899 protein-coding genes, 24 tRNA genes, 1 other RNA gene, 5 pseudogenes, 3 riboswitches and 1 other annotated feature (2 of these 933 cut by a window edge) are annotated in these 892,378 nt (G+C 66.5%); of the genes and pseudogenes, 482 read left to right on the top strand and 447 right to left on the bottom strand.

Annotation, left to right across the window (positions count from 1 at the left end; translation table 11 throughout):
* The 3 genes and pseudogenes from GGR11_RS04870 to GGR11_RS16990 form a co-directional block, all read left to right on the top strand.
* Nucleotides 1-288, top strand: the 3' portion of a protein-coding gene (locus GGR11_RS04870; RefSeq protein ID WP_221205089.1) for a YggS family pyridoxal phosphate-dependent enzyme. It extends 447 nt beyond the left edge of the window; only the last 288 of its 735 coding nucleotides appear in the window; the start codon falls outside the window, past its left edge; the stop codon is at nt 286-288.
* Nucleotides 285-1,118: a pyridoxal kinase gene (pdxY, locus tag GGR11_RS04865; protein WP_183195640.1), complete on the top strand. Its 834-nt coding sequence runs from the start codon at nt 285-287 to the stop codon at nt 1,116-1,118. The genes GGR11_RS04870 and pdxY overlap by 4 nt, the downstream gene beginning before the upstream one ends.
* Before the next feature lie 329 nt (nt 1,119-1,447).
* Nucleotides 1,448-1,942: pseudogene (locus GGR11_RS16990) on the top strand (recombinase family protein); the annotation flags it as partial.
* A gap of 510 nt (nt 1,943-2,452) precedes the next feature.
* Here the strand turns inward: GGR11_RS16990 and GGR11_RS04855 are convergent.
* The 7 genes from GGR11_RS04855 to GGR11_RS04825 form a co-directional block, all read right to left on the bottom strand.
* Nucleotides 2,453-2,542, bottom strand: a tRNA-Ser gene (locus tag GGR11_RS04855).
* 86 nt (nt 2,543-2,628) lie between these two features.
* Nucleotides 2,629-3,579 (bottom strand): NUDIX hydrolase, encoded by a 951-nt coding sequence (locus GGR11_RS04850; RefSeq protein WP_183195639.1) that lies wholly within the window; start codon nt 3,577-3,579, stop codon nt 2,629-2,631.
* Nucleotides 3,580-3,581: 2 nt separating this feature from the next.
* Complete coding sequence (locus tag GGR11_RS04845; protein WP_183196377.1) at nt 3,582-4,175, bottom strand: YfbR-like 5'-deoxynucleotidase; 594 nt, start codon at nt 4,173-4,175, stop codon at nt 3,582-3,584.
* Nucleotides 4,176-4,334: 159 nt separating this feature from the next.
* Nucleotides 4,335-5,144, bottom strand: coding sequence for a methyltransferase type 11 (locus GGR11_RS04840; RefSeq protein ID WP_183195638.1), 810 nt, complete (start codon nt 5,142-5,144; stop codon nt 4,335-4,337).
* A gap of 56 nt (nt 5,145-5,200) precedes the next feature.
* Nucleotides 5,201-6,061: an AAA family ATPase gene (locus GGR11_RS04835; protein ID WP_183195637.1), complete on the bottom strand. Its 861-nt coding sequence runs from the start codon at nt 6,059-6,061 to the stop codon at nt 5,201-5,203.
* 63 nt (nt 6,062-6,124) lie between these two features.
* On the bottom strand, nt 6,125-6,322 hold the full coding sequence (locus tag GGR11_RS04830; protein ID WP_183195636.1) for a hypothetical protein: 198 nt from the start codon (nt 6,320-6,322) through the stop codon (nt 6,125-6,127).
* A 25-nt stretch (nt 6,323-6,347) separates the two neighbouring features.
* Nucleotides 6,348-6,785 (bottom strand): hypothetical protein, encoded by a 438-nt coding sequence (locus GGR11_RS04825; RefSeq protein WP_183195635.1) that lies wholly within the window; start codon nt 6,783-6,785, stop codon nt 6,348-6,350.
* Between the two features lie 159 nt (nt 6,786-6,944).
* Here GGR11_RS04825 and flbT point away from each other — a divergent pair, with 159 nt between their 5' ends.
* Together flbT and flaF are read left to right on the top strand one after the other, a co-directional pair.
* A complete protein-coding gene (gene flbT / locus GGR11_RS04820) occupies nt 6,945-7,367 on the top strand; it encodes a flagellar biosynthesis repressor FlbT (RefSeq protein ID WP_035305521.1) in 423 nt (140 codons plus the stop codon).
* Nucleotides 7,327-7,692: a flagellar biosynthesis regulator FlaF gene (gene flaF, locus GGR11_RS04815; protein WP_183195634.1), complete on the top strand. Its 366-nt coding sequence runs from the start codon at nt 7,327-7,329 to the stop codon at nt 7,690-7,692. Before flbT ends, flaF begins: the two co-directional genes overlap by 41 nt.
* Nucleotides 7,693-7,983: 291 nt before the next feature.
* Here flaF and GGR11_RS04810 read toward each other — a convergent pair whose 3' ends face one another.
* From GGR11_RS04810 to GGR11_RS04780, 7 genes are all read right to left on the bottom strand, one after another.
* Nucleotides 7,984-8,622, bottom strand: a complete 639-nt coding sequence (locus GGR11_RS04810) for an exopolysaccharide biosynthesis protein (RefSeq protein ID WP_183195633.1) — start codon at nt 8,620-8,622, stop codon at nt 7,984-7,986.
* 101 nt (nt 8,623-8,723) lie between these two features.
* Nucleotides 8,724-8,912 carry a DUF3008 family protein gene (locus GGR11_RS04805; RefSeq protein WP_035305524.1) on the bottom strand — a complete coding sequence of 63 codons (189 nt, stop codon included), beginning with the start codon at nt 8,910-8,912 and terminating at the stop codon, nt 8,724-8,726.
* A gap of 30 nt (nt 8,913-8,942) precedes the next feature.
* Nucleotides 8,943-10,112 carry an isovaleryl-CoA dehydrogenase gene (locus GGR11_RS04800; RefSeq protein ID WP_183195632.1) on the bottom strand — a complete coding sequence of 390 codons (1,170 nt, stop codon included), beginning with the start codon at nt 10,110-10,112 and terminating at the stop codon, nt 8,943-8,945.
* 43 nt (nt 10,113-10,155) lie between these two features.
* Complete coding sequence (locus GGR11_RS04795) at nt 10,156-11,736, bottom strand: glycoside hydrolase family protein (RefSeq protein WP_183195631.1); 1,581 nt, start codon at nt 11,734-11,736, stop codon at nt 10,156-10,158.
* 69 nt (nt 11,737-11,805) lie between these two features.
* A complete protein-coding gene (mgtE, locus tag GGR11_RS04790; protein ID WP_183195630.1) occupies nt 11,806-13,224 on the bottom strand; it encodes a magnesium transporter in 1,419 nt (472 codons plus the stop codon).
* 65 nt (nt 13,225-13,289) lie between these two features.
* Nucleotides 13,290-13,374, bottom strand: a tRNA-Leu gene (locus tag GGR11_RS04785).
* A 97-nt stretch (nt 13,375-13,471) separates the two neighbouring features.
* On the bottom strand, nt 13,472-13,723 hold the full coding sequence (locus GGR11_RS04780) for a FliM/FliN family flagellar motor switch protein (RefSeq protein ID WP_008260376.1): 252 nt from the start codon (nt 13,721-13,723) through the stop codon (nt 13,472-13,474).
* A 65-nt stretch (nt 13,724-13,788) separates the two neighbouring features.
* On the opposite strand from GGR11_RS04780, the gene lipB reads away from it, so the two are divergent.
* From lipB to GGR11_RS04755, 5 genes are all read left to right on the top strand, one after another.
* Nucleotides 13,789-14,505 (top strand): lipoyl(octanoyl) transferase LipB, encoded by a 717-nt coding sequence (gene lipB / locus GGR11_RS04775; RefSeq protein ID WP_183195629.1) that lies wholly within the window; start codon nt 13,789-13,791, stop codon nt 14,503-14,505.
* 125 nt (nt 14,506-14,630) lie between these two features.
* A complete protein-coding gene (locus tag GGR11_RS04770) occupies nt 14,631-16,115 on the top strand; it encodes a hypothetical protein (protein WP_183195628.1) in 1,485 nt (494 codons plus the stop codon).
* Between the two features lie 74 nt (nt 16,116-16,189).
* A complete protein-coding gene (msrB, locus tag GGR11_RS04765; protein WP_183195627.1) occupies nt 16,190-16,684 on the top strand; it encodes a peptide-methionine (R)-S-oxide reductase MsrB in 495 nt (164 codons plus the stop codon).
* A 48-nt stretch (nt 16,685-16,732) separates the two neighbouring features.
* The gene (locus GGR11_RS04760; protein ID WP_246331542.1) at nt 16,733-17,332 is read left to right on the top strand and encodes a hypothetical protein; all 600 of its coding nucleotides are present in this window, start codon (nt 16,733-16,735) and stop codon (nt 17,330-17,332) included.
* A 191-nt stretch (nt 17,333-17,523) separates the two neighbouring features.
* Nucleotides 17,524-18,741, top strand: a complete 1,218-nt coding sequence (locus tag GGR11_RS04755; RefSeq protein ID WP_183195626.1) for a S41 family peptidase — start codon at nt 17,524-17,526, stop codon at nt 18,739-18,741.
* Nucleotides 18,742-18,820: 79 nt separating this feature from the next.
* Here GGR11_RS04755 and GGR11_RS04750 read toward each other — a convergent pair whose 3' ends face one another.
* Both GGR11_RS04750 and GGR11_RS04745 read right to left on the bottom strand, forming a co-directional pair.
* Nucleotides 18,821-20,119 carry an amino acid permease gene (locus tag GGR11_RS04750; protein ID WP_246331541.1) on the bottom strand — a complete coding sequence of 433 codons (1,299 nt, stop codon included), beginning with the start codon at nt 20,117-20,119 and terminating at the stop codon, nt 18,821-18,823.
* 66 nt (nt 20,120-20,185) lie between these two features.
* Nucleotides 20,186-20,260: transfer RNA gene (locus GGR11_RS04745), tRNA-Thr, on the bottom strand.
* 110 nt (nt 20,261-20,370) lie between these two features.
* On the opposite strand from GGR11_RS04745, the gene GGR11_RS04740 reads away from it, so the two are divergent.
* From GGR11_RS04740 to GGR11_RS04675, 14 genes are all read left to right on the top strand, one after another.
* Nucleotides 20,371-20,565 (top strand): hypothetical protein, encoded by a 195-nt coding sequence (locus GGR11_RS04740; protein WP_183195624.1) that lies wholly within the window; start codon nt 20,371-20,373, stop codon nt 20,563-20,565.
* A 102-nt stretch (nt 20,566-20,667) separates the two neighbouring features.
* A complete protein-coding gene (murA, locus tag GGR11_RS04735; RefSeq protein WP_183195623.1) occupies nt 20,668-21,957 on the top strand; it encodes a UDP-N-acetylglucosamine 1-carboxyvinyltransferase in 1,290 nt (429 codons plus the stop codon).
* Nucleotides 21,947-22,447 carry a DUF2948 family protein gene (locus GGR11_RS04730; RefSeq protein ID WP_183195622.1) on the top strand — a complete coding sequence of 167 codons (501 nt, stop codon included), beginning with the start codon at nt 21,947-21,949 and terminating at the stop codon, nt 22,445-22,447. The genes murA and GGR11_RS04730 overlap by 11 nt, the downstream gene beginning before the upstream one ends.
* Complete coding sequence (locus GGR11_RS04725; protein WP_183195621.1) at nt 22,444-22,911, top strand: UPF0262 family protein; 468 nt, start codon at nt 22,444-22,446, stop codon at nt 22,909-22,911. The genes GGR11_RS04730 and GGR11_RS04725 overlap by 4 nt, the downstream gene beginning before the upstream one ends.
* Nucleotides 22,912-23,014: 103 nt before the next feature.
* On the top strand, nt 23,015-23,233 hold the full coding sequence (gene infA / locus GGR11_RS04720) for a translation initiation factor IF-1 (RefSeq protein ID WP_008261544.1): 219 nt from the start codon (nt 23,015-23,017) through the stop codon (nt 23,231-23,233).
* Nucleotides 23,234-23,245: 12 nt separating this feature from the next.
* Nucleotides 23,246-23,821, top strand: a complete 576-nt coding sequence (locus GGR11_RS04715; protein WP_183195620.1) for a Maf family protein — start codon at nt 23,246-23,248, stop codon at nt 23,819-23,821.
* Nucleotides 23,818-24,858, top strand: coding sequence for a ribonuclease E/G (locus GGR11_RS04710; protein ID WP_183195619.1), 1,041 nt, complete (start codon nt 23,818-23,820; stop codon nt 24,856-24,858). The genes GGR11_RS04715 and GGR11_RS04710 overlap by 4 nt, the downstream gene beginning before the upstream one ends.
* A complete protein-coding gene (locus tag GGR11_RS04705; RefSeq protein ID WP_008259215.1) occupies nt 24,855-25,019 on the top strand; it encodes a DNA gyrase inhibitor YacG in 165 nt (54 codons plus the stop codon). The genes GGR11_RS04710 and GGR11_RS04705 overlap by 4 nt, the downstream gene beginning before the upstream one ends.
* 63 nt (nt 25,020-25,082) lie before the next feature.
* A tRNA-Phe gene (locus GGR11_RS04700) sits at nt 25,083-25,158 on the top strand.
* Between the two features lie 550 nt (nt 25,159-25,708).
* Nucleotides 25,709-26,596 (top strand): MotA/TolQ/ExbB proton channel family protein, encoded by an 888-nt coding sequence (locus GGR11_RS04695; protein ID WP_183195618.1) that lies wholly within the window; start codon nt 25,709-25,711, stop codon nt 26,594-26,596.
* A gap of 5 nt (nt 26,597-26,601) precedes the next feature.
* Nucleotides 26,602-27,036, top strand: coding sequence for a biopolymer transporter ExbD (locus tag GGR11_RS04690; RefSeq protein ID WP_183195617.1), 435 nt, complete (start codon nt 26,602-26,604; stop codon nt 27,034-27,036).
* 14 nt (nt 27,037-27,050) lie between these two features.
* On the top strand, nt 27,051-27,770 hold the full coding sequence (locus GGR11_RS16860) for an energy transducer TonB (RefSeq protein ID WP_183195616.1): 720 nt from the start codon (nt 27,051-27,053) through the stop codon (nt 27,768-27,770).
* Between the two features lie 141 nt (nt 27,771-27,911).
* A tRNA-His gene (locus tag GGR11_RS04680) sits at nt 27,912-27,988 on the top strand.
* 101 nt (nt 27,989-28,089) lie between these two features.
* Complete coding sequence (locus tag GGR11_RS04675) at nt 28,090-29,076, top strand: aldo/keto reductase (protein WP_183195615.1); 987 nt, start codon at nt 28,090-28,092, stop codon at nt 29,074-29,076.
* Nucleotides 29,077-29,176: 100 nt separating this feature from the next.
* Here the strand turns inward: GGR11_RS04675 and GGR11_RS04670 are convergent, their stop codons facing one another.
* The gene (locus GGR11_RS04670) at nt 29,177-29,599 is read right to left on the bottom strand and encodes a DUF2147 domain-containing protein (RefSeq protein WP_183195614.1); all 423 of its coding nucleotides are present in this window, start codon (nt 29,597-29,599) and stop codon (nt 29,177-29,179) included.
* Nucleotides 29,600-29,802: 203 nt separating this feature from the next.
* Between GGR11_RS04670 and GGR11_RS04665 the strand changes: the two genes are divergently transcribed.
* The 3 genes from GGR11_RS04665 (at nt 29,803) to adhP (ending at nt 33,600) form a co-directional block, all read left to right on the top strand.
* A complete protein-coding gene (locus GGR11_RS04665; RefSeq protein WP_183195613.1) occupies nt 29,803-30,777 on the top strand; it encodes a GAF domain-containing protein in 975 nt (324 codons plus the stop codon).
* Between the two features lie 135 nt (nt 30,778-30,912).
* Complete coding sequence (gene exaC / locus GGR11_RS04660; RefSeq protein WP_183195612.1) at nt 30,913-32,430, top strand: acetaldehyde dehydrogenase ExaC; 1,518 nt, start codon at nt 30,913-30,915, stop codon at nt 32,428-32,430.
* Between the two features lie 141 nt (nt 32,431-32,571).
* Nucleotides 32,572-33,600 carry an alcohol dehydrogenase AdhP gene (gene adhP / locus GGR11_RS04655; RefSeq protein ID WP_008261496.1) on the top strand — a complete coding sequence of 343 codons (1,029 nt, stop codon included), beginning with the start codon at nt 32,572-32,574 and terminating at the stop codon, nt 33,598-33,600.
* Nucleotides 33,601-33,820: 220 nt separating this feature from the next.
* Here the strand turns inward: adhP and GGR11_RS04650 are convergent, their stop codons facing one another.
* Nucleotides 33,821-35,062: an acyltransferase family protein gene (locus GGR11_RS04650; protein ID WP_246331540.1), complete on the bottom strand. Its 1,242-nt coding sequence runs from the start codon at nt 35,060-35,062 to the stop codon at nt 33,821-33,823.
* 11 nt (nt 35,063-35,073) lie between these two features.
* Here GGR11_RS04650 and GGR11_RS04645 point away from each other — a divergent pair, with 11 nt between their 5' ends.
* Nucleotides 35,074-36,015 (top strand): LytTR family DNA-binding domain-containing protein, encoded by a 942-nt coding sequence (locus GGR11_RS04645; protein WP_183195611.1) that lies wholly within the window; start codon nt 35,074-35,076, stop codon nt 36,013-36,015.
* On the opposite strand, the gene ligA is transcribed toward GGR11_RS04645, so the two are convergent.
* Nucleotides 36,012-38,342 carry an NAD-dependent DNA ligase LigA gene (ligA, locus tag GGR11_RS04640; protein WP_183195610.1) on the bottom strand — a complete coding sequence of 777 codons (2,331 nt, stop codon included), beginning with the start codon at nt 38,340-38,342 and terminating at the stop codon, nt 36,012-36,014. The genes GGR11_RS04645 and ligA overlap by 4 nt on opposite strands.
* 75 nt (nt 38,343-38,417) lie before the next feature.
* Between ligA and GGR11_RS04635 the strand changes: the two genes are divergently transcribed.
* The 15 genes from GGR11_RS04635 (at nt 38,418) to gspM (ending at nt 54,806) form a co-directional block, all read left to right on the top strand.
* Nucleotides 38,418-39,383: a M28 family peptidase gene (locus tag GGR11_RS04635; protein WP_183195609.1), complete on the top strand. Its 966-nt coding sequence runs from the start codon at nt 38,418-38,420 to the stop codon at nt 39,381-39,383.
* Nucleotides 39,383-39,898 carry a hypothetical protein gene (locus GGR11_RS04630; protein ID WP_183195608.1) on the top strand — a complete coding sequence of 172 codons (516 nt, stop codon included), beginning with the start codon at nt 39,383-39,385 and terminating at the stop codon, nt 39,896-39,898. The genes GGR11_RS04635 and GGR11_RS04630 overlap by 1 nt, the downstream gene beginning before the upstream one ends.
* Nucleotides 39,899-40,168: 270 nt before the next feature.
* The gene (locus GGR11_RS04625; RefSeq protein WP_183195607.1) at nt 40,169-41,695 is read left to right on the top strand and encodes a hypothetical protein; all 1,527 of its coding nucleotides are present in this window, start codon (nt 40,169-40,171) and stop codon (nt 41,693-41,695) included.
* Between the two features lie 75 nt (nt 41,696-41,770).
* Complete coding sequence (locus GGR11_RS04620; RefSeq protein WP_183195606.1) at nt 41,771-44,425, top strand: TonB-dependent receptor domain-containing protein; 2,655 nt, start codon at nt 41,771-41,773, stop codon at nt 44,423-44,425.
* A 240-nt stretch (nt 44,426-44,665) separates the two neighbouring features.
* Nucleotides 44,666-45,463 carry a type II secretion system protein N gene (locus GGR11_RS04615; RefSeq protein ID WP_183195605.1) on the top strand — a complete coding sequence of 266 codons (798 nt, stop codon included), beginning with the start codon at nt 44,666-44,668 and terminating at the stop codon, nt 45,461-45,463.
* A complete protein-coding gene (gene gspD, locus GGR11_RS04610) occupies nt 45,460-47,619 on the top strand; it encodes a type II secretion system secretin GspD (RefSeq protein ID WP_183195604.1) in 2,160 nt (719 codons plus the stop codon). Before GGR11_RS04615 ends, gspD begins: the two co-directional genes overlap by 4 nt.
* Before the next feature lie 4 nt (nt 47,620-47,623).
* Nucleotides 47,624-49,120, top strand: coding sequence for a type II secretion system ATPase GspE (gene gspE / locus GGR11_RS04605; RefSeq protein WP_183195603.1), 1,497 nt, complete (start codon nt 47,624-47,626; stop codon nt 49,118-49,120).
* Nucleotides 49,120-50,340, top strand: coding sequence for a type II secretion system inner membrane protein GspF (gspF, locus tag GGR11_RS04600; protein ID WP_183195602.1), 1,221 nt, complete (start codon nt 49,120-49,122; stop codon nt 50,338-50,340). Before gspE ends, gspF begins: the two co-directional genes overlap by 1 nt.
* A gap of 13 nt (nt 50,341-50,353) precedes the next feature.
* The gene (gene gspG / locus GGR11_RS04595; protein WP_183195601.1) at nt 50,354-50,803 is read left to right on the top strand and encodes a type II secretion system major pseudopilin GspG; all 450 of its coding nucleotides are present in this window, start codon (nt 50,354-50,356) and stop codon (nt 50,801-50,803) included.
* Complete coding sequence (locus GGR11_RS04590) at nt 50,772-51,236, top strand: GspH/FimT family pseudopilin (protein WP_183195600.1); 465 nt, start codon at nt 50,772-50,774, stop codon at nt 51,234-51,236. The genes gspG and GGR11_RS04590 overlap by 32 nt, the downstream gene beginning before the upstream one ends.
* Nucleotides 51,229-51,636, top strand: a complete 408-nt coding sequence (gene gspI / locus GGR11_RS04585) for a type II secretion system minor pseudopilin GspI (protein WP_183195599.1) — start codon at nt 51,229-51,231, stop codon at nt 51,634-51,636. The genes GGR11_RS04590 and gspI overlap by 8 nt, the downstream gene beginning before the upstream one ends.
* Entirely contained in the window at nt 51,633-52,244 is a 612-nt protein-coding gene (gene gspJ / locus GGR11_RS04580; protein WP_183195598.1) for a type II secretion system minor pseudopilin GspJ, read from the top strand. Before gspI ends, gspJ begins: the two co-directional genes overlap by 4 nt.
* Entirely contained in the window at nt 52,241-53,227 is a 987-nt protein-coding gene (gspK, locus tag GGR11_RS04575) for a type II secretion system minor pseudopilin GspK (protein WP_183195597.1), read from the top strand. Before gspJ ends, gspK begins: the two co-directional genes overlap by 4 nt.
* A complete protein-coding gene (gene gspL, locus GGR11_RS04570; RefSeq protein WP_183195596.1) occupies nt 53,224-54,336 on the top strand; it encodes a type II secretion system protein GspL in 1,113 nt (370 codons plus the stop codon). The genes gspK and gspL overlap by 4 nt, the downstream gene beginning before the upstream one ends.
* Entirely contained in the window at nt 54,333-54,806 is a 474-nt protein-coding gene (gene gspM, locus GGR11_RS04565; RefSeq protein WP_183195595.1) for a type II secretion system protein GspM, read from the top strand. The genes gspL and gspM overlap by 4 nt, the downstream gene beginning before the upstream one ends.
* A gap of 7 nt (nt 54,807-54,813) precedes the next feature.
* On the opposite strand, the gene GGR11_RS04560 is transcribed toward gspM, so the two are convergent.
* The 5 genes from GGR11_RS04560 to GGR11_RS04540 form a co-directional block, all read right to left on the bottom strand.
* Nucleotides 54,814-55,581, bottom strand: a complete 768-nt coding sequence (locus GGR11_RS04560) for an acid phosphatase (protein WP_183195594.1) — start codon at nt 55,579-55,581, stop codon at nt 54,814-54,816.
* 30 nt (nt 55,582-55,611) lie between these two features.
* Nucleotides 55,612-57,198, bottom strand: coding sequence for an alkaline phosphatase D family protein (locus tag GGR11_RS04555; protein ID WP_183195593.1), 1,587 nt, complete (start codon nt 57,196-57,198; stop codon nt 55,612-55,614).
* Between the two features lie 68 nt (nt 57,199-57,266).
* Nucleotides 57,267-59,474, bottom strand: coding sequence for a TonB-dependent receptor (locus tag GGR11_RS04550; protein WP_183195592.1), 2,208 nt, complete (start codon nt 59,472-59,474; stop codon nt 57,267-57,269).
* 274 nt (nt 59,475-59,748) lie between these two features.
* The gene (locus GGR11_RS04545; protein WP_183195591.1) at nt 59,749-61,002 is read right to left on the bottom strand and encodes a TetR/AcrR family transcriptional regulator; all 1,254 of its coding nucleotides are present in this window, start codon (nt 61,000-61,002) and stop codon (nt 59,749-59,751) included.
* 47 nt (nt 61,003-61,049) lie between these two features.
* Nucleotides 61,050-62,015, bottom strand: a complete 966-nt coding sequence (locus tag GGR11_RS04540; protein WP_343051075.1) for an SMP-30/gluconolactonase/LRE family protein — start codon at nt 62,013-62,015, stop codon at nt 61,050-61,052.
* Nucleotides 62,016-62,340: 325 nt separating this feature from the next.
* Here GGR11_RS04540 and GGR11_RS04535 point away from each other — a divergent pair, with 325 nt between their 5' ends.
* Genes GGR11_RS04535 through GGR11_RS04515 form a run of 5 tightly spaced genes read left to right on the top strand, consistent with a single transcriptional unit; the run spans nt 62,341 to nt 64,407 of the window.
* A complete protein-coding gene (locus GGR11_RS04535; RefSeq protein WP_183195590.1) occupies nt 62,341-62,760 on the top strand; it encodes a helix-turn-helix domain-containing protein in 420 nt (139 codons plus the stop codon).
* A 58-nt stretch (nt 62,761-62,818) separates the two neighbouring features.
* Complete coding sequence (locus GGR11_RS04530) at nt 62,819-63,262, top strand: response regulator transcription factor (protein ID WP_183195589.1); 444 nt, start codon at nt 62,819-62,821, stop codon at nt 63,260-63,262.
* Nucleotides 63,263-63,276: 14 nt separating this feature from the next.
* Nucleotides 63,277-63,615: a hypothetical protein gene (locus tag GGR11_RS04525; RefSeq protein WP_183195588.1), complete on the top strand. Its 339-nt coding sequence runs from the start codon at nt 63,277-63,279 to the stop codon at nt 63,613-63,615.
* The gene (locus tag GGR11_RS04520) at nt 63,615-64,040 is read left to right on the top strand and encodes a hypothetical protein (protein WP_183195587.1); all 426 of its coding nucleotides are present in this window, start codon (nt 63,615-63,617) and stop codon (nt 64,038-64,040) included. The genes GGR11_RS04525 and GGR11_RS04520 overlap by 1 nt, the downstream gene beginning before the upstream one ends.
* A gap of 55 nt (nt 64,041-64,095) precedes the next feature.
* Nucleotides 64,096-64,407 carry a hypothetical protein gene (locus GGR11_RS04515; RefSeq protein WP_183195586.1) on the top strand — a complete coding sequence of 104 codons (312 nt, stop codon included), beginning with the start codon at nt 64,096-64,098 and terminating at the stop codon, nt 64,405-64,407.
* A 67-nt stretch (nt 64,408-64,474) separates the two neighbouring features.
* On the opposite strand, the gene GGR11_RS04510 is transcribed toward GGR11_RS04515, so the two are convergent.
* From GGR11_RS04510 to GGR11_RS04500, 3 genes are read right to left on the bottom strand one after another with little or no spacing between them, the layout of a single operon-like run.
* Complete coding sequence (locus GGR11_RS04510) at nt 64,475-64,798, bottom strand: hypothetical protein (protein ID WP_183195585.1); 324 nt, start codon at nt 64,796-64,798, stop codon at nt 64,475-64,477.
* Nucleotides 64,795-67,278 (bottom strand): cytochrome c oxidase subunit I, encoded by a 2,484-nt coding sequence (gene ctaD / locus GGR11_RS04505; RefSeq protein ID WP_183195584.1) that lies wholly within the window; start codon nt 67,276-67,278, stop codon nt 64,795-64,797. The genes GGR11_RS04510 and ctaD overlap by 4 nt, the downstream gene beginning before the upstream one ends.
* A complete protein-coding gene (locus GGR11_RS04500; protein WP_183195583.1) occupies nt 67,275-67,937 on the bottom strand; it encodes a cytochrome c oxidase subunit II in 663 nt (220 codons plus the stop codon). The genes ctaD and GGR11_RS04500 overlap by 4 nt, the downstream gene beginning before the upstream one ends.
* Before the next feature lie 21 nt (nt 67,938-67,958).
* Between GGR11_RS04500 and GGR11_RS04495 the strand changes: the two genes are divergently transcribed.
* Nucleotides 67,959-68,471, top strand: coding sequence for a DUF2231 domain-containing protein (locus tag GGR11_RS04495; RefSeq protein ID WP_183195582.1), 513 nt, complete (start codon nt 67,959-67,961; stop codon nt 68,469-68,471).
* Here GGR11_RS04495 and GGR11_RS04490 read toward each other — a convergent pair.
* The 4 genes from GGR11_RS04490 to GGR11_RS04475 form a co-directional block, all read right to left on the bottom strand.
* Nucleotides 68,444-68,953 (bottom strand): CopD family protein, encoded by a 510-nt coding sequence (locus GGR11_RS04490; RefSeq protein ID WP_183195581.1) that lies wholly within the window; start codon nt 68,951-68,953, stop codon nt 68,444-68,446. The genes GGR11_RS04495 and GGR11_RS04490 overlap by 28 nt on opposite strands.
* Nucleotides 68,950-69,648 (bottom strand): cytochrome c oxidase assembly protein, encoded by a 699-nt coding sequence (locus GGR11_RS04485; RefSeq protein ID WP_183195580.1) that lies wholly within the window; start codon nt 69,646-69,648, stop codon nt 68,950-68,952. Before GGR11_RS04485 ends, GGR11_RS04490 begins: the two co-directional genes overlap by 4 nt.
* 293 nt (nt 69,649-69,941) lie before the next feature.
* Nucleotides 69,942-70,017: transfer RNA gene (locus GGR11_RS04480), tRNA-Thr, on the bottom strand.
* A 68-nt stretch (nt 70,018-70,085) separates the two neighbouring features.
* The gene (locus tag GGR11_RS04475; RefSeq protein ID WP_183195579.1) at nt 70,086-70,523 is read right to left on the bottom strand and encodes an HIT family protein; all 438 of its coding nucleotides are present in this window, start codon (nt 70,521-70,523) and stop codon (nt 70,086-70,088) included.
* A 122-nt stretch (nt 70,524-70,645) separates the two neighbouring features.
* On the opposite strand from GGR11_RS04475, the gene GGR11_RS04470 reads away from it, so the two are divergent.
* Entirely contained in the window at nt 70,646-71,002 is a 357-nt protein-coding gene (locus GGR11_RS04470; RefSeq protein ID WP_183195578.1) for a phage holin family protein, read from the top strand.
* Here the strand turns inward: GGR11_RS04470 and GGR11_RS04465 are convergent.
* Nucleotides 70,999-72,087, bottom strand: coding sequence for an ABC transporter ATP-binding protein (locus GGR11_RS04465; protein WP_183195577.1), 1,089 nt, complete (start codon nt 72,085-72,087; stop codon nt 70,999-71,001). The genes GGR11_RS04470 and GGR11_RS04465 overlap by 4 nt on opposite strands.
* A 180-nt stretch (nt 72,088-72,267) precedes the next feature.
* Here GGR11_RS04465 and GGR11_RS04460 point away from each other — a divergent pair, with 180 nt between their 5' ends.
* Nucleotides 72,268-74,889 carry a TonB-dependent receptor domain-containing protein gene (locus GGR11_RS04460; RefSeq protein WP_183195576.1) on the top strand — a complete coding sequence of 874 codons (2,622 nt, stop codon included), beginning with the start codon at nt 72,268-72,270 and terminating at the stop codon, nt 74,887-74,889.
* 15 nt (nt 74,890-74,904) lie between these two features.
* Here GGR11_RS04460 and GGR11_RS04455 read toward each other — a convergent pair whose 3' ends face one another.
* Entirely contained in the window at nt 74,905-76,620 is a 1,716-nt protein-coding gene (locus GGR11_RS04455) for an ATP-binding protein (RefSeq protein WP_183195575.1), read from the bottom strand.
* On the opposite strand from GGR11_RS04455, the gene GGR11_RS04450 reads away from it, so the two are divergent.
* Nucleotides 76,598-76,828, top strand: a complete 231-nt coding sequence (locus GGR11_RS04450) for a hypothetical protein (protein WP_183195574.1) — start codon at nt 76,598-76,600, stop codon at nt 76,826-76,828. The genes GGR11_RS04455 and GGR11_RS04450 overlap by 23 nt on opposite strands.
* On the top strand, nt 76,825-77,172 hold the full coding sequence (locus tag GGR11_RS04445; protein ID WP_183195573.1) for an ArsC family reductase: 348 nt from the start codon (nt 76,825-76,827) through the stop codon (nt 77,170-77,172). The genes GGR11_RS04450 and GGR11_RS04445 overlap by 4 nt, the downstream gene beginning before the upstream one ends.
* A gap of 12 nt (nt 77,173-77,184) precedes the next feature.
* Here GGR11_RS04445 and GGR11_RS04440 read toward each other — a convergent pair whose 3' ends face one another.
* Nucleotides 77,185-77,424 (bottom strand): DUF2188 domain-containing protein, encoded by a 240-nt coding sequence (locus GGR11_RS04440; RefSeq protein ID WP_183195572.1) that lies wholly within the window; start codon nt 77,422-77,424, stop codon nt 77,185-77,187.
* Nucleotides 77,425-77,625: 201 nt separating this feature from the next.
* Between GGR11_RS04440 and GGR11_RS04435 the strand changes: the two genes are divergently transcribed.
* From GGR11_RS04435 to GGR11_RS04380, 12 genes are all read left to right on the top strand, one after another.
* The gene (locus GGR11_RS04435) at nt 77,626-78,039 is read left to right on the top strand and encodes a helix-turn-helix domain-containing protein (protein WP_183195571.1); all 414 of its coding nucleotides are present in this window, start codon (nt 77,626-77,628) and stop codon (nt 78,037-78,039) included.
* Between the two features lie 13 nt (nt 78,040-78,052).
* Entirely contained in the window at nt 78,053-78,580 is a 528-nt protein-coding gene (locus GGR11_RS04430) for a sigma-70 family RNA polymerase sigma factor (protein WP_183195570.1), read from the top strand.
* Nucleotides 78,570-78,866 (top strand): hypothetical protein, encoded by a 297-nt coding sequence (locus tag GGR11_RS04425; protein WP_183195569.1) that lies wholly within the window; start codon nt 78,570-78,572, stop codon nt 78,864-78,866. Before GGR11_RS04430 ends, GGR11_RS04425 begins: the two co-directional genes overlap by 11 nt.
* A 119-nt stretch (nt 78,867-78,985) precedes the next feature.
* The gene (locus tag GGR11_RS04420; protein WP_183195568.1) at nt 78,986-79,381 is read left to right on the top strand and encodes a DUF6249 domain-containing protein; all 396 of its coding nucleotides are present in this window, start codon (nt 78,986-78,988) and stop codon (nt 79,379-79,381) included.
* A gap of 24 nt (nt 79,382-79,405) precedes the next feature.
* The gene (locus tag GGR11_RS04415) at nt 79,406-79,963 is read left to right on the top strand and encodes an RNA polymerase sigma factor (protein WP_183195567.1); all 558 of its coding nucleotides are present in this window, start codon (nt 79,406-79,408) and stop codon (nt 79,961-79,963) included.
* Complete coding sequence (locus GGR11_RS04410) at nt 79,953-80,354, top strand: hypothetical protein (RefSeq protein WP_183195566.1); 402 nt, start codon at nt 79,953-79,955, stop codon at nt 80,352-80,354. The genes GGR11_RS04415 and GGR11_RS04410 overlap by 11 nt, the downstream gene beginning before the upstream one ends.
* 59 nt (nt 80,355-80,413) lie before the next feature.
* Nucleotides 80,414-81,250, top strand: a complete 837-nt coding sequence (gene panB, locus GGR11_RS04405) for a 3-methyl-2-oxobutanoate hydroxymethyltransferase (protein WP_035307403.1) — start codon at nt 80,414-80,416, stop codon at nt 81,248-81,250.
* A 79-nt stretch (nt 81,251-81,329) separates the two neighbouring features.
* Nucleotides 81,330-82,076, top strand: a complete 747-nt coding sequence (locus GGR11_RS04400) for a tetratricopeptide repeat protein (RefSeq protein ID WP_154726146.1) — start codon at nt 81,330-81,332, stop codon at nt 82,074-82,076.
* A gap of 23 nt (nt 82,077-82,099) precedes the next feature.
* Nucleotides 82,100-83,479: a PQQ-binding-like beta-propeller repeat protein gene (locus GGR11_RS04395; protein ID WP_183195565.1), complete on the top strand. Its 1,380-nt coding sequence runs from the start codon at nt 82,100-82,102 to the stop codon at nt 83,477-83,479.
* Between the two features lie 32 nt (nt 83,480-83,511).
* Nucleotides 83,512-85,131, top strand: a complete 1,620-nt coding sequence (gene der, locus GGR11_RS04390) for a ribosome biogenesis GTPase Der (RefSeq protein WP_008259997.1) — start codon at nt 83,512-83,514, stop codon at nt 85,129-85,131.
* Between the two features lie 17 nt (nt 85,132-85,148).
* On the top strand, nt 85,149-85,610 hold the full coding sequence (locus GGR11_RS04385) for an NUDIX hydrolase (RefSeq protein WP_183195564.1): 462 nt from the start codon (nt 85,149-85,151) through the stop codon (nt 85,608-85,610).
* A gap of 102 nt (nt 85,611-85,712) precedes the next feature.
* Complete coding sequence (locus GGR11_RS04380; protein WP_183195563.1) at nt 85,713-86,339, top strand: methyltransferase family protein; 627 nt, start codon at nt 85,713-85,715, stop codon at nt 86,337-86,339.
* Here GGR11_RS04380 and GGR11_RS04375 read toward each other — a convergent pair.
* Nucleotides 86,336-87,238, bottom strand: coding sequence for an AraC family transcriptional regulator (locus tag GGR11_RS04375; RefSeq protein WP_221205088.1), 903 nt, complete (start codon nt 87,236-87,238; stop codon nt 86,336-86,338). The two genes, GGR11_RS04380 and GGR11_RS04375, sit on opposite strands and share 4 nt — an antisense overlap.
* Nucleotides 87,239-87,382: 144 nt before the next feature.
* On the opposite strand from GGR11_RS04375, the gene GGR11_RS04370 reads away from it, so the two are divergent.
* Nucleotides 87,383-88,270, top strand: coding sequence for an oxidoreductase (locus GGR11_RS04370; protein WP_183195562.1), 888 nt, complete (start codon nt 87,383-87,385; stop codon nt 88,268-88,270).
* Here GGR11_RS04370 and GGR11_RS04365 read toward each other — a convergent pair whose 3' ends face one another.
* From GGR11_RS04365 to radA, 4 genes are all read right to left on the bottom strand, one after another.
* A complete protein-coding gene (locus tag GGR11_RS04365) occupies nt 88,271-89,023 on the bottom strand; it encodes an SDR family NAD(P)-dependent oxidoreductase (protein WP_183195561.1) in 753 nt (250 codons plus the stop codon). It abuts the gene before it with no gap.
* 61 nt (nt 89,024-89,084) lie between these two features.
* A complete protein-coding gene (purF, locus tag GGR11_RS04360) occupies nt 89,085-90,590 on the bottom strand; it encodes an amidophosphoribosyltransferase (protein WP_183195560.1) in 1,506 nt (501 codons plus the stop codon).
* A 27-nt stretch (nt 90,591-90,617) separates the two neighbouring features.
* Nucleotides 90,618-91,214, bottom strand: a complete 597-nt coding sequence (locus GGR11_RS04355; protein WP_183195559.1) for a CvpA family protein — start codon at nt 91,212-91,214, stop codon at nt 90,618-90,620.
* Nucleotides 91,215-91,242: 28 nt separating this feature from the next.
* Entirely contained in the window at nt 91,243-92,622 is a 1,380-nt protein-coding gene (gene radA, locus GGR11_RS04350) for a DNA repair protein RadA (protein WP_183195558.1), read from the bottom strand.
* A gap of 196 nt (nt 92,623-92,818) precedes the next feature.
* Between radA and GGR11_RS04345 the strand changes: the two genes are divergently transcribed.
* Entirely contained in the window at nt 92,819-93,460 is a 642-nt protein-coding gene (locus tag GGR11_RS04345; protein WP_183195557.1) for a Yip1 family protein, read from the top strand.
* Here GGR11_RS04345 and alr read toward each other — a convergent pair.
* The 9 genes from alr to rpsF all read right to left on the bottom strand — a co-directional run bounded on the left by alr (nt 93,454) and on the right by rpsF (nt 101,499).
* Entirely contained in the window at nt 93,454-94,494 is a 1,041-nt protein-coding gene (gene alr, locus GGR11_RS04340; RefSeq protein ID WP_183195556.1) for an alanine racemase, read from the bottom strand. The two genes, GGR11_RS04345 and alr, sit on opposite strands and share 7 nt — an antisense overlap.
* 49 nt (nt 94,495-94,543) lie before the next feature.
* On the bottom strand, nt 94,544-94,795 hold the full coding sequence (locus GGR11_RS04335; protein WP_183195555.1) for a hypothetical protein: 252 nt from the start codon (nt 94,793-94,795) through the stop codon (nt 94,544-94,546).
* Nucleotides 94,796-94,840: 45 nt separating this feature from the next.
* Complete coding sequence (locus tag GGR11_RS04330; protein WP_183195554.1) at nt 94,841-96,331, bottom strand: replicative DNA helicase; 1,491 nt, start codon at nt 96,329-96,331, stop codon at nt 94,841-94,843.
* 111 nt (nt 96,332-96,442) lie between these two features.
* The gene (locus tag GGR11_RS04325) at nt 96,443-96,874 is read right to left on the bottom strand and encodes a hypothetical protein (RefSeq protein ID WP_183195553.1); all 432 of its coding nucleotides are present in this window, start codon (nt 96,872-96,874) and stop codon (nt 96,443-96,445) included.
* A 35-nt stretch (nt 96,875-96,909) separates the two neighbouring features.
* Entirely contained in the window at nt 96,910-97,275 is a 366-nt protein-coding gene (locus GGR11_RS04320) for a hypothetical protein (protein WP_183195552.1), read from the bottom strand.
* A gap of 167 nt (nt 97,276-97,442) precedes the next feature.
* Nucleotides 97,443-99,908, bottom strand: coding sequence for a TonB-dependent receptor plug domain-containing protein (locus tag GGR11_RS04315; protein WP_183195551.1), 2,466 nt, complete (start codon nt 99,906-99,908; stop codon nt 97,443-97,445).
* A gap of 327 nt (nt 99,909-100,235) precedes the next feature.
* Nucleotides 100,236-100,820: a 50S ribosomal protein L9 gene (rplI, locus tag GGR11_RS04310; RefSeq protein WP_008261897.1), complete on the bottom strand. Its 585-nt coding sequence runs from the start codon at nt 100,818-100,820 to the stop codon at nt 100,236-100,238.
* A gap of 1 nt (nt 100,821) precedes the next feature.
* Complete coding sequence (gene rpsR / locus GGR11_RS04305) at nt 100,822-101,100, bottom strand: 30S ribosomal protein S18 (RefSeq protein WP_008259463.1); 279 nt, start codon at nt 101,098-101,100, stop codon at nt 100,822-100,824.
* Nucleotides 101,101-101,112: 12 nt separating this feature from the next.
* A complete protein-coding gene (gene rpsF, locus GGR11_RS04300) occupies nt 101,113-101,499 on the bottom strand; it encodes a 30S ribosomal protein S6 (protein ID WP_040349448.1) in 387 nt (128 codons plus the stop codon).
* A gap of 367 nt (nt 101,500-101,866) precedes the next feature.
* Between rpsF and GGR11_RS04295 the strand changes: the two genes are divergently transcribed.
* The 7 genes from GGR11_RS04295 to GGR11_RS04265 all read left to right on the top strand — a co-directional run bounded on the left by GGR11_RS04295 (nt 101,867) and on the right by GGR11_RS04265 (nt 109,911).
* Nucleotides 101,867-102,418: a hypothetical protein gene (locus GGR11_RS04295; protein ID WP_183195550.1), complete on the top strand. Its 552-nt coding sequence runs from the start codon at nt 101,867-101,869 to the stop codon at nt 102,416-102,418.
* A gap of 96 nt (nt 102,419-102,514) precedes the next feature.
* Nucleotides 102,515-104,107: a carboxyl transferase domain-containing protein gene (locus GGR11_RS04290; protein WP_183195549.1), complete on the top strand. Its 1,593-nt coding sequence runs from the start codon at nt 102,515-102,517 to the stop codon at nt 104,105-104,107.
* A gap of 51 nt (nt 104,108-104,158) precedes the next feature.
* Nucleotides 104,159-105,058: an enoyl-CoA hydratase-related protein gene (locus tag GGR11_RS04285; protein ID WP_183195548.1), complete on the top strand. Its 900-nt coding sequence runs from the start codon at nt 104,159-104,161 to the stop codon at nt 105,056-105,058.
* Between the two features lie 757 nt (nt 105,059-105,815).
* The gene (locus tag GGR11_RS04280; protein ID WP_183195547.1) at nt 105,816-107,219 is read left to right on the top strand and encodes a Do family serine endopeptidase; all 1,404 of its coding nucleotides are present in this window, start codon (nt 105,816-105,818) and stop codon (nt 107,217-107,219) included.
* 80 nt (nt 107,220-107,299) lie between these two features.
* Nucleotides 107,300-108,628 (top strand): replication-associated recombination protein A, encoded by a 1,329-nt coding sequence (locus GGR11_RS04275; protein WP_183195546.1) that lies wholly within the window; start codon nt 107,300-107,302, stop codon nt 108,626-108,628.
* 16 nt (nt 108,629-108,644) lie between these two features.
* Nucleotides 108,645-109,370: an RluA family pseudouridine synthase gene (locus GGR11_RS04270; protein ID WP_183195545.1), complete on the top strand. Its 726-nt coding sequence runs from the start codon at nt 108,645-108,647 to the stop codon at nt 109,368-109,370.
* Between the two features lie 52 nt (nt 109,371-109,422).
* Nucleotides 109,423-109,911 carry a CC0125/CC1285 family lipoprotein gene (locus GGR11_RS04265; protein ID WP_183195544.1) on the top strand — a complete coding sequence of 163 codons (489 nt, stop codon included), beginning with the start codon at nt 109,423-109,425 and terminating at the stop codon, nt 109,909-109,911.
* Here the strand turns inward: GGR11_RS04265 and GGR11_RS04260 are convergent, their stop codons facing one another.
* Entirely contained in the window at nt 109,912-111,108 is a 1,197-nt protein-coding gene (locus GGR11_RS04260) for a hypothetical protein (protein WP_183195543.1), read from the bottom strand.
* Nucleotides 111,109-111,252: 144 nt separating this feature from the next.
* On the opposite strand from GGR11_RS04260, the gene crcB reads away from it, so the two are divergent.
* From crcB to GGR11_RS04245, 3 genes are read left to right on the top strand one after another with little or no spacing between them, the layout of a single operon-like run.
* Entirely contained in the window at nt 111,253-111,648 is a 396-nt protein-coding gene (gene crcB / locus GGR11_RS04255; RefSeq protein ID WP_183195542.1) for a fluoride efflux transporter CrcB, read from the top strand.
* Nucleotides 111,645-112,670, top strand: a complete 1,026-nt coding sequence (locus GGR11_RS04250; protein WP_183195541.1) for an RluA family pseudouridine synthase — start codon at nt 111,645-111,647, stop codon at nt 112,668-112,670. The genes crcB and GGR11_RS04250 overlap by 4 nt, the downstream gene beginning before the upstream one ends.
* Complete coding sequence (locus GGR11_RS04245; RefSeq protein ID WP_183195540.1) at nt 112,667-113,431, top strand: ATP12 family chaperone protein; 765 nt, start codon at nt 112,667-112,669, stop codon at nt 113,429-113,431. The genes GGR11_RS04250 and GGR11_RS04245 overlap by 4 nt, the downstream gene beginning before the upstream one ends.
* Here GGR11_RS04245 and GGR11_RS04240 read toward each other — a convergent pair.
* Nucleotides 113,415-114,194: a pseudouridine synthase gene (locus GGR11_RS04240; protein WP_183195539.1), complete on the bottom strand. Its 780-nt coding sequence runs from the start codon at nt 114,192-114,194 to the stop codon at nt 113,415-113,417. The two genes, GGR11_RS04245 and GGR11_RS04240, sit on opposite strands and share 17 nt — an antisense overlap.
* Before the next feature lie 365 nt (nt 114,195-114,559).
* Here GGR11_RS04240 and GGR11_RS04235 point away from each other — a divergent pair, with 365 nt between their 5' ends.
* On the top strand, nt 114,560-114,961 hold the full coding sequence (locus tag GGR11_RS04235) for a hypothetical protein (protein ID WP_246331538.1): 402 nt from the start codon (nt 114,560-114,562) through the stop codon (nt 114,959-114,961).
* On the opposite strand, the gene GGR11_RS04230 is transcribed toward GGR11_RS04235, so the two are convergent.
* Nucleotides 114,962-115,594, bottom strand: a complete 633-nt coding sequence (locus GGR11_RS04230) for a DUF938 domain-containing protein (protein ID WP_183195538.1) — start codon at nt 115,592-115,594, stop codon at nt 114,962-114,964.
* A gap of 101 nt (nt 115,595-115,695) precedes the next feature.
* Between GGR11_RS04230 and GGR11_RS04225 the strand changes: the two genes are divergently transcribed.
* From GGR11_RS04225 to rplA, 7 genes are all read left to right on the top strand, one after another.
* On the top strand, nt 115,696-115,866 hold the full coding sequence (locus GGR11_RS04225) for a hypothetical protein (protein ID WP_183196431.1): 171 nt from the start codon (nt 115,696-115,698) through the stop codon (nt 115,864-115,866).
* Between the two features lie 95 nt (nt 115,867-115,961).
* Nucleotides 115,962-117,296 (top strand): hemolysin family protein, encoded by a 1,335-nt coding sequence (locus GGR11_RS04220; RefSeq protein WP_183195537.1) that lies wholly within the window; start codon nt 115,962-115,964, stop codon nt 117,294-117,296.
* Nucleotides 117,297-117,391: 95 nt separating this feature from the next.
* Nucleotides 117,392-117,467 (top strand) — tRNA-Trp (locus tag GGR11_RS04215).
* Between the two features lie 70 nt (nt 117,468-117,537).
* Complete coding sequence (secE, locus tag GGR11_RS04210) at nt 117,538-117,837, top strand: preprotein translocase subunit SecE (protein WP_183195536.1); 300 nt, start codon at nt 117,538-117,540, stop codon at nt 117,835-117,837.
* 13 nt (nt 117,838-117,850) lie between these two features.
* Nucleotides 117,851-118,426 carry a transcription termination/antitermination protein NusG gene (gene nusG, locus GGR11_RS04205; protein WP_008264196.1) on the top strand — a complete coding sequence of 192 codons (576 nt, stop codon included), beginning with the start codon at nt 117,851-117,853 and terminating at the stop codon, nt 118,424-118,426.
* A gap of 243 nt (nt 118,427-118,669) precedes the next feature.
* Nucleotides 118,670-119,101, top strand: coding sequence for a 50S ribosomal protein L11 (rplK, locus tag GGR11_RS04200; RefSeq protein ID WP_008259841.1), 432 nt, complete (start codon nt 118,670-118,672; stop codon nt 119,099-119,101).
* Nucleotides 119,102-119,104: 3 nt separating this feature from the next.
* Nucleotides 119,105-119,794 (top strand): 50S ribosomal protein L1, encoded by a 690-nt coding sequence (gene rplA, locus GGR11_RS04195; protein ID WP_183195535.1) that lies wholly within the window; start codon nt 119,105-119,107, stop codon nt 119,792-119,794.
* 78 nt (nt 119,795-119,872) lie between these two features.
* On the opposite strand, the gene GGR11_RS04190 is transcribed toward rplA, so the two are convergent.
* Together GGR11_RS04190 and GGR11_RS04185 are read right to left on the bottom strand one after the other, a co-directional pair.
* Nucleotides 119,873-121,039: an aspartyl/asparaginyl beta-hydroxylase domain-containing protein gene (locus GGR11_RS04190; RefSeq protein ID WP_246331537.1), complete on the bottom strand. Its 1,167-nt coding sequence runs from the start codon at nt 121,037-121,039 to the stop codon at nt 119,873-119,875.
* A 158-nt stretch (nt 121,040-121,197) separates the two neighbouring features.
* A complete protein-coding gene (locus GGR11_RS04185) occupies nt 121,198-121,806 on the bottom strand; it encodes an NAD(P)-dependent oxidoreductase (RefSeq protein WP_183195534.1) in 609 nt (202 codons plus the stop codon).
* A 68-nt stretch (nt 121,807-121,874) separates the two neighbouring features.
* On the opposite strand from GGR11_RS04185, the gene GGR11_RS04180 reads away from it, so the two are divergent.
* The 3 genes from GGR11_RS04180 to GGR11_RS04170 all read left to right on the top strand — a co-directional run bounded on the left by GGR11_RS04180 (nt 121,875) and on the right by GGR11_RS04170 (nt 123,376).
* Nucleotides 121,875-122,267 (top strand): winged helix-turn-helix transcriptional regulator, encoded by a 393-nt coding sequence (locus GGR11_RS04180; protein ID WP_246331536.1) that lies wholly within the window; start codon nt 121,875-121,877, stop codon nt 122,265-122,267.
* Between the two features lie 74 nt (nt 122,268-122,341).
* Nucleotides 122,342-122,791, top strand: a complete 450-nt coding sequence (locus GGR11_RS04175; protein ID WP_183195532.1) for an NUDIX hydrolase — start codon at nt 122,342-122,344, stop codon at nt 122,789-122,791.
* Between the two features lie 69 nt (nt 122,792-122,860).
* Nucleotides 122,861-123,376 carry a DUF2059 domain-containing protein gene (locus GGR11_RS04170; protein WP_183195531.1) on the top strand — a complete coding sequence of 172 codons (516 nt, stop codon included), beginning with the start codon at nt 122,861-122,863 and terminating at the stop codon, nt 123,374-123,376.
* Nucleotides 123,377-123,379: 3 nt separating this feature from the next.
* On the opposite strand, the gene GGR11_RS04165 is transcribed toward GGR11_RS04170, so the two are convergent.
* On the bottom strand, nt 123,380-124,087 hold the full coding sequence (locus GGR11_RS04165; RefSeq protein WP_183195530.1) for a glutathione S-transferase: 708 nt from the start codon (nt 124,085-124,087) through the stop codon (nt 123,380-123,382).
* A gap of 318 nt (nt 124,088-124,405) precedes the next feature.
* On the opposite strand from GGR11_RS04165, the gene rplJ reads away from it, so the two are divergent.
* Together rplJ and rplL are read left to right on the top strand one after the other, a co-directional pair.
* Nucleotides 124,406-124,921, top strand: coding sequence for a 50S ribosomal protein L10 (gene rplJ, locus GGR11_RS04160; protein WP_183195529.1), 516 nt, complete (start codon nt 124,406-124,408; stop codon nt 124,919-124,921).
* 62 nt (nt 124,922-124,983) lie between these two features.
* Nucleotides 124,984-125,367: a 50S ribosomal protein L7/L12 gene (rplL, locus tag GGR11_RS04155; RefSeq protein ID WP_183195528.1), complete on the top strand. Its 384-nt coding sequence runs from the start codon at nt 124,984-124,986 to the stop codon at nt 125,365-125,367.
* Between the two features lie 132 nt (nt 125,368-125,499).
* Here the strand turns inward: rplL and GGR11_RS04150 are convergent, their stop codons facing one another.
* Nucleotides 125,500-126,411: a CE1 family esterase gene (locus GGR11_RS04150; protein ID WP_183195527.1), complete on the bottom strand. Its 912-nt coding sequence runs from the start codon at nt 126,409-126,411 to the stop codon at nt 125,500-125,502.
* A gap of 130 nt (nt 126,412-126,541) precedes the next feature.
* Between GGR11_RS04150 and GGR11_RS04145 the strand changes: the two genes are divergently transcribed.
* Nucleotides 126,542-127,222, top strand: coding sequence for a type 1 glutamine amidotransferase domain-containing protein (locus GGR11_RS04145; RefSeq protein ID WP_183195526.1), 681 nt, complete (start codon nt 126,542-126,544; stop codon nt 127,220-127,222).
* Nucleotides 127,223-127,404: 182 nt separating this feature from the next.
* On the opposite strand, the gene GGR11_RS04140 is transcribed toward GGR11_RS04145, so the two are convergent.
* Together GGR11_RS04140 and GGR11_RS04135 are read right to left on the bottom strand one after the other, a co-directional pair.
* The gene (locus tag GGR11_RS04140) at nt 127,405-129,378 is read right to left on the bottom strand and encodes a M61 family metallopeptidase (RefSeq protein WP_183195525.1); all 1,974 of its coding nucleotides are present in this window, start codon (nt 129,376-129,378) and stop codon (nt 127,405-127,407) included.
* 297 nt (nt 129,379-129,675) lie between these two features.
* Nucleotides 129,676-131,631: a M61 family metallopeptidase gene (locus tag GGR11_RS04135; RefSeq protein ID WP_183195524.1), complete on the bottom strand. Its 1,956-nt coding sequence runs from the start codon at nt 131,629-131,631 to the stop codon at nt 129,676-129,678.
* Nucleotides 131,632-131,893: 262 nt separating this feature from the next.
* On the opposite strand from GGR11_RS04135, the gene serS reads away from it, so the two are divergent.
* The 8 genes from serS (at nt 131,894) to GGR11_RS04095 (ending at nt 140,691) form a co-directional block, all read left to right on the top strand.
* A complete protein-coding gene (gene serS, locus GGR11_RS04130) occupies nt 131,894-133,408 on the top strand; it encodes a serine--tRNA ligase (RefSeq protein WP_183195523.1) in 1,515 nt (504 codons plus the stop codon).
* The gene (surE, locus tag GGR11_RS04125; RefSeq protein WP_183195522.1) at nt 133,408-134,199 is read left to right on the top strand and encodes a 5'/3'-nucleotidase SurE; all 792 of its coding nucleotides are present in this window, start codon (nt 133,408-133,410) and stop codon (nt 134,197-134,199) included. The genes serS and surE overlap by 1 nt, the downstream gene beginning before the upstream one ends.
* Complete coding sequence (locus GGR11_RS04120) at nt 134,196-134,840, top strand: protein-L-isoaspartate(D-aspartate) O-methyltransferase (protein ID WP_183195521.1); 645 nt, start codon at nt 134,196-134,198, stop codon at nt 134,838-134,840. Before surE ends, GGR11_RS04120 begins: the two co-directional genes overlap by 4 nt.
* Nucleotides 134,841-135,116: 276 nt before the next feature.
* A complete protein-coding gene (locus GGR11_RS04115) occupies nt 135,117-136,184 on the top strand; it encodes a peptidoglycan DD-metalloendopeptidase family protein (RefSeq protein WP_183196370.1) in 1,068 nt (355 codons plus the stop codon).
* Nucleotides 136,185-136,288: 104 nt separating this feature from the next.
* Nucleotides 136,289-136,606: a preprotein translocase subunit YajC gene (gene yajC, locus GGR11_RS04110; RefSeq protein WP_183195520.1), complete on the top strand. Its 318-nt coding sequence runs from the start codon at nt 136,289-136,291 to the stop codon at nt 136,604-136,606.
* A 33-nt stretch (nt 136,607-136,639) separates the two neighbouring features.
* Entirely contained in the window at nt 136,640-138,232 is a 1,593-nt protein-coding gene (gene secD, locus GGR11_RS04105) for a protein translocase subunit SecD (RefSeq protein ID WP_183195519.1), read from the top strand.
* Nucleotides 138,232-139,221 (top strand): protein translocase subunit SecF, encoded by a 990-nt coding sequence (secF, locus tag GGR11_RS04100; protein WP_183195518.1) that lies wholly within the window; start codon nt 138,232-138,234, stop codon nt 139,219-139,221. The genes secD and secF overlap by 1 nt, the downstream gene beginning before the upstream one ends.
* 165 nt (nt 139,222-139,386) lie before the next feature.
* Nucleotides 139,387-140,691: a cation:proton antiporter gene (locus GGR11_RS04095; protein ID WP_183195517.1), complete on the top strand. Its 1,305-nt coding sequence runs from the start codon at nt 139,387-139,389 to the stop codon at nt 140,689-140,691.
* Between the two features lie 74 nt (nt 140,692-140,765).
* Here GGR11_RS04095 and GGR11_RS04090 read toward each other — a convergent pair whose 3' ends face one another.
* A complete protein-coding gene (locus tag GGR11_RS04090; RefSeq protein WP_183195516.1) occupies nt 140,766-141,971 on the bottom strand; it encodes a pyridoxal phosphate-dependent aminotransferase in 1,206 nt (401 codons plus the stop codon).
* 124 nt (nt 141,972-142,095) lie between these two features.
* Here GGR11_RS04090 and GGR11_RS04085 point away from each other — a divergent pair, with 124 nt between their 5' ends.
* The 6 genes from GGR11_RS04085 (at nt 142,096) to rodA (ending at nt 149,159) form a co-directional block, all read left to right on the top strand.
* Nucleotides 142,096-142,809, top strand: a complete 714-nt coding sequence (locus tag GGR11_RS04085; RefSeq protein ID WP_183195515.1) for a TVP38/TMEM64 family protein — start codon at nt 142,096-142,098, stop codon at nt 142,807-142,809.
* A 282-nt stretch (nt 142,810-143,091) separates the two neighbouring features.
* Nucleotides 143,092-144,132, top strand: coding sequence for a rod shape-determining protein (locus tag GGR11_RS04080; protein WP_008260883.1), 1,041 nt, complete (start codon nt 143,092-143,094; stop codon nt 144,130-144,132).
* Nucleotides 144,133-144,281: 149 nt separating this feature from the next.
* The gene (gene mreC, locus GGR11_RS04075; RefSeq protein ID WP_183195514.1) at nt 144,282-145,430 is read left to right on the top strand and encodes a rod shape-determining protein MreC; all 1,149 of its coding nucleotides are present in this window, start codon (nt 144,282-144,284) and stop codon (nt 145,428-145,430) included.
* Nucleotides 145,427-145,945 (top strand): hypothetical protein, encoded by a 519-nt coding sequence (locus tag GGR11_RS04070; RefSeq protein ID WP_183195513.1) that lies wholly within the window; start codon nt 145,427-145,429, stop codon nt 145,943-145,945. The genes mreC and GGR11_RS04070 overlap by 4 nt, the downstream gene beginning before the upstream one ends.
* On the top strand, nt 145,942-148,002 hold the full coding sequence (gene mrdA, locus GGR11_RS04065) for a penicillin-binding protein 2 (protein WP_183195512.1): 2,061 nt from the start codon (nt 145,942-145,944) through the stop codon (nt 148,000-148,002). The genes GGR11_RS04070 and mrdA overlap by 4 nt, the downstream gene beginning before the upstream one ends.
* Nucleotides 148,002-149,159 (top strand): rod shape-determining protein RodA, encoded by a 1,158-nt coding sequence (rodA, locus tag GGR11_RS04060; protein ID WP_183195511.1) that lies wholly within the window; start codon nt 148,002-148,004, stop codon nt 149,157-149,159. The genes mrdA and rodA overlap by 1 nt, the downstream gene beginning before the upstream one ends.
* Nucleotides 149,160-149,407: 248 nt before the next feature.
* Here the strand turns inward: rodA and GGR11_RS04055 are convergent, their stop codons facing one another.
* A complete protein-coding gene (locus GGR11_RS04055; RefSeq protein WP_183195510.1) occupies nt 149,408-150,982 on the bottom strand; it encodes a sodium/sugar symporter in 1,575 nt (524 codons plus the stop codon).
* 188 nt (nt 150,983-151,170) lie between these two features.
* On the opposite strand from GGR11_RS04055, the gene GGR11_RS04050 reads away from it, so the two are divergent.
* Nucleotides 151,171-151,944, top strand: a complete 774-nt coding sequence (locus GGR11_RS04050) for an IclR family transcriptional regulator (protein WP_183195509.1) — start codon at nt 151,171-151,173, stop codon at nt 151,942-151,944.
* 320 nt (nt 151,945-152,264) lie between these two features.
* Here GGR11_RS04050 and GGR11_RS04045 read toward each other — a convergent pair whose 3' ends face one another.
* On the bottom strand, nt 152,265-153,617 hold the full coding sequence (locus tag GGR11_RS04045) for an MFS transporter (protein ID WP_183195508.1): 1,353 nt from the start codon (nt 153,615-153,617) through the stop codon (nt 152,265-152,267).
* Between the two features lie 210 nt (nt 153,618-153,827).
* Here GGR11_RS04045 and cyoA point away from each other — a divergent pair, with 210 nt between their 5' ends.
* The 13 genes from cyoA to GGR11_RS03980 all read left to right on the top strand — a co-directional run bounded on the left by cyoA (nt 153,828) and on the right by GGR11_RS03980 (nt 170,723).
* Nucleotides 153,828-155,039 (top strand): ubiquinol oxidase subunit II, encoded by a 1,212-nt coding sequence (gene cyoA, locus GGR11_RS04040; RefSeq protein ID WP_183195507.1) that lies wholly within the window; start codon nt 153,828-153,830, stop codon nt 155,037-155,039.
* A 13-nt stretch (nt 155,040-155,052) separates the two neighbouring features.
* Nucleotides 155,053-157,056 carry a cytochrome o ubiquinol oxidase subunit I gene (cyoB, locus tag GGR11_RS04035; RefSeq protein ID WP_183195506.1) on the top strand — a complete coding sequence of 668 codons (2,004 nt, stop codon included), beginning with the start codon at nt 155,053-155,055 and terminating at the stop codon, nt 157,054-157,056.
* A gap of 3 nt (nt 157,057-157,059) precedes the next feature.
* Nucleotides 157,060-157,683 (top strand): cytochrome o ubiquinol oxidase subunit III, encoded by a 624-nt coding sequence (cyoC, locus tag GGR11_RS04030; RefSeq protein WP_183195505.1) that lies wholly within the window; start codon nt 157,060-157,062, stop codon nt 157,681-157,683.
* Entirely contained in the window at nt 157,680-158,075 is a 396-nt protein-coding gene (gene cyoD, locus GGR11_RS04025; RefSeq protein ID WP_183195504.1) for a cytochrome o ubiquinol oxidase subunit IV, read from the top strand. Before cyoC ends, cyoD begins: the two co-directional genes overlap by 4 nt.
* Before the next feature lie 90 nt (nt 158,076-158,165).
* Complete coding sequence (locus GGR11_RS04020; RefSeq protein WP_183195503.1) at nt 158,166-158,846, top strand: SURF1 family protein; 681 nt, start codon at nt 158,166-158,168, stop codon at nt 158,844-158,846.
* Nucleotides 158,843-160,174: an ATP-binding protein gene (locus tag GGR11_RS04015; RefSeq protein ID WP_183195502.1), complete on the top strand. Its 1,332-nt coding sequence runs from the start codon at nt 158,843-158,845 to the stop codon at nt 160,172-160,174. The genes GGR11_RS04020 and GGR11_RS04015 overlap by 4 nt, the downstream gene beginning before the upstream one ends.
* Nucleotides 160,167-160,703, top strand: coding sequence for a response regulator transcription factor (locus tag GGR11_RS04010; protein WP_035306281.1), 537 nt, complete (start codon nt 160,167-160,169; stop codon nt 160,701-160,703). The genes GGR11_RS04015 and GGR11_RS04010 overlap by 8 nt, the downstream gene beginning before the upstream one ends.
* Before the next feature lie 90 nt (nt 160,704-160,793).
* Complete coding sequence (locus tag GGR11_RS04005) at nt 160,794-161,300, top strand: ClbS/DfsB family four-helix bundle protein (protein WP_183195501.1); 507 nt, start codon at nt 160,794-160,796, stop codon at nt 161,298-161,300.
* A gap of 744 nt (nt 161,301-162,044) precedes the next feature.
* Nucleotides 162,045-163,250 carry an AAA family ATPase gene (locus GGR11_RS04000; protein ID WP_183195500.1) on the top strand — a complete coding sequence of 402 codons (1,206 nt, stop codon included), beginning with the start codon at nt 162,045-162,047 and terminating at the stop codon, nt 163,248-163,250.
* On the top strand, nt 163,243-165,744 hold the full coding sequence (locus GGR11_RS03995; protein ID WP_183195499.1) for a S8 family peptidase: 2,502 nt from the start codon (nt 163,243-163,245) through the stop codon (nt 165,742-165,744). The genes GGR11_RS04000 and GGR11_RS03995 overlap by 8 nt, the downstream gene beginning before the upstream one ends.
* Nucleotides 165,745-165,771: 27 nt before the next feature.
* Nucleotides 165,772-167,550: a DEAD/DEAH box helicase gene (locus tag GGR11_RS03990; protein WP_221205086.1), complete on the top strand. Its 1,779-nt coding sequence runs from the start codon at nt 165,772-165,774 to the stop codon at nt 167,548-167,550.
* Between the two features lie 557 nt (nt 167,551-168,107).
* A complete protein-coding gene (locus tag GGR11_RS03985; RefSeq protein ID WP_183195498.1) occupies nt 168,108-170,165 on the top strand; it encodes a ParB/RepB/Spo0J family partition protein in 2,058 nt (685 codons plus the stop codon).
* A 144-nt stretch (nt 170,166-170,309) separates the two neighbouring features.
* Nucleotides 170,310-170,723: a hypothetical protein gene (locus GGR11_RS03980; protein WP_183195497.1), complete on the top strand. Its 414-nt coding sequence runs from the start codon at nt 170,310-170,312 to the stop codon at nt 170,721-170,723.
* 20 nt (nt 170,724-170,743) lie between these two features.
* Here the strand turns inward: GGR11_RS03980 and GGR11_RS03975 are convergent, their stop codons facing one another.
* From GGR11_RS03975 to GGR11_RS03965, 3 genes are all read right to left on the bottom strand, one after another.
* Nucleotides 170,744-171,181 (bottom strand): DUF488 domain-containing protein, encoded by a 438-nt coding sequence (locus tag GGR11_RS03975; protein ID WP_183196368.1) that lies wholly within the window; start codon nt 171,179-171,181, stop codon nt 170,744-170,746.
* Nucleotides 171,182-171,195: 14 nt separating this feature from the next.
* A complete protein-coding gene (locus GGR11_RS03970; RefSeq protein ID WP_246331535.1) occupies nt 171,196-171,819 on the bottom strand; it encodes a DUF488 domain-containing protein in 624 nt (207 codons plus the stop codon).
* Between the two features lie 154 nt (nt 171,820-171,973).
* The gene (locus GGR11_RS03965; protein ID WP_183195495.1) at nt 171,974-172,684 is read right to left on the bottom strand and encodes a dual OB domain-containing protein; all 711 of its coding nucleotides are present in this window, start codon (nt 172,682-172,684) and stop codon (nt 171,974-171,976) included.
* Nucleotides 172,685-173,482: 798 nt separating this feature from the next.
* Between GGR11_RS03965 and GGR11_RS03960 the strand changes: the two genes are divergently transcribed.
* The gene (locus GGR11_RS03960; RefSeq protein WP_183195494.1) at nt 173,483-173,800 is read left to right on the top strand and encodes a DUF736 domain-containing protein; all 318 of its coding nucleotides are present in this window, start codon (nt 173,483-173,485) and stop codon (nt 173,798-173,800) included.
* Between the two features lie 66 nt (nt 173,801-173,866).
* On the opposite strand, the gene GGR11_RS03955 is transcribed toward GGR11_RS03960, so the two are convergent.
* Nucleotides 173,867-174,244: a hypothetical protein gene (locus tag GGR11_RS03955; RefSeq protein ID WP_183195493.1), complete on the bottom strand. Its 378-nt coding sequence runs from the start codon at nt 174,242-174,244 to the stop codon at nt 173,867-173,869.
* A gap of 389 nt (nt 174,245-174,633) precedes the next feature.
* Here GGR11_RS03955 and GGR11_RS03950 point away from each other — a divergent pair, with 389 nt between their 5' ends.
* From GGR11_RS03950 to GGR11_RS03940, 3 genes are all read left to right on the top strand, one after another.
* Entirely contained in the window at nt 174,634-175,476 is an 843-nt protein-coding gene (locus tag GGR11_RS03950) for a DUF932 domain-containing protein (protein WP_183195492.1), read from the top strand.
* 299 nt (nt 175,477-175,775) lie between these two features.
* Nucleotides 175,776-176,030: a transcriptional regulator domain-containing protein gene (locus tag GGR11_RS03945; protein ID WP_183196430.1), complete on the top strand. Its 255-nt coding sequence runs from the start codon at nt 175,776-175,778 to the stop codon at nt 176,028-176,030.
* Between the two features lie 46 nt (nt 176,031-176,076).
* Nucleotides 176,077-176,568 carry a DUF2285 domain-containing protein gene (locus GGR11_RS03940; RefSeq protein ID WP_183195491.1) on the top strand — a complete coding sequence of 164 codons (492 nt, stop codon included), beginning with the start codon at nt 176,077-176,079 and terminating at the stop codon, nt 176,566-176,568.
* Nucleotides 176,569-176,596: 28 nt separating this feature from the next.
* Here GGR11_RS03940 and GGR11_RS03935 read toward each other — a convergent pair whose 3' ends face one another.
* Nucleotides 176,597-176,944, bottom strand: coding sequence for a DUF3088 domain-containing protein (locus tag GGR11_RS03935; RefSeq protein WP_183195490.1), 348 nt, complete (start codon nt 176,942-176,944; stop codon nt 176,597-176,599).
* Between the two features lie 247 nt (nt 176,945-177,191).
* On the opposite strand from GGR11_RS03935, the gene GGR11_RS03930 reads away from it, so the two are divergent.
* From GGR11_RS03930 to GGR11_RS03890, 9 genes are all read left to right on the top strand, one after another.
* Nucleotides 177,192-177,461 (top strand): helix-turn-helix transcriptional regulator, encoded by a 270-nt coding sequence (locus GGR11_RS03930; protein WP_183195489.1) that lies wholly within the window; start codon nt 177,192-177,194, stop codon nt 177,459-177,461.
* A complete protein-coding gene (locus GGR11_RS03925; RefSeq protein WP_183195488.1) occupies nt 177,462-178,556 on the top strand; it encodes a replication initiator protein A in 1,095 nt (364 codons plus the stop codon). It begins immediately after the preceding gene.
* On the top strand, nt 178,553-179,206 hold the full coding sequence (gene parA / locus GGR11_RS03920) for a ParA family partition ATPase (protein ID WP_183195487.1): 654 nt from the start codon (nt 178,553-178,555) through the stop codon (nt 179,204-179,206). Before GGR11_RS03925 ends, parA begins: the two co-directional genes overlap by 4 nt.
* Entirely contained in the window at nt 179,203-179,457 is a 255-nt protein-coding gene (locus GGR11_RS03915) for a ribbon-helix-helix protein (protein WP_183195486.1), read from the top strand. The genes parA and GGR11_RS03915 overlap by 4 nt, the downstream gene beginning before the upstream one ends.
* On the top strand, nt 179,454-179,975 hold the full coding sequence (locus GGR11_RS03910) for a DUF2840 domain-containing protein (protein ID WP_183195485.1): 522 nt from the start codon (nt 179,454-179,456) through the stop codon (nt 179,973-179,975). The genes GGR11_RS03915 and GGR11_RS03910 overlap by 4 nt, the downstream gene beginning before the upstream one ends.
* Nucleotides 179,972-180,517 (top strand): S26 family signal peptidase, encoded by a 546-nt coding sequence (locus GGR11_RS03905; RefSeq protein WP_183195484.1) that lies wholly within the window; start codon nt 179,972-179,974, stop codon nt 180,515-180,517. Before GGR11_RS03910 ends, GGR11_RS03905 begins: the two co-directional genes overlap by 4 nt.
* Before the next feature lie 68 nt (nt 180,518-180,585).
* On the top strand, nt 180,586-180,921 hold the full coding sequence (locus GGR11_RS03900) for a DUF736 domain-containing protein (RefSeq protein ID WP_183195483.1): 336 nt from the start codon (nt 180,586-180,588) through the stop codon (nt 180,919-180,921).
* A 4-nt stretch (nt 180,922-180,925) separates the two neighbouring features.
* Nucleotides 180,926-181,852, top strand: coding sequence for a lytic transglycosylase domain-containing protein (locus GGR11_RS03895; RefSeq protein ID WP_221205084.1), 927 nt, complete (start codon nt 180,926-180,928; stop codon nt 181,850-181,852).
* Between the two features lie 262 nt (nt 181,853-182,114).
* Nucleotides 182,115-184,217 (top strand): relaxase/mobilization nuclease domain-containing protein, encoded by a 2,103-nt coding sequence (locus GGR11_RS03890; RefSeq protein WP_425485662.1) that lies wholly within the window; start codon nt 182,115-182,117, stop codon nt 184,215-184,217.
* A 147-nt stretch (nt 184,218-184,364) separates the two neighbouring features.
* Here GGR11_RS03890 and GGR11_RS16725 read toward each other — a convergent pair whose 3' ends face one another.
* Nucleotides 184,365-184,532, bottom strand: coding sequence for a helix-turn-helix transcriptional regulator (locus GGR11_RS16725; protein WP_246331534.1), 168 nt, complete (start codon nt 184,530-184,532; stop codon nt 184,365-184,367).
* Between the two features lie 240 nt (nt 184,533-184,772).
* Between GGR11_RS16725 and GGR11_RS16720 the strand changes: the two genes are divergently transcribed.
* On the top strand, nt 184,773-185,093 hold the full coding sequence (locus tag GGR11_RS16720) for a hypothetical protein (RefSeq protein WP_246331532.1): 321 nt from the start codon (nt 184,773-184,775) through the stop codon (nt 185,091-185,093).
* A 184-nt stretch (nt 185,094-185,277) separates the two neighbouring features.
* Here GGR11_RS16720 and GGR11_RS03880 read toward each other — a convergent pair whose 3' ends face one another.
* Nucleotides 185,278-186,702 carry an efflux transporter outer membrane subunit gene (locus GGR11_RS03880; protein WP_183195481.1) on the bottom strand — a complete coding sequence of 475 codons (1,425 nt, stop codon included), beginning with the start codon at nt 186,700-186,702 and terminating at the stop codon, nt 185,278-185,280.
* 183 nt (nt 186,703-186,885) lie between these two features.
* Here GGR11_RS03880 and GGR11_RS03875 point away from each other — a divergent pair, with 183 nt between their 5' ends.
* From GGR11_RS03875 to GGR11_RS16985, 6 genes and pseudogenes are all read left to right on the top strand, one after another.
* Entirely contained in the window at nt 186,886-187,479 is a 594-nt protein-coding gene (locus tag GGR11_RS03875) for a TetR/AcrR family transcriptional regulator (RefSeq protein WP_183195480.1), read from the top strand.
* A gap of 22 nt (nt 187,480-187,501) precedes the next feature.
* Complete coding sequence (locus tag GGR11_RS03870; RefSeq protein ID WP_246331530.1) at nt 187,502-188,563, top strand: efflux RND transporter periplasmic adaptor subunit; 1,062 nt, start codon at nt 187,502-187,504, stop codon at nt 188,561-188,563.
* Nucleotides 188,564-188,619: 56 nt separating this feature from the next.
* Nucleotides 188,620-191,862, top strand: coding sequence for an efflux RND transporter permease subunit (locus GGR11_RS03865; protein ID WP_246331528.1), 3,243 nt, complete (start codon nt 188,620-188,622; stop codon nt 191,860-191,862).
* Nucleotides 191,820-192,005 (top strand): annotated as a pseudogene (locus GGR11_RS03860) (transposase domain-containing protein); the annotation flags it as partial. The gene GGR11_RS03865 and the pseudogene GGR11_RS03860, both read left to right, overlap by 43 nt.
* Nucleotides 191,966-192,205: pseudogene (locus tag GGR11_RS16930) on the top strand (plasmid pRiA4b ORF-3 family protein); the annotation flags it as partial. The pseudogenes GGR11_RS03860 and GGR11_RS16930, both read left to right, overlap by 40 nt.
* Before the next feature lie 50 nt (nt 192,206-192,255).
* Nucleotides 192,256-192,450, top strand: a complete 195-nt coding sequence (locus GGR11_RS16985) for an IS1096 element passenger TnpR family protein (RefSeq protein WP_425485669.1) — start codon at nt 192,256-192,258, stop codon at nt 192,448-192,450.
* A gap of 347 nt (nt 192,451-192,797) precedes the next feature.
* Here GGR11_RS16985 and GGR11_RS03850 read toward each other — a convergent pair whose 3' ends face one another.
* From GGR11_RS03850 to GGR11_RS03840, 3 genes are all read right to left on the bottom strand, one after another.
* Nucleotides 192,798-193,268, bottom strand: coding sequence for a SpoIIAA family protein (locus GGR11_RS03850; protein WP_183195477.1), 471 nt, complete (start codon nt 193,266-193,268; stop codon nt 192,798-192,800).
* Nucleotides 193,269-193,286: 18 nt separating this feature from the next.
* The gene (locus GGR11_RS03845; protein ID WP_246331526.1) at nt 193,287-195,800 is read right to left on the bottom strand and encodes a winged helix-turn-helix domain-containing protein; all 2,514 of its coding nucleotides are present in this window, start codon (nt 195,798-195,800) and stop codon (nt 193,287-193,289) included.
* Between the two features lie 458 nt (nt 195,801-196,258).
* Nucleotides 196,259-197,488, bottom strand: coding sequence for an NAD(P)/FAD-dependent oxidoreductase (locus GGR11_RS03840; protein WP_183195475.1), 1,230 nt, complete (start codon nt 197,486-197,488; stop codon nt 196,259-196,261).
* Between the two features lie 227 nt (nt 197,489-197,715).
* Between GGR11_RS03840 and GGR11_RS03835 the strand changes: the two genes are divergently transcribed.
* The 8 genes from GGR11_RS03835 to GGR11_RS03800 all read left to right on the top strand — a co-directional run bounded on the left by GGR11_RS03835 (nt 197,716) and on the right by GGR11_RS03800 (nt 206,514).
* Nucleotides 197,716-198,927, top strand: coding sequence for an alkane 1-monooxygenase (locus GGR11_RS03835; protein WP_183195474.1), 1,212 nt, complete (start codon nt 197,716-197,718; stop codon nt 198,925-198,927).
* 79 nt (nt 198,928-199,006) lie between these two features.
* The gene (locus GGR11_RS03830; RefSeq protein WP_343051109.1) at nt 199,007-199,318 is read left to right on the top strand and encodes a rubredoxin; all 312 of its coding nucleotides are present in this window, start codon (nt 199,007-199,009) and stop codon (nt 199,316-199,318) included.
* Nucleotides 199,315-199,533 (top strand): rubredoxin, encoded by a 219-nt coding sequence (locus GGR11_RS03825; protein WP_221205082.1) that lies wholly within the window; start codon nt 199,315-199,317, stop codon nt 199,531-199,533. Before GGR11_RS03830 ends, GGR11_RS03825 begins: the two co-directional genes overlap by 4 nt.
* Before the next feature lie 63 nt (nt 199,534-199,596).
* Nucleotides 199,597-201,051, top strand: coding sequence for an aldehyde dehydrogenase family protein (locus GGR11_RS03820; RefSeq protein WP_183195472.1), 1,455 nt, complete (start codon nt 199,597-199,599; stop codon nt 201,049-201,051).
* Between the two features lie 45 nt (nt 201,052-201,096).
* A complete protein-coding gene (locus GGR11_RS03815; protein ID WP_183195471.1) occupies nt 201,097-202,725 on the top strand; it encodes a GMC family oxidoreductase in 1,629 nt (542 codons plus the stop codon).
* Between the two features lie 126 nt (nt 202,726-202,851).
* Nucleotides 202,852-203,538 carry an OmpW/AlkL family protein gene (locus GGR11_RS03810; RefSeq protein ID WP_183195470.1) on the top strand — a complete coding sequence of 229 codons (687 nt, stop codon included), beginning with the start codon at nt 202,852-202,854 and terminating at the stop codon, nt 203,536-203,538.
* 194 nt (nt 203,539-203,732) lie between these two features.
* On the top strand, nt 203,733-205,370 hold the full coding sequence (locus GGR11_RS03805) for a 3-(methylthio)propionyl-CoA ligase (protein WP_183195469.1): 1,638 nt from the start codon (nt 203,733-203,735) through the stop codon (nt 205,368-205,370).
* A 169-nt stretch (nt 205,371-205,539) separates the two neighbouring features.
* Nucleotides 205,540-206,514 carry a LysR family transcriptional regulator gene (locus GGR11_RS03800; protein ID WP_183195468.1) on the top strand — a complete coding sequence of 325 codons (975 nt, stop codon included), beginning with the start codon at nt 205,540-205,542 and terminating at the stop codon, nt 206,512-206,514.
* On the opposite strand, the gene GGR11_RS03795 is transcribed toward GGR11_RS03800, so the two are convergent.
* Both GGR11_RS03795 and GGR11_RS16980 read right to left on the bottom strand, forming a co-directional pair.
* Nucleotides 206,497-206,700 carry a helix-turn-helix domain-containing protein gene (locus GGR11_RS03795; RefSeq protein ID WP_246331524.1) on the bottom strand — a complete coding sequence of 68 codons (204 nt, stop codon included), beginning with the start codon at nt 206,698-206,700 and terminating at the stop codon, nt 206,497-206,499. The two genes, GGR11_RS03800 and GGR11_RS03795, sit on opposite strands and share 18 nt — an antisense overlap.
* 190 nt (nt 206,701-206,890) lie before the next feature.
* Nucleotides 206,891-207,094: a helix-turn-helix domain-containing protein gene (locus GGR11_RS16980; RefSeq protein WP_221205081.1), complete on the bottom strand. Its 204-nt coding sequence runs from the start codon at nt 207,092-207,094 to the stop codon at nt 206,891-206,893.
* A gap of 152 nt (nt 207,095-207,246) precedes the next feature.
* Here GGR11_RS16980 and GGR11_RS03785 point away from each other — a divergent pair, with 152 nt between their 5' ends.
* The 17 genes and pseudogenes from GGR11_RS03785 to GGR11_RS16975 form a co-directional block, all read left to right on the top strand.
* The gene (locus GGR11_RS03785; RefSeq protein ID WP_425485661.1) at nt 207,247-207,576 is read left to right on the top strand and encodes a DNA -binding domain-containing protein; all 330 of its coding nucleotides are present in this window, start codon (nt 207,247-207,249) and stop codon (nt 207,574-207,576) included.
* 130 nt (nt 207,577-207,706) lie between these two features.
* Nucleotides 207,707-209,704 (top strand): conjugal transfer protein TraG, encoded by a 1,998-nt coding sequence (locus tag GGR11_RS03780; RefSeq protein ID WP_183195465.1) that lies wholly within the window; start codon nt 207,707-207,709, stop codon nt 209,702-209,704.
* A gap of 9 nt (nt 209,705-209,713) precedes the next feature.
* Complete coding sequence (locus GGR11_RS03775) at nt 209,714-210,181, top strand: ribbon-helix-helix domain-containing protein (protein ID WP_425485660.1); 468 nt, start codon at nt 209,714-209,716, stop codon at nt 210,179-210,181.
* Nucleotides 210,182-210,374: 193 nt separating this feature from the next.
* Nucleotides 210,375-211,307: a P-type conjugative transfer ATPase TrbB gene (gene trbB, locus GGR11_RS03770; RefSeq protein WP_425485659.1), complete on the top strand. Its 933-nt coding sequence runs from the start codon at nt 210,375-210,377 to the stop codon at nt 211,305-211,307.
* On the top strand, nt 211,304-211,636 hold the full coding sequence (locus GGR11_RS03765; protein ID WP_183195463.1) for a TrbC/VirB2 family type IV secretion system protein: 333 nt from the start codon (nt 211,304-211,306) through the stop codon (nt 211,634-211,636). The genes trbB and GGR11_RS03765 overlap by 4 nt, the downstream gene beginning before the upstream one ends.
* Nucleotides 211,636-211,914 carry a VirB3 family type IV secretion system protein gene (locus GGR11_RS03760; protein WP_183195462.1) on the top strand — a complete coding sequence of 93 codons (279 nt, stop codon included), beginning with the start codon at nt 211,636-211,638 and terminating at the stop codon, nt 211,912-211,914. The genes GGR11_RS03765 and GGR11_RS03760 overlap by 1 nt, the downstream gene beginning before the upstream one ends.
* Nucleotides 211,915-211,924: 10 nt before the next feature.
* Nucleotides 211,925-214,381: a conjugal transfer protein TrbE gene (gene trbE / locus GGR11_RS03755; RefSeq protein WP_183195461.1), complete on the top strand. Its 2,457-nt coding sequence runs from the start codon at nt 211,925-211,927 to the stop codon at nt 214,379-214,381.
* On the top strand, nt 214,378-215,145 hold the full coding sequence (gene trbJ / locus GGR11_RS03750; protein WP_183195460.1) for a P-type conjugative transfer protein TrbJ: 768 nt from the start codon (nt 214,378-214,380) through the stop codon (nt 215,143-215,145). Before trbE ends, trbJ begins: the two co-directional genes overlap by 4 nt.
* A gap of 22 nt (nt 215,146-215,167) precedes the next feature.
* Nucleotides 215,168-215,542 carry a putative entry exclusion protein TrbK-alt gene (gene trbK-alt, locus GGR11_RS03745; protein WP_246331521.1) on the top strand — a complete coding sequence of 125 codons (375 nt, stop codon included), beginning with the start codon at nt 215,168-215,170 and terminating at the stop codon, nt 215,540-215,542.
* 4 nt (nt 215,543-215,546) lie between these two features.
* On the top strand, nt 215,547-216,905 hold the full coding sequence (gene trbL, locus GGR11_RS03740) for a P-type conjugative transfer protein TrbL (RefSeq protein ID WP_183195458.1): 1,359 nt from the start codon (nt 215,547-215,549) through the stop codon (nt 216,903-216,905).
* Nucleotides 216,905-217,588 (top strand): conjugal transfer protein TrbF, encoded by a 684-nt coding sequence (trbF, locus tag GGR11_RS03735; protein ID WP_183195457.1) that lies wholly within the window; start codon nt 216,905-216,907, stop codon nt 217,586-217,588. The genes trbL and trbF overlap by 1 nt, the downstream gene beginning before the upstream one ends.
* Nucleotides 217,585-218,661, top strand: a complete 1,077-nt coding sequence (gene trbG, locus GGR11_RS03730; protein ID WP_183195456.1) for a P-type conjugative transfer protein TrbG — start codon at nt 217,585-217,587, stop codon at nt 218,659-218,661. Before trbF ends, trbG begins: the two co-directional genes overlap by 4 nt.
* Nucleotides 218,658-219,866, top strand: a complete 1,209-nt coding sequence (locus GGR11_RS03725) for a TraB/TrbI/VirB10 family type IV secretion system protein (RefSeq protein WP_183195455.1) — start codon at nt 218,658-218,660, stop codon at nt 219,864-219,866. The genes trbG and GGR11_RS03725 overlap by 4 nt, the downstream gene beginning before the upstream one ends.
* On the top strand, nt 219,863-220,093 hold the full coding sequence (locus GGR11_RS03720) for a DUF2274 domain-containing protein (protein ID WP_183195454.1): 231 nt from the start codon (nt 219,863-219,865) through the stop codon (nt 220,091-220,093). Before GGR11_RS03725 ends, GGR11_RS03720 begins: the two co-directional genes overlap by 4 nt.
* 591 nt (nt 220,094-220,684) lie before the next feature.
* A complete protein-coding gene (locus GGR11_RS03715) occupies nt 220,685-221,005 on the top strand; it encodes a toxin-antitoxin system TumE family protein (protein ID WP_246331519.1) in 321 nt (106 codons plus the stop codon).
* The gene (locus GGR11_RS03710) at nt 221,005-221,403 is read left to right on the top strand and encodes an HVO_A0114 family putative DNA-binding protein (protein WP_183195452.1); all 399 of its coding nucleotides are present in this window, start codon (nt 221,005-221,007) and stop codon (nt 221,401-221,403) included. Before GGR11_RS03715 ends, GGR11_RS03710 begins: the two co-directional genes overlap by 1 nt.
* Nucleotides 221,400-222,488 (top strand): annotated as a pseudogene (locus GGR11_RS16975) (recombinase family protein); the annotation flags it as partial. The gene GGR11_RS03710 and the pseudogene GGR11_RS16975, both read left to right, overlap by 4 nt.
* Before the next feature lie 528 nt (nt 222,489-223,016).
* Here GGR11_RS16975 and GGR11_RS03700 read toward each other — a convergent pair.
* A tRNA-Ser gene (locus GGR11_RS03700) sits at nt 223,017-223,106 on the bottom strand.
* Nucleotides 223,107-223,214: 108 nt separating this feature from the next.
* Between GGR11_RS03700 and GGR11_RS03695 the strand changes: the two genes are divergently transcribed.
* From GGR11_RS03695 to GGR11_RS03670, 6 genes are all read left to right on the top strand, one after another.
* Nucleotides 223,215-224,027, top strand: a complete 813-nt coding sequence (locus GGR11_RS03695) for a septal ring lytic transglycosylase RlpA family protein (RefSeq protein WP_183195451.1) — start codon at nt 223,215-223,217, stop codon at nt 224,025-224,027.
* Nucleotides 224,028-224,076: 49 nt separating this feature from the next.
* Nucleotides 224,077-224,709, top strand: a complete 633-nt coding sequence (gene tmk, locus GGR11_RS03690; protein WP_183195450.1) for a dTMP kinase — start codon at nt 224,077-224,079, stop codon at nt 224,707-224,709.
* A complete protein-coding gene (locus GGR11_RS03685; RefSeq protein WP_183195449.1) occupies nt 224,706-225,698 on the top strand; it encodes a DNA polymerase III subunit delta' in 993 nt (330 codons plus the stop codon). Before tmk ends, GGR11_RS03685 begins: the two co-directional genes overlap by 4 nt.
* Nucleotides 225,698-226,480, top strand: a complete 783-nt coding sequence (locus tag GGR11_RS03680; protein ID WP_183195448.1) for a TatD family hydrolase — start codon at nt 225,698-225,700, stop codon at nt 226,478-226,480. Before GGR11_RS03685 ends, GGR11_RS03680 begins: the two co-directional genes overlap by 1 nt.
* A complete protein-coding gene (locus GGR11_RS03675) occupies nt 226,477-227,271 on the top strand; it encodes an MBL fold metallo-hydrolase (RefSeq protein WP_183195447.1) in 795 nt (264 codons plus the stop codon). Before GGR11_RS03680 ends, GGR11_RS03675 begins: the two co-directional genes overlap by 4 nt.
* A gap of 490 nt (nt 227,272-227,761) precedes the next feature.
* Nucleotides 227,762-228,523 (top strand): TIGR02391 family protein, encoded by a 762-nt coding sequence (locus GGR11_RS03670; RefSeq protein WP_183195446.1) that lies wholly within the window; start codon nt 227,762-227,764, stop codon nt 228,521-228,523.
* Nucleotides 228,524-229,121: 598 nt separating this feature from the next.
* On the opposite strand, the gene GGR11_RS03665 is transcribed toward GGR11_RS03670, so the two are convergent.
* Together GGR11_RS03665 and recG are read right to left on the bottom strand one after the other, a co-directional pair.
* Nucleotides 229,122-229,466, bottom strand: coding sequence for a hypothetical protein (locus GGR11_RS03665; protein ID WP_183195445.1), 345 nt, complete (start codon nt 229,464-229,466; stop codon nt 229,122-229,124).
* A 333-nt stretch (nt 229,467-229,799) separates the two neighbouring features.
* Nucleotides 229,800-231,887: an ATP-dependent DNA helicase RecG gene (recG, locus tag GGR11_RS03660; protein WP_183195444.1), complete on the bottom strand. Its 2,088-nt coding sequence runs from the start codon at nt 231,885-231,887 to the stop codon at nt 229,800-229,802.
* A gap of 147 nt (nt 231,888-232,034) precedes the next feature.
* Here recG and GGR11_RS03655 point away from each other — a divergent pair, with 147 nt between their 5' ends.
* Together GGR11_RS03655 and mfd are read left to right on the top strand one after the other, a co-directional pair.
* Nucleotides 232,035-232,373: a succinate dehydrogenase assembly factor 2 gene (locus tag GGR11_RS03655; protein ID WP_183195443.1), complete on the top strand. Its 339-nt coding sequence runs from the start codon at nt 232,035-232,037 to the stop codon at nt 232,371-232,373.
* Nucleotides 232,373-235,843 (top strand): transcription-repair coupling factor, encoded by a 3,471-nt coding sequence (gene mfd / locus GGR11_RS03650; protein ID WP_183195442.1) that lies wholly within the window; start codon nt 232,373-232,375, stop codon nt 235,841-235,843. Before GGR11_RS03655 ends, mfd begins: the two co-directional genes overlap by 1 nt.
* Before the next feature lie 4 nt (nt 235,844-235,847).
* Here the strand turns inward: mfd and GGR11_RS03645 are convergent, their stop codons facing one another.
* Complete coding sequence (locus GGR11_RS03645; protein ID WP_183195441.1) at nt 235,848-237,155, bottom strand: diguanylate cyclase domain-containing protein; 1,308 nt, start codon at nt 237,153-237,155, stop codon at nt 235,848-235,850.
* 289 nt (nt 237,156-237,444) lie between these two features.
* On the opposite strand from GGR11_RS03645, the gene GGR11_RS03640 reads away from it, so the two are divergent.
* Nucleotides 237,445-238,302: a YihY/virulence factor BrkB family protein gene (locus GGR11_RS03640; protein ID WP_372704782.1), complete on the top strand. Its 858-nt coding sequence runs from the start codon at nt 237,445-237,447 to the stop codon at nt 238,300-238,302.
* On the opposite strand, the gene GGR11_RS03635 is transcribed toward GGR11_RS03640, so the two are convergent.
* Both GGR11_RS03635 and GGR11_RS03630 read right to left on the bottom strand, forming a co-directional pair.
* Nucleotides 238,299-238,541 carry a sulfurtransferase TusA family protein gene (locus tag GGR11_RS03635; RefSeq protein WP_183195439.1) on the bottom strand — a complete coding sequence of 81 codons (243 nt, stop codon included), beginning with the start codon at nt 238,539-238,541 and terminating at the stop codon, nt 238,299-238,301. The two genes, GGR11_RS03640 and GGR11_RS03635, sit on opposite strands and share 4 nt — an antisense overlap.
* The gene (locus GGR11_RS03630) at nt 238,538-239,071 is read right to left on the bottom strand and encodes a CinA family protein (protein WP_246331517.1); all 534 of its coding nucleotides are present in this window, start codon (nt 239,069-239,071) and stop codon (nt 238,538-238,540) included. The genes GGR11_RS03635 and GGR11_RS03630 overlap by 4 nt, the downstream gene beginning before the upstream one ends.
* Here GGR11_RS03630 and GGR11_RS03625 point away from each other — a divergent pair.
* Nucleotides 239,070-241,358 carry a spermidine synthase gene (locus GGR11_RS03625; RefSeq protein WP_183195438.1) on the top strand — a complete coding sequence of 763 codons (2,289 nt, stop codon included), beginning with the start codon at nt 239,070-239,072 and terminating at the stop codon, nt 241,356-241,358. The two genes, GGR11_RS03630 and GGR11_RS03625, sit on opposite strands and share 2 nt — an antisense overlap.
* A 1-nt stretch (nt 241,359) precedes the next feature.
* Here the strand turns inward: GGR11_RS03625 and GGR11_RS03620 are convergent, their stop codons facing one another.
* Complete coding sequence (locus GGR11_RS03620; RefSeq protein ID WP_183195437.1) at nt 241,360-242,514, bottom strand: bifunctional 2-C-methyl-D-erythritol 4-phosphate cytidylyltransferase/2-C-methyl-D-erythritol 2,4-cyclodiphosphate synthase; 1,155 nt, start codon at nt 242,512-242,514, stop codon at nt 241,360-241,362.
* Between the two features lie 93 nt (nt 242,515-242,607).
* Between GGR11_RS03620 and dusB the strand changes: the two genes are divergently transcribed.
* The 7 genes from dusB (at nt 242,608) to GGR11_RS03585 (ending at nt 251,518) form a co-directional block, all read left to right on the top strand.
* Nucleotides 242,608-243,663, top strand: a complete 1,056-nt coding sequence (dusB, locus tag GGR11_RS03615) for a tRNA dihydrouridine synthase DusB (protein ID WP_183195436.1) — start codon at nt 242,608-242,610, stop codon at nt 243,661-243,663.
* A complete protein-coding gene (locus tag GGR11_RS03610) occupies nt 243,660-245,927 on the top strand; it encodes a sensor histidine kinase NtrY-like (RefSeq protein ID WP_183195435.1) in 2,268 nt (755 codons plus the stop codon). Before dusB ends, GGR11_RS03610 begins: the two co-directional genes overlap by 4 nt.
* Nucleotides 245,928-245,937: 10 nt before the next feature.
* Entirely contained in the window at nt 245,938-247,344 is a 1,407-nt protein-coding gene (gene ntrX / locus GGR11_RS03605) for a nitrogen assimilation response regulator NtrX (RefSeq protein ID WP_183195434.1), read from the top strand.
* A complete protein-coding gene (locus GGR11_RS03600) occupies nt 247,344-248,207 on the top strand; it encodes a D-amino-acid transaminase (protein WP_183195433.1) in 864 nt (287 codons plus the stop codon). The genes ntrX and GGR11_RS03600 overlap by 1 nt, the downstream gene beginning before the upstream one ends.
* A 107-nt stretch (nt 248,208-248,314) precedes the next feature.
* Nucleotides 248,315-248,560, top strand: coding sequence for an RNA chaperone Hfq (hfq, locus tag GGR11_RS03595; RefSeq protein WP_003164861.1), 246 nt, complete (start codon nt 248,315-248,317; stop codon nt 248,558-248,560).
* The gene (gene hflX / locus GGR11_RS03590) at nt 248,561-249,874 is read left to right on the top strand and encodes a GTPase HflX (RefSeq protein ID WP_183195432.1); all 1,314 of its coding nucleotides are present in this window, start codon (nt 248,561-248,563) and stop codon (nt 249,872-249,874) included. It begins immediately after the preceding gene.
* 3 nt (nt 249,875-249,877) lie between these two features.
* Entirely contained in the window at nt 249,878-251,518 is a 1,641-nt protein-coding gene (locus GGR11_RS03585) for a Na+/H+ antiporter (RefSeq protein ID WP_183195431.1), read from the top strand.
* A 3-nt stretch (nt 251,519-251,521) separates the two neighbouring features.
* Here the strand turns inward: GGR11_RS03585 and GGR11_RS03580 are convergent, their stop codons facing one another.
* From GGR11_RS03580 to GGR11_RS03570, 3 genes are read right to left on the bottom strand one after another with little or no spacing between them, the layout of a single operon-like run.
* The gene (locus GGR11_RS03580; RefSeq protein WP_183195430.1) at nt 251,522-252,178 is read right to left on the bottom strand and encodes an HAD family hydrolase; all 657 of its coding nucleotides are present in this window, start codon (nt 252,176-252,178) and stop codon (nt 251,522-251,524) included.
* A gap of 8 nt (nt 252,179-252,186) precedes the next feature.
* On the bottom strand, nt 252,187-252,981 hold the full coding sequence (gene mazG, locus GGR11_RS03575; RefSeq protein ID WP_183195429.1) for a nucleoside triphosphate pyrophosphohydrolase: 795 nt from the start codon (nt 252,979-252,981) through the stop codon (nt 252,187-252,189).
* Nucleotides 252,978-254,345 (bottom strand): MFS transporter, encoded by a 1,368-nt coding sequence (locus GGR11_RS03570; protein WP_183195428.1) that lies wholly within the window; start codon nt 254,343-254,345, stop codon nt 252,978-252,980. The genes mazG and GGR11_RS03570 overlap by 4 nt, the downstream gene beginning before the upstream one ends.
* A gap of 136 nt (nt 254,346-254,481) precedes the next feature.
* Between GGR11_RS03570 and GGR11_RS03565 the strand changes: the two genes are divergently transcribed.
* The 4 genes from GGR11_RS03565 to ygiD all read left to right on the top strand — a co-directional run bounded on the left by GGR11_RS03565 (nt 254,482) and on the right by ygiD (nt 257,234).
* Nucleotides 254,482-255,339: a D-alanyl-D-alanine carboxypeptidase family protein gene (locus GGR11_RS03565; RefSeq protein ID WP_183195427.1), complete on the top strand. Its 858-nt coding sequence runs from the start codon at nt 254,482-254,484 to the stop codon at nt 255,337-255,339.
* Nucleotides 255,315-255,773 carry a hypothetical protein gene (locus GGR11_RS03560; protein WP_287926952.1) on the top strand — a complete coding sequence of 153 codons (459 nt, stop codon included), beginning with the start codon at nt 255,315-255,317 and terminating at the stop codon, nt 255,771-255,773. The genes GGR11_RS03565 and GGR11_RS03560 overlap by 25 nt, the downstream gene beginning before the upstream one ends.
* Before the next feature lie 95 nt (nt 255,774-255,868).
* Nucleotides 255,869-256,471 (top strand): NAD(P)H:quinone oxidoreductase, encoded by a 603-nt coding sequence (gene wrbA / locus GGR11_RS03555; RefSeq protein WP_183195426.1) that lies wholly within the window; start codon nt 255,869-255,871, stop codon nt 256,469-256,471.
* A 4-nt stretch (nt 256,472-256,475) separates the two neighbouring features.
* Entirely contained in the window at nt 256,476-257,234 is a 759-nt protein-coding gene (gene ygiD, locus GGR11_RS03550) for a 4,5-DOPA-extradiol-dioxygenase (RefSeq protein WP_183195425.1), read from the top strand.
* A 5-nt stretch (nt 257,235-257,239) separates the two neighbouring features.
* Here the strand turns inward: ygiD and GGR11_RS03545 are convergent, their stop codons facing one another.
* The gene (locus tag GGR11_RS03545) at nt 257,240-258,793 is read right to left on the bottom strand and encodes an AMP-binding protein (RefSeq protein WP_183195424.1); all 1,554 of its coding nucleotides are present in this window, start codon (nt 258,791-258,793) and stop codon (nt 257,240-257,242) included.
* Between the two features lie 171 nt (nt 258,794-258,964).
* Here GGR11_RS03545 and lipA point away from each other — a divergent pair, with 171 nt between their 5' ends.
* The 16 genes from lipA to GGR11_RS03465 all read left to right on the top strand — a co-directional run bounded on the left by lipA (nt 258,965) and on the right by GGR11_RS03465 (nt 271,903).
* On the top strand, nt 258,965-259,927 hold the full coding sequence (gene lipA, locus GGR11_RS03540; protein WP_183195423.1) for a lipoyl synthase: 963 nt from the start codon (nt 258,965-258,967) through the stop codon (nt 259,925-259,927).
* A 7-nt stretch (nt 259,928-259,934) separates the two neighbouring features.
* Nucleotides 259,935-260,387, top strand: coding sequence for a type II toxin-antitoxin system RatA family toxin (locus GGR11_RS03535; RefSeq protein ID WP_183195422.1), 453 nt, complete (start codon nt 259,935-259,937; stop codon nt 260,385-260,387).
* Nucleotides 260,384-261,499 (top strand): NAD(P)/FAD-dependent oxidoreductase, encoded by a 1,116-nt coding sequence (locus GGR11_RS03530; RefSeq protein ID WP_183195421.1) that lies wholly within the window; start codon nt 260,384-260,386, stop codon nt 261,497-261,499. The genes GGR11_RS03535 and GGR11_RS03530 overlap by 4 nt, the downstream gene beginning before the upstream one ends.
* Nucleotides 261,496-262,056, top strand: coding sequence for a maltose acetyltransferase domain-containing protein (locus tag GGR11_RS03525; protein WP_183195420.1), 561 nt, complete (start codon nt 261,496-261,498; stop codon nt 262,054-262,056). The genes GGR11_RS03530 and GGR11_RS03525 overlap by 4 nt, the downstream gene beginning before the upstream one ends.
* On the top strand, nt 262,053-262,577 hold the full coding sequence (locus tag GGR11_RS03520) for a GNAT family N-acetyltransferase (protein ID WP_183195419.1): 525 nt from the start codon (nt 262,053-262,055) through the stop codon (nt 262,575-262,577). Before GGR11_RS03525 ends, GGR11_RS03520 begins: the two co-directional genes overlap by 4 nt.
* A 145-nt stretch (nt 262,578-262,722) precedes the next feature.
* Nucleotides 262,723-262,905, top strand: a complete 183-nt coding sequence (gene rpmF, locus GGR11_RS03515) for a 50S ribosomal protein L32 (protein ID WP_035305966.1) — start codon at nt 262,723-262,725, stop codon at nt 262,903-262,905.
* Nucleotides 262,906-263,014: 109 nt separating this feature from the next.
* Nucleotides 263,015-263,626, top strand: coding sequence for a hypothetical protein (locus tag GGR11_RS03510; RefSeq protein ID WP_183195418.1), 612 nt, complete (start codon nt 263,015-263,017; stop codon nt 263,624-263,626).
* A gap of 89 nt (nt 263,627-263,715) precedes the next feature.
* A complete protein-coding gene (gene eno / locus GGR11_RS03505) occupies nt 263,716-264,993 on the top strand; it encodes a phosphopyruvate hydratase (protein ID WP_183195417.1) in 1,278 nt (425 codons plus the stop codon).
* A gap of 139 nt (nt 264,994-265,132) precedes the next feature.
* Nucleotides 265,133-265,432, top strand: coding sequence for an FtsB family cell division protein (locus GGR11_RS03500; protein ID WP_183196361.1), 300 nt, complete (start codon nt 265,133-265,135; stop codon nt 265,430-265,432).
* Between the two features lie 133 nt (nt 265,433-265,565).
* Nucleotides 265,566-266,594, top strand: a complete 1,029-nt coding sequence (pdhA, locus tag GGR11_RS03495; protein ID WP_183195416.1) for a pyruvate dehydrogenase (acetyl-transferring) E1 component subunit alpha — start codon at nt 265,566-265,568, stop codon at nt 266,592-266,594.
* 3 nt (nt 266,595-266,597) lie between these two features.
* Nucleotides 266,598-267,968 carry a pyruvate dehydrogenase complex E1 component subunit beta gene (locus GGR11_RS03490; protein ID WP_183195415.1) on the top strand — a complete coding sequence of 457 codons (1,371 nt, stop codon included), beginning with the start codon at nt 266,598-266,600 and terminating at the stop codon, nt 267,966-267,968.
* A complete protein-coding gene (locus tag GGR11_RS03485) occupies nt 267,965-268,264 on the top strand; it encodes a DUF5076 domain-containing protein (RefSeq protein WP_183195414.1) in 300 nt (99 codons plus the stop codon). Before GGR11_RS03490 ends, GGR11_RS03485 begins: the two co-directional genes overlap by 4 nt.
* A complete protein-coding gene (locus GGR11_RS03480) occupies nt 268,261-269,541 on the top strand; it encodes a pyruvate dehydrogenase complex dihydrolipoamide acetyltransferase (RefSeq protein WP_183195413.1) in 1,281 nt (426 codons plus the stop codon). Before GGR11_RS03485 ends, GGR11_RS03480 begins: the two co-directional genes overlap by 4 nt.
* Before the next feature lie 15 nt (nt 269,542-269,556).
* The gene (locus GGR11_RS03475; protein WP_183195412.1) at nt 269,557-270,036 is read left to right on the top strand and encodes a glutathione peroxidase; all 480 of its coding nucleotides are present in this window, start codon (nt 269,557-269,559) and stop codon (nt 270,034-270,036) included.
* A 2-nt stretch (nt 270,037-270,038) separates the two neighbouring features.
* Nucleotides 270,039-271,445, top strand: a complete 1,407-nt coding sequence (gene lpdA / locus GGR11_RS03470; RefSeq protein WP_183195411.1) for a dihydrolipoyl dehydrogenase — start codon at nt 270,039-270,041, stop codon at nt 271,443-271,445.
* Nucleotides 271,445-271,903, top strand: a complete 459-nt coding sequence (locus GGR11_RS03465) for a YcxB family protein (RefSeq protein WP_183195410.1) — start codon at nt 271,445-271,447, stop codon at nt 271,901-271,903. The genes lpdA and GGR11_RS03465 overlap by 1 nt, the downstream gene beginning before the upstream one ends.
* Here GGR11_RS03465 and GGR11_RS03460 read toward each other — a convergent pair.
* The 3 genes from GGR11_RS03460 to GGR11_RS03450 all read right to left on the bottom strand — a co-directional run bounded on the left by GGR11_RS03460 (nt 271,900) and on the right by GGR11_RS03450 (nt 275,691).
* The gene (locus tag GGR11_RS03460) at nt 271,900-272,082 is read right to left on the bottom strand and encodes a DUF3606 domain-containing protein (RefSeq protein ID WP_055753752.1); all 183 of its coding nucleotides are present in this window, start codon (nt 272,080-272,082) and stop codon (nt 271,900-271,902) included. The two genes, GGR11_RS03465 and GGR11_RS03460, sit on opposite strands and share 4 nt — an antisense overlap.
* Nucleotides 272,083-272,162: 80 nt before the next feature.
* Nucleotides 272,163-273,254 carry a PLP-dependent cysteine synthase family protein gene (locus tag GGR11_RS03455; RefSeq protein WP_183195409.1) on the bottom strand — a complete coding sequence of 364 codons (1,092 nt, stop codon included), beginning with the start codon at nt 273,252-273,254 and terminating at the stop codon, nt 272,163-272,165.
* A gap of 79 nt (nt 273,255-273,333) precedes the next feature.
* Nucleotides 273,334-275,691: an ATP-dependent helicase gene (locus GGR11_RS03450; RefSeq protein ID WP_183195408.1), complete on the bottom strand. Its 2,358-nt coding sequence runs from the start codon at nt 275,689-275,691 to the stop codon at nt 273,334-273,336.
* Nucleotides 275,692-275,813: 122 nt separating this feature from the next.
* Here GGR11_RS03450 and GGR11_RS03445 point away from each other — a divergent pair, with 122 nt between their 5' ends.
* Entirely contained in the window at nt 275,814-276,068 is a 255-nt protein-coding gene (locus GGR11_RS03445) for a hypothetical protein (RefSeq protein WP_221205080.1), read from the top strand.
* Here GGR11_RS03445 and GGR11_RS03440 read toward each other — a convergent pair.
* From GGR11_RS03440 to GGR11_RS03430, 3 genes are read right to left on the bottom strand one after another with little or no spacing between them, the layout of a single operon-like run.
* Complete coding sequence (locus GGR11_RS03440; RefSeq protein ID WP_183195406.1) at nt 276,049-276,768, bottom strand: SIMPL domain-containing protein; 720 nt, start codon at nt 276,766-276,768, stop codon at nt 276,049-276,051. The two genes, GGR11_RS03445 and GGR11_RS03440, sit on opposite strands and share 20 nt — an antisense overlap.
* A 25-nt stretch (nt 276,769-276,793) precedes the next feature.
* Nucleotides 276,794-277,018, bottom strand: a complete 225-nt coding sequence (locus tag GGR11_RS03435; RefSeq protein WP_183195405.1) for a ribbon-helix-helix domain-containing protein — start codon at nt 277,016-277,018, stop codon at nt 276,794-276,796.
* The gene (locus GGR11_RS03430; protein ID WP_183195404.1) at nt 277,015-277,431 is read right to left on the bottom strand and encodes a YbaY family lipoprotein; all 417 of its coding nucleotides are present in this window, start codon (nt 277,429-277,431) and stop codon (nt 277,015-277,017) included. Before GGR11_RS03430 ends, GGR11_RS03435 begins: the two co-directional genes overlap by 4 nt.
* A gap of 104 nt (nt 277,432-277,535) precedes the next feature.
* Here GGR11_RS03430 and GGR11_RS03425 point away from each other — a divergent pair, with 104 nt between their 5' ends.
* On the top strand, nt 277,536-278,426 hold the full coding sequence (locus tag GGR11_RS03425) for a DMT family transporter (protein ID WP_183195403.1): 891 nt from the start codon (nt 277,536-277,538) through the stop codon (nt 278,424-278,426).
* Nucleotides 278,427-278,430: 4 nt separating this feature from the next.
* On the opposite strand, the gene GGR11_RS03420 is transcribed toward GGR11_RS03425, so the two are convergent.
* The gene (locus tag GGR11_RS03420) at nt 278,431-278,607 is read right to left on the bottom strand and encodes a DUF4169 family protein (protein ID WP_183195402.1); all 177 of its coding nucleotides are present in this window, start codon (nt 278,605-278,607) and stop codon (nt 278,431-278,433) included.
* 2 nt (nt 278,608-278,609) lie between these two features.
* The gene (locus tag GGR11_RS03415; RefSeq protein WP_183195401.1) at nt 278,610-279,854 is read right to left on the bottom strand and encodes a patatin-like phospholipase family protein; all 1,245 of its coding nucleotides are present in this window, start codon (nt 279,852-279,854) and stop codon (nt 278,610-278,612) included.
* 165 nt (nt 279,855-280,019) lie between these two features.
* Between GGR11_RS03415 and GGR11_RS03410 the strand changes: the two genes are divergently transcribed.
* Complete coding sequence (locus GGR11_RS03410) at nt 280,020-280,259, top strand: DUF2171 domain-containing protein (RefSeq protein ID WP_183195400.1); 240 nt, start codon at nt 280,020-280,022, stop codon at nt 280,257-280,259.
* Nucleotides 280,260-280,352: 93 nt separating this feature from the next.
* Entirely contained in the window at nt 280,353-280,739 is a 387-nt protein-coding gene (locus tag GGR11_RS03405) for a YccF domain-containing protein (protein WP_183195399.1), read from the top strand.
* Between the two features lie 2 nt (nt 280,740-280,741).
* On the opposite strand, the gene GGR11_RS03400 is transcribed toward GGR11_RS03405, so the two are convergent.
* Together GGR11_RS03400 and fumC are read right to left on the bottom strand one after the other, a co-directional pair.
* Nucleotides 280,742-281,017: an AAA family ATPase gene (locus GGR11_RS03400; protein ID WP_246331513.1), complete on the bottom strand. Its 276-nt coding sequence runs from the start codon at nt 281,015-281,017 to the stop codon at nt 280,742-280,744.
* A 4-nt stretch (nt 281,018-281,021) separates the two neighbouring features.
* Nucleotides 281,022-282,413 carry a class II fumarate hydratase gene (gene fumC / locus GGR11_RS03395; protein ID WP_183195398.1) on the bottom strand — a complete coding sequence of 464 codons (1,392 nt, stop codon included), beginning with the start codon at nt 282,411-282,413 and terminating at the stop codon, nt 281,022-281,024.
* A 105-nt stretch (nt 282,414-282,518) separates the two neighbouring features.
* On the opposite strand from fumC, the gene GGR11_RS03390 reads away from it, so the two are divergent.
* Nucleotides 282,519-282,875, top strand: a complete 357-nt coding sequence (locus GGR11_RS03390) for a RusA family crossover junction endodeoxyribonuclease (RefSeq protein ID WP_008262420.1) — start codon at nt 282,519-282,521, stop codon at nt 282,873-282,875.
* A gap of 4 nt (nt 282,876-282,879) precedes the next feature.
* Here the strand turns inward: GGR11_RS03390 and GGR11_RS03385 are convergent, their stop codons facing one another.
* The 3 genes from GGR11_RS03385 to miaA all read right to left on the bottom strand — a co-directional run bounded on the left by GGR11_RS03385 (nt 282,880) and on the right by miaA (nt 284,712).
* Nucleotides 282,880-283,350 carry an SspB family protein gene (locus GGR11_RS03385; RefSeq protein WP_008262374.1) on the bottom strand — a complete coding sequence of 157 codons (471 nt, stop codon included), beginning with the start codon at nt 283,348-283,350 and terminating at the stop codon, nt 282,880-282,882.
* 90 nt (nt 283,351-283,440) lie between these two features.
* Nucleotides 283,441-283,808: a transfer-messenger RNA gene (gene ssrA, locus GGR11_RS03380) on the bottom strand.
* 10 nt (nt 283,809-283,818) lie between these two features.
* Entirely contained in the window at nt 283,819-284,712 is an 894-nt protein-coding gene (miaA, locus tag GGR11_RS03375) for a tRNA (adenosine(37)-N6)-dimethylallyltransferase MiaA (protein ID WP_183195397.1), read from the bottom strand.
* A 53-nt stretch (nt 284,713-284,765) separates the two neighbouring features.
* On the opposite strand from miaA, the gene GGR11_RS03370 reads away from it, so the two are divergent.
* Together GGR11_RS03370 and GGR11_RS03365 are read left to right on the top strand one after the other, a co-directional pair.
* On the top strand, nt 284,766-285,842 hold the full coding sequence (locus GGR11_RS03370) for an Mrp/NBP35 family ATP-binding protein (RefSeq protein WP_183195396.1): 1,077 nt from the start codon (nt 284,766-284,768) through the stop codon (nt 285,840-285,842).
* 75 nt (nt 285,843-285,917) lie between these two features.
* A complete protein-coding gene (locus GGR11_RS03365; RefSeq protein ID WP_183195395.1) occupies nt 285,918-287,015 on the top strand; it encodes an NADH:flavin oxidoreductase in 1,098 nt (365 codons plus the stop codon).
* A 19-nt stretch (nt 287,016-287,034) separates the two neighbouring features.
* Here GGR11_RS03365 and GGR11_RS03360 read toward each other — a convergent pair whose 3' ends face one another.
* A complete protein-coding gene (locus tag GGR11_RS03360; protein WP_183195394.1) occupies nt 287,035-287,355 on the bottom strand; it encodes a YbjQ family protein in 321 nt (106 codons plus the stop codon).
* A 9-nt stretch (nt 287,356-287,364) separates the two neighbouring features.
* Nucleotides 287,365-287,892, bottom strand: coding sequence for a dihydrofolate reductase (locus tag GGR11_RS03355; protein ID WP_183195393.1), 528 nt, complete (start codon nt 287,890-287,892; stop codon nt 287,365-287,367).
* A 57-nt stretch (nt 287,893-287,949) separates the two neighbouring features.
* Between GGR11_RS03355 and GGR11_RS03350 the strand changes: the two genes are divergently transcribed.
* Nucleotides 287,950-288,201 carry a hypothetical protein gene (locus GGR11_RS03350; protein WP_183195392.1) on the top strand — a complete coding sequence of 84 codons (252 nt, stop codon included), beginning with the start codon at nt 287,950-287,952 and terminating at the stop codon, nt 288,199-288,201.
* A gap of 38 nt (nt 288,202-288,239) precedes the next feature.
* Complete coding sequence (locus tag GGR11_RS03345) at nt 288,240-288,545, top strand: hypothetical protein (RefSeq protein WP_183195391.1); 306 nt, start codon at nt 288,240-288,242, stop codon at nt 288,543-288,545.
* On the opposite strand, the gene GGR11_RS03340 is transcribed toward GGR11_RS03345, so the two are convergent.
* Nucleotides 288,530-288,820 (bottom strand): nucleoside triphosphate pyrophosphohydrolase family protein, encoded by a 291-nt coding sequence (locus GGR11_RS03340; protein ID WP_425485658.1) that lies wholly within the window; start codon nt 288,818-288,820, stop codon nt 288,530-288,532. The genes GGR11_RS03345 and GGR11_RS03340 overlap by 16 nt on opposite strands.
* 14 nt (nt 288,821-288,834) lie before the next feature.
* Nucleotides 288,835-289,680 (bottom strand): thymidylate synthase, encoded by an 846-nt coding sequence (locus GGR11_RS03335; protein ID WP_183195389.1) that lies wholly within the window; start codon nt 289,678-289,680, stop codon nt 288,835-288,837.
* Nucleotides 289,681-289,933: 253 nt separating this feature from the next.
* Between GGR11_RS03335 and hemA the strand changes: the two genes are divergently transcribed.
* The 12 genes from hemA (at nt 289,934) to GGR11_RS03275 (ending at nt 300,394) form a co-directional block, all read left to right on the top strand.
* Nucleotides 289,934-291,160 carry a 5-aminolevulinate synthase gene (hemA, locus tag GGR11_RS03330; protein ID WP_183195388.1) on the top strand — a complete coding sequence of 409 codons (1,227 nt, stop codon included), beginning with the start codon at nt 289,934-289,936 and terminating at the stop codon, nt 291,158-291,160.
* A 7-nt stretch (nt 291,161-291,167) separates the two neighbouring features.
* The gene (locus GGR11_RS03325) at nt 291,168-291,350 is read left to right on the top strand and encodes a DUF6898 family protein (protein ID WP_183195387.1); all 183 of its coding nucleotides are present in this window, start codon (nt 291,168-291,170) and stop codon (nt 291,348-291,350) included.
* Nucleotides 291,351-291,433: 83 nt separating this feature from the next.
* The gene (glyA, locus tag GGR11_RS03320) at nt 291,434-292,717 is read left to right on the top strand and encodes a serine hydroxymethyltransferase (RefSeq protein WP_183195386.1); all 1,284 of its coding nucleotides are present in this window, start codon (nt 291,434-291,436) and stop codon (nt 292,715-292,717) included.
* A gap of 8 nt (nt 292,718-292,725) precedes the next feature.
* A complete protein-coding gene (gene nrdR / locus GGR11_RS03315; RefSeq protein WP_183195385.1) occupies nt 292,726-293,196 on the top strand; it encodes a transcriptional regulator NrdR in 471 nt (156 codons plus the stop codon).
* Entirely contained in the window at nt 293,196-293,816 is a 621-nt protein-coding gene (locus tag GGR11_RS03310; protein ID WP_183195384.1) for a RibD family protein, read from the top strand. The genes nrdR and GGR11_RS03310 overlap by 1 nt, the downstream gene beginning before the upstream one ends.
* Nucleotides 293,817-293,906: 90 nt before the next feature.
* On the top strand, nt 293,907-294,497 hold the full coding sequence (locus GGR11_RS03305) for a riboflavin synthase (RefSeq protein ID WP_183195383.1): 591 nt from the start codon (nt 293,907-293,909) through the stop codon (nt 294,495-294,497).
* Entirely contained in the window at nt 294,497-295,630 is a 1,134-nt protein-coding gene (ribB, locus tag GGR11_RS03300; protein WP_183195382.1) for a 3,4-dihydroxy-2-butanone-4-phosphate synthase, read from the top strand. Before GGR11_RS03305 ends, ribB begins: the two co-directional genes overlap by 1 nt.
* Nucleotides 295,627-296,088 (top strand): 6,7-dimethyl-8-ribityllumazine synthase, encoded by a 462-nt coding sequence (ribH, locus tag GGR11_RS03295; protein ID WP_008263826.1) that lies wholly within the window; start codon nt 295,627-295,629, stop codon nt 296,086-296,088. Before ribB ends, ribH begins: the two co-directional genes overlap by 4 nt.
* Complete coding sequence (nusB, locus tag GGR11_RS03290; RefSeq protein WP_008258889.1) at nt 296,085-296,609, top strand: transcription antitermination factor NusB; 525 nt, start codon at nt 296,085-296,087, stop codon at nt 296,607-296,609. The genes ribH and nusB overlap by 4 nt, the downstream gene beginning before the upstream one ends.
* Nucleotides 296,609-297,598 carry a thiamine-phosphate kinase gene (thiL, locus tag GGR11_RS03285; RefSeq protein WP_183195381.1) on the top strand — a complete coding sequence of 330 codons (990 nt, stop codon included), beginning with the start codon at nt 296,609-296,611 and terminating at the stop codon, nt 297,596-297,598. Before nusB ends, thiL begins: the two co-directional genes overlap by 1 nt.
* 43 nt (nt 297,599-297,641) lie before the next feature.
* Nucleotides 297,642-298,073, top strand: a complete 432-nt coding sequence (locus GGR11_RS03280) for a hypothetical protein (protein ID WP_183195380.1) — start codon at nt 297,642-297,644, stop codon at nt 298,071-298,073.
* Between the two features lie 173 nt (nt 298,074-298,246).
* On the top strand, nt 298,247-300,394 hold the full coding sequence (locus GGR11_RS03275) for a sodium-translocating pyrophosphatase (RefSeq protein WP_183195379.1): 2,148 nt from the start codon (nt 298,247-298,249) through the stop codon (nt 300,392-300,394).
* Between the two features lie 65 nt (nt 300,395-300,459).
* Here the strand turns inward: GGR11_RS03275 and GGR11_RS03270 are convergent, their stop codons facing one another.
* A complete protein-coding gene (locus GGR11_RS03270; RefSeq protein WP_183195378.1) occupies nt 300,460-300,939 on the bottom strand; it encodes an outer membrane protein assembly factor BamE in 480 nt (159 codons plus the stop codon).
* A 91-nt stretch (nt 300,940-301,030) separates the two neighbouring features.
* Between GGR11_RS03270 and GGR11_RS03265 the strand changes: the two genes are divergently transcribed.
* From GGR11_RS03265 to GGR11_RS03215, 11 genes are all read left to right on the top strand, one after another.
* Nucleotides 301,031-301,555 (top strand): ubiquinol-cytochrome C chaperone family protein, encoded by a 525-nt coding sequence (locus GGR11_RS03265; protein WP_183195377.1) that lies wholly within the window; start codon nt 301,031-301,033, stop codon nt 301,553-301,555.
* A 4-nt stretch (nt 301,556-301,559) separates the two neighbouring features.
* The gene (locus tag GGR11_RS03260) at nt 301,560-302,078 is read left to right on the top strand and encodes a YceD family protein (RefSeq protein WP_183195376.1); all 519 of its coding nucleotides are present in this window, start codon (nt 301,560-301,562) and stop codon (nt 302,076-302,078) included.
* A gap of 106 nt (nt 302,079-302,184) precedes the next feature.
* The gene (plsX, locus tag GGR11_RS03255; protein WP_183195375.1) at nt 302,185-303,261 is read left to right on the top strand and encodes a phosphate acyltransferase PlsX; all 1,077 of its coding nucleotides are present in this window, start codon (nt 302,185-302,187) and stop codon (nt 303,259-303,261) included.
* Nucleotides 303,258-304,235, top strand: a complete 978-nt coding sequence (locus GGR11_RS03250) for a beta-ketoacyl-ACP synthase 3 (protein ID WP_183195374.1) — start codon at nt 303,258-303,260, stop codon at nt 304,233-304,235. The genes plsX and GGR11_RS03250 overlap by 4 nt, the downstream gene beginning before the upstream one ends.
* A 76-nt stretch (nt 304,236-304,311) precedes the next feature.
* Nucleotides 304,312-304,620 carry an integration host factor subunit alpha gene (locus GGR11_RS03245; RefSeq protein WP_035306862.1) on the top strand — a complete coding sequence of 103 codons (309 nt, stop codon included), beginning with the start codon at nt 304,312-304,314 and terminating at the stop codon, nt 304,618-304,620.
* Nucleotides 304,621-304,625: 5 nt separating this feature from the next.
* On the top strand, nt 304,626-305,078 hold the full coding sequence (locus GGR11_RS03240; RefSeq protein ID WP_183195373.1) for a MerR family transcriptional regulator: 453 nt from the start codon (nt 304,626-304,628) through the stop codon (nt 305,076-305,078).
* Between the two features lie 41 nt (nt 305,079-305,119).
* Nucleotides 305,120-305,196 (top strand) — tRNA-Pro (locus GGR11_RS03235).
* A gap of 186 nt (nt 305,197-305,382) precedes the next feature.
* Nucleotides 305,383-306,534, top strand: a complete 1,152-nt coding sequence (gene rsgA / locus GGR11_RS03230; protein ID WP_343051062.1) for a ribosome small subunit-dependent GTPase A — start codon at nt 305,383-305,385, stop codon at nt 306,532-306,534.
* 113 nt (nt 306,535-306,647) lie between these two features.
* The gene (locus tag GGR11_RS03225; RefSeq protein ID WP_183195372.1) at nt 306,648-306,974 is read left to right on the top strand and encodes a hypothetical protein; all 327 of its coding nucleotides are present in this window, start codon (nt 306,648-306,650) and stop codon (nt 306,972-306,974) included.
* Between the two features lie 168 nt (nt 306,975-307,142).
* On the top strand, nt 307,143-308,816 hold the full coding sequence (locus tag GGR11_RS03220) for an MFS transporter (protein ID WP_008262186.1): 1,674 nt from the start codon (nt 307,143-307,145) through the stop codon (nt 308,814-308,816).
* A 106-nt stretch (nt 308,817-308,922) separates the two neighbouring features.
* Nucleotides 308,923-312,303: a hybrid sensor histidine kinase/response regulator gene (locus GGR11_RS03215; RefSeq protein WP_183195371.1), complete on the top strand. Its 3,381-nt coding sequence runs from the start codon at nt 308,923-308,925 to the stop codon at nt 312,301-312,303.
* Here GGR11_RS03215 and GGR11_RS03210 read toward each other — a convergent pair.
* Complete coding sequence (locus GGR11_RS03210) at nt 312,300-312,911, bottom strand: response regulator transcription factor (RefSeq protein ID WP_183195370.1); 612 nt, start codon at nt 312,909-312,911, stop codon at nt 312,300-312,302. The two genes, GGR11_RS03215 and GGR11_RS03210, sit on opposite strands and share 4 nt — an antisense overlap.
* Before the next feature lie 161 nt (nt 312,912-313,072).
* Between GGR11_RS03210 and GGR11_RS03205 the strand changes: the two genes are divergently transcribed.
* The 3 genes from GGR11_RS03205 (at nt 313,073) to GGR11_RS03195 (ending at nt 317,385) form a co-directional block, all read left to right on the top strand.
* Nucleotides 313,073-314,422, top strand: a complete 1,350-nt coding sequence (locus GGR11_RS03205; RefSeq protein ID WP_183195369.1) for a DcaP family trimeric outer membrane transporter — start codon at nt 313,073-313,075, stop codon at nt 314,420-314,422.
* A gap of 2 nt (nt 314,423-314,424) precedes the next feature.
* A complete protein-coding gene (gene acs, locus GGR11_RS03200) occupies nt 314,425-316,377 on the top strand; it encodes an acetate--CoA ligase (protein WP_183195368.1) in 1,953 nt (650 codons plus the stop codon).
* A 99-nt stretch (nt 316,378-316,476) separates the two neighbouring features.
* Nucleotides 316,477-317,385, top strand: coding sequence for an SDR family NAD(P)-dependent oxidoreductase (locus tag GGR11_RS03195; RefSeq protein WP_183195367.1), 909 nt, complete (start codon nt 316,477-316,479; stop codon nt 317,383-317,385).
* Nucleotides 317,386-317,404: 19 nt separating this feature from the next.
* On the opposite strand, the gene GGR11_RS03190 is transcribed toward GGR11_RS03195, so the two are convergent.
* Both GGR11_RS03190 and GGR11_RS03185 read right to left on the bottom strand, forming a co-directional pair.
* Nucleotides 317,405-318,163 carry a chorismate mutase gene (locus GGR11_RS03190; RefSeq protein WP_183195366.1) on the bottom strand — a complete coding sequence of 253 codons (759 nt, stop codon included), beginning with the start codon at nt 318,161-318,163 and terminating at the stop codon, nt 317,405-317,407.
* Between the two features lie 289 nt (nt 318,164-318,452).
* Nucleotides 318,453-319,019: a prephenate dehydratase domain-containing protein gene (locus GGR11_RS03185; RefSeq protein WP_008261806.1), complete on the bottom strand. Its 567-nt coding sequence runs from the start codon at nt 319,017-319,019 to the stop codon at nt 318,453-318,455.
* Between the two features lie 202 nt (nt 319,020-319,221).
* Here GGR11_RS03185 and GGR11_RS03180 point away from each other — a divergent pair, with 202 nt between their 5' ends.
* Nucleotides 319,222-320,433, top strand: coding sequence for an FAD-dependent oxidoreductase (locus GGR11_RS03180; RefSeq protein WP_246331511.1), 1,212 nt, complete (start codon nt 319,222-319,224; stop codon nt 320,431-320,433).
* Here the strand turns inward: GGR11_RS03180 and GGR11_RS03175 are convergent.
* Both GGR11_RS03175 and GGR11_RS03170 read right to left on the bottom strand, forming a co-directional pair.
* On the bottom strand, nt 320,411-321,781 hold the full coding sequence (locus GGR11_RS03175; protein WP_183195364.1) for a class II 3-deoxy-7-phosphoheptulonate synthase: 1,371 nt from the start codon (nt 321,779-321,781) through the stop codon (nt 320,411-320,413). The two genes, GGR11_RS03180 and GGR11_RS03175, sit on opposite strands and share 23 nt — an antisense overlap.
* Nucleotides 321,782-321,847: 66 nt before the next feature.
* On the bottom strand, nt 321,848-321,988 hold the full coding sequence (locus GGR11_RS03170) for a hypothetical protein (RefSeq protein ID WP_183195363.1): 141 nt from the start codon (nt 321,986-321,988) through the stop codon (nt 321,848-321,850).
* A gap of 374 nt (nt 321,989-322,362) precedes the next feature.
* On the opposite strand from GGR11_RS03170, the gene GGR11_RS03165 reads away from it, so the two are divergent.
* Nucleotides 322,363-322,575: a hypothetical protein gene (locus tag GGR11_RS03165; protein WP_008259349.1), complete on the top strand. Its 213-nt coding sequence runs from the start codon at nt 322,363-322,365 to the stop codon at nt 322,573-322,575.
* A 160-nt stretch (nt 322,576-322,735) separates the two neighbouring features.
* Nucleotides 322,736-323,953, top strand: a complete 1,218-nt coding sequence (locus tag GGR11_RS03160) for an LL-diaminopimelate aminotransferase (RefSeq protein ID WP_183195362.1) — start codon at nt 322,736-322,738, stop codon at nt 323,951-323,953.
* 26 nt (nt 323,954-323,979) lie between these two features.
* Here the strand turns inward: GGR11_RS03160 and GGR11_RS03155 are convergent, their stop codons facing one another.
* The 4 genes from GGR11_RS03155 to GGR11_RS03140 all read right to left on the bottom strand — a co-directional run bounded on the left by GGR11_RS03155 (nt 323,980) and on the right by GGR11_RS03140 (nt 326,498).
* The gene (locus GGR11_RS03155; protein WP_035306857.1) at nt 323,980-324,192 is read right to left on the bottom strand and encodes a hypothetical protein; all 213 of its coding nucleotides are present in this window, start codon (nt 324,190-324,192) and stop codon (nt 323,980-323,982) included.
* 65 nt (nt 324,193-324,257) lie between these two features.
* Nucleotides 324,258-324,332 (bottom strand) — tRNA-Val (locus GGR11_RS03150).
* Between the two features lie 56 nt (nt 324,333-324,388).
* A complete protein-coding gene (locus GGR11_RS03145) occupies nt 324,389-325,678 on the bottom strand; it encodes a dicarboxylate/amino acid:cation symporter (protein ID WP_183195361.1) in 1,290 nt (429 codons plus the stop codon).
* A gap of 100 nt (nt 325,679-325,778) precedes the next feature.
* Entirely contained in the window at nt 325,779-326,498 is a 720-nt protein-coding gene (locus GGR11_RS03140; RefSeq protein WP_221205076.1) for an HAD-IA family hydrolase, read from the bottom strand.
* Nucleotides 326,499-326,556: 58 nt separating this feature from the next.
* Here GGR11_RS03140 and glmU point away from each other — a divergent pair, with 58 nt between their 5' ends.
* The 3 genes from glmU (at nt 326,557) to gor (ending at nt 330,129) form a co-directional block, all read left to right on the top strand.
* Nucleotides 326,557-327,921, top strand: coding sequence for a bifunctional UDP-N-acetylglucosamine diphosphorylase/glucosamine-1-phosphate N-acetyltransferase GlmU (glmU, locus tag GGR11_RS03135; protein ID WP_183195359.1), 1,365 nt, complete (start codon nt 326,557-326,559; stop codon nt 327,919-327,921).
* Complete coding sequence (rpiA, locus tag GGR11_RS03130; protein ID WP_183195358.1) at nt 327,918-328,601, top strand: ribose-5-phosphate isomerase RpiA; 684 nt, start codon at nt 327,918-327,920, stop codon at nt 328,599-328,601. The genes glmU and rpiA overlap by 4 nt, the downstream gene beginning before the upstream one ends.
* A 145-nt stretch (nt 328,602-328,746) precedes the next feature.
* On the top strand, nt 328,747-330,129 hold the full coding sequence (gene gor, locus GGR11_RS03125) for a glutathione-disulfide reductase (protein ID WP_183195357.1): 1,383 nt from the start codon (nt 328,747-328,749) through the stop codon (nt 330,127-330,129).
* A gap of 32 nt (nt 330,130-330,161) precedes the next feature.
* On the opposite strand, the gene GGR11_RS03120 is transcribed toward gor, so the two are convergent.
* Nucleotides 330,162-331,736, bottom strand: a complete 1,575-nt coding sequence (locus tag GGR11_RS03120) for a carboxylesterase/lipase family protein (RefSeq protein ID WP_246331509.1) — start codon at nt 331,734-331,736, stop codon at nt 330,162-330,164.
* Between the two features lie 134 nt (nt 331,737-331,870).
* Between GGR11_RS03120 and GGR11_RS03115 the strand changes: the two genes are divergently transcribed.
* Both GGR11_RS03115 and GGR11_RS03110 read left to right on the top strand, forming a co-directional pair.
* Nucleotides 331,871-333,367 (top strand): sensor histidine kinase, encoded by a 1,497-nt coding sequence (locus GGR11_RS03115; protein ID WP_287926763.1) that lies wholly within the window; start codon nt 331,871-331,873, stop codon nt 333,365-333,367.
* Nucleotides 333,364-333,741 carry a response regulator gene (locus GGR11_RS03110; RefSeq protein WP_183195356.1) on the top strand — a complete coding sequence of 126 codons (378 nt, stop codon included), beginning with the start codon at nt 333,364-333,366 and terminating at the stop codon, nt 333,739-333,741. Before GGR11_RS03115 ends, GGR11_RS03110 begins: the two co-directional genes overlap by 4 nt.
* A 26-nt stretch (nt 333,742-333,767) precedes the next feature.
* On the opposite strand, the gene hutI is transcribed toward GGR11_RS03110, so the two are convergent.
* The 3 genes from hutI to GGR11_RS03095 are packed head-to-tail and all read right to left on the bottom strand — an operon-like array spanning nt 333,768 to nt 337,083.
* Nucleotides 333,768-334,979 (bottom strand): imidazolonepropionase, encoded by a 1,212-nt coding sequence (gene hutI, locus GGR11_RS03105; RefSeq protein WP_183195355.1) that lies wholly within the window; start codon nt 334,977-334,979, stop codon nt 333,768-333,770.
* Entirely contained in the window at nt 334,976-335,698 is a 723-nt protein-coding gene (gene hutC, locus GGR11_RS03100) for a histidine utilization transcriptional repressor HutC (protein WP_183195354.1), read from the bottom strand. Before hutC ends, hutI begins: the two co-directional genes overlap by 4 nt.
* The gene (locus tag GGR11_RS03095; protein ID WP_343051061.1) at nt 335,695-337,083 is read right to left on the bottom strand and encodes a formimidoylglutamate deiminase; all 1,389 of its coding nucleotides are present in this window, start codon (nt 337,081-337,083) and stop codon (nt 335,695-335,697) included. Before GGR11_RS03095 ends, hutC begins: the two co-directional genes overlap by 4 nt.
* A gap of 74 nt (nt 337,084-337,157) precedes the next feature.
* Here GGR11_RS03095 and hutG point away from each other — a divergent pair, with 74 nt between their 5' ends.
* From hutG to hutH, 3 genes are read left to right on the top strand one after another with little or no spacing between them, the layout of a single operon-like run.
* Nucleotides 337,158-337,979, top strand: a complete 822-nt coding sequence (gene hutG, locus GGR11_RS03090) for an N-formylglutamate deformylase (protein ID WP_183195353.1) — start codon at nt 337,158-337,160, stop codon at nt 337,977-337,979.
* Entirely contained in the window at nt 337,976-339,640 is a 1,665-nt protein-coding gene (gene hutU / locus GGR11_RS03085) for a urocanate hydratase (RefSeq protein ID WP_183195352.1), read from the top strand. Before hutG ends, hutU begins: the two co-directional genes overlap by 4 nt.
* A gap of 5 nt (nt 339,641-339,645) precedes the next feature.
* Nucleotides 339,646-341,175, top strand: coding sequence for a histidine ammonia-lyase (gene hutH, locus GGR11_RS03080; protein ID WP_183195351.1), 1,530 nt, complete (start codon nt 339,646-339,648; stop codon nt 341,173-341,175).
* Between the two features lie 11 nt (nt 341,176-341,186).
* Here hutH and fni read toward each other — a convergent pair whose 3' ends face one another.
* Together fni and GGR11_RS03070 are read right to left on the bottom strand one after the other, a co-directional pair.
* Nucleotides 341,187-342,230: a type 2 isopentenyl-diphosphate Delta-isomerase gene (gene fni / locus GGR11_RS03075; RefSeq protein WP_183195350.1), complete on the bottom strand. Its 1,044-nt coding sequence runs from the start codon at nt 342,228-342,230 to the stop codon at nt 341,187-341,189.
* Between the two features lie 41 nt (nt 342,231-342,271).
* Nucleotides 342,272-344,101: a PPC domain-containing protein gene (locus tag GGR11_RS03070; RefSeq protein ID WP_221205074.1), complete on the bottom strand. Its 1,830-nt coding sequence runs from the start codon at nt 344,099-344,101 to the stop codon at nt 342,272-342,274.
* A gap of 90 nt (nt 344,102-344,191) precedes the next feature.
* Between GGR11_RS03070 and GGR11_RS03065 the strand changes: the two genes are divergently transcribed.
* The 5 genes from GGR11_RS03065 to GGR11_RS03045 all read left to right on the top strand — a co-directional run bounded on the left by GGR11_RS03065 (nt 344,192) and on the right by GGR11_RS03045 (nt 348,174).
* Nucleotides 344,192-345,115, top strand: coding sequence for a bifunctional methylenetetrahydrofolate dehydrogenase/methenyltetrahydrofolate cyclohydrolase (locus GGR11_RS03065; protein ID WP_183195348.1), 924 nt, complete (start codon nt 344,192-344,194; stop codon nt 345,113-345,115).
* A 61-nt stretch (nt 345,116-345,176) separates the two neighbouring features.
* Nucleotides 345,177-345,854, top strand: a complete 678-nt coding sequence (locus tag GGR11_RS03060; RefSeq protein ID WP_183195347.1) for a LemA family protein — start codon at nt 345,177-345,179, stop codon at nt 345,852-345,854.
* A 38-nt stretch (nt 345,855-345,892) separates the two neighbouring features.
* Nucleotides 345,893-346,681, top strand: a complete 789-nt coding sequence (locus tag GGR11_RS03055) for a TPM domain-containing protein (RefSeq protein WP_425485657.1) — start codon at nt 345,893-345,895, stop codon at nt 346,679-346,681.
* Entirely contained in the window at nt 346,681-347,361 is a 681-nt protein-coding gene (locus GGR11_RS03050) for a TPM domain-containing protein (RefSeq protein WP_246331507.1), read from the top strand. The genes GGR11_RS03055 and GGR11_RS03050 overlap by 1 nt, the downstream gene beginning before the upstream one ends.
* Nucleotides 347,362-347,436: 75 nt before the next feature.
* On the top strand, nt 347,437-348,174 hold the full coding sequence (locus GGR11_RS03045; protein WP_183195344.1) for an endonuclease/exonuclease/phosphatase family protein: 738 nt from the start codon (nt 347,437-347,439) through the stop codon (nt 348,172-348,174).
* 10 nt (nt 348,175-348,184) lie between these two features.
* On the opposite strand, the gene GGR11_RS03040 is transcribed toward GGR11_RS03045, so the two are convergent.
* Entirely contained in the window at nt 348,185-349,663 is a 1,479-nt protein-coding gene (locus GGR11_RS03040; protein WP_183195343.1) for a phospholipase D-like domain-containing protein, read from the bottom strand.
* 162 nt (nt 349,664-349,825) lie between these two features.
* On the opposite strand from GGR11_RS03040, the gene GGR11_RS03035 reads away from it, so the two are divergent.
* The 3 genes from GGR11_RS03035 (at nt 349,826) to GGR11_RS03025 (ending at nt 353,472) form a co-directional block, all read left to right on the top strand.
* Nucleotides 349,826-350,005 (top strand): hypothetical protein, encoded by a 180-nt coding sequence (locus tag GGR11_RS03035; protein WP_183195342.1) that lies wholly within the window; start codon nt 349,826-349,828, stop codon nt 350,003-350,005.
* Nucleotides 350,006-350,120: 115 nt separating this feature from the next.
* The gene (locus GGR11_RS03030) at nt 350,121-352,802 is read left to right on the top strand and encodes a tipN (protein WP_246331505.1); all 2,682 of its coding nucleotides are present in this window, start codon (nt 350,121-350,123) and stop codon (nt 352,800-352,802) included.
* Between the two features lie 79 nt (nt 352,803-352,881).
* On the top strand, nt 352,882-353,472 hold the full coding sequence (locus GGR11_RS03025; protein WP_183195340.1) for a C15 family peptidase: 591 nt from the start codon (nt 352,882-352,884) through the stop codon (nt 353,470-353,472).
* An 18-nt stretch (nt 353,473-353,490) separates the two neighbouring features.
* Here the strand turns inward: GGR11_RS03025 and GGR11_RS03020 are convergent, their stop codons facing one another.
* Nucleotides 353,491-354,660, bottom strand: a complete 1,170-nt coding sequence (locus GGR11_RS03020) for an MFS transporter (RefSeq protein ID WP_183195339.1) — start codon at nt 354,658-354,660, stop codon at nt 353,491-353,493.
* 48 nt (nt 354,661-354,708) lie between these two features.
* On the opposite strand from GGR11_RS03020, the gene GGR11_RS03015 reads away from it, so the two are divergent.
* Both GGR11_RS03015 and pip read left to right on the top strand, forming a co-directional pair.
* Complete coding sequence (locus tag GGR11_RS03015) at nt 354,709-355,065, top strand: DUF423 domain-containing protein (protein WP_183195338.1); 357 nt, start codon at nt 354,709-354,711, stop codon at nt 355,063-355,065.
* A 46-nt stretch (nt 355,066-355,111) separates the two neighbouring features.
* Nucleotides 355,112-356,086, top strand: a complete 975-nt coding sequence (pip, locus tag GGR11_RS03010; protein WP_183195337.1) for a prolyl aminopeptidase — start codon at nt 355,112-355,114, stop codon at nt 356,084-356,086.
* Between the two features lie 82 nt (nt 356,087-356,168).
* On the opposite strand, the gene GGR11_RS03005 is transcribed toward pip, so the two are convergent.
* A complete protein-coding gene (locus GGR11_RS03005) occupies nt 356,169-356,867 on the bottom strand; it encodes a pirin family protein (RefSeq protein ID WP_183195336.1) in 699 nt (232 codons plus the stop codon).
* A 116-nt stretch (nt 356,868-356,983) separates the two neighbouring features.
* On the opposite strand from GGR11_RS03005, the gene GGR11_RS03000 reads away from it, so the two are divergent.
* Nucleotides 356,984-357,910 (top strand): LysR family transcriptional regulator, encoded by a 927-nt coding sequence (locus tag GGR11_RS03000; RefSeq protein WP_183195335.1) that lies wholly within the window; start codon nt 356,984-356,986, stop codon nt 357,908-357,910.
* Between the two features lie 3 nt (nt 357,911-357,913).
* On the opposite strand, the gene GGR11_RS02995 is transcribed toward GGR11_RS03000, so the two are convergent.
* From GGR11_RS02995 to GGR11_RS02980, 4 genes are read right to left on the bottom strand one after another with little or no spacing between them, the layout of a single operon-like run.
* On the bottom strand, nt 357,914-358,219 hold the full coding sequence (locus tag GGR11_RS02995) for a hemolysin (protein WP_183195334.1): 306 nt from the start codon (nt 358,217-358,219) through the stop codon (nt 357,914-357,916).
* Nucleotides 358,220-358,241: 22 nt separating this feature from the next.
* Nucleotides 358,242-358,547, bottom strand: a complete 306-nt coding sequence (locus GGR11_RS16610; protein ID WP_343051059.1) for a hypothetical protein — start codon at nt 358,545-358,547, stop codon at nt 358,242-358,244.
* Between the two features lie 8 nt (nt 358,548-358,555).
* A complete protein-coding gene (locus GGR11_RS02985) occupies nt 358,556-359,014 on the bottom strand; it encodes a DNA polymerase III subunit chi (RefSeq protein ID WP_183195332.1) in 459 nt (152 codons plus the stop codon).
* A 20-nt stretch (nt 359,015-359,034) separates the two neighbouring features.
* On the bottom strand, nt 359,035-360,510 hold the full coding sequence (locus tag GGR11_RS02980; RefSeq protein ID WP_183195331.1) for a leucyl aminopeptidase: 1,476 nt from the start codon (nt 360,508-360,510) through the stop codon (nt 359,035-359,037).
* 140 nt (nt 360,511-360,650) lie between these two features.
* On the opposite strand from GGR11_RS02980, the gene GGR11_RS02975 reads away from it, so the two are divergent.
* The 7 genes from GGR11_RS02975 to GGR11_RS02945 all read left to right on the top strand — a co-directional run bounded on the left by GGR11_RS02975 (nt 360,651) and on the right by GGR11_RS02945 (nt 370,226).
* Nucleotides 360,651-361,787, top strand: a complete 1,137-nt coding sequence (locus GGR11_RS02975; protein WP_183195330.1) for an LptF/LptG family permease — start codon at nt 360,651-360,653, stop codon at nt 361,785-361,787.
* Nucleotides 361,784-362,920, top strand: a complete 1,137-nt coding sequence (lptG, locus tag GGR11_RS02970) for an LPS export ABC transporter permease LptG (RefSeq protein WP_183195329.1) — start codon at nt 361,784-361,786, stop codon at nt 362,918-362,920. The genes GGR11_RS02975 and lptG overlap by 4 nt, the downstream gene beginning before the upstream one ends.
* Nucleotides 362,921-362,953: 33 nt before the next feature.
* Nucleotides 362,954-365,386, top strand: coding sequence for an LPS-assembly protein LptD (locus tag GGR11_RS02965; RefSeq protein ID WP_183195328.1), 2,433 nt, complete (start codon nt 362,954-362,956; stop codon nt 365,384-365,386).
* A 72-nt stretch (nt 365,387-365,458) separates the two neighbouring features.
* Complete coding sequence (locus tag GGR11_RS02960; protein WP_246331503.1) at nt 365,459-366,814, top strand: peptidylprolyl isomerase; 1,356 nt, start codon at nt 365,459-365,461, stop codon at nt 366,812-366,814.
* Nucleotides 366,811-367,806 (top strand): 4-hydroxythreonine-4-phosphate dehydrogenase PdxA, encoded by a 996-nt coding sequence (gene pdxA, locus GGR11_RS02955; RefSeq protein WP_183195327.1) that lies wholly within the window; start codon nt 366,811-366,813, stop codon nt 367,804-367,806. Before GGR11_RS02960 ends, pdxA begins: the two co-directional genes overlap by 4 nt.
* Before the next feature lie 8 nt (nt 367,807-367,814).
* The gene (gene rsmA / locus GGR11_RS02950) at nt 367,815-368,624 is read left to right on the top strand and encodes a 16S rRNA (adenine(1518)-N(6)/adenine(1519)-N(6))-dimethyltransferase RsmA (protein ID WP_183195326.1); all 810 of its coding nucleotides are present in this window, start codon (nt 367,815-367,817) and stop codon (nt 368,622-368,624) included.
* Between the two features lie 471 nt (nt 368,625-369,095).
* Nucleotides 369,096-370,226, top strand: a complete 1,131-nt coding sequence (locus GGR11_RS02945; RefSeq protein WP_183195325.1) for a pyridoxal phosphate-dependent aminotransferase — start codon at nt 369,096-369,098, stop codon at nt 370,224-370,226.
* A 263-nt stretch (nt 370,227-370,489) separates the two neighbouring features.
* Here the strand turns inward: GGR11_RS02945 and gmk are convergent, their stop codons facing one another.
* The 9 genes from gmk to GGR11_RS02900 form a co-directional block, all read right to left on the bottom strand.
* On the bottom strand, nt 370,490-371,131 hold the full coding sequence (gmk, locus tag GGR11_RS02940; protein ID WP_008262586.1) for a guanylate kinase: 642 nt from the start codon (nt 371,129-371,131) through the stop codon (nt 370,490-370,492).
* Nucleotides 371,121-372,005, bottom strand: coding sequence for a YicC/YloC family endoribonuclease (locus GGR11_RS02935; RefSeq protein WP_183195324.1), 885 nt, complete (start codon nt 372,003-372,005; stop codon nt 371,121-371,123). The genes gmk and GGR11_RS02935 overlap by 11 nt, the downstream gene beginning before the upstream one ends.
* Nucleotides 372,002-373,162, bottom strand: a complete 1,161-nt coding sequence (mltG, locus tag GGR11_RS02930; protein WP_183195323.1) for an endolytic transglycosylase MltG — start codon at nt 373,160-373,162, stop codon at nt 372,002-372,004. Before mltG ends, GGR11_RS02935 begins: the two co-directional genes overlap by 4 nt.
* A 1-nt stretch (nt 373,163) precedes the next feature.
* Nucleotides 373,164-374,435, bottom strand: a complete 1,272-nt coding sequence (fabF, locus tag GGR11_RS02925) for a beta-ketoacyl-ACP synthase II (RefSeq protein ID WP_183195322.1) — start codon at nt 374,433-374,435, stop codon at nt 373,164-373,166.
* A gap of 155 nt (nt 374,436-374,590) precedes the next feature.
* Nucleotides 374,591-374,830 carry an acyl carrier protein gene (locus GGR11_RS02920; RefSeq protein WP_008264317.1) on the bottom strand — a complete coding sequence of 80 codons (240 nt, stop codon included), beginning with the start codon at nt 374,828-374,830 and terminating at the stop codon, nt 374,591-374,593.
* Nucleotides 374,831-375,000: 170 nt separating this feature from the next.
* The gene (fabG, locus tag GGR11_RS02915; protein WP_183195321.1) at nt 375,001-375,741 is read right to left on the bottom strand and encodes a 3-oxoacyl-[acyl-carrier-protein] reductase; all 741 of its coding nucleotides are present in this window, start codon (nt 375,739-375,741) and stop codon (nt 375,001-375,003) included.
* A gap of 142 nt (nt 375,742-375,883) precedes the next feature.
* Entirely contained in the window at nt 375,884-376,828 is a 945-nt protein-coding gene (gene fabD, locus GGR11_RS02910; RefSeq protein ID WP_183195320.1) for an ACP S-malonyltransferase, read from the bottom strand.
* Between the two features lie 85 nt (nt 376,829-376,913).
* The gene (locus tag GGR11_RS02905) at nt 376,914-378,239 is read right to left on the bottom strand and encodes a cytochrome b/b6 domain-containing protein (protein WP_183195319.1); all 1,326 of its coding nucleotides are present in this window, start codon (nt 378,237-378,239) and stop codon (nt 376,914-376,916) included.
* An 82-nt stretch (nt 378,240-378,321) separates the two neighbouring features.
* Nucleotides 378,322-379,014, bottom strand: coding sequence for a YceI family protein (locus GGR11_RS02900; protein WP_183195318.1), 693 nt, complete (start codon nt 379,012-379,014; stop codon nt 378,322-378,324).
* A gap of 143 nt (nt 379,015-379,157) precedes the next feature.
* Here GGR11_RS02900 and GGR11_RS02895 point away from each other — a divergent pair, with 143 nt between their 5' ends.
* Entirely contained in the window at nt 379,158-380,222 is a 1,065-nt protein-coding gene (locus tag GGR11_RS02895) for a PA0069 family radical SAM protein (RefSeq protein WP_183195317.1), read from the top strand.
* 242 nt (nt 380,223-380,464) lie between these two features.
* On the opposite strand, the gene GGR11_RS02890 is transcribed toward GGR11_RS02895, so the two are convergent.
* Nucleotides 380,465-380,875 (bottom strand): hypothetical protein, encoded by a 411-nt coding sequence (locus GGR11_RS02890; protein WP_183195316.1) that lies wholly within the window; start codon nt 380,873-380,875, stop codon nt 380,465-380,467.
* A gap of 5 nt (nt 380,876-380,880) precedes the next feature.
* Nucleotides 380,881-382,125, bottom strand: a complete 1,245-nt coding sequence (locus GGR11_RS02885; protein ID WP_183195315.1) for a class I SAM-dependent RNA methyltransferase — start codon at nt 382,123-382,125, stop codon at nt 380,881-380,883.
* Nucleotides 382,126-382,378: 253 nt separating this feature from the next.
* Between GGR11_RS02885 and GGR11_RS02880 the strand changes: the two genes are divergently transcribed.
* Nucleotides 382,379-383,050 (top strand): glycine zipper 2TM domain-containing protein, encoded by a 672-nt coding sequence (locus tag GGR11_RS02880; RefSeq protein ID WP_183195314.1) that lies wholly within the window; start codon nt 382,379-382,381, stop codon nt 383,048-383,050.
* Between the two features lie 110 nt (nt 383,051-383,160).
* Here GGR11_RS02880 and GGR11_RS02875 read toward each other — a convergent pair whose 3' ends face one another.
* The 5 genes from GGR11_RS02875 to GGR11_RS02855 all read right to left on the bottom strand — a co-directional run bounded on the left by GGR11_RS02875 (nt 383,161) and on the right by GGR11_RS02855 (nt 389,803).
* Nucleotides 383,161-383,886 carry a TlyA family RNA methyltransferase gene (locus GGR11_RS02875; protein WP_183195313.1) on the bottom strand — a complete coding sequence of 242 codons (726 nt, stop codon included), beginning with the start codon at nt 383,884-383,886 and terminating at the stop codon, nt 383,161-383,163.
* Entirely contained in the window at nt 383,883-386,612 is a 2,730-nt protein-coding gene (locus GGR11_RS02870) for a valine--tRNA ligase (RefSeq protein WP_183195312.1), read from the bottom strand. Before GGR11_RS02870 ends, GGR11_RS02875 begins: the two co-directional genes overlap by 4 nt.
* A 104-nt stretch (nt 386,613-386,716) precedes the next feature.
* The gene (locus tag GGR11_RS02865) at nt 386,717-387,340 is read right to left on the bottom strand and encodes a DUF2497 domain-containing protein (RefSeq protein WP_183195311.1); all 624 of its coding nucleotides are present in this window, start codon (nt 387,338-387,340) and stop codon (nt 386,717-386,719) included.
* Nucleotides 387,341-387,513: 173 nt separating this feature from the next.
* Nucleotides 387,514-389,049: a TolC family outer membrane protein gene (locus GGR11_RS02860; protein WP_183195310.1), complete on the bottom strand. Its 1,536-nt coding sequence runs from the start codon at nt 389,047-389,049 to the stop codon at nt 387,514-387,516.
* Between the two features lie 124 nt (nt 389,050-389,173).
* Nucleotides 389,174-389,803, bottom strand: a complete 630-nt coding sequence (locus tag GGR11_RS02855) for a protein-L-isoaspartate O-methyltransferase family protein (RefSeq protein ID WP_183195309.1) — start codon at nt 389,801-389,803, stop codon at nt 389,174-389,176.
* 133 nt (nt 389,804-389,936) lie between these two features.
* Between GGR11_RS02855 and GGR11_RS02850 the strand changes: the two genes are divergently transcribed.
* Nucleotides 389,937-390,010 (top strand) — tRNA-Cys (locus GGR11_RS02850).
* A 288-nt stretch (nt 390,011-390,298) separates the two neighbouring features.
* Here the strand turns inward: GGR11_RS02850 and GGR11_RS02845 are convergent.
* Nucleotides 390,299-391,111, bottom strand: a complete 813-nt coding sequence (locus GGR11_RS02845; RefSeq protein ID WP_183195308.1) for a TrmH family RNA methyltransferase — start codon at nt 391,109-391,111, stop codon at nt 390,299-390,301.
* 62 nt (nt 391,112-391,173) lie between these two features.
* Between GGR11_RS02845 and GGR11_RS02840 the strand changes: the two genes are divergently transcribed.
* Nucleotides 391,174-391,248 (top strand) — tRNA-Asn (locus GGR11_RS02840).
* Between the two features lie 147 nt (nt 391,249-391,395).
* Here GGR11_RS02840 and trhO read toward each other — a convergent pair.
* The 9 genes from trhO to GGR11_RS02795 form a co-directional block, all read right to left on the bottom strand.
* Entirely contained in the window at nt 391,396-392,352 is a 957-nt protein-coding gene (gene trhO / locus GGR11_RS02835) for an oxygen-dependent tRNA uridine(34) hydroxylase TrhO (protein ID WP_183195307.1), read from the bottom strand.
* A 31-nt stretch (nt 392,353-392,383) separates the two neighbouring features.
* Nucleotides 392,384-392,460 (bottom strand) — tRNA-Arg (locus GGR11_RS02830).
* An 18-nt stretch (nt 392,461-392,478) separates the two neighbouring features.
* Entirely contained in the window at nt 392,479-392,784 is a 306-nt protein-coding gene (locus tag GGR11_RS02825) for an ETC complex I subunit (protein WP_183195306.1), read from the bottom strand.
* A gap of 78 nt (nt 392,785-392,862) precedes the next feature.
* Nucleotides 392,863-392,939, bottom strand: a tRNA-Pro gene (locus GGR11_RS02820).
* A gap of 45 nt (nt 392,940-392,984) precedes the next feature.
* On the bottom strand, nt 392,985-393,464 hold the full coding sequence (locus GGR11_RS02815; protein ID WP_183195305.1) for a DUF192 domain-containing protein: 480 nt from the start codon (nt 393,462-393,464) through the stop codon (nt 392,985-392,987).
* A gap of 22 nt (nt 393,465-393,486) precedes the next feature.
* On the bottom strand, nt 393,487-394,011 hold the full coding sequence (locus tag GGR11_RS02810; RefSeq protein WP_183195304.1) for a cold-shock protein: 525 nt from the start codon (nt 394,009-394,011) through the stop codon (nt 393,487-393,489).
* 274 nt (nt 394,012-394,285) lie between these two features.
* Nucleotides 394,286-394,360 (bottom strand) — tRNA-Glu (locus GGR11_RS02805).
* A gap of 96 nt (nt 394,361-394,456) precedes the next feature.
* Entirely contained in the window at nt 394,457-396,268 is a 1,812-nt protein-coding gene (gene recJ, locus GGR11_RS02800) for a single-stranded-DNA-specific exonuclease RecJ (RefSeq protein ID WP_183195303.1), read from the bottom strand.
* A 40-nt stretch (nt 396,269-396,308) separates the two neighbouring features.
* Nucleotides 396,309-396,626, bottom strand: a complete 318-nt coding sequence (locus GGR11_RS02795; protein ID WP_246331501.1) for a hypothetical protein — start codon at nt 396,624-396,626, stop codon at nt 396,309-396,311.
* Nucleotides 396,627-396,859: 233 nt separating this feature from the next.
* Between GGR11_RS02795 and phaC the strand changes: the two genes are divergently transcribed.
* Nucleotides 396,860-398,929: a class I poly(R)-hydroxyalkanoic acid synthase gene (gene phaC / locus GGR11_RS02790; protein WP_183195301.1), complete on the top strand. Its 2,070-nt coding sequence runs from the start codon at nt 396,860-396,862 to the stop codon at nt 398,927-398,929.
* On the top strand, nt 398,926-399,303 hold the full coding sequence (locus GGR11_RS02785) for a hypothetical protein (RefSeq protein WP_183195300.1): 378 nt from the start codon (nt 398,926-398,928) through the stop codon (nt 399,301-399,303). The genes phaC and GGR11_RS02785 overlap by 4 nt, the downstream gene beginning before the upstream one ends.
* On the opposite strand, the gene msrB (GGR11_RS02780) is transcribed toward GGR11_RS02785, so the two are convergent.
* From msrB (GGR11_RS02780) to rplM, 4 genes are all read right to left on the bottom strand, one after another.
* Nucleotides 399,300-399,803: a peptide-methionine (R)-S-oxide reductase MsrB gene (msrB, locus tag GGR11_RS02780; protein WP_183195299.1), complete on the bottom strand. Its 504-nt coding sequence runs from the start codon at nt 399,801-399,803 to the stop codon at nt 399,300-399,302. The genes GGR11_RS02785 and msrB (GGR11_RS02780) overlap by 4 nt on opposite strands.
* A gap of 64 nt (nt 399,804-399,867) precedes the next feature.
* Nucleotides 399,868-400,803, bottom strand: a complete 936-nt coding sequence (argC, locus tag GGR11_RS02775) for an N-acetyl-gamma-glutamyl-phosphate reductase (protein WP_183195298.1) — start codon at nt 400,801-400,803, stop codon at nt 399,868-399,870.
* 101 nt (nt 400,804-400,904) lie between these two features.
* On the bottom strand, nt 400,905-401,399 hold the full coding sequence (rpsI, locus tag GGR11_RS02770) for a 30S ribosomal protein S9 (RefSeq protein WP_183195297.1): 495 nt from the start codon (nt 401,397-401,399) through the stop codon (nt 400,905-400,907).
* Between the two features lie 2 nt (nt 401,400-401,401).
* The gene (gene rplM / locus GGR11_RS02765; protein ID WP_183196355.1) at nt 401,402-401,875 is read right to left on the bottom strand and encodes a 50S ribosomal protein L13; all 474 of its coding nucleotides are present in this window, start codon (nt 401,873-401,875) and stop codon (nt 401,402-401,404) included.
* Between the two features lie 265 nt (nt 401,876-402,140).
* Between rplM and GGR11_RS02760 the strand changes: the two genes are divergently transcribed.
* Nucleotides 402,141-403,541: an alkaline phosphatase PhoX gene (locus GGR11_RS02760; protein WP_183195296.1), complete on the top strand. Its 1,401-nt coding sequence runs from the start codon at nt 402,141-402,143 to the stop codon at nt 403,539-403,541.
* On the opposite strand, the gene GGR11_RS02755 is transcribed toward GGR11_RS02760, so the two are convergent.
* Nucleotides 403,510-404,610, bottom strand: coding sequence for a COX15/CtaA family protein (locus tag GGR11_RS02755; protein WP_183195295.1), 1,101 nt, complete (start codon nt 404,608-404,610; stop codon nt 403,510-403,512). The two genes, GGR11_RS02760 and GGR11_RS02755, sit on opposite strands and share 32 nt — an antisense overlap.
* 135 nt (nt 404,611-404,745) lie before the next feature.
* Here GGR11_RS02755 and GGR11_RS02750 point away from each other — a divergent pair, with 135 nt between their 5' ends.
* From GGR11_RS02750 to GGR11_RS02740, 3 genes are all read left to right on the top strand, one after another.
* Nucleotides 404,746-404,997: a transglycosylase gene (locus GGR11_RS02750; protein WP_183195294.1), complete on the top strand. Its 252-nt coding sequence runs from the start codon at nt 404,746-404,748 to the stop codon at nt 404,995-404,997.
* On the top strand, nt 404,997-405,191 hold the full coding sequence (locus GGR11_RS02745) for a DUF2842 domain-containing protein (protein ID WP_035310276.1): 195 nt from the start codon (nt 404,997-404,999) through the stop codon (nt 405,189-405,191). Before GGR11_RS02750 ends, GGR11_RS02745 begins: the two co-directional genes overlap by 1 nt.
* 148 nt (nt 405,192-405,339) lie before the next feature.
* Complete coding sequence (locus tag GGR11_RS02740; protein WP_183195293.1) at nt 405,340-407,385, top strand: TonB-dependent receptor; 2,046 nt, start codon at nt 405,340-405,342, stop codon at nt 407,383-407,385.
* An 87-nt stretch (nt 407,386-407,472) separates the two neighbouring features.
* Here the strand turns inward: GGR11_RS02740 and GGR11_RS02735 are convergent, their stop codons facing one another.
* Nucleotides 407,473-408,090: a helix-turn-helix transcriptional regulator gene (locus GGR11_RS02735; RefSeq protein ID WP_183195292.1), complete on the bottom strand. Its 618-nt coding sequence runs from the start codon at nt 408,088-408,090 to the stop codon at nt 407,473-407,475.
* A gap of 279 nt (nt 408,091-408,369) precedes the next feature.
* Between GGR11_RS02735 and GGR11_RS02730 the strand changes: the two genes are divergently transcribed.
* Complete coding sequence (locus GGR11_RS02730; RefSeq protein ID WP_183195291.1) at nt 408,370-409,362, top strand: helix-turn-helix domain-containing protein; 993 nt, start codon at nt 408,370-408,372, stop codon at nt 409,360-409,362.
* Between the two features lie 80 nt (nt 409,363-409,442).
* Entirely contained in the window at nt 409,443-409,877 is a 435-nt protein-coding gene (locus GGR11_RS02725) for a hypothetical protein (RefSeq protein ID WP_183195290.1), read from the top strand.
* Here the strand turns inward: GGR11_RS02725 and GGR11_RS02720 are convergent.
* The 7 genes from GGR11_RS02720 to GGR11_RS02690 form a co-directional block, all read right to left on the bottom strand.
* Nucleotides 409,874-410,824 (bottom strand): hypothetical protein, encoded by a 951-nt coding sequence (locus GGR11_RS02720; RefSeq protein ID WP_183195289.1) that lies wholly within the window; start codon nt 410,822-410,824, stop codon nt 409,874-409,876. The two genes, GGR11_RS02725 and GGR11_RS02720, sit on opposite strands and share 4 nt — an antisense overlap.
* The gene (locus GGR11_RS02715) at nt 410,821-413,247 is read right to left on the bottom strand and encodes a fimbria/pilus outer membrane usher protein (protein WP_183195288.1); all 2,427 of its coding nucleotides are present in this window, start codon (nt 413,245-413,247) and stop codon (nt 410,821-410,823) included. Before GGR11_RS02715 ends, GGR11_RS02720 begins: the two co-directional genes overlap by 4 nt.
* A 4-nt stretch (nt 413,248-413,251) precedes the next feature.
* Nucleotides 413,252-414,019 (bottom strand): fimbrial biogenesis chaperone, encoded by a 768-nt coding sequence (locus GGR11_RS02710; protein WP_183195287.1) that lies wholly within the window; start codon nt 414,017-414,019, stop codon nt 413,252-413,254.
* A gap of 104 nt (nt 414,020-414,123) precedes the next feature.
* Entirely contained in the window at nt 414,124-414,741 is a 618-nt protein-coding gene (locus GGR11_RS02705) for a hypothetical protein (RefSeq protein ID WP_183195286.1), read from the bottom strand.
* 149 nt (nt 414,742-414,890) lie between these two features.
* Nucleotides 414,891-415,481: a hypothetical protein gene (locus GGR11_RS02700; protein WP_183195285.1), complete on the bottom strand. Its 591-nt coding sequence runs from the start codon at nt 415,479-415,481 to the stop codon at nt 414,891-414,893.
* A gap of 162 nt (nt 415,482-415,643) precedes the next feature.
* Complete coding sequence (locus tag GGR11_RS02695) at nt 415,644-417,023, bottom strand: MFS transporter (RefSeq protein WP_183195284.1); 1,380 nt, start codon at nt 417,021-417,023, stop codon at nt 415,644-415,646.
* A gap of 184 nt (nt 417,024-417,207) precedes the next feature.
* Complete coding sequence (locus GGR11_RS02690) at nt 417,208-418,044, bottom strand: NAD(P)H-hydrate dehydratase (RefSeq protein WP_183195283.1); 837 nt, start codon at nt 418,042-418,044, stop codon at nt 417,208-417,210.
* Between the two features lie 114 nt (nt 418,045-418,158).
* Between GGR11_RS02690 and GGR11_RS02685 the strand changes: the two genes are divergently transcribed.
* From GGR11_RS02685 to GGR11_RS02675, 3 genes are all read left to right on the top strand, one after another.
* Nucleotides 418,159-418,497 carry a P-II family nitrogen regulator gene (locus GGR11_RS02685; RefSeq protein ID WP_008261682.1) on the top strand — a complete coding sequence of 113 codons (339 nt, stop codon included), beginning with the start codon at nt 418,159-418,161 and terminating at the stop codon, nt 418,495-418,497.
* A gap of 88 nt (nt 418,498-418,585) precedes the next feature.
* Nucleotides 418,586-419,992, top strand: coding sequence for a type I glutamate--ammonia ligase (glnA, locus tag GGR11_RS02680; RefSeq protein WP_183195282.1), 1,407 nt, complete (start codon nt 418,586-418,588; stop codon nt 419,990-419,992).
* 155 nt (nt 419,993-420,147) lie between these two features.
* Nucleotides 420,148-420,999, top strand: coding sequence for a DUF6065 family protein (locus GGR11_RS02675; protein ID WP_183195281.1), 852 nt, complete (start codon nt 420,148-420,150; stop codon nt 420,997-420,999).
* Between the two features lie 8 nt (nt 421,000-421,007).
* On the opposite strand, the gene tatC is transcribed toward GGR11_RS02675, so the two are convergent.
* Genes tatC through GGR11_RS02660 form a run of 3 tightly spaced genes read right to left on the bottom strand, consistent with a single transcriptional unit; the run spans nt 421,008 to nt 422,685 of the window.
* Entirely contained in the window at nt 421,008-421,895 is an 888-nt protein-coding gene (gene tatC / locus GGR11_RS02670; protein ID WP_183195280.1) for a twin-arginine translocase subunit TatC, read from the bottom strand.
* Nucleotides 421,892-422,443: a Sec-independent protein translocase protein TatB gene (gene tatB, locus GGR11_RS02665; RefSeq protein ID WP_183195279.1), complete on the bottom strand. Its 552-nt coding sequence runs from the start codon at nt 422,441-422,443 to the stop codon at nt 421,892-421,894. The genes tatC and tatB overlap by 4 nt, the downstream gene beginning before the upstream one ends.
* Nucleotides 422,444-422,466: 23 nt before the next feature.
* Complete coding sequence (locus GGR11_RS02660; RefSeq protein WP_008260124.1) at nt 422,467-422,685, bottom strand: twin-arginine translocase TatA/TatE family subunit; 219 nt, start codon at nt 422,683-422,685, stop codon at nt 422,467-422,469.
* 107 nt (nt 422,686-422,792) lie between these two features.
* On the opposite strand from GGR11_RS02660, the gene rnhA reads away from it, so the two are divergent.
* Nucleotides 422,793-423,245 carry a ribonuclease HI gene (gene rnhA / locus GGR11_RS02655; RefSeq protein ID WP_008263255.1) on the top strand — a complete coding sequence of 151 codons (453 nt, stop codon included), beginning with the start codon at nt 422,793-422,795 and terminating at the stop codon, nt 423,243-423,245.
* Here the strand turns inward: rnhA and GGR11_RS02650 are convergent.
* From GGR11_RS02650 to kdsA, 7 genes are all read right to left on the bottom strand, one after another.
* Nucleotides 423,242-424,651, bottom strand: coding sequence for an MFS transporter (locus tag GGR11_RS02650; RefSeq protein ID WP_183195278.1), 1,410 nt, complete (start codon nt 424,649-424,651; stop codon nt 423,242-423,244). The two genes, rnhA and GGR11_RS02650, sit on opposite strands and share 4 nt — an antisense overlap.
* Before the next feature lie 43 nt (nt 424,652-424,694).
* Nucleotides 424,695-425,165, bottom strand: coding sequence for an NfeD family protein (locus GGR11_RS02645; protein ID WP_183195277.1), 471 nt, complete (start codon nt 425,163-425,165; stop codon nt 424,695-424,697).
* Between the two features lie 16 nt (nt 425,166-425,181).
* Entirely contained in the window at nt 425,182-426,162 is a 981-nt protein-coding gene (locus tag GGR11_RS02640; protein ID WP_183195276.1) for an SPFH domain-containing protein, read from the bottom strand.
* A gap of 77 nt (nt 426,163-426,239) precedes the next feature.
* Nucleotides 426,240-427,337, bottom strand: a complete 1,098-nt coding sequence (locus GGR11_RS02635) for a DUF3089 domain-containing protein (RefSeq protein WP_183195275.1) — start codon at nt 427,335-427,337, stop codon at nt 426,240-426,242.
* Entirely contained in the window at nt 427,334-428,323 is a 990-nt protein-coding gene (rfaD, locus tag GGR11_RS02630; protein WP_183195274.1) for an ADP-glyceromanno-heptose 6-epimerase, read from the bottom strand. The genes GGR11_RS02635 and rfaD overlap by 4 nt, the downstream gene beginning before the upstream one ends.
* A gap of 8 nt (nt 428,324-428,331) precedes the next feature.
* On the bottom strand, nt 428,332-429,786 hold the full coding sequence (gene rfaE2, locus GGR11_RS02625; RefSeq protein WP_183195273.1) for a D-glycero-beta-D-manno-heptose 1-phosphate adenylyltransferase: 1,455 nt from the start codon (nt 429,784-429,786) through the stop codon (nt 428,332-428,334).
* Nucleotides 429,787-429,804: 18 nt separating this feature from the next.
* Nucleotides 429,805-430,683: a 3-deoxy-8-phosphooctulonate synthase gene (gene kdsA, locus GGR11_RS02620; RefSeq protein WP_425485656.1), complete on the bottom strand. Its 879-nt coding sequence runs from the start codon at nt 430,681-430,683 to the stop codon at nt 429,805-429,807.
* Between the two features lie 112 nt (nt 430,684-430,795).
* On the opposite strand from kdsA, the gene GGR11_RS02615 reads away from it, so the two are divergent.
* Genes GGR11_RS02615 through sseA form a run of 3 tightly spaced genes read left to right on the top strand, consistent with a single transcriptional unit; the run spans nt 430,796 to nt 434,342 of the window.
* On the top strand, nt 430,796-432,232 hold the full coding sequence (locus GGR11_RS02615; RefSeq protein WP_343051055.1) for a cryptochrome/photolyase family protein: 1,437 nt from the start codon (nt 430,796-430,798) through the stop codon (nt 432,230-432,232).
* Between the two features lie 37 nt (nt 432,233-432,269).
* Nucleotides 432,270-433,490, top strand: a complete 1,221-nt coding sequence (locus GGR11_RS02610) for an SAM-dependent methyltransferase (protein ID WP_183195271.1) — start codon at nt 432,270-432,272, stop codon at nt 433,488-433,490.
* Between the two features lie 15 nt (nt 433,491-433,505).
* Nucleotides 433,506-434,342: a 3-mercaptopyruvate sulfurtransferase gene (gene sseA, locus GGR11_RS02605; RefSeq protein ID WP_183195270.1), complete on the top strand. Its 837-nt coding sequence runs from the start codon at nt 433,506-433,508 to the stop codon at nt 434,340-434,342.
* A gap of 1 nt (nt 434,343) precedes the next feature.
* Here the strand turns inward: sseA and GGR11_RS02600 are convergent, their stop codons facing one another.
* Nucleotides 434,344-435,705, bottom strand: a complete 1,362-nt coding sequence (locus tag GGR11_RS02600) for a dicarboxylate/amino acid:cation symporter (RefSeq protein WP_183195269.1) — start codon at nt 435,703-435,705, stop codon at nt 434,344-434,346.
* A 34-nt stretch (nt 435,706-435,739) separates the two neighbouring features.
* Nucleotides 435,740-436,834, bottom strand: coding sequence for an amino acid ABC transporter substrate-binding protein (locus GGR11_RS02595; RefSeq protein ID WP_425485655.1), 1,095 nt, complete (start codon nt 436,832-436,834; stop codon nt 435,740-435,742).
* Nucleotides 436,835-436,915: 81 nt separating this feature from the next.
* On the opposite strand from GGR11_RS02595, the gene metC reads away from it, so the two are divergent.
* The 7 genes from metC to GGR11_RS02560 all read left to right on the top strand — a co-directional run bounded on the left by metC (nt 436,916) and on the right by GGR11_RS02560 (nt 446,014).
* On the top strand, nt 436,916-438,094 hold the full coding sequence (gene metC, locus GGR11_RS02590) for a cystathionine beta-lyase (protein ID WP_183195268.1): 1,179 nt from the start codon (nt 436,916-436,918) through the stop codon (nt 438,092-438,094).
* A gap of 23 nt (nt 438,095-438,117) precedes the next feature.
* Nucleotides 438,118-439,467, top strand: coding sequence for an O-antigen ligase family protein (locus GGR11_RS16925; protein ID WP_183195267.1), 1,350 nt, complete (start codon nt 438,118-438,120; stop codon nt 439,465-439,467).
* Complete coding sequence (parE, locus tag GGR11_RS02580) at nt 439,442-441,517, top strand: DNA topoisomerase IV subunit B (RefSeq protein WP_183195266.1); 2,076 nt, start codon at nt 439,442-439,444, stop codon at nt 441,515-441,517. Before GGR11_RS16925 ends, parE begins: the two co-directional genes overlap by 26 nt.
* A gap of 48 nt (nt 441,518-441,565) precedes the next feature.
* Nucleotides 441,566-442,978 (top strand): FAD-binding oxidoreductase, encoded by a 1,413-nt coding sequence (locus tag GGR11_RS02575; RefSeq protein WP_183195265.1) that lies wholly within the window; start codon nt 441,566-441,568, stop codon nt 442,976-442,978.
* Nucleotides 442,979-443,232: 254 nt separating this feature from the next.
* A complete protein-coding gene (gene yaaA, locus GGR11_RS02570) occupies nt 443,233-444,003 on the top strand; it encodes a peroxide stress protein YaaA (protein ID WP_183195264.1) in 771 nt (256 codons plus the stop codon).
* A gap of 52 nt (nt 444,004-444,055) precedes the next feature.
* The gene (locus GGR11_RS02565) at nt 444,056-444,925 is read left to right on the top strand and encodes a 3-hydroxybutyrate dehydrogenase (RefSeq protein WP_246331499.1); all 870 of its coding nucleotides are present in this window, start codon (nt 444,056-444,058) and stop codon (nt 444,923-444,925) included.
* Nucleotides 444,926-444,949: 24 nt separating this feature from the next.
* Nucleotides 444,950-446,014 (top strand): patatin-like phospholipase family protein, encoded by a 1,065-nt coding sequence (locus GGR11_RS02560; protein ID WP_183195263.1) that lies wholly within the window; start codon nt 444,950-444,952, stop codon nt 446,012-446,014.
* Here GGR11_RS02560 and GGR11_RS02555 read toward each other — a convergent pair.
* Both GGR11_RS02555 and GGR11_RS02550 read right to left on the bottom strand, forming a co-directional pair.
* On the bottom strand, nt 446,011-446,940 hold the full coding sequence (locus GGR11_RS02555; RefSeq protein ID WP_183195262.1) for an L-threonylcarbamoyladenylate synthase: 930 nt from the start codon (nt 446,938-446,940) through the stop codon (nt 446,011-446,013). The two genes, GGR11_RS02560 and GGR11_RS02555, sit on opposite strands and share 4 nt — an antisense overlap.
* Nucleotides 446,937-447,488 (bottom strand): cytochrome b, encoded by a 552-nt coding sequence (locus tag GGR11_RS02550; RefSeq protein ID WP_183195261.1) that lies wholly within the window; start codon nt 447,486-447,488, stop codon nt 446,937-446,939. The genes GGR11_RS02555 and GGR11_RS02550 overlap by 4 nt, the downstream gene beginning before the upstream one ends.
* A 119-nt stretch (nt 447,489-447,607) precedes the next feature.
* Between GGR11_RS02550 and GGR11_RS02545 the strand changes: the two genes are divergently transcribed.
* Nucleotides 447,608-449,392 carry an acyl-CoA dehydrogenase gene (locus tag GGR11_RS02545; protein ID WP_183195260.1) on the top strand — a complete coding sequence of 595 codons (1,785 nt, stop codon included), beginning with the start codon at nt 447,608-447,610 and terminating at the stop codon, nt 449,390-449,392.
* A gap of 20 nt (nt 449,393-449,412) precedes the next feature.
* Here GGR11_RS02545 and GGR11_RS02540 read toward each other — a convergent pair whose 3' ends face one another.
* Entirely contained in the window at nt 449,413-450,228 is an 816-nt protein-coding gene (locus GGR11_RS02540) for a trypsin-like serine peptidase (protein ID WP_183196352.1), read from the bottom strand.
* Between the two features lie 89 nt (nt 450,229-450,317).
* Here GGR11_RS02540 and GGR11_RS02535 point away from each other — a divergent pair, with 89 nt between their 5' ends.
* Nucleotides 450,318-452,540, top strand: a complete 2,223-nt coding sequence (locus tag GGR11_RS02535) for a S9 family peptidase (protein ID WP_183195259.1) — start codon at nt 450,318-450,320, stop codon at nt 452,538-452,540.
* Between the two features lie 23 nt (nt 452,541-452,563).
* On the opposite strand, the gene GGR11_RS02530 is transcribed toward GGR11_RS02535, so the two are convergent.
* Nucleotides 452,564-453,424: an NAD(P)-dependent oxidoreductase gene (locus GGR11_RS02530; RefSeq protein ID WP_183195258.1), complete on the bottom strand. Its 861-nt coding sequence runs from the start codon at nt 453,422-453,424 to the stop codon at nt 452,564-452,566.
* Nucleotides 453,425-453,553: 129 nt separating this feature from the next.
* Between GGR11_RS02530 and GGR11_RS02525 the strand changes: the two genes are divergently transcribed.
* From GGR11_RS02525 to GGR11_RS02515, 3 genes are all read left to right on the top strand, one after another.
* Nucleotides 453,554-454,453, top strand: coding sequence for a flagellar motor protein MotB (locus GGR11_RS02525; protein WP_183195257.1), 900 nt, complete (start codon nt 453,554-453,556; stop codon nt 454,451-454,453).
* A 114-nt stretch (nt 454,454-454,567) separates the two neighbouring features.
* A complete protein-coding gene (locus tag GGR11_RS02520; protein ID WP_183195256.1) occupies nt 454,568-455,329 on the top strand; it encodes an arginyltransferase in 762 nt (253 codons plus the stop codon).
* A gap of 98 nt (nt 455,330-455,427) precedes the next feature.
* Entirely contained in the window at nt 455,428-455,886 is a 459-nt protein-coding gene (locus GGR11_RS02515) for a hypothetical protein (protein WP_183195255.1), read from the top strand.
* A 58-nt stretch (nt 455,887-455,944) separates the two neighbouring features.
* On the opposite strand, the gene parC is transcribed toward GGR11_RS02515, so the two are convergent.
* Nucleotides 455,945-458,158, bottom strand: a complete 2,214-nt coding sequence (parC, locus tag GGR11_RS02510) for a DNA topoisomerase IV subunit A (protein WP_183195254.1) — start codon at nt 458,156-458,158, stop codon at nt 455,945-455,947.
* A gap of 147 nt (nt 458,159-458,305) precedes the next feature.
* Here parC and GGR11_RS02505 point away from each other — a divergent pair, with 147 nt between their 5' ends.
* Entirely contained in the window at nt 458,306-460,036 is a 1,731-nt protein-coding gene (locus GGR11_RS02505; protein ID WP_183195253.1) for a cytochrome c biogenesis protein DipZ, read from the top strand.
* Here the strand turns inward: GGR11_RS02505 and GGR11_RS02500 are convergent.
* The 15 genes from GGR11_RS02500 to GGR11_RS02430 all read right to left on the bottom strand — a co-directional run bounded on the left by GGR11_RS02500 (nt 460,033) and on the right by GGR11_RS02430 (nt 466,772).
* Nucleotides 460,033-460,572, bottom strand: a complete 540-nt coding sequence (locus GGR11_RS02500) for a sigma-70 family RNA polymerase sigma factor (protein ID WP_183195252.1) — start codon at nt 460,570-460,572, stop codon at nt 460,033-460,035. The two genes, GGR11_RS02505 and GGR11_RS02500, sit on opposite strands and share 4 nt — an antisense overlap.
* 426 nt (nt 460,573-460,998) lie before the next feature.
* Complete coding sequence (locus GGR11_RS02495) at nt 460,999-461,328, bottom strand: hypothetical protein (RefSeq protein WP_183195251.1); 330 nt, start codon at nt 461,326-461,328, stop codon at nt 460,999-461,001.
* Nucleotides 461,325-461,582 (bottom strand): hypothetical protein, encoded by a 258-nt coding sequence (locus tag GGR11_RS02490; protein ID WP_183195250.1) that lies wholly within the window; start codon nt 461,580-461,582, stop codon nt 461,325-461,327. The genes GGR11_RS02495 and GGR11_RS02490 overlap by 4 nt, the downstream gene beginning before the upstream one ends.
* Before the next feature lie 19 nt (nt 461,583-461,601).
* Nucleotides 461,602-461,952: a hypothetical protein gene (locus tag GGR11_RS02485; protein ID WP_183195249.1), complete on the bottom strand. Its 351-nt coding sequence runs from the start codon at nt 461,950-461,952 to the stop codon at nt 461,602-461,604.
* Between the two features lie 21 nt (nt 461,953-461,973).
* Nucleotides 461,974-462,357, bottom strand: a complete 384-nt coding sequence (locus tag GGR11_RS02480) for a hypothetical protein (protein WP_008259273.1) — start codon at nt 462,355-462,357, stop codon at nt 461,974-461,976.
* Between the two features lie 31 nt (nt 462,358-462,388).
* Complete coding sequence (locus tag GGR11_RS02475) at nt 462,389-462,622, bottom strand: RebB family R body protein (protein WP_008262209.1); 234 nt, start codon at nt 462,620-462,622, stop codon at nt 462,389-462,391.
* A gap of 19 nt (nt 462,623-462,641) precedes the next feature.
* Nucleotides 462,642-462,977, bottom strand: a complete 336-nt coding sequence (locus GGR11_RS02470; protein ID WP_183195248.1) for a RebB family R body protein — start codon at nt 462,975-462,977, stop codon at nt 462,642-462,644.
* Between the two features lie 3 nt (nt 462,978-462,980).
* Nucleotides 462,981-463,205, bottom strand: a complete 225-nt coding sequence (locus GGR11_RS02465; protein WP_008260453.1) for a RebB family R body protein — start codon at nt 463,203-463,205, stop codon at nt 462,981-462,983.
* Between the two features lie 27 nt (nt 463,206-463,232).
* On the bottom strand, nt 463,233-463,568 hold the full coding sequence (locus GGR11_RS02460) for a hypothetical protein (protein ID WP_183195247.1): 336 nt from the start codon (nt 463,566-463,568) through the stop codon (nt 463,233-463,235).
* Nucleotides 463,565-463,930 (bottom strand): RebB family R body protein, encoded by a 366-nt coding sequence (locus tag GGR11_RS02455; RefSeq protein ID WP_035310418.1) that lies wholly within the window; start codon nt 463,928-463,930, stop codon nt 463,565-463,567. The genes GGR11_RS02460 and GGR11_RS02455 overlap by 4 nt, the downstream gene beginning before the upstream one ends.
* A 73-nt stretch (nt 463,931-464,003) precedes the next feature.
* Nucleotides 464,004-464,327, bottom strand: a complete 324-nt coding sequence (locus GGR11_RS02450; protein WP_008259391.1) for a RebB family R body protein — start codon at nt 464,325-464,327, stop codon at nt 464,004-464,006.
* Between the two features lie 41 nt (nt 464,328-464,368).
* Nucleotides 464,369-464,707, bottom strand: a complete 339-nt coding sequence (locus GGR11_RS02445; RefSeq protein WP_008262254.1) for a RebB family R body protein — start codon at nt 464,705-464,707, stop codon at nt 464,369-464,371.
* Between the two features lie 193 nt (nt 464,708-464,900).
* Nucleotides 464,901-465,632 carry a DNA repair protein RecO gene (gene recO / locus GGR11_RS02440; protein ID WP_183195246.1) on the bottom strand — a complete coding sequence of 244 codons (732 nt, stop codon included), beginning with the start codon at nt 465,630-465,632 and terminating at the stop codon, nt 464,901-464,903.
* Nucleotides 465,632-466,144 (bottom strand): nuclear transport factor 2 family protein, encoded by a 513-nt coding sequence (locus GGR11_RS02435; protein WP_246331497.1) that lies wholly within the window; start codon nt 466,142-466,144, stop codon nt 465,632-465,634. Before GGR11_RS02435 ends, recO begins: the two co-directional genes overlap by 1 nt.
* A gap of 10 nt (nt 466,145-466,154) precedes the next feature.
* Nucleotides 466,155-466,772, bottom strand: coding sequence for a flavodoxin family protein (locus GGR11_RS02430; RefSeq protein WP_183195245.1), 618 nt, complete (start codon nt 466,770-466,772; stop codon nt 466,155-466,157).
* Between the two features lie 187 nt (nt 466,773-466,959).
* On the opposite strand from GGR11_RS02430, the gene scpC reads away from it, so the two are divergent.
* A complete protein-coding gene (scpC, locus tag GGR11_RS02425) occupies nt 466,960-468,471 on the top strand; it encodes a succinyl-CoA:acetate CoA-transferase ScpC (RefSeq protein WP_183195244.1) in 1,512 nt (503 codons plus the stop codon).
* A 7-nt stretch (nt 468,472-468,478) separates the two neighbouring features.
* Here scpC and GGR11_RS02420 read toward each other — a convergent pair whose 3' ends face one another.
* From GGR11_RS02420 to folK, 10 genes are all read right to left on the bottom strand, one after another.
* A complete protein-coding gene (locus GGR11_RS02420) occupies nt 468,479-469,714 on the bottom strand; it encodes a serine hydrolase domain-containing protein (RefSeq protein ID WP_343051051.1) in 1,236 nt (411 codons plus the stop codon).
* Between the two features lie 15 nt (nt 469,715-469,729).
* Nucleotides 469,730-470,677 (bottom strand): GTPase Era, encoded by a 948-nt coding sequence (gene era, locus GGR11_RS02415; protein ID WP_183195242.1) that lies wholly within the window; start codon nt 470,675-470,677, stop codon nt 469,730-469,732.
* Complete coding sequence (rnc, locus tag GGR11_RS02410; RefSeq protein ID WP_183195241.1) at nt 470,674-471,384, bottom strand: ribonuclease III; 711 nt, start codon at nt 471,382-471,384, stop codon at nt 470,674-470,676. Before rnc ends, era begins: the two co-directional genes overlap by 4 nt.
* On the bottom strand, nt 471,384-472,349 hold the full coding sequence (gene lepB / locus GGR11_RS02405) for a signal peptidase I (protein ID WP_230307628.1): 966 nt from the start codon (nt 472,347-472,349) through the stop codon (nt 471,384-471,386). The genes rnc and lepB overlap by 1 nt, the downstream gene beginning before the upstream one ends.
* Before the next feature lie 58 nt (nt 472,350-472,407).
* On the bottom strand, nt 472,408-472,809 hold the full coding sequence (acpS, locus tag GGR11_RS02400) for a holo-ACP synthase (protein ID WP_183195239.1): 402 nt from the start codon (nt 472,807-472,809) through the stop codon (nt 472,408-472,410).
* Complete coding sequence (locus tag GGR11_RS02395; protein WP_008264343.1) at nt 472,806-473,546, bottom strand: pyridoxine 5'-phosphate synthase; 741 nt, start codon at nt 473,544-473,546, stop codon at nt 472,806-472,808. The genes acpS and GGR11_RS02395 overlap by 4 nt, the downstream gene beginning before the upstream one ends.
* A gap of 24 nt (nt 473,547-473,570) precedes the next feature.
* Nucleotides 473,571-474,155 (bottom strand): orotate phosphoribosyltransferase, encoded by a 585-nt coding sequence (gene pyrE / locus GGR11_RS02390; protein ID WP_008264313.1) that lies wholly within the window; start codon nt 474,153-474,155, stop codon nt 473,571-473,573.
* Between the two features lie 38 nt (nt 474,156-474,193).
* On the bottom strand, nt 474,194-476,260 hold the full coding sequence (locus tag GGR11_RS02385) for a RelA/SpoT family protein (protein WP_183195238.1): 2,067 nt from the start codon (nt 476,258-476,260) through the stop codon (nt 474,194-474,196).
* A gap of 224 nt (nt 476,261-476,484) precedes the next feature.
* The gene (gene rpoZ, locus GGR11_RS02380; RefSeq protein ID WP_008259724.1) at nt 476,485-476,844 is read right to left on the bottom strand and encodes a DNA-directed RNA polymerase subunit omega; all 360 of its coding nucleotides are present in this window, start codon (nt 476,842-476,844) and stop codon (nt 476,485-476,487) included.
* Nucleotides 476,845-476,928: 84 nt separating this feature from the next.
* Nucleotides 476,929-477,504 carry a 2-amino-4-hydroxy-6-hydroxymethyldihydropteridine diphosphokinase gene (gene folK / locus GGR11_RS02375; RefSeq protein ID WP_183195237.1) on the bottom strand — a complete coding sequence of 192 codons (576 nt, stop codon included), beginning with the start codon at nt 477,502-477,504 and terminating at the stop codon, nt 476,929-476,931.
* On the opposite strand from folK, the gene GGR11_RS02370 reads away from it, so the two are divergent.
* The gene (locus GGR11_RS02370; protein ID WP_183195236.1) at nt 477,503-478,045 is read left to right on the top strand and encodes a LabA-like NYN domain-containing protein; all 543 of its coding nucleotides are present in this window, start codon (nt 477,503-477,505) and stop codon (nt 478,043-478,045) included. The genes folK and GGR11_RS02370 overlap by 2 nt on opposite strands.
* Nucleotides 478,042-478,680, top strand: a complete 639-nt coding sequence (locus GGR11_RS02365) for a uracil-DNA glycosylase (RefSeq protein ID WP_183195235.1) — start codon at nt 478,042-478,044, stop codon at nt 478,678-478,680. The genes GGR11_RS02370 and GGR11_RS02365 overlap by 4 nt, the downstream gene beginning before the upstream one ends.
* 305 nt (nt 478,681-478,985) lie before the next feature.
* On the opposite strand, the gene smpB is transcribed toward GGR11_RS02365, so the two are convergent.
* Nucleotides 478,986-479,459 carry an SsrA-binding protein SmpB gene (smpB, locus tag GGR11_RS02360; RefSeq protein ID WP_008259266.1) on the bottom strand — a complete coding sequence of 158 codons (474 nt, stop codon included), beginning with the start codon at nt 479,457-479,459 and terminating at the stop codon, nt 478,986-478,988.
* The gene (gene dapA / locus GGR11_RS02355) at nt 479,459-480,343 is read right to left on the bottom strand and encodes a 4-hydroxy-tetrahydrodipicolinate synthase (protein WP_183195234.1); all 885 of its coding nucleotides are present in this window, start codon (nt 480,341-480,343) and stop codon (nt 479,459-479,461) included. Before dapA ends, smpB begins: the two co-directional genes overlap by 1 nt.
* A gap of 125 nt (nt 480,344-480,468) precedes the next feature.
* Here dapA and GGR11_RS02350 point away from each other — a divergent pair, with 125 nt between their 5' ends.
* Nucleotides 480,469-482,529 carry a lytic transglycosylase domain-containing protein gene (locus GGR11_RS02350; RefSeq protein WP_221205073.1) on the top strand — a complete coding sequence of 687 codons (2,061 nt, stop codon included), beginning with the start codon at nt 480,469-480,471 and terminating at the stop codon, nt 482,527-482,529.
* Here GGR11_RS02350 and GGR11_RS02345 read toward each other — a convergent pair.
* From GGR11_RS02345 to GGR11_RS02330, 4 genes are read right to left on the bottom strand one after another with little or no spacing between them, the layout of a single operon-like run.
* Nucleotides 482,523-483,278 (bottom strand): ATP-binding cassette domain-containing protein, encoded by a 756-nt coding sequence (locus tag GGR11_RS02345; protein WP_183195232.1) that lies wholly within the window; start codon nt 483,276-483,278, stop codon nt 482,523-482,525. The genes GGR11_RS02350 and GGR11_RS02345 overlap by 7 nt on opposite strands.
* Complete coding sequence (locus GGR11_RS02340) at nt 483,275-484,264, bottom strand: FecCD family ABC transporter permease (protein WP_183195231.1); 990 nt, start codon at nt 484,262-484,264, stop codon at nt 483,275-483,277. Before GGR11_RS02340 ends, GGR11_RS02345 begins: the two co-directional genes overlap by 4 nt.
* Complete coding sequence (locus GGR11_RS02335; protein WP_183196350.1) at nt 484,261-485,022, bottom strand: ABC transporter substrate-binding protein; 762 nt, start codon at nt 485,020-485,022, stop codon at nt 484,261-484,263. Before GGR11_RS02335 ends, GGR11_RS02340 begins: the two co-directional genes overlap by 4 nt.
* A gap of 35 nt (nt 485,023-485,057) precedes the next feature.
* Nucleotides 485,058-485,687, bottom strand: coding sequence for a TetR/AcrR family transcriptional regulator (locus GGR11_RS02330; RefSeq protein WP_183195230.1), 630 nt, complete (start codon nt 485,685-485,687; stop codon nt 485,058-485,060).
* Nucleotides 485,688-485,818: 131 nt separating this feature from the next.
* On the opposite strand from GGR11_RS02330, the gene GGR11_RS02325 reads away from it, so the two are divergent.
* The 3 genes from GGR11_RS02325 to GGR11_RS02315 are packed head-to-tail and all read left to right on the top strand — an operon-like array spanning nt 485,819 to nt 488,940.
* A complete protein-coding gene (locus tag GGR11_RS02325; RefSeq protein WP_183195229.1) occupies nt 485,819-487,204 on the top strand; it encodes a glycosyltransferase family 2 protein in 1,386 nt (461 codons plus the stop codon).
* Between the two features lie 18 nt (nt 487,205-487,222).
* Complete coding sequence (locus GGR11_RS02320; protein WP_183195228.1) at nt 487,223-488,134, top strand: class I SAM-dependent methyltransferase; 912 nt, start codon at nt 487,223-487,225, stop codon at nt 488,132-488,134.
* Nucleotides 488,131-488,940, top strand: coding sequence for a TrmH family RNA methyltransferase (locus GGR11_RS02315; RefSeq protein ID WP_183195227.1), 810 nt, complete (start codon nt 488,131-488,133; stop codon nt 488,938-488,940). The genes GGR11_RS02320 and GGR11_RS02315 overlap by 4 nt, the downstream gene beginning before the upstream one ends.
* On the opposite strand, the gene GGR11_RS02310 is transcribed toward GGR11_RS02315, so the two are convergent.
* Complete coding sequence (locus tag GGR11_RS02310) at nt 488,937-490,223, bottom strand: MFS transporter (RefSeq protein ID WP_183195226.1); 1,287 nt, start codon at nt 490,221-490,223, stop codon at nt 488,937-488,939. The two genes, GGR11_RS02315 and GGR11_RS02310, sit on opposite strands and share 4 nt — an antisense overlap.
* Before the next feature lie 63 nt (nt 490,224-490,286).
* A complete protein-coding gene (hrpB, locus tag GGR11_RS02305; RefSeq protein ID WP_183195225.1) occupies nt 490,287-492,722 on the bottom strand; it encodes an ATP-dependent helicase HrpB in 2,436 nt (811 codons plus the stop codon).
* A 166-nt stretch (nt 492,723-492,888) separates the two neighbouring features.
* On the opposite strand from hrpB, the gene GGR11_RS02300 reads away from it, so the two are divergent.
* On the top strand, nt 492,889-494,463 hold the full coding sequence (locus tag GGR11_RS02300; protein WP_183195224.1) for an amino acid permease: 1,575 nt from the start codon (nt 492,889-492,891) through the stop codon (nt 494,461-494,463).
* A 145-nt stretch (nt 494,464-494,608) separates the two neighbouring features.
* Here GGR11_RS02300 and GGR11_RS02295 read toward each other — a convergent pair.
* The 3 genes from GGR11_RS02295 to GGR11_RS02285 all read right to left on the bottom strand — a co-directional run bounded on the left by GGR11_RS02295 (nt 494,609) and on the right by GGR11_RS02285 (nt 495,720).
* A tRNA-Leu gene (locus GGR11_RS02295) sits at nt 494,609-494,693 on the bottom strand.
* Nucleotides 494,694-494,753: 60 nt separating this feature from the next.
* Entirely contained in the window at nt 494,754-495,122 is a 369-nt protein-coding gene (locus tag GGR11_RS02290; RefSeq protein WP_183195223.1) for a hypothetical protein, read from the bottom strand.
* A gap of 82 nt (nt 495,123-495,204) precedes the next feature.
* The gene (locus GGR11_RS02285) at nt 495,205-495,720 is read right to left on the bottom strand and encodes a Dps family protein (RefSeq protein ID WP_246331495.1); all 516 of its coding nucleotides are present in this window, start codon (nt 495,718-495,720) and stop codon (nt 495,205-495,207) included.
* A gap of 178 nt (nt 495,721-495,898) precedes the next feature.
* On the opposite strand from GGR11_RS02285, the gene GGR11_RS02280 reads away from it, so the two are divergent.
* Nucleotides 495,899-496,414 carry a chemotaxis protein CheD gene (locus tag GGR11_RS02280; protein ID WP_183195221.1) on the top strand — a complete coding sequence of 172 codons (516 nt, stop codon included), beginning with the start codon at nt 495,899-495,901 and terminating at the stop codon, nt 496,412-496,414.
* Nucleotides 496,415-496,507: 93 nt separating this feature from the next.
* Here GGR11_RS02280 and GGR11_RS02275 read toward each other — a convergent pair whose 3' ends face one another.
* From GGR11_RS02275 to GGR11_RS02230, 10 genes are all read right to left on the bottom strand, one after another.
* On the bottom strand, nt 496,508-498,088 hold the full coding sequence (locus GGR11_RS02275; RefSeq protein WP_183195220.1) for an alkaline phosphatase D family protein: 1,581 nt from the start codon (nt 498,086-498,088) through the stop codon (nt 496,508-496,510).
* 25 nt (nt 498,089-498,113) lie between these two features.
* Nucleotides 498,114-501,386, bottom strand: a complete 3,273-nt coding sequence (locus GGR11_RS02270) for a TonB-dependent receptor (protein WP_183195219.1) — start codon at nt 501,384-501,386, stop codon at nt 498,114-498,116.
* Between the two features lie 86 nt (nt 501,387-501,472).
* Complete coding sequence (locus GGR11_RS02265; protein WP_183195218.1) at nt 501,473-502,288, bottom strand: FecR family protein; 816 nt, start codon at nt 502,286-502,288, stop codon at nt 501,473-501,475.
* A gap of 52 nt (nt 502,289-502,340) precedes the next feature.
* Nucleotides 502,341-503,003 carry a sigma-70 family RNA polymerase sigma factor gene (locus GGR11_RS02260; protein WP_183195217.1) on the bottom strand — a complete coding sequence of 221 codons (663 nt, stop codon included), beginning with the start codon at nt 503,001-503,003 and terminating at the stop codon, nt 502,341-502,343.
* Nucleotides 503,004-503,226: 223 nt separating this feature from the next.
* The gene (locus GGR11_RS02255; RefSeq protein WP_183195216.1) at nt 503,227-503,964 is read right to left on the bottom strand and encodes an energy transducer TonB; all 738 of its coding nucleotides are present in this window, start codon (nt 503,962-503,964) and stop codon (nt 503,227-503,229) included.
* Nucleotides 503,961-504,569, bottom strand: a complete 609-nt coding sequence (locus GGR11_RS02250; RefSeq protein WP_183195215.1) for a biliverdin-producing heme oxygenase — start codon at nt 504,567-504,569, stop codon at nt 503,961-503,963. The genes GGR11_RS02255 and GGR11_RS02250 overlap by 4 nt, the downstream gene beginning before the upstream one ends.
* Before the next feature lie 7 nt (nt 504,570-504,576).
* Nucleotides 504,577-507,486, bottom strand: a complete 2,910-nt coding sequence (locus GGR11_RS16855; RefSeq protein WP_343051108.1) for a TonB-dependent receptor — start codon at nt 507,484-507,486, stop codon at nt 504,577-504,579.
* 146 nt (nt 507,487-507,632) lie between these two features.
* A complete protein-coding gene (locus GGR11_RS02240; RefSeq protein WP_183195214.1) occupies nt 507,633-508,598 on the bottom strand; it encodes a FecR family protein in 966 nt (321 codons plus the stop codon).
* Entirely contained in the window at nt 508,595-509,122 is a 528-nt protein-coding gene (locus tag GGR11_RS02235; protein ID WP_281380129.1) for an RNA polymerase sigma factor, read from the bottom strand. The genes GGR11_RS02240 and GGR11_RS02235 overlap by 4 nt, the downstream gene beginning before the upstream one ends.
* A gap of 263 nt (nt 509,123-509,385) precedes the next feature.
* Nucleotides 509,386-509,459 (bottom strand) — tRNA-Gln (locus GGR11_RS02230).
* Between the two features lie 199 nt (nt 509,460-509,658).
* Here GGR11_RS02230 and GGR11_RS02225 point away from each other — a divergent pair.
* Nucleotides 509,659-509,735: transfer RNA gene (locus GGR11_RS02225), tRNA-Pro, on the top strand.
* 70 nt (nt 509,736-509,805) lie between these two features.
* Here the strand turns inward: GGR11_RS02225 and ilvC are convergent.
* The gene (gene ilvC, locus GGR11_RS02220) at nt 509,806-510,840 is read right to left on the bottom strand and encodes a ketol-acid reductoisomerase (RefSeq protein ID WP_221205072.1); all 1,035 of its coding nucleotides are present in this window, start codon (nt 510,838-510,840) and stop codon (nt 509,806-509,808) included.
* Here ilvC and GGR11_RS02215 point away from each other — a divergent pair.
* On the top strand, nt 510,839-511,381 hold the full coding sequence (locus GGR11_RS02215; protein ID WP_183195212.1) for a DUF924 family protein: 543 nt from the start codon (nt 510,839-510,841) through the stop codon (nt 511,379-511,381). The genes ilvC and GGR11_RS02215 overlap by 2 nt on opposite strands.
* A gap of 575 nt (nt 511,382-511,956) precedes the next feature.
* A complete protein-coding gene (locus GGR11_RS02210) occupies nt 511,957-512,250 on the top strand; it encodes a hypothetical protein (protein WP_183195211.1) in 294 nt (97 codons plus the stop codon).
* Here GGR11_RS02210 and GGR11_RS02205 read toward each other — a convergent pair.
* Nucleotides 512,234-513,037: a class I SAM-dependent methyltransferase gene (locus tag GGR11_RS02205; RefSeq protein ID WP_246331493.1), complete on the bottom strand. Its 804-nt coding sequence runs from the start codon at nt 513,035-513,037 to the stop codon at nt 512,234-512,236. The genes GGR11_RS02210 and GGR11_RS02205 overlap by 17 nt on opposite strands.
* Nucleotides 513,038-513,184: 147 nt before the next feature.
* Here GGR11_RS02205 and hemB point away from each other — a divergent pair, with 147 nt between their 5' ends.
* From hemB to GGR11_RS02185, 5 genes are read left to right on the top strand one after another with little or no spacing between them, the layout of a single operon-like run.
* Nucleotides 513,185-514,183, top strand: coding sequence for a porphobilinogen synthase (hemB, locus tag GGR11_RS02200; protein ID WP_183195209.1), 999 nt, complete (start codon nt 513,185-513,187; stop codon nt 514,181-514,183).
* Nucleotides 514,183-514,752: a GNAT family N-acetyltransferase gene (locus tag GGR11_RS02195; protein ID WP_183195208.1), complete on the top strand. Its 570-nt coding sequence runs from the start codon at nt 514,183-514,185 to the stop codon at nt 514,750-514,752. Before hemB ends, GGR11_RS02195 begins: the two co-directional genes overlap by 1 nt.
* A complete protein-coding gene (locus GGR11_RS02190; RefSeq protein ID WP_343051048.1) occupies nt 514,749-515,147 on the top strand; it encodes a hypothetical protein in 399 nt (132 codons plus the stop codon). The genes GGR11_RS02195 and GGR11_RS02190 overlap by 4 nt, the downstream gene beginning before the upstream one ends.
* A 51-nt stretch (nt 515,148-515,198) precedes the next feature.
* The gene (locus GGR11_RS16690) at nt 515,199-515,387 is read left to right on the top strand and encodes a hypothetical protein (protein ID WP_246331491.1); all 189 of its coding nucleotides are present in this window, start codon (nt 515,199-515,201) and stop codon (nt 515,385-515,387) included.
* Nucleotides 515,384-516,523 (top strand): hypothetical protein, encoded by a 1,140-nt coding sequence (locus tag GGR11_RS02185; protein WP_246331489.1) that lies wholly within the window; start codon nt 515,384-515,386, stop codon nt 516,521-516,523. The genes GGR11_RS16690 and GGR11_RS02185 overlap by 4 nt, the downstream gene beginning before the upstream one ends.
* Nucleotides 516,524-516,527: 4 nt before the next feature.
* Here the strand turns inward: GGR11_RS02185 and GGR11_RS02180 are convergent, their stop codons facing one another.
* The 4 genes from GGR11_RS02180 to tpiA form a co-directional block, all read right to left on the bottom strand.
* The gene (locus GGR11_RS02180) at nt 516,528-516,686 is read right to left on the bottom strand and encodes a hypothetical protein (RefSeq protein WP_183195206.1); all 159 of its coding nucleotides are present in this window, start codon (nt 516,684-516,686) and stop codon (nt 516,528-516,530) included.
* A 101-nt stretch (nt 516,687-516,787) separates the two neighbouring features.
* On the bottom strand, nt 516,788-518,440 hold the full coding sequence (gene pyrG, locus GGR11_RS02175) for a CTP synthase (protein ID WP_183195205.1): 1,653 nt from the start codon (nt 518,438-518,440) through the stop codon (nt 516,788-516,790).
* A gap of 124 nt (nt 518,441-518,564) precedes the next feature.
* A complete protein-coding gene (secG, locus tag GGR11_RS02170; RefSeq protein WP_008262390.1) occupies nt 518,565-519,011 on the bottom strand; it encodes a preprotein translocase subunit SecG in 447 nt (148 codons plus the stop codon).
* 76 nt (nt 519,012-519,087) lie between these two features.
* Nucleotides 519,088-519,837 carry a triose-phosphate isomerase gene (gene tpiA / locus GGR11_RS02165; protein WP_183195204.1) on the bottom strand — a complete coding sequence of 250 codons (750 nt, stop codon included), beginning with the start codon at nt 519,835-519,837 and terminating at the stop codon, nt 519,088-519,090.
* A gap of 138 nt (nt 519,838-519,975) precedes the next feature.
* Between tpiA and GGR11_RS02160 the strand changes: the two genes are divergently transcribed.
* Nucleotides 519,976-521,883, top strand: coding sequence for a peptidylprolyl isomerase (locus tag GGR11_RS02160; RefSeq protein ID WP_183195203.1), 1,908 nt, complete (start codon nt 519,976-519,978; stop codon nt 521,881-521,883).
* The gene (trpE, locus tag GGR11_RS02155; protein WP_183195202.1) at nt 521,880-523,397 is read left to right on the top strand and encodes an anthranilate synthase component I; all 1,518 of its coding nucleotides are present in this window, start codon (nt 521,880-521,882) and stop codon (nt 523,395-523,397) included. Before GGR11_RS02160 ends, trpE begins: the two co-directional genes overlap by 4 nt.
* Here the strand turns inward: trpE and GGR11_RS02150 are convergent.
* A complete protein-coding gene (locus GGR11_RS02150; RefSeq protein ID WP_183195201.1) occupies nt 523,394-523,600 on the bottom strand; it encodes a peptidoglycan-binding protein in 207 nt (68 codons plus the stop codon). The two genes, trpE and GGR11_RS02150, sit on opposite strands and share 4 nt — an antisense overlap.
* An 87-nt stretch (nt 523,601-523,687) precedes the next feature.
* Between GGR11_RS02150 and GGR11_RS02145 the strand changes: the two genes are divergently transcribed.
* From GGR11_RS02145 to lexA, 4 genes are all read left to right on the top strand, one after another.
* Entirely contained in the window at nt 523,688-524,278 is a 591-nt protein-coding gene (locus tag GGR11_RS02145; protein WP_183195200.1) for an anthranilate synthase component II, read from the top strand.
* Nucleotides 524,279-524,280: 2 nt separating this feature from the next.
* On the top strand, nt 524,281-525,318 hold the full coding sequence (trpD, locus tag GGR11_RS02140; RefSeq protein WP_183195199.1) for an anthranilate phosphoribosyltransferase: 1,038 nt from the start codon (nt 524,281-524,283) through the stop codon (nt 525,316-525,318).
* The gene (gene trpC, locus GGR11_RS02135) at nt 525,315-526,109 is read left to right on the top strand and encodes an indole-3-glycerol phosphate synthase TrpC (protein WP_183195198.1); all 795 of its coding nucleotides are present in this window, start codon (nt 525,315-525,317) and stop codon (nt 526,107-526,109) included. Before trpD ends, trpC begins: the two co-directional genes overlap by 4 nt.
* Before the next feature lie 123 nt (nt 526,110-526,232).
* On the top strand, nt 526,233-526,934 hold the full coding sequence (gene lexA / locus GGR11_RS02130) for a transcriptional repressor LexA (RefSeq protein WP_183195197.1): 702 nt from the start codon (nt 526,233-526,235) through the stop codon (nt 526,932-526,934).
* Here the strand turns inward: lexA and GGR11_RS02125 are convergent.
* Nucleotides 526,915-529,101, bottom strand: coding sequence for a ComEC/Rec2 family competence protein (locus GGR11_RS02125; RefSeq protein ID WP_246331487.1), 2,187 nt, complete (start codon nt 529,099-529,101; stop codon nt 526,915-526,917). The two genes, lexA and GGR11_RS02125, sit on opposite strands and share 20 nt — an antisense overlap.
* Here GGR11_RS02125 and gltX (GGR11_RS02120) point away from each other — a divergent pair.
* On the top strand, nt 529,100-530,515 hold the full coding sequence (gltX, locus tag GGR11_RS02120; RefSeq protein ID WP_183195196.1) for a glutamate--tRNA ligase: 1,416 nt from the start codon (nt 529,100-529,102) through the stop codon (nt 530,513-530,515). The genes GGR11_RS02125 and gltX (GGR11_RS02120) overlap by 2 nt on opposite strands.
* A gap of 66 nt (nt 530,516-530,581) precedes the next feature.
* Entirely contained in the window at nt 530,582-531,883 is a 1,302-nt protein-coding gene (gene gltA / locus GGR11_RS02115) for a citrate synthase (protein WP_183195195.1), read from the top strand.
* Nucleotides 531,884-531,962: 79 nt separating this feature from the next.
* On the opposite strand, the gene lpxB is transcribed toward gltA, so the two are convergent.
* The 18 genes from lpxB to dnaE all read right to left on the bottom strand — a co-directional run bounded on the left by lpxB (nt 531,963) and on the right by dnaE (nt 551,723).
* Nucleotides 531,963-533,132 carry a lipid-A-disaccharide synthase gene (lpxB, locus tag GGR11_RS02110; protein ID WP_183195194.1) on the bottom strand — a complete coding sequence of 390 codons (1,170 nt, stop codon included), beginning with the start codon at nt 533,130-533,132 and terminating at the stop codon, nt 531,963-531,965.
* On the bottom strand, nt 533,129-533,968 hold the full coding sequence (gene lpxI / locus GGR11_RS02105) for a UDP-2,3-diacylglucosamine diphosphatase (protein WP_183195193.1): 840 nt from the start codon (nt 533,966-533,968) through the stop codon (nt 533,129-533,131). Before lpxI ends, lpxB begins: the two co-directional genes overlap by 4 nt.
* Nucleotides 533,965-534,753: an acyl-ACP--UDP-N-acetylglucosamine O-acyltransferase gene (gene lpxA / locus GGR11_RS02100; RefSeq protein ID WP_183195192.1), complete on the bottom strand. Its 789-nt coding sequence runs from the start codon at nt 534,751-534,753 to the stop codon at nt 533,965-533,967. Before lpxA ends, lpxI begins: the two co-directional genes overlap by 4 nt.
* Nucleotides 534,753-535,229: a 3-hydroxyacyl-ACP dehydratase FabZ gene (gene fabZ / locus GGR11_RS02095; protein ID WP_183195191.1), complete on the bottom strand. Its 477-nt coding sequence runs from the start codon at nt 535,227-535,229 to the stop codon at nt 534,753-534,755. Before fabZ ends, lpxA begins: the two co-directional genes overlap by 1 nt.
* Before the next feature lie 2 nt (nt 535,230-535,231).
* A complete protein-coding gene (gene lpxD, locus GGR11_RS02090; protein WP_183195190.1) occupies nt 535,232-536,245 on the bottom strand; it encodes a UDP-3-O-(3-hydroxymyristoyl)glucosamine N-acyltransferase in 1,014 nt (337 codons plus the stop codon).
* Nucleotides 536,246-536,252: 7 nt separating this feature from the next.
* A complete protein-coding gene (locus tag GGR11_RS02085; RefSeq protein ID WP_183195189.1) occupies nt 536,253-536,858 on the bottom strand; it encodes an OmpH/Skp family outer membrane protein in 606 nt (201 codons plus the stop codon).
* Nucleotides 536,859-536,894: 36 nt separating this feature from the next.
* A complete protein-coding gene (gene bamA, locus GGR11_RS02080) occupies nt 536,895-539,300 on the bottom strand; it encodes an outer membrane protein assembly factor BamA (RefSeq protein ID WP_425485668.1) in 2,406 nt (801 codons plus the stop codon).
* A gap of 38 nt (nt 539,301-539,338) precedes the next feature.
* A complete protein-coding gene (locus GGR11_RS02075) occupies nt 539,339-540,556 on the bottom strand; it encodes a M50 family metallopeptidase (RefSeq protein ID WP_183195187.1) in 1,218 nt (405 codons plus the stop codon).
* Nucleotides 540,557-540,580: 24 nt separating this feature from the next.
* Nucleotides 540,581-541,777 (bottom strand): 1-deoxy-D-xylulose-5-phosphate reductoisomerase, encoded by a 1,197-nt coding sequence (gene dxr, locus GGR11_RS02070; RefSeq protein ID WP_035307342.1) that lies wholly within the window; start codon nt 541,775-541,777, stop codon nt 540,581-540,583.
* Entirely contained in the window at nt 541,774-542,595 is an 822-nt protein-coding gene (locus GGR11_RS02065; protein ID WP_183195186.1) for a phosphatidate cytidylyltransferase, read from the bottom strand. Before GGR11_RS02065 ends, dxr begins: the two co-directional genes overlap by 4 nt.
* Complete coding sequence (gene uppS / locus GGR11_RS02060) at nt 542,595-543,353, bottom strand: polyprenyl diphosphate synthase (RefSeq protein WP_183195185.1); 759 nt, start codon at nt 543,351-543,353, stop codon at nt 542,595-542,597. The genes GGR11_RS02065 and uppS overlap by 1 nt, the downstream gene beginning before the upstream one ends.
* Nucleotides 543,354-543,390: 37 nt before the next feature.
* Nucleotides 543,391-543,948: a ribosome recycling factor gene (gene frr / locus GGR11_RS02055; protein ID WP_008263615.1), complete on the bottom strand. Its 558-nt coding sequence runs from the start codon at nt 543,946-543,948 to the stop codon at nt 543,391-543,393.
* 40 nt (nt 543,949-543,988) lie between these two features.
* Complete coding sequence (gene pyrH, locus GGR11_RS02050; protein WP_008263497.1) at nt 543,989-544,723, bottom strand: UMP kinase; 735 nt, start codon at nt 544,721-544,723, stop codon at nt 543,989-543,991.
* Nucleotides 544,724-544,852: 129 nt separating this feature from the next.
* On the bottom strand, nt 544,853-545,794 hold the full coding sequence (gene tsf / locus GGR11_RS02045; protein WP_055753506.1) for a translation elongation factor Ts: 942 nt from the start codon (nt 545,792-545,794) through the stop codon (nt 544,853-544,855).
* Nucleotides 545,795-545,942: 148 nt separating this feature from the next.
* Nucleotides 545,943-546,851 carry a 30S ribosomal protein S2 gene (gene rpsB, locus GGR11_RS02040; RefSeq protein WP_183195184.1) on the bottom strand — a complete coding sequence of 303 codons (909 nt, stop codon included), beginning with the start codon at nt 546,849-546,851 and terminating at the stop codon, nt 545,943-545,945.
* A gap of 223 nt (nt 546,852-547,074) precedes the next feature.
* Nucleotides 547,075-547,671 carry a DUF4142 domain-containing protein gene (locus GGR11_RS02035; protein ID WP_183195183.1) on the bottom strand — a complete coding sequence of 199 codons (597 nt, stop codon included), beginning with the start codon at nt 547,669-547,671 and terminating at the stop codon, nt 547,075-547,077.
* A 96-nt stretch (nt 547,672-547,767) separates the two neighbouring features.
* A complete protein-coding gene (locus GGR11_RS02030; protein WP_246331647.1) occupies nt 547,768-548,262 on the bottom strand; it encodes a DUF3224 domain-containing protein in 495 nt (164 codons plus the stop codon).
* Nucleotides 548,262-551,723 (bottom strand): DNA polymerase III subunit alpha, encoded by a 3,462-nt coding sequence (gene dnaE, locus GGR11_RS02025; protein WP_183195182.1) that lies wholly within the window; start codon nt 551,721-551,723, stop codon nt 548,262-548,264. Before dnaE ends, GGR11_RS02030 begins: the two co-directional genes overlap by 1 nt.
* Before the next feature lie 483 nt (nt 551,724-552,206).
* Here dnaE and msrA point away from each other — a divergent pair, with 483 nt between their 5' ends.
* A complete protein-coding gene (gene msrA / locus GGR11_RS02020; protein WP_183195181.1) occupies nt 552,207-552,845 on the top strand; it encodes a peptide-methionine (S)-S-oxide reductase MsrA in 639 nt (212 codons plus the stop codon).
* Nucleotides 552,846-552,886: 41 nt separating this feature from the next.
* Here msrA and GGR11_RS02015 read toward each other — a convergent pair whose 3' ends face one another.
* Genes GGR11_RS02015 through proS form a run of 3 tightly spaced genes read right to left on the bottom strand, consistent with a single transcriptional unit; the run spans nt 552,887 to nt 556,180 of the window.
* Nucleotides 552,887-553,588 carry an ABC transporter ATP-binding protein gene (locus GGR11_RS02015; RefSeq protein ID WP_183195180.1) on the bottom strand — a complete coding sequence of 234 codons (702 nt, stop codon included), beginning with the start codon at nt 553,586-553,588 and terminating at the stop codon, nt 552,887-552,889.
* On the bottom strand, nt 553,581-554,867 hold the full coding sequence (locus tag GGR11_RS02010; RefSeq protein ID WP_183195179.1) for a lipoprotein-releasing ABC transporter permease subunit: 1,287 nt from the start codon (nt 554,865-554,867) through the stop codon (nt 553,581-553,583). Before GGR11_RS02010 ends, GGR11_RS02015 begins: the two co-directional genes overlap by 8 nt.
* The gene (gene proS, locus GGR11_RS02005; protein ID WP_154725278.1) at nt 554,864-556,180 is read right to left on the bottom strand and encodes a proline--tRNA ligase; all 1,317 of its coding nucleotides are present in this window, start codon (nt 556,178-556,180) and stop codon (nt 554,864-554,866) included. The genes GGR11_RS02010 and proS overlap by 4 nt, the downstream gene beginning before the upstream one ends.
* Before the next feature lie 389 nt (nt 556,181-556,569).
* On the opposite strand from proS, the gene GGR11_RS02000 reads away from it, so the two are divergent.
* Nucleotides 556,570-557,169, top strand: a complete 600-nt coding sequence (locus GGR11_RS02000; RefSeq protein ID WP_183195178.1) for an RNA polymerase sigma factor — start codon at nt 556,570-556,572, stop codon at nt 557,167-557,169.
* 241 nt (nt 557,170-557,410) lie between these two features.
* Here the strand turns inward: GGR11_RS02000 and GGR11_RS01995 are convergent.
* Both GGR11_RS01995 and GGR11_RS01990 read right to left on the bottom strand, forming a co-directional pair.
* A pseudogene (locus GGR11_RS01995) lies at nt 557,411-560,348 on the bottom strand (TonB-dependent receptor).
* 162 nt (nt 560,349-560,510) lie between these two features.
* Nucleotides 560,511-560,777: a DUF1467 family protein gene (locus tag GGR11_RS01990; protein WP_008259708.1), complete on the bottom strand. Its 267-nt coding sequence runs from the start codon at nt 560,775-560,777 to the stop codon at nt 560,511-560,513.
* A gap of 76 nt (nt 560,778-560,853) precedes the next feature.
* On the opposite strand from GGR11_RS01990, the gene GGR11_RS01985 reads away from it, so the two are divergent.
* Entirely contained in the window at nt 560,854-561,207 is a 354-nt protein-coding gene (locus tag GGR11_RS01985; RefSeq protein WP_183195176.1) for a 5-carboxymethyl-2-hydroxymuconate Delta-isomerase, read from the top strand.
* A 22-nt stretch (nt 561,208-561,229) separates the two neighbouring features.
* Here GGR11_RS01985 and GGR11_RS01980 read toward each other — a convergent pair whose 3' ends face one another.
* The 22 genes from GGR11_RS01980 to GGR11_RS01875 all read right to left on the bottom strand — a co-directional run bounded on the left by GGR11_RS01980 (nt 561,230) and on the right by GGR11_RS01875 (nt 581,667).
* Nucleotides 561,230-561,568, bottom strand: coding sequence for a DUF3088 family protein (locus GGR11_RS01980; RefSeq protein ID WP_183195175.1), 339 nt, complete (start codon nt 561,566-561,568; stop codon nt 561,230-561,232).
* Nucleotides 561,569-561,607: 39 nt separating this feature from the next.
* Nucleotides 561,608-562,516: a hypothetical protein gene (locus tag GGR11_RS01975; RefSeq protein ID WP_183195174.1), complete on the bottom strand. Its 909-nt coding sequence runs from the start codon at nt 562,514-562,516 to the stop codon at nt 561,608-561,610.
* Nucleotides 562,517-562,570: 54 nt separating this feature from the next.
* The gene (locus GGR11_RS01970) at nt 562,571-564,244 is read right to left on the bottom strand and encodes a ribonuclease J (protein ID WP_183195173.1); all 1,674 of its coding nucleotides are present in this window, start codon (nt 564,242-564,244) and stop codon (nt 562,571-562,573) included.
* A complete protein-coding gene (locus GGR11_RS01965; RefSeq protein ID WP_183196345.1) occupies nt 564,245-565,024 on the bottom strand; it encodes a type III pantothenate kinase in 780 nt (259 codons plus the stop codon).
* Complete coding sequence (locus tag GGR11_RS01960) at nt 565,021-565,770, bottom strand: biotin--[acetyl-CoA-carboxylase] ligase (protein WP_183195172.1); 750 nt, start codon at nt 565,768-565,770, stop codon at nt 565,021-565,023. The genes GGR11_RS01965 and GGR11_RS01960 overlap by 4 nt, the downstream gene beginning before the upstream one ends.
* Nucleotides 565,771-565,774: 4 nt before the next feature.
* Entirely contained in the window at nt 565,775-567,217 is a 1,443-nt protein-coding gene (gene nuoN, locus GGR11_RS01955) for an NADH-quinone oxidoreductase subunit NuoN (RefSeq protein WP_183195171.1), read from the bottom strand.
* Nucleotides 567,218-567,225: 8 nt separating this feature from the next.
* Nucleotides 567,226-568,710 (bottom strand): NADH-quinone oxidoreductase subunit M, encoded by a 1,485-nt coding sequence (locus GGR11_RS01950; RefSeq protein ID WP_183195170.1) that lies wholly within the window; start codon nt 568,708-568,710, stop codon nt 567,226-567,228.
* Between the two features lie 4 nt (nt 568,711-568,714).
* On the bottom strand, nt 568,715-570,808 hold the full coding sequence (nuoL, locus tag GGR11_RS01945; RefSeq protein ID WP_183195169.1) for an NADH-quinone oxidoreductase subunit L: 2,094 nt from the start codon (nt 570,806-570,808) through the stop codon (nt 568,715-568,717).
* A gap of 2 nt (nt 570,809-570,810) precedes the next feature.
* Complete coding sequence (gene nuoK / locus GGR11_RS01940) at nt 570,811-571,119, bottom strand: NADH-quinone oxidoreductase subunit NuoK (RefSeq protein ID WP_183195168.1); 309 nt, start codon at nt 571,117-571,119, stop codon at nt 570,811-570,813.
* A complete protein-coding gene (locus GGR11_RS01935) occupies nt 571,119-571,745 on the bottom strand; it encodes an NADH-quinone oxidoreductase subunit J (protein ID WP_183195167.1) in 627 nt (208 codons plus the stop codon). The genes nuoK and GGR11_RS01935 overlap by 1 nt, the downstream gene beginning before the upstream one ends.
* 73 nt (nt 571,746-571,818) lie before the next feature.
* On the bottom strand, nt 571,819-572,310 hold the full coding sequence (nuoI, locus tag GGR11_RS01930; RefSeq protein WP_183195166.1) for an NADH-quinone oxidoreductase subunit NuoI: 492 nt from the start codon (nt 572,308-572,310) through the stop codon (nt 571,819-571,821).
* Nucleotides 572,310-572,525, bottom strand: coding sequence for a hypothetical protein (locus GGR11_RS01925; RefSeq protein WP_183195165.1), 216 nt, complete (start codon nt 572,523-572,525; stop codon nt 572,310-572,312). Before GGR11_RS01925 ends, nuoI begins: the two co-directional genes overlap by 1 nt.
* Nucleotides 572,525-573,604, bottom strand: a complete 1,080-nt coding sequence (gene nuoH, locus GGR11_RS01920) for an NADH-quinone oxidoreductase subunit NuoH (protein WP_183195164.1) — start codon at nt 573,602-573,604, stop codon at nt 572,525-572,527. The genes GGR11_RS01925 and nuoH overlap by 1 nt, the downstream gene beginning before the upstream one ends.
* A gap of 3 nt (nt 573,605-573,607) precedes the next feature.
* Nucleotides 573,608-575,653, bottom strand: a complete 2,046-nt coding sequence (gene nuoG, locus GGR11_RS01915) for an NADH-quinone oxidoreductase subunit NuoG (RefSeq protein WP_183195163.1) — start codon at nt 575,651-575,653, stop codon at nt 573,608-573,610.
* Nucleotides 575,653-576,144, bottom strand: a complete 492-nt coding sequence (locus GGR11_RS01910; RefSeq protein WP_183195162.1) for a hypothetical protein — start codon at nt 576,142-576,144, stop codon at nt 575,653-575,655. The genes nuoG and GGR11_RS01910 overlap by 1 nt, the downstream gene beginning before the upstream one ends.
* Before the next feature lie 2 nt (nt 576,145-576,146).
* Nucleotides 576,147-577,460, bottom strand: coding sequence for an NADH-quinone oxidoreductase subunit NuoF (gene nuoF, locus GGR11_RS01905; RefSeq protein ID WP_183195161.1), 1,314 nt, complete (start codon nt 577,458-577,460; stop codon nt 576,147-576,149).
* A gap of 393 nt (nt 577,461-577,853) precedes the next feature.
* Nucleotides 577,854-578,135 (bottom strand): hypothetical protein, encoded by a 282-nt coding sequence (locus tag GGR11_RS01900; RefSeq protein WP_183195160.1) that lies wholly within the window; start codon nt 578,133-578,135, stop codon nt 577,854-577,856.
* On the bottom strand, nt 578,135-578,812 hold the full coding sequence (nuoE, locus tag GGR11_RS01895) for an NADH-quinone oxidoreductase subunit NuoE (RefSeq protein WP_183195159.1): 678 nt from the start codon (nt 578,810-578,812) through the stop codon (nt 578,135-578,137). Before nuoE ends, GGR11_RS01900 begins: the two co-directional genes overlap by 1 nt.
* Nucleotides 578,809-580,083 (bottom strand): NADH-quinone oxidoreductase subunit D, encoded by a 1,275-nt coding sequence (locus GGR11_RS01890; protein ID WP_183195158.1) that lies wholly within the window; start codon nt 580,081-580,083, stop codon nt 578,809-578,811. The genes nuoE and GGR11_RS01890 overlap by 4 nt, the downstream gene beginning before the upstream one ends.
* Nucleotides 580,083-580,712, bottom strand: coding sequence for an NADH-quinone oxidoreductase subunit C (locus tag GGR11_RS01885; RefSeq protein ID WP_183195157.1), 630 nt, complete (start codon nt 580,710-580,712; stop codon nt 580,083-580,085). The genes GGR11_RS01890 and GGR11_RS01885 overlap by 1 nt, the downstream gene beginning before the upstream one ends.
* Complete coding sequence (locus tag GGR11_RS01880) at nt 580,709-581,320, bottom strand: NuoB/complex I 20 kDa subunit family protein (RefSeq protein ID WP_183195156.1); 612 nt, start codon at nt 581,318-581,320, stop codon at nt 580,709-580,711. Before GGR11_RS01880 ends, GGR11_RS01885 begins: the two co-directional genes overlap by 4 nt.
* Complete coding sequence (locus GGR11_RS01875) at nt 581,290-581,667, bottom strand: NADH-quinone oxidoreductase subunit A (protein WP_183195155.1); 378 nt, start codon at nt 581,665-581,667, stop codon at nt 581,290-581,292. Before GGR11_RS01875 ends, GGR11_RS01880 begins: the two co-directional genes overlap by 31 nt.
* Nucleotides 581,668-581,872: 205 nt before the next feature.
* Between GGR11_RS01875 and GGR11_RS01870 the strand changes: the two genes are divergently transcribed.
* From GGR11_RS01870 to GGR11_RS01860, 3 genes are all read left to right on the top strand, one after another.
* Nucleotides 581,873-583,504, top strand: coding sequence for an AbgT family transporter (locus GGR11_RS01870; protein WP_183195154.1), 1,632 nt, complete (start codon nt 581,873-581,875; stop codon nt 583,502-583,504).
* A 96-nt stretch (nt 583,505-583,600) separates the two neighbouring features.
* A tRNA-Asp gene (locus tag GGR11_RS01865) sits at nt 583,601-583,677 on the top strand.
* 81 nt (nt 583,678-583,758) lie between these two features.
* Nucleotides 583,759-583,835: transfer RNA gene (locus GGR11_RS01860), tRNA-Asp, on the top strand.
* Between the two features lie 116 nt (nt 583,836-583,951).
* On the opposite strand, the gene GGR11_RS01855 is transcribed toward GGR11_RS01860, so the two are convergent.
* A complete protein-coding gene (locus GGR11_RS01855; protein WP_183195153.1) occupies nt 583,952-585,202 on the bottom strand; it encodes a glycosyltransferase in 1,251 nt (416 codons plus the stop codon).
* Between the two features lie 324 nt (nt 585,203-585,526).
* Here GGR11_RS01855 and GGR11_RS16850 point away from each other — a divergent pair, with 324 nt between their 5' ends.
* The gene (locus GGR11_RS16850; RefSeq protein ID WP_183195152.1) at nt 585,527-588,826 is read left to right on the top strand and encodes an autotransporter outer membrane beta-barrel domain-containing protein; all 3,300 of its coding nucleotides are present in this window, start codon (nt 585,527-585,529) and stop codon (nt 588,824-588,826) included.
* Between the two features lie 56 nt (nt 588,827-588,882).
* On the opposite strand, the gene GGR11_RS01845 is transcribed toward GGR11_RS16850, so the two are convergent.
* From GGR11_RS01845 to lon, 3 genes are all read right to left on the bottom strand, one after another.
* Nucleotides 588,883-588,959, bottom strand: a tRNA-Val gene (locus GGR11_RS01845).
* A gap of 46 nt (nt 588,960-589,005) precedes the next feature.
* Nucleotides 589,006-589,281 carry an HU family DNA-binding protein gene (locus GGR11_RS01840; protein WP_008260193.1) on the bottom strand — a complete coding sequence of 92 codons (276 nt, stop codon included), beginning with the start codon at nt 589,279-589,281 and terminating at the stop codon, nt 589,006-589,008.
* A 109-nt stretch (nt 589,282-589,390) separates the two neighbouring features.
* Nucleotides 589,391-591,787 carry an endopeptidase La gene (gene lon, locus GGR11_RS01835; RefSeq protein ID WP_183195151.1) on the bottom strand — a complete coding sequence of 799 codons (2,397 nt, stop codon included), beginning with the start codon at nt 591,785-591,787 and terminating at the stop codon, nt 589,391-589,393.
* Between the two features lie 987 nt (nt 591,788-592,774).
* On the opposite strand from lon, the gene GGR11_RS16845 reads away from it, so the two are divergent.
* Genes GGR11_RS16845 through GGR11_RS01825 form a run of 3 tightly spaced genes read left to right on the top strand, consistent with a single transcriptional unit; the run spans nt 592,775 to nt 593,297 of the window.
* Nucleotides 592,775-592,903 (top strand): hypothetical protein, encoded by a 129-nt coding sequence (locus tag GGR11_RS16845; RefSeq protein WP_008261949.1) that lies wholly within the window; start codon nt 592,775-592,777, stop codon nt 592,901-592,903.
* Entirely contained in the window at nt 592,900-593,109 is a 210-nt protein-coding gene (locus GGR11_RS01830; protein ID WP_183195150.1) for a hypothetical protein, read from the top strand. Before GGR11_RS16845 ends, GGR11_RS01830 begins: the two co-directional genes overlap by 4 nt.
* Nucleotides 593,106-593,297: a hypothetical protein gene (locus GGR11_RS01825; protein ID WP_183195149.1), complete on the top strand. Its 192-nt coding sequence runs from the start codon at nt 593,106-593,108 to the stop codon at nt 593,295-593,297. The genes GGR11_RS01830 and GGR11_RS01825 overlap by 4 nt, the downstream gene beginning before the upstream one ends.
* 231 nt (nt 593,298-593,528) lie before the next feature.
* Here GGR11_RS01825 and clpX read toward each other — a convergent pair whose 3' ends face one another.
* On the bottom strand, nt 593,529-594,797 hold the full coding sequence (gene clpX / locus GGR11_RS01820; RefSeq protein WP_008260240.1) for an ATP-dependent Clp protease ATP-binding subunit ClpX: 1,269 nt from the start codon (nt 594,795-594,797) through the stop codon (nt 593,529-593,531).
* 194 nt (nt 594,798-594,991) lie between these two features.
* Here clpX and GGR11_RS01815 point away from each other — a divergent pair, with 194 nt between their 5' ends.
* Entirely contained in the window at nt 594,992-595,663 is a 672-nt protein-coding gene (locus GGR11_RS01815) for an HAD-IB family hydrolase (RefSeq protein WP_246331485.1), read from the top strand.
* A gap of 3 nt (nt 595,664-595,666) precedes the next feature.
* Here the strand turns inward: GGR11_RS01815 and GGR11_RS01810 are convergent, their stop codons facing one another.
* The 4 genes from GGR11_RS01810 to tig form a co-directional block, all read right to left on the bottom strand.
* Nucleotides 595,667-595,987 (bottom strand): hypothetical protein, encoded by a 321-nt coding sequence (locus tag GGR11_RS01810; RefSeq protein WP_183195148.1) that lies wholly within the window; start codon nt 595,985-595,987, stop codon nt 595,667-595,669.
* Between the two features lie 72 nt (nt 595,988-596,059).
* The gene (locus GGR11_RS01805) at nt 596,060-596,707 is read right to left on the bottom strand and encodes an ATP-dependent Clp protease proteolytic subunit (protein WP_008264353.1); all 648 of its coding nucleotides are present in this window, start codon (nt 596,705-596,707) and stop codon (nt 596,060-596,062) included.
* Nucleotides 596,708-596,813: 106 nt separating this feature from the next.
* Nucleotides 596,814-597,710, bottom strand: a complete 897-nt coding sequence (locus GGR11_RS01800) for a hypothetical protein (RefSeq protein ID WP_183195147.1) — start codon at nt 597,708-597,710, stop codon at nt 596,814-596,816.
* Nucleotides 597,711-597,734: 24 nt separating this feature from the next.
* Complete coding sequence (tig, locus tag GGR11_RS01795; protein WP_183195146.1) at nt 597,735-599,078, bottom strand: trigger factor; 1,344 nt, start codon at nt 599,076-599,078, stop codon at nt 597,735-597,737.
* Nucleotides 599,079-599,270: 192 nt separating this feature from the next.
* Here tig and GGR11_RS01790 point away from each other — a divergent pair, with 192 nt between their 5' ends.
* On the top strand, nt 599,271-599,972 hold the full coding sequence (locus tag GGR11_RS01790) for an MBL fold metallo-hydrolase (RefSeq protein WP_221205071.1): 702 nt from the start codon (nt 599,271-599,273) through the stop codon (nt 599,970-599,972).
* 1 nt (nt 599,973) lies between these two features.
* Here GGR11_RS01790 and GGR11_RS01785 read toward each other — a convergent pair whose 3' ends face one another.
* Nucleotides 599,974-600,261 (bottom strand): DUF883 C-terminal domain-containing protein, encoded by a 288-nt coding sequence (locus GGR11_RS01785; protein ID WP_183195145.1) that lies wholly within the window; start codon nt 600,259-600,261, stop codon nt 599,974-599,976.
* A 100-nt stretch (nt 600,262-600,361) separates the two neighbouring features.
* On the opposite strand from GGR11_RS01785, the gene GGR11_RS01780 reads away from it, so the two are divergent.
* Both GGR11_RS01780 and GGR11_RS01775 read left to right on the top strand, forming a co-directional pair.
* Nucleotides 600,362-600,526, top strand: coding sequence for a hypothetical protein (locus GGR11_RS01780; protein WP_183195144.1), 165 nt, complete (start codon nt 600,362-600,364; stop codon nt 600,524-600,526).
* Between the two features lie 117 nt (nt 600,527-600,643).
* Nucleotides 600,644-600,865: a con-10 family general stress protein gene (locus GGR11_RS01775; RefSeq protein ID WP_183195143.1), complete on the top strand. Its 222-nt coding sequence runs from the start codon at nt 600,644-600,646 to the stop codon at nt 600,863-600,865.
* 896 nt (nt 600,866-601,761) lie between these two features.
* On the opposite strand, the gene GGR11_RS01770 is transcribed toward GGR11_RS01775, so the two are convergent.
* From GGR11_RS01770 to GGR11_RS01730, 9 genes are all read right to left on the bottom strand, one after another.
* Nucleotides 601,762-602,094, bottom strand: coding sequence for a hypothetical protein (locus tag GGR11_RS01770; protein ID WP_183195142.1), 333 nt, complete (start codon nt 602,092-602,094; stop codon nt 601,762-601,764).
* A 137-nt stretch (nt 602,095-602,231) separates the two neighbouring features.
* The gene (locus GGR11_RS01765) at nt 602,232-602,525 is read right to left on the bottom strand and encodes a hypothetical protein (protein WP_183195141.1); all 294 of its coding nucleotides are present in this window, start codon (nt 602,523-602,525) and stop codon (nt 602,232-602,234) included.
* Between the two features lie 135 nt (nt 602,526-602,660).
* Nucleotides 602,661-603,047, bottom strand: coding sequence for a hypothetical protein (locus GGR11_RS01760; RefSeq protein WP_183195140.1), 387 nt, complete (start codon nt 603,045-603,047; stop codon nt 602,661-602,663).
* Between the two features lie 206 nt (nt 603,048-603,253).
* Nucleotides 603,254-605,416, bottom strand: a complete 2,163-nt coding sequence (egtB, locus tag GGR11_RS01755; RefSeq protein WP_183195139.1) for an ergothioneine biosynthesis protein EgtB — start codon at nt 605,414-605,416, stop codon at nt 603,254-603,256.
* A gap of 117 nt (nt 605,417-605,533) precedes the next feature.
* Entirely contained in the window at nt 605,534-606,745 is a 1,212-nt protein-coding gene (locus tag GGR11_RS01750) for an acyl-CoA dehydrogenase family protein (protein ID WP_183195138.1), read from the bottom strand.
* Between the two features lie 104 nt (nt 606,746-606,849).
* Nucleotides 606,850-607,155 (bottom strand): SCP2 sterol-binding domain-containing protein, encoded by a 306-nt coding sequence (locus tag GGR11_RS01745; RefSeq protein WP_154726859.1) that lies wholly within the window; start codon nt 607,153-607,155, stop codon nt 606,850-606,852.
* Nucleotides 607,156-607,414: 259 nt separating this feature from the next.
* The gene (locus tag GGR11_RS01740; RefSeq protein WP_183195137.1) at nt 607,415-607,693 is read right to left on the bottom strand and encodes a SemiSWEET family sugar transporter; all 279 of its coding nucleotides are present in this window, start codon (nt 607,691-607,693) and stop codon (nt 607,415-607,417) included.
* Between the two features lie 32 nt (nt 607,694-607,725).
* Entirely contained in the window at nt 607,726-609,234 is a 1,509-nt protein-coding gene (locus GGR11_RS01735) for an amidase (protein WP_246331483.1), read from the bottom strand.
* Entirely contained in the window at nt 609,168-611,417 is a 2,250-nt protein-coding gene (locus GGR11_RS01730) for a S9 family peptidase (protein WP_183195136.1), read from the bottom strand. The genes GGR11_RS01735 and GGR11_RS01730 overlap by 67 nt, the downstream gene beginning before the upstream one ends.
* 108 nt (nt 611,418-611,525) lie before the next feature.
* Between GGR11_RS01730 and GGR11_RS01725 the strand changes: the two genes are divergently transcribed.
* Both GGR11_RS01725 and GGR11_RS01720 read left to right on the top strand, forming a co-directional pair.
* Nucleotides 611,526-612,341 carry a ferredoxin--NADP reductase gene (locus GGR11_RS01725; protein ID WP_183195135.1) on the top strand — a complete coding sequence of 272 codons (816 nt, stop codon included), beginning with the start codon at nt 611,526-611,528 and terminating at the stop codon, nt 612,339-612,341.
* 39 nt (nt 612,342-612,380) lie between these two features.
* The gene (locus GGR11_RS01720; protein WP_183195134.1) at nt 612,381-612,725 is read left to right on the top strand and encodes a chorismate mutase; all 345 of its coding nucleotides are present in this window, start codon (nt 612,381-612,383) and stop codon (nt 612,723-612,725) included.
* Here the strand turns inward: GGR11_RS01720 and GGR11_RS01715 are convergent.
* Nucleotides 612,722-613,075: an Hpt domain-containing protein gene (locus tag GGR11_RS01715; protein WP_183195133.1), complete on the bottom strand. Its 354-nt coding sequence runs from the start codon at nt 613,073-613,075 to the stop codon at nt 612,722-612,724. The two genes, GGR11_RS01720 and GGR11_RS01715, sit on opposite strands and share 4 nt — an antisense overlap.
* Nucleotides 613,075-614,487, bottom strand: coding sequence for an amino acid permease (locus tag GGR11_RS01710; RefSeq protein ID WP_183195132.1), 1,413 nt, complete (start codon nt 614,485-614,487; stop codon nt 613,075-613,077). The genes GGR11_RS01715 and GGR11_RS01710 overlap by 1 nt, the downstream gene beginning before the upstream one ends.
* A gap of 155 nt (nt 614,488-614,642) precedes the next feature.
* Between GGR11_RS01710 and GGR11_RS01705 the strand changes: the two genes are divergently transcribed.
* Nucleotides 614,643-614,718, top strand: a tRNA-Lys gene (locus tag GGR11_RS01705).
* A gap of 941 nt (nt 614,719-615,659) precedes the next feature.
* On the opposite strand, the gene GGR11_RS01700 is transcribed toward GGR11_RS01705, so the two are convergent.
* Genes GGR11_RS01700 through GGR11_RS01690 form a run of 3 tightly spaced genes read right to left on the bottom strand, consistent with a single transcriptional unit; the run spans nt 615,660 to nt 616,984 of the window.
* Nucleotides 615,660-615,995 carry a hypothetical protein gene (locus GGR11_RS01700; RefSeq protein WP_183195131.1) on the bottom strand — a complete coding sequence of 112 codons (336 nt, stop codon included), beginning with the start codon at nt 615,993-615,995 and terminating at the stop codon, nt 615,660-615,662.
* A gap of 17 nt (nt 615,996-616,012) precedes the next feature.
* Nucleotides 616,013-616,477: a MaoC family dehydratase gene (locus tag GGR11_RS01695; RefSeq protein WP_183195130.1), complete on the bottom strand. Its 465-nt coding sequence runs from the start codon at nt 616,475-616,477 to the stop codon at nt 616,013-616,015.
* A 60-nt stretch (nt 616,478-616,537) separates the two neighbouring features.
* Nucleotides 616,538-616,984 (bottom strand): winged helix-turn-helix transcriptional regulator, encoded by a 447-nt coding sequence (locus tag GGR11_RS01690; RefSeq protein ID WP_246331481.1) that lies wholly within the window; start codon nt 616,982-616,984, stop codon nt 616,538-616,540.
* A gap of 109 nt (nt 616,985-617,093) precedes the next feature.
* Between GGR11_RS01690 and GGR11_RS01685 the strand changes: the two genes are divergently transcribed.
* On the top strand, nt 617,094-617,552 hold the full coding sequence (locus GGR11_RS01685) for a PaaI family thioesterase (protein WP_183195128.1): 459 nt from the start codon (nt 617,094-617,096) through the stop codon (nt 617,550-617,552).
* An 18-nt stretch (nt 617,553-617,570) separates the two neighbouring features.
* Here the strand turns inward: GGR11_RS01685 and GGR11_RS01680 are convergent, their stop codons facing one another.
* On the bottom strand, nt 617,571-618,245 hold the full coding sequence (locus GGR11_RS01680) for a Crp/Fnr family transcriptional regulator (RefSeq protein WP_183195127.1): 675 nt from the start codon (nt 618,243-618,245) through the stop codon (nt 617,571-617,573).
* Nucleotides 618,246-618,352: 107 nt separating this feature from the next.
* On the opposite strand from GGR11_RS01680, the gene GGR11_RS01675 reads away from it, so the two are divergent.
* The 3 genes from GGR11_RS01675 (at nt 618,353) to GGR11_RS01665 (ending at nt 621,221) form a co-directional block, all read left to right on the top strand.
* The gene (locus GGR11_RS01675; RefSeq protein ID WP_183195126.1) at nt 618,353-619,129 is read left to right on the top strand and encodes a class II aldolase/adducin family protein; all 777 of its coding nucleotides are present in this window, start codon (nt 618,353-618,355) and stop codon (nt 619,127-619,129) included.
* A 66-nt stretch (nt 619,130-619,195) separates the two neighbouring features.
* Nucleotides 619,196-620,359, top strand: a complete 1,164-nt coding sequence (locus tag GGR11_RS01670; protein ID WP_183195125.1) for an alpha-hydroxy-acid oxidizing protein — start codon at nt 619,196-619,198, stop codon at nt 620,357-620,359.
* A gap of 133 nt (nt 620,360-620,492) precedes the next feature.
* Complete coding sequence (locus GGR11_RS01665; protein ID WP_343051041.1) at nt 620,493-621,221, top strand: haloacid dehalogenase type II; 729 nt, start codon at nt 620,493-620,495, stop codon at nt 621,219-621,221.
* 25 nt (nt 621,222-621,246) lie between these two features.
* On the opposite strand, the gene GGR11_RS01660 is transcribed toward GGR11_RS01665, so the two are convergent.
* A complete protein-coding gene (locus GGR11_RS01660; protein ID WP_183196340.1) occupies nt 621,247-621,828 on the bottom strand; it encodes a TetR/AcrR family transcriptional regulator in 582 nt (193 codons plus the stop codon).
* Between the two features lie 102 nt (nt 621,829-621,930).
* Here GGR11_RS01660 and GGR11_RS01655 point away from each other — a divergent pair, with 102 nt between their 5' ends.
* The 6 genes from GGR11_RS01655 to GGR11_RS01630 all read left to right on the top strand — a co-directional run bounded on the left by GGR11_RS01655 (nt 621,931) and on the right by GGR11_RS01630 (nt 628,546).
* Nucleotides 621,931-622,713, top strand: coding sequence for an SDR family NAD(P)-dependent oxidoreductase (locus GGR11_RS01655; RefSeq protein WP_183195124.1), 783 nt, complete (start codon nt 621,931-621,933; stop codon nt 622,711-622,713).
* Between the two features lie 41 nt (nt 622,714-622,754).
* Nucleotides 622,755-623,846, top strand: a complete 1,092-nt coding sequence (locus GGR11_RS01650) for an alkene reductase (protein ID WP_183195123.1) — start codon at nt 622,755-622,757, stop codon at nt 623,844-623,846.
* A 31-nt stretch (nt 623,847-623,877) separates the two neighbouring features.
* Nucleotides 623,878-624,891 carry an NADP-dependent oxidoreductase gene (locus GGR11_RS01645; protein ID WP_183195122.1) on the top strand — a complete coding sequence of 338 codons (1,014 nt, stop codon included), beginning with the start codon at nt 623,878-623,880 and terminating at the stop codon, nt 624,889-624,891.
* A complete protein-coding gene (locus GGR11_RS01640; protein WP_183195121.1) occupies nt 624,888-625,751 on the top strand; it encodes an alpha/beta fold hydrolase in 864 nt (287 codons plus the stop codon). The genes GGR11_RS01645 and GGR11_RS01640 overlap by 4 nt, the downstream gene beginning before the upstream one ends.
* 44 nt (nt 625,752-625,795) lie before the next feature.
* Nucleotides 625,796-626,641 carry an alpha/beta fold hydrolase gene (locus GGR11_RS01635; protein WP_183195120.1) on the top strand — a complete coding sequence of 282 codons (846 nt, stop codon included), beginning with the start codon at nt 625,796-625,798 and terminating at the stop codon, nt 626,639-626,641.
* A gap of 402 nt (nt 626,642-627,043) precedes the next feature.
* A complete protein-coding gene (locus tag GGR11_RS01630; protein ID WP_183195119.1) occupies nt 627,044-628,546 on the top strand; it encodes a serine hydrolase domain-containing protein in 1,503 nt (500 codons plus the stop codon).
* A gap of 238 nt (nt 628,547-628,784) precedes the next feature.
* Here the strand turns inward: GGR11_RS01630 and GGR11_RS01625 are convergent, their stop codons facing one another.
* From GGR11_RS01625 to GGR11_RS01610, 4 genes are all read right to left on the bottom strand, one after another.
* Nucleotides 628,785-630,260 (bottom strand): hypothetical protein, encoded by a 1,476-nt coding sequence (locus tag GGR11_RS01625; protein WP_183195118.1) that lies wholly within the window; start codon nt 630,258-630,260, stop codon nt 628,785-628,787.
* Between the two features lie 22 nt (nt 630,261-630,282).
* Nucleotides 630,283-631,800 (bottom strand): serine hydrolase domain-containing protein, encoded by a 1,518-nt coding sequence (locus tag GGR11_RS01620; RefSeq protein ID WP_343051039.1) that lies wholly within the window; start codon nt 631,798-631,800, stop codon nt 630,283-630,285.
* Between the two features lie 79 nt (nt 631,801-631,879).
* Nucleotides 631,880-632,161, bottom strand: a complete 282-nt coding sequence (locus GGR11_RS16970) for a helix-turn-helix domain-containing protein (protein ID WP_425485667.1) — start codon at nt 632,159-632,161, stop codon at nt 631,880-631,882.
* Between the two features lie 581 nt (nt 632,162-632,742).
* Nucleotides 632,743-633,261, bottom strand: a complete 519-nt coding sequence (locus tag GGR11_RS01610) for a MarR family winged helix-turn-helix transcriptional regulator (RefSeq protein WP_183195116.1) — start codon at nt 633,259-633,261, stop codon at nt 632,743-632,745.
* Nucleotides 633,262-633,384: 123 nt separating this feature from the next.
* Between GGR11_RS01610 and GGR11_RS01605 the strand changes: the two genes are divergently transcribed.
* Entirely contained in the window at nt 633,385-634,866 is a 1,482-nt protein-coding gene (locus tag GGR11_RS01605) for a serine hydrolase domain-containing protein (RefSeq protein WP_183195115.1), read from the top strand.
* A gap of 174 nt (nt 634,867-635,040) precedes the next feature.
* On the opposite strand, the gene GGR11_RS01600 is transcribed toward GGR11_RS01605, so the two are convergent.
* The gene (locus GGR11_RS01600; RefSeq protein WP_183195114.1) at nt 635,041-635,742 is read right to left on the bottom strand and encodes a LamG domain-containing protein; all 702 of its coding nucleotides are present in this window, start codon (nt 635,740-635,742) and stop codon (nt 635,041-635,043) included.
* Between the two features lie 362 nt (nt 635,743-636,104).
* Entirely contained in the window at nt 636,105-638,744 is a 2,640-nt protein-coding gene (locus GGR11_RS01595) for a TonB-dependent receptor (RefSeq protein WP_183195112.1), read from the bottom strand.
* Nucleotides 638,745-638,847: 103 nt separating this feature from the next.
* Between GGR11_RS01595 and GGR11_RS01590 the strand changes: the two genes are divergently transcribed.
* Nucleotides 638,848-639,720 (top strand): DUF6528 family protein, encoded by an 873-nt coding sequence (locus tag GGR11_RS01590; protein WP_183195110.1) that lies wholly within the window; start codon nt 638,848-638,850, stop codon nt 639,718-639,720.
* Entirely contained in the window at nt 639,644-640,945 is a 1,302-nt protein-coding gene (locus GGR11_RS01585) for an ROK family protein (RefSeq protein ID WP_221205069.1), read from the top strand. The genes GGR11_RS01590 and GGR11_RS01585 overlap by 77 nt, the downstream gene beginning before the upstream one ends.
* A 289-nt stretch (nt 640,946-641,234) precedes the next feature.
* On the opposite strand, the gene GGR11_RS01580 is transcribed toward GGR11_RS01585, so the two are convergent.
* The 6 genes from GGR11_RS01580 to GGR11_RS01555 form a co-directional block, all read right to left on the bottom strand.
* Nucleotides 641,235-641,882, bottom strand: coding sequence for a general stress protein (locus tag GGR11_RS01580; protein WP_183195108.1), 648 nt, complete (start codon nt 641,880-641,882; stop codon nt 641,235-641,237).
* A 49-nt stretch (nt 641,883-641,931) separates the two neighbouring features.
* The gene (locus GGR11_RS01575) at nt 641,932-642,276 is read right to left on the bottom strand and encodes a hypothetical protein (protein ID WP_246331479.1); all 345 of its coding nucleotides are present in this window, start codon (nt 642,274-642,276) and stop codon (nt 641,932-641,934) included.
* Between the two features lie 322 nt (nt 642,277-642,598).
* Entirely contained in the window at nt 642,599-644,287 is a 1,689-nt protein-coding gene (locus GGR11_RS01570) for a cisplatin damage response ATP-dependent DNA ligase (protein ID WP_221205068.1), read from the bottom strand.
* Nucleotides 644,288-644,384: 97 nt separating this feature from the next.
* A complete protein-coding gene (locus GGR11_RS01565; protein ID WP_183195102.1) occupies nt 644,385-644,885 on the bottom strand; it encodes an RcnB family protein in 501 nt (166 codons plus the stop codon).
* Between the two features lie 122 nt (nt 644,886-645,007).
* Nucleotides 645,008-646,828 (bottom strand): response regulator, encoded by a 1,821-nt coding sequence (locus GGR11_RS01560; protein WP_183195101.1) that lies wholly within the window; start codon nt 646,826-646,828, stop codon nt 645,008-645,010.
* Nucleotides 646,829-646,913: 85 nt separating this feature from the next.
* Complete coding sequence (locus GGR11_RS01555) at nt 646,914-647,219, bottom strand: BolA family protein (RefSeq protein ID WP_183195099.1); 306 nt, start codon at nt 647,217-647,219, stop codon at nt 646,914-646,916.
* A 45-nt stretch (nt 647,220-647,264) separates the two neighbouring features.
* On the opposite strand from GGR11_RS01555, the gene GGR11_RS01550 reads away from it, so the two are divergent.
* The gene (locus tag GGR11_RS01550) at nt 647,265-647,933 is read left to right on the top strand and encodes a J domain-containing protein (protein WP_183195097.1); all 669 of its coding nucleotides are present in this window, start codon (nt 647,265-647,267) and stop codon (nt 647,931-647,933) included.
* A gap of 23 nt (nt 647,934-647,956) precedes the next feature.
* Here GGR11_RS01550 and GGR11_RS01545 read toward each other — a convergent pair whose 3' ends face one another.
* Nucleotides 647,957-648,637: an SDR family oxidoreductase gene (locus GGR11_RS01545; RefSeq protein WP_183195096.1), complete on the bottom strand. Its 681-nt coding sequence runs from the start codon at nt 648,635-648,637 to the stop codon at nt 647,957-647,959.
* Between the two features lie 42 nt (nt 648,638-648,679).
* Complete coding sequence (locus tag GGR11_RS01540) at nt 648,680-649,849, bottom strand: N-acetylmuramoyl-L-alanine amidase family protein (RefSeq protein WP_183195095.1); 1,170 nt, start codon at nt 649,847-649,849, stop codon at nt 648,680-648,682.
* 514 nt (nt 649,850-650,363) lie between these two features.
* On the opposite strand from GGR11_RS01540, the gene GGR11_RS01535 reads away from it, so the two are divergent.
* Genes GGR11_RS01535 through GGR11_RS01525 form a run of 3 tightly spaced genes read left to right on the top strand, consistent with a single transcriptional unit; the run spans nt 650,364 to nt 655,410 of the window.
* Nucleotides 650,364-653,120 (top strand): Rne/Rng family ribonuclease, encoded by a 2,757-nt coding sequence (locus GGR11_RS01535; protein ID WP_183195094.1) that lies wholly within the window; start codon nt 650,364-650,366, stop codon nt 653,118-653,120.
* A gap of 58 nt (nt 653,121-653,178) precedes the next feature.
* Complete coding sequence (locus tag GGR11_RS01530; protein WP_183195093.1) at nt 653,179-654,579, top strand: M48 family metalloprotease; 1,401 nt, start codon at nt 653,179-653,181, stop codon at nt 654,577-654,579.
* 30 nt (nt 654,580-654,609) lie between these two features.
* The gene (locus GGR11_RS01525) at nt 654,610-655,410 is read left to right on the top strand and encodes a DsbA family protein (RefSeq protein WP_183195092.1); all 801 of its coding nucleotides are present in this window, start codon (nt 654,610-654,612) and stop codon (nt 655,408-655,410) included.
* Nucleotides 655,411-655,536: 126 nt separating this feature from the next.
* On the opposite strand, the gene tuf (GGR11_RS01520) is transcribed toward GGR11_RS01525, so the two are convergent.
* The 4 genes from tuf (GGR11_RS01520) to rpsL form a co-directional block, all read right to left on the bottom strand.
* A complete protein-coding gene (tuf, locus tag GGR11_RS01520) occupies nt 655,537-656,727 on the bottom strand; it encodes an elongation factor Tu (RefSeq protein ID WP_040349698.1) in 1,191 nt (396 codons plus the stop codon).
* Between the two features lie 110 nt (nt 656,728-656,837).
* Nucleotides 656,838-658,916 carry an elongation factor G gene (gene fusA, locus GGR11_RS01515; RefSeq protein WP_008258868.1) on the bottom strand — a complete coding sequence of 693 codons (2,079 nt, stop codon included), beginning with the start codon at nt 658,914-658,916 and terminating at the stop codon, nt 656,838-656,840.
* A gap of 165 nt (nt 658,917-659,081) precedes the next feature.
* Nucleotides 659,082-659,555 (bottom strand): 30S ribosomal protein S7, encoded by a 474-nt coding sequence (gene rpsG, locus GGR11_RS01510; RefSeq protein WP_008260172.1) that lies wholly within the window; start codon nt 659,553-659,555, stop codon nt 659,082-659,084.
* Between the two features lie 81 nt (nt 659,556-659,636).
* Complete coding sequence (gene rpsL / locus GGR11_RS01505) at nt 659,637-660,011, bottom strand: 30S ribosomal protein S12 (protein WP_008260482.1); 375 nt, start codon at nt 660,009-660,011, stop codon at nt 659,637-659,639.
* 421 nt (nt 660,012-660,432) lie between these two features.
* On the opposite strand from rpsL, the gene GGR11_RS01500 reads away from it, so the two are divergent.
* On the top strand, nt 660,433-661,125 hold the full coding sequence (locus GGR11_RS01500; RefSeq protein WP_183195091.1) for a hypothetical protein: 693 nt from the start codon (nt 660,433-660,435) through the stop codon (nt 661,123-661,125).
* Complete coding sequence (locus tag GGR11_RS01495) at nt 661,122-661,946, top strand: hypothetical protein (protein ID WP_183195090.1); 825 nt, start codon at nt 661,122-661,124, stop codon at nt 661,944-661,946. The genes GGR11_RS01500 and GGR11_RS01495 overlap by 4 nt, the downstream gene beginning before the upstream one ends.
* A gap of 65 nt (nt 661,947-662,011) precedes the next feature.
* Here GGR11_RS01495 and rpoC read toward each other — a convergent pair whose 3' ends face one another.
* Nucleotides 662,012-666,208 carry a DNA-directed RNA polymerase subunit beta' gene (gene rpoC / locus GGR11_RS01490; protein ID WP_183195088.1) on the bottom strand — a complete coding sequence of 1,399 codons (4,197 nt, stop codon included), beginning with the start codon at nt 666,206-666,208 and terminating at the stop codon, nt 662,012-662,014.
* Between the two features lie 124 nt (nt 666,209-666,332).
* Nucleotides 666,333-670,448, bottom strand: coding sequence for a DNA-directed RNA polymerase subunit beta (gene rpoB, locus GGR11_RS01485; protein WP_183195087.1), 4,116 nt, complete (start codon nt 670,446-670,448; stop codon nt 666,333-666,335).
* A 370-nt stretch (nt 670,449-670,818) separates the two neighbouring features.
* On the opposite strand from rpoB, the gene GGR11_RS01480 reads away from it, so the two are divergent.
* The 3 genes from GGR11_RS01480 to GGR11_RS01470 are packed head-to-tail and all read left to right on the top strand — an operon-like array spanning nt 670,819 to nt 674,029.
* Nucleotides 670,819-671,658, top strand: coding sequence for an alpha/beta hydrolase (locus GGR11_RS01480; RefSeq protein WP_183195085.1), 840 nt, complete (start codon nt 670,819-670,821; stop codon nt 671,656-671,658).
* Between the two features lie 37 nt (nt 671,659-671,695).
* Nucleotides 671,696-672,250, top strand: coding sequence for an FKBP-type peptidyl-prolyl cis-trans isomerase (locus tag GGR11_RS01475; RefSeq protein ID WP_183195084.1), 555 nt, complete (start codon nt 671,696-671,698; stop codon nt 672,248-672,250).
* A 15-nt stretch (nt 672,251-672,265) separates the two neighbouring features.
* A complete protein-coding gene (locus GGR11_RS01470) occupies nt 672,266-674,029 on the top strand; it encodes a patatin-like phospholipase family protein (protein ID WP_183195082.1) in 1,764 nt (587 codons plus the stop codon).
* Here the strand turns inward: GGR11_RS01470 and GGR11_RS01465 are convergent.
* Genes GGR11_RS01465 through GGR11_RS01450 form a run of 4 tightly spaced genes read right to left on the bottom strand, consistent with a single transcriptional unit; the run spans nt 673,995 to nt 677,760 of the window.
* Nucleotides 673,995-674,687: an LrgB family protein gene (locus tag GGR11_RS01465; protein ID WP_008258778.1), complete on the bottom strand. Its 693-nt coding sequence runs from the start codon at nt 674,685-674,687 to the stop codon at nt 673,995-673,997. The genes GGR11_RS01470 and GGR11_RS01465 overlap by 35 nt on opposite strands.
* Nucleotides 674,684-675,067 carry a CidA/LrgA family protein gene (locus tag GGR11_RS01460; RefSeq protein WP_008259560.1) on the bottom strand — a complete coding sequence of 128 codons (384 nt, stop codon included), beginning with the start codon at nt 675,065-675,067 and terminating at the stop codon, nt 674,684-674,686. Before GGR11_RS01460 ends, GGR11_RS01465 begins: the two co-directional genes overlap by 4 nt.
* Nucleotides 675,068-675,069: 2 nt before the next feature.
* Entirely contained in the window at nt 675,070-676,875 is a 1,806-nt protein-coding gene (locus GGR11_RS01455; protein WP_183195080.1) for an aminopeptidase P family protein, read from the bottom strand.
* A gap of 18 nt (nt 676,876-676,893) precedes the next feature.
* Nucleotides 676,894-677,760, bottom strand: coding sequence for a 50S ribosomal protein L11 methyltransferase (locus GGR11_RS01450; protein WP_183195078.1), 867 nt, complete (start codon nt 677,758-677,760; stop codon nt 676,894-676,896).
* Between the two features lie 97 nt (nt 677,761-677,857).
* Between GGR11_RS01450 and GGR11_RS01440 the strand changes: the two genes are divergently transcribed.
* Nucleotides 677,858-678,481 carry a hypothetical protein gene (locus GGR11_RS01440; protein ID WP_221205067.1) on the top strand — a complete coding sequence of 208 codons (624 nt, stop codon included), beginning with the start codon at nt 677,858-677,860 and terminating at the stop codon, nt 678,479-678,481.
* 61 nt (nt 678,482-678,542) lie between these two features.
* On the opposite strand, the gene GGR11_RS01435 is transcribed toward GGR11_RS01440, so the two are convergent.
* Entirely contained in the window at nt 678,543-679,439 is an 897-nt protein-coding gene (locus tag GGR11_RS01435; protein ID WP_221205066.1) for a LysR family transcriptional regulator, read from the bottom strand.
* A gap of 97 nt (nt 679,440-679,536) precedes the next feature.
* Here GGR11_RS01435 and GGR11_RS01430 point away from each other — a divergent pair, with 97 nt between their 5' ends.
* The 5 genes from GGR11_RS01430 to GGR11_RS01410 all read left to right on the top strand — a co-directional run bounded on the left by GGR11_RS01430 (nt 679,537) and on the right by GGR11_RS01410 (nt 685,564).
* Nucleotides 679,537-680,571 carry an aldo/keto reductase gene (locus tag GGR11_RS01430; protein ID WP_183195073.1) on the top strand — a complete coding sequence of 345 codons (1,035 nt, stop codon included), beginning with the start codon at nt 679,537-679,539 and terminating at the stop codon, nt 680,569-680,571.
* 23 nt (nt 680,572-680,594) lie between these two features.
* Complete coding sequence (locus tag GGR11_RS01425; protein WP_183195071.1) at nt 680,595-681,764, top strand: MFS transporter; 1,170 nt, start codon at nt 680,595-680,597, stop codon at nt 681,762-681,764.
* A 218-nt stretch (nt 681,765-681,982) separates the two neighbouring features.
* Nucleotides 681,983-683,644: a DEAD/DEAH box helicase gene (locus tag GGR11_RS01420; RefSeq protein ID WP_183195070.1), complete on the top strand. Its 1,662-nt coding sequence runs from the start codon at nt 681,983-681,985 to the stop codon at nt 683,642-683,644.
* 81 nt (nt 683,645-683,725) lie between these two features.
* Nucleotides 683,726-684,778 (top strand): GGDEF domain-containing protein, encoded by a 1,053-nt coding sequence (locus GGR11_RS01415; RefSeq protein ID WP_183195068.1) that lies wholly within the window; start codon nt 683,726-683,728, stop codon nt 684,776-684,778.
* A 27-nt stretch (nt 684,779-684,805) separates the two neighbouring features.
* Entirely contained in the window at nt 684,806-685,564 is a 759-nt protein-coding gene (locus GGR11_RS01410; RefSeq protein WP_183195066.1) for a lysophospholipid acyltransferase family protein, read from the top strand.
* Here the strand turns inward: GGR11_RS01410 and GGR11_RS01405 are convergent.
* From GGR11_RS01405 to GGR11_RS01365, 9 genes are read right to left on the bottom strand one after another with little or no spacing between them, the layout of a single operon-like run.
* Entirely contained in the window at nt 685,548-685,907 is a 360-nt protein-coding gene (locus tag GGR11_RS01405) for a TfoX/Sxy family protein (protein WP_183195064.1), read from the bottom strand. The genes GGR11_RS01410 and GGR11_RS01405 overlap by 17 nt on opposite strands.
* Before the next feature lies 1 nt (nt 685,908).
* Complete coding sequence (locus GGR11_RS01400) at nt 685,909-686,298, bottom strand: HesB/IscA family protein (protein WP_183195063.1); 390 nt, start codon at nt 686,296-686,298, stop codon at nt 685,909-685,911.
* A gap of 13 nt (nt 686,299-686,311) precedes the next feature.
* Complete coding sequence (locus GGR11_RS01395; protein WP_183195062.1) at nt 686,312-686,701, bottom strand: SUF system Fe-S cluster assembly protein; 390 nt, start codon at nt 686,699-686,701, stop codon at nt 686,312-686,314.
* Between the two features lie 4 nt (nt 686,702-686,705).
* A complete protein-coding gene (locus GGR11_RS01390; RefSeq protein WP_183195061.1) occupies nt 686,706-687,959 on the bottom strand; it encodes an aminotransferase class V-fold PLP-dependent enzyme in 1,254 nt (417 codons plus the stop codon).
* Nucleotides 687,938-688,960, bottom strand: coding sequence for a Fe-S cluster assembly protein SufD (gene sufD / locus GGR11_RS01385; RefSeq protein WP_183195060.1), 1,023 nt, complete (start codon nt 688,958-688,960; stop codon nt 687,938-687,940). The genes GGR11_RS01390 and sufD overlap by 22 nt, the downstream gene beginning before the upstream one ends.
* Nucleotides 688,957-689,718, bottom strand: a complete 762-nt coding sequence (gene sufC, locus GGR11_RS01380) for a Fe-S cluster assembly ATPase SufC (protein ID WP_183195059.1) — start codon at nt 689,716-689,718, stop codon at nt 688,957-688,959. The genes sufD and sufC overlap by 4 nt, the downstream gene beginning before the upstream one ends.
* 9 nt (nt 689,719-689,727) lie before the next feature.
* Nucleotides 689,728-691,194, bottom strand: a complete 1,467-nt coding sequence (sufB, locus tag GGR11_RS01375) for a Fe-S cluster assembly protein SufB (protein ID WP_183195058.1) — start codon at nt 691,192-691,194, stop codon at nt 689,728-689,730.
* The gene (locus tag GGR11_RS01370) at nt 691,194-692,333 is read right to left on the bottom strand and encodes a cysteine desulfurase family protein (protein ID WP_183195057.1); all 1,140 of its coding nucleotides are present in this window, start codon (nt 692,331-692,333) and stop codon (nt 691,194-691,196) included. The genes sufB and GGR11_RS01370 overlap by 1 nt, the downstream gene beginning before the upstream one ends.
* On the bottom strand, nt 692,330-692,824 hold the full coding sequence (locus GGR11_RS01365) for an Rrf2 family transcriptional regulator (protein WP_183195055.1): 495 nt from the start codon (nt 692,822-692,824) through the stop codon (nt 692,330-692,332). Before GGR11_RS01365 ends, GGR11_RS01370 begins: the two co-directional genes overlap by 4 nt.
* A gap of 158 nt (nt 692,825-692,982) precedes the next feature.
* Between GGR11_RS01365 and GGR11_RS01360 the strand changes: the two genes are divergently transcribed.
* Both GGR11_RS01360 and GGR11_RS01355 read left to right on the top strand, forming a co-directional pair.
* On the top strand, nt 692,983-693,633 hold the full coding sequence (locus GGR11_RS01360) for an alpha/beta hydrolase (protein ID WP_008262115.1): 651 nt from the start codon (nt 692,983-692,985) through the stop codon (nt 693,631-693,633).
* Nucleotides 693,634-693,665: 32 nt separating this feature from the next.
* Entirely contained in the window at nt 693,666-694,952 is a 1,287-nt protein-coding gene (locus GGR11_RS01355) for an NAD(P)/FAD-dependent oxidoreductase (protein ID WP_183195053.1), read from the top strand.
* 17 nt (nt 694,953-694,969) lie between these two features.
* Here the strand turns inward: GGR11_RS01355 and GGR11_RS01350 are convergent, their stop codons facing one another.
* The 3 genes from GGR11_RS01350 to ahpC all read right to left on the bottom strand — a co-directional run bounded on the left by GGR11_RS01350 (nt 694,970) and on the right by ahpC (nt 698,327).
* Nucleotides 694,970-695,929, bottom strand: a complete 960-nt coding sequence (locus GGR11_RS01350) for a DMT family transporter (RefSeq protein ID WP_183195051.1) — start codon at nt 695,927-695,929, stop codon at nt 694,970-694,972.
* An 88-nt stretch (nt 695,930-696,017) separates the two neighbouring features.
* Nucleotides 696,018-697,604 carry an alkyl hydroperoxide reductase subunit F gene (ahpF, locus tag GGR11_RS01345; protein ID WP_183195050.1) on the bottom strand — a complete coding sequence of 529 codons (1,587 nt, stop codon included), beginning with the start codon at nt 697,602-697,604 and terminating at the stop codon, nt 696,018-696,020.
* Between the two features lie 159 nt (nt 697,605-697,763).
* On the bottom strand, nt 697,764-698,327 hold the full coding sequence (ahpC, locus tag GGR11_RS01340; protein ID WP_183195048.1) for an alkyl hydroperoxide reductase subunit C: 564 nt from the start codon (nt 698,325-698,327) through the stop codon (nt 697,764-697,766).
* Nucleotides 698,328-698,846: 519 nt separating this feature from the next.
* Between ahpC and GGR11_RS01335 the strand changes: the two genes are divergently transcribed.
* Entirely contained in the window at nt 698,847-699,281 is a 435-nt protein-coding gene (locus GGR11_RS01335) for a hypothetical protein (RefSeq protein ID WP_183195045.1), read from the top strand.
* A 27-nt stretch (nt 699,282-699,308) separates the two neighbouring features.
* Here the strand turns inward: GGR11_RS01335 and GGR11_RS01330 are convergent, their stop codons facing one another.
* Nucleotides 699,309-700,523 carry an exo-beta-N-acetylmuramidase NamZ family protein gene (locus GGR11_RS01330; RefSeq protein WP_183195043.1) on the bottom strand — a complete coding sequence of 405 codons (1,215 nt, stop codon included), beginning with the start codon at nt 700,521-700,523 and terminating at the stop codon, nt 699,309-699,311.
* Nucleotides 700,520-701,026, bottom strand: a complete 507-nt coding sequence (locus GGR11_RS01325) for a DOMON-like domain-containing protein (RefSeq protein ID WP_183195042.1) — start codon at nt 701,024-701,026, stop codon at nt 700,520-700,522. Before GGR11_RS01325 ends, GGR11_RS01330 begins: the two co-directional genes overlap by 4 nt.
* 198 nt (nt 701,027-701,224) lie before the next feature.
* Here GGR11_RS01325 and tyrS point away from each other — a divergent pair, with 198 nt between their 5' ends.
* The 4 genes from tyrS to GGR11_RS01305 all read left to right on the top strand — a co-directional run bounded on the left by tyrS (nt 701,225) and on the right by GGR11_RS01305 (nt 704,929).
* Nucleotides 701,225-702,478: a tyrosine--tRNA ligase gene (gene tyrS / locus GGR11_RS01320; protein WP_183195039.1), complete on the top strand. Its 1,254-nt coding sequence runs from the start codon at nt 701,225-701,227 to the stop codon at nt 702,476-702,478.
* A 138-nt stretch (nt 702,479-702,616) separates the two neighbouring features.
* On the top strand, nt 702,617-703,084 hold the full coding sequence (locus GGR11_RS01315; RefSeq protein ID WP_183195038.1) for a peroxiredoxin: 468 nt from the start codon (nt 702,617-702,619) through the stop codon (nt 703,082-703,084).
* Between the two features lie 158 nt (nt 703,085-703,242).
* Nucleotides 703,243-704,388, top strand: a complete 1,146-nt coding sequence (locus GGR11_RS01310) for a peptidoglycan DD-metalloendopeptidase family protein (RefSeq protein ID WP_183195036.1) — start codon at nt 703,243-703,245, stop codon at nt 704,386-704,388.
* A complete protein-coding gene (locus GGR11_RS01305; protein ID WP_246331477.1) occupies nt 704,372-704,929 on the top strand; it encodes a bactofilin family protein in 558 nt (185 codons plus the stop codon). The genes GGR11_RS01310 and GGR11_RS01305 overlap by 17 nt, the downstream gene beginning before the upstream one ends.
* A gap of 78 nt (nt 704,930-705,007) precedes the next feature.
* Here GGR11_RS01305 and prfB read toward each other — a convergent pair.
* A protein-coding gene (prfB, locus tag GGR11_RS01300) for a peptide chain release factor 2 (protein WP_183195034.1) occupies nt 705,008-706,133 on the bottom strand; the annotation gives its coding sequence in 2 pieces (ribosomal slippage) (nt 705,008-706,063 and nt 706,065-706,133; 1,125 coding nt in all).
* Between the two features lie 119 nt (nt 706,134-706,252).
* A complete protein-coding gene (locus GGR11_RS01295) occupies nt 706,253-708,664 on the bottom strand; it encodes a PBP1A family penicillin-binding protein (RefSeq protein ID WP_183195032.1) in 2,412 nt (803 codons plus the stop codon).
* A 137-nt stretch (nt 708,665-708,801) separates the two neighbouring features.
* On the opposite strand from GGR11_RS01295, the gene GGR11_RS01290 reads away from it, so the two are divergent.
* The 4 genes from GGR11_RS01290 to mutL all read left to right on the top strand — a co-directional run bounded on the left by GGR11_RS01290 (nt 708,802) and on the right by mutL (nt 714,085).
* Nucleotides 708,802-709,230, top strand: coding sequence for an organic hydroperoxide resistance protein (locus GGR11_RS01290; RefSeq protein WP_183195030.1), 429 nt, complete (start codon nt 708,802-708,804; stop codon nt 709,228-709,230).
* A 57-nt stretch (nt 709,231-709,287) separates the two neighbouring features.
* Nucleotides 709,288-710,292 carry a cobaltochelatase subunit CobS gene (gene cobS, locus GGR11_RS01285; protein WP_008262747.1) on the top strand — a complete coding sequence of 335 codons (1,005 nt, stop codon included), beginning with the start codon at nt 709,288-709,290 and terminating at the stop codon, nt 710,290-710,292.
* Between the two features lie 70 nt (nt 710,293-710,362).
* Entirely contained in the window at nt 710,363-712,135 is a 1,773-nt protein-coding gene (locus GGR11_RS01280) for a response regulator (RefSeq protein WP_183195028.1), read from the top strand.
* Nucleotides 712,136-712,198: 63 nt separating this feature from the next.
* Nucleotides 712,199-714,085: a DNA mismatch repair endonuclease MutL gene (gene mutL, locus GGR11_RS01275; protein WP_183195026.1), complete on the top strand. Its 1,887-nt coding sequence runs from the start codon at nt 712,199-712,201 to the stop codon at nt 714,083-714,085.
* Between the two features lie 357 nt (nt 714,086-714,442).
* Here the strand turns inward: mutL and GGR11_RS01270 are convergent, their stop codons facing one another.
* Both GGR11_RS01270 and GGR11_RS01265 read right to left on the bottom strand, forming a co-directional pair.
* A complete protein-coding gene (locus GGR11_RS01270) occupies nt 714,443-715,060 on the bottom strand; it encodes a hypothetical protein (RefSeq protein WP_183195024.1) in 618 nt (205 codons plus the stop codon).
* Nucleotides 715,061-715,069: 9 nt separating this feature from the next.
* Nucleotides 715,070-716,011 (bottom strand): hypothetical protein, encoded by a 942-nt coding sequence (locus GGR11_RS01265; RefSeq protein WP_183195022.1) that lies wholly within the window; start codon nt 716,009-716,011, stop codon nt 715,070-715,072.
* A gap of 160 nt (nt 716,012-716,171) precedes the next feature.
* Between GGR11_RS01265 and GGR11_RS01260 the strand changes: the two genes are divergently transcribed.
* Complete coding sequence (locus GGR11_RS01260; protein WP_183195020.1) at nt 716,172-716,642, top strand: low molecular weight protein-tyrosine-phosphatase; 471 nt, start codon at nt 716,172-716,174, stop codon at nt 716,640-716,642.
* Here GGR11_RS01260 and GGR11_RS01255 read toward each other — a convergent pair.
* A complete protein-coding gene (locus tag GGR11_RS01255; protein ID WP_183195019.1) occupies nt 716,587-716,919 on the bottom strand; it encodes a hypothetical protein in 333 nt (110 codons plus the stop codon). The two genes, GGR11_RS01260 and GGR11_RS01255, sit on opposite strands and share 56 nt — an antisense overlap.
* 98 nt (nt 716,920-717,017) lie before the next feature.
* Here GGR11_RS01255 and GGR11_RS01250 point away from each other — a divergent pair, with 98 nt between their 5' ends.
* Entirely contained in the window at nt 717,018-717,533 is a 516-nt protein-coding gene (locus tag GGR11_RS01250) for an RNA polymerase sigma factor (protein WP_221205065.1), read from the top strand.
* A complete protein-coding gene (locus GGR11_RS01245; protein WP_183195018.1) occupies nt 717,530-718,111 on the top strand; it encodes a hypothetical protein in 582 nt (193 codons plus the stop codon). Before GGR11_RS01250 ends, GGR11_RS01245 begins: the two co-directional genes overlap by 4 nt.
* On the opposite strand, the gene GGR11_RS01240 is transcribed toward GGR11_RS01245, so the two are convergent.
* The 3 genes from GGR11_RS01240 to GGR11_RS01230 are packed head-to-tail and all read right to left on the bottom strand — an operon-like array spanning nt 718,108 to nt 721,068.
* Nucleotides 718,108-718,899 (bottom strand): MerR family transcriptional regulator, encoded by a 792-nt coding sequence (locus GGR11_RS01240; RefSeq protein ID WP_183195015.1) that lies wholly within the window; start codon nt 718,897-718,899, stop codon nt 718,108-718,110. The genes GGR11_RS01245 and GGR11_RS01240 overlap by 4 nt on opposite strands.
* Before the next feature lie 33 nt (nt 718,900-718,932).
* A complete protein-coding gene (gene rsmD, locus GGR11_RS01235; protein WP_183195013.1) occupies nt 718,933-719,505 on the bottom strand; it encodes a 16S rRNA (guanine(966)-N(2))-methyltransferase RsmD in 573 nt (190 codons plus the stop codon).
* 3 nt (nt 719,506-719,508) lie between these two features.
* Nucleotides 719,509-721,068 carry a pseudouridine synthase gene (locus tag GGR11_RS01230; protein ID WP_183195012.1) on the bottom strand — a complete coding sequence of 520 codons (1,560 nt, stop codon included), beginning with the start codon at nt 721,066-721,068 and terminating at the stop codon, nt 719,509-719,511.
* Between the two features lie 12 nt (nt 721,069-721,080).
* Here GGR11_RS01230 and tadA point away from each other — a divergent pair, with 12 nt between their 5' ends.
* The gene (gene tadA / locus GGR11_RS01225; protein ID WP_183195009.1) at nt 721,081-721,539 is read left to right on the top strand and encodes a tRNA adenosine(34) deaminase TadA; all 459 of its coding nucleotides are present in this window, start codon (nt 721,081-721,083) and stop codon (nt 721,537-721,539) included.
* Nucleotides 721,540-721,578: 39 nt separating this feature from the next.
* Nucleotides 721,579-722,004: an MliC family protein gene (locus GGR11_RS01220; protein ID WP_183195006.1), complete on the top strand. Its 426-nt coding sequence runs from the start codon at nt 721,579-721,581 to the stop codon at nt 722,002-722,004.
* Here GGR11_RS01220 and GGR11_RS01215 read toward each other — a convergent pair.
* The 3 genes from GGR11_RS01215 to GGR11_RS01205 are packed head-to-tail and all read right to left on the bottom strand — an operon-like array spanning nt 722,001 to nt 724,257.
* Nucleotides 722,001-722,588 (bottom strand): GNAT family N-acetyltransferase, encoded by a 588-nt coding sequence (locus tag GGR11_RS01215; RefSeq protein WP_183196334.1) that lies wholly within the window; start codon nt 722,586-722,588, stop codon nt 722,001-722,003. The genes GGR11_RS01220 and GGR11_RS01215 overlap by 4 nt on opposite strands.
* Nucleotides 722,588-723,694 carry a 3-dehydroquinate synthase gene (aroB, locus tag GGR11_RS01210; RefSeq protein WP_183195005.1) on the bottom strand — a complete coding sequence of 369 codons (1,107 nt, stop codon included), beginning with the start codon at nt 723,692-723,694 and terminating at the stop codon, nt 722,588-722,590. The genes GGR11_RS01215 and aroB overlap by 1 nt, the downstream gene beginning before the upstream one ends.
* On the bottom strand, nt 723,691-724,257 hold the full coding sequence (locus GGR11_RS01205; protein WP_183195003.1) for a shikimate kinase: 567 nt from the start codon (nt 724,255-724,257) through the stop codon (nt 723,691-723,693). Before GGR11_RS01205 ends, aroB begins: the two co-directional genes overlap by 4 nt.
* 125 nt (nt 724,258-724,382) lie before the next feature.
* Here GGR11_RS01205 and GGR11_RS01200 point away from each other — a divergent pair, with 125 nt between their 5' ends.
* The 4 genes from GGR11_RS01200 (at nt 724,383) to GGR11_RS01185 (ending at nt 727,467) form a co-directional block, all read left to right on the top strand.
* Nucleotides 724,383-725,285, top strand: a complete 903-nt coding sequence (locus GGR11_RS01200; protein ID WP_183195002.1) for a site-specific tyrosine recombinase XerD — start codon at nt 724,383-724,385, stop codon at nt 725,283-725,285.
* Nucleotides 725,286-725,415: 130 nt separating this feature from the next.
* Nucleotides 725,416-726,363 carry an acetyl-CoA carboxylase carboxyltransferase subunit alpha gene (locus GGR11_RS01195; protein ID WP_183194999.1) on the top strand — a complete coding sequence of 316 codons (948 nt, stop codon included), beginning with the start codon at nt 725,416-725,418 and terminating at the stop codon, nt 726,361-726,363.
* Between the two features lie 136 nt (nt 726,364-726,499).
* Complete coding sequence (locus GGR11_RS01190) at nt 726,500-726,982, top strand: response regulator (protein ID WP_246331475.1); 483 nt, start codon at nt 726,500-726,502, stop codon at nt 726,980-726,982.
* On the top strand, nt 726,979-727,467 hold the full coding sequence (locus tag GGR11_RS01185; RefSeq protein WP_183194994.1) for a chemotaxis protein CheE: 489 nt from the start codon (nt 726,979-726,981) through the stop codon (nt 727,465-727,467). The genes GGR11_RS01190 and GGR11_RS01185 overlap by 4 nt, the downstream gene beginning before the upstream one ends.
* Here the strand turns inward: GGR11_RS01185 and GGR11_RS01180 are convergent.
* The 3 genes from GGR11_RS01180 to GGR11_RS01170 form a co-directional block, all read right to left on the bottom strand.
* A complete protein-coding gene (locus tag GGR11_RS01180; RefSeq protein ID WP_246331473.1) occupies nt 727,452-729,275 on the bottom strand; it encodes an ABCB family ABC transporter ATP-binding protein/permease in 1,824 nt (607 codons plus the stop codon). The genes GGR11_RS01185 and GGR11_RS01180 overlap by 16 nt on opposite strands.
* 125 nt (nt 729,276-729,400) lie before the next feature.
* A complete protein-coding gene (locus GGR11_RS01175) occupies nt 729,401-730,417 on the bottom strand; it encodes a threonine aldolase family protein (RefSeq protein WP_183194991.1) in 1,017 nt (338 codons plus the stop codon).
* On the bottom strand, nt 730,417-731,364 hold the full coding sequence (locus GGR11_RS01170; RefSeq protein WP_183194990.1) for a mechanosensitive ion channel family protein: 948 nt from the start codon (nt 731,362-731,364) through the stop codon (nt 730,417-730,419). Before GGR11_RS01170 ends, GGR11_RS01175 begins: the two co-directional genes overlap by 1 nt.
* A 786-nt stretch (nt 731,365-732,150) precedes the next feature.
* On the opposite strand from GGR11_RS01170, the gene ettA reads away from it, so the two are divergent.
* From ettA to metH, 6 genes are all read left to right on the top strand, one after another.
* On the top strand, nt 732,151-733,818 hold the full coding sequence (gene ettA, locus GGR11_RS01165; RefSeq protein ID WP_183194987.1) for an energy-dependent translational throttle protein EttA: 1,668 nt from the start codon (nt 732,151-732,153) through the stop codon (nt 733,816-733,818).
* A gap of 29 nt (nt 733,819-733,847) precedes the next feature.
* The gene (locus GGR11_RS01160; RefSeq protein WP_183194984.1) at nt 733,848-734,774 is read left to right on the top strand and encodes a 2-hydroxyacid dehydrogenase; all 927 of its coding nucleotides are present in this window, start codon (nt 733,848-733,850) and stop codon (nt 734,772-734,774) included.
* Between the two features lie 47 nt (nt 734,775-734,821).
* Nucleotides 734,822-735,796, top strand: coding sequence for an ArsR/SmtB family transcription factor (locus tag GGR11_RS01155; protein WP_183194981.1), 975 nt, complete (start codon nt 734,822-734,824; stop codon nt 735,794-735,796).
* The gene (gene metF, locus GGR11_RS01150) at nt 735,796-736,749 is read left to right on the top strand and encodes a methylenetetrahydrofolate reductase [NAD(P)H] (protein ID WP_183194980.1); all 954 of its coding nucleotides are present in this window, start codon (nt 735,796-735,798) and stop codon (nt 736,747-736,749) included. Before GGR11_RS01155 ends, metF begins: the two co-directional genes overlap by 1 nt.
* Complete coding sequence (locus GGR11_RS01145) at nt 736,749-737,843, top strand: homocysteine S-methyltransferase family protein (protein ID WP_183194979.1); 1,095 nt, start codon at nt 736,749-736,751, stop codon at nt 737,841-737,843. The genes metF and GGR11_RS01145 overlap by 1 nt, the downstream gene beginning before the upstream one ends.
* 169 nt (nt 737,844-738,012) lie before the next feature.
* Nucleotides 738,013-740,679 carry a methionine synthase gene (metH, locus tag GGR11_RS01140; RefSeq protein ID WP_183194977.1) on the top strand — a complete coding sequence of 889 codons (2,667 nt, stop codon included), beginning with the start codon at nt 738,013-738,015 and terminating at the stop codon, nt 740,677-740,679.
* A 45-nt stretch (nt 740,680-740,724) separates the two neighbouring features.
* On the opposite strand, the gene GGR11_RS01135 is transcribed toward metH, so the two are convergent.
* From GGR11_RS01135 to GGR11_RS16600, 3 genes are all read right to left on the bottom strand, one after another.
* Nucleotides 740,725-741,333, bottom strand: coding sequence for a hypothetical protein (locus GGR11_RS01135; protein ID WP_246331471.1), 609 nt, complete (start codon nt 741,331-741,333; stop codon nt 740,725-740,727).
* Nucleotides 741,334-741,480: 147 nt separating this feature from the next.
* Nucleotides 741,481-743,046, bottom strand: coding sequence for a TonB-dependent receptor domain-containing protein (locus tag GGR11_RS16605; RefSeq protein WP_221205064.1), 1,566 nt, complete (start codon nt 743,044-743,046; stop codon nt 741,481-741,483).
* An 8-nt stretch (nt 743,047-743,054) separates the two neighbouring features.
* Complete coding sequence (locus tag GGR11_RS16600; protein ID WP_221205063.1) at nt 743,055-744,407, bottom strand: TonB-dependent receptor plug domain-containing protein; 1,353 nt, start codon at nt 744,405-744,407, stop codon at nt 743,055-743,057.
* Between the two features lie 331 nt (nt 744,408-744,738).
* Here GGR11_RS16600 and GGR11_RS01125 point away from each other — a divergent pair, with 331 nt between their 5' ends.
* A complete protein-coding gene (locus GGR11_RS01125; RefSeq protein ID WP_183194974.1) occupies nt 744,739-745,257 on the top strand; it encodes a hypothetical protein in 519 nt (172 codons plus the stop codon).
* Nucleotides 745,258-745,476: 219 nt separating this feature from the next.
* Nucleotides 745,477-746,379: an MBL fold metallo-hydrolase gene (locus GGR11_RS01120; RefSeq protein WP_183194972.1), complete on the top strand. Its 903-nt coding sequence runs from the start codon at nt 745,477-745,479 to the stop codon at nt 746,377-746,379.
* On the opposite strand, the gene GGR11_RS01115 is transcribed toward GGR11_RS01120, so the two are convergent.
* Both GGR11_RS01115 and GGR11_RS01110 read right to left on the bottom strand, forming a co-directional pair.
* A complete protein-coding gene (locus GGR11_RS01115; protein ID WP_183194970.1) occupies nt 746,376-747,062 on the bottom strand; it encodes a DUF1499 domain-containing protein in 687 nt (228 codons plus the stop codon). The two genes, GGR11_RS01120 and GGR11_RS01115, sit on opposite strands and share 4 nt — an antisense overlap.
* 15 nt (nt 747,063-747,077) lie before the next feature.
* Nucleotides 747,078-748,712 (bottom strand): long-chain-fatty-acid--CoA ligase, encoded by a 1,635-nt coding sequence (locus tag GGR11_RS01110; protein ID WP_183194969.1) that lies wholly within the window; start codon nt 748,710-748,712, stop codon nt 747,078-747,080.
* Nucleotides 748,713-748,901: 189 nt separating this feature from the next.
* Between GGR11_RS01110 and udk the strand changes: the two genes are divergently transcribed.
* Nucleotides 748,902-749,549 (top strand): uridine kinase, encoded by a 648-nt coding sequence (gene udk, locus GGR11_RS01105; RefSeq protein ID WP_183194967.1) that lies wholly within the window; start codon nt 748,902-748,904, stop codon nt 749,547-749,549.
* Nucleotides 749,550-750,534: 985 nt separating this feature from the next.
* On the opposite strand, the gene GGR11_RS01100 is transcribed toward udk, so the two are convergent.
* Nucleotides 750,535-751,791, bottom strand: coding sequence for an alkaline phosphatase family protein (locus GGR11_RS01100; protein WP_183194965.1), 1,257 nt, complete (start codon nt 751,789-751,791; stop codon nt 750,535-750,537).
* 99 nt (nt 751,792-751,890) lie between these two features.
* On the opposite strand from GGR11_RS01100, the gene GGR11_RS01095 reads away from it, so the two are divergent.
* Both GGR11_RS01095 and GGR11_RS01090 read left to right on the top strand, forming a co-directional pair.
* Nucleotides 751,891-752,817, top strand: coding sequence for an ABC transporter ATP-binding protein (locus GGR11_RS01095; RefSeq protein WP_183194964.1), 927 nt, complete (start codon nt 751,891-751,893; stop codon nt 752,815-752,817).
* Entirely contained in the window at nt 752,807-753,664 is an 858-nt protein-coding gene (locus tag GGR11_RS01090; protein WP_183194962.1) for an ABC-2 transporter permease, read from the top strand. Before GGR11_RS01095 ends, GGR11_RS01090 begins: the two co-directional genes overlap by 11 nt.
* Here the strand turns inward: GGR11_RS01090 and GGR11_RS01085 are convergent.
* The 33 genes from GGR11_RS01085 to metE all read right to left on the bottom strand — a co-directional run bounded on the left by GGR11_RS01085 (nt 753,624) and on the right by metE (nt 776,387).
* The gene (locus tag GGR11_RS01085; protein WP_183194960.1) at nt 753,624-754,553 is read right to left on the bottom strand and encodes a LysR substrate-binding domain-containing protein; all 930 of its coding nucleotides are present in this window, start codon (nt 754,551-754,553) and stop codon (nt 753,624-753,626) included. The genes GGR11_RS01090 and GGR11_RS01085 overlap by 41 nt on opposite strands.
* A gap of 188 nt (nt 754,554-754,741) precedes the next feature.
* Nucleotides 754,742-755,200 carry a GNAT family N-acetyltransferase gene (locus GGR11_RS01080; RefSeq protein ID WP_183194959.1) on the bottom strand — a complete coding sequence of 153 codons (459 nt, stop codon included), beginning with the start codon at nt 755,198-755,200 and terminating at the stop codon, nt 754,742-754,744.
* 109 nt (nt 755,201-755,309) lie between these two features.
* Complete coding sequence (gene rplQ, locus GGR11_RS01075; protein WP_035307159.1) at nt 755,310-755,729, bottom strand: 50S ribosomal protein L17; 420 nt, start codon at nt 755,727-755,729, stop codon at nt 755,310-755,312.
* Between the two features lie 104 nt (nt 755,730-755,833).
* A complete protein-coding gene (locus GGR11_RS01070) occupies nt 755,834-756,853 on the bottom strand; it encodes a DNA-directed RNA polymerase subunit alpha (protein WP_183194957.1) in 1,020 nt (339 codons plus the stop codon).
* A 91-nt stretch (nt 756,854-756,944) separates the two neighbouring features.
* A complete protein-coding gene (gene rpsK, locus GGR11_RS01065) occupies nt 756,945-757,334 on the bottom strand; it encodes a 30S ribosomal protein S11 (protein WP_008264180.1) in 390 nt (129 codons plus the stop codon).
* A 9-nt stretch (nt 757,335-757,343) separates the two neighbouring features.
* Nucleotides 757,344-757,712: a 30S ribosomal protein S13 gene (rpsM, locus tag GGR11_RS01060; protein ID WP_026108555.1), complete on the bottom strand. Its 369-nt coding sequence runs from the start codon at nt 757,710-757,712 to the stop codon at nt 757,344-757,346.
* A 100-nt stretch (nt 757,713-757,812) separates the two neighbouring features.
* Entirely contained in the window at nt 757,813-760,302 is a 2,490-nt protein-coding gene (locus GGR11_RS01055) for a zinc-dependent metalloprotease (RefSeq protein WP_221205062.1), read from the bottom strand.
* Between the two features lie 63 nt (nt 760,303-760,365).
* Nucleotides 760,366-761,103, bottom strand: a complete 738-nt coding sequence (locus GGR11_RS01050) for an energy transducer TonB (RefSeq protein ID WP_183194954.1) — start codon at nt 761,101-761,103, stop codon at nt 760,366-760,368.
* A 30-nt stretch (nt 761,104-761,133) separates the two neighbouring features.
* Nucleotides 761,134-761,694 carry an adenylate kinase gene (locus GGR11_RS01045; protein ID WP_183194951.1) on the bottom strand — a complete coding sequence of 187 codons (561 nt, stop codon included), beginning with the start codon at nt 761,692-761,694 and terminating at the stop codon, nt 761,134-761,136.
* A 33-nt stretch (nt 761,695-761,727) separates the two neighbouring features.
* Nucleotides 761,728-763,107 carry a preprotein translocase subunit SecY gene (secY, locus tag GGR11_RS01040; RefSeq protein WP_183194949.1) on the bottom strand — a complete coding sequence of 460 codons (1,380 nt, stop codon included), beginning with the start codon at nt 763,105-763,107 and terminating at the stop codon, nt 761,728-761,730.
* Between the two features lie 130 nt (nt 763,108-763,237).
* On the bottom strand, nt 763,238-763,831 hold the full coding sequence (gene rplO / locus GGR11_RS01035) for a 50S ribosomal protein L15 (RefSeq protein WP_183194947.1): 594 nt from the start codon (nt 763,829-763,831) through the stop codon (nt 763,238-763,240).
* Between the two features lie 263 nt (nt 763,832-764,094).
* Entirely contained in the window at nt 764,095-764,283 is a 189-nt protein-coding gene (rpmD, locus tag GGR11_RS01030; protein ID WP_183194946.1) for a 50S ribosomal protein L30, read from the bottom strand.
* 3 nt (nt 764,284-764,286) lie between these two features.
* Entirely contained in the window at nt 764,287-764,895 is a 609-nt protein-coding gene (rpsE, locus tag GGR11_RS01025) for a 30S ribosomal protein S5 (protein WP_008262674.1), read from the bottom strand.
* Between the two features lie 12 nt (nt 764,896-764,907).
* Nucleotides 764,908-765,264: a 50S ribosomal protein L18 gene (rplR, locus tag GGR11_RS01020; protein WP_154726238.1), complete on the bottom strand. Its 357-nt coding sequence runs from the start codon at nt 765,262-765,264 to the stop codon at nt 764,908-764,910.
* A gap of 3 nt (nt 765,265-765,267) precedes the next feature.
* Nucleotides 765,268-765,801 carry a 50S ribosomal protein L6 gene (gene rplF / locus GGR11_RS01015; protein ID WP_183194944.1) on the bottom strand — a complete coding sequence of 178 codons (534 nt, stop codon included), beginning with the start codon at nt 765,799-765,801 and terminating at the stop codon, nt 765,268-765,270.
* Between the two features lies 1 nt (nt 765,802).
* On the bottom strand, nt 765,803-766,201 hold the full coding sequence (rpsH, locus tag GGR11_RS01010; protein ID WP_008262310.1) for a 30S ribosomal protein S8: 399 nt from the start codon (nt 766,199-766,201) through the stop codon (nt 765,803-765,805).
* A 15-nt stretch (nt 766,202-766,216) separates the two neighbouring features.
* The gene (gene rpsN / locus GGR11_RS01005) at nt 766,217-766,522 is read right to left on the bottom strand and encodes a 30S ribosomal protein S14 (protein WP_008259854.1); all 306 of its coding nucleotides are present in this window, start codon (nt 766,520-766,522) and stop codon (nt 766,217-766,219) included.
* 19 nt (nt 766,523-766,541) lie between these two features.
* Nucleotides 766,542-767,102, bottom strand: a complete 561-nt coding sequence (gene rplE, locus GGR11_RS01000) for a 50S ribosomal protein L5 (RefSeq protein ID WP_183194943.1) — start codon at nt 767,100-767,102, stop codon at nt 766,542-766,544.
* Nucleotides 767,102-767,410, bottom strand: coding sequence for a 50S ribosomal protein L24 (rplX, locus tag GGR11_RS00995; RefSeq protein WP_008263379.1), 309 nt, complete (start codon nt 767,408-767,410; stop codon nt 767,102-767,104). Before rplX ends, rplE begins: the two co-directional genes overlap by 1 nt.
* A 1-nt stretch (nt 767,411) precedes the next feature.
* On the bottom strand, nt 767,412-767,780 hold the full coding sequence (gene rplN / locus GGR11_RS00990) for a 50S ribosomal protein L14 (RefSeq protein WP_003164378.1): 369 nt from the start codon (nt 767,778-767,780) through the stop codon (nt 767,412-767,414).
* 18 nt (nt 767,781-767,798) lie between these two features.
* The gene (gene rpsQ, locus GGR11_RS00985) at nt 767,799-768,041 is read right to left on the bottom strand and encodes a 30S ribosomal protein S17 (RefSeq protein ID WP_008262472.1); all 243 of its coding nucleotides are present in this window, start codon (nt 768,039-768,041) and stop codon (nt 767,799-767,801) included.
* Between the two features lie 10 nt (nt 768,042-768,051).
* Nucleotides 768,052-768,249 carry a 50S ribosomal protein L29 gene (rpmC, locus tag GGR11_RS00980; RefSeq protein WP_008263673.1) on the bottom strand — a complete coding sequence of 66 codons (198 nt, stop codon included), beginning with the start codon at nt 768,247-768,249 and terminating at the stop codon, nt 768,052-768,054.
* A complete protein-coding gene (gene rplP / locus GGR11_RS00975) occupies nt 768,249-768,689 on the bottom strand; it encodes a 50S ribosomal protein L16 (protein WP_008259917.1) in 441 nt (146 codons plus the stop codon). Before rplP ends, rpmC begins: the two co-directional genes overlap by 1 nt.
* 3 nt (nt 768,690-768,692) lie before the next feature.
* Nucleotides 768,693-769,448, bottom strand: coding sequence for a 30S ribosomal protein S3 (gene rpsC, locus GGR11_RS00970; RefSeq protein ID WP_183194940.1), 756 nt, complete (start codon nt 769,446-769,448; stop codon nt 768,693-768,695).
* Nucleotides 769,448-769,828: a 50S ribosomal protein L22 gene (gene rplV / locus GGR11_RS00965; RefSeq protein WP_183194939.1), complete on the bottom strand. Its 381-nt coding sequence runs from the start codon at nt 769,826-769,828 to the stop codon at nt 769,448-769,450. The genes rpsC and rplV overlap by 1 nt, the downstream gene beginning before the upstream one ends.
* Nucleotides 769,829-769,831: 3 nt before the next feature.
* Nucleotides 769,832-770,110: a 30S ribosomal protein S19 gene (gene rpsS, locus GGR11_RS00960; RefSeq protein WP_008262211.1), complete on the bottom strand. Its 279-nt coding sequence runs from the start codon at nt 770,108-770,110 to the stop codon at nt 769,832-769,834.
* Between the two features lie 2 nt (nt 770,111-770,112).
* Nucleotides 770,113-770,949, bottom strand: a complete 837-nt coding sequence (rplB, locus tag GGR11_RS00955) for a 50S ribosomal protein L2 (protein WP_008259904.1) — start codon at nt 770,947-770,949, stop codon at nt 770,113-770,115.
* Between the two features lie 4 nt (nt 770,950-770,953).
* Nucleotides 770,954-771,256, bottom strand: a complete 303-nt coding sequence (locus tag GGR11_RS00950) for a 50S ribosomal protein L23 (RefSeq protein ID WP_008260292.1) — start codon at nt 771,254-771,256, stop codon at nt 770,954-770,956.
* Nucleotides 771,256-771,894: a 50S ribosomal protein L4 gene (gene rplD / locus GGR11_RS00945; RefSeq protein WP_035307172.1), complete on the bottom strand. Its 639-nt coding sequence runs from the start codon at nt 771,892-771,894 to the stop codon at nt 771,256-771,258. The genes GGR11_RS00950 and rplD overlap by 1 nt, the downstream gene beginning before the upstream one ends.
* Complete coding sequence (rplC, locus tag GGR11_RS00940; protein WP_183194937.1) at nt 771,894-772,643, bottom strand: 50S ribosomal protein L3; 750 nt, start codon at nt 772,641-772,643, stop codon at nt 771,894-771,896. Before rplC ends, rplD begins: the two co-directional genes overlap by 1 nt.
* Nucleotides 772,644-772,664: 21 nt before the next feature.
* Nucleotides 772,665-772,970: a 30S ribosomal protein S10 gene (gene rpsJ, locus GGR11_RS00935; RefSeq protein WP_105563630.1), complete on the bottom strand. Its 306-nt coding sequence runs from the start codon at nt 772,968-772,970 to the stop codon at nt 772,665-772,667.
* Nucleotides 772,971-773,265: 295 nt separating this feature from the next.
* Entirely contained in the window at nt 773,266-774,033 is a 768-nt protein-coding gene (locus GGR11_RS00930; RefSeq protein ID WP_246331467.1) for an acyl-CoA thioesterase, read from the bottom strand.
* Nucleotides 774,030-776,387 carry a 5-methyltetrahydropteroyltriglutamate--homocysteine S-methyltransferase gene (gene metE / locus GGR11_RS00925; RefSeq protein WP_183194935.1) on the bottom strand — a complete coding sequence of 786 codons (2,358 nt, stop codon included), beginning with the start codon at nt 776,385-776,387 and terminating at the stop codon, nt 774,030-774,032. Before metE ends, GGR11_RS00930 begins: the two co-directional genes overlap by 4 nt.
* A gap of 110 nt (nt 776,388-776,497) precedes the next feature.
* A riboswitch (cobalamin riboswitch) is annotated at nt 776,498-776,700 on the bottom strand.
* Nucleotides 776,701-776,952: 252 nt separating this feature from the next.
* On the opposite strand from metE, the gene GGR11_RS00920 reads away from it, so the two are divergent.
* On the top strand, nt 776,953-777,708 hold the full coding sequence (locus GGR11_RS00920) for a porin (RefSeq protein WP_183194934.1): 756 nt from the start codon (nt 776,953-776,955) through the stop codon (nt 777,706-777,708).
* Between the two features lie 138 nt (nt 777,709-777,846).
* Here the strand turns inward: GGR11_RS00920 and GGR11_RS00915 are convergent, their stop codons facing one another.
* The 3 genes from GGR11_RS00915 to GGR11_RS00905 form a co-directional block, all read right to left on the bottom strand.
* Nucleotides 777,847-778,734 (bottom strand): GIN domain-containing protein, encoded by an 888-nt coding sequence (locus GGR11_RS00915; RefSeq protein WP_183194932.1) that lies wholly within the window; start codon nt 778,732-778,734, stop codon nt 777,847-777,849.
* A gap of 84 nt (nt 778,735-778,818) precedes the next feature.
* Nucleotides 778,819-779,733 (bottom strand): transcriptional regulator, encoded by a 915-nt coding sequence (locus tag GGR11_RS00910; protein ID WP_183194930.1) that lies wholly within the window; start codon nt 779,731-779,733, stop codon nt 778,819-778,821.
* A gap of 10 nt (nt 779,734-779,743) precedes the next feature.
* The gene (locus GGR11_RS00905; protein WP_183194929.1) at nt 779,744-780,904 is read right to left on the bottom strand and encodes a GNAT family N-acetyltransferase; all 1,161 of its coding nucleotides are present in this window, start codon (nt 780,902-780,904) and stop codon (nt 779,744-779,746) included.
* Between the two features lie 175 nt (nt 780,905-781,079).
* Here GGR11_RS00905 and GGR11_RS00900 point away from each other — a divergent pair, with 175 nt between their 5' ends.
* A complete protein-coding gene (locus tag GGR11_RS00900) occupies nt 781,080-781,241 on the top strand; it encodes a hypothetical protein (protein ID WP_008259259.1) in 162 nt (53 codons plus the stop codon).
* Between the two features lie 46 nt (nt 781,242-781,287).
* The gene (locus tag GGR11_RS00895; protein ID WP_183194927.1) at nt 781,288-782,343 is read left to right on the top strand and encodes a L,D-transpeptidase family protein; all 1,056 of its coding nucleotides are present in this window, start codon (nt 781,288-781,290) and stop codon (nt 782,341-782,343) included.
* Here GGR11_RS00895 and GGR11_RS00890 read toward each other — a convergent pair whose 3' ends face one another.
* On the bottom strand, nt 782,344-783,939 hold the full coding sequence (locus GGR11_RS00890; protein ID WP_183194925.1) for a carboxylesterase/lipase family protein: 1,596 nt from the start codon (nt 783,937-783,939) through the stop codon (nt 782,344-782,346).
* A 77-nt stretch (nt 783,940-784,016) separates the two neighbouring features.
* Nucleotides 784,017-784,691, bottom strand: a complete 675-nt coding sequence (pdxH, locus tag GGR11_RS00885) for a pyridoxamine 5'-phosphate oxidase (RefSeq protein ID WP_183194923.1) — start codon at nt 784,689-784,691, stop codon at nt 784,017-784,019.
* A gap of 180 nt (nt 784,692-784,871) precedes the next feature.
* Here pdxH and GGR11_RS00880 point away from each other — a divergent pair, with 180 nt between their 5' ends.
* From GGR11_RS00880 to aroC, 4 genes are read left to right on the top strand one after another with little or no spacing between them, the layout of a single operon-like run.
* Nucleotides 784,872-785,606: a DnaJ C-terminal domain-containing protein gene (locus tag GGR11_RS00880; protein ID WP_183194922.1), complete on the top strand. Its 735-nt coding sequence runs from the start codon at nt 784,872-784,874 to the stop codon at nt 785,604-785,606.
* 58 nt (nt 785,607-785,664) lie between these two features.
* Nucleotides 785,665-785,868, top strand: coding sequence for a type II toxin-antitoxin system VapB family antitoxin (locus GGR11_RS00875; protein WP_183194920.1), 204 nt, complete (start codon nt 785,665-785,667; stop codon nt 785,866-785,868).
* A complete protein-coding gene (locus GGR11_RS00870) occupies nt 785,865-786,236 on the top strand; it encodes a type II toxin-antitoxin system VapC family toxin (protein ID WP_183194919.1) in 372 nt (123 codons plus the stop codon). Before GGR11_RS00875 ends, GGR11_RS00870 begins: the two co-directional genes overlap by 4 nt.
* An 8-nt stretch (nt 786,237-786,244) precedes the next feature.
* Nucleotides 786,245-787,330 carry a chorismate synthase gene (gene aroC / locus GGR11_RS00865; RefSeq protein ID WP_183194918.1) on the top strand — a complete coding sequence of 362 codons (1,086 nt, stop codon included), beginning with the start codon at nt 786,245-786,247 and terminating at the stop codon, nt 787,328-787,330.
* Between the two features lie 26 nt (nt 787,331-787,356).
* Here the strand turns inward: aroC and GGR11_RS00860 are convergent, their stop codons facing one another.
* Nucleotides 787,357-787,500 carry a hypothetical protein gene (locus GGR11_RS00860; protein WP_183194916.1) on the bottom strand — a complete coding sequence of 48 codons (144 nt, stop codon included), beginning with the start codon at nt 787,498-787,500 and terminating at the stop codon, nt 787,357-787,359.
* Nucleotides 787,501-787,599: 99 nt separating this feature from the next.
* On the opposite strand from GGR11_RS00860, the gene GGR11_RS00855 reads away from it, so the two are divergent.
* A complete protein-coding gene (locus GGR11_RS00855; RefSeq protein ID WP_183194915.1) occupies nt 787,600-787,941 on the top strand; it encodes a VOC family protein in 342 nt (113 codons plus the stop codon).
* Between the two features lie 6 nt (nt 787,942-787,947).
* On the opposite strand, the gene GGR11_RS00850 is transcribed toward GGR11_RS00855, so the two are convergent.
* The 3 genes from GGR11_RS00850 to thiE all read right to left on the bottom strand — a co-directional run bounded on the left by GGR11_RS00850 (nt 787,948) and on the right by thiE (nt 791,315).
* Nucleotides 787,948-788,289, bottom strand: coding sequence for a hypothetical protein (locus tag GGR11_RS00850; RefSeq protein ID WP_050771657.1), 342 nt, complete (start codon nt 788,287-788,289; stop codon nt 787,948-787,950).
* Nucleotides 788,290-788,905: 616 nt separating this feature from the next.
* Nucleotides 788,906-790,588, bottom strand: a complete 1,683-nt coding sequence (locus GGR11_RS00845; protein WP_183194914.1) for a sensor histidine kinase — start codon at nt 790,586-790,588, stop codon at nt 788,906-788,908.
* 73 nt (nt 790,589-790,661) lie between these two features.
* Nucleotides 790,662-791,315 carry a thiamine phosphate synthase gene (gene thiE, locus GGR11_RS00840; RefSeq protein ID WP_183194913.1) on the bottom strand — a complete coding sequence of 218 codons (654 nt, stop codon included), beginning with the start codon at nt 791,313-791,315 and terminating at the stop codon, nt 790,662-790,664.
* 131 nt (nt 791,316-791,446) lie between these two features.
* On the opposite strand from thiE, the gene GGR11_RS00835 reads away from it, so the two are divergent.
* Nucleotides 791,447-791,632: a (2Fe-2S)-binding protein gene (locus GGR11_RS00835; protein ID WP_183194912.1), complete on the top strand. Its 186-nt coding sequence runs from the start codon at nt 791,447-791,449 to the stop codon at nt 791,630-791,632.
* Nucleotides 791,633-791,770: 138 nt separating this feature from the next.
* The gene (gene bfr, locus GGR11_RS00830) at nt 791,771-792,271 is read left to right on the top strand and encodes a bacterioferritin (protein ID WP_008259683.1); all 501 of its coding nucleotides are present in this window, start codon (nt 791,771-791,773) and stop codon (nt 792,269-792,271) included.
* A gap of 7 nt (nt 792,272-792,278) precedes the next feature.
* On the opposite strand, the gene GGR11_RS00825 is transcribed toward bfr, so the two are convergent.
* Both GGR11_RS00825 and GGR11_RS00820 read right to left on the bottom strand, forming a co-directional pair.
* Nucleotides 792,279-793,001, bottom strand: coding sequence for an ABC transporter permease (locus GGR11_RS00825; protein WP_183194911.1), 723 nt, complete (start codon nt 792,999-793,001; stop codon nt 792,279-792,281).
* Nucleotides 793,001-793,936, bottom strand: a complete 936-nt coding sequence (locus tag GGR11_RS00820; RefSeq protein WP_183194910.1) for an ABC transporter ATP-binding protein — start codon at nt 793,934-793,936, stop codon at nt 793,001-793,003. The genes GGR11_RS00825 and GGR11_RS00820 overlap by 1 nt, the downstream gene beginning before the upstream one ends.
* A 98-nt stretch (nt 793,937-794,034) precedes the next feature.
* Between GGR11_RS00820 and GGR11_RS00815 the strand changes: the two genes are divergently transcribed.
* The 6 genes from GGR11_RS00815 to GGR11_RS00790 all read left to right on the top strand — a co-directional run bounded on the left by GGR11_RS00815 (nt 794,035) and on the right by GGR11_RS00790 (nt 798,214).
* Nucleotides 794,035-794,520 (top strand): DUF2975 domain-containing protein, encoded by a 486-nt coding sequence (locus GGR11_RS00815; protein WP_183194909.1) that lies wholly within the window; start codon nt 794,035-794,037, stop codon nt 794,518-794,520.
* Nucleotides 794,521-794,763, top strand: a complete 243-nt coding sequence (locus GGR11_RS00810) for a helix-turn-helix domain-containing protein (RefSeq protein WP_035308935.1) — start codon at nt 794,521-794,523, stop codon at nt 794,761-794,763. It abuts the gene before it with no gap.
* A 55-nt stretch (nt 794,764-794,818) separates the two neighbouring features.
* Complete coding sequence (locus GGR11_RS00805) at nt 794,819-795,379, top strand: tryptophan-rich sensory protein (protein WP_183194908.1); 561 nt, start codon at nt 794,819-794,821, stop codon at nt 795,377-795,379.
* Between the two features lie 99 nt (nt 795,380-795,478).
* Nucleotides 795,479-796,045 carry an elongation factor P gene (gene efp / locus GGR11_RS00800; RefSeq protein WP_008264088.1) on the top strand — a complete coding sequence of 189 codons (567 nt, stop codon included), beginning with the start codon at nt 795,479-795,481 and terminating at the stop codon, nt 796,043-796,045.
* Between the two features lie 116 nt (nt 796,046-796,161).
* Nucleotides 796,162-796,968, top strand: a complete 807-nt coding sequence (locus tag GGR11_RS00795) for an inositol monophosphatase family protein (RefSeq protein WP_183194907.1) — start codon at nt 796,162-796,164, stop codon at nt 796,966-796,968.
* Nucleotides 796,969-797,188: 220 nt separating this feature from the next.
* Nucleotides 797,189-798,214: a glycerophosphodiester phosphodiesterase gene (locus GGR11_RS00790; protein ID WP_183194906.1), complete on the top strand. Its 1,026-nt coding sequence runs from the start codon at nt 797,189-797,191 to the stop codon at nt 798,212-798,214.
* Nucleotides 798,215-798,227: 13 nt separating this feature from the next.
* Here GGR11_RS00790 and GGR11_RS00785 read toward each other — a convergent pair whose 3' ends face one another.
* Nucleotides 798,228-800,108 (bottom strand): ABC transporter transmembrane domain-containing protein, encoded by a 1,881-nt coding sequence (locus GGR11_RS00785; RefSeq protein ID WP_183194905.1) that lies wholly within the window; start codon nt 800,106-800,108, stop codon nt 798,228-798,230.
* A 136-nt stretch (nt 800,109-800,244) separates the two neighbouring features.
* On the opposite strand from GGR11_RS00785, the gene rpmE reads away from it, so the two are divergent.
* Nucleotides 800,245-800,469: a 50S ribosomal protein L31 gene (gene rpmE, locus GGR11_RS00780; RefSeq protein WP_008258897.1), complete on the top strand. Its 225-nt coding sequence runs from the start codon at nt 800,245-800,247 to the stop codon at nt 800,467-800,469.
* A gap of 191 nt (nt 800,470-800,660) precedes the next feature.
* A complete protein-coding gene (locus tag GGR11_RS00775) occupies nt 800,661-802,223 on the top strand; it encodes a L,D-transpeptidase family protein (protein ID WP_183194904.1) in 1,563 nt (520 codons plus the stop codon).
* Between the two features lie 56 nt (nt 802,224-802,279).
* Here GGR11_RS00775 and rcdA read toward each other — a convergent pair whose 3' ends face one another.
* Both rcdA and GGR11_RS00765 read right to left on the bottom strand, forming a co-directional pair.
* Nucleotides 802,280-802,795 (bottom strand): protease adaptor protein RcdA, encoded by a 516-nt coding sequence (gene rcdA / locus GGR11_RS00770; RefSeq protein ID WP_183194903.1) that lies wholly within the window; start codon nt 802,793-802,795, stop codon nt 802,280-802,282.
* 107 nt (nt 802,796-802,902) lie between these two features.
* Complete coding sequence (locus tag GGR11_RS00765) at nt 802,903-803,106, bottom strand: DUF1192 domain-containing protein (protein WP_008263967.1); 204 nt, start codon at nt 803,104-803,106, stop codon at nt 802,903-802,905.
* A gap of 91 nt (nt 803,107-803,197) precedes the next feature.
* On the opposite strand from GGR11_RS00765, the gene GGR11_RS00760 reads away from it, so the two are divergent.
* Nucleotides 803,198-804,169 carry an NAD(P)H-quinone oxidoreductase gene (locus GGR11_RS00760; RefSeq protein ID WP_183196330.1) on the top strand — a complete coding sequence of 324 codons (972 nt, stop codon included), beginning with the start codon at nt 803,198-803,200 and terminating at the stop codon, nt 804,167-804,169.
* On the opposite strand, the gene GGR11_RS00755 is transcribed toward GGR11_RS00760, so the two are convergent.
* A complete protein-coding gene (locus GGR11_RS00755) occupies nt 804,166-804,777 on the bottom strand; it encodes a beta/gamma crystallin-related protein (protein ID WP_183194902.1) in 612 nt (203 codons plus the stop codon). The two genes, GGR11_RS00760 and GGR11_RS00755, sit on opposite strands and share 4 nt — an antisense overlap.
* A 219-nt stretch (nt 804,778-804,996) precedes the next feature.
* Here GGR11_RS00755 and GGR11_RS00750 point away from each other — a divergent pair, with 219 nt between their 5' ends.
* Complete coding sequence (locus GGR11_RS00750) at nt 804,997-805,662, top strand: DUF1013 domain-containing protein (RefSeq protein ID WP_008263868.1); 666 nt, start codon at nt 804,997-804,999, stop codon at nt 805,660-805,662.
* Nucleotides 805,663-805,768: 106 nt separating this feature from the next.
* Here the strand turns inward: GGR11_RS00750 and GGR11_RS00745 are convergent, their stop codons facing one another.
* Nucleotides 805,769-805,942, bottom strand: coding sequence for a YdcH family protein (locus tag GGR11_RS00745; RefSeq protein ID WP_183194900.1), 174 nt, complete (start codon nt 805,940-805,942; stop codon nt 805,769-805,771).
* Nucleotides 805,943-806,057: 115 nt separating this feature from the next.
* Between GGR11_RS00745 and GGR11_RS00740 the strand changes: the two genes are divergently transcribed.
* From GGR11_RS00740 to GGR11_RS00710, 7 genes are all read left to right on the top strand, one after another.
* The gene (locus GGR11_RS00740; protein WP_183194898.1) at nt 806,058-806,657 is read left to right on the top strand and encodes a UbiX family flavin prenyltransferase; all 600 of its coding nucleotides are present in this window, start codon (nt 806,058-806,060) and stop codon (nt 806,655-806,657) included.
* Nucleotides 806,654-807,139, top strand: coding sequence for a TIGR02444 family protein (locus GGR11_RS00735; RefSeq protein ID WP_183194896.1), 486 nt, complete (start codon nt 806,654-806,656; stop codon nt 807,137-807,139). Before GGR11_RS00740 ends, GGR11_RS00735 begins: the two co-directional genes overlap by 4 nt.
* A gap of 36 nt (nt 807,140-807,175) precedes the next feature.
* Nucleotides 807,176-807,400 carry a YdcH family protein gene (locus GGR11_RS00730; protein WP_183194894.1) on the top strand — a complete coding sequence of 75 codons (225 nt, stop codon included), beginning with the start codon at nt 807,176-807,178 and terminating at the stop codon, nt 807,398-807,400.
* Nucleotides 807,401-807,465: 65 nt separating this feature from the next.
* Nucleotides 807,466-808,086: an SAM-dependent methyltransferase gene (locus tag GGR11_RS00725; protein WP_183194892.1), complete on the top strand. Its 621-nt coding sequence runs from the start codon at nt 807,466-807,468 to the stop codon at nt 808,084-808,086.
* Nucleotides 808,087-808,232: 146 nt separating this feature from the next.
* Entirely contained in the window at nt 808,233-808,868 is a 636-nt protein-coding gene (locus GGR11_RS16840) for a M23 family metallopeptidase (RefSeq protein WP_183194891.1), read from the top strand.
* A gap of 101 nt (nt 808,869-808,969) precedes the next feature.
* Nucleotides 808,970-809,920, top strand: a complete 951-nt coding sequence (locus tag GGR11_RS00715) for an ABC transporter ATP-binding protein (RefSeq protein ID WP_183194890.1) — start codon at nt 808,970-808,972, stop codon at nt 809,918-809,920.
* Entirely contained in the window at nt 809,917-811,275 is a 1,359-nt protein-coding gene (locus GGR11_RS00710) for an ABC transporter permease (RefSeq protein WP_183194888.1), read from the top strand. The genes GGR11_RS00715 and GGR11_RS00710 overlap by 4 nt, the downstream gene beginning before the upstream one ends.
* A gap of 101 nt (nt 811,276-811,376) precedes the next feature.
* Here GGR11_RS00710 and rpsU read toward each other — a convergent pair whose 3' ends face one another.
* Complete coding sequence (gene rpsU / locus GGR11_RS00705) at nt 811,377-811,637, bottom strand: 30S ribosomal protein S21 (RefSeq protein ID WP_035310689.1); 261 nt, start codon at nt 811,635-811,637, stop codon at nt 811,377-811,379.
* Nucleotides 811,638-811,824: 187 nt separating this feature from the next.
* Between rpsU and GGR11_RS00700 the strand changes: the two genes are divergently transcribed.
* The gene (locus tag GGR11_RS00700; protein ID WP_183194886.1) at nt 811,825-812,484 is read left to right on the top strand and encodes a COQ9 family protein; all 660 of its coding nucleotides are present in this window, start codon (nt 811,825-811,827) and stop codon (nt 812,482-812,484) included.
* Between the two features lie 106 nt (nt 812,485-812,590).
* Here GGR11_RS00700 and tuf (GGR11_RS00695) read toward each other — a convergent pair whose 3' ends face one another.
* The 3 genes from tuf (GGR11_RS00695) to GGR11_RS00685 all read right to left on the bottom strand — a co-directional run bounded on the left by tuf (GGR11_RS00695) (nt 812,591) and on the right by GGR11_RS00685 (nt 814,072).
* Nucleotides 812,591-813,781: an elongation factor Tu gene (tuf, locus tag GGR11_RS00695; protein ID WP_183194884.1), complete on the bottom strand. Its 1,191-nt coding sequence runs from the start codon at nt 813,779-813,781 to the stop codon at nt 812,591-812,593.
* Between the two features lie 52 nt (nt 813,782-813,833).
* Nucleotides 813,834-813,907 (bottom strand) — tRNA-Gly (locus GGR11_RS00690).
* An 81-nt stretch (nt 813,908-813,988) separates the two neighbouring features.
* Nucleotides 813,989-814,072: transfer RNA gene (locus GGR11_RS00685), tRNA-Tyr, on the bottom strand.
* Nucleotides 814,073-814,220: 148 nt separating this feature from the next.
* Between GGR11_RS00685 and rlmB the strand changes: the two genes are divergently transcribed.
* Genes rlmB through GGR11_RS00670 form a run of 3 tightly spaced genes read left to right on the top strand, consistent with a single transcriptional unit; the run spans nt 814,221 to nt 816,284 of the window.
* Nucleotides 814,221-815,105: a 23S rRNA (guanosine(2251)-2'-O)-methyltransferase RlmB gene (gene rlmB, locus GGR11_RS00680; RefSeq protein WP_183194882.1), complete on the top strand. Its 885-nt coding sequence runs from the start codon at nt 814,221-814,223 to the stop codon at nt 815,103-815,105.
* A 31-nt stretch (nt 815,106-815,136) separates the two neighbouring features.
* Nucleotides 815,137-815,958 (top strand): TerC family protein, encoded by an 822-nt coding sequence (locus tag GGR11_RS00675; RefSeq protein ID WP_183194880.1) that lies wholly within the window; start codon nt 815,137-815,139, stop codon nt 815,956-815,958.
* Nucleotides 815,955-816,284 (top strand): rhodanese-like domain-containing protein, encoded by a 330-nt coding sequence (locus GGR11_RS00670; RefSeq protein ID WP_183194879.1) that lies wholly within the window; start codon nt 815,955-815,957, stop codon nt 816,282-816,284. Before GGR11_RS00675 ends, GGR11_RS00670 begins: the two co-directional genes overlap by 4 nt.
* On the opposite strand, the gene GGR11_RS00665 is transcribed toward GGR11_RS00670, so the two are convergent.
* Nucleotides 816,281-816,628 carry a carboxymuconolactone decarboxylase family protein gene (locus GGR11_RS00665; protein WP_183194877.1) on the bottom strand — a complete coding sequence of 116 codons (348 nt, stop codon included), beginning with the start codon at nt 816,626-816,628 and terminating at the stop codon, nt 816,281-816,283. The two genes, GGR11_RS00670 and GGR11_RS00665, sit on opposite strands and share 4 nt — an antisense overlap.
* Before the next feature lie 68 nt (nt 816,629-816,696).
* On the opposite strand from GGR11_RS00665, the gene GGR11_RS00660 reads away from it, so the two are divergent.
* Entirely contained in the window at nt 816,697-817,005 is a 309-nt protein-coding gene (locus tag GGR11_RS00660) for an ArsR/SmtB family transcription factor (protein ID WP_287929304.1), read from the top strand.
* A 91-nt stretch (nt 817,006-817,096) separates the two neighbouring features.
* On the opposite strand, the gene metG is transcribed toward GGR11_RS00660, so the two are convergent.
* The 3 genes from metG to GGR11_RS00645 form a co-directional block, all read right to left on the bottom strand.
* Nucleotides 817,097-818,797, bottom strand: a complete 1,701-nt coding sequence (gene metG, locus GGR11_RS00655) for a methionine--tRNA ligase (RefSeq protein ID WP_183194875.1) — start codon at nt 818,795-818,797, stop codon at nt 817,097-817,099.
* A gap of 88 nt (nt 818,798-818,885) precedes the next feature.
* Nucleotides 818,886-820,235 (bottom strand): MATE family efflux transporter, encoded by a 1,350-nt coding sequence (locus tag GGR11_RS00650; RefSeq protein WP_343051008.1) that lies wholly within the window; start codon nt 820,233-820,235, stop codon nt 818,886-818,888.
* 51 nt (nt 820,236-820,286) lie between these two features.
* Nucleotides 820,287-820,685: a DUF1489 family protein gene (locus tag GGR11_RS00645; RefSeq protein WP_183194874.1), complete on the bottom strand. Its 399-nt coding sequence runs from the start codon at nt 820,683-820,685 to the stop codon at nt 820,287-820,289.
* Nucleotides 820,686-820,780: 95 nt separating this feature from the next.
* Here GGR11_RS00645 and GGR11_RS00640 point away from each other — a divergent pair, with 95 nt between their 5' ends.
* Nucleotides 820,781-821,071 (top strand): putative quinol monooxygenase, encoded by a 291-nt coding sequence (locus tag GGR11_RS00640; RefSeq protein WP_183194873.1) that lies wholly within the window; start codon nt 820,781-820,783, stop codon nt 821,069-821,071.
* On the opposite strand, the gene GGR11_RS00635 is transcribed toward GGR11_RS00640, so the two are convergent.
* Complete coding sequence (locus GGR11_RS00635; protein WP_183194872.1) at nt 821,068-822,948, bottom strand: acetyl/propionyl/methylcrotonyl-CoA carboxylase subunit alpha; 1,881 nt, start codon at nt 822,946-822,948, stop codon at nt 821,068-821,070. The two genes, GGR11_RS00640 and GGR11_RS00635, sit on opposite strands and share 4 nt — an antisense overlap.
* Before the next feature lie 213 nt (nt 822,949-823,161).
* Here GGR11_RS00635 and GGR11_RS00630 point away from each other — a divergent pair, with 213 nt between their 5' ends.
* Together GGR11_RS00630 and GGR11_RS00625 are read left to right on the top strand one after the other, a co-directional pair.
* A complete protein-coding gene (locus GGR11_RS00630) occupies nt 823,162-823,773 on the top strand; it encodes a TIGR02466 family protein (protein WP_183194871.1) in 612 nt (203 codons plus the stop codon).
* Between the two features lie 3 nt (nt 823,774-823,776).
* On the top strand, nt 823,777-824,622 hold the full coding sequence (locus tag GGR11_RS00625; RefSeq protein ID WP_183194870.1) for an ABC transporter six-transmembrane domain-containing protein: 846 nt from the start codon (nt 823,777-823,779) through the stop codon (nt 824,620-824,622).
* Between the two features lie 618 nt (nt 824,623-825,240).
* On the opposite strand, the gene GGR11_RS00620 is transcribed toward GGR11_RS00625, so the two are convergent.
* From GGR11_RS00620 to GGR11_RS00610, 3 genes are all read right to left on the bottom strand, one after another.
* Nucleotides 825,241-825,669, bottom strand: coding sequence for a J domain-containing protein (locus tag GGR11_RS00620; protein WP_183194869.1), 429 nt, complete (start codon nt 825,667-825,669; stop codon nt 825,241-825,243).
* Nucleotides 825,670-825,685: 16 nt separating this feature from the next.
* Entirely contained in the window at nt 825,686-826,522 is an 837-nt protein-coding gene (locus GGR11_RS00615; RefSeq protein WP_035308288.1) for a division plane positioning ATPase MipZ, read from the bottom strand.
* 127 nt (nt 826,523-826,649) lie between these two features.
* The gene (locus GGR11_RS00610) at nt 826,650-827,264 is read right to left on the bottom strand and encodes an SPOR domain-containing protein (protein WP_183194868.1); all 615 of its coding nucleotides are present in this window, start codon (nt 827,262-827,264) and stop codon (nt 826,650-826,652) included.
* A gap of 120 nt (nt 827,265-827,384) precedes the next feature.
* Between GGR11_RS00610 and panC the strand changes: the two genes are divergently transcribed.
* A complete protein-coding gene (gene panC, locus GGR11_RS00605) occupies nt 827,385-828,245 on the top strand; it encodes a pantoate--beta-alanine ligase (RefSeq protein WP_183194867.1) in 861 nt (286 codons plus the stop codon).
* A 122-nt stretch (nt 828,246-828,367) separates the two neighbouring features.
* Here the strand turns inward: panC and GGR11_RS00600 are convergent, their stop codons facing one another.
* Nucleotides 828,368-829,111 (bottom strand): hypothetical protein, encoded by a 744-nt coding sequence (locus tag GGR11_RS00600; RefSeq protein WP_183194866.1) that lies wholly within the window; start codon nt 829,109-829,111, stop codon nt 828,368-828,370.
* Between the two features lie 110 nt (nt 829,112-829,221).
* On the opposite strand from GGR11_RS00600, the gene GGR11_RS00595 reads away from it, so the two are divergent.
* On the top strand, nt 829,222-829,827 hold the full coding sequence (locus tag GGR11_RS00595) for an LOG family protein (protein ID WP_183194865.1): 606 nt from the start codon (nt 829,222-829,224) through the stop codon (nt 829,825-829,827).
* Nucleotides 829,828-829,931: 104 nt separating this feature from the next.
* Nucleotides 829,932-830,225, top strand: a complete 294-nt coding sequence (locus GGR11_RS00590; RefSeq protein WP_183194864.1) for a DUF8200 family protein — start codon at nt 829,932-829,934, stop codon at nt 830,223-830,225.
* A gap of 17 nt (nt 830,226-830,242) precedes the next feature.
* On the opposite strand, the gene gltX (GGR11_RS00585) is transcribed toward GGR11_RS00590, so the two are convergent.
* A complete protein-coding gene (gene gltX, locus GGR11_RS00585) occupies nt 830,243-831,577 on the bottom strand; it encodes a glutamate--tRNA ligase (RefSeq protein ID WP_183194863.1) in 1,335 nt (444 codons plus the stop codon).
* 65 nt (nt 831,578-831,642) lie between these two features.
* On the opposite strand from gltX (GGR11_RS00585), the gene GGR11_RS00580 reads away from it, so the two are divergent.
* Both GGR11_RS00580 and GGR11_RS00575 read left to right on the top strand, forming a co-directional pair.
* Nucleotides 831,643-831,945, top strand: a complete 303-nt coding sequence (locus GGR11_RS00580; RefSeq protein ID WP_183194862.1) for a type II toxin-antitoxin system VapB family antitoxin — start codon at nt 831,643-831,645, stop codon at nt 831,943-831,945.
* Nucleotides 831,942-832,337 carry a type II toxin-antitoxin system VapC family toxin gene (locus GGR11_RS00575; protein WP_221205059.1) on the top strand — a complete coding sequence of 132 codons (396 nt, stop codon included), beginning with the start codon at nt 831,942-831,944 and terminating at the stop codon, nt 832,335-832,337. Before GGR11_RS00580 ends, GGR11_RS00575 begins: the two co-directional genes overlap by 4 nt.
* Here GGR11_RS00575 and dksA read toward each other — a convergent pair whose 3' ends face one another.
* Entirely contained in the window at nt 832,338-832,772 is a 435-nt protein-coding gene (dksA, locus tag GGR11_RS00570; RefSeq protein WP_081836181.1) for an RNA polymerase-binding protein DksA, read from the bottom strand.
* Between the two features lie 175 nt (nt 832,773-832,947).
* A complete protein-coding gene (locus GGR11_RS00565; protein WP_183194861.1) occupies nt 832,948-833,373 on the bottom strand; it encodes a flagellar assembly protein FliX in 426 nt (141 codons plus the stop codon).
* Nucleotides 833,374-833,557: 184 nt separating this feature from the next.
* On the opposite strand from GGR11_RS00565, the gene GGR11_RS00560 reads away from it, so the two are divergent.
* The 4 genes from GGR11_RS00560 (at nt 833,558) to GGR11_RS00545 (ending at nt 837,077) form a co-directional block, all read left to right on the top strand.
* Nucleotides 833,558-834,673, top strand: a complete 1,116-nt coding sequence (locus GGR11_RS00560) for a flagellar basal body P-ring protein FlgI (RefSeq protein ID WP_183194860.1) — start codon at nt 833,558-833,560, stop codon at nt 834,671-834,673.
* A 2-nt stretch (nt 834,674-834,675) separates the two neighbouring features.
* Nucleotides 834,676-834,987, top strand: a complete 312-nt coding sequence (locus GGR11_RS00555; RefSeq protein WP_008263546.1) for a rod-binding protein — start codon at nt 834,676-834,678, stop codon at nt 834,985-834,987.
* On the top strand, nt 834,984-835,421 hold the full coding sequence (locus tag GGR11_RS00550) for a hypothetical protein (protein WP_008259237.1): 438 nt from the start codon (nt 834,984-834,986) through the stop codon (nt 835,419-835,421). Before GGR11_RS00555 ends, GGR11_RS00550 begins: the two co-directional genes overlap by 4 nt.
* 81 nt (nt 835,422-835,502) lie before the next feature.
* Entirely contained in the window at nt 835,503-837,077 is a 1,575-nt protein-coding gene (locus GGR11_RS00545) for an EAL domain-containing protein (protein WP_246331465.1), read from the top strand.
* Nucleotides 837,078-837,266: 189 nt separating this feature from the next.
* Here the strand turns inward: GGR11_RS00545 and GGR11_RS00540 are convergent, their stop codons facing one another.
* Entirely contained in the window at nt 837,267-838,748 is a 1,482-nt protein-coding gene (locus GGR11_RS00540; protein WP_183194858.1) for a SulP family inorganic anion transporter, read from the bottom strand.
* 59 nt (nt 838,749-838,807) lie between these two features.
* Nucleotides 838,808-838,869 (bottom strand) — a sequence feature (sul1 is cis-regulatory element that is thought to sense ions involved in sulfur or methionine metabolism; They are found in Alphaproteobacteria).
* 45 nt (nt 838,870-838,914) lie between these two features.
* The gene (locus tag GGR11_RS00535) at nt 838,915-840,168 is read right to left on the bottom strand and encodes a dipeptidase (RefSeq protein ID WP_183194857.1); all 1,254 of its coding nucleotides are present in this window, start codon (nt 840,166-840,168) and stop codon (nt 838,915-838,917) included.
* Between the two features lie 164 nt (nt 840,169-840,332).
* Between GGR11_RS00535 and GGR11_RS00530 the strand changes: the two genes are divergently transcribed.
* From GGR11_RS00530 to GGR11_RS00520, 3 genes are read left to right on the top strand one after another with little or no spacing between them, the layout of a single operon-like run.
* Nucleotides 840,333-840,947, top strand: coding sequence for a DUF2726 domain-containing protein (locus GGR11_RS00530; protein WP_183194856.1), 615 nt, complete (start codon nt 840,333-840,335; stop codon nt 840,945-840,947).
* 55 nt (nt 840,948-841,002) lie between these two features.
* Nucleotides 841,003-841,884, top strand: coding sequence for an oxygen-dependent coproporphyrinogen oxidase (hemF, locus tag GGR11_RS00525; RefSeq protein WP_183194855.1), 882 nt, complete (start codon nt 841,003-841,005; stop codon nt 841,882-841,884).
* Nucleotides 841,881-842,072 (top strand): hypothetical protein, encoded by a 192-nt coding sequence (locus GGR11_RS00520; RefSeq protein WP_183194854.1) that lies wholly within the window; start codon nt 841,881-841,883, stop codon nt 842,070-842,072. Before hemF ends, GGR11_RS00520 begins: the two co-directional genes overlap by 4 nt.
* Nucleotides 842,073-842,227: 155 nt before the next feature.
* Here GGR11_RS00520 and GGR11_RS00515 read toward each other — a convergent pair whose 3' ends face one another.
* Nucleotides 842,228-843,589: a GGDEF domain-containing protein gene (locus GGR11_RS00515; RefSeq protein ID WP_183194853.1), complete on the bottom strand. Its 1,362-nt coding sequence runs from the start codon at nt 843,587-843,589 to the stop codon at nt 842,228-842,230.
* Between the two features lie 157 nt (nt 843,590-843,746).
* Between GGR11_RS00515 and GGR11_RS00510 the strand changes: the two genes are divergently transcribed.
* A complete protein-coding gene (locus tag GGR11_RS00510; RefSeq protein ID WP_183194852.1) occupies nt 843,747-844,439 on the top strand; it encodes an OmpW/AlkL family protein in 693 nt (230 codons plus the stop codon).
* Between the two features lie 33 nt (nt 844,440-844,472).
* Here GGR11_RS00510 and GGR11_RS00505 read toward each other — a convergent pair whose 3' ends face one another.
* On the bottom strand, nt 844,473-845,348 hold the full coding sequence (locus GGR11_RS00505) for a LysR family transcriptional regulator (protein WP_183194851.1): 876 nt from the start codon (nt 845,346-845,348) through the stop codon (nt 844,473-844,475).
* A 175-nt stretch (nt 845,349-845,523) separates the two neighbouring features.
* On the opposite strand from GGR11_RS00505, the gene GGR11_RS00500 reads away from it, so the two are divergent.
* Nucleotides 845,524-846,492 carry a YeiH family protein gene (locus tag GGR11_RS00500; RefSeq protein ID WP_221205058.1) on the top strand — a complete coding sequence of 323 codons (969 nt, stop codon included), beginning with the start codon at nt 845,524-845,526 and terminating at the stop codon, nt 846,490-846,492.
* Between the two features lie 193 nt (nt 846,493-846,685).
* Here the strand turns inward: GGR11_RS00500 and GGR11_RS00495 are convergent, their stop codons facing one another.
* Together GGR11_RS00495 and rlmJ are read right to left on the bottom strand one after the other, a co-directional pair.
* Nucleotides 846,686-847,417 carry a type 1 glutamine amidotransferase gene (locus GGR11_RS00495; protein WP_183194849.1) on the bottom strand — a complete coding sequence of 244 codons (732 nt, stop codon included), beginning with the start codon at nt 847,415-847,417 and terminating at the stop codon, nt 846,686-846,688.
* Nucleotides 847,418-847,446: 29 nt separating this feature from the next.
* A complete protein-coding gene (rlmJ, locus tag GGR11_RS00490; protein WP_183194848.1) occupies nt 847,447-848,262 on the bottom strand; it encodes a 23S rRNA (adenine(2030)-N(6))-methyltransferase RlmJ in 816 nt (271 codons plus the stop codon).
* Between the two features lie 115 nt (nt 848,263-848,377).
* Here rlmJ and GGR11_RS00485 point away from each other — a divergent pair, with 115 nt between their 5' ends.
* Nucleotides 848,378-849,400: a DNA topoisomerase IB gene (locus tag GGR11_RS00485; RefSeq protein ID WP_183194847.1), complete on the top strand. Its 1,023-nt coding sequence runs from the start codon at nt 848,378-848,380 to the stop codon at nt 849,398-849,400.
* A gap of 173 nt (nt 849,401-849,573) precedes the next feature.
* On the opposite strand, the gene cysS is transcribed toward GGR11_RS00485, so the two are convergent.
* A complete protein-coding gene (cysS, locus tag GGR11_RS00480) occupies nt 849,574-850,983 on the bottom strand; it encodes a cysteine--tRNA ligase (RefSeq protein WP_183194846.1) in 1,410 nt (469 codons plus the stop codon).
* A 129-nt stretch (nt 850,984-851,112) separates the two neighbouring features.
* On the opposite strand from cysS, the gene folE reads away from it, so the two are divergent.
* The 8 genes from folE (at nt 851,113) to GGR11_RS00440 (ending at nt 858,710) form a co-directional block, all read left to right on the top strand.
* Nucleotides 851,113-851,742, top strand: coding sequence for a GTP cyclohydrolase I FolE (gene folE, locus GGR11_RS00475; protein WP_183194845.1), 630 nt, complete (start codon nt 851,113-851,115; stop codon nt 851,740-851,742).
* Nucleotides 851,743-851,911: 169 nt separating this feature from the next.
* Complete coding sequence (locus GGR11_RS00470; RefSeq protein WP_183194844.1) at nt 851,912-852,346, top strand: biopolymer transporter ExbD; 435 nt, start codon at nt 851,912-851,914, stop codon at nt 852,344-852,346.
* A 127-nt stretch (nt 852,347-852,473) separates the two neighbouring features.
* On the top strand, nt 852,474-854,291 hold the full coding sequence (locus GGR11_RS00465; protein ID WP_183194843.1) for a gamma-glutamyltransferase family protein: 1,818 nt from the start codon (nt 852,474-852,476) through the stop codon (nt 854,289-854,291).
* A 30-nt stretch (nt 854,292-854,321) separates the two neighbouring features.
* Nucleotides 854,322-854,663 carry an MmcQ/YjbR family DNA-binding protein gene (locus GGR11_RS00460; protein ID WP_183194842.1) on the top strand — a complete coding sequence of 114 codons (342 nt, stop codon included), beginning with the start codon at nt 854,322-854,324 and terminating at the stop codon, nt 854,661-854,663.
* A gap of 59 nt (nt 854,664-854,722) precedes the next feature.
* Complete coding sequence (locus tag GGR11_RS00455; protein WP_183194841.1) at nt 854,723-855,607, top strand: alpha/beta hydrolase family protein; 885 nt, start codon at nt 854,723-854,725, stop codon at nt 855,605-855,607.
* A gap of 33 nt (nt 855,608-855,640) precedes the next feature.
* Nucleotides 855,641-856,483 (top strand): aldo/keto reductase, encoded by an 843-nt coding sequence (locus GGR11_RS00450; protein WP_183194840.1) that lies wholly within the window; start codon nt 855,641-855,643, stop codon nt 856,481-856,483.
* Nucleotides 856,484-856,509: 26 nt separating this feature from the next.
* Nucleotides 856,510-857,172 carry a Pr6Pr family membrane protein gene (locus GGR11_RS00445; RefSeq protein ID WP_183194839.1) on the top strand — a complete coding sequence of 221 codons (663 nt, stop codon included), beginning with the start codon at nt 856,510-856,512 and terminating at the stop codon, nt 857,170-857,172.
* Between the two features lie 8 nt (nt 857,173-857,180).
* On the top strand, nt 857,181-858,710 hold the full coding sequence (locus GGR11_RS00440) for a UbiD family decarboxylase (protein WP_183194838.1): 1,530 nt from the start codon (nt 857,181-857,183) through the stop codon (nt 858,708-858,710).
* A 1-nt stretch (nt 858,711) separates the two neighbouring features.
* Here GGR11_RS00440 and GGR11_RS00435 read toward each other — a convergent pair whose 3' ends face one another.
* Nucleotides 858,712-858,996 (bottom strand): hypothetical protein, encoded by a 285-nt coding sequence (locus GGR11_RS00435; RefSeq protein ID WP_183194837.1) that lies wholly within the window; start codon nt 858,994-858,996, stop codon nt 858,712-858,714.
* A 133-nt stretch (nt 858,997-859,129) separates the two neighbouring features.
* Between GGR11_RS00435 and GGR11_RS00430 the strand changes: the two genes are divergently transcribed.
* From GGR11_RS00430 to GGR11_RS00400, 7 genes are all read left to right on the top strand, one after another.
* Entirely contained in the window at nt 859,130-859,762 is a 633-nt protein-coding gene (locus GGR11_RS00430) for a hypothetical protein (RefSeq protein ID WP_183194836.1), read from the top strand.
* Between the two features lie 38 nt (nt 859,763-859,800).
* Nucleotides 859,801-861,633: a M14 family metallopeptidase gene (locus GGR11_RS00425; protein WP_183194835.1), complete on the top strand. Its 1,833-nt coding sequence runs from the start codon at nt 859,801-859,803 to the stop codon at nt 861,631-861,633.
* A 3-nt stretch (nt 861,634-861,636) separates the two neighbouring features.
* On the top strand, nt 861,637-862,044 hold the full coding sequence (locus GGR11_RS00420; RefSeq protein WP_183194834.1) for an MAPEG family protein: 408 nt from the start codon (nt 861,637-861,639) through the stop codon (nt 862,042-862,044).
* A gap of 54 nt (nt 862,045-862,098) precedes the next feature.
* Nucleotides 862,099-863,454 carry a TldD/PmbA family protein gene (locus GGR11_RS00415; RefSeq protein WP_183194833.1) on the top strand — a complete coding sequence of 452 codons (1,356 nt, stop codon included), beginning with the start codon at nt 862,099-862,101 and terminating at the stop codon, nt 863,452-863,454.
* Nucleotides 863,451-864,245, top strand: coding sequence for a 3'(2'),5'-bisphosphate nucleotidase CysQ (locus tag GGR11_RS00410; protein WP_183194832.1), 795 nt, complete (start codon nt 863,451-863,453; stop codon nt 864,243-864,245). Before GGR11_RS00415 ends, GGR11_RS00410 begins: the two co-directional genes overlap by 4 nt.
* A 93-nt stretch (nt 864,246-864,338) precedes the next feature.
* A complete protein-coding gene (locus GGR11_RS00405; RefSeq protein WP_008262601.1) occupies nt 864,339-864,584 on the top strand; it encodes a DUF4170 domain-containing protein in 246 nt (81 codons plus the stop codon).
* A 67-nt stretch (nt 864,585-864,651) separates the two neighbouring features.
* Nucleotides 864,652-864,855 carry a hypothetical protein gene (locus GGR11_RS00400; protein WP_183194831.1) on the top strand — a complete coding sequence of 68 codons (204 nt, stop codon included), beginning with the start codon at nt 864,652-864,654 and terminating at the stop codon, nt 864,853-864,855.
* Between the two features lie 67 nt (nt 864,856-864,922).
* Here GGR11_RS00400 and GGR11_RS00395 read toward each other — a convergent pair whose 3' ends face one another.
* Nucleotides 864,923-865,588 (bottom strand): protein tyrosine phosphatase family protein, encoded by a 666-nt coding sequence (locus tag GGR11_RS00395; RefSeq protein WP_183196326.1) that lies wholly within the window; start codon nt 865,586-865,588, stop codon nt 864,923-864,925.
* A gap of 176 nt (nt 865,589-865,764) precedes the next feature.
* Here GGR11_RS00395 and GGR11_RS00390 point away from each other — a divergent pair, with 176 nt between their 5' ends.
* Genes GGR11_RS00390 through lpxK form a run of 5 tightly spaced genes read left to right on the top strand, consistent with a single transcriptional unit; the run spans nt 865,765 to nt 871,051 of the window.
* The gene (locus GGR11_RS00390) at nt 865,765-866,196 is read left to right on the top strand and encodes a hypothetical protein (RefSeq protein WP_183194830.1); all 432 of its coding nucleotides are present in this window, start codon (nt 865,765-865,767) and stop codon (nt 866,194-866,196) included.
* A 31-nt stretch (nt 866,197-866,227) separates the two neighbouring features.
* Nucleotides 866,228-868,057 carry an ABC transporter ATP-binding protein gene (locus GGR11_RS00385; RefSeq protein WP_183194829.1) on the top strand — a complete coding sequence of 610 codons (1,830 nt, stop codon included), beginning with the start codon at nt 866,228-866,230 and terminating at the stop codon, nt 868,055-868,057.
* Nucleotides 868,054-868,737, top strand: a complete 684-nt coding sequence (locus GGR11_RS00380) for a DUF374 domain-containing protein (protein WP_183194828.1) — start codon at nt 868,054-868,056, stop codon at nt 868,735-868,737. Before GGR11_RS00385 ends, GGR11_RS00380 begins: the two co-directional genes overlap by 4 nt.
* Nucleotides 868,734-870,038, top strand: a complete 1,305-nt coding sequence (locus GGR11_RS00375; protein WP_183194827.1) for a glycosyltransferase N-terminal domain-containing protein — start codon at nt 868,734-868,736, stop codon at nt 870,036-870,038. Before GGR11_RS00380 ends, GGR11_RS00375 begins: the two co-directional genes overlap by 4 nt.
* Nucleotides 870,035-871,051, top strand: a complete 1,017-nt coding sequence (lpxK, locus tag GGR11_RS00370) for a tetraacyldisaccharide 4'-kinase (protein WP_183194826.1) — start codon at nt 870,035-870,037, stop codon at nt 871,049-871,051. Before GGR11_RS00375 ends, lpxK begins: the two co-directional genes overlap by 4 nt.
* Here lpxK and GGR11_RS00365 read toward each other — a convergent pair.
* Nucleotides 871,036-872,361 (bottom strand): metal-dependent hydrolase family protein, encoded by a 1,326-nt coding sequence (locus GGR11_RS00365; RefSeq protein ID WP_183194825.1) that lies wholly within the window; start codon nt 872,359-872,361, stop codon nt 871,036-871,038. The genes lpxK and GGR11_RS00365 overlap by 16 nt on opposite strands.
* Before the next feature lie 114 nt (nt 872,362-872,475).
* Here GGR11_RS00365 and GGR11_RS00360 point away from each other — a divergent pair, with 114 nt between their 5' ends.
* Entirely contained in the window at nt 872,476-873,159 is a 684-nt protein-coding gene (locus tag GGR11_RS00360) for a murein L,D-transpeptidase catalytic domain family protein (RefSeq protein WP_183194824.1), read from the top strand.
* 3 nt (nt 873,160-873,162) lie between these two features.
* Here the strand turns inward: GGR11_RS00360 and purD are convergent, their stop codons facing one another.
* Complete coding sequence (purD, locus tag GGR11_RS00355; protein ID WP_183194823.1) at nt 873,163-874,437, bottom strand: phosphoribosylamine--glycine ligase; 1,275 nt, start codon at nt 874,435-874,437, stop codon at nt 873,163-873,165.
* A 56-nt stretch (nt 874,438-874,493) separates the two neighbouring features.
* Nucleotides 874,494-874,655: a hypothetical protein gene (locus GGR11_RS00350; RefSeq protein WP_008261803.1), complete on the bottom strand. Its 162-nt coding sequence runs from the start codon at nt 874,653-874,655 to the stop codon at nt 874,494-874,496.
* 64 nt (nt 874,656-874,719) lie between these two features.
* Here GGR11_RS00350 and xseA point away from each other — a divergent pair, with 64 nt between their 5' ends.
* The 7 genes from xseA (at nt 874,720) to GGR11_RS00315 (ending at nt 882,086) form a co-directional block, all read left to right on the top strand.
* On the top strand, nt 874,720-876,321 hold the full coding sequence (xseA, locus tag GGR11_RS00345; protein ID WP_183194822.1) for an exodeoxyribonuclease VII large subunit: 1,602 nt from the start codon (nt 874,720-874,722) through the stop codon (nt 876,319-876,321).
* Between the two features lie 57 nt (nt 876,322-876,378).
* Entirely contained in the window at nt 876,379-876,885 is a 507-nt protein-coding gene (lspA, locus tag GGR11_RS00340) for a signal peptidase II (protein WP_035307679.1), read from the top strand.
* Between the two features lie 174 nt (nt 876,886-877,059).
* A complete protein-coding gene (locus GGR11_RS00335) occupies nt 877,060-877,626 on the top strand; it encodes a DUF3035 domain-containing protein (protein ID WP_008261403.1) in 567 nt (188 codons plus the stop codon).
* A gap of 68 nt (nt 877,627-877,694) precedes the next feature.
* Nucleotides 877,695-878,369 (top strand): Tat pathway signal sequence domain protein, encoded by a 675-nt coding sequence (locus GGR11_RS00330; protein ID WP_183194821.1) that lies wholly within the window; start codon nt 877,695-877,697, stop codon nt 878,367-878,369.
* Entirely contained in the window at nt 878,369-880,171 is a 1,803-nt protein-coding gene (gene argS / locus GGR11_RS00325) for an arginine--tRNA ligase (RefSeq protein ID WP_183194820.1), read from the top strand. The genes GGR11_RS00330 and argS overlap by 1 nt, the downstream gene beginning before the upstream one ends.
* Before the next feature lie 121 nt (nt 880,172-880,292).
* On the top strand, nt 880,293-881,051 hold the full coding sequence (locus GGR11_RS00320; protein ID WP_183194819.1) for a PIN domain-containing protein: 759 nt from the start codon (nt 880,293-880,295) through the stop codon (nt 881,049-881,051).
* 24 nt (nt 881,052-881,075) lie between these two features.
* Nucleotides 881,076-882,086: an adenosine deaminase gene (locus tag GGR11_RS00315; protein WP_183194818.1), complete on the top strand. Its 1,011-nt coding sequence runs from the start codon at nt 881,076-881,078 to the stop codon at nt 882,084-882,086.
* A 194-nt stretch (nt 882,087-882,280) separates the two neighbouring features.
* Here GGR11_RS00315 and pncA read toward each other — a convergent pair whose 3' ends face one another.
* Together pncA and GGR11_RS00305 are read right to left on the bottom strand one after the other, a co-directional pair.
* Nucleotides 882,281-882,913, bottom strand: a complete 633-nt coding sequence (gene pncA, locus GGR11_RS00310; protein ID WP_183194817.1) for a bifunctional nicotinamidase/pyrazinamidase — start codon at nt 882,911-882,913, stop codon at nt 882,281-882,283.
* Complete coding sequence (locus tag GGR11_RS00305; RefSeq protein WP_183194816.1) at nt 882,913-883,884, bottom strand: class 1 fructose-bisphosphatase; 972 nt, start codon at nt 883,882-883,884, stop codon at nt 882,913-882,915. The genes pncA and GGR11_RS00305 overlap by 1 nt, the downstream gene beginning before the upstream one ends.
* A gap of 169 nt (nt 883,885-884,053) precedes the next feature.
* Nucleotides 884,054-884,151: riboswitch (glycine riboswitch) on the top strand.
* Between the two features lie 4 nt (nt 884,152-884,155).
* Nucleotides 884,156-884,241: riboswitch (glycine riboswitch) on the top strand.
* Between the two features lie 55 nt (nt 884,242-884,296).
* Between GGR11_RS00305 and gcvT the strand changes: the two genes are divergently transcribed.
* From gcvT to GGR11_RS00275, 6 genes are all read left to right on the top strand, one after another.
* Nucleotides 884,297-885,412 (top strand): glycine cleavage system aminomethyltransferase GcvT, encoded by a 1,116-nt coding sequence (gene gcvT, locus GGR11_RS00300; protein ID WP_183194815.1) that lies wholly within the window; start codon nt 884,297-884,299, stop codon nt 885,410-885,412.
* A 10-nt stretch (nt 885,413-885,422) separates the two neighbouring features.
* Complete coding sequence (gene gcvH, locus GGR11_RS00295; RefSeq protein ID WP_183194814.1) at nt 885,423-885,788, top strand: glycine cleavage system protein GcvH; 366 nt, start codon at nt 885,423-885,425, stop codon at nt 885,786-885,788.
* Between the two features lie 65 nt (nt 885,789-885,853).
* Nucleotides 885,854-887,200, top strand: a complete 1,347-nt coding sequence (gcvPA, locus tag GGR11_RS00290; RefSeq protein WP_183194813.1) for an aminomethyl-transferring glycine dehydrogenase subunit GcvPA — start codon at nt 885,854-885,856, stop codon at nt 887,198-887,200.
* Between the two features lie 12 nt (nt 887,201-887,212).
* Nucleotides 887,213-888,781, top strand: coding sequence for an aminomethyl-transferring glycine dehydrogenase subunit GcvPB (gcvPB, locus tag GGR11_RS00285; protein ID WP_183194812.1), 1,569 nt, complete (start codon nt 887,213-887,215; stop codon nt 888,779-888,781).
* Between the two features lie 275 nt (nt 888,782-889,056).
* Nucleotides 889,057-889,461 carry a PGPGW domain-containing protein gene (locus tag GGR11_RS00280; protein ID WP_246331462.1) on the top strand — a complete coding sequence of 135 codons (405 nt, stop codon included), beginning with the start codon at nt 889,057-889,059 and terminating at the stop codon, nt 889,459-889,461.
* A gap of 132 nt (nt 889,462-889,593) precedes the next feature.
* Nucleotides 889,594-890,064 carry a DUF6789 family protein gene (locus GGR11_RS00275; protein ID WP_221205056.1) on the top strand — a complete coding sequence of 157 codons (471 nt, stop codon included), beginning with the start codon at nt 889,594-889,596 and terminating at the stop codon, nt 890,062-890,064.
* A 75-nt stretch (nt 890,065-890,139) separates the two neighbouring features.
* On the opposite strand, the gene GGR11_RS00270 is transcribed toward GGR11_RS00275, so the two are convergent.
* The 5 genes from GGR11_RS00270 to GGR11_RS00250 form a co-directional block, all read right to left on the bottom strand.
* Nucleotides 890,140-890,655 (bottom strand): F0F1 ATP synthase subunit B, encoded by a 516-nt coding sequence (locus GGR11_RS00270; protein WP_183194811.1) that lies wholly within the window; start codon nt 890,653-890,655, stop codon nt 890,140-890,142.
* Nucleotides 890,655-891,227, bottom strand: coding sequence for a F0F1 ATP synthase subunit B family protein (locus GGR11_RS00265; protein ID WP_183194810.1), 573 nt, complete (start codon nt 891,225-891,227; stop codon nt 890,655-890,657). The genes GGR11_RS00270 and GGR11_RS00265 overlap by 1 nt, the downstream gene beginning before the upstream one ends.
* Before the next feature lie 68 nt (nt 891,228-891,295).
* Nucleotides 891,296-891,520 carry a F0F1 ATP synthase subunit C gene (locus tag GGR11_RS00260; RefSeq protein WP_008261286.1) on the bottom strand — a complete coding sequence of 75 codons (225 nt, stop codon included), beginning with the start codon at nt 891,518-891,520 and terminating at the stop codon, nt 891,296-891,298.
* A gap of 57 nt (nt 891,521-891,577) precedes the next feature.
* Entirely contained in the window at nt 891,578-892,363 is a 786-nt protein-coding gene (locus tag GGR11_RS00255; protein WP_183194809.1) for a F0F1 ATP synthase subunit A, read from the bottom strand.
* Between the two features lie 6 nt (nt 892,364-892,369).
* Nucleotides 892,370-892,378, bottom strand: the final stretch of a protein-coding gene (locus GGR11_RS00250) for an AtpZ/AtpI family protein (protein WP_008261665.1). The gene runs 351 nt beyond the window's last position; the window shows 9 of its 360 coding nt (coding positions 352-360); its start codon lies beyond the right edge, outside the window — the gene reads right to left on this strand; its stop codon occupies nt 892,370-892,372.

Here is an 892,378-nt window from a genome sequence, read left to right as displayed (position 1 = left end):
CCGGCATTTGCAAGCCTCCGGCCGTTGGGCTTCATGACATTGGCGCGTTTCACACCGGATGTCGCCGAGGTGCGCCGGTGTTTCCGCCTTCTGAAAGGCGTCCGCCATCGCGCGTTGCAGGATGCACCGCAGGGCGACCAGCTTCGCCACCTGTCCATGGGAATGTCAGGTGATTACGAAATCGCCATTGAGGAAGGCGCGACGATCGTCCGTGTCGGTCAAGCGGTGTTCGGGCCGAGGCCATTGCCCGATTCCTACTATTGGCCTGATGCCGGGGCGGTCGCATGAGGCGGGTGATCTCGATCCAAAGCCAGGTCGTTCACGGCCATGTCGGCAACAGCGCCGCGGTCTTCCCCATGCAGGCGCGCGGCATCGATGTCGCCGCCGTGCCCACGACACTCCTGTCCAACCATCCGCATTATCCGACCATGTACGGCCGGGTGCTGGAGCCGGGGCTCGTCGCGGACCTGCTCCAAGGCGTCGAGGATCGCGGTTGGATCGACAGCGGGGCTATCCTGCTCACCGGCTATCTGGGATCGGTGGCGGTCGCCGATGTCGTTGTCGATTTCATTGCGCGAGCGCAGCGTCGAAATCCGAACCTGACCTATGTCTGTGATCCCGTGATGGGAGACGACGATCTCGGCATCTTTGCCGCCGCAGGATTGCCGGAAATATTTCGCGACCGGCTTGTTCCTATAGCCTCGGTGATCACGCCCAATCAGTTCGAATTGGAACTGCTGACAGGACAGAAGGCTCGTTCGGTTGCAGCCTTGCGCGAAGCGGCGCGCGCACTGTCTGCAAATGGGACTGGAGCCGTCATCGTGACCGGTGTGGTGCTCGACGATACGCCGTCAGGTCTGGTCGAGACAGTGCTGTGTCTGGCCGACACGCTGCACCGAGTTCCCAATCCGCGATTGCCCATTCGACCATCAGGCACAGGTGATCTCTTCGCGGCGCTTCTGGTCGCCGAACTCTGCGACGGAAACTCATTGGCTGCTTCGATACATGCTGCGTCACAGGAGATACTGGCGATCCTGCAACGGACCTATCTCACCGGATCGAACGAGATGGTGATTATCGCACAAGAAGTTTGCACTCGGACAGCCGGTCAAACGTAACAGATCAGTCGATCTCAGTTTTACCGCAGGGCGGTAGTAGAAAGGCGATGCGGCGCTCCAGAGCATTGGGGAATGGTTGCGATCTGTCGCCCTCCTTGACGATCGGGGTGCACGTCATGATGCGCCAGATCATGGCGCTGTTCGATGAGTATCAGTCCAAGGAGAATGGCAAGCACGTCTCCCGCGCCTTGAAGGGGAACGCTCGTTAGGGATTCTGGAACGGCGCCCGCCCGCCTTTCGGTTACCGCATCGTCGCGGCCGAGACGCGGGGGACCAAGGTCAAGAAGGTGCTGGAGATCGATCCGCTCCACGCCGACACTGTGCGGTTGATGTATCGGCTTGCGCTTCAGGGCGACGGCGCCACCGGCCAGATGGGCATCAAGGCCATCGTCTCGTACTTGAACAGCCGTCGCCTCTTCACTCGCGACGGCGGGCGCTGGGGCATCGGTCAGGTGCACCGCATCCTGACCCGTCGCTCTTATATTGGCGAGCATGAGTTCAATCGTCGGGACAAGGACGGCAATCCGAAGCCTCTCAGCGAGCGGGTCGTGGTGCCCGTCCCGTCGTTGATCGACCGCGACACGTTCGACGCCGTTCAGGCCCTCCTCAAATCCCGCAACCCCAAGGTCATGCCTGCACGGGTGGTGTCGGGACCGACCCTGCTGACCGGCCTGATCCATTGCGGCAAGTGCGGCGGGGCCATGACCATCCGCACCGGCAAGGGCGGTCGCTACCGCTACTACGCATGCTCGACCAAGGCCCGCCAAGGTCCGACCGCCCGCGAGGGCATGGCGGTCCCCATGGAGAAACTCGACGATCTGGTCGCTGAGCATTTGGAGACACGGCTACTCCAGCCAAAGAGGCTGGAAGAGGTGCTGGAGGCCGTGCTGGACCGGCGACAGGAGCAGGCCGGACGGCGCCGCGATCACATCGCTGAACTGAACAAGCGGGCCACGGAGGCCGATCAAAGGCTCAAGCGACTATACGACGCCATAGAGGCGGGCGTGGCCGATCTAGGCGATCCAGCGATGAAGGATCGGCTCGACGGCCTCAAGGCCATTCGGGACCAAGCCAAGGCCAACGCTGAGCGCGCCCAGGGGATGCTGAACAGTTCCGGGCGTCAGGCCGTCACGCCGGAGATGCTCAAACGATTCGCACGCACCGCTCGCCAGCGCATGCAACTGGACGACGGCGGCTATCGCCGCGACCACCTCCGCGCCCTCGCTCAACGGGTCGATGTAGGCGAGGTTCGTATAATGGGATCGAAGGCCGGGCTGCTTCAGGCCCTTACCGCCAACGGCGGCGTGGGAGCAGTGCCCACTCAAGGACTGAAGTGGCGGAGAGGGTGGGATTCGAACCCACGGTACCCTTCCAGGCACGCCGCATTTCGAGTGCGGTACATTCGACCACTCTGCCACCTCTCCGCGGTGCATAGTCGCTTGGTCGAGCGAGCGGCTTCTCTAATGGCAGGCGCGCCGCATCGCAAGCGGTCTGTGAAAGAAATCGGACGCTATCTTTGCGCGGGCAGGGACAGGCCCGGCGCGGCGCCGGTCTGGGGGTCGACGCCCTTGAATCGAAACAGTTCGGCGGGGCGTCCGCCGGTGGCCGAGGACAGTTGTCCGGTGGGTTCGACCAGGCCTGTGCGTTCGACGCCGCGACGGAAATTCTGCTTGTGCAGCGTCAGGCCGGAGACGGCCTCGGCGGCGGCCTGGAGTTCCGACAGGGTGAAGAGGCCGGGCGTCAGGTCGAACAGGACCGGGCGGTATTTCAGCTTGCTGCGCAGCCGGCCAAGACCTGTCGCCAGGATGCGCCGGTGGTCCGATCCCATGGGCGCGCCGGGCAGCGGGGCGGAGGCGTCGGGCGGCGTCTGGCGCGCGTCGCGCCAGGCCTCGGCGACCAGCCGAGCCTCGTACAGAAGCTCATAGCGTTCCAGCACCCGTTCCTCGTTCCAACGGTGGTCGGGCGTCAGGGCGAACAGAGCGCGGGCGCGGGCCGTGCGGCGGTCGTCGGCGCCGGCCCAACGGGTCAGTCCCTCGATCAGGGCGGCGTGCAGGGCGGGGCTGTCGGCGCGACGATCCTCCCAGGGGAAGAAGTCGAATACGGCGTCCCAGTGCGCGTCATGGGTCTGCCCTTGGGCGGCATCCGGCGTCAGGGCCAGATAGCCGACCGAGACCTCGCGCCTCTGGTCGGGGGTCGGCGTGGCGCGGGGGGTGGCGCGGCCCGCATCGCCGAAGGTGTAGAGCTGTTCGACGAAACCCAGGCGGAAGCCCGTCTGGTCGGTCACGAAGTCGCGCAGAGCCCGTTCGAAGGTCCTGTCGCGCGCGGGATCGAACGGGCCGAAGGGCAGGGCGCGGGCGCCGTCCTCGGACTGGGTCGTCAGGACCACGGCCCGACGGTCCTTCAGCGCCATGACGACGACCGACAGGCCGATGCGCACGCCCTGATCCGCCGGTCCCGCCATGCCTATTCCGTATGCCAGGCGTCGTCGGCGGGCAGGAGGCCGACCGCCTTGGCCAGGACCTGATAGCGTTCCAGATAACGGGCCTGGGCGATGGAGGCCGGCTGGGGTTCGATGACCAGGCTGTAGCCCGGCGGGGGCGAGCCGAAGAAGCCCAGGGATTCCTTTTCATTGAATCCGGCCAATTGCGTCGCCTCGAAAAAGGCGCAGGCCTTGTCGGCTTTCTTGATCAGGTTCTTGATGGTCTGCGGCGTCTTGGGCGGCAGGCCGTAGCGGACGTGAATGGCCGCCTCGAGTCGGGCCTCGAAATCCTTGTAGCCTTCGCCCAGCGCCGCCTTGAACGGCGAGATCATGTCGCCGATGACGTATTCCGAGGCGTCGTGCAGAAGGGCGGCCAGGCGCCATTTCGGATCCAGGCCCGGCTTGATGTGGGCGGCGATCTCCTCGACCACGACACTGTGTTGGGCGACCGAGAAGGCGTGTTCGCCGATCGTCTGACCGTTCCAGCGCGCGACGCGAGCCAGACCGTGGGCGATGTCCTCGATCTCGATGTCGAAGGGCGAGGGATCGAGCAGGTCCAGGCGTCGACCCGACAGCATGCGCTGCCAGGCGCGGACTTCGGTCTTCTTCTTGGGGCGCTCGGCCAAATCGTCGATCCTGATGGCTTGTGGGCTGGTCAGGTGACGCAAAGCGGCGCGGGGATCAAGGCGGCAAGGGCGAATCGGATCGATCGGCGCCACATCCAGCGTGGAAAACCGTCAGTTCCCGACGTTCAGAGCGACCAGATCCTTGGCGGACTCGAATACGCGGTCGTTGGTGGCCTTGGACCGAACCGTGGCGATGACCAGGGGGCCGCCGACCGGACCACGCGCCACGAACCCCACCTGACGCCAGGCGCCGGCCTCGACATTGTCGTCGGCGAGCAGGAAGGTCATGCGGGTGGCGTCGCCGGGCGCCTGGGTGCGGACCTGGGTGGTTTCGCCGTTGGACTTGACGCTCACGTTGCTGGTTTCAGTCCGGGCGCCCTGGCCGTCCTTGGACTGGATGTTGATGCCGGCGATACGGACGGAGGCGTTGTCGCCCTGGGTCTCGATATGGATGCCGGGCAGGCTGACGGTGGCGTCTTCGCCCCTGGTCCTGATGTTGACGCCCGGCGCCTCGACCGAGGTCTTGTCTTCGCCCGTCTGCCGCTCGCGGGCATCGACCCGCACCGCCGCCTGCGGCATTTCATCGGACAGGCGGCGTTCATAATCCAGAAGCACCTCATCGGCTGATCGGCCGTCCAGCTTGACCAGATAAAGAACCACCTCGGACCCGCGCGGCCCGCCATAGGTGCAGGATCCGCCGCCGGGGCTGGCCGATCCTTTGCGGGTCAGGACGTTCAAGGCGTCCGGGCATTGCAGGCCGTCCACCACCTTCAGCACGCCCAAAGGCGTGTCGTCGGGCGAGGCGGTCGTGGTGGTGGTGATGCGGACCGCGTTTTCGCCGTCGCAGGCCGCCAGGCCGGCGCTCAGGCTTGCGGCCATCAGGCCGGCGATCAGAAGACGATACGGGGCGGTAACGCTCATGTTTGCTATTGTGGGCGCTGGGGGGCGTCGATCCAGTGAAATCGCGGTAATGCCGATCAACCCCCCGGGCGACCGCCGTCGCGCCGACCCAGGAAGGCCAGCCGTTCGAACAGGTGGATGTCCTGCTCGTTCTTCAACAGGGCGCCGTGCAGGGGCGGGATCAGCCGGTTCGGCGTCTTCTCCCTCAGGGTCTCGGCGTCGATATCCTCGACCAGCAGCAGCTTCAGCCAGTCCAGCAGTTCCGAGGTGGACGGCTTCTTCTTCAGGCCCGGCGTGTCGCGGATCTCGTAGAAGGTCTTCAGGGCCTCGGCGACCAGGCGCGGCTTGATGCCGGGGAAATGGACATCGACGATGGCCGACAGGGTCTCGGCGTCCGGGAAGCGGATGTAGTGGAAGAAGCAGCGGCGCAGGAAGGCGTCCGGCAGTTCCTTTTCATTGTTCGAGGTGATGATGACGATGGGCCGGATTTCGGCCCGGATCGTCTCGTCGATCTCCTGGACATAGAATTCCATCCGATCGAGCTCCTGCAGGAGGTCGTTGGGGAATTCGATATCGGCCTTGTCGATCTCGTCGATCAGAAGGACGGGGCGGGCAGGGGCGGTGAAGGCCTCCCACAGCTTGCCCTTCTTCAGGTAGTTGCGGACGTCGTGAACGCGTTCGTCGCCCAGCTGGCTGTCGCGCAAGCGGCTGACGGCGTCGTATTCATACAGGCCGTTGTGCGCCTTGGTGGTCGATTTGACGTGCCAGGTGATCAGGGGCGCGCCGAAGGCCTTGGCGATCTCATAGGCTAGGACCGTCTTGCCCGTGCCGGGCTCGCCCTTGATCAGCAGGGGCCGTTCCAGCGCCACGGCGGCGTTGACCGCGACCTTGAGGTCGGCGGTGGCGATGTAACGATCGGTGCCTTCGAACCGGCCCATGAAAAACCCGCTCCGTGAATGTCACGAAGCGGGTTAGCGGATCGGATCGGGTATGAACAGCGATCAGGTGATGTGTTTGGCTGATACCGGATCGCTGGCGGGGAAGGTCTCCTCGACACCTTCGTCCACCAAGGCCTCTTCGCGGCTTTCAGCGTCCTGAACCTTGTCCTTCAGTTGGTCGGTCTTGCCCTCCTCGGCGACGATTCGTTTCGCATAGGGAGTGTCGGTGGAGGCGTCGGCCTTGGCGTGGGGATCGTTCATTTCGTCTCCTTGGGGGATTGGAGGCTCAGAGCGCCGGATCAGAGGTTTGATCGGGCGCGTAGCCCAGTTGTTCGATGTCGTCGTCGTCGAGGCGTTTGGATTCCCAATGGGCGGCGCTGGCCTGGGCGCCGCGCTCGTTCTCCATCAGGCCGGAATAGACCAGCTCGACCTCGTCGTCCGCCCGGACGCCGTTGCTGTCTGCGTCTGACTGGCTCAGGGTTTCCCCGTCCAAGCCCAGAAGGGCGTCGGCTTCGCGCTCCATCCCGTCGAGAGCGAGTTGATCGTCGATGTCGAGATCGTCCTCATCGAACTCATCCTCGTCGGCGTCGCCGTCCGCCTGGGTGACGTCCAGCACCTGATCGGCCTCGTCCAGCAGGATGTCGCCTTCGCCCTCGTCGTCGAGATGGGTCTCATCGAAGACTTCCGACTGTTCCTGGTCGTCCTGGTAATCGTTATCCGGCATGTGGTGCGCCTCCTCTGCGAAGAGGAAACGTCAGCCGTGGGTAGGTGTTCCAGCGTGCGGAGGGAACAAGAGATGGTTAACCCTCTCGCATTAAGGTTCAACTCATCAGGTGCGGTCCAGGATTGACCGGTTCCGACCTATTGGGGAGTTCGGTCGTCCATGGCGTTGAAGCTGTCGTTGAAACCCGGCGAGCGGTTCGTGTTGAACGGCGCGGTGGTCCAGAACGGCGACCGTCGCGGGGTGCTGATTCTTCAGAACCGCGCCAGCGTGCTGCGCGAGAAGGACATCATGCAGGCGGAGGAGGTCACCACCCCCGCCCGCCGGATCTACTTCCCGATCATGATGATGTATCTGGAAGAGGCCTCTGCAGCGAAATTCTACGACGAATTGGCGCTGCGGATCTCCGAGTTCATGGGCGCGACCAAGAACCCCGCCATTCTCGCCGAATGCGTCTCCGCCTCGCGTCACGTTCTGGCGCGCGAATACTACAAGGCCCTGATGGCGGCCCGTAAGATTGTCGAATACGAAGAAAAGGTTCTGAATGTCGCTTCAAGCTTACAAAGCGGCGACGTCGCGGGCTGAGAGCCCGCGCGACCTGGAGTACCGGCTCTTTGGCCAGGTCACGCGCGCGCTGGTGCATGCCTCGACGGTCGATGAACGGGATCTGGCCACGCGTATCGACGCGCTGGACTGGAACCGGCGTCTGTGGTCGACCTTGGCCTCCGACTGCGGCGATCCCGCCAATGTGCTGCCGACGCCGCTGCGTGCGCAGATCATTTCCCTGAGCCTGTTCGTCAATCGCCACTCCTCCGCTGTCATGCGCGGCGAAGAGACGTTTCAGGACCTGATCGAGATCAACCGCATGATGATGCAGGGGCTGGCGCCGGGAGCGCAGCAGGCGGCCTGAGCGCGCCTTACTTCACGAAATCGCGAAGCCTATTGCTGCAAGCTGTTGAACCGACCTACCTTTCAGATCCCTGTTGAACAGTCGAAAGGAGGTGATCCAGTGTCTCATTGTCATCAATCGCGTGCGGTGGCCGCGACCCTGGTCCTCGGAGAGGCCCGGGCCTGACCTTTTGGTTGGCGCTAACGCCTGTCGGGCTGTTTAGCGCTGTTCAGGCTGAGTGTTGCGGTCCGGCCGTTCGCGGTCAGACAATGAAGGGCCGTCGCGGCGACGCGGCGGCCCTTTTGTCTGGCCTCAGTGGAAGATCTGGGCGAGCCAGCCGGCGGCGTGGTGGGCCACTTCGAAAACCGTGCGCCAGATCAGGAACAGATACAGGGCGCAGCCCCCAGTCGCGAGCGCACCCAGCAGGATGGCGATCCCGTCCCTCTGCATCATGCCCAGGGCGAAGAAGACCAGGGCGATGCCGGGCAGGGCGTCGCCGAAAGGGATGGGCAGGGCCATGATCAGCGCCAGGATCACGCAGACCAGACCGGTGATCGTATCCGCGACCTCTCCGGTCAGAAATGGAATGCGCGGTCGGGTCAGGTTCTCGACGTAGCGGACGGTCTTCATGATCCGCGACACGCCGGCGCGATAGGCCGCGCGGCTTATGGAGGTGCGGAGCGCCCAGCGCGGGAGCCAGATCGAACTGCGCTGAAAGGCCAATTCCAGTGACATCAGTATGATTGGCACCGCGAACACCGCCTTGCCGCCTGGCGGCCAAGGCAGCAGGGCCAGCATCGAGAGAATCAGAATCATCGCCCCGAAGCCACGTTCGCCGAACGCCGCGACCAGCTCCTCGAGTTTCAACTTCGGATCGTCGCCTTCGCCAAGCTCCTCGATCACGTCCGAGAAAAGCCGCAGGTCGTCGTTCGAAGGCGGTTGGGCGGGCATTAGCGGCGGCTCGGGGAAGGGGTTTGCGCCATGTAGGCGCACAGAGGTTTCACCGCCACTTACCGAACGGCAACAAAGCCCAATAATCGCACCGGAGGCGATTATTTCTTCGCCGCGTGCTCGGGTTTGCCCTTCCGCTTGGTGTGGGCGAAGTCCTCGAGCTGTTTCTCGGTCATGGACTCGACCATCGACTTGGACGCGCCCTTTAGTTCGGACTTGGGCGTATCGCCGCGCTTGGCCGACAGGGCGGCGCCGGCGGCCTTCTGCTGGGCGGCGGATTTGGCGGGCATGGGATGTCTCCTTCCGCCCGGAAGAAGCCGTCAGCCGCCCAGCAGTTCCCGACCGATCAGGAAGCGCCGGATCTCGTTGGTGCCGGCGCCGATGTCGTAGAGCTTGGCGTCGCGGACCAGGCGTTCGACCGGCCATTCCTTGGTGTAGCCTGCGCCGCCCAGGGCCTGGACGGCCTCAAGCGTGACCTTCACCGCATTTTCGGAAGCCAGCAGAATGGCGCCCGCCGCGTCGTAGCGGGTGGTCAGGCCTGCGTCGCAGGCGCGGGCGACTGCATAGACATAGGCGCGGGCGCTGTTCAGGGCGACGTACATGTCCGCCACCTTGGCCTGCATCAGTTGGAACGACCCGATCGGTCGGCCGAACTGCTTGCGGTCGCGAACATAGGGCAGGACGACGTCCAGCGCGGCCTGCATGATGCCCAAGGGGCCGGCCGCGAGGACCGCGCGCTCATAGTCCAGACCGCTCATCAGTACGCCGGCGCCGCCCCCCACCGGTCCCATGATGTTCTCCTCGGGCACCTCGCAGTCCTCGAACACCAGTTCTGCGGTGTCCGAGCCGCGCATGCCCATCTTGTCCAGCTTCTTGGAGACGCTGAACCCCTTCATGCCCTTCTCGATCAGGAAGGCGGTGCAGCCCTTTGATCCGGCGTCGGGATCGCTCTTGGCGTAGACGACCAGGGTGTCGGCGTGGGGGGCGTTGGTGATCCAGAACTTGGTCCCGTTCAGGACATAGCGGTCGCCCTTCCGGTCGGCCCGCGTCCGCATCGACATCACGTCCGAGCCCGATCCGGCCTCGGACATGGCGAGCGCGCCGACATGTTCACCGCTGATGAGTTTGGGCAGATATTTCCGCTTCTGTTCGGGCGTGCCCCAGCGCCGGATCTGGTTGACGCACAGGTTGGAGTGGGCGCCGTAGCTCAGGCCGATGGAGGCCGAGGCGCGCGACACCTCTTCCATCGCCACGACATGTTCCAGATAGCCCAGGCCCAGGCCGCCGTAGTCTTCTTCGACCGTGATCCCGTGCAGGCCCAGTTCGCCCATCTCGGGCCAGAGCTCGCGCCTGAAGGTGTTTGTCGCGTCGATCTCGGCCGCCAGGGGGGCCAAGCGATCTGCCGCCCAGCGGGCGGTCGTCTCGCGAATCGCGTCGGCGTTTTCGCCGAGGCTGAATTCCATGGATTGCGGCGCGAAGGGAATGCTCATGCGCAAAGGGGTAGCATCGCGCATCCTCTTTCGCAAAACAGTCTTAGGCGCGGTCGGCGCGGCCCCAGCGTTTGTAAAGATTGTAGCCCGACACCCCGACGCAGGCGAGGGCGATGACGGCCAGCACCCAGCCGATCAGGAGCGTTTCGTCGCTCGAACGGGAGGATTGCCGGAAGGCGGCCATGGCGGCGCCGAACGACAGCATGCCGATGCCGCCCATCACCAGAAAGGTCGCCGTTTCGCTCCAGCCGGCCTGCTGAGCGGTGGGCGGGACCGGAGCATAGTCGGCCTGGATCTCTTCATCGATCGCGGAATTTTCTTCCGCCCCGAACAGAGGCGTCTGGTCAGGATCGACAGCCTCGCGGCTCTCCGGCCATGCCTGGCGGGCGTTCGACGATTCCTGCGGCGAGACAGGATCAGCCGTCAGTTCAAGCTGGATCGGATCCTGCGGCGGCGCGGCGGCGGCGAACACCGGGACTTCGACCGCCTGCTCGGCGATCATTTGCGGCTGTTCAAACGTCTCAGGCGCGTCTTCTGAAGTCGCGGGTTCTACAGCCGGCTCAGGCGTTGAAACCTCCTCGCCGGCGACCGCTGTTTCGCTTGGCGAGGGGGCGGGCAGGGCCGCGGTCGGGGTGAACGAAGTCTCGACTGCAAGGTCTTCCTTCGCCTCGACCTCGACGTGTTGCGTAGCGAGGTCATTGGCGGCGGCGGTCGCCTCCGGCTTCGCGTTCACGCGTCCCGCTCCAAAGCCGAGCAGCGGGCCGTGGGCGCGCACGGCGTAGGGGGAGTAGAAGGCGGCGACGCCGCCCGTCTTGTCGGTCTGAGGTGGGGGCGGGGAAGGGCGCGGCTCCGGTTCTTTCGCCGGTTCGGCCTCTTCGGCGATGTCTGTCTCGATCAGGGCGTCCGGGGTCGATTCCCCTTCGGCAGGCGGCGCGGCTTCCAGCGCAGGCGGCGTCTCTTCGATGACGACGGAACGCTGGTCTTCGTCCTCGCCCAGAAGAACGGCGACGGCGGCCGCTGTCGTCAGGGTCGCCGACGGCAAGGCCGGAAAGGGCGCGACATCCGTGTTTTCAAACGCGACCGCCTCTGCCGACGGCTCCGGTTCGACGGTACGCTCCACGAGGGTGGCGGTCACCGGCGGCAGGGGGGCGGCGAGAAGGTCGGCCAGCGAAACAGGCGCGTCGGGATTGGCGACGAACAGGGCGCGTTCGGCGGCGCGGCGGCGCGGCGGCGCGACGACCGCGTTGTCGTCCGTCCAGGCCAAGAGGGCCTCGGCGGCTTCGTCCGACGCGCCGGCGTTCAGTCGGGCCAGAACGTCGGATGTCGTGAAGCGATCGACCCCCACCGAGAAGGCGAAGCTGGCGAGGGCGTCGAACTGATGCTGGTTCAGCGGCGCCTGGACGGAGCCGATGGCGCGAACCACCGGGATCAGGTCGTACTGCAACAGCAGTTCGGCGTCGCTCTCGGACACGCTCAGCCCTTCGCGGGCGGAACGGGTATGGCCATAGCCGATCGTCCAGCGGCCGTCGGCGCGCTGAACGGCTCGAGGGCGGAAACCCTCGAAGCTCTTGATCAGAATGACCCCCTCGCGGGAAATCTTGGTCGGTTTCGGCGTGTCAGACACAGGTGTTGCCCCAAAGCGAGACGGCGGCGCGGCCCAGGGCCACGTCTCAGCAAACATGGGGCCAGGCTTCTACAGCAAAACGATGGTGGCCAGGCCGAGGAAAATCAGGAAACCGAAGAAGTCGGTCGTGGCTGTCACGAACACCGCCGACGACACGGCCGGGTCGAACTTCAGCTTCGACAGGGTCAGCGGCGTCAGCACGCCGATACAGGCGGCCACCAGCAGGTTCAGGATCATGGCCGCCCCGATGACCAGACCGATCCGCCAGTCCTCATGGCGGAACCAGAATCCCGCCGCGACCCCGATCAGGGGGGCCAGAACCAGCCCGTTGGCGACGCCGACCGCCAATTCGCGCAGGAAGGTCCGCATGGCGTTGGCCGAGTTCAGTTCGCGGGTCGCCAGGGCGCGGACGGTGACGGTCAGGGCCTGGGTCCCGGCGTTGCCGCCGATGGCCGAGACGATGGGCATCAGTACGGCCAGGGCGACGATCTGCTGGATGGTGCCTTCGAACAGACCGATGACGCTGGCGCCCAGCGCGGCCGTCGCCAGATTGATCGCCAGCCAGGGCACGCGGCCGCGCACGATCTCGGACACGGACGAGCCGCGGTCCTCGTCGGCGACACCGGCGAGGCGCAGGATGTCCTCGCGGTTTTCTTCCTGAATGATGTTGACGATGTCATCGACGGTGATCTGCCCCACCAGCCGACCGGCCGCATCCACGACCGGGGCCGAGATCAGGTGGTATTTCTCGAAGATATAGGCGACCTCTTCCTGGTCCTGATCGACGGCGATCACATTGATCGGCTCCATCAGGTCGGCCAGGGCCGCGCTGCGCGGGGCGCGCAGCAAACCGCTGATCGGCACGCCGCCGACGGGGCGGTTCAGCGGATCGACCACATAGATGTCGAAGAACAGCTCCGGCAGGTCGTCGCCCTGTTTGCGGATGTGGTCGATGGTGTCGCCCACGCTCCAGAACTGGGGCGCGGCCATCACCTCGCGCTGCATCAGGCGGCCGGCGGACTCTTCATCATAGCCCAGGCTGCTCTCGATCGCCGCGCGGTCTACGTCCGGCATGGCCGCCAGAACGCGTTCGCGCTGGTCGTCCTCAAGATCCTCGACCACGGCGGCGGCGTCGTCGGAATCCAGTTCCTGCAGGGCCTCGGCCAGGGTTCCGTGCGGCACCCGCTCCAGCACCTCCTCGCGGATGCCGTCGTCCAGCTCGGGCAGGGTCTCGGCCAGAAGCTCCGGCGGCAGCCACAGCACCACGACGGCGCGGTGTTCCGAGGTCAGGAAGCCCATCAGGTCGGCGACGTCGGCGGGGTGCAGGTCCTCCAGCAGGGACCGCAGCCGCATGCCGTCGCCGTCATCGGCGGCGTCCACGACTTTCTCGACGAATTGAGGGGTGAGGACATAGTCCTCGTCCAGGGCGGCGTGGTCTTCGTTATCAGGCGCTTCGGCTGGAGCGAAGGCGGAGTCCGTGGTGCTCACGTGGTCGCCTCCCTTGGTAGAATGTCCAGCCGTAGTTAGCCGATGAATCGCCCTGTTTAGCCAGATGGTGCGGTCGAGAAGACTCGAACTTCCACGGGTTGCCCCACAGCGACCTCAACGCTGCGCGTCTACCAATTCCGCCACGACCGCTCGCATCGGAGCGGCGGCGAATAGACGAAGCCGCCGGAAAAGGAAAGGCTCTCTTTTCAGCCCTGTCGCGCTTTGTGCGTTTCAGCTTGTGGATACGTCATGCCGAACCGGCCATGAAGTCGTAGAGGTCGGCCGATCGGGTCACGGTGATGGCGATCCGGTCGTCGCGAATCTCGATCTCGCCGCGCGCGACCGGGTGATTGTTCGCCAGGATCCAGACTTCGTCGCCTTCCGAGGCGTCCAGCGGAATCACGGCGCCCCGGCCCATGCGCAGCAGTTGCGACATCGGCAGCACCATACGGCCCAGCACCACTGAGATTTCGACGTCGACGGCGTTGATCTGGGACACGGGCGCTCTCGTTCACTATGAGGTCGTCCCTTGCGGAAACGCCTCAAGCTGCACATTGAAGCCTTATGCTTGCCGAGCCGTTAAGTCCTGAACTTCAGAAGCTGCTTCGCGACGACGACCGCCCCGTCGAATGGGTGGTGGCGACCCGCCCTGTCGATTACGCCGCCGCCGAAGCCTTCATGGAGGCGCGTGTCGCCGCCATAGCGGCAGGCGAGGCGGGGGAGATGGTCTGGCTGCTGGAACATCCGCCCCTCTACACCGCCGGGGTGTCGGCGCGGGACGAGGACCTGCTCGACGCCGGCCGCTTCCCGGTTCACCGGACGGGACGGGGCGGGCAGTTTACCTATCATGGGCCGGGTCAGCGGGTGGCCTATGTCATGCTGGACCTGAACCGGCGCGGGCGGGACGTGCGCGCCTTCGTCAGGGGGCTGGAGCAATGGCTGATCGGCGGCCTGGCCCAGTTCGGCGTGACGGCAGACGTGCGCGAGGGGCGGGTCGGGGTCTGGGTCGAGCGCAAGGGCGCGGGCTGGAGCCGTGAGGACAAGATCGCCGCCATCGGCGTCAAGGTGCGCAAATGGGTCAGCTTCCACGGCGTCAGCCTGAACGTGGAGCCGGATCTGGATCATTTCGGCGGCATCGTGCCCTGCGGCATTCAGGAGCATGGGGTCACCAGCCTGATCGATCTGGGCGTCCTGGCGACCATGGACGAGGCGGACGCGGCGCTGAAGATCAGTTTTCACCGCCTGTTCGGCGCGACCGTCGAAACGGCTTCGCCGCTCTGACCCGCGCCGCTTCGCCGCAATCGGTATGACATTTGGGCGAAAGGACGGCGGCGGGGGTTGGCAAGCGTGGGAGGCATAAGGTTTAACGGCGGCGCCAAGCTTATCGTCCAAGCCCAGGAGCCTCCATGAACCGCCTGATCGCCGCCGCCTCGGCCGCCGTCGTGTCCCTGACACTGGCCGCCGGCGCCGCCTCCGCCCAGGATTTCCGCGCCCTCGCGCAGCAGGACCTGCAGACGGTCCATGACGTCCTGGCCGCCAACCATCCCGCCGCCGTCGTGCCCGGCGCGCCGGGCGAGACCTTCCGCGCCTGGATCGACACCGGCCTCGCCGACGCCCAGAGCAAGGCCGGCCGCGTCAACAGCGGCGATAGCCACGCCTATCTGCTGCGCTATTACGCCAACGGTTTCCGCGATTCGAACATCGCGACCCGCCCCACCTACGAAGGTCTGGGTCCTTATTTCGCCATCGGCTGGCCGGGTCTGACGACTGCGTGGCGCAACGGCGAATATGTGGTCTCCTATGTGAAGCCCGGCGTACGCAGCCTTCCGCCGGTCGGCTCGACCCTGGTGAAGTGCGGCGACAAGACTGCGGCGCAACTGGCCGACGAACGCCTGGACCGTTGGGAAGGCGATCTGACGACCGAGGCCGGCCGCGTCCGCACGGCGCCCTATCTGCTGTGGAACCGCAACAATCCGCTGACCAGCGGCGTGCCGTCGCTCTGCACCTTCAAGGTCGGCCGTCGGGAGCGCGAGTTCCAGATGCAGCCGCAACCTGTCGAGGCCGGGGCGCTGGAAGCCGCCTATCGCGCCACCGTCTATATGCCCCCGGCCAATCCTCTGGCCATCGAGACGGTCAACGGCCGTCCCTGGGTCCACGTCCATAGTCTGGCGGACGAAGCGGGCTGGGACGCCTTCTATGCTGCGGTCGAAGGCCAGCTGGCCGCCCTCCGCGGGCCTCAGGGCTTCGTCATCGACCTGCGGGGCGCCAATGGCGCGTCGCTGAACGCGACGGGCCGGGGCTATGGCCTGGCCAACCGGATCTGGACGCCCGAGTTCACCGTCAGCCGCCAGCCCGAGGCCGGCTCCATCACCTATCGCGCCACTCCGACCAACCGTCAGTGGTTCGTCGACACCCTGAACCGGATGCAGGCCGATCCGCGCTTCGTGCAGGAATCAGGCGCGGTCATCGAACAGACCCAGGCCATCGTCGCCGCCTTCGATTCGGCCCTGGCCGCCAATCAGGCCACCTTCACCCTGCCGGGCCGCCCGTCAGTCGCGGACAGCGGCACGGCCAATCCGGTCGCCGGGCCGGTGATCGTTCTGGTGGACGGCGGCTGCACCAGCGGCTGCCTGGATACGCTGGACCTGCTGACCCACCTGCCGAACGTGCGTCTGGCCGGTTCGGTGACGGCCGAGGACTCGATCTTCATCGAGCCTACCGTCCTGCGCCTGCCGTCCAACTATGCGGACCTCAGCTATGGCCACAAGGCTTGGATGACCCGCCAGCGCGGCAATGACATGCCCTTCACCCCGGCCCAGGGCCTGGCCTACGCCGGCGATCCGACCGACGAGGCCGCTGTCCGCGCCTGGGTGGGAAGCCTGTTCCAGTAAAATCGTCCGGATCGAACGGACTGCGGGGGCGGGCAGGGGTGGAACCTCGGCCCGCCCCTTCTTATTTGGAGGTCATGACCGATCTCGCCCCCCCGTCCGACCGCCTGTGCTCGCCCTCCGGCTATGACCTGACCCCGCCGGACGACGCCGAACGCGCCCGGCTGGAAGCCGACCTGAACGCCGAGGAGAAGCGCGTCCTGCTGTCGCACGGCACCGAGGCGCCCTTCTGCGGCACCCTGCTGGGCGAGAAGCGGGCGGGGGTCTTCTGCTGCCGCGAATGCGGCCTGCCCCTGTTCCGCAGCCGCACCAAGTTCGAGAGCGGCACCGGCTGGCCCAGCTTCACCGAGCCGGTCGATCCGGCCCATGTCCATGAAATCCGCGACACCAGCTACGGCATGGTCCGCATCGAGACCCAGTGCGCCCGCTGCGGCAGCCACCAGGGCCACGTCTTCCCCGACGGCCCGCCGCCGACAGGCAACCGCTATTGCATCAATTCGGTGGCGCTGTCGTTCGTGGCCGAGGGCGAACCCCTGCCGGATCCGTTGCACCGCGGCGACGGCGACGCCTGACCTTGGCCGCATTCGCTGTGCTAGGATGATTTCGAACGGAGGCGGCGCATGCTGATCGCAGGACTCTTGGCGGGTATGGCTCTGACGATGCCGGGCGCGATGTCGGGCGGCGATCCCGACGGCGTGGTCACGACCGCGCCCTCGAACGCCCCGACCCTGGCCCAGGCCATGGCCGCCGCGCCCGAGGCCGCCGTCGCCGCCCCCACGGCCCAGGACGCCGCGCCCCACGGCCTGACCACTGAACAGCAGATCCAGCACTGGATCGACAGCCGCACGCCCGGCGCCAGCTTCGACGAAGCCCCCGCGCCCGGCCCTCAGGACGACCGCCAGATGCACGGCATGGTCGAGGCGGGCATCGGCACGGGCGGTTACCGCAGCTATGGCGCGGCGGTGTCCCTGCCGGTCGGCGAGAACGGCCGTCTGGACCTGGCCTATCGCGAGGGCCGCAACCAGCCCTGGGGTTACGGCTACGGCGGCGGATACGGCCTGCGCGGGCCGGGCTTCTATTCTCCCTACGGCGGCTGGTCCGGCCGCGGCTACGGCGCCGATTCGACCAGCAAGTCGCTGTCGATGGGGTTCAGCTGGAGCAAGGACAAGGACGCTGAAGAACGCGATCCGTGGCGGCGGGGGTTGTCGGCTCACGATTGAGACGGCTATCGCATAGTCCAGTTTTAGGCTGCGCCGAGGTCGCAGTTCGACCCATTGCGGACATGGCGGGAGTCCGCTTCTCTACAGCTGGGCAGAGAACAGGCATTCTTCGTTCCGCCGATATTACCGAGGTTTAACTGGCCAGCAGCCGATCAGAGCGGCAAAAACCTCGCAGAGAGCGAGGGGCAAAGATGAACAGACGTCGCGTGTTGCTTGCCGCGCTGGGCACGACGGCAGCCAGCTTGCCCGCAGGGCGCCTCCTGGCCGCAACCGATCGTGACATAACCTTCGCCCAGGACTTCGATGAATTCTGGACCACTCTGCGTGATCGTTATTGCTTCTTTAGCGAGAAGCAGACGGACTGGGCGCAGGTTCGGCGTGTCTACCGACCGCTGGCGGTTGAGGCAGCCAGCCGTGCTGATTTCGCCGCGATTGTCGCCGAGGCGGCTTTTGAACTTTACGATCCGCATACGGGCGTCTCCGACATGCCGCCTGGGACGCCGCGTGGCGCGATTTCGGACGTCTTGGTCGCCTACGCCGCTGGTGAGGCCCGGGTCGTGGCGCTGCAGGACGGCGGCGCGGCCGCATCGCAAGGCCTGATGCGGAACGATATCATCGAGGCTGTGAACGGTGTTTCCATCGCCGACGCCGTCCAGTCCCGAATGCCCAGATGTCTGACGAACGCGGACGATCATGCCGTCGCATTCGCTGCAGGTCGCGCGGTCGCCGGGACACGGGGTGAACCCCGGCGCTATCGCGTCAAGCGAACGGGTGGAAAGCGGATTGATCTCGTGATTCCGACTACACCCCGATCGTCTTTATCCGATGTCGAATGGCGCAGGCTGGAGGATGGCATCGGCTTGATCACCATTCGGTCTTTCGCCAACGACGCCGTGGTTGAGGCATTCAACGCGGCGCTTGTCGAGTTGCGCAATTGCCCCGCCCTGATTCTGGATGTCCGGGGGAACGGCGGTGGCGACACAGCTGTCGCTCGTCCAATCATGGGACGCTTCATCCGGAAGGCGGCGCCCTACGCCATGATGCGGCGCCGCGCAGGCGAAGGCCTTAGCGAACCTTGGGTCGAGACAGTCGACCCCGAAGGCCCATTCACATTCGACGGGCCCGTGGCCGTAGTGGTGGACCGCTGGAGCGGCAGCATGGCGGAAGGTTTCCCCATGGGCATGAAGAGCCTAGGGCGCGGGGTCATCGTCGGTAGTCCCATGATGGGGCTCGGCGCCGCCGTATTTCCGCTGCGCCTGGATAGAACAGGGATCGACGCCCAGTATTCGGCCGAGCCCGTGTACGACGCACAAGGCAATCCTCGCTGGCATCTACGCCCGGACATCGAGGCACTGGATGGACAGGACCCGTTTATCCTCGCCCAACAATTCTTGTGGGGCAGTAGGTAGCGGCCCTGAGCCCCCTCCGCACCGAAACGAGTATCGGTTCACCACTCCAAGCTGAAGTTCTCGACGGGCATTCCTATCTTTAGACAGGCGCCTCCGCCGGATCGCTGGTCCTGCGAACGAACGCCCATCCCACGGTCGTCGCGGCGAAGAAGACCAGGGCTATGCCCAGGAAGGTCCAGCCCGACATCACGACCGCCCAGCCGCAGAAGCCAAGGCCGCCCAGGGCGGCCAGGCGCGCGGGCCAGCGGTCGCTGAACCGGAACAGGGCGGCGCAACACAGGCCGTAGACGACCAGGAACAGCACGGTGGTCGCGCCGATCAGCAGGCTGAACTGGCCGGCGAGACGCGGCTGGGCGCTGATCAGCACCATCAGGGTCATCAGGCCGCCGTGGATCAGCGGATTGGCGGGCGGGGTCAGGGCGCCCCGGCCGAAGACGCGGGGTAGAAAGCCCTGGCGCGCCCCGGCGCGGGCGGTCTCGCCGGTCAGCATCATCCAGCCGCCCAGGGTGCCCAGGGTCTTGGCGATGGCGCAGACGGCGACGAAGCCAGCCGCCCCGCCGCCGATCACCCGTGCGGCGACATCGGCGAAGGGGCTGCTGGATTTCGCCAGTTCAACCGCCGGAATCACCCCGAAGATCGCCGCGCTGACCGCAATATAGATGACCGCCGCCAGGCCGACCCCGGCGAAGGTGGCGCGGCCGACGTCGCGCTCGGGATTCTTAAGCCGCTGGGCCACGACCCCGGCGCTCTCGAAACCGAGGAAGGCCCAGAAGATCAGAGCCATCGAGGCGGGCACGCTGGCCGCCAGCCCGGCGCCGTCCGGCGACCAGGAGGCGGCGAAGACCTGGGGATCGAAGGCCATTGCGCCGGCGACGGCGGCGATGACCAGGGGAATCAGGCCGATCCCCAGCGACAGGCCGCCGAAACGCGCCACGGCGCGCGGTCCGGCCATATAGAGGAAGGTGGTCAGCCACAGCAGGGCGATATTGCAGATCACACTGGGCCAGCGCTCCGCCAGCACCGGGAAGAAATGCGCCAGATAGCCTGTAGCGGCCACGGCGATGGCGACATTGCCCAGCCAGTTGCCGACCCAATAGCCGATCGAGGCCTGATAGCCGAAGAACCGACCCAGTCCCTGTTCGGCATAGCCCGACAGGCCGTCGGCGGCGGGAAGCCGGCGCCCCAGGCCCGCGAAGACCCCGGCCAGCAGCAGGGCGCCGACAGCGGCCACGACCCAGCCGACCATGCTGGAACTGCCGATCGACGCCAGGGAGGCCGGCAGCAGATAGACCCCCGAGCCGATCATGTTTCCGGTGACGAGCAGGGCGGCCAGCGCCCAGCCCAGCTTGCGCGGTTCCGTCTTCCGGGTGTCGGTCATGCCGGTCGCCTCCTGATCGCGCATAACAAAAAGGCCCGACTTGCGCCGGGCCTTTTCAGTCTCAGATGGTGCCGCCGGGGGGAATCGAACCCACGACCTCAGCCTTACCAAGGATGCGCTCTACCACTGAGCTACGGCGGCCCCGACTGAGGAAGCGGCCGTATAGCCAAACCCTTCCGGGGAGGGAAGCGGCTTTTTGACGATCTGAAAGAAAGTTTGGACACGGCTCCTGATCGCGGCATGATCCGGACATGACTCGTCCCCCGCCTGACGCCGACACGCCGCCCGCCGTTGCTGCGGCCTCGCCCCCCGAGATTTCGGCGCCGTCCGAGGTCGAGCGCGCCAAGGCGGATCGGGCCATCCGCCTGGCTTCGGCCCTGCGCGCCAACCTGCGACGTCGCAAGGCGCCGGCCCGCACCCCGGCCGCGCCGAAAGACAGCAACTGAAAGTCATCGGCCCGCGCCCGTTCCGCCCTTTGGCAAGCGCGCGCCGGCTTGCTAGAGAACCCTCCCCCCGAGGCGTTTACTTCGGGCGCGCTTAAGGACGTCATGGACAGCATCGCCATTCAGGGCGGCGCCCAGCTTTTCGGGGATATTCCCGTCAGCGGCGCCAAGAATTCCGCCATCAAGCTGATGGCCGCCTCGATCCTGACGGATCAGCCCTTGCTGCTGACCAATATGCCGCGTCTGGCGGACACCCGGTTCCTGGGCCAGCTGTTGCGCCAGTTCGGCATTGAAGTGACCGAGCGTGACGGCGCGGACGGGCAGGAGAGCCTGTTCCACGCCAAGGAACTGACCTCGACCTTCGCCCCCTATGATCTGGTGCGCCAGATGCGGGCCTCGTTCAACGTGCTGGGACCGCTGCTGGCCCGCACCGGCGAGGCCAAGGTCTCGTTGCCCGGCGGGTGCACCATTGGCGCCCGTCCCGTGGATCTTCACCTTCAGGCGCTAACTGCCTTGGGGGCTGAGATCGAGCTGGAGGAAGGCTATGTCACCGCAAAAGCTCCGGCTGGCCTGAAGGGCGCCGAGATCGAGTTTCCGTTCGTCTCCGTTGGGGCCACTGAACACGCGCTGCTGGCCGCCGTGCTGGCTCAGGGCACAACCGTGCTGCGCCGCGCCGCGCGCGAGCCGGAGATCGGCGATCTGGCCCGCTGCCTGACGGCGATGGGGGCGAAGATCGAAGGGATCGACACCGACGTCCTGACCATCACCGGCGTCTCGTCGCTGAATGGAACGACCTGGTCGGTGATTCCCGACCGGATCGAAATGGGCTCCTACGCCGTCGCCGCCGCCATGGCGGGGGGCGAAGTGCGTCTGACCAAGGCGCGGGCCGAACTGATCGGCGCCCTGACCGACAAGATGATCGAGGCGGGCGTCGACGTGTCACCCACCGCCGACGGGGTATTGATCAAGCGCGATCCGAAGATCCGTTTGCAGGCGGTCGATGTCGAAACCGCCATCTATCCCGGCTTCGCCACCGACCTGCAGGCCCAGTTCATGGCCCTGATGACCACGGCCGAGGGCGTCAGCACGGTGCGCGAGACCATTTTCGAGAACCGGTTCATGCACGTTCCGGAACTGGCGCGGCTGGGGGCCGAGATTTCCGTTCACGCGGGCGAGGCCCAGGTCCATGGGGTCGAGGCGCTGCACGGCGCCCAGGTGATGGCCACCGATTTGCGGGCCTCCATGTGCCTGGTCATCGCCGGCCTGGTCGCCGAGGGCGAGACGACGGTCGGCAGGGTTTATCATCTGGACCGCGGGTTCGAGCGTTTGGAGGAGAAGCTGAGCGCGTGCGGGGCGGATATCCGACGGATTAAAGGAACAGGTGATGAGCACTGAGATCGACGGCGTCGTCACGGAAGCCAAGGCGCCGGTCGAACCGCTGCGCCTGCTGGCTGAGGACGCCGACGATCTGCAGATCATCTCCGCTGCGCTTCAGGACGCCATACTGCGGCCGGTCGACATCGTGTGGGAAAAAGGCGCCCGCACCCTGACCATCGCCTTCAGCCGCTTCTGCTGGGAGTGCGGCGGGACGCGGGTGATGTGCGCCATGCAGTTCGGGGATGTGCTGGCGGTCAAGAGCCGGCGCCTGTCGCGCAGCCCCGACGCCTCGCTGGAACTGCTGGCCCTGGATTTCATGCCGACCGAGGCGCCGGGCGGGCGGGTGATTTTGATGTTCGCCGGCGGCGGCGATCTGAGAATCGACGTCGAATGTCTGGACGCCGTGGTCACGGACATCTCCGAGCGGTGGCCGGCGCGGGTCGCGCCCACGCATCTGGACGCGCCCCCTCTGATCGCACCTGAAAATGATGAAGGGAGCGCGGCATGAGCGGCGTCCACAAGCTGGTCTCGGTCGAGCTGGACACGGTCACGCTTCCCGCCGCCACCGCCGAGATCGAGCACGAACGCCGCGTCGCCATCTTCGACCTGGTCGAAAAGAACAGTTTCGAACCGGTCGGCGCCGACAGTGGCCCCTATAAACTCAAGCTGTCGCTGCAGGACAATCGGCTGGTGTTCGACATCGAGGGCGAAGGTTTCACCCGTACCTACGCCATCAGCCTGACGCCCCTGAAGGGGGTGCTGAGGGACTATCTCATGATCTGCGACAGCTATTACGAAGCCCTGCGCGGGTCGTCGGCCAGCCAGATCGAATCGGTCGACATGGGCCGGCGCGGTCTGCACAACGAAGGGGCCGATCAGCTCAAGTCGCGGCTGGACGGCAAGATCTTGGTCGATCATGAGACCGCGCGACGGCTGTTTACGCTGCTCTGCGCCCTCTACCGTCGCGGCTGACCTCGACTATCTCTGCATTTTCGGGCATTAGGCCCCTCCATTCCGCCCCTCGCGCCCGCCCGGCGTGGGGTCGAACGCATATTCAACGGGCGTGAGAGGCCGCATGGCTAAGGAAGAACTGCTCGAGTTTCCCGGCACCGTCAGCGAATTGCTGCCGAACGCCACCTTTCGCGTGACGCTCGAGAACGACCACGAGATCATCGCCCACACGGCGGGCAAGATGCGCAAGAACCGCATCCGCGTGCTGGCCGGCGACAAGGTTCTGGTGGAAATGACCCCCTACGACCTGACCAAGGGTCGCATCACCTATCGCTTCAAGTAAGGGACGGCTCGTATGAGCCGGCCTGAGCTGGTGCTGGCCTCGGCCAGCCCGCGCCGCATCGAACTGCTGGCGCAGGTCGGGATCATGCCCGACCATATCGATCCCGCCGATATCGACGAGACGCCGCTGAAGGGCGAGACGCCGCCGCGTCTCGCCGAACGTCTGGCCACGTCGAAGGCCCAGGTGGTCGCGGCGCGACGGCCCGACGCGGTGGTCATCGCCGCCGACACGGTGGTCGCCGTGGGACGACGTTTCCTGGAAAAGGCGGCGGACGAGGCTGAGGCGACGCGGTTCCTGAAGCTGCTGTCCGGCCGCAATCACCGGGTCTTCACCGGCGTGGCGGTCGTGCGCGACGGCAAGCTGTCGTCGCGGGTCAATGAGACCCGCGTCAGCTTCAAGTCGCTGTCGGACCACGAGATCGCCGCCTATGTCGCCACCGGCGACTGGCGCGGCAAGGCCGGGGGCTATGGCATCCAGGGCCCGGCCGGGGCCTTTGTTCAGCGAATCGTCGGCAGCCATCCCGCCGTCATGGGCCTGCCTCTCTATGAGGCGGTGCAGTTGCTGCATGGCGTCGGCTGGCGGGCATGAGCGGCGAGATCGAGGTCTTCCTCGATGAAGCGCCGGGCGAGACCCGCGGCGCGGTTTCGCGCGACGGCCGCTATACCCATCTGCTGATCCATCGTGACAGCGATCTGCCCCAGCATCGTCTGGGCGCACGGTCCGTCGGCCGGGTGACCGAGATCAATCCCGGCCTGCGCGGCGCCTTTGTCGATCTGGGCGCCGGCGCGCCGGCCTTTCTGCCCTTTCATCGCAATGAACGTCTGACCCAGGGCGAACGGCTGGAAGCGGCGGTCGTCGCCGAGCCGCGCGCCGACAAGGGCGCGGTCCTGCGCCGCCTCGGGCCGGGGGAGGGGGCGCCCCGCCTGCTGGGGGCTGCGCCCAGCATCGCGGCCCAACTGAGAGACCTCGCCGGGGGCGGGGGCTTGATCACAGGTCTCGCCGCCATCGATGCGGTGACGGAGGCGGAGGAAGAGGCTCTGGCGCCCAGCCATGTCTTCACCTCCCACGGCGTCGACCTCGCCATCGAACGCACCCGCGCCCTGATCGCCGTCGATATCGATCATACGGCCGGGACGGGGCGCGATCCGAAACAGGCGCGGGCCGCGGCGAATCGTCAGGGGCTGAACCAGGCTGCGCGTCTGATCGGTCTGCGGAACTGGGGCGGGCTGATTGTCATCGACCTGGTCGGGGACGCCGAGGACGCGGCGGCCGGAGACAAGGCGGCCCGCGCGGCCTTCGCCCACGAACCCCAGGCCGTGTTCGGCCCCATCAGCCGGTTCGGCCTGTTGCAGATGTCGCTGCCCTGGCGGCGGACCCCTATAGAAGAGATACTGTTCGAGGCCGGCCGCCGGCCGTCGGTCCAGACCGAAGTCCTGGCCCTGGCCCGGGCGCTACGCCGACGACTGTTGTCCGACACCCGGTCTCCGCGCGTCGTCGCGCGCTGTGCGCCGGACGAGGCCGCGCTTCTTGGCCCCCTGGCCGACCGAATGGGGCCGCGCGCCTCGGTGCGGGCCGACGCTGATGTGCGGCGCGGGTGTGGACGTATCGAAGGACCCGATCGATGAGCACCTGCCCGATCTGCCGCAAGGCCGACGCCGATCCCAAGTACAAGCCCTTCTGCTCGCGCCGCTGCTCGGAAGTGGATCTGCAGCGCTGGTTCACGGGCGGCTACGCCATCCCGGCCGCCCTGGACGAAGGCGCCGAAGATGATGGCGAAAAGGACTGAAACGACGCTGGACAGGCGGAAACGGCTCGCCTATAGACCCGCCTCTCGCGACGCCGCGTCGGCGCCTGGATAGCTCAGCTGGTAGAGCAGCGGATTGAAAATCCGCGTGTCGGTGGTTCGAACCCGCCTCCAGGCACCATCTTTCGTCGGCGCGCCGACCTTCCCCAAAACAGCCAAGCTGCAGAGCGCCATTCCGTGGAACGGCGGCATCTGAAACGATGCTGATCGAATGCTTTAGGGGCGGATGATCTGCGAAACGCTCTCAGAGGAGTAAAAAACTCCTCCGGATTGTGGTTTTCGAACAAGCTTGCGCTAATCGCGTTGAAATCATCACAAAAGTGTCTCTTTCTGCCTTTCTGGCGGTTGAAAGGAGCAAGACTTGCTCGAACTTCGCCCGGCGGGTGAAATCCGGCTGTTCTCCCTTGACGCTCCGGTAAGGGTTCGCCAAAGGGGGTGGGACGCCCTCCCATAAAGGCGTCAGACGGATTCTTAGGAGACCTGTTCTCCGGCGGTTCGAACTACGGAGGCGGTGCGGGAAACCGGATGCGTCTCCATCAAAGAATTCAGCGCCTGGATGATCCCGATGGGACGCGGGGCGTTGAAGGAAACATTTTCAGGTTGGGGGGCGGCTCTTTGACACGGCCGCACCTTTGGTTCCACGAGTCAGACCAAGCAGGAACTGGCGAATTATGCTGAACAGCAAAAAGACGAACATCCTTCTCGCCATGGCCGGCGCCGCCGTGCTGATGGCGAGCTCGCCGGTCCTGGCCCAGGCCCCGGCCGAGCCGACCCCGGCCGCTGCACCCGCAGCAGCCCCGACGGCGATGGCTCCGGCCGCCGACGCGGCCAACCCGCAAACCATGAACGAGTCCGTCGGCGGCGGACACGGCGGCGGCATCACCCCGATCTCCATGTTCATGGAAGCGACCGTCATCGTTAAGGTCGTCATGATCGGCCTGCTGCTGGCTTCGATCCTGTCCTGGACCCTGCTGCTCATCAAACTGTTCGAGTTTGGCGCGCTGAACCGCAAGACCGACAACTTCCTCGAAAACTTCCGCGGCGCCCGCACCATCGCGGACATGCGCGCCGTCTCGACGCAAGAAGAGTTCGACGGCAACCCGCTGGCCGACATGGCCGCTGCGGCGACCGAAGAAGTCGAAATGTCGCGTCAAGCCGGTCTCTCGGTCACCGGCGATCACCTCGACTCGGCCCTGGGCCGCGCCCAGGCCGCCGTCGCCGCCGTTCAATCCGGTCTGGCCCTGCGCCTGTCGGGCGGCCAACAGTTCCTGGCTTCGGTCGGCTCGATCGGTCCGTTCGTCGGTCTGTTCGGCACGGTTTACGGCATCATGAACTCCTTCATCGGCATCGCGGAATCCAACACGACCAACCTGGCCGTCGTTGCGCCGGGTATCGCCGAGGCCCTGCTGGCCACTGGTATCGGCCTGTTCGCCGCTATCCCGGCCGTTGTCTTCTATAACTACTTCAACACGCGCATCGCCGCCTACGGCACCCGCGCCGATGGCTTCGCCGCCGAGCTGCTGAACGGCATCTCGCGTCAGCTCGACAAGGGGGCGTAAGACGGATGGCCGCCAAGATTAAATCGGGCGGCGGCGGCAACAAGGTCGAGGCCAACAGCGATATCAACGTCACGCCTTTCGTTGACATCATGTTGGTCCTCCTCATCATCTTCATGGTCGCGGCTCCGCTCGCTTCCGTGTCGGTGCCGGTCGAGTTGCCAATCGCCGTCGCTAAGGCGGCTCCGAACCCGCCCAAGCCGGTCTATATTTCGATCCAGAACGACGGCGACGTCTTTGTGGGCGATTTCCCGACCAACGTCGGTTCTCTGGGCGAAGATCTTCTGAAGCAGATCGGATCCCGGAACCCGGCCGATGAGCGGATCTTCATTCGGGGCGACCAAAACACCCGCTACGGCGACTTCATGCAGGTCATGAACGCTTTGCAGGATAACGGCTTCTACAGCGTTGCACTGGTCGGCGAAGACCAGGCGACGAGCTAGAGTGCGGAGATAGAATGACAGACGTCGCATATCATCGCAGTCGTTACGACGTACCCAAGAAGAAGGGCTTCATGGGGGTTTCCTACCCCGTCCTGATCGTCTGCCTTCTGATCGTCACTCTCCTGTTCGCCCTGCTGATCTTCTTCCTTCAGCAGTCGAAGTTCAAACTCAAGGAGTTCAACTACGTCGACGAGTCCGTCGAGGTCGAGTTGGTCGAGCCGGTTCCGCCGCCTCCGCCGCCTCCGCCCCCGCCGCCTCCGCCGACGGATACGCCGCCTCCGCCCAAGCTTCAGGTGCGGGTGCCGGCTCCGGTTCCGAACGTGACGCCTCCTCCGCCGGTGAACATCACGCCGACGAAGAAGGAAGACCGGGTCGAGTACACGGGTCCGCCCGTGAACATTCCTGGACCGCCGCCGCCTCCGGCGCCGCCGGCTCCGCCGCGTCCGTCCACGATCACGAACGTGCAGTGGTCGCGTCAGCCGCGTCCGACCGCAGACGACTTCCCGGCTCGCGCTTTGGAACGGGAAATCAGCGGATCGGCCACGGTCGAGTGCACCGCTCGGTCTAACGGCTCTCCGGCGAACTGCCGCGTGGTGTCGGAAGAGCCTGCGGGTATGGGCTTCGGTCGCGCCGCTGTTCGCGTGGTTCAGCGTGGACAACTGTCCCCGCGTACCGTCGATGGCGCGGCGCAGGACGCCACCTTCCGCGTCCGGGTGCCCTTCACCCTCGGGTAAGGCGCTCCGTCGAAGAAAACAGACGCCTCGGAGAGCGATCTCCGGGGCGTTTTTCTTTTATGCCGCGCGGTGACGAAATCTGATGAAGCCGCTTGATCCCCTGCCGCAGTCCCGGTAGAGAACGCGCCTCGCGACGCGCGGGCCGCCTTAGCTCAGTTGGTTAGAGCGCCGGTTTGTGGAACCGGAGGTCCTCAGTTCAAGCCTGAGAGGCGGTACCATCGCGCAGCGCGACCGGGCTTGCGGCCCGCCGCTGCAGTGACCATCTCCTGATCGTCGGCGTCTTTGAACGCTGATCCCCCACATCGACAGGAGAGCGCAGATGAAGACGCGCAAGTTGGGCCTGAACGGTCCCGAGGTTTCGGCCATAGGCCTGGGCTGCATGGGCATGAGCGCCTTCTACGGCGGCGCGGACGAGGGCCAGTCCATATCCGTCATCCACCGCGCCCTCGACCTGGGCGTCACACTGTTCGACACGGCCGAGATGTACGGCCCGCACACCAATGAGATGCTGGTCGGCAAGGCGCTGAAGGACCGGCGCGATCAGGCCTTCATCGCCACCAAGTTCGGCATCAACTACAACGCTGACCGCTCCAAGTTGTTGGTCGACGGCAGCCCGGCCAATGTCCGCCGCGCCATCGAGGGCAGCCTTCAGCGCCTGGGCGTCGAGCACGTCGATCTCTACTATCTGCACCGGGTCGATCCCGATACGCCGATCGAGGAGACGGTCGGGGCGATGGCGGAGCTGGTCAAGGAGGGCAAGGTCCGCTTCCTGGGCCTGTCCGAGGCCGCACCGGACACATTACGCAAGGCCCATGCGACCCATCCGATCACGGCCCTGCAAACCGAATATTCGCTGTGGACGCGGGATCCGGAAGATGAACTGTTCGCGGTCGTGCGGGAATTGGGCATCGGTTTCGTGCCCTACAGCCCGTTAGGTCGGGGCTTCCTGTCCGGCGACATCAAATCCATCGACGATCTGGAGGCGGACGACTTCCGCCGCACCAATCCGCGTTTCATGGGCGAGAATTTCCAGAAGAACCTGGATCTGGTTGAGGCGGTGAAGGCCATCGCCGCCGACAAGGGCGTGACCGCCGCCCAACTGGCCCTGGCCTGGGTCCTGGCCCAGGGCGAGGATCTGGTTCCGATCCCCGGCACCCGCCGCATCGCTACTCTGGAACAAAACGCCGCCGCGACGGACATCGTCCTGACGCCGGAAGACCTGGCGCGCATCGATGCGGTCTTCCCCAGGGGCGCGGCCGTGGGCCACCGCTACGCCGAGGCGGCGCGGGCGGCCCTGAACCGCTAGGGGCGCAGGCCGCCCGAGGCCGATCCGTCAAGCCTGACGGCAGGTATGAAAAGGCCCGGCCGGAGCGATCCGGCCGGGCCTTCGTCTGTCTGGGTCGGGCCTACTGGATGCGGGTCCAGGTTTGGGTCTTGCACAGGGGGGCGACGACACAGCCGCGCAGGTTCAGGCTGTTGTCGTTGGTCATGGTGATGGTGCCGCGATAGGTGCGGCCGTCGGCCGGGTTATAGACCGACCCGTTGCGCCATTCGGTTGGGCCGCCGGTGAAGCCGGTCAGCATCGGCAGGTTGCGAAGCGTGCGGCTGCGCAGGGCTGTGTCGCGATTATGTTCGTCCCGGACGTCGGCGTCCGCCCGGATATGGTTCGACGTCACGAGAGTGCCGCATAGGGCCTGGCCGCAGCGGGCGATCCGCACCTGGCCCCCGTTGGTCGGCGTCTGCCACAGGCCGGTCGGATCGGCGGCCAGGGCGGGGGAGGCGAGGGCGGTCGCTAGGGCGGCGGCGGCCAGCATGATCTTGGTCTTCATGGTCGTTTCCTTTGCTCGGGCCGGTTTGGCGACCCGTTGATATGCAGGGTGATCCGGGTTTCGGTTCAAAACAAGGCTGAACTGATCCCCTATCGCCAATGAAAACCGGACCTTAGGGAAGCTTTCGCGGCATTCGGCCGGGTCGCCTTGACCTTGTGGCGCGGCAAGCGTCTGATCTGGCGAAACAAGCCTTGGGAGACACCATGGGCGACCGACCAGGAAACGATCACGGAAGCCTGATCAAACAGGCGCTCGACAACGGGGCGGAGCCAGCGCGTTCGGCCCTGGCCGCCTCCTGGCGTCGGTCCATGTCGCTGTACGGCCTGGATCCCGAGGACGGCGGCCGTCCTCAGACCCTGACCGAGGCGCAACTGCATGAGGCGCGTCAGGCGATGGAGCCGATGACACGGGCGGCGCAAGGGGTGCTGGATCGGCTGTTCCTGGCCGTGGGCGACACCGGCTGCTGCATCCTGCTGACCAATGCCGACGGGGTGCCGCTGGAGCGTCGTGGCGCGGCGGCGGATGACGAGATATTTCGCCGCTGGGGCCTGTGGCCCGGCGCCATATGGTCCGAGGCGGTCGAGGGCACCAACGGCATCGGCACGGCCCTGGCGGAACATCGGCCTCTGACCATCCATCGGGACCAGCATTTCCATACGCGCAACACGGCTCTGAGCTGCACCAGCCATCCGATCCACGATCATCTGGGACGCCTCGCCGGTCTACTGGACGTCTCGTCCTGCCGGGCCGATGCGACTGCGGGCGTGCTGGGCCTGATCGCGGCGGCTGTGGCGGATGCGGCGCGGGCCATCGAGGCCCAGACCTTTCGTCAGGCCTTTTCCCAAGCGCGGATCGTCCTGGCCGGGGATCCGGTCGAGCGGAATACGGCCGCCCTGCTGGCGGTCGATCGGGACGATCTGGTGATCGGCGCCACCCGCGCGGCACGCCTGGCCCTGTCCATCACCGACGAGCGGATCGCGGCGCAACTGGCGGCGTCGGAGGTCCTGGGGGCGGGTTGTGTCGAGACGGAACTGCTGGAGGCCGAGCGCGGGGCGGTGCGTCGCGCCCTGGCGCGCAGCGGGGGCAATGTCTCGGCCGCCGCGCGGGCCCTGGGGGTCAGCCGGGCGACCCTGCACCGCAAGCTGCACCGGCTGGGGCTTTCGCGCGAACCTCACTGAGCCAACTGTCGCAGGCGTGCGACAGGTTTGCGCTGCACCATGAACACCCCGTCTGGCGCATCTGTCGGGCCAGGCAGAGCTTCCGGTCCCAACGACGTCGGCAATCGACGCCCGAGGGAACGTTAGGAGTGTTTCATGACCAAACCCGAATTCGCGCGCGCTGCGACCCCCAAGTTCAATACGCGCTATGACAATTTCATCGGCGGCCAGTGGGTCCCGCCGGTCAACGGCCGCTATTTCGAGAACACCTCCCCGGTGAACGGCCGCGTCCTGTGCGAAGTCGCACGCTCGGACGCGGCCGACGTCGAGCTGGCGCTGGACGCCGCCCATGCGGCCAAGGACGCCTGGGGCAAGACCAGCGTCGCTCAGCGCGCCGTCATCCTGAACAAGATTGCGGACCGGATCGAAGCCAATCTCCAGGCCGTCGCCGAGGCCGAGACCTGGGACAACGGCAAGCCGGTGCGCGAGACCCTGGCCGCCGACATTCCCCTGGCCATCGACCATTTCCGTTATTTCGCCGGCTGTATCCGCGCGCAGGAAGGCGGGATTTCGGAACTGGATCACGACACGGTCGCCTATCACTTCCATGAGCCGCTGGGCGTCGTCGGCCAGATCATCCCGTGGAACTTCCCCATTCTGATGGCGACCTGGAAGATCGCTCCGGCTCTGGCGGCGGGCAATTGCATCGTGATGAAGCCGGCGGAACAGACCCCGGCCTCGATCCTGCTGCTGATCGAACTGATACAGGATCTGCTGCCGGCCGGCGTGCTGAACATCGTGTCGGGCACGGGCGCCGAGGTCGGCGAGCCGCTGGCCACCAACCCCCGCATCGCCAAGATCGCCTTCACCGGCTCGACCGCCGTGGGTCAGAAGATCATGGAGTATGCGACCCAGAACATCATTCCGGTGACGCTGGAGCTGGGTGGCAAGTCGCCGAACATCTTCTTCAAGGACGTGATGGACGCCGACGACGCCTTCCTGGACAAGGCGCTGGAAGGCTTCGCGATGTTCGCCCTGAACCAGGGCGAGGTCTGCACCTGCCCCAGCCGGGCCTTGATCCACGAAGACATCTATGAGGCCTTTATCGCCAAGGCCATCGCCCGGGTCGAGGCCATCGTCCAGGGCGACCCGCTGGACCCGGCGACCATGGTCGGCGCCCAGGCTTCGGAACCGCAATTGAAGAAGATCCTGAGCTATCTGCAGATCGGCAAGGACGAAGGGGCCGAGGTGCTGACGGGCGGCGAGCAGTCGCTGCTGCCGGACGACCTGTCGGGCGGGTACTACGTCAAGCCGACCGTATTCAAGGGCACCAACGACATGCGGATCTTCCAGGAGGAGATCTTCGGTCCTGTCCTGGCCGTAACCACCTTCAAGACCTTCGAAGAGGCGATGGAGATCGCCAATGACACCGAATACGGCCTGGGCGCCGGGGTTTGGTCGCGCGACATGAACACCGCCTATCGCGCGGGTCGTACCATCCAGGCCGGTCGGGTCTGGACCAACTGCTATCATCAGTATCCGGCGCATGCGGCCTTCGGCGGCTACAAGAAGTCGGGCATCGGGCGGGAGAACCACCGGATGATGCTTGACCATTATCAGCAGACCAAGAACCTGCTGGTCAGCTACAGCCCCGATAAACTGGGCTTCTTCTGATCTGCATCAAGGATGGCCGGTCCCGGATCGGTCATCCTGTTATCGCTCTCTGATCCGTCTGTCCGGAGAGCATCTCCCAGGCGGGCGGGCCGATGTCCTGCTTTCGGCTCGCCCGTTCCCCCAAATCGACGAGGATGTTCCATGTCCAGAACCATGAAGGCCGCTGTCGTGCGCGCATTCGGCCAGCCGCTGACCATAGAAGAGGTCGCGGTGCCCGAGCCGGGTCCGGGCCAGATCCAGGTCAAGATCGAGGCCTCTGGCGTCTGTCACACCGATCTACACGCCGCCGAGGGCGACTGGCCGGTCAAGCCGAACCCGCCCTTCATTCCGGGCCACGAGGGCGTCGGCTATGTCTCGGCGGTGGGGGCGGGGGTCACTCTGGTCAAGGAGGGCGACCGGGTGGGGGTGCCGTGGCTCTACTCGGCCTGCGGCCACTGCAAACACTGCCTGGGCGGCTGGGAGACCCTGTGCCACGACCAGCAGAACACCGGATATTCGGTCAACGGCGGGTTTGCGGAATACGCCATCGCCGACCCCAACTACGTCGGCCACCTGCCGGCCAATGTCAGCTTCACCGACATCGCCCCGATCCTGTGCGCCGGGGTGACGGTCTACAAGGGGCTGAAGATGACCGACACCAAACCGGGCGACTGGGTCGTGATCTCGGGCATCGGCGGCCTGGGCCATGTGGCGGTCCAATACGCCAAGGCCATGGGGCTGAATGTCGCCGCCGTGGACGTGGACGACGCCAAGCTGGACTTGGCGCGACGGCTGGGCGCCACCGTGACGGTCAACGCCAAGACGTCCAACGACCCCGCCGCCGACATCAAGGCCCAGACCGACGGCGGCGCCCAGGGCGTGCTGGTCACGGCCGTTTCGCCCAAGGCCTTCGAACAGGCGGTCAACATGACCTCGCGCGGCGCGACCGTGGCCCTGAACGGCCTGCCGCCCGGCGACTTTCCCCTGTCGATCTTCGACATGGTGCTGAATGGGACCACGGTGCGCGGCTCCATCGTCGGCACCCGTCTGGACCTTCAGGAGGCGCTTCAGTTCGCCGCCGACGAGAAGGTCAAGGCCACGGTATCGGTCGAGCCGCTGGAGAACATCAACAGCATCTTCCAGCGGATGCGCGACGGCCAGATCGAGGGCCGGATCGTAATGACGATCTGAAATCGACGCGATTCCTCTACAAAAAATAGAGTCTATTTCGTCTATTTCGACGTCCAAAGCCGTTGCGTCAGGATGTCGGATCGCGATGTCAAAGACCTGGGCGAGATCATAAGCCCGTAGGCGAACGTGCGGGGTTGGCGGCTTGAATCATTTTCAAGCCGCTGATCCTTCGACGGTTTTCCTGCGGAATTAGGAGGGCTGGGCGGTCCCAGCCCTCGCATCAGGCGGGCGACCGCGCGGTTCGCCCTTCCTTCTGCGGCTTCACCCCCAGCAAGAGGCCCAGCCATCCGATCCGGCGTGCGACCTCGTAGGCGAGGAGGCAGCCCAGGGCGGTGATCAGGATCAGCAGACCGGCCTCTACGCCCAACGGCAGGTGGAGCGTGGCCAGATTATAGGCCGCCACGACCGTCACCGTCTGGTGGACGATATAGAAGGGGAAGACGCCGACCGAGAGATAGCGCAGGGCAGGGCCGCCCCGGTTCAACCATCGTGCGCCGAAGCCCAGGATGGCGGCGATGAAGCCCGCCTGATCCAGCGCATAGACGATCCGCATGGCCTGTCTGAGCGGCTCGGACGGATTGACGTCGCCGCGATAGACCCAGGCATAGGTCGCCCAGGCCACCCAACTGCACAGGGCGATGATCAGGGCGGGCCAGCGCAGCCGCATCAGGGTCTGACGCGCCTCCTCGGACCGGGCGATCAGATAGCCGAACAGGAAGGCGCCGAAGCTGAGGGCGTGGTTGTACCAGTCGTCGGTCAGGGCATGGGTGATCTCGAACCGGGGCGCCAGGAACCAGCGGATCAGGATCAGATACAGGACCGGCCAGACCACCAGCCCCCATCCCCGAAATACTCGATCCCCCACCGCCTGAAGCGCGCGCCGGACGGGCGGAAAGGCGATCATCACCGTCAGCAACAGACTGTAGGGCAGCAGATAGGCGATGAACCACAGGTGGTTCCACGTCGGCGTGGTCAGGCAACCGTCGGCGTCGCACCAGTGGCCGGTCGAGGTGACGTACCGCACCCAGAAGTCCTTGAGCACCGGTCCATGCGCGGGGTCGGCTATGCCCAGGCCCTTGGCCGCTTCGAGGATTTCGTAATAGCTCTGGGGCGGCACAATGACGAACATGCCGAACAGCAGCGGCGGCAGCAGGCGCAGGGTGCGCGATCCGGCCAGCGCCCATCCGCTTTGCCCGCGCGCGGCGAACCCGTCCGCCAGAAACCGGGTCGCACAGCCCGAAACCAGGAACAGCAGGGTCAGCCGCCAGGGGTTCGTCAGCAGCATGATCGGCTCAAGCGCCTCGACCGGACGTGGGCTGTTCACATGGTAGTCCCAAGGCACGTAGAACATGCCGACGTGATAGAGGATCAGCAGCATGAAGGCGCCGACGCGAATCCAGTCCAGATCGTATCGTCGGCCCGTCATCGCGGATGGCGGCGCGAGCGGGGGCGGAACAGACATGCGAGAACTCCATGGCGAATGATGCAGGCCCCGTCGTCGCGGAACGACGGGCGGGTCGGCAATCGTCCGGGGCCGTGCGGTCGCTTGGCGGGGACGGCGCCTGGGGCGTCGGGACGAACGGCGCGCGTGTCGTGACGAGCGGGTGGTCGGCCATCGCGCGACGCCTGAACGGTCGCGACCTGTTGCGGTGCGCCGTGGCGGTCCTGGCCTTTTCGCTGATCAACACGCCGGTCAACATCCTGACCGCTCAGGCGGACAATCCGGATGTGGCCGCCTGGAAGCCCATGGTCTGGGAAGTGTCGAGCACCCTCACCCTGATGGCGGCGATCTGGATCCCCTGGCTGGCCGCCAGTCTGGCGCCGCCGGACGAGGCGGCCGGCGAGGGATGGCGGCCCAAGGCGCGGTTCGCCGTGATCCATCTGATGGCGCTTCTGACCTTTTCGGCCCTGCACGTCAGCGGCTTCGTGGCGTTGAGGAAGCTGGGCCACGCCGTCATGGGGGCGGGCGCTTATCAGTTCGGCGACCGGTTCGGCTATGAGCTGCGCAAGGACCTGGTGACCTATGTCCTGCTGGTCGGGGGCTTCCTGCTGACCGCCTATCTGCGGCGGCGGCGCGATGAACCGGTGCGGCCAGTTAGTTTCGACATTCGTGACGGGGCCCGCATCATCCGCGCGCCTCTGGGCGATATCCTGGCCGTCTGTTCGGCGGGGAACTATGTCGAGTTCCTGCTGGCGGACGGGCGACGTCCGCTGATGCGCGCGACCCTGGCGGCGGTGGAGGCCGAACTGTCGCGGTTCGGCTTTGTGCGCGTCCATCGCTCGTGGCTGGTCAATGCAGAGCGCGTCACCGGCCTGCAACCCGATGGCTCCGGCGACTGGACCGTGGAACTGGGGGCGGTCAACGCGCCCCTGTCACGCCGCTATCCCGCCGCCCTGGCGACGCTGCGGGGTTAGCCGATCAAGGCCAGCCACTCGTCCTCGGTCAGCACCTGAACCCCGTGTTTCTCGGCGTCCTTCAGCTTGGACCCGGCGCCGGGGCCCGCGACAAGGTAGTCGGTCTTTTTGGAGACGGAGCCCGAGACCTTTGCGCCCAGGCTTTCGGCGCGGGCCTTGGCCTCGTCGCGGGTGAAGCGTTCCAAGGCGCCGGTGAAGACGACGGTCTTGCCCGCGACCGGGGTGTCGGACTTGGGCCGTTCGGCGTCGAGGATCTGGGTCAGCTCGGCCTCCAGCGCGGCGACGACCTGAAGATTGTGCGGCTCGTGGAAGAAGTGGGCCAGGGCCAGGGCGGCGACGGGGCCGACGCCGGTGACGCCGGCGATCTGGTTCAGGATTTCGGACGGGCCTTCCTCGCGCGCCACGCGGGCCAGTTCGACCAGACCGGACCAGTCGTCCGTCATCGTCGCCAGCGAACGGCGAGCGGGGGCGGCCATGCCGGGGAAGGCCTGGCTGATCTTCATGTCCATCGTCGCCTCGGGCCAGGGATCGGCGGCGGGGGGCGCCGCCTCGGCCATCAGGGTCAGGACGCGCGGCGATATGGCGTGGGCGGCGGCCAGGGCGGTCCAGGCGTCGGACGGCACGCCCGAGGCGGCCTGGAGACAGGCGGCCTTCAGCGCGGGCCAGGTTTCGAACGCGCGGGCCAGGACGATGGAGGTCTGTTCGCCGATGTCGCGTATGCCCAGGCCGAACAGGAACCGGTCCAGCGAGATGACGCGGCGGGCGTCGATGCCGGCGACCAGGTTGCGGATGCTGGTTTCGCCATAACCGTCGTCGCGTTCCAGTTCCTTCAGGCGCGCCTCGTCGCGCGCCAGCCGGAAAATGTCGGCCGGCTCCTTGATCCAGCCGCGCGCATTGAAGGCGACCAGCTGTTTCTCGCCCAGGCCCTCGATGTCGAAGGCGCGGCGGCCGACAAAATGTTTCAGCCGTTCGACGATCTGGGCGTCGCAGATCAGGCCGCCGGTGCAGCGGCGCTTGACCTCGTCGCCCTCGCGCACGGCCTCGGAGCCGCAGACCGGGCATTTGTCGGGGAAGACATAGGGGACGGCGTCGGCGGGACGTAGCTCGGGCACCACGCCCAGGATCTGGGGGATGACGTCGCCGGCGCGTTGCAGGCGCACCGTGTCGCCGATGCGGACGTCGAGACGTTCGATCTCGTCTTCGTTGTGCAGGGTGGCGTTGCGGACCACCACGCCGCCGACGGTGACGGGGTGGAGCCGGGCGACAGGGGTCAGGGAGCCGGTGCGGCCGACCTGGATGTCTATGTCTTCCAGCACCGTGGTCGCCTGTTGCGCCGGGAATTTGTGGGCGATGGCCCAGCGGGGGCTGCGGGCGACGAAGCCCAGCCGGCGCTGCCAGTCGAGGCGGTCCACCTTGTAGACCACGCCGTCGATGTCATAGCCCAGGGTCGCGCGGTCGCGTTCCAGTTCGCGATAGACTTCGATCAGGCCCTCGGCGCCCTCGACCCGGCGCGAGCGGGCGTTGACGGGGAAGCCCCAGGCCTTGAGCTTTTGCAGGGCCTCCCACTGGGTCTCGGCGAAGTCGCTGGAGTGTTCGCCCCAGGCGTAGGCGAAGAAGTTCAGCGGGCGTTTGCCCGTGATCCGGGCGTCCTTCTGACGCAGGGAGCCGGCGGCGAAGTTGCGGGGGTTGGCGTAGGTGCGGCGGCCCTCGGCTTCCGCGGCGGCGTTGAAGGCGGCGAAGGCGTCGTTGGGGGCGTAGACCTCGCCCCGGATCTCGATCCGGTCGGGCCAGTCGTCGCCAGCTAAAGTCTGTTTCACATCGGCGATGGTGTTCAGATTGGCGGTGACGTCCTCGCCGGAGCGGCCGTCGCCGCGTGTGGCGCCGATGGTCAGGCGGCCGTCGACATAGAGGAGGTTGGCGGATAGGCCGTCGATCTTGGGCTCGGCGACGAAGGCGATGGGTTCGTCGGCGGGCAGTTTCAGGAAGCGGGCGATGCGGGCGACGAAGTCGCGCACCTCGCCCTCGTCGAAGGCGTTGTCCAGGGACAGCATGGGCACGCCGTGGCGGACCTCGGCGAACTGGCTGGAGGCGGCGGCGCCGACCTTGTGCGATGGGGAGTCCGGGCGGACCAGGTCGGGGAAGGCGGTCTCGATCGCCAGATTGCGGGCGCGCAGGGCGTCGTAGTCGGCGTCGGAGATCTCGGGCGTCGCCTCATTATAGAGGGCGTCGTGGCGGGCCATTTCGGCGGCCAGCCAGGCCAGTTCCTCGGCCGCGGTTTCGGCGGTCAGGTCTTCGACGGGCGGGAAGGGGGGAATCGCGCTGGACATGTCGTGGTCTCATTACCACGGGCTGACGCCGGACGATCCGCACGCTAGGCTGAATCGTTATTCACGGAGTCGTCCATGCCGCCTGCCGCCGTCCGATTCCTTCTGCTCGGCGGATGCGCCGCCCTGGCCCTGAGCGGATGCGTCGAGCCGATCAGCCCCCCGCCGCCCGGGCCTGTGTCTGTGCCCGCCGCCGAATACGGCCAGCTGCTGGACGATGTGCGGATCCTGTCGGCGGATGACATGGAGGGACGGGGAACCGGAACGCCGGGCGGGGAGCGGGCGCGGGCCTATGTCGTCGCGCGGCTCGAGGCGCTGGGCGTCGCGCCCGCGCCCTTCGGGCGGCTGCAGCCGTTCGAAGGGACGGGGCCTTCGCCGCAGGGCCCGGTCACCTATCGCGGGGTCAATGTGCTGGGCCTGATCCCCGGAACCCGTGTGGGCGACCGCTATATCGTGGTCAGCGCCCACTATGACCACGTCGGGATGCACGACGGCCAGATCTACAATGGCGCCGACGACAACGCCTCGGGCGTGGCGACTATGCTGGAACTGGCCAAACGGCTGAAGGCCCAGGCGCCGGAGCACAGCGTGCTGCTGGTCGCCTTTGACGGGGAGGAGCGGGGGCTGCTGGGCGCGCGCGAGTTCGTCAAGGCGCCGCCCGTGCCCCTGTCGTCCATCGCCCTTAACCTGAACTTCGACATGACGGCGCGGGCCGAGACCGACGGGCATCTGTGGGTCACGGGCACATACCAGCACCCGAACCTGCGCCCGATCCTGGAGCCCCTGTCGGCGGTCGGCCCGGTCAGTTTCGCCTTCGGCAAGGACACGCCGCAGGACGAGGGGGAGAACAACTGGGTCTCGGCGTCGGACCAGGGCGCCTTCCACGACAAGGGCGTGCCCTTCCTCTATATGGGCATCGACTATCACCCCGATTATCACCGCCCGACCGATGACTTCGAGCGGATCAGGCCTGAGGTCTTCGCTGCGGCGACCGAACTGGCCATCGCTGGCTTCCACGCCCTGGACCGGTCGCTGGATCGGTGATGCGGCGTCTTCTGGTTCCAGCCCTGGTCTGTCTGGCGGCGCTTGCGGCTTGTGAGCGGCGCGAGACCGGCCCGGCGTCCACGGCCCCGGCGACGGCGCCCGCCGCCCCGGCGTCCTTCCGGCACAGGCTCGAAGGCGACATCTCGGGCGACTATCGGCCGGTGTCCGAACCGACCCAGGGCTGGCGGGTCGAAAGCCTGTTCATCGGCCAGGCCGCGGCCCTGGAGGCGTGGGAAGCGGCGCAGAGGGGTGGCGCACCCTTGATCCTGACGCTGTCGGGGCCGGACGGCGCGGTGCAGATCCCGCCGCGCGCCTATGACCTGACCGACGAGCGCCTGCATTTCGTCGGCCTCATGCCTGATGGGCGACAACTCGTTCTGGACGCCCGCATCGATCCGGGCGCACTGGCCACCGCACGCCGCAATCTTGGCGACCGCACCCCGGTGATCACCGGCGCCATGACGGCGAAGGGCCGCAGGATCCCCTTCAGCTTGGGGTGGTGGAACGGCGACTGATCGGGCGAAGCGCGGCGTCTGCGCCTCTGCAACCTCCGACACAGGATTTGCTCGATGTGACGTATTGATCGGAAGACAGATCAATCTTCGTAAAACAGATTCTATTTCTCCGCAAAACCTCCGCCGAACCTTCATGCCGAAGCGCATGCGCCGTCACACAGCATCCCTAATGACTGGAGCCGGGCAGGAGGGACGATCACGTCATCGCGGCCGGGCATGAGCTCGGTCGTCCCCTGTCATAGCTCTTTGACCAGACACGGTGGACTGACGATGACCGGCCTTCAGCTCAAGACCCTTCTCGTGACGGCGGCCAGCGCCCTCGCGCTCGCCGCCTGCGGCTCCGCCGAGGTGGCCTCTCCCGGCGAGGGCGATTTCGGCAACGGCGGCGGCGGCACGCCGACCACGCCGACCACGCCGACGCCCGGCACCCCCGCCGCCGACTGCCCCACCGGTCTGACCAATGTCGGCACCATCGCCAACGGCACTCTGCGCGTCTGCCAGCTGCCCGCTCAGGTTCTGGGCAACCTGACCCTGTCGGTTCGCGCCGGCACCATCTACGCGATCAGCGGCCGCACCGAAGTCGGCGCCGACCGCGGCATTGATCCGGCCTCGACGACGGGCGCACAGGGCATCCTGACGATCGATCCGGGCGTGAAGGTCTTCGCCTTCAACGGCAGCGACTATCTGCTGGTCAACCGCGGTTCGCAGATCTTCGCCGAGGGCACTGCGACCAACCCGATCATCTTCACCAGCCGCCAGGACATTGAAGGCACTGCGACCGCAAGCTCGCAAGGTCAGTGGGGCGGCATCGTGATTGCGGGTCGCGCGCCCCAGGCCAACTGCCAGCTGACCCCCTCGGTCACCTGCACCGGTCAGGTCGAGGGCACCAACGCCTTCTACGGCGGCAACACGCCGGCCGACAACTCCGGCCGTCTGCGTTATATCCAGATCAAGTATTCCGGCTTTGAAATCGCCACGGGCAATGAGCTTCAGGCCCTGACCCTGGCCGGCGTCGGCTCGGGCACGACCCTGGAGTACATCCAGTCGTACAACAGCTCGGACGACGGTATCGAGATCTTCGGCGGCAACGCCAACCTGAAGCATATCGTCATCAACGGCGCCGACGACGACGGTCTGGACACCGACACCGGCTGGCGCGGCGGCGCCCAGTTCGGCATCGTGACCCAACGTGCGCCGAACTCCACCAGCCGTTCGGCCGGCTTCGAGTTCTCGTCCGCCCCGACCTCGACGCCTTACGCCTCGCGTTATCTGTCGCAGCCGAAGATCGCCAACTGGACCTTGGTGGGCCGTAACGCCCCGACCGACGCCCACACGGTCATGCACTTCGACACCGGCACCAACCCGAACCTGATCAATATCGTCGCCACTTCGACGGCGGGCTCGGTCGCCGGCTGCTTCGACATCGCCGACGCCGACACGCAAACCAGCTTCGACGGCGGCTCGACGCCTTCGCTGCGCTCGATCTTCATGTCCTGCTCGATCTCGTATCGCCCGGCCAACGTCGCCCGCTCGACGGCGGTGTTCACCAACGCCCGCAACACCAATGTCACAGCGCTGGGAACCTCGACCCTGACCGCTCCGGCTTCGGGCACGACGATCGCCAACCAGAACCTGGCCTTCATCAACGGAGCCAATGAAAACGCCGTGACGGCGGTCGATCCGAAGACCGTCTACGGCTTCTTCGACAGCGTGACCTACATCGGCGCGGTCCGGAACGCTCAGGACACCTGGTGGCAGGGTTGGACCTGCGGCCTGACCTCCGGCTCGACCTGCTGACGATGACAGTTCCGGCGGCGACCATGAGGTCGCCGCCGGTTCTTCGCGTTTCCTGACCCCTTCAAGGCGCAGACCATGAATAGACTTACTCTGACCCTGAGCGGGGTCCTTCTCGCCACCAGTGCGCTGATCGCGCCCGGCCTGGCGTTCGCCCAGACAGCCCCGATGACTTCCCCGACCGCGCAGACCCCGGCCGAACAGGTCGAGGAGCAGGCGACCGAAGTCGGCGAGATCGTCGTCCTCGGTCGTTATATTCCCGAACCCAACCGCGAAAGCTCGGAAGTCGCGGCCTTCCTGACGTCCGAGGATCTGGAGCGCACCGGCGACAGCAACGCCGCCGCCGCCCTGACCCGCGTCACCGGCCTGTCGATCGTCGAAGGCCGTTTCATCTATGTCCGTGGACTGGGCGAGCGCTATTCGTCGGCCTTGTTGAACGGTTCGCCCCTGCCCAGCCCCGAGCCGCTGCAACGGGTCGTGCCCCTGGACCTGTTCCCCTCCAGCATCCTGGACGGCGTCACCGTTCAGAAGACCTATTCGCCCAACTTCCCCGGCGAATTCGGCGGCGGCGTGATCGACCTGCATACCGTCGATGCTCCGAACGAACCCTTCTTCAACATGAAGCTGTCGCTGGCCGGCAACACTGAGTCGACCGGCAAGGAAGGCCTGATCTATTACGGGTCGCGCACCGATTTCACCGGTTTTGACGATGATACCCGCGAAGTGCCGGGCGCGATCGCCATCGCCTTCGACCAGGGCAAGCAAATCAACGGCGCCAACTTCACCGCCGACCAGCTCCAGACCATGGGGCAGTCGCTGGTCAACGCGCCCCTGCGCCTGCTGCAACGCGAAAAGACGCCGATCGACGGCGGTGTGGAACTGTCAGGCGGCTTCTCGCAGGACACGGGCTTCGGCGCCCTGGGCCTGATCGCCGTCGCCGGTTACGACAACAGCTGGCGCGCCCGTAGCGGCGTCCAGGAAGAGGGCCAGTTCCAGGGCGAAGTCCTGGTGCCGGTTTCGACCTACGGCGTGGAATCGAACCAGAACGACGTCCGCCTGAACTTCCTCGGCGGCCTGTCGCTGTCGAACGCCGACCACGAGGTCAAGTGGACCAACCTGTACGTCCGCAACACGACCAAGGAAGCCCGCTCGGTCGCCGGGCCGGATTTCGACGCCGGCGGCAGCGTCATCCGTAACGACTATACCGAATGGTTCGTGCGCCAGCTCTGGAGCAGCCAGCTGGCCGGCGAACATCAGTTCATGGACGGGGCGCTGGAGATCGACTGGCGCGCGGCCTATGCCAAGACGTCGCGGGACGCGCCCTATGAGTCGCGCTTCCAGTACGGCGTCAATGCGGACGGCGACTACATTCACAACGTTCAGGGCAACCTGATCTCGTTCAGCGAACTGGACGACGATATCGTCTCCGGCGGCGTGGACGTGGCCTACACCCTGCCGCTGTCCTCGGCGCGCGAAGCCGTCATCAGCGCCGGCGTCGCCACCCTCGACAACAACCGCGAAGCCAGCCGCCATGATCTGCAGTTCGAAGCCGTCAACGGCCTGACCGATAGCCAGCGTCTGTCGCGCATCGACTATCTGTTCTCGGACTACAATATCAATCCGACGACGCTGCAACTGCGTGAAATCGCCGGCAGCAACGGCGCCAGCGCCTATGACGCCGAACTGCAGGTCAACGCCGCCTACGCCATGGTCGATGCGGAAATCATCCCGCTGGTCCGCACCACGGTCGGCGTCCGCTTCGAGGACGGTCAGCAGAGCGTCACGCCGCGCGACGTGTTCGGCGGAACCTCGACCTATGAAGCCACGGAGATCGAGGAACAGTATTGGCTGCCCTCGCTGACGGCGACGTGGAACTTCGCCGAGGATCAGCAACTGCGCTTCGGCGTCTCGCAGACGATCGGCCGCCCTCAGTTCCGCGAACTGGCGCCCCAGGCCTATACGGACCCGGAAAGCGACCGCATCTTCATCGGCAACCCCTATCTGGTGGACACCGAGCTGCTGAACCTGGACGCGCGGTACGAATGGTATTTCGCCCGCCAGCAGTTCATCACCGCAGGCGTCTTCTACAAGGATATGGACAAGCCGGTTGAGTCCGTCATCGTCGATGTGGGCAACCAGCGCCAGCAGTCGTATCTGAACGCCCCCAAGGCGACCATCATGGGCGCCGAGGTCGAGGTGAAGAAGTATTTCGAGTTCCCCGACCAGCCCATGTCCTTCATCGCCAACAAGCGTTGGCTGGTGCAGGCCAACTACACCTACTCGGACTCCGAGGTTAAGGTGGGCGACGGCGACACCGTCCTGACCCTGGGTGGGGCGGGCACGCCGGAGGACGCGTCCTTCTTCATCCAGGACGGCAGTCGTCTGCAAGGCCAGTCGGACCACGTCGCCAACCTGCAACTGGGTTGGGAAGACGACACGGCTCGGTCGCAGGCGACCATCATCGTCAACTATGTCAGCGACCGCATCACCGCCCGCGGCGCCGGCACCGGTTCGAGCCGCGAGCCGGACTTCATCCAGGAGCCGGGCGTCTTCCTGGACTTTGTCTATCGCAAGGACTTCACCGTCATGGCCCGCGACATGGGCTTCGCCCTGGAACTGCGGAACTTGCTGGGAACCGAGTTCGACGAATACCAGGAACTGGGCAACAAGATCCGGGTCAACAACTACGATCTGGGCCAGAGCGCCTCGGTCAGCCTGACCGCCCGCTTCTGATCGTGAAAAACAAATGACGCGTTAGCGACCGGGAGGCCTTCGGCCTTCCGGTCGTTTTCGTTCCTAAATGATCCGTATGGATCGCATCTGTCACCAGATGTTCTTCGCGTCTTCACACTTCGGTGCGGCCCGCATACGGACGATTAGTCTAGATCGCGGGATGGCCGTCGGGGTCGGAACAGGCATGGCGTCGTGATCGCGGCTATCCGTAGTTTTAACGTCTCTTCGGTGACCGACCGTATGCGTCGTCTGCCGCTGCGTCGCCTCGTCGAGGTCGTGCTGATCCTGCTGCTGCTGGTTCAGACGGGGCGGCTTGTCTGGCTGTTCGCAGGGCCTCAGCCGAAGCTCGAACCGCGCGGCGCCGCCGCCACTGCCGGTCCGGTGGACATGAGCATTCTGTCGCGGTTCGACGCCTTTTTCCGAACGGGCGGGCAGGGCGCCCTGGCCGGCGCCTCGGGCGCGGACGCCAGCCAGATGCGGCTGTTCGGCGTGCGCGCGGGCGGCGTCGGCGGCGGATCGGCCATCATCGGTCTTGCGGACGGACGACAGCTGTCCGTCGGCGTCGGCGAGGAGGTCGAGCCCGGCCTGGTCTTGCAGTCTGTCGGGTCGGATTTCGTCACCCTGGCGCGCGGCCAGTCCCTGAGCCGTCTGGAGTTCGCCGACACGCCTGCCGGGGCCGCTGCGCCGCCCCCGCCGCCGTCGACGCCCCAGGTCGTGGCCCCGCCGACCGCCGCGCTCGCCTCGTCTCAGGGCGCGGTCGTCGATCCTCAAAGGCTGATGGCCCAGGCCGCGCTGCGGCCCCGGATCCAGGGTCTGGGCGTCAACGGTTTCACCGTCTCGTCAGCCGGCAATGCGTCCGAGCTGCGCAGCGCGGGACTTCAGTCCGGCGACGTCATCCTGTCCGTCAATGGCGTGGCGCTGAACAGCCCCCAGGCCATCGGCGCCCTGCGCGGCCAGCTGGCCGGCGCCCCGTCCGCCGAAATCCAATATGAGCGCGCGGGCGAGACGCGCACCACCACCATAAGGACGCGTCCATGACCGCCTCTCTGCGCAATCGCCTGAAGCGTTCCGGCGTCGGCGCCCTCGCCGCCGTCCTGGCCCTGCATGCCCCCCTGGCCGCCGCGCCCGTCATGGCCCAGGAAGCGCGCCAGACCCTGAACGTCCAGGGCGCCGACATTCGCGCCTTCATCCAGGACGTGGCCCGCACCACCGGCCGCACCTTCATCGTCGATCCCGCTGTGACCGGGACGGTGACGGTGACCAGCGACCGCCCGCTGGGCCGCGCCCAGATGTTCGAGGTCTTCCTGTCCACCTTGCGGGCCAATGGCCTGGTCGTCACCCCGACCCAGTCGGGCGCCTATCGGATCAGTCCGGCCCAGGGCGCGGCTCAGGGGCCGTCGACGGTCGGGGCCGAGCGGTTCTCGACCGAGGTCTTCCAACTGCGCAACATCGACGCGGCCTCGGCCGCCGAGACCATCCGGCCGCTGGTTGGGGCCCAGGGCCAGGTCCTGGCCAATCCCGGCGCCAACAGCGTGGTGGTGGCCGACTTTTCGGACAATCTGGCCCGTATCCGCTCCCTGATCGGCCGGATCGACGTGGACCGGTCCAGCTATGAGGTCGTGGCGCTGGAAAACGCCTCGGCGCGCGAGATCGCCGGGGTGTTGCAGCAGGTGATGGCGGCGCCGAGCGGCGGCGGGCAGGGGATGGTCACCGTCACGGCGGTGGAAAGCTCGAACTCCATAGTCCTGCGCGGCGACGGCCAGGCCCTGGCCCGCGTGCGCGGCCTGATCCACGATCTGGACGGCCGGTCGCGCGCCAGCCAGGACGTGAACGTCGTCTTCCTGGAACACGCCAACGCCGAGCAGCTTCTGCCGGTGCTGCAGCAGGTGGTGGGCCAGCCGGTCACGGCCTCGACGGGCGCGAGCCAGGGCTTGCGCACCGCCCCGACCGGATCGACCAGTGGCGGATCAAGCGGCCTGTCGCGCACCGCCGCGAGTCTAGGGAGCGGCGATGCCGAGGGCGGCGCCATCGGTTCGTCCACCGTCACCGCCACCGGCCAGCGCGCCACCATCGCCCGCTTCCCCGGCGCCAACGCCCTGGTCATCGCCGGCCCGGCCGACATGCAGCGGACCCTGGCCGACGTCATCCGGCGGCTGGACGTGCGCCGCCAGCAGGTGCTGATCGAGGCCATCGTGGTCGAGCTGAGCGACAACGCGGTGCGCGAACTGGGCGTCCAGTGGCTGTATGGCGGCGAGAACGGCGTCGGCCTGACCAACTACACCGCCAACGCCGCTCCGCTGGCGAAAATCGCCGGCGGCGCCTATGCCGGGCAGCTGGACAAGGACGACCCGCTGCGGGAACAACTGCAGACTCTGGCCCTGAACAGTCTGGTGGGCGCCAACGGCTTTATCGGCGGCGCCGGGGGCGAGGTCGGCGACGGCCTGTTCGGCTTCATCATCAATGCGGCCAAGACGGACGAGGGCTCCAACCTGCTCCAGACCCCGTCGATCATGACGCTGGACAACGAAGAGGCCACCTTCCTGGTCGGGCAGGAGGTGCCGATCACGACCGGCCAAACCCTGCTGGACGGCAATTCCAACCCCTTCACCACGACCGACCGCAAGGACATCGGCGTGCGGCTGACGGTCAAGCCGCAGATCAACGCCGGCGGCTCCATCACCCTGACGCTGCGCCAGGAGGTGTCGGCGATCAACGGCGGGCTGACCCGTGGCGCGACAGACCTGGTGCTGGACAAGCGCGAGCTGCAGACGACCCTGGTGGTCGATGACGGCGACATCGCGGTCGCCGGCGGCCTGCTGGACCAGAACGACATCATCTCGACCGACAAGATCCCCGGCCTGGGCGACCTGCCGGGCGTCGGCGCCCTGTTCCGCTCGAACAGCCGTCAGCGCGGGCGGACCAATCTGATGGTCTTCCTGCGTCCCACCATCGTCCGCACCCGCGAGGAGGCTCAAGGGCTGGCCGCCGACCGCTGGGGCTATATGCGCGATCAGCAGCAGGCGGTGCAGCCGGATCGCGAGCCCAGCCTGGACGCCCTGGTGCGGGACTATATGCGGACCCAGGCGCCGGCCGCCCCGGCCAGCGGCGAACCCATGGTCATCGCCCCGACCATGGGCGCGGCCGCGCCCGTAGCCCCGGTCGAGGTCGCGCCCCTGCCGCCGACCGGAAACTGATCCCATGATCACCCTGGTCAGCCCCAGCCTGCCCTATGGATTCGCCAAACGGCACGGCGTCCTGCTGCTGGACGCCGGCGAGGTGGCGCGGGTAGGCCTGCGTGAGGGGGCGGATCCCAAGGCCCTGATCGAGGCGCGGCGCGTCCTGGGTCGCCCCCTTGCGGTCGAGACCCTGAGCCAGGCGGCCTTCGACCGCCAACTGTCCGAGGTCTATGCCGGCGATCATCTGGCGGCGACCGACGGCGACGATCTGGACATGCCGGCGGGGCTGGACAGTCTGATCGACGACATCCCGGCGGCGGCCGATCTGCTGGACACGGCCGACGACGCGCCGGTGATCCGGCTGATCAACGGGATAATCGCCGAGGCGGTGCGGACGGGCGCGTCCGACATCCACCTGGAGACCTATGAGAGCGCGCTGCTGGTGCGAATGCGGATCGACGGGGTGTTGCGCGAGGCCCTGAGCCTGAACCCGCGCATTGCGCCCCTGCTGGTGTCGCGGATCAAGGTCATGGCGCGGCTCGACATCGCCGAGAAGCGGGTGCCGCAGGACGGGCGCATCCCCCTGGCCCTGGGCGGCAAGACGCTGGACGTGCGGGTCTCGACCCTGCCGTCGCGCGGCGGGGAGCGGGTGGTGATGCGGATCCTGGACAAGGATCAGGCAGGGCTCAGCCTGGACCGTCTGGGCATGTCGCCCGACGCCCTGGTCGCCTTCCGCGCGGCCCTGGCCGAACCGAACGGGATCATCCTGGTCACCGGGCCGACCGGATCCGGCAAGACCACCAGCCTGTACGCCGGCCTGGCTCTGCTGAACGACCAGACGCGCAATATCCTGACGGTTGAGGACCCGGTCGAATACGCCATCGACGGCGTCGGCCAGACCCAGGTCAACACCAAGGTCGGTATGACCTTTGCGGCGGGTCTGCGCGCCATCCTGCGCCAGGACCCGGACGTGGTCATGGTGGGCGAAATCCGTGACGTGGAGACGGCGGGGGTTGCGGTCCAGGCCGCCCTGACCGGCCACCTGGTCCTGTCCACCGTCCACACCAACGACGCGGCGGGGGCGGTGACGCGACTGCGCGACATGGGGGTGGAGCCCTTCCTGCTGGCCTCGACCCTGAGGCTGATCGTGGCCCAGCGGCTGGTGCGCCGGCTGTGCGACCACTGCCGCACGCCAGAGATCGCCGACAAGAAGACGGCGAAACTGGTCGGCGCCAAGGCCGGGGTGCAGGTCTGGCGTCCGCACGGCTGCGCCCATTGCGGCAATACCGGCTACGTCGGCCGGGTCGGCCTGTACGAGGTGCTGAAGATTGACGACCGCGTGCGCCGCCTGATCGCGGCCGAGGCGGACGAGGACGCCCTAGTCGCGGCCGCCTTCGCCGGGGGCGGAACCCTGACGGAACGCGCGCGCGCCCTGGTGCTGGACGGCGTGACCTCGGTCGAGGAGGCGGTGCGCGTCGCCCGCCAGGAGACCGCGTCTGATCCGGCGGAGGCGGCCTGATGGCGGCCTTCGACTATGTGGCCGTCGATGCGGCGGGGCGGACGGTGTCCGGCGCCGTCACCGCTTCGGACGAGGCGGCGGCGCGCGGCTGGCTGACCAAGCGCCGGCTGATGCCGCTGGAGCTGACGCCGGCCCGGATGGCGGCGCGGTCCGAACGGGGCGGTTGGGGTTCGGTCCGCAGCGACCGGCTGAACGCCAAGACCCTGGCCCTGACCACCCGCCAACTGGCCACCCTGATCTCGGTCGCGCCCATCGAAGAGGCCCTGCGCACCCTGGCGCTTCAGGCCGACCGGCCGGTCGTGCGGCGGGTTCTGGAAGGCGTCCATGCCGGGGTGATGGAAGGGCGGCGTCTGTCGGACGCCATGGCGCTTCAGGGCCAGGCCTTTCCGCCCCTGTACCGGGCCATGGTCTCGGCGGGAGAACAGTCGGGCGCCTTGCAGCCGATCTTGGAACGCCTGGCCGACGGGCTGGAGCGGGACCAGCAGGTCCGCGGCAAGGTGATCACCGCCGTGGTCTATCCCAGCGTCTTGGCCGTGGTGGCCCTGGGCGTGATCGCCATTCTGATGACCTTCGTCGTGCCCAAGGTGGTCGATCAGTTCGAGAGCATGAACCAGACCCTGCCGCTGCTGACGCGGCTGGTGATCGGGGTGTCGGATCTGATGCGAAACTGGGGCTGGCTGTTCCTGCTGCTGCTGGCGGCTCTGGTCGTCGGCGGCGTGTTCGCGCGGCGCAAGCCGGCGATCCGGCTGCGGATTGACCAGACGATGCTGAAACTGCCGGTGATCGGCCGTCTGACGCGGGATCTGCATGGGGCCAAGATGGCGCGCACCCTGTCCACCATGATCGCCGCCGGCCTGCCGGTGCTGGAGGGTTTGACCATCACCGCCCGCACTGTGTCCAACATGGCCCTGCGCCGGGCGACGGAATCCATGGGCGAGGCGGTGCGCGAGGGAGGTGGCCTGTCCGCAGCCATGCGTCGCGCCGACGTCTTCCCGCCTCTGCTGGTCTATATGACCGCCTCGGGCGAGAGCAGCGGACGGCTGGAGCCCATGCTGGAACGCGCCGCCGACTATCTGGAACGCGAGTTCTCGACCTTCACCGCCGTGATGCTGAGCCTGCTGGAGCCGGCCATCATCGTGGTCATGGGCGGGGTGGTGGCGATGATCGTCCTGTCGATCCTGCTGCCCATACTTCAGATCAACACCCTGGCGATGGGGTGAGGAGAGTTTAGCGATGACGCCAGAAAATCAGAACAAGCGTAAGAAACGTCAGGGGTTCACCCTGGTCGAGTTGATGGTGGTCATCGTCATCATCGGCCTGCTGGCGACGGTCGTCGCCCTGAATGTCCTGCCCAGTCAGGACCGGGCCATGGTCGGCAAGGCCAAGGCGGACATCTCGGTTCTGGAGCAGGCGATCGAGACCTATCGCCTCGACAATCTGAACTTCCCCACCGACCAGCAGGGGCTTGAGGCCCTGGTCGCCGCGCCCGCTGGCCTGGCCCAGCCGGAACGCTATCGTCAGGGCGGCTATGTCCGTCGCCTGCCCGAAGATCCGTGGGGCAACCCCTACCGCTATCGTCGCCAGAGCGCGCACGGCCAGCAGTTCGACGTCTTCTCCCTGGGGGCGGACGGCAAGGAAGGGGGCGAGGGCAATGACGCGGACCTCGGCAACTGGCAGGGCTAGCCTTCGGCGTCGCCGTTCGGGCTTCACCCTTGTCGAGCTGATGGTCACGTTGGCCGTCATCGGATTGGCGGCGGGGGCGGTGGCCCTGTCCTTGCCTGACCCTCGACCCGCCGTGGGCCTGGAGGCGGAGCAGTTCGCCGCCCGGCTGTCGCGCGCCCGCGAGGAGGCGATCCTGACCAATCGGCCGGTGGCGGCGGATGTGGACACGGCCGGCTACGGTTTTTCCAGTTTCGACGGCGCCGTCTGGACGCCGCTGAACGGCGTCTTCATCGCCCGCACCTGGGGCGAGGGCGTCGCCGCGCCGGCGGACCCTGTGCGCATCGTCTTCGATCCCACCGGCGTGGCCGACCCTGCCCGTGTCCGCCTGACCCGCGACAATCAGTCCCGCACCGTCACGGTCGATGGCGCGGGCGAGGTGTCGATCCATGGTTGATTTCGCCCCGGCTTGGCGCCGCCGCCCGGCGAGCGGCAGGGCTCGCCACGCCCGTTCCGGGTTTACGCTGATCGAAATGCTGGTGGCCCTGGCGGTGTTCGCCCTGGCGGCCATGGCCCTGTTGAACCTTTCGGGCGAGAGCACCCGTTCCGCCGTGCGCGTCGAGGCGCGCACCCTGGGCGGTCTGGTAGCCGAGAATGTTGCAGCCGAGGCCATGATCGCGCCCAGCCTGCCGGTCGGCGAAGTCAGCGGCGAAACCCGGATGGCCGGCCGCGTCTGGCGCTGGCGTCGCGTCGTCACCGGGACGGAAGTCGCCGGCATGGGCCGGATCGACGTGCGGGTCTTCACTGACGAGGGCCAGGTGGCGGACCGCGTCCTGTTCCGGGCGGCCGGGGCATGAGGGCGCCACGCACGAAGTCACGGGCTGAGCGGGCGGGGTTCACCCTGGTCGAGGTCCTGGTCTCGCTGGCCATCTTCGCCCTGTTGGCCGGGGCCGGCGCCCTGGTGCTGAGTCAGACCATCGACACCCGGTTCGCCATTCGCGCCGAGACCGACCGCACCGGCGATCTGCAGCGGACGCGCGCCCTGCTGAAGGCCGATCTGGCCCAGGCGGCGCCGCGTCGCACGCGCGGCCCGACCGGCCGGCCCCTGCCGCGCGCGCTGATGGGGCAGGAGACGCCCAGCGACCCTATTCTGGTCCTGGTACGCAACGGGTGGTCCAATCCGGACGCGGCGCCGCGCCCGTCGCTGCAAAGGGTCGAATACCGGGTGGTCGAGGGGCGGCTGGAGCGGCGCGTCTCTCCCTATCTGGACGGCGCCCGCGCGGGGCCGCCCCAGGTGTTGTACCGCGGCGTCAAGGATGCGACCGTCACCTTCATCCAGAACGGGTCCGAGGCGCCGGCCTTCATCTCGACCAGCGACCGGCCGTTGCCGGACGCGGTTCGGATCGTCATGACCCTGGACGGTTTCGGCCGCCTGGATCAGCTGTTCCTGGTCGCCGCCGCATGAGACGGCTGCGGGGATCGCGCGAGGGCATGGCCCTGCTGACGGTGTTGCTGCTGGTGGCGGTGATGGCGGTCGTGGCGGTCGCCATTCTGGACGACGTGCGCTTCTCGGTGCGCCGCACCACCAACGCTGAAACCCAGGCCCAGGCCCAATGGTACGCCGCCGGCGCCGAAGGCCTGGCGCGGCGCCAGATCGCCGACCTGATGAAGGTCGATCCCGTGCGCACCCCGCTGGAGCCGCGCTGGAACGGCCGAGTGCTGGAGTTTCCGGTGGAGGAGGGGACGATCCGCGCCGTGATCACGGACGGCCAGGCCTGTTTCAACCTGAACAGCCTGGTGTTCGGCCAGAACGAGGACCTGTTTCCCCGCCCCGAAGCCACGACCCAGTTCGTCGCCCTGGGCGTCGCCCTGGGCCTGTCGCGCGCCCGAATGGCGGCCGCGGCCGCCGCCCTGACCGACTGGATGGACAATGACGCCGAGGCTTCGCCCGGCGGGGCCGAGGATGCCCGTTACGCCGGCCTGTCCACGCCGTATCGCACCGGCGGCGTCATCCTGGCGGACGTCAGCGAGATGCGGGCGGTCGCCAATATGGACGACGACCTGTATCGGCGGCTGCGCCCCTATGTCTGCGCCCTGCCGGCGACCACCCGGACGACGCTGAACATCAACACCCTGACCCCGGCCGAGGCGCCCCTGCTGGTCATGCTGACCGAAGGTGAAGTGGGGCTGCAGGGCGCGCGCGCCGCCATCGCCGCGCGGCCGGTTCTGGGCTGGTCCAGCGTCGACGCCTTTTGGGCGCAGCCGGCGCTCAAGGGCTTCACGCCTGATGAGGAGACAAGCGGGCAAGTCTCGCTGTCGACGCGCTATTTCGATCTTCGGGTCGATATCGATTACGGCGGCGCCCACGCCGTCCGCACTGCTCTCCTGTACGCCGCGCCGGACGGCGCCGTGCGCACTGTCATTCGCCGCTGGACCCCTGAAGAATGAGCCAGACCCGTATCGTCATCATCCCCCCGGCGGCCTCGATGCCGGCGCCCTTCCTGACGTTCGACGCCGGGGGACGGGTGCTGCAGCGCGGCTCCCTGTTGCTGGAAGACTCGGCCGCCACGCCCGATGTCCGCCCCGATCTGCGAACGGTGGCCGTCGCCCCGGGCGCCGATGTCCTGGTGCGCTGGCTGGACCTGCCGGTCGGCGGTGCGGCCCAAGTGCGGGCGGCGGCGCGTTGGGCCTTGAAGGACGATCTGGCCGGCGATCCCGAGCGCACGGTCGTGGCCCTGGGGCCGGTCGTCGGCGAGGGGCCGCGTCTGGTCGCCGCCGTGGGCGCGGGTCTGCTGGAGGCGTGGATCGACTATCTGGCCGCCCTGGGCGTGACGCCGGCCGCCGTTGTGCCCGACTGTCTGATCCTGCCGGCGCCGGCGGACGACGCGCTCAGCGCCGCCGTCTTCGGCGCCGACATGGGGCTGCGCGGCATGGATTTCGCGGCCACGGTCCAGTCCGATCTGGTCGAGGCGGTGGCGGGCGGGCGCCCGTTGATCCGCGTCGACGATCCCGAGACGCTGGAGCGGCTGCTGGCGGCCGCAGCGGCGGGGCCCGCCGTCGATCTGTTGTCGGGCCTGGAGCGCAAACGCGAGGTTCGGGCGGGCGGCTGGCGGCTGGCGGCTGGGCTGGCGGCGGCTCTGGTGGTGTCGCCCCTGATCCTGACCCTGGCCGCCGGGGCGCGCGATCAGGTCGCCGCCGACCGGGCCGAACGCCGGACCCTGGCCCTGATCAGCGAAACCCTGCCCGACGCCGCCCGCGCCAGTGATCCGATGGAGGCGGCGCGTCGCCAGATCGCCGTGGCCCCGCCGCCGGGCGGCCTGGCCTCGGTCAGCGCCGCCCTGTTCGCCGCTGTGGAACAGGTCGAGGGCGCGGAACTGGACAGTCTGAGCGCCGATCCCGGCCAGGGGGTGCGCGCGACCGTCAGCTATCCGGCCTTTTCGGATCTGGAGACCTTGAGGACCGCCCTGGCCGCCTCGGGCCTGTCCATGTCCGACGCCTCGACCGTCGAGGACGGCGGGCGGGTGGTCAGTGAAGTCATCGTGGGAGGCGCCGCATGAACGGCCTGATGTCTCAAGCCGCCGCCTGGTGGGATGGCCGCACCCTGCGCGAGCAGCGGATGCTGACGGTGATGGGCCTGGCGATCGCCGCCGTTCTGGTCTGGCTGCTGATCGTTCGTCCGGCCTGGACCTGGCGGGCCGATGCGGCCGAGGCGCGGGCTGTAGCCGAGGCCGATCTGGCCCTGGTTCAGACGGCGACGGGTCGTATGGTGCGGACCGACGCCGCCAGCAGCGACGTCGATGTCGCGGCGGTGGTCGCAGAGGTCGGTTCGATCACTGGGGTGACGCCGGTCATGGGCATGTCGCCGGACGGCGGCCTGGGCTTCAGCCTGACCAATGTCTCCAGCACGGCGGCCTTCGGCTGGCTGGCGGCCCTGCATGACCGCAAGGTCGAGGCCACGACGCTGAACGTCGTCGAAAACGCCGATGCGACGATCAGCGTCGAGGGCGCGCTGGCGCCCTCGACCTGAAGCCGGATCAGGGCCGGGCGGCGCGCAGGGTCTGGAGTTCGCGCTGGGCCTGGATGAAATCGGCCTGGAAGTCAGGGTCGGCCTTCAGGCTGGCCACCAGGGCGGCGCCGACGATCCGGCCGGCCTCGACGTCGCTGGGGTAGTGGACGCCGCAGATGACCCGGCTGTCGCCATAGGCCAGGCCGCGCGCCAGGATCTCGTCAGCCTTGTCCGGCGCCATTTCAGACAGGACCAGGGCCCAGGCCCAGCCCAGGGCGGCGTGGCCCGACGGATAGGAGCCGCTGGCCGTCAGCCAGGGCTGGGGCGCGATACAGGTGGCCGCCGGTTCGGCGACGAAGGGCCGGGGGCGGCGGACGCCCTTCTTGGCCGGGGTCTGGACGGTTTCGAGGTCGCCCAGCATCCGGCCCAGCAGGCGGGTCAGGGTCGGCAGGCGCTCGGGGTCGAAGGTCATGCCCAGGGCCGGGGCGAAGACGCGCGGGGCCGAGGGGGTCTCGATCTCATTGTCCGCCTGAGCCATGGCCCAGCGCGCGCTGCCCTCCAGAGCGCGGGTCGAGCGATAGGTCTCGATATCGGCCTGTTCACGCAGGGAGCCGGCGGCGGGCGGCGGCGGCAGGAAGCGGGCGGCGTTGGGCGCAGCATCTGCGGACAGATAGCCGTGGGGATGATCCTGGAAACCGGTCCAGAACACCGGCGCCGTGGCCGGGGTCGCGGCGCAACCGCTCAGGGCCAGACACAGGACCGCCAGGCCGCGACCGGCCGAGGAAAGAAGGGGCATTTAGACTACGCTTATCAGACTGTGGGGAAATCAGGCGGCGACGGCGCCGGGACGGCCGTCCTCGACCACCCAGCTGTTCAGGGTCGAGACCGCCGCATGGGGATCGCGCACGTCCGAGATGGCGCGATAACGGGTGTTCATCCGGTCGCGGTCCATGTCGATGGACATATAGCCCCGCACCCGGCTGTCGAAGAATTTGATCTGCGGGTTGTTCGGCATGTTCGCCATCAGGGCGTCATAGGGCGGGCCGGACGACGAGATCGAGGTGCCGACGAATTCGGTCGCCACCGTCGCCGATGACGGATCGGCGCTGACCCGCTTGACGTCATTGGTCCAGAACGAGTGGTAGTCGCCGCTCAGCACCACCGGATTGCGGGGCTTCAGCGTCGCCAGGGCGTCGGTCATCCGGTCGCGGGCGACGGGATAGCCGTCCCAGGTGTCGGTCCAGTAGCGGGTCTCGGCGTCGCCGTTTCCGAACCTCAGCCCCGCCATCACCAGATCCTGGCCCAAGATGTTCCAGCGCGCCTGCGATCGGGCCAGGCCGTCGTACAGCCAGCGTTCCTGTTCGAAGCCCAGGAAGGTGCGGGCCGGGTCCAGCCGGTCGGGGCAGGCGGCGTCGGTGACCACCTGGCCCTTGCCGCCGTTGGGGCCGTCGCTGCAGGCCTGTTTCGAGCGGTACTGTCGGCCGTCCAGCATGAAGAACTGGGCCAGCCGGCCATAGCGGACGCCGCGATAGATCGGCATCTGCAGCCGGGCGTCCAGCCGCGTGCGGCGAATGGGCATGGCCTCGTAGAAGGCCTTGTAACCGGCGGCGCGCCGCAGCAGGAAATCATTGGGCATGACGCCGGGCGTCTTGGACCAGACGCCGGAATAGTCGTCCTGAATCTCGTGGTCGTCCCACACCGCCAGACAGGGGGCGACGGCGTGCAGCCGTTGCAGGTCCGCGTCCGTCCGGTGCAGGGCGTACCGGTTGCGATAACCCGCCAGGGTCGTCGCCTCTTCCAGTCCGTAGGGCCGCACCACATTGGCCGCCTGGGCGCCCGTGCGGGTGTATTCGTAGATATAGTCGCCCAGGAACAGGGTCAGGTCCGGCGCTTCGTCGGCCATATGGCCATAGGCGCTGAAATAGCCCGACTCCCAGTTCGAGCAGGAGGCGACGGCCAGACGCAGGCGGTCGATGTCGGCGTTCGGGGCGGGTGCGGTGCGGGTGCGGCCGACGGGGCTCTGCTGACCCTGGGCGGTGAATCTGTACCAATAGGGGCGGTCGGGGCGCAGACCTTCGACCTCGATATGCAGGCTGTGGGCGTCGGTGCGATCCGCCACGGCCTCGCCCGAGGCGACGATGCGGTTGAAGGCCTCGTCCGCCGCCACGTCCCAACGCACGGCGACCGGGCCGCCCATGCCGCCCAGGCCGTCCGGCGCCACCGGATCGACCGCCAGCCGCGTCCACAGGACGAAACCATCGGGGGCCGGATCGCCGCTGGCGACGCCCAGCGGGAACAGATAGGCCCCGCCCGCCTGGGCCTGAGCCTGCCCGAACCGCAGCACCAGGGGCGCGGCGACCAGGCCGCCCAGCAGAAGGCGGCGGTTCATCGGAAGGGTGGGCTTCAGCAGCATGGGGGGCTTTCCAACGGGAGCAACGGATCGGGCGGACCGGCCTGAAGCCGATCCGCCCTGTCCTGGTCTTAGAAGTCCATCGTCAGACGGACGCCGACGGTGCGGCCCTGGTTCGGCGAACTGGTCGGACGAGCGCCGCCGTTGAAGTTGTTGCGGGTCTCTTCGTATTCGGTGTTGAACAGGTTGCGCGCCCACAGACCGACGCGCCAGTTGGCGTTCTCCGGACCTGCGCTCAGATTGGCGTTCCACAGCCAGTAGCCAGGCAGAACCGAAGCCGAAGAGGCGTTGTAGATGCCGTCGCGCTGATTGTAGTTGGTCTCGGCCCGCAGGGCGAAACCGGCCATCGACCAGTCATAGGCGATGGAGCCGCCGTAGTTGAACTTCGGGAACTGCAGCGGTTCGCCCGAACGGTCGTTCGAGATGATCACGTCCCACGGTCCGTTCGCCGGATTGGCGGCGTTGGTCGCCGTGGCGTCGATGGCGAAATACTCGCTGTATTCGCCTTCCTTGTAGCCGTAGTTCTGGCTGATCGTGAGGCCGGCGAAGGGCGTCCAGGTCAGTTCGATTTCGCCGCCGTAGATTTCGGACTTGGGCACATTGGTGATCTTGCCCAACTGGCCGGTTTCCCGGCTGTATTCGGTGCCCTGAATCTGCTGGTTCTCGTAGTCGTAGAAGAAGACCGCGCCATTGACGCGCAGGGTCTTGTCGAACAGGTCCGACTTGATCCCCGTCTCGTAGGCGATGACGATTTCGGGCTTGAAGGGGGTCTGCGACTGGCCATTGTAGGTGGTGAAGCCGCCCGACTTCACCCCCCGCGCGACGCTGGCGTAGAGTAGGGCGTTTTCGGCCAGATCGTATTCCAGGCCGAAGCGCCCGGTCCATTCCGACAGCGAGATATCGTAGGTCTTTTCCGGTCCGACCGCGACGTTCAGGCGACGCGTGCCGGTCGTGGTCAGGCTGCGGTCTTCGTTCTCGTAACGCAGGCCCGCGATCAGGCTGAGGCGATCCGTCAGGGCGAAGCTGTTGTGGGTGAAGACGCCGATGGCCTCGACCGACTGGTCGTAAGGCGTGTTGATCAGGTTGCGGTTGGCGCCGCGGAACTCGGTGTAGAAGCCGCCGTCGATGCTCTCATCGGCATAGTGGGCGCCGACCATCCAGTTCAGACGTCCAGCCTGGTTCGACAGGCGGGCTTCCTGCGAGAACGCTTTGATGTCGTTGTAGAAATAGACGTCCGACTCCGCCGCCGGCGTGCCGTCCCAGTCGTTGTATTCCGAACGGCTGAAGGTCTGGTAGGCGGTGATGGTGTTCAGCGTGGCCCAGCCCAGGTCGGCGCGGACGCGGGCGCTGAGGTCCAGACCGTCGTTGTCGCGGCCCGGCTTGGCGTCCAGGCTGCGGCCGGAAACGCCGGCCAAAGCCTCGGAGATCTTCCAGCCGGTGATCCGGCGGGCGGTGTCGGCCGGATAGGTCACGCTGCCGTCGAAGACCGGATAGTCGCTGCGCAGGCGGAAGCCCAGGCCGTCGGACTTGTCGATGGAATAGGTGGCGGCCAGATCGACCGTGACGTCTTCCGACGCGTCCCAGGTCAGGCGGCCGCGCACGGCGGTCTTGTCGACGTCGCCCAGTTTCTGGCCGGTCGTGCGGTGATACTGCCAGGCGCCGCCCTGTTCGGTGACGGCGGCCAGGCGGCCCAACAGGCCAGGAACGATCTGACCCGAGACAAAGCCCTCGACCTTGTAACGGTCATAGGAGCCGTATTCGGCCGTGACGCCGGCGTGCCGATCCGCAGTCGGGGCATTGGTGATGATGTTGACGGCGCCGCCCGTGGTGTTGCGGCCGTACAGGGTGCCCTGGGGCCCCCGCAGCACTTCCAGCCGGGCGATGTCGAACATCGCGCCCTGGGTGGTGATCGTATAGGGGTGGGCGACTTCGTCGACGTAGACGCCGACGGTCGAGGCGTTGTTGCTGGAATATTCGCGGGTGCCGATGCCGCGGATGCGGAAGGCGGGCTGGCCGCTGCCGAACTGGCTGTCCACTTCCATATTGGGCACGACATTCTCGATGTCGTTGATGACCTGAACGCCCTTCTCGTCCAGGTCCTGGCCGCCGATGACGCTCAGCGCGAGGCCGACGTCCTGGCTGGACTGGGCCCGGCGTTGTGCGGTGACGACGATGTCCTCGACCGTCGCCGACGGAGCCGAGGAAGATTGGGCGGCGGCGGGCAGGGCCGCGGCCAGGGCGAGTGCGGCGCTCGAGACGCCGAGGAGCAGACGATGCATTGCACGATCCATTGCGGGCGGCGCGCGCAGGCACCCCCTGCCGCACGGGCCGATCTGTTGATGATGCTGTCGAACAGCTGTTGGGTTCGGCGATTTGACGGGAGCGGCCCCTGGCGATGGGGAGGAAGGCTGGAGCCGCTGGCGTCCCGCAGAAAAACAACTGTTCGACAACGGTTCGGCATTAGGCGCGCCCTGCTAAGCTTTTATGACGCTTGTAGGAAGACTTTCTGTCAGGCAGCGCCCTGGCAACCTGAAGCTGGAAGTAACGCCCGTTCTATGGCTCTTGGTGCGCCACAAGCTGGGTCGCGGCGGTCTTGAGCGTCGCGCCCGACAGCGGAATCCCCGTCGCCGAGGCGACCAGGGCCTGGCCCTTGATCCAGAGCGCGAACCGGGTGGCGGCTAGTCGGGTCAGGTCGAAACCCGTCGGCCAGACGCCGGCGCTGTTGTAGAAGGTGCCGCCGCCCTCCGGTCCGCGCAGGACCATGGCGAGGTCCTGAAGCGGCGGATCTCGGCGGGCCTCCAGGCAGATGCTGGCGATCAGGCGGGCGTATCGGGTGTAGAAGCCCTCGGCCTGAGGATCGATCGAGACGGTTGGCGTCATGAGCCTTTCCCAGGTCTCGAGCGTGGCCGCGGAAGGGTCCATGTCGGGACGCCGCCTCGCCAGATAATGGGGCAGGTCGCGGAACACGCTGTGCCACACCGCATCCACGACGAAGCGACGCATGTCCGGCCAATGATAGGCGATGGTGGATGTGGAGGTGCCGGCCACCAGGCTGACCGAGCGATTGGTCACGCCGGCCACGCCGCCGGCCAGGATCTGGTCCGCCGCGATGTCGAGCAGTTTGAGCCGCATCGAATCGACCTCCAGTCCAGCAGCCGGCGCCTGGGGCAGAACCAGGTGTTCGCGATACCAGAAGGTGGCCGGGGCGGGGCCGTCGTCTCGGCCCAGGGCTCGGTCGACCAGGGCGCCCAGGCCCTCGGCGCTGATGACCTCATAGTCGGTGCGGCCCAGAAGGGCGCCGGCGTAGAATTGTTCGGTGACGAGACAGGCGGTCAGGGGCGCTGCGAAATCGGCGGCGCCGGGGACGGTCGCCAGATAGTTCCGCCAGGCCGCCTCGCGCATCGCCTCCCATCGTCGCATCAGGTCATGACGCGCCTCGCCCAGGTCCGTGTCCAGCAGCAGGGCCTCCCAGACCCGAACGAAGCCGGCTTCGGCCGCGGCGCGGAGCCTCAGATAGCGCAGAACAAGGGCGAGCAGGGTATCGCGGCTCGCCTGCAGACCATCCACGGCGCCGAAGAAGCGCTGATGAAAAACGGCGTCCGCCTCCAGCGCATGTTCGCCGACCGCCAGGACCAGGCCGGACTTGGCGCCGAACAGGTTGACGATGACGGTCGTGCTCTTGCCGACGGCCTGGGCCAGGTCGCGCAGGGTCAGTTTGCGGAATCCCTGAGCGATCACCAGGTCGATGGCCGCATCGATGATCCGCTGCGCGTCGGTCGATCTGGGTGAGGCTTGTCGCTGAAGCATAGGCGTCAATGGTCTGGCGAAGCCGCGATGTCGAGACCCTATGGGGGTCAGCCCAGGGTCAAGGTCCGCAGGCGCAGAAGCCGGTCTCCGGCCGTGATGAACAGGGTCCGGCCATCTTCGCCGAAGGTGCAGTTCGCCGCAGCCCCGCCGGTGTCGATACGGCCCAGGCTGCGCCCCTCGGGCGTCAGCACATGCACTCCGCCGGGACCAGTGGCGAACAGATGGCCCGCGCGATCGACGGCCATACCATCCGGTAGGCCAGGATTGGACGGCCCGACCTGGTCGGAGAAGTCCATCAGCACGCGCGGCTTCATCGCCGGCCCGGTCCGGGTCAGATCATAGGCCAGCAATAACGGGCGTTCGGGATCCGAAACCGCCACATACAGAGTCTGCTGATCCGGCGACAGGCCGACGCCGTTGGGGAAGCTTAGACTGTCGTCCAGCAGGGTCACGACGCCGTCGGGGTCCAGCCGATAGACGCCGTTGTACGCGGTCTCCTTCAGCGGCGACCGGTCCATGTCCTTCAGTCCATAGGGCGGATCGGTGAAGAAGATCGCGCCGTTGGACGCCTGGACCAGGTCGTTGGGCGAACTGAAGCGGGCGTCGCCATAGCGGGTCGCCAGCAGGGTCTTGGCGCGGGTGGCCAGATCGACGCGCGCAATGGCGCGGGCGCCATGATCGGCCATCAGGATCGAACCGCGGGGGCCGGCGATTAGTCCGTTCGACCCTGGCTCTCGAAAGGCCGAGGCGTCCGGCCCGTCATAGCCCGACGGCTCCATGAAGACCGAGACGCCGTCCTTCTCGGACCAGCGATGGATCCGGTTCTCGGGCACGTCGCTGAACAGCAGATAGCCGCCGTCAGCAATCCATACCGGGCCTTCGGACCAGGTGAAGCCCGAAGCGAGCGTCTCCAACCGGGCGTCCGGGGCGATCAGTCGGTCCAGCGCTGGATCGTGACGGATCAGCTGGGCGGCGGAGGCGGGGGCGCGGGGCGAGGCGCAACCGGCGCCCACGAGGCTTCCCGCGAGGCTTCCCGCGAGAACGAGACGACGAGAGAGGGACAGGGCGAAACTCCGGGAGAAGGGGGAAGGGTTGGTGTGGTGTCAGGTGAGGCGGTGCGGCGCGTAAATTTCATGATCACCAGGCTTGTTTCGATCCGAACGGCCGACGCGTCCGTGGCGAAGCACAAGTACTGGAGCTTTTTCCTTTTCGCGACAAACCATCCTCCTGTCGCACCATCGAAGCGAGGGCTGGCGGCGTCTTTGATATCGGCGGTAAACGTCGGCGAGGCCGTCAGGCGGCTTGACGACTCGGGTCGGACAAAGGCTAGCTTTCGCCATGGCAAAAGTCGCGATCAAGACGCCCCAAGGCGATAATCCCAATCCCGTAGACCTGCATGTGGGCCGGCGTGTCGCCGAACGCCGCCAGGCATTGCGCTACAGTCAGGCTCAACTGGCCCAGGCGGCCGGGGTCACCTTCCAGCAGATCCAGAAGTACGAGCGCGGCAGCAATCGGATCGCCGCCTCGCGTCTGTGGGAAATGGCGGAATTTTTGAACGTCGATCTGAACTACTTCTTCGAGGGTCTGGGCCTGTCCGATGGACCGGAGGCCCGCATGGGCGGCGTACCCACGAAACATACGGCAGAGATCGCTCGGCGCGCTCCCGAGTTGTCGATGCGAAACCAGAAGCTCGTTCTGGACCTGATCCAGCAACTGGCTCGGGTTTCAGCAGAGACCGGCGCGGAAATCGATGTCTAGACTTCGGCTCGCTGTCCGTTGCGGACGGCGAGCGCTTTCGCGGATCGGACGCTAGGCGATGGGGCGACTGACGCGGCGCGAGATCGAATGCGTGCAACTGGCCGGCCTGAGACTGTCAAATCAGGAGATTGCAGACGTGCTGGGCATCACGCCCAGCACCGTGGCGAACTATCTGCAAAGCGCCAACGCCAAACTCGGCACCAGTCACCGGCGGGCGGCGGCCCAGGCGCTGGGCATTCAATACCCAGGCGCCGGAATGACCGATGCCGAACTGGCCGAGCGGCTGCCAGAACGACTGCGTCCGGCCGTCTCGCCGGGCGTGGGGAACCCGATTGATGACCGGCCCTGGGCGGCGCGCTTCTGGCGACCGCCTCCGGCGAACCGATTCATCCGTCTGGGCGTCATCGTCGGCGTGACGGCGCTCTGGCTGCTCGTTCTGGGCGGTCTGACGTCTTTGGTGATGACGATCTTCTCGACGCTCGACGCATGGCGGCCCTCTTAGCCGGGATCTTCGCCATGAATCACAAGACCGACTTCGCTAACTTAATCGCGGGACGCCTTCAGACCGCTGAACAGGCGCTAGATCAGGCGCTCGCCGAAATCAGCCTTCTGACCCACGACATGACGCGCCACCGTGCCGGCGCCCGGTTCGCCGCCCAGGCGGGCCACCAGGCCCTGGTCGACGTCCAGGCGGCGGCCGGGGCGCTTGTCGAGGGGCGGTCCCGGCTCGTGGCCAGTCACGACCGACTGGCCCGCATCGCACGCACGCTCGGCATAGTCGTCACAGCCGGCGGACCGCTGGAGGGCAAGGATCAGCCCGCCGGCGGAGCGACGGCGCTGGCGCTGGACGCCTGATGCTTCAGGCGGGGCTGCTGATCATCAGTCTGGTCGCCCTGGCCGCGCCTGTCGTCTGGGGCGGTCGGGCCGACCGTTGGGCCGCCGTGCTTTTGCTGGCGGACATGATGCTGAGCCCCTTGGCGCAGCATCTGATGCTCGGCGATGTCCGCTGGGGAGTCGCCCTGGTGGACCTGGCTTGCGCGATCGGGCTGATCGGCCTGGCGTTGCGGGCGGACCGCTGGTGGCTTCTGTTCGCCGCTGGTCTGCAAGTCGCCGTCGTCCTGACCCATTTCGCCGCCCTGGGCCCCGCCTTCATCTATAACTGGACGGCCGTCACGGTCAGGCTTGCGACCTGGATCGCCTTGCTGATCGTGCTTCTGGCCGGCGCCTATGAAGCTCATCTGGTGCGCCGGTATCGATTGCTGCCTGGCGCGCCGGCCTAACTCACTCTTGTTGATTTCGCCGTCGCCAGGGGCTGACGGCGAGGAGATTTCCACCATGGCCGAGAGCCACACGCCGACCTTCGCCGACCTGTTCGCCGAATGGGACAACCTTCGCCGCTTCGACGGCTTCCTGCCCGATGAATTTGCATCCTACGAAGCCTGCTGCGCGGCCGAGCGCGATTATGAGGCGCGGATTGGACGGTGCGAGAGCCTGTTGCTCGCCCATACGCCCACTTCTGAACGGGAGGTCGCCTGGCTGCTCGAGGTGATCAACTCAGGCGAGGGCTTCACGCCTCAGACGCTCGCCACATTGGGCCGTGTTCAGGCGTGGATGATGTCGCGCGGTATGACGGCGCACACGGTTTGAAATCAGGCCGGGCGACGATCTCAAGGCCGACGCTCTCCAGGCGTGATCATCGCTCGCTGTCGGCCCGTCAAAGGCAGTAGGTCGTGACCACCGTCGGCAACAGCGTCCAAACCGACGCGATCAGTCCCACCCAGGCTGTGGCGCGACTGACGAAGCGCACGAACGGCGAGGGCGAACTGAAGCGAGCGGCGTGAAGGGCCAGGATCAGACCCACCTGCAGCAGCACCGCCAGCCCATAGGCGCCCCCCATCAGCAGACGCGGGACGGAGACCAAGCCGAAGACCGACCCGCCGATCCCGTGTCCGCAGATCAGCCCGTGCAGGCCGTACACCGCGCTGAAGCTGGCCAGCCAGACCAGGGGTGCGATCAGGATGCGCAGGATGTCCTTCACGCCAGCAATCCCGGAAGATGGGCGACGACGAGGATCAGCGTCGAGGCGCCGGCCTGGTAGTCGACCCAGAGGGTCACCACCGGGAATTCGGCCTGACGGCTGGGCGAGGTGAAGCCTTTTACGACGCGGGCGGTCAGGAAGGCGATCATCAACGCCGCCAGCAGGGCGTGGAACAGGGCGTAGGATCCGAGCACCAGCAGCGTCGCCCCATAGGCGTGGTCGCCCGGCGTGGGGGCCCGCAGGATGACCCCGCCGGCCGCCGCAGCAACGCCGAGGGCGGCGACGAACGTCAGCCCCAGCCAAGGCCGGGCGTCCTGGCCCTTTCGATTGGCCCGCGCGGCGCGTCGGATCGACACCACGCCAAGCCCGGCCCCGATGACCCCCAGCGCCAGTTCCGGCGCCGACGACGTCAACCAGGCGGGCGGCGGCCAGGACGGGGCGACAGTCCACAGGAAGGCGAAGCCGAACAGCAGCGAACCGAAGAAGGTCGCATTGGCCGTCAGCAGGAGGGCCGACCCCCACCAGCTCGGTGAACGGCTGACCTGGGTGGCGTTGGGCAGCGTCAGGCCGCGACCGATCGACCGAGGGGGCAGATCGGTCGTGCGTCCCAGCGACCAGGCCCAGCGCCACGCCAGGATCGTCACCCCGACCACCGCCAGAGGAACCGTCCAGTAGAATTTCAGCAACAGGGAGACGAAGAACACCCCGGTGACCGCCGCCATCAGAATCGGCAGGCGGGTGTTGGTCGGGTAGATGATGTGAAAGTCCGGCTTGCCGGTCGCGACCTCGACCGTCAGGCTTTCGCGCCACCCCTGTTCGGGTTCCGAGAGATAGCCTTCACCGCGCGCAAGGCGGAGCGTCAGCTCGGGATCGTCGGCGAGCGGCTGACGGCTGTCGACATGGGGCAGGCTGGCGAAATTATACGCCGGCGGCGGCGTCATCATCGCCCACTCCAGGGTTCCGGCCTGCCAGGGGTCGCGACGGCTGCGGCGTGCGGTGAAGGCGTGGAGCACCAGATCGACGATCACCATGGCTATGCCGATGGCCAGCACGAAACTGCCGATCGACGAGATCAGGTTGACGGTCGTCCAGCCGTCCTCCGGCAGATAGGTCGAGATCCGGCGCCGCTGGCCCAACAGACCGACCCAGTGCATGGCCAGGAAGGTGACATGGAAGCCGATGAAGACCAGGGCGAAGGCCAGCTCGCCCAGCCGGAAGAAACGCGCACGGCCGCTGACGTGGGGCATCCAGTAGTAGAGCCCGGCCAGGATCGGGAAGACGAAGCCGCCGAACAGGACGTAGTGGAGGTGGGCGGTGATGAAGGCCGTGTCGTGCGCCTGCCAGTCGAACGGCACCACCGCGACCATGACGCCGGTCAATCCTCCGATCACGAAGGTGAAGAAGAAGCCGAGCAGGTGAAGCATCGGCATGCGCAGGCTGGGCCTGCCCTTCCACATGGTCCCGATCCAGGCGAACAGCTGGACCCCGGTCGGCACCGCGACCAGGGTCGAGGCCGCAGAGAAGAAGGCCAGCCCCATATGCGGGATCCCCGTCGTGAACATGTGGTGGACCCAGATGCCGAACGACAGGAAGGCCAGCCCCGTCGCCGAAGCCACGATCCAGGCATAGCCGAGCAGGGTCGTGCGACACATGACCGGCAGGATGGTCGAGATCACACCCGCCGCCGGCAGGAAGATGATGTAGACCTCAGGGTGGCCGAACAGCCAGAACAGATGCTGCCACAACAGGCTGTCGCCGCCGAACTCGGCCTGGAAGAAGGGCAGGCCGAAGGCCCGTTCCAGCTCCAGCAGGATCGAGCCCAGGATCAGGGGCGGAAACCCGGTCAGGATCATCAGGGCGGTGACCAGGGCGTACCAGGCGAAGATCGGCATCTTGTCCAGCGACATGCCGGGGGCGCGGTATTTGAGGATCGAGACGGTGATCTCGACCGCCGCCGCAATGGCCGAGATCTCGACGAAGGTGATGCCGATCAGCCAGAAATCCGTGTTGATGCCCGGCGAGTAGATCGGTCCGGTCAGCGGGGGATACATGAACCACCCGCCGTCCGGCGCGATGCCCAGCACCATCGACACCAGCAGCATCATCCCGCCGAAGACATAGCACCAGAAGCCGTAGGCGGAGAGGCGGGGGAAGGCGAGATCGCGCGTGCCCAGCATCTTGGGCAGCAGATACATCGCCAGTCCCTCGAACGTCGGGATGGCGAACAGGAACATCATGATGGTCCCGTGCATGGTGAAGATCTGGTTGTAGATCTCCGGCCCGGCGAAGGCCGAGTGGGGCGTCGCCAGCTGGGCCCGGATCAGCATGGCGAGCACGCCGCCGACCAGGAAGAAGAAGAAGGACACGGCCAGGAACATTCGACCGAGGTCAGTGTGGTTGACAGTCGAGAACAGGCCGCGAGCGCCGGTCTCGGACGACCAGATTTCGGTCAGGCGGCGGTGGCGGTGGAGCGTGTTCATGGCGTGCCGCTTCGGATGAAGCGCTCCCAGGAGGCGGGGTCGTGGGCGACCACGGTGAAGGCGAAATCGTCGTAGCCGACGCCGCTGAACTCGGCGCTTCGGCCGGCATAGACGCCGGGGGCGTCGGCCTCGATGCGCAGGATGTTCACATGGCCGGGAATGGCGTCGATCTTGCCGGCCAGGCGCGGCGCCCAGAAGCTGTGGATCACGTCCGTGGATGTGATCGCGACATCGACGGGCCGCCCGGCGGGAATGTGCAGCACATGGTCGGTCCTCAGCCCCGCCACATCGGCGTAGCTGAAGGCCCAGGCGGACCGGCGGGCCTCGGCGCCGACGCGGACGACATCCGCGCCCTGCCTAGGCAGCAATCGCTCCCCCGCCGCCAGCCCATAGGCGAGCAGAGCCAGCAGCACGACGACCGGAAAAGCTATGCCCAGCTTGACCACCCACAGGCGCTCGTGCCGGGTCTCGTCAACGGGCGCGCGCGCCCGGAACGCCAGTGCGACCAGGGCCATCACCAGGGCGAAGATGGCGACGGCCCCCATCAGCATCACCCACCAGATCTGGGCGATGGTGCGGGCGGCGGGGCCGGCCGGGTCGACGGTCGACAGGGCCCCCTCGCAACCCGCCAGCGCCAGCGCCGTTGTCAGAACCACCACGGGACGCGGCAGGGACGGGATATGACGGACAAGATCGAAGAGGAGGCCGAGGCCCTGATCGACCCGATTGCGGCCGCGCCCGGATTTTCCGCGACCGAGTCGCGCGTCGCGGTGTTCGGTCACCCGATTCATGCGATGAGCGTCGCCTTCCCCGTGGCCCTGACCTTCTGCACCCTGGGCGCGGACGCCCTGTACTGGTGGACGGGCGACGGCTTCTGGGCCCGGGCCGCGCTTTGGTCCGCAGGCACGGGTTTTCTGTTCGGCATGTTGGCGGGCGTTTCCGGTACGGCCGAACTGCTGATGGTGTCTGGCATCCGGGCGCGGGCTCCGGCCTGGACCCATTTCATCATCGCGGTGACCCTGCTGGCGCTGCTCGGGGCGAACTGGGGGCATCGTCTCTATGGATATGAGACGGCCGTGTTGCCTTACGGCATCCTGCTCTCGGCCCTGTGTGTCGGGGTGGTGGCGGTAACGGGCTGGCATGGCGGCAAACTCGTCTTCGACTATCAACTGGGCGTGTCGAACAGGAGCTGACCACCCCGGGGTTCCGTCAGCCAGTCGGGCAGGACGACCCATGTCAGCGCCGGCTTGGCCAGCACCAGGGTGAGGATCATCAACATCGGCACGAGAACCAGGGCGATCGGAATATAGGGCCGGGGCGGCTTATGCTCTTCAGGCTCTTCGCCGATGCGTGCGACGGTGTGGCCGATCCAGCCATGGGCCATCACCAGCATCGCGACGAACGCCAGCTTGGCGAACAGCCACGGCACATAGACCTCGCGCATGAAGATCAGCCAGGTGCCGGCGATCACGGCGATGACGGCCGCCGGCGTGACGCACATCGTATAGGTCAGGTGCGAGGCGTTCCGGACGACGCGATAGTCTTCAATCGAGATGTTCGGGTCATGGCGGGTCAACATCAACGGCAGGGCCAGCAGCCCTCCGCACCAGATCACCAGGGCGACGATATGGGCCGCCTTGAACAGCGGAACGGCGGGTGCGAGCCAGTCGATCATGCGCGCGTCGCCTTCAGTCGCGACCAGCCCTGGCGCGCGATCCAGATGGTTGCGATCGCGTAGGGGATTCCCGCCGGCGCCCACATGATCAGCCCTCCCAGGGCCTGATCCTCAAGCGGGGTCATGCCCCAGGCCAGGGGCGCGAAGCTGTGCGCCGCATAGAGGGACGTCGGGGCGAAGGTCAGCAGGGCGCCGAGCAGCCCCATCTGGGCGAAGGCGGCGATCACAAACACGAGGCGATCCACGGGCGATCCGTCCCTGACCAGGACCGCCCGCCAGAACAGCACCGCGCTGCCGAGCAGCGAGATCTGCATCACCCAATAGACTGGGATGTTGGCCAGGGCGGCGTCATAGGCTGCGGGAATGTGCCAGATCCAGAGGACGGCGGTCGAGACCACGAAGGGAATCACGATCCCGGCCGGCCGTCGCGCTGGGACCGCCAGGGCCAGAAGCGGCGCGGCGACGGCGATGAGCAGGACGTGGTGCACGACCCGCGCTGAAAACAGGGCCGCCGACAGGGCGCAGAGCGGAGAGACGAAGGCGATCGCCAACACCGCCACGCCGGCCAGCCCGGCCCGGTCGCGCCGCAGGCCCACGCCCAACGCGAACAGCGCGGCGAGAAGAATCGGGTCCAGATTCCAGCTCGTGGCGAGTTCGCCCGGAAGCGGCGCAGGACCGCAGTAAGTGGCGTGCATTCAGGGCGTTTCCCTGCCGATTGATGAGTATCTTGCGTCCGTGGCCCCGGCGTGTCTTCGCGGCCGTCAGATACCTAAGCCGTATCGGACAAGGATGTTCCGACCTGAGTGTTTCGGCGCGATCGGCGTCTCGCCACCCTTCAGGGCTCGGCTATGGTCAAGACCATACCGCGTGGTCGCCCGTGCCTTCCCGACTGAAACGCCGTGAAAGCGCACCCGTTCGATATCGGTCTGTGATCCGCTGCGCCCTTAAGGCGCCACCTGCAAAACTGCAGGGCCAAGTCGTGAAGAGATGGTGCCGGTTGCAGGAATCGAACCCGCGACATCCAGTTTACAAAACTGGCGCTCTACCAACTGAGCTAAACCGGCCCCGGTCTTGAGGACTGGCTGGCCTTATGCGGACGGATTCACGCCTGTGCAAGACGGATCCGCCACGCTCAGGCCAGTTCTGCGGCGATCCTGTCGGCCAGGGGCCTCAAGGCGGCGGCTTCGGCCATGGGCGCGTGGCCATGTCCCTTCATCGGCCGGTCGGCCCAGCGGGGGATGATGTGGAAATGCAGGTGGAAGACGGTCTGGCCGCCGGCGTCGCCGTTGAACTGCATCACGGCGATCCCGTCAGGCTTCAGCGCCTTTTCGACCGCCACGGCCGTGCGTTGCAGGGCGGCGGTCAGCCGGGCCAGGATGTCCGGCTCGACCTCCAGCAGGTTCCGCGCCTGCGACTGTTTGGCGATGATCAGGACATGGCCTTCCGACTGGGGAAACACGTCCATGAAGGCCAGGACGTGGTCGTCCTCCCACACCTTCACCGAGGGGATCTCGCCGCGCAGGATCTTGGCGAAGATGTTGTCGGGGTCGTATTCGCCGTGAAGGCTCATGGCCGGTCTCCGTATCGTGTCGCGGTCTGGATCAGCGCCTTGATTAGCAGCCGGGGCGGGCGAGGGGGAGCCTTTGCCGGCAAGCCGCGTTATGGTGACGCTTCCACATCATTGAGGACAACATGATCCGTTTCATCATCCAGGCCGTCGTCACCATGGCCGGCCTGTGGCTGTCGGCCCAGATCGTGCCGGGCGTCGACTTCACAAATAACGGCTCGCTGATCGCGGCGGCGATCATTCTGGGCCTGGTCAACGCGATCGTGCGGCCGATCATGGTGGTGCTGACCTTCCCGATCACGGTCGTCACCCTGGGTCTGTTCCTGCTGGTCGTGAACGCGGCGATGATCGGCTTGACCGCCCTGTTCCTGAACGGCTTCGCCGTGGACGGCCTGTGGGCGGGAATCGGGGCGGCCATTGTCACCGGCGTGGTCAGCTGGATCGCCGGCGCCTTCATCGGCGGTGACGAAAAGCGCGGCTAAAGTCGGGAAAAGGCGCGACCTTCCGCGTCGAACAGATGGGCCTGGTCGGCGGGGACGTGCAGGGTCAGCGATTCGCCGACCCTGGCCGGAGCCCCGCCCGCCAGCTGGACCGTCAGGGTGTCCTGCGACGCCGGATGTTTCAGATGGGCCATGGTCGTCGCCCCCAGGGGCTCGACGAACAGGACCTCGGCGGTCAGCACGTCGCCCTCGGCCGACAGGCTCAGATGTTCGGGCCGGACGCCCAGGGTCACGGCGTCGCCGGCCTTGGCCGAGGCCGCATTGACCGCCACGCGGATCGTCTCGCCCGCCGTGGTTCGCACTGTCGCTCCAGCGGCTGAGGCTGTGACCACCTCGCCGGTTAGCAGGTTCATGCGCGGGCTGCCGATGAAGCCGGCGACAAACAGATTGGCCGGGCGCTGATACAACTCCATCGGCGCCCCGACCTGTTCGATCCGCCCGCCGTTCAGAACCACGATCCGGTCGGCCAGGGTCATGGCCTCGACCTGGTCGTGGGTCACATAGATCATGGTCGTCTTCAGTTCGGCGTGCAGGCGCGCGAACTCGTAACGCATCCGCACCCGCAGGGCGGCGTCCAGGTTCGACAGGGGCTCGTCGAACAGGAAGACGTCGGGTTCGCGCACGATGGCGCGGCCGATGGCGACGCGCTGGCGCTGGCCGCCGGACATGGCCTTGGGTTTGCGGTCCAGATAGTCTGTGATGCTCAGGGCTTCGGCGGCGGCGCGCACGCGGCGATCGATCTCGGCTCTGTCCGTCTTGGCCAGTTTCAGCCCGAAGGCCATGTTTTCATAGGCCGTCATGTGCGGATACAGGGCGTAGGACTGAAACACCATGGCGATGCCCCGGTCGGACGGCGACAGGTCGTTGACCGCCCGGTCGCCGATGGAGACCTGGCCCGTCGTCGCCTCTTCCAGCCCGGCGATGGTGCGCAACAGGGTCGACTTGCCGCAGCCGGACGGGCCTACGAAGACCACGAATTCGCCGTCGGCGATCTCCAGATCGACGCCCTTCAACACCTCGACGGCGCCGAACGCCTTCTTCACGTCGACCAGACGGACGTTCGCCATGCTTCTTCCCTGAACCGCTTCCATTTTTCTCTACCGTAACCGGTTACATCGCCGGATCAATGGCTCGCGATATTCCAGAGCGTATGCAGAACAGCTAATTTGCAAATCTGCAAAATTGGTCTTTCGCAAAATACACGCCCTCGCTAGAAGCCGCCGTCACGGTTTTTGGGGAGCATCGACATGGCGCGGCGTACAATCCTGATGGCGACCGCTTCGGTCGCCTGGCTGGCGGGCGTCTGTTCGGTTCAGGCGCAGGAGGCGCCGTCACGTGTGGACGACATCGTGGTCACCGGATCGCGTATCGCCGGCGGCGACCGGATCGCGCCGGTCGAGACGGTGGAGCGGAACGTCATTGCGGCCGCCGGCGTCGCCGACGCTTCACAACTGGTCCGCCTGGTCACCGCCAACTCGGGCTCCGAGGCCCAGGTGGATCAGCTGAATCAGCCGCAGAGCTCGGGCACGGCCCAGTTCAATCTGCGCAATCTCGGCCTGGGTTCGACCCTGGTCCTGGTCGACGGCCAGCGCTGGACGACCAGCGCCGTGGTGGCGACCGACGGCTCGGCCTTCGTCGACATCAATTCGCTCGTTCCCATGATCGCCCTGCAGCGGGTCGAGGTGGCCAGGGACGGCGCCTCGGCCGTCTATGGCTCGGACGCCGTGGCTGGTGTGGTCAACTTCATCACCCGTCACAATGTGGTGGAGCCCGAGATCAGCGCCAAATACGCCGTGGCCGACGGATCGGAAGAGAGCGTGATCCAGGCCATCGGCGGGTTTGCGCTGCTGGGCGGCGACCTGACCCTGGCGGCCTCGCATTTCCACCGGTCGGCGCTCAGCACCGACGAGCGCGACTTCACCCAGGCGGACCGTTACGGCCGCGCGTCCTGGACCGCCGTGACCAGTTACGGCCAGCCGGGCTCCTATTACCGGCCCAGCACAGGGGCCTATGCGCCGGACCCGGCCTGCGACAATCCCGCCTTCGACGCCGCCTATCGCAACAGCGCCGGCGACGCCTTCTGCCGCCTCGACTATTCCGATTTCTTCGACCTGACGCCGGAGGAGACGCGCACCCAGGCCTTCGCCGACTATCGCCGTCCGGTCGGGGACATGAGCCTGTCGCTTCAGGCGGCCTGGTCGACCTCCGAAACCCGCGCCCGCCAGACGCCGTCGCTGCCCATCCTGGCCCAGTCCCTGACCGTGCCGGCCTCGCACCCCGATAATCCGTTCGGCGAGGACGTCCTGTTCCGGGGCCGGCTTCTGGGCGCCGAGGCCGGGGCCTCGACCGCCGTGTTCGAGTATGAGACCTGGCGACTGGCCGCCGGTCTGGACGGTGACTTCGCCGGCGGCTGGACCTGGAGCCTGGCCGCGACCGCCAGCCGCCAGCATGTCGCCTATGACAAGCCCGACGTGATCGGCAGCGCGCTGCGGAACGCCCTGAATGGTCTGGGCGGCGCCGGCTGCGATGCGGCGACGGGGTCGCCGGGCGTCGGCGCCTGTCAATATTTCAACCCCTTCGGCAGCGCCTATCTCGGGACCGGCACGGCCAACAGCGCCGAACTGATCGACCGCCTGACCGGCTCAACCGGTCTGCGCGGCGCGTCTAGCCTGACCACGGCTGACGCCTCGACCGGCGGCCAGGCCCTGGCCTGGGCCGGGGGGCGGGTCGATGTGGCCCTGGGCGCCCAGTATCGCCGCAGCGCCTTCCGTCACGACTGGAGCGATCTGGTCAACGCCGGCGAACTGCTGACCGCCGGGTTTTCGCCCGACTTCGAAGGCGACCAGCAAACCCTGGCCGCCTTCGCCGAGGCCCGAATCCATCTGGGCGACCGGATCGAGGCGCAATTGGCCGGGCGTTATGAGTCCTATGACGGCGATCAGGGGCGATTCAGCCCCAAGGCGGCGGTCCGCTGGGACGTGACCGACGCCCTGGCGTTGCGGGCCTCGTGGGGGCAGGGGTTCCGCGCCCCGTCCGTCTACGCCCAGTCGGGCGCCCAAGCCTCTCAGCCGTCGGTGTTCGATCGGGGGGCGTTCGTCTTCGTCAATACCCTGACCTCGGGCGACGCCGACCTGAAACCTGAAAAGTCCGAGAGCCTGACCTTGGGCGCCCTGTGGCGTCCGGTCGAGGGGCTGGAATTGGGCCTGGACGCCTGGCGCTTTGACTACACTGATCAAGTGGTCAAGGAGTCGGTCCAGGCGATCATCGACCAGGCGGCCACGGATACGGCGGCGGGCCTGACCGGCACGGACGCCCAGTCGCGCATCACCCGTTCGGCCGGCGGCGCCCTGACCTTCGTCCAGCTCTATTTCGTCAACGCCTCTTCCATCGAGACGCAGGGGATCGACCTGGCGGCGCGTTACGGTCGCGAACTGTGGGGCGGGCGGGCCTCGGCCTCGGCGATCTGGACCTATGTGGACCGTTACGACATCCGGCTCAGCGACGGCGCGGCCGAAGTGTCTGGCGTGGGTTCGACCAATCTGAACAACATCGGCCGGTCCCTGCCGCGCAATCGCGGCGAATTCGCCCTGTCCTGGAGCGGCGGCGGTCATGCCCTGACCGGCCTGGTCCACTACACAGCCGGTTATCGCAACGACCGCAGCGGGGTCACCGATACGACCATCGCCAGCCAGACCACTGTCGATCTGCTCTACACCCGCACGCTCGGCCTCGATCTGGATCTGGCGCTGGGCGTGGTCAATGTGGCGGACAAGGCGCCCCCCCTGGCCCAGTACGCCTTCGGCTATGACCCGGTCGTCGCCGATCCGCGCGGGCGGGTGTTCACCCTGGGGCTGACCAAACGGTTCTGATCAGGCGCGCGTGTGTCAGGCGGCCAGAGGACGGGCAGGGGGAAGGGCGGCGCTCATCGCCTCGATCAGCGTATGGATGTCCAGCGGCTTGGCGACGAAGCCGTCCAGTCCGGCCTCGCGGCCTTGTTCCCGCACCGACGCGGAGACGTCGCCGGACAACAGGATCAGGGGCGTGCGCCGGCCGGGCGTCTCTTCGGCGCGAATCCTGCGGGCGGCCTCGAAGCCGTCGCAGAGCGGCATGCGCAGATCCAGCAGCACCAGATCATAGGCGCCCTCCCGCCAGGCGGCCACGGCCTGGTCGCCGTTCTCGACCACCGTCAGCTCGACGCCCAGACTGGGCAGGATGGCGGACAGAACCTGGCGATTCACGGCGTTGTCGTCGGCCGCCAGGACGTGCAGGTCGGCCAGGCTTCTTGCGCTCTCGGGCTCGGTCGTGGCCGAACGCCCGCGTTGCAGCGGAAGCTCCAGGGTGAAGCAGGAGCCTTGACCGACCGCGCTGGTCACGGTGATGTCGCCCCCCATCATCCGCGCCAGCGAGCGCGAGATCGCGAGGCCCAGGCCGGTGCCGCCGTGCGTGTGCGCGGTTTCGGCGCTGGCCTGCGTATAGGGTGAGAACAGGCGGTCCAGGGTGGCTTCATCCATGCCCATGCCGCTGTCACGCACGGCGATCCGAAGCCCGCCTGCGCTCGGGACGTCGACGGACAAGGCCACTTCGCCCTGATCGGTGAACTTCACGGCGTTCGAGATCAGATTGGCCAGGATCTGGCCGATCCGCACCTTGTCCCCGATCCAGTCGCCGGCCGCTTCGGGCGCGATGTCGATCCGCAGCGGCGCCCCCTTCTTTCGCGCCGTCTCGCCGAAGGCGGTCTCCATGCGCGCGAGCAGACGCATCAGGTCGAAGTCGGCCTCCAGCAACTCCAGGCGTCCTGCCTCGATCTTTGACGCGTCCAGCAGATCATTGAGCAGGGCCGTCAGGGTTTCTCCCGATTCAAGCGCGACCTCGAGCCGTTCCTTCTGGGTCGGCGCCATCGGCTCGGCCGCCATGGCCTGCAACATGCCCAGCATGCCGTTCAGCGGCGTGCGGATCTCGTGGCTGACCACGGCGAGGGTTCGCGTCTTGGCTTTGGCGAAGGCCACGGCTTCGCGTTCGCGTCGCGTCGAGGCGCGGACGGCCCAAAGACCCAGGCTCGCCCCGAACCCCAGCGCCGCCAGGCCGACACCGCCGACGACGATCCGTGCGGTCGTATAGGCGCGATCACGCGCCTCCTCGCGTTCCTGGGTCGCCAAGGCCTCCTGCGCGCGAAGATCGTCCAGCAATCGGCGCACCTCGTCCATCGCGGCTCGACCTTGATCCGCCAGGGCGGGGTCGGCGATCTGGCTTTGGGGACGGGCCAATTGAGGATTTGCATAGACGGAACGCCAGCGGTCCAGCCCCTCACGCAGGGCGTCCAGTCGGGCGGTCTGCTGCGGATTGTCGCTCGACAGCCGGTAGAGTGTCTCCAGTTCTTCTGCGAACTTCGCCTGGCCTGCAAAATAGGGTTCGAGCGCAGCCGGTTCGCCGCTGCTCTCGCCGTACCCCCTGACGCCGGTTTCCTGGTTCAGGCTGGCCGCCAGAAGATCGGCCGCCGCAGTTTCGACGACCCGAGTGTGCTGAACCGCGCGGTCCGCCGCGTCGATCGTGGACAGATTGTCGAACACCACGAAGATCATGACGGCCATCATCGCCGTCATCGTCGCCATCATGGAGACTGCGGACAATGCCGCCTTGGTCCTCATCAAGGCTAGAACGCGTTTTGAGGCGGCGTGGATCGACATGCGAAAACCGTATCTGGCGGGGCATGACTATTGGGTCTCCGCTCATGAACAGCGGGTTTCCAGGCTTGTCAGGAGGACTATCTACAGGCACAGCGACCGCCCCATGGAAAAGGACCGCCCATGACCGTCGTCCTCTACGGCATTCCCAACTGCGACACCGTCAAGAAGGCCCGCGTCTGGCTGGACCAGCACGGCGTCGACCATGTCTTCCATGACTACAAGAAGGCGGGCGCCGACCCGATCCAGCTGGGCCAGTGGATCGACGAACACGGCTGGGAGACGGTGCTGAACCGCTCCGGCACGACCTTCAGGAAACTGCCCGAGGCCGACCGGGCGGATATCGACCGCGACAAGGCCGTCGCCCTGATGACGGCCCAGCCCTCGATGATCAAGCGGCCGGTCCTGGATCTGGGGGACCGGCGCTTGGTCGGCTTCAAGCCTGAAGCCTACGCCGCCGTCTTCGAATAGGGGCGGGGGCCGTCAGTCTTCGACGTCGGTCGCCGGGCGGTCGTGTCCGTCGGCGCTTTCCGTGACCCAGCGGCCGTCGGCGGTTTCGTATTCTATGGCGGCGTTCTCGTCCGGCACCTTCTGTTCGCGCGCGGCCCGAACCGCGGCGGCCTTGGCGGCCTCGTGGGTGGCGAAGGTCTCGGAATAGGTTCCCCCGGACTGGTAGGCCCATCCGCCGTCGTGCTCGACGATGCGATAGGTGACATGGGCCATGGGAATCTCCTTCAGGGGGTCAGGCCATGACGTTAGCCCGAACCGCGCGCCGCAGGAACATCAGTTGCGCCGCCGCCTTCTCGTCGAGCCCCGATCCTGTCGTTCGACAAATAGTCGACGACGCCGCATCCAATGGCCGGGTCGGCGACGACTACCCCTTGAAAGCGTGAAGCGATGGGCGTTTCGCGGGAGATTGAGACGATGGCTGATCTGATCGGTGAATTCTGGTGGGTGCTGTTCCCGATGTCGGCATTCGGTTTTGTCGGGTGGACCCAATGGCTGAACTATCGTCGTCAGAAGGGGGTGCTGGATGTGATCCGAGCTTACGCGGAAAAGGGGCAGGAGCCGCCGCGAGAGATCATGGACGCCCTGGCCGCAGCCTCGACCGGTGCGCCGTCCGGGCGGCAGAGCGTGAAACAGGGCACGGCCGCCCACTACTGGTCGCTGGTCGGCCTGTTCGGCTTTCTCTGCGCCGGCTTCGTCTGGGCGGGATGGGGCGGACAGATGGACGGAGGGAGCGGCGCCTTCTCGATCGTGGCCCTTGTCATGGGGGCGGTATGCGTCTGGTCGCTGGTCTGTGCGATAGTCTTGCAGATGCGCGGGAAGCCCGACTGATTGAGCGAAGGTCGTGACCGACGCCGACCTAGTACATGCCGCCAGCAGCGGGTCAGACGCCGCCTTTTCACGGATCGTCGAACGCCATCAAGGCGCGGTTCGAAATTTTCTGCGGCGGATGCTGGCCGGCGGCTGGATCGAAGCGGACGACGTGGCGCAGGACGTCTTCATCGTCGCCTGGCGTGAGATCGGGCGACTTGAGGATCCGGCCGGTCTTCGCGCCTGGCTGCTGGGCATCGCCTGGCGCAGAGCGCAGGATGGAACCCGCGCCGCCTTCCGGCGTGCAGTGCGTGACGGGGCCTGGTCTCAGAGTCGGGACGCGTCGTGCGGCGGTTCGGCGGAGGATCGCATCGCCTTGGCCCAGGCGATGGGCAGGTTGCCGCCGCCTGTCAGAGCCTGCGTCGCACTGTGTGTTGCGGATGGTTGGTCGCATGCCGAAGCCGCCCAGGCTTTGGACTTGCCGATCGGCACGGTGAAGTCGCATGTATCGCGGGGGCGCGCCCGTTTGCTCTCGATGCTCGGAGGTGGTGATGACGCCTGAAAAAGACCTCGAAGCCCTGTTCGCCCTGGACGCCGCGCCCCGGAGGGATCCTGCTTTTGAAGCCATGATCGCAAAACGGATCGCTCGCCGTCGCGCTGTCGCCGCCGTGGGGGCTGCGGCGCCGCTTGCCGTGGCTGGAGGGGCCCTGCTCTGGGGACTGCGGCCTGTCTGGTCGGGGCTGGTCGAAGGCGCGGTCATGCCCGAACCGGAGGGGGCGGTGTTGGCCGCCGCGGTCCTGGCGCTAGGTTCGGCATTGGCGGTGGTCAGACAGGTCCTACGCGGCTGAGTCCGGCCACCTTACGAAGATTTCACGTCCGGCCGCGCATCTGTACGCGCATCCCACAGCCTCTTGTGATCAGAAGGCCGCCGCATCAGGCTGCTGCAACGGTTCAAGGGACACTCGTCATGGAAGACTTCATTCCGCTCTTCGCCATCTTCGCCGTCTTCGGCACGATCACGGCCATCGTCTTCGGCCCCACCTTTCTGAAGTATCGCGAAAAGCGCGACATGCAGGAGACTGTGCGTCACGCCGTCGATAAGGGCCAGCAACTGCCGCCGGAACTGATCGACGTCATGACGAAGGATGTGCAGAAAAGGCTGCCGTCGCGCACCAAGGATGTCCGACGCGGCATCATCTGGCTGGCGACCGGCATCGGCATCGCCGCCTTCTCCGTCGTCACGGAATGGAGCGGCGGCTGGAACAACAATATCGACAACGGTCTGCTGGGCATCGCCTGCATCCCCGTCACGATCGGCCTGGCCTTCATCGTGTTGAGCTTCTTCAACAAGGGCGCGGACTGACGGAGGACAGCAAAGGGGGCTGTCATGAGCAAATCTCTGCGGGATCTCCACGACGTCGAACTGGCCGCCCAAGCGGCGGCCGGCGGACGGCGGGAGTATGGCGAACTGGTCCGTCGGCACGGGTCGGCGGTCCGGGGCCTGCTCCGCCGCATGGGCGCGGCGCCGTCCCTGGCCGACGACGTGGCCCAGGACGCCTTCCTGCTGGGGTTCCAGCGCTGCTCGGAGTTCCGGGGGCAGGGGACCTTCGCCGGCTGGATCAAGAAGATCGCCGCCCGCCTGTATCTGAAGCGCGTCGCGCGCGAGGCCCGCTATGTCGCCGAGGTCGAGACTGACCAGGCTGATGTCGTGGTCGATCACGCCGGCTTCATGGACCTGGACGAGGCGATGAAGACGCTCAACGAAACCGAACGGGTCTGCGTCTCCCTGTGCCACGGCGCGGGGATGTCCCACCCCGAAATCGCGGCGGCCATGAATTTGCCGCTCGGCACGGTGAAGTCACATGTCAAACGTGGTCTGGATAAACTCCGCGCCCGGCTTCAGCCGGCGCAGGCATCAGGCGGGAGGTCGACCTATGTCGGCTGATGAATTCGATCCGATGATCGAGCGGCTGTTCGCACAGACGCCTCGACTGGCCGACGAGGCCCTGTTCCTGGCGACCGTCCAGGCCAGCATGGAGAAACGGTCGCGCTGGCGCACCCTGGCCCTGACGGGGGCCGGCCTGGTCGGCGGCGTTCTGGCGGTGCGCGAGGGGGTGAATTTCAACTTCTCCGCGGACGGAGAGACGACTCTGACGCAGGGCGTGCGGACGGCGGCGGCGACGGCTCAGGGCGCGGCCCAATCTGGGCTGGAGGGCTTGGGCGTCGGGTCGTTCGATCTGATGGACGGGTCGGGCATGATGGCCTTCTGGATCGTGGCTGGAGCCCTCGTCGCCGTGCTGGCGGCGGGTCTGGTGAAGCTGTCGCAGGACGTGTGAGGGTGACTTGCGGGATCGCGGGGCTTATCTGACCCGACTTGAAGTCAGGAGGCCCCTCGATGTCCGTTCACACCCAGGAGACGATCAAACGCGTCTCCGTGCCCGATATCGCGGGCCGCAAGGGCGGCGAGCCCATCGTCTGCCTCACCGCCTATGACGCGCCTATGGCGGGTCTGCTGGATCCGCACTGCGACGTGCTGCTGGTGGGCGACAGCCTGGGCATGGCGGTGCATGGCCTTCCGAACACCGTGGGCGTGACGCTGGAGATGATGATCCTGCACGGCCAGGCGGTGGTGCGCGGGTCGCGTCGGGCCCTGGTCGTCGTCGACATGCCCTTCGGCTCGTATGAGGGCGGCAAGGAAGCCGCCTATGACAACTGCGTGCGCGTCATGAAGGAAACCGGCGCCCAGGCGGTCAAGCTGGAGACCAGCGTCGAACTAGCCGAGATCGTCGCCTTCCTGGTCAAGCGCGGCATCCCGGTCATGGGTCATGTCGGGCTGCGGCCCCAGGCGATTCTGGCCGAGGGCGGTTTCAAGGCCAAGGGGCGCACCGATTTCGAGCGGGACCGTGTCATGGCGGAAGCCAGGGCCACGGCCGAGGCCGGCGCCTTCTGTATCGTCATCGAGGGCGTGGCCGAATCGCTGGCGCGCGAGATCACCGAGAGCATCGACGTCCCCACCATCGGCATCGGCGCCTCGGCCGCCTGCGACGGCCAGGTTCTGGTGGTCAATGACATGCTGGGCCTGTTCGACTGGACCCCGAAATTCGTGCGCAAATACGCGGATCTGCGCACCGAGATCGACCGCGCGGCGGCCGCTTTCGCCAATGATGTGAAAACCCGCCGTTTTCCTGCCGAAGTCGAGACCTACTTCTCGAAAAAGCCGGCTTCGCAGTAACGGGCTACGTTGCGGCGGCAAGGGCGAACCTCTAGGGTCCGCGCCGGTTTGCTTTTAGCGATTTTGGGGCGACGTTTCAGTGGTTGATGTCTTCGAGCAGGTCGAGGAGGAGCTTCGCTCCGACCGGTACAAGCGCCTGGCCCGCACATGGCTGCCCGTCGTGGGCGTCATTCTGGTGGTCGCCCTGGTCGCCGCCCTGGGCTGGTGGGGCTGGGACAGCCTGAATTCGAGCAAGGCCGCCAAGGGCGCCGAGGCCTATGATCGCGGCATGGAGGCCCTGCGCGCCGAAAAGCCGGCCGAGGCCCGTCTCGCCTTCGAGGAGACGGTCAAGGAAGGCAATGACGCCTACAAGGTCCTGGCCCTGCAGCAGCAGGCCGGCCTGGCCGTGACCGCCGACAAGATTCCCGACGCCGTCCGGCTGTTCGACCAGGCCGCCAAGACCTCCAGCGATCCGATCCTGTCGGACCCGGCGGCGTTCAAGGCGGCCCTGCTGATCATGGATACCGCGCCCCTGGCCGATATCGAGGCTCGCCTGACGCCCCTGGCCGAAGACAAGCGCCCGCTGCACGCCTTCGCCCAGGAAGCCCTGGCCCTGGCCCGCCTGCAGCACGGCAAGACCAAGGAAGCCCGCGAGGCCTTCGTCCTGCTGCAACTGGGACAGGACGTGCCTGATGATGTTCGTCAGCGCGCCAACATTGCTGTCGCCACGATCGACGCCGGCACGGCGGGGGCGCTCAAGAGCATCGCCGATGCGGCCAAGAACGCGGCTCCTCCCGCCGCCGGCGCCGCCAATGCGCCCACTCCCATCGCCCCGGCCCAACAGTGACGACCCCCTACAGGACGCCCAAGATGAACCGAGTTCTGAAAGTCGCGCTGATCTGCGGCGTCGCCGCCACCATGGCCTCATGCGGCACGGTCAGCCGTAACCTGCCGTTCGGCCTGGGCAAGAAGGACGACGCCAAGGCGACCGCCTCGGCCGGCGAACGCATCTCGGTGCTCGAGTTCGAACAGCAGCTGGCGCCGTCGGCCGCCCTGTCCGGCCGCGACTACTTCCTGCCGGGACCCCAGGCCGCCACGGCCTGGACCCAGCCGGGCGGGACCTCGGAAAATCTGGTTGAACACGTCATCGCGGCCCCCAATTTCCAGATCGCCTGGAAGCGCAGCGTGGGCGAGGGCTCGGCCCGCGTCGGCAATGTCATGGCGCCCATCGTCGCCGCCGACGGCAAGATCTTCGTGCTGGACGGCGAATCGACCGTCTCGGCCGTCTCGGCCGACACCGGCGATATCCTGTGGAAGGTCAACGTCAAGGACGCCGAGCGTGACCGCAGCGGCGGCTTCGGCGGCGGCGTCGCCTTCGCCGGCGGCAAGGTCTTCGTCTCGTCCGGCTATCGCTCGGTGACGGCCCTGGACGCCGCGACCGGCGGCGTGGTCTGGACCCAGCAGGTCGATTCCCCGATCCACGGCGCCCCGACGGTCGTCGGCGCCCACGTCTTCGTCGTCGATGTGGACAGCCAGCTGTTCGCCTTCGACGTCAACACCGGCGCCCAGGACTGGACCTATCGCGGCATCGCCGAGCCGGCGCGCGTCATGCGCGCCTCCAGCCCGGCCGTGACCGGCAACACCGTCATCGCGCCGTTCTCGTCGGGCCAGTTGGTCGCGCTCAGCGCCCTGAACGGCCAGCCGTTGTGGGAACAGACCCTGTCGCGCACCAGCCGCACCAGCGCCCTGTCGGAAGTCCGCGACGTCGCCGGCCGCCCCGTCATCAGCCGGGGCATGGTCTATGGCGTCAGCCATTCGGGCGTTCTTTCGGCCCTGGACCTGCGCTCGGGTCAGCCCAAGTGGCAGCTGCCGGTCACCGGCGTGAACGCCCCCCTGCCGGTCGGCGACGTGGTCTTCATCGTCTCCACCTCGGGCGAGCTGATCACCGCCAATCGCGACACGGGCCAGATCTACTGGACCCGCGAACTGAACGAGGGGCGCAAGCGCAAGGTCGGCGGGTTCCTCAACTTCGGCCGTCGGACCATCTATCCCCAATGGTCGGGTCCGTTGCTGGCTTCCAACCGCCTGGTGATGGTCAACTCCTACGGCGAGGCCGTGGCCTTTGATCCCAAGACGGGCGTCGCCCAGACGACGCTGAAACTGGGCGCCCCCGCCTATATCGCCCCCGCCGCTTACAACGGCGCCCTGTACGTGCTGACCGACAACGGCCAGCTGATCTGCATTCGCTGACTCTTCAGCCCGAATTAAGCTAGAAAGCCGAAATGGCTCTGAAGGTCGCGATTGTCGGCCGCCCCAACGTGGGCAAATCGACACTGTTCAACCGCCTCGTCGGCAAGCGCCTCGCGCTTGTCGATGATCGCCCCGGCGTGACCCGTGACCGGCGCTACGCCGACGGCAATATCGGCGACATGGATCTGACGCTGATCGACACGGCGGGCTACGAGGACGTCACCGACGACAGCCTGGAAGCCCGGATGCGCGAGCAGACCGAGGCCGCGCTGGAAGACGCCGAACTGGTCATGTTCATGATGGACGCCCGCGAAGGCGTCACCTCGCTGGACCGAATCTTCGCCGAGCGTCTGCGCAAGGTGCACAAGCCGATCATCCTGCTGGCCAACAAGTCCGAAAGCCGCGAGAGCGGCGGCGGCGTCGGCGAGGCGCACGCCCTGGGCTTCGGCGAACCCGTCGCCATCTCGGCCGAGCACGGCGAGGGCATGGCCGACCTGTACAAGGCCATCCGCACGGCGTCCGAAGACATCTTCATCGAAGAGATCGACGAGCCGGACAAGCCGATCCGTATCGCCGTGATCGGTCGTCCAAACGCCGGCAAGTCCACCCTGATCAACCGCCTGATCGGCGACGACCGCCTGCTGACCGGGCCTGAAGCGGGCATCACCCGCGACTCCATCTCGGTCGACTGGACGTTCGAAGGCAAGAACATCCGCCTGGTCGATACGGCCGGGATGCGGCGCAAGGCCCGCGTCCAGGAGAAGCTGGAGAAGCTGTCGGTCGCCGACACCATCCGCGCCATCACCTTCGCCGAAGTCGTCATCCTGATGATGGACAAGGACGACGCCTTCGACACCCAGGACCTGCAGCTGGCCGATCTGGTCGAGCGCGAAGGCCGAGCGCTGGTCTATGTCGCGTCCAAATGGGACCTGGAAGACGAGCCCCAGGCCCGTATGGCCAAGCTGAAGGGCATGGCCGAGGACAAGCTGCCCCAGCTGAAGGGTTCGCCCTTCGTGGCCCTGTCTTCGCACAGCGGGCGCGGCGTCGAACGCCTGATGCCGGCCGTGCTCCAGGCCTATGACACCTGGTCGGTCAAGGTGAAGACCAAGGACCTGAACACCTGGCTGTCCATGGCCACCCAGCGGCACCCGCCTCCCGCCGTGGACGGCAAGCGCATCAAGCCGAAATACATCGCCCAGACCAAGGCCCGTCCGCCCACCTTCGTGCTGATGGCGAACCGCGCCGAGTCGATGCCGGAGCATTACAAACGTTATCTGGTCAACTCGATCCGCGAGAGCTTCGACCTGCCGGGCACGCCGATCCGTTTGAACGTCAAGTCCAGCGGCGTGAACCCCTATGCCGAGGGCGGCGCCAAGTCGGGGCCGGAACGCTACAAGGGCGACGCCAAGACCGCGCCGCGCCGGATCAAGAAGGCCGAGAAGGAAGAGGCCCTGTCCAAACTGCCCGGCAAGGCGCTGGAGCAGAAGAAGACCCGCAAGGCCCAGCCCAAGGTGTTGGGAGGGCTGAAGTCCAGCGCGTCCAAGAAGGCCGGATCGTCGGTGGCGGTCCAGAAGGGCGCCCGTGGCGGCGCTCGTCAGGTCTCGCGTTCGGGCCGCATCCGCACCGGCCAGAAGGGCGGCGCAAAGAAGTGACGGCCAAGGCCTGAGGCATGACCGAGGTCGCGCCCGTCCTTCCCGACCGGCCGACCTCGCGCTGGCTGATTCTGGACGGGCAGGGGCGGGTGCTGCTGTTCCGGTTCCTCTACGCCGACGGGCCGATCGCCGGCACGGCCTTCTGGGCCACGCCCGGCGGCGGTTGCGAATCGGGCGAGTCCCATGCCGACGCCGCGCGTCGCGAACTGTTCGAGGAAACCGGTCTTGTTGTCGCCGATCCTGGGCCGGAAGTCGCTTGTCGCGTCGTGGATTTCCACCTGCCCGACGGCCGCCTGTCCCACGTGGACCAGCGCTTCTTTCTGCTCCGCACCGAAACCTTCGAGCCCTCGCCGACCGGCTGGACCGAGGAAGAACGTCGCGTCCTGATCGAGCATCGCTGGTGGACGGCGGCCCAAATTGCGGCGTCGGAAGATACGATCTGGCCGGACGATCTGCCCGAAATTCTATCGACGCTCTAAACCATCCGTCCACAGCATTCGCGAGCGATTTTCGCTTGCATTTAAACTTCTTGCCACGGCCTAAAAACCGGCGCTTGGATTTTCGCTCTACTGGAGCGATTTATGACAACCACCCCGATTTTCGATCTTCAAGCGGTTCAGAAGGTGCGCAAGGGCGCCGTCCTGATCGCCCTGCTGGCCCTGGTCGGCCTGACCATGGTGTCGCAGTCCGCTTTCGGCCTGGACAGCCCCATGCACGAAGGGGTGGAGGCTGTGGGTCTGGCCGCCATCGTCTTCGCCATCGTCGGTCGCGCCTGGTGTTCGCTCTATATCGGCGGGCGCAAGAAGGCCGAGATCGTGTCGCGCGGCCCGTATTCGATCAGCCGCAATCCGCTCTACATCTTCAGCTTTTTCGGCGCCTTCGGCATCGGCGCCCAGAGCGGCAGCCTGACCCTGGCGGCTCTGTTCACCCTCGCGTCCCTGGCGGTCTTCTATCTGACCGTTCGCCGCGAAGAAGCCTGGCTGGGCGCGACCTTCGGGGCCGCCTACGCCGCCTACAAGGCCCGCACGCCGCGCTTCCTGCCCAATTTCGCCCTGTGGCGCGATGAGGCCGAACTGTCGATCCGCCCGTCCTTCTTCCTGACCACCATCCGCGACGGTCTGGTCTTCCTTCTGGCCATCCCGCTGTTCGAAGCCATTGATCTGGCCCAGGCCGAAGGCTGGCTGAAGGTGCTGGCGCACCTGCCCTAGGCGGCTCGAACCCCGGCCAACCCCTCGACCGCCAGGGTCTCGCGCATCCGCGCCGCGTCCCGGCCCGGCGGCAGGCCGAACTGGCGGGCGTATTCGCGGCTGAACTGGGACGGGCTGTCGTAGCCGACCGCGAAACCCGTCTCCGCCGCCCCGTCGGCGCCGCTCAGCAGGCGGGCGCGGGCTTGTTGCAGCCGCACCTGCTTTTGGAACTGCAACGGGCTCATGGTCGTCACCGTCCGGAAATGCCGGTGGAAGGTCGACAGGCTCATCCCGGCCAGGTCCGACAGGGCCTCCAGCCGCATCGGCTCGGCGTAGTGGGCGCGGATCCAGTTGATGGCGCGGCTGACGCCTGACAGGCGGCTTTCGGCCGAGCCGATCTGGCGCACCGTGGCGGCGTGCCGACTGTGAAGCAGCCGCCAGACCAGTTCCCGCTCGATCATCGGCGTTATCACGGCGATCTCGTGCGGCCGGTCCAGCAGACGCAACAGGCGCGCCATCGGGTCCAGCAACTCGTCTTCCAGCCGCGTGACATGGATGCCCGACGGCGGCGGCTGGTCCGAGGCGGCGGGGGCGCCGATCTCCACCATCAGGCCGGCGATCGTCGCCGGGTTCAGGTCGAAGCTCAGGGCGCGGTACGGCGCTTCGATGATGCTGCCGCAGACCGGCAGTTCCGCCGACACCACTAGGCAGTCGCCGGCCCGATAGGAATAGACGGTCTCGCCCAGGATCGTCTGTTTGCCGCCGGACACCACCAGGCACAGCATGGGTTCATAGCCGACCGACACCATCCGCGTCGGCGCGTCGCTGCCATACAGGCGCAGGCCCGGCACGGCCGAGCGCGACAGGTCGGGCGGCGCATAGCGCGCGACGATGTCGCTCATTTCGGGCAAGAGGCTCATGTCCGTATCCAACGCCTGTCGTCGCGCCCGCGCAAGCGGCGGCGTGAGCTTTGACAGGATCGTGCAAGACTTCGCCTGGATCGCCCTAACGCCTGGAAGGCGAAAGCGCGTCTTCTCCGTCCCGTCAGACAAAGGAGACATCTCATGACCACCCCATCCCGGAAGACCTGGTTCGTCACCGGCGCCGCCCGCGGCCTGGGCGCCGCCATCGCCTGCGCCGCCCTGGACGCCGGCGACCGCGTCGTCGCCGCCGGCCGCAACCGAAGCACCCTGGTCGAGGCCTTCGGTCCCGACAGCGACACGGTCCTGTCCGTGGCGCTCGACGTCACCGACCCCGCCGCGATCGCCGCCGCCGTCGAGGCGACGGTTGCCCGCTTCGGCCGCATCGACGTCCTGGTCAACAATGCCGGCTACGGCCACCTCGGCCTGTTCGAGGAGACCCGGCCCCAGGACGCGCGGACCCAGTTCGACACCAATGTCTTCGGCCTGTTCGACATGACCCGCGCCGTCCTGCCGGTCATGCGGGCCCAGCGGTCGGGCCATGTCTTCAATATCTCGTCGATCGGCGGCCTGTTGGGCGGCGAGAGCGGCTCGATCTATTGCGCGTCCAAGTTCGCCGTCGAAGGCTTCACCGAGTCGGTCGCCGCCGAGGTCAAGCCATTCGGCGTCCGCATGACCATCGTCGAGCCGGGCTTCTTCCGCACCGACTTCCTCGATTCGACCTCGGTCCGCTTCGCCGACAGTGCCATCGCCGACTACGCCGAGGCCTCGGCCGCCCTTCGCGCCTTCTATGAGGGGCGCAACCAGAACCAGGCCGGCGATCCGGCGAAACTGGGCCAGGCCCTGGTGACCCTGGCGAATGCGGAAAACCCGCCCCTCCGCTGGTCGGCGGGCACGGACGCTGTCGCCGTGGTGGAGGGCAAGGCCGCCGGCCTTCTCAGCGAGCTGAACGCCTGGCGCGACCTGTCGGCCTCGACGGACGGAAGCTTCGCCTTCCGCGAGGAACCGGAGCTGGACACCGCCTGGAACTGATCAGACCAGCGCCTCCGTTGTCGGCGCCTCCCGCCAGTCGCGGAATCGCACCGCCAGCGGCGGCGTCAGGTCGCCCCGCGCCAGTTCGACCACCAACGGGCCGATCTCGGACGGGTGGGGCAGGGTCTGCGGGTCCTCGCCGGGGAAGGCCTGGGCGCGCAGGGCGGTGCGCATCCGGCCGGGATCGACGATGCTGACGCGGATCGGGGTGCTCTCCACCTCATCCGCCCAGGCCTTGACCAGGGCCTCGGCCCCGGCCTTGGTCGCGGCGTACATGCCCCAGAAGGCGCGGGGCGTCGTCGCCACGCTGGTGGTGAAATGGATGGCCCGTCCGGCGTCCGAGGCGCGCAGCAGGGGCTCCAGCGAGCGGATCAGCCGATAGACGCCGGTGAAATTGACCTTCTCGACCTTGGCGAACTCTCGCGGGTCGGCATGCGCCACCGGCGTCAGGCCGGACGGCCCCATGGTGGCGGCGGCGTTGACCCAGACGTCCAACTTCTTGAACCGTTCGAAAATCGCTCCGCCCAGTCGATCAATGGCCCCGCCGTCCAGCAGGTCGAACGGAACCAGGGTCGCGTGCTTGCCGGTCGCGGCGAATATGGCGTCGTCCAGTTCCTCCAGCCCGCCCTGCGTCCGCGCCGTGGCCACGACGTGCGCGCCCGCCTTGGCCAGGGCCAGCGCACTCTCATAGCCAATGCCGCGCGAGGCCCCGACAACGAGGGCGATACGGTCGTTCAGAGGGAGTTCGGACATGAGGCGCTGATAGCGCGGCCTTCACTCTCAAGCAAAGACTCGCGCGCGCCCTAGGCTCGGATCAGGCGCTGACCAGCAGCGACATCTGCCGCGCCGAAACCTCCCGGCCGCCTTCCTCGATCTCGCGATCCAGCAGGCGGGTGGGGTAGTCGCCGGTGAAATAGTGGTCGGTGTACTGGGGACGGGCGTTGTTGCGGCCCGTCTCGCCCATGGCGCGGTACAGGCCGTCGATGGACAGGAAGCCCAGCGAATCGACCTCCAGCAGTTCGCGCATCTCTTCCAGCGTCTTGTTGGCCGCCAGCAGTTGCGCCCGTTCCGGCATGTCGATGCCGTAGAAGTCGGGGAACAGGATCTGTGGGCTGGCCGAGCGCAGGTGGACCTCCCTGGCCCCCGCCGCCCGCACGGCGCGGACCAGTTTGACCGAGGTCGTGCCGCGCACGATGGAATCGTCGATCAGCACGACCCGCTTGCCTTCCAGGGCCGCCTTGTTGGGGCTGTGCTTCATCCGCACCCCCTTCTGACGGGCGCCCTGGCTGGGCTGGATGAAGGTGCGGCCCAGATAGTGGCTGCGGATGATGCCCATTTCGTAAGGGATGCCGCTTTCCTGGGCGTAGCCCAGGGCCGCCGGCACGCCCGAGTCGGGCACAGGCACGACGATGTCGGCCTCGACACCCCATTCGCGGGCCAGACCCCGGCCCATCTCCTTGCGGACCTCATAGACCGAGTGGCCGTTCACGACCGAATCCGGGCGCGAGAAATAGACGTATTCGAACAGGCAGGGACGGGCGACGCGAGCGGGGAAGGGCTTCAGCGAACGCAGTCCGTTCTCGTCGATCACCACGACCTCGCCGTGTTCGACGTCGCGTACGAAGGTCGCGCCCATCATGTCCAAAGCGCAGGTCTCGGAGGCCAGAACCCAGGCCTCGCCCACCTGACCCAGGACCAGCGGGCGGATGCCCAAGGGGTCGCGGGCGCCGATCATCTTGTGTCGGGTCTGGGCGACCAGGGCGTAGCCGCCCTCGATCCGCGCCAGGGCGTCGATGAATCGGTCGACGATCTTGGCCTTACGGCTGCGGGCGATCAGGTGAAGAATGACTTCCGAGTCCGACGTCGATTGGAAGATGGCGCCTTCGCTGACCAGCTGGCCGTGCAGGAATTTGAAGTTGGTCAGATTGCCGTTGTGGGCGATGGCGATGCCGCCCTGATCCAGATCGGCGAACATCGGCTGTATGTTGCGCAGGAAGCTGCCGCCGGCGGTCGAATAGCGGGTGTGGCCGACGGCCGCGCGGCCGGGCATGCGGGTCATCAGGTCGGCGCCGCCGAAGGCCTCGCCCACCAGGCCCTGGTGGCGTTCGGTGTGGAACCGCTCGTCCTTGACGCTCGCGATGCCGCAGGCTTCCTGGCCGCGGTGCTGCAGGGCGTGAAGGCCCAGGGCGACGATGGCCGAGCCTTCGTCCTCGTCCGCCCCCCAGACGCCGCAGACGCCGCACTCCAGCCGCAGCTGGTCGTCCTCCGGCTCGCGCCGGTGCTCGCGGTGAACGACAGGATCGGCGATATGGTGGCGCATCGTGGGGCTCCGATGACCGGGGGAAACTTAAGGGGCGGCTTCGCGCGGCGAGTTAGTCTCGGATTGCGTCCGAGGCAAGGCTTCGTCGTTCGAAAACCCTTTGCGCACGGACGAATCCACCACAGGCGTGATCGCATCGGCGCCCCGCCCGATCCCGGGCAGGATGATCTGGATGGCGCGGGCGCCCACGGCGCTGACCTTGTAAAGGGCCGCTTCGCTCAGCCAGCGCGGCGTCCGCTCGCCCGGCATGGCTGCGACGATGACCAGATGGACGGCCCCCAGCAGCACCAGAGCCCGGCCCGCGCCGACGAACACGCCGATGAACCGGTCGATCCCTCCCAGCTGCGGATGCGCCTGCGCCCGCTTCGACAGGAAGGAGCCGAACAGCCGGACGCCGAAATAGACGATGAAGAAGGCGACCACCGCCGCCAGTACGGTCCCCGCCCAGTCCGGGTTCACCAGGGCGCGCCCCAGGATCGCCGTCCACGGCAGGGTCACCAAGGCCACCAGCGCGGCCAGCATGGCGCTGAGCAGGGTGATGATCTCACGCACCCCGCCGCGCACCCAGCCGGCGGCGGCGGAGAACAGGATCACCACGATGGCGAAGACGTCGTAACCGGTCACTCAGGGGTCCAGCGGCTGTTGCGTGCGTCTAATAGCGGTTTTGCGAGATTCGTTCGACCACATCCGTCAATCGCGTCGCAGACGTCACCTTGACCCCCTTGGTCTTGCCGCCGTTCTGGGCCAGGGGCGGGCACAGCACATGTTCAAAGCCCAGCTTCTGGGCCTCCCGAACCCGCGCCTCGGCCCGTCCGACGCTGCGAACCTCGCCCGACAGACCGATCTCGCCGAACACGACGCAGCCCTGGGGCAGGGGCATGTCCAGGGCCGAGCTGATCAGGGCCGCCGCCGCCGCCAGATCCGCTGCCGGCTCATTGATCCGCAGGCCGCCGGCCACGTTCAGATAGACGTCCTTGTCCCCGAACCCGAGGCCGCACCGGGCCTCCAGCACCGCCAGCAGCATGGCGAGGCGCCCGGAGTCCCAGCCCACCACCGCCCGTCGCGGCGTACCATAGGCAGAGGGCGCCACCAGGGCCTGAATCTCGACCAGCACCGGCCGCGAGCCCTCGATCCCGGCGAAGACCGCCGCGCCGGGCGCCCGGTCCTTGCTGTCGCCCAGGAACAGGGCCGACGGATTGGCGACTTCCCTCAGGCCGCTGTCGCCCATTTCGAACACCCCGATCTCGTCGGTGGCGCCGAACCGGTTCTTGCCGGCGCGCAGGATGCGGAACGGATAGCCGCGCTCGCCCTCGAAGGTCATGACGGCGTCGACCAGATGTTCGACCACGCGCGGACCGGCCACCTGGCCGTCCTTGGTCACATGTCCGACCAGAACCACCGCCACCCCTTGGGTCTTGGCCAGTCGCACCATCTCGCCGGCGCAGGCCCGGACCTGGGTGATCGAGCCGGGTCCGCTTTCGTGGACATCGGACCAGAGGGTCTGGATCGAATCGACGATGACGATGTCGAACTGTTCGCGCTTCAGGGTCCCCAGGATGTCGCGCAGCGCCGTCGCCGCCGCCAGATTGACCGGCGCCTGTTCCAGCCCCATCCGCTTGGCCCGCGCCCGGATCTGCTCGACCGCCTCTTCGCCCGAGATATAGGCGATACGGGCGCCGCGCAGGGCCGCCTTGGCCGCCACCTCCAGCAACAGGGTGGACTTGCCCACCCCCGGATCGCCGCTGAGCAGGATCGCCGAACCCGGCACCACCCCGCCGCCGCAGACGCGGTCGAACTCGGCCACGCCTGTGGTGATACGCGGCGGCTCGGGGGTGTCGGACTGAAGCGTCTCGAACTGCAGGCCGCGCCCGCGCGCCGCGGCGGCCGCCGACGGCTTGATCGCCCCCGGCGGGGCCGACCGGCTCTCTTCCGTCAAGGTGTTCCACTGTCCGCACGACGCACACTGGCCCGACCATTTGCCATGCACCGAGCCGCAGGACTGACAGACATAGAGGGCGGAATCGCGAGCCATGGGCATCCTTTAGCAGGCCGAACGGAGAACGGGGCCGTCCAATCCTGTCGCCCTTTGCGCTATCGCCACGTCATTTCCGGTCGCAACCGCAACCTTTGCCGTAGTTGCGGGTTGAGATCGTGTCGCAGATGGCTTGCGTCGCCAGGCGACGTAACGTCAATATCGCGTATCGCCCACACTGTTTACAGGCTTGTCCATGACCGAACCGACCACCCCGCCGACGCAACCCGCTGTCGATCCGGCCCTGATCGCCCGCGTCAAGGGCATCATCCTGCAGCCGAAGACCGAATGGGCGCGCATCGACGGCGAGTTCGCCACGACCCGCAGCCTGTTCACCCGCTACGCCATGATCCTGGCCGCCATCGGCCCGATCTGCAGCCTGATCGGCGGCCAGCTTCTGCCCCTGTTCGGCACGCCCATGTCGATCCTCGGCGCGCTTCTGATCGCGGTGGTCAGCTATATGCTGTCCCTGGTCGCCGTCTATCTGCTGGGCCTGATCATCAACGCCCTGGCCCCCAGTTTCGGCGGGACCAGCGACCCGGTCCAGGCGATGAAGGTGGCGGTCTATTCCTATACGGCCGCCTGGCTGGTCGGGGTCTTCGGCCTGATCCCCATGCTGGGCGTCCTGGCCATCCTGGGCCTCTACAGCTTCTATCTGCTGTACCTGGGCCTGCCGATGCTGATGAAGGTCCCCGCCGACAAGGCTATCGGCTACTTCATCGTCACGGTGATCCTGGGCCTTGTCATGAGCTTCATCATCAGCGCCATCGTCGGCACGATCGGCGCCAGTTTCGTGGTCGCCGGCGCCGGCATGGCGGCCATCACCGGCGGTTACTGACCGCTATAGGCACGGGGCACGCGGGCGGTGACGGCGGTCAGCAATTCGTAGCTGATCGTCCCCGCCGCCTCCGCCGCCGCGTCCAGGGGGCGATTGGCTCCGAACAGTTCGACCCGGTCGCCGACCGCGACCTCCAGACCGGTCACATCGACCGTGCAGACGTCCATCGAGATCCGGCCCAACAGCGGCCGGGTCTCGCCCGCGACCCAGACCGCGCCGCGCAGCCCATAGGCCCGCAGAACCCCGTCCGCATAACCCGCCGCCACCACCGCCGCCCGCATCGGTCGTTCGGCCACGAAACCGCGCGAATAGCCGACGCTCTCGCCGGCCGGCACATCGCGGACCAGCAGGACTTCCGCCGTTAGCGTGGCGACCGGGGCGATGCGGTCGTCCGGCCGCCCCTCAGGTCCACCGCCGTACAGGCAGACGCCCGGCCGCACTGCGTCGAAGGCGAAATCCGGCCCCAGGAAACAGCCGCCCGAGTTGGCGAAGGACCGTGTCACGCCCGGATAGCGTTCAACCACCCCCGCGAACCGGTCGCGCTGGCGCCGGTTCATCGGCTGATCCGGTTCGTCGCCGCAGGCCAGGTGGCTCATGACCAGGCTCAGCCCGTCAAAGACCTCCGGCGCATCCTCTGGCCGGAAGCCCAGCCGGTTCAGGCCGGTATCGATCTGAATGCCACAGGCCCCGCCGCCGGCCTCGGCCCACGCCTTCATCTGCGCCGGCTGGTTCAGCACGGGCCGCAGGTCCGCCGCCTTCAACAGCTCCGCCGCCTCGCCGTGACAGCCGTCCAGCACATAGAGGACGGGCTCCGCGCCCAGCACCGTCCGCAGGGCCGCGCCTTCACCCGCCCGCGCCACGAAAAAGGTCCGCGCCCCTTCCGCCATCAAACGTCTCGCACAGGCCTCGGCCCCCAAGCCATAAGCGTCGGCCTTGACCACCGGATGCACCGGCACGCCGGTCACGGCCTCCAGTGTGTGGAAATTGCGGGCGAGGGCGTTCAGATCGACGGACAGCAGGGCGGGGGAGGGCATGGCGGCCCTTATTGGCGCAACTTCTCGACGATGGAAGGCCTGACGCCGATCAATCCTCGTCGCTGAACGGCGGCGGCAGCTGTCCGGACTTGAAGATGATGGTCGGCTGCTCGTCGTAATCGCCCATCTCGGTGTCCGCCGAGACCGAAAAGGCCACCACGCCCAGCCGCAGGGGCGCCATGCGTTCGGCCTTGCGCCGCGCCTCCTCGGCGTCCTTGCAGCCCACCTGCGGCTCGGCCTTCAGCCCCTTGCCGCGCCCCTGGACATAGGTCTGGAGAATATAGACGGTTTCGCTGGCCATCCGCACCCAAGGGGCCTGTTCGCGCCCGAGGTCAACCGCCGCCGTCTATTCGTAGCTGACTTCCTCATAGCCGTGCGCCAGGTTGCCGAACCGCACCGTCTCGGCGTCGAAGGCCAGTTTGACGATGCCGATGGGGCCGTGGCGCTGCTTGCCGATGACGACCTCGGCCTGGCCCTGCAGCCGGTCCATGTCCTGCTGCCATTGCAGGTGTTCCTCGGTGCCCTCGCGCGGCTCGGCCCGGCCCAGGTAGTAGCTTTCGCGATAGACGAACATCACGCAGTCGGCGTCCTGCTCGATCGAGCCGGATTCGCGCAGGTCGGACAGTTGCGGCCGCTTGTCTTCGCGCTGTTCCACCTGACGCGACAGCTGGGACAGGGCGATGATCGGCACCGACAGTTCCTTGGCCAGGGCCTTCAGGCCGCCGGTGATCTCGGACACCTCCTGCACCCGGTTCTTCTGCCCGCCGCTGTCGCCGGTCGTCACCAGTTGCAGATAGTCGACGATGATCAGGTCCAGCCCATGCTCCATCCGCTTCAGCCGTCGCGCCCGCGCCGCCAGCTTGGACATGGACAGGCCGCCGGTGGCGTCGATGTACAGGGGGCTCTCGCCGATCTCGACCGCCGCGTCGCGCAGCTTGCCGAAGTCGGTGGCGTCGATCTCGCCCTTGCGGAGCTTGTCGGAGGATACGCCCGAGGCGTCGGCCAGGATCCGCATGGCCAGCTGTTCGGCGCTCATTTCCAGTGAATAGAAGGCCACCACCCCGCCGTTGACCGTCTTGCGGCCCTCCGGCGTCGGCTCCCACTGATAGGCGCGGGCCACATTGAAGGCCATGTTGGTGGCCAGCGCCGTCTTGCCCATCGAAGGACGGCCGGCGAGGATCAGAAGGTCGGAGGGGTGCAGTCCGCCCAGTTTGCGGTCCAGATCGTTCAGCCCGGTCGCCAGCCCGGCCAGCTTGCCTTCGCGCTGATAGGCTTCGGCCGCCATCTGAACCGCGCCGGACAGGGCGTGGGAAAAGCTGACGAAACCGGACGACGGCTTGCCCGTTTCGGCCAGAGAATACAGGGTCTGTTCGGCCTGTTCGATCTGTTCGTCGGCGGGCGTGTCCGGATTGGGCGCCTCCTTGATGATCTCGCCGCCGATGCGGATCAGGTCGCGCCGCAGCGCGGTGTCATAGACCACCCGCGCATAGTCCGGCGCATTGGCCGCCGGCGGCGCCCGGTCCACCAGATCGGCGAAATAGCGCAGGCCGCCGAACTCCTGGAAGGCCGGGTCCTGCTTGAACCGCTCCATCAAGATGGTCGGCTCGGCCAGCATCCCCTGGCGGATATGATCCTCGATCGCCTCGAACAGCCGCTGGTGGAAGGGTTCGTAGAAATGCGAGCCGCGCAGGCGGTCGCTGAGCCTTTCGAACACGCCGTTGTCGAACATCAATGCGCCCAGCAGCGCCTGTTCCGCCTCCAGGTTATGAGGCATCGAGCTGACGCCGCTGGAGTCCATCGGCGAGGACGAGAAAGGCATGGGGGCGAACGCGTTCATTGTCTTAACGCTCTAGCCCTGACACGCGCCTGCGTCAGTCGTGGACGTTGCTTCGACCGTGGACAGATCGTCCACCCTGTGGGCGAACCGAAATTCCTCAATCGCTGGGGATCATCCCTCCTGCGCTGAGCGCGGCGAAGGCGAGGGCCAGAACGCCCATTTCAGCGCGACGGCCTGACCGACCGCGCGCGCCAGGGAACCCTGTCGTTCCAGCAGATAGGCCGTCGTGACGATTCCCCACACCCATGCGGAAACGGCCAGACCTCTCCAGCCATTGTCCCAGTGAATGCCGATGACATATCCGGCGAAACCGGCCGCGGCACCGGGCCACAGGCGTTTCAGGAATTGCTGCGACACCTGAAGCGGCAGAATGGTGAAGACGGTTGCTTCGACGGTCATGACGACCAGCACAAGCCCGGCCAGAACCCAGGGCGGATGCCGCTGGATCGTGGGCGCGACATGACCCGCGGCGGCCGGCAGTAGGAGCCCGAGAACGACCACGCCGACCGCGATCGCCAAGCCGCCGCCGACGAATATCGCCACCGACCGCAGAACGTTCCTGCGTGATGTCCGGAGGGTCACGCGGGGCAGGGATATTTCTCGATCATCCATTCCCGCATGGCCTGGGTCACGCTGATGTTCCGGCGGGCTTGAGGAATGGTGTTGAACCGGCCCAGGATTTCGTCCGGCGAGAAGCCGACCTTGTCCGGCATGCAGCTCGCGGGCGTGCGTCCCGCCGCGGTCGCCGCCGTCTGTTCGGCACGCACCGTCCGCGCCGCGCCGCGAAACTCGCCCATCAGCCGCCGGGTGTCGGATCGGAGCAGGGCGGTGGGATTCTGAGGAATGCCGGCGGCGGTGGTCAGGAACTCCTGCACCGTCATGGCCTGCGCCGCCCCCGCGACCAGCGACAGGGCCAAGGCCCCCGCGATGATTTTGGCCTTCATATCGATCCCCTCCGAACACGAAGCGCCAGATTGATCGGCGATATGTGGCGCAACGGGGGCGCGAACGCCGTGCGGTTCTGAAGCTTTGGTAATCTTTCCGTCCTGGATACGCGCCAACGAAAAAGGAGCGCTCTCGCGAGCGCCCCTATTCCTCGTTTCAGAATGGATCAGAAGCTGTAGCTGAGCCGCGCGTACAGGAAGCGGCCGTTGAAGCCGAACGGCGAATAGCTGGGGAAGCCCACCGACCCGGTCGCCCCGTTCAGGGCCGCCGGCGTATATTCCGGATACTCGTCGAACAGGTTGTTCACCCCCACCGCCAGACCGACCCCGTATGGGAACTGATAGCGGCCTTCCAGATCGATCAGGGTCTTGTCGCCGGTCTCGTAGTCCAGGCTGGCGGCGTTGTTGGCGACCAGGACGCTGGCGTAATAGGTCGCCTTGGCCGACACGCCGAAACCGCCCAGGCTCCAGTCGATCCCGCCGACCACCTTGGTCTTGGGCGTGCCCTCCTCGAACGCCAGGATGTTGGACCGGTCGAACAAGAAGAAATCCGACGTCGGAATGCCGATGGAGGGCGTCTCCGGCGTCTTGTCCACCGTCGTCTCGTTGTAGTTTCCGGCCAGGGTGAAATCGAACCGACCGAGCGTGTCTGTCGGGAGGCGATACCGACCGACCACATCGATACCCTTGGTCGTGGTGTCGACGCCGTTCAGGAAGAAGCGGGCGGCGCTGACGCCGAAGGGCGCCAGCAGGGTCTGGACCGCCGTGGTGGTCGCAGCCGACTGGCTGGGGCGCGTCGTCCCCAGGCTCTCGGAATAGATGATCCGGTCTTCAAGCTCGATCTGATAGGCGTCGATGGTCAGTTCGAATCCGCCGGACCGGAACACCGCCCCCACCGAATAGTTGACCGAGGTCTCGGGCTCGAGCGGCTTGGAGCCGAGGGCCAGGGCCACGGGGTCGTCCACGCGGAAGGTGCCGGCCTGGATCAGGCTGGTCACGGGCAGGCCGCCGATCAACTGGGTCACCAGATTGGTGGCGGTATAGCTGAAATACTGCTGCTGCAGGGCCGGGGCGTGGAAGCCGGTGGAGACCGCGCCGCGCAGGGCGAAGGCCGGCGAGAAGTCGTAGCGCGCCGAGACCTTGCCGGTGAACTGGTCGCCGAAATCGGAATAGTCTTCGTAACGGCCGGCCACGCCGACCGTCAGCCCCCGGGTCAGCTTGCCTTCCAGATCGATATAGGCGCTCCAGTTGTTGCGATCCTCGTCCGCCGCATTGGCGGGCGAGAAACCGGGGAAGCCCTGGGCCCCGCCACCGCCGGCGCTGGGTCCGCGATTGTACGAGGCGGGTTCACCGGCATAGACCTCGAAACGCTCGGTCCGGTACTCGACCCCGAACGCCAGGTTGACCGGTTCGATCAGCCCGAACTCCAGCGGCCTGACCCCATCGACACCCAGCGTCAGTTGGTCGTACTTCAGCCCCCCGGCGTCGAACTCCTGCTGCGACGCCGCGCCATATGAGGCGTTCAGCGAGTTGGTGACGCGGTAGTCCAGCACATTGCGCCCGTAGCCGACCGAGACGTCCCAATCGATCCCGGCCGCCTCGCCCTTGAGCCCGCCGTACAGGTTGTAATCGACGATCTCGGTATTGATCAGCGGCAGGAAGCCGTCGGGATAGATGGCCAGGACATTGTTGGCGTTGTTGTAGGCGCGGGCGGTCGCGCCGGATTCGCTTTCCTTGTGCTGGATGCCGCCGAAGGCATAGGTCTCCCAGTCGGCGTTGATCGGCTTGCCGGCGTTGAACCACAGCGACTGTGACTCCACCGCCGGATCGCCGAACCGTCCCAGGACCGTGTTCGTCGACGTGTTGCCGACCACGGCCGATGGCGCGGCGTAGTCCGAACGGTTGGTCGGATCGCGTTTCTGCAGCTCGCCTGACACGGTGACGAACCCGTCCTCGCCCAACGGCAGGCCGATCCAGCCGGCCAGGGATGTCTGCTCGCCGTCCGTGGCCTCGTGCGATCCGCGCGCGGTGTCGTATTGGGTGTCGTAGCGCCCATGGTTCAGCGTCAGGCCGCCGCCGTCGCGGGCCTGGCGCAGACGCAGGTTGATCACGCCGGCGATGGCGTCGGAGCCGTACTGGGCCGAGGCTCCGTCGCGCAGCACCTCGACGGAGCCCAGGGCGACCGAGGGAATGGTGTTCAGATCGAAGGCCGTGGATCCGCGTCCCAGGGCGCCGTTCACATTGACCAAGGCGCCGACGTGGCCCCGCTGTCCGTTGATCAGCACCAGGGTCTGATCAGGGGCCAGACCGCGCAGGGTCGCCGGGCGGACGTGGTCGGAACCGTCCGAAATGGCGGGGCGGGGGAAGTTGATCGACGGAGCGGCGGCGGCCAGGGCGGCGGCGGTCTCGGTGCCCGTCCCGCTGCGGGTCAGGGTCTCGCCGGTGATCACGTCCACGGGGGCGATCGTGTCCAGCCGGGTCCGGCCCACGGCGCGCGTGCCGGTGACGATGATCTCGCCGATCTCAGCGGCGTCATCCGTCGGCGTCGCTTCCTGGGCGAAGGCGACCGGGGCGCACATCAGCGCGCTGGTGGAGACGAAGGCCAACAAGGCGGAACGACCGGAAATCAGCATGACTATCCCCAAACGAAAGCGGCCTGTTGGGAGGGGCGACGACCGGCCACGATTTCGACACCCGGGCCGGGATGGGCGACGCAATAAAATGGTCGCATGAAGGACGAATCCTGACCTTAATTGAGACTGTTCACCGCTTTTTGTGCAGGTCAAGAAAGGAGTTTGCGTAAATCCTTCGTCTTCGCACCAAGCCGCGGCGGTTGTTGCAAACTTGTCATGGATTGCGAGGCGTCTCGCCTAGGGGATGACGCAGCAAAAAGGGCGCGTCCCTTGCGGAACGCGCCCCTGATGTTTCCGGCGATCCGACCCCGAAGGGTCGGGTCAGGATCAGGCTTCGTCGCCGAAGCCTTCCTGTTGACCGGCGCCGCCTTCGATCAGTTCCTGGGCCGATTGCTCGGCGGCCTGGCGCTCATCGTCGAACTGGCTGCGGATCACGTCCTCGCCCTTGGCCTGACGCTCGGCTTCATCCATCGAACGGGCGATGTTGATCTTGACCGATGCGCGGACCTCGGCGTGCAGGCGGACCGGCACTTCGTGGACGCCCAGGTTCTTGATCGCCGTGTTCAGGACGATTTGCGAACGCTCGACCTTGCCGCCTTCGGCCTGGATGGCCTCGGCGACGTCGCGACCGGCGACCGAACCGTACAGGTGACCGGTTTCACCGGCCTGACGGATCATGATGTAGGTCTGGCCGTCGATCTTGTCGGCGACCTTCTGTGCATCGGCCTTGTTCTTCTCGTTGCGTTGCTCGATGGCGACGCGGTCGAGTTCGAACGCCTTCAGGTTGGCGGCGGTGGCCCGACGGGCCTTGTCGCGCGGCAGAAGGAAGTTACGGGCGAAGCCGTCCTTGACGGACACGACGTCGCCGATGGCGCCGAGATTCTCGACGCGTTCCAGCAGAACGACCTTCATCTTACTTCACCACATACGGCAGGAGGGCCAGATAGCGGGCGCGCTTGATGGCCTTGGCCAGTTCACGCTGCTTCTTCTGGGAGACGGCGGTGATGCGCGAAGGCACGATCTTGCCGCGTTCGGAGACGTAACGCTGAAGCAGCTTCACGTCCTTGTAGTCGATCTTCGGCGCATTGGCGCCCGAGAACGGGCAGACCTTGCGGCGGCGATAGAAGGGGCGGCGGCCGGCGGCGCCGGAGCCGGCCGGGGCGCCCGGGGTCGGGGCGGTGGTGTCGGTCATGTTCCGGTTTCCTTATTCGGCGTCAGCGGCGGCGTCGTCGCGCGGGGTGCGCTCGCGCTCACGCTCGCGTTCACGCTCGCGGCGGGCCAGCAGCGGCGACAGTTCCAGGTCGAGTTCCTCGACGCGGACGGTCAGCCAGCGCAGCACGTCTTCGTTGATACCCAGCTGACGCTCGACTTCGGCCATGGCGGCCGGAGGGGCGTCGACGGCCAGCAGCGAATAGTGAGCCTTGCGGTTCTTCTTCACGCGGTACGTCAGGTTGCGCAGACCCCAGTACTCGATCTTGGCGACGGAACCGCCACCTTGCACGATCAGGTCCTTGATGGTGTCGTTCAGCGCTTCGGCCTGCTGCGCCGAGATATCCTGGCGCGTCATGACCGTGTGCTCGTAAAGAGCCATGCGGTAGTCTCCCTTGTGGGCGTCGGCGTGGAAACGACCGGGTAAGTCGATCCCCACGATGGCTCCTGGCGCGGCGGCCGGACCGAACGTCCAACCCTTTGGTGTTCCACGACAGGACCGAAGCCCTGGAAAGGCGGGGCCTATAGGGGAAAAGGGGCGGGGAGGCAAGGATTGCAATGCCCAGCGTGAGCCGTTCCTGCTTGCCTCGGAGCGATCCAAAAGCGAGAGCGGTGGAGGAGGGCAGGGCGCTGCCCATTTAAAAGAACAGGGTCAACATTTAAGTGTGTTGCGCTCGTTGCGCGTAGTTTCTTGGTGGCCAATACTTCGACGACTGGGTTCCAGCCCGGGGTGGCATGAAGGGATGGATATGGATCAGGAAATGCTTCACGCGGCACAACAGGCGGCCTGGGCAGGTCAATCAGCTGCTGAAGCTGCTTGGTGGGGTCTTTTGCTGAACGGAATTGCCGCGAGTGCGGCAGTAGGCGCTCTCTGGTATGGCGTTATTAAGGGCGCACAGGCGGCCAAGCTGGACCGCCTCAAAATTGGTAGTGTATGCTATAGTTTAGGATCTGACTTGGAGGTTATTGCGTCAAGCTATCTTGGTGATGACGGGGACGTGGCTGCTATTAAAGTAAATGCGGAACACCTTATAAAAAGTGGAGCTATAAGTCGCGCCAGACGACAATTAGAACTTGCATCGACCATTATTATTCCTGACGCAAAGGCGCAGGATGAAGTCGGGTACATGGCTATGATCCTGGATTTCATTGAGGATGACATAGCGAACGGTGGTGACGGACGGGGCGACGCGGGTGAGATTCAACACGCTGCGGATCACTTTAAAACGCTCAGCCACAAATATCTGGGACGCTTTCATCCATATCCAAGTCATCGGCCGGTGCATTTGAAGCCGCTTTAGCTGCGTAGATCGAATGGAGCTGTGTTGGACGAGTTCTGGAAACAGGAAGCGCCTGGCTGGCTTGTGGCCCACAGCCAGCCCGCCTAAACCAACCCCATGCCGAAGCTGACGTCAGCGGTCGATCCGCAAAGCCCCAAATACAAGTCCCTGCACGCGCACAACAGCGCCCTGGTCGCCGAGCTTCGCGACCATGTGGCCCAGGCCGCGCGCGGCGGGTCAGACAAGTCGCGCGAACGGCATGTGGCCCGCGGCAAGCTGCTGCCCCGCGACCGGGTCGAGCGGCTGCTGGATCCCGGCTCGCCCTTCCTGGAGGTCGGTCAGCTGGCCGCCCACGCCATGTACGACGGCGAGGCCCCCGGCGCCGGCCTGATCGCCGGAATCGGCCGCGTCTCGGGCCGCGAGGTGATGATCGTCGCCAACGACCCGACGGTGAAGGGCGGCGCCTATTTCCCCATGACGGTGAAGAAGCATCTGCGCGCCCAGGAGATCGCCGAGCAGAACCGTCTGCCCTGCGTCTATCTGGTCGATTCCGGCGGCGCCAATCTGCCGCACCAGGCGGAGGTCTTCCCCGACCGCGACCATTTCGGCCGCATCTTCTTCAACCAGGCCCGGATGAGCGCCCGTGGTCTGGCCCAGATCGCCTGCGTCATGGGCCTGTCCACCGCCGGCGGCGCCTATGTGCCGGCCATGTCGGACGAGACGGTCATCGTGCGTAACCAGGGCGCCATCTTCCTGGCCGGCCCGCCCCTGGTGAAGGCCGCCACCGGCGAGGTCATCTCGGCCGAGGAACTGGGCGGGGCCGAGACCCACGGCCGTCGTTCGGGCGTGGTCGACCATGTGGCCGAGAATGACGAACACGCGCTGGAGATCGTCCGGTCCATCGTCGCCAATCTGAACACGACCAAGTCCGTGGAGATGGACGTGCGCGAACCTCGCGCCCCGGCCTTCGCCGCCGAAGAGCTTTACGGCCTGATCCCCGACGACGTCCGCGCCCCCTATGACGTGCGCGAGGTCATCGCCCGGCTGGTGGACGGCTCAGAGTTCGACGAGTTCAAGACCCTGTACGGCTCGACCCTGGTGTGCGGCTTCGCCCGCATCTGGGGTTATCCGGTCGCCATCCTGGCCAACAACGGCGTCATCTTCTCCGAGAGCGCCCAGAAGGGCGCCCACTTCATCGAACTGGCCTGCAAGCGCAAGATTCCGCTGCTGTTCCTGCAGAACATCTCGGGCTTCATGGTCGGCGGCAAGTACGAGGCCGGCGGCATCGCCAAGGACGGCGCCAAACTGGTCACCGCCGTCGCCTCGGCCGAAGTGCCCAAGTTCACCGTCCTGATCGGCGGCAGCTTCGGCGCCGGAAACTACGGCATGTGCGGCCGCGCCTACTCCCCGCGCTTCCTCTTCACCTGGCCCAACAGCCGGATCGGCGTCATGGGCGGCGAACAGGCCGCCAGCGTCCTGGCCACCGTCCACCGCGACGCGGAGACCTGGAGCGCGGAAGACGCCGAGGCCTTCAAGGCGCCGATCCGTCAGAAGTACGAGGACGAGGGCAATCCCTATTACGCCACCGCCCGCCTGTGGGACGACGGCGTCATCGACCCGGCCCAGACCCGCGACGTCCTGGGCCTGGCCATTTCCGCCAGCCTGAACGCCCCGATCCCGGAGACCACGTTCGGCCTGTTCCGGATGTAACCTATTCTTCCGCCCCCCGTTGCAACGCGGACCCTCAGTTTGGAGATGACCATGGCCGATCAACCCACCGACGCCGACCTCAACGCCCTGGACGTCACCGACGCCGAGGAAGCCGAGATCAACCGCATCGCCCATCCGCTGCTGGCCGACGCCGCGCCGGACGCCAATGACGACCTGGTGCGGATCGACGCCACCAGCGACGGGGTGGTCTTCATCACCCTGGACCGGCCGGAGAAGAAGAACGCCTTCGACGCCGCCACCATCGCCGCCCTGCACGAGGCGTTCGAGACCCTGCACGGCGCCGACCACGTCCGCCTGGTCTTCATCCGCGGCGCGGGCGGGACCTTCAGCGCCGGGGCTGATCTGAACTGGATGCGCGACGCCGCCGACTGGTCCGAGGCCGACAATCGCGACGACGCCCTGGGCCTGGCCCGGATGCTGAAGGCGCTGCACGACGTCCCCGCCCTGACCGTCGCCCTGGTCGAGGGCGCCGCCATGGGCGGCGGGGCCGGCATCGTCGCCGCCTGCGACATGGCCGTGGCGGTCGAGGGCGCGCGCTTCGCCTTTTCCGAGGTCAAGCTGGGCCTGATCCCCGCGACCATCGCTCCCTATGTCATCGAGGCCATCGGCGCGCGGCGCGCGCGCCAGCTGTTCCTGACCGGCAACAGTTTCGACGCCGACTACGCCGCCCACGCGGGCCTGATCGACTTGGTCCTGCCCGAGGGCTCGGTGGACGAGTTCATCACCATGCTGACCGACAGCCTCAGCGGCAACGCGCCCGGCGCCATGGGCGAGGCCAAACGCCTGGTCAACGACATCGCCGGCCACAAGATCGACAGCGGCCTCTTGGACGACACCGCCAAACGCATCGCCCGCGCCCGCGTCTCCCCCGAAGGCCAGGAAGGCGTCCGCGCCTTCCTGGACAAGCGCAAACCCGACTGGGCGGTTTAGGGGCCGGGCTAGCCTCACAGGCCCCCTCCGTCTCGTCGGCTTCGCCGGCGATCCACCTCCCCCAAGGGGGGAGGAATGCGAGCACCGAAATCCTCCCCCCTTGGGGGAGGTGGCGCGGCGCAGAGCGCCGTGACGGAGGGGGGCGAACGGCCCCAACTGTCACAATGACGCTGGTCCTAACCCTACGAATTCAACGGCTTGACGATTTCTCGCCCCGACTTCCGCGCCGGGGTTTCTGCACCCCCTATAATCACTCCCGGTCTCGTCGCTTGGAGGGCTCGTAAGGCCTGCGACCTTGCGGCGGCGGGAGCGGATGGAACGGGAGCGGGGGTGCAACTCCCCCGCGCCGACGGCGACACATGGTGCGCCGTCGGAGGGTCGAGGGGGATACTCGACCGTACTCGGGACGGTTCTTCGCAGGGACCGCCGACCCGTCGCAGGCTTATGGGGTTAGGCGATAAGACCGCCACCGCTCGGCGCCCCGAGCTTGCAGGCCAACCACCCGCGCGGGGCGTCAAACCTTCGTCGAAATGGTACTCAAAACACCAAACTCCGGGCGAAGGCCCGGCGCCCCGCCCAGCCCTTCACTTCCAAAGGGCCTTCAACTCCGCCGAAAGGACGGAGCGCCTCCGTTCGTCTGCACGACCCCGAGGGAACGGGCTGAAAGCTTGTCCGTTGATGTCGCGCCGACGCCTTGATGCGGCCCGAAACACGGTGCGGTATGGTGTGGCTTGAAGCCTGTTCTCCTCGGATGATTATGCAGACCCGATCGATCGTGCTCGCCGCCGCCCTGGCCCTGTCGGCCTGCGGCAATGCCACCAATTCCAAGGCGCAGGAGGGCGAGTTCGCCCAGCCCACGCGCACGGCGCCTAGCGACGCGGCGGGAATGAAGTCCAGCTTCGCCCCCGTGGTGCGATCCGCCGCGCCCGCCGTGGTCAATATCTCGGCCCGCAGCGTGCAACGGGTCCAGGCCGATCCCTTCTTCCAGTTCTTCGGCGGCGGCATTCCCCAGGCGCGGGTGGCGGAATCGGTCGGGTCGGGCGTGATCGTCCGCTCGGACGGGATCGTCGTCACCAACAACCACGTCATCGACGGCGCGCAGCAGATCAAGGTCGTGCTGAACGACCGGCGCGAGTTTCCCGCCACCGTCATCCTGGCCGACGAACGCAGCGACATCGCCGTGCTGAGGCTGGAGAACGTCAGCGACCGCCTGCCGGTCCTGGCCATCGACGATCAGGAAGAGCAGCAGGTCGGCGATCTGGTCCTGGCCATCGGCAATCCGTTCGGGGTCGGCCAGACGGTGACCAACGGCATCATCTCGGCCCTGAACCGGACCGAGACGGGCATTTCCGACAGCGGCTCCTTCATCCAGACCGACGCGGCCATCAACCCCGGCAACTCGGGTGGGGCGCTGGTGGACATGGACGGCGACCTGATCGGCATCAACACCGCCATCTTCTCGCGCTCGGGCTCCTCGGCCGGGGTCGGGTTCGCCGTGCCGGCCGCCATGGTCAAACGGGTGGTCGATTCGGCCCTGGGCGGGGCCAAGGCCGTGGTCCGGCCCTGGCTAGGGGTGAAGGGCGACACCGTCACCGGCGACATCGCCGGCAGCTTGGGCCTAACCCGGCCGCAGGGGCTGGTGGTCACCGACGTCTACGCCAACGGTCCCGCCGCCCGCGCCGGCATCCGCCAGGGCGATGTGATCACCGCTGTGGACGGCCAGGAGATCAACGACCAGAACGGGCTGAACTACCGCATCGGCTCGCGGAACCCCAACGACCAGGTCCAGGTCGCCATCCTGCGCGACGGCCGGCCCCAGACCCTGACCGCGCGGGTCCAGACCCTGCCCGGCGACGCCGATCCGGACCAGGGGGTGACCATTCAGTCCGGCCCCTTCGCCGGCGCCGAGGTTGTGGCGCTGAACCCGGCCCTGGCCGACCGGCTGGGCGGCGATCCGTTCGCGACGGGCGTGATCGTGACCGGCGTGTCGGGCCGGGGCTACGCCGCCCGCGCCGGCTTCCGCCAGAACGACCTGATCGTCAGCATCAACGGCCGCGCGATAGCTTCGGCGCGCGACGTCGAAGCCGCCGGCGCCGGCCGAGGGCCGTGGGAAATCGTGGTCAATCGCGGCGGGCGCCAGATTCGGGGCGTGTTGCGGTAAGGGGCCGGACAGAGTCTTCGATCACAGGCCCACACAAACGGGTGAAAAGCCTTTGGCGAACGCCTACATAGGTCGCACCCATGAGCGACTTGTTCGAAGCCTCCGGCATATTGCCGCCCGACGCCCCCCTGGCCGACCGGCTGCGTCCGCGCACGCTCGACGAGGTGGTGGGCCAGGATCATCTGTTGGGCGCCGGCGGGCCGATCCGGCGGATGATCGAGGCGGGGCGGCTGGGCTCGATGATCCTGTGGGGGCCGCCCGGCACCGGCAAGACCACCATCGCCCGGCTGCTGGCCCAGGCGGCGGGCTATGAATACCAGTCGATCAGCGCCGTCTTTTCCGGCGTGGCCGATCTGAAGAAGGCGTTCGAGGCGGCGCGGATGCGGCGGGCGGCGGGGCAGAGCACCCTCTTGTTCGTCGATGAGATCCACCGGTTCAACCGCGCCCAGCAGGACGGCTTTCTGCCCTTCGTCGAGGCCGGGGTCGTCACCCTGGTCGGGGCCACGACCGAAAACCCCAGTTTCGAGCTGAACGGGGCGCTGCTGTCGCGGTCTCAGGTCTATGTGCTGAAACGGTTGGACGATGCGGCGCTGGATCAGTTGTTGACGCGTGCCGAGTCGCATATGGAGCGGCCCCTGCCGCTGGCGCCCGAGGCGCGTCAGGCCATGCTGGCCCTGGCCGACGGCGACGGTCGCTATCTGCTGACCATGTCGGAGGTGCTGTTCGACCTGCCCGAAGGCGAGAGGCTGGACGTGCAGGGGTTGGCCGGCGTGCTGCAACGCCGTGCGCCCGCCTACGACAAGTCGAGAGAAGAACACTACAACCTGATATCCGCCCTGCATAAATCAGTGCGGGGGTCGGACCCGGACGCGGCCCTGTACTGGCTGGCGCGGATGCTGAACGGGGGCGAGGACCCGCTGTATCTGGCGCGGCGGATCGTGCGGATGGCGGTCGAGGACATCGGCGAGGCGGACCCCCTGTCGATCCTGGTCGCCAATGCGGCCAAGGACACCTACGACTTCCTGGGCAGCCCCGAGGGCGAGCTGGCCCTGGCCCAGGCCGTGGTGCACCTGGCCACCGCGCCCAAGTCGGTGGGGGTGTACGAGGCCTTCAAGGCGGCCAAGAAGGCGGCCTATGAGACGGGGTCGCTGATGCCGCCGGCCCATATCCGCAACGCCCCGACCAAGCTGATGAAGTCGCTGGGGTACGGGAAGGGCTATCAGTACGACCCCGACACGCCCGAGGGTTTCTCGGGCGCGAACTTCTTCCCCGACGAGATGGAGCGCCGCACCTTCTACAAGCCCAAGGGCGAGGGGCATGAGGAGAAGGTCAAGGCGCGGCTGGAGCGCTGGGCCGAGATGCGGGCTCGGATGGCCAAGGACGCGATGGTGGACGGGGCAGGGGACTGACCTCTAGAAGCCCCCGATGACAACCCGCCAGCCCGTCGCCCTGTCCGAAGATGAGATCGCCGCCGTCCGGTCGTGGGTGATCCACGAGGACGCTCATGTGATCGCCTTCTCCAAGCCGTCCGGCCTGTCCAGCCAGGGCGGGCGGATCCAGGCGCATACGCTCGACGATCTGCTGTGGGCCTTTGCGCGGTCGAACGGCAAACGGCCGGAACTGGTGCATCGGCTGGACCGCGACACTTCGGGCGTGATCCTGGCGGCCAAGACCAAGCCGGCGGCGGGTTTCCTGGGCAAGGCGCTGCAGATGCGGCGGTTCCGCAAACAGTATCTGGCCCTGCTGTCCGCCGCGCCGGAACCGGCGTCTGGCACCATCGACGCCCCGCTGCGGCGCGAGGAGATCGGGCGCGAGTCCTATATGCGGGTCGTGGCCTTCGACGCGCCCGGCGCGCAAGGCTCACAAAGCCGATATCGGACCCTGGCCGCCAACGATCAGGGGGCGGTGGTCGAGCTGGAGCCGCTGACCGGGCGGATGCACCAACTCCGGGTTCATATGGCCCATCTGGGCCGTCCGCTGATCGGGGATGTCCGCTATGGCGGGGCGTTGACGACAGAGGTGGGGCCGGCGCCGCGCCTGATGCTGCACGCCGCCAAGCTGAGCTTTCCTCATCCCGAGGGCGGGACGACCACGGTGGAGGCGCCGCCGCCTGCGGATTTCGCGGGCTTGCGCGCGGCGCTGGGCCTCTAGACGGAACGCTCCGGCTCAAGCAACGCTATCTCCGTCAAAGGGAGACAACGCCATGAAGCGCCTCGCCATTCTCAGCCTCGCCGCCTCGACCCTCGCGCTGGCCGCCTGCGCCAGCCTGGCCCCTTATGGCGCCCAGCGTGCGCCGGGTGGGCAGGGGTATTCGGAGCAGAGGATCGAGTCGAACCGCTATCGCGTCACCTACAACGGCGTCGGCGCGCCGGGCGCCGTGGCGGATTACGCCTTGGTGCGGGCGGCCGACCTGACCACCGATCAAGGCTATGACTGGTTTGAGATCACTCAGAGCTGGACCGACGGTCGTCCCGGCGGCGCAGGCGGGGTTCGCCCCAGCGTCTCCATCGGCGGCGGCTCAAGCCGATACGGCGGCTATTCCGCCTCGGGCGTCGGCGTTGGCCTGGGCCTGAACTTCAGCGGGCCGAGCCCGACCTCGACGTCGCTGGAGATCGTCATGGGACGGGGCGCCAAGCCTGACCGTCCGAACGCCTATGACGCCCGGTCGGTGCAGGCCTCCATCCCGCGCTGATCAGCGCCCTCTGGTGAGGGCGCGATATTCGACCAGCCGCTCCTTGTCGCGCCGCACCTGGTCGCCGACCGTGTTGTCTACGTCCAGCGAGGCGTAGCGGACCCAGCCCTCGGCCCCCAGCTTGTCCTGAATCGCCTGTGCGGGCGTCTGCCAGCGGAAGTAGGACAGCCAGGACACGCCGCCCGCCAGCAGGACCGCGATGATCTGGAGGATGCGGAAGCCGATCTCATTGGCTTGCGGCGCGGGGAAGAAGGCGAAGAAGGCCAGCCAGATAACCAGCACCGTCGGCGCGGTGATCCGTCCGAACCAGCGCATCCAGTAGCGCTCGCGCCGCACGCGCCACAGCTCCATCTGGATGAACTTCTCCAGATACTCCATCCGTGCGCCGATCCACATGACCAGCCGAGTCAGATAGAGGGCGCGCTGGCCCCAGGCCTTGCCGTCCATCTGATAGGTGGTCTCGGCCTGGTCGGACAGAGCGCGGGCGTTGGTGAACAGGTTCTGGAGCTCCCGCGTCCGCTGCACGATCTCGCGCGACAGTTCGTAGGAGTCGTTCTCCAGCCGGAACCGGTACTGGATGAACAGGATGGTCGAGACGCCGAAGAAGATCCCACTCGTTACGAGCATGGCCAGGAGCCCCAGGCCAAGACCGGCGGGCTGACCTCCGGCCCAGTCCGCGAACAGGGTCGGCCCCATCTCGGCCAGGACGGCGAAGGCGATCAGGGCCAGGGCTTGGGTCAGCCGTTTGATTCCCAAATGGACGCACAGGGCGCGGAAGATGCGCCGACCATAGGCGTGAACCCGGCCGCGAATGTCGCGGTCCGCCGGGAACCGCTCCTCGATCTGGCGCGCGAACAGGACGTGGAAACGGTCGGGCTTCTTCTCGTTCTCCCAGAAGGGAAAGATGTCGAGCGGCTGGTTGAAATAGAGGTCGATGTTGGCTGAGATTTTGGCGATCGAGGCGTCGTCCAGGGTGAAATAGTCGCTCTCCTGAATGGGGCGCAGCACGCCTTCGTCGGACACGGCCGGGGTGTCGGTAGGCGTCGGGTTCGGCGGCGCGGCGCGCGCCGTCTCGGGCGCATCGGCGGGGGCCAGATCGTGCGGCTGTTCGACCGGCTGCGGTTCGGGTTCCGGAGAGGGTGGCGGCGGAGTCATGGCGGGCGCGATCACCGGGCTCTGACTGTCTTCCTGCGACATGACTTGGCTTCCCTCAAACCGCTGACGGCTCGTCTTGGATATCGCTGTTAACCGTGTCCGAGGGCAAGTGAAGTTTCGGTCAGACGGGCGCGACGGCGCGGGAGGCTTCGCTTTCGGCGCCGTCGGCGTATATAGCGCCGGATCATGACACGGTTTCTTCTCGTCGCCGCCGGCGGAGCCCTGGGCTCGATGGCCCGGTTCGGCCTCGGCCTTCTGGCCGCCCGGCTGGCCCCAAACGCCATATGGCCGATGGGCACCTTCGCCGCCAATGTTCTGGGCGGTCTGGCCATGGGGATGCTGGTCGGCTGGCTGGCCTTCAAGGGCGGGGTGCATCAGGAGACGATCCGCCTGTTCGCCGCCGTCGGCGTGCTGGGCGGCTTCACCACCTTCTCCTCCTATTCGCTGGAGGCGGTGATGATGATCGAGCGGCGGGATTACGCCCTGGCCGCCGCCTATGTCATTGGCTCGGTGGTCCTGGCCGTCGTCGCCCTGTTTATCGGCCTGATGGTCGCCCGCCGCGCCTTTGGAGCCGCCCTTTGACCGACCAGCCCCCCATTGAGGACGCGCCCAAGCGCGAAGTCCTGACCATCTATGTCGCCGAGGACGAGGATGGCATCCGGCTGGACCGCTGGTTCCGCCGCCGCTGGCCGCACCTGTCGAACATCCAGGTGCAGAAGATGGCCCGCAGCGGCCAGATCCGCGTGGACGGCGCCCGGATCAAGCCCGAGGGTCGGCTGACGGCCGGCGCCGCCGTGCGCGTGCCGCCGATCCCCGACGACACCTCGCGTCAGGCCGGGGATCTGCACACCCTGTCGGAACGCGACATCGCCTTCGCCAAGTCCCTGGTCCTCTATGAGGACGACATGGTCATCGCCATCAACAAGCCGCACGGCCTTGCGGTTCAGGGCGGCACCAAGACCAGCCGTCACGTCGATCGTCTGTTGTCGGCCTGGGGCGAGGGGATGGATCGTCCGCGCCTGGTCCACCGTCTGGACCGCGACACCTCGGGCGTCCTGCTGCTGGGCAAGGGGCCGGAGGCGGCCAAGCGGCTGGCTGGGGCCTTCGCCCGTCGTCAGGCCAAGAAGACCTATTGGGCCATCGTCATCGGCAATCCGAAACCCTATTCGGGCCAGATCGACATGCCGCTGAAGAAGACCGGCATCAACGACTTCGAGATGATGCGCCCGGCCGAACGCAAGGACCCCAAGGCCGAGCCGGCCGAGACCGCCTTCAGCACGGTGTCGCGCGCCTCGCACCGCGCGTCTTGGATGGCTCTGCGGCCCTTCACGGGCCGGACCCACCAGTTGCGCGCCCATATGGCCGGGATCGGCCACCCGATCCTGGGCGATCCCAAATACGGCGACGAAAAATCCAAGGAACTGTCCGGTCCGCTGAAGCTGCAGCTCCACGCCCGTAGCATCGAACTGGATCACCCGCGCGGCGGGGTGCTGAAGGTCACGGCGCCCCTGAGCCCCGAGATGAAGGCCGGCTTCGCCCACTTCGGCTTCTCCGAGGACGAGGCGGAGGACGATCCCTTCCTGGGCGTGAAGAGAATTCGATGAGCCATATTCCCCCGCTCGATCCCATGGTCGCCGCCCGCAAGGGGTTTCGCGAGACCGAGGAGGCGGTGCGTAGCTTCTGGAAAACCGTGTCGGTCGGGCCGCACAGCGAGGGCGGCTGGGCCGTGCTGCTGGACGGGCGGACGCCCAAGACGCCGGCCAAGGCGCCGCTGGTGCTTCCGACGGAGGCCGCCGCACAGTTGGTCGCCGAGGAATGGGCGGCGCAGGGCCAGGTCGTCGAACCTTCGACCATGCCGGCGACGCGGCTGGCCTCGACCGCCATCGACCGTATCGGGCAGGCGCGTGAGCCGGTGGCGGACGAGATCGCCGCCTACGCTGGGTCTGACGTGGTCTGTTATCTGGCCGAACATCCGACGCCGCTGGTCGAGCGGCAGCAGCGCGAATGGGGGCCGTGGCGGGACTGGGCGGCGCGCGAGATGGGGGTGGCGCTGGAGCCTGTCGCGGGCATCGTGCATCGACCGCAGTCGCCCGAGGCCATCGCGCGGGTGAAGGCGCATGCCCTGGCGATGGATGATTTCCGCCTGACGGGTCTGGCGACGGCTGTGCCGTTGCTGGGGTCGGCGGTTCTGGCCCTGGCGGTGGAGCAGGGGGCGCTGGAGGGCGGCGCGGCGTTCGACCTGTCGCGGATCGACGAGCTGTTTCAGGAAGAACAGTGGGGCGTGGATGCGGAAGCCGCCGAACGTACTGAAGCCCGCCGCGCCGAGGCGGAACTGCTGGACCGGTGGTTCAGGGCGTTGGACTAGCCGTCGAGGCGGTGATCAGCGCCGTGCGTTCCTGATCGGTGAGGTGACGCCAGCGGCCCTCTGGCAGGTCGCCGATCTCTAGCGGGCCGATGCGGATGCGGTACAGGTCCACGACCTCCAGCCCGACCAGCTCGCACATGCGGCGGATCTGGCGGTACTTGCCCTCGGTCAGGACGAAGCGCAGGCGTTGCGGCTCGATCTGGGTGACGCGGGCGGGCTTGAGCGGTTTGTCGTTCAGCACAAGTCCGTGGCGCAGGCGGCTGAGCTTGCCCTCGGTGATCACGCCATCGACGACGACCAGATATTCCTTGTCGAGTTCGGACGCCGGCCCGATCACCGCCTTGGCCACGACCCCGTCCGACGACAGCAGCAACAGGCCGCGTGAATCCTCGTCCAGCCGGCCGATGGGGGGCAGGGAGGCGTCGCGGGCGGGGGTCTCGCCCTCGCCGATGCGGTTGGGGGTCTTCAGCAGGCGCACGGCGGGAATCTTGCCGGGATCCGGCTGGCCCGAAACGTAGCCGACCGGCTTGTGCAGAACCAGGGTCATGCCCGAGGCCAAGGCTTGCTGGGCCGTGTCGTTCAGCGTCAGCGTCTGGCCCGGCTCGATCTTGCGGCCGGCGTCGCTGATGGTCTCGCCGTCGATGGACACCAGACCTTCGGCGATCAGGCTCTCAGCCTCGCGGCGTGAACAGACGCCGGTCTGGCCCAGCCATTTGTTCACGCGGACGGGTTCGTCGCCGTCATAGGTGCGGGTGAAGGCCATCGGATTCCGTCGCTCAATCAATGGCGCTGTCTAGGGCTGGGCGGGCGTGTAAGCAAGCCGATCCAGGACGGCATGATCACGATGCGCCGAACCCGGATCCGGCACGGTTGATATCGGCGCTGTTTTCACTATATCAGGCGGCATTCCACAAACGATCCAGAGTGCGGGACGGCCAGCGTCGGACCCGTCGATTTTCGTTTTCTGGTTATTCGTGTCGATGGTTCGGCGGCCTCCGCCGCAGAATCTCGATCTCTATTGAAACCCTATAAGGAGACGTCTTGTACGCTCAAAGCAAATCTTCCTCCGGACCCCGTCGCACTGGTTACAACCGTCCCGTTCCGACCCGGCTGCGCATGGGACTGGTGATGCGACGTGACATGGAATTCGGCGAACTGGGCGACGTCGAAGGGGCGCTGCGGGCCGAAGGCGTGGGCCTGGCGCCCATCTCGACCGGCGACGCCAGCCTGATCACCGGCGGCGTGACCGTTCTGGCGACGGCGACGGCGACTGACATCGTCGAAGGCCGTCTGAAGGGTTTGGTCGTGCCCGGCGGGTCCCAGGATGAGGCCGGCCTGGCCGCCGTGCGATCGCTGATCGACCTGGCGCGCGCCCATGATCTGCTGGTCATCGCCTTCGCCGACGGCGTCGCGGTTGCGGCAGAAAGCTTCGGCGTGACGGCGGAGGCCCAGGGCGCCCTGTTCAAGGACGGCAAGACGACCTTGCTGAACGAACGCGCCCAGCTGTCGGCCGCCGTCAGCGCGCTCTGATCAGACGCTTCTGAACAACAGGCTCAGGTTGTTCGACGGCATCGGGACTCGGCGCGTGGCCGCAAGGCCATGCGACCGGGCCAGGGTCTCGACCGCCTCGCGGTTTCGCAGGCCCCAGGCCGGGTTTCGCGCCTTCAGACTCTCGTCGAAGGTCGCGTTCGAGGGCGCCAGCGGAACCTCGGCCTCTCGATAGGGGCCATATAGAACCACCAGACCGCCGGGGCGTCGCAAGACGCGACCGGCCAGATCCATCAGCCCCTCGGTCGCCGACCAGGGGCTGATGTGCGTCATGTTCGCACAATAGACGACGTCGAACCGGTCTTGCGGCCAGGTCGTCGGATCGGCGGCGTCCACCGCCAGCGGCGGGCGCAGGTTGGAGGGACCGGTCCGCCGCCAGGCCGAAAGGCTGTCACGCGCCTCGGGGCTGGGATCGCTGGGCGTCCAGTCCAGGCCGGGCAGGGCCGAGGCGAAGGTCAGGGCGTGGTCACCTGATCCGGCCGCAATCTCCAGCACCCGCCCCCGCGCCGGCAGATGCGTCCGCAACACGTCCAGGATGAAGGCGGCGTTGCGCTGGGCGGCCGGCGACGACAGGGCGCCCGCAGGCAAGGCGTCGAGGTGGTCCAGGGTCTGCATAGCTTTCTCTTAGACGTCCGGCACGCGGAAGGGGAGGGAAACCAGGGTGCGATTTTCCCCTGAGCGGGGCGCCGGCTTGCCGGAAAGTTAAGTGATCGTTTATGTCTGTCGTCGACGTTAAGCGATTGGTAACCACGATGCGGCGCGCGATTCATATCGGACTGTTTATCGGCACCGTGCTCGGCATGTGCGCCTGCGCGTCGCAATATGACGCGAACGGACGCCCGGTTTCCGGCGCCTATGGCTCGGTCGAGGCGGGCCGGGCGGGCTGACGCGCAAGGAAAGCGTGGCGTAAAGCAGCGCCGTGCTCTAATGTCTTTGCGCGGACGCCGTCTGTTGCGCCGCGTTGGTCTCCAAAAACCCCTAGATGTTACTCATCGCTATTGTCGTCGTTCTGCTCCTGGTGGTGCTCAACGGCCTGTTCGCCATGACCGAGTTGGCGGTCGTTTCCTCCCGGAGATCCAAGCTTCAGAGCCGGGCGGAGAAGGGGGATCGCGGGGCGCGCAAGGCGCTGAAACTGGCCGAGGAACCGACACAGTTCCTGTCGGCGGTCCAGGTCGGCATCACCCTGATCGGCATTCTGGCGGGCGCCTACGGCCAGGCGACCATCGCAGGCGAGTTGGACCGGATCCTCGAGACCAGTTTTCCGGCGCTGGCCGCCTATACTGAAATCTTCTCCACGGCCCTGGTCGTGGTCTGCATCACCTATATCTCGCTGATCGTCGGCGAACTGGTGCCCAAGCGACTGGCCCTGATCTTCCCTGAGACCATTGCGGCCAAGATGGCGCCGCCGATCTCGACCCTGGCGATCGCGCTTAAGCCGTTCGTGCTGCTGCTGACGGCTTCGACCTCGGGCATCCTCAAACTGATGGGGGTCAAGGACCGCGACGGCTCCGACGTCACCCAGGAAGAGGTGGCCACCATACTGGCCGAGGGCACTTCCGCCGGCCTGATCGAGCCCGAAGAACAGGTGATGATCGAAGAGATCCTGCGCTTGGGCGACCGGCCTGTTCGCGTCGCCATGACGCCGCGCCACGAAGTCTTCTGGATCGCCCTGGATGACCCGGAGTCGGTGCTGCGCGAGGAAATCCGGACCTGCCCCTATTCACGGATCGTGGTGGCGCGCGAAAGCGACGTCGATAATCCGCTGGGCGTGGTCCACAAGAAGGACCTGCTGGACGCCCTGCTGACCGACGGCAAGTTCGATGTCGAACCGCTGGTCGCCGAACCGGCCTTTATTCCGCAATCGACATCGGTCCTGAAGGCGCTGGAGATCCTGAAGGGGTCGCGCATCCACATGGCCTTTATCGTCGACGAATACGGCGCCTTCGAAGGCGTGGTGACCGCGACCGACATCCTGGAAATGATCGCCGGCGACTTCAACGAGGGTCACGACGAGGAACAGGCCTGGATTCATCAGCGCGCCGACGGCAGCTGGCTGGTCGACGGCCAGACCGATCTGGACGAACTAGCCGATACTCTGGGCGAGGACTTCGGCGAGCATGAAGGCTTCCACACCGTCGCCGGTCTGATTCTGCACCAGCTGTCACGCGTGCCGGATGAAGGGGAGGTGGTGCAGGTCGGCCGATTCGAGGTCGAGGTCGTCGATATGGACGACCGCCGCATCGACAAGCTGATCTTCAAGGAACTGATCCAGGCCCAGGACGAACGGGCCGCCATTGCCGCGCATCTGGAAGACTAGTCGCAAGTGTCACATCGCCCTTGAAATGACGGGCGGCGTCGGGCATACGCCCCCCTCTGGCGAACGCACGGACCCGAGGGTTCGCGCGATTGTCTAGGAGTTTAGCTCAGCTGGTAGAGCACCGGTCTCCAAAACCGGGGGTCGTGGGTTCGAGTCCCCCAACTCCTGCCAATCCCCCCTGTCGCTTCCGGATGGGACTTCCCATCTGGGGCGACAGGAACAATTGTGTGAAGAGCAACTGATGGCCAAGGCCAAATCTCCCGGCAAGCGGCCCCAGGCGGGCGCAAAGCCCCAGACTGCTGCGGCCGCCGCCGCCATCACCATTGATGCGCCCGCGCCCAAGAAGCCGCGCACCAACCCCAGCGACTTCTACAAGCAGGTCATGGCGGAGGGCCGCAAGATCGTGTGGCCCAGCCGCAAAGAGACCTGGATCACCTCGGTGATGGTCTTCATCATGGTGGTCATCGCCGCGATCTTCTTCTGGGTGGTCGACACCGGTCTTGGTTTCGCCTTCCGCTACATCATCGCTCTCGGATCCTGAGAAAGACGCGCCCATGACCGATGCAGCGCCCGCAAAGCCCGCCAATCCCCGCCACAAGTGGTATATCGTCAACGCCTATTCGAACTTCGAAAAGAAGGTCGCTGAACAGGTGCGTGATCAGGCCAAGCAGCAGGGTCTGGAAGACGCCTTCTCCGAAATCCTGGTTCCGACCGAGGACGTCGTTGAGATCCGTCGTGGCCGCAAGGTGAACTCGGAACGCAAATTCTTCCCCGGCTATGTGCTGGTGAAGATGGAAATGACCGACCAAGCCTATCACCTGGTCAAGAACACCCCGAAGGTCACGGGCTTCCTGGGCGCCGCCGGCGGCACCAAGCCCCTGCCGGTCTCGGAACGTGAAGTTCAGAACATCATCGGCCAGGTGGAAGAGGGCGTCGAACGTCCGAAGCCCACGATCCGCTTCGACATCGGCGAGAAGGTCAAGGTCATCGACGGTCCGTTCGCCAGCTTCGACGGTTCGGTCGAGAGCGTGGACGAGGAACAGGCTCGCCTGCGCGTCGCCGTGTCGATCTTCGGTCGCGCCACGCCGGTCGAACTGGAATACGCCCAGGTGGAAAAGGTCGCCGGCTGACGCTCAGGCGCCTTTTGAGATTTGAAGCCGCGTCCGAAAGGGCGCGGCTTTTTTCGTTTCGCCTCCTCATGCGCCTTTCCTCACGGGGAGGTGGCGTTGCCTTTCCGCCCCCCCTCTGTTACACGCGCGCCTTCGCTCGACAGGCCTCGGCTCGTGGAGCGTCAAATCCGTGGGAGGCAGCCATGCCGCACCACGGCTCACCGGCCCGCCGTTAAGTCGTCGGGTCATTCATAGGAGAGACCAATGGCCAAGAAGATTCTCGGCTATATCAAGCTGCAAGTGCCGGCCGGTTCGGCCACGCCTTCGCCCCCGATCGGCCCGGCTCTGGGTCAACGCGGCGTGAACATCATGGGCTTCTGCAAGGAGTTCAACGCGCGCACCGAGAAGGAAGCCAAGGGCACCCCGCTTCCGACCGTGATCACCGTCTATCAGGACAAGTCGTTCACCTTCATCACCAAGACGCCGCCGGCGACCTGGTACCTGAAGCAGGCCACGGGCCTGAAGTCGGGTTCGAAGCTGGTCGGCCGTGAAGTCGCCGGCAAGATCACGCAGGCGCAACTGCGCGAGATCGCCGAAAAGAAGATGAAGGATCTGAACGCCAACGACCTCGACGCGGCGGCCAAGATCATCGAAGGCTCCGCCCGCGCGATGGGCCTCGAAGTGGTGGAGGGCTAAACCATGGCCAAGCAAACCAAGGCTCAAAAGGCCCGCACCGGCGTCACCCAAGACCTGCTGCCGTTCACCGACGCCATCAAGCTGGCCAAGGAAAACGCCAAGGCCAAGTTTGACGAATCCCTGGAGATCTCGGTCAACCTGGGCGTCGATCCGCGTCACGCCGACCAACAGGTCCGTGGCGTCGTCAACCTGCCGTCGGGCACCGGCCGTGACGTTCGCGTCGCCGTCTTCGCCAAGGACGCCAAGGCGGCCGAAGCCACCGCAGCCGGCGCTGAACACGTCGGCGCCGAAGATCTGTACGAGAAGATCGCCGGCGGCTTCATGGAGTTCGACCGCGTGATCGCGTCGCCGGACATGATGGCCCTGGTCGGCCGTCTGGGTAAGGTGCTGGGCCCGCGCGGCCTGATGCCGAACCCCAAGGTCGGCACCGTGACCCCGAACGTCGCCCAGGCCGTCAAGGACGCCAAGGGCGGCGCCGTCGAGTTCCGGGTCGAGAAGGCGGGCATCGTCCACGCCGGCATCGGCAAGGTCTCCTTCACCCAGGACGCCCTGGAAGCCAACGTGAAGGCCATCGTGGACGCCCTGGTGCGTTCCAAGCCGACCGGCGCCAAGGGCACCTATGTGAAGCGCATCAGCCTGTCGACCACGATGGGCCCGGGCTTCAAGGTCGACCCGGCCTCGCTGGGCGCCTAAGCCGCCTGCGTCGAAAGACAATCGGTACTGAAGAGCGGCGGGGAGCAATCCCCGCCGTTTTTTTCTTGTCTGACCGCTTCAGCCCAGCATGAAGGCGCGTTGGGCCTTCATCATGGCCGTGATCAGCAGCTTTTCCTGCTCGGTCAGATAGGGGTTCCAGACGTCGAAGATCAGGATGACCCGCACGTCGTCGGCGTCGTTCCAGGCCTCGTGCTCAATGGTGTCGTCGAAGACCCAGGCCTGTCCCATCTTCCAGTCCCGCACGGTGTTGCCGACGCGGAAACGCGCGCTGCCCGGCAGACGCAGGGGCAGGTGGGCCAACAGCCGGACGTTGGAGGAGCCGGTGTGCGGCGGGATATGGGTGCGCGGCTGAAGCGCCGAGAAGACGGCGGTGGGCGAGAAGCCGTCCTGATGGGCCATCGGCAGGCTTTCCAGTATCCGCGTCGTGTCGGGGCAGCGGTCGCACATCGCCTGCTGTTTCTCGCCGTTTTTCCAAAGGAAAAGCGACGTCCATTTGCGGGAGTGATTCAGCTCGCCCCACTGGTTGACCGGGGCGCCTTTTGGGAAGGCGATATAGGGGGTGAAGGCGTCGAAACTCTCTTCCAGCAGCGGCTCCAGCTCAGCCTGGATGGTCTCGGTCGCCGCCTCCAGTTCGGCCAGCCAGGGAAAGAGGGTCCGATCGTAGAACGGAATGACGGGCAGCCGGGGGTAGTTCAGCAACAGCGGCTGCTGTTTCACCGGCTGTTTGAGCCCCGCATAGATTTCAAGGCTCTCGTCGAAACGGTCGCGAACGCTTTCGTCGAGGCCGTCCTTCAGAGCGGCGACCTCGGCCTGCATGAAGTCGCGCAGGGCGTTGGCGTGTGTGTCCACGAGATGGGCGGCGTAGTCCATCTGGGCCGTCACCGTCGGCGGAATATGGGTCCGCGGCGGGGCGATCTTCAGGGCGTCGCGATAGACGGGAATGGCGGCCTTTGCGCCGGCGATCTTCTCGACCATGGCGCCCTTGGCCAGGAGCGCCATGAAGTCGTAGGGCTGGAGTTCAAGCGCCTGGTCCAGAACGCCGATCGCCGCCGTGAAGTCGCCGAGAAGACGATAGGCGATGGACCGGTTCAGCAGGCTGTTGTGCGTGCGTCCGAACGCGTCGGCGCGGTCCAGCAACGTCAGGGCTGTACGGGCGTCATGTCGCGCCAGCGCCTGGCCCGCCTGGAGCAGCAGTGTCTCCTGCTCGCTGTCGATCTTGACCATGCGACGCTCCCCCAAGCGCGGATGAATATTCTGTAACCTTGCACGCCGCAGACGGGGGTCAATGCGGAATCGTCCGTATCGGGAGGGGTGTCGCGATTTGGCGGCGTGTGTTGCAGAGGTCTTTGGCGGCGGGTTCGAAGCCCGCCGCCAACTGTTCCTCAGTAGGCTGCAGTGAAGCGGGCGCGGCTGTGGTTGTGCTGTTCCAACTCGTCCACCATGGCGATGGCGTAGTCGGCGAAGCTGATACGGCTTTCGCCTTTGTCATCCGTGATCAACTGGTCTCCGCCGGTGCGGAAGACGCCGAGGCGGGGGCCTTCCTCGATGAAGGCGGCGGGGGAGAAGAAGGTCCAGTCGATCTGGGTCTCGTTGCGGAGGTCGTCCAAGAAGGCGACGCCGGGCAGGGCATAGGGCTTGAACTCTTCAGGGAACTCCGGGGTGTCGATCAGGCGAACGCCCGGCGCGACCTCCAGGCTGCCGGCGCCGCCGGTGACCAGCAGACGGGGCACGCGGGCGCTCTTCAGCGCGGACAGCAGGGTGTCAGCGGTGATATTGTGGTGCAGCGCGCTGATGACCGCATCCAAACCCGTGATGAGTTGGGCCAGAGCGGCGGCGTCCGACGCGTCGCCCGCCGTCGCCGTGACGCCGGGCGCGGCCGGGATGGTTTCGGGTTTGCGTGCGATGGCGACGACGGCATGACCGCGCGCGGCCAGTTCCTTGGTGATTTCCGAGCCGGCGCGACCGCTGGCGCCGAGGACTGCAACTTTCATGGACGATCTCCTGTGGTATCCAATAGGTACCAAGTGTTATGAGATCACCTATGTCACAAGAAGGCACTTTGCTCTCATCTGGTCACTTGGCGGAAACCCGGCCGCCTGACGTCTATTCCGCGGCCTGCCCGACGCGCCAGCTGCTGGATCGGGTCGCCGACAAGTGGACGACGCTGGTTTTGACGCTGCTGCGGGACGAACCGATGCGGTTCAACGCCTTGCGTCGGCGTATTGAGGGCGTGTCGCAGAAGATGCTGAGCCAGACTGTCCGCCAGCTGGAGCGGGACGGACTGGTCACCCGCACGGTGACGCCGACCGTGCCGGTCTCTGTCTCCTACGCCCTGACGCCGCTGGGCGGCACGCTGGTCGATGCGCTCCAAACCATGATCGACTGGGCCGAGGACAATATGGCCGAGGTCAGCAAGGCGCAGGCCGCCTATGATGAAAGGCGGCTCAGCTGAACTTTCCGGACGCGGAGCGGTTGACGGAGCGACGTAAACCGCGTTTTGCAAGCCGCGCCGGACGGGGATAGAGAATGGCCAAAGCCGCGAAACGCACAGGCCGGTCGGAAACGCGTCAGGTCGCCGCCCTGCCGTGGCGACGCGGCGAGGCTGGTCTGGAGATCCTGATGATCACGTCGCGCGAGACGCGACGCTGGGTGATTCCCAAGGGCGGTCGTATGGCCGGAAAGACCGACGCCGAGGCTGCGGCTCAGGAAGCGCTGGAGGAGGCCGGTGTTCGCGGCCCCATAGGGAACGTGACCATAGGCCATTTCCGCTACGCCAAGATCGTTCGCAGCGGCGATCTGAGGCGGCATGTCGTCGCCGTCTATCCGATGGAGGTGGTGCTTCAGCTGGGCGACTGGCCCGAGGCGCACCAGCGCGACCGGCGTTGGATGACGCCTGAGGCGGCGGCGGACAGCGTTCACGAACCCGACCTCGCCGTCCTGATTCGAGACTTCGCCGCCACGCCTCCTAGCGATTGAGCAACCGAGGGGCGATTCCCTCTGGCCACCTGCACGCCGTGCTCGGATAAGAAGGGCGAGGGGGACGATATGCGTATCATTGGACTTTTGACGATTGCGGCGCTGTTTGGCCTGTTCGCGGTAGGACCTGTCGCAGCGCAGGATCGCGGCCTAGCTCAGCGGACGACGCTGGCGGAGCGGGTTATCCGCCTCTCTGCCGGGCCGAACTTCACAAAGGTCATGGAGGCGATGATCGCGGACCAACTGGCCAAGGCGGACACGGAGGGGCAGGGCGCCGAGGAGGCGGCTTGGCTGCGGAGTAATGCGCCGCGCATGCTGACCGCCCTGGTCGATGACGTCATGGCTGACATGGTTCCCCATTATGCCGCCACGTTCACAGTCGAAGAGCTGGAGGCCCAGATCGCCTTCTATGACAGTCCCGTAGGCCGCCAGGTCGCGACGAAGACTCTCCAGCTAAGCGCGGTGATGAACGAGATCACTATCGAACATCTGACGGCCTTCACCGAAGAGTTGATGACCAAATATTGCGCCCAATTCGACTGCGAGACGGGTGGCCAAACAGGGCGCAAGTCCGCGCACCAGTAAGCCTCAGCCGTCCAGTTCGGGATAGCGACGGAATATGCCGTCCTCGTTGAACGGGATGCGGCGGTCGCTCTTTAGATAGGCGCTGACACGGGGCAGAGCGGCGACCCTGTCGCGGACGGCGACAATATGCGGCGTGGTGTTGAGCACGGCCTCGGTCGCCTTGGGGAAGGCATAGCCTAGGCCCTCCACCACTTGGAACAGAGATAGGTCGGCATAGGTCAGGCGTTCGCCGACCAGCCAATCCGGGCCGTAGGGATTGGCTATAAGGACCTGTTCGGCCCAGCGGAGGAATTTCCCGATCCGCTGCTCCCGGAAGACCTTCGACCGGCGAGCGGCCTCGGATTTCTGCTCGTCGTAGTAGGCCATCAGATCGACCGGATGGTGGGTGTCATGGGCCTCGGCGACCAGGTCGGCGAAAGTCAGCTGGATCTGGTTCAGCCAGGCGCGGTCGCTGTCGCCGTTCGGGCTGATCCCCAGTTGCGGACCCAGCCAGGCCAGAATAGCGGCGACCTGACCGATGGTGCGGTCGCCCAGGCGCAGAAAGGGCGGGGCGAAAGCGGGCGTGGTCGCCGTCTCCATCAGCTTCATCATCGCCTTGCCGTCGTCCTGACGCGAGATATCGACATAGTCGGCGCCGGCCGCTTCCAGCGCCAGGCGGACGAACTCGCCCCGTCCCTGGATGGTCGGCCAGTAATAGAGTTCATAGGCCATGCGCTCGGCTCCTTGATTTCCTGTCGGTGTCCTTGTATGAGCGCCGCTTCCCGTCAGAGGTTCATGCCTTTGACGGTCCTGTCCGAGAACTTCGGGGCGTGGGGGTCACCCAGGCCATAACTGTCAGAGAGCCCTCTGACGCCGTGGGGAGATGGGGACGCGAACCTGCGCTGTCAGCCCGCATTCCGGGACGGACGCCGTCAGACGCATCCTTCGGACAATACGACCGGCCTGAACGCTTCGCAGCGATGCGCGGCGCTTTGGCCAATCCGTCGTCGGGAATAAGCCCGGCGGCGAATGCCAAGACTGGAGACCGCAATGGACCGCGCTCAAAAAGCCGAGTCGATCGAAACGCTCAAGGGCGTATTCGCCGACGCCGGCTCCGTGGTCGTGACCCACAACCTGGGTCTGACCGTTGCGGAAATGGAAGATCTGCGCGGACGTCTTCGTAAAGAAGGCGGCGCGTTCAAGGTGGTCAAGAACCGCCTGGCGCTGAAGGCGCTCGAAGCCGAAGAAGGCAGCGAATTCCACGGCCTGTTCAAGGGTCCCGTGGGCATCGCATACGCCGAGAACCCCGGTACGGCCGCCAAGGTCGCCACCGAGTTCGCCAAGGCCAACGATCGCTTCAAGATCGTCGGCGGCTTCATGGGCGACACCGTCGTCGATCAAAAGGGCGTGGAAGTTCTTTCCAAGCTCCCGACGCTCGACGAAGTGCGCAGCCAAATCATCGGCCTGCTCAATGCGCCTGCGACCAAGATCGCCGGCGTGCTGCAAGCACCCGCCGGTCAGCTGGCTCGCGTGTTCAACGCCTACGCCACCAAGGAAGCCGCGTAAGCGGCACAGCCTTTCATCTCTGCATCACTCTCTAAAACCAATCCTCCGAAGGAAAACTGACAATGGCTGACCTCGCCAAGATCGTCGAAGACCTGTCCGCTCTGACCGTTCTCGAAGCTGCTGAACTGTCTAAGCTGCTTGAAGAAAAGTGGGGCGTCAGCGCCGCTGCTCCCGTCGCCATGGCCATGCCGGCCGGTGGTGGCGCTGCTCCGGCTGAAGCCGCCGAAGAGCAAACCGAATTCACCGTTGTCCTGATCGACGGCGGCGACAAGAAGATCAACGTGATCAAGGAAGTCCGTGGCGTGCGTTCGGACCTGGGTCTGAAGGAAGCCAAGGACCTGGTCGAAGGCGCTCCGCAGAACGTCGTCGAGAACGTCTCCAAGCAAGTCGCCGACGAAGTCGCCAAGAAGCTGACGGAAGCCGGCGCCAAGGTCCAGATCAAGTAAGATCTGACTTTCGGCATTTGCTGAATATCGGAAAGGCCCGGCGGGAAACCGCCGGGCCTTTTCTTTTGGGCCTATCGCCCTTCGGGCTACTTGAGGCCCATGGGCGGCGCTACGGCTAGGGCTTGGTCTGTGTCAGTTTTGCGGGCGCGATCGTGAGGCGAAGAAGGCCCACATGGCTTCGTTGTCGGCGACCCAGCTGTGGCCGCCGTCGCGGGTGATGCGGCCGACGACCTCGGCGCCGTCGCGGCAGTCGGCGTAGCCTTCCTCATAGACGGAGGTCGAGACCCAGAGCGTCGGGCGGGTGCTGGCGCAGCCGTTCAACTGGGCCCAGCGCTGCTCGGCCGCGTGCATCGTATAGCTCCAGTAGGGCGCGCCGCCGCCCTGGATCGGATTGGTCGCGTCTGCGTCGCCGGCGAAGGCGATGATCGGCATGGGGCGGGACGGTCGGCAGGTGGCGGGATCGGGCCGGTCAGGGGAGCCCTTGCGCGGATTGCCCGCTCGCAGTCCGACGACCGGCCCGATGGCGGCGAACCGGTCGGCGGCCACGCAGCCCAGCCACGACGTCATCCGACCGCCGCCCGACAGGCCGGTGGCGTAGACCCGGCTGTCATCGACGCAGCCCTGTGAAGCCAGTTCCTCGACCATCTCCACCAGGAAGGCGACGTCGTCGGCGTCGTCCGGACCCGGCACGTCTCCCGTGATGGTCGGCACGCCGGGCACATTCCAGACGAAGCCTTGTTCGACCGGGATGCCTGCGTCGGGGGCGGCGACGATGAAGCCGTGTCGGTCGGCGGTCTCGGCCAGCTTGGAATCCCTCATGATCGCCGATCCCGTGCCGCCGCTGCCGTGCAGGACGAAGACAAGGGGCGCGGGCCGGGCGGGGGCGAAGCCGTGTGGAATATGGATCTGCACCGCGCGCCGGTCGGGACCGAAGGCGACGCTGCGGGTGGCGCCGGGCGCCCCGATCGCGCAGTCGGCCTTGGCGATGGACGCCAGTCCAAATGCGCCCAGTCCGAACGCCAAGGCTCCGAGCCAATGTCTCATGCCGTGTGTCTCCTTGTGTACTGGCCGCAGGGTGAAGCGATTCCTGGATGCGCCACACAGGCCGGTCGCCGACCATTGGAGGGATCGGTCTGGCTTCCCATTTGTTACGCCTGAAAAGGAGATCCCCCACATGAAGATCCTGACGGTTCTGACCTCGCACGATCAACTCGGCGACACCGGCAAGAAGACCGGTTTCTGGCTGGAGGAACTGGCTGCGCCCTATTATGCGATGAAGGATGCGGGCGCGGAGATCGTGCTGGCCTCGCCCAAGGGCGGGCAGCCGCCGCTGGACCCCAAGAGCGATGATGCGGACGCCCAGACCGAGGACACGCACCGGTTCAAGGCCGACGCCGAGGCCCAGGCGGCGCTGGCTTCGACCGTCGAATTGGCGTCGGTGAAGGCCGAGGATTTCGACGCCGTCTTCTATCCGGGCGGCCACGGCCCGCTGTGGGACCTGGCGAACGACAAGGATTCCATCGCCCTCATCGAGGCCTTCGCCAAGGCGGACAAGCCGACCGGCTTCGTCTGTCATGCGCCGGGCGTGCTGAAGTCGGTCCATGGGCCGGACGGCAAGCCGCTGGTCGAGGGTCGCAAGGTGACGGGCTTCACCAACTCGGAAGAGGAGGCCGTTGGCCTGACGGACGTGGTGCCCTTCCTGGTCGAGAATGTCCTGACTGCCAACGGCGGCGACTATTCCAAGGGGCCGGACTGGGGGTCCTATGTCGTGGTCGACGGCAAGCTGGTGACGGGTCAGAATCCGGGCTCCTCGCGTGAGGCGGCCGAGGCGCTGCTGGGGCTGTTGAAGGCATAAGCCTCACCTCTCAGCGCGCGAAGGCGCGTGGGTGGACAGATCGCCCTAGCGATCAGGAGGGGGCGTCTCCGACGGTGGCGATGACCCCAAGAGCTTAAGGCGCGGGGTCGCCCCCTCCTGGCGCTCGTTGACGCTGCCGCCTGTCCTTCCCGTCGGCCTTCGCCGGCGGGGAGGTGATCGTTCTAGCGCCTGCGAGGCGCGAGAATTTCAGACAGACGATCCGGCGTTCCCTCGATCCGTTCCAGGCGCGGATAGCGCAGGCCGCCATGGTAGTCGAAGGCGACGGTGCGGAAGCGATCGCCGGACTTGATCAGAAGTTCGAGAGGGACGTCCGCGCCTTTGGCCGCGGTGACGGCGTTGCGGAGCGCCTCGGCTGAGCCGGCCTTGCCGTTGACGGCGACAAGGCTCCAGCCCGCGCCGATCCCCTGGTCGAAGGCGGGGCCGTCCCAGAGGATGTTAGTCAACTTGTCACCGGCCAGGGTGAATCCCAGCGAATACTGGAAGTCATTGGCCCAGCCGGTGTTGACGGCCTTCTCGTCGGCGTTGGGCGTGTCGGTGTAGGTCAGGCGCCAGCCGCCGCGCTCGATCCCCGCCAGGGGCGCGCGGGCGTCTGGGCCGACGGCGTCGAGGCGGTCGCGCAGGAAGGCGGCCCAGTCGTGCGGGTGGACGGCGTTCAGGGCGGCGACGACCTGGTCGAAGGTATAGCCCTGGGTATCCCATTCGCCGTCGTCATGGCCGAAGAAGCCCTTGGCGAAGTCGTCGAGCGACTTGCGGCCATTGGTCTCGGCCCGGATCAGGGTGTCGGCCTCCAGCCAGACCAGCAGGCTTTCGCGGTAGTAGTCGCCGGTGCCGCGCATCCAGGACGGGAACTGACCCGGCACGCGGTAGCCGAGGAGGTTGTGGTTGTTCGTGTCCTGCAGCGCGCGCCACTGACGACCCGGCTGGTTGTCGTAGAAGGCGGCGACATTGGCCAGGGTAGCCAGGGCGACGGACTTGGAGTGCAGGCCGGCGCGGGCGGCCAGGACGTCGCCCCAGTATTCGGTCTGGCCCTCATAGACCCACAGCAGGGTGTTCTGGGTCGGGACATTGTGGTTGGCGGTCAGTTCGTCCGCCGGGCGCATGAATTTACCGTTCCAAGAGTGGGTGTATTCGTGCGGCAGCAGGCCCCGGTCGCCGGCGCTCTTGGCCCAGTCGGTGAAGAAGCCGGGGGCGCCGGTGTTCTCGGACGACCGGTGATGCTCCAGGCCGATGCCGCCCATCTGATCGGTCAGGGCGAACAGGAACTCATAGTTATCGAAATGGCGAGCGCCGAACAGGCGGTCGGCCTGCTGGACCATGGTCTCGTAGAGTTTCAGTTGGTCGTCGGTGGCGGCTAGGCCCTTGGCCTCGTCAGCCAGCAGGTTCAAGTGGACGCGGTCTCCGGTCGGGTCGATGTCGATGCGGCGGTAGTGGGCGCCGGCGAAGATGGGGCTGTCGATCAGGGTGTAGAGGTCGGTCGTCTCGAAGGTGGCGATATCGCCGTCCCGGGACGCCGTGGTCAGGGCCGTGCCGTAGTTCCAGCCGGCGGGCAGGGCGACGGAGGCGGCGACCGGGATCTGGCGGCTGTAGTAGCCAGCCGGATAGAGGATGGCCTTCTCCCACTGCAGATTGACCATGGCCGGGGTCATCAGCACGCGCCAGTTGGAGCTGTCCGGCTGGGTCAGCTGCTGGAAGGCGACGTCGATCTGGGTGACGCCCGCCGGTATGTCGAGGTGGAAGGCGTAGGGTTCGAGGGTGTCGCGCAGCCATTCGATGCGCTGCCCGTTCGCCGTGACCGTGAGGCCGGCCAGCAGTTGGATCGGGCCGGTGTCGGCGTGGTTGCCCGGAAGGTATTTCGGATAGAGCAGGGTCAGGGGGCCGGGACCGGCGACGGGGATGGTCTGGCGGACGCGGATAATGCGGCGGTCGAGGTCGGTGATGTCGGCCTGGTACTTAATGACACCGGGATAGGGGGTGTCGGCAGGGGCTGGGATGGCCGGCTGTGCGCGGGGCAGGGCCAGGGCGGCCTGGGTCGGGTCGGTGACCACCGGCGTGGACTGGAAGTCCTGGGCCAGGGCCGGGGCGGCGGTCATCAGGGCGGCGAGGCAGGCGGCGGCGGTCAGGCGGGTACGCGACATCAGGTCATCCGAACGAGAGGGCAGGCGCGCACCGTCGAGGAGCGGGGGAGAGGCGTCAAGGGACAGATGGTCGCCTCGCCCTCGGCCCTGCTTTCGTCATTCCGGGCGAAGCGCAGCATAGACCCGGAACCCAGCGGCGCCGAAGGCGAAATCCGTCCGCCGCACAATGTTTGAACACCGAGTTCGCGACAGGTTCGCGCTCTCGCGCGCCGCTGGGTTCCGGGTCTCGGGCCAAGCGGCCCTTCGCCCGGAATGACGAAAGCGAGACCAGCGCCCACAATGACGCTGGGGTGAGCGTCAGCGTTTGCGGGGCGTCAGGATGTCGCTGAGGCGGTCGGCGGTTCCCTCGATCCGTTCCAGGCGCGGGTAACGCAGACCGTCGTGGTAGGGGAGGACGACGGTCTTGTACTGGTCGCCGTCCTTGATGATCAGGGTGACGGAGGCGGCCGGATCCTTGGCGGCGGTGACGGCGGCGGCGAGGCGGTCGGGATTGGAGGCCTGGCCGTTGACGGCGACGATCTCCATGCCGGGCGCCAGACCGGCGTCGAAGGCGGGGCTGCCCCACTGGACGCTGCGGATGGCGTTGTTCTCGCCGGTCTGTAAGCCCAGCGAATAGGTGAAGTCGTTGCGCTTCAGCTCTCCGAACAGGGTCTTCTGATAGGCGGTCGGGGTCTCGCCATAGGCCAGACGCCATCCGCCGCGCGTCAGGCCGTCGAGGGGGGCGTGGGCGTCCGGGCCTGTCGCGTCGAGCCGGGTGCGCAGGAAGCTCGTCCAGTCGTTGGCGACGACGCCGTTCAGGGCCGCGACCACGTCCTCGAAGGTGTAGGGCGCCGGTTCGAAACTGCCGTCCTGGACGCCGTAGAAGGCCTTGGCGAAGTCATCCAGCGACTTGCGGCCGTTGGTCTTCTCCCGGATCGTCGTGTCGACGTCGAGCCAGATCAGCTGGCCCTCCGAATAATAGTCCTCGTCCCGCTGCCAGGCCAGCCAGGGCTTGGGCTGGCGCTGGCTGATGATCGGGTCGTTGGTCGTGTCCTGCAGCGCGCGCCACTGACGGCCGACGCGGGCGTCATAGGTCGCGGCGGTCATCGCCAGGGACTCCATCGCCTGGTCCTTGGTCAGCAGACCCGAGCGGGCGGCGACGACCTGGCCGTAGTACTGGGTCTGGCCTTCATAGACCCAGAGCAGACTGTTCTGCATCGGGCTGTTGAAGTTGGGGACGAGCTGGTCGGCGGGGCGACGCCATTTGCCGTCCCAGGAGTGGTTCATCTCGTGGCTGAGCAGATCGCGGTCGCCGAGGTGGGTGGCCCAGCCGGTGAAGAATTCCGGATCGACCGAGTTCTCGGAGCTGCGGTGATGCTCCAGACCGATGCCGCCCAGCTTGTCGGTCATGGCGATCAGGAAGTCGTAGTGGTCGAAATGGCGGGCGCCGTACAGGCGGTCCATCTGATCGACCAGATTGCGCAGGATCTGGATCTGCTCGTCGGTGGCCTCAAGGTTCTTGGCCTCGTCGGCGACGAAGTTGGCGCGGACCGGCGACCGGCCGCCGGGATTCAGATCGATCTGGCGATAGTGGAGGCCGGCGAAGACCGGGCTGTCGATCAGGACTTCCAGATTGACCGGCTTGAAGGTCTGGACATCCCCGGTCTTGGTCTCGGGCTCCAGCGCCGTTCCAAACCGCCAGCCGGTCGGGAACTTGACCGTCGGCTGGACCATGATGTTCCGCGACCAGTGGCCGGCGGGATAGAGCAGCATCTTCTCCCACTGGATGTTCAGCATCTCGGGCGTCATCGTCACCCGGCCCTGGTTGCCGCTGGTCGGCGACAGGTGCTGCATCTTGATCTTCAGCTCGGTCGCGCCGGCCGGAACCGTGACGTGGTAGGCGAAGGGCGACAGGGTGTCGCGCACCCATTCGACGCGCTGGTCATTCGCCGTGATCTCGATGCCCGCCAGCTGGGCGATGGGCCCCACGGGGCCGTGGTTGCCGGGCAGCCATTCGGGGAAGAACAGGGTCATCGGCCCGGCCTGGCTCACCGGAATGGTCTCGGTGACGCCGAAGATGTGTTGGGCCAGGTTGGTGGCGTCGATATCCAGGGTGATCACGCCGGGATAGGCGACGTCCCACGCCTCGGGGATCGGCGACTGGGGCGCGGGCAGGGCCGGCGGATAGGTCGAAGCCTGCTGGGCCAGGGCGGCGGGCGCGGCCGAGACGAGAAGAAGGGCGAGGCCGGCGGCGCTCAGGCGGGATCGGATCATTGACGAGGTCTCATGCCGCTTGGGGAGGTGTGCGACAGTCCGCCGCAGAGGCGGAGGCGTCAAGCCGGCGATGTCGGACTTTGGCGAAAACAGTCCGACGGGGGCAAGCCGGTGCAGGAATCGAGCCGGTGGTTCAAACCGACGCCGTCGTCGCTGGTCGCGCAAAAGGCTTAAGCGAGATCCGGCGGCTTCCTGCCGTTGCCCGACTCCGCGCGGGCGGGTAGAGCGTTCGGCTTCTCCCGCCCAGCCGAAGTTCCAGACCATGCATGACATCCGCGCCATTCGCGAGAACCCTCAGGTTTACGTGGCCGGTTGGTCGTCGCGCGGGGTGGACGAGCCTGACGGCTTGGTGGCGGACATCCTGCGGCTGGACGCCGAACTGCGCCACGCCCAGACCACGGGCCAGGACGCTCTGGCCAAGCGCAACGCCGCCTCCAAGCTGATCGGCGCCGCCATGGGCAAGAAGGACATGGCCGAAGCCGACCGGCTGAAGGCCGAGGTCGAGGCGCTGAAGGGCGATATCGCGGCGGCGGCCGAAGTCGAGGCGCGCGTCGGCAAGGAACTGCGTGACCTTCTGGCGGCGCAGAAGAACCTGGCGGCCGAGGATGTGCCGGACGGCGAGGACGAGGCCGGTAATGTCGAGGTCTCGCGCTGGGGCACGCCCCGTGAGGGGGGGCCGGCCAAGGATCACGCCGACCTGGGCGAGGCCCTTGGGATGCTGGACTTCGAGGCGGCTGCGAAGATGTCGGGCGCCCGGTTCGCGGTGCTGAAGGGTCAGCTGGCGCGGCTGGAACGGGCCGTGGGCCAGTTCATGCTGGACCTGCAGACGGATCAGCACGGCTATCTGGAAGTGAACCCGCCGCTGCTGGTGCGGGACGAGGCGATGTTCGGCACGGGGCAGTTGCCGAAGTTCGAGGAGGATCTGTTTAAGGCGGAATCGACCGATTGGGATGCCGTCCGCGCAGACGCTGTCGCTACCGCAGCAAGGCGAAAAGATATTGATCGCACCGCCTTCCGGGAGAAGGCTCTGGAACTAAGCGGATTCCTGTCGGATGAAGAGGAATTCCGTCTGGCTCTTGATGGGCTTGCCGCGGAGATGGCTCAGGGAGCCACAGATGATGAACTTCCGGAGTTCCTTGATCGTCTGAAGGCTGGTGCCTTTGCGGACAAACGCTACCTCATCCCCACCGCCGAAGTCTCCCTGACCAATCTCGTACGCGAGACCATCCTGTCCGAGGACGACCTCGCCACGCCGATGCGGATGACGGCCCTGACGCCCTGTTTCCGCGCTGAGGCCGGGTCGGCGGGGCGGGATACGCGCGGGCTGATCCGCCAGCACCAGTTCTCCAAGGTCGAGATGGTGTCGATCGCGCGGCCGGAAGACAGCGACGCCGAGCACGAGCGGATGACGGCCTGCGCCGAGGCGGTGCTGAAGGCGCTGGAGCTGCCGTTCCGGCGGATGCTGCTGTGCAAGGGCGACATGGGCTTTTCGGCCCAGAAGACCTTCGACCTGGAGGTCTGGCTGCCCAGCCAGGGGACCTATCGCGAGATCAGCAGCTGCTCGAACTGCGGCGACTTCCAGGCGCGGCGCATGGATGCGCGGTTCAAGCGGGCCGGCGAGAAGAAGACCGAGTTCGTCCATACGCTGAACGGGTCGGGCCTGGCGGTCGGGCGGACCCTGGTGGCGATCATGGAGAATTATCAGCAGGAGGACGGGCGGATCGCGGTGCCGACGGTGTTGCAGCCCTATATGGGCGGTCGCGAGTTCGTAGGCTGATGCGTATCCTCCTGACAAACGACGACGGGATCGAGGCGGAAGGTCTTGAATCCCTTGAGCGGATCGCGCGGACGCTGAGCGACGACATCTGGGTGTGCGCGCCCGCCGTCGAACAGTCGGCCAAGGGGCGGGGCATCACCCTGAGCGAGCCGCTGCGGGTGCATAGGCATGGCGAGCGGCGGTTCTCGGTGACGGGGACGCCGACCGACTGCGTCATCCTGGCCGTCAACGACCTGATGCCGGAGCGGCCGGACCTGGTGCTGTCCGGCGTGAACCGGGGGCACAATATCGGCGAGGACGTCAGCTATTCCGGCACGGTGGCGGGCGCCCTGCAGGGCATGGCCTTCGGCATCCGCTCCATCGCCCTGAGCCAGAGCCTGGAGCGGTTCCATGACGAGGTGGTGGCGCACTGGGAGACGGCCGAGGCCTTTGCGCCGGCGATCATCAGCAAGCTGCTGGACCAGAAATGGGCGCCGGGCGTGGTGATGAACCTCAACTTCCCCAATCTGCCGCCGGAACGGGTCGAGCAGATCGAGGTGACGACGCAAGGGTTCCGCGACGTGGGCGAGATGCACGCGGTGCGGCGCACCGACCTGCGCGGGCGCGACTACTACTGGATGAGCTTCCGCGGCGAAAAGCAGGAACATGCCGAGGGCACGGACCTGAGGGCCATCGAGGCGGGGCGGATCTCGGTCACGCCGCTGCACATCGACCTGACCCACATGGCCAGCGTCCATGACCTGAAGAAGGTACTGGGCGGGGCGCCGCCCAAGGCGGTGAAGGCCGCATGAACCTGCACGACGACCGCGCCGGACGGCTGATCCTGTCTCTGCGCCAGCAGGGGGTGACGGACCCCCGGGTGCTGGGCGCGATGGAGAGCATCGACCGCGCGGTCTTCGTGCACGAGAAATTCCTGGACCAGGCCTGGGAAGATCAGGCCCTGCCCATCGACTGCGCCCAGACCATCAGCCAGCCCTATATCGTCGGCCTGATGACTCAGGCCCTGGACGTCCAGCCCCGCCACCGCGTGCTGGAGATCGGCACCGGCAGCGGCTACCAGTGCGCGGTGCTGAGCCGGCTGGCCCGCTATGTCTATTCGGTGGAGCGGTATCGCAGCCTGCTGGTCGAGGCCGAGGCCAAGCTGCGGACGCTGGAGATCGACAATGTCATCACCAAGCATGGCGACGGCGGCCTGGGCTGGATCGAACAGGCGCCCTTCGATCGCATCATGGTGACGGCGGCGTCTCCGGCCGAGCCGACCGAACTGTTGAAACAGTTGAAGCCGAACGGTGTTCTGGTCGCGCCCGTTGGCCGGACCTCGGTGCAGATGCTGCACCGCTATGTCGGCCAGGGCGACGGGTCGTTCCGGCGCGAGAGCCTGACGGAGGTGCGGTTCGTGCCCCTGGTCGAGGGGACGGCGAAGGAGGGGTGAACTCCTTCCCCCGCTTGCGGGGGAAGTGTCAGCTCGTCGAGCGAAGCGAGACGGCTGACGATGGGGGAAGTCCTGATTTCTGGAAGAAAACTTCCCTCTCCGACCCTGGTCCGCTGCGCGGACGCCGGGCCACCTCTCCCGCAAGCGGGAGAGGGTCTGGACTGCCGTTAACCTTCCCGCCCAACTTTGGCGATGATTGCGGGCTTGGCTTAAGCGGCGCAAGCGGGCACACCGGGCGGGCAGTTTTAACCATCTAAGGAGCGGCCGGTGGCGGTGATGTCGGGTTGGATCAGAGCGGTCGTTATCGCGGGGGCGTCGCTGAGCGCGGCGGCCTGTATGACCTATCCGTCCGAGCCGCAGTACTCGACGCGACCAACGGTGGGCGGGCAGGGCGCCTATCCGCCGCCGGCGCAGCAAGGTCCGTATGGCCAGCCGACCTCTCCCCAGGCTCAGCCTTATCCGCAGCCGCAAGCGACGGCGCCGGTCGGCCAGGTGGATGGGGGATATCTGCCCCCGCCGGTGACGGTGACGCCTGCGCAGCCGACTTATGTTCCGCCTGCGTCCTCCTATCCGGCCCCGTCGGGCGTGGTCACGCCGGGCGCCGCCTACGAGATCCAGCCGGGCGACACCATCTCGGGCGTCGGCCGGCGCTTCCAGACGCCGGTTCAGACCCTGATCGATCTGAACGGCCTGGGGCCGCGCGGCGCGATCACGACGGGCCAACGAATCATTCTTCCCGATGCGGCGGTCGATACAGGCCGCGATCCCTATGCGACCGGGCCTTCGCCGGCCGGAGTTCTGGTGCCGAACAGCGGCATGGCCCCGCCGCCGCCTCCGCCGCCGCCTTCGGGCAAGGCCGCGCTTCCGGCTCAAACCCGTCCGACGGCCCCGGCCGTCGGCGCGGCTCGCCCGCCGGTCAGCGCCGCGCCTTCCGCGACGCCCGTTGCGGGCGGTCCCATCGCCCTGTTGTGGCCGGTGCGCGGCGATATCCTGCGGCGGTTCGGCCCGGTCGGGATGGGCGAGCGCAACAACGGGATCAACATCGGCGCCTCGGCCGGCGCCTCGGTCGTGGCCTCGGCCGGGGGGCGCGTGGCCTATGTCGGCGACGATCTGGTGGGGCAGGGGCTGACGGTGCTGGTTGTCCACAACGGCGGCTGGCGCACCGTTTACGGCCATCTGGGTTCGGCCACGGTCAAGGACGGCGACGACGTGCGTGCGGGCCAGCAGATCGGCACGGTCGGTCTGACGGCCGGCGACGGACGCCCGTCGATCCATTTCGAAACCCGCCAGATGCGCGGCGACGACCCGGTCGCGGTCGATCCCCTGACCGTATTGCCGCGCTGAACGTTTAGCCGCGTTGCAATCCGCGAGACGGAGCCCTAGGTTCCGCGCCTCGTTTTAATGGGGCGCCGACGAGGGCAGCCCCCCTTTGTGTTCGGAGACTACCCATGGGCGCCCCAGCTGACGGCGGCATGATGGCCGTGATCATGCAGTTCCTGCCGATCGTCGCCATCTTCATCCTGTTCTATTTCCTGCTGATCCGTCCGCAGCAGAAGCGGGCCAAGGAACATGCGGCGGCGATCACCGCCGTGAAGCGTGGCGACACCGTCGTGCTGTCCAGCGGCATGATCGGCAAGGTCACCCGGGTCGAAGAGGCCGAGGTCAATGTCGAGATCGCGCCCAGCGTCAATGTGCGCGTGGTCAAGACCATGATCGCCGAGGTGCGCAACCGCACCGCCATCGCCGCCAACGATTCCAAGGCCTGATACCAAGCGTATCGCTGAACCGAGACCGCCCTCATGATTCAGCTCTCGCGCTGGAAAGTCATCCTCGTCGTCGCCTCGGCGATCCTCGGCTGCCTGCTGGCCTTCCCCAACCTGCTGAGCTCGGCTCAGCGGGAGGCGCTGCCCGGCTGGCTGCCGAAGAACGCCCTGAACCTCGGGCTCGACCTGCAGGGCGGGTCGTATCTGCTGCTGGAGGTCGACGTGCCGGCGATGCGCGAAAAGCGCGTCACGAATCTGATCGAGGATGTGCGGGTCACGCTGAATGGCGATGGGATCGCCACCAACGGCTTCCAGCGCGAGACGGGCGGCGTGATCGTGACCCTGTCCAATCCGGGTCAGCAGACGGCGGCGTTCGAGGCCCTGCGCCAGCTGGCCGGGGCCGCGGGGCCCTCGGGTCAGGTCGAGCGCACCGCGACGCGTGTGGGCGGCGACCGGATCCGCTTCGCCTATACGGACACGGCCCTGGCCGGCATGGGAGCGACGGCGGTGGACCAGTCGATCGAGGTGGTGCGCCGCCGGATCGACAGCCTGGGCACGCGTGAACCCTCCATCACCCGCCAGGGCGCCGACCGGATCGTGGTCCAGGCCCCGGGCGAGAGCGATCCTCGCAAGCTGGAGGAGGTCATCGGCCAGACGGCGCAGCTGACCTTCCAGATGGTGGACAGCGAGAATTCGGTGACGGACGCCATGGCCGGACGGGTTCCGCCGGACGCCGAATTGCTGGTGGACGAGCAGGGCACGCCCTATCTGGTCAAGAAGCGGGTGCTGGTCTCGGGCGAGAACCTGACCCGCGCCGGGGTCGGTGCGGACCAGAGCGGCCGCCCGGCCATCGACTTCCGCTTCGACGCCGCCGGCGCTCGCCGGTTCGGCGAGGCGACGGCCGCCAACCTTGGCAAACCCTTCGCCATCATCCTGGACGGCAAGGTCATTTCGGCGCCGACGATCCAGAGCGCGATCACGACCGGATCGGGCCAGATCACCGGCAGCTTCTCGATTCAAGAAGCGGCGACCCTGGTGAACCTGCTGAACGGGGGCGCCCTGCCGGCGCCGCTAAACGTTGAGGAACGCCGCACCGTCACCGCCGAACTGGGCGCGGACGCCGTGTCGGCGGGCGCCCTGTCGACCGCGGTCGGATTCGCCATCATCGTGGTCTTCATGATCCTGGCCTACGGCTTCCTGTTCGGGGGCGTGTCGGTCATCGGCCTCGTGCTGAATGGGGTGTTGATCGTGGCGGCCATGTCGCTGACCCAGGCGACCCTGACCCTGCCGGGGATCGCCGGTCTGATCCTGACCTTCGCCGTGGCCGTGGATGCAAACGTGCTGATCTATGAGCGGATGCGCGACGAGGCCCGGTCGGGTCGCAGCGTCATCGCCAGCATGGACGCCGGCTTTTCCAAGGCCTGGGGCACCATCCTGGACGCCAACGTCACCACCCTGGTGGCGGCGGCGATCATGTTCGTCTTCGGCGCAGGCCCGGTGCGCGGCTTTGCCTGGACGCTGAGCATAGGCGTCTTCACCTCGGTGTTCTCGTCGGTTCTGGTGGCCCAGGTGCTGCTGGCCTACTGGCTCAAGACCGCCAAGCCCAAAAAACTGCCGATCGCGGAGTGATGGCGATGCGTGGATGGCCCCTCATCAAACTGCTGCCGCAGAAGACGAATTTCCATTTCGTCAAATACGCCCGGTTCGCCGCGGTGCTGTCGGTGGTTCTGTGCGTCGCCTCGATCGTGGCGTGTTTCATTCCCGGCTTGAACATGGGCATCGACTTCCGGGGCGGCGCCTCGATGGAGGTGTCCAAGCCGGCCGGTCAGGCCATCGAGCTTGACCGGGTGCGCGAGGCCGTGAACGGCCTGAACCTCGGCGATGTCCAGGTGCAGGGCATCGCCCGGCGCGACACCAATGTCGATGACGGCTCGACCGCTATCCTGCGCTTCCAGGTGCCGGAAGGCCGCGACCAGACTCAGGTGGTCAATCAGGTCGAGAGCGCCATCAGCCAGACCGTGGGCGAGGTCCAGTATTCGGGCGTCAGCGTCGTCGGCTCCAAGGTGTCGGGGGAGCTGTTCACCTCAGGCCTGCTGGCGCTCGCCGTCGCCATCGGCCTGATGTTCCTCTACATCTGGTTCCGGTTCGAACCGCAGTTCGGCTTCGGCGCCGTGATCGGCCTGTTGCACGACGTGATCCTGACCTTCGGGTTGATCGTGCTGTTCCGACTGGAGTTCAGCCTGAACATGGTCGCCGCCATCCTGACCGTCATCGGCTATTCGATGAACGACACGGTGGTGGTGTTCGACCGTCTTCGCGAGAACCTGCGCAAGTACAAGACCATGCCATTGCGTGAGGTGATCGATCTGTCGCTGAACGAGACCCTCTCGCGGACTATCATCACAGGCGTGACAGCCGTCATGGTGCTGGCGGCCCTAGCGATCTTCGGCGGTGAGGCCCTGTTCGGCTTTTCGATCGCCCTGATGTTCGGCATCATCATCGGCACCTATTCGTCCATCTATGTCGGTGCGCCGATCATCCTGCTGTGGGGCGTCAAGCGCGGCGCCCTGGCCGACGACGCCAAGCCGATTAAGCTGGGCATGGCCAGTCGGCCCTGAAACCCGAGGTCTGCGAGATCTGAGGCCCGCTTGGAAACACGCGGGCCTTTTTCTTGCGCAATGAGCCGCAGGGAGTGAGCGTGGCTTGAGTTCAGGACGGTCGGCGATACACTAGGCGCTTGTGATCGTTCTCAAGAGCGACGCGCCCTGGGGAGGGACCAGCCAATGACGAACGCCGAGTTGAGCGTGGCCTTCTTTCTGCAGATGGCCGTGATCATCGCCGCCTGCCGCGCCGTTGGCTGGGCCGCCAAACGCTGGCTGGGCCAGCCGCAGGTGGTGGGCGAGATGATCGCCGGCGTGATCCTGGGGCCGTCGCTGTTTGGTCTTGTGGCGCCCGAGGTTCAGGCGGCGCTGTTTCCCCAGGAGTCGCGATCCATTCTGTTCGTCGGCGCCCAACTGGGGGTCGGGCTGTATATGTTCCTGGTCGGATTGGGCTTTCGGCGCGACCATTTCCGAACCCATGCAGTCAGTGCGGCAGCCGTGTCTCTGGCGGGGATGGGGGCGCCGTTTCTGGTGGCCGTGGCCATTGCGCCCTGGCTGGTGAGCCTGGGCCTGTTCGGCGAGGGGATCATGACCTGGCAGGCCATGCTGTTCATGGGCGCGGCCATATCGATCACCGCCTTTCCCATGCTGGCGCGCATCATCCATGAGCGCGGGCTGAGCGGTACGCGGCTGGGCTCGCTCTCGCTTGCGGCCGGAGCGATCGACGACGCGGGCGCCTGGTGCGTTCTGGCCATCGTGCTGGCCAGTTTCGGCGCCGGGCCGATGGTGGCGGTCACGGCCATCGCGGGCGGCGGAGCCTTCGCCCTGTTCATGCTGACCCTGGGCCCCAAACTGCTGGCGCCCCTGGGGCGGGCGGTCGAGCGGGAAGGGCGGGTCAGTCCGACCGTGCTTGGGATCGTGCTGATCCTGTTCATGCTCAGCGCCTGGGCCATGGATGCGGTGGGCATCCATGCGGTGTTCGGCGGTTTCATCCTGGGCGTCGCCATGCCGCGCGGTCTGCTGACCCAGGAGATCAAGCGCCAGCTGGAGCCGTTCGCCGTGTTGGTGCTGCTGCCGATGTTCTTCACCTTCTCGGGACTGAACACCCAACTGACCATGGTCGATAACCTGGGCCTGGTCGCCGTGACCCTCGTCATTCTGGCGGGGTCGATCCTCGCCAAGGGCGGCGCCTGCTGGGCGGCGGCGCGGCTGACCGGTCAGGACAACGCCACGGCCATGGGCATCGGCGCCCTGATGAATGCACGCGGGCTGATGGAGCTGATCATTATCAACATCGGTCTGCAGCGCGGAATTATCGGCCCGGCCCTGTTCTCGATCTTGGTGCTGATGGCCATCATCACAACCTTGATGGCGTCGCCGCTGTTCGAATGGTTGTATGGCAAGAAGGCGCGCGAGCGTGGCGAACTGGGGGGATTGGATGAGCACAATGAGGACGCGGCGCGACAGGCGCAGCCGACGGCCGCCTGAAGCGCGCGTGTCAACCTTGGCTTGGGACTGCAGGGGGAAGACGGCGGACGCTATGGCGTCCGCCGTACATAATTTCAGCGCAGCGAAGCCGCGAAACGCTGGATGCGGGTGCAGGCTTCTTCCAACACGGAGTCGGACGTTGCGTAGCTGATGCGGAAATAGGGCGACAGGCCGAAAGCCTCGCCCTGGACCACCGCCACGCCCTCGGCGTTCAGCAATTCGGCGGCGAAGGTGGAATCGCCGTCGATGACCACGCCCGATTCCGTCGTCTTGCCGATCAGACCGGCGATGGACGGATAGACGTAGAAGGCGCCCTCGGGCGTCGCGCAGGTCAGGCCGGTCGCCTGGTTCAGCATGGACACCACCAGGTCGCGGCGCTTCTCGAAGGCGGCCTTGCGCTCGGGGATGAAGTCCTGGGTTCCATTCAGGGCCTCGACCGCCGCCCACTGGCTGATGCTGGTCGGGTTGGAGGTGGTCTGGCTGGCCACCTTGCGCATCAGGTCGATCAGCGGCTTGGGACCGCCCGCATAGCCGATGCGCCAGCCGGTCATGGCATAGGCCTTGGACACCCCGTTGACCGTCAGGGTGCGGTCGATCAGGTCCGGCGCGATCTGGGCGATGGTGGTGTATTCGAAGTCGCCATAGACGAGGTGCTCGTACATGTCGTCGGTCAGCACCCAGACGTGGGGGTGGCGGCGCAGGACATCGGCCAGGGCCAGAAGTTCGGCCTGGGTGTAGGCGGCGCCGGTCGGGTTGGACGGGCTGTTCAGGATCAGCCACTTGGTGCGGGGCGTGATGGCGGCCTCCAGCACCTCGGGACGCAGCTTGAAGCCGTCCTTCTCCTCGCCGACCACGGTGACCGGCTCGCCGCCGGCCAGCAGGACCATGTCGGGATAGGACACCCAGTAGGGGGCAGGCACGATGACCTCGTCGCCGGGGTTCAGGGTGGCGACCAGGGCATTGAAGATGACCGGCTTGCCGCCGGGGGCGACGTGGATCTGCGACACGTCGTAGGTCAGACCGTTCTCGCGGGCGAACTTGGCCACGATGGCCTTCTTCAGCTCGGGCATGCCGTCGGCGTCGGTATATTTGGTCTCGCCGCGGTTGATGGCGTCGATGGCGGCCTGTTTGATATTCTCGGGGGTGTCGAAGTCCGGTTCTCCTGCCCCGAGGCCGATCACGTCGCGACCTTCGGCTTTAAGCTTCCGGGCCTGGGCGGTCACGGCGATGGTGGCCGAAGGCTTGACGCGGGCGAGGGCGGAAGATTGCAGGCTGGACATGGGTATCCCGTCGATCTTGGAAGGTTCGTGCCGGGGAAGGCGAGGTTCCTTACGCGCGGTCGCGGTCCGGGACAATCCGCCGACGCTCGCTAATCGCCGGACAGGATGATAAGCGGCGCACCTGATGCGCTGGATCATCGATTTCCTGTCGAACATGGAGGCGCGTCGCTGGCGCGCCGTGCTGGCGACGGCCCTGCTGCTGGGCGCCATGATCGCGCTGTTCGCCGTGGGCAAGAGCCAGTTGGGCTTGGACGCCGAGGTGAGGCTGGAGGCCTGGCTGGGCGGATTCAGGCATGGGCCTTGGGGACTGCCGGCCGCCATCGTCGTCTTCACAGTCGCGGCCTTTTTCGGGGCGCCGCAGTTCATCCTGATCGCCGCCTGCGTCGTGGCCTTCGGGCCGTGGTTCGGTTTTCTGTACAGCTGGGTCGCCACTGTCGCCTCGGCCGCCGTCACCTATTGGATGGGGCGCGGGCCGACGGCGCGGCTGCTGGAGCGGCATGGGGGCAAGACGGTCGGGAGGCTGACCCGCTTCGTGGGGCAGAACGCCTTCTACGCCAGTTTCATGATCCGCAACGTGCCGTCGGCGCCCTTCATCGTCGTCAACATGGCGTTCGGCGCGGCGCGGGCGTCTTTTCCCGGCTTCCTGGCCGGCTGCGCCCTGGGGGTTTTGCCAAAGACAGCTCTGGTGGCCTTCTTCGGCGGATCCTTCATGACGGCGGTCAGCGGGGACGGCGTCTGGACCTCGGCCATATTGGCGGGGGTGGCCCTGGCCTGGTTGGTCCTGATGCTGGGTGTTCGCGAATGGGTGAAGCGGCGCGAAGTCGCTCGCGGCGACTGATCCGACGAGGGAGAGGCAGCATGTTTCACAGCCTGTTTCCCGCACTCATGACGCTAACGTGAACACCCCCAAGCGCGGCTGTTCCACAGGGTTGGGGGTGAACTGAGGTCCGTCACGCGAAGGGGGTTGTATTCCCTGTTTCATACGGGCACACGGGCCAACGGTAGGCGTGGCGAAGACGATCAGGAAGCTGTCCGGCAAGGGGATGCCAGGGCAGCGGGGCGTCGCCAGGTCAACTGCGAAACTGACGCCCTCGGTCAAAGAACAACGGTATCGATTCCCATGAGCTTTTCCCTTTTCGGCGCGATCTCCAACGACATCGCGATGGACCTGGGCACCGCCAACACCCTGATCTACATGAAGGGCAAGGGCATCGTCCTGAACGAGCCTTCGGTCGTGGCCCTGCGCAATGTCGGCGGACGCAAGATCGTCCACGCCGTGGGCATAGAGGCCAAGCAGATGCTGGGCCGTACGCCGGGCCACATGGAGGCCATCCGCCCCATGCGTGACGGCGTCATCGCCGACTTTGAAGTCGCCGAAGAGATGATCAAGCACTTCATCCGCAAGGTGCATAACCGCAAGGGCTTCGTGAACCCGAAGATCATCGTCTGCGTGCCCTCGGGCGCCACGGCGGTCGAGCGTCGCGCCATCAACGATTCCTGCCTGAACGCCTCGGCCCGCCGCGTGGGCCTGATCGACGAGCCGATGGCCGCCGCGATCGGCGCCGGCCTGCCGATCCACGAACCGACCGGTTCGATGGTCGTCGACATCGGCGGCGGCACGACGGAAGTCGCCGTCCTGTCGCTGTCGGGCATCGTCTATTCGCGTTCGGTCCGCGTCGGCGGCGACAAGATGGACGACAGCATCATCAGCTACATGCGTCGCAACCATAATCTGCTGATCGGCGAAACCACCGCCGAGCGGATCAAGAAGGACATCGGCACCGCCCGTATCCCGGCCGACGGCGAGGGCCTGTCGATCGAGGTCAAGGGCCGCGACCTGATGCAGGGCGTGCCGCGCGAGGTCCGCATCTCGGAACGCCAGGCCGCCGAAGCCCTGGCCGAGCCGGTGACCCAGATCATCGAGGCCGTGAAGGTCGCGCTGGAAGCCACCCCGCCGGAACTGGCCGCCGACATCGCCGACAAGGGCATCATGCTGACCGGCGGCGGCGCTCTGCTGCGCGGCCTGGACATCGAGATCCGCGATCACACGGGCCTGCCGGTCTCGGTGGCCGACGATCCGCTGTCGTGCGTCGCCATCGGCTGCGGCCGCGTCCTGGAACATCCGCGCTGGATGAAGGGCGTGCTCGACTCGGCGCTCTGATCAATTCGTCGGCGGCCGGGTGCGAACCTGGCTGCAAATCCTTTCGGCCCTTCGCGATCAACGGTTCCATTCTGGCCCTGATTTTGCGATAGGCAGGCATGACGGCAGGGGCGCCTGCCGATTCCAACCCCTTATGTGGAAGGTCGCCCGTGGCGTTTCGCGACGGCCCTTTTGAAAACCTGAAGGTGCCGCTGGCGTGGACCGCTGCGGTGGTCGCAGTCGTGGCCATGGCAGGCGCGGCTCTTCTTCTTGTCAGCGACCGCACGACGCCGGACGGCGGCTCCAGCTATGGCGCGGCGCGGGGGGCGGCGGCCTCGGTGACCGGGCCGGTCAGCGGCGTCTTCGCCGCGCCTGTGCGCTGGGTCGGCGCCGTCACCGATTATATCGGCGGGTACTTCTTCGCTGTTTCCGAAAACCGGCGGCTGAAGGCCGAGGTCGCCGAATTGGAGCCTTGGCGCGACCAGGCCATCGCCCTCAAGAACGTCAACGCCCGTTATGAAGCCATGCTGGGCCTGCGGACCGAGCCGGCCGTGCCCATGGTGACGGCGCGCGCCATTTCGGATGCGCGCGGACCCTTCAATCGCGCCAAGCTGGTGGATGTCGGCGCGTCAAAAGGCGTGCGGATCGGCAATCCGGTCATCAATGAGCATGGCCTGATCGGCCGCGTCACCGGCGTCACCGGCGGCGTCAGCCGGATGGTGCTGCTGACCGACGTCGCGTCCCGTACGCCGGTTCTGGTGGACCGCACCGACGCCCGCGCCTTGCTGACCGGCGACGGCAGCGACAATCCCCGGCTGGAGTTCGTGCGCGGGGCCGGTTCTGTGCAGGCGGGCGACCGGATCCTGAGCTCCGGCGATGGCGGCGGCCTGCCGCGCGGCATTCCCATCGGCGTGGCGGCCAAGGGGATCGACGGCAGCTGGCGCGTGAAACTGTTCAGCGATCGCGGCGCCGTCGATTATGTGCGGGTTCTGCTGTTCCAGGACTTCGGCCAACTGATCGATCCGAATGCGCTCAATGCGCCGCCCCTGGCCGGCTTGACCACGGCGCCTCCGCCGAACGCTGAACAGGCGGGCGCCATAGGCGACGCGGCCGCACGCCGGCAGGCGGCCGCGGAGGCCCAAGCGGCGCGGGCGCGCGCCGCCGCCGTCGCCGCGACGCCGCCTGCAACAACACCGGCGGCGGCCCAAGCGCGTCCCGTTCAAACTCGTCCGGCGCAACCTCGACCCGCCGCCGAGGCGCCATCGGCGGCGATGTCTCCACAAACAACGCCCGCACAGGCGCCGGAGGGCGCGACGTGAGACGTCCGGTCGCGGTCCGCGTCGTCGGACCTCTGCAATGGATCGTCTATCCGGCCCTGGCGGCGATCGCCGCCACGATCATCTTCGCCACGCCGGTGCAACTGTTCGGTCTGATGCTGCCCGAGCCGGTGTTTCCGATGGTGCTAGCCTTCGCCTGGCCGCTGATCCGTCCGTCGATGACGGCGCCCGCAGTACTGTTCGCGCTCGGTCTGTTCCTGGACTTGTTCTGGAACGGACCTCTGGGCCTTTGGGCTCTGTGCCTGATGGGCGTCTATGTCGTGATCCTGTTGTCGCGCAATCTGCTGGCTGGGCATGAGGGTGTGATCCGTTTCGCCTGGTACATGGCCTGCACCCTGGTCGCCTTCCTGGTCGCCTATGTGATCGTGGCGGTGAGGGCGGGCAATCCGCCGGCGATCCTGGCTCTGATCGGCCAGATTCTCCCGACACTGATCCTGTATCCGATCGCCGACTGGATGCTGGAGCGGTTCGACGACGGGGATATCCGGTTCCGATGAGCGGCGAACCCTCTATCTTCTTTTCCGACGTCAACGAGCGGCAGGGGTCCTTCCTGCGCCGCACCTTCGTGTTCGGCGGGCTGACGGCCCTGGGGGTCACGGCCCTTGTGGGGCGGCTGGCTCAGCTTCAGGTCGTTCAGGCCCAGGAATATGCGACCCTGTCGTCGCAGAACCAGTTCAACTTCCGTCTGGTCCCGCCGCCGCGCGGCCTGATCAAGGACCGCAACGGCGTGGTCATCGCCGGCAATCGCCCCAGTTTCCGGGTGCTGGTGATCCGTGACGAGACCAAGGATCTGGATCAGACGCTGGATCTTCTGGGCCGTCTGCTGCCTGACACGCTTGAACGTCGACGCGCGATCATCCGCGAGGTGAACGCCTCGCCCAAGTTTAATCCGGTTCCCGTGAAGAGCGACCTGACCTGGGAAGAGTTCGCCAAGGTCAACCAGTACGCCAACGAACTGCCCGGCGTCATGGCCGACATGAACGAGGCCCGCTACTATCCGTTCGGCGGCGCTTTCGCTCATGTCATCGGCTATGTCGCCAAGGTGTCCGACCGCGACGTCAAGGCGATCCGCGATAAGGGCGAGACGGTGCCGCCGTTGCTGTTCAACCCCGGTTTCCGGATTGGGCGCCAAGGCGTCGAAAAAGCGCTGGACGAAGCCCTGCGCGGAGAGCCGGGCGGCAACCGGGTTGAAGTAGACGCTCGGGGCCGGGTGGTGGCCGAGGATATTGGCGGTTCACGCACCGCCGTGCCGGGCAAGGAGGTCGTTCTTACTCTGGACGCCGATGTCCAGAACCGGGCGCTGGAGGTGTTCGGCGAAGAGTCCGGCGGTTGCGTGGTGATGGACGTCCGCAACGGCGACATCCTCTGCATGGTGTCCGCGCCCTCGTTCGACCCCAACATGTTTGTTGGCGGCATTCCCTCCAACGTCTACAGCGCCCTACGCGATTATGAGCGCAAGCCGCTGCTCGACAAGGCTATCGGCGGCGTCTTTCACCCCGGGTCGACGTTCAAACTGACAACCTCGCTGGCCTTGCTGGAGGCTGGGGTCGATCCTGACGAGCGGGTGGTCTGCACCGGCGGCTATCGCTTCGGGTCACGGACGTTTCGCTGCTGGAAACCCGGCGGCCATGGACCAGTGAACATGCATGACGCGATCAAGACGTCGTGTGATGTCTATTTTTATCACATGTGCAATCGGGCCGGCGTCGATAAGATTCAGGAGGTCGGCAAGAAGATCGGCTTCATGCAGACCTATGATATCGGGGTCGGCAACCAGAAGGCCGGATCGATTCCCAGTCGGGCCTGGAAGGCGAATTACAACAAGAACAATCCCAACCCTGATTCTCGGACCTGGTATCCAGGCGAGACCTTGTCGGTTGCGATCGGGCAGGGCGACGTGAACGTCACAGCTCTGCAACTCGCAGTGACGACCGCGCGCTTCGCCAATGCGCGAAAGGCGATCATGCCGCGTCTGATCAAGTCGGTCGGCGGAGTGGATCAACCCAGCGGCGCCGCCGTGCCCGATCTGCCTTTCCCGCCCGAACACCTTGAAATCGTTCGTCAGGGCATGGTGGCGGTGGCCAATGACGTCGGGGGCGGCGCCTATCGCCAGAGCCAGCTGGGCCTCGGCGACATCAAGATGGCCGGTAAGACGGGTACGGCGCAGGTGCGCAACTACGGGACCGGCTCTCGCAAGAGCGCCGACGTGACCTGGGCGCTGAAGGACCACAACCTATTTGTGGCGTTCGCGCCTGTGGACGAGCCGCGCTACGCTATCGCCGTCATCATCGAGCACGGTGGGTTGGGTGGCGCAACGGCCGCAGCGCCTCGTGCGCGTGAGATTATGCGCACCGTATTGCTCAAGGACCCTGACATGGTGGCGCGCATGACGCGGCCGCCACCGCCGGAGCCGACCGCTTCAGCCGAAACGGTTGAGCTGGAAGGCGCTGCGCCGCCCACGCCGGACGTGGCGCCGATAGAGTCTTCACGTCAGACCCGTGAGGCGACACCCCCCAACAGCGGTCCACGCCCCTATTTGTCCGAGCCGCGCTGATGACCGCTTCCGCCCTGTCCCGTCCTGGCGAGCGCGAACGCGTTTCGACCAAGATCAGCCAGATCGACTGGCGTCTGCTGGCCCTGATCTGCGTGGTGTCCGGCACCGGCGCCCTGATGCTCTATTCCGTAGGCGGAGGATCCTGGTCGCCGTGGGCGGCGAAACATCTGATCCGCTTCGGCATGTGCGTGGCCCTGATGCTGGCCCTGTCCATGGTCAATATCCGCTTCTGGTTCGGCCTGGCCTATCCGGTCTATGGGGTGGCCCTGCTGATGCTGGCCCTGATCGAGGTTCCGGGCCTCGGCTATACGGCCATGGGTGCGACCCGCTGGCTGAACCTCGGCGTGACGCGCATCCAGCCGTCGGAGATCATGAAGATCGGCGTCGTTCTGGCCCTGGCGCGCTGGTATCACGGCGCTTCGGCCAAGGAGGCCAGCTTCCACTGGAAGCTGATCTATCCGGTCGCCATCATCGGTCTACCCTTCCTGCTGGTGGCTCACCAGCCGGACCTCGGATCGGCCATGCTGATCGGCCTGACCGGCGCGGCCATCATGTTCATGGCGGGGCTCAGCTGGAAGATCATCGCCGCTGTGGGCGCCGCCGCCGTGGCGCTGATTCCGCCCTATGTGATGTTCGGCATGCACGATTATCAACGCCACAGGGTGCTGACCTTCCTGAACCCGGAGGCCGATCCGTCGGGCACGGGCTATCACATCATGCAGTCCAAGATCGCCCTGGGCTCAGGCGGCTTCCTGGGCAAGGGGTTCGGCCTGGGCAGCCAGAGCCAGCTGGAATTCCTGCCCGAAAAACACACTGATTTCATCTTCGCGGCGGTGTCCGAGGAGTTCGGTTTCGTCGGTTCCTTCACCATCCTGGCCTGTTATGCGGCGATCATTCTGATCTCGCTGCGGATCGCATCCCTATCGCACAGCCATTTCGGTCGTCTGGCCGCGTCGGGGGTGACCGCGACTTTCGCCATGTATGTGCTGATCAACGGCGCGATGGTCATGGGGCTGGCACCGGTCGTGGGGGTGCCGATGCCGCTGTTGTCCTATGGTGGAACCGTGATGCTGACGGTGATGATCGGTTTCGGCCTGGTGATGGCCACGCGCGTGCACCGTTACGCCGAACTGCCCAAGGGCCAAGGCCTGATCTGACGCCGGTCGCGCGTTCGGAAGCGCGGGTTTTGGGGCGTCGCCTGCACAACGTCTCGCAGCAACGGGGTCCACCACCAGCTCAACGCCTTTCAATTCGGCAGGCCGTACCATGAGCGAAACGAAACCGGTCTCCCCGGACCTGGCCTCCCCCAACTGGTCTGGGACATTCGGGCGGAGCTGGGGGATGGCCCCGTATGGGACGCCGATCGCAAGTTGGTGTGGGTCATCGACGAGGCGGGCGGGCCGGCTCACCACCAGATCGAATAGACCAGGATCAGGAAGGCGACCACGCCCACCGCGGCCAGATTGAAGCCCAGCGAGGTCTTGTAGCTGATCTGGTCCAGCTTGATCTTCATTGCGTCCGGCTTGGCCGGGACCAGCAGGGAGACGATCACTGCGGCGACCAGGGAGACGACGAAGACAACGCCGACCCGGTTCATGAAGGGGAAGATGAACTGGCCGGTCTCCTGCAGCCACCAGAAGACGGCCGACAGGACCACCGAGCCGATGGCGGCGGTCAGGGCGCCGGCTTCCGAAGCCCGCTTCCAGAACAGGCCCAGCATGAAGATGACGACGATGCCCGGCGTGAAGAAGCCCGTGAATTCCTGGATGAACTGGAAGGCCTGATCGAACCCGCCCAGCAGGGGACGGGCGGTCAGGATGCCGATGACCACGGCGGCGACGGCGGCGATCCGGCCGACCGTGACCAACTGGTGCTCGGGCGTGTCCTTCTTGATCTTGGCGTAGAGGTCCAGGGTGAAGATGGTCGAGATCGAGTTCACCTTGGACGCCAGCGAGGCGATGATGGCGGCGATCAGGGCGGCGAAGACCAGGCCCTTCAACCCGACCGGCAGCAGGTTCATCATCGTCGGATAGGCCTGGTCCGGCGCCGACAGGTTCGGGGCCAGGATCAGGGCCGCCATGCCCGGCAGGACCACGATCACAGGCATCAGCAGCTTCAGATAGGCGGCGAAGGCGATGCCTTTCTGGGCTTCCGGCAGCGACTTGGCGGCCAGGGCGCGCTGGATGATGTACTGGTTGAAGCCCCAGTAGCTGATGTTCATGACCCACAGGCCGCCCAGCAGAACGGCGATGCCCGGCAGCTCCTGATAGTGGGGGCTGTCCTTGGACAGGATCATGTCGAACTTGTCCGGGAACTCGGTCAGCAGAGTGTGGAAGCCGGCGAGGGCGCCGCCGGCGCCGCCAATGGTCGACAGGGCGATGAAGCCGATGATCAGCCCGCCACAGACCAGCAGGGCCACCTGCACTATGTCGGTCAGGGCCACGGCCTTCAGCCCACCCCACAGCTGATAGGCCAGGGCGAAGACGCCGATGGCGACGATGGCGTAGTCCTGGTTGAAGCCGGTCACGGTGTGGACGGCGATGGCGCCCAGCCACAGGATCGAGGTCACGTTCACGAAGACGTAGAGCAACAGCCAGAAGACGGCCATGACGTTGCGGATCGTCGGTCCGTACCGCTGCTGCAGGAACTGCGGCATGGTGACGATGTCGTTGCGCAGGAAGATCGGCAGGAAGAACTTGCCGACGATCAACAGGGTCAGGGCGGCCATCCATTCGTAGGAGGCGATGCCCAGGCCGATCACATAGCCGGATCCGCTCATGCCGATGATCTGTTCGGCCGAGATGTTGGCCGCGATCAGCGAGGCGCCGATGGCCCACCAGGGCAGACTCTTGGAGGCCATGAAATAGTCGGTGGAGGTCTTCTGCTCGCCGGCCTTGGTCCGCGAGACCCACTGGGCCAAGCCGAAGATGAAGACGGCGTAGATCGCCAGAATGGCTAGATCGATGCCCGCGAGCGTCATGTGCATTTCCCCAACTATCGTCCCCTTTGGTTCGGGCTTCCGCGAAGCGTAGGGGAGGCGTCCATCTGCCGCAACGACATTTTATATGTGCTTGGGCGTTTTACCTGCGACAATGCTAAGATCGGCGCGCTTAGCGGGCGCCGCCGGATGGGGACGCCCGGCAGCCTATGGATTGCCGCAGGACTCTCATGACCGATCAAGACCCGACTGACCACCGCAAATATCGTGCGCCCGCGCTGGAGAAGGGGTTGGACGTGCTTGAGCTGCTGTCGGCCCAGGGCGAACCCATGACGCCGTCGCAGATGTCGGTGACGCTGGGGCGTTCGGTCAGCGAACTGTTCCGCATGATCCAGGTGCTGGAGTTTCGGGGCTATATCGAACAGTCGCCCGACGGCTATCGTCTGACCAACCGCCTCTTCACCCTGGGGATGAGCCAGGCGCCCATTAAGTCCCTGGTCGACGTCGCCATGCCGGCCATGCGGGATCTTGCGTCCAATACGCGACAATCCTGCCACCTTGTCGTGCCGTCCGGCGACCAGATCGTGGTCATCGCGCGCATCGAGAGCCCCGGCGATCTCGGTTATTCTGTCCGGATCGGCTATCGGTGCAGCATTCTGGACGCGACCTCGGGCCTGATATTCTATTCCCGATCCAACCGGAGGACGCGTAAACACTTGCACGAGAATCTGGTCTCATTGTTCGGAGACGCGGCGGTCGCCGAGTTCGCCGAACGGGCGGTGGCCATGACGCGCGGGGCCCATGTTGAGCGGCCCAGCGATTTCGTGATCGGCGTCACCGATCTGGTTGCGCCGATCATGGGGTCGGACGGCGTCATAGCCACCCTTATCACCCCTTTTATCGAGCAGGCGTCCGTGGTGTGCAGCAAGGCGGAGGCGGCGACCCTGCTGGTCCAGTCGGCAGAGGCGATTTCCGAACAGATGAGCGCCGTCTCACAAGCCTGATCTTCCGCAGGTTCCTCTGTTGACTGGATCGGCGCACGACGCGGACCCAGATTTCAGGCCGAGCTGGGGGACCGGCGTTCAAGGGCGTCTGGTAGCTGCAAATACCCTTCGAACCCCCTTGGCAGGGGACGCAACGCGCGGTCCTCGGATAGCTGGAAACCGGCGCCATGCTTGAGCCCGCGATCAAACGCCGCCGGATCGTCGACACGTTCGGTCTGCCGCACGACAGCCGCTGACGGACCGCCGCGGCGGCGACGCCGACAAAAAAGCCCCGGTCCCGCCTGGCGGGACCGGGGCTTTTCCAATCCGCCTGAAACGGATCAGGCCTTGGGGGCGGGGGCCTTGTCCGACGAACTGCGGGCCAGTTCGCGGTTGAGCCACAGCGCGACCAGGGTGCAGATCGCGCCGGACAGCAGATAGGCGCCGGCTGCGATCAGGCCGAACTGGCTCGAGATCCAAAGGGCTACCAGGGGCGCGAAGCCGGCGCCGAACAGCCAGGCCAGGTCCGAGGTCAGGGCCGACGAGGTATAGCGGTTGGCCAGGGAGAAGCTGGACGCCACCGGACCGGAGGCTTGCCCGAACGACAGGCCCAGCAGGATGAAGCCGGAGATCATGAAGGTCAGCTCGCCGATCGCCCCGCCGTTAAGCAGCTGGGGAGCGAAGCCCGAGAAGGCGGCGATGCCGGCGGCGGTGACCGCCAGCAGGGCGCGTCGGCCATAGCGATCGGCCAAAACGCCCGAAGCGAGGATGGCCAGCAGGCCGAACACGGCCCCCACCATTTCGATCAGCAGGAACCGAACCGGCGTCTCCTGGGTGAACAGGAAGACCCAGGACAGGGGGAAGACGGTGACCATGTGGAACATGGCGAAGCTGGCCAGGGGGGCGAAGGCGCCGATGGCGATCCGGGGGCCTTCCGCCTTGATGGCGGTGTGGACCGGAGTGGGCTGCAGCTCGCGGGTCTCGAACAGCTTCTGGAAGCTGGGGGTCACGACGATGCGAAGGCGGGCGAACAAGGCCACGACGTTGATGGCGAAGGCCACGAAGAAGGGATAGCGCCAGCCCCAGTCCAGGAAGTCGGCCGCCGACAGGGTGTTCAGGAAGAAGGCGAACAAGGCCGAGGCGACGATCAGGCCGATTGGCGCGCCCAGTTGGGGAATCATGGCGTACCAGCCGCGGCGATTCTCGGGGGCGTTGACCGCCAGAAGCGAAGCCAGGCCGTCCCAGGCGCCCCCCAGCGCGACGCCCTGGCCGATGCGGAAGACAGCGAGCAGCACGGCGGCGGCGATGCCGATGGTTTCATAGCCGGGCAGGAAGGCCACCGCGACGGTCGAGGTGCCCAGCAGGAACAGCGCTATGGTAAGCTTGGCGCCGCGCCCGAACTTCTGGTCGATGGCGATGAACAGGGCCGTGCCGAAAGGGCGGGCCAGGAAGGCCAGGGCGAAGATCGCGAAGGACAGCAGCGTGCCGCCGATCGGCCCGGCGAACGGGAAGATCAGTTGCGGAAACACCACCACGGAGGCGATGGCGTAGACGAAGAAGTCGAAGAACTCCGACGTCCGGCCAATGATCACGCCGATGGCGATTTCGCCGGCGTCCACCTTGCCGTGATCGGAGTGGAGGGCTGCGGCGTCGCGTTCCAGCGACTCTGACGAAGGGGTCGTCGAGACGGACATGGGCTGGGATCGCTCCGTGAAATTTGAGATTTGGGCATGCGTCGGGAATGCCGCATTATGACCGGGCGCCCTTTGCGACGAAAGTCGCGATCTGAGGATAGGACAGATTGTCCAATGTCGTTTCTGATCGAAGCTGACTATCCGGCCCAGTTCGAACGCCAACCGTCGCGACTCCTCCCTGTTGTCCGATGTTTCCCGATTGGAGCCGCCTTGCGCCGTCTGCGCCTACTCCTGCTCGTGCCCATGGTGGCCCTTCTGTCGGCCTGTAATCTGGTCGTGCTGAAACCCGCCGGCGATGTCGCCCAGCAGCAGGGCGACCTGCTGATGATCTCCACCCTGCTGATGCTGATCATCATCGTTCCGGTGATGGCGCTGACCGTATTCTTCGCCTGGAAGTACCGGGCGTCGAACAAGGACGCTGAATATCAGCCGGACTGGGACCACTCGACCCATCTGGAGGTCGTGATCTGGGCTGCGCCCCTGCTGATCATCATCTGCCTGGGCGCCCTGACCTGGGCCGGCACCCACCTTCTCGATCCTTACCGCCCGATCGACCGGATCAAGCCGGGGCAGGCGGTGGACGAAAGCGTTGAGCCGCTGCAGGTCAACGTGGTCGCGCTCGATTGGAAATGGCTGTTCATCTATCCCCAGTACGGCGTCGCCACCGTCAACGAACTGGCCGCGCCTGTGGATCGCCCCATCCGCTTCCACATCACCTCGTCCTCGGTGATGAACTCCTTCTATATTCCCGCCCTGGCCGGCCAGATCTACGCCATGCCGGGCATGGAGACGAAGCTGCACGCCGTCATCAACCGTCCGGGCGAGTATGAAGGCTTCTCGGCCAACTATTCCGGCGACGGCTTCTCGCACATGCGTTTCGCCTTCCACGGCATGGACCAGGCCGGCTTCGACGGCTGGATCGCCGGGGTTCGCCAGGGCGGTCAGGCGCTGGATCGCGACCGTTACCTCGAACTGGAAAAGCCCAGCGAGAAGGTTCCGGCGATGCGTTTCTCCACGGTTGACGGCGGCCTGTGGGACGCGATCCTCAACATGTGCGTCGAGCCGGGCAAGATGTGCATGGGCGAGATGATGGAGATCGACCGCAAGGGCGGCCTGACCATGGCCTCGGTGCGCAACACCATGCCGCTGGTCTATGACAAGTACGCCGGTCGTGGAAAAAACGCGGCCATCTTCGGCTCGGACGACAGCTATGTCATGACCATCTGCACCCCGCTGCAGGCCGAGGCCGCCGCCGCCGATCGCATTCGCCGCGCCGAACTGGAGGCGACCAGCGCCCCGGTCAGCCTGGCGCCTTTGTCGGGCCTGGGTCTGGCCCAGGGCGTGCCGATGGCGTCGCTGTCCATAAACAAACAATCGACGGGGCCGGTTTCGACCGACGTCCGTTCCGCCCCCAACGCCTGAGCGAACACAGTCGATGAACGCTGACACCCTCATTCCACTCATCTTCGGGCGGCTGACGCTCGAGGCTCTGCCGCTGCACGAACCGATCTTGGTCGTGACCATGATCGTGGTCCTGCTGGGCGGCGTCGCCCTGCTGGGCGCCCTGACCTATTTCAAGCTCTGGGGTTATCTCTGGAAGGAATGGTTCACGACCGTGGACCACAAGAAGATCGGGATCATGTACATGATCCTTGGTCTGATCATGTTCGTGCGCGGCTTCGCCGACGCCATCATGATGCGCCTGCAGCAGGCGATGGCGTTCGGCGGGTCCGAAGGCTATCTGAACGCGCACCACTATGATCAGGTCTTCACCGCTCACGGGGTGATCATGATCTTCTTCGTGGCCATGCCGATGGTGACGGGGATCATGAACTATGTCGTGCCGCTGCAGATCGGCGCGCGCGACGTCTCCTTCCCCTTCCTCAACAATTTCAGTTTCTGGATGACGACGGCCGGCGCCATCATCGTCATGGCCTCGCTGTTCGTCGGCGAGTTCGCCCGCACGGGCTGGCTGGCCTATCCGCCGCTGTCCGGCATCGGCTACAGCCCCGGCGTCGGGGTGGACTATTACATATGGGCGCTGCAGATCGCGGGGGTGGGGACGACCCTGTCCGGGATCAACCTGATCGCCACCATTGTGAAGATGCGGGCGCCGGGCATGGGTATGATGAAGATGCCGATCTTCACCTGGACCTCGCTCTGCACCAACGTGCTGATCGTGGCGTCCTTCCCGGTCCTGACCGCCGTCCTGGCCTTGCTGACGCTGGACCGTTACGTCGGCACCAACTTCTTCACGAACGACTTCGGCGGCAACCCGATGATGTACGTGAACCTGATCTGGATCTGGGGTCACCCAGAGGTCTACATCCTGATCCTGCCGTTGTTCGGCGTCTTCTCGGAAGTCGCCTCGACCTTCTCGGGCAAGAAGCTGTTCGGCTACACCTCGATGGTCTACGCGACGGTCGTGATCACGATCCTGTCGTACCTGGTGTGGCTGCACCACTTCTTCACCATGGGTTCGGGCGCGTCGGTGAACTCCTTCTTCGGCATCACCACGATGATCATCTCGATCCCGACGGGGGCGAAGATCTTCAACTGGCTCTTCACCATGTATCGGGGCCGTATCCGTTTCGAACTGCCGATGATGTGGCTGGTCGCCTTCATGCTGACCTTCGTGATCGGCGGATTGACCGGCGTGCTTCTGGCCGTGCCGCCGGCCGACTTCGTGCTGCACAACTCGCTCTTCCTGGTCGCCCACTTCCACAACGTCATCATCGGCGGCGTGTTGTTCGGCCTGTTCGCCGCCATCAACTTCTGGTGGCCCAAGGCTTTCGGCTTCAGACTCAACAAGTTCTGGGGGCTGGTCAGCTTCTGGTGCTGGGTGCCGGGCTTCTGGCTGGCGTTCGCGCCCCTGTATGTCCTGGGTCTCATGGGCGTGACGCGCCGGATGCGGGTGTTCGACGACCCGTCCTTGCAGATCTGGTTCGTTATCGCCGCCATCGGCGCGGGCGTCATCGCCCTGGGCATCGCGGCCATGTTCATCCAGTTCGCGGTCTCCATCATCAATCGCGACAAGCTGCGTGACATCACGGGCGATCCGTGGGGCGGCCGCACCCTGGAATGGGCCACCTCTTCACCTCCGCCCGCCTACAACTTCGCCTCCACGCCGGTCATCCATGACTCCGACGCCTGGTGGGACATGAAGAAGAAGGGCTATCAGCGTCCGCTGTCCGGCTATCGCGCCATCCACATGCCCTCGAACACGGGCACGGGGGTCATCATCTCGGGCCTGTGCCTGGTGATGGGTCTGGCGCTGATCTGGTACATCTGGTGGCTGGCGGCCCTGACCTTCGTGGGCGTGCTGGCGGTCTCGATCGTCCACACCTTCAACTACAAGCGCGACTACTACATCCCTGAGGATGAGGTGCGCGAAACCGAAGAGGCGCGCACGCGCGCCCTGGCCGGAACGGAGGCCTGATCCATGAGCGCGACCGCGACTGAGATCGACCCGAACGTCTTCCACCTGGAAGAGGAGCCGCATCACGAGGAAGGCTCCAGCACCATGCTGGGCTTCTGGCTCTATCTGATGAGCGATTGCCTCATCTTTGCGATGCTGTTCGCCGTGTTCGGCGTCCTGGGCGGCAACTACGCCGCCGGGCCGGGACCCAAGGAGCTGTTCGACCTAGAGCTGGTGGCGGTCAATACCGCCATGCTGCTGTTCTCGTCGATCACCTACGGCTTCGCCATGCTGGCGATGGATCGGAACAACCAACGCCAGACCCTGATCTGGCTGGCGATCACCGGCCTGTTCGGCCTGGCCTTCCTGGGGATCGAACTCTACGAGTTCGCACACCTGATCCACGAGGGGGCGACGCCGCAACGCAGCGCCTTCCTGTCGGCCTTCTTCACCCTGGTGGGCACCCACGGCCTGCACGTGACCTTCGGCATCATCTGGCTGGTGACGCTGATGGTTCAGGTCAGCTGGAAGGGTCTGATCCCCGCCAACAAGCGCCGCCTGATGTGCCTGTCGATGTTCTGGCACTTCCTCGACGTCATCTGGATCGGCGTCTTCACCTTCGTCTATCTGCTGGGCATGGTTCGATGAGCGCCGACAACAACGATCACTCGCCCGAGTCGCACGATGTGGACCATCTGGGCCACGAGGCGCACAATCACGGCTCCTTCAGGAGCTATATGATCGGTTTCGTGCTGTCGGTGATCCTGACGGCCATCCCGTTCGCCCTGGTGATGACGGGCGCCTTGCCGCCACAGGCGACGGCCCTGATCGTCATGGCCTTCGCCGTGGTGCAGATCGTGGTCCACATGATCTACTTCCTGCACATGAACTCCAAATCGGAGGGCGGCTGGACCATGCTGGCCCTGATCTTCACGATCATCGTCGTGGTCATCGCCCTGTCGGGTTCGCTGTGGGTGATGTACCATCTGAACACCAACATGATGCCCGCCACCCACGAAATGAGCCAGATGTCCTCCTGAGGACAGGGCCAGGAGATCGTCATCAAGGCCCAAGGCCCAATCGCGCCGCGTCTGTCGCCGACCCTGTTCTGGGCCGGCTTCGGCGCGGCGTTGCTGTTCGCGGGCTTCGTCGTCCTGGGCGGATGGCAGTTGCAGCGGCTGGCGTGGAAGACCGACCTGATCGCCCAGGTCGAAGCGCGGGTGCACGCCGCACCACAACCCGCGCCGGGGCCGGACGCCTGGCCGACGGTGTCGAGAGAGACGGACCAGTATCGCCGCGTCACGGCGCGGGGCGTTTTTCGACATGACCGGGAGACCCTGGTTCAGGCCGTCACGGATTACGGCTCCGGATTCTGGGTCATGACGCCGCTGCAGACGGACACCGGCGCCACGATTCTGATCAATCGGGGCTTCGTCACGCCACAGCGTCGTTTGCAGAAGGATCGACCGGACGGGCAGGCGACGGGCGAACAACAGGTGACCGGCCTGTTGCGCATCACCGAACCCAGGGGCGGTTTTCTGCGCACGAATGACCCGGCGGGCGACCGCTGGTACTCGCGCGACATTGCGGCCATCGCTGCAGCCAAGGGACTGTCGAATGTCGCGCCCTATTTCATAGACGCCGGCGCGACGCCCAATCCCGACGGCTGGCCCAAGGGCGGGCTGACGATCGTGAAATTCCCGAACAGCCATCTCGTTTACGCCCTGACCTGGTTCGGCATGGCCCTGTTGACCCTCGTCGGCTTCTGGGTCGTGGCCCGCGAAGTCCGGCGCCGCCGATCCGCGCGATGACCAAGACGCTTCAACGCCTGCTGGGCATCGGCGACTGGCGCGAGACGGCGGTGTCGCAGGAAGCCGCGAACCGACGAAATCTTCGCCTGCTGATCCAGTTGCGCTGGCTGGCGGTCGCCGGTCAGGTCGCCACCATACTGCTGGTCCATTTTGTCATGGGCATCCGCGTGCCGGTCTTCTGGCTGCTGATCGCGCCCGCAGGCCTGGCCCTGGTCAATCTGGTCAGCGTCCCGCTGACGCAGCGCCGGGACTCCATCTCGGATCAGGAACTCATGCTGGCCCTGCTGGCCGATGTCGCGGCCCTGACGTGGCAGCTTTTCCTGACCGGAGGCGCGGCCAATCCGTTCGTGGCTCTCTATCTGCTGCAGGTCGTGCTCGGCGCGGTCCTGCTGGCCCCCGTCTACGCCTGGTCGTTGATCGGCGTCACCAGTCTGTGTTTCGCCGCCTTGGGCGTATTCAACCGTCCGCTGAATCTGCCGCCTGACAGCGAGGACGCTCTGTTGAGCCTCTATATGCAGGGCAGCCTGATCTGTTTCCTGTTGATGGCGGTGCTGTTGGTGCTGTTCATGACGCGGATCAACGACAATCTGCGCGCCCGCGACGCCTATGTCGCCGATGTGCGCCAACAGGCGACGGAACAGGATCACATCGTGCGCATGGGCCTGCTGGCTTCGGGGGCCGCGCACGAACTGGGCACGCCCCTGGCCTCGCTGTCGGTCATATTGAGCGACTGGCGACGGATGCCGATGCTGAAGGCCGATGCGGACCTGAAGCAGGACATGGACGTGATGCAGGCCGAGGTCGAACGCTGCAAGGCCATCGTCACCGGCATCCTGATGTCGGCGGGCGAGGCGAGGGGACAGGCGCCGACGCGCACGACCATGGGCCGGTTTCTGGACGAGGTGGTTCAGGGCTGGAGCGTCCGTGACGCCCGTGTTCGGGTCGAGGTCACCGCCTGGACCGGACCCGATCCCAGCATCATCGCCGATCCCGCCCTGCGTCAGGTCTTCGGCGTCCTGTTCGACAACGCCGTGGAGGCGGGGGCTCGCCGCATCTTCGTGTCGCCGGTCGTTCGCGACGGGCAGCTGGAATTTGCGATCCGCGACAATGGACCCGGCTTTCCCGCCACGATTCTGGAGCGGCTGGGGAAACCTTATAATTCGACCAAGGATCGGCCCGGCGCGGGTTTGGGCTTGTTTCTTCTAGTGAATGTGATGCGTTCGCTGGGCGGCGCTGTTGAAGCATCCAATCCCCCAGCTGGCGGCGGCGAGGTGCGGTTGATCCTCCCCATCGCCGCCCTGGCGCCGCAGGAGATGTCCGATGACTGATGAAACCCCGACCCTGCTGATCGTCGAGGACGACGAATCCTTCTCGCGCACCCTGCGCAAGTCCTTCGAACGGCGGGGCTATATGGTGGTCAGCGCGGACGGCCCCGATCAGATGGCCGAGGTGCTAAAAATTCACCGGCCGGGCTTCGCCGTGGTCGATCTCAAACTGGGCGGCGCCTCGGGCCTGGGGTGCGTCTCGACCCTTCGCGCCTTTGACGCCGACATGAACATCGTCGTCCTGACCGGCTTCGCCAGCATCGCCACGGCCGTGGAGGCGATCAAACTGGGCGCCCGTCACTATCTGGCCAAGCCGGCCAGCACCGATGACATCGAAGCCGCCTTCGGCAAGGCGTCGGGCGACGCCGCCACGCCGCTGACCAGCCGCCCGACCTCGATCAAGACCCTGGAATGGGAACGGATCCACGAGACGCTGGTGGAGACGGACTTCAACATCTCCGAAGCCGCCCGTCGCCTCGGCATGCACCGCCGCACTCTGGCCCGGAAGCTTGAGAAGCGGCGCGTGACCTGAAGCGAGGCGGTCAGGGGGATCGCTCGGCAAATGGCCAGCCGAGTTGGGCGGATCATTTCGAAGATCGATGCTTATATGGGAAGGAGCCTTATGGCTGTTCCAACCTCAAAGGTGGAATTGCTGACCGCCATTACGACGACGTTCGCAAAGCTGATGGCGGATTTAGCAAAAATTCCGCCGAACCGCGCACGTGAGGCCACGATGGAGGGGCACGCCGACGGAACCACCATGAGCCCGGCCGATCTGGTGGCCTATCTGGTTGGATGGAACGAGTTGGTTCTGAAATGGCTGGATCGCGACGACCGGGATGAACCGGTGGACTATCCCGAGGTCAGTTTCAAATGGAACCAACTCGGCCTGCTGGCGCAGAAATTCTACGCCGATTGCAACGCAATCGAATGGCATGAACTGCTCGCCCGTCTGGAGGATGCGAAGGCAGGACTGATCGTGACGATCACGGCCCGGTCAGATGAGGAACTCTATGGCCGGGCTTGGTACGGGAAATGGACCAAGGGTCGTATGATTCAGTTCAATACCTCGTCCGTTTACGCCAACGCCCGAGCCCGAATTCGGACGTGGCAAAAGGCGCAAGACTGAAAACACGGGTCTTGTGGGCAGTCCCATCGACAAGCGCGGATCGAAGGTACGAGAAATGGGCGGCGTTTGCGTAGCTATCGCGCACATCATCGCATCATAGCGTAAAATCGACAGGATGGCGGGCCGCGCCAGACGATGATGAGCACTACGTCTACGCTATAGCCCTCTGACGCCGCCTTTTGACCGCGGCTAGGGACCAAGCATTGATCTCTACGGGACGGCGTGGCTGGTCGAACAGCCATGGTCTATGGCGCGCGCCCGGGACCGCTTCGGTCATGGGTTAACTTCGTAATAGTTATTTTCTGCTCGCGGACAGTTCTCGCGCAAAAGGTAAGCGCATCGTTTTAGAGATGGCTCGTCCGTTCCAAAACTTTCCTTAGAGTGCCCACATCGCCCACATGTAACTTCGACTCCATCCACAGAACCGTAGTCGCCATCAAAATCGACATAAGAAGTTGTCGTTGAGACCTTCGTCATTTCGATCCTCCAAAAACACAAGTCAATTTTAAGATCATTTTCTCTTCGATCAGGCTGGTTCGTTCCGTCTCAAACTATTCTCAACCCCGGTCCATCCAACGGCCATTCCGAAATGCGCGCCTGCTTTCCAGGAGAAAGCGCAACGGCTTGCCGCGTTGATGCACCCGAACTGCATCAATGTGCAACAAAAATCCTTTGACGCGCACCTCATGACGGTCTATATGCATCATACGGTATCAGTTATGCATCAGATCGTGAGCGGGGCGCATGGAGCACTTTTCAATTATTCAAGCCCTATGTCGGGCAGCAATGGGCGAGCCAACGCCCGCGCTGCGCAAACAAGTCGAGCGGCTAAAGGAGGCCCTCGCCAAGGATGGTGAGGAAAAACAAGCGGCATCGCTCGCGGGGATTCTTTCCACGGCGGAGCGTCTAAAGGAGATGGCTCCGAGCCGAATCGAACGCTCCCGAGCGAACCTGTCCGGTGAGACGCTGGGCCGCAACACACCGGTTCCTGTCGATCGTGAAACGGCTGCCGCCTTGGCAGAGATCATTTTTCCGTCTGAAGTCGAGGGAGCGGCCCCGCTCTTCAATTCGACTGTGACGCAGGCTGTCGGGACGATTGTCGATGAGTGGACCGATTTCGAGGCGCTCGCGACCGTCGATATCGTGCCTTCAAAGACGTGTTTGATCTACGGGGCGCCCGGCACGGGGAAGACACGACTGGCCCTTTGGGTGGCTCGCAGGCTGGAATTGCCCGTTGTCCTCGTGAAGCTGGATGGTCTTGTTTCCTCGTTCCTTGGAACGACAGCACGCAATATTGGAAATCTCTTCGCATTCGCCAATCGCTATCGTTGTGTCCTCCTGCTTGATGAGTTCGACGCGATTGCAAAAGTCCGCGACGATCCGCAGGAAGTCGGCGAGATAAAGCGCGTGGTGAATGCGCTTCTCCAAAATCTCGATGTTAGACAGAATATCGGATTGACGATCGGAATCACCAATCACCCGAAGCTGCTTGATCCAGCGGTCTGGCGCCGTTTCGAGGTTCAGCTTGAGATCCCCAAGCCGGACTTTGAGGTGCGGAAGGCGATCGCCGCCATGTTTATGCCGCCGGTAACGGCTCCCGACAGCCATCTACGTCTTATTGCGTGGTTCACCGAAGGTTCGACCGGAGCGGAGATCGAAGCGCTGGTGAGAACATACAAGAAGGCCACCACGGTTCGTGAGGACGATCGACGGGGGTTGCTGGACACACTTCGCCAATTTGCAACGCTCAACGCGGCCCGCATTCAGAGTGAGCGTCGAACGCTGTTGTTTGACGATCCTGCGACTCTGTTCCGGGCAATGCGCGACGACCCCATTCTCGCATTTTCAATGGCTGACATCGGCGAGATCGCGGGGCGGGATAAATCGACCGTAAGTCGTCAGCTTGGGCGGCAGGCGAGTAAAGTCGATGGGGGTGTGAATAATGGCTAGTCCGATCCAGATCGTCCTCAATCCGGACAATTATGAGGAAGCCCGAGAGGCAGGCGGCGGCGGGGGCCGCAAGGACTTTTTCGCTCACCGCGATCGGGAATTTGGGGCTCACAAGGCAACACTGATCGAGCAGATAGACACCATTTCCGGGGTTCTTTCCGCGCAAGCACAGGGACCGATTGGCTACGTCAAGGTCATCCTCAAACGCGATGCCTGGGCGAAGAGTCACCGACCAGTGGGGGCGTTGTTTCGAAGTGATCGGGTGCCCGTAGTCGGGGGTGGAGATCTCGGCGTGATGATTGTGGAAGGCCGCCCATCGGCTTTGGCGCTGGTGAAAGCCGAAATTGCTAAAGCCGAAACGCAAACAAGAATGCGTTACGACGAGAAAAAAGGGAAAGACGTGCCGAACCCCTCGGCGCAAAAGAGCGAGACGGGAGCAATCGACCGGATCGAACTCTATGGCGCTTCCGACAAGCGCAATTTTTCGGTCGAAGAGGCTGTTGCATGGCTCGCCAATCCGATGACGGGAAGCGGGTATCAGGTCGAGTTGTTCGACGTTCTGCCTCCGCGTGCCGAATGGGATCGCCTCGACCCTGCGCACAGACGTCTGGTCGAGTCCTTCGTTGCCGGCTTCAACGCCCTTGAACAAAGTTTGTCAGTGGAGCGTCTGCCTAATTGGCGACAGCGCCTTCCGATGCTTTCCGTGCGCTTGGACCGAGCCGGAGATGGTGCCGTTCTACGGCTGACGAGCGTGTCATCGAAGGAACGCCGTGAGCTTGCTCCATTCGACCCGAATGTTCAGCACCACAGCCGCTTGCTGGCGTTCCTAGACAAGCATCCCTTAGTCCGACGAATCGAGTTGCCCGGCATCGTGGTCCGCTCTGCTCGCCCGGCAACGCCGGCCCGCATTCGACCAACTCAGGCGGTTATGCCCGTTCGCGATAGCCGCAGAACTCATCCAAGGATGGGCATCATCGACGGCGGGATAAGCCCGGCGTTGGCTGACTGGGTTATCGATCGATGGGACGTACTGGCCAACGAAGACATGGATCTATCCCATGGCACGTTCATTGGCGGGCTTGCAGTCGCTGGAGCCGGTATCAATGGTGCGGAGACTTGCCCCGAACCCGACGGAACGGAACTGGTTGACGTGGCCGTCTTCCCAAATGAGCAGAAGGCTGGGGCCTTCGCATCATACTATTCGGGTGGCCTCCCGCAGTTCTTCGATGAGATGGATGCGGCTGTTGCGGATGCGCGGGCACGGCACGGCGTGCGTATCTTCAATATGAGTCTGAACATCCTTCAGCCCGCCGCACCCGATCGCTACAGCCCACATGCGGTCCGACTCGACCAGATTGCCGAAGAGAACAATGCGGTCGTTTTCATATCCGCCGGTAATATTCAGCCACAAGACCTTCGGCCGGAGTGGCCGGGCGACGCGGCAACGGCCCTTTCCAACCTCGCCCTTGCGCGAAACGACGGGCTCTTGACGCCAGCGGAGAGCGCAAGAAATGTTGCCGTTGCGGCCCTGAATCCAGCAGGGCACAGCGGTTGCTTGCCGTTCGCCCCAGCCCGTTTTAGCCGTCGGGGGCCTGGGCTTCGGTCCGGCGGGAAACCCGACCTTGCCCATATCGGCGGAGCGGGTACGCAGCACGCGACACTCGGGCATGGTCTCTTCTCCATCCTTCCAGATGGAACAGTAATTGACGGTTGCGGCACCAGCTACGCCTCGCCTTTGGTCGCCAAGACAGCAGCGGTCCTCGACCATGCCATCGAGGGCGAGGTCTCTCGTGAAACCCTCATTGGTTTGCTCGTCCACCACGCAGAAATTCCAGAACCCTTGCGCCCGAAAATGCTGGCGCCGGTGGCAAGGCACCTTGTCGGCTTCGGAATGCCGCCGTCTGCCGAACGTATTCTGGAGACGGGCGATCATTCAATTACCCTGGTCTTCGCCTCGCGTATCCAGCACGGCCAGCAGATCAATTTCCGCTTTCCATGGCCGGCGTCCTTGGTCGGACCTGGCGGCAAATGCCGAGGGCGGGCAAAGCTCACGCTCGTTTCCACGCCTCCATTGGATGCCCGGTTCGGTTCCGAGTTCGTCCGGGTCAACGTGAATGCCGTCCTGCAGCAGGAGCAGGACGAGGGCAAATGGAAGGGCCGACTTGAACCGCTTTACCTCCCGTCTTCGCGTGAATCTCCAGCGGTCGAGGCGGAGCTAATCGAACATGACCTGAAATGGAGTCCTGTAAAGGTCCACGCCAAGACCTTCCCGCAGGGAGTTGGGCCTTCGTCGAACTGGCGACTGTTTGTTGAGTATCTCACCCGCGCTGGAGAGGTGATGCCGGAGGGAGGCGTGCCCTTCACCGCGATTCTGACCATCAGCGACCCAGAGGCGGAAAAGCCGGTCTTCAACGACATGCGCCAAAGCCTTCAGGCGATTGGTACACAGATTGCTGACATTCGGACGGCAGCGCGCATTACGCCACGGGTCTAATAGAAAAGAAAATCAAGGGAGGATAGATTGCCTTTTAATCAGCAGGTCGCGATCGACGACAACAATCAGCTTCGTATCCCTCAAAGGGAGGGATTTACGGCGATCCACGATCACTTTCAGCAGGTCGGCGCAGATCAAGAAGTCGGGATAGTTCTTCCTGTTGGTTGCGGGAAGTCAGGCCTGATCGCGATTGCACCTTATGCGCTTCGAGGTCAACGCGCACTTGTGGTTGCTCCCGGCACGCGGATCAGAACCCAGCTCGGCAACGATCTTCGGGCAAACAGCGAATCTAATTTTTATGACCGCTGCCACGTCATTGGCGCATCGGAGCAATATCCCGAGACCACAATAGTAGAAAGCGGTCGTGTGAATGTCGATGACATCCTCCACGCCGACGTAACAGTTGCGAACATTCAGCAGATTGCCGGTGAAGAAAATCGTTGGCTTGATGCCCTCCCTGATGATTTCTTCGATATGATCCTTGTGGATGAGGCACACCATAACACCGCAGCGAGCTGGCAGCAGGTCAAGCGGCGCTTCCCGAATGCTCGTGTTGTTAACTTCAGTGCGACTCCCGCCCGCGCCGACGGCGCGCTGATGGAAGGGCGCATAATCTACAGCTTCCCAGTCCTCAGGGCGATCGAAGCCGGTTATGTAAAACGTCTCCGGGCCAAGATGTTACGTCCCACGGAGTTGCGTTATGTCGACCGTTCAGACGGGCAAGAGCGCATCATAGATGCAGAAGAAGTTCGTCGCCTGGGCGAAACGGACGCTGAATTCCGCCGTGGCATCGTCATGTCGGATGAAACCCTATCCTCAATTGTTGATCATTCGATCGCCGAACTGCGCCAGCTACGGCAGAGCACTGGCGAACAGCGCCTCAAAATCATCGCTTCGGCTGTCAATTACGATCACTGCATTCAGATCACGGAAGCGTTCCGCGCTCGCGGGCTTCGTGCAGCCTATGTTCATTCCCGCGAGGGTCAGGCGAATGATCGTGTTTTTCAGCAACTCGAAAATCACGATCTCGATGTTATTGTCCAAGCAAGAATGTTGGGTGAAGGCTTCGACCATAAGTATCTCGCGGTGGCGATGGTTGGAAGCATATTTGCGAACCTGAGTCCCTTCGTTCAGTTTATCGGCCGCATCATGAGAGTAGTTGAGCAAAATAGCCCTGGCCACCCCACCAGCCAAGGCGTGGTCGTTTTTCACGTTGGTGCAAATGTCGCTCGTAGATGGAACGATTTTCGCCAGTTCAGTGAAGCGGACCAGGGGTTCTTTGCCGACCTGCTGCCGGAAATTGAAGACGTCGATTTTACCGGTGAAGTCGCCGTGCGCGAGCCCGGTGGAGGCGGTGGAATTGCGCCCGTGGAAATTCTGGAGGAGCGTGGGGTTCGCGCGTCCGACATGGTGCCAATCGGCGATCCTCAAGCGATGGTTCTTTTGCAGCAGCTCGCGGAATTGGGGGTCACTCCTGACCAGGCTGCGCAAGAGATCCGGCGTTTGCGAACAACGCGCCAAGATCGCCGCGAAGCCAGACGTGCGTCTTTGAATGAACGTATTCAAAATGAAGTCGGCGGAATCCTCGGTCGTCTTGGCGTGAATGCCGGCGGCCGAACTTTAGACCCCCGCCGTCGAGAGAGAAATTATGCCTGGGCGGTCTCGGAATTGCATCGCCGGGTCAATGCGCATGTAGCAGGAGCCAACGCCGACCGGCAAAACTTCACCCTTGAGCAACTGGATGAAGGGCATAGGGCATTGTCTGAACTGGTTCAAGCGTTTGAAGGGGATCTTCGGAATGGCTAGGGCACGCTCTTTAATTGTCAGCATGGAAATCACGAAAGCCGGTAAATCCCATAATTGTCGGCATAGCGACAAGCATCGCATATCCATGGGCGACAGTCGGCTTACGATTAACTCTGATGGTGATAAACATCATTATTGCTTGGATTGCGCTAAAGGGTTCCTGATCAAAGATATTGATAGATTGAAGGGTTTACTGGTCGAAGTCGGCTCTCAATAAGTCAATCCTCGCTCATTCTTCGGGGCCAAATCAGAGAAAGTTCATTGTCTGCCCGGCTCCCGCTGACGCTGACGCCGGGCGGGTTGCTTGGGGGCGCTGCCCCCTGGCGCGGTCAAGGGTGAAGCGCGGCAAACCGCGCCGGCCGGGGTGGTCTCCCCGACCTTCCGCGCGGATACGATGTTCATCACAGCCGTCATGACGGAAATCCGCTTGTGCAGGCCGGGTGATCCCCCTCCACCCCGGCCGCCCCGGCCCTTGCACCCCCCGGTCTCGCCGACGGGCAGGGTTTCAGCGCGGCGCTCCCGCTGCGCGGAAACCCAAGCCCATTAGGAGCAAGACCATGACGACCATTGCCATTGAGACAACCGACACACCCGCCGCCGTGACCGTGACCGGCACGGAGGTGTTCATCCCGCTCAACAAGCTCAAGAAGCATCCCGACAACGCACGGAAAACCCCGCACAGCGAGGCGTCCATCGAAGCGAAGGCGGCGAGCATTCACGCCAAGGGCATCCTGCAGAACCTCGTGGTGGAGCCAGAGCTTGATACGGAGGGAGCCGCGACCGGCTTCTATCTCGTCAGCATCGGTGAAGGCCGGAGACTGGCGCAGTTGCTGCGCGTCAAGCGCAAGCAGATCAAGAAGACCGAGCCGATCCGCTGCGTCATCGACACCGTGAACGACGCCAGCGAAATCAGTCTGGACGAGAACGTCACCCGCGAAGACCTTTCGCCCGCCGATCAGTTCGAGCGCTTCCGCGAGTTGGCAGAAACGCGCGGTTGGGGCGCGGAGGAAATTGCCGCCCGCTTCGGGGTGACGGCGCATGTCGTGCGCCAGCGGATGCGCCTCGGTGCTGTCAGCCCCAAGCTGATGCAGGTCTATCGAGATGGTGAATTGACGTTGGAGCAGTTGATGGCCTTCGCCATCGTGGACGATCCGTCCCGGCAGGAGCAGGTCTATGAAAACCTGTCGTGGAACAAGGACGCTTCGACCATCCGCCGCGACCTGACCCGGATGCACATCGCGGCGACGGATCGGCGGGCGGTGTTCGTCGGCGCGGAATCCTATACAGAAGCGGGCGGCGTGATCTTGCGCGACCTGTTCACCGAGGATCGCGGCGGCTTCTATGAGGACGCCGCCTTGCTCGACCGGCTTGTCATCGAGAACCTGCACGAAATCGCGGAGGGCGTGAAGGCCGGGGAAGGCTGGAAATGGGCTTCGGTCCATATCGACTACCCGCACGGCAACGGTCTGCGCCGCACCTATCCGCATCCGGTGGCCTTGTCGGAGGAAGACGAGACCGCCTATGCCGCCGTGCAGGGCGAATATGACGCGCTGACCGAGCAGTATGACAGCGCCGAGGAACTGCCCGAGGACGTGGACCAGCGGTTCGGGGAGTTGGAAGCCGAGATCGAGCGGATCGACGCCCTGCGTCATGCCTATGATGCCGACGAGATCGCGCGTGGCGGTGTGTTCGTCATTCTCTCCCATGACGGGAAAGCCCGCATCGAGCGCGGCTTCATCCGGGCCGAGGACGAGAAGCCGGACACCGAAGAGGATGCGGACGGCGAAGGCGGCGGCGTGATCGACGGCGTTCGCGTCAACAGCGATGGCGAGATCATCGAAGACGGCGACCATGATGCGGACGGCAACACCGTTCCCGTGTCGGAGGCCGAGGATGAGGACGCCGGGGATGCGGGCAAGCCGCTGTCGGACCTTCTCATCCGCGACCTGACCTCGCACCGGACGCTGGGCCTTCGCCTTGCGCTGGGCGAGCAGCCGGACATGGCGCTGATCGCCGTGACCCATACGCTGGCGGCGCAGACCTTCTATCGCGGAGTGGATGCCGCCTGCCTCGAAATCCGCCCGACCAGCGGCATTCTCGCCAGTCATGCGGACGGTATCGAGGATACGGCGGCGGGCAAGGCGCTGGCGGATCGTCATGTCGGATGGGCGGCGGACATGCCGCGCGACGTGGCCGACCTCTGGGGCTTCGTGGCCGGTCTGGACCATGCCAGCGTCATGGCGCTGTTCGCCCATTGCGCCTCGCTCACCGTCAATGCCGTGAAGCAGCCTTGGGAGAAGAAGCCCCACGCCCATGCGACGGCGGAGAAGCTCGCAACGGCGGTGGCGCTCGATATGACGGCGCACTGGACGCCGACGGTGCGGGCCTATCTCGGTCGCGTCACCAAGGCGCACATCCTCGCCGCCGTGCGGGAAGCGGTCAGCGAGGCGGCGGCGGAGCGGATCGCGGGCTTGAAGAAAACGGAGATGGCGGAGGCTGCCGAACAGCTTCTGGCTGGAACCGGCTGGCTTCCCGCCGTCATGAGGACGGCGCGGCCCGGGTGGCTGGACGAGACGCAGCAGGACGGTGCCGCCTTCCAGATCGCCGCCGAGTGAGGACCGGGCCGGGATCGCATCAGCGGTCCCGGCCTTTCACCCGCCCGACACCCCGAAATTCCGGTCGCGCGGTGTTCACCGCGCGACCGGCTGACCTCGACTGTTCGATGACTTCGACCGTCATTGCCGCAATGGAGAGCCATCATGATCGCCGTGATGCTGATTAGCGTGGCCTTGATCGCGGGACTATGCGTCCTGGCCTATACGCTCGCCGTCTATGCGCTGCCCTTCATGCTTGGCGGGGAAGCGGCGCGCCTGGCCTACGCCACCGGCTCCGGCCTGATCGGCGCGGGCCTCGTCGGCCTCGTCGCCGGGGCCGCAGCCTATGGCCTGCTGGTGTTCGCCTTCGCCTCGCTGCGCTCGCCGGTGCTGCGCCTGATCGTGGCGCTGGTCTTCGCCGCGCCCGCCGCCATGGCGGGCTATGCCCTTGTCCACGGCGTCACGGGCGACGCCGTGCCGTCCGAGGTCTGGCGGCAGATATTCTGCGCTATCGGGGGCGCGGTCGTCGGCGTGTTGGCGCTGGTGCGGTTGGTCCGTAAGATACCGTATCAATCGTGACCGTAGATGGTCAGGCCGGATCAGAGGTGCCTGACCTTCAAAGTGCCGTCCCATTTGCTGTTAAGATATTCGCAGACGAGCCGCCGATGGCAATGATGGGGCTTATCCTCGGAACACAGCAGACATCCGCCTTCGAACATTTCAGGTTTGAACCTGTCCTCGATCTTGCGTTGCGTCATCAGCCGCATGAACGAATTCTCGTAGATACCCCAGTCGCCTTTGTCGCGCTTGAAGGCTTTGAGAATGTCATCTGTCGGGGCGAGAAGCGGCTGATGCGTATATTGCGCGCCGCAGATCGTCTTCACAAAATAAGCGAGGTCATCGGCTTTCGCGAAACCCGCGAGCTGCGACGTGTTGTGAAGCCGGACGTCGATCACCTTTTTCACGCTCGCGCTCTTCAGCCGGTCGAAAAATTTGGCGGCCGTGGTCTTGGTGAAGCCGATCGTCGTTAAATCCACACCGCTCAAATCATCTACTCCGCCGCCGCCGGTTTTCGCGCGCTGGTTTCTCGCTCGGAAAACGCGACTTTCATTGCTCTATCCCGATAAGCTGCGGCAAGTCGCTTCGCGGGCGGTTCAAAGAGATCGATATCGCTCTTGCCCGCCATGTCCATCAGCCTGTCCTCAATCTGCCGATGATCGACGATCTGACCTCCGCTCAGAATATGGCGGACAGCCACCCCGCGCTCTTGCAACGCCCGGCCCACCAGAAGGCAGCGATGGCAATCGAGCGGATCATGCTCCGAACACATCATGGCGATGCGATACTTCTTCGCCCCGTCGATGACACGCTCCAGTCCTCGCGCGAAGTCGGGCGTCTCAGCCATTTTCTCGTAATCGGCCACGCCGTCGCAAAAGAATCGTTTGCCTTTCGGACGCCCACCCAGTTCTTCACCGAGAAAGACATAGGCAACGTCGTCCTGGCGCAGCTCGTCGCGCAGGGTATCCCTATTGAAGTGCGGAAAGTGCCGCGAAAACGGTGCAGTCCTGACATCAGCGACCGCCGTGACCGACGCCTGACGCAGCAGCGCGAGGAAACGCTCATAGGGCAGTGTCGAATGCCCGATCGTCAGAACCTCTACAGCCGCATCCGCCAATCCAGCCTCCTTCATGCTACGACCGTTCGTCCGACACGATCTCCATTTTCAGCGCGTCGCGATCATATCAATGATGCACCTGCGCGACCAGCTATCTTCGCGCGCAATATAGACTTTTCCGACCATGCGAATTGCTCGTTGTAGTATGCGATGGTCACAGGAAATACATACCGTTGACTTGGGCATAGCAACTATTCGGCATCGCCGCGAACGGACGACACAAGCCAAGGCGAACATGAATGCTCTGGCTTGCGGCGGCATCGGCCTCCAATGCAGCTACCCCTCCCGCGAGGAATCGGCTTTTCGCGGCATCGGCGGGCACGGAGAAGTCATATTCGACGCCAGCCTGGTCGATGAGCGCGCGGAGCCGCCGTTTTCCAGGGGATGGATTGTCCTCGTAGAAGGATATCGACCCTGGCTGGATCAAGATGGCGTCGAGTGAGCCGGTCTGCATACCGGCGACCACATGGGCTTTGCCCGAATAGGCTCGATGCAAATGGCCGCCAAAGGCCTGGTCGATCGACGCTGATACACCAGCCGCGACGGCGTGTGCGATCTGCGCGGCAGTCATCTGACCAAGGACCGCGCTGTTGTTGCCGGCAATTACTACGCGATCCTCGGTCGCATGGGGGAACGGGAAATTCGCTGGTGGTGTCGCTGCATCGAATCGAACGCGATTGCCGACAGCGAAGAACTTGCCCGGCCCGGCGTGCTGATCCGTCCAGAATCGCGATGCTTCCGCCACGGCGTTCGCGGTCGGCGGCTCCGGGCGGATCATGCCGCCATTGTTCAAGTCCCACCCTGCGACGCAGAACAGATCACCGTATCGCGTGACATCCGTTATTATTAGTTCGTAAGTCGGCATTGATCTAATCCTTCCCCCTATTTCCTACACTCTGTGTTGTTCAGGGTGACTTTGCAAGTATAGCGAGCGAAGGAGTGGCGTTGCCCTGCGGGCCGCGCTTTCGGCTGCGCCGGAACCACGCCACAGGCGCGTTTCCGCCATTCGGCTTCAATCGCTAACGCGAAGAATGGCGGTGGCGGCCTTTCCGTGGATGAAGCCCCGCTTGGAGAAGCGGTGCGCGGAAGCATCTATTCACAGCCGCTGCAGCACGACCTTAATGACGGTCTCTTTGCTCTCGGGTTCGAAATAGGAGCCAGTTGCGCTCGTTGGGTTCGGATCACCAGATGACGAGAAAGGTCGTGTAGCGTCGCGCGGCTATCGTCTTCGGCCTGCCGACGACGGCGCTGTTAACACGGTGTGGATCGGGAAACGCGTACCGCTCTGTCGACAGTGAAGAGCCTCGCTGTCGAACATCAGGGGGCTGCGGCGCGGCCGGAGGTTCGCCACCGTTTTCATGTTGATGCGGAGGCCGACCGCCACCAGTACCGTGTTCCTCGGCTTTCTATGTCAGCCACACCCACGGCGTCCTCGAATGGATTGGGTCTGACCGAAGACCGGCTGCGCCTCGCTCGTCTTCCCGCAACGCCCAATGCCCGCTTTTTTCCGCCGCCTGCGGCTTTGCATCGCGAGAAAAAAAAGCCGTCGTCGGCCGCCTTCCACTGCGTTTCAGCCCTACGGGTGCGGGGCCGATCGTCCCCGGTCGCACGACCACCATCGAGGTCGCGACAGGCGCGGCCGGATGCGAAAAGGAACACGACAATGGCGACCATCGGCACCTTCACCAAGAACGAAAACGGCGCGGGCTTCACCGGCGCGGTCAAGACCCTGACCCTCAACGTCAAGGCCAAGTTCGTCCCCACCGATGGCGATAGCGAGCGCGGTCCCGACTTCCGCATCTTTGCAGGAGCCACCGAATTCGGCGCAGCCTGGAAGAAGACCGCCCGCGAGACGCAGCGCGAATACCTCTCCGTCAAGCTGGACGACCCGAGCTTCCCCGCACCGATCTACGCCAGCCTGGTCGAGGGCGAGGACGGCGAAGCCCACAACCTCATCTGGTCCCGCCGCAACGGCGACTGAGCCGGACATTTCCCGAAGCCCCGCTCACCCGAGCGGGGCTTCGTCATGTTCATGGCCGCCACCGCCTCAGTAGGCGAAGAAAGGATCGTTCTTCTGATGGGCGCGACAGGTTTCGAATTTCGTGGACTTCGTCCACTTGGTCTCCGGAGACTTTTTCGTATCGGAGAGGATCGACCACGCGGAAAGCAGCGTAATTGCGCGCTTCTCCAGAACGATTTTCCGCCCAACCTTACCCTCGGCCGCAGCTTTGGCTCGATCAAAGGCTTTTTTTGCTTCTTCTGTGCTGGTGAACACGCCCCACAACGTCGTGTTCGTCAGGCGGTGAAGCTGCTTCGTTCCGTGAAAGACATAAAGGAGACCTTCTGCCTCAGCGCATTCCACAAACTCTTTATACTGCGAAGACGCGCCGACCTTGAAATCATAGGTTACGAGATAGTCCGCCAAAGTATTTCCCTCCCTATATCGTTGTCTTGCATGTGGGTATGCGCGTGCCCCAAACCAACCCACCGCTTGTCAGGCAATACGGCGATCGGGATGTGCGGATTTCAGGGTTTGCGGCTTTGCGCATCCCGATCAGATCCTGATGCCCGGCGCCCGCTGGCGCTCATGCCTGGCAGGTTTGCTAGGGGTTCCACCCCCGCGCGGTGCAAGGGATCGCTGACGCTCGTCCGGGCCGGTGTCCCCGGCCTTCCTCCACGTCGTTCCTCCGTTCCGTGCAGGCCGGGTGATCCCCCTCCGGCCCGGCCGCCCTTGCACCTTGCTACCCCGGTCTCGGCGACGGCCAGGGTTGCAGCGCAGCGCTGCGCTCCAACCCAGACCCACGGAGACAGATCATGTATCATCAACTCGCCACCCGGTTCGGCCGCAACAGCCACCAGATCAGCGGGCGCGAAGCCCTCGACAACGAAGCCCTGTACCGTCACGTCCCGTCCGTCTTCGCCCGCGAGGCGCATTACAGCCGGTCGGACCGCTACGTCTACGTCCCCACCATCGAGATCGTGGAGGGGCTGCGGAAGGAAGGATGGTTTCCGTTCTTTGCCGTGCAGTCGGTGCCGCGCGACGGCAGCCGCCACGGCCACGCCAAGCATATGCTGCGCCTTCGCCGCGATGACGGCATCGGCAAGCCAGAGGCGGCGGAAGTCATCATCGTCAATTCCCACGATGGCACGTCGGCCTATCAGATGTTCGCCGGGATGCTACGCTTCGTCTGCACCAACAGCATGATCGCGGGTGAGCGGTTCGAGGAAGTCCGCGTCCCCCATAAGGGCGGTATACAGGATCAGATCATTGAAGGCGTCTATACGGTCGCCGAAGACTTCCCGCGCCTGATCGACGCCACCGAGACGATGAAGGAAACCCGCCTGTCGTCGGACGAACAGCGGGTATTGGCCGAGGCCAGTCTTGTCGCCCGCTATGGCGAGGACGAAAGCCCCGTCCGCCCCGATCAGATCATCGCCCCGCGCCGCCGCGAGGATGTCGGGCAAAGCTTGTGGAGCACGTTCAATGTCATTCAGGAGAACATGATACGCGGCGGGTTGGAGGGTCGCCGCACCAATTCAGTGGGCCGCATCCGTCGCAGCCAGACCCGCGCCATCAACGGCATCGACCAGAATGTCGGGCTGAACCGCGCGCTGTGGACGCTGGCCGAAGGGATGCAACGCCTGAAACGCGGATGATCGTGGAGCCGTGCAGCCGGGTTTCCGGTTGCACGGCTTTCATTGTTTGCGGCTATCCGATTTTCCGCCGATCCGTGGACCCGGATCGGCGGCGCGGCCGTGTCGTCGCCACGACCGCCGCTCGCCGGGCTGCGCCCGGCTCGCCAAAACACTTCTACAATGTTAAGTATTGATTCACCAATATTAATCGCTTTGCGCGATCTACATATCCGATAACGCTGACTTCAAAGCATATCCCAAGTTGTGGACACTTCGTCTTTCCAGCGCTGATCCCATGCTGGAAGAAAAGAGGTGACGCCATGCCGAGTTCAGACTGGCGCTCGCCGGCCGCCTATGGACATGCCCAGAGCATTCCTGCCGCCGGCTTCGCTTGGGAATATCTCCGCCGCGACGACGAGTATCGCCGCGACTTCCATCGCCTGAAACGGAAATCCCGCGACGATACCGAAGCGCAAACCGCGTTCGCCAACCGCTGGGGGTTGCGATTTCGCGGCGGACCCGGACCAGCCCGCCGATCGCGCTGCGCTATTCTGGACGCCCGCGCTTCAGCCTGACGCCTTCGAACTTCGCCCCTCGGGTGATCCGCCGGGCGACTTCGCCATGCCCATCGTGTTGCCGGGGCTTCCCGGTCTGGCTGCACGAGCGGCCATCGACAGGGCCTGGCACGGTCTCTGGCGCGGATCTGGCGGGGAGCACCGCTTCTGGCTCGCGAACGCTCCACCCGAAGGTCCAACGGGCTTTGTCGTCATCCTGCCGCTCGACACCCTGTTCGAGTTGCGCGCCGAGGCCGCTTTGCGCTTCTGGCTGGCCTTGGCTCGACGACCGCCCGGCGACCGGCGGCACGACCTTCCGACCCAGACCCGCGACCGGCACATCCTAATTCTGCGCGCCCTGGACGCGAACCTGGCCGGGGCCAGCTATCGCGTCATCGCCGAAGCACTGCTCGGCTTCCAAGGCAGCTCCAAGAACGATTGGGAGGTCAGCCCCTTGAAGAACAAGGTCCGCCGCCTCGTTGCGGACGGCCTGTTCTACATGCAGGGAGGTTATCGCGAGCTGCTCCACTATCCCGTCCGTCTACGGCGTCGGCGCTGAATGCCCAGCGTTTATCGTGGCGCAGAACTCACGGATGGGGATTCGGGAAACCGTGCCGCTCTGTAAGTGCGGCGAGGATATTGTCTTTCTCAGAGACGAAAGCGCGCCCTCGGTAGACGCCGGTTTGGTAGGACGATGTTTCTCCTTCCTCCAGGACCAGTAGCGGTAAAGACTGATTTTCCAATCCCACCACGTCAATGACTGTCGTCCTCGGTCGCGGCCACGCAATCCGTTCGACATCAAGCCGTTCGCTCAATTCAGGAAACGACGCCAATACGCCTTCCATGAGAGCGCAATGCCAACAATAGAATTTTTGGCCGGGATAAGACGGATCTTCAAATCCCGGCTTCAGTAAAAATAGCTTGTCACGCGTCATGCGAAGTTCCCCGACTGCACCGTCTCGCTCGAATACATGAGTCTGAGGCAACCGTCACCGTCACGAAGTGCGCGAGCACGGTAATTCTAATTTGTAAGGGCGGCGCTGCTGACAGGCTGCCTCGCCGAGGTGCCGGAATCGCACCCCCCTGAGTCCGGCACGCTGCAAGCCGCCGATCCTCCGCCACGGTTCGCCATAGCCGCTGTCGCTCGCCGACCGCCGCCGAACCCGACCCGGAGGCATATCCATGATCGACCCGAAGACGGGGCTGCCGCCCCGATTCCTGCGCACGCCCGATGCCGCGCGCTTTCTCGGCATCTCCCTGCGGACGCTGGAGAAGCACCGCACCTACGGCACCGGCCCGACCTATCGCAAGATCGGCGGGCGCGTCGTCTATGCGCTGGACGATTTGCAAGCCTGGACGGCGGTCGCCGCCCGCAAATCCACCACCGACAAGGATGCCGGCCGAGTGTTCCCGGCACGGCCCCTGACGCCTGCCGAACGGGGCGCACGCTGAATGTCGGGCGGTCCATCCCTTGACGCCGGACGGCGTGCGCAACGCCTTATCGGCAGCGAACGGGCGCGGCTCGATCCCTTCGTCGTCGTCACCGGCGATGCCAGCCCGCGCGATCAACGCGACCTGATGGAGCGACCGTTCTTCTCGCTGTCGAAGACACCGCGCACCAAACCCATCCTCTACAAGGCCGCCGACATCGAAGTGCAGGTGCTCGGTATGCCCGAGCACGGCATGGCGACCATCTGGGATGCCGATGTGCTGATCTGGGCGGCCAGCCAGATCGTCGAGGCCGAGAACCACGGCCTGCGAACCTCGCGCTTTTTCCGCTTCACGCCGTACCAACTCCTGCGCGGCATCGGCCGCGATACCGGCAATCGCCAGTATCAGTTGCTGAAGGCGTCGCTGGCGCGGCTCCAGTCCACCGTCGTCGCCACCACCATCCGCAACGGTGTCCATTGGCGACGGCGGCAATTCTCGTGGATCAACGAGTGGGAGGAGATGACCACCCATGACGGCCGCGTCGAGGGCATGGAGTTCGTCCTGCCCGAATGGTTCTACAACGGCGTCGTCGATCGCTCGCTGGTTCTGACCATCGACCCGGATTACTTTCGGCTGACCGGCGGGATCGAACGCTGGCTCTACCGTGTCGCCCGCAAGCACGCCGGACGCCAGCCGCACGGCTGGCTGTTCGAGGTCGCCCATCTCCACGAGAAATCCGGCAGCCTGGCACGGATTTCCGACTTCGCACTGGATCTCCGGCGGATCGCGGCCCGCCAGCCGCTGCCCGGCTACCGCCTCGACATCTGGCGCGAGGGACGGCGCGAATACTTGCGCATCCGGCCCGCCGAACAATTCACAGTGCCTGTGGATAAGGCTGTGGAAGCCGTCGGCACATCAGGCGCAAACGGTATCGGTACATCAGGCGCAGCCCTATCGGCACATCAGGCGCACGGACCGCAGTTAAGCCTTTGGCTCGAAACGCGGAATCCGACCGCTAACTTAGAGTCTAATAAAGAATCTAACTCTTTATCTTTGACGCGCGCGGGCGCGAGCCATGGTGCCGGTGCCGCCGGGCGATCGAGGCGCGTGCCATGATCGTCGCCCTGCTCAACCAGAAGGGCGGCGTCGGCAAGACCACGCTGGCCCTGCATCTCGCCGGGGAATGGGTGAGGACCGGCAAGCGCGTGACGCTGATCGACGCGGACCCGCAAGGCTCGGCGCTCGACTGGTCGCAGCAGCGGGCGCGTGAGGGCTGCCCACGGCTGTTCGGCGTCGTCGGCCTGGCTCGCGGCACCCTGCATCGCGAAGCGCCAGAGCTGGCGCGCGATGTCGATCATATCGTCATCGACGGACCGCCGCGTGTCGCCGGGCTGATGCGCTCGGCGCTGCTCGCCGCCGACCTTGTGCTGATCCCGGTGCAGCCGTCGCCGTTCGACGGCTGGGCTTCCGCCGAGATGCTGGCGCTCCTCACGGAAGCGCGCATCTACCGGCCCGAGCTGGCCGCGCGCTTCGTGCTCAATCGCTGTGGCGCGCGCACCGTCATCGCCCGCGAGACGGCTGAGACGCTGGCCGATCACGATCCGCCCTTGCTCGCCGCCACCATCGGCCAGCGTGTCGTCTTCGCCGACGCCGCGCAGTCCGGGCGGCTCGCATCGGAGATCGACGCGGACAGTCCGGCCGCGCGCGAGATCGCCGCGCTGGCCGCCGAGATCGGCCGCCTTAACATCGGAAGGATCGCGCCATGAGCGAGCGATCCCCGAAACGCGGCTTCGCGGCGCGTCCCGCCGATCCCGAGAGCTGGATCAGGGCGAGCGAACCGCCAGCGGCCCGCGCGGCCAACGGCGCAGCGTTCACCGCCCGATTGACGATCGACATCACACCGGAGCTGCGCGGCCGGATCAAGATCGTCGCCTTCCAGCGCGGCGTCACCGTCGCCGACATGCTGCGCGAGCTACTCGCGCGCGAATTCCCCGCCACCGAAGGAGATACCCCATGACCGGCAACGCGGCTCCCCGCGTGCGCGGCGGCCCCGTGCCGTCAGCGCTTCAGTCCGACGAACTGACCCATGTCGAGCTGACGCATATCGAGAAGAAGATCGAGCACTGGGTCCGCTTCGGTCGGCTGGCGGAAGAAACCATCATCGACCGCCGTCGCCGGATCTTCGCGTTCAGGCCTGGCGCGATCTTTGCTTTCGTCCGCTGGGCCTCCAACGACTTCGGCACGATCATCTCGCGCATCGACATCGCGCGCGCGGTCGTGCCTGGCGAACCCTATCAGACGCTGCCCTTCGTCCGGCCCGGCGGCGATATCCTGCTCAAGATCGACGGCTGGCCCAAGGTCGAACAGGTGCTCCGCCATATCGACGCCATCCAGGCGATCGGCATCGATCCGGAGGACGTTTCGCCCGACCATTGGCGGCACGTCCACAACCGCCTGACCGCCAATCACGAGCCGCGCGTCTACACCGCCGAGCAGCACCGGGCGTTCCTCAAGCGTCGGAGCGTCGCGCCATGACCCGCTTCGGCTATGTGATGGTGACGTATTTTTCGATCATGGGCGTCGCCATTGCGTCCTTCATCCCGACGCCGACCCGACTGGTCTGGAACGTCTCCGCCAGCGCGCCGATCGGCCTCTACGGCATTGATCCGCCCGGCGACATCGCCGTCACCGATCTGGTCGCGGTCGATCCACCCGACGCGCTCGCCGACTTCATGGTGGAGCGCGGCTATATCGGCCGCGGCGTGCCGCTGCTCAAGCGCGTCATGGGGTTGCCGGGGCAGGAAGTCTGCCGCATCCGCCGCACGATCACGGTCGATGGCGTCGAACTCGGCACGGCGCTCGACCGCGACCGCTCGGACCGTGAACTGCCGGTGTGGTCAGGCTGCCGCCGCATCGCCGGTGACGAGATCTTCCTGATGAACGCCGATGTCCGCGACAGCCTGGACGGTCGCTACTTCGGTCCCATTCCGATCAGCACCGTCATCGGCCGCGCGACGCCGATCTACACCGACGAGGCCGGTGATGGCCGCTTCGTCTGGCGCGCCGCGACGCGCTGACCGTCCCGATTCCGGCGGGCATGGCGCGCGCCGGCTTTCACCCAACCCCCAGAACCAAGGAGATGACCATGCCGCAGATCGGCCAGTTCACACGCGAGACGACGGGCTTCGTCGGGCGCATTCATACGCTCACCCTCTACCGTGAACTCACCATCGTGCCGGCCGAGCCGTCCGATGCCGAGAACGCGCCGGACTATCGCGTCCATCACGGCGCCGATGACGGGCCGGAGATCGGCGCGGGCTGGAAACGCAACGGCGAGCGCGCGGGCGAATACGTCTCGCTGCTGATCGAGGATCCGGCCTTGCCGCAACCGATCCGCGCCAACCTGTTCCGCGACGACGATGGCGGGGCCGTCTGGTCGCTGCACTGGACGCGCGCGGTCAAGCGCGGTGAGCGGGAGTGATCCCATGCGCTATCCCTTCAGAATTGCGCGCCTGCTGTCCCGTCGAAGTCCCATCCCTTTGTTCGCGAACAGGCCGTCTCATCCCTCCGTCCCGCTCGACGATCCGTCGGCCGGCGCGCGCAGCGGAGGTCAAGGGCGATCGAAGATCGGCGCGTCGCGCGAACCCTTGACCGCAGCGAGCACGCTGGCAGGCTGGCGTCGATACGGAGACAGGATGCCCGTCCGACCGGCGGTCCTTCTTCTTTGCGGCGTGCTCGCCGTCGCGATGCCGCTTCCCTCTCAGGCGCAGCCGGAGCCGGTCCAGCGTCCATCCCAGACCGATCCATATGCTGCGCATATCGCCGAGGCGGCGCAGCGGTTCGGCATTCCGGCGGCCTGGATCAGGGCCGTGATGCGCGTCGAAAGCGCCAATGAGGTGCGGGCGATCTCGCCCAAGGGCGCGATGGGCCTGATGCAGATCATGCCGCCGACCTGGGCCGATTTACGCACCCGCCATCGGCTCGGCGGCGATCCCTACGATCCGCGCGACAACATCCTGGCGGGCGCGGCGTATCTGCGCGAGTTGCATGACCGCTATGGATCACCGGGGTTTCTGGCCGCCTACAATGCCGGCCCCGGTCGCTACGAAGAGCATCTCGCGGGCCGTCCGTTGCCAGCGGAAACGCGCGCCTATGTCGCCACGCTCGCGCCGCTGGTCGGCGGCGGCGAGATCACCGCGCCGGTCGCCGTCGTGTCGGCCGATCCCCGGTCCTGGACCCGCGCGCCGCTGTTCGTCGCGCAGGCCGAGCGCACAGCATCCGCCGATCCCGTGCCGCCCGGCGCGCAATCCAACGACACCTCGGCTGCAACGCCGGTGCGCGATCTCTCCGCGATCGTGCCGCAGCCGGGCGGCTTGTTCGTCGCCCGCCCGGAGACGGGAGGGCCGCGATGAGCATGGCGGTTGGGTATGCCCGGCGGTCCTTTCCAGTGTGCAGCGCGTATCGGTGGGGTCAGGCTGAATCAGGGTCAGGAGGGGCGGAAGGGGTAGGAAGGCGGGAGGGCAAGATTAAAGCGAGTGGCACCCTATCGGGCCATCGCGCGAAATTATCGTGGTCTGCACACTGGTTAGGGGACGGCGCGCGGCACCGTCATAGAGGCGGCACAGTGCCGCTCTTGTCAGGAAAGCCAGCCCGTGCGGGCTTACCCACGGCACTATGGCCAGGTTTCCGGCAGTTTCGCGCCGTTCGGCCGGATCGGCACCCATGAGCGCGGATGACGAAAATCGCTTCCGACCACGACCAGGACGCATCCGCTCCGACGCGCCCGGTCGGGCGACCAAGAGCTTCTTCACCAAGGTCAGGAAGATCGCCCGCCAGCATGGCGCGGGACCGTCCGGTGGATCGGCGCGCGTCAAGGGCTTCGGGTCGGGCGCCAGCGTCCGCGGCAAGGCTGGTGCAAATCCGAGCCGGGGCGTGAAGCGCGGGCGCGGCGCGGCCTTCGTCCGATCGCGCACGCTTGGCGGACGCGGCTGGAGCCACCGCCAGCCCGGCGCGCGCCGCGTCATCGTCAAGTCGCGCTCCGTCCGCGCCGCCGGCAAGAACGGTCGCGCGGCCGCCCACCTGCGCTACATCCAGCGCGACGGCACCTCGCGCGACGGCGAGCGCGGCCAGCTCTACTCGGCGACCGAGGATCGTGCCGACAGCGATGCTTTCCTCGATCGCGGCGCCGACGATCGCCACCAGTTTCGCTTCATCGTCTCGCCGGAGGATGGCGCAGACCTTGGCGACCTGACCGGCTTCACCCGCGACCTGATGAGCCAGGTCGAAAAGGACCTGGGCACGAAGCTCGATTGGGTAGCGGTCAACCATTTCAACACCGGCCATCCCCATGTCCATGTCATCGTCAACGGTCGCGATGAATTGGGCGAGGATCTGGTCATCAATGGCGACTACATTGCCCATGGCGTCCGCGAACGAGCGAGCGAGCTGGCGACGCTGGAACTCGGCCCCATCACCGAGATCGAGCAGCAGCGGAAATTCAGGATCGAGATCGACCAGGACCGCTTCACGCGCATCGACCGGGCGATGATCACTGAGGCCGGCGACGGTCTCCTCGACCTGCGGCATCAGCCGGCCGATCCGCGCGGTGTCTCCGACCGCGCGGATCGGCTGGGCCGGCTCGGCAAGCTGGAGCGCATGGGCCTCGTCACCGAGCACGCGCCGGGCCGCTGGGAATTGAGCGACCGGCTGGAGCCGACGCTGCGGGACCTCGGCGAGCGCGGCGACATCATCAGGACCATGCAGAAGGCGCTTCGGACGGAGGGTCACGACCGCGACCCGGTGAGCTTTCAGATTCACGACCGCGCACCCGCGACGCCGATCGTCGGTCGCGTGATCGACAAGCACCTAACCGACGAGCTGGGCGAGAACCTGACCCTGATCGTCGATGGCGTCGACGGCCGCACCCATCACGTCGCCGACGTTGATCCGGCGCGGATGGAAGATGCTCGCATCGGCAGCCTCGTCGAGATCGGCCCGGCCGAAGTCGGCCGCCGTCCCGCCGACCGCACCATCACCGGCATGGTGGAGGATGGCATCTACCGGCCGAGCCGTCATCTGGAGCGGGCGCGGTTCGACGGCCGCGTTCCCGGCGGCGACTATCAGAGCTTCGTCGATGCCCATGTTCGCAGACTTGAAGCCCTTCGCCGCGCCGGCATCGTCGAGAGGATCGACGCCGACCACTGGCGCCTCCCGGAGGACTTCGAGAGCAGGGCCGCAGCCCACGACGCGAGCCGAAACCGGCAGCTCAACATCCGCGTCCTCTCAACCTTCGACCTCGAACGCCAGACCACGGCGGACGGCGCGACCTGGCTGGACCGCCGGCTGGTCGGCCGTGGCCCCTCCGAGCTGGCATCCGCCGGCTTCGGGCGCGAGGTTCAGCAGGCCATGGACCGTCGCAGCGATCGCCTGATCGAACAAGGCGACGCCACGCGCCAAGCCGATGGTCGCGTGTTCTATCGCCGCAATCTTCTCGCCACCCTGGAGCAACGGGATGTCGTCCGCGCCGGAGCGGATCTAGCTGGTTCGCGGGCGGTGCCGTTTCGGGCGGCAGGCGACGGCGAAACGGTGCAGGGCAAGTTCACCCAGACCGTCAAGCTTTCGAGCGGCAAGTTCGCCCTGGTCGAGAATGCCCAGGAGTTCACGCTGGTCCCGTGGCGGCCGGTCATCGAAGATCGTCTCGGTCGCGAAGTCATGGGCGTCGTGCAGGGTGGATCGGTGTCCTGGCAACTCGGGCGGAAAAGAGGGCTCGGGATCTGATATTGCAAATTGGGAATCCCCTTGGTTCCTTGGTCGAATTCGGCACGCCGAACACTTCAAAGGTGAGAGAGACAGCGGGACGGACAGAGGCGACCGTGCCCCGGTTTTGCCCGGGGCGAGCGTCTTGACCGATCTGTGACGTTCCGCTCACGATAGAAGGCCGAGTTGGTCCGCCTTGAGGACCGCTTGTACTCTATTCCTTGCGCCGATCTTGATGAATATGTTGCGAATGTGCCATTTGACAGTGTCTTCACTTATGCGATGCGTGATCGCGATCTCTCGGTTTGAGCACCCCTCTTTGACTCTTTGAAGCATCGCCAGCTCTTTTCTTGTAAGGACAACGGAGGTCTCGCCGCTTGGCGAGCGAACGTGACGGTCGCCCGGCCTAGGTTCTCGGCGCCCAATTCCGCCTCGCTCGGAATGAGGTTCAACAGCGGCGTCGAGATCGACCCGAATGCCTCTAGATACGCCCGCTCATCGAGCAGCGTACCTTGTCGCGCGCGGAGATACGAACCATGAGATGTGAGAAAGATAGGGTCGCTGTGGTTCGGTAAAATGGCGGACGCCTGCACCGCGCTCTCCACAACGAATAAATCCGCGAGCGTCAACCGCGCCCAGGGCCTCGAGGGCTCGGCTTCGGCCGCCGCTTCGGGCGCGCTGGACAGCTCGGCGGGCGTCGGCCAGGCTGGCCTGTCCGTTGCCGGCTCGGCCTCCGGCTCCGGCCAGGTTGAAGCCGACCGCCTGCGGCGCTCACGCCGCGCCGACGCCCGCGGTTCGGCCGGGGCCGATGGCTCGGCTTCTGCCGACCGGAACGGCGCTTCGGTCAGCGCCGGCGTCAACGCCGGCGCTGGTGCCCAAACCCGCCGCGACGACTGAGCCGTCCGGCTCTGACTGAACCCAGGACCCCGCCGGCTTCGTCGGCGGGGTCTTTCGCGTCCCGGTGATGTGGACCGATCATTGGTCCGTGAATCGGCTCCGGCCCGTTCTCAGGTCATCCTCGGCTCTCGGCTCGAGGATTCGCCATGATCAGCCTCGCCCAATCTAAAGTGGCCGATTCGCTTCAGTCGAGCCATCCGAGGCCCAGCGCCTTCTGAAGCGCGACATAGTCTGCCGTCAAACCGGCTGTGGCTGCGGAGAGACCGTCCTCAGCATCGATCCGCTGCCGCTCGGCGCCGAGCGCGTCGATGAGCGATACCTTGCCGGCTCGGTAGTTCTGTTGCATCAGATCGGCTGATCGGTCGGCCGACGCCTTCGCCCGTGCGAGAATCGCGACGGTTGCACGACCGGCTCGGAACCGCGCCAACGCGTCTTCCGTGTCTCGTAATGCCCCGAGGACCGCCGCGTCATACAGGGCTTCGGCTTCGTCTCGCGCCGACTCGCGCTGCCTGATCTGCCCTTGCACGCGACCAAAATTCAGCACGCTCCACTGCAACGTCGGCGCCCCCAGTGCGACGAAATCATCGAGATGCGTCAAGTCGGAAGGTTGAGTACCGCCGATCCCGATGACGCCCATCCAACTGAGCCGCGGGAACCTGGCGGCTTCCGCCACCCCGATACGGGCGGTATCGGCCGCGAGCCGGCGTTCAGCGGCACGCACGTCGGGCCTCCGCCTGAGCATGGCTTCCGGATCGCCGATGGCAACGGCAGGGGGGGGCAGTGGCGCTGGCCGGGGCGGATCGAGTATTGCATCAAGGGCGCCGGGCTGCTCTCCGCAGAGCCAGGCGAGGGCGTTCATAAAGCCCTCGGCCTGGGCCACGAGTGGAGCCACCCTGGCATTGGTGTTCTCAAATTGCATGCTGAGCCGTTCGACATCGAGCGCGGAAGCGACGCCCCTTTCGAACTGCTGGCGCGTGAGGTCGAGCATCTGCTGCTGGAGTTCCACCGACCGCTTCGCCAATACGATCCGCTTCTGTGTGTCGCGAAGGCCGATATAGGCATGGGCGACCTCGGCGGTCAGGCTCACCTGCGCGTCGGCCAGTGTGGCCTCTGCGGCTTGCGCGGTCGCCGTTGCGGCTTCGACTCCGCGCCGACGCCCGCCGAACAGGTCGATCTCCCAACTGGCGTCGAAGGCGGCGGTATATAGATCGAAGGATCTCTCGTCGGTTCCGACCAGAGCCGGTATCATGGCGCCTGCAGCGCCGGAGCCGCTCTCCGGCACGCGGCCATGGCCAGCCAGCGCACCGGCGGCGACGTTCGGCGCCGCGTTGGCTCGCTCGATGCGCAGCATGGCGCGCGCTTGACGCAACCGAGCCTGGGAAGCCGCCATGTTCGGATTTGCACGCAGCGCCCGCTCTTCAATTCCGTCAAGGATAGGGTCATCCAGCGTCTCCCACCACCGGGCAACGAGAGGCGTTGCGATGACGGCGGTGTCCTCCATGCGCACGAAGCGGGATGAAATCCCCTTGTCCGGTGGGCCGACATAGTCGGGACCGACCGTGCAGGCGGACAGCATAGGAAGCAGGGCGAAGAGCCAATAGGCGCGCATGGGTATCTCTTTGCTTGGCGACCGCGCACTTGCGCGCGACGTTCGCTGAACGGCGTCACATCCCGGCTTCGGCTCGGCTCGGGACCGCCAGCCAATCTGACGACACCGAATCTGCGGCCTAGACAACGCTGTGACGGGCAGATAGTTATCGACTTAACGGCCGTTCAACAAGGGGGCGTCGGATTGACCGACACGCGTACCGCAATTCTCGATGCCGCCGCTCGGCTCTATGCGGCGGACGGCTATTCCGCCGTCTCCATGCGTGACGTCGCCGGCGAAGTCTCGATGACCCAGGCTAACCTTTACTATCATTTTCGAGACAAGGCGCAGCTGGTCGAGGATACGCTCGCGCATGTCCTGGTTACAAGAATGTCACCTCTGGATGATTTGTTCAAAACGACTTCTTCTCCGGAATATCAGTTGCGGGTTTTTGTCGAGTGGTTCGTGACGCTCTTGTTTAATGATCTGATATTTACGCAGCTAATGCTGCGCGAGTTGATCGACGGCGATATGGAAAGAGTCGCGCGCCTCTCGAGAGTGGTCTTCGATAAGCCGTTCTCGCTGATTGACGGGATCGTCTCGGCCTATTCGCCTGGCTTGCGATCGGCCCTGACAACAGCATCCGTCATCGCCCTCATCATCGGGCACGTTCAGATGGCGCGCATCCTTCCATATCTGTCCAGCGGACACGCCGATCACGCCGATCCGAAAATCATCGCCGCACATGTTCTTTCCACCCTGCGGCGCGCGCTCAAGGACCAATCCGATGCCCTTTAGGGATCATGCGAAGAGGCGGACCTTGCCGGCGCTTGGCCTGGTGCTGACGATGCTGGCCGGTTGCGGAGAACACGGGGAAGCGGTCGATCGGGAGCCGCCGACGGTGCGGCTGCCGACCACTGTGGTCCAGCGCGCCGATCTGCCCGATTTCGACGCCATTCCCGGCACCGTCACATCGGACGACAGGGTCGATATTTCCTCGCGCGTCACCGGTTATGTGCTCCTGATCGCCGTTCATGAAGGCCAATCCGTCCGGCGAGGCCAGGTGCTGGCGCGGATCGACGCCAGAGAGATCGATGAAGCGATACGACAAGCGCGTGCCGGCCTTTCGGCTGCCCAAGCCGACCTTGCCCACGCCGAAGAGGATGTCGTCGCTCAGGAACCGCTGGCGCAGACGGGTGCGATATCGAGAGATGTGTTCCGTGGCGCCAGCTTGCGGCGTGACGTCGCGCGCTCGACGGTCGCCAGGGCGCAGGCCGCGCTTGGCACCGCCGAGGCCCAGCGGCCTTATGTCACGATCGCCAGCCCGATCGACGGGGTCATTGTCGCCCGGCCCGGACAAGCCGGAGAGTTGGCGACGCCCGGGCGCACGCTCGTCACCGTCGAGGCGCGTCGCCGCCTGCTGTTCAAGATGTTTGTGCCGGAAGCCGATGTCCGGCGCATTGCCGTCGGCACGCCCATCGAGGTGCGCCTCGACGGCTTGGGCGACCGCACCCTGAGCGGCGTCGTGCGCGGCATCGTACCGTCGGGCGATACCACAACGCGGCGCTATGAGGTGGATATCGCACTGCCGCCGGACCCCGGTCTCATGCCGGGCATGTTCGGCCGCGCCCGGCTCGTGACCGGCCGAAGGCAATCGCCCCGGGTCCCGGCCAGCGCCATCGTCGAGCGCGGGGGACTGACCGGTGTTTTCATGGTCGGGAAGGACGGCCGCGTCGCCTTCCGGTGGTTGCGGACGGGCAAGGAGGCGGACGGATACGTCGAGATCGCCTCGGGCCTGGTGGGCGGCGAGACGATCCTGGCTCGCGCCGATGCTTCTGTGCGTGACGGCGCGAGATTGGTTCAAGGGCCGCGAACGCGATGAGTGTTCCTCGGCTGAATCTGGCGGGGCGGCTGGCCAGCAGCTTCATCACATCCAAGTTGACGATCGTCTTCATCGTCGGCGTCCTGATGGCTGGCGTCTTCGCCGTTGCGCTGACACCGCGCGAAGAGAACCCGCAAATCGTCGTTCCTGGCGCGGTTGTCACGGTCGCGCTGCCGGGTGCTTCGGCGCGAGAGGTGGATCAGCTGATTGTCGGTCCTCTCGAAGGCATTCTCAGCGAGATGTCCGGCGTGGACCATACATACGGTGTCGCGCGCAATTCACTGGGCGCGGTGCAGGTTCAGTTTAAGGTCGGGGAATCCCCGGAGGATTCCCTCGTCAAACTCTACAATCGAGTAATGGCGAACCGCGAACGTCTGCCGGCGGGCGCCGGGATTCCGACGATCCGGGCGGTGGATGCCGACGACGTTCCGGTCGTCACCGTCACGCTCGCGTCCAACGCCTATGATGACTATGGGCTCAAGCGCGTCGCCGATCGTATGGCCGAGCGTCTGCGAAGCCTGCCCAATGTTTCCGTCGTCAGCGTTCGCGGAGGCCGTGACCGGGAGATCGGCGTCGCTTTCGATCCTGAACGGCTTGTCGCCTTCTCCATCGCGCTGCCGCAAGCCTATGCGGCCATCACCGCCAACAACCTGTCCACACCGCTATCCGGGCCGCTGCGCAACGGCAAGGTCGAGACGGTCCAGCTGCGCGGCGCGTTCTCGTCTGTCGATGACGTGCGCGATCTGGTCGTCGGGGTCCACGCCGGCCGCCCGGTCTATGTGCGCGACGTCGCCATCGTCACCGACGGCCCCCCCATCGAGATCACGGCGCAGAGCCGGTTCGCCTTCGGTTTCGCCGACGCGCGCGCCCAACATGCGGGCACGGGGGAAATGCCGGCGGTGACCATCGCTGTCGCCAAGAAGAAGGGCGCCAATGCGGTTCTCGTCTCCAGGAGCGTCGTCGATCGAATAGATCGGATGCAGCAATCCTTTGTGCCGAAGGGCATCCATGTCGTCGTGACCCGTGATGACGGGAAAAAGGCCGACGCCGCCGTCAATGTCCTGATCGAGCATCTGGCCATCGCGTTGTTCACGGTGAGCCTGATCATGGTGCTGTTCCTTGGCTGGCGTGAAGCGCTGATCGTGACGCTGACCGTGCCGCTGATCTTCTCGATCACGCTCGCCGCGGACTATTTCGGCGGCGTCACCATCAACCGGGTGACGCTCTTTGCCCTCATCCTTGCCCTTGGCCTGCTGGTCGACGCGGCCATCGTCGTCATCGAGAACATTCACCGGCACTATAACTCCGCCTCATCCTTGACCAAGCAACAGGCGACGATCCTGGCCACCAACGAGATTGGCAACGCGACCAATCTAGCCACCTTGGCGGTGATGCTGGTGTTCGGGTCGCTCTTCCTCGTGACGGGCATGGCGGGGGACTATTTCTATCCCGTCGCCTACAACGTCCCCATCGCCATGGCCGGTTCGATCGTCGTGGCCTATATCGTGACGCCATGGGCGGCCAATCGCTGGCTCCGCCGTCATCCCGCAGCCGATCATGACGAGCCCGACGATGGCCACGGCCATGGTCATCGCGACTGGATGCAGCGCCTCTATCTGCGCCTGATCGGTCCGCTCCAATTCAGTCGGCGCGCTCGTCGGGGGCTGGCCTTGGCCATCTTCGCCTTGATCCTCGCTTCGTCGCTCCAGGGCGCCTGGCAGTTCATCCGTCCTTCCGGCGTCAGCGGCGCGGTCTCGCCGCTCGGCGTTGCGCTCGGCTTCATGCCGAAGGACAACACGAACACCTTCAACATCGTCATCAGCATGGCGGAAACCACCCCCGTCGAGGAAACCGACCGGATGGTTCGTGAAATCGGCCGCTTGCTCTCCACAAATCCGAACGTCTCCAACTATCAAAGCTGGATCGGACAATCGGGGGTCGTCGACTTCAACGGTCTGCTGCAGGGCACCGCCGACCGGCGGGGCGGCAATGTCGCCGAGATCCGGGTCAATCTCGTCGACAAGCATGCACGGCGCCTGAGCTCCATCGAGATCGTGCGGGCGATGCGGCCGAAGGTGGACGAGATCCGGGCCAGCTACCCTGGTGCGCGCGTCCGCCTGGTCGAGGATCCTCCGGGGCCGCCGGTGCGCGCGACGGTGCTGGCCGAGATATACGGACCAGAGTCCGAGGGACTGAGGCGCCTGTCGACCACGGTCGAGACGGAGTTCGCCAGGACGTTCGACATGGTGGACATCTCGAACACCGAACCTGTCGACGTGGTCGAGCAGGTGCTTGTGCCCGACAGGGAAAAGGCCGCCCTCTCGGGCGTTTCTGTGGCGCAGATCGCCGAGTTGCTGCGGCTCGTCTATGGCGGGGACGTGGTCGGGCGGGCGCACCCGGCCGACGAGCGCAACCCGGTCGATATTCGCGCCTATGTCCCGCGTCGATACGCCGTCGATCCGACAAAACTGGACGGCCTGTTCGTGAACAACACGTCGGCTCAGCCCGTGGCCTTGTCCGAGCTGGTGAAAGCCTCATCGTCGATCGCCGATCGGCCGATCCAGCGCAAGGATAACGAACGCGTCGCCTTTGTCGGGGGCGAGTTGTCGCAAAGCGTACCGCTCTATGCCGTTCTCGATCTGAACCGGCGCCTTTCCGGCATCAACGCGCCCGACGGGCAGCCGCTGACGACCGGCAACCTGAGTTTCAGCCCCCGGGCGCCCGACACCATCGACGGCTATCAATTGCTGTGGGATGGCGAGATGCGCATGACCCTCGATATCTATCGCGACATGATCGTCGCCTTGGGCGTCGCCCTGACGGCGGTCTATCTGTTGCTGGTGGCCTACTATCGGTCATTCCTGATCCCGATGATCGCCATGTCCTCCGTTCCGCTCGGGATCATCGGGATCTTTCCGGGCCATTGGATCCTGGGGGTCGATTTTTCGGCCACGTCCATCGTCGGCATCATTGCGTTGTCGGGTGTTGTGATCCGCAACTCGCTGCTGATTATCGACTTCATCCAGGAGAATTTGAAGCAGGGCATGGCGCTGGACGAGGCGGTCCGCATGGCCGGCGCCGTCCGGCTCCGCCCGATCATCCTGACGACCCTCGCCATCGTCCTTGGGTCGGCGATCATGGTGAGCGATCCCGTCTTCGGCGGCCTCGCCATTTCGCTGATCTTCGGAACGCTCGTGTCCACGGCCCTGACGGTGTTCGTTGTTCCCATTCTCTACCAGTTGAGCGCGACGCGAGGTCCGAAGGGTGCGGCGAGCGCGCCGCCGTCATGTACAGCCTGATCGTCACCGCCAAGCTGAACGACATCGATCCGCAGGCCTGGCTCGCCGACGTGCTCGCTCGCATCGCCGGGCATCCGGTTCAGAAGCTCGACGAGCTCATGCCGTGGAACTGGAAGGCGCGGCCTCAAAAGATGGCGGCGTGAGCCCGGTCAAGACATCCGCCGCCTCCAAAAGCTTGGGCGAGATCGCCACGGTGCGTATCGAACTCAAGGACACCGACCCGCCGATCTGGCGCCAGGTCGAGGCGCCGACATCGATCACGCTCAAGGTCCTGCACGACATCATCCAGGCTACGATCGGCTGGTTCGACTATCATCTCTGGGAGTTCACGATCGGCAAGCAGCGATATGGACTGCCGATGGAGGAAGGCTGGGGTGCCGGACCGCCCGAAGATTGCGGCGCGTCCCCGGCTTCTACGAATTGCTCGAAGCCAGAGCCGACCCCAATCACCCCAACCATGCCCAGGTCAGGGAATGGCTCGACGACTACGATCCCGACCTCATCGACGAACTGCCGATCAAGTACGCTCTCGGCCGGCTCGCAAGTCGCCGAAACGCCGCCAAGGCGCGCATCAACAAAGGCGCATGAACACCCCAGGCCGATCCACCGTCAAGCCGTCGCGGCGCTCACCGGATGGATACGGATAAGAACGACGCCGAATCCCAGGACAGCCCCTTGCTGCGCTGATTGTCGCGCCGCATACGAGCATGCGCGGCTTTCGCGCAAGCATGCATCCCAGCCAGATCCACCGACGCAGCACCGTCTCGTGCAGACCCGGTTCCGTCGCCACGGCGCCTGCCGAAAGATCACTGCTCGCGACCCGATCAATTTTGGTAATCTCTCGTTAACCCCAGTTCGGAGCCCTGCGCCACATCTGCCCCATCCACTCGGGGGGTGAAGCCTTCCAGCCAGTTGATCGACTCCGAAGGTCGGGATCACTCCGCAGTGTCATTGAGCCAGGCGATCGCGTCCGCGAGATCGTTGTAGAATACGCGGTGCTCGCTTCGCCCGAAGGCGATCCTCGACAGGTATGCGATGCGGGTGCTGGGCACCAGGATCGCGACGCGGCCGCTCTTTTGGTGAACGGCCTCGCTCATCCGCTGCTGGACGAGGGTGAGTTCCACCGTGGGCGGGTCCATCTCCAGGGCGTCATAGAGCACCCTTCGTGAGGCGGTGCTTTGGAGGAGCATGACAACGCGTTCGTGGAGGATCGCGAGCGCTTCCTCTGTGACCGGGCCGCGTAGCCGCGCTACCACGATGTCTCCGCTTAGTTCAACCCAGTAGTTATCAGTTAGATGCGGGTTCGCAGGCACGATTTTCGGACCCTTCGTGGTGTGAGAAAGTTCGGCGGGACATTTGTCAGCCAGCGCCGCCATCCAGAAACGCCTATTGGCCGGAATGGTCATATTACGATGATATTGCGTTCAATGCAGGATGCCGATCCGCTCCGCCTTTAGAAGCGCTTGAACCCTGTTCTTGACTTGTAGCTTCGAAAATATATTGCGAATGTGCCATTTGACAGTGTCTTCACTTATGCGATGCGTGATCGCGATCTCTCGGTTTGAGCACCCCTCTTTGACTCTTTGAAGCATCGCCAGCTCTTTTCTTGTAAGGACAACGGAGGTCTCGCCGCTTGGCGAGCGAACGTGACGGTCGCCCGGCCTAGGTTCTCGGCGCCCCAATTCCGCCTCGCTCGGAATGAGGTTCAACAGCGGCGTCGAGATCGACCCGAATGCCTCTAGATACGCCCGCTCATCGAGCAGCGTACGATAGCACCCGGATCGGGAGGCAATATCGACTGCATCTGCTGCGTGTTGCTCGGCCATGGTCGACCTTTCCGTCCCCGCATAGGCAAGGGCGGCGCAGAGCAGCGCGGAAATCTCGAGCCTGCCCAGTTCGAAGCGTCGCGCGTGGTCCAAAGCAACGTTCGCAAGGCGGTTGGCGAGGTGGAACTTCCCCTGTCGTGCCGCTATGCGAGCCTCCGTCAGCGATTGTCGCGCCTTGAGATACGGACCGTGAGAGGTGAGAAAGATAGGGTCGCTGCGGTTCGGTAAAATGGCGGTCGCCTGCTCCGCGCTCTCCACAACGAACAAATCCGCGAGCGTCAACCGCGCGAGGACGTCAAGCCGCAAGAAGTCGAATTCCCCCGCTATCACGCGCATCTCTTGAAGACGCTCGACAGCGCCCTTGAGATCGCCATTATGGCGGTCAATTGCTGCGGCGGTGCGATAAGCCGAGAATATAAAATCGACAATGCCATGCTGTCGCGCAAAATCAAGAATTTCTTCGACGCGTGTTTCTATGCCGTCCAGTTGGTTGGCCTCGTATTGAAGTTCGAGTTCCAGCGTGTTCAGGAGGTTTACAGAAAACGGCGTGGTGTTGATCTGAGCATTATCGTCATTGCGCGCTTTTCGGAGTAGCTCAGCACCTGCGTGCATGTCGCCCCTGGAAAGCTCGGCGAAAATCGTAGTGCTGTGAAGCCAACCCAGCGCGTAGCGATGATCAGCGATGTTGTTTACCGATGATGCTTCCAGCCACACCTTCCTTTGATCATCAAACCGGTGTTCGCTGGCCGCGATGAAGCAAAGACAAGTAAGGATGGCGCCTTTGCAGACGAGATTTGCGTCGCCATAGAGCTTTATCCAGGCTTCACACAGCCGGCGACTTTCTGTCAGATTGTCGCCGGTCGCCTCACCAATGGCGGCAATAAGGTCGCACCAACATTCCATTTGTCGGCGTGTTTGTTGATCAAAAGCGCCAAGGTCAACGGCCCGCAAGTCGGCCAACAGGCCGGCCGCCCGCTGGTGGTCGTGGCTGAAGATCTGGGCCCAAGCCAGGCCAAGAGCGATTGTCGGGGCGCCAGAAACGACAGCAGCGGAAAAACTGCCTTGCCATGATTGGATTTGATCTATCTCGCCCTGCCGCAGCGCAATATCCATCATGTTTTCAGATGCGACCTCAGCGGCCGATTCGTTCTCGCCCGCGCGCAAGGAAAGGCTGATGCTTTCGCGACTGTTGCTGTTTTGTCTTTGCCATTGAGCGGCGCGGGCGAGCAGGTTTGGCTTCGAGCCGCGATGCTCCACCGAGAATCTGTGCTCGAGAAATTCGCGAAGCAACGGGTGGAACTCATACGCCGTCTGTGATCGGTCCAGTGGTCGCAAAACCATCTGCTCGGCCGAAAGTTTGTCTATATAGTAAGCCCCATCGTTCCGGCGGAACACGTGGTTGAAATAGTCTGCCGATACCGATCCAAGAATTGATGCGCAAACACAGAACTCCAGGACGTCATCAGCGAGTGAGTTCAGTATTGTTCTCCTGAAATATTTATCCAGATCAATGTCTCTGCCTGTGACACGGTCGGCTACAAGGCGGTCGGGCGAGGACCGGCTTTCTGATGCCGCTTGCATCAAAAGGCAGAAGATTTCGGGCCAGCCTTTGGTGCGCTTCCAAAGCGAATGAATTTCAGCTTCTGAGACGACTGGCCTTTCCCCGCCACACGCGACCGCTTTTGCTTCGTCGAATGTGAAGGCAAGCGCATCACCCCTTAACTCTTGGATCGCTTGTCGGGCTTTCATGCGCGCAAAGCCGGTGTCTGCCGAGGTCGCCGCGATGAATTCTACTTCGGCCGACGCCGCCAACATAAAATCCTCGATCTGGTCGATCGAATGCGGATCAAACTCGAGATCGTCGAAACAGATGAGAACCTTCGATCCTGGTAGATCCTTGGTGTCCCGGAGCCAGTCGGCGAGTTCATGGAGGCTGCGAGGTCTTTCCCTCAGCGGTGTAGGCGGGGTGTCGTGGCGGCCGGCCTCGCCGGTTGCGGAGAGCTGCTCGCAGATGTGTTCCGCGAGCCGCTGCAGATCGCGCCTGCATTCCTTGACGGAAACCCATGCCGCCGCAGCGAAGGCGTGCCGATGATCGACCCAGTACTGGGCCATCGCGACACTTTTTCCGTAGCCCTGAGGAGCGCGAAGAAGATGGCGGCGCGTCGCCTTATCGACAGCGAAGAGGCGAGGGCGCGAAAGGCATCCGGAGGCGAGCGACGCGACCTTGTCATTGACAGAGCCTGCGGACGGCAGCGCGCTTTGTCGAGGGTTAGGGTCGGTCTCCCGAGGCCGCAGTTTGGATCCGCGCGGATGGGTTGCCCCAGGCTCATCCACGCCAATGCCTTCCGCCTTGGTAGATGTTTTGTCTGCCTCTACATGTGTCATCGAGGCCGAACTATAGCGGCTGGCGGTCCACGCGCAAACCAGAACCCCCCTTTAGTGGGGGCTTTGGGCGGGGTTGGGGCGGCAACCTGGCTTGCGGCGGCGGGACTGGCCGATCCTGGAGCCGCTGCGGCCGGTCGACTCCGAGGACCGCGCCCACGATCGCCAAATTTTCGTCTCTGCCGCTCTTATGCGGCGACCTCCTTCATGGCGACGGACGGGTCTCCAAGCTTGTCGAGGTCAACCGTCTTGCGACTGGCGATGAGTTGTTTGCCGGCCATGAAGTCCTGAGGTGAGTTGACCGCTTCCACGGATTGGATCTGATCGCCCTTCAGATGAAAGAGGGCGAACTTCGCTGTGGCGGGATCGCCGCGGAGGAGCACGCGATCAACGTCGAAGGCGTAGCCGGCGATCTGCAGTTTCAGGTCGTACTGGTCGGACCATTGCCATGGCGCCTCGCTTGGCGGGGCTGCGCGGCCGACGATGGCGCTGGCCGCCTGTTTGGCCTGTTCCAGGGCGTTGGGCACGCTCTCCATGCGAAACATGCGATCATAAAGGGGCATCGGCCGGCGTGCCACGTCGCCGATGGCGAAGATCGCCGGGTCTGTGGTGCGGGCTTCGAGGTCGACAACGACACCGCGGGCCGTGTCCAGTCCGGCATCCGCCGCAATCTCGTCATTGGGCGTTGCGCCGACGCCAATCAGGGCAGCGTCACAGGCGATCGTGCGGCCGTCGTCGAGCTTGACGCCGGTGACGCGTCCATCCCGCCCCTCGAAGCCGACCACCGTCGCCCCCAGCTCGAAGCTGACGCCCTGTTTCCTGTGATAATCGAGAAAGAAGGCGGAGAGTTCCGGGCAGGCCACCCGGGCGAGCAACCGCGGCTCGCGCTCGATCACCACCACCTCGGCGCCGAGCGCGCGGCCCGACGCTGCGACTTCCAGACCGATATAGCCCCCGCCGATGACGGCCAACCGCAAGCCTGGCCCGATGGCGGCCCTGAGCAGTCTGGCGTCGGCGGCCGTGCGCAGCTCCAGCAGCCCGGCCAGATCCGAGCCCTCTACCGGCAATTTGATCGCGCGTGCGCCCGTGGCGATGATCAGAAAGTCGTAGGTCAGCACCTCGCCGGTCGAGAGCGTCACCGCCCTGGCTTGGCGCGCGAGCCTTTCCGCCCGGACACCGGGCCGGAAGTCGATGCCATGCCCGGCGTAGAATTCCAGTGGCTTCAGGGCGAGCGAGGCAGTGTCGGACCCGTCCTTCAGCCAGGCCTTGGACAGCGGCGGACGATGATAGGGCGCGATGGGCTCCTGGCCCACGAGTGTTATGGACCCTTCGAACCCGTACTGGCGAAGCAAGGCGGCGACTGTTCCCCCGGCGTGGCCTGCACCCAGGATCAACACATGTGCGTCCGATCGGCTCATAGAAGCCCTTCTCCAAAACCGAGCGCAGTTGTGTGGACTTCCGAACACCAGCCGCGATTGCGAACCTGCTGCAGATAGGACGCTCGAAGCGGGTTCAAAACCATACTTTAGTGGGGTTTTATCGTGACCTTGAGGGATCGATATAGACAGACACGGTCAATCATGCCCGATTTCTAAAACACTTAGAACACAGCGAATGTGTCTTCCTTAGGAGAGGTGAACGCCAGATGAGCACCATCGCAAGAAATCCGTCCGCCGACGACGCGCCAGATCGCTATGTCGATCGAAAACGCTATTTATGGATATTGTCGGTCGTCTGGCCGGCAGCGCCATTGATCGGCCTTTACCTGGTTAATTTGACAGGGTGGGGCGTCTTTTACGCCTTCACGCTGGTCGTCTGGTATGGCGTTATTCCGGCCTTGGACGTCTTGTTCGGGAACGATCCGAATAATCCACCAGAAGCGGCGGTGGCGCGTCTCGAGGCGGACCGGTACTATCGAATTCTCACCTATCTTACCGTCCCCGTGCACTATGCCTCGCTCATCGTCTCGGCATGGTGGGTGGCGACCCAGCCGATGGCCTGGTGGGAAGTTGTCGCGCTCGCCCTGTCCCTGGGCATCGTCAATGGTCTGGCCCTGAACACCGGCCATGAACTTGGCCACAAGAAGGAGGCCTTCGACCGCTGGATGGCCAAGATCGTTCTGGCCGTGGTCGGCTATGGTCACTTTTTCATCGAGCACAACAAGGGCCACCATCGCGACGTGGCGACGCCCGAGGATCCCGCCACCTCCAGGATGGGCGAGAGCATCTACAAATTTTCGCTGCGCGAAATCCCGGGCGCCTTCAAGCGCGCGTGGAATCTGGAAAAGGTGCGGCTGGAGCGTGTGGGCAAGGGGGTCTGGAGTCTGGACAACGAAATCATCCCGCCGCTGCTGATTACCGTGGTCCTCTACACATCCCTGTTGCTGGCGTTCGGACCCGACCCGAAGCTGCTGGTGTTCTTGCCGATCCAGATCGCCTTTGGATGGTGGCAGCTCACCAGCGCGAACTACATCGAACACTATGGGCTGCTGCGCGAGAAGATGGCGGATGGACGTTATGAACGCGCCCAGCCCCGCCATTCCTGGAACAGCAATCACATCGCCTCGAATCTGATCCTGTTCCATCTTCAAAGGCACTCCGATCACCATGCCCATCCGACCCGCAGATACCAGTCGCTCCGGGATTTCCCCGGCCTGCCCGAGTTGCCGAGCGGCTATCCCGGCATGTTCTTCATGGCGATGATCCCGCCCGTGTTCCGGTCCGTGATGGACCGCCGCGTCGTGGAATGGGCCGGCGGGGATCTCGGCAAGATCCAGATCGACGGCGCGCGCAGGAAGCAGATCGTCCGAAAGTTCGGCGCGGCTTCACGCCAGTCGGTTGGGGTAGCGGCCGAGTAGACGTCCGTCTCAATTGATCACGAGCCGAGGAGGCTCGCGCGAGCCTCCTCGGGCAAGGACACTGCGGGTCGTGGGCGGGATGGCGGCCTGCTCTACGGGATGCCGGGCGATCGCGTCCTCGTCAGCGGTGTCCCCAAATCCACAACTCAAGTCGATGAAGGAACAGGTCGCCATGGCGCGGTATCAATGTCCCGATTGCAGCTACGTTTACGATGAGGCCAAGGGGGAGGCCCATGAAGGGTTCCCGCCCAATACGTCATGGGCGCAAATTCCCGAGGATTGGGCGTGTCCTGACTGTGCGGTGCGCGACAAGCTCGATTTTAGCCTTATAGGCCCGGACGACATCGTGGCGAAGGCAGGGACAAGCCCTAGCCCGCGAGCCGCGCGATGATCCGGGCCGGCCAGGGATCGCAGCAGACCGGGGCGGCTGTGGAAACCGGGCCTTTCGCAAAATGGCACTGCGTGACCTGCGGCCATATTTACGATGAGGCGCTTGGTGATCCCGACACGGGCGTGGCGCCCGGCACCCGTTGGGCGGATGTCCCCGCCGACTGGTACTGCCCGGACTGCGGCGCGACCAAGGAAGACTATGAACTTTATGGGTAATCTATTCGAGCGGATGATCGTCTTCCGGCTCGGCAATCTGGCGAATTCCTTGGGGAGGGCCGAATGAGCGTTCGTGCAGTCACCGGCCCGGCGCCGGTTCATCCCGGCGTCGGGGGGGCGATTGAGTCCCTGTTCGCATCGCAGCGCCGATCGGCCGTCGAGAACAGGGCGAAATTCACGCTGAAGGCGCGGCTGGCCATGCTGTCGCGACTGAAGGCGACGATGAAGCGCCGGGAAAACGACATCATCGGAGCTCTCTACGCGGATTTCAGAAAGCCGGAATCCGAGGTGCGTCTGACCGAACTCTTTCCGGTCTATCAGGAAATATCCCATGCCCGGCGCCACCTCCGATCCTGGCTGAGGCCGCACCGGGTTCACGGCTCGCTGGGGATGTTCGGGACGGCCGCGGAGGTCCGCTACCAGGCCAAGGGCGTCTGCCTGATAATTTCCCCGTGGAATTATCCGGTCAATCTCAGCCTCGGACCCCTGGTGTCGGCCCTGGCGGCCGGAAACACCGCCATCATCAAGCCCTCCGAACTGACGCCGGCGACGTCCGCCCTGATCAGGGACATCGTTGCGGAGACCTTCCCCAGGGATCTCGTCGCCGTCTGCGAAGGCGACGCCCAGGTTTCGCAGACGCTGCTGGATCTGCCCTTCGACCACATCTTCTTCACCGGCAGTCCCCAGGTCGGCAAGATCGTCATGGCGGCCGCGGCGAAACATCTGACATCCGTGACGCTCGAACTGGGGGGCAAGTCTCCGACCATCATCGACTCGACCGCGAATATCGAACACGCGGCCCGCAAGATCGTCTGGGGCAAGTTCTCAAACAACGGTCAAACCTGTATTGCCCCTGACCACATCTATGTCGCTCGCAACAAGGCGAAGGCGCTCGTCGAGGCCCTTCGCAACGAAATCAGGCGCGTCTATGGACAATCGGACAGCCAGCAGAAAAGCGGCGCCGACTATTGCCGGATCGTAAACCCGCGGCACTTCGAACGCCTTTGCGCCCTGATCGACGATGCTTCAGCGCGCGGCGCCACGATCCTTGAGGGCGGGGTGCGAGATCCAACCCAGAAATACATTTCGCCGACACTGATCGGAGACACGACGCCGCAGATGGCGATTTCCCAGGAGGAAATTTTCGGCCCTGTTTTGCCGATTATCGAGTTCGACGACGTCAACGATGTCATTGAGGAAATAAATTCGGGACCGAAGCCCCTCGCTCTCTATGTTTTTAGTAAAGAGCGTGAATTTGCCGACCTTATCGTGGAAAATACGAGCTCCGGCGGGGTCTGCATCAACCACAATGTTGTCCATTTCCTTCATCCAAACCTACCGTTTGGTGGCGCGAACAACAGCGGCATTGGAAGCGCGCATGGGTTTTACGGCTTCAAGTCGTTTTCACATGAACGCGCCATTCTAAGAGACAAATTCTCTGTCCTGCGTCTTCTCTTCCCGCCATATACGCCAAGCGTAAAGAATATGATCAATCTGACCGTAAGAATTCTGGGTTGATCCCAAAACAAACGTTGGCGGGATAGCCGCTGCCCGGAGACTTGGATGTTTGACTATATCATTGTTGGCGCGGGATCCGCCGGATGCTTGTTGGCAGAACGCTTGTCTGCGAACCCCAGGACCCGGGTCTGTCTGCTTGAGGCGGGCCCGCCCGACCGTAGCCTTTTGATCCATATGCCTATCGGGATCGCTCTTCTTTCAAAGAGCAAGACGCTCAACTGGGCATTCGAGACGCAGCCGCAGGCCAATCTTGACGGTCGACGGCTATTTTGGCCGCGCGGCAAAACCCTTGGCGGATCGAGTTCGATCAACGCGATGGTCTATATCCGCGGCCACCGGGACGACTATGACGCCTGGGGTGAGGCGGCGGATTCGATCTGGTCCTATGAGAACGTGCTCCCGCTGTTCAAGGCGATGGAGGCGAACGAGAGATTTGGGGCTAGCGAATTCCATGGCGGTGACGGTGAGCTTCACGTCAGCGATCTGCGAACCCTCAATCCCCTGAGCGAGGCATTCGTCGAAGCCGGACAACAGATCCAGTTTCCGCATGCCGCCGATTTCAATGCGGGAACACAGGAAGGCGTTGGCCTGTACCAGGTCACCCAGCACAAAGGGCGGCGCTGGAGTTCCGCGCGCGCCTTCCTTTCAAAGGCCAAGAGGCGCCCCAACCTTAGGATCATCACGGGCGCGCGGGCGACGCGGATCATCCTGGAGGGCCGGAAAGCAGTCGGCGTGACCTATGCCACAGGCGGCAAGCTGGTCGATGTACGAACCAAGGGCGGGGAGGTCATTCTTTCGGGCGGAGCCGTCAATTCACCGCAGTTGCTGCTGCTTTCCGGCATCGGCGGCGCGGCCGAGCTGAACGCTCTTGGTATTCCGGTGGTTGTGGATCTTCCGGCAGTCGGAAAAAATCTGCAGGATCACCTTGATATCACGATCATGCATGAGGCGAACGACCGTACCCCGATCGGCATCGCACCATCATTCATTCCGCGAGCCTTGGCTGGAGCGTTGTCCTACGCCCTCCTTCGAAAGGGCTTCTTGACGAGCAACGTCGCCGAGGCCGGCGGCTTCGTCAAAAGCTCACCCGAACAGAATCGGCCAAATCTACAGTTTCATTTTCTTCCCACACTCTTGAAAGACCATGGGCGAGAACTCGCGCTCGGCTATGGCTATACCTTGCATGTCTGCGACCTTCTGCCCAAGAGCCGGGGTCGCATCGGGCTCAAAAGCCCCAACCCGCTTGACGATCCGCTGATCGATCCAGGCTACCTCTCCGCCCCCGAAGACATCCAAACCATGATCTCGGCGGTGAAAATCGGCCGGCAAATCCTGTCGGCTCCGTCAATGGCGGCCTATTCGAAGACCGAACTGGTCCCAGGACCATCGGTCCAGAGCGAGGCGGACATCGTGGCGGATATCCGCCGGAGGGCCGAAACGATCTATCATCCTGTGGGAACATGCCGGATGGGGCGCGACCCGCAGTCGGTTGTTGATCCGGCCCTCCGGGTGCGCGGCATACAAGGCCTTCGGGTCGTCGACGCGTCCGTCATGCCGACGCTGGTGGCCGGCAACACCAACGCCCCGACGATGATGATCGCGGAAAGAGCCGCGGAACTCATTCTCGGCAAGACGAAACTCGCGTCCGGCGCTTCCGGGGAGGTGCCCCATTAGCCCATCGCCAAAAATGAGACGGGGCCGGAACCGCGCGCGGCTCCAGACACCGGAATTCATCGCAAACCATCAACAAACGCCGAACCCGCCAACAGGGACGGCGCACTTTTAGGGGAGGACAGTTCCATGAGTCAGAATGGCAAACCCATGTCTATACGGCTTTCGCAATTCGCCGCGGCGGTCGCCGCCTTGAGCGCATTCTCCGCCCAGGCCGCCTCGGCCCAGGATGCGGGAGGGTTCAAGCGGTGGGCCGTAAGCCTGAACGCAACCAGAGTCTCTGTGAGCGAGGATGCGCCAGACATTACGTTGGCCGGAGGACCTGTCCCGGGTTCCAATGTGACGATCGGGGACGCCACTTCGGCGACCGTCGATGTCGGATATTTTTTCACGCCGAATGTCGCAGCAGACTTGTTTCTCGGCATACCCGCTACCGCCGAAATTGCCGGCGCCGGTTCACTTGAGCCGCTCGGAACGCTTGCCATGGTCAACTATGGGCCAGTCATTTTGTCGGCCCAGTACCATTTCAACAATCTCGGCCGGGTTCATCCCTATCTGGGACTGGGCGTGGGGCGGATCGTCTTTCTGAATGAACGTGACAGAGCCCTGGCCAACTTCAGCATCGATGACAGTTGGGCCCCCGCGGCCCAACTGGGCGTTCGCTACGAGCTCGACGCAGCCTGGATGTTGAACGCTGACGTCCGGTACGTCCCCTTTTCCACGCACGCCTCCGGTTCGCTGGGCGGAGCGCCGGTCCGGGCAACCCTGGATATCGACCCAATCCTGGCGAATGTCGGATTGACCTACCGGTTCTGAGTGGCCCTTTCGCGTCCCATGCTGGGTGGGCTTGGAAGTGTTTCAACTTGGCGTGAACCCACGATTTTGGGCGCTCACCCGCGTGGCGATCCCCCATGTCACGGGGGGAGGTTGATGGGGGGGAGGCTCGCAGGGCGGGCGCATGCGAACGACTTGTTGCGCCTAAATTACAGTTTTCGCAAGGAGGAGCCCAAATGTTGGGTCTGATGATGGACCGCCCGCTGCTGATCTCACAGCTCATCGAGCATGCGGCTGAGTATCACGGCGACAACGAGATCGTGTCGCGGTCAGTCGAAGGCCCGATTCACCGGTACACCTATGCCGACGCCGCCAGGCGCTCGCGCCAGCTTGCCAATGCGCTCAAGGCGCTGGACGTCGTGCCGGGCGACCGTGTTGGCACACTGGCGTGGAATGGCTATCGGCATTTCGAGATATACTTCGCGGTATCTGGGTCCGGCGCCGTCTGCCATACCCTCAACCCGCGCCTGTTCCCCGAGCAGATCGCCTATATCGTCAACCATGCCGACGATCGGTTCATTTTCGCCGACCTGAACGTGCTCGCCATCCTTGAAGGGCTCAAGGACAACCTCGCCGGCGTGCAAGGCGTCATCGTGATGACCGACCGCGCGCATATGCCGGGCGAGAGCAGCCTGCCCAACCTGTTGTGCTACGAGGATCTCATCGCCGCCCAGGGCGACGTTTTCGACTGGCCGGATCTCGATGAGAACACCGCCGCGTCGCTCTGTTACACCTCCGGCACCACCGGTAACCCGAAGGGCGTGCTTTACAGCCACCGCTCGACGATCCTGCATGCCTACGCCATCAACGGCGCCAATGCGATGGGCTTTACGGCCGACGACGCGATCCTCCCGGTCGTGCCGATGTTCCACGCCAATGCGTGGGGCATCCCTTACGCGGCTCCAATGGTCGGCGCCAAGCTTGTGTTCCCAGGCTTCAAAATGGACGGCGCCAGTCTGTACGAGCTGTTCGACAGCGAAGACGTCACCATCGCCGCCGGCGTGCCCACGGTTTGGCTCGAACTGTTGCGCTATTGCGAAGCCAACGGCGAGCGGTTGGAAAAACTGCAGCGCACGCTGATCGGCGGCTCGGCGCCGCCGCGCGCCATGGTCGAGCGCTTTGACAAGGAGCATGGGGTGCGCGTCCTGCAGGGCTGGGGCATGACGGAGATGAGCCCGCTCGGTACGATCACCTCCATGCGTCGCGGCGAGAAGGACCTGCCGGCGGAGCAGCAATACGATCTGATTGCCAAGCAGGGCCGGCCGATCTTCGGCGTCGACCTGAAGATCGTCGATGACGGCGGCCGCGAATTGTCCAAGGACGGCGTGGCGTTCGGGAACTTGCTGGTCCGTGGTCCCTGGATCGCAAAGTCCTACTTTAGAGGCGAGGGCCCCTCGGCGTTCACCAGCGATGGCTGGTTTCACACCGGGGACGTCTGCACGCTCAATCCGCATGGCTATATGACGATCACTGACCGCTCCAAGGACGTGATCAAATCAGGCGGCGAGTGGATCAGTTCGATCGACCTGGAGAATGTCGCGATGGGCCACCCTGCTGTCGAAGAAGCGGCGGTCATTGGCGTCGCCCATCCCGAATGGAACGAGCGACCGCTGCTGGTCGTCGTGCGAAAGCGCGACTCGACAGTGACGCGCGAGGAGTTGCTGAAATTCTTTGACGGCAAGGTTGTCAAATGGTGGATCCCCGACGATGTCGTCTTCATCGACAGTTTGCCGCACACGGCAACCGGCAAGCTGCTCAAGACGAAGGTGCGGGAAGATTTTCGCGGACATAGGCTGCCCTCAGCGGCGCGTTGAGCCACACCGTGCGGCGCATGGGTATCATCGCCCCTTAAACACTTATAAACAGGAGTTTGAATGATCGGCATCTCTGGTCTGAACAGGCAGCAGAATTGATACTTACTGTTGTGGAACGAACACGAAAGGCCGGAACCGGCGAAATGCAAATTGTCGGGGGCGGCTAACCATGCGCCGCCAGCTTCGATCCACGCAGGAGGGTGAAGACAAGGCTGGCGGTCGTGGCTTTACACCTTTGGGCTCCAGGATTCCGTTGGCATCGCTTATCCAGGCATTGGCGGTGGCCGAGCATTTGAACTTCCGCCATGCGGCGGCCGCGCTCGGCGCCAGCCAGTCGAGCGTAAGTCAGCGCATCAAGCTGCTGGAACAGGATCTCGGCATCCTGTTGTTCGAGCGCCATCCCCGTGGCGTCCGGCTGACCGAAGCCGGCCGCCATTTCGTCGAACAGGTCGCCACGGGCATCGACCATCTCGACCATGCCGTGAAGACCGCTGGCATGATCGCAAGCGGCGAGGAAGGGCGTATAAGGATTGGCTTGCATTCACCGCTCGCCGCCGGCTTCCTCGCCGATCTTATCGCCCGCCACCGGGAGCACCGGCCGGGCGTGGATATCGAGATCGCCGAAGGACGGGCCTGCGAGGCCGTCCGCCAGGTCCGGGAAGGGCGGCTCGACGTCGCCTTCGTCGCCGGAAAGGCGGCGGCGGAGGACTGCCATTCCCGGCTTCTGTGGACCGAAGTCCTGGTCGTCGCAGTTGCGGCCGGGCATGCAGTTGCTCATCTTGACCGCGTGACATGGGCCGACCTCACCAAGGAGACGTTCCTTGTCCGATACGGCGGCGCTGGGCCGCAGGCGCACGACCATGTGGCGCGTCGATTGTCTGATCTCGGCTGCAATCCTCAGATATGCCGCTGGGATGTTGGTCGGGACACCCTGTTGCATATGGTCGCCCAGGGCTATGGCGTGATGCTGACCACCGAGGCGACGGCTATGGCGCCTATTCCTGGCGTCGCCTTCCGCCCGATTATCGACGAGCCGGAGCCGGTGAGCTTCAGCGCCGTCTGGTCGCCCCACAATCGCAGCCGGGCGCTTCGCGATCTTTTGGCCCTTGCCAGTCAGGCGAGCCGATCACGCCTTTCGGCCTGATCGCCGCAGCAGCTCGGTCGGCTCGATTCCCAACGCATCGGCGATCTGCCCGAGCACGGTGACGCTCGCCGAGACATCGCCACGCTCGATTGCACCGACGTAACGCGCACTCAGGCCCGCGCGCGCGGCCAGCTCCTCTTGCGTCAGCTTTTGATCGTGGCGTGTCCGACGCAGATTCTTCGCCATGACCTCTTTGAGATCCATGGCGGAAGGGGAACCAAGGTAGGAACGATGGTTCCAGGAACGATCGTTCCCATTCGTGCCGATCGGTGGTATTCAGGGTGATGAAGGGCGGCTTTCCGGTCGCCCCGAAGCTGAATACCACAACGAACGGCGTGGTTGATCCAGAATGGATAGCGCCATCAAGCAACCAGCGTCATTCTTCGACGGTGCCCGTCACCCGATTCGTGGTGACGGTCGTTCCCTGGGCCAAGCGCGCCAATATATCCGCGGCTGCGACCTGGAGTGCGATGGTAATGTCGACGAACTCAACGACATCGATCCGTCTTTCCCCGTTCTCATATTTGGCGACGAAAGATTGCGGCTTGCCAAGAGCGGCAGCAACATCGGCCTGCGTCATACCCCTGTCCTTGCGGGCTTCGACGAGCAGGGACTGGAGAAGCCGCTGTCGTGGCGTACGCAAGGACTTCGGCATTCGGAACGGCGCTCCATTGAAAAAGTGGAGCGATTCCGATAATCCCGAGTTAGGATTATCCCATTTCAGGATTGGTATTGACGCTGGCCCAGGAAGGAGGGCGTTTCATGCGCGTAAAGCCAGAGCTTGATCCCGACGTCGATGACGACGCCCCGACCGGACCCGACATCACCCTCTACGACGAAGCGCATTTCATAACCTACATGCGGCTACTGGATGCCGAGGCCGACGGCGCGGACTGGACCGAGGCGGCCCGCATCGTCCTGCATCGCGATCCCGGCATTGAAGAAGCGCGGACACGGCGCTGCTGGGAAAGCCATCTCGCACGGGCGCAATGGATGACGAAGCACGGCTATCGTCGTCTGCTTGAACAATCCGTCGAGGAAGTCCGCCGTCCCCGATCCTGACCGGCCTGTCTGATCCCACCGATTTGCGCGCCATGGTATCCGGCAGCACGATCACGCTGGTTTTCGGTTGCCTTTCGCTAGAGGGCTTATTCTCTGATCGGCTCCGCACTTACTGCCGATTGGAGCCTTCATGTCGGGAACCCGCGTCCTCTGGGGTCAGATCACTGCCATCTTCATCATCGTGCTGATGACGACATGGAGCGCGACCCAATGGACGGCCTGGCGGCTCGGCTTTCAGCCCCAGCTCGGGACGCCGTGGTTCGAGATGGCAGGCGCACCGTTCTACTATCCGCCAGCCTTCTTCTGGTGGTGGTATGCCTATGACGCCTATGCGCCGTCGGTCTTCATCGAAGGCGCTTTCATCGCCGCGTCGGGCGGCTTCATCGCGATCGTGGTCGCAATCGTCATGTCGATCATCCGGGCGCGGGAAGCCAGGAACGTCGCGACCTACGGTTCGGCCCGCTGGGCGAGCGATGAGGAAATTCGCGCCGCCGGGCTGCTCGGTCCGGACGGCGTCGTGCTCGGCCGCCATGAAGCGGACTATCTGCGCCACGATGGCCCCGAGCATGTGCTGTGCTTCGCTCCGACACGGAGCGGCAAGGGCGTCGGTCTCGTCGTGCCGACGCTGCTGACCTGGCCGGGAAGCGCCATCGTCCATGACATCAAGGGCGAGAATTGGGGACTGACGGCGGGGTTTCGCGCCCGATTCGGCCGCGTCCTCAAATTCGATCCGACCGATCCGCTGTCCGCTCCCTATAATCCACTGCTGGAGGTCCGCCGCGGCGACAAGGAGGTACGCGACGTCCAGAACATCGCCGACATCCTCGTCGATCCCGAAGGCGCGCTCGACCGCCGGAACCATTGGGAGAAGACCAGCCATTCGCTGCTGGTCGGTGCCATCCTCCACGTTCTCTATGCCGAGCTGGACAAGACGCTGGCCGGTGTCGCCAATTTCCTGTCCGATCCCAAGCGCCCGGTGGAAGCGACCTTGCGCGCCATGATGACCACGGCTCATCTCGGCGAAGCGGGTGTTCACCCCGTCGTCGCTTCCGCCGCACGCGAGCTGCTCAACAAATCCGACAATGAGCGCTCCGGCGTGCTGTCGACCGCCATGTCCTTCCTCGGACTCTACCGCGATCCCGTGGTGGCGAAGGTGACGGACCGCTGCGACTGGCGCATCGCCGATCTCGTCACGGAGCGGAATCCTGTCAGCCTCTACCTCGTCGTGCCACCGTCCGACATCAATCGCACCAAGCCGCTGATCCGGCTGATCCTCAACCAGGTCGGGCGACGGCTGACCGAGGAACTGAACGCCAAGGGCCGACGCCATCGCCTGCTCCTAATGCTCGACGAATTCCCAGCGCTTGGCCGACTCGATTTCTTCGAGAGCGCGCTTGCCTTCATGGCGGGCTACAGGATCAAGAGCTTCCTGATCGCGCAGAGCCTCAACCAGATCGAGAAAGCCTACGGCGCCAACAATTCCGTGCTCGACAACTGCCATGTCCGCGTCGCCTTCGCCACCAACGACGAGCGCACCGCCAAGCGCGTCTCGGACACGCTCGGCACCGCGACGGAACTGCGCGATTCCACCAACTATGCCGGCCATCGCCTGTCACCCTGGCTCGGCCATCTGATGGTGTCGCGGCAGGAGACGGCGCGGCCGCTGCTGACACCGGGCGAGGTGATGCAGCTTCCGCCTGCCGACGAGTTGCTGCTGGTATCGGGCATCCACCCGATCCGCGCGAAGAAAGCCCGCTACTATGAAGATCGGCGGCTGATGGAGCGCATCCTGCCGCCGCCGCAACTTACCGCGCAGGATCGGAAGACGCCGAAAACAACAACAGATGATTGGCGTGATCTTCCGGTTCTGACCGCCGCCGCTGCTGCGCGACAGGCGGCAAATGGCGATCCTGTCGACGGCGATCCCGCCAATGCCGGCATCCGCCGCGAGCCGGAACTGCCCGAGCATGAGGAGATCGTACCCGAACAGCGCGTACCCGATCGCGAGTTCGACGTGCTCGACGACGAGCCCGATATCGACGCCGCCAAGGCGAGGGCATTGCGCCAGAATCTTCGGTCTGTCGCGCGTTCGGCGACGATGGACCCGACCGACGGCATCGAGCTTTAGGGGGCGGGCATGATGCAGACCAAGACCCGCATGAACGTCTATTTCGAGCCGGCCCTTCTGAAGCAGGTCGAAGCACTGGCGCTCCGGCGCAACGTCTCCAAATCCGCCGTGATCGAAGCGGCCGTGGCGTCCTTTCTGTCGGACGACGCGTCCGAACGGCTCGAAGCCGTCTTCGCGCGGCGCATGGACAGGCTCGGCCGTCAGATCGACGGGCTGGACGAGGATCTCGCCATTCTTGGCGAGACCGTCTCGCTGTTCATCCGTTTCTGGCTGACCATCACGCCGCCGCTCCCCGACAGCTCGCAAGCCTCGGCGCGCGCGAAGGGCGCGGAGCGGTTCGAAGGGTTCGTGGAAGCGCTGGGGCGGCGGCTGGCGACGGGCGACCGCTTCGTCAGGGAGCTGTCGCGCGATGTGGCGGCCTCGCGAGTCGCCGATCCCGATTCCAGTATCAGCGAGCCGAAAGACGATCCCATCTGAAGTTGCGGTTCCGCCGATAGCCGCCTTTTCTTCGCTATGGCGCGACGACCACAGCACGGTTGTTGCAACGCCCCAATTCCCGCCTCTTCTAATCAACCCCGACGACTGGAGGCACTGACGCCGCCGGTCCCGGATCGGGGTTTTCATGGCAGGCGCGACGTCCAGGGCAGAGGCCATATCACGCGGAACGCGCATGTTGCGGACCGCGCTCGGCCCCGCGATCGCGAGGTTTCTGGAAGACCCCGCCGTCGTCGAGGTGATGCTGAACCCCGACGGCCGGCTCTGGATCGACCGTCTTTCCGAAGGGCTTTCCGATACGGGTGAACGGCTGTCGCCCGCTGACGGCGAGCGCATCGTCCGGCTCGTCGCTCATCATGTCGGTGCCGAGGTCCATTCTGGTTCCCCGCGTGTCTCCGCCGAACTGCCCGAAACGGGCGAGCGGTTCGAGGGCTTGCTGCCGCCCGTCGTTGCAGCGCCTACCTTCGCCATCCGCAAGCCGGCCGTCGCGGTCTTCACCCTCGACGATTATGTCGCCGCCGGCATCATGAACGCCGGACAAGCCGAGACGCTGCGTATCGCCGTCGCCGAACGGAAAAACATCCTCGTCGCCGGTGGCACCTCGACCGGCAAGACCACGCTCACCAATGCACTGCTCGCCGAAGTCGCCAAGACCGCCGATCGCGTTGTGCTGATCGAGGATACGCGCGAACTGCAATGCACGGCGCCGAATCTCGTGGCGCTGCGCACCAAGGATGGCGTCGCCTCGCTCTCCGATCTGGTTCGCTCCTCGCTGCGCCTGCGCCCCGACCGCATCCCGATCGGCGAGGTGCGCGGCTCGGAAGCGCTCGACCTCCTGAAAGCCTGGGGAACGGGGCATCCGGGCGGCATCGGCACCATCCATGCCGGCACCGCCATTGGGGCGCTGCGCCGCATGGAGCAGCTCATTCAGGAAGTCGTCGTCACCGTGCCCCGCGCCCTGATCGCCGAGACGATCGATCTCGTCGCCGTTCTCGCCGGCCGCGGATCGCTGCGCCGCCTCGTCGAACTCGTCCGCGTCGAGGGCCTCGGCCCGACCGGCGATTACGCCATCACCCCCGCAAGCTCAGACCATGGAGATCGATCATGATCCGCAACGCTTCACGCTTCCGCCGCCAGATCGCGACGGCCGCTTCCGCCACCGTCCTCGCACTCGTCATGGCGCCTGCCGCCCATGCCTCCGGCTCTTCCATGCCTTGGGAAGCGCCGCTTCAGTCGATCCTCGAATCCATCGAAGGGCCGGTCGCCAAGATCATCGCCGTGATGATCATCATCATCACCGGCCTGACGCTCGCCTTCGGCGACACCTCGGGCGGCGCCCGCAAGCTGATCCAGATCGTGTTCGGTCTGTCGATCGCCTTCGCGGCCAGTTCCTTCTTCCTGTCGTTCTTCTCCTTCGGCGGCGGAGCGCTCATCTGATGGCGGGCCTGACCGACAACGGGGATGTTCCGGGCTTCTTCGCGCCCGTGCATCGGGCGCTGACCGATCCGATCCTGCTCGGCGGTGCCCCGCGCGCCATCGCCATCGCCAACGGCACCCTCGCGGCCGCTGTGGCGCTCGGTCTTCGGCTCTGGCTGGTTGGCCTCGTCGTGTGGATCGTCGGCCACGCCGCCGCCGTCTGGGCGGCCAAGCGTGATCCCCAGTTCGTCGACGTGGTGCGCCGGCATCTGCGCTATCCGCCGTTCTTGCGCGCGTGAGGTTCGAGCCATGATGAACCTCGCCGAATATCGCAATCGCACCGCCGGCCTCGCCGACTTCCTGCCCTGGGCCGCGCTGGTGGCGCGGGGCGTCGTCCTCAACAAGGATAGCAGTTTCCAGCGGACGGCGCGGTTCCGCGGTCCCGATCTGGACAGCGCAACGCCCGCCGAGCTGGTCGGCACGACCGCGCGCCTCAACAATGCGTTGCGCCGTCTCGGTTCCGGCTGGGCGATCTTCGTCGAGGCGCAGCGCGATCCGGCCACGACCTATCCGGCGAGCATGTTTGCGGATTCGGTCTCGGCGCTGATCGATATCGAGCGCCGCGAGCAGTTCGAGGAAGCCGGCGTCCATTTCGAGAGCCGCTACTATCTCACCTTCGTCTGGATGCCGCCGCCCGAGGATGCCGCCCGCGCCGAAAGCTGGCTCTACGAGGGCAAGGCAGTATCCGGTGTCGATGCCTGGGAAGTGTTACGCGGCTTCATCGACCGCACGACCCGAGTGCTCCAGCTCGTTGAAGGGTTCATGCCCGAGGCCGAGTGGCTCGATGACGGCGCGACGCTGACCTACCTGCATTCGACCGTTTCGACCAAGCGCCAGAACGTCCGCGTCCCCGAGATCCCGATGTATCTGGACAGCCTCCTGGCCGACGAGCCGCTGACCGGCGGTCTCGAACCGCGCCTGGGCCGCGCGCATCTGCGCACGCTGACCGTGGTCGGATTCCCGACCCTGACCTTTCCCGGCATCCTCGACGAACTGAACCGGCTCGCCTTCCCCTATCGCTGGTCGACGCGGGCGATCCTGCTCGACAAGACCGAGGCGGTGAAGCTGTTGACCAAGATCCGGCGGCAGTGGTTCGCCAAGCGCAAGTCGATCGCCGCCATCCTCAAGGAGATCATGACCAACGAGGCGTCGGCGCTGCTCGACAGCGACGCCGCCAACAAGGCGGCCGACGCCGATCTCGCCTTGCAGGAGCTGGGCGCCGACGATGTGGGCCAAGCCTTCGTCACCGCCACGGTGACGGTCTGGGATGACGATCCCGGCATCGCGGCCGAGAAGCTGCGCCTCGTCGAAAAAATCATCCAGGGCCGCGACTTCACCTGCGTCACCGAGGGCGTCAACGCCATCGAAGCCTGGCTCGGCAGCGTGCCGGGGCACCTCTACGCCAATGTCCGGCAACCGCCGGTCTCCACCCTCAATCTCGCCCACATGATCCCGCTTTCGGCGGTGTGGGCGGGGCCGGAACGGGACGAGCATCTTGCAGCGCCCCCACTGCTCTTCGGCCGGACCGAAGGCTCGACCCCGTTCCGGTTTTCCCTTCATGTCGGCGATGTCGGGCACACGCTGATCGTCGGCCCGACCGGCGCCGGCAAATCGGTACTGCTGGCGCTGATGGCGCTCCAGTTCCGCCGCTACGAGGGCTCCCAGGTCTTCGCCTTCGATTTCGGCGGCTCGATCCGGGCGGCCGCGATCGCTTGTGGCGGCGACTGGCACGATCTCGGCGGCGGCCTGACGGAAGGGTCGGACACCTCCGTCTCGCTTCAGCCGCTCGCCCGCATCCATGAGACGCCCGAACGGGCCTGGGCCGCCGATTGGATCGTCGGCATCCTGGCGCGCGAAGGCGTCACCGTCGACCCGATCGCCAAGGAGCATATCTGGTCGGCGCTGACCTCGCTCGCTTCATCGCCAGTCACTGAGCGGACGCTGACGGGCCTCGCGGTCCTGTTGCAATCCGCCCCGCTCAAGCAGGCGTTGCAACCCTATTGCGTCGGCGGTCCCTTCGGCCGGCTGCTCGATGCTGAATCCGAGCAGCTCGGCCGATCCAGCGTGCAGGCGTTCGAGACTGAGGGCCTGATCGGCGCGGGCGCCGCGCCGGCCGTGCTCACCTACCTGTTCCATCGCATCGAGGGCAGGCTGGACGGCCGGCCGACGCTGCTCATCATTGACGAGGGCTGGCTGGTCCTCGACGATCCGGCCTTCGCGCAGCAACTGCGCGAATGGCTGAAGACGCTCAGGAAGAAGAACGCCAGCGTCGTCTTCGCGACCCAGAGCCTGTCGGACATCGACAACAGCAGCATCGCGCCGGCGATCGTCGAGAGCTGCCCGACGCGCATTTTCCTGCCCAACGAACGCTCCATCGAGCCGCAGATCACCGCGATCTATCGCCGCTTCGGCCTCAACGATCGCCAGATCGAAATCATCGCGCGGGCGACGCCGCAACGCGACTATTACTGCCAGTCGCGGCGCGGCAACCGTCTCTTCGAGCTGGGCCTGGGCCACATCGCGCTCGCCTTCTGCGCGGCCTCGTCCAAGCGCCACCACCTGGCGATCGACAGGGTGCTCGGCGCTGTCGGCCGCGACAATTTCGTCGAAGCCTGGCTCGCCGAATGTTCGCTCGGCTGGGCGGCCGATCTCGTCCCCGACCTCACCAACGTCATCCCCCAAACCAACCAGGAGTCCAGGCCATGACCCATATCCGTTCCCGCTCGCGCACGGCGTTGCTCACCGCAACCGTGCTCGCTCTCCCGCTCAGCCTGTCGCCCATAATGATCCAGCCGGCATCGGCGCAATGGATCGTCTATGACCCGACCAACTACGTCCAGAACGTGCTGTCGGCGACGCGGGCGCTCCAACAGGTCAACAACCAGATCACCTCGCTGCAGAACGAGGCGCAGTCGCTGATCAACCAGGCCCGCAACCTCGCCAGCCTGCCGCATTCCTCGCTTCAGCAATTGCAGCAATCGGTCCAGCGCACGCAGCAGCTTCTCACGCAGGCGCAGCGCATCGCCTTCGACGTCCAGCAAATCGATCGCGCTTTCCAGACGACTTACGGCAGCGCCTCGCTCTCGGCCTCCGATCAGGAACTGATCGCGGGCGCCCGCGAGCGCTGGCAGAATACGGTCGGCGGCCTTCAAGATGCCATGCGTGTGCAGGCGGGTGTCGTCGGTAACATCGACACCAACCGCGCCGAGATGTCGGCGCTGATCGGCCAGAGCCAGGGCGCAACGGGCGCGCTTCAGGCGACGCAGGCCGGCAACCAGCTTCTGGCGCTGCAAGCGCAGCAGCTCGCCGATCTCACCGCCGTCGTGGCGGCGAACGGCCGCGCCGACGCCCTGTCCGCAGCAGAGCGGGCCGCCGCGGCCGAACAGGGCCGCGAGCAGCGTCGCCGCTTCCTGACGCCGGGGACGCCTTATCAGCCCGGCAATGCCCGGATGTTCCCGAACGGGAACTGAGGCCAGGCCGATGGACGGAAAAATGCTCGCCCGCCTCGCCGCTGTGGTCTTCGTCGCCTTCGCCCTGACGGCGACGGCGATCGAGCTGACGCGCCAGGACGACGCCCCGCCGCCGCGATCCGTGGTTACGCCCCCTGCGGAAGCGGCGGTCGCCGATCCGCTGCGTGTCGATCTGATCCGCTGCCAGGCCCTCGGCGAGGCGGCGACCAGCGACCCGGCCTGTATGCGCGCCTGGGCCGAGAACCGTCGGCGCTTCCTCGCACCCGGCGCTCGTCCCGCTGAGCGCTTGCCCGCCGTGCCGTATCCGCCCCGTTCAGCGACCACGGCGGCTGACGATGATCCCATCCGCAAGGAAACCGCGCCTGTGATCACGCCGCAAGCCGACGAGGTTCGATAGCATCATGGGCGGCACCGGCGTCATAGACCGATTTCTGGAGGTCTTCACCCGCTACATTGACAGCGGCTTCGGCCTGCTAAGCGGCGAGGTGGCGTTCATCGCCACGACGTTGATCGTCATCGACGTGACGCTCGCCGCCCTGTTCTGGTCGTGGGGCGCCGACGACGACATCCTCGCGCGGCTGGTCAAGAAGACCCTGTTCGTCGGCGTCTTCGCCTACATCATCGGCAACTGGAACAATCTCGCCCAGATCATCTTCGAGAGCTTCGCCGGCCTTGGACTTCAGGCGAGCGGTACCGGCTTCACCACAGCCGACCTCATGCGTCCGGGTCGCGTCGCCCAGACCGGGCTCGATGCAGGCCGGCCGCTGCTTGCCGCCATATCCGATCTCCTCGGCCCCATCGCCTTTTTCGAGAACTTCATCCAGATCGCGTGCCTGCTGCTCGCCTGGGTGCTGGTGCTGCTGGCCTTCTTCATCCTTGCCATCCAGCTCTTCGTCACCTTGATCGAGTTCAAGCTGACGACGCTCGCCGGTTTCGTGCTCATCCCCTTCGGCCTGTTCGGCAAATCCGCCTTCATGGCGGAGAAGGTGCTGGGCAACGTCATCTCGTCGGGCATCAAGGTGCTGGTGCTCGCCGTGATCATCGGTATCGGCTCGACGCTGTTTGCCGAATTCACCCAAGGCTTCGGCGGCAACCAGCCGTCCATCGACGACGCCATGGCGATCGTGCTGGCAGCACTTTCCCTTCTCGGCCTCGGCATCTTCGGTCCCGGCATCGCCAACGGCCTCGTCTCCGGCGGCCCTCAACTTGGCGCCGGCGCGGCCGTCGGCACGGGTCTTGCCGTCGGCGGCGCGATGATGGCGGGCGGCGCGGCCGGGGGGATGGCGCTGCGCGGCGGCGCTGCCGCGCTGTCCGGAGGAGCTGCCGCTGCCCGTGGTGGCGCGGCGATGGCAGGCGGGGCAGCAACTTCCTACAGCCTCGCCTCCGCCGGCCAATCCGGCGCGGCGGGCGTCGCCTCCGGCCTCGGCGGTGTCGCCAGAGCGGGTGCCGGCGCGGCGGCGCAGCCCGTCAAGAATGCCATGTCCCGAGCCGCCGGGTCGATGAAGCAGAGCTTCGACAAAGGCGGCGCCGCCGCCTTTGTCGCCACCGGCGGCTCCTCGACCCAGGGCACGATCGGCGGCGGCACTGAGGCTGCCGGCGCTTCGTCAACGGCACCCTCCGACGGCCCGCCTGCATGGGCCAAGCGCATGAAGCGCTCCCAGACACTGAGCCACGGCGCAATGACCGTCGGCCACGCCATCCGCTCCGGCGACAGCCATGGCGGCGGCTCCTCCATCAACCTCTCCGAAAGCGACCGCTGATGTTCAAACGCCCGTCCATCCGCTACGGCAAAACGCCCGATCCCGAAACCCCTTATCAGAAGGCCGCCCAGCTCTGGGACGAACGGATCGGTTCCGCCCGCGTCCAGGCGAAGAACTGGCGGCTAGCGGCCTTCGGCTCGCTCCTGCTCGCCGGCGGCTTCGCGGGCGCGCTGGTCTGGCAATCGGCGCGGGGAACCGTCGTCCCCTGGGTAGTACAGGTCGACCGGCTCGGCGAAGCCCAGGCCGTCGCGCCGGCGCAAGCCGACTATCGCCCGACCGATCCGCAGGTCGCCTTCCATCTCAGCCGTTTCATCGAGCAGGTCCGCTCGATCCCGGCCGATCCGATCATCGTGCGCCAGAATTGGCTCAGGGCCTATGAGTTCACGACCGATCGCGGCGCCATGGCGCTCAATGACTACGCCCGCGCCAACGATCCCTTCACGCGGGTCGGCCGCCAGCAGATCGCCGTCGAGGTGTCGAGCGTCATCCGCGCCTCGCCGGACTCGTTCCGCGTCGCCTGGACCGAGCGCCGCTACGAGAACGGCCAGCTCGCCACCACAGAGCGGTGGACGGCGATCCTCACCGTCGTCATCCAGCCGCCTCGCGATGCCGAGCGGCTGAGACGGAACCCGCTCGGAATCTACATCAACGCCATCAACTGGTCGAAGGAGCTGGGGCAATGAACCTGCCGTCTTTCAACGAAGCCGGCAACCCGGCTCGCCCGACAACCGTCATTCCGGCGATCCGCAAAGGCGGGTTGGCGGCTGTCTGTAAATCCGCTCTTCCGTTCGTGCTGCTGTCGGCGACCGCGCTTGCGGGGTGTGCGACCAGCAAATTCATTCCACCCGACATCGACTACGACAACGCCGCGCCCGCCGTGCAGACCGTCGATCCGCCGGCGCCCGTCACCGTGATTGAACTACCGCGACCCCTGCCGCTGCCCGGCCAGATGAAGCCGGTCGAGGAATCGCGCCGGCCGGCCGAGCCGCGCGAGCCGACGGCACGGGTCAATCAGGCCAACGTCGCAGCCCGCGTCGAGCCGGTGCGCGACGGCTTCATCAACGCCATGCAGGTCTATCCCTACACGGGCGGCGCGCTCTATCAGGTCTATACCGCCGTCGGCCAGATCACCGACATCGCGCTCCAGCCCGGTGAGCAGTTGGTCGGCTCCGGCCCGGTCGCAGCGGGCGACACCGTGCGCTGGATCATCGGCGATACCGAGAGTGGATCGGGCGCCACGCGCCAGATTCACATCCTGGTCAAACCCACCCGCGCGGACCTGATGACCAACCTCGTCATCAACACCGATCGCCGCACCTACCACATGGAGCTGCGCTCTACCGAGCGCACCTATATGGCGTCCGTATCGTGGCAATATCCGCAGGATCAGCTCATCGCGCTACGCCGCCAGAGCGCGCAGGCCCAGGCCGCCCAGCCAGTAGCCTCGGGCGTCGACGTCTCGGCGCTGAACTTCCGCTACGCGATCGAAGGCGGCACGCCGGCCTGGCGGCCGCTGCGCGCCTTCGACGACGGCGCCAAGGTCTATATCGAATTCCCGTCCGGTATCCGGCAGGGCGAGATGCCGCCGCTCTTCGTCATCGGCGCGGGCGGGGATTCCGAGCTGGTCAACTACCGCGTCCGCCAGAACTATTATGTCGTCGACCGCCTGTTCGCCGCCGCCGAATTGCGCCTCGGCGACGGCAATTCCGCGCGGCGTGTCCGGATCATCCGAACCGATGGAAGGCCGCGCTCATGACGGACGGGGTGGAAGCCGGCACCGACGACGCGGCCGTCGCAACGCCGGACCTGCGCTTGCGGGCCGAGCGCCCGCGCGTCACACGCCTGTCCCGCAAGGTGCTGATCGGCCTTGGCGGCGTTTCGGGCATCGCCATCGCCGGGGCGCTGATCTACGCGCTTCAGACGGGCGATGGCGACCCCGGCAACGAGGAGCTTTACTCGACCGAGAGCCGCACCACGGCGGACGGTCTCGCCGGCCTGCCGCGCGATTACAGCGCCGTCCCGCAGCTTGGTCCGCCGTTGCCCGGCGATCTCGGCCGACCGATCCTCGACGCGCAGAATCGCGGACAGCCGGTGCCCGCTACCGGCCCGATGCCGGCGCCCGGCATCAGCCCAGAAGAACAGCGCCGCTTGCAGGAGATCGAGGCCGCGCGATTGAGCCGTCTCTTTTCCGGCACGGAAACGCGCGCCGTTCCGGCAATGCCTGGAGACACACCGAGCGCCAATCCGCTGCCTATGCCCGACCTCACCGCCCTTGGTCTCGCGCCGCAACCGGCCACGCCGAGCGCGACGGACCGCCAACTCGCCTTCGTCAACGGCCCGGTCGATCGCCGCACCGTCTCGGCCGATCGGCTCGTGCCGGCCGCATCCCCCTATGTGGTGCAGACGGGGAGCGTCATCGCGGCCGCGCTCATCACCGGCATCCGCTCCGATCTTCCCGGCCAGATCACCGCCCAGATCACGGAGCATGTCTATGACACCCCGTCCGGACGGCACCTCCTGATCCCGCAGGGCTCCCGCCTGATCGGCCAGTATGACAGCCAGGTCGCGTTTGGGCAGAGCCGCGTGCTGCTCGTGTGGAACCGCATTATCCTGCCGGACGGCCAGTCCATCGTTCTCGAGCGCCAGCAGGGCGCCGACGCGCAAGGCTTCTCCGGTCTGGAGGACGAGGTCGACTTTCACTGGGGCCAACTCTTCCGGGCGGCCGCGCTCTCGACGCTGCTCGGCGTCGGCGCGGAACTCGGGCGCAACTCCAACGAGGACGACATCGCCGCCGCGATCCGCGACAGCGCGCAGGACTCGATCAGCCAAACCGGCCAGCAGATCGTGCAACGCCAGCTCAACATCAAACCCACTTTGACCATCCGGCAGGGTTTCCCCGTGCGCGTCATCGTCAACCGGGATCTCGTGTTGGCGCCCTACGGGCAGGAAGCAACACCATGACCAAGCTCAAGCTCGGCCCGCTCGTCGAGGACAAGCCCGTCAAGCTCACTGTCGACCTGCCGGCATCCGTCCATCGTGATCTAACCGCCTACGCCGAGGCGCTCGGCCGGGCCACGGGACAGCCGGTTGCCGATCCCGTCAAGCTCATTGTCCCGATGCTGGAGCGGTTCATGGCGACGGATCGGGCCTTTGCGAAGGCCCGGCGTGCGTCGGCAGGCTCGTCTTAGGAGCGCTTCGGCCTCTCTGCCCGTCACCCCGTGCCGCCGCAAAGGCCTAGCATGGCGTAGAATTGGGATGCCAAGCGTACCATGGCGTAGGATTGGGTTGTTCTGCGTGCCGGCCCTTCGGGCGATCCTGTCGGAATGTCCCGAGCGCGCGCCCATCGCAGCAGAGGCCGTCCCCGGTGCGCCGTTCCCGGCATCCTGCCCGACGATCTCTACGACTACGCCCGAATACCCGCGCCTCGTCTCGGCCGGCCACGGAAGCACGATGTTGAGACGTGGCGCGTCACCGATGACTGGCCCGAGCGCGTGCCGGTCTCAGAGGCTGAGATCGACGTGTTCGAGGCGTGGTTCGGCGACCTGTTCGACGAGCTGTTTGGGCCGTGCCGGTGAAGAGGCCAGACCTGGCACATGATCGACGGCCGGCCTCGGTCCCTGCTGTTTGGGAACGCGCGGTGGACGTGTCCGAGGCGTGATTCTGTGACGCCCTCGACGACCTGTGTTCGGGCCGTCCCGACGAACAGGTGACTTGACGATGTTATCTCGCACTGATAAGTATGTGCCGTGAGAGAGGTTCGCGATCCGAGCCTGGACGCTTTGCTGGACCTCGACGGCCAGGTGCTCGTCGTCGATCCGGACGGTGGCCATTGGGTGAAGTTCGTCGTCACGACGGTGCCGGTCTCGCCGGAGAAGCCGCACGGGTTGGATTACTCGCTCACGCTTCACGGGCCTTCGGGCGAACGGCTGGTCGGGTTCGACAACGCCCATCCCGTCGGTCGCCGGAAGCGCGGCGAGCCGCAGGATCATCGGCACCGGCTCCGCACCGTGAAGCCTTACGACTACCAGGACGCCGGCACGCTCATGGCCGACTTCTGGGAGACGGTGGACGCGGTGCTGAAGGTACGAGGAGTCATCTGATGACGACGCTGAAGGTCGGGATCGCCGACTACGACGAGATGAAGGCGCGCACGATGCGGATCGCCCGTGGCGAGGAGCGCCCCGGCGCGGACGAGCCGAAGGTGTGGTTCACCTCGACCGAGTCCTTCGCCAAGGTGCTGTCGGCGGGCAACCGCGACTTGCTTCGCGTCATCGCGGAGAAGGCGCCGGGCTCGCTTGAGGAACTGTCCGAGATCACCGGACGAGCCAAGTCCAACCTGTCGCGCACGCTCAAGACCATGGCGGGTTACGGCCTGATCCGCATGGAGAAGGGTGAGGGCCGCAGGCTAGCGCCCAGGGTGGTGCATGACCGGGTGGCGCTGGAACTGCCACTGACGGAGCAGACCGAGCCCTTGGCGGCGGCAGGAGGCCGGCGATGACCGTGCTCCAGACCGGCATAGCGACGCGCGCCGCCCTTTATCTGCGCGTCTCGACGGCGCGGCAGGCCGAGCACGACGTATCGATCCCCGACCAGAAGCGGCAGGGTGAAGCCTATTGCGTTACGCGCAGCTACCAGCTCGTCGAAACCTTCGTAGAGCCGGGCGCGTCGGCGACCAACGACCGCCGGCCCGAATTCCAGCGGATGATCGAGGCTGGCACCAGCAAGCCGGCTTCCTTCGATATCGTCGTTGTCCATAGCTTCTCGCGCTTCTTCCGCGATCATTTCGAGCTGGAGTTCTACGTCAGGAAGCTCGCCAAGAACGGTGTCAAGCTCGTCTCGATGACGCAGGAGCTGGGCGACGACCCGATGCACGTCATGATGCGCCAGATCATGGCGCTGTTCGACGAGTATCAGTCGAAGGAGAACGCCAAACACGTCTTGCGCGCTTTGAAGGAGAACGCCCGGCAGGGCTTTTGGAACGGCTCGCTGCCGCCGATCGGCTACCGCGTCGTCGCGGCCGAGCAGCGCGGGACCAAGGTCAAGAAGAAGCTGGAGATCGATCCGCTGCACGCCGACACGGTGCGGCTGATTTACAGGCTGGCGCTGGAGGGGGACGGCACCTCCGGTCCCTTGGGCGTGAAGGCCATCACGACCTACCTCAACGCCCGGCGCATCTTCACCCGTGACGGCGGACGCTGGGGGATCGGACAGCTTCACCGCATCTTGACCCGCAAGACCTATATCGGCCAGCACGAGTTCAACAAGCGGTCCAAGACCAAGGAACTTAAGCCTGTCAGCGAAGTAATCGCCGTGGCGGTGCCGCCGCTGATCGACCAGGCGACCTTCGACGCCGTGCAGGCACATCTGCGCTCACGCAATCCGAAGGTCATGCCCGCCCGCGTCGTCAGCGGTCCGACGCTCCTGACCGGCATCTGCTTCTGCGCCGACTGCGGTGGCGCGATGACGCTGCGCACCGGCAAGAGCGGGCGCTATCGCTACTACACCTGCTCGATCAAGGCGCGGCAGGGTGAGACCGGCTGCAAGGGCCGTTCGATCCCCATGGAGAAGCTGGACGGTCTCGTCGCCAGCCATATCGAGGACCGGCTGCTGGAGCCCGAAAGGCTGGAACACGTCCTCGCTTCCGTCCTCGACCGGCGGCAGGAGCGCTCGGAGCGTCGGCGCGAGCATATCGCCGAGTTGAACCGGCGAGCGGCCGAGACGGACCTTCGCCTCAAGCGGCTATACGACGCCATCGAGTCGGGCGTGGCCGATCTGGACGACCCGGCACTGAAGGAGCGCATCGCCGGCCTCAAGGCGATTCGAGATCAGTCCCAGGTCGATGCCGAGCGGGCTTCCGCCATGCTGGAAAGCGCGGGCCAGCAAGCCATCACGCCCAAGATGGTCAGGAAGTTCGCCGGAACGGCTCGCAGCCGGATCAGGCTGGACGGCGGCGGCTATCGGCGGGATCACCTGCGCGCACTGGCCCAGCGCGTCGAGGTTGCCGAGGGCGAAGTCCGCATCATGGGATCGAAGAGCAACCTGCTCAGGACGCTCGCTGCCGCCTCGGGCGGGAAATCGGCGGCTATCGGCGTGCCCAGTTCTGTTCTGAAGTGGCGGAAGCGGTGGGATTCGAACCCACGGACGGCTCTCACCGTCGCTGGTTTTCAAGACCAGTGCCTTAAACCACTCGGCCACACTTCCTTGCCGCGCTGAGCGGAGGCGGACGCCATAGCAGGCGAACGGCGCATTAACCAAAGCGGAAATGTCTTCGGTCATCCTGTTTTTGAGGATCGAGGCGAGGTGCGACCGATGACGACCGGACAATGGATGCGCAGCGCCCTGATCCTGGGCCTGTTCGCGCTGCTGGCGGCCTGTTCGACCGTCGGCGGCAAAGGCGGCGCGAGCGGAATTCCTGTGGTCAAGGATCCGGCGCCGATCGTGTCGGGGACGATGCGGCCCTATCAGGTGCGAGGACGCTGGTACACGCCCAAGGAGCAGCCGGACTACGAGGAGGTCGGTATGGCCTCCTGGTACGGCGACGCCTTTAACGGGCGACCGACCTCCAGCGGCGAGCGGTTCGACATGCACCAACTGACGGCGGCCCATAAGACCCTGCCGCTGCCGGGGCTGGTCGAGGTCACCAATCTGGAGAACGGCCGCCGGCTGGTGGTGCGGGTCAATGATCGGGGGCCGTTCGTGGACAGCCGGATCATCGACCTGTCCCGCGAGGCGGCGCAGGAACTGGGGATGTTGTCACAGGGCGTCGGGCGGGTGCGGGTCCGGTACCTGGGGCGCGCGCCTCGCCAGGGCGGCGGGACGATCCTGCGCGCGGATGCGCCGACCCGGTCGCCAGGGCCGACGCCGGCGCCCATTCCCGCGCCCCCTCAGGTGGCTGTCGCTGCGGCGGTCGCGAGCTTCTGGGTGCAGGCGGGGACCTTCTCGGACCAGGGCGAGGCGAGCCGAATCGCGGAGCGTTTGAGCGGATGGGTGCGCGCCGACCGGAATGGCGGGCGGTATAATGTCGTGGTCGGTCCGTGGGAGAGCGCCAATGCGGCTGAAGCCGCGCGCCAATCCGTCGTGGCGAAGGGTTATGTCGGCGCCCTGTTGATATCGGGCAGTTGATCGCGCGCACGGGCTTGCGTCCGGCGGGCCGCGCGCGCCATGAAGGCGCGTGACCCGTGGAAAATTCATAAGCTTCGAAGGCGGCGAGGGCTCCGGCAAGTCGACTCAGGTCGGACGGCTGGTCGAGCGGCTTCAGCCTGTTCTGGGCGAACGCAATATCGTGCGGACGCGTGAGCCGGGCGGATCGAAGGGCGCGGAGGTGATCCGCAACCTGGTCGTGGCTACGGAGGCCGAGCCCTGGTCGGCCATGACCGAGACCCTGCTGATGTACGCCTCGCGCTCGGACCATCTGGAGCGGACCATTCGGCCGGCTCTGGAGGCCGGCGACTGGGTCGTGTGCGACCGGTTCGCCGACAGCAGTCGGGCCTATCAGGGCGCGGGCGGCGGGGTGCCGCAGAGCTTTATCGAACAGATCGACGCGGGCGTGGTCGGGGACGATCAGCCGGACCTGACCCTGGTGTTCGACCTGCCGGTCGAGGTGGGGCTGGAGCGGGCCTTTGGGCGCGGCCTGTTCGAGACGCGGTTTGAGTCCAAGGGGCTGGAGTTCCACCAGCGACTGCGCGAGGGCTTTCTGCGCATCGTCGAGGCCAATCCCCAGCGGTGCGTGTTGATCGACGCCGTGGGATCGCTGGACGAGGTGGAGGCTCGAGTGTGGCGGGCGGTTCAGGACCGGTTGCTGTGAGCGAAGACCATCCCCGCGACCGGTTCGACCTGGTCCCCGACGCAGCGGCGGAGGTCGCATTCCTGGACGCCTGGGAGCGGGGGCGGCTGCACCATGCCTGGCTGTTGTGCGGGGTCGAGGGGACGGGCAAGGCGACCTTCGCCTATCGCGCGGCGCGGCGGCTGCTGGGGGCGGCGGCGGATCCGGCGCATGGACCGCTGGGCGCGCGGCGGGAGGATCCGGTCAGCCGGCTGATCTCGGCGCAATCCCATCCGGACCTGTTGGTGCTGGAACGGTTGGTCGAGGGCGGCAAGACCAAGAAGTCGATCTCGGTCGATCAGTCACGCGACCTGCCCGAGTTCTTTTCAAAGAGCCCGTCCCAGGCCCAGCACCGGGTGGCGATCATCGATGCGGCCGACGACCTGAACATCAACGCGGCCAACGCCTTGCTGAAGGTCTTGGAGGAGCCGCCCGAGCGGGGCGTGCTGTTCCTGGTCACCCATGCTCCGGGGCGGCTGCTGGCCACGATCCGGTCACGCTGTCGGCGGCTGAGCTTCCCCATCTGGACGCCGGAGCGGCTGGAGACCCTGGTGCGGAACCGCACGGGGGCGGAGCCGGAGGAGGCCGAGCATGCGGCGGCCATGGCGGGCGGATCGCCGGGCGCGGCCCTGGCCCTGGCGTCGGGCGCGACCTTCGAGATGGACCAACTGGCGCGGCGCTGGGTCGAGGGGGATGTGGACCGGGCCGAGGCCCTGGCCATCGCCGACAAGTTCCGGGGCGCGGAGGGGCAGGAGCGGTTCGAGACCCTGATGGACCGGCTGATCGCGGCGGTGCGGATGCGGGCCCTGAGCAGCCCCGCCGGCGCCGGCAACCGCTGGGCCGAGCTGTGGGAGCGGCTGCAGCCCCTGCCGGAGCGGGCGGCGGGGCTGAACCTGGACAAGGCCGATGTGCTGGCCGGGGCGCTGGCGGACCTGAGGCGGGTCCAGGCCCAGCAGGCGCGGATGGGCTGATGCTGATCGACAGTCATGTGAACCTGCACGCGCCCCAGTTCGACGAGGATCGGGACGACGTGATCGCCCGGGCGCGCGAGGCCGGGGTCGGTCTGATGGTCGAGATCTCCGACAAGCTGACCAGCTTCGAGGCGACCCATGGGATCGCCATGGCCAACCCCGACATCTGGTGCACGGTCGGGGTCCATCCGCACGAGGCCAAGGATGCGGCGGACCTGACGGCGGCGACCCTGATCGAGCTGGCGCAGCGGCCCAAGGTCGTCGGGATCGGCGAGTGCGGCCTGGACTTCCACTATGACTTCAGCCCGCGCGAGATTCAGGCGGCGGTGTTTCGCCAGCATGTGGCGGCGGCGCGGGAGACGGGCCTGCCGCTGGTGATCCATACCCGCGAGGCGGACGAGGCCATGGGGGCGATCTTGAAGGAGGAGCACGCCGCCGGGCCGTTCAAGATGCTGATGCACTGCTACACCAGCGGGGCGGAACTGGCGGGAATCGCCGCGGAACTGGGGGCCTGGTTCTCGGTCTCGGGGATCGCCACCTTCAAGGCGGCCGAGGATGTGCGGGCGGTGATCCGGGACATGCCGGCCGAGCGTATAATCGTCGAGACCGACTGCCCCTATCTGGCGCCCATCCCGCATCGGGGGCGGCGCAACGAGCCGGCCTATATCAGCCATGTGCTGGGCAAGCTGGCCGAGATCCGGGGCTGGAGCGCCGAGGAGGCGGACCAGAGAACCACCGAGGCCTTCTTCGGCCTCTTTGACCGGATACCGAGGCCCGTATGAGTTTCGAAGTCGTCATCCTGGGCAGCGGATCATCGGGCGGGGTGCCGCGCGGCGACGGCGACTGGGGCGTGTGCGACCCGGCCGAGCCGAGGAACCGCCGGATGCGCTGTTCCATGTTGGCGCGCAAGACCGGATCCGACGGCGTGACCAATGTGCTGATCGACACCTCGCCGGACCTGCGTGAACAGATGCTGGCCAGCGGGACGCGGCATGTGGACACCGTCCTCTATACCCACGACCACGCCGACCAGACCCACGGGATCGACGACCTGCGGACCTTCGCGACGCGGGCGCGCAAGCGGATCCCGGCCTGGATGGATGAGGCGACCCTGACGTCCCTGTCGCACCGGTTCGACTATATCTTCGAGAGCCAGTTCGGCTATCCGCCGCTGCTGGACGCCCAGGTCATTCCGCCGCACGGAATGGCCTGGTCGGTGGAGGGGCCGGGGGGCGCGATTCCGGTGGTGACCTTTGATCAGGGGCACGGGCCGATCCGGTCGGTCGGCTATCGGCTGGGCGACATGGCCTATTCCAGCGACGTGTCGGACCTGGACGAGGCGGCGATCCGGGCGGTGGCGGGGTGCCAGATCTGGATCGTCGACGCCCTGCGCTACACCCCCCATCCGACCCATGCCCATCTGGACCGGACGCTGGAGTGGATCGCGGCGGCGGATGTCGAGCGGGCCGTGCTGACGAACCTGCATATCGACATGGATTACAAGGAACTGTCGGCGATTGTTCCGGCCAATGTCGAGGTCGGGTTCGACGGCTGGCGCTGCATGATCGGCTGAGGCTGGTCGGTTTGGCGTAAAAACAGGGTGACAAACCGCCAAACCGCCAATGCGCCATGGGCGACCGCTGTGGCCTTATGATCGGCTGAGGCCGGTCGGTTTGGCGCGAAAACAGGGTGCCAAATGCGCCAAATGCGCCAAACGTGCCAGGGGCGACGACTGTGGCGTTGATGGGGAGCGGACGCCGCAGGCGGACTGCGGCGCGCGCCCGATGTCAAAGACCGGACGACGAGGCTAACACGGTCTGGACGCGTGGTTGGTCGATGGCCGTTCGGGCGCGTTAGGGTGTTGAAATGATTACGTTCAGTTCGACAAATTGGGAGAGATGACCTTCGTTTGCCTTCCTTGGCTCATCTATACGAAGCTCTCTCCTCACATTTGTATTCGGCGGGGCCGCGCTGGAAAGCGGACGTGCCGGACATCTGTTCGGGGGTGGGTAGCGGACACTAGACGATAAGATTCGGCCACCGAGCTCTGTTATTGTGCATTGATGACTCACCCCCTCGAACAACTAATCCCTGCGGCAGATGCGCTCCTCGCCTTAGGGCCGGAGGAACTCGGCGGAAGCATCATTCGCACCATTCTTGACGAGCCTGACTGGCATCTCGGGGCAGGCGTGACGATCATCGGGTACCTAGACGGTATCAGGGGATCCCTAAACGCGGGGCCCGCGGCTTGGGGCGGAGCTCGCAACGGCGAAGTGTTGTTTGCGATTCGGGAGGCATGGGCATGGCTGGAGGGGCAGGGCCTGATTATTCCTTCCGAGGGCACAAACGGGCAAAACGGATGGCGACAGCTGGCGCGGCGAGCGGCGGATATCGCTACGCCTGAGGGTATCGCCAACTTCCAAGCTGCACGCGCTTTGCCTAGACAACTCCTTCACCCGGATTTGGCCGAGCAAGTTTGGATGGACTTTCTGCGAGGCGACTTCGACAACGCTGTTTACCGCGCCATGAAGCGTGTGGAAGTCCGGCTGCGACAGGCAAGTGGCGCGGGACCCGATCTTCTGGGCGTCAGGCTAGCGGGCGTAGCCTTTCACATAGAAAATGGACCCCTAACCGATCACGATAGCGAAGAAGGCGAAAAGGTTGCCATCCGGAACCTATTTTCTGGTGCGTTAGGGGCAATCAAAAACCCACAATCGCATCGAGACGTTAATATGGACGATCCGCGTGAAGCAGCAGCGGTGGTTATGTTCGCGAGCTACCTTCTCAGCCTCATCGACGCGCGGGAGGGCCGTCTTCACCGGTAGAGACAGTCCTACCCAAAAGCGCCTTTGACAGCGGGAGTAGTGCGGTGCCGATGTCCGCAATGGGTCGAGTTTGGTCTTGGCCTTAGAGGCTGAAAGCAGGCGTTGGCCTTCAGGCTAAAGTGCGGTCGCGGTTTGCGTCCGCTAAGGGTGGAAAGCGGACCTACTCGGCTCGTCGCATTTCCTTGGCAATCTGCCTCACGCGGTCGTTGAAGTGAGCGATGGTTGGTAGTTCCTCGTAGGCTCCATACTGGTCGCTGACGTGCCACCCCAAGGCGTGACAGGCTCGTTCGAGACTTGGCGCAGATGGGTCGGCTTCGAGGGACGCGACGAGCTTCCGCAGATTGTTGAAGCCATACCAAGTAGCGGAGCCTTCCTGCGGCTCCGGTTGCATATCAAGCCAACTCCGGGCGTCGAAAAGAACTGCTTTCAAGTCATCCATCACTCAAGCGTGCCACTTGCCCTGAATGTCCGCAACGGGTCGATTTGCGAAGTTGGCTCACTTCCCGAAAGCGGACATCGGTTGCCCTTGCCAGGAGCGGACGTTGCGGACTTCCGATAGGGGTGGGAAGCGGCCGTTCGCGGCCATCTCTTCGTCGGCTTATCCCCGCCACTCGTTCAGGTGTTGGATTTCGGTCGCCGCCGGAAAAATCTCATCAAACCCTTCTTCGTCGAAACGCAGTCCTGAGAAACTCACGTCCGCCGACTCTGGAAGCTCGATTACCAGCAAGAGGTCGCGATCATCTAACACCCGCAGCACGTGCTGATAGGCGTCACCAACGCTCTTGTCCGTTTTCAGAAAGATGGCTCCCTGTCCGCCATGCCAAGCCGGACCAAGCTGAAACGCGGCTTGGAATGCGGCGTGGCGTCGGGCTGATCCATCGTCACTCCGCCCAGCGCGATCAGTGGAGCCTCCGATCCCCAGGCTCAGCATCAGTATTCTCATGGCGTGCCTCATAAGTACATTAAACAGCACACTGCGAGCGGGCCGTAATGTCCGCAATGGGTCGAAAGCGGAATCCAGCGTTCCGACCGAAAGCCGACATGTGGAACATCAGCAGACGGGCTGGACAGGTCTGATCACCGTCATCCTAGGCCTTGTGCCTAGGGTCCATACGCTCGGTGTGTAGCGCCGAGCGCGGGTGGCGGATGTGCGGTGGCTCCTGGCGTCTGAGTCTATGGATCCTAGGCACAAGGCCTAGGATGACGGGCGTGGGGTGTGGGGTGTGGGGTGTCGGGCGAGAGGTGTCGGGCATGGGGCATGGGGCTAGGACGACCCTCAATCCGCCCCCGCCTTATGCCCCTTCCAGTCGAACAGCTCCTCCAGCACCTGCACCGCCTGGCCGCGCTCGGACGCCAGGTCGGGGTCGCGGTTGAGGATCAGGCGGGCGTCGTCGGCGGCGGCCAGCATCAGGGAGCGGTGGCGGATCGGGTCGGCGAAACGGTAGGCGGGGAAGCCGCTCTGTTTCAGGCCCAGGGGGTCGCCGCCGCCGCGCAGGCGGAAGTCCTCCTCGGCGATGACGAAGCCGTCCTCGGTGCGGCGCAGGGTTTCCAGTCTTTCTTTCGCAGTTTCGCCGAGGGCGCCGTCCTGGCCGCCGTACAGCAGGATGCACGAACTGGCCTTTGAGCCGCGACCGACGCGGCCGCGCAGCTGGTGCAGTTGGGCCAGGCCGAAGCGGTCGGCGTGTTCGATGACCATGATCGAGGCGTTGGGCACGTCCACCCCGACCTCGACCACGGTGGTGGCGACCAGCAGGGGGATGCGGCCGTCGGCGAAGTCGGCCATGACGGCTTCGCGCTCGGCGCCGGGCATCTGACCGTGGGCCAGGCCGACCTCGACCCCCAGCAGGCGGCGCAGGTCGTCGGCGCGGTCAACGGCGGCGGCTAAGTCGATGGCCTCGGATTCGGCGACCAGGGGGCAGATCCAATAGGCCTGGGCGCCGGCGTCCAGCGCCGTCTTCAGCCGGGCGGCGACCTCGCCGATCCGGACCAGGGGGACGACGGCGGTGGTGACGGGGGTGCGGCCGGGCGGCTTCTCCATCAGGCGGCTGACCTCCAGCTCGCCGTACTGGGTCAGTTCCAGGGTGCGGGGGATGGGGGTGGCCGACATGGTCAGCAGGTGGACGGCGCCGATGCGGGGGTCGCCCTTGGCCTGAAGCCGCTGGCGCTCGCTGACGCCGAACCGGTGCTGTTCGTCGATGACGGCCAGGGCCAGGCGGTCGAAGCGGACGGCGTCCTGGAACAGGGCGTGGGTGCCGATGGCGACCTGGGCGTGACCGGAGGCCAGGGCGGCCAGTTTCTCGCGCCGTTGGCCGTTGGTGTCGCGGCCTGTGAGCAGGACGGAGGCGACGCCGGCCGACTCCAGCAGGGGGCCGAGTTTCTCGTAGTGCTGGCGGGCCAGGATTTCGGTCGGGGCCATCAGGGCGGACTGGAAGCCGCTGGAGGCCGCGTCGGCCAGGGCCAGGGCGGCGACGGCGGTCTTGCCCGAGCCGACGTCGCCCTGAAGCAGGCGGCCCATCTGTTTGCCGGACGCCAGGTCGCGGCGGACTTCGGCGACGGCCTGGGCCTGGGCGTTGGTCAGGGTGAAGGGTAGGGCCTGGAGCAGGTGGTCGGAGGCGGCGCCGGGCGCGATGACGGGCGACGGCTTGATCTCGCGGGCGCGACGACGGCGGGCCAGGGCCAGCTGGTGGGCCAGGAATTCGTCATAGGCCAGGCGCTGGCGGGCGGGGGCGTCTGGCGTCAGGTCCAGCTCGCCCGCCGGGGCGTGCAGGGCGTCCAGCGCGGCGCGCCAGCCCAGCCAGTTCTGCTTCTTCAGCCAGGCGGGGTCCTGCCATTCCGGCAGGTCGGGGGCGGCGGGCAGGGCGGCCTGGACCAATTTGCGCAGCTGGCGCGAGGTCAGGCCCTGCGTCGCCGGATAGACGGGTTCGGAGGCCGGGATGTCGGCGGCCTTGTCCAGGGTGACGATGTCCGGGTGGACGATCTGGACCTCGCCGTTGAAGCGTTCGACCTTGCCCGAGACCAGCCGGGTCTCGCCGCGCGGCAGCAGCCGGTCGATATGCTGGGGCGAGCCGCCGAACCAGACCAGGTGCACGAAGCCGGTCGGGTCGCTGGCGCGGACCTTCAGCGGGGCGCCGGGGCGGCTGGGGACGAACAGGCGGTCGATGACGATCTCGAAGATTCCGACCTCGCCGTCCACGGCGGTCGCCGCCTCCATGGGCTGGCGGACGATGACGCCGGAGGGGCTGAGGAAGACCAGGTCGCGCACCAGCGGACCCGCCACCTTCTGCACCAGGGGCAGGACGCGGGGGCCCACGCCCTTCAGGCTGGAGACCTCGGCGAACAGGGGAAAGAGAATCTGCGGACGCATCGCCGGGAACATAGCGTGACCATGACGGGTGGCGAAGTCCGTTCAGGAAGGCTATCTGCGCTTCTTCCATTCCGGGTGCGCCATCGCTCGCCGCGCGGCGGCTCTCTGCTTGAGCGCACCTGGCATATTCAACGGGCAAGGATTCTTGTGACCGACATCGACGCGCATCCCCAAGACGACAGTGGCGACCAAGCGGCCCTGGCCCGCAAGCAACGGCTGGGCCGTATCCAGTTCCGGTCCTGGCGGCGCGGTTTCCGCGAGGCCGACATGGTGCTGGGTCCGTTTTCGGACCAGGTGGCGCCGACTCTGACCGACGCCGAACTGGATCAGCTCGAACTGCTGATCGACGAGGAGGACCAGTGGCTCTACGGCTGGATCATCGAACGTGACCCGACGCCGCCCGAGTTCGAGACGCCCGTGATGGCCAAGGTTCGCGCCTTCATGCGCGAGCATGTGGCCGCAGAGGTCGGCAAGGGCATCGGTTGATGGATCAACAGGTCACTGTGCAGCACCGGACCGACGCCGATCTGGGCGGGGCGCCGGAGGGGCTGGACGCCCTGGTTGTCGCCGAGCGGATCGCGAAGGATGGCGGCGTCGGCGTCTTCGTGGCGCGCGACTATCAGCGGTCGGGCGGGTTTGTTCAGGCGTTTCGCTTCTTCTCGCAAGATGTCGAAATTCTTGAATATCCGGCCTGGGATTGTCTGCCCTATGACCGGCTGAGCCCGACGCCGGGAATCGCCGCCCAGCGGATGGCGACCCTGACGCGGCTGGCCCAGCGCAAGACGGGCGACGCGCCGGTTCTGGTGGTCACGACCGTCGGCGCGGCCATGCAGAGGATGCCGCCCAAGTCGGTGACGACCCAGGCGGGGTTCGAGACCAAGGTGGGCCGCGATCTCGATATCCAGGCGCTGGAGCGGTATTTCGCCGCCAACGGCTATGTCCGGGCCTCGACCGTGTCGGAGCGGGGCGAGTTCGCGGTGCGGGGCGGGGTGGTGGACGTCTATCCACCGGGCTTCGAGGAGCCGGTGCGGCTGGACATGTTCGGGTCCGAGCTGGAATCGATCCGCACCTTCGACCCCGAGACCCAGCGGTCGACGGGGCAGATGACGGCGGTGTCGCTGGCGCCCGTGTCGGAGGCCCTGCTGGACGCCGATGCGATCTCGCGCTTCCGCACCGGCTATCTGAAGCTGTTCGGGGCGCCGGGCGACGATCCCCTGTACGCGACGATCAGCGAGGGCGCGCGGCGTCAGGGCATGGAGCAGTGGTTGCCGCTGTTCTACGAGAGCCTGGATTCGCTGTTCGACTATCTGCCGGACCAAGCCCAAATCTTCCTCGACAATCAGGCCGAGAGCGCGCGGGCCGAGCGGTGGGATCTGATCGCCGACGCCTATGAGGGGCGGACGGAAGCCGCCAAGGCTCAAAAAGGCAAGGGTGGGGGCCACGCGGCGGCCAATCGCGCGCTGCCGCCCCGGTCGCTATATCTGGACGCCGGCGATTGGAACCAGGCCCTGGCGGGGCGCGCCGTGCGGCGGTTTACGCCGTTCTCGGGCGGCGGCGAGGATGCGGGCGGCCGGCTGGGCCGGACCTTTGCGGCCGAGCGGGCGCAGGACAGCGTCAACCTGTTCGAGGCGGTGGCGGCCCATGCTGCGGCGCTGAAGGCCGACGGCAAGCGGGTGCTGTTCGCCTCCTGGACCGAGGGCTCGTCGGAACGTCTGGCGACCATGCTGGCCGACCACGGCCTGGATCATATCGTCGCCGTGCGCGACTGGGCCGACGTCCAGACGGCGCCCAAGGACCTGTATCTGCGCGGCGTCCTGCCGGTTGAGCATGGGTTTGCGACGGACGAGGTCGCGGTCATCTCCGAGACCGACATCCTGGGCGACCGGCTGGCGCGACCGCGCAAGAAGCGGCGGGCGTCGAACTTCCTGGCCGAGGCCTCGGCCCTGACGACCGGCGACCTGGTGGTCCACCTGGATCACGGCATCGGGCGGTATGAGGGGCTGAAGACGCTGGACATCCAGCAGGCGCCGCACGACTGCCTCGAGCTGGTGTACGCCGGTGAGAGCAAACTGTATCTGCCGGTTGAAAATATTGACCTTCTGACCCGATACGGCTCGGATTCAGAAGGCGCGCAGCTGGACCGGCTGGGCGGCGCCGGCTGGCAGGCGCGCAAGTCAAAGGCCAAGGAGCGCCTGCGCGCCATGGCCGAGGGGCTGATCGCGCTCGCCGCCAAACGGGCGCTGCGCGAGACCGACGCGGTTGTGCCGCCGCCGGGCCTGTTCGCCGAATTCTGCGCCCGCTTCCCCTATGAGGAGACGGACGACCAGTTGAACGCCATCGGCGACGTGCTGGAGGATCTGGGCAAGGGCACGCCGATGGATCGGCTGATCTGCGGCGACGTCGGCTTCGGCAAGACCGAGGTGGCGCTGCGGGCCGCCTTCGTCGTGGCCATGACGGGACAGCAGGTGGCCATTGTGGCGCCGACGACCTTGCTGGCGCGCCAACACTACAAGACCTTCACCGAGCGGTTCGCCGGCTGGCCGGTCAAGGTGCGCCAACTGTCGCGGATGGTGGGGGGCAAGGAGGCGGCGGAAACGCGCGCGGGCCTGAAGGACGGCTCGGTCGAAATCGTCGTCGGCACCCATGCGGTGCTGAGCGAACAGGTCGGTTTCCGCGACCTGGGCCTGGTCATCGTCGACGAGGAGCAGCACTTCGGCGTCAAGCACAAGGAGAAGCTGAAGTCGCTGCGCGCCGATGTTCACCTGCTGACCCTGACCGCCACGCCGATCCCGCGCACCCTGCAGATGGCGCTGTCGGGCATTCGCGAGATGTCGATCATCGCCACCCCGCCAGTCGATCGCCTGGCGGTGCGGACCTATGTGACGCCGTGGGATCCGGTTCTGGTGCGCGAGGCCCTGCTGCGCGAGAAATATCGCGGCGGTCAGGCCTATTATGTCGCGCCGCGCCTGAAGGACTTGCCGGCCATCGAGAAATTCCTGCGCGAGCAGGTGCCCGAGATCAAGTTCGTGGTCGGCCACGGCCAGATGTCGGCGACCCAGCTGGAGGAGGTGATGAGCGCCTTTTACGAAGGCGAATATGACGTGCTGGTCTCGACCACCATCGTCGAGAGCGGGCTGGATATTCCGACGGCCAATACGCTGGTCGTGCACCGCGCCGACATGTTCGGCCTGGCGCAACTGTATCAGATCCGGGGCCGGGTCGGCCGGTCCAAGGCGCGGGCTTTCGCCTATCTGACCACGGACGCGGTCAAGCCGATGACCCTGTCGGCCGAGCGGCGGTTGCAGGTGCTGCAGTCGCTGGACAATCTGGGCGCCGGCTTCCAGCTGGCCAGCCACGACCTGGACCAGCGCGGCGGCGGCAATCTGCTGGGCGATGAACAGTCGGGCCATATACGTGAGGTGGGCGTCGAACTGTACCAGCAGATGCTGGAGGACGCGGTCGCCGAGCTGCGCGAGAAGGGCGAGGGGGCCAATGTGGATCGTGGCTGGTCGCCGTCGATCAACGTCGGCGCTTCCGTCCTGATTCCAGAGGAATACGTCCCGGACCTGAACGTCCGTCTCAGCCTGTATCGCCGCCTGTCCGACGCGGAACAGGCCGAGGATCGCGAAGCCCTGGCCGCCGAACTGATCGACCGGTTCGGGCCGCTGCCGGACGAGGCGCGGCAACTGCTGAAGATCGTCGGCATCAAGTCGAACTGCCGCCGGGCCTGTATCGAGAAGATCGACATCGGGCCGCGCGGCGCCGTGCTGACACTGCGCGACAACAGTTTCCCCAATCCCATTGGATTGGTTGGGCTGATCCAGAAGAACCAGGCCTTCTGGAAGATCCGGCCGGATCAGAAGATCGTCGTGTCCGGCGATTGGCCGACGGCGGAAGAGCGGCTGAAGGTGGCGGAGCGGATCACCGCTGACCTGGCGCGGGTGGCGGGGGCGTAAACCCTCAGCGCGTCTTGTCGAACAGGTCGGCGGAAGCGCGTTCCAGCAGGGCGGCGGCGCTTTCGTTCGGCTGCATCTCGGCGGCCCCCACGTCGAATTCGGCGACGAAGGGCGAGCGGTCGGGGCCTGCGTCGAAGGCAGTGCAACCGATGACGGCGGCGATCCGTTCGGCGGCCAGGCGCGCGGCCTCGCCCCGGGTCGCCGGCAGGGCTAGGGCGAAGACTTCCTTGGCGAGGCGGGCGGGCGTGTCCTCGACCCGGACCAAGCGCGAGACCATGGCGCCGATCTGGGGCATGGCCCGATCCAGCCAGCCGCCCTGCCGCGCCCAGGTCACGGCTTCGTTCTCCCTTACCCGCAGCACGCAGACCGACAGGGGGCGTCGCCGGGCGCGCGAGGCGTCGGCGACGCGCGCCAGATGGGCGGCGAACAATTCAGGCGTGAACAGGCCGGTCGAGGCGTCCATTTCCGCCAGCGCCCGGACCGAATCCAGAGCCTTGCGAATGGTCAGATGACGTCGGTGCGACCCCGCCAGGGCCAGAAGACGCTCGGCCGTTTCGTCTTCCGGGGTGTCGGCGGTGGCGACGTCGGCGAAGCCCCGATTGAACAGTTCGTCGAGACTGATCTCGCTGCCGTCCCGGAGATAGAGCATCAGGGGAATGTGGTAGAGACGGGTGTTGCGCTTCATTCCCGAGGCGATCGACAGGGCCGGGGCGTGGTCCTTGGCGCCCCACAGGACGGCGGCGTCGAACGGGCTTTCGTGCAGATAGTCGAAAGCTGTGTAGGGGGTGGGCGCAGCGACAACCTCGACGCCGGAGGCGGTGAGGGCGTTGGACAGAGCCAGAAACCGGCGCTCGGCCACGCCGGCGGCCAGGACGCGCAGCGGCGCCCGTTCGTCGCCGCCGGCCTCCAGATCAATGCCGCGAGCGGCGAAGGTGGCGCGGCGCAGATGGAATTCTTCTTCGGCTATCGCGGCGCGGGTCATCTGCTCCAGCCTCAGCGCCGCCTGGGCGGGGTGAGGCGGCAGCGTCACGGCCAGGTCCGCATCCATGACGGAACCGCGCGGCGCGCCGACAACCATGATCGGCAGACTGCGCGGCTCGGCCGCAGACCGCAGCCGCACAACGGCATCGTGGGTGAGCGAATCGAAATCCACCACTGCGGCGTCCAGCGGGAAGTCCTGCAAGGTGGCCTCGGCCGACGTCAGGTCGCGAGCGGTGACGGTGGTCCAGCCGAGGGCGTCCAGCCCAGCCACGAGCGGCCCGAGCCGGCCGTCCTGAGCCGCCAGGATCAATACACGCGCATCGAAAGCCAAGTTGGTCGTCTCCCCCGGACGTCGCAGCGCCCATAGCCCCTTGAAGGCCGCGGGACCATAGCGATGCGTCCCTTAACGAAGCAATGTCTTGGCGCGCCTCGACGGGGAAAAGAGAGTCACACGCGGATGGTGTTTTCCTTGCCGATGGAATGGTCTAGGTTTCGCCGCCTGTTCAACGGTTGTGGGAACCGGCTTGAGTGATCATCTGACCCGATCGGTACTGAAAGCGCCCGGATTCTGGGGCGGTCTTTCGGTGCGCGCCTTCACCCGCAGCTGGGGGCGTGACGTCATGCTCTACACGGGCGGCGTGTCATTCTTCGCCCTTCTGGCCGTGTTTCCCGCCATCGCCATCCTGATCGGTTTCTACAAGCTGGGTCTGTCGATCAACGAGGTCAGCGCTCAGGCCGCCGCCCTTTCGGACCTGTTGCCTCGGGCGGCACAGACGATATTCCGGGATGAGATCGCCCGGTTGAGCAATGCTTCTGCGCGGACGATTTCGACCCAGAGCGCTTTTGCATTATTCGTCGGCGCCTATGCGGCCCATCGTGGATTCAAGGCCTTGCTGGCGGGCCTTAATCTCATTCATGATGAAACCGAGCCGCACGGCTTCTTCAAGTTCAACCTTCTGGCCTTCTTCGTCGCCGTCTTCGCCTTCGCGCTTTTCACGGTCGTGTCAGGCGCTGTGGTGACGGCCCGAATCCTGGCCCATACGGCGTCGCCGATGACGGACCAGTTCGATGGCGGATTGCTGCCGCTTGACGCCTTCCTGCCGGCGCTTGGCCTCGCGGTCGGACTGACCCTTTTGTATCGCTACGCCATGAGCCACAGGTCGCCCGTGGCTTGGCTGCCGGCGATCACCGGCGGGCTGGTGGCGACCCTGATGTCGGTGATCTCGTCCTGGCTTTGCGCCATCTATGTGGAGCAGATCGCGCCCCTGGGGGCGACCTATGGGTCTGTGGGCGCCGTGGTGGTGCTGCTAATCTGGCTGTCGTGGAACGTCAACGCCATCTTCTACGGCGGCGCCTTCGCCACCGAGATGGAGATTGCGGCCAAGGCCGATGAAGCCGCCAAGGCTCAAACCCCGACGGTTCCCGCCGATGTGGTCGATCTGTCGGAGCGGCGGGCCAGCCGCCGGTCGCGCTCCTAACCCGCCTCGACCGTAAGGCGAATGACGCCGTCGGCCTCGTCCACGGCGATCAGGCGGCCGTTCTTCTGGGCCATCAGAAAGGGCACGTCGATCCGCGCCATCGGGTCGGTGGCCAGCAGGATGAAGCGACGCCCCGGCGCAGCGCCCTCCATCGCCTTCATCAATCGAAGGCTGGGCGTCGGGCACAGGTGGCCGCGCGCATCGACGACGGAGGCTTCAACCTCTTGTAGGTCGGTCACGACGCCAGGCGGTCGGCCAGCAGGGCCAGGGCGATCCGGACGCTGGCCAGACGGATCGCGTCGCGGCCGATGTCGCCGAATCGTTCCTGGCGATGAATCAGGCCGCCCGGTCCCTGAGCGGCGAAGTGGACCAGTCCGACCGGCTTGTCTTCCGAGCCGCCGCCGGGGCCGGCGATCCCGGTGACGGCCACGCCGACGGCGGCGCGCGAATGGGCGACGGCGCCCTGGGCCATGGCCCGCGCGGTCGGTTCGGACACGGCGCCGTGGGCGATCAGCATGGCCTCCGGCACGCCCAGCATCTGCTGTTTGGCGTCGTTGCTGTAGGTGACGAAACCCCGGTCCAGGGCGGCGGACGAGCCGGGAACGGCCGTCAGGGCGGCGGCGACCAGGCCGCCGGTGCAGCTTTCGGCCGTGGCCAGCATCAGCCCCCGCGTGGAGGCGGTTGCGACGATCTGTTGCGCCAGGCGCTGAATATCTTCGGGGAACATGATCTTTTCATAGGCCGCGAGACCCGCTCTAACCAGAGCCATGACCGATGTCGCCGAGGATCCCGTTCTTCCCCTCGACCGGCCCGCGCGCGCGACCGCGATCCTGTTCGCCGTCGCCGTCTTCACCTCGGCGTGTCTGGTCTTCGTGGTGCAGCCGATGGCGACCAAGCTGATCCTGCCGACCCTGGGCGGATCGCCGTCGGTGTGGAATGCGGCGATGGTGTTCTTTCAGACGGCGCTGCTGGCCGGCTATGGCTACGCCCATCTGCTGCAACGGATCGGATCGATGCGGCGGCAGGTGGCGGTCCATCTGGGTCTGCTGCTGATCGCGGCCCTGTTCATACCTTTGCGGATCAGCGGCTTGCTGGGCGATCCTGATCCCTCGGCGCCGACCCTGTGGATGCTGGCGACCCTGGCGCTGTCGCTCGGGGCGCCGTTCGCCGTGCTGTCGGCGACCGCGCCGCTGTTGCAGGCCTGGTATGCGCGGGCCAGCGCCGGGCGGGTGGGGCGCAGCGATCCCTATGTGCTCTACGCCGCCTCGAACCTGGGCAGTTTTCTGGCCCTGCTGGCCTATCCGGTCCTGATCGAGCCCCTGGTCAGTCTGTCGGCGCAGCGGTGGGGATGGACCCTCGGCTACGGTCTGTTCGTACTGATGGTCGTGGGGCTGGGCCTTGTCGTCTGGCGTCGGCGGGAAACTGTTGCGGCCGAGCCCGCCCCGCTGGCGGCCGGACCGCGCATCGTCTGGCGCGAGAAGGGCCTGCTGATTCTGCTTGCGGCGGCGCCCTCCAGTCTGATGCTGGGCGTGACGGCGCACCTGTCGACCGACGTGGCCTCGGCGCCCTTCCTGTGGGTCATTCCGCTGGCGCTCTATCTGCTGACCTTCGTCATCGCCTTTCAGGCGCGGCCGATCATCCCGTTGCACCTGACCCTGGCGATCCAGGCGGGCACCCTGGCGGCCTGCGCCGCCTTGGCGGCGTTCCGGACGACGGAGTGGTTGTTCGTCTTCGGGGTCAATCTTACGGCCTTCTTCTTCACGGCCCTGATGTGCCACCAGCGTATGGCCGAGCGCCGTCCCGCGCCGGGCCGGCTGACGGAATTCTATCTGCTGCTGTCGCTGGGGGGCGTGCTGGGCGGGGTGTTCAACGCCCTGATTGCGCCCGTCGTGTTCGACATGGTGTGGGAATATCCACTGGTCCTGGTGGCCGTGGGCCTGTTGCGGCCCTGGGGGCGGCGCGAGATGCGATCATGGGAGATCATCTGTTGCGTCGTCGGCGTGCTGATCGCCGTGGCGGGGCCGCTGGGCCTGGCCCTGGTTCGCTATGCGCCCGATATCCGCGCCGTCGTGCCGGACCATGATCTGGTTCGGATCGCCCAGGCGGTGCTCGGCGTGGCGGCCCTGTTCGCCTTCCTTTTGAGGGATCGGGCGGTGATGTTCACCGTGGTCATCGGGGCCATGGTCTGGTCCGGCTATCATGTGGCGCGCGGCTATGACTGGGTGCTGACCGAGCGGAGCTTCTTCGGAGTGATGCGGGTGGCCAGCACGCCGATCGAAGGGCTGGATGGACCGGTCCATGTGCTGATGCACGGCACCACCCTGCACGGCGCCCAGGCGCAGGCGGCGCGGTATCGTTGTATGCCGACCCTCTATTACGCCACCTCCACCCCCCTCGGTCAAGCGGCTCTGATGACCCAGGCCGAAAAGCCGGGCGGGGCGGTCATCGGGATCGTGGGGCAGGGATCTGGGGCCATGGCCGCCTATAAGCGGGCCCAGGACCGGATGAGCTTCTTCGAGATCGATCCGATGGTGGACCGCCTGTCGCGCGACCCGCGCTGGTTCAGTTTCATCAATGGTTGCGCCGAGGGGCCGATTCGGACGGTTCTAGGCGATGCGCGCCTGATGATGGAGCGGGAGGCGCCGGCCAGTTATGATTTGCTGATCATCGACGCCTTTTCGTCGGACGCGGTGCCGACCCATCTGCTGACGGTCGAGGCGATCGCCGGCTATCTGCGACTGCTGAAGCCCGAGGGGGTGGTGGTGTTGCACCTGTCGAACCGGAACCTGGAGATCACCCTTCCGGCCGAGGCGGCGGCGGTGGCCCTGAAGGCGCCGGCCCTGCATCAGATCTATATCGAGCGGCGCGATGCGGCCTCCATGTCCGAATCCTCGACCGAGGCGCTGATCGTCGGCAAGAGCGAGGCCGCCCTGGCGCCCTATCGCCAGGATCCGCGCTGGCGCACCCTGGAAGCGACCGGGGTGCGGCCGTGGACCGACGACTATGTCAATCTGTTCGGAGCCCTGGTCCGCCAGATGCAGTACGCGGTCCGGTAGTTCAGGCGGAAACGGGCGTCTCGACCGTCGCCACCGCCTGGGCGGCCAGGCCTTCCCCCCGGCCGGTGAAGCCCAGGCCCTCGCTCGTGGTGGCCTTGACGCTGACGGCGTCCAGCGGGAGCGCCAGAAGGCCGGCGATCCGTTCGCGCATGGCCTGGCGGTGCGGCTTCACCTTGGGGCGTTCGCAGATCAGGGTGACGTCAACATTGACGATCCGACCGCCGTGCGCGGCGACAAGCTGGGCGGCGTGAAGCAGGAAGAGGTCGGAAGACGCGCCCTTCCATTTCGGATCGGTCGGCGGGAAATGGTCGCCGATGTCGCCCTCGGCGATGGCGCCCAGAAGGGCGTCGGTCAGGGCGTGTAGGCCGGCGTCCGCGTCGGAATGGCCGATCAGGGTCTGGTCATGCGGCACCTCGATCCCGCACAGCCAGACCGAACCGCCCGGACCCCAGCGGTGGACGTCATAGCCGGAGCCGATCCGGGTCTGGTAGCGGGTCTGTTGCGACAACAGGGCCTCGGCCATGGCGAAATCCTCGGGATAGGTCAGTTTCATCAGGCGGGGATCGCCCTCGACCAGGGCGACGCGGCCGCCGTGGCGTTGGACGACCGAGGCTTCGTCAGTCGGGGCCTCGGTTTCGGTCCAGGCGGCGTAGGCGGTTTCTATCGTATCGCGCCGGAAGGCCTGAGGCGTCTGGGCCCGCCACAGGCCGTCGCGTTCGACCACGCCCGCCATCAGGCCGTCTGCGCCGCGCCGCAGACTGTCGGCCACGGGCAGGGCGGGCAGGGCGCCGTCGGCATGGTCCAAGGCCGCGATCAGCCGGTCGATGACGGCGCGGTCCAGCAGGGGGCGGGCGGCGTCATGGATCAATACCGGCTGCTCGGGGCCGCAGGTCAGAGCCGCAAGACCGGCGCTGACCGACTCGGCCCTGACGGCGCCGCCGGCCACGGTCCGCCACTTCGACAGGCCGGCGAGGGTTTCGGCCGCGCGGTCTTCGGCGCCGGGAGCCACCACGACCACCAGCTCATCGGCGCCGGCGTTCAGCAGGGCCTCGGCCGACCAGCGCAACACGGGCTTGCCGCCCAGGGCGCGCCACTGTTTGTCGCCGCCGGCGCGTGAACCCGACCCGGCCGCGACGATGATGCCCGAGAAACTCATGCCGGCCTTCTAGAGCGCGCCGTCGCGGGACGAAACATCAATCCGCCGTCGTCAGGCTTGACGAGGGGGTGTTTGATGCTGCGAAAGGCGCGAATGGCCAAGACTTTACAGATCGGCGACGTGACCGTGCCCGGCCAGGTGCTGATGGCGCCCATGACGGGCGTGACCGACCTGCCGTTCCGTCTGCTCGCCTCGCGGCTGGGCGCGGCCTATGTGGCCACAGAGATGGTGGCGGCCAAGGAGCTGGCGCGCGAACGGCCCGACGTGGTGCGACGCGCGGCGGTGGGCGCCGGCCTGCCGCTGACGGTGATCCAGCTGGTCGGGCGCGATCCGGGCCAGATGGCCGAGGGCGCGCGGATGGCGGAAAAGGCGGGCGCGGACATCGTCGATCTGAACTTCGGCTGTCCGGCCAAGGAGGTCACGGGGTCGGCCGCCGGCTCGGCCCTGATGCGGACCCCGGATTTGGCCTGTCGCATCATGGAGGCGGCGGTCCAGGCGACCAGCCGGCCGGTGACGGTGAAGATGCGATTGGGCTGGGATGACGACAGCCGCAACGCCGCCGAACTGGCCAGACGCGCCGAGGAGATCGGGGTCAAGGCGGTGACGGTTCACGGCCGCACTCGCAAGCAGTTCTATACCGGTCATGCCGACTGGGTGGCGGTGGGCGAGGTCAAGGCGGCGGTCGGCATACCGGTCATCGTCAACGGCGACATCACCACGGCGGAAGCGGCCCGCGAGGCCCTGGCGCAGTCGGGCGCCGACGGCCTGATGCTGGGGCGGGGCGTCTATGGACGGCCATGGCTGGCGGCCCACCTGGAGCGGGCGCTGATCGACGGGGTTTCGTTGGAGGAGCCGGGGCCGGAGGCGCGACTTGGGATCGTCGTCGAGCATTTGCGCGCGTCGGTAAAATTCTACGGACTCCCGCTGGGTCTGCGTATGTTCCGCAAACACCTAGGCTGGTACATTGAGCAGGCGCCCTGGCCGGCTGATCCGCAACACCGTCGCGAGGCCAAGGCAATAATTTGCCGCCTGGATGAGCCTCTGGCCGTCGAAGCGGCGATGATGGAGCTTTGGCGCGAAATTTTGCCGAAGATCAGCAAGTCGGATGTTGAAGATGAGCCACAGTTAGTGGACACTGCTGTGGCATGACGGATACGCCTTCACCTGCGGCCTCTTCAACCGACACCGTGTCGGTTGATGAGTCGTTCTGGGGGCGTTTCGAAGCGGAACGGGCCCGGGCGGGCTTCGGGTTCGCCTATTTCATCGCGGTCGTCATCACGGCGGCGGCGGTCTGGCTGGTAGCTGCGGCGCCCGGTGCGGCGTCCGGCACGGCGCGGGGATCGACCAGCCAGGTGGTGCTGTTCGTCCTGCTGGCCAATCTGGCGCTGATATCAGGTCTGGCCTTTATCGTCGGGCGACGGGTCCTGGCCCTGGCGCGCAGCACGGGCGACGCAGGGTCGCGGCTGCACCTGAGGTTCGTCGCCCTGTTCTCCATGGTGGCCGTCGTTCCGGCAGTGTTGATCGCCTTGGTGTTCGGCCTTCTGGTGACGCGGGGAGTCGACCAGTGGTTCAGCCAGAATGTTCAGGCTTCGGTCGAGAACGGCGCGGTGGTCGGGCGCGCCTATATCCGCGACGTCGCCACGACGGTGGACGCGGATCTGGTGACGATCTCTGATCAGCTCAATAGCGCGCGAGGCCTGTTCGACGACCGCATTCAATTTAACGACGCCCTGGCTCAGGTCGGGGAAATTTTCGGCTATCCGGCCATCTACATATTGAACGGCGACGGTCAGGTGCTGGCGCGTGCGGAGCGGCCCGACGCGCCGCCCTATTTGGCGCCCCCTCGGACCTATCTGGAGGACGCGGCCCAAGGTGGAAAACCGCCGACCGACGTGACGCAGAACCCCGACACAGTTCGATCAATCATCGCCCTTCCGGCCTATGGCGACGCCTATCTCTATCTGGTTCGGCCTTTGCAGGACGGGCTGGTCGCGCGGATGAACGCCTCACTCCAGTCTATCGAAGCCTATAATGAGGCGAAGGAAAGCCGGTCGCGGATCCAGTCCGCCTTCATCCTCAGCTATCTGGAGACGGCGCTGCTGGTTCTGGTCGGCGCCGTCTGGCTGGGCATGTCGGCGGCCAGCAGCATCTCCGCCCCGATCGGGCGTCTGGTGCAGGCGGCGGACCAGGTGGCGGGCGGCGATTTCAGCGCCCGGGTGGACAGTCAGGGCGCCCCGGCCGAAATCGCTTTGCTTTCCGACGCCTTCAATCGCATGACCGGTGATCTTCAGGCGCAACAGACCGCGTTGAAGGCGGCCAGCGACGACGCCCAGAACCGCAGCCGGTTTATCGAGACCGTGCTGTCGGGCGTCAGCGCAGGCGTTATCGGCCTGGACCGGCGTGGGCGGGTGTCGGCGATCAACGACAGCGCCCTGCAACTGCTGCATATCGAAGAAGACGAGGTTCTGGGCCACGAACTGGCGGCGCTTTCGCCCGAGCTGAGCGACCTGGTCGGTCGGGTCGAGGCCCATATCGAAGAAGACATCGACGTCAGCCGCGGCGGCGAGACCCAGAGACTAAGGGTCCGGATCGAGGGCGGGCAGGGCGGCGAGATGGTCCTGACCTTCGACGACATCACCCGGCTGGTCACCGCTCAACGCAACGCCGCCTGGCGTGACGTCGCCAGGCGTATCGCCCATGAGATCAAGAACCCCCTGACGCCGATCCAGCTGTCGGCCGAACGGCTGAAACGGAAGTATCGCGACAAGGTGGACGACGTCGAGATCTTCGACCGCTGCACTGACACGATCATCCGCCAAGTCGGCGACATCGGCCGGATGGTGGACGAGTTCTCGTCTTTTGCTCGCATGCCGGCGCCGCGTTTCGGTTCGGCCAATCCGGCGGAAATGCTGCGGGAGGCTGTATTCGCCCAGCGGGTGGCCGCCGCCGACATCGTCGTGGACATGGACGAGCCCCTGCCCAAGGCCACGCTGCGTTGCGACGCCCGCATGGTAGGCCAGGCCCTGATCAACATCCTGAAGAACGCCGGCGAATCCGTCGCCGCCCGTCGATTGGCGGCCGGAGAAGCGGCTGGGTCCGAGGCCACAGGCATGATCGCCTGGCTGGTCGTGGAAAACGGCACAGCGACCTTCGTGGTCGAGGATGACGGGGTCGGCCTGCCGGCCAAGGACCGCGATCGTCTGACTGAACCCTATGTGACCACGCGCGAAAAGGGCACGGGCCTGGGCCTGGCCATCGTCAAACGCATTTGCGAGGACCACGGCGGCGAGCTGAAGCTGGCCGACGCCGAGACCCTGCGCGGCGCGCGGGTGTGCCTGATTTTTCCCTTGAAACCCCACGGCAAGACCGGCGACGTGACGGAGCGCAAGCTCCAGACCGTCGTCGCCGAATAAGCGAGGCAAGATGCGACCTACCGGTTCCGACATTCTGGTCGTCGACGACGAGGCGGACATCCGCGATCTGGTTTCGGGCCTGCTCGAGGACGAGGGGCACGCCGTGCGCGTGGCCGCCAACTCGGACGAAGCTCTGGCCGCAATCCGCGCGCGGAAGCCGTCGCTGGCGATCCTCGACATCTGGATGCAGGGCGGCGGTCTGGACGGGCTGGAGCTGCTGGAGGTGGTCAAGGAGATCGATCCCGACCTGCCTGTGGTGATGATCTCGGGCCACGGCAATATCGAGACGGCGGTGACAGCCCTGAAGCGCGGCGCCTATGACTTCATCGAAAAGCCGTTCAAGTCGGACCGACTGGTGGTCGTGGTCGAACGGGCGATCGAGGCGGCGACGCTGAAGCGCGAAAACCGCAGGCTGCGGGCGCAGACGATGACCCCGTCGGGCCTGATCGGCCGGTCCCAGGCGGCCCAGGCGCTGCGCGGCACCATCGCCAAGGTGGCCCAGGCCAACAGCCGGGTCCTGATCGCCGGGCCGGCCGGTTCCGGCAAGGAGCTGGTCGCGCGTCAGATCCACGAGGCCAGCCCGCGCGCCCGGGCCGAGTTCGTTGCCATCTCCGCCGCCGGGATGACGCCGGAGCGGCTGGACGTCGAACTGTTCGGAGAGGAAGGCCAGGATGGCCGTCCGCGCAAGATCGGCGTGTTCGAACGCGCCCACAACGGCACCCTGTATCTGGACGAGATCAGCGACATGCCGCGCGAGAGCCAGAGCCGCATCCTGCGCGTCCTGGTCGATCAGCGTTTCCGGCGCGTCAGCGGCGAACAGGACGTGCAGGTCGATGTGCGGGTCGTGACCTCGACCTCGCGCGACCTGAAGACCGAAATCGCCGAAGGGCGGTTCCGCGAGGATCTGTTCCACCGTCTGAACGTGGTGCCGATCCGGGTGCCGGCCTTGTCGGAACGGCGCGAGGACATCACCGAACTGGTGGAATATTTCGTCGACACGATCAGCGCCTCGCAAGGCCTGCCGCGCCGCATCATCGGCGATGACGCAGTGGCGGTTCTGCAAGTCCATCCCTGGCCCGGCAACATCCGTCAGCTGCGCAACAATATCGAACGGTTGCTGATCCTGGCGACCGGTGATCCGAACGAACCGATCACCGCCGACATGCTGCCGCAGGAGGTGGCGACGTCGAACGGAGGCTCCTCGAACCTGGGGGCCGAACGCACCATCGCCCTGCCGCTGCGCGAGGCGCGGGAAGTCTTCGAGCGGGAGTATCTGGCGGCCCAGATCATGCGGTTCGGCGGCAATATCTCGCGCACCGCCGCCTTCATCGGCATGGAACGCTCGGCCCTGCACCGTAAGTTGAAGTCGCTGGGGGTCTCACCGGCCCGCGGTGGAGAAGAGGAAGATCCGGCCTGATGTCCCGCGTCGCCTATGTCAACGGAACCTACAGCCCGCATGGCCAGGCCGTGGTCCATATCGAGGATCGCGGCTTCCAGTTCGCGGACGGGGTCTATGAGGTCTGGTCCGTGTTCGACGGACGGCTGGCGGACTTCGACGGCCACATGACGCGGCTGCACCGCAGCCTGAACGAACTGCGCATCGACATTCCAATGTCGGTCGCGTCCCTGACGCGGGTGCTGCGCGAAACCGTCCGTCGCAATCGGGTGAAGAACGGCATCGTCTATCTGCAGGTCACGCGCGGCACGGCGCGCCGCGATCACCCATTCCCCACGCCCGGCACGCCGCCCAGCGTCATCGTCACCGCCAAGTCGATTTCGCCCGCGCGCGGAGAGGCGCAGGCGCAGAAGGGCGTCGCCGTCCTGACCCAGCCCGACATCCGTTGGGGGCGATGCGACATCAAGACGGTCGGGCTGTTGCCGAACATTATGGCCAAACAGGCGGCCCGCGAGGCCGGGGCCTATGAGGCCTGGTTCGTGGACGACATGGGCCTGGTGACCGAAGGCTCATCGACCAACGCCTGGATCGTGGACGAGCACGGCAAGCTGAGAACGCGCGACACCCAGGCCAATATCCTGAAGGGCTGCACGCGGACCACCCTGATGGCGTTGATCAAGGAACACGGGGTGGAACTGGACGAGCGTCCCTTCAGCGTCGAAGAGGCCAAGCGGGCGCGGGAAGCCTTCTTCACCGCCGCCGGCGCCTTCGTCACTCCGGCGATCTCGATTGACGGAACGAAGATAGGCGACGGCACGCCGGGGCCGATTACGCTGAAGCTGCGTCAGCTCTATCTTGATCAGGCGCGCCGAGACGCCATTTAGGGCGTTGCCGGAGCACGGAGGCGGCGTTTAAGGTCGCCTCCGGCCGCCATTCGGCCCCGCCGCCGCTCCCTCGGCGACGAACAACCAAGAACAGGAAAAACCCTGCCATGTCGCAAGACAAACGTCAGAACCTTCAGGACACCTTCCTCAACTCGGTCCGCAAGACCAAGACGCCGCTGACCATCTTCCTGGTCAATGGGGTCAAGCTGCAGGGCATCGTGACCTGGTTCGACAACTTCTGTGTGCTGCTGCGCCGCGATGGCCAGTCCCAACTGGTGTACAAGCACGCCATCTCCACCATCATGCCGTCCGCGCCCGTGCAACTGTACGAGCCCGACGCCGAAGAAGACTGATTGACCAGCAAACTGATCGACCACTCCGTCCCGCTGATCCGGGCGGTCGTTATCCATCCCGACCGACGCTCAGACAGCCCTCGGCTGGCAAGCGAGCGCCTTGAGGAAGCCGTGGGCCTCGCCCGCGCGCTGGACCTTGACGTGCGCGCTGAAGAGATCGTGCGACTGCGAGGGACCACCCCCGCCACCCTGTTTGGAAGCGGCAAGGTCGAGGAACTCGCCGCCCTGGTGCGCGCGGCCGATGCGGAGGCGGTCATCATCGACGACGCCCTGACGCCGGTGCAGCAACGCAATCTGGAGAAGGCGTGGGAGGTGAAGGTCATCGACCGCACCGGCCTGATCCTGGAAATCTTCGGACGCCGCGCGCGGACCAAGGAAGGCCGGCTGCAGGTTGAACTGGCGCGGCTCGACTATGAGCGGTCGCGCCTGGTGCGGACCTGGACCCACCTGGAGCGGCAACGCGGCGGCACGGGCTCGACCGGCGGTCCAGGCGAAACCCAGATCGAGCTGGACCGGCGCCTGATCGCCGACCGGATCGTGCGGCTGAAGGCCGAGTTGGAAGAGGTGCGGCGCACGCGCGGTCTGCACCGCAAGCAGCGCCAGAAGGTTCCGTTCCCGACCATCGCCCTGGTCGGCTACACCAACGCCGGCAAATCGACCCTGTTCAACCGGCTGACGGGATCCGAGGTCTTCGCCAAGGACCTGTTGTTCGCCACTCTGGACACGACCCAGCGCACCATTCGCCTGCCGCAGGGCCGGCCGGCTATCGTGGCGGACACCGTCGGCTTCATCTCCGACCTGCCGCACGAACTGGTCGAGAGCTTCCGCGCCACACTGGAAGAGGTGGGCGAGGCCGACCTGATCCTGCACGTCCGCGACATCGCCTCGGCCGACAGCGACGCCCAGGCCAAGGACGTGGAGGCAGTGCTGAAACAGATCGAGACGCCCGAGGGCAAGACCCGTCGGGTGCTGGAGGTCTGGAACAAGATCGATCTGCTGGACGACGAGGCGCGCGAGGCCGTGTCGGGCCAGGCGGAACGTCTGGCGAAGACGGGCGAGGCGGCCGCCGTTTCGGCCTGGACGGGCGAGGGGATCGAACCCCTGCGCCAGACCATCGCCGGCCTGATCGACGACGATCCCGAGACCCTCCTGACGCTGGAGCCCGACCAGGGCGAGGCCCTGGCCTGGTTGTACGAGCACGGCCGGGTGACCTTCCGGGACACGGACGACGTCGGCCGCACTCACGTCACTGTCAGGCTTCACCCTGCGGCCTTGGGGCGATTCGAACGTCTGTATCCCACCCTGGCTGACTGACCCATGCATCTGATCGAGACCGTCCTGCTGCTGCTTCTGGCCGTCGTGGTGTCGGGCTCGGTCGCGCGGATCACGCGCATCGCCTTGCCTTTGGTGCAGATCGGCCTGGGGGCGGCCATCGTGCTGGCGACAGGAACGACGGTGGATCTGGAGCCGGACATCTTCTTCCTCCTGTTCCTGCCGCCCCTGCTGTTTCTGGATGGATGGCGGATCCCCAAGGAGGCGCTGTTTCGGGACCGGGCGGTGATCCTGGAACTGGCCCTGGGCCTCGTCTTGTTCACCGTCATCGGTCTGGGCTTCATGATCTGGTGGATGATCCCGGAGATGCCGCTGGCGGTGGCTTTCGCCCTGGCCGCCATCCTGTCTCCGACCGACCCCATCGCGGTTCAGGCCATCGCCGCCCGAGCGCCGATTCCCAAACGGCTGATGCACATCCTGGAGGGCGAGTCGCTGTTGAACGACGCCACCGGCCTGACCTGCATGCGGATCGCAGTGGTTGCGGCCACGACCGGCGCCTTCTCGATCGGCAGCGCCATCGGATCCTTCGCCTGGCTGGCCCTGGTCGGTGTGGTGACAGGCGTTCTGGTCACCATGGCCATCAGTTACGCCAAGGGTTTCGTCAGTCGTCGCTGGGGCGAGGACGTCGGGGCGCAGATTTTGGTCAGTCTGCTGATCCCCTTCGCCGCCTATCTGGTCGCTGAAGAACTGAACGCCTCCGGCATTCTGGCGGCGGTCGCGGCGGGCGTGACCATGAGCTTCACCGAACGGGGCGGCGGGATCGGAGGCCAGTCCCTGGCCATGACCCGAATCCGGCGCGGCGTAGTGTGGGACACGGTCCAGTTCGTCGCCAACGGCATCATCTTCGTCATCCTGGGCGAACAGATGCCGTCGATCCTGGCGCGGGCGGCCGAGGTGGTGCGGGGCACCAGCCGGCCGGAAGTCTGGTGGCTGGCCGTCTATGTGTTCGCCATCGTCGCCGCCTTGGCGGTCATGCGTTTCGTCTGGGTCTGGACCTCGCTGAAGCTGACCCTGTTCCGGCGGCGCCATCGCGGCCCGCCCGCCAAGGTGGGGTTGCGCCTGACCCTGGTCATGTCGCTGGCGGGCGTGCGCGGGGCCATCACCCTGGCCGGCATACTGACCCTGCCGTTCGTTCTGGGAGACGGATCGCCGATGCCGTCGCGCAACCTGGCCATCTTTCTGGCGGCGGGGGTGATCATTGTTTCGCTACTGGTGGCGACCTTCGCCCTGCCGCGGCTGATGAAGGGGGTCGAACTCCCGCCTGAGCCGTCGCAGGAACGGGAGGAGGACCGGGGCCGCGTCGCCGCCGCCTCGGCCGCCCTGCGCGCCGTCGAGGACGCCTCGCACGCCATGGCCGAGGGCAAGACCAATCCCGACCTCTATTCCGACGTCGCCAGTCGGATCATGGAGGTCTATCGCCGCCGCATCGAGACCCATACCCGCACAGATGAGGACGATGCGGTCGTGGCGCGCAAGATCGACGCCGTTGAGCGCCGCCTGTGGCTGGCCGGTCTGGCGGCTGAGCGAGATGAACTGGGGCGGATGGCGCGGGCTAGGCAGATCGACGAGGTCACCGCGCGGCGGATGATCCGCGAAGTGGATCTCCAGGAGTTGCGGTATCTTTAACGGTCAGCGATCCATGAACGCCGCCACAGCCGCGTAGCTGTCGGCGATGTGGTGGGCGCCGCGGGCGACCAGGCGTTCGGCGTGGCCGTCGCGGATATGGCCGCCGGCGGTCAGGCCGACCACCGTCATGCCGGCGGCCACCCCGGCGGTGACTCCCGCCTCGCTGTCCTCGATCACCAGGACGCGGGCCGGGTCTACGCCCATGTTTTCAGCGGCGTGCAGGAAGATGTCGGGGTGGGGCTTGCCGCGCTCGACCACCAGGCCGGTGAAGACGGCGCCGTCGAAATGATCGGTCAGGCCGAACAGGTCCAGACCGACGCCGATCCAGTCAGGGCCGCTGGACGAGGCGATGCAGCGGGCCTCGGGCCGCGCGGCGACGAAGTCGATCATGCCGGGCACGGGCTTCAGACGGATCGGCGCGCGGGCCCGGCAGGTGGCGAACCAGGTGGTGTGGAAATCCTCGGGACAGGGCCGGCCCAAGGCGGCCTCGACCACCGGCCGGTTGTCGCGCCAGCGCTTGCCCGTATAGGCGGCCAGCACCTCGTCCAGACTGGTCGGCAGGCCGATGGCGGTCAGCTGCTCGGCCATGACGGTGCTGTTCAGCACCTCGCTGTCGGCGACGACGCCGTCGTAGTCGAAGATGATCAGGTCGTAGGGCATGCGCGGGCTCAGGATGGCGAGCCGGCCTTCTCGGCGACCTTTGCGGCGTCCCAGAGGCGATCCATCTCCTCCAGCGTCGACTGGTCGGGGGTGCGGCCGGACTTGGCCAGTTCGGCCTCGATAAAGCCGAAGCGGCGCACGAACTTGGCGTTGGTGGCGCGCAGGGCGTCCTCGGGCTCGACATCCAGCTTGCGGGCCAGGTTGGCGACGACGAACAGCAGGTCGCCCAGCTCCTCGCGCGCCTTGGCCTTGTCGCCGGCCGCGATCTCGACGCGCAGTTCCGCCACCTCTTCCGCCAGCTTGTCGAACACCTCGTCGGTCGAGGGCCAGTCGAAGCCGACGCGGCCGGCGCGCCTGGTCAGTTTGGCGGCGCGGGTCAGGGCGGGCAGGCCGACGGGGACGTCGTCCAGGACGCCGGGCTTTTTGCGGTCCTTGCGCTCGGCGGCCTTGATGGCTTCCCAGGCGACGGTCTGTTCCTTGGAAGAGCGTTGCGCCTCGTCGCCGAAGACGTGGGGGTGGCGGCGTTCCAGCTTGTCGGCGATGGCCGTAACCACGTCGACGAAAGCGAACAGGCCCTGTTCCTCGGCCATGCGGGCGTGGAAGACGACCTGGAACAGCAGGTCGCCCAGTTCGCCCTTCAGCTCGTTCAGGTCGTTGCGCTCGATGGCGTCGGCGACCTCGTAGGCTTCTTCGATCGTATAGGGGGCGATGGTGGCGAAGGTCTGCTCCACGTCCCAGGGGCAGCCGCCGTCCGGGTCGCGCAGCCGCTCCATAACGCCGAGCAGGCGGTCTATCGGTCTCACAGGCGCACCGCGGTCGGTTCGGCGTCGCGTGCGTCGAGTTTCTCGCGGATGGCGTTGTGGCGCGCCTGGGTCAGCGGATAATCCTTCAGCATCCAGCCGGCCAGGACAAGCAGGACGCCCGGCACGGCGATGAACAGGATCTGCAGCGTCAGCAGCGCGGTCTCGCTGTTGCCCGAAGGGCCTGGAAGGGCCTGGAAGCCGACCGCCTGAAGGATGAAATAGGGGATCAGAGCGACGACATGGCCGATCTTGGTCGTCGCCGACAGGATGGACAGCATCAGGCCGGTGCGATCAACGCCCGTCTTGAACCGCTCCTCGTCGCCGGCGTCGGCCATCATGGCGCGGGTCAGGAACAGGCCGGCGGCATAAGGCAGGCCCGCGATGAACATGACCACGGCCGTCAGGACGAAGTTGCCGCCGGGGACCAGGGTGGCGCCGACGTAGAGGACAGCCGAGACGATGCTGGCCACGGCCAGACCCCGGTCCTTGCCGACGCGGGTGGCGAACCAGGCCCAGAAGGGCGCGCCGCACAGGCCGGCGATGAAATAGACCAGCATGAACAGACCGGCCTGGGTGTGATCGTAGCCCCGGACCTGGCCGAAGAAGAAGAACAGCAGTGAACCGGTGATGCCGGGCGCCACGCCGAGCAGCAGGTCCGAGATGAGCAGTTTCCGCACCGTCTTCTGGCCCAGCAGGGACAGATAGGCGCCGAGGCTTCCATGCGGCTGGTCCCCCTTGGTCACCGGTTCGGGCACGACGAACATGGCCAGGCCGATGGTGACGGGTAGGGCGATGACGATAGCCCAGCCCATGATCCGCACGCCGTCGGCGTAGTCGCCGATGCCCGTCTTCACCACGATGGTCGGCAAGACGAGGATCAGCACGACGCCGATGATGTTGAACACCTGCCACCAGCCATAGACGCGGCTGCGCTGATCGTACTGAGGCGCGAGGACCGCCGCCCAGCCCAGCTGGCCGAGCGTGCCGATGGAGAAGCCGAGGTAGAGGAACAGCAGCCAGCCGAACAGATAGACCGGCGGTGCGCCGGGTTCGACCACGACGAACATCATGAAGGCGGCCAGCATCAGCATCGGCGTCGAGATCGCCATCCAGGGGCGGTATCGGCCGAAGCGGGTCTTGGTCTTGTCCATACCCCAGCCGATGAAGGGGTCGAAGACGATGTCGATCAGGCGCACGGCCATGAAGACGGCGGCGACCACGCCCAACTCAAGCCCGACATGGGTGGCGTAGAATTCCGGCAGGGTGACGGGCAGGGCGACGCCGAAGGCCGCCAGCGGCAGGCAGGGGCCGGAGAAGGCGGCGAGCACGGCGTTGGAGCGACGGGGCGCGGAGGCGGCGGTCATGCAGCGGGTCCGGAACAGCCCGGATGAGTCGGGCCGGTTCACCATCGCAGCTTTACGGACGGACGCGGAGTCGGATTTGGACGCTGCGGTCTCTCTGTGCTTGCTCCAGCGACCGGCTTGGGGCTTGCTGTTCGGCATGTGGCGAAACCTTATTGCCTTTCTGTCGGTCTGTTTCGTCCTGGCTGCGGCCGGCGGCGCGCGTGCGGCTGGACCCTGTCACACCAACGCCGACGTCTGGGGCGAACAGGCCCTGGTCAACGCCGCCTCGGCTTACGGGATGGAATGGACTCCGTTCGGGGCGACCGAATGGGGCTGGCGGACCTATGTCCCCCTGATCCAGCGCGAACTGCACACGGATTGCGGTCCGGGCACGCCGATCTTCGCCTCGCAACTGGCGGGCTTCCAGCAGACCCACGGCCTGGCGCCGACCGGCCTGTTCGATGCGGCGACCTTTCAGGTCTTGCGGGGGCTGTGGCAGGAGCGTCGACCGTTCGTCATGGCCCGCACCCGCCAGGAATGCCCCGATCCGCCGCCGATCAATCAGTTGGGCTATCTGGTGGAGTCCGAAGAACATGCGGACCGTCTGACGCGCCTGTTGCGGCGCGACGTGCTCGCCGCCTATCGCCGCCTGGTCGCCGCCGCCCGCGCCGAGGTTCCCGAGGTCGCGGCCGATCCCGAACTGCTGCAGATCTTCTCAGGCTTCCGCGATCCAGAGGCGGACGCCGCCCGTTGCGCCCAGCAGGGCAATTGCGATGGCCTGCGTCGCGCCGTCTGTTCGCCGCATCGGACGGGGACGGCGGTCGATCTCTATGTCGGCCAGGCGCCGGGGCAGGGAGTCGATTCGACCACATTGGCCAGTCGCGAACATATGGCGCGGACGGCGACCTATCGCTGGCTGGTCGCCAACGCCGGGCGGTTCGGGTTCGTACCCTATGTCTATGAGCCCTGGCATTGGGAGTATGTGCGGCCGTGGGATCCGTCATTCGCGCCCTGACCGAAGGGGAGGCGGCCCTGGCTCAGGAGGCGTTCGGGGCGGCCCTTCGTCTGGATCGGATCCGACTGATCGCCTGGCCCTTCCGTCGCGCCTTCGTCGCCGGCCGATGGTTCGGGCGTGACTGGATCGTCTGGCCAAAACGGGCGTTTCAGACGGACTTCGGCCAAGCGTCGCAGCAGATTCAGGGCGTGCTGGTTCACGAACTGACCCATGTCTGGCAGGCGCAGCAGGGCGTGAATTTGCTGTTCGCCAAGCTGAAGGCGGGCGACAGCGCCGCCGCCTACGCCTATTCCGCCGACCCGGACTGCCGCTGGGAGTCTCTGAATATCGAGCAGCAGGCCATGGTGATGGAGCATCGCTTTCATTGCCTGCGCGACGGCGAAACGCCCGGAACCCGCGCATTCTATGATGCGGTTTGTCCCTTCGTGCTGTGAAACCCGCCCGAGGGCTTGCAAGGGCTGGACGGACACGCCAAGTTAGCAACGGTCGTTGTTGCGAATGACGGCCAGTCATTCAATGGAGCCTCCCCATGCCCAAGATTCTCGTCCTCTATCACTCCACCTACGGTCATATCGAAGCCATGGCCGAAGCCGTCGCCGAAGGCGCGCGCGGAGTCGAAGGCGCCGTCGTCGACATCAAGCGCGTGCCGGAACTGGTGCCGGACGAACTGGCCAAGGCCTCGGGCTACAAGCTGGATCAGGCGGCCCCCATCGCCAGTGTCGAGGATTTGGCCAAGTATGACGCCATCATCATCGGCGCCGGCACCCGCTTCGGCACTGTCGCCTCGCAGATGCGCAACTTCCTCGATCAGACCGGCGGCCTGTGGTTCAACGGCGCCCTGGTGGGCAAGGTCGGCGGCGCCTTCACCTCGACCGCGACCCAGCACGGCGGCCAGGAAACCACCCTGATGGGCCTGGTTCAGACCCTGATGCATCACGGCCTGATCGTGGTCGGCCTGCCCTATGCCTTCCAGGGCCAGATGAACATGGACGAGATCGTCGGCGGCAGCCCCTATGGCGCCACCACCCTGACCAAGGGCGACGGCTCGCGCATGCCCAGCCAGATCGACCTGGACGGCGCCCGCTTCCAGGGCAAGCACATCGCCGAGATCGCCAAGAAGCAGTTCGGCTGATCCGATGCGCCAGCCCGCCGTTTTCTTTGGCCACGGCTCGCCCATGAACGCGCTTGACGGTCCCTTCGGGGCCGCTTGGCGCGGGTTGGGTGAAGACATCGGCAAGCCCAAAGGGGTGGTGATGATCTCCGCCCATTGGGAGACGCGCGGGCTGGGCGTTACGGCGCAGGAATGGCCCGAAACCATCCATGACTTCGGCAATTTCCCGCCTGAGCTTCACGCGTTTCAGTATCCCGCGCCTGGCTCGCCCGAACTGGCGGCCCGGGTGGCGGAGCTGACGGGCGCGGTCCAGACGCAACAATGGGGCCTGGATCACGGGACTTGGTCGGTGCTTGCTCATGTCTGGCCCGACGCCGATGTGCCGGTGGTGCAGTTGTCGCTGAACCGCGAGCTGACGGCCCGCCAGCATTATGAATTGGCCAAGGCCCTGCGGCCGCTGCGGGACGAGGGAATCGTCATCGCCGGCTCGGGCGACTTCGTCCACAATCTACGGACCTGGAAGCGCCAGCCGGGGGCCGAGCCCTACGCCTGGGCGACCGGGTTCAATGAGGGGGTCAAACAGGCCTTCCGGGCCGGCGACCATGAGGCCCTGATCGACTGGGTCAGCCTGGCCGAGGACGCCCAGTTGAGCGTGCCGACCGACGAACATTATCTGCCGGTGCTCTATATCGCCGCCCAGCAGGCGGCGGGCGAGCCGGTGTCCTTCTTCAACGACAGCATCGACGGCGGGTCGATTTCGATGACGGGGGTGCGGATCGGGTAGGGCGGTCAGGCCGCCTTTTCCGCCTCGACCATTTTCTGGATCGCGACATAGTCCGTCTTTCCGCTGCCCAGGACCGGGACCTCGGCGACCTTGACGATCTTCTTGGGGACGATCAGTTCGGGGGCCCCGTTCGAGCGGGCCCATTCGGCCAGGGGCGCGACCTCGGCCTCGGCGTGGTCGGTGACCAGAACCAGTTTTTCGCCCTTGCGGGTGTCGGGAATGGAGACGACGGCGTGGCGCTGGTCCGGCCAGACCGCGCCGGCGATGCCCTCGACCGCCGTCAGGGACACCATTTCGCCGCCGATCTTGGCGAAGCGTTTGGCGCGCCCCTTGATGGTGACATAGCCCTCGGCGTCCACATCGACGATGTCGCCGGTGTCCAGCCAGCCGTCCTCGACCGGGGACCATTCCAGGGGCTCGGCCGAGGTGACGTAGCCGCTCATCACATTGGGACCGCGCAGATACAGACGGCCGCCGTCCGCGATGCCCTCCACCGGCTCAAGCTTCCAGTCGACGCCGGGCAGAATCTGGCCCACCGTGCCGGGGGCGTTGCGATCCGGGTGATTGACGGCGACGACCGGCGAGGCTTCGGTCGCGCCATAGCCTTCCAGCAGTTCGACGCCGCCGAATTTTGAGTTGAACAGGTTGCGGGTTTCCTGGCGCACCTTTTCGGCGCCGGCGACCACAAACTTCAGGGTAGCGAAATCATCCGCCTCGGCGACGCGGCCATACTGATTCAAGAAGGTGTCGGTCGCGAACAGGATCGAGGCCTTCACCTGGGGCAGCAGGTCGGTGATCTGTTTGGCGTGCAGCGGCGACGGATATTGGAAGGCCTTCATCCCCTGCAGCAGCGGCAGGATGACCCCGCCGGTCAGACCGAAACAGTGGAAGGTGGGCAGGGGATTGAACATCACCCATTCCGGCAGCAGGTCGATATGGGCCGCGACCTGGCGGGCGTTGGCGACCAGGTTGCGCTGGCTCAGCACCACGCCCTTGGGCGTGCCGAAACTGCCCGAGGTGAACAGGACCACGCCGGGCGCGTCCGGGTCGGTCTTGACGCGGAACCGCTTGGGCGCAACGCCGGCGCTAAGGCCGTACAGCTTGTCGGCCAGGCCGATGGTCTTGCGTACGTCATCCAGCCAGACGACCTCGGCCACCGTCTTCAGCTCGACGATCAGGTCGTCCAGCTTGGCCTGATCGATGAAGCGTTTGGCGGTCAGGACCTTCTTGACGCCCGAGGCCTTGATGGCCGCCTTCAGATTTGTCTCGCCCGCGGTGAAGTTCAGCATGACCGGCACGCGGCCGTGGGCGTGCAGGCCGAAGAAGGTGACGACCACGCCCATGGACGAGGGCAGCAGGATGGCGACCCGCTCGCCCGGATCGGTCATGTTCGCGATCTTGCGGCCGAGAACGAAGGCGGCGCGGATCAGGCCTGTGTAGGTGAGGGGATGGCGATCCTGGTCCTCCAGAATTTCCTTGTCGCTGAACCGCGCCCGCGCATCGATCAGGGCGTCGATCAGGGACGAGTCGTAAAGCGAGGGATCCAGGGCCTGGCGCAAGCGCGTCTCCTACGGAGGGCGCGAGGGACCCTCTCTGTTGTCGGGCGTCCGTCATTAATGACGCAACGGCGTCTTGAAAAGATGCGTAACGTCGCGTGAGTTCCAAGGCGCGCCATCATCTGTAACCGGCCGTGGCTTGCCATCGGACGTGGGAAGGCCGAAATACCGGCCATGGTCACCCTGATCGACACCCTTCAGCGCAAGCCGTCGGAGCTGCGCCACCCCGAAAAACAGAACCGGCCGGAGTCGGTGGTTCTGAAAAAGCCCGACTGGCTGCGCGTCAAGGCGCCGGGCTCGGGGGAATACAACGCCACCAAGGACATCGTCCGTTCCAAGGGCCTGCACACGGTCTGCGAGGAGGCGGCCTGCCCGAATATCGGCGAGTGCTGGAGCCAGAAGCACGCCACTCTGATGATCATGGGCGACACCTGCACGCGGGCCTGCGCCTTCTGCAACGTCAAGACGGGCCTGCCCCAGCCGCTGGACCCGGAGGAGCCGGGCAAGGTCGGGCTTGCGGTGTCGCAGATGGCCCTGAACCATGTGGTGATCACCTCGGTCGATCGCGACGACGTGGCGGACGGCGGCGCGGCCCATTTCGCCGAAGTGGTGCGCCAGATTCGCCTTCAGGCGCCGAAGACGACCATCGAGATCCTGACGCCCGACTTCCTGCGCAAGGACGGCGCCGCCGCAGTGATGATCGACGCCAAGCCCGACGTCTTCAACCACAACCTCGAGACCGTTCCGCGCCTGTATCTGAAGATCCGGCCGGGCGCCCGCTACTTCCATTCCCTGCGCCTGTTGCAGATGGTCAAGGAGCGCGACCCGGAACAGTTCACCAAGTCCGGCATCATGGTCGGTCTGGGCGAGACCAAGGAAGAGGTCATGCAGGTGATGGACGACATGCGGTCCGCCGGCGTCGACTTCATCACGATCGGCCAGTACCTGCAGCCGACGCGCAAACACGCCGCCATCGACCGGTTCGTCACGCCGGAAGAGTTCAAGGCCTATGAGGCGATCGCCCGGGCCAAAGGGTTCCTGATGGTGTCCTCGTCGCCGCTGACGCGCTCGTCGCACCACGCCGGCGACGACTTCGCCCGGCTGAAGGCCGCGCGTGAGGCGCAGCTGCGCCGCTAAGGTTAGAATGGCCGTCCACCGCGTTACGCGCATCCTTCCCTATGCGCCTGAACAGCTTGCCGATCTGGTCGCCGACGTGCGCGCCTATCCCGACTTCGTGCCCTGGGTCACGTCGATGCGGGTCTGGAACGAGCGGGCCGAAGGCGAGGGCGTCTCCGTGCTGGACGCCGAGGCCGGGGTCGGCTTCTCCTTCCTGAAGGAGCGGTTCTCCACCTGGGTCCGGCATGATCGCAATGCGCCCAAGGTCGAGGTCGGCCTGTTGCGCGGGCCGTTCAAACATCTGAAGAACCGGTGGGAGTTTTTCCCGCATCCCGATGGCGCACGGCTGGAGTTCATGATCGACTTCGCCTTCAAGTCGCGGATGCTGGACCTGATGCTGTCGGCCAATTTCGACCGGGCGGTGGAAAAGCTGATCGGTTGTTTCGAGGCCGAGGCGAAGCGGAGGTACGGCGGCCGATGAGTTTCGATTTCGACGCGACCGTCGTGGGCGCCGGGGCCGTGGGCCTGGCCTGCGGGCGGGCATTGTCGAAACGGGGCCTGACGGTGCTGGTGCTGGAGAAGGAAGGCCACATCGGCCAGGGCGTCTCGTCGCGCAATTCCGAGGTCATCCACAGCGGCCTTTATTATCCGTCCGGTTCGCTGAAGGCGCGCTTCTGCGTCGAGGGGCGGCGGGCGCTTTATGACTTCCTGGCCAGCCGCAAGATCGACCATCGGAAGTGCGGCAAGCTGGTCGTGGCCACGCAAGAGGCCGAGGTCGAGCGGATCGAGGCCATCTTCGAACAGGCGACGGCGAATGGGGTCGAGGGACTGGCGCACCTGACCGGAGCCCAGGCGCGGGCGCTGGAGCCCGAGCTGAACGCCCACGCCGCCATCCTGTCGCCCGAGAGCGGCCTGTTCGACAGCCACGGCTATATGCTGGCCCTGCAGGGCGAGATCGAGGACGCGGGCGGCTCCGTCGTGGTCTCGGCGCCGTTCGAGGGGGCCGAATCGCTGCCGGGCGGCGGCTTCACGATCCGTGTGGGCGGGGAGGGGGCTATGGAGGTCTCCAGCCGCCTGCTGGTGACGGCGCCCGGCCTGTCGGCTCAGGCCGTGGCGGCGGCTGTCGAGGGCTATCCAGCCGAAGACATTCCGGCGGGCCATTTCGGCAAGGGGATCTATTTCCGCCTGGTCGGCAAGGCGCCGTTCGACCGGCTGATCTATCCGCCGCCCATTCCCGGCGCCCTGGGCACCCATTATCGCAAGGACCTGGGCGGTCAGGCCGTGTTCGGCCCCGACCTGGCCTATGTCGATACCGAGGACTATTCGGTCGATCCGGCCAAGGCGGAGGTCTTCGCCGCCTATATCCGCCGGTTCTGGCCGGGCCTGCCCGACGGCGCCCTGACGCCCGACTACGCCGGGATCCGGCCCAAGCTGCATGGTGCGGGCGAACCGCAGCCGGACTTCCAACTGCACGGCGTCGAGCACCACGGGATCGAGGGGCTGATGGCCCTGTTCGGCATAGAAAGCCCCGGCCTGACCAGTTCGCTGGCGATAGGCGAGGCGGTGGCCAAGACCCTGACGAGCCCGTCGTGACCGAGCGCGAGAAGATGCTGGCGGGCCTGCCGTACAATCCGGGCGACCCGGACCTGCGCGACGGCCGCGCCCGCGCCGTGGGCCTGACCATCGCCATCAATACAGAGCCGGATCGCGACAAACGCCGCGTCCTGGTCAATGAACTTGTGCGCGCGGCCGACGGCAGGGCGATCATTATGCCGGGCTTCTTCTGCGACTATGGCGTCAATATCCATTTCGGAACGAAGGCCTTCGTCAACGCCAACAGTGTCTTTCTGGACTGCGCCGAAATTCGAATCGGCGACAACTTCCAGGCGGGGCCTGGGGTGCAGTTGCTGACGCCGGAACATCCGCTGGACGCCGTCGAACGGCGAGGGCTGGAATCCGCGAGACCCATCACCATCGGCGATGATGTATGGATCGGCGGCGGAGCGATCGTTCTGGCGGGGGTTACGATCGGAGATCGCGCCGTCGTCGGAGCGGGCAGCGTCGTGACCAAGGACGTGCCGCCTGACGTCGTCGTCGTCGGCAATCCGGCCAAGGTGGTCAAGCATCTGATTCGGAACGCCACCTCGTGATCCGTCCGCTCGTCACGCCACGCCTCATTTTGCGACGGGCGAGACCAGGCGATGTCGATGATCTGCATCAGGTCTTTTCATCGCCAGACGCCATGCGGTGGTGGTCGACGACACCGCATGAGACCAGGGAACAGACGGTGGAGTGGCTGGAGAGCATGATCGCCGCTGACCCTGAAAACAGCGATGATTTCGTGATCCAGGCGCAGGGCCGGGTCATCGGCAAAGCGGGGTTCTGGCGTCTGCCCGAGATCGGCTACATCCTGCATCCCGACTATTGGGGGCGAGGGTTGGCGACTGAGGCTCTGACCGCGGTAATTGATCATGTCATAGCCACGCGGGATACCGATGGTGTGACCGCCGACGTGGACCCCGCCAACGTGGCGTCCATTCGGCTGTTGGGGCGTTTGGGCTTCGAACAGACGGGGGCCGCCAGCCGGACCTGGCAGGTTGGGGGCGTCTGGATGGACAGTCTTTACTTCGGGCTGGACCGTGATCGCTGGAAGTCGCTCAAGACGCCTTGAAATCGTCGTGCGGTTCATGCATAAGCCGCGCCTCGCGTGGCGGCTCGGCGTTCTTCTCACGAAGGACCGGGGCCGCCGCTATCGTTTTCGCGCTTGATCAGGCTTCGGCTCTGGGCGGCGCCCGACTTAGAAGATTGAGACGGACATGGCCGTTCCGAAGCGGAAAGTATCCCCCTCGCGTCGCAACATGCGCCGCGCCCACGACGCCCTGAGCTCGAACGTCTATGTCGAGGACAAGGACACCGGCGAGCTGAAGCGCCCGCACCACATCGACCTGAAGACCGGCACCTATCGCGGTCGCCAGGTCATCACGCCGAAGGAAGACTAGTCTTTCACGGCCCGGTTTCGACCGGACGAAGTTTATTGCGGCGCGCGGTCACCCGCGCGCCGTTTTCGTGCGTTCTGAGCAGTGAAGCTTCTCTGAAGGATGCACGCCCATGATCCGTTTCGCCACCGTCAGCGCACTGGCGCTGCTCACGCTCGCCGCCTGCGAACGCCGTGACGACCCCGTGGCCCAGCCGCCTTCCGCTGCGGCCCCTGGGCCGGCCGAAGCGCCGCCGCCGGTCAACGCTTCAATCCTGACCGCCGATGGTCTGGGTGCGGCGCGAATCGGCATGACGCGCGCCGAGCTGGTCCAAGTGTGGGGCGAGGACTCCCAACCAAACGCCGTCGGCGGGGCCGATCCGGAGACCTGCGACGAGTTTCATCCGGTCGATGCGCCCAAGGATGTGCGCGTCATGATCCAGAACGGCGTGTTGACCCGTATCACCGCCGCGCGCGGCGCGACGATCAAGACCGACCGAGGGTTCGGCGTCGGCGACACGGGCATGGCGATCAAACAGGCCTATGGCGGCGCGGTTTTCGCCCAAGCGCACAAGTATCAGTCGGCGCCGGCGGAGGACCTGTTCGTCTGGTCGCGCGGCGGATCGACGACCTATGTGACCGATCCGGCCGCGCGCGGGATCCGCTACGAGGTCGGCTCCGACGGCAAGGTGATGATGATCCACGCCGGCGATTCGTCCATTCAACTGGTCGAGGGCTGTTCCTGAGCCTGGGCGACGACGCAGGCATTGGCGATTCGCGGGGAGACGTCTAAACCCCTCGGACCTGTTTTCCGCCTGAGCCAAAGAGCCGAGCCATGACCGACATCGCCGACATCGTCGCCCGCCAGATCCTCGACAGCCGGGGCAATCCGACGGTCGAAGTCGATGTGATCCTGGACGACGGCTCGTTCGGCCGCGCCGCCGTGCCCTCGGGCGCCTCGACCGGCGCCCACGAAGCCGTTGAACTACGCGACGGCGACAAGGAGCTGTGGGGCGGCAAGGGTGTGCAAAAGGCGGTCGACGCCGTCAACGGCGAGATCTTCGACGCCCTGTCCGGCATGGACGCCGAGGACCAGCGTCGCCTGGACGAGGCGATGATTGACCTGGACGGCACGCCCAACAAGGCCCGCCTGGGCGCCAACGCCATTCTGGGCGTGTCCCTGGCGGCTGCGAAGGCCAGGGCCATTTCGGCCGGCCTGCCGCTGCACCGCTATATCGGCGGCGTCTCGGCCCGCGTCCTGCCGACGCCGATGATGAACATCATCAACGGCGGCGCCCATGCCGACAATCCGATCGACATCCAGGAGTTCATGATCCTGCCGACCGGGGCCGAGACCTTCACCGACGCCCTGCGCATGGGCACGGAGATCTTCCATGCCCTGAAGAAGCAGCTGAAGGACGCCGGCCACAACACCAACGTCGGCGACGAGGGCGGCTTCGCCCCGAACCTGGCCTCGGCCGAAGAGGCCCTGAGCTTCATCACCAAGGCGGGGCAGGCCGCCGGCTATCTGGCCGGTGAAGACTTCCACCTGGGTCTGGACGTCGCCTCGACCGAGTTCTTCAAGGACGGCAAATACGTGATGGCCGGCGAGGGCAAGACCGTCGACGCCGAGGGCATGGCCGCTTATCTGGTCGATCTGTGCGAGCGTTTCCCGATCGTTTCGATCGAGGACGGCATGGCCGAGGACGATTTCGACGGCTGGCGCCTTCTGACCGAGCGTCTGGGCGACCGGGTTCAGCTGGTCGGGGACGATCTGTTCGTGACCAATCCGGCGCGTCTGGCCGCCGGCATCGGCGAAGGCCTTGCCAACTCCATCCTGATCAAGGTCAACCAGATCGGCACCCTGTCCGAGACCCTGGACGCCGTCGATATGGCGCACCGCGCCGGCTATACCTCGGTGATGAGCCACCGTTCGGGCGAGACCGAGGATTCGACCATCGCCGACCTGGCCGTCGCCACCAACTGCGGGCAGATCAAGACCGGCTCTCTGGCCCGCTCGGACCGGGTGGCGAAATATAACCAGCTGTTGCGCCTGGAAGAGATGCTGGGCGACCAGGCCGTCTATTTCGGCGACGGCATGCTGCTGCGCTAAACCTGTGAATTCTCGGCGAAGAATCAGCGTTCTTCGCCGACTTCCTTACGGTCAAGCTACATTTTGTTAGGCATTTTCGGGCACAGTTTCTGAACTGTGTTTTTCGCGCTCAGAAGGAGCGTCGGTCGTGCCCGAACGGATGAAACCTTACCGCCTGTCCCTCGCCTTGTTGCTGCTGCTCGCCTATCTGGGCGTTCAGGCTCTGACGGGCGAACGCGGACTCCTGAGCGGATCGTCGCGTGACGCCCTGATGGGGCAGCGCGAGAACCAGCTCGCCCATCTTACCGAACAGCGCCGCGACCTTGAGACGCGGGTGCGCTATCTGCGCACGGACAGCCTGTCGAAGGACTTGCTGGAGGAGCGCGCACGCGCCGTTCTCGGCTTTTCGGATCCACGCGACTATGTGATCCGCGTTCCGACGCAACCTGTTCAAGGGTAAAAACCTTCTCCACTTGAACTATTGTTACAGTCGAACCTGCACCCCTTTGCGTTCCGGGAAGGAAGGCTGCTAAAGCCCCCTTCCGTAACGATAAGAAGGCGTCGCTTCCCGACGCCTAGCCGGGAGATGCCGGATGGCGAAAGCCCCAGCCAAAGCCGCTCAGACCACTGCGCCTGACAAGCTTTCAAACACGCCTTCGGCGTCCAAGGAGGACCTCCTCCGCTTTTACCGCGAGATGGTTCTCATCCGCCGCTTTGAGGAGCGCGCGGGCCAACTGTACGGCATGGGTCTGATCGGGGGTTTCTGCCACCTGTACATCGGCCAGGAAGCCGTGGCCGTCGGCGTTCAAGAGAGCGTCAGACAGGGCCACGACAAGATCATCACGGGCTACCGTGACCACGGCCACATGCTGGCCGCAGGCATGGACCCCAAGGAAGTCATGGCCGAGCTGACCGGCCGCATCGGCGGTTCGTCGCGCGGCAAGGGCGGTTCGATGCACATGTTCGACGTGCCGACCGGCTTCTATGGCGGCCACGGCATCGTCGGCGCCCAGGTGTCGCTGGGCACCGGCCTGGCCTTTGCGGGCAAGTACCGCGGCGATGATTCGGTGGCCTTCGTCTATTTCGGCGACGGCGCCTCGAACCAGGGTCAGGTGTACGAGAGCTTCAACATGGCTCAGCTGTGGAAGCTGCCCGCCATCTACATTATCGAAAACAACCAGTACGCCATGGGCACGAGCATCGAGCGCTCGTCGTCCACGACCCAGCTCAGCCAGCGCGGCGCCAGCTTCGGCATTCCGGGCGAGCAGGTAGACGGCATGGATGTTCTGGCCGTTCGTGACGCGGTCAAGAAGGCCGTCGAGCGCGCCCGCGCCGGCGAGGGCCCCTATATCCTCGAAGTGAAGACCTACCGCTATCGCGGTCACTCGATGTCCGACCCGGCCAAGTACCGGACCAAGGAAGAGGTGGACGAGGTCAAGAAGACCCGCGACCCGATCGACCATATCAAGGCCCTGCTGGCGGCCGCCAATGCGACCGAGGAAGAGCTCAAGGTCATCGACAACGAGATCAAGGCCATCGTCGCCGAGGCCGTTCAATTCGCCCAAGAAAGCCCGGAGCCCGATCCCTCCGAGCTCTACACCGACGTCTACGTGGAGGCCTGAGCCGTGACCGACATCCTCATGCCGGCGCTGTCCCCCACGATGGAAGAGGGCACGCTGACCAAATGGCACATCAAGGCCGGCGACACCGTGTCGGCCGGCCAGGTGATCGCCGAGATCGAAACCGACAAGGCCACGATGGAAGTCGAGGCCGTGGACGAAGGCGAAGTACTGGAAATCCTGGTCGCCGAGGGCTCGGAGAACGTGAAGGTCAATACGCCCATCGCGCGTCTGGCCGGCGAAGACGGGGCGGCTGCGCCCGCGCCCAAGGCTGAGGCCCAGGCTGATGCGCCCAAGGCGACCGCCGAAGGCAAGACCGGCGATCCCGAGAAGGCGCCGGCCCAGACCTCGACCCCCAAGGTCGAACTGCGCGATCCGGAAATCCCGGCCGACGCCAAGCTGGTCAAGACCACCATCCGCGACGCCCTGCGCGACGCCATGGCCGAAGAGATGCGCCGCGACGACAAGGTCTTCCTGATCGGCGAGGAAGTCGCCCAGTATCAGGGCGCCTACAAGGTCAGCCGCGAACTGCTGCAGGAGTTCGGCGACCAACGCGTCGTCGACACCCCGATCACCGAGCACGGCTTCGCCGGCCTGGGCGTCGGCGCGGCCATGGCGGGCCTGAAGCCCATCGTCGAGTTCATGACGTTCAACTTCGCCATGCAGGCGATCGACCACATCATCAACTCGGCCGCCAAGACCTTGTATATGTCGGGCGGTCAGATCCGTGCGCCCATCGTCTTCCGCGGCCCGAACGGCGCCGCCTCGCGCGTCGGCGCCCAGCACAGCCAGGACTATTCGGCCTGGTATGCGCAGGTTCCGGGGCTGAAGGTGATCGCGCCCTATGACGCGGCGGACGCCAAGGGCCTGCTGAAGGCTGCGATCCGCGACCCGAACCCCGTCGTCTTCCTCGAACACGAGATGATGTACGGCCTTGAGTTCGACGTGCCCGAGATCGAGGACTATGTCGTGCCGATCGGCAAGGCCAAGGTCCGTCGCGAAGGCAAGGACGTCACCATCACGGCGCACAGCCGCATGGTCGGCTTCGCCCTCCAGGCCGCCGAGAAGCTGGCCGAGGAAGGGATCGAGTGCGAGGTCGTGGACCTGCGCACCCTGCGTCCGCTGGACACCGACACCATCGTCGAGAGCGTCAAGAAGACCAGCCGTCTGGTCTCGGCCGAAGAGGGCTGGGGTCCGATGGGCGTCGGCGCCGAGGTCGTGGCCCGGGTCATCGAACACGCTTTCGACTATCTGGATGCGCCGCCGCTACGGGTGCACCAGGAAGACGTGCCGCTGCCCTACGCCGCCAATCTGGAAGCCCTGTCGCTGCCGGGCGTGGACAAGATCATCGCGGCCGTGAAGCAGGTGATGGCATGAGCCTGGACGAGAAGGCCCTGGCCATCCCGGAACAATTGACTCAGGTCGATCCGGCCCAGGTCACGGAACTGGCGCGGATCTGGTGGGGCGGAACCACGCCCCATATGAACATCCGCCCGGCGCTGAACGAACCGCGCCATATGGGGACGGTTCTGGCCGAATGCGCCTGGCACTTCTCCAACGCCTACGCTCAGATGGCGGGTCTGGACCAGAAGGAGGCCTTCAAGGCCATCTGCGACGGCTGGACCGAGGCCCACGCCCGCGCCGCGACGACTGAAAAGGAAGTTGCTCAATGACCGACATCCTGATGCCCGCCCTGTCTCCGACCATGGAAGAGGGCGTTCTGGCCAAGTGGCACGTCAAGGTGGGCGACGTCGTCTCCGCCGGGGACGTGATCGCCGAGATCGAAACCGACAAGGCCACGATGGAAGTCGAGGCCGTGGACGAGGGCGAGATCACCGACATCCTGGTCGCCGAAGGTACGGAAGGCGTGAAGGTCAATACGCCTATCGCCCGCCTGAAGGACGAAGGCGGGGCCGCTGCGCCCAAGCCGGCGACCAAGGTGGAAGACGCTCCGAAGGCGGCTCCGGCAGCCGTTGAGGCGCCCAAGGCGTCCGTACCGGTCGCACCGGCTCCGGCTGCGCCCAAGTCGGACAGCGGCGCGCGCATCTTCTCGTCGCCTCTGGCGCGTCGCATCGCCGCCCAGAACGGCGTCGATCTGAAGTCGGTCAAGGGCACGGGCCCGCACGGCCGGATCGTCAAGCGCGACGTCGAATCCGCCGGCAAGGGCGCCCAACCGGCCGCCGCCACGACCGCCGCCGCCGCGACCTCGGGCATTGCGCCGCGTCAGGTTCAGTCGCTGGCTCAGATGGGGATTCCGGACGGCAGCTACGACCTGATCCCGCTGGACGGGATGAAGAAGGCTGTTGCGCGTCGCATGGTCGACAGCATCCAGAACGTGCCGCACTTCCCGCTGTTCATCGACGTCGAGATCGACCAGCTGATGGCTGTTCGCGCCAAGGTGAACAAGATGCTGGAGCCGCAAGGGATCAAGGTTTCAGTCAACGACTTCGTCATCAAGGCTGCGGCCCTGGCGCTGAAGCTGGTGCCGGAGGCCAACGCCTCCTACACGCCCGAAGGCATCGCCATGCACCACAACGCCGACGTCTCGATGGCGGTGGCGATCGACGGCGGCCTGATCACCCCGATCATCAAGAAGGCCGAGACCAAGGGCCTGGCGCAGATCGCGACCGAGTCCAAGGACCTGGCCAAGCGCGCCCGCGAACGCAAGCTGAAGCCCGAAGAGTTCCAAGGCGGCACCTTCTCGGTGTCCAACCTGGGCATGTTCGGCATCAAGCAGTTCACCTCGATCATCAACGAGCCCCAGGGCTGTATCATGAGCGTGGGCGCAGGCGAGCAGCGCGCGGTCGTCAGGGACGGACAGATCGTGCCGGCCACGGTCATGACCGTGACCCTGACCTGCGATCACCGCGTGGTGGACGGCGCGACCGGCGCTCGCTTCCTTCAGGCGTTCAAGCCGCTGATCGAAGATCCCGTCGCGATGCTGGCGTAAGGGGAGGGTGAGGTCATGACCTCGGTCTATGACTTCTCCGCCCGCGCCATCGACGGCACGGAGGTTTCGCTGGACCGTTTTCGCGGTCAGGCGCTGCTGATCGTCAATACGGCGTCCAAGTGCGGTTTCACCGGCCAATATAATGGGCTGGAAAAGCTGCACCGGACGTTCGCCGACCGGCCGTTCGAGGTTTTGGGCTTTCCCTGCAACCAGTTCGGCGAGCAGGAACCGGGGCGAGCGGCGGAGATCGCCGCCTTCTGCGCCACCAGTTTCGACGTGACCTTCCCCCTGTTCGACAAGGTGGAGGTCAACGGGCCGAACCGGCATCCGCTCTATGCCTGGCTGACCAAACAGAAGCGCGGCTTCCTAGGCTCGCAATCCATCAAGTGGAACTTCACCAAGTTCCTGACCGACCGCGAGGGCAGGGTGGTCTCCCGCTATGCTCCGCAAACAGAACCCGAGGCCATCAAGGCCGACATCGAGAAGTTGATCTGATCATGGCTGCTGAATTCGATCTCGTCGTCATCGGCTCGGGCCCCGGCGGTTACGTCGCGGCCATCCGCGCCAGCCAACTGGGCCAGAAGGTCGCCATCGTCGAGCGCGAGAACCTGGGCGGCATCTGCCTGAACTGGGGCTGTATCCCGACCAAGGCCCTGCTGAAGTCGGGCGAGAAGTTCGAGAGCCTGAGCCATCTGAAGGAATACGGCTTGTCGGCGTCCGGCGCGTCGTTCGACTTCGACGCCATCATCCAGCGCTCGCGCGGCGTCGCGGCGACGATGAACAAGGGCGTCGCCTTCCTGATGAAGAAGAACAAGATCGAGGTCATCGAGGGCTCGGCCAAGCTGGAAAAAGGCGCTGCGGCTCCGAAGGTGGTGATCGCGCTGAAGGCCGGCGGTTCGCGCACGGTCGAGGGCAAGGCGGTCATGCTGGCGGTCGGTGCCCGTGCCCGTGCCCTGCCGCAGATCGGCCTGGAGGCCGACGGCGACAAGATCTGGGCCTATCGCGACGCCTTGGCGCCGAAGAAGCTGCCCAAGTCCTTCGTGGTCATCGGCTCGGGCGCCATCGGCATCGAGTTCGCCAGCTTCTATCGCGCCCTGGGCGCCGAGGTGACGGTCGTCGAGGCGGTCGAGCGCATCATGCCGGTCGAGGACGAGGAGGTCTCCAAGGCCGCCCAGAAGTCGTTCGAGAAGCGCGGCATCAAGTTCAAGCTGGGCGCCAAGGTGACGAAGGTCTCCAAGACCGGCGCGGGCGTGAAGGTGGACATCGAGGTCGGCGGCAAGGCCGAGGCGCTGGAGGCCGAGGTCTGCATCTCGGCGGTCGGCATCACCGCCAACACCGACGGCATCGGCCTGGAGGCGCTGGGCGTCGAACTGGACCGCAGCCACATCAAGACCGACGGCCACTGCCAGACCAACGTCAAGGGCCTGTTCGCCATCGGCGACTGCGCCGGCGCGCCCTGGCTGGCGCACAAGGCCTCGCACGAAGGCATCCACGCTGCCGAATTCATCGCCGGCTACAAGACCCCGAACGTCCATTCGCCCATCGCCGGCTGCACCTACGCCCAGCCGCAGGTCGCCTCGGTCGGCGTCACCGAACAGGCCGCCCGCGCCGAGAAGCGCGAGGTCAAGATCGGCCGCTTCCCGTTCCGCGTGAACGGCAAGGCCGTCGCCGCCGGCGAGATCGACGGCTTCGTCAAGGTGATCTTTGACGCGGCAACCGGCGCCCTGATCGGCGCCCATATGATCGGCCACGAAGTGACCGAGATGATCCAGGGCTATGTCACCGCCATCACCATGGAGGCGACGGAAGAGGACATCCACGGCATCGTTTATCCGCACCCGACCATGTCGGAAGCCATGCACGAGGCGGCGCTGGACGCCTACGGCCGTGTGATCCACATCTGATGCCGTCCGTCGTCTACGCGCTTAGACGAGACGAAATCTGGCACTGGTACAAGAAGGCGTGGCGACGGAGTCTTTGGCCATTTCACGCCTTCCTACTCGTCATGCCTCTCGGCCTGATCTGTCTGCTGCGTCGAGAAATGGATGTCGCGTCTATCGTTGAGGGCGGGATGCTTGGGATTTTGGCCTGCGGCGTCATGATCGCCTATCCTCAGATGAGATATCGATCTGAAGTGCGGACGCTCATTCTTGATGAGCGCGGCGTCCGTGGCGTTCGCGGCAAGACTGACTATTTTGTTGAGTGGGCTAAGATAGCGCGCGTGGAGCAGCAGGACGGCTATCTGGTCATCACTGAGCGCAAGCTGAACGCTTTCATCATTCCGATGCGAGCGTTCGCTTCAGAGGAAGAGAAAGCGGCATTCCTCGATTTCGCTGAGAACCGAATCTCCCAGGGGATTTAACGCTTCTTGCCCAACTCCGCTGCGATGTCCTTGGTCATGCGGCCGACCTTGCGGTGGGCGGCGGTGATCTGGTCCTTGGTCACGCCCCAGCGCTTCATCCAGTATTCGACCGACTGCCGTTCCGACAGGTCGATGCGGTCCTTGTCGATGAAGCCGCGCTTGTCCTTTAGTCCCGCCATGGTCGGCTCCTGTGGAGGTTCGACCGTTTCCCGGCCATTGGAGCCTTTCTAGCCTCATCCGCCCCGACGAAACAGGCGGTTCAGGCCTCCGGCAGGACGCCCGTTTCGAAGAAGGCGTCCAGGCGGGCCTCCCACGGGGCGGTGTCCAGGCCCTGGGCGGCGATCCAGGCGTCGTCGAAATAGGTGGAGGCGTAGCGGTCGCCGTGATCGCACAGGATGGACACGATCGATCCGCCTTCGCCTGCGCGCGCCATTTCTTGGGCCAGTTGGACACAGGCCCACAGGTTGGTGCCGGTCGATCCGCCGCAGGGGCGGCCCAGACGCCGGCTCAGTACGCGCGTGGCGGCGATGGAGGCGACGTCGGGCACGACGATCATCCGATCCACCAAGCTGGGGATGAAGGAGGGTTCGACCCGCGCCCGGCCGATGCCCTCGATCAGGGACGGACGGTCGAGGCTGGTCTGGACCGTCGCATCGGCCCAGTGACGGTGGAAGACCGAGGCTTCCGGGTCGGCGACGCAGATCCGGGTGTCGTGGCGGTTGAAGCGGGCGAACCGGCCGATGGTCGCCGAGGTGCCGCCTGTGCCCGCGCCGCACACGATCCAGCGCGGGACGGGGCAGGGCTCGCGTCGCATCTGGGCGAAGATGGACTCGGCGATATTGTTGTTTCCACGCCAGTCCGTCGCCCGTTCCGCATAGGTAAACTGGTCCATGTAGTGGCCGCCCAGTTCGTCGGCGAGCCGCTGGCTTTCCGAATAGGCTTGGCCCGGGACGTCCACGAAATGGCAGCGCCCGCCGTAGAATTCGATGGCGGCGATCTTCTCCTGGGCGGTGGAGCGCGGCACCACGGCGATGAAGGGCAGGTTGAGCATCCGGGCGAAATAGGCTTCGGACACGGCGGTCGAACCGCTGGACGCCTCGACAATGGTCATGCCCTCGCCGATCCAGCCGTTGCTGAGGGAATAGAGGAACAGCGACCGCGCCAGACGGTGCTTCAGGCTGCCGGTCGGGTGGCTGGATTCGTCCTTCAGATACAGGGCGATGTCCGACAGGGCCGGCATATCCACCGGGATCAGATGGGTGTCGGCCGAGCGGTTGTAGTCCGCCTCGATCCGCCGCATGGCCCAGCTCAGCCAGGCGCGATCAACGGTGGGACGGGCAGGGGCGGACATGGCGGACTCGGTCGAAGACAGGAAGGCGATGGCTTAGGCTAAAGCTTGGCTGCGGCAAAGGCGGATGACGCCGCCCCTTTTAGCCTGCCTTCTCCACGAAACTGTCGATCACCCGTTTCTCGCCCGCCTTTTCGAAATCGACCAGCAGTTTGTTGCCCTCGATGACGCGGACGTGGCCGTAGCCGAACTTCTGGTGGAAGACGCGCTCGCCCTTGGTCCAGCCGGAACTCGACTTGGGATCGGCGGTGGCGATCAGGCGGCCGTCGCCTTCAATGACGGCCTTGCGGGCCGGGATCTTGTTCGGCGTCTGGGCGGCAGTGAAGGTTTGGGCGCGTTTCCAGCCGGGGGAGGAATAGCCGCTGCCGAACGACGGGGCGTCGTCCCAGCGGCTCTTGGCCTCCTTCATGCCGGCGGAGGCGCCGTAGTAGCCGGTGTCGGATTGCGGATCGACGTGGGCGATGGGCAGTTCATCGACGAAGCGGCTGGGGAGTTGCGAGGTCCAGCGGCCGTAGACCAGGCGGTTGGCGGCGAAGGAGATGCGCGCGTCTTGTTTGGCGCGGGTGACGCCGACATAGGCCAGGCGGCGTTCCTCCTCGAGGCCCTTCTCTCCCTTCTCGTCGATGCTGCGCTGGCTGGGGAAGACGCCTTCCTCCCAGCCGGGCAGGAAGACCAGCGGGAACTCCAGCCCCTTGGCGCCGTGCAGGGTCATGATCTGCACCGCCCCGTCGCCGTTTGGATCGTCGCTGTTGGCGCGCTCCAAGTCCATGACCAAGGAGACGTGCTCCAGATAGGCCTGCAGCGTCTCGAACTGCTGCATCGACTGGGTCAGTTCCTTCAGGTTGTCCAACCGGGTCTGGCCGCTGGTCCGGTCGGCCTTCTGCATGTCGGTGTAGCCGCTCTCCTCCAGCACGGTCTCCATGACCTCCCAATGGGGCGTGGTCTCGGAAAGGGCGCGCCAGCGGTCGAGATCGCGCACGAAGTTGGACAGGGCGGTGCGGGTGCGAGCCTGAAGCTCGTCGGTGTTGATCAGGCCGCGAACGGCGGTAAGGGCCGACAGATCGTGCTGGCGGGCCAGTTGCAGGATCTTCTGCACCGAGGTGTCGCCGATGCCGCGCTTGGGCACATTGACGATCCGTTCGAAGGCCAGATCGTCGTCCTCGGACTGGATGAGCCGCATGTAGGCGTGGGCGTCGCGAATCTCGGCCCGTTCGAAGAAGCGGGGGCCGCCGATGACGGCGTAGGGGATGGCCAGCATGACCAGCCGCTCCTCGAACGCCCGCATCTGGAACGAGGCGCGGACCAGGATGGCCATGTCCTTGTACTTCAGGCCCGGTTCGCCGGCATGGGGGCGGCGGGCGGTCTCGATCTCGTCGGCGATCAGCCGGGCTTCGGCCTCGCCGTCCCAGACGCCGCGCACCCGCACCTTGTCGCCGCTGTCGTCCTCGGTCCACAGGGTCTTGCCCAGCCGGTCGCGATTGGCGGCGATCAGGCCCGAGGCCGCGCCGAGGATGTGGCTGGTCGAGCGATAGTTCCGCTCCAGCTTGACGATCTTGGCGCCAGGGAAGTCGCGCTCGAAGCGCAGGATGTTGTCCACCTCGGCCCCGCGCCAGCCATAGATCGACTGATCGTCGTCGCCGACGCAGCAGACATTGCCGGTCGAGGCTGTCAGCAGCCGCAGCCACAGATACTGGGCGACGTTGGTGTCCTGATATTCGTCGACCAGGATGTAGCGGAAGCGGCGTCGATATTCGTCCGCTAGATCCGCATGTTTCGACAGGATGGTGATGTTGTGCAGCAGCAGGTCGCCGAAGTCGCAGGCGTTCAGGCTGCGCAGGCGGGCCTGATAGGCGGCGTACAGGCCCTGGCCCTTGCCGTTGGCGAAGTCCTCGCCGGGGGGCAGTTTCTCGGGCGTCCAGCCGCGGTTCTTCCAGTGGTCGATCAGGCCGGACAGCGACTTGGGCGTCCAGCGTTTGGTGTCGATATTGGCGGCTTCCAGCAGCTGTTTCAGCACCCGTTCCTGGTCGTCGGTGTCCAGGATGGTGAAGCTGGACTTCAACCCGACCAGTTCGGCGTGGCGGCGCAGGATCTGGGCGGCGATCGAGTGGAAGGTGCCCAGCCAGCGCAAACCTTCCGCTGAGGGTCCGATCAGATGGGTGATCCGCTCGCGCATCTCGCGGGCGGCCTTGTTGGTGAAGGTGACGACCAGCAGCTCCCACGGCCTGGCCCGGCCGGTCGCCAATATGTGCGCCAGCCGCGTGGTCAGCACCCGGGTCTTGCCTGTGCCGGCGCCGGCCAGAACCAGGACCGGCCCCTCGGTTGCTTCCACCGCCTCGCGTTGTTCCGGATTCAACCCTTCGAGATAGTCGCGCGGTCCCGCCCCGTCGGGCGCTCGTGCGCGGGCCAGGTCGGAGATGCGGGGGGGGGGAAGATCGGTCACAGGCTTGGAGGCATCCGTCAGGCAGAATCAAAAACGGAACATAAGGGGACCGGAGGGCGATGTCAGGGCCGTCGGCCAAATCAAACCTTGGAACCGCCTTGGCCTAGGCCCTGTTCCCCTAGGTGATGCGACACAATAGGTCGAAGATCGAGGAGACGCCGGATCGCGACCCCAGGGCTGTGAAGGCGGGTTGGCGCGCCTTCGCCTCGGGCATGATCGGCATGTTCGCGCTCATCATCCTGTGGATCGTCATGGTCGAAGCGGCTGACGACCCCCATGACGACGCGGCGTTGATTGGACGGCCGCAATCCGGCGAGGAAAAGACGCTGGAACGCCGCGAGGCGTGGGTAGACCGGCCTATTTCAGACCATAGGTGATGGTGGTCACGACCCGGACCTTCTTGTCGATCGAGGCGGCTTCGTCTCCGCCGGCGCCGTCGCGCGGCAGGATTTCGAAAGAGCCCTGGGTGGCCTGACGGATCGGGCCAAGCGGGGTGCCGGAATCCTTGGCGAACTGTTCGGCCCCGGTTCGCGCCGCCGCCGTGCCCTCTGCGATCATCTGGGGCCGAACATCGTTCAGCTTGGTGAAGACATAAGAGGGACCCTGGAAGTCCTGCAACACCACGCCCTGGCGCACCAGATCGTTCAGGGCGCGGGTCGTCGTCTGAACCCGGGCGACGTCGTTTGTGCGGACGATGACCGTCTGGGCCAGGATGAAGCGCGGCCCGCCGTTCTGGGCGGCGTATTCGCGCGACCGGGTGTCGGCCACCTCCAGCCGGCCCAGATCGACGGCGTCGGCGGGGTAGCCCTGAGCCGTCAGAAACTGTCGCACCAGGGCCAGGTCGCCGTCGATGCGCGTCTGAACCTCGGACAACACGTCGCCCGATGCGGTGAAGCGCAGCGGCAGAACCGCCAGATCGGCCTTCACATTGCGTTCCGACAGGCCGCGCACCGTCACGGTCCGGTCGCCGGCCCGCGCGTGGATCACGCCTTGACCGACCAGGGCGCCGGCGCCGATCAGCCCCAAGGCCAGAAGTCCCCCGAAAACGGCGGCGGGAAATAGACGGCTGTTGTTCATGGGCGGGTTCCTTTAACGCCCAAGGTTACGCTTCTACGCCGTGCTCCGCCACCCAGTTCAGCGCCAGCAGTCGGCAGGCCGAGGCCAGGGGGCGGCGACCCCGGCCGGCGTCGATATCGGCCAGAAGCTGGGCCTTGCTGAGGCTGCGGGTCAGGGCGATCCGGTCCAAGACCGCCCAGAACTCGGGCTCCAGCGCGACGGAAGTCGCATGGCCCGCCAGGACGACGGACCGTTTGGCCAGACCGCTCACCGCGCGGACTTCAGCACGATCTCGGCGGAGGCCGGCGCGCCCTGGGTCAGGACGGCGTGTCGGGTGTCGGTGATGAAGACAAGCGCGCCGGTCACGTCACGGATCTCGGCGCGCGCGGCATAGGTATGGCGCGGGTCGATCTGGGCCGTGGGGAAGCCCAGGCTGACGCGATAGGGCGGGGCGCCGGTCAGGGGCTCGCTGCCCTCGGCCAGGACCACGGCCGGGGCGTCGGCCCGGCTGACGTCCTCGATCCGCACCGTCAGCACATGGCCGGGCGGCAGCATGATCCGCTCGCGGTAAAGGGCGGTGACCGCCACGACGGTCGTGCCTGTGCTTATCTCCGGACCTGTCGGTACGGCGGCGCAGGCGGCCAGCACAAGGCCGGCGGGCAGGATCAGGGGGGCGTAATGCATGGCGGGTCTCCTCTCGGGGGCAGTCTGTCATACTCGGGCGCAAGACGTGAGCGGCGCTTTCGCGGCGTCGATGATAAGCGGGCTCCGCCCGTCGGAGCCTGTCCATGAGTCGCCCCTTCACGATCCTCGCCATCGCCGTCTGCGCCCTGATCTGGGGCACGACCTGGTTCGCCATCACCCTGCAGCTGGGCGTGGTGGATCCGATCGTCTCCATCGTCTGGCGGTTCGGTCTGGCGGCGGTCGTTCTGTTCGCCTTCTGCGCCCTGACGCGGCGTCCGCTGCGCCTGACCTGCGCCCAGCATCTGGCCGCGGCGGGGCAGGGCGCCTTCGTCTTCGCCGTCAGCTACGGCTTCGTCTATGCGGCGGAGGAACGCGTGGCCTCGGCCGTGGTCGCCGTCATCTTCGCCGCCCTGGCCTTCGTGAACCTGATCCTGTTTCGGGTTCTGGAGCGCCAGAAGGCCGCCGCCGGGGCCTGGCAGGGGGCGATCCTGGGGGTGTGCGGGGTCGCCGTCCTGTCGTTCGGACAATTGTCGGGGGCAGGCGTCTCCGCAGGCGTGGCGCCCGTTCTGGGCGTGGTCTTCGCCTTGATCGCCGTCCTCGCCTCGGCCTTCGGCAACTGGTTCGCCTGGCGCGGCCAACAGGCCGGCGCGCCGGTCATGGCCGCGACCGCCTGGGCCATGGCCTATGGCACGGCCATGGTGGCGGTCTATGGGGTCGCGACCGGCGTGGAATGGCGGATCGAGCCGACCCCCGCCTATATTCTGTCTCTGCTGCACCTGTCGCTGTTTGGGTCGGTGATCGCCTTCGGGCTGTATTTCACCTTGGCGCGACAACGCGGCTATGCCCTGGCCAGCTATATTTCGGCGCTGACCCCGCCGATCGCCGTCATCATGTCGGTCCTGTTCGAGGGCGCCCATGTCGGCGTGACCATGCTGATCGGCCTGATCCTGGTGCTGGGCGGCCAGGTCCTGTTGATCCGCGCGCCGAAGGCCTAGGGGATCAGTCGTCCAGCTTCTGTCCATCGAGCTGCCGGGCGGCGCGTTCGCGGTCCCTGTCCGCGGACTGTTTCTGAGCCTTGGTGCGGCCATGGGCGGCGCGGTTGGCGGCGGCGCGGGCCTTGTCCTCGGCCTTGGTCCGCGCCTTTCGCGCCCGGTTCAGATTGATGATCTCGGCCATGTCTAGGGCTGCGGCGCGGCGGAAGTCGGCGTCTCCGGCTCCTTGGGCCTCAGGGCCTCGGGCACCTGATCCTCCGGCAGGACAGCGGGGGGAATGAAGGCGGGGGCCGCCGCGGTCTGTTCAAGCTGGGTCCAGCCGTCGGCTGACCGGCCTTGTGCGCGACCCAGGTTGAACAGTGCGGTCATGGTCGGTTGGTCGAATTTCAGGCTGGACGCTTCGACATTGTCGGGGATGGCCGACAGCGACATGGTCATGCCGTTGCGCTGGGCGAACGCCGCTGTGGTCGCCAGATGGGTGCGCAGCGAGGCCTTGCTCATACTGTCGTAGCTACGCATCAGGATGGCCGTCAGTCGGCCAGGGGTGACCCCGTCATTGCGACCGACCTGTCCATTGACGATGACATACAGGCTGCCGTCACCTCGCTCTTCTGCCCGGCGCGTCCACAGGGTCAGGTTCTCCGGAATGGCGAGGAAAGGCGTATTCACGCCGCCGTCGGCGTGCATCTCCATCACCACGGTCTGGTCCGGCTGCAGTCCGGCGATGAGGACTGGCGGAAAGACGCCGGGAATACTGGCCGAGGCCACCAGCACTTCCTTGAACAGGGCGCGCGAATTCTCGTCGTTCTGGCTGGCCAGCAGGCCCATGTCCCAGATGACGGTCTCCTCGCTGTCGAGGTTCGTCGTGGCCACCAGCAGGCGGCGACCCTTGGCGTGTTCACGGGCGATGGCCTGCAACAGGTCCAGGGTGACGTTCTCGTCCACCAGCTTGCGCAAGGCGCTGGCGCTGAACAGGCTGGGGTAGAGGAAGATCGCCAGGCTGCGCCAGCTCAATAGGCTGCTGGCGCCCCCTCCGGTGTAGGCCTGGCCCAGTTGCGGATCCCATTCGGATCCGGCGAAGGCGAAGGGCGCGGCGAGAGCGCCCGTGCTGACCCCCGTGACGATGTCGAAGACCGGACGGTCGCCCCGCTCGGTCCAACCCACCAGAAGCCCGGCGCCATAGGCTCCGTTGGCGCCGCCGCCGGACAGAGCCAGGATCGAAAAGGGCCCGCCGGTCGACAGCCGTCCCCCCACTTCCTCGGTGAAGGCTACCAGCCGGGCCGCGTCATTGGCGCGAATGCGCGGATCTTGCGCTGGGATCAGGGAGCCGTCCGCGATGCGCAGCGGTCCCGTCGGACGGTCCAAGGTGCCGCATGACGCCACCGACAGGGCCATGACAACCGCCAGCAGACTCGAACAGATCCGTCTCATCCGATGCGTTCTCATTGAAAATCCCCGTCCGTGCTCATACCTCCCCAACGGGCGCCCTGTCATCACCGGATGATTAAGAGGCTGGTTTCAAGCTCTGCGGTTTGAAACCCCGCGAGTCAGCGGACGTTCAGTGAGGCGACACAGTCCAACATAAGGAACATCGCCATGGTCGACGCCTCGCTCATCAAGGAACATCTCGAAGTCGTCGGTTCGGACGGCGGCCACGTCGGACGCGTGGACCACGTGCTCGGCGATCAGATCGAACTGGCCAAGCTGGATCTGGCCGGCGGCTTCAAACACCATATGATCCCGGTCAGCTGGGTGGAAGCCGTGGACGACAAACACGTCCACCTCAACCTGACCCAGGACGAGGCAAAGGCCCGCTGGACCGAAAAGCCCCACTGACCCGATCCGGGTGACCGCGAATTAACCAAGGCCCCGCTGTCGCAAGCGGGGCCTTTTGGCTATCTGTATGGTCACGCCTGCCGGAGAGTTGAGATGGTCCGCCTGATCCTGAATATCCTGTGGTTTATTTTTGGCGGCTGGCTTTCGGGTCTGCTGTGGTTGCTGGGCGGTGCGATCCTGGCCCTGACCATCGTCGGCCTGCCGTGGAGTTTCGCGGCCTGGCGGATCGCAAGCTATTCCTTCTGGCCGTTCGGGCGAGAGATCGTCTGGCAGGACACCCATCCGGTGGCGGGCTGCTTGGGGCTGGTGCTGAACGTCGTCTGGTTCGTCGTGGCCGGCTGGTACATCGCCCTCTCGCACCTGATCATCGCGGTGGCCGAGTTCGTCTCCATCATCGGCATCCCCTTCGCGCTGAAGGACCTGGAGCTGGCCAAGCTGGCCCTGGCGCCGGTGGGACGAATGATCCGCGACAAGCCCTAAGCTCAATCGAGTTCCAGCGGGGAATGGCTGTCGCGCGTGCCGAAGCGATGTTCGCGTCCGCCGCCTTCGGGATTGAAACCCCACGCCACCGCCAGCGCCTCGATCAGGGGCGACTTACCCGAGCCGTTCTCGCCGATCAGAAAGGTCACATTCGGATGGAAGGCCAGCCGGTCGAGCGTACGTATGACCGGCAGGTTGAAAGGATAAGCGGAGGCGTCCCAGCCGTCTCGGCGCTCGAAAAGGGCCTCGATCCAGTAGGGACGCTCCAGCGCGGTCATCGCATCAGCCCGGCGAGATCATCTTCTCGGGACGGACCGCTTCGTCGAACTCGGCGTCGGTCAAATAGCCGCCGCCGACGGCTTCCTCGCGCAGGGTGGTGCCGTTCTTGTGCGCGGTCTTGGCGATCTTGGCGCACAGGTCGTAGCCCAGCTTGCCGTTCAGGGCCGTCACCAGCATCAGCGAGTTGTTCAGGCCGCGGGCGATATTGTCCTCACGGGCCTCGATGCCGACGACGCAGTTGTCGGTGAAGCTGATGGCCGCGTCGGCGACCAGGCGGACCGACTGCAGGAAGTTATAGGCCATGACCGGGTTGTAGACGTTCAGCTCGAAATGCCCCTGCGAGCCGGCGAAGGTCAGGGCGGCGTTGTTGCCGAACACCTGGACGCAGACCTGGGTCAGGGCTTCGCACTGGGTCGGGTTGACCTTGCCTGGCATGATCGACGAGCCCGGCTCGTTCTCTGGCAGGGCCAGTTCGCCCAGGCCCGAACGCGGGCCGGAGCCCAGGAAGCGGATGTCGTTGGCGATCTTGAACAGCGAGGCGGCGACCGTGTTGATCGCGCCGTGGCTGAAGACCATGGCGTCGTGGGCGGCCAGGGCCTCGAACTTGTTCGGCGCCGTGGTGAAGGCCAGGCCGGTGATCTCGGCGATCTGGGCGGCGACCTTTTCCGCGAAACCGACGGGGGCGTTCAGGCCGGTGCCCACGGCGGTGCCGCCCTGGGCCAGTTCCATCAGCTTGGGCAGGGTCTGTTCGATCCGCTCGATGCCGTTGGCGACCTGTTGCGCATAGCCGCCGAACTCCTGGCCCAGGGTCAGGGGGGTGGCGTCCTGGGTGTGGGTGCGGCCGATCTTGATGATGTGGGCCCAGGCCTTGGCCTTGGCGTCCAGGGCGGCGTGCAGATGCTTCAGCGCCGGGATCAGGTCGTTGACCACCTGTTCCGCGCAGGCCACGTGCATGGCGGTCGGATAGGTGTCGTTCGACGACTGGCTCATATTGACGTGGTCGTTGGGGTGGACAGGCTTCTTGGAGCCCATCTCGCCGCCCAGGATCTCGATGGCGCGGTTCGAGATCACCTCATTGGCGTTCATGTTCGACTGGGTGCCCGAACCCGTCTGCCAGACGACCAAGGGGAAGTGGTCGTTCAGCTTGCCTTCGATGACTTCATTGGCTGCCTTGATGATGGCGTCAGCCAGGGCCGGATCGAGCTTGCCCAGGTCGCGGTTGGTCTCGGCGGCGGCGCGCTTGACGATGCCTAGGGCGCGCACGACGGGCAGGGGCTGTTTCTCCCAACCGATCTTGAAATTGCCCAGCGACCGCTGCGCCTGGGCCCCCCAGTAGCGGTCGGCGGCGACCTCGATGGGGCCGAAGGTGTCGGTTTCGATGCGGACGTTGCTCATGGGCGGACTCGTCTCTCAGGCGTGGCGATTGTGTGCGCGCGGGTGTAGCACGGCGGTCATGCAGGGCAAGAAGAGCGCGGACATCCTCAGATCGGCAGACGTCGCATGACCGCCGGCTGGATAGGGACGGGCAAGGTGCGGGCGCGCGAGGACGGCGAGGCGGTCGAGATCGTCATCGACGGCCTGACCACCCAGGCCAAATACTACAAGCCGCTGGTCTATGAATTCATGCGCAAGGAATGGGCGTCACGACCGTCCTGGGGCGATCATGTCGTCGAGATCCGCATGGAGCATGTGGGCGAGCCGCCCTGGATGGACCTGGACAACCTGGCCAAGGCCCTGCTCGATTCCATCAAGGGCTATCTGTTCCACGACGACGCCCAGGTCGCCCGCCTGCTGGTCGAGCGACGCGAGGGCGAGAGGGAGCGGATCATGATCCGCTCCTATCCCCGTCGGGACTGAGCCGTCACTTTTTTCGGAACTGGTCCAGCGACACGACCTTGGGGCCGTCGGAGCCCGGCGTCGGATCCTCGGGCGGCGTCGCTTCTTCGACCGCCTCGACGATTTCGGGCTCGTCGAACTGAAGCAGGAACTGGACGCTGGGGTCATAGAATCGGGTCACGGCCGAATAGGGCATGGCCAGGGTGCGCGGCACGCCGCCGAACCGCAGCTTGACGGAGAACCGGTCGGCCTCGACCTGCAGGTCCTCATACTGATGCTGCAGCACCACCGTCATTTCGTCTGGGTATTTGGCCAGCATGTCCGGCGGAATGCTGACGCCGGCGGCGCGGGTCTTGAAGGTGATGTAGAAATGGTGGGCGCCCGGCAGGCCTTCGGCCAGAACATGGTCGAGCGCAGAACGGATCACGCCGCGCAACGCCTCGTGCGCCAGCCGCTCATACTGCATCTCGTCGACCGGAGGGGTCTGGTCGGTCATCGTCACCTCGCAATTCAGCGCGACTGATAGCGGCGCAGGCGCGCGCGCGAAAGATGCGAATGAGGTAAACGCGCAGGATGTGACGGATTAAGCGCCGGGATTCTGTTGCCAGGCTCCCGACAGGCCCCGCCCAAGGATCTGAACCCCTAGGACTTAAGATTCGAAATCACCCGAACCGCATTACGCGGCGAGAGCGACTTCTCCAGCGAAGTTATCGTTCGCAGTTAGAAAATGGCCCGATACGGTGGGCCAGGACGAGCGAAAGCAATCCTCTTTACACGTCCGTCGATGCTAGTCGGCCCCATGACGCCTCCGCCGATAACGCGGGGAAGAGATTGGTGGAGCCGCCGGGAATCGCACCCGGGTCCGGTCCGCTTATTACAAGCGCGTTTATCGCTATAGTCCGGCCGAAACCGGACAAGGCCAATATAGGCGTTGCGCGGACGCTTTCCAAGCGTCGCGTGCGCTTCAGACCCGCATCCAGTCCGGGGTCTGGTTCCTGAACCAGGTCAGTTGGCGTTTGGCGTAGTTCCGGGTCGCCTGTTTCAGCGCGTCGATCGCTTCATCCCGACCGATCTCTCCGGCCAGATAGGCCGCCAATTCGCGCACCCCGACCGCCTTCATGGCCGGCAGGGCCGGGGACAGATTCCGCGCGGTCAAGGCGCGCACCTCGTCGAGCGCGCCGTTCTCCATCATCAGATCCACACGCCGGTCGCAGTTGGCGTAGAGGTCCGCACGTTCCGGTTCGATGACCTGTCCCCTCCATGACCCCGGCGACAGCAGGGGGCGAGTGTCCGCCTTCCAGTCGCTCAAGGCGCGGCCGCTGGCCGAATGGACGCTCATGGCGCGGATCAGCCGTTGGCGGTCGCCGTGTTCGATGGAGCGGGCGGCTTCGGCGTCGATTTCAGCGAGACGGGCGCGGAATGCGGCTTCGCCCTGCGCCATATAGTCCGCCTCGACCGCGTCACGGACGCTCTGAGGCACAGGGGGAATCTCCGCCAGTCCGCGGGTCAGGGCGGTGAAATAGAGACCGGTGCCGCCGACTAGGATCGTCGGCCGCCCGTCGGCGCGTGCGATATCCAGCAGATTCAGGGCCGCACGGCTCCATTTCCCCACCGACCAGGCGTCCGCCGCATCGGCGACGCCATACAGCCGGTGATCGGCCTGGGCCTCCTCCTCAGGCGATGGGCGGGCGGTCAGGATGCGCAGATCGGCGTAAAGCTGCTGGCTATCGGCGTTGATGATCAACGCCCCGGTCGCGCGCGCCAGCTTCAACGCCAGGGCCGACTTGCCCGAGGCGGTCGGACCCGCGATCAGGGTGACTGAAGGCGGCTGGGACAAATGGAGGCTCGCAGGCGACATCCATGGGCGATAGAACGCGGCCCTTGTCGCCTGCAAGTCTTCTGGAGACCGCCTTGGTCGAACGTTCCGCCGTCATCGCCGCCCTCGACGCCGTCATGGACCCGGTCTCCGGTCAGGGACTGTTCGCCTCGGGCCTCGTGCAGGGACTGGTGGTCGCTGAGGACCGCGCCGGCTTCGCTCTTGAGGTGGATCGCAGCCTGGTCGCGACCTATGCGCCCGTTCGCGACGCGGCCGAGGCCGCGCTGAAGGTCCTTCCCGGCATGAACCGCGTGTCGGTGATCTTGACGGCCGAAGCCAAACCCGGACTCGCCAAGCCGGCGGCGCGAACCGCAGGCCTTTCAAAGGCCGCCGTGGATCAGGGGCGAGCCAAGGCGCCGGTCCCCACCGACCGTCCGGCCCATGTCCGTCGCGTCCTGGCCGTCGCCAGCGGCAAGGGCGGGGTGGGCAAGTCGACCGTGGCGGTGAACCTGGCCGCCGCCCTGGCCGCACGCGGCCTGTCGGTCGGGATCCTCGACGCCGACGTCTATGGGCCGTCGCTGCCCACCATGCTGGGCATCAGCGGCCAGCCCGCCTATGAGGACGGCGCCATCATTCCGCATCAGGCGCACGGGCTGAAGGCCATGTCGGTCGGCCTGCTGACCAGGATGGACGACGCCATGATCTGGCGCGGCCCCATGGCGTCGCAGGCCATCACCCAGATGCTGACCCAGACACGCTGGGGCGTGGCCGAGGCGCCGCTGGACGTGCTTGTGGTCGATCTGCCGCCCGGCACAGGCGACGTGCAACTGACCCTGATCCAGAAGACGCCGCTGGACGGCGCCGTCATCGTCTCGACGCCGCAGGAGGTGGCCCTGGCCGACGCGCGGCGAGCGCACACCCTGTTCCAGCGCGTGAACGTGCCGACCCTGGGCCTGATCGAGAACATGACCGGACCGATCTTCGGCCAGGGCGGGGCGAAAGCCGAGGCCGAACGTCTGTCGATTCCCTTCCTCGGCGACCTGCCCCTGGACGCCGGCCTGCGTGAAGGGGGGGACGCCGGTCGTCCTCCGGTCGCAGCCGATCCCTCGGGGCCGATCGCGGACCGTTTCGCGGCGATCGCTGAACAGGTCGCCACGGCGCTGGGCCTCTAGAAATCGTCGGGACGGGGGTTTTCAAACGCAACCCTATTCGCCACCTTGGGGCTTACATATCACCAAGGAGTTCCGATGAGCGTCGACGCCCTGTTCCGCCCGTTCACCGTCAAGGGTCTGACCCTGCCCAACCGGATCGTCATGGCCCCCATGACCCGGTCCTTCTCCCCGAACGGGATTCCGACGTCCGACGTCGCCGGCTATTATCGCCGTCGCGCCGAGGGCGGGGTCGGGCTGATCGTCACCGAAGGGACGGTCGTCGAACGGCCCGCCGCACGCAACGACGCCAATGTGCCGGTCTTCCACGGCGACGCCCTGCCCCAATGGAAGACGGTGGTGGACGAGGTCCACGCCGCCGGGGGGCTGATCGCGCCGCAGATCTGGCACGTCGGATCGGCGCGGGGCCAGGGCGCCGACTGGGCGCCGCTGGGCAAGGTGGACAGTCCGTCGGGCCTGACGGGGCCGGGCAAGGCCAAGTACGAACCCATGACCGAAGAGGACATCGCCGACACCATCGCCGCCTTCGGCCGGTCGGCGCGCGCGGCGCGCGACCTGGGCTTCGACGCCGTCGAGATCCACGGCGCCCATGGCTATCTGATCGACCAGTTCTTCTGGGGCGGCGTCAATGTGCGCGAGGATCGCTGGGGCGGTCCGACCATCGCCGAGCGGGCGCGCTTCGGCGCCGAGGTGGTCAAGGCGGTGCGCGAAGGCGTCGGCGACGACATCCCCGTCATCCTGCGCCTGTCGCAATGGAAGCAGCAGGACTTCGCCGCCCGCATCGCCGAGACGCCGGACCAGATGGTCGAATGGCTGACGCCGCTGTCGGACGCCGGGGTCGATGTCTTCCACTGCTCGCAGCGCCGCTTCTGGGAGCCGGAATTCGAGGGTTCGGACCTGAATTTCGCCGGCTGGGCCAAGAAGCTGATGAACAAGCCGACCATCACCGTCGGCTCGGTCGGTCTGGACGGGGAATTCATCGCAGCCTTCGGCGGCGAGGGGTCTAAGCCCGCCTCGTTGGACGGCCTGTTGCGTCGTCTGGAGAATGAAGAGTTCGATCTGGTTGCGGTCGGCCGCGCGCTGCTGGCCGACCCGCACTGGGTGCAGAAGATCCGCGACGGCCGGTCTGACGAACTGCGCAACTTCGAACGCGCAGACCTGATGACCCTGTCCTGACCTGAGACGTCGAGCCGGTTCAGGCCGGCTCGACGATCACGCCCGTGCCGTAGCACAGCACCTCGGTCACGCCGGGCATGATCTCGGTGGCGTCGTAGCGGACGGCCAGGATGGCGTTGGCGCCGTGTTCCTCGGCGTGTTTGACCAGTTCGTCATAGGCTTCCTGACGCCCGGCCTCGGCCAGTTTCACATAGGCCCCGACCCGGCCGCCCAGCATGGACTGGACGCCGCCGATGGCGTCGGAAATGGCGTTGCGCGAGCGCACCGTCACGCCGCGCACCAGGCCTATATGGCGGGTGACGCGAAAGCCGGGCAGGTCGTTGGTGGTCGTGACGTACATCTGTCTCTCCTAGCGGCGTTCCAGCACGCGGAAGGTGAAGGCGTGATCGTCCTTCTCGCCTGCCGGATGCGATTCCGACGATACCTCGACCCAGGCCGTTTCGTCGAACGCCGGGAAGACCGCGTCGCCGTCGGGCGAGGCCTCGACCTCGGTGATATAGAGACGTTTGGCGCGGGGCAGAGCGGCCTCGAACAGGGCGGTGCCGCCAATGACGCAGATCTCGTCCACGCCGTCCTCCTCGGCCGTCTCGCGGCCGATCTCGATCGCCTCGTCCAGGGTGGCGCAGACCAGGGCGCCCTTAGACATGCCCTCGGCCTCATAGGACTCGTCGCGCGTCATCACCAGGTTCAACCGGCCGGGCAGGGGTTTCAGCGGCAGGCTCTCCCAGGTCTTTCGTCCCATCAGACAGGGCTTGCCCACGGTGATGGCTTTGAACCGCTGAAGGTCGCTGCGCAGCCGCCAGGGCAGGTCGCCGTCCCGGCCGATGACGCCGTTGCGGCCACGCGCGACGACCAGAGAAATCAGGGGTATGGGCAAGAACCTTGACCTTATCGACGCGTTGAGGAGGCCCATCCAATGGACGCGAGCCTTCCCATGAGCAAGTACATCCCCGCCGTCGTCGTCGGTTTCCTGGCGGCGGTCCTCGTCAGCTTCGGTTTGGGCGCCTTCGTGGCCGCGTCTGGCGCGGACGCCGGCTATCTGCCGAGCTTTCTGGGCCTGATGGTCGGTGTCTTCGCCGCCTATATCATGGCCAATCTGGCGGGAACCCGACGGGCCAAGGCCGCGACGCCCGAACAGAAACAGGCCGTGCTCGATTTCCGGCCGGAGCCGGGCCAGGCCTGCTGATCATCTTCCGCGAAGGTTTCGTCGGCAAGGCCGTGGGCATGGACCTGTCGGTCGACGATCGGTTCATCGCTCAGATCAAGAGCCCGCGCTTCACCGCCGTCTCGGTCGCGCCGGGCGGCCACAAGGTTTCGATGGCCTTCGGGGGGCTGGCCGGCAAGCAGAACAAGCCGACGGTCGAGGGCTTCATCGCCAAGCCGGGCGACGTGGTCGCCTTCCGCGCCGTCATGCAGATGGGGGCGCTGAAGAACCGGATCGTGGTCGAGCGGATCGAGAGCCGGGAAACCCTCAGCCTGCGCCTCAAGCCGATGACCATGATCGCGCCGGAGGCTCAGGCTTCGGTCTGAGGCTCCAGCCACTTCAGCCATTTGCGCCGCATGGCCGCTTCGAGGTCGATCCCGGCCCCGGCGCAATAGATCAGCAGCATGCCCAAGACATCGGCCGCCTCATCGCCCAGAGCCTGGGCGTCGGGGACCCCGCGCGCCCGGCCTGACAGTCGTAGATGCTCGGCCGTCAACTCGCCCAGCTCTTCCTGCAGCTTCAGCAAAGCCCAATCCCGGTCGCGGTCTATGCCGTGGGCGTTGGCGTAGATGTCGGAGATGCGCAGGACGTCTGCCTGCAACCCTGTAAGGTCCATCAGACGGCCACAGCGGCCTTGATGTGCGGCCAGGCCTCGTAAGCCTCGAGGGTGAAGTCCGACAGCTCGAAGGCGAACAGGTCGGCCTTCGGCGCCAGGCTCATGGTCGGAAGCGCCAGGGGCTCGCGCGTCAGCTGGAGTTCGGCCTGTTCCAGGTGGTTCAGATACAGGTGGGCGTCGCCGAAGGTGTGGACGAAGTCGCCGGGCTCCAGCCCCACGACCTGGGCCAGCATCATCGTCAGTAAGGCATAGGAAGCGATGTTGAAGGGCACGCCCAGGAAGACGTCGGCGCTGCGCTGGTACAGCTGGCAGCTCAGCTTGCCGTCTGCGACGAAGAACTGGAACAGGCAGTGACAGGGCGGCAGGGCCATGTCGTCCACGTCGGCCGGGTTCCAGGCCGTGACGATGTGGCGGCGGCTGTTCGGGTTGGTCTTCAGGCCGTGGACCAGTTTCTCGATCTGGTCGATGGACCGGCCGTCGGGCGCCGTCCACGACCGCCACTGCTTGCCATAGACCGGACCCAGCTCGCCCTCGGCGTCGGCCCATTCATCCCAGATGCGGACGCCGTTGTCCTTCAGCCAGCCGATATTGGTGTCGCCGCGCAGAAACCACAGCAGTTCGACGATGATCGACCGCAGGTGCAGCTTCTTGGTCGTCAGGACGGGGAAACCCTTGGACAGGTCGAACCGCATCTGGCGGCCGAAGACGCCCAGGGTCCCTGTGCCGGTGCGGTCATCGCGGCGCACGCCGTTGTCCAGGATGTCGCGCAGCAGGTTCAGATACTGCCGCTCCGGATGGTCGGCGGGCGCGGCCGCGCTGCGCGCCTGGAGGTCGGCTTGGATCATCTGAACGGTCATGACCTCAAACTGCCCCAGAATTCGATTCGTGACCGGGCAAATCGGTTGCGGCGGTCGGGCGTCCACAGGAATCGAATCGGTCGCCGAACGGCTTCACCAGTCGAACGCCGCGTCCGCGAAACCTGAGAACCGTTATCAATGAAGGTTTTAGGTCGTTTTGTCCATGCTCAGGACATGGACAAGCTTCGGCGTCGGGCGCAAAGAAAAGACAGAGATCGCCATAAGCGAAAGAACGAATATCGTGTTCGACTATAAGGCCGCCTTTGAAAACTCAGTGGAGCAGGTGCGCAGCGAAGGACGGTATCGCGTCTTCGCCGACCTGAAGCGCGTTCGCGGACAGTTTCCGCAGGCGGTGCGTCGCCGCGAGGACGGGTCCGAACAGGACGTCGTCATCTGGTGCTCCAACGACTATCTGGGCATGGGCCAGCATCCGGTCGTTCTGAAGGCCATGCAGGACGAGATCGATGCGGTGGGCGCCGGCGCCGGCGGCACTCGCAACATCTCGGGCACGACGCGCTCGGCGGTGGATCTGGAAGCCGAACTGGCCGACTGGCACCATAAAGAGGCGGCCCTGCTGTTCACCTCGGGCTATGTCGGCAACGAGGCGACCCTGTCGACCCTGCAGAAGATCCTGCCCGGTCTGATCACCTTCTCAGACGCCCTGAACCACGCCTCGATGATCGCCGGCATCCGCCAGGGCGGGGGCGAGCGGCACATCTTCAAACATAACGACCTGGCCCATCTGGAGGCCCTGCTGGCCGCCGCGCCGGCCGGTGCGCCCAAGCTGATCGCCTTCGAGAGCGTCTATTCGATGGACGGCGACATCGCCGACCTGGCCGGGACCATCGCCCTGGCCAAGAAATACGGCGCCATGACCTATCTGGACGAGGTCCATGCGGTCGGCCTGTATGGCGAAACCGGCGCCGGCGTGGCCGAGCGTGACGGCCTGCTGGACCAGATCGACATCATCGAATGCACCCTGGGCAAGGCCATCGGCGTCATGGGCGGCTATATCGCCGCCGACGCCGTGATCATAGATGCCGTGCGCAGCTGGGCCTCAGGCTTCATCTTCACCACCAGCCTGCCGCCCGCCCTTACGGCGGGGGCCCTGGCCTCGGTGCGGCATCTGAAGGCCCATCCGGAACTGCGCGAACAGCATCAGGAACGGGCGGCGACCCTGAAGGCGCGGTTCGCCGCCGCCGGGATTCCGGTCATGGACTCGGAGAGCCATATCGTGCCCGTGCACGTCGGCGATCCGGTCCACTGCAAGATGATCTCGGACATGCTGCTGGACGAATACGGCGTCTATGTTCAGCCGATCAACTATCCGACCGTGCCCAAGGGCACCGAGCGGCTGCGCTTCACCCCCTCGCCGAACCACACGGACGAGATGATGGACCATGTCGTCCAGGCGATGGACCGGCTGTTCGCCCACTGCAATGTGGCGCGCCGGTCGGTGGCGGCCTGAGGCAGGCATGGAGGGCGACGACGACCTCGGTGAGGTGATCGTCGAGACCGTGCGCAACGGCCCCTATATCAAATGCTCGGCCATCCATGTGGCCACCGGCCGCGAGGTCAGCGCCATGGGACCGGTCCACGAGCCCAAGGCCGTCGAGCGCGTGGCGATCGCGAAGTTGAGGCGGGCGCTGGGGCTTTAGAAGGCTTGGGTCGGACACAAGATATTGTGGTTCGGCGCGCTGCGGCCTAGATAGGCGGCCTTCTCAGACGCGGGGATTCCGACGTGACCGCCTTCACCCATGACGCCTATTTCACCAAGACCCTGGCCGACGCCGATCCGGACGTCTTCAAGGCCATTCAGGGCGAGATGGGGCGGCAGAAGGAGCAGATTGAGCTGATCGCGTCCGAGAACATCGTCTCCCAGGCGGTGCTGGATGCACAAGGCTCGGTCCTGACGAACAAATACGCCGAGGGTTATCCGGGGCGTCGCTATTACGGCGGTTGCGAATTCGTCGATGTGACCGAGGATCTGGCGCGTGAGCGGGCGAAAAAACTGTTCGGCGCGGCCTTCGCCAACGTCCAGCCCCACTCGGGCGCCCAGGCCAACCAGGCGGTCTTCTTTACGCTGCTGCAGCCCGGCGACACCTTCCTGGGCATGGACCTCGCCTGCGGCGGGCACCTGACGCACGGGTCGCCGGCGAACCAGTCGGGCAAGTGGTTCCGGCCCGTGACCTACAAGGTCCGCGAAGACACCCATCTGATCGACTATGACCACGTTGCGGAGATGGCCGAGCGCGAGAAGCCGAAGCTGATCCTGGCCGGCGCCTCGGCCTACAGCCGCCACATCGACTTCAAGCGCTTCCGCGAGATCGCCGACAGCGTCGGGGCCTATCTGATGGTGGACATGGCCCACTATGCCGGCCTGGTGGCCGGGGGCGCCTATCCTGATCCGATCCCCCACGCCCATGTCGTGACCACGACGACGCACAAGACCCTGCGCGGACCGCGCGGCGGCATGATCCTGTCCAACGATGCGGACCTGGGCAAGAAGATCAACTCGGCCGTCTTCCCCGGCCTGCAGGGCGGGCCGCTGGAACATGTGATCGCGGCCAAGGCCGTGGCCTTCGGTGAGGCGCTGCAACCCGAGTTCAAACTGTACGCCCAGCAAGTGGTCAAGAACGCCCAGGCCCTGGCCGGCGTCCTGGTCGAGCGCGGCCTGGCCATCGTCTCGGGCGGCACCGACAGCCACCTGGCCCTGGTCGATCTGCGGCCCAAGGGCGTGACCGGCAAGGCGACCGAGCACGAGCTCGAGAAGGCGCTGATGACCTGCAACAAGAACGGCGTGCCGTTCGACACCGCGCCCTTCACCGTCACCTCGGGCGTTCGCCTGGGCACCCCGGCGGGCACGACGCGCGGCTTCGGCGAGGACGAGTTCAAGCAGATCGGTCACTGGATCGCCGACGTCGTCTCGTCGATGAACGGCGGCGACGAAGCCGATCCGGCCGTGGTCGCGGGCGTGGCGGCCCAGGTGCGGGAGCTGACGAACCGCTTCCCCATCTACGGATGATCTGACCGATGAAGTGCCCCTTCTGCGGTCATCAGGACACCCAGGTTAAGGACAGCCGGCCGTCGGACGACGGCTCGGCGATCCGACGCCGTCGGTCCTGCCCCAACTGCAACGGGCGCTTCACCACCTTCGAGCGGGTGCAACTGCGCGAACTGGTCATCCTGAAGCGCAACGGGCGGCGCACGCCGTTCGAGCGCGACAAGCTGGAACGGTCGCTGGGCGTGGCCCTTCGCAAACGGCCGGTCCAGCCCGAACAGATCGAGCAGATGGTCAACCGGATCGTGCGCCAGCTGGAGAGCCTGGGCGAGACCGAGGTGCCGTCCAGCACGGTCGGGGACTTCATCATGAAGGCGCTGAAGGGCGTGGATGAGGTGGCCTATGTCCGCTACGCCTCGGTCTACAAGGACTTCCGCGCGACCGGCGATTTCGCCAAATTCCTGGGCGACGAAGGCTTTGACGAGCCCTCCGGCAAGGCCTGATGCGCGTCACCCTGAAGCTGGCGACGTCGCTGGACGGGCGGATCGCCACGGCTGACGGCGAGAGCCGGTGGATCACCGGCGAGCCGGCGCGGCTGGAAGGCCATCGGCTGCGCGCGGGCCATGACGCCATATTGGTGGGCGTCGAGACGGTGCTGAAGGACGATCCAGAACTGACCGCGCGCCTGCCGGGGCGGAGCGTGGACCAGCCGCTGCGGGTGGTGCTGGACAGCCGGCTGCGGACGCCGGGGACGGCGAAACTGGCGGGTGAGAACACCCTGATCCTGACCGCGGTCGAACCTCGCCCCCTCGGCGCGGCCCAGGTGAGACAGGTCGAGGCCGAGGACGGTCGCCCATCGATCCCGGCGGTTCTGAAGGCGCTGAAGGCGGCGGGCGTGGACTCGGTGCTGATCGAGGGCGGGGGGCAGGTCGCGGCCGCCTTCCTGCGCGCGGGGGCTGTGGACCGGCTGGAGTGGTTCCGCGCGCCGATCCTGCTGGGCGGGGAGGGGCGGGCCTGCGTGGCGGCCCTGGCTCTTGCAAAGCTGGCCGACGCCCCCAAGTTCCGTCGCCTGGGCGTCGAGCCTGTCGGGGACGATCTATGGGAGCGTTACGAGCGATCGTGACGCCGCCGCCGAGCGTTTTCGCCGGTCGATTTCAGACGATTCATACTATTCAGACTATGTTTTTTGGGTCCGGAAGGGACCGGAGCCGAAATGTTCACCGGAATCGTCACCGACATCGGGCGCGTTCGCGACGTCCGCGAGACGGAGCGGGATCGCCGCTATGAGATCCAGACCGCCTGGGACGTGTCCGGGATCGACCTGGGCGCCTCGATCAGCCACGCGGGCTGCTGCCTGACGGTGACGGAGAAGGGACCCGACTGGTTCGCGGTCGAGGTGTCGAACGAGACCCTGTCCAAGACCACCCTGGGCGCGTGGAAGGCCGGCGACGGCGTCAATCTGGAACGCGCCGCCAAACTGGGCGACGAGATGGGCGGCCATGTGGTCTCGGGCCACGTCGACGGCCTGGGCCGCGTCGTCTCGATCACGCCCGAAGGCGGCTCGCACCGGGTCGAGGTCGAGGCGCCGGCGCCCCTGCACCGTTATATCGCCGCCAAGGGCTCGATCACCGTGGACGGTGTGTCCCTGACGGTGAACAGCGTCGAGGGACAGGTGTTTTCGTTGAACATCATTCCGCATACGTGGGATGTGACGACCCTGGGCCGCCTGAAGGCGGGCGATCCGGTCAATCTCGAGATCGACATGCTGGCGCGATACCTCGCGCGGTGGCAGGAGACGGCGTGATGCAATTGGCCGCGAACATGAACGACAGCCCGATCAGTCCCATCGAGGACATTCTTGAGGACGCCCGCAACGGCCGTCCCTACATCCTGGTGGACGCCGAGGACCGCGAGAACGAGGGGGACATCATCATCCCCGCCCAGTTCGCGACCCCCGACCAGATCAATTTCATGATCCGCCAGGCCCGCGGGCTGGTGTGCCTGGCCCTGACGGCCGAGCGGGCCAACCAGCTGCGGCTGCCGCCGATGGCGGCCGACAATCGCGAGAGCATGAAGACCGCTTTCACCGTCTCGATCGAGGCCAAGGACGGCGTGACCACGGGGATTTCGGCGGCGGATCGTTCGCGCACCATTCATGTGGCCACCGACGCATCGAAGGGCATGGACGACATCGTCTCGCCCGGCCACATCTTCCCTCTGGTGGCGCGCGACGGCGGGGTTCTGGTCCGCGCCGGTCATACTGAGGCCGCCGTGGACATCAGCCGCATGGCGGGCCTGACCCCCGCAGGGGTGATCTGCGAGATCATCAAGGACGACGGCGAGATGGCTCGGATGCCCGATCTGGTCGCCTTCGCCCAGCTGCACGGGCTGAAGATCGGCACCATCGCCGACCTGATCGCCTATCGCCGCCGCACCGAACGGTTCGTCGAGCGGATCATGGATACGCCGTTCGAAAGCGTCCACGGCGGCCCGTTCCGCCTGATGCTGTACCGGAACACGATCGAGGGCGCCGAGCATGTCGCCCTGGTGCACGGCAAGATCGATCCGTCCAAGCCCACCCTGGTGCGGATGCATCAGGTGGATTTCGCCTGCGACCTGCTGGGCCATGTCGAGACGCGCCAGGACTATGTGCCCAAGGCCCTGAAACAGATCACCGACCATGACGGTCCGGGCGTGGTCGTCTTCCTGCGCGATCCGTCGCTGACCTCGCTGGCGGAGCGTCTGGCGGGCGTGGACAAGCCTGCGGCGGTGGACCGGTCGCTGCGGGCCTATGGCGTGGGCGCACAGATCCTGCTGGACCTGGGCGTCAGAGACATGATCGTGATGAGTTCGACGCGGCCTGAACCGACGGCGCTTGAGGGCTATGGCCTGCGCATCGTCGGCTGGCGCGACATGGATGGAGAAGACAAGGCGTGACCGAGGCCCCCCGTATTCTGATCGTCGAGGCGCGCTTCTACGACGAACTGGCCGACGCCCTGCTGGAGGGCGCCAAGGAGACGTTGAAGGCGCGCGGCGCCGAGTTCGACGTCGTCACCGTGCCGGGCGCCCTGGAGATACCGGCCGTCATCGCCATGGCCGAGGAGGCCGGACGGTTCCCGACCGCGCCCCGCTACGACGGCTATGTCGCCCTGGGCTGCGTGATCCGCGGCGAGACCTATCATTTCGAGATCGTCTCGGACCAGTCGGCGGCCGGCCTCATGGCCCTGGGCGTCAAGGGACTGCTCATCGGCAACGGCATCCTGACGACCGAGGACGAGGACCAGGCCTGGGCCCGGGCGCGGCTTTCCGAAGGGGATAAGGGGGGCGGGGCGGCCAAAGCCTGCCTCGAGCTCATTGCATTGAAGAAGCGGTTGCGGCTAGGCCTCGGCGCATGACTGAACCGAACAGCGTCAAAGCCGTCCTCGAACAATTGGCCGAGGCCGAGAAGCAGCGGGCCGAGCCGCATCTCAGCTCCAAACAGCGCCGTGCGCGCACGGTGTCGCGTCTCGCCGCCGTCCAGGCCCTGTACCAGATGGAGCTGGCGGGCGAGGGCGTTGAGACGGTGATCACCGAATTCGCCAACTTCCGCTTCGACACGGATATCGAGGGCGAGGCCCTGGCCGAGGCCGACGAGGCCTATTTCGCCGACATCGTGCGGGGCGTGATCGAGAGCCAGCGCGACATCGACACGGCGATCAAGGCCCGCCTAGCGTCCAACTGGAAGCTGGAGCGGATCGACGCCACCCTGCGCGCCCTGCTGCGCTCGGGCGCCTGGGAGCTGATCAAGCACCCGGAGACGCCGCGCGAAGTGGTGATCGACGAATATGTTGAACTGGCCAAGGCCTTCTTTGACGACTCCGAGGCGCGGTTCGTCAATGCGGCGCTGGACGGCGTGTCCAGAGACACGCGCAAATAATGCCGGCGCTCGACGTCGCGGGCGAGTTCGAGACGATCGAGAGGCTGCTGCGGCCCCTGGCCCATCCGGAATGGGGCAGGGGGCTGGCCGATGATGTGGCGGTGCTGCCCTCGCGCCCCGGCTACGACCTGGTTCTGACCAAGGACGCCATCGTCGAGGGGGTGCATTTCCTGCCCGACGATCCGCTGGATACGGTGGCCAAGAAGCTGCTGCGGGTGAACTTGTCGGACCTGGCCGCCAAGGGAGCCGAGCCTTTCGGCTATCTGCTGGCCTGCTGCTGGTCGGACCGCTGCGGCTGGCCCGAACGCGAGGCCTTTGCGGGCGGGCTGGCGCAGGATCAGGCCCTGTTCGGCGTGTTTCTGATGGGCGGCGACACGGTCAGGACGCCGGGGCCGGCGGTGTTTTCCCTGACCGCCCTGGGCTGGGTTCCGGCGGGTGGGGCGGTGTCGCGCGCGGGCGCCCAGGTGGGAGACCTGGTCTTTGTCACCGGGACCATCGGCGATGGCCTGCTGGGGCTTCAGGCGGCGCAAGCCAAGCTGAAGCTGGACGCCGAACGGCTTGCGCGCCTGATCGACCATTACCGCACCCCCATGCCGAGGCTGGATTTCGCCGATGTCGTTCGGAACCTGGCGACGGCGGCGGCGGACGTGTCCGACGGTCTGGCGGCGGACCTGAACCATATAGCCAAGGCCAGCGGCGTCGGCATTGCCCTGAACCTCAGCGTTCTGCCCCTGTCCGCCGCCGCCCAGGCCTGGTTCGAGGACCGGGTCGATCCGCAGGCGGCGCTGGAGGACCTGGCGACCGGCGGCGACGACTACCAGATCGCCTTCACCGCCCACCCCCACCATGAAGAGACCCTGCGTCGCGAGGCGGAACGCCGCCTGCTGCGTCTGACCAGGATCGGGGCGGTTACAGCGGGCGAGGGCGTTGCGGTCGACTATGGGGGACGGCGGATAGAGTTGGCGCGGCGCGGCTGGACCCATGGCTGAGCCGGCAACACAATCCTAACCGCGCACCGCTAGGGTGGCGGTCATGGATCGCAGAACCTTGATCACGTCTGGAACAGTCGCCCTGGCCGGCGTCGCCGCTACGTCGGCCCAGGCCTCATCCAGCAAGACCCCCGCCGAGGCCCCGGCCTTGAGCATCCCCGGCGTCGGCCTGCCGGTGATCGCCGACGGTCGCCTGAGAAACTATGTCTTCGTCTCGCTGAAGCTGCATCTCGGCGGAGGCAAGACCGTCGAGCAGATGCGGCCGAAAGAGGCGTTCTTCCGCGACGCCCTGGTCAAGGCGGCCCACCGCACCCCCTTCACTGTTGCGGGCGATTGGACACGGCTGGACGAAAACCGGATGTCTGCGGCCCTGGTCGCGGCTGCGAACGCGATCTCTGGACGGGGCTCCGTCGCACGGGCCGAGATCATCGCCCAAAACCCGCGCCTGCGCGCGGGCATGACGCCGGGCGTCTGAACGTCTGCAACCATGGTTGCGTCAACTTGACGCCCATGACACGCTCCCTCTGCAAATCCCAAGGGACGCACTGACGCGTCCGCCGCGCTCGGGGGGACCGGACGTCGGACAGAGGCGATAACGCCCGCCGTCGCAAGGATCCGTGCGCTTGTTGCAAGGGCATGGAAACGCCAATGACGATCTATCTTACGCTGGTCTTCGCGGCAGGCGTTCTGGCTGTGCTGTACGGCGCCGCCCAGACCGCAGTGCTGATGAGGGCGAGCACCGGTAATGACAAGATGCGAGAGATCGCGGCCGCCATTCAGGAAGGCGCCTCGGCCTATCTGAAGCGGCAATATCTGACGATCGGCATGGTCGGGGTCGTGATCCTGATCGCCGCCTATCTGCTGATCGGCGTCTATGCGGCGGTCGGCTTCGTGATCGGGGCCGTCCTGTCGGGCGCCGCCGGTTACGCCGGCATGCTGATTTCGGTTCGGGCCAATGTGCGTACGGCGCAGGCGGCGTCCGAGAGCCTGTCCAAGGGACTGAACCTGGCGTTCCGCTCGGGCGCCATCACCGGCATGTTCGTGGCGGGCGGCGCCCTGATGGGGGTGTCCGGCTACTTTATCGTGCTGACCCACCACCTGGGTCTGGGCTCGACCAGCCGCGAGGTGATCGACGGTCTGGTGGCCCTGGGCTTCGGCGCCTCGCTGATCTCGATCTTCGCGCGTCTGGGCGGCGGGATCTTCACCAAGGGCGCCGACGTGGGCGGCGACATGGTGGGCAAGGTCGAGGCCGGCATTCCCGAGGACGATCCCCGGAACGCCGCGACCATCGCCGACAATGTGGGCGACAACGTTGGCGACTGCGCCGGCATGGCGGCCGACCTGTTCGAAACCTATGCGGTGACGACGGTGGCGACCATGGTGCTGGCGGCCATCTTCTTCCGCGGCCAGCCCTATGTGGACACCCTGATGGTGTTGCCGCTGGCGATCTGTGCGGTCTGTATCGTGACCTCAATCATTGGCAGCTTCTTCGTGCGGCTGGGCAAGAGCCAGAACATCATGGGCGCCCTGTATCAGGGGCTGATCGTGACGGGCGTCCTGTCCATCGGCGCGGTTTGGTGGGTGATCGACCAGATGGTGACGGGACCGATCGTGACCGGAAGCGGCCTGACGATCCAGCCGATGGCCCTGTTCTGGTCCGGCATGGTCGGGCTGGGGGTGACGGCGGCGATCGTGGTGGTGACGGAATACTACACGGGGTCGAACTTCCGGCCGGTGCAGTCGGTGGCCAACGCCTCGGTGTCGGGTCACGGGACCAATGTGATCCAGGGGCTGGCGGTGTCGCTGGAGGCCACGGCGCTTCCGGCCCTGACGATCATCGTCGGCATCGTGGCCAGCTTCCAGCTGGCGGGCCTGTTCGGCATCGCCATCGCCACCACGACCATGCTGGGCGTGGCGGGGATGATCGTGGCGCTGGACGCCTTCGGGCCGGTGACGGACAACGCCGGGGGGATCGCCGAAATGGCGGGCCTGCCCAGCGAGGTGCGGCGTTCGACCGATGCGCTGGACGCGGTGGGTAATACGACCAAGGCCGTGACCAAGGGCTACGCCATCGGTTCGGCGGGTCTTGGGGCCTTGGTGCTGTTCGCCGCCTATACGTCGGACCTGCAGTATTTCTCGGCCAATCCGGCGGACTATCCCTTCTTCGCCGACATGGGGCCGATCGCCTTCGACCTGACCAATCCCTATGTGGTCGTGGGCCTGCTGTTCGGGGGGCTGCTGCCCTTCCTGTTCGGCGGCATGTCGATGATGGCGGTCGGGCGCGCGGCGGAGGCCGTGGTGGCCGAGGTGCGGCGTCAGTTCCGAGAGAACCCCGGCATCATGACCTATCAGGTCAAGCCGGAGTACGGCCGGGCGGTCGACATCCTGACCAAGGCGGCGATTCGCGAGATGATCGTGCCGTCGCTGCTGCCGGTGCTGTCGCCCATCGTGCTGTTCGTCGCTGTGCTGGCAATTTCGGACAAGGCCAACGCCTTCGCCTCGCTCGGCGCCATGCTGATGGGGGTGATCGTCACTGGCCTGTTCGTCGCCATCTCGATGACTTCGGGCGGCGGGGCCTGGGACAACGCCAAGAAGGTGATCGAGGAAGGCTTCACCGACAAGAACGGCGTGGTCCACGGCAAGGGCTCCGAAGCCCATAAGGCGGCCGTGACTGGCGATACGGTGGGGGATCCCTACAAGGACACCAGCGGTCCGGCGGTGAACCCGATGATCAAGATCACCAATATCGTGGCGCTGCTGCTGCTGGCGGTGCTGGCGAGCGGAAATATCGGCTAGCCGATACGAAGACGCCCCGGAGAGCGATCTCCGGGGCGTTCTTCTTTGACAATGGAGCGGGGCCCTTAGTCGGGGCGGCGCTGGCCGGGGGTGTCGTCCTCGGTGCGCGGCAGTTGGCCGCGACCGACGTTGCCCAGCAGCTGTTCGAGCACGGTCAGGGCGCGGCCGCGGGTCGGGGTCTCGGTCCGGTTCATGGCGATCTGCTCGCCGTCGGCCAAGCCCAGGGTGCGGACGGCGGCGACCTTGTCGCCGTTCGGTTCGAAGGTGACTTCGGTGATGGTGCGGCTGGCGACGACCGGGCGGTTGTAGGTGTATTTCTCGGTCGTCTGGCTGATGTAGTACCAGACCTGATCCGGTTCGAAGGTCGAGGTGGTTGAGGGCGAGCCGAGACGGGCCAGGACGGTTTCCTTGGTGTCGGCGCCCGCGACGATGTCCTGGGGCTTGGCGTCGATGGCCTGGAAGCCGTTGGAGCCGATCATGGGAGCGCAGGCGGCGGACAGGCCGGCCAGGGAAACGGCGACGAAAACCGGGACGAAACGAGACATGATCAGGCGCCTGCGAGAGAACAAGGTCTTTGACCTAGACGGACCTGCGTCCTAGTTCAACGGCGCGGCGGAAAAGGGGCCGTATAAAACCATGCTGAAAAACCTGTTCAAACCCCGGCCCGGCGTACGTATCGGCGACGCCCTGTACGCCCTGGCGGTGGAACAGGCGCGAAATGTCGGATTCTACACACGGCTGGGCGTGGCCGACCGCATCGATGCCCGGTTCGAACTGTATACGCTGCACGTCCTGTTGCTGGTGCTGCGGCTGCGCGACGAGAATACCGAGGCCGGGCGCGATGCGGCCCAGGCCCTGTTCGACGTCTATGTGTCGGCCCTGGACCATGTTCTGCGCGAAGAAGGCGTGGGCGACGTGGCTGTCGGCAAGAAGATGCGCAAGCTGGGCGAGGCCCTGTACGGGCGGATGAACGCCTATGAGACGCCGCTGCGCGACGCCGATGCGGCCGCCTTGGCCGAGGCCCTGGCGCGCAATGTCTATGCCGAGACAGGCGCGGAACGGGCGGCGGATCTGGCGCGCTACGCCCTGGCCGCGCGGGCCGGTCTGGCGGCGCAGAAATTCAATGAAGTGCTGGCGAAGCCGGCCTGGACGGATGTTTGAGACGATGAGCGTAAGCCTTCCCTACAGCGAGACGGTCCGAATCAACCAGATCGGGGCCGGACTGAGCCGTCGGCTGGAGCCGGACTCGGATACCCGCAAGCGAATCGCGCGCGCCCTGGACCTCCAGGGGCTGGAGGACTTCGTCGTCGAGATCGAGGTCAAGCCGACCCCGTCGACCAGCGAATGGACGATGAAGGGCCGCGTCTCGGCCCATGCGGTCCAGACCTGCGGCCTGACGCTGGAGCCACTGCCGGTCGATGTGGACCGCCGATTCTCGATCCAGCTGGTCGAGGCCGCGCCGCAGGAGACCGATGAGATCGAGGTCACGATGGACGAGGAAGACGCCGACCTGATCGAGGACGGCAAGATCGACCTGGGCCAGTACGCCGTCGAGCAATTGGTCCTGTCGCTGGATCCGTTCCCGCGCAAGCCGGGCGCGGAGTTCATGCAACCGGAAGAACCCGCCGAAATCTCGCCCTTCGCCGCCCTGAAGGCGCTGAAGCCGCAGGACGACCAAGGCTGAGGTTGACGTTAGGGCCGGGTGGTTGCATCCCCCGGCTTGGGCGCTATCGTCCAGCGCCCTATATCAAGCGTCGCGCGACAAGACGACGCGGCTATTCGAGGTCCATTTGCCAGCCCCAGTTACGATCTCGCTCGACGCCATGGGCGGCGATCACGGCCCTTCCGTCGTCGTTCCCGGCATCCGCAGCTATATCCGCACCCATGGCGGGGAGGGGGTTCGCTTCCTTCTGCACGGAGACGAAGCCCAGATTCGTCCTGAGTTGGCGCGCGCCGACCTTTCGGACGCTGTCGCCGAAATCCGCCACACTGACAAAGTCGTGGCCATGGACGAGAAGCCCGCCCAGGCCATGCGTCGGGGCAAGGGCTCCAGCCTGTGGAACGCCGTCGAGGCGGTGAAGACGGGCGAGGCCGGCGGCGTCGTATCGGCCGGAAACACCGGCGCCCTGATGGCGATCTCCAAACTGATTCTGCGCATGTCGGCGCCGGGGCTGGAGCGGCCGGCCATCGTGGCCAGCTGGCCCACCTTCAAGGGCCATACGGCGGTGCTGGACGTCGGCGCCAATATCGGCAGCGACGCCGAGCAGCTGATCGAGTTCGCCATCATGGGCGAGGCCTTCCAGTCGGCGGTGCGCGGCATCTCCCGGCCGACCATCGGCCTGCTGAACGTCGGTTCGGAAGACATGAAGGGCAACGAACAGGTCAAGGAAGCGCACGCCATCCTGCGCGACGGGCCGTTCGACCTGAATTATCACGGCTTCGTCGAAGGCGACGACATCGCCAAGGGCACGGTGGACGTGGTCGTGACCGACGGCTTCACCGGCAATATCGCCCTGAAGACGGCCGAGGGCACGGCGCGCTACATCTCGGCCCTGCTGCGCGAGGCCCTGACCTCGAACCTGCAGTCCAAGCTGGGCGCCGCCATCGCCATGCCCGCCTTGAAGAAGATGCGCGAGAAGATCGATCCCAGCACCATCAACGGCGGCCCCCTGCTGGGGCTGAACGGGATTGTGGTGAAGAGCCACGGCGGCGCGGACGCCAAGGGCTTCGGCAACGCCATCCGTATCGCGGTCGAGCTGGCCCGCAGCGACTATATGACCAAGGTGGGCGCCAATCTGGGCAAGCTGGACGCCGTGTTCGACCATTCCAACACGCCCGTCGCCCCCGCCGGAGAATCCCTTCAGTGAGCGTCACCCGCAGCGCCGTGACCGGCGTAGGCTCCTATCTGCCGGAGCAGATCGTCACCAACGCCGACCTGGCCAAGTTCGTCGACACCTCCGACGAATGGATCCAGGAACGCACCGGCATCAAACAACGCCACAAGGCGCGCGACGACCAGCCGACCAGCGACCTGGCGGTTGAGGCCGCCAAGAAGGCCCTGGCCGACGCCGGCAAGACGGCGGCGGATGTGGATCTGATCATCGTGGCCACGACCACGCCCGACATGACCTTCCCGGCCGTCGCCTCGATCGTTCAGCACAAGCTGGGCGCCGGCGTGGGTATCGCCTTCGACGTCCAGGCCGTTTGCTCGGGCTTCGTCTACGCCTTGAGCGTCGCCGACGGTTTCGTGGCCCGCGGCCTGTCGAAATGCGCCTTGGTGATCGGGGCCGAGGAAATGACGCGGCTGATGGACTGGACCGACCGGACCACCTGCGTCCTGTTCGGAGACGGCGCCGGCGCCGTGGTGCTGGAGCCGCGCGAAGGGCAGGGGACCTCGGCCGATCAGGGGATGCTGGGCTTCGCTCTGCGCGCCGACGGGTCGAAGACCGATCTGCTCTATGTCGACGGCGGTCCGGCGACGACCGGGACCGTGGGCCATCTGCGCATGGCCGGGAACCAGGTGTTCCGTCATGCCGTGGTGAACATCGCCGAAGGAATCACCGCCGCCTGCGCCGCCGCCGACATCGAGATTGCGGACGTCGACTGGTTCGTGCCGCATCAGGCCAATCAGCGGATCATCAAGGGCGTCGGCGACCGGCTGGGTCTGGACGAGAACAAGGTGATCTCGACCGTGGCGATGCACGCCAACACCTCGGCCGCCTCCATCCCCCTGGCGCTGGATGCGGCGATCCAGGACGGACGGATCAAGAAGGGCGACATGGTCCTGCTGGAGGCCATGGGAGGCGGCCTGACCTGGGGCGCCTGCGCGCTGCGCCTCTAAGTCCGGTAGAGGCATTGATTTTTCGGAGACTTTGCGTCCCTATACGCCCAGCCTACCGCTACCAGACGGGGATATGATGTCAGGCCTACAGACCGTAACGCGCGCCGACCTTTGCGAAGCCGTGCATGAAGAGGTCGGCCTGTCCCGGCAGGAGTGTTCGGCCCTGGTCGAGCGCACCCTGGAACTGATCGTGGAATCCCTGGAACAGGGCGATACGGTCAAGCTGTCGGGCTTCGGCGTGTTTCAGGTTCGGGAGAAGCGCGCCCGGATGGGCCGCAATCCGAAGACCGGCGAGCCGGCGGCGATCAATCCGCGCCGGGTCATCAGTTTCCGCGCCTCTCAGATCATGAAGAGCCGGGTTCACGACGCCGTCGTCGAGGCCTGAGACCCTTGGCCAAGAGCCCAGACGCCTTCCGCACCATTTCCGAGGCGGCCGAGGAAGTCGGGGCGCCGCAGCATGTGCTGCGCTTCTGGGAAACCAAGTTCAGTTTCGTGGTCCCCGTGAAACGGGCCGGGGGGCGCCGGTTCTATCGACCGCAGGACATAGCGGTGCTGACGGCCGTGCGGCGGCTGCTGCACGAGGACGGCTTGACGATTCGCGGGGTTCAGCGCCTGCACAAGGAGCAGGGGCTGAAGAAGCTGGTCGGCGCCGAGGCGGCGGCCCTGATCGAGGATGGCGAGACGTTCGCCGCCATCGCGACGCCAGTCCCGGCGCGCCCCGTCTCGATGTCGCACGCCGGGCGCGCCGAACATGCGGACTTGCAGGGTGTTCTGGCCGATCTGGAGCAGGCGAAGGCGCGTCTGGACGCCGTGCTTTCGCGGTCGGTGGAAAAGTCGTTTTAGCGTTTGCGGTCAACGGTCGCCCCGTCTATAGGGAGCGCCTTCGGAGCGTGGCGCAGCCTGGTAGCGCACTTGACTGGGGGTCAAGGGGTCGCAGGTTCGAATCCTGTCGCTCCGACCATTTCCTCTAAGGAAACGGTTGGTGAGAGGGGCCGCTTTCGGGCGGCCCCTTTGCAATTCGGGTCGCTGCCGGGCCCGCCGTCCAAGCCTCGCGCCCCGCATCATTCCAGGCCGACCCCAGTCGGCGCAGCTGTCGATGAGAGCCGTTGTCGCGGCGGATGAAATGACAGGGCGTGAGCGCCCTTGCGTGCCGAGCCTCCTGCGAGATGCTATCAGGGTGAACGGCAGGGACATTGTCGCCGCAACCAACAGGGATTTCCTTGATTTGATCGGACAATATGGATGGTCGACGTCTCTGGCGGCGGCCTTCGAGCCCCATGAGCGTGCGGGCCACACGCCGGGCCGCATCATTCTCCACCAGCGGGACGGTTACGTCGTCGCGACCGACAACGGAGAAATACGCGCCAAGGTTTCCGGACGGCTACGTCATGAGGCGGGGGAAATCGGGCATCCGGCGGTCGGGGACTGGGTCGCCCTTTCGTTCGGCGCGCAGGAGCGCACGGCCACGATCCACGCCTTCCTGCCGCGCCGCACGGCCTTCGTCCGCAGGGCGGCCGACAGTATGCGGAAACTGCAGATCCTGGCCGCAAACGTCGATGTGGCCTTTATCGTCACCTCCCTGAACGGTGATCTCAACCTGCGCCGGATCCAGCGGTATCTGGCGGCGGCCTGGGAAAGCGGCGCCCGGCCTGTCGTGGTGCTGACGAAATCGGACCTGTGCGCCGATCCGGAGGACCAGGCGGCCAGCGTCGCCGCCCTGGAGCCGGGCTGTCCTGTGTTGATGGTCTCGGCCCGCCAAGGCGTGGGCCTCGACGCCTTGCTCGCCCAGGTGGGGAGGGGGGAGACCTGCGTGCTGATCGGCTCGTCCGGCGTCGGCAAGTCCACCCTGGTCAACGCCTTCCTGAACGAAGACCGGATGGCCACCCAGGCGATCCGCGAGACCGACGATCAGGGGCGGCACACGACCAGCCACCGCGAGCTCATCCTGCTTCCCGGCGGCCGGTTGATCCTGGACACGCCAGGTATTCGCGAAGTCGGTTTGATCGACGCCGAAGAGGGCGTGAGCGCCGTATTCGAGGATGTCGAAAGTCTTCTCCAGGCCTGCCGTTTCACCAACTGCAGTCACGCCAACGAGCCGGGCTGCGCCGTAAAAGCCGCCGTGCAGAGCGGAGCGCTCGATCCCGCCCGGTGGGCGCACTACCAGAAATTGACGCTCGAAGCGGCTGCCGCACAGCACGAACAGGAGCGGGCGGCGAAGGCTGTTGAGCGCCGCCGGCTCGGTGCGCTCCAGAAGGCGTACCGCGCTACGAAGAGGAACGACCGGGGCGCTGCCGACTGATCGAACGGAGCGTTGGTCGAGTCCCACTTTAAGACAGGGTGGTCGGACGAATTATGGCCTTTCCCGCAGGCAATCAGTCTAGTCGGGAGATTCAAACCTGAGAGAGTTCAAAAATGCCCGCGTACACAATCGTGACCACCAGTGCGACCCAGGGCGGCGACACCGCCGAGGTCAACACGCTGACGGACGACTTCGCCAATGACAGCGAGGCGCTGGGCTACGCACGTCGGATGGCCGATGAGATGATCGACATGGCTCATCAGCTGCTGCTCGATTTCGACTACAGCAATGTCGGCGTCTATGACGGCGATCTGATCGACGAGGACATCACGCCCGATCACGCCGCGCTGATCGGCGTGTGGGTGCTCGACGAAGACGGTTCTGCCTTGGTGTCCGCAGAAGAGTTCCGCGAGGGCGCGACCGAGGTCGAGCCTTCCTGACCGCCTGGCGCCGTAATGTATATTTCTCATAATATATCTTAGGCGCATACTGTGTTCGACCAAAGTCTCCCTGACGCTTCCCGCGCGACGATGCCAACGTCCCTGCAATGCGCAGCGTATGCGGCGTGAAACGGTCGGAAAGACCTGATAGCTGGGAGGCTAACGCAAATGACGGACAGCGCCATTGGTGCGCCGGTCGATGATGAATATGTGGTCGGCAAGAACGACAAGCTGGTGATCCTGGCGTCGTCGGTCGGCACTGTCATCGAGTGGTATGATTTCTATCTGTACGGGTCGCTCGCCGCGATCATCACCGTGCAGTTCTTCTCCGGCGTGAATGAGACGACCGGCTATATCTTCGCCCTGATGGCCTTCGCCGCCGGTTTCGCGGTGCGGCCGTTCGGCGCGATCGTCTTCGGGCGCCTGGGCGATCTGTGGGGCCGCAAGAACACCTTCCTGGTCACCATGCTGCTGATGGGCCTCTCGACCTTCGTGGTCGGTCTTCTGCCGCCCTACGCCGCCATCGGCATCGCGGCGCCCATCATCCTGGTGCTGATGCGCCTGATCCAGGGCCTGGCCCTGGGCGGCGAGTACGGCGGCGCCGCCACCTATGTCGCCGAGCATGCGCCGCACGGCAAACGCGGCTTCTACACCTCCTTCATCCAGATCACGGCGACCGCCGGCCTGGTGCTCAGCCTGGTGGTCATCCTGGGCGTTCGCGTCGCTGTGGGTGAAGAAGCCTTTGCGGAATGGGGCTGGCGGATTCCGTTCCTGGTCTCGATCCTGCTGCTGGCCGTGTCGCTGTGGATCCGCCTGAAGCTGTCCGAGAGCCCTTCGTTCAAGCGGATGAAGGCCGAGGGCAAGGGCTCCAAGACCCCGCTGAAGGACTCGTTCGGCAAATGGCCCAATCTGAAGCTGGTGCTGATCGCCCTGCTGGGCCTGACCGCCGGCCAGGCCGTGATCTGGTACACGGGCCAGTTCTACGCCCTGTTCTTCCTGGAACGGGTGATGAAGCTGGACGCCACCCTGGTCTATGTGATGCTGACCATCGCTCTGGTCGCGGCCTCGCCCTTCTTCATCTTCTGGGGCTGGCTGTCGGACAAGGTGGGGCGCAAGCCGGTCATCCTGGCCGGGTGCCTGATCGCCGCCCTCACCTATTTCCCGCTGTTCAACGCCCTGACCCAGGCCGCCAATCCGCGCCTGGCCGCCGCCGCCGCCTCGGCGCCGGTCGTGGTCTATGCCGATCCGGCGGACTGCAACGTCCAGTTCGACCCCATCGGCAAGACGGTGTTCAACCAGTCCTGCGACGTGGCCAAGTCGCATCTGGCCAAGGCCGGCGTCACCTACACCAATGTCGCGGCGCCTGCCGGGACGGTGGCCGAGGTTCGCATCGGTGATCAGTCGGTCGTCCAGAGCTTCCGCGGCGACGCCATGACCCCGGCGGACTTCGCGGCTCAGAAGAAGACCTGGGACAAGGGCCTGAGCGAGGCCCTGACCGCCGCCGGCTATCCGGCCAAGGCGGACAGCGCCCTGGTCAACAAGCCGATGGTGGTGCTGATCCTGTTCATCCTCGGCTTCTATGTGACCATGGTCTACGGACCGATCGCGGCGGCCCTGGTCGAGATGTTCCCGACCAACATCCGCTACACCTCCATGTCCCTGCCCTATCATATCGGCAACGGCTGGTTCGGCGGCTTCCTGCCGACGACGGCCTTCGCCATCGTGGCGGCGACCGGAAACATCTACTCCGGCCTCTGGTATCCGATCATCGTGGCGCTGGCGACGGTCGTGCTGGGCTTCCTGCTGGTCAAGGAAGGCAAGGACGTCGATCTGAACGCCTGATCCTGCTTTCGGGCGTGATGAGGGGCGGGCTGTCTTCGGACAGCCCGCCCTTTCATTTGCCTGAACGCCCTTGTGAAACCCACCCTGCCCGGTTCACATCCCGCTCATGTTCAGCCTGGTGATCCTCGGCCTCGTGGCCGGCTATATGGCGATCCTGTTCGCCGTCGCCTGGTGGCAGGAGCGGCCTGCGGCGCAGGCGCGGGGCCGCTCGCTCGCGCCCTGGGTCTACGCCCTGTCGCTGGCCATCTACTGCACGTCCTGGACCTATTATGGGGCGGTCGGCACCGCTGCCCGCGACGGGTGGGAGTATCTGCCCATCTATATCGGACCCGTGATCGGTCTGACCCTGCTCTTCCCCCTATGGCGACGCATAGCCGCCGCCGCCCGGCGCGAGAACGTGGGGTCGATGGCGGACTTCGTGGCGTCGCGCTACGGCAAGAGCCAGACCTTGGGCGCTGCGGTCACCATCGTGGCCATCCTGGGCTCCCTGCCCTATATCGCCCTGCAGCTGAAATCCCTGTCGATGGCTGGCGCCTTGTTGACGGCGGGCACGCCGGTGGCGGGGGGAGAACGGCTGACCGTTCTTGCGCTGGCCGGGGTTCTGGCGGGGTTCGCCATCCTGTTCGGCGCCCGACGCCCGGACCTGACCGAACATAATCGCGGTCTGATCCAGGCCATCGGCCTGGAATCCCTGGTCAAGCTGGGCGCCCTGCTGTTCGTGGCGATCTTCGCCCTGGTCCTGCTGATCCATGACGGATCGACCCCGCGTATCGTCGAGGGACTGGGCGCCCTCGCCTCGCCGCCCGAGATCACGCCGCGCTTCACGGCCATCACCCTGGTCTCGACCCTGGCCATCTTCTGCCTGCCGCGCCAGTTCCACGTCGCCTTCGTCGAGGGCGCCCAGCCGGCGGACGTGAAGAAGGCCCGCTGGATCTTTCCGATCTATCTTCTTCTGACCAGTCTGGCCGTCCTTCCCCTGGTCGCGGCGGGGGCCCTGTTCGCGCCGGCGGCGAACCCAGATCTTCTGGTGCTGGCCCTGCCGTTCGGGCGGGGTGAGTCCTGGTTGACGGCCATCGTGTTCGTCGGCGGCTTCTCTGCCGCCACGGCCATGGTGATCGTCGAGGCCGTGGCCCTGTCGGCCATGGTCTCCAACAGTCTGATCCTGCCCTTCCTGGCCCGCGACCGATGGCGGGTCAGAGGCGACTCGTCGGACATGGCCGGCACGATCCTGCAGGTGCGGCGCGGCGCCATCGTCGCCGTGCTTCTGCTGGCCTGGCTCTATTATCAGGCGACGGACCAGTCTCGCGGGCTGGCCGCAATGGGTCTGGTGTCCTTCGCCGCCATGGCCCAGTTGGCGCCGTCCCTGTTCGGGGCGGTGCTGTGGCGCGGCGGGCATGCCCATGGCGCTCTGGCGGGCATGAGCGTCGGGGTTTTCGTGTGGATCGTCATGCTGGCCCTGCCCCAGTTGGCGCCCGGCGCCCCCTGGCATCTGCATGTCATGATGGGGGTGAAGGATCCGCTGGCTCTGGGCGTCTTCGTCAGCCTGGGGCTGAACCTCGTCGCCTATGTCGGGGTGTCGCGCTTCGCCCAGCCGCGTCTGATCGATCGGGTGCAGGCGCGGGCCTTCGTGGATCGACTGGGGCCGGACTGGCTGGAGTCGAAGCCGTCGCCGTCCGGCGCCTCGGTCGGCGACCTGCGCGCCCTGGTCGCGCGCTTCATCGGCGACGAACGGGCCGAACGGGCCTTCGCCGCCTGGAGCGCGGAGACCGACATTCGGCTTCGCGACGCCGACCCGGCCGACGCCGCCCTCGCCCGCGCCGCCGAACGGATGCTGGCCGGCGCCATCGGCGCGGCCTCGGCGCGGCGGGTCATCGCCGCCGCCCTGGCCGGCGGCGGTCGTGCGCCAGAGGATGTCGTGCGGATGCTGGACGAGGCCTCCCAGGCCGTGCAGTTCAGCCGCGACCTGCTGCAGACCACCCTGGACAATATCGACCAGGGCGTGATTGTGGTGGACGAAGATCTACGTGTAACTGCTTGGAATCGCCGCTATGTCGAGATGTTCGGCCTGCCCGTCGGCTTCGTCCATGTCGGCCTGTCCATCGCCAGCATCTATCGGCTGAACGCCGAGCGCGGCGAGAGCCCGGACGATATCGAGGCCTGGGTGGAGCGCCGGCTGGAGGCCCTGAGCCGGCGTATCCCGCACGACCACGAACGGCGCCAGCCCGACGGCCGGGTCTTGCGGTCCTCCGGCGCCCCCATCCCCGGCGGCGGCTATGTCACCAGCTACACCGACATCACCGCGCTGCGCCGCGCCGCCCGTCAGTTGGAAGAGGCCAACGAAAGGCTGGAAGCCCGTGTCGCCGACCGCACCGCCCGTCTGGACGAAGCCCGGCGCGTGGCGGAGGACGCGACGGCGTCCAAGACCCGTTTCCTGGCCGCCGCCAGCCATGACCTGCTTCAGCCCCTGCACGCCGCCCGCCTGTTCATCGCCGCCCTGAAGGAGGAGCCGGCGGTTTCCGGCCCCGGGGCCGAACCGACCAGCCGCACCCTGGCCGTCAACGCCGACCGCGCCATCGACAGCGCCCACCGCCTGCTGACCGCTCTGCTGAACCTGTCCAAGCTGGAGGCCGGCGGGGTCAAGGCGGCCGTGACCCGCCTGTCGCTGGACGGTCTGTTCGACGAACTGAGACGCGAATATGCTCCCGTGGCCGAGGCCAAGGGGCTGGTTCTGACCCTTGTGCCCAGTCGTCTGTGGGTCTCGTCCGACCGGGATCTGCTGCGGTCCATGCTGCAGAACCTGATCGCCAACGCCATCCGCTATACGGACGCCGGTCGGGTGCTGGTCGGGGCGAGGCGGAGCGGAGACGCCGTGCGCCTGCTGGTCTGCGACACCGGACGCGGCATCCCCGATGCGGAACAGGAGATGGTGTTCGGCGAGTTCGTGCGCCTGCCCGGCGCCCCGGTCGACGAGCCGGGCGCCGGACTGGGTCTGGCCATCGTGCGCCGTTTGTCCAGCCTGCTGGACCATCCGCTGGAGCTGAACTCCCGCTTCGGACGCGGCACCATCTTCCGCATCACCGTGCCACGCAGCCCGCCGGATCGGGTCGTCGAGACCGCGCCCACGCATGAGGTCCGCCTGCTCCTGGCCGGTCTGCGCGTCCTGTGCGTGGACAACGAGCCGGTGATCCTGGATGCGCTGAACGCCCTGCTGACCCGCTGGGGCGCGCGCCCCACCTTGGTCTCTGGGGTCGAGGCGGCCATGGCCGCGCAAGGGCCGTTCGACGCCGCCGTCGTCGATCTGCACCTGGGCGACGGGCCGGACGGATTCGCCGTCATCGACTGGCTGCGGCCGCGCGGGGTGCGCCGGATCGCCCTGGTCACGGCCGACACCCGGGACGGGCTGAACGAAAAGGCCGCCGCCGCCGGGGCCGTGCTGCTGCCCAAGCCGATCAAGCCAGCGACCCTGAAGGCCTTCCTGTCGAGCTAGGAGGGGTCCATCTGTTTGGCCAGGATCACCGCCTGGGTGCGGTTATGGACCCCCAGTTTGCGGAAAACGCTGGTCAGATGCGCCTTGATCGTGGCCTCGGACACGCCCAGGTCGAAGGCGATCTGCTTGTTCAGGCGGCCGGCCTTCAGGCCTTCGAGGATACGCAGCTGCGACGGCGTCAGGCTGGCGACCCGCGCAGGCAGGTCGTCGTCCGCGACGTCCGGCGTCTCCGGCGCCCAGCCGTCGCCGGCCAGGATGGCGGCGATGGCCTCGACCATCTGCGGAAGACTTGCCGACTTGGGAATGAAGCCGGCGGCGCCCAGACCCAGGGCGTGGCGCACGACCGTGGCGTCCTCACTGGCCGAGACGACGGCGACCGGCACGGTCGGATGTTCGGCGCGGATGGCGGCCAGACCGGCCATGCCCTCGCTGTCCGACAGTTTCAGGTCCAGCAGCAGCAGATCGACCCCCCCGATGTTCAGGGCGGTTCGGGCTTCGGCCAGACTGGCGCACTCGTCGATTCGGACCCCTGGCGCGGCTTTGTCGACGGCCGAACGCAGCGCGGCGCGAAACAGCGGGTGATCGTCGGCGACGACGATACGATCCATAAGGCGTCCTTCCCTTGCACGGCATGCTTGTCGGCCGTGTCGTCGACAGCATGGCGTGGTTCGACTTTGGTCGAAACTAGACCAATGGCTAATGGCCGCCTACGGCCCATAAGGAAAAGGTCCACATAGGACGCCCGCATCAGATGGGCGCGGGAGGAACCATGATGATCAAGTCCAGTCTTCTGGGCGGGTGCGTGGCCGCGGCCATGAGTCTCGCGCCCGGCGCCGCCTTCGCCCAGGACGCCCAGGCCGCGCTCGAAGCCCGTATCGCCCAGCTCGAAGCCGAGTTGAACAGCCTCAAGTCCGAAGTCGTCGCCGCCCGCACCCAGCAAGCCGCGCAACAGCAGGACATCATCCGGCTGGAGACCCGCCCTGCCCCGCCGGCCCCGGTGCAGCAGGCCGCCGCGCCCAGCGACGGGTTCCGCATCGGCGACCACACGGTGAAGTTCGGCGGCTTCGTCAAGGTCGACGCCTCGGCCTCGAACTATTCCGGCGGCGATCCGGTCAACGGCGACGCCCTGCGCGAATTCCACATTCCCGGCTCCATTCCCATCGGCGGCGCCGACGAGGACACTGCGACCGACTTCAACGCCCGCCAGACCCGCTTCTGGTTGACGACGGACGGTCTGGTCGGCGGCCACAAGGTCGGCACGCGGCTCGAGATGGACTTCCAGACCCTGCCCGGCACGGCGGACCAGCGCACCACCAGCCCGGCCAACCCGGCCCTGCGCCGCGCCTTCGTCACCATCGACAACTGGCTGATCGGCCAAGAGTGGACCAATTTCCAGAACACCGCCGTCCTGCCGGAATCCGCCGACTTCATCGGCGCGGCCGAGGGCACGGTCTTCGCCCGCCAGGTTCAGGTGCGATACACGCGCGGACCCTTCTCGATCTCGGTCGAGAACCCCGAGACGACCGTCACCCCGTTCAGCGGCGGAGCACGGATCATCGCCGACGACAGCAGTCTTCCGGACTTCACCGCCCGCTACGCCGTGGCGCAGCCGTGGGGGGATCTGCAGTTCGCCGGTCTGTTGCGTCAGCTGAAGTATCAGAACCCGGCGACGGACATCGATTCCACCGCCATGGGCTGGGGCCTGTCCGCCTCGACCAAGATCAAGGTCGGGGCCAAGGATGACCTCCGACTGATGGTGACGGGCGGCGAAGGCATCGGCCGTTATGTGGGGCTGAACTTCTCCAACGACGCGGTGCTGGACGCCTCGGGCGAACTGGATGCGATCGGCGTCGTCGCCGGCTTCGCCGCCTATCGTCACGTCTGGGCGCCCGGCTGGCGCTCCAGCCTGATCTGGTCGGCCCAGAAGGTGGACAACGACACCAGCGTGACCGGTCTGGCCGTCAACCGGTCCGCCCAGAGCATCCACGCCAACTTGATCTGGTCGCCCGTTACGGCGTTTGATGTGGGGGCCGAGCTGATGTTCGCTGATCGCGAAATCGAATCCGGCGCGAGCGGCGACATGACCCGACTGATCCTGTTCGCCAAATACGGATTCTGAAAATGCTGGAGACGTCTCGCGTGCCCGATTCCGAACTCTACCCCGTTCCCGCAGACTTTGCCGCCCGTGCCCACATGGACCGGCAGGCCTATGAGGCGGCGCGGGTTGCGGCGCGCGAGACGCCCGAAGCCTTCTGGTCCGAGCAGGCCCAGCGCCTCGACTGGATCAAGGCGCCGACCAAGATCAAGGACGTCTCCTTCAAGAAGGAAGATTTCCGCATCCGCTGGTTCGAGGACGGCGTCCTGAACGTCGCCGCCAACTGCATCGACCGTCACCTGCCTCATCGCCGGGACGAGACGGCGATCATCTGGGAGGGCGACGATCCGGCGGACAGCCAGCACATCACCTATGGCCGGCTGCACGACGAAGTCTGCCGCATGGCCAATGTGCTGAAGGCGCATGGCGCCAGGAAGGGCGACCGGATCACCATCTATATGCCGATGATCCCCGAGGCCGCCTACGCCATGCTGGCCTGCGCCCGCATCGGGGCGGTCCATTCCGTGGTCTTCGGCGGCTTTTCACCCGACAGCCTGTGCGGCCGGATCGAGGACTGCGGCTCCACCCTGGTCATCACCGCCGACGAGGGCCTGCGGGGCGGCAAGATCGTGCCGCTGAAGGCCAATGTCGATGCGGCCCTGGAGAAGGTGAAGGTCGACACCGTCCTGGTCATCCGCCGCACCGGCGCCGATGTGCCGATGATCGAAGGCCGCGACGTGGACTACGCCGTCGAGGCCGCCAAGGCCGCGACCGACTGCCCGCCCGAGCCGATGAACGCGGAAGATCCGTTGTTTATCCTCTACACCTCAGGTTCCACTGGAAAGCCGAAAGGGGTGTTGCACACCACGGGCGGCTACCTGTTTTGGGCCGCTTGGACCCATGAGCTGACCTTCGACTATCGTCCCGGCGAGGTCTTCTGGTGCACCGCCGACGTGGGCTGGGTCACGGGCCACTCGTATCTGGTCTATGGGCCGCTGGCGAATGCGGCGACCACCCTGATGTTCGAAGGCGTGCCAAACTACCCCGACGCCAGCCGTTTCTGGCAGGTGGTGGACAAGCACAAGGTCGAGGCCTTCTACACCGCCCCCACGGCCCTGCGCGCTCTGATGCGCGAAGGCGACGCGCCCGTGAAGGCGACCTCGCGCAAGTCGCTGCGGGTGCTCGGCACGGTCGGCGAACCGATCAATCCCGAGGCCTGGCGCTGGTATCACGAGGTGGTCGGAGACGGCCGCTGCCCCGTCGTGGACACCTGGTGGCAGACCGAGACGGGCGGGCATCTGATCACCCCCCTGCCCGGCGCTACCGACCTGAAGCCCGGCTCGGCCACCCTGCCCCTGCCTGGCGTCGAACTGCAGATCGTCGATGCGGAGGGCCAGGAGCTGGTCGGCGCCGTCTCGGGCAATCTGTGCATCACCGACAGTTGGCCGGGCCAGATGCGCACCGTCTATGGCGACGACCAGCGCTTCTTCGACACCTATTTCTCGACCTACCCGGGGCGGTATTTCACCGGCGACGGCTGCCGCCGGGATCAGGACGGCTATTACTGGATCACCGGCCGGGTCGACGACGTCATCAATGTCTCGGGCCACCGGATGGGCACGGCCGAGATCGAGAGCGCCCTGGTGCTGCACGACGACGTCGCCGAGGCGGCCGTGGTCGGCTATCCCCACGACATCAAGGGCCAGGGCATCTACGCCTATGTCACCCTGAACAAGGGGGTCGAGGCGACCGAGGATCTGCGCAAGGCCCTGGGGGCCCATGTCCGCCGCGAGATCGGGCCCATCGCCACGCCCGACGTGATCCAGTGGGCCCCCGGCCTGCCCAAGACCCGGTCGGGCAAGATCATGCGCCGCATCCTGCGCAAGATCGCCGAGAACGAGATCGGGGCGCTGGGCGACACCTCGACCCTGGCCGATCCGTCCGTCGTCGAGGATCTGGTGAAGAACCGCGCGGGCTGATCAGGCCGGACTTGTGCGCCGCGCCCGGCGTCGTCAAAACCGGATCAAAGGGGCCGGCCCTGGAGCCGAACGCCTCAGGCCTTGGGTGGAGACGACGAGATGACGATCCGATTTGACGGCCAGGTGGCCATTGTGACGGGCGCGGGCGGCGGTCTGGGGCGGGAACACGCCCTGGCCCTGGCGGCGCGTGGCGCCAGGGTTGTGGTCAATGATCTGGGCGGCGCCCGCGACGGTTCGGGCGGTTCCGCCACCGCCGCCGAGGCCGTCGTCGCCGAGATCGAGGCGGCCGGCGGCGAGGCCATCGCCAACGCCGCCTCGGTGACCGACTTCGCCGCCGTTCAGGCCATGGTCGAGGCGGCCGTGGCGAAATGGGGCAGGGTCGATCTGCTGGTCAACAACGCCGGGGTGCTGCGCGATCGCACCTTCGCCAAGATGGAGCTGGAGGATTTCCGCTTCGTCCTCGACGTCCATCTGATGGGAGCGGTCAACTGCACCAAGGCGGTGTGGGAGATCATGCGGGCTCAGAATTACGGCCGGATCGTCATGACGACCTCGTCATCCGGCCTGTACGGCAACTTCGGCCAGTCGAACTATGGCGCGGCCAAGATGGCGCTGGTCGGACTGATGCAGACCCTGTCGATCGAGGGGGCCAAGAACGACATCCGCGTCAACTGCCTGGCGCCCACGGCCCATACGCGCATGACCGAAGACCTGGGCGCCGCCCTGCCCCTTGAGGCCCTGGGGCCGGAGCTGGTGACGCCGGGCCTGCTGTATCTGCTCAGCCGGGACGCGCCCAGCCGCTGTATCCTGGCGGCGGGCGCCGGCGGGTTCGAGCGCGCCTATGTCACCCTGACCGAGGGCGTCCACATCATTGGCGAGGATGCGCCGGAACAGGTGGCGGCCCGGTTCGACGCCATCTCCGACCGTTCGAAAGAGATCGTGCCGGAGATGGGCGCGGCCCAGGGGATGATCGAGCTGACCAAGGCCCAGAAGGCGCACGCCTCCTGAGCCGCATCAGTCGGCGCGGTCAGCCGATCGCGCCGACGCAGCCTTCCGCCTCGCCGGGGGTCAATTCCGCCTCGGTCAGGGCGATGGTCCAGCCGTGGTGGGTGTTCAGACCCCAGCGACGCGCGCCGCCGCCGTCGCCGGCGTCGCCGCCGGCCGTCACGACCACGCGGCGGCCCCTCGGCAGGGCCGGCGGATCGATCTTGCCCACGGCCAGAGACGTCGGCGTCTCGCCGCCGTAACCGTCGAAAACGCTCAGCATCGACCATTCGCGACGCAGACCCATCCACCAGGCATCCTCGGTGTTGATGGCCAGGACGGCGACGCCATGCCCCTCGGCGGCGAAGGCCAGGGCCTTTTGCGGGTCGCGGACCATCCTGATGTCGGCGGCGGCGCCGAAACGCAGCCGGGCGCCGTCATAGGCGCGGGTCGGCTCGATGGGCGCCCAGACCTGGACTTGGAGCCGCCCCTGGCGCGCCAGGCCCCAGCCGATGATTTCGCGCCACAGGTGTTCCACGGCTTCGGCGTTCTCGGGCTGGGCCTTGGACAGCATGCGCGACAGAACGGTCTGTTCGCGGTCGGGGCGCAGCTTGGTGTGGGGGCCGGTGGGGGCGTCCTTGGCGCGGCCGACGGTGGCGGCGACGGCGAGGCGTTGCTCGAACAGGGCCAGGATCTGATCGTCGATGGCGTCGATCTCGGCGCGCAGGGCGGCCAGGGCCTGTTGTTCGGGGGTCAGTTCGACCACGTCAGGCCACACTTGCTGGACGTTGGAATTGGGCATGGGTTCGGGCTTTCGGCAAAGGGGGATTTCGATGTGCAGGGGCGGACAGCCGCTCTGGTCCAGAGCGGTCGCCGGCGAGACAGTCAGGGACGAAGAGCGCCCGACGCCTCAGCCGGCGTATCGAAAGCCGTAAAAGCCGTAGCCGAAATAGAGGCCGGAAACCGCGCGCGAACGGTCGAAGGAAACAGAAAGAACGCGCTGGCGGGACATGGGTCCGGGTCCGGTTATGCGGATCGATTGCGATCCGTGCGGCCTTAAAGCACGCAAAGACCGTGCGCCGTCAAGCCCTTCAGACGCCCAGAAGGACGAAACGCGTCCGGTTGTCGCTGGAATCCTGAAGATCGTTGCGCAGGATCGACAGGCCATAGACCTCCGCCGCGCCCACCGGCGCTACGGCCGCCTGGGTCGGATCGCCGGCCTCGGCGACGTCGCGGGCGGCGCCGGCGGTGTCGAAATGCTCGACCACGTTCAGCCTCATGCCCTTCAGCGTCTGTTCGCACTGGGCCAGGGCGATGGGATGGCTGAGCACCCGTTTCAGATCGGCGATCCGGGCGCCCTCGAGGCCCATCAACGCGTGACGGATCGGCCGCCAGGCCTCCGCCACCACGGGGAGACCGGATTCGCGCACCAGGGTCGCCGCCGGTTCGACCACGCCGATGGACGAGTTCTCGACCGGGATCAGGGCGCAGTCGCAGTCCCCGGTCTTCAGCGCTTCAATGGCCGCTGCAAAGGTCTCGAAGGGCACGGCCACGTCCCAAGGCCGCAGGGCCGTGCAGGCCTCGTGGCTGAACGCCCCCGGCGCGCCCTGGTAGGCGACCCGGCCGGGCTTGTCGTCTTGGTGCGCAGGCGTATCCATATTCGTCACGTCCGGGTTCGTCCCCGAACGCCTTTCCTTGTCGTTGGCCGCTGATCAGACGGAACATCCTTGTCCGCGCCATGGCCGTATCCGAGCGTATCTGCGGCGCCGTCCCTGTTCCGACAAGCCGAATATGGCGCCGGCCGGCTATCGAACCGGCTATGGGCGCGCTAGCCTTGCTGTTCCCGTTCCTGGAGGCTTCATGCCCGTCGTCTCTCGCTCCAGCCGTCGCGCCGTACTGACCGGCCTGGCGGGGACCGTCGCGGGCTGCGCCGCAACACCGCCTGTCCCGCTCGCGGCCAGCTTCGCCCCGCGCCGGATCGCCCCGATCCTGATGGAGCCCGAACGAATCATCCGCATCACCGTCTGCACCCGTCCCTTCCGCCCCGCCGGCCCGCGTCTGGACGTGGAGACGGTCGGCGAGACCAAGGTGGTTCACAACTACGGCCACGGCGGCAGCGGCTGGTCCCTGTCCTGGGGCTCCAGCGCCATAGCGGCGCGCAAGGCCATGGCCCTGGCCGGGGTCGCCGGCGGTTCGCCCGTCGTCGCGGTGATCGGCAGCGGCGCCCTGGGTCTGACCTCGGCGCTCCAGCTTCAGCGGATGGGCGCGCGGGTCACCATCTACGCCCGGGAGCGCGCCGCCTTCACCCGGTCGATGCGCGCGACCGGCAGCTGGACGCCGGACAGCCGCATCGCCGACGCCGACCGCGTCCCGGCCGAATTTCCGGCCCTGTGGGAACAGATGGCGCGCGAGACCTATGCGACCCACCAGACCTATCTGGGGACGGAAGGCGATCCGGTCGTCTTCAGCGACCGCTATATCCTGTCGGGCGCAGCGGACCTGCCGCGTACGGCCGAACCGCCTCCGATCCGCACCGCGCCCGGCGTAAAGCCGATCCGCTTCGCTGAATACAGGCTGGACGGGCTGGCCCCGCGATCCTTCCCCCTCCCCGCCTCGGCCTCACCCTTCCCGGTCCGGGAAACCCGGATGGTCAGCGCGATGCAGTTCAATGTCGCCGAACTGGCGCATCGGCTGGAGACCGAGTTTCTGAGCCAGGGCGGTCGGATCGAGACCCGCACGTTCAACGCTCCGGCGGAACTAACGGCCCTGCCCGAGAAGATCGTCGTCAACTGCACCGGCTATGGCGCAAAGGCCCTGTTCGAGGACAAGGAGATGATCCCGGTGCGCGGTCAGATCGCCTGGCTCGCGCCTCAGCCGGAGGCGAACTACGGCCTGCATTTCCGGGGCGTGACCGTGCTGTCGCGACCGGACGGGATCGTGGTTCAGGCCACGCGCAACGACATGAACGGCGTCGGCGTCGACGACGAGACGCCGGACCGGACCGAGGCGAACGCGACCATCGGCCTCGTCGCCCCGCTGTTTCCGTCGATCAGGCGGCTTCCGACCGGCTGATCCGCCCCGACTTCAACCGCTCGGCCACCAGGAAGGCCAGTTCCAGCGCCTGGTCGGCGTTCAGGCGCGGGTCGCAGTGGGTGTGATAGCGGTTGGACAGGTCGTCCTCGGTCACGGCCTGGGCGCCGCCGATGCATTCGGTGACGTTCTGGCCGGTCATCTCCAGGTGAACGCCGCCGGGGTGGACGCCCTCGGCCTCGGCCACATCAATGAAGGTCCGCACCTCGCCCAGGATCCGGTCGAACGGCCGGGTCTTGTAGCCGTTGCCGGCCTTCAGCGTATTGCCGTGCATCGGGTCGATCGACCAGATCACCTTGCGGCCCGAGGCCTTCACTTCCCGCATCAGCTTGGGCAGGCGCTCGCCGACCTTGTCGTGACCGAAACGGCCGATCAGGGTCAGGCGGCCCGACACATTGTCCGGGTTCAGGGCGTCGATCAGCGGCAACAGGTCGTCGGCCGTCATGGTCGGGCCGCACTTCACGCCGATGGGGTTCCTGATCCCCTTCATGAACTCGACATGGGCGCCGTCCAGCTGGCGCGTCCGCTCGCCGATCCACAGCATGTGGGCCGAGGTGTCGAACCATTCGCCCGAACCGCCGTCCAGCCGTGTCAGGGCGCTCTCGACGTTCAGCAGCAGCGCCTCGTGGCTGGTGAAGACTTCGACGCGGCTAAGGTCCGGATGGCTCTCGGGCGTGACGCCGACCGCCTCCATGAAGGCCAGGGCCTCGGTGATCTTGTCGGCCAGTTCGCGATACTGGGCGCCCGCGGCGTTGTCGCCCGCGAAGCCCAGGGTCCAGCGATGGATGTTGTACAGATCGGCGTAGCCGCCGCCAGCGAAGGCGCGCAGCAGGTTCAGGGTCGAGGCCGACTGGTTGTAGGCGCGGATCAACCGTTGCGGATCAGGCGCGCGCTCTTCCGGCGTGAAGCCCATGCCGTTGATGATGTCGCCGCGATAGCTGGGCAGTTCGACGCCGTCGATCTCTTCCAGCGGCGACGAGCGCGGCTTGGCGAACTGACCCGCGATCCGGCCGACCTTCACTACCGGCTTGCGTCCGGCGAAGGTCAGGACGACCGCCATCTGCAGGATCAGGCGGAAGGTGTCGCGGATATTGTCGGTCGAGAACTCCTTGAAGCTCTCGGCGCAGTCGCCGCCCTGGAGCAGGAAGGCCTCGCCCCGCTCTACCTGGGCCAGTTTCGACGTCAGGCGGCGCGCCTCGCCCGCGAAGACGAGCGGCGGCAGGGCGCGCAACTCGTCCTCGACGACGGCGAGGGCTTTGGGGTCTGGATAGTCCGCCGGCATGTGCAGGGCGGTCTTGGTTCTCCAGCTTTCGGGGGTCCAGCGTGTCATCGGGCAAGAATAGGGCTTTGCAGCCGCTCAAACAACGAAAACACGAATGGATTTTGCTGTTGAGCCTCAGTCCTCGGCGGGCGGCGCCTTTTCCGCCGCATCCGCCGCCTTGCGTTCGGCCTTGGCGGCCGCCTTTTCCGCCGCCTTGGCCGCCGCCGCGCGGTCGCGTTCCTGCCGTTCAAAACTGTAGTTGGGCTTGCGGGCCATGGGCGTCCTCGTATGGTCGATAGTCTGGCCCCAAACTGACGGGCCGCCGCGCGGGACGCAATCGCCAAATCGCTCCGTCCGCTGACGGGGCCTACAGAAGCCGCTGCTTGCGGGTCAGAAACTTGGCCAGGCGGTGCAGGACGATCAGAATCTCGGCGAAGATTGTCATGCGGTCTGAACGCCTCTTGCGCCTTGGTGTTCATCCGCACGCCCGTCGGTCGCACCCTCCCGTCGATCTGCCCGCGCATTGGATGCCTCGCCTGATGGACATGGCTGGGCATGAATTTTCGACGACATCGACCGGACGACTCTGGCGCTCGTCCTCGCCTCGCCCATCTGTGGTCGGGGGCGAGTTGAGAGACCAGAGGTGCGATATGAGGCCCTACGACCTGACCCTGGACGAGATGCTGGCCGACCCCATGGTGCGGCAGTTGATGGATCGCGACGGCGTGGCTGAAGCCCAGGTGCGGCGTCTATCTGAGCATGTACGCCGACGTCGTGGTCCGGGGCTTGGCCCGACGTCAGGCTCCGGCTTCGCCGTTCGTTACGACGTCGTCGCTCCGGAGCCACAGAACTTCGCCGACTGACCGGCGGGAACGCACGGTTCATGCCGGAGACGGCGCCCTCCGGCCCCGGATCAGGTGTTTTTGGCTTAAAAACCATGGAAACAGACGATCTTTCAGTATCGCAGCGTCGCCATTGATGGCATCGCTGACGCCCTCTTTTCCTGCCCCTGCGAAGTTCGACATGTCCGAAGAATTCTACCGCATGAAACGCCTGCCTCCGTATGTGATCGCGGAGACCAACGCCATGCGCGCCACCGCCCGCGCGGCCGGCGAGGACGTCATCGACCTGGGCATGGGCAATCCCGATTTGCCGCCGCCGCCGCACGTGATCGACAAGCTGTGCGAAGTGGCGCGCAAGCCCGACGCCCACGGCTATTCCGCGTCGCGCGGCATTCCGGGCCTGCGTCGCGCCCAGGCGAACTACTACGCCCGCCGCTTCGGCGTGGACCTGAATCCCGACACCGAGGTGATCGTCACCATGGGCTCCAAGGAAGGTCTGGCCAGTTTGGCGACGGCCATCACCGAGCCCGGCGACGTCGTCCTGGCGCCCAATCCCTCCTACCCGATCCACACCTTCGGCTTCATCATCGCCGGCGCGGCGATCCGCAGCGTCCCGACCACGCCGGACGAGCGCTATTTCGAAAGCCTCGAACGGGCCATGGCCTATACCGTGCCGCGCCCCAAGGTGCTGGTGATGAACTATCCGTCCAATCCGACGGCGGAGACGGTCGATCTGGCCTTCTATGAACGGGTCGTCGCCTTCGCCAAGGCCAACGACCTGTGGATCATCAGCGACCTGGCCTATTCCGAGCTCTATTATGACGGCAAGCCGACCGTCTCGATCCTCCAGGTGCCGGGCGCCAAGGATGTGGCGGTCGAATTCACCTCGCTGAGCAAGACCTACAGCATGGCCGGCTGGCGGATCGGCTTTGCGGTGGGCAATCCCAAGCTGATCGCCGCCATGGCGCGGGTGAAGTCCTATCTCGACTATGGCGCCTATACGCCCATCCAGGCGGCGGCCGTCGCCGCCCTGAACGGGCCGCAGGACATCGTCGAGCAGAACCGCGCCCTGTATCATCGTCGCCGTGACGTGCTGGTCGACAGTTTCGGCCGGGCCGGCTGGGAGATCCCCAAGCCCGCCGCCTCCATGTTCGCCTGGGCGCCCCTGCCCCCGGCCCTGGCTCATCTGGGCAGTCTGGAGTTTTCCAAGCAACTGTTGACCCACGCCAAGGTCGCGGTCGCTGCGGGGGTCGGCTACGGCGAAAACGGCGAGGGTTTCGTCCGCATCGCCTTGGTCGAGAACGAGCAGCGCATCCGTCAGGCCGGGCGCAACATCAAGACCTATCTGAAGTCGATGGGCGTCAACGTGCCCCCCGGTCGGGACGTGCCTGACGTCTGATTCTCCCAATTGGTTTGGGCGCCGGCTTACGGCCGGCTTCGAACTTCCCAGTCCAGGGTCCAGCGGTTGGCGCCGGCCCGCTTCAGCTCGCTGACGGCGGCGGGCACCTGCCGGTCCAGCCCATCCAGCAGAGCCACGCCTTGGCTGACCGAGGCGACGGTGGCGTTGGTCTGCCAGAAGGGGCCGCCCAGGCCTCTCAGCGAGAAGCGGATATGGACGGTGTCATTGACCTGGGGCATCAGCGTTTCCATCGGCGGCTGCGCGCGGCGACGCGGCTATCGGGAACGGGCGGGAACGGAGAAGATGGTGGATGCGACAGGGATTGAACCTGTGACCCCCTCGGTGTGAACGAGGTGCTCTCCCGCTGAGCTACGCATCCATGCCTTGCGGAGGCGGCGACATAGCCCGGTCGTCCGCCCCGCGCAAGCGTCCGTTTCAGATTCCTGCGGCTTGCACGGTTTCGGGCGTCTCGGCCTCGGGATCGCCGGGCAGCCAGGCGACGTGGCCGTTGTAGATGTCCTCGTTCAGGATCCCTTCCTCCTTGGCCACCAGCACGGGGACCAGCATCTGGCCGGTCACATTGGTCGCCGTCCGCATCATGTCGATGATCCGGTCGATGGCGACGATATAGCCGATGCCTTCCAGCGGCAGGCCGGCGGTGGACAGGGTCAGGGTCAGCATGACGATGGACGTTCCCGGTACTCCCGCCGTCCCCAACGAGCCCAGCACCGCCGTCAGACCGATCAGGATGTACTGGGTCAGGGTCAGGTCGATCTGGAAATACTGGGCGATGAAGATCGAGGCGATGGCCGGATAGATGGCGCCGCACCCATCCATCTTCACATTGGCGCCCAATGGCACCGCGAAGGCGGCGTAGGCCTGGGGCACGCCCAGTCGCTCGACCGTCTGACGCAGGGTGATGGGCAGGGTGCCGAGCGACGACGAAGTGGCGAAGGCCGTCTGCTGGGCCGCGAAGGCGCCGCGGAAGAAGCTGGTCACCTTCAGGCCGTGGATCTTCAGCAGGCCCGAATAGACGACCAGGATGTGGAACAGGCAGGCGGCGTAGATGGCCGCGATGAACTTCAGCAGGGGCAGCAGCGCCTCCCAGCCATAGCCGCCGACGACCGAGCCGATCAGGCCGAACACGCCGATGGGCGTCAGCTGGATAACCCAGCGCGTGATGCGGAAGATGACCGCCGCGCCCTCGTCCACCAGCCGCCGCACGCCCTGGGCCCGGTCGCCCAATGCGACCAGGGCCATCCCGACCAAGGCCGAGAAGAAGATGATCTGCAAAACCTTGCCCTCGGCCAGGGCGGCGAAGGGATTGGTCGGCACCACCCCGATCAGCACCTCCAGCGGGGTCGGGATCACCCGGTCCTTGACCTCGCCCAGCGGCAGGTTGGACAGGCCCGCGCCCGGATTGATGATATGGCCGAAGGCGAAACCGACCAGCACGGCCAGCAAGGATGTGATGGCGAACCAGACGATGGTCCGCACCCCCAGCCGCACCGCCCCGGCGCCCTCCCCCAGTTTGGCGATCGAACTGGCGATGGTGAACAGCACCAGGGGCGCCACCACCATGCGGATCAGGTTCAGATAGACGTCGCCGATGGGCTGCAGCCAGACCTCGGCCCGTTCACGCAGGATCAGCCCGGCGATGATGCCCAAGACGAAGCCGGCGGCGGTGCGCTGCCACAGGGGGATTTTAAAAAATCTGGCGAGCATGAAGTTGCTTTCAACAGGGGTGCGCCAATCTGTCCATCGCCGTGTCGATCCGCAACCGCTCCGGCGATCATTCAGCCGACAGATTTCCTGTCGGAGCCCCTCAGAATTTCAGCGCCTTCATGACGTAGAAGTCCGACAGGATGCCGTCGATGGCCTCTTCGACATCCTCGAAATCGTCGATCAGCACGTCGGCGCCCAGGTCCTCGACCGGCACGGGCGTGAAGCCGAAGGTGACCAGGATGCACGGCATGCCTGCGTCCTTGGCTGCATCCGCGTCCGGCGCCGCGTCCCCGACCATGATGGCCCGCTCGGGATCGCCGCCGGCCTTGACGACCGCCTCCTTCAGGTGCGCGCCCGAGGGTTTGCGGGCGCTGACGCGGTCGGGGCCCACGATGGCGGCGAAATGCCGGGTCAGGCCCAGCTTCTCGAGCAGAAGCTCCGACAGATCCGACCGCTTGTTGGTCGCCACGACCAGGATCGCTCCGCGTTCGCTCAGCCGCTCCAGCGTCTCGACCACACCTTCGAACGGCTGCGACCCGTCGGCGATGTGGGCGGCGTAATCGACCAGGAACCGCTCGAACAGTTCGTCCGATTGCGCCCGTTCGACCGAGGCCCCGGCTGCCTCGAATCCATGAACCAGCAGCGCCCGCGCACCCGAACCGATCAGGGTCGAGGCGGATTCCATCGCTACGGGCGGCAACCCCTCCTCGGCCAGTAGTCGGTTCAGCGTCCCGATCAGGTCCGGCGCGGAATCGACCAGGGTCCCATCCAGGTCGAAGGCGATGGTCCAGCCTTCCAGGTCGCGATCGGTCATCCACATCTCCCGCTGGCCCGCATGATGGGCTAGATCGCAGGACGACTAGACTGCGAGACGATTCATGACCAGCCAGACGCGCCCCCGCGCCGCCATCATTCTTGCCGCCGGCCAGGGCACGCGGATGAAGTCGCCCCTGCCCAAGGTGCTGCACCCCGTCGCCCATCGCGCCATGCTGGATCACGCCATCGACGCGGCGGAGGGGCTGGGCTGCGCCCGGATCATCGTCGTGGTCGGAACTCATTCGCCCGAGGTGCGCGCCCACGTCGTTAAACGCCTGGGCGAGGCCGCCATCGCCGTTCAGGACCCGCCGCTGGGCACGGGCCACGCCGTTCGCGCCGCCGAACAGGCCCTGGCCGGTTTCGATGGTGATGTGGTGGTCACCTATGGTGACGTGCCCCTGCTGAAGGCTGCTGACATCGAGCCCGTTTTCAATGCGGGCGGTGTGACCGTCATAGGCTTCGAGGCCCGCGATCCCGGCGCCTATGGCCGACTAATCCTTGACGGCGACGCCCTGACCGCCATCACCGAGGCCAAGGAGGCGTCACCCGAAGTTCTGGCCGTCACCGCCTGCAACTCCGGCGTCATGGCCGCCCCGGCGGACCTGCTGTTCGCCCTCCTCGCCGATGTCCGCAACGACAACGCCAAGGGCGAGTACTATCTGACCGATGTGGTCGAACTGGCCCGCAAGGCCGGACATCCGACCCGTGCGGTCTTCGCCGCCGAGGACGCCGTCATGGGGGTCAATTCCCAGGCGGAGCTGGCCCAGGCCGAGGCCCTGTTCCAGACCGTCCAGCGTGAAACCTTCCTGGCGGCGGGTGTGACCATGAGCGCGCCTGACACCGTTCATTTCGCCTGGGACACCCAGGTCGACGGCGGAGCCGTGATCGAACCCTATGTCGTCTTCGGCCCCGGCGCGGTGATCGACGGCGGCGCCCGGATCCGTAGCTTCAGCCATGTGGAGGGCGCGCGCGTCGCCTCCGGCGCCGAGGTCGGCCCCTACGCCCGGCTGCGGCCCGGCGCGGACCTGGCCGAGGGGGTCAAGGTCGGCAACTTCGTCGAGGTCAAGAATGTGAAGATGGCCGCGGGCGCCAAGGCCAACCACCTCGCCTATCTGGGCGACGGGTCGGTCGGCGCGTGGGCCAACCTCGGGGCCGGGACCATCTTCTGCAACTACGACGGCTTCAACAAGGCCCGGACCCAGGTCGGCGCCGGCGCCTTCGTCGGCTCGAACTCCAGTCTGGTCGCGCCGGTCGTGATCGGCGACGGCGCCATCGTCGCCTCCGGTTCTGTGATCACCGAGGACGTGCCGGCCGATGCGCTCGCCTTCGGCCGTGCTCGCCAAACCCTCAAGCCGGACGCCGGCGCCGCCTTCCGCGTGAAGGCCAAAGCCAAGAAGGAGGCGGCCCAGGCCGCCAAGCTGAAATGAGCGACCTACAGAAGAAGAACGCCGGCGAGGCCGCCGCAGCCTATGTCGAAGCTGGCATGATCGTGGGCCTGGGCACCGGGTCCACCGCCGCCTGGTTCGTCAAGGCCTTGGCCGCGCGTGGTCTTTCCGGCCTGCGCTGCGTCCCGACCTCGGAGAAGACCGCCGATCTGGCGCGGGAACTGGGCCTGACCCTCTCCACGCTGGAAGACACGCCCCGCATTGATCTGACCGTCGACGGCGCCGACGAGGTCGGCCCGGGCCTGGCGCTGATCAAGGGTGGCGGCGCGGCCCTTTTGCGCGAGAAACTGGTCTGGGAGGCGTCCAGCCGCTGTATCGTCATCGCCGACGCCGCCAAGGTGGTGCCGGTCCTTGGCGTCTTTCCCTTGCCGATCGAGGTGGTCGCCTTCGGCCACAAGACCACGGCCAACCGCATCGCCGACGTTCTGATCGACCATGACATCAGCCAGCCCGCCCGCGTGCGCCAAGCGGATCGCGGCCTGGTCCGCACCGACGGCGGCAATCTGATCTATGACGCCGGCTGCAAGGCCATTCACGATCCAGTCCGCCTGGCCGACGATCTGAAGCTGATCACCGGCGTGGTCGAGCATGGGCTGTTCCTCGACCTGGCCGACCTGGCGATCATCGGCACGGACAGCGGGGTCGAGACCCTCACGCCTTGACCCTGATCTCCGTCCTTCTGGCGACCTTGCTCCTGGGTGTCCCGGCGCCTAAGTCCCACGCCTCGCCCCCGGCGTGACCGGAACCGATTTCATACGATTCAGACTATTCAGACGCTGTTTTTATTGAGTCTGAACGGAGCGCCCGATGGCCGACTACGACTACGACCTCTTCGTCATCGGCGCCGGCTCCGGCGGGGTCCGCGCCGCGCGTCTGACCGCCCTGGGCGGCAAGAAGGTCGCGGTGGCCGAGGAATACCGGGTCGGCGGCACCTGCGTGATCCGTGGCTGCGTGCCCAAGAAGTTCATGGTCATGGCCTCAGAGGTCAGCCACGCGCTGGAGATCGCCGAGGGCTACGGCTGGTCCTTCGACAACGCCCGGTTCGACTGGCCGACCTTCCTGGAGGCCAAGGACGTCGAGATCGCGCGCCTGTCCGGCATCTATGCCGCCAACCTCGGCAAGGCGGGTGTCGAACTGGTCCACGGCCGCGCCGTTCTGAAGGACGCCCATACGGTCGAGATCATCGGCAAGAACCAGACCTTCACCGCCGAAAAAATCCTGGTGGCAACCGGCGGTCGTCCGTGGAAGCCGGAAAACCTGCCCGGCATCGAACACGCCATCACATCGGAAGAAGCCTTCCACCTGCCCGAACTGCCCAAACGCATTCTGATCGCGGGCGGCGGCTATATCGCGGTGGAGTTCGCGGGGATCTTCGCCGGCCTGGGCGTCGAGACGACCCTGATCTACCGGGGCCCCAACATCCTGCGCGGCTTCGACGACGATGTGCGCGCCCACCTGGCTGGCGAGATCGAGAAGCGCGGGATCAAGGTCGTCCTGGGCTGCCAGCACGAGAAGATCGAGAAGACCGCCACGGGCCTGGTCAACCACCTCGAGAACGGGATGAAGCTGGAGACCGACGTGGTCATGTTCGCGACAGGCCGCATCCCCCACGTCAAGGACCTCGGCCTGGAGGCGGCCGGGGTCGAGTTGAACGACGAGGGCGCGATCAAGGTCGATCCCTATTCCAAAACGACGGCCGACAATATCTGGGCTATCGGCGACGTGACCGACCGGATGAACCTGACCCCCGTCGCCATCCGCGAGGCCGCCGCCTTCCACCAGACCGTCTATCGCGACAATCCCCAGCATTTCGACTACGAGGCTGTCGCCACCGCCGTCTTCAGCCAGCCGCCTGTGGGCATCGTCGGCCTGACGGAATCCGAGGCGCGTCGGTCTTGCTCCGCCGGGGTCGATGTCTATGTGACCCGTTTCCGGCCGATGAAATACGCCTTCACCGGATCGGAGGAGCGCGTCCTGATGAAACTGGTGGTCGACGCCGAAAGCCAAAGGGTCGTCGGCGTGCACATCGTCGGGCCCGACAGTCCGGAAATGATCCAGCTCGCCGCCATCGCCGTGAAGGCCGGCCTGACCAAGGCCCAATGGGACGCGACCTGCGCGGTCCACCCGACCATGGCCGAGGAACTGGTCACGATGAGAGAAAAGCAGTCGGGCGCGACCTCGGCGGGGTGACGGCGGGCGTCTTTGACCGGCCGGACATCTGTCTAATAGTGCGTTTTCACAGGGGCTTGCGGCGACTTGCTGATAGTGTGAGGCCGCTCCCGGAACCGTTCGATCAGATCCAGCCGCGCGCCGTCTGGAACCGGCGTGGCGCTGGGGCCGTCATTTCGGAACAGCATCAACTGGGTGTCGCCGACCCCGGTAATCGGCCAGTCCGGCCGCCCCACCCCATTGGGGTCGCCGGACCGCGAGAAGGCGGTCCAGTAGCCCATCATGGCCGCCGAGGCCGCGACATCCGCCTCCCGGACCGGATAGGGCAGAAGCGGCAAGGTTCCGAACACATAGGGGCGCTCGATGGCGTGGGTCGCCCCGCCGTGCGGTTCGGGATTGTCTGGCGACGAAATGTCGAACCGGTACAGATAGGCTGGGTGTCCCGCCGCCGTGTGCAGCCGCGCCAGCCGCCGCGCCGGCTCCGAGAAGACGGCGTCGGTGATGAAGCCCCGGTCGAAACCCGCCTCCCCGCCATAGGCCGCCGTGATCGAGGCCCGCTCCAGCCAGGTCAGGTCGTCGTCAATCATGCCGTAGCCGTTGCGATCCGTCGGCTTCATCCACCAGAACTCGGCGCTGTTGGTCCCGATGACCATCGGCACGGGCGCCTGCCGCCCGGCCCGGAACGTCGCCTCGACAGTCGCGGGGACGATCTTGCCGTCGATCAGGCTCAGGTCGCCATTGGCGAAGACCGGCGCCGGGGTCAGCAGCAGTTCGACCGGGGCGGCGCGTAGATCCGCCGCCGTCACCAGATTGTGGCCATGCGCCCAGACCTCGCCCCGTTCGCGCGCCGACGGCAGGTCATAGGCGCCGCGCCGGTCCAGCGGGGTCTGCAGCTCGCGCCCCAGGCCCGACTGCACAATGGCGCGGTCGAACAGGCCCCGCGCGGGCGGTGCGATCATCATCCGCGTGACGATGGCCCCGCCCGCCGATTCGCCGAAGATCGTCACATTGGCCGGATCGCCGCCGAAGGCCGCGATGTTCGCCCTGACCCACTGCAGGGCCGCGATGACGTCCATCAGACCATAGTTGCCCGCCGCCTCGTCCGCCGGCCGTTCCGCCGCCAAGGCCGGGTGGTCGAAGAAGCCCAGCCGTCCCAGCCGATAGTTCAGCGTCACCACGACCATGCCCTGCCGGGCCAGATGGGATCCGTCGTACAGGGCCGCCGTGCCCGATCCATTGACCAGGCCGCCGCCGTGAATCCACACCATGACCGGGGCCGGCGACGCGACGTCCGTCGGCCGCCACACGTTCAGGTTCAGGCAGTCCTCGCTCATCGGCAAGGGCCCCACGCCGGGGTCGCCCTGCGGCGTGGCCTGGATGCAGATCGGCCCATAGGTGGAGGCGTCGCGCTGCCCTTCCCAGGTCGGGGCCGCGCCCGGCGGCCGCCAGCGCAATTCCGCCACCGGCGGGGCCGCATAGGGAATGTTCTTGAACGCGGCGACCGTGTCGTCGGCCCGCCCGGCCAGCACGCCCTGGGCCAGCTGGACGACCGGCTGTCCGGGGGGCGGCTGGTCTGTCGGTTGAGCCATCATGAGAGAGAGGGTGGCCAAGGCGCCGGCAAATGTCATGTCCCGTCCTTAGCAAATTCTCCTGACACGCCAATGACGATCAGGTGAAAGGCGAATTATGGGTACGGTGGCGAACTCTTTGCCTCCTCGGGCGTTCGGCACCGGTTGGGCTGGGGTGTAGATTGACAGTACAAGTGAAACCGGGTGCTTCCGTGGTCGACTTGGCGACGGCCTTCAAGGCGTCGCCAAATCCTTATCTGCTGCTTACGCCGGATCTGCGCATCGCCGAGGTCAATCAGGCCTATGTCGAGGTCACAGGCGCGCGCCGCGAGGACGTCCTGGGCCGTCCCCTGTTCACGACCTTCGACGCCGGCCCCGGCGAGGATGCGCCCGAAAACGTGCGTCAGGTCCGGGCGTCCCTGGAAAAGGCGCGCGACACCCGTCAGCGGGACCACCTCGCCGTCGTGCGATACGCCATGCCGCGCAAATTGTCTGACGGCCAGGAGGTGTTCGAGGAGCGAATCTGGAGTGCGACCCATACGCCAATCCTGAACGCTGATGGCGAGGTCGTGCTGCTTCTTCAGCACACTATGGACATCACTGACCTGTCGCCGACGATCCGCACCGATGAACCGACAACCGCCCTGGACGCCCTGGTCGGCGGGTCGGTCCTGCGGCGAGCCCAGTCAGTTCAGGAGGACAATCGTCGCCTGGAGAGCGAGCGCAACCGTCTGGTCGAGATGTTCATGCAGGCGCCGGGGTTCGTAGCCATCCTGACCGGACGCAACCACTGTTTCCAGATGCACAACGACGCCTACAGCCAGTTGATCGGCCATCGTGACATCGCGGGCAAGCCCGTGCGCGAAGCCCTGCCGGAACTGGTCGGCCAGGGCTATTACGAGTTTCTGGACGCCGTCTTCGAAACGGGCGAACCCTATGAGGGGCGCGAAAGTCTGGCGAGACTGCAACGCACTCCCGGCGGCGCACTGGAGACTCTCTATCTCAACTTCATCTATCAGCCGGTCCGTGACGAGGCGGGCGCAGTGGTCGGCATCTTCGTCCAGGGCCATGACGTCACGGACAACGTCCTGGCGGCCCAGCGCCAGAAGCTGATGATCGACGAGTTGAACCATCGGGTGAAGAACACCCTCGCCACGGTTCAGTCGATCGCCATCCAGACCGCCCGTTCCCACATCGACCCCGCCACCTTCGCCGCCACCTTCCAGTCCCGGATCCTGGCCCTGTCCCACACCCACGACCTGTTGACGCGAACCCACTGGGAAGGCGCGGATCTGCGGGCGATCCTGGAACACGAGACCGAAGCCTTCGGTCCGACCCGGATCAATCTCAACGGTCCAGCGACCGCTTTGCCCCCCGCCACAGCCCTGTCCCTGGGCATGATTTTCCATGAGCTTGCAACGAACGCCGCCAAATACGGCGCCCTCTCCACGCCGGATGGGCGTGTTCTGATCGACTGGAGTTTGGCGGATCAGCGCGACCGCAAGCTGAAGCTGATCTGGCGCGAAATGGATGGGCCGAAAGTTACGCAACCGGACAGAAGAGGCTTCGGTAGCCGATTGATTGAACGAAACATTCGCCATGATCTGGCGGGGGAGATCGATCTGGTCTACGCCAGCGATGGATTGATTGCGGAACTGACGGTTCCACTCGACAGGACACCCGCCCCATGACCCAACCGCTGAACGGCCGCCGCGTACTTGTGGTGGAAGACGAATCCCTCGTCGCCATGTTGCTAGAGACCATCCTCGAGGACATGGAGTGCATTCCTGTTGGGCCAGCATCCAACATCGACGATGGTGAAGCCATGGCGCGCGACACCGTCGATCTCGACGCCGCCCTGCTGGACGTCAATGTCGCCGGCCGCCAGGTCTTCCCGGTCGCCGAGGCGCTGAAGGCGCGCGGCGTACCCTTCGTCTTCTCCACCGGCTACGGCGAAGGTGGATTGCCGGAAGAGTGGCGCGGCGCCACCACCATTCAGAAACCCTTCACCGAGGCCGCCGTTCGAGACGCCCTGATGAAGGTCATGGGCGTCGCTCAGGTTTAGGCGGCCAAGTCGGGGGTAAAGCTTCTCTAGGCTCTTACGCCGTTTTTCCAGCGGCCGTGCAGCATGGGCTTGCCCAGCCAATAGGCCAGCTCTGCGGGGCGTTGGATATCCCAGGCAGCAAGGTCGGCGACCCTGCCGACCGCCAGGGTTCCAATCTCGTCTTGCAGGCCCAGGGCCCATGCGGCTTCCCGCGTCGCGCCCGCCAGGGCTTCTTCCGGGGTCAGGCGAAACTGGACACAGGCCAGGTTCAGGGCGTCGGTCATGGACGCGACGGGAGAAGTGCCGGGATTGCAGTCGGTCGCGACGGCCATGCGAACGCCATGGGCGCGTAACAGAGCCACCGGAGGCGCCTGAGTTTCGCGCAGCATCAGGAAGGCGCCGGGCAGCAGAACCGCCGTCACCCCTGCCCGCGCCATGGCTTTGATCCCATCTTCCGTCGCATGTTCTATGTGATCGGCCGACACGGCGCCGTAACGCGCCGCCAAAGCCGCGCCGCCCCCGTTCGACAGCTGATCGGCGTGCAGCTTGACCGGCAGGCCCAGGGTGCGGGCCTTGTCGAACAGGCGCTCCACCTCCTCGATCGAGAAGGCGATAGGCTCGCAATAGGCGTCCACGGCGTCCGCCAGCCCCTCGGCCTGTGCGGCCGGCAGAATGTGATCGACGGCCAGATCGACATAGGCGGCGCGGTCCGCCCGGTGCTCGGGCGGAACGGCGTGCAGACCCAGATAGGTGGTGCGCACGCGAACCCCGCCTTCCCGGCCGATGCGGCGGGCGACCCGCAACATCTTCAATTCGCTGTCCTGATCCAGTCCATAGCCCGACTTGATCTCGACCGTGGTTACGCCCGTGGCCTTGAGCCCTTGCAGCCGGTCCATGGCGGAGGCGAACAGTTCGTCCTCCGACGCCGCGCGCGTGGCCTTGACCGAAGCGACGATCCCGCCGCCGGCGCGGGTGATATCCTCATAGCTGGCCCCGCCCAGCCTCTGTTCGAATTCGCCCGAGCGGTCCCCGCCGAAGACCAGATGCGTGTGACAGTCGATCAGTCCCGGCGTGAGCCAGCGTCCGCCCAGCCGCTCCGTCTCGACCGCCTCCACGGACGGCAAATCCGCGCGCGGTCCGATCCAGGCGATGCGGCCGTCGGTGATGACCACGGCGGCGTCGAGGATGGCGCCATAGGCGGTTCCGCCTGGGACCATGGTGGCGGCGTGACAGTCGATCAGTAGGCGGTCGGCCTTCATCGGCTCGGATCCTTAGCGTGGGCGGAAGAGAACAGGGCCACCAGATCAAAGCGATCCCCTGGAAACACCTGACGTACCCGCGTGACGCCCTGGCCGTCGCGCCAGGTTCGTCTTTCGACGGACAGACAGGCTGCGCCGGGCTTGATCTGTAATAGACGCGCCGTCAGGGCGTCGGCTTCCACGGCGCCGATCCGGTTCTCGGCCTCGGTCCAGGGTTCATAGTCCAGAAGCCAGGTTCCAGGCGGAGTGGATTGAAAGTTTACCTTTATCGCTTGAGGCGCAACCGCCAGAGCAATCAGCCGATGCTCCAGGGCCAGCGGAACTGAATCCGCACTATGCAGACAGGTCAAGGCCAGCAGCGGACCGCCGGCGGCGAGTTCGATTTCGGCGCCGCCGTCCGGACCGCGTTGCTTCTGGTCCAGCAGCCTGTAGCCATAGGCCTGGCCCCGCTCCATCACCTCGGCCCGCAGATCGGGGATGGCCAGGAAGGCGGCATGGGCCTTGGGCTGGGCGACGAAGCTGCCGGCGCGACGACGCCGTGTGACCAGCCCCCTGCCCGCCAGTTCCGACAGGGCTTTTGAAACTGTGGCGCGCGAACAGCCGTATTGAGCGGTCAATTCGTGTTCAAAAGGGATACGCGCACCCGGCGAAAGCTCGCCCGAGAGGATGCGACCTTCGAGATCCGCGTAGATTCTGCGATGCAGCGGATCCGGCGTCATCCCAGCACCGTGTCCAAGGCCTTGCGGTACCGTGTCTCGATGGCGTCGCGCGCCACATGCCGCCCGTCCCGCACCACCTGCCGTCCCGCTCGCCAGACCGAGGCGACGGCGCCGGCTGTCGCACCGAAGATCCAGCTGTCCAGCAGGGCGTCGCCCGAACGGCCATGGAAACCGACGCCGCGCGTATCCAGGCAAACAAGATCGGCCGATCCGCCGATGACCAGTTCCTCTGCCGCGCCGCCGGCCTGACGCCCGCCCGCCAGCGCGCGTTCGAACAGGGCGCGGCCTGTCGAGCGATCGGCATCCGCCATGACTGATCGACCCCTCAAGGCCAGCCGCTGGCTGTACTCCAGCATCCGCAGTTCCTCGGCCACGCCAATCTGCACATTGGAGTCCGTCCCGATGCCGAACCGCCCGCCCGCCCGCGCATAGGCGGCGGCCGGAAAGACGCCGTCGCCCAGATTGGCCTCCGTGATCGGGCACAGGCCGACGACCGCGCCCCGTTCGATCACGCCCCGCCACTCCGCCTCGGTCACATGGGTCGAGTGGATCAGACACCAGCGCGGATCAACCGGGGCGTTGGCGAGCAGCCATTCCACCGGTCGGGCGCCGGACCAGGCCAGACAGTCTTCGACCTCCTTGGTCTGTTCGGCCACATGGATATGGATGGGCCCATCGCCCGACAGAGCGGGCATGGCGGCCAGTTCAACCGGGCTGACGGCCCGCAGGCTGTGCGGCGCGACACCGATAACAGCGTCCGCCATGTCTGCGGTTAGGACGCGGCAACGGTCGGTCAGATCCGCGAACCCATCCAGATCGGTGATGAACCGTCTCTGCCCCTGGGTCGGCGCCAGGCCGCCAAATCCGGCGTGGGCGTAGAAGACCGGCAGCAAGGTCAGGGCGATGCCCGTCGTCTTTGCCGCCGCGACAATCCGGGCCGCGATCTCTCCGCAGTCGGCATAGGCCGCGCCGGACGGGGCGTTGTGAAGATAGTGGAACTCGGCGACGCGGGTGAAGCCGCCCTCCAGCATTTCAGCGAAGGCCAGGGCGGTGATGGCCTCGATCTCTTCGGGCCCGCCCCGATCAAGGAAGCGGTACATCAGGTCACGCCAGGACCAGAAATCATCATCGCCGTGTTGGCCCTGGGGCCCACGCGCCTCGGTCAGCCCGGCCATGGCGCGCTGGAAGGCGTGGCTGTGGACATTGACGACGCCCGGCAAGGCCACGCCGTCTCCTTCGTCCGCGGGTCCGCGGGATACGCCGGTCTCGAGGCTTGAAATCCGACCCCTCGCAATGCCGATCCGCACATCCCGCGCCCAGCCGTCCGGCAAGAGGGCGGCCTCGAACCAGAGGGTGCGATCCACAGGCTGCGACTCAAGGCTCACTGGACAGGTCCGTCTTGTTGCGATCAATATGTCTAGACATACCACGACGGATCGATTTGGCGAGGGAGGCCGAGATGACGCGTGACTGGCTGACCGTCCATGAAGGCTCGGGGCCGCTGGTGATCGGCTTGCCGCACACGGGGACCGAAATCCCGGACGCCCTGATGGCGCGGCTTCGATCCCCCTGGCTGGCGCGCAAGGACGCCGACTGGTGGGTGGATCGGCTCTATGATTTCGCCGTCGATCTGGATGCAACCCTGGTTCGCACCTCAATTTCGCGCAGCGTCATCGACGTGAACCGCGATCCATCCGGCGTGTCCCTGTATCCCGGCATGACCACCACGGGCCTCTGCCCGGTCGAGACCTTCGACGGCGAGCCCCTGTATCGGGCCGGCGAAGCGCCCGATGCGGCCGAGATCGCAGAGCGTCGCGCGACCTGGTTTGATCCCTATCATGCCCAGCTGAAGGCCCAGATCGACCGGCTGCGCGCCCGTGGCCCCGTCGTCCTCTATGACGCCCATTCGATCCGTTCTGTCGTCCCGCGGCTGTTCGCCGGCGAACTGCCCCAGTTCAATATCGGCGACAACGACGGGACCACCTGCGCCCCCGAACTGACCCAAGCCGTCGAGGCCGCCTGCGCGATCAGCGGCTCCAGCCTGATCGTCAACGGCCGGTTCAAGGGCGGCTGGACCACGCGTCACTACGGCCGGCCCCACGCCGGCGTTCACGCTATCCAGATGGAACTGGCGGACCGGGGATACATGGGCGACCCAGCGAGCCTTTTGTCGCCCGACAATTGGCCCAGTCCCTATGAGCCGGAGCGGGCCGAGGCGATGCGTCGAAACCTGCACCGCGTCCTGACCGCCTGTATCGCCTTCGCCGAGAGCCAGACATGAACCAGCCCAACGCTCGCGTCATCCGAAGCCCGCGCGGATCGGAAAGGACGGCCAAGACCTGGGCGGCCGAGGCGGCCATGCGAATGTTGATGAACAATCTTGATCCCGAAGTGGCTGAACGGCCTCAGGATCTTGTCGTCTATGGCGGCATCGGCAAGGCGGCGCGCAATTGGGCCGCCTTCGACAGGATCGTGGAGACCCTGAAAACGCTGGAGGCCGACGAGACCCTGCTGGTCCAGTCTGGCAAGCCGGTCGGGGTGTTCCGCACCCATGCCGATGCGCCCCGGGTCTTGATCGCCAACTCCAACCTCGTGCCCAAATGGGCGACCTGGGAGCATTTCTCGGAGCTCGATCGCAAGGGCTTGATGATGTACGGCCAGATGACGGCCGGATCCTGGATCTACATCGGCACCCAGGGCATCGTGCAGGGCACGTATGAGACCTTCATGGAGGCGGGCCGCCAGCATTACGGCGGTGACTGGTCCGGAAAATGGATTGTGACGGCAGGCCTGGGCGGCATGGGCGGGGCACAGACCTTGGCCGCGACCATGGCGGGGGCGTCCTGCCTGGCGGTGGAATGCCAGCAAAGCCGGATCGAGATGCGTCTGAAGACACGCTATCTTGATGTGGCGGCCCAGAGCCTGGACGAAGCCCTGGCCCTGATCGAAGACGCAAATCGGACTGGAAAACCCATATCTGTCGGCCTGTTGGGAAACGCCGCCGACATCTTGCCTGAAATGGTCAAACGCGGCGTGCGCCCGGATCTGGTGACGGACCAGACCAGCGCGCATGACCTGGTGAACGGCTATCTGCCGGCCGGCTGGACCGTCGCCGAGTGGGAAGACAAGCGGGTCAGCGAACCGGCCTCGGTCGCGGCGGCCGCCCGCCCCTCCATCGTGGCCCACGTCCGCGCCATGCTCGACTTTCAGTCGGCCGGGGTTCCTGTCGTCGACTATGGCAACAATATCCGTCAGGTCGCCTTTGACGAAGGGGTGACGAACGCGTTCGACTTTCCCGGCTTCGTCCCCGCCTATATCCGCCCCCTGTTCTGCCGCGGGATCGGACCGTTCCGATGGGCGGCCCTGACCGGTGATCCGGACGACATTCGCAAGACCGATGCGGTGATGAAGCGGCTGTTCCCGGACAACGCAGGTCTGCATCGCTGGCTCGACATGGCCGGAGAACGTATAGCCTTCCAAGGACTTCCGGCGAGAATCTGCTGGATCGGATTGGGAGACCGCCACCGGGCGGGCCTGATGTTCAACGACATGGTGGCGTCCGGTGAATTGTCGGGACCGATCGTGATCGGCCGGGATCATCTCGACTCGGGCTCTGTCGCCAGCCCGAACCGTGAGACCGAGGCCATGATGGACGGATCGGACGCCGTTTCGGACTGGCCCCTGCTCAACGCGCTTCTGAACACCGCCTCGGGCGCCAGCTGGGTCTCGCTGCACCACGGCGGCGGGGTCGGCATGGGCTATTCCCAGCATTCGGGCGTCGTGATCGTCGCCGACGGCACGCCGGAAGCGGCGCAGCGGCTGGAGCGGGTCTTGTGGAATGATCCGGCGACGGGCGTCATGCGCCATGCGGACGCCGGTTACGACATCGCCCGCGCGGCGGCCCGCGAACACGGCCTGAACCTCCCCAGCCTGAAGGCCTGATCTCCATGACGACCCTGACCCTCGGCCGTTCGCCCCTGACCCTGGCCCAATTGCGCCGCGTCCTAGACAGCCCCGTGACGGTCGCCGTGGCGCCGGAAGCCTGGAGTGACGTGGAAAAGAGCGCCGCGACCATCGCCGCCATCGTGGCCGAAGGCCGCACCGTCTATGGGGTCAACACCGGGTTCGGCCTGCTGGCCAACACCTCCATCGCGCCCGCCGACCTGGAGACCTTGCAGCGGAACCTGGTGCTCAGTCATGCGTGCGGGGTCGGTCCCCTGCTGCCGGACAGCGTGACGCGGCTGCTGATGGTACTGAAGATCGCCTCCCTGTGCCGAGGCGCCTCAGGTATTCGGCGCGAGACGCTCGAAGCCCTGATCGCCCTCGTCAACGCCGACATCCTGCCCTGTATCCCGTCCAAGGGCTCGGTCGGGGCCTCGGGCGATCTGGCTCCTCTGGCCCATATGAGCTGCGTCCTGATCGGGGTCGGCGAGGCCCGGCAAAAGGGCGAGACTTTGGAAGCCGAGTCCGCGCTTGAGCGGGCCGGGCTCAAGCCTCTGGTCCTGGGACCGAAGGAGGGGCTGGCGCTGCTGAACGGGACGCAGTGTTCGACCGCCCTGGCCCTGGCGGGTCTGTTCGCAGCCGAGGCGGTCTTCGCCGCCGGCGTGGCGGCGGGGGCCCTGTCGGTCGACGCCCTGAAGGGATCGGACGCGCCGTTCGACGCCCGCATCCACGCCCTTCGGGGGCAACCCGGTCAGATCGCCGTGGCCGCACGGCTCAGAACCCTGATGGCGGGTTCGGCCATCCGCGACAGCCACCGCGACGACTGCGCCAAGGTGCAGGACCCCTATTCGCTGCGCTGTCAGCCTCAGGTCATGGGGGCGGTGCTGGACGTCCTGGCCACGGCGGCCGCCACGCTGGAACGTGAAGCCAACGCCGTGACCGACAATCCTCTGGTCTTCATTGAGGACGGAGATGTCATATCAGGTGGAAACTTCCACGCTGAACCTGTTGCTTTTGCTGCTGATCAGATCGCCATGGCCCTGTGCGAGATCGGCAATATCTCCGAACGCCGGACCGCCATCCTGGTCGATCCGAAAATGAGCGAACTGCCGGCCTTCCTGGTCAAGGAAAGCGGCCTGAACTCGGGTTTCATGATCGCCCAGGTCACGGCGGCGGCCCTGGTCGCCGAAAACCGGATGGTGGCCCATCCCTGCAGCGTGGACACGGTTCCCACCAGCGCCAATCAGGAAGACCATGTCTCGATGGCGACCCACGGCGCGAGGCGGCTGCTGGACATGGCCGAGAATACGGCGACCGTGGTGGGAATCGAGTTGCTGGCGGCGGCCCAAGGGCTGGAATTCCATCGCCCCTTGACCAGTTCGCCCCTGCTGGAACAGGTCGTCACCGTCGTGCGTGAAGCGGCCGCGCCCTACGCCAGCGACCACTATTTCGCGCCGGATATCGCCAGGGCGACCGACGGCGTGCGCGCGGGACGGTATCGCCTCTTCGCGCACGACCTGCTGCCGTCCGCATAGGTCGCTGACCTCTATTCGTCCAGCGGCTGAAGCGGCGCCCGGCGCAGGGCTGAAAGATTAGCGGAATTCGTGCAGAAGCAGACGGTTCTCAACTGGCGCATGACCAGTTGGAAATGGGCGACCACCGCCTCCGTGGACACCATCGCCGCCGACAGGACGCCGGCGGCCTGGCCTGCGAGGTCGGCCCCAAGGCGGATCGCGCGCGCGACGTCCAGACCGTCGCGCACGCCGCCCGAACCGATCACGACCGCGTCCGGACAGGCCCGGCGCACCTCGACGATGGCCCGCGCCGTCGGCATGCCCCAGTCGCCAAAGGCGGCGGCGTGGGCCCTGTCGGCCGGATCCGTCGCCCGCTCGCCCTCGATGAGCGCCCAGTTCGAACCGCCCGCGCCGGCGATATCCACAGCGGCGGCGCCCATGTCGATCAGGCGGCGCGCGGTTCGGCCCGACAGGCCGGCCCCGGTCTCCTTGACCACCACAGGAACCTCGATCCTGCGGATCAAAGCCTCCAGTGCGGCGCCGACGCCCCACCAGTCGCGATCGCCTTCGGGCTGACAGGCTTCCTGAAGCGGGTTCAGGTGCACGACCAGGGCATCCGCACCGATCATCTCGATCACCCGCCGCGCCTCGTCCAGACCGAACCCCCGCGTCAGTTGCGCCGCGCCGATATTGGCCAGGATGGGAGTGTCGGGCGCCCGGTGACGCAGCCCCCTGTCCAGACCGCCGCTGGTCCCCTCTTCCAGAGCCGTGCGTTGCGACCCGACCGCCAGTGCGATTCCCAGGTGCTGGGCCGCCTCGGCCAGACGGGCGTTCACGGCCTCGGCCCGCGCCGGACCGCCCGTCATGGCGCTGATCAGCAGGGGCGCCTTCAATCGGCGTCCCAGGAAGTCGGCGCCCAGGTCGATCTTGTCATGATCCAGATCGGGCAGAGCCTCATGCGCGAACCGGATCGCGTCGAACCCGGCGTCGCGGGCGTGCCGACCGCGCCCGGACAGCACCACGTCGAGGTGCTGATCCTTGCGGCCTGGAGCGCCGGGCGAAATAGCGTCGGTCATTCGGCTCGCCTTAGGACCGGATCGTGGCTCGGATGGGGCGGTCAGGGCTGGCGTTCGAAGGTCAGGGCATAGGCGCCCGTCTCATTCGGGCCCAACGACCGGGCTCGGACGACGAACCAGCCGTCTTCCGGCGCGGTCCAGTCCAGCTTGGCGTGGGTGTCCGAAAGACTGTCGTCATCCGTGGCCAGGCTGGTGAAGTCCTCGCCATCCTCGCCCAGGTCGATGAAGGCGTCGAAGGCGTTGGAGACCAGGGTGATCCGCAGTTTCTCGTCCTTCTTCGCCTGGAACCTATAGGCGTCATAATAGGCGCCCCCATCGATCAGTGCGTCGGACAGGCTCAGCGTGCCGCGCGCCGTCGCGCCGACCAGAATACTGCCGGGCTTGGGCTCGGGGCCGCGATCGATCAACTCCAGCGAATAAAGGCCCTTCTCCTCGTTCGACAGGGGGGAGGCCCGCAGGATGTAGCCGCCGGACGACGGAAGGGTGAAGTTCAGTCGCGAATCCGTGCCTTCGCCCAGGCCGTCGTCATCGCTCGACAGAGCGGAAAACTCGCCCTCGGCGCCGCTGATCTCAAGATAGGCGTCGAAATCGCCGGATCGCAGAACGGCCTGGACGCGCTGGCCTTCCTGGCCCGTGAACGCATAGGCGTCATAGTGTTTGCCCTCGTCGCTCTGGGGCTTTTCGGGCGTGATCTCGCCTTCCACGGTCTGGCCGAAGGTGATCGCAGACGGCGCAGGGGGCGGGGCGACTTCGCTGATCTTGAGGGTGAAACGGCCTTCGCCGTCATCGTCCAGGGCGCGCGCCTCGATCACATAGTCGCCGGCAGTCTCCAACGTCTGGACGATGCGTGAGTCCGTGCCCGAACCGGCACCGTCGTCGTCCTGATCCAGGACCGAATTATCCGACGCCTTACGCAGGGTCAGATAGGTGTCGAAATCCTTCGACGACATCTCGATGGCGACGCGCTGGCCCGCCTCGGCCGTGAACCGATAGAATTCGGTGCGCTGACCGTCGTCATTCCGTCCCGTCTCATCGTTCAGGCTCGCATCCAGGCTGTCGCCGATGGCGATGGGCTTGGCCGGCGGCGCAGGCGGCGCTTCCGCCAGACCCAGGGTGTAGGCGCCCTCCCCGTCCCTCAGGGCGGTCGCGCGAATCACATAATCCCCAGCGGTCGGTGCGCCGAAGACCAGGCGCGAGTTCAGTCCGTCGTCGGGTCCATCGTCGTTCTGAGCCAGTTCGACGAAGTCGGCCCCGCTCATCCGGCCGACGCGGACCAATGGATCGAAGGCCTCGGATTCCAGGGTGACGATCACTCTCTGACCTGTAGACGCGCGGAAGCTGTAGGCGTCGTAACGGCCGCCGTCTTCCTGCTCCGGGTCCCGGTCCGTCAGCGCCCCGGCCCGCTCGTCGCCGACACGAAGGCCGACCGGACGCGGCGCGCGCGGGGGGGCGGGACGTTCACGCAGGGACAGGCTGTAGTCCCCGCCTTCCAGGCCGGCCAGGGTGCGGGCGCGCAACACGTAGGTCCCGCTGGTTTCCGGCGTGAAGCGCAGCCGTGCGTCCGTGCCTTCGCCCAAGCCGTCGTCATCTTCGGCCAGCGGTTCATCGCCGCCTTCGGCATAGACGGCCAGATAGGCGTCGAAAGCGTCGGACCGCAGCACAGCCTCCAGCCTCTGGCCCGCACGCGCTTCGAATCGGTAGGCGTCATAACGATAGGCGTCGTCGCCGGTCGTGGCCGCGTCCGTCTCGGTCAATGCGCCATCCACCGCAGCCCCGATGCGCAGGCCCTGAACGTCCTGAGCCAAGGCGGGCGAGGCGGCCCAGACGAGGGCAAGGGCGCTGGCGGCGGCGACGAGGGACGAACGCTTCATCAAGAACACTCCGGAGTTTGTCGCGGATCATAGACGCCGAACCATGACGGCTGTAAATCGCCGCATCCTCATTCCCCCGGAGTCTTCCCCATGTCAGCCGAGCCCGCACGCGCGACCCTGATCGACGGCAAGGCCTTTTCGGTCGACCTGGTGGACCGCGTCGCCGCCGCCGCCGCGCGTCTGGAAGCCAGCCAGGGCGTCAAGCCGGGCCTGGCCGTCGTCATCGTCGGGGAAGACCCCGCCAGCCAGATTTACGTCCGAAACAAGGGCGAAACGACCCTGCGCGCGGGCATGCGGTCCGATACGCACCGCCTGGCTGACACGACCACTCAGGATGAACTTCTGGCCCTGATCGCCCAGTTGAACGCCGACGCCGGCATTCACGGCATACTGGTGCAGTTGCCCCTGCCGAAACACATCGACTCGTCGGTCGTTCTCGACGCCATCGATCCCGACAAGGATGTGGACGGTTTCCATGTCGTCAACGCGGGACGCCTTGCGGTCGGCCTGCCGGGCCTGGTGCCCTGCACCCCCCTGGGCAGTCTGATGTTGCTGAAGGATCAGCTGGGCGATCTGACTGGTCTGAACGCCGTCATCGTCGGCCGATCCAACATCGTCGGCAAGCCGATGGCGCAGCTGTTGTTGGCTGAGAACTGCACCGTCACCATCGCCCATTCCAAGACGCGCGACCTGCCTGCCCTCTGCCGCACCGCCGACATCCTGGTCGCCGCCGTCGGCCGGTCCGAGATGATCAAGGGCGATTGGATCAAGCCGGGCGCGACCGTGATCGACGTCGGCATCAACCGCGTTCCCTCGGCCGACCCGGTCAAGGCGGCGGAGGGAAGGACCCGCGTCGTAGGCGACGTCGCTTTCAGGGAAGCGGTCCAGATCGCCGGGCGCATCACACCCGTCCCCGGCGGCGTCGGCCCCATGACCATCGCATGCCTGCTGGCCAACACCTATTCGGCGGCCTGTCGCTTGATCGGCGTCGAACCGGAGCCATTGGACGCTTGAAGCGTTGCGGTCCTGAGGCGATAGTCGCCGCACCGGCGCAATCGCCGACAGGGGAATATCCATGGCTCGTCCAACCGCTCGCGCTCTGGCTTTGACCGCAGCGCTCGTCGCGGCGCCCGCCGTCACCGGCTGCGGGTACAACACCATCCCGACCAAGCAGGAACGGGCCGAGGCGGCCTGGGCCGACGTCCAGGCCCAGTACCAGCGTCGCGCCGACCTGGTGCCCAATCTGGTCGCCACGGTCCAGGGCGCGGCGATCCAGGAACGCACCACCCTGACGGACGTGATCAACGCCCGCGCCCGCGCCACTTCGGTCAATGTCTCGGCCGCCGATCTCAGCAATCCGCAGGCCTTCCAGCAGTATCAGCAGGCCCAGGGCCAGCTGTCCGGCGCCCTGTCGCGGCTGCTGGTCTCGGTCGAGGCCTATCCCCAGCTTCAGGCCAATCAGAATTTCCTGACCCTGCAGTCCCAGCTGGAAGGCACCGAAAACCGGATCACCATCGCGCGCCGCGACTACAATGAGGCCGTGCGCGACTACAACACCACCCTGCGCACCTTCCCGAACGTGATCTGGGCCAAGACGGTGCATAGCGGGTCGCAGCCGATGCAGTTGTTCACCGCCACGGCGGAGGCCCAGTCGGCGCCCCAGGTGAACTTCAATCTCGGCGGCGCTCCAGCCGCCGCTCCGGGCGGAACAGCGGCCCCGGTCGCCCCGGGTTCGACCCCGCCGGCGCAGTGACCGCCCTCACCGTTCGGACACGGCGTCCAGCGGGCGTCGTGACGGCTCTGTTCGGCCTGATGGCCGTTCTGCTGTTCGCCCTGCCGGCGACGGCGCAGACGAAGCTCGACTTCCCGCCCCCGTCCGGGCGGGTGGTTGATCAGGCCGATCTGCTGGACGCCGCGACCGAACAGGCGCTGACGGAGAAGCTGGCCGCGCTTGAGGCCAAATCCAGCGATCAGTTGGTCGTGGTCACGGTCCGCAGCCTGCAGGACCAGGAGATTGAGGACTACGGCTATCAGCTTGGCCGCGCCTGGGGCATCGGACAGAAGGAAGGCGACAACGGCGCCCTGCTGATCGTCGCCCCGACCGAACGCAAGGTGCGGATCGAAGTCGGGTACGGGCTTGAGCCGATCCTGACCGACGCCTTCTCGTCCATGGTCATCCGCGACGACATCCTGCCGGCCTTCCGCGACGGCGACTATCAGACAGGCGTCGTCAGGGGCGTGGACGCCCTGATCACCCAGCTGGAGCTGGATCCGGCCGAGGCCCAGGCGCGGGCGGCGGCCGCGGCGACCGAACCAGAGGGCGCGGGCGGCGCGGTGATCCTGCCTGTCGTCATCATCGGCGTGATCTTCATCATCTTTTTGGTCGGCGTGATCGGTTCGGGCGGACGCGGGCGTCGTCATCGTCGCGACGGCGTCACCCCCATACTGATCTGGGCGGCGTCCGAGGCTTTGAGAAACGCCGGTCGAGGGGGCGGCGGGGGCGGTTTCGGCGGCGGCGGCGGCGGATTTGGCGGCGGCGGCGGAAGCTTCGGCGGCGGCGGAGCTTCGGGAGGATGGTGATGCGGTTTACCGAAGACGACCGGGCGCGGGTCGCCGACGCCATCGCCTCGGCCGAACGCGGCACCTCGGGCGAGATCTTCTGCGTCGTCGCGCGCGGGGTCTCGTCTTACGCGGATGTCAGCCTGGCCTGGGCGGCCGCCGCGGCCCTGCTGGCGCCGACTGCGCTCATCCCGCTGGGCTTCACCCTGTCCTGGCCGGTCGGAGACGGTTGGGAAGCCGCCCACGTTTCGGCCCAGGCCGTCGGCGTCGGTCAAGCCTTGGCCTTCTACGCCCTGGTCCAGGCGGTGATCTTCGTCGCGGTCTTCCTGCTGACCCGCATCCCGCCGGTCCTGCGTTGGGTCACGCCGCGCGGTCTTCGTGGGGCCCGTGTGCGCAAGGCGGCCCTGCAACAGTTCCTGGCGCACGGCGTCCACGTCACGCGCGAGCGAACCGGGGTGTTGATCTTCGCCGCTCTGAAAGAACATCAGGTCGAACTGATCGCCGACGAACTGATCCACCATAAGGTCGACGAAGGGGTGTGGGCCGACGCCGTCGCCGCCCTGACCCGTCAACTGAAGACCGGCCGACCGGTCGCCGGCTTCGAGGCGGCCATCGACCAGTGCGGCCGGGTCCTGGCGGCCCATTTCCCGCCCCGCGCCGACAATCCCAATGAACTGCCGGATCATCTGGTCCTGCTTTGATCGTCGCACAGGGGTCGCAATCGGCGGCCAAAAGGCCTAGCCGTCCGCTGGATTCGGACATGTCCCCGGGAAACCATGCCCCGCCTTCTGACCTATAACGTCCATCGCTGCGTCGGGACGGACAAGCGTCTGGATGTCGATCGCATCGTCGCGGTGATCGGCGAACACGAAGCCGACATCGTCTGCCTTCAGGAGCTGGACGTGGGCCGGGCCCGCACCGGCAAGGTCGATCAGGCCGAAGCCATCGCCAAGGGCTTGGCCATGACCTCGCGGTTCCATCCGGCCATGAGGGTCGAGGCCGAACTGTATGGCGACGCCATCCTGACGCCGCACCCGGAGATGCTGATCCGCGCCGACGCCCTGCCGACGGTGCGCGGCATCCCCGGCCTGGAGCCGCGCGGCGCCATCTGGTCCGAGATTCAGATCGGCGGCGTCGCGGTCAATATCCTGACCACCCATCTGGGCTTGGTCCCGCGTGAACAACGCCTGCAGGCGGCGGCCCTGGCGGGCGCCGGCTGGTTGGCCGGCTGCACCGGCCCCACCCTGCTGGCAGGCGACTTCAACGCCACTTCGATCACCCGGCCCTACCAGACACTGGCGCGCCGATTGGGTGATTGTCAGCGCCTTTTGAACCTGAAACCCTCGGTCAAGACCTTCCCCTCGGGCTTCCCCGCGATCCGCATCGACCATTGTTTCGTCAGCCCGGAAATCCGCATCACCGGCGTCAAGGCGGACTTCTCGCCCCTGGCTCGGGTCGCCTCGGATCACCTGCCGCTGATCATCGATTTCGAGATCGTCCAGCCATCCCGCTAGGACGCGGCCCCTAGCCGGGGGCCTGGCCGCCTTCCGACGCGGGCCGCGTGCGGTGTGAGCGGTTCAGCCTTTTCCAAGGCCGCCAGGCGTCGGTCGATGAGGTGGGGTCGCCCAGTTGCCATTCGGCGAAGATCCGCTGGATCCGCGTCGGCGGATCCGAACCCAAGGACTTGAGCCGGTCGCTGCCGAAACTGCAGATGGCCGCGCCCGTCGACCCCAGCACCCCCTCCAAGGCCGCAAAATCCTGAGCTGGGACGCCGATCCAGTGACCGATGGTGCGATGGCGATGATGGACGATGACCGCGCGGCCGGCCGCATCGGTCGGCTCTACGGCGACGTCGCATTCGGTGTCCAGCCCCATCGACCGGTTGTTCAGATTGGACGATCCGATCCGCAACAGCCGATCATCGATGATCGACACCTTGGCGTGAACGATGATGCGGTCGCCCTCCGCCGTCAAAGGCGCGAAGGCGAAGAACCGATTGTATTTGTCGGCCCGTTCCAACCGATACAGAACCTCGGCGCGGGCCGTGTCCATGGTCATGCTGTCGAACCAGCTGGGGCTCTTGCCTGTCGAAACCAGCACCACTTCCGGACCGTCCACCTCGGCCAGACGTTCGGCCAGGGCGGCGGCGATGATCGGCGAAGTGAAATACTGGTTCTCGAAATAGATCAGCCGCTTCGCCCGCCGGATCGACTCCAGATACAGGGCCTCGTTCTCGCGCACCTCGTGGCGGCCGCTCCACTTGGGTTCGGTGCGGGCGATGCCGACCGGCGCCTCGGTCATCTGCACCGGCACGCCGTCAGGCCAGGGATCGCTCTCGACCTCGTCCGGCACGGTCCGTTCCCAGGTCGCCTTGAACCAGCGTTCGCGCGCCAGATCGCCCAGAGCGCGCGCGGCCGGCCCATCCATCACGCACATCACCTCATGCCGGGCCTTGCAGATCACGCCATTGGGCAGGGCGCGACGCGGATCTCCGTCCAGATGTTCGACGGAATCCCAACGATCCGTCGAGATGTCGCCCCCGCCGCAGAAGGCGACGCGGTCGTCAATAACGATGACCTTCTGGTGGTGACAGGCCCCGATTGGGCCAGGCGCGTCCATGCGGAACTCGACCATCCGCTTGCGGAACCAGCGCTGGGCGCGGTGGGGATAAAAGCCCTGGGACGCCGCAATCAGCAAAGGCGACTTCCAGATCAGCAGCCGGACGTCCAGGTCCGGCTTGCGCTTCACCAGCATGCGCAACTGGTGGCCGATCTCATGCTGTCTTTCGCCGGGCCGGGTCTCCGGATCCAGGTGGGTGCGAGGGTCGAACTGCCAACCCAGGACGACGATCGACCGTTCAGCTTTCTGGAGGGCCGAGGACAGCGCGTCGAAATAGGTTTCGTTCTCCATCAAAATGGAAAACCTGTGCGCGATCTCGCTGCGCCAGACGCCCGCTCCGGGGGTCAGCAGACTGCCGTCATAGCTGTCGCCGTCTTGGGTCATTCAGCCTGCCTGCCCGATTCGCATGACACCGCGATGCGGACGCCCTCCTCTTCTCCGTTTCATGCACGCCACGCCCGGTCAATCTTTACGCGGCGGGATTGTGACGTTCGCCAAACAGGCGCATAAAACAATCGGCCATGGGGGCTGTTGGAGACACCGTCTATGCAGGCGCTGGTGCAACTGATCGCTGGCTTCATGGCATTGCTGGCGGCTGCCGTACTGTCGCAGTTCGGCGTTGACGTCCATTCGCCCCAGCCTGCGGAACGTGAAGTCCATCGCAGCGCAGACTGCCGTCCGGACAAGTCCGCCGCCTTCAGCGCAGATACCAGGCGCGATTGCTGATCGCGAACAGTCCACGTCTGTTGAATCTGTACGGCTTGGACCTTGGGTTTTGACCCGCTAGGGTCGAATCGGCGCGTTCTCGCGCGCCACGCGCATGAATCGAGCTCGACGCCTGATGAAATCCCGTAACCGGCCGCCGCTTAAACTGACCAACGACGAGGCCGTCCCGCCCATCGAGATGGCGGACACGCCTGCGTCTGACGTCGAGATCGAGGTCGAAGTCGAAGTCGGTTCGACGCCCGCGATAGAAGCCGAGCCGCATGCGGAGTTGGAGCCCCTGCCTGTAAGGCCGCCCGAACGGCCCATGTCCGAACGCCGCCGCCGCCGTCTGGCGGAAGAGGCGCGCCAGGCCGAGGAACGCGCCGCCGCTGCCCTGAAACCCGAGCCGGCGGCCCTGCCCGAGGCCGAGCCTGTCCCGCCGCCTGTCGAATCCCTTGACGTCGTCCCGGCCGTCGCGCCGGAGATCGATCCGGAACCGACGTTTGAATCTTCCGCCGCTGTCGAGATGGCCGTGGCCGCAGGCAAGCCCCCGGCTCCGTTCGAGCTGTCGTCGCCTCAAACCCTGAGATCAAGCGTTTCCGCGCGTGCTGCAGCCACCGCGAGCGGGCGGACCGCCTATCTGATCGCCGTCCTGGCCTCGGCCCTTTGGATCGGCGGCGTCGCTTCATGGGCCGCGTATGAGTTCGGCTCCGGCGCGGCGGACCTGGATCCGTTGCGCTTCGCCATCTACGCCCTGATGGCGCTGGCGCCGGCCGGCCTCGCCATAATGCTGGCCCACGCCGTACGTCAGGGCGCCGGTCTGGCCGCCGAGACACGTCGCGCCCGCGATATGGCCGAGGCCCTGGTCGCGCCGACCGCACTGGCCGCTCAGCAGACTGGCCAGGTGCTGAATTCCCTGCGGACCGATATCGACCACGCAGCCCTCGCGGCCGAACGCGCCCGCAACGACATGGTCCTGTTGCGCCAGGCCCTGGCCGAGGAGACGGATCGCCTGAACGCGGCCGCCGAGAACGCCGCCCGGACGGCGCGTCGCCTGACCGAAAACCTCGCTCGCGAGCGTGATCAGATGCAGACCTTGGGCGTCCATCTCGACAGCCAGGCCATAGGCGTCATCGATGCGGTCGAGCGGCAGTCGCGCATGGTCGCCGACGCCTCCGACCTGGCCCAGGCCCAACTGCGTGAGGCCGAGGCCGCCCTGGCGGCTCGCGCCGCCGATCTGGCCGCCGCCGCCGGCGAGGCCCAGGACGCTGCCCGCGTCGCCGCCGACGACCTGGCCCGCCAGACCATCCGGCTGGAAAACGCCGGCTCCGGCGTGGCCGAACAGATCCAGTCGGTCGAACAGGGGCTGAGCCAGCAGCGGGCCGCCTTGGTGACGGCCGCCTACGCCCTGCGCACCGATCAGGAAGATTTCTCCGCCCAGGTCGAGAGTCAGCGGGCCCAGTTCGTCGAAAATCTGTCGGCGACACGCACGGCCGCCGACGAAATGGGCCGGACATCTCAGACGTCGATCGAGAGCCTGCGCGAAATCCTGGAAGCCGCCGGCGACCAGTTCCGCGCCCTTGTGGACATGTCCCAACGTGAGGCAGACGGTTTCGACGCCGCAACCAAGGTTTCGCTGGATCGGTTCGAGGCCCTGGCCGCCGACGCCCGCGACACCCTGATGGAGGAAACCCGGCGGGCGCTGGAACAGATGCGTGCCACGGCCGAAGATTCCCGCGCCGCCGCCGCCGACGCTTCCGAACAGGCGCGACTGCGCGCCGACCGGCTCGGCGAGGCCCTGTTCGAGGCGGCCCAAAAGGCCGATCAGGCCGCCGACGCCCGTATCGAGGACGCCCGTCGCATCGTCGGCGAGACCTCGGGCCTGGTGGACGAGGCCGGCGAGCGGATGGTCAAACGGCTGGAAAGCCTGGTGGACCGCCTTAACTCCGCTCTGTCCGAGATCGACACCGCCGTCGCCGATGTGGACGAACGCGCCGCACGTCTGCCGGAACAGGCGCGCGCCCGCGTCGACGCCGTCCGCGCCAGCGTGGAGGAAGGCCTGGCCTCCCTCGCCGCCGCATCGCGCAAGGCCGCCGAAGACACGGAGGCGCTGGATGTCGGCTTCCAGGAACGGGTTCGCCGCAACTATGACATGCTGACCGAGGCCGTGCGCCTGATGGGGGTGGTCTCGGGTGACGCCCCGACCGGCCGGATTCGCGAGCTTCCGCCTGAGCCGGAACGCCATCGGCAGCCGCGAAGCGCGACGCCGGCCGAGCCGTCGCCGGAAGACAGGGCGGCCGACAGAGGCTTCGGGCTTCGCAATCGTCTGCGTCTGGCCCCGACAGAAACGCCGCGCGCTGCGCCCGCGCCAGACGCCGGCCTCGACTGGAACGATCTGGTGTCCGGCGGCCGCGACGACCTCCCTCTGGATCTGGACACGCCGACGGACAGCCCTGCGGAAACCGCCGCCCTGTCTGACCGGGTCGCGGCCGCCATCCGCCGCATGGGCGTCGATCCCAATGCGCTCCTGCCCCGTTCACGCGTGGAAGAGGCGGCGCGTCTACTGGGCGACGGCGACGCCGACGGCGCGCGTCGCATCGTGCGCCGTGTGGCGCCGGCCGCCGTCCGCAGCGTCTCGCGCCGTGTGCTCAGCGACCCCGAACTGCGCGCCGACGCCGAGCGTTATGTGGCCGTCTTCTCTCAGGACATATCCACCTACGCGCGCAGCGGCGACGCTCAGGCCGTGCAGAACCGCCTCGCCTCTGACGGGGGTCGCGCCTTCATGCTGCTCGATGCAGCGGTCGGGGACCTCGGTTGACGCTTGACGGCGAGCCGAAGTTCGAGCCACCTGCAACGGTCACGAAAACGTCACGCGTTGGGCGAGGTTTAAGGTCGGAATGACGAACGAGACCGAAGGCTCAATCCGCCCAGACCGACGTCCCGGAATCGCTATCTGCGCCTATGAAGGCGATGCTGGCTGGGATCTTGTGGAAGATTTGTCCGGCGATGTCTGGAGTCCCCCGGGCGCCCGCACGGTTCGGGTGTCCGCAGACAATCCAGACGCCCTGGCTGAAATCCTTGGTCAGCATCTGAGAAGCGGCGATTGTCGCGCGGTCCTGCTTGTGGGCCGCAATCACAAGAGCGGCGGATTCCGCATGCAGATGCGAGCCGAGAATCGCACCCTGGACCGCAAGGATCGCTTGTCGCGGACGGGCCCAGGTGTGGCGCGCACGACCGCTCCAGTCGCCGATATTGTCCGCGCTCTCAATGCTGCAGGTCTGGACGCGGACGCTTCATCAGAGGCTGAGGAGGATGCAGGTTCCTATCTTCTCTATCGCATTCTCGCCGATCTCGCCGACGGACCGAATACGCCGGCAGTGGGTCTGCTGCGGGCGCCCCTTCCCGCTGACGAGAACCTGGTCAAGAGGGGCGTGAAGGCTGCGGCGTCCGTGATGGCGGGTCATATGGCTCTGCTGCCCCGCAGTTGAGGCGTAAGGGTCGCGCCTCTAGATTCGTGCGGCCAGCATCGACTTCAACGCCAGACAGGCGAGAAGGCCCAGTGCAGCTAGCCCCACCATCGCGAGATAACCGCCGGCGCCGAAAGCATCGTACAGCGGGCCGCTCGCCAAGGTCGCCAAACCGATCAGAACCCCCGCCGACAAGGTGGAGTTCAGGGTCTGGGCCGCCGTCTGGCTGTTGCGCGGGGCCAGCCGTTCGATCAGTTCGATCCCAGCGAGATAACTGGCCGCAAAACTGAGGGCGTGCAGCGCCTGGAGCGGCCACAGGATCCACAGCGGGGGCGCCGCCGCCATCAACCCCCAGCGCAGCACGGCCGCCGCAGCAGCGAGCGCCAGCAGCGGCCAGGCTCCAATTCGGCGCCGACGACGCCAGGGATCGACAATCCACATGAAGCCGATCTCGGCCGCCACGGCGAAGGCCCACAACAGCCCCGTCAGATGCGGTTCAATCCCCTGCCCCCGCCAGACAATCGCGGAAAAACCATAGTAGAAGGCGTGGGCCGCCTGCACCGCGCCTATAGCGACCAGGGCCGTCACCAGAACGGGATCTTTCAACAGTCGCCCCATGCCCCAAAATCGATCCCAGCCGGGGATCGGAGGGCCGTCATGCACCGGCTCGGCGGGCAGCCCCCGCCAGGCCACGACCGCTATGCCCAGACAGGCCAGGATCACGCCGATGATGACCGCCTCGGCCCCCGTCGCCTGCAAGATGAAGCCCATGGCGATATTGGCCACGACAAAGGCGGCTGAGCCAAAACCACGCGGCGCCGCGAAGCTGAATCCCTCACGACGGGCCAATCGAAGGACGAGCACGTCGGTCAGGGGGATGATCGCCGCCGCGCCTGTCGCGCCGATGAACCAGCAGACCGCCCAGGCTGCGAATCCTTCTGACAGACCCGCCGCTCCGTATCCCAGACCGGCCAGGGCGGCGAGAAGGGCTATGGGCGTGCGGCGATAGCGGAAGCCGTCGGCCCAGACGGCCAGGGCAGGCCCCGTGACCAACCGTCCCAGCATGGGCGCCGCAAGAAGGACGCCGATTTCCGCCCCGCTCAGTCCCTGGGCGCGCATCCAGAGGCCGGCGTAGGGCAGGCTGACGCCCAATCCGCCGAACATCAGGACATATTGCAGCGCCGCGCGCGATCTGGATCCCAATTCCATCGCACGCGCATAGCAGACTTCCCGGATTCGTCGGGCTAGGCTCCTAGCATGTCACCGAGTCGCAATCTGATCGTCTTCGCTGCTCTGAACGGGGCTCTTGCCGTCGCGCTCGGCGCCTTCGCGGCCCACGGCGCCGGGCCGCAGGTCAAGACGCTGCTGTCCACCGGCGCCCATTATCAACTGGCCCACGCCGTCTTCGCCGTGGCCAGCGCCCTGTGGACCGGCGGCGGTCGATGGGCGCGGATCGCCGGCTGGCTGGGCGCGGCGGGCGGACTTGTGTTCTCGCTGGCCCTGGCCTTCGTCGCCCTGCTCAGCCTGCCCGTCATGGGCGCCGTCGCTCCGATCGGCGGCCTGCTCATGATCGCCGGTTGGCTTTGCCTGGCCTTTGCGGCATTTCGTTCCTAACCCTCAGTAAGGCCGCATACGGGCCCAATAGAAAGACCTCGAAAGCATGGCCTTCCCCACGCCCGTCGAGCCGCGTCGCGAACTCTACCCCGAGATCGAACCCTTCGCCTCAGGCTGGATGACCACCAACGGCGTCCACGAAATCTATTACGAGGAAAGCGGCAATCCGCAGGGCCGGCCGGTTCTGGTGCTGCATGGCGGACCCGGCGGCGCCGTCAATCCCGGCATGCGCCGCTATTTCGATCCGGCCCAGTATCGGATCATCATGTTCGATCAGCGCGGCTGCGGCCAGTCCCGCCCCCACGCCTCGCTGGAAGACAACACCACCTGGACCCTGATCGAGGATATTGAGCGGCTGCGGGAACGGTGCGGCGTCGACAAATGGGTGGTGTTCGGCGGGTCCTGGGGCTCGACCCTGTCCATGGCCTACGCCATCACTCATCCGGAGCGCGTCCTGGCCCTGGTTCTGCGTGGCATCTTCCTGCTGACCAGGAAGGAGTTGCACTGGTTCTATCAGGACGGCGCCTCGATGATCTTCCCGGACGCCTGGGAAAGGTTCGTCGCCCCCATACCCGAAGCCGAACGCGGCGACCTGATGGGCGCCTATTACAAGCGGCTGATCGGTGACGACATCGCCGACCGCGAACGTTGCGCGGTCGCCTGGTCCAGCTGGGAAGGCGAGACAGTCAGCGTCGAGGGCCCCAACGCCAGGCCTGACAAGTTCGCCGAGCCCGAGTTCGCGGTCGCCTTCGCCCGGATCGAGAACTGGTTCTTCACCAACGCCGGCTTCTTCCCTGAAGACGGCTGGATCGTGAAGAATGTGGACCGGATGCGCCACATCCCCTGCTGGATCGCCCAGGGCCGGTTCGATGTCGTCACCCCCATCGCCAGCGCCTGGTCCCTGCACCGGGCCTGGCCCGAGGCCAGGTTGGATATCGTGGCCGACGCCGGCCACGCCTCGTCGGAGCCGGGCATCGTCGACAGCCTCGTGCGGGCGACGGATTGGGCCGCCAACCTATAGGTGCGTAAAAGCCGCCGCTCCGAAGGGAACGGCGGCTTTTCTATTTCAGCCTGAAGGCATTGAGACGCGGTGACCGCGTAAGTCAGGCGGCGTCGACCAGCACGACTTCGGCGTCCGAGATCGCCTTTACGGTGACGACGTCTTCCTGGGCGATGGCGGCGCCGTCGCGAGCGTTCAGCCGAACGCCATTGACCTCGATCTCGCCCTTGGCCGGAACCAGATAGGCGCGGCGGTTCGATCCCAGGGCATAGTCGGCGCTGTCGCCGGCGTTCAGGGTCGCCGCCACGATCCGGGCGTCGGTGCGGATCGACAGGGCGTCCGCATCGCCTTCAAAGCCCGAGGCCAGGACCACGAACTGGCCCGAACGTTCGCCTTTGGGGAAGGGTTTGGTGCCCCAGCTGGGCGCCTCGCCTCGCTTGGTCGGCTCGATCCAGATCTGGAAGATCCGGGTCAGATCCGGCTCGGCGTTGTATTCGGCGTGGCGGATGCCAGTGCCTGCGCTCATCACCTGAACGTCGCCGGCCACGGTGCGGCCCTTGTTGCCCAGGCTATCCTCGTGGGTGATGGCCCCGTCGCGGACATAGGTGATGATCTCCATGTCGGCGTGCGGGTGGGGCGGAAAGCCGGTTCCGGCGGCGATCTCATCGTCGTTCCAGACCCGCAGATTGCCCCAGCTCATTCGCTTGGGATCATAATAGTTGGCGAAGGAGAAGTGATGTTTGGCGTTCAACCAGCCGTGGTTGTCGCCGCCTAGCGATTCAAAAGGTCTGCGCTCGATCATCGGTCTGTCCTCAGGCCGGGCCGTCCCGGCGTCATTGCTTGACGTCAAGATAGAGATCGGCGACCGAACAGAAATAGAAACACCTGAAACTCATCGTTTCCAACGCAGAGGCCGCCATGTCCCGCCTGCCCGACCTCGAGGCCATGGCCATCTTCGCCAAGGTGGCGGAGGCCCAGTCCTTTTCCGGCGCGGCCGACGCCCTGGGGCTGTCCAAGGCGACCGTGTCCAAGGCCGTGACCCGGCTGGAGCAGCAGTTGAAGACCACGCTGCTCCACCGGACATCGCGTCGGTTCGCCCTGACCGACGCGGGTCGGACGCTGGCGGCGCGCGCGGGGCTGATGCTGGCCGAGGCCGAGGGAGCGGTGTCCGAGGCCCTGGACATGTCGGTGACGCCGCGCGGCCTGGTGCGGCTGGCCGCGCCCATGTCATTCGGCATGGCCTATGTCGCCCCCGCCCTGCCCGAGTTTCTGGCCACCCACCCCGACGTCTCGATCGACCTGCACCTGTCGGACGAGGTGATTGATCTGGTCGGCGGCGGCTTCGACTGCGCCTTGCGCATCGCCGCCCTGCCGGATTCATCGCTGACCGCACGGCGGCTGCGGCCGGTCGAACGGTTTCTCGTGGCCTCGCCCGACTATCTGGCCCAGCGCGGACGGCCGACCCATCCGCACGATCTCGAGCGGCACGCCTGCCTCAGCTACGCCTATATGCCGACGCCCGACGCCTGGCGCTTCGTCAATGGTGCGGGCGAGGAGGTGGTGGTGCGACCGCGCGGACCGCTGCGGGTCAACAATTCCGACGCCTTGACCGCCTCGCTGTGTGCGGGCCTGGGGCTCTTTCCCCAGCCGGACTTCATCTATTGGAAGGACGTCGCCGAGGGAAAGCTGGAAACGGTGATGACTGACTGGCGCCTGCCGCCGATCGCCCTGCACCTGGTCGCGCCCAGCAGCGGGCCCCGACCCGCGCGGGTCACGGCCCTGATGGACTATCTGGCCAGGAAGTTCAGCGCCCCGCTGTGGCCCGGCGACAAGGCCGGACGCTGAAGCTTAGCCGCACTTGACCTGCTGGATTACGCCCGACGCCTCGTCATAGACGAAGTTCACCCGGTTTTCGCGATAGTCCATGGTCGCTATGCAGGTCGTGCATAGCACTCGGAAGATCTGGCCTTCCGGCGCGCTCGGAACGGTCGAACGGTTCCGGCCGACATAGGCCTGATAATCCTCGACCTTGCAGGCCTTGAAAGCGTCGTCGTCGCCTGGCGTCCTTATGGTCACGGGCGTTTCCGTGGGCGCGCACGCCGACAGCGCCAGGCCTGCGGCCAGCACGGAACTCAGGATAAAGGCGGTCTTCATGGTCGTTTCCCTTGGGTCGCGGTCAGCCGCAACGGACCTGTTCGATCACGCCGGTCTCGGCATTGTAGAAAATGTTCAGCCGATAGGCCGAGAAGTCATGGGTCACCGGGCAGGTGGTGCAAGTCACGCGCCGGTTGACGACGTCTACTGGCACAGGGATCTCGGTCCGTTGCCTGCCGACCAGATATTGTAGCTCTCCGGCCTTACAGACGTCGGTCGTCTGGGCGGTCGGCATACGGCTGCCGACGGGCGGGTTCAGTTGCGCGCGCTCCACGGTGCGGGGGGCTTGCTGCTCCGCAACGGGCGTCGAACACCCGGCCAACAGCACCAGGGCGATCAGGCCGCTTTTTCCCAGCGCCCTTCGTCCGTCTGGCGCCAATAAGCCAGATTGGCCCCTTCCGCCTTCAGGGCCTTCCAACGCGCCCGCGCATTCTGAAGCGCCGGCTCGTCCCGCCCGTCGAAAATGATGAAGCATCGTTCGATCCCTTCCGTCACGCCCAGTTCTGCGTCGTCGACGATGAACAGCGCCTGAGCACCGTTCAGGTTCTCCCCCGATTCGCTCAGCAGCACCGGCTGGCGATCCGCATGGGGCTGATCCGCCCGGCCATGCGGCAGGAAACTCTCATCGTGAAAACTCCACAACCGCTCGTCGACATCGTCCAACCGATGGGCGTGCGCCGACTTGATCAGGGCGCGCCAGCCCCGCTCGAGGGTCTTCTCGAGCAGGGTCGGCAGCACCTGGTCCAGCGTGGAACGCTCCAGATGGTAGAACCAGATTTCGGGCTTGCCGCTCATCCGGCTCTACCGTCCGGAACTCAGGCTTCGTAGGCGTCGGCCACCATGCGATCCAGCGTGCGCACGGCGAAGCCGACGCCGCCTTCCGGCACGGTGGGGCTGGGGCTCTTGTTGGCCCAGGCGGTCGGGGCGATGTCCAGGTGCGCCCACGGCACGCCGTTGGTGAAGCGCTGCAGGAACAGGGCGGCGGTGATCGAACCGCCGGCGCGGCCGTTGCCGGTGTTCTTCACATCGGCGATCTTCGAGTCGATGTGCTGTTCATAGATGTCGGGGATCGGCATCCGCCAGAAATTCTCGCCCACCTTCTTCGACGCGGCCAGGATTGGATCAGCGACCTCGTCCGAGTTCGAGAAGACGCCAGCGTAATCCAGGCCCAGGGCCACGATCATGGCGCCCGTCAGGGTGGCCAGGTCGATCATGAACTTCGGCTTGAAGCGCTGCTGAGTGTACCAAAGAGCGTCAGCCAGGACGAGGCGACCCTCGGCGTCGGTGTTGATCACCTCGACCGTCTGGCCCGACATCGACACGACCACGTCGCCCGGACGCTGGGCGTCGCCGTCCGGCATGTTTTCGACCAGACCCAGCACGCCGATGGCGTTGACCTTGGCCTTACGGCCGGCCAGGGCGATCATGGTTCCGGTCACAGCGGCCGCGCCGCCCATGTCCCACTTCATGTCTTCCATGCCGTCGGCCGGCTTGATCGAGATGCCGCCGGTGTCGAAACAGACGCCCTTGCCGACGAAGGCGATCGGCTGTCCGCCCGCCTCGCCGCCGTTCCACTTGATCACGGCCAGCTGGCTCTCGCGACGGCTGCCCTGGCCGACGGCCAGAAGCGTGCGCATGCCCAGCTTTTCCATCTCGGCCTCGCCGAGAATCTCGACCTCGAGGCCCAGGCTCTCCAGCGCCTTGACGCGCTTGGCGAACTCGGCCGGGTACAGGACGTTGGCGGGTTCGGACACCAGGTCGCGGGCGAAGATCACGCCGTCGGCGACGGCCGACAGCGGCTCCAGCGCAGCCTCGGCGGCACGAAGATCAGAGGTCACGACCCGGATCGCAGTGATCGACGGAATCTTGTCGGCCTTCTGGGTGGTCCGGTATTTGTCGAACCGATAGGCGGCCAGACGCGCGGCGAAGCCGACTCGAGCGGCCTGTTCCGGCGTCAGGTTCGAGGCGTCGATGGTCAGGACCTCGGCGCCCGACAGTTTCACCGCTGCATAGGCGGCGCCGCCGAAGGCCTCGACCGCCAGGTCGTCCAGCTTGTCCGCAGCCCCGGCGCCGACCAGCAGCACGCAATCGGCGTTCACGCCCGACGGGGCGGCGATGCTCAGCGTCTGTCCAGACTTGCCGACGAAGCGGCTCTTGGACATCGCCTTGGTCAGGGCGCCGTTGGTCTCGGCGTCCAGATCAGGGGCGGAACCGGCCAGGGCGCGATTATCATGAACCGGCACGGCCAGGATTTCAGCGGCGTCGACGGCGGCGACGAACTCGATCTTCATACAGCGACTCCAGCCAGGCCCCACCCGGCGTTACGATAGAAAAAGACAAACGGCGCGTCTGCTTGTCGCGGACGCGCCCTCCTGTGCTACTAGATGCGCCTCATTATCGCCGCCTGCAACCGGGCGAAGTCCATCCGCCCATGACCCTGATTCAAAGATACCTTTTCCGCCAGATCTCGCTGCCCGTGGTTGCGGCCTGCACTTCCTTGGCTGGAATCGGAATTCTGAGCCAAAGCCTCGACCAACTGGAAGTCATCGTCGAACGCGGCCAGAGCGTGTGGGTCATGGTGAAACTGACCCTGCTGGCCCTGCCTCAGCTACTGGCGGTTATCCTGCCGATCGGTCTGTTCGTCGGCGCCCTCATCGCCCTGACGCGAATGCAGCGCGAGCAGGAACTGACGGCGGCCTTCGCCGGCGGGATGACCCGATGGCAGGTGATTTCGCCCGCGGCGCGACTGGCGTTCCTCGTGCTGATTCTGAATCTCGTGATGACCCTGTTCGCCCAGCCCTGGGCCCAGCGTGAAGCCCGCAATCAGGCTTTCGCCATTCGCACGGACCTGGCGGCCCTGCTGGTCGAGGAGGGCCAGTTCGTCCAGGGACCGGACGGCTTGACCGTCTATGTCCAGCAGATCGAACAGAACGGCCTTCTGAAAAACCTGTTCGTCTACCTCGATGATGGCAAGTCCACCCAGAACTGGAGCGCCGCCGAGGCGCGTTTCGGTCGTGACGCCGCCAATGAACCGGTTCTCACCATGATCGACGGTTCCTGGCAGAAATATTCATCGCGTGGCGTCCTCGAGACCCTGTCCTTCGACAGATACGATTTCCCCCTGGGTCAGTTCTCCAGCGTGACCGAGCAGATTCGCTACAAGCCGGCCGACCTCTATCTTCGCCAGTTGTTGAACCCCTCGCCCCGCGTGCTGGAGACCGCCGGCTCGCGCGGCGAGCTGCTGGCTGAGGCCCACGCCCGCATCGCCGCCCCGCTATACGCCCTTGTCGCCATGGCCATGGCCCTGGCCGCCATCATGGGCGGATCGTTCAGCCGCACCGGCTATTCGCTTCGGATCGCCAAGGCGGCGGGCGTCTTCCTGTTGGTGCGGGTGATCGGTTATGGATTGGTGGCCGCCAGCGCCTGGAACCCGTGGATGAACATCCTGCAGTATCTGGCGCCCCTGATCGTCGTCGCAGCGGCCATGCGGCTGCTGTTCCGCGCCCTCAAGCCCCGCAAGCGCCGGGAACGGCCGGTCCTCGACCGGCTGCGCGCGAGATTCGCATGACCCTGGCCCTTCTCTCGCCTTCCCGATTAGGCCTGCCCCGGCTGGGACGGATCGAACGCTATGTGCTGATCCAGCAGCTTCGTTCCCTGGGCGTGGCCTTGGCCGTGATCTCCGCCCTGGTCATGCTCATCGACTTCGTGGAGGTGTCGCGCGGCGTGGGGTCGGATCAGGACCTTTCCGCCCTGCGTATCCTGGGCCTCGTAGCCCTGAAGTCGCCGTCGGTGATCGTTCAGCTTCTGCCCTTCGTCTTCCTGTTCGGAACCTTGGCCGCCTATATCGGTCTGAATCGGCGCAGCGAACTTGTCGCCATGCGGGCGGCGGGCGTTTCGGCCTGGCGGTTCGTGCTGCCGGCTGCAGGCATGGCCCTGGTCCTGGGAGTTCTGACCGTGACCGTTCTGGGTCCGCTCGCTTCGGCCGGCGACGGGCTGTGGCAGCGCGAACGGGCGCGCATCTCCGGAACAGCCCCCGGCGCCAGTTCCAACGACGCCATCTGGCTGCGCGAGGGCGACGACCAGAGGCAGATGATCATTCGCGCCGGGCGGCAGGACCGCGCCAACGCCCGACTGCTGGACGTCACGTTTTTCATCTACACGACCGATGCGGAGGGCAACCGGGACTTTTCGGAACGGATCGACGCCCGGTCCGCCGCCCTCAGCGCCGGCCGCTGGCGGTTGACCGATGCGGTGGGCGCCAGCATCGGCCAGCGCGCCGTGACCTATTCCAGCCTCGACCTCCTCTCCAGCCTTGCGGATGAAGAGGCCTTCGAGCGGTTCGCCCGCCCCCAATCGACGCCCTTCTGGTCGTTGCCGAATCAGATCCAGCGAATCGAGGACGCCGGATTCGCCTCCACCGCCTACCGCCTGCGCTTCCAGCAGCTGCTGGTCACCCCGCTGGTGTTCGCGGCCATGTCGATCCTGGCGGCGGCGTTTTCGTTGCGGCTGATGCGCCTGGGCGACCTGGCGAAGATGAGCGTGGCGGCCGTGGTCCTCGGCTTCGCCTTCTTCTTCCTGAACCAGTTTTCGTCCGCCATGGGATCGGCCGAGGTGGTGCCCCCCTTCGTGGCGGCCTGGTTGCCGCCGATATTGACGGCGCTCGCCGCCTTCACCTTGCTGTTCTATACCGAAGACGGCTAAGCGAGCGCCTCGCTCAAGACAGACGGATGGTTCATGCAGGGTGATCGCGATCAGCGTTCGAAGGCCTTCCGGGCGCGGCTTCTGGCCGGCGCGGCCCTGTTCGTCTGCGTCCCCTTCGCCGGTGTCGCCGCAGCGCAGACGACGCCCGCCTCGGACGGCCTGCCTCAAGGGGCCGTCTATGTCGACGCCGCCAGCACCAGTCGCACCGGCGATCTGATCACCGCCGAAAGCAACGGCGGCGACCGGGTCTATCTGCGCGCAGACGGCAATGTGCTGCGTGGCGACAACCTCGCCTATGACCTGTCCAGCGGCGCCGCCTCGGCCAGCGGGCGCGTCGAAGCCGTGTCGGCGGACGGGACCATCGTCTACGCCAGCCATCTGGAAACCGATCGCGACCTGAAGGCGGCCATAGCGGTCGATTTCGCGACACGGTTCGAGAACGGCGCCAGTCTGATGGCGGCGACGGCGGTTCGGCGGAGCGAAAACGTCAATGAACTGAACTACGCCATTTTCACCCCCTGCCCGATCTGTGATGCAAACGGTCCCAAACGGCCCAGCATCTCGATCCAGGCGGAAAAGGTGGTCCAGGACGAAGCCCTGCGCGCCGTCATCTATCGCAACGCCATCTTCCGGGTCGGCGGCGTCCCGGTCTTCTACACCCCGTTTTTCGCCCACCCCGACCCTACGGTGAAACGGGCGTCAGGCCTGCTGGTGCCCATCATCAACTATGATGAAGGCCGGGGCGTCTCGATCGAGGCTCCCTATCTTCACGTCGTGTCGCCGTCCGAGGACTGGCTCATCAGTCCGCAGATCAACACTCGCGTCGCGCCGCTGCTGAACCTGCAATGGCGCCGCCGGTTCGTGAACGCTTCGATCTTTGCGCGCGGCGGCTACACCTACGAACGCAATTTCGGCGATTTCGATCTGGATGGAGACGGAGGATACGAAAGCAACGTTCGTTTCGGCGACAAGGAACACCGCAGCTATCTGCTGTCGCATGGTGAATACGATCCTGACGGTCCCTGGCGTTTCGGTTTCACGGCGGAGCGGACGTCCGACAAGACGCTGTTCGACCGGTATGACGTGCGGAACACCTATAAGGACAACGGACTCTATTACGGTGACCGTCGTCGGCTGATCAGCCAGATCTACGCCGAGCGTCAGACCGAGCAATCCTATATTTCGGTCGCCGCCTTCTCCATTCAGAGCCTACGGCTGGATCCCGCGTTCGAGGCCAACGACTTCCGCGACGCCTCCGGCTTCAAGGTGTTCGAGGAGGACGACGATCTGCCTCTAGTCGCGCCGCTGATCGATGCGCGCTGGGAACCAGCAGGCTACGTCTTCGGCGGTCGATTGCGGCTGAAGGGATCGGCGGTTTCGCTGTACCGCGATAATTTCGTCGGCACGCCGATCCTGAACCCTGACATCGTGCCGGCGTTGACGACGGGCTTGTCCGGCGTAGATAGCCGGCGAGTGACCGCCCAGGCGGAATGGCGTCGAACCTTCATCACTGGCTTGGGTCTGCGGGTCGAGCCGTTTGTCGATGCGAGAGTCGATCTCTACTCCCTGTCCGATCTGCCGCCGATGGTGGGGGTCCACAGCGACGAATCCCTCAGCCGCACACGGTTCAGCGCCGGGGTCGACGTCAGCTATCCGTTGATCAAACGCACCCAGCGCGCGGACATCATCCTCGAGCCGGTCGTTCAGGTTTCGGTTTCCAACAAGGCCGACATAGATCCCCGTATTCCGAACGAGGATTCGCAGGTCATCGAGCTGGATGAGTCATCGTTGTTCCGCATGGATCGCTTCTCCGGATACGATCTGGTCGAGGGCGGATCGCGGGTCACGGCCGGCGGTCGCGCGACGGTTCGCTGGTCCGAAGGCCGTAGCGCCAGCCTGTTCGTCGGCCGAAGCTATCGCGCCGATGACGAAGACGCCTTCCGCACCACGGTGCCGGACAGCACGACCGGCGCTCTTTACGATCCGACCGGTCTTGCGTCCTCGGCGTCGGACTGGGTGGTGCAGGGCAGTTTCTCTCCTTCCGACCGAATTCGCAGCTGGGGTCACGCCACCTTCGACGGCTCGGGCGACATTCGTCGCGCCGAGGCCGCAGTGGACGGCCGCTGGGGACGCCGAAATCTCGCGTCCGTCAGCTATATCGTCGATCGATCCAATCCCTTGTCCGGCGATCAGAATCGAAACTACGAATTCGTCCAGCTTTCGGGACAACAGTTCGTCTATGGCGACTGGGGCGTCGCCGTCACGGGGATCGCCGACCTCGAACGGAACGTCATCACCCGTCAGGAGGTCGGCGTGTTGTTCGACGACGACTGTTTCCGCGTCGAGTTCGGATATCGCCGCGACAATACACGCGTGCGGGCCAGCGGACCGTCGGATGGCGTCTATATACGCCTAAACCTCGCCACTTTCGGAGGTTCAGGTTATGGACAGGGTGAAATGCGTTGAGCATGACGCTTTACGGGGCGCGACCGTCTGCCGACCTGGCAAACGGACCGCTGTGAGGAATCAGGACGACCAATGGGTTTGATGCGTTATTCGACGGGGGCTGCGCTCGCGGCGGTCCTCCTCGCCGGTTCGGCTCATGGTCAGACGGCGTCCGCTCCGGCCGCTCCGCAGGCGTCCGCCGCCGGAGCGCCGAATCCTGCGGCCGGCGACGGTCCCGCAACGGCTCGCCCCGCCCCCCAGTTCGAGATGGCCGACGGCATCGTCGCCACGGTGAACGACAAGATCATCACGGGATTCGATCTGCGTCAGCAGATGCTGATGCTGATCGCCTCGTCGCAGGTCCAGCCGACCGAGCAGAACCTGCCGGCGATCCAGCAGGCCGCCCTCAACCGGCTGATCGAGCAGCGTCTGAAGGCGCAGGAGATCACCAAGTTCGAAAGCCTGAAAGTCACCGACCAGGAGATCGACGAGGAAATCGCCCAGATGGCGCGCCAAGCCGGCGTCGCCCCCGCCGCCTACATGGAATTCCTTCAGCAGGGCGGCATCCAGCCGAACGCCTTCCGCGAAAACCTGCGCACCGAGATCGGCTGGGGACAGCTGGTGCCCGGCCGCTTCAACAGCCGCGCGCGGCCCAGCACGCTTCAGGTCGATCAGGAAGTCCGTCGTCTCAATGACGCGGCCGCCCAGCCCCAGTATCTGATCGGCGAAATCTATATCGAGGCGTCGCGCGTCGGCGGCCAGGAAGCCGCCATGAACGGCGCCCGCCAGCTGGTGCAGCAGATCATCCAGGGCGCGCCCTTCCAGGCCGTCGCCCAACAGTTCTCATCGGCGCCTTCGGCTTCGGCCCGGGTGCCCGGCGACGCCGGCTGGGTGGTCAAGGGCACGGTCCAGCCCGCGCTTCAGACCATCTTCGACCAACTCCAGCCCGGTCAGCTGTCGAACCCGATCGCCGTCGATGGCGGGGTGTACATCATCTATATGCGCGACAAGCGCGACGGCGCGGCGACCAGCCTGGTCTCTCTGCGGCAACTGATGGTCGAACTGCCCGAGACGGCGTCGGAAGCCGATCTGGCCGCCGCGACCCGCACCCTGGAAGGCCTACGTCAGGGACTGAACTGCGACAACATCCTGTCCCAGGCGCGCGCGACCCAGGGCGTGATCGGAGCGGACCTCGGCGAATCAGATGTCGCCAACCTCGCGCCCCAGTTCCAGCAGTTCGCCCGCACCGGCGAGATCGGCTCGGTCTCCACGCCGATCCGCACCCCGCTGGGCCTGCACCTGGTCGCCGTCTGCGGTCGCCGGGTCGGCGGCCCCGAGGCCCCGAACCGTCAACAGGTCGAGGGTCGTCTGCGTTCCCAGAACCTGGCCGTGCTCGAGCGCCGCTATCTGCGCGATCTGCGTAGCGACGCCCTCATCGAATTCAAATGACCCGGCCTCTGGTCCTGACGCTGGGCGAACCCGCCGGCGTCGGGCCGGAGATCGTGGCCGCCGCCTGGAACACCCTGAAGACCGAGCCGCTGGCCTTCGCCGTCATCGGCGACGCGGACCTGCTCCGCGCTCAGGGGGCACTGGTGGTCGAAATCAACACCCCCTCCGATGCGCTGCAGGCTTTCGGGCGCGCCCTGCCGGTGATCCATCGCCCCTTGCCGGCCGCGGTCGAGGTCGGCCGTCCCGATCCGGCCAATGCGCCGGCCGTCGCCGACGGCATCGAAGAAGCGGTCAGTTTCGTCCTGTCCGGCGAGGCGTCGGGCCTTGTGACCGCGCCGATCGCCAAGGCCCCGATGTACGCCTCGGGTTTCCGCTTTCCGGGCCATACGGAATTCATCGCCGAACTGACCGCGGACGCCCCCTATCCGGGCACGCGGGGGCCGGTGATGATGCTGACCGCCAGGGATCTGCGGGCCTGCCTGGTCACGATCCACGTCGCCCTGGGACAGGTCGCGGAACTGATCACCGCAGACCGCGTGGCCCGCACCGCCCGCGTGGTTCACGAAAGCCTGAAGCGCGACTTCGCCATCGCCCGTCCGCGCCTGGCCATGGCCGCCCTGAACCCTCACGCCGGCGAAGGCGGCGCTCTGGGCCTGGAGGAGATCGAGACCCTGCGCCCGGTGGCTGCGCAACTGCGGGCCGAGGGAATCGACATCACCGACCCCAGGCCCGCCGACACCCTGTTCCACGACGAGGCGCGGGCCGGCTATGACGCCGCCCTGTGCATGTATCACGACCAGGCCCTGATCCCGGTCAAGACCCTGGACTTCTGGGGCGGGGTGAACGTCTCCCTGGGTCTGCCGATCATCCGCACCTCGCCCGATCACGGCACCGGTTTCGACATCGCCGGCCAGGGGATCGCCCGCGCCGACAGCCTGATCGCCGCCGTCCGGCTGGCTTCCGAGATGGCGGCGGCGCGCGCCGCGCGCTAACAGGGCCTGTGACCGACCTTCCTTCCCTCCGCGAAACCCTCGACGCCCACGGCCTGCTGGCCAAGAAGAGCTTCGGCCAGCATTTTCTGCTGGACCTCAATGTGACGCGCAAAATCGTGCGCCTCGCCGGCCCGTTCGACGGCCGGGCGGTGATCGAGGTCGGCCCCGGCCCCGGCGGCCTGACCCGCGCCCTGCTGGAATCCGACGCCGGTCCCGTGGTCCTGGTGGAAAAGGATCCGCGCTTCATCCCCCTGCTGTCCGAACTGGACGACGGCTCCGGCCGCCTGACGATCGTCGAGGCCGACGCGCTGAAGGTGAAGGAGGCGGACCTGGTCTCCGGCCCCGCCCACATGGTCTCCAACCTGCCCTACAACGTCGGCACGGCCCTGCTGATCAAATGGCTGACCGGTCCCTGGCTGCCCCACAGTCTGACCCTGATGTTCCAGAAGGAGGTGGCCGAGCGGGTCGCCGCCGGGCCGGGCGACGACGCCTATGGCCGGCTGGCGGTCATTTCCCAGGCCGTCTGCACCGCCCGCATCGTCATGCACCTGCCCGCCGCCGCCTTCACCCCGCCGCCCAAGGTGGCCTCGGCCGTGGTCTATCTGGTCCCGCTGGACGAGCGCCCGTCGCCCGAGCGCCTGAAGAAGCTGGAACGCGTCACCGCCGCCGCCTTCGGCCAGCGCCGCAAGATGCTGCGATCCAGCTTGAAACAGCTCGGCGGCGCCGCCCTGTGCGAGGCCGCCGGCATCGAACCGGATGTGCGGGCTGAAACGGTGGATGTTGCGGGCTTCCTTCGCATCGCCGATGCGCTGCAGTAGGACGTGATACTTTGGGCGACATAGAGCACAGCGTATTGCCGCCACGTCCCCGTCATCGCTGGCCTAGGGTCATCTTCTGCGTAGTGATGGCTTTTGGCTTGTTCGCGCAGTTTGCTCTGGCGGCTTTCAGCAGGGGGATGAGCCTATCCTGCAACGTTCTATCAGTAATACAGGAAGCACCGTGGTTCGCTGGTGCATCTAGCTTCATCCTCCTCTGCTCTACAATCTATTGGGGACCGACCGTCGCGCTAAGGGCCATAGGTTACGCTTGTGCTTTGCACATCATCAACGCAGGTTTGATCAACATTGTAGTTCACGGCTCTTGGGGGTGCATTCTCGGCGACAACCCCAGCTGGATTGATGTTCATCCTACGCCGACAGGCTGGATGACAGTGACCTTGGGCGTTTTGTGCATGGGAATGGTTTGGTTTTTGTCCACGCTCGCTCAACGCCTTGAACGTAGGTGATCTGATGACCGTCGAACCCTTCCGCGCCATCACCATCAGCCGCCTGGCGCACCAGTTGAAGGCCGAAGGCCGGTCGGTCATCCATATGGAGTTCGGCCAGCCCTCGACCGGCGCGCCCGCCGCCGCCATCGCCCGTGCGCATGAGGTGCTGGACGCCGACGCCATGGGCTATTGGGAAAGCCCCGACCTGCGCGCCCGGATCGCACGCCTGTATGAAGATCGCTACGGCGTCGCGGTCGATCCCGACCGCATCCTGCTGACCTGCGGCGCCTCCCCCGCCCTCGTCCTGGCGCTCAGCACCCGCTTCAGGCCGGGCGACCGCATCGCCCTGGCCCGCCCCGGCTATGTCGCCTATCGCAACACCCTGCGCGCCCTGCACCTTGAACCGGTCGAGATCGCCTGCGGCCCCGAGACCCGGTTCCAGCTGACCGCCGCCCAGCTCCAAGCCCTGGATCCGGCCCCCGTCGGCGTCATCATCGCCAGCCCCGCCAATCCCACCGGCACCGTCATCCCCGACGCCGAACTCGCCGCCATCGCCGAAGTCTGCCGCGCGCGCGATATCGCCGTCGTCTCGGACGAGATCTACCACGGCCTGTCCTATGTCGGCCCGACGCCGTCGATGCTGCAGTTCGCGCCCGACGCTATGGTGATCAACAGCTTCTCCAAATACTGGAGCATGGCCGGCTGGCGCCTGGGCTGGCTGCTGGTCCCCGAGAGCCTGATCGACGCCGCCCGCGCCTATATCGGCAACATGTTCCTGACCCCGCCCAGCCTCAGCCAGCACGCCGGCCTGGTCGCCATGGACGCGATCGACGAACTCGAGGGTCATATCCAGACCTACGCCCGAAACCGCGACCTGATGCTGGCGGCCCTGCCGGCCCTCGGCCTGGAGAAGATCGCGCCGCCCGACGGCGCCTTCTACATATGGGCCGACATCGGCCATCTGACGGACGACAGTGTGGCCTTCTGCGAACAACTGTTGCGCGATACGGGCGTGGCCACCGCGCCCGGCGTCGATTTCGATCCCGTCGACGGCCATCGCTTCATCCGCATCAGCTTCGCCGTTTCCACGGCCGAGGTCGAGACGGCCCTGGCGCGACTTACGCCCTGGTTCGCTGCGCGCACGCCGCTCTGATCGGACCCGCAAAACATCAGTTTGGCGATCGTGGGGCGTACCTAAGCAATCGCCCCTAGATAGAAATTTACCCTCTGGAACTCCTGTTGTGGAACAAAGGATGCAGTTGAGCAGCGTCGAAGTCGACGTCGCGTAGGACGCCCCCGCCTGGCGCGATGTCGGCGCCGCTTCTCAGCCGAAGACGACACCGCGGCGGCACTGTTCCCCCTCCGCTGGCCGCGGTGTCGTTGTTTTCAAGATCGATTGCCCGGGTCGGGTTCTTCTCAAACCGGCTCTCGCAGCAGGGCGGCCTTGTAGTCACCCACCCACAGATTGCGGAAACGACGCGACCGCTCGGCGTGGTAGATGTGCGCGAGCTCGGCGTAGGATCGGTCGAAATCCTCGTTGACGATCACATAGTCAAAGGCGTCGCAGTGTTCGATCTCGCCCTTGGCGTTGGCGACGCGGCGCTCGATGACGTCGTCCGAATCCTGCGACCGGGTGATCAGGCGACGGCGCAGTTCTTCCAGGCTGGGCGGCAGGATGAACACCCGCACCGCGTCCTCGGGGCATTTCTCGGCCACGTCCCGCGCGCCCTGCCAGTCGATGTCGAACAGCACGTCGCGGCCCTCGGCCAAGGCGCGGTCCACGGGACCGCGCGGGCTGCCGTACAGATTGCCGTGCACATCGGCCCATTCCAGGAAGGCGTCGGCGTCTATCAGCTTCTGGAACCGCTCACGATCGACGAAATTATAGTCGCGCCCATCGACCTCGCCCGGCCGGATGCCGCGGGTCGTCATCGACACGGACAGCTCCAGCCCACCGTGATCCGCCATCAACCGGCGGCACAGCGACGTCTTGCCCGCGCCCGACGGGCTGGCGACGATCAGGAGGACGCCCCGACGGGGCGTGCGTTCATTCGACATTCTGGACCTGTTCACGCAACTGTTCGATGACGGCCTTCAGTTCGAGGCCGATTCCGGTGAGCGCGGTCGTAGCCGATTTCGAGCAGAGCGTGTTGGCCTCACGCATGAATTCCTGCATCAGAAAGTCTAGTTTCCGCCCGGCGGGCGCCGAGACCAGCAGTTGGCGGGCCGCATCAATATGGGCCGTCAGCCGATCCAGCTCCTCGCGCACATCCGCCTTGGTCGCCAGGGCCGCCGCTTCAAGGAATATTCGGTCTTCCAGACCTGGCGCATCAGGGGCCAGTTCAGACATGCGGCGGCTGAACCGATCGCGGATGGCCGCGACCTGGGCCGTGGCCTCGCTTTCAGCCTGGGCCACCAGGGTCTCGATTCGGCGGATGAACTCTTCCAGCACCGGCGTCAGCTGCGCGCCTTCGCCCTCGCGTGACGTCTTAAGAGCGTCCAGCGCCGCTTCGACCGTTCCGGCCATGGCGGCTTCCAGAATGGCGCGGGCCTCGGGATCGTCCACCTCTTCCGGCGCCTCGATCACCCCGCGCAGGGCCAGAAGGCCGTCGGCGGACGGCGGGGTCGCCCCGTCCTCGGCCAGTTCATTGGCCAGGGTCAGATAGCGGGCCAGGACCGCCGCATTGATGGTGACGGCCGCCTCGCCGGCCTCGATCTTTTTAGCCTGAACGCCGATCGTGACCTGACCGCGCGCCAGACGGGCCTGGGCCGCCGCCTTGGCGGCCCGTTCCAGACCATCGAACCCATTGGGGCCGCGGAACCGGACCTCCAGATTGCGGCCGTTGACCGAGCGGGCCTCGACCGACCAGGTCCAGCCCTCGCCCGCCCCATCCGCCCGGCCGAAGCCGGTCATGCCGGACAGGCGGGTCATTGCACGCCTCGCGAGGCGCCGGCGGGCAGGGTCAGGGTGGCTTGACCGGGCGTCTGAGGTATCGGCTCGGCCGGGTCCGCCATCGGGGCGGCGCTGCTTCCCGGCGCGACCGGCGCCGGCGCCTCGGGCGGCAATCCGGCCTTCTGGCGCTCGATCTGACGCCAACGGGCGACATTGCGCAGATGCTCGTCATAAGTGGCGGCGAAGGCGTGACCACCCGATCCGTCGGCGACGAAGAACAAGGCTTGTTCGGCGGGCGGGTTCAGCACGGCCTGCAGCGCCTCCTTGCCTGGATTGGCGATGGGCGTCGGCGGCAGGCCGTCGATCTGATAGGTGTTCCAGGGGGTCTGACGGTCCAGTTCCGACCGACGGATGCCGCGCCCCAGTGGACGACCCTGGGTAATGCCGTAGACGATGGTCGGATCGCTCTCCAGCCGCATCCCCTGACGCAGCCGGTTGGAGAACACCGCCGCCACACGTGGCCGCTCCGCCGCCAGACCGGTCTCCTTTTCGACGATGGAGGCCAGGATCACCGCCTCCTCGGGGTTTCGCACAACCGTTCCCGGCCCACGTTGCGCCCACAACAGCCGAAGATTTTCGCTGGCGGCCCGCTGCATCCGGTCGATCACCGACTGGCGCGTATCGCCGCGCGCGATCTCATAGGTGTCGGGCCACAGGCTGCCTTCCTCCGGCAGGACCTCGACCGTGCCGGTCAGCACCGGCTCCTTGTTCAGGATGTCGAGCGCCTGGGCCGAGGACCAGCCTTCCGGCAGGGTCACGAAATGGCGCACCACCCGGCCATCGACCAACAGTTTGAGCACTCCACCCAGCGACGTGCCCGACGGCACCTCGTATTCGCCGGCGCGCAGCTTGCGATCCGCGCCGGTGAAGGTCGCCGCCGCCTTGAACAGGTCGGTCGAGCGGATCACCCCCGCCGCCTTCAGCTGTGCGGCGATGGCCGAGACGCCGGACCCGCTGGCCAGGGTGACGACCGTGCGGTCTCCCTGACGGGCGCCAGGCCCCGGGCCGTAGTAGACGCCCCAGACAATCGCCAGGGCGGCGATCAGGAACAGGCTGAACGTCGCCGAGGCGGTCAGCAACGTCACCGTCAGACCCGACCGTCCCCGCCCCTTTTCAACCCGCCCCCGTCCGAACATGTCAGTCGACCTTCTTGAAGATCACCGAGGCGTTGGTGCCCCCGAAGCCGAAACTGTTGGACATGGCGACATCGATCTTCATCGGCCTGGCCTTGTTCGGGACCAGGTCGATCGGCGTCTCCATCTCCGGGTCGTCCAGATTGATCGTCGGCGGCGCCACCTGGTCCCGGATGGCCAGGACACAGAAGGCCGCTTCTATGGCCCCGGCGGCGCCCAACAGGTGGCCGGTCATCGACTTGGTGGAACTGACGGCCAGGTTCTGGGCGTGATCGCCGACCAGTCCCTCGATCCCCTTCAGCTCGATCCAGTCCGCCATGGTCGAGGTGCCGTGGGCGTTGACATAGTCGAGGTCCGACGGCTCCATCCCAGCCCGCTTCAGCGCCATCTTCATGGCCCGCACCCCGCCCTCGCCGTCCTCGGACGGGGCGGTGATGTGGTGGGCGTCGCCGCTCATGCCGTAACCCACGACCTCGGCGTAGATCTTGGCCCCGCGCGCCTTGGCGTGTTCGTATTCCTCCAGCACCAGGATCCCGGCGCCCTCGCCCATGATGAAGCCGGCGTGGCCCCGGTCATAGGGACGAGACGCCTTGTCCGGCGTGTCGTTATAGGCGGTGCACAGAGCCTTGCAGGCCAGGAAGCCGGCGATGCCCAGCGGCACGACCGAGCTTTCCGCCCCGCCGGCCACCATCACGTCAGCGTCGTCCAGGGCGATCATCCGGGCCGCGTCGCCGATGGCGTGGGCGCCGGTAGCGCAGGCCGTCACGACCGCATGGTTCGGCCCCTTCAGGCCGTGGCGGATCGAAATCTGCCCCCCGGCCAGATTGATCAGGGCGCTGGGGATGAAGAAGGGGCTGACGCGGCGCACCCCCTGTTCCTTCAGCACGATGGCCGTCTCGGCGATCGCGCCCAGGCCGCCGATGCCGGAGCCGACCATGACGCCGGTGCGTTCCTTGTCCTCGTCGGTCTCGGGCTTCCAGTCCGCGTCGGCCAGGGCCTCGTCCGCCGCCGCTATGGCGTACAGGATGAAGTCGTCGACGCGCTTGCGGTCCTTGACCGACATGATCTTCTCGGGGTCGAAGTCACCTTCGCCGCCGCCGCCGCGCCCATTCACGCTCGGCACTTCGCCAGCGATGGTGCAGCCATAGCCCGTGGTGTCGAAGGCCGTGATCGGGCGGATGCCCGACCGTCCCTCGACGATGCCCTTCCAGCTCTTCTCGACACCCCAACCCAGGGGGGTCAGCAGACCGATGCCCGTAACGACGACGCGGCGCATGGTGCGTGCTCCTAAAATTCTCCAGTCCGAACCCGGAGAATCACTTCGGATTCGCATGGGTCAGAAACAGTAAAGGCCGCCGGGCGACTCCGCTAGGAGCGCCGGGCGGCCCTGTGAACCGTCGGCCCTATCGGGCCGCCAGTCGGGGGCTGAAATCAGCCAGCCGACTTTTCGTCGATGAACTTGACCGCATCGCCGACCGTCTGGATGTGCTCGGCGGCGTCATCCGGGATCTCGATGTCGAATTCTTCTTCGAAGGCCATCACCAGCTCGACGTTGTCGAGCGAGTCGGCGCCCAGGTCGTCGATGAAGCTGGCTTTTTCCGTGACCTTGTCCGGATCGGCGTCCAGGTGGTCGATGACGATCTTGCGAACGCGCTCGAGGGTGTCGGACATGAGTGTCTCTCTGCCTGTTTAAAATCGCCGTAGAGGCGGGGGTAGCTTGTAAATCGCCGTCTCACGGCAGCGAAGGCGACGCAAGCCCGAAAGCCCGAACCGCCGTTGCGTTCTGCCCTTTAGCACAGGCTTTCGGGCAAGAAATAGTCTGTTGAATTTCGTGATCGCGATCAGATCATCGCCATGCCGCCGTTCACATGCAGCGTCTGGCCCGTCACATAGGCGGCTTCGTCCGACGACAGATAGACGGCGGCGGCCGCGATCTCGTCGCCGGCGCCCAGCCGACCGGCCGGAATCCGGGCCAAAATGGTCTCACGCTGCTGCTCGTTCAGCACATCGGTCATCGGCGAGGCGATGAAGCCCGGCGCGATGCAGTTGACCGTAATGCCGCGCGATCCGACCTCCTGCGCCAGCGACTTGGAGAAGCCGATCATCCCGGCCTTGGAGGCCGAATAATTGGTCTGGCCCGGATTTCCGGTCACGCCGACGACCGAGGTCACGCCGATGATTCGGCCAGACCGGCGCTTCATCATCCCCTTCACCGCCGCGCGGGTCAGGCGGAAATAGCTCTCCAGGTTGATCTGGATGACCGACTGGAAGTCCTCGTCCTTCATCCGCATCAGCAGGCCGTCCTTGGTGATGCCCGCATTGGCCACCAGGATGTCCAGCGGGGCGCCCGCCGCAGCCTCGGCCGCCGCGACCAGATTATCCACCGACTCCGGATCCGACAGGTTCGCCGTCGCGAAATGCGCCCGCTCCCCCAGGTCCTTGGCCAGATCCGCCAGCACGGCCTCGCGCGTGCCCGACAGCACCACGGTCGCGCCCTGGGCGTGCAGCGCCCGCGCCACCGCCCTGCCGATCCCGCCCGTCGCGCCGGTCACCAGCGCGGTCTTGCCTGCAAGATTGAACATTCAAATTCTCCGCTCATCCCGGCGAAAGCCGGGACCCAGTGCTTTCACGCGCAGGATGGCCGGGATCACCGTTCCTGCGCAAACCCAAACGCTCATCGCCCAAAGATCTGGGTCCCGGCTTTCGCCGGGATGAGCGGCGAAATTACAGAGCCTTGGCGAAGGCTTCCAGCTCTTCCGGCGTGTTCAGCGGCAGGCACTCGGCCGCCGGCGCGATCCGCTTGGCCATGCCGGTCAGCACCTTGCCCGAGCCGATCTCGACGAAGCGCGTCACCCCACCTTCGCCCGCCATCCACTCCATGCTCTCGCGCCAGCGCACCCGGCCGGTCACCTGTTCGACCAGCAGCCGGCGGATGACCTCCGGATCGCGCTCCGGCCGCGCCAGCACATTGGCCACCACGGGCACGACAGGCGCCAGAATGGTCGCCGACGCCAGGGCCGCCGCCATCTCATCCGCCGCCGGCTGCATCAGCGGGCAGTGGAAGGGCGCCGAGACGTTCAGCGGGATCGCCCGCGCGCCCAGTTCCTTGGCCTTCTCGATAGCCCGGTCCACGGCGGCCTTCTCGCCCGAGATGACGATATTGCCGTTGTTGTTGTCATTGGCGACCACACAGACGCCAATTTCCGAACCGGCCGCCGCCGCGGCCTCGGCCAGGGCCAGGTCGGTCTTGGGTCCGATCAGCGAGGCCATCGCCCCCTGCCCCACCGGAACCGCCCGCTGCATGGCCTGGCCGCGCAGCTTCAGCAGCCGCGCCGTATCCGACAGCGACAGGGCCCCCGCCGCCGCCAGGGCCGAATATTCACCCAGCGAGTGACCGGCCACATAGGCCGCCGTCGCGACGTCGAACCCGAACTCGACCTTCAGCGCCCGCATCGCCGCCATGGACACCGCCATCAACGCCGGCTGGGCGTTCTCGGTCAGGGTCAGCTGGTCCTCGGGGCCTTCGCGCATCAGCACCGACAGTTTCTGGTCCAGGGCCTCGTCCACCTCGGCGAAGACCTCGCGGGCGGAGGCGAAGGCGTCGGCCAGTTGCGCGCCCATGCCGACGGCCTGGCTGCCCTGTCCGGGAAACAGAAGTGCGAGGGTCATCGGACCGCTCCCTGAATCATTGATCAAGAGCGCGGACCCCTAAGGCCTGACTTCCCTCAGGGCAAGCGGCGGCGCATCCGTCGCCTCAGCCCGCGCGTCGCGCCGAGACCTTGATCTGGACACCGATCATCTTCGACACCCAGTCGCCGGTGGCGTCGGACTCCATGCCCATGTCCAGCGCCGTCCGGTCCAGTTCCAGCCGGCCGTCCACCGCGGCGACGCCACCGGTTTCTCGGAAAGTGAAGGGCAGGACGACCGGCACGGTGGTCGTCTTGATCCGCAGCCTGCCCGTCGCCTCATAGCGGTCGCCGCCCAGAGCGCGGAAGCCCGTGGTCTCGAACCGGGCGGTCGGATACCGGCTCGGATCGAACCATTCGGCGCCTTGCAGCGAGCCCTCCTGCGTCGGGTCGCCGGTCCGGGCCGACGCCGTCTGCACCGTGATCACGGCCTTGGATCCCGCCAGATCCGCCGGATCGAACCAGACCTGGCCCTCCCAGCGTTCGAACCGCCCCTTGAAGGCCGCGCCTGCATGGGTTCCGCCGAAGGCGATGCTCGAGGCGGCGGAGTCGATGGTCCAGCCGGCGGCCGTCCCCGGCGTGACCGGCGCCTCCGCCGAGACCGGGCCTGACGCCGGCGCCGAGACCGGAGCGGGCGCCTCCGTCCGGGTCATCTCCAGACCGGGCATGGCGTAGGGCCGCGCCGCCACCGCGCCCGCAACGGCTACGACGGCGATCAGGGCCACGCCCACGCCCCGCTCGACCCAGGGGGAGGACGGCGCCGAAAACGCGGGCTCGTGTCCCGCCTTCAGGCCAGGCTTGAGAAAAGGGACCATATGCGCCAGCACGCCGTCGCGATCCACGAACTGATGCTTCAGCGCCGCCCCGACATGCAGGGCGACCAGGACGACCGCGCCCCAGGCCATCGCCGCATGCGCCCCCATGGCCTGGAAGGCCAGGGCCCGTTTCACGCCCGCCGCCAGTTCGGCCACGCCCGGCAGGTGCGGGATGGGAAACAGGCCGAACCAGCTGGTCGCCACCTCCAGCGCCCGGTCCTGCGACACGGCCCAGCCGGCCGAGACATACAGCCACCCCGTCAGCGGCAAGGCCAGCATCAGGGTGTAGAAGGCCACATGGGTCGTGTGGGCGGCGAAGGCCTCCCACCGCTTCATCCCGGGCGGCAGGGCCGGCCCCCGGTGCGTCAGCCGCCAGGCGATCCGCACCACGGTCAGGGCCAAGATCAGGAAACCGATCGACTTGTGGATCTGAAACACCCGATAGGCCAGGGCCTGGCTGTCGGGCTGTTCGATGGCCGCAGTCATCCACCACCCCATCGGAATCATCGACAGGATGCAGACGGCGATTACCCAGTGCAGGGTGATGGCGACGGCGGAATAGCGATGGGCGGCGTTCATGAGCAGTCTTCGATCAGGCGAAAAATGAGCACGGCGGCGGAGCCTGCCTCCGCCGCCGTTTCGGTGGTCTAGGTGCGGGCGATCAGTTCGCCGGCGCGGCCGGGGCGGCCTGCTGGATGAACTCGCCGTCGAAACGGATCGTCACCTCGTCGCCGACCGGGCCCACGGCCATGCCGAAGTCGCTGCGCTTGAAGCGGCCCTCGGCGGCGAAACCGACAGCCGGAACCTGGGCGAACGGATGCCGTTCGATCTCGCCGTTGAAGGTCGCGTCCAGCGTCACCGGACGGGTCTGGCCCAGGAAGGTCAGGTCGCCCGTCACCTTGGCCGTGCGCGCGCCGGTCTGTTCGACCGAGGTCGAGACGAATCTGATCGTCGGGAAGGCCTTGGCGTTCAGGAACTTGGCGTTATTCGCCATGTCGTCGTTCCAGCTGTGGAAGCCGGTTCCCGCGTGCGAGGCCTCGTAGTCGGCGGGATAGGCGGCGTCGACCGAGGTCGGATCGATAGTCGCCGTGATCCGCGAGCTCCCGAGATTGGCCGGATCCAGCGTCAGCGTCGCCTCAAGCTTGTCGAAACGGGCGGTGTAGTTCGAGATGGTGTTGTGCAGCACCGACCATTGCAGCGTCGCATGGGTCGGATCCAGCGCATAGACGCCAGCGGGCGCCTTCAGCGCCACGGCGGCTTCGGCGGCAGGCGCCGTGACCGGCGCCTCGCCCGGACGGTTGCAGGCGGCCAGCAGGGCCAGAAGGGACAGGGCCGCCAGATGTCTGGTCGTCATGCGAAACTCCTCGACTAAGGTTCGCCATTAGCGGCGCCATATCCATACAGCAACTGAAACTGTGTCTTATGTTTGGCTTGTTGCGAACGACACGCAGAACAAATGTTCTTGCTCTGTTCTCTTTTCTGATCCATCCTCGTCTCATGAAATCCGCCAAGGGAAGAGGCGCGCGTTCGAATGCGACAGGCCGTTACGAGCCCGAACAGCATGAGTCGTTCGATGACGGCTGGACGACCGACGACGCCCAGGCCGCGCCGCTGCGCACCACTCTCACGCCCGAACACGCCCGCACCATCATCGCCCGGAACGACAGTCCCGACATCGGCTTCGACCGCTCCATCAACCCGTACAAAGGTTGCGAACATGGCTGTATCTACTGCTACGCCCGTCCGTCCCATGCCTGGATGGGCCTATCCCCGGGCCTGGATTTCGAGAGCCGGATCTTCTTCAAGCCCGAAGGGGCGCGTCTGCTGGAACAGGCCTTCCTCGCCTCCCGATACCGGTGCAAACGCATCCATATAGGCGGCAACACCGACCCCTATCAGCCGGTCGAACGCGAGCTGAAATCGACCCGCTCGATCCTCGAGGTCATGCGTCGGTTCAACCACCCCTTCAGCATCATCACCAAGTCTGTGCTGATCACGCGCGACGCCGATATTCTGGGGCCCATGGGTCAGGCCGGCCTGGCCTCGGCCTTCGTCTCCATCACCACCCTGGACCGGGGCCTGGCCCGCGCCATGGAGCCCCGCGCCTCGACCCCGACCAAACGGCTGGAGGCCATCAGCCGGCTCGCCGACGCGGGCTGTCCCGTCGGCGTCGGCTTCGCCCCGGTCATTCCCGGCCTGAACGACCACGAACTGGAATCGGTGCTCGAGGCGGCGGCCAAGGCGGGGGCGACTCGGGCCATGTACGTCACCCTGCGCCTGCCGCTCGAGATCAAGGATCTGTTTCGCGAGTGGCTGGCCGACGCCCGGCCGGACCGCGCCGCCCGCGTCATGTCGCTGATCCGCCAGACGCGCGGGGGCAAGGACTACGACGCCGACTGGTCCCAGCGGATGAAGGGGACCGGCCCCGTCGCCGAACTGATCGGCGCCCGCTTCAAGGCCGCCGTCAAACGCTACGGCCTGGATACGCCGCTCCGCCTGCTGGACGAAACCCAGTTCCGCGTCCCCGCCGACGCGCGGCCGCAGCTGGAGTTGTTCGGCTGAACGGGCGGCGCCCAGCCAGCGCGCCTAATATCAGCGACAAAGTCACGTTTTTTCACGGCATTGATCCCCACGAAAAGCGCTCAACTCATCGCCGTATCGTCCCGTGTTAAAATCGGCGACGGGTCTTTGACATCGCAATCACGACGCTCGGTCCACCTGAGACCGCCGCTCCCTCAGCTCCGCCTCACAGCCGAGAATAGACTTAAATAGACTCCAATTTTTTCGAGTGGATTGAGTCTATTTCAGTCGGCGTCCGCCACCGACGGATCGACCGCCCGCGTGACCAGGTCGCGCCAGGTCGGGTCGGTATCGTCCACCAGATCGACGTCCTCCATCAGGGCCACCGCCCCCTCCCCGTCCGGCAGGATCAGGCCCAGGATCTCCATCTCCTCGCCGTCCGGCCCCAGATGGCTCTCGGCCTGGACCGCGACCGCCGCCTGTTCGCCGTCCTCCTCCCACCAGATCACCGGCTGGGGCAGGTCCATGGCGATGGGGCGCGGATCGTCGGTCTCGCCCAGGGCGAAGACGGCCCGGCGCGCCTGGACGTCCTCCAGCGTCGCCACCGCCCCGACGAAGGGCTTCAACCGCCCCCAGTCGTCGGCGTCGAACCCGCCGCCATCGTCTCCCAGGCCGTCTTCCAGCACATCATCCATAAGACTTACCGCTTGAAAACACTAACAAGTTCGACATGGGCCGACCACAGGAACTGGTCCACCGGCGTGACCCGCTCCAGCCGGAAGCCGGCGTCGATCAGAACCCGCGCGTCCCGCGCAAAGGTCTGGGGGTTGCACGACACCCCGACCACCACCCCGGCCTTGGTCCCGGCGATCTGGGCCGTCTGGTCGATGGCCCCCGCGCGCGGCGGGTCGAACACGACGGCGTCGCACCCCTTCAGGTCATACGGGTTCAACGGCCGCCGGAACAGGTCGCGCGCCTCCGCCGTGATCGCCTTCATCCCCTTGGCCGAGCCCACGCCCGCCTTCAGGGCCTCGATCCCCGCCTTGGACGCATCGGCTGCGATCACCGGCGCCACGGTCGCCAGCGGGAAGGTGAAGGTCCCGGCGCCGCAGAACAGGTCGGCGATCTTCTTGGCCCCCTTCACCGCCGCCACGGCCCGCTCCACCATGGCCGCCTCGGCCTGGGGCACGGCTTGCAGAAAGCCCCCCGCCGGCAGGGGCACGATCGCGGGGCCGAAGCCGATCTTCGGCTGGCGCGCCATCACCAGGGTGTCGCCGGCCAGGCTAAGCCGCGCCAGATCCGCGCGGTGCGCCGCCGCAATGGCCCGCATCTGGGCGTCGGCCGACAGCCCCCCGCCCGAGCGCCGCTCCACGCCCGTCACATCCACGTCCAGCCCCGACAGGGTCCAGGTCACGTGCAGGGTCGGCGCCGACTTGGGATGCTCCAGAAAGGCCGCCGCCACCTCGGTCAGGGCCGGGATGGCGCGGATGATCCGGGAATCGGCCACCGGGCATTCCCGCACCTCGACCAGCCGCCACGACCGACGCGCCTTGAAGCCCAGCACCACCCGGCCGTCCTGGGTCCGGCGTGCGTGCAGGGCCACCCGCCGCCGCGTCCCGGCCGGGCTCGCCACCGTCGCCTCGATCTCGGTCTCGATCCCCTCGCGCGCCAGGGCCAACCGCACCTGCTCGCGCTTCCACTCCAGATACGGCTTATCCGCCCAGTGTTGCAGCGAGCAGCCACCGCAATCGCCGTACTGGGGCGACACCGGCGCGATCCGGTCGGCACTGGGGGTCACGATCTCGACTTGCTCCAGCCGTCCATCGACGACCTCGCCCCGCACCGTCTCCCCCGGCAGGGTCAGACCGGCGAAGACCGGCCCCTGCGGCGTATCGGCGACGCCGTCGCCCTGTCCGCCGACGCGGCTGATCGTAAAAGTCTGCATCGCCGGGCTTCTAGCCCCGCCGCCGCCGCCCGCCAAGCCACGGCCTCAAGTCGCGCAAGGCGGGATAGGCTCTTGAGCGATGAACGAACCACGGCCTCAAGTAGCGCGAAGCGCGATAGGCCCTTCAAACATGAATGAAGATGAACGGTCTGCTCAAAAGCCGTTCAGCTTCACCCCGATAGACATGATGCAACAGACAGCCGGTCCAGCCGTTCAGCTCAGTCACTGAATGTCCGACCACAAGGGGTTGAAGATGCGTCTCTCCACCAAGTCCCTCGCCGCCGTTGCGGCCCTGACCCTCGGCGCCGTCGCTGCGCCCATGGCCGCCTCGGCCCAGAGCTACGGCTACAGCCAGAACTACGGAACGGGCGCCTACGCCCCGTCCTACGCTTACGGCAATGGCTACCAGCAACCGCAGTACGACCCCTGCGCCCGTGAGCGTCAGGGCCGCACGGGCGCCGGAGCCGTCATCGGCGGCGGCGCAGGCGCGGTCATCGGCTCTCAACTCGCCGCGCGCGGTCGCCGCACCGAGGGCAGCATCCTGGGCGGGGTCCTGGGCGCCGTGGTCGGGTCCCAGGTCGGCCGCTCCAGCTCCGACGCCTGCCGCTTGTACCAGAGCCGCTACGGTCAGAGCGGCTACTATGCTCAGGACGGCTATGCCCAGAACGGCTACAGCCAGCCGAGCTATTACGACGACCGCTACAGCGGTGATCAGGGCTACCGCTACGACGATTACGACCGTCGTGACGACTATGTTCAGGACCGCGGCTACTACGACGACCGTTCTCGCCCGGTCGATTCCTATCAGAATTCAGACGGATGCCGCCTGGCCGAAAGCCAGATCCGTCTGCCCGATGGTCGCAGGGACACCCGCTATGTCCGCACCTGCCCCGACCAGTACGGCCGCTATCGCGTCGTCGATTAATTTTCAGCCCCCCTGTCGATCGACGACGTGACGGGAGCCGCCGGAGGACTTGTCCTCCGGCGGTTTCTTATTTTGAGGGGGCTACCGCGCTCCGCGCTACTTGAGCCCGTTTAGCCCGGCTTCTTGGCCCACAGCAGGAACTCGATATTGCCGTCGCCGCCGGTGATGGGGCTCTCGGTCGTCGCCTGCACGGCCCAGCCCATCGCCTCCAGCCAGTCCCGCACACGTTCGACAGCGGCGGCGTGGGCGGCGGGATCCTTGACCACGCCCTTCTTGCCGCCGCCGGGACCGTCGGCCTCGAACTGGGGCTTGACCAGCGTGACTAGGTCCGCCCCCGCCGCCGCCAGATCCAGCGCGGCGGGCAGCACCTTGATCAGGCTGATGAAGCTGGCGTCGCACACGACCAGAGACGGGGCCTCCGGGATCAGGTTCGGCGTCAGGTCGCGGGCGTCCGTGCGCTCCAGATTGACCACGCGCGGATCGGCCGCGACCCGGTCGTGCATCTGGCCGAACCCGACATCAACCGCGAACACCTTGGCCGCCCCGCGATCCAGACAGACCTCGGTGAACCCGCCGGTGGACGCCCCGACGTCCAGCACCACCCGGCCTTCGACGGCCACGGGCCAGACAGTCAGGGCGTGGTCCAGCTTCAGCCCACCACGCCCGACCCAGCGGTGGGCGTCGGCGTAGCCGATGGCGGCGTTCGCACCGACGGTCTGAGACCCGGACTTGGCCGGCGCGCCGTCCACGGTGACGCCCCCGGCCTCGATGGCCGCCTTCGCCCTGGCCCGGCTCTCGGCCAGACCCCGCGTGACGAGAAGCTGGTCCAGCCTCATCCGATCTCGCTCAGCCGCGCCAGCGCCGCCTGCAGCTTGACCTTGCCCGCCTCAGCCTCGGCCAGTTTGGCCCGCTGTTCATCGACCACTTCCGGCGCGGCCCGCGACACGAAATTGGGATTGCCCAGCTTCTTGTTCACATGGCCGATATCGCTCTCGAACACGGCGATCTCCTTCTCCAGCCGCGCCCGTTCGGCGGTCAGGTCGATGATCCCGGCCAGCGACAGGGCGACCGTCGATCCACCTGAAACGAAGGTCACGGCACCCGTCGGCGCGGCGTCCGCCGATCCGACCTCTGACACCCGGCCAAGCGTCAGGATCAGGTCGCGATGGCGCGCGATCCGCTCGGCCGTGACCGCGTCCGGTGCGACGAAGGCCAGCGGCGGCTTGGCCGCCGGCGGCACGTTCATCTCCGCCCGCAGACCCCGGATCTCGCCGACCAGATCGACCAGCCAGCCGATCTCGGCCTCGGCCGAGGCGTCGATGAAGCCGTCCGGCAGCACCGGCCATTCGGCGCCGATCAGCAGGCCTTCCCGCGCCGGACCTTCCTTGCCCAGTTCGGCCCACAGTTCCTCGGTGATGAACGGCATGACGGGGTGCAGCAGTTTCAGCGTCTGGTCCAGGGTCCAGGCGGTCATGGCCCGCGTCTCGGCCTTGGCGGCCTCGTCTGCGCCGTTGAACACCGGCTTGGCCAGTTCCAGATACCAGTCGCAGAAGACGTTCCAGACGAACCGGTACAACGCCCCCGCCGCATCATCGAACCGCCCGCCCTCTATGGCCTCGGACACGGCGCGCTCGGCCTTGGTTAGTTCGCCCCGGATCCAGCGGTTGATCGTCTGTTCGACCGTCGCGGGATCAAAGCCCTCGACGCGCCGCGCCTCGTTCATCTGGCTGAACCGGGCGGCGTTCCATAGCTTGGTGCCGAAGTTGCGGTATCCCTCGATCCGCTGCTTCGACAGCTTGATGTCGCGCGTGCCCGACAGGATGGCCATGGTGAACCGCAGCGGATCGGCGCCCAGTTCGTCGATGATGCCCAGGGGGTCGATGACGTTCCCCTTGGACTTGCTCATCTTCTGGCCCTTCTCGTCGCGGACCAGGCCGTTGATGATGACCCGTTTGAACGGGACCTCGCCCATGAAGTGCTGGCCCATCATCATCATCCGGGCGACCCAGAAGAAGATGATGTCCGCCGCCGTGACCAGGTCGCTGGTCGGATAGAACCGCTCCAGATCCTCGGTCTTCTCGGGCCAACCCATGGTCGAGAAGGGCCACAGGGCCGAGCTGAACCAGGTGTCGAGGACGTCTTCGTCCTGGGTCAGGGCGACCTCGGAATCATAGTCCGCCATCGCCAGTTCGCGGGCGTCCTCTTCGGTCTCGGCGACATAGATTTCGCCGCCCGGCCCGTACCAGGCCGGAATGCGGTGGCCCCACCACAGCTGGCGGCTGATGCACCAGGGCTCGATGTTGCGCAGCCATTCGAAATAGATCTTCTCGTACGACTTCGGCTCGAACACCATGTCGCCCTGCTCCACCGCCCTCAGCGCGGGCTGGGCCAGAACCTTGGCGTCGACGTACCACTGGTCCGTCAGCCACGGCTCGACAACCACGCCGGAACGGTCGCCGTGCGGCACGACATGCTTGGTCTTCTCGATCTCGCGCAGCCAGCCCTCTTCCTCGGCGCGGGCGACGATGGCCTTGCGCGCGGCGAAACGGTCGACGCCGACGTATTCCGACGGCACGTCCGGCGTATCCACGTCGGTGATGCGGCCGAAGGCGTCGAGGATGTTCAGCGAAGGCAGGCCCGCCCGCTTGCCCACGCCGAAGTCGTTGAAGTCATGCGCCGGCGTGATCTTCACCGCGCCCGAGCCCTTGGTCGGATCGGCATAGTCGTCGGCGACGATGGGGATGCGACGCCCCACGATAGGCAGGGTCACGAACTTGCCGACCAGCCCCTTGTAGCGCTCATCGTCCGGATGCACCGCCACGCCGGTGTCGCCCAGCATGGTCTCGGGCCGGGTCGTGGCGACGACGATGAAGTCGCGCGTCTCGAACTCCGTCGCCTTGCCGTCCTCATCGAAGGCGACGGGGTGTTCGTAGGTGACGCCGTCGGCCAGCGGATAGGCGAAATGCCAATAGGCGCCGTCCACCTCGCGCTGCTCGACCTCCAGGTCCGAAATGGCGGTCTGGAAATGCGGATCCCAGTTCACCAGCCGCTTGTCGCGATAGATCAGGCCTTCCCTGTGCAGTTGCACGAAGACCTTGCGCACGGCCGCGTTCAGCCCCTCGTCCAGGGTGAATCGCTCGCGCGACCAGTCGCAGGACGCGCCCAGGCGACGCAGCTGGCGCACGATGGTCCCGCCGCTCTCGGCCTTCCACTCCCAGACCTTGTCGATGAAGGCGTCGCGGCCCATGTCGCGGCGGCCCACATTGCCGGCGGCGGCCAGCTGGCGCTCGACCACCATCTGGGTGGCGATGCCGGCGTGGTCCGTGCCCGGCAGCCACAGCACCGCCTTGCCCTTCATCCGGTGATAGCGGGCCAGGATGTCCTGAAGCGTATTGTTCAGCGCATGGCCGATGTGCAGGCTGCCCGTCACGTTCGGCGGCGGAATGACGATCGAATAGGCGCCTGCGGCCCCTTCCGTGCGGGGCGCGAAGAGGCCGCTCTCTTCCCACTGGGCGTACAGGCGGGGTTCGGCGGCCTGGGGTTCGAAGGTCTTCTCGAGCATGGGACTTCTTTGATCGGTGTCGTGCGGCCGAACGGCGGCCTGGAATGACAAAGGGCGGCCCCTGCAGGAGCCGCCCCTCGATTAGTCTGCGGTGAAGCGAAGGGCTAGGCGCTGCGCGCGATGCGTTCGACTTCCCTCTGCACCGCCGCCTCGACGATGGCGGGCAGGTTGTTGTCCAACCAGTCCTTCAGCATCGGACGCAGCATCTCGGCGACCATGGCCTCGACGGTGTTGCCGCTGACGAAGGGCATTTCCGTCGAAGAGGTCGCAGCGGGCTCGGGCTTCTTGAACGAGGCGGCCAGACCGGCGAAAGCTGAAGCGGCGCTGGCGGCGGCGCTTTCGCCGACCAGCGCATCATAGGCCGGGGCGGGCGTTTCGACCGGCTCGGGCGCGGAAACGACCGGCTCGGGCGCGGCCTCGACGATGTCCAGATCGCCGATGGTTTCCGATGCGGGCGCTTCATAGAGTTCGGTCAGCTCGAGGACATCGTCATCGGCGACCTCGGGTTCCGGCTGCGGCTCCGGCTCGGCGGGCGCGGCGAAAATACTCTCGGCCGCCGCGGGCTCGGGCTCCGGCGTCGGTTCGGGCTCCGGCGCCGGTTCGGGTGCGGGCTCCGGCGCGGCGGCGACCGGCGGCGTCTCGGCGGGCGCGTCGTCTTCGGAGATGATCCGGCGAATCGACGCCAGGATCTCCTCCATGGTGGGTTCCGGGGCGGACTGGTCGGTCATGAATTAACCCTGGGAGAGGCCTGGAATGAAACTGGGGGCGTGGAGGTCGCCCCCAAACGCCATGCACGGGTCCGGGACCGGAAGACCTAGCCTTCCCGACCCCAGGATATTGTCGTCGCATCAACGCCCGCCGGAATCAACGGGCGTTTTGCCCCTCGTTCGTCAGGCCGACGTCATGCGCCAGGCGCAGTGCGGATCACATCGCCCTTGAGTTGAGTGTCGATCGGCGCATCCCGCGCGTCGTCGGCGTCGACGACCGGCGGCGAGGCGACCCGGTCCAGGGCCTCGATCACGCCGTCCCAGGGCAGGCCGCCGCGATTGCGAACGCGGTCATAGTTGGTCTTGGCGTCATAGACGTCCAGATTGGCGTTCAGGTTCGGCCCTTCGAGCTGGCCCATGGCCGACAGCAGCGAGGCGCGGGCCACATATTCGGCGGCGCGGGCGGCGGCCAGCGAGGTCTGCGACGCCCGCAGGGTCACTTCCTGGTTCAGCACGTCCAGCGTCGTGCGCAGGCCGACCTGCGCCTCCTGCCGCACGCCCTCGGCGGCCACCGAGGCGGCGCGCACCGCCTCTTCGCCGGCGGCGACGTTCGAACGGGTCGACAGGACCTGGGCATAGGCCGAGCTGACGTTCTGCAACACAGTGCGGCGCTCACCCTCGACGGCGATCTGGGCGGCGTTGGCCCGTTCCAGGGCCTGGGCGACGCGCGACCGGTTCAGGCCGCCGGTGAACAGGGGCACCGACAGCGTGGCGCCGGCGGTGAAGCTGCGGCGATCGGCCAGTTCACTCAGATTGCCCAGATCGTTCGCTGTGCCGCCATAAGAGGCGGTGGCGCGCACCGAAGGCAGATACTCGGCCCGCGCGGCGGCGACGGCGGCCTCGGCGGCCTGCAAGGAATAGGTCGCCGAAAGCACGCCCGGGTTACGCGCCAGCGCGACTTCCATGGCGGCGTCGAAATCGCTCGGGACGGTCGGCAGGACCGGCGCCGCCTCAAGGTCGCTGGGCGACTGGCCCACGACGGCGGCATAGGCGGCGCGGGTGGTCGACAGCTGGGCCTGGGCGTTGGCCAGATCGGCTTCGGACTGGGCCAAGGAGGCCTCGGCCTGGGCCACATCAGTCCGGGTGATCTCGCCGACCTCGAATCGGGCGCTGGTCTCTTCCAGCTGGCGTTGCAGCACGGCGAGATTTTCCTGGCGGATGCGCAGGATTTCCATGTCGCGGGTGACGTTCACATAGGCCTGGATCACCGACAGCATGACCGACTGTTCGATCTCGCGAAGGTTTTCACGACCCGCCATCACGCCGGCCCGGGCCTGGTCGATGGCCAGGGTGGTGCGGCCGGCGGTCCAGATGTTCTGCGACAGGCTGACGCCCACGGTGGCGCCGTCGCTCTCGGACGATGAACTGGACACCTGGGTGTCCGGCACGCCGTCGTTGTTCGTGTCGACGAACTGGGTGACGGTCGGGAAATCGCTGCGGGTGTAGTCGACCCCTGCCGAGGCGCTCAGTGTCGGGCGCAGGCCCGACCGCGCCTGGACCACGGTTTCGTCCAGCGCGCGCTGATTCGCCCGCTGGGCCAGCAGGCTGGGATTGGTCTGATAGGCCAGGGCGATCGCTTCCTGCAGCGTCTCGGCCCAGGCGGGCGCGCCCAGTCCCGTCACGAGAGCCACCACAGCGGCCGAAGCCAGCACACGCGAGCGTTTCAACATTGTCCGTCCTTGCCTGACGCCCCCCAGGGAGCGCCCGAATGTCATCAAGCGTAACTGCGGCCTCAGTCGATCTGACGCCAGTTAAGTTTTTTTCACGCTAACAGCGAGCGCCCGCGCCTCGGCTTCAAAGCGCAAATGTGGGGGCTGGCGTCAGTTCCGCGAGAAGGGCCGGCGACGAATCGAACAGTTCGCGTCGCGACAGGCCTTCGCGCCCCTTCACATAAAGAGCCGCCTTGCCGATGGCGCTGCGGCGCTCGACCACCACCAGGCGGCCGCCGGTGCGTAGGGCCTCGCCCCAGGCGTCCGGCAGGGCCGCCACACCGCCCTCGCAGACGATCAAGTCCCAGTTCTCGCCGACCGGCGACGCCAGGGGCGACACGGCCGTGGCCACCCCGTCTTCGGCCAGGGCCTCGCCCACCACGTCGAACACGGCTCGGTCCGCCTCCTGGGCCGTGACCGTCAGGCCCATGCGCGCCAGCACCGCAGCGGCGTAGGGGGCGGCGATGGCCAGGGCCTTCTCCCCTTCCCGCGCATCGGCGGCCTGCAACAGCTTGGAGACGTCGCGCGCCGGCATCAGCTTGCGGTCGCCCGCGATCTCGACCGAAGCGTCCGAATAGGCGGCGAAGACGCGGTCCGGCGCACAGTAACGTTCACGCGGGACCTCCATCATGGCCATGTGGATCTCGTGATTGGTCACATCGTTCACGCGGACCTGCGAGTCGACCAGGGCCTTGCGCTCGGCGGTGAAATCCATCTTTGGGCAGCTTTCAATCGATAGTCAGGGAGGAAATCTTGCGCGCTTATAGTTCCGCGCGTTGCAGCGGACAATCCGATCTGATAGCGAACGCCCCTCGCGATGACCGCCCCCGAGAAATCGGGGAAAAAGCGGCCTGATGGCGGAGTGGTGACGCAGAGGACTGCAAATCCTTGCACCCGGGTTCGATTCCCGGTCAGGCCTCCATCGCGACAAACGAACAAAAGGCGCGGATCCTGGGATCCGCGCCTTTTTCGTCTCTATCGCCCCTGAACGATCAGCTGATCGGCGCAGTCACCCAGCCGATCAGGCCCGCCGCGCCCAGACCGGCGACCCCGGCGGCGATGAAGATCGCCGCCCGAACGTTTCGGTTCAGAAAATACAGAATGTTCATTGCGCGCCCCCACACCAACGAGAACAAGGTTCGCCATAGTTTCGGCCGCCGCGCAAGGTGTACGAAACCTTAACACTCTAACATCCTGGTGAACGCTGGCGTCAGCCTGCGGGCCGTCCGCTGGTCACATGATGAAGCGCCAAGGCGCTGGTCACGGCGACATTCAACGAATCAAAACCCCCCGCCATGGGCACGCCGACGGCGCGGCACCGATCAATCACCGCGCGGGGCAGACCCGGCCCCTCCGCCCCCACCATCAGGGCGACGGCCCCATGGGGCCGGTAGTCCGCCAGCCTCAGCGTCGCCGACGGGGTCAGGGCCAGCACCTCCACCCCCGCCGTCTGCATCGCCGCCACCAGATCCTCAGCCGATCCGCCGACCGTGAATGGGGTCCGCAGCACGGCCCCGACCGAAACCCGGATAGCCTTGCGATAGAAGGGGTCGCAGCAGGTCTCGTCCAGCAAGACGGCCCGCGCCCCGAAGGCCGCCGCATTGCGGAACACCCCGCCCATATTGTCGTGATTGCCGATGCCGCTGGCGATCACGAACACATCCTCGTCGGCGACGGCCGCCAACAGGTGCTCAAGCGGCGGCGCTACGGGCTTCTCACCCAGAGCCAGGATGCCCCGGTGCAGCGGAAATCCAGCGATCCGGTCCAGAACGGCCTGGCCGGCGACATAGACGGGAACCGACGGCGCAAGCGCCCCGATGACGTCGCTCAGGGCCGCGACCCGTTTCTCCGCCAGCAGCAGGGCGCGGGGTCGGCATCGTGAAGCGGTCGAGGCCAAGACCCGCACCACCACCTCGCCTTCGGCCACGAACAGGCCCTCGCGGCCCGTCAGGTCGCGTTCGCGAATATCGCGAAAGCCGGAGATCCGGGCGTCATCGGGGTCATTGATCGAGATCGTGCGCATTCGTCGTTTTTCCCATTGCACGAATCGAATGGCCGCTGCTATAGGCCCGCCTCCCGAGCAGTTCCGCGGTAGCTCAGTGGTAGAGCAGCCGACTGTTAATCGGCTGGTCGTAGGTTCGAATCCTACCCGCGGAGCCACTCGGGGCTAAGACTGTCGGCATCAGACATCTCGCCGCCAGCGCTGTTTTGGCCTGAAAATCGGCGAGTTTAGCAAAGACCGCCCATTCGTGGCGACGCCCTGACCGGTTCTCTTCTCTCCCTCATCGCCGCGCCTGGGCCTGACGATCACCCGTCTTCGCGTCGCCCCAGATGTTCCGTCCCACGCACACGGGCGATCTCGATCTGTCTCTGACGTTCGGCGTAGCGCAGCCTCTGCGCGTCGTCGCGGGTGTCGCGGCAGCGTTCGCAGCAGACGCCCTCGATAAAATGGGGCGACGCCCGGCCTTCGGCGTCCAGGGGCATACGGCACCCCCGGCACAGGGTGTGATCGCCTTGGACCAGGCCATGACCGACCGAGACCCGCTCGTCGAAAACGAAACAGTCGCCGCGCCACAGGCTGTCGGCCGGTTCGACCTCTTCCAGATAGCGCAGGATCCCGCCTTCCAGATGGTGGACGTTCTCGATTCCCTCGGCCTTCAGGAAGGCCGTCGATTTCTCGCAGCGGATGCCGCCGGTGCAGTACATGGCGACGCGCTGCGGCTTCATCTGGTCCAGCAGGGCGCGTCCTTCGGTGCGGAACCAGTCGGGAAAATCGCGGAAGCTGCGGGTGTTCGGCTGCACCGCCCGCTCGAAGGCGCCGATCTCGCCCTCGTAGTCGTTGCGGGTGTCGATCACCAGGGTGGTCGGATCGGCGATCAGGGCGTTCCAGTCCTGAGGCGCGACATAGACTCCGGCCTGTCGCGCCGGATCCAGGTCCGGCTGGCCCATGGTCACGATCTCGCGCTTGATCCGGACCTTCAGTCGCAGAAACGGCATGTCGCCCGCCCAGGCGTATTTGACCTCCAGATCGGCGAAGCCCGGGATGGCGCGGATGTCGGCCAGCACCGCTTCAATACCCGCTTCAGGACCGGCGATCGTGCCGTTCAGCCCCTCGGTCGCAACCAGCAGCGTGCCTTTGACCGCGCCGGCTTCGCACACGCTGTGCAGCAGCGCCTGCACCGCCTCGACGTCCTTGATCGCGGCGAACCGATACAGGGCGGCGACGCGAATCTCGCCGGGGTTCAGAGATGTTGACTCGGTCATGGCGTGGCTTTCAGCGGCGCCGTCGCGAGGGTGGCGCGCCCTGCAGGACTCGAACCTGCAACCGTCCGCTTAGAAGGCGGGTGCTCTATCCGGTTGAGCTAAGGGCGCTCGGCAGCGAGCCGGGCGTCAGTGCGTCCAGGGCTGTTTGCGATTGGGGGCGAAATTATCGGCGTAGGCCTTCAGGATCGTCGGGGCCTCGTTCGGCTCGTGCAGGCGGAACGGAATGCCGTGGCGTTCGGCATAGGCGACAGCTTCTTCCTTCGAATCAAAGGCGAGACGCACCTGACCGTTCATGTCCGACGAGCTGGTCCAGCCCATGAGCGGATCAAGGGTGCGGGCCGAGGCCGGTTCGAACTCCAGACGCCAGTCGCGGCTCTTGGCCTTGCCGGACTGCATAGCGGTCTTGGCTGGGCGGTAGATGCGGGCGAGCATGGCGAAATCCCTAGTGATCGGCAGGTCCAGAGGACCTGCCATAACGCGCGCGGGACACGGAATCCAGCGGCCGTCCATTGGTCGGGGCGAGAGGATTCGAACCTCCGACCCTCTGGTCCCAAACCAGATGCGCTACCAGGCTGCGCTACACCCCGGACCGAACGGAGCGCTCTATTGGCACTTCGTCGCGCGATCCGCAATCAAGGCTTGAAATAAGGATGCAAAATCCTGTCGCCGGGCTTGGCGCCGATCTCGGCCGCGCGACCCGCGCGAAGCTCCAGCACGCCGTTCGCGGCCCCGTTCGACGGTATCGGAACCTCGGAAAAGGGCGTGGCGTGGGAGGCGATCGAGACGATCCGGCCTTTCGGATCGATATAGAGGATGTCCAGAGAACTGGGCGTGTTGCGCATCCAGAAGCTCTGTTCCCGCGGCGCCTCTCCGGGCCACTGGAACAGCATGCCGCGATCATCGCCCAGCGGCGGGCGGAACATCAGGCCCCGCTGACGTTCAGGCTCTTCGTCGGCGATTTCGACCCAGAACGGGTGCTCGCCGGACGCCGTCACCACGGCCAGCTTCTGCAGGGGCTCGCCATTCGGCCCGGCCGGCGCTTTCGCGGCGCATCCGACGACGGCGAGCGCCATCAGGCCGGCCATAACAAAACGTCTCGTCGCGTCGATCATGCGCCCCTCCTGGAGCGACCGATCAGCCGCCCGGTCTGATTTCAGCCACCACCAGCCCCTTGGGACCGCTGGCGAATCGCACCTGCACCGTGTCGCCTGGCACGAGATCGTCCAGGCCGCAGCGCCGCAGGGTTTCGATGTGGACGAAGATATCGCCCGGTTCGCGATCACGCACCACGAATCCATAGCCCTTGGTCCGATTGAACCATTTGACCACGGCCGGCTCCAGGACCGCATCGATTTCGGGCGACGTCACGACAGCCTCGGCCATGGGCGCCGAACGACGCACGATGACGCTCGCCTCGCCCGCTCCCAGGTCATGGATCTCGACGGCCTGCCAGCCTTTGGATCGCCGAACACAATCGCAGACAATAGGCGCGCCTTCATCTGCCGTTTCGCGGCCGGTGTCGCGCAGACTGCTGATGTGCAGAAGAACATCCCGTAGCTCGGTCAACGTCGGGTCATCCGGCACGATGAAGCCATAGCCCTTCGCCGGATCGAACCACTTCACGCGCCCGACGACACGAACGGTCTCCGCCGTCTCCATCTCATCGTAGTCAGACAAATTATCAAACCCCCGTCCGCTCCTCTTACGGACACGATTACGTTTAACACTGTTCCGCGAATCTTTGGAAAGGTCAAAATGGGGGAAAGGCGCCCGAAACTTGCACCTTCTGGCGGAAAGCTTCCAGTTGTGTCGCGCGAATGACACCACCCGTGATGGTTTTCGCCCGTGGCGACGACGGGGTTGGTGCAGGACTCAAATGAAGAGGCGAACGCCGCTCGGGCGGCCTATCGGCACGGCCCGTATTCATCCCGCGTGGCAGTCCCTAGGGGAGTCGAACCCCTCTTTTCAGGTTGAAAACCTGACGTCCTAACCGATAGACGAAGGGACCGCTGCGCGGGAGAGCCGGCGATATAGCCGCGCCCTCGGACGGGTGCAAGCGCGGATTTCGAGTTTTTTGCGACGGTCCGGGCCGTGCCCGCGCCGCTCAAACCCTGCGAGGATCGGCGACGTCCTCGATCTCGAACTGCACGCCGCGACGGCCGTTCCAGTCGTCCGCCTTCAGACGGCCGACGACATTCAGCCCCCCCTGCCCGCTCAGCAGCGCCTGGCCGGTCGGCAGATCGGCACATCGCCAGGCCACGGCCCGCACCGAGGCGCCGTCCGGCCCGACCAGGCGACAGCGGACATGGCCGCCGTTCATCTGCACCGGTTCGCGGGCCTGCACCCCGTTCAGGGCGAAGACCGGCTCGGGGTTGGCGGGACCGAAGGGGGCCAATTGCTCGAACGATTCGAACAAAGCCCGGGTCGCTGCGCCGGGATCGATCAGGGCGTCGATCTCCAGCGCATCCATCGCTACCGCCTCGATCCGCTCGCCGGCCAGCCGCTCGTTCAGGAAGTCGGTCAGTTCGGCCAGTCGTGCGCCGTCCATCGTCAGACCGGCCGCCATGGCGTGCCCGCCCCCAGCCAGCAGGATCCCCGCCTCCCACGCCGCCTGAATGGCGCGGCCCAGGTTCATGCCCGGCTGCGACCGGCCCGACCCCTTGCCCAGACCCGTCACCGGATCCAGCCCGATGACGATCACCGGCTTGCGCCAGCGTTCGCGCAGGCGCCCGGCGACGATGCCGACCACGCCGGGGTGCCAGTCCTCGCCCGCCACGACCACCAGGGCCGTCTCGTCGGCGTGGGCGCCGGTCGCCTCGACGCGGCGGACGGCGGCCTCCGTCACGGCGCGTTCGACTTCGCGGCGCGACAGGTTCAGGGCGTCCAGCTCCAGCGCCAGGGCCTGGGCCTCGGCGGGATCGTCGGTCGACAACAGCCGCGCGCCCAGGTCCGATCGGCCGATCCGCCCGCCGGCGTTGATGCGTGGCCCCAGTATAAAGCCGGCGTGGTTGCTCTTGGCCGGCCCTTGTTCGGCGCCGGCGGCGGCCAGCAGGGCGCGCAGGCCGGGGTTCTTCCAGTCGCTCATGACCTTCAGCCCCAACCCCGTCAGGGCGCGGTTGAACCCGGTCAGGGCCGTGACGTCGCAGATGGCGCCCAGGGCGGCCAGATCCAGCCACTGGCGAATATCGGGCTCGGGCCGGTCTTCGAACAGGCCGCGCCGACGCGCCTCGCGGTTCAAAGCGGCCAGTAGAACAAAGACCACGCCCGCCGCCGCCAGATTGCCTTGCCCCGAGTTGCAGCCGGGCCGGTTCGGGTTGACGACCGCCAGCGCCTTGGGCGGTTCGCTGCGCATCAGATGGTGGTCGATGACGACGATCTTCAGATCGATGGCCGCCGCATGGGCCAGGGCCTCGTTCGCCGCCGCCCCGCAATCGACCGTCACCACCAGGTCGGCGCCGGCGGCCTTCAGGGTGTCGAAGGCCTTGGCGCTGGGGCCATAGCCTTCGGTCAGCCGGTTGGGGACATAGATGGGCAGGTCCGCCCCCATGGCCCGGAACCAGCGCACCAGCAGGGCCGCGCTGGAGGCGCCGTCCACATCATAGTCGGCGAAGATGTGAACCTGAGACTTGGCCTGGAACGCATCCAGCAAGGCCTCGGCGGCGGCGTCCATGTCCATGAAGCTGGAGGGATCGGGGAACAGGGCGCGCAGGGTCGGGGTCAGGAAGTCGGCCCCCTGATCCGCCCGCACGCCGCGCGAGGCCAGGGCCCGCGCCAGCGGCTCTTCCACGCCCAGCCCCTGCATGTGGGCGCGGATGGTCGCAGCCTCGGCCGGGCGTTGACGCCAGGCCCGGCCGGACAGGGACTGGGTCACGCCCAGAAATGCAGTGTCGATCTTGAAGCCGCCGTCGTCCGCCATCGTCGCGTCATCCGGGGATTCTCGATCCCCGGCGACAGGCTCATTCAACCGGGCGCCGATCAATCGGCGGCGGCGCCTTGGCGCGGTCCCTCAGGCTCTGGGCGAAGGCGTCGATCTCGGCCTCGGTGCGGGCCGCATCCGGCGACACGGGCACGGCTCCGACCTGGGCGCGGGTCTCGGCGGCCAGGGTTTCGGCGTCGCCCAGCGTCCAGTCGATCCGCGCCACCTCGCCGCCCAAGGCCCCGCCCTGGCCCTGCAGCGCCTGGACCTGGGCCGCGACCTGGGTCGCCTGCGGCAGGTCGGCCGGCGCGGCGGGGAAGTTCTCCCAACTGGGATAATGGCGATTGGCGTCGACCATGGCCTGAACCCGCGGCGCGATGGGCGAGGTCGGATCGGTGCTCGGCGCAAACGAGCGCGCACAGGCCCCCAGAGACGCCGACAGCGACGCCAAGCAGAGCAAAGAAGCCGTCAGCCTCGTTCTTTTTCGAAAGTGCGCGTTCATGTCGGGGTCGGTCTTATGCCATCATCGCGTCGTGCGGAAGGGCGAGGCGTCGAACCAGCCCTCTGCACACAGGAAGGCGAAGGAAATCCATGGCCCAAGCTCCGAAAGACAAGACCCCGACTTCCCAGCCCGCCCCAAAAGGCGCCGCCCGGAAGGCCAAACCTGCCGCTTCCAAGCCAGGACCGTCCAAACCTGCGGCGGCTCAGACGCCTAAGCCCACGCCGCTTGAGGACGCCCCGGTCGCGAAGACGCCGCGCAAACCCGGTCGCCCCACCTCGGCCAAGCCCCGCCCGCCGCGCGCCAAGACGCCGGCGCCCGAGCCCAAGATCGAATCGCCGGACGCCGCCCCCGCCGCCGAGACGCCCGCCGAGCCCGCCTCCGCCCCCTTCCGTGGCGCCGACCAGGCCCAGTTGCTCGAAACCCTGTCCATGAACCTGGCCAAGGCGGCCATGATGGCCCAGAGCGCGCTCGCCGAGGCCGCCCTGTCTCAAGCCGACCGCCCCGCCGCCCTGTCGCCCGACCCGTTCCATGTCGGCCCCGCCATGACCTCGGTCATGAGCAGCCTGGCCTCACGCCCAGAAAAACTGTTCCAGGCCCAGGCCGACCTGTTCAGCCGCTATATGGACCTGTGGACCGGCACGGCGCGTCAGGCGGCCGGCGAGCCGATGCCGCCCGCTCCCGCCGACAAGCGGTTCAAGGATCCCGCCTGGTCCGACAATCCGATGTTCGACATGATGCGCCGCTCCTATCTGCTGACCTCGGACTGGATGAACGGCCTGATCGCGGGGGTCGAGGACGTCGATCCGGCGGTCAAGCAGCGCGCCCAGTTCTTCACCCGCCTGCTGACCGACGCCTTCTCGCCGTCCAACTTCCTCGCCTCCAACCCGGTGGCCCTTAAGGCCCTGGCCGAAACCAGCGGCGAGTCCCTGGTCAAGGGGATGCAGAATTTCGTCGCCGATCTGGAACGCGGCGGCGGTTCCCTGCGCATCAGCCAGGCCGACTACGGCAAGTTCGTCGTCGGCGAAAATGTCGCCACCGCGCCGGGCCAGGTGGTGTGGCGCGACGACCTGTTCGAGCTGATCCAGTATGATGCGGCGACCGAGACCCAGCATCAGATCCCCCTGCTGATCTTCCCACCCTGGATCAACAAGTTCTACATCCTGGACCTCCAGCCGACCAATTCGATGATCCGCTGGCTGTCGGCCCAGGGCTTCACCGTCTTCGTCTGTTCCTGGGTCAATCCGGACCTGGACAAGGCGGGCTTCGGCTTCGACGACTATCTGGAAAAGGGCGTCTATCGCGCCATCGACAAGACGCTGGAACAGACGGGCGCGGAGCAGTTGAACGCGGTCGGCTATTGCATCGGCGGCACCCTGCTGGGCGCGGGCCTTGCCCATATGGCGGCGCGGGGCGACACCCGCGTCGCCGCCGCCACCTTCTTCGCCGCCCAGCATGACTTCGCCGAGGCCGGCGACCTGCTGCTGTTCACCGACGAACACTGGATCGCCGAGATCGAGCGCCAGATGGACGCCGCCGGCGGGGTCCTGCCCGGCACGGCCATGGCGGACACCTTCAACGCCCTACGCTCCAACGACCTGATCTGGTCCTTCTTCATCAGCAACTATCTACTGGGCAAGGATCCGCCGGCCTTCGACCTGTTGTTCTGGAACGCGGACCAGACCCGGATGCCCAAGACCCTGCACCTGGCCTATCTGCGCCAGATGTACGGCGCCAACGCCCTGGCGCGCGGCGTGTTCGAGATCGGCGGCCTGACGGCCGACCTGTCGAAGGTCGCCATCCCCCTGTATTTCCAGGCCAGCCGCGAGGATCATATCGCCCCGATGAACTCGGTCTATCGTTCGGCTCGCCTATTCGGCAGCACGGACGTGACCTTCACCCTAGCCGGGTCGGGCCATATCGCCGGGGTGATCAACGCTCCGGCGGCGCGAAAATACCAGCACTGGACCAACGCCGCCCTGCCCGAGACCCTGGCCGAGTGGCAGGCCGGGGCGGCTGAGCATCCGGGCAGTTGGTGGGAGCACTGGGCCGGCTGGCTGCATGATCGCTCGGGCGCCAGGATTCCGGCCCGAGACCCTGCTAAGGGTCCGCTTCCACCCCTGGCCCCGGCGCCGGGTCTGTATGTGAAAGTGAAGTCTTGAACCGTATCGAACCCAATATCCTGCTGGCCGTCAGCACGGGCGTCGCCCTGGTTCTGCTGATCATGACGGCGGCGACCTTCGGCGAGCCGGGCAATACGGCGAAATATGTGATCAGCGCCGTGGTCTGTGCGGGCCTGTTCGTCGCCCTGAACGGCTGGATGGCCCGCCGGATGAACCGCCCGACGCCGCAGCCGGTCATCCATGCGGCCTCGCCGGGAACCGCCGCCTGGGCTGGCCTGTTTCCCCTGCTGGTCATCGCCGCCGCCGTCGCTCCGGTCTTCCTGCCGGGCCACGACTACGGCCTGCTGATCATCATCGCCGCCGTCTGGTTCGGGGTGACCGTTGATTCGGCTGTGCGCGCCAACCGGCGCTAGGCGGCGACGAACTTCAGCGCGACGCCGTTGTTGCAGTAGCGCAGACCCGTAGGCCTCGGCCCATCGTTGAACACATGGCCCTGATGTCCCAGGCACCGGGCGCAGTGGTATTCGGTGCGGGGAATGCCGATGGCCAGGTCGCGCTTGCGGCCGATGTTGGCGGCGATGACCTCATAGAAGCTGGGCCAGCCGGTGCGGGAATCGAACTTCCAGTTCGAGCGGAACAGCGGCAGGTCGCAGCCCTTGCAGACGAAGGTCCCGCGCCGATGTTCGTCATTCAGCGGGCTGGTGTAGGGCCGTTCGGTGTCCTCGTGCCGCATCACGCGCCAGGCGGCGTCGCCCAGCCGCCGTCGCCATTCGGCGTCCGTCACGCGACGATAGGGCGAGGCGGCGTAGGGTCCCTGCCCCGCCTGGGACGGTTCGGGCGAACAGGCGGCCAAGGCCAGCGCGCCGGCGCCGGTCAGAAGGCCGCGTCGATTGAGGATCGGGGACTGGGTCATGTCACCCAGTACGATGGGACGAAGGGAAAGGTTTCTCGCCTCGTACCTTCTTCAGATCAGGGCCTCAGTTCAGCCCGGTCGCCTCATCCAGCCCCAGCATGATGTTGAGGTTCTGCACCGCCGCACCCGACGCGCCCTTGCCCAGATTGTCCAGCAGGGCGACCAGACGCACCTGTTCGCCCGACCGATCGCCGAAGACGTGCAGACGCAAGCGGTTCGTGCCGTTCAGCGCCTCGGGCTCCAGACCGGCCATGGCCTCGGTCTCGTCCAGATCGACCACCTCGACGAACCTCTGGCCTTCATGGGCCTCGACCAGGGCGCCGTGGATCCGCTCGACCGACGGGGTCTCCGGCAAGGCGGCGAGGTGCAGCGGAACCTCGACCAGCATGCCCTGGCGGTAATTCCCGACCGCCGGAGCGAACAGCACCTCGCGGCTCAGCCCCGAATGTTTCGTCATTTCCGGCACGTGCTTGTGCTTCAGCGCCAGACCATAGGCGCGATAAGCGGTCGAGGCGTCTTCGGCTTCGAACTCGGCGATCATGGCCTTGCCGCCGCCGGAATAGCCCGAGACCGCATTGACCGTGACCGGATGGCCGGCCGGAACCAGGCCCGCCTTCACCAGCGGCCGCATCAGGCCGATGAAGCCGGTCGGATAGCAGCCGGGGTTGGACACGAACTGCGACCGGGCGATCAGATCGCGCTGGCCTGCGTCCATCTCGGGAAAGCCATAGGCCCAGCCCGGCGCGACCCGATAGGCGGTCGAGGCGTCGATCACCTTGACCGACGGGTTCTCGACCATGGCCACCGCCTCGCGCGCCGCGTCGTCCGGCAGGCACAGGATCACCGCATCGGCGCTGTTCAGAGCCTCGCGCCGCGCCTCGACGTCACGCCGACGGTCGCCCAGCAGGATCAGCTCCAGATCCGAGCGCGCCTCCAGCCGCTCGCGGATCTCGAGGCCCGTGGTGCCGGCTTCGCCGTCAATGAAGATGGTGTGGGTCATAGGCTACTCCTGACCCTTCCCCCATGCGGGAGAAGATGGACAAGAAAAAGGGCGCTCCGGGTCTCCCCGAAGCGCCCCAAATCCAAACCGCGTGAACGCGATCAGCGCTTCGAGAACTGGAACGAACGGCGAGCCTTGGCGCGGCCGTACTTCTTGCGCTCGACGACGCGGCTGTCGCGGGTCAGGAAGCCGTGCGGCTTCAGGACCTTGCGCAGTTCCGGTTCGAAATGCGTCAGGGCGTGCGACAGGCCGTGGCGGATGGCGCCGGCCTGGCCGGACAGGCCCGAACCTTCGACGGTGCAGATCACGTCATACTGGGTGGCGCGATCCGAGACGGTCAGGGGCTGGGCGATCATCATGCGCAGCACGGGACGAGCGAAATATTGCTCCTGGTCCTTGCCGTTGACGGTGATCTTGCCGGTGCCGGGCTTAACCCAGACGCGAGCGATCGCGTTCTTGCGCTTGCCGGTCGAATAGGCGCGACCCTGGGCGTCCAGCTTCTGGACATAGACGGGGGCGTCGTTCTCGACGGAAGAGCTCAGGCCCTTCAGGGCGTCGAAACCGGTGGCGGCTTCGGTATTGGTCACGTCGGTCATGCTCAGACGCTCCGGGTGTTCTTGGGCGACGCCGACTTGAAGTCGATCGTTTCCGGTTGCTGGGCTTCATGTTCGTGCGCGCCGCCGGCGAACAGGCGCAGGTGCGTCATCTGCTTGCGGGCCAGCGGGCTTTCCTTCGGCAGCATGCGCTCGACGGCCTTCTCGAGCACGCGCTCGGGGAAGCGACCGCCCAGAACCTTCTCCGGGGTCGTCGACTTGACGCCGCCCGGGTGGCCGGTGTGGCGATAATAGACCTTGTCGGTCGACTTCTTGCCGGTGAACACCACCTTGTCGACGTTGGTGACGACGACATAGTCGCCGCAATCAACGTGCGGAGTGTAGTCGCCGCGGTGCTTGCCGCGCAGACGGTTGGCGATGAAGGTCGCGAGACGGCCCACCACGACGCCTTCGGCGTCGATGTGGATCCATTTCTTCTCGACCTCGGCCGGCTTCAACGAAGCCGTGGTGCTCTTCAGCATTGAGGGGGTTCCTGGAGACGAAAATCGGGTCCGGCCCCCGAGGGAACCGAATGAAGGCGCGCTGATACAGGAGACGACACGCCGCGTCAACGCGCCTGAAAGCGCGACATGTGATGCAAGATACTGTTTTAACGTAATATTCCATATGCGGTATTAAAATACCCGCAAAATTGAGCTGTTTCTCCGTTACAAATTAACGGCGTTCGTCATCAAACCATAGCCATTCGGAGTCATCGGAGGCCAAATCCTTCGGAGCTCTCCCATGATCCTTCACCGCCGCGGCCTCATAGCCTCCAGCGCCGCCCTCGCCTTTTCCGGCCTGGCTCAGAGCGTCAAAGCCGCCGAGGAGGAGACCTACCTCAACGAGGTCATCGGCTACGGCCCTCTCAAGCGTGATCCCAACGGCGTGCTGGACCTGCCGGAAGGCTTTTCCTACCGCATTGTCTCTCAAGGCGGAGAGACCATGGCCGACGGCCTTCTGGTGCCGGGACAGTTCGACGGCATGGGGTGTTTCGCCCTGGACGACACCCGCGTCGCCCTGGTCCGCAATCACGAACTGAAGGGTTCATCGGCCAGCCACCGCAACTGGGGGCCGGGCGGCTATAATCAGGAACGGATCGGTCAGCTGGACGTCAGGCGCGCCTATGACACCTACAAGGACGGGCGCCCCCTCCCCGGCGGCACGACCACGGTCATCTACGACCTGGCGACGGGCCGCACCGAACGCCAACACCTCAGCCTGGCCGGCACCAGCACCAACTGCTGCGGCGGTCAGACGCCCTGGGGGTCATGGCTCAGTTGCGAGGAGACGAGCGAGCTTCCGACCGACTCGGACGTGACCAAGGATCATGGCTATGTCTTCGAGGTGCCGGCTCGCGCCGAGGGTCTCGTCGATCCGGTCCCGCTGAAGGCCATGGGGCGGTTTGAGCACGAGGCCGTCTGCGTCGATCCCCGGACCGGGATCCTCTATCTGACCGAGGATCAAGGCGACGGTCTCTTCTATCGCTTCATTCCCGACACCCCCGGCGAACTGGCCAGGGGCGGCCGACTGCAGGCCATGGTCCTGCGCGGCCACCGGGGCGCCGACACCTCGAACCACGCCGATCGCATCTGGTCTATCGGAGACTGGCGCGAAGTGGACTGGATCGACATGGAGGAGGTCGAAAGCCCAAAAGGCGACCTGCGTCGACGCGGTCATGCTCAAGGCGCCGCCCTGGTGGCCCGCGCCGAGGGCATCTGGTGGGGCGACGGCGAGCTGTATCTGACCGCCACCTCGGGCGGACCGATCCAGCGCGGTCAAATCCTGCGCTATGTGCCCTCGGCTGAAGAAGGTCGATCCGGCGAGACGCGTCATCCCGGTCGTGTGCAGCTGTTCGTTGAAAGCACCGATGTGAAGACCCTGAACATGGGCGACAACATCACCATCGCGCCTTGGGGCCATCTGATCGTCTGCGAAGACAACTATTCGACCGAAGTCCGCAACCACCTGAAGGGCGTCACGCCCGAGGGCAAGCTCTACACCCTGGGGCGCAACGTGTTTCAGGGCAATTCCGAGTTCGCCGGCGCGGTGTTCGCTCCCGACGGCCGGACCCTGTTCGTCAATATTCAGTATCCGGGTCTGACCGTGGCGATCACCGGACCATGGTCCTCGGTCCGGACATGAAGATCCGGGGCTGAGCTCGCAGCACCAGCCAAAGGTTCGCCGTCGCCACGGCCAGAACGACGGCGGCCCCGGCCTGGTGCAGCACGCCCAGCCACACCGGCACGGCGTGCATCAGGGTGACGATCCCCAGCACGGCCTGAAGCCAGACGACGGCGGCCAGGACAAAGGCCGCCAGCCCCATTCCTTCGGCCACACGCCAGCGCCAGGCCTGGAAGGCGTAGATGCTGACGGCGATCAACAGGCCATAGGCCACAAGCCGGTGATTGAACTGGGTCAGGGCCTTGTCATGCAGCAAGGCCCCGGCGCCCAGGCTCCAGTCGGCCGGCGGCAGGACCGCCCCGTCCATCAGCGGCCAGTCGGTATAGACCAGCCCCGCGTGACCGCCGGCGACCAGGGCGCCCAGCAGACACTGGACGAAGACCACGCCCAGCAGAATCCCGGCCCCGCGCGCCCATCCGCCCGGCGCACGCCCGTGATCCTCGCCGTTCCAGGCCTCAAGCCCGGTCCAGATCAGGGCGGCGAACAGGACGAAGGCCAGGCCCAGATGGGTCGCCAGACGCTCGGGCGCGACACTGACCCGCTCCGACAGGCCGCTGGACACCATCCACCAGCCGATCAGCCCCTGAAGCCCGCCCAGGGCCAGCAGCAACACGCAACGCCAGATCAGCCGGTCGGGCATGGCCCATTGCCGCAGGACCGAACGCTGCGGCGACATCCTGCACGCCAGGAAGACGACCAGCGGCAGGGCGAACACCAGGCCGACCACACGCCCGATCAGGCGGTGCAGCCATTCCCACCAGAAGATGCCCTGGAATTCGCCCAGGCTCATGCCGGCGTTGATCTGGGCGTACTGGGGAATCTGTTTGTACTTGTCGAAGGCCTCGGCCCACTGGGCGTCGTTCAGCGGTGGGATCGCGCCCATGATAGGTCGCCACTCCGTGATCGACAGACCCGATCCGGTCAGGCGGGTGATGCCGCCGACCACCACCATCAGGAAGACGACGGCCGCCGTGGCGAACAGCCACACGGCGACGGCGCGATTGCGATCTGGATTTCCGAAACGGTTCATTCGACGCCCGACACTGACCCGGATATGGTGTCGCGCTCGACCGTGACCAAATCGCGACCGGGGCGGTATGCCCGCCCGGCGTGACAAGATCGAGTCGGATTAAGTTAACGGCGCTGACGCCGCAGGAGATCAGGGTTGGAATACGCCGACATCGCCGCCGCCGTTCTGGGCGGACTTCTGCTGGCCTGGATCGCCGATCTGCTCACCGGCCGCCGCGGCTTTGGCGGAACCAGCCTAGTGTCCGGCGTGGGCCTGGCCTGCGGCTGGTTCCTGGCGGTGCGGGTTTTCGCCGTCAGCACCATGGACAGCTGGGCCTGGGTGCCCTGGGCCCTGATCGGCTCCGGCGTCTGCCTGGTCGCCTTCTTCCTGTTCCGGAACAAGCGCTGATGCCGCCCCGCGCGCGCCGATTCGTCGCGGCGGTCGGCGTGCTGGCCTTTTTGATCTTCTGGGTCTGGGGCCTGATCGCCCTGCGCGGGCTTCTGCCGGCCTCCCCCTGGATCGACTTCCTGTTCTTCGGCGTCGGCGGCACAGCCTGGGGCCTGCCGCTCATTCCCCTGTTGAAGTGGGCCGAGCGGGGCTGACCCTTCATGGGGCCTGACCGTTCCAGGTCACCGACCACAGTCTCCCATCCGCCACAGGCCTTGAGGATGAAACGCGCGGGGCTGCGACAGTCTTGACCAAATGTGATGTTATCTCATAACTACCTCACCCTCCGGTGAAAGATTTCTCATGCGTCTGAATTCCTCCTCCCGCTCCTTGCTGCTTGGAGCCGCCGCCTCCGCCTTGTTCGCGGGCGCCGCTTCGGCCCAGACCGCCTCGACCCAGACCACCGCCAAGCCCGTCGATCTTGACGACATCATCGTCACCGGCGCGCCCTATGGCATAAGCCAGCGCGCCACGACGATCGCCACAGACGTGATCGACGCCCAGACCCTGGCCACCGCGCCGGCCGTTTCCCTGGGCGATCTGGTCAGCACTCGCCCCGGCATCCGTTCGACCGACTTCGCCCCCGGCGCGAGCCGCCCGGTCATTCGCGGTCTCTCCGGCCCCCGCGTGCAGGTGTTGACCAACGGCATCGGCTTGATCGACGCCAGTTCAGTCTCGCCCGACCACGCCGTGGCCACAGACCCGGCCGAGGCCAGCCGCATCGAAATCATCCGCGGACCGGCGACGCTGGTTTATGGCGGATCGGCCATCGGCGGTGTGGTCAACGTCATCGACGAACGCATCCCAACTGCAATTCCTGAGGGCGGTATCTCGGGCGTCGTCTCCACCCAGGCGTCCAGCGTCGACGACGGCCGCAGCGCTTTCGGCCGCGTCACCCTCGGCCGCGGCAATTTCGCCTTCAACATCGACGGCGTGAAGCGCAAGTCGGACGATTACGACATTCCCGCCCCGGCCCTGTCCGCCCGCAAGGCCGCCGCCGACGGCGTGGATCGGGGCGAAGGCGGATCCCAGCCCAACAGCTATTCGGATCTGGAGGCCTGGGGCGTCGGCGGATCCTATATCGGCGACAAGGGCTTCCTGGGCGCCTCGTACAAGAATACCGACAGTGAATACGGCACGGTCGCCGAGGAAACCGTCTTCATCAAGCTGAACCAGGAACGCTATGACGTCCGGGGCGAATATCGCTTCGACGACGGCCCCTTCTCGGCCTTGCGCGGATCCTACGGCCACGCTGAATACACCCACACCGAGTTTGAGGATGTCGGCCAGCCCGGCACCGTCTTCAACTCGGACGGCTGGGAAGGCCGCGCCGACCTGGTGCAACGCAAGCGCGGCGATTGGAACGGCGCGGTCGGGGTTCAGTCCCTTTCGCGCAACTTCCAGGCCATCGGCGAGGAAGCCTTCGTTCCCACAACCGACATCGACGAACTGGGCGTCTACACGGTCCAGCGTCTGGACCGCCAGGGTTACGGCTTCGAGGGCGGTCTGCGTTATGATCGTCGCGAACTGAGCGCCACGCCGATCGGCGAAGACCGCCAGGTGGACCGCACGTTCGACAACTGGTCGGCCTCGGCCGCCGCCTTCCTGCGGCCCGCGCCCGGCCTGTTCCTGGGCCTGAGCCTGGCGCACAACGAACGCGCGCCCAGCGAGGTGGAGCTTTTCGCCGACGGGGTGCACATCGCCACCGCCGCCTACGAGACCGGTGACGTCAATCTGAACAGCGAAAAGGTCAACACGCTCGAGGCCACCGCGCACTATGATCGTGGACGGTTCACAGGCGACCTGCACGTCTACCACTCCTGGTACGACGGATTCATCGACGAGCGGGCCACCGGCGAGACCTTCCTGTTCGAGGAAGAGAACGAGGAATTCCCGGTCTATCAGTTCGTCCAGACCGACGCCCGTTTCTATGGTCTCGAAGCCGAAGGCTCCTACGCGGTCTGGCAGAACGGCGACCGCAAACTGTCGCTGGAAGCCGCCGCCGACTTTGTCCATGCCCAGACGGACCTGGGTCCGGCAGCGCGTATTCCGCCCTATTCCCTGACCGGCCGCGTGGCCTGGAGTTCAACCCCGTTCGACGCCAGCGTCGAGGTGCGCCATGTCGGGGAACAGGACCGGGTCGCGAACGAATACGAACTGCCGACCGACGACTACACCCTGCTGAACCTGGCCGCCGCCTGGCGTCCGCTGACGGATCGAAACGTCACCATCTTCGCCGAGGCGCGCAACCTGACCGACGAGGAAGCCCGCGAACACGTCTCCTTCCTCAAGGACATCGCGCCTCTGCCGGGTCGCAACCTGCGGGTCGGCGTCGCCTACCGCTTCTGATCCGGGCGGAAACCGTGTCGGGGCGGCGTCGCATCAGCGCGCCGCCCCATTCTCGTCAGCCTGAGCAGAATCGCGCCGTCCGGGGGGTCAGCCTTTCAGACGGTAGGGCGCGACGGCGGCGAACAGTTGCTCGCGATTGCTCACCCCGATCTTCAGATAGGAGCGCCGGACGTGCGTCCGCGCGGTCTCGACACTGATGCCGAGCTCTTCGGACAGGGTCTTGATATTGGCGCCGCCGACCAGAAGCTTGATCAGACGATCCTCCGACGGCGTCAGGCCGAAGATCACGCCCATGTTCGCCCACAGGCTTTGATCCTCGTCCGGAGCGATCGGGAAGAGCTGAACGGCGATCACCTCGGTCTCGTCGACCCTTTCCACGCGCATGAGAAGCGGCCTGTGGTGATCGCCGACCATGTGGATCTCGGGGGCTCCGTCGAGGCTGTAGACGAACCGGCGGAACTGTTCCGCAGCCGCCTTGCCCCGGACCACCAGCTTGCCGCTGCTGAGCGCGAGTTCGTCAGACGCATCGACGAGGCGGATGGCCGCGGCGTTCGCATCCAGCACCTCCAGGGTCTGTGCGGAAAGGAAAAGGCAGGCGATGGCGTGGTTGGCGAACCAACGGGACAGGTGAAGAGAGGGAGTCTCATCTTCCCGTCCAGCTGCGCCTGCCAGCGCAACGAGCCGAGAAGTCATCGGGGGCGACATGATTTACCAGGGATTAATAGTCTGGCTTGGCTATAAGTACGCCCCGTCCCCAAGTGTGGGTATTGCGCCGTCGATCTCACGATTGAGACTGGAGGATCGGATTCGCCTCGTCTGCTGAGGACGGCGCCAATCCTGCATCACAATCTCGCCGAGATCAGGATAGTCAGTGCCGCGTACCATACAGGGATTCATCTCCCCCCTTTCCGTCTTGCCCGTTGGGCGTTCAGGATCGCTTCCGACAGACCACGTGCGGAGCCCCCGACGGGCCAACGCCGGATCATGATCGAAAGCTTCAGCTTTTCGACTCAAGGCCTGACGCCGCCCGAAGCCGCCGAAGCCTATCGCGGCCTCTATGACGGCGGCGCGGACGTGGTCTCAAGCGGACAGGCCGTGTCCGCTCAAGTCACGGCTCATCGGCTGGATCGTCTTATCCTGTTTGATCGTCGGCTGACGGGCGTCGGGCACGCCCGTCCGGCGCAGCGCGTCGGTCTCAACGGCTTTTCCCATTTCGTCGTTCATCTGGTAGTCGAGGGCGTTCTCATCGGCAGCGAGGTCAGCGGTTTCGATCAGGCCCGCCCGGGCGACCTGGTGCTTCAGGATCTTCGCCGACAGACCCGAACCACGATCCCGGATGGACGTCTGATCACGGTCAGCGTGGCCCGTGATCTGATCGAGGCGGCGGCCGGCGCCGCAAACGGCCTGCATGGCCGGGTGCTGGACCCCGATCAGGCCGGCCTGCTGGGGGACTATCTTCTTTCCTTGTCTCGCCGGGCCGGTGCACTCGAGCATGATGCGCTTCCGACGGTGTCCCGGACCTTTGTGGATCTGCTCGGTCTTGCCGTCGGCCCGACAGGCGGCGGCGCCACGGCTTCGAAACGGCGGATGGAATTTGATCGCCGCGAGGCCATCCAGAGGATCATCGAGCAAGGTCTCGGCGATCCCGGGCTCAATGCAGGCGTCATCGCCAGGGAGACCGGCGTTTCCAGGGCCACGCTATACCGGCTGCTCGCGCCCCACGGCGGCGTGGACAGTTTCATTCAAAGCCGACGGCTGGCGGCGGTTCGCACCACGCTGGATCGTTCGGACGACACCACGCCGCTCGCCGAACTGGCGCTCCGATACGCTTTCAAAAACGAGGCTGACATGCGCAGCCGTTTCCGCGCCCGCTTCGGCATGTCCCCCGCCGCCTACCGCCAGATGGTCGATGACCCGACGCGTCGCCTGGAGACGATCAAACGGCGGTGGGCGTCCTGGATGGTCGAGGTAAGGTAAACAGGCGTTGACCACGCCGGTTAAAGTGACTTTCAGGCGGAGCGGATAAATGTGAAGCCTCGCTCCTGGAGGGACGCCTGATGGTTTCGCGCTCTGACATTCTGAAAACGGCCACGCTCGCAGCGGCCATCTCCCTGCTGGGCGTCGCCCCTGCCCTCGCCGGCGGGGTTTCGATCGGCATTCGAGCGACAGCTCGAACCATCTGCCGGGTCGAGGTCGGCGCGGCCGTCATCCCCGCCTTCGAAACCGGCGAAACCGGCCTGGGCCGAATGACCGAGCTCTGCAACAACGTCGAGGGCTATCGCCTGATCCTCAACCACCCCGCCGGTCTGATCGACGCCTTCGCCGTGATCGACGGCCAGCGCGTGCCGCTCTCCTCGACGGCCACCCAGACGGTCATCATCGACAGCAATCAGCCGGCGTTCCGCCAGCGCGACCTCGGGATCATCCTGTCGTCGCCTCAGGACGGCATGAGCCTGAGCCTGCGGGCCGAAGCCAAGGGCATGATCTTCTAGATGGAACAGCCGGCGCCGGGCGAAAGTCCGAGCCGCGGAGAAAAGGTCAGGGTGACAACGTCGCTGTAGGCGCCGGCGGGCTGGGCGGACACGTCCTCGCCGCTGACCGTGACCTGCAGCGGATGGCTGCGGCCAGACGGCGCCGGTGTGCGGTCGCACACCAGAGCCGCCCCCGCCTCGACCGGAACTCCGCCCAGACGCATCGAATAGCGAAGGCCGGCGGTATCCGCGTCGCCGCGACGCAGCACGCCCCATTTCGACGACACGCTCAACTCGTAGGGCGACGTCGATTGCGCGGTCACGACCACGGTGCCGCTGGAGGACTGATCGGGATTGAGGACGCCCAGGTCGATCTCGCCCCGTCGCATGCCTGCGGATCCGATAAAGGCCGAAATCATGTCGGGCGTTTCCAGATCCAGCGCGACCCGGCCACCCTGTTGGATCTCCGCCGCGTCTAGCCGCTCCTCGCCCGAGTAGCAGACGTAACGGACCTCAAGCGGTTCGTAATAGTCTCCTGATCCGACAGACTGGCCGGCCGGCGCCATCAGCCGGAAACTCTCGTTGACGACGTCGCCCGCAGGCCCGGTCTTGAAGCTGACGACGGCCCCATTGGTCGCATTGGGCTGTTCTGCGCCGCTGAAAAACACCGGGCGGGAAGAGTCACGCGCCCATTCGACATCGTAGCCCTGTGGCCCCCCCGCCCCGAACTGCGAACGACCGCCCCGGGGGTCGGGGTCGACCAGGATGAAGCGGACAGCCGTCACGGAGGGATCGGTCCGGCTGACCCGGATGTTGAATGCATGATTGATAGGCGCACCCGAGAACGGATCGTAGCGAACGGACAGGCCCGTTCCCTGCGACTCGAACCCGGCGCATCCGGCCTGTGCGGCGGCGGGCGCGAACATCAGGGTGAGCGCGGCGAGACCGGTCGGCAAAACGATCTTCATGGGCGGGGCTCCGGTGTGATGACGCCCAGACGGACCAGGCCGTCCGCGCCAGCGGGGATGACGATCATATAGGTCTGCGCGCCGTCGATCCCGGCCTCGATCCGCCAACGGCCCGGCCGAAGGCCTTGAACGGCGAAGCGGCCGGAGTTGTTCGTGAACATCCGCACGCCGGGTTGATCAGGTCGCGCCATTTCATAGGCCGTGCCGACCAGAAGCTTCAGCGGCGCGCCGTCCGCCTGGACAAGCTGGCCGGTGGCCGAGACCGAATAGTCCGAACCGACGGTGATCAGATAGCCGGAACGGTAGGGCGGCAGCAGTTGCACCGAGCCGGCGCCGATGTCGTAGCCGGTGGGCGCATCCGGCACGTCGAACGTCACCGTGCGCGGCGAATAGGCGCTGAGTTCAGGCGTCACGGCCCCGCCCAGCCGACCGGACCGCGCAGTGTAGTTCCCTTCGCGGGGCTCCACATAGACTTGGGAATCGTTCAGGCTGGCGTGAGGCGCGAACAGGGCGAAGCTGTCGTAGATCGGACGCGACACGGCCACCTTGCCGTCGGCGTAGACCAGCGCGCTCCCGGCCCGGAACGAGGTCCGCTGATCCGAGATTTCGCCGCTGTCGGCGTTGAACGACGTCAGATGGGACCCGCCGATCTCGGCGCGGTTCAGCAGGGCGGTGAAGGATCCGTTGACCCCGGCCGCGTCTTCAGACGTGTCTAGGTTCGCCGCCGCGCTCCAGGAGCCGACGCCCCGTCCGCGCGAGGTCTGGTATCCGACCCGCGCCCGATTGCGGCGGCTGTCGACCTCGGCCGTCGCGCTGGCGTAGGAGCCCATGCGATAGGTGAGGCCGAACCGGATGCCGGTCTCGGTGCGGTCCTGACGCTTTTCGAAATTTGCTTCGGCGTTGAACAGCAGCCGGCCGCTCGCGCGCCAGCCGTAGCTCGCGCGGGCCGACGCCTGGTCTTCTCGTGCGCCCCGCCCCACGGAATAGAAGACGTCCGCCGACACATACTGGGTCGTGCCGATCGACTGCGAATAGGTGACCCCGGCCTCATAGGCGAAGGGATTGTCCGCCAGTTCGACACCGGGCGTGGCGAAGGATTCACTGACGGTTTGGACCGTGGCGTTCAGGGAACGAGCGCTGCTTCGGTCGGCGCCGAAAACGCGTTCGAAGCTGAGGTTCAGCGCATAGCCTTCGCCGATATCGGTGATGGACGATCCAGCCAGATTCATGCCGATCGTGCCGATCGGCGCCGCCCAGACGATTTCACCGCCCACTACGCCGCCACGTGCGCTGGCCTGGAAGTTGGCCCCCGCCGTCAGATCGTCGGTGAGGCCGCGCCGATAGAAGCCCGATCCCGCCGCATCGCCCGTGTATTCCCGGCCGTCCTGGTCGAAGTCGGTCCGTGTGCCCGCGTAGAAGCCGAATTCCGTCAAGCCGGCCGCAAGCAGGCTTCGGTCAAAGAAGATGGAGAAAGAGAAGACGCTTTCGACGCCCGCATCATCGCGGATCACCAGCCGCACGTCATTGCCGCCCTGGGCGAAGGGAAAATCGCTGACGTCGTAGGATCCGGGGTTCAGCCGCGTCTGCTGAACCGAGCGGCCGTTTATGAACACCTCCACCGTCGAAGGCCGTACCAGGGTGAAGGACCGTTGGCCCCTCGGCTGGATGTTCCGTTGGGGATCGAGATCGGCGTAGACCCGCTCCAGCGACAGGCCCGCGATAGGGCTGGCCCCCGAAAAACCCCGCGCCTGGGGTCTCAGATCACCGGCCGTCCAGCGCCCGGTGCGTGCGACGTCGTCGTAGACCAGACGCGTACCCTCGCGGATGAACGAATCCTCCAGGGTCGCTTCGTTCTCGAGGACGACCCCCCGGAATCGGACCGCGCTGTCGATCAGCAGGCTGGGCGTGCCGAAGCCGGTGTCTTCGCCCACATGTACATAGTCAGTCGTCAGATAGGTGGTCACATAGGCCGAAAGGTTCGCGGGCTTGGCCACGGGGCCGCGAAACTGTTCACGTCCCCCGGAAATGCTCAGGCTGGTTCTGGGCCGCACATCGGGGCTGATCGACAGCGTCAGACCGAAGGTGGCCGGATCATAGGCGATCGGAAAGCCGAGGTCCGTCAGTTCGACGGTCGAGACCCGCTGCCGGCCCGCCAGGGCGCTGGCCAGCGCCTGCCAGGAGGCGGGCGAAATCACGGGCTGAAGCAGGTCCAGAAGCGGATCGACGTCCACCTGGATACGCGCGTCGGCGGTCAGCAGGTAAGAAATCTCGCCCAGGATGAAGGGGCCGTCCTTCAGGGGGCCGCCCAGGTAGACGTCGCGGCCGGAAGGGTTCAGCGCCGGCGACGGAGGTGCGGTCTGAATCACCTCGAACGCAGCCTCTGACGCGGCGGAATAATAGGAAGGCGGCTGGGCGTCGATCACACGATCACCGGTCCTGAACCGGCGTCAATTCGACCGTCACCGCGCCATTCGGCTGCGGCAGGCGAATATTGATCGGCAGCCGGCGCGTGGCGCCCGAAGGCACCAGGCCCAGGCCCATCAGTTGCTGCAGTTGCTCGGGCTCCCAGGATTCGCGCAGGATCTCATCGCCATTCGGCGCGCGCTGCACCAGGGTCAGACGGTTCTTGCCGACATAGCCATAGGTATTGCCGGAGTTGCTGACCGTGAGCACAGGGCGGCCGACGCCGTCCTCGCCTGTTTCAATGGCCACCGACTGAACCGCAAGGGCGGACACGGCTCCGGGCGCGCCGACGCTGACCAGAACCTTGAAATTGTACAGCACCTGAATCGCGTTCTGGTTTTCAGGCAGCACCACGGGCAACTGGGCGACCGTGACGAAGAAGTGCTGGCTGGCCTGGATCTCGGGGTCGCCGACCCACTGGATTCGGAACGCCTGGGACTGGCCCGGCTCCACGGTGGCCTGAGCCGGGAAGACCAGAAGGTCTTCGGCCTCGACATCGGTTTCGCGCAATTCGCCGTCGACGACCTCCAACCGGTGGGCGGTCAGTTCGACGGGAACTGTGGTGGAAAAAGTGTTCTGGAGCGTCAGCACCGTCGAGGTGCGCCGGCCAGAAGACAGGAGATCGATGATCACCGGCTGAACATTCAACGCCGTGGCGGGAATGCCCGAGGCCAGCAAGGCCGCAGCAGTTAGAAAGACTCCGACGAGGCGTCGGGCGGCGGCGGGCATCATGGGAAACTACCTGGTGGATCGAAAGGGGGTCGGACCGGTCCTGTGCGGGGGGACCGGTCCGACGGACGCCGACGCCCCGTGGGGACGTCGGCGTTTACTGGGGCTTAGGCGCCCGGAGCGACGGTCACATTGACCGAGCCGGTGTAGGCGCCAGCGGCCAGCCTACGGTCGGTGTTGGAACCCCAGTTGGTCGCGATGTCGCTCGAACCACCCGAAGTCGCCACAGCGCCGCCGTTCGAAGCCGCTTGGGCGAAACGAACGTGCGTGTTGCTGTCGCTCAGGCTGACGTGGCCGCCGAAGCGCTGGGCCACGTTCGAGGCGCCGGCGGTGCTGGTGGTGTCCAGGGCCAGGCCGTTGATCGTGGTGTCCAGGTTATAGCGGATGAACTGGGCGAAGCCGCCCTCGGTCAGGCCGTTGCCGGTGGCGCCGGTGCGGGCCAGAACGGCGCGGTCGACGGTGACCGAGTTGTTCACGCCGTTGCAGAAGGCGACGATGCGGGCGCCGTTCAGGGCGTCTGCGATTTCAGTCGTCACGCCGCTGCGGACCTTGGCTTCTGAGTCGGTCAGGTCACCGGCCAGGGTCACGGTGGTGGCTTGAGCCGAGACGCCGCACTTGGCGGCGACCGAGGCGTTGATCGCGACGGATTGGCTGTCTTGAGCCGAGGCGGCGCCGGCGGTCAGGGCGAGAGCAGCGGCCGAGGCCGCGAAAACGATACGCTTCATAGGGTTAGTCTCCGTCTTGGATTGAGCGCCGGAGAAGCCCGGCGTGTTTTCGAGCGGGCGGAAGGCCCGTCGAAGTCTCCGTCGCCCGCAAAACGCGATCGACGAATTCGGTAGGGCGCGATGCGCCGATCCGGCTGAGGGCGTGCGCATCAGGCGCGCGCTCCGACGACCAGAGTAATGGTGTCGCTGTAGTCGCCTGCGGCGAGGCGCTGGTTCAGCGTGGACTGGTCCGGCCAGTCGATGGTCAAGGTCACGCCGCCCGGCGCGGCGATGCCTGAGCCCGAGCCCAGCCCCCTGCCCGGCTGATCCGACGCGAAATCACAGTTTCCACCGGCCACGATCTGGTCGGACAGGCAGCGCCCGCTGCGCACGTCGCCTTCGCTGGTTTCGAGCGTCAGACGTACGCCATAGGTCTTGTCGAAGGCGTATCCGGATCCGTCCGGTGCGCCGGTGGTGTTGACCAGACGGCCCTTTTCACCCCGAACGCCGACGGCGAAAGGCGTGTTGCAGTCGAGCGGCAGAGAGACGCTGAAGGTCTGGGCCGTCTCCAGATCCGGCGTGGCCCCGCGCAAAGGCGTCGGCGCAACCCGGCTGAAACCACACCGACCTGGAATGACGGCTGAGACGGTGATGTCGACGCCGGCGTCCTGCGCCACGACAGGCGCTGCGGATCCAAGGACGGCGAGGATCGCCAGACCCAGGGCGGCGCCACCGGCTGGGTGTCGCGCACGGCGGCGCATCCACGTCGGCTCACCGCCGACATTCGCGTGCTGGATAGCGTGCAATGCCCGTCCCCCCGCGGAGCCCTGGGTTCGGGCGTCTCGCTGACCGGACTGTTGCAGTTAAGAAAACATTAAGCGTCGCCAGATTTGGGTATATCGCTGTGGACGATATAATTTTCTTCAGCGTTTTGATGTATTTCGCCTGATTGGGGAATTGCACGCCGCCGACGCCCGAGGAGGCTCAGACCCGAAACAAGGGGCCTTTGGGCCGGAAATCCAGCGCCGGCCTTGCCAGAGCGCGAGGGGAATCACGACTGCGGCTACAACCATGACGACACACGCCAAACTGGTCGCAAGACCAAACCGCGTATCGATATTCCGGTCGCTGACCACGCCGGTGACCCACGGCCCCAGTCCGACGCCGACGACCGACACGGAGGCCAGGAAGATGGCGTTCACTCCGCCGCGGATCGGATCAGGCGTCAGCGGCTGCAATCCGATCAGCGCGGACGCGGCGGCCATGCCGCTGCTCGCGACCAGCAGACCCAGGCACGCAAGCGTCATCGGCAGCCAAGTCGTGGTCATCAATCCGAATGCGGCGAGCACGGAAACGGCCAAGGCGCTCGCCATGACCGGCGCTGGTCCCGACGCCTTCATGCGTTCGAGCCCCAACAGCCATCCAGCCGTCAAATGGCCCGCAGGGGCCGCGACCAGCACCACGCCGCCGATCGCGATCGCGGCGTGACCGCTGCTGAGTTCGTGCGCGCGCGCGAGGATGGATGGCATCCAGGCGCCCGCAGCCTGGATCGACAGCACGCACCCGGCGCTTGCCCCCATAAGCCCAAACACCGCTCGTCCGTCCCCGGCGAGCCAGCTGACGGCCGTGCGCAGGCCCCGCGTCGGTTCCGCCGACACCATCCGACGCCCCCGCGCCTTCCAGAGAAGGCCGAGGATCAGGCCGAGGTTGAGGAGGATCGGAATCAGGGAGGCCGAGCGCCAGGGTGAAAGGCCCGCCACGGTCTGCCCTCCGACCAGCAACAGAATTGCGCCCACCAGAAAGAAGCTGCCGCTTCGTCCGGCGGCCGATCCGCTCGTGAACATGGAAACAGCGCGCGCGCGCCCCATGCCGACGCTCGACGCCCCAAGGATCATGAGGGCGGCAGGCGCAAAGGCGGCCTGGCCGACCCCCAGCACCATCCGCGCAGCCATCAGGGCTTCATAACTCGAGGCCAGAGCGAAGGCCACGCCGCCGACCGTCCAGACGGCCACGCAAAGCGCCATCAGCCGGAAGGGTTCGATCCGTCGCCCCCAGTGCCCCGCCGCCAGCATGGCCGCCGCATAGGTCAGAGCGAAGGCCGGGCCCTGCAGAGCGCCGATCTGGCGGTCCGTCAGGTCGAACTCGCCCTTCAGCGCTCCAGCGACGACAGACGGCACAGCGCGATCCACAAAGGCCGCGAACTGCACAGACGCCAGAAGCAACACTGTGCCCAGCCCGACCTTCGACGACGCAGCGAGCGCCGACTGGCCGGGCCGCAGCACCGCCCCCGAGCCAAAACTCATATGTAATACAGACCCTTTTCACCTCAGGGGATCTGCAATAGGCGCTGCCGGCGTCTTCCGATAGTCCCGTTTTGAAACAGCCTGAAATCCAGGCCTGACGGTCGCGCAGGCTCCAGATGCGCGTTCCACAATGGGATCGCAGGGGTCTTCAGAATTCCTCACGGGCAGGACGTTCGCGACGCCCTCACCCTTGACGAACGGCCATCCACAACGCCCTGAGCGAGACCGGCGAGATCTCGCTCAGGTCCTCGGCGATCAGGCCGGGTCCGAATCGGTCGGCGGCGTCGGCGTGGATCCACACTGCGGCGCAGGCGGCGTCGAAACTGTCCATGCGCTGGGCCATCAGACCGCCGATCATCCCGGACAGGACGTCGCCGGTTCCCGCCGTGGCCAGCCAGGGCGACCCGTTGCGATTGATGCGAAGACGACCGTCCGGGGCGGCGATGACGGTCTCGGCGCCTTTCAGCACCACCACGGCCTGGGCGCGCTCGGCCGCCTCGGCTGCGGCGACCACTCGCCCCCTGTGAAGAAGACCCGGGAAGAGGCGTTCGAACTCACCCTCGTGCGGGGTCAGAACATCATCACGGTCCAGCACTGCGAACAGTTCGGTGCTGCGCCCCTTGAACACCGACAGACCATCGGCGTCGATCACCAGGGCGGCGCCGCTGGACGCCAGGGCCTGGATATTGGCCACGGTCGTCTCGTCCAGACCCGCCGCCGGGCCCACCACGACCGCGTCCATCTCCTCGACCTCGCGCGCCAGCGCCTCGGCCGAGGCGAAGGGCGTCAGCATGATGGCCTCGATCGCCGGGGCGATCACCGCGACCGCATCGGGGGGGCAATAGATACGCACCACCCCGGCCCCGATCCGCAGTCCGGCCCGGGCCGCCAGCCGCGCCGCCCCGGTCTGGTGCGCCCGACCCGAGACGACCCCAAGACGCCCCCGTGCATGCTTGTGCGTTTCCGCGCCCGGCCACGGAAGAAAATTGCGCCAGATCGCCGGGTCGTTGGTTTCTATCATCCGGGCTCCGAATATCCGTGACTTTTCTGCGAAAACCGCTTGCTTTGAACGGCCTTGATGTGTCCCATTCCCGCCCGAGCGCCGCTGCATTCCGCACGCCGCTCAGGGGTCGCCATGAAGAAGATTGAAGCCATCATCAAGCCTTTCAAGCTGGATGACGTCAAAGAGGCGCTCCAGGACGTCGGCGTGCAAGGCATGACTGTGCTGGAGGCCAAGGGATATGGCCGCCAGAAGGGTCATTCGGAGCTGTATCGCGGCGCCGAATACGTCATCGACTTCCTGCCCAAGATCAAGATCGAGGTGGTCGTCGCCGACGATCTCGCCCCTGCGGTCGTCGAGGCCATTCAGACCTCGGCCCGCACCGGCAAGATCGGCGACGGCAAGATTTTCGTGTCCGATGTCGCCGAGGTGATCCGTATCCGCACCGGCGAGACCGGGGCCCAGGCCGTCTGAGTTCGCGTACCCCTCCTCCGGCGGCCGGCGCGTCCATGCGCTGATCGATCGGTTCCTCCCCAACGACCAAGAAACAGGACTTCCGAGAATGAGCGCCAGCAAGATCCTCAAGGAGATCAAGGAGAAGGACGTCAAATACGTCGACGTTCGCTTCACCGACACCCGCGGCAGGCTGCAGCACGTCACCTTCGACATCGACCTGGTCGATGAGGACTTCCTGAACGAAGGCACGATGTTCGACGGCTCGTCGATCGCCGGCTGGAAGGCCATCAACGAGTCCGACATGCTGCTGAAGCCGGACCTGGCCACGGCCTATATCGACCCCTTCTACCAGCAGACGACCATGTTCCTGTTCTGCGACGTGCTGAACCCGGACACCGGCGAACCCTACAACCGCGACAGCCGTTCGATGGCCAAGAAGGCCCTGTCCTATGTCCAGTCGTCGGGCATCGGCGACATCGTCTATTTCGGCCCGGAAGCCGAGTTCTTCATCTTCGACGACGTGCGCTGGTCGACCCAGCCGCACAACACGTCGTATTCGTATGACTCGACCGAGCTGCCGGCCAACACCGGCGCCGAATACACCGAGGGCAATATGGGCCACCGCCCTGGGCCCAAGGGCGGCTATTTCCCGGTCAACCCGGTCGACTCCGGCCAGGACCTGCGCGGCGAAATGCTGGGCGTCATGCGCGACCTGGGCCTCCAGCCCGAGAAGCACCACCACGAGGTGGCCCCGGCCCAGCACGAACTGGGTCTGAAGTTCTCGGACCTGCTGACCATGGCCGACCGGCTGCAGCTCTATAAGTACGTGATCCACAACGTCGCCGCCGCCTATGGCAAGTCGGCGACCTTCATGGCCAAGCCGATGTTCGCGGACAACGGCTCGGGCATGCACGTCCACATGTCGATCTGGAAGGACGGCAAGCCCCAGTTCGCCGGCGACAAATACGCCGGCCTGTCGCAGGAATGCCTGTGGTACATCGGCGGCATCATCAAGCACGCCAAGGCTATCAACGCCTTCGCCAACTCGACCACCAACTCCTACAAGCGTCTGGTCCCCGGCTACGAAGCCCCGGTGAAACTGGCTTATTCGGCCCGCAACCGTTCGGCCTCGATCCGTATCCCGCACGTCTCGTCGCCGAAGGCCAAGCGTCTGGAAGCCCGCTTCCCCGACCCGATGGGCAACCCCTATCTGACCTTCGTCGCCCTGCTGATGGCCGGCCTGGACGGGATCGAGAACCGGATCGATCCGGGCGCGCCCGCCGACAAGAACCTGTACGATCTGCCGCCGGAAGAGCGCGGCTCGATCCCCGAGGTCTGCGGCTCGCTGCGCGAAGCCCTCGAGAACCTCGACAAGGACCGCGCCTTCCTCAAGAAGGGCGGCGTCATGGATGACGACTTCATCGACAGCTATATCGAGCTGAAGATGGAAGAGGTGATGCGCCTGCAACTGCACCCGCACCCCGTCGAATTCGACATGTACTACAGCTGCTGATCGACCCGGCAGTCTGACTTCAGGAGAGCCCCGGATGGTCCGCCATCCGGGGTTTTTCTTTTCGCGCATGACCGTCACGGGTCAGACATGCGGCTGTCCTAAAGGCTTAAAACGCCCGCTCCATAGGGCGAGGTTGGCGGCATACGAGGCTCGAAATGGTCAAACGTTTGAAGGGATCTGTTCCCGCACGCCCCAATGGCGCGCCGGTTCGTGCGGCAGAAACCGAACTGGTCTGCTATGTGCGCGAGGGCTGGGCCCCGCGCGTGGCCCCGGCCTCGCCCAAGCGCGACTGGATGACCGAGACGCCGGACAGTTTCGCCTATCGCTGCCTGCCTCTCGCCATCGCCAACGCCCATGGCTGGGAGATGCTCAGTCCCTGCGGTTTCAAGGCCCGCTGGCAAGGCGGCGTCGACGCCAGTTCGGTCGAGATCGTGCTCGATCCCGGCTCGGATCCGAAGCGGGGTCCGGTCTCCCTGTTCGGCAGCGGGACCCTGACCTTTCACGTCGACGGCATCATGCGGACCTCGGAAGGCTGGAACCTGTGGGTCGGCGGCCCGCCCAACGCGATGAAGGACGGGATCGCCCCGATGGGCGGGGTGATCGAGACGGACTGGTCGCCCTACACCTTCACGATGAACTGGCGCTTCACTCGCCCTGACGTCTGGATCCGGTTCGAGGAGAACGAGCCCTTCTGCTTCTTCTTCCCCACGCCGCGCGGGGTGCTGGACCGGCTGAAACCGGAGTTGCGGCCGATGGAGGACCAGCCCGAGATGTTGCAGACCTTCGACGCCTGGCGGGCGTCACGGCTGGCCTTCCAGGACTGGGTCAAACGGACCAAGCCCACCGCGCCGGCCGATCAGTGGCAGAAACTCTATTATCGCGGCCTGCACCCCGAGGGCCATGCCGGTCCCGACGACCATCAGTCCAAGCTCAGGCTGTCGCCGTTCCGCCAGACCGGGTCTCGGCGGGTCTGCCCGGTGGATCACACGGACAAGAAGCGCGGCTGAACTCGGGACTAGGCCAGGCCTTCGGCCTCGTCCGTCTTCTTGCGGCGCAGTTCGATCAGCCGCACGCACCAGATCGAGACCTCGTAGAGGATGACCAGGGGCACGGCTAGCATCAGCTGGCTGATGGGGTCCGGCGGGGTGACGACGGCGGCGACCACCACCACGGCGACGATGGCATAGCGCCGGCCGGCCGCCATGGCCTTGGAGCTGATCAGTCCGGCCAGCCCCAAGAGGGTCGTCACGACCGGCAGCTGGAAACACAGGCCGAAGGCCAGCAGCAGCGAGGTCACCAGGCTCAGATAGTCCGAAATCTTGGTCGTCTGGGCCACCGAAATCCCGTCGCTGACCACCTGCTGTCCCAGCGAGAACAGCATCACGAACGGCAGCATGACATAATAGACCAGCGCCCCGCCCAGGCAGAACATGACCGGCGCCGCGATGAGGAAGGGCAGGAAGGCGCCGCGCTCATTCCGGTACAGACCAGGCGCCACGAACCGGTACAGCTGCCAGGCGATGACCGGGAAGGTCAGGACCGCCGCGCCGAAGGCCGCGATCTTCATCTTGGTGAACAGCTGTTCCAGCGGCGCTGTGGCGATCAGCTGGACCACGGCCGCCGAACCGGGCGGATAGGGCTTCAGCCCCATCATGGTCGCGATCAGCTCCAGCGGATTGGCGTGGCCGCCCGAGGCCAGGGCCGCCGCATGGATGGCCGCCGCCGCCTGATAGGGTTTGATCAGGGCGATCTGGATCTGGTTGGCGAAGGCGAAACACAGGATGAAGCCCAGGGCGAAGGCGATCACGCAGATCAGCAGCCGCCCGCGCAGCTCGATCAGGTGATCCATCAGGGGCGCGCGCGACGCCTCGATCTCGGCCTCGTCACGATCGGAGAAAGTCAAAGCTCGGCGGCCTTCTTGCGCGGGGTCCGGGGCTTGGCGGGCGTCTTGGCCGCAGGCATCGTGGACGCGGCCTTCGGCTTCGCCTTCGGTCGCGGCTTGGCGGCGGTTTTCGCCGTTGCGCGCTTCGGCTTCGACTCAACCGTCGGCGTCGGCTCGACGGGGGGCGCCGTGTCCGGCCATTCGTCGGCTGCGGGCGTCATGATCGGCGCCTCGGCGGTCGGCGCCGGCAGGGCCGCAGGCGCGCCCGGTCCGGTCAGGCCGGCGTTGATGTCCTTGAAGGCCGCATCGGCGTCGGCGCCCAGAGGATACATGGCGCCCTGCCCGCTCCGCAGCGCCTCGACCTCCTTGCGCAGCTCGTCCAGTTCGGACTGACGCGCCATCTCGTCGAAGCTCGAGCGGAACTCGTTGGCCATGGCGCGCGCCTTGGCGACCATCTGGCCGACGCGACGCATCAGAACAGGCAGATCCTTTGGCCCCACCACAAGCAGGGCCACCAGACCGATCACCACTAATTCGAAGCCCCCGATACCGGGGCCGAGCCCGCCCATGCGTCAGCCCTTACAGACGACGACTAGCGCTTCAGCTCTTCCTTTTCCGCATCGGTGCGGGGCAGCGAGCTGACGCCGTCGTGCGGGCCGTCCTTCTTGTCGTCGTCCTTCAGGCCGTCCTTGAAGGCGCGGATGCCCTTGGCGGCGTCGCCCATGATGCCGGACAACTTGCCGCGTCCACCGAACAGGACGGCGACGACGACAATGACGATGGCCCAGTGCCAGATGCTCATGGAGCCCATGGCTCGTTCTCCTCACGCGGACCGATCATCGATCCCGTCACTTATCTTCAGCGCATATAGGCGCAGTGATGGCCCCGCGCCAAGGGAGGCTGTAGGTCTTCGCGACCATGAGTCCCACCGATCACGTCATCATCCACACCGACGGCGCCTGCAAGGGCAATCCCGGCCCCGGCGGCTGGGGCGCCCTGCTCCAGACCGGGGGCGGCCACGAAAAGGAATTGTGGGGCGGCGAGCCCAACACGACCAACAACCGCATGGAGCTGATGGCCGCCATCATGGCGCTGGAGGCCCTGAAGCGGCCGTGCAGGGTCGAGCTGCACACGGACAGCAAATACGTCATGCAGGGCATCACTGAATGGATGCGAGGCTGGAAGGCGCGCGGCTGGCTGACCGCGGACAAGAAGCCGGTCAAGAACGCCGACCTGTGGCAGCGCCTGGACGCCGCCCGGCTGAAGCACGACGTCAAATGGCGCTGGGTCAAGGGCCATGCCGGGCACGAATTGAACGAACGCGCCGACCAGCTGGCGAATCGCGGGGTCGCCGACCTCCGGCGCGTCTAGACCGCCTCTATTTCCTTCTCCGGCTCGGCGATGCGGCGTCGAATTCGCGATCCACTCATCACCGCGCCGAACAGGGCTGCAACGGCGGCCAGCTCGAATCCGTGGCGCACGCCGGAGACCGGCGCCGCCGACAGCAGGAAGGCGACCACGACCGCCCCCATCGACTGGCCCAGCACCCGCGCCGTGCCGAGCGCGCCGCCAGCCGCCCCGGCCCGCTCGCGCGGGGCCTCGGACAGCAGGGCGCGATTGTTGGGCGACTGGAAGAAGCCGAACCCGGCCCCGCACAGCGCCATGCGCCAGATAATGTCGAACTTCGACGAATCACCGTCGAGGAAGCTCAGCCCCATCAGACCGCAGGCGAACAGGCTCAGACCTATCGCCCCCAGTATCCCGGCCGAATACCGATCCGACAGCCACCCCGCCAGCGGCGCAGCGAACATGGTCGCCAGCGGCCAGGGCGTCATCAGCAGCCCCGTTTCCACTGCGCTGAGCCCCAGCGAGCCCTGCAGGAAGAACGGCAGGGAGATGAAGGCCATCATCTGGGCGGTGAAGGAGATGATGGAGGTGGCGACCGACAGGGCGAACATCGGCCGCGCCAGCAGGTCCAGCGGGATCAGCGGCGTCTTGCTGGGCTTTTCATGCCGCACCAGCAGCACCCCGGCCGCCAGCCCCAGCCCCGTCAGGCCGAAGCCCAGGATCGAAGCCTCGCCGTGGGCCAGGGCCTGCATGCCGGTGATGACGAAGCCAAAGGCCGCCGCGCTCAGCGCCGCCCCGACCAGGTTCAGCCTGCGCTTCTGCAACGGATTGTGCGGCAAGGTGAATCCCGCCATCGACACCGCCAGAACGCCCAGAGGAATGTTCAGCGCGAACAGCCAACGCCATTCGCCCAGGCTCAGCACCGCGCTGGCGATGGTCGGGCCGGCGGCGGCGGCCATGGAGACGATCACCGCATTGATCCCGACCGCCCGGCCCAGCAGCCGCTGCGGATAGGTGAACCGCACCAGGGCGCCGTTGACGCTCATGATCCCGGCGGCCCCGAATCCCTGCAGCACCCGGGCCAGGCTCAGGGTCAGGATCGAATCGGACAGGGCGCAGGCCAGGGAGGCCAGGGTGAAGACCGCCAGCCCTGCCTGGGACACCCGGCGGTAGCCGACGATCTCGCCCAGAGACGCCAAGGGCAGAAGCGCGACCACGATGGCGATCTGATAGGCGTTGACGATCCAGATCGACGCCGCCTCGGACGCCTTGAGGTCTTGGGCGATGGACGGCAGGGCCACATTGGCGATGGCCCCGTCCAGGACGGCGAGGGTGATGCCCAGGCCGATGGAGACGATGGCCCAATAGCGCCTCGGGACCGGCAGTCCATCCTGGGCCGGGACGACGGAGGCGATACGGCTGTCTGACATCAGCGTCGAACGTCGTCCCACGGCGAAGGTTGCGCGGGACGCCTCAGGTCGCGGCGCGCACCGTCAGCAGGGAACCGCTGACGCGATTCACCACGACATCCTGTCCCACCTCGGGGCCAGTTTCGGGCGCGCCCCCCTCGAGGACGGCCGACCATTCGGCGCCGGAGACGAAGACCCGGCCTCGACCGCCGACGAAGGCCTCCACGACCCGTGCGCGTTGGTCGATCAGTCGACGGTCCCGGTCGTTGATGTCCACGCCGTCCGGATTGGCCTTCTGGATCAGGCGTCGCGACAACAGGGTGGCGATGACGGTCAGCAGGGCGAAGACCGCCACCTCGCCCGGCAGGCCCAACCGCACCCCGACCGCCGTCAGGACCGCCACCAGCCCGGCCGAGACCGCCGGCCACAACAGCCATTCGGTCGAGAACATCGACTCGACGGCCAGCAACAACACCCCGACGGCCAGCCAGATCCAGAACGGCTGGGCGGCGTACAGATCGGCGACGACGGTCATGACCTGGGCTCCCGGATCAGGCGGTGGGCGGAACGGACGGACGACGCGGGGCGGCGGCGGGCTTGACCGGGGCCGCCTGCTGCTGCTGCCCCTTGGCCAGGTTCACCATCTCGCCGATGCCGGCGATGGTGCCGACCAGGGCCCCCATTTCGGCGGGCACGATGACGGTCCGCTGCTGCGGGCTGCGGGCCAGTTCGGCGAAGGCCTCGACGTATTTCTGCGCCACGAAATAGTTAATGGCGTTGACGTCGCCCCGGGCGATGGCTTCCGACACCATGGTGGTGGCGCGGGCTTCGGCCTCGGCTTCGCGTTCGCGCGCCTCGGCGTCGCGGAAGGCGGCTTCCTTGCGGCCTTCGGATTCCAGGATGGCCGCCTGTTTGGCGCCCTCGGCGCGGGTGATGGCGGCCTGTTTCTCGCCGTCCGCCTCGGTGACCACGGCCCGGCGCTCGCGCTCGGCCTTCATCTGGCGGGCCATGGCGTTGGTGACGTCGGTCGGCGGGGTCAGGTCCTTGATCTCGATCCGGTTGACCTTGACGCCCCAGGGCTCGGTCGCCGCGTCGATGACGTGCAGCAGGCGGGTGTTGATGCTGTCGCGCTGGCTCAGCACCTCGTCCAGCTCCATAGACCCGACCACGGTCCGCAGATTGGTCATGCAAAGTTGCGAAATGGCGTAGGGCAGATCGTCGACCCGATAGGCGGCGCGAGCGGCGTCCATCACCTGGATGAAGACGATGCCGTCCACCCGGACCATGGCGTTGTCCTTGGTGATGACTTCCTGAGTGGGCACATCAAGAACCTGCTCCATCATGTTCATCCGCTTGCCGACCCGTTCCACGAACGGGGTCAGGAAGCCGATGCCGGGACTCAGGGTCTTGGTGTATTTGCCGAAGCGTTCGACCGTGAATTCACGGCCTTGCGGCACGATCTTGATAACGCTGAACAAGAGCGCGATCGCCAGGAACAGCAGCACGCCGGCGAAGATGGTGAGAACGTCCATAGGTACCCTCCGTATGCGAGGAGGTTACCCGCAGCGCGCGAACCGCGCCACAGAAACCGGACGCCGTTCGTCCGATTTCAGCCGCCAGCCTTGGCGTAGATCGCCAGCCGATCCGCCACATCTGCTTCCAGATCGCCGTAGAATAGGTTGTAAGGCCGCGCTTTTCTCCGGTCGGCCCAGTTACCGGTCTCCCGGAAGGATTCCAGATCCGGCCAGGTGTGGCGCAGCAGACCTTCGCGGCACTGGGTCGCGACCTCACGCGCCATCAGCGCCGGACGCGCCCCCCATTCCAGCCCCGTCGCATTGGTGGCGCCCCGGTGCAGGCGCGCGGGAACCTGCGCTTCGCCCGTGCCCCCGGTCACCGGGTTGACACAGACGGCCGGTCGCCCCGCCAGATCGACCAGATGTCCCCGCGCATCCCAGACGGTCGCCCGCCGCAGTCGCCGTCGGGCGGCCGAGTCGTCGCGGTCGCCGACCTGCGACCAGGCGATCACGCAATGGATCTGGCGCCGATCGGCGCAGGCCGGAATGGAGTCCGGCAGATTCTCGGCGGCGATGATCGTGTCCATCAGATAGGCCGCCACCAGACGGTCCCGGACCGCCCCATCCGGCGCGATCCGGTCGCGGATCAGCCGGTCCAGCAGATCGGCGCCCTGCTCCACCCCCGCCAGGACGATGGGGCCTGTGGGATGACGCGCCAGCCAGGCGTCGAAGGCCGCCAGGACGTCCCCATAGGCGAAGGCCCGGGCCTCACGCGCATCGTCGCGCAGGGTCAGGCGCGTATAGAGGCTGGCCTGCCGATAACGCGGCGCGCTGACCGCGCCCGCCCGTGCGAAGGGTCCGGCGTAGTTGGGCAGGACCACCCGGTACAGATAGGCGTCAGCCTTGGGGTCGCCGATGGCCCCGTTCCAGTCGCGCCCGCCGTTGAAGGTGGTCGAATGAACGAAGAAGACGTTGGCCCCGCCCGCCCCCGGCGCCCGCGCGTCCCGCAGGGCCCAGGCCCTGGGATCGGCGTAATCAGGCGCCGGCGGCGGCTTGTAGGTCTGGAACGGCACCTGGGGATCCAGACCCGCGCGCAGGATGTCCCCGCGCCAAACCGCGACGGCGGCGGTCAGCAGGAACACCAGGACAAACCCGATGTAGCCAATCCACTGCCGGGTCGTCAGGCCTCTCATCTGTATGGATCGGGCTGGGCCAGGAAGTCCTGGACGTAGCGACGCACGCCCTCTTCCAGCGGCGTCGACTGTCCCTCGAACCCGGCGGCGCGGATGCGGTCCATCCGGGCCTGCGTGAAATACTGGTACCGGTCGCGGATCGCCTCGGGCATGTCGACATATTCGATCGACGGTTCTTTCCCGGCGGCGGCGAAGGTGGCCTTGGCCAGGTCGTCGAACGACCGCGCCTGGCCCGACCCGGCGTTGAACACGCCCGAGACTTCCGGCGACTGCAGCAGGAATTCGATGATGTCGACCACATCGTCCACATAGACGAAGTCGCGCAACTGGCCCCCGTCCCGATAGTTGGGATTGTGCGACCGGAACAGGCTGACCGTCTCGCCGGCCGCGACCTTGGGCCAGATCTGAGCCACGACCGACTTCATCCCGCCCTTGTGCCCCTCGTTGGGCCCATAGACGTTGAAGAACTTCAGCCCCGCCCATTGGGGCGGCGCCTGGCCGCGATCCGACTGGCGCACCGCATACTGGTCGAACAGCATTTTCGAATAGCCATAGGCGTTTAGCGGCCTCAGCTTGGACAGCGACTCCGCATCGTCGTCATCATTGAACCCTGTCTCGCCGTCGCCGTAGGTCGCCGCCGACGAAGCGTAGATCATCCGGGCGTCCCGTATCGCGCACCAGTCCCACAGATCGCGCGACAGGGTGAAGTTGGTACGCAGGATCAGGTCCGCGTCCGGTTCGGTCGTGGACGAGATGGCGCCCATATGCACCACAGCCTCGATCCGCTCCGCATGGCGCTCCAGCTGTTCGAACAGTTCCTCCGGCGCCCAGAAGTCGGCGACGGAATGTTTGGCCAGGTTCTTCCACTTGGCCAGGTCGGCCGTCTCCAGCCGGTCGCAGACCACCACGTCATAGGCCGTCTCGGCCGTCAGCCGCGCCACGATATTGGAGCCGATGAAACCGGCCCCGCCCGTCACAACAATCATTCTGGGCGTCATTGCGCGCTTCCCGTCATCTTCTCGATCGTCCGGGTCGTCGAATACCCATCCTTGAATTCCGCCAGACGGACCACCCCGCCCCAGCTCGCCACCAGGTCGCCGCCAACCACGCCCTCGCGCGTATAGTCCGCCCCCTTGATCAGCACGTCCGGCCGCAGCCGCTCGATCAGGGCGATGGGCGTCGGATCGTCAAACGAAGTCACCCGATCCACGCTGCTCAGCCCGCCGATCACCACGGCGCGACTGTCCAGATCATTGACCGGCCGCCCCTCGCCCTTCAGCCGCTTGACCGAGGCGTCGGTGTTCAGCGCCACCACCAGCCGGTCGCACCACGACCGCGCCTGGGCCAGATAGGCGACATGGCCCCGGTGCAGAATGTCGAAACAGCCGTTGGTGAAGCCGACCTTCAGCCCCTGCCGCCGCCAGGCCTCGACCTCGGCCGCCAGCTCGTCCAACGGGGTCACCTTGGCCTGGGCCGCGACGGCGTGCTGGCTCAGCTCCGCCTCGATCAGTTCCGAGGGCGTAACCACGGCCGTCCCGGCCTTTCCGACCACCACGCCAGAGGCCAGGATGGCGAACTGAACCGCTGTCTCCAGCGAGGCCCCCGCGCCCAAGGCCAGACCCAAGGCGGCCAGCACCGTGTCCCCGGCGCCCGAGACGTCGAACACTTCGCGGGCCCGGCCGGGGAAATGCCGCACCGGCCCGTCGCGCCGCGCCAGGCTCATGCCCTTGCCTGCGCGGGTGACGATGATGGCTTTCGCCGTCGTCGCCGCCAGCAGGGCCGCCAGCGCCGCCTCGACCTCGGCGTCCGTCTCGACCGACAGGCCCGTTGCCCCCGCCAGTTCCGACGCGTTCGGCTTGATCACATCGACCGCGCCATAACGGGCGAAATCTCGCCCCTTGGGATCAACGATAACGGGCGCGCCGGTCTCCCTGGCGGCCTTCAGGGCCGAGGCGATCAAGGCGTCGCCGACCACACCCTTGGCGTAGTCGGAAAGTAGAATGGCGGAGGCATTTGAAAATGCGTCCGATTCGGTCAAGGGCGAAGCTGCCGCCTCCTCGTCCAGGCGCAGCAGCTGCTGACCCGCCGCCACGAACCGCGTCTTGACGATGGTTGTGGCGCCGGCCGGCCTCGCGATGAAGTCGACGATCCGGTCCTCGGCGGCGATCAGGTCGCGCAGTTCCGCTCCGGCCGCATCCTCGCCCGTCACGGCGCCCAAGTGCGCCACCCCGCCCAGGGCCGCGACATTACGCGCCACATTGCCGACGCCGCCGGGCATGGCGGTGGTCCGGCGCGTGCGCAACACCGGGATCGGCGCCTCAGGCGAGATCCGGCTGACCTCGCCATAGACATAGCGATCCAGCATCAGGTCGCCGACGCAGGCCGTCTTCAGGTCGCGCACGCGCTCCAGCAGCTGTTGCAGGGCGCCCAGATCAAGGGTGTCAGACATGCGCCCGACCTAGAGGATTCAGGCGGCCTGCGCCACCGGCGCCTTGGCCCCGATCTGGATGGCCAGGTCGTCGAAGGCGATCAGCTGCGCGGCCAGGGCCTCGAACTGGTCCAGCGGCACCATGTTCGGGCCGTCCGACGGGGCGTTGTCGGGATCCGGGTGGGTCTCCATGAAGACCGCGTCCACGCCCACCGAGACGGCGGCGCGGGCCAGAACCGGCACGAACTCGCGTTGGCCGCCCGAGGACGTGCCCTGCCCGCCCGGCTGCTGCACGCTGTGGGTCGCATCGAACACGACCGGGCAGCCGATCTCGCGCAGCACCGGCAGGGCGCGCATGTCGCTGACCAGGGTGTTGTAGCCGAAGCTGGCGCCCCGTTCGCAGGCCATGACGTTCGGATTGCCGGCGCCGACCACCTTGGCGATGACGTTCTTCATGTCCCAGGGCGCCAGGAACTGGCCCTTCTTGATGTTGATCGCCTTGCCGGTCGCGGCGGCGGCCAGCAACAGGTCGGTCTGGCGGCTCAGGAAGGCCGGGATCTGCAGCACGTCGACCACCTCGCCCACCGGGCCGCACTGGGCCTCGGAATGGACGTCGGTCAGGGTCGGCAGGCCGACGGTTTCGCGAATCTCGGCGAAGATCGGCATGGCGTCCTTCAGGCCGATGCCGCGCGCGGCGCTGGCGCTGGTGCGGTTCGCCTTGTCGAAACTGGTCTTGTAGATGATGCCGACGTTCAGCCGCTCGCCGATTTCCTTCAGCGCATGGGCCGTTTCGAGCGCGTGCTGACGGCTCTCCATCTGGCAAGGCCCGGCGATGAAGGCGATTCGCGCGCCGCCGCCGATGACGACAGGCGTCCGAAGACCTTCAGACAACGTAATGACGGCGTTGGGTCGGCTCACGAGGCGGCTCTTTCGAAGTTCGGGCGTTATGGGAGCGGCGTTTGCCGCAGCTATGAGGCCATCAGGTGGCGCTTGTTTTCTATGAGCGCAAGTTATCATGGAGTTCGCCTGCGTGGCCACCAAGCCTGTCGTCCTTTGGTTTCGCCGCGACCTGCGCCTGAACGACAATCCCGCCCTGTATCACGCCGCCGCGACCGGCCGTCCGATCCTGCCGGTCTTCATTCTGGACCGCGATCCGGACCGTCCGGCCGGCGCGGCCTCGCTGTGGTGGCTGGACAAGTCCCTGCGCGCCCTGGACGCCTCGCTTCAGGAACGCGGTTCGCGGCTGATCCTGCGTCGCGGCGCTTCGCTGATCCAGCTTCAGAGTCTGATCGAGGACACCGGAGCCGACGCCGTCTTCATGAACCGGCAGTTCGAACCCGCCGCCTTCGCCCGCGACGCCGACATCGCCCATGAGCTGAAATCGGCCGGCGTCGACTGCCGGGGTTTCAACGGCGCCCTGCTGGCGCGGCCGGGCGCCGTGCTGAACGGATCGGACGCGCCCTACAAGGTCTTCACCCCCTTCATGAAGGCCTTGCTGGCCGCCGCCGAGCCGCCGCCGCTCTCGCCCGCCCCCCGTCGCATCGACACGCCCGATTCCGTCCAGACCGAGTCGGTCGACGACTGGGATCTCCACCCGACCCGGCCCGACTGGTCCCAGGGCTTCGACTGGACGCCGGGCGAGGCCGGCGCCGACGCCGCCCTGTCCGACTTCCTCGCACAGGGCCTCAAGACCTACGCCAAAGGCCGCGACCATCCCGCCCTTCCGACCACAAGCCGCCTGTCCCCCCACCTGCACTGGGGCGAGATCAGTCCCTGGAGGGCGGCGCTGCAGGCGCAAGAAGCGGCCGAAGCCGGGTCCGTGTCGGCGACCGAGGCGTCGAAGTTCGTCTCTGAATTGGGCTGGCGCGACTTCTCGGCCCATCTGCTCCACCATTTCCCGACCATGACCGACCGCGCCTTCCGGCCGGAATACGAATCCATGCCCTGGCGCGACGATCCCGAGGGCCTGGAGGCCTGGAAACGCGGCCGCACCGGCTATCCGCTGGTGGACGCCGGCATGCGTCAACTGTGGACGACCGGCTGGATGCACAACCGCGTGAGGATGGTCGTGGCCTCATTCCTGGTCAAACATCTGCTGATCGACTGGCGCGAGGGCGAAGCCTGGTTCTGGGAGACTCTGGTGGACGCCGACCTGGCCAGCAATGTGCAGAACTGGCAGTGGGTCGCCGGTTCCGGCGCCGACGCCGCCCCCTATTTCCGCATCTTCAACCCGATCACCCAGGGCGAGAAGTTCGACGCCGAGGGCGGCTATGTCCGCCGCTGGGTTCCCGAACTTCGCCGCCTGCCCGACCGCTGGCTCCAGTCGCCCTGGACCGCGCCGCCCGAGGTGCTGCGTGACGCCGGCGTGCGACTTGGCAAAGACTATCCCCACCCCATCTTGGATCATGCCCACGCCCGCGCCCGCGCCCTCGACGCCCTGAAGGCCGTCAGCGGACGCGACGACTAGGCCGGTCATGACTGACGACGCACAAAGAGGTTCCCGCATGAGTGTCGCCACCGTCGATATCGAGGCCGCCGCCGCCCGCACGCCGCGCATGTTCGCCATGCTGCTGCGGCTGCTGGCCTCGAACTGGACCTTCGGCCGCCTGACCGTCCACCTGCCCAATGGCGAGACCCATGTGCTGGACGGCGCCCGCCCCGGCCCCAGCGGCGTGCTCGAGATCAAGGATTACGGCTTCGCCCGCCGCGTCCTGGCCGCCGGGGATATCGGTTTCGCCGAGGCCTATATGGCGGGCGAATGGGACAGCCCGCATCTGGCCGCCTTGCTGGAGACCCTGGTCGAGAACTATGACCACATCCGCCGCCTGTTCGACGGCAACTGGCTGATGATGGCGGTCAACTGGCTGGCCCATCGGCGCAATCGCAACAGCAAGACCGGGTCGAAGAAGAACATCCACGCCCACTACGACCTGGGCAACGCCTTCTATCAAACCTGGCTCGACCCCTCGATGACCTATTCGTCCGCCCGGTTCGAGCGGGCGGATGCGCCGCTGGACGCCGCGCAGCGGGCCAAATACGCCGCCCTGGCCCGGATGATGGATCTGAAACCGGGCATGTCGGTGCTGGAGATCGGCTGCGGCTGGGGCGGTTTCGCCGAGTTCGCCGCCCGCGAGATCGGCGCCCAGGTCACCGGCGTGACCATTTCCAAGGAGCAGCACGACTTCGCCCGCCGACGCCTGTTCAACGCCGGGCTTTCGGACCGCGCGACGATCGACCTGATGGATTATCGCGACGTCCAGGGCCGGTTCGACCGCGTCGCCTCCATCGAGATGTTCGAGGCCGTCGGTATGGAATACTGGCCGACCTATTTCGAGAAGATCCACAACGTCCTGAACCCCGGCGGCCGGGCGGGTCTCCAGATCATCACCATCCAGGAGCCCCTGTTCGAGGAATACAACGCTCGCACCGACTTCATACAGAAATACGTCTTCCCCGGCGGCATGCTGCCGTCGGAAGAGCGTTTGAAGCCGGTCGTCGCCGCCGCCGGCCTGAAATGGGGCCCTATCGAACGGTTCGGCCTAGACTATGCAGAGACGCTGAAACTCTGGGACGACCGGTTCCAGGCGGCCTGGGGCGACATCCGCCGCATCGCCGGCTTCGACGAGCGGTTCCGCCGGCTGTGGCGCTTCTATCTGGCCTATTGCGAAGCGGGCTTCCGCTCGCGCCGGACCGATGTGGTGCAACTGGTGCTGGACCGCGCCTGACACTAGGCTGGGGGCATGACCCAGTCTTCGCCCCTGATCTCGACAGCCGACCTCGCCGCCCTGTTGGAGGATCCGACACTGCGGATTGTCGATGGCTCCTGGCATCTGGACGGCCGGAACGCCCAGGCGGACTTCGATCAGGCCCGGCTGCCCGGCGCCGTCTTCTTCGATCTCGAGGCGGTCTCGGACCATGGCTCGGACCTGCCGCACATGCTGCCGACCGCCGCCGCCTTCGCCGAGGCGGTCGGCGCGCTCGGCATCGCCGCGACCGACACCATCGTCATCTATGACACGGTCGGCCTGCGGTCCGCCCCGCGCGTCTGGTGGACCTTCCGGCTGATGGGGGCGACCAATGTGCGGGTGCTGGACGGCGGCCTGCCGCTCTGGCGGGCCGAAGGGCGGCCTCTGGTGTCGGGGCCGGCCCCGACGCCCACGCCGGCGTCGTTCACCGCATCACGGCGCAGCGACGCCGTCGCCGACCTGCCGACCGTCTTGGCGGCCCTGACCGGCGAGGCGCAGATTCTGGATGCGCGGCCGGCGGCCCGGTTCGCCGGTCAGGCGGCGGAACCCCGCGCCGGCCTCCGCGCCGGCCATATTCCGGGGGCGCTGAACCTGCCCTTCCTCACCCTGATCGGCGACGACGGCCGACTTCTGGAGCCCGAGGCCCTGCGCGCCCGGTTCGCGCAAACCGGGGTGGTCTTCGACCGGCCGATCATCACCAGTTGCGGCTCGGGCGTCACCGCCGCCATCCTCACCCTGGCCCTGGCCTCGCTCAACGTGCCGTCCAGCCTCTACGACGGCTCATGGGCCGAATGGGGGTCTCGGACCGACACCCCCGTCGTCCTCGACTGACTCAGCCCGCCGTTCCGTGCTTCAGGCCGCGTCGGGCGGCCCCCGGAAGATCTTCGGGCGCCGCAGGCTCGACCGGCTCGACCGGATCGTCCTTCTCGCCGCGCGAGACCACCGTGGCCAGAACCAGATCGCCGGTGACGTTCAGCGTGGTCCGGCACATGTCCAGGAAGCGGTCGACCCCCAGGATCAGGCCGATCCCTTCCGGCGGCACCTTCACCATGACCAGGATCATGGCCACCACCGGCAGCGAGCCCGCCGGCACCCCGGCCGTGCCGATCCCGCCCAGGATACAGACCAGCATGACGATGACCTGCTGGGTCAGGCTCAGTTCGACGTTGAAGAACTGGGCCAGGAACAGCACCGTCACCCCCTCGAACAGGGCCGTGCCGTTCTGGTTGGCGGTGGCGCCGACCGTCAGGACGAAACGGGCGATCTTCCTGGGCAGTTTCAGTTCCTGCTCGGCCGCCTTCAGCGACACCGGCAACGAGGCGTTGGACGAGGCGGTGGAGAAGGCCACCACCATCGGCTCGCGGACCGCCCTGAAGAAGGCGATCGGTGAACGCCCGCCCAGCAGCCAGATGACCAGCGGATAGACCACGAACATGTGGATCGCCATGGCCCCGACGGCGACGCCGACGAAGGCGGCCAGCCGGACCAGCAGGTCCCAACCGAACAGGGCCGCCAGGTTGAACATCAGGCAGGCGATGGCGAAGGGCGCCAGTCTGATGAAGAGGTTGATCAGCTTCATCGTCACCTCCAGCAGCCCCTCGATCACCTCTTGCAGGCGATCGGTTGCGGGGCTCTTGGCCATGACCAGGCCGATGCCGAAGAACAGGGCGAAGACCATCAGGGGCAGGATCTGGTTCTCCGCCGCCGCCGTGACTGCGTTGGACGGCACCAGTCCCAGGAAGAAGTCGCCCAGTTGAATGGTCTCAGGCGCGTTCTGGACGATGCCGGCGGCGCCGTCGCGTCCCTGTTCCAGCAACTGCTGCGCCATGGCGGGATCGACGCCCCGGCCGGGCTGCAACAGATTGACCATGACCAGGCCGATCACCACCGCGATGCCCGACACCAGTATGGTCAGCAACAGGGTCTTGATTCCCGCCCGGCCCAGCGAATTGAGGTCGCCCATCTCGGCCACCCCGATCACCAGGGCCGAGAACAGCAGCGGGATGACCATCATGAACAGCAGGCGCAGGAAGATCTGCCCCGCCGGTCCTGTGATGTTGTCGGTGACCCAGACCACCCAGGCCGTATCGGCGCCCAGCGCCAGATTGACCCACAGCCCCCCGCCCAGACCGACGGTGAAGCCGATCAGCATCAGCCAGTGGAGGGCTATGCCCCCAGGTTTCGTCTCGGTCATCTGCCCCCCAGGAAAAAGACTCAAGCTGCGGCGCTTAACGGATTGGCAATCCATAGATCAAGCCGGCCGGCCGCGCGTTCCACTGTGCGTTCAATCCGCGCGCCAGGTCGAGCGGCGATTGCGAACCCAGGTTCCGGTCGAAGATCTGGCCGTAATTTCCGACCGATAGGATGGCGTCCTTCGCCCAGTCGTCGGACAGGCCCAGCAGGGCGCCGTATTCGCCCTCAGACCCCAGCAAACGCTTGATGCGCGGGTCGTTCGACGTCTTCGACAGGGTTTCGGCGTTCTCCTGTGTGACCCCGAATTCCTCAGCCAGGACGACGGCGTTCAGGGTCCATCGCACCACGTCGGCCCAGCGTTCGTCCCCGGCCCTAACGACGGGCCCCAGCGGCTCCTTCGACACCACATCTGACAATATCGTGTGCGCCTGAGAATCCGCCAGAACCGTGCGGGCGGCGGCCAGGGCCGATATGTCGGCGCTCAAGGCGTCGCAGTCTTCACGGCCATAGGCGTCCCGCGCCGCCTCCTCGCTGGGCAGAACCACCGGGCGATAGGCGATGCCGCGCGAGCGGAAGAAGTCGTCGGCGTTGGCCTGGGCCGTCGATCCCGCCTGGACGCAGATCCGGGCGCCGTTCAGTTCCGTGGCGCTGGCCAGGCTCAGAGACCGCCGCACCAGGAAGCCCTGGCCGTCGTAATAGTTGATCCCCGCGAAAACGAAGCCCTCGCCGGCGTCCCGGCTCATGGTCCAGGACGAATTGCGCCACAAGACGTCCACCCGGCCTTCCTTCAGCGCCGCGAACCGGTCGGACGCAGACAGGGGCACGAACCGAACCGCGTTCCCGTCGCCGAAGATGGCCGCCGCCATGGCGCGACAGAAGTCGGCGTCGAACCCCCGCCACTGCCCCCGGTTGTCGGTATAGGCGAAGCCGACCAGTCCTTGATGCACGCCACAGTTCAGCCGCCCGCGTCGCTTGACCGCGACCAGGGTCGGGCTGTCGGGGCGATCCGTGGCCACGCTGGGCGTCGGCAGGGTCTGTGAAGCGGTTTCCGGCGTCGGGTCGGGATTCCCACGTCCGCAGGCCGCCGTCAGCAGGGCCGCCGCCATAACTCCGATCGTCAAGACCCGCATCGCGTTTCGCATCCTCCGCCGCTTGCGCCCCGCTGACTTTAGAGGCCTTTAGGCCCTGATCCGCAACCCATCGGAGAGGCCATGTCGCCGCATTCGGACCGTACCCGCCTGATCTCATCCGCCACCCATCGGGGTCAGGGCCGCCGCCCGGTCAATCCGCCCATCGAGCGCGCCTCGACCATGCTCAGCGACCGGGCCGAGACCATGCGGGACGACGCCGAAGGCCCAACCTACGGCCTGGACGGCGGCTCGGCCGCGCGTCAGCTTCGCGCCGCACTGGCCGATCTGGAAGGGGCGGCCGACGCCTTTCTGGTTCCGTCCGGCCTCGCCGCCGTGACCGTACCCCTGCTGGCCCTGACCCGGCCGGGCGACGAGGTGATCACCAGCGACGCGATCTATGGCCCGTCTCGCCGGTTCTTGAGCCGCTACCAGGCCGCGCGCGGGGTCACGACCCGGTTCCTGCCCGCCGAAACGGATGCGGCGGGCCTGATCGCCGCTATCGGCGACCGCACTCGGCTGGTCCTGATGGAATCACCCGCCTCCCTGACCTTCGAGATGATCGACGTCGCCGCAGTGGCGTCCGCCTGCCGAGAACGCGGCGTCCTGACCGTGCTCGACAACACCTGGGGCGCGGGCCTGGCCTTTAAGCCCCTGGCTCACGGCGTCGATGTCAGCGTCCAGGCCCTGACCAAATATGTCTCCGGCCATTCCGACGTCCTGATGGGCGGGATCGCCGCCCGCGCCCCCGCCTGCCTGCGCGCCGTCGCCGACACGATCGAGGATCTGGGCTGGCACGTCTCGCCCGACGACGCCTGGCTGGCCCTGCGCGGCCTGCGCACCCTGCCGCTGCGCTATGCCGAACAGGGGCGGTCGGGCCTGATCGTCGCCGAGTGGCTGCAGGCCCGGCCCGAGGTGGCCCGCGTCCTCTATCCGCCCCTGCCCGGCTCGGTCGGCCATGACCTGTGGACGCGGGACTTCACCGGCGCCGCCTCCCTGATGGGCGTGGTGCTGAAGGGCGGACACACGGCCGCAGCCTGCGCCTTCCTCGACGCCCTCTCCCTGTTCGGGATGGGCTATTCCTGGGGCGGGTTCGAAAGCCTGATCACTCACGAAACCCACCAGATGGCCTATCGGGATCGTCCGCCGGCGCTGGAGGGCGAGCTGATCCGCCTGCATATCGGGCTGGAAGACCCCGCCGATCTGATCGCCGACCTCGAACACGGCTTCGCCGCCTTCCGCGCGGCGCTCACCCTTCCTTAAGCGGCCGGGGCGACAGTCGCCCCGTGCACGCCTCGCCCGTCCAGATCGATGATTCGGACGCCCCGCCCGCCTGGGAACAGTGGGCGGCGGGCTTCGTCGTCTTCATGCTGACCGGCGCCCTGATCGCCCCGGTCATCGCCCCCGACCAGGGCGAGACCCCGATCCTTCGCCTGATCTGGCTGCCGGTCTACGCCGTCACCGCCGGCCTGACCGTGTTTCGTTTCGAAAAAATCATTCGCGCCTGGCCCGCCTGGCTGATGGTCGGCGCCCTGGTGGCTCTGGCCTATGTGTCGCAATACTGGTCCATCGATCCCGGCGTCACCGAACGACGCGTCATCGCCCTGGCGATCAACAGCGCCTTCGCCGTCTATCTGGGCGCGGTCTTCCGGGGCGCGGCCCTGCCCCGCGTCCTGATGCACACCTGTCTGGTCATGGCGGTCGGCAGCCTGATCATGGTCTTCGCCTTTCCCCGGATCGGGGTTCACCAGTACGACAACGCCGGCCTGTGGCGCGGCCTCTGGTACGAGAAGAACCAGATGGGCCTGATCATGGTGGTCGGCGCGGTCTCCGCCGCCGCCAGCCTGGCCGCCGATCATCTGGCCCAGAACGGCCGCAAGCCCTGGGTCGCCCTGCTGGCCCTGGGCCTGACCACGCTTCTGGTCGTCGCCACCCAGTCCAAGACCTCGCTGCTGTGCTGGATCCTGGGGGTCGGCATGGTCGGCGGCTGGTGGACCCTGCGTCAGGGGGGCGCGGCCGTGACCGTCGCGGCCGTCTGGCTCGGGGTCGTATCGGCCGCAGGCGGCGCCTGGCTGTGGAACACCGATTCCGCCGCAATTCTCGAAGCCCTGGGCAAGGATCCGTCCCTGACCGGCCGGACCCTGATCTGGGAGGCCCTGATGCGCAAGGTCGCCGAACGCCCCTGGACCGGTTACGGCTTCAGCGCCTTCTGGGGCGTAGATTCGATTCCCGCCCGCGAAATCCGGCTGGAGACCCAGTGGCCTGTCCCCTCGGCCCACAACGGCTGGATCGATCTGCTGGTCCAGCTCGGCTGGCCCGGCGCAGTGGCCGTCGGAACCCTCATGGCCGTGTCCGCCGTCATGATCCTGATCCGTATGAACGGCCTGGGCGCCCGCGAAGGCTTCTGGAGCATCGGCTATCTGGCGGTCTTCTTCGCGCTGAGCCTGTCCGAGAGCGTGCTTCTGACCCACGCCAACCTGCCCTGGGTCCTGATGCTGGCGATTCTGGCCCGCGCCGTGACCTTCGATCCGGTCCCGGTGCGACCGCCGCTTGCTCGACCGGCGACACGGGCCTACCAGAACCGGCTCCGAATCGCCTCAGACTATGTGAATGGCCGCCGACCTCTTCGCTTTTGACGACACGCCCGACGCTCCCAAGCCCGAGGCCCCCAAACCCGTCGCGGTGACCCCGCCGCAGGCGCCGCCTCCGCCTGTCCCAACGCCAGCCCCCGTTGCGGCACCGACGGCCGGCGCCCAGAACGCCTATTCCGCCTCCTCCATCGAGGTGCTGGAAGGTCTGGAGCCCGTCCGCAAACGCCCCGGCATGTATATCGGCGGCACCGACGAGCGCGCCCTGCACCACCTGTTCGCCGAAGTCCTCGACAATGCGATGGACGAGGCCGTGGCCCGCCACGCCAAACTGATCACCGTCGACCTCGACGCCGACGGCTATCTGTCGGTCCGCGACGACGGCCGCGGCATCCCCGTCGACCCCCACCCCAAACACCCCGGCAAGTCGGCGCTGGAGGTGGTGATGACCGTCCTCCACTCGGGCGGCAAATTCTCGGGCAAGGCCTATGAGACCTCGGGCGGCCTGCACGGCGTCGGCGTCTCGGTGGTCAACGCCCTGTCCGAGCACCTGGACGTCGTCGTCTGGCGCGACGGCTTCGAGTGGAAACAGTCCTTCTCGCGCGGCGCCGTCCTGGGCCCGATCCAGCAGGTCCAGCCGTCCAGGAAGCGCGGCACCCAGATCCGCTTCAAGCCCGACGACGAGATCTTCGGCATGGGCGCGGCCTTCAAGCCCGCCCGCCTGTTCCGCATGGCCCGCTCCAAGGCCTATCTGTTCCGCGGCGTCGAGATCAAATGGACCTGCGCGCCCGAGCGGATCACCGACGCAACCCCGACCCAGGCCCTGCTCCACTTCCCCGGCGGTCTGGCGGACGCCCTGACCGACCGGATCGGCGAGCTGGAGACCGTCACCCCCGCCTTCGCCGGCCGCGCCGAGCGTCAGGGCGAGGCGGGCGCCTTCGAATGGGCCGTCACCTGGTCGCCCATCGGCTTCGGCGAGGCCGACGGCTTCATCCAGTCCTATTGCAACACCGTCTCCACCCCCGACGGCGGCACCCATGAGGCCGGCTTCCGCGCCGCCCTGGTCAAGGGTCTGAAATCCTACGGCGAACTGACCAACGAGAAGCGCGCCGCCATCATCACGGCCGAGGACGTCACCGCCAACGCCGGCGCCCTGATCAGCGTCTTCATCCGCAATCCTGAGTTCCAGGGCCAGACCAAGGACCGCCTGTCCTCGCCCGAGGGCGCCCGGCTGGTGGAGCAGCTGCTCCGCGACCCGCTGGACCACTGGCTGACCGAAAGCCCCAAACAGGCCAACGCCCTGCTCGGCTTCGTCGTCGATCGCGCCGAGGACCGTCTGCGACGCCGCAAGGACAAGGAGGTCCAGCGCGCCGCCGCCACCCGCAAGCTGCGCCTGCCGGGCAAGCTGTCGGACTGCAGCCGCCAGTCGGCCCAGGGCACCGAACTGTTCATCGTCGAAGGCGATTCGGCCGGCGGCTCGGCCAAACAGGCGCGCGACCGCACCACCCAGGCCATCCTGCCCCTGCGCGGCAAGATCCTGAACGTCGCGTCGGCCACGGCGGACAAGCTGCGCCAGAATATCGAACTGTCCGACCTGGCCCTGGCCCTGGGCGTCCAGCCCGGCAATCGGTTCAACATCGACGACCTGCGCTACGAGCGAATCGTCATCATGACCGACGCCGACGTGGACGGCGCCCATATCGCGGCCCTGCTGATCACCTTCTTCTATCGCGTCATGCCCGAGACCATCCGTCAGGGCCGGGTCTTCATGGCTCTGCCGCCCCTGTACCGGATCTCCGCCGGCCCCCTGAGCGAATACGCCCGCGACGACGCCCACCGCGACGAACTGCTGGCCACCGTCTTCAAGGGCAAGAAGACCGAGATCGGCCGGTTCAAGGGTCTCGGCGAAATGATGGCCTCCCAGCTGAAGGAGACCACCATGGACCCGAAGAAGCGCACCCTGGCCCGGATCACCGTCCCAGACGCCGAAAACAGCGTCGAGGATCTGGTCGAACGCCTGATGGGCAAGCGCGCCGACGCCCGCTTCCAGTTCATCCAGGAAAACGCCCAGTTCGTGAAGGAAGACCTGGACGTCTGAGGCCGACGGCCCTTCCACCTCGCCCTCGCGCCTGACAAAAGGGGAGCCATGCAGACGCCCGCCCCCTCTCCCGCCGTTCTGGACGAACTGAAAGCCGCCCTGGGTCCGGGCGGCTGGACCCAGGATCCCGAGGTCATCGCCCCGGCCCTGACCGAATGGCGCAACCGCTGGACCGGCCATACGCCGATCCTGCTCACCCCGCGCTCGACCGAGGAGACGGCCAAGGCGGTCGCCATCTGCGCCCGCGAAGGCGTCGCCGTCACGCCCCAGGGCGGCGGCACCGGCCTGGTCGGCGGCCAGATCCCCTTCGGCGAGGTCCTGCTGTCGACCCGCAAGATGCGCGCCGTCCGCGACGTCACCCCCCTGGACGACGCCATGACGGTCGAGGCCGGCCTGACCCTGCTGGAGGCGCAGCAGGCGGCGACGGCGGCCGGCCGCTATTTCCCGCTCAGCCTCGCGGCCGAGGGGTCGGCCACCATCGGCGGCGTCATCTCCACCAACGCCGGCGGCACCCAGGTGCTCCGCTACGGCATGATGCGCGACCTAGTGCTGGGCCTAGAGGCGGTCATGCCCAATGGCGAGATCTTCCGGGGCCTGAAGCGCCTGCGCAAGGACAACACCGGCTACGACCTGAAACAGCTGCTGATCGGCGCCGAGGGCACATTGGGCGTCGTCACCGCCGCCACCCTGAAACTCTTCCCCATCATGCGCTCTCGCGCCGTCGCCGTCGTCGGCCTGGAGACGGCCGCCGCCTCGGTCGAGCTGTTGGCCCGCGCCAAGGCCGAGACCGGCGGCGGGGTCGAGGCCTTCGAGCTGATGAAGCGTCTGGGCATGGAACTGGTGCTCAAGAACATCCCCGACACCCGCGAACCGCTAGATTCAACGCCCGACTGGTATGTCCTGATCGAGATCGCCTCCGGGACGCCCGGCGGCGCCGAGGCCCAGATGGAGGCCCTGCTGGAGGTCGCCTTCGAACAAGGCCTGATCACCGACGCCGCCATCGCCCAGAACGACGCCCAGCGCGCCGCCTTCTGGCGTCTGCGCGAAGAACATTCGGCGGCGCTCAAGCCCGAGGGCGGCGGCTGGAAACACGATGTCTCCGTCCCCATCAGCCGCATCGCCGAATTCATCGACGAAGCCTCGGCCGCCGTGGAACGTTTCCACCTCGGCGCCCGCATCTCGGTCTTCGGCCACGTCGGCGACGGCAATCTGCACTATGACATCCTGCCGGGCGTGGGTCAGGACATCCCCGCCTTCATCGGTCGCTGGAAGGAAGGCTCGCAAGTGGTTCACGACGTTGTCGGAACCTACGACGGCTCCATCTCCGCCGAACACGGCCTGGGCCGGCTGAAGACCGAAGAGGTCAAACGCTACAAATCCCCCCTCGAGATCGAGACCATGGCCGCCATCCGCCGCGCCATAGACCCCAAACGGATCATGAACCCGGCGGTGTTGTTCTAGACGCTCGGCGACGCCCCCCTCCGCCATCCCATTCCTCGCCCCTTGGGGTGGATCCCCGCGCAGCGGGGCGTCAAACCTACTCAAAACACAAAACACCGGGCCAAGGCCCGGCGCCCCGCCCAGCCCTCCACTTCCAAAGGGCCTCCATGAACTTCGCAGCGAAAGCGCGAGGACGATCCCCCACGCCGTCATCGCGCCCGGTTCAAATCGTCACCAAGGCGCCCTATGTCAGCGGGCCACCACGGAGCCGCCTCTTGCTGATCGTTCTTTCTCCCGCCAAGCGGCTGGACTTCACCGAAGCCGACCCCGCCCTTCCCGGCACGGACCGCCGCTTTCTCGAGGACACCGCCAGCCTGGCGACCACGGCGCGGCGCCAGACCAAGGCCGATCTGCGCCGCCTGATGAGCATTTCCAACGACCTCGCCACCCTGAATCTGGAACGGTTCAAGGCCTTCGATTCGGACTCGACCGACGGGGTCCAGGCCGCCTTCGCCTTCGCCGGCGACGTCTATGAGGGTTTGAAGGCGCGCGAGCTCGACGCCCCGGCCCTCGACTTCGCCCAGGACCGGTTGCGCATCCTGTCGGGCTTCTACGGCCTGTTGCGCCCGCTGGACCGGATCCAGCCCTATCGGCTTGAAATGGGCACGCGGCTCAAGACCCGGCGCGGGTCCAGCCTCTATGATTTCTGGGGCGACCGGATCTCGAAACAGCTGAACGCGGACGCCGAGGGTCACGCCGACCCGACCCTGGTCAATCTGGCCAGCCAGGAATATTTCGGCGCCGTCGACGCCAAGGCCCTGAAACTGCCGGTCGTCACCCCCCAGTTCCGCGAAGAGAAGAATGGCGGGAGCCGCATCATCTCCTTCTTCGCCAAGAAGGCCCGCGGGGCCATGGCCCGGTTCGCCATCGACGAGCGGGTGGAACGGGTCGAGGACTTGAAGGCTTTTGACCGCGACGGCTACAGGTTCGACAAGGCTGCCTCCACGGACAACGAGTGGATATTCATCAGGCCGGGAAATTCTTGATCCCCGCCCCGTCCTGCCGCTAGTCTCTCGACAAAACACGAAGGGCGGATTCATGTTCAACTGGTCGAAGTCATCCAAGGGACCCGGCGCTGCACCAGCCGCCGCACACGGGGACGCCCCGGTGTTTCGCGACATCGGCGACCTGAAGGGTCAGGTCGCCGTCATTTCCGGCTCGACCTCGGGCATCGGCCTGGCCCTGGCGCGGGCCGTGGCGGCGCGCGGCGGCGACGTGGTGCTGAACGGCCTGGGCGATCCGGCCGAGATCGAACGCACCCGCGCAGGGCTGGAAGCCGGCTCCAGCGGCCGGGTCCGCTATCACGCGGCCAATATGATGCGCGGCGATGAGATCGCCGACATGGTCGCCTTCGCCAAACACGAGTTCGGCCGCCTCGACATCCTGGTCAACAACGCCGGCATCCAGCACGTCGAATCCGTCGAGAAATTCCCCACCGACAAGTGGGAGCAGATCATCGCCATCAACCTGTCCTCGGCCTTCTACGCCACCCGCGCGGCCATCCCGATCATGAAGGCCCAGGGGCGCGGCCGGATCGTCAACATGGCCTCGGCCCACGGCCTGGTCGCCAGCCCGTTCAAGTCGGCCTATGTTGCGGCCAAGCACGGGATCGTCGGTTTCACCAAGACGGTGGCCCTGGAACTGGCCCAGGACAATATCACCTGCAACGCCATCTGCCCCGGCTTCGTCGAGACCCCGATCGTCGAGAAACAGATCGCCGATCAAGCCCGCACCCGCGGCATCTCCAAGGAACAGGTGCTGCACGACGTCATCCTGGCCGCCCAGCCGACCAAGAAATTCGTGACGACCGACCAGTTGGCGGGCCTGTTCCTCTATCTGGTCAGTGACTTGGGCGCCTCGGCCAACGGCGCCAGCTTCTCCATCGACGGCGGCTGGACCGCGCAATAGACCAATGACCTAGGGGGCGGCGGCATGGCGATCTTCAAAAGAAAGGCCGCCGAACCGACGGACGTCGTCCCCTCGACCTCGGGACGACGGCCCCTGTCCCTGGCGCTGCAGGGCGGCGGAGCGCACGGCGCCTTCCAGTGGGGCGTGCTGGACCGGCTGCTGGAGGACGGCCGCCTGGAGGTTCGCGCCGTCTCGGGCGTCTCGGCGGGCGCCATGAACGGCGCGGCCCTGGTTTCGGGCCTGGCCGCCGGCGACGCCCGCGCCGCCCTCGACAAACTGTGGCGCGAGATCAACCAGTCGGGCGGCCGCAACGTCTTCGGCGACAGCACCCTGTGGAACCCGGCCCAGACGCCGGACTGGATCAAGGACACCCCGCTATGGCGCGCCGGCGAGACCCTGGCCATGTCCATGAGTCCCTATGAATTCAATCCGCTAAATCACAATCCTCTGAAACGCGTTCTAAAGGCGGCGGTCGATTTCGGCGCGGTTCAGGCATCCGACATAAAGATGTTCGTCGCCGCCACCGCCGTGCGCCAGGCCCGGGCCCGCATCTTCGAATCCGGCGAGATCACCGCCGACGTCCTGATGGCCTCGGCCTGTTTGCCCCATCTGTTCCAGGCGATCGAGATCGACGGCGAACCCTATTGGGACGGCGGCTACCTGACCAATCCGCCGCTGTGGCCCCTGACCGGCGATGACACGCCCGACGACGTCCTGCTGGTGACGCTGAACGCCCTGGTTCGCGACGAGACGCCGCGCAGCGCCGGCGACATCGTCGAACGGCTGAACGAGATCGTCTTCAACGCCCCCCTGGTCGCCGAGCTGCGCGCCATCGCCATGGCCGCCGAGATGATCGCCGGGGGCCAGCTGAAACACGGCGGCGGGTCCTATCGTCAGGTCCGGCTGCACGCCATCGAAGCCGACGGCTGGCTGTCGGACCTGTCGCTGAGGTCCAAGTTCAACACCGAATGGAGCTTCCTCAATGATCTGAAGGCGCGGGGACGGGCCGCCGCCGACGACTGGCTGGAGACCTGCCTGCCCAGCGTCGGGCGGCACTCCAGCGTCGATCTCCAGGCCCGGTTCGGCTAGCCGACGAAGCCGGCGGCGCGGCGCAGACGGTCGTTGATCGCCTCGCCCAGACCCTGTGACGGAATCGGCGACACGGCGATGCCGGCGGGATGCGTGCGATCCGCTTCCCTGAACAATCTGAACAGGTTGGCCGCCGCTTCTCGCAGATCGCCCGAGGCGCTCAAGCTCCAGCGCGGATCGCCCGCCCCCGGTCCGAAGCCCAGCAGGATCTCGCCGTCACGCGGCTCGACGACGTCGATCCGAACCGGGGCGTCCGGGGCGTAATGCGCCGCCAGCCGGCCCGGCGACCTGTGCCCGTCGCCGCTGTCCGCCAGCGGCCCGACCACGGCCTCGATCTCGGCGCGGGTCACCGCGCCCGGCCGCAGCAGCGACACCCGCCCGTCCAGCACCGACACGACCGTGCTCTCCAGCCCCACCGCGCAGGGCCCGCCGTCCACGGCCGCCGTGACGGCGAACCCGGTCTCCTCGACCGCATCGGCGAAATTCGTCGGACTGGGCCGTCCCGACCGATTGGCCGAGGGCGCCACGACCGGCCCGCCAAAGGCCGACAGCACCCCCCGCGCCGCCGCATGGCCCGGAACGCGGATGGCCACGCTGTCCAGCCCGGCCCGCGCCAGATCACAGACGCGCCCGCCGTCCCGCACCGGCGTCACCAGGGTCAAGGGTCCCGGCCAGAAGGCCTCGGCTAGCGCCCGGGCCGAGACGTCGAACACCCCGACAGCCTCGGCCGCGACGGCGTCGGCGACATGAGAAATCAAGGGATTGAAGCGCGGCCTTCCCTTAGCCTGGAAGATGGCGGCCACCGCCTCGGCGTTGCCCGCGTCGGCGCCCACGCCATAGACGGTCTCGGTCGGCAGCAGGATCAGTTCGCCCCGGCGCAGAGCCGTCGCCGCCTGATCGGCCGTATCGCCGGACCTTTGAGTCATGGCCGACGCGGGATCAGCGGGATCATCCGGTGCAGCACATTGTCACGATTGATGAATTGGTGCTTCAGCGCACCCAGAACATGAAGCGCGATCAGGACATACAGGCCCTTCATCACCACCTCATGGACCTCCATGAACCGACCCGCCGTCTCGCGACCGCCGCCGACCGGCAGCAGAGGCCAGTCGAGTAGACCGAACCAGGCGATCTCCCGCCCGGCCGCCGATGAGGCCAGCCAGCCGGTCATCGGCATGGCGATCAGGACGACATAGAACAGCACATGGGTCGCACGCGCCGCCTGCCTTTCCCATCGCGGCAAGTGGCCCGGGAGGGGAATGGCCGGATGCGCCAGCCGCCAGCCGATTCGCGCCAGGGTCAGCACTAGGATGGTGATCCCCACGGATTTGTGCAGCATGACGAATTGGCCCGACAGAGCGCCTTCCGTCTTCTCATGCGCCGTGATCAGCAGCACCTGGGCCAGAACGCCCAGGGCGATGATCCAGTGCAGCGCCAGCGACACCGTCGAATAGCGATTGCGAGGTTCGGCCATGACTTCCCTTCCGCGGCGGCAGGGCGCCACTGTGCCCCGACGAAGAGCCTTGCGCCAAGTCGCTTGCGACGAGAGGCGATGACGAGGCACTTAGGCCTGAATATGCATCGAGGAAACCCATGAGCTACCGCGCCCCCGTCCGTGACCTGGCCTTCACCCTGGAGGCGATCGCCGGAATGGCCGACGTCTCCGCAACCGGCGCCTTCCCGGACTATGATTCAGACGTCGCGGGCGCCGTGCTGGAAGCGGCAGGCCAGTTCTCCGAAGAGGTGCTCGCCCCCCTGAACCGCATCGGCGATCAGCAAGGCTCTCATTATGCGAACGGCGCCGTCACCGCCGCGCCTGGATTCGCCGACGCCTATCGCCAATTCGCCGCCGGCGGCTGGACCGGCCTGTCCGCGCCCGCCGAGGTCGGGGGCCAGGCCCTGCCCAAGGCGCTGGAGCTTGCGGCCTTCGAGACAGTCCATTCGGCCAATATGGCCTTCGGCCTCTGCCCCATGCTGTCCTTGGCCGCCATCGAGGCGCTGGACCAAGTCGGGACCGAGGAACAGAAGCACAAATATCTGACCAAGCTGGTCAGCGGCGAATGGACCGGGGCCATGGTGCTGACCGAGCCGGGCGCCGGGTCGGACCTGGGTTCCTTGATCACCACGGCGACGCCGAACGGCGACGGCACCTACGCCCTGAACGGCCAGAAGATCTACATCACCTGGGGCGATCACGACGCCACCGACAACATCATCCACCTGGTTCTGGCCCGCCTGCCCGATGCGCCGAAGGGGCCCAAGGGCATCAGTCTGTTCCTGACGCCCAAGTTTGCGGTGAATGACGACGGGAGCCTGGGCGACCGCAGTGATTTCCGCCCTGTCGGCGTAGAGCACAAGCTGGGCATCCACGCCTCCCCCACCTGCGTCATGAGCTATGAGGGCGCCCGCGCCGAACTGGTCGGCCGACCGAACGAGGGCCTGGCCCATATGTTCGTGATGATGAACGCCGCCCGCCTCGCCGTCGGCGTCGAGGGCGTCGGCATCGCCGAACGCGCCTATCAGCACGCCCTCGCCTATGCGCTGGATCGCCGGCAGGGCCGCTCGGTCTGGACCGGCGAGGCCAACGCTCCGATCTTCGACCATCCCGACGTTCGCCGGATGCTGGGTGTGATGAAGGCCAAGACCTCGGCCGCCCGCGCCATCTGCCTGTCGACCGGCGTCGCCGCCGACCTCGCCCGTCATGCCGGAACCGAGGACGACCGCCGGCGCTGGAAGGCGCGCGAGGACCTGTTCACCCCCATCGCCAAGGCCTGGTCCACCGACGTGGGCTGCGAGGTCGCCTCGTTGGGCATTCAGATTCACGGCGGCATGGGCTTCATCGAAGAGACCGGCGCCGCCCAATACTACCGCGACGCCCGCATCGCCCCGATCTACGAAGGCACCAACGGCATCCAGGCCATGGACCTGGTCGGCCGCAAGCTTTCGATGGATGGCGGGGAAGCGGCCCGGGCTTTGATCGTCGACATGAAGGCGACCCTGGTGGACCTGGCCCACCTCTATTCCGGCAAGCCCCTCGAACGTTTCGCCACGGGGATCGAGGCGGTTCAGGACGCCACCCTGTGGCTGCTGGACCGCAAGGCCGAGCCCGAGGCGGCCGCCGATGTCCTGGCGGCCGCCGACGCCTATCTCAAACTGATGGGCGACGTGGTCGGCGGATGGATGCTGGCCAAGGGCGCCTTGGCGGCCAAGGCGCGGCTGGGCACCGGTGAAGGCGACCCCGTTTGGCTGCAAGGCAAGCTGGACCTGTATGAGGTCTATGCCGCCAATGTGCTGGGCCATGTCTCCAGCCGCCTGGCGGCCGTGGGCCAGGGCGGCGACCTGCTGAAGCGGTTGACGGCGGAAGCCCTGACGGGCTGAGACGGCGTGCGTTCGGCGCCTCAGGGCGCCGGCGCGGCCTTCTGGTCCAGCAGGGCCACCGCCTCGCGGATATAGTCGGCGTGGACCACCACGCCGATCCTGAGCCGCTCGTCCTGGACGATGACTTCCTGGGTCAGCACCCCGGCGACATAGGGATGGACCGTCGACAGGTCCGACGACGGCCGCGTCGCCGGCATCCAGAACACCGGTCCGCCCGAGTCGCCCGGAAAGACGGCCAGATCGAGCAGGAAGGTCGGAAAGGCGCTGATCGGCGTCAGCGGCCAGGATGCGATCCGCCCAACGCGCAGGATCGGAAACCCGGCGCGGTTGGCCGACAATCCCCGGGGAAAGCCCAGCGTCCGCATATCGTCGCCCGGCCCGACCTCGGCTGCGTCGAACGCCTCCCTGTCCGCCAGCCAGGCGATCGGAATGGCGTCACGGGCGAAGGCGGCCGGCGCGCTGATCTCCATGACCGCAATGTCGCGGTCGCCCGGCTTGGTCCATAGCGGGTCAGAGTCTGCGTCCCGAATGGTCAGCGGCTGGGGATCGAAACGCCATCCCCCGTCCGGCAGTTCGACGCGCCATCCGATCCGCGCCTCGCTGTCAGGCATCCGACTCAGCACATGATCGGCGGTGACCAGGACAGTGCGCGGCGTGCCGTCCGCCCGCGGCGCATTCAGCAGAAAGCCCGCGCCCACGGTTCGCGTGCCGTCGCCGTTCGGCTGGTCGATCTGGACCGTCGCCCGGATCATGGTCACGGTCAGGTCCCTGGCGGAACGCAACACGGTCTGCGTGGCCTCGACAGAGGCTGTCGGCTGGGTCTGGAGGTCGAACATCAAGGCAAAGCGCCTTCCCCGGCTTTTCTTCATTTGACGCCGCCATGGGCCACGCACAAGGTTCGGGTCCGAATAAGGGGGCCCAACCAATGAACCGTCGCCAGTTGATCGTCTCGACCGCCGCAACCGCCGTCGCGGTCACCACCCCCGCCCTCGCCAAGCCCGCTCAGACTACCGGACCCTCAATGCCCCAGCCCCCCGTCGCCAAGAAGATCCCTGTCGTCATCGAACAACTGGGCCGCACGCGGACCGACGACTATCATTGGATGAAGGACGACAACTGGCAGGCCGTGCTGCGCGATCCGACCCTGATCAAGGCCGACGTCAAGGAACACCTGACGGCCGAAAACACCTACCGCGAGGCCATGATGGCCTCCACCCTGCCGCTGCAGCAGGCGATGTTCACGGAGATGCGCGGTCGCATCAAGGAAGACGACAGCTCAGTTCCGGCCTCGGACGGCGATTGGAACTACTACGTCGAATATCGTACAGGCGACCAGCATCCCCGCTACATGCGCGTCGAGCGTCAGGGCGCGTGGATGGCGGACGGCCAGCCGGTGACGAAGAACTTCGTCGTCGCGCCCACGCCTCAACTGCTCCTGGACGCTAACGCACTCGCCGAGGGCAAGGCCTATTCGGAAGTTTCGGCCGCGAGCCACAGCCCGGACCACAGCCTGTTCGCTTATGCCGAGGACGCCCAGGGCTCCGAGGTCCACAAGATCTACGTCAAGGACCTGGCGACCGGCGAAGTTCTGCCCGACGTGATCGACAGCGCCACCGGCGACTTTGTCTTCTCGCCCGACAGCCAGTGGATCTTCTGGACCAATCGCGACGACAACGGTCGCCCGGACAAGATCTTCCGTCGCCCGGCGCGCGGCGGCGAAACCACCCTGGTCTATGAAGAGGCCGACGACGGGATGTTCATCGGCGTCGGCCGCACCGCCGACGACCAGTTCATCGTCATCGGCATCCAGAACCAGGAGACGTCGGAAGCGCGCTACATCCCGGCCGCGACGCCCACGGCCGAACCCGTGATTCTTGAGCCTCGCGTGGTGGCCCTCCGCTACGACGTCGATCACTGGGGCGACCGTTGGGTGATCCGCACCAACGCCGACGACTCCATCGACTTCAAGATCGTCCAGGCCCCGACCGCGACGCCGGCCAAGACCAACTGGACCGACCTGGTGCCGCACACGCCCGGCCGCTTCATCGAAGGCATGGACCTGACGAAGGACCACCTGGCCCGCCAGGAACGCGCCGACGCCAACACCCGCATCATCATCCGCGACCGCGCCGGCGCCGAGCATGAGATCGCCGTGGACGAACCCGCCTTCGCCCTGTCGCTGGCAGGCGCGTCCGAGTTCGAAACGACGACCACCCGCTACGCCTACAATTCTCCGTCCACCCCGACCCAGACGTTCGACTACGACATGGCGACGCGCGAGCGGACACTGCGCAAGACCCAGCAGATCCCCTCGGGCCACGACATTGCAGACTATGTGGTGGAGCGGCTGAACGCCCCGGCTTCGGACGGACAGCTGGTGCCGGTCACGGTGCTGCGTCGCAAATCCACGCCCGTCGATGGTTCGGCGCCCCTCCTGCTCTACGGCTACGGCTCCTATGGCATTCCGATGCCCGCCAGCTTCTCGACCAACCGACTATCGCTGGTCGATCGCGGCTGGATCTACGCCATCGCCCATATCCGGGGCGGGTCGGACAAGGGCTGGGGCTGGTTCCTGGACGCCCGCCGAATGACGAAGAAGAACACCTTCACCGACTTCGTCGCCGCCGCCGAACACCTGATCGACCGGAAATACGCGACTGCCGGACACATCGTCGCCCAGGGCGGCTCGGCCGGCGGCCTGCTGATGGGCGCCGTCAACAACATGCGGCCCGACCTGTGGGCCGGCGTCATCGGCCAGGTGCCCTTCGTCGATGTGATCAACACGATGAGCGACACCTCCCTGCCGCTCACGCCGCCGGAGTGGCCCGAGTGGGGCAATCCCATCGAGGACCCCGAGGCCTACGACTATATGATGAGCTACAGCCCCTATGATCAGGTGGGGCCGAAAGCCTATCCCGCCATACTGGCGACCGGCGGCCTGTCCGATCCCCGCGTCACCTATTGGGAGCCCCAGAAATGGGTCGCCAAGCTGCGGCCGGCGACCACCTCCGGCAAGCCGGTGCTGTTGAAGATCAATATGGAGGCGGGACACGGCGGCGCCGCCGGTCGGTTCGACTATCTGAAAGAGGTCGCCCACGACTACGCCTTCGCCGTCTGGGCCGTCGACAAGGGCTGGGAAGCGGCCTGATCCGCCACTTCCCTTGCGCGACTTCAGTCCTTCGACTGAAGTCGCGCCGCCAGGCTGGAGGTGTCCCAGCGATTTCCGCCCATGGCCTGGACCTCGGCGTAGAACTGATCGACCAAAGCCGTAAGGGCCAGACGCGCGCCGTTCGACCGGGCCTCGTCAAGCACCAGGCCCAGATCCTTGCGCATCCAGTCGACGGCGAAGCCGAATTCGAACTCGCCTCTGGCCGCCGTCTTCCAGCGGTTGTCCATCTGCCAGCTCTGGGCCGCGCCCTTGGAGACGGCGTCAAAGGCGGCGTCGGTATCCAGGCCCGCGACCTGGGCGAAATGCACCGCCTCGGCCAGGCCCTGAACCACGCCGGCGATGGCGATCTGATTGACCATCTTGGTCAACTGGCCCGATCCGGCCGGCCCCATATGTTTGATCGCCTTGGAATAGGCCTTCAAAACCGGCTCAACCCCGGTTAGCGCCTCGGCGTCGCCGCCGGCCATGACGCTGAGTTGCCCGTTCTCGGCGCCCGCCTGGCCGCCCGACACCGGGGCGTCGATGAAGCGGCGCCCCTGCCCCTCGGCCAGTTCCGCCATCTCGCGCGCCACCTTCGCCGACGTCGTGGTGTGATCCACGATCACCGCACCTTCGGCCAGATGCGGCAGGGCTTCGGTCGCGACGGCGCGCACGTCGTCATCATTGCCGACGCACAGGATGAACAGATCGGCGCCCTGGGCCGCTTCAGCCACCGTCGCCGCGAACCGTCCGCCCACCGCAGAAGCCCAGGCCTTGGCCTTGGCCGGGCTGCGATTGAAGCCGGTCACGTCGTGCCCCGCCTCGACCAGGTGACGCGCCATCGGGGCGCCCATGACGCCCAGGCCGGCGAATGCGATCTTCATGACAATCTCCTTGGTCTGACGCAGGCACTAGGCCGCGCCGGAACTGTGTTCAAGGCGCTGCGCCCGGATCAACGCGGGGTTAACCTTGCTGCGCCCACAATGGACCGCAAATACTCGGGGTAGTCATCCATGTCCGTGAGCGATCGTCCGATCCTCATCAAGAAGGTCAAGAAGGTGTCCGGCGGCGGCCACCACGGCGGCGCCTGGAAGGTGGCCTATGCGGACTTCGTGACCGCCATGATGGCCTTCTTCCTGCTGATGTGGCTGATCAACACGACCGATCCGGAGCAGAAGAAAGGCATAGCCGAGTATTTCGCTCCGGCCAGCGTGTCCGAAACCACCTCCGGATCGGGCGGCATACTGGGCGGCACGTCCCTGGGCGACGACGGCCCCAAGAGCTCCGGATCCCAGTCGGTGCTCGAGCAACTCGCGCCCGAAGCCCCGGCCGACGCCACGGCCCCCGGATCCAGCACCAATCTCGCATCGGCCAGCGAGGCCGCGCTCCAGGCCGAGATCCAGAAGCGCGAGGCGGCGGAGTTCGCCAGCGCCGCCGAATCCCTGCGTCAGGCCATGCAGTCGATGCCGGAACTGGCGGAGCTGTCGAAACAGCTGATCGTCGATCAGACGCCCGAGGGCCTGCGCATCCAGTTGGTCGATCAGGAGGGCCGCTCGATGTTCGACAACAACTCGGCCCGGCCGAACGCCCGGGCTCAGGTCCTGCTGCGCGCCGTGGCCAAGGTCATCAATCAGCTGCCGAACCGCATCTCCATCACCGGCCACACCAGCGCCACGCCCGGCTCCAATCGCGCCAGCGGTCCGGCCGACTGGACCCTGTCCTCGGAACGGGCCAACGGCTCGCGTCTGGTGCTTCAGAGCGCCGGCGTGGACGCCGACCGGGTCTATTCCGTCGCCGGCAAAGCGGGTTCGGACCCCCTCTATCCCGACGACCCGACCCTGGCCGGCAACCGCCGCATCGCCATAGTCCTGCTGCGCGAGGCGCCGGTCCTGCCGATGGACACCTCGCTGTGATCCCGCTCGGCTGTGGCGCGAACGCGCTTGCGGCCCGGCGAGGAATGACGCCAAATCCCGGAATGAGCCTTCGACCGTCACACTCTCGGCAAGATCGGGTGCGGATCTAGCGCCGTGACGCAGCATGTCCCGACACGACAGCTCCGGTTCTTCATGACCTCGGTCGCGCCGTGTCCCTATCTGCCCGGCAAGACCGAGCGCAAGGTCTTCGCCAACCTGCCCTTCTCGGACGGCGCCCACGTCAATGACGAACTGACCGTGGCCGGTTTTCGCCGCAGTCAGAACATCGCCTATCGCCCGGCCTGCGAAGCCTGTGACGCCTGTGTCTCGGTCCGCCTGCCCGTGCCCGAGTTCGCCTTCACACGGTCGCAGCGCAAGGTTTTGACCCGCAACGACGACCTGTCGCGCAGCCTGGTCGAGGCCGAAGCCACGACCGAACAGTTCCAACTGCTGCGCCGCTATCTGACCACCCGCCATCCGACCGGCGGCATGAGCGACATGGGCTGGCTCGACTATGTCGCCATGGTCGAGGACACGACTGTGCGCACCCATCTGATCGAATATCGCCTGGCCTCCACCGACGGCGGGCCGGGCGATCTGGTCGCCGTCACCCTGACCGACCTGCTGAAAGACGGTCTGTCGATGGTCTACAGCTTCTATGATCCGGCGATGGAGCGCCGCAGCCTGGGTCGGTTCGCCATCCTCGACCATATCCGCCAGGCCGCCCAGGTCGGCCTGCCCTTCGTCTATCTGGGTTACTGGGTCCAGGGCTCGGAGAAGATGGATTACAAGGCCGACTTCCGCCCGATGGAAGTGCTCGGAAAGCTGGGCTGGGTCGCCTTGGATGCTGAAGTTCAAAAGCGTTTCGAGGGGTAGAGGGTTTCGAGACGCAAACGCCAAATGCTCATTACTGCGATTTCATTTGAACTGCGGGACGCCAGCAGCAATCTTGAAGGCGACACAAGGAGCAAAAGATGTTGAAGACATTTTCCCTGGCTGTGACGTTTTTTATACTTCCGTTGGCCGCGACAGCACAAGATCACGACCTTAGGTCTCCAAACAATACCTGTATTGCGCACGCTCAAGATGACGACGCTCCGATTAGATCACATGCGCGCCCCGCACCGACCGAGACGGTGGAGGCTTTCGGCGAGCGCATGAGGGCTTTTGGAAGTCAGGCGGGCGAGATCTGCGCGGACCCCAACTTGAACGACGAAGAAAAAGAAGCCCGCATCGCCGCCGCGTGGACGCAGCATCAGCCGGAACGATCATCCTCGCTCAGTGCGACGCTCTCGGATCAATCCGGCGCAACAGCACCGGCTCCTAATGGGGCGACGCTGATCGCCGATTACGCCTTGTCGCAAGCCCGCGAAGCCCTTCAACAAGCCGCGTCCGGACTCGCGGCTGCGACGACGCGTTCACCCGGCCGCTGAAGGCGCTGCGCCGGACTCACTGCGGACGACTTCGCGTCATCGAGAGGCGCCCGGCCGCCTACCTGAACTTCCGCAAGCCTCGCGGCCCCTGACGGCCGGCCCCGGCGCGCCTGCCCAGCCAGTCCTTCCAGTCCGGCCAGTTGCGACGGCGTCCGCCGCCGTCGGCCCATTCCGGCCCCTGTTCGGCGTTGAACACGGTGACGTCGGCCAGACCGCCCTGTTTGAAGTTCTGCAGCCGTACGCCCTTGCCGCGTCCCATCTCGGGCAGTTCGTCCAACGGGAAGATCAGGGTCTTGATGTTCTCGCCTATGGTCGCGACGTGATCGGCCACCGGTGCCTGCGGGATGCGCAGCATGGCCAGCATGTCGCCGTTCAGCACCTGTTTGCCGCCCCGCTTCTGGGCCAGGGTCTCGTCCTCCGGCGCGATGAAGCCATAGCCGGCCTTCGACGCGATCAGCAGCTTGCCGCCCGGCTGGTGCGCCAGAACGTTGATGATCTCGGCCTTCTCATCTAAGTCGATCATCAGGCGCAGCGGCTCGCCATGCCCGCGACCGGACGCCAGCTTGTCCGCCCCGATGGTGAAGATTCGTCCGTCCGACGCCCCGACCAGCAGCTTGTCGGTCGTATAGGCCGGGACCAGATAGGCCAGCTGGTCGCCTTCCTTGAACTTCAGCTCCGAAGGGTCCTCGACCTTGCCCTTGGCGGCGCGGATCCAGCCGCGTTCCGACAGGATGACCGTGATCGCCTCGCGCGGGATGAACGCCTCGGGCGCCACGAAGGCGGATGCGTCCACGGCGTCGGCGATGGTCGTCCGGCGCGGCGAGATCAGCGCCTTGCGCACGGCCTCCAACTCCTTGGAGATGGCCTTCCACTGCTTGCCTTCCGAAGACGTCAGGGCCTGCAGGTGCGCCAGCTCTTCCGAGAGTTCCTTGAACTCCTTCTCGATCGTCATCTCTTCCAGACGCGCCAACTGACGCAGCCGGGTGTCGAGGATGAAGTCGGCCTGGACCTCGGTCAGACCGAACCGCGCGATCAGGACGGCCTTGGGCTGTTCCTCCTCGCGGACGATGCGGATCACCTCGTCCAGGTTCAGGAAGACGACGCGCAGGCCTTCCAGCAGGTGCAGCCGCTTCTCGACGCGCGCGATCCGCCACTGCGACCGGCGGTTCAGAACCTCGCGGCGGTGATCCAGGAAGGCCCTCAGGCAGGCCTTCAGCCCCATGACGCGCGGGGTGCCGTCTGCATCCAGAACGTTCATGTTGATCGGGAAGCGCACTTCCAGATCCGACAGCTTGAACAGGCTCTCCATCAGCATCTCGGGCTCGATGGTGCGGTTCTTGGGCTCGAGGATCAGGCGGATGTCTTCCGCCGACTCGTCGCGCACGTCGCCCAGCAGCGGCGCCTTCTTGTGCTCGATCAGGTCCGCCAGCGCCTCGATCAGGCGCGACTTCTGCACCTGGTACGGCATCTCGGTGACGATGATCCGCCACACGCCGCGCCCCAGGTCCTCGGTCTCCCAGCGCGCCCGCAGCCGCACCCCGCCCCGGCCCGTCTCATAGGCGTCCAGGATCGAAGCGTGGCCCTCCACGGCGACCCCGCCGGTCGGGAAGTCCGGTCCCGGCACCAGTTGCACCAGTTCGGCCGTCGTCGTCTCGGGCCGGTCCAGCAGCATCTGGCAGGCGTCGATCAACTCGCCGACATTGTGCGGCGGGATCGAGGTGGCCATGCCCACGGCGATGCCGGACGAGCCGTTGGCCAGCAGATTGGGGAAGCCGGCCGGCAGAACCACCGGCTCCTCGTCCTGATCGTCATAGGTGGCGCGGAAATCGACGGAATCCTGATCGATCCCGTCCAGCAGCAGCACGGCGGCCGGTGTCAGCTTGCACTCGGTGTAGCGCATGGCCGCAGCGCTATCGCCGTCGATATTGCCGAAGTTCCCCTGACCGTCGACCAGCGGATAGCGCTGGGCGAAATCCTGGGCCAGGCGCACCAGGGCTTCATAGATCGAGGCGTCGCCATGCGGGTGGTATCCGCCCATGACCTCGCCGACGACCTTGGCGCATTTGCGCGCGGCCGCCTGCGGGTTCAGCCGCATCTGGTGCATGGCGTACAGGATGCGCCGGTGCACGGGCTTGAACCCGTCCCGAACATCGGGAAGGGCGCGGTTGGTGATGGTCGACAGGGCGTAGGCCAGATAGCGACGGCTGAGGGCCGTCTCCATCGGCTCGTCGATGATACGGCCGCCTTCCGGCGGCGGAGCGTGGATCGTCATGGGCCAGCGAATCGGGGATCGGAAGCGCGAAGTCTAGCCCGTTCGAGACAAGACAGGGCGTCTATCTGTGGGAGATCGTGCGCCAAAGGGTAACCGAACGCCTCTCCGCTTCGTATGTGAGTGATCCCGTCACGTCAGGCCGCCTCCATGATCCTGTTCCTGCTCTCCTATCTGGCCGGCGCCCTGACCATCGTCAGCCCCTGTATCCTGCCCGTCCTGCCCTTCGTCTTCGCCCGCGCCGGCCGGCCGTTCGTGCGCAATGGCCTGCCCCTGCTGGTCGGCATGGCGGTCACCTTCGCCGGCGTGGCGACGCTGGCAGCCCTGGGCGGCGGCTGGGCCGTGCGGGCCAATGAGGTCGGCCGCTGGATCGCGCTCGCGGTCATGGCCGTCCTGGGCCTCAGCCTGCTCGTGCCCTCCATCGGGGATCGGTTGATGCGCCCCTTCGTGGCGGCCGGCTCCTGGCTGACCGACCGCGTTGAGCGCGGCGCGGGCGATCAGGGCGACGTCCGCGCCTCCTTGCTGCTGGGCGTGGCCACCGGCCTGCTTTGGGCGCCCTGCGCGGGCCCCATACTGGGCGTCATCCTGACCGGCGCGGCCTTGCAGGGCGCCGGCGTCGGCTCGACCGTTCTGTTGCTGGCCTATGCGGCGGGCGCCGCCACCTCCCTGGCCTTGGCCCTGCTGGTGGGCGGACGGGTGTTCAAGGCCATGAAGGGCGCGCTGGGCCTCGGCGAATGGGTGCGGCGCGGCCTGGGCGCCTTGGTGCTGATCGGCGTGGTCGCCATCGGTCTGGGCCTAGACACGGGCCTGCTGACCCGGATTTCGGCCGGAAGCACCGGACGACTGGAACAGGCGTTGCTCAGCAGCATCGGTCGCGGCGTGCCCACGAACGCAGCGCCGACGGACCTAGCCAACCTGCCGGTCGAGGGGACCATGCCGCCCCTGACCGGCGCCACCACCTGGATCAACTCTCCGCCCCTGACGCCCGAACAACTGCGCGGCAAGGTGGTGGTGGTCGATTTCTGGACCTACTCCTGCATCAACTGCCTGCGCGCCCTGCCCTACGTCCGCGCCTGGGCCGAGAAGTACAAGGACCAGGGCCTGGTCGTCATCGGCGTCCACACGCCCGAATTCGCCTTCGAGAAATCCGAGGCCAACGTCCGCGACGCCGTCCGTCGCCTGGGCGTCGACTATCCGGTCGCCATGGACAACGACTTCGCCATCTGGCGCGCCTTCAAGAACCAGTACTGGCCCGCCCACTATTTCATCGACGCCCAGGGCCGCATCCGCCACCACCATTTCGGCGAGGGCGACTATGAGGGCTCGGAAAGGGTCATCCAGCAATTGCTCAAGGAAGCCGGGGCCGCCGATGTCGCCGCCGACGTCGTCCAGATTCAGGCCCAGGGCGCCGAGGCCGCCGCCGCCATGGACCAGCTCGGTTCGCCCGAGACCTATGTCGGCTACGCCCGCGCTGAAAACTTCCGTTCCCCGGGCGGCCTCGCCCGAGACGCCGTCAAGACCTATGTCGCCAGCCCGCTGGACCTGAACGACTGGAGCCTGGTCGGGCGCTGGCGCGTGACGCGTGAGCACGCCGAATTGGCGACGGCGGGCGGACGGGTCTCCTTCCGATTCAAGGCGCGTGACCTGCACCTGGTCATGGGGCCGGGCGCGACCGGCGCGACGCCGCGTTTCCGCGTCCTGATCGACGGTCAGGCGCCCGGCGCCGACGCCGGCTCCGACATCGACGCCCAGGGCGTGGGCCGCATCGACGATCAGCGCCTGTATCAGTTGATCCGCCAGTCAGGCCCCGTTCGCGAACGCACCTTCGAGATCGAATTCCTCGACCCCGGCGTCCAGGTCTTCGCCTTCACCTTCGGCTAGAGATCCAGCAGCAGTCTCAACCGGTTCTTCGCCAACTGGCGACGCTTGCGCACCAGTTCCCGGCTGATGTTCAGATGGGCGGCGATCCGTTCGTCGCTCCAGTCGTCGAGATGGAGCCGCAAGGGCTCGACCAGGGCGGCCGGAAGAGCGTTCATGGCCCGGCCCCAGGCTGCATCGCTTTCCTGCTGCGACAGCGCCTCCTCCGGCGACGGCGCCGCCTTGACCCAGGCGGCCGCGGACGGCGGCGGCAGATCGGCGTCCTCTGTCGCGATAGGAATGCGATTGGCGTTCTGGCGGTGCTGATCCATGCAGGCGTTGTGCAGGATCCGCACCAGCCAGGCCCCGGGATTCTGCACCGGCTGACGGTCAAAGGCCTGGGCCGCCCGCACCATGGCCGCGCTCAACGCGTCCTCGGCGTCGGCCCGATTGCCGCCGGAGAGCCGCAGGCTTCGCTGCCGCAGACTGTTCTGATGCGCCATCCAAATCGACCAGAAGCGGTCCATTGACGGCGGCCGGTCCAGAGCGCGCGCGATCACGCCCGCAGGCGTCAACCCGGCTTTTGGAACCCCGCCCCGATCGCCGCCGGCCGCTCGGGCCAGAATCTCGACAGGAGACGGCGTACGCGGCGCTGAACGATGGGAAGCAGAACGCCGCTCAGGCGGCGAAGGCGACGCTGGCGCCTTTTCCTCTCCGCTTTCCGTCTCCCAATCCGGAAACAACCGGACGACATTCATATCCGTCACTCCCCCTCGGCGTGGGGAGTGACCGTCAAGCTCAAAACGAGCTCGCCCCCTACGCTTGGCCTGCAGAACCAACGGGGCGTATCGGTCGAGGTCTCGTCGCGATTCTGGACCGCCGACGTCGCATCAACCAGAGTTTGTAAAACCCCCGTTATAACTACTTAGACGGGTGTCTTTGCTTTTTGTGAAGCCGTTTGATGCGGTGCTGGAAAATACTGACGGCTACTGGCCGCCTGACGCCCCGTCAGTCGGCGCGGCAGCCGATGGCGATGCGGCGGTCCGTTCGATCATTGCGCAGATCGCGAGGTCCAACTGCCGCGTCACCTCGCGCGCGATGATCTTCTGCAAGGCCTCGACGATCTCGAGACTGACCTGGGCGGAAGGCCCCCTCGCCGCGCGCTGCATGTCCTCGGGCATGGCCGCCAGGCGTTGCTCGGCGACGGCCCGTTTCAACAGCTCGCGCTGATCGGCGAAACTGTCGACGACCGTGTGTTTCTGCTCCGATATGGAGTCATAGAGATGCCGCCCCGTCGCCCTTTGAGCATCCGTCATCGGGCGGATCCGTCTTCATCGGGCGGCAGCCCCAGAGCCCGCGTCAGCTGCGCCTGAAGCTGCTCGATCATGGCCTCGGTGAACTGGGGAATCGGCGTATCCGGCGGCGACTGAGCCGCCAGCAGCTCGGGCAGACGCGCGGCCGAGGTCCTGAAGACCTCGGCGACCATCCGGCGGGCCGCCACGACGATGGGATCCGCAGCCGGAACCTGCGACCCGGAGGCGGCCTCAGGCGTAGGAGAATCGTCTGTCATCAAACCCTCCTGTCCGGCCTCATTCCTTGTCGGAGCCGGCGGAGACGAACGAGATCTTCTCGACCAGCTCGCCGTCTTCGATATCGGTCAGCAGGCCGCGCGCCTTGACCATCAGCTTCGCCGCCCAGGGCGCATAGGGATCGGTCAGCAACGGCTCCTGCATCCGGTACAGGATGGCGACCATCGCCTCCGCCGCAGCACGCAGGTCCTGATATCTGGACTGGCTTTCCTCGAACCGTTCGGCCGAGGGCCTGTCCTCGGCGGCGTCTCTCCACCGCTCCGTCTCGCATCGCGTCTCCCATTCCAGCGTTTCCGCTTCCTGGACGACGGCCTCGGCGTCGCTCATCTTCGATAGGGTCAAACGGGACATGGCTGCTCCTTCTCTCTTCGACTAGTTTCTGGGAAAGGTCTTGACCGCCGTGGTGACGGATTCGGCCGCCAGGCCTGCCGCGATCGGCGCCGCGAACGAACTGACCAGGGCCATGGCGTAGGCGACAAGCGCCGGTTCGTTCATCCCGCCCGACGCCAGCATCATGGCCATGGCCTTGCCCTGGACGGTGGTGCTGATGGACAGCATGTTGCGCTGGTAATCGGCGGCGTCCTGCACCGACAGAGCCGCCGCCTGGGTGGCCTTGTCGTAGGCGATGGCGCCGCCGGCCGAGACGCGCGTCGAGGTCGAGGGCGTGCCCTGCTCGAGGGGCGCGAACCCCAGCGCCCAGTTCGTCGAGGTCTGAACGGCGTCCTTGATCTGGCTGTTGACGGTCGGTTCGGTCACGGCGCGAAAGCTCTCGTTTCAGATGAAGGCGCTATTTCTGCGCCGCGTTCATGATCATGGTGACGGCGCTGGAGGTGACGGCGTTGCCGATCTGCTGCAGCCCCCCTTGCGCCTGCTGGGCGTTCTGCATGGCCAGGGAAATCGAATGGGCCATGCTCTGATAGACCAGCGCCATCGATTGGGCCGGCGCTTCGCCCAGCACCTTGACGTTGGTCTGGGTGACCGCGTCGGTGACTTGCGAGTTGACGGGCGTGTCGGCGGCCATGGTTCAGATCCTGACAATTCTAGAGATTCAGCAGTTTGGCGGCGATAAGCAGCACAAGGGCGTTTTCGAGCGGGCTGGGCGTCGGCGGTCGGGCGGCGATCCGCGTGGTGGCGATGGCCGAGACCATGCTGCCCATCTCATAGACCTGCATCACGCCCTGGTTGGTGGCGGCCTGGGCGCAGATCGAGGCCTGGCGCTGGGCCTGGACCGCGTTCTCGAACACGATCGCCGTCGAATGGGCCGCGCTCTGGTAGATCGAGCCCATGGCGATCGTCGATGCGGCGCCCAGGACCATCAGGTTCTGCTGCGTCACCGCATCGGTGATCTGACTGTTCACGGCGGTCGGATAGGCCATGGTTCAGACCGCGATTTCGAGGATCTTGGCGATCAGGGCGCCGACGGCGGCGTTGTTAATCTGCTGCATGCCCCCCTGGGTCTGGCTGGCGTTCTCGACCGACAGGCTGGTGGCGTGCGCCACAGCCTGGACCGATACGGCCATGGCTTCCGCCGGCCCCTCGCCCAGCACCTTGACGTTGGTCTGGGTGACGGCGTCGGTGATCTGTGCGTTGACGGTGTCGCTCATGACGAAGCCTCCCCCTTTTCTTGATGCTCAGGTGACGACCGGCGCGCCGTAGAAGGCCGATGGCGCAGGCTCCTGACGAACTTGCGACACCGACCGCACGCCGACATCGGCGGTCCGGACCGTGCGAACCTGCTGCATGTCGGCCAGGCTGGTCGCCAGTTGCCGGATCTGCAGCGTCGACAGTTCCGCCGCATGCTGCGTCGAGGCGGCCAGGCGCGCAGCAAAGGCGTCCGCCGAGGCCATGATGGTGATCAGACCGGCGTTGCACACGCCGGCGCCGGCGCACAGCAGCAGGGCGTCGTCCCGACAGGCCGCAACGGCGAGCCCCTCTTCGGTTCTCAATCGCTTTTCCTCGCGTGTCATTCGAACGGCTCCTCACGACGCGGACCGATGTCCGGCCAAGGGATGACGGACGGCTTGTCCATCAGCGCCTGGACGCAGTTCATGGTCGCGACCATGCCCAGGATGTTGGTGGTCTGCTGGTTGGCGACGGCGTTGTGATACATCATCCCACTGGCCTGATTGGCGGCCACCAGGCTCTGCATCGCCGCGAAGCTGGGCCCCGAGCCGATGACGGTCAGCAGGGTGTTGGCGACCGATTCCGCCGTGGGGGCCGTCGCGGGGTTCTTGCTGAGCTCCAGCATGAGCTTCAGAATCTCCTCGAAGTCGCCGAGGGTCTGTGCGGATTTTTCCGCCGTCTTCTCGTTCATCTTCGCCTCGACCATGGTCGTCCTCCAGGGGGTGGTGCGGCGGGCGCCAGCCTCCCGCCGCAGCCGTCACGGATATCCAGGGGCGGCGTCAGGCCGCCGTGGCGCGCAGGGCCGTCAGCAGGGACAGCAGATTGTCAGGCGTGTCCGACTGGCTGATCTTGCTGGCCGCGACCGCGCCGGCCATGGTGTCGACGCTGTAGATCTGGATCACGCCCTGATTGGTCGCGGCCTGGCCGGCGATGGCCAGTTGCTGCTGCGAAGAGGCGGCGTTTTCGTAGAGAATGCCGGTGGAGTGGGCGAGCGACTGGTAAATCGCCCCCATGGCCATGGCCGGGGCGTCGCCCAGCACCTTGACGTTGGCCTGGGTGACGGCGTCGGTGATCATGCCGTTGACGGGTGTCGGAAGCGCCATGTCTCAAGTCCTTCTGTTTTGGGTTTTGCGGGACGGAAAAATCAGGAAACCGCGGCCGTGGGACCGACGGCGCGCAGGGCCGTCAGCAGAGCCATCATGTTGTCGGGCGTATCCGACTGGGCGATCTTCGATGTGGCGACCGCGCCGGCCATGGTGTCGACGCTGTAGATCTGGATCACGCCCTGATTGGTCGCGGCCTGGGCGGCGATCGCCAGCTGCTGCTGCGAGGAGGTCGCGTTCTCGTAAAGAATGCCGGTGGAGTGGGCGAGCGACTGATAGATCGCGCCCATGGCCATCGCCGGGGCGTCGCCAAGGACCTTCACGTTCGCCTGGGTGACGGCGTCGGTGATCTGACCGTTCACCGGGGTCGGAATAGCCATGGTTGTCTCCTTCCATTCGATTGAGGCCTCGGATGGAGGGTCGCGTGGCCCCGTTGAAAGTCGACCCCCACAACCATGACGCGCCATATCGCCTGGCGTGAATTCCCATGGTTGTTTTTCAAGGCGGGCTTGAAGAAGGGTTCAGGCGAACGTCGCGCCTCACGCTTGCGAGGCGTTGAACCAAGGCCGTCGCTTAAAGACGTCCGGTCTCGGCCAGCCGATCCAGCATCCAGACCCGCGCGGCCGGCAGGGGCTTGTTTTGTGGATGAAAGACGAACTGCTCCAGGAAATGCCCCGTCAGGTCGAATCCCGCCTTGACGTCCCCCTCGACCAGTCCCGCCTGCGCGCCCAGCATGAAGGGCGGCAGGGCCAGCATCTTGTCAGCATAGGGGGCGCCGGCCGCGCGGCTGACCGCCCGTCCGGTGCGAGGGCTGACATAGATCAGGTCGTCCGCCGTCCCGGTCGCCGCGCATTTCGACAGATCCAGCCCGAACCCCAGATCCTCCAGCAGTCCCGCCTCGAACCGCACGAAGATGGCCGGCCAGACATCCGGCAGGGCGAAGGCCCCCATCAGGGCTTCGAAGGCCAGGAAGACGCCGGGATGAGGCTCGCGCTCGGGCAGAGCGCCCTGGGCCACCCCCGCCGCCGCCGCTAGGCCGGTCAGGGCCAGGGCGTCGTCGAACAGGGCGCTGGGCCCCTCGCCCACCGGCTCCAGCCGAGCCCCACCCAGATGGTCCGACGTCCGCGCGCGATAGTCCGCCACCACCCGCGCCCCGGCCTGCAGAAAGGGTCGCATCTTGCGCGACGCCCCGCCCGCCACATAGGCCGCGCGTCGGCCATGGGTCTCGGTCAGCAGGTCCACCACGGCGCCGGTGTCGCCATGGCTCCGCGCCGACAGAACGAAGGCCTCTTCATGGAAATCCATCAGTCGGCAGCGGCGGACTTGATCACGTCCACGACCGCCCTGGCCTTGTCGTTCGGCACCGTGAAACTGAGCACATACTGTTCGATCTTCCAGACCTCGCCCGGCCCGGTCCGCCTCAGCAGCCCGGATCCCCGCAGTGCGCCATAACTGTCGTTGTCCAGCTTCTCATCGAACCAGGCGAAGTCGCCCGAGATGATCAGGGTCCGGTCATAGGGGCGATAGGTCCACCCCTGCCCCCGCGCGAATATCGGTTCCGCATAGGCCTTGAAGGCCGGAATGTCCCAATGCTCTGAGGCGTCGGTGCCGACGAAACGGGCCCCGTCGCTGAACTGGGCGAAATAGGTCGCGCCGTCCGCGTCCGCCGCCGCCTGGTGCATCCGGTCCAGGGTCGCCGCCGCCTCGTCCACCCCCCGCTGGGCGGCGATGCCGATACTGTCGTCCTGCGGGGGAACCATGGCCGCCAGCGGCGGCGCGGATTGAAGGACCAGGGCGGTGAACAGGGCGGCGATCATGTCGCCTGTTCTAGTCCTGTTCTCCGCTTTCGGGAACGGGGTAGGTGTCTGGTTTCAGCACTTTGGCCAAGGACAGCAGATTGCGCGCCGCGTTGCGCCCGACCCGATCCGAGTAGTCGTGTCCGTCGTCGGTCTCGACATAGTCCGGCCCCGGCCCTGGGCCCAGGTGCCAATAGGTCCAGCTCTGCGCCGCCATGGTGAACCCCATGTCGATCAGGGCCTGGGACACCGTCGCCACGATATGGTGGGCGCCGTCCTCGTTGCCGGTGATGACGATGCCGCCCACCTTGCCGAAGGCCACAGGCCGTCCGCTGTCGTCCGTCTCCTCGAACAGGGCGTCCATCCGCTCCAGCGCCCGCATGCAGACGCTGGACATCTGCCCGACCCAGGTCGGGGTGGCGAAGACGACGATATTGGCGGCCATGATCTTGTCATGCACGGCGGGCCAGTCGTCGCCCGCCCCCTGGTCCGTCTTCACGCCCGGCTTGATGTTCAGGTCGACCAGTCGAACCATCTCCACCTCGGCCCCGCCCTTCTCCAGTTCGTCGATCACCACCTGGGCGAGGGCTTCGGTGCTCGAGGTCTCCGGCGACGGCTTGAGCGTGCAGTTCAGAACAAGGGCTTTCATAGCGATCCTTCCTGGAGGTCTCTCGCTAACCAAATGATCCGTCTGGCGTTCCATCGGATCGTGAGGCTCATTTGACGGAGATCATGGACGCACCGTCCATCCTCGACCAAGGTCGAATGGATCGCCTTAGCGGCGCCGCCTAATCGAGACGCCCAGGCCCTCCCCGGCCGCAACCTTAAAGAGCTCCATGTCGCGCATCCGCAGCCAAGCCCTGCGTTCCAGGCTGATGTCCGCCCAGGACGCCGCCGCCCTGATCCCCGCAGGCTCCACCGTGGGCATGAGCGGCTTCACCGGCTCGGGCTATCCCAAGGCCGTCCCCGCCGCCCTGGCTACGCGGATCGAGGCCGCCCACGCCGCCGGCGACGCCTTCCGCCTCAACCTCTGGACCGGCGCCTCCACCGGCCCGGAACTGGACGGCGCCCTCGCCAAGGCCAACGGGATCGAACGCCGCCTGCCCTACAACTCTGACCCCATCGCGCGTGAGAAGATCAACTCGGGCCAGATGGACTATCTGGACATGCACCTCAGCCAGCTGGCGCCCATGGTCTGGCAGGGCGTCCTGGGCCCCCTGGACACCGCCGTGATCGAGGTCTCGGCCATCAACGCCGACGGCAGCCTGGTCCCCTCCTCCTCCATCGGCAACAACAAGACCTGGCTGGACCGGGCCGAGCGCGTGATCCTCGAGGTCAACGCCTGGCAGAATCCGGCGCTGGAGGGGATGCACGACATCTATTACGGCACGGCCTTGCCGCCCGACCGTGTGCCCATCCCCCTGACCCGGCCCGACCAGCTGATCGGCCAGCCGACCTTCCGCTGCGATCCGGACAAGATCGTCGCCGTCGTCGAGACCGAGGCCCCCGACCGCAACCTGCCCTTCGCCGCACCGGACGCCAACGCCCGCGCCATCGCCGGTCACCTGATCGAGTTCCTGAAACACGAGGTCCGGGTCGGCCGCCTGCCCGCCGCCCTGCTGCCGCTTCAGTCCGGCGTCGGCAATGTCGCCAACGCCGTCCTGGCGGGCCTGATGGACAGCCCGTTCGAACGGATGGCCGCCTATACGGAGGTGATCCAGGACGGGATGCTGGACCTGCTGGACGCCGGCAAGCTGACGGTCGCCTCGGCCACCGCCTTCTCCCTCAGTCCCGAGGCGGCGGCGGATATGAACAGTCGGATGGAGCAGTTCCGCGGCAAGATCATCCTGCGCCCGCAGGAAATCTCGAATCACCCCGAACTGATCCGCCGCCTGGGCTGTATCGCCATGAACGGCCTGATCGAGGCCGACATCTACGGCAACGTCAACTCGACCCAGGTCATGGGGTCACGCATCCAGAACGGCATCGGCGGCTCGGGCGACTTCTCGCGCAACGCCTTCATCTCGTGTTTCGTGACCCCTTCAACGGCCAAGGGCGGCGCCATCTCGGCCATCGTCCCCATGGCCAGCCACGTCGACCACATCACCCAGGACGTCCAGGTCATCGTCACCGAACAGGGCCTAGCCGACCTGCGCGGCCTGTCGCCGAAACAGCGCGCCAAGCTGATCATCGCCCACTGCGCCCACCCCAAATACCGCGATGCGCTGAACGACTATTACGACCGTGCGCTGAAGGGCTCCTACGGCCTCCAATCGCCGCATCTGCTGAACGAGGCCTTGTCCTGGCATCAGCGCTACATCGAAACAGGGTCGATGCTGCCGACCTGACGGCCGATCAGCGGGCCAGGGTCGTGGGGAAGTCCCGGCCCAAGGCCTCGGCCATGGCCTGCTGGCTGATCAGAAAGACCTGATCGCGGAGGTGATAGTTGTTCGACAGCACGATCACCGTCACATCGGCCTCGGGCTGATACAGCATCAGATTGCGGAACCCGCCCCAGCTGCCGGTATGATAGATCTGGCGATCCTGGAAACTGGGCCGGACCTGATCGCCCAGTCGGTTCGCAAAGACGCCGTATCCCCAGTCACGGCGCGGATGGCCGCGCTCCTTGGGCGTGTCGGCCGGGGCGTGGTCGGCCAGCATCTGCTGATAGCTGAACGGCTTCAGCAGCGCCCCCCGGTGCAGCGCCCTCTGCCAGACCAGCAGATCGTCCAGGGTAGAATAGACCGCCCCCGCCCCCGCGACGATGGAGGTGTTGGCGTTCGGCTGGGCCGCCAGTCCGGCCGGGAAGTTGGCGTAGCCCATGATCACACCATGGTCGCCGCCGTCCAGGTCCAGCCCGCTGTCCTTCATGCCCAGAGGACCAAAGAAGGTCTCGCGCATATAGGCTTGATAGGGCCGGCCGCTGGCCTTCTCGACGATGGCCGCCGCCAGGTTGAAGCCCGCATTGTCGTAACGGACCTTGGTTCCCGGCGCGAACTGCAGGCCGAACCGCTTCGAATCCTCGGTCAGCTCATCCAGGGTCGCCGGCGTCGTCCGCCGCATGCCCCAGCCCGGCCGCGCCATCAGGTCCGGGATGCCCGAGGTGTGCGACAACAGGTGGCTGATCCGCACCGACTCCCACGCCTTCGGACACGGCTGGATCCATTTGCAGACGGGGTCGGAGACGCTCAGCTTCCCCTCATCCTGAAGACGCAGAATGGCCGTCGCCGTGAACTGTTTGGAGATCGAGGCCAGCCGGAATCGGGAATCCAGCTTCAGCGGCCGGCCCTGCTCGTAGTTCGCCTCGCCATAGACCTGACGGAACAGGACCCGGTCGCCCTTGGCCACCAGAACCCCGCCCATGAACCGCCCGGCCGCGCCCTCACGCTCCAGCCGCGCCGCCAGTTGCGGCAGATCCTCGACTACGACCAGCGGCGGCCGCGGCGGCGTCTCGGGGCTGGTCGCCGCCCGCACCGCATCGCTGACGGGTTTGACCGACGTCGAAAAGCCCGCCCAGACCGCGCCGCCGAGGATCAGCGCCCCAAGGACGCCCAGAACGAGCCGGGGATGGCCCCCAGGGGTACGCGGCACTTCAAACACGGGAACTCAGACGTCGAAATCCAGACCGAACTGGGCGTAGAGCGCCCGTGAATCCTGCCACTTCGGATCAACCTTGACGGTCAGGAACAGGTGGACCTGGCGGCCGAGGATCTCGTTCAGCTCCTCGCGCGCCTTCTGGCCGATCCATTTCAGCGTCTGGCCGCCCTTGCCCAGGACGATGGGCCGCTGGCTCTCGCGCTCGACATAGATGGTCTGTTCGATCCGGGCCGAGCCGTCGGCGCGGTCCTCGAAACTGGTGGTCTCGACCGCCGCCGAATAGGGCAGTTCCTCGTGGACGCGCAGATAGACCTTCTCGCGCGTGATCTCGGCCGCCAGCACCCGCACGGGCACGTCCGCCGCCTGATCCTCGGGATAGAGCCAATGCCCCTGGGGCATCGACCGCGCCAGTCGCTGCTTCAGGTCCTCGACCCCGTCGCCGTTGGCGGCGGAGATCATATAGACCTCGTCGTACACGCCGCTCTCGAACAGTTTCTGCGACAGGGCCAGCAGGGTGTCGCGGCGCATGCCGTCGATCTTGTTCAGCGCCAGGATCACCTTCGTCCCCGTGGACTGAAGATTGGCGATGATGGTCTCGGTGTCCTCGGCCGAGCGACGGTCGGCCGCCGTGCCTTCACGGCCTTCCGAGTTGATGTGCGACTGGGCGTCGATCAGGTGGACGACCACGTCCGCGTCCTGTGCGCCGCCCCAGGCCGAGGCGACCATGGCCCGGTCCAGGCGACGGCGCGGGGTGAAGATGCCGGGGGTGTCCACCAGCACGATCTGGGCGTCGCCTTCCATGGCGATGCCGCGCACCGGGAACCGCGTCGTCTGCACCTTCTGGGTGACAATGGAGACCTTGGATCCGGTCAGCCGGTTCACCAGCGTCGACTTGCCGGCGTTCGGCGCGCCGATGATGGCGGCGAAGCCCGCGCGCTGGTTTTCGATATCGGTCAAATGACGCCTTCACGTTTGAGGAGAGCCGTTGCGGCCGCCTTCTCCGCCTCCTGACGCGAACGCCCCTGTGCGGTCAAGGGCTCCACGCCCTCGACGGACACCTGGACGGTGAATGTCGGCGCATGATCCGAACCCGTCCGATCCGCGATGCGATAGGTCGGCAGCGGCCGGCCCTTGGCTTGGGCCCACTCTTGCAGCGCCGACTTGGGGTTGGTCACGGTCCGCGACGGCGGGGCCGAAAACTCCTCCGCCCAGGCCTTGTCGAAAAAGATCCGCGCAGCTTCCAGACCGCCGTCCAGATAGACGGCCGCCAGGATGGCCTCGACCGCGTCGGCGATGACCCCGGCCTTGCGACGTCCCCCCGTCTTGGTCTCGCCCGGCGACAGCCGCAAGGCGGCGCCGACGCCCAGAGTCTCCCCCACGCGCGCGCAGGCGGTCTTATCGACTAGGGCGTGCAGGCTGGACGAGAGCTGGCCCTCGTTGGCGGTGGGATAGTCCCGCGACAGTTTCTCGGCCACCAGCAGGCCCAGCACCCGGTCGCCCAGAAACTCCAGCCGCTCGTTGTCGCGCGGACCGTGCACGCCCACCGGCGCGCCCTCGCCCACGCTGGCGTGGGTCAGGGCGCGTTCCAGCAAGGCCGCATCCCTAAAGGCATGACCAATGCGTGTCTGAAGCGCCGCGACCGCCTCGGCCCGTAGATTGGCCATCAGTGCAGGACGTTGAAGAACCGGTCGAGCCGCACGTTGAACCAGCTGACGGGGTTCCACAGCGACGATCCGGGCTTCCACGAGAACAGGATGATCTGCGCCTTGCCGACCAGGTTCTCGGCCGGGACCATGCCCACGCCGCTGGACTGTTCGACACGGCTGTCGATCGAGTTGTCGCGGTTGTCGCCCATCATGAAGTAGTGGCCGACCGGCACCTCATAGACCGGGGTGTCGTCCAGGTCGTTGCCGGGGCCGAAGTCCTGGGTCATGAAGCTCTTGCCTTCCGGCAGGGTCTCGCGGACCTCGGCGATCGGGTGCGCGCCGAAGATGTCGTCGATCTCGCCTTGGCTGACGACGACGTCCTGAACCGGCTTGTCGTTGATATACAGCTTGTTGGCGATCATCTGGATGCGATCGCCCGGCAGGCCGATGACCCGTTTGATGAAGTCGGTCTTGTCGTCGCGCGGCAGCTTGAACACCACGATATCGCCGCGCTTGGGCGCCGAACCCATGATGCGGCCGTCGAACAGCGGCGGGCTGAACGGGATCGAGTGTTTCGAATAGCCGTAGGACCATTTCGACACGACGATATAGTCGCCTTCGTACAGGTTCGGCTCCATCGAGGCCGACGGGATGGTGAAGGGCTGGAACAGGAAGATCCGCAGCACCATGGCGATCAACAGGGCGAAGAAGATCGTCTTCACGATCTCGACCGTTTCGTCACCTGCGCTCTGTTCGCCCTTGGCCTTCTTGGCGGGCTTGCGCGCATAGACCGGAGTCGTCGGCTCGTCCTCGAACGGCGCGTCCCCCTTGTCGCTCCAGACCGGGCGCTTTTCGGCGGCGGGATCCTTCACCGCCTCCACAGGCGCATCGGCCTCGGACGCGGCGAAGACTTCCTCCGGCGTGGCGTCGGTCGCGTTGGTCTGGGCAGCATCGGCGTCGTGCGGCTTCTGGTCTTCGCTCATGCGATCAAGCATCCCCTTGCCGCGTCTGCGCGGTCGTCTCGTGACGGGTATATCGCGATTACGACAGCGGCAAGGCTTCGATCACCACGAAGGCGAGTGCATAGGGGTGTTCATCGCTAAGGGTCAGGTGAATCCTCGCCTCATGACCCGCCGGCGTCAATCGCGCCAGATGGTCGGCGGCATGTCCCGTCAGGGCCAGGGTCGGCTGACCGGAGCGCAGGTTCACCACCCCCATGTCGCGCCAATAGACATCGGCTCGCATCCCGGTGCCCAGGGCCTTGGCGCAGGCCTCCTTGGCGGCGAACCGCTTGGCGTAACTCCAGGCGGCGTCAGGCTTGCGATCCGACCGCGTCCGCTCGATTTCGGTGAAACAGCGCTGCTTGAACCGCTCGCCGAACCGATCCAGCGAGGCCTGGATCCGGCGAATATCCGACAGGTCCGCGCCGACGCCGATGATCACAGGGCAGCGTCCATCGCCGCCCGCATACGTCGGATCGCGGAATCCAGGCCGACGAAGATGGACTCGCCGATCAGGAAATGGCCGATATTCAGCTCTCGAACTTCGGGGATCGCCAGCATGCGCGGCGCCGTATCGTAGTCCAGCCCATGGCCGGCATGGACCTCAAGCCCCAGGATGTCGGCCTGGGCGGCGGCGGCGGCGATCCGTTCGAACTCGACCTCCCGCTCGCCGGGATCGGTCAGCAGGCAGTAGCGGCCGGTGTGGAACTCCACCACCTGAGCGCCGACGGCGGCGGCGGCCTCGACCTGGTCTTCCGACGGTTCGATGAACAGGGACACCCGGATGCCCGCCTCGGCCAAGGCCTGAGCCACCGGCGCGATCCGCGCCTCATGCCCCGCCACGGCCAGACCGCCCTCGGTCGTGACCTCCTCGCGCCGTTCGGGCACCAGACAGGCGGCGTGGGGCCGATGGCGCAGGGCGATGGCCAGCATCTCCTCCGTCACCGCCATCTCGAAATTCAGGGGCTTGCCCGCCCGCGCGCACAGGGCGCTCAGAACATCGATGTCGGCGTCGGTGATATGGCGACGGTCCTCGCGCAGATGGGCCGTGATGCCGTCGGCGCCGGCGGCCAGCGCCGCCTCGGCGGCACGGGCCGGATCGGGATGCGTCCCGCCCCGCGCATTCCGCACGGTGGCGACATGATCGATGTTGACGCCCAGCCTGACCCGCTCACGCATCCCAGTTCCTCGCCAAACCGAACATCACTTCGAAAGTCTGCGGCTGCCGGGATCCTCGACCGGCAGAGCCGCCAATTCCGGCGGCAAGGCGTCGGCCGGATAGGCCGGCACTTCCAGCGAGGCCAGGGCGATCAGGGGCACGCCGACGTCCGCCTTGCCGCCCGACCGATCCACGATACAGGCGGCCGCGACCACTTCGCCTCCCGCAGCCTGGATGGCGGCGATGCATTCGCGCGACGACAGGCCCGTGGTGACGATGTCCTCGACCATCACAACCTTCTGCCCCGGCTCGACCGAGAACCCGCGCCGCAGCTTGAACTGCCCGCCTTCCCGCTCGACATACATCGAGGGCACGCCCAGGTGACGCGCGGTCTCATATCCCGGAATAATCCCGCCGACCGCCGGCGAAATGGCGACATCCACCGGCCCCACGGTCGCGACGATCTTGTCGGCCAGCGCCTTGCACAGGCGCTCACAGCGGTCCGTCTGCATGAAGACCAGGTTCTTCTGCAGGAAGACCGGGCTGTGCAGTCCGGAAGACAGGACGAAATGGCCTTCGCGCAGGGCGCCGGCGTCACGGAATTCGTTGAGGACGTCTTGGGTGTTCATGGCGCGGTCTTAGCGCCTCGAACCGTCGAGTCCAAGGCTCAGCCTCGACCGCGATCCACGTTGTCGACGGACGGATTGGCCCGCAGCGCCGCCATGAGCATGGTCGCGTGTTTGGCGTCCTCGACCTCGACGTCGATGGTCACATCGAAGAAATCCTGCTGGCGATAGGCCATGGACAGGTTGATGATATTGCCGCCCGCCTCGCCGATCAGGGTCGTCACCTGCCCCAGCACCCCCGGCGCGTTGCGAATGGTCGCATTCAGTCGAACCGCCGCCACGGCGTCTGTCTCGGCCTGGGGCGTCCACTGCAGGTCGTGCCAGACCGAGTCGTCATCGGCGAAGGCCGCCAGGGACTGGCAGTCGATCGTATGGACCGTCAGGCCGATCTCCGGCTCCAGAATGCCGACAATCCGATCGCCCGGCACCGGGGTGCAGCACTGACCGAAATGGACGCTGACGCCCGGCGTCAGTCCGCCGCCGCGCACGAACAGACGCGCGGTGTCGCTTTCGATCCGCTGTTTCTCGGGTCCGGCCTTCAGCCGCCCCTTCAAGGCCGGGAAAAGGGTCTCCGCCACCGCCGTCGGCGACAGACGGCCGCGGCCCAGGCTTTCGAACACATCATCATCGCCGGCGACCGCCAGGGTTTCCAGGATCGGCTTCAGCGACACCTCGGCCAGGGTCTTGTCGATCCGCGCCAGGGTCTGCTGCAGCGCCACCCGGCCCAATTTCACGAACTCCTCGCGTTCCGAGGTCCGAATGTGCCGACGGATGGCCGAGCGGGCCCGGCCGGTGACGGTCAGACTGCGCCAGTCGGCGGGCACTTCGCGTTTGGCCCCGCGGATGATCTCGATCACGTCGCCGTTCTGAAGCGGCGTCCGCATCGGCTTCAGTTCGCCGTTGACCTTCACCCCCACGGCCGTGTCCCCGACCTCGGTGTGGACGGCGTAGGCGAAGTCCAGCGGCATGCCGCCGCGCGGCAAGGTCACCAGCCGCCCCTTGGGGGTAAAGACGAACACCTGGTCCAGGTACATTTCGAGCTTGGCGTGTTCGACCCAGTCTTCCCCGCCCTCGCCGTGTTCGATCACCTGAACGAGATGGCGCAGGTTCTGCAGCGGGTCGCGTCCGCCACCCTTGGCCATGGCTTCATGGTCGAAGCCATAGGACTTGTTCTTGTAGCGCCAGTGGGCCGCCACCCCGTCTTCCGCCACGCGGTCCATCGCCTCGGTGCGGATCTGCATCTCGATCCGGAGGCCGCGCGGTCCGACCACGGTGGTGTGAAGCGAGCGATAGTTGTTCGACTTGGGCGTCGAGATGAAATCCTTGAACCGCTCCGGCACCATCGGCCATTCGCGGTGGATGACGCCCAGGGCGCGATAACAGTCGTCTTCCGCCTCGACGATGACCCGGAAACCATAGATGTCGGACAGGGACGAGAAGCCCACCGACTTGCGCTGCAGCTTACGCCAGATCGAATAGGGCGTCTTCTGCCGCCCGAACACATGGGCGCCGACGCCCGCCTCGGACAGCACCCGCTCGACCTCGCCGGACACGCCTTCGATGGCGCGACCGTGTTCCAGCTTCAACGCCTCCAGCCGCCGTTCGATGGCGGTCTTGGCGGTCGGATTCAGATGGGTGAAGGCCAGTTCTTCCAGCTCGGACGCGATCGAATGGATGCCGATCGACCGTCCCAGCGGGGCATAGACTTCCAGGGTCTCGCGGCTGATCCGCTCGCGCTTCTCCGGCTTGACGTACTGGAGGGTGCGCATGTTGTGCAGCCGGTCGGCCAGCTTGACCAGCAGCACCCGCACGTCCCGGCTGATCGCCAGGATGAATTTCCGCAGGTTCTCGGCCTGACGGGTGTGCTCCGCCTGAAGCTCCAGCCGGCTCAGCTTGGTCACGCCTTCGACCAGAACGGCGACCTCTTCGCCGAACATCTGGGCGATGTCGTCACGCGTCGCCGAGGTGTCCTCGACCACGTCGTGCAGCAGGGCCGTGACGATGGTGGCGGTGTCGAGCTTGTAGTCGGTCAGTATGCCCGCGACCTGAATCGGGTGGGCGAAATAGGGATCGCCCGAGGCCCGCATCTGCGAGCCGTGCATCTTCATCGCATAGACATAGGCGCGGTTCAGCAGCGCTTCGTCGGCGGTCGGGTCATAGGCCTTGACGGCCTCGATCAGCTCGAACTGACGAAGAACCGGCGCACGCTTGATGGCGGGCGCCGGTTCTGCAGTCGTCGAAACAGGGTCGTTTTTGTTTGCAGTTTGGGGCGCCGGCGGAACCGTCTCGGTCCGCGCCGGCAGGATAGTGACGCCAGGGGCTCCCTCGGGCGTCAGTACCGCTCCTCCTGACCGCCGTCGCGGTCGCTTTGCAGCGCGCGGATCAGCTCGGCCTCGGCCATGTTCATGTGTTGCGGTTCGGCCAGCAGGGCGACGGTTTCGGCCTCGTCCTCGGCTTCGGTGCGCTCATCGACGCGTTGCAGCGTGGTGATGATGGTCTCGCGCAGTTCATCCGGCACGACGGTGTCGTCGGCGATTTCGCGCAGGGCCACGACCGGGTTCTTGTCGTTGTCGCGGTCGATCGTCAGGGCGGCGCCATTGGCGATGCTGCGGGCGCGGTGGCCGGCCATCAGCACCAGACCAAAGCGGTTCGGTACCTTTTCGATGCAGTCTTCGACGGTGACGCGGGCCATGAAATTCCTCGAACGCGGGGGAGAACCGCGTGAAATACAGATAGGGACTGACTTTTGCAACGCCAGAGCGGCGAAAGTGCGGCCTCAGACCGGATGGGCGTCGCGCCCCACCGTCGCCGAAGCCGCCAGGGCCTGGGCCAGCCCGCCGTGGGGATGGACCCAGTCCGGCGCGATCTCGGCAATCGGCCCCATCACGAAGCGGCGCTCGGCCGCGCGGGGGTGCGGCAGGATCAGTCCGTCCAGATCGCCGCTTAGCCGCCCATAGGCGATCAGGTCCAGATCCAGCGTGCGCGGGGCGTTGCGGACCGACCGCTGACGGCCGAAGACATCCTCGATCCGCCCCAGGGCCGCCATCAGGTCGTGGGGGTCATGGCGCGTGGCGACGATGACCACCCCGTTCAGGAACGGCGGGTCCTGCGGATCGGGCCAAGCCATGGACGACCACCACGACGACCGAGCCACCACATCGATGCCCTCGCTGCGAAAACGCGCCAAGGCGGCGTCCAGCGCCTCGCGGCAGGAGGCCCAGACCCCCTTGTCATTACAGCCCAGCGCCACGATGACTGCGGCGTCCAGATCGGGGGCGCCGTCGATTCCCACATCGACTGCGGCGTCCGGCCGGGCGCCATTTTCTTCATTCCTTTTGACGGCCTCGACCATGTTTCATTCCACCGACCGCCTGGCGATCTTCATCGACGGCTCGAACCTCTATTCCGCCGCCCGCGCCTTGCAGCACGATATGGACTTCAAGCGGATGCTGGACTGGTTCCGCGAGAAATCCGTCCTGACGCGCGCCTATTATTACACGGCGGTGGTCGAGGGCGAAGAGTTCTCGCCGGTGAAGCCTCTGGTGGACTGGCTGGACTACAACGGCTTTTCGGTCGTGACCAAGCCGGTGAAGCGGTTCACCGACGGTCAAGGCCACAGCCGCATCAAGGGGAATATGGATATCGAGATCGCGGTGGACATGCTGGAGCTAGCCCCGCACCTAGATCATGTCGTGCTGTTTTCGGGCGACGGCGATTTCCGACGGCTGGTCCAGGCGGTCCAGGCCCGGGGCGTGCGCGTCACCGTGGTCTCGACCCAGAAGACCCAGCCGCCGCATATTGCCGATGAACTGCGCCGCCAAGCCGACGCCTTCCTCGACCTGAACGACCTGATGGCCGAGTTCGGCCGCCCCAAGACGGGCGCCGGTCAATGATCCTGAGGCCCGAGCCCCCCCGCGACTGCCCCCTGTGCCCGCGCCTGGTCGAGTATCGCCAGGAGAACGCGCGCCAGAACCCCGACTGGTGGAACGGCCCCGCCCCGTCCTTCGGCGATCCGAACGCCCGACTGCTGGTCGCGGGTCTCGCGCCCGGCCGCACCGGCGCCAATCGCACGGGGCGGCCCTTCACCGGCGATCACGCCGGCTGGCTGCTGTACGACACCCTGAAAAAGGCCGGCTTCGCCCACGGCCATTATGATCCGAACGGCGACGACGACCTGACCCTGGTCGACTGCATGATCACCAACGCGGTCCGCTGCGCGCCGCCCGGCAACAAGCCGCTGCCGATCGAAGAGACGACCTGCCGCCCCTTCCTGATCGACCGCCTGGCCTTGCTGCCCAATCTGAAGGTGATCGTGACCCTGGGCGACGTCTCTCGCCGCAACATCCTCAAGGCTTTCGGCCGGCCGGCCTCGGCCATGCCGGCCGGCCACGGCGCCGAGGGCGAGGCCGGCGGATACGTCATCCTGAACTCGTATCACTGCTCCCGACTGAACACGAACACGGGCCGGCTGACCCCCGCCATGTTCGAGGCGGTGTTCGACCGGGCGCGCGAGATCATCGCCCGCTAACCCTCTCCTGTTGCTCGCGTGTCGCACGACTCTGCCATGCTGAAATAAGGCGGAACAGAGGCGAGCGTTCGGCGTTCGTCTCCCAGCGGGAGGCTGGACGATGCGACGCACTGACGGATTATTCACGCGACGCGAGCGCAGAATCGCGATCCTGGCCGCGATCCTCGTGATTGTGATCACGGCCCTGGCCCTGATCACAGGCGGCCTTTTCCATCCGTCCACAGGGACCGGAGGCGCGGGCGGCTATGGTTTCGCTGATCTGCCGGGCGTCACGGACGCCCGGCCGCTAGGGTAGTGCTCGGACCTCAGCCCTTGTCGCGCATCAGACGGGCCTTGTCGCGCTGCCAATCCCGTTCGGCCGAGGCTTCGCGCTTGTCGTGCAGCTTCTTGCCCTTGGCCAAAGCGATCTCCAGCTTCGCCTTGCCCGCGTCGTTCAGATACAGCTTCAGCGGAATGATCGTCTGACCGTCGCGCTGCACCGCCCCGATCAACCGGTCGATCTGCTTCCTGTGCAGCAGCAGTTTGCGGGGTCGGCGCGGCTCGTGATTGAAGCGGTTCGCCTGCTTGTAGGGCGGGATGTCGGCGTTGATCAGGACGATCTCGCGCCCCTCCACCGCCGCATAGCTTTCGGCGATATTGGCCCGTCCGTCCCGCAGCGCCTTGATCTCGGTGCCGAGCAGTTGAATGCCCGCCTCGATATTGTCCTCAAGGAAATAGTCGAACCGCGCGCGGCGGTTCTCGGCGATGACCTTGGACTTCGACTGCGGCTGCGGCGCCATCAGACGACGCCCGCATCCGCCATGGCGCGGTCGATCAGCGGCTTGACTGCGTCAGCGGTCGGCGACAGCGGCAGGCGCGCCTCCTCGCTGCACAGGCCCAACCGAGCCAGGGCGTATTTGGTCGGCGCCGGAGAATTGTCGAGGAACAGCGCCTTGCACAGGCCGATCAGTCGATTCTGCCAGTCGCGGGCGGTGGCGTAATCGCCGGCCGCCGCCGCATTGTGCAGGGCGACCATGGCCTCGGGCGCGACATTGGACGCCACCGAGATCAGTCCGACCCCGCCATGGGCGTGATAACCCAGATAGCTCGAATCATCGCCCGAGATCAGGTCGAACTGGCCGCCGATGTTGGCGCGCATCCAGCTGACGCGACCCATGTCGCCGGTGGCGTCCTTGACGCCGACGATGTTCGGATGCGCGGCCAGTCGCGCCACCGTCTCATTGGCCAGATCGGCCCCTGTCCGCGGCGGCACGTTGTAGAGCAGAATCGGCAACTGGACGGCGTCGGCGATGGCCTCGAAATGCGCCGCCATGCCCGCCTGCGAGGGGCGGATGTAATAGGGGGTGACGATCAAGGCTCCATCGGCCCCCACCGCCTTGGCGTGGCGGGTCAGGTCGATGGCTTCCTTGGTGTAGGGCGATCCTGTGCCGGCGATGACGCTGACGCGTCCCGCCACCAGCCGCACGCACAGGTCGATCACATGCTTGTGCTCGTCCAGGTCCATGCTTGCGCCCTCGCCTGTCGTCCCGACGGGCACCAGCCCGCTGACGCCTGCGGCGATCTGTCTTTCGATGAGCGTGGCGAATGCGGCTTCGTCCACGTTTCCGTCATGAAGTGGTGTGATCAGGGCGGTGATCACGCCCTTGAACAAGGGGGCGGTCATGGGACTAGCTAGCCTGCGTGGGGAGGGGCGATGGACGGATGTCCAGAACCTCTGTCTTGAGAGCGCGGGACGTTAGGTCGCCAGCGGCCTCGCCGCAACCGGGATGAATGAGAACAGGAAATATCATGATCGCGACCAGTCTGGCTGCGGCCCTCGCCGTCATCGCCCCGACCCCGCAGGACGCCCTTCCCGGCCAACCTGTTCCCTATTCCGCCGTTTCACAATCCGTGCCGGGTTACAGCCCCACCTATCAGGGCCGCGTGCTCGATGACCAGGACACGGCCCTGTTCCGTCAGGGCCTGGCGGCGGCGCGGGCGCGCGACATACCCGGCGCCCAGGCTGCGATCTCGCAGATGCGCGACCCTACTGCGCGCAAGCTGATCGAGTGGGCCCTGATCGACACCTCGGGCGAACAACTCTCCTACGCCGAACTCGCCCAGGGCCAGACGGCCTTGAAGGGCTGGCCGCGCGCCGAATCACGTCGCGCCGCCGCAGAATCGGTTCTGGACCGCGTCGGCGCCACGCCGGACGCCGTCATGGCCCTCTTCTCCGACCACCCGCCCGAAACCGTACAAGGCGCCATCGCCAACGCCTCGGCGCTCGAACAGCGCGGACGTCACCGCGAGGCCCGCGCCCTAATTCGCGACTGGTGGCGGACCCGATCCTTCGACGCCGAGCCGCAATCGCGCATCCTCGCGCGCTGGGGCGGCGAACTGACCCCGGCCGATCACGAAGCGCGGCTGAACATGTTGCTGCTCGGTCCGCACGGCCCGGCGACGCGCGCCATGCTCGATCTTGTCTCGCCGGAACGGGCGGCCGTCGCCAATGCGGTCATGAGCCTGCGCACCGCCTACAGCCCGGACGCCGTGGTCGCCGCCCTGACGCCCGCCCAGGCCGCCGATCCGGTGGTGACGCTGGAACGGGTGCGAATCCTGCGCTCTCAGAACCGCCAGTCGGAAGCCTTCCCGCTGCTCGCCAATCTGCCGCCCGCCCCGGCCCATTCGGCCGGCGAGAACACCCTGTGGACCGAGCGCCGCAACTATTATCTCGACGCCCTGCAGCAGGGAAACTGGCGCGCCGCCTATGACGCCATGAACGGCCACGGCTTCACCGCCGGCGACCGGATGGTGGACGCGGAGTTCTTCGCCGGCTGGGTCGCCCTGACCAAGTTGAACCAGCCCGAGGTCGCCGCCCGCCATTTCGAGGCCCTGCGCACCGCCTCCTCGACCCCGATCACCCAGGGTCGGGCCTATTACTGGCTGGGCCGGGCGGCCGAGGCGCGGGGCGAGCGCGACGCCGCACTCGGCTATTACCGCAACGGCGCCCAGCATTGGCAGACCTTCTACGGTCAGCTGGCGGCGGAAAAGGCGGGCATGACGAGCCTGCAATTGCCGGGAGAGCCTGCGCCGACCCAGGCCGACATCGCCCGATTCGAGGCCAATGAGCTTGTTCGCGCCACGCGAATCCTGGGCGAGACCGGCGAGACAAGCCTGCTGCGGGTCTTCGCCTATCAGCTCGACAACGACCTGCCGACCATCGAGGATCTGGCCCTGCTGATGGACCTGACCCGCAGCTATGGCGAAGGCTTCACCGCCATGATGGTCGGCCGCGCCGCCAGCCAGCGCGGCTTCGTCCTGCCCGAACGCATGTATCCGATCCGCATCCCGCCCCAGGTCGCAGGCGCCGCGCCGCTGGAGTTCACCCAGGCCATCACCCGCCAGGAATCCAGCTTCGATCCGCGCGCCCGCTCCGGCGCCGATGCACGCGGCATGATGCAGTTCCTGCCCGCCACGGGTTCGGGCGTCGCCCGTCGCCTGGGCATGGGCTTCTCGGCCGAACAGCTGTGGGATCCAGACTACAACATGACCCTGGGCAGCTATCACCTGGGCGAGCTGATGGCCGCCAACAACGGCTCCATGCTGCTGGCGACGGTCGGCTACAACGCCGGCCCGGCCCGGCCGAACCAGTGGATCGCCCGCTGCGGCGACCCGCGCGGCGATTCCAATGCGGCCATCGACTTCATCGAATGCGCGCCCTTCACCGAGACGCGCAACTATATGATGCGGGTGATGGAGAATATGGCGGTCTACAAGGCCCGGCTGAACGGGGGATCGGCCCCGCTGACGACCTCGGCCGACATCGCGCGCGGCGCGGCCGCCGGTCCCCGTCCCTACGCCGCCTACTGAACCCGGCGGGCCGCCAGCAGCGGCCCGTCCGGCCCCTCGATCCAGGTCCCGTCCAGGCCGAAGACCTGGCGCAACACGGGTTGCGCCAGGGCGTCCAGGGGCGCGGCGTCGGCGACGATGCGTCCGCCGTCCAGCACGACCACCCGGTCCGCGAAGGCGGCGGCCAGGGTCAGATCGTGCAGGCTGACCAGCACCCCGGCGGCGGCTCTAGACCGCGCCCGCAGTTGCTCCAGCACCAGTCGCTGAGCGTCCGGGTCCAGACCCGCCGTCGGCTCGTCGGCCAGCAGAAGCGGCGCATCGACCACCAGGGCCCGCGCCAGCAGAACCCGCGCCCGCTCGCCGCCCGACATTTCGGCCACGCCTCGATCCGCCAGATGGCCAGCCCCGACGGCCAGCAGCGCCTCTTTGGCCCGATCCAGAGCCGCCTCTCCCGCGAGGAAGGGCGCGCCCAGGGCGGACACCTCAACCGCAGGCAGATTCCAGGCGATCCGCCGCTCCTGCGGCAGATAGGACAGGCGTTCGGCTCTCTGACGCGGCGATAGACGGCTGATGTCGTCGTCGCCCAGTCGCACCCTGCCGCTCTCCACCGCCAGCAGCCCCGCCGCCGCCCGGATGACGCTGCTCTTGCCCGCGCCGTTCGGACCGCACAGGGCCACGACTTCTCCGGCCGAGACGGTCAGGCTGACCCCATCCAGCACCCGCTCACGCCCGATCCTGGCCCGGACGGCGTTCAACGACAACAGGCTCACAGCCGCCACTCCCGCGCCGCGCGCCAGGCGATCAGGGCGAACAGGGGTGCACCGATCAGGGCGGTGAACACCCCCAGCTTCAGTTCCTGATCCGTCGGCGTCAGCCGCGCCAGCAGGTCGGCGACCACAAGCATCAGCCCCCCCGCCAGGGCCGAGGGCGCCAGGATCCGCCCCGGATCGCCCCGCACCGCCGCCCGCACCAGATGGGGCGCCGCCAGACCGACGAAGCCGATCACGCCCGCCACCGCCACCGCCGCCCCCGTCGCCACCGCCGCCGCGATCAGGGCGAAGGCGCGAACCCGTCCCATGGACAGGCCCGACGCGGCGGCCCCCTCGTCGCCCAGGGTCAGCATCCGCAGCCCTCCCGCCGACAGACCGGCGAAGACCGCCGCGACGACCACCGCGGGCGTGACCCAGGCTACATCGACCCAGCTACGGTTCTGCACCGACCCCAGCAGCCAGGACATGACCTCGGCCTGGGCGATGGGCGACGGCGACAGGTTGAAGATCAAGGCCGTGGCCGCCCCGGCGAAACTGGACAGAGCCACGCCGAACAGGATCAGAGCCTCCGGCGCCCGCATCAGGCCCGAGGCCGCGATCAACAGCCCGCCCGCCGCCGCCGCCCCGACCAGGGCGGACATCTCGACCACGCCCGTCACCCCGGCGCCGCCCAGGACGATGGCCAGGGCCGCCCCCAGGGCCGCCGTCGCCGACACCCCCAGAACACCGGGATCCGCCAGCGGATTACGCAACAACCCCTGCATCACCGCCCCGGCCAGACCCAGCGCGGCCCCGACCATCAAGGCGCAGACCGCACGCGGCGCACGGACCTGCCACAAGACCTCCCAAGGCCCCGACGTCGGATCGCTGAAGGCTGCTGCATACTGGGCGCCGTCAAATCCCGTCTCACCGATCATCACCGCCGCCGCCAGGGCTGCGACGATGACAAGTCCCAAGATCAGGCAAAGCCGCACCGTCCGGCTCATGGCCGCCCTCGCGCCATCATCTCGACCCCGTCAGCGGCGAACCAGGCGGGACAGGTCAGCACCGCCGCCGGCAGTTTCGCCGCCGTCCGTCCCTGGGCCGCGCGCCGCACCACCGGATGCCGGCCCGGTCCGCGCCAGTCGGCCCGCAACTGATCGAAGAAGCCCAGCACGAACCGGATCGGCGGCTCCATGGCGATCCGCTCGACGCTGATCACGCCGAACCCCGGCGGCGCCGTCAGATTGCGAAACCCGGCGGCGCGCATCATGGCGTCCATCAGGGTGCCGGGCCCGGAAGTGAACCCGCCTGAAGTTAGATATACCGCGCCCGGCCGGGTCCTGTCAGGCGCCGCCGCACGGTCCAGCTTGGCCTGCATGGTCTGCTCCAACCGCGCGCCGCGCTCGACCTGGCCCAGTTCCTTGGCCGTCGTGCGGATATTGGCGCGCACCCCGTCCAGATCGGTCGCGTCCGCGATGGTGACGACCTTGACGCCCCGCATTTCCAGGGCGTTCAACAGACGGGGTTCTCCGCCCCAATAGCGCACGACCACATCCGGCCTGAACCCCACCGCGGCCTCCAGCGTCGGCCGCAGACGCCGGTGACCGGCGGCCTCGCGCCTCAACCAAGCGTCGGGATCGTCGGCGCGCGGCGACAGGGCCAGATCGGCGTCCGGCGCCAGGGCCAGCACATACTGATCGGCGCACTGGTCCAGAGCCATGACCCGCAGAGGACGCGCCTGCGCACCCTGGGCGACGGCCATGGCCGCGACCGCCGCCGCCAGCCCCCAAGGGCGGTTCACGATTTCAGCAGGCCGGAAAAGACGGCGTCCAGCGTGGTCTTCACCAGCGCCTCGCGTTCCGCCCAAGGGAAATAGGGTTTGGTGATCATCAGGGACACGACGCCATGGGCCGAGGCCCAGATCGCTTGGGCGATCGTGCGTGGATCCCCTTCCATCCGCCCTGCGGCCACGGTTTCACCGACCAGGGTCTCGAAGGCCGCAAAGACCCCCGCCCCCAGTTCCTGTGACAGGCTCTGCGCGCCGTCCCGCGCCTCGACAGGACGGGTCAGATAGATCAGGCGATAGGCGTTCGGATTGGCGAATCCGAAATCCACGTAGACCTCGATCATGCGCCGAAGGCGAACCTCGGGCGGCCCATCGAGAGCGGACAGGGATTCAGCCGCCGTGATCAGCTCACCGAACGCATGGCGGCAGATTTCCTGCAGGATCGCGCCCTTGTCGGAGAAATGCATATAGAGGGCGGTCGAAGACAGGCCGACCTCGTCGGCGATCTTGCGGATCGTCGCCCCTTCATAGCCGCACTCGACGAAGATGCGTTCGGCCGCAGCGAGGATCTCGCCACGCCGTGAATGGCCCTCGCCCTTGGGTTTGCGACTGGAACGCGAGGATGGCGAAACAACGGGCAACGGCGACTCCGGATCTTGCCCGCCCTGAATAGCGACAATCTGTCATCGACGCCAATCGCCGCCTCGAAGAACAAGGTTGCGGGAAATGAGTATTTCTAGTTGTGTTGCGCCGGGCGCGGGGGCGAACGGACATGACGACGAGGGATGCGGCGCAGATCGGCGCGGTGCGACGAACGCCGACCTGGGGACAAGCGATCATCATCGCGATCCTGGCGACGGCGCTTGTCGCCGCAGGGATTGTTTGGCCCCGCTCGACCCTTTCGGTGTCGCTCATCGGGATTCAGATGGGCTTCGTCGCCTCGGCCCTGTGGCGCGCGGCCTTGGTCATCGCCAGTCTTCGTCCCCTTCCCCCGCCGTCCAAGCCGCCCCGGTGGCCGCGCTACACTATTCTGGCCGCTCTTCATGACGAGGCGGCCGTCGTGCCGCAGCTTATCCAGCGCCTGTCCAAAATTGACTATCCAAGGCGTCAACTCGAAGGCTTTCTCGTGCTGGAAGCCCACGATCAGGCCACCATAAGTGCGGCCAAGGCTGCGCGCCGGCCGAGCTGGCTTCGAATTCTTGTGGTCCCCCCGGGCGCGCCCCAAACCAAGCCCCGCGCTCTGAACCACGCCTTGTCCTTTGCGACAGGCGAACTGCTCACCATCTACGACGCCGAAGATGAACCCGATCCCGGCCAATTGCGCGAGGCGGCTTCGCGTTTTGCTGACCAACCGCGATTGGGGTGCCTTCAAGCGCCCTTGCGGATTCGCCGGCGCAACGCCGAACTCTCGACCTTCCTCGACCGCCAGTTCGCCTTCGAATACGCCGCCCTGTTCGAGGTCAACCTGCCCGGCATGGCGAAGCTGAACCTGCCCTTCCCCCTGGGCGGCACCAGCAATCACCTGCGGACCGCCGCCCTTCGTCGGGTCGGGGGCTGGGATGCCTATAATGTCACGGAGGACGCGGATCTGGGCTTCAAGCTCTGGTCTGCGGGATGGCGGCTGGGGGTGCTCGAAAGCCCGACCAGGGAAGCGCCGCCGGGGGCGCTGCAACGCTGGCTGCCGCAACGCACCCGTTGGCTGAAAGGCTATATGCAGACCTGGGGCGTCCACACGCGTGCGCCTCGGGCCCTGGGCCGGCGCGGTCAGTTGTCGCTGGCCATGACACTGGGTGCAGCCATCGTCTCGGCGGCTTCTCACGCGCCCACCCTGGCCTGGCTCATTGCGGCCCTGATGGTCGCCCTTCACGTCGGCATGGCCCCGACCGTGCCCTTGGCGTCCTTGGCCGTCCTGACCGTGGGCGTCATCGCCGCATGGATGGGCTGTGCGGCGGGCGCAAAACGGGCCGGGCTGGACTATAGGCTGACCGACATGCTGGCCGCCCCGGCCTATTGGTCCCTGCTCAGCCTGGCCTTCGTCCATGCCCTTTGGCGGCTGATCGTCGCCCCCTATGCGTGGGACAAGACGGCGCATGACGCCGAGATAGACGCCGAATGCGCGCCCCTCATGACGCTGGACGCTGGACGCGAGGCCGCCTGACCGCCTATCAGCCGCACGATGGCGCCCCTGCTCTCCCCCACCCCCGAAACCCTCGTGACCCGCGGCTGGTCCGACTACGCCCTGCTGGACTCCGGCGACGGCAAGAAGCTGGAACGCTACGGCCGCTACACCGTGGTCCGTCCCGAGCCCCAGTGCTTCTGGTCCCCGCGCGATCCGGCCGCATTCGACAAGGCCACGGCCACCTTCGATCCCCAGCAGGAGGAGGAAGACTCCGGCCGCTGGAAGTTCGACCAGCACGGCCCCATCGACGCCTTCCCCCTGAAATGGCGCGACGTGAAATTCACCGGTCGCTTCACCCCCTTCCGCCACCTGGCCTTCTTCCCCGAACAGGCCGCCAACTGGGAATGGCTGGACAACCGCGTGGGCAAGTTCTCGCGCGAAGCCGGGCGCGCACCGAAGATCCTGAACCTCTTCGGATACACCGGCGTCGCCAGCCTGGCCGCCGCCGCCGCCGGGGCGGAAGTCACCCACGTCGACGCGTCGAAGAAGTCGGTCGCCTACGCGCGCGAAAACGCCGAACAGTCCGGCCTGTCCCAGCACCCGATCCGCTGGATCGTCGAGGACGCCCGCAAATACGTCGCCCGCGAGGTCCGTCGCGGCTCCAAATACGACGGCGTTATCCTCGACCCGCCGAAATACGGGCGCGGCCCGACCGGCGAGGTCTGGCGCCTGTTCGAGGACATGCCGGCCCTGCTGAAGGATTGCGCCTCCCTGCTGGCCGACGACGCCGACTTCCTGTTGCTGAACGCCTATGCCGCCCGGGTCTCGGGCCTGTCCCTGGCCCATCTGATGGCCGAGGCGACCCATGATCGCGGCGGTCGCATCGACTGGGGCGAACTGGCCCTGTCCGAAGACGGCCCGGACGCCCGCGCCATCGGCCTGTCCTTCTTCGCCCGGTGGAGCCGATGAGCGCCCGAGACGAATATCGCGTCATCACCTCCCTGACGAACGACACGATCAAGAGCGTCCGCGCCCTGCATATGCGCAAGGAACGCGACCTGACCGGCGCCTTCCTGGCCGAAGGACTGAAGTTCATCGGCGAGGCCCTGGACCTGGGCCGCGCGCCGCGCATGCTGCTGGTCGGCGAGGAAGCCCGCCCCCACCCCCTGCTGGACCGGGCCAAGGCCGAGACGCGCAAGGCCGGGGGCGACATCATCATCGTCACCCACGCCATTCTCGAAAAGATCAGCCGTCGCGACAATCCGCAGACCGTGCTGGGCGTGTTCGACCAGGCCTATGCCCCGCTGGACAGCCTGGATCCGGCCTCGGCGCCCTGCTGGGTGGCCCTGGAACAGGTGCGCGATCCCGGCAATCTGGGCACCATCATCCGCACCGCCGACGCGGCCGGGTGCGGCGGCGTCATCCTGATCGGGGACTGCGTCGATCCCTATTCGGTCGAGGCCGTGCGCGCGACCATGGGCTCGGTCTTCGCTGTCTCGATCACCAAGACCGACCCGGAGGCCTTCCTGGCCTGGCGCAAGACCTGGCCCGGCAGCGTAGTCGGCACCCGCCTGGACGCGACGGTCAGCCACCGCTCGGCGGTGATGCGCAAGCCGTCGCTGATCCTGATGGGCAATGAGCAGGCCGGACTGACCGACCAACTGGCCGCCGCCTGCGACGTCAACGTCAAGATCCCGATGCGCGGCCGGGCCGACAGCCTGAACCTGGCCATCGCCACGGGCATCATGGTCTACGCCGCCACGGACGAGGCCTAGAGTTCCGTCTCCGGGCTGACCCGTCCCATGCCCCACAGGGCCAGGATGGTCACCACCGCCGACAGGGCCAGATAGCCGCCCACCGCCGCCAGCCCATAGTTCCGTGCCAGCCAGGTCGCCAGATAGGGCGCCAGCGACGCCCCCACGATCCCGGCCAGATTGAAGGCCATCGACGCCCCCGTATAGCGGACCGTCGTCGGGAAAGGCCGCGCCATCGCCGCGCCGATGGGGCCATAGGTGCAGCCCATCAGCCCGAACCCCAGGGCGAAGAAGATCAGCAGGCCCGTCAGGCCCGCGCCGAACAAGGGTGCGAACAGGGCGCCGAACAGGCCGATGCCCACCGACGACGCGATCAACACCTTCACCTGCCCATACCTGTCCGCCAGCAGGGCCGTCACCGGTATGAAGGCGGCGAAGAACAGCACCCCGATCAGCTGGATCGGCAGGATGTCCGCCCGCTCATATCCCATGCCCGTCGTGGCCCAGCCCAGGGCGAAGACGGTCATCAGATAGAACAGCGAGAAGGTCGTCACCCCGCTGAACGTCCCCAGGAACAGCGCCATCTTGTGATGGGCGAACAGGGTCACGGCCGGCGCCTTGACCCGCTCGTTGCGATCCACCGCCTTCTGGAACTCCGGGGTCTCGGTGATCTTCAACCGCACCCACAGACCGACGAACACCAAAAGGGCGCTGGCCAGGAAGGGAAGACGCCACCCCCAGGCCTCGAATTGAGCCTCGCTCATGGTCGAGGTCAGCACGATGAAGGAGGCGGTCGATAGAATGAAGCCGATCGGCGCGCCCAGCTGCGGGAACATGCCGAACCAGGCCTTCTTTCCTGGCGGGGCGTTCTCGGTGGCCAGCAGCACGGCCCCGCCCCATTCTCCGCCCAGGCCCAGCCCCTGTCCGAACCGGCACAGGGCCAGCAACAACGGCGCGATGATCCCGACGGAGGCATGGGTCGGCAGCAGGCCGATGGCCACGGTCGACACGCCCATGGTCATCAGGGCCGCGACCAGCGTCGCCTTGCGCCCCACCCGGTCCCCGAAATGGCCGAAGGCCAGGGCGCCGACCGGCCGCGCGAAGAAGGCGATGGAGAAGGTGGCGAAGGACGACAGCATGGCCGTCGTCGGATCGGCGCCGGGGAAGAACAGGCGCGGAAACACCAACACCGCCGCCGTGGCGTAGATGTAGAAGTCGTAGAATTCGATCGTGGTGCCGATCAGGCTGGCGAAAAGAACCCGCCCCTTCCGGGCGGTCGGCGAAACAATCTTTGCGTCAGACACGGTGAAATCCTGCTTGGAAGCAAAGCCAATGCTTTGCCCGTCCCGCGCGGTCAAGTCCGGCGCTCAGGTCCCGCGCGGCTTGACCCGGTTGGTCGGCTGGGCCTCGGCCGGGTTCTCGGGCCAGGGATGGCGCGGATAGCGACCCCGCATATCCGACCGCACCGCCGCCCAGGAGCCGGCCCAGAAACCCGGCAAGTCCTTCGTCACCTGAACGGGTCGCCGCGCCGGCGACAGCAGCGACAGGGTCAGGGGAACCCGCCCGCCTCCGACGGTCGGATGGGTGACGACTCCGAACAGTTCCTGCACCCGGATCTCGACTCGCGGCCCGCCTTCGGCGCCATAGTCTATCCCCGCCGACCCCAGGGGCGTGTCCAGCCGACTGGGCGCCAGCTCATCCAGCTTGCGCTGCAGATCCCAGGGGATCAGCCCCCGCAGGGCCTCGGCCAATCGACCGTCGCTGATCGTTTCCAGCGACTTCGCCCCATCCAACACCGGCCACAGCCAGTCCGCCCTGGCCTCCAGCAGGGCGGAGTCCGAAACATCCGGCCAGCTCGGATCCAGCGCGTGCAAAAAGGCCAGCCGCGCCCGCAGCCCCGTCGCCTGTTCACCCCAACGCAGGGCGCCCAGCCCCTCGGCCTCGATCTCGGCGCGCAGGGCCGCCGTCATGGTCTTGGCGTCGGGCGCCCCGATCACCTTTTCATCCAGCACCAGGGCCCCGATGCGGCGCGCGCGTCGGATCACCATCCGGCCGGACGGCTCCTTGACCAGCCGATCCTCGATCTCGATCAACCGACCCAGGTCCGCCTCGATCCGCGTCCCGTCCAGCGCCGCCGCCAGCCGCACCCGGTCGCGCGCCTCGCCGCCGCCCAACTCCGCCACCGCCAGCCAGGATTCTCGCGCCAGATGATCGGTCGCGTCCAGCACGGCCCCGCGCCCGCTGGCCAGCAACAGTTCGCCCGTCTTGCCGCGCGCCTTGGCGATCCGTTCGGGAAAGGCCTCGGCCAGCAACAGGCCCGGCTCGACGGCTTCACCCTTGCCGCCGCCCGCCGCCTTCGCCCACCGGTCGGCCAGTTTCAGCGCATCCCGCGCCCGGGGCGACCGATCCCGTTCCAGCCCGACCAGACGATCCGCCAGATCCACGCCCGACCCGCCCAGGCCCGGTTCGCTCAGCACCGCCGCGATCCGCGCCCCGGTCATGGCGTCCCCCGCGTCCGATGCGACAGCCACCATATGGGCCAGGCGCGGCGACAGGGGGATGCGCGTCAGCCGCCGCCCATGCGCCGACAGCCCGCCGTCCGCATCCAGCGCCCCCAAACGCGTCAATACCTTGCGCGCCTCCGCCATGGCCCCGGCCGGCGGCGGGTCCAGCAGCGCCAGTCCCTCGACCGACCGCGCACCCCACCGCGCCAGGTCCAGCGCCAGACCGGTCAGGTCCGCCTCCTGGATCTCCGGGCGCTGATGCGGGACCAGACCCCGTGTCTGTTCCTCGTCCCACAGGCGATAGCAGACGCCGGGCTCGGTCCGTCCTGCCCGTCCCCGCCGCTGTTCGGCCGACGACCGGCTGACCCGCACCGTCGCCAACCGCGTCAGGCCGCTGGACGGTTCGAACCGGGGCACGCGCGACAGACCGCCGTCCAGCACCACCCGCACCCCGTCGATGGTCAGACTGGTCTCCGCCACCGAAGTCGCCAGCACCAGTTTGCGCCGCCCCGCCGCCGCCGGCTCAATGGCCCGATCCTGTTCCGCCCGGTCCAGACCGCCGTACAGCGGCGCCACATCGACGTTCGGCAGCCGCAGTCGCTCATTGACCAGTCGCGCCACTCGGTGAATCTCGCCCTGCCCCGGCAGGAAGGCCAGCACCGACCCCGTCTCTTCGCCCAGGGCGGTCAGACAGGCCCGCGCCATCGCCTCCTCGAACCGCTCAGCCGGATTGCGCCCCAGATAGCGGGTCTCGACCGGATAGGCCCGACCCTCCGCCTCGATCACCGGCGCGCCGTTCAGCAGACGCGACACCCCCGCCACGTCCAGGGTCGCCGACATGACCAGCAGCCGCAGATCCTCGCGCAGCACCCCTTGCGTCTCCCGCGCCAGGGCCAGGCCCAGATCCGCGTCCAGGCTACGCTCGTGGAATTCGTCGAACAGGACGGCGCCGACGCCCTCAAGCCCCGGATCGTCCAGGATCATCCGGGTGAAGACCCCCTCGGTGATCACCTCGATTCGCGTCTGAGGCCCGATCCGGCTTTGCAGCCGGGTGCGATAGCCGACGGTCCCGCCCGCCGTCTCCCCCAGGGTGCTGGCCATCCGGTCCGCCGCCGCCCGTGCGGCGATACGGCGCGGCTCCAGCACCAGGATCCTCCCGCCGCCCAGCCAGGGCTGATCCAGCAGAGCCAGGGGCACCACCGTGGTCTTGCCCGCCCCCGGCGGCGCGGCCAGCACCGCCGTATTTCCGGCCGCGAGGACGGCTTTTAGCGGTTCGAGGACGGCGTGGATCGGCAACATCACCCGCCTCTAACCCGATGCGCCCCCGATGCGCCACCGATGCGCCGTGATCACGAAAGCGTCGTGAGGGCTTTACCGCCTCGTCATGCGCGTTGCGCGCCATTCGATCCGCCGCTAGCGTCCGCCCAACGCGGCCGAGGGGCCGCTGTAAACGTGGGGGTATTCTATGTGGCGCGTTAAGTCGCTCGACGCGATTCTGGCCACGGCCGAGAAGAAGTCGCTTCATCGGTCGCTCGGACCTATTCAACTGACCTTGCTGGGCATCGGCGCCATCATCGGCACCGGCATCTTCGTGCTGACGGCCGCCGCCTCGCAAAAGGCCGGCCCCGGCATGATGGTCAGCTTCGTCATCGCCGGCGCCGTCTGCGCCGTCGCGGCGCTCTGCTATTCGGAACTGGCGGCCATGGCCCCGGTGTCCGGCTCGGCCTATACCTATACCTACGCCGTCATGGGCGAGCTTCTGGCCTGGTGCGTGGGCTGGGCCCTGATCCTGGAATACGCCGTCGCGGCTGCGGCCGTCTCGGTCGGCTGGTCGGGCTATGTCCTCGGACTGATAGAACAGGGGCTCGGGTTCGATTTCCCTGACCTCCTATCCGCCGGACCGACCTGGGCCATGAACGGCTTCATTCCGATGCCCGACTTTTCGGCGGGGATCGTCAACATCCCGGCCATCGTCGTGGCCCTGCTGGTCACCGGCCTGCTGATGCTGGGCACGACGGAATCAGCCCGGGTCAACGCGGTCCTGGTCCTGATCAAGGTCGCCGCCCTGACCGTCTTCATCGTCATCACCCTGCCGGTGATCAAGACGGCCAACCTGTCGCCCTTCGCCCCCAACGGGCTGTTCGGCGCGTCTTCCGGCATGGGAATCGTCGGCGCCGCCGCCTCGATCTTCTTCGCCTATGTCGGCTTCGACGCCGTCTCGACGGCGGCTGAAGAGACCAAGAACCCGCAACGCAACGTACCGATCGGTCTGATCGGCTCGCTGGCCATCTGCACGGTCTTCTATCTTCTGGTCGCGCTTGGTGCGGCCGGCGCCATCGGCGCACAGCCGGTGCTCGGCGCCGCCGGCGAAGCCGTCCAACCCGGTTCGCCCGCCTTCGTCGCCGCCTGCGCCCTGCCGGCCAACGCCGAAGCCCTGGTCTGCTCCAACGAGGCCCTGGCCCACGTCCTGCGCGTGATCGGTCATCCCCAGATCGGCAACGCCCTCGGCACCGCCGCCCTGCTGGCCCTCCCCTCGGTCATCCTGATGATGATCTACGGCCAGACCCGTATCTTCTTCGTCATGGCGCGCGACGGCCTGCTGCCGGAAGGCCTGACCAAGATGCACCCCAAGTGGAAGACGCCCTATATCGTCACCGCCTTCACAGGCATCGCCGTGGCCATCGGCGCCGCCCTGTTCCCGGTCGGCAAACTGGCGGACATCTCGAACTCCGGCACCCTGTTCGCCTTCTTCATGGTGTCGATCGCGGTGCTGATCTTGCGGGTCAAGGAACCGAACCGCAAACGTCCGTTCCGGACGCCGCTGATCTGGGTCTTCGCGCCCCTGTCGGCCTTCGGTTGCGCCTTCCTGTTCTGGAACCTGCCGCACGACGCCAAGATGGTGCTGCCGATCTGGGGCGGCTTCGGCCTGTTGATCTATTTCCTGTATGGCTATCGCAAGAGCCACCTGGGCCGTGGCCTGATCGAGGTCCACGAGACCGACAGCGACCTGCCGCCGCCGCCTGTCCCGCCGATCAACTGAGACACGCGCTGATGTCCTCAGGCAGGCCAACCAAAACGGCCATAAGTCATGAGGGCGACCAGCCCAAAACCGGCCTCAAGTAGCCCGCGAGGGCGATAGGCCAAAACAAGAAAAGGCCCCGGAGCGATCCGGGGCCTTTTTGCTTTGGTGCGGATGAGAGGACTCGAACCTCCACGCCTTGCGGCGCTGGAACCTAAATCCAGTGCGTCTACCAGTTCCGCCACATCCGCCTGGGCAGGTCGTGGGCTCTAGAGGGCCGCGCGTCGCCTGACAAGAGCCTCCCGCAGCCTTCAGCGGCGTCCGGCGACCAGTTCGTTACGGATCGTCCGGCCCAGGGGATCGCGAGCCTGCCAGCTTTGACCTATGTCGGCCTCGACCATACGGCTACAGAAGCGGGGCAGAATCTGGCGTGGCCTGAACCCGGTCAAACAGATCTTGTCGCCCTCCCGGCTCCAGCGCGCGCTCAACTGACGCCCGTCCGAGAACTGGGACAGATAGCGGCCGTCCGGCTCAAAAAAATGCTTCACCCACTGGCCGTTGGGATAGTGAGACACGATGGTGTTGCCAAAGGCCTCCGCCATATCGGCCCGCGCCGGGGCCGTAGAGGCGACGACGACGCCCAGCGCCAGGCCGCAACCGATCAGGACCGTCCGCATCATCCCCTCCGCGTCTTTCCGACCAAATATTACCGATCGTTAAAACTTTGCAAGCCGGTGGGTTCCGGACGGTCCGTCCGTCGGATCAGACGTTGCCGCGGCGGCTCGATTCGAACAGGAACCAGACGCGCTTCTCGCTCTCGTCGATCCAGTTCTCCAACAGGCTGGCGGTCGCGACGTCGTTGTGCTCGTCGCAAAGATCGTGGACCTCGCGCATACGCCCGACCAGGTCGTTGTTGTCGTCACGCAGTTCGGCCAGCATGTCGAGCGAATCCACGAACTCGGCGTCATTGTCGAGAACGCGCGATTCGCGGGCGATCTGACCGACGGAGCGCAGAGTGGTCCCGCCGATCTTGCGCGCCCGTTCGGCGATCAGATCGGTCATGGCCAGGATCTCGGCCGATTGTTCGTCCAGCATCAGGTGATAGTCGCGGAAATGCGGGCCGGACACGTGCCAGTGGAAATTCTTGGTCTTGATATAGAGAGCGAAGACATCCGCCAGCAGGGTCGTCAGAGCGGCGGAAATATCCCGCGTCGCGGCCTCCGACAGGCTCGTGGGGGTTTTCAACGGCGCCAGACGTTTCTCGTGGGCGGTGGCCATGGTCATTCTCCTCAGCTGAAGCACCGCTTAGCTAGGGAGCGTGAGGTCTCCGCGAAAGTCCCGGCGCCCTTCATTTTTACCGTTGCGTACATTGTACGTATACCAATGTTCTCCACAGTCGAAACTTACGACTTCAGACACGACCCCGGACTGGGTCCAAATCCCGGCTCAGATCGTCATGAGATACAATATTTGCAATCGCACCTGGGACCAGGGCGAGCGGCCCGTCCACCTTACTTCCATATCGCAGGGCCAATACAGCATCAGCGACGACCCGGACGCGGTGATCACGACGGTCCTCGGCTCGTGTGTCGCAGCCTGTATTCGCGATCCCAAGCGAGGCGTGGGCGGCATGAACCATTTCGTTCTCCCCGAATCTCCGACGCCGCTTTCGGAACAGGACGACCCGTCGCGCTACGGCTCCTACCTCATGCAGCGTCTGGTCGACGGCCTGCTGGAAGCCGGAGCGAATCCGCACCGTCTCGAAGCCATGGTGTTCGGCGGCGCCAGTCCCGGCGATTCGTTCTACAATGTGGGGGCGCACAATGTGGCCTTTGCCGAGGGTTTCCTCGCTGACCGGGGCATAGAGATCGTCGATTCGATCTGCGGCGGGCGTTCAGGATGCAAGGTGGAATACTGGCCGGCGTCCGGCAAACTGATCCATACGCCTCTGGGGCAAGACAGAAAGGCCTAAGCCGCCGCTCATCAAGCTTCGCTTGGCTCAGCCCCTAGTCAGGAGCTGGTCCAGAGCTCGGCGAAATGTCCGGCGCCCAGGCCTGCGACGCCCTCACCCCAGGGCGGGACGATCCGGCTCTACCGAAAAGCGGGCCAGGGTGCTTATGGCGCCCCCCGGTTTCTGGATCTGGTCCATCACCTTGAGTTCGGTGCGCCATTCGTTCGCGGCGATGTCGAACAGCTGGTAGCCGCGCTGGGCGTTGACGAGGCGCATATGCGGGCTACCCGCGAGGATGGCGCGCGTTCCCTCGGTTTCGGCAGCGCCGTCGCCGCCCGAGGCGATCGAGGTGGCGAGAAACTCGACCGCTGCGGCCGGGCCATCCGGCTCGTCGTCGCGCACCGGCACGGACCCCACGGCGTGGATGTGGGCGTCGCCCGACGCCACGACGACATTGGTGAGGTTCAGGTCGGTGATGGTCTTCACCAGTCGCGCCCGGGCGTCAGGATAGCCGCCCCAGGTGTCGCCCGCGTCGGCGCGGATTTCCCCGTTCGGCATCAGGCGCCGCACCGGCATGACGAAGACCTGCTGGGCGATCAGGTTCCAGCGCGCCGAATTCCGCAGGCTGTCGGCCAACCAGGCCTCCTGCCCCGCGCCCAGCATGGTGTCAGGGGCGCCCGGCGCACGGCAATTCGTTTGGTCCGGCGTCTCGCAGGGCTGGTCGCTGCGGTACGAGCGGGTGTCCAGAACATGCATCCGAACCAGTTGTCCGTAGTCCAGCCGCCGATGCATGGTCAGGCCTTGCAGGCCCGGCGCCTGGGCGCGTCGCACTGGCATATGCTCGTACCAGGCCTGCATGGCTGAGACGCGGCGCAGGATGAAAACCTCCGGCGGCGTGCCGTCCTGATCGAAATCCGAGGCCCAGTTGTTGTCGACCTCATGATCGTCGAAGGAGACGATGAAGGCCGCTGCCGCATGGGCCGCCTGCAAGTCCGGGTCCATCTTGTACTGGGCGTAGCGGCGCCGGTAATCGTCCAGGCTGTAGACCTCGCCGCCGACGTGGCGGCGGTCGGCCGGGCGCCCCTCGCGATCCAGGATGAGCGGCGCATTGGCGGCTGGGCCGCCCTCGTAGATGTAGTCGCCATAGTGGAAGACGGCGTCGAGATCGTCCTCCTGGCTCAGATGACGCCAGGCGTCGAACCAGCCGGCCTGATGGTGCTGGCATCCCGCCACGGCCAGACGCACCCGGTCGGGCGTATCCATGGCGGCGGGGGCGGTCCGCGCCATGCCGACCGGGCTGGCGTCGCCGCCCTCAAGCCGGAAGCGGTACCAGTAGGGACGGCGCGGGCTCAGGCCCTCGACCTCCACATGAACGCTGTGGGCCAGTTCCGGCCGGGCCGTCGCCTCGCCCCCGCGCACGACGCGGGCGAACCGGCTGTCCTCGGAAACCTCCCATGTCACCGCCACAGGCCGCATCGGCATGCCGCCGTGTTCGTCGAGCGGCCGCGGAGCCAGGCGCGTCCAGATGACGAAGCCGTCCGGCGCCGGATCCCCGGCCGCCACGCCGAGCCCAAAGGGATAGTCTCCGAGCCGCAGCCCGGCCGCCGAACGCCCGGGAAAGCCGACGGCGGACGCCAGGACAAGACCCGCGCCTCCGGCGATCAGTCCCCGCCGATGCACTCCGTTTCTCACCATGTCGCCTGTTCCCTGGAAGCGTTCATCAGAAGACGAACCGGAGGCCGAGGCTGCCGCTGGCCCCGTATTCGCGGTAGTCTCCGGCGTGGACGGGGACCGGCCCGTTCGGCGTCTCGACGCCCGGAAGCATGATGTGCGTCGGCTCGTTGAGCAGATTGCGGACCGAGAAGAAGGCGCTGAGTCCCCGACGGAGGGCGTAGGAGCCGGACAGGTTCATGGCCGTGCGGGCCTCGATCCAGGAGCCCGTCGATACGCTGTTGAGCTTGTCGCCCGTCCAGGCGGTGTTCAGGTTCAGCCTGACCGGCCCCTGCTGGTAAGCCAGCGACAGGCTGGCGAAATTCTCGGCCGACCCCGCGATGGGCGTTTCCGGAACGGTATGGGTGAAGGAGCCGCGCACGGTCAGGCCGTTCCACAGGCCGGGCAGATAGGTCAGGCTGTGGTTGAACTCGAACTCATAGCCCTCGATGCTGATGGCGTCGCCGCTGACGCGCGTCGTGGTGCGGAAGGTGTAGCCTTGGTACTCCGAGCCGGTGTAGCCGAACTCTTCCGCGGTCAGGTCCTCGGTCTGGAACAGTCCCTTGACCTCGTTACGATAATAGTTGACCGCGACCAGGCCGACCGGCTCAAAATATTTGTCCAGGCGGACGGACAGATTGTCCGAAATCTCCGGCTCCAGACCAGGATTGGGGGCCGTGACGATCATCAGCTCGTCGTCGACCGACCAGACGCCGGCCAGAACATTGACCTGCGGACGGCGGATGGTCCGGCTGTAACCCAACTGCAGGTCGATGCTGTCGCTGATCGCGTACTTCATTGAGGCGCTGGGGAAGAGGTGGTCGTACTTGCCTTCCCGCTCGACCCGCGGCTGGCTCTCGAACTGATACTTCAGGCCGTCGATCGTGGTGGCGCGGCCCGTCGATGTCGATACGGCGTAGCCGGCGGCGCGCACCTCGTCCGCGCCGAGGGGATCGAACTCCCGCGACCGCGTCCGGGTCTCTTCCCAGCGCAGGCCCGCCCGCACATTGAGCCGATCGTTCACCTTCGACGTCGCCATCAGATAGGCGGCGTTGGAATCCTCCTCGAAATGGCGGACGTTGGCGATATAGGCGGTGTAATAATCGGCCGCCGTCAGGACGTGCTCGAACTGCTCGGGATTGCTGGAGAACAGGGCTCCGATCTTGTAGTTGCTGGGCATGTACAGGGCATTTGACCCTGAGAGCGACGTGTAACCGACACCCATTTCGTTGAAGTTCAACACGTTCGCGCTGGCGGTCTGGGTCAGGAACTCAACCGTGCTCAGCGGCCCGACATAGCGATACTGATGCGCCGCGCGTTCATTGCCGAAGTCGTAGATTGATCGCTTGGCCTTGAGCCCGGCCTTGAGGGTGATCGCCCCCGCCGGGGTGGTGAAATCGCGGCTCAGGTTGAGCGCCCCGCTCGACAGTTCGGTGCGGGCGTAGCGGCCGTCTTCGGCGTTGAACCTCAGGGTCGTTCCGGCGAAGCTGGCCGGGTTGGCCCAGTCCGGGCCGCTGACCTGCTCTATGGTGAATCGCGTGCTCTCCATGTCCGGACGCGAGGCGTGGAAATTGCCGGTCGAGGCCGGCGAGGTCACATAACTGTAGACGGCGCCCTCGCCCAGCGGGTCGTAGGTGCTGCTGGAATCCGAGTACGACAGGTTGCCGTCGATGACGAAATCATCCCCGGTGTACTCGAAGCTGGGGACGAAGGTTGAGCCTTCGCCGCGCTTGGCTATGATGTTCGAACCGGCGGATATCCCCGCCGCGTTGGCCGGTTTCCGGGTGGTGAAGTCGAGCCCCGCGTCTCCGACGACGCCGTAGGTGCGCGCGCCCGTGGTGAAGCTGTAGGCGCGCTGGCCCGACCACAGATAGGCGTCGTTGTAGATGCTGCTCAGGGACAGGATCAGCCGGTCCGTCGCCCTCCAGTCCAGGGTCAACGAACCGGCGAAGCGCGAGACCTCCTGGGCGCGCATGCCCACCCAGATGCTGGTCATCGCCATCGGGTCGGGGCTGGCGGCCGTCGGCGCATAGGAGCGCGGATAATAGGCCTGCTCCATCTCCGTATAGGTGTTGGACTGGCTGACCGACGCCACAACGCCCAGTCGGCGATTGAAGAAGACGTCGGAATACTCGATCTGGCCGCTGGGCATGAGACGCGCGTCATGCTCACCCTCGCCCGGTCCGACGATCCGGTCGTTCCACATGTCGGAATGGGTATTGGCCGACAACGACCCCGAAATCCGCCGCCCTCTCCGGTCGAACGCCCGTTTGGTGCGAAGATTGATGGTGCCCGCCGGGGCGTTGGCGTCGACGTCGGCGCTGACCGTCTTGGATATTTCGATGGAATCGACGCTGCTCAGGGAGACCTGTTCGAAGCTGAAGGCGCGCGACTCGGTCGAGCCGGCGTTGGCGTCCGCCGCCGCCATGCTCACCCCGTTGACGGTGATCGAGGCGTATTCGGGCGGCAGGCCGCGCAGACGAATATAGCGGACGGTGTCGTCGCCCTCTCCTTCGGCGTCGACGCCGGGCATGTAGCGAATGAACTCGCCGACATTGCCTTCATCGATCGAACCGAAGGACTCCGACGACAGGCTGTTCTTGATGTCCATCGACTGGCGCTGGCTCATGATGGCGCGCGCGTCGCCGTCGCGCGACGAGGCGGTCACCACCACCTCGGCCAGGGTCGTCGCCTCGGTCTCGCCGGCCCGAAAGACGGCCAACTCCAGACGCGCCACCTCGCCGGAACGGATGACGACGGAGGCGGTCCGGTCGGCGTAGCCGGTGAAGCTGACGGTCGCCTCGGTCTCGCCGGCGGGGAGCCCTGACAGGCGAAATTCGCCGCGCTCGCCCGTCACGATCGTACGGTGTTCGCCCGAGGCGTCGCGAATGCGAACCGTGGCGTTGGGCATGTACTGGCCCGACGCCGGATCCAGCACCCGGCCGGTCAGGACGCCCGGCGCGCCCGCCGACCGCTGAGTGCGCAGGGTGATGACGCCGCCTTCGTTCATCGCGACCCGAAGGGGCGTGCCAGCGATGAGCCGCGACAATGCCGTGTTGACGTCAAACTCTCCGCTGACCCCCTGTGAGCGGACGCCTTCCAGGTCCCGGGCCGGAGCGATCACCTGGACGCGGGCCTGCCGCGCGAACTCGGGAATGGCCCTGACCGCCGGCTGCGGCGGAATGTTGAAGGTCCGGGTCTGGGCGGACGCCTGGGAGGCGACACACAGGACCAGCGCAGCGGCGCCGCACGACAACAGACTACGGTTCGAATACATGGCCATCCCCGATGCGCCCCACGGCGCTTTCAGGGAGGAAGAGGTTCCCGTCCGAGGGCTCCGCCATGCGTCACGAAACTTTCGTCGCGACTTTACCGAACTATCACCAAGGCCTCCCGCCGGGGCTCGACGCTGGCGCCCAAGGCGAGCGCCGCCGCGCGAGTGAAACCGGCCGGATCGTTCGCGGCGAACAGGCCCGTGATCGGTTCGCTGGCCAGCGCCGGATCGGGAATAACGATTCGCGGTCCGCCGTAGCGGGCGAACTGGGCCGCCGCCTCGGCAAGGGTTTCGCCTTCGAAGGCGAGTTTGCCCTCGCGCCACGCCAGGCCGCGGTCGACGTCGTGTCCAGCGACGGGCGTCACGCGCGCGCCGCCATCCTTTTCCAGGGTCACCCGGGCGTTCGCCCCCACCACCTGGCTCGCACCATTCATCTCGAGGCGCAGGGCCCCGGTCTGAACCGTGACCTCCGATCGGCTCGCGTCCAGGCGGTGGACCGTGAAGGCGCCGCCGTCAGCCCGAATGGCGCGATCGTCGATCTTGACGACGAACGGGCGCTCCGGGTCGCGCGCAACCGAGAAATAGGCCTCTCCGCGGGTCACCAGGATTTCGCGCCTGAGGCTGTTGAAACGAACGACAGCGCGGCTGTCGGTGTTCAACGTCAGGGTCGAACCATCGGCCAGCGGCACCAGCCTGATCTCCCCCACCCCGGTGGCGTGCGCCTCTCCCGCCCACATCAGGGACGTGAGCACCCCGCCCGCTGCGAGGGACGCGGCGGCCGCACCACCGAGGACGAGAAAGCGCCGACGCGAGGGCTCCGCTTGCCCGGGAGAATGGTCCCTTGCCTCGAACCCGGCCCCCAGCGCGCCCGCGGACCCGATTTCCAGCATGACCGCTTCGGCGCGCAGCAAGGCGCCCGCGGCGCGCGGGTCGCCGGCGATCCAGGCGTCCAGGGCCGCGCGATCAGTCGCGGACAGGGCGTCCCTGTCGCGACGCGCCGCCCAGGCGGCCGCCTGGTCGTCGATCTGTTGGCTGGTCGACTGTTCGCCCATGCGGAGCGCCTGTGGTTGCATTCAAATTGGAAGAGACGTGGGATGGAGGGATTCCGCCACCCGTGCGCCAGGCGACGAGCAGACGGATCGCCCTGGCGATATGTTTTTCGACGGTGTTCTCGGACAATCCCATACGCCGGGCGATCTCCCGTTGCGACAGGTCGTGAACCCTCCGCAGGATCAAAGCTCGCCGGGCCTGGGGCGGCAGCGTCGCGATCACCTGCGCCAGGTGTCGCAACGTGTCCCGCTCCGTACAGGCCTGCTCTGGTGAAGGCCGGTCGTCCGGCAAGAAGTCGTCCTCCATCTCCTCCAGCGCCTGAAACGACACGATGCGCGCGCGTCGGACATGGCGAACGACCAGCGAACGGGCCGTCTGAAACAGATACGCCTTGGGATGCCGGATATCGTCGAACCGCTCGCGCGCGGCCACGAGGCTATAGGTTTCCTGGATCACGTCATCGACCTCAAGCCCCGGCAACCGCCGGGCCGACAACCAGGCTCTCAGCGCCGGCTCATGAGGCAGGACAGAGCGCAGAAACCAGCGCGTCTTGTCTTCATCGAAATGGCGGTTCACGGCGCCGCTTCCTCCGGCGCGGTGTCCGCTCCCTATCGCCCAAGCTTGGCGGTTTTATTGCCGTTGAGCGACAGCGACATGAACATCAAGACCCTAAAAATGATCGTTCATTGGCAATCGCAAGACAGCCGGGGTTATGGACCAGTTCGACCGACGCCACAGTCGGCGCCGTCGCAACTGAACCGTCGGGTCGGCCTCCTCGCCGGCGGCTGGGGGCTGCCGCTCAGCGCGACAGGAAGAACTCGACCGGGGTCGTGAGCTCGATCGTGGCGCCTGCGATTTCAGGCGGGGGTGCGGGCAGAGGTTGGGCCCGCGCCAGCATGGCGAGGGCCTCGCGGTCGAGCAGGGCGCGGCCGGAACTGCGTTCAATCCTCGAGGCCAGGACGCGGCCGGCGCGATCCATCGTGAAACGCACATGGACCACGCCCTCCTGACGCAGGCGCTGGGCGCCGGGCGGATAGCGCTTCTTGCTGTCCAGATGGGCCAGAAGGCGGGCTTTCCAGTCTTGAGGCGCGGTCGAGGCGCTGGGCGAAGGCGGCGCAGGGCGCGAGACGGGGGCCGTGGTGGCGGGCGCCGGCGTCTGGCGTTCGGCTGCGCGCGGCACGGGAGGCGCGACCGGGATGGCCACGGCTTCGGGCGCCTCGGCGTGAACGCGTAACGGGACTGGCGGGCGTGGGAGGGGGCGGCTGGACGCGGCCTGGATCTGTTTGGGACCATCGACCTGTTCGGATGGCGGTCGGGGCGGTGCGGCGTTGCTGCGGACCAGCGCCACGACGATCACGGGCGGCTCCTCCAGAGGCATGGGCGCCGGGACGACGAAATGGATCAGAAGCAGCAGGGGCGCGGCGTGAAGGGCCAGGGCGGCGGCCAGGGCCAGGGCGCGACGCGCGCGCGCCTTGGGACGTCGGGGGGCAAGGCCCCCGACGTCGTTCAGGATCGTGGCGCGCGGCGCGGCTGTCATGCCGGGTCGGCGGCTCCATGCCGAAAGCCGACATCGACCAGGCCGCGCACGCGGGTAAAGGCGGCCGAGGCGCCGGCCAAGACGCGGGCCTCTTCCTCGTCTGTCAGATCGGGGGCGTCGAGGGCGGCGGTGAAGCTGCGCCAGTGGTTGGCGCGCCCTTCGGGCGAGGCGGCCAGATGGCGAGCGCCGAATTGGGCCGACAGGCCCAGGGCCGCCGCCGCCTTGATCAGGAAGGCGGCGCCCAGATTCGACCCTTCGGCGACGTAGAGCCAACCCAGGGCCGTCGGCAGATCCACCGCTTCGCCGGCCACGAAGCGCGGGGCCGGCGTTTCATCGGCCGGTGCGGCGCCCAGATCGGCGAGATCGGCCTTCACCTGTTCGTAGCGGCGACGTCCGGACAGATCCGGGAACAGGGCCGCCAGTTCCGGCGCCGCGTACAGGGCGGCGATGTCGCGGTGGAACGTCTGCTGGATGCGCAGGAACTCGGCATAGGTCTCGCGGCTGCTGAACGGCTTGGCGGCCATGATGGCCTTGTCCAGACCTTCGTGCACGCCATGGCTGGCGGCCTTCAGACGTTTCGCGCGGCTTGTTTCGACTTGGATCATGACGGCCTCAGTAACGATAGGTCAGGGCGAGGCGAACGGTGCGGCCGGGCGCGGGCATGACGCCCAGAGCCAGAGGGTCGAGGTAGTATTCGTCCATCACATTGTCGATGTTGAGGTCCAGCGCCGTCTGGTCCGTAACCTTCAGGCTTGCGAAGGCGTCATAGACGGTCGTCTCAAGATACAGTTGCTGGATCGCCGACAGGCCGACGTTCCAGGCCTTGTCCAGCTTGCTGATCGGACCCGAGTTGTGGACCGCCCGACCGCCGAGGGTCAGGCGATCGTCGAACAGGTGCGCGCCCAGGGTCAGGTTCAGATTGAAGCGCGGCGGGTTCTGGGTGTTTGTGTAGGCGCCGACGAAGCCGCCGTCGACGCAGTCGGGCGTGGCCATCAGTTCGGCGTTCTTGCGGCTGGCGCCATAGGCGCGGCGTTCGGCGGCGATGTCGGGCGCGCAGGTCTTGGCCTCGAAATAATAGTGGGCCGACAGGTCGCCGAAGACGACGCCGTTGTCGTAGTTCGACTGGAGTTCGACGCCCGACACCTTGAACGCGTCGATATTGCGGATCAGGCCTGCCGAAATGCTGCGGTAGTCGCGGGTGATCAGATCGTCGATCACGGTGTTGAAATAGGCGACCTTGAAGGCGGTGCGGTCGCCGCCGGTAAGCAGGTCGCGGCGGATGGCGCTGGCGCCGACTTCCCATGTTCGGGCGCGCTCAGGCTTCATGCCCTCGGTCGGACGCGCGGCGCTGAACAGGCCAAGGGTGGTCTCGAACAGGCTCGGCAGCTTCACACCCTCGGCGTATTTCACATAGACGAGGGTGTCTTCGTCGAAGTGGTAGGTGACGCTGCCGGTCGGCATGAAGGCGTCGTCGGTGCGCCGGATGGGGTCGGACCAGGTCCAGGTGGCCGGGACCTTGAGATCTTCGGGCGCGTCGGCGTCGTAGAAGTTCCAGCCGACGATATCGGCCACCGTGCCGTGTTCGTAGGGCGAGGCCAGCAGCGAGGCCTTGGTGAACTGGCCGTTGGCGTCGGGATACCAGTTCAGCAGGGCGATCCGTTTCGCCAGGTAGGCGGGGCGGCTCGGGTCGCCGTTCAGCAGTTCGGTATAGCGATACTGACCGATCACCTCGTAGGTGGCGGGCGTGGCCAGGCGGTTGCGGTCCTTGACCTCGACACGGTTGAAGCGCCCGCCGGCCATCAGTTCCCAGTGTGTGTCGGGCTCCCACTTCACCGAGGCGACGGCGCTGTATTCCTGACGTTCGGCGTTGCGCAGGAAGCGGTTGTTGACCAGGTCGTCGTGCATGATCGGCGAGTTCGGACCGGGAGCGATGTCCTCGTCGCTGAAGGACAGGCCATAGTTCAGGGTGAACTTGCCTGCGCCGATGAACAGGAGAGAGGTATTGGTGATGTCGCCGCCGAACCGCTTCTGGGTCAGCTCGTTGCGATAGGCTTCCTTGTAACCGGGGTCGGTGTTGAAGGCGGGGCCGTCGTACCATTCGGTGCGGCGGTCATAGTACCAGGGGGTGATGCCGGTCAGGCCGTTGTACATCAGGCTGTCGGCGTGGGTGTACCAGGCGTTGATCTTGAGATCGACCAGGTCGCCCTGGGGCTTGTATCGGTAGCGCAGACTATAGGCGTCCATATCGACGGTCCCCAGGTCCCATTGCGGCACCTGGTCGCGATCTACGCGGATGATCTGCGAGGCCATGATCTCGCCCTGCTCGCCCTGATAGCGGCGATAGCCGGCCTCCAGCGTCTGCGCCTCGGTGATGCGCCACGTCCCCTTCAGCAGCAGGGATTCCGACTGGGACGAGGTATTGAAAACCTCCGCATTCGTGGGGTTCAGCGTCGCCAGAACCCGTCGTCCCTGGGGGAAGTCGTTGTAGTTCCGATGGCCGGAGAAATAGTTGCCCGTGTCGCGCCAGGCGTAGGCGGCGACCAGGTCGAACCGATCCCAGCGTCCTGCGCCGGCGATGTTGAAGAATTGCCCGCCCGGACGGGTCAGGTCGCCCCGGTCGGTCCGCGACTTGTCGCTATAGGCCGGGAGGCTGCGGGCGCTGGCGTCGGACACGCCGGTGCGGACACGCAGGCCCAGGTCGCGGCCTTCGCTCAGGACGTCGTCGACGTTCAGCGTCTCCATCACCACCACGCCGCCGATGCCGCCAGAGGCGTTGGCCTCCAGGCTGGGGCCCTTGTTGATGGTGATGCTGGAGATCAGATCGGGATCCAGATAGGTCCGTTGCGACTGACCGGCATAGCCGCGGTAGGCGTCCATGGTCGACTGGCCGCCGTCGATGATGATCGGCACCCGGCTCTGGCCCTGAATGCCGCGGATATTGACGTCCAGGGCGTTGGCGACGCGCGGGTCGCCGGCGGTCACGCCCGCCACGCCCTTGATGATGTCGGCGGTCGAGGCGCCGCGAAACCGTTCGATGGCGTCACGCGCGATATAGGCGCTGGATCCGGTCGTGCGGTAGGGCGCTTCCACAGGATCGCCCGCCTCGCCGGCGCCGGTGGCGCTGAGCCCGCCTGCGCCGCCTTCGGTCGCGCCCTGCACCCTGATCGGGCCCAGGGCGAGGGTTCCGTCGGCGACGGCGGGGGCGGCGGAAAGGGTCGCCGTGCGGCCCGACAGACGATAGGTCACGCCGGTGCCCGACAGCAGACGCGACAGACCCTCTGATGTCCCGTAACGCCCCTGCAGTCCGCGTGTCGAAACGCCGCGTGTCAGGCCGGCGTCGTAGGCCATTTCGATATCAGCCTGGCGGGCGAAGGCGGCCAGGGCCGGCGACAGGGGGCCGGCCGGTATGTCGAACTGCGTCGCTGCAGACTGCGCTTGGGCGACCGGTGCGAGGATGATGGTCGGAACCACGGCGGCCGTCGCCATGAGGAAGAGACGCAGGGCCCCCAGTTCGTGTCTCACCCTGGTCAATTTCGCCTCTCGTGGCGCGCTCCGCGCCGGTCCGGTTGGTTCGCAAGTCATGCGAATGAGAATGGTTCTCTTTAGATAGACGCGCCAGGAGGCCGAACCGGGACTACCCGAATTCAGAAAAAATCCTGGAGATTCGCTCAGCCGTGGATGATCACCGCGCCGCCGGGCAGGCGCGTGGCGCGAACACCCAGGGTCTGTTCCAATCGCGCGAGAGTGCGGGACGGCTGATCGATCCGGAAGGCGCCGCTGACGTGACGGTTTCGAACGGCGCGCCCAAACACCGTGATCGGCGTCGGCGAGTAGCGGGCGATCTCCTCGACCACCTCGGCCAGGGGGCGATCTTCGAACACCAGCCAGCCCTGGGTCCAGGCGTCGACGTCCGGCGACGACGGCGTTGGGGCGGACGGCGCCTGATTCGGACGGTAGGTCGAGGTCATGTTCTCGGGCGTCGTCACCGATCCCGAGCGGGTCGCGACCCGGACCGCGTGTTCGGTCACCGAGACCTGGGTCATGGCGGCGCGACGGCGAACGACGAACCGCGTGCCCAGGGCTGTGGCGGAGCCGCCGCCGGCCTCGACCGTGAAGGGCCGGCGGGCGTCGGGCGCGACGGTGAACGCGGCCTCGCCGCGCAGCAGTCGGACCGTGCGACGGTCGGGCGTATAGGCCAGCTCGATGGCGCTGTCAGTGTTCACCTGCACGACCGAGCCGTCGTCCAGCCTCAACGTCCTTTGTTCGCCCGGCCGGGTGAGCACGTCGGCGTGCAGACGGGTCGGAACGTCCAGCATCATGCAGGCCAGAACCACGGCGGCCGCCAGCCCGGTTGCGATCGGTAGTCCTGACCGGCCGATGCGCGGAATCGATGTGCGTCGCGAACGCCGTTCCGACCTCGCGCGCCATGCGGGCACGGCGGGGTGAGCCGCTTGGCCCATGTCCCGCCAAAGGGATTGCGCGCGTGCGAAGGCGCGGGCGTTCGCCGGCGTTTTCAGCCAGGTCTTCAGCCGCTCCTCGCCGACGGCGTCCAGCAGGCCGCCGTCCTGCTCAGCCAGCCAGCGTGCGGCCTCCCGGTCTATGGGGGCGACGTGTCTGGGCGCTCGCGACATCATCCCGCCTCCCGTTCCGCCAGTCGCGTTTGGCAGTGGTGCAAGGCGTGGCGGACGTGTTTGGCTACGGCGTTCGGCGTGATGCCCAACCGTTCGGCGACCTCGGCCGGCGACAGCTCCTCGATACGCCGCAGCAGGAAGACCTCGCGGCAACGCGGCGGCAACTCGTCGATGGCTTCCGCCAGGAGGTCCAGCCTTTGCCGATGTATGATCCGGGCCTCGGTCGTGGGGGCGGCGTCGATCACGCCGGGATCCTCGATCTGGCCCTCGAAGAGGACCGCGCCACGCTTGCGGCGGCGCATCTGGTCCGAGGTCAGGTTGAGGGCCAATCGATAGAGATAGGCGCGCTTGTCCTGGATCGCCGCAGGGTCGGCGATCCGTTGCACACGCAGCCACAGGGTCTGGGCGATGTCCTCGGCCAAGCTGGAGTCGCCCAGAATACGTCGCGCCAGCCGCACCAGCGACGGGCGTTCGATCATCAGCAATTGCGCGAAACTCTGCCCCGGCTGTGAGTCTGACTGTGCCATTGTCCAGCGCGATACACGCCCTGCGAATTGTTCGCAACAGCGTGAGAGGCGGGGGGCGAACTCGCCCTGCCAAGGCGACGTGGCCCCGTCTCTCATCCAGCCCTAACGAGAGTCCTTTGGCGCCCTGGGCTGGGCGCTCAAGCGCGTACAGAAAGTCGCACGCCGCTACGTGACCGGTAAAGCCGTCGGAATGGGCCCAGAACAAAAGCGAACTGTAAAACCCGGGGATCGGCGCCGAAAGGGCTTAAACCCTTATGGAGCGGTGGCTGGGGAACTAGGACTCGAACCTAGAATGACGGTACCAAAAACCGGAGTGTTACCATTACACCATTCCCCAGCAGGTCCGGCGACCGCAGCGCTCTCGCGCGGCGGAGGCGGTCAGATAGGCCAAACCGTTTTCGGATGCAACACCCTCTTTCAGGACTATTTTCGCCCCGTGCAAAGAAGGTCGAAATGGGTGCTTGCGGGGTCGGAAACCCATGGCTATAAGCCGCGTCCTCACTTCGGGGCGACGCCGCCAGGCCAGCCCCCACGGTCGGAGTGTGGCTCAGCCTGGTAGAGCACTGCGTTCGGGACGCAGGGGTCGGAGGTTCGAATCCTCTCACTCCGACCATCTTCTCTTCTGACATCGACGGTATGGCGGCGGGTTCTTGCCCCGCCGCCCTCCCTCGCGCGGCCAGACTTCAGTCGTCGTTCGCCGCCGTCTCGCGCGCCAGACGCGCCACCTCGTTCAGATGCGCCCCCACCGCCTCGATCGGCCGCCGCCCCAAAGCCGCACGCCGCGCCAGCAGGTCGGGCGAGCCGGCGTCGTAATCCGCCATCAGGGCGCGCACGAACCCCCCGCCCTGCACCTCGGCCAGCACCTGGTCCATCGCCGCGCGCGAGGCGGCGTTGATGATGCGCGGCCCGGTCAGATAGGCCCCGTATTCCGCCGTATTGGAGATCTTGGCGAAGGCGCCGGCTATGCCGCGTTCGTACATCAGGTCGGTGACCAGCTTGGCCTCGTAGAAACACTCGAACCAGGCCACCTCAGGCGGATAGCCGGCCTCGACCAGTTTCATGAAGGCCGAATCGATCAGTTCGGCGATCCCGCCGCACAGCACCACCTGTTCGCCGAACAGATCGCTCTCGCACTCGTCCTTCATCGTCGTCTCGAGGATGCCCTTGCGCCCGCACCCCAGGGCGGCCGCATAGGACAGGCCCAGGGCGTGCGCCCCGCCCGTCGCGTCCTGATGCACCCCGAACAGGCAGAAGACCCCCTCCCCGGCCTCGTACAGGTCACGGATGCGCGGCCCGATCCCCTTGGGCGAGGCCAGGATGACGTCCAGGTCGGCGCGCGGCTCCACCAGGCCGAACCGCACCGACAGGCCGTGGGCGAAGACCAGGGCGGCGCCCGGCCGCACGTTCGGCGCCAGTTCGTCGCGCCACAGGTCGCGGTGCGCCTCGTCCGAGGTCATGACGGCGACGACATCCGCGCCCGCCGCCGCCTCGCCCGCCGTCATCACCGTGAATCCGTCGGCCTTGGCCCTTTCCCGCGTCTTCGACCCGGCCTTCAGGCCCACGACGATGTCGGTCACGCCCGAATCGCGCAGGTTCAGCGCATGGGTCCGTCCCTGGCTGCCGTAGCCGATCATGGCGACGCGCTTGCCCCGAATGATCGAAAGGTCGCAGTCGCGGTCATGGAAGACGGGCAGCGGATTGGATAGGATCTTTGTCATGACCGCCTTCATAGCCCCATCCGACGTCGTCGCCTTCTGGAAAGCGGCTGGCCCCGACAAGTGGTTCGCCAAGGACGAGGCCTTCGACGCCGAGTTTCGCGCGCGGGGCCATGATCTGCACCTGTCCGCCGCCCGGCGCGAACGCGACGACTGGATCGAGACGGCGGAGACCGCCCTCGCCCTCCTGATCCTGCTGGACCAGTATCCGCGCAACGGCTTCCGCGGCACGGCCCACCAGTTCGCCACCGACCCCCTGGCCCTGATGTTCGCCGAACAGGCCGTGGCGCGCGGCCACCATCTCCAGGTCGCGCCGGAACTGAAGAACTTCCTCCTCCTCCCCTTCGAACATTCCGAACGGATCGAGGATCAGGACCGCTACATGGCCCTGGTCGCCGGCGACGCCGAGCTCGAGAAATGGGGCCGCCTCCACCGCGACATCATCGTCCGCTTCGGCCGCTTCCCCCACCGCAACCCCGCCCTGGGCCGCACGACCACGCCCGACGAACAGGCCTTCCTCGACCAAGGCGGCTTCGGCGGCTGACTTCTCACCTCCCCGTTCGCCTTCGCGCGCGGAGACGTGGGCCAACGCCCACAATGACGCTGGTCTGAATCGAACGATTTCAACGCCCTGAAAGAATCTCGACCCTATTTCCCCGCCATACCCGCCGGCGCCCGTATCATCCTCTCATCCCCGCCGATGGGGAGGGCGTCGGATCCAGCGCCCTGACGGCGGCGGGGCTGTGGTCGAGCGATGAAGCCGGTGGGGAGGAGACCGCCGGGGTCCTTAGGGGCGGCGATGGATGCCGCCTCCTGCTCGCCGCACGCTTCGGAAAGCGGACCGCTGTCGATTATTAATTGGCAGGTCCGCCCCGGCGAAGCCGTCGCAAGGCGGCCCGCCGATCCGGCAAGGCTCGAAGACGAGGGCCGCCAGCCGGAGCGCGTGTGGAAAACGACCGCGTGGGACGACGACTGCGCCGAAACGGTACTTAAAAATCCAAACACCGGGTGCAGACCCGGCGTCCCACGCCCTCCCCAACTTCGCCGCGAACCGGCGAAGGCAGAGCCGATTCACCCAAGCCCCACGCCCCAAACCCCACGCCCCAGAAGGAACCTCCGATGCGCCGTCGCCGTCTGTCCAACGCCCGCCATGATGACGGCTTCGCCTATGCGCTGCAGCGACATCGGCTCGAGCTGATCGCCGCCGGCGAAGCCGAACCCCTGAACGAGCGCGAAGGCCTGTTCCTGCGGCAGATCAAGGCCAAGCGCCGCACGCGCTATGCCGACTTTATCGTCTCAGCCCCGCTGCTCTGGGCCGAGACCTGCGCCCTCAGACGGGCGCGGGAGGCGCGGGAGGCGCGCGCCCGTTCGACCGACGCCCCCGAACCTGAAGGCCTCAGCCCGGCTTTCTGAAGCGATAGACGAACTGGTCGGTCTTGCCGCGAATGGCGGCGTCGAAGACGTTCAGGCTGTGGTCGTCGGCCGGATTGGCCACGGCCGCGCTCTCGCCTTCGAACACAAAGCCCGCCGCCTCGACCTCGCGCTTCAGATAGTCGCCCTCGATCCGGTGCAGGGTCTGGACCGCCGAGATGCCGGTCCCCGCCGCCGCCTGATGATCGATCAGAATATAGCGGCCGCCGGGCTTCAGGGCCGCGAACACGGCGGCGTTCATCTTGGCCACATCGGTGTTGAAACCGGGGATATGGAAGTCGTGATATTCTTGACTCATGAAGACCATGTCCAGCGGCTGGTCATAGGTCATGGCGTCCAGCAGGCCGTTGACCCGCGTCACGTTCGGATAGGCGGCGACCAGGGCGTCGGCCAGCGGGTTCTCCCGCGTCATGGTCCGCTCGGGCACGAAGGCGTAGACCCGACCTGTCGGCCCGACCACGTCCGAGAACAGCCGGGTGAAATAGCCTGCGCCGGGGCGCACATCGGCCACCTTGTCGCCGGGCGCCAGTTGGGCGAAGGCCAGAATCTCGGCCGGATGACGCAGCGGATCGCGCGCGACCTCCTCCGCCGGACGCTTGGGATCGGCGACCGCATCCGTATAGAGCGAGACATAGGCCGGTGCGCCCAGATCGGCCGAGGCCTCCTGGACGACGATCCGCTCGCCGCCGTCGGAGGCGACGATGATACATCCCGACAGCCCCGCCGCCAGGGCCAGAACCGCCGCGCCCGTCGCCCATCGTCTTATCATCGCCGTCTCCCTGAACTTGATGCGATAGGCTCGCATTTCGTCGATCCGCGCAAGCCGGTATCACGTTCGAAACGATCCGACGCATCACGCGATTTGCGCCCCGGCCCCGGCGGCGCTAGTCCGGCGACAGATTTCGAAAGTCCCGCCATGCTTCCCTACCAGCCCGCCCCCTTCCCGCTCGCCCGTCCGCGGCGTCTGCGCGCCAGTCCCTGGGTGCGTCGTCTGGTCGCCGAGACCGTCCTGACCCCCGCCGATCTGATCTGGCCGCTGATCGTCCACGACGGCGCCGAGGACCGCGTGCCGGTCGCCTCCATGCCGGGCGTCTTCCGCCTGTCGCCCAAGGCGGCGGCGGCGGCGGCGGTCGAGGCGCGCGACCTGGGCATTCCGATGCTCGCCCTCTTCCCCAATGTGGACGGCGCCATCAAGGACGCGGTCGGCACGGGCGCCACGGATCCCGACGGCCTGATCCCCGACTGTATCAAGGCCATCAAGGACGCCGCGCCGGAGATCGGCGTCATGACCGACGTGGCGCTCGACTGCTACACCGACCACGGCCATGACGGCGTCATGGAGGGCGACCGGATCGTCAACGACGCCAGCCTGGACCGCCTGGCCGAACAGGCCTTCATCCACGCCCACGCCGGCGCCGACGTGGTCGCTCCCTCCGACATGATGGACGGCCGCATCCAGGCGGTGCGCGAGGCGCTCGAGGCCAACGGCTTCCACGACACCCTGATCCTGTCCTATGCGGCCAAGTTCGCCTCGGCCTTCTACGGCCCCTACCGCGACGCCGTCGGCTCCTCGACCGCGCTGAAGGGCGACAAGAAGACCTATCAGATGGACTACGCCAACTCGGACGAGGCCCTGAAGGAGGTCGCCATGGACCTGTCGGAAGGCGCCGACGCGGTCATGGTCAAGCCGGGCATGCCCTATCTCGACATCGTGCGCCGCGTGTCCGAGACCTTCCGCGTCCCGACCTTCGCCTATCAGGTGTCGGGCGAGTACGCGATGATGCAGGCCTCCATCGCCAACGGCTGGCTGGATCACGACCGCGCCGTGCTGGAGACCCTGCACGGGTTCAAGCGCGCCGGCTGCGCGGGCGTCCTGACCTATTTCGCGCCCCAGGCCGCGCGGCTGCTGGGCTGATGCGGTCTGAGGTCCAGATCCGCGAGGCGACCCCGGCCGACATGGCGGCGATCACCGCCATCTATGCCGAAAGCGTCGCCAACGGACGCGGCACCTTCGAGTTGGAGCCGCCGGACGCGATCGAGATGACGGCCCGGTTCGCCGCCATCCAGGCCCTGGGCCTGCCCCGGCTGGTCGCCGTGATCGACGGCGTGGTGGTCGGCTACGCCTACGCCGGCCCGTTCCGCACCCGCCAGGCCTATCGCTACATGGTCGAGGACTCGATCTATGTCGCCCCTGAAGCCCGGGGCAACGGCGTCGCCAGCGCCCTGCTGGACGAACTGATCCTCGCCTGCGAAGCCCTGGGCCTGCGCCAGATGGTCGCCGTGATCGGCGATTCCGACAACGCCGGCTCCATCGCCCTGCACCGCGTCCGTGGCTTCGCCGACGCCGGCGTGTTCAAGGCGGCGGGCTGGAAACATGACGACTGGCGCGACGTCGTCTTCATGCAACGCGAACTGGGCGCCGGCGGGCAGACGCCACCGGACGCCCCGGGCTTGCCCCTAGTGGACAAGAAGCCCGCGCGGTGAATGACACGGGCGATACATTGCGACGCCAGGTTGCAAGGCCTATCCTCAGCGTCGTGAAGATCGTATCGTCCCTTCTGCTGCTGATCGGCGCCCTGGCGGTGATGACCTTGGGCGCCGTCGGCGTCTCGGCGTCACCGGCCATGGCCTCAGCGCCCTGCCACGAGACCAGCCACGCCGCCCCGGACCAGACGCCTGACCAACCCGTCAAAGCCCCTGGCAAAACAATGAAGGTGATGGCCTGCTGCGTCGCCTGCGTGGCGGCGCCGAACCTCGAGCCCGACTCAGATCCCGCCCCGACCGTCGCCCCGGCCCGCCTAACCGCCCCGCTGTTCAACGTCCCGGCCGGGCTCCTGCTCTCTCCCGAGCCCGGCCCGCCCCGCCTCCTGATCGCCTGAGCCCTGCGCCGTTCGCGGCGCCTTCAGTCACGATCATTCCAGGAGGCCATCATGGCTCCCCGCATCCTTGTCGGCGCCCTCGCCGGCGTCTCCCTGCTCGCCCTCGCTCAGGCCGCAAGCGCGCAGGACCATTCCCACCACCAGGCGGCGCCGGCCGCCGATCCCCATGCCGGCCACGACATGGCCGCCATGCCGGCCGCCTCACACGCCATGACCAGCCCCTACGGCCCCTGGCAATGAGCCGGGACGCCTCGGGCACCAGCTGGCAGCCCGACTCCGGCGAACACGCCGGGATCCACACCGTCCGAGGCGACTGGACGGTGATGACCCACGCCCTGCTGAACCTGACCTACGACACCCAGTCCGGCCCCCGCGGCGGCGACAAGACCTTCGTCTCCGGCATGCTGATGACCACGGCCCGCCGCGACTTCGACGACGGCTCGACCCTGAACCTGCGCGCCATGCTCAGCCCCGACCCCCTGATGGGCAAGTCCGGCTATCCGCTGCTGCTGGCCGCCGGCGAGACGGCGAACGGCTTCGCCCCCCTGGTCGACCGCCAGCATCCGCACGACTTATTCATGGAGCTGTCGGCCAGCTATTCGAAACGTTTGTCCGACAAGGACAGCCTCTACGGCTATATCGGCCTGCCCGGCGAACCCGCCTTCGGCCCGCCCGCCTTCATGCACCGAATGAGCGCCATGGACAGTCCCGAGGCGCCCATCACCCACCACTGGCTGGACTCGACCCATATCGTCTTCGGCGTCACCACCCTGGGCTGGGCCCACGACCGGTTCAAGATCGAGACCTCGGCCTTCAAGGGTCGCGAGCCGGACGAGGAACGCTGGGGCATAGACTCGCCGAAACTGGACAGCTGGTCGGTGCGGGGCTCGTGGAACCCGACGGCCGACTGGTCCTTCCAGGCCTCCTACGCCGACGTCTCGGCTCCGGAACAGCTGGAGCCCGACGAGGACGAGACCAAATGGTCAGCCAGCGCCATCCACACCCGTCGCCTGGGCGAGACCGGCTGGTGGTCCTCGACCCTGGCCTGGGGCCGCAAGACCAACAGTCACGACGAGTCCAAGGACGGCTGGCTGCTGGAATCCGCCGTCCATCCGAACGACCGCTGGACCGTCTTCGTCCGCGCCGAACGGATCGAGACGGACGAACTGGTCCCCGGCCTCGGCGGCGGTCACGGCCCCCTCTGCACGTTCGGGAAAGCCTCGCTGGGCGCAGTGCGCGACTGGCGGATCGCCCCCCGCGTCCGCTTCGGCCTCGGCGCTCTCTATGCGGTGAACCGCGTGCCGGACGCGCTGGAGCCGGTTTACGGCGGCGATCCGGATGGCGGGATGATCTTCATGCGCCTGAAGATCGATTGACGGTTCAGGCCCGCCCGGTCCTAGCCGGGTGGGCCGACGGCGCCTCCAGGCTGCGCGCGACCTCGTAGCCGACAAACGCCATGCCGACAACGAGCCCCAGGCCGCCGGCGATCAGCACCAGACGGACATGCCGGTGCAGGTGATAGAGCAAGTCGCCGATCATCGACGGTCCATCCTGTCGGATCGTCCCATTTCGATCCGTTCCAGGCAGTTTAATGCAAAACCGACACCAGCCGGAATCGCAGGTCCGTGAACGCGGTTTGATCAGACCAGGCGGCTCTGCACCAGCGCCGCGCCGATAAAGCTGGCGAACAGCGGGTGCGGGGCGAACGGCCGACTCTTCAGCTCGGGATGGTACTGAACGCCGATGAACCAGGGATGGTCCGGCCGCTCCACCGTCTCCGGCAGGACGCCGTCGGGCGACAAGCCGGCGAAGACCAGACCGGCCTTCGCCTCGATCGCCTCGCGATAGTTGATATTGACCTCATAGCGGTGACGATGCCGCTCGCTGATGGCCGTGGTTCCATAGATCTCTGCGATCCGAGAGCCTTCGGTCAGGGTCGAATCATAGGCGCCCAGCCGCATGGTGCCGCCCAGGTCGCCGCCCTGCTGGCGCAGGACGCGCTGATTGCCTTGCGTCCATTCGGTCATCAGGCCCACGACCGGCTCGGCGGTCGGACCGAACTCCGTGGACGAGGCCTTGGGATAGCCGGCCAGGTTCCGCGCCGCCTCGATCACAGCCATCTGCATGCCGAAACAGATGCCGAAATAGGGAATGTTGCGCTCGCGGGCGAACCGCGCCGCCTCGATCTTGCCTTCCGAGCCGCGCTCGCCGAAGCCGCCCGGCACCAGAACGGCGTGGGCGCCCTGCAGCCGCTCCTCGCAGGCCTCCGGGTCGCCCTCGAAGGTGTCGGCCTCGACCCAGTCGATATTGACCTTGACGTTATTGGCCACGCCGCCGTGGTGCAGGGCCTCGATCAGGGACTTATAGGCGTCCTTCAACACCGTATATTTTCCGACCACCGCAATGGTGACCTCGCCGTCCGGGTGCAGACGGCGGCGCGCGATCTCCTGCCAGCGCGACAGGTCAGGCTCGGGCGCGTCCTCGATGCCGAAATGGGCCAGGACTTCGCGGTCCAAGCCTTCGCGATGGTAGTCCAGCGGCACGGCATAGATGTCGGCCGAGTCCATCGCCTCGATGACGCTGCTTTCGCGAACGTTGCAGAATTGGCCGATCTTACGCTTTTCTTCGGCCGGGATCGGCTGTTCGCAGCGACATAGCAGGATGTCGGGCTGGATGCCGATCGAGCGCAGCTCCTTGACCGAATGCTGGGTCGGCTTGGTCTTCATCTCGCCGGCGGTCTTGATGAAGGGCAGCAGGGTCAGGTGGACGAAGCAGGATCGGCCGCGCGGCAGGTCCTGGCCCAGCTGGCGGATGGCCTCAAAGAAGGGCAGGCCCTCGATGTCGCCGACCGTGCCCCCGATCTCCACCAGAACAAAGTCCACGGCCTCGCCCTCATCGGTCAGGGCCGGGGTCAGACAGAAGGATTTGATCTGGTCGGTGACGTGCGGAATGACCTGGACAGTTGCGCCCAGATAGTCGCCGCGACGCTCCTTCTCCAGGATGGTCGAATAGATTCGGCCCGTGGTGATATTGTCGGACTTGGCCGCCGACACCCCGGTGAACCGCTCGTAGTGACCCAGGTCCAGGTCCGTCTCGGCGCCGTCGTCGGTCACGAAGACCTCGCCGTGCTGGTACGGGCTCATCGTCCCCGGATCGACGTTCAGATAGGGATCGAGCTTGCGAAGCCGGACCTTGTAGCCGCGCGCTTGCAAAAGAGCGCCGAGAGCGGCGGAGGCGAGGCCTTTTCCTAGCGAGGAAACCACGCCGCCGGTGATGAACACATAGCGAGCCATGGGCGGACACCTTACTCCATGATTCGCGAACGACGCATGGCCCGCCGCGAATCGAACTGTTGATCAAAAGAAGAAAGCGCGCCCTGCGGCGCGCTTTCGGAAAGTCGGGTCGGTCGCCTGCCCGTTACTGGGCGGGCTGCTGGGCCGGAGCGGACGCCGGCGACCTGGCCGCCGAGGCGGACGGCAGGCTGGCTTCCAGATCGTCCAGCGACGGCGCGGTCGGCTGGGCGGGCGCGGCCGGCTGCTGTTGCTGGGCCGGTTGTTGCGTCTGGGTCTGCGGCGTCGTGGCCAGAGAGCCCACGGCGTCGGCGTCGATCACCGAGACCGAGGCGCGGTCCATATTGCCGACGACCGTCAGAATGATGGTCAGGCCGAACAGCAGGGCCGCCAGCACCCAGGTGATCTTGGTCAGCAGATTGCCGGCGCCCCGCGCCGTCATGAAGCCCGAAGGACCGCCGCCCATGCCCAGGGCGCCGCCCTCGGACCGCTGCAGCAGCACTACGCCCGTCAGGGAGACGGCGACCAGGATGATGGCGACGAGCAGGATGGTCTGGAGCATGGCGTCATTCATGTGGGCGCGGAGCTGCGCCGATCAAGCGGCGGCCTCTATCACCGAAGCCGCCGGGGGGCAAACCGGAAGCGGCTCGTCAGACGGCGTGGACGATCTTCAGGAAATCATCGGCCTTCAGCGACGCGCCCCCGACCAGGGCGCCGCCCACTTCCGGCACGGCCAGAATTTCGGCCGCATTGTCAGGTTTGACCGAGCCGCCGTACAGGATGGGCGCGCGGCGGGCGGGCTCGCCCAGGCGCTGGATCATGGCGGTCCGTATGGCGGCGTGAACCTCCGCGATCTGTTCCAGAGTGGGCGTCAGACCCGTGCCGATGGCCCACACCGGCTCATAGGCGACTGCGAAGTCACGCTCGGACAAACCGTCCGGCAGGGAGCCTGCGATCTGGGCGCTGACGACGGCGACCGCCTGGCCCGCTTCATGTTGCTCCAGGGTCTCGCCGACGCAGACGATCGGCTCCAGACCGGCCGCGATGGCCGCCTCGACCTTGGCTGCGACGTCTGCGTCCGTTTCCCCGAAGGCCGCCCGTCGCTCGGAATGGCCCAGAATCACCAGGGTGGCGCCGGCGTCCGCCAGCATGTCCGCCGACACCGACCCCGTGAAGGCGCCCGAAGCCTTTTCGTGGCAATCCTGCCCACCCACTTCGACCGTGCTGTCCGCCAGGACGCGGCGCAGGCGGTCCGTCAGGGTGGCGGGCGGGCACAGGGCGATGCGGCATGAGGGCTGCGCCCCCGCCAGGCCTTCCTTCAAAGCCAGGGCCTCGGATACGTCTGCGGAGACGCCGTGCATTTTCCAGTTGCCGACGATCAACTTCACGGATTGTTTCATAACCCCTGTCTAGGGGCCTCAAACCGGCAAGCCAAGAGGGGGCGCCGCAATCTGGCCATCACGCCGTCCTTGCGGGGGCGCGCCCGGCCCGACTATACGCCGGGTGACGCCAACCTCGGCCAGTCTACGGGTCTTCGAATGATCACCGCCTTCCGCGCCTTCTCGCGCTCCAAGTGGGCCGCCGCCCTGCTCGTCCTGATCGCCATCAGTTTCGTGATCGTGGGCGCGCGGATGGATGTCTTCGCCAACCTGGGCCCGAAACATGTGATCGACGCCGGCGACCGTTCGATGAACGAAGCCGAGTTCAGCGCCGCCTTCGGGCGTGTGCGCGAAAACATCCAGCAGCAGGCCGGTCGTCCCGTGACCAACGAGGACCTGATCGCGGAAAACATCCACACCCGCTTCCTGGACAGCCAGACCGAACAGCTCGGCTTCCTGAACTGGGCCTGGAAAGCGGGCATCCGCCCCGGCAAGGAACTGATCGTCAAGCAGATCCGCCAGATCCCCGCCTTCTTCAACTCGGTCACGGGCCAGTTCGATCAACAGGCCTATGAGAGCGCCCTAGCTCAACAGAACCTGACCCCCGCCATGCTGGAGCAGGACCTGCGCGACCAGTATGCGACGGAGCATTTCGGCGCCGCCATCTTCGCCGGCGCCCGTGCGCCGCGCATCTACGGCGCCCTGCTGGCCGGCGCCGCCTTCGAGACCCGCGACGGTCGCTGGTTCGAGGTCACGCCCGCCATGGCCGGCGAAATCCCCGCCCCGACCGACGCCCAGCTGAACGCCTTCATTCAGGAAAACGCCGCACGTCTGCGCGCGCCGGAGTTCCGCATGGTGTCCGTCGTCCTGTTCACGCCGGACCCGGGCGCCGCCCCCGTCGTGTCGGATGAGCGTATCCGCGAACGTTTCGAGTTCAAGAAGGACAGCCTGGGCAAGCCCGAGACCCGCACCTTCGTGACCCTGACCGCGCCCAGCCGCGACGTCGCCCAGAAGATCGCCGCCGCCTTGCGCGCCGGCCAGTCGCCCGCCGATGTCGGCCGCGCCAACAGCATCCAGCCGGCGAACTTCAACGCCACGCCCCGCGCCGCCGTCGGAGACGCGGCCACCGCCGCTGCTGTGTTCGGCCTGCAGGTCAACCAGGTCTCTGACCCGGTCCAGGCCGGCGTCGGCTTCGCCGTCGCCAAGGTCACCGCCATCCAGCCGGGTCAGCCCGCGACCCTGGAAAACTCGCGCGACCAGATCGTCGCGGAACTGCGCGCCGAGGACGTCAAGGGCCAGACCTACGCCAAGGTCGAGAAGTATGAGGCCGCCCGCACCGCAGGCAAGAATCTGGCCGACGCCGCCCGCGAGGCCGGCGGCCGTGTCATCGACCTGCCCCCCTTCACCAAGGACGGCAAACTGCCCAACGGCCAGGCCCTGAACGCCCCGCCGCAAATCTTCGAGACGGCCTGGAGCCTGACCAAGGGCGGTGAGAGCGACGTGATCGACGCCGGCCAGGGCCAGTATTTCGCGGTCCGCGTGAACGACATCCGTCCGTCGGCCCTGCCGACCCTGGCTGAGGTGCGAGCGCCCCTGGCCGCTCAATGGACCCAACGCGAAATCTCGCGCCGCCTCGCCGCCAAGGCCGAAGAACTGGCCGGCCGCGTCCGCCAGGGCCAGGACATCGCCGCCGTGGCCCGTTCGGTGAACGCCCCGCTGACCGTCCGCACCGGCGTGGTCCGCGACCAGACCACCCAGGAATCGCTGGGCCAGGGCGTGCTCCAGGGCCTGTTCGGTCAGGCCAAGGGCCAGGTCTTCTCCCAACCGGGCGAAGGCGGTTATCTGGTCGGCCGCGTCGACGGCATCCACGCCGCCAATCCGGCCGTCGCCGGTCCTCTGGCCGAACAGGCCCGCCCGCGCATCACCCAGGAACTGGTCCAGGCCATGGTCCAGACCGAGATGACCGCCGGCGCCCAGCGTTCCAAAGCCAAGAACGACGTCGCCCTGGCGCGTCAGGCCCTGGGCCTGTCAGCCGAGCCGACGGCCCCCGCCGCACCGGCGCAATGACCACGGCGGCCTCTGGAGAACCCGATTTCGACGCCTTCGCCGCCGGCCTCTCGGCCGGTCGGCCGCAGGTGCTGGTGCGGCGCGTCATCGATGACCTCGAGACGCCGGTCTCGGCCTATCTGAAGCTCGGTCACAGCCGCCCCTACGCCTGTCTGCTGGAGTCGGTCGAAGGCGGTGCGGTCAAGGGCCGCTATTCGATTCTGACCCTGGATCCGGATGTGATCTGGCGCTGCCGTTCCAACGCGGCGGAGCTGGCGCGCGGCCCCGCCGTCGCCGAGGGCCGGTTCACGCCCGAGGCCCTGCCGACGCTTCAGTCGCTGCGCGCCCTGATCGCCGCCTCGAAGTTCGACCTGCCGGAGGGCCTGCCGCCCATGGCAGCCGGCCTGTTCGGCGTCTTCGGCTATGACATGGTGCGTCTGCTCGAGCCGCTGGGCGAACCCAATCCGGATCCACTGGACCTGCCGGACGCCGTCCTGACCCGCCCGTCGCTGGTCGCCATCTTCGATTCCGTCGGGCAGGAGATCATCCTGGTCTCGGCGGCCTATCCCGACGCAGGCGCCGCGCCGCGTGAAGCGTTCGACGCCGCCGTCGCCCGACTGGACGCCTTCGAGACCGCCCTGCGCGAGCCTCTGCCGGTGCGCGCCGCGCCCCAACCGACGCCCGCCCCGACCTTCGCCTCGCCCGTGGACGAGGCCGGCTTCGGCGAGATGGTGGCCAAGGCCAAGGACTATATCGCCGCCGGCGACATCTTCCAGGTCGTGCTCAGCCACCGCTTCTCGGCCCCCTGGACCGAAGATCCCTTCGCCTTCTACCGCTCCCTGCGTCGCCAGAACCCGTCGCCCTATCTCTTCTATCTGAACTTCGAGGGCTTCCAGCTGGCCGGTTCCAGCCCGGAGATCCTGGTCCGGCTCAAGGACGGCCAGGTCACCATTCGCCCCCTGGCCGGAACCCGCATGCGCGGCGCCACGCCCGAGGCGGACAAGGCCCTGGAGGCCGAATTGCTGGCCGACCCCAAGGAGCGCGCCGAACATCTGATGCTGCTGGACCTGGGCCGCAACGACGTCGGCCGCGTCGCCGCGCCGGGCACGGTCGAGGTGACCGAGAGCTTCGTCGTCGAACGCTACAGCCAGGTCATGCACATCGTCTCCAATGTGCGCGGCAAGGCCGATCCGAAACTGGACGCCGTCGACACCCTGCTGGCGGCCCTTCCCGCCGGCACCCTGTCAGGCGCGCCCAAGGTGCGGGCCATGGAAGTGATCGACGAGCTGGAAACCGAAAAGCGCGGCGTCGGCTACGGCGGCGGGGTCGGCTATATCTCGGCCGGCGGCGAGGCGGACATCTGCATCACCCTGCGCACGGCCCTGTTCGCCGATGATCAGATCTTCGTCCAGGCCGGCGCCGGCGTGGTCGCCGACAGCGATCCAGCAGCCGAATACGCCGAGACCCGGCACAAGGCCCGCGCCCCGATGCGGGCCGCCGACGACGCCTGGCGCTTCCGCACCGGCAATCGCTAGGGCGTATAGGTCGCCACGGGCTCGTCAAAGCGGACGCCCGGCCCCAGCACCACCACCCCGGCCATGACCACGGCCGCCGTGGCGGCCAGGGCGGCGGCGCCGAGAGCCGCATAGGGGCTGATCGGCTTGGGTTCGACCACGACCAGCTTCGCCTTGGCGGCGGCGATCTTGTCGGCGATGTCTTTTTCGGCGCTCAGTTTCACACCCCCATCTGCCCCCGCCAATGTTAAGATGCGCTTTAACGCCGCGCACGCTTGGCGTGGCGGCTTGTCACGCCTAGAAGCCAGATCATGATCCTCGTCGTCGATAACTACGACAGCTTTACCTACAACCTCGTCCACTACCTCGCGGAGTTGGGCGCGCCGACCCACGTGGTGCGCAACGACGACCTGACGGCGGACGAGGCCTGGGCGCTGAACCCCGCCGCCGTCCTGCTGTCCCCCGGCCCCTGTGCGCCCGATCAGGCCGGCATCTGCCTGCCCCTGATCGAGAGCGCCCCAGCCTCCATGCCGATCCTGGGCGTCTGTCTGGGCCACCAGGCCATCGGCCAGGCCTTCGGCGGCGACGTGATCCGCGCCAAGACCCTGATGCACGGCAAGACCTCGCCGATCCTGCACGACGGCAAGAGCGTCTTCGCCGGCCTGCCCTCGCCCTTCACCGCCACCCGCTATCATTCGCTGGCGGTGAAGCGCGAAACCCTGCCCGACTGTCTGGAAGTCACCAGCTGGACCGCCGACGGCGAGATCATGGGGCTTCAGCACCGCAGCCGCCCGATCCATGGCGTCCAGTTCCACCCGGAATCCATCGCCACCGAACACGGCCACGACATGCTGGCCAACTTCCTCGAGATCGCCGGCGTGAAGCGCCTCGCGGCCGCCTGATCATGGCTGACGGGTTCAAGCCGATCCTCGCCCGACTGGTCGAGGGCCACCCCCTGACGTCCGAGCAGGCGCACGACTTCTTCGCCGCCTGCCTGCGTGGCGAACCGACCCCGTCCCAGGTAGCGGCCGCCGTCACCGCCCTGCGGATCCGCGGCGAGACCGTCGACGAGATCGCGGCCTTCGCCCAGGCCATGCGCGACGCCGCCCTGACGCTGGATCATCCGTACGAGGTGATCGACACCTGCGGCACCGGCGGCGACGGCCAGCACACCTACAACATCTCCACCGCAGCCGCCCTGGTCCTGGCCGGCGCAGGCCTGAAGGTCGCCAAGCACGGCAACCGGGCCATATCCTCGAAATCCGGCTCGTCCGACGTCCTTTCGATCCTGGGCGTCAACCTGGCCGCCACCCCGGATCAGCAGCGCAAGGCGCTGGACGAGGCCGGCATCTGCTTCCTGTTCGCGCCCGCCTATCACGGCGCCATGCGCCATGTCGGTCCGGTTCGGGCCGAGATCGGGTTCCGCACCGTCTTCAACCTGCTGGGCCCGCTGTCCAACCCGGCCCAGGCGAAACGCCAGGTCATGGGCGTCTATGACCCGCGCCTGCTCGAACCCCTGGTCGAAGTCCTGGGCCGACTGGGCGCCACCCGCGCCTGGACCGTCCATGGCCAGGGCCTGGACGAACTGGCCACCTCCGGCCCGACCGAAGTGGCGGAATGGAAGGACGGCGCCGTCCGCCGCTTCCAGGTCACGCCCGAGGACGCCGGTCTTCCTCGCGCCTCCATCGACGCCATCCGCGGCGGCGACGCCGAGGAGAACGCCACGGCCCTGCGCGCCCTGCTGGCGGGTCAGACGGGCCCTTACCGCGACATCGTGTTGCTGAACGCCGCCGCCGCCCTCGTGGTATCGGATCGGGCGGCGGACCTCACTGAAGGCGCCGTCCTCGCCGCCGCCGCCATTGACGACGGCCGGGCCGCCGAGGCGCTGGAGCGTCTGGCCCGCATCACCTCCACGCCGCTGGATACCGAAGACAACGCATGACCGACGTCCTGGACCGCATCGCCGCATACAAGCGCGAGGATGTCGCCGCCCGCAAGGCCGCGACCTCCCAGCACGCGATCGAGACCCTGGCCCAGGCCGCCTCGGCGCCGCGCGGCTTCCGTGCGGCCCTCGACCGAACCGTCGAAGAAACGGGCCGCCCCGCCCTGATCGCGGAGATCAAGAAGGCCAGCCCGTCCAAGGGCCTGATCCGTTCCGACTTCGACCCCGCCGCCCTCGCCATGGCTTACGAGGCCGGCGGCGCCACATGCCTGTCGGTCCTGACCGACGGACCCAGCTTCCAGGGCGACGACGCCTATCTGGGCCAGGCCCGCACCGCCACGGCCCTGCCCTGCCTGCGCAAGGACTTCCTGGTCGACCCCTGGCAGGTGGCCGAAAGCCGGGCCCTGGGCGCCGACTGTATCCTGATCATCCTGGCCATGATCGACGACCGGCTGGCCGCCGAGCTGCTGGCCGAGGCTGAACGGTTCGGCATGGACGCCCTGATCGAAACCCACGACGAAGCCGAGATGGCGCGGGCCTGCGCTCTCGGCGGCGATCTGGTGGGGATCAACAACCGGTCGCTTCGCACCTTCGAGGTCGATCTGGACGTCACCGAGCGCCTGTCCATGCTCAGCCCCGTGCGCGCCCTTCTGGTCGCCGAGAGCGGCATCTTCACCCCTGAGGACGTCGATCGCGTGTCCGACGCCCATGCCCAGGCTATTCTGGTCGGCGAAAGCCTGATGCGTCAGGCCGACGTTGAGGCCGCGACCCGCAAGCTGCTGGCCGCCTGATTCAACCCGACGCGCGTGGTGAAGCGACGCCGTTAAGTTGACATTAGGAAGGAACACTTACAGAACATCGTCAATGTTCACGGCCCGTTCCGATTCGAGGGAAGGGCCTATGAGGGCCCGGCGATGCTCACGCGCAAGCAGCACGAACTGCTGATGTTCATCCACGAACGGATTCAGGAGACCGGCGTCTCCCCCTCGTTCGACGAGATGAAGGAGGCGCTGGATCTGGCGTCCAAGTCGGGCATTCACCGGCTGATCACGGCGCTGGAGGAGCGCGGCTTCATCCGCCGCCTCGCCCACCGCGCCCGCGCTCTTGAAGTGACCAAACTGCCTGAACAGGCCACCGCCGGCGCCCCGCGCGGCCGGGCTGGGTTCAAACCCGACGTCATCGAGGGCGGCGGGGGCGCTTCCCGCCCCGCAGCGGCATCCGCCGCCAACGACACGCGCGAACTGCCCCTGCTGGGCAAGATCGCCGCCGGCACCCCTATCGCCGCCATCCAGCACGAGCAGGAGCGCATGTCGGTGCCCGAATCCATGCTGGGCAAAGGCGACCATTACATCCTCGAGATCGAGGGCGACTCGATGATCGAGGCCGGCATCCTGAACGGCGACCTGGTGGTCATCCGTCGCGGCGACACGGCGAACAACGGCGAGATCGTGGTGGCTCTGGTCGAAGGCGAAGAGGCGACATTGAAGCGTCTGCGCCGCAAGGGCGGCTCCATCGCCCTGGAACCCGCCAACCGCCACTATGAGACCCGCATCTTCGGCCCCGACCAGGTCGAGGTTCAGGGCAAGCTGGTCGGCCTCATGCGCCGTTATCACTGAGATCCGGATCCGGCTGACGCGCCCAGGGTCGATCCCCGCGCGCGTCGGCCGTCCAGACCGCTCGCCAGCGGTTCGCGCCGGCCGATCCGTCACGCCACAACTCCACCGCCCCGCCGCGCGTGAAATCGACGCCGTCGAGCACGAGACGGCCGTCGCATGAGGCTGGCAGCGCGACGACCGCCGTCCTCACGCTGACGACGGATGCAGCCCGGCACAGGGCCGCCATCTTCTCCGCATCCGGGGCCTCGCGCCCCCACCACAGGGCGACCGGCCCGGCTTCGAGTGATTCCGGCCGACAGGAAGATCGGTCGCACGTCCAGCCTGTCTCCGGCCGATCCGCCGTCGTCAGGCCCCGCCGCCGCGACCACAGATCGACGGCGAAAGCGCGCACGCCGGGTCGGATCACAACCGCCTGGGCCTGGTGATGAAAGGCGGCGTTCGTCCCGCCGTCCCCGATCCAGAGATCCGGCGTCGGCGCCCTGGGCCAGACCAGAACCGCCGCGGCCAGCGGCAGGCCCAGCCACCTCAGCCGCCCCTGCCACAGACAGACGAACAACACCCCCAGAAAGGCGATCGGCAGAACATAGTCCGGCGCGCTGGCCACCGTCCGCACCGCGCCCGGCAGGCCTGCGGTCCAGCCCCCGATCGCCAGCATCAGATCGACGCCCCATCCCGCCACCGCCAGGAAGGGCCCGCCCAGACCCAGAGGCTCCAGCGCCGCCCCCAGGGCCAGAGCCGGCATTAGAATGAAGTCCGCCACCGGCGCCGTGCCCAGATTGGCCAGAAGCCCGTACATGGCCGTGCGGTTGAAATGCTGCATGGCGAACGGCCCCGTCGCCAGTCCCGCCACGACGCTGGCCGCCACCGCCGCCGTCATCCAGCCGCCGAACCTCTGCGCCGCCACGATCGGCCAGGGCGCCGAAATCTCTCGCACCCGCTGCGGCCAGGCCTCGACCAGGGCCACCAGGGCCGCCGTAGCCGCAAAGGACATCTGAAAGCCGGGCGTGACGATGGCCTCGGGCTGGATGGCCAACACCACAAAGGCCGCCACGGCCAGGCCGTGCATCGTCACCGCCTGCCGATCCAGAAGAATGGCCAGAAAGGCGATGGAGGCGGTGATCGCCGCCCGCTCGGCCGGGGGCGGCGCGCCGGACACGACCAGATAGGCGCCGACCGCCGTCAATCCGGCCAGGGCCGCGACCTTCTTGCCCGGAACCCGCAACGCCAGCCACGGCCAGGCCGCAACGCCCAGCCGCGCCCCAAAGAAGACAAAGCCGCCGACGATGGCCATGTGCAGGCCCGAGACCGAAAGGATGTGCGCCAACCCCGAATCCCGCATCACATCCATGTCCGCCTGGCTGATCCAGGCCTCATGGCTGGTGGTCATGGCGGCGGCGATCCCGCCCGTCCGTTCGCCCAACCGCGCCACGATCCTTTCGGCCAGAGCATAGCGGGCGCTGTTCACAGCCATTTCCAGGCGCAGCCGCCACGGCGCCGACGGCAGATCGAGCCGTCGCGTCTCCCCCAGAACGAAGGCGATCCCGCCCATGCCCTGGAAAAAGGCGTTGCGGCCGAAGTCATAGGCGCCGGGGCTGGCCGGCGCGGGCGGCGGATTGAGAATGGCGAACAGACGGACCGCCTCGCCGGGCCGGGGCGGATCGCCCCGCACCGTGGCCCTGAGCCGCACCGGCGTCTGATCCGGCGCCAGCCCCCGAATCCAGACCGGCGCGACCACGATCCTCGCCCCTCTTTCGCCGGGGCTGTCCACATCCACCACCCAGGCCTCGATCACTGTCGCTTCACCCAGGGCTGGAGCGATGGGCGCCGTCACCATCTCCGTGCGAATCTTGGCCGCCGCCAGCCCGCCGGCCAGACAGGCCAGGATCATCAGGGGCCAGGTCAGGCGCCGCGCCCATCCCCGTCGTCGCGCCGCTATCCAGCCCGCGCCGGCGATCGCCGCCATCAACAGCAGCGGCCACAAGGCCGGCTCCGACCGAAGCGCGAAATAGATCGCCCCACCCCCGCCGAAGGCCACCGGCGCCCACAGCCGCCATCTCAGCGTCTGCGCCGCCGCCTCGTCGGCCAGCCAGACCCGCAATCGCGCGCCGGGGGTAGGCTTTGTCGTCTCGGGGCGTATAAGGGCCTCGCTTACGGACCCTTCCCCCATGACCTCACCTTCCTCGACTGTCGTCACGCGCTTCGCCCCCTCGCCGACAGGCTATCTGCATATCGGCGGGGCGAGAACCGCCTTGTTCAACTGGCTGTATGCCAAACGACACGCAGGGCGTTTCCTGATCCGCATCGAGGACACGGACCGCGAGCGGTCCACCGACGATGCGGTCAAGGCCATCTTCGACGGTCTGAGCTGGTTGGAGCTGTTCGCCGACGAGGAACCGGTCTTCCAGTACAGCCGCGCCGACCGCCACCGCGAGGTGGTGGACCAGTTGCTTGAGACCGGCCACGCCTATCGCGATTTCACCACGGCCGAGGAAACCGGCCGACTGCGGGACGCCGCCAAGGCCGAACGACGCGCATTCGAGTCGCCGTGGCGCGACCGCGCGCCGACTGTCGACGACCTGGCCCTGCCTCACGTCGTGCGTTTTCGGCGCCCCCAGTCCACGACCGTCACCGTGGCGGACGAGGTTCAGGGTACGGTCAGTTGGTCGACGAACGACCTCGACGACCTGGTCCTTCTGCGCACCGACGGCGCCCCCACCTATAATCTGGCGGTGGTCGTCGACGACCACGACATGGGCGTGACCCACGTCATTCGTGGCGATGACCACCTGAACAACGCCGCACGCCAGAGCCTGATCTACGACGCCCTGGGCTGGATCCGGCCGACCTTCGCCCACATCCCGCTGATTCACGGCCCCGACGGCGCCAAACTGTCGAAGCGCCACGGCGCCCAGGCGGTCCATGAATACGCCGAAATGGGCTATCTTCCCGAGGCCATGCGCAACTATCTGACCCGGCTGGGCTGGGCCCATGGCGACGACGAACTGTTCAGCGACGCACAGGCGGTGGAATGGTTCGACCTGGCCGGCATCGGCAAGGCCCCGGCCCGGCTCGATTTCGACAAGCTGGCCCACGTCAATTCCCACTGGCTGCGTCTCGCGGCGGACGAACGCCTCGCCAAGCTGACCCTGGATGTCCACCTGCAACGCGGTCGCGTGATCGCCGAAGACGACGAGGCCAAGCTCCAGCGCGCCATGCCCTTCGTCAAGGACCGCGCCAAGACCATGCTGGACCTGGCCGACCAGACCGAATTCGTGCTGAAGAGCCGCCCCCTTGCGCTGGATGACAAGGCGCGCGCCCTGCTCTCGGGCGAAACCCTGGACCGCCTCGGCCGTCTGCGGGACCGGCTGACGTTGTTCCAGTCCTGGGATGTCTTCGCCCTGGAAGCCGAGCTCAAGAGCTTCGCCGAATCCGAAGAGGTCGGCTTCGGCAAGATCGGTCCGGCGGTGCGAACAGCACTTACCGCAGGGTCAACTTCACCCGATATCGCACGAACTTTGTCCGCTCTTGGGCGCGACGAAAGTCTCGGGCGCTTGGATGATGCGCTGCAACAGACTAAGTGATCACCCACAACCAAAAAAGCGGCCGACGCCTCCCCGCGCCTGGACGTGTGATGCAAAGGGGCATTCATGACTGAACAAGCCAAAACCGCCGGCTCGGCGACCCTGTCCTTCGAGGGCAAGACCATCGAGCTTCCGGTCCTTTCGGGCTCCACCGGCCCGGATGTCATCGATATCCGCAAGATGTACGCGGGTACGGGCGCCTTCACCTTCGACCCGGGCTTCACCTCCACCGCCGCGTGCGAGTCAGCCCTGACCTATATCGACGGCGACGCCGGCGTGCTTCTGCACCGCGGCTACCCGATCGACCAGTTGGCGTCGAAGTCGAATTTCGTGGAGGTCTGCCACCTGCTGCTGCACGGCGAACTGCCGACTGCGGCGCAGTACGAAAAGTTCGAAAACAGCATCACCATGCACACGATGCTGCACGCCCAGTTCGATCGCTTCTTCGAGGGCTTCCGGCGCGACGCCCATCCCATGGCGATCATGGTCGGCACCGTGGGGGCCCTGTCGGCCTTCTATCATGACAGCCTGGACATCCATGATCCGGTCCAGCGCGACATCTCGGCCATCCGCCTGATCGCCAAGATGCCGACCATCGCGGCCCGCGCCTACAAGTACCACGTCGGCCAGCCGTTCATCTCGCCGCGCAACGACCTGTCCTACGCCGAGAACTTCCTGCGCATGTGCTTCGCCGTGCCGGCCGAGGACTATCACGTCGATCCGGCCCTGGTTCGCGCCATGGACCGCATCTTCACCCTGCACGCCGACCACGAGCAGAACGCCTCGACCTCGACCGTCCGCCTGGCCGGTTCGTCGGGCGCCAATCCGTTCGCCTGTATCGCCGCCGGCATCGCCTGCCTGTGGGGCCCGTCGCACGGCGGCGCCAATGAAGAGGCGCTCAACATGCTCAAGGAAATCGGCACGCCCGACAAGATTCCCGAGTTCATCCAGGGCGTGAAGGACCGCAAGTACAAACTGATGGGCTTCGGTCACCGCGTGTACAAGAACTACGACCCGCGCGCCAAGGTCATGCAGCAGTCGGCCTATGAGGTCCTGGCCGCGACGGGCCGCGAGAACGACCCGCTGTTCCTGGTCGCCAAGGAGCTGGAGAAGGTCGCCCTGTCGGACGAATACTTCACCTCGCGCAAGCTGTTCCCGAACGTCGACTTCTATTCAGGCATCACCCTGTCGGCCATGGGCTTCCCAACCACTATGTTCACGGTCCTGTTCGCCCTGGCCCGCACCGTGGGCTGGATCGCCCAGTGGCAGGAAATGATGGCGGATCCGTCGCAGAAGATCGGCCGTCCGCGCCAGCTCTACACGGGCCCGACCCAACGCGATTATGTGGCGATCGACCAGCGCGGCTGATCGACAGCCACAGGTCTGAAATGCAAGACGCCGGGGAGACATCCCCGGCGTTGTTGTTTGTGGGGCGGCCGACCCGAGATCAGCCGCCCCGCTTGGCTTCAATGACTTGCAAGACCGCGTCAGCGGCCAGGGCCGACGGATCCGGGCCGCCGCGGCCCATCCGATCCAGCGCCGCGGTCTGACGCCGTGCCTGATCGGCCGCCGCCTCATGGTCGGCCAGAAGCCGTTGGACCGCAGGCGCCAGGATATCCGGCGACGCTTCGTTCTGGATGAACTCGGGCGCGATGCGCTCGTCGGCGGCGATATTGAACAGGGTGATGTGTTTCGCCGTCACCACCCGCTTCATCAGCTCATAGCTGAGCGCGCCGATCCGATAGGCGATGACCATCGGCGTTCCGGCCAGCGCCAGTTCGGTCGAGACCGTTCCGCTTGTGGCAAGGGCGACCGTCGCGGCCCGCATGGCGTCATATTTCTCGGCCTCATCGACCAGATGGACCCGAAAGGGCCAGGCGGCGACGCGGCTGGTGACATCCTTGGCCACGGTGCCCGCAGCCACCACGGCCACAGCCAGACCAGGATCGGCGGCCTTCAACCTGCGGATCGTGGTCTCATAGACGGGCGTCATGCGCGCGATCTCGGCGGGCCGACTGCCCGGCAGGATCAGCAGCAGTTTTGCATCGGCGGCGATTCCCCGCCGTGCGCGGAAGGCGGCGCCGTCCGCGCTGTCCATATCCACATGCAGGGCCGAAGAGCCGACGACAGTCGTGGGCAGGCCTGCACGCTCGAACCAGGGCGCATCGAAGCCGTACAGCGCCAGCAGGTGATCCACGGCCCCCGCCAGGGTCTTGGCCCGACTGGGGCGCGACGCCCAGACCTGAGGGCCGACATATTTGATCAGGGGCACGTCCGGCCGGGCGGCGCGGATCGCCTCGGCCACCCGGATGGTGAAGCCCCAGCTGTCGATCAGCACCACCGCGTCCGGCTGTTCGCGCGCGGCCAGGGCCGCCGTCTCCCGAACCCGGCGCCGGACCATGCCATAGGCGCGCAGGCCCTCGATCCAGCCCAGGATCGACAGTTCGGCGATATCAAACGGACTGACGACGCCCTCCGCCGCCATACGGGGGCCGCCGACGCCGACGAAGCTCACCGCCTCGCCCAGACGGTTCCTGAGGGCCTGGGCCAGGCCGGCGCCGAGCGCATCGCCCGAGGCCTCGGCCGCGACCAGCATGATCTTCAACGGACGGCTCATCGGTCTTCACCCCAGACGAACAGACCCAGCCGGTCCGCTGCCGCCACTATAGCCGACCGGTCGATCAGGATCAGCCGCCCGGTCACGCCGGCGATGCCCGCCAGACCCGCCGCCGCCGCCAGCTCGACCGTGCGCGGCCCGATCACCGGCATGTCCACACGCAGGTCCTGGATGGGCTTGGGCGCCTTGCCCAGCGCCCCCTTGGGGGCCGCCGGGGAACCGCGGAGATCGGCCGGCAGGCCCGCCACCCGGTGCAACATGGCGTCTGTGCCCTCCTGGGCCTCGACCGCCAGCACCAGCCCGTCGCAGACGACCGCGCCCTGGCCGATATCCAGTTCGCCAGACTTCTCGGCGACGTACAGCGCCTTCTTCAGATCGGCGATCTGGTCAGGCGTCGGCGAAACCGCGCCCGAAGCCCCCGACGCCAGGGTTTCGCCGCCCAGGATGTCATCAGCGCCTTCGACCGCGAACCCTTCGGCCTCGAAGATCGAGAGGATCTTGCGCAACAGGGCGTCGTCGCCTTGCGTCGCCGCAGCGACGATCCCCGGCAGCAGGGTCGCGCCCTTGAAGTCCGGCTTCAAGCTCTTGAAATCGGGTCGGTTGACGATACCCGCCAGACAGACCGTCGTGCAGGCCTCGGCCTTCAGCGCCTTCAGTATGGCGCCGATCTGGGCCATGCCGAACTCGGCGCCCGGCCAGCGGGTCAGATGGGGGTCGGCGAACCCGGCCAGACGGATGATGAAGACCGGCCGCCCCTCGGCGTCGCACCGCGCCGCCACCGCCGCCGGCAGGTCGCCGCCGCCGGCGATCAGGCCCAGCTTTCCGGAAGGGCTCATTCCGCGTTCGGCAGACACAGCGGACGCCGCCCGCCGTCGCGGATGAAGGCGATGATCTCCATGATCTCGGGCAGGTCGGAATAGGCCTGGGCCACGCCTTCGATCCGGCCGGCGAACTCGCCCTGCCCCTCGAACAGGTCGCGATAGGCCGCCAGAAGCCGCCGCACCTGGTCCTTGCCATAGCCCTTGCGCTTCAGCCCGATCAGGTTCAGCCCGCGCAGCCGCGCATGATTGCCCCAGGCCGAGCCGTAAGGGATGACGTCGCGGGTCACGGCGGCCAGACCGCCGATGATCGCCCCCTGCCCCACACGGCCGTTCTGGTGCACGGCGCACAGGCCGCCCAGGAAGACCTTGTCGCCGATATGAGCATGGCCGCCCAGGGTGGCGTTGTTGGCCATGACCAGATTGCTGCCGACCACGCAGTCGTGACCGATGTGTGCGCCGGTCATGAACAGATTGTTGGACCCGACGACGGTCACGCCCGTCCCCTGCGGCGTGCCCCGATTGAAGGTGCAATGCTCGCGGATCAGGTTGTTCTCGCCGATCTCCAGCCGCACCGGCTCGCCCTTGTAGCCGTTGTGCTGCGGGTCGCCGCCGATGACGGCGAACGGATGGATCACCGTCCCCGCGCCCACGGTCGTATCCTGCTGAACCACCACATGGCTGACCAGGCGCACGTTCTCAGCCAGAACCACGTTCGGCCCGACGGTGCACCAGGGCCCGACCTGGACCCCGTCGGCGAGGGTCGCCGTGGCGTCGATCAGGGCGGTCGGGTGAATGGTCATCAGGCGGCGGGCTCTGTCGCTGGAGTGGGCACGGTCACGACCATGGCCATGAATTCGGCCTCGGCCGCCAGTTTGCCGTCGATGAAGGTCTCGCCCCGGAACTTGTAGGCGTCGCCGCGCGCCTTGATCACCTTGACCTCCATCCGCAGCTGGTCGCCCGGCCGCGCCGGTTTCCTGAAGCGCACGCCGTCGATGGACATGAACATGATGACCTTGTCGGCCACAGCGACGTCCAGGGTCTTGGACATCAGCAGGGCGCCCGTCTGGGCCATGGCCTCGACGATCAGCACGCCCGGCATGACCGGATCGATGGGGAAATGGCCCTGAAAGAAGGGTTCGTTGTGGGTGACGTTCTTGATCCCCACGATCGAGGTGCGGGGCACGAAGGCCTCGGCCTTGTCCACCAGCAGGAAGGGGTAACGGTGCGGCAGCCGCCGCATCACCTCGGCGTAATCGATCTTGCCGTCTTCGCTCATCCCTATGATTCCTTCGGGGCCTTCTTTGAAGAGGCCTGTTTGGCGAGCCAGATGGTTTCGCGCAAGAACTGTCGGATCGGACGGGCCGGATAACCGGACCAGGTCTCGCCCGCCGGAATGTTCGCTAGCACCCCGGCGCCGGCCGCGACCCGCGCGCCTTCGCCGATGGTGATGTGGTCGCCGATCCCCGCCTTGCCGCCGAAGATGACATTGTCGCCGCTGGTCACCGAGCCCGAAATGCCCGTATTGGCGGCCATCAGGTTGTTGCGGCCGATGACGCAGTTGTGCCCCACCATGACCAGATTATCGATCTTGGTGTTCTCGCCGATGACCGTATCGTCATAGGCGCCGCGATCGATGCAGGAGTTGGCGCCGACCGTCACCCCGTCCTGGAGGATGACACGGCCCAGCTGGGGGATATCCATGGCGCCGGCGGCCGTGCCGGTGGCGCCGAAGCCCGCCTCGCCGATCCGCGCCCCGGCGTACAGTTTCACCCGGTCGCCGATCAGGGCGAAGCCGACGGTGACGTTCGACCCGATCACGCAGTCGCGGCCGATCTGAACGCCCGGACCGATCACGGTGTTGGCGCAGATGCGCGTGCCCCGGCCGATGCGGACGCCTTCGCCCAGCACGACGCCCGGCTCGATGACGACGCTGTCGTCCTCGGCCGCCTCGGAGGCCTGGATAGCCCGGTCCAGCGTCACCGGATGGTGCAGCAAGGCCGAGGCCATGGCCCAGGACGCCTGGGGCGTGCGAGAGACGATGACGGCGGCTTCCGCAGGCGCCGACGCCACGGCTTCGGCCGGCACGATCACGCAACCCGCTCCGGTCCCCGCCAGCGCAGCGACGAATTTGCGGTCGCCCAGAAATGCGATCGCGCCCCCGTCCGCAGAGGACAGGGGCGCGACCGAGGCGATGGTCCGGTCCCCGCCTCTCTCGACCTCGCCCCCGATCTGGGCCGCCAGGTCGGCGACGGTCAGAGGAGACAGGGTTTGAAAGAAGCGGATGTCGGGCATGTCGAACTTAGTTGGCGGCGGCCGGCTGTTGCGACTGCTGGGCCGGGACGGCCATACGGTTGAACGACAGGGTCGGCAGGGCCGTGTTCAGGCGCTGGATCGCCGTGTCGGTCAGATCCATGGCCGGGTTCATCATGAAGACGCTCTCGCGGTCCAGCAGCAGGCCGCAGCCCTTCTCCTGGTACAGGGCGGTCAGGATCGGCGACACGGCCTCGGTGATGGCCTGGCGTTGCATGGCCAGGGTGTAGCGCAGTTCGTTTTCACGCGTGCCTTCCAGCTGTTGCGCTTCCTGGGCGCGCTGCTGCAGGGCCTGACGGCGCGACTGCAATTGGTCAGCCGGCAGGCTGGCGCCCGAGCTCTGAAGCTGTTGGGCTTCGGTCTGAAGCGCGGTGGCGTAGGGCTGGAGTTCGCCCTGAACTTCCTGGGCGAGCTGCTGCATGCGCGCCTCGACGGCCTGGCCGGCGGCCGACTGGGCCAGCAGACGGGCGTTGTAATAGACGCAGACGCCCGGGATGACCGGACCGGGGTTGGCGGGCGCAGCGGCCTGTTGGGCCGAGGCGGCGGTGGCGACCAGGGTGGCGGCGGCCGTGGCGGCGATGATCAGAGCTTTCATGGGACTTCCTCGTGCGTGCGCTTTTGCGTCGCGGGCTTAGAACTGGGTGGAGGTCGAGAAGCGGAAGGATTCCGTCTTGTCGTAGTCTTCCTTGGACAGGACCTTGGAGATGTCGAACCGGATGGGCCCCATGGGCGACTTCCAGTGGATGCTGACGCCGGCCGAGGCCCGCAACGACAACTCATCGGCGATGGTGGAGTCCACCGTGCCGGTGTTCGTCAGCTTGTAGCGGTCGTCCAGCACCCCCAGGGTGCCGACGTCGGCGAACAGCGAAGTCTTGATGCCGTACTGTTCGGGCAGATAGTTCGGCAGGGTCAGTTCGACCGTGCCGATGGCGTAGAAGTTGCCGCCCAGGGCGTCGGTCGTATCCAGATCGCGCGGCCCCATGCCGGCGGTCTCGAAGCCGCGGAAACTGTTGCCGCCCTTGAAGAAGCGGTCGTTGATACGGATCGGATCGCCGTTCCAGCCGCTGACATAGCCGGTCGAGCCCTGGACGCTGACGACCCAGCGCGGCGAGAATCCATAGTACCAGGCTGCGTCGGCTTCGGTCTTCACATAGTTCACGTCGCCGCCGAGACCGGCGAAGTCCTGACGCAGCGAGCCCGACCAGCCGCGCGTCGGGCGGACCGGGTCGTTGGTGTAGTTCATCTGCAGCGTATAGCCGATCGACGAGTTGATATAGCTGCCGACCTGGTCGCACAGGGCCGAAGAGCCGCTGCCGGTCGTTGTGCAATAGCCGGTCGGAACAATGATCTCGTCCGACTTCAGGAAGTAGCGGGTGCTGAGCAGCATATTGCCATTCAGCGGATAGGACAGGCGCAGGCCGCCGCCGGTCGAACGATAGTCGTAGGACGAATATTCGCTCAGGTCATATCGCGAGTGGAACAGATCCCAGCCCGCCCGAAGGTCGCGGCCCAGGAACTTGGGCTCGGTGAAGCGGAAATCGACCTGCTGACGCAGCGAGCCCCATTCAAGACGCGCGACGACGTTCTGGCCGCGCCCGCGGAAGTTCCGCTCGGAAATGCCCAGGTTGACCGTGAAGGAGTCGACCGAGCTGAAGCCTGCGCCGACGGACAGTTCCCCGGTCGGCTGTTCCTGGACGTTGACGTTGATGACCGAACGGTCGGGCGCGCTGCCGCGCGTTTCCTCGATCGTCACATCCTTGAAGAAGCCGAGCGCGCGCAGATTGTTGCGCGAGCGCTCCATCAGGGCGCGGTTGAAGGCGTCGCCTTCGGTCAGCATCAGTTCGCGGCGGATGACCGGGTCGATGGTTCGGGTGTTTCCGACCACATTTATGCGGTCGATATAGACGCGCTGCCCCTCGGACACATTGAAGGTCACGTCCACCGTGTCGGTGTCGGGGTTGGCGCGATAGGTCGGATTGATCTCGACGAAGGCGTAACCGGCCGAACCGGCGGCGAAGGTCAGGGCGTCGACCGCCTGTTCGATCTTGTCGCTCTCGTAGAGCTGGCCTTCGCGGATCGGCACAAGCGCCTTGAGGAATTCGGCGTTGAGGCGGTCATTCTGGGTGATGACGTCGACCTTGCCGAAGTTGTACTTGTCGCCCTCGTTCAGGGTCAGGCTCAGTTGGAACGCCTGATCGTCAGGCTGCAGCTCGGCCACCGACGAGACGATGCGGAAGTCGTAGTAGCCGCGGTTCGTATAGAATTTCCGCAGCTGCTCCTGGTCGTAATCCAGGCGGTTCGGATCATAGTTGTCGTTGCTGGAGAAGAACTTCCACCACTGCGACCGCTCGGTAACCATGACGCCGCGCACGTCGTTGTCGGAAAAGGCGTGGTTGCCCAGGATGTTGATGGCGCTGATGCCGGTCTGGGGGCCTTCGTTGATTTCGAAGATCACATCGACGCGGTTCTGTTCAAGCTGAACCAGTTTCGGCGTCACGGTCGCCGAGATGCGGCCCTGCAGGCGATACAGTTCGACAATGGCGCCGACGTCTTCCTGCACCTTGGCGCGGGTGTAGATGCCGCGCGGCTGAAGCGTGACCTCCTTGGTCAGCTTGTCCTGCGACAGGGCGCTGTTCCCCTCGAACACCACCTGGTTGATGATCGGGTTCTCGACGATCTGAACGATCAAGTCGCCGTTCTGCACGCCCAGTTGCACGTCGGCGAACAGGCCGGTGCGCGACAAGGTGCGAACCGCAACGTCCAGAACCGAGGCGTCGACCGTGTCGCCGGGGCGGATCGGCAGATAGGACAGGACCGTGGTCTGGTCGATCCGCTGCGCGCCCTGAACCAGGATGCGATTGACCGTCAGCGACTGGGGCGCGGCGATCTCGACGCGCGGCGGCTGTTCGCCGGCGGGCGCGGGCGCCGCAGGAGCCCCTGCGGTCTGGGCCAGGGCCGGGGCGGCGAAGCCTGCGGCGACAGCCAGCGCGAGGAGGCTGGATCGGGCGCCCAGTCGGACGGCGGCGCGTGATGTCATGTCGTTCATTCTGGAAACCATCGGGGGCTGGCGTCGGCTCACGAGACGAGCCCGCCGAGGAATTGGAAGATGTTGAGCTTCTGTAGGTCGTTCCACGTCGCGAACAACATAAATCCCGCCAGAAGCGCAAGACCTGCGCGATAGCCCATCTCCTGATACCGCGCCGCAACGGGCCGCCGCACTATGGCTTCATAGCCGTAGAAAAGCAGATGTCCGCCGTCCAGCACAGGGATGGGCAAGAGATTTAGAAAGCCGATTCCGATCGAAAGTATGGCGGCGAAGGTTGTCAGGGTGAGCAGAAGGTTGATTGCGATGGCCTCGGGCGCCGGATTGGCCTCCACCGCCGCCGTCGTCAGCGAACCGGTCGCCTTGGCGATGCCCAACGGACCGCTGAACTGGTCGCCCGACTCCCGACCCGTCGCCAGACGCCCCAGGTAGGTCAGGGTCGAACCGACGACGTCGCGGGTCTGGCGCACGCCTTCGACCACGGCGTCCACAGGCCCATAGCGAACATGACGCAGGTCGCCCGGCGCAGGCGCGAGCCCCAGGCCGATCCGGCCGACCTTGACCCGCCCGGCGATAGGATCGTTCTCTTCGCGACGCTCGGGAACGGCGGTCAGCTCCACCACCTGCTGCGCACGTTCGACGGTGAAACGGACGGGATCGCCGGTCGACAGCATGACGGTGCGCGTCACCTCTCCGCCGTCCTTGATCGCCTTGCCGTTCACCCCGGTGATCAGGTCGCCGACCTGGAAGCCGGCGGCGGCTGCGGGCGAACCGGCCTGGACCTGAGCCACGCGGGCGGGCCGTAGTTGCGCGCCCACGCTCATGAAGACGATCGCGAAAATGGTGATGGCCAGCAGGAAGTTCGCAACCGGTCCGGCGACCACGATCAGGGCGCGCTGCCACACCGGCTTGAAATGGAAATAGTCGCGCTCGGCCCCAGGACCGCCCTCGGCGATCACCCGCTGGCGCAACTCGGCCAGGCCCGCCTGATCCGGCACGCTGGAAGCGTCCAGATCGCCCGAGAATTTCACATACCCGCCCAGCGGCATCCAGCCGAACCGCCATTCGATGCCGTGCCGGTCGGTGCGGCTGAAGATCGCCTTGCCGAAACCGATGGCGAAACGGTCCACCTTCACGCCGAAGGCGCGGGCGACCAGGAAGTGACCCAGCTCATGAATGGTGACGATGAAGGTCAGCACCAGCAGGAACGGCACGATGTAGATCAGGATCTGACCCAGAGCGCCCAGCATTGTAAAATCGTCTCCCCTGGCCGATCAGGCCGCGTTCGCCAGTCCGGCGATTATGGTTCCGGCCATCAGACGGGTCTGGGCGTCGACCGAAAGGGCCGCGCCACAGGCGTCTCCAGAGCCGAAAACCATCCCCGCCTTCGTCGCACGATCAAGGGTTTCGGCGACGACTGCGGCAATATTGAGAAAGGCCAGCTTGCGGTCAAGAAATGCAAAGGCCGCGACCTCGTTGGCGGCGTTGAACACGGCGGGCGCCGCCCCCCCCGCCTGCAAGGCCTGACGCGCCAGATCCAGGGCCGGAAACCGCGCCAGATCGGGCGCTTCGAACGTCAACCGACCCAGAGCGGCCAGGTCCAGCTTCGGCGCAGGCCAGGCGATGCGATGGGGCCAGGCCAGGGCGCAGGCGATCGGCGTGCGCATGTCCGGCGGTCCCATCTGGGCCAGGGTCGAACCATCCACATATTCCACAAGGCTGTGGATGATCGATTCGGGGTGAACCACGACGTCGATCCGCTCCGCCGGCATTGCGAACAGATAGGCCGCCTCGATCATCTCCAGGCCCTTGTTGGCCATGGTGGCGCTGTCGACCGAAATCTTGGCCCCCATGCTCCAGTTCGGATGGGCGACGGCCTGTTCGGGCGTGATCCCGGTCATCTGGGCGCGCGGCGTCTGGCGGAACGGCCCGCCCGAGGCGGTCAGCACCAGTTTCGACACCTGCTCGGGCGCATCGGCCGGAAACACCTGGAAGATGGCGGAATGTTCGGAATCGACCGGGATCAGACGCCCCCCGGCCCGTCGAACGCGCTCGATCAGGGCCGGGCCGCAGCAGACCAGGCTTTCCTTGTTGGCCAGGGCCAGGATGGCGCCCGTTTCGGCCGCCGCCCAGGCCGACTTCAACCCTGCGGCCCCGACGATGGACGCCATGATCCAGTCGGCCGGCCGCGTCGCCGCCTCCACAATGGCGTCCTCGCCCGCCGCCGCCGCCACGCCGGTTCCCGCCAGGGCGTCGCGCAGATCGGTCAGCCTCTTCGGGTCGGCCGTCACCGCCAGTTTCGGCTTCCAGCGCCGCGCCTGCTCGGCCAGTTTGGCGATATTGGCGCCGCCCGTCAGGGCCTCGACCTCGAAGGCCCCCGTGCCGGTGGCCTCGGCTTGTTCCATCAGGTCCAGGGTCGACGAGCCGACCGAGCCGGTGGAGCCCAGAACCGTGACGCGGCGACGGATCAAGACGCGCCCTTTTCCAGCAGAACCACCAGCAGACGTCCCGCCGCCACGACAACGACCGCGAACATCAGTCCGTCCACCCGGTCCAGCAGGCCGCCGTGGCCCGGGATGGTGTTGCCCGCGTCCTTGACGCCGAACCGGCGCTTCAGCCCCGACTCCCACAGATCGCCGCCCATGGTGGCCAGCGCGGCCGCCAGGCCCAGGATCGCGCCCCAGAAGATGGTCAGGCGGCCCATGTCGAACCAGGCCGTCAGCGCCGCACCGGCGACCGCGCCCGCCAGAATGCCGCCGACGAAGCCGGACCAGGTCTTGTTGGGCGAATAACGCGGCCACAGCTTCGGCCCACCCAGGGTCGACCCCGCCAGATAGGCCAGGATGTCGGCCGACCAGGTCACAGCGAAGACAAGCGCCGTCCAGTGCAGACCGACCGCGCCGTCCCCGTCGCGCAGCCAGATCAGCAGCACCGAGGGCCAACCCAGATAAAGCACGCCATAGGCCGCATCCACGGCCTGTTGGCCTCGGCTTCGGGCATAGAGCCCCGCAGCGGCGGCGCCGAACACCAGGATGACGAAGGCGACCGACATGACGCCGAAATAGGCGCTGACGACGGCGGCCACGACGGCCAGGGCCACCGCCAATCCGACATGACGCGGAGCCTTGGGCGCGCTCATGGCGCCCCATTCGAAGGCAAGGACGACGCAGGCGGCCAGCATAAGCGCCAGGAACCAGACGCCCCCGAACCAGGTGGCGGCCACCGCCGCCGGCGCCAGGACGGCGGCCGAGGCCGCCCTCAAGGCGATATCCCGCCCCTTGACCGCCATCAGGCCGACACGCGCGCAGGCGCGTCCTCTCGCCCGCCGTAGCGGCGTTCGCGTTGAGCGAAGGCGGCGACCGCCTCCCCCAGCGCCTTCGGCCCATAGTCGGGCCACAGGATGTCCTGGAACACCAGTTCGGCGTAGGCGGCTTCCCACAGCAGGAAGTTCGACAGGCGCTGCTCGCCCGAGGTGCGGACGATCAGATCCAGCGGCGGCGATCCCGCCGTGGCCAGGCCGGCGGCCAGGGTGTCTTCATCGATCGGCTCGACCGTCTCGCCCGCCAGCAGCCGTTGCATGTGGCGACGCGCGGCGTCGACCAGATCGGCCCGGCCGCCGTAGTTGAAGGCGACCTGAAGCATGAACCGGTCGTTGTGGGCGGTCTGGCGCTCGGCCTTTTCGATAATGGCGGCGATGTCGGACGGCAGTCCGTCGCGGCGGCCGAGAATGCGCAGGCGCACGCCCGCCTTCTCCAGCCGCGCCAGATCACTGGCCACATAGGTCCGCACCAGCCCCATCAGGTCCGAGACCTCATCGGCCGGACGGCTCCAGTTCTCGGTCGAGAAGCCGAAGACGGTCAGGCATTGGATGCCGAAATCGGGCGCGGCCTGGATCGTGCGCTTCAGCGCCTGGACCCCCTCGCGATGTCCCATGGCGCGCGGCAGGCCCCGGGCGCTCGCCCAGCGGCCGTTGCCGTCCATGATGATGGCGACATGGCGTGGTCCATCGGAACGCGAGCTCGAAGGCGCGGCGCGGTCTGCCGTCATCTGTCGTTCCGTCCCTTCAGACCCAAGCCGTTCCGCCTCAGACCTGCATGATCTCTTGTTCCTTGGTCTTCAAGGCCTCGTCGATGCGCTTGATGGCGGCGTCCGTCTCCTTCTGGATGTCCGCCTCCAGCTTCTTCTGTTCGTCCTGGCTGATCTCGCCGGCCTTCTCGGCCTTCTTCAGATCGTCATTGGCGTCGCGGCGCACGTTGCGCACGGCGATCTTCTGTTGCTCGGTGTACTTGCCGGCCAGCTTGACCAGGTCCTTGCGGCGCTCCTCGGTCAGCGGCGGCACAGGGATGCGCAGGGTCTGTCCGTCGACGATCGGGTTCAGGCCCAGGTTGGCGTTGCGAATGGCCTTTTCGACAGCGACCACCATGCCCTTGTCCCACACGTTGACGGATATCATCCGCGGCTCGGGCACGCTGATGGCGGCGACGGCCGACAGCGGCGAGGCCGATCCATAGGCTTCGACCCGCACGGGCTCCAGCAAGCCGGCGTTGGCGCGTCCGGTGCGCAGCCCGCTGAACTCTTCCTTCAGCGCGACGACCGCCTTTTCCATGCGGTCGCGATAGGTTTTCACTTCGGGCTTGGCCATGGTCTTGGTCTCTCTTGTCTTGAACGGGTCGTGCGAACGATCAGGCGCGGTCCTGGATGATGGTGCAGGTGCCTTCGCCGGTCAGGGCGCGGCGCAGGGAGTCGTCTTCACGGATCGAGAAGACCACGATCGGAATACCCGTGTCGCGCATCATGGCGATGGCGGAGGCGTCCATCACCCGCAGGTCCTGGGCCAGAACCTCCTGATAGGTCAGGGTCTCGTAGCGGGTCGCGGTCGGATCCTTCTTGGGGTCGGCAGTATAGACGCCGTCCACGCTGGTGCCCTTCAGCAGGGCGTCGCAGCCCATTTCTGCCGCGCGAAGGGCGGCGCCCGAATCTGTCGTGAAGAAGGGCGCGCCGACGCCGGCGGCGAAGATGACCACGCGGCCCTTCTCGAGATGACGCAAGGCGCGGCGGCGGATGTAGGGTTCGGCGATGGCGGCCATCGGAATGGCGCTCTGCACGCGGGTCGAAACGCCGATCTTCTCCAGCGCCGACTGCATGGCCAGGGCGTTCATGATGGTGGCCAGCATGCCCATATAGTCGGCCTGGGCGCGCTCCATGCCCGCCGCCGCCTTGGACAGGCCGCGGAAGATGTTGCCGCCGCCGATCACCAGACAGATTTCCACGCCCTCGGCCGCGACCTGGGCCACGGCCTTGGCCACGGTGTCCACGGTCTTCATGTCGACGCCGAAGGCCTGATCGCCCATCAGGACTTCGCCGGAAACCTTGAGCAGGACGCGCTTGTAGCGAAAATTGGCGGGGGCGTCGGGCATGCGGCGGGGGTCCGTTTGAATGCGGCGCCTTTTGAATCAGGCGACTTCTTATAGACGAAGGGCGCGTCGGCCATCAAAGCCGAACGCGCCCTTCTGATACAAAACCCTCACGAATGAGGGGAAGACTGCTTAGTTGCCGCCCATCATCGAGGCGACTTCCGACGCGAAGTCGGGGCCTTCGACCTTCTCGACGCCTTCACCCAGCGCCAGACGGACAAAGCCGGCCAGGTGCAGGTTGGAGGAGCCCAGCTCCTTGGCCGAGTTGGCGACCAGCTGTTCGATGGTCACGTCCGGGTCCATGACGAAGGGCTGCTTGGACAGCACCACGTCCTTCTGGAACTTGTTGATCTGGCCTTCCACGATCTTGGCGATCATGGCTTCGGGACGGCCTTCTTCCTTGGCCTTTTCGGTCAGAACGGTGCGTTCCTTCTCGATGGCGGCCGGGTCCAGGTCGTCGGTGTTCAGCGACAGCGGGGCGGTCGCGGCGACGTGCATGGCGATCTTGCGGCCCAGTTCGCGCAGGGCGGTCTTGTCGCCCTCGCCTTCCAGGGCGACCAGCACGCCGATACGGCCCACGCCCGGCGAAACCGCGTTGTGGACATAGGTCGAGACGACGCCTTCCGACACCGACAGGCGGGCGGCGCGGCGCAGTTGCATGTTCTCGCCGATGGTGGCGATCATGTTGGTCACTTCGTCCTGGACCGTCTTGCCGGCTTCCAGTTCGGCGCCGTGCAGGGCCTCGACCGAGTGATGCTCCAGGCCCAGCTGGGCGAACGACTTGGCGGCGTTCTGGAACAGCTCGTTGCGGGCGACGAAGTCGGTCTCGGCGTTGAATTCGATCGCGGCGGCGACTTCGCCCTTGCCGTCTTCCTTGGACGCCACGGCGACCAGGCCCTCGGCGGCGACGCGGTCGGCCTTCTTGGCGGCCTTGGACAGGCCCTTGGCGCGGAGCCAGTCGATTGCTGCTTCGATGTTGCCGTCGTTTTCGACCAGCGCCTTCTTGCAGTCCATCATGCCGACGCCCGAACGCTCGCGAAGTTCCTTCACGAGGGCGGCAGTGATCTCGGCCATGTTCTTCTCCTTGGGGGATTCGTATGTGGGAACGGCCGGGCTGACTTAGCCCGGCCGTGTGTCAGTTCAAGCACGGCCTTCGGATTGACGCTCAAGTAGCGAGCCGCCGCGCGGCAAGCGTAGCGTCAAAAGGAGGGCCGTCGGGCGATCAGCCCGCAGCCTTCTCGGTTTCGACGGCGTCGTTCGCTTCGGAAGTGGCGGCCTGAGCGGCTTCATCGGCGACAGCCGGCTCAGCGGCGGCGACCAGTTCAGCAGCGACGTCTTCCGTGCCGGCCGGAGCGGCGTCGGCTTCGACCGGGGTCGAGGCTTCACGCAGCATGGGCTCTTCCGGATTGATCGCAGCGCCCAGGTCCACGCCCGAGGCCGAGGCGCCGGCGGCCAGGCCGTCCAGGACCGCGTCGGCGATCAGGTCGCAGTAGGTCTGGATGGCGCGGGCGGCGTCGTCGTTGCCGGGGACCGGATAGGTGATGCCGTCCGGGTCCGAGTTGGTGTCCAGGATGGCGATGATCGGGATGTTCAGCTTGCGGGCTTCCTGGATCGCGATCGCTTCCTTGTTGGTGTCGATCACGAACATGATGTCCGGGATCGAACCCATGTCCTTGATGCCGCCCAGCGACAGCTCCAGCTTGTCCTTCTCGCGCTGCAGGTTCAGCAGTTCCTTCTTGACGCGGCCTTCGCCGCCGTTCTCGAGGATGCCTTCCAGTTCACGCAGACGGGCGATCGAGCCCGAGACGGTGCGCCAGTTGGTCAGGGTGCCGCCCAGCCAACGGTTGTTCATATAGTATTGGGCGCAGCGCTTGGCGGCTTCGGCGACCGGCTCGGAGGCCTGGCGCTTGGTGCCGACGAACAGGACGCGGCCGCCCTTGGCGGCGACGTCGCGCACGGCCACCAGAGCCTGGTGGAACAGCGGCATCGTCTGCGACAGGTCGATGATGTGGATGTTCGAGCGCGAGCCGAAGATGTAACGGTCCATCTTCGGGTTCCACCGGTGCGTCTGGTGGCCGAAGTGGGCGCCCGCTTCAAGCAGGGTGCGCATCGAGAATTCAGGCAGAGCCATGATCGTTCAGTCCTTTTTCCGATCAAACGTGGCGCGGGGGATTAAAGGTCACAAGACCCTCGGAATGGAGCGGATCGGGATGTCTCCCCGAAACGCGCCTCGCCCGCGTTGCGAAATGCGGGGGCCATGTAGGCGGGATAGGCCCGAATAGCAAGCGCCGCCTGAGAAAACACATAAGGCGGCCCCTTTCGGGACCGCCTGTCATGGGCGCAATTCGTCCCCCTTAGTTCATCGCATCCATCAGGGCCTGGGCGCGATCACGGTGGGCCGTGATGGTCGGGATGAGCTCCCGGGCCAGACCGGCCAGGGCCGGGGCGTCGGTGTTGTCGTCGAACCCGTTCAGCAGGGTCAGGGTCTCGTTATGAGCGGCGACCTGCTGCTCCAGATAGACCTTGTCGAAATCAGCGGGCGTGGCGGCCTTCAGATTGTCGATCAGCCCCTGGCGACGTTCGTCCAGCGTGGTCGGAACCGCGACGTTCGGAGCCGCCGTCGCGACGACCGAGGTCATCTTCTCGCCCGCAGCCGTATGATCCTTATCGATCATAGCCGCCAGGGCCTTGACGTCGGCGTTGGTCGATTTGGCGGCGGCGACCTTTGCGGCCTCGATTTCATACATGTTGCCGACCGCGAGGCTGGTGACGAAGCCCTCGACGGTGTTGGCGCCCATGGTGGCGGCGGAGGTCTGGCCGACGACGCCGGAAGCGGCGTCCTGGGTCGCATTGACGGCTTCGTCGGCATTCTGGGCTGCGGTGTCGCCGCCCTGATTGCAGGCGCCGAGCAAAGCCACCGAAGCGACGCCGGCGAGAACGAGATTTTTCATTGGAACAGTCTCCCTTTGGACTGAATCAACCCCTGACGACCGCAAGCGGTTCCGTGATTTCAACAGCTTGACCATATGCAACCGGCCTTCAGGGCGTCATTCAGGCAGGCTGTAGTCCAGCATATAGCGATGTTCGCCGTCGGCGATCGTCAGGTGGAAGACCCCGCTTATTCCCGTCAGATCACCCCTGCCTGAGCCCGGAACGATGGTGATCAGAAGCTCCTGTGACCCCGCGTTCATGACGCCGCGATGGACCATTGAGAAACCGCCCTGGCGACCGTTCAGCACGCCCATCACCCGCTCCATGGCGACATAGGCGCCGGACTGGCCGGCCATGATCCCCAGCATCTCCCCCACGCCGGTTCCTTCAAGATCGCCGTGGAAGGTCTTGGCGAGTTTCATTCGGCCGTGGGTGTCGGCAGGCGCGTCCGGCTCGGGCGCGACCGGCGTGATCTTGACCTCGAAGGTTCCGGCGGCATGAGACATGGCGGGGCTCCGGACGACGGCCGCAGCAGCGGCGGCAGATTGGGGGGCGGTTTGGGGTTCGATCACAGACGAAGCCAGCGCGGCGGTCAGCACAAGCGCGATCATCACGCCTCCTCCAGCATCAGGACGCCCGGCGCCGACTTCAGGGCGCCGCGCAGGGCGCCGTCCAGCCGGTAGCGGCCGGGAAGCTTGACCTCGACCTCCTGACGGCCTTCCAGCGAGGCGACCAGGGAGATTTCGCCGCCCTTGCCGATGGCGCCGGAGCGGGCGCGTTCCAGCCGGGCCTTCAGGGCCTCGGCGTCGGCGGTGCGGGCCGAGACGTGGATGCGCAGGCCGATGTTGGCGTCGTCCAGCAGATTGTCCATCCGGCTGGCGTCGTCGCCGAAGAACCGCACCTCCCCTTCCGAGGCCTTGGCGCGGACCCGCACCATGACCGAGGCGCCGGGCTCCAGCACCTCACGGCATTTGCGCAGCTGTTCGGGCGGGAACAGGCATTCGAACTCGCCGGTCGGGTCCGAGAAGGTGACGAAGGCGAATTTCTCGCCGGTGCGGGCGCTGGCGCGTTCCTGCTTGCGGCGCACCACCCCGGCCATCTGGAAGGCCTCGTGGCCCGATTCCGCCAGGGGAATCGCCTCGGCGACGAAGGTGACGCGCTTGCGTTTCAGGGCCGAGGTCATCTCGTCCAGCGGGTGGCCGGAGAGATAGAAGCCGACCGCCGACAGTTCATGGTCCAGCCGCTCGGGCCCGACCCAGGGCTCGACGCTCTTCAGCCGCGGCCGGCCGACATGGGCCTGGTCGCCGCCGAACAGGGAGACCTGGGACGAGGCGCGTTCGGCCGCCACGCTCTGGCAATAGGCCATCAGGACGTCGGCCTGTTCGACCAACTGGCGGCGGTTGGGATGGATGCTGTCGAAGGCGCCGGCCTTGGCCAGGCCTTCCAGCGCCCGTTTGTTGACGCTGCGCGGATCGACCCGTTCCAGGAAGTCGAAGATGTCGGCGAACCGGCCGCCGGTCTCGCGCACCTCGATGACGTGTTTCATCGCCTCGAGCCCGACGTTGCGGATGGCGCCCAGGGCGTAGAGGACCACCCCCCGGCTGTCGTCCCAGGCCACGTCGAAGTCGGCCGAGGACCGGTTCAGATCGGGCGGCAGCACCGGCACGTCGAAGCGTTTGGCGTCCTGATAGAAGACCGCCAGCTTGTCGGTGTTCGACAGGTCCAGACTCATCGAGGCGGCGAAGAACTCGACCGGATGATTGGCCTTCAGCCAGCCGGTCTGGAACGAGATCAGGGCGTAGGCGGCGGCGTGCGACTTGTTGAAGCCATAGCCGGCGAACTTGGCCACCAGGTCGAAGATCGAACCGGACTGGGTCTCGGGGACGGTCTTCTCCAGCGCGCCCTTGACGAAGCGCGCCCGCTGGAAGTCCATCTCCTCCTTCTTCTTCTTGCCCATGGCGCGACGCAGCAGGTCGGCCTCGCCCAGGCTGTAGCCCGCCAGGATCTGGGCGATCTTCATCACCTGTTCCTGGTAGATGATGACCCCATAGGTCTCGGTCAAAACCTCCTTCAGACTGGGGTGCAGATAATCGACCTCGGCCCGGCCGAACTTCCGGTCGATATAGGTGTCGATCATCTCCATCGGCCCCGGCCGATACAGCGAGATCAGGGCGGTGATCTCCTCGATGGAGCCGCAGCGCATCTTGCGCAGGGTGTCGCGCATGCCCTGGGATTCCAGCTGGAACACCCCGACGGTCTGGCCCGAGGCCATCAGCTCATAGGTGCGGGCGTCGTCCAGCGGCAGGCCGTTCCAGTCCTGCGCCGCGCCGCGCCGTTCCAGATAGCCGCGCGCGCGGTCCAGCACGGTCAGGGTCTTCAGGCCCAGGAAGTCGAACTTCACCAGACCCGCCGGCTCGACCCATTTCATGTTGAACTGGGAGGCCGGAATGGTGGAGCGCGGATCCTGGTACAGGGGCACCAGTTCGACCAGAGGCCGGTCGCCGATGACGATGCCGGCGGCGTGGGTCGAGGCGTTGCGGTACAGCCCCTCCAGCTCCAGCGCCGTCTCCAGCAGGGTGCGGACCGCAGGTTCGGCGTCCCTGGCTTCCTTCAGGCGCGGCTCCAGGTCGATGGCCTGGGCCAGGGTGACGGGATTGGCCGGGTTGTTCGGCACCATCTTGCAGAGCCGGTCCACCTGACCCAGCGGCATCTGCAGCACCCGGCCGACGTCGCGCAGCACGGCCCGCGCCTGCAGGGTGCCGAAGGTGATGATCTGGGCCACCCGGTCCTTGCCGTAGCGGTCCTGCACATAGTCGATCACCTCTTCGCGCCGCTCCTGGCAGAAGTCGATGTCGAAGTCGGGCATGGAAACCCGTTCGGGGTTCAGGAACCGCTCGAACAGCAGGCCGAACCGCAAGGGATCCAGATCGGTGATGGTCAGGGACCAGGCGACCAGAGAGCCGGCCCCCGAGCCCCGCCCCGGCCCCACGGGTATGCCGTGTTCCTTGGCCCATTTGATGAAGTCGGACACGATCAGGAAATAGCCGGGGAAGCCCATCTGTTGGATGATGCCGACCTCCCATTCCAACCGGCTCCAGTATTCCGCCTCAGGCACGGCGGGGGTGATCTGGCCCAGGCGGACCTTCAGCCCCTCGCGCGCCTGGTGGGCCAGTTCGTCGGCCTCGGACCGCCCTGCCCCGGTGTCAAAGCGCGGCAGGATGGGCGCATGGGTATTAACCAGGAAGGCGCAGCGCCGGGCGATGTCGATGGTGTTGTCGCAGGCCTCAGGCAGGTCGGCGAACAGTTCGCGCATCGCCGTCGCCGACTTGAACCAGTGCTCACCGGTGATGCGGCGGCGGTCTTCCTGACCGGTGAAGGCCCCGTCGGCGATACACAGCAGAGCGTCGTGGGACTTCGCCTGCGCCGCCTTGGCGTAATAGACGTCGTTGGTCGCGACCAGGGGCGTGTCGTTGGCGTAGGCCCATTCGACCAGACCCGGCTCGGCCCGCCGTTCGTCTTCCAGCCCGTGCCGCTGAAGCTCGACATAGAAGCGGTCGCCGAAGACGGATTTCATCGTCGCCAGGGCGGCCGAGGCCTCGCCTTTCTTGCCTTGCGTAAACAGGGGATCGACCGGACCGTCCGGTCCGCCCGACAACAGGATCAGCCCCTCGGACCGGGCCACGACCTGATCCCAGGCCACGCCCGGCTCGGCCATTTCGCCCGCATCCAGATAGGCCGAGGACGACAGGGCGCACAGATTGCGCCACCCGGCTTCGTTCTGAACCAGCAGGACCACCGTCGGGGTCTTGGCCCAGCGCGCGGCCTGTTGTCCGCCGATGTCGAACACCGGAAGCGCGCAGGCGATGATCGGCTGGACCCCGGCGTCACGGGTGTACTGGCTGAACTCCAGCGCGCCGAACAGATTGGTCCGGTCGGCGATCGCCACGGCCGGCATGCCCGCGTCCGCCGCCAGCTTGCCCAGCTTGCCCGCCTTGATCGCGCCTTCCAGCAGCGAATAGGCCGAGCGGACCCGCAGATGGACGAAACCCTGACTGTTGACCGGTTCGCTCACTGGACCTCCGCCTGTCGCGCCTCCGAAGGGAGGCCGCGCATCATCCTGGACCGAGTCTCACATCACCGCCCGCCGGAACACCGCAAACCTTCATCCGGGCCGTGCGATCATCGATCCGCTGTGGATAGAGGCTTCAGACCCTCACGGCGAAAAAACACAGTCCAAATAGTCTAGACTCTCTCATAAGCGATTGATTTTACACAATGCGAATTCAGACCCTGTCGGTGCGAGTCTGAAAATCAGGCGGCCGTCACGCTGATGGCCAGGGTCCAGACCATCCAGACGAAACCGCTGCACGAGGCCAGCGACAGCATATCTCTCATCAAACGCGGCATGGCGACTTATCCCCAGACATGAATGTTCTTGTCTTGTTCTATGTTCGCTCATTGTTCTCGTCAACCCCGATCTTATCCCAAGGGGCGAGACGGTCTGAAACCATTTGCAGCGGCGCATCGTATGCCTGTGGAGAAAGGGAGATCTCCCATGCCCAAGTCTCTGAAATTCCTGGCCGGCGCGACGACGGCCGCCGCCCTGGCTGTTCTGGCGACCGCCGCCCTGCCCCGGACCGACCGCGCCGAAGCCCAGCCGGCCGCGACGCCGCTTCAGACGGCCGTCTTCGCCGGCGGCTGTTTCTGGTCAGAGGAAAAGGCGTTCGACGGTCTGCCGGGGGTGCGGTCCGCCGTGTCGGGCTTCGTCGGCGGCCGGACGGCCAACCCGACCTATGAGCAGGTGGTGCGCGGCGGGACCGGCCATATGGAGGCGGTCCAGGTCACGTTCGATCCCCGCGTCGTCAGCTATCGCGCCCTGGTGGACCGCTACTGGCGCACCATAGATCCGACGGATCCGAACGGGCAGTTCTGCGACCAGGGGCCGTCCTATCGCGCGGCGGTCTTCGCCACGGCGGAGCAGAGGGCGGCCGCGGTGGCGTCACGGGATGCGGCCATGCGCATTCTGGGCAAGAGCTTCACCACCCCGGTCGTCGGGGTCCAGCGTTTCTGGCCCGCCGGGCCAGAGCATCAGGACTACGCCCGCCGCAACCGCGCTCATTACGAGGCCTACCGCCAAGGCTGCCGCCGGCCCCAGCAGCTGCGCGCCATCTGGGGCGCCGCCGCCGTGGGGTGAGGCGGGCGGGCCTTCAGCAGGCCTTGCTCAAGAAGCCTGACTCAATAAGCCTGGCTCTGGGCCGCCCGTTCTTCCAGATGGCCATCCTTCAGGGCGAAGACGCGGTCCATGTGGCCGGCCAGCTCCATATTGTGGGTGGCGATCAGGGCGGCGACGCCCGTGGTCTTGGCCAGGTCGCGCAGGGATTCGAACACCGACTGGCTGGTGGTCGGGTCGAGGTTGCCGGTCGGTTCGTCGGCCAGCAGCAGGCGAGGCTTGTTGGCCAGGGACCGGGCGATGGCGACGCGCTGTTTCTCGCCGCCCGACAGCTGGGCCGGCTGGTGGGTCAGACGTTCGCCCAGGCCCAGGGTCGTCAGCGTTTCCTCGGCCTGACGGCGCGCCTGGGCCAGGCTCATGCCCGCGATCCGCATCGGCAGGGCGACATTGTCGCGGGCGTCGAACTCGGCCAGCAGATGGTGGAACTGATAGACGAAGCCGATGCGCGACAGGCGCAGGCGGGTGCGGGCGCGCTCGTCGAGGTCGCCCACCATTTCGCCGTCGATGGCGACCGTGCCCTCGGTCGGCTTCTCCAGCAGGCCGGCGGCGTGCAGCAGGCTGGACTTGCCGGAGCCCGAGGGGCCGATCAGCCCGACCATCTCGCCCGGCATGACGTCCAGATCGACGCCCTTCAGCACGGTCAGGCCGCCGTTGGCGGTGTCATAGGTGCGGGTCAGGCCGCGCACCGACAGAATGGGACTACTCATAGCGGAGCGCCTCCACGGGATCGATGCGAGAGGCCGTCCAGGACGGCGGCAGGCTGGCCAGGCAGCTCATGCTGAAGGACAGCAGGGCGACCCAGGTCACGTCCATCGGATCGACCAGGGCCGGGATGGCGTCCAGCTGATAGACGTCGGCGTTGAACAGTTGCACCCCCAGCACGGCCTCGATGGCGTGCTGGATCGTGCCGATGTTCCAGCAGAACAGCAGGCCCAGGGCCAGGCCCGCCAGGGTGCCCGCCACGCCGATCATGGCGCCCGACATGAAGAAGATGCGCAGGATGGCCGACGGGCTGGCGCCCACGGTGCGCAGGATGGCGATGTCGCGCGTCTTGTTCTTCACCAGCATGACGATGCCGGAGATGATGTTCATGGCGGCGATGGCGACGACCAGGCCCAGGATGATGCTCATGGCCACCCGCTCGACCCGCAGGGCGCCGTAGAAGGCCGCCAGACGTTCGCGCCAGTCGCTGATGACCGAGCCCGGTCCGGCGGCGTCGCGGATGGCGGGGGTCAGTTCGCCGACGCGGTCGGGATCGTCGACCTTGATCTCGATGGCGTCCCAGACCCCCTCCTTGCCGAAGAACAGCTGCTGCTGCTCCAGCGGCATGAACAGGAAGGCGCGGTCGAAGTCGGCCGTGCCCGAACGGAACAGGCCGCCGACGAAATAGGTCTTTTCCAGCCCCCCCAGATTGCCGAAGGCGCTGTCGGCGCCGGTCGGGGAATAGAGGGTGACGGGGTCGCCGACCCGCAGGCCCAGGGAATTGGCCAGGGCGGCCCCCATCAGGATGCGGTCGCCGCCATAGGGGCCCTTGCCGAAGTCGGCGCGCTCCTTGGGCGTCAGGCTGTCGAAGACGTATTTGGTGGTGGCCAGATCCTGGGGCCGCACGCCGCGCACCATGGCGCCGGTGGTGAAGTTGCCGACACGGACCAGGCTCTGGCTTTCGTTCAGAGGGGTGACGCTGACCACGCCGGGCACGTCAGCGATCCGCTTCAGGGCGGCGTCCCGGTCTTCCGACGTCAGCACCGGCCCCTGGACGTACATATGCCCGTTGAACGACAGCATCCGGCCCAGCAGTTCCGAACGGAAGCCAGCCATGATGCTCATGACGCTGATCAGCACGGCGACGGCCAGCATGATGCCGATGAAGCTGATCACGGCGATGGTGGCGACCCCGCCCTCCTTGCGCTTGGCGCGGAGGTAGCGGAGGGCCAGGCCGATCTCCCACGAGGAGAAGGCGCCGGAAGGACGGGACGGCAGGTTCAAGCAGTCAACCTTTCGATGGCTTCAGCCAGGGGCACGGAGACCTTCTCGCCGGTGGCGCGGCGCTTCAGCTCGACCACGCCGTCAGCCAGCCCCTTGGGACCGATGGTCAGCTGCCAGGGCACGCCGATCAGATCGGCGGTGGCGAACTTGCCGCCCGGCCGTTCGTCGGTGTCGTCGTACAGCACGTCCTTGCCCAGTTTTTCCAGCTGGGCCACCGCGTCCTCGCAGGCGGCGGAGACGGCGGCGTCATTGGCGCGCAGATTGATCACGACCACGTCGAACGGGGCCACGGCGTCGGGCCAGATGATGCCGCCCTCGTCATGGCTGGCCTCGATGATGGCGCCCAGCAGGCGCGATACGCCGACGCCGTAGCTGCCCATGTGGACATTGGCGTCCTGACCGTCCGGCCCGGCGACCTTGGCCTTCATAGGGGCCGAATATTTCTCGCCGAAATAGAAGATGTGGCCGACCTCGATGCCGCGCGCCGACAGACGGTCGCCCTCGGCGGTCTCGGCCTCGAACCGGGCTTCGTCGTGCATTTCCTCGGTGGCGGCGTAGAGCGCGGTTCGTTGATCAACGATTGACTGAAGATCGTCCCAGTCCACGTCCGCGCCCGGCGCCGGCATTTCGACCAGGGCCTTGTCGCAGAAGACCGCGCTCTCGCCCGTCTCGGCCAGGACGATGAATTCGTGGCTCAGGTCGCCGCCGATCGGGCCGGTGTCGGCGCGCATCGGCACGGCCTTCAGGCCCATGCGGGCGAAGGTGTTCAGATAGGCCACGAACATGCGGTTGTAGGCCTTGCGGGCCGAGGCCTCGTCCACGTCGAAGGAATAGGCGTCCTTCATCAGGAACTCGCGGCCGCGCATAACGCCGAACCGGGGGCGGCGCTCGTCGCGGAACTTCCACTGGATGTGAAACAGGTTCAGCGGCAGCGACTTGTAGGACTTCACATAGGCCCGGAAGATGTCGGTGATCATCTCCTCGTTGGTCGGCCCGTACAGCAGCTCGCGCTCGTGTCGGTCGGTAATGCGGAGCATCTCGGGACCGTAGGCGTCGTAACGCCCAGACTCCCGCCACAGGTCGGCCAGTTGCAGGGTCGGCATCAGCAGTTCGACCGCCCCGGCCCGCTGCTGCTCTTCACGGACGATCTGCTCGATCTTGCGCAGCACCCGCAGGCCCAGCGGCAGCCAGGCGTAAATGCCGGCGGCCTCCTGCTTGATCATGCCGGCGCGCAGCATCAGTTGGTGCGAGACAATCTGGGCGTCCGAAGGGGCTTCCTTCAGCGTGGGCAGGAAAAAGCGCGACAGGCGCATGATGGGGAATCCTAGGCGTAGAGACAGACCAAGGCTTTAGCCGCTGGACCGGGGCGAAAGCTAGGCCGGGATGGGGATATTCGCGACCTCGCGCCGAGGCCCGCAGCCGAGACCATCACCCGGTTCATCTCCGCCCTGCCCCGCCCCAGCGTTGACCAAACGGTTCAAAACGGAAAAGCAACAGATAGCCACACACTCCCCCGTCAATGTCACGTAAGTGTACATGAGTTTTGCCGAACTGACACGAGACGCGCCTACTTGGGGGACGAGAACCGGTGCGTCGATGTGACTTTTACGCGCCTCGTTCGTCAACCTTTCCCAAATGTGGTGACAGTCCTTCTCGGTGGAGGACGGGGCGCGCCAACGAAGATACGGATCTGTGATGCGCCATGCTTGAGCAAGTGAGCGAAGCGGACGCGCAGTCGCCGACGACATACCGCACGGACGGTCCACCCGACTTACACCTGGAAGCGGTCGATGCGACGGCCTGTCTGCAAGATTTGGTGGCTCGGTTCGACGGACGTCTGCGACGTTACATGGCCAGCACCTTGAGCAGGGCGGACACGGACGACGCCGTTCAGGATGTCTACGCCCGGCTGGTACGGCAGGCCAACCGCAGTACGCCGCCCGAGTTCAATACGACCTATGTCTTCAAGACGGCCCAAGGCGTCCTGATCGATCTTTACCGCCGCCGGAGAAGTCGCGACGCCGACCGACATGTAGAACTGGACGACGACCTGGTTTCCGATGGGCTCACCCCATTCGAGGCCGTGCGGTGGAAACAGAACGCCGAACTGCTGCGAGCGGCGATTCTCAGCCTGCCTCGCGAAGAGCGGCTGGTGTTGATGTTGCACAATATCGAAGGCGAGCGGCTGACTTATGTCGCCCATCGTCTGGGCCTGTCCCGCGCGGCGGTGCAGCGCCTTCTGGCCCGAGCGCTGTCGCGGTGCCGAGCCCGGCTCAGGCACAGCGGCTGGTACGAGTTTTAATCCCCTGGACCGGATCGTTTGAAGAGGCGGCGCTCAGCGAGTCCCATGATGCCGTGGCTCAGCCCGAGATCAAAGCGAGAGGATAGTTTCACGCTTCTGCCGGGACCTCTGCGCCGCCATTCGAATGATCATGCCTTACGGCGCAGAAGAAAGGCCGGAGCTTTGACGCTCCGGCCCGGAATATGAGGGCTGCTCCCGCAGGAGAAGCCCTCGCAGCAATATGGATTCTGAGATCGCGGGATCAGAAAGTCCAGGACGAGTTGACCATGAAGGTCCGACCCGTTTCGACGTAGCCGCCCTTACGGTCGTGGGAAAGCAGGGCTTCGCCCTTGCCCTGAGTCGCCCAGTAGGACTGGTCGTTCAGGATGTTCTCCACGGCCGCGCCGACCTGCCAGCCGTCGGCCAGTTGATAGTTGGCGTTGAAGTTGAGACGACGCATGGGCTGGACCCAGGTGTCGTCATTGTTGTTGCGCACGTCCTTATAGATCATGCCGACGCGGCTGTAGGCAAGTTCCGCACGCAGGCCGTACTTGTTGTAGAAGAGCGACGCGTTGACGATGCTGTCCGGGGCGTTGATCAGGCGTCGGGTGACATTGTCGCCGATACCGCCGATGCGAAGTTGTGCTTCCGTCTTTTGCACCGTCAGGTTTGCGCCGATCCCGAAGCCATCCCACAGGCCCGGCAGAGTGACGAAACGTTGGCGTATGCCCAACTCAAGACCTTGGACCGAACCGTTCTTTGCGTTCTCAAGGCTGGTGACCTCGGCCCCACCGGCGTCCTTGATCACATCGCCGGTCCACACATTGTAATCGGAACCGGTATTGGTCGATCCTGATACGAACATGACGTTCTTCAGGTCTTTGTAGTACAGTGACGCCATCAGATAATGACCGTCATCACCATATTTTTCGATGCTGAGGTCATAGTTGACGCCGGTGACAGGTTGCAGATCCGGATTGGCGATACTGATGGCGATGATCTTGCCGTCGGCGTCCTTGGAGATGCTGGTGGCGCCGATCATCTGGTCGAACGCCGGGCGGGTGTAAGCCCGACGCACGGCCCCACGCACAACGATTTCTTCGTTCGGACGCCATGTGGCGATGACGCTGGGCAGCAGGATGCCGAAGCCGCGGTCCGATGTGGCGCTGACACGGTTGGTCACAGTCTTGCCGTCCTTGCCCGTGACGCTTTCCGGACGCCAGTACGTGCCTTCGAAGTTGTTGTCTTCATAGCGCAGGCCTGGAACGACGGTGATGGTGTCGCCGAAGGTCAAAGTGGTCTGCGCATAGGCCGAAGCGCGGGTCTCATCGCCGGTCAGCAGGTTACGCTTCATGACTTCATCCGTCCACGGAATGGTCGCTGCGTATTGCATGGCCTGGTTCTTCAGGTACTCAGGATCGACCAGTCGGATCGGAACCTGCAGCCCGCCGCCCATGAACCCGTTCAGGGTCTGGCCCGGCAGGTCGAAAAGATAGTCGCCCTGAGCGGCCCAACGGTTGCTGCCGTTGCCCAGCAAGGCCGGATTGGTCGTCCAATTGCCGTTCGCGTCCTTTTTGTAGAAGTAGAACCGGTTCTCGTCATCGGTGCCGACGTTGTTCGATTCCCGATCAGAGGTCTCGTATTTCGCGCCGACTTTGATCGCCTTCAGGATCGGGTGTTCGATTGACCAGTTCAGGTTGGTCTTGAAGTCGAGCTTGGTCTCTTCGGCGTATTCATAGCCGTAGGTGATGTACCATTGGCGCGTGATGTCCGTGCGGCCAAGGTAGCGCAGGCCTGCCGCATCTAGAACGGCCCGCGGATCCTTGGGATCGGAGATGTCGGTGAGCAGCGGCACGGTCGCCTTGCCGCCCTGGTCGGCGGTGCCGATGTAGGGGAAGGCGTAGAAGCCGGCCTGCATGCGGAACGGATACTCAGTGCGGCCCTTCGAATAGGAGACGGCGTAATCCAGCGTAAGCGCATTACGGATCGTCTCGCCGCCGATCAGGGCTGTCGTCAGGGTCTGAGTCGAGTGTTCCGTCCGGCTGTATTGGCCCGGAATGGCGCCATACAGTTTGATGTTCTTCGGATCACTATCGCCATTGATCTGCCAGGCCGAAGATGGGCGGGCTGCGGTCAGGAAATCCACCAGTTCCTTGGAACCGCTGGGGGCGGTCGCCAACCCCAGACGGGCCGAGGATTGATCCATACTGGTCAACAGTTCGAACTCACCGTGAGTGAACCGTCCGTAGAGGCTCTGGGCGTCAGTCTTGTAATCCAGCGACAGGGCGCCGCCCTGGCGTTTGACGCTGTTGCGGTAGAAGTTCCATTGCGGCCCGCGGGCGTAGAGGTTTGTGCCCTGCTCGCGGACCAAGCCCGGAGCGGTCGAGTCCGTTTTGACATAGTCCTGCTGGACGGCGCGGGATTCGCCGGCATTATCCTTGTCCTGATAATAGAGGTTCCCGTAGACGGCGAACTGGTCGGCGCCGCCAAAGGTGCGGGCCAGTTCCACCTGGGCGGTATAGCCCAGGCCGTCCACGTCACGCTGGATCGCGCGGTCAGCCAATTGGCCTTGAATGCGGAGGCGATTGTAGCTGGACGCAAAGTCGAAGCCCGAGGCCGTGCGGAAATCAACGGTGCCCGCCAAGGCGTCGCCATCCATCTCAGCCGTTGGAGCCTTGTCGACCCGGACAAACGACAGAGAGAAGGGCGAAAGCAGGTTCATCGAGATGCTGCGAGCGGCGGAGTCGGTCTGGGCCAGCCGGACCCCGTTCATCGAATAGGCGTTCCAGGCGCTGTCGAGACCGCGGATGGTGACATATTGCGCCTCACCGGTGCCGGCCTGGTTGCGCGACTGATCGACCGCAGAAGACAGGCCAGGCAGGCGGGACAGAAGATCGGCGAGATTGGCGGTCGGCTGGGCCTGAAGCTCTTCAGCCGAGACGACATTGGCGACAGTCAGGCTGTCATGTTGTTCTTGGAGCGCGCGCGCCTGGCTGCGACGCTGGCCGGCGACTACTATCTCCGTCAGTGTGACCGCATCGGAACCCGACGAGGTGGCGGAGACATCGGCCGTCTGGGCGAAGGCCGGCAGGGCCGACAGGCCGAGCGCCACCCCGGCGACCGTGATCCGCAGCGCCTGCCGCAGTGAAAGACTAGACATGAGAAGCATCCCCGATATCGGGCCTGACCGGCCCACACAACAAAGGACGCAGCGCGAAGCCCCACAGGGTGAATCTTCAAGAAAGCTTCACCTTTGGCTTCACCGCCGTGGCGGCGCCCGGCGCGAACCCTGACGCCCGAGGTGGAAAAACGGGGGGGGTCAGGCCGACCGTGCGCGCCTAGACGGCATCGTAACGTGCCGCCTAAACCGCCGGCGCGCGCGAGAAGTCCGGCAGGGGCAGCCATCCGGTGAAGATCAGCACCATGACGAAGACCCAGACCAGGGCCGCGACCCAGGTGGTGGTGATGAATTTGCGCTTCAGGTTCGGCGTCGTCGGCGCGCCCCACTGGGCGCCGTCCGTCGGCGGTTCGTGGGTCTCGCGCGAGGTTCCCAGCGGCAGCACGCCGAACAACACCGTCCACCAGACGATGATGTAGATGCCGAACATGGTGATGGGGCCGATGGGCATGGGACCTCCTGTCCGGGCTTTGGCGCCCGGTTGAAACCGGTCTAGAGGATCGGCCTCCTCTGGACGAGTCCCCGCCATGCCGCAGATCACCCTGGAATACACCCGCCACCTGGCCGACACCGACTGGACCCCGGTCGCCCTGGAGATCCACCAGGCCGCCGTCGAGATCGCCGGGGCCGCCCTGTCGGCGTGCAAGACCCGGCTGATCGCCCTTGATCACGTCGTCATCGCCGATGATGCGCCGGAGACCGCCATGCTGGCCTGCCGCATCGGCCTGATGCTGGGCCGCACGCCGGAGCAGAAGAGCGCGCTGAGCGAAAGGGTTCTCGAGATCCTGACCGCCGCCCTGTCCAGCACGACCGGCAAGGTCGAGGTGTCGGCCGAGGTGTTCGAACTGAACGAGACCTATCGCAAGGCCACGCTCGGCTGAACGGATATCGGCTGGGCCGCCCTCAGGGATGCGGCCGACCGACGCCGTAGCGGGCCGCCAGATAGGGGGCGATGGCGTGGTCTTGCAGGAAGCGGCGGCCGGTGATTTCGCTGACCTGGGCCTCCGGCCAGTCCAGTTCGCCGTCCAGGATCAGGATCGGGCAGCTCTGATGCGCTTCGCCGACCTCGGCGATGACCGGCGGGCGCGGCCGGGCATGGTCCAGATAGACCACCTCAAGCGCGTTCCCCAGCTGGGGATAGAAGGCCAAAACACCCTCGATATAGGCGCCGGCCGGACAGAACCACGGGCCGCCCTGGTCGTCATGCCAGTCGGGATTCAGCAGGAAGAGTCGTTCGGTCATGGACGGGATATAGCGGACCTCCCACGGATTCCGAGACGTCTATTCGCAGGCTGCGCCGAAGCCCGGCGCGCGTAACGCCAACAGGATGGACGACCGCTCCGCCTGGGTGATCGAGCCTGACCGTTCCAGCACGCAGCCGACAGCGGTGTTCGAGTTCGGGGCCAGCAGGCCGTAGGTCAGGCCCTCGGCCTCCAGACGGGCCTGGGCGTCCTTCAGGGCCTCGACCGCCTCGGCGACGCGGGCCGGGTCTCTGGTGATTCGCGTCATCTCGTGCAGGGCCTCGCCCGAACTGGGGAAGTCATAGGCGTCGGGCGTATAGGGGGCGATCTCGGCCGAGAGTCGGTCGGGGTGATCCGTGACGCCGAACTTGGCGTTCTGGCTGGCGGAAAAGGCGATGGCCGGTCCCGTCTGCGGCACGACCAGAATATAGGCGTGGCGCGGGAACAGCAGATAATGGGCCATGTATTTGGTCACGGGCACCAGCGGCAGCCGGTCCGGCCCCAGGGCGTGGGCGCCGACATAGACGCCGGACGGCAGGCTGCGGGCGTCGATGCGGCCGTTCATCGTCAGGATCCGGTCCACCATGACATGGTCCAGCAGGAAGACCCCGTCCTCGGCCTCCCGCTCCAGATAGGCGTGGATGGCGGCGGTGTCGGGCGCGGGGCCGAGGCCACGGCCATAGACGGTCGGAAAGGCCGTCGGCGACATGGGCCGTCCGTCCGGCGGGCTGAACCAAAGAACGCGCAGTTCGTGGACGGTGCGCGACAGCGGCTCGTCGCCGCGAAAGGTCGAAAGGCTTAGCGCCAGGTTCACTGCGGCGAACAGGGCGACGAAGCCGCCGATCCCCTGCCCCGCAATGACCGCCCAGCGGCGCCAGCCGCGCAAGGGGTGACGGGCGTGGCGCACCCGTTCCAGCAGACGGCGCGCGCGCGTGGGCTTGTCCGACATGAGTTTCCCCAACCGTTCAGGCGCAAGAAATGCGCCCAAACGGTCAAGGTTGCATCAGACCCGCAGGACGACCGTCTCGACGATCGGGCGACGATCCCAGATCTGCTGGCTGGCCTTCTTCAACACGCGAGCGACGGCCTGTTCTATGACCATTTCGTCGTCCAAGGCGTCGCCCTTCAGGTTCTTGATCACCTGTTCGACGCGCTCGGCCAGATTATCCAGGGCGTCGCCCAACGGCGTCGCGGTGTCGCCGGGCAGGCCGACGCTGCGGATGTCGATGTCGCTGGCGATGCGGCCGCGCTTGTCGAGGGCGAAGCTGACGATCAGCACGCCATTGGTCGAGGCGTGGCGGCGTTCCTTCAGGGCCTCGCCCTGTTCGGTCACCAGCATGCCGCCGTCGACGTACAGGCGACCGTTCGGCACCTCGTCAATGATCTTGGCCGGTCCGGGGGCCAGGCGAACCATGTCGCCGTTGCGCGGCGTCACGGTTTCCTTAACGCCGATGTCCTTGGCCAGGTTGGCGTGTTCCAGCAGGAAGCGACGCACGCCATGGGTCGGCACGGCGATCTGAGGCCGCACCCATTCATACATCTGCTTCAGTTCATCGCGGCACGGGTGGCCCGAGACGTGGATGCCGGGGTGGTCCTTCTCAGTGTAGAGGCGCACGCCCCGGTCCGCGAGACGATCCTGCAGATTGCCGATGGCCAGTTCATTGCCGGGGATCTGGCGCGACGAGAAGATGCAGTGGTCGCCCAGACCCAGTTTGACGACCGGGTGGGTGCCGTCGGCGACGCGCGACAGGGCCGCGCGCGCCTCGCCCTGGCTGCCGGTGCACAGATACAGGATCTGGTCGGCGGGCCAGACGCGGGCCTCCTCGTCCGACAGGAAGGGCTTCACGTCCTGGAGCATGCCGACGTGTTTGGCCGCCGCCGTGATCCGGTGCATCGAGCGGCCGGCCAGGGACACGCGACGCCCGCAGGCCTCGGCGGCGCGGATGACGCTGTCCATGCGCGCGACGTTGGAGGCGAAACAACCCACGGCGACCCGGCCCTTGAGGCTGGAGATCAGCTTGGTGATGGCGACGGCCACATCGCCCTCGGACCCGGCGACGCCCGGCACGAAGACATTGGTCGAATCGCAGACCATGGCCAGCACGCCCTCGTCGCCCATGGCGCGAATGGCGGGGGCGTCGGTCTTCTCGCCGATGATCGGCTGGTCGTCGATCTTCCAGTCGCCGGTATGGAACACCACGCCCAGCGGGGTGTCGATGGCCAGGCCGCTCGGCTCGGCGATCGAATGGCTCATATTGACGAAGGTCACGCCGAACGAGCCGATATCGACCGTGCCGCCCAGCGGCACCTCGATCAACTGCACCTCGTCCAGGATGCCGCGCTCGCGCAGTTTGTCCCGGATCAGATAGGCGGTGAAGGGGGTGGCGTAGATCGGCGCCTTGATGCGCGGCCACAGCCAGCCCAGGGCGCCAATATGGTCTTCGTGCGCATGGGTCAGGACGATGCCCTTGATCGTCTCGCCTTCCAGATAGGAAGGATCGGGCACGATCACGTCCACGCCGGGCGTGGACAGGTCGCCGAAGGTGACGCCGACATCGACGATCAGCCATTCACGATCAGCCTCTGGCCCGAAGCCATAGGCGTTGAGGTTCATACCGACCTCGTCCGAGCCGCCCAGCGGCAGGAAAACGAGTTCGTCTTGGTTTTGCTTTTTCATTCAGTCAGTCATTTGGGCGTTACGACGCCAGATTTCCAGGAGGCCGCGAATAGTCAGGTCGGGATCGAAGTGATCGATGCTGTCGGTCGCGCCTTCGAACAGGCTGGCGACGCCGCCGGTTCCGATAACGGTCATGGGCCGCGCCCATTCCGCCTTGATGCGCGCGACCAGGCCTTCGATCAACGAAATATAGCCCCAGAAGACGCCGGACTGCATGGCCTCGACCGTGCCCTTGCCGATGACGCGTTCAGGTTTCTGAATGGCGATGCGCGGCAATTTGGCCGCCGCCTCGTGAAGGGCCTGGAGCGACAGATTGATGCCCGGCGCGATCAGACCGCCCTCGAAGGCGCCGTCGTCGGCGACGATGTCGAAGGTGGTGGCCGTGCCGCTGTCGATGACGATCAGGTCGCCGGGATAGACCAGCTTGGCTCCGATGGCGTTGACCAGGCGGTCGGCGCCGGCCTCGCTGGGCTTGGCGATGCGGACGTCGATGCCGAGCTCGGCGTTCTCACCGATGACCAGGGGTTCGATGTTCAGATAGCGGCGCGCCAGATTGCGCAGGTTGAAGATCGACTGGGGCACGACGCTGGAGATGATGCAGCCAGTCAGGGCGGCGAACGCCAGCCCCTTCATGGTCATCAGCTGGTTCAGCCAGACGGCGTATTCGTCGGCCGTGCGGCTGGCCTCGGTGGCCGCGCGCCACTGGGCGATCCAGTCCGAACCGTCGTGGACGGCGAACAGCGTATTGGTGTTGCCCTGTTCGATAGCAAGCAGCATCAGGCCGCCTTGCCGAAGAAGACGTCGCCGGCCGAAATCAGACGAACCGAACCGTCGGCCAGACGCAGGCGCAAGGCTCCATCAGGCTCCACACCCTCGGCCAGGCCCTCGATCGTTTCGTTGTCCAGACGCGCGGTGCACGGGCCGTTCAGCCCGGTCAGACGGCTGGTCCAGGCGTCCAGAACCGGCTCGAAGCCCATCGTCTGCCAGCGCCCCCACCAGACGGCGAAGGTCTCGGCCAGGATCTCGGCGGCGGCTTCGACCGGCGGGGCGAAGGCGAGGTCCTCGCGCAGCTTTTCCGCGATCGCCGCCGAGGCCTTCTCGGTTCCCTCGGGCGCATGGGTCAGGTTCACGCCGATCCCGACGGCCAGCCAGAGCCCGCCCGACGCGTGCGCACCGCTTTCGACCAGGATGCCGCACGCCTTGCGACCGTCCAGCAGGACGTCGTTCGGCCATTTGATCGAGACCAGGGCCGGCGAGACGAAGACGTCCAGCAGGTCGGAGACGGCCAGGGCGGCGATGAAGGTCGCCTGCGCGGCCTCGCGCGGCGACGCATGAACCCGGATCAGCAAGGTCGCGGCCAGATTTCCGGGCTTGTCCACCCAGCTTCGGCCGCGCCGGCCACGCCCCGCCGTCTGGCGGCGCGCGATGATCCACTTCGGGCCGACCTCCCCCGCCTCCGCCAGCCGCCGGGCTTCCGACAGCGTCGAGTCGACCTCGTCGAGAATGACCAGAGGGGCGGGCGTCAACGCCCTAACCGTTCCCGAAGCCGGCGCTCGCAACCTTGGTCAGCGGCTCCAGCCAGGTCAGACCGACGATCACCAGCGGGAAGGCGAAGGCGGCGCAGGCCCAGCCGATGAGGCTGGTTTCCGGCGAGGACTTGTCCATCTGGATGTCGTCGACGGGTGCGTCGAACCACATCAGCTTGATGATGCGCAGATAATAGAAGGCGGCGACGACCGAGGCGACCAGACCGGCGGCGGCCACCGGCCACAGGCCGGCGTCAGCGGCGGCGCCGAAGACATAATACTTGCCCCAGAAGCCCGAGAACGGCGGCATGCCCAGGACCGAAAGCGACAGGATGGTCAGGGCCACGGCCGTGACCGGACGATCCTTCTTCAGGCCCGCCAGATCGGCGATGCGACGGATCGGACGGCCCGACTTGGACAGGCTGAGCAGGATGGCGAAGAAGCCCAGCTGGTCGATGACATACAGGGTCATGAACATCAGCATGGCCTGCAGGCCTTCGCTGGTGCCGGCGGCGATGCCCAGCAGGGCGTAGCCGATGTTGGCGATCGACGAATAGGCCAGCAGGCGCTGGACATCCTTCTGCACCAGGCCGCCGAAGGCGCCGACGACGAAGCTGATCAGGGAGATGGCGACCAGGACCTGCGACCACTGGGCGTGGGCTTCGCTGAAGCCGCCCTCCAGGACGCGGGCGATCAGGACCATGGCGGCGACCTTGGGCGCCGTGGCGAACAGGGCCACGACCGGGGTCGGGGCGCCTTCGTACACGTCGGGCGTCCACATGTGGAAGGGCGCGGCCGAGACCTTGAACGCCAGACCGCAGATCAGGAAGACCAGACCGAACACCAGGCCGGGGCTGGGGTGATCGACAGCGAAGGCGGCGATGTCCTCGAACCGCATCGAACCGGCGAAGCCGTAGATCAGGCTGGAGCCGTACAGCAGCAGGCCCGACGACAGGGCGCCGAGGACGAAATATTTCAGACCCGCTTCCGACGCCTTGACGTCGTCGCGGTGGAAGGCGGCAAGGACGTACAGGGCCAGCGAGTGCAGCTCGATGCCGACATACATGGAGATCAGGTCGCCCGAGGACGCCATCATCCCCATGCCGACCGAGGCCAGCACGATCAGGACCGGATATTCGAACTTGGCGATGTGGGTGCGCTTCATCCAGCCGTCGCCGAGGATGATGGCCACGGCGGCGGACAGATAGATGACGCTCTTGCCGTAGATCGCCAGGGGATCGGCCACATAGGCGCCGTTGAAGGCGACGCCCCACGGTCCCATGAAGGCGAGGACGGCGGCGGCGATCAGCAGCAGGACCGACAGGATGGACACCAGTCGGGCGCTCTTGTCGCCGATGAAGGCGCCGACCATCAGCAGGACCAGGGCGCCGACCGCGAGGGTCAGCTCCGAGGCGGCGAGATGCAGGGCGGAGGACAGATCAGGCATGCTTGGTCTCACCCGCCGATCGCGACGCGATAGGCATTGGTCAGGGCCTCGACGGCGGGCCCGGTGTAATCGAGGACGGCGGCCGGATGGACGCCCAGCCACAGGGTGCCGAGGATCAGCGGCACGAACAGCAGCAGCTCACGCTTGTCGATGTCGGCGATGGTCATCAGCTTCGGATTGGTGATCTCGCCGAACATGACCGCCCGATACAGGGTCAGGGCATAGACGGCCGAGAAGATGACGCCCGAGGCCGCAACCAGGGCCGCCCAGGTCGAGGCCTGATAGGCGCCCGTCATGGTCAGGACTTCGCCGATGAAGCCCGAGGTGCCCGGCAGGCCGACGTTGGCCATGGTGAACATCAGGAAGATGGCGGCGAACCAGGGCATGCGCGAGGTCAGGCCGCCGTAGAAGGCGATCTCACGCGTATGCATCCGGTCGTAGACGACGCCGACGCACAGGAACAGCGCGCCCGAGATCAGGCCGTGGCTGATCATCTGGAACACCGCGCCCTGCATGCCCTGATAGTTGCCCGAGAAGATGCCCAGGGTGACGAAGCCCATGTGGGCGATCGACGAATAGGCGATCAGCTTCTTCATGTCCGTCTGACGCCAGGCGACCAGCGAGGTATAGACGATGGCGACGACCGACAGGGTGAAGATCAGCGGGCGGAACATCTCGGACGCCACCGGGAACATCGGCACGTTGAACAGGATGAAGCCGTAACCGCCCAGCTTCAGCAGGATGCCGGCCAGGATGACAGAACCCGCCGTCGGGGCCTGAACGTGGGCGTCGGGCAGCCAGGTGTGAACCGGCCACATCGGCATCTTCACCGCGAAGGAGGCGAAGAAGGCCAGCCACAGCAGGGGCTGAACCGCCGGGTCGAAGGCGTACTGCTTCAGCTCGGGAATGCTGGTGGTGCCGGCGGTGTGCGACATCCACAGCATGGCCAGCAGCATCAGCACCGACCCCAGCAGGGTGTAGAGGAAGAACTTGTAGGCGGCGTAGATCCGGTTGGCGCCGCCCCAGATGCCGATGATCAGGAACATCGGCACCAGGGTGCCTTCGAAGAAGATGTAGAAGAGGTACAGGTCCAGCGCCGTGAAGACGCCGATGACCAGGGTCTCCAGCACCAGGAAGGCGATCATATATTCGACGGCTCGCGTCTCGATCGATTTCCAGCTGGCCAGGATGCAGATCGGCATCAGGAAGGCCGTCAGCAGGACGAACAGGATCGAAATCCCATCGACGCCCAGATGATAGCTGGCCCCGGCGAACCAGGGGACCATTTCGACGAACTGATAGCTGACGTTCGACGGATCGAAGCCGGAGACCAGCACGACCGAGACCCCCAGCACGACCAGGGTCGTGATCAGGGCGATCCAGCGGGCGGCCGGGGCGGCGGCGTCCTGGGACTTGGACGCCAGCCGGGCGAGGAAGATCGCCAGGGCGCCGACCAGCGGCAGGAATGTAACGAGGCTCAGAATGTAGGGCACGGGCTCAGGCTCCCCACGCGAGGATGGCGAAGGTGAGCAGACCGGCCACCCCGAGCAGCATCACGAAGGCATAATGATAGACGAAGCCAGACTGGAGCTTGCCCAGTCGTGCGGCGGATTTCAGCGACGCCCAGGCGGCGCCGTTCGGGCCGAGGCCGTCGATGATCTTCACGTCGACGATCTTCCAGAAGGCGTCGCCCACGGCCTTGAAGCCGCGCACGAAGACGAAGTCGTACAGCTCGTCGAAATACCACTTGTTGTACAAGAAGTTGTACAGGAACCCGCCCCGCTCGGCCATGCGACGGCCCATGCCTTCGCGGGCGACATAAATCCAGTAGGCGAAGGCCGTACCGGTCAGGGTCAGGATCAGCGGCGACCACTTCACCCAGGTCGGGACGTCGTGGCTTTCGTGGAGCACATGGTTGTGCTCGCCGGTGAAGATGGCCCCGCGCCAGAACTCGTGCTCGTGATGGCCGATGAAGTGCGGCGCGAACACGAAGCCCGCAGCGACCGCGCCGACCGACAGCAGGATCAGCGGAACCAGCATGACCCAAGGGCTCTCATGCGGCTTCAGCGGGCCGTGATGGGCGTGGTCGTCGTGGGCGTGATCATCATGGGCGTGCGCATCAGCGACCGGCTCGGAATGGGTTTCCAGCTGGGCGTGCGAGGCGTGATCGTCGGCATGATGGGCGTGGCCCTCTTCCTTCCACACCGGCTTGTTGTGGAAGGTCATGAAGATCAGGCGCCACGAGTAGTAGGCTGTCAGACCAGCCGCGATCAGGCCGATGGAGAAGGCGAACATGCCGACCGCCGAATGGCCCGAGGCCGCCGAGGCGAAGGCGCTCTCGATGATCGAGTCCTTCGAATAGAAGCCGGCGAAGCCGCCGACGCCGGGAATGCCCAGGCCGGTGATGGCGATCGTGCCGATGGTCATGACGGCATAGGTGATCGGCAGCAGCTTCCACAGGCCGCCCATCTTTCGCATGTCCTGCTCGTGATGCATGCCGTGGATCACCGAACCGGCGCCCAGGAACAGCAGAGCCTTGAAGAAGGCGTGGGTGAACAGGTGGAACATGGCCGCCTGATAGGCGCCGACGCCCGCCGCGAAGAACATGTAGCCCAGCTGCGAACAGGTCGAATAGGCGATGACCCGCTTGATGTCGTTCTGGGTCAGGCCGACCGTGGCGGCGAACAGGGCCGTGATCGCGCCGATGATGGCGATGATCTGCGACGCGCCGGGGGCGTACTCATAGATGGGCGACAGCAGGCAGACCATATAGACGCCCGCGGTCACCATGGTGGCGGCGTGGATCAGGGCCGAAACCGGGGTCGGGCCTTCCATCGCGTCCGGCAGCCAGGTGTGCAGGAAGAACTGGGCCGACTTGCCCATGGCGCCGATGAACAGCAGGAAGCCGGCCAGGTCGAGCGCGGACCACTGGACGCCCAGGAACTCCCAAGTCGTGCCGGCCTTGGTGGCCACCAGCGGGAACAGTTCCGAGAACTCGATCGTCCCGTACATCCAGAAGATGGTGATGATGCCCAGCACGAAGCCGAAGTCGCCGACGCGGTTGACGACGAAGGCCTTGATGGCGGCGGCGCTGGCGGTCGGCTTCTTGAACCAGAAGCCGATCAGCAGATAGGACGCCAGGCCCACACCTTCCCAGCCGAAGAAGATCTGCATGAAGTCGGCGGCCGTCACCAGCGCCAGCATCATGAAGGTGAACAGGGACAGATAGGCGAAGAAGCGCGGCCGGCTGTCGTCCTCGGCCATATAGCCCCAGGAATACAGGTGAACCAGCGACGAGACGCTGGTGACCACGATCAGCATGGTCGCCGACAAGGCGTCGATGCGGATCGACCAGGCCGACTGGAAGTCGCCCACATTGATGAAGGGCGCCAGGCGGATGGTGAAGGGCTCGAGATGGCCCCAGGTCCATTGGCCGAACACCGTCCAGGCGACGGCGCACGAGAAGAACAGCAGGCCGGTCGTGATGGTCTGCGACGGGATATTGCCGATGCGGCGGCCGAACAGGCCGGCGACGGTCGCGCCCAGCAGCGGGGCGAAGATCCCGAGAATGATCAGGGTGTGGAGGTTCACGCTCAGCCCTTCATCACGGAGGCGTCGTCCACGGCGATGTCGCCGCGGTTACGGAAGAAGGTCACCAAGATGGCCAGGCCGACGGCGGCCTCGGCTGCGGCGACGGTCAGGACGAACATGGCCATGATCTGCCCGCTGATGTCGTTCAGATAGGTCGAGAAGGCGACGAAGTTGATGTTTACGGCCAGCAGGATCAGCTCGATCGACATCAGGATGATGATGACGTTCTTGCGGTTCACGAAGATGCCGAAGACCCCGATGGTGAACAGGGCCGCCGCCACGGTCAGATAGTGGATGAGACCGATGTCCATCAGAGAAGCTCCTCGGGCGTGACGCCCTGCCCGGTCTGGACCGACTTGATCTCCATCGCCTTGGCGGCGGAGCGGTTGACTTGGTCGGCGATGTTCTGGCGCTTGATATGCGGCTTGTGGCGCAGGGTCAGGGTGATGGCCCCGATCATGGCGATCAGCAGCACGATCCCGGCCGCCTGGAAGAAGTAGATATAGTCGGTGTAGAGCACCCGGCCGATCGCCTCGACATTGCTCATGTCGGGATCGGGCGCGCCGGGTCCGGTCAGACCGGCGGTCGCGCCGCCCTGGATCACCGCGCTGGACACCACGATCATCTCGGCCAGCAGCACGGCCGCGACCACGCCGCCGATCGGCAGATATTTGGCGTAGCCTTCGCGCAGCTTCAAGAAGTCGACGTCCAGCATCATGACGACGAACAGGAACAGGACCGCCACGGCGCCGACGTAGACGACGACCAGCAGCATGGCCAGGAACTCGGCCCCCAGCAGGACGAACAGACCCGCCGCCGAGAAGAAGGCGAGGATCAACCACAGCACGCTGTGCACCGGATTGCGCGCGGTCACGACCAGAAGGCCGGACACCACGGCGGTCGCCGCCAGCAGATAGAAGGCAATGCCTTGCAGCATGTCGGGACGAAGCCCCTTTCGTATCGGCCGCGACCCCGTTGGGAATCGCCGACCCGTTCAAGCGAGATGCGCCTTAGCGGTAAGGCGCGTCGAGTTCCAGATTCTTGGCGATCTGCCGTTCCCAGCGATCCCCATTGTCGAGCAGTCGGGCCTTGTCGAACAGCAGCTCCTCGCGCGTTTCGACGGCGTATTCGGAGTTGGGGCCTTCGACGATGGCGTCCACCGGGCAGGCCTCCTGGCACAGGCCGCAGTAGATGCACTTGACCATGTCGATGTCGTAGCGGGTCGTGCGGCGGCTGCCGTCGGCGCGCGGTTCGGCCTCGATGGTGATGGCCTGGGCGGGGCAGATGGCCTCGCACAGCTTGCAGGCGATGCACCGCTCCTCGCCGTTCGCGTAGCGACGCAGGGCGTGCTCGCCGCGGAAACGCGGCGACTGCGGGTTCCGCTCGAACGGATAGTTCACGGTCGCCTTTGGGCGGGCCATGTACTTCAGGGTCAGGCCGATGGCGCCGATGGCGTCGAGCATCATCGCGCCCTTCGCGGCCTGGGCGATACGAGTGAACATCAGAAGCGATCCTCTGGCGCCGGGGCGCCGTTGGTTGAAGTCTGGGCGGGCGCGGCCGGGGCCGCTCCCTGGGTCTTGGCCTGGCTGTCGCGCCATTCGCGCTCAATACGTTCCTGGCGACGTTCCCACTGATAGCCGGACTCGGGCATGCGGGTGTCGGGCGCGCAAGCGCCCGTCATGACCGCCAGACCGAGACCGACGACGAGGGGCTTCATCACGCACCCACCGCGAACACGCGCCAGGCGGCGGTGATGACCACGGCCACCAGCGAGGCGGGCAGGAAGACCTTCCAGCCCAGACGCATCAGCTGATCGTAGCGATAGCGCGGCACGAAGGCCTTCACCAGGGCGATGGCCAGGAACCAGAACACCGTCTTGGTGATGAAGGTCAGCAGATAGATCGTATAGGCGATCCAGGCCGGCAGGCCGTCCAGCGTCTCCTGCGACAGGAAGCCGGGGTTCCAGCCGCCGAAGAACAGGATGCTGATCATCGCCGACATGAAGACGATGTTGACGTACTCGCCCATCATGAACAGCAAATAGGTCGTCGAGCTGTATTCGACCTGATAGCCGGCCACCAGTTCGGACTCGGCTTCCGGCAGGTCGAACGGCGGGCGGTTGGTTTCCGCCAGGGCCGAGACGAAGAAGACGATCGACATCGGGAACAGGACCACGATCAGGGGCCAGGTGCCCTGCCCGCCGCCGAAAGCGTACCAGTTCCAGAAATAGCCGCTCTGGCCCTCGACGATCTGCGACAGGTTCATCGTGCCGGCCAGCAGGATCACATTGATGATGATCAGGCCCAGCGAGACTTCATAGGACACCATCTGAGCCGCCGAACGCAGCGAGCCCAGGAACGGATACTTCGAGTTCGAAGCCCAGCCGCCCATGATGATGCCGTACACGCCCAACGACGAGACCGCGAAGATGTACAGGATGCCGACGTTCAGGTCCGACACCACCCAGCCCGGCGCGAACGGAATCACCGCCCAGGCCATGAAGGCCAGGATGACGGTGATGATCGGCGCCAGGATGAAGACCGCCTTGTCTGCGCCGGAGGGGATGACCACCTCCTTCAGCACGAACTTCAGCATGTCGGCGAACGACTGCAGCAGGCCGAAGGGGCCGACGACGTTCGGGCCCTTGCGCATCTGCACCGAGGCCCAGACCTTGCGGTCGGCCAGCAGCAGGAAGGCGACGGCGATCAGCACGCCGACCGTGATCAGCAGGATCTGACCGACGGTGATCAGCGTCCAGCCGCCCGGCGTGGCCCAGAAAGAAACAGCAGCGTCCATGACTTACTCCGCCGCCATCGCGACCGGGGCGATCCGCAGGGCGGACAGCTCGGCCATGGTCGCGCTGGCGCGCGCGATCGGGTTGGAAAGATAGGGGTCCGAAATCGCCGAGGCGAAGACCCGGTCGCCCAGGTCGCCCTTGACGCCCAGCTTCGACGGATCGAAGGCGGCCGGCGCCGGCAGATAGTCGATCCGGCCGAAGGTCGGATGATCGGCCATCAGCTTGGCGCGCAGCTGGTCCAGGGTGTCGTAAGGCAGGGTCTGGTCGACGCGGGCGGACAGGGCGCGGATGATGGCCCAGTCTTCCTTGGCCTCGCCCTTGGGGAAGACGACGCGTTCGGCCATCTGCACCCGGCCCTCGGTGTTGACGTACAGGCCCGACTTCTCGGTATAGGCCGCGCCCGGGAGGATGACGTCGGCGCCGTGCGCGCCCCGGTCGCCGTGGCTGCCCATATAGACGCGGAAGGCGTTGGAACCGGTCGGATCGACCTCGTCGGCGCCCAGCAGGAACAGCACGTCCAGCGCGCCCGGCTTCAGCATGTCCGACACCGTCAGACCGCCTTCGGTCGGCACAAAGCCCATGTCCAGACCGGCGACGCGCGCGGCGGCGTGGTGCAGGACGTTGAAGCCGTTCCAGCCTTCGCTGATGACGCCGACCTTCTTGGCCAGGGCGCCCAGGGCGTTCAGGACAGCCGGGCCGCCCTCCCCGTTCAACGCGCCGGAGCCGACGATGATCGCCGGACGCTCGGCCTTGGTCAGGAAGTCCAGCGCCGACTTGGGCAGCTTGGCCAGGGTCTTCGAACCGGCGCCCAGATAGGCGTAGTCGAAGGTCAGGTCGGCCTGTTCGCCGATGACGCCGATCTCGACCCCGCCCTTGATCCAGCTCTTGCGCAGGCGAGCGTTCAGCAGCGGCGCCTCGATGCGCGGGTTGACGCCCACGATCAGGATGGCGTCCGCCTTTTCAATGCCTTCGAGGCCGGAGTTGAACAGCCAGCTCTCGCGCGGACCATAGCCGAGCGCGGCGCCGTCCTGGCGGCAGTCGGTGTTCTTGGAACCGAGCGCGCGGAACAGGTCCAGCGTCGCCTTCATCGACTCGGCGTCCTGCAGGTCGCCGGCGATCACGCCGATGCGGTCGGCCGAAGCGGCCTTCAGCTTGGCGGCGACGGCGTCCAGCGCCTCGTTCCACGACGCGGCGCGCAGCTTGCCGTTCTCACGGATCCACGGGCGGTCCAGGCGGCGCGCGGTCAGGCCGTCGACGACATAGCGGCTCTTGTCCGACAGCCACTCCTCGTTGATGCCCTCGTTCACGAGCGGCAGAACCCGCATGACCTCGGAGCCGCGGAAGTCGGCGCGGATGTTCGAGCCCAGGGCGTCCATGACGTCGATGGTCTCGGTCTTCTTCAGTTCCCACGGACGATAGTGGTACTGCCAGGGCCGGTGCGTCAGGGCGCCGACCGGGCACAGGTCATTGACGTTGCCCGACAGTTCCGACCCGACCGACTTCTCCAGATAGGTGGTGATCTCGGCGTCTTCGCCGCGCGAGATCATGCCGATGTCCGGCACGCCGGCGACCTCGGTGATGAAGCGGACGCAACGGGTGCACTGGATGCACCGCGTCATGAAGGTCTTGATCGTCGGACCCATGTTCTTTTCTTCGACCGCGCGCTTGTTCTCGGCATAGCGAGAACCGTCACGGCCATAGGCCATGGACTGATCCTGAAGATCGCACTCGCCGCCCTGGTCGCAGATCGGGCAATCCAGCGGGTGGTTGATCAGCAGGAATTCCATCACGCCTTCCCGGGCCTTCTTGACCATCGGGGTGTCGGTGAAGATTTCCTGACCTTCGGCGGCCGGCAGGGCGCACGAGGCCTGCGGCTTCGGCGGCCCAGGCTTCACCTCGACCAGGCACATGCGGCAGTTGCCGGCGATGGACAGGCGCTCGTGATAGCAGAAGCGCGGGATTTCCTGCCCGGCGCGCTCGGCGACCTGGAGCACGGTCATCCCGGGCTCGAACTCAACTTCGACGCCGTTGACCTTGGCGACTGGCATCAGCGGGCCTCTTCTTCAGCGGGAACGGCCAACTCGGCCTGTTCCGTCGTCCCATCCGGGAGGGTCTGGGTGATGGTGATCGCCTGAGCGTCCATGACGTAGCGGATCACGGGATCGTCCGACTGGTTCATCCAGCGAACGAGGGTGGGATCGGGCAGATCGAGCGGTTTCCACACGATGAGGTCTTTCTCGACCCGGCAGTCGGCGCGCATCCGGCCGCCGTCGACCGGGGCGCGCCAGGAGGTGTGGACCACCCCGCCGTCGACACCGTCGACGTCGATCGCCATCGGCGACTGACCGTGGATCGCGGCCAGACCGGCGCGGCAGACGCGGCGCAGATCGGCCGCGTTCAGAACCTCAGGCGTTGTCTGCACGGCGTCGGACGGCTTCGCCGCAGCCGCACCCTTTTCCGCCGGCGTGGGCGCGACTTCACGCTCGCCGCAAGCGGCGAGAGCCAAGGCTCCGATCACGATGGCGGACCAGCGGTGCATCATTATTCCGCCGCGATCGCATGGCCGGCGAAGTTCGCGCGGCGGCTGCGGTAGTTGGCGATACGCTCTTCGATCTCGTGACGGAAGTGACGGATCAGGCCCTGAACCGGCCAGGCGGCCGCGTCGCCCAGGGCGCAGATGGTGTGGCCCTCGACCTGACCGGCGACATCCAGCAGCAGGTCGATTTCCGACGGATCGGCCTCGCCCACCGACATCCGCTCCAGCACGCGCCACATCCAGCCGGTGCCTTCGCGGCACGGCGTGCACTGGCCGCAGCTCTCGTGCTTGTAGAAATAGCTGATGCGCGCGATGGCCTTCACCAGGTCAGTGGAGTTGTCCATCACGATGACGGCGGCGGTGCCCAGGCCCGAGCGCATTTCGCGCAGGCTGTCGAAATCCATCAGCGCCGTCTCGGACATTTCGCGCGTGATCAGCGGCACGGACGAACCGCCCGGAATGATGGCCTTCAGATTGTCCCAGCCGCCGCGCACGCCGCCGCAGTGTTCTTCCAGCAGCTGCCTCAGCGGGATCGACATGGCCTCTTCGACCACGCAGGGCGCGTTCACATGGCCCGAGATCGCCATCAGCTTGGTGCCGGTGTTGTTCGGACGGCCGAAGCCAGCAAACCAGCCGGCGCCGCGACGCAGGATGGTGCCGACGACCGCGATCGACTCGACGTTGTTCACCGTGGTCGGGCAGCCGTACAGGCCCGCGCCGGCCGGGAACGGCGGCTTCAGACGGGGCTGACCCTTCTTGCCTTCCAGCGATTCCAGCAGGGCGGTCTCTTCGCCGCAGATGTAGGCGCCGGCGCCGTGGTGGATATAGACGTCGAAGTCCCAGCCGTGGACGTTGTCCTTGCCGATCAGCTTGGCCTCATAGGCCTGTTTGACCGCCGCCTCCATCCGCTCGCGCTCGAGCACATATTCGCCGCGCAGATAGATGTAGCAGGCGTGGGCCTGCATGGCGAAGGACGCGATCAGGCAGCCTTCGATCAGCAGCTGGGGATCATGGCGCATGATCTCCCGGTCCTTGCAGGTGCCGGGTTCGGATTCGTCGGCGTTGACGACCAGGTAGTGAGGACGATCCTTCACTTCCTTGGGCATGAAGGACCACTTCAGTCCGGTCGAGAAACCGGCGCCGCCGCGGCCGCGCAGGCCCGAGGCCTTGACGTTGTTGATGATCCAGTCGCGGCCAAGGTCCAGCATGTCCTTGGTGGCGTTCCAGGCGCCGCGGGTCTTCGCCCCGTCCAGCGTCCAGTCCTGGAAGCCGTACAGATTGGTGAAGATCCGGTCCTTGTCTTCGAGAATGCCGACCATCAGGCTGCTCCTCCGTCTACGCCGACGGGGGGGACCGAGAGCGGACTGGCGTTCGAGGCCGAGATCGCGTTGGCCGGGCGGCGGCTGACGCGGTTCAGGGCTGGGGTTGTTACGCGGTTCGGAAGCATCAGCAGGACCGGGTGAAGGCGTAGAGGACGCGGTCGCGGGGGCGACCGAAGGGGATGTTGGCGGGGTTTGCGCCGATACGGGCCCGGCGCTCAGCGACAGACTGGCCGCGCCGGCCAGATTGACCAGCAGTCGGCCCGTCCCGGCGGGGCTCCACCCGCCTCGGCCGCGCTTGGGCGCGCGGCGCCCTGCCCGTTTCTGATCCATCGACATGGCGCCCCCCGGCACGCTGCATCGAATTCATGGAACCATAATCGATCGACGGCGTCATGACGACATGACGTCCAACTGGCGCATCCGGCGTTTGTGGTGCCGGTTCCGGGCGTAGATGGCGCCGATGACGCAGGCCCAGCCGGCGCCGAGCATGACGTAGGACAGGGTGAAGGCCCAGTCGCCCAGGCCCGGCGTCCCCTGACGGGTCAGCAAGATCAGCATGGCCGCGCCGACCACCAGCGCGAGCCCGCCCGCGCGCAGGGGCCGCGCGACAAGGCGCAGCTCCTTGCGGTACGCGGCGCGGCCTTCGTCGCTGTCGAGGTCGGGTCCGGGCATCAGGCCGGAGCCTTCTCGACCGGCGCCGGATCGCTGTTGGGCAGTTTCTTGATCGGCTTGGCGGCCGACCCGTCGTACAGTTTCGGATCCAGCAGGGTCTTGGCCCCGCCGGCCGGCTCGGACGTCGCGCGGCCCTGATAGGAGCCTGGCTTGGGCGTCTTGCCGGCGGCGAAGTCGTCGATGATCTGGCCGATGGTTTCGGGCGTCAGGTCCTCGAAATAATAGTCGTTGATCTGGGCCATGGGCGCGTTCGAACAGGCGCCCAGGCATTCGACTTCCTGCCAGGTGAAGCGGCCGTCGGCGGACAGATGGTCCTTGGGACCGATCTTCTCCTTGCAGACCTTCATCAGCTCATTGGCGCCGCGCAGCATGCAGGGCGTCGTGCCGCACACCTGGATCAGGGCGGTCTTGCCGACCGGCTCCAGCATGAACATGGTGTAGAAGGTCGCGACCTCCAGCACCCGGATGAAGGGCATGCCCAGCAGTTCGCCGATGGCGCGGATGGCGGGCTCGGAGACCCAGCCTTCCTGCTTCTGGACCAGCCACAGGATCGGGATCACCGCCGACTGGCGACGGCTTTCCGGATACTTCTTGATCCACCATTCGGCCTTGGCCGTCGTATCGGCCGAGAAGGCGAACGAGGCCGGTTGTTCCTTGGCGAGACGACGAACGCTCATCGGTCCACTTCTCCGAAAACGATGTCGAGCGAGCCCAGGATGGCGGAGACGTCGGCGAGCTGGTGGCCGCTGTTGATCCAGTCCATCGCCTGCAGGTGACGGAAGCCCGGCGCCGAGATCTTGACGCGATAGGGTTTGTTGGTGCCGTCAGACACCAGATAGATGCCGAACTCGCCCTTGGGCGCTTCGACCGAGGCATAGACCTCGCCCTCGGGCGTCTTGAAGCCTTCGGTATACAGTTTGAAGTGATGGATCAGGGATTCCATCGACCGCTTCATCTCGCCGCGACGCGGCGGAACGATCTTGTTATCCTCAAGCATCACCGGTTCGCCGGGGCAGTTGCGCAGCTTGTGGATGCACTGCTCCATGATCCGCACCGACTGCTTCATCTCTTCGATGCGGCAGAGGTACCGATCCCAGCAGTCGCCGTTCTTGCCGACCGGAATATCGAACTCCAGTTCAGCGTAGCACTCATAAGGTTGCGACTTGCGCAGATCCCAGGCGATGTCGGAGCCGCGCAGCATGACGCCGGTGAAGCCCCAGGCCAGGGCCTGTTCCTTGGACACCACGCCGATGTCGACGTTGCGCTGCTTGAAGATGCGGTTTTCGGTGACCAGGCTCTCGATATCGGTCAGGGCCTTGGGGAATTCCTGGCACCAGCGACCGATGTCGTCGATCAGGTCCATCGGCAGATCCTGGTGGACGCCGCCGGGACGGAAATAGTTGGCGTGGAGACGCGCTCCGCTGGCGCGCTCGTAGAAGACCATCAGCTTTTCGCGCTCTTCGTGGCCCCACAGCGGGGGCGTCAGGGCGCCGACGTCCATGGCCTGCATGGTCGCGTTCAGCAGGTGGTTTCCGATCCGGCCGATTTCCGAATACAGCACCCGGATCAGCTGGGCGCGGTACGGAACCTCAACGCCGAGCAGCTTCTCGATGGCCAGGCAGAAGGCGTGTTCCTGGTTCATCGGCGCGACATAGTCGAGCCGGTCCAGATAGGGCACGTTCTGCAGATAGGTGCGGGCCTCCATCAGCTTTTCGGTGCCGCGGTGCAGCAGGCCGATGTGCGGATCGACGCGTTCGACGATCTCGCCGTCCAGTTCCAGCACCAGGCGCAGCACGCCGTGCGCGGCCGGGTGTTGCGGACCGAAGTTGATGGTGAACTTGCGGTCGTCCATCTCCTTGGCGTGCGCGGTGCGGTGATCGACCGGCATGTCCTCGAACGGATCGACAGCGCCGTTCACAGGCGCGGTTACGGGGGCTCCGTCAGCCATCAGCCCTTAACTCCAGCCTTTTCGTCGCCGGGAAGCACGGGCGCCGGATAGTCGGCGCCTTCCCACGGCGACAGGAAGTCGAACGTCCGGAATTCCTGCGTCAGCTTGACCGGCTCATAGACGACCCGCTTCTGCTCTTCGTCGTAGCGGACCTCGACATAGCCGGTCATCGGGAAGTCCTTGCGCAGCGGATGGCCTTCGAAGCCATAGTCCGTCAGCAGACGGCGCATGTCCGGATGCCCCGAGAAGATCACGCCGTACATGTCGTAGGCTTCGCGCTCGAACCAGCCAGCCGACGGATAGACCCCGGTCACAGTGGCGACGGGCTGGACCTCGTCGGTAACGACCTTGACGCGGACCCGGGCGTTCCGGGTCATAGACAGCAGGTGATAGACGACCTCGAACCGCTCCTCGCGATCTGGATAGTCGGCGCCGCACAGGTCCAGCAGCTGCTGGAAGCCGAAACGGTCCCGCAGGCCGGTCATGACCTCGACGATCCGCTCGCGCGGAGCCACCAAGGTCAGCTCTCCGAAGGCGACCTGGGCCTCGACGCCCAGGGCGCCCACCAGCTCGGCGCCCATCGGCGTCAGCGCGGCCTCGAACTGGGCCTGAACAGCCAGCGAGCTCATCGGTCGATGGTCCCCGTGCGGCGGATCTTCTTCTGCAGTTGCAGCAGGCCGTAGAGCAGAGCCTCGGCTGTCGGCGGGCAACCCGGGACATAGACGTCCACCGGCACCACGCGGTCGCAACCGCGAACGACGCTGTAGCTGTAGTGATAATAGCCGCCGCCGTTGGCGCAGCTGCCCATGGACACGACATAGCGCGGGTCGGGCATCTGGTCGTAGACCTTGCGGATGGCCGGGGCCATCTTGTTGGTCAGGGTGCCGGCCACAATCATCAGGTCCGAGTGACGCGGGCTGCCGCGCGGAGCCATGCCGAAGCGTTCGACGTCGAAGCGCGGCATCGACATCTGGATCATCTCGACGGCGCAGCAGGCCAGCCCGAAGGTCATCCACATCAGCGAACCGGTGCGCGCCCAAGTGATGACGTCGTCCAGCGAGGCGGTCAGGAAGCCGCGCTCGCCCAGCTCCATGTTCACCGACTCGAAGAACTTGTCGTGAATCTTGGGGTCATAGCCCTCGACCATCGAACGCGCGGCCGAATTGGCCGGAACCAGCGCGCCAGGCAGAGGCGAGGAAGGTGCGACTATTCCCATTCGAGGGCTCCCTTCTTCCATTCGTAGATGAAGCCGATGGTCAGCACGCCCAGGAAGACCATCATCGACCAGAAGGCGAAGATCATGCCCGCATGCGACAGGTCGAACATCGACACCGCCCACGGGAACAGGAAGGCCACTTCCAAATCGAAGATGATGAAGAGGATCGACACCAAATAGAAGCGAACGTCGAACTTCATGCGCGCGTCGTCGAACGCATTGAACCCGCATTCATAGGCGGAAAGCTTCTCTGAGTCGGGATTTTTCGGAGCCAGCAGCAGCGGCAGGGCGATGAAAAGCACGCCAATGAAGGCGGCGATGCCGGCGAAGATAATGACCGGCAGATACTCGAGCAAAAATGCGTTCATTCAAAGAACCTCGGCCGCCGGGGAGAGGCGGGATTCGGCGCTTCTTAGACCCAACGTTCGCGCGGTTCAAACCCCTGCGGTCATTGGTTTTTTGTTGAGAATGGCTCGCAGGTCTCGAGGCCATATGTCGCAGCACCGGCGCTTGCCGTTTCGGCCCCATCCCGGCCCTACTGGCGCCTTGAAATCGTAACCGAAAGTCATCCGGATGAGCGCTGGCAGCCGTATCCTGAACGCCGTCGAGAGAGTGGGAAATCGCCTGCCCGATCCCGTATTCCTCTTTCTGTGGCTGATCGGCGCCCTGATCGTGCTCAGCCTGGTCGGCGCCGGTCTGGGATGGTCCGCCGTCAATCCGGTCACAGGGGATCGGCTGGTCGCGCAAAGCCTTTTGTCGCCAGAGAACCTGGAACGGCTGATCATCGGCATGCCCCGCACCCTGGCGGATTTCCCGCCGCTGGGAATCGTCATCACCATCATCTACGGCGCAGCGGTGGCCGAAAGGACCGGGATGTTCTCCACGGCGATTCGCGGCGCGCTTCTGAATGCGCCCCGCGCCATATTGACGCCGGTCGTCGTGATCACCGGCATGGTGTCGCACCATGCATCCGACGCCTCCTATGTGGTGGTGATTCCCTTGGCGGCGGTGATTTTCGCGGCGGCGGGGCGTCATCCCCTGGCGGGCCTCGCTGCAGGCTTCGCCGCCGTGTCGGGCGGTTACGCCGGCAATCTGTTCCCCGGCGCCAGCGACGCCCTGATCCTGGGCATCACCGAGCCCGCCGCCCACCTGATCGATCCGTCCTATTCGGTGAACATCGCCGGCAACTGGTTCTTCATCGTCGGGGTGGTGTTCGTCTTCACCCCCATCGTCTGGTTCCTGACCGACCGGGTGATCGAGCCCCGGCTGGGCAAGTGGACGCCGTCCGAGGGGGTCGCCGCCCCCGCCGCGTCGGAAAAGCAGCCCCTGACCGCCGTCGAGAAACGCGGCCTGAGATTCGCCGGCCTGGCCCTGCTGACCATGATCGCCCTGTGGACCTTGATCACCCTTCTTCCGGGTTCGCCCTTCGTGGATCCAGACGCCGACCCGGAGCAGAGGTTCAATCCCCTGTACCGATCCCTGGTCGCCTTCTTCGCAGTGGTCTTCTTCGTCACGGGGGCGGCCTATGGAACGGGGTCCGGCTCGATCCAGTCGCATCGCGACCTGGTGCGGATGATGCGCGACGGCATCGCCCAGCTGGCCCCCTATATCGTCCTGGCCTTCTTCGCCGCGCATTTCGTGGCCATGTTCAACTGGTCGGGCCTAGGGCCGATCCTGGCGGTCAACGCCGCCGCCGAGCTGAAGAGCCTGGCCCTGCCCGCGCCCCTTCTGCTGATCTGCGTCGTCCTGGTGTCCTGCTTCTTTGATCTGTTCATCGGCTCGGCCTCGGCCAAATGGTCGGCGCTGGCGCCCATCGTGGTGCCCATGTTCATGCTGCTGGGGATTTCGCCCGAAATGACGACGGCCGCCTACCGCATGGGCGATTCGGTGACGAACATCGCCACGCCTCTGATGAGCTATTTCCCACTGATCCTGACCTTCGCCCAGCGCTGGGATCCGCGCTTCGGCCTGGGCTCGCTGATGGCGACCATGTTGCCTTACGCCGGGGCCTTCCTGGTGGCCGGCCTGACCATGGTGGCGGCCTGGGTGGCCTTCGACCTGCCGGTGGGGCCCGGCGTGGGCGTTCACTATGAGCCGCCCGCCCCGGCCGTCGCCGCTCAGGAGCCCGCCACGGGCGGCCTGTCGGGCCCGCACAGCCCGCCCCAGGCGGCCGCGGTCGCTCCGTCCACGCCCCTTCCGCGCTGAGGCGGGTCTTTCTCGGAAAAGGCCGCTTGACGCGCTGGGTCAGCCCGCCTAAACGACGCCCCTCGCCGGGGCGCACAGCCGCTTCGGCCGGGAAACGCGGGTGTAGCTCAGTTGGTTAGAGTGCCGGCCTGTCACGCCGGAGGTCGCGGGTTCGAGCCCCGTCACTCGCGCCACTCTTTCTAGAAATAGACAGAGTGGCGCTACCGCCTTCCCTTCATAGTTTTCGAAACAACTCAAAAGTTTCGACCTGATACGCGGGTGTAGCTCAGTTGGTTAGAGTGCCGGCCTGTCACGCCGGAGGTCGCGGGTTCGAGCCCCGTCACTCGCGCCACTTCTTCCAGACGAAGAAGTGGCGCGCCGCCCCTCATTTCCCGACTATCTTCAGACCAGACGCCACGGCCCGGATCTTCGCGTCCAGATATCGACCCGAAATCACGACGTAACGCGTCAGTGAACGGCGAACGCCTCTTCGGGCTGAACAAAGGCGGCCTCGCCCGTCAGTTCGCCGTAAACCATGCACAGGTCCTCGAACACGCGGCTCCAGGCGAACTGGCTGACGGCCTTTTCGCGGGCGGCGCGGCCGATGGCCTCGATGTCGCGCGCAAACAGGGCCTCGACCGCCTGGGCGTAGGCGTCGGCGTCGGCGCTGGTCGCCAGTTGGCCGACCGTTTCATCGACCGTCTCGGCCACGCCCCCGGCGTTGACACCCACGACCGGGCGGCCACAGGCCATGGCCTCCAGCACGATCAGGCCGAACGGCTCCTTGTCATTGGCATGAACGAAGGCGTCGCAGCTGGCGATGATCCGCGCCACCGCGCGGGGATCCTTCTCATAGGGCATCGAGATTACCCGATCCTCGGCAGGCATGCCCGATCCAGCGCCGACCAGAACCAAATGATAGGGCGCGCCCAGCTTCTGGACCGCCTCGATCAGAATATCGACGTTCTTTTCCTTGGCGGGACGGCCGGCGAAGCACAGCAGCCGGGCGTCCTCGCCCAGGCCCAGTTCGTTCAACAGCCATTTCCGATCCCGACGCTCAGGGCGGAAGGTGTCGATCTCCACCCCCAGGGGTCGGATGACGATATTGCTGACGCCCGCCTCTTCCAGCCGACGGGCGATGAACCGGCTGGGCGAGACGACGCGATCGAACTGGGAGAACAGACGCGCCCACCGTTTCTCGACCGGCTTCTTGGCCCATTCGCCGAAATGCAGCGCCGCAAGCCCGGCCGGGTCCGAGTGACAGAAGCCGACGACCGGACACCCGACCCTCTGGCCGGCCTCCAGCGCGCCCTGCCCCGGCGTATAGGGGTCGCCGGCTTCGATGATCGACGGTTTCATCGCCGCGACCCAGGCGCTCCAGCGCTTGACGGAACTGGGCCAGCGATAGCCGTCGCCGAACGGCAGCTTGGTCGCCCGCAGTTGCACGATCCCGTCAGCCCGCGCCTTGTGACGCGCGCCCGGCACGATCAGCGAATGGCTGACGCCCGGCCGATTCTCCTCGATCCAGGCCTTCTTAGACAGCAGATAGCGTTTCACCCCGCCCGAGCGCGGCGCATACAGCATGGTGGTGTCCACCAGCCGCGGCCGCTCGTCCATCGACGCCAGCTTCAGCGCCCTCAGTGTATCGGCGACCTCGACATCCAGCCCCGGAATCAGCCGGATTTCGTTTTCCTGAACTTCGAGATCGGTCAATGTCATGAAGAGTGTCTCGCCTGGTCTGGGCTGGCCAACGCCGGGGGGCGCGGTTTGGATGCGTCGCGGTGAAACGCGTTGGACCGTTCTTCCGCCCGTAGCCCCCGGCGTCGCAAAGCTCAATAGCTCCATCGGAAAACCTTCCGCACCCGACGCAATAGCTCGGAAAATCAGTCCCTTCGTCGAGCGGCGGTTCCAACACGACCTCGCAACACACAGGACACGGCCTTGCATTCGCCTCAAATTCGATAAACTTGGGCACATACGGCGTCGATCCTGTAAAGGAGCGCCCACTTCGTGATCGCGTGACCACCAGGGGTTTTCTTCCGAATGCGTATTCTACTCGCGACCGCCGTGGCGATCGCCCCCTTGCTGGCTGTTACGGGCGCTCAGGCCGAGGTCGTCGTCTCGACAGCCCGCACCACGCCGATCCAGACGTCCAACGCCACCGGCACGGCGGCGGACAATGTCCGCATCGCCAGCGGCGGTTCGATCGCCGTGACCTCCGGCGCAGCGATGACGCTGGATTCGAACAATACGGTCGATATCGACAGCGGCGGCTCGATCACCATGGCCAAGGCGGCCGACGGCGCCACGGGCGTCCTGGTGAACGGCGGCAATACCGGCTCCGTCACGATGGGCGGAACGATCAACATCACGGACAGCCAGGAAACGGCGGACATCAAGGACACGGACGGCGACGGCGACCTTGACGGGCCGTTCGCCACCGGAACCGGCCGCTACGGCGTGCGGGTCGCGGGCGCCTCGCCCTTCGTCGGCAATGTCCTGGTCGAATCCAGCGGCTCGATTTCCGTGGAAGGCAACAACTCCTACGGGCTCGCGGTCGAAGCGCCCCTGACCGGCAAGCTGCAGAGCCTGGGCACTGTGCGCGTCGTCGGCGACAATAGCGTCGGCATCCGCACGACCGGCCCCATCTCGGGCAATGTCGACCTCGCAGGCTCGGTGTCCGCAACCGGCGCCGGCGCGACGGGCGTGTCGATCGAAGGCGCCGTGGGTGGGGCCCTGAAGATCCATTCGGCCGTGACGACCACGGGCTACCGCTACACCACCCCCCCCTCGACCCGACCGACGACGGGCACCTACGACAACGCCTCGACCCTGTTCCTGGACGAGCTGGACGCCGACGACCTGCTTCAAGGCGGTCCGGCCGTGCGCGTCGCCGCCAATGTGGCGGGCGGTATTCTACTGGATACGGGCCCGGCCTATTCCTCGGCCGGGATCGACGGCGACGACGACAAGGACGGCGTCAAGAACGGCGACGAGGATGACGACGGCGATGGCGTCAAGAACCGCGAAGATACGGATCGCGACGGCGACGGCGTGCCGGACGCCAGCGAGACGACCGCCTCCCTGACGTCGCTGGGCGGCGCGCCCGCCCTGCTTATCGGCTCCTCGACCAATGCGGTGACCCTCGGCGCCGTCGGCACGGGCGACGCCGCCTATGGCCTGATCAACCGCGGCTCCATCACCGGGTCGGGCGTCTATTCCGGCGTCGAATCGCGCGCCCTTCAGCTGGGCGTGGTCGGCGGCCAGACCGTCGCCGTCGCGGGCGGCGTGCGTAACGAAGGCGGGATCGCCTCCACCGCCGTGGACGCCAACGCCACCGCCATCTGGGTTGGCGCCGGCGTCACCGCCCCCGCCATCTCGAACACGGGCAATATCCAGGCCGTCGCATCGGGCAAACAGGCCCATACGGCCACCGGGGTGCTTATCGGCGCCGGGGCCAATGTCGGTTCCCTGACGAACACCGGCAATATCGTGGCCTCTTTCGGCGGAAACCACGGCGCGGCGACGGTCATCCGCGACCAGTCCGGCACCCTGACCCAATTGAGCAACGCCGGCTCCATCATCGGCTCGCTGTCGGCGGACTCCACCGACACTACAGCGGTCGACGGTACGGTGACCGCCATCGACCTGACGGCCAACACCAGCGGTGTCACGGTTCGTCAGTACGGCATCACGGCCGCCGCCGACAGCACGGCGACCGATACGGACAAGGACGGGGTCCCTGACGCCAGCGAACCCGTCATCGTCGGCGCGGTGAAATTCGGTTCGGGCGCGGATACCTTCAACGTCGAGAACGGCACGGTCATCGGCGACATGTCCTTCGGCGCCGGCGCCGACCGGCTGTCCATCAGCGGCGGCGCGGCGGTGAGCGGCGCTGTCACCGACAGCGACGGGGCCCTCGACATCAACGTCTCCAAGGGCACGCTGAACGCGACCCAGGCGACCACCACTTCGATTTCCAGCCTGAACGTCGGGGCCGAGGGCGTCCTGATCGCCACCGTCGACCCTCAAGGCGATCGCGCCGGCGGATTCAACGTCAGCGGCGCCGCAACCCTGGCCACGGGCGCGCAACTGGGCGTCCGCTTCTCGTCCCTTCTGGAGTCGCCGGAACGGTTCAGCGTGATCAAGGCCGGCGCCCTGAACGTCGGTGACATCAACCAGACCCTGCTGACCAATAATTCCCCCTATCTTTACGTCGTTCAGGCGGGCGTCGATCAAGCCGCAGGGGAAGTCTACGTCGACGCCCGTCGCCGCACCGCCCAGGAAGCCGATCTGATCCCCGTCGAGGCCTCGGCCTTCGACGCCGTCTATGCCGCCCTGGGCAGCAATGAGACGATCCGGAACCTGTTCCTGAGCCAGACGAACCGGGACGGCTTCATCGACGCCTATGAGCAGATGCTGCCGGACCACTCGGGCGGGCCTCTGATGTCCCTGTCGGCCGGCGTCGACGCGGTGACCCGCGCCCTGACCGGCCGCAACGCCTCCGCAGCCCCCGGCGAGACCAGCGCCTGGGTGCAGGAGATCAACTTCTACGCCGACAAGGACAAGACCGATTCCTACGGCTTCCGCTCTGAGGGCTTCGGCGTCGCGGGCGGCGTCGAAAAGGGCACCGGCGCGGGCGCCTTCGGCCTGACGGCCGCCTTCACCTCGTCGGACATCAAGGACCCCGAGTCCGAGGCCGAGGAAGTCCTGTCGGCCAACCTGCTGGAGCTGGGCCTCTACTGGCGTGCTCAGGGCCAGTACTGGACGACCTGGGCGCGCGCGGCCGGCGGCTACGCCAGCTTCAACGCCGACCGGTCGCTGGTCGCCAACGGCGTCTATCTGAACAACAAATCCGACTGGCACGGCTGGACTGCAGCCGCAGCCGGCGGCGCCTCCTACGAGCGCAACTACGGTCGCCTGAACGTGCGTCCCGAGGTGTACGCCGAGTACTTCCGCCTGTCGGAAGGCGCCCGCTCAGAATCGGGCGGCGGCAGCGGCTTCGATCTGGATATCGACTCGCGCGACAGCCACATCTTCTCGGCCGTTGCGGCGATGAACGTCGGCTACGGCTTCGGCAAGGACGGCTGGATCCGTCCGGAACTGCGCATCGGCTATCGCCAGAACCTGTCCGTCGACGCCGGCGAGACCATCGCCCGCTTCGCCAGCGGCGGCCCGGACTTCGTCCTGTCGCCGGACGGGGTCGAGGGCGGCGGCCTGATCCTGGGCTTCCGCATGAACCTGGGCAACGACCTGGGCATGCTGTCCCTGACGGGCGACGCGGAACTGCTTGAGGATTACGTCCGCTATTCGCTGCTGCTGCGGGCCAGCTTCCGGTTCTGACCAAGGCGATCGCCAAAAGACAAAGGCCGCCGGATCGCTCCGGCGGCCTTTTTGTTTGGTAGGCGGCGACGGGTTCGAACCGCCGACCCTCTCGGTGTAAACGAGATGCTCTGACCAGCTGAGCTAGCCGCCCAAGAAACCGAAGTGGAAACCGGAGCCGGGCTTATGCCCGTTGGGCTTCAACCGTTCAAGGCGCTTTTCAAGCCTTCGCCGGGGCGAAAGCGCGCGGTGCGGGAGGCGGGCCGGGCCACGGCCTGACCTGTCTGGGGGTTGCGGGCGACGCCGGCCTTGCGATCGACAGGGGTGAAACTGCCGAAGCCGATCAGCTTGACGTCCCGACCCTGGGTCAGGGCTTCCACCACGCCGTCGGTGAAGGCTTCGAGCGCCGTCTTGGCCTGATCGCGGCTGATGTTCGCGGCCGTCGCCATACGGCCGATAAGTTCGGCTTTCGTCATATCATCCTCCCAAGCAAACCAGTAAAGGGCGGATCGGCGGTTGCGTCAAAAGCGAAAACGCCGCCGACAGGCGTGTCGGCGGCGTTTCGTCTGCGACTTAGGTCGCGGCTCAGTGGCTTACGGTCGCCGCAGCGCCGTCAAGCGGAGGCACAGGCGCGGGCAGAGGGTCCGTCGCCTCGTCCCATTCGACCGGCGTCAGGGGACCGGTCAAAGCCCAGCGCAGGGCCTCGTCCGCCGTGGAGATCGGCACGATCTCAAGAGCCGATTTGACGTTGTCCGGCACATCGGCGAGGTCCTTCTCGTTCTCCTGCGGGATCAGCACCGTCTTGACGCCGGACCGCAGGGCCGCGAGCAGCTTCTCCTTCAGACCGCCGATGGCCGTGACCCGGCCGCGCAGGGTGATCTCGCCGGTCATGGCGATGTCCTTGCGGATCGGGATGCCGGTCAGGACCGAGACCATGGCCACGGTCATGGCGGCGCCGGCGGACGGGCCGTCCTTGGGCGTGGCGCCGTCCGGCACGTGGACATGGATGTCGGTCTTCTCGAACACCGGCGGCTTGACGCCGAAGGCCAGGGCCCGCGACCGCACATAGGAGGCCGCAGCCGAAATCGACTCCTTCATCACGTCCTTCAGGTTGCCGGTCACGGTCATGCGGCCGCGGCCCGGCATCTTGATGGCCTCGATGGTCAGGATGTCCCCGCCGAACTCGGTCCAGGCCAGGCCGGTGACGATGCCGACCTGATCCTCCTCGTCCGTCTCACCATAGCGGAACTTCCGGACGCCGGCGTATTCGGCCAGCTTCTCGGCGTCCACCGTGATCGACGTGACCTTGGTCTTGGCCATCTCGCGCACGGCCTTGCGAGCCAAGCCGCCCAGGGCGCGTTCCAGCGACCGCACCCCGGCTTCGCGGGTGTAGTAACGGATCAGGTCACGGATCGTGTCTTCCGGCACGATCAGTTCGTCGGCCTTCAGCCCGTGATCGGTCAGTTGCTTGGGCAGGACGTGCCGCTTGGCGATCTCGACCTTTTCGTCCTCGGTGTAGCCCGAGACCCGGATGATCTCCATCCGATCCATCAGCGGCTGCGGCATGTTCAGGCTGTTCGCGGTCGTCACAAACATGACCTGGGACAGGTCGTAGTCGACCTCCAGATAGTGATCGCCGAAGGTCGAGTTCTGGGCCGGGTCCAGCACCTCGAGCAGGGCCGAGGACGGGTCGCCGCGCCAGTCGGACCCCAGCTTGTCGATCTCGTCCAGCAGGACGAAGGCGTTGGTGGTCTTGGCCTTCTTCATCGACTGGATGATCTTGCCGGGCATGGAGCCGATATAGGTCCGGCGGTGGCCGCGGATCTCGCTTTCATCGCGCACGCCGCCCAGCGACATGCGGACATATTCACGCCCGGTCGCCTTGGCGATGGACTTGGCCAGCGAGGTCTTGCCGACGCCGGGAGGGCCGACGAGGCACAGGATCGGCCCCTTCAGGCTGCCGGTGCGGGCCTGGACCGCCAGATATTCGATGATCCGTTCCTTGACCTTCTCCAGGCCGAAGTGATCCTCCTCAAGGATCTCCTCCGCCTTGACCAGATCGATCGGCTTCTGCTTGGCCTTGCCCCACGGCACGGACAGCAGCCAGTCGAGATAGTTCCGGACCACGGTCGACTCGGCGGACATCGGCGACATGTTGCGCAGCTTCTTGACCTCGGCCTCGGCCTTAGCGCGGGCTTCCTTGGACAGGCGCGTCTTACGGATGCGCTTTTCCAGATCCATGATCTCGTCGCGCGCGTCGTCGGTCTCGCCCAGCTCGCGCTGGATCGCCTTCATCTGCTCGTTCAGATAATATTCGCGCTGGGTCTTCTCCATCTGACGCTTCACGCGCGAACGGATCTTCTTCTCGACCTGAAGGACCGAGATCTCGCCCTCCATCAGGCCATAGACTTTCTCCAGCCGCTTGGGCACGTCGAAGGTTTCCAGCAGGCCCTGCTTGTCGATGATCTTGACCGACAGGTGGGCGGCCACCGAGTCCGCCAGCTTGGAGGCGTCGGTGATCTGGGGGATGGAGCTGAGGGCCTCGGGCGGGACCTTCTTGTTCAGCTTCACATAGTTTTCGAACTGCTCGACCACGGCGCGCAGCATGGCTTCGGTCTGGGAGGCGTCGCCCGGCTCGTCCTCGATCTCGACGGCCTCGGCCTCGAAATAGTCCTCGCGGTCGGTGAAGCGGGTCAGGCGCGCCCGGCCCTTGCCCTCTACCAGAACCTTGACGGTGCCGTCGGGCAGTTTCAGCAGCTGCAGCACGCTGGCCAGCACGCCGATCGGATAGATGGCGTCGGGCGACGGATCGTCGTCGACGCTGTTCTTCTGGGTCGCCAGAAGAATCTGCTTTTCGCCCTTCATGATCTCGTCGAGGGCCTTCACCGATTTCTCGCGGCCCACGAAGAGCGGCACGACCATATGCGGGAAGACGACGATGTCTCTCAGCGGCAGGACGGGCAGGATCTTTGTTTCAGTCATGATGCGTACTCCTGGGCCATTGATGATCTCCGGCCCGCCGCCACGGTCGCCCGGACAAGAGGTCCGACCAGCGCATGACAGCCCGTCGATTCCGACGGCGTTCGGATGAGTATGTGGTTTGAAAGAGCCGTGGTTCAAGCGTGGCTGGCGAACGGCCCACACCTGCGTGGTTTGGACGCCGCACGCACATGCGGAATTGGCCTTGTCCTCGCCGTTCTCACGGCGAAGTTCGGGGAGGGCGTGGGACGCCGGGTCTGCACCCGGTGTTTGAGGTTTTAAGTACCGTTTCGGCGCAGTCGTCGTCCCACGCGGTCGTTTTCCACACGCGCTCCGGCTGGCGGCCCTCGTCTTCGAGCCTTGCCGGATCGGCGGGCCGCCTTGCGACGGCTTCGCCGGGGCGGACATGCCGACAAGGATCGACAGCGGCCCGCTTTCCGAAGCGTGCGGCGAGCAGGAGGCGGCATCCATCGCCGCCCCTAAGGCCCCCGGCGGTCTCCTCCCCGCCGGCTTCATCGCTCGACCACAGCCCCGCCGCCGCCAGGGCGCTGGATCCGACGCCCTCCCCATCGGCGGGGATGAGAGGATGATACGGGCGCCGGCGGGCATGGCGGGGAAATAGGGTCGAGATTCTTTTAGGGCGTTGAAATCGTTCGATTCAGACCAGCGTCATTGTGACAGTTGGCCTAGGTTGTCGATCATCACTTTCGTCATTCCGGGCGGAGGGCCGCTTGGCCCGCAGACCCGGAACCCAGCGGCGCGCGAGAGCGCGAACCTGTCGCGGATTAGGTCGTCCGGCATTGTGCGGCGGATGGATTTCGCCTTTGGCGCCGCTGGGTTCCGGGTCTCCGCTGCGCTTCGCCCGGAATGACGAAAGAGGGAGGGCGGCGAGGTGAATGTAGCGCTTTACGTCCGCATTACGCCGGCCCGCGCTTTCGACATGGCGGCTTTACGGGGTTTGGGCGTCTTCTGGTCGGCGAAGGAGAGACCATGAGCCGTTCACATCTACTGGCGGAGTCGCTGAAAAGATCCGCCGACAAACCGTCCACACTGAAGATGGCCTGGACCGTCATCGGCGCTCTGTTCGGTGCGCCGATTCACCGGGGGCCGTCGCGATGATGCAGGGCCATCTGGAAGGCGGGGCCGCCGAGCCGGTCCCGCCGCGACGATACAGGGTCGTGGCACGCGCGGCCGGATGGGCCGTCGCGGTCAACGGCGCGGCGACCCGTCCCCTGCCTGATCGGGCCGCAGCCGAACGGCTTGCGGCGCGGCTGCAGGCCGAGGCCGATCGGTTGAACCGCGACCAGCACAGGCGGGCGCAATGATCGCCGCCCCTCCTCCTTCGCCGCCCGCTGTCGAAACCCTGACGATCCAGCCCGCGAACGGCCGCTGGCTTGTCACCTCGAGCGACGGTTTGTTCGAGGGCGTCTTCACCGACGCCAAGAGCGCCGTTCAGTGCGCCCGGGCCCAGGCGGAAACCCATCCCGGTCATATGCTGGTGCTGGGCGGCTGATCAGATCTTCCCCCGCTTGCAGAGGAAGTGTCGCGTCGTGGCGCGAAGCGACCCGCGTGACGATGGGGGAAGTCTTCTTCCAGCAAGCCAGCCTCCCCTCTCCGACCCTGGTCCGCTGCGCGGACGCCGGGCCACCTCTCCCGCAAGCGGGAGAGGGTCTGAGCGGAGACAGAAAAAGGGCCGGAGCGTTGTCGCTCCGGCCCTTCATTTCAGTGCGGAGGCGACGCCCGATCAGGCGGCGCCGTCGGCCTTCTTCTTGGAGGCCTCGGAATAGATCAGCAGGGGCTGGGCCTTGCCGTCGATGACCTCGGCGTTGACCACCACTTCCTCGACGCCTTCGAAGGTCGGCAGTTCGAACATGGTTTCCAGCAGAATGCCTTCCAGGATCGAACGCAGGCCCCGCGCGCCGGTCTTGCGGGTGATGGCCTTCTTGGCGACGGCGATCAGGGCGTCGTCGGTGAAGGTCAGTTCGACATTCTCCATCTCGAACAGGCGCTTGTACTGTTTGACCAGGGCGTTCTTGGGCTCGGTCAGGATGGTGACCAGGGCCGTTTCGTCCAGATCTTCCAGGGTCGCCAGAACGGGCAGACGGCCGATGAACTCGGGGATCAAACCGAAACGCATCAGGTCGTCGGGCTCGACGCCCTTGAGGATGTCGCCGGTGCGACGCTCGTCGATTTCCTTGACCTGGGCGCCGAAGCCGATCGAGGCCCCTGCCCCGCGCGCCGAGATCACCTTCTCCAGCCCGGCGAAGGCGCCGCCGACGATGAAGAGGATGTTGGCGGTGTCGACCTGCAGGAACTCCTGCTGCGGATGTTTGCGGCCGCCCTGCGGGGGCACGGAGGCGACCGTGCCTTCCATGATCTTCAGCAGGGCCTGCTGCACGCCCTCGCCCGAGACGTCGCGGGTGATCGAGGGATTGTCCGACTTGCGGCTGATCTTGTCGATTTCATCGATATAGACGATGCCGCGCTGGGCCCGTTCGACATTGTAGTCGGAGGCCTGGAGCAGCTTCAGGATGATGTTCTCGACGTCTTCGCCCACATAACCGGCTTCGGTCAGGGTGGTGGCGTCGGCCATGGTGAAGGGCACGTCGATGATTCGGGCCAGCGTCTGGGCCAGCAGCGTCTTGCCCGACCCGGTCGGGCCGATCAGCATGATGTTCGACTTGGCCAGCTCGACGTCGTTGTTCTTCGTCGCGTGGTTCAGACGCTTGTAATGGTTGTGAACGGCGACCGAGAGGACCTTCTTGGCGTGCGACTGGCCGATGACGTAGTCATCAAGGACGTCGCGAATCTCCTTCGGCGTGGGGACGCCGTCGGTGGTCTTCTTGAACCCGATCTTGTGCTCTTCACGGATGATGTCCATGCACAGTTCGACGCATTCATCGCAGATGAACACGGTCGGGCCCGCAATCAGTTTGCGGACCTCGTGCTGGCTCTTTCCGCAGAACGAGCAGTACAGGGTGCTTTTGGCGTCAGAGCCGGCTGCTTTGGTCATAGACCCTTATCTCACTCCCGCGGAGCGGACCGAAATGGCCCGAAACGCGCTTCCTCCACGTTGATTCCAGCACTCTGGACGCAAAGGTCTTCAAAAAATGACAATCACCCATCCCACGTTCAACGACAACCCCGAAGGCGGCAGGGGAATGTTGCAAGGCGGGGATGGATCAGTGTCGGTGGGGATCAAGGCGAATGTCTGACATGGGGAGCTTGCAGGATTTGCGCCAGTCCCGGACGAAGTCGGGAGACGCGCCAGACCCGGGCGCGGCGCCCATCGTGGCCTTTGATTTCGACGGCACCCTGACTATTCGCGACAGTTTCACCGAATTCCTGCGCTGGCGTGCCGGTCCGGGCGGCTGGGCACTGGGCCTGGTCAAGCTGGCGCCCGCCCTGGCCGTCTATGCGCGGGACCGGGATCGGGGTCGGATCAAGGCCGCCTCGGTGAAGGAATTCCTGGCCGGCGAGACGAAGACGGCCCTGGAGGCCGAGGCGACGCAATTCGCAGACACCATCTGGGATCGTTTCATACGGCCCGACGGCCTGAAGGTTTGGAACGATTGGGGCGAACGCGGCGCCCATCGCGTGATTGTGACCGCCTCGCCCGAGACCACGGTGGCGCCCTTTGCACGCAGACTGGGCGCCGAGGCCTTGCTGGGCACCCCGCTGGTGTTCGATTCGGAACAGAGGGTGACGGGCGCCTTTGCTGGGCCGAATTGTCGCGGGCTGGAAAAGGTGCGGCGTCTGAAGGCCGCCTATGGCGAGGACATGGTGCTGACCGCCGCCTATGGCGACACCTCGGGCGACCGCGAGATGCTGGCCATGGCGCAGCAGCCCGGATTCAGGGTGTTCCGCCAGAAGCCGTGACGGTCAGGCGCCGTCCGCGTCCACGTCAAACACGACCGCCTTGCCGCGCGAGGTCGGGTCCCATCCCGCCTCCATGGCCGAGGCGACGGCGTTGCGGACCGCATCGACATTGACGCGCTGCTTCTCGACGTCGGGCCGGCCGTTGGGGCGCAAGGGCGGCGGGAACTGCACGATGGCTTCGCGCTTGAAATCGACGTGGCGCAAAGACACGGCCATGCCCTCCCAGACGTTGCCGCCCTTGGGTTGAGGCTGGCGACGGATTTCCCAAACATAGGTCTCGCCGTCGACCTCGACCGTGCCGCTGGGATCTCGTGTGAACTGCATGACGGTTCCGATAGCACAAAATGAAAAGGGCGCGCCGCGACGGCGCGCCCTTTCGCCATATCATCCGGCGGTTTAGTGGCCGGGCGTCTTGACGCCGTCGGCGTCGGCCTGTTCGCGCTTGTCGTAGACGTGGTCGACGATGCCCCAGGCCTTGGCCTCTTCGGCCGACATGAAGTGGTCGCGGTCCAGGGTCTTTTCGACTTCTTCGTAGGTCCGGCCGGTGTGGTGGACATAGATCTCGTTCAGACGCTTCTTGGTGTAGCGGATGTCGGCGGCGTGCAGCTCGATGTCCGAGGCCTGGCCGCGGAAGCCGCCCGAGGGCTGGTGCACCATGATGCGGGCGTTCGGCAGGGCGATGCGCTGGCCCGCAGCGCCGGCCGTCAGGATCAGCGAGCCGGCCGAGGCGGCCATGCCCATGACCACGGTCGAGACCGGGCTCTTGATGTATTGCATGGTGTCGTAGATCGCGAGCGCCGAGGACACCTGTCCGCCGGGACTGTTGATGTACATGGAGATCTCCTTCTTGGGGTTCTCCGATTCCAGGAACAGCAGCTGGGCGCAGATCAGCGAGGCCATCGTGTCCTCGAAGGGGCCCGTCAGGAAGATGATCCGCTCGCGCAGCAGGCGCGAGAAGATGTCGAAGGAGCGCTCGCCCCGGCTGGACTGCTCCACCACCATGGGGACGAGGTTCATATTCATCAGTTCGATCGGATCGCGCATTCAAGCCTTCTCGGGATGTGGCCCAAAGGGCCTTCTGCGACTCGCACGCCGCATGTCTGAACCGAGATATCGCGTTACAGAGCCCACGACGCAAGGCGCGCGGATGCTATTCCTGGTCGGGGGTGTGCTGACGAAGCAAACCCTCGGCGATCGATCGCGCCATGTCCCGGCTTTGCCAGGCCCAACTGGTCGCGTTGGCGTCGACGCCGTAAAGCGCCCGCAGATAGGCTTGATCCCACCCGGTCATGCCCTGGAGCGAAGCGTTCGGCTGGAACAGATTGAGCACCGTGTCGTAAGGAGCGAAATCAGCCTCGGCGTCAATCTGAGCCAAGGAGACCATGGTGATGTAGTCGGCAAGATCACCGACCGGAACCGTCGCCGTCTTTGTAACGTCGATCACGACGATCACCCAAGCCATATCATAGCGGATATTGGCGCGCAGTCGCGTCACGACACGGTCGGCGAGCACCGGGGGCGCTTCGCCATCCAGCGCGATCGCCAGCTTTCCAGTATCATCGCTGACCGGCATCGCAACATGCCACCAGCGAACGGCGGCGTCGGATGTCTGGAAACGTTCCAACGCCGAGCGCCCCAAATCAGTGCCGCTGTCGCCAGGGTGGAAGCTGCGTTCAGAATCAAGGACGAGCCGCCGCGCAGTGAGATCGGCGGCATCCGTGGCGACTATGATTATATTGCCGCGACAGCCCTCGCCGGCGACGCGGACACCGAGCGCGCCAGCCTCCGCACGAATACGATCCGTGATCTGCGAGGCCAGACCTCGATCAAGATTAACCACGGCGGGGCAGATTGCGCCGCTCCAACGCGCCAGCGTCGCCTGCGGGAATGGAGCGGCCACAGTATCGACAAAAGCCTTGGCCCGAGTCTCGAGAGGGACGGACACACCGTTCACGACAATGTCGGACAGGACGGTGGGAGGGGCGTCAGGCGACGACTGCGGGGCGGTCAAAACCGCTACCGCCATTATCGCCGCCAGACTGTTCATTTACGCCCTCCCGCCTCAGCGCGATCAGCCCTCTTCGTCTTCCTTCAGAAGCTCTTCCTTGGTCATCGGCTTGTCGGTCACTTCGGCCAAGCCGACGATCAAGTCGACGACCTTTTCCTCGTAGATGGGGGCGCGCATCTGGGCGGCGGCGTTGGGGTTCTGGCGGTAGAAGTTCAGAACGGCCTGTTCCTGACCCGGATAGTTGCGGGCTTCCTGCAGCAGGGCGGCGTTCAGCTCCTGGTCGGTGACCTGGACGTTGTTGGCGCGGCCGATCTCGGCCAGGACCAGACCCAGGCGCACGCGGCGCTCGGCGATCTTGCGGTATTCGGCCTTCAGGTCCTCGTCGGACTTGGCGGCGTCTTCCTCCGGCAGGCGGCCGGCGGCCTTGTCGGCCTCGACCTGTTGCCAGATGCCGTCGAACTCGGCCTCGACCATCTTCGGCGGCAGCGGGAAGTCATGGGCCGTGTCCAGCTGGTCCAGCAGGGCGCGCTTCAGCTTGAAGCGGGCGGCGCCGGCGTATTGCTGGTTCAGGTTCTGGCTCAGCAGTTCCTTCAGCTTGTCCAGGGATTCCAGACCGATGCGCTTGGCGAAGTCCTCGTCGACCTTGGCTTCGACCTCGGCCTTGATGGCCTTCACCTTGACGTCGAAGGTGGCCAGCTTGCCGGCCAGATGGGCGGCTTGGTAGTTCTCGGGGAAGGTGACTTCGATGGTCTTTTCTTCACCGACCTTGGCGCCGGTCAGCTGCTCTTCGAAGCCGGGGATGAAACGGCCCGAGCCGATCACCAGGTCCGCGTCCTCGGCGGCGCCGCCGTCGAAGGGTTCGCCGTCCAGCTTGCCCAGGAAGTCGATGGTCAGTTGGTCGCCCTCGGCGGCCTTGACGGTCTTGCCCTTCTTGTCCTCGTAGGACTTGGCCTGGCCGGCGAGCTCGGTCAGGGCTTCGTCAAGATCGGCGTCCGAGGCTTCGTAGGTCGGGCGGTCCAGCTTCAGGGTCTTGGGGTCGACCGGGGTGAAGTCCGGCATGATTTCCAGGGCCATTTCATAGGCCAGGTCTTCCTGACCGGCCATGACCTTGTCCATGTCGGAGGTCAGCTTCATCTCGGCCGGGGCGGCCGGACGGATCTTGGCCTCGTCCAGGGCCTTCTGGCTGGTCTCGTTCAGTTCGGCGTTGATGATCTCGCCCATGAACTCGCGGCCGAAGGTCTTCTTGACGTGGGCGACCGGCACCTTGCCCGGACGGAAGCCCTTGAGCTTCACCTGGGGGGCGACTTCCTTGACGCGGGCTTCGAGCTTCTCGTTCAGCTCCGCGACGGGAATGGTGACCGCGAACACGCGGCTGAGGCCTTCGTTCGACTTTTCGACGACTTGCATGGTCGGGATTTCTGACGCTCTGGGGCGCGTGGACCGTCGAGACGGCCGGCGCGGAATGGATAAAGCAAGAAGGCCGCCCCGTTAGGAGCGGCGCCTCGAAGCCCGCCCTTATGTCGAGAAGGGCCCCAAAGGTCAACGTGAGCGTGGCCTCGGACGGTGGTTTCACGCCGCATCGGGGGTTATGTTGGCCGAATGAGCCAGCCCGCCTCCCCCATCGGCGTCTTCGTCACGCCCGTCACCCCGCTTCAGCAGAACTGCACCACCGTCTGGTGCACCGCCACAAACAAGGCGGCGGTGATCGATCCCGGCGGCTCGGTGGATGCGGTTTTGGGCGAGGTGGCGCGGCGCGGCCTGACCCTGGACCAGATATGGATCACCCACGGTCACCTGGATCACGCCGGCGGCGCGGCGGAAATGCAGGAAAAGACCGGGGTCCAGATCACCGGGCCGCAGAAGGCCGATCAGTTCTGGATCGACCGGATCGTGGAAAGCGGTCAGATGTACGGCCTGCCGGACGCCCGCCCCTTCACCCCCGACCGCTGGCTGGAGGACGGCGACACGGTCAGCCTGGGCGAAACGACCTGGGAGGTGCGCCACTGCCCCGGCCATACGCCGGGCCATGTGATCTTCTTCAATCGGGCGGCGCGATTCGCCCAGGTCGGCGACGTCCTGTTCAAGGGGTCGGTGGGCCGCACCGACTTTCCGATGAGCGATCCGCCCGCCCTGATCCGCGCCGTGGTCGAAAAACTGTGGCCGCTGGGCGACGACGTGACCTTCGTGCCGGGGCATGGGCCGATCTCGACCTTCGGCGAGGAGCGGCGGACCAATCCCTTCGTGTCGGATGCGGCGCTGCAAAGGGCGCCGATCCAGCGGGAACCGGTGGGGCCGGCCTAGATCAGCGCCGTAGCAGCATGCCGATGATCACGCCGACGCCCAGGGCGTAGAGAGTCGTCTTCATCGGTTCGTCGCGGATGCCGTCGCGGGTCCGTTCAACGCGCCCGATGACCTTCTGTCGGATCAGTTCGGCGTCTTCGCGCACGGCCTGACGAATGGAGGTCGTGTCTTCAAAGCTGCGGCCCTCGGCCAGGATGGCGTCGGCCTGACGGTCCAGACGTTGGGTCAGGCTGTCGTCTTCCAGGACAATGTCGTCGGCTACGGTCGAGGTGATGGGGGTTTGGGTCATGATGCTCTCCGGGTTCCGAGAATGAACCGGTGCGGCCAATTCCGGTTCCGCGTGAACATCGCCCTTCCCACAGCGTTCTATCGAGCCAAGGAGAAGCCCCATGACCTATATCGAACCGACACCGCCCGGAACGCCCCAACCCGAAATCCAGCCCGAGCCGTCGCCCCAGCCGGAAATCGATCCTTCGGATGTGCCGCAAGAGGTTCCGCCGATGGATCCGGGCGGCGGCGGAGAAGGTGATTCTCGCCCTTACGGCGCCGTTTGAAGTCAAGGCCTGAAAACCTTCCGACCTGCGACAGTAAAACCAAGTTCCGCACGGAACCGTCACCGAGTCACAGGGTTCATTTCGGCAAGCGCAACCGCAGCACTGAAAGGAACACCGATGGACAGCCAACCCTCGCGACCCTCCGGCGTTTCCAAGCGAGGCTTCGCCTCGATGGATCCGGAACGGCAGCGCGAAATCGCGCGCAAAGGGGGCGCCAGCGTTCCCAGCGAAAAGAGAAGCTTCTCCCAGGATCGCAGTCTGGCCGCCCAAGCCGGACGCAAGGGCGGCGAGGCTTCGCACGGGCCGAAGAAGGACGCGGCGACTAACGAAGCCGAGTGATACGGCTTCAGTGAGATTCTGCCGGGCGGCGCGTCAAAGATGCGCCGCCCTTTTTCTGTTCCCGGTCATCCTCGGAAAAGCCAGGAAAAGACCAGGATAAACCGACACCGGCAAAGGCCGGACGGCGCCGTCGCCGTCGCCGTCGCCGAAAGCGGACGTGGTGATCGTCTGCGAGGGGTGGGAAGCGGACGTTGACGATAGCCCTCGGTGGCCGGTCTAACCAATGGCTGTAGAAGCTGGGCTAGTCCCCAATGCGCTCACCTGTCGCGCTGGCCGGGTTGGGCCAGTCGAACAGAATGCGCAGCACGGCCTCGAGACCCGGAGATGTTTCACATTCCAAGGTCAGGCGTCGCGGCGGACCGTCGACGGTGACATCCAGCGCGATTGAAGGCGTGTCTACGCACTCCTCGCCACTTCGAGACGCCGGTCTATCATATAGAGAAGGGTCCGCGACGGCGGTGTCCAAGGCGAGTGAGTCTTCCGCCGATAGTAGGACGCGCTGGGTTTGGCCGAGCGCATAAACACGACGCTCTATTGTCCAGCGTGACACCCCTCTGGTGGCGGTGGCACCCTGTGGAAACCCCAAGGGATCTCCGATCTCGGCTTCAAGCCGATAGTTTTGGGGCGCCGTGGAGCATCCCGCGACTAGCAAGGCGGCTGCGACAGGCGCAAGGCCCATGCTGAAGTGATGCATCCTTGTCGCTAAAGCGGGGCTTCTGAGCATGGTCGAGGCTTGCCATCCAGTAGGGACGTTACCGGTAAATCGGATCGAACGCGATCTCGCCAGGGTCTGCAATGGGTCGATTGCAGTCCTGGGCTTCACAGCCGAAAGTGGACGTAGGCCTCCAAGCCAGAAAACGGTCGCGGTCGATGTCTGCCAAGGGTGGGGAGCGGACTTAGGGGCAAACGGGGAAATAGCGTCCGCCGACGCTCACCAACTGGCCCACATCGTCAGTCTGCCAAACCACATCAAGTTCGTTTCTGCATACCCCACTGGACCATTCCGCTTTGGCTGTCCGTTTCGATTGATCGATGATGAAGCCCTGGGAACTCAACGTGGTGACCAGTTCGGCTTCCGAGCTTCCGAGCGGAAACCTCTGTGCGAGGCGAGGCGGCCACTCTTCGTTGGCGATTGAGACTTCCATCCCTTCCGCGATTGGGGGCGGCTTCTCATTCGGCAAACAACCGCCGAGCAACATTATCAATGCAGCGGCAGACCAGTGTTTCATCTTCGGATCATGTGGCAGCGGCTCAATGTCCGCAACGGGTCGGTTTGCGAAATAGGCATTGAGGCCGGAACCGGACGTTGACGGGTTTGGTCCATCAGCGGACGCCGGAAGGTTCAGCTTCGGGTGGAAAACGGACTTCAGCTTCGAAGTTCGGACCGCCAATAGAAGCCCGTTTCATCTGCTTCCAATAGGATGCCGAAAGCGGGATCCACAACGACGGTGCCGTCGTGCATTATATCGTCAGGCTTACCTTGTTCATTCGCATCTTCGGAGACCAAGACAAATCTGCGGTCAACGGCGCTGTCCAGTATAAGCCCCAAGGCAGCTAGATCCCGAACCGTGCCATTAGTTGGACGGTAGCCTCGCTCAGTCACGCGGGCATTGAAGTCGCAAAAAATCTCGGGATAGGGCGATACCGTGCGGATAGTCATGAGAGCAGTTTATCTCGGGTCCTGCATGTCGCAAATGGGTCGGTTTCGATCCTGATCTTTAACGCCGAAAACGGACGTTGGCCTCAAGGCCGGAAAGCGGTCGCGGTCGACGTCAGCTAGGGGTGGGAACGGACGTTAGCTCCCCAAGACCCGATCCGCCGCTTTCGGCTCGATGGCGAGTAAATGAGCAATCTCCTCAACGGTGATGTCAGGTCGCTCTTTCCTCAAGTCCTCTGCCGTCGCGACGAGCGCCGGTGACCGAGGATCGAGAAATGTCCATGCCTGACTAAGCGTCCTGCCCAGCCGCAAAACGCGCTCGTAAGAGATGAAATCATCAGGCCAATGGCCGCCCTCAAGTAAGTGGTAGGCCTCGGCCAGGTCCAGCCGCTTGAGGTAGAAGTTGTCATAGATGCGGTCATCTTGAGCGAAGAGCCATTCCTGCTCACAGGCGCGGCACTTTGACAGGTAGAGCCACCAAAGTCCGGTGCTGTGGTCACGAATGTTGTTCAGCGTAGCGAACACCCGATCGTCTTGCCCGTCTCCGCCCATCGGAACGACAGCAAGGTTCGGCAAGGAGCGGCAGCAACAATCTTCCATTGGATCATCTTGTGACCGGGAGCCAATGTCCGCAACGGGTCGCGAAGCGAAATTGACCCGTCGCCAGAAAGCCGACGTTCAGATCGCGACTGCAGGCGTTGTCGGCTCTGGCGAAGGCTCGCCCCGGGGTTTTACCCTCGCAACAAGGCCAGGGCGACGCGGGGTTCGGGCGAAACCTCGAAACCGGCCATGGACCAGCCGGACTCCTTGGCCAGTGCGGCGACCGAATCCTGCGTGAACTTGCGCGAGCTTTCGGTGTGGATGGTCTCTCCGGCCATGAAGCTGAAGGCGCTGTCGCCGACGCGGGCGGTGGTTTGGCGTGTGGCCTGGAGGTGCATCTCCATTCGGGACTGATCCGGGTTCCAGACGGCGCGGTGGGCGAAGGCGTCGAGGTCGAAATCGGCGTCCAGTTCGGCGTTGGCGCGGACAAGGAGGTTCAGGTTGAAGGCGGCGGTGACGCCCTGACTGTCGTCATAGGCGGCGACCAGGGTCGCGGGATCCTTGACCAGATCGACGCCCAGAATGAACAGCGCCCCCTCCCCCAACATCCGGCGCGCCGAGGCCAGGAACCGCACCGCCTCCTCGGGCTCCAGATTGCCGATGGTCGAACCGGGGAAGAAACCGATGCGCCGGCCGTGCGGCAAATCGTCCGGCAGGGGCGCCAGATGTTCGAAGTCGCCGAGCACCGGCTGGACCCGCAGGCCGGGATAGTCGGCGCGGAGGCGGGTCGCGGCGTCCAGCAGGGCCGTCTCGCTGATGTCCAGCGGCACATAGGCGCCGAGGTCGGGCGCCGCGTCCAGCAGGATGCGGGTCTTTTCGCTGGCGCCCGATCCGAACTCCACCAGGACGGCGTCGGGGCCGAAGTCGGCGGTCAGGGCGGCGGCGCGGTCGCGCAACAGGGCCGTCTCCTGACGGGTCGGATAATATTCCGGCAGGGCGGTGATCTCTTCGAACAGGCGCGAGCCCTCGGCGTCGTAGAACCATTTGGGCGGCACGGCCTTCTGGCCGCGCGACAGGCCCTGGACCAGATCACGCCGGAAGGCGGCGGTCTGGGCGTCGTCCTCGGGGTACACCTTGCGCTCGTGCGGGGCGTCTTCGGCCAGTCTCAAACCCATGAAGGCCCACCTCTGTTGGGGGTAGAAGAAGTTGCGATAGGTGATGCGGTCATGGCCGGGGGGCGTGGCGAAGGCGCCGCCGCGCAGGACCATTTGATTGGCCATGAACTTGCCGTTGTACTCGGCCGCCGTGCCCGGCGTCGGCTGGAAGCCGGGGTATGGCGCGTAGGCGCTTGACGTCCACTGCCAGACTTCGCCGGACAGGTTGGAGAAGGCGTCGGGCGCCGAGGTCGCGGCGTGCTCCCATTCCGCCTCGGACGGCAGGCGTTTGCCGGCCCAGCGGGCATAGGCGTCGGCCTCGTAGAAGCTGACATGACGCACCGGCGCGGCGGGATCGACGGGGGCGCGACCGGTCAGGCTCAGGACGGTCCAATCGTCGCCGTCGCGGCGCCAGTAGAGCGGCGCGGTCCAGCCTTCGGCCTTCACCGTCGCCCAGCCGTCGGACAGCCACAGCTCGGGTCGGGCGTAGCCGCCGTCGGCGATGAAGCCCAGCCAGTCGCCGTTGGTCACGAGGTCGGCGGCCAGGGCGAAGGGCTCGAGCCAGACGCGGTGCGACGGGCCCTCGTTGTCGAAGGCGAAACCGGCGCCGTCGTGGCCGATTGAGACCAGGCCGCCGTCGAAGGCGACGCCGCCGCCGCGCGGGGCCTCCAGCGGCGCCTGACGCGGCTCGACCGCATAGGCGGCGGGGTCCAGCGGCGAGCGCGACATCAGGTTCAGCAGATCCATCAGGAACAGCTCCTGGTGCTGCTGGTCGTGGTGCAGGCCCAGTTCGAACAGGTAGAGTTGCTGACCGCTGGACGGACCCGAGGCCAGCCAGGCGGCCATGCGCCGGTCGATTTCGCGGCGATAAGTCAGGACCTCGTCCACCGAGGGGCGGGTCATCAGGCCGCGATGGGGCCGGGGCACCCGTTCGCCCAGGGCCTCGTAGTAGGAGTTGAACAGCTGTTGGAATCGCGGATCGACCGGCTGGTAGTCCGGATCGGCCGACAGGATCATCGCCTCGAAGAACCAGCTGGTGTGGGCCAGGTGCCATTTGCCGGGACTGCAATCCGGCATGGACTGGGCCGACAGGTCCTCGGGCGAAAGGCCGTCGGCCAGGGCGGGCATGGCGGCCCGGGTCTCCCTGAAACGCGCCACATCCGACGCCGCCCGCGTATCGGGCTCGAAGCGAGCATTCATGTCAGCCGTTCCGTCCCGCCTCAGCCCCGAAGCCCCGGCGGGCGTCGCGTCGTCCAAGCAGAACGAACGTCACGCCTCAGCCGGAGTTCCCCTGATCTAGGAAGCGTAACGGTGAATTCAACGCACCGGCTTGCCGCCGTGTTTGGCGTATTCCAGCCGGGCGATGCTGCGGTTGTGAACCTCGTCCGGGCCGTCGGCGATCCGCAGGGTGCGGACGGTCGCATAGAGTTCGGCCAAGGGCGTATCGCCCGAGACGCCGGCGCCGCCGAAGGCCTGGATGGCGTCGTCGATGACCTGAAGCGCCATGCGAGGGGCGGCGACCTTGATCTGGGCGATTTCGGAGCGAGCGTTCTTGGCCCCCGCCTCGTCCATCATCCAGGCGGCCTTCATCACCAGAAGCCGGCACATCTCGATATTGGTGCGGGCGTCGGCGACCCGCTGCTCCCAGACCGAATGTTCGGCCAGCTGTTTCCTGAAGGCGGTGCGGTTCAAGAGGCGCTTCACCATCAGCTCCAGCGCCCGCTCGGCCGCGCCGATCACGCGCATGCAGTGGTGGATACGGCCGGGGCCAAGCCGCCCCTGGGCGATCTCGAACCCCCGGCCTTCGCCAGCGATCAGGTTCGAGGCGGGGACGCGGACGTTCTCCAGCACCACCTCGGCGTGGCCGATAGGGCGTTCGTCATAGCCGAACACCGACAGCATCCGCTCGACCCGGAAGCCGGGCGTGTCGACGGGGACGATGATCTGGGACTGCTGGGCGTGGGTCGCGGCGTCCGGGTCGGTCTTGCCCATGACGATGGTCACGGCGACGTTCGGATGGGCCATATTGGTCGACCACCATTTGCGGCCGTTGATGACATAGTGGTCGCCGTCGCGCTCGATCCGGGTCTGGATATTGGTGGCGTCGGACGAGGCGACCTCGGGCTCGGTCATCAGGAAGGCCGAGCGGATCTGGCCGGCCATCAGGGGCTTCAGCCAGCGCTCCTGCTGGGCGGCGTCGCCGTACATGTGCAGGACTTCCATATTGCCGGTGTCGGGGGCGTTGCAGTTGAACACCTCCGACGACCACAGATGGGCGCCCATCATCTCGGCCAGAGGCGCGTAGTCGAGGTTAGTCAGGCCGGCCCCATGCTCGCCCGGCAGGAACATGTTCCACAGGCCCGCCTCGCGCGCAGCGGCCTTCATGGCCTCCATGACCGGGGGCTGGCGGTTCGGGTTCTCGCGCACCTGGGCGAAATATTCGGCCTCGCGCGGGATGACCTGTTCGTCGAGGAAACGGCGCACGCGGGCGTGCCAGTCCAGGGCGCGGTCGGAATGTCTGAAGTCCATGTCGTTTCCTCGTTTTTCGTTCGCGTCTCTGACGGGCGCTGAAGACGAAAACGGCGCGGCCCCGAGGGGAGCCGCGCCGCAATCAACTGTTGCTCAGCCTGGCATCAGCGCTTCAGCAGCGGGGCCAGTTTCTGGGCGATCATCATGTCGCCGGCGATCTTCAGCTTGCCCTGCATGAAGGCCATCATCGGATCCAGCTTGCCTTCCGACAGGGCCATGAAGTCATCCCATTTCATCGAGACGGTGGCGTCGGCGGGCTTGTCTTCGTTGGTGACGGTGTTCGGCACCGAGGCGCCGTCGATGAAGATCTTGCCCTCGTCGCCGAGGTCGAGCTTCACGGTCTTGCCGAGGCCGGAGTTGTCGCCGACGGCGCCGCGGATGTGTTCTGTGACTTGTGCGAGATCAGGCATTGGAGGCGTCTCCCTTGGACGTTGGAACACATGCCGTAACCCGCATCGTGCAGGGCGCCAAGATCACGTCGGGTAAAGCTGTCGTCACTTGTCGTCGGACGAGCGCGAATACAGACCGGCCAGGGCCAGCGCGGCCATGAAGAAGACGAAGGCCGCGACGATAGCGGCGACGAACGGGACTGCGTCCTGGGGCATGAGAAATCTCCTCCCCCCACGATTGCGCCGTCAGACAGGGTTCGCCTTGATCCGAATCAAACCGTCACGCTTCGGGATCACCGTTCCGGAAGCGCCATTTCATCGCCAGCACGCCCGAGGCCATAACCAGGGCGCATGAGTTGGCGATGGTCACCGGCCAGGCCTGGGTCATGACGCCGTAGACGACCCACAGGGCGAAACAGGTCACGGTCAGGGAATAGGTCTTCAGACTGACCGAGGAGGCGTCGCGTTCCTTCCAGATCTTGACCGCCTGGGGCGCGAAACTGGTCACGGAGCAGACCGCTGCGGCCGAGCCGACGATATTGGCGATCAAGTCGCTCATGCCGCATTCCCAGCGGCCGCGACCGCCCGATGTCAGGGCCGGGATACAGGCGGCGGCCGCCGCGCCTGCGTCGCCTGTTCGAAGGCGTAACCGAGAGAAAGGATGCGCGCGTCATCCCATTTTCCACCTATAAAGCTGAGACCTACGGGCATATTCTGATCAAACCCCATCGGCACGGTCAGGTGGGGATAGCCGGCGACGGCGGCCAGACGGCTGGCGGCGCCCTGCATGTCGTCGTCGTCCCTGGGGTCATTGGTCCAGGCGCGCGAGGTGGTGGGGGCGACCAGGGCGGACAGGCTGTGAGCCCGCATCAGCCGGTCGATCCCTTCTTCTCCCGCCAGTCGCAGCGAGGTGGCGCGGGCCTGGATATAGTCGGGGTCGTCCAGTCCGCCCATGGCCTGGGCCTGTTCAAAGATGTCCTGGCCGAACAGCACGGTCTCGCGCGGCTCAGCGGCATTGAAGGCGATGACCTGGGCCAGGGTGCGTGTCCTGACCTGGGTCGGGTCGGTCGAGGCCAGATAGACGTTCAGATCGTGCTTCAGTTCGTACAGCAGCACCTTGAACTCGGCCTCGCCCAGGGTGCGGCCGTCAGGCCCCTCCGGCAGATCAACCAGAACGGCGCCGGCGTCGCGCAGGACCTGGAGGTTCTGCTCGAACACCGCCTGGGTCTCGGGCGAATAGCCCTTGAGGAAACGCATCACCCCGATGCGCGCGCCGCGCAGCGCGTCGGTGTCGAGGGCGGCGACATAGTCCGTCTTGCGCGCATCGGCCTCGACCGTGGCGGCGTCGGCGGGGTCCGAACCGGCGATGACGGTCAGCACCCGCGCGGCGTTGCGAACGGTCGCCGCCATCGGGCCTGCGGTGTCCTGGGAATGGCTGATTGGTACGATGTGGGTGCGCGAGACCAGGCCGACCGTGGGCTTGAACCCGACGATCCCGTTGACCGAGGCCGGACAGGTGATCGAGCCGTCCGTCTCGGTGCCGATGGCCGCCGGCGTCAGGCCCAGGGCCACCGCCGCACCGCTGCCGGAGGAGGAGCCGCAGGGGGTGCGGGCGGGATCATAGGGGTTCAGGGTCTGGCCGCCGACCGCGCTCCAGCCGCTGATCGAGTCCGACGAGCGGATATTGGCCCATTCCGACAGATTGGTCTTGCCAACGATGACCGCGCCCTCGGCCCGCAGCCGGGCGACCAGGGGCGCGTCGCGGCCGGGCGCATTGGCGGACAGGGCCAGAGACCCGGCGGTGGTCGGCATGTCCGCCGTCTCGATATTGTCCTTCAGCAGGATCGGCATTCCGGACACGGCGGAAACGCCGCGGCCGGTCGGCGAAGAGGCGCTCCAGCGCAGGACCGAATGGGCGCTGTCGTCCAGGCGGCCGGCCGCGACCACCGCTGCGGCGGACGGATATTCCCCGGCCTGACCGCCCGCCCCGGCCGCGCATCCCGCCAGGGACAGCGCGACCGCAGCCGCGAGGATCAGTCGGCGGCCGGTTCCGCCCGCTTGCCGATCGTGCGGTCCAGGAAGTCGAGGTAGGTGCGCCATTGCTGAAGTTGCCTCGGTTCGCCGCGGACGCCGTGTCTCTGGCCGGGATAGAGCATCATCTCGAACGGCGTGCTCTTGGCCTGAAGGGCGTCGATTACGCGGGTGGCGTTGCCGAAGATGACATTGTCGTCGGCCATGCCGTGCAGGATCAGCAGCCGGCCGGTCAGATCGTCCAGGCGCGGCAGGACGTCGGTGGCGGCGTAGCCTTCGGGGTTGTCCTGGGGCGTGGACATATACCGTTCAGTGTAATGGGTGTCGTACAGGCTCCATTCGGTCGGCGCCGCGCCCGCCAGGGCGGCCGCCAGATCCGCATCCTTGTCGGTCAGGGTCAGCAGGCTGAGGAAGCCGCCGAAGCTCCAGCCCATGACCGCGATATGGTCAGGATCGACATAGGGCAGCGTCTTCAACCATTTGGCGGCCAAAGCCTGATCCTCGACCGCAGGAATGCCCAGGCGACGATAGATGCTGGTCTCGAAGGCCTGGGACCGGTCGCCTTCGCCGCGGTTGTCGACCCGGAAGACGATATAGCCGGCCTCGGTCAGCAGCTGGTTGGTCAGGGGCTGCCAGCTCTTCTGCACGCCCGCGCCCGTGCCGGGGCCGCCATAGACCTGCATCACCACCGGATATTTCTTGGTCGGATCGAAATCGGGCGGGGTGGTCATGCGCCAGACCAGGGTCTCGCCGTGGCTCTGCATCGTGCCGAACTCGGGCGTGCGAAGACGCGAGACATAAGGGGCGAAGGCGTGGGCGGCGTCGAGCTTGTTCTCCTCGATCCAGCGCACGCGCGTGCCGTCGATCCGGTACAGGGCCGACTGGGGCGGGGTCTTGGGATCCGAATAGTTGCCGACATAGGCCGTCGCCGGCCCATTGACCGAGACGTTCCACCAGCCGCCGGCGGGGGTCACCGCCACCGGATCGACGGTGCGGTTCAGGCTGGCGCGGAACATCTGCTGTTCGATCGGCAATTCCTTGCCGTCGCGCATCGAGGCGGTGAAATAGACCTCGCCGGTCTGTTCGTTGACGCCGTCCAGATGTTTGACCGGATAGTCGCCGCGCGTGATGGCGCGCAGGCGCCGACCGTTGCGGTCGTACAGATACAGGTGGCGCCAGCCGCTGTCCTCGTTCGACCAGATGAACCGGCCGTCCGCCAGGACATGGAAGTCGTTGTTCAGATCGACCCAGGCCTGGGCCTTCTGGCTGAGGATGACGCGCGCGGCGCCGGTGGTCGGATCGACGCTGAGCAGGTCCAGCGTCTTCTGGTCGCGCGACTGGCGCTGGACATACAGGGTCTTGCCGTCGTCGGCCCAGTCGACCCGCGCCAGATAGATGTCGGTGTTCGCCCCCAGGTCCACCTTGACCCGCGCGCCGGTCTGCAGGTCGCGGACATAGAGTTCGACCACGGCGTTGGGACGGCCGGCGCGGGGATAGCGCTGCTCGACCATGGTGGCGCCGGCGCCGGTGATCTCGAAGCGCGGCACGATGTCCACCGGGCTTTCGTCCACACGGGTCAGGGCGATGTAGCGTTCATCGGGGCTCCACCAATAGCCGGTGTCGCGGTCCATCTCTTCTTGGGCGATGAACTCGGCCGTAGCCCAAGTGATCAGGCCGGCGCCGTCGTCGGTGATCGGCGTCTCCTGGCCGGTCGCCAGATCATAGATCACCAGGTTCTGGTCGCGGACCCAGGAGACATAATTGCCCTTGGGCGAGACCTTGGCGTCGATCTCGTCGGCGGCGGTCTCGGTCAGGCGGCGCACCTTGCCGTCGGCGCGGCTGGCCAGGAAGATGTCGCCTTCCAGCGGCGCCAGGATGTAGCGGCCCTGCTGGTCCCAGGAATAGTCGACGACGCCTCGGGCGCTGATCCGCATCCGCTCGCGCCGGGCCTTCTCGGCCTCGGACAGTTCGCCGGCGTCGGGCGCCAGGGCGCGGGCGTCGATCAGCTTGTAGGCCTCGCCCTCGCCGGTCGGGGCGGCCCACAAGTCCTGGACGTCCACATTGTCTTCGCGCGAGCGCAGGAAGGCGACCAGCTGGCCGTCGGGCGACAGGCTGACCCCCTTGGCCACCGGGCCGTTCAGGCTGGGGCTGGAGAAGACCCGCTCGGGCGTCAGGATGTTGGAGGGCGTCTCCTGGGCGACCGCTGAACCGGCCGAGAGGAGGATGGTCGAAGCAAGAAGAACTGTGCGCATGGTCGGCGACGCTAGCGGCCCTTCTGCAAGCCGTCACGAGGAAAAGTCGCCGTTCAAGCGACGGCTTTTCCTTCCCTGCGAGCGGGTCTCAGATTAGAGAGGCGTACGATGACCGACGCCGCCCTCTCCCCCGTTCCCGTCAAAGCCAGCCCGTTCAACGAACTGGAGGTTCTGTGGGTCCGCCACTGGACCGACAGTCTGTTCAGTTTCGGCGTGAAACGGCCCGAGGATTTCCGCTTCCGTTCGGGCGAGTTCGTGATGATCGGCCTGCCCGGCGAAGACGGCGGCAAGCCCGTCCTGCGCGCCTATTCCATCGCCAGCCCCTGCTGGGCCGAGGAGCTGGAGTTCTTCTCGATCAAGGTCGCCGACGGCCCCCTGACCTCGCGCCTGCAAAAAATCGTCCCCGGGGACACGGTGCTGATGGGCAAGAAGCCGACCGGCACCCTGGTCCTGGACGCCCTGACCGGCGGCGAGCGGCTGTTCCTGATCGGCACGGGCACGGGCCTGGCCCCCTGGCTGAGCGTGGCGCGTGATCCCGAGACCTATTCCCGCTTCGGCCACGTCTATGTGATCCACACGGTGCGCAGCGTCGCGGACCTGGCCTATCGCGATTTCTTCACCCGCGAGATCCACGACGATCCGCTGATCGGCGACGAGGCCAAGGCGCAGCTGACCTATTACCCGACGGTCACGCGCGAGGAATTCCAGACCCCGGGCCGGATCACCGATCGCATCAAGTCGGGCGACTTCTTCCGCGACCTGGGCCTGCCGGAAGGTTTCGACCCCGCCCGCGACCGCGCCATGCTGTGTGGCTCGATGGCCATGATCAAGGAAGCCGGCGAACTGCTGGAGACCTATGGGCTCAAGGAAGGCTCAAACGCCGAACCCGCCGACTATGTGCTGGAACGCGCCTTCGTCGGCTAGGGGTTGAAAAGTCCGCCCATCCCGGCGAAAGCCGGGGCCATGCACCACCCTGCCCCCGTCGCTGTACAAGTCGCCGTCGACGCCCGCGTCGATCCCGCCGAATGCCAGTCGATGGCCGAGGTCCGCCAGGGCGTCGACGCCCTGGACCGCGCCCTGGTCGCCCTGCTGGCCGAACGTCAGCGCTATATGGAGGCGGCCGCCCGCATCAAGCCCGACCGCGACGCCGTCTTCGACCAGGCCCGCATCGACGACGTGGTGGCCAAGGTCCTGATCGCCGCCGAGGCCCAGCACCTGTCGCCCGACATCGCCGAGCCGGTCTGGCGGCTGCTGATAGACCGCTGCATCGCCCACGAGTTCGCGATCTACGACCGGACTCGAAGCTAGGCTTTAAGCCCCCTCAACATAAGCTCGTGGCGATACGCCGCCACGTCAGCCAGGGCTATATCCAACGCCGTCTTGACCCGCTCCAGCGCCGGCGCGGCCAGGGCCTGTTCGGCCGTCTCCGCCTCGGCGCAGATCGCCGCCAGATCGCCGGCGCCGATCCCGGCTGCCGCGCCCCGGATCGTGTGAACCCCGTCGCGCCAGCCGTCGATTTTCGGATTCAGCAGGGCGGACCAGAGGGCGGCCTGTTCGACGAACAGGCCCAGCACCTCTTCTGAAATCGACGCGTCGCCGCCGGTCATGCCCTCCAGCACGCTGAAGTCGACGGCGCCGGTCAGGTCGCGGCGCGCCATCAGGCGGCTTCTTCCTCGCCCTTGGCCAGACGCGAGTTCTTCGACGACCACAGCAGATAGATGGCCACGCCGATCAGGTTCCAGACGACGAAGCCCACCTGAGTGACGGGTTTCAGACTCAGGAAGAAGACGATGCAGCCGATCACGCTGATCGCGCCGACCAGGGGCCACAGCGGCGCCTTGAACACCCGTTTGCGATTCGGCTCGCGAATCCGCAGCACGACCAGGCACACCCCCACCGAACAGAAGGCCGCCAGGGTGCCGGCGTTGGCTAGGGAGGCCAGTTCGTCCAGCGGCAGCAGGCCGGCCAGGATCGCCACCACCACAGCCGTAAAGACCGTCACCACCGCCGGCACGCCGCGCGCCGACACCTTGGCCAGGCGGCGCGGCAGCAGGCCGTCGCGCGCCATGCCCAGGAAGATGCGGCTCTGACCGAACAGAAAGGCCAGGAGCACGGTCGGAAGCGCGATCACCGCCGCCGCCGCGATCCACTGGGCCGCCGTCCCCTGCCCCATCTGGCGCAGGATCAGGGCCAGGGGCTCGGGGCTGTCGGCGAAGTCCGCCACCGGCCGGGCGCCGATGGCGGCGGCCGCGACCACCAGATACAGGGCCGTGCAGACCAGCATGGAGCCGACGATGCCGATGGCCAGGTCGCGCTCGGGCTTCTTGGTCTCTTCGGCCGCCGTCGAAATGGCGTCGAACCCATAGAAGGCGAAGAAGATGATCGCCGCCGCCGCCATCACCCCCGTCTGGACGAAGGGGGCGCCGAAGCCGTTGGGCATGAAGGGGGTGAAGTTCTCCGTCTTGAAGGCCGGCAGGGCGATGGCGACGAAGACGACCAGGGCGGCGATCTTGATCACCACCAGCACGGCGTTCAGGGTCGCGCTCTCCTTGGTGCCCAGCAGCAGCAGGCCCGTCACCACCCCGATGATGGCCACGGCCGGCAGGTTGATGATCCCGCCGGCGTGGGGCCCGGCGACCAGGGCGGCCGGCAGATCGACGCCCAGACCGCTGAGGAAGCCGACGGCGTAACCGGACCAGCCCACCGCCACGGCGCTGACCACCAGCGAATATTCCAGGATCAGGCTCCAGCCCACCACCCAGGCGATCATCTCGCCCAGGACGGCGTAGGAATAGGTATAGGCGCTGCCCGCCGCCGGCATCATGGTCGACAGTTCGGCATAGGCCAGGGCGGCGCAGGCGCAGACCAGGCCGGCCAGGCCGAAGCTGATCAGCACCGCCGGCCCCGCCAGCCCCGCCCCGACCCCGATCAGGGTCAGAATGCCGGTGCCGACGATGGCGCCCACGCCAAGGGCCAGCAGATGCGGCCAGCTGAGCGTCGGTTTCAGCCGCGGCCCGTCGTGCGGCGCCGTCATGACGTCGATCGAACGACGCCGGTTCCAGAAGGCCATGATGCTTGCTCCCCCGCCGCCCCACGCGACCGATTCCTGACGGACCATGCCCGTCAAAGAAAGTTTGCGAAAGCGCTTGCCAACCCCCCAAGGGCTGGGTAGTAGGAGCGCCCTTCGGCAAGGCCTCTCGCCCCCGAAGACGAAGACGACCGGTCGGGTGATTAGCTCAGTTGGTAGAGCAGCTGACTCTTAATCAGCGGGTCGTAGGTTCGAACCCTACATCACCCACCATCGTCTTTTTGATTTCGTTGAAATTTTTGCCCAACCTTCCCGGTCACCGTTTCTCCAGTCGAGAAAAACGGTGAGGCTGGCGTCAAGCCTCGTCGGATTTTCCGAGCAACACTCGGATGTCCGGCGATAGGCGGAATCTATCGCCGAAAGGCCCGATAGGCCTTAGCTGCTACGACCCCGCAAGGCTGTGGGTATCAACCCGCTCGAACCCAACTGAGGATCGTCTGGTTTTCGAGCGGAAGGGACAGGAGAGATGACCGACGAAAGCTACCCCCGAGACGCTTTCTACGCCCCCAGGAAGCCGGCAGGTACCTGAGGCTCTCGGATCCCACGCGGGAGAAGCATAGGAGCTGCGGTAACGGGCCATCCAGCGTGCTGGCGCTCACGACGCCCCTAGCGGGCGTTCAATTTCAGCCGCGGCGCCTATAGACCGACCCCGCGCCGTCTGACCCCCGAGGTTCGAAACCGAAGTAAGTTCGAACCCTGCAGGCTTACAACTGAGGCTCGTCCCGGCGACGGTCCGGAAGCCTTCAAGGCTCTTCACGACGTAGCCCCCGAAAACAACAGGGAGACCTGGCCGCAGGCGTGCCGGTGCGCCCGACATTCCTCTTCCGGAGCGAATGGGGTCAGGACTCGACGATGGGTCCGGGTCTCGGCCAGGATAGTGGTGAACATGCGGGGCGCCTCGTCATGAAGACGCGACGAGCCTGTTCAGATGCAGGCGACGCGGATGCCCGGTCCGCCGACTTTCGTCGGACGTGCGGTCCTCCCAACCTTCGCGAGCGGAGGTTTCAGACCCAGGCCTGTCTGCGCCTCATTCGCCAAGATGTTGCGACCATGGCCGCCAGGCTTTCGCCTGCGACCTCAACCTGTCCAAGGCGCCGAAAACGCCCCTGCGCGCGCCCCCTTTGCAACGTCGGCATTCAGATCGAGCCCTGACCCTAGTTGAGATTGTAGCAACGCGAGGTTGGAACATTCTGATCTGTGGACGGGTCGGGACCGATGACGAGACAAACGGTGACCTTGCCTCGCTTCTGGACCGTCACGATCGGCCCCTTTTCGCCGACATAGGCCGAGACGACCTTCGCCCCATCGTCCAGCAACGCTGCAAGCGACCTGTTCACAGGCTCCAGAACCGTGGGGTATTCGAGGGCGTTGAGCGGAGCCCTGACGCTGGTTTCGGGCGGCCAGGCTTGAGCGCCCGTCGGAGTCTGCGCAACCGTGTAGGGAACGCTCTGGGGCAGCAGCAAGGCGAGGGCCAGGACGACGTCGAACATGGGGGCTCCAGTCAGAGTTATGCAGTCGCGGCCCGTCCGCCGGGCCGGGCCTGGACCATCATATTGGCGATAAACGTCATGACGACGACATCGTCCTGATTGAATACTGTGACGGCGCTCTTGACGAGGCCCATGGTCGGGCGGCTTTCCGAACGACGCGCCTCGATCACCTGGGTTTCACAGCGAAGCGTGTCGCCGGGGTAGACCGGCTTGAGCCAGCGCAGGGTGTCGATCCCCGGCGAGCCGAGAAGCGCCTGTTGACGCTCCTGACCATGGGCGACCGTCATGGCCATGGTCATGGCGCAGGTATGCCAGCCGCTGGCGGCGAGCCGCTTGAACGGGGTTTTCGCCGCAGCCGCATCGGACAAATGGAAAGGTTGCGGGTCGAACTTTTCGGCGAAGGCGATGACTTCCACCCGATCGACAGCATAGGCGCCGAAGCGGGCCGTGTCGCCCACCGCGATATCCTCGAAATACTCCAATCTCAGCTCCTGTCCTCTGTCGGTGTCATCACCAATTCCGTCAGCGCTAGGAGTCTCGGCTCAGCCGGCGAACGCCCGAACCGCCGCTCCATCCCCGGTGTCTGTCTCAAGGTTCAGCTCGACTGATCGCGCATGGAGTTCGCCGCCGCACGCGGAACAGGCCAAGACCGGACGCATGTCGTGATCGCAACCGCGATGACGGAACAAGGGGGCGGGCGCATGATCTTCGGTCAGGTACGCCTGGCCCCAACTTGCAAGCGACAGGATGACCGGAAACAGGCCCTGCCCTCTCGACGTAAGCCGATACTCATGTCGGATCGGACGATCCTGGTAGACCGTCCGGGCCAGGACGCCATGGCCCACGAGCAGCGCCAGGCGCTTGGCCAAAACATTGCGCGCCATCGCCGATCGGCGCTGAAAATCCTCGAAGCGCCTGACGCCCAGAAAGGCGTCACGCAGAATCGTCAGGGCCCACCGATCGCCTACGACCGCGAGCGCGCGTTCCATGCCGCAGGTCGATCGTGCGAGTTCTCCGGATTTCATCGCCTTCGAGTAGCGTTGACTCCGTCCTCTTTCAAGACTTACCGATAGGTCGGGATTGTTCGGGAGAGCGAAGATGACCGCTGCGACGAGCGACTTGACCGGTCTGGACGGCCTGGCCCAGGTGCAGGCGATTCTCCGGGGCGATCTCAAGGCGCCGATCGGAGAGACGCTGGCGTTCGACCTGATCGAGGTCGAACGCGGGCGGGTCGTTTTCGAAGGGCGTCCCAGTCGCGCGGTCTATAATCCCATCGGTTCGGTTCACGGCGGATACGCCGCCACTCTGCTCGATACGGCTTGCGGCTGCGCGGTCCATTCCACTCTGGAGGTGGGCGAGGGCTTCACCACGCTTGAGTTGAAGGTGGCCTATCACCGGGGCATGAGCGACACGAGCGGCCCCGTCCGGTGCGAGGGAACGATCGCCTCCCGGGGCCGGCGCGTCGCCTTCGCCGAGGCCCGGTTGGTGGACCGTCAAGGACGGCTCTGCGCCAGCGCCACCTCCACCCTGCTGATCTTCCCGCTGGAGCGGCCGTGAGTTGAACGAGACCGGCTTTCAGCGGTCGGCGGCCGAGGCCATGACCATGAGCCTTGCGCGATCCATGATCTCGATGCGCCCGTAGGCCTGTCTGATGACACCGGCCTGCGCCATGCCTCTCAGGCCGCGGTTGAGGGTCTGGCGCGAGACGCTCAACATCACCGCGAGATCCTCCTGACGAAGGGTCAGGACGCCGCCGTCGGCCTGGGTTCTGCCCTCCAACAGCTTGGCCAGACGCACCTCGAACGGCAGGGCCACGGTCTGGGCGATGAAATCCAAGGCGACCCGCTGGTGCCGGCAGGCCAGCCGCCCGACATCCAGATAGAGGGCTGGGGTCGTCTCCGCGAGCCGACCAAACACCGCCATCGACAGGTGAAGCACGCGTGCAGTGCCCGACGCCGCCGCATCATGCGGACGCGGACCGCCGTCCAGGGTCGAGACCTCGCCGAACCAGGCGCCCGGCCCCAGGATCAGGGCTACGAACTCAACGCCTGGCGCGGGATAGGCCTTGAGCCGGACTTGCCCTTCAAGAACAGCCCAGAGGCCGTTCGGCGGGTCTCCGAAATCATAGATCCGCCCCCCGTCCGGGACCACACGCGCCTGGGCCTGATCCAGCAAGAGGGCGCGCCGCTGGGGCGGGAGATCGCCGAACCAGGAATCGGTTGCGAGCACGGCGAGGTCGGCGGCGTCCATCTCCCATGGTCGCCGCCGGCGCCAGATTGTCAAGTTTGCGACATTCTCATCTTCCTTGCTGTGTCACCGTGAACGCAACAACAAGGACGACAACGGGAGAATCCAGCATGACCACGGCCTTGAAGACGGTCTCGGCGGACGACGCCGTCTCCCCCGAGGAATGGGCGTTGCGCGTCGATCTGGCGGCCGCCTACCGGCTGGTCGCCCTCTACGGCTGGGACGACCTGATCTTCACCCACCTGTCGGCGCGCGTGCCGGGTCCCGAGCACCATTTCCTGATCAATCCGTACACCCACATGTTCGAGGAGATCACCGCCTCGTCCCTGGTCAAGATCGACATCGACGGGAACAAGGTCTCGGACAGCCCCGCACCGGTGAACCGCGCCGGCTTCGTGATTCACTCGGCCATCCATGCGGCGCGCGAGGACGCGATGGCGGTCCTTCATCTGCACACCCCGCACGGGCAGGCGGTGTCGGCGATGGCCGAAGGGCTCTTGCCCCACACCCAGACGGCGATGATCGCCGGGCGCGACGTCGCCTATCACGACTTCGAGGGGATCGCGACGGACCTGGACGAGCGCGAGCGGCTCGTGGCCGACCTCGGCGATCGCCACGCCATGATCCTGCGCAACCACGGGACCCTGACGGTCGGCTCGACCGTGGCCCAGGCTTTCATCCGGATGTATTTCCTGGAACGGGCCTGCGAGGCCCAGGTGCTGATGCTCAGCGCGGGACGAGACGGTCTCAACACGCCGAACCAGGGCGTCGCCGAAAAGGTCCAGGCGCAGTCGGGGGCCGAGGCCATGACCATGGTGTCCGACACGCTGGCTTGGCCCGCCCTGCTGCGAAAGCTCGATCGGATCAATCCCGGTTTCCGGGACTGAGGACGCCGCCGCCGCGGGCCGCCCCCGCTCCATCTCGATTCCGCCAACGACGGGAGAGCCAAAGCCTTGGCCCACTACGGCGACTACCAGAACGAACTCTATATGGCCGGGCTGAACGGGGTCTTGCCCAAGGTTCCGGTCGACTTCGCGACGCTGGAACACCGGGCCGCCGCAGCCCTGCCCGCCTCCGTTCTCAACTATGTCCAGGGCGGCTGCGGCGATGAATTCACCCAGCGCAGCAACGCCGAGGGTTTTCATCGCTGGGGCCTGACGCCGCGTATGATGGTGGACACCTCGACGCGCGATCTGTCGATCGATCTGTTCGGCCTGACCCTGCCCCACCCGCTCTTCATGGCGCCGATCGGCGTGGCGGGCCTGTGCGCCCAGGACGGACACGGAGACCTGGCCGCCGCCCGTGCCGCTGCGGCGACGGGAGTTCCGCTCACCGTCTCGACGCTGACGAATGATCCGCTCGAGGATGTCGCGCGCGCGCTGGGCGAGACGCCGGGTTTCTTCCAGCTCTATACCCCTAAGGACCGTGATCTGACCGAAAGCCTCGTCCGCCGGGCCGAAGCCGCCGGCTACAAGGCGATCGTCGTCACGCTGGACACCTGGCTGACGGGATGGCGGCCGCGCGACCTGAACAGCGGCAACTTCCCCCAACTCCGCGGCCATGTGCTGAGCAACTATTTCAGCGACCCTGTCTTTCTACGGATGCTGGAGAAGCCGCCGCACGAGGACCTTCCCGCCGCGGTCCGTCAATGGATGGCGACCTTCGGCAAGGTGCTGACCTGGGACGACATGACCTGGCTTCGGTCCCTCACCAAACTGCCGCTCGTGCTCAAAGGGATCTGCCATCCTGATGACGCCCGACGGGCGATCGACGGCGGGGCCGACGCCATCTACTGCTCCAATCACGGCGGACGACAGGCCAACGGCGGCATCGCCGCCATTGACCATCTGCGCGGCGTGGTCGCCGCATCCGGCGACACGCCGGTGCTTTTTGATTCCGGCGTCCGATCCGGGAGCGATGTCGTCAAGGCGCTCGCCCTTGGCGCCCGGGCCGTCGGCGTGGGCCGCCCCTATCTCTACGGCCTGGCCCTCGGCGGAGCGGATGGCGCCGCCCACGTCCTGCGCTCCATCCTCGCCGAAGCGGACCTGCTGATGGCGGTCAACGGCTATCCCACCCTCGCCGACGTTCGCGCCGCCGGCGCGGAGCGGCTGACTTGACCCGGCTCGCGTCCAGGGCGACGTCATGAACCGGCGGCGCCTCATGATCGCCGGCCTGGCGACGGGCGCGCTCATCGGCCCAGCCAGTTCGGTCTGGGCGTCACCTGGATCCTCAGCCCGCAGGAGCCCTGTCGTGTCCCAATCCTCCTCCCCAAGGCCGATGGCCCTGGCGTTCGACGTCTTCGGCACCGTGGTCGATTGGCGAACCAGCATCACCCGGGAGTCGGCCGGGTTTCTCCAGCGGATCGGCCGGGACGACGTCGATCCGGCCGCCTTCGCCGACGCCTGGCGCTTTCGCTACATTGAGGTGATGGCCGCCTATCGCACGTCGAACCGAGGGTATGTGACGCTCGATGTTCTTCATCGCGAGATGCTGGAAGACGCCTTGCGCGCCGAAGGCATCGACCCGACGCTCGACGAGGCGGTGCTGTCCGATTGGAACAGGGCCTGGCATCGGCTGGATCCCTGGCCGGACTCCGTCGAGGGTCTCACCCGGCTTAAGGTCGGCCTCCCAATCGTGACCCTGTCCAACGGCAACATCGGCCTGATGCTGGAAATGGCGCGCCGAGCCGGACTGCCGTGGGACGCCATTCTCGGCGCGGAGGTCACCCGAATCTACAAACCTGATCCTCGCGCCTATCTGGGCACGGCTGAAATTCTCGGACTTCGGCCGGAGCAACTCTGCCTCGTCGCCGCCCATCACAGCGACCTCGCGGCGGCGCGCGCCTCGGGGTTGCGCACGGCCTATATCGCCCGGCCGAACGAATACGGCGGCCGCCTGGCCCCGGACGCCGGCGCGGCGCAAGACTGGGACTGGTCCGCCGACAGCCTGACCGCCCTCGCGGCGCAGTGGAGCTTATGACTCGGAGAGGGCGCGCTCAGGCCCCCTACGTCGCCACGGCCGGCTCGTCTCCACGACTTAGGCCTGTCTTGCCGCCGATCCAGTTTCGCGTCTCCTCAAGGATCTCGCCGGACAGCGTCGGGTCATCGACGGTGCGCGCCAGTACAAGAGCCCCGACCAAGGACGCCCAGGCGCCGATCGCCGCCCTCCGGGCGTTGGGCGATTTCGTCTCGGCGATCGCCGAGGCTATGCGATCGATCTGTGATCTGAAGCCGGCGGTCATGGCGAGGCGCGCGGCGGGAGTCTGACGCCGGACGTCGGCGATCAAGGCCGCCGTGGGACACCCCTTGGCCACGCTGTCTCGGTGCAGTGGCGATAGATAGGCGTCGAGATAAGCATTCAGGTCATCAGGCCCTTGCAGGCCGCCGCTGAAAATATGAGCGATCGCCTGGGCGATGAGATCATCCTTGGACTCGAAGTGCCCGTAGAAGCCGCCGTGGGTCAGGCCCGCGGCCTTCATCACCTCAGCCACGCTGACCGCGTCAAAGCCCTTCTCCCGGAACAGCCAACCGGCGGCGTCCAGGATTCGCGTCCTGTTGGCCTGCATCTGCTCACGCGTCACTCTCATATCAAAACACTCCGAACTCTCTGTTGACTTATACATGACAGGCATCATATTTGGCAACAGATGACGGTCATCATGAATAAGGCCAATAAGGAGTCTACCCCCATGCCCGCTCTTCCCTCTGTCCTGATCACCGGCGCCTCCAGCGGCATCGGCGCTGTTTACGCCGACCGTTTTGCGCGTCGGGGCCACGACCTAGTGCTCGTCGCCCGGGACGATCAGCGAATGGAAGCCCTCGCCGCGACGCTGCGCGCCGAGACCGGAGTGTCGATCGACGTCGTGAAGGCCGACCTGACCCAGGCCCCGGATCTGAACGCGGTGGCCGGCCGCCTGCGTGAGGACGACACGATCGGTGTCCTGATCAACAACGCCGGCGCCGGCCTCAGCGGCCAGTTCGCCGATCAGTCCAGCGCCGCCCAGCAGAACCTGATCGCCCTGAACGTCTCAGCGGTCGTCGAACTCGCCAACGCCGTTGCGCCCCGCTTCGCCAAGGCTGGAAGCGGCGCCATCGTCAACATTGGCTCCGTCGTGGGGCTGGCGCCGGAGTTCGGCTTGACGACCTATGGCGCGACCAAGGCGTTCGTTCTGTTCCTCTCGCAAGGCCTGGCCTTCGAACTGGGGCCGAAGGGCGTTTACGTCCAGGCGGTCCTGCCCTCAGGCACCCGAACCGAAATCTGGGACCGTTCCGGGGCCGACCCTGCAAACCTGCCGCCCCTGATGGAGGTCGCGGACCTGGTGGACGCCGCCCTGGTCGGGTTCGACCGGCGCGAGCCCGTCACCATTCCCCCGCTCCAGGACGCCGGCCTGTGGGACGCCTTCCAGGGCGCCCGTCAAGCCATGCTGCCCGGGTTCGCCGCCACCGTCCCGGCGGACCGCTACCGCGGCTGATCCCGACACGCCTTTTCGCCTTTCAGACTGCGAGACATCCCATGACGCCCCCCGATCTGTTCTCTCCCTACGACCTCGGCCCCGTAACACTGTCCAACCGCATCGTCATGGCGCCCTTGACGCGCAATCGGGCGGGGCCGGGCTTCGTGCCCGGCGACCTCGCTGTGGAATACTATCGTCAGCGCGCCACGGCGGGTCTGATCATCGCCGAGGCGACCCAGATCTCGCAGCAGGGCCAGGGCTATCAGGACACCCCCGGCATCTATGACGCAGCTCAAGTCGAGGGCTGGCGCAGGGTGACCGACGCCGTGCATGCCGAGGGCGGCCGCATCGTCCTGCAACTCTGGCACGTGGGTCGGATCTCGCACGTCGATCTTCAACCCGGCGGCGCGGCGCCGGTCGCCCCGTCGGCGATCCGCGCCGAGACCAAGACCTTCGTCAACAACGGCTTTGTCGACGTGTCCGAGCCGCGCGCCCTGACGCTGGAGGAGCTTCCCGACATCGTCGACGATTTCAGACGGGCCGCGGCGAATGCGATCGCGGCAGGCTTCGACGGCGTCGAGATCCACGGCGCCAACGGCTATCTGCTGGACCAGTTCGCCAAGGACGGCGCCAATGCGCGCACCGACGCCTATGGCGGATCGGTCGAAAACCGCGCGCGCCTGATGCTCGAAGTCGCCGCCGGCGTCGCCGAGGAGATCGGGGCCGACCGCACCGGGATCCGGATTTCGCCCGCCTCGCCGGCCAACGGGGTCTCGTGCAGCGACCCGCAGCCCCAGTTCGACTATATCGTCGATCAGCTCAATGCCCTCGGCCTCGTCTACCTCCACGTGGTCGAAGGCGCGACCGGCGGGCCGCGCGACAATGCGGTCTTCGACTACGGTTCGCTGCGCCGCCGGTTCAAGAACACCTACATCGCCAACAACGGCTACGACCGCGCGCTCGCCGAGACCCGACTCATCCAGGGCGAGGCCGACCTGTTCGCCTTCGGTCGCCCCTTCATCTCCAATCCCGACCTGGTGGAACGGCTGAAAAGCGGCGCCGCCTTGGCGGATATCAATCCGGCGACCCTCTATGGCGGCGGCGCCGAGGGCTACACCGACTATCCCCGGCTCGACGCCCTCCGCGCCTGACCGACCGCCGAGCTGCGCCAAGGAATTCCCAATGAAAGCCTACATCCTCGACCGCTACGCCAAGAAGAGCGCCCTGCGTCTCGGCGAACGTCCTGACCCGGCGCTACGCAACAGCGATGTGCTGATTGAAGTTCACGCCGCTGGACTGAACCTGCTCGACGCCAAGATCCGCGACGGCGAGTTCAAGCCCATCCTGCCGTATCGCCCGCCCTTCGTGCTGGGCCACGACGTGGCGGGCAAGGTCGTGCGCGTCGGCCCGAGTGCGCGTCGATTCAAGGTCGGCGACGCCGTCTATGGCCGGCCGCGAGACGGCCGGATCGGAACCTTCGCCGAGTTCATCGCCGTCGATGAAGCCGATGTCGCGCTGAAGCCCGGCAACCTGACCATGGAGGAAGCGGCCTCCATGCCCCTTGTCGCCTTGACGGCCTGGCAGGTGCTGGTGGACCGCGCCCACCTGAGCCGCGGTCAGAAGGTCCTGATCCACGCCGGTTCCGGCGGGGTCGGCACGGTCGCCATCCAGTTGGCCAAACACCTCGGCGCCACGGTCGCCACGACGACCAGCGCCGCCAACGCCGATCTGGTCCGCAGCCTGGGGGCCGATGTGGTCATCGACTACAAGAGCCAGGACTTCGCCGCGCTTCTGACAGACTACGACGTGGTGTTGAACAGCCTGGACGGCGACACGCTCGAGCGTTCGCTGGAGGTGCTGAAGCCCGACGGCAAGCTGATCTCGATCTCCGGGCCGCCCGATCCCGCCTTCGCCAGGGCCCAGGGTCTGAACCCGGTGCTTCGATTGGTGTTGCGCCTGATCAGCCGCAAGATCCGGCACAAGGCGGCGGCGAAGGACATCGATTATTCCTTCCTGTTCATGGGCGCCAACGGCGAGCAACTGGGTCGGATCACCGCCTTGATCGAGGCGGGCGACATCCGCCCGGTACTGGATCGCACCTTCGCCTTCGCCGATCTCAACGCCGCCTTCGCCTACATCGAAACCGGCCGCGCCAAGGGCAAGGTCGTCGTCACCGTCAAGGCGGATGCGCAATGAGCGCCGCCCCCTTGCCCCCCGCGTCCGCAGAGACCTGGAACACCACCCCCAACCGGACGGTTGAAGCGGCGGGAACACGCTTCGCCTATCGTCGGCTCGGATCGGGCGACGGTCTGCCGCTGGTGATGCTGAATCACTGGGGGGCGACGCTGGATAATTTCGATCCGCGCATCCTGGACGGCTTGGCGACGAACCGCACCGTCTTCGCTCTCGACTATCGGGGCGTCGGCGCTTCTGGCGGCGAGGCGCCCGTCACGGTGGCCGAGATGGCGACTGATATGCTGGCTGTCGTCAGTGCTCTGGGCCTGACCCGGATCGATCTCATGGGCTTCTCGCTCGGCGGGTTCGTGGCGCAGGACATGCTTCGCCAGGCGCCCAATCTGGCGCGCAAGGTCGTCCTCACCGGGACCGGCCCGGCCGGCGGGAAAGGCATCAACAAGGTCGGGGCGGTGTCCACCCCTCTCATCATCAAGGGCATGCTGACCCTGAAGGATCCGAAGACCTATCTGTTCTTTACCTCAAGCCAGGCCGGGCGCCGCGCAGCCAAGGCGTTCCTCGAAAGGCTGAAGGAACGCCGCAGCGATAGGGACAAGCCGATCACCGTCGCCGCCTTCCGTCGCCAGCTGAAGGCCATCGAGTCCTGGGGAAACCTGGCGCCCCAGGATCTTGGCGCCGTCCGGCAGCCCGTCCTCGTCGCCAACGGCGATCACGACATCATGGTGCCCAGCGGCAACTCGACTGAGATGGCCCACCGCCTGCCGAACGCAGACCTCGTCCTTTACCCCGACGCCGGGCACGGCGGCATCTTCCAGTATCACGAGGCCTTCGTGCCCATGACGCTGAAGTTCCTCGACAACTGAGGCTGTCTTCGAACGCCCTCCTCACTCTCCCTCAAGGGATCCCAATGTCCGACACCCATCTGACCGCCCCCACCCGCCATGTCGACGTCGATGGCGATCGCTTCGCCTATCGTCGCTGGGGCAAGGCCGACTCAGGCCAGCCGCCCCTGCTGTTCTTCCAGCATTTCCGTGGAGGAATGGACCACTGGGATCCCTTGATGACCGACGGCCTGGCCGCCGGTCGCGAAGTCATCCTCTACAACTATCGGGGCAGCGCCTCCTCCTCCGGCACGCCCCGCAACACCATCGAGGACATGGCCGACGACGCCGCCAAGGTGATCGCCGCCCTCGGCCTGTCGCAGGTGGATGTGGTCGGTTTCTCGTTAGGCGGCATGGTCGCCCAGGAGTTCACCCGACGCCATCCCGACCGCGTGCGCAGGCTGATGCTTCTGGGCACCCAGCCGCGCGGCGGCAATCCCGACCCCGATCCGAAGATCTTCGAGGTCGCGCCGCGGCCGATCCCGACCGTCGACGACTTCCTGTTCCTGTTCTTCGGCCCGTCCGAAGCGGCCAAACAGGCCGGTCGGGCGTTCTGGGACCGTCGTCATCAGCGCGTCGACCAGGATCCGCCGAGTTCGCCCGAACTGATGATGGGTCAGATCGAGGCCAACACCGCCTTCGTCACTCCCCTGGATCCCGAACGACCGTTCGCCCACCTGGCCGAGATCACCCAGCCCACCCTGATCGTGAACGGCGTCAACGACGTGATGATCGCCACGATCAACTCCTGGCACATGGTGCAGAACATCCCGAACGCCCAGTTGATCGTCTATCCGGACGCCGGCCATGGGGCGCAGTTCCAGTATCCCGAGCGCTTCCTGAAGCACGCCCTTCAGTTCCTCGAAGACTGATCGGCGCGACCCGACGCCGAGCGCCCCAACCCTCGACGAAGATGGCTTGCCGCATGACCTACAGGTGTTTCGGAAAGACGGGTGTCTCAGCTCGCGCCGGGGACAGGCAACTTCGGCATGGGTTGGGGCCACGGCGCTGATGTCGAGACCAGCACCGCCATCTTCTACGCCGAAGCGGGCGGTAATTTTATTGATACGGCTGATCATGGGAACCTTCCCGCACATTCGACACGTCGCCGGAAAGAGGCGCCTGCGAGACCTGAGCACACCGCGTTTCCGAAGCTTGACCTGGGTCGTGTGTCGATTACCCTCGCAGCCCTCGATACATCGAGTTGGCTAGGGCACCGGGCCAGCTTTGCACCATGAACGGCGGGCGCTGCCGAACGATCAGGCGATCGCCCCATGCTCAGCATCGACAGACGTAGCCTTCTGGCCGCTAGCGCCGGCCTGCCCATAACCTCGACGCAGCCTCCAGGCGCCCGGCGCGCTCAAGGCATGCCGCATCTGCAGTTGAGGCCGACGGTCCACACCGGTTCCGAGCGGTGGCCCCTGGTCGAGCGCATGGCGCACCATGGCGTTCCAGGCGTCGCCATCGCCGTAATTCAGGCCGGGCGGGCGACCTTTGCTCAAGGGTTCGGAACGCGGGTCGCAGGAGAACGCGCCTCAGTCGGTCTGGACACGCTTTTCTCTGTCGGTTCGGTCAGCAAGGTCGCTACGGCGGCCCTCTGTCTCAAGCTGGTTTCGCTCGGAACGCTCGACCTGGACACAGATGTGAACCGATGGCTGAAGCGGTGGCGCCTTCCGTCTGAGCCGTCAGGCCGCGACGACCCTGTCACCCTGCGAATGCTGTTGTCCCACACCAGCGGTTTCAACATCCATGGCTTCGAGGACTATGCGCCGGCGGCGCCCTTGCCGACCCTGGTTCAGACCCTGAACGGCGTCTCTCCCGCCCTGAACAAGCCGCTTGCCAGGGTCGATCGACCCGGGCTCCGATCAAGATACTCGGGCGGCGGCTACATGGTCATACAGACTGTGATCGAAGACGCGACCGGCGAGGCGTTCGACCTCGTCGCGCAACGGTTCATGTTCGAGGCGTTGGGCATGCAGCGGAGCCGGTTCGTCGCATCGCCGGATGTCTCCATCCCCGACATCGCCCATGCGCATGATCGAAGCGGGCAGCCGGCTGCGCAACCGCGGGGGTGGCAGAGCTTTCCCGAACTCGCCGCGTCCGGCCTCTGGACGACCGCCGCTGACCTGTCCAAGCTGATCGTGAGCCTCGCCTCCAGCTATCGGGGACCTCACGGTTTCCTGCCGCAGGCTTTGGCTGCGGACATGATGACCGCAGTGACGCCAGGCTTTAACGGCTTGGGTCCGAGGCTTGCCGGAGACGGCGAGGCCAGGATTTTCCACCATGCCGGCGCCAATGACAGCTACAAGGCTTACATCGAAGGCAATCTGGCGAGCGGCGACGGCCTTGTCATTCTGACCAACGGCGCCAACGGCGACGTGCTCGGCGACGAGATTCGCAATGCGATCTCAGACGCCTTCGATTGGCCAGGGGACTGGTCGGTCAAACTAGGCCCAGCGCCTGTCGTGGATTTTCTGACAGACTACGTCGGCCAATACCGTCGTCGTGATGATCAGGACCCGACGTTGACCGGTTTTCTGGACACGGGTTTCAGCACGGACATGCTTGAACTGGTTCTCGTCGATGGGCAGTTGCACCTAAAGGCTGGAAATCGGCTCCGCCGCCTCGCCCCGGTGGACACATCGACATTCGTAATGCCCGATGGATACGTCCCAGCTGCGACCATGCGTTTCCAGCTCAACCGTCACGCCGACCGCAAGGTGAAGAGCTTGCGGGCCCTTGCGAGCAAGGATGTCCTGATCTTTGACAAGACTTGAGACGCGATGGTTTGACGGATCGCCAATACGCCATGAGCAGTCATGCGGATCTTGCCGTAAACACGACATTTGGCGTGTGAGCCGGACGTCCGCCTTCGGGCGCGATGCCGACTTCACGCGCCGATGACGAGCCCGCCAGAACAGCTGGTCAGGTGGAGGTCTTCCACACCGTCGCGGCGCACGCCGCAACGGTGTTCGGCTGGACAGAAGGGCATGCTCAACGCCCGAGAGGTCAATCCTAAGGTCGCCGCTCAATGGTCCAGTCGCCACCACGCTGCCCCGGCGTCAGCTCCCAACCGGGCCTAAGCGTCAGCGTCCAACCTCTGCCTTTAAGGCCGTCTTCAGTGCGAACCGCACCGGTGTGTTCGACGGACAGTCTCGACCAGTCGGTCGAAAGAAGCGCCGCCTTGTCGGCCTCCAGAACACCCCAGTCCGCCGCTACGCGAATGACGCCATACACGGTTCCCTCTGGCGGCAAGGGCGTCACCTTGTTGGGGTCGAAGCTGAAATTCGCGCCAGAAACAGGCGCGGTCAGCACCGATCCGTCTACCAGAGAGGCTCTCAGAGCTGCGATCCGAACGGCCTGCTCAAGCGCCCGTGCGGCTTCCTCGGCCTGGATGGCGGCCGCCCCATAGCGCAGACCGCTCGCGGCGAACGCCTCATCGTCGGACGGGATCTCCAAGCCCAAGGTCGTCGCCAATCGCGAGGGCAGCCCCTCGCGTCGGTCCCATGTCTTCTTCCAGTCGGGCGAAACCTCGTCGAGCAACACGCCATAGGCCGGCCCCGTGTAATAGGCGAAAGATCGGGCATACGCGCGCACCTGATCGCCACGGTCTAGGTGCGCCGTCAGATGGCGGATCATCTCGTCGTCGCGCGACAGAAGCCTTCCGGTGTATTCGGCGAGCCCCTCGTGCCGCTCCATGGCGTCCTCCGCGGCCTGCGCCTCAGGAAACCGGGCATAGCGCCAGGCGCGGAAGGTCAGGGCGTCGCGGATGGCGAGGTTTCTCTGCGTCGGATCTGTCGCAGCGACGGCCGTCGATAGGGCCCGGAGTTCAAGGCGCAAGGACACACGCCCGGCCTCGGTCGCGAGTTGGGGCTGGTCGGCGTTGACCGCCGCCAAACCGATCTGGTCCTGAACGCGATGCCAGGCCTCGTGCATCAGAAGGATGGAAAGCGCGGGCTCCTCCTTCGGCAAGGGAGAGAGCAACATGGTCCAGACGCGACCGTTCCAACGCACGGCGGTATTGGCGATAGGCACGCTATCGGGAAGATGTCCCCTGAAGACCTCGCCGTCCCGTTCAAGCGGCGCGTCCGCGCCGTCCATATTGGCGATGAAGTCTCGCGTCGCGGGGTCGGCGACAAGCATCGGGCCACACAGGCTCACGTTCCACGCTCGGCCTTGATCCGCTTCGCATAAGGACCGGGCGTGTTCGAAAGCCGACGTGGCCGACGCGGGATCCAGCCTTGACTGTGCGGCTGCACCGGTCGCCGGAAGCAGCAACAAGGAGGCTGCAGCCAAGCGGGCATGGCGGCGGACGGAGCGAAACGTCATGGCTGTCCTCAAGGATTTTTCAGCCCTCCATGAGGACGTTGGGAACAGTATGGTGGCGCTTGGCGCGGCATTATTGCGGCGAGACGAGGGATAAAATTCGACGCCCGTACGATCTGCGCTCCTCCGCATCTTTTCAGAGACGGGCGGCTCCGCAGGCCCCAAGCCCAGGCGCTTCCGAGGCGCCTCATCGTCCGACAGGAACCTCATCTGTCCGCAAGAAGGTCTCGCCTTCGAACGTCAAACTGTCCGGTCCGTCGAACGTCAGCACTTCGCCCTGGAAAGGCACCAGTTCGATGCGGACACTCTCTGGATCGGTGTAGGGTTCGGCTGCGGCGGACAGCACGCCGATGCGACCGATCAGCTGTTGGCCGGCCTCGTCGAGGTGCAGCGTCCCCATGGTCGGGCTCACATAGGTTCCGACATAGCGGCTCACGGGCCGGGACAGCGAGGACGGGCGTTTGGCGCGTTCCGCCCGTGCCGTCGCCAACCCGGCGCGCCTGCGGTCCCGACGCGAGACCAGGGTCGCCAGTTCCGTGGCATAGACAGCGTCCAGCTCCGGCCGCTCCGCAAAACGATCATAGACATAGTTCGCCACGACATCGGCGAGTTCCCCGGCGACCAGATCCTCGTTGACCAGGACCACCACGCCGAGACGCCGGTCCGGCATGAAGGACACATGGGCGCGCGATCCGGAGAAGTTTCCGAAATGATGGATGAGCCGATCGGGGCCGTACTGACCCGTCTGCCATCCGAGAGCGTAGCCGTTTCGGTGATAGGCGCCGAATTCGGCGTCTTGCGTCACCAGGGGGCGATGGGTCGAAGCGATCAGTCCAACGGGGAAGACCTGGCGTCCGTCGATCGCCCCGTCGTTGAGCTGCAGCTCGAGCCAGCGCGCCATGTCGTGAGCCGTTGAGACCAGGCCGCCCGCCGACTGCATGGTGGCGTCGACCTTCTGCAAAGGACTGACCCTCGGGGTCAGGCCATCTCCGAAATGGCCCGCCGCAAGGACATGATCGGCGCTCGCCTGCGAAATCCAGGCCGTAGTGTGGTCCATGCCGGCGGGCGCCAGCACTTCGTCTCGGACCATAGCGCGCCAGTCCCGTCCCGTGCGCGCTTCCAGCAAGGTGGTCGCCAGATTGTAGCCGGCGTTCGAGTACCGGAAAACGCCGTGCGGCGTGTCGTCTCGTTGTACGGTCGCCGCGACGAGGGCCAGCATGACTTTGGGCGAATGATCGCCGGAATAGGCGGCGCGGAAAGCCATGGGATTGTTGTCGAGACCGGACCTGTGGCTGAGCAGATCGGCGAGAGAGACGGATTCGGCCAGGCTGGGCGACAGACCCGTCTTCCCGATCCACGCGGAGAGCGGGACATCCAGGGCCAACTCTCCTCGTCTGGCCATGGCCGCAATGGCCAAGGCGGTGAAGGATTTGGTCGCGGAGGCGATGTAGAATTCGGTGTCGGCGTCGACCGGCGTCCCCGTTTCGACATTGGCGACGCCGTAGCCGGCGGTCAGGACGACGCCATCGCCGTCGACGACCGCAATCGCAAGCCCCGGCACGGCATCGATGGCCGTCACCGCCTTGTGAATGAAGGCGTCGATGTCGGCGGCTTCGGAGACACGCGAAGGATCGGCTTGGGCCGTAGAGGCGATGAGCAGGCTGACCGACACAAGGCCGGCGGCGAGGGAATGAAGAAATGTCACGACAACGGCCTTTGAATGAACGAGCGTTTCGATGTGCATCAGGGCGCCCGCCGTCGTCTTGAACGGAGGAAACATCGCCTCACGTCTTCAGAAGCCGGCGCAAAGCGCCGGGACTCCAGCCGCTGACCTCGCCGACCGCCCGTGTCATATGCGCCTGGTCGGAGAAGCCTTCCGAAACGGCGATATCGGCCAGTGCGGCGGAGGAGCGGATGATGCGGTCGATGGCGCGCGCCGCCCGCGCTTCGCGGCGCATCTGGGCCGGCGATCGCCCAAAGGCGCTTCGAAAGAGCCGCGCGACATGGACAGGGTGCAAATCCAGGGAGCGGGCCAGCCCCGCGATGGACAGATCCGGCTCGGCCATGAACCGATGGCGGGCTTTCTGTAAGCCAGGATTGATCGCGGGGGGCGCCTCCGAGCCCATCGCCCTGCCCCCATACAAGTTATATTCCCACGGCCCTGCCCCAGCCGCCCCTTCGAGCAGCGTCGCGCCAGCGCGCCGATTTTCCAACTGCGTCACGAAGTAGGATGTCGCCGGCTCGGCTGGCTCCTTACCATGCAAAGACAGCATCAGGGCCCCGTGTTCGCCGAACCGGTTCTCATGCTCGAAGCCCTCCGGCTTGCAACTCAGGCTCGCGCCGGCGACCGTTCGACGTCCATCGGAGCTGGTCTCCTCATAGGCGCCCACAAGCAGAAGGGAGATCTGAGACTCCATATGCCGGTGCGCCCGGCATTCCTCCTCCGGCGCATAGTGGGTCAGAACCAGACGATGGCGGCCGGTTTCGGAAACGACAGTTGTGATCATCAGGCCTCCTCAGTCAGGAGGCCCCGGCAATGCTGTTCGGATGCAGGAAACGGCGAATAAACGTCGATCGGCGACGGTTCCGACGGGGCGAGCCGCAGCGTCGTCTGAAGCGATCAGCCTTGGGGCCCACGGCCCTGCGCTTAGCGGAGGGCCTCCCCCCCAGCGGAAACCACAAGCCGACGCAGCAGGGCTTCCGTCTGATCCCTCTCATCACGATCAAGCTCGACCAAGGCGCTATCCGCCAGGGCGAATCGCTGATCGATGAACGCCTCCACCAGGTCAAACCCCTTAGGCGTCAGTTTCGCCATCAGGCGTCGGCGGTCTTCCGGCACGCCGTGACGGGAAACGAGGTCCGAGGACTCGAGGCGTCGAAGGCAGGCCGTGAGGCCGCCGGAACTCAGAAGCACGCGTTTGGCCAGTTCGGTCGGGGTCAACTCGAAGGGCGCACCAGCCCGGCGTAGCGTCGCGAGGACGTCGTAGTCGGAATAGGAGAGATGGTGCTCCGAGAGCAGCTGGGCGACGGCTTCTTCATAGCGCCGTCCTAACCAAAGAATGCGCCCTACCACGTGCAGTGCGCCTGCCTTGGTCGCTGGGCGCGCGCTACGCCAATCTGCGAGCACCGTATCGATCACGTCGGGACGGGATGATGTCGTCGTCATTCGATCACACTAACCCAGGGCTCGGGCCGGCACAAACCTTGACAGAAAGAATCTTTGCGTAATATATTTTGATACAAAGATATTTCGCTTAAGGAGGCCGCCGCCGTGACCGTGACAAAACTTTTGACGGCGACCTTCGCCATCTCGGCATTCACACTCGGACAGCCTGCGCTCGCGGCTCCAGGCGCCGGCCCGGCTCACTCCGCAGCGATCCAGCCGTCCGGGCGGTCGGTGGTGGACCAAAGCGCAGCGTTCGACGCCTATATGCAGGCCGCCGTCCGGAACGCGGCCTTCAGCGGCACGGTCCTGGTCGCCCGGGATGGCGTGCCGATCTTCCGCAAGAGCTATGGGTTGGCGAACAGAGCGTTTGACGTCCCCAATGCGGACGACACCCTTTACCAGTTGGCGTCGGTCACCAAGCCCTTCACCGCACTCCTGATCATGATGCTGCAGGAGGAGGGCAAGCTGAAGGTCGATGATCTTGCCTGTGACTATCTCGCCGATTGCCCCCTCGCCTGGCGTTCCATCACCATCCGGCAGCTGCTGACCCACACCTCCGGCATACCGAACTACAGCAGCCTGCCGGATTGGGACGAAACCCTGGACAGCCGGACCTACGGCACGGGCGGCCTGGTGGCGCTTGTGCGGGACCTCCCGCTCGAGTTCGCACCGGGCGAAGGCTATCGATACAGCAACGCGGGCTACAATCTGCTGGGCGCGATCATCGAACGCGTTTCCGGAAAGCCGCTGCCGGATGTTTTGCGGAACCGGATCCTGACGCCGCTTGGAATGGACCATACGGTCTTCAACGCCTCCCGCCTCGTGATCCCTCATCTGGCGACGGGCTATTATTCCCTCGGCTCCACCTTCATTGAGGCCACGCCGCAATCGATGACCGGCGTGTACGGCGAGGCCGGGCTCAGCAGTACGGTGGACGATCTGTTGATCTGGGCTCGCGCGCTGGACGCAGACTCACTGATCTCCCGCGCCTCCTCTGAACAGATGATCGACGCGGCCCGAAACAACTACGGTTTCGGCTGGGAAATCAGGACATGGCACAATCGTCGGATGATCGGTCACGCAGGCAGCGGGCCGGGCTTTTCCAACATGGTCGCGCGCTTCCCCGACGACGACTTGACGATCATCGTGTTGAGCAACAGCGACGAGGCCAGCGGTGGCGGCACGGCCCGCGCTCTGGCAGGGATCTATTTCGCCGAGCCCGTCGCCCTTCCCACGATCCAGCCGAAGACGCTAATCTTGGATGCGATCCTCTCAGGCGGCGTGGAGGCGGGCCTGCGTCGATATCAGGAGATGAAGGCGGCTGAGCCCTCGGCTGAAATCTTCACGACCGACGAGATGCTCGTCGAGGTCGGCTATGAACTTCTTGGACTGCCCTCGATGGAGGCGGCGCGTCGGGTGTTCCAGTTCGCACTCGAGCAGTTTCCGCAATCGGCCTACAGCCATGACGGCCTGGCCGATATTTCGGCGGCCGAAGGCGACAAAACTGCGGCGATCTCGCATTTCGAGATGTCCCTGCGGATCGATCCGGAAAACCACTACGCCATCGACGGCGTCAGGCGCCTCCGCAGCGGCGACGGCCGCTGACGGCAAGCGCCGACGACGCTCCCCTAGGACGCGATCCGCGCCCCTTGATCTTTAAGAGCCGAATCACGTCCGCCCGCAGGGCTGGAGGCCCGGGCCGGTTGGACCCATGCGCCTTCCCGGACCGGCGCAGGACCGGTCCCGCGCTGACCCCGTGTGCGACGGCGCTCAAACGTCCTAGGACATCACTTGCACGTCGCTGAAATGGGCCAGCGTGCCAGGGCCGATCCACAGCGCCACGCCCCCCTTGGCTTCGGCGCCGTGTTTCAGGTCGCCGACGATCAGGGTCGGCTGTTCAACGCCGTCCACGTGTAGCTGGGCTTTGGTTCCCGCCACTGTGATCCGTACATGGAACCAACGACCCGGCTCCAGATCGACATAGGTTTCATACTGAGCCGGCGCTTCAGCACGCAGCCGCTCCCAAGGGTACTCCGGGTGGGAAATATATTGGACGGTATGGTTTCGGCGGAACTGATCGTCAGCCCGCCCGTTGGTCGGGCGCAGATAGATGGCCTCGAGCCGAGCCTCGTCCTGCACCCGGAAAGCCACCCCGACAAAGCCTCGCGCCGTGGCGCTGGCCGTGGCGCTGGGGGCGCCGCTGATCCAGGCCTCAATAACGCCGTCGCCAAAGGCGGGCGTGTCCAGCACCACCAGCCGATCAAGTGCTGCGACGTTCTCCAAGGCCAGGGCGCGCAGCGCGGGCCGGCCCTGATAGTTCACTCGCGCCGTCTCGACGCCGATGGCCCGGATTGCACGGCCCTCCAGTCCCGTTCCACCGACGAGGCGGGGCGCAGCGCGCGTCGCCAGGGCGCCCGCTGCGGCTACTGTCAGAACACCGCAGCCGATCATAGCCCTGCGGGTTTGGGTCTTATCGGGCATCCTGTCTCCCTAAAAGACCGATATCTGTTCACCGCACCACGGCCAGATCAAGGCTAGGCTGCAGGGGCGTCGCCGTGCCAGAGACATGTGGTCCTGTCGGCAACAAGCCCTTGACGTAGTCGAGACGGGACCGTCGCTCGAGCATCAAACTTCAAGATGCGTTGAACGGTCTCGCCTTCCCTATAAGACAGCAACGCGCAATCTGCAGACACCGGCGTGCCGTCTTGAACTCGACATTCATCGCGGCTCAGATGGGCGCTCCTCGAACTCGGTGGTCGATCTGCACTTTGATACGGCCACGGCGGCCGACGCCACGTCACGATACCCTAAGGCGGGGGGTTCAGCTCGCTCGTTTCCCGGCATCAATAGCGGAATAGTGCGCCGACATAGAAGGCGCGGCCGTTGTCGAGTTCTTCGCGCAGCAGGCCGAAGTCCGGACCGAACATCCGGCGACGGCGCTCGTTGGTCAGGTTCTTCGCCTGAGCGACCACCGTCAAGTTGCGGTTCAGGCGGTAACGAGCCTGGGCGTCGAACCGGTCATTGGCTTCGACGATCCGGTCCTGCAGTGGATCGCTGTTGGAGACCGAATAGAGCGTGTCGCCAACATGGTTCCAGGCGCCCTGCAACGTCAGCGGACCTGCGGTGTAGAAGACCTTGACGTTACCCACCCGGTCCGAACTCTCGAACAGGCCCGGCAGCCGACGCTCGGTGAAATCGTTCATTGTGATGCTGGGCGGCGTTCCGTCCAGCAGTGTCAGATTGGCGGACACCCCCAGCCCGTGGAGCGGCGCCGGCAGGAAGTCCATGCGTGAGATCACCAGATTGAACTCGATCCCTTGAACCTTGAAGTCGCCGGCGTTGGTCGGGCGTATGCGGGTGACGGACTCCAGGGCGCCGTCGATCATTTCATCGGCTGTGGTGCGCAGCGTGATGATCTCGTCGGAAATCTCCTTTTGGAAGACGCCGATGGAGGCCATGGCGTCGCGACCGGCGTAGTACTCCAAGCTCAGATCGGCGTTGTCCGACCGGCGCGGCTCCAAGAAGGGATTGCCGCCCCGGATCGTGTAGTCGCCGTCGCTATCGATAGTCCGAACTTCGCGCGAGGCGAGATCGTCGTAGTTGGCCCGGCCTATCGTCCGGCTCCAGGCGGCGCGGACCTTCAACCTATCGGTCAGATCATAGTTGGCCTGGAAAGACGGCAGCCAATCATCGTAGTCGGTCTCCTGCACGCCATAGACGTAGGCGCCGGAAACCAGGGCTGCAGACCCGGTCTGAAGCTTCGTGCGCTCATAGCGCAAGCCACCGACTAGGGTCAGGCGATCGGTTGCGAACCGCGCCATAGCGTAGACCGCGTCGATGTCTTCATTGATGTCGTAGTCGGCCGAGATGCTGCCGGCCGCGTTGGTCGAGGTGGCGGAAAAGCCTGCGCGGTTGGCTTCGAAGAAGGCCTGGGCCAAGCCGGGATCGACGATCAGAATCTGCGTGCCCCGGGCATTGAAGGGCGAATAGCCGGACAGGCTTCCGACCGTGGACAGGCGGTAGTCGCTGGAGCTCAGCGGGCGGTAGTTGTCGACGGCCCGGTCGTAGCGACGCTCAAGCCGGCGGGCATAGGCCCCGACCTGCAGGCCCAGGCCGCGATCGCTCCGATCGACGTTGAAGCCCCAGTCGAGATGCCCGGTTTTGGCCTCCTCACGGGAATCGTCGAGCGTGGCGCCGTATTCAAACTGCCTGTAGTTGGCCGGATCGAAGGCGAACGCCGGATTGGCGACGTTGAGATAAGGGAAATCGCCCCGCTCGATCTCGTAGGAGAAGGCGAGGTTCGTCGTGTTGGCGATGCGATAGGTCGCCAGACGCGCATCCTGGCGATAGGTCGCCACGGCGTCGTTCAAACCGAAATCGACGAACTGACGCTGGCCCGGCGTCCAGCGCACGCGGAAGTCGACGTATCGGATGCCGCGTTCCTGATCATACTGGACCAGATCGACCTGGGCATTGGCCGAGGTCACGGTTCCTCCGGTCGCGGAAATGCTCGCCGGCGCAGGATTGCCGTTGGCGATGAGGATGTTGCTCTGGCGGTCCTCATCGTTCGTATGGTTGAAGTCCGCCGCCGTCAGGCGGGCTTCCAGACTGCCGTGGCGGTACTCCAGCTTCCCGAACACGCCCTCGCGGGTGCGGACGTTGTCATAGGCCAGCCAGCGACGGCGCTGCGGCGCCACGTCGGCCGTATCGAGACCTGGAGCGGTCACGGCCAGTCGCGCGTGGGTGACCGGATCGAAGAAGCTGTAATTATCGACTGCCGAGTTCAGCGACGAGGAGTCGCGGACATAGCGGCTGGCGGAAACGACGAAGCCGAACCGATCACCTGGGCCGAAAGTGTTCGAGATCACGGCCTCGCCTTGGCCGGACGCTCCGCCCTGGCTGAAGTGACGCTCATTATCCCAGGCGCCGATGTCGAAACGGCCGCCGATGAACAGTCCGCCCCTACCATCAAAGGCGCTGCGGGTCACGAGATTGGCGACGCCGCCGATGGCGTTGCCGTTCATCTCCGGCGTCACCGACTTGGCCACATCGACCCGGCGCGCCAGCGACGACGGGATGACATCTAGCGAGACGTTGCGACGACCCAGTTCGTTGGCCGGAAGGGCGACGCCATCGACCTCGACCAGATTGTAGTCGGCGTTCAGGCCGCGGATGGACAGAAACTGCGCCTCGCCGCGGTCATTGTTCTGAACCGTGGAGACGCCGGGCACACGTTCGAGCGCCTCGCCCAGACCGAAATCCGGCAGGCTGCCGATTTCGTCGGCGCTGATGGAATCCAGGATGATCGTGGCGTTGCGCTTGGTCGCGATCTCGGTGCGGGCCTGCAGGCGAGCCCCGGTGACGACAACCTCATCCAGGTGAGCGACGGGGTCTGTCGAGACCGTCTGGGCGACAGCCGGCGTTGCAAAAAGAAAAGTCGACGCCAGCCAGAATTGACGAAGCGAGATGTGGCGAACGGTCATGGGGTGCCTCCTTGAAGGGGATGGCCGTTATTTACCCACTCATAGTGAGATATTTATGACATGATCCGCCGATACAAGAAGATCGTTCTTTCAAGGAGCCCTCATGATCCTTTCCGCCATTCTTGCCTTCACAGCGTCGATGTCCGCATCACCGGCCGTTCTGGCCTGCGGGGACGACCAAGTCCGACGCTATGAACTCGCCGCTGAAGGTCCGCGAGAGACCTGGCGCTGGGACGCCTCGGAAGCCGAAAACCTGCCCCGCGCGTTTCGCGCCGGGCTTCTGGAAAAGATCGACGAATGCAAGCCGGTCGCGGGCGGTCGTGTGCTGATCACCTCTTCAACGGGCGGCGTCGTGCTTCTGAACAGCGAGACCGGCGATGTGCTGTTTCACGCCGATGCCCCCATGGCGCATTCGGCGGCCCTCCTGCCCGGCGATCGCATCGCCGTGGCCCTCTCGATCCACGACCGGGGCGATCGACTGAACGTCTACGATCTCGCCGACGGCCAGAGGCCGATCCTCAGTCTGCCCCTGCCATCCGGCCATGGTGCAGTCTGGGACCCGGTGCGTGAACGTCTCTTCGCCCTGTCGCACGACACCATACAGGCCTTCGCCCTCGTCGATTGGGGCCGCGCCGCGCCCCGGCTCGAGGAGACGGCGAACTGGACCTTGCCCGGCGCCCGCGACGGACATGATCTGTCGAAGGCCGGTGACGGGTCGGGTTATCTGGTCACCACACATGACGGGGTCTGGCGCTTCAATCCGGACGCAGACACCTTCATGGCGCTGCATCCGCTGAATCCGGCCCTGCAGGTCAAGTCGGTCGATATCGACGCCGACGGCCACGTGGCCTGGGTCAAGGCTGAAGAGCGTTGGTGGGCCTTCGGCTTCTCGGTCTTGCATGACCGTCGCGTCGTCCGCGTCCCGACCGACGACATGCATTTGTATAAGGTGCGGTGGATACCCGCCGAACGCTGAGCGCGAGGACGGTATCACAAGCGCCATTTTCCGCTATGACCCGCTGATGGTGGGAGTCGGTTACGGATCAATCGCGCCGCAATTCCTCAGGGAAGACGGCGTACGCACAGCCACGGCGAACGAACGTCGGCTCCTGTCCTTGCTGCGCCGGGACGGGGCCATGACCCGCGCGCAAATGGCGCGGTCCGCCGAATTGACGGAGCAATCGATCGCGCGACTTGTCGAGCCCCTGCTGAAACGCGGCCTGCTGACGGAGGGCGCACCGGTCGTGACGGGTCGCGGCAAGCCAGGGTCGCCTGTCAGCCTTAATTCCAAGGCCCTTCACGCGATCGGCGTCTCGGTCATGACCGACGCCATCGCAGCAGCCGTAATGGATCTGAGCGGTTCGATCCTGGCCCGTCGCCAAATTCCGATTCGCGATGTCGCCCTTCCGGCTGCGACCGCCGAGATGCTGACCCTCGTGGAGGCCCTGGAGGCCGAAGCCGGCGTATCCTCCGATCAAAGGATCGGCGTCGGCGCCGCCGTAACCGGTTATTTCATCGGCGACGGAGCGCGGCTCAATCCTCCCTCCGCGCTGGACGCCTGGGCGCTTGAACCCTTAGACAGGATTTTATCAGACGCGTTCGGCCGCCCAGTGTGGATCGAGAACGACGGCACGGCGGCGTCCATCGGTGAAGCCATGTTCGGCGTAGGCCGCGAGGTGGACAGCTTCGCCTATCTGTATTTTTCGGCCGGGTTCGGCGGCGGCGTCGTTGTGGGAGGCGAACCCCTGCGCGGAAACAACGGCAATGCGGGCGAGTTCGCATCCGTCATTCCCGCCGACTGGTTTCAGCCAAACCTAACCGCCCTGTATCGTATGATGCAGGCCGACGGCGGTCGGTGGGCTTCGCTCGGCGCCCTTCTTGCCGACTTCCCCCTCGACCATCCCATCGTAAACCAGTGGCTGGATGCAGCCGAAGCGCCTCTGAATCTAGTGCTTTCCGCCATCTCGGGGGTTCTGGACCCGGGGGCGATCGTGCTGGGCGGACGGCTCCCTCCCCCATTAGCCCTGCGCCTGATCGAACGGCTGCGTTTCACGAACCCGGAACGCCGGGGCCATCGCCGCCCGATCCCGCAGGTCGTCGCGTCACCGATCCTTGGTGACGCCTCTGCAGCGGGAGCCGCCGCGCTTCCGCTGAGAGCCGCTTTTTTCTCGCTCGCGCCCCAGGTGTCCTTCGGAGGGTAATGGCGGGTCTTGCCAGCGGCCGTTCGGGAAAATCACTGAACGCCTCCAGACGTGAGGGCGTCGGCGCCGGGCTATAACCGATAATCACAACCTCGCAATCCAGGTTTAAGGAAGACAATCCAGATCGCATTGCAGGGGATGGGGCCATCGCCCTAGGCAGGTCAGACGGCTGGCCGGCGACGGCGGTCTACGGGCGTCGCTGCGTTGAGGGCCAGCAACTCGCACCTCTCCCTCAGCCGTATTCGCCCGCCAGCGTACTGGCTGGCGGGCGTTGCATCCGGCCTATCCCCTAGCGGTAGAGGGCCCGCTCTCGCGAGATGTCTTCACTGCTGTAGGGTTGAGCATCGCTGTCGAACCGGCTCCAACCGGAGGCGCGATAGGCTTCGCCCCGCGACACGGCGTCGAAGCCCTGGCGACCGTTCAGGATGGCCTCGACCCGGCTTTCATCGTCACCGTCTGACTTGACGCTGACCAGGGTTCCGCCGCGCCGGACCCCTTCGGCGTAGACATTGGCGTCTTCGTCCGAATGGCCGGCCTCTTTCAGGGCGCCGAGCAGGCCGCCTGTAGCGCCCCCGGCCGCCGCGCCTATGGCGGCGCCGACCGCCGTCGAGGCCAGCCAGCCTGCCGCCACAACCGGCCCAAGCCCGGGGATGGCCAACATTCCCAGACCGGCCAGGAGACCGGCCCCTGCCCCGGCCAGGCCGCCGGTCGCCGCGCCCGTGCCGGCTCCGTCGGCGACATCATTCTCTCCGTCGCCGTTGCGGTCGCCGAGCGGGCCCGCGCCATCCTTGTGGGGATGTGAATGACCGGCGTGCCAGTTGTCGGCGTTGTTGGACACGATGCTGATGTCGTCAGGCTTGAAGCCGGCGGCTTCCAGGTCTGACACGGCCTGCAGGGCCTGGGTGTGGCTGTCGTAGAGACGGGTGACGGTCGCCATTGGGCGCTCCTGAATCTGATGGTTTGAAAATCTGGGGAGACGCGCGCGCCTATTGCGCGGTGACGACGCCCTTGTAGTCGACAGAGACGGTGGCTTGAGCGCCGTCCTTCATGGCCGTGGCGGACCAGACGCCGTTCTCGTTTTGCATCAGCGGTCCGACGCCCGTGTAGCCTTGCTTCTCGATCGCTTCTCGCGCCTGGCCTTCGGTGAAGGAATTGGCGCCGGGCGTGAGCGCGGTAGTCTGGGTGGTGTCGTCCGTATCCACCGCAGGATTACGGGGCGTCTCCGACGTCGAGACCGCCGGACCTTCGACCGGTCCGGTCGTCTCGTCATTGTCGCCGCAAGCGGCCAGCAGAGCGCCGGCGGCGACGAGCGCGAAGATGGGCTTGATCATGATGCGTGTCCTTTCGAGATACAGATTTGAAGTGGACGTCGCCTCAAATCGTTCCGAAATAAATACCCACAAGGGCCATCATTCGCGTAACAGAGCCGTAACGAAGGCCTGCACTACGACAACGTCGACAGACTTTACTGCAACGCTTTGCGATTGGCTGATCGTTTGGCAAACATGAGGAAATCATCTGGTTCAGAACTACTGAAGCCAGACTCACTCGAACTATTTCCAGAACGAAGTCTTTACACTGGAAGGCCTCGTTCGGCGGGAGCTTGCGCCGGCCCGGTCAAGACCGCGTCGCGGTTTCACCCGGGGCAAGGCGCTAGACCTTGGCGATGCGTCCCCCTCCGGTCTCTATCGCATCCAGCAAGTCCATGACGGCGTCGAGGGTGTCCGCCTCGCGTGCGGGCTTGTCCCAGCGGATGCGGTTGACGCGCGGAAACCGCATCGCCACGCCCGACTTGTGCCGGGTCGAACGCTGAAGTCCCTCGAAGGCGATCTCCAGCACCAGGCCGAAATCCCGCTCGGCCCGCACCGACCGCACCGGCCCGAACCGGTCCACCGTGTGGTCGCGCACGAACTTGTCGAGCTGTTTCAGTTCTTCGTCGGTGAAGCCGAAATAGGCCTTGCCCACGGGGGTCAGCGCCCCCTCCTCCGTCCACACTCCGAAGGTATAGTCGGAATAGAAGCTGGACCGTTTGCCGTGCCCGCGCTGGGCGTACATCAGGACGGCGTCGATGACGTGAGGATCCCGCTTCCACTTGAACCACGGCCCCTTGGGGCGGCCCGCCACATAGGGGGTGTCCCACCGCTTGAGCATCAGCCCCTCGGCCGCCGCCCCGACCGGCGGATCGGCCCGCAGCCGGGCCAGGCTGTCCCAGTCCGCATACTCGACCAGGGGCGACAGGTGCAGCCGCCCGCCCCCATGGCCCTGGACCAGGGTCTCCAGTCGCGCTCGCCGCTCACGCAGCGACAGGCTTCGCAGATCCGCCCCCCCGTCCGCCAGCAGGTCATAGGCGACCACCGCCGCCGGAAAGGCCGCCATGGTCTTGGCGTCCACCGTCTTGCGGTTCAGCCGTTGCTGCAGGTCGCCGAAGGGGGCGATGGCGCCGTCGCGCCAGACCACCAGTTCGCCGTCCAGCGCGCCCTCGAACGCCAGGGCCTCCATCACATCGGGAAAGGCGCCCGAAATCTCGTCCCCGGTCCGGGACCACAGTTTGCGGACCGCGCCCTCGACCACCGCCTGAACCCGGATGCCGTCCCACTTCCATTCGGCGGCGTAGTCGGCCGGGTTCATCTTGGGAAAATCGACCGCTTCGTCCACGGCGACGGCCAGCATCACCGGCCGGAACCGACCCGGCGCGTCCGGACTGGGCCGTTCGGCCCGTCCCTCCAGCCAGGCGAACAGGTCGCCATAGGGCGGCGGGACCGCATGCCAGACCTCTTCGATGGCCGAGACATCCACCGGCTCCAGGGGCGTGATCGTCTCCGCTTCGTCCGGCGACGGCGGGGTCATACGCGCCTCGGGCCGCATCATCGCCGCCGCCGTCTTGGCCAGCCGGCCCGACAGACCCACCCGCAACCCGCCGGTCATCAGCTTCAGCAAGGCCCAGCGTCCCTTGGGCTCCAGGGCGTCCAGCCAGCCCTCCAGCAGGCCCTTGACCTCTGCGCGGGTCGCGGTCCGCAAGGCCTCGACCACCTCGCCCAGTTCGGGCTCGCGATTGGGCCGGCGATCGGACGGCACGGGCCAGATCAGGGCGACCGTCTCGGCCAGGTCGCCGACATAGTCATAGGACCAACCGAACAGCACCCCGTCCACCCGCGCCTCGACCGCCTTGCGGATCATGGCGGGCTTGGCCGCGTCGAAGGTCAGGTCGCCGGTCAGGGCCGCCAGGGCCCAGCCCCGATCCGGATCGGGCGTCGTCTTCAGATAGTCCCGCACCAGCACCAGCTTGGCGTTCCGCGAGGCGGTCAGCGACAGGCGGTCCAGAAGTTCGGCGAAGGCGCGCATGGGCATCCATATTGGGCGCTCGAGACGTCGCCGTCAGCCCAGAACGAAAAACGCCCCGGAGGTTTCCCTCCGGGGCGCAGATCGGATCACGCGATGATCAGTTGAACAGTCCGGCGATGACGGCGGTGATCAGACCGCCCGCGACCGCCGCCAGCACCACATCATTGCCGCTACGGACATACTGATAGCCGCGCGGCGGCGCGCGCAGGCCGTAGCGGCCGTAGTCGTTCACCACATAGGCGTTGCTGCGGTAATAGGACGGCATCCGCTGGCCATAGCTCCAGGTGCGAACCGAATAGCCGCGCGGGGCGACATAGCGCGGCGCATGATAGCGACGCTGGGCCTGCTGCCAGCGGCCGTACTGCCGTTGATCCTGGCGATACTCCTGGCGATCCTGACGCTGGTCCCGACGGAAGTCGCGGCGGTCATCCCGGCGGTCGTGGCGGTCATCGCGTCTTTCGTCACGACCATCATGACGGTTGTCCTGGCGCTGTTCGTAGCGGCGGTCGTCACGAGACTGGGCCGAGGCGGCTCCGGCGGCGCCCACGGCGGTGGCGGCCAGGACCGCGGCCATCGTGGCGGTGAGAATCTTCTTCATGGGATGTCTCCATCTGCGGTCGAACCATTCGACTTGCCCGCACTATGGAGACCGGCGGCTGAGGCGGGTCTGAACCGGCGAAGACACCTGCCGTTCAGACCAGGACCGCCTTTCAGCCTCAATCAGGCGGCGACCGACTGTTCCGACGCAGGCGGCATGGCGCGGCCCACGGCCTCGCGTCCGCCCGGAACACGGCTCATCATCTCGGCCAGGGCGCCGAAATCGATGGGTTTGGTCAGATAGGCGTCCGCGCCCGCGTCCAGACCGGCCTGATGATCTTCACTGCGCGCGGAGGCGGACAGCACGACGATGGGCGTCTCGGCGTTGAGCCCCCGGCCTTCCCGAATCCTGCGGGTGGCGGTCAGGCCGTCCATCACCGGCATGTTGACGTCCATGATGATCAGGTCGAACTGCTGCTCGCTCGCCGCCTCCAGGGACAGTTGCCCGTTCTCGGCTGTGGCGGTGACATGCGAGGCCGTGCTCATCCAGGCCTCCAGAATCATGCGGTTCACCGGATGATCTTCGACCACCAGCACCCGCAGGCTTTCACCGCACTCTATCTCGGTCTCGACCCGTTCGATCGAGACACGGCGGCTCCATTCCACCACCTCGGCTTCGACGGTCAGGGTGAAGCTCGACCCGTGGCCCACGGAGGAATCGACGCTGATGTCGCCGCCCATGATGTTGGCCATGCGTCGGGCGATGGTCAGCCCCAGGCCCGTGCCGCCGAACCGGCGCGTCGAAGAGGCGTCCACCTGGGTGAAGGGCTGAAACAGCCGCTCGAGATCGGTCGGAGAAATGCCGGCTCCGCTGTCGGTGACGCAGAACTCGAACCCGACCCTGCGGTCGGAAATACGTCGACCGCGCACGACATAGCGGATTTCGCCGACGTCGGTGAACTTTACCGCGTTCGAGAGCAGGTTCTGCACGACCTGGCAGACCCGCAGCGGATCCCCACGCACAACGGCCGGAATGTCCCCTTCCAGTTCGGACACGAAGGTCAGGCCCTTGGCCTCGGCCTGGGCCTCGAAGGGTCCGGAAATCCGGCGCTGCAGGTCATCGACGACGATATCGACGACCTCGAAGGTCATCTTTCCCGCCTCGATCTTGGTCATGTCGAGGATGTCGTTCAGCAGGGACAGAAGATTGTCGCCGGAATTTCGGATGATCGACAGGTATTCGCGCTGGGTGGCTTCAAGTCGCGTCGCGCTGAGCAGTTGCGCCGCCCCGAGGACGCCGTTCATCGGCGTGCGAAGCTCGTGCGAAATGACGCCCAGGAAGTTCGACTTGGCGTCGTTGGCGGCGTCCGCCTTGTCGCGTGCAGCCTCCAGCTCCTCGATCAGATGGGCCTGATGCGCCTGGAAGGCGTCGATCCGACGCTCGCGCAGCATGGTCATGGTGACCAGGACGAACAGACAGGCCATGGTGAACGGCAGGACGGCCAACATCGACCAGAACTGCGGAGTCCCCCACAGGCTGAACAGGATAATACAGGCGGCGGCGCCATACGGCGAAGAGATGATGACGGCCTGCCGCGGCGAATTGCGCAACTGGGCGAAGACCAGCACATAGCCGGAAATGATCAGGGCGACGGCCAGGGTCTGACCGAACGCCGAATTCGAGAACCAGGCCATCAGGGGCGCAGCGGCCCATGCGGCAGTTGTGATGGTCGCCACGGCGGGGAAAACCATGCCCCAACCGACATCGACGCGGTGGCTGAGCTTGTGCTCGACGACGCCGCGGATGGAACCGGCCGCCAAAGTGACCACGAACCATATCATGGCCTGCCACCACGCCACCGTACCCAGCAGGCCCAGGGCCCAACTGGCGATGATCAGGTACCGCAGATATTGGGTCTGCAGGATGGCCGTCAGGGCCTGAGCAGGGTCGCCCGCGCGCCGGTCGCCTGCAAAGGCCTTCGCGACGCCGTCAGATTCCACCATGTTCCAGCCGTCCCCACGTTCTGTTTGGTCGCGTGACGCTAGGACGAAGGTTCTAAGACGGAGTGAACGCTGGTTTTTTCCGCAATCAGACGCTGTGGGAATCTTCGCCGGGCGTGAGCGCCCTGATCGACAGGGCGTGAATCGGGCCCGACAGCTCCTGTTTCAACACCCCGTTGACCGTCCTCTGCCGCATCAGCCGCGACTGTCCTTCGAACGCCGCAGAAACGACCACCAGGTTGAAGTGGCTTTCGCCGCCAGGCTTTGCGTCCATGCCGCCTTCGTGGTGGTGGCCGGCGTGCCGTCCGCTGTCGTCTTCGATCTCCAGCCGTTGCGGCGAAAGCGCGGCGTTCAGTTTTTCACGGATAATCGTCGCCACGGGGCCGTCTGACATGATCGTTTCCTTGAAGAGGTCCAATTCCACACTACACTTCGGGCGATGTCCGCTTCCTTTCAATACAAGCCGCGCTTCACCGACATTCGGGTCAAGCCGCCGAAGCCCGAGGAGGAAGCCGCCAAGGCGGACGTCCTGCACCTCAAGCCGGGTGAGAAACCGTGCCAATGGCCCGGCTGCCGCAAGGCCGCGACCGCCAAGGCGCCCAAGTCGCGCGAGCGGCTGAACGACTTCTACGAATTCTGCCAGGGGCACGCGGGCGAATACAACAAGGGCTGGAACTTCTACGCCGGAATGAGCGAAGGCCAGGTCCGCGCCGTCCAGGAGAACGAGGCCATGACCGGCGGGCGTCCGACCTGGGAGATGAAGGCCGGCAAGTTCACGCGCGAGGCCGCCGCCTTCTCCGCCAAGATGGGCACAGCGAACAATACCGGCGCCGGCTCGTGGCGCGACAGCTTCGGTCTGTTCGGGCGTCGCGGCGACCAGGCGCCTCAGTCCCCGACCGAGGATCGCCGAATCGGAAAGCTGGAACGCGCGGCCCTGGCCGACCTCGATCTCGATCCCGGCGCCGACAAGGCCAAGATCAAGTCTCAGTACCACGACCTCCTGAAACGCTTCCATCCGGACACCAACGGCGGCGACCGCGGCGCCGAGGCCAAGCTGCAACGCGTCATCAAGGCCTGGAAGACACTGAAAAAGGCGGGCCTGGCCTAAACCAAGCCGGCGGATCCGCGCCTTCAGTCGGCGTAGATCATCTTGCGGCTCATGCCGCCGTCTACCGTCAGCACCTGTCCGGTGACGAAGCCGGCGTCGGCGAGATAGAGGACGGCCTTGGCGATGTCCTCGGCGCGTCCGACGCGGCCCACGGGATGCTGGGCGTGGTCGCGTTCACTCAGGCCTTCCGGCGCGGCGATCCAACCCGGCGCGATCGCATTGACCCTGAGCTTCGGCCCCAGACTGATCGCCATCGCATGGGTCAGGGCGGACAGCGCGCCCTTGGCCGCAGCATAGGCCTCGGTCTGCGGCTCAGACATGATCGCCCGGGTCGAGGTCATGTGAATGATGCTGGCCCCTTCCCGCAGCATCGGGATGGCGGCGCGAGACATCAGGAAGGCGCCCGTCAGGTGGCTGTCCACCGTCCGGCGCCAGGCCTCCAGCGACAGGTCGGCCAGGGGGCCGTTTGTCGGATCAGCGACGCCGGCGTTGTTGACCAGAAGATCCAGCTCCGACCATCCCAGTTCGACAAAGGCCGCCGCGACCGAGGCTTCGTCGCCGACGTCGCAGAGAACCGACCGCGCGCCGGACGAGGCGGGCTTGAGGTCAAAGGCGGCGACCTCCCAGCCCCGATCCGTCAGGGCCTGACAAAGTCCGGCGCCGATCAGGCCTGCGCCTCCGGTGATGATCGCTCTCTTTTTCATAGTCACGCAAACCGCTGAGCCGAAGCCTGGTTGCAGCTGAAGTCAGGGTTGCCCCGCTCCATCGGTCGACGCCGTCATCAACGGGGCCGTCGGCTCGCGGAAATAGCGGTCGATGCCGTCAGCGACCGACTTCATCAAACGGCGACGCGCGCGTTCGTCGGTCAGCAGACGCTCGTCCTCGGGATTGGTGATGAAGCCCATTTCCAGCAGCACGGCCGGCACATCAGGCGCCAGCAGCACGGCCAGGCCGGCGTCGCGGTGGCTGCGGCGCAGCAGCGGATGGTCGGAGCCTTCCAGATGGGTCAGCAGGACGCGGGCGAACTGGGCCGAACGGTTCTGGGTGGCGCGCTGGGTCATGTCCAGCAGGATACGGTCCACCGACGGGTCCCGCCCCGGCAGGTGCAGTTCGCGGTGCCAGTTGTCGGTCCGCGTGAACTCGCGCACGGCCCGTCCTGCGCCCTGTTCGGACAGGGTATAGACGCTGGCGCCCCGCAGGGCCGGATCGGACCCGGCGTCGGCGTGCAGTGAAATGAACAGATCGGCGTCCGACTGGCGCGCGATGGACACGCGGCGATACAGATCGACATAGGAATCATCGGCCCGCGTCAGGCGAACACGATAGCGGCCGGTGCGCTCCAACTCAGCCTTCAGAACGAGGGCGGCGGCCAGGGTGACCTGTTTCTCACGCGTCAGGGCTCCGCTGGCGCCGGGGTCCTTGCCGCCATGGCCGGCGTCGATGACGATCAACGGGCGTTCGGCGCGACGCGGCGCTGGCGTCTGACGCGGCGCAGGCCGCGAAGCGGCGACTGCCCCGCCGACGGCCTTCAGATCAACGACATAACGATAATGGGCCACACCATCGCCGGGCGGCAGCAGAAAGCGGCGCTCGATCTCGCTGCCGCGCGCCAGCTCAAGCTCGACCCGAGAGGCCCCACCCGAGGCGCTGACCTGATAGGTGCGCACCAGGCCGGAACCGCCGCCGCTCAGGCCGCGACCCGGCGCGACGCCGTTAAGGGCCAAGGTGACCCGCCCCCCGGCGCCCGTGTCGATCACACGGCCCTGCGTCGACTTGTCCAGATCGATGACCACGCGGGTCCGGTCGCCGTCCGCGCCGAAGCGCACGCCCAGCACATCCCCCTGGGCGCCCCAGGCGAAACCACGCGTCGCGAACAGGGCGACCACGCAGATGACGACGAAGGCCAAGGCGGTCATCGCCCATTCCCTCGCGCCCCAGCGCGCTACACCTGTCAAAACACGACCGCCCATAGCGCGCCGAACCCAATCCTACTCGAACTTGACGTCCATCATGCCAGACGCTCGTATTCAGGGGGTTAAGGCCGAACACCTTTTAATTCGCGTCCGGCGTGACTATGATGTGACTGCTCGCGAACCGATCGCGCCTTTTTCGCCTTTGCGGAACCCGGCGCGCCCTCCTCGCGGCGCTGACTTTCACCAATCCGAGAACCGCGCCGGCGTCGCCGGTGGTTCGAAGAGCGGACCAGGGTCGCGGCCTTCCCCGTTTTACGGATTGGCGCGCCCGGTTCAGGACCGACGACTTCCATGGGCCTTTCCGCCTGCGTTCCCCAACGGCTTGACCAAGCCCGCTTCGCCGTTTTCGGCGAGGGGATTTCGCGCGCCCCGGCCCTTCCCCCCATTCGGCGAGCCGCCGTGAGCCTGTCCAGAGTTCTGGAAGGCCCGGCCCGTGCGCGCCAGAGAGAGACTATCCATGTCAAAGACAATGCTGATCGACGCGGCCCACCCGGAGGAAACCCGGGTCGCCATCGTGGACGGACGCCAGATTGAGGAATTCGATTTCGAATCCCGTGCGAAGCGCCAGCTTCGCGGCAACATCTATCTCGCCAAGGTCACCCGCGTAGAGCCCAGCCTCCAGGCCGCCTTCATCGAATACGGCGGCAATCGCCACGGCTTCCTGGCCTTCAACGAAATCCACCCGGACTACTACCAGATCCCGGTCGCCGACCGCGAAGCCATCATGGCCGAAGCGCACGACGACGACGATGACGACGATCTGGGTCGTGAATCCGACGACGACGCCGATCCCGAAGCCGCCCTGGCCGACGAGGAGCGTCTGAAGCGCCGCCTGATGCGCCGCTACAAGATCCAGGACGTCATCAAGCGCCGCCAGATCCTGCTGGTTCAGGTCGTCAAGGACGAACGCGGCGCCAAGGGCGCGGCCCTGACCACCTGGCTGTCGCTGGCCGGACGCTACTGCGTCCTGATGCCCAATACGGGCAAGGGCGGCGGCATCAGCCGCAAGATCACCAATACCTCGGACCGTCGCCGCCTGAAGAGCGCCGTCGCAGCGCTGGAAGTGCCCAAGGGCATGGGCCTGATCATCCGCACGGCCGGCGCCAAGCGCACCAAGGCTGAGATCAAGCGCGACTATCAGTATCTGCTGCGCCTGTGGGAGACCATCCGCGAGACCACCCTCGCCTCTCACGCGCCCTCGGTCATCTACGAGGAAGAAAACCTGGTCCGCCGCGCCGTGCGCGACATGTTCGACAAGGATTTCGACGGCATCCAGGTCGAGGGCGTCGAGGGCTTCAAGGAGGCGCGCGACTTCATGCGCGTGCTGATGCCGTCGCAGGCCAAGAAGGTTCACCTGTATCGCGGTTCTCGCCCCCTGTTCGCCGCCAACGGCATTGAAGAGCTGCTGACGCAGATCCACCAGCCGGTCGTGCCGCTGAAGTCGGGCGGCTATCTGGTGATCAACCAGACCGAGGCCCTGGTGGCCATCGACGTCAACTCGGGCCGCGCCACCAAGGAACGCAACGTCGAACAGACGGCGTTCAAGACCAATATGGAAGCGGCGGAAGAAGCCGCCCGCCAGCTGCGCCTGCGCGACCTCGCCGGCCTGGTTGTGATCGACTTCATCGATATGGATGAGGGCAAGAACAACCGCACGGTCGAGCGCGTGCTGAAGGACGCCCTGTCGTCCGACCGCGCCCGCATCCAGATGGGCCGTATCTCGCCGTTCGGCCTGATGGAGATCAGCCGCCAGCGTCGCCGCCTGGGCGTCATCGAGGGCGCGACCGAGGCCTGCCCGCACTGCCAGGGCACCGGCCGCATCCGCTCCGCAGAATCCGCCGCCCTGATGACCCTGCGCGCGGTCGATATCGAAGCCGGCAAGAACGGCGCTGGCGTCGTGGTGCTGAAGGTCTGCACCGCCGTCGGCCTGTACATCCTGAACCACAAGCGCGCCTATCTGCAGTCGCTGCTGGAGCGTCGCGGCCTGAACGTCATCGTCCAGATCGACGACAGCCTGGGCCAGGGCGAGCACAATATCGAACGGACCGAGACGAACGAGGACTTCGTCGCGCCCGAGATCGAGATGCCCAACCTCGACGACGACTTCGACCCGTCCCTTTACGAAGACGAGGATGAGGACGACGACGAGGAGATCGTCAGCGACGAGGATGAGGAAGACGTCGAGGCGCTGGATCGCGAGGACAGCGACGACGACGAGCCGCGCGAACGGGCTGAACGCAGCGAATCGGGCGGTCGTGATCGGGGCCGCGGCCGCAATCGTCGCCGTCGCGGCGGTCGTCGTGACGAGGAGACCGCCGAGGTCTCCGACGCCTCGGACGCCGCCGACACGCTTAACCTCGACGACGCCTCGGACGACGAGGAAGACGAGAACGGCCGCCGCCGTCGCCGGGGCCGCCGTGGCGGTCGCCGCGTCCGTGAGGACGGCGAACGGGACGTCTATACCTGGGTCCGCGGCCGCACCCCGTCGCTGGACGATCCTTACGTCTGGTTCGACCCCCTGAACCCGGGCCGTCCCGAGCCGCGCGCCGAACGTCCGGATCGCGCAGAGCGTCCGCAGGTCGCGCTGGCCGAGGTCGAAGGTCTGGACGCCGTAGCGTCCGACGGCTCCGGCGAGGAAGGCGGCCGTTCGCGGCGTCGCCGTCGTCGCGGCCGGGGTCGGGGCGGCGACGCCGTCGGCCACGAGATCAAGGTCGAGAACCGCGCCACCAACGAAGGCATGCCGCCCGACGGTTCGCCCCTGACGCCGATGGCCGTTGTCGTGGAGGCCGGCGCCGATATCGTTCAGACCCAGACGACGGAGGTCGCCCCCGAACCTCAACGCCGTCGCGTTCGCCGCAAGGCGGCCAGCGCCGACGCCGTGATCCAGCCCGCGCCGGAAACGGTCGAGGTGGAAGTCGAGCCGCATTCCGAACCCCACCCCGACACGGCCATCGAGCCGAACGAGGCGGCGGTCGAAGGCGCGCCGGTCGAACTGGACGTCACGCCCGAGGAAGCCCTGACCGCCGCGCCGGTCGAGGTCGCCCCGGTCGAGAAGCCCAAGCCGCCGGTCGCCCCCGAACCGCAGCCTGCCGTCCTGGCGGAACCATTCGTCGCCCCGACGCCGGAGATCGACGTCGAGGCCATCATCGCCGAGGATCCCAACCAGATCTCGGCCCCGCCTGAAAAGCCCAAACGCGGGTGGTGGCGCCGCTGATCGGTCACGATTAGACTGTCAGGATGCAGACGGGGGTCGGTTGCTACTGGAGTACGCCATGACGTGGCTTCCCCGATCCGCATCTCGTGTTCTGGCCGCGGCGGCGGTGGGCTTTGCAGCCCTCGTCGCCGCCGGCCAGGCCTCGGCCCAGAGCCTGATCCGCGACACGGAGATCGAGGGCATCATCCGCGAATGGGTCGATCCCGTCTTCGTCTCCATGGGGCTGAACCCGACCGACGTCGAAGTTCTTCTGGTCAATGACAACGAGCTGAACGCCTTCGCCACGCGTGGGCGGATCATGGGCGTCAACACCGGCCTGATCCTGCGGACCAAGAACCCCAATGAACTGCTGGGGGTAATGGCGCACGAGGCGGGCCATATCAAGAACCGCCACACCCTGCGCGACGGGGCCCAGAACGCCGCCAAACAGCCGATGTTCATGACCATGGCCCTGGGGGCCCTGGCCATCGCCGCAGGCGCCCCGGACGCCGGCGTGGCTCTATTGGGCTCCAGCCAGTATTTCGGCACGATCGGCGCGCTTCAGTATATGCAGGGCCAGGAGGGCGAGGCTGACCTGACCGGCGCCCGCGCCCTGGAAGGCGCCGGTGAATCCGGCGCGGGCCTGGTGTCCTTCTTCGAGAATTTCCGCGCCCAAGAGGTCTTCTCCGACGCCCGCCGCTATCCGTATTTCCGCAGCCACCCCCTGTCGTCGCAGCGCATCGAATCCATGCGCCGCTTCGTCCAGGACCAGCCCCATTATGATCATCGCGACAGCCCCGAGCGGATGGCCCAGCACGCCCTGATCCTGGCCAAGATCCACGCCTTCATGGACCCGCCGAACACCACCCTGCGGGCCTATCCTTCGACCGACACGGCCCTGCCCGCTCGCTACGCCCGCGCCATCGCCTGGTATCGCGACGGCCAGACGGACAAGGCCCTTTCGGCGGTGGACGCCCTGATAGCCGAGGCCCCGCAGAACCCCTATTTCGCCGAACTGAAGGGCCAGATCTATTTCGAGGAAGGCCGCCCGGTCGAGGCCGTCGCCGCCCACCGCGAGGCCGTGCGGCTCAAGCCCGACGCCCCCCTGCTGCGCATCAACCTGGCCCATGCCCTGATCGGCACGGACGACCCCAAAAACCTGGACGAGGCCATCGACCAGTTGAAACACGCCACCGTCGCCGAGCGGGAGAACACAATGGCCTGGCGCCTGCTGGGCCAGGCCTACGCCGCCCAGGGCAAGGAAGGCGAGGCGCGCCTCGCCACGGCCGAGTATTATTTCGCCGCCGGCCAGGAACGCGAAGCCACCCAGTTCGCCCTGCGCGCCCGCAGCATGCTGGACCCCAATTCGATGGAATGGCGCCGGGCGGTGGACATCGTCCTTGCGTCGGGCGCCACGCCCGACGATCTGCTGGACCTTGATCGTCGCGACGCCGCGCGCAAGCCGACCACGCTGAACTGACGCCCTGCCCCTTACGGACTGCAAACCACCATGACCGACGACGCCCCCGCGCCTGAGCCCCACGCCCCGCCGCCCGCCCCGCCGCCCGCCAAGAGCAGCCGCCTCACGGGCGCAGTCGCCGGCTATGTTGCGCTGGGCGTCTCGGTCGTGGCCCTGGGCCTGGCCGCAGCCCCCTATTTCGGCGGCGGTTCGAGCGACGACGTGCGCACCTATCTGCTGACCCACCCCGAGGTCCTGCAGGAGGCCAGCCTTGCGCTTCAGGCCAAGGAGGGCCAGGCCCGCGTCAATGACACCAATACGGCCGCGGCGGCCAATGCGACCCTGCTGGCCCCCGACGCCCGCGACCCCGCCTTCGGGCCGGCCGACGCCAAGGTGACGGTGATTGAGTTCTTCGACTTCCGCTGCCCCGGCTGCAAGGCCGTCGCGCCCCAGTTCCGCGCCCTGATGGCGGCCCACCCGGACGTCCGCTTCGTCTTCAAGGACTGGCCCATCCTGGACCGGGGCGAGGACGTCGCGTCCCAGTACGCCGCCCGCGCCGCGCTGGCCGCGCACCAACAGGGCAAGTATCTGGAAGTCTACGACGCCCTGATGTCCGAGCGCGCCCTGACGCCCGAGTCCACCGACCGCATCCTGGCCCAACACGGCTTGGACATGGCTCGCGCCAAACAGACCCTGGTCGCGCCCGAAACCACCCGCCACATCGCCGACATCCACACGGCGGCGGCGGCGCTGAAGCTTCAGGGCACCCCCACCTTCTTCGTCAACGGCAAGGCCGCCGCCAGCATCGATCCGGCCGAGATCGCCCGGATGATCGAGGCGGCCAAGCGCTGATCCGACGCCGCCTGCCCCAATCCAGACAGCAAAACGGCCCCCGGATCGCTCCGGGGGCCGTTCTGTTACGCGACGACATCCGTCTGGCCTCAAGCAGCGCGTGAGCGCGTTAGGCCAAAAGAATGATTACTCGATGATCTTGGCGACGACGCCGGCGCCGACGGTGCGGCCGCCTTCACGGATGGCGAAGCGCAGGCCCTGGTCCATGGCGATCGGGGTGATCAGTTCGACGTTCAGCTCGGCGTTGTCGCCGGGCATGATCATTTCGACGCCTTCCTTCAGCTGCACGATGCCGGTCACGTCGGTCGTGCGGAAGTAGAACTGCGGACGATAGTTGGTGAAGAAGGGGGTGTGACGGCCGCCCTCTTCCTTGGTCAGGATGTAGGCTTCAGCCAGGAACTTGGTGTGCGGGGTGATCGAACCCGGCTTGCACAGAACCTGACCGCGCTCGACGTCTTCACGCTTGGTGCCGCGCAGCAGAACGCCGACGTTGTCGCCCGCTTGACCTTGGTCCAGCAGCTTGCGGAACATTTCGACGCCGGTGCAGGTCGTCTTCTGAACCGGGCGGATGCCGACGATTTCGACTTCTTCACCGACCTTGACGATACCCTTTTCGACGCGGCCCGTGACCACGGTGCCGCGGCCCGAGATCGAGAAGACGTCTTCGACCGGCATCAGGAAGGGCAGGTCGACCGGACGTTCCGGCTGCGGGATGTAGCTGTCGACGGTTTCCATCAGGGCCAGAACGCGCTGTTCGCCGATTTCCGGGTTCACGCCGTCGGTCGCGGCCTTGGCCGAACCCTTGGTGATCGGAATGTCGTCGCCCGGGAACTGATACGAGCTCAGCAGCTCGCGCACTTCCATCTCGACCAGCTCGAGCAGTTCTTCGTCGTCGACCAGGTCGACCTTGTTCATGAAGACCACCAGGGCCGGCACGCCGACCTGACGGGCCAGCAGGATGTGCTCGCGGGTCTGCGGCATCGGGCCGTCAGCGGCCGAAACCACCAGGATCGCGCCGTCCATCTGCGCCGCGCCGGTGATCATGTTCTTCACATAGTCGGCGTGGCCGGGGCAGTCGACGTGAGCGTAGTGACGGTTGGCCGTCTCATATTCCACGTGCGCGGTGTTGATCGTGATGCCGCGGGCCTTTTCTTCCGGCGCAGCATCGATGTCCGCATAGGCCATCGCCTTGGCGCCGCCGGCCTTCGCCAGCGTCATCGTGATCGCCGCCGTCAGCGTCGTCTTGCCGTGGTCAACGTGACCGATCGTGCCGATGTTGCAGTGCGGCTTCGTGCGTTCGAACTTTTCCTTGGCCATTTTCTAGCTCCTAGGTCCCCGAACCGGGGTTCCTGCAGTCTGGGGGTTAAGGGCGCCCGGCCCTTGGCGGACCGGGCGCTTTTTAGGTCCGCTTCTCCGAAAGGAAAAGCTTAGGCGTACTTCTTGATCACTTCGTCGGCGACGTGCTGCGGCACCGGCTCGTAGTGGTCGTATTGCATCGTGAACTGGGCGCGGCCCTGCGACATGCCGCGCAGCGTGTTCACATAGCCGAACATGTTGGCCAGGGGCACGAAGGCGTTCACGACGGTGGCGTTGCCGCGCATGTCCTGACCCTGGATCATGCCGCGACGGCCGTTCAGGTCGCCGATGACCGAGCCGAGGTATTCCTCGGGGGTCACGACCTCGACCGCCATGATCGGCTCGAGCAGCTTGGGCGCGCCCTTTTCCTTCAGTTCGCGGAAGGCGGCGCGGGCCGCGATTTCGAACGCCAGCACGCTGGAGTCGACGTCGTGGTACTTGCCGTCCGTCAGGGTCGCCTTGAAGTCGATCAGCGGGAAGCCGGCCAGCAGACCCGAGTCCTTGATGGAGTTCAGGCCCTTTTCGACGCCCGGGATATATTCCTTGGGCACCGCGCCGCCGACGATCGAGTTCTCGAACACGAAGCCCGAGCCCGGCTCGCCGGGTTCGAAGGTGATCATGACGCGGGCGAACTGGCCCGTACCGCCGGTCTGCTTCTTGTGGGTGTAGTCGATGTCGACCTTGCGGCCCAGGGATTCACGATAGGCGACCTGCGGCGCGCCGATGGTGGCCTCGACCTTGTAGGTGCGCTTCAGGATGTCGATCTTGATGTCCAGGTGAAGCTCGCCCATGCCCTTCAGGATGGTCTGGCCCGACTCGTGGTCGGTCGAGACGGTGAAGGACGGATCTTCCGAAGCCAGCTTGGCCAGGGCGACGCCCAGCTTCTCCTGGTCGGCCTTGGTCTTGGGCTCGACCGAGATCTCGATGACCGGGGCCGGGAATTCCATCTTCTCGAGGATGACGGGCGACTTCAGCGGATCGCACAGGGTGTCCCCGGTGCGGGTTTCCTTCAGGCCGGCCAGGGCGACGATGTCGCCGGCGAAGGCTTCCTTGACGTCTTCGCGGTTGTTCGAGTGCATCTGCAGCATCCGGCCGACGCGCTCTTTCTTGTCGCGGCTGGAGTTCAGCAGGCTCATGCCCGTTTCCATCTTGCCCGAATACAGGCGGCAGAAGGTCAGCGAACCGACGAAGGGGTCGTCCATGATCTTGAAGGCCAGAACCGACAGGGGCTCGTCATCCGAGGCCTTGCGGGTGATCGGCTCTTCCGTCTTGAAGTCGATGCCCGGCGTCGGCGGGATGTCCAGCGGCGACGGCAGATAGTCGACAACGGCGTCCAGCAGGGTCTGCACGCCCTTGTTCTTGAAGGCCGAGCCGCACAGGATCGGATAGAAGGCGCCGGTCAGCACGGCCTTACGGATGCACTTCTTCAGCACTTCGACCGAGGGCTCGACGCCATCCAGATACGCCTGCATGGCTTCGTCGTCGAGTTCGACGGCGTTGTCGATCAGGTACTGGCGGGCTTCATTGGCCTTGTCGACCAGGTCCGCCGGAATCTCGCCGACGGTGAAGTTGGCGCCCAGGGCGTCGTTGTCCCAGACGACGGAGCGCATCTCGACGATGTCGACCAAGCCGGACAGGGTGTTTTCCGAACCGATCGGGAACTGGATCGGCACAGCCTTGGCGCCCAGGCGGTCGCGGATCGACTGGACCGAGGCGTCGAAGTCGGCGCCGATCTTGTCCATCTTGTTGACGAAGACGATGCGCGGCACCGAATATTTGTCGGCCTGGCGCCAGACGGTTTCGGTCTGCGGCTCAACGCCGGCGTTGCCATCCAGCACGGTCACGGCGCCGTCGAGGACGCGCAGCGAACGCTCGACTTCAATGGTGAAGTCCACGTGGCCGGGGGTGTCGATGATGTTCAGGCGCTTGCCCTGCCAGAAGGCGGTCGTCGCGGCCGAAGTGATCGTGATGCCGCGTTCCTGCTCCTGGTCCATCCAGTCCATGGTCGCGGCGCCGTCGTGGACTTCGCCGATCTTGTGGTTCTTGCCGGTGTAATAGAGAATCCGCTCGGTCGTCGTCGTCTTGCCCGCGTCGATGTGGGCCATGATGCCGAAGTTGCGGTAGTCCTCGAGCTTGTGGGTACGAGCCATGAAAACGTGCCTTAGAAGTAGGTCTAGGACGCTTTTGGCGCCCTCGGGATGATCGTCGATGCAGCGGATAAGCGAGCGCGGGCGATTTAGCTCAAACCGCCCGCGCCGGATAGTCTTAGATAGGAACCGCCCATTACCTTTGAAAGGGAGACGGTTTTAAGACGCTTACCAGCGATAGTGGCTGAAGGCGCGGTTCGCCTCGGCCATCTTGTGGGTGTCTTCGCGCTTTTTGACCGCGGTGCCGCGGTTGTTCGAGGCGTCCAGCAGCTCGGCCGCCAGCTTTTCGGTCATGGTGTTTTCACCGCGCTTGCGCGCAGCGTTGACCAGCCAGCGGATGGCCAGGGCGCGACGACGGTCCGGACGGACCTCGACCGGCACCTGATAGGTGGCGCCGCCGACGCGACGCGAACGGACTTCGACCGACGGAGCGACGTTGTCCAGGGCGGCGTGGAAGGTGGCGACCGGCTCCTGGTCTTTCTTCTTGTCGGCCAGGATGTCGAAGGCGCCGTACACGATGTTTTCGGCGACGGCCTTCTTACCTTCGTACATGACGTAGTTCATGAACTTGGTGACGATCAGGTCCCCGAACTTGGGATCCGGCAGAACTTCGCGCTTCTGGGCGCGGTGACGACGCGACATGGAGTATTCCTTGCAGTGCCCGGCGCTCGCCGGGAAGATCTCGAAAAGGCCTCCGGGCGCAAAGGCCCGGATGCGAATGGCTTACTTCGGACGCTTGGCGCCGTAGTGCGAACGACGCTGCTTGCGGTCCTTGACGCCTTGCGTGTCGAGCACGCCGCGCAGGATGTGGTAGCGAACGCCGGGCAAGTCCTTCACGCGGCCGCCGCGGATCAGAACAACCGAGTGTTCCTGAAGGTTGTGGCCTTCACCGGGGATGTAGCAAACGGCTTCGTAGCCGTTCTTGGCCAGACGGACCTTGGCGACCTTACGCAGAGCCGAGTTCGGCTTCTTCGGGGTCGTGGTGTAGACGCGGGTGCAGACGCCGCGACGCTGGGGCGAACCCTCCAGAGCCGGCACCTTGTTACGGGTGGGCTTGGGCTTGCGCGGCTTGCGGATCAGCTGGTTGATCGTAGGCATTCGAAACTTATCTCGACTTCTGATGGAGGCGTGTGTCTTTCGACCGAAGCGCCTCTCGCCTTCTTGTGAACGGGGGACCATCCCCTCGCCCGGGTGTCATCGAGACTGAGAGCATGACCCCGAACAGTCCCTTGGTTCGCTCCGGCGCACCGGAAAACACAAAGGGCCGGAACGCGCGCTTTGGGCGTTCCGGCGGGCACAGCCCGTCCGTTCAATTGTCACGATCTCAGCGACCGGCGAACCGGCCACGCCTCGAAAGTGGGCGGCTTCTACGCGGGACGGGGAGATTGGTCAAGGGCGGCGGGCGCCGGCCGCCCCTCGACGACCGACTGACACAGCCAAGACGCGAACAAACCCAACCTGCGCCCGAAAGCGGCCACGCTTGCAGCCCAGCCTCATTTTCGGGCGATGGGGGATCAGGATGCGGACCGAGGGCGACTGGCCGGCGAGAGGGCGAAGGGCGGGGCTGGTGGTCGCCTCGATGGGCCTGAATGCGGGCCTGATCGCGCTTCTGTCCATCACCGACACCCGCCCCGGCCGTCCCGGCCCTTCGGCCGCCGCGCCCCTGTATCTCTATATCGAACCGCGCCCGCGCCTGGCGCAGGAGCGCGCGCCCGTCCGGGCCGTGGCGGCGTCCCACACGGGTGTGCAAGGCGTCGTGGAGGACGCGGACGGTGTCCCGCGCCCCGACAGCCGCCCCGACAGCAGCATGAAGCCGTCCCCCCCTGCCCCCACCCCGGCGCCCCGCGGCGCCATCGATTCGCGCTGGCGAATCGGCCCCGTCGCGCCAACGCGGGGTCTGCCCCTGTCCTGCGAGGAGCCGAACAGGCTGTCGGTCGAGATGCGTCGCTACTGCGACGACCGGGCGCGACGATTCGCGGGGACGGCGCGGCCCATCGCCGGCTCGGGCGACGCCGAACGCGACGCCGTCTTCGCCCGGCACGGCGCGCGGCGATTGGCCGCCTGGGAAGACCGGCGCGCTGAACCGAAGCGCGGCGATCCGCCTTGCGAGACGCCCCACCCGGTCGCAGGGTGCGAAGGCGTCAATATCGAAGTCGAACTCTTCTCTTCGCGGGACGGTCTCCTGCCCAATCTGCGAAAGCGTCGTGAATGAGCGTGTCCGCCCTGCCCCGTCCAAACCCCCGGCGTCCCGACTGGCGCAAGGCGGGCTTGGCGACGGCGTCCGTCGCCATCAACACCGCCCTGATCGCCGCCCTGTCCTTAACGGCCCTGGGAATCGAGGGGCGCGACATCGTGGCCGCGCCGCCGCCGATCTATCTGGACATCGAACCCCGCCCCCTGCTGCCCGATGAGCGGCCGCGCGTCCCGACCGTGACCCGACCGGAGGTCGCGCCCGTCGCCGCCGCGGCCTCGAACGCCTCGCCCGCCCCATCGGTGCGGGCGCCCGAGACGGAGGCCCTGCCCCGGCCCGCGCCTCTGCGTCCCCGTCTCGCCGCCCCGGCCCCGCCCGGCGCGCCGCCGCCGGCCGACGTCTGGCGGGTCGATCCCGCCAACCGTTCCGGGGCCATGGCGCGGTCGCTGCGCCAGGGCCTGCCCGGCTGCGCCTCGCCCGACCTGTTGAACGACGCCGAACGTCGCCATTGCCGCGACGAGTTCGCCCGGCGCGGCGAGAACGCCGCCCCGATCACCGGCTCAGGCAACCCCCAGCGCGACGCCGCCTTCGCCCGCGAGGGCGCGCGCCGTCTGGCGGAGTGGGAAGCCAAGCGCCGGCCCCTGTCCGGCGGCGTGGGCGTGGTCGGTCCGGCGGACTGCGTCGGTTCGAACTTTGGTACAGGCTGCGCGGGCGCTCAGTTGAACCCTTCGCTCGCCCCGGATTCCAGCCGCAACGTCCAGACCCGTCGTGACGGCCATCGCGCCGGCGGCGTCCCGATCACGCCCGGCGCCTCCGCCCCGATGGAACGCTGGAAGGACTGAACGAAAAAGGGCGGCGCCGTCGCCGGCGCCGCCCCTCTTTATTTCATCACTTCCAAGCCCGGAGATCAGCCTTCGCTGCTCTCCAGCTCCAGTTGCAGATCGGCCGGCAGCGGCTCGATCGCGTCTTCGCGGGCTTGCGTCAGCTCTGCGTCGCGATCATTGGCGATCTTCTGCAGGGCCCGCAGATAGGCGCCCGTACCGGCCGGTATCAGGCGGCCGACGATGACGTTTTCCTTCAGGCCTTCCAGCATGTCCTTCTTGCCGTGGACCGAGGCGTCGGTGAGGACGCGGGTGGTCTCCTGGAAGGACGCCGCCGAGATGAAGCTGCGGGTCTGCAGCGACGCCTTGGTGATGCCCAGCAGGACGGGCTGGGTGGTGGCGATCCGGCCCCCACGCTTCTCGACCTTCTCGTTCTCGAGCACGGCTTCAGCCACTTCGACGGTGTCGCCGCGGATCAGGGTGGTTTCACCCGAATCCAGGACTTCGACCTTCTGCAGCATCTGACGGACGATGACTTCGATGTGCTTGTCGTTGATCGGCACGCCCTGCAGTCGATAGACCTCCTGCACTTCGTTCACCAGATACTCGGCCAGCGCCTCGACGCCCTGGATGCGCAGCAGATCGTGCGGATCCGGGTTGCCGTCGATGATGTAGTCGCCCTTCTGGATCAGATCGCCGTCGTGGACGGAGATATGCTTGCCCTTCGGGATCAGGAACTCGACCGGTTCGCCCTGCACGCCGTCGGCGTTGACTTCCGGCGTGATCTTGATGCGGCGCTTATTCTTGTAGTCGCGACCGAATTCGACGCGACCATCCATCTCGGCGATGACCGCGCAGTCCTTGGGACGGCGCGCTTCGAACAGTTCGGCGACGCGCGGCAGACCGCCGGTGATGTCGCGGGTCTTGGCGCCTTCGGTCGGGACGCGGGCGATGATCTCGCCCGGCTTGACCTCGTCGCCGTTCGACACGGACAGAACCGCGCCCACGGGCAGCAGGTAACGGGCGTCAGAGCCCGAGGCCAGCTTGGCGTAGGCGTCGCCCAGGGTGACGCCCATGGCCGGACGCAGGTCCGAACCACGCGGGCTGGCGCGCCAGTCGCTGACGACGCGCTGGGCGATGCCCGTCGCTTCGTCGGTTTCTTCCTTGACCGACAGGCCTTCGACCAGATCCTCGAAGCGGATCAGGCCGCCGACTTCCGTCAGGATCGGGGTGGTGTAGGGGTCCCACTCGGCCAGACGTTGGTTCTTCTTGACCTCGCTGCCTTCCTTGACCCGGATCCGGGCGCCGTAAGGCGCCTTGTGGGTCTCGCGATCCTTGCCGTCCACGACCACGGTCACGATGACGTTGCGGCTCATCGCCACCAGGTCGCCGTGGGCGGCGGTAACGGTCGGGCCGGTGATCTTGGCCACGCCGGCGTTGGTCGCCTCCATGAAGGAGGTTTCCGCCACCTGAGCCGTACCGCCGATGTGGAAGGTCCGCATCGTCAGCTGGGTGCCCGGCTCGCCGATCGACTGGGCGGCGATGACGCCGACCGCTTCACCGATGTTGACGTTGGTGCCGCGCGCCAGGTCACGCCCGTAGCAGTGGGCGCAGATGCCGGCTTCCGCCTCGCAGGTCAGGGCCGAACGGACCTTGACCGACTGGACGCCGGCGGCGTCCACGGCCTCGACCACTTCTTCCACCAGATAGGTGTCGGCGGGGAACAGGACCGTATCCGTGCCCGGCTCCTTGATGTCCTCGGCCGCATAGCGACCCAGGATGCGGGCGCCCAGCGAGACCAGGACGTCGCCGCCTTCCATGACCGCGCGCAGCGTGATGCCGCGCGTCGAGCCGCAGTCGTCCTCGGTGACGATCGAGTCCTGCGCCACGTCCACCAGACGACGGGTCAGATAACCCGAGTTGGCGGTCTTCAGCGCGGTGTCGGCCAGACCCTTACGGGCGCCGTGGGTGGAATTGAAGTATTCAAGGACGGTCAGGCCTTCCTTGAAGTTCGAGGTGATCGGCGTCTCGATGATCTCGCCGGAGGGCTTGGCCATCAGGCCGCGCATGCCGCCCAGCTGCTTCATCTGCGCCTGCGAACCCCGGGCGCCGGAGTTGGCCATCATGAAGACCGAGTTGATGTCGGGGTTTTCACCCTCGATCAGCACGCGCGGCTGCGCGATCTCGCCCATCATGGCGTCGGCGATCCGGTCCGTGGCCTTGGCCCAGGCGTCAACGACCTTGTTGTACTTCTCGCCGCGCGTGATCAGGCCGTCGGCATACTGTTGCTCGTACTCCTCCACCTGGGTGCGGGTTTCGGCGACCAGTTCGGCCTTCTTCGCCGGAATGACGATGTCGTCCTTGCCGAACGAAATGCCGGCCTTGGCGGCCTCGCGGAAGCCCAGGCCCATCATCTGGTCGGCGAAGATGACCGTCGCCTTCTGACCACAGTGGCGATAGACCACGTCGATCAGATTGCCGATTTCCTTCTTGGTCAGGTTCTTCTCGAGCAGGCGATAGCCGACGTTCGGATTGCGCGGCAGCAGGGCGCCCAGCTTCATCCGGCCCGGCGTGGTGTCGATGACCTTGGTCACCTCCTTGCCTTCGGCGTCCTGTTCCGTCCAGCGCGCCTTGATGCGGCTGTGCAGGGTCACGACCTTGGCGTCCAGCGCCGCGTCGATCTCGCCCATATTGGCGAACAGCTTGCCTTCACCCGGTTCGCCGTCCTTGACCAGCGACAGATAGTACAGACCCAGGACGATGTCCTGCGACGGCACGATGATCGGCTTGCCGTTGGCGGGCGACAGGATGTTGTTGGTCGACATCATCAGGACGCGCGCTTCCAACTGGGCCTCGAGGCTCAGCGGGACGTGCACGGCCATCTGGTCGCCGTCGAAGTCGGCGTTGAACGCGGTACAGACCAGCGGGTGCAGACGGATCGCCTTGCCCTCGATCAGCTTGGGTTCGAACGCCTGGATTCCCAGACGGTGAAGCGTCGGCGCGCGGTTCAGCAGGACCGGGTGTTCACGGATGACCTCGTCCAGGATGTCCCAGACGGCGGGCTGTTCGCGTTCGACCATGCGCTTGGACTGTTTGACGGTGCCCGACAGGCCCTTGGCGTCAAGGCGCGCGTAGATGAACGGCTTGAACAGCTCCAGCGCCATCTTCTTGGGCAGGCCGCACTCGTGCAGCTTCAGTTCCGGACCCACGGTGATGACCGAACGGCCCGAATAGTCGACGCGCTTGCCCAGAAGGTTCTGACGGAAGCGGCCCTGCTTGCCCTTCAGCATGTCGGCCAGCGACTTCAGCGGACGCTTGTTGGCGCCCGTGATCACCCGGCCGCGACGGCCGTTGTCGAACAGCGCATCGACGGACTCTTGCAGCATCCGCTTTTCGTTGCGGATGATGATGTCCGGCGCCCGCAGCTCCATCAGGCGCTTCAGGCGGTTGTTGCGGTTGATGACGCGGCGATACAGGTCGTTCAGGTCGGAGGTCGCGAAACGACCGCCGTCCAGCGGCACCAGCGGACGCAGTTCCGGCGGGATGACCGGCACGATGGTCAGGATCATCCACTCGGGCTTGTTGCCCGATTCCAGGAAGGCCTCGATCAGCTTCAGGCGCTTGGACGCCTTCTTGGCCTTCATTTCCGACGGGCTGTCGGCCAGCTCGCCGCGGTGCTTTTCAGCCTCGGCGTGCAGGTCGATGCCCATCAGCAGGTTGCGGACGGCCTCGGCGCCGATCTCGGCGGTGAAGCCGTCATCGCCGAATTCTTCCTGATAGCGATAGAACTCGTCTTCCGTCAGCAGCTGGTTCTGCTTCAGCGGGGTCAGGCCCGGCTCGGTGACGATATAGTTCTCGAAATACAGGACGCGTTCCACGTCCTTCAGCGCCATGTCCAGCATCAGCGAGATGCGTGACGGCAGCGACTTCAGGAACCAGATGTGGGCGACCGGGGCGGCCAGGTCGATGTGACCCATGCGCTCGCGACGAACGCGGGCCAGGGTGACTTCGACGCCGCACTTCTCGCAGATAATGCCCTTGTACTTCATGCGCTTGTACTTGCCGCACAGGCATTCGTAGTCCTTGGTCGGGCCAAAGATACGGGCGCAGAACAGGCCGTCACGCTCGGGCTTGAACGTGCGATAGTTGATGGTTTCCGGCTTCTTGATCTCGCCGAACGACCACGACCGGATCTTCTCCGGCGAGGCCAGGGCGATCTTGATCTGGTCGAAGGTCGGAGTGACCGGGACCGGGTTGAAGATGTTCAGGACTTCCTGGTTCATCTTGGTTCCTTGCTGCGGCTAGAGCCGCGAAAATTATTCAGAGGGAGAAAGCGAAGCCGTAAGTCGTGAGCCGTGAATCGTGAGGGCTGAACCCAATCACGACTCACGATTCACCCATCACGCCTCAGCTGTTCTCCAGCTCCACGTTCAGACCCAGCGAACGCATTTCCTTGATGAGCACGTTGAAGCTCTCGGGAATGCCGGCCTCGAAGCTGTCGTCGCCGCGGACGATGGCCTCGTAGACCTTGGTCCGGCCGGCCACGTCGTCGGACTTCACCGTCAGCATCTCTTGCAGGGTGTAGGCGGCGCCGTAGGCTTCCAGAGCCCAGACCTCCATCTCCCCGAAGCGCTGACCGCCGAACTGCGCCTTACCGCCCAGCGGTTGCTGGGTGACGAGCGAGTACGGGCCGATCGAACGGGCGTGGATCTTGTCGTCGACCAAGTGGTGCAGCTTCAGCATGTAGATGTAGCCGACCGTGACCGGACGCTTGAACTGCTCGCCGGTCTGACCGTCGTACAGGATCGACTGGGCCGTCTTGCTCAGGCCGGCTTCCTCGAGCAGGCGCTCGATATCGCCGATGTGCGCGCCGTCGAAGACCGGGGTCGCGAAGGGCACGCCCTTGGACAGGTTCTTCGCCAGCTCGATCAGTTCTTCCTCATCCTGCGGCAACGGGGTTTCCGGGCCGTAGATATGCGTCAGACGGTCGATCAGGGCCTGCTTCTGACCACCCTGCTGCCAGGCTTCCAGCAGACCGGAGATCTGCTTGCCCAGGCCGGCGGCGGCCCAACCCAGGTGGGTTTCGAAGATCTGACCGATGTTCATGCGCGAAGGCACGCCCAGCGGGTTCAGAACGACGTCCACGTGCGTGCCGTCTTCCAGGTGCGGCATGTCCTCGATCGGCAGGATCTTGGAGATGACGCCCTTGTTGCCGTGACGGCCGGCCATCTTGTCACCGGGCTGAAGCTTGCGCTTCACGGCCACGAAGACCTTGACCATCTTCATCACGCCGGGGGGCAGTTCGTCGCCGCGTTGCAGCTTCTCGACCTTGTCTTCGAAACGACGGTCCAATTGCTTACGCGCGTCCTCGAACTGGCGCTTCATCGCTTCCAGCTCGCCCATGGCCTTCTCGTCGTCCAGGGCGATCTGCCACCACAGACCACGGCTGACCTCGGCCAGCTTCTCTTCGGTCAGCTCGCCGCGACCGATGCCCTTCGGGCCCGAGACGGCGTTCTTGCCCAGGATCAGCGGCTTCAGGCGGCCATAGACGTTGCGCTCAAGGATCTTGAGCTCATCGTCGCGGTCCTTGCCCAGACGTTCGATCTCGGCGCGTTCGATCGCCATGGCGCGCTCGTCCTTGTCGACGCCATGACGGTTGAAGACGCGAACATCCACGATCGTGCCGGCGACGCCGGGCGGCAGGCGCAGGCTGGTGTCACGGACGTCCGAAGCCTTCTCGCCGAAGATGGCGCGCAGCAGCTTCTCTTCCGGGGTCATCGGGCTTTCGCCCTTCGGCGTCACCTTGCCGACCAGGATATCGCCCGGCTGGACTTCGGCGCCGATGGCCACGATGCCGGCTTCGTCGAGGTTGCGCAGGGCTTCTTCGCCGACGTTGGGGATGTCGCGGGTGATTTCTTCCGGGCCCAACTTCGTGTCACGCGCCATCACTTCGAACTCTTCGAGGTGGATGGAGGTGAAGACGTCGTCGCGCACGATGCGCTCCGAGATCAGGATGGAGTCTTCGAAGTTGTAGCCGTTCCAGGGCATGAAGGCGACGAGGGCGTTGCGGCCCAGGGCCAGTTCACCCAGGTCCGTCGACGGGCCGTCGGCGATGACGTCGCCGGCCTTGACCTGGTCGCCCACGCGCACGATCGGGCGCTGGTTGATGCAGGTCGACTGGTTCGAACGCTGGAACTTCGACAAGCGATAGATATCGACGCCCGAACGGGCGGCGTCCACTTCGCCGGTGGCGCGCACGACGATCCGGGTGCCGTCGATCTGTTCGACGACGCCTTCACGACGGGCCACCACGACGGCGCCGGAGTCCACGGCCACGACCGCTTCCATACCGGTGCCGACCAGCGGCGCGTCCGACTGCACCAGAGGCACGGCCTGACGTTGCATGTTCGCGCCCATCAGGGCCCGGTTGGCGTCATCGTTTTCCAGGAAGGGGATCAGGGCGGCGGCGACCGAAACGACCTGTTTCGGCGACACGTCCATCATGTCCACGGCGTCGCGGTTCAGCAGCTGGGATTCGCCGTTGATCCGGCCGGGGACCAGGTCCTCGACGATGACGCCGTTCTTCAGTTCGATGTTGGCCTGGGCGATCGTGTATTTCGACTCTTCCATGGCCGAGATGTAGACCACCTCGTTCTGGGCCACGCCGTCCTTCACGCGACGATACGGGCTCTCGATGAAGCCGTACTTGTTGACGCGCGCGTGGGTGGCCAGCGAGTTGATCAGGCCGATGTTCGGGCCTTCCGGCGTTTCGATCGGACAGATGCGGCCGTAGTGGGTCGGGTGGACGTCGCGGACTTCGAAGCCCGCGCGCTCACGCGTCAGACCGCCCGGGCCAAGCGCCGAAAGGCGACGCTTGTGGGTGATTTCCGACAGCGGGTTCGTCTGGTCCATGAACTGCGACAGCTGCGACGAACCGAAGAACTCGCGAACCGCAGCGGCGGCCGGCTTGGCGTTGATCAGGTCGTGCGGCATGACCGTGTCGATATCGACCGAGGACATGCGCTCCTTGATGGCGCGCTCCATCCGCAGCAGACCGACGCGGTACTGGTTTTCCAGAAGCTCGCCGACCGAACGAACCCGGCGGTTGCCCAGGTTGTCGATGTCGTCGATCTCGCCGCGGCCGTCCTTCAGGCCGACCAGGATCTGCAGCACTTTCAGCACGTCGTCCTTGCGCAGGACGCGGATCTCGTCGGAAACCTCAGGGGTCTCCAGGCGCATGTTCATCTTGACCCGGCCGACGGCCGACAGGTCATAGCGTTCGCTGTCGAAGAACAGCGAGTTGAACATGTTGTCGGCGGCTTCCGGGGTGGGCGGCTCGCCCGGACGCATCACGCGATAGACGTCGAACAGGGCGTCCTCGCGGGTGTCGTTCTTGTCGATGCGCAGGGTGTTGCGCATGTAGGCGCCGACCGTGACGTGGTCGATGTCCAGCACTTCGATGGTGGTGAAGCCGTTTTGCTCCAGCACTTCGATGGTCGGGGCGTCCAACTCATCGCCGGCTTCGGCGAAGATCTCGCCGGTCTCGAAGTTGACGGCGTCATTGGCCAGATACTTCGTCACCAGGGCGTCGGCGGCCAGCGACAACGAGGTCGTGGTGTCGCCCAGCTTCTTGGCGGCGCGGGCGCTGATCTTCTGGCCGGCTTGCGCGATCACTTCGCCGGTGTCGGCGTCGACCAGGTCGAACTCCGGCTTCACACCGCGCCAACGCTCGGCCTTGTACGGCGTGACCCAGCCCTCGCCGCGCTTCTCGTAAGGCACGGTCTCGTAGAAGGTCTTCAGGATTTCTTCGCCGTCCATACCCAGACCCATCAGGAAGGTCGTGGCCGGCAGCTTGCGGCGGCGGTCGATGCGGACATAGACCACGTCCTTGGCGTCGAACTCGAAGTCGAGCCACGAACCGCGATACGGGATCACGCGGGCGGCGAACAGCAGCTTGCCCGAGCTGTGCGTCTTGCCCTTGTCGTGGTCGAAGAAGACGCCCGGCGAACGGTGCATCTGCGACACGATCACGCGCTCGGTGCCGTTGACGATGAAGGTGCCCTTGTCCGTCATGAGCGGGATGTCGCCCATGTAGACGTCCTGCTCCTTGATGTCCTTGACCGAACGGGCTCCCGTTTCCTCGTCGGTCTCGAACACGATCAGGCGCAGCTTGACCTTCAGCGGCGCGGCATAGGTCATGTCGCGCTGAATGCACTCCTCGACGTCGTACTTCGGCTCTTCGAACTCGTACGAGACGTATTCCAGGATGGCGCGTTCGTTGAAGTCCTTGATCGGGAACACCGACTTGAAGACCGCCTCGATGCCCTGCTCCTTGCGCTGGCCCGGACGGACCTCGCGTTGCAGGAACTGTTCGTAGGAGGCTCGCTGGACCTCGATCAGGTTCGGCATCGCGACCGCTTCGGGGATGCGCCCGAAGGATTTGCGGATGCGCTTCTTGCCGGTGAACGAAGTGGCGGAAGCGATCTGACCGTTGATGGCGAGATCGTGGGCGACGTCAGTCATTCAGTGTTTCCCATGACGCACACCCCGGGGAAGGCGCGCGTGAAATGCAGCAGCCACGGTGCGCGTTTCCGCGTCCGCAGCCAGGTTTTCGGCGTCCACCCTCGGCCCGCTGCCGGGCCAGGACGCCTGAAATGTACCGGCTCCCTGGGGAGGAGCCGCGCCTTCGCTCCGGTCGGAGGGCGACGGACCGGGCCTCGGCGCTTGCGCGCAGACTCTTTAGGAGTGTTGCGGAACGCGGACATATACTCGCTTCCACGGCGAAATAAAGACCTGGATCGCAGATTTTCGGGAACCGGACGACGGCATGGCGAAACCGCCCGATTGACAACCCCTGCGACCGCCGCATGATCGTTTCAGGGGAGCCCGAACCATGCACAGACGCCTTACGATCCTGGCCGCCGCCCTTCTGCTGTCCGGCTGCCTGTCGATGAACGTCCCGGAGGACGCCTTCTTCTATCCCGACACCCGACTGGCGGCCGAGAAGGTCACCCTGCCCCCCGATATCCCTATGGGTTTTGAGGCCGACGTCCTCAGCCTTCCCTACTCAGGCGGAACCGTGGGCGTCACCCGCGTCCGGACCGGTCGCGCCGATGCGCCCCTGATCCTGTTCTGCGGGGGCAATATGTTCCGGCGCAGCGCCGGCGCGGGCAAGACCGCCGCCAAACTGGCCCCGTTCGGCGACGCCCTGATGTTCGACTATCCCGGCTATGGCGACACGGCGGGCCAGGCGGACTACGCGAGCTTCATGGCCGCCGGCACGGCCGTCGCCGACGCCGCCCGCGCCCAGGCCGACGCCGAGGGCCGCAAGCTGATCGCCTGGGGCCATTCCCTGGGCGGCCCCGTCTGCGCCCAGGCTGCGCAATATATGCGCGCCGACGCCCTGGTGCTGGAGACGACGACCCCGAGCACCCGCGCCGCCGTCGACACCATGGTCGGCTGGGCGCGTCCCTTCGTGCGCATCCACATCGCCCCCAATCTGAACAGCATCGACATCCCGGCCGCGCTTCTGGCCTATCCCGGCAAGGTGGTGGTGCTGGAGGCGGGTCGCGACGACACCCTGCCCGCGTCCCTCAGTCGGCGCCTGGCCCATGACCTCGAGGCCGAAGGCGTCGCCGTCGAACACCTGACCTTCCCTCAGGCCGGTCACAACGACGTCGGCAAACAGCCCGACTTCCAGCCGCGCGTTTCCGCAGCCCTGACCGGGCTCTGAACTGGACGTGCCTCACAGGGCGTCCTAGCGTCGCCTTATGACTCGCATCGCCCTGCCCCTGCTCGCCGCCCTCGCCCTATCCGCCTGCGCCTCGCGCGGCGAGCCCGTCACCTATGCCGAGACCGCCTCGGCCGCCGCCCGCGCCGCCGCTGAGGTGCAGGGCCAGGCCTCGCTCACGCCGCAACAGGCCTGGGACGCGGGCAACACCGCCTATCTGGCCTGGAACGGCGCCCGGCGCGGCTGGACCACCACCGAAAGCGGCCTGCAGTACCGTCGCGTCGGCAAGGCCCAACCGAACGGCGCCCAGCCGTCGGCGACCGACACGGTCAAGGTCCACTATCGCGGGACCTTCATCGACGGGCGCGAGTTCGACAGCTCCTACGCCCGCAACGAACCGGCCGAGTTCCCGCTGAACCGTGTCATCAAGGGCTGGACAGAGGGCGTCGCCCTGATGCGCGTCGGCGAGATCTACGAGTTCGTCATCCCCGCCTCGCTCGGCTACGGCGGTCGCTGGGTCGGCGGCGACGAACTGCCGCCCAACTCGACCCTACGCTTCTCGGTCGAACTTCTGGACGTGAAGCCGGCGGCCTGATCGGACAATCCCCCCATGGCTCCGCTTCGTTCAGACACCCTCGCATCGGCCCTGTCGCGCATCTTCGAGGGGCCGATGATCGATCGGGCCAGTTGGTTCGCCCTGACCGGAGGCGAGCGGCTGTTCGCAGCGGGGGACCCGTCCGACACCCTGTATCTGGTCCGCTCGGGCCGTCTGGGCGTCTTCCATAGCGAGCCGGATCAGCCGGTCCATCTGCTGGGCGTCGTGCGTCCCGGCGAACCGGTCGGTGAAATGGCCATGCTGGCGGGGACGCCGCACACCGCCGACGTCGTGGCCCTGCGCGACACCGAAATCCTGGCCCTGCCGCGCGAAGCCTTCTTCGAGGCCGCCCGGACCGAGCCGGACCTGATGGTCGAACTGTCGCGGCTGATGATCCACCGCGCCCGCGAGCGGGCGGGCGGCGCGGCCGAACCCAGCGTCTTCGGCTTCGTCTCGGCCCGCCCCCGTCCGATCCGCGCCTTCGTCGAACGGATCGCCGCCGCGATCCAGGCCATGGGCTTCACCTGCCGGGTCATCGATCAGTCGGCCCTGACCTCGGCCGCCGAATGGTTCAGCCGGGTCGAGGACGGCCACGACTATGTCCTCTATGTCGCCGAACAGGGCCAGCCGGCCTGGGCCGAACTGTGCGCCCGCCAGGTGGACCGGCTGTTCATCGTCGGCAGCGGCCTCCTGGCGCCGCCCGCCGACCTGCCCCGCCGGATGGGCTTCGGCGACGGCCGGCGTCTTACCGACCTGATCCTGCTGCGCGATCCACGCATGAACCAGCCGGCCAACACCCGGGTCTGGCTGAACGTGCTCCAGCCCGACCGCTGGTTCCACTGCGTCTCGGGCGTGGCGGCCGACACCGAGCGGATGGCCCGCGTCATCACCGGCACGGCCGTGGGCCTGGTTCTTTCAGGGGGCGGCGCGCGGGCCTATTGCCACATGGGGGCGATCAAGGCGCTGGAAGAGGCCAGGGTGCCCATCGACTTCGTCGGCGGCGCCTCAATGGGGGCGGTCGTCGCCGCCGGCCCGGCCCTGGGCTGGTCGTTCGAACGACTGGACTACGAGATCCGCCGCGCCTTCGTCGAGTCCGATCCCCTGTCCGACCTGGCCTTTCCCATCATCGCCATGTCCCGCGCCCGCAAGGTGGCGGGCCTGCTGGAGCGGGCCTATGGCGACATGGATCTGGCCGATCTGGCCCTGCCCTTCTTCGCCGTTTCGTCCAACCTGACCTCGGGTCGGATCGAGGTCCATCGCACCGGCCTGATGCGCCGGGCCATGCGCGCCTCCATCGCCATTCCCGGCGTGCTTCCGCCGGTGGTCATCGACGGCCAGGTGCTGGTCGATGGGGCGGTGCTGAAGAATTTCCCCACCAGCGTGATGCGCCAGCTGAACAGCGGCCCTATCATCGGCGTGGACATGTCCCAAACCCGCGGCGTCGATCCGGCCGCGCTGGAAAATCCGCCCTCCTGGTGGAAATGGGTGCTGTCAGGCGCCTGGAAGGCCGGCCCGCCCATCGTCTCCATCCTGATGCGCTCGGCGACCATCACCACCGACGCGGAGATGGATCAGTCGCGCGCCGCCGCCGACGTCCTGATCCTGCCCAAGATCGGCGGGACCGACATCCGCGACTGGAAAGCCTATGACGAGCCGGTCGCCGCAGGATACGAGGCGACCAAGGCGGCGCTGGCGGAACTGCCCTGCCCGGTGGGGCGCATCCGGCATCGCCCCGGCTCAGGGGCTATAGCAGCAGGGCCAGGACCGACAGGAGCGTAGCTGTCGCCACGGCGTTCAAGGCCATGCCCAGGCTGGCGAACGCGCCCGCCGTCGCATCGACCTGAAACGCGCGCGCCGCGCCAAATCCGTGGGCCGACACCCCGATCGCCAGACCGCGTGCGCGGAAATCCCGGATCTTCAGAGCATTGAACAAGGGGGTCGCCGTCATGGCTCCGATCACCCCGGCGATCAGCACAATGACCGCCGCCAAGGCCGGAACCCCGCCCAGTTGCTGGGCGACGGCCATCGCCACCGGGGTCGTCGTCGCCCGCGGCGCGATCGACGCCAGGATTTCACGCGGCGCGCCGAACAAGGTCAGAACACCCACCGCGCTGACCACCGCCGTCGTCGCGCCCGCCGCCAGCGCCAGGCTGATCGGAACGGCCAGCCGCCGGATCAGCGCCCGCTGCGCCCAAACCGGAACCGCCAGGCCCACGACCGCCGGTCCCAGCAGGAAGCTCAGCGCCTCAGTCGCGCTCCTGTAGGTGGCGTAGCCGGTGCGGGTGATCAGCAACAGACCGATCAGAACCGGCGTCGCCAGTAGAACCGGATGGCAAAGTGGATGCCTTTCGCTGCGACGCGACAACTGGTCAGCGCCCTCGAACACCACCAGCGTAACCGCCAGCCAGAACAGCGGCGTCGTCATCAAGGCGTTCACGACATCGCCTCCCCGCCCTCTTTGTCCCCTGCGTCTTCAGGCCCAAACCGCGTGACCGCCCACCGAAACACCAGCGCGGTCACCACCATCGTCAGAAGCGTCGAAACCGCAGTGGCCGCCAGAATACCGATCCCGTAGCGGGACAAGGGCTCGCCCTCATCAATCAGTCCGACCGCCGCTGGCACGAACATGATCGACAGGTGCGCCGTCAGCCACGCCGTCACCGCCTTCAGAGTGGGCCGCTCGCGCGGGACCAGCGCCAGCCAGCCCAGCAGCAGAACCAGACCGATAACGGACCCCGGAAGCGGCAGACCCGTCACCCTGTGGATCACCTCGCCCATCAACTGGCAGGTCATCAGAAGGGCTATGGCGGCGAGCATGGTCACAGCGGCGCGCAGACCCGCTCCAGCCAGGCCCGAACCTCGCCCTCGACCAGGGGCCCGACCTTGGCCAGGGTCTCGGCGTGATAGGCGTCGACATAGGCCCGCTCGGCCGGGGTCAGCAGCTCGACCGCGATCAGCCGCCGGTCGATCGGCGCGAAGGTCAGCTGTTCGAACCCGTGCATCGGCCGCTCGCCGCCCTCGGGAACCACGGCCGGCGTCACCACCTGCAGGGTCTCGATGCGGATGCCCCAATGGCCCTCGCGGTAATAGCCGGGCTCGTTGGACAGGATCATCCCCTCCAGCAGCGGCTGGGCCGTACCCCATTTGGCGATCCGTTGCGGCCCCTCGTGAACCCCCAGATAGGAGCCGACGCCGTGGCCGGTGCCGTGATCATAGTCCAGCCCCGCCGCCCACATCGGCGCCCGGGCGATGGCGTCCAGGGCCATGCCGCTGGTCCCCGCCGGGAAGCGGATCGTCGCCATGGCGATATGGGCCTTCAGCACCAGGGTGAACTTGTGACGCTGGTCCGCCGTCGGCTCGCCGACCGCCATTGTGCGGGTCACATCGGTCGTCCCGTCCAGATACTGGCCGCCGCCGTCGACCAGAAGCAGCGAGCCCTTTTCGATCCGGCGGATCGTGGCGCCGACCGGCTTGTAATGCGGCAGGGCGCCGTTCGGCCCGGCCCCGGCGATGGTGTCGAAGCTCAGGTCCTTCAGCGCGCCGGTCGCCTCGCGGAACCGCTCCAGCGTCTCCACCACTTCGCGCTCGTCCGGCAGTGTCTGCTGCGCCGTCGTATCGACCCAGTGCAGGAAGTTGGCCAGGGCCGCGCCGTCGCGGATATGGGCCTGGCGGCTGCCCTCGATCTCGACCGCATTCTTGGTGGCGCGAGGCAGGGCGCAGGGGTCCGCCGCCCGCACCACCGTCGCTCCCGCCTGCTCCAGCCGGTCGAAATACCAGGCGGACGAAAGGGCGGGATCGATCATGACCTTCTTGCCCGCCAGACCGTCCAGCGCCTCGGCCAGCCGCTCGGGCGCCTCCAGCTGGACGTCGTCGCCCAGCCAGGCCGGCAGCTCATTCGTCACCTTGGCCCCATCCAGGAACAGCCGCGCCCTGCCGTCGGCCTCCAGCACGGCCTGACCGATCGGCAGGGGCGAACGGATCACGTCGCCGCCGCGCACATTGAAAAGCCAGGCGATCGACATGGGGGCGGTCAGCACGACCGCGTCGGCGCCGGCGTCCGCCACGGCCTGACCGATCCGCGCCCGCTTCGCCACGTGGCTTTCGCCGGAATAGATGTCCGCGTGCGGCACCACGGGCGCGGTCGGCTGGGCCGGACGATCCGCACCCCAGGCCTGGTCCAGCGGATTGACCTCGACCGGCTTCAGCTCGGCCCCGGCCTTCTCCGCTGCCCGCTTCAGGGCGACCAGGGCGTCGGGGCTATGCAGCTTCGGATCATAGCCGATCACCTGGCCCGGCTTCGCCGTCTCCAGATAGGCGGCGACATCGTTCAGGTCGCGCCGCTCGAACAGGGCCGGATCGGTCTGGGCCTTGACCTGGACTGTATAGCGGCCGTCGGTGAACATGCTGGCCCGATCCTGGAACACCACCGCCGCCCCGGCCGAGCCGGTGAAGCCGGTGGCCCAGGCCAGCCGCTCGTTGGCGTCGGGCAGATATTCGTTCTGGTGCTCGTCCTCGTGCGGGATCAGGAAGCCGTCCAGCCCCTGCTTGGCCATCTCGGCGCGCAGCAGCGGCAGGTGTTTGGCCCCGAAGGACGGATCGGTGGTCTCATCAAAGGTCTGGCGCATCGTCTCGTCTCTCGTTCCTCAGCCCATCCGCCGCAGCACCAGGGCGCTCCAGGCGTCGTGATGGATCCGCTTCTCCAGCCGGAAGCCGCGCGACGTATAGGCCGCCGTCACCCGGCGCTCCTGGGTCCGCAACAGGCCCGACAGGATGGCGACCCCGCCCAGGCTCAACGCCATCTTGATGTCCTGCGACAGGGCCACCAGCGGCGGGGCCAGGATGTTGGCGAAGACCAGATCATAGGGCCCATGACGGCGCACCCGCTGGTCGTTCAGGCCCGAGGCGTGGACGAAGCTGGCGTGGGCCTGGTTCAGGGCGGCGTTCTCATTGGCGATCCGCACCGAGGGGGCGTCGATGTCGGTGCCGACCGCGATCCGGCTGCCCGTGCGCGCCGCCGCGATGGCCAGGACGCCCGTGCCGCAGCCGACGTCCAGCACCCGCTCGAACCGCTCGCGCTTCAGCAGATCGTCGAAGGCTTCCAGACAGCCCACCGTCGTGCCGTGGTGGCCGGTGCCGAAGGCGGCGCCGGCGTCGATCTTCAGATTGACGGCGTTGGGCGGCACCCGCCCCTCGTCATGCGCGCCATAGACGAAGAAGCGCCCGGCCCGCACCGGCGGCAGGCCCGACAGCGACATGGCCAGCCAGTCGGCGTCGGCCAGTTTCTCGACCGAAACGGTGACGGGATATTCGGCCAGGGTCGCCTTCAGCCCCTCGACCTCCTCGGCCGTGGTCGGGAAGGCGTCGATGCGCCAGATGTTGCGATCCTCGTCTTCCTCGAGGATGGAATAGGTCGCGCCTTCCAGCGTGGAATCGGCGTCGATGGCGGCGGCTGCGGCCTCTGCGCTTTCGCGCGGACCCCGGGCGATTATCTGAACTGCGGACTCGGACATTTTTCAAACACCGCTAAGATGACGAATCATTGCGATCCGGCGCATCGTCTTCCCGACGCCGCCGGGCTTTTTAACGAACCGAGGGGTCGGGGAATACATGGCCAAGTCACCGTCTACGTCTAAAACTGCGTCGCCGAAGCCGGCGACCGCCGCTTCCAAGCCTAAAGCTGCGCCGAAGTCGAGCGCCGCGAAGGCCGTCGCCGAGAAAACCGTCACGCCCAAGGCCGCCAAGCCCGCCGCCGTGAAGACCGCCGCCGCCAAACCGGCCGCTGCAAAAACACCCGCCAAGACGACCGCGCCCAAGGCCGCTGTCGCCAAGACGTCGCCGGCCAAGCCCAAGGCCGCCCCGGCCGCTAAGCCGACCGCCAAGCCGGCCGCACCCGCCGCTTCCAAGTCTGCCCCCGTGAAGGCCGCCGCGCCCAAGGCGACGACGAAGACCGCCGCCAAGGCCGCGCCGAAGACGTCTGCGCCCAAGCCCGCCTCGGCCAAGCCTGTCGCAGCCAAGGCGCCGACGCCCAAGGCTCCGGCCGCTGCGTCCAAGCCGGCTGAACCCGTCGCCGCTCCGGCGCCCAAGCCCGCCGCCGCTACAGCACCTGCTCCCGCGCCGACGCCCAAGCCGGTCGAGACGCCCAAGCCCAAGCCGGCCGCCGCGCCTGCGCCCCAGGCTGAGGAAAAGGGCTTCTTCGCCAAGCTCGGCGACATGATCTTCGGCAAGCGCTGATCACGGCTCATAAGCCTGACTGAAGTCGCCGGACGGTTCGCCCCGTCCGGCGATTTTCGTTTCAACGCAGCCGTTCCGCCAGAAAATCCACGAACACGCGCACGCGCGCCGGCATATTGGCGCCGCCGACGAAGACCGCATGGATCGGCTCCCGGTCGCCCGGATTGAAGTCCTCCAGCAACGGAATCAGCCGTCCCGCGTCGATGGCGTCGGCCACGCTGAAATTACCGACCCGCGTCACACCGACCCCGGCCACCGCCAGCTGAGTCAGGGTCTCGCCGTTGTTCGCCTCGATCGGCCCCCGCACCGTCAGGGCGTAGTCTCGACCGTCCCGGCGAAACGGCCAGACGGGCTCGGCGCGGCGGAAGTTGAAGTTCAGGCAATCATGGTCGTGCAGGTCTTCGGGAACCGTCGGCGTCCCGCGGCGGGCCAGATAGTCGGGCGAGGCGACGATGGTCCGCCCCGTGTCGCCCAACCGCCGCGCCGTCAGCGGACTGTCGGCCAGCGGCCCGAACCGGATCGCCACATCCGCCTGTCCCGCCGCCACATCGACCACGACATCGGTCAGGTTGATGTCGATCAGGATATGCGGATAGCGACGCACGAAATCCCCGAGCAGAGGCACCACATGCTGGCGTCCATGGGCCAGTGAGGCGCTAACCCGCACCCGCCCGCGCGGCGCCCCCTGATCGGCGATGCTCTGCTCGGCGTCGTCCAGGTCGGCCAGGATGCGACGCGCCGCGCCCAGATAGGTCTGGCCCTCGGCCGTCAGGGTCAGGACGCGCGTCGTGCGCAGCATCAGCCGCACCCCCAGCCGCGCCTCGATCCGGTCGACGGTCCGGCTGACCGCCGACGGGGTCAGGCCCAGGACCCGCCCGGCGGCGGAGAAACTGCCGCTTTTAGCCACGGCCACGAAGATCTCCATCTCCCGCGCCCGGTCCGCCCCATTCATTTGCATCTTTGCGTCCAGATCAAAAATCCTTGGCCCACCGCCTGCCTACCGCCGCTGAGGCGCGGCGTCCATCTGTGCCTCCGAACACAGACGAGGGATAATCATGGACTATCGGCAACTTGGATCATCGGGCCTGCGCGTACCGCTCCTCAGCTTCGGCACAGGCACTTTCGGCGGCTCCGGCCCGTTGTTCGGCGCCTGGGGCAATAGCGACGTCGGCGAGGCGCGGCGCCTGATCGACATCTGTCTGGAGGCCGGGGTCAATCTGTTCGACACCGCCGACGTCTATTCCGACGGTGCCTCGGAACAGGTTCTGGGCGAGGCGATCAAGGGCCGCCGCGACCAGGTGCTGATCTCGACCAAGACCGGCCTGCCGACCGGCGACGGTCCGGCGGACTGGGGCGTGTCGCGCGACCGTCTGATCCGCGCGGTCGAGGCCGCCCTGCGTCGTCTGGGCACGGACTATATCGACCTGCTGCAACTGCACGCTTACGACGCCTCGACCCCGGTCGAAGAGCTTCTGGCCACGCTGGACATGCTCGTGACCTCAGGCAAGGTTCGCTACACCGGCGTTTCCAACTATCCCGGCTGGGCCCTGATGAAGGCGCAAGGCATCGCCGAGCGTGACGCCCGCCCCCGGTTCATCGCCCACCAGGTCTATTACTCCCTGATCGGCCGCGCCTATGAGGCCGACCTGATGCCGCTCGGCGCCGACCAAGGCGTCGGCGCTCTTGTGTGGAGCCCGCTGGGCTGGGGTCGCCTGACCGGCAAGATCCGCCGCGATGCGCCGATCCCCGAGGGCAGCCGCCTGCACCAGACCGCCGCCTTCGCCCCGCCCGTCGAGGACGAGCACCTGTACCGCGTCGTCGAAGCCCTGGACGCCGTGGCGGCCGAGACCGGCAAGACCGTGCCCCAGATCGCCATCAACTGGCTGCTGCAACGCCCGACCGTCTCATCGGTCATCATCGGCGCCCGCAACGAGGAGCAGTTGCGCCAGAATCTGGGGGCGGTCGGCTGGCGACTGACGCCGGATCAGGTCGCGGCGCTCGACGCCGCCAGCGCCGTCCTGCCGCCCTATCCCCACACCCCCTATCGCCAGCAGGAAGGGTTCGCGCGCCTGAACCCGCCTCTGGTCTGAACGTCCCAAAGGTCTCCTCCCCCATGAAACTCAATCCTCCCCTTCTCGCCCTCGCGGCCGGGGCCTTCGGCATCGGCGTGACCGAGTTCGCCCCGATGGGCCTGCTGCCCGTCATCGCTACGGACCTGGGCGTCTCCATCCCCACGGCCGGCCTGTTGATCAGCGCCTATGCCCTGGGCGTCATGCTGGGCGCGCCCCTGATGACCCTGACCACGGGGCGCGTGCCCCGTCGCGCCCTGCTGGTCGGCCTGGCCGCCATCTTCACCCTGGGCAATCTGATGGCGGCCGTCTCGACCGACTACGCCATGCTGCTGGTCGCGCGGGTGGTCACCTCGCTGAACCACGGGGCCTTTTTCGGCGTCGGCTCCATCGTGGCCGCCAGCCTGGTGCCGCCCAACCGTCAGGCCGGCGCCGTCGCAGCCATGTTCATGGGCCTGACCATCGCCACGGTCGTCGGGGTTCCGCTGGCGGCCTGGGCGGGCGACGTCCTGGGCTGGCGCGCCTCCTTCTGGGCCATCGCCGGCATCGGCCTGATCGTCATGGCCGCCCTGCGTCTGACCCTGCCCAAACTGCCGGCGCCGGTGGGCGGCGACGCCCTGGCGGAGGTGCGCGTCCTGGGTCGTGGTCCGGTGCTGTCGGCCCTGGCCCTGACCGTGATCGGCTCCAGCGCCATGTTCACCGTCTTCACCTATATCGCCCCGATCCTGCATGAAGAGACCCACGCCTCCATCGGCTTCGTCACCGCCATGTTGGTCGTCTACGGCCTGGGCCTGACGGTCGGGAACTGGCTGGGCGGCAAGTTCGCCGACCGGTCGGTGGATCGCACCCTGATCATCACCCTGGCGTCTCTGGCCGCCATCCTGGTCCTGTTCGCCTTCATCATGCCGTTCGCCGTCCCGGCGCCGTTCGTGATCTTCATCTGGGGCGTCGCCAGCTTCGCCCTGGTGCCGCCGCTGCAGGTGCGGGTGATGGCCGCCGCCTCGGACGCGCCCAACCTGGCGTCATCGGTCAATATCGGCGCCTTCAACCTGGGCAACGCCGTCGGCGCGGCCTTGGGCGGGGCGGTGATCGCCGGCGGGCTGGGCTATCCGGCGGTCGCCCTGGCCGGCGCGGCATCCGCAGCCCTGGGCCTGGTTCTGGTCCTCTTTCTGACCCGCAAGCGCGCGCCCGCCACGACTCCGGCCATAGGCTGACGGCTCAGGCGCTGGAAAAGACGCGACCTTGGCCGGCGCCGGGGTCGCGTCCCCCATCGCGTGCGACGGCGGAATATCGATAATAGTTGACTTTTGCGAGGGGACTTCTATATCGCGTCCAGCCTCGGGACAGGTCTGCGATACGCGCCGCCCGCTCGCCCAAAGAGGGGCGGTTCCGTTGCTGTAACGCACGCAGACGCTTTCTCTCCCAAGGATTCATGACCGAATTTTCCCAACTGGGCCTCTCGCCCACGACCCTGCAGGCCGTCGCCGACACCGGCTACACGACCGCCACTCCGATTCAGGAACAGGCGATCCCTGTGGCCCTGGCCGGCCGCGATGTCCTGGGCATCGCCCAGACCGGCACCGGCAAGACCGCCGCCTTCACCCTGCCCTTGGTCGAGCGCCTAGCCTCGGGCCGAGCCCGCGCCCGGATGCCGCGCGCCATCGTCCTGGCCCCGACCCGCGAACTGGCCGACCAGGTCGCCGAGAGCTTCGCCAAATACGCCAAGGGCACCAAGCTGAGCTGGGTGCTACTGATCGGCGGCGTCTCCATGGGCGACCAGGTGGCGGCGCTGAACAAGGGCGTGGACGTCCTGATCGCCACGCCGGGCCGTCTGCTGGACCTGTTCGAACGCGGCAAGATGCTGCTGACGGGCGTCGAGATCATGGTGGTGGACGAAGCCGACCGCATGCTCGACATGGGCTTCATCCCCGACATCGAGCGCATCTTCAAACTGACGCCGCCGCGTCGCCAGACCCTGTTCTTCTCGGCCACCATGCCGCCCGAGATCACGCGTCTGACCGCCGCCTTCCTCAAGGATCCGACCCGGATCGAGGCCTCGCGTCCGGCCATGACGGCCGACACCATCACCCAGTACATCGTCCGCATCCCGACCTCGGACCCCAAGGCCAAGCGCGCCGCCCTGCGCGCCCTGATGAGCCGTACCGACGTGCGCAACGGCATCGTCTTCTGCAACCGCAAGTCTGAAGTCGATATCGTCGCCAAGTCGCTGAAAACTCACGGCTTCGACGCCGCCGCCATCCACGGCGATCTGGACCAGTCGCACCGCACCAAGACCCTGGCGGACTTCCGCTCGGGCGCGCTGAAGATCCTGGTGGCTTCCGATGTCGCCGCGCGCGGTCTGGACATCCCGGACGTCAGCCACGTCTTCAACTACGACGTCTCGCACCATGCCGACGACTATGTCCACCGCATCGGCCGGACCGGTCGCGCGGGCAAGCTGGGTCAGGCCTTCATGATCGTGACCCCGGCCGACGACAAGTCGCTGGATAAGGTGTTGAAGCTGATCAAGATGGACCCGAAGGAGCTGGTTCTCGACGACGTCGACTTCGACGCGATCAAGGACGGCGGACGAGACGACAAACGCTCGTCGTCTCGGTCGAGCGAGTCCCGCTCGGGCGAACGCGGCGGTCGCGGCCGGTCGCGCGCCGCCGAGCCGGCCCAGACTCCCGCCCCCGCCGCCGCTCTGGCCGCGACGGACGCCGCCGAGGCGCCGACGCGCTCGCGCAGCCGCCGCAAGGCCAAGCCCGAGGTTTCCGTCGAGACCGTCGTCGAAACCGAGATCGCGCCTGTCGTCGACAAGCCCGCCGGTCGCGGACGCAGCCGCGCCCGTTCAGAACCCCGGATGGAGGCGAAGATCGAACCTCGGACCGAGGTCCGGATCGAGGCCGAGGCCGAGGCCTTGCCCGCCCCCGTCGAAGAGACCCGCGCCGCCCGCACGGATCGCGAGCCCCATCTGCGCCAGTCGGACCGTCGCGGCGAGCGTCGTCCGGAAGAGCGCGAACGCTCGGGCGTCAAGGGTTTCGGCGACGACATCCCCGCCTTCCTGCGCCGCCCCGTGATCATCCGCGCCTGATTTGTAAGGCCGTTTACCCCGTATTACGGATAGGCCTCTAATCTCTTCCGGAGTTCCAGAACGGGACTTCGGGAGAAGCGAATGACAGCGCAGGTCGAAACGGCGGTTCGGGGACCGGAAGCCTATTCTCTTGCGCGTAACGCCATCGCCGAAATGGAGAAGGCCGGCGTCTGGCCCACGCCGCTGAATTTCGAGCTCTGGATTCATTACCTCGGCGACCCCGAAGGTCCTCTGGGCGTCGAGATCAAGCGCCTGCTGGCTGAAGACATCGTCATATCCGACGAGACCTCGGAAATGCTCGCCGCCGAATTCCTGCCCCGCGGCCGTCTGTCGGAAGAGATCCGCGACGCCGGCGCCGTGCTGGATCGGGAGTTGGCCAGTGTCTCCGCCGCCATCGCCAAGGCCCACAAGACCCAGACCGACTATGGCGAGGCCCTGGCCGACGCCTCGCTGACCATGGTCAGCGCCGTCGAGGACGCCTCCGCCCTGAAGACCCTGGTCGGCGGGCTGTCCACGGCCACCCAGCGCGTTCGCCGCGAGACCGCCAACCTCGAAAAACGTCTGGAAAGCTCCAACAAGGAGGTCGCCCGTCTTCGCGAACACCTGGAACAGGTGCGGCGCGACGCGATGACCGACGCCCTGACCAATCTGGCCAACCGCAAGGCCTTCGACGAGCGCCTGGAACAGGCCTGCGCCGACGGCGGCCGCACGCCCCTGACCCTGGCCATCCTCGACATCGATCATTTCAAACGTTTCAACGACACCTGGGGCCATCAGACCGGCGATCAGGTGCTGCGTTACGTCTCCACCATCCTGTCCCGCGTCTGTTCCGGCAATCGGTTCGTGGCGCGGTTCGGCGGCGAGGAGTTCGCGATCATCTTCCCGGGCGAGAGCCCTGGCGCCGTCATGGCCGCGCTGGAGCATATCCGCGAAGAGGTCTCCTCTCGTTCCCTGCGACGGCGCTCCACCAACGACGATCTCGGCGCCGTCACCCTTTCCGCCGGATTTGCGGAACATCTGCCCAGTGAAAGCGCCGCCGCCCTGCTCGAACGCGCGGACGAGGCCCTCTATGCGTCCAAGCGCGGCGGCCGCAATCGCGTCACCAGCGCGCACGCGCTCGAAAACGCCGCCTGAGCCGCGACTTTCTGCCATAGTCGGCCCATGCGCAGCCTCGCCTTCAATATCGCCTACTGGATCCTGTCGATCAGCTATGGCCTGACCGCCGCCTTCGCCGCCCTGGCGCCGGGACGCGGCGCCACCAGCCGAGTCATCCGTGCCTATGTCAGGCGGATGGTCCAGGCCATGGCGGTCTTCGCCGGCATCAGGCTGGATGTACGCGGCAAGGAACGGCTGCCCCAAGGCGCCTTCATCATTGCCTCGAAGCATCAGAGCTGGGGCGACGGCTTCGCCACCTACGATCAGTTCGACGATCTGGCCTTCGTCACCGGCGACCATCTGGAGAAGTTTCCCCTGCTCGGCGGGGTGCTGAAGAAGTTGGGCGCCATCGTCGTCAACAGCTGCGGCGGACACGAAGCCCGCCAGGCCCTGGCCACCCGCGCCGCCGAGGCCAAGGCCGAGAACCGCAAGATCCTGATCTATCCCGAGGGCCATCTGGCGGCGGTCGGGCAGAAGTACCGCTACCGCTCCGGCGTCTGGCACATGTACCGCGACTTCGACATGCCGGTCGTGCCCCTGGCCACCAACCTCGGCTTGTTCTGGCCCGAGGAGAAGTATGAGAAGCATGCGGGCACGGCGACGCTGGAGTTCCTGGAGCCCATCCCCGTGGGCCTGGCCAAGGACGAATTCCTCGCGCGTCTCGAAGCCGTAATCGAGACCCGCACGGCCGAACTGATCGCCGAGGCGACCGGACAACCGGTCACGCCGGCCATTCTGGTGGACGCGCCTAAGTCGCCTTCTTAGGCTTCTTCCCCGACGCCTTTCGCACCGCCACCTCCAGCGACCGCCGCGCCCAGGCGACCGCCTCGTCGGGGTCGTCCAGCGCCGTCTCCGGCAGTGTCCAATATCCCATGGACATCGTCCGCCCGTCCTTGGTCGGATAGGTGAACTGTCGGCAGCCGACCTCGACCAACGCCTCGCCCAGAGCCTCGTCGCCCTTCAGCCAGACCACCCCGTCATCCAGCAGGGCGAACATCACGCCGGAGGCGTAGACTCCGGCCCCGCCGAACATCCGCTTGATCTCCAATCGACCCAGGCCCGCGAAATGCTCACGGGCCCATTCGCCGAAGTCCGCATCGTACGCCATTTCAGCCGGCGACGGCGGGCACGATGGTGACGCTCTCGCCACAGCCGCAGGCGTCGGTCTGGTTCGGATTGTTGAACACGAATTTGGACGCCAACCGAGTGGTCTCGTAGTCGATCTCGGTGCCGATCAGGAACAGCACCGCTTTGGGCTCGATCAGGATGGTGACGCCCTTATCCTCGACCACCTCGTCCATCGGGCCGATCTCGTCGGCATAGGCGAAGGTGTATTCCTGCCCAGCGCAGCCGCCATTCTTGACCCCGATCCGCAGACCGATGTGGTCGTTCTCGGCATTGTCCAGAATCTCCCGCATGCGTTCGGCGGCGGCGTCCGTCAAGGTTACGGCCTTGGGACGCGGGCGGCGGGGACGGGATGTGGCCTGGAGTTCGGTCATTGGACTATTCCCGTCAGAACATGTTGAGCGCGAGCTTGGCCTCGTCGCTCATCTTCGAGGAATCCCAAGGCGGGTCGAACACCAGATTGGCCTTGGCGCTGCGCACCCCCTCGACCTTCTCGACCGCCGTCTCGACCCAGCCCGGCATCTCGCCGGCGACAGGGCACCCGGGGGCCGTCAGGGTCATGTCCACCACCACGTCGCGGTCGTCGGACACGTCGACCCGGTAGATCAGGCCCAACTCATAGATGTCGACCGGGATCTCCGGATCATAAACCGACTTCAGCGCCTCGATCAGCTGTTCGGTCAGCGTGTCCAGCTCGGCCTGCGACAGGGCGCTCTTCTGGGGTTCGTCCCAGGCGTCCTTGAAGGCGTCGCTGTCTTGAATGGTGTCGTCTGTCATCAGCTTACACGAAGAAGTTCCGCGCCTTGATCAGCGCGTCCACGAAGGCGTCGGCATCCTCCACGGTGTTATATAGGACGAAGGAGGCGCGGGTGCTCGACGTCACCCCCATTCTTTTCGCCAGCGGCTCGGCGCAGTGCAGTCCGGCCCGCACGGCAACCCCGTAACGATCCATGATCTGGGCCACGTCATGGGCGTGGGCGCCCTCGACGGCGAAGGTCAGGATCGCGCCCTTCCCTTCCGCCTGCCCGAGGATCCGCAGCCAGTTCTCACCCTGCAACCGATCGACGGCGTGCTGGTAAAGGGCATGCTCATGCGCCTGAACCGCGGCCCGGTCGTATTGCGCCAGCCACTCCAGCGCCACGCCCAGGCCGATGGCCTCCAGGATCGGCGGCGTCCCCGCCTCGAACCGATGCGGCGGCTTGGCATAGGTCACGCGGTCCCGCTCGACCGTCTCGATCATCTCGCCCCCGCCCTGATAGGGCGGCAGGGCCTCCAGCGCCTCGGCCTTGCCGTACAGGGCGCCGATGCCGGTCGGCCCGAACAGCTTGTGGCCGGTCAGGACATAGAAGTCGCAACCGATGACCTGCACGTCCGGCGTCGCATGGACCGCGCCCTGGCACCCGTCGATCAGCACCTTGATCCGGGAATCGGGGGCGCCGGCCGCATGCGCCAGTCGAACGATCTCCGCCACCGGATTGATGGTGCCCAGCACATTCGACATATGGGTGACCGCGACCATCCGCGTCTTCGGCGACAACAGGTCCGCATAGGCCGCCATGTCCAGCGACCCGTCGTCCAGCACCGGGATCCATTTGAGCACCGCCCCGCGCCGTTCCCTCAGCAGATGCCAGGGCACGATGTTGGAATGGTGCTCCATCTCCGAGACGATGATCTCGTCGCCCGGCTGGATGGACAGGCCCAGCCCGTTGGCCACCAGATTGATCGCCTCGGTGCCGCCCTTGGTCCAGACGACCTGTTCGGGGCTTTCGGCGTTCAGGAAGCGGGCGACGATCTCGCGCGCCTTCTCGAACGCCTCGGTCGCCTCGTTCGACAGGGTGTGCAGGCCGCGGTGGACGTTGGCGTAGCCGCCCTCCATCGTCGCCACCAGGGCGTCGATCACCGCGCGCGGCTTCTGGGCCGAGGCCGCATTGTCCAGATAGACCAGCGGCTTGCCGTTCACCTGTCGCGACAGGATCGGGAACTGCGCCCGGACGGCATAGGGATCGAAAAGGTTCACAACCGAGCCGTCAGCCATTCCCGCGCCACCTCTCTCGCGCCTTCATGTTCGATCCGGTCGATGACCTCGATCAGGAAGGCCTGGGTCAACAGGGCGCGGGCTTCCTCGGCCGGAATGCCGCGCTGCTCCATGTAGAACAGGGCGCTTTCGTCCAGCGTCCCCACCGTATTGCCGTGCGCGCACTGCACGTCGTCGGCATAGATGATCAGTTCGGGCTTGGCGTCGATCTCGGCCCGCTCGGAGGCGATCAGGGCGTGGTGCCCCATCCGCGCATCGGTGCCGTCAGCGCCGCGCTCGACCACGATCTTGCCCTGGAAGACGCCGCGCGCCGTGTCGCGCGCCACGCCCTTGATCAGTTGGCTGGTCGTGCCATCATGCTCCATGTGGCGCACCACGCTGGTCAGATCGGTGTGGCGCGATCCATTCAGCAGATACAGACCGTCGGCCTGGACGTGCGCGCCCTGGGCGAAATGAGAAAGGCGGGTCTCGATCCGCTGCAGCTTGGCGCCGGTGGCGATGATGGTCTGACGGTAGACGCCGCCCGCCTCGACCTTCACATGGGCCTCGGACACGGAAATCGCGTCCTCCGGCTCCTCGACCAGGACGACGCGCGTCACCTCGGCCCCGGCCGCCACGTCCAGCTCCAGCGTATTGTGGGCGACATAGGCCGAGCCTGCGCCCTCGTGCGTCTCCAGCAGCAGCAGCTTGGCGCCCGCCCGCACGGCGACCCGCGCCCCGGCCGAGTGACCCGTGCCCACGGCGTCGGAGATATAGCGCAGCCGCAGCGTCTGCTCGCCCGAGGCGATGAAGTCGGTCACACCCACGGCTCGCCCGTTGGCGAAGACGATGGCGTCACCGCCCAGGTCGTAAAACGGTCCCGGCGCACCAACCGCCGCCGTCGGCGAAGGCTGCGGCGCTTCGCGAAGCCAGCGCTTCAGGTCGCTGTATTTCCACGCCTCATTCCGTCGCGACGGAAAGCTCTCGGCGTCGGTCAGGTCTATGTTGAAGGCTGCGCTCACGCCGCGCCCTCGAGCACGGGCGGCAGATATTTGTCATACCCTTCCGCCTCCAGCTGCAACGCCAGCTCCGGTCCGCCCGAGGCGACGATCCGGCCGCCTGCCAGCACATGGACCCGGTCCGGTTTGATATAGTCGAGCAGGCGCTGATAGTGGGTGATGACCAGCATGGCCCGGTCGGGACGACGCAGGGCGTTCACGCCTTCCGACACGATCCGCAGGGCGTCGATGTCCAGGCCCGAGTCCGTCTCGTCCAGGATCAGCAGCGACGGCTCCAGCAGGGCCATCTGCAGGATCTCCATCCGCTTCTTCTCACCGCCGGAGAAGCCGACGTTCAGCGGCCGCTTCAGCATGTCGAAGTCCATCTTCAGCGCCTTGGACGCCTCGCGGACCAGCTTCAGGAAGGCCGGCGCCGCCACCTCCTCCTCGCCCCGCGCCCGCTTCTGCGCATTCAGCGCCGTCCGCACGAAGGTCAGGGCCGGCACGCCGGGGATTTCGATCGGATACTGGAACGACAGGAAGACGCCCTTGGCCGCCCGCTCGGCCGGCTCCAGCGCCAGCAGGTCCTCGCCCGCCCATTCGACCGATCCTTCCGTCGCCTCATAGCCCGGCCGCCCCGACAGGGCGTAACCCAGCGTCGACTTCCCGGCCCCGTTCGGACCCATGATGGCGTGCACCTCGCCGGCGGGAACGTCGAGGGTCAGTCCCTTGAGGATCGGCTTGTCGCCGACGGAGACGTGGAGGTTATTGATCTTCAGCATGGTTCTTCTTTACCCGACCGAGCCTTCGAGGCTGATCGCCACTAGTTTTTGCGCCTCGACGGCGAACTCCATCGGCAGCTTCTGCATCACGTCGCGGACGAAGCCGTTGACCAGCAGGGCCACCGCCTCTTCCTGCGACAGCCCACGCTGCTGCGCATAGAACAGCTGGTCGTCGCTCAGGCGCGTCGTCGTCGCCTCGTGCTCCAGCTGGGCCGAGCCGTTGCGGGCCTCAATATAGGGGATGGTATGCGAGCCGCACTCCTTGCCGATCAGCAGGCTGTCGCACTGGGTGAAGTTCCGCACCCCCGTCGCCTTCGGATGCACCGAGACCAGGCCGCGATAGGTCGAGTCCGACTTGCCCGCCGACACCGCCTTGGCGATGATCCGCGACTTGGTGTTCTTGCCCAGGTGGATCATCTTGGTGCCGGTGTCGGCCTGCTGATGTCCGTTGGTGATGGCGATGGAATAGAACTCGCCCGAGCTGTCGTCGCCCTTCAGGATGCAGGACGGATATTTCCAGGTGACGGCCGAACCGGTCTCGACCTGGGTCCAGCTGACCTTGGAGCGATCGCCCCGGCAGTCGGCACGTTTGGTGACGAAGTTGTAGATGCCGCCCTTGCCCTCGGCGTCGCCGGGGTACCAGTTCTGGACCGTCGAATATTTCACCTCAGCGTCGTCCAGCGCCACGATCTCGACCACCGCCGCATGCAGCTGGTTCTCGTCACGCATCGGCGCGGTGCAGCCCTCAAGGTACGAGACGTAGCTGCCCTTGTCGGCGATGATCAGGGTCCGCTCGAACTGCCCCGTCTGGCTGGCATTGATGCGGAAATAGGTCGACAGCTCCATCGGGCAGCGCACGCCCGGCGGGATGTAGACGAACGACCCATCCGAAAAGACCGCGCTGTTCAGGGCCGCGAAATAGTTGTCCGAGACCGGCACCACCGACCCCAGATACTGCCGCACCAGCTCAGGATATTCGCGCAAGGCCTCGGAAATCGGCATGAAGATCACGCCGACCTTGGCCAGTTCCTCCTTGAAGGTCGTGACCACCGAGACGCTGTCGAACACGGCGTCCACCGCCACGCGCGGCGCGCCCTGCACCCCCGCCAGCACTTCCTGCTCCTTCAGCGGGATGCCCAGCTTCTTGTAGATTTCCAGGATCTCGGGATCGACCTCGTCCAGAGACTTCGGCCCTTCCTTCTGCTTGGGCGCCGCGTAGTAGAACAGGTCCTGATAATCGACCGGCTCATACTTCACCGCCGCCCAGGTCGGCTCCTCCATCGCCAGCCAGCGTTCATAGGCGGCCAGACGCCATTCCAGCATCCATTCCGGCTCGCCCTTCTTCTCGGAGATGAAGCGCACGATGTCGGCGTTCAGCCCACGCGGTGCGAACTCCTGCTCGATGTCCGACGTAAAGCCGTGCGCGTATTTCTCCAGCGCGGCGACGGCGTCGATGGTTTCCTTGACGGCGGCCATCAGGCGACCTCTCTCACGCGCGCGGCGGCGCGTGTCTTGTGCTTGTCGTAGGCGGCGATCCAGGCGTCGGCGAACCGCACCCAGTCGTTCTCGGTCGTGCCCCAGCCGCCGGAAACGCGCACGCCCCCGGTCGCCAGAGCGTTCAATCCCATGGCGCTGATGGTCTTGGACGGCTTGACCTTGCCCGACGAACAGGCCGAGCCCGCCGACACCATGACGCCCGCCAGATCCAGCGTGATCAGTTGTTGAGGACTGTCCCAGCCCTCGACCGCCATGAACAGCGTGTTGGGCAGACGGGCGGCATGCTCGCCGATGATCGTCGCCCCCGCGGCCTTCACCCGAGCCTGAGCCGCGTCACGCCAGCCGACATGCGAGGCCATCGTCTCCAGATCCCGCGCAGCGCAGTCGGCGGCCACGCCGAAGCCCGCGATGCCCGGCACATTCTCGGTCCCGGCGCGCAGACCCCGCTCCTGCCCCGCTCCGTGCAGGATGCGCACGCCCGACACGCCTTCCTTGAGGACCAACGACCCGACGCCCTGCGGCCCGCCCAGCTTGTGCGCCGACAGGGTCAGGCTGTCCGCGTCCAGAACCCGCATATCGACCGGGATCTTGCCCGCCGACTGGATGGCGTCGACGTGCAGCCAGCCCCCGGCCCCGCGCACCAGTGCGGCGGCCTCGACCACGGGCTGGATCACGCCGCTCTCGTTGTTCGCATGATGGATGGCGACCACGGCCCGGCCCGGACGCGCCAAGGCCTGCGCCAACCAGTCCAGATCGACGACCCCGTTCGCATCAACCGGCAGCAGCTCGACGGGCGCGCCTGCATTCGCTGCGGCCTCGGCCACGCACGGATGTTCGGTGGCCGAGACGATCAGCCGTTCGCATCCGGCCGCCAGGGCGCTGGCGATGGCCTGGGCGTTAGCTTCCGTGCCGCCGCTGTTGAACACCACCGCCGTCGGATCAGCGCCGACCAGTTCACCGACCTGAGCCCGCGCCGTCTCGACCCGCGCCCTCGCCCGCCGTCCGGCCGCATGGACCGCCGACGGATTGCCATTGTCGGCCAGGGCCCGCGTCATGATCTCGAGGACCTCGGGCCGCACCAGGCCCGAAGCGTTGTAATCCAGATAGATCGCGTTCATGCCGCCACCCCCACAGCCAATGGGGCGCCTTGCGGCGTTTCGACATTGCGCCGACGCTGGCCTGTGCGGTTCATCACCACGTCTTCCAGCGACACCCCGGCCAGATAGCGATGGATCTCGTCGCCCAGGTCTTCCCACAGATCATGGGTGATGCAGCGTTCACCGGCCAGCATGCAGCCCTTGGGCGAGCCGTGGGCCACGCAGCGCGTCGCCCGGATCGGTTCGTCCACCGCCAGCACGATCTCGGCCACCACCGTCTCATGCGCCCCCTTGGCCAGCCGATAGCCGCCGCCGGGTCCGCGCACGCTCTTGACCAGGTCGCTCTTGCGCAGACGGGCGAACAACTGCTCCAGATAGCTCAGCGAAATCTCCTGGCGCGCGGCGATTTCAGCCAGCGAAACCGCCCGGATCTCGCCGCTTTCGCCGCGTCCGTTCTTCGCCAGATCGGCCATCGCCATCACGGCGTATCGTCCCTTGGTCGACAGACGCATATTGCAGCCTCAAAAATTGCGCGCTTTTCGGGGCTCTTGTGCTAGAACCCGCGCCTTCGCAAAGGCGCCTCGCTTGCGGAGGGACTTAGAAAGTCCCACCTCAGCGGTCAAGTATTACGCACACGCGAAACGACAGTTGAACGGATTCCAGAGCCCCTATGCCTGAAGTCATCCTGCCCGGCGCCTCCGGTCGCATCGAAGGCCGCTATTCCCCGGGCAAGCGCCCGAACGCCCCCATCGCGTTGATTCTGCACCCACACCCCAAGGCGGGCGGGCATATGAACAACCCGGTGACCGTCACCCTGCACCAGCTGTTCCAGCAGCGCGGCTTCGCCACCCTGCGCTATAATTCGCGCGGCGTCGGCAAGTCGCAGGGCGAGTTCGATTCGGGCATCGGCGAACTGGCTGACGCGGCCACGGCCCTGGACTGGCTGCAATCGAACAACCCCGGCGCCAGCCAGACCTGGGTCGGCGGCTATCAGTTCGGCGCCTATATCGGCATGCAGCTTCTGATGCGCCGGCCCGAGACGGACGGCTTCATCTCGGTCTCGCCCCCGTCCAACATGTACGATTTCAGCTTCCTGGCTCCCTGCCCGGCCTCGGGCCTGTTCCTGCACGGCACCGCAGACACCGTCGTGCCCCCGGCCGAGGTCGAACGCGTGGTCAACAAGCTGCGCACGCAGAAGGGCATCATCATCGACTATGAGCTGGAAGAGGGCGCCAGCCACTTCTGGCAGGACCACATCAGCGCCGTCGAACGCCGTGTCGGCGCCTATCTGGACAAGCGTCTGGAAGAAAAGCCGGCCTGATCCGATCCTCGGGTCGCGCGTTGGAGACCCGAATGGAACATGACATCGTCATTATCGGCGGCGGCGCGGGCGGGCTTGAGCTCGCCGCCCGCCTGGGCCGTCGGTTCGGCCCGCGCGAGGGCCGCCGTCGCGTCCTGCTGATCGATCACTCCATCTTCCACCTGTGGAAGCCCAGCCTGCACGAGGTCGCTGCGGGGTCTCTGGACAGCCACCAGGAGGGTCTGTCCTATCCGATCCTGGCGCGGCGCAATCATTTCAGCTTCGCCTTCGGCGATCTGACCGGCCTCGATCCGACGAACAAGACCCTGACCCTGGGCGAAATCCGGGATCAGGACGACGCCGTCCTGGTTCGCCCCCGCACGGTGAAGTTCCGCACGCTCGTCCTGGCCATCGGCAGCGGGTCGAACCTGTTCGGCACGCCCGGCGCCGCCGAACACGCCCATCTGCTGGAAGACGTGGCGGACGCCGAGGCGTTCAACAAACGGCTGACCGCCACCTTCCTGGCGACCGCCTATTCCGACGGGCAGACGATGAACATCGCCATCGTCGGGGCCGGCGCCACCGGGGTCGAACTGTCCACCGAATTGATCGAGGGGCATGACGAACTGTCGGCCGGCCTGACCGAGGGTCAGAAGTTCGACCTGGCGGTCACCCTCGTCGAGGCCGCGCCCCGCATCCTGGGCGGCCTGCCCGAACGGGTCTCGGCCAAGGCCGCCCATGCCCTGGAAGAAAAGGGCGTGCGCCTGCTGACCGACGCCAAGGTCAAGGCCGTCCACGCCGGCCGGCTGGACACCTCCAGGGGCGAGGTGCCCGCCGACCTGATCGTCTGGGCGGCCGGGGTGAAGGCGGCCGAGACCAACCGCGACCTGGGCCTGACCACCGGCCGCCTCAATCAGTTCGTGGTGGACGACCACCTGCGCACCTCGGCCCCTGACATCTACGCCATGGGGGACTGCGCCGAGGCGCCGGGGCCCGAGGGGCGTCCGGTCCCCGCCCGCGCCCAGGCGGCGGCCCAGCAGGCCGCCTATCTGGCCAAGGCCCTGGCCATGGCTCGGTCAGACCCGTCGCGCGATCCCGGCCCCTATCTCTATCATGACAAGGGTTCGCTGGTGTCCCTGGGCGGCGATCGGGGCGTCGGCTCCCTGATGGGCAATCTGGGCGGCCCGAACTTCCTGATCGAGGGCCTGATCGCCAAATGGGCCTATATGGCCCTGCACCTGGACCATCACCGCGCCATCCTGGGCGTCCGCCGCACCGCCATCCTGGCCCTGTCGCGCCTGCTGCACCGCCGTGTCTCCGGACGGCTGAAGCTGCACTGAGGCGCACGGCCCATGGCTCAGTGCAGCGGTTCCTCGGCGATTGGGGTCGGACCGTGGGCGCGCACGCACCAGATCACGCTGACGATCATCATCAGTATGGCCAGGATCTCGATCACAGCCGGTCCCCGTCCCTCCCAGATGTAGCCGTAGACGAAGGCGAACACGGTCTCGAACACGATCATCTGCCCCAGCATGGTCAGCGGCAGACGTCGGCTGGCCTGGTTCCACAGGGCGTTGCCGATGATCGAGGCGAACAGGGCCACGCCCAGGCAGACGCCGGCGAGCTTCAGCCACGCGCCGCCGGTCCAGCCCTGGGTCGTCAGCGCCGCTGGAACCGCCAGGAGCAGCGCCAGACCGCCCGTGACCACCCCGGTCAGCAGGGACCAGTCGTGGGGCGACACCTGTGTCAGCCGCGCCATCCAGCGGCTGTTGCCCACTGCATAGACCGTCCAGGAGATCAGGGCGCCCAGGGCGCAGCCCAGACCGATCAGCGTCTGAACGCCGGTCGGTCCTCCGGAACCGCCATGACCGGGCGACAGGGCGCGCCAGCCGATCAGCCCCACCGCCAGGGCCGCCAGGACGATGGGCGGCGCCGTCCGAGACGCCGGCGGCCCGCCTCCATCCTTCAGCCCCCACAGGGCCACCACCACCGGCACCATGCCCACGATCAGGGCCGACGCCGCCACCCCGGCCAAGTGAACGGCGACGACCACAAAGGCGAAATAGACCAGATTGCCCGCCAGGCTCAGCCAGACGAGGGCGCGCCACGTGCCCGCCTCGATCAGGGGCGCCAGCCGCCGCCAGCGCGGGGCGATCAGGACGACCGCGATCAACCCGTAGGCCAGATAGCGGCCGGCGGTCAGCAACAGCGGCGACGCCTCCGGCGCGAACTTGGGCGCCAGGAACACCAGCCCCCACATCGCGCCCGCGCCCAGGCCGGAAGCCACGCCCCACAGCCGGTCCGAGGATGCCGTCATTGTCGCGCTCCGCCTTCAACCCCGGCCGCGCTTACACGGTTTGTCAGGCGGCGAACACCGGCCCCAAGACCGATGGATCGACCGCGCCCTAAGCCGCCTCGACCGCCTCTTCGGCCGGAATCGTGCGGATCATATAGTCGAAGGCCGAAAGCCCCGCCTTGGAGCCTTCGCCCATGGCGATGACGATCTGCTTGTAGGGCACGGTCGTCACATCGCCCGCGGCGAAGATGCCCGGCTGCGAGGTCTCGCCGCGATGATCCACCTCGATCTCGCCGCGCGGCGTCAGGCCCACGGCACCGTGCAGCCATTCGGTGTTCGGCACCAGGCCGATTTGCACGAAGATCCCTTCCAGATCGACGTCATGATGGGCGTCGGAGTTGCGGTCCTTGTAAGACAGGCCCGTCACCTTCTCACCGTCGCCATGCACCTGGGTCGTCAGGGCCGAGGTGACGATCCGCACGTTCGGCAGGGTCGCCAGCTTCCTCTGCAGCACCGCATCGGCCCGCAGCTCGCTGTCGAACTCGATCAGGGTCACATGAGCCACGATGCCCGCCAGATCGATGGCCGCCTCGACGCCCGAGTTGCCGCCGCCGATCACCGCCACGCGCTTGCCCTTGAACAGCGGCCCGTCGCAGTGCGGGCAATAGGCCACGCCCTTGTTCTTGTACTGATCCTCGCCCGGCACGTTCATCTGGCGCCAGCGGGCGCCGGTCGACAGGATGACGGTGCGCGACTTCAGACTGGCGCCGTTCTCCAGCACCACCTCGTGCAGCCCGCCGGGAACCTTGGCCGGAACCAGCTTGGCGGCCTTCTGCAGGTTCATCAGGTCCACCTCATATTCGCGGACATGCTGTTCCAGATGGGCGGCCAGTTTCGGCCCCTCGGTGTGCGGCACCGAGATGAAGTTCTCGATCGACATCGTGTCCAGCACCTGGCCCCCGAACCGCTCGGCCACGATGCCGGTGCGGATGCCTTTGCGCGCCGTATAGATGGCGGCCGCCGCCCCGGCCGGGCCGCCGCCGACCACCAGCACGTCGAACGGGTCCTTGGACTTCAGCCGTTCGGCGGCGCGCGCCTCGGCGCCCGAATCCAGCCTGGCGACGATCTGCTCCAGCTCCATCCGGCCCTGGCCGAACAGCTCGCCGTTCAGGAAGACCGTCGGCACGGCCATGATCTTGCGCTCGTCCACCTCGTCCTTGAACAGGCCGCCCTCGATGGCGACGTGTTTGATGCGCGGGTTCAGCACGCTCATCAGGTTCAGCGCCTGCACCACGTCGGGGCAGTTCTGGCACGACAGCGAGAAATAGGTCTCGAACACATAGTCGCCGTCCAGGTCCTTGACCTGCTGGATCAGCTCCTGCGCCGCCTTGGACGGATGGCCGCCGACGTGCAGCAGCGCCAGCACCAGCGAGGTGAACTCGTGGCCCAGCGGAATGCCCGCGAACCGCACGCCGATGTCCGTGCCCTTGCGGCGGATCAGGAAGCTGGGCTGGCGCTCGTCGTCATAGTCGCGACCCATCTCGACCTTGCCGTGCGAGACCGAGACGATCTCCTCCAGCAGGGTCTTCAGCTCCTGCGACTTCGGCCCTGCGCCCAGCGAGGCCACCAGTTCGACCGGATGGACGATGTTCTTCAGATAGGCCTCGAGCTGAGATTTCAGATTGGCGTCCAGCATGGGAGAGGTCCTTGAAACAGTTGAGCTCATGACGCCTGCAAGCCCGATCGCGGGCGAGGCGAGACATGAAGAAGGATGTCGGCGGGGGCTGGAAACGCAACGCGCCCCCGCCGACGGACGGGTCCGGCGCCGGGCCGGACCCGATGGGTCGCGTCAGTCTTAGATCTTGCCGACGAGGTCGAGCGACGGCGCCAGGGTGGCTTCGCCTTCTTCCCACTTGGCCGGGCAGACTTCACCCGGGTGCGAACGCACATATTGCGCGGCCTTGACCTTGCGCAGCAGCTCGGCGGCATTGCGGCCGATGCCTTCCGAGGTGGTCTCGGTGAACTGGATCACGCCGTCCGGATCGACCAGGAAGGTCGAGCGATCGGCCAGGCCCACGCCCGGACGCATGGCGTCGAAGTTGTTCGTCACCTGGCCGGAAGGATCGCCCAGCATGGTGTAGGTGATCTTGCCGATGGCCGGCGACGAGTCGTGCCAGGCCTTGTGCGAGAAGTGGGTGTCGGTCGACACCGAATAGATCTCGACGCCCAGCTTCTGGAACTCGGCGTAGTGGTCGGCCAGGTCTTCCAGCTCGGTCGGGCACACGAAGGTGAAGTCGGCCGGATAGAAGAAGAAGATCGCCCACTTGCCCGCCACGTCGGCGTCCGTGACCGTCAGGAACTTGCCGTCCTTATAGGCCTCGGCGGTGAAGGGCTTGAGGGTCGTGTTGATGAGGGCCATGCAGGGCGTCCATTCAGCAAGAGTTGGGGAGGCCCGCTTCCTACCGCACCGCAACAAATAAGCCCAATCACTTATTTGCAGATGCGTGATAGATTTTGGTTATAGCTCACCGACACCAAACCCCGTCATCCTCGGGCTCGACCCGAGGACCGGATTGTCCGCCGCATTGCGCCAGAAGAAACCCACCCACGCCTCAACGCCCGATCCTCGGGTCAAGCCCGAGGATGACGAAAAACGAAATCAATACAGCAAGAACGCCCGCCTCGCCTCTTCGCCAGCGCCGTCCCTCGCCCTCGCCCTCGCCCTCCCATCGCCGTCATCCTCGGGCTTGTCCCGAGGATCCAGACTCCCGGTGTCTGGACAGCGAGCCCAGGCCGCAGACACCAGGCAGCCCACACTCTTGTGAGAGATCGAGGACGTTTCGACTTGGCGAAGAGCGGATCCGGTCCCGCTAGCATCCAGGAGGACTTGATTTTCGCGCTGGACGTGCGCGCTATGGTTTGAGGACTGGAGTGCACAATGGCAGATGGCATCGCGCTAGACGCGTATGTAAAAGAGACCCTGCTGAGCATCGTGAAAGCGGTGATCGCGGCTCAAGACGACGCTATGTGTGGCGGCTTCATCGGTCGGGCAGCGTATGGCGGTGCTAACGCGCCAAAGGACGAATCGGAAAACGTTGTGACAAACGTGTCCTTCGACCTCGCAACAACGGTCGAAGACAGGGGGACGACCGGTGGCGCCGCTGGCGTGAAGGTGATCCCTTTCATCAAGGCGGACGTTCAAAGCCAAGTCCAATCCGCTCATTCCACCGTCAGCCGGATCGCCTTCACTGTTCCTGTGGCGATTCCGCGCCCAAAAGCCCAACGGGATGAGGATGCTCGTCGCGAAGCCGATGAGCGCGCCCAATGGGAGCGAGACACACAGATGATTAACAACCGAGACAGCGGGTATTGACGCCAGACAGGTAAATCGCTGCCCGCCTCAATACAGCAGGAACCCCCGCCTCGCCTCTTCCCACGCCGCCTCATCCGGCCGCGTCGCCGCCTCCAGATCCCCCGACCCCGCCGCCGCGTCGTCCACCCACTCCCGCAGTCCCGGTCCGCCGTTGATCACGTCGATGGGCAGTTTCCCGAACGCATACTCATACGGAAAATCCCGCCACAGGTCGTAGTCGGGATACAGCCGCCGGATCGCCTTGAACCCCAGGGCCTGCACCCGCCACGGCTTGAAGGCGGCATGATCATAGCCGGGGTGATCGACATGGATCTGCACCCCGCTGCACAGTTTGCCGACATGCTTATGGAAGGTCGGCTCGAACCACATGTCGCGCAGGACGCAGCCGCCCAGCCACTCCGGGGCCCCCACCTGAGCCAAGGCGTGCATCTCCGCGATCACCGCCCGCGCATCGATGTCCGGCGCCCCGAACAGCTCCAGCGGCCGGGTCGTGCCCCGGCCTTCCGACAGGGTCGCCCCTTCCAGCATCACCGTCCCGGCATAGGCCCGCGCCATAGACAGGTTCGGCGCATTCGGGCTGGGGTTGACCCAGGCCCGCTCGCCCAGCGGCCAGCCGAAGCCCGGCCCCGCCTCGGGCGCCCAGCCCTGCATCTCCACCACCCGATAATCCACATCCAGTTTGAACTGGTCGATGAACCACAGGCCCAGTTCGCCCAGGGTCATCCCGTGCCGCATCGGCATCGGTCCCGCCCCGACGAAACTCTCCCAGCCGGGCTTCAGCGTCTGCCCCTCGACCGGCCGCCCCGCCGGATTGGGCCGATCCAGCACCCACACCGACTTGCCGTGTTTCGCCGCCGCCTCCAGCACATACAGCAGCGTCGTCACATAGGTGTAGATGCGGCAGCCCAGGTCCTGCAGGTCGATCAGGACGACGTCGAACGTCTCCATCCACTCGTCCCTGGGCCGCCGCACCTCGCCGTACAGGCTGAAGACCGGGAAGCCGTGCACCGGATCGCGATAATCCGGGCTCTCCATCATATTGTCCTGGAGATCGCCCTTCATCCCGTGCTGCGGCCCGAAGGCGGCGGTCAGTTCGATCTCGGGACAGGCGGCCAGCGCGTCCACCGCATGACCCAGATCCTTCGTCACCGAGGCCGGATGCGCCAGCAGGGCCACACGCCGCCCCTTCAGCTGCCCCCTCAGGGCGTCGTCGGACAGCAGGCGGTCGAGACCGAAATTCATGGCAGTTCCAGCGCGAACGAGTCGGAATGATGAAAGTCCGGCTTATCCGATGGATGCGCCAAGGCCCAATAGGCGATCGCCCCATCCAGCCCCTCGACCACCGCCGTCAGCCCGACCGCGTCCGTCGCATCCTCCGGCAGTTCGACATCGACCGTCAGTACGAACCGCCCCTGCGCCATCCGCGTGACGATGAAGGGCGCCGCAATCTCCAGCGCCCGCATCCCCTCGCGATAGCCGTCGAACCGATAGGCCGCCCAGGCCCCCGACGGCGACAGATTATATTCGACATAGCCGCCCTCCGTCCGCACGAAGGCCTCGAAACAGGTCGTCCGCCACAGGTCGTCCGTCCTGGCCCGCGCCGCCGCCTGCGGCCAGCGCACCATTTCAACCGGCCCGGCCACGACATATTCGAGGCTCAGCACCCGCCCCGCTCGCCGCGCCTCGACCTCCAGCGTCAGCCCGGCGGGCGGCGAAATCGGGTGTGGGATCAAGGGCAGGCGCATTGGCCCTTCGTAGCGAAGGCTTGACGCCGGTCAACGCTGCGTCTTATCCAGAACCCATGTTCGCCGCCCGCGCCATCGCCGGCCTGTATTACCGCCCGCTGTAAGCGAGCGGCCCGCGAACACGCGCCGCCTTCGCTGGCGACGCGCTCTTCGGAAATGGAAGACGACCGCCGGCATCCCTGCTAACGGAGCCCCGCCATGACCGAACACGCCTTCAAATCCGACTTCCTCCGCACCCTCCAGGCGCGCGGCTACATCCATCAGATCACCCATCCCGTAGAGCTCGACGAGGCGGCCGCCTCGGGCGTGGTGCCGGGCTACATCGGCTTCGACGCCACGGCGCCGTCTCTGCACGTCGGAAGCCTGATCCAGATCATGATGCTGCGCCGGCTCCAGCAGGCCGGCGGCAAGCCCATCGTCCTGATGGGCGGGGGCACCACCAAGGTCGGCGACCCGACCGGCAAGGACACGTCGCGCCCTCAACTGACCGAGGAAACCATCCAGTCGAACATCGACTCGATCCAGACGGTCTTCGCCAAATTCCTGACCTTCGGCGACGGCCCGACCGACGCGGTCATGGTCAACAACGACGACTGGCTGTCGGGCTACGGCTACATCCAGTTCCTGCGCGACTTCGGCACTCACTTCACCGTCAACCGGATGCTGAGCTTCGACTCGGTCAAGCTGCGCCTTGAGCGCGAGCAGCCGATGACCTTCCTAGAGTTCAACTACATGCTGATGCAGTCGGTGGACTTCCTGGAGCTGAACCGGAGCCACAAGGTCACCCTGCAGATGGGCGGATCGGACCAGTGGGGCAACATCACCTCGGGCGTGGATCTGGTGCGTCGGGTAGACCAGAAGGCCGCCTTCGGCCTGACCACCCCGCTTCTGACCACGGCCTCGGGCGGCAAGATGGGCAAGACGGCCCAGGGCGCCGTCTGGCTGAACGCCGAACAGCTCAGCCCCTATGATTACTGGCAGTTCTGGCGCAACGCCGAAGACGCCGACGTGGGCCGCTTCATGCGCCTGTTCACGGACCTGAGCCTGGAGCAGATCGCCGAATACGAGGCCCTGGAAGGAGCGGCCATCAACGAGGCCAAGAAGGCCCTCGCCGACGCCGCCACCACCCTGCTGCACGGCGCCGAGGAAGCCGCCAAGGCCCGCGCCGCCGCCGAGAGCAATTTTGAAAAGGGTCAGATCTCCGCCGACCTGCCGACCATCGAACTGCCCTCGGCCGAGGTCTATGGCGCCATGATCGCCGCCGTCGTGACCAAGGCCGGCCTGACCGCCTCCAACGGCGAGGCCCGCCGCCTGGCCCAGGGCGGCGGCCTTCGCCTGAATGACGCCGCCGTGGCCGACGGCGCCCAACTGCTGACCGAGGCCGATCTCAAGGACGGCGTCATCAAGCTGGCGGCGGGCAAGAAGAAGATCGTGCTCGTTCGCCCGATTTGATTTCCGCTCATCCCGGCGAAAGCCGGGACCCAGTGCTTTGGGCGCTCCGCCGCATCCGACGTCCGCAGCGCTTGATCCAACGTACTGTCTCGCGAAAGAACTGGGTCCCGGCTTTCGCCGGGATGATCGGAGTTTAAAATGTCCGCAACCGAAGGCCACCCCGCCCCCGCCCTCGACCTGCCGACCGACAACGGCGGCCAGTTTTCCCTCGCCGCCCTGAAGGGCAAGCCCGCCGTCGTCTATTTCTATCCCAAGGACGACACGACCGGCTGCACCCGCGAGGCCCAGGACTTCACGGCGCTTGCGCCCGACTTCGCCGCTCTGGGCGTTCCCGTCATCGGCGTGTCCAAGGACACGGTGAAGAAGCACGATCGATTCAAGGCCAAGTACGACCTCGCCGTCGTCCTGGCCTCGGACGAGGACGGCGCGGCTTGCGAGGCCTGGGGCGTCTGGGTGCAGAAGAAGCTCTACGGCCGCGAATATATGGGCATAGAGCGCGCGACCTTCCTGATCGACGCCCACGGCCGGGTCGTCCGGGCCTGGCGCAACGTCAAGGTCGCCGACCACGCCGCCGCCGTTCTGGAGGCCGCCCGTTCGTTGGGTTGAATTCCGATTCGGAGTTTCGCCAAATGCGCGAATCTCAATCAACAATCGCGTGATGAAGCCGCAAAACGCCATCAATCGTGGTTAACAGGGCATGAACAGTCTTGCCCGTGTCATCGTTGCACCGGATAAACCTCACCTCGACGTGGGGGCGTTGCGTAATGACCGTGCAAGATCACTCGCCGGAGTCATCCTGGTTCGAACGTTTTTTGCCCGTTCGATACCTTTATCTCCGCAGCCGTGACGACATCCGGGCCTATGCCCTGACCGCGCAGAGACAGCTGGTTCTGGGCGCCGTCGCCGTGGCGGTCGTCCTCTGGTCCCTGGTGGCCTCCGGCGCCTTCCTGTTCGACCTCATCGCCCAGCACCGCTCCGACGCGGAGGTCGTGCGCGCGCGCGCCGCCTCCGAACGTCTGAACGCCGACCTTCAGGCCCGGCTGGAAAGCGCGGTGGTCCGCATGTCCGCCGCCAACGGGTCGCTGGAACAGACCGCCGCCATGATCGAACGGCGCCACGCCGCCCTGACCACGGTGATGACCGACTTTCACGGCGTAGAGGGAGCCCAGCGCGCCCTCGCGCCCGCCGCCATCCCCGACAGCGCCAGCCCGATCCAGCGGATCCTGGCCGTGCGCCTGGATCAGGAGCGGTTGCTGGACCGGGCCGAGGACTTCGCCCAGACTCGCGCGGAACGTCTGCGTCTCGCCTTCCGTCTGGCGGGTCTGAACCCCGCCGCCTATGTCGCTGCATCCGAGCCCCTGGGCGGCCCCCTGGTCGAGGCGCGCGATCCCCGCGCCCTGGCCGCCATCCTGGACGTGGACGAGCCCTTCGCCGTCCGCATCCGCCACGCCGCTGCCAATCTGAACGAGATGCGGGCCCTGACCGACGCCGCCGAGGGTCTGCCGTTCAAACGCCCGACCCAGGCCCGCACCACCTCGGGCTTCGGCGTCCGCTTCGATCCGTTCAACGGCCGTCCCGCGGTCCATCAGGGCCAGGACTTCGCCGCTCCGCTGAACACGCCCATCTACGCCACGGCCCCGGGCGTGGTCGCCTACGCCGGCGTCCGTTCAGGCTATGGCAATACTGTAGAGCTAGACCATGGTCGCGGTTTCAAGACGCGTTACGCCCATCTCAACACCCTGGGGGTTCAGCCCGGCCAGTCGGTCGCGCTCGGCCAACGTATCGGAGGGATGGGCACGACGGGCCGCTCCACCGGCGTCCACCTCCATTACGAAGTCTGGCTGAACGGCCGACCCCAGAACCCCGCACGCTTCCTCAGAGCAGGAGACCAACTTGTTCAACAAAATTAGCAAACCTTCGAGCCCGACCCCGTCGGCTCGCCCGGCCGCTCCGGTCATCCCGCCGCTGCCGGACATGCCCGCCGCGCCGCGCACCGCCGGCGCCGCCCCTTCGGCCGTGCCGACCGGCCGCGGTCTGTCGACCCTGTCGTCCGACCTAGTGTTCGAAGGCAATGTCTCGGGCGCCGGCGACCTGCAGATCGACGGCCAGGTGAAGGGCGACGTCCGCGTCGGCCGCCTGATCGTCGGCGAGACCGGCGCCGTCGAAGGCAATGTTCAGGCCGACTACGTCGAGGTGCGCGGCCGGGTCGTCGGCGGCGTCCAGGGCAAGCAGGTCAAACTGGTCGCCACCGCCTATGTGGACGGCGACATCACCGCCGAACAGCTGTCGATCGACGTCGGCGCCTTCTTCCAGGGCCGCGTCGCCCAAGGGCAGCGTCAGGCGCCCGCCCCCGCCGCCGTGACCCCGGTCGCGCCGGTCGTACAGGCGGCGCCCCCTCTCGCTCCGAAGCCGGAAACCGCTCCGGTCGTCCAGGGGAAGGAAACGGTCTGACCCCGAGGCCCTGAAGGCAAAAGGGCGGCCCGGTGTCCGGGCCGCCCTTTTTCTTGTCTGCGGTCGTCCCGGCGCCGATCAGGCGTCCGCGCTGGAGCCGCGCGTCTCGCCGACCCGCGCCGCCAGGGCCGCGCCCATGAAGGCGTCCAGATCGCCGTCCAGCACCCCTTGGGTGTCCGAGGTCTCGACCTCGGTCCGCAGGTCCTTCACCATCTGATACGGCTGCAGCACATAGGATCGGATCTGGTGGCCCCAGCCGATGTCGGTCTTGGCGTCCGCCAGGGCCTGGGCCACGGCTTCGCGCTTTTGCAGTTCCAGTTCGTACAGTCGCGCCCGCAGCATCTTCCACGCCTGTTCGCGGTTCTGGTGCTGCGACCGACCGGCCTGGCAGGCCACGACGGTGTTCGTCGGAACGTGGGTCAGACGCACGGCCGAGTCCGTCTTGTTGATGTGCTGACCGCCGGCGCCCGAGGCCCGGTAGGTGTCGGTGCGCACGTCCGACGGATTGATGTCGATCTCGATGGCGTCGTCCACCACCGGCGAGACGCCGATGGACGCGAAGCTGGTGTGCCGTTTGGCCGCCGCGTCATAGGGGCTGATGCGCACCAGGCGGTGAACGCCTGATTCCGACTTCAGCCAGCCGTAGGCGTTCGGGCCGGAGATCAGGATGGTGGCCGACTTGACCCCCGCCTGTTCGCCCTCTTCATAGGCCTCGATCGTGACCTCGTAGTCATGTGCCTTGGCCCAGCGCGAATACATCCGCAGCAGCATGCCGGCCCAGTCGTTGGACTCGGTGCCGCCGGCGCCGGAATTGACTTCCAGATAGGCGTCGTTGCCGTCGGCCTCGCCGGACAGCAGGGCTTCCAGCTCGGCCCGCGCGGCGCGATCCTTGATGCCGCGCAGAGACGCGCGCGCGTCTTCCAGCGCGCCCTCGTCGCCCTCCTCGTCCGCCATCTCGGCCAGCATCACCCCGTCCTCGAGGTCCTGCTCCATCGCCTTGACAGTGTTGATCTTGGCTTCCAGCTGCGAGCGATCGCGGCTGACGGCCTGGGCTTCGTCGGGCTTGTCCCACAGCGTCGGGTCCTCGACCCGCGCGTTCAGCTCATCGAGCTTTCTTAGAGCGGCATCCCAGTCAAAGACGCCTCCTGAGCAGAGCGACGCTCTGCTCGATGTCGGCCTTCATGGCCTCGACATCCGGTCTCATCGCAATCTCCAGCGACACAAGGCCCTCAGACAGCAAGGCGCGCGGCCTTGCAAAAGGGCAGGATTAAAGGAAAACGGCGCGCCACGAGGACGCGCCGTTCGAAAGGCCTACCTAGAGCCTCAATACAATCCGCTCAAGTCCTCGGCCGGCGCCTTCTTCGGCGGAGGGGCGGCGGCGGGCGGCGGTGGCGCTGCGGCCCCGGCGGCGGCGGCCTCCTGCTCGCGGCGGATCACCTCATAGTAGTTCTGGGGGCCGACGGGCTGGGTCGGGGCCTGGACGGGCCGCGGGGCCTGACGTTCCGTACCCGGACGGAAAGCCTCTTCGATGCCGTTCACCATGCGGAAGACCGCGTTCTTGGGCCGCACGAAGGGCCGGGCCGGCCGTTCCTTCAGCGCCGTCTGCATGAATTCGGTGAACACCGGCACGGCGGCCGAGGCGCCCGCCTCGCCCGACCCCAGCGACCGATTGTCGTCGAAGCCGATGAAGACGCCCACCACGATGTCGGTGGTGAAGCCGACGAACCAGGCCGACCGATATTCATTGGTCGTGCCGGTCTTGCCCGCCACCCACCGGCCCAGGCCGCGCGCGCTGGCGGCCGTGCCCCGCTGGACCACGCCTTCCAGCATCGAACTCATCTGATAGGCGGTGATGGGATCGATGACCTGGGTTCCGCGCGGTTGAAGGCGCGGCGATTCCTGACCGGAGAAGCCCCGGGCGCAGTCGCGGCAGCTGCGGGTGTCGGCGCGGAAGATGGTCTCGCCGTCGCGATCCTGGACATAGTCAATCAGATAGGGCGTGACCCGCCGCCCGCCGTTGGCGAAGGCGGAATAGGCGGCCGTGATCTCCAGCGGCGTCACCTCGCCGGCCCCCAGCGACACCGACAGGTTGGGCGTCAGGCCGGGAATGCCCATCCGGGCCGACTGATCGACGATCTTCTTCATGCCCACCGACTGGGCCAGCCGCACCGTCATGACGTTCCGGGACAGCTCCAGCCCGCGCCGCAGGCTCTGCGGCCCATAGTATTCGCGGCTGTAGTTCTCCGGCGTCCAGCGCTGGCCGTTGGCCCCGCCGGCGAAGCTGATCGGCGCGTCCAGCACGATGGAGGCCGGGGTGAAGTCGCCTTCCAGGGCGGTCGCATAGACGAAGGGCTTGAAGGCTGAACCCGGCTGGCGCCGCGCCTGGGTCGCCCGGTTGAAGCTGGACAGGGCGTAGGAATAGCCCCCCACCATCGCCAGCACCCGGCCCGACTGGGGCTCGATCGCCACCAGGGCGCCGTTGACGCGCGGCACTTGTTTCAGTGCGAACTGGCCGTTCTTCTTCTCGACGAAGATCAGTTCGCCGCGCCGCAGTTGCTTGTTGGCGTTGGCCCAGGCGGCGTCGGCGGCGATCAGGGTGCCGGTCTCGTCATCCTTGGCGGTGCGGATGCGGACGGTGTTTCCGCTGACGCTCTCGATGGCGGCGGCCTGCCAGCTGCGGCGCTCGGGCGGCGCCTGTTCCTTCAGGGCGGCGGCCTGCCACCCCTCGGCGAAATCGGTCGTGCCCCAGCCCCCGCGCCAGCCGTGGCGCCGGTCATAATTCTCCAGCCCCTGCATCAAGGCCTGGCGCGCCGCCGTCTGCAGCGTCGGGTCCAGGGTGGTGCGCATATAGAAGCCGCCGGCGCGCAGCTGCGCCCCGAAGTCCGGATTGGCGGCGGCCTGGCGCCGCGCCTCTTCCACGAAGAAGTCGGCGTCCTTGTACTCCGACCGTTGCGGCGCATCGCGCGTGACCAGCGGCCGGGCGCGCGCCTCGACCAGCTGGGCCGGCGTCAGCCAACCGCTCTGCTCCATCTCGCCCAGCACCCAGTCCCGCCGGCCCTTGGCCGCGCCGGGATGGCGTTTGGGGTGATAATTGTTCGGCCCCTTGGGCAGGGAGGCCAGGAAAGCCGCCTCGTCCGGCGTCAGCTGCGCCAGCGACTTGCCGAAATAGTTATAGGCGGCCGAGGCGATGCCGAACGAGCGATAGCCCAGGAAGATCTCGTTCAGATACAGGTTGAGGATCTGCTCCTTGGACAGGGTCGCCTCCAGGCGATTGGCCAGGATGGCTTCCTTCAGCTTGCGGTTCAGGCTCGATTCGTTGGTCAGCAGGACGTTCTTGGCCACCTGCTGGGTAATGGTCGATCCGCCTTCCAGCCGGCGCCCCTGCACAAGGTTGAAGATGTTCTTGATCGAGGCCCGGCCGATGCCGCCCACGTCGATCCCGCCATGCTGGAAGAAGTTGCGGTCTTCCGCGGCCAGGAAGGCCTGCACCACGGTCAGCGGAATCTGGTCGTAGGAGACATAGATTCGGCGCTCGTCCGAGAACTCGCCGATCAGGGTGCCGTCACCGGCATAGACCCGCGTCGCGGTCGGCGGTCGATAGTCGGCCAGCTCGGACGCATCCGGCAGGTCGTGGAACAGCCACGCCGCATAGACGGCGACGACCAACCCCGCCAGGGCGATGCCGCCCAGCAGAACCATGCCCGCCCATACGAACCAGCGTTCGGCAATCTTCACTGCGTACTCCGACGACGCGCCCCGAAAGGGTGCTTTAGCCCGCGTCGCCCCCCGAATGCTAGGGCGCGGATGCAACGCCCCCTTCCCGTCTCCCGTTAACCCCCCATCTGAAGCCTTCACAACCCGAGGAGCCCACCATGGAAGTTCTGTATCGCGCCCAGGCCACAGCCTCCGGCGGCGGCCGCGAAGACGGCCGCTCGGCCACCGACGACGGTAAGATCGACGTCAAATTGTCCACCCCCAAGGAAATGGGCGGCAAGGGCGGCGACGGGACCAATCCCGAACAGCTTTTCGCCACCGGCTACGCCGCCTGCTACCTGGGCGCCCTGCGTCTGGTTAGCGGCAAGGCCGGAACCCCAGTCGGCCCGGACACCAAGATCACCGCCGGAATCGGCTTCGGCAAGAACACCAAGGGCGAAGGCTTCAACCTCGACGTCGACCTGACCGTCACCGACCACGGCCTGGATCAGGCGGTCATCGACGACCTGATCGAAAAGGCCCACCAGGTCTGCCCCTATTCCAACGCTACGCGCGGCAACGTCGATGTGCGTCTCAGCGCGAAATAACCGCATGAAGGGCCGCGCGCGTGTTGAGCCGCGCGCGCGGCGCCTCTAGATGGAGGCATGACCTCCCCGCTCGACGCCACTCCCGACCCCCTGCTGACGCTCGAACCCGCCCGCCGCGTGACCCTGCGCGAGGCCTTCGGCGTGGACAGCGACATGACCGTGCCCGCCTTTGCCGAGCGCGACAGCCATGTGCCCGAGATCGACGAGGCCTATCGTTTCGACCCGCAGACGACGATCGCCATCTGCGCCGGCTTCGCCTTCGACCGCCGCGTCATGGTCCAGGGCTATCACGGCACCGGCAAGTCGACCCATATCGAACAGGTCGCCGCCCGCCTGAACTGGCCCCTGGTCCGCGTGAACCTGGACAGCCACGTCAGCCGCATCGACCTGATCGGCAAGGACGCCATCGTCCTGAAGGACGGCAAGCAGATCACCGAATTCCGCGAAGGCATCCTGCCCTGGGCGCTGCAACGCCCCGTCGCCCTGGTGTTCGACGAATATGACGCCGGCCGTCCCGACGTGATGTTCGTGATCCAGCGCGTGCTCGAGGCGCAGGGCCGCCTGACCCTGCTGGACCAGAACCGCGTCATCCGCCCCAACAAGCATTTCCGCCTGTTCGCCACGACCAACACCATCGGCCTGGGCGACACCACGGGCCTGTATCACGGCGCGCAACAGATCAATCAGGCCCAGCTGGACCGCTGGAACATCGTCACGACGCTGAACTACCTCGACCACGACGTCGAGGCCGAGATCGTCGCCGCCAAGGTGCCCGAGTGGAAGGACGCCGAAGGCCGCCGCCGCATCGCCGCCATGGTCCGCGTCGCCGACATGACCAGGAACGCCTTCATGAACGGCGACATCTCCACCGTCATGTCGCCCCGCACCGTCATCACCTGGGCCCAGAACGCCATCATCTTCGGCGGCGACCTGGCGCTCAGCTTCCGCCTGACCTTCCTGAACAAGTGTGACGAACTGGAACGCCCCACCATCGCTGAGTTCTACCAGCGCGCCTTCGGCGAAGACCTGCCCGAGGCGGCGACGCGGGTGAAGGTTGGGTGAAAACACCCCCGATTGAGGCCTCGTTAAGCTCCCTCGCGTAAGGCCACGCTTGAAGCGGGGACTTGGCGTCGTGGCCGACAGTACAGATTACCTAAAAGCCTATGCCGACCGTTACCGGGACATGTTCCCGGTGCGGCTGGTCACCATCGCCGCGATCGTGATCGTGGGCTGGTGGGTGATCGGCTGGGGTTGGGCGACCAATTTCGCGGTCTTCCAGTTCGGCCTCTACCTCGTGCTCTGGAGCGTGGTCCAGACCGCTCGCGCCCGCCCTCGCGCCCCGGGGGCCGAGCGACGTTTCAGGCTCAGCACCGAGGCCGTCACGCTCGGCCTCGCCTCCCACAACGCCCTGTTCATCCTCGCCGTCTGGCATTCCCAGCCCCAGTATCTCGACTATCTGCGCCTGTTGCTGGCCGGCAATCTGATGGTCGGCGCGCTCCAGGTGCACATCAGCCGGCGCAGTTTCGCCGCGGCCGTCGTCCCGCCGTCCATCGCGGCCATGGTCCTCGCCTCGAACCAGCCCCAGGCGACCACGGGGATCAAGGTCGCCGTCGGCGTGTTCGTCCTGGGCATCATCGGCGCCTCCTGGCGCCAATGGCGCAGCGATCGCCAGACGGTCGAGCTGATGGTGGCCCTGACCGAACGCTCGCGCGAGCTTCAGACCGCCCTGGGCCAGGCCGAGACCGACCGCGCCGCCGCCGAACGGGCCAACAAGGCCAAGTCCCGCTTCCTGGCCATGATCAGCCACGAGGTCCGCACCCCGCTGAACGTCATCCTGGGCCTGACCGAGGTGTTGCGCGGCCGCCGTCGTCCCAAGGCCGAGGCCGCCGTGATCGACGACATGGCCGAGGCCGGAGGGATGCTGTTGCGCCTGCTGAACGGCGCGCTAGACATCTCCAAGATCGAGTCCGGCGAGGTCGATCTGCGCCTCGCCCCGGTCGATCTGGGCGAGCGGCTGGACGCCATTGCGCGCGTCTGGCGATCCCGCGTGGACGAACTTGGCCTGAGCCTGAAGATCGAGCTTCAGGGCGCGCGCGAGCATTTCGTCGTGATGACGGACGAGGGTCGGGTCGAGCAGGTCCTGATCAACTATCTGTCCAATGCGCTGAAGCTGACGCCGGCCGGGACCATCCGCATCCGGATCCGCGCCCTGCCCGCCGCCGACGGCCGCATCGACCTGGATTTCGAGGTTCACGACCAGGGCCCCGGCGTGCCCGAGGATCAGCGCGAACGCATCTTCCTGCCGTTCGAACAACTGGACGCCGGCCGCGCGGCAGGCGGCGCCGGCCTGGGCCTGGCGCTGTGCCGCGCCAGCGTCCAGGCCCTGGGCGGCGCCCTCGGCGTGCGGGCGGCCCAGCCCCAGGGCGCGGTCTTCTGGTTCCGCTTCACGGCCGAGCGGGCGACGCTTTCGACCGCCGCCGTCCAGCCCCACGCCCCGAACGCCTCGGTCGCCGCCCCGCGCGCGCCCCGCGTCCTCGCCGCCGAGGATCATGCGGCGAACCGCAAGCTGCTGGCCCTGCTGTTCCAGTCCTTCGGCCTGGACCTGGTGCTGGTCGAGAACGGGCGCGAGGCGGTCGAGGCCCTGCGCGCGACGCCCTTCGATCTGGTCCTGATGGATGTGATGATGCCGGTCATGGACGGGGTCGAGGCCCTGACGGCGATCCGCGCCGAGGAGGCCGCCACCGGCCGCCCCCGCACGGCGATCCAGATGCTGACCGCCAATGTGTTCGACGAGGACGTGGCCCGCTACATGGCGGCCGGGGCCGACGGCGTGCTGCGCAAACCCATCGAGATCGCCGCCCTCCAGGCCGTTCTCTCGGCCGCCCCCGAGTACGCCGACGCCTGACGGGGCTGCGGCCCCACACGCCGTCGTGGCGCGAATCCCTTCGCCGCCCTATCTTGGGTGAACATGCCCATCCGCCGCCTCTCCCCCGAAACCGTCAACCGCATCGCCGCCGGCGAGGTGGTCGAGCGCCCGGCCAGCGCCATCAAGGAACTGGTCGAGAACGCCCTGGACGCGGGCGGGCGCAATATCGAGATTCAGGCCGACGGCGGCGGCCTGTCGCGCATCCTGATCGCCGACGACGGCAAGGGCATCCCGCGCGACGAACTGCCCCTGGCCGTCGAGCGCCACGCCACCTCCAAGCTGGAACCCGACGACGCCGGCGACGTGGACCTGTTGCGCATTCACACTCTGGGCTTCCGGGGCGAGGCCCTGCCCTCGATCGGCTCGGTCGCCCGCCTGTCCATCACGACGCGATCCCGCGACGACGCCGAGGCCTGGGTCATCCAGGTCGAGGGCGGCGCGACCCGTCCCCTGGCCCCCGCCCCCTTCCCCGGCCCGCACGGCGCGCGGGTCGAGGTGCGTGACCTCTTCTACGCCACCCCCGCCCGGCTCAAGTTCATGAAGTCCGAACGGGCCGAGGCCATGGCCATTTCGGAAGAGATCAAACGCCAGGCCATGGCGCACGAGGCCGTCGCCTTCACCCTGTCGCTCGACGGCAAGGTCGCCCTGCGCCTGCCCGCCGAACACCCCGGCGACGAGGGGCGGCTGAAGCGGCTGTCCGCCCTGCTGGGCCGCGACTTCGAGGCCAACGCCCTGCTGATCGATCAGGAGCGCGACGGTGTGCGCCTGTCGGGCTACGCCGGCCTGCCCACCTATTCGCGCGGCAATGCGGCGCATCAGTATCTGTTCGTCAACGGCCGCCCGGTGAAGGACCGGCTGCTGCAAGGGGCCCTGCGCGGCGCCTATGCCGACTTCCTGGCCAGGGACCGGCACCCGGCCGCCGTCCTGTTCCTGGACATCGACCCGCTGTACGTGGACGTCAACGTCCACCCCGCCAAGGCCGAGGTCCGGTTCCGCGATCCGGCCCTGGTGCGCGGCCTGATCGTCGGCGCCCTGCGCCACGCCCTCCACGCCGCCGGCCACCGCGCCTCCACCACCGTCGCCGCCGACGCCATGGCGGGGTTCCAGCCCCACACCGGCGTCTCCACCGGACCGGCCTACAGCCCCAGTTCCCCCTCAGCCCAAGGCTTCAGCGGCTGGACCGGCTGGTCCCAGCCCGCCGCCGCCGCGCAAGTCCTGCCCGGCCTCAACGAACGCAGCGCCCGCGTCGAACCCAGCTGGGACGGGCCCGCCTGGCCTCAGCAAGCGCCCGCCGACGCCGCCCGTCACGACTCACGTTTCACCCCCCACGCCCCCATCGACCCCCTCGACTACCCGCTGGGCGCCGCGCGGGGTCAGCTGCACGCCAACTATATCGTCGCCCAGACCCGCGACGGCCTGGTCATCGTCGATCAGCACGCCGCCCACGAGCGGCTGGTCTATGAGCGGATGAAGGCCCAGATGGCCGAGGGGTCCGTGACCCGCCAGGCCCTGCTGACGCCCGAGGTGGTCGATCTGGACCCGGCCGAGGCCGAACGCGTCGCCTCGCGCGCCGAGGAACTGGCCGAGATGGGCCTGATCGTCGAGGCCTTCGGCGCCGGCGCCGTCCTGGTGCGCGAGACCCCGGCCATGCTGGGCGACACGGACGTCCAGGGCCTGATCCGCGACATCGCCGACGATTTAGCCGAACACGGCGCCGCCCTGTCGCTGAAGGAGCGGATGGCCGAGGTCTGCGGCACCATGGCCTGCCACGGCAGCGTCCGCTCCGGCCGCATCCTCACCGCCCCCGAAATGAACGCCCTGCTCCGCCAGATGGAAGCCACCCCGCATTCGGGCCAGTGCAACCACGGCCGCCCGACCTATGTGGAGCTGAAGCTGCACGATCTGGAGAAGCTGTTCGGGCGGCGGTGAAGAGTGAGTGGTGAATATTGAGTGGTGCGCCTTCGCCCCCACGCCACACCCCATCCTCGGGCGTCCGCACCTACCCCACCGCGTCATGCTCGGGCTTGTCCCGAGGATCCATACGCCCAGTCTCAACGCAGGCGCACCCTGCGGACACACCGGGCGTATGGATCCTCGCCACAAGGGCGAGGATGACGGGAGGTAGGGGCCCCGTCTTCAGCGCTCACGAAAATGAACGCCTTCTTCCGCCAGACGGACGTCACCCCCACACAGGCCAATGAAACTACGGCGGCCGGACCTATGTGAAGCTCAATTTGGTGGATCTAAAGAGTTTGCTCCGGCGAATATAAACTACATGCACAAACATTAAGCCGCGTCAGATTTGTGGACGATAACCGGCTTTTTATAATGCAACCGATCCATCAGGTAATATATCCCGATACCGGTTACAGTCATGATATGACCCAAGGGAATTAAAAAGAGCAACATTAGCGTATATCTTATCTCATAAAACCAATGAGACAGTTTCAAAACCGTTTGATCAGGGAGCCACCAAGGCACCTCTGGATTTGAGGTCGCAACCGGAACCGCAATTGCGGCCATGACGGAAAATATAAACGTCGCAAATGACAGATAACCGAATATTGCGCACGCCCACTCACGCCTAGTGAGGCGTTGCCAGCGCGTTTCTTCTCCGTCGTTGATTTTCATCTCGACGGCACCAGACCCCATTTCCCTATCGAGGTCAGGGTGCGCAAACGTCGCTGCGGCCACTAAGGCAGCTACAAAAAACCCTGTCAGCGCCGACATCAAACCAATCAGGCGATCTAAAAATCCCCCGGCTCGAAAAAAAGATGCATCCGGAACCAGCAAAAACGGCACTATCAGAATAGTCGCAATTATGGCCGTTCCCATAAAATCAAGGGCGGTCTTTTCGCGGTTTCGAAGCGCGAAATATCGCAAAGGTCGAAACAGGCGCCACATGGGGCCAACCTACTTCCAGCTCGCGTCATCAGCAAACATCTTCAGCGCCTCTGCCAACAGCTCGTCGTTCACGGTGTCGCTGCACGCCTTGATGTCAGTGGCTACCTTAACTGGGTCAGCACGCACAAACAGCGTTGTTGCCGCGTCCTCATCACGCCCCAGTTTCACAACCTTCGTTTTGTCATTCTCTCGGACCTGGACATAAACGTCTGACCATCCGCGACCGTCAGCCCAAGCTTTCACACGCTTCAACAGGGATTCGTTATCAGCGCCGGGAATTCGTTTCGGGACGATTTTCATCCGCTCAGGCTTGATCGTCATGCCCTCAGTATCCAGACCATCCAGGTCGGCTTCTTTAACGATCTCTATGTAATTAAATCCGTTTTTAGCGACAGACGCCTTGAGATTCTCGGAAGGCACACCCCAGATGTCGACCTTGGTCGTCGTTTTAATAGCCGCACCTCGGCTATCGATCGCATCATATTCAATGGCGCGAACAACCTCATCAATGAGCGTCTTCATATAAGAAGGCCCAAGTCCCTGGACCTCCTCGATTATGGCTCGATGTGAGGCCAGATCGCCCTTGTGTGGTGTAGCTTGAACAAATAGGTGCCCTGAAACGGCGGGATCCTCCTTCAAGCCACGATCAGCCTCGCGAATTTTCGCGCTGTCGGCGTGCTCATAAACCTGCGTGGATGCATTGGGATTTTTTCTACGGAAAATAAGAATGACGACGTTATCAGCAGCCCGATAATCAATTGCCGTTATTCGAACGGTGTCGCCTCCAGGCAAGTACATTACTGCAGTTTTTTTATTGACTGCCGCCTTCAGTATACTGAAGACAGTCGTTTCGTTATCCGCACCTAACAAAGCCAACGCAGCGCCATTATTCCGCTTCGGGCGAAGGACGAGACGATGGCGGATATAGTACCGCTCGCGTTTATCAAGCATGGCGAATCTCACGTGCCTAAGGCGTATTTCACACCTTGCTTATGTAGCAATGGTTGTGAGTCGGAAACTCCTTCCGCCCCCCCAGACATTAAGTGGCATCCTCCATCGGGAAACCATCTCTTGATTGTCACTTCTTCACAGCTCTGACCAAGATCACCCCATGCCCTCCATCCTCTTCGTCTGCCTCGGCAACATCTGTCGCTCTCCCCTCGCCGAGGCCGCCCTCCGCGCCGAGGCCCAACGCCTGCGCCTCGACCTGATCGTCGAGTCCGCCGGCACGGGAAACTGGCATGTCGGCCATCCGCCCGATCCGCGCGCCCAGGCCGTGGCGCGCAAACATGGGATCGATATTTCCGGCTATCAGGGCCGGCAGGTGACGCCGGCGGACTTCCGCCGCTTCACCCACGTCATCGCCCTGGACCACGACAACCTGACCAATCTGCGCCGGATCCAGCCCGCCGACGCCGTCGCCGAACTCAGCCTGCTGCTCGACCACGTGCCCGGCCGCGAGGGCCAGGCCGTGACCGATCCCTATTTCGGCGACGACGCCGGTTTCGAGGTCACCTGGGCCGAGGTTACGGCTGCGGCGGAACAGCTGGCGGCGCGGCTTCGGGCGTCCCCCGTCCCGTGATTTTGCGCCAGATGCGCTTGCGCGCCTCGACCACCGACACGCCCAGCAGGGCCGCCGTGGTCCAGAACAGGGCCTCGGTCGTCACCGCCGCGACGATGGCCAAGGTGATGCGCGCCCCGCGATCCAGATCCAGATCCAGATAGAGGCCCAGCCCGAACCCGACCCAGGCGCACACCGCCGCCACCAGCAGGGCCGCCGCCAGGGCCTTCAAAAATCCCTTGCCGCGCGTCAGCACGCCCTTTTTCGGCGTCTCTACGGTCCCTGTCTCAATGGTCATGGCGAACTCCTTTGTTTTTCGACGCCTGACCTGAAAGTCTCGCCCGGTTCCTGAGTCTTTCATCCCTACCGACGATTTTTTCACGGAGACCGCCGCGCTTGGGACGCGACCAGACCTTCGAGGCCCTGCTGGCCGAACACGGCGGCATGCTGCGCCGCATCGCCTCGGCCTATGAGGCGGATCGCGAGCGGCGGCGCGAGCTGGAGCAGGACATATTGCTGGCCGTCTGGCGCGCCCTGCCCAAGCACCGGGGCGAGGCGCCCCTGCGTCATTTCATCGCCCGCGTGGCCCACAACCGCGCCGTCACCCATGTGGCGCGCGAGGCGGCCGAGCCGCGCCGCCAGCCCCTGGACGAGGCCGCCCCCTCGGACGCCCCCAACCCGCACGAGGCGGCCGAGACGCGGGATCTGCACGACCGGCTGGGTCAGGCGGTGCGCGCCCTGCCCCTGTCGCTGCGCCAGCCGGCGCTTCTGACCCTGGAAGGCTTCGCCCCCGCCGAGATCGCCGACATGCTGGGGATGAACCCCAACGCCGTCTCCATCCGCCTGACCCGCGCCAAGGCGGCGCTGCGCGAGGCGCTGAACCCCACACCGTCCCAAGAGGTCCGCCCATGACCCGCCCCGATGACGACTGGACCGACCTGACCCAGGCCTGGACCGAGACCCCCGATCCCGAACCCCGGCTGGACGCCAGCTTCATCCGGTCCTTACGCCGCCGCGACCGGCTGGCCCGGCTCAACTTCTGGGTGGAGATGGGCGGCGGGGTCGCCGTGCTGGGCGTCATGGGCTGGGGGTTGTGGCGCGGAATTCCCCTGCCCGCCGTCGGCGCCGCCCTGGCCTTCGCCCTGTTCGCCCTGGGGATGACGCTCTGGTCGCGGCGCGGCGACCCCGGCCTGTTGACCGACACGCCCCAGGCCGTGCTGCGCTCGGCCCTGGGCCAGGCGCGCACCGGCTTCCGCTGGGCCCTGTCCGGCGTCGCAATCAGCGTGGCGGCCATGGTCTTCCTGATCCTCATGCTGTGGGTCGCCGAGCCGGTCGCAGAACAGCGCGGCCCGCCCCTGGCGGTCAGCAGCCTGTTCCTGGCCGCCTGTATCGGCTTCTACCTGAACCACGCCCGTCGCTGCCGCCGCCGCATGGCGGCGCACGAGGCGGCTCTGGCGGCCCTGCGGTCGCCGGAGCCGCCACAAGCCTAGGCCAGAGCACGTCCCGCATAGGCCCTGATCGCCGTCGCCAGCCAGTTGGCCAGACCCGGTCGGATCGCTTCGTATCGGGCGACGAAGTCTGGATGCGACAGGTAGAGGTCCGCCAGCCCCGCATAGGCCGCCCCGGCCGGCGGACTGGCCCATGACCGCGCCAACCAGGCGTGATGCCGCGCCAGCAGCGGGTCCAACCGCGCATCCTCGGCCGCAAGTCCGTCGCCCATGGCCCGACCGAAATCCGCCTCCAGCTCTTCGACCTCAGCCATGTACGCCGCGCGTTCCTCTCCGCTCATCGCCGCGACCGTCCTGCGGCCGCGTTCGATGTGCGGGCGGGCCGCCTCGCCATACTTGTCGATGATCCAGGCCTCGTAGTCCGCCTGTTTCTTCGGGTCGAAACCCGCGTAGATCTGTTCCTCGGCCATGTCGGTCCGTCCTTCCATCTCGGCGATCGCGCGGTCGATCGTCAGGGCTAGCCGGCGATAGCGTTCCGCCTCGGCATCGACCCGCCGGCGCTGCTCGCGCAAGGCGTCCAGCCGGTCGAAGTCGGCGCGGTCCAGCAGGGTCCGGATGTCGCACAGCGCCATGCCGAACTCCCGATGGAGCAGGATCTGCTGCAGCCGCAACAGTTCCTCGCGTCCGTAGTGACGGTACCCGTTCTCGCCGACCACAGCGGGTTTCAGCAGGCCGATCTGGTCATAGTGGTGCAGTGTCCGGACGGAGACGCCGGACATCCGCGCCAACTGGCTGACGGTATGGGTTCTGCTGTTCGCTGCGTTCCGCATGGCCCCTCTATCGGGCCTCACGCGGCGTCAGGGTCAAGCCTCTTGGGCGACCCGGAGGAACAGCACCCGCGCCGCGCCGTAATCCCGCGCGTCCAGCCGTTCATAGCCGGGCGTGTCGATGTCGGGCTCGTCCGACCCGCGCTCGAACACCACCAGGGCGCCGGGCTTCAGCCAGTTCCCCTCAAGCAGCCGGACCAGGGTCTGCTCCCCCATACCCTTGCCATAGGGCGGGTCCAGGAAGGCGATGTCGAAGGCCTCGCCGTCCGACCCGGGCCGCACGCCCAGGTCCGTCGCGCTGCGCCGATGGACGCGCGTGCGCCCCATGACCCCATAGGCGTCGGCGTTCTCGCGGATGGCGCCCCGCGCCCCGTCGTCGGTCTCGACGAACAGGCAGAAGCCCGCCCCCCGACTGACGGCCTCGAACCCCAGGGCGCCCGAGCCCGCGTACAGGTCGATGACCCGCGCGCCGTTCAGGCTCTCGGCCCAGGCGGCGTGTTCCAGCACGTTGAACACGGCCTGCCGCGCCCGGTCGGAGGTCGGGCGCGTGCCCTGCCCCTCCGGCGCGACGATGGCCCGGCCCTTCAGGCTTCCCGCAACGATCCGCAAGCCTCAGCTCCGGGGCGTGCGGGGCTTGCCCCCCGGCGCGCGGCCGCTGGTGCCCGAAGGTCCGGCCGGCTTGCCGCCGCCGGTGCGCGGCGGCCGGGTTTCACGTCCGCTGGGCGAGGCTGCGCCGAACCCGCGCGGCTTGAACTCCCGCTTGCCGGCGTCGGCGCCCGCCGTGCGCGGCTTGTACTCGCGCTTCGGCCCGTCGCTGCTGCGGGCCGGAGCCCCCTCGCGCGGCGTGTAGGCCCGTGCGGGACGGTCGCCGTCCTCGCGGGGCTTGTAGGTGCGGGCCGGGCGTTCGCCGTCGGTCGGGGCGCCCTCGCGCGGCTTGAAGGTCTTCTTGGGGTGGACGGTGCGGGGCGCAGCCTTGGCCCAGCCTTCCTTCTTCGGCGGGCGCTCGCGGCGCTCGACCGCGTCGGCCTGGGCCGTTTCGGCGGCGCGGACGCGGCTGGGCTTGCGCGACGGGTCCGACATGGCCGAGCCCGAGGCGCCCTTGAGGATCGGCGTGGACAGGCGACGGCCGGGGATGGGCGCCGGCGTCTCGACCGTATTGCCGGTCGGCAGGTTCTCGGGCCGGATGTAGTCGGCCAGCAGCTCGCGGATCACGCGCGGCCCGATCTCCTCGACCGACCCGACAGGCAGAACGTCCAGGCGGAACGGACCATAGGCCAGGCGGATCAGCCGGTTGACCGTCAGGCCGACCGACTCCAGCACCTTGCGGACTTCGCGGTTCTTGCCCTCGGTGATCGAGACCGAGATCCACAGGTTGCTCGGCGTGCGGCCATCCTCGGATTTGCTTTCCTTGGCCTTGTCCAGCGTCGCCACCATGGGACCGTAGGAGATGCCCTCCACGACGGCGCCGTTCTTCAGTTCGTCCAGTTGTTCTTGCGTGATCTTGCCCCGCGCCCGCGCCCGGTACTGACGCACCAGCCCGGCCGAGGGCAACTCCATCGCCCGGCTCAGCTCGCCGTCGTTGGTCAGCAGCAGCAGGCCTTCGGTCGACAGATCCAGCCGTCCGATCGAGATCACGCGCGGCAGACCGGCCGGCAGGGCGTCGAACACGGTCGGGCGACCCGTCGGATCCCTGTGGCTGGTCAGCAGGCCGGCGGGCTTGTGATAGCGCCAGACGCGCGTCGCCTGGGTCGAGCCGATGGGCTTGCCGTCCACGGTGATCACGTCGTCGCGCGTCACCAGGGTGGCGGGCGTGTCCAGGATACGGCCATTGACCGCCACCTTGCCCAAGCCGATCAGCCGCTCGACCTCGCGGCGCGAGGCGATGCCGGCGCGGGCCATGGTCTTGGCGATTCGCTCGGCGCGCAGCGGCGTGTCGGTCTTGGCCGAACTGGACGCCGGCTTGCCGTCCTTGCCGGCGCGCGGCCGGTCTCCCCGGTCCGGCTTGTCCCCAAACCGCTTGGGGCCGTCTTCGCGAGGGCTGCGCGGCTTGTCGCCGAAGGAGGTCTTCCCGTCGCCGCTCTTGCGAGGACCGGAGGATTTAAAGGGCCGAGGCGACCGTTCGTCTTGACGGGCGCGGGGCTTCTTGTCGTTGTCGTCTGTATGGCGGACCATGATGAGCGGTTCATGCGCATGGCGCTGGACCAAGCGCAAGCGGCGGCGGACGCAGGAGAGGTGCCCGTGGGCGCAATTCTTGTCGATCCGGCCTCAGGTGAGGTAATTTCGACCGGCGCCAATGGCCCGATTGCGGCCCACGACCCCACCGCCCACGCCGAGATCGTCGCCATGCGGCGCGCGGCGACGGCGCTGGAAAACTACCGACTGACCGGCCTGACCCTCTATGTGACGCTTGAGCCCTGCGCCATGTGCGCCGGCGCCATCAGCCACGCCCGTATCGGCCGCGTGGTCTGGGCCGCCGACGATCCGAAGGGCGGCGGGGTCCTCCACGGCCCCCGCCTGTTCGAACAGCCCACCTGCCACTGGCGCCCGGCGACGGACTGGGGTCTTCTGGCCGACGAGTCGTCCGGCCTGCTCAAATCCTTCTTCCGTCAACGGAGGGGAACGGCCGCGAGCGGCGCACGTTAGACCGGTGCGCCAAGCGGCGCCGTTGTGAGGAGTATCCCCTTGTCCAAGCCGGGCCTGCCGCCGTCGATCATCTTCAGCGGCCTCGCCGCCGCCCTTCTCCTGACGGCCTGCGGTCCCGATCCCGACAAGGCCCCCAGCACCGGCGACGAGGTCAAGGAACGCGCCATCGAGGCCCAGACCGCCCGTCAGCGCACCGGCGCCGAGGTTCAGGACCGCACCCTGAACCGCGTCGTCCACACTGTCTATCTGTGCGACAACGGCGAGCGGCTATCGGTCGATTTCGACAACCCACGCCAGATGGCCACCATCCGCAACTCGTCGGGCGAGGCCATCGACCTGTACCAGGAGCGCGCCGCCGACGGCATCTGGTACCGCGCCTCCAACGTCGATCTACGCGGCAAGGGCGTCCTCGCCACCTGGTCCGTCCAAGGCCGCCAGCCGACCCAGTGCCGAGCAGTGGACTAGCCGAACGCCGCCAGCCGCCGATCCAGCCCGTCGCCCACCTCGGGCCAGTCGTCGTCTATGACCGCGAACATGGCCGTATCCCGCGCACGCCCTGTCCAGGTGATCTTGTGCTTCCTCAGCACGCCTTCGGCCCTGGCGCCCAGTTTGAGGATCGCCGCCCGGCTCCGGGCGTTGACGGCGTCGGTGATGATCTCGACCCGCACGGCGCCTGCATCGAACGCATGGCCCAGCAACAGCCGTTTGCAGGCCGGATTGATGGCCCCGCCCCGCGCCTCGGGCCGATAGAAGGTCGAGCCGATCTCGCAGCGGCGATAGGCCGGATGGATCTCGTACAGGCTGGTCGTGCCGACCACCGCCCCGTCCAAACGCCGCCGCACGGCATAGGCGATCCGCGTCCCGGACCGCATGGCCGTCAGGGCGCTCTGCCACCAGCCGTCGAAATGCGCGCCCTGGGCCGAGCCGACCATGGCGGCCCAGGCCTCGGGATCGCAGTTCAGCGCCGCCCGCACCTCGGCCTCCAGACCCTCGTCAAACGGCTCCAGCCGCACGAACCGATCCTCCAGCGCGACCGGGACGATCCGCATCACGCCGTCGCGCCTTCCTCGATCAGGAAGGCGCGCACCTTGGCCGCGTCCACGCCTTTGGCCACGAAGGCCTGGCCGATCCCGCGCGCCAGGATCAGGGTCAGGGCCCCGCCCTCGGCCTTCTTGTCGCCGGCCATCAGGGCCAGCAGCCGGTCCGCCGCGAACACGCCCGCCTGATCCAGCCGCGTCGGCAGGCCCGCCGCCGCGACCACCGCCTCGACCCGCGCCACATCGGCGGCCGAACACAGCCCCTCGCGCGCCGAATACCGGAAGGCCATGCAGCAACCCAGGGCGACCGCCTCGCCATGGGCCAGGGCGTCTTCGTCAAACCCCACTTCCGTCTCGACCGCATGGCCGAAGGTGTGGCCCAGGTTCAGCAGGGCGCGACGCCCGGCTTCCTTCTCGTCCTCGCCGACCACCGCGCTCTTGATCTCGACCGAGCGGATCACGGCCCGTTCCAGCGCCGCCGGATCGCCCGCCGCGCCCGTCGCGCCCTCGCCCGCCAGCCAGTCGAAGAAGGCGGCGTCGCACATCAGCCCGTGCTTCAGCACCTCGGCCCACCCGGACTTCACCTGCCGCGCCGGCAGGGTCGCCAGAACGTCGATGTCGGCCAGCACCAGCCGCGGCTGGTGAAAGGCGCCGACCAGGTTCTTGCCGCGCGGCGTGTCGATGGCCGTCTTGCCGCCGACCGACGAGTCCACCTGGGCCAGCAGCGTCGTCGGGATCTGCACGAAGTCGACGCCCCGCATGTACAGCGCCGCCGCCAGACCGGCCAGGTCGCCCACGACCCCGCCGCCCAGGGCGACGACCACGTCCTTGCGGTCCAGCCCGATCTCCAGCAGCCGATCCAGCACCCGCTCCAGCTCGGCGAAGGACTTGGAGGCCTCGCCCGCCGGCACGGCCACGATCTCGCTCTTGACGCCCGCCGCCGACAGGGACGCGGTCAGGGCCGGGGCATGGATGCGCGCCACGGTCTCGTCGGTGACGATGACGGTCCGGCCCTTGGCCAGCGGCGCGATCCGTTCGCCCGCCTGGGCCAGCAGCCCACGCCCCACCACGACGTCATAGGCCGCAAAGGCCCCGCCGCTGACCGGAATGATCGTCATCGCCTCGTCTCCGCGCGCCGTCTCTGGCGCCAGTGTCGGCGCAGGTTCTTGTGAATGGCGTCCACCGCCTGGCCATGCGAGCCCTGGCCCACGTCCACGGTCACGTCCGCCTCGCCATAGATCGGATAGCGGGCTTCGGCCAAGGCCGTCAGCACCTCCAGCGGATCCTTGCCACGCAGAAGGGGGCGCGTGTCGCGCCGCGCCACCCGTTCCGCGATCACCGCCAGATCGGCCCTCAGCCAGACCGTGTCGGCCCGTTCTTTCAACAGGGCGCGGGTTTCCGCATTCATCATCGCCCCGCCGCCGGTCGCCAGGACAATGGGCGGTCCCTCCAGCAGGCGGCGCATCACCCGCGCCTCGCCGGCCCGGAATTCCTCCTCGCCCAGGGCGGCGAAGATCTCGGACACCGTCATCCCGGCCGCCGATTCGATCTCCACGTCGCCGTCGGCGAAGGGCAGTTTCAGCCGGTTGGCCAGCCGCCGCCCCACCGACGATTTGCCCACCCCCATCAGCCCGACCAGGGCTATGGTGCGGTTCGGGCCCGGATTCGCGCGCCGCCTCATCCGGCGGCTCCGGCGGAACGGACGGTCGAAAGGACGGCGAAGGCGGCGGAACGGGCAGGCATGATTGATCAAACCTCTACACCAAGCCCGCCCTCGCGCCATCCGCCCACGGACCGGATCGCGTCATGACGCCCCAGATCGAGGCCTTTCTGGAGATGATGGCGGTCGAACGCGACGCCTCGCCCCACACCCTGTCCGCCTATGGCCGCGATTTGGCGGACGCCGAGGCCGCCCTGGCCGAGGCCGGCGGGCTCATGCAGGCCGACCAGGAGGCGCTTGAGGTGTGGTTCGCCGACCTGTCGCGGCGCGGCCTGTCGGCCGCCACCGCCGCCCGACGCCGTTCCTCGGCGCGCCAGTTCTACCGGTTCGCCCTGGCCGAGGGCTGGCGCACGGACGATCCGTCGCGCCGCCTGGATGCGCCCAAGCAAGGCCGCCCCCTGCCCAAACTGCTCAGCCGCGACGAGATCGACCGCCTGCTGGCCGCCGCCGCCGCGAGCGACGCCGCAGGGGGGCTGCGCCTGGTCGCCCTGGTCGAGATGGCCTACGCCTCGGGGCTGCGGGTCTCGGAACTGCTGGGGCTCAAGGTCGATGCGGTGCGTCGCGACCCCGCCTATCTGATCGTGCGCGGCAAGGGCGGCAAGGAAAGGCTCGCCCCCCTGAACGCCGCCGCCCGCGAAGCGATCAAGGCCTGGCTGACCGCCCGCGACGCCAAACGAAAGCCTGCGGCGCCCGACAGTCCCTGGCTGTTTCCCTCGTCCGGCCGCACCGGCCATCTGACCCCCCGACGCTTCGCCCAGCTCCTGGACGAGGCGGCGCTGGTCGCCGGCATCGACCCCGCCCGCGTCAGCCCCCACGTCCTGCGCCACGCCTTCGCCACCCACCTGCTGGAGGGCGGCGCCGATCTGCGCGTCGTCCAGACCCTGCTGGGCCACGCCGACATCGCCACGACCCAGATCTACACCCACGTCGCCACCGACCGCCTGGCCCAGGTCGTCCAGCAAAACCACCCCTTGGCGCGGGATGATTGACGGCTACGTCCCTCTCCCCATGGGAGACGGAAGTGGTGTAGAACCGCCGCTTGCCCCGTCGCTCCGACCTCTCTAGTTTCCCCCGCCTTCCCTAGGGGCGGTTTTCCCGCCTGCAGTCCCGGACGCCTTTATGGCCACGCACTATCTCGACTTCGAAAAGCCGATCGCCGATCTGGAAGCCAAGATCGAGGAACTGTCGGCCCTGTCCGAGACCTCCGGCGGTTTCGACGCCGAGATCGCGGGCCTGCGCAAGAAGGCGGAACAGCTGCGCAAGAAGACCTACGCCGGCCTCGACCCCTGGATGAAGACCCAGGTCGCGCGCCATCCGCAGCGGCCGCATTTCGTCGACTATGTCGAGAGCCTGTTCACCGACTGGAACGAGTTGCACGGCGACCGCAAGTTCGGCGACGACCAGGCCATACTGGGCGGCCTGGCCCGGTTCCGCGGCCGGCCCGTCGTCATCATGGGCCAGGAAAAGGGCCACGACACCGCCACCCGCATCACCCACAATTTCGGCATGGCCCGGCCCGAGGGCTATCGCAAGGCCGTGCGCCTGATGGACCTGGCCGAACAGTTCGGCCTGCCGGTGCTCAGCTTCATCGACACCGCCGGCGCCTATCCGGGCCTGGGCGCCGAGGAGCGCGGCCAGGCTGAGGCCATCGCCCGTTCGACCGAACGCTGCCTGACCCTGGGCGTCCCCTCCATCGCCACCATCGCGGGCGAAGGCGGCTCGGGCGGGGCCATCGCCATCGCCGCCGCCAGCCGCGTGCTGATGCTTGAACATTCGATCTACTCGGTCATCTCGCCGGAAGGCGCGGCCGGCATCCTGTGGCGCGACGGCGCCCGGGCCAGGGACGCGGCCATGGCCATGAAGATCACCGGCCCGGACCTGCTGGCGCTGAAGATCGTCGACCGGCTGATCGACGAACCCCTCGGCGGCGCCCACACCGACCGCGCCGCCGCCATGGCCAACGTCGGCGACGTTCTGGCCGAGGAGCTGAAGGCCTTCGAAGGCCTGTCGCCGCAGCAGATCCGGAAACAGCGCGCCGACCGCTTCTACGCCATCGGCGCGCTTTGACCGAACGGCGTTAACCCCGAATCCATGAAATCAGGCGAAGCTCTCCCCTGACCGGGGCGAAATCTAACCAATCATGGCGACACAAGGCGATTCTCTTCGAGAAAGCGCGGTTTTCAACCTCAGCGGCGCCATCACCATGGTCGTCGACGATTCGCCCTTCTCCCTGACCCTGACGACGGGCGCCCTGGCCGGCTTCGGCATTCGCCCCACTTTTACTGTCGGCAGAGGCGCCGAGGCGCGCCGCATTCTTCAGGAGAAGCCGGTCGATCTGCTGTTGGTCGATACCGACATGCCGGACATCGACGGCTTCGAACTGGTGCGCTGGCTGCGTCGGTCAGGGCCCAACCCCAACGCCTTCACGCCCGTGATCATGACCGCCAGCCATATTCGGCGCGGGCGGGTCACCGAAGCGCGCGACTGCGGCGCCAATTTCGTCGTGACCAAGCCATTCAGCGCCGCCATGCTGCTGGAGCGGATCCTGTGGGTCGCGCGCGACAGCCGGCCCTTCCTCGAGGTCGGGGACTATCTGGGACCGGATCGCCGGTTCCGGCACGACGACTATGACGGCGAAGAACGGCGCGCCGACATGATCCGCAAGAAGACGATGGAGTTCGCATGACGGTCATCACCCATGTCCAGCGCAAATCCCGTCTCGCGGAAATGGTGGATCGTCCCGGCGGCGTCAGCGTCGGGGTCGCCCTGGCCCAGGCCAAAGCCAATCTGGACGGGCTGAAGGACCAGGCCCTGGCCATCATATCCGAGAACATCGGCGCCCTGCTGGCGCACCCGACGCCGGACATCCCCGAAGCCCTGCGTCTGGACAGCGCCTACGCCGCCTCCAGCCAGGTCATCGACGCCGCCAGCCCCTTTGCCCTGGACGACCTGTGCACGGCGGCCAAGGGTCTGTGCGATCTGCTGGACGCCGCGCCGCGCCAGGGCGGGTTCGACTGGCGCATCGCCACGGTCCACGCCCAGGCGATGAAACTGCTGCTCAGCCTGACCCCGGACGCCCCCGGCACGGCCGAGGCCCGCATCGCCATCATGGCCAATCTGAGCGAAGTCCTGAAACGCAAACTGCCGACGGCGCCTCAGTCCCCGGTCTGAGCCGCCTTGCCCGCCCGTGTCTGCTTGCGCCACAGGGCGGCGTATTCCCCGCCCAGCCGCGCCACCAGCTCGTGGTGCGCGCCCCGCTCGACGATCCGCCCGGCCTTCAGCACCAGGATCTGATCGGCGTCCGCCACGGTCGACAGCCGGTGCGCCACCACCAGGGTGGTCCGCCCCTGGCTGACCCGGCGCAGGGTCTTCTGGATCGCCGCCTCGGTGCGGCTGTCCAGGGCGCTGGTCGCCTCGTCCAGGATCAGGATGCAGGGATCGGCCAGCAGGGCGCGAGCGATGCCCACCCTCTGGCGTTCTCCGCCCGACAGTTTCAGCCCCCGCTCCCCGACCCGGGTCTCCATCCCGTCGGGCAGACCTTGGATGAAGTCGGACAGTTCCGCCGCCGCCGCCGCAGCCCACACCTGGGCCGCATCGGCGTCCGGCCGGGCGAAGGCGATATTGGCGTAGAGGCTGTCGTTGAACAGGGCCACGTCCTGCGGCACCAGGGCGACCGCCGCCCGCAACGACGCCTGGGTCACCGTCCGCGCGTCATGCCCGTCGATCAGGACCCGACCCTCCTGCGGATCCAGCAGTCGCAGCGCCAGTTTGACGATGGTGGACTTGCCCGCCCCCGACGGCCCCACCAGGGCCGTGGTCGTGCCCGGCGCGGCGACGAAGCTGACGTCCTCCAGCCCGCTGGTCCGGGCGTCGTGGCGATAGCCGACCTGCTGGAACTCCACCGAGGCCCCGCGCGCATCGACCGGTCGCGGCAAAGGGACGGCGTCGGCCGCATCCGCCACCTGGGGCGTCAGCCGCGTCACCTTCAGCATCTCCTCCATGTCGATGAAGGACTGGCGGATTTCCCGATAGGCGAAGCCCAGGATGTTCAGCGGCGCATAAAGCGAGATCATGATCAGCACCGCCGCCGTCACATCCCCCGGCCCCATCCGCCCGGCGGCCGCCTCGAACCCGGCCATCACCGCCATGACGCCAAGGCCCAGGTTCATGATCAGGGCCTGGATGCCGTTCAGCAGGGCCAGCGAGCTGTTGGCCTTCAGCGACGCCTGGGCGTAGTCGCCCAGGGCCCGGTCATAGGTCTGGGCCGCCCTGCTCTCGGCCCCGAACGACTTGACCGTCTCATAGTTCAGCAAGGCGTCGACCGAGACCCCGGCCGCCTCGGAATCGGCGGCGTTCATGACCCGGCGATGTTCCAGCCGCCAGTTCGACAGGGCGAAGGTCGCGATCGTGTAGACCGCCACCACCGCCACCGCGACCGCCGCGAACCGCCAGTCGTACTTGCCGCCCAGCACCGCCGCCGCCAGCACCAGCTCCACCCCGGTCGGAACCAGGTTGAAGGCCAGGATGCGCAGCAGGAAGTCCACCGCCCGCGAGCCGCGATCCATGGTCCGCGACAGGGCGCCCGAACGTTTGGTCTGGTGGAAATCCAGCGACAGGCTCAGCGCATGGGCGAACACCTCGGCCGCCGTCTTCCTCTGCGCCGCAGACCGGACCGGGGCGAACACCACGTCCGACACCTGGGGCGCGACCGACGACAGGAACCGCACGATGGCCCAGCCCACGGCGAAGGCTGCAAAGCCCCACCCGACCGCTACGGCCGCCCCCTGCCCCGCCGCCAGCCGATTGACCGCCGCGCCCAGCATCAGGGGCGCCAGCACCCCCAGCGCCTTGCCCGCCAGCGTCAGACCAACGGCCGAGACCAGCCGCAACCGCAGTTGCGGCGCGCCCGACCGGCCCACCAGCCGCACCAGGTCCGCCAACGCCTGCAGCGTCGGGGGTCCCTCTGTCTTTTCCTGCATGCTCCCCGCCTGTTGCGCCTTGACCATAGGGTCGCGCCGGCCGCCGGAGCGCTCTCCGCGCATCGCCATGATCCGCATATGGACAGACTATGCGACCGGGGAAAGGCCGCACGCGCGACAAGGGTTCAGTTCAGGCCCGCGACCGCCTCGATCAGCTCGTCCACGGCCTCTGCCTGGGTCGCCCAGGAACAGACGAACCGCACCGATCCGTCGTCGAACTGATAACAGGCCCAGCCCAGGGCGTTCAGCCTCTGGTGCGCCTCGGCCGGCATCCGCACGAACACCGTATTGGCCTCGACCGGATGGGCCAGGACATAGGGCGAGCGCGTCGCCACACCCGCCGCCAGCCGTTGCGCCATCAGATTGGCATGGGCGCCGCCGGATTCCCAATCGCCGCTTTCCAGCAGGCCCAGCATCGGCCCGGCCAGCAGCCGCGCCTTGGACGCCACCTGCCCCGCCTGTTTCAACCGATTGTCCAGCCGGCGCGCCAGGCTCTTGTCGAACAGGACCAGGGCCTCGACGCAGTTCGCCCCCGCCTTGGCCCCGCCGAACACCAGCACGTCCACGCCCAGGCGCGGAATATCCTTCAGGTCAAAGCCCGCCGCCGCCGCATTGGCCAGCCGCGCTCCGTCAATGTGAACGCCGTATCCCCTGGCCTTCACCGGCTCGATCAGATGGCGCAGCTCCTCCTCGGTATAGACCGCGCCATATTCGGTCGCCTGGGTCAGCGACAGGGCCGCCGGCGGCTGGCGGTGGCCGACCTCGGGCTCCGCCAGTTGCGCCTTCAACGCCAGCGGATCGATCCGCCCCGAGAGGCCCGGAAGACCGATCAGGCCCACGCCCTGGCCGAAGAAGCCGGGCGCGCCCGTCTCGTCGGTGCAGACATGGGCGGTATGGTGCGCCAGCACGGCTTCGAACGGAAAGGCCAGCATAGACAGGGCGATGGCGTTGGCGGCCGTGCCGCTGAACACGAATCTGATCTCGGCGTCGGCGTCCAGCCTTTGGCGGATCTGATCGGCGGCCCGCGCCGTGACCTCGTCTGAACCATAGGAACGGGCGTAGCCGGCGTTGGCCCGCACCAGACCTTCGACCGCGCTGGGCGCCATGCCCGCGGTGTTGTCGGATCCGAAATCGTATCGCATCAGCGCGTCTTCACCTTCACGTCATGCCCGCCGTCTTCCAACGTCCGTACACGGACGACCGGCATGACGTCTTCATCGCCATAGGGCACGGCGACCTGATGGGGGAAGGGAATTTCGATCCCGGCGGCGTCCAGCGCCTCCTTGCCGCCCTGCATCAGATCGGCCTGGGTCTGCCACCAGTCCTCGACTTTGACCCAGGCGTGCAGGGTCACCTGCACCGAACTGTCCAACAGGCCCGTGACGCCGGTCCACGGATGCGGGTCATCCAGCACCTTCTCATGCGCCGCCGCCATATCGGCCAGGACGCAACGCGCCTTGTTAAGGTCGTCGCCATAGCCCACGCCGAAATTGATCTCGATCCGCCGCGTCTGCTGGCCGGTCAGATTGGTCAGGGGGTCGCTCAGCACCTTGGAATTGGGAATGACGATCTTGTGGTTGTTGGCGTTCGACAACTGGGTCGTGAACAGGTCCAGCCGCTGCACCGTGCCCGCCATGCCGCCCACATCGACCACATCGCCCACGCGATAGGGTCGAAGCACCAGCAGCATGATCCCCGAGGCGACGTTCGACAGGGTCCCCTGCAAGGCCAGGCCCACGGCCAGCGACGCCGCGCCCAGCACCGCGATGATCGAAGTGGTCTGCACCCCCAGCCGCTGCAGCACGGCGATCATGCCGATGATGAACACCACCACCCGCACGACCTGAACGGCGAAGCTCAGCACGGTCGGATCGTGGCGGAAACCGCCGACCCGTGACAGGGCGTTGCGCGCCAGCCGGGCGGACCATTTGGCCGCGATCACCGTCGCCGCGAAGATCAGGGCGGCGATCGTCAGATTGATGGCGAAATCACCGGCCATGTCGGTGATCTTGGCGATCATGACGGTATCGACCGCAACGGCCTGACGCCCTGCGGCGACGGCTTCGGCTATAGGGGAGGCATTCGACATAAGGGGGGTCTAACGTCTCGATCTCCGAATGGAAGCCCGCTCAAGGCAATTTCACTCAAGGCGGCGACGCGGGCCGCCCCCTCCGTCACGGCGCTCTGCGCCGCGACACCTCCCCCAAGGGGGGAGGATCTCCGTCATCCCATTCCTCCCCCTCTGGGGTAGGTGGATCGCCGGCGAAGCCGGCGAGACGGAGGGGCCCGTACGGCGCCAACTGTCACAATGACGCTGGTCTCACTCCAATAATTCCAACGGCTTGTCAGATTCTCGCCCCGACTTCCCCGCCAGGGTTTCCCCACCCCCTATAATCACTCCCGGTCTCGTCGCTTGGAGGGCTCGCTTGGCCTGCGACCTTGCGGCGGCGAGAGCGGATGGAACGGGAGCGGGGGTGCAATCCCTCCGCGCCGACGGCGACACATGGTGCGCCGCCGGAGGGTCGAGGGGGATACTCGATCGCACTCGGGACGGTTCTTCGCAGGGACCGCCGACCCGTCGCAGGCTTATGGGGTTAGGCGATAAGACCGCCACCGCTCGGCGCCCCGAGCTTGCAGGCCAACCACCCGCGCGGGGCGTCAAACCTTCGTCGAAACGGTAATCAAAACACAAAACTCCGGGCGAAGGCCCGGCGCCCCGCCCAGCCCTCCACTTCCAAAGGGCCTCCAACTCCGCCGCAAAAACGGCGGAGGCGCCGGCGTTCGCCGCTCGCCTTATTTGCTCTCGCGCCTCAGGATCGCTACATCCGCCCAAACCTCCCCATCCGACGAAACCCGAAGGGCGACACCGCACCTCATGGCGCAGCAATATATTTTCCAGATGCAGGGTCTGACCAAGACCTTCCCCGGCGGCCGCAAGATCTTCGAGAACATCTGGCTCAGCTTCTATAACGACGCCAAGATCGGCGTCGTCGGGGTCAACGGCTCGGGTAAATCCACCCTGCTGAAGATCATGGCCGGCCTGGACAACGAGTTCACGGGCGAGGCCCGCGCCGCCGACGGCATCAAGCGCGGCTATCTGGAGCAGGAGCCCCAGCTCGATCCCGCCCTGAACGTGCGTGAGAACGTCGAGGCCTGGTGCGAAGAGAAACAGTGGGTCAACCGCTTCAACGCCGTCGCCGCCGAACTGGGCGAGAACTACACCGACGAGCTGATGGAGGAGATGACCGCCCTCCAGGAGAAGATCGACGCGGGCGACGTCTGGGACATCGACAGCCGCATCGAAATGGCCATGGGCGCCCTGCGCTGCCCGCCCGATGACTGGGAGGTCGCCAACCTGTCGGGCGGTGAAAAGCGCCGCGTGGCCCTGGCCCGCCTGCTGCTGTCCAAGCCGGACATGCTGCTGCTGGACGAACCGACCAACCACCTGGACGCCGAATCCGTCGCCTGGCTGCAGCACCACCTGGAAAACTTCCCCGGCTGCGTCATCCTGGTGACCCACGACCGCTACTTCCTGGACCTCGTCACCAAGTGGACGCTGGAGCTGGACCGCGGCAAGGGCCACCCGCACGAGGGCAACTATTCCTCCTGGCTGGAAGCCAAGACCAAGCGCGTCATTCAGGAAAACTCGGAATCCGAAGCCCGCCAGCGCGCCCTCAGCCGCGAACTGGATTGGGTCCGCTCCGGCGCCAAGGCCCGTCAGGCCAAGTCCAAGGCCCGTCTGGCCGCCTACGAGCGGATGGTGGACGAGCAGGAATCGATGCGCGGGGCCCAGACCCACGCCCACATCCAGATCCCGCCCGGGCCGCGCCTGGGCAATGTCGTGCTGGAAGTCGAAGGCCTAGCCAAGACCTATGGCGACAAGACCCTGTTCGACAACCTGACCTTCAAGCTTCCGCCCAACGGCATCGTCGGCGTCATCGGCCCCAACGGCGCCGGCAAGTCGACCATGTTCAAGCTGATCACCGGTCAGGAAACCCCGGACGGCGGCACCATCAAGGTCGGCGAGACCGTCAAGCTGGCCTATGTCGACCAGTCGCGCGACGACCTGAAGCCGGACGAGACCATCTGGCAGGCCATCTCGGGCGGCACCGATGTGATGATGGTCGGCAAGCGCGAGATCAACACCCGCGCCTATGTCGGCAGCTTCAACTTCAAGGGCGGCGACCAGCAGAAGAAGGTCGGTCAGCTCTCGGGGGGCGAACGCAACCGCGTGCACCTGGCCAAGACCCTGGCTTCGGGCGGCAATCTGATCCTGCTCGACGAGCCGACCAACGACCTGGACATCGAAACGCTTCAGAACCTCGAAGAGGCCCTGGAAGAGTTCGCCGGCTGCGCCGTGGTCATCTCCCACGACCGCTGGTTCCTGGACCGTCTGGCCACCCACATCCTCGCCTTCGAAGGCGACGGCCACGTGGAATGGTTCGAAGGAAACTTCGAAGCCTACGAACAGGACAAGATGCGCCGCCTGGGCGCCGACAGCATCATCCCCAAGCGCATCCAGCACCAGAAGTTCGGGCGGTAATCGCCTGATCGAAAAAGAGGAGCCGCTGCATGACCCAACGCCCCGCCGTTCTTATCATGCAGCGGCATCTCGCCCCGCTCTCGCCGATCCTCGAGAGCGCCTATGATGTCTATCGCTTCTGGGAAGGCCCGCCGATCGAGGCCGCCCACGACATCCGCGCCTTGGTCGTCGCCGGCGGGGCGCCGCTGGACAAGGCCCTGATCGAACGCCTGCCCAACCTCGACCTGATCGCCTGTTTCACCTCGGGCTACGACGGGATCGACGTCGACTGGTGCCGTGAACGCGGCCTGCCCGTCACCCATGCGCCGGGCGTCAATCACGAGGACGTCGCCGACCACGCCCTGGGCCTGATCCTGGCCGCGCGCCGCCAGATCGTCTCGGGCGATCGTCAGGTCCGGTCCGGCGGCTGGACCGCCGAGACCCGCACCATCACCGCTTCCGTCGGGGGCCAGAAACTGGGCGTCGTCGGCCTGGGCGCCATCGGCAAGGCGGTCGCCGACCGCGCCGAGGCCTTCCGCATGGAGGTCACCTGGTGGGGTCCCCGCCCCCACGACGCCGAATGGCCCCGCGCCGACAGCCTGCTGGCCCTGGCGAAGGCCAGCGACATCCTGGTCGTCGCCTGCAAGGCCGACGAGACCAATCGCGGCCTGATCTCGCGCGAGGTGCTCGAGGCCCTGGGCCCCGACGGCCTGCTGATCAATGTCTCGCGCGGCCAGGTCGTGGACGAGGAGTCCCTGATCGCCGCGCTGAAGTCAGGCGTGCTCGGCCAGGCCGCCCTTGACGTTTTCGCGGAGGAGCCGACGGATCCGAGCCGTTGGGCCGACGTACCCAATATGGTCCTGACGCCTCACACCGCCGGCGCCACGACAGCCGGCGTTCAGGGCATGTTGATGCTGCTGATGCAGAACCTTCAGGCGCATTTCGCCGGAGAACCGCTGAAGACGCCCGTCCTTTAGGCGGTTTTCGCTTGCATAATCACATAAGGATATCCTTATATGATCTCATGAGTCTTACCGCCGACCAGACTGTCGAAGCCCTGCGCGCCGCCGGCGAGCCGACCCGTCTGCGCATCCTGTCGCTGCTGGCCGGCGAGGAGCTTTCGGTCATGGAGATGTCGCGCATCCTCGACCAGAGCCAGCCGCGCGTCTCGCGCCATCTGAAACTGATGACCGACGCCGGCCTGATCGAACGATTCCCCGACGGCGCCCGCGTCTATTATCGCCTGTCCCACGACGCCCACGCCCGCCGGTTGATCGACACCGTTCTGGACATCCTGGCCGACGACGCCGGGGAGGCGGACCATCGTCGCCTGGACGAGGTTCGCAAGGATCGCGAACAGGCGGCCGAAAGTTATTTCGAACAGATCGCCCCGCAATGGGACCGTCTTCGCTCCCTCTATGTCAGCGAAGCCGCCGTCGAGGCCGCCCTGGAAAAGGTCGTCGGCCCCGGCCCGTTCAAGCGGGTCGTGGATCTGGGCACCGGCTCCGGCCGCATGCTGACCCTGTTCGGCAAGAAGGCCAAGATGTCGGTCGGGCTGGATCTGAGCCAGAACATGCTCAACATCGCCCGCGCCAATGTCTCCAAGGCCGGGCTGAACAAGGTCGAGCTGCGCCACGGCGACATCTTCGCCACCCGCCTGCCAGCCGGCAGCGCCGATCTGGTGATCGTGCATCAGGTGCTGCACTATCTGGCCGACCCCTTCGCCGCCGTGGCCGAGGCCGCGCGCCTGGTCTGCCCCGGCGGCCGGCTGGTGATCGTCGATTTCGCGCCGCATGATTTCGAACATATGCGCGAGGCGCATCAGCATCGCCGCCTGGGCTTCGCCGATCACGAGATCAACGGCTGGCTGACCGACAGCGGCCTGACTCCGTCCCCGCCCGTCGCCCTGCCCCCCGACAATGAGGGCCTGACCGTGACGATCTGGACGGCGGAACGCCCCGTCCCCGCATCCTTGGCCCCGGCCAGAAAGACCGCTTGATGGCCGCGTCCTCCACCAATCTCGCCGAAGCCCGCGCCCTGCTGCTGTCGCCGCTGGGTCCGGTCGCCCGCGCCGGCTCGAACCAGGACGCCGTTCGCGTCTCCTTCGAATTCTTCCCGCCCAAGACCGACGAGGCCGAGGCCAATCTGTGGACCGCCATTCGCCGGCTGGCGCCGCTGAATCCCGCCTTTGTCTCCGTCACATATGGAGCGGGCGGCTCGACTCGTGAACGCACCCACCGCACGGTCCAGCGCATCATCGCCGAAACCGCCCTGCGCCCCGCCGCCCACCTGACCTGCGTCGAGGCCAGCCGCGACGAGGTCGATGAGGTCATCGCCGGCTACAAGACCATCGGCGTCGATCACATCGTGGCCCTGCGCGGCGATCCGCCCGGCGGCGGCGGCATCGGCGGCGTCTATCAACCCCGCGCCGACGGCTACGCCAACGCCACCGAACTGACGGCCGCCATCCGCCGTATCGGCGGCTTCGACGTCACGGTCGGCGCCTATCCCGAGAAACACCCCGAAAGCCCCTCCATCGACCACGACATCGATGTTCTGAAGGCCAAGGTGGACGCCGGCGCCACCCGCGCCGTCAGCCAATTCTTCTTCGACATCGACGCCTTCCTGCGCTTCCGCGATCGGGTTCGGGCGGCGGGCGTGACCATTCCCCTGATCCCCGGCGTCATGCCTGTGTCCAACTTCGCCGGCCTGACTCGCATGTGCGGCGCCTGCGGGACCAGCATCCCCGACTGGTTGAAGGCCCATTTCGACGGACTGGATGACGACCCGGAAACCCGGAAACTTCTGGCCGCCTCCGTCGCCGCCGAAACCTGCGCCCGTCTGCAGGAAGAAGGCTTCTCCGACTTCCACTTCTACACCCTGAACCGCGCCGATCTGGTCTATGCGATCTGCCGCGTGCTGGGCGTGCGTGAAACCAAGGCCGCAGCTTGATGACCTCTCCCCTCACCCGCGCCGAACGCATCGCCGCCCTGCATGCGGCGGCCAAGGATCGCATCCTCGTTCTCGACGGATCCTGGGGCGTGATGATCCAGCGTCGCGGCCTGTCCGAAGCCGACTTCCGCGCCGACCGCTTCGTCGCCGCCAACGGCTATGACGAGAAGCACCAGATGAAGGGGAACAACGACATCCTCTGCATCACCCGCCCGGACATCATCTCGGACCTGCACGACCAGTATTACGCCGCCGGCGCTGACATATCCGAGACCAACACCTTCTCCGGCACCACCATCGCCCAGGAGGACTACGCCCTGGACGCCCAGGCGGTGTGGGACATCAATCTGGAAGGCGCCAAACTGGCCCGCGCCGCCGCCGACCGCTGGACGGAAAAGGAGCCGCACAAGCCGCGCTTCGCCGCCGGCTCCATCGGCCCGCTGAACAAGATGCTGTCGATGTCGTCCGACGTGAACGACCCCGGCGCCCGCAGCGTGACCTTCGACCAGGTCTATGAGGCCTATCGCCATCAGGTGAAGGCGCTGAACGAGGGCGGCGTCGATCTCTATCTGATCGAGACCATCACAGACACGCTGAACTGCAAGGCCTGTATCAAGGCGATCAAGGACCTGGAGGACGAGGGCATGGACGCCTTGCCCATCTGGATCTCGGGCACCATCACCGATCGTTCGGGCCGCACCCTGTCGGGCCAGACGGCCGAGGCCTTCTGGAACAGCGTGCGCCACGCCAAGCCCTTCGCCGTCGGCTTCAACTGCGCCCTGGGCGCCGACCTGATGCGGCCCTTCATCGCCGAACTGAGCCGCGTCGCCGACACCCTGGTCGCCGCCTATCCCAACGCCGGCCTGCCCAACGCCATGGGCCAGTACGACGAGGAGCCGCACGAGACCGCCCACTTCATCGAGGAATGGGCCGCCTCCGGCCTGGTCAATATCGTCGGCGGCTGCTGCGGCACGACGCCGGACCATATCAAGCACGTCGCCGAAGAGGTCGCGCCGCTGAAGCCGCGTGTGATCCCGGAACGCCCGGTAGCGCTGCGGCTGTCGGGGCTGGAACCTTTCGAGATGGTGGCGTGATGGTGACGCGTTCTTTCCTTCTCCCATTGGGAGAAGGTGGCCCGCAGGGCCGGATGAGGGTTCGCCGGTGGGCCAACTCGCACCGCCTATCCCTCACCCTTTCGCGCCAGAACGACGGCTTCGCCGCCGTGCGCTCAAGCCCTCTCCCAATGGGAGAGGGAGGACAGTCATGAGACCCACCTTCATCAATGTCGGCGAACGAACCAACGTCACCGGCTCGGCCAAATTCCGCAAGCTGGTGGTCGAAGGCGACTATTCGGCCGCGCTCGACGTCGCCCGGCAACAGGTCGAGGCCGGGGCCCAGATCATCGACATCAACATGGACGAGGGCCTGCTGGACGGCGCCGTCGCCATGCGGACCTTCCTGAACCTGATCGCGGCGGAACCCGACATCGCCCGCGTGCCGGTGATGATCGACAGCTCCAAATGGGAGGTGATCGAGGCGGGGCTGAAGTGCGTCCAGGGCAAGCCCATCGTCAACTCGATCAGCATGAAGGAGGGCGAACAGGCCTTCCGCGATCATGCGATCAAATGCCTGCGCTATGGCGCCGCCGTGGTGGTCATGGCCTTCGACGAGGTGGGCCAGGCCGACACCGCCGCGCGCAAGATCGAGATCTGCACCCGCGCCTATAATATCCTGGTCAACGAGGTCGGCTTCCCGCCCGAGGACATCATCTTCGACCCCAATATCTTCGCCGTGGCGACGGGGATCGAGGAGCACGACAACTACGCCGTCGACTTCATCGAGGCGGTCAAGGTCATCAAATCCACCCTGCCCTACGCCCGGATCAGCGGCGGGGTGTCGAACGTCTCGTTCAGCTTCCGCGGCAACGAGCCGGTGCGCCGGGCCATCCACAGCGTCTTCCTGTATCACGCCATCCAGGCGGGCATGGACATGGGCATCGTCAACGCCGGCGACCTGCCGGTCTATGACGACATCGACCCGACCCTGCGCGAGGCGGTCGAGGACGTGATCCTGAACCGCCCGCAGCGGACGAACGTCTCCAACACCGAGCGCCTCGTCGACATCGCCCCCAACTACAAGGGCGACAAGGGCGTCGCCCGCGTCGTCGATTTGAAATGGCGTGATCAGCCGGTCGCCGCCCGAATCGCCCACGCCCTGGTCAACGGCATCACCGAATATATCGACGCCGACACCGAAGAAGCCCGCCTCTCGTTCGAACGCCCCCTGCACGTCATCGAAGGTCCGCTGATGGACGGGATGAACGTGGTCGGCGACCTATTCGGCTCGGGCAAGATGTTCCTGCCGCAGGTGGTGAAATCCGCCCGCGTGATGAAACAGGCCGTGGCCTGGCTGGAGCCCTACATGGAGGCCGAAAAGGCCGGCAAGCCGCGCGAGCAGGCGGGCCGCATCCTGATGGCCACGGTCAAGGGCGACGTCCACGACATCGGCAAGAACATCGTCGGCGTCGTGCTGCAATGTAACAACTACGAGGTCATCGACCTGGGCGTCATGGTCCCGGCCGACCGGATCCTGGACGCCGCCGTCGAGCACAAGGTCGACATCATCGGCCTGTCAGGCCTGATCACGCCGTCGCTGGACGAAATGGTCTTCGTCGGCGCCGAGATGGAACGGCGCGGCTTCGACATCCCCCTGCTGATCGGCGGCGCCACCACCAGCCGCACCCATACGGCGGTCAAGATCGAACCGGCCTATCGCCGCGGCTCGACCACCTATGTCGTCGATGCTTCGCGCGCCGTCAGCGTCGTCTCGGGCCTGCTGTCCAAGACCGAGCGCGCCAAGAACGAGGCCGCCACCCGCGACGAATATATCCGCATCCGCGAGCAGTATGCCCGCGGCCAGGAGGTCAAGGCCCGCGCCACCCTCGCCCAGGCGCGCGAAAACCGCTTCCGCATCGACCCGACCCAGCCCCTGCCCGGCAAGCCCTCCTTCATCGGCGTGAAGGCCTTCGACGCCTGGGACCTGAAGGACCTGGCGGATCACATCGACTGGACCCCCTTCTTCGCCAGTTGGGAGCTGATCGGCCGTTATCCGCTGATCCTCGAAGACGAGATCGTCGGAGAGGCTGCGCGCGACCTGTTCGAGGACGCCAAGCTCATGCTGAAGCGGATCATCGACGAGAAATGGTTCACGGCGAAAGGCGTCGTCGGCTTCTGGCCCGCCCGCCCCGACGGCGACGACGTCATCGTCTTCGCCGACGAGAGCCGGGACGCGGAGATCGCCCGGTTCCACACCCTGCGCCAGCAGATCAAGAAGTCGAACGGCAAGCCGAACCTGGCCCTGTCCGATTTCATCGCCGAAGAGGGTGAGGACTATATCGGCGCCTTCGCCGTCACCGCCGGCCACGGCGAATTGGAGATCGCCAAGCGCTTCAGAGACGCCGGCGACGACTATTCCGCCATCCTGGCCACCGCCTTAGCGGACCGTCTGGCCGAGGCCTTCGCCGAACGCCTGCACAAGGAAGTCCGCACCCAGCTGTGGGGCTATGCCGCCGACGAGGCGACCGACATCGACGACCTGATCACCGAACAATATCAGGGCATCCGCCCCGCCCCCGGCTATCCGGCCCAGCCCGACCACACGGAAAAGGCCACCCTGTTCCGCCTGCTTCAGGCCGAGGCCAACGCCGGCATGGCCTTGACCGAAAGCTTCGCCATGACGCCCCCCGCATCGGTCTCGGGCCTCTATTTCGGCCATCCGGGCAGCCACTATTTCGGCGTCGGCAAGATCGATCTGGACCAGGTCGAGGACTACGCCCGGCGCAAGGGCTGGGACGTGGCGACTTGCGAACGCTGGCTGGCCCCCATCCTCAACTATGATCCCTACGCGGCCAAACGCGAAACGGCGGCCTGAGCCGTAGCTCAGACCGCCGTCTAGACGTCTTGAGGTTTGCCCTGATCAGTTCGGCGCGGCTGTCGCCGGCGCACCCGTCTCGGTCAGGCCCACCTCGGCCAGGGTCGCAGGCGGGGTGGTGATATTGGCGCGGATGCGGCGCGCGGCGTGTTCACACCGGCCCGGCAGGCCATAGAACAGACCGAACGACTGGCTGCGCGCCGCCTCGTCCTGCGTGGCCAGCAGCGCAGCCCACTGGGCCTTGGCCGACGCGGCGGCTTGCTGCGCGGCGGCCTTGGTCGCGGCGGTCTGGCGCGGTTCAGCGGCAGCCAAGGCGCTGCGGAAATCCTGCGCCTCCAGACGACCCAGACGCACCAGTTCGAGATCTTCCGGCGAATGATCGGTCAGGCTCTCGCCAAGATCGGCATGGCCCGTGACCAGGGCGTCGCACCAGGCCACCAGCGGATAATCCTGCGTCGGCGCCCCGCGCGGCAGCGGCCGGGCATAGGCCATGGCCTCGCGCACCTTCAGGGCGTCGGCGGTCTCGGCCGAGCGCGCGCCGGTGACGATGGGACCGTCCTGATTTTGGCTCGGCCCTTGCCCCTGGGTCTGGGCCTGGGCGGTCGCACCCGCGAGAGTAATGATGGCGGCGAGCGCGGCTGCGGAATTCTTCAACTTTGGCATCCCTGTATTATGAGCCCCCCGGCCCATTCTCGGCACCGTAACGCTTGACCGCCGGAATGGTTTTTCTGCGGCGACAAAAAAGAAAGGGGCGGCCAACCCAAAGGTTCGCCGCCCCGTCCGACTTGACTGAATGTGAGCTTAGAAGCTCGCGGTCACGCTGATGAAGGCGTAACGGCCCATCGCATCATAGACTTGCGGATAGGTATTGTTGTTGCCCGTGGTGCCGACCGAGTAGGACAGCGGCGGATCGTTATCGAGGATATTGTTGACGCCGCCGCGAACCGTGACGTTGTCACGCAGCTGCCACGACCCGTTCAGATCGAAGTAGTGCTGCTCTTCCAGGGTGCTGTCCAGACGCGTGGTGACGCCCGAGTCCAGATCGATTGCCGAGATATAGCGCCACGTCAGACCCAGGTTGACGCCATCGACAGGGGTTCCCCATGACACAGAGGCGCGATGACGCCATTCCGGTGCGGCCGCAATGTCGTTCGCAGCACACGTATTGCCGAATTTGCCGGCGCAATCGAACACGTCCAAGCCAGTATCCGTTTCCAACTTCTCCAGCCAAGTGCCGGTGAAGCTCAGACCGATCGTACCCCAGTTGGCGACACCCCAGCTTTCAAGCGGCAGGTTGTAGCCGCCGACGAAGTCGATACCCGACGTTGCTAGACCGCCGATATTGGCGTTGCGATCTTCGATATAGCCGTTACCGAGATACAGGCTACCGTTACCTTCGTTACGCTTGATCAGATTACAGGCATCCAAATCGCCCAATGTGTAGCAGTAAGTGGCGATATTTGCGCCGCCCAACGGCTGTATCAGGTTCGTAATTTCGATATCGAAATAGTCAATCGACAGATTGAATCCGGGCAGGAAGCTCGGCGTAAAGACCACACCGAATGTAGTTGTCTCCGAGTCTTCCGGCGTCAAAGTCGACGTCCCGCTTTGAAGACGATTATACTGTCCAGCATCATTGGTCAGCAATCCGCTCGTCGTCTGAGCGGAGGTCACTTGCCACGAATTCGTGCCAATGCAAACAGCGTTGCCGGCATACGTGCCTGCGCTAGTTGCATCGCAGGGATCCGCATCCATGTCGAACAGATTGAACCCTTCGGCGGTGAACAGGTCGATGACGTTGGGAGCACGCGTCGCCGACTGATAGCTTGCGCGGAAGCGGATATCGGAAACCGGCGCATAATCCATGCCGATCTTCCAGGTGTCGGTCTTGCCGCCGAGCGCATAGTCGGACGCCCGATAGGCGCCGTCGATGCTGATCGATTCAGCGAACGGCAAACCCTCGACGATCGGCAACTGGAACTCGCCGAACAGATCATATGTCGACTGAGCGCCACCGAGACCGATGGTCGGCCCACCTTGACCGGCGCCGTCGCCGGTGGAGTAGGTCACGTCCGTCACCAGATCCAGAGAGTCACGACGGTACTCAGCACCGAACGCCACTTGCAGACCACGCGTCGCCCAAGGGGAAACGACGCCACGTTCGGTAAGGTCTCCTGTCACGGAAGCCGTAACGACTTGCTGCTCGGTGTAACCCGTCATCACCAATGGCACTTGGAGATAATCCAATGCCTGTTGCGTAACGCCGCCCAAGGAGAAGACGTTGTAAGGTACGCAGTTTGGATCAGTTCCGTCCAGAACGGAGGAACAAACCGGAGCGCCCGAAATCGGATCAGCAACAACGTCCAAAGCACGCGTCAGGCGAGCGATCGAGAACTCATTGCGGTAAATCTGCGAGAGCTTGACCTTGAGTATTGAGCCGAAACTTCGTAGCTCCAGGCATCGTCAAGATCGCCTCGAAGGCCAACCACACCACGGTAAGACGTGTAATCAAGGTGCGACTGGCGACCGCCTCCCTCCACGTTACGACGAAGGATATAAAGGGAAGCGTCAGTCGGGGTTCCGGCCGCAGCGCCACAGATGGTTGCAGCTTGTGAAGCGGACAGGAGAGGATTGTCGCAGTTGATGGTGCCGGTGTTGCCGAAATTGCCTGAAGGGGCGATCTGCGCAACCGACTGATAATCGCTGAACATAAGTTGAGCGAAGGCTTCAACCTTGTCGTTGATCTGATAGTGGCCGATTGCACCCAGGTTGTACCGTTCGTCCGGCCGCTGATAATAATTTAGCGGGCCAAAGTTGTAGGCGTCCCGAGCGCCAACATACGGAACGAAATTGCCGTTAGCGTCTAAAGTATTGTCAAAGTTTCCGTCGGCATCCTGGAAACGCCCCGGGAAGGAAGTGCCTGAACCGCCGCAAGTGAAGCTGTCTCCGGCTGTGTTTTGCCCCCCGAGAGAGCACGACGCATAGTCGTAATCTCGGCCAAGAACCTTGTTGTTCTTGCGATACCCTGCATACGCGGTGATGTTGCCTTTACCATCCGGGCTGCTCACGCCCATAATGGCGGTAATCTCTCGACTGAATCCGGTTTGAACATCGTCATCAGGCAATTTGAACTGGGACGGGTTTGTCGCGCCACGACCTTCGATCACTGATCGGAGATTGCCCGGGCCGTCATAATCATTGTGGTGCAAATACTGACCGTATTGAGCGGTCAGTTCCAGACCTTCGAAATCCTTCTTAAGGATGAAGTTCACCACGCCGGCGATCGCGTCCGAGCCATAGACGGCCGAAGCGCCGCCGGTCAGCACTTCGACACGCTCGACCAGCTGTGCAGGAATTTGGTTCAGATCGGCGGCCGCATCCAGTGGCGAACCATACGCCATCCGCTTGCCGTCGATCAGCACCAGGGTGCGGGTCGCACCAAGGTTTCGCAGCGAAACCGTGGCGGTGCCCGAGGCGCCGTTGGACACGGTCGAGTTCTGAGCCGCAAAGGCTTGCGGCAGCTGGGTGACCAGATCTTCAACGCGACTGACGCCCGATTCACGCACGTCCTCAGCTGTAACCTGGGTCACCGGGCTGGTCGTGGTCAAATTCGCCTGGCGAATGCGCGAACCCGTGACGACGATTTCCGACACCGACGCGGGTTCGTCCTGGGTCGATTGGGCTACAGCAGGCGCCGCCATGCCGATGGCGGCGAAGCCTGCGATCATGGTCGATGCCAGCAGACGTCGACGCTGGTTCTGTGATCTCATGTTGATAACCCTCCAAGGTTCAAATCGCGTTCGGGCCCAAGGACTCCGAAGACATTGGCTTGTCGCGTCCCCGCTTCCGGCGCGACACGAACAGTGAAGTGTTGACCCGCCTTTGTTTGCGCCGCCATGCTAATTACGCAATGTCTTCCCCATTGCAGCAGGACTGTCGCAAAATCGCCACGCCATAGACACCTCCGGCGCGAAGATGCAGAATCACCGGAAGCTGTGAGGTATATTGGTTATATTTTCTTCTTTTAAAGCATACGGAGGCAGGAATTTGCGGTGCTTTATGGCAACTTTAGTCGGTATTTCAGCCACAGTCTTCGCAGGATCAACGACGGCCGCCCCGGCGCAGGAAGGGGAGCGAGCGGAAAGGCTGATTGAACTCACCCGCTGTCGCGAGGTGACGCGGGACGCAGATCGCCTGTTGTGTTTTGATCGGGCGGTCGCAGCGCTCGAAGCGGCCGAGCGCACTGGCGAAGTCGTCGTGCTTGATCGAGCGCAGGTGCGCGAAACGAACCGCCAGTTGTTTGGATTCCAGATCACCAATCCGTTTGCGGGACGCACAGACGTGTCTCCGGAACCGCAGATCGAAGCGATCGAGACCACGCTGCTTTCCGCCAGCCCCTCCGGCGAGGGCAAGTGGCTGTTCAGGCTGGCGGATGGATCCGAATGGCGGCAGATCGATTCAGGCGCTGTCCGCTTCAGAAATCGTGAAGGTGAGCCCGTGCGCGTTCGCCGGGCATCGTTGGGAAGCTATATGCTGACGATCTCCAGCAGCCGTGCCGTTCGCGTCCGTCGGCAGTAACAGTCATCGCTGAATCGTCACTCGACTGGCGTAGGGCGCCGGCTCCGGCGTGCAGGAAGCGGTTATCAACTGCGTCGCCATGAGACAGAGGAAGGCCGCCGCGATGGGCTGGAGCCGATTTGAGACAGCGAAGGCGATCGAACGGGCCATGGCGGGCGCTCCGGCAGAGGTTACCAAGGCGTTAAGGCAAGGCTCGCGCCACCTTCGGAGCGGCTGGCGGTGATTCTCTTCGTGCGTGAGTTCGACTTCGCCTACGGGCGGCGCGACCAGGTTTCACCCCTGATCCAGCGGGTGATCGCGAACAATCCGGGACCGTTCACCTTCACCGGCACAGGGACCTATGTGGTCGGGCGGCCCGAGGCGGGATCGGCGGTGGCGGTGATCGATCCGGGTCCGCTGGACCCGGCGCACCTGGAGGCCCTGATGGCGGCTGTGGAGGGGCGGACGGTCAGCCATGTGCTGGTGACCCATACGCATCGCGATCACGCCCCCCTCGCCCGCCCCTTCGCCGAGAGGACCGGCGCCGTGATCCTGGCCGCCCAGCCGCCGGCGCAGGAAACGCACGCCTCGGGCAGGCTGGACGAGGAGGAGGACGCGGTCTTTGCGCCTGATCAGGTTCTGACGGGCGGCGAAATCATCGAGGGCGACGGCTGGACGATAGAGGCGATGTTCACGCCCGGCCATGCGTCAAATCACATGGCCTTCATGCTGAGGGAGGAGAACGCCCTGTTCAGCGGCGATCACGTCATGGGCTGGGCGACGACGGTGGTGGCGCCGCCGGACGGAAACATGCGCGATTACATGGCCAGCCTGGATGCGGTGATCGCCCGCGACTTCGCCACCCTGTGGCCGACGCACGGCCCCCCGGTGATAAAGCCTGCGCCCTTCTTAGCCGCCTATCGGGCGCACCGGCTGGAGCGGGAGGCCCAGGTGCTGGCGCGGCTGAAGGCGGGAGATCGGCGCGTGGCCGAGATGGTCCCGGTCCTCTATGCGGCGGTGGATCAGCGGCTGTGGCCGGCGGCGTCGCTGTCGGTCCTGGCCCATCTGATCAAACTGGTTGAGGACGGGGCGGCGACCGCAGAGCCGGAGCCGGGTCTGGGCGCCGTATTCGACCTAGCCTAGCGAATCTCGTCTTCCAGGGCGGTGACGATCTTGTCCATCAGACGGCAGGTCGCGCCGCCGTCGGGGCGCGGGTCGCGGGCGGCGACGCGGATGTCGGTGCGGCCCGGGCGGATGCGCACGACGGCGTCATAGGCGAAGCCGAACCAGGCGCCTTCGTGAACGCCCTCGACCTCGAAGGTCGAGGCGCGGACGATGGGGAAGCCGGCGTCGACCAGGGCCGAGACGGCCTGCTGGGCCAGGACCTGGGTCGGGATCGAACGGGCGGCCGAACAGGATTCGGGGCCGGTCACGTCGGACGCGTCCGGATGCAGGGCCGACAGGCGACTGTAGGCCGGGGGTTCGGCCACATTGGTGCTGATGTCGCGCGGTGTCGGCTGGGCCAGCCGCTGTCCCTGATGCAGAAACACCGCCAGGGTCGCGCCGGCCAGGACCAGGGCGACAGCGGCGAAGATCCAGCGCCGGCCGAGGTCGCGCAGCGCCAGGGCCAGCACGAGCAGGGCCGCCGCCATCCCGACCCAGGCCAGGCCTCGCGCCACGGTCCAGGTCAGCAGATCATAGGTGACGGCCCGGTCAACGCCGCCGAACAGGGTCGCCGCCATGGCCGCGACCACCAGGACCGGGGCGGCCGCCGTCAGGGCGGTCAGCCATGGGATCAGGGCGGGGACAGGCTTGTTCGACGACATCGGCGCTCCGGATCTTCAACCAGGCTGGGTCTCTGGCAAGCGGTAGTCCTTCATCCGCTCGCGCAGAAGCTTCTTGTCGATCTTGCCGGTGGCGCCCAGCGGAATCTCGTCCACGGCGACCACGTCGTCGGGCATCCACCATTTGGCGATCTTGCCGTGCAGGAAGGCGAGATGCTCCTGCTTGTCCAGGGTCTCGCCGTCCTTGAGCCGCACGATCAGGACCGGCCGTTCGTCCCATTTGGCGTGGGCGGCGCCGATGACGGCGGCCAGCTCGACCTTCGGGTGGCCGACGGCGATGTTCTCGATCTCGATGGAGCTGATCCATTCGCCGCCCGACTTGATCACGTCCTTGGACCGGTCGGTGATCTGCATGAAGCCCAGGTCGTCGACCGTCGCCACGTCCCCGGTGTCGAAGAAGCCCTCGTCGTCGACGATGTCGCCCTCCTCGCGGAAATAGGCGCGGGCGACGGTCGGGCCCTTGACCATCAGATGGCCGAAGGTCGCGCCGTCGTGCGGCAGGGTCGCCCCGGCGTCGTTCTTGAGCTTCAGCTCGACGCCCAGCGGCGGCGTGCCCTGTTTGACGCGCCATTTCAGCTGTTCCTCGAACGGTTTGTCCGCCAGTTCGGGGGTCATGTTCGACAGGGTGCCGATGGGCGAGGTCTCGGTCATGCCCCAGCCCTGCAGCACCTCGATCCCATAATCGTCGTGGAAGGCGCGGATCAGGCTTTCGGGCACGGCGGAGCCGCCGATCAGCACGCGCTTGACCGTCGAGAGCCGCAGGTCGTTCTGCTTCATATGGCCCAGCAGCCCCTGCCAGACGGTGGGCACGGCGGCGGAGAAGGTGACCTTCTCGCTCTCCAGCAGTTCGTAGATCGAGGCGCCGTCCATCTTGGCGCCCGGCATGACCAGTTTGGCGCCCGCCGCCGGTCCGCCGAAGGCGATGCCCCAGGCGTTGGCGTGGAACATCGGCACGACGGGCAGGATCACCTCGTTGGGCGTGGCGCCCAGGACGGTGGACTGCAGGCCCAGCAGGGTATGGATGAAGTTCGAGCGGTGCGAATAGAGCACGCCCTTGGGATGGCCCGTGGTGCCCGAGGTGTAGCACAGGCCGCAGGCGGTCTGTTCGTCGAAGTCGCCCCAGACCACCTCGGCCGACTGACCCGCGATCACCGTCTCATAGGCCTCGGCCCGGGGCAGAGCCGTCTGCGGCATATGGGCGTCGTCGGTCATGATGATGACGCGCTCGACCTTGGGCAGGTGCGGCAGGATGGCTTCCAGCAACGGCACGAAGGTCAGGTCGGTGAAGATGACCCGGTCCTCGGCGTGGTTGATGATGTAGACCAGCTGCTCGGGGAACAGGCGCGGGTTCAGGGTGTGGCAGACCGCGCCGATCCCCATGACGCCGTACCAGGTCTCGATATGTTTGTCGGTGTTCCAGGCCAGGGTGGCGACGCGGTCGCCGGGCGCGATCCCCCAGGCCTTGAGGGCGTTGGAGACGCGCCTGGCCCGGTCGTGAATCCGGCCGTAGGTGGTGCGGACGATCGGTCCCTCGACCGAGCGCGTCACCACCTCGCGGTCGCCGTGCCAGTGTTTGGCGTGGTCGATGATCTTGTCGACCGTCAGCGGCCAGTCCTGCATCAAGCCCAGCATGTCGTTTCCTGTTCCTATGGATGCGTCTGCTCGAGGCGACGCTTGCCCGGACGCTAACTTGGTTATCGGCGATAAGCAACGTGACCGACGGAAGGTCCGGCGCGACGGATCGTCCCCGGATCGTCTGGCGGGGGCTGCTCGCGCAAGCCGCTGTGGCGCAGGCTTCGTCGACGTTCTAGAAGGCCGGCCATGACCATATTGATCGCGATCACGGGGGGCTCCGGCTCGGGCAAGAGCACCCTGGCCGAGGCCCTGGTCTCGGCCCTGCCGGAGGGCAAGGCCGTGCTGGTGCGCGAGGATTCCTATTATCGGGACGCCGCCTCCCTGCCCGGCTTCGACGCGGCCACATTCGACTTCGACGATGTGGCGGCGCGTGATCACGCCCTGATGATCGCCGACCTGAAGGAGCTGAAGGCCGGGCGTGCGGTGACGGCGCCGGTCTATTCCTTCATCCACCATGGTCGCGAGCCGGGCGGCGAGCCGATCCCCGCCAGCGCGGTGGTGATCGTCGAGGGCACCCATGTGCTGTGCACCCCAGAACTGACGGCACTGTTCGACATCCGGGTCTTCGTCGACACCCCGTCCGACATCCGTTTCATCCGCCGCCTGTTGCGTGACCAGTCCGAACGCGGCCGTTCGGCGGATTCGGTCGTGGCCCAGTATCTGGCCACGGTGCGGCCCGGCCACGAACGGCTGACCGAGCCGTCGCGCACCCACGCCGACTTCATCATCGCCGACGCCACGGCGGCGGTGCGGCTGGAGGATCCGCAGGCCGTGGTGCGTCTGGCCGCGCCGGTCCTGGCTCATCCGCTGCTCCAGCCGCTGCTGGACGCCTAGAACCAGGGATCGTCGGTTGCCGTAGGCTGTTCGGCCTCAAGACGTCGCCTCTCCTGCACAGCAGCCCATTTTGCCGCCAGTATGGCGTCCAGTCGGTCACAGTTGAACCTGAGTTGCTCGCGCAGACGTTCGTCTTCCGCCCGTTCCTCGGGACTGAGCCTTTTCTCCGGCGGCAGGCCACGACCGGGTCTGGGGCGACGGGGTTTGGGGCGGGCCATCAACGGCTCCTTTCAGGACAGGTCTGATCGTCCTCGCGCTTTCGCTGCGAAGTTCATGGAGGGCTGGGCGGGGCGCCGGGCCTTCGCCCGGAGGTTTGTGTTTTGAGTACCGTTTCGACGAAGGTTTGACGCCCCGCGCGGTTGGTTGGCCTGCAAGCTCGGGGCGCCGAGCGGTGGCGGTCTTATCGCCTAACCCCATAAGCCTGCGACGGGTCGGCAGGGTCTGCGAACCCTGTCCCGAGTCCGGCCGAGTATCCCCCTCGACCCTCCAGCGGCGCACCATGTGTCGCCGCCGGCGCGGGGGAGTTGCACCCCCGCTCCCGTTCCATCCGCTCCCGCCGCCGCAAGGTCGCAGGCCAAGCGAGCCCTCCAAGCGACGAGACCGGGAGTGATTATAGGGGGCTGGGAAACCCTGGCGGGGAAGTCGGAGCGAGAATCTGACAAGGGGTTGGAATTGCTGGGGTGAGACCAGCGTCATTGTGACAGTTGGGCGGGGTTGTTGATCACGTTCGGGCCCCCTCCGTCTCGCCGCTGCGCGGCGATCCACCTCCCCCAAGGGGGGAGGAATGGGATGACGGAGATCCTCCCCCCTTGGGGGAGGTGGCGCGGCGCGGAGCGCCGTGACGGAGGGGGCGACTCCGGCGGTGATGATGACCCTTGCTGGCTTCTGGAAGAACACTTCCCTCTCCGAGCCTGGTCCGCTGCGCGGACGCCGGGGATGGTCTTTCCCGCAAGCGGGAGAGGGTCTTGGTCACGAAGCCGGCGTTCTACCGCGTGGTGATCGGCAGAGTGTCCTCGGCCCGGCCGTCGCCCTGGGGCGCGATGACGCCCAGCATGCGGGCCAGGAAGGGTTGGACATCGACGCTGTCGAGGTCGGTCAGGCGCCGGCCGGGGATGACGCCGGGACCGTGGGCGATGAACAGGGCCTGCATCTCGGGCGCCTGATTGTCATAGCCGTGGGCGCCGCCGGGTTGCGTGACGGGCCGGTCGCGCGTGGCCGTCAGCCAGCCGGTCTCGACCAGGCAGACGACCTGAGCCACGCGCGGATTGGAGCCATAGACCAGGCGGGCGGGGACGTCGGCCTTGTTCCAGCATTCCATGTGCGGATGACGGCCCACCAGTTTCTGCTGCACCTCGGCCGCGCGGCCCGGCGCGGGGTCGGCGGTCAGGACCGCGCCGCCGTAACCGATCTGAAGCAAGGCCGGGTCGATGATGTCGTCGATCCACACCACCCGATCCGGCGAGGTGGCGGCCATGCCGTGGTCGGACACAAGGACCAGCAGGGCGCGGTCATACACGCCCCGCGCCTTCAATCCCTCGATCAGCCGGCCGATGGAGGCGTCCACCGAGGCGACGGCGGCGCGGGTCTCGACCGCATCCGGCCCATAGTGGTGACCTGCGGTGTCGACGATGTCGAAATAGAGGGTCTCGAACTTCGGCCGTTGATCGGCGGGCAGGTCCAGCCAGGACAGGACCCGATCCACGCGGGCATCGCCCGACATCGACTTGTCGAAGGGCGCCCAGCGGCTGGGCCTTACACCGTGGATCTCGACCTCGGATCCCGGCCAGAACATGGTCCCGGTGCGGACGCCCGCCTTCTCGGCCGTGACCCAGATCGGCTCGGCCTGATCCCAGAAGCCGCTCTCCTTGCTGGCCATGGTGAAGACGCCCAGTTCGGCGTCGGTGAACCGGTTGGAGACGACGCCGTGATGGTCCGGATGCAGGCCGGTGACCAGGGTATAGTGGTTGGGGAAGGTCACGCTGGGAAAGGACGGACGCATCGGCCCGAAGGCTCCCCCGGCGACCAGGCCGTCCAGAACCGGGGTCGCGCCCTGGCCCAGATAGTCGGGGCGGAAACCATCGATGGAGATCAGAATCACCCGGTCCGGACGGTCGACCTGAGTCGCAACGGTCGAAACGACCGGGGATTGCGCGACCGGCGCGGTCGAGGCCGGCGTCCCGGCGCAGGACGCAACCGCCAGTGTGGCGGCGAGCGCCAGGGCGGGCGTAAGGAAGCGAGACATGGGCGAACTCCGAAGCGACACGGAACCATTGCCTAAACTTAATGGGCGACAGCCGCACGACGGCTTGTGGGAACCGCGTTCGCACGCCAAGCTCGCCTCATGGAAACCGTCATCGAAATCCGCGGCCTGACCAAGACCTATGGGACGGTGAAGGCCCTGGACGGCCTGACCCTGTCGATCCCGCGCGGCGGGGTCTATGGCATCCTCGGCCCCAATGGCGCCGGCAAGTCGACCCTGTTCCGCACCCTGCTGGGCCTGATCCGCCCGACCGGGGGCGAGGCCACGGTCATGGGCGGACGGATCGGCGATCCGGCGGCGACGCGCCGCATGGGCTCGATGATCGAAACCCCGCGCTTTCCCCCCTTCATGACGGCGCGTCAGGTGCTGGTCTGGCTGGGTTACGCCCACGGCGGCGTGCCGATCGCCGAGATCGAGGCCTGGCTGAAACGGGTCGGCCTGACCGAGGCGGCGGACCGGCGGGTGCGCGGCTTTTCGGTCGGCATGCTGCAGCGGCTGGGCGTGGCCGCCGCCCTGATGACCAAGCCCGACCTGGTCATTCTGGATGAACCGACCAGCGGCATGGATCCCCCCGGCATCCAGGAGATGCGCGCCCTGATCCGCAGCCTGGCCGACGACGACGGCGTGACCATCATTCTGGCCAGCCACCAGCTTCAGGAAGTCCAGCGCGTCTGCGACCGGGTCGCCATCTTCAACAAGGGCAAGGTGATCACCGAGGGCCGGGTCTCGGACCTGACGGCCTCGGGCGAGCGGCTGCGCCTGTCGGTCACGCCCCTGGCCAGGGCCATGGGCGTGCTGGGCGACCGGGCGACGCTGGACGGCGACGCCCTGATCGCCGCCGTGCCCCGCGCCGAGGCTGCGGCGACAATCCGCGCCCTGGTCGAGGCCGGGGTCGAGATCGAGGAGGCCCGCTGGATCGGCGCCGACCTGGAGGACGTCTTCATGAGCGAGACCGGCTGGACCGGGGTGCAGGGCACGCCTGTGAAGGGGGCCGATCATGCTGGTTGATGCACTGAAATCGGAGGCCTATCGCGTCTCTCGCAACCGGACAGCGGTCTTCTTCAGCGTGCTGCTGACGCCGCTGCTGTTCATCATCGGCGGCGTGGCTTTCCACATCATCACCAAGACCAAGGGCGACGCCCTCGCGGCCAAGGCCAGTCTGCCTGCGGCGTTGGGGAACCAGCCGGTCAATCTGGCCGAGGCCTTGGAGTTCGCCGCCGGCAACGGCGCCAACGGCGTGCTGCTGGTCTTCATGCTGCTGGCCGCGGCCAGCGTCTACGCCGGCGACTATCGTTGGGAGACCTGGCGGCTGATCAGCGCGCGCAACGGCCGCCCCTGGCTGCTGCTGGGCAAGATCGGGGTGATGAAGGCCCTGGCCATGATCGCCATGCTGGCCATGCTGATCGCCGCCTTCATCTTCTTCATCTCCCAGGCCGTGGTCGCCGGGCGGCCGATGAGCTTCGACCTGTCCGACTTCGATCTGGGCCAGTTCCTTCTGACCGGGCTGCTGTCCTATATCCGCATCGTCCAGTACGGCCTCATCGCCCTGCTGGCGGCGGTGGTCAGCCGTTCGCTGCTGGCGGCCCTGTTCGTGCCCTGGGCCCTGGGCTTCGCCCAGTCCATCCTCGGGGGACCGCTGACGCCCGTGATCGGCTGGGCGCCGACCGACTGGGCCTCCCAACTGCTTCTGCCGGGTCTGGCCTATGACACGCTGAAGGCCGCCGTCTCTCCCGGCCCCATGCCCCTGCCCGAAGGCGCGGTCATGAAGGCGATCGTCAGCCTGACCCTGTGGTGCGTCGTGCCGGTCGCGGCCTCTATCGCCTGGTTCCAGCGTCAGGATCTGTCGAAAGAATAGGCGGCGGGGGGCTGAGCGCGCCTTCCACCACCAGCCAGTCGCGGAAGGCGTCCACAGCGGCGTCCCGGCGGCCCTCGGGGCGCAGGAAGGCGAACCAGGACGGACGTTCGACGAAGCCGAAGGGGGCCGCCAGCCGCCCTGCCACGACGTCCGGCGCCACGAAGGCCCAGGGCGCAATGGCGACGCCCATGCCGGACACGGCGGCCTCGACCATCGAGTGATTATGGGCGAACTCGCGCTCCACCTTGGGCGGGGGCAGGTCCAGGCCCACCAGGGCGGCCCAGGCCGGCCAGGCGCGACGGAAGGTGGCCGAGCGCAGACGCGGGGCGCCGGCCACGGCCGCCAGGGTCGGCAGCCGCGCCATCACCTCAGGGGCCCCGACCGGTCCCTGATGCTGCGGCAGAAAACGTGTCGCCTGGGCGCGCGGATGAACCTCGTCCGGCTCGACGATGCGGATGGCGCCGTCAAACCGGTCGCGCCGATAATCGACCGGCGAATAGGATTCCGACAACCGCACCCGCACCTCGGGATGGGCTTCCAGAAACCCCGGCAGGCGGGGGATCAGCCATTTCAGCGCGAAGGTGCCCAGGCAGGAGATCTCGATCTCGCGCGCGGCGCCGTGACGGGTCGCCTGAACCGCGTCGGCTATGGCGCCGAAGGCCGGGGTCAGGCGCTCGGCCAACTGCGATCCCGCCTCGGTCAGGATCAGAGCGTGACGCGGACCCGACACCAGCACCGCGCCCAGCGAGGCCTGCAGGGCCGCGATCTGGCGGCTGACCGCGCCATGGGTGACGCAAAGCTCGGCGGCGGCGCGGGTCATGCTGCCGTGGCGGGCGAAGGCCTCGAAGGTGCGCAGGGCGTTCAGCGGCGGCGGCGCGGCGGGCTTCATGTGACTTCCCCTCACAGACCCCTGCCCGCTTAATCGATTTCGGCCTCCAGGGAAATCGGCTCCAAGCTGGTCATGCCTCAGTTGGACCCGCCGCCGCGCCCGCCCCGACGCACCCGCCTGGACCAGATGGTCTACGGCCTGTGCGTTCTGCTCATATGGATTCTGGCCCTGGGCGAGGCCTTCAGTGGCTAGAGCCGTTTCTCCATGAAGACGTCGGCGCGGGCGTAGGGGGTCGGGTGGGACGGCAGATGGAGGAAGCCGAAGCTTTCGTACAGGGCGATGGCCGGCTTCAGGGCGCTGTTGGTCTCGAGATACAGATGCGTCGCCTCGACCTCGCGGGCCGCCGCCTCGCAGGCCTCCAGCAGGCGCCGCGCCAGGCCCAGGCCGCGCGCGGCCGGCGTCACCGTCATCTTCGACACCTCGAAGCCGTCCGGAATGCGGATCAGGGCGCAGCAACCGACAGCCGCCCCGTTCCGTTCGGCGATGAAGATCCGGCCGCCGCCGGCGATGAAGACGCCGTGCGGATCGTCGATGGAGCGCCGATCCTTCGCCTCGATGGCGAACCCGCCCTCGGCCAGCCAGGCCTCATTCAGCCGCGCCCAGGCGGCGGCGTGGTCGGGGCGGTATTCGACGATGGCGGCGGTCATTCCCGCCTCTTGCCTCATGTCCGGTCAAAGCAAAAGGGCGGCCGGATCGCTCCGGCCGCCCTTTCGAATATCAGTCTCGTCAGAAACGAGAAACGCTGGGACGCGAGGCTTAAGCCTCGTCGTCGCCTTCGAAGGCCAGGACCGGACCGGAGTCCTTGCCCTTGGCTTCGACGTCGCGATCAACGAACTCGATCACGGCCATCGGGGCGTTGTCGCCGTGACGGAAGCCGGCCTTCATGATGCGGATATAGCCGCCGTTACGCTCGCTGTAGCGCGGGCCGAGCGTTTCGAACAGCTTGCCGACTTGCGGCACGTCGCGAACCTGGCTGATGGCCTGACGACGAGCGTGCAGATCGCCCTTCTTGGCCAGGGTGACCAGCTTCTCGACGAAGGGACGCAGTTCCTTCGCCTTGGGCAGGGTCGTGGTGATTTGCTCGTGCTTGATCAGCGAGGCGGCCATGTTCGCGAACATGGCGGTGCGGTGGCTGGTCGTGCGACCGAGTTTACGATGGGCGGCGCCGTGGCGCATCTGGGTCTCTCCTACTCCGGAACCGGTATCCCAACAGGGACCTGGAACCGTAATCTTCTAACCGCCCCGGCATTCTCCCGAGGGAGACGGGCGGAGGGTTGAACTTAGATCTGGTCGTCGAACTTCTTGGCCAGATCTTCGATGTTTTCGGGCGGCCAGTTCGGCACGTCCATGCCGAGGCTGAGGCCCATCGTCGCGAGAACTTCCTTGATCTCGTTCAGCGACTTGCGGCCGAAGTTCGGGGTGCGAAGCATTTCGCCCTCGGTCTTCTGGATCAGGTCGCCGATGTAGACGATGTTGTCGTTCTTCAGGCAGTTGGCCGAACGGACCGACAGCTCCAGCTCGTCCACCTTCTTCAGCAGGGCCGGGTTGAAGGGCAGGTCGGGCTTGCCGTCCGACTGCTCGACAGCCTTCTTGGGCTCTTCGAAGGTGATGAAGATCTGCAGTTGGTCCTGCAGGATGCGCGCGGCGTAGGCCACGGCGTCAACCGGCGTGACCGCGCCATTGGTTTCGACTTCCAGCAGCAGCTTGTCGTAATCCAGCGACTGGCCCTGGCGGGTCGGCTCGACGCGATAGGCGACGCGCTTGACCGGCGAATACAGGGCGTCGACGGCGATCAGGCCGATCGGCGCATCTTCCGGACGGTTCAGCTCGGCGGCGACGTAGCCCTTGCCGTTCTGGACGGTCAGTTCCATGCGGACCGACGCGCCGTCGTCCAGGGTGCAGATGACGTGATCGGGGTTCAGAACCTCGATGTCCGCCGGCACGTCAATCTGGCCGGCCGTCACGGCGCCGGGGCCCGTGGCGCGCAGGGTCATGCGCTTGGGGCCTTCGGCGTGCATGCGCAGCGCCAGTTGCTTGATGTTCAGGACGATGTCGACCACGTCTTCCCGAACGCCTTCCAGCGACGAGAATTCATGAACGACGCCGTCGATCTGGATGGCGGTGACCGCTGCACCTTGCAGCGAGGAGAGCAGAACGCGACGGAGCGCGTTGCCGAGCGTCACGCCGAAGCCACGTTCGAGGGGTTCGGCCACCAGGCGCGCCTTGCGCTGGGCGTCGGAACCGATCTCGATCTGCGGCTTCTCGGGACGGATCAGCTCTTGCCAGTTTCTTTCGATCATTTTGTCCCTCGAACGGGTTTCGTCGGCTCCGGCCTTGTCGACGAGGCCATGGTGGAGCCGACGGAGATGGGGGTGCTTTAGGCGGTGTCGCTTAGACGCGACGACGCTTGGGCGGACGGCAACCGTTGTGCGGCATCGGGGTGACGTCGCGGATGGTCGTGATCGTCAGACCGACCGACTGCAGCGCGCGCAGGGCCGATTCACGGCCGGAACCCGGACCCGAGACGTTCACTTCCAGCGTCTTCACGCCGTGTTCCTGCGCCTTCTTGCCGGCGTCTTCAGCGGCCATCTGGGCCGCATACGGGGTCGACTTACGCGAGCCCTTGAAGCCCATGTGACCGGCCGACGACCAGGAAATCGCATTTCCTTGCGCGTCGGTGATGGTCACCATGGTGTTGTTGAAGCTGGCGTTCACGTGGGCGACGCCCGAGGTGATGTTCTTGCGCTCGCGCTTCTTTACGCGACCCGGTTCCTTGGCCATGTGTCTGTCTTACTTCTTCTTGCCGGCGATCGGCTTGGCGGGACCCTTGCGGGTGCGGGCGTTGGTGTGCGTGCGCTGACCACGGACCGGCAGGCCCTTGCGGTGACGCAGGCCGCGGTAGCAGGCCAGGTCCATCAGACGCTTGATGTTCATCGACGTCTCGCGGCGCAGGTCGCCCTCGACCGTATGATCCTTGTCGATCGTTTCACGGATCGACAGGACTTCGGCGTCCGTCAGCTGGTTCACCCGGCGAGCCGGCTCGATGCCGACCTTCTCGGTGATGTCCTTGGCGGCGGCGGGGCCGATGCCATGGATGTACTGAAGCGCGATTTCAACGCGCTTGTTGGTCGGGATGTTGACGCCAGCAATACGGGCCACGAAATTCTCCAGATACGCGTTAGTCAGACGCAACAAACGCTCCGGTTAACAAACCAGGAGCGTGGCGCCCTTCGCGGGAAGGCGCCCTTATACAGATGATTCACATCGCGTCAACGCCTGAGGGCAATGACGGCGACTGGAGCCCGCACAACCAGCAATCCACGTCGCCGATGGGGCTGCCCGGGGGGACGGCGATGGGGTGACGTTCATCGCTCAACACTTGATCCAATCGATCGCGATCGGTCAATAGGCCGCCCAGCCAGCGGTCGTGCGCGCGCTGTACCGGATCGGCGGCGCGCGAGCCCCGCAGGCGGGCGCCGATCGTCTCCAGTTCGGCGTCGATCAGGGCGGCGGCGGTGCCGGACATATCCTTGCCGTGCGCCAGCCCGGCCAGGGTCAGGACATATCGGGCCTGAACCCGACGCGCCGGTTCGGCCAAGCGTCCCGCTGCGGGCTTGAAGACGGCGGCCGTGGTCCGATCCAGAACGGCGGGCAAACCCAGGGCCTGGGGATCGCGGGCGGTCGATTCGACCAGCCGGTTGACACGTTCCGGCGCGAACAGGCCCGACAGGGTGACCTCGGCCGCCACATCGGCCGCAGCCCCGGCGTCGAATCCGCGCCCGGTCTCGCCCGGGAAGACTTCGATCTGGTGCTGAATGTCGCCGTCGCCCGACTGCTGCTGCGCCAGCAGGTCCAGCAGCGGCACGGGCAGGACCAGCTCGGCCGGATCCAGGGTGGCGATCAGGGCGTCCAGCGCCGCCGACTGGGTCGCGGCCGGAACCGGCGTCGCCGTCTCGCGCCCGTCACCGACGATGGGGAAGCCGTAGTCGGTGCCCCCAACCAGCTTCAGCACCGCGTCCACCTGGTAGCGGTGATACAGATAGATCGGCACCAGCCGGCGTCGCAGATCATTGACCGGCGATCCGGCCGGCAGGTTGCGCAGACCGAACCGGTCCAGGGCGATACGCCGCACCTGCATCAGGTGGCTTAGTTCTGCGACCGGGTCCGAGCCATTGTCCCACAGACTGCCCCAGGGCTGGCCCATCGACGGCACGCGCGCATCAGCGTCAGAGACGAAGCGCAGCCGCGCGGACCCTGCCCTCGCCTTGGCGTCCAGGGTCGCGGCGTCGGCCGGCGCGTACAGCCAGTCGATGGCGAAATCATCCCACGCCCCCATGCCGACGCCGTAAGCCTGGCTGAAGTCCAACGCCTGGTCCCCCCCGATCCCGATCACCGGCACCGGATAGTCCATCACGGAGGCCCGCTCCTGGGTCGAGGCCGCGAAATTGTGCATCAGGCCGATGGCGTGGCCGACCTCATGCGCTGACAGCTGACGTATCCGGGCCAGGGCGATGCGCTGGGGATCGTCCTGGGCGCCCGTGCCGGTGCGGTCTGCGCCGACCAGGCCTTCGAAGATCAGCATGTCCTGACGGACGCGCAGCGAACCCAGCAGGACCGAACCCTTGACGATCTCGCCGGTACGCGGATCGACCACGCTCTGGCCGTAGGACCAGCTGCGTGTCGCGCGGTTGACCCAGTTGATGACATTGTAGCGGGCGTCCATCGGATCCACGCCCTCGGGCAGGACCTCGACGCGGAAGGCGTCGATGAAGCCGGCCTTGTCAAAGGCGTCGGCCCACCACAACGCGCCCTCGACCAGGGCCGAACGGATCGGCTCGGGCGCGGCGCGGTCGACATAGAATACGATCGGCTTGACCACGGTCGAGCGCGCGGCGCTGGGATCGGTCTTCTCCAGTCGGAAGCGGCTGGTCAGACGCGAAACGATGGGCTCATCCAGCGGCGCCGAGAAGTCGTCGACCACCTGGTTCATCGCCCCGGTGCGTGGATCGAACAGCCGCATCTGATAGCCGTCGCCCGGCAGTTTCACGAAGCTGTGGTGGACGTTGAAGGTGACCAGACGGGAGTCGGGGGCGATGCGCGACACCTCGCGTCCCGCGTCGTCCGAAGAGAAGGTCAGGCGCGCCTCCAGTTCGAGGTTCTCGGGGAAGGCCCTGGCGGCCGAAGCGTCGACCAGGCTCAGATCCGCGACCGGTTTGAACGTTCCCTGCCCCGCCTGTTTCAGGGCGGCGGCGATGCCGGTCGCGTCCCAGGTCAGGAACTTGCCGATGTCGACGACCACACCGCCGTCCGAGGTGCGGCTGTCGATGGCGCCGGACCAGACGGTCGAGCTCAAGAAGGCGTCACGAGCGGCCGCCTGTTCATCGACCGAACCGTTGGGCGCGCGATAGGCGGGGTTCTCGTATTCGGCGACGACGCGATCGCCGATCTTGCGGAAAACCAGGATATGGGTCGGCCCAATCTGGGCGCGGTCCAGGCCGGTGACCGCCGACCCGACGCCGGTCCGCAGGGTGGTGAAATGGATGACCCGCGCCATGACGCCATCGGCGTCCGGGGCCGGCAGTTCCAGCTTCACAGTTCCCTTGTCCTGATCGACCTGCAGAGGGAACAGACCGTCGATAGTCTGAACGGACGAGGCGGTGGGCGGAGAGGCTGGAGCCAAGGCCAGGGCGGGCGCCGCACCGCAGGCCAGAACCAGGGCGAGCGCCGTCGCCGTCGTCATTCGCATCATCGAACATCCCCCCGTGAGTCGCCCATAGAGGGGCGCGCCGAAAGCCCTGTCAACGAAGGCCGTTCAACGCCGAGGCGGAATGCCGAAGTCGATGCCGACCGTCACCGGCTGCCCCTCGACGGGGCGGCCGTTCTCGGTCGCGGGCTGGAATCGGAAATAGCTCGACACCGCCAGCCCGCCCGCGCCGAAGCCGACACCGGAGGGGTCTTCGCTGACCACGCGACAGGCCTCCAGCCGGCTGTCCAGGCGAATACGGCAAGACAGCTCGACCCGGCCATAGCGGCTGCGGGCCTGGCGCGGGTGATTGGCGCGGATCTGGGCCAGGGTCGGGCTGGTGATCAGGCGCGGCCCCGTCGCGCCGCTTCCAGGGCCTGATCCCGAGCCGACGCCAGAGCCGCTGCCGGTCCCCGCCCCGCCTTGGCCGAACCCGGGCTCGGGCGAAGAGCTCGGGGCGACGCCGACGACCGGCGCGGGCTCGGGCGCGGGCCGAGGCGGCGCCGGCAGTTCGACGGGGCGCACCTGTTTCGGCGGCGGAGGTGTGTGAATGCGGGAAGGCGCGGCCGGGGCGCCGCCCCCGGTCTCCGGCGCGGGCGGCTCAAGCGAGATCGGCGGCGGCGGGTCATAGAGGACGACCTCCAACGGTCGCGGCGGCGTTCCCAAGACCTCCGGCGCCCTGCCTTTCACCTGGCCCAGGAGCAGAGCGAGGCCCAGTTCCGCCGAGGCCACCCCAACGAGAACGGCGAAGGCGCGCCAGCGTCTGCGGGCGCGCCTTCTTTCATGAGGGGTCTTGGCGTCAGGCATCGGTCGTCTAACGCCCGACGCCCGGTTTGGTCACGCCAGAGCTTCGTCGATCGCCTTGGCGACGGAGTCGATGGAGCCCATGCCGTCCGCTTCGGTCAGCTTGCCCTGGGCTTCATAATAGGGAAGCAGCGGGGCGGTGTTGCGGTTGTAGGCGTCCAGACGCACCACGAAGGTGTCGGGATTGTCGTCGGGACGGCCCTGTTCGGCATAGCGTTTGGCGATCCGCTCCAGCAGGGCGGAATCATCCACCTTCAGCCGCACCACGGCGTCGATCTGGGCGCCGCGCTTGGCCAGCATGGCGTCCAGGGCCTCGGCCTGGGCCACGGTGCGGGGGAAGCCGTCGAAGATGGCGCCGCCGGCGGCCTCGGCCTCCGTCAGGCGATCCTCGATCAGGGCGATGACGATCTCGTCCGTCACCAGATCACCGCGCGCCAGCACGTCCTTGACCTTGAGCCCCAGCTCCGAGCCCGAGGCGATGGCGGCCCGCAGCATGTCGCCGGTCGAGAGCTGGACCATGCCCCGCTCTTCGACCAGCCGCTTGGCCTGTGTCCCCTTGCCCGCCGCCGGCGGTCCGAACAGGATCAAGTTCACGCGTAGGCCCTCCCCAGGCTTCTTGTAGTCAACTCAGCGCCGCACCGGAGTGGGCGCGCCACGACCGCCGCGACCGCGCAGCTTGGCCTTCTTGATCAGGCCCTCGTACTGGTGCGCCAGCAGTTGGGACTGGATCTGGGCCACAGTGTCCATCGTGACGGACACGACAATCAAGATAGACGTTCCGCCGAAGTAGAGGCTGTTGCCCATCTGGGCGACCAGGAACTCGGGCAGCAGACAGACGGCGGTGATATAGGCCGCGCCGATCACTGTCAGACGGGTCAGGACATAGTCCAGATACTCGGCCGTCCGCTTGCCCGGACGGATGCCCGGCAGGAAGCCGCCGTATTTGCGCAGGTTCTCAGCCGTGTCCTCCGGGTTGAAGGTGATCGAGGTGTAGAAGAAGCAGAAGAAGATGATCAGGGCGGCGTACAGGGCCATGAACAGCGGCTGACCGTGCGTCAGCTGGGCCGTCACCAGCGGCAGCCAGCTCAGATAGCCGGGCAGGTCCGCGTTGGCGGTCAGGCTGGCCACCGTGGTCGGCAGCATCAGCAGGGACGAAGCGAAGATCGGCGGGATGACCCCGGCGGTGTTGACCTTCAGCGGCAGGAACGAGCGTTCGCCCCCGGCCATGCGGTTGCCTTCCTGGCGCTTCGGATACTGGATCAGAAGCCGGCGCTGGGCGCGTTCCATGAAGACGATGAAGACCACGGTCGCCACGGCCAGAACGGCGATGAACAACAGGGCGAAGGCGGACATCTGACCCTGTTGGGCCAGGCCCAGCATGCGGGCGATGGTGGACGGCAGGACCGCCACGATGCCGGCGAAGATGATCAGCGAGATGCCGTTGCCGACGCCGCGCGCCGTCACCTGCTCACCCAGCCACATCAGGAACATGGTGCCGCCCGTCAAGGTCACGACGGTCGAGACCAGGAAGAAGATCCCCGGATTGTCGACCAGACCCGGCTGGGCGTTCAGACCCGCGGCGATGCCGAGGGACTGGGCCAGGGCCAGGAACACCGTCAGATAGCGGGTGTACTGGTTCAGCTGCTTGCGGCCGCTTTCGCCGCCTTCCTTCTTCAGCTTCTCCCAAGGCGGATACACGGTGCCCATCAGCTGCACGATGATCGACGCCGAGATATAGGGCGCGACGTTCAGCGCGAAGATGGCCATCCGCTCGACCGCGCCGCCCGAGAACATGTTGAACATGTCCAGGATGCCGCGCTGACCCGAGGGGTCTTGGAAGAACTGCAGGAAGGCCTGCGAATTGATGCCCGGGATCGGCACGTAAGTCCCGATGCGATAAACCAGCAAGGCGCCCAGCGTGAACAGCAGGCGCTTGTGCAGCTCGGTCGCTTTCGCGAACGAGCCCATGTTCATATTGGCGGCGAGTTGTTCTGCGGCCGAAGCCATTATGCGTCCCCACGACTGACTGAGTCGTCAGATAGGCGGAAAGCGGCCCTCATGCGAGGGCCGCTTCCGTTGTTTCGTCGTCGCAGGTGTAATCAGGCCACGGCCGATACAGACCGCGACGACGCGTTGCTTAGGCCTTGGCGGCGGCGCGCTTGGTGCGGGCCGAGATCTTGTTCTCGTCGCCCAGACGCGGCTTGGCGGCAGGAACCTTGCCCTTGGCCAGGTTGCGCTTCTCGACGCGCGCAGCAGCCTTGGCTTCAGCGGCGATGCGTTCTTGCACGACCGAACCGCCGGCGGCTTCGATGGCCTTGACGGCGCCCGAGGAGGCCGACCAGACGACCAGGTTCAGGGCTTGCTTCAGCTCGCCGGTGCCCAGCAGACGGACGCCGTCCTTGACGCGACGGATCACGCCGGCGGCGACCAGGGCGTCGCCCTTCAGTTCCGACTTGGCGTCCAGCTTGCCGGCGTCGATGGCGTCTTGCAGGCGCCACAGGTTCACTTCGGCCAGCTTCAGGGCGTTCGGGTTGTTGAAGCCGCGCTTGGGCATGCGCATGTACAGCGGCATCTGGCCGCCTTCGAAGCCCAGCAGGCTGACGCCGGTACGCGACTTCTGACCCTTGACGCCGCGGCCCGAGGTCTTGCCCTTGCCCGAACCGGGGCCACGGCCGACACGCATGCGCTTCTTGTGCGCGCCTTCGTTGTCGCGGATTTCGTTCAGTTTCATATGCCTGATCCTTTCGGGTTCTAGCGCCCGGACCCATGATCCGGACTCGGCGGTGAAAGTTTATCGTCTCCCTCCCCCTCGGGGGAGGGTGGTCGGCGAAGCCGACCGGGTGGGAAGGGCTCGGCGAGCCCGTCCCGGATATCTCAAGGTCGGGCGCTATAGCGGCTCCCCGAACAGCAGTAAAGGCGACTCTTGCCGAGCCGCCCCCACCCGGTCGCTTGCGCGACCTGCCCTCCCCCGAGGGGGAGGGAAAGTCTTTCGTCTTACTTTTCGACGATCTCGGTCAGGTGGGCGACCTTGGCGATCATTCCACGAACCGAGGGGGTGTCTTCCAGGGTCGATTCACGACCCAGGCGGTTCAGACCCAGGCCCACCAGGGTGGCGCGCTGGTCGTTCTTGCGGCGGATCGGCGAACCGGTCTGCTTGACGGTGACGGTCTTTTGCTCGGCCATGATTTAGGACTCCACAGCTTCGGGCGCCGAGGCGCCGTCGTTGCGACGGCCCATCAGATCCGCGACCTTCTTGCCGCGCTTGGACGCGACTTGACGGGGCGAGGACTGGACCTTCAGCGCTTCGAACGTCGCGCGGATCATGTTGTAGGGGTTCGACGAGCCGGTCGACTTGCCCACGACGTCCTGGACGCCGAGGGTTTCGAGCACGGCGCGCATCGGACCGCCCGCGATGACGCCGGTCCCGGGAGGGGCGGCGCGCATCATAATCTTGCCGGCGCCCCAACGGCCGTTGCCGTCGTGGTGCAGGGTGCGGTTCTCGCGAAGCGGAACGCGGATCATCGTCTTCTTGGCTTCTTCGGTCGCCTTGCGGATGGCTTCCGGCACTTCACGCGCCTTGCCGTGACCGAAACCGACGCGGCCCTTGCCGTCGCCGACGACCATCAGGGCGGCGAAGGAGAACCGACGGCCGCCTTTGACGGTGGCCGCAACGCGGTTGATGTGAACCAGCTTCTCGACGATGTCCGAATCCGGACCGTCGACAGCGGGACCGTTGCGATTGTCACGACGGTTGCGATCGTTACCGCCGCCGCCGCGCTGGGGTTGATGCGCCATGCTTCGCGTCCCTTAGAAGTTCAGGCCGGCTTCGCGCGCGGCTTCCGCCAGCGCCTTGACCCGGCCGTGATAGATGTACTCGCCACGGTCGAAGACGACGTCCTTGACGCCCTTCTCGATGGCGCGTTCGGCGATCAGCTTGCCGATCGCAGCGGCTGCAGCCGTGTCCGACCCGCGCTTGCCCTTGCCGCCTTCCAGCGACGAGGCCGAGGCGACGGTCACGCCCTGGGCGTCGTCGATGATCTGGGCCGAGATGTTCTTGTCCGAACGGTAGACCGACAGACGCAGACGACCGTTGGCGACAGCCTTCAGGCGACGGCGAGTGCGCTCCGAGCGGCGCTTGGCTTGTTGTCGAAGAGAAAGAGCCATGACTTACTTCTTCTTGCCTTCCTTGCGACGGACCTTCTCGCCCGCGTAACGGACGCCCTTGCCCTTGTAGGGCTCCGGCGGACGCAGCTTGCGGATGACCGAGGCGATCTGACCGACGGCCTGCTTGTCCGAACCGAGGATCTTGATCTCGGTTTGCTTCGGAACAGCAAAGCTGACGCCGGCCGGCGGAACGATGTCGACTTCGTGCGAGAAGCCGAGCTGCAACGAAAGGGCGTCGCCCTTCATCGCGGCGCGGTAACCCACGCCGACCAGCTCAAGCGACTTTTCAAAGCCGGTGGTGACGCCGACGACCATGTTGTCGACCAGCGTCCGCGACAGGCCCCACATCGCGCGACCGCGTTGCGTGTCCGACCGCAGGCCCAGCGACAGTTCGTCGCCTTCGCGGGTGACTTCGATTTCCTCGGCGACGGTCCAGGAGCTCTCGCCCTTGGGGCCCTTCACGGAGACGGTCTGGCCGTCGAGCGTGACAGTCACGCCCTTCGGCACAGCGATGGTTTTCTTGCCAATACGGGACATATCAGTAGACCCTGCAGAGGACTTCGCCGCCGACGTTGGCGTCGCGGGCAGAAGCGTCGGACATGACGCCCTTCGAAGTCGAGAGGATCGAGATGCCGAGGCCGTTCTTGACCGGCTTCAGATCGCCGATCGCCGAATAGACGCGGCGGCCCGGCTTGGACACGCGAGCGATCTCGGCGATGACGGGCTGACCGTCGAAGTACTTCAGCTCGATCTCGAACTGCGGAAACTCACCCGGGTTCTGAACCAGGTTGTAGCCGCGGATGTAGCCTTCGTCCTGCAGCACGTCGAGGACGCGCTGGCGCAGACGAGAAGCGGGAGTCAGCACCTTGGAACGCTTGCGGGTCGCCGCGTTCTTGATGCGAGCGATCATGTCGCTCAGGGGATCGTTGATCATCATGTCTGTTCGCTCCCCTTACCAGCTGGACTTGGTCAGGCCAGGGATCTGGCCCTGGTTGCCGAGTTCGCGCAGCGCAATCCGGCTCATCTTGAGCTTGCGATAGAACGCCCGCGGACGACCGGTCACTTCGCAACGGTTGCGAATACGGGTCGGCGCGGAGTTGCGCGGCAGTTCAGCCAGCTTCAGGCGCGCGTCGAAACGCTCCTCAAGCGGCAGGTTTTCGTCGTTGGCGGTCGCCTTCAGGGCGGCCCGCTTCGCGGCATACTTCGCAACCAGGGCCTTGACGGCTTCGTTGCGGTTTACGGCGCTCTTCTTAGCCATTGTTCTCTTCCCTTCCCGCTCAGTTCTTCACGAACGGGAACTTGAACTCGGTGAGGAGAGCCTTGGCTTCCTCATCGGTCTTGGCCGTGGTGCAGACGATGATGTCCATGCCCCACATCTGGTCGATCTGGTCGTAGTTGATTTCCGGGAACACGATGTGTTCCTTCAGACCGGTGGCGTAGTTGCCGCGACCGTCAAACGACGTGCCCTTCAGACCACGGAAATCCTTCACGCGCGGCAGCGCGATCGTGATGAACCGATCCAGGAACTCGTACATCTGGTCGCCGCGCAGGGTGACCTTGCCGCCGATGACCATGCCTTCACGCAGCTTGAAGCCGGCGATGGAGTTACGGGCCTTGGTGGCGACGGCCTTCTGACCGGCGATGGCCGTCAGATCCTTGAGGGCGGCGTTCGCCTTCTTGGAGTCCGCGACGGCTTCGCCGATGCCCATGTTCAAGACGATCTTGTCCAGCTTGGGCACCTGCATTTCGTTCGTATAACCGAACTGTTCCTTCAGCACCTGGCGGATGCGCGCCTGGTACTCGCCCTTGAGGCGCGGGGTGTACTTCTCGGTAGCCATCAGATGACGTCTCCCGTCGTCTTGGCGATGCGGACCTTGGTGTCCCCATCGATCTTGAAGCCGACGCGGGTCGCCTTGCCGTTGGCGTCGGCGATCGCGACGTTCGACAGGTGAAGCGAGGCTTCCTTGTTTTTGATGCCGCCCTGCGGGTCAGCCTGGCTCGGGCGCGTGTGGCGCTGAACCATGTTGACGCCTTCAACCAGGACGCGGTTTTCGGTAGGCAGGACCTTCAGCACGTTGCCCGTGCGGCCCTTGTCCTTGCCGGTGAGGACGACGACGCGGTCGCCCTTCTTGATCTTGGCGGCCATGTTACAGGACCTCCGGAGCCAGCGAGATGATCTTCATGTGGTTCTTGGCGCGCAGTTCGCGAGGAACCGGGCCGAAGATCCGCGTGCCGACAGGCTCGTTCTGCTTGTTGACGATGACGGCGGCCGACTTGTCAAAACGAATGACCGAGCCGTCCTTGCGTTGGATGTCCTTGGCGGTGCGCACGACGATGGCGCGAACAACGTCGCCCTTCTTCACACGGCCGCGCGGGATGGCTTCCTTCACGGAGGCGACGATTGTGTCGCCGATCGAGGCGTAGCGGCGCTTGGAGCCGCCCAACACCTTGATGCACATGACCCGGCGGGCGCCCGAATTATCGGCCACTTCCAGGTTAGTTTGCATCTGGATCATAAGATCAGATCCTTCTGATTACGAGGCGGAGGCGTTGGAAAGGACTTCCCAGCGCTTCAACTTGGACTTCGGGGCGCACTCGACGATGCGAGCGATGTCGCCGACTTTGAGCGCGTTGGCTTCGTCGTGCGCGTGATACTTCTTCGAAAGACGCACGATCTTCTTCAGAACAGGGTGAAGCAGCGTGCGCTCCACCTTCACGACGACGGTCTTTTCGCCCTTGTCGGACACGACCACGCCTTCGAGAATTCGCTTGGGCATATTCGTTTCCTTACGAGGCCGCACGCTTCTCGCGCAGAAGCGTCGAGATGCGGGCGATGTCTTTGCGCACTTCACCCACGCGGTGGGTTTTTTCCATTTGGCCGGTGGCCGCTTGGAAGCGCAGGTTGAACTGTTCCTTCTTGAGCTTCAGCAGCTCGTCGGACAGTTGATCGGTCGTTTGCGACCGCAGATCGGCGATCTTGGTCATCAGGCGGCTACCTCGACATGGGCGACGCCGGCGTCGATACGGGTCACGACCTTGGTGCGGACCGGCAGCTTGGCGGCGCCGAGACGGAGCGCTTCACGGGCCACTTCGTCCGTCACGCCGTCGATTTCAAACAGGATGCGGCCGGGGTGGCAACGCGCGGCCCAGTGGTCCACGGCGCCCTTGCCCTTACCCATCCGGACTTCGGCCGGCTTGCCCGTGACGGGCAGGTCGGGGAAGACGCGGATCCAGACGCGGCCCTGGCGCTTCATCTGGCGGGTGATCGCGCGGCGAGCCGCTTCGATCTGACGCGCAGTGATGCGTTCCGGCTCCAGCGTCTTCAGGCCGTACGACCCGAAGTTCAGCGAGAAGCCACCCTTGGCCGAGCCGTGGATGCGGCCCTTGAAGGCCTTGCGGTACTTGGTCTTCTTCGGTTGCAACATGACTTAGTTCTCACGTCCCCGGTCGCGACGCGGACCGCGGTCGCCACGGGGGCCGCCGCGTTCGCGGCCTTCGTTCGAGGACGGACCCGACGCTTCCTGGGCCCAACGCTTGTCCTGGGCCATCGGATCGTGCTCGAGCACTTCACCCTTAAACACCCAGACCTTCACGCCGATGATGCCGTAGGTCGTCTTGGCTTCGTAGAAGCCGTAGTCGATGTCGGCCCGCAGGGTGTGAAGCGGCACGCGACCTTCGCGATACCATTCCATCCGCGCGATTTCCGCACCGCCCAGACGACCCGAGACGTTCATCCGGATGCCCTTGGCGCCCAGACGCATGGCCGACTGCATCGAGCGCTTCATGGCGCGGCGGAAAGCCACGCGACGCTCGAGTTGCTGGGCGATGTTCTCGGCGATCAGCTGCGCATCGGTTTCCGGCTTGCGGACTTCGATGATGTTCAGGTGAACTTCGCCTTCGGTCCGGGCCGAGATGTCCTTGCGGAGCTTCTCGATGTCAGCGCCCTTCTTACCGATCACGACGCCCGGACGGGCGGCGTAGATGGTGATGCGGCACTTCTTGTGCGGGCGCTCGATGATGATGCGCGACACGCCGGCGGCGGCCAGACGTTCCCGCAGCCACTCGCGCAGCTTCAGGTCCTGGTGCAGCAGGCGGGAATAGTCGGCGCCGGCGGCGAACCAACGGCTGTCCCACGTACGGTTCACGCCGAGGCGCAGACCGATCGGATTGATTTTCTGACCCATCAGGCGGCCTCGCCGGCTTCACGGACCACGATGGTGATCTCGCTGAACGGTTTCAGGATGCGCGACGAACGACCACGAGCGCGGCTCGCGAAACGCTTCATCACCAGGTTCTTGCCCACATAGGCCTCGGCGACGACGAGATTGTCGATGTCGAGGTTGTGGTTGTTCTCAGCGTTCGAGATCGCCGAATACAGGACCTTGCGGACGTCGGTCGCGATACGCTTACGGCTGAATTCCAGCTCGTTCAGCGCCTTCTGGACCGGCATGCCGCGGATCGATGCGGCGACCAGGCCCAGCTTTTGGGGGCTGATGCGTATGTTGACCAGCTTGGCGCGGGCCTCGGTCGGGGCGACCCGACGAATGTTCTTGGTCTGGGCCATCAGTTACTTCCTTTTGGCCTTCTTGTCCGCCGCGTGACCCGGGAAGTTCCGGGTCGGGGCGAACTCGCCGAGCTTCATGCCGACCATCTCTTCAGAGACCGACACGGGCACATGCTTCTGACCGTTATGGACGCCGAACGTCAGACCGACGAACTGCGGCAGGATGGTGGAGCGGCGCGACCAGGTCTTGATCACGTCCTTGCGGCCCGACGTTTGAACGGCGTCGGCCTTCTTGAGCAGATACCCGTCGACAAACGGGCCTTTCCAGGAGGAGCGGGCCATTCTTAGCGAGCCTTCTTAACGTGGCGGGTACGGATGATGTACTTGTCCGTAGCCTTGTTCTTGCGGGTACGGGTGCCCTTGGTGTCCTTACCCCACGGCGTGACGGGGGTGCGACCACCAGAGGTCCGGCCTTCACCACCACCATGCGGGTGGTCGATCGGGTTCATGGCGACGCCGCGGACGTGCGGACGGAAGCCCATGTGACGCTTGCGACCGGCCTTGCCCAGGTTCTGGTTCATGTGGTCGGGGTTCGAAACCGCGCCCACCGTGGCGATGCAGCCGTCCAGGACCATGCGCAGTTCGCCCGAGCCGAGACGGATCTGGGCGTAACCCTGATCGCGACCCACCAGCTGGGCGTAGGCGCCGGCCGAGCGAGCCAGCTGGGCGCCCTTGCCCGGCTTCATCTCGATGTTGTGGATGATCGTACCCACCGGCATCGAACGAAGCGGCATGGCGTTGCCCGGCTTCACGTCGGTCTTTTCGCCCGCGATCACCGTGTCGCCGGCCTTAAGGCGTTGCGGCGCGATGATGTAGGTCTTCTCGCCGTCTTCGTAGGTCACGAGGGCGATGAAGGCCGTACGGTTCGGATCGTATTCCAGACGCTCGACCGTGCCGACCATGTCCCACTTGCGACGCTTGAAGTCGATCTTGCGGTACAGGGTCTTGGCGCCGCCGCCGCGGAAGCGGACCGCGATGCGACCGCCCTGCCCGCGTCCGCCCGACTTGGTCAGGCCTTCGGTCAGCGACTTTTCCGGACGGCCCTTGTGGAGCTCCGAACGGTCGACCAGCACGAGGGCGCGACGGCCCGGCGAGGTCGGATTGTAATGTTTCAAGGCCATCTGATCAGAGCCCCGTGGTGACGTCGATCGACTGGCCGTCGGCCAGCGTCACGATCGCTTTTTTGATGTCGACCCGGCGACCCAGGATACCCCGGAAGCGCTTGGTCTTGCCCTTTTGAACCAGGGTGTTGACCTTCAGGACGTTGACTTTGAACAGGCTTTCGACCGCCGCGGCGATCTCGTCCTTGGTCGCCGTGTCGGCGACGCGGAAGACGACCTTGTTCTGCTCCGACAGGATCGTGGCTTTTTCGGTGATCACCGGAGCCAGGATGGTGTCGTAGTGCTTGGCGGTAGGTTGAGCGGCCATTACGCGGCTTCCTTATCGCTGAAGCGGGCCTCGATCGCCTCGATAGCGGCCTTGGTCAGCACCAGCTTGTCAGCCCGCAGGATGTCATAGACGTTCAGGCCGGCGTTCGGCAGCACGTCGATGTGCGGGATGTTGCGTGCGGCCAGGCCGAAGTTCGTGTCGACTTCGGGACCCGCGATGATGAGAGCCTTGGTCCAGCCCAGCTTGCCGAGCGTCTCGCGCAGCGAGGCGGTCTTAGCTTCCTTGACCGAGACGGTGTCCACGATGATCAGGTCGCCGGACTTGGCCTTGGAGGACAGGGCGTGACGAAGAGCAAGCGCGCGGATCTTCTTCGGCAGCGAGAAGCCGTGGTCGCGAACGACCGGACCAAAGGCGCGCGAACCGCCGACGAACTGCGGTGCACGGCGCGAACCGTGACGAGCGCCGCCGGTGCCCTTTTGCTTGTACATCTTCTTACCCGTACGAGAGTTCTCGTTGCGGGTTTGAACCTTGTGCGTACCGGCGCGGCGCTTGGCCAGTTGCCAGTTGACGGTGCGGGCCAGGATGTCGCCGCGGATGTCGGAGATGCCGAAGACGGCGTCCGACAGTTCCACGTCGCCAGCGGCCTTGCCGTCGAGTTGGATGACAGAGAGTTTCATTACGCTTCACCGCCTTCGGTCGCTTCGACGGGGGCTTCTTCAGCCGGGGTCGAGGCGGGTTGAGCAGCAGACTTGCTCGACTTCAGCGCACCGGGGAACGGGGCGTCAGCCGGACGAGCCTTCTTGATGGCGTCACGAACCTTGACGTAGCTGCCGTCGTGACCGGGGACAGCGCCCTTGATCAGGATCAGGCCACGCTCGGCGTCCACACGGACGACGGTCAGGTTCTGAGTGGTGACGGTTTCGGTCCCGTAGTGACCGGCCATCTTCTTGCCAGGGAAGGTCCGACCCGGGTCCTGACGGTTACCCGTCGAACCGTGCGAACGGTGCGACAGCGAAACACCGTGCGTGGCGCGCAGGCCGCCGAAGTTCCAGCGCTTCATGGCGCCGGCGAAACCCTTACCGATGGTCTCGCCCTGGATATCGACCTTCTGACCCACAACGAAGTGTTCAGCCGAAAGCTCGGCCCCCACATCCAGCAGACCGTCCGCATCGACGCGGAACTCGGTGACATAGGCTTTCGGTTCGACTTCCGCCTTGGCGAAGGTCTCGCGTTGAGCCTTGTTGGTGTTCTTAGCCTTCTTCGTGCCAGCGCCCAGCTGGAGGGCGACGTAACCGTCACGCTCCTGGGTACGTTGGCCGACGACCTGGCAGCCGTCGAGCTGAAGCACAGTGACCGGTACGTGCGCGCCGTCTTCGGCGAACACGCGGGTCATGCCCAGCTTCTTGGCGATCACGCCCGTGCGCATCGGATCCCGCCTCTTTCTACTTTAAATCTTGATCTCGACGTCCACACCGGCGGACAGGTCGAGCTTCATGAGCGCGTCCACGGTCTGCGGGGTGGGGTCGATGATGTCGAGCACGCGTTTGTGCGTGCGGATTTCAAACTGCTCACGCGACTTCTTATCGACGTGCGGAGAGCGGTTCACGGTGAATTTCTCGATCAGGGTCGGCAGCGGAATCGGACCGCGAACGGTCGCGCCGGTGCGCTTGGCGGTATTAACGATCTCGCGCGTCGAAAAATCGAGGACGCGGTGATCAAAGGCCTTGAGCCTGATGCGGATGCTTTGATCCATATCGGTGCTTACTTCCAATGCGGTCGGAGGACCGCGTCCCTGTGAACCATTTCAAAGACCGAAGGCCTTCGGGCACATAGCCCTCAGGGAACGCAAATCCGCAAAAACGATCGGCCCACGCAGTCGCCCGCGAAGGCCGTTGAAGTCCCAAGAAGCTGCAAAGAACAGTGACTTAGGTCGTTCCTGCGGACCGCGTTTGCAGCGAACTGCACAGCCGGTCCAACAAGAGTGGTGGCTTATGCCTATCGATTCTGATTTCGTCAAGCGCGCAAACCGGTGCTGCGACAGGATTTCGTCAGGCTGTTTCCAGCGCCGTCGCCGGCGAGCAAATCGTCTTGGGTCGTCCGGCTTCATCGACCGCCACCATGACGAACTCGGCCGCCGCGGACCGCCGCCGTTCGCCCGTCAGAAGCCCCTCGGCCCACAGTTCGACCTCTATGGTGACCGAGGTCCGACCGAGCCGCGTCGCGCGCGACGCCAACTCGACCATGTCTCCTTCTCTTATAGGAGACGAAAAATCGATGCGGTTGGACGCCGCCATGACCATGACCGCGCGGGCCCGGCGCGTGGCGCAGATAAAGGCGGCCTTGCCCATCAGCTTCAGGGCGTCGCCGCCGTATAGGGTGCCGTAGTGATTGGTCCAGGCGGGGAAAACCATCTCGGCCGCCCGCAGCCAGCCGTCCTGCGGCGCCGTGTCATCGACCGGAACTGGCGGCAGATCACCCTGCCCCGCCTCGCGCGGCGCGACCATATTGAAGACGCCCCGCGTACACAGCCTCCGCTCCCCGCTGACCGGCGCCTCGGCCCGCAGTTCTACCTCGACGCCCATAGAGCTGCGCCCCACGCGAACCACCCGGCCCGTCGCCTCGACCATTTCGCCGATCCGGGCGGGTGCGGCGAAGTCGATGCGCTCGCAGCCCGCCGTGACCGAGTGCCGCCGCGCATGACGCGCGGCGGCCAGGAAGGCGACCTTGTCCAGATGCGCCAGACCGACGCCGCCGAACAATGTGCCGTGGTGGTTGGCGTCGCCGGGGAACACCATGTCTATAAGCGTGACGCTCATCCCGTTACGGCCTCCAGGCGCGCGGCCTTCGCGGCCGAGACCATATTGGTCAGCGCCGCCTCGGTCTCGGCCCAACCGCGGGTCTTCAGGCCGCAGTCCGGGTTCACCCAAAGCCGGTCCGCCGGCAGCTTGCCCGCCGCCGCCGTCAGCAGGGCCGACATCTCGTCCACCGACGGCACGCGCGGCGAGTGAATGTCATAGACGCCCGGGCCGATCTCGGCCGGATAGCGATAGTCGGAGAAGGCGTCGAGCAGCTCCATCCTGGACCGTGAGGTCTCGATGGAGATGACGTCGGCGTCCATGGCGCCGATGGACTGGATGATGTCGTTGAACTCGGAATAGCACATGTGGGTGTGGATCTGGGTCTCGTCCCGGACGCCGGATGCGGTGATGCGGAAACACTCGACCGCCCAGTCCAGATAGGCCGCCCAGTCGGCGCGGCGCAGGGGAAGGCCCTCACGCAGGGCCGCCTCATCGATCTGGATCACGGCGGCGCCGGCGGTTTCCAGATCGATCACCTCGTCACGGATGGCGAAAGCGATCTGGCGGCAGGTCTCGCTTCGCGGCTGGTCGTCGCGCACGAAGGACCAGTTCAGGATCGTCACCGGGCCGGTCAGCATCCCCTTCATCGGCCGCTCGGTCAGGCCCTGGGCGTAACGCCACCATTCCACCGTCATCGGTCTGGGCCGCGACACGTCGCCATAGATGATCGGCGGCCGCACGCAGCGCGAGCCATAGGACTGGACCCAGGCGGCCTTGGTGAAGACGAAGCCGGACAGCTGTTCCCCGAAATACTGGACCATGTCGTTGCGCTCGAACTCGCCGTGGACCAGCACGTCCAGACCCAGGTCTTCCTGCCATTTCACTGTCCGCGCCGTCTCCTCGCGCAGGAAGGCGGCGTAGGCGGCGGCGTCGATGACGCCCTTGCCGTGATCGGCGCGCGCCTTGCGCACCTCGGCCGTCTGGGGGAAGGAGCCGATGGTGGTGGTGGGATAGGCGGGCAGGTTCAGCCGCCGCTGCTGCACCGTGCGCCGGATTTCGAAGCTGGAGGTGCGGGTCGACAGGGCGGGGTCGGCGTCGGCGGCGCGCGCCTGGACCTTCGGATCATTGATGCGCGGCGAGGTGCGGCGCGAGGCGACGGCGGCGGTCGAGGCGTCCAGTTCGGCCTTCACCGCATCGCGGCCCTGGTTCAGGGCGCGGGCCAGGGTCGCCAGTTCGGCCACCTTCTGCACGGCGAAGGCCAGCCAGTTCCTGATCTCCGGCTCCACGGCCGTCTCACGCTCCAGATCGATGGGCGTGTGCAGCAGCGAGCAGGACGGCGCCAGCACCACCGCGCGGCCCGAGGCGACCAGGGGCTCGACCCGGTCCAGCACGGCGTTCAGATCGGCTTTCCACACATTACGGCCGTCGATGACGCCCAGCGACAGGACCTGGTCGGGACGCAGGGCCGAGGCGATCGGAGCCAGCTGCTCCGGGGCGCGGATCAGGTCGAGGTGCAGGCCATGCACCGGCAGCTTCAACGCCGTATGCAGATTGTCGCCCAGCGCCCCGAAATAGGTCGTGAGCATCAGCTTGATCGGCGGCGTCACATCGGCCAGCACGCGATAGGCGTGATCATAGGCGGCCTTGGCCTCGTCGCTCAGGTCCGTGACCAGGCAGGGTTCGTCCATCTGCACCCAGGTCGCGCCCGCGCGCGCAAGCGACCGCAACACCTCGGCATAGACCGGCAGCAGACGGGGCAGCAGGCTGAGGACGTCGAAGTCGCCCCCGCGCGTCTTGCCCAGCAGCAGATAGCTGACCGGCCCCAGCAGCACCGGCCGGGTGTCGATCCCCTGCCCCCTGGCTTCCAGATACTCGTCCAGCGCCTTGGTCGAGCCCAGCCGGAAGACCTGATCCGCCGTGAACTCAGGCGCGAGATAATGGTAGTTGGTGTCGAACCATTTGGTCATCTCCATCGCCGGCACGCCCTCGCCGCCGCCGTGGACATGGCCGTGTTCGCAGACCGTGCTTTCGCCGCCGTGCGAGCCGAGCGCCCCAGCCCCCCGGGCCATGGCGAAATAGGTAGCCAGATCGACCCGGTCCCCGCTCCAGCCGTAGGCGGCAGGCACGGCGCCCACCATGGCCGTCAGATCCAGCATCTGGTCATAAAGAGAGAAGTCGTTCGACGGCACGATGTCGGCGCCCAGATCACGCTGACCGGCCCACGTCAGGGCGCGCAGGTCGGCGGCGGTGGACAGCAGGGCGTCCGCATCGATCTTGCCGGCCCAATAGGCCTCGAGCGCGGTCTTCAGTTCTCTCTTGGGGCCGATGCGGGGAAAGCCGAGGGTGGCGACCTGGACGGTGTGGCGGGTCATGACATTCGAAACCTGTGTTGTGGCCAGGTTTCGGACAGGGTCGCGCGGACGCCGACGCGGACGTGCGGGGTCCGGCGGCGCGCATGCGGCCTGACCGGACACCCCGCCGGAGGACGTTATCTGTCGGGGCAGGTCTCCTGGCTCACGGGTCGACGCCTCGGGTCCGGCCTTCCCGGCGCGAACGCCAGTGACACGAGATGGACCCTCGACTCGCCGCTTACAGTTGCGGGGGCAGCGCCGGTTTCACACCGGCTTCCCTCTTAGCTCCACGCGCCCCGAAGACCGCGTGCAGACCACGACCCGGGCACATGAGCGCAAGGACGCACGGCCGTCAATACATATAAGGATATGCTTATATGATTATGTGATTGCCCGTCGTTAACCCCTTGCCGCAGGAAACGCCCGCAAGTGACACATTCCGACCACAAGGCGTGGCGAATGAGCCACATGTCAGTTTCAAGACACTTATGTAACGACGGTTTATTGCTCAGCTTCGGCCGCCGACTGGTAGCAGCCGCCCTCCCCGGACCCCCATCCGGGCACAGACTGCTAAGGACAAAAGAAAATGAAGACGATCCTCCTCGCCTCGGCCGCCGCCGCCACCCTGTTCGCCGCCCCGGCCTTCGCCCAGAACGCCATCGGTTCGGTCGGCGTGACCTACTCCAACCCGTCGGTCGAAGTCGCCGGCGATGACGTCGACGCCGACGTCTGGACCGTGGACGGCACGGTCGCCCTGCCGGCCGCCGACTGGACCGTGACCCTGAACGGCGCCGTCGACTACACCAAGGCCTTCGGTGAGGAAGACGTCACCGGCGTCGCCGCCGCCCACCTGACCAAGATGTGGACCTCGGACGTCCGCGCCGGCGCCTTCGTCGCCGCCAACGACATCGGCTCGGGCAACGATCCCGTCTGGACCGTCGGCGCCGAAGCCCAGAAATACCTGTCCAACGCGACCCTGACCGGCCTGGTCGCCTACACCACGTCTGACGACAGCGACGCCGACATCTGGACCGTCGGCGGCGACGCCGCCTTCTACGTCATGCCGAACCTGCGCCTGAACGCCGGCGTCAGCTACAACAACGTCGACGTGGCCGGCGGCGACGTGGACGCCTGGACCTATGGCGTCGGCGCCGAGTACGAAATCGAGAACACCCCGTTCTCGGTCGGCGCTTCCTACACCCGCGCCGACGTCGACTCGATCGACGTCGACACCTGGTCGCTGGGCCTGCGCTACAGCTTCGGCGGCGGTCTGCAAGCGCGTGACCGCGCCGGCGCCGGCCTGAACGTCTCGTCGATCACGAGCGTCCTGGGCGGCCTGTAAGCAACGGCCTCCCTCACGGGATGAGAAGAGCCCCGGCGGAGCGATCCGCCGGGGCTTTTTCATGTCCGCTCGACGCACGAAAAAGGCCCCCAGGGTTCCACGACCGGGGGCCTTTCCTCTCGCGGCGAGATACGGGTCTTAACGCCCGATATGAAGCGTCCCGGATCCGACGACGGTGCGGGACACAGAGCCTGTGGCGGCGGCGACGCGGACGTTCCCCGAGCCGGCGATGGCGACGCTGAGGTCGCGGGTCGTTCCGCCGTAGCGGACGTCCCCGGACCCGCCGATGGCGACCGACAGCTTGTCCATCCGACCCTGGCGGACGTTCACCCCGCCCGAGCCGCCGATGGAGATGTCGCCCTGACCACTGGCGCTGGCGACCTCCACATTGCCCGAGCCGCCGACGGCGACCTTGAGGTCGCCCGTGCCGCCGGCCGAAACCGAGCCTGAACCGCCGACGCTGGCGTCCAGCGTCCGCGACGTCCCGGCGCGGATCGACCCCGAACCCCCGACGCCCAGCTCAAGGTCGCCGTCCACATTGGCGATGGTCCAGCCGCCGCAGCCGCCGCTGTCGAGTTCGACCGAGCGCGCTCCGCGTCCCACGGCGCCGAACACGGCGCCGCCGGCGCTCACATCCACGTTCCGCGGCGTGCGCAGGATGATCAGGGGGGCGTCCTCCAGCCGGATGCGGCCCAGATCGCGCACCTCGACCGTCGCGCCCTGGCCGGGCTGGGCTGCGTCTGCGCGGCCCGAGTTGCAGTTGCGTATGCCGTCGCCACGACCCCAGACGCCATTGCGGCGGAGCCCGCCGTCGATCTCCACGTCACGGCCGTTGCGCCGCACCTGTACGGCCGGCAGCCTCGATCGGCCCTGCGTCACCTCGACGGCGATGTCCTGGCGGTCCTCGACGATGACGACCACGCGCGCCACGGCGTTGCGGATCTCGACTTCGCCGGCCGATGCGGGCACGGCGGCGGCCAACCCCGTCAGGGCGGCGACGGCGGCGGCGATCAGAGCGGTTTTCATGGAGGCGTTCCCTTTCCCGGATATGAGGAAAAGGTGCGCGCTGGCGACCCGCGAGTCATTTTAACTCGAGGTCATGAACTCGAATTAACGGGTGGCGTTCAAGGCGCCCGCGCCGTCTTCAGCGCCGACCTCGGGCTGGAAGTCGCGCTCGAAGGTCGCGATCCGGCTCTTCATCGCCCCGGCTCGTTTCAAAGCCAGCGACGCCACCCAGCGCGCCGCCAACTCCGGCGCCGCCATGCCGTCGGTGAGGCGCGGTTCGCCGCCCCGGCTGCGGATAACGGCGTTGGTGAACAGTGCGCCGTTCCGGAACCGCGACGGCCAGGTCTGGAAATCCATCGACAGGCTGACGCAGAACCGGTCCAGGTTCTCCACACGATGCGGCGCATACAAGGGCCAGGTCAGGGCGCGGCCGGGCTCCAGATCCATGATCTGGGCGTCGTTCTCGAACGCCAGATCATAGGGCAGTTCCTCCGTCGTCTGGCGCGCGACGACCTGTTCCATGCTGCGCTCGGGCAGATGCCGCTCGTCGCCCGGATAGACGAACAGCCGCTTGCGCCCGCGCAGGTGGAACAGAACCACCCCCGCCGCATCGAAATGATAGGGCACCCGCGCCTTGGGCGAGGACAGGATCAGCTGACCGGCGTTCCGCACCGCCCGCAGACCCGGATAGGTCGCCTGGATCGCGGCGAAATCCTTCATCGCCGCCGCCCACAATTCGGGCCAGGCCGTCTCGACCCCGCGCAGATTGACCCAGAGCCGGCCCTGTTTGATCGCCTCCAGGAGATCCTCGCCCGACAGCCGCCCTCGCGCGCCGGTGCGCAGGCTGACCTGGCCCGCGTCGTCGTAATCGTACAGATTGATGTCGAACAGTTCGGCCGGATAGCGGTCCAGCACGGCGGCCAGGGCCGCATCCTCGGCGAAGCCCTGTTCGACCAGACTGTGCGGGTGGGTTCTGGCCTCGGCTATGGGGCCGGGATAGCGGGTGCGGCGGTCGCTCATGATCGTATCCTCAGACATGGGCCACGCGGGCGGGCGTCTTCTTGCGGGCGGCGGCCTTGTTGACGGCGGATCGAACCGCGACGGCCGCGCCGCGCAGCCGCCCCACCGGCGAGGCCTCACAGGCCTCGATCGTGGACCAGCGACGGCGCAGCGACACTCGCAGCGCCTCGCCCCGACCGCCCGCCTTGTCCAGCACCCCCACCGCCGCGTCGCCCACGGCCTGGGTCAGGCCCGGCCGCATCACCACCGCCTCGCGCACCGTCTGGCGGGCGTTGACGAAATACTTCTTGTAGCTCTCGCCCTCGAACCCGAAGTCAAACACCCGGAAGCCCTCGGCCGAGGCCAGCCGCATCGTGTCCATGCTCAGCAGTATCCCCGGCGAGCAACGCGCCAGGCTGGGCTCATAGACTGGGAACCAGAAATGATAGTGCCCGCCAGCATGGAGCGAAAACTCCACCGCCACCAGTTTGTCCCCGGCGCGCATGGCCGCCATTGAGGCCCCGAAATCCGGCCGGGGGTCCGCCATCAGGGCGTGGAGCAGGTCGCGCGTCCAGCCGCAGGCGAAAATGTCGTGCAGGCCCGAGCGGCGATACTGCGCCGCCTTCAGATCGATCAACTGGTCCAGCAAAGCCGGGTCGCGCAGGCCGCGTTCGACGCGAACGGGCCCCAGCTCGGCCTCCAGGCTGCGGCGGGCCCGTTCCTTGTCCTTGAAATATTTGCCGAAGGTCACGCGACGCTCGGCGTACCAGGCATCGAAGCCGGCGTCCGGCATGACGACCTGAACGGTCTCACGCGCCTGGCCGGTCACGGCCGCGCCGATCCAGCCGGGGACGTTCAACCGGCGTGCATGAAGCAGGTGCGCCACCTGTTCCAGCGTGATGGTCTCGCCCTCGGCGGCGATCACCCCATGATAGTCGTTCATCGGCGCACCCAGCGGCTGCACCGATCCGCCGCGTTTCTGATGCGGGAAGAAGCCGACGATCCGCCCGCCGCGCCGAAACACGGCCACGGCCGCGCCCGGACAGACGCGGGCGGCGATCTGCGTATAGTCCCAGCGGAAATAGGGACTGGTCAGGGCCGGATTGGTCGCAGTCCAGTCGCGCCACAGGGCGATCGCGGCGGCGTCCATCGCCTCCGCGCTGATGATCTCGACCTGCAGCGTTTCGGCCATGCGCGTCCTCATGCGACCCTTGGAGCAAGGTCCATTCCACAAACCATCCTGCCCTATGGCCCGTTTCGGTACAGTTCATCGTCATGGTGAACGGGGTGATATCGCCACAGACGGGAGCCCCGCCGCCCCGCGCGCGTTGCCATCCTGCGGAGGCCTGCTCCGCCAGGAGACCCAGATGACCGACGCACGCCCCGACAATCGCAATGTGGAGAATGAAAACCTGCGTCCGGACCACGACGGCGAACCGCCGCGCCCCGCGACCGAACCCAAGGGCTCGGAAGGCTCCAGCAATTCGGGCGAGACCGCGACCGATCCCGCGACGGGCGAAGAGAACTGAACCTGACGCCTCTCCGCCCTTCTCCATCGCGTTCGAAAGCTTCTGAATGAACCGCCGTTTCGCCTGCCTCGCCCCCAGTCTTGCTATCCTGACCCTGGCCGCGTGTTCCCCGCCCACCGACAATGACCGAGATGCGGCGACGTCCCCCGCCGCCGAAGTCGCGCAGTCAGGCCCCCTGTCGCGCGACGCCATCGAGAACAGCGCCTATTCGCCGCCCGCACCCGACGCACCCGCGACGACGGCGCAAAACCCGGCTCAACCGGAAGCGGCCCTGGTTCGCGCCCAGATCCTGCTGGAACGGGCGCGCTTCTCCCCTGGCGCCATCGACGGACTGGCCGGCTCGAACATGCGGCAGGCGATCTCGGCCTTCCAGGAGGCGCAAGGCCTGCCCGTCACCGGCGAACTGGACGCCGACATCATGGGCCGGCTTCGCGCCGTGGGGATCGGCGCCGTGACCTCGACCTATCGGATCACTCAACAGGACGTGGCCGGTCCCTATATGGGCGTGGTTCCGACCGACCTGGAGGCCCAGGGCGAGGCGGCCGCCATGGGCTACGCCAATATCGTCGAGGCCCTGGCCGAGCGGTTCCATGTCACCGAGGGCCTGCTGCGGGCGATGAATCCGGGCGCAGACTTCAACCGTGTCGGTCAGCCCCTGCTGGTTCCGGCGGTGAACACCACGCCCCTGCCCGCCGATGTGGACCATATCGACGTCAACAAGGCCGAGGGGTCGGTCAAGGCCTTCGCGGCGGACGGCAAGCTGATCGCCTATTTCCCGGCCACCATCGGCAGCGGCGACAATCCGACGCCGACCGGCACGGTCAAGGTCAACGGCGTCGCCCGCAATCCCGACTACACTTATGACCCCTCCAAGCTGAGCTACGGCGACGTGGGCCGTAAGGTGGTGGTGAAACCAGGACCGAACAATCCGGTCGGCGTGGTCTGGATCGACCTGAACAAGCCCAGCTACGGCATTCACGGCACGCCCGACCCGCATCTGGTCGGCAAGACCGCCTCGCACGGCTGCGTCCGCCTGACCAACTGGGACGCCTGGATGCTGGCCGACAAGGTCAAGCCGGGCGTGACCGTGCGGTTTATCTGACTATTGGACGGCCCCGAAAGGCGTTCCGTCCCAGAAGTCACAGTGGTGGCGGCTGAAGAAGTCTGGATCCAGTCGGTCGCCCTGGGCCGTGAACACCCGCACCGGCCCCGCACCCTCGACGCGGGGCCATTCGGCGCCGAAGTCGGCCTGGCCGAAACCCGCCCACAGCCGCTGCATCCGGTCGGACAGGGCTTTTTGCTGGGGCGTGAACCGCTTCACATCGGTGAAGACCCAACTGGTCCCGAACACATAGGCCAGTTCGCTGGCGTGATAGGCGCCAAGGTCCAGCCCGACGATCCAATCCGGCAGGATGAAGGGCGCGTCGCGATCCGCGAACTCATAGCCCCAGACCGGCACATAGCGAGACAACTGTCGCCGCAGGGCCTGTGAGGGACAGGCGAACCTCTGGTCGGTGAAGTTTGTGGCGATGGCGTAGGCCGGCCCCTCAGGACCGACCGGATAGCGGTCCAGCACGCGCGGACCGACATCGCCGTACATCCAGATCGTCTCCTTCTGGTAGCGATCCATGTCCTTGACCTCGTTGGCGAACAACCGGCCCTCGTCCAGGTTCGTACCGACAATGACCGGCACGCGGGTGAAGCGGCCCTCCTGGATCGCCACGGCTGGGTTTTCCGGCACGGTCGCGTCGGTATGGACCGGTCCCCACGACCCCGGCCCATTGATCCCCGCCCGCAGCGACGGCGCGCGCGACAACCGCCAGGCCGGCAGGGCTTTCAGGCAGCCGATCTGATCAGCGCCGCCACACCCCAGTTTTTCCGCGAACATCGGCCCCGTTCTGGCCGCCTCCTCCGCACTGACCAGGGACGACGGCTCCAGACAGCCGCCGCTCTGCAGGATGACACGCTGGTACAGGCCCTCGGACCTGGGCGAGGCCATCAGGTAGCAGGCCGTCCAAGCCCCCGCGCTCTCGGCGAACAGAGTGACATTGGCCGGATCGCCGCCGAAGGCCGCGATGTTCTGATGCACCCATTGCAGGGCCGCCTGCTGATCCATCAGGCCGAAATTGCCGCCGAACCCTTCGCCCTCGGCCTGAAACTGCGGATGGGCCAGCCAGCCGATAGCGCCGAGGCGGTAGTTCAGGGTGACGACCACCCGATCCTGATCGGCGGCCAGTTTCGACGGATCATAGTTGGCGCCCGAACCGATGGTGAAGGCGCCGCCGGGAATATAGACCATCACCGGGCGGGGCTGGCCGGCGTCTCCGGCCGGGGCGTAGATGTTCAAATACAGACAGTCCTCAGACCCGACCACGATCCCGCCGCCCCCGCCCAGAATGGCCTTGCGCCCAATGGCCTGAGTGCAGTCGGACCCCAGACGGGTCGCATCACGCACGCCGGGCCAGGCCTCGACTGGCTGGGGCGCGCGCCAGCGCAGGTCGCCGACCGGCGGACGGGCGAAGGGCACGCCCAGGAAGGCGCGCACTCCTGCGCCTTGAACGCCGCGCACCGTCCCGGCCTGGGTCGTCGCCAGCACGGACCGGGCGTCGCCGGCGAACCGGACATGATCGACCTTGCCGGGATGGGTGGCGCAGGCCGCAAGCAGCAGAGACGCGAACAGAAGCGGCAGAAAACGCATGAAGACCCTTGGCCGAGACGAGCGAGCTTAACGCGGCCGAAGCCTGGGCGTTTCGTTCGCGCCGAACGGCCGCGACATCAAGGCCAGAGGCGTTGGCGGGTCCAGGCGTCGCCGTCGCGCATGAAGCGCAACCGGTCATGCAGACGGAACGGACGGTCGCGCCAGAACTCGACGCTCTGCGGCGTCACCCGCCAGCCGGTCCAGCGTTCGGGGCGCGGCACCTCGTCGCCCTCGAACCGGGCGCTCTCGCGCGCCACGGCGCCTTCCAGCGTCGCACGCGTGTCCAGCGGACGAGACTGATCCGAGGCCCAGGCGCCGACCCGGCTCTCGCGAGCGCGGCTGGCGAAATAGGCGTCGGCCTCTTCCTTGCTGACCGGCTGCACCTGGCCGCGCACCCGCACCTGACGCCGCAACGACTTCCAGTGGAAGGTCAGGGCGGCCACCGGTCGGGCGTCCAGCTCCAGCCCCTTGGCGCTCTCGCGGTTCGAATAGAAGGTGAAGCCGCGCCCATCCACGTCCTTCAGCAGGACGATGCGGGCGTCGGGCATGCCGTCGGCGTCCACCGTCGACAGGGTCATGGCGTTGGAATCATTGACCTCGTGCGCCCCCGCCTCGGCCAGCCATTCGACGAACAAGCCGATGGGCTCGACCCGGTCAAAGATCGTCTCGTCGCCATTGGCGGCAAGGGCGGCGGCATAGTCGCGCGCGTACTCTTCGCGCGACGGGCTGGGCGGGATCACGGGAGCGTTCATGCATCTGACTTAGCGTGTGGCAGAGACGGTGGAAATGATCCGGATCAAAACGGACACCCCGGGCTCAAGCAGCGCGAAGCGCGGTAGCCCAACATTAATGGGCTCAAGCAGCGCGAAGCGCGGTAGCCCTAAAAAGTTAAGTTAACCCGGCATTGACCCTAAGGCGCGAACGGTAGGGCAATGAGCGCCATCCGTTCCACATCCGACGCCGCCGTCATTCGCGAAGCCATGTCGATCCTGGGTCTGCACGGCGCGACCGACGCCGCCGACCTGAAAGCCGCCTTCCGGGCAGCGGTGAAGGCGGCGCGCCCGGACCAGGCCGGCGGAGACGCCGAACGGTTCCGACGGGTGATCGCCGCCTATCGGCTGATCCAGGCCCATTCCCCCGCCCGCCCCAGCTTGGCCCCGCCCGTCGAACGCCCTGCACCGAGGCCGGTGCTGGGGCTCAGCCCGATGCAGGCGCTGGCCGGCGCGCGGGTCGAACTGAGGCTGGGCGCGCGCACGGTGCGGGTCGCCGTCCCGGCGGGCCTGCGCACGGGCGAGCATCTGCGGCTGCGCGGCGGCGCGACGGACGGTTCGGACCTGTATCTGGCGGTGTTGATCCGGCCCGAGGACGGGCTTTCAGTCATGGGCGACGACCTGTTCATGTCCTGGCCCACCCCCTCGCGCCTGCTGGACGAAGGCGGCCGGGTCGAGATCGAAACCCATGGGGGCGCCCGCTCGGCCTGGATCACGCCGGAGATGGCGGCCCCGGCGCGGGTGCGGTTCAAGGCCATGGGCCTGCCGGCGCGCGGTCCCCATCCTGCGGGCCATCTGTTCGTGACCCTGACCCCGTCGTCGGAGGCGCCCTCGGCCGCCGAGGATCTGCTGGTCCGGTTCACCCGCGCCTGGGCGCCGGAGCGTCTGGCGGCCTGATCTTGAAGCGCTGCGTCATTAAGCGCATCATCTGGTGACGTTTCTGATGAGGCACGCCATGCGAACCACCGTGACGCTCGATGACGAACTGATGGAAATGGCGGCGGAATACTCCGGTCTGTCCGAGCGGTCCGCCATCATTCGTGAAGCCCTGAAGGCCTTCGTCGCCCGCGAGGCGGCGCGTCGCCTGGCCGCCATGGGCGGAACTGACCCCAAAGCCACAGCCGCGCCTCGGCGACGCCCCGAATGGGTCGAGGAATGATCCTGGCCGACAGTTCGGTATGGATCGCGCACCTGCGCTCCACGGACCAGACCCTGGTTGAGCGGCTTCGTGGCGAGGACATCCTGTGCCATCCCGCCATCATCGGCGAACTGGCCGCTGGAAACCTCGCCAACCGCCGCGCCTTTCTCACACAGTTGTCACTCCTGCCGACCGCTGTCGCCGCCTCGCACCAAGAGGTGCTGACCCTGATCGAAAAGAACCGTCTTTTCGGGATTGGCGTCGGCTATCTGGATCTTCACCTCCTCGCCTCCACCCGCCTGACGCAAGGCGCGCGGCTGTGGACGCGGGATCGTCGGCTACAGGACGCCGCCCGGACACTGGACCTGGCCGCCGTCCTCGACCATTAGGTTCCGCCATGTCGCACAACACCTTCGGCCATCTGTTTCGCGTGACCACCTGGGGCGAGAGCCATGGGCCGGCTATCGGCTGCGTCGTGGACGGCTGTCCGCCGCTGATCCCGCTGACCGAGGCCGATCTCCAGCCCTGGCTGGATCAGCGCAAGCCCGGCGGTTCGCGCTTCGTGACCCAGAGGCGCGAGAGCGATACGGCCCAGATCCTGTCGGGCGTGTTCGACGACGGCGAAGGCCCGGTGACCACCGGCACGCCCATCTCGATCCTGATCCAGAACGAGGACCAGCGGTCCAAGGACTATGGCGAGATCGCCCGCGCCTATCGGCCGGGCCACGCCGACTTCACCTATCAGACCAAATACGGCGTGCGTGATCCGCGCGGCGGCGGACGGTCCTCGGCGCGGGAAACCGCCAGCCGGGTGGCGGCGGGCGCCGTGGCGCGCAAGGTGCTGGGCGACGGCGTGAAGATCCGCGCCGGCGTGGTCCAGATCGGGCCGCACCGGATCGCCCCTGAAGACATTGATTTTGACGCCGTCCACAACAATCCCCTGTTCGCCGCGTCGCGCGCCGTCGTGTCCCCGTGGGAGGCCTATCTGGACGATATCCGCAAGGCCGGCTCGTCCATCGGCGCCGTGGTCGCCCTGGAGGTCACAGGCGTGCCGGCCGGCTGGGGCGCGCCCCTGTACGGCAAGCTGGATTCCGAACTGGCAGCCGCCCTGATGTCGATCAACGCCGCCAAAGGCGTCGAGATCGGCGCCGGCTTTGAAGCCGCTGAACTGTCGGGCGAGGACAACGCCGACCAGATGCGGCTGGACCTGAACAAGCAGCCGGTCTTTCTGTCCAACCATGCAGGCGGGGTTCTGGGCGGCATATCCACGGGCCAGCCGGTGACGGCGCGGGTGGCGTTCAAACCCACCTCCTCAATCCTGACGCCGCGCCAGACCATCACCCGCGACGGCGAGGAAACCGACCTGCGCACCAAGGGCCGCCACGACCCCTGCGTCGCCCTTCGCGCCGTGCCGGTGGTCGAGGCCATGGCCGCCTGCGTCCTGGCCGACGCCCTGTTGCGCCACCGCGCCCAGGTGGGCTGACGGCCAAGGACTGAGGGGCGGGTCGATCAGCCCGGTCGGGCGCGCAGCTTTTGACCGTCCGAAACCACTGTCGGGCGGACAGGCACGCGCTCTTCCATTCGTGCGGCCGTTTTATCATCCTGTCGCATCAGAGCCATCAGGCCGGTTAGACCCGTCGTCATCACGATCATCAGCGACTCCTGCAACTGCGAACCGTTTGCAGGTTTGCGCACATCCGGGTGGCGTGCAAGAGAGGTTCGTCGGTGGCGCCGCACCCCAGGAGATCAACCGTGCGTGAAGACGGAAAACTGGACTACCTCGAACTGCCCGCCGCCAGCCTCCCCGAAACCAAGGAATTCTACAGCCGGGCCTTCGGCTGGACCTTCGTCGATTACGGCCCGACCTACGCCGCCTTCGACCAGGGACTGGATGGAGGGTTCGACGCCGATCTGGCCGAGCGGACCAAGACGCCCCTGCCCATCCTTTACGCCCACGATCTGGACGCCATGCAGGCCAAGGTCCAGGCGGCGGGCGGCGTGATCCGGAAGCCGATCTACGCCTTTCCCGGCGGCCGGCGGTTCCATTTCGCCGATCCGGCGGGAACCGAAATGGCGGTCTGGTCCGAAAACTGAGATCGCCTAGCGGGCGTCGACCGATTGGGCGATCCGTTCGCCCTGTTCGCGGTCGGCGCCGTCCGGCGACGCCACCCAGACGTGGATTTCCAGCGGCGCGGTCGCACGCTGGAACAGATGCTCGATGGCCAGGCGGCGTCCGCCCTCGGTCACGACGATGGAGGCCCGTCCGCCGGCCTGGATCATCTGGCCGTCATAGATGGGAAACTGCGACGCCGGCCCCGCGTAGATCATGACCAGAACCGTGTCCCCGCGACGGACGGCGTAGATTCGGGCGTCAGCGCCGGCGCGCGACTGGGTCAGCACGGTTCCGGACGGCAGATCCAGCGTGAACGGCAAGGCGGCCATGGCCGCAGCGTCCAACCCTTGAGGCGCGACGGGGGGCGCAGGCGCCGGGGCGACCGTTGACGGCGTCTGGGTTGGCGCGGGCGCAGGCGCAGGCCGGACGGGACTGGCCTGAACCGGGGCAGGCGTCGGCGCGGCGGCTGTGGGGCGCTGGACGACGGGGGCGGTCGAGGGAGACCGGACAGGGGTCTGAGCAGGCGGCGGCGTAACCGGCCTCTGGGCAGCAGGCGTTTGGGCAGCAGGCGTTTGGGCAGCAGGCGTTTGGGCAGCGGGCGTCTGAGCCCCGGGCGTCACGGGCGGGGCGGTCGAGGCCCGCGCGCTGTTCAGGTCGCGGGTCAAGGTCGAGGGCTGCGGCGCAGGCCTGGACTGCGGGGCCGGCTCCGCCCGGACGGGCGCAGGCGCCGGGGCGACCGGCGTGGGGGCGACCTGCGCGGGGGCCGAAACAGGAGCCGAGGTTGGGGCGGAGGTCGCGAACGGCGGTCCGCTGTTGAGATCGCGAGTCAGATCCGAGGCCGAGCGCGGCGTGGACGTGTCCTGCCCGGACACAAGAGCGACGGCGAGAGCGATGACGACCATGGCCGGACCATTACCCGGCGCCGTAGGAACCGCAAGCGTGCGGTCAGGCGTGCGGCAGATTCACCCAGAAGGTCGCGCCCTCGCCGGGGCTCGAGATCACGCCGATGGCGCCGCCCTGCAGTTCGACCAGTCGTTTGGCGATGGCCAGACCGACGCCGTGGCCCTCCACGCTGGATCGCTCCAGTCCCAGACGGTTGAAGGGCTCGAACAGCTGCGATTGCTTCTGCGAGGACAGGCCCGGGCCGAAATCGACCACTTCGATGCGGATATGCTGGTCCGCACGAAGCGCCCGCAGAATCACCCGCCCGCCCGAGCCGCCGTATTTGAGGGCGTTGCTGGTCAGATTGTCGATCACCTGCGCCAATCGCTGAGAATCGGCCACCGCGATCAGACCGTCGCCCTCGCAGACCACCTGCACATCCACCGACTGGGCTTCCGACCTGAGCATGGCTGCACGCCTGACGTCTTCCAGCAGGCCGGGAATATCGGTCGGCCGCAGATCGACCTTGACCGCGCCGGACTCGGCTCGCGCCACATCGAGCAGGTCGTGGGCAAGCGCCTCCACCTGGCGCGCGGTCTTGACCAGCACGTCGGCCATTTCCGACTGCTGGGGCGTGACAGGCCCGAGCTGGCCGGTCGACCACAGATTGCCGATGCCGATCACGCCGGCGACCGGGCTCTTGATCTCATGCGCCACATTGGCCAGCAGGCGCGACTTGGCCTCCGAGGCGCGCTCCGCCCGGACCTGCCCGGATCGCGCCCGTTCGGACAGACGGTCGCGCTCCTCCAGAAGGGCCGCGACCAACAGGATCGGCATATAGCCGACCAGAACCTGGAGCTGGGCCGCCAGAACCTGTTCCGACCGGCTCAGGGTCTCGACATGGGGACCGTAGCCGAGCATGGCGCCCCCGACCGACAGCAGGGTGACGACCAGCAGGCTGAAGGCCGTGCCCGCGACGCCGAGTCGGACCGCGACCCCCAGCAACAACGGGATCATCGCCACACCGATCTCAGCACGGCCGGTCAGGCCGAGGAACTGGACAGCCGCCACCCCCGCCAGCAACAGGCCGGCCTCCAACAGCGCGCCGGGGCGGGTGAGACGGGCCAGGGTGGACCAGGTCAGAGACAAGCCGAGCGTGCCTATGACGGCCAGGCCAAGCGCATGACCGAACCACCAGGTCTGAAACGTTTCCAGCACGTCGCCCGAACCGAACGGCGCCAAGGCGATCGACGCGAACACGCCCGCCGGAATCGGCGCGAGAGCCGCCGTGCAAATGAGAAACCGCGCCACGCCGTTCAGGCTGGACACGTTCAGCGTCGGGGCGAAGCGGCGCGCCAGAAGAACCGCCCCGATGACCTCCACCATGTTCGCCAGGGCGAACAGCAGGGACAGCAGGGGCTTGTAGCCGGCAATCAACTCGCCGATCAGGATGCTGATCATCAGGACGGTGGCGAAGGCCACGTCGTGACGCCGCCCCCGCCCGGTCCGAAGCCAGACGGCGACCGCCACTCCGCATACGCCCCAAAGTCCAGAGATGAGCCCCAGACTATTGGCCCAGCCGATAGACACCGCAGCCAGAACAGCGACAACCACGCCGGTCATCACGGGAATCAAGGGGTGGGCGAAGACATCGCCGCTGCTCGGCTCAGCCGCGCGCATGCGCGCGCCCGACGGCTGCGTCGGCGGCGCCGCGACATCGATGTCGAGCACGCGGCTCAGGGTCATGCAGGATCTCGAGGCGATTGATCGCGCCATCAAACCATGCGGTTCCTAATATCCCCTGAAACATGGTCACACGCTAATTATTCAATCTATGATTGAAGTCCTTAACCGCTGAAGCTGGACCTGCGTCATAGGTCCAGACTCCGGCGCTGACGGCGATGAAATCTGCGCCCGCGCGCGCCACCTCCGCCGCCGTCTCGATGGTGATTCCGCCGATGGCGACGCAGGGCGTCTCGACGGTCTCCTGCCAGACCGTCAGGATCTCCAGACCGGGTCGGTGGATCGTCGTCTTGGTGTCGGTCGGATAGAAGGCGCCGAAGGCGACATAATCCGCCCCGCCCTCGGCCGCGTCCCAGGCCAGGTCGCGGTCGTCGTGGCAGGTCACGCCGATCATGGCGTCCGGTCCCAGGATGCGCCGCGCCTCGGCCAGCGAACCGTCCTCCTGGCCGATATGAACCCCGTCGCAGCCCGTCGCCTTCGCCAGATCGGGTCGGTCGTTCAGCAGGACCGCCACCCCATGACGCCGCGCGATCGGCGCCAGCCGCTCAACGGCCGCGCAAATGGCGGCGTCGTCGGCGGGCTTGAGCCGAATCTGCAGGGCCGCCACGTCGCCGGCGCCCAGGGCCTCGTCCAGGGTCGTGGCGAAGGCGTCCAGATCAGGGATCGCGGGCGGGGTGATCAGATACAGCCGGCAGGGCGGGCGGTCGGGAACGGTCGGGGTTCTGGCCATGGGGCTGACTTCCCCCTCCTGCGACCATTCGTCAACGGGTCCGTCGTCGCACATCCATGCGAACGACTTGCAATCGCCTTAAGGGGTGCTATAGCGAACCATTCTCAGTCGGTGGAACGCGTAGAAATCTCGTGTACGTCTGTAACTGCAATGGTCTTCGCAAGCGGGATGTGGCCCAGGCCATCGAGGCCGGCGCCTGTCGGCCGCGCGACATCTTCGCCAGCCACCAGTGCCAGGCCCAATGCGCCAAATGCGTCTGCGAAATGCGGCAGATGATCCAGGATAGCCGCGAAGCCTTCGCGCTGGCGGCTGAATAGCCGCCGTCCCGCTGCCGAAAATCACTCGCACTATCAATGCAGTGATAAGAACTCGCAAATAAGCATCGTCGCTTTTGCTGTGGTATTGCGTCGCTCGACAGACGGCGAAGGCGCCGTCGCAAGACCAAGGACACGGCCATGAAGGGCGACCCCGCTATCCTCCGCACGCTGAACGCGGTGCTCACCAACGAGCTGACGGCGGTGAACCAGTATTTCCTGCATGCGCGCATGTTCGAAAGCTGGGGCCTGGCTCACCTGGGACACGTCATCTACGAAGAATCGATCGGCGAGATGAAGCACGCCGACATGCTGATCAAACGCATCCTCTTCCTGGACGGCCTGCCGAATCTGCAGGACCTGCACAAGCTGAAGGTCGGCGAGGATCCGATCGAATGCCTGGGCGCCGACCTGCAACTGGAACTGGATAGCCGCGTCGCGACCGCCGCCGCCGTGACCCTGTGTGAAGAGACCCGTGACTACGTCAGCCGCGACCTGCTGATGAAGATTCTGGCCGACACCGAGGAACACATCGACTTCCTGGAAAACCAGCACAAGCTGATCGAACTGATGGGCGCGCAGAACTATCTGCAGTCGGCCATGAAGGAAATTGTCACCGACAACAGCGCCACCGGCGGCTGATCGATCCTCAGCCCTCGCGGCGGGCCAGGTGGATCACCGCCGCCGCGAGGACGACGAGACCCAGACCGCCGCCCAGCGTCAAGGCAGTCTGAACGCGCCACGCCTCGGTCGCCAGGATGTTCACCGGCATCTGCCAGGGCATGAAGACGCCCTGTTTCGCCGATGTCGCGACGACGGCGAAGAAGGCGCCGCCGATGCCCAACACCAGACCGGGAACGAAGCTGGCGAACCGGATCGCCGTCCAGAACTGGATGGCGATCATCAGAATTGCTGCAGCCGCGACCTTGGCCAGGGTCCAGGCATGACCTGCGAGGTCCAGTCGTCCTGCCGCCGCCGTCTCCGGCTTTATGAGGCCGCCGAGGACCACAGCCCCGATCGTCATGGCCAGCATGGCCGCGCTCATGATCAGCACCAGGCCGATCACACAGACCGCCTTTGAAGCGTACAGGGTCCAGCGCGGAACCGACAGGGCCCGCAGATGGTCCCAGCTGCGCGGCGCATGCTCCATATGGGCGACCAGGGCGGTCAGGGCGGTGACGCACATGGGCATCATGAAATAGGCCCAGATCGCCGTGCCGCTGCCGATCCACATCGACCATTCCGACGGCCGTTGGGAACGCATCATCATGGCGAAGGCGAAGATGGCGATCAGAGCTGGGGCGGCGCCTGCCAACAGCAGGGCCAGGGAGCGGTTGAGCTTGCAGATTTCGACGGACAGGACGGCGAGCATCAGACGGTCTCCGGATGACGGGAGGGGATCGGGGTGGAGGCGGCGCGGTAGATGCTTTCCAGCGAACGGGCGCGCGGCCCTATGGCGAAGACGGACACGCCGGCGGCGATCAGATCGCGATTGAGGGCGGCGGAGACCTGGTCGTGATCGTCGCCGGGACGCAACCGGGCCACCAGGCCTTCGGCGTCCTTGCTCAGGGTCAGGTCACGGGTCCGCAGCACCGCGCGGGCCCGATCCGGATCATCGACGCGCAGACCGATCTCGGGCGCCAGATCGGCCTTCAACCGGCTCAGTTCACCCTCCACCACCAGCCGACCCTCGTGAATGATGCCGACGTGGCTGGCCGTCTGCTCGATCTCCCCCAGCAGGTGGCTGGACAGCAGCACGGTCGCCCCTGCCCGGTCCGGCAGTTCGCGCAGGAATCGTCGCATGTCCGCAATGCCGTCGGGATCCAGGCCGTTGGTCGGCTCGTCCAGCAGGAGCACCGGCGGCGAACCCAGCATGGCCCGCGCGATCCCCAGTCTCTGACGCATGCCCAGCGAATAGTCGCTGACTCGGCGACCGCCGTCGCGCAACATGTCGACAACCGCCAGCACCCGGTCGATCTCGGTCGCCGGCAAACCCAGCAGGCGTCGAGACAGGTCCAGGTTCTCGCGGCCCGTCAGATGGCCATAGAAGCCATGCGCCTCGAGCAGGGCCCCGATCCTGCGCGCCGCCCTCATCCGGTCACGCGTCACATCGACGCCGCAGATCCGCGCCACGCCCGAGGTCGGGCGCAACAAGCCGATCAGCATCTTCATCGTCGTGCTCTTGCCGGCGCCGTTGCGGCCCAGAAAGCCGTAAACCGCCCGGTCCGGCGCCGACATGGACACCCCGTCAACCACCCGCCGACGTCCGAAGACCCGCGTCAGTCCCTCCGTCTCGATCGCCGCCATGCCGCGCCCTTTTGTTTAACTCTTAGATAAAGTTGCGGGCGTCTGATTTTTAAGTCAAGATTAAAGACAAGACAGATTCCAAGCCCCGGACACACCCCATGGCCGCCGACGATCTCGCCCGTTTCCGCCGCATGTGCCGCCAATTCAGATGGCTCGCGATCTTCATGGTCTGCAGCGTCGGCGGACTGTTGGCCTTGGCGCCGGTCGCGTTCTTCATGGCCGGCGAACAGCGGCCGGTTCTGCTGCTGCTTCGGGAGATCGTCTGGGCCTCGCCTACGCTTCTCTATCTCTTCGCCGTCTGGTCGATTGGGTCGGCGCTGGGGCAGCTGGCCAAGGGGCGGCTGATCCAGCCCACCCTGTCGTCCGCCCTGCGTCGTGTGGGGCTGGCGCTGGGCTTCGGCGGGCTGCTCAGCGTGTTCGGCGTCACCAATCTGATGCGGCTTCTGGGCGACGAGCGGAGCAGTTGGGCCTATTTCGACGTCGCCGGCATGACCCTGGGCATGATCGGCGGCGCCCTCTTCCTTCTGGGACGGGTGATCGATCAGGCGGGCCTGCTGCAGGCCGAGATGGACGAAATGATCTGAATGCCCGTTCGCGTGACCCTGAATGATCTGATGGTCCGCAAGGGCCTGAAGGCGCGCGATGTCGCCGCCCAGGTCGGCCTGAGCGAAACCCAGTTCTCCCTGTTCCGGTCCGGCAAGGTGAAGGGCATTCGCTTCAGCACCCTGTCGCGACTATGCGCCGTTCTGGAGTGTCGCCCCGGCGACCTGCTGGACTATGATTTCGATCCGCGCGAGATGGAACCAGTCGAGCCGGAAGAGGTCTGACGGAACCGCGCCCGGTCCCGGCCATTAGATTTCGACGGGCAAGCTGGAGCGGACCATGACTGACATCGACGACGCCATTGATGATGTGCGCGACGCGGCTGTGGACCTGCTGAACAGTCAGGGGCGCAGCGCCGGACATGTGGCCATGGGCGTCGCCCTGACGGTGGGGTTCGCCTTGCTGGCGACGGGCATAGCCTCTGGCGCGCTGAGGCCGAAACGGTCGCTGAGACAGGTTCGCGACCGCGACCTGCCGATCACCGAGAAGCCGCACGGCGCCTTCAGTCTGATCCTTCCTGCAGTGTTCTCGGCCACCACCCTGTCGGCTGTGCGCGTCTGGAACGCCCCGCCGGCGCGCGAGCGGACCAGGGCCATGGGCCTGTGGGTCGCGGCCCAGACCGTCAACGCCGTCTGGCTGGGCCTGCGTCCGTCGTCGATGTGGAAACAGGTGCTGGCGGCCATGTCGTCGGCGGGCCTGGCCGCCGCGTTCGCCCACGAGGCGCGCAAGCTGGACGAAGGGGCGGGCAAGATGGCGGCGCCGACCGGATCGGGCGTGCGACTGGGCAATCTGCTTCATCGCAAGGCGGACGACGTCTCGGGCGGCCGCAGCCTGCATTAGGCCGCCTTGCCCTTTGCCGGGGCTTCCTCTAGGGATCGCGCCCTATTCGCCACGCCCCATCCGGGCGCGTGGGCGCAACCCCATTCCCGATGTGACCCCATGAAGATCAACGGCAACACCATCAAGCCCGGCATGGTCCTGCAGCACAATGGCGGCCTGTGGGTCGTCACCAAGGCCAGCCACGTCAAGCCCGGCAAGGGCGGCGCCTTCGCCAACGTCGAGGCGAAGAACCTCGAGACCGGCAACAAGCTGAACGAGCGCTTCCGGTCGGAAGACAAGGTCGAGCGCGTGACGCTGGAGCAGAAGGACTTCTCCTATCTGTTCGACAACGGCGACAGCCTGGTCTTCATGGACGACGCCACCTACGAGCAGATCGAGCTGCAGAAGGACTGGGTCGGCGAAGAGCGGATCCCCTATCTGCAAGAGGGCATGAAGGTGATCATCGAGATGCACGAAGAGCGTCCGATCGGCCTGGAACTGCCGGATCAGGTCGTGCTGGAAGTCGCCGAAACCGAGCCGACCGTGAAGGGCCAGACGGCCTCGTCCTCGTATAAGCCCGCCATCGCCTCGAACGGCGTGCGGATCATGATCCCGCCCTATATGTCGGCCGGTGAACGCATCATCGTCGACACGACCAGCGGCGAATACGTCCGCCGCGCGGACTAAGACCCACTGCCGGCCTCATCCGGGGCCGTCCCTTTCTTGCACTTCTCCGCATGTCCGGGCTCCCATCCTACTGAAGAATGGGCCTTTTCAGGACATGCGGACCAGGAGATCCGCCGATGGCCCTCGCTTCCGCCCTGCTCCAAGTCATGCTCGACGCGGTGCGCAAGACCGCCCGTCCCATGCTGCGCGACTTCGGCGAGGTGTCGCAGCTTCAGGTGTCGAGGAAGGGGCCGGGCGATTTCGTCACGACCGCCGACCTGCGCGCCGAGGACACCCTGTACGAACTGCTGATGAAGGCCCGCCCCGGCTACGGCTTCCTGGGTGAAGAGCGCGGCATGATCGAGGGGACCGACAAGTCCCACACCTGGATCGTCGATCCCATCGACGGCACCACCAACTTCATGCACGCCATGCCGCATTTCGCCGTCACCGTGGGGCTGGAGCGCAGGGCTCCCGACGGTTCGAGCGAGATCGTCGCGGGCGTGACCTACAACCCCGTGATGAACGAGCTGTTCTGGGCCGAAAAGGGCAAGGGCTGCTATCTGAACGACCAGCGGATCCGCGTCGCCGGCCGTCGCGACCTGTCGGAGAGCCTGGTCGCCACGGGCCTGCCCTTCATCGGCAAGTCAGGCCACGCCCAGGCCATCAAGGACATCCACGCCATCGGCCAGCGCGTCGCCGGCATCCGCCGCCTGGGCTCGGCCGCCCTGGACTTCGCCTGGGTCGCGGCCGGTCGCTACGACGCCTATTATGAGCGCGGCCTGAAGCCCTGGGACGTGGCGGCGGGCATCCTGTTCGTCACCGAGGCCGGCGGTTCCGTGACGACCATCGAGGCGGACGGCGATCCCAAGACGGGCGTGTCGATCCTGGCCAGCAACAGCGAGCTTCATCCGCAGCTGCGCAAGGTGCTGCAGGGCGGCTGAGGCCGCACAGCCGCCTCTCCCTCCCCGTCCGGGGAGGGGCGTCGCGAAGCGATGGGGTGAGGGCGGCAAGGCCTGGGCGCACGAACTGAGGCGATCCGTTCTGTGGGACGTCGCCCTGCCCGGCCCACCCGGCTCCGCTACGCTTCGCCCCCCTCCCCCGGAGGGGGAGGGAGAGGCTCGTCGTCATTCGCTTGTCGCGCCGCGCCCCTATCCAAGGAGCATGATCCGCGCCATCGTCACCGCCCTCGCCCTGCTCTTTGGAACGCCCGCCGTGGCCCAGCCCCTGATCATCGCCCATCGCGGCGCGTCCGGCGAACGGCCGGAGCATACGCGCGCCGCCTATCAACTGGCGATCGAACAAGGCGCCGATGTGATCGAGCCGGACCTTGTCATGTCCAGGGACGGGGTCTTCATCGACCGGCACGAGAACGAGATCGGCGGCACGACCGACGTGGCCGACCGGCCCGAATTCGCCGACCGCAAGACCACCAAGACCATCGACGGCGCAGCCATCACCGGATGGTTCACGGAGGACTTCACCTTGGCCGAGCTGAAGACCCTGCGGGCCAGGGAGCGGCTGCCCGAGTTCCGGCCCGGCAATGTCGCCTATGACGGGCAAGAGCCCATCCTGACCTTCGACGAGGTCGTGGCCATCGCGCGCGACGCCTCCGCCCGGACCGGCCGCGCCATCGCCGTGGCGCCCGAGCTGAAACACCCGACCTATTTCGCCGCCGTCGGCCTGCCGATGGAGGACGCCTTCGTGGGCGAACTGGAACGGCTGGGCCTGACCGGGGCCGATGCGCCCGTCATCGTCCAGTGTTTCGAGGTCGGGCCGCTGGAGCGGCTGTCGCGGCGGATCGACGTCCCTCTGGCGCAACTGGTCAGCGCAGCCGGCGCGCCGGAAGACCGGCCGTCGCAGACCTACGCCCAGATGATCACGCCCGAAGGCCTGAAGGCCATGGCCGCCTATGCCGACTGGGTCGCGCCGGAGATGACCCTGGTCCTGCCGCGCGACGCCGAAGGCCGCACGACCGCGCCCAGCGCCCTGGTCACTGACGCCCATGCGGCGGGGCTGAAGGTGGTGATCTGGACCCTGAGGGCCGAGAACGCCTTCCTGCCGGCCGAGCGGCGGCGGGGCGAAGGGTTCGCCGACCATGGCGACATGGCGGGCTACGCCGCCGCCTTCGCGGATGCGGGTGTGGACGCCGTCTTCACCGACTTCCCCGCCCTGGCGCGATCCAAGTAGTCGGACCGCGCGTCTATCCGGCGCGGAACTGCAGTTCGGCCAGCCGCGCGTACAGCCCGCCCTTGGCCACCAGTTGGTCGTGGGTCCCCTCCTCCACCACTCGGCCGTCGTCCATGACGACGATGCGGTCGGCGCGGAGCACGGTGGCCAGGCGGTGGGCGATGACCAGGGTGGTGCGTTCCTGCATGGCCTGGTCGAGGGCAATCTGGACCAGGCGTTCGCTTTCGGCGTCCAAGGCGCTAGTGGCCTCGTCCAGCAGCAGGATGGGGGCGTCGCGTACCAGGGCGCGAGCGATTGCCAGACGTTGGCGCTGGCCGCCCGACAGGCTCTTGCCGCGTTCGCCCAAGGGGGTGTCGAAACCTTCCGGCAGGGCGTCGATGAAGCCAAGGGCCTGGGCCTTGTCGGCGACGGCTCGGGCCTCTTCCAGGGTGGCGGTCTCGCGGCCGAAGCGGATGTTCTCCAGGGCCGAGCCCGAGAACAGCGGCGTCTCCTGCGACACCCAGGCGAAGCGGTCGCGCACGGCGACGGGATCGGCCTGACGCACATCGACGCCGTCGACCGAGACCACGCCGGTCTGGGGATCATAGAAGCGCAGCAACAGACGGAAGACGGTCGACTTGCCCGCGCCGGACGGCCCGACCAAGGCCACGGTCTCGCCCGGACGCACGGTCAGGCTGAACCCCTTCAGGGCCGGCAGGTCAGGACGGCCGGGATAGGAGAAGCCGACAGCCGACATCGACACTTCGCCACGCGGCGGCGACGGCAAGGTGACAGGCTGGGCGGGCGGCGCGATGTCGGGCGTGGCCTGCATCAGCTCCTCAATTCGCTCCATGGCGCCGGCGGCCTTCTGGACATCGCCCCAGCTCTCGCCCAGGGCGCCGACCGCCCCGGCGGCGAAGACCGACAGCAGCACGAACTGCAGCAGGGCGCCGGGCGTCATCACCCCCGCCACCACGTCCAGAGCCCCCAGCCACAGCACCAGGGTGACGCCGCCGAACATGACGATGATGATCAGGGCGGTCATCCAGGCCCGCGCGCGCATCCGAGTGAGCGAGGCGGAGAAGGCGTCCTCGACGGCCGCGCCGAAGCGGGCGATGGCGCTGCGTTCGCGGCCGAAGGCCTGAACCGTCTCGATGGCGTCCACGCTCTCGCCGGCGAAGCCCACGGCGTTGGCGAACCGGTCCTGAGAGGCGACGGTCAGTTTGCGCACCCGGCGACCGAAGATGAAGATGGGGCCCAGCAGGAAGGGCACGATCAGCATGACCAGACCCGTCAGCTTGGGGCTGACGAAGAACAGCAGGATCACCCCGCCGATCAGGGTCAGGAAGTTGCGCAGGGCATAGGAGACCGAGGTGGTCATCAGGGTCTCGACCAGGGCGATGTCGGTCGTCAGCCGCGACAGCACCTCGCCGGTGCGCATATGGGCGTAGAAGGACGGGTCCAGGGTCAGGATGCGGCCGAACAGACCCTTGCGCACATCGGCGATGACGCGCTCGCCCGTGCGGGTGACGTAGAAATAGCGGGCGGCAGTGGCCAGGCCCAGGAACAGGGCGTTGGCGCCCAGCAGCAGGAACCACAGGTTCAGATTGGCGCCCCCGGCCTCGAACCCGTGGTCGATGGCTCCGCGCGCCAGGACCGTCAGCCCCAGCGACGCGGTGGTGGACAGCAGCAGCCAGAAGACCGCCATCAGGGCGTGCCCCTTGTGGCGCATGGCGAAGGGAATCAGCCGGGCCAGGGGGCGGATGTCGCGGCGCTTGGCGCGTTTCTCGCCCGCCTCGGACATCTGCTCCATCAACAGGGCTCCGGCGCTGGGCCGGCCTTCGGCCGTTCCGACGCCGGAGGCGCGCCCCGAAACGGCGGCGGAACGGGCGGGAGCGGCGGTTTGATCGGTCATTGCGCCCGCCTCTTGCCCCGGAACGCCCCCCGGTGTAAACGCCCCGCTCTTTCCCGCTGACTCTTTCGGCGGGATTCTCAATTTCACGCGCACAGACGGTCGGCATCGTCACCGCGCCAGAGACCGGACGACGACCATGAAGGCCGATACGCACCCCGACTATCACTTCATCACCGTGGTGATGACCGATGGCACCTCGTACCAGACCCGCTCGACCTACGGTAAGGAAGGCGGCACGCTGAACCTGGACATCGATCCGCTGACCCACCCGGCCTGGACCGGCGGCAACGCCCACCTGCTGGACCGCGGCGGCCGCGTTTCGCGCTTCAACAACAAGTTCGCCGGCTTCATCAAGAAGTAAGCGCGTCCTGGCTGCGACACGTTGCAGCATTTGGGCAGCATTTGAGCCGCAATCGGCTCACGAAGAGCGCCGGTCCCGGGACCGGCGCTTTTTGTTTGCCGGGAACATCGGTAACATAAACGGCGTTCGCACATACGGCGAAGCAAGGGCGTCGATCCACGGGGATCGATCCATCGGGAAGCGGACGGGTTATGAATAGACGGGAACTGGGTCTGGGCGTCGCGACGGCGACCGTGACCCTCGCCTCCACGGCGCGCGCGCAACAGGTGACCGTGCAGCGCGGGGCTCAGGCGACCGCCTTCTACAACAGTTTCAACGACCAGATTTCGCGTCTGCCCGAGACGCAACAGGCCGACGTCCGCGCCTTCTATGAAATGAACGGCTGGCGGCCGGTGTGGACCGCCGATCGGCTGCGCGCCCTGAACGCCGTCGCCGGTCGGACCGAACGGCACGGCCTGTCGGCCGGCGACTATTTCGACTTCGTCGGCCTGGCCGCCGATCCCGCGTCGTCGGATCTGCGCACCACGGCCGCAGCCCTGACCTATGGCCGCGTCCTGGCCGAGGGCAAGGTCCGACCCGAGACGGTCGAAGACCTGTGGGAGATGCAGAAGAACCGCGTGGACCTGCCGCGCGGCCTCAGCGACGCCCTGGCCCGCAACCTCCTGCTGGACTGGTTCGAGGGCCTGGCGCCGACCGACATCGGCTATCAGAACCTGTCGGCGGGCTATGTCCGTTATCGTCGCCTGGCGGCCCAGGGCGGCTGGCCCGCCTTCCCGGCCGGCCCGACGATCGAGCCGAACATGAGCGACCGGCGCATCCCGGCCCTGATCGACCGGCTGACGGCCGAAGGCGACCTGACGGCGGCGAACGGCGCACGGCTGAAGACCGAGGGCCTGACCTATGGATCGGAGCTGCAACAGGCGGTTCAGGGTTTCCAGGTTCGGCACGGCCTGGGCGCCGACGGCCGCATCGGCACGGGCACCCAGCGGTCGCTGTCGGCCTCGGCCGAGGATCGCGCCCGTCAGATCGCCCTGAACCTGGAACGCCGCCGCTGGCTGAAGCGCGAGGTCGCGCCCGAGCGGATCGAGGTCAACACCGCCGCCGCCATCATGGTCTATTGGAAGGACGCCAAGCCGGTCCACTCCAACCGCGTCGTCGTCGGCTCGGCCGAAAACCAGACGCCCAGCCTGGAGAAGCCGTTCGCCTCGGTGGTCGCCAATCCGCCCTGGTATGTCCCGGCCAGCATCGCACGCCGCGAGATCCTGCCCAAGGGGCCGGCCTATCTGGCCGCCAACGACATGTATGTTCAGAACGGCACGGTGATCCAGCGCGCCGGACCGAAGGCCGCTCTGGGCTATGTGAAGTTCGAGCTGCGCGACAGCTACGCCATCTTCCTGCATGACACCCCGTCCAAGGCGGCGTTCAACCTGTCAATGCGCCAGCGCAGCCACGGCTGTGTGCGGGTGCAGAATGCGGTCGAGTTCGCGCGGTTGCTGCTCTCGCCCGATCCGGTCAAGCTGGCTGAGTTCGACACGGCCCAGGACACGCGCGAGACGATCCGCGTCACCACCGGCCGCGAAATCTCGGTGCGGCTGCTGTACTGGACCGCCTTCGTGGACGGTCAGGGCCGGGTGGCGTTCCGCGAAGACATCTATGGCCGTGACGACAAGCTGGCCCAGGCCCTGGGCATCGCCGTCAGCCTGCCCAAGCCGGTCGATGACGGTCGCCGCGACGTCAACGACGTCGGGCCGTAGAGCTCACAATCCTCTCCCTCCCCCTCGGGGGAGGGAGAAGTTCAGCGTTATACGCTTCAGCCCTTGAAGGCGGCTTCCAGCAGACCGTGCTGGCTCAGCACCGGATTTTGCGGCTGCTCTTCCTGGACGTCCAGATACATGCGGCGGTCCAGATATAGCGCGCGGTCGAACAGTTTTTCGGACCGGACCAGATACTCGACCAGAGCGATCGGCAGTTCGGCGTGGCTGGGTTCGCTCTCGATCTTGCGGTCGTTCAGGCGATAACGCGGCTCGCAGGCGGTGTCCGGCGTCATGTCATCCTCGCGAACGGCCCGCTGGACCAGCAGCCACGAGGCGATCTGCATCAGTCGCGTAGTCAGCTTCATGCTCTCGGCGGCATAGGCCAGGGCGGCGGCGCGGGACAGCATCTTGGAATCGCGACGCCCCTCCCCGTCCAGATAGGCAGCGGTCTCCTCGACCAACTCCATCCCCTCGCGGAAGGTGCGGTCGAACAGTTCCGAGCGGGCGAAGTCCTGCACCTTGCGACCGCGGTCGGCCTTGGAGCCCGTGCTCTGGGTGTCGCTCAGGGTCATGGTGGACATCATCATCGAGAGTGGACGCTTGTTCTGACTTTGGGCAAGGACGGCGCCCGTGTCGTCAGGACTGCAACCGTCATGCCACGGTTTCGATCCTTGCGCGATCACGCTCCAAATTTGAACAGGGCGTCGGCGGCGCTCTTCTTGGATTTCTTGCCTTCTATGGCCGAGCGGGCGCGCTGTATCTCGTGGTCCAGCGCCTCGATCCGCTCCTCGAGGTCGTCGATCGAATAGAGGTCCAGATCTTCGCGCCCCAGGGCCGTCAGGGCCTCGCCGCGCCGGGGGCGGGGTTCGATATCCTCGAACATCGTCGTCGCCTTTCTTCATCCTGCCATGGCCGCACGCGGCCGGGGCGCCTATCTGAACGCCCGGACACGGACGATTGCAAGCGGAGCGACTATGCGGGTCATCGAGATCGAAGGCGGTTCAGGACCGGCCGAGGCGCTGCGGCTGGCGGACCGGCCCGACCCTGTGGCCCGCGCCGGCGAGGTGATGATTCGGGTTCACGCGGCGGGAATCAATAGGCCGGACCTGTTGCAGCGAAATGGCGTCTATCCGCCGCCGCCGGGGGCTTCGGACATCATGGGGCTGGAAGTCGCCGGCGAGGTCGAGACCGTGGGCGAGGGCGTGACGCGCTGGGCCGTCGGCGACCGGGTCTGCGCCCTGCTGGGCGGAGGCGGTTACGCCGACAGGGTCGTGGTGGACGCCCGGCATCTGCTGCCGATCCCGGATGGACTGGACTATGTGCAGGCGGCGGTCCTGCCCGAGACGGTCTTCACCGTCTTCGCCAATGTGTTCGAGGCGGGCGGGCTGAAGGCGGGCCAGACCCTGCTGATCCACGGCGCGACCAGCGGCATCGGCGTCACCGCCATCCAGATGGCCAAGGCCGCCGGCGCGACGGTGATCTCCACCTCGCGCGGGGCGGACAAGACCGCCGCCGCACGCGCCCTGGGCGCCGACGTCAGCCTCGACGCCAAGACCGACGATCTGGCCGCCGCCATCGCCGAGGCGGGCGGGGCCGATGTGGTGCTGGACATGGTGGGGCGGGACTACGCCGAACTGAACCTGAAGGCGCTTAAGGCCGGCGGGCGCTGGGTGGTCATCGCCTCGCTGTCAGGGTCCAAGGTCGAGATCGACCTGATGCGGGTGATGCTGAAACGGCTGATGCTGACCGGCTCGACCCTGCGTAGCCGTTCAGCCGACGAAAAGGCCCGGTTGACCGCCGCCGTGGAGGCGACGGTCTGGCCCTGGGTGGTCTCGGGCGCGGTCCGGCCGCCGGTGCAGGCGACCTTCCCGCTGGAGCGCGCCGCCGACGCCCATCGCGCGCTGGAGGCGGGCGATCACGTCGGCAAGTTCGTGCTGACGGCCTAGTAGCGACCGCCCCGCACCGGGCGCATCGACGAGATGCTGTCGTTGAAGCCCCCGCTCAGATTGCGGATGTCGCCTTCGACGATGCGGCAACGGCCCCGGAACTCGGCGTCGGTGCAGACTTCCCAGCGCCCCTGGACGCGGACCGAGCTGATCCGGTCGTTGAACGGGGTGCGGCCCAGATTGCGGTCTTCGTCGACGAACTCACGCGAGGCGCCGCGGAAGTTCGAATTCTCGTAGACGGTGATGGACGAACGGCCCCAGCCGCCGTTGCCGCCGTTCCAGCCGCCGCCATTTCCACCGTTCCAACCGCCGCCGTCGCCGGATCCGGGCCGACCGGGCTGGCGATCCTCGTAGTCGCCGCGGAACCGGCCGCAGACGAGCAGGCCGTTGTCGTTGTTGATTTCCTCATCGCCGCAGCGCGCCAGCTCGATCGAGGTGCCGCGAATCTGGCCGCGCATGTCGCGGCAATCGGCGTACAGGCGGCCCCGGTGCGTATAGGCCTCGGTGCAGGACCGGGCGTAGCTGCCGCGCGGCGCGACCCGCTGTGCAGTGATGTCCTGGCCCGAAGCCAGGGCTGCGGCCATGGCGGCCCCAAGCAGAATGGACATGGTGTTTCTCCTCTCCCAAAGGCGAAAGCCTCTACTACCGCGAAGGTTGCCCCGGCGCACATGAACCTTGGCTGTACATGAATGTTCGGCGGCGTTTTCTTTTCAGGCGAATAGGCCTATATCGAAACCATAAGCGCCCGGTCGAAAGGCCGGGCGCCGTCGTATCCAACGCCAGCCGAACCCCTATTCGGCGGCCCACCATTCCGGGACGAACGCCCCATGAGCGACATTCTTATGCCGAAGGCCACTGCGGTCTGGCTGGTCGACAACACCTCCCTCAGCTTCGAGCAGATCGCGGACTTCTGCGGCCTGCATCCGCTGGAAGTGCGCGGCATCGCCGACGGCGACGTGGCCCGCGACATCCGCGGCGTCGATCCCGTCACCGGCGGTCAACTGACTCGCGAAGAACTGGACAAGGCCCAGGCCGACGAGAACTATCGCCTGAAGGCCATCGTCAGCCGCCACGCTGAACTGATGAAGTCGGCCAAGCCGGCGCCGAAATACACCCCGGTTTCGCGTCGCCAGGACCGCCCGGACGCCATCGCCTGGTTCGTGCGCAACCACCCGGAAGTGACCGACGCCCAGATCGCCAAACTGCTGGGCACCACCAAGTCCACCATCGAAAGCGTGCGCAACCGCACCCACTGGAACAGCGCCAACATCAAGCCGGTCGATCCCGTGACCCTGGGCCTGGTCGGCCAACTGGTGCTGGACGAAATCGTCAAGAAGGCCGCCGACAAGAAGACCAAGGACGACCTGAAAAAGGGCGGCGGCACCATCCAGCCGGTGGAAGAGGTCGAGGCCGAACCCGAGTTCGTGCCGGAAGCCCGCCAGCGTCCCGGCGCCGAACCGACCGCCGCCTCGGTGTTCGGCACCAAGGACTGATCCTGCTTCCGTCACCCTCGGGTCAAGCCCGAGGATGACGACTTATAAAAACGGCCCCGGAGATCGCTCTCCGGGGCCGTCGTCGTTTTCCGGAGGTCGTGCGCCCTTAGTGGGCCCGCGCCTCCAGACTGGTGATTTCCTCCTTCAGGCGAAGCTTCTTCTGCTTCAGCGCTCTGACCTGCAACGGATCCGTGGACGGACGGGTGAGCTCCTTCTGGATGGTCTCATCCAGGGTGCGATGACGATTACCCAGTTCGCGAATACGAGCCTCGATGGTCATGGCTTGCGCCTCCTCAGGTTAGGGACCAGTAGAGTGAGCGCCCGGTTAGGCAGGCTGTGGAATCACATTCCAGTGACAGCCGGTCTCGCCGGACCCACGGAGGCTGACCCTTAAAATGGTCCATGATGTGAACGGAGCCATACGGAACCCTCCTTATCGGCTGGTCGTAGGAATTTCAGGAGCTTCCGGAGCGATTTATGGCGCACGGGTGCTGGACGCCCTGAAGGATCTCGGCGTCGAGAGCCATCTGGTGGTGACCAAGGCGGCCCTGCTCACATTGTCGCAGGAGACGGATCTTTCGCCGGCCGAACTGACCGAGAAGGCGACCGTCGTCCACAAGATGGCCGATGTCGGGGCCACCATAGCGTCGGGGTCGTTCAAGACCCTGGGCATGATCATCGCTCCCTGTTCGGTGAAGACGATGAGCGAGATCGCCACCGGCGTGACCTCGTCCCTGCTGACCCGCGCCGCCGACGTGACGCTGAAGGAACGTCGGCCCCTGGTGCTGATGGTGCGCGAGACGCCCTTCCACCTGGGCCATCTGCGGACCATGACGGCCCTGACCGAGATGGGCGCGATCATCGCCCCGCCCCTTCCCGCCTTCTACGCCCGCCCGGCCTCGATCCTGGAGATGGTGGACCAGTCGGTCGGCCGGACCCTGGACCTGTTCGGTCTCGATTGGAGCGGCGTGCGACGCTGGGAGGGTCTGAAGTGACTGTCCTTCAATCCACATCCCTGTGGGACTGGGCAGTCGCCGCCTATGCCGCGCCGGGCGTCAGCGAGGCCTGCGTCGCCTTGCAGGACAATCACGAGCAGAACGTGCCGGTCCTGCTGTGGTCCGCCTGGATCGCCGCCACGGGGCGAAATCCGGACGCCGAGACGATCGAGGCCGCCTGCGACACCGCCCGCGCCTGGGACAGCGTCGTCGTGGCGCCGCTGCGCGCGATCCGCCGCACCCTGAAGGCGCCGATCCCCGACATCGACGACGCACCGCGCCAGGCCGTGCGCGACCGCGTCAAGGCGCTGGAGCTGCTGGCGGAGCGCCATCTGCTTGAGGCCTTGGAGGCCCTGGCGTCGGAGGCGCCGACCGGCTCGCCTCGCCCCCTTGTCGAGGCCCTGGTCGCGACGGCGCGGGTCTGGGCCCAGGTTACGCCGCGTCCCGCCCTGATCCGGCTGGCCGACGCCCTTCCGGCCTGAGACGCCGGTGGCTATAATCGCTTCGGGGATTGCATGATGAATGACGACGTTCCGGAATACAGCGAGGAAGAGGCGGCGCTTCACGCCCGCGTCAAACTGCTGCGCCTCGAACATTCCGACCTTTCCGCCTCCATCGAGGCCCTGACCGAGGCCGCCGTGCCCGACCAGCTGATGATCGCCCGGCTGAAGCGCAAGAAGCTGGCCATCAAGGACGAGATCGTGAAGATCGAGGACCAGATCCTGCCCGACATCATCGCCTGACCCGTTCGGCGGATTGCGCCGAGCGTGGAGGATTGATAACGACTCGCAAAATAACGAGGACGATCATGGCGACTGCAAGCACCGGCTGGGACGCGCGTTACGCCGCAACCGACGACTATGTGTTCGGCACGGCCCCCAGTCGCTTTCTGCTGGACCATGCGAAGGTTCTGACACCGGCCAGCCGGATTCTCGCGCCCGCGGACGGCGAGGGTCGCAACTCCGTGTATTTGGCGTCTCTGGGCCACGACGTCGTGGCGACCGACATCTCGCCGTCCGGCCAGGACAAGGCGCGAAGCCTGGCTCGGGAAGCGGGGGTGGAGGTTGATTTCAGGGTGCAGGATCTGCAGGACTGGGCTTGGCCCCAGGCCGCCTATGACGCCGTCGTCGCTGTCTTCATCCAGTTCGCCGACCCTGATTTCAGACACCAGATTTTCGAGGGCATGAAGAGGGCCGTCAAACCCGGCGGCTTGATCCTGCTGCACGGCTATACCCCGCGCCAGATCGAATACGGCACCGGCGGTCCGCCCCAGGTGGACTACCTCTATACGCCGGAGCTGTTGCGCCAGGCCTTCGGGGATTTCGAGATCGAGACGCTGGACGCTTATGACGCCGATCTTCACGAAGGTTCGGGCCACCATGGCCGCTCGGCCCTGATCGATCTGATCGCACGCCGTCCCCTGGGCTGACGCTCTGCGACCATCCGCCGCCAGACGACGGCCCAAAAGTCGCCCCAGCCGCCGGGCATAAGCCGGCCTCCCCTGGGACGGCCGCCGCGAGACCGCGCCGCCGCGCCTTCAAATCCAGAGCGTGAATACGCTGGAGACGCCGCCGAATGCGACGCCTGCTGACCGACGCGCCCCTGGCGCGCTGCAAGACCCTTCTGATCCACTCCGGCCAGACGGTCGCCTTCGCCGCTGTGGCCGTACTGGCCGCCGCCGCCGCCCCCGGCGTGACGCGCGAAACCCCGCCGCCCGCCCTGGCCGCCGCTCCCGTGGCCCCGCCGGTCAAGGCCCAGGTCGAGGCCCCCGGTCCGGTGATGCGCCAGATCGTCTTCTCGGCCCCGGTGCGCGGCTATGCGATCAACTCGCCCTATGGCCTGCGCAAACTGGCGATCGAAGCCCGCGCCCGCGCGCACAAGGGCGTGGACATCGCCGCCCCTAAAGGCACGACCGTCTTCACCGCCGCCGAGGGCCGGGTCGTTCGCACCGGCTATGACGCCGGCGGCTACGGCAATTTCATCGAGGTCCGCCACCCCAACGGCCTCAGCACCGTCTATGGCCATCTCAGCCGTATCGACGTGGCCAGCGGCGACGCGGTCACGCCCGGCCAGCGCATCGGCCTTGTCGGCTCCACCGGCTATTCCACCGGTCCCCACCTTCATTTCGAGGTCCGCCGCAACGGCGGCCAGGTGAACCCGACCAAGGTCATGGGCCGACATTTCGACGTCGCGGTGAAGGCCAAGGCCTGATCGAAACCGGCCTGTTTCCAGAGCCGGACGCCACTCTCGATTGCCGCTGGCCTCTCCGCCCTGGCTCTTGCTAGGCTGACTGCAACTGTGGGGGAGACAAGATGACGGCGGCGTTGACGCTGGAAAGCGTAAGCAAGCGGTACGGCGGGTTCGACGCCGTGCGCGATCTGAGCTTCCAGGTGCCCAAGGGGTCGATCTGCGGCTTTCTGGGCCCGAACGGGGCGGGCAAGACCTCGACCCTGCGGATGATCCTGGGGCTGCAGGAAGCGAGCGCGGGGCGGATCGATATTCTGGGCGCGCCCAACGGGCGTTCGGTGCGGGATCGGATCGGCTTCCTGCCAGAGGAGCGCGGCCTCTACAAGAAGATGACCCCGGTCGAGGCCATCGCCTTCTTCGGCGCCCTGAAGGGCCTGCCGATGAACGAGGGCAAGAAGCGCGCGAAACTGCTGCTGGAGCAGCAGGGCCTGGGCGCGGCGCAGAAGAAGAAGATGAAGGAGCTGTCCAAGGGGATGGCCCAGAAGGTCCAGTTGATCGCGGCCGTGGTCCACAAGCCCGAGTTCGTCATTCTGGACGAGCCTTTCTCCGGCCTGGATCCGATGAACCAGCAGGGGCTGGAAGAGATGATCCGGGGGCTGGCGGCGGACGGGGCCACCGTCCTGTTCTCCACCCATGTGATGCAACACGCCGAACGGCTGTGCGACAAGGTCGTGCTGCTGGCCCGGGGCAAGAAGGCGTTCGAGGGCTCGGTAGACGAGGCCAAGGCCACCTCGCCGCGTTTCCTTGATCTGAACGGCGCCATCACGCCCGAGGCTGCGGCGGCCCTGCCCGGCGTGGCGGGGGTCGAGACCCTGTCCGATCAGGATGGGGTGCGGCGGCTGAAGATCGCCCTGGCGCCCGGCGCGGGCGGCCAGGAGACGCTGAAGGCGGCCTTCCTGAACGGGCTGGACGTGCGCGGCTTCGCCCTGAAGGAGCCCACGCTGCACGACGCCTTTATCGGCCTGACCGGCGACCATCCCGATCAAGCCGTCACCCCTTCGGAGACGGCCCAATGAAACGCACCCTGCTGATCGCCCGGCGCGAATATGTCGCCTATGCCAAGACCGTCGGTTTCTGGCTGTCGCTGCTGGCCTTCCCGCTGTTCGCCGTCCTGGGGGGCGGCATTCCCCTGCTGATCCGCTCGGCCGAACCGATCAAGGTCGTGGCCGTGATCGAGGAAGGTCCGGCCGCCACCGGCCTGGCCACCGCTGTGCGCGCCTCGCTCCAGTCCGATCTGGACCGCCAGACCGAACGGCTGCGCGAAGCCGCCGAAAAGGGACAGGCCGGCGCCGGCCGCGCCGTCGCCTCCATCAGCGGTCCCAAGATCCGCCTGGTCGCCCCGCCGCCCGCCATCGCCGAGGCGACCGGCCCGGCCCGCGACGCCGCCATCAAGACGGCCCTGGACAAGGAGACGCCGAAGGACCGCCGCCTGGACGCGGTCGTCTTCCTGAGCCGCGTCGACGGCAAGCCCGCCGCCCAGGTCTGGACCGGCCGCGCCAATGACAACGACGTCTCCGGCTTCATTCGCGGCGCCCTACGCGACGCCCGCCGCACCGAACTGCTGACCGCCGCCGGGGTCGCCCCGGCCGTGGCCCAGGAGGTGCAGAGCTTCCGCCCCGAGGTGAAGGCCTTCTCGCCCAACGCCGCCAGCGGGGGCGAGGTCTCGATGCGCGACCGCATCCCCTCCTTCATCGGCCTGGCCGCCGGCTTCCTGCTATGGTCCCTGGTCATCACCGGGGCCTCCATCCTGCTGAACAGCGTGATGGAGGAGAAGTCGAACAAGATCCTGGAGGTCCTGCTGTCGTCGGCCTCGGCGACCGAAATCCTGACCGGCAAGGTGCTGGGCGTGGCGATGCTGACCCTCAGCGTGCTGGTGGTCTGGGGCGGGATCGGAACGTTCGGCCTGGTGTCCGCCTCGCCCCAGACGGCGGCGACGGTCGGACAGGTGCTTATGCACGACGGCCTGGTCTTCTATTTCATCGCCTATATGGTCGGCGGCTATCTGATGTACGCGGTCCTGTTCGCGGCCATCGGCGCCTTCTGCGAGACGCCGCGCGACGCCCAGACCCTGATGGGACCGATCATGATGATCCTGGTCGTGCCCATGCTGGTCATGCAGATGGCCCTGACCAGTCCCGACGCGCCGGTGGTCAAGGTCCTGTCGTGGATTCCCTTCTTCACCCCCTTCCTGATGAGCGCCCGCGCGCCCAGCGATCCGCCTCTGGTCGAGATCGTCCTGACCCTGATCGGCATGTTCGCCACCGCCGCCCTGATGGTCTGGATCGCCGGCCGCGCCTTCCGGGCCGGCGCCCTGTCGGACGTCAAACTGAGCTGGAAGAGCTTCGGCCGAGCCATCACCGGCCGGGGCTGAGCACGCCACGCGGCCTCGTCCCCGCTTTGCAGGGACGAGGCAAAGAAAAAGGCCGCCTCCTTGCGGAGGCGGCCTCGAATCTTTTGGCCTGAGCCTGAGCCTTAGCGGCTGCCGCCAGCGGCGCCGGGGCCGGGAACCCGCGGCTTCGGCGGGGGCAGCAGGCCTTCGCGCTGAGCGCGCTTGCGGGCCAGCTTACGAGCGCGGCGGACAGCTTCGGCCTTTTGACGGGCGCGCTTTTCCGACGGCTTTTCGTAATGCACGTGGCGCTTCATTTCACGGAAGCTGCCTTCGCGTTGCATCTTCTTCTTGAGGGCTTTCAGCGCTTGATCGACGTTATTATCGCGAACGAAAATCTGTACCAGGTTGAACTCTCCTTTGGCCGCCCGCCGCGTCCTGTGAGGGAGACGGGCGAACAAAATAAAATTGTCTTCCGAAAGTCGGGCTCCCGGATGAAGGCGCGCTGATACACGAGCCGCCCCATTCTGTCCAGTTCGTCGCAACCATTCTTCGAGGCTCGAAAGCCCGATGAGACGGGCGTATGATCCACCCATGACACAGAACGACGATTGGGCCGACCGGACCGAACAGACCGTGCTGGATGCGGCCGTCTCGCGCGCGCCCGCCCTGGGCTGGAACGCCCGTCTGGTGCGGGAAGCCTGCGAGGCCTGCGGCCTGTCGCGCGGCGACGAGGAACTGCTTCTGCCCAATGGCGCGCGCGATCTGGCCGCCCTGCTCTCGCGCCGCCATGACGCCCGTGCGCTTGAGGCCCTGGCCGTAATCGACGCCAAGTCCTTGAAGATTCGCGACAGAATCGCCCGCGCCGTGTCCGAGCGGATGGAGGCCGGCGCCGCCGACCTGGAGGCGACCCGTCGCTGCGCCGCCTTCCTGGCCTTGCCGACCAACGCAGACCTGGGGCTGAAACTGGCCTGGGAGAGCGCGGACCACCTGTGGCGCTGGGCCGGCGACGAGACCACCGACTGGAACCACTATTCCAAGCGCACCATCCTGTCGGGCATCCTGATCCCGGCCCTGACGATGCGCTGGTTCGACGGTCGCGAGCCGGCCGAGGCCTTCGTCGCGCGCCGAATCGAAAACGTCATGGCCTTCGAGAAATGGAAGGCCGGGAAAGATTTCGAGGCGCCGTTCCGCAAGGTGACCGACGCCCTGAGTCGGATGCGGTACGGGGCGAAGGACCAGCCGGCGTCCTGATTCGCGCGCCGGTCCGGTCGAAGCCGCCTGCCCCAATCCAGACAGCAAAACGGCCCCCGGATCGCTCCGAGGGCCGTTCTGTTACGCGACTAGGTCAGACTATCGATTACTCGATGATCTTGGCGACGACGCCGGCGCCGACGGTGCGGCCGCCTTCACGGATGGCGAAGCGCAGGCCCTGGTCCATGGCGATCGGGGTGATCAGTTCGACGTTCAGCTCGGCGTTGTCGCCGGGCATGATCATTTCGACGCCTTCCTTCAGGTGAACGATGCCGGTCACGTCCGTGGTGCGGAAGTAGAACTGCGGGCGATAGTTGGTGAAGAACGGGGTGTGACGGCCGCCCTCTTCCTTGGTCAGGATGTAGGCTTCGGCCAGGAACTTGGTGTGCGGGGTGATCGAACCCGGCTTGCACAGAACCTGACCGCGCTCGACGTCTTCACGCTTGGTGCCGCGCAGCAGAACGCCGACGTTGTCGCCCGCTTGACCCTGGTCCAGCAGCTTGCGGAACATTTCGACGCCGGTGCAGGTCGTCTTCTGGACCGGACGGATGCCGACGATCTCGACTTCTTCACCGACCTTGACGATGCCCTTTTCGACGCGGCCCGTGACCACGGTGCCGCGGCCCGAGATCGAGAAGACGTCTTCGACCGGCATCAGGAAGGGCAGGTCGACCGGACGTTCCGGCTGCGGGATATAGGCGTCGACGGTTTCCATCAGGGCCAGAACGCGCTGTTCGCCGATTTCCGGGTTCACGCCGTCGGTCGCGGCCTTGGCCGAGCCCTTGGTGATCGGAATGTCGTCGCCCGGGAACTGATACGAGCTCAGCAGCTCGCGCACTTCCATCTCGACCAGCTCGAGCAGTTCTTCGTCGTCGACCAGGTCGACCTTGTTCATGAAGACCACCAGGGCCGGCACGCCGACCTGACGGGCCAGCAGGATGTGCTCACGCGTCTGCGGCATCGGGCCGTCAGCAGCCGAAACCACCAGGATCGCGCCGTCCATCTGAGCGGCGCCCGTGATCATGTTCTTCACATAGTCGGCGTGGCCGGGGCAGTCGACGTGGGCGTAGTGACGGTTGGCCGTCTCATATTCCACGTGCGCGGTGTTGATCGTGATGCCGCGCGCCTTTTCTTCCGGCGCAGCGTCGATGTCCGCATAGGCCATCGCCTTGGCGCCGCCGGCCTTCGCCAGCGTCATCGTGATCGCCGCCGTCAGCGTCGTCTTGCCGTGGTCAACGTGGCCGATCGTGCCGATGTTGCAGTGCGGCTTCGTGCGTTCGAACTTTTCCTTGGCCATGGCCAAACTCCTGATGGCCCGGGTTGAGGGGCGCGATGCTGATCAAAAAACCTGGAGCGGGTAGACGGGATCGAACCGACATCCTCAGCTTGGAAGGCTGCTGCACTACCATTGTGCTATACCCGCGCGGAGACTGCGGAAGTTCTTTGGGAACGCCGCAGCCGGTTCCTCTCCGTCGTCCTGATCCATCGTATCCGTCAAGGCGCGTGGTGGGGGAAGAAGGACTCGAACCTTCGAAGCTTACGCAGGGGATTTACAGTCCCCCCCCTTTGCCACTCGGGACATTCCCCCAGCGCGCCTTGTCGAACCGATGGACCCCTCGTTCCGCCCTTAATCAAGCGGGACGAAACAAAAGCCTTCGGCTTGTCGCCTCCTCTAGGATAGAGGGGGCGCCCAGACCCGAAAGCCCTTGGGGCTCCAAATCGGAGGGCGTCTTATAGTGTCGTCGAAAACAGAACGCAACGACCGTAAAAGCGGTAAAAAACCGGTCTTCGGAAACCGGTCTTCCGGCCCGCGCGAAAAGGGCCAAAAGCCCGTCGCACAAGGCTTTTCCAGCCGCGAGGAGCCCCCTCGCGCGCCTCGTTCGGCGGACCGGAGCAAGTCCGACGCCGATAATTTTCTCTGGGGCCGTCATCCGGTCCTGGCCGCGCTGGCGAATCCCGCGCGTCGCGGCATGGGCCGGTTGCTGGCCACGGCCGAGCGCGCCGCCGAGATCGAACAGGGCCAGCTGGCCCACGGCCACAAGATCGAGGTCGTCGAGGTTCAGGCCCTGACCCGGATGCTGCCTGCCGGCGCCGTCCACCAGGGCCTGGCCTTCAAGGTTCAGCCGCTGGAGGGCGTTTCGCTGGAAGAGCTGGCCGAACCAGCCCAGGGCGTCATCGTCATGCTGGACCAGCTGACGGATCCCCAGAACGTGGGCGCCATCTTCCGATCGGCCCTGGCCTTCGGCGCGCGGGGCATCGTCGTCCAGGACCGCCACGCCCCCGCCCTGGCCGGCGCCCTGGCCAAGGCGGCGGTCGGCGCGACCGAACGCCTGCCCCATGCGCGCGTGACCAATCTGTCGCGCGCCCTGGAGCGACTGGCCGATCTGGGCTGGCGCGCCGTCGGCCTGGACGGCGCCGGCGAACAGACGCTGGAAGAGGCGCTGGACCGCCAGCCGACCGTTCTGGTCATGGGCTCCGAAGGCGACGGCATCCGCCGCCTGGTGGCCGAACACTGCGATGTCCTGGCCAAGATCCCCATGCCCGGCGGATTCGAGAGCCTGAACGTCTCCAATGCGGCCGCCGTCGCGCTTTATGAGGCGACGCGCGCGCAACGCGGCTGACAGACGGCCGGACCGGCGTTAAGGAGCGGACATGGAATTTCTCTCGTCTCCCGAACTCGCCAGCCAGGCCACGGCGCTGGGCCAGGTCCTGCTGATGGACCTGGTCCTCGCCGGCGACAACGCCGTCGCCGTGGGCCTGGCCGCCGCCGCCCTGCCTCAGGATCAGCGCAAGAAGGCCATTCTGATCGGCCTGGCCGCCGCCGTCGTCATGCGCATCGGCTTCGCCCTGATCACGGTCCAGCTTCTGGCCCTGGTCGGCCTGCTGCTGGCCGGCGGTCTGCTGCTGCTGTGGGTCTGCTGGAAGATGTGGCGAGAACTGCAGGAGCAGCGCACCCACGACCAGGCCGAGGCGGAGAAGGAGCTCGAGCTCGCCATGAGCATCGAGCACGGCACCGGCCCCTCGCCCGAAGAACTGGGGCTCAAGCGCAAGTCGTTCGGCGCCGCCCTGCTGCAGATCATGGTCGCCGACATCACCATGTCGCTGGACAATGTGCTGGCCGTCGCCGGCGCCGCCCACGATCATCCCTGGATCATGGTCTTCGGCCTGATCCTGTCGATCGCCCTGATGGGCGTCGCCGCCACCTTCATCGCCAAGCTGCTGCACCGCTACCGCTGGATCGGCTATATCGGCCTTGTCGTGGTCCTGTATGTCGCCCTCCACATGATCTGGGACGGCGCCCGTCAGGTGGTGGTCCGCACCGGTCATATGGATGAGTTCAACGCCTCCGCCCCGGCCTTCATCGAGATCAGTCCCGAGGAAGCCGCCAAACACCTGGGCCACAAGCGCACCGAGACCAGCCCGACCCCGGCCCCGGCCGAACCCGCCGCGCCGGCGCCGGCGCCCCCGGCATGACCGTCGCCACGGTCGATGTCGAAACGGCCGCCGCCTGGCTGCGCGCGGGCGAGGCCGTTCTGATCGACGTGCGTGAGGCGGACGAGTTCGCCGCCGCCCGCATCGACGGCGCGATTCTGGCCCCCCTCAGCGCCATGCCCGCCGCCTGGGAGGCGCTGGACCTCCCGGCGGATCGCCGGATCATCGTCATGTGCCTGCGCGGCGGCCGCAGTCACCAGGTCTGCGCCTTCGTCGGCCCGACCGGCCCCGAGGGCCAGCCCCTGTTCAACCTGACCGGCGGCATCCAGGATTGGCGCGCCGCCGGTCTGCCGATCGTCGAGGCCTAGGCCGCTTCGGAATACTGGTCGAACGCCCTCAGGGCGTCGGCCGCGTACATCAGGGCCGGCCCGCCGCCCATATAGACGCACATCGCCATGGCCTCGGCGATCTCGTCGCGCGTGGCTCCCAGATCCTTCAGCGCCTTGGCGTGGAAGCCGATGCAGCCGTCGCACCGCTGCGTCACCCCGATGGACAGGGCGATCAGTTCCTTGGTCTTCTTGTCCAGCGCCCCCTCGGCCGTCGCCGTCTTCGCCAGTTCCGAAAAGGCCTGCATCGGCCCTGGCTGCAGCCGGCGCAGTTCGCCGATGTAGGTCGAGATGTCGCGTGTCAGCGCCGCATAGTCCTTGGCCAAGACGGCCTCCTTTTCAATTTATATTTTTATGATATGACATAGGCATGGAATGTAAAGACGCGACATCGGTGGAATTGTCCCACGCTCTTCCGCCGCGCGTGGACGACGCCTCCGCCTTTCTGAAGGGTCTGGCCAATCCGCACCGGCTGCTGATCCTGTGCGCCCTGGCCCAGGGCGAACGGAACGTCTCGACCCTGATCACCGAAACGGGCGTGGCCCCCGCCTCCATGTCGCAGCATCTGTCCAAGCTGAAGGACGAGGGGGTGGTGGACTTCCGCCGCGACCACCGCACCCTGACCTATTTCATCGCCCATCCCGCGACGATCCAGATCATGGCCGTGCTGTACGACCATTTCTGCGCGCGAGACGAAGCCTGACCAGGCGCGGCCTTCACCGCGCCGGCGGCGCTCTCTCCAAGAGGAGAGTCAAATCCGGGGTCCCTGCCTTCACGGGCAAGGGGAGTTCTATTTAGTCCGCGCCGCCGAACCGTTCGGACCATTCCGCCACCTGGGCGTCCTCGATCTTGGCGAACAACACCCCCTGGGCCGCCACAGCCTGACCGACGGCCAGACTGTTCAGCACATCCTCGTCCGCGCCCGGCCAAGTCAGGTTGGTCGATCCGACCGACGCCGCGATCTTCTCGGCCGAGAAGGGCAGGATCGGCGCCGCCAGACGGGCGAACAGGGCCACCAGATTCAGCCCGGTCCGCACGCCCACCGCCGCCCGGTCGCGATCGGTCTTCAGCGCCGTCCAAGGCGCCGCGACCTGCAGATATTCGTTGCCCAGCACCCAGACGGCGCGCAGGGCCTGGGCCGCCTTGCGGAACTCCATGGCCTCGAACTGTTCGGTCGCCTCGGCGATCCCCGCCTTGATGTCGGCTTCCAGCTGGATCTCGACCGGACCGGCCTCGCCCCCCTCGGGCACGACGCCGTCGAACTTGGACTCGGCGAATTTGACGATCCGGTTGACGAAATTGCCCAGCACATCGGCCAGGTCCTTGTTGGTCGAGGCCTGGAAGTCCTCCCAGGTGAAGGCCGAATCCGCGTGCTCAGGCCCATAGGCCGTCAAGCGCCAGCGCCAGTAGTCGGCCGGCAGTAGCTCCAGCGCCTGATCCATGAAGACGCCGCGCTTCTGGCTGGTCGAGAATTTGCCGCCGTACCAGTTCAGCCAGTTGAAGGCCTTCAGTTGATCCACCGTCTTCCACGGCTCGCCCGAGCCGATGATGGTCGCCGGGAAGCTGACGGTGTGGAAGGCGACATTGTCCTTGCCCATGAACTGGACATAGCGGACGTCCTCGGCCCCCTCGTCCAGACGCCACCAGTCGCGCCACGACCCGCCGGTCGCCTCGGCCCATTCCTCGGTCGCGGCGATATATTCGATGGGGGCGTCGAACCAAACGTAGAAGACCTTGTCTTCCATGCCCGGACGCGGGAAGCCGTCCTTCAGCACCGGGACGCCCCAGGCCAGGTCACGGGTGATGCCCCGGTCGATCAGCCCCTCGTCCAGATGCTTGTAGGCGATGGACTTGGCCAGCAACTGCCAGCCGCTCTTGCCATCGACCCAGGCGCGGATCTGGGGCTCGATCTTGGTCTGCAGCAGATAGAGGTGACGCGTGTCGCGCACCTCAAGGTTCTTGGACCCCGACACCGACGAATACGGGTCGATCAGGTCGGTCGGATCGAGCAAGCGTCCGCAATTGTCGCACTGGTCGCCGCGCGCGCCGACATGGCCGCAGTGCGGGCAGGTGCCCTCGACATAGCGGTCGGGCAGGAAGCGGGCGTCGTCGATCGAATAGATCATCCGATCCACCCGCTCCTCGATCAGGCCGTTCTTCTCCAGCGCCTCGGCGAAATGCTGGGTCAGACGATGGTTCTGCGGGTTGGACGACCGGCCGAACCAGTCGTAGCTCAGGCCGAAGGCCTGACCGGCGGCCTTCTGGATCTCGTGCTGCTCGTCGCAATAGGTCCGCACGTCCTGGCCGGCGGCGGCGGCGGCCAGCTCGGCCGGGGTGCCGTGCTCGTCGGTGGCGCAGATATAGAGGACCTCATGGCCCTGGGCCCGCTTGAACCGCGCCCAGACGTCGGCCGGCAACATCGAGCCCGCCAGATTCCCCAGGTGCTTGATGCCGTTGATGTAGGGCAGCGCCGAGGTGATGAGGATGCGGGCCATGATCGTCCAGGAGTTCGGGGAAGCGCAGGGATATAGAGAGCGGAAGCGGCGACGTCACCTCTCCCTCCCCTACATGGGGAGGGAGATTCTAGGGCAGGCGCCGCGCCACCCTGACGAACCGCCCGGTCAGTAAGACAGACGAGGCCAGGCTGGCGATCACCACCGCCCAGACCAGACCGTCGACGCCCATCCGGTGCGCCAGAATCCAGCCCAGCGGCATCATCACCGCCCCATAGGCCACGAAATGCATGATGGTGGGCCACCAGACGTCGCCCGCCGCGCGGTTCGCCTGGGCCGCCACCACCTGGATTCCGTCCGCGACGAAGAACAGGGTCGCCAACACCAGGGCCGGGGCGGCGATGGCCAGCAGCACCGGATCGCGATTGTAGGCGCCCACGATCAGATGCGCGCTGGGCCACACCAGCAGGGCGACGATAAAGGTCATGGCGGTGACCACCCCCAGCCCGACCAGACCCGCCCGCAACACCCCTCGCCCGTCGCCCCCCCCATAGCTGCGCCCCACCAGCACCGCCGTCGCCGACGAAAGGCCCATGGGCAGCATGAAGACGATGGCCGAGACGTTCAGCACCACAGCCCAGGCCGCCGTCTCGGCGGCGCCGATCTGGCCGGCGAAGAAGGTGAAGCCGGAAAAGGCCCCGACCTCGATGAAATAGGACGCGCCGGCGCCCAGGCCGACCTTGACCTGTTCGCGCGCCGCCTTGGGGTCGCGTTCGGGCTTGTCGAACACGCCCAGCGCCCGCGCCTCGGGCAGGCGCAGGATATAGACCACCAGGAAGATCGCCAGGGCCGCCCGCGCCCCGAACGTCGCCCAGGCCGAGGCGAACGCGCCGTCGAAGCCCAGGCCCAGCAGGTCCGGCACCAGCACGATATTGAGCGCCAGGTTGACCCCGTTCGCCACCCACATGGCCACCATGCCGGGCTTGGGCCGTCCCAGGGCCTCCAGGAAGAACTGGCCCGTCACCGAGATCAGATAGAAGGGCATGGACAGGGCGAAGACCACCAGGGCCGGCCCCGCCCCCTCGGCCAGTCCGTCCTCCAGCCCGATCTTGCCCAGCCCCCACGGCCCCACGGCGATCAGGGCGATCATCGACACGACCCCGATCTGCAGCGAATAGGTCATGCCCCGGCGCAGCACCGATCCGACCGCGTGCCGCCGGCCCTCGCCCAGCATCCGCGCGGTCATCACCTGGACGCCCAGCATCAGGCCCACCGCCGTCGTCACCACGATCGAGGTCGGCGCCCAGGCCAGCGAATGAAACGCCAGTTCCTTGCTGGAGAAATTCCCCACCACGATGGCGTCCGTCAGCCCCATGGTCATGATGCCGATCCGCGCCAGGATCACCGGCCATGCCAGGTGCAGCAGGTCGCGAAAGGCGGAACGGGTCTGGAAACTGAGCGCGATCATCGGAGCCGGCACAGGCCACGCCCGACCGCCCCGGTCAACACCCAAAAACCGTGTGGCTCTGGCCTACCAGGCGCCCAGTTCGCGAAGCTGGCGCACCAGTTCCTCCGGCGCCTCGCCCGCGTCGAGGTCGGTCAGATCGACCGGCGCGTCCTTGGGCTCGAAATAGCGCCAGCCCTGGAAAGGCCGGCGCGCCATCGGCGCCGTGCGAACGACCTTGGGCTCCAGCGTGATCTCGCACCGGCTCTGCTTGCCCTCGCCCAGGGTGGCGATGTCGAGCACGGGCTGGCGGCAGACGATCACGCCCTTCACCACCCAGTACAGCGATCCGCCGTCCTCGATCTCGGGCGCGCGTTTCGGCGTCATCCGGGTATGGACCACCAGCGGCCCGCCCTTGGCCGCACGGGCCTCCAGCCAGTCGACGTCGGGAACCCCGACGCCCAGTTTGATCATGTGAAGCGGCATGGCGCCCACGTAGTCGCCCTTATCCGCCTTGGCCAGATTCTTTAACGACGAAGCCGGATCATGGCCCGCGCGCTACCGGACGCCACGGAACCAGTATGTACGGATTGATCACGCGACTGACCGCATACCCGGGTCGCCGCGACGAACTCGCTCTGCTCCTGATGGACCCCGCCGTCAGGAAGCACGGCTGTCATTCCTATATCGTCGCGCACGATCTGGTCGACGCCGACGTCCTGTGGGTCACGGAGGTCTGGGTCGATCAACCGACCCATCTGTCGTGGAGCGAAGATCTGCGTCAAAGCGGCGCCTGGCGTCCGATCTACGGCCTGATGGCCAAGATGGACGACTCGATCCTGACCCGGCCGCTGGGCGGTCTCGGGCTTTAGTCCGCCGCCTTCACCACGGCCAGCACGGCCGCCTCGACCACCTGATCGCCCACAGCCGCCACATGCTCGACGACCCCGTCGAAGGGCGCCGTCAGGGCGTGCTCCATCTTCATCGCCTCCAGCACGACCACCGGCTGGCCTTTGGTCACGACGTCGCCCGCCTTGACCGGCGCAGCGGCGACCTTCCCGGGCATGGGGGCGCGGAGAGAGCCGTCTGAGATGGCGCCTGCCGCCCCGCTTCGCGGCGCGCGACGCGACACCTCATAGGCGTCACCCTGATAGAAGACGACGAAGCCACCATCAATTTCCGGGCCGTAACGGACTACTGGTCGGCCGTTCAAGTAACCTCCCTGATGCGCCACACCGTTGATGAAGAAGATGTGCTGCGTCACCGAGGGCGCATTGAGGCGAAAGCCGACCGCGCCGTACTCAGTGTCCCAGGAATCCGCCGGATTCACAGATCTGGAACGCCACAGCAGATCGCTGGCGTTGTTAATGACGGTTTTGGAAGGTTCGGGGGCGGACAGCGTCCCCTCCTCCGCCGCGATGAACCCCGTATCCACATCCCCCGTCACGAAGCGCGGATGGTCCAGGCACCGTTTCAGGAAGCCCGCATTGGTCTTGACCGGCCAGACCTCGACCTCGCCCGCCGCCTCGGCCAGCCGCGCCGCCGCCGCCTCGCGCGTATCGGCATGGACGATCAGCTTGGCGATCATCGGGTCGTAGAACTGGCTGACCTCGCCGCCCTGTTCCACGCCCGTATCGACCCGGATTCCTTCGGGCATGACGAAATGCTCCAGCCGACCGATCGACGGCAGGAAGCCGTTCGCTGGATCCTCGGCATAGAGGCGCGCCTCCATGGCCCAGCCGTTCAGTTTGATTTCGTCCTGTTTCAGCGGCAGAGGCTCGCCCGCCGCGACGCGGAGCTGCCATTCGACCAGATCGACGCCAGTCACGCTCTCGCTCACCGGATGTTCGACCTGCAGCCGGGTGTTCATCTCCATGAACCAGATTCCGTCCGCCTTCAGCCCGTCCGAGGCGTCGGCGATGAATTCGATGGTCCCGGCCCCGACATAGTTGACCGCCTTGGCCGCCTTGATCGCCGCCCCCGTCACGGCGGCCCGCACGGCCTCGCTCATGCCCGGGGCCGGCGCCTCTTCGATCACCTTCTGGTGGCGGCGTTGCAGCGAACAGTCCCGCTCGAACAGGTGGACGACATCGCCGTGCCGGTCCCCGAACACCTGCACCTCGATATGGCGCGGGCGGGTGATGTAGCGTTCGATCAGCACCCGGTCGTCGCCGAAGGCCGCGGCCCCCTCGCGCTTGGCGCTGGCCAGACCGGCGGCGAAGTCGGCCGGATCATCGACGCGTTTCATCCCCTTGCCGCCACCGCCCGCCACCGCCTTGATCAGCACCGGATAGCCGATCCGCGCCGCCTCGGCCGTCAGGGTCGCTTCCGACTGGTCCGCGCCCTGATAGCCCGGCGTCACCGGCACCCCGGCCTGGATCATCAGTTCCTTGGCCGCGTCTTTCAGCCCCATGGCCCGGATCGAGGCCGGGTCCGGCCCGATCCAGATCAGACCCGCCGCTGCAACAGCTTCCGCAAAGTCCGCGTTTTCGCTCAGGAATCCGTAACCGGGATGGATCGCCTCCGCCCCCGTCGCCTTGGCCGCAGCCAGCACCTTGGCGCCGTCCAGGTAGGATTCGCGCGCCGCCGCCGGCCCGATCCGCACCGCCTCGTCGGCCTCGCGCACATGCAGGGCCTGGGCGTCGGCCTCGGAATAGACGGCGATGGTGCGTAACCCCATCCGCTTGGCGGTGCGGAAGACACGACAGGCGATTTCGCCGCGATTGGCGACCAGGACGGACTTGAACATGACGCGTTCTTAGCCGGATCGTCCACGCCTGCACAGCCGTTCTCCCTCCCCTTCATGGGGAGGGACGGCGGAGCGCAGCGGAGCCAGGGTGGGGCGGTCATGGCCATTTCGCTCGCGCCCTCTCGGACCCCACCCCGATCGCTCCGCGATCGCCCCTCCCCAAAATGGGGAGGGAGAGTTTCCGTCTCGCTCTCGACCCGCTATCCCTCCCCCATGTCCCTGCGCCCCCTCTTCGTCACCCAGGTCTATGAAGCCTCCCTCGCCGAGGGCCGAGGCTGGGCCGAGTTCAACGAACAACTGATCGACGTCGTCCGCATGATGGCCGAGGAGGACGCGGCCGGCCGCCGCTGGTGCCGCGACAACGCCTATCGCGGCTACACCTCCTACGCCTCGCTGAATGACCTGCCCCAGCGTTTCCCCGAGTTCGCCGAGCTGAAACGCCACCTCGACCGGCACGCCGTCGCCTATGCCAAGGCGCTGAATTTCGACCTGGCGCGCAAACCCCGGCTCGACAATCTGTGGGTCAACATCCTCAAGCCCGGCGGCGGTCACACCGGCCATATCCACCCCCACGCCTTCCTGTCGGGCACCGTCTATATCGACATCCCCGACGGCGCCTCGTCGCTGAAACTGGAAGACCCCCGCCTGCCCTTCATGATGGCCCGCCCCTCCGTCACCGAAGACGCGACCGAGGCCGAACGCCCCTTCGTCTATCTGACGCCCCGCCCCGGCACGATCCTGATGTGGGAAAGCTGGCTGCGCCACGAGGTCCCGACCAACCAGGCCAGGTCCGACCGCATCTCGATCAGCTTCAACTACGCCTAGCCGATGATCCTCGGCCTCGCTCGCAGCCATGCCGCTTCGCTGGGTTCGGCCTACGGCCTGACTTCGCTCGCGCATCTGTTTGGCCAGCTCTATCCGTTGATCACCGCCTTCGCCATCGACGGAGTGCTGCGCGGCGACTTCCGACCGATCATAGCCTTGGGCGCCTGGCATCTTCTGATGATGGCGCTCGAAGTGGCGGCGAAGATGTATGATACCCGCGTCTTCACGCGAGTTTATACTGACCTCGCCGGCCGGTTCGTTGAACGCGCCCACGCCGAAGGGCTTCCCCCCAGCCTGATTACCGCGCGCGCCATCCTGTCGCGCGAATACATAGACTTCCTGGAAAAGGACGTCCCCGGCGCTTTAACCTCAGCCATAGGTTTGATCACAGCCATGGCGGTGCTGATCTCGCTGGATCATGTAATTGGCCTCATCTGTTTGGGCCTGATCTTCCCACTGACAATCATCAACATGGGACTCGGGAAACGCGCCGTCGCACTGAACCGCGGGCTGAACGACCGGTTGGAACGCGAGGTGGCCCTGCTAGGGCGAGGCCGGCCGACCACCGTACGTCGCCATTTCGAGGCCTTGGCTCAGTGGCGGATTCGTCTTTCGGATTCCGAGGCGCGAGCCTTCGGTTTGATGGAGCTTAGCGTAGTCGTGCTAATCGGCGCCGCACTTTGGAGGCTATCCCTCGGCGACGCCGTCCAGGTCGGCGCTGTCTATGCGATCTTCTCCTACGTCTGGCGGTTCGTCATCGCCCTAGATCAGGTTCCCGTTACTGTGCAGCAGATCGCCAAACTCAAGGATCTCGAGCGGCGCATGAATCAGGTTCCGACTTACGCCTGATCAGCCGTTGCCTAAAACAACCCTAGGGCAGCATGCAGGCCGCGTTGGTGCGCCAAGCCATGCGTCATGAGACCGTTATCGATCCACAGTCTGACTAGGAGCTGCGGGACGGTAAAGATGGCTGGAGCAGGCGTCGGCGGCGCCGACTTCGGCGCTCCAACTGTCACAATGACGCTGGTCGAAATCTGACGATTTCAACTGGTTCCGCTTTTCTCGCCCCGACTTCCGCGCCGGGGTTTCTGCACCCCCTATAATCACTCCCGGTCTCGTCGCTTGGAGGGCTCGTAAGGCCTGCGACCTTGCGGCGGCGGGAGCGGATGGAACGGGAGCGGGGGTGAAATCCCTCCGCGCCGACGGCGACACATGGTGCGCCGCCGGAGGGTCGAGGGGGATACTCGGCCGCACTCGGGACAGGGTTCGCAGACCCTGCCGACCCGTCGCAGGCTTATGGGGTTAGGCGATAAGACCGCCACCGCTCGGCGCCCCGAGCTTGCAGGCCAACCTTCCGCGCGGGGCGTCAAACCTTCGTCGAAACGGTACTCAACACTCCAAACTCCGGGCGAAGGCCCGGCGCCCCGCCCAGCCCTCCATAACTTCGCAGCGAAAGCGCGGGGACGATTAGTCGCGTCCGGTCTTTCTCAACAGCCTGTCCCGCGCCGCATTGACCCGCGTCGCCAGGCCCTCGGTTCCGCCCTGGTCGGGGTGGGCGCGGCCCATGGCCTTTTTCCAGGCCGTACGGATCTCGGCCTCGGTCGCGCCGGGACGCACGCCCAGAACGGCGCGGGCGTCGGCCTCGCTGATCGGTTCGGATCGCACCACGGGCCGGATGCGCGACGACCAGGCCAGATACAGCCCCGCCGCCGCCAGCACGCCCGCCCACAGCCAGGCGCCGCGAAACGCCGACAAGGCGCCTCCGGCCAGCAGCACCGATCCCAGCAGGGTCGCCGTCACACGCCAATGGGCCCGGCCGCGCCGCTCGGTCTGGCGGCCCAGCCGCACCAAGGCCCAGACGGCGATCGCCGCCAGGGCCAACCAGATCAGGCCCATACGCTCAGATCGCTTTTCAGGCGGCCACGTCCAGAGGGGCCAGGGCCTGTTCCAGCCCCATGGCCTTCATCAGGTTGCGCAGTTCCTGGCGCGCCGCGACATGGGCCAGGGACACGGCCACTGGACGAATGTCGTTCGACAGGTCGGCGACGGTCAGGCCGAACGGGAACAGTTCGCGATAGATGACCCGGTCGCGCAGGCCCGGCCCGACGCGGAAACCGACCCGTTTGGCCAGCTTGTTCATCCGCTCTTCCAGGCGTTTGCGGTTGCGGGCCTCGGCCACGGCCAGGCGATTGGTCACCACCAGCCAGTCGATGGTGGCGTTCCGGCCCTGGCTGATCGCCCGGACCTTGCGCGCCTCCCAGACGCTTTCGGAATAGATCGAGGGTTTCAGCAGATCCAGCGACACGGGGTCCACCTCGCCCAGCAGGTCGAAGTCGACGAAACTGTCGTTCATCGGCGTCACGATCTGGTCGGCCCGCGCGTGGGCCGCGCTGGACACGGCGGTGTCGCCGCCGGGGGTGTCGATCAGGATGGCGTCCACGCCCGCCGCGACGGCCTCGTCGAAGGCGCGTTCGAAGGCGGCGATCTGCTCATCCACCCCGCCCTTGGCCAGGGCCTTGCCGTCGCCCATGTCGGGCATGAAGGGCTGGGGCAATTCCTGCCTGTTCGCCGCCAGCCAGGCCAGGCGATTGGTGAAGAACCGCTGCATCGACCGCTGGCGCAGGTCCAGATCGATGATCGCGACAGAGCGCCCCGCATGCAGCAGGCCGGTGACGATATGGATCGCCAGGGTGGACTTGCCCGCCCCGCCCTTCTCGTTGCCGAGGACGATCACGTGAGGCTGCGTCATGGAGGAAACCCTCTGTGGCGACCGACGCGACTCAACACTGCGCGGCCTTCGGACGGGGCAGAGTCGGCGCACCGGCCGCAAACGTCAACGAGGCGTTAACGCGTAACTGTGGACTTCAGCCCGAAGTTCAGCCGGCGCGGCGGCACCAGGGGTCCGCCACCTGGGCGGCGGCGCACAGGGCGGACGCGGCCTCGACCGGAATCGGCCCGACCTTCAGCCGGGTCAGGCTACGGCCGTTGACCTCGACGCCCTCGAACACGGGCGACAGGTTCGACAGGCTGGCGCGGGCCTTCAGCTGCGCCCAGGCGGCCTGCGCCCCGGCCCGGCTGGAATAGGCGCCCAGCTGGATCATGCGGCCTTCGACGCGCGGCGGCATGTCAACGACGGCGGGGCGCAGCATGGGCGCCTCGGTCCGCGCCACGGCCTGTTCGACCATGGCCCTGGCCACAACCGGCGCAGCGGCGCGCAGGCCGTCTTCGCTCTTGTCTTCCGCCAACGCCAGGGAGCCGCCCCGACTCAGGACGTCCCGCGCATCCCACATCTGATGCGGCGTGAGCACCGCCACATGGACGGGCGAGAATTTGGCGGGACGCAAGCCCTGGGCCTCCGCTGTCTGACGCGACGCCGCGCCGGGACCGATGGCCTTGGGATCCAGCGGGATGTCGATGGCGGCCACGCGCTCGGCCATCGCCTGGAAACTCTGGCGATCGCCCTCGACCGCCCCACAGCCGACAAGGGCCAAGGTAAGCGCGATCAGAACTGGACGGGTCGCTCGTGCTGGCGTCATAAGCACGACCCTAGCCGCCAGGGTTTGAAGTCTGGTGCATCAACACGCTTAAGCCAAAGGGTTAACCGCTTCACCATGACCGAGCCTGCGTCCCTCCCCGTCGTCCACACCGTGGCGGATTTGCGCGCCGTCGTGCGCGACTGGAAAAGACAAGGCCTGACCGTCGGCATGGTTCCGACCATGGGCGCCCTGCACGAAGGCCATCTGACCCTGGTGCGCGAGGCCGGCCGCCGCGCCGACCGCGTCGTGGCCTCCAACTTCGTCAATCCGACCCAGTTCGCCGCCAACGAGGACCTGGGCCGCTATCCTCGCCGCCAGGAGGAGGACGCCCGTCTGCTGGCCGGCGCCGGCTGCCATCTGATGTTCGCCCCGACGCCGGAGGAAATGTACCCGCAGGGCTTCGCAACCAGCGTCGCGGTGGCCGGGCCGGCGCTTGGGCTGGAAGGCGATTTCCGACCCCAGATGTTCGGCGGGGTCGCCCTAGTCGTGACCAAGCTGTTCAACCAGGTCCAGCCCGACGTCGCCGTGTTCGGCGAGAAGGACTATCAGCAGCTGATGGTGATCCGTCGCTTCGTCTGCGACCTGGACCTGCCGGTCGAGATCATCGGCGCCCCGACCCAGCGGGACGAGACCGGTCTGGCCCTGTCTTCGCGCAACGACTATCTGTCCGACGCCGAACTGGCCGTCGCCCGCCGCCTGAACGTGATCCTGGCCGAGGCCGCCGCCGGCGCCGCCGCGGGCCGCCCCCTGCCCGGCGTGGAACGGGACGCCTATTCCGCCATCCTCAAGGCCGGGTTCGACCGGATCGACTATGTCGCCGTTCGCCATGCCGAGGACCTGTCGCCGTTCCGCGACGGCGTCGTCGACGCCCCGGCGCGCATCCTGGCCGCCGCCTGGCTGGGCAAGACCCGGCTGATCGACAACCGGGCCGTCTGAGCTCGAGACAAAAAGAACCCGACGCGGACGCCGGGTTGAAAAAGGTTCGGTGATGGTGCGTCCCAAAAAGGGACATGTCCTTCATTGGACGCTTCGGTTAACAACTTCCTAAGCTTGACGCCCTAGGCGCCGCGATCCGGAAGCCAGACGGTCTGACGGCCGCTGGGTCCCGTCGGCCAGGTCAGTCGCCAGCCTTCGCCGGCCCGCACCGGGGTGAAGTCCGACTGGGCGCCCAATCCGGGAAAGGCGAACCGCGTCCCGTCGACGTCGATCGTGGCGGCCCCGCCGCCCGGCGACCTGGCCCGCCAGCCCCCGCCCGGTCCACGCATGACCTCCGCGCGCTCCCCGTCGATCAGAACGACCGGGGGCGCGCCTTTCGATCGGCCGGACACGATGACCGCCGATCCATCGGAATCGACCGCGTCCAGCACGCCTTGACCGTCCAGCCGCACCGTCGGCTCGCCGGCCGCGACCAGCACGATAGGCCCCACCCCGCCCCGGATCAGCACCAAAGTCTCGGGAGACGGCGCGGCGTCCTCGCCGACCTGAACCTCGGGCGTCAGCCGGACGTCCCCCGGGGGGGCCGGAACGCGCAGCTCGAATCGTCCCGTAGCGTCGGCGCCGACCGCCACCGCCGCCCCGTCAGCCCCGCGCAGCACCACGCGAGCGTCGGGGCCCGCCCGACCCTGAACCAGGATCATGGCTCCGTCGCGCCTGGCGGTCTGAACATGCGGAGGCTGCACCCAGGGGGAGGTCGCCGCGGCGTCCGACGCGCGCGGCGCGCCCTCGCCGTCACGGGAACAGGCTGACAGGGCCGCGACCATAGTCACGGATACGGCGGCCATGGCGATGATCCGACGTTTCATCCTGCGTCCCGACGATATAAGGCTGGCGGCCAAGCGCCCGGGGAATCTGTTACCCCGACCGCCGCCGGTTTGGCCATGGGCCGACCCAGCATTCGTTCAGTTGAGGCTCCATGTCCCTGCCCCCCGTTTTGATCCAGCCCTTCGACGGCCCATCCGTCTGCCTGTTCTGCGGCTCTTCCGACCGCGCCGATCCCGCCTACACCGAGGCCGCCCGCGCCTTCGGCAGGGCCACAGCCGAGGCGGGCTGGCGCCTGGTCTATGGCGGCGGCGGCGTGGGCCTGATGGGCGCCTCGGCGCGCGGGGCCCATGACGCCGGCGGCCGCGTCGTCGGCATCATGCCGGCCTTCCTGCGCAGCCGTGAACGCCTGTTCGACGAGGTCGAGACCGTCGTCGTCACCTCGATGCACGAGCGCAAACAGCTGATGTACGACCAGTCCGACGCCTTCGTGGTCGCGCCCGGCGGCATCGGCACCCTGGAAGAAGTCGTGGAACTGCTGTCGTGGAAACGGCTGGACCTGCATCAGAAGCCGGTCGTCTTCCTGAACCTGAACGGCTTCTGGGAAGGCTTCTTCGCCCTGATGCGTCACAGCGTGGACGAGGGCATGACCCCCGCCTCCTTCCTTGACGCCTGGACGGTGGCGGAGTCGGTGGAAGAGGCCATGGTGCTGATCCAGGGCGACGCCGACGCAGCCGTCCAGCAATATGATCGTCGATAGGTGATCGGTGCTAACAAATAATGCGGGCGCGTCTTGACAGTTTTTATCGAAAACTGACATTGGCGCGACGGCAAGACGCCGTTCTTCAATTCGGAGACTTGCTCATGCGCGCCCTGCTCATCGCCGCCGCCCTGTTCGCGGCCGCCCCCGCCGTGGCCCAGGCCCCCGCCGCCACCCGTCTGACCCTCGCCGATGCGGCCAAGGCCCCGGCTCGCGCCACCATCATCGACGGCGCGCGCTGGTCCTGCGAAGGCGCGACCTGCACCGCCTCGGGCGGTACGGAACAGCCGGCGACGCGCGCCTGCCGCCGTGTGGTGCAGAAGTTCGGTCCTGTGACCGCCTTCGCCTACAAGGGCACTGAACTCAGCGCCGACGAACTGGCGGTCTGCAACGCCTGATCCAGGCTGAGGCGGCTTTAGGCCGCCTCGCCTTTCAGACGCCGCTGGATGGTTTCGCGACCGATCAGCGGCGCCATGGCCGCCATGTCCGGTCCATGCGCCTGACCCGTCAGGGCCAGACGCAACGGCATGAACAGGGCCTTGCCCTTGGCGCCGGTCTCGGTCTTGACGGCGTTGGTCCAGGCGGACCAGGCCGTGTCGTCGATCACTTCCGGCAGCAGGGCGGCGGCGGCGTCGATGAAGGCGGCGTCCTCGATCACCGGCTGGATCGGGCCGCGTACGATCTTCGCCATTTCAACGACATCGGAGAACTTGTTCAGGTTGCCGCGCACGACCGACCAGAAGGCCTCGCCCAGGTCGGCGTCCAGCGCCTGCAGCCGCGGCTGGGCTGTCGCATAATCCATGACGTGCAGCGCCTGGGCGTTCAGCCGGTCCAGGTCCGCCGTGTCATAGCGCGCCGGCGAACGGCCCATCTTGGTGAAGGCGAAGCTGGCGCCCAGGGCCTGAACCGACTCGCCCACTTCCAGCGGATCCGAGGTGCCGATCCGGCCCAGGTGGCTGGTGATGGCGATGGGCTCATAACCCTGGTCGCGCATGTCGCTGATCGACAGCGAGCCCAGACGTTTCGACAGAGCCGCGCCATCGGCGCCGACCAGCAGCGGCATGTGAGCAAAGCCCGGAACCGTCGCCCCCAGCGCCTCGAAGATTTCAATCTGGGCGCCGGTGTTGGTGACGTGATCCTCGCCCCGGATGATGTGGCTGATGGCCATGTCGATGTCGTCGACCACGGACGGCAGGGTGTAGAGGAACAACCCGTCCTCACGGATCAGGACGGGGTCTGACATGGAGGCCGTGTCGACCTCGGCATGGCCGCGCGCCAGATCTTCCCAGGCGACCCGTTTGCCTTCCAGCTTGAAACGCCAGTGCGGACGGCGCCCCTCGGCCTCGTACGCGGCCTTCTGGTCTTCGGTCAGTTCCAGCGCGGCCCGGTCGTAGATCGGCGGCAGGCCTCGCGACAGCTGCACCTTGCGACGGCGATCCAGTTCGTCGGCGGTCTCATAGGCGGGATAAAGCCGGCCGGACGCCTTCAGCTTGGCGGCGGCCTCTTCATAGCGGTCGAACCGCTTGGACTGGTTGTAACGCTCGTCCCAGGTCAGACCCAGCCAGGTCAGATCGTCCTCGATCCCCTGTTCGAACTCGGGCGTGGAGCGCGCCAGATCGGTGTCGTCAATGCGCAGGACGAACGAACCGCCCTGCCCCTTGGCGAACAGCCAGTTCACCAGGGCGGTGCGGACATTGCCGACGTGCAGCTTACCCGTGGGGGACGGGGCGAAACGGACCTTGACGGACATGGAGAGACGACCTTGAAAGCGAGGCGGCTAGGTCGCGCCGCAACCCGGCGAAGTCAAGGCGCGGGTTGGATCGAAACACCCGTCATGATAGACTTATCGCCGTCATGAACGCTCCAGTGCAGATCAGGAAGCCCGAAGTCGCCGAGCGACTTCGCACCCTCGCGCGACGCGAGGGTCGATCCATCACGGACCTGGTCGATGAAATGGCGCGCGAGCGGGAAGAGCGCACGGATAAGGCGCGACAGGCGGAAATCGATCGAAAGATTGCGGCGGTGAACGAGATCGTGCGGGAGTTTAACGCCTTGCCGATATTAGGGCCGCTTCTGACCGACGACGACATCTACGATGAAGATGGGCTTCCTAAGTGACCACGGCTGTCGATGCTTCCGCCATCGTCGCCATCCTTCTGGACGAACCTGAGAAGCAGGCATTCATCGAGCGTATCCTCGCCGACAAATGCGAAATCTCCCCAGTCGGCTACTGGGAAGCTGCAGTCCGGGTCAGGCGCCTCCATGGCGAAGAAGGCATGAAACGGCTTGATCGCTTGATATTGGAGCTGGACATTCGGATCGCTCCGGCTGTCGCAGAGACCGCGCAGCTAGCCACCGACGCGGAACACAGTTACGGCAAGCGCACTCCTGCCAGGCTGAACCTGGGCGATTGTTTCGCCTATGCCCTGGCGAAAGAACGCAACCTACCCCTGCTCTATAAGGGCGGCGACTTCATTCACACCGACATCGAACCGGCGCTGAAGGCCTGATCAGTCGTCGCGGTGGACGCGTTCGCGGCGTTCGTGGCGTTCCTGGGCCTCGACCGACAGGGTCGCCGTCGGGCGGGCCTCAAGACGTCCCAGGCCGATCGGTTCGCCGGTGTCCTCGCAATAGCCGTAGGACCCATCCTCGATCCGACGCAGGGCGTCATCGATCTTGGAGATCAGCTTGCGCTGACGATCACGGGTGCGCAACTCAAGCGCGCGATCTGATTCCGACGAAGCCCGATCCACCAGATCGGGGTGGTTTTCGGTCTCGGCCTTCAGATTGACCACCGTGCCCTTGGACTCTCGAAGGATGTCGTCCTTCCAGTCCAGAAGCTTCTTCTTGAAATAGGCAAGCTGCCGTTCACTCATGAACGGCTCGTCGTCAGACGGCCGATACGGACCGGTTTCGTCGGACACAACGGACGCCAAAGCGTTCATCGCACTCACGCTCTCTAAGCACGCCCCCCTGTGGCGTATGGGCCGTATAGTGGGGTCCGCGAGTCCCGGCAACGGCGTTCGCGATTCCGTGATCATGATTAGGCGAAGCGTTGAACCGCGTGACATTTGGCGCGCAGTTTCAGCGCTCCGTTTTGAAATACTGAAGCTTTCAGCTTCAGGAGCCGCCGCGGCGCATCTCCGCCTTGGCCAGTTCCACCGATGCTCTCAGGTCGATCTGGTCCAGCAGGTCGTTCAGCCCTGCATCCCCGTCATCGGGCCGATCCTCGCGCAAGGTCCGAGAGAGTTGCTGCAGCACGGCTTCGTCCGGCTCGCCGGACAGCAGGGCCATCTTCATCTCGTCCAGCCGGTCCAGCAGACCTGCGCCACGCCTCACCGCTCGACGCCGCTTCTCCAGCGGTCCCTCGATCCCCTGAAGCGCCATCAGGGCCGAGACGTCGTTGACCCCCGATGTCGCCGCACTGGCGGAGGCGGCGGACGGCGCGGCGGTCGCGCCGGTCTGGCCCAGCGAAAATCCGGCGCTGGAGCGCGCAGGCTTGCCGCTTGTCGGCGCGCTGGGTCCCGTAGTCCCTGTGACCTTCATCGGCGGAGGCTCCGTCTCATGAGGCCACCCTTTGGCGAACGGAATGACCTTTTGGTTAACGCCCAGGCAAAAACTGCCGCCGCCGCCCCTCTCACCACAGAACGAAGTCAGTTATTTCAGTAACTTGGACCACGGCACGATCTTCGCATCATAATGAATGAAACGCCTTTGGGACGTCCGACCGATGCAGAATCTGCTTGCCCGCCTTGTCGCGCCTCTCACCGCCTTTGCTGCGCTGGGCCTCGTCGCGTCTCCAGCCCTGGCCCAATCACGAATCAAGGATATCGCCGCCGTCGAGGGCGTTCGCGGCAACCAGTTGGTCGGATACGGCATGGTCATGGGGCTGAACGGAACCGGCGACTCGCTGCGCAACTGCCCATTCACCCGTCAATCGCTGGAAGGCATGACCGAACGTCTCGGGGTCAATATCCGCGGCGCCAACGCCAACACCAAGAACATGGCGGCCGTCATGGTCTCGGCCGAGTTGCCGGCCTTCGCCACGCCCGGCTCGCGCATCGACGTCAATGTCTCATCCATGTGCGACGCCAAGAGCCTCCTGGGTGGGGCGCTGGTCGTCACCAGCCTCCAGGGCGCCGACGGCCAGGTATATGCGGTCGCCCAGGGTTCGGTTCAGACCGGCGCCGTCTCGGCCTCGGGCGGTTCAGGCTCGTCGGTGACGCGCGGCGTGCCGACCGCCGGCCGCATCGCCTCGGGGGCCTCGGTCGAGCGCGAGACCGGGTTCGAGATGACCAATATGAACGAGGTGCGTCTGAATCTGCGCAACCCCGACTTCACCACGGCCCAACGCGTCGCCGCCGTGGTCAACGCCGCCTATCCCGGCACGGCCCTGGCCGAGAACGGCACGGTCGTCACCCTGCGCGCGCCCGGCCAGCTGGGCATGGCGGGCTTCATCAGCCGCGTGGAGAACCTGGCGGTCACAGTCGACGCGCCGGCCAAGGTGATCATCGACGAGGTCAACGGCGTGATCGTCATGGGCGATGCGGTGCGGATCTCGCGCGTCGCCATCGCCCAGGGCAATCTGACCATATCGGTCGACGAACAGCTGTCCGTCAGTCAACCCGCGCCCTTCAGCCAGGGCCAGACCGCCGTCATCCCCGACTCCCAGGTCAGCGTCGAAGAGGATCTGGGCACCCAGATGCGGATCGTCGGCGGTGGAACCAGCCTGTCCACCCTGGTCAACGGCCTGAACGCCCTGGGCGTCAGCCCGCGCGACATGATCAGCATCCTACAGGCCATCAAGGCGTCGGGCGCCCTGCAGGCCGACATTGAGGTGATGTGACCATGACCGACCTGTCTGTCCCTACCGACCTGATCCGCCCCGTCCAGGGCCTGGCCGCCGGCGTCGGCGATGCGACCAAGGCCAAGATCAAGGAAACCGCCGAGGCCTTCGAAGCGTCCTTCCTGTCGCAGATGCTGAAGCCGATGTTCGAAGGCCTGTCGACCGACGGCCTGTTCGGGGGCGGTCAGGGCGAAGCGACCTGGCGCAGCTTCCTGCTGGATGAGATGGCCAAGAAGACGGTCGCAGCGGGCGGCATCGGCCTGGCGGGGCCGGTGATGAACGAAATGCTGAAGATGCAGGAGGGCGCGCAATGAGCGACGCCGAACTCGCCACCGCCCGCGTCCGCCAGTTGCTCGACCTGACGCGCCGCCTGACGGATCGCCTGGCCGCCGAAACGCGGGCCTTCGAAGAAGGCAGACCCCAGGATGTCGCCGCCAGCCTGGCCGAGACCCAGGAGATGGCTAATCTATATCGCCGCGACTCCGGCCATGTGAAGGCCAATCCCGCCCTGCTCAGCGGCGGCCTGGCGACCGATCGGATGGCGTTGATCGAAGCCACGCGCGCCTTTGACGCTGTCCTGTCTCGCCACGCGAGCGCAGTCGAGGCGGCGCGCAAGATTTCGGAAGGCCTAGTGCGCGCGATCGCTCATGAGGTCGCCGCCGCCCGCACGCCCGCTTCGGCCTATGCCGCCGACGGCCGCGCCGCGCAGGGCGACGGTCGCGCCGTCGCCTTCAACCGCAAGGCTTAAATCCGGCGCGTTTCGACACCCCTGGTCGTTGTCGCTGTTGCCGATTTTTTAAGCGCCGCCGTGCATTCTGCCGCCATGTCGATGACTGCTCGTCTTCTGGGTCTGGCCTTTGCATCTGCGGATGCACTCGTCGAGATCGACGCCAAGGGTTCCGTGGCCTTCGCCTTGGGGGCCGGACCGACCGCTGGCCAGGATGTCGGCGCCCTGTGGACCGGCAAGCCGCTGCTCGACTTCCTGCATGAAGGCGCAGGGGCTGTCGAAACTCTGCTGGCCACCAAGCCCGGCGGGCGCAGTCCCGCCACCCAGATCCTGGTCCGCGTCGGAACGGACCGCGTTCGGCGCGCCTCGCTCCGCGCCTTCATCCTGCCTCAGCTTGCTCCCGCCATATCCTGCTCGATCTCCTATGAAGGTCCCGCCATCGCGCTGGCGGACGTCGAGATCCCGCCCCTGTCGGATGCTGAAGGATTTCTGGCTCAGGCGGCATGCATCGTCGAGGGCGCCCCAGGCCTGTCTCTGGCCTTTCTTGATATCAGAGGCCTCGAATGCCTCGGCGGCGAAGTCGCCGACAAGGTGTATCGCCGCATCGAGGCGACGCTGCAGTCCGCCGCCGCACAGGGCTCCTCAGCCGCCCAGATCACGCCTGAACGTTTCGCCGTCCTGCGCCCCAGCGGCGACACGCGTGACCTGGCGGCCGAGATCGTCGAGGCTGGCCGCGCGGAAGGCGTGGACTTGGGCGCCGAGTCCTTTATCTCCAGCGTTCCCAAAGGCTCCGACACCCTTTGCGTGTTGCGCGCCATGCGGTTCGCCATCGAAGGCTGCCTCAAGGATGACGGCCTGGCCAATCCGCAGATCGCCTTCTCGGACTCGCTGAAACGCACCTTCCGCGATGCCGAGGCCTTCCGCAGCGTAGTCAAGTCGCGTGAGTTCCAGGTCCACTACCAGCCCATCGTTCATCTCGCCTCGCGCTCGGTCCACCATTTCGAAGCCCTGGCGCGGTTCAACTCCAACAACAACGGCCCCGCCAACGCCATTCGCATGGCAGAGGAGCTGGATCTGATCGAATCCTTCGATCTGGCGGTGGCGGAGAAAGTGCTGAAACGCATGCGGGCGCCGGGCGCAGGCCTGCTGAAAATGGCGATCAACGTCTCCGGATCCTCCCTGGGCGACGACACCTATGTCGAGCAGCTGCTGCACATGACCGCCGGATCGCCGTCAGAGCGCAAACGCCTGATCGTCGAGGTCACCGAGACCTCGGCCCTGGCCGACATCGAAGCGGCCAACCGCCGCCTGGCCGCCCTGCGCGAGACAGGCATCAAGGTCTGTATCGACGACTTCGGCTCGGGCGCCGCCTCCTACGACTATCTCCGCAAGCTGGCGGTGGATGCGGTCAAGATCGACGGCTCCCTGGTGCGCGACCTCGAGACGGACGAATTGGGCCGCAACATGCTGCGCAATACGGTCGAGCTGTGCCGCTCCATGAAGCTCGAGACCATCGCTGAAATGATCGAGACCGAAGGCGTCGTGACCGAGTTGAAGGCTCTCGGCGTGGAATACGGTCAGGGTTGGCTGTTCGGCCGGGCCGAAGCGGAGCCCCGCACCCAGTTGGCCAGCGCCGCGCCCGTTCGCCGCCGTGGAGCGGTCGAAGCCTGGGGCTGAGATCAGGGATATGACGTATTGACCTGATCAGTCTTCATCGGGCTTGACGCGAATCGCTCCATATACCATCGGTATGCGCGGCCAAGTCCGGGTGGATGCAGGCCTGAAAACGGCCCGTTCCGAACCTTCATTGGCTCCGGGGCGGGCCGTTTTGCATGACCTTGCAGACACCTCGTCACAAGGCCGTCCTTAGTGTACCGCCGCCGTCGGCAGATGTTCCTTCTCGAACCGGCCCACCTGATCCACCAGGGTTCTGGCGGCCTGGTTCATCCCGATGACGTCCACCTGGGCGCCCTGGCGGCGATAGCGGAAGACGACCTTGTCCACGGCGGCGACGCCGGTCAGGTCCCACAGATGGGCGTCCGTCATGTCGATCTCGACGCGCTTGGGACGGCCGTGGTGCTCGAAACTGGCGGCGAACAGATCGGCCGAGGCGAAGAACAGCTGGCCGGTGACGTGATAGCGCAGCACGCCCTCCTCCGAGGTCTCGATCTCGGTCACGGCGATGGTCTTGCCGACCTTGCGCGTGAAGAAGACCGCCGACAGCAGCACGCCCAGGATCACGCCCTTTGACAGGTCATGGGTGGCGACCACGGTGACGGTGGTGGCCACCATGACGACCGAGGACTGGAACGGGGTCGAACGCAGCTTCAACACCGAGCCCCAGTCGAAGGTGCCGATGGAGACCATGATCATCACGGCCACCAGGGCCGCCATCGGGATCTGAGCGACCCAGTCGCGCAGCACCAGGATCAGGAACAGCAGGAACAGGCCCGCCCACAGGGTGGACAGCCGCCCCCGCGCGCCGGAGGTCACGTTGATGATCGACTGGCCGATCATGGCGCAGCCGGCCATGCCGCCGAACAGGGGCGACAGGATGTTGGCGATGCCCTGGCCGCGCGTCTCGCGGTCCTTGTCCGACGGGGTGTCGGTGATGTCGTCCAGCAGATTGGCGGTCAGCAGGCTTTCCAGCAGACCGACGAAGGCCAGGGTCGCCGAGATCGGGGCGATAATGGCCAGGGTCTCCCAGGTCAGGGGCACGGCCGGCAGGTGGAACATCGGCAGGGTCGAAGGCATCTGGCCCATGTCGCCGACGGTGCGGACGTCCAGCCCGGTCATCATGACGAAGACGCTGATCAGGACGATGGCGACCAGGGGCGACGGCACGGCCCTGGTCAGGCGCGGGAAGCCGTAGATGACGACCAGGGCGGCCCCGACCAGGGCGAAGGTCTGCCAGTTGGCGCCGATCAGCTCAGGCATCTGGGCCAGGAAGATCAGGATCGCCAGGGCGTTGACGAAGCCGGTCATCACGCTTCGGCTGACGAACTTGATGTAGCGGCCCAGCTTCAGCAGGCCGATGATGATCTGGAACACGCCACACAGGATCGAGGCGGCGAACAGGTATTCCAGGCCGTGGTCGCGGACCAGACCGACCATCAGCAGGGCCATGGCCCCGGTGGCGGCCGAGATCATGGCCGGACGGCCGCCGACGAAGGCGATGGTCACCGCGATGACGACGCTGGCGTAGAGGCCCACGGCGGGATCGACGCCGGCGATGATCGAGAAGGCGATGGCCTCGGGGATCAGGGCCAGGGCGACGACGGTCCCCGCCAGCAGGTCGCGGCGAGGGTTGGCGAGCCATTGCTGGCGCGCGGAGGCGATAAGGGACATGTGGGGTTCATCTGGGGTCTGCCGCCGACCTGGCGCGCGGCCATGGGTCGTGTGCGGCGGGTTTCCCGGCGGATCGGCGGCCGGGATAGCCACCCGACGCTTCAAACAGGCCGGGTCCAAGGTGAGGCGCGCCTGATGCCGGGTCCCAGCCCGAAAGGCAAGCGCCCTATCCGGCAGTCGGTTTAGCCAGCGACGGCCGCTCGGACGCCTTGGAGGCGGCGGCGGCTTCGACGGCGCGCATGACGCGCAGCAGGTTCTCGCCGGCGATCTTGCGGATGTCGGCCTCGGTCCAGCCGGCGTCCATCAGGGCGGCGAGGATGCGGGGATAGGCGTCCACGCCGGTCATGCCCTCGGGCAGGCTGCCGATGCCGTCGAAGTCGGCGCCCAGGCCGACGTGATCGACGCCCGCGACCTGACGCACATGCTGGATATGGGCGACGACGTCGGCCAGGGTCGCCTCCGGCGTCGGATGGGCGGCGGACCAGGCGGTCAGACCGGCCTCGACGGCGGTCGGATCGCCGGGGTTCAGGGTCTTCAGCCGCGCCTCCTCGCCCGCGCGGTCGGCGTTCCAGGCGCGGACCCGTTCGGAGACGAAGCCGGGGGCCAGGTTGATCATCACGATCCCGCCGTCTTCAGGCATCATCCGCAGCACCCGGTCGGGCACGTTGCGGGGATGGGCCGTGATCGCCCGCGCCGAGGAGTGGGAGAAGATGACCGGGGCGTCGGACACCCGCATGGCGTCCAGCATGGTGTCCTCGGACACATGGCTGAGGTCGACCATCATGCCCAGGCGGTTCATCTCGCGCACCACGTCCTCGCCGAAGGGGCTGAGGCCGCCCCATTTGGGGGCGTCGGTCGCGCTGTCGGCCCAGGTGGTGGTCTTGGAGTGGGTCAGGGTCATGTAGCGGGCGCCGGCGCGGTGGAACTCGCGCAGCAGGGCCAGGGAGTCGTCGATGGAGTAGCCGCCCTCCATGCCGATCAGGCTGGCGATCCGGCCCGAGGCGAAGACGGCGTCGACCTGGTCCGCCGTGGTCGCCAGACCGAAGACGTCGGGGTGGGCGGCGATGATCCGCTTGGCCGTGTCGATCTGCTCGAAGGTCTCCTCGACCGCCTCCAGCGGGGTCAGGCTGGCGGGGACATAGACCGACCAGAACTGGCCGCCGACGCCGCCGGCGCGCAGGCGGGCGATGTCAGTGTGGAGCTGGGTCGTCGCCTCCAGATCGGTCGTCAGATCAACGGCGTAGACGTCATTGCCGTACTGCTGGCGCAGGGCCCAGGGCAGGTCGTTGTGGCCGTCGATCAGGGGAGTGGTCTTCAGGATTTCGAGCACGCGGGCCTCGCCTGCGGATTGGGCCCAAACCGTGTGAGCGGCGGTGGCGAAGGCGGCGACGGCCACGCCGGCCAGCAGACGACGGATCATGATGCGACTCCCTGATGTTGCGACGCACACTGACAGACGTCTCAGCCTGCGCAAACCCGACAAACGCTTCCTAAAATGACATGCGCCGATTCACCTTGATCGTTAGCCGGGCAACAATCACCAATCGTTCAATTCACACTCCTGGATTATTTCGGGGAAACGCGATGACCATTGCGAACACGATCACACTGGCGGTTGTCACCTTCATCGCCATCATAGCGATATGGGAAGTGTTTCGTATGCGCCGCCAAAGGCCTGCTCGCCACGCGCGCCCGAAGTGGGGGGGGCAGCACGCCAAGCCGAGGCTGTCGCCCGATACAACTGTGAAACCGAACCTGGCGACGTCCCAGCTAGAAACGGTCATGTCGGCCAAGTTCGAGACGCGCCGGCTGATGTCGCGAAGCGAGGCGACGGTCTTCTATGCGGTTGAGCGCGCACTCAAACAATTGAACGTCAAGGGCCGCGTCATGGCCCAGGTGAGCATGGGCGAGATCTTGCGTTCGCCAGACCCTAACGCCTACAGCGCCATCAACAGCAAGCGCGTCGATATTCTGGTGATCTCAACCGACGGCCTCCCTCTAGCGGCGGTAGAGTATCAAGGCGAAGCTCACTATCAGGGCTCAGCCTATGCCCGCGACGCCGTGAAAAAGGCGGCGCTGCAGCGTGCGGGCGTCGCCTATGTCGAGATTACGCCGCAGCACGACGATCAAGACATCCAACGCGATCTGGCGCGCGTTCTCAAGGCACGTATAGCGACCCCATCGACCGAGCCAGTCTAGCGACTACCCCGCTCCGACCCTTCCCCCAGATGTAAGAGAAGGGCTAAGACGCACCATGAGCGACGCCGCCTTTTCCGATCCGCTCGACCTGAAGAAGGTCGAGACCCGTGCCTGGTTCGAGCATCTGCGCGACCGTATCCATGCGGCCTTCGAGGCGCTGGAGGATGCGGCGCCCGCTGATCTGTTTCCGGGGGAGCCGGGGCGGTTCGTGCGGACGCCGTGGGAACGCGAGGCAGGCGGCGGGGGCGTCATGGGGATGATGCACGGCCGGCTGTTCGAGAAGGTCGGGGTGCATGTCTCGACCGTCCACGGATCGTTTCCGGCCGACTACGCCAGGACGGTGCCCGGCGCGGCGGAGGATCCCCGGTTCTTCGCCACCGGGATCAGCCTGATCTGCCATCCGGTCAGTCCCAGGATTCCGGCGGTGCATATGAACACCCGCTTTATCGCCACGACCCAGAGCTGGTTCGGCGGCGGAGGCGATCTGACGCCGGTGCTGGACGCGGATCGGCGACAGGACCACCCGGACACCCTGGCCTTCCACGCCGCGATGAAGGCGGCCTGCGACGCCCATGATCCCGACTGGCACGCCAAGTACAAGGCCTGGTGCGACACCTATTTCTTCCTGCCGCATCGGCAGGAGCCGCGAGGCACCGGCGGCATCTTCTATGATCACCACGACAGCGGCGACCACGACCGGGACTTCGCCTTCACCCGCGACGTGGGCCTGGCCTTCCTGGACATTTATCCGAAGATCGTCGCCGGTCGGATGGGCGAGGCCTGGACGCCTGAGCAACGCGAGGAGCAGCTGGTGCGGCGCGGGCGCTATGTGGAGTTCAACCTGCTGTACGACCGTGGCACCATGTTCGGCCTCAAGACCGGCGGCAACGTCGATTCGATCCTCAGCTCCATGCCCCCGGTGGTGAAATGGCCGTGAAGTCCCCCCTTGCGAAGATCCTGATTCGGACCCTGGTCAGCTCGGTCCTGTTCGGCGTGCTGTACGGGGTCTATCTGACGCTGTCGAAGGCGCCGGATATTCCGCTGACCTTGTTCGTGGTGGTTTCGTTCTACTTTGCCGTCACCCTGCTGCTGGAACGGTTCGTCTACCCCCGGTTCAGGCTTTGACCCCTTAGAGCCTGATCGGCTGAGGAGGAATCGCTTCGCGATTCCGCTGGTGCCGTGAATCAGGCTCCAGATTTGAGCGAGAGCATGATCCTTTCGGACGGCGAAACCCCGTCTGATGTCCCGGACCCGGCTCAAGTCTGTCTCGGCTGGTCAGCTCAGCGCGGCGACCCACCTCTGGAATCGGCCGACGGAGCGACCACAGGCAGAGACGGGGACGGCGCCGTCTGCGTCCGTGCGAACTTCCATTGTCGTTTTGCGCCCGGCTTGGCAGAAGCAAAAACGCCTCCTAGCCCCTTGCGACGTCGACCGACGGCGGGACTCCGCGAGGCGTTCACTGGGTTCGTGTTCGCCAAGGCCGCGCTACAGACGCGATTTCGACCGCCGCGCTTGGCGTCGTACAGCGCCTCGTCCGCCTTCTGAACGGCATGATCCAGCGGTGCGGCGTGGTCATCGACCAGGGCCACACCGATGCTGACTGTCACAAGGATTTCAATATCGCCGACGCTGAACGGCGTTTCCGAAACGCTGAGACGGAACTTGTCTGCAAAACGGATGGCCTCCTCAAGCGGCATATCGCTGAGCAAGGCGAGGAATTCTTCTCCACCCCAGCGACCGGCCACGTCTTGGCTGCGGCGGCAATGGAGCGACAGGCGGTCTGCGAAGCCCTTCAGCACGGCGTCACCCGCCGCGTGCCCATAGCGGTCGTTGATCGATTTAAAATGATCAATATCTAAGATCAGGACGGCTGCGGGCTGCCGCGCACGGCTGCACAAAGCAATCAGAGCCGCAGTTTTGGACTCGATGCCGCGTCGGTTGGCCAGTCCGGTCAGCGGGTCCGTCGTCGCCAGCGACTTGATCCGCGCCTGCGCATCTTCCAGCGACATCGCAACCAGGCCGACATAGGTCAGAACGCTCATGAGTTGATCGATGAACAAGGCCAGACCGATGTCTGACATCGGCGAAACTTCCACTAGCGCAGGCGCCGAGACCCTAACGGCGATCAGAGCGACCGAGACGGACAAGGCCAAGCAATAGGTGGCGAGGGCCGAACCTACCAGGATTTGGGATGGTAAGTAACTGCGGCCTGACCCGAACAGGAAGATCTGCGCAGCGAGCGCAGTCGAACCGACCAGCATCATGATCGTGAACATCACGACATGATCGGGTGAGGCGCCCAGACCGTGGGCGCACCCATAGATGACGCCCGGCGCCAGGCTCATCCACGCAAATCGAAGCTTGCTGATTTCGCGCCCGAAGAAGGCGCATCCGCCTGCCCAGACGCAGGATAGGCTGATCCCAAGGATCATATAGATGACTACGCCGCGTGTGCCTGAAAAATAAGGATAGCTGGGGTCATTGTAGATCAGCAGCACGCCGATCGCTGATCCCAGAATGCTGGCGGTCCAGAAGCGAAATGCGCTCCGAGCCTCGCTGATGAAGCACGCAATCAAGAATATCAGCAGAAATCCAGCTCGCGCAGCAGCACTGGCAAACAACAATGTATCGACATCTAGCATCTTAGCTCATTTCAAGATCTTTTTGATACCGGATATTGTTAACGCGCTCTCATCTATAATCATCCATGAGATTTATATAATATCAACGTATTAATAAGACCCTTGACGTCATCGTTTATAAGATATTCATCATGTCCAAGAAGATCTTTTTGAGTGCATGTTTCTGTCCGTGGCCGACTCTTGGTCAAGTTCAATGAGCGCCCGATTAGTGTTGGTCGGGGTTGTACTTTTCACTGGCCTGTTCGGAAGTCTGACTGCATCGGCTCAAGGCCGGCCGGTCGCCCCTGCCTTCGCTGCAGGGGACGTGGTCGTGCGTGGGCGAGCGACGGCGATCATGCCTTACGACGAACGGTCGAAAATCGACCTGATCGGCGGGCGCGTGGATGTGAAGCCGAGAGTTCTGCCGGATATTGATGTCAGCCTGTTCCTAAATGAACACTGGTCGATCACCGGGCAGACGGGAGTTGTGAAAACCTACATTACGTTGAAAGACACGCTGTATGGGGACATAGACGTCGGCTCAGTGCAGAGCGTGCCACTAGCGGTGTCCGCCCAATATCACTTCACGACCCGGGGGCGCTGGACGCCCTATGTCGGCGTCGGCGTGGTCGCCAACTGGTCTTTCGGAGAAAAACCGGCCGGGGGCTATGTGCAGAGTTTCGAAGTTTCGGTCCCACCAGCGCCCTTGGTCAAAGCCGGCGTCGACTATCAGATCAGCGAGAGGTGGTTTGCGAATTTTGAGGCAAGGCAGATTTTTCTTCCCGATCAAACGATCGAGGACGGCGGCATCACGGCAAGGTCAAGCTTGAAAACCGTCACGATCGGCGCCGGCGTCGGATCTCGGTTCTAGACGCGAACCAGGGCGCGAGGTCCTCATGGCTCCCTACCCCATCGCCGCCACGAAGGCGTCGCCTGCGCGGCTGCGGTAGCGTTCGGAGTGGCGCAGCAGGCGGAAGGGGCGTTCCGGCAGGGAAAAGGCGGCGGTGACCAGACGGCCAGCGGCGACCGAGGCGTAGGCGACGCTTTCGGACAGGGCGGTGGCGCCGGCTCCGGCCTCGGCCGCCGCCAGAACGGCTTCGTTCGACGGCAGGGTCATGGCGACGGGCAGGTCGGCGGGATCGACCCCGGCCTGGCGCACCGCCTCCTCCAGCGTTGAACGCGTGCCGGACCCCGCTTCGCGCAGGACCCAGGGGGACGAGGCCAGATCACGCGGGGACAGACGGCGCATGCCCGCCCAAGGATGATCGGGCGCGACCACGACCGCCAAGCGGTCGGAACCGATGCGGGTCTGTTCCAGCGCGAGTTCGTCGACCGTGCCCTCGACCAGGCCGATCTCGGCGGCGCCGGCCAGGACGGCGGCGGCGGCCTGGCGCGTATTGCCGATCTGGACGTCCAGTTCGATGCCCGGATGGGCGGTGTGGAAGGCGACCAGGCGACGTGGCAGCCAGTAGGAGGCGATGGTCTGGCTGGCGAAGACGGTCAGGCGACCGCGCCGCAGGGCGCTCATATCCGCCAGCGCCGCCTCGGCCGCCGCCGCGCGCGCCAGCACGGCCTTGGCCTCGGGCAGGAAGGCCTGGCCCGTCTGGTTCAGCACCACGCCCCGGCCGACCCGGTCGAACAGGTGGACATCATGTTCGGCCTCGAGCGCCGCGATGGCGTTGGAGACGGCCGACTGGGTCAGGTTCAGCGCCCGCGCCGCCGCCGTCACATGCTGACGCTCGGCCACGGCGACGAAGATGCGCAGGCGTTCCAGGGTCAAGATCAATCTCCAAATCGGATCGGTACGACCATAACAATCCGTTGGACGAGGGTCGAGGGGCGGCGCATCAAGCGGGACAATGAAGTCCGCCGCCCCTGCCGCCGTTCTGAGCCCCCCCCTGCCCCGTTTGATGCAGTTGGGTGCGTTCGGACGTTCGGTCTGGCCTGGCCTGATAATGAGCCTGGTCGTAGCCCTGGCGGCCGTGGGCCTGACCAGTCTGGAGCGGGACGTGTTCGGCAAGGCCTGGCTGGAACCGCTGGTCCTGGCCATCCTGCTAGGCGCGGGCGTTCGGGCGGCCTGGACGCCGGACGTCCGGTTCAGGGTCGGGATCGATTTTTCGGCCAAGATCCTGCTGGAGGTGGCGGTGGTCCTGCTGGGCGCCTCGGTCAGTGCGGCGACCCTGTCGTCGCTGGGGCTGGGGTTTGTCGCGGGCGTCTTCGCCCTGGTCGCCGCCGCCATCCTGGTCGGGTTCGGGATCGGGCGCGCCTTGGGGCTGAACCCGCGCATGGCCCTGTTGGTGGCGTGCGGGAACGCCATCTGCGGCAACTCGGCCATCGCCGCCGTGGCCCCGGTGATCCACGCCGACGGGGAAGAGGTGGCCGCCTCCATCGCCTTTACCGCCGTGCTGGGGGTGGTGGTGGTTCTGACCCTGCCGCTGCTGGGCGGACTGATGTCGATGAGCGGGCTGCAGTTCGGCGCCCTGGCGGGACTGACCGTCTATGCCGTGCCCCAGGTGCTGGCGGCCGCCGCCCCGTTCGGCGCGGTCGCGACCCAGACGGGCACGGTGGTCAAGCTGGCGCGGGTGCTGATGCTGGGGCCGGTGATCCTGGTGTTGTCGCTGATCTTCCGGGATCGGGCGGAGGGGGCGAAGGGGCCGGGACTGCACCGGCTGTTGCCCTGGTTCATCGTCGGCTTTTTGGCGATGATTGCGCTGCGGAACCTGGAGCTGATCCCGCAGGCGGCGCTTTCGCCAATGGCGGCGGCGTCGGGCCTGCTGACCGTGGCGGCCATGGCGGCTCTGGGGCTGCAGACCGACATCCGGGCCGTGGCGCGGGCCGGCGGGCGTGTGGTTGCGGCCGTGGTGTTGTCGCTGGCGGCGCTGGTGGGGCTGAGCCTGGGGCTGATCGCGGTGCTGGGGGTTTAGCGCCCTTCCACTTTCGTCATTCCGGGCGAAGGGCCGCTTGGCCCGCAGACCCGGAACCCAGCGGCGCCGAAGGCGAAATGGGTCCGCCGCAGTATGTTGAAAGATCGTATCCGCGACAGGTTCGCGCTCTCGCGCGCCGCTGGGTTCCGGGTCTCCGCTGCGCTGCGCCTGGAATGACGAAAGTAAAGTTGAGCTAGATCCCGCTGCCCTGATCCTCGACCGGAGGCGGGGTGAGCAGCAGGAAGGCGCGGATCCAAGCGGTGAGGACGGCGCGGTCGTTGGGGCGTTTCAGGCTGTCGAGCGCGGCGTCGGCCAGGGGTTCGGGGATGCGCGAACCGCGCCGGACCTCGACCAGGGCGGCGGCGTAGTCGGGCTGGAACTCCGGGTGGCATTGGAAGGAGATGGCGTCCTCGCCCCAGGCCAGGCCGGCGTAGGGGGTGAAGCCGCTGGATGCGATGACGCGCGCATCGGGCGAGACGGCCACGACCTGATCCTGGTGCGAGACGGGGATGGCGATGGTGCGGGCGCGGGGCTGCATCCACGGCTCGTCGGCGTGGACGTCGTAGCGGTGCAGGCCGACGCCCCAGCCCTTGTCCGACTTCTCGACCGCGCCGCCGAAGGCGTGGGCCAGGACCTGGTGGCCGAAACAGATGCCGACGATCCGGGTCCGGCCGCGCGCCGCGCGCAACCAGTCGATCAGCTGGGGAATCCACGGCAGGTCGTCATAGACGCCGGCGGCCGAGCCCGTGACGATCACGCCCTGGAAGGCGGCGGGGTCGGACGGCAGAAAGCCGGACTGGACGTCGAAACGGGTGGTCGGGACGGTCTCGCCCAGCAGGGCGCGGAACCGGGCCGGATAGTCGTCGAAACTGTCCTTCAGGGCCTCGGGCGGATGGCCGGTTTCCAGAATGGCGATGCGGGTCATGGCGCCAACATAGGGGCGCCACGCGCGGATCAGAAGGACCAGATTTCAGCCTTGCCGCCGGGATCGCCCAGACGGTCGGCGACCCAGCCGCAGATCTGGTGCGCCGCCGCCTCGGTCCCTGGGGGCGGATTGACGATGACCAGGGCGCAGCCGTTCATCTTCATCGGATTGACCAGGGGGCGCAGGCGGGCCTCGGCCACCAGAGTCGGGCCGGCTTTGCCTTGGAGCCGGCGGATGAAGCCGTCGAAGGTCTCCAGATCCTTCAGCGGGGTCCAAATGGCGACGATGGCGGCGGGATCGCGGGCGACGACGGCCAGCGCCGTCTCGGCCGAGCGCACATAGTCGTCGGGCTTTTCGAACGGCGGGTCGATCAGGATCAAGGGGCCGCGCACCCGCGCCGCCTCGGCCGTGGCCAGGGCGTAGCCGTCGCCCTCGCGCGCCTCGGCGTTCGGGCGGTCGGCCAGGGCCTGGGCCAGCAGGGCGCGGACGGGCGGGTTCAGTTCATAGCCGACATAGCGGCTCTCGCTCCCGAGCGCATCGGCGATCAGCAGGGGCGAGCCGGGATAGAAGCGGGCGCCGCCGTCGGGGTTGAGCGCCGCCACCCGGTCCGCCAGGGCCTGCATAAGCGGCGGCAGGTCCGGGTCCGTCATCAAACGCGCGACCCCTGCCTCGGCCTCCTTGGACCGCACGGCGTCGCCGGACAGATCGTAGAGGCCTGCGCCGGCATGGGTGTCGAACACCGTCAGCGGGCCGGCGCCCGCGCGGGTCTTCACCAGCCACAGGACCAGGGCGTGTTTGACCAGGTCGGCGAAGTTTCCGGCGTGGAAGCTGTGGCGATAATTCATGCCGCCTCGTGTCGCGCCGGGCGCGCGGGGTCAAGGGGAACTCGCGGGGGCGACGCCGCGTTGGTCGCCGGTCTGAGGCAAGCCGCTGAAAGACCAATGAAAAGGAAACGCCGGGATGGCGGACGGATCGCACGGCGTGGATATTGCGGCCGAGATTCCGCAGGGGCTGAGCTGGTGCAGCGACGAGACCCCCGGCATCCGGCGGCGGCGGGCCGGCAAGGGCTGGTCCTATCGCGACGCCAAGGATCAACCGATCAAGGACGCCAAGGTTCTGGACCGGATCCGCGCCCTGGCTATTCCGCCCGCCTGGACCGACGTCTGGATCTGCCCCAAGGCCAACGGCCATATCCAGGCGACCGGGCGCGACGCGAAGGGGCGCAAACAATACCGCTATCACGCCGGCTGGAGTTCGGCCCGGTCGGAGAACAAGTTCGACAAGCTGCCGGCCTTTTCGCGCGCCCTGCCCCGGCTCCGCGCCCAGATGGAGCATGATCTGGGCCTGCGGGGGCCAGTGAAGGAGAAGGTGCTGGCCACCGCCGTGCGCCTGCTGGAGATCACCCTGATCCGGGTCGGCAACGCCACCTACGCCCGGCAGAACCGCAGCTATGGCCTGACCACCCTGAACAAACGGCATCTGGAGGTGGACGGCGCGGCTCTGACGTTCGAATTCCGGGGCAAGAGCGGCAAGGATCACCGCGTCAGCGTCCGCGACCGGCGGCTGGCGCGCGTGGTGCGGGCGCTGGAGGAACTGCCGGGCCAGCACCTGTTCAAATACCGCACCGCCGACGGGGAGCTTTGCCCCGTCACCTCGGACGATGTGAACGCCTATATCCGCGCGGCCATGGGCGACCAGTTCTCGGCCAAGGATTTCCGCACCTGGGCGGGCACGGTCTCGGCGGCGCGGGCCTTGCGCGAGATGGAGCCCCCGACCTCTCCCACCGACGCGAAGCGGAAGATCACCGTCTGCGTCAAGGCGGTGGCGGGCCTGCTGGGCAATACGCCGACGGTGTGTCGGGCCTCCTATGTCCATCCGAAGGTGATGGAACTTTATGAGAACGGAGACCTGAGGGCCGCCCTGCCGGGAGCGGACGCCAAGGGGTTTGAGAAGGCGCTGATCAAGCTGCTGAAGGTGGAGTGAGCCCACCGCCCCGCTCCGTCACCCTCCGACTTGTTCGGGCCTACCTCTAACAACACACGAAACGAACGAGGGGCGCACAGTGGTCCGTGCGCCCCTCGTCTTAATTGCACAATCCCCGCCGTGGGCCCTCCGGACGAGCCGGAGTGTGACGGGGTTTGGATCAGGTGGAAGCGTTAGTTCTTCATCCTCCACGTCGCGCCGTCGGGGCCGTCCATGACGACGACGTTGAGTGCGTTCAAGCGGTCGCGGATGCGGTCGGCCTCGGGCCAGTCCTTGGCGGCGCGGGCGGCGGCGCGTTGGTCCAGCAGGGCCTCGACCTCGATACGCAGGGCGTCTGAGACGTCGCCTTCCAGCCAGGCAGCCGGGTCGGACTGAAGCACCCCCAGGATGGAGGCGCAGGCCAACAGGCGCGCGCGGGCCTGGGCCACGGCGTCCAGATCGCCCGCCGTCATGCCGCGCTCGATCTCGCTGGACAGGGCGAACAGACTGGCCATGGCGCCAGGGGTGTTCAGGTCGTCCTCGATCGACTTCATGAAATCGGCGGGCGGATCGAGGTCCAGAACCTCGACACCGCTGGAGCGGTGCAGGGCGCCGTACAGACGGTCCAGAGACTTCTTGGACTGGTCCAACAGGCCCTGGTTCCAGTCCAGAGGCTGGCGATAGTGGGCCGATAGCAGCGCCCAGCGGACGACCTCGCCCGGCATAGCCTGGACCAGGTCGTGCAGCAGCAGGACGTTGCCGATGGACTTGGACATCTTCTCGGCGTCCACGGTCAGGAAGCCGTTGTGCATCCAGTAGCGGGCGTATTCGTCGTGGGCCTGATCGTCATGGGCGTGGCCGTGGGCGCAGACGCCCTGGGCGATCTCGTTCTCGTGGTGCGGGAAGACCAGGTCGATGCCGCCGCCGTGGATGTCGATCGGCAGGCCCAGGGCCTGTTCGATCATGGCCGAGCATTCGATGTGCCAGCCGGGACGCCCCTCGCCCCAGGGCGACGGCCATGACGGCTCGTCCGGCTTGGACGGTTTCCACAGGACGAAGTCGTGGGGGTTCTTCTTGTAGGGCGCGACCTCGACGCGGGCGCCGGCGATCATGTCATCCAGGTTCCGGCCCGACAGGGCGCCGTAGGACGGATAGGACGAGACGTCGAACAGGACATGCCCCTCTGCCGCATAGGCGCAGCCGGCGTCGACGATGGCCTGGATCTGATCGACGATGGCCGGGATATAGTCGGTGACGTGGGGGGCGAGGTCGGGCGGGCTGACGTTCAGCAGGCCCATGTCGGCGAGATAGGCGGCCTCGTAGCGGGCCGTGACATCGCCGATCGGCACGCCTTCGCGAGCGGCCTTCTGGTTGATCTTGTCGTCCACGTCGGTGACGTTGCGGGCGTAGATCACCTTGTCCGCGCCGTACTGCCTTCGCAGCAGCCTTGCCAGGACATCGAACACCACCGGGGGGCGGGCGTTGCCGATATGGGCGTAGTCATAGACCGTCGGGCCGCAGACATAGAGGGTCACCCGGTTCGGATCGCGCGGTTCGAACAGGCGCTTTTCACGGTGCAGGGTGTCGTGGATGTGCAGCGGCATAAGATAGGTGGACTTCGTTTTCTTGCAGGACGGAGGGTCCGTCCCATATAGCGGCCTGATATACAGTCCCGACGGATTGTAGAAGCTATACCGGGCGGCCCCGACCGCCTCGGCCGGAAAATCGAGTTCATGAGCGTCATCCCCGCCAAGCCCGTCCTCGTCAGCGACGAAACCGCCACGGTTCAAGAGTCTGGCCGTCCCAGCCGTGAACAGGCGCTGGACGCCGTGCGCACCCTGATCGCCTGGGCCGGCGACGATCCCGACCGTCCGGGCCTGATCGACACGCCCAAGCGGGTGGTGGACGCTTACGGGGAATGGTTCGACGGCTATGACGCCGATGCGGCCAAGGAGCTGTCGCGCACCTTCGAGGACGTGACCGGCTATGACGACATGGTCATCCTTCGCGAGATCGAGGTGGAGAGCCATTGCGAGCACCACCTGGCTCCCTTCCTGGGCAAGGCCTATGTCGCCTATCTGCCCGGCGAGAAGGTGGTCGGCATCTCCAAGCTGGCGCGGGTGGTCGAGATCTTCGCCCGGCGTCTGCAGAATCAGGAAACCCTGACCAACGACATCATCGAGGCCATCGAATCGCACCTGCAGCCCAAGGGCGTCGCGGTGATGATCGACGCCGCGCACCAGTGCATGACCACGCGCGGGGTGCATCACCGGCATGTTTCGACCGTCACCACCCGGTTCACCGGCGCCTTCAAGGACGATCCTGCCCTGATGGACCGTTTCCTGAAGCTGGCGAAGGCCTGAAGCCCGACCGGGCGTCCGGCTGTCGCGTATAATTGACGTTCGGGAACGCCCGATCGTTTAGAACCGCTTTACAAGCGCGCATCGGGACGCCAAGAACCGATCAAGCTCTCGGGCGATCCATAGGGAATGTCGGCGCGGATCTGCGGCCGGCGAGTAACGGAGATTAGGCATGGCTGCGAAGATCGGCGGTTCCGGTGGGGACAAGCACACGATCGAACAAACGGCTGACATCAACATCACGCCGTTCATCGACATTCTGCTGGTGCTGATGATCATCTTCATGGTGGCCGCGCCGATGGCGACGGTGTCGATCCGTCTGGACCTGCCGCCGGCGACGCCGCCGACCGACCCGACCAAGGAGAAGGAACCGGTGTACATCACCATCCAAGACACCGGTCAGCTGTTCATCGCCGAGAAGCAGACTTCGATCGACAACCTGGCCGCCGACGTCTGCACCGCCTTGGGCGGCGGTTCCTGCCAGGAAGAGCGCGTCTTCGTCCGCGCTCAGCCGGAAGTGAAATACTCGCAGTTCATGGAAGTCATGAACAAGATGCAGGAGAACGGCTTCTTCAAGGTCGGCCTGCTGAACGAAGACATCGAATAGGACCATCGTCCTTTCCAAGATTTGGGCCGCGTTCCGACAGGGACGCGGCCTTTTTCTTTGCGGCAAGGCTTGCTCCCGCGCGCGCTGACCGCCTTGATGGCGGATCGGCTGTTCGAGGAGTCCGCCCATGCGTCGCCGCACCTTCCTGTCCGCCCTGCCCGTCGGCGTGCTGGCCACGACCGCAGCCCAGGCGCAGCAGTTGGCGCCGGCGTCCGCCCCCCCCTCGCCCGCCCGCCCCGCCGATCCCTATGCCGGCATCGGCATCGGCGACCGGGTCACGGGACCGAAATTCATGGGCCGCTCGACCGTCTGGGGCGCGAACGGGGCGGCGGCGACGGCGCATCCGGCGGCCAGCCTGATCGGCATCGACACCCTGAGACGCGGCGGATCGGCCATCGACGCGGCCATCGCCATCAATGCGGCCCTGGGCTTTCTGGAGCCGGTGGCCAACGGCATCGGCGGCGACGCCTATTGCCTGCTGTGGGACCCGAAACAGAAGAAGGTGGTCGGGCTGAACGGGTCCGGCGCCAGTCCGCGGGGACTGAGCCTGGAGACCGCGCGGTCCAAGGCCATCGACGGCTATCTGCCGCGCTATGGCGCGGTGACGGTGAATGTGCCGGGCACGGTGGACGCCTGGTGGAGCGCGCATCAGCGCTATGGGAAACTGCCGTGGAAGGATGTGCTGCTGCCGGTCGCCGAACTGTGCGAACAGGGCGTCCCCATGCCCCAGGTCATCGCCTACTACCTGGAACGCAACATGGCCGCCTTCGACCGAGGCGTGATCCCAATCGAGGAGAACGACAACCGCAAACGCATCTGGGCAGCCGGCGGGGCGACGCCCAAGGTGGGCGAGATCTTCGCCAATCCGTATCTGGGCAAGACCCTGCGGATAATCGCCGAGGGCGGGCGCGACGCCTTCTATGACGGGCCGATCGCCGATCAGATCGAGGCCTATTTCAAGCGGATCGGCGGCTGGATGACCCGCGCCGACATGGCCGCCCACCACACCGAATGGGTCGCGCCGATCCAGACCAATTATCGCGGAGTGGACGTGTTCGGCCTGGGCCCCAACACCCAGGGCCTGTCGACCAATCAGATCCTGAACATCTGCGAACAGTTCGACCTGAAATCCATGGGCTTCCAGTCCGCCGCCTCGCTGCACGTCCAGGCCGAAGCCAAGCGGCTGGCGTTCGAGGACCGGGCGCGCTGGTTCGCCGACGACCGATTCTCCAAGACCCCGATCGAATGGCTGAACTCCAAGGCCTATGCCGCCGAACGGGCGAAGCTGATCCGGCCGGACCGGGTGATGGATCGGGTCATGCCCGGCGACGCCCCGCACCACGGCGACACCACCTATTTCAGCGTCGCCGACAGCGACGGGATGATGGTCAGCTGGATCCAGTCCAACTATCGCGGCATGGGCTCGGGCCTGGCGCCGGACAATGGGTCGGAGCCGCTGGGCTTCATGTTCCAGGACCGGGGCGAGCTGTTCGCCCTGAGCGACGGCCATCCCAATGTGTATGCGCCGGGCAAGCGGCCGTTCCAGACCATCATCCCCGGTTTCGCGGTCAAGGACGGCGAGCCCTGGATGGCGTTCGGCGTCATGGGCGGCGCCATGCAGCCCCAGGGCCAGGCCCAGATCATCATCAACATGGTCGATTACGGGCTGGAGCCGCAGGCGGCGGGGGATGCGCCGCGCTGGCAGCACTATGGCTCGTCCGAACCGACGGGCCAGCCGCAAGAGGGGACCGGGGTGCTGCACCTGGAGAGCGGCGTACCGGAAGCGACCAAAGCGCAGCTGCGGGCCATGGGCTGGACCCTGGGCGAGCCGGACGGCGGGTTCGGCGGCTATCAGAACGTCATGAAGCAGATGAACCCCGGCGGGCGCTGGACCTATGGCGCGGCGACCGAGATGCGCAAGGACGGGATCGCCATCGCCTATTGAGGTTGGGCCTATTGAGATTGGCGTACTGACATGACCCGTGACGAGGTGCGCGCCCTGTTGCTGTCCTTCCCCGGCGTCGAGGACGGCGTCTCCTATGGCGAGCGATCGTTCAAGGTGGCGGGGAAGTTCTTCACCTGGCTGCGGCCGAAGCTGGACGACAGTATCGTGGTGCATCTGGATAATCTGGATGAGCGCGAGCTGCTGATCGAGATGGACCCGGCGACCTTTCACTTCACCGACCACTACCGCGACTATCCGATCGTGCTGGCGCGGATCGCCACGGTCGATCCCGTCTGGCTGAGGGCGGCGCTGGAAAAGCGGTGGCGCAAGGTGGCGCCGAAGCGGCTGGTGAAGGCCTACGACTGCGCTTGACCTGACGTCGGGGAAACCATGCAGGGTCCGTTTAAAATAAGAACGGACAGGGAAACGACATGGGGCTGGCGGTCGAGGATCGGGTCATCAAGGCCGTGGACGGCTGGCCGCTGGAGGCGACGCTGTTCCGGGGCGATGCGCCGAGGATGGCGGTGCTGGTTTCTGCGGGCACCGGGTTTCCACGCGGCTTCTATGCGAGGTTCGCGCGCTGGATGGCCGAGCGCGGCTGCGTTGTTCTGACCTATGACTATCGCGGCATCGGCGGATCGCGGCCCGAGGATCTGGCGGCGATGGAGATGGACTATCCCGACTGGGGGCGACTGGACATGCCGGCGGCGCTGAAGGCGTTGAAGAAGGCGGCGCCCGGGCTGCCGGTCTTCCATGTGGGGCACAGCGTCGGGGGCCATTTCGTGGGCTTCATGCCGAACCAATCCGAGATCGGGCGGCACGCCTTCGTTTCGGTCGGGACCGGATGGTGGGGCGGACACCACCGGTCCTATAATCCGATGGAGCTATTCTTCTGGTTCGGTTTTGGCCCGAGCCATCTGCGCCGCCACGGCTATGTCCGGGCCGGCAAGCTGTGGCGCGGGACGGATCTGCCGCGCGGGGTGTTCGAGACCTGGAAGCGGTGGTGCCTGAAGCCCGCCTATTTCCTGGACGAGCTGAAGTCCGGAGCCTTGGAGCCCCAGGCGTTCGATCAGGTGCGGGCGCCGATCCGGTCCTGGATCTTTCCGGACGACCCCATCGCCACGCCGGGGACGGGGGCGGCGCTGCTGAAGGCCTATTCCAACGCCCCGTCCGAGATCGTGGTGCGTCGCGCCGGCGACTATGGCGCGCGACGGGTCGGCCACGAAGGCGCCTTCCGCAAGGGGCTGGAGCCGCTGTGGCAGGAAATCCTCGATTGGTTCGACGCGGGGGTTTCGAAGGCCGCACCCGGCGCCTAACTGTGCTGCTCCCCGAGAATGAAGGATTTCCCCATGGCTTACGGCGATCAGCCCACAATCACCGTCGATGGCGTTGAGATCCCCCTGCTCGGTTTCGGCACCTGGCAGCTGGAGCCGACGGACGCCCGCCGAATGGTCGCCGAGGCGCTGCGGATCGGCTATCGCCACATCGACACCGCCTGGATCTACAAGAACGAGAAGGCGGTCGGCGAAGGCATCGTGGATTCGGGCGTGGCCCGCGAGGACATCTTCCTGACCACCAAGATCTGGGTCGAGCATTTCACCCATGACGCCCTGCTGAAACAGGCCAAGGAATCGGCCGAGAGCCTGGGGACGACGCCGGACCTGCTGCTGCTGCACTGGCCCAAGCCGACGCCGACGTTCGAAGAGACTCTGGGCGCGCTGAACGAAGCGAGGGACCAGGGCCTGACGAAGTCGATCGGCCTGTCGAACTTCCCGTCCAAGGAGTTCAGGCAGGCGCAGAGCCTGTCCAAGGCCCGCTTGCTGACCAACCAGGTCGAGCACCATCCCTATCTGGGGATCGACCCACTGGTCGCGACGGCGGCCGAGCTGGGGTCTTCGATCACCGCTTGGTCGCCCTTGGCCCAGGGCAAGATCGCCGACGACAAGACAATCTCCGAGATCGCCGAGGCCCACGGCAAGACCAACGGCCAGGTCACGCTGCGCTGGCTGCTCCAGAACCGGATCATCGCCATTCCCCGCACGACCAAGGAAAGCCGGGCGCGCGAGAACTTCGACATCTTCGACTTCGAACTGTCGGGCGAGGAGATGCAGCGTATGGACGCCCTGGATCGCGGCGAGCGGTTGGGCGACTGGCTGGACCCGACCTACCAATGGGACAAGGCCGCCGCTTGATCGACGGCCTGATTTAGGGGGCGCGCATGTTGCGTGAACGGGATCGCCCACGTCTGTGGCGCGCCGCCTTCGCCGTGATCGGCTGGGCGGCGCTGGCGCTGCAATATGTGCTGATGGCGGCGCCGGCGGAGGGTTGGGCCGTGCTGGACCGCACGGTCAACTACTTCAGCTTTTTCACTATTTTGACCAATATCCTGGTCGCCCTGGCCCTTACCGGGCCGCTGATGAGTCCGCGCCGACGCGTGGCGCGGTGGACCGCCAGCGGGGGCGTGCGGGCGGCGATCGCCATGTACATCGTGGTGGTCGGCGTCGTGTACCATTTCCTGATCGCCCCCAACTGGAAGCCCGAGGGCCTGACGTTCGGGGTCAATCTGGTGCTTCACTATGTGATGCCGGCCGCCTTCCTGCTCGACTGGCTTTGGTTCACGCCCAAGGGCAGGCTGCGGTGGGTCGACCCGATGAAATGGCTGGCCTTTCCGCTGGTTTATGCAGGCTGGACGCTGGCGCACGGGCTGACGACCCACTGGTGGCCTTATGGGTTCGTCAATGTTGACGAGCTGGGCCTGGGTCGGGTGCTGGCGGTGTTCGCCGGCCTGATGGTTTGTTTCCTGCTGGTCGGACTGGCGCTGGTCGGGCTGGATCGGGTCTTCGGTCGAACGGTGCGTGACAGTTCAGCCCCGGCGCTTTAGGCGAAGGCATGGCCTACAAATCCCTGCGTGACTTCATCGACCAGCTGGAAGCCCAGGGCGAGCTGGTGCGGGTGTCCGAACCTGTCTCGACCGTGCTGGAGATGACCGAGATCCAGACCCGGCTGCTGCGCAACGGCGGTCCGGCGGTTCTTTTCGAAAAGCCGGTCATGCCAGACGGCACGATCAGCCCCATCCCCTGCCTGGCCAATCTGTTCGGCACGGTGAAACGGGTCGCCATGGGGGTGACGCTGGAGGGCAAGAACAGGACGACAGCGGGCGAGTTGCGCGAGGTCGGGGAGCTGCTGGCCTTCTTGCGCAATCCGACGCCGCCGCGCGGCCTGGGCGACGCCATGGAGATGTTGCCGCTGATGCAGACCGTCATGTCGATGCGGCCCAAGACGGTGAAGAAGGCGCCGGTACAGGAGGTGGTGCTGAAGGGCGACCAGGTCGACCTGACCACCCTGCCCGTTCAGTCCTGCTGGCCCGGCGAGCCGGCGCCCCTGATCACCTGGGGCCTGGTCGTGACCAAGGGGCCGAGCGAGGACCGCGAAGACGACTTCAACCTGGGCATCTATCGGATGCAGGTGCTGGGCAAGGACAAGGCCATCATGCGCTGGCTGGCGCACCGTGGCGGGGCGCAACACTATGCGCGGCACAAGAAGGCCCGGCCGAAGGAGCCCCTGCCCTGCGCCGTGGTGCTGGGGGCCGATCCGGGGACCATCCTGGCGGCGGTGACGCCGGTGCCGGACACCCTGTCGGAATATCAGTTCGCCGGCCTGATGCGGGGCGCGAAGGCCGAACTGGTCCCGTGCAAGACCGTGCCGCTGATGGTGCCGGCCCAGGCGGAGATCGTGCTGGAGGGCCATGTCCTGCTGGACGAGTTCGAGGACGAAGGGCCTTACGGCGACCACACCGGCTATTACAACTCGGTCGAGAAATTCCCGGTCTTCCAGGTCAGCGCGATCACCATGCGCAAGAACCCGATCTATCTGACCACCTTCACGGGCCGGCCGCCGGACGAGCCGTCCGTGCTGGGCGAGGCGCTGAACGAGGTCTTCATTCCCCTGCTGCGCCAGCAGTTCCCCGAGATCGTCGACTTCTGGCTGCCGCCCGAGGGGTGCAGCTATCGGATCGCCGTGGTGTCGATGAAGAAGGCCTATCCGGGCCACGCCAAGCGGGTGATGCTGGGCGTCTGGAGCTATCTGCGCCAGTTCATGTACACCAAATGGGTCATCGTCGTGGACCACGACATCGACGCCCGCGACTGGAAGGACGTCATGTGGGCCATCTCGACCAAGATGGATCCGGCGCGCGACATCACGGTGATCGAGTCGACGCCCATCGACTATCTGGACTTCGCCAGCCCCGAGAGCGGCCTGGGCTCCAAGATCGGCCTGGACGCCACCGACAAATGGCCGCCCGAGACCAAGCGCGAATGGGGCGAGGAAATCCGCATGGATGAAGCCGTGATCGAACGGGTTTCAGACATGTGGGACCGACTGGGCCTGCCCGGCGACAGCGCCCCCATCTGGAAATAGGTCAGGCGGGACCGGCAGCCGCGCCGAGGACGCCCAGGATCGCCACGACGGCGCCGACATAGTTGATCCGCGACCGGGTGTAGGACAACACCCGGTCCTTGCCGCGGATCAGCCGTACGGCGAAATAGACGAGGGTATGGACGACGTAGAAGACGATCAGCGGGCCGAAGAGCAGCGAGCCGATCACCCCGCCCCAGTAACCTGCCGAAACCATCTGCGCTGCTGCGCCGCCGTTGAGCAACAGGGCAACGATCAGGGTCAGGGCAAGGGCGATCATCTGGTGCATTACAGGTCCTGAGAGGCGCGGCTGACATCGGACAAACGCGGTCAAGCTTGATTGGCTCCCACCCCCGCGTCGCCCGAGACTGGCCGCGCATCGCCAAACGGTCTAGCTATTCTGCTGACATCGGGGGATGGCTGTGAGCGCGTTCGAATTCTTCTTCAGCTTCTATGGCCTGCTGCTGGGCCTGTCGGTCGCCGAACTGGTCGGCGGGTTCGCGCGGGTGCTGCATGAGAAGCGGCGGATCCGGTTCGGCTGGCTGACGCCGCTGCTGGCCCTGTTCGTAGCCATCGACATCGCCACCTTCTGGAACCAGGCCTGGGTCATCTTCCGGGGCGCGCCGTTCAACACCTTCGTCCTGCTGGTCTCGCTGAGCATCGCAGCGACCTTCTATGTGGCGGCCAGCGTGACCTTTCCGCGCGTGTCGGCCGAGGGCGGCGACGAGCGGATCGACCTCGACGACCACTTCTGGGCCCACCGGCGGCTGGTGTTCGGCTGTGTCTTGGCCGCCAATCTGATCGTGGCGGTGGTGGTGATCATCCTGGCGCAGATGAATGCGGAGTTCGCGCGGTTGGCCGGTTCGCTGCGGCTTTGGGTCGGGGTCGCGATCTTCGTGACCGGGACGGCGACGGGGGCGTTCGCACCGTGGCGCAAGGTCGCCGTGGGCGCCCTGATCGTGGTGCTGCTCTACAGCCTGTGGGGCATGGCCAACTCAGCCGCCCTGCTGGTCAAGGCCGGCGGGTGGGCGCCCGCGCTGGGCGGCGGCGGGTGACAGCTTGTCAGGCCGAGGCAATCGGCTCACGAAAGGCCATGCGATCCACTTCCCTGATTGCGGCCCTTCTTGCCGCCCTAGCCTGTAGCGTGAGCCCCGCCATGTCCCAGACGCTTCCCAACACCACGCCGTGGGACCAAGCCTTCCTGCCGCCGGCGCCCGCCTGGGACGGGGCGTCCAAGGCCTTGTTGCGCGACGCGAGCGATCCGTGGGTCACGGCGTTCGAGGCCGATCCGGCGCATGACTTTTCACCGAACTACGCCGACACCCGCGCCTGGTTCGACCGACTGGACGCCGCCAGCGACCTGATCCGCATCGAACAGTTCGGCGTCTCGCCCGAGGGGCGGCCCATTTATGCGGTGATCGCGTCCAAGGATGGAGGCGCTTTCGATCCGGCCAAGCCGGTGCTGATGATCCAGGCCGGCATCCATCCGGGCGAGATCGACGGCAAGGACGCCGGCATGATGGTGCTGCGCGACATCGCCTTTTACGGCAAGGACGCCCTGCTCGACCGGGTCAATCTGATCCTGATCCCGATCCTGAGCGTGGACGGGCATGAGCGAGCCAGCGCCTATTCCCGGCCGAACCAGCGCGGGCCGCGCATCCAGGGCTGGCGCAATACGGCGACCAACCAGAACCTGAACCGCGACTATCTGAAGCTGGACCAGCCCGAGATGCGGGCGGTGCGGGGCCTGATCCTGAAGTACCGGCCGGACCTTTACGTGGACGTCCACGTCACCGACGGCCTGGATTACCAGTACGACGTCACCTACGGCTTCAACGGCGAGGACGGCACGTTCAGCCGGTCGCCGAACAGCTCGGCCTGGCTGGATACGGTGTTCAAGCCGGCGATGAACGGAGCGCTTGAACGCGAAGGCCATATCCCCGGCGAATTGGTGTTCGGGATCGACGACGACGAGCCGAAGAAGGGGCTGTCGGACGGCGGCCTGGGTGAGCGGTTCTCGAACGGCTGGGGCGCGGCGGCCCATGTGCCGACCATCCTGATCGAGAACCACAGCCTGAAACCGCATGAGCAGCGGGTGCTGGGGACCTATGTCTTCATCGAGGAGGCGATGCGACTGCTGGCCGACCAGGGGGCGGCGCTGAAGGCGGCGACGGCCCAGGACATGGCCCTGCGTCCCGCTGAAATCCCGGCGAACTTCGAAGCGGAAGACGCTCCCTCCTCCATCCGTCCGTTCAAGGGCGTGCTTTACGAGATGTACCACAGCCCGGCCTCGGGTCGCGACGAGGTGCGCTGGCTGGGTCGGCCCGATCCCGAGCTGTGGCAGATGCCCTTCTTTGGGTCCAAGCCGACGCTGACCCTGAACCGCCCGACGGCCTATTGGATTCCCAGCTATCGCACCGACATCATCGAGCGGCTGAAGATCCACGGCGTCGAGATGGAGACGGTGGAGGCGCCGCGCACGGTGAACCTGTCGATGCTGCGCCTGGTCGAGCCGAAACTGGCGACGCGGGCCAACGAAGGTCACGTCCAGGCCTCGGTGAAGACGGTCGAGGTCGAGCGCCGCGACTGGACCTTCCCGACCGGCTCGGTGCGCGTGCCGATCGATCAGCCGCTGGGCGACATCGTCGTGCTGCTGCTGGAGCCGCAGTCCAGCGAGAGCTTCTTCGCCTGGGGCATGTTCCCCGAGGTCATGAGCCGGGTCGAATATATCGAGGCCTATGCCATCGCGCCCCTGGCGGAAAAGATGCTGGCCGCCGACCCGGCGCTGAAGGCCGAGTTCGAGGCCAAGCTGACCGCCGAGCCCGCGTTCGCCGCCGATCCGCAGGCGCGGCTGGCCTGGTTCTATGAGCGGACGCCCTTCTACGACGACCGCTATCTGCTCTATCCCGTCGGCCGCGAGGACTGATCGATGACCACACCCCTGATGTACGCCGTCCAGGCCGCCGCCCTGTGGAGCGGCCTGCTGATCCTGCTGATGCTGGTTCTGTCGGGCATAGTGGTCAGCGGGCGGCGCAAGCACATGGTGTCGTTCGGCGACGGCGGGAACCCCGATCTGGCGGCGGCGACCCGCGCTTTCGGCAACTGCGCCGAGTATGCGGCGCCGGGCATGATCGCCATGCTGTTGCTGGCCGCCGTCGGCGCTCCGGCGTGGATGGTGCATGGAGTGGGGGCGACCCTGCTGGTCGGGCGCGTGGTCCATGCCCTGGGCCTGCTGTTCCAGACGGGGCCGTCGCTGGGCCGTGTCATCGGCATGTTGCTGACCTGGGTGGCGCTGCTGACCGCCGCCGTCGGCCTGATCGCCTTCGCCGTCGTCTGATCCTGTTGCAGCGCAACAGGTTGCGGCGCGGCGGGGCGTCCGCCATATCGGGGCATGACCGACACCCTAGACGCCCCTGTTTCAACCGATCTTTTGAATGACATCGTCCAGGCGGCCCTGAGGGCCGGCGCCGACGCCGCCGAGGCGGTCAGCGCCGATCGTCGGTCCCTGTCGGTCGGGGTGCGCAACGGCAAGCTGGAAGACGTGGAGCGTGAGGAATCGCGCGATCTGGGCCTGCGGGTCTTCGTCGGCCAGCGTCAGGCCTCGGTGTCGGCGTCGGACCTGTCGCCCGAAACCCGCACCCGGCTGGTGGAACGCGCCGTGGCCATGGCGCGCCTGGCGCCGGAAGATCCCCACGCCGGTTTCGCCCCCGAGGATCGGCTGGCGCGCGGCCCCTTCGTCGATCTGGACCTGTTCGATCCCAGCGAACGGACCGCCTTGATTCTGGAACAGGTTTCCGCCGAGGCCGAGACAGTGGCCCTGGCGGTCGAGGGCGTCGCCCGATCCGAGGGCGGTCACGCCTCCTGGTCGTCCAGCCAATGGCGACTGGTCACCTCGCACGGGTTCGACGGCGACTATCGAGGCTCGGCCTTTTCGCTGGGCGTCGGGGTGATCGCCGAAAAGGACGGGGCCATGGAGCGTGGCGGCGAGAGCCGTTCGACCCGGCACCTGTCCGATCTGCCGGGCGCCGAGATCATTGGTCGGAAAGCTGGCGAGCGCGCCGTGGCCCGAACTGGCGCGCGCAAGATCGCCTCGACCACCGCCCCCGTCATCTTCGACAACCGCATGTCGGGCCAGATCGTCTCGCCGGCCATCGGCGCCATTTCGGGGCCGTCGATCGCGCGGGGCACCTCCTTCCTGAAGGACCGGATGGGCCAGAGGGTGTTCGCCGAAGGGGTGACCCTGATCGACGATCCATTCCGGCCGCGCGGCCTGGGATCAACGCCGTTCGACGACGAGGGCGTCGAGGTCGAGCGGCGCGCCCTGTTCGACGACGGCGTCCTGACAACCTGGCTGCTGAACAGCGCGTCGGCCCGCCAACTGGGCCTGCAGTCCACCGGTCACGCCTCGCGCGGTCTGGCCGGACCGCCGGGGGTCGGAACCCACAATCTGCACATGGAGCCGGGCGAGCGCGATCTGGCGGGGCTGATGGCGGACGCCGGTACGGGTCTGCTGGTGACGTCGATGTTTGGGCCGTCGCTCAACGGAAACACCGGCGACTGGTCCGCCGGGGTGTCCGGCTTCTGGTTCGAGAACGGCGAGATCGCCTATCCGGTCAACGAGGTCACAGTGGCCGGCAAGCTGCCCGAGCTTTATCTGCGACTGGAACGGGGCTCGGACCTGGAATTCCGGGGCGGGTTCAATGTGCCCAGCCTGATGTTCGACGCGGTGGCCATAGCGGGCAAATGATCGACCTAGATGCAGATCTGGAACTGATCCGCCAGGCGGCGATCGACGCCGGGGCGCTGGCGGTTGCGGAGCGCGAGGCCGGGCTGAGGATCGAGTCCAAGGTCGGCGGCTCGCCGGTCACAAGCGGCGATCTGGCGGTGGACGCCATGCTGAAGGACCGGCTGCTGGCCGCCCGGCCCGACTATGGCTGGCTGTCGGAAGAGACGGCGGACACGCCCGAACGCTTGTCGAAGCGCCGGATCTTCGTCATCGATCCGGTGGACGGCACGGTGGCCTATATGAAGCGCCAGCCCTGGTGGTGCGTGCCCATCGCGGTCGTCGAGGACGGCCAGGTGGTCGCCGCCGCCATCCATGCGCCCGAGGTTCAGGAAACCTATGCGGCGGCGCGCGGCGGCGGCGCGCAGCGCAATGGGGCCGTGATCCGGGCGTCCGACGCCGAGACCCTGGACGACGCCTCGGTGCTGGGCGATGCGCGGATGATCGAGGGGTCGCATTGGGACGAGCCCTGGCCGGTGCTGCGGTTCGCCAAGCGCAACGCCCTGGCCTACCGGATGGCCCTGGTCGCCGCAGGGGCGTTCGACGCCGCCCTGGCCCTGACGCCCAAATGGGACTGGGACGTGGCCGCGGGCAGCCTGATCGCCGAAGAGGCCGGCGCCCGAGTCACCGACCATCACGGCCGGCCGTGGCGGTTCAACCGACCCGATCCGCGTCAGGCCAGCCTGGTCTGCGCCGCTCCGGCCCTGCACCCGCTGATCGTTCGGCGCTGTAAAAACGTGCCGCTATCGACCTAGGGCTTGGGTTGAAAAACCCTGTCATACATTGATCCTTAGGCGTTCTGGGCCTATGCCCCGGCAAAAGCCCTCCCCAGACTTCAAGGACACCCGATGGTCGATCAATCCTCCGTCCCGCCCCAGCTGCTTCACCTCGTCATCGGCGGCGAACTGCGTCACCTGGGCGAGCCGACGTTCCGCGATCTTTCGCAAATCGAATTCGTCGGCGCCTTCGGCAGCTACGACGAAGCCAAGAAGGCCTGGAAGGCCCGCGCTCAGGCGACGGTCGACAACGCCCACATGCGCTATTTCATCCTGCACGCCCACAAGCTGATCGACCCGCGCGGCGACGCGGCCTGATCCTGCGACATCAGGGAGCCGAACCGGCTCCCTGATCCGACGTTGAAGTCTGGATGCGAGGAAGAACATGAACCTGGAACCGCAACAGATCTTCCAACTGGTCAGCCTGCTGGCGGTGCTGGCCCTCTTCAGCATCTCGCTGCGCGGGCAGATCGGGTATGCGCGCTGGTTCAAGAAGTGGGAGGCCGACCGCAAGGCGCGGCGCGACGCCGAGCTTGAAGCCGAGGCTCGAGAACGCGGGGACCAGCCCCCGAAAGGCCCCTGGGGCTGAGCCGCCGCTCCTTCACGCCCGTGACCCGGACTTGTTCCTAGGGTGACGGATGCAGAGACAGCGTGGCCTACTCCCGCTTCAGCAACTTCTCGGTCAGCAGCGTGCCCCACCAGCCGGCCTTGAACTCGGCGCGGATCGCCCTGGGGTCGTAGTCGGGGCTGTCGATCCAGTCGATGAAACTGATCCCGTGCGGCTCGATCTCGTTGACGTATTTCTCCAGCGTATAGTCCAGCACGCCGGTGAGGCCCTCGCGCGAGTGGAGGTACTTCTTCGACAGCTCCGCCATGGCGACCGAGATCGGTTCGCCCAGATGGAAGTGGCGATAGAAGACGGCCATCATGCCCGCCCGGTCCGCGCCCGACTTGCAGTGGATCAGCACCGGGTATTCGATGGTCGTGAACAGGCGACGCGCGCGGTGAATCCGGTCTGTCTCGGGCGGATCGCGCGAGTCCAGCGGCGCGTCGATCAGGGTCAGGCCCAGGCGTTCGCAGGCTTCCTTCTCCAGCCAGTAATAGCCCTCGTCGCGTTGGCCGCGCAGATTGATGACGGTCTTGACGCCCTTCTTCTTCCAATAGGCCAACTGGCGCGGCGACGGCTGGTTGGTGCGCACTAGGTCAGGGCCCAGCCAGTGGGCGTTGGAAAACGCAAGGCGCAGGAAGGCGTGGTCCGCCCAGAAATAATGCCAATGCGCCCGGAAACGGCCCATCGCGGTCGAAAGATCAAAGCGCGCCATGGCCGCCAGATAGCGTCCCGAATCGACCACGTCATCCGAACTCGGTGTTCGCGCGTTGGATTGTTCGCCGAAAACAGGAGGCATTCATGAAGACCATCGCCGTAACCGCAGCGTTAGCTTTGGGCCTTTGGGCCAGTCTCGCCAACGCGCAGACACCTCCCCCGGAGGATCCGGCCTTGACCGCTTATCTGCGTGACAAGGCGCAGGGGGCGATGGGCGCCACCCAATATACGGCCGCGATCACGCCGGATGGTGAGACGACCCTGGTCTATCTGACCGGACCGAACTGGTGCGGTTCGGGCGGATGCCAGCTGTTGGTGCTGAGCCGCGAGGGCGACGCCTATGTGTCGATCGGCGAAATCAGCGTGGCGCGGGCCCCCATCCGCCTGCTGGAGCAGCAAACCCATGGCCGCCGTGACCTGGGCGTCTATGTCGCCGGGGGCGGCGTCACCGAGGGGTACGAGGCCGCCGTGCCCTTCGATGGCCGTCGCTATGCGTCAAATCCAACCGTGCCCCCGGCCGTCAGGGTCGAGGACGTGCCGGGGGAAACCCTGATCCGTGCGGACGAACAGGGGCGCCTGCTGGAACCGGCGCCTGACAAGCCTTGACTTGAACGACGGCTCGGACGACCGAAGGCCGATGACCGCGCCCGCTTCCGAGACCATGCCCCTGCGCGCCCTGCTGGCGCGGATCTGGCGCGATTACCTGTCCCGGCACAAGGGATCGCTGATCCTGTCGGTCCTTTGCGCGGCGATGACGGGCCTGCTGACAGCGGCCCTGCTGAAGTTGCTGGAGCCGGCGGTGAACGGCCTGTTCCTGGGCGGGACCGAGCCGATCAGTCTGTTCGGGGTGATCAGCTTTCCGGCCGACAAGGCCGTGATCTGGATCCCGGCCGCCATTCTCGCGGTGGCGGTGATGCGGACCCTGGCGGCGCTAGGTCAGGCGGCCCTGGTCAACCGGCTGGGCCACACCATTGTGGGCGACATCCAGATTCGCCTGTTCGGGGCCATGATCCGGGCCGACCTGGCCCGGCTGCGCAGCCAGCATTCGGGCGGCTTCGTCTCGTCCGTGCTGTTCGACGCCAATATGGTGCGCGAGGCCTTCACCTCGGGCGTGGTAAACTACACCCAGAACCTGCTGACCCTGATCGCAGTGCTGATCTACATGGGGTTCATCGACTGGCAGCTGACCATGGTGGTGCTGCTGGGGGTGCCGTTGGTGGCGCTGGTGCTGCGCCGGTTCGGGCGCAGGACGCGCAAGGCGGCGCAGGGCGCTATGGCCGAGACCGAGAACCTGTCTACCGCCCTGATGGAGAATCTGGACGGGGTTCGCCTGATCAAGATCGAAAACCGCGAGGCGGCTGAGCAGGACCGCGTCGCCGAGGTGGTGGCGCGTCGCCAGCGCCACGTCATCAAGGGCGCCAACGCCCGCGCCTTCGCGGGACCGTCCAGCGATCTGGTGGCCTATATCGTGGTGGCGGCTGTGATGGCCTACGCCGGATGGCGGGCGCAATCGGGCGAGATGACGGTGGGGGGTTTCGCTGCCTTCATCGGCATGTTGCTGGCCGCCGGCCAGGCCCTGCGCCAGGTGACCAATCTGGCGACGGTGATGGCGGAGGGTTTCACGGCTGCACGCCGCCTGTTCGGCGCCCTGGACATCGAGGCCGAGATCCGCGAGGCGCCGGACGCCGCGCCCCTGGCTCCCGGTCCGGTCGAGGTGGTGCTGGACCAGGTGTCCTTCGCCTACGCCCCCGGCGGGGCGCCGACGCTGGATCAGGTGTCGCTGCGGGTCGCGCCGGGCGAGACCGTGGCCCTGGTCGGGCCGTCCGGCGGGGGCAAGAGCACAATCCTGAGCCTGTTGCCGCGCTTCTATGACGTGACGGGCGGGGCCGTGACGATCAACGGCCGCGACGTGCGCACACTGCGGATCAGCGACCTGCGCGATCATATCGCCCTGGTGACGCAGGAGCCCTTCCTGTTCGACGACACCATCGCCGCCAATATCGCCTATGGGCGGCCGGGCGCCACGCAAGCCCAGATCGAGGAGGCCGCGCGTTCGGCCGCCGCCCATGACTTCATCACCGCCCTGCCCGAAGGTTACGAGACCCGCGCCGGCGAGGCGGGCCTGCGTCTGTCCGGCGGCCAGCGCCAGCGGATCGCCATCGCCCGCGCCTTCCTGAAGGACGCGCCGATCCTGTTGCTGGACGAGGCGACAAGCGCCCTGGACACCGAAAGCGAGGCCCTAGTCCAGGCGGCGCTGGACCGGTTGATGGAAGGGCGCGCCACCCTGATGATCGCCCATCGCCTGTCGACCGTCCGCAACGCCGACCGCATCTATGTGATCGAGGCCGGGCGTGTGGTCGAGGAAGGGCCGCACGTCGTCCTGGTGGCACGCGGAGGCCTCTATTCCCGCCTGGCCCGTCAGCAGTCTCTGGACGGGACGCCATCCACGGTCGAGACCGTCGCGTGAGGCCCCTTCGCAATCCCTTCATCCAGTCCGCCTTGGCTTGGTTGCTGGCGCAGTGGATGCAGTTCTGTTTCGCCACCATTCGCTGGACGCACGAGAACCAGGCGGTCGCCGAACAGGTCTGGGCTCAGGGCGGCGGCGTCCTGTGCGTCTTCTGGCATTCGCGCATCGGCCTGGCCCCGGCGTCGTGGCCGCTGGAACGGGCGCAGCCGGCGAAGGGGCTGATTTCGCTGTCGGCCGACGGCGAGTTCATCGCGAAGGCCGTGGCGCTTCAGGGCTTTCCCGCCGTGCGGGGTTCGTCGGCCAACAAGGACAAGATTGATCGCGCCAAAGGCGGGTCGCTGGCCCTGCGCGACGGGCTGAAACAGCTGAAGATCGGCGCCCTGGCGCTGACGCCCGACGGCCCGCGCGGTCCCGCCAATACGATGGCCGAGGGCTTGCCCCTGATGGCGAAACTGTCGAAGGCGCCGGCCCTGTTCATCGGCCTGTCGTGCAATCCAGCGATCCGCCTGAACAGTTGGGACCGCGCCGTCCTGCCCCTGCCCTTCGGCAAGGGGGCGATCGTCTGGGACCGCGCTGACTTCCCCGAGGGCGCCGACATGGCCGCCGTCGTCGCCGACTGGACCGCCCGCATGAACGCGGTTGAGGCGCGGGCCGACGCGATCACGGGGCTGAAGCCGTGACGCCCCTGCCTCTGCTGGCCTATCGACTGCTGACCCGCGTGCTGGAGCCGCTCGCCCCGCGCCTGCTGGACGCCCGCGCGCACAGGGGCAAGGAAGACCCCGCGCGCGTCGACGAACGGCTGGGCTTCACCCGCGCCGAACGCCCCGAAGGCGATCTGGTCTGGCTGCACGGCGTGAGCGTGGGCGAAACCCTGTCCCTGCTGCCCCTGGTCGAGCGGTTCGTGAAGACCCGGCCGGATCTGACTGTGCTGGTGACATCGGGCACTGTGACCTCCGCCCGGATTCTGGCCGAACGGTTGCCCAAGGGCGTCGTCCACCAGTATGCGCCGGTCGACGGGCCCGGCGTCGTGGCGCGGTTTCTGGATCATTGGCGGCCTAGCCTGGCGATCTTCGTTGAAAGCGAACTGTGGCCGAACATGCTGCTGGAGGCGCATCGGCGCGGCGTCAAGCTGGCGCTGGTCAGCGCACGGATCACCGAAAAGACCGTCGATGGCTGGGCGCGGTTTCCGGCCTCGGCTCGGGCGCTGACCGGGGTCTTCGACCTGGTCCTGCCCCAGGATCAGGCGTCGGGTGAGCGATTGGAGCGCCTGGGCGCGCGAATCGACGGCCTGGTCAATCTGAAGCTGGCGGGCGACGCCCTGCCCCATGACGCCGCCGCCTTCAGTCGCCTGAGCGCCGCCATCGGGGACCGGCCGGTGGTCGTCGCCGCCAGCACCCACGAGGGCGAGGAAATCGCCATTGTCCGCGCCCTGGATCAGCTGGCGGACCGCGCCTGCCTGATCCTGGCGCCGCGCCATCCGGAACGGGGACCGCATATCGCCACAGCCCTGCAGCGCGAGGGCGTCGCCTTCGCCATGCGGTCGCGCGGCGAGACCATCGGTCGAGACACCGACGTCTATCTGGCCGACACCCTGAACGAGATGGGGCTGTTCCTGCGTCTGGCCGATGTGGTGGTGATGGGCGGCTCCTTCGCTCCGGCCTTGGGCCTGCCGGCGGTGGGCGGGCACAATCCGCTGGAGCCGGCGCGGCTGGCGCGGCCGACCATCACCGGACCCGACGCCTCCAACTGGGCCACCGTGACCTCGGCCCTGGCCCAGGCGGGGGGTCTGATCCTGGTCCAGGCGCCCTGGGACCTGCCCGGCGCGGTCGAGCCCCTGCTGGCCGATCCTGCGGCGGCCAAGGCCATGGGCGAGCGCGCGCGTCGCGCCGCCGCCGAAGCGGGCGGCGGACTGGACCGGTTGTGGGCCTTCCTGTCGCCGCTGACGCCGAAGACGGGGACCAGGACGGGTTCGGGCCGATGAAGCTGAACACCCCCCGCTGGTGGTATGTCCGCGACCGCAGCCACGCCCGGCTGACCCGCACCCTGCTGAAGCCCCTGGGCTGGATCTGGGCCGGGGTCACGGCGCGGCGGATCGCGCGGGCGGTCCCGGTCGATCCGGGCTGTGCGGTGATTTCTGTCGGCAATCTGACGGTGGGCGGATCGGGCAAGACGCCGGTGGCGCGCGAGGTGTTGCGACTGCTGCGGGCGGCGGGCGTAGAGGCGCAGGCCCTGTCGCGCGGCTATGGCGGGCGGCTGGAGGGGCCGGTGCGCGTCGATCTGAAGGTCCATACCGCCGAGGACGTCGGCGACGAGCCCCTGATGCTGGCGCAGGCTTCGCCCGCCTGGATCGCGCGGGATCGGGTCGCGGGCGGGCGGGCGGCGGCGGCCGAGGGCGCGCAGGTGCTGGTGCTGGACGACGGCCATCAGAACCCGGCCTTGAAGAAGACCGTCAGCCTGATCGTCGTGGACGGCGAGACGCGCGAGGACGAATGGCCGTTCGGCGACGGCTCGGTGTTTCCATCGGGTCCGATGCGCGAACCCCTGGCGGCGGGACTGGCGCGCGCCGACGCCGTGGTGGTGATGCTGCCCACCGATGTCGAGACGGCCGATCCCGAACTGGTCGCGGCCTTCGGCGCCCTGCCCGTTTTCCTGTGCCGCCTGATGCCCGAAGGTCCGCCGCCGGCCGGGCCGCAAGTCGGCTTCGCCGGCATCGCCAAGCCCTGGAAGGTCGAGCGGTCGCTGAAGGCGGCGGGTTGCGACCTGGCGGACTTCGTCCCCTTCCCGGACCATGCGGCCTATAAACCCGAGGACATGGCCTTCCTGCGGGAGCGGGCGGCGGTGTTCCAGGCCGGTCTGGTCACAACGGAAAAGGACTGGGTCCGGCTGACGCCCGACCAGCGGGCCGATGTGACGGCCTGGCCAGTGGTCGCCCGCTTCGAGGATCAGGCGGGGTTCGCCGCCTTCCTGAACGCGCGGCTTCAGTCGGCGCGATAGACCGCGCCGCCCTTCATCACGAACTTCATCCGCTCCAGTTCGGTCACGTCCGTCAGCGGATCGCCCGACACCGCGACGATGTCGGCCGGCATGCCGGGCGCGATCTTTCCGGCCTCGCTGGAAATCCGCAGATGTTCGGCGGCCCCGACGGTGGCCGCCTGGATCGCCTCCAGGGGCGTCAGGCCGGCGCGGACCAGAAGCGCGAACTCCTGGGCATTGTCGCCGTGGGCGGAGACGCCGCTGTCGGTGCCGAAGGCGATCTTGACCCCGCCGTCATGGGCGCGGCGCGCCATGTCCAGCATCTTGGGCCCCGCCTCCAGCGCCTTGGCCGTCTGGGCCGGGGTGAAGAAATTGTTGGGGCCCGAGGCGATGCGGGCGACGAAATCTCCGGCCAGCAGGGTCGGCACCAGCCAGGCCCCGTTGGTCTTGAACAGGCGGATCGACTGGTCGTCCAGATAGGTGCCGTGTTCGATGGAGTCGCCGCCCGCGCGCAGGAAGGCGTTGATCCCGTCCACGCCGTGGGCATGGGCCGTGACCTGGCGGCCCATGCGGTGGGCGCTGTCGACGATGGCGGTCAGTTCGGGGTCGCTGAACTGCTGGCCCAGACCGGCGGCGGTGTTGGACAGGACCCCGCCGGTGGCCGTGATCTTGATGATGTCGGCGCCGGCCCGGACCTGGGTGCGGACGGCGCGCATACAGTCCTCGGGTCCCGAACAGATGCTCTCGGACGACAGCAAATGCATGACATCGTCGCGATAACCGTTGATGTCGCCATGGCCGCCGTGGATGGAGACCGACGATCCCGACGCGATGATGCGCGGTCCCGGCACGTCGCCGTTCCGCACTGCGTTTCTCAGGGCGAAGATCGCCTGATTGCCGGCGCCCAGGTCTGCGACGGTGGTGAAGCCCGCCATCAGGGTGCGGCGGGCGTAGCGGGCGCCGACCATGGCCTGATCCGCGTCGGATAGGGTGACCTCTTCCAGACGGGAATTGGGGTTCTGCTGGCCCGTCAGATGGACGTGGCTGTCGATCAGTCCCGGCAGGACGAACGCGGTCCGCAGGTCGATGACCTGCCCTTGCGCCGGGTCGCCGACGAAGCCGTCACGCACCTCGACGACCTGGTTCCCTCTGATCACGAGAGTTTTACCGCGCTGCACAACGCCGTTCGACGGGTCGGCCAGCAATCGCCCGGCCTCGACGAACATCGTCGTCGGCTCTGGAGAAACCCCAACCCCTACGGGGCTTTGCTGCGCCGTCGCGCCCGTGACCAAGGTCGCCCATGCCGCCGCCGCCAGACCGAAACGCTTCATCGATTCCTCCCCAGAACAAGTGCGCCGCAAAATGGCCCCACAAGGCACAGGTTGCTTCGCCCGTAACCATTTGAAACAAACACGCCTGAAGACCAACCGCAACGAGGGCGTCGCATGCGGCTATCGAGACGAGGGCTTATTCTGGGCGGATCGGCCATGTTGGCGGGTTGCGCCAGCGCGAGCGCCAAGGCCCCGCTCACCACCGCCGCGACAGTCGCGCCGGTCGTCCCCCCTGCGGCCCCGATCCAGACCGTAAGCGTGACGCCTCCGCCGCTGGATCCGCGCGGTCATGTCCGCAAGGAACTGATGGAACGCGCCATGACGGCGCTGGACGTTCACCACCACAAGATCCCGCTTCGCGACCGCATGTATCTGGTCGATTTCCAGAAATTCTCGGGCGAAGAGCGGCTGTACGAGGTCGATCTGGTCGCCGGCGAGGTCAAGGTTCTGCGCACCTGCCACGGTCGCGGTTCCGATCCCAGCCACTCTGGTTACGCCCAGCGCTTCTCCAATACGCCGGATTCCAACATGTCCTCGGTCGGCGCCTACGCCACGGCCGGCGCCAGCTGGGGATCGCAACAAGGACCGAACGTCCTGCTGGACGGACTGGAATATTCCAACGACCGGGCGCGCGAGCGGGCCATCATCATCCACGGGGCCGACTACGCCGACCCGGACTTCCTGGCGCGCGAAGGCAAGCTGGGGCGCAGCTACGGCTGTTTCTCGGTCGCCCACACCGATCTTCCCGAACTGCGCGAGCGCATGGGCGAAGGCCGGCTGCTGTTCGCCTGGGCGTAAGGCTCAGCCCCGGTCCAGCGCCCGCCAGCCGATGTCGGAGCGGTTGAAGCCGCCCGGCCAGTCGATCATCTTGATGGCGGCGTAGGCGCGGTCGCGGGCCTGGGCGATGTCGTCGCCCTCGGCGCAGACGTTCAGGACGCGGCCGCCGGCGGCGCACAGCTGGCCGTCTTCGCGGCGTCGGGTCCCGGCGTGGAAGACCTGGACGTGGGGGCCGAAGTCCTGATCGACGCCGCGGATGATCGAGCCTTCCAGCGGGCTGTCGGGATAGCCCTTGGCCGCCATGACCACGCAGATCACCGTCTGGGGCTTGAAGGCCGGGGACGGCAGGCCGGAGACGTCGCCCCGCGCGCAGCCCAGCAGATAGGGGACGATGTCCCCGGCCATCCGCATCATCAGCACCTGGCATTCGGGATCGCCGAAGCGGGCGTTGAACTCGACGACCTTGGGGCCGTCGGCCGTGGCCATCAGGCCGGCGTAGAGAACGCCGCGATAGGGGGCGCCCTCCTCGGCCATCTTGCGGATGGTGGGCTGGACGATGAGTTCGTCGGCCTGTTGCACCAGGTCGGCGGTGAAGACCGGGGCGGGCGAATAGGCGCCCATGCCGCCGGTGTTGGGGCCGGTGTCGCCATCGAAGGCGCGCTTGTGGTCCTGGGCGCCGCCGAACAGGACGGCCTGCTTGCCGTCGCACAGGGCGAAGAGGGAGCCCTCCTCCCCGTCCATGAACTCCTCGATCACGACGCGGGCCCCGGCGGCGCCGAAGCGGCCGCCCAGCATGCGCTCGATCTCGGCTTCGGCGTCGGGACGGTCGGGGCTGATGGCCACGCCCTTGCCGGCGGCCAGGCCGTCGGCCTTGATGACATAGGGAGGCTTGAACACGTCCAGCGCGGCCTTGGCGTCCTTGACCGTGTCATAGACGCCGTAGCCGGCGGTGGGGATTTCGTGGCGTTCCAGGAAGGCCTTGGAGAAGGCCTTGGACACCTCCAGCTGGGCCGCCTTGGCGGTGGGGCCGAAGCAAGGGATGCCGGCCGAGGCCAGACGGTCGGCGAGACCGGCGGCCAGGGCGACCTCGGGCCCGACCACGACGAGGTCCGCCTTGATCTCGCGGGCCAGGGCGGCGAGGCCCTCCGCGTCGTCGGCCTTGACCGGACGGAGCTCGCACAGCTTCTCGATGCCCGGATTGCCGGGAGCGGCGACGAGGCGGGTGACCAGTGGCGACTGGGCGATCTTCCAGGCCAGGGCGTGTTCGCGCCCGCCCGATCCGACGAGAAGAATAATCATGAAGTCGGCAATGACGGGCCTGCGTCGGGCGGTCAAGCGTCCGCCGGGCTGAAGCGTCAGAACAGGGCGGAAAGGACGTAGACGACCAGGCCGATCAGGGCGATCCCACCGATGATCAGCCAAGGGCTCAAGGCGCCGCCCGCCCCGCTGCGACGCATGAGGTCGCGCTCGCGAGGGTCGCGGTCGTCCGGATCGGTTCCTTGGGGGTCGGCGGCCATGAAAGCCGAACGGGGCGGCGTCGATCCTGTTCCCGCAGGAGGCGACGCAGGCTAGGATGGGCCGATGAGCGACGACTCCTATGTGTTCGAAGGCCCGGCCGAGGCCGCCGCCCCGCGCGACAACAATCCCCCCCTGTCGATCTCCGAACTGTCCTTCGCCCTGAAGCGGACGCTGGAGGAGCGATTCGGCCACGTCCGGCTGAGGGGCGAGGTGTCCAAGGTCAATCGTCACGCCTCGGGCCACATCTATCTGACCCTGAAGGACGACAAGTCGGCCATCGACGGAGTGATCTGGAAGGGATCGGTGCGCGGCCTGGGCGTCCAGCCGGAGGCGGGGCTGGAGGTCATCGTCACCGGCAAGATCACCTCGTATCCGGCGCGGTCGTCGTACCAGATCGTGATCGAGAGCATGGAGGCGGCCGGCGCCGGCACCCTTTTGGCGCAACTGGAGCGGCTGAAGGTCCGGCTGCGCGAGGAAGGTCTGTTCGAGCCGGGGCGCAAGAAGCCCCTGCCCCAGTTTCCTCGCACCATCGGCGTCATCACCAGCCCTACGGGTGCGGTGATCCGCGACGTGCTGCACCGGATCGCCGAACGCTGGCCCTGCCGGGTGATCGTCTGGCCCGTGGTGGTCCAGGGCGAGGCGGCGAGCGGCCAGGTGTCGAACGCCATCCGCGGCTTCGACGCGATGACTGTCGATGGGCCGATCCCCCGCCCCGACCTGCTGATCGTGGCCCGTGGGGGCGGCTCGGTCGAGGACCTGTGGTGCTTCAACGACGAAGGGCTGGCGCGGACGGTCGCGGCGGCGCGAATTCCGATCATCTCGGCCGTGGGGCATGAGACGGACACCACCCTGATCGACTTCGTGTCCGACCGGCGCGCGCCGACCCCCACCGGGGCGGCCGAGATCGCGACGCCAGTGCTGGCGGACCTGAGATATGCGGTCGCCGACCTGGACCGGCGGATGGTCCTCGCCGGCGGGCGGCTGATCGAGGATCGGCGCACGCGGCTGCGCGCCGTGGCGCGGGGTCTGCCGGCGCGGCCGGAGGATCTGCTGGCCCTGGCGCAGCAGCGACTGGACAACGCCGCCAGCCGGCTGGGTTCGGGGCTGCAACGCAATGTCGCCCTGCACGAACGGCATCTGGCCGTGACGGGCGGCAAGCTGAGCCCCGCCCTGTTGCGGGCGCGGATCGAGCGAGGACAGGACCGGTTGCGCGGCGCGGGCGACCGGCTGGGCGCCGCCTTGCAAGCCGGCGTGGCGCGCGGCGAGCGGCGGCTGCTTCAGGTTTCGGCGCGACTGTCGCCCGCCCCCCTGCATCGTCGGCTGGACCAACGCGAGGCGCGGTTGCAGGCGCTTGGGGCGCGGCTGGACGGCGTCATGCCGCGTCGGCTGGAACGGGACGCGGATCGGCTGGCGGGCCTGACGCGCGCCCTGGCCACGCTGGACCCCGGCCGGCCCAAGCCCGGCTTCGCGCGGGTGGAAAATCCGGACGGCGACTGGATCACTTCCGCAGCGACGCTGGAGGCGGGCCAGGCAGTGCGTCTTGTGTTCGGTGACGGCGCAAGGGGCGCGATCATCGACGGCGGCGACGGCCGTACAGCGTCCGCCCCGGCGCGGCCGGCGCCTCGGCCCAAGCCTGCCGCGCCGGGGCAAGGCGACCTGTTCTGACCGGTTCCGTCCGTTTTCCGCTTCGCCCCGGCGGCGCTTCCTGCTAACCGCCGCCCCATGAAGATCCCTCGCATCGCCCTGGCCGCCTATGGCTTCGCCCTTCTGATCATCGTGCTGGACCAGTGGACCAAGGCCTGGATTCTGGGCCTGCCCGACGTCGCATCGATCAGCCAGATCCCGCCCGGCTATGTCTTCGCCGAGGTGCTGCCGCCGATCCTGCGCTTCACCTTTGTTCAGAACACCGGCGTCAGCTTCGGCCTGTTCGGCGGGGGCGAGGCGCGCTGGGGGCTGACCATCTTCTCGGTCATCGTCTCGGCCGGCCTGGCCTGGTGGGCGACCCAGTCGAATCGCCGCCTGCTGATCACCGCCATCGGTTTCGTCATGGGCGGGGCCCTGGGCAATGTCATCGACCGGGTCCGCTTCGGCTATGTGGTCGATTTCATCGACTTCTCCGGCACGGGCGTCTTCCCCTGGGTGTTCAACATCGCCGACAGCGCCATCACCATCGGCGTCATTCTGCTGATTCTGGACAGCTTCCTGTCCGACAAGGCCGCCAAGGCCTGAAACCGGCTTTCGACTGATCCAAAGCCCGTTTCACGGCCTCGGCGAGATCGCCGGCGCAGCGGATCAGGCTCGAAGGTTGGCGCGGCCCCCGAAAAGTCGTAATCACCCCGTCTTCACTATGCCAACAACGCCCGTAGAGGCGTTTCGAGCATCAGCCGATCAGAGCCTGAACCCATGCGTATCCGCAGCGTCGCCGTACTGACCCTCGCCGCCTCCGCCGCGCTCGCCGTGTCGGCCTGCGGCAGCCTCAAGCAAGGCATTGGCCTGACCAAGGTCGTGCCGGACGAGTTCGTGACCGTCTCCACCGCCCCGCTCAGCGTCCCGCCCGAGTACGGCCTTCGCCCGCCCGCACCCGGCCAGCCGCGTCCGCAGGAACTCGCGCCTGAAAGCGCCGCCCGTCAGATTCTGCTGGGTCAGCGCCAGGCCGTCACCCGCACCCCGGGCGAGCAGGTCCTGGTCGCCCAGGCCGGCGCCGACCAGGCCGATCCCCTGGCCCGTTATGTCGTCGACGACGAGTTCGGCGACATCGCGCACAAGGACGAAAGCTTCGCCAACCGCCTGATGTTCTGGCGCAAGGATGACGCATCGACCCAGGCGCCGACCGTTCGCCAGACCTCGGAAGGTCAGACGACGATCGACGCCACGACCGAGGCCGCGCGTCTTCAGGCCCTGACCGGCGGCCAACAGGCCATCACCATCACCCCGCGTCGCAGCGGCGGCTTCAAGCTGCCCGGTCTGTAAGACCTCTTCGCCTCTTTTCTAAGGACGCCTGCCACGGCGTTGGTCCTCTCGCTGTCGGAAGATAACTGATGCGTCGCGTGCTCTCCGCCCTGGCCGCCGTCTCCATTGCGGCCGCTGTCCTGCCCGTCGCCGCCGAGGCGCAGACCTCGCAGCGCCAGCGTGATCGCGGTTCCAGCGGCCAGCAGGCCGATGGTGCTGAAAACGCTCCCAGCCGCGCGCCGCGCATCGCGCCCTTGCGCCGCCGGCCCAACGCCGGCCCCTGCCCCTTTGTGAAGGTGCTGTACGACGCCGCCCGCTACGTCGAACTGGAAGGCGGCCGCGCGGCCGTCTCCAACGTCGCCTACACCGGCGAGATCGAAGGCGTGTCCGCTGACTGCGAATACCGCGAGGCCGATCCGATCCGCCTGGATATGGACATCCTGTTCGAGCTGGGCCGTGGCGAAAAGGCGGCGGGTGACCAGAAGACCTATCGCTACTGGGTCGCCGTGACCGAGCGCAACAACGCCATCCTGGCCAAGGAATATTTCGACCTGCCAGTGGATTTCGACGGCCAACGCACCGCCTCGGTCCATGAACAGCGGACCATCGTGATCCCCCGCGCGGGCATCGACACCAGCGGCGGCAATTTCGAAGTCCTGATCGGCTTCGACGTCACGCCGGAAATGGCCGAGTTCAACCGCTCGGGCAGCCGCTTCCGCGTCAACGCCGGCGTGCCGGCCCAAGCCTCTGCGCCGAACCAATAATGGCTGATCTGAAGACCGTCCTCAGCGAAGCGGTCGCCGCCGCCTTCGCCGCCGAAGGCGTGGATGCGGCCCTGGCGCGCGTCACGCCGTCCGACCGCCCCGACCTGGCCGACTTCCAGTCGAACGGCGCCCTGGCCGCCGCCAAGGCGTTGAAGGCCAATCCGCGCGAGCTGGCGGGCAGGATCGCCGAGCGGCTGAGCTCCGACCCGCGCTTCGCCTCGGTCGAGGTGGCGGGACCGGGCTTCATCAATCTGAAGCTGGCCGATGCGCTGCTGGCCGAACGCGCCACAGAGGTGGCCGCCGACGCCGAGCATGCGGGCGCCGCCGTCGTGGCCGATCCGCGCAAGGTGGTGATCGACTACGGCGGTCCGAACGTGGCCAAGCCGATGCACGTCGGCCATCTGCGCAGCGCCATCATCGGCGAGAGCCTGAAGCGGCTGTTCCGTTTCCGCGGCGACCACGTCACCGGCGACGCCCATTTCGGCGACTGGGGCTTCCAGATGGGGCTGCTGATCGTGGCCTGTGGCGACGAAGGGCTGGCGGAAGGTTTCCTGGTCGATGGCGACGGGCCCTTCCCGGCCGACAGTCCGGTGACCCTGGCCGATCTGGACCGGCTGTATCCGCTGGCGGCGGGCAAGGCCAAGGAAGACCCGACCTTCCGCGACCGCGCGCGCAAGGCGACGGCGGAGTTGCAGAACGGCCGGCCCGGCTATCGCGCCCTGTGGAAACATTTCGTGGCGGTCAGCCGTGAGGCGCTGAAGCGCGAATACGGCGATCTGTCGGTCGATTTCGACCTGTGGAACGGCGAGAGCGACGCCGACCCCCAAATGCCCGAGATGCTGGCGCATCTGAAGGCGACCGGTCTGCTGGTCGAGGACGACGGCGCCCAGGTGGTGCATGTCGCCAAGCCCGGCGAGACCCGCAAGAAGAAGCTGGCCGACGGTTCGGTGATCGAGGCCCCCTCGCCCCCGCCCCTGCTGGTGATCAGCTCGGAAGGCTCAGCCATGTACGGCACCACCGACCTGGCGACGATCCTTGACCGCAAGAAGGCCTTGGCGCCGGATCTGGCCCTGTACGTCGTCGACGAACGCCAGGCCGAGCATTTCGAACAGGTGTTCCGCGCCGCCTATCTGGCCGGATACGCCGCCGAAGGGACGCTGGAGCATCTGGGCTTCGGCACCATGAACGGTCCCGACGGCAAGCCGTTCAAGACCCGTGCGGGCGGGGTGTTGAAGCTGCGCGACCTGATCGACCAGGCGACGGACAAGGCGCGCGAACGGCTGCACGAAGCCAAGCTGGGCGACGACCTGTCGCCGGAAGAATTCGAAGCCATCGCGCACAAGGTGGCCATCGCCGCCCTGAAGTTCGCCGATCTGTCGAACGCCCGCACCACCAGCTACGTCTTCGATCTGGACCGGTTCATGAGCTTCGAGGGCAAGACCGGCCCCTATCTGCTGTACCAGTCGGTTCGGATCAAATCCCTGCTGAGGAAGGCCGCCGAACAGGGCGCGGCGGCCGGCGCCATCGTCATCGCCGAACAGGCGGAGCGCGATCTGGCCCTGACGCTGGACGCCTTCTCGACCGCCGTGTCGGACGCTTATGACAAGCGGATGCCGCATCTGGTGGCCGAGCACGCCTATCGGGTGGCGCAGTCCTTCTCGAAATTCTACGCCGCCTGCCCGGTGCTGGTCGCGCCGGACGAGGCGACGCGGGCTTCGCGCCTGACCTTGTCGGCTGCGGCCCTGCGTCAGCTCGAGACGGCCCTGACCCTGTTGGGGATCGAGACGCCCGAACGGATGTGACCGCCGTTCTGTGACCTGAAAGACGCGGACTCCGCTGCGCTCCTCTGATTAACCTTTACGGGGGACAGGGGGCGGACGACGGATGGGGAAACCCTACGGTCAGCATCAGGGACGCATTCGCATGGCCGATGGGGCCGTTCGCGGCATCGGTCCCGGCGATTTCACGCCGCCGTTCCTGAAACGCCGCGCCGTCCTCTATGTCGACGGCTATAACCTGTTTCACGCCCTGCTGGACCAGAAGCGGCGAGAATGGTTGTGGCTGGATCTGCAGGCCCTGGGGCGGGGGCTGATCGATCCGATGGAGCGGCTGACCGGCGTCGTCTGGGTCAGCGCGCACAAGCCCCAGGCTCGGGCGCGGATGGAGGCGCTGTTCCGCTATGAGACGGCGCTGAGAGCCCGGCGCGTGCGCTGTCTGATGGGCCATTTCGTCGTCCACGGCGAACATTGCCGCGCCTGTGGCCACGGCTGGAGTTCGGCGACGGAGAAACAGAGCGACGTCAACCTGGCCCTGGCGGTGGCGGACGATGTGGCGGCGAACCGGGTCGATAGCGTCTATCTGTTGACCACCGACGGGGACCATGCGGCGACGGTGCGGTTCGTGCGCGAGGCCTATCCGGACAAGCGGATCGTCAGCGTCGCCCCGCCCGGCCGGATGCATAACCGCCAGATCGCCAACTGGACCGACGAACTGGTGGGCGTCGGGTCCAATCTGCTGGCCCAGTCCATGCTGCCTGACCGACTTAAGACGGCCAAGGGCTGGATCGAACGGCCCGAGGCCTGGAGCGCCCGTCCCAGCCTGCCCCCGCCGCCCGATCCGCCGCCCAACGACGACGCCGGAAAGACCAAGGCTGGACATCTGCGGCTGGTGGTGTCGAATTGACCCCTTCCCTCCGAAGGATGCTCCATGTCGCTAGACGCCTATATCGCCGGCCTGCCCAAGGCTGAACTGCACCTGCACATCGAGGGCTCGCTGGAGCCGGAGCTGATGTTCGAGCTGGCGCAGCGCAACGGGGTGTCGATTCCCTATGACAGCGTCGAGGCGGTGCGGGCGGCCTATGATTTCTCGAACCTGCAGGATTTCCTGGACATCTATTACGCCGGGGCCGCCGTGCTGCTGACGCGCAAGGATTTCGAGGATCTGGCCTTCGCCTATTTCCAGCGGGCGGCCGCCGATAACGTGCGCCACGCCGAGATCTTCTTCGATCCCCAGACCCATACCGACCGGGGCGTGGCCTTCGGCGTGGTGGTCGAGGGGCTGATCGCGGGGATGGACCGGGCCAAGGCGGAACTGGGCGTCAGTTCGGGCCTGATCCTCAGCTTCCTGCGTCACCTGACCGAGGACGAGGCGTTTGCGACCCTGGAGGCGGCCAAGCCTTATCTGCATCATTTCATCGGGGTGGGGCTGGATTCGTCGGAGGTCGGCCATCCGCCGTCCAAGTTCCAGCGCGTCTTCGCCGCCGCCCGCGACCTGGGCCTGAAACTGTGCGCCCACGCCGGCGAGGAAGGCCCGCCCGCCTATGTCCACGAGGCGCTGGACCTGCTGCACATCGACCGGATGGACCACGGCAATCGCTCGATGGAGGACGAGGCCCTGGTCGAGCGGCTGGCGCGCGAGCAGATGACCCTGACCGTCTGCCCGCTGTCGAACCTGAAACTGTGCGTGGTGAACGACCTGAAAGATCATCCCGTGCCGGAGATGCTGCGCCGGGGCCTGCACGTCACCCTGAACTCGGACGACCCGTCCTATTTCGGGGGGTATGTGAACGACAACTACAGCCGGCTGGCGGCGGCGGTGGGGCTGACGAAGGATCAGGTGACGCTGCTGGCGCGGAACAGTTTCGAGGGGTCGTTCCTGGGCGAGGCGGAGAAGGCGGCGTTCGTGGCGGAGGTGGAGGCCTACGCCAAGGCGGGCTGACTCCGTCCCCTTTCGTCATTCCGGGCGAAGGGCCGCTTGGCCCGAAGACCCGGAACCCAGCGGCGCCGAAGGCGAAATGGGGCCGCCGCACGATGCTGGAATAGCTTGTCCGCGACAGGTTCGCGCTCACGCGCGCCGCTGGGTTCCGGGTCTCCGCTGCGCTACGCCCGGAATGACGAAAGGAAGAAGGAGGGTCAGCCGAAAAGGGCTGCGGCCTCGATCTCCGTCCCCCCCAGCCCCCGGAAACTGTCCCGCGCCGCCGCCTCGCTGTGCGGCGCGATGGCGCGGCTGGCGTCGGAGACGACCACGGCCTCGAAGCCTTCGCGGACCGCATCTTCGGCGGTGAAGCGGACACAGTAGTCGAAGGCCAGGCCCGCGAGGAAGACGCGGGTCACGCCCAGATCGCGCAACAGGCCGGCCAGGCCCGTCGGGGTGCGATGGTCGTTCTCGAAGAAGCCTGAATAGGAATCGACCGCCGGATTGTAGCCCTTGCGGATCACCGCCAGCGCCTTTTGCACCGTGGGCGCGACGTCGGGATGGAAGTCGGCGCCGGGCGAACCCTGGATACAGTGATCCGGCCACAGCATCTGACGGCCGTAGGCGACCTCGATCTCGGTGAAGGGGGCCACGCCGGGGTGGTTGGAGGCGAAGCTGATCTGGTCCGGCGTGTGCCAGTCCTGGGTCAGGATCACCCGGGCGAACCGTTCGGCCAGCTGGTTGATCACCGGCATGATCCCCGCCCCGCCTGCTACCGCCAGGCTACCGCCCTCGCAGAAATCGTTCTGCGGATCGATGACCAGTAGGGCGTCTGTGGCGGCGATCTGCATCACACGCCCGCGTAGGCGTCGATCTCGTTGGCCGAGCCCAAGGCGACGGGGATGCGCTGGTGCAGGTGCTCGGGCTGGATGTCCAGGATGGGCTGCGTCCCGTCCGTCGTCGCCTTGCCCCCGGCCTGTTCAACCAGGAAGGCCATCGGATTGCCTTCGTACATCAGGCGCAGCTTGCCGGGCTTGTTCGGCTCGCGGCTGTCCCACGGGTACAGGAAGACGCCGCCGCGCATCAGGATGCGGTGGACGTCCGCCACCATGGCCGCGACCCAGCGCATGTTGAAGTTCTTGCCGCGCGGCCCCTCTTCGCCTTTCAGCAGGTCGCCGACATAGGTCTGCACCGGCTCGGACCAGTGGCGCAGGTTCGACATGTTGATGGCGAACTCCTTGGTGTCCGGCGATATGGCGATGTCGTCGTGGGTCAGGATCCAGTCGCCGTCGTTCGACAGGGTGAACCCCTTCACCCCGGCGCCGGTCGTCAGGACCAGCATGGTCTGGGGGCCGTACAGCGCATAGAGGGCCGCGACCTGGTTGCGGCCCGGCTGCATGAAGTCGGCTTCGGTCGGCGAAGGCGTCGCGGACTTGAGCACCGAGACGATGGTCCCGACCATGGCGTTGATGTCGATGTTGGACGAGCCGTCCAGCGGGTCGAACAGGACCAGATAGTCGCCGGTCGAATGGGCCGACGGCTGGACCTCGTCCATTTCCTCGGAAGCGACGCCGGCGACGGCGGGGCTGGCCAGAAGGGCGTCGGTCAGCATGTCATTGGTCATGACGTCGAGCTTCTTCTGCTCCTCGTCCTGGACGTTGATCTGGCCCGAAACGCCCAGGGCCCCGGCCAGAGCGCCGCCGGCGACGACCTTGCTGATGTCCGCACAGGTGGCGGCGACGACGGTCAGGACCGTCTTCAGCCCCTCGGGCGCGTCCAGGGCGGCGATATGGGCGTCGAGGCGGGTGCGGTCGGCGGTCATGCGGTCGGTCCGGTGCGGCTGGAAGCGTCGCACTGTTCTTGGCGGGCCGACGGCGTAAGGGCAAGGGCCACGCGTCAACCGGCGAGACCAACGCTGATAATGACGCCGCCACACCGCCTGCAAAAGCCGACGACGCTTGACTTGGAGCCGGAGTCGGTGGCTTAGGTCGGATGCTCTCGCGGGAGAGTTCGGGACTGGGAAACTAGGCTCGACGCCGAAGGCGCAACCGCCCCGGAAACGCTCAGGCAAACGGACCGCGACAGCATACGGACGCTGGAAAGTCGCTCTTTACGGGCGCGCCGACGGAGCAAGGCGACATGATTTGGTCGCCGGAATCTCTCAGGCTTCAGGACAGCGGGGGCGCGAAGACGGCGGAGCTCCGCCACCAAACGCGACCGTGAAAGCCTGAACCATGACCGACCAAGTCCTGAAGACCACGCCCCTGAACGCCGCGCACCGCGCCCTGGGGGCCCGGATGGTGGGCTTCGGCGGCTATGACATGCCAGTTCAGTATGAAGGCGTGCTGGCTGAGCACCGCTGGACCCGCGAACACGCCGGCCTGTTCGACGTGTCGCACATGGGCCAGTGCAAGATCACCGGCGAGGACGCCACCGCCCAGTTCGAACGGTTCGTGCCCGGCGACTATGAAATCCTGAAGGCCGGCAAACAGAAATACTCCCTGCTGCTGAACAAGGACGGCGGGATCATCGACGACCTGATGGCCGGCCGCCCCGACCACGACGGCCTGTTCGTCGTCGTCAACGCAGGCAACAAGGACGAGGACTTCGCCTTCTGGGAGGCGAACCTGGAAGGCGACGCCAAGCTGACGGTGCTGGACCGCGCCTTGATCGCCATCCAGGGGCCGGAAGCCGCCGAAGTCATGGCCGCGCATGAGCCGATCCTGGCCGAGATGGGCTTCATGGAATGCGCCCGGCTGATGCTGTTCGGCGTCGACTGCTATGTCTCGCGTTCGGGCTATACCGGCGAGGACGGCTATGAGATTTCGGTGCCGGCGGATCAGGCCGAGCGGGTCTGGAACACGATTCTGGAAGACGCCCGCGTCAAGCCGATCGGCCTGGGCGCCCGCGACAGCCTGCGCCTGGAAGCCGGCCTGCCGCTGCACGGCCATGACATCGACCCGACGACCAGCCCGGTCGAAGGGGCGCTGACCTTCGCCCTGTCCAAGTCCCGCAAGGAGCGCGCAGATTTCAACGGCGCCGACCGCATCCTGAAGGAACTGGCCGACGGTCCTTCGCGCGTCCGCGTCGGCCTGATCGTCAAGGAAGGCGCCCCGGCCCGCGAAGGCGCCGAGATCGCCGACATGGACGGTAACGTCATCGGCAAGGTCACCTCGGGCGGCCCCTCCCCTACGCTGGGCAAGAACATCGCCATGGGCTTCGTGCCGCCGGCCTATGCCGCGCTAGGCGCGGACCTGAAGGTCATCGTGCGCGGCAAGACCGCCGCCGCCGAAGTCGTCGCCATGCCCTTCGTGGCGCAACGCTATTATCGCAAACCGAAGACCGTCTGAGGATCAGATCATGAAGTTCACCAAGGATCACGAGTGGGTCAGCCTGGACGGCGACATCGCCACCGTTGGCATCTCGAAGCACGCCGCCGACGCCCTGGGCGACGTGGTGTTCGTGGAAGTGCCCGAGGTCGGCAAGACCGTCGCCAAGGGCGCCAGCTTCGCCGTGGTCGAGAGCGTCAAGGCCGCGTCGGACGTCTACGCCCCCGTCTCGGGCGAAGTGGTCGAGGCCAACGACGCCCTGTCGACCGCGCCGGAAACGGTCAACTCGGCCCCGCAGGCCGACGGCTGGTTCGCCAAGATCAAGGTGTCGGATGCCGCCGAACTGGACGCCCTGATGGACCAGGCCGCCTACGACGCCTTCCTCGCCACCCTCTAAGCCCCATCGGACCCGCTGATTAAGAGTCGGCGGGTCTTCGGCCTTTCACGGCCCAGGACAAGACCATGCGTTATCTCCCCCTGACGCCCGACGACCGCACGGCGATGCTAGCCGCCATCGGCGCGAAATCGATCGACGACCTGTTCGTGGACGTGCCCGAGGCGGCGCGGCTGGACGGGCCGGTGGACCTGCCCCGCGTGGCCGGCGAGATGGAGGTCGAACGCGCCCTGTCCGCCATGGCGGCCAAGAACGCCACGGCCGGCGCCACGCCCTTCTTCTGCGGCGCAGGGGCCTACAAGCACCATGTCCCGGCGACGGTGGATCACGTGATCCAGCGGTCGGAATTCCTGACCAGCTACACCCCCTACCAGCCGGAAATCGCGCAAGGGACCCTGCAGTACCTGTACGAGTTCCAGACCCAGGTCGCGAACCTGACCGGCATGCCGGTGGCCAACGCCTCGCTCTATGACGGGTCCACCGCCATGGCCGAGGGCGTGCTGATGGCGACCCGCGTGACCCGCCGCAACAAGGCGGTGATCTCGGGCGGCGTCCATCCCCACTACGTCAAGGCGACCGAGACCGTGGTCCACGCCGTCGGCGTCGAGACCCAGGTCCTGGCCCCGGCGTTTGACGCCGAGGCCGCCGTGATCGACCAGATCGGTCCAGACACGGCCTGCGTCGTCGTCCAGACCCCGAACGTCTTCGGCACGGCGACGGATGTGACCAAGATCGCCGAGGCCGCCCATGCCGCCGGCGCCCTGCTGATCGTCGTGGTCACCGAGGCCGTGTCGATGGGCCTGCTGAAGTCGCCCGGCGAGATGGGCGCCGACATCGTCGCGGCCGAGGGCCAGTCGATCGGCAACGCGCTGAACTTCGGCGGTCCCTATGTCGGCCTGTTCGCCACCCGCGAGAAGCTGATCCGCCAGATGCCCGGCCGCCTGACCGGCGAGACCGTGGACGCCGACGGCGAACGCGGCTTCGTCCTGACCCTGTCGACGCGCGAACAGCATATCCGCCGGGACAAGGCGACCTCGAACATCTGCACCAATTCCGGCCTCTGCACCCTGGCCTTCACCATCCACATGAGCCTGCTGGGCGAGACGGGCCTGCGCAAACTGGCCCTGCTGAACCATGAGAAGGCTATGGCCACGCGCGACGCCCTGGCCGCCATTCCGGGCGTCGAAATCCTGACCTCGCGCTTCTTCAACGAGTTCGCGGTACGCCTGCCCAAGAATGCCGCCGAGGTCGTCTCGACCCTGGCCGACCACCATGTGCTGGCCGGCGTGCCCTACAGCCGCCTGGCCCCCGACGCCGGCATGGACGACGTCCTGCTGGTCGCCGCGACCGAGACCACCCTGGATGTCGACATCCAGATCCTCGCCAAGTCGCTCTCCAAAGTCCTCGGCGCGTAAGGGATACTGACCATGAGCACCATGAACACTGTCGGCCGCCCGACCGCCCCGAACGAAGTCGCTTCGAAGCCCGCCACCCTGACGGGCGGCCGGGGCCTGTTGCAGAACGAAGCCCTGATCTTCGAGGGCGACGGCTGGGGCAAGACCGGCGTCGATCTGGCTGAGCCCAAGACGGACGGCTCGGACCTGGGCGACCTGGTCCGCAAGGATCCGATCGGCCTGCCCGGCCTGTCGGAGCCCGAGGCCATGCGCCACTATGTGCGCCTGAGCCAGAAGAACCACGCCATCGACCTGGCCATCTATCCGCTGGGCTCGTGCACGATGAAGCACAACCCGCGCCTGAACGAGAAGATGGCCCGCCTGGCCGGTTTCTCGGACATCCATCCGCTGCAGCCGATCTCGACGGTGCAGGGCGCGCTGGAGCTGATGGATACGCTGGCCCACTGGCTGAAGACCCTGACCGGCATGCCCGCCGTCGCCCTGTCGCCCAAGGCCGGCGCGCACGGCGAACTGTGCGGTCTGATGGCTATCCGCGCCGCCCACGAGGCCTCGCGCCAGCATGAGAAGCGCCGCAAGGTTCTGGTGCCCACCAGCGCCCACGGCACCAACCCGGCCACGGCCGCCTTCGTCGGCTACACCGTCGTCGAGGTCGCCCAGACCGAAGACGGCCGCGTGGACGTGGCGGACTTGGCGTCCAAGCTGGGCGACGACGTCGCCGCCATCATGGTGACCAACCCCAACACCTGCGGCCTGTTCGAGCGCGACATCCTGGAGATCAGCCGCCTGACCCACGAAGCCGGCGCCTATTTCTACTGCGACGGCGCCAACTTCAACGCCATCGTCGGCCGGGTGCGTCCGGGCGATCTGGGCGTGGATGCGATGCACATCAACCTCCACAAGACCTTCTCGACGCCGCACGGCGGCGGCGGGCCGGGCGCGGGTCCGGTGGTCCTGTCGGAAGCCCTGGCGCCCTTCGCCCCGGCCCCCTGGGTCGTGCACGACGCCGACGGCTATCGCCTGATCGAGCGCGAGGAGGACGAGGCGGTTCAGGCCTTCGGCCGTCTGTGCGCCTTCCAGGGCCAGATGGGCATGTATGTCCGCGCCCTGTCCTACATGATGTCGCACGGCGCCGACGGCCTGCGTCAGGTCGCCGAGGATGCCGTGCTGAACGCCAACTATATCAAGGCCCGCCTGTCGGACCTGATGAGCGCGGCCTTCCCCGACGGCCCTTGCATGCACGAGGCCCTGTTCGACGACGAGTGGCTGAAGGGCACGGACATCACCACGCTCGACTTCGCCAAGGCGATGATCGACGAGGGCTTCCACCCGATGACCATGTATTTCCCCCTGGTCGTCCACGGCGCCATGCTGATCGAGCCGACGGAGACCGAATCCAAGGCCGAACTGGATCGCTTCATCCACGCCATGCGTCTGTTGGCCGAAGCCGCGAAAGCCGGCGACGTCGATCGCTTCAAGGGTGCGCCCTTCCATGCGCCGCTGAAACGCCTGGACGAGACCCGCGCCGCCCGCTCCCCGGTGTTGCGCTGGTCCGCGCCGGCGGGCTCGAACCAGGCGGCTTAAGGGCTTCAACAAAGCCCCGTCATCCTCGCCACAAGGGCGAGGATGACAACGTAAGAGGGCGACCGCCCTGTATCGTGTCCTGACGGCAACAGCCGTGAACCCTTGGTCAATCATGACCAAAGCTTCACATCGCAGACACGGATCGGCCATGGACACACAGTCTTAAGGTCGCTGTGGCAGGTTGGCCACGGTTGCTCTTTCCCCTCCCCAACCGGGATCGAGCGGCCGTGACGATCGTTGTCACTGGGTCTCCTCCCTTTTCGTCTGGCGCCGTCTTGACCTTCGCAACTGCGATCCGCCTTCCGTCCTTCCGTTCGCGCAGCCGCACCCTGCGCGCGCTCAAGCGTTGGGCCTTGATGGTCGGCGGGCTTTTCGTGGTGCTTCTGGGCATTCTGATTGCGCCCCTGCCCGGTCCGGGCGGCATTCCCGTCATCGCCGTCGGCCTGATGCTGATCCTGAAGAGCTCCTTCTGGGCCAAGCGCCAGTTCATTCGCGCCCAGTACGCCCGGCCGAAATGGGTCTATCCCTTCCGTCGACTCATGCGGAAGAAGCCCGAGTTCGCCCCGGTCTTCTGGCAACAGGCCCTGCGTGCGGAAAAGATCGTGCTTAAGAGACCTCGTCGTCGCCTGATCCGGGCGCGGAAGATGCTTCGTCGGTATTTCCGGAAGCTTTTCCGCTAGTTGACTGACGTTCTCGCGGTTGCGGTGTCGCAACTGCTAACCACATCATCGTGAACGCCCTTCTCCCTCTACAGGCGTATTCTGCCGGGGCGTTATCAGAGAACCACCAATGCGTTGGGAGGCGCTAAGGTCATGATGTCACGCGTAAAAAAGGGCATGATTGCGGGTCTCGCCGCCACCATCGCCGTTTCCTTGCTTGAAATACCCAATCTGTTCCTGAACTGGTTCGACCCCTTCCAGGGGGTGATCGCCACCATGATCGGCATGCCCGGCAACATGGCCGTCGGCTGGGCGATCCATGCCGTCAGCGGGGTCTTCATCCTGGGGCCGCTGTTCGGCGTGCTGTGTCCCCGCCTGCCCACCGACACTCCCGAGACCAAGGGCATTGTCTTCGCCGTCGGGGCGTGGGTGGTGATGATGGGCGCCATCATGATGTTCGGAGACTACCGAACCTTCACCGCAGCGGCCGGCTTCGGCACCTTCGGATGGCTGCTGATCACCCATGCGGTGTTCGGCATCGTGCTGGGCAATGTCTATGCCCGACTGGTGACCCGCGAGAAGCGGCACGCGGCGCACTTCATGGGCGGAGCCACCGCCCACTGAAAGCGAGCCTCAAGACATAAGAAAAGGCCCCCAGCGACGCCGGGGGCCTTTTTTTGTTCGGCCAAGAGGCCGTTCTCAGTTCAGGCGATCGCCGATCTGGGCGATGGCGGCGTCCAGCAGCGGGTCCTTGGCGCCGCCGGCGAGGCGGGCGGCCAGGATCTGTTCCGCAGCCTTGGCGGCCAGGTCGGCGGCGGCGGCCTTGACCTCGGCCGAGGCCTGAGCCTCCGCTTGGGCGATGCGGGTCTCGGCCATCTTCTGGCGACGGGCCAGAGTCTCTTCCAGCTTGGCCTTGGACTCGACTTCCAGACGACGGGCGTCGGCTTCCGCCTGAGCCATCATCTCGGCGGCCTGAGCCTCGGCCTCGGCCTTTTCCTTGCGGATCTGGACCAGCAGGGCCTCGGCCTCGGCGCGCAAACGGGCGGCCTCGTCCAGGTCGGCCTGGATCTTGGCGCCCTTGGCGTCCAGCTGGGCGGCGGCGATCTTGGGCACGCCGGCGGCGATCAGGATGCCGAAGAAGATCAGCAGGCCGATCCCGACCCAGATCTCCGCATTGGCGAAGCTCCAGATGCCGTGTTCGAAGATGAGGTTCATCAGACGGCTCCCTTGGCCGTAGCCAGTTCGGCCGAGGTGGCGGCCTTGCCGGTCAGGCGCTCGACCATGGCGGCGGCGGCGTCGGAGGCGATGGTTGCGACATTGGCCATGGCCGCATCGCGCGTCTTGCCGATGGCGGTCTCGGCCTCGGCGATGCGGGCGTTGACCACGGCTTCTTCAGCGGCCTGACGGCTGTTGGCGTCTTCCGTCACGTGGGCCTTGGCGGCGGCGGCCATGGCGCGGGCGTCGGCGCGAGCCTTGGCGACCTCGGCCTGAGCCAGGGCGGCCTGTTCGGCGGCCTCGGCCTGAACCTGACGCGCGGTGGCGACGGCGTTGGAAATCGTATCGGCCCGCTCGTCCATCACCTTGCGAAGGCGCGGCGCGAAGACCTTGGAGACCAGGACGTACAGGATGACGAACAGGATCAGCAGATAGCCGATCTGGCCCGCCCAGTGTTCGAACTGGAATTGCGGCAGGCCGCCCGAGCCGTGCTCGGCGGCGGTCGCCGTCTCGGCGTGCAGGTCCGCTTCGACCGAAGCCGGAACCGCATGATTGGTGTGGGTGCTGGCCATGAACCGTCTGCTGCAGAATCAGATGAAGCGGCGCGCGGGCGAACCCCGCGCGCCGTTATCGGCTGATATCAGCCGAAGATCATCAGGATGCCGAGCACGAAGGCCAGGATGCCCAGGGCTTCGGCAAGGGCGGCGCCCACGAACAGGTTGCCGACTTGGCCGGCGGCGGCCGACGGGTTGCGCAGGGCGCCGGCCAGGAACTGACCGAAGATGTTGCCCACGCCCAGGGCCGAACCGATCATGCCCAGGGTTGCGAGACCGGCACCGATGTACTTGGCGGCTTCAGCGTCCATGATTGTATTCCTAGATTAAAGTCGTTGGTGGTTGGGGTGAAGAGACTGAGCCTGCCCTTAGTGGGCGTGGTCCAGGTTGACCACATCATTCAGATAGATGCAGGCCAGAACGGCGAAGACGAAGGCCTGAAGGAAGGCCACGAGAAACTCCAGCGCGGTCAGGGCGACGACCATGCCCAGCGACAGGGCCGCGACCGGGAAGGCCAGCAGGCCGATGCCGCCGCCCAGGCCCAGCAGGCCAAGGGACACGACGAAGCCGGCGAAGATCTTCAGCGCGACGTGGCCGCCCAGCATGTTGCCGAACAGACGAAGCGCCAGGGTGACCGGACGCAGCAGGAAGGAGACGAACTCGATCAGGCCGACGACCGGGCGCAGCGCCAGCGGCGCGCCCATGGGCCAGAACAGCTTGAAGAAGCCCAGGCCGTTCTTGGCGAAACCGACGACCAGCACCAGACCAAAGGTGATCAGGGCGAAGGTGACCGTGATGGCCAGCTGCGACGTCGCCGTGAAGGTCAGGAACAGACCCAGGATGTTCATGCCCAGGATCAGCATGAACAGGGTGAAGACGAACGGGAAATACTTGCGGCCTTCCTGGCCGATGATGGAATCGGCCAGGTTGTCGATCAGGCCGAACAGCCCTTCGCCGGCAGCCTGCAGACGACCCGGCACGACCTGCGCGTTCGAGGTCACAGCGGCCAGGAAGCCGACGATCACGACGAAAGCGGCCGTCATCGCGATATGCGAATTGGTCACGGCCAGATCGACCGTTCCCAGGACAGGCAGGGTCACGTCAGGAAGGTCGATGACCTTCTGAATCTGAAACTGATGAATCGGATCGGCCATGAAGCCCTATCGTTC

It is taken from the genome of Brevundimonas mediterranea (genome assembly GCF_014196125.1).
GTDB classification, from domain to species: Bacteria; Pseudomonadota; Alphaproteobacteria; order Caulobacterales; family Caulobacteraceae; genus Brevundimonas; species Brevundimonas mediterranea.
Note: the sequence above shows the minus strand (reverse complement) of the source record. Positions and strands in the feature narration are given on the sequence as shown.

Bases quoted from the DNA above. Each gene is read 5' to 3' on its own strand.
- pdxY (WP_183195640.1), top strand. From the start codon at position 285: ATGAGGCGGGTGATCTCGATCCAAAGCCAGGTCGTTCACGGCCATGTC.
- GGR11_RS04850 (WP_183195639.1), bottom strand. From the start codon at position 3,579: ATGGCGGGACCGGCGGATCAGGGCGTGCGCATCGGCCTGTCGGTCGTC.
- GGR11_RS04845 (WP_183196377.1), bottom strand. From the start codon at position 4,175: ATGCTGTCGGGTCGACGCCTGGACCTGCTCGATCCCTCGCCCTTCGAC.
- GGR11_RS04840 (WP_183195638.1), bottom strand. From the start codon at position 5,144: ATGAGCGTTACCGCCCCGTATCGTCTTCTGATCGCCGGCCTGATGGCC.
- GGR11_RS04835 (WP_183195637.1), bottom strand. From the start codon at position 6,061: ATGGGCCGGTTCGAAGGCACCGATCGTTACATCGCCACCGCCGACCTC.
- GGR11_RS04830 (WP_183195636.1), bottom strand. From the start codon at position 6,322: ATGAACGATCCCCACGCCAAGGCCGACGCCTCCACCGACACTCCCTAT.
- GGR11_RS04825 (WP_183195635.1), bottom strand. From the start codon at position 6,785: ATGCCGGATAACGATTACCAGGACGACCAGGAACAGTCGGAAGTCTTC.
- flbT (WP_035305521.1), top strand. From the start codon at position 6,945: ATGGCGTTGAAGCTGTCGTTGAAACCCGGCGAGCGGTTCGTGTTGAAC.
- flaF (WP_183195634.1), top strand. From the start codon at position 7,327: ATGTCGCTTCAAGCTTACAAAGCGGCGACGTCGCGGGCTGAGAGCCCG.
- GGR11_RS04810 (WP_183195633.1), bottom strand. From the start codon at position 8,622: ATGCCCGCCCAACCGCCTTCGAACGACGACCTGCGGCTTTTCTCGGAC.
- GGR11_RS04805 (WP_035305524.1), bottom strand. From the start codon at position 8,912: ATGCCCGCCAAATCCGCCGCCCAGCAGAAGGCCGCCGGCGCCGCCCTG.
- GGR11_RS04800 (WP_183195632.1), bottom strand. From the start codon at position 10,112: ATGAGCATTCCCTTCGCGCCGCAATCCATGGAATTCAGCCTCGGCGAA.
- lipB (WP_183195629.1), top strand. From the start codon at position 13,789: ATGCTTGCCGAGCCGTTAAGTCCTGAACTTCAGAAGCTGCTTCGCGAC.
- GGR11_RS04770 (WP_183195628.1), top strand. From the start codon at position 14,631: ATGAACCGCCTGATCGCCGCCGCCTCGGCCGCCGTCGTGTCCCTGACA.
- msrB (WP_183195627.1), top strand. From the start codon at position 16,190: ATGACCGATCTCGCCCCCCCGTCCGACCGCCTGTGCTCGCCCTCCGGC.
- GGR11_RS04760 (WP_246331542.1), top strand. From the start codon at position 16,733: ATGCTGATCGCAGGACTCTTGGCGGGTATGGCTCTGACGATGCCGGGC.
- GGR11_RS04755 (WP_183195626.1), top strand. From the start codon at position 17,524: ATGAACAGACGTCGCGTGTTGCTTGCCGCGCTGGGCACGACGGCAGCC.
- GGR11_RS04750 (WP_246331541.1), bottom strand. From the start codon at position 20,119: ATGACCGACACCCGGAAGACGGAACCGCGCAAGCTGGGCTGGGCGCTG.
- GGR11_RS04740 (WP_183195624.1), top strand. From the start codon at position 20,371: ATGACTCGTCCCCCGCCTGACGCCGACACGCCGCCCGCCGTTGCTGCG.
- murA (WP_183195623.1), top strand. From the start codon at position 20,668: ATGGACAGCATCGCCATTCAGGGCGGCGCCCAGCTTTTCGGGGATATT.
- GGR11_RS04730 (WP_183195622.1), top strand. From the start codon at position 21,947: ATGAGCACTGAGATCGACGGCGTCGTCACGGAAGCCAAGGCGCCGGTC.
- GGR11_RS04725 (WP_183195621.1), top strand. From the start codon at position 22,444: ATGAGCGGCGTCCACAAGCTGGTCTCGGTCGAGCTGGACACGGTCACG.
- infA (WP_008261544.1), top strand. From the start codon at position 23,015: ATGGCTAAGGAAGAACTGCTCGAGTTTCCCGGCACCGTCAGCGAATTG.
- GGR11_RS04715 (WP_183195620.1), top strand. From the start codon at position 23,246: ATGAGCCGGCCTGAGCTGGTGCTGGCCTCGGCCAGCCCGCGCCGCATC.
- GGR11_RS04710 (WP_183195619.1), top strand. From the start codon at position 23,818: ATGAGCGGCGAGATCGAGGTCTTCCTCGATGAAGCGCCGGGCGAGACC.
- GGR11_RS04705 (WP_008259215.1), top strand. From the start codon at position 24,855: ATGAGCACCTGCCCGATCTGCCGCAAGGCCGACGCCGATCCCAAGTAC.
- GGR11_RS04695 (WP_183195618.1), top strand. From the start codon at position 25,709: ATGCTGAACAGCAAAAAGACGAACATCCTTCTCGCCATGGCCGGCGCC.
- GGR11_RS04690 (WP_183195617.1), top strand. From the start codon at position 26,602: ATGGCCGCCAAGATTAAATCGGGCGGCGGCGGCAACAAGGTCGAGGCC.
- GGR11_RS16860 (WP_183195616.1), top strand. From the start codon at position 27,051: ATGACAGACGTCGCATATCATCGCAGTCGTTACGACGTACCCAAGAAG.
- GGR11_RS04675 (WP_183195615.1), top strand. From the start codon at position 28,090: ATGAAGACGCGCAAGTTGGGCCTGAACGGTCCCGAGGTTTCGGCCATA.
- GGR11_RS04670 (WP_183195614.1), bottom strand. From the start codon at position 29,599: ATGAAGACCAAGATCATGCTGGCCGCCGCCGCCCTAGCGACCGCCCTC.
- GGR11_RS04665 (WP_183195613.1), top strand. From the start codon at position 29,803: ATGGGCGACCGACCAGGAAACGATCACGGAAGCCTGATCAAACAGGCG.
- exaC (WP_183195612.1), top strand. From the start codon at position 30,913: ATGACCAAACCCGAATTCGCGCGCGCTGCGACCCCCAAGTTCAATACG.
- adhP (WP_008261496.1), top strand. From the start codon at position 32,572: ATGTCCAGAACCATGAAGGCCGCTGTCGTGCGCGCATTCGGCCAGCCG.
- GGR11_RS04650 (WP_246331540.1), bottom strand. From the start codon at position 35,062: ATGTCTGTTCCGCCCCCGCTCGCGCCGCCATCCGCGATGACGGGCCGA.
- GGR11_RS04645 (WP_183195611.1), top strand. From the start codon at position 35,074: ATGGCGAATGATGCAGGCCCCGTCGTCGCGGAACGACGGGCGGGTCGG.
- ligA (WP_183195610.1), bottom strand. From the start codon at position 38,342: ATGTCCAGCGCGATTCCCCCCTTCCCGCCCGTCGAAGACCTGACCGCC.
- GGR11_RS04635 (WP_183195609.1), top strand. From the start codon at position 38,418: ATGCCGCCTGCCGCCGTCCGATTCCTTCTGCTCGGCGGATGCGCCGCC.
- GGR11_RS04630 (WP_183195608.1), top strand. From the start codon at position 39,383: ATGCGGCGTCTTCTGGTTCCAGCCCTGGTCTGTCTGGCGGCGCTTGCG.
- GGR11_RS04625 (WP_183195607.1), top strand. From the start codon at position 40,169: ATGACCGGCCTTCAGCTCAAGACCCTTCTCGTGACGGCGGCCAGCGCC.
- GGR11_RS04620 (WP_183195606.1), top strand. From the start codon at position 41,771: ATGAATAGACTTACTCTGACCCTGAGCGGGGTCCTTCTCGCCACCAGT.
- GGR11_RS04615 (WP_183195605.1), top strand. From the start codon at position 44,666: ATGCGTCGTCTGCCGCTGCGTCGCCTCGTCGAGGTCGTGCTGATCCTG.
- gspD (WP_183195604.1), top strand. From the start codon at position 45,460: ATGACCGCCTCTCTGCGCAATCGCCTGAAGCGTTCCGGCGTCGGCGCC.
- gspE (WP_183195603.1), top strand. From the start codon at position 47,624: ATGATCACCCTGGTCAGCCCCAGCCTGCCCTATGGATTCGCCAAACGG.
- gspF (WP_183195602.1), top strand. From the start codon at position 49,120: ATGGCGGCCTTCGACTATGTGGCCGTCGATGCGGCGGGGCGGACGGTG.
- gspG (WP_183195601.1), top strand. From the start codon at position 50,354: ATGACGCCAGAAAATCAGAACAAGCGTAAGAAACGTCAGGGGTTCACC.
- GGR11_RS04590 (WP_183195600.1), top strand. From the start codon at position 50,772: ATGACGCGGACCTCGGCAACTGGCAGGGCTAGCCTTCGGCGTCGCCGT.
- gspI (WP_183195599.1), top strand. From the start codon at position 51,229: ATGGTTGATTTCGCCCCGGCTTGGCGCCGCCGCCCGGCGAGCGGCAGG.
- gspJ (WP_183195598.1), top strand. From the start codon at position 51,633: ATGAGGGCGCCACGCACGAAGTCACGGGCTGAGCGGGCGGGGTTCACC.
- gspK (WP_183195597.1), top strand. From the start codon at position 52,241: ATGAGACGGCTGCGGGGATCGCGCGAGGGCATGGCCCTGCTGACGGTG.
- gspL (WP_183195596.1), top strand. From the start codon at position 53,224: ATGAGCCAGACCCGTATCGTCATCATCCCCCCGGCGGCCTCGATGCCG.
- gspM (WP_183195595.1), top strand. From the start codon at position 54,333: ATGAACGGCCTGATGTCTCAAGCCGCCGCCTGGTGGGATGGCCGCACC.
- GGR11_RS04560 (WP_183195594.1), bottom strand. From the start codon at position 55,581: ATGCCCCTTCTTTCCTCGGCCGGTCGCGGCCTGGCGGTCCTGTGTCTG.
- GGR11_RS04555 (WP_183195593.1), bottom strand. From the start codon at position 57,198: ATGCTGCTGAAGCCCACCCTTCCGATGAACCGCCGCCTTCTGCTGGGC.
- GGR11_RS04550 (WP_183195592.1), bottom strand. From the start codon at position 59,474: ATGCATCGTCTGCTCCTCGGCGTCTCGAGCGCCGCACTCGCCCTGGCC.
- GGR11_RS04545 (WP_183195591.1), bottom strand. From the start codon at position 61,002: ATGCTTCAGCGACAAGCCTCACCCAGATCGACCGACGCGCAGCGGATC.
- GGR11_RS04535 (WP_183195590.1), top strand. From the start codon at position 62,341: ATGGCAAAAGTCGCGATCAAGACGCCCCAAGGCGATAATCCCAATCCC.
- GGR11_RS04530 (WP_183195589.1), top strand. From the start codon at position 62,819: ATGGGGCGACTGACGCGGCGCGAGATCGAATGCGTGCAACTGGCCGGC.
- GGR11_RS04525 (WP_183195588.1), top strand. From the start codon at position 63,277: ATGAATCACAAGACCGACTTCGCTAACTTAATCGCGGGACGCCTTCAG.
- GGR11_RS04520 (WP_183195587.1), top strand. From the start codon at position 63,615: ATGCTTCAGGCGGGGCTGCTGATCATCAGTCTGGTCGCCCTGGCCGCG.
- GGR11_RS04515 (WP_183195586.1), top strand. From the start codon at position 64,096: ATGGCCGAGAGCCACACGCCGACCTTCGCCGACCTGTTCGCCGAATGG.
- ctaD (WP_183195584.1), bottom strand. From the start codon at position 67,278: ATGAACACGCTCCACCGCCACCGCCGCCTGACCGAAATCTGGTCGTCC.
- GGR11_RS04495 (WP_183195582.1), top strand. From the start codon at position 67,959: ATGACGGACAAGATCGAAGAGGAGGCCGAGGCCCTGATCGACCCGATT.
- GGR11_RS04490 (WP_183195581.1), bottom strand. From the start codon at position 68,953: ATGATCGACTGGCTCGCACCCGCCGTTCCGCTGTTCAAGGCGGCCCAT.
- GGR11_RS04485 (WP_183195580.1), bottom strand. From the start codon at position 69,648: ATGCACGCCACTTACTGCGGTCCTGCGCCGCTTCCGGGCGAACTCGCC.
- GGR11_RS04475 (WP_183195579.1), bottom strand. From the start codon at position 70,523: ATGAGCCTTCACGGCGAATACGACCCCGACAACATCTTCGCCAAGATC.
- GGR11_RS04470 (WP_183195578.1), top strand. From the start codon at position 70,646: ATGATCCGTTTCATCATCCAGGCCGTCGTCACCATGGCCGGCCTGTGG.
- GGR11_RS04465 (WP_183195577.1), bottom strand. From the start codon at position 72,087: ATGGCGAACGTCCGTCTGGTCGACGTGAAGAAGGCGTTCGGCGCCGTC.
- GGR11_RS04460 (WP_183195576.1), top strand. From the start codon at position 72,268: ATGGCGCGGCGTACAATCCTGATGGCGACCGCTTCGGTCGCCTGGCTG.
- GGR11_RS04450 (WP_183195574.1), top strand. From the start codon at position 76,598: ATGACGGCCATCATCGCCGTCATCGTCGCCATCATGGAGACTGCGGAC.
- GGR11_RS04455 (WP_183195575.1), bottom strand. From the start codon at position 76,620: ATGACGGCGATGATGGCCGTCATGATCTTCGTGGTGTTCGACAATCTG.
- GGR11_RS04445 (WP_183195573.1), top strand. From the start codon at position 76,825: ATGACCGTCGTCCTCTACGGCATTCCCAACTGCGACACCGTCAAGAAG.
- GGR11_RS04440 (WP_183195572.1), bottom strand. From the start codon at position 77,424: ATGGCCCATGTCACCTATCGCATCGTCGAGCACGACGGCGGATGGGCC.
- GGR11_RS04435 (WP_183195571.1), top strand. From the start codon at position 77,626: ATGGCTGATCTGATCGGTGAATTCTGGTGGGTGCTGTTCCCGATGTCG.
- GGR11_RS04425 (WP_183195569.1), top strand. From the start codon at position 78,570: ATGACGCCTGAAAAAGACCTCGAAGCCCTGTTCGCCCTGGACGCCGCG.
- GGR11_RS04420 (WP_183195568.1), top strand. From the start codon at position 78,986: ATGGAAGACTTCATTCCGCTCTTCGCCATCTTCGCCGTCTTCGGCACG.
- GGR11_RS04415 (WP_183195567.1), top strand. From the start codon at position 79,406: ATGAGCAAATCTCTGCGGGATCTCCACGACGTCGAACTGGCCGCCCAA.
- GGR11_RS04410 (WP_183195566.1), top strand. From the start codon at position 79,953: ATGTCGGCTGATGAATTCGATCCGATGATCGAGCGGCTGTTCGCACAG.
- panB (WP_035307403.1), top strand. From the start codon at position 80,414: ATGTCCGTTCACACCCAGGAGACGATCAAACGCGTCTCCGTGCCCGAT.
- GGR11_RS04395 (WP_183195565.1), top strand. From the start codon at position 82,100: ATGAACCGAGTTCTGAAAGTCGCGCTGATCTGCGGCGTCGCCGCCACC.
- der (WP_008259997.1), top strand. From the start codon at position 83,512: ATGGCTCTGAAGGTCGCGATTGTCGGCCGCCCCAACGTGGGCAAATCG.
- GGR11_RS04385 (WP_183195564.1), top strand. From the start codon at position 85,149: ATGACCGAGGTCGCGCCCGTCCTTCCCGACCGGCCGACCTCGCGCTGG.
- GGR11_RS04380 (WP_183195563.1), top strand. From the start codon at position 85,713: ATGACAACCACCCCGATTTTCGATCTTCAAGCGGTTCAGAAGGTGCGC.
- GGR11_RS04375 (WP_221205088.1), bottom strand. From the start codon at position 87,238: ATGAGCCTCTTGCCCGAAATGAGCGACATCGTCGCGCGCTATGCGCCG.
- GGR11_RS04370 (WP_183195562.1), top strand. From the start codon at position 87,383: ATGACCACCCCATCCCGGAAGACCTGGTTCGTCACCGGCGCCGCCCGC.
- GGR11_RS04365 (WP_183195561.1), bottom strand. From the start codon at position 89,023: ATGTCCGAACTCCCTCTGAACGACCGTATCGCCCTCGTTGTCGGGGCC.
- purF (WP_183195560.1), bottom strand. From the start codon at position 90,590: ATGCGCCACCATATCGCCGATCCTGTCGTTCACCGCGAGCACCGGCGC.
- radA (WP_183195558.1), bottom strand. From the start codon at position 92,622: ATGGCTCGCGATTCCGCCCTCTATGTCTGTCAGTCCTGCGGCTCGGTG.
- GGR11_RS04345 (WP_183195557.1), top strand. From the start codon at position 92,819: ATGACCGAACCGACCACCCCGCCGACGCAACCCGCTGTCGATCCGGCC.
- alr (WP_183195556.1), bottom strand. From the start codon at position 94,494: ATGCCCTCCCCCGCCCTGCTGTCCGTCGATCTGAACGCCCTCGCCCGC.
- GGR11_RS04335 (WP_183195555.1), bottom strand. From the start codon at position 94,795: ATGGCCAGCGAAACCGTCTATATTCTCCAGACCTATGTCCAGGGGCGC.
- GGR11_RS04330 (WP_183195554.1), bottom strand. From the start codon at position 96,331: ATGAACGCGTTCGCCCCCATGCCTTTCTCGTCCTCGCCGATGGACTCC.
- GGR11_RS04320 (WP_183195552.1), bottom strand. From the start codon at position 97,275: ATGAAGGCCAAAATCATCGCGGGGGCCTTGGCCCTGTCGCTGGTCGCG.
- GGR11_RS04315 (WP_183195551.1), bottom strand. From the start codon at position 99,908: ATGCTGATTTCCGGTCGTTCCGCCTTGTTGGCCTTCGTCTCCACCAGC.
- rplI (WP_008261897.1), bottom strand. From the start codon at position 100,820: ATGAAGGTCGTTCTGCTGGAACGCGTCGAGAATCTCGGCGCCATCGGC.
- rpsR (WP_008259463.1), bottom strand. From the start codon at position 101,100: ATGACCGACACCACCGCCCCGACCCCGGGCGCCCCGGCCGGCTCCGGC.
- rpsF (WP_040349448.1), bottom strand. From the start codon at position 101,499: ATGGCTCTTTACGAGCACACGGTCATGACGCGCCAGGATATCTCGGCG.
- GGR11_RS04295 (WP_183195550.1), top strand. From the start codon at position 101,867: ATGGATCAGGAAATGCTTCACGCGGCACAACAGGCGGCCTGGGCAGGT.
- GGR11_RS04290 (WP_183195549.1), top strand. From the start codon at position 102,515: ATGCCGAAGCTGACGTCAGCGGTCGATCCGCAAAGCCCCAAATACAAG.
- GGR11_RS04285 (WP_183195548.1), top strand. From the start codon at position 104,159: ATGGCCGATCAACCCACCGACGCCGACCTCAACGCCCTGGACGTCACC.
- GGR11_RS04280 (WP_183195547.1), top strand. From the start codon at position 105,816: ATGCAGACCCGATCGATCGTGCTCGCCGCCGCCCTGGCCCTGTCGGCC.
- GGR11_RS04275 (WP_183195546.1), top strand. From the start codon at position 107,300: ATGAGCGACTTGTTCGAAGCCTCCGGCATATTGCCGCCCGACGCCCCC.
- GGR11_RS04270 (WP_183195545.1), top strand. From the start codon at position 108,645: ATGACAACCCGCCAGCCCGTCGCCCTGTCCGAAGATGAGATCGCCGCC.
- GGR11_RS04265 (WP_183195544.1), top strand. From the start codon at position 109,423: ATGAAGCGCCTCGCCATTCTCAGCCTCGCCGCCTCGACCCTCGCGCTG.
- GGR11_RS04260 (WP_183195543.1), bottom strand. From the start codon at position 111,108: ATGTCGCAGGAAGACAGTCAGAGCCCGGTGATCGCGCCCGCCATGACT.
- crcB (WP_183195542.1), top strand. From the start codon at position 111,253: ATGACACGGTTTCTTCTCGTCGCCGCCGGCGGAGCCCTGGGCTCGATG.
- GGR11_RS04245 (WP_183195540.1), top strand. From the start codon at position 112,667: ATGAGCCATATTCCCCCGCTCGATCCCATGGTCGCCGCCCGCAAGGGG.
- GGR11_RS04240 (WP_183195539.1), bottom strand. From the start codon at position 114,194: ATGGCCTTCACCCGCACCTATGACGGCGACGAACCCGTCCGCGTGAAC.
- GGR11_RS04235 (WP_246331538.1), top strand. From the start codon at position 114,560: ATGCGACGTGACATGGAATTCGGCGAACTGGGCGACGTCGAAGGGGCG.
- GGR11_RS04230 (WP_183195538.1), bottom strand. From the start codon at position 115,594: ATGCAGACCCTGGACCACCTCGACGCCTTGCCTGCGGGCGCCCTGTCG.
- GGR11_RS04225 (WP_183196431.1), top strand. From the start codon at position 115,696: ATGTCTGTCGTCGACGTTAAGCGATTGGTAACCACGATGCGGCGCGCG.
- GGR11_RS04220 (WP_183195537.1), top strand. From the start codon at position 115,962: ATGTTACTCATCGCTATTGTCGTCGTTCTGCTCCTGGTGGTGCTCAAC.
- secE (WP_183195536.1), top strand. From the start codon at position 117,538: ATGGCCAAGGCCAAATCTCCCGGCAAGCGGCCCCAGGCGGGCGCAAAG.
- nusG (WP_008264196.1), top strand. From the start codon at position 117,851: ATGACCGATGCAGCGCCCGCAAAGCCCGCCAATCCCCGCCACAAGTGG.
- rplK (WP_008259841.1), top strand. From the start codon at position 118,670: ATGGCCAAGAAGATTCTCGGCTATATCAAGCTGCAAGTGCCGGCCGGT.
- rplA (WP_183195535.1), top strand. From the start codon at position 119,105: ATGGCCAAGCAAACCAAGGCTCAAAAGGCCCGCACCGGCGTCACCCAA.
- GGR11_RS04190 (WP_246331537.1), bottom strand. From the start codon at position 121,039: ATGGTCAAGATCGACAGCGAGCAGGAGACACTGCTGCTCCAGGCGGGC.
- GGR11_RS04185 (WP_183195534.1), bottom strand. From the start codon at position 121,806: ATGAAAGTTGCAGTCCTCGGCGCCAGCGGTCGCGCCGGCTCGGAAATC.
- GGR11_RS04175 (WP_183195532.1), top strand. From the start codon at position 122,342: ATGGCCAAAGCCGCGAAACGCACAGGCCGGTCGGAAACGCGTCAGGTC.
- GGR11_RS04170 (WP_183195531.1), top strand. From the start codon at position 122,861: ATGCGTATCATTGGACTTTTGACGATTGCGGCGCTGTTTGGCCTGTTC.
- GGR11_RS04165 (WP_183195530.1), bottom strand. From the start codon at position 124,087: ATGGCCTATGAACTCTATTACTGGCCGACCATCCAGGGACGGGGCGAG.
- rplJ (WP_183195529.1), top strand. From the start codon at position 124,406: ATGGACCGCGCTCAAAAAGCCGAGTCGATCGAAACGCTCAAGGGCGTA.
- rplL (WP_183195528.1), top strand. From the start codon at position 124,984: ATGGCTGACCTCGCCAAGATCGTCGAAGACCTGTCCGCTCTGACCGTT.
- GGR11_RS04150 (WP_183195527.1), bottom strand. From the start codon at position 126,411: ATGAGACATTGGCTCGGAGCCTTGGCGTTCGGACTGGGCGCATTTGGA.
- GGR11_RS04145 (WP_183195526.1), top strand. From the start codon at position 126,542: ATGAAGATCCTGACGGTTCTGACCTCGCACGATCAACTCGGCGACACC.
- GGR11_RS04140 (WP_183195525.1), bottom strand. From the start codon at position 129,378: ATGTCGCGTACCCGCCTGACCGCCGCCGCCTGCCTCGCCGCCCTGATG.
- GGR11_RS04135 (WP_183195524.1), bottom strand. From the start codon at position 131,631: ATGATCCGATCCCGCCTGAGCGCCGCCGGCCTCGCCCTTCTTCTCGTC.
- serS (WP_183195523.1), top strand. From the start codon at position 131,894: ATGCATGACATCCGCGCCATTCGCGAGAACCCTCAGGTTTACGTGGCC.
- surE (WP_183195522.1), top strand. From the start codon at position 133,408: ATGCGTATCCTCCTGACAAACGACGACGGGATCGAGGCGGAAGGTCTT.
- GGR11_RS04120 (WP_183195521.1), top strand. From the start codon at position 134,196: ATGAACCTGCACGACGACCGCGCCGGACGGCTGATCCTGTCTCTGCGC.
- GGR11_RS04115 (WP_183196370.1), top strand. From the start codon at position 135,117: ATGTCGGGTTGGATCAGAGCGGTCGTTATCGCGGGGGCGTCGCTGAGC.
- yajC (WP_183195520.1), top strand. From the start codon at position 136,289: ATGGGCGCCCCAGCTGACGGCGGCATGATGGCCGTGATCATGCAGTTC.
- secD (WP_183195519.1), top strand. From the start codon at position 136,640: ATGATTCAGCTCTCGCGCTGGAAAGTCATCCTCGTCGTCGCCTCGGCG.
- secF (WP_183195518.1), top strand. From the start codon at position 138,232: ATGGCGATGCGTGGATGGCCCCTCATCAAACTGCTGCCGCAGAAGACG.
- GGR11_RS04095 (WP_183195517.1), top strand. From the start codon at position 139,387: ATGACGAACGCCGAGTTGAGCGTGGCCTTCTTTCTGCAGATGGCCGTG.
- GGR11_RS04090 (WP_183195516.1), bottom strand. From the start codon at position 141,971: ATGTCCAGCCTGCAATCTTCCGCCCTCGCCCGCGTCAAGCCTTCGGCC.
- GGR11_RS04085 (WP_183195515.1), top strand. From the start codon at position 142,096: ATGCGCTGGATCATCGATTTCCTGTCGAACATGGAGGCGCGTCGCTGG.
- GGR11_RS04080 (WP_008260883.1), top strand. From the start codon at position 143,092: ATGAGCTTTTCCCTTTTCGGCGCGATCTCCAACGACATCGCGATGGAC.
- mrdA (WP_183195512.1), top strand. From the start codon at position 145,942: ATGAGCGGCGAACCCTCTATCTTCTTTTCCGACGTCAACGAGCGGCAG.
- rodA (WP_183195511.1), top strand. From the start codon at position 148,002: ATGACCGCTTCCGCCCTGTCCCGTCCTGGCGAGCGCGAACGCGTTTCG.
- GGR11_RS04055 (WP_183195510.1), bottom strand. From the start codon at position 150,982: ATGACGCTCGCGGGCATCGATCTAGCCATTCTGGCGATCTACGCCGTC.
- GGR11_RS04050 (WP_183195509.1), top strand. From the start codon at position 151,171: ATGACCGATCAAGACCCGACTGACCACCGCAAATATCGTGCGCCCGCG.
- GGR11_RS04045 (WP_183195508.1), bottom strand. From the start codon at position 153,617: ATGTCCGTCTCGACGACCCCTTCGTCAGAGTCGCTGGAACGCGACGCC.
- cyoB (WP_183195506.1), top strand. From the start codon at position 155,053: ATGAACGCTGACACCCTCATTCCACTCATCTTCGGGCGGCTGACGCTC.
- cyoC (WP_183195505.1), top strand. From the start codon at position 157,060: ATGAGCGCGACCGCGACTGAGATCGACCCGAACGTCTTCCACCTGGAA.
- cyoD (WP_183195504.1), top strand. From the start codon at position 157,680: ATGAGCGCCGACAACAACGATCACTCGCCCGAGTCGCACGATGTGGAC.
- GGR11_RS04015 (WP_183195502.1), top strand. From the start codon at position 158,843: ATGACCAAGACGCTTCAACGCCTGCTGGGCATCGGCGACTGGCGCGAG.
- GGR11_RS04010 (WP_035306281.1), top strand. From the start codon at position 160,167: ATGACTGATGAAACCCCGACCCTGCTGATCGTCGAGGACGACGAATCC.
- GGR11_RS04005 (WP_183195501.1), top strand. From the start codon at position 160,794: ATGGCTGTTCCAACCTCAAAGGTGGAATTGCTGACCGCCATTACGACG.
- GGR11_RS04000 (WP_183195500.1), top strand. From the start codon at position 162,045: ATGGAGCACTTTTCAATTATTCAAGCCCTATGTCGGGCAGCAATGGGC.
- GGR11_RS03995 (WP_183195499.1), top strand. From the start codon at position 163,243: ATGGCTAGTCCGATCCAGATCGTCCTCAATCCGGACAATTATGAGGAA.
- GGR11_RS03985 (WP_183195498.1), top strand. From the start codon at position 168,108: ATGACGACCATTGCCATTGAGACAACCGACACACCCGCCGCCGTGACC.
- GGR11_RS03980 (WP_183195497.1), top strand. From the start codon at position 170,310: ATGATCGCCGTGATGCTGATTAGCGTGGCCTTGATCGCGGGACTATGC.
- GGR11_RS03965 (WP_183195495.1), bottom strand. From the start codon at position 172,684: ATGCCGACTTACGAACTAATAATAACGGATGTCACGCGATACGGTGAT.
- GGR11_RS03960 (WP_183195494.1), top strand. From the start codon at position 173,483: ATGGCGACCATCGGCACCTTCACCAAGAACGAAAACGGCGCGGGCTTC.
- GGR11_RS03950 (WP_183195492.1), top strand. From the start codon at position 174,634: ATGTATCATCAACTCGCCACCCGGTTCGGCCGCAACAGCCACCAGATC.
- GGR11_RS03945 (WP_183196430.1), top strand. From the start codon at position 175,776: ATGCCGAGTTCAGACTGGCGCTCGCCGGCCGCCTATGGACATGCCCAG.
- GGR11_RS03940 (WP_183195491.1), top strand. From the start codon at position 176,077: ATGCCCATCGTGTTGCCGGGGCTTCCCGGTCTGGCTGCACGAGCGGCC.
- GGR11_RS03935 (WP_183195490.1), bottom strand. From the start codon at position 176,944: ATGACGCGTGACAAGCTATTTTTACTGAAGCCGGGATTTGAAGATCCG.
- GGR11_RS03930 (WP_183195489.1), top strand. From the start codon at position 177,192: ATGATCGACCCGAAGACGGGGCTGCCGCCCCGATTCCTGCGCACGCCC.
- GGR11_RS03925 (WP_183195488.1), top strand. From the start codon at position 177,462: ATGTCGGGCGGTCCATCCCTTGACGCCGGACGGCGTGCGCAACGCCTT.
- parA (WP_183195487.1), top strand. From the start codon at position 178,553: ATGATCGTCGCCCTGCTCAACCAGAAGGGCGGCGTCGGCAAGACCACG.
- GGR11_RS03915 (WP_183195486.1), top strand. From the start codon at position 179,203: ATGAGCGAGCGATCCCCGAAACGCGGCTTCGCGGCGCGTCCCGCCGAT.
- GGR11_RS03910 (WP_183195485.1), top strand. From the start codon at position 179,454: ATGACCGGCAACGCGGCTCCCCGCGTGCGCGGCGGCCCCGTGCCGTCA.
- GGR11_RS03905 (WP_183195484.1), top strand. From the start codon at position 179,972: ATGACCCGCTTCGGCTATGTGATGGTGACGTATTTTTCGATCATGGGC.
- GGR11_RS03900 (WP_183195483.1), top strand. From the start codon at position 180,586: ATGCCGCAGATCGGCCAGTTCACACGCGAGACGACGGGCTTCGTCGGG.
- GGR11_RS03895 (WP_221205084.1), top strand. From the start codon at position 180,926: ATGCGCTATCCCTTCAGAATTGCGCGCCTGCTGTCCCGTCGAAGTCCC.
- GGR11_RS03890 (WP_425485662.1), top strand. From the start codon at position 182,115: ATGGCCAGGTTTCCGGCAGTTTCGCGCCGTTCGGCCGGATCGGCACCC.
- GGR11_RS16725 (WP_246331534.1), bottom strand. From the start codon at position 184,532: ATGCTTCAAAGAGTCAAAGAGGGGTGCTCAAACCGAGAGATCGCGATC.
- GGR11_RS16720 (WP_246331532.1), top strand. From the start codon at position 184,773: ATGGCGGACGCCTGCACCGCGCTCTCCACAACGAATAAATCCGCGAGC.
- GGR11_RS03880 (WP_183195481.1), bottom strand. From the start codon at position 186,702: ATGCGCGCCTATTGGCTCTTCGCCCTGCTTCCTATGCTGTCCGCCTGC.
- GGR11_RS03850 (WP_183195477.1), bottom strand. From the start codon at position 193,268: ATGACCATTCCGGCCAATAGGCGTTTCTGGATGGCGGCGCTGGCTGAC.
- GGR11_RS03845 (WP_246331526.1), bottom strand. From the start codon at position 195,800: ATGGCCCAGTACTGGGTCGATCATCGGCACGCCTTCGCTGCGGCGGCA.
- GGR11_RS03840 (WP_183195475.1), bottom strand. From the start codon at position 197,488: ATGAGCCGATCGGACGCACATGTGTTGATCCTGGGTGCAGGCCACGCC.
- GGR11_RS03835 (WP_183195474.1), top strand. From the start codon at position 197,716: ATGAGCACCATCGCAAGAAATCCGTCCGCCGACGACGCGCCAGATCGC.
- GGR11_RS03830 (WP_343051109.1), top strand. From the start codon at position 199,007: ATGGCGGCCTGCTCTACGGGATGCCGGGCGATCGCGTCCTCGTCAGCG.
- GGR11_RS03825 (WP_221205082.1), top strand. From the start codon at position 199,315: ATGATCCGGGCCGGCCAGGGATCGCAGCAGACCGGGGCGGCTGTGGAA.
- GGR11_RS03820 (WP_183195472.1), top strand. From the start codon at position 199,597: ATGAGCGTTCGTGCAGTCACCGGCCCGGCGCCGGTTCATCCCGGCGTC.
- GGR11_RS03815 (WP_183195471.1), top strand. From the start codon at position 201,097: ATGTTTGACTATATCATTGTTGGCGCGGGATCCGCCGGATGCTTGTTG.
- GGR11_RS03810 (WP_183195470.1), top strand. From the start codon at position 202,852: ATGAGTCAGAATGGCAAACCCATGTCTATACGGCTTTCGCAATTCGCC.
- GGR11_RS03805 (WP_183195469.1), top strand. From the start codon at position 203,733: ATGTTGGGTCTGATGATGGACCGCCCGCTGCTGATCTCACAGCTCATC.
- GGR11_RS03800 (WP_183195468.1), top strand. From the start codon at position 205,540: ATGCGCCGCCAGCTTCGATCCACGCAGGAGGGTGAAGACAAGGCTGGC.
- GGR11_RS03795 (WP_246331524.1), bottom strand. From the start codon at position 206,700: ATGGCGAAGAATCTGCGTCGGACACGCCACGATCAAAAGCTGACGCAA.
- GGR11_RS16980 (WP_221205081.1), bottom strand. From the start codon at position 207,094: ATGACGCAGGCCGATGTTGCTGCCGCTCTTGGCAAGCCGCAATCTTTC.
- GGR11_RS03780 (WP_183195465.1), top strand. From the start codon at position 207,707: ATGTCGGGAACCCGCGTCCTCTGGGGTCAGATCACTGCCATCTTCATC.
- GGR11_RS03775 (WP_425485660.1), top strand. From the start codon at position 209,714: ATGATGCAGACCAAGACCCGCATGAACGTCTATTTCGAGCCGGCCCTT.
- trbB (WP_425485659.1), top strand. From the start codon at position 210,375: ATGTTGCGGACCGCGCTCGGCCCCGCGATCGCGAGGTTTCTGGAAGAC.
- GGR11_RS03765 (WP_183195463.1), top strand. From the start codon at position 211,304: ATGATCCGCAACGCTTCACGCTTCCGCCGCCAGATCGCGACGGCCGCT.
- GGR11_RS03760 (WP_183195462.1), top strand. From the start codon at position 211,636: ATGGCGGGCCTGACCGACAACGGGGATGTTCCGGGCTTCTTCGCGCCC.
- trbE (WP_183195461.1), top strand. From the start codon at position 211,925: ATGATGAACCTCGCCGAATATCGCAATCGCACCGCCGGCCTCGCCGAC.
- trbJ (WP_183195460.1), top strand. From the start codon at position 214,378: ATGACCCATATCCGTTCCCGCTCGCGCACGGCGTTGCTCACCGCAACC.
- trbK-alt (WP_246331521.1), top strand. From the start codon at position 215,168: ATGCTCGCCCGCCTCGCCGCTGTGGTCTTCGTCGCCTTCGCCCTGACG.
- trbL (WP_183195458.1), top strand. From the start codon at position 215,547: ATGGGCGGCACCGGCGTCATAGACCGATTTCTGGAGGTCTTCACCCGC.
- trbF (WP_183195457.1), top strand. From the start codon at position 216,905: ATGTTCAAACGCCCGTCCATCCGCTACGGCAAAACGCCCGATCCCGAA.
- trbG (WP_183195456.1), top strand. From the start codon at position 217,585: ATGAACCTGCCGTCTTTCAACGAAGCCGGCAACCCGGCTCGCCCGACA.
- GGR11_RS03725 (WP_183195455.1), top strand. From the start codon at position 218,658: ATGACGGACGGGGTGGAAGCCGGCACCGACGACGCGGCCGTCGCAACG.
- GGR11_RS03720 (WP_183195454.1), top strand. From the start codon at position 219,863: ATGACCAAGCTCAAGCTCGGCCCGCTCGTCGAGGACAAGCCCGTCAAG.
- GGR11_RS03710 (WP_183195452.1), top strand. From the start codon at position 221,005: ATGACGACGCTGAAGGTCGGGATCGCCGACTACGACGAGATGAAGGCG.
- GGR11_RS03695 (WP_183195451.1), top strand. From the start codon at position 223,215: ATGACGACCGGACAATGGATGCGCAGCGCCCTGATCCTGGGCCTGTTC.
- GGR11_RS03680 (WP_183195448.1), top strand. From the start codon at position 225,698: ATGCTGATCGACAGTCATGTGAACCTGCACGCGCCCCAGTTCGACGAG.
- GGR11_RS03675 (WP_183195447.1), top strand. From the start codon at position 226,477: ATGAGTTTCGAAGTCGTCATCCTGGGCAGCGGATCATCGGGCGGGGTG.
- GGR11_RS03670 (WP_183195446.1), top strand. From the start codon at position 227,762: ATGACTCACCCCCTCGAACAACTAATCCCTGCGGCAGATGCGCTCCTC.
- GGR11_RS03665 (WP_183195445.1), bottom strand. From the start codon at position 229,466: ATGAGAATACTGATGCTGAGCCTGGGGATCGGAGGCTCCACTGATCGC.
- recG (WP_183195444.1), bottom strand. From the start codon at position 231,887: ATGCGTCCGCAGATTCTCTTTCCCCTGTTCGCCGAGGTCTCCAGCCTG.
- mfd (WP_183195442.1), top strand. From the start codon at position 232,373: ATGGATCAACAGGTCACTGTGCAGCACCGGACCGACGCCGATCTGGGC.
- GGR11_RS03640 (WP_372704782.1), top strand. From the start codon at position 237,445: ATGCTCTACACGGGCGGCGTGTCATTCTTCGCCCTTCTGGCCGTGTTT.
- GGR11_RS03625 (WP_183195438.1), top strand. From the start codon at position 239,070: ATGACCGATGTCGCCGAGGATCCCGTTCTTCCCCTCGACCGGCCCGCG.
- GGR11_RS03630 (WP_246331517.1), bottom strand. From the start codon at position 239,071: ATGGCTCTGGTTAGAGCGGGTCTCGCGGCCTATGAAAAGATCATGTTC.
- GGR11_RS03620 (WP_183195437.1), bottom strand. From the start codon at position 242,514: ATGAGTTTCTCGGGCATCATCGTCGCGGCCGGGTCGGGTTCACGCGCC.
- dusB (WP_183195436.1), top strand. From the start codon at position 242,608: ATGGCCAAGACTTTACAGATCGGCGACGTGACCGTGCCCGGCCAGGTG.
- GGR11_RS03610 (WP_183195435.1), top strand. From the start codon at position 243,660: ATGACGGATACGCCTTCACCTGCGGCCTCTTCAACCGACACCGTGTCG.
- ntrX (WP_183195434.1), top strand. From the start codon at position 245,938: ATGCGACCTACCGGTTCCGACATTCTGGTCGTCGACGACGAGGCGGAC.
- GGR11_RS03600 (WP_183195433.1), top strand. From the start codon at position 247,344: ATGTCCCGCGTCGCCTATGTCAACGGAACCTACAGCCCGCATGGCCAG.
- hfq (WP_003164861.1), top strand. From the start codon at position 248,315: ATGTCGCAAGACAAACGTCAGAACCTTCAGGACACCTTCCTCAACTCG.
- GGR11_RS03585 (WP_183195431.1), top strand. From the start codon at position 249,878: ATGCATCTGATCGAGACCGTCCTGCTGCTGCTTCTGGCCGTCGTGGTG.
- GGR11_RS03580 (WP_183195430.1), bottom strand. From the start codon at position 252,178: ATGCCCTACGACCTGATCATCTTCGACTACGACGGCGTCGTCGCCGAC.
- GGR11_RS03570 (WP_183195428.1), bottom strand. From the start codon at position 254,345: ATGACCGCCGCCTCCGCGCCCCGTCGCTCCAACGCCGTGCTCGCCGCC.
- GGR11_RS03565 (WP_183195427.1), top strand. From the start codon at position 254,482: ATGTGGCGAAACCTTATTGCCTTTCTGTCGGTCTGTTTCGTCCTGGCT.
- wrbA (WP_183195426.1), top strand. From the start codon at position 255,869: ATGCCCAAGATTCTCGTCCTCTATCACTCCACCTACGGTCATATCGAA.
- ygiD (WP_183195425.1), top strand. From the start codon at position 256,476: ATGCGCCAGCCCGCCGTTTTCTTTGGCCACGGCTCGCCCATGAACGCG.
- lipA (WP_183195423.1), top strand. From the start codon at position 258,965: ATGGTCACCCTGATCGACACCCTTCAGCGCAAGCCGTCGGAGCTGCGC.
- GGR11_RS03535 (WP_183195422.1), top strand. From the start codon at position 259,935: ATGGCCGTCCACCGCGTTACGCGCATCCTTCCCTATGCGCCTGAACAG.
- GGR11_RS03530 (WP_183195421.1), top strand. From the start codon at position 260,384: ATGAGTTTCGATTTCGACGCGACCGTCGTGGGCGCCGGGGCCGTGGGC.
- rpmF (WP_035305966.1), top strand. From the start codon at position 262,723: ATGGCCGTTCCGAAGCGGAAAGTATCCCCCTCGCGTCGCAACATGCGC.
- GGR11_RS03510 (WP_183195418.1), top strand. From the start codon at position 263,015: ATGATCCGTTTCGCCACCGTCAGCGCACTGGCGCTGCTCACGCTCGCC.
- eno (WP_183195417.1), top strand. From the start codon at position 263,716: ATGACCGACATCGCCGACATCGTCGCCCGCCAGATCCTCGACAGCCGG.
- GGR11_RS03500 (WP_183196361.1), top strand. From the start codon at position 265,133: ATGAAACCTTACCGCCTGTCCCTCGCCTTGTTGCTGCTGCTCGCCTAT.
- pdhA (WP_183195416.1), top strand. From the start codon at position 265,566: ATGGCGAAAGCCCCAGCCAAAGCCGCTCAGACCACTGCGCCTGACAAG.
- GGR11_RS03485 (WP_183195414.1), top strand. From the start codon at position 267,965: ATGAGCCTGGACGAGAAGGCCCTGGCCATCCCGGAACAATTGACTCAG.
- GGR11_RS03480 (WP_183195413.1), top strand. From the start codon at position 268,261: ATGACCGACATCCTGATGCCCGCCCTGTCTCCGACCATGGAAGAGGGC.
- GGR11_RS03475 (WP_183195412.1), top strand. From the start codon at position 269,557: ATGACCTCGGTCTATGACTTCTCCGCCCGCGCCATCGACGGCACGGAG.
- lpdA (WP_183195411.1), top strand. From the start codon at position 270,039: ATGGCTGCTGAATTCGATCTCGTCGTCATCGGCTCGGGCCCCGGCGGT.
- GGR11_RS03465 (WP_183195410.1), top strand. From the start codon at position 271,445: ATGCCGTCCGTCGTCTACGCGCTTAGACGAGACGAAATCTGGCACTGG.
- GGR11_RS03460 (WP_055753752.1), bottom strand. From the start codon at position 272,082: ATGGCGGGACTAAAGGACAAGCGCGGCTTCATCGACAAGGACCGCATC.
- GGR11_RS03455 (WP_183195409.1), bottom strand. From the start codon at position 273,254: ATGTCCGCCCCTGCCCGTCCCACCGTTGATCGCGCCTGGCTGAGCTGG.
- GGR11_RS03440 (WP_183195406.1), bottom strand. From the start codon at position 276,768: ATGAACAACAGCCGTCTATTTCCCGCCGCCGTTTTCGGGGGACTTCTG.
- GGR11_RS03430 (WP_183195404.1), bottom strand. From the start codon at position 277,431: ATGCATTACGCCCCCCTGATCCTGCCCGCCGGCCTTGTGCTGGCCGCC.
- GGR11_RS03425 (WP_183195403.1), top strand. From the start codon at position 277,536: ATGAGTCGCCCCTTCACGATCCTCGCCATCGCCGTCTGCGCCCTGATC.
- GGR11_RS03420 (WP_183195402.1), bottom strand. From the start codon at position 278,607: ATGGCCGAGATCATCAATCTGAACCGGGCGCGAAAGGCGCGGACCAAG.
- GGR11_RS03415 (WP_183195401.1), bottom strand. From the start codon at position 279,854: ATGAGACGGATCTGTTCGAGTCTGCTGGCGGTTGTCATGGCCCTGTCG.
- GGR11_RS03410 (WP_183195400.1), top strand. From the start codon at position 280,020: ATGGTCGACGCCTCGCTCATCAAGGAACATCTCGAAGTCGTCGGTTCG.
- GGR11_RS03405 (WP_183195399.1), top strand. From the start codon at position 280,353: ATGGTCCGCCTGATCCTGAATATCCTGTGGTTTATTTTTGGCGGCTGG.
- GGR11_RS03400 (WP_246331513.1), bottom strand. From the start codon at position 281,017: ATGACCGCGCTGGAGCGTCCCTACTGGATCGAGGCCCTTTTCGAGCGC.
- fumC (WP_183195398.1), bottom strand. From the start codon at position 282,413: ATGAGCAACGTCCGCATCGAAACCGACACCTTCGGCCCCATCGAGGTC.
- GGR11_RS03390 (WP_008262420.1), top strand. From the start codon at position 282,519: ATGACCGCCGGCTGGATAGGGACGGGCAAGGTGCGGGCGCGCGAGGAC.
- GGR11_RS03385 (WP_008262374.1), bottom strand. From the start codon at position 283,350: ATGACCGACCAGACCCCTCCGGTCGACGAGATGCAGTATGAGCGGCTG.
- miaA (WP_183195397.1), bottom strand. From the start codon at position 284,712: ATGTCGCCTGCGAGCCTCCATTTGTCCCAGCCGCCTTCAGTCACCCTG.
- GGR11_RS03365 (WP_183195395.1), top strand. From the start codon at position 285,918: ATGAGCGTCGACGCCCTGTTCCGCCCGTTCACCGTCAAGGGTCTGACC.
- GGR11_RS03360 (WP_183195394.1), bottom strand. From the start codon at position 287,355: ATGTACGTCACGACCACCAACGACCTGCCCGGCTTTCGCGTCACCCGC.
- GGR11_RS03350 (WP_183195392.1), top strand. From the start codon at position 287,950: ATGAGCAAGTACATCCCCGCCGTCGTCGTCGGTTTCCTGGCGGCGGTC.
- GGR11_RS03345 (WP_183195391.1), top strand. From the start codon at position 288,240: ATGGACCTGTCGGTCGACGATCGGTTCATCGCTCAGATCAAGAGCCCG.
- GGR11_RS03335 (WP_183195389.1), bottom strand. From the start codon at position 289,680: ATGATCCAAGCCGACCTCCAGGCGCGCAGCGCGGCCGCGCCCGCCGAC.
- GGR11_RS03325 (WP_183195387.1), top strand. From the start codon at position 291,168: ATGGAGGGCGACGACGACCTCGGTGAGGTGATCGTCGAGACCGTGCGC.
- nrdR (WP_183195385.1), top strand. From the start codon at position 292,726: ATGAAGTGCCCCTTCTGCGGTCATCAGGACACCCAGGTTAAGGACAGC.
- GGR11_RS03310 (WP_183195384.1), top strand. From the start codon at position 293,196: ATGCGCGTCACCCTGAAGCTGGCGACGTCGCTGGACGGGCGGATCGCC.
- GGR11_RS03305 (WP_183195383.1), top strand. From the start codon at position 293,907: ATGTTCACCGGAATCGTCACCGACATCGGGCGCGTTCGCGACGTCCGC.
- ribB (WP_183195382.1), top strand. From the start codon at position 294,497: ATGCAATTGGCCGCGAACATGAACGACAGCCCGATCAGTCCCATCGAG.
- nusB (WP_008258889.1), top strand. From the start codon at position 296,085: ATGACTGAACCGAACAGCGTCAAAGCCGTCCTCGAACAATTGGCCGAG.
- thiL (WP_183195381.1), top strand. From the start codon at position 296,609: ATGCCGGCGCTCGACGTCGCGGGCGAGTTCGAGACGATCGAGAGGCTG.
- GGR11_RS03280 (WP_183195380.1), top strand. From the start codon at position 297,642: ATGGATCGCAGAACCTTGATCACGTCTGGAACAGTCGCCCTGGCCGGC.
- GGR11_RS03275 (WP_183195379.1), top strand. From the start codon at position 298,247: ATGACGATCTATCTTACGCTGGTCTTCGCGGCAGGCGTTCTGGCTGTG.
- GGR11_RS03270 (WP_183195378.1), bottom strand. From the start codon at position 300,939: ATGTCTCGTTTCGTCCCGGTTTTCGTCGCCGTTTCCCTGGCCGGCCTG.
- GGR11_RS03265 (WP_183195377.1), top strand. From the start codon at position 301,031: ATGCTGAAAAACCTGTTCAAACCCCGGCCCGGCGTACGTATCGGCGAC.
- GGR11_RS03260 (WP_183195376.1), top strand. From the start codon at position 301,560: ATGAGCGTAAGCCTTCCCTACAGCGAGACGGTCCGAATCAACCAGATC.
- GGR11_RS03245 (WP_035306862.1), top strand. From the start codon at position 304,312: ATGTCAGGCCTACAGACCGTAACGCGCGCCGACCTTTGCGAAGCCGTG.
- GGR11_RS03225 (WP_183195372.1), top strand. From the start codon at position 306,648: ATGCCCGCGTACACAATCGTGACCACCAGTGCGACCCAGGGCGGCGAC.
- GGR11_RS03220 (WP_008262186.1), top strand. From the start codon at position 307,143: ATGACGGACAGCGCCATTGGTGCGCCGGTCGATGATGAATATGTGGTC.
- GGR11_RS03215 (WP_183195371.1), top strand. From the start codon at position 308,923: ATGTTCAGCCTGGTGATCCTCGGCCTCGTGGCCGGCTATATGGCGATC.
- GGR11_RS03210 (WP_183195370.1), bottom strand. From the start codon at position 312,911: ATGGATCGTATCGTCGTCGCCGACGATCACCCGCTGTTTCGCGCCGCG.
- GGR11_RS03205 (WP_183195369.1), top strand. From the start codon at position 313,073: ATGATGATCAAGTCCAGTCTTCTGGGCGGGTGCGTGGCCGCGGCCATG.
- acs (WP_183195368.1), top strand. From the start codon at position 314,425: ATGCTGGAGACGTCTCGCGTGCCCGATTCCGAACTCTACCCCGTTCCC.
- GGR11_RS03195 (WP_183195367.1), top strand. From the start codon at position 316,477: ATGACGATCCGATTTGACGGCCAGGTGGCCATTGTGACGGGCGCGGGC.
- GGR11_RS03190 (WP_183195366.1), bottom strand. From the start codon at position 318,163: ATGCCCAATTCCAACGTCCAGCAAGTGTGGCCTGACGTGGTCGAACTG.
- GGR11_RS03185 (WP_008261806.1), bottom strand. From the start codon at position 319,019: ATGGATACGCCTGCGCACCAAGACGACAAGCCCGGCCGGGTCGCCTAC.
- GGR11_RS03180 (WP_246331511.1), top strand. From the start codon at position 319,222: ATGCCCGTCGTCTCTCGCTCCAGCCGTCGCGCCGTACTGACCGGCCTG.
- GGR11_RS03175 (WP_183195364.1), bottom strand. From the start codon at position 321,781: ATGACACGCTGGACCCCCGAAAGCTGGAGAACCAAGACCGCCCTGCAC.
- GGR11_RS03170 (WP_183195363.1), bottom strand. From the start codon at position 321,988: ATGGCCCGCAAGCCCAACTACAGTTTTGAACGGCAGGAACGCGACCGC.
- GGR11_RS03165 (WP_008259349.1), top strand. From the start codon at position 322,363: ATGAGGCCCTACGACCTGACCCTGGACGAGATGCTGGCCGACCCCATG.
- GGR11_RS03160 (WP_183195362.1), top strand. From the start codon at position 322,736: ATGTCCGAAGAATTCTACCGCATGAAACGCCTGCCTCCGTATGTGATC.
- GGR11_RS03155 (WP_035306857.1), bottom strand. From the start codon at position 324,192: ATGCCCCAGGTCAATGACACCGTCCATATCCGCTTCTCGCTGAGAGGC.
- GGR11_RS03145 (WP_183195361.1), bottom strand. From the start codon at position 325,678: ATGCTCGCCAGATTTTTTAAAATCCCCCTGTGGCAGCGCACCGCCGCC.
- GGR11_RS03140 (WP_221205076.1), bottom strand. From the start codon at position 326,498: ATGTGGATGACCGATCGCGACCTGGAAGGCTGGACCATCGCCTTCGAC.
- glmU (WP_183195359.1), top strand. From the start codon at position 326,557: ATGACCAGCCAGACGCGCCCCCGCGCCGCCATCATTCTTGCCGCCGGC.
- rpiA (WP_183195358.1), top strand. From the start codon at position 327,918: ATGAGCGACCTACAGAAGAAGAACGCCGGCGAGGCCGCCGCAGCCTAT.
- gor (WP_183195357.1), top strand. From the start codon at position 328,747: ATGGCCGACTACGACTACGACCTCTTCGTCATCGGCGCCGGCTCCGGC.
- GGR11_RS03120 (WP_246331509.1), bottom strand. From the start codon at position 331,736: ATGACATTTGCCGGCGCCTTGGCCACCCTCTCTCTCATGATGGCTCAA.
- GGR11_RS03110 (WP_183195356.1), top strand. From the start codon at position 333,364: ATGACCCAACCGCTGAACGGCCGCCGCGTACTTGTGGTGGAAGACGAA.
- hutI (WP_183195355.1), bottom strand. From the start codon at position 334,979: ATGAAGGCCGACCGCCTACTGATCGACTGTCACGCCGCCACCATGGTC.
- hutC (WP_183195354.1), bottom strand. From the start codon at position 335,698: ATGACGCCGGATCCGCTGCATCGCAGAATCTACGCGGATCTCGAAGGT.
- hutG (WP_183195353.1), top strand. From the start codon at position 337,158: ATGACGCGTGACTGGCTGACCGTCCATGAAGGCTCGGGGCCGCTGGTG.
- hutU (WP_183195352.1), top strand. From the start codon at position 337,976: ATGAACCAGCCCAACGCTCGCGTCATCCGAAGCCCGCGCGGATCGGAA.
- hutH (WP_183195351.1), top strand. From the start codon at position 339,646: ATGACGACCCTGACCCTCGGCCGTTCGCCCCTGACCCTGGCCCAATTG.
- fni (WP_183195350.1), bottom strand. From the start codon at position 342,230: ATGACCGACGCTATTTCGCCCGGCGCTCCAGGCCGCAAGGATCAGCAC.
- GGR11_RS03070 (WP_221205074.1), bottom strand. From the start codon at position 344,101: ATGAAGCGTTCGTCCCTCGTCGCCGCCGCCAGCGCCCTTGCCCTCGTC.
- GGR11_RS03065 (WP_183195348.1), top strand. From the start codon at position 344,192: ATGTCAGCCGAGCCCGCACGCGCGACCCTGATCGACGGCAAGGCCTTT.
- GGR11_RS03060 (WP_183195347.1), top strand. From the start codon at position 345,177: ATGGCTCGTCCAACCGCTCGCGCTCTGGCTTTGACCGCAGCGCTCGTC.
- GGR11_RS03050 (WP_246331507.1), top strand. From the start codon at position 346,681: ATGCGGTTTACCGAAGACGACCGGGCGCGGGTCGCCGACGCCATCGCC.
- GGR11_RS03045 (WP_183195344.1), top strand. From the start codon at position 347,437: ATGCCCCGCCTTCTGACCTATAACGTCCATCGCTGCGTCGGGACGGAC.
- GGR11_RS03040 (WP_183195343.1), bottom strand. From the start codon at position 349,663: ATGACCCAAGACGGCGACAGCTATGACGGCAGTCTGCTGACCCCCGGA.
- GGR11_RS03035 (WP_183195342.1), top strand. From the start codon at position 349,826: ATGCAGGCGCTGGTGCAACTGATCGCTGGCTTCATGGCATTGCTGGCG.
- GGR11_RS03030 (WP_246331505.1), top strand. From the start codon at position 350,121: ATGAAATCCCGTAACCGGCCGCCGCTTAAACTGACCAACGACGAGGCC.
- GGR11_RS03025 (WP_183195340.1), top strand. From the start codon at position 352,882: ATGACGAACGAGACCGAAGGCTCAATCCGCCCAGACCGACGTCCCGGA.
- GGR11_RS03020 (WP_183195339.1), bottom strand. From the start codon at position 354,660: ATGGAATTGGGATCCAGATCGCGCGCGGCGCTGCAATATGTCCTGATG.
- GGR11_RS03015 (WP_183195338.1), top strand. From the start codon at position 354,709: ATGTCACCGAGTCGCAATCTGATCGTCTTCGCTGCTCTGAACGGGGCT.
- pip (WP_183195337.1), top strand. From the start codon at position 355,112: ATGGCCTTCCCCACGCCCGTCGAGCCGCGTCGCGAACTCTACCCCGAG.
- GGR11_RS03005 (WP_183195336.1), bottom strand. From the start codon at position 356,867: ATGATCGAGCGCAGACCTTTTGAATCGCTAGGCGGCGACAACCACGGC.
- GGR11_RS03000 (WP_183195335.1), top strand. From the start codon at position 356,984: ATGTCCCGCCTGCCCGACCTCGAGGCCATGGCCATCTTCGCCAAGGTG.
- GGR11_RS02995 (WP_183195334.1), bottom strand. From the start codon at position 358,219: ATGAAGACCGCCTTTATCCTGAGTTCCGTGCTGGCCGCAGGCCTGGCG.
- GGR11_RS02985 (WP_183195332.1), bottom strand. From the start codon at position 359,014: ATGAGCGGCAAGCCCGAAATCTGGTTCTACCATCTGGAGCGTTCCACG.
- GGR11_RS02980 (WP_183195331.1), bottom strand. From the start codon at position 360,510: ATGAAGATCGAGTTCGTCGCCGCCGTCGACGCCGCTGAAATCCTGGCC.
- GGR11_RS02975 (WP_183195330.1), top strand. From the start codon at position 360,651: ATGACCCTGATTCAAAGATACCTTTTCCGCCAGATCTCGCTGCCCGTG.
- lptG (WP_183195329.1), top strand. From the start codon at position 361,784: ATGACCCTGGCCCTTCTCTCGCCTTCCCGATTAGGCCTGCCCCGGCTG.
- GGR11_RS02965 (WP_183195328.1), top strand. From the start codon at position 362,954: ATGCAGGGTGATCGCGATCAGCGTTCGAAGGCCTTCCGGGCGCGGCTT.
- GGR11_RS02960 (WP_246331503.1), top strand. From the start codon at position 365,459: ATGGGTTTGATGCGTTATTCGACGGGGGCTGCGCTCGCGGCGGTCCTC.
- pdxA (WP_183195327.1), top strand. From the start codon at position 366,811: ATGACCCGGCCTCTGGTCCTGACGCTGGGCGAACCCGCCGGCGTCGGG.
- GGR11_RS02945 (WP_183195325.1), top strand. From the start codon at position 369,096: ATGACCGTCGAACCCTTCCGCGCCATCACCATCAGCCGCCTGGCGCAC.
- gmk (WP_008262586.1), bottom strand. From the start codon at position 371,131: ATGTCGAATGAACGCACGCCCCGTCGGGGCGTCCTCCTGATCGTCGCC.
- GGR11_RS02935 (WP_183195324.1), bottom strand. From the start codon at position 372,005: ATGACCCGCCTGTCCGGCATGACCGGCTTCGGCCGGGCGGATGGGGCG.
- mltG (WP_183195323.1), bottom strand. From the start codon at position 373,162: ATGTTCGGACGGGGGCGGGTTGAAAAGGGGCGGGGACGGTCGGGTCTG.
- fabF (WP_183195322.1), bottom strand. From the start codon at position 374,435: ATGCGCCGCGTCGTCGTTACGGGCATCGGTCTGCTGACCCCCCTGGGT.
- GGR11_RS02920 (WP_008264317.1), bottom strand. From the start codon at position 374,830: ATGTCCGACACCCTCGAGCGCGTTCGCAAGATCGTCATCGACCACCTG.
- fabG (WP_183195321.1), bottom strand. From the start codon at position 375,741: ATGTTCAATCTTGCAGGCAAGACCGCGCTGGTGACCGGCGCGACGGGC.
- fabD (WP_183195320.1), bottom strand. From the start codon at position 376,828: ATGACCCTCGCACTTCTGTTTCCCGGACAGGGCAGCCAGGCCGTCGGC.
- GGR11_RS02905 (WP_183195319.1), bottom strand. From the start codon at position 378,239: ATGAACGCCGCCCATCGCTATTCCGCCGTCGCCATCACCCTGCACTGG.
- GGR11_RS02900 (WP_183195318.1), bottom strand. From the start codon at position 379,014: ATGACGACCAGACATCTGGCGGCCCTGTCCCTTCTGGCCCTGCTGGCC.
- GGR11_RS02895 (WP_183195317.1), top strand. From the start codon at position 379,158: ATGAAATCCGCCAAGGGAAGAGGCGCGCGTTCGAATGCGACAGGCCGT.
- GGR11_RS02890 (WP_183195316.1), bottom strand. From the start codon at position 380,875: ATGGATGATGTGCTGGAAGACGGCCTGGGAGACGATGGCGGCGGGTTC.
- GGR11_RS02885 (WP_183195315.1), bottom strand. From the start codon at position 382,125: ATGCAGACTTTTACGATCAGCCGCGTCGGCGGACAGGGCGACGGCGTC.
- GGR11_RS02880 (WP_183195314.1), top strand. From the start codon at position 382,379: ATGCGTCTCTCCACCAAGTCCCTCGCCGCCGTTGCGGCCCTGACCCTC.
- GGR11_RS02875 (WP_183195313.1), bottom strand. From the start codon at position 383,886: ATGAGGCTGGACCAGCTTCTCGTCACGCGGGGTCTGGCCGAGAGCCGG.
- GGR11_RS02870 (WP_183195312.1), bottom strand. From the start codon at position 386,612: ATGCTCGAGAAGACCTTCGAACCCCAGGCCGCCGAACCCCGCCTGTAC.
- GGR11_RS02865 (WP_183195311.1), bottom strand. From the start codon at position 387,340: ATGACCGACCAGTCCGCCCCGGAACCCACCATGGAGGAGATCCTGGCG.
- GGR11_RS02860 (WP_183195310.1), bottom strand. From the start codon at position 389,049: ATGTTGAAACGCTCGCGTGTGCTGGCTTCGGCCGCTGTGGTGGCTCTC.
- GGR11_RS02855 (WP_183195309.1), bottom strand. From the start codon at position 389,803: ATGGATTTCACCGCCGAGCGCAAGGCCCTGGTCGACTCGCAGGTCCGC.
- GGR11_RS02845 (WP_183195308.1), bottom strand. From the start codon at position 391,111: ATGCGCACGATCTCGATCAATGACCCCGATGACGCCCGGATCTCCGGC.
- trhO (WP_183195307.1), bottom strand. From the start codon at position 392,352: ATGACCGAGTCAACATCTCTGAACCCCGGCGAGATTCGCGTCGCCGCC.
- GGR11_RS02825 (WP_183195306.1), bottom strand. From the start codon at position 392,784: ATGCTCGCCCGCATCTACCGCCCAGCCAAGACCGCTATGCAGTCCGGC.
- GGR11_RS02815 (WP_183195305.1), bottom strand. From the start codon at position 393,464: ATGATCGACGCGACGAGACGTTTTGTTATGGCCGGCCTGATGGCGCTC.
- GGR11_RS02810 (WP_183195304.1), bottom strand. From the start codon at position 394,011: ATGGAGACGGCGGAGACCGTTCGTGTCGTCGGGCGCGTGAAGTGGTTC.
- recJ (WP_183195303.1), bottom strand. From the start codon at position 396,268: ATGGCGGACGACGGCGGCTTCAAGATCGACACTGCATTTCTGGGCGTG.
- GGR11_RS02795 (WP_246331501.1), bottom strand. From the start codon at position 396,626: ATGGTCGACGCCAATCGCCATTATCCCAGTTGGGAGAACTTCCCCGCC.
- phaC (WP_183195301.1), top strand. From the start codon at position 396,860: ATGGCCCAAGCTCCGAAAGACAAGACCCCGACTTCCCAGCCCGCCCCA.
- msrB (WP_183195299.1), bottom strand. From the start codon at position 399,803: ATGACCCAGTCCCCGATCCTCAATCGACGCGGCCTTCTGACCGGCGCC.
- argC (WP_183195298.1), bottom strand. From the start codon at position 400,803: ATGACCCACACCATCTTCATTGACGGCGAAGCCGGCACCACGGGCCTC.
- rpsI (WP_183195297.1), bottom strand. From the start codon at position 401,399: ATGACCGACGTGACCAATACCGAAGCCGCCACCGGTTTCGACGCCCTG.
- GGR11_RS02760 (WP_183195296.1), top strand. From the start codon at position 402,141: ATGATCCTTCACCGCCGCGGCCTCATAGCCTCCAGCGCCGCCCTCGCC.
- GGR11_RS02755 (WP_183195295.1), bottom strand. From the start codon at position 404,610: ATGAACCGTTTCGGAAATCCAGATCGCAATCGCGCCGTCGCCGTGTGG.
- GGR11_RS02745 (WP_035310276.1), top strand. From the start codon at position 404,997: ATGCCGCCCCGCGCGCGCCGATTCGTCGCGGCGGTCGGCGTGCTGGCC.
- GGR11_RS02740 (WP_183195293.1), top strand. From the start codon at position 405,340: ATGCGTCTGAATTCCTCCTCCCGCTCCTTGCTGCTTGGAGCCGCCGCC.
- GGR11_RS02735 (WP_183195292.1), bottom strand. From the start codon at position 408,090: ATGTCGCCCCCGATGACTTCTCGGCTCGTTGCGCTGGCAGGCGCAGCT.
- GGR11_RS02730 (WP_183195291.1), top strand. From the start codon at position 408,370: ATGATCGAAAGCTTCAGCTTTTCGACTCAAGGCCTGACGCCGCCCGAA.
- GGR11_RS02725 (WP_183195290.1), top strand. From the start codon at position 409,443: ATGGTTTCGCGCTCTGACATTCTGAAAACGGCCACGCTCGCAGCGGCC.
- GGR11_RS02720 (WP_183195289.1), bottom strand. From the start codon at position 410,824: ATGAAGATCGTTTTGCCGACCGGTCTCGCCGCGCTCACCCTGATGTTC.
- GGR11_RS02710 (WP_183195287.1), bottom strand. From the start codon at position 414,019: ATGATGCCCGCCGCCGCCCGACGCCTCGTCGGAGTCTTTCTAACTGCT.
- GGR11_RS02705 (WP_183195286.1), bottom strand. From the start codon at position 414,741: ATGAAGCGTATCGTTTTCGCGGCCTCGGCCGCTGCTCTCGCCCTGACC.
- GGR11_RS02700 (WP_183195285.1), bottom strand. From the start codon at position 415,481: ATGCGCCGCCGTGCGCGACACCCAGCCGGTGGCGCCGCCCTGGGTCTG.
- GGR11_RS02695 (WP_183195284.1), bottom strand. From the start codon at position 417,023: ATGAGTTTTGGCTCGGGGGCGGTGCTGCGGCCCGGCCAGTCGGCGCTC.
- GGR11_RS02690 (WP_183195283.1), bottom strand. From the start codon at position 418,044: ATGATAGAAACCAACGACCCGGCGATCTGGCGCAATTTTCTTCCGTGG.
- GGR11_RS02685 (WP_008261682.1), top strand. From the start codon at position 418,159: ATGAAGAAGATTGAAGCCATCATCAAGCCTTTCAAGCTGGATGACGTC.
- glnA (WP_183195282.1), top strand. From the start codon at position 418,586: ATGAGCGCCAGCAAGATCCTCAAGGAGATCAAGGAGAAGGACGTCAAA.
- GGR11_RS02675 (WP_183195281.1), top strand. From the start codon at position 420,148: ATGGTCAAACGTTTGAAGGGATCTGTTCCCGCACGCCCCAATGGCGCG.
- tatB (WP_183195279.1), bottom strand. From the start codon at position 422,443: ATGGGCGGGCTCGGCCCCGGTATCGGGGGCTTCGAATTAGTGGTGATC.
- GGR11_RS02660 (WP_008260124.1), bottom strand. From the start codon at position 422,685: ATGGGCTCCATGAGCATCTGGCACTGGGCCATCGTCATTGTCGTCGTC.
- rnhA (WP_008263255.1), top strand. From the start codon at position 422,793: ATGAGTCCCACCGATCACGTCATCATCCACACCGACGGCGCCTGCAAG.
- GGR11_RS02650 (WP_183195278.1), bottom strand. From the start codon at position 424,651: ATGTCAGACAGCCGTATCGCCTCCGTCGTCCCGGCCCAGGATGGACTG.
- GGR11_RS02645 (WP_183195277.1), bottom strand. From the start codon at position 425,165: ATGACCGTCGTCGCCGATCTGTACGCCGCCCAGCCGTTCTGGATCTGG.
- GGR11_RS02640 (WP_183195276.1), bottom strand. From the start codon at position 426,162: ATGGACGTTCTCACCATCTTCGCCGGCGTGCTGCTGTTCCTGGCGATC.
- GGR11_RS02635 (WP_183195275.1), bottom strand. From the start codon at position 427,337: ATGAGAGGCCTGACGACCCGGCAGTGGATTGGCTACATCGGGTTTGTC.
- rfaD (WP_183195274.1), bottom strand. From the start codon at position 428,323: ATGATTGTTGTGACGGGCGGGGCCGGTTTCATCGGCTCCAATATCGTG.
- rfaE2 (WP_183195273.1), bottom strand. From the start codon at position 429,786: ATGTCTGACACCCTTGATCTGGGCGCCCTGCAACAGCTGCTGGAGCGC.
- GGR11_RS02610 (WP_183195271.1), top strand. From the start codon at position 432,270: ATGAGTGTCGCCACCGTCGATATCGAGGCCGCCGCCGCCCGCACGCCG.
- sseA (WP_183195270.1), top strand. From the start codon at position 433,506: ATGACCCAGTCTTCGCCCCTGATCTCGACAGCCGACCTCGCCGCCCTG.
- GGR11_RS02600 (WP_183195269.1), bottom strand. From the start codon at position 435,705: ATGACCGAGACGAAACCTGGGGGCATAGCCCTCCACTGGCTGATGCTG.
- GGR11_RS02595 (WP_425485655.1), bottom strand. From the start codon at position 436,834: ATGCGGGTCTTGACGATCGGAGTTATGGCGGCGGCCCTGCTGACGGCG.
- metC (WP_183195268.1), top strand. From the start codon at position 436,916: ATGTCGCCGCATTCGGACCGTACCCGCCTGATCTCATCCGCCACCCAT.
- parE (WP_183195266.1), top strand. From the start codon at position 439,442: ATGGCCGCCGACCTCTTCGCTTTTGACGACACGCCCGACGCTCCCAAG.
- GGR11_RS02575 (WP_183195265.1), top strand. From the start codon at position 441,566: ATGCAGACGCCCGCCCCCTCTCCCGCCGTTCTGGACGAACTGAAAGCC.
- GGR11_RS02565 (WP_246331499.1), top strand. From the start codon at position 444,056: ATGTTCAACTGGTCGAAGTCATCCAAGGGACCCGGCGCTGCACCAGCC.
- GGR11_RS02560 (WP_183195263.1), top strand. From the start codon at position 444,950: ATGGCGATCTTCAAAAGAAAGGCCGCCGAACCGACGGACGTCGTCCCC.
- GGR11_RS02555 (WP_183195262.1), bottom strand. From the start codon at position 446,940: ATGACTCAAAGGTCCGGCGATACGGCCGATCAGGCGGCGACGGCTCTG.
- GGR11_RS02550 (WP_183195261.1), bottom strand. From the start codon at position 447,488: ATGGCCGAACCTCGCAATCGCTATTCGACGGTGTCGCTGGCGCTGCAC.
- GGR11_RS02545 (WP_183195260.1), top strand. From the start codon at position 447,608: ATGAGCTACCGCGCCCCCGTCCGTGACCTGGCCTTCACCCTGGAGGCG.
- GGR11_RS02540 (WP_183196352.1), bottom strand. From the start codon at position 450,228: ATGTTCGACCTCCAGACCCAGCCGACAGCCTCTGTCGAGGCCACGCAG.
- GGR11_RS02535 (WP_183195259.1), top strand. From the start codon at position 450,318: ATGAACCGTCGCCAGTTGATCGTCTCGACCGCCGCAACCGCCGTCGCG.
- GGR11_RS02530 (WP_183195258.1), bottom strand. From the start codon at position 453,424: ATGAAGATCGCATTCGCCGGCCTGGGCGTCATGGGCGCCCCGATGGCG.
- GGR11_RS02525 (WP_183195257.1), top strand. From the start codon at position 453,554: ATGTCCGTGAGCGATCGTCCGATCCTCATCAAGAAGGTCAAGAAGGTG.
- GGR11_RS02515 (WP_183195255.1), top strand. From the start codon at position 455,428: ATGTTGAAGACATTTTCCCTGGCTGTGACGTTTTTTATACTTCCGTTG.
- parC (WP_183195254.1), bottom strand. From the start codon at position 458,158: ATGACGATCCACGCTCCGCCGCCGGAAGGCGGCCGTATCATCGACGAG.
- GGR11_RS02505 (WP_183195253.1), top strand. From the start codon at position 458,306: ATGATCCTGTTCCTGCTCTCCTATCTGGCCGGCGCCCTGACCATCGTC.
- GGR11_RS02495 (WP_183195251.1), bottom strand. From the start codon at position 461,328: ATGACGGATGCTCAAAGGGCGACGGGGCGGCATCTCTATGACTCCATA.
- GGR11_RS02490 (WP_183195250.1), bottom strand. From the start codon at position 461,582: ATGACAGACGATTCTCCTACGCCTGAGGCCGCCTCCGGGTCGCAGGTT.
- GGR11_RS02485 (WP_183195249.1), bottom strand. From the start codon at position 461,952: ATGTCCCGTTTGACCCTATCGAAGATGAGCGACGCCGAGGCCGTCGTC.
- GGR11_RS02475 (WP_008262209.1), bottom strand. From the start codon at position 462,622: ATGGCCGCCGACACGCCCGTCAACTCGCAAGTCACCGACGCGGTCACC.
- GGR11_RS02470 (WP_183195248.1), bottom strand. From the start codon at position 462,977: ATGGCCTATCCGACCGCCGTGAACAGTCAGATCACCGATGCGGTGACG.
- GGR11_RS02465 (WP_008260453.1), bottom strand. From the start codon at position 463,205: ATGAGCGACACCGTCAACGCACAGATCACCGACGCCGTCACCCAGACC.
- GGR11_RS02460 (WP_183195247.1), bottom strand. From the start codon at position 463,568: ATGACACGCGAGGAAAAGCGATTGAGAACCGAAGAGGGGCTCGCCGTT.
- GGR11_RS02455 (WP_035310418.1), bottom strand. From the start codon at position 463,930: ATGGTCGAGGCGAAGATGAACGAGAAGACGGCGGAAAAATCCGCACAG.
- GGR11_RS02450 (WP_008259391.1), bottom strand. From the start codon at position 464,327: ATGGCGCTTCCGACACCCGTCAACGGCATGATCACCGACGCCGTCACC.
- GGR11_RS02445 (WP_008262254.1), bottom strand. From the start codon at position 464,707: ATGGCTATTCCGACCCCGGTGAACGGTCAGATCACCGACGCCGTCACC.
- recO (WP_183195246.1), bottom strand. From the start codon at position 465,632: ATGGATTTCCATGAAGAGGCCTTCGTTCTGTCGGCGCGGAGCCATGGC.
- GGR11_RS02435 (WP_246331497.1), bottom strand. From the start codon at position 466,144: ATGATCGCCGCCCTGTTCACCGCCCTGGTCCTTCAATCCGCGCCGCCG.
- GGR11_RS02430 (WP_183195245.1), bottom strand. From the start codon at position 466,772: ATGAAAGCCCTTGTTCTGAACTGCACGCTCAAGCCGTCGCCGGAGACC.
- scpC (WP_183195244.1), top strand. From the start codon at position 466,960: ATGTCGCGCATCCGCAGCCAAGCCCTGCGTTCCAGGCTGATGTCCGCC.
- rnc (WP_183195241.1), bottom strand. From the start codon at position 471,384: ATGGCCAATCTACGGGCCGAGGCGGTCGCGGCGCTTCAGACACGCATT.
- lepB (WP_230307628.1), bottom strand. From the start codon at position 472,349: ATGAGCGAAGACCAGAAGCCGCACGACGCCGATGCTGCCCAGACCAAC.
- GGR11_RS02395 (WP_008264343.1), bottom strand. From the start codon at position 473,546: ATGCGTGAGCGGGTCAGGCTGGGCGTCAACATCGATCATGTCGCCACC.
- pyrE (WP_008264313.1), bottom strand. From the start codon at position 474,155: ATGAACACCCAAGACGTCCTCAACGAATTCCGTGACGCCGGCGCCCTG.
- GGR11_RS02385 (WP_183195238.1), bottom strand. From the start codon at position 476,260: ATGAAGATGCACGGCTCGCAGATGCGGGCCTCGGGCGATCCCTATTTC.
- rpoZ (WP_008259724.1), bottom strand. From the start codon at position 476,844: ATGGCCCGCGTCACCGTCGAAGACTGCATCGAAAAGGTACCGAACCGC.
- GGR11_RS02370 (WP_183195236.1), top strand. From the start codon at position 477,503: ATGTTTCATTCCACCGACCGCCTGGCGATCTTCATCGACGGCTCGAAC.
- folK (WP_183195237.1), bottom strand. From the start codon at position 477,504: ATGGTCGAGGCCGTCAAAAGGAATGAAGAAAATGGCGCCCGGCCGGAC.
- GGR11_RS02365 (WP_183195235.1), top strand. From the start codon at position 478,042: ATGATCCTGAGGCCCGAGCCCCCCCGCGACTGCCCCCTGTGCCCGCGC.
- smpB (WP_008259266.1), bottom strand. From the start codon at position 479,459: ATGGCGCCGCAGCCGCAGTCGAAGTCCAAGGTCATCGCCGAGAACCGC.
- dapA (WP_183195234.1), bottom strand. From the start codon at position 480,343: ATGACCGCCCCCTTGTTCAAGGGCGTGATCACCGCCCTGATCACACCA.
- GGR11_RS02350 (WP_221205073.1), top strand. From the start codon at position 480,469: ATGATCGCGACCAGTCTGGCTGCGGCCCTCGCCGTCATCGCCCCGACC.
- GGR11_RS02340 (WP_183195231.1), bottom strand. From the start codon at position 484,264: ATGAGCCGGACGGTGCGGCTTTGCCTGATCTTGGGACTTGTCATCGTC.
- GGR11_RS02335 (WP_183196350.1), bottom strand. From the start codon at position 485,022: ATGGCCGTCGCCCAGGGTGCGCAGGCGCGTCCTCTGCGGGTCATGGCT.
- GGR11_RS02325 (WP_183195229.1), top strand. From the start codon at position 485,819: ATGACGACGAGGGATGCGGCGCAGATCGGCGCGGTGCGACGAACGCCG.
- GGR11_RS02320 (WP_183195228.1), top strand. From the start codon at position 487,223: ATGGCGCCCCTGCTCTCCCCCACCCCCGAAACCCTCGTGACCCGCGGC.
- GGR11_RS02315 (WP_183195227.1), top strand. From the start codon at position 488,131: ATGAGCGCCCGAGACGAATATCGCGTCATCACCTCCCTGACGAACGAC.
- hrpB (WP_183195225.1), bottom strand. From the start codon at position 492,722: ATGTTGCCGATCCACGCCGTCCTCGAACCGCTAAAAGCCGTCCTCGCG.
- GGR11_RS02300 (WP_183195224.1), top strand. From the start codon at position 492,889: ATGTGGCGCGTTAAGTCGCTCGACGCGATTCTGGCCACGGCCGAGAAG.
- GGR11_RS02290 (WP_183195223.1), bottom strand. From the start codon at position 495,122: ATGATGCGGACGGTCCTGATCGGTTGCGGCCTGGCGCTGGGCGTCGTC.
- GGR11_RS02285 (WP_246331495.1), bottom strand. From the start codon at position 495,720: ATGGCCACCGCCCACGAGAAACGTCTGGCGCCGTTGAAAACCCCCACG.
- GGR11_RS02280 (WP_183195221.1), top strand. From the start codon at position 495,899: ATGAGATACAATATTTGCAATCGCACCTGGGACCAGGGCGAGCGGCCC.
- GGR11_RS02275 (WP_183195220.1), bottom strand. From the start codon at position 498,088: ATGGTGAGAAACGGAGTGCATCGGCGGGGACTGATCGCCGGAGGCGCG.
- GGR11_RS02270 (WP_183195219.1), bottom strand. From the start codon at position 501,386: ATGGCCATGTATTCGAACCGTAGTCTGTTGTCGTGCGGCGCCGCTGCG.
- GGR11_RS02255 (WP_183195216.1), bottom strand. From the start codon at position 503,964: ATGACAGCCGCGCCGCGCGCCACGATCCTGAACGACGTCGGGGGCCTT.
- GGR11_RS02250 (WP_183195215.1), bottom strand. From the start codon at position 504,569: ATGATCCAAGTCGAAACAAGCCGCGCGAAACGTCTGAAGGCCGCCAGC.
- GGR11_RS02240 (WP_183195214.1), bottom strand. From the start codon at position 508,598: ATGATGTCGCGAGCGCCCAGACACGTCGCCCCCATAGACCGGGAGGCC.
- GGR11_RS02235 (WP_281380129.1), bottom strand. From the start codon at position 509,122: ATGGCACAGTCAGACTCACAGCCGGGGCAGAGTTTCGCGCAATTGCTG.
- GGR11_RS02215 (WP_183195212.1), top strand. From the start codon at position 510,839: ATGACCGCCTTCATAGCCCCATCCGACGTCGTCGCCTTCTGGAAAGCG.
- ilvC (WP_221205072.1), bottom strand. From the start codon at position 510,840: ATGACAAAGATCCTATCCAATCCGCTGCCCGTCTTCCATGACCGCGAC.
- GGR11_RS02210 (WP_183195211.1), top strand. From the start codon at position 511,957: ATGCGCCGTCGCCGTCTGTCCAACGCCCGCCATGATGACGGCTTCGCC.
- GGR11_RS02205 (WP_246331493.1), bottom strand. From the start codon at position 513,037: ATGATAAGACGATGGGCGACGGGCGCGGCGGTTCTGGCCCTGGCGGCG.
- hemB (WP_183195209.1), top strand. From the start codon at position 513,185: ATGCTTCCCTACCAGCCCGCCCCCTTCCCGCTCGCCCGTCCGCGGCGT.
- GGR11_RS02195 (WP_183195208.1), top strand. From the start codon at position 514,183: ATGCGGTCTGAGGTCCAGATCCGCGAGGCGACCCCGGCCGACATGGCG.
- GGR11_RS16690 (WP_246331491.1), top strand. From the start codon at position 515,199: ATGGCTCCCCGCATCCTTGTCGGCGCCCTCGCCGGCGTCTCCCTGCTC.
- GGR11_RS02185 (WP_246331489.1), top strand. From the start codon at position 515,384: ATGAGCCGGGACGCCTCGGGCACCAGCTGGCAGCCCGACTCCGGCGAA.
- GGR11_RS02180 (WP_183195206.1), bottom strand. From the start codon at position 516,686: ATGATCGGCGACTTGCTCTATCACCTGCACCGGCATGTCCGTCTGGTG.
- pyrG (WP_183195205.1), bottom strand. From the start codon at position 518,440: ATGGCTCGCTATGTGTTCATCACCGGCGGCGTGGTTTCCTCGCTAGGA.
- secG (WP_008262390.1), bottom strand. From the start codon at position 519,011: ATGAATGACGCCATGCTCCAGACCATCCTGCTCGTCGCCATCATCCTG.
- tpiA (WP_183195204.1), bottom strand. From the start codon at position 519,837: ATGAAACAATCCGTGAAGTTGATCGTCGGCAACTGGAAAATGCACGGC.
- GGR11_RS02160 (WP_183195203.1), top strand. From the start codon at position 519,976: ATGATCACCGCCTTCCGCGCCTTCTCGCGCTCCAAGTGGGCCGCCGCC.
- trpE (WP_183195202.1), top strand. From the start codon at position 521,880: ATGACCACGGCGGCCTCTGGAGAACCCGATTTCGACGCCTTCGCCGCC.
- GGR11_RS02145 (WP_183195200.1), top strand. From the start codon at position 523,688: ATGATCCTCGTCGTCGATAACTACGACAGCTTTACCTACAACCTCGTC.
- trpD (WP_183195199.1), top strand. From the start codon at position 524,281: ATGGCTGACGGGTTCAAGCCGATCCTCGCCCGACTGGTCGAGGGCCAC.
- trpC (WP_183195198.1), top strand. From the start codon at position 525,315: ATGACCGACGTCCTGGACCGCATCGCCGCATACAAGCGCGAGGATGTC.
- lexA (WP_183195197.1), top strand. From the start codon at position 526,233: ATGCTCACGCGCAAGCAGCACGAACTGCTGATGTTCATCCACGAACGG.
- gltX (WP_183195196.1), top strand. From the start codon at position 529,100: ATGACCTCACCTTCCTCGACTGTCGTCACGCGCTTCGCCCCCTCGCCG.
- GGR11_RS02125 (WP_246331487.1), bottom strand. From the start codon at position 529,101: ATGGGGGAAGGGTCCGTAAGCGAGGCCCTTATACGCCCCGAGACGACA.
- gltA (WP_183195195.1), top strand. From the start codon at position 530,582: ATGACTGAACAAGCCAAAACCGCCGGCTCGGCGACCCTGTCCTTCGAG.
- lpxB (WP_183195194.1), bottom strand. From the start codon at position 533,132: ATGAGCCGTCCGTTGAAGATCATGCTGGTCGCGGCCGAGGCCTCGGGC.
- lpxI (WP_183195193.1), bottom strand. From the start codon at position 533,968: ATGAGCCCTTCCGGAAAGCTGGGCCTGATCGCCGGCGGCGGCGACCTG.
- lpxA (WP_183195192.1), bottom strand. From the start codon at position 534,753: ATGACCATTCACCCGACCGCCCTGATCGACGCCACGGCGACCCTCGCC.
- fabZ (WP_183195191.1), bottom strand. From the start codon at position 535,229: ATGAGCGAAGACGGCAAGATCGATTACGCCGAGGTGATGCGGCGGCTG.
- lpxD (WP_183195190.1), bottom strand. From the start codon at position 536,245: ATGCCCGACATCCGCTTCTTTCAAACCCTGTCTCCTCTGACCGTCGCC.
- GGR11_RS02085 (WP_183195189.1), bottom strand. From the start codon at position 536,858: ATGAAAGCTCTGATCATCGCCGCCACGGCCGCCGCCACCCTGGTCGCC.
- bamA (WP_425485668.1), bottom strand. From the start codon at position 539,300: ATGACATCACGCGCCGCCGTCCGACTGGGCGCCCGATCCAGCCTCCTC.
- GGR11_RS02075 (WP_183195187.1), bottom strand. From the start codon at position 540,556: ATGCTGGGCGCTCTGGGTCAGATCCTGATCTACATCGTGCCGTTCCTG.
- GGR11_RS02065 (WP_183195186.1), bottom strand. From the start codon at position 542,595: ATGGCGGTCAAGGGGCGGGATATCGCCTTGAGGGCGGCCTCGGCCGCC.
- uppS (WP_183195185.1), bottom strand. From the start codon at position 543,353: ATGACGGCAGACCGCGCCGCGCCTTCGAGCTCGCGTTCCGATGGACCA.
- frr (WP_008263615.1), bottom strand. From the start codon at position 543,948: ATGGCCAAGCCCGAAGTGAAAACCTATCGCGACCGCATGGAAAAGGCG.
- pyrH (WP_008263497.1), bottom strand. From the start codon at position 544,723: ATGCCCGACGCCCCCGCCAATTTTCGCTACAAGCGCGTCCTGCTCAAG.
- tsf (WP_055753506.1), bottom strand. From the start codon at position 545,794: ATGGCCGAGATCACTGCCGCCCTCGTGAAGGAACTTCGCGAGCGTTCG.
- rpsB (WP_183195184.1), bottom strand. From the start codon at position 546,851: ATGGCTCTGCCTGAATTCTCGATGCGCACCCTGCTTGAAGCGGGCGCC.
- GGR11_RS02035 (WP_183195183.1), bottom strand. From the start codon at position 547,671: ATGAAAAATCTCGTTCTCGCCGGCGTCGCTTCGGTGGCTTTGCTCGGC.
- GGR11_RS02030 (WP_246331647.1), bottom strand. From the start codon at position 548,262: ATGATCGCGCTTGTGCTGACCGCCGCGCTGGCTTCGTCTGTGATCGAA.
- msrA (WP_183195181.1), top strand. From the start codon at position 552,207: ATGCCCAAGTCTCTGAAATTCCTGGCCGGCGCGACGACGGCCGCCGCC.
- GGR11_RS02015 (WP_183195180.1), bottom strand. From the start codon at position 553,588: ATGAGTAGTCCCATTCTGTCGGTGCGCGGCCTGACCCGCACCTATGAC.
- proS (WP_154725278.1), bottom strand. From the start codon at position 556,180: ATGCGCCTGTCGCGCTTTTTCCTGCCCACGCTGAAGGAAGCCCCTTCG.
- GGR11_RS02000 (WP_183195178.1), top strand. From the start codon at position 556,570: ATGCTTGAGCAAGTGAGCGAAGCGGACGCGCAGTCGCCGACGACATAC.
- GGR11_RS01990 (WP_008259708.1), bottom strand. From the start codon at position 560,777: ATGCCCATCGGCCCCATCACCATGTTCGGCATCTACATCATCGTCTGG.
- GGR11_RS01985 (WP_183195176.1), top strand. From the start codon at position 560,854: ATGCCGCAGATCACCCTGGAATACACCCGCCACCTGGCCGACACCGAC.
- GGR11_RS01980 (WP_183195175.1), bottom strand. From the start codon at position 561,568: ATGACCGAACGACTCTTCCTGCTGAATCCCGACTGGCATGACGACCAG.
- GGR11_RS01975 (WP_183195174.1), bottom strand. From the start codon at position 562,516: ATGTCGGACAAGCCCACGCGCGCGCGCCGTCTGCTGGAACGGGTGCGC.
- GGR11_RS01970 (WP_183195173.1), bottom strand. From the start codon at position 564,244: ATGAAAAAGCAAAACCAAGACGAACTCGTTTTCCTGCCGCTGGGCGGC.
- nuoN (WP_183195171.1), bottom strand. From the start codon at position 567,217: ATGCCTGATCTGTCCTCCGCCCTGCATCTCGCCGCCTCGGAGCTGACC.
- nuoK (WP_183195168.1), bottom strand. From the start codon at position 571,119: ATGGACATCGGTCTCATCCACTATCTGACCGTGGCGGCGGCCCTGTTC.
- GGR11_RS01935 (WP_183195167.1), bottom strand. From the start codon at position 571,745: ATGCTGCAAGGCATTGCCTTCTATCTGCTGGCGGCGACCGCCGTGGTG.
- nuoI (WP_183195166.1), bottom strand. From the start codon at position 572,310: ATGTTCACTCGTATCGCCCAGGCCGCGAAGGGCGCGATGATGCTCGAC.
- GGR11_RS01925 (WP_183195165.1), bottom strand. From the start codon at position 572,525: ATGAAGCCCCTCGTCGTCGGTCTCGGTCTGGCGGTCATGACGGGCGCT.
- nuoH (WP_183195164.1), bottom strand. From the start codon at position 573,604: ATGGACGCTGCTGTTTCTTTCTGGGCCACGCCGGGCGGCTGGACGCTG.
- nuoG (WP_183195163.1), bottom strand. From the start codon at position 575,653: ATGCCAGTCGCCAAGGTCAACGGCGTCGAAGTTGAGTTCGAGCCCGGG.
- GGR11_RS01910 (WP_183195162.1), bottom strand. From the start codon at position 576,144: ATGCACCGCTGGTCCGCCATCGTGATCGGAGCCTTGGCTCTCGCCGCT.
- nuoF (WP_183195161.1), bottom strand. From the start codon at position 577,460: ATGGTCGGCATTCTCGAAGACAAGGACCGGATCTTCACCAATCTGTAC.
- GGR11_RS01900 (WP_183195160.1), bottom strand. From the start codon at position 578,135: ATGCCCGGACCCGACCTCGACAGCGACGAAGGCCGCGCCGCGTACCGC.
- nuoE (WP_183195159.1), bottom strand. From the start codon at position 578,812: ATGAGCGTTCGTCGTCTCGCCAAGGAACAACCGGCCTCGTTCGCCTTC.
- GGR11_RS01890 (WP_183195158.1), bottom strand. From the start codon at position 580,083: ATGGCTGACGGAGCCCCCGTAACCGCGCCTGTGAACGGCGCTGTCGAT.
- GGR11_RS01885 (WP_183195157.1), bottom strand. From the start codon at position 580,712: ATGAGCTCGCTGGCTGTTCAGGCCCAGTTCGAGGCCGCGCTGACGCCG.
- GGR11_RS01880 (WP_183195156.1), bottom strand. From the start codon at position 581,320: ATGGAAGAAGGGAGCCCTCGAATGGGAATAGTCGCACCTTCCTCGCCT.
- GGR11_RS01875 (WP_183195155.1), bottom strand. From the start codon at position 581,667: ATGAACGCATTTTTGCTCGAGTATCTGCCGGTCATTATCTTCGCCGGC.
- GGR11_RS01870 (WP_183195154.1), top strand. From the start codon at position 581,873: ATGAGCGCTGGCAGCCGTATCCTGAACGCCGTCGAGAGAGTGGGAAAT.
- GGR11_RS01855 (WP_183195153.1), bottom strand. From the start codon at position 585,202: ATGACATTGACCGATCTCGAAGTTCAGGAAAACGAAATCCGGCTGATT.
- GGR11_RS16850 (WP_183195152.1), top strand. From the start codon at position 585,527: ATGCGTATTCTACTCGCGACCGCCGTGGCGATCGCCCCCTTGCTGGCT.
- GGR11_RS01840 (WP_008260193.1), bottom strand. From the start codon at position 589,281: ATGACGAAAGCCGAACTTATCGGCCGTATGGCGACGGCCGCGAACATC.
- lon (WP_183195151.1), bottom strand. From the start codon at position 591,787: ATGACTGAAACAAAGATCCTGCCCGTCCTGCCGCTGAGAGACATCGTC.
- GGR11_RS16845 (WP_008261949.1), top strand. From the start codon at position 592,775: ATGAGCCGTTCACATCTACTGGCGGAGTCGCTGAAAAGATCCGCCGAC.
- GGR11_RS01830 (WP_183195150.1), top strand. From the start codon at position 592,900: ATGATGCAGGGCCATCTGGAAGGCGGGGCCGCCGAGCCGGTCCCGCCG.
- GGR11_RS01825 (WP_183195149.1), top strand. From the start codon at position 593,106: ATGATCGCCGCCCCTCCTCCTTCGCCGCCCGCTGTCGAAACCCTGACG.
- clpX (WP_008260240.1), bottom strand. From the start codon at position 594,797: ATGACCAAAGCAGCCGGCTCTGACGCCAAAAGCACCCTGTACTGCTCG.
- GGR11_RS01815 (WP_246331485.1), top strand. From the start codon at position 594,992: ATGTCTGACATGGGGAGCTTGCAGGATTTGCGCCAGTCCCGGACGAAG.
- GGR11_RS01810 (WP_183195148.1), bottom strand. From the start codon at position 595,987: ATGCAGTTCACACGAGATCCCAGCGGCACGGTCGAGGTCGACGGCGAG.
- GGR11_RS01805 (WP_008264353.1), bottom strand. From the start codon at position 596,707: ATGCGCGATCCGATCGAACTGATGAATATGAACCTCGTCCCCATGGTG.
- GGR11_RS01800 (WP_183195147.1), bottom strand. From the start codon at position 597,710: ATGAACAGTCTGGCGGCGATAATGGCGGTAGCGGTTTTGACCGCCCCG.
- tig (WP_183195146.1), bottom strand. From the start codon at position 599,078: ATGCAAGTCGTCGAAAAGTCGAACGAAGGCCTCAGCCGCGTGTTCGCG.
- GGR11_RS01790 (WP_221205071.1), top strand. From the start codon at position 599,271: ATGAGCCAGCCCGCCTCCCCCATCGGCGTCTTCGTCACGCCCGTCACC.
- GGR11_RS01785 (WP_183195145.1), bottom strand. From the start codon at position 600,261: ATGACCCAAACCCCCATCACCTCGACCGTAGCCGACGACATTGTCCTG.
- GGR11_RS01780 (WP_183195144.1), top strand. From the start codon at position 600,362: ATGACCTATATCGAACCGACACCGCCCGGAACGCCCCAACCCGAAATC.
- GGR11_RS01775 (WP_183195143.1), top strand. From the start codon at position 600,644: ATGGACAGCCAACCCTCGCGACCCTCCGGCGTTTCCAAGCGAGGCTTC.
- GGR11_RS01770 (WP_183195142.1), bottom strand. From the start codon at position 602,094: ATGAAACACTGGTCTGCCGCTGCATTGATAATGTTGCTCGGCGGTTGT.
- GGR11_RS01765 (WP_183195141.1), bottom strand. From the start codon at position 602,525: ATGACTATCCGCACGGTATCGCCCTATCCCGAGATTTTTTGCGACTTC.
- egtB (WP_183195139.1), bottom strand. From the start codon at position 605,416: ATGAATGCTCGCTTCGAGCCCGATACGCGGGCGGCGTCGGATGTGGCG.
- GGR11_RS01750 (WP_183195138.1), bottom strand. From the start codon at position 606,745: ATGGACTTCAGACATTCCGACCGCGCCCTGGACTGGCACGCCCGCGTG.
- GGR11_RS01745 (WP_154726859.1), bottom strand. From the start codon at position 607,155: ATGCCTGATCTCGCACAAGTCACAGAACACATCCGCGGCGCCGTCGGC.
- GGR11_RS01740 (WP_183195137.1), bottom strand. From the start codon at position 607,693: ATGAGCGACTTGATCGCCAATATCGTCGGCTCGGCCGCAGCGGTCTGC.
- GGR11_RS01735 (WP_246331483.1), bottom strand. From the start codon at position 609,234: ATGGCGCACCTACCTCGACTTCCTGGACCGCACGATCGGCAAGCGGGC.
- GGR11_RS01730 (WP_183195136.1), bottom strand. From the start codon at position 611,417: ATGCGCACAGTTCTTCTTGCTTCGACCATCCTCCTCTCGGCCGGTTCA.
- GGR11_RS01725 (WP_183195135.1), top strand. From the start codon at position 611,526: ATGACCGACGCCGCCCTCTCCCCCGTTCCCGTCAAAGCCAGCCCGTTC.
- GGR11_RS01720 (WP_183195134.1), top strand. From the start codon at position 612,381: ATGCACCACCCTGCCCCCGTCGCTGTACAAGTCGCCGTCGACGCCCGC.
- GGR11_RS01715 (WP_183195133.1), bottom strand. From the start codon at position 613,075: ATGGCGCGCCGCGACCTGACCGGCGCCGTCGACTTCAGCGTGCTGGAG.
- GGR11_RS01710 (WP_183195132.1), bottom strand. From the start codon at position 614,487: ATGGCCTTCTGGAACCGGCGTCGTTCGATCGACGTCATGACGGCGCCG.
- GGR11_RS01700 (WP_183195131.1), bottom strand. From the start codon at position 615,995: ATGTTCGACGTCGTCCTGGCCCTCGCCTTGCTGCTGCCCCAGAGCGTT.
- GGR11_RS01690 (WP_246331481.1), bottom strand. From the start codon at position 616,984: ATGGAACGCGCGCTCGCGGTCGTAGGCGATCGGTGGGCCCTGACGATT.
- GGR11_RS01685 (WP_183195128.1), top strand. From the start codon at position 617,094: ATGACCGCTGCGACGAGCGACTTGACCGGTCTGGACGGCCTGGCCCAG.
- GGR11_RS01680 (WP_183195127.1), bottom strand. From the start codon at position 618,245: ATGGACGCCGCCGACCTCGCCGTGCTCGCAACCGATTCCTGGTTCGGC.
- GGR11_RS01675 (WP_183195126.1), top strand. From the start codon at position 618,353: ATGACCACGGCCTTGAAGACGGTCTCGGCGGACGACGCCGTCTCCCCC.
- GGR11_RS01660 (WP_183196340.1), bottom strand. From the start codon at position 621,828: ATGAGAGTGACGCGTGAGCAGATGCAGGCCAACAGGACGCGAATCCTG.
- GGR11_RS01655 (WP_183195124.1), top strand. From the start codon at position 621,931: ATGCCCGCTCTTCCCTCTGTCCTGATCACCGGCGCCTCCAGCGGCATC.
- GGR11_RS01650 (WP_183195123.1), top strand. From the start codon at position 622,755: ATGACGCCCCCCGATCTGTTCTCTCCCTACGACCTCGGCCCCGTAACA.
- GGR11_RS01645 (WP_183195122.1), top strand. From the start codon at position 623,878: ATGAAAGCCTACATCCTCGACCGCTACGCCAAGAAGAGCGCCCTGCGT.
- GGR11_RS01640 (WP_183195121.1), top strand. From the start codon at position 624,888: ATGAGCGCCGCCCCCTTGCCCCCCGCGTCCGCAGAGACCTGGAACACC.
- GGR11_RS01635 (WP_183195120.1), top strand. From the start codon at position 625,796: ATGTCCGACACCCATCTGACCGCCCCCACCCGCCATGTCGACGTCGAT.
- GGR11_RS01630 (WP_183195119.1), top strand. From the start codon at position 627,044: ATGCTCAGCATCGACAGACGTAGCCTTCTGGCCGCTAGCGCCGGCCTG.
- GGR11_RS16970 (WP_425485667.1), bottom strand. From the start codon at position 632,161: ATGGCCGAGCCGGATCTGTCCATCGCGGGGCTGGCCCGCTCCCTGGAT.
- GGR11_RS01610 (WP_183195116.1), bottom strand. From the start codon at position 633,261: ATGACGACGACATCATCCCGTCCCGACGTGATCGATACGGTGCTCGCA.
- GGR11_RS01600 (WP_183195114.1), bottom strand. From the start codon at position 635,742: ATGCCCGATAAGACCCAAACCCGCAGGGCTATGATCGGCTGCGGTGTT.
- GGR11_RS01595 (WP_183195112.1), bottom strand. From the start codon at position 638,744: ATGACCGTTCGCCACATCTCGCTTCGTCAATTCTGGCTGGCGTCGACT.
- GGR11_RS01590 (WP_183195110.1), top strand. From the start codon at position 638,848: ATGATCCTTTCCGCCATTCTTGCCTTCACAGCGTCGATGTCCGCATCA.
- GGR11_RS01585 (WP_221205069.1), top strand. From the start codon at position 639,644: ATGACCGTCGCGTCGTCCGCGTCCCGACCGACGACATGCATTTGTATA.
- GGR11_RS01580 (WP_183195108.1), bottom strand. From the start codon at position 641,882: ATGGCGACCGTCACCCGTCTCTACGACAGCCACACCCAGGCCCTGCAG.
- GGR11_RS01575 (WP_246331479.1), bottom strand. From the start codon at position 642,276: ATGATCAAGCCCATCTTCGCGCTCGTCGCCGCCGGCGCTCTGCTGGCC.
- GGR11_RS01570 (WP_221205068.1), bottom strand. From the start codon at position 644,287: ATGCGCGCCTTCGCCGAACTTCTGGACCGCCTGTCGCTGACCGCCTCG.
- GGR11_RS01565 (WP_183195102.1), bottom strand. From the start codon at position 644,885: ATGAAGAAGATTCTCACCGCCACGATGGCCGCGGTCCTGGCCGCCACC.
- GGR11_RS01560 (WP_183195101.1), bottom strand. From the start codon at position 646,828: ATGGTGGAATCTGACGGCGTCGCGAAGGCCTTTGCAGGCGACCGGCGC.
- GGR11_RS01555 (WP_183195099.1), bottom strand. From the start codon at position 647,219: ATGTCAGACGGCCCCGTGGCGACGATTATCCGTGAAAAACTGAACGCC.
- GGR11_RS01550 (WP_183195097.1), top strand. From the start codon at position 647,265: ATGTCCGCTTCCTTTCAATACAAGCCGCGCTTCACCGACATTCGGGTC.
- GGR11_RS01545 (WP_183195096.1), bottom strand. From the start codon at position 648,637: ATGAAAAAGAGAGCGATCATCACCGGAGGCGCAGGCCTGATCGGCGCC.
- GGR11_RS01540 (WP_183195095.1), bottom strand. From the start codon at position 649,849: ATGACCGCCTTGGCCTTCGTCGTCATCTGCGTGGTCGCCCTGTTCGCG.
- GGR11_RS01535 (WP_183195094.1), top strand. From the start codon at position 650,364: ATGTCAAAGACAATGCTGATCGACGCGGCCCACCCGGAGGAAACCCGG.
- GGR11_RS01530 (WP_183195093.1), top strand. From the start codon at position 653,179: ATGACGTGGCTTCCCCGATCCGCATCTCGTGTTCTGGCCGCGGCGGCG.
- GGR11_RS01525 (WP_183195092.1), top strand. From the start codon at position 654,610: ATGACCGACGACGCCCCCGCGCCTGAGCCCCACGCCCCGCCGCCCGCC.
- tuf (WP_040349698.1), bottom strand. From the start codon at position 656,727: ATGGCCAAGGAAAAGTTCGAACGCACGAAGCCGCACTGCAACATCGGC.
- fusA (WP_008258868.1), bottom strand. From the start codon at position 658,916: ATGGCTCGTACCCACAAGCTCGAGGACTACCGCAACTTCGGCATCATG.
- rpsG (WP_008260172.1), bottom strand. From the start codon at position 659,555: ATGTCGCGTCGTCACCGCGCCCAGAAGCGCGAAGTTCTGCCGGATCCC.
- rpsL (WP_008260482.1), bottom strand. From the start codon at position 660,011: ATGCCTACGATCAACCAGCTGATCCGCAAGCCGCGCAAGCCCAAGCCC.
- GGR11_RS01500 (WP_183195091.1), top strand. From the start codon at position 660,433: ATGCGGACCGAGGGCGACTGGCCGGCGAGAGGGCGAAGGGCGGGGCTG.
- GGR11_RS01495 (WP_183195090.1), top strand. From the start codon at position 661,122: ATGAGCGTGTCCGCCCTGCCCCGTCCAAACCCCCGGCGTCCCGACTGG.
- rpoC (WP_183195088.1), bottom strand. From the start codon at position 666,208: ATGAACCAGGAAGTCCTGAACATCTTCAACCCGGTCCCGGTCACTCCG.
- rpoB (WP_183195087.1), bottom strand. From the start codon at position 670,448: ATGACTGACGTCGCCCACGATCTCGCCATCAACGGTCAGATCGCTTCC.
- GGR11_RS01480 (WP_183195085.1), top strand. From the start codon at position 670,819: ATGCACAGACGCCTTACGATCCTGGCCGCCGCCCTTCTGCTGTCCGGC.
- GGR11_RS01475 (WP_183195084.1), top strand. From the start codon at position 671,696: ATGACTCGCATCGCCCTGCCCCTGCTCGCCGCCCTCGCCCTATCCGCC.
- GGR11_RS01470 (WP_183195082.1), top strand. From the start codon at position 672,266: ATGGCTCCGCTTCGTTCAGACACCCTCGCATCGGCCCTGTCGCGCATC.
- GGR11_RS01460 (WP_008259560.1), bottom strand. From the start codon at position 675,067: ATGCTCGCCGCCATAGCCCTTCTGATGACCTGCCAGTTGATGGGCGAG.
- GGR11_RS01455 (WP_183195080.1), bottom strand. From the start codon at position 676,875: ATGCGCCAGACCTTTGATGAGACCACCGATCCGTCCTTCGGGGCCAAA.
- GGR11_RS01450 (WP_183195078.1), bottom strand. From the start codon at position 677,760: ATGTCCGAGTCCGCAGTTCAGATAATCGCCCGGGGTCCGCGCGAAAGC.
- GGR11_RS01440 (WP_221205067.1), top strand. From the start codon at position 677,858: ATGGCCAAGTCACCGTCTACGTCTAAAACTGCGTCGCCGAAGCCGGCG.
- GGR11_RS01435 (WP_221205066.1), bottom strand. From the start codon at position 679,439: ATGCAAATGAATGGGGCGGACCGGGCGCGGGAGATGGAGATCTTCGTG.
- GGR11_RS01430 (WP_183195073.1), top strand. From the start codon at position 679,537: ATGGACTATCGGCAACTTGGATCATCGGGCCTGCGCGTACCGCTCCTC.
- GGR11_RS01425 (WP_183195071.1), top strand. From the start codon at position 680,595: ATGAAACTCAATCCTCCCCTTCTCGCCCTCGCGGCCGGGGCCTTCGGC.
- GGR11_RS01420 (WP_183195070.1), top strand. From the start codon at position 681,983: ATGACCGAATTTTCCCAACTGGGCCTCTCGCCCACGACCCTGCAGGCC.
- GGR11_RS01415 (WP_183195068.1), top strand. From the start codon at position 683,726: ATGACAGCGCAGGTCGAAACGGCGGTTCGGGGACCGGAAGCCTATTCT.
- GGR11_RS01410 (WP_183195066.1), top strand. From the start codon at position 684,806: ATGCGCAGCCTCGCCTTCAATATCGCCTACTGGATCCTGTCGATCAGC.
- GGR11_RS01405 (WP_183195064.1), bottom strand. From the start codon at position 685,907: ATGGCGTACGATGCGGACTTCGGCGAATGGGCCCGTGAGCATTTCGCG.
- GGR11_RS01400 (WP_183195063.1), bottom strand. From the start codon at position 686,298: ATGACCGAACTCCAGGCCACATCCCGTCCCCGCCGCCCGCGTCCCAAG.
- GGR11_RS01395 (WP_183195062.1), bottom strand. From the start codon at position 686,701: ATGACAGACGACACCATTCAAGACAGCGACGCCTTCAAGGACGCCTGG.
- GGR11_RS01390 (WP_183195061.1), bottom strand. From the start codon at position 687,959: ATGGCTGACGGCTCGGTTGTGAACCTTTTCGATCCCTATGCCGTCCGG.
- sufC (WP_183195059.1), bottom strand. From the start codon at position 689,718: ATGCTGAAGATCAATAACCTCCACGTCTCCGTCGGCGACAAGCCGATC.
- sufB (WP_183195058.1), bottom strand. From the start codon at position 691,194: ATGGCCGCCGTCAAGGAAACCATCGACGCCGTCGCCGCGCTGGAGAAA.
- GGR11_RS01370 (WP_183195057.1), bottom strand. From the start codon at position 692,333: ATGAACGCGATCTATCTGGATTACAACGCTTCGGGCCTGGTGCGGCCC.
- GGR11_RS01365 (WP_183195055.1), bottom strand. From the start codon at position 692,824: ATGCGTCTGTCGACCAAGGGACGATACGCCGTGATGGCGATGGCCGAT.
- GGR11_RS01360 (WP_008262115.1), top strand. From the start codon at position 692,983: ATGCCTGAAGTCATCCTGCCCGGCGCCTCCGGTCGCATCGAAGGCCGC.
- GGR11_RS01355 (WP_183195053.1), top strand. From the start codon at position 693,666: ATGGAACATGACATCGTCATTATCGGCGGCGGCGCGGGCGGGCTTGAG.
- GGR11_RS01350 (WP_183195051.1), bottom strand. From the start codon at position 695,929: ATGACGGCATCCTCGGACCGGCTGTGGGGCGTGGCTTCCGGCCTGGGC.
- ahpF (WP_183195050.1), bottom strand. From the start codon at position 697,604: ATGCTGGACGCCAATCTGAAATCTCAGCTCGAGGCCTATCTGAAGAAC.
- ahpC (WP_183195048.1), bottom strand. From the start codon at position 698,327: ATGGCCCTCATCAACACGACCCTCAAGCCCTTCACCGCCGAGGCCTAT.
- GGR11_RS01335 (WP_183195045.1), top strand. From the start codon at position 698,847: ATGGCAGATGGCATCGCGCTAGACGCGTATGTAAAAGAGACCCTGCTG.
- GGR11_RS01330 (WP_183195043.1), bottom strand. From the start codon at position 700,523: ATGAATTTCGGTCTCGACCGCCTGCTGTCCGACGACGCCCTGAGGGGG.
- GGR11_RS01325 (WP_183195042.1), bottom strand. From the start codon at position 701,026: ATGCGCCTGCCCTTGATCCCACACCCGATTTCGCCGCCCGCCGGGCTG.
- tyrS (WP_183195039.1), top strand. From the start codon at position 701,225: ATGACCGAACACGCCTTCAAATCCGACTTCCTCCGCACCCTCCAGGCG.
- GGR11_RS01315 (WP_183195038.1), top strand. From the start codon at position 702,617: ATGTCCGCAACCGAAGGCCACCCCGCCCCCGCCCTCGACCTGCCGACC.
- GGR11_RS01310 (WP_183195036.1), top strand. From the start codon at position 703,243: ATGACCGTGCAAGATCACTCGCCGGAGTCATCCTGGTTCGAACGTTTT.
- GGR11_RS01290 (WP_183195030.1), top strand. From the start codon at position 708,802: ATGGAAGTTCTGTATCGCGCCCAGGCCACAGCCTCCGGCGGCGGCCGC.
- cobS (WP_008262747.1), top strand. From the start codon at position 709,288: ATGACCTCCCCGCTCGACGCCACTCCCGACCCCCTGCTGACGCTCGAA.
- mutL (WP_183195026.1), top strand. From the start codon at position 712,199: ATGCCCATCCGCCGCCTCTCCCCCGAAACCGTCAACCGCATCGCCGCC.
- GGR11_RS01270 (WP_183195024.1), bottom strand. From the start codon at position 715,060: ATGTGGCGCCTGTTTCGACCTTTGCGATATTTCGCGCTTCGAAACCGC.
- GGR11_RS01265 (WP_183195022.1), bottom strand. From the start codon at position 716,011: ATGCTTGATAAACGCGAGCGGTACTATATCCGCCATCGTCTCGTCCTT.
- GGR11_RS01260 (WP_183195020.1), top strand. From the start codon at position 716,172: ATGCCCTCCATCCTCTTCGTCTGCCTCGGCAACATCTGTCGCTCTCCC.
- GGR11_RS01255 (WP_183195019.1), bottom strand. From the start codon at position 716,919: ATGACCATTGAGACAGGGACCGTAGAGACGCCGAAAAAGGGCGTGCTG.
- GGR11_RS01245 (WP_183195018.1), top strand. From the start codon at position 717,530: ATGACCCGCCCCGATGACGACTGGACCGACCTGACCCAGGCCTGGACC.
- GGR11_RS01240 (WP_183195015.1), bottom strand. From the start codon at position 718,899: ATGCGGAACGCAGCGAACAGCAGAACCCATACCGTCAGCCAGTTGGCG.
- GGR11_RS01230 (WP_183195012.1), bottom strand. From the start codon at position 721,068: ATGGTCCGCCATACAGACGACAACGACAAGAAGCCCCGCGCCCGTCAA.
- tadA (WP_183195009.1), top strand. From the start codon at position 721,081: ATGCGCATGGCGCTGGACCAAGCGCAAGCGGCGGCGGACGCAGGAGAG.
- GGR11_RS01215 (WP_183196334.1), bottom strand. From the start codon at position 722,588: ATGCGGATCGTCCCGGTCGCGCTGGAGGATCGGTTCGTGCGGCTGGAG.
- aroB (WP_183195005.1), bottom strand. From the start codon at position 723,694: ATGACGATCATTCCGGTCAGCGGCGGGGCCTTTGCGGCCTATGACGTC.
- GGR11_RS01205 (WP_183195003.1), bottom strand. From the start codon at position 724,257: ATGAGGCGGCGCGCGAATCCGGGCCCGAACCGCACCATAGCCCTGGTC.
- GGR11_RS01200 (WP_183195002.1), top strand. From the start codon at position 724,383: ATGACGCCCCAGATCGAGGCCTTTCTGGAGATGATGGCGGTCGAACGC.
- GGR11_RS01195 (WP_183194999.1), top strand. From the start codon at position 725,416: ATGGCCACGCACTATCTCGACTTCGAAAAGCCGATCGCCGATCTGGAA.
- GGR11_RS01190 (WP_246331475.1), top strand. From the start codon at position 726,500: ATGGTCGTCGACGATTCGCCCTTCTCCCTGACCCTGACGACGGGCGCC.
- GGR11_RS01185 (WP_183194994.1), top strand. From the start codon at position 726,979: ATGACGGTCATCACCCATGTCCAGCGCAAATCCCGTCTCGCGGAAATG.
- GGR11_RS01180 (WP_246331473.1), bottom strand. From the start codon at position 729,275: ATGCAGGAAAAGACAGAGGGACCCCCGACGCTGCAGGCGTTGGCGGAC.
- GGR11_RS01175 (WP_183194991.1), bottom strand. From the start codon at position 730,417: ATGCGATACGATTTCGGATCCGACAACACCGCGGGCATGGCGCCCAGC.
- GGR11_RS01170 (WP_183194990.1), bottom strand. From the start codon at position 731,364: ATGTCGAATGCCTCCCCTATAGCCGAAGCCGTCGCCGCAGGGCGTCAG.
- ettA (WP_183194987.1), top strand. From the start codon at position 732,151: ATGGCGCAGCAATATATTTTCCAGATGCAGGGTCTGACCAAGACCTTC.
- GGR11_RS01160 (WP_183194984.1), top strand. From the start codon at position 733,848: ATGACCCAACGCCCCGCCGTTCTTATCATGCAGCGGCATCTCGCCCCG.
- GGR11_RS01155 (WP_183194981.1), top strand. From the start codon at position 734,822: ATGAGTCTTACCGCCGACCAGACTGTCGAAGCCCTGCGCGCCGCCGGC.
- metF (WP_183194980.1), top strand. From the start codon at position 735,796: ATGGCCGCGTCCTCCACCAATCTCGCCGAAGCCCGCGCCCTGCTGCTG.
- GGR11_RS01145 (WP_183194979.1), top strand. From the start codon at position 736,749: ATGACCTCTCCCCTCACCCGCGCCGAACGCATCGCCGCCCTGCATGCG.
- metH (WP_183194977.1), top strand. From the start codon at position 738,013: ATGAGACCCACCTTCATCAATGTCGGCGAACGAACCAACGTCACCGGC.
- GGR11_RS16600 (WP_221205063.1), bottom strand. From the start codon at position 744,407: ATGATCGCAGGCTTCGCCGCCATCGGCATGGCGGCGCCTGCTGTAGCC.
- GGR11_RS01125 (WP_183194974.1), top strand. From the start codon at position 744,739: ATGGCAACTTTAGTCGGTATTTCAGCCACAGTCTTCGCAGGATCAACG.
- GGR11_RS01115 (WP_183194970.1), bottom strand. From the start codon at position 747,062: ATGTCGTCGAACAAGCCTGTCCCCGCCCTGATCCCATGGCTGACCGCC.
- GGR11_RS01110 (WP_183194969.1), bottom strand. From the start codon at position 748,712: ATGCTGGGCTTGATGCAGGACTGGCCGCTGACGGTCGACAAGATCATC.
- udk (WP_183194967.1), top strand. From the start codon at position 748,902: ATGACCATATTGATCGCGATCACGGGGGGCTCCGGCTCGGGCAAGAGC.
- GGR11_RS01100 (WP_183194965.1), bottom strand. From the start codon at position 751,791: ATGTCTCGCTTCCTTACGCCCGCCCTGGCGCTCGCCGCCACACTGGCG.
- GGR11_RS01095 (WP_183194964.1), top strand. From the start codon at position 751,891: ATGGAAACCGTCATCGAAATCCGCGGCCTGACCAAGACCTATGGGACG.
- GGR11_RS01090 (WP_183194962.1), top strand. From the start codon at position 752,807: ATGCTGGTTGATGCACTGAAATCGGAGGCCTATCGCGTCTCTCGCAAC.
- GGR11_RS01085 (WP_183194960.1), bottom strand. From the start codon at position 754,553: ATGAAGCCCGCCGCGCCGCCGCCGCTGAACGCCCTGCGCACCTTCGAG.
- GGR11_RS01080 (WP_183194959.1), bottom strand. From the start codon at position 755,200: ATGACCGCCGCCATCGTCGAATACCGCCCCGACCACGCCGCCGCCTGG.
- rplQ (WP_035307159.1), bottom strand. From the start codon at position 755,729: ATGCGCCACGGCGCCGCCCATCGTAAACTCGGTCGCACGACCAGCCAC.
- GGR11_RS01070 (WP_183194957.1), bottom strand. From the start codon at position 756,853: ATGATCGAAAGAAACTGGCAAGAGCTGATCCGTCCCGAGAAGCCGCAG.
- rpsK (WP_008264180.1), bottom strand. From the start codon at position 757,334: ATGGCCAAGGAACCGGGTCGCGTAAAGAAGCGCGAGCGCAAGAACATC.
- GGR11_RS01055 (WP_221205062.1), bottom strand. From the start codon at position 760,302: ATGATGCGAATGACGACGGCGACGGCGCTCGCCCTGGTTCTGGCCTGC.
- GGR11_RS01050 (WP_183194954.1), bottom strand. From the start codon at position 761,103: ATGCCTGACGCCAAGACCCCTCATGAAAGAAGGCGCGCCCGCAGACGC.
- secY (WP_183194949.1), bottom strand. From the start codon at position 763,107: ATGGCTTCGGCCGCAGAACAACTCGCCGCCAATATGAACATGGGCTCG.
- rplO (WP_183194947.1), bottom strand. From the start codon at position 763,831: ATGAAACTGAACGAAATCCGCGACAACGAAGGCGCGCACAAGAAGCGC.
- rpmD (WP_183194946.1), bottom strand. From the start codon at position 764,283: ATGGCCGAGCAAAAGACCGTCACCGTCAAGCAGACCGGTTCGCCGATC.
- rpsE (WP_008262674.1), bottom strand. From the start codon at position 764,895: ATGGCGCATCAACCCCAGCGCGGCGGCGGCGGTAACGATCGCAACCGT.
- rplR (WP_154726238.1), bottom strand. From the start codon at position 765,264: ATGGCTCTTTCTCTTCGACAACAAGCCAAGCGCCGCTCGGAGCGCACT.
- rplF (WP_183194944.1), bottom strand. From the start codon at position 765,801: ATGTCCCGTATTGGCAAGAAAACCATCGCTGTGCCGAAGGGCGTGACT.
- rpsH (WP_008262310.1), bottom strand. From the start codon at position 766,201: ATGATGATCAACGATCCCCTGAGCGACATGATCGCTCGCATCAAGAAC.
- rpsN (WP_008259854.1), bottom strand. From the start codon at position 766,522: ATGGCTAAGAAGAGCGCCGTAAACCGCAACGAAGCCGTCAAGGCCCTG.
- rplE (WP_183194943.1), bottom strand. From the start codon at position 767,102: ATGGCTACCGAGAAGTACACCCCGCGCCTCAAGGGCGAGTACCAGGCG.
- rplX (WP_008263379.1), bottom strand. From the start codon at position 767,410: ATGGCCGCCAAGATCAAGAAGGGCGACCGCGTCGTCGTCCTCACCGGC.
- rplN (WP_003164378.1), bottom strand. From the start codon at position 767,780: ATGATCCAGATGCAAACTAACCTGGAAGTGGCCGATAATTCGGGCGCC.
- rpsQ (WP_008262472.1), bottom strand. From the start codon at position 768,041: ATGCCCAAGCGAATTCTCGAAGGCGTGGTCGTGTCCGACAAGGGCGAA.
- rpmC (WP_008263673.1), bottom strand. From the start codon at position 768,249: ATGACCAAGATCGCCGATCTGCGGTCGCAAACGACCGATCAACTGTCC.
- rplP (WP_008259917.1), bottom strand. From the start codon at position 768,689: ATGTTGCAACCGAAGAAGACCAAGTACCGCAAGGCCTTCAAGGGCCGC.
- rpsC (WP_183194940.1), bottom strand. From the start codon at position 769,448: ATGGGTCAGAAAATCAATCCGATCGGTCTGCGCCTCGGCGTGAACCGT.
- rplV (WP_183194939.1), bottom strand. From the start codon at position 769,828: ATGGCCCAGACCAAGAACATTCGTCGGGTCGCCCCGACCGAGGCCCGC.
- rpsS (WP_008262211.1), bottom strand. From the start codon at position 770,110: ATGGCCCGCTCCTCCTGGAAAGGCCCGTTTGTCGACGGGTATCTGCTC.
- rplB (WP_008259904.1), bottom strand. From the start codon at position 770,949: ATGGCCTTGAAACATTACAATCCGACCTCGCCGGGCCGTCGCGCCCTC.
- GGR11_RS00950 (WP_008260292.1), bottom strand. From the start codon at position 771,256: ATGGCCGCTCAACCTACCGCCAAGCACTACGACACCATCCTGGCTCCG.
- rplD (WP_035307172.1), bottom strand. From the start codon at position 771,894: ATGAAACTCTCTGTCATCCAACTCGACGGCAAGGCCGCTGGCGACGTG.
- rplC (WP_183194937.1), bottom strand. From the start codon at position 772,643: ATGCGCACGGGCGTGATCGCCAAGAAGCTGGGCATGACCCGCGTGTTC.
- rpsJ (WP_105563630.1), bottom strand. From the start codon at position 772,970: ATGGATCAAAGCATCCGCATCAGGCTCAAGGCCTTTGATCACCGCGTC.
- GGR11_RS00930 (WP_246331467.1), bottom strand. From the start codon at position 774,033: ATGAGCGTCACGCTTATAGACATGGTGTTCCCCGGCGACGCCAACCAC.
- metE (WP_183194935.1), bottom strand. From the start codon at position 776,387: ATGACCCGCCACACCGTCCAGGTCGCCACCCTCGGCTTTCCCCGCATC.
- GGR11_RS00920 (WP_183194934.1), top strand. From the start codon at position 776,953: ATGAAGACGATCCTCCTCGCCTCGGCCGCCGCCGCCACCCTGTTCGCC.
- GGR11_RS00915 (WP_183194932.1), bottom strand. From the start codon at position 778,734: ATGAAAACCGCTCTGATCGCCGCCGCCGTCGCCGCCCTGACGGGGTTG.
- GGR11_RS00910 (WP_183194930.1), bottom strand. From the start codon at position 779,733: ATGAGCGACCGCCGCACCCGCTATCCCGGCCCCATAGCCGAGGCCAGA.
- GGR11_RS00905 (WP_183194929.1), bottom strand. From the start codon at position 780,904: ATGGCCGAAACGCTGCAGGTCGAGATCATCAGCGCGGAGGCGATGGAC.
- GGR11_RS00900 (WP_008259259.1), top strand. From the start codon at position 781,080: ATGACCGACGCACGCCCCGACAATCGCAATGTGGAGAATGAAAACCTG.
- GGR11_RS00895 (WP_183194927.1), top strand. From the start codon at position 781,288: ATGAACCGCCGTTTCGCCTGCCTCGCCCCCAGTCTTGCTATCCTGACC.
- GGR11_RS00890 (WP_183194925.1), bottom strand. From the start codon at position 783,939: ATGCGTTTTCTGCCGCTTCTGTTCGCGTCTCTGCTGCTTGCGGCCTGC.
- pdxH (WP_183194923.1), bottom strand. From the start codon at position 784,691: ATGAACGCTCCCGTGATCCCGCCCAGCCCGTCGCGCGAAGAGTACGCG.
- GGR11_RS00880 (WP_183194922.1), top strand. From the start codon at position 784,872: ATGAGCGCCATCCGTTCCACATCCGACGCCGCCGTCATTCGCGAAGCC.
- GGR11_RS00875 (WP_183194920.1), top strand. From the start codon at position 785,665: ATGCGAACCACCGTGACGCTCGATGACGAACTGATGGAAATGGCGGCG.
- GGR11_RS00870 (WP_183194919.1), top strand. From the start codon at position 785,865: ATGATCCTGGCCGACAGTTCGGTATGGATCGCGCACCTGCGCTCCACG.
- aroC (WP_183194918.1), top strand. From the start codon at position 786,245: ATGTCGCACAACACCTTCGGCCATCTGTTTCGCGTGACCACCTGGGGC.
- GGR11_RS00860 (WP_183194916.1), bottom strand. From the start codon at position 787,500: ATGATCGTGATGACGACGGGTCTAACCGGCCTGATGGCTCTGATGCGA.
- GGR11_RS00850 (WP_050771657.1), bottom strand. From the start codon at position 788,289: ATGGCCGCCTTGCCGTTCACGCTGGATCTGCCGTCCGGAACCGTGCTG.
- GGR11_RS00845 (WP_183194914.1), bottom strand. From the start codon at position 790,588: ATGACCCTGAGCCGCGTGCTCGACATCGATGTCGCGGCGCCGCCGACG.
- thiE (WP_183194913.1), bottom strand. From the start codon at position 791,315: ATGGCCAGAACCCCGACCGTTCCCGACCGCCCGCCCTGCCGGCTGTAT.
- bfr (WP_008259683.1), top strand. From the start codon at position 791,771: ATGAAGGGCGACCCCGCTATCCTCCGCACGCTGAACGCGGTGCTCACC.
- GGR11_RS00825 (WP_183194911.1), bottom strand. From the start codon at position 793,001: ATGCTCGCCGTCCTGTCCGTCGAAATCTGCAAGCTCAACCGCTCCCTG.
- GGR11_RS00820 (WP_183194910.1), bottom strand. From the start codon at position 793,936: ATGGCGGCGATCGAGACGGAGGGACTGACGCGGGTCTTCGGACGTCGG.
- GGR11_RS00815 (WP_183194909.1), top strand. From the start codon at position 794,035: ATGGCCGCCGACGATCTCGCCCGTTTCCGCCGCATGTGCCGCCAATTC.
- GGR11_RS00810 (WP_035308935.1), top strand. From the start codon at position 794,521: ATGCCCGTTCGCGTGACCCTGAATGATCTGATGGTCCGCAAGGGCCTG.
- GGR11_RS00805 (WP_183194908.1), top strand. From the start codon at position 794,819: ATGACTGACATCGACGACGCCATTGATGATGTGCGCGACGCGGCTGTG.
- efp (WP_008264088.1), top strand. From the start codon at position 795,479: ATGAAGATCAACGGCAACACCATCAAGCCCGGCATGGTCCTGCAGCAC.
- GGR11_RS00795 (WP_183194907.1), top strand. From the start codon at position 796,162: ATGGCCCTCGCTTCCGCCCTGCTCCAAGTCATGCTCGACGCGGTGCGC.
- GGR11_RS00790 (WP_183194906.1), top strand. From the start codon at position 797,189: ATGATCCGCGCCATCGTCACCGCCCTCGCCCTGCTCTTTGGAACGCCC.
- GGR11_RS00785 (WP_183194905.1), bottom strand. From the start codon at position 800,108: ATGACCGATCAAACCGCCGCTCCCGCCCGTTCCGCCGCCGTTTCGGGG.
- rpmE (WP_008258897.1), top strand. From the start codon at position 800,245: ATGAAGGCCGATACGCACCCCGACTATCACTTCATCACCGTGGTGATG.
- GGR11_RS00775 (WP_183194904.1), top strand. From the start codon at position 800,661: ATGAATAGACGGGAACTGGGTCTGGGCGTCGCGACGGCGACCGTGACC.
- rcdA (WP_183194903.1), bottom strand. From the start codon at position 802,795: ATGACCCTGAGCGACACCCAGAGCACGGGCTCCAAGGCCGACCGCGGT.
- GGR11_RS00765 (WP_008263967.1), bottom strand. From the start codon at position 803,106: ATGTTCGAGGATATCGAACCCCGCCCCCGGCGCGGCGAGGCCCTGACG.
- GGR11_RS00760 (WP_183196330.1), top strand. From the start codon at position 803,198: ATGCGGGTCATCGAGATCGAAGGCGGTTCAGGACCGGCCGAGGCGCTG.
- GGR11_RS00755 (WP_183194902.1), bottom strand. From the start codon at position 804,777: ATGTCCATTCTGCTTGGGGCCGCCATGGCCGCAGCCCTGGCTTCGGGC.
- GGR11_RS00750 (WP_008263868.1), top strand. From the start codon at position 804,997: ATGAGCGACATTCTTATGCCGAAGGCCACTGCGGTCTGGCTGGTCGAC.
- GGR11_RS00745 (WP_183194900.1), bottom strand. From the start codon at position 805,942: ATGACCATCGAGGCTCGTATTCGCGAACTGGGTAATCGTCATCGCACC.
- GGR11_RS00740 (WP_183194898.1), top strand. From the start codon at position 806,058: ATGGTCCATGATGTGAACGGAGCCATACGGAACCCTCCTTATCGGCTG.
- GGR11_RS00730 (WP_183194894.1), top strand. From the start codon at position 807,176: ATGAATGACGACGTTCCGGAATACAGCGAGGAAGAGGCGGCGCTTCAC.
- GGR11_RS00725 (WP_183194892.1), top strand. From the start codon at position 807,466: ATGGCGACTGCAAGCACCGGCTGGGACGCGCGTTACGCCGCAACCGAC.
- GGR11_RS16840 (WP_183194891.1), top strand. From the start codon at position 808,233: ATGCGACGCCTGCTGACCGACGCGCCCCTGGCGCGCTGCAAGACCCTT.
- GGR11_RS00715 (WP_183194890.1), top strand. From the start codon at position 808,970: ATGACGGCGGCGTTGACGCTGGAAAGCGTAAGCAAGCGGTACGGCGGG.
- GGR11_RS00710 (WP_183194888.1), top strand. From the start codon at position 809,917: ATGAAACGCACCCTGCTGATCGCCCGGCGCGAATATGTCGCCTATGCC.
- GGR11_RS00700 (WP_183194886.1), top strand. From the start codon at position 811,825: ATGACACAGAACGACGATTGGGCCGACCGGACCGAACAGACCGTGCTG.
- tuf (WP_183194884.1), bottom strand. From the start codon at position 813,781: ATGGCCAAGGAAAAGTTCGAACGCACGAAGCCGCACTGCAACATCGGC.
- GGR11_RS00675 (WP_183194880.1), top strand. From the start codon at position 815,137: ATGGAATTTCTCTCGTCTCCCGAACTCGCCAGCCAGGCCACGGCGCTG.
- GGR11_RS00670 (WP_183194879.1), top strand. From the start codon at position 815,955: ATGACCGTCGCCACGGTCGATGTCGAAACGGCCGCCGCCTGGCTGCGC.
- metG (WP_183194875.1), bottom strand. From the start codon at position 818,797: ATGGCCCGCATCCTCATCACCTCGGCGCTGCCCTACATCAACGGCATC.
- GGR11_RS00645 (WP_183194874.1), bottom strand. From the start codon at position 820,685: ATGCCGCTTCACATGATCAAACTGGGCGTCGGGGTTCCCGACGTCGAC.
- GGR11_RS00640 (WP_183194873.1), top strand. From the start codon at position 820,781: ATGTACGGATTGATCACGCGACTGACCGCATACCCGGGTCGCCGCGAC.
- GGR11_RS00635 (WP_183194872.1), bottom strand. From the start codon at position 822,948: ATGTTCAAGTCCGTCCTGGTCGCCAATCGCGGCGAAATCGCCTGTCGT.
- GGR11_RS00630 (WP_183194871.1), top strand. From the start codon at position 823,162: ATGTCCCTGCGCCCCCTCTTCGTCACCCAGGTCTATGAAGCCTCCCTC.
- GGR11_RS00625 (WP_183194870.1), top strand. From the start codon at position 823,777: ATGATCCTCGGCCTCGCTCGCAGCCATGCCGCTTCGCTGGGTTCGGCC.
- GGR11_RS00620 (WP_183194869.1), bottom strand. From the start codon at position 825,669: ATGGGCCTGATCTGGTTGGCCCTGGCGGCGATCGCCGTCTGGGCCTTG.
- GGR11_RS00615 (WP_035308288.1), bottom strand. From the start codon at position 826,522: ATGACGCAGCCTCACGTGATCGTCCTCGGCAACGAGAAGGGCGGGGCG.
- panC (WP_183194867.1), top strand. From the start codon at position 827,385: ATGACCGAGCCTGCGTCCCTCCCCGTCGTCCACACCGTGGCGGATTTG.
- GGR11_RS00600 (WP_183194866.1), bottom strand. From the start codon at position 829,111: ATGAAACGTCGGATCATCGCCATGGCCGCCGTATCCGTGACTATGGTC.
- GGR11_RS00595 (WP_183194865.1), top strand. From the start codon at position 829,222: ATGTCCCTGCCCCCCGTTTTGATCCAGCCCTTCGACGGCCCATCCGTC.
- GGR11_RS00590 (WP_183194864.1), top strand. From the start codon at position 829,932: ATGCGCGCCCTGCTCATCGCCGCCGCCCTGTTCGCGGCCGCCCCCGCC.
- gltX (WP_183194863.1), bottom strand. From the start codon at position 831,577: ATGTCCGTCAAGGTCCGTTTCGCCCCGTCCCCCACGGGTAAGCTGCAC.
- dksA (WP_081836181.1), bottom strand. From the start codon at position 832,772: ATGAACGCTTTGGCGTCCGTTGTGTCCGACGAAACCGGTCCGTATCGG.
- GGR11_RS00565 (WP_183194861.1), bottom strand. From the start codon at position 833,373: ATGAAGGTCACAGGGACTACGGGACCCAGCGCGCCGACAAGCGGCAAG.
- GGR11_RS00560 (WP_183194860.1), top strand. From the start codon at position 833,558: ATGCAGAATCTGCTTGCCCGCCTTGTCGCGCCTCTCACCGCCTTTGCT.
- GGR11_RS00555 (WP_008263546.1), top strand. From the start codon at position 834,676: ATGACCGACCTGTCTGTCCCTACCGACCTGATCCGCCCCGTCCAGGGC.
- GGR11_RS00550 (WP_008259237.1), top strand. From the start codon at position 834,984: ATGAGCGACGCCGAACTCGCCACCGCCCGCGTCCGCCAGTTGCTCGAC.
- GGR11_RS00545 (WP_246331465.1), top strand. From the start codon at position 835,503: ATGACTGCTCGTCTTCTGGGTCTGGCCTTTGCATCTGCGGATGCACTC.
- GGR11_RS00540 (WP_183194858.1), bottom strand. From the start codon at position 838,748: ATGTCCCTTATCGCCTCCGCGCGCCAGCAATGGCTCGCCAACCCTCGC.
- GGR11_RS00535 (WP_183194857.1), bottom strand. From the start codon at position 840,168: ATGATCCGTCGTCTGCTGGCCGGCGTGGCCGTCGCCGCCTTCGCCACC.
- GGR11_RS00530 (WP_183194856.1), top strand. From the start codon at position 840,333: ATGACCATTGCGAACACGATCACACTGGCGGTTGTCACCTTCATCGCC.
- hemF (WP_183194855.1), top strand. From the start codon at position 841,003: ATGAGCGACGCCGCCTTTTCCGATCCGCTCGACCTGAAGAAGGTCGAG.
- GGR11_RS00515 (WP_183194853.1), bottom strand. From the start codon at position 843,589: ATGCTAGATGTCGATACATTGTTGTTTGCCAGTGCTGCTGCGCGAGCT.
- GGR11_RS00510 (WP_183194852.1), top strand. From the start codon at position 843,747: ATGTTTCTGTCCGTGGCCGACTCTTGGTCAAGTTCAATGAGCGCCCGA.
- GGR11_RS00500 (WP_221205058.1), top strand. From the start codon at position 845,524: ATGAGCCTGGTCGTAGCCCTGGCGGCCGTGGGCCTGACCAGTCTGGAG.
- GGR11_RS00495 (WP_183194849.1), bottom strand. From the start codon at position 847,417: ATGACCCGCATCGCCATTCTGGAAACCGGCCATCCGCCCGAGGCCCTG.
- rlmJ (WP_183194848.1), bottom strand. From the start codon at position 848,262: ATGAATTATCGCCACAGCTTCCACGCCGGAAACTTCGCCGACCTGGTC.
- GGR11_RS00485 (WP_183194847.1), top strand. From the start codon at position 848,378: ATGGCGGACGGATCGCACGGCGTGGATATTGCGGCCGAGATTCCGCAG.
- cysS (WP_183194846.1), bottom strand. From the start codon at position 850,983: ATGCCGCTGCACATCCACGACACCCTGCACCGTGAAAAGCGCCTGTTC.
- folE (WP_183194845.1), top strand. From the start codon at position 851,113: ATGAGCGTCATCCCCGCCAAGCCCGTCCTCGTCAGCGACGAAACCGCC.
- GGR11_RS00470 (WP_183194844.1), top strand. From the start codon at position 851,912: ATGGCTGCGAAGATCGGCGGTTCCGGTGGGGACAAGCACACGATCGAA.
- GGR11_RS00465 (WP_183194843.1), top strand. From the start codon at position 852,474: ATGCGTCGCCGCACCTTCCTGTCCGCCCTGCCCGTCGGCGTGCTGGCC.
- GGR11_RS00460 (WP_183194842.1), top strand. From the start codon at position 854,322: ATGACCCGTGACGAGGTGCGCGCCCTGTTGCTGTCCTTCCCCGGCGTC.
- GGR11_RS00455 (WP_183194841.1), top strand. From the start codon at position 854,723: ATGGGGCTGGCGGTCGAGGATCGGGTCATCAAGGCCGTGGACGGCTGG.
- GGR11_RS00450 (WP_183194840.1), top strand. From the start codon at position 855,641: ATGGCTTACGGCGATCAGCCCACAATCACCGTCGATGGCGTTGAGATC.
- GGR11_RS00445 (WP_183194839.1), top strand. From the start codon at position 856,510: ATGTTGCGTGAACGGGATCGCCCACGTCTGTGGCGCGCCGCCTTCGCC.
- GGR11_RS00440 (WP_183194838.1), top strand. From the start codon at position 857,181: ATGGCCTACAAATCCCTGCGTGACTTCATCGACCAGCTGGAAGCCCAG.
- GGR11_RS00435 (WP_183194837.1), bottom strand. From the start codon at position 858,996: ATGCACCAGATGATCGCCCTTGCCCTGACCCTGATCGTTGCCCTGTTG.
- GGR11_RS00425 (WP_183194835.1), top strand. From the start codon at position 859,801: ATGCGATCCACTTCCCTGATTGCGGCCCTTCTTGCCGCCCTAGCCTGT.
- GGR11_RS00420 (WP_183194834.1), top strand. From the start codon at position 861,637: ATGACCACACCCCTGATGTACGCCGTCCAGGCCGCCGCCCTGTGGAGC.
- GGR11_RS00415 (WP_183194833.1), top strand. From the start codon at position 862,099: ATGACCGACACCCTAGACGCCCCTGTTTCAACCGATCTTTTGAATGAC.
- GGR11_RS00410 (WP_183194832.1), top strand. From the start codon at position 863,451: ATGATCGACCTAGATGCAGATCTGGAACTGATCCGCCAGGCGGCGATC.
- GGR11_RS00405 (WP_008262601.1), top strand. From the start codon at position 864,339: ATGGTCGATCAATCCTCCGTCCCGCCCCAGCTGCTTCACCTCGTCATC.
- GGR11_RS00400 (WP_183194831.1), top strand. From the start codon at position 864,652: ATGAACCTGGAACCGCAACAGATCTTCCAACTGGTCAGCCTGCTGGCG.
- GGR11_RS00395 (WP_183196326.1), bottom strand. From the start codon at position 865,588: ATGGCGCGCTTTGATCTTTCGACCGCGATGGGCCGTTTCCGGGCGCAT.
- GGR11_RS00385 (WP_183194829.1), top strand. From the start codon at position 866,228: ATGACCGCGCCCGCTTCCGAGACCATGCCCCTGCGCGCCCTGCTGGCG.
- lpxK (WP_183194826.1), top strand. From the start codon at position 870,035: ATGAAGCTGAACACCCCCCGCTGGTGGTATGTCCGCGACCGCAGCCAC.
- GGR11_RS00365 (WP_183194825.1), bottom strand. From the start codon at position 872,361: ATGAAGCGTTTCGGTCTGGCGGCGGCGGCATGGGCGACCTTGGTCACG.
- GGR11_RS00360 (WP_183194824.1), top strand. From the start codon at position 872,476: ATGCGGCTATCGAGACGAGGGCTTATTCTGGGCGGATCGGCCATGTTG.
- purD (WP_183194823.1), bottom strand. From the start codon at position 874,437: ATGATTATTCTTCTCGTCGGATCGGGCGGGCGCGAACACGCCCTGGCC.
- GGR11_RS00350 (WP_008261803.1), bottom strand. From the start codon at position 874,655: ATGGCCGCCGACCCCCAAGGAACCGATCCGGACGACCGCGACCCTCGC.
- xseA (WP_183194822.1), top strand. From the start codon at position 874,720: ATGAGCGACGACTCCTATGTGTTCGAAGGCCCGGCCGAGGCCGCCGCC.
- lspA (WP_035307679.1), top strand. From the start codon at position 876,379: ATGAAGATCCCTCGCATCGCCCTGGCCGCCTATGGCTTCGCCCTTCTG.
- GGR11_RS00335 (WP_008261403.1), top strand. From the start codon at position 877,060: ATGCGTATCCGCAGCGTCGCCGTACTGACCCTCGCCGCCTCCGCCGCG.
- GGR11_RS00330 (WP_183194821.1), top strand. From the start codon at position 877,695: ATGCGTCGCGTGCTCTCCGCCCTGGCCGCCGTCTCCATTGCGGCCGCT.
- argS (WP_183194820.1), top strand. From the start codon at position 878,369: ATGGCTGATCTGAAGACCGTCCTCAGCGAAGCGGTCGCCGCCGCCTTC.
- GGR11_RS00320 (WP_183194819.1), top strand. From the start codon at position 880,293: ATGGCCGATGGGGCCGTTCGCGGCATCGGTCCCGGCGATTTCACGCCG.
- GGR11_RS00315 (WP_183194818.1), top strand. From the start codon at position 881,076: ATGTCGCTAGACGCCTATATCGCCGGCCTGCCCAAGGCTGAACTGCAC.
- pncA (WP_183194817.1), bottom strand. From the start codon at position 882,913: ATGCAGATCGCCGCCACAGACGCCCTACTGGTCATCGATCCGCAGAAC.
- GGR11_RS00305 (WP_183194816.1), bottom strand. From the start codon at position 883,884: ATGACCGCCGACCGCACCCGCCTCGACGCCCATATCGCCGCCCTGGAC.
- gcvT (WP_183194815.1), top strand. From the start codon at position 884,297: ATGACCGACCAAGTCCTGAAGACCACGCCCCTGAACGCCGCGCACCGC.
- gcvH (WP_183194814.1), top strand. From the start codon at position 885,423: ATGAAGTTCACCAAGGATCACGAGTGGGTCAGCCTGGACGGCGACATC.
- gcvPA (WP_183194813.1), top strand. From the start codon at position 885,854: ATGCGTTATCTCCCCCTGACGCCCGACGACCGCACGGCGATGCTAGCC.
- gcvPB (WP_183194812.1), top strand. From the start codon at position 887,213: ATGAGCACCATGAACACTGTCGGCCGCCCGACCGCCCCGAACGAAGTC.
- GGR11_RS00275 (WP_221205056.1), top strand. From the start codon at position 889,594: ATGATGTCACGCGTAAAAAAGGGCATGATTGCGGGTCTCGCCGCCACC.
- GGR11_RS00270 (WP_183194811.1), bottom strand. From the start codon at position 890,655: ATGAACCTCATCTTCGAACACGGCATCTGGAGCTTCGCCAATGCGGAG.
- GGR11_RS00265 (WP_183194810.1), bottom strand. From the start codon at position 891,227: ATGGCCAGCACCCACACCAATCATGCGGTTCCGGCTTCGGTCGAAGCG.
- GGR11_RS00260 (WP_008261286.1), bottom strand. From the start codon at position 891,520: ATGGACGCTGAAGCCGCCAAGTACATCGGTGCCGGTCTCGCAACCCTG.
- GGR11_RS00255 (WP_183194809.1), bottom strand. From the start codon at position 892,363: ATGGCCGATCCGATTCATCAGTTTCAGATTCAGAAGGTCATCGACCTT.